Origin of the sequence: Pedobacter sp. KLB.chiD (assembly GCF_047040275.1) — a bacterium.
Lineage (GTDB): Bacteria > Bacteroidota > Bacteroidia > Sphingobacteriales > Sphingobacteriaceae > Pedobacter.
On record NZ_CP178207.1, the window covers coordinates 4,151,128 to 5,073,873 of the forward strand.

Consider the following 922,746-nt stretch of genomic DNA (forward strand, 5'->3'; position numbering starts at 1 on the left):
TTTTGAAAAGCTCATTTTTTCCTTTCCAAAAGCACTTAACACCAAGTTTACAAAACTATTGATCAGGATCAGCGTATCATAACCAACCGCGCCCAATTTAGCCAGCCATTTAGAATGCTGCATGGTCACATCAAAAACATCACCATGGAAAAACCATGCTTTTTTTCCATCCAGTTCTAAAATCAACTTATTCTGTAAATGAAATGTCCCCATTTCCATACCGTCGAATTTGCGCAGCATCTCGTCGTGATTTCCGGTAAGGTAGTGAACCTGCACCCCCTCAGAAACGAATTTCATCAGTTTACGGATCACTTTCATATGCGATTCAGGCCAGTAACTTTTGCTAAACTGCCAGATATCGATAATATCGCCATTTAAAATTAGTGTTCTGGGTTTGATGCTTTTAAGATACTTTAAAAGTTCTTTAGCATGGCAGCCATAAGTACCCAGGTGTACATCAGAGATTACGACTACATCGAGATTTCTTTTATCCATAAAAAGGAAAGTTCAGGGGAAAGGATATTAATACCGCCCGGTTTAAGCAGTTTAGAGTTAAATTAAACGTGTTACCACTCTTCTTCCTCATCGAGTTTTACCTCAAAAGGGCTAAAGAAATAAATTACAACAATTAATAAGCATACGGCAAAGAATGACTCTAACATATTACCTGATTTTCATTACAAAGGTAAGACACTGTATATCAAACAAATGTTACGGCACTGTTAAATTATTATTCTATTGCACAAGGATTGTTAAAGTGAGTAAGGGCAGTTAATTGGTCAGCCGCTTTCGGTTTTTCCATTTAACCAGTAAATAATCTAATTCTGGCTGCTGGAATTAAGTGTTTAGTAAGCCAAGATCAGGCTGATTGCAGGTTAAATTTAGAAAATGAGCGGTTTATCGTTCTTGGCAATTACAGTCCCGCTATCGCTTATCGTCCTCGCTACGCTCCGGGCTATTCCGCTTTATCGGGTTTAGAAACAAAGGTTTATGCACCTGCAACACTCAAGATGAAGTGCTGTTGTAGCCCGATAAGCTGCTACCCCGGAGTGAAGAGGTGTGAGGCAGCGAAGCTTATAAGTGTAAAACAGAAATAAAAGTGATGTCTTTCACAGGTCTTGCGCTCCAAAATGAAAACATGGTTGGATTACCAAAACAAAAAATGGGCAACAAAAAACCCCGTAAGATCAAATCCTACGGGGTATATCCATTTTAAAGAAATAACTAAGCTATAACCGTTTTCTTTCTCTTCTTTTCTTCTGAATAAAAACCAAAACCTAAGCCGGCCAATAACAAGATCGATCCCGCCAAAGAGATTTTCTCTCCGGTATAATAAGATGTTGGATGGAAAATAAACTCGAGCTTATGGTTACCTGCCTCTAATTGTGCTGCACGTAAAACGTAATCGGCCCTGAAATATGGCTTCTCCACTCCATCAACATACATTTTCCAGCCCTTATCGTAATAAATCTCCGAAAACACTGCAATTGCATCTTTTGCCGTGGAGTATTCGTAAGTTAAATGATCAGGATTGTAGTTGGTTAATTTGATAAAACCTTCCTGACCAGTCCCCAAACGTTTGGTATCAATCAGGTTTTTATAGCTTTCGTCAACGATAGCCTCCTTTTTGGCATCAAAACTGCTGATTGCCTTCATTTCTTCGTCAGCATTTTTAGCAAACTGTACACTTTGCACAAACCAGGCATTACCCGCAGCCGTTGGGTTACGCTGCATTTTATATGATCCGTTTTGCTGATCTTGTGTAATGATGTACTTGGTATTTAACATGTCAAGAACGTCCTGGTTAACACTTTTAGAAAACTGATGTTGAATAAGCTCATCAAAACGTTTCAGTTTAGCGGCGTGATAACCACCAACTGTTTTGTGAAAGTTAGAGGTACTTGCATCGCTAAAAGTATTTATAGATGCATCATACACCCTAAAATTCGGGTCTTTATCAGCCATAATAAAATTATCAACGTCTCTTGGCTTAAAGAAATCAGAAGCCGTTTTTTTGTATTCAAAGTTTTGGTTATTCAAATACCTCCGGTCTACCTGCCACATATCAACCAGAACAGCCAGCGCCAACAATCCTAAAGCCAGTTGCGTGTTTAATTTTCTGGTAATAAACGCCCAAACGATTCCGAAACCTATCACTACAAAAAAGAATGAACGCAAAGCATCCGCACGACCTATCGCAATTCGATCTTCTACCAATCCATTGGCGATTTTTTGTGCAATGCTGGCATTATTTTGTAAAGTCTGCGTTAAAGCCTGCACAATCTGCATATGGTTTGATGCTTTAAAACTGAAAAACAGCGTAGGCGCAATGGCTACAATTAGCGCAAAACCACCGGTGATAGCAGCAGACCAGGTTAATTTTTTGATCAATATCTTTTGCTCAATATTCCCGTCCTGAATTTCCTTGATGGCTAAAATAGCCAACATTGGAACCATCAAGCCAACTACAGCCAAAATTGATTCTACTGCTCTAAACTTATTGTAAAGAGGGAAATAATCAAAAAACAAATCGCTTACCAGCGGGAAATGACGGCCAAAAGACAGGAGTATAAATAAAACTGTTGTAGCCAATATCCACCATTTTAAACGGCTACGAACAATAAATAACCCAAAAACAAATAAAAAGCAGATAATTGCACCAAAATAGTAACCACCTTGTGTAAATGGTTTCTCCCCCCAGTATTGTTGCATGTTTAATTGCCCGCCCAATTGTTGGATAGCTTGTGCGGTTTGTGCGGGATCGCCACCCGTAACTTCGGCTACAGCCTTATACATATTACCTTCAGGGTTAACCAATTTATCTATACCAGATGCTCCTCCATATAAATCCGGAATTAAAAAGGTAAAGCTTTCGCCAACACCCTGGCTCCATTGATAGGCATACTCTTTTGACATGCCCGAACCTTTTTCTGAAGGTGTTTCCGTATCAGTTAAATTTGATTTGCCACGGTTTGTTTCTTTTGCATATTCTGCCGTAGACCATAACAAACTCGCATTGATCATGATCGCAATAGCGACCGAAAAAGCAAGAAAACCGAACGATTTAAACAGGACAGGTAAGGTTTTGTTCTTAAATGCCTGGTAAAATTCTACAATTACGAATATAAAAATAGCCAGCATCAGATAGTAGGTCATCTGAACGTGGTTGGTCCTGATCTCAAGAGCTAAAAATAATGCCGTTAAACTCGCTCCATACCAATATTTTCCCCTTAGGGTTAGCAGGATACTGGCTATTATCGGCGCGAAGAAACCGATAGCCAATGCCTTACTGCTATGCCCGCTGGCAATTAAAACAAAGTTGTACATGGTAAATGTAAAGGCTATTGCACCTGCCGCAGCCAGCCATGGATTAACCCTTAATACGATAAATAAAAAATAAGCACCCAAAAGTAGCAGCAGAACTGTACCAGTTGGGTTAGGTAAGGCTTTTGTGATTAGCGCGATTCCGTAAGTAGCCCCGTTATAGGCATATGGCACCCAAATTTGATAAGCGGGCATACCACCAAACATCTGGTTGGTCCAGAGTGGTGCCTTCCCATCTTTTTCTTTAAAGTCCATAATTTCTTTTTGCATCGCTTGCGATTGGATCACATCGCTCTGCGCTGGCGCTTTACCTACCAAAACAGGACTGAAGTAGGCAAAAGTAATGACTACAAAAAATGCAATAATGGCCAAGTGAATGCCATTTTTATTAAACCAGTTATTCATTAAGGTTTGTTTAAGTTTAAACGAACGTCAAAAATAAAAAATTGAGCGGTATAAAAAAGCAATAAATGAAATGCATGCTGAATAAAAAATTAGTTTTGTGATAAAGAATAAAAATTTAACCTATTTATTATGAGAAAGTTTGTTGTTACGATAGCGCTTGCTATCTTATCTTTTTCTTCGTTTGCCCAGGTAATCAGTTTAAATAACGATGAAATAAATAGGCTAAAAACGCAGATCAAAAATGATGGGCAAACCAAAAAACTATACCAGGGCTTTGAAAAGTCGGCGTTAAACGATCTAAACGAGACACCCAACCCAATTGATACCATCCGAACAGAAGGATTATTAAAAGGAAATCCTCAAAAAGAGAAAACCAGACTGGCACTGGCAGATATGAACAAAATGTTTATACTAGCCTTACAATACCGCATTACTGATGACCGAAAATATTTAAACAAATGTGCAGAATTTCTTGTCTCATGGGCCAAAATCAATAAGCCAAATGGCGATCCTATTGATGATACCAATTTGGATAAAGCGATTGAAGCTTACGACCTGACCAAAAATGACCTGTCAAGCGCAGATAGAAAACAGGTTGAACAATGGTTAACTGAAACTGCATGGGCAGAAATAAACAGCAAGCGAATGAAAGCGGGAAGAGCTACTGCCATTAACAACTGGAACGCACACCGTTTAAAAGAAGTTGGCGAAATCGGCTATACCTTAAATAATCAGTACTTTATTAAATGGACCATTGACAATTTAAAAAGCCACATTAATATCAATTTAAATCCTGACGGGACAAGCCTAGATTTTAGAGCGCGTGATGCCATGCATTACCACATTTACGACCTGGAACCGATGTTGAAGTTGGCCATTATGATTGACAGGGCAAAGGGGCCTGACTTTTACACTTATCAGTCGCCAAAAGGATCCTCAATCAAAAAATCAGTAGAATGGTTGATTCCATATATTAATGGCGAAAAGCAACATGAAGAATATGTAAACACAACCGTTAAATTCGACCGCGACCGGGCCAAAAACAATGAGCCTGGATTTGCTCCAGGTACAATGTTTAAACCTGATCTGGCTTTACCCGTTTTAAAACGATCTGTGTATTTCGATAGAAAACAGGCCGATTTATTGAAAAGGGTAAATCACAATGAGACCGACTGGCAGATGGTATTAGATGAAATTCAACGCGAAGGCAAACTTACAAAATAAATAAAGTTTCAATAATTTTTGAAAGTTTAAAAATAATATTTATATTTGTTTATGGAATTGGCAGCAGCGAAATTAAAATTTATAGAAGCTTGGGGCAAACTAGGCTCAGAATGGGGAATTAACCGCACGATGGCCCAGGTACATGCATTATTGTTAATTTCTCCTGAAGCACTTACCACAGAAGAAATTATGGATGCGCTTAGCATCTCGAGGGGAAATGCCAATATGACTCTCCGCGATTTAATTGGGTGGGGCCTGATTGAAAAACAGCATAAAGCGGGCGAACGTAAGGAATACTTTTTCGCCGATAAGGATGTTTGGAATATTGCACGGCAGGTAGCTAAAGAACGCAAAAAAAGAGAACTAGAACCCGTCTTAAAAGTTTTAAATGAGCTATCAAATGTGGTGGGCGACGAAAAAGATCCGGAATATAAAACGTTTAAAAAATCAGTAAACGATATCAACAAACTTGCGGTAAACGTTGACAAAACTTTAGAAACGATGCTTAAAGCTGAAGAAAACTGGTTTTGGGGCTCGATACTGAAGGTGTTTAAATAGATTAGAAGGGGATGTAGGATGGAGTAGCAAGATGAAAGTAGCAAGTAGCAAGAGAGGTATACTTGGTAAGTTAAACGATAAGCCTTGCCCCCCTAAAACATACACCTTAAACCCTAAACGATACACCTTAAACCTCAACCAAAAGGCCTAACCAATTGTTCGGCTTTATTTTTTAACAAAAACTTTCAATTTTTACTGAAAATATTAAAAAATAAATAAAATGAAAACGCTTAAAAACCATGTGATTTTATTTGACAATGAGTGTCCGATGTGTTATGCTTATACCAAAGCTTTTGTTAAAACAGGAATGTTGTCTGAAAATGGCAGGGAGGCTTACCAGGAAATGCCATCAAACCTTTGCCCACTGGTAAACCATCAAAGGGCGGCCAATGAAATTGCCCTGGTGAATACCGAAACCGGCGAAGTTACTTACGGCATCAAGAGTTTGTTCAAAATTATTGCACACGCCATGCCCTTTTTTAAGCCTTTGTTTTTGTTTAGTCCTTTTATTTATCTGATGCAGAAACTTTATGCATTTATTTCTTACAACCGCAAAGTGATTATTCCTGTTGCTATAAAGGAAAATAGTTTACAACCCACTTTTAAACGCCATTACCGCATCGCCTTCCTAACTTTCACCTGGATTGTTACGGCCTATATATTAACCGGTTATGCGCATCTGCTTACCGGTTTTGTACCACCAGGCGGCAAATACCGTGAATATTTAATCTGTGGCGGCCAATTATTTTTTCAGGGTACGATCATTCGTTTTTATAAAAAAGAAAAACTCTGGGATTATTTAGGGAACATGATGACCATTTCCTTTGCAGGTTCGCTTTTACTCTTGCCTGTGATAGTGCTGGCAAGATACATCGACTTTGAGCCATTATTTTTTTTATTATGCTTTTTAATGGTTGCGGGACTGATGTTTTTGGAACATATCCGCAGGAGTAAGGTATTAAAGCTGGGCTGGGTGATGAGCATAACCTGGGCATTGTATCGCTTAATTGTTTTGGCTTTAATCTTAATTTTATAATGATCATGAAATATGGAAAAATTGTACTGGCTGGCGGAAATGGTTATTTGGGCGGTATACTGGCCAAATATTTTAGCAGTATGGCCGATGAAGTGATCATTCTGGCCAGAAAGCCACAAACCAGAAGAAACCATATTGAAACGGTGGTATGGGATGGCAAAAACATGGGTGAGTGGACGTCCAGCCTGCAAGGGGCCGACCTCTTAGTTAACCTTTGCGGCAAAAATGTAAACTGCAGGTATACTGAAAAAAACAAAAAGGAAATTTTTGACTCCAGATTGATCCCCACTCAACTATTAGGAAAAGTGATTGAAAAAACGAAAAATCCACCAAAATGCTGGATCAACATCACTTCTGCCACCATTTATCGCCACGCAGAAGACCACCCACAGGATGAACTGACAGGCGAAATTGGTAAGGGTTTCTCTGTTGAGGTATGCAAAGCCTGGGAAACTTGCTTTTTTGAAACCAACACACCCAATACCCGAAAAATAGCCCTTAGAATGGGCATTGTTTTAGGTCTGAAAGATGGAGCATTTCCACGCTTACTTAATCTGGTGAAACTGGGCATGGGTGGTAAACAGGGCAACGGGCAACAATACATGAGCTGGATCCACGAAAAGGACGCCGCCAGAAGTATCGAATGGTTGCTAAATCATCCGGAAATGGAAGGAACTGTAAACTGCACAGCACCAGATGCAATTAAAAACCATGTTTTTATGCACAGTATCAGAAAGGCCTTTGGTCGCAGTTTTGGATTGCCTGCCCCAGCCTGGCTATTGGCCATTGGCGCTAAAATTATTGGAACGGAAACGGAACTGATTTTAAAAAGCAGGTGGGTTAAACCAACGTTACTATTAAACAGTGGATTTGAATTTCGATATGGAAAGATTGGCGGTGCAATGACCGCGCTAAGCAGGCAACACCAAAGTAATTGTAATTAAAACCGGGGGGTATGCCTGTAATTATCTTAAAAACAATGATTAATGCTCCAATCGGACGCTGTTTTGACTTATCCAGAAGTATCGATCTTCATTTACAATCGATGAAATCGTCCGGAGAAAAAGCAATAGCCGGAAAAAACAGTGGTCTGATCAATTTAGGTGAATCTGTCACCTGGAGGGCCAGGCATTTTGGTATTTCATTTGAAATGACCAATAGGATTGCTACGTTGGAATATCCTACTTTCTTTATAGATGAGATGATTAAAGGACCTTTCAAAAAACTTAACCACCAGCACCAATTTAAAAGAATAGGTTATCAAACAGAGATGATTGATGTTTTTGAGTTTTGCGCACCTTTTGGCCTGTTGGGTTGGCTAGCGGAAAAGCTCTTTCTTAAAAATTATATGCTGAAACTCATCGAGGAAAGAAATAAGGCAATTAAATTTCAGGCTGAACGCTAATGTTAGTGTAAAATTCTTAAAGGTTACAAAAAACCCCGAAACAAGTTCAGGGCTGAATTTTATTTCACTTCTTCGTAATCGACAAAGTCGCCGAGTTTATCTGTTTTACTTTGATCGGGTTTTGGTGGCATGTAATCTATCGAAATAGAACCTTCAGGTTTCGATCGCCGCTGTTGTTGCTGCCCCGTAGCCTGACTCTGCATTTTGCTGGCCAGGTTATTAAACAGCATAGGTAAAATTAACCTGATCAACATTCTGATCAGCCAAAGTACCAATATTGTAATAAAAATGAATTTTACTAATGCCATGCTTTAAATTACTGTTGTTACAAATATAGACGTCGTAACATTTATTTTGTTACTTCCTAAGCCTTTAATTGCAATCCAATTACAAATACAGTACGCAAATCAGACTATAAAGGTTTTAATTATTTACGATTCTTAATCTTCAACAATTTCAGCTACGCGGCCAACCTGACCATCTTCGAGCCTCACTTTTATCCCTCTGGAATGAAATGCAGATGAAGTAAGCAGATTTTTTACTACACCATAGGTGATATTTCCAGATCGTTGATCTTTTTTCAGTATGATTCCGACTGCTAAGCCCGGATAAATGTCTTTTCTATTTTGCCCGTCCATGTGTACTGTAAATAATTAAAGACTCAAATTTCCATAATTATTTTGAGTGTTATGGTAGTTTACTGAAATCTATTTCAGGCTTTTTACCTGCAGTATTTCTGATAAAGATTTTTCCCCGCGGGGTATAATCATTAAAAAAGCCGCCGTTCTTTAAATAGAAGGCGCCGTTATCTACTCCTCCCTGATAGTCCATCCGGTATCCCTTTGCTCCGGTATCATCAGTGGTGAAACGTGCAGATTTTAATTCGGTCCAAATACCCTTATCGTCACAAATCCATTGGTTATCGAATAACACTTTTCGCGACAGGTCTCCTTGCTCCGGTGAAAAGTTTTCTAAAAAGGAATGAAAGCGTTTTAAATAGGTTTTAGTTTGCGGCCTTGTAAAACTGGCTATCAATTGCCATGTATTGGTTTCAGGGGCAAAGAAATAAGCGGTATAAGTAGTTGAGCTATCTTTTCCGGGTAGCCCATGCAGTAAGAACTTATAGGTGTTTCCTGCTTTCCACATATAGTTCAGGTAACTCTGACCTCCTGCTCCTTCATTACCAAATTCTCCTGTGTGCACACCTTCGCCTTTCCTGAGCATTTTTATCTTGTGCGATTCCGGGATACTTTTAGGGTCGTCAGTATTGAAAGGACTCCATACTGAAAACAAGATATGTCGCTCTGTCGGACTATTTACCTGCATACCGAAGTAACCTTCGCCAAAGCCATTCGCCATAAAATAAGATCCCAGGATATCTTCACCCTTTGGCACAGTTACTTCGTTGTAATACCACGCAGCATTTACATTTTCAGGCTGTTGATAATTTAGGTGAACCGATGGTCCGCGTCTGCCCCAATGAAAAAAATTGCCTTCGTTGTTTTTAACGTAAGCGGTCTTGCCTTCAATAGCTGTACCACCGATATTAAGGTTTTGAATGGAAGGGAATTTGCCCGCGCTTTTGCTTATTCCTTTAATGGTTATCGCCACGTAACCTGTATCCTGTATGTTCCAATCGCCAATTTTACTGTCAAAGGGCCTGCCCTCATCGAAACTAATCTTTTTGGGTTGGTTGTTAATGGAAAATTCCAAGGTTGACAACCCTTCTGCAACAGGTTTATCGCCAAACGAAATAACCAACGTACCGGGCTTTGAAACCCGGAGGTAAGCTGTAAAATATTCCTTTGGGTCAGACCAGTTTGTAATTCCCCTGTTGGATAATGTTCTTTCGGCATCTTGATGTAAAGAACTGTAGGCATTGCCTCCAAGTGGAAGGGAAATTGCCTGAGCATTTTGAGCATGGCTTTTTAGTCCCAAGGCGCCAAATACCATCAGTGCCAGTAGTTTTAGCGGTTTCATTTGATAATTTTTAGATCCCCCTTATTAAAAATAATTCTAGCTAAAATCATATAAAAATCGTGCTATCAAATCTTTATTTGCCGAATTTTTCGTTAAACATTTTCTCCAGCGCAAACATTTCATCACGCAGCTTTGCAGCCTGTAAAAAGTCCATGTCTTTTGCGGCTTTCTGCATATCCTTACGGGTATTATCAATTGCCCTTTGCAGCTCGGCCTTACCCATATACTGTACAATTGGATCGGCTGCAATACTGATTTCGGCATTTTCTACATAGGCTTTTGCTTTATTATCGCTTGCTTTTTGCGAGAAATCGAGTACTGAGGTCTGTTCTAAAATTGCTTCTCTCGATTTGCCGACAGTTTTGGGTACAATTCCATTTTCAAGATTATAGGCAATCTGTATATCTCTACGCCTGTTCGTTTCCGAAATGGTTTTTTCCATACTTTCGGTAATACCATCCGCATACATAATTACCCGGCCACGATCATTACGGGCTGCACGGCCGATGGTTTGAATAAGCGATTTTTCTGATCTTAGAAAACCTTCTTTATCCGCATCTAAAATCGCTACCAGTGTAACTTCTGGCAAATCCAAACCTTCCCGTAAAAGGTTAATTCCCACCAAAACATCAAATTCGCCCAGGCGTAAACCTCGCAGAATTTCTACCCTTTCTAAAGTTTTAATTTCGGAGTGGATATACCTGGTTTTGATGTTTAAGCGATCAAGATATTTGGTCAACTCTTCAGCCATACGCTTGGTTAAAGTCGTTACCAATACCCTTCCGCCGTCTTTTATCGTAATATCTATTTCATCTAAAAGGTCATCAACCTGATTAATGGCAGGCCTGATCTCTATAACAGGATCCAATAATCCGGTTGGCCTGATTACCTGTTCTACGACCACCCCTTCTGATTTCTCCAGTTCATATTCGGCAGGAGTAGCACTCACGTAAATGGTTTGTGGCGCAAGGGCTTCAAATTCGTTAAAGTTTAAAGGCCGGTTATCTAATGCGGCCGGTAAACGAAATCCATACTCAACCAAAGATAATTTCCTTGATCGATCTCCTCCATACATGGCCCTGATCTGCGGAACGGTTACGTGGCTTTCATCAATCACCATTAAATAATCATCGGGAAAATAATCCAGCAAACAGAAAGGCCGCATTCCAGGCTGTCTCCCATCAAAGAAACGTGAATAATTTTCAATACCAGAGCAATAGCCCAATTCTTTCATCATTTCAATATCGAAATTGGTCCGTTCCTCCAGTCGCTTTGCTTCCAGCAAATGCCTATCGGCAATTAACTGATTTTTACGGATTTCCAACTCTTCCTGTATACCCCAAATGGATTGATTAAATCGGTCTTTTGGCGTTACAAAAAGGTTGGCTGGATAAATGGCCATATCTTCTAGTTTTTCGAGTGTTTTGCCCGAAACAGGATCAATGGCTGAAAGTTCCTCAATATCATCACCGAAAAAAGAAATCCGGTAAGCATGATCAAGATATGCTGGAAATACATCAACAGTATCACCTTTAACCCTAAATGTTCCCCGTTTAAAGTCTGTAGTGGTTCTGGAATATAAAATCTCTACCAAACTATGCAAAAATGCATTTCTCGAAATCCGCAGCCCTACACCAAAGCGAAAAACCATGCGGGAAAAATCTTCTGGATTACCCATACCATAAATGCAGGATATGGATGATACTACAATAACATCCCGCCTGCCACTCATTAAAGCTGAGGTAGTACGTAAACGCAATTTCTCGATTTCCTCATTAATGCTCAGGTCTTTTTCGATATAGGTATTGCTCGATGCGATAAAAGCTTCCGGCTGATAGTAATCATAATAGGAGACAAAATAATTTACCGAATTTTCCGGAAAGAAATTCTTAAACTCTCCGTAAAGCTGTGCGGCCAGGGTTTTATTGTGACTTAAAATCAAAGTGGGCTTTTGGGTCTGTTCAATTACATTGGCTATAGTGAACGTTTTTCCTGACCCGGTTACGCCCAGTAAGGTTTGATAATGTTCGTTAGCGTTTACACCATCAACCAGCTGCTTTATCGCATGAGGCTGATCTCCGGTAGGTTTATATTCTGAAGTGATTTTAAATTTCATGAGTATATCAAATATACGATTAGCAGCTAAAGAGTAAAACAGGCGAAAGTCAGGAAAGTTATAAATTGATCAATTTACAATCTCTAATGATAAAGCTAATTTGGTAAGAATAGAATATTGCTTTAAAGCATTTAAACATATACAAACCTAGTAAATCAAAAGTTTGATTTTCGATTTACTAGGTTTATACATATATTTGTGTATGTTAATCATCAGAAATCTTGCAGCCCAATTAAGAAATAGACTTAAAAAATCTCCTGCTATTGCTATTCTCGGGCCACGACAGGTCGGAAAAACGACCTTGGCAAAAGATTTAAGCCATGATTACATATACCTTGATATGGAAAACCCCAGAGATGTTGCTAAATTACAGGATGCTTACACCTTTCTGGAAAGCCTCCAAGATCATACTGTAATTATTGACGAAGTACAGTTATTACCTTCATTATTTGCTTTATTACGCCCACTGATTGATGCTAAAAGAACACCGGGAAGATTTATCTTGTTGGGCTCTGCTTCACCAGAACTGGTTAAAGGTGTTTCTGAAACACTTGCCGGCAGAATTTCTTATCATGAATTATGTCCCATCGGACTAACTGAACTACCGGATAACATAGGTTTCGAACAGCACTGGTTTCGTGGCGGATTCCCGGAATCCCTGTTATCAGAAAACGACTTGCTTAGTAAAGAGTGGATTGATGATTTTATCGTAAGTTATGTAGAAAGAGATTTAGCAAAAATGTTTGGTGTAGATTTAGCCACTATGCTCCTCAGAAATTTCTGGAGTATGCTCGCACATTCGAATGGAAACTTATTTAATGGCGAATCTTTTGCGAGATCGTTAGGCGTTAGCGCACCTACTGTAAACCGGTATTTGGATTTTTTAGCGGGAGGTTTTTTGATCAGGCGATTACAGCCATGGTTTGTTAATGCCAAAAAACGGCTAATTAAATCGCCTAAAACATATATACGGGATACGGGAATTCTCCATCGTTTATTAAATATTCCAGGATATAACGATCTTTTTGGTCACCCGGCGGTAGGCGCGTCCTGGGAAGGATATGTAATTGAACAGATTTATCAAACGAAAGCCAAACAGATTGAGCTTTTCTTTTACAGGACTCAAACCGGAGCGGAATGTGATCTAATCCTTGTTCAGGGTATTACGCCAATAGCATGCATTGAAATTAAACTATCGAATGCGCCATCAGTATCAAAAGGCTTTATCAGCTGTATAAAAGACCTGGAACCAAAGTATAAGTACATCATTACACCAAAAAGCGAAACTTACCCATCTTCAAATGATATAACGGTAACCAACCTGAGAAATTTTCTGTTGAACATTTTGCCTCAGATTCAATAAAAAATCCCCGCTGAAAAAAGTCCAACGGGGATCTTGATAAATCTCGTCATGCGAAAGCTTTGGGATTCCGATCCGATAGCTAGCTATCGGATCAAGTTGGAAATGACGATTGTTGAAATCATATAATTATTTCCCGGCAGCCGCCTGCATTGGGTTTTTACCAACCGACTGCCCTCTTACGGCGCCGCCAGCTTTCATTTTGTAAACTTTGAATTTGCTTTCTTTTGCTTTACCTCCCCAGCTATTATTTGAGGTATCAATATCAGCAGTTTCACGCAGAGGGTCGACTAAAATTGAAGCAACCTCTTTGTTTTTCACATAGAATTTAGAAGTTTTAAGTTCATTGTGTCTCCAGATCTGCGCAGGGATACGGTCTATTTCTTTTGTTCCATCTTTATAAGTAAATTCTACAATGATCGGCATCACCAAACCACCTTTATTGCTAAAGCTCAGTTCGTATAAAAACTGGTTGGCATATTTACTTTGATCGGCCTCTGCAACCGCTTCTATAGGTGGTGACATATCCATTTTCGTTGCTACAGTGGTATCAACAGTAACCAGGCCTCTATCGTATTTATAATAAAAATCCTGAGCCGCAGTATTTTTATCTACATAGAAGCTGATTTTTTTGTCTTCTCGGTTTCTGATTTTAGAAATATCCTCAAAAGCATTTACGGCAGGTTTATCAATTTTAACCATTCTGGATCTGGCAGCAGGAACTTCTTTAGGAAAATCAGCTTTTGCAAATTTCACGCTATCTAAAGAGATATCACATGGATCGGTTCCATAAAACCATCCTCTCCAAAACCAATCTAAATCTTCACCACTGGCATCTTCCATGGTACGGAAAAGATCAGCAGGTTGAGGATGTTTAAAGGCCCAACGTCTAGAATATTCCTTAAACGCATAATCAAAAAGTTCTCTGCCCATAATCGTTTCGCGGAGAATGTTTAATCCCGTAGCCGGTTTTGAATAGGCATTTGGACCAAAACGTGCGATATTTTCAGAATTGGTCATAATTGGCTCCAGCTCATCTTTAGGCAGTTTCATGTAATCAACAATGGTATAGGCCGGTCCTTTTTTACTTGGAAATTTATTATCCCAAAGTTCTTCGGTTAAATACTCTACAAAAGAATTTAGTCCTTCATCCATCCAGGTCCACTGGCGCTCGTCGCTATTTACAATCATTGGGAAAAAATTATGCCCAACTTCATGAATAATTACCCCTAACATGCCATTTTTTGTGCTTTCGCTATAGGTACCATCTGCATCAGTACGGCCATAATTAAAACAGATCATCGGATATTCCATTCCGTTTGCTGCCTCGATACTCTGCGCAACGGGATAAGGATACGGGATGGTGAAATCTGAATAGGTTTTAATGGTATGTGCCACTGCACGTGTAGAAAATTTACTGTATAAGTTGTAAGCTTCTTTTCCATAAAAACTCATACACATTACGGTATTGTTATTGGCCTGAATTTTTTGAGGCATGGCATCCCAGATAAATTTACGGGAAGAAGTCCAGGCAAAATCGCGGACATTGTTTGCATTAAAAACCCAGGTTTTTTTAGCTGTAGATTTTTTGGTTTCTGCCAGTTTAGCTTCGGCCAAGGTTTGAATTTCTACAGGTGCCGCAGCCGTTTTTGCAGCATTATAACGGCTTAACTGTGTTGGGCTTAAAACAGCACTATAATTAATACACTCTCCGGTTGAACCCACCAGGTGGTCTGCCGGAACTGTCATTTGTACTTTAAAATCGCCAAAAGTTAAGGCAAACTCACCTCTACCCGTAAACTGATGGTTCTGCCACCCTTGAAAATCGCTGTATACACATAAACGTGGGTACCACTGGGTCATGGTAAACAGGTAGTTCCCATCCCCTGGAAAAAACTCATAACCACCACGGCCCCCAACACTCATCCGGTCGGATATTTTATAGTTCCAATTGATGTTGAAGATGAATTTCTGTCCGGTTTTTAACGCTATCGGCAAATCAATCCTCATCATGGTTTTGTTAACCGTATAAGGCAGGCTTTTGCCGGCTGCATCGGTTAATTTGGTAATATTGATGCCATAACCATTGTTGCCGGTTGCACTTAACTGATCTAAAGTTTTAGTGGTGCCTATTGCGGGCATTTTTGTCGCATCCTGGTAGTTTGCATTTCTATCTGCACTATGCTCATTTTCGTCAAGCTGCAGCCAGATATAGGTTAAAGGATCAGGAGAATTGTTGGTGTAGGTGATGGTTTCAGCGCCTGTTAACAACAGATTTTTTTCATCCAGCTCACATTTGATATTATAATCGGCACGCTGCTGCCAATATTTTACGCCAGGCGCCCCACTGGCCGTACGCTGTTCGTTCGGGGTAGGTAAAATAGTACCCAGCTGCTCAAACTTATTCCCATGGTTACTGCCAGGGTTATTCTGAATATTTTGAGCGATAGCCAAACTTCCGGAAAAGAAGAGCAGGCCAGTTAAAGTAAATAGTTTATTCATTGTACATTTCATTAAAAAGGAATTCGTTCTAAAGCCATTTTTAAAGCCAGACTAAATACGGCTGCTGATATAAATAAAACCCAACTTATACGTTTTATGCGGGTATAATTGAAAATTAAAAAGGTGATTAAAAGAATAATAATGACCATAAAAACCTGTCCGGCCTCTAAGCCTATGTTAAAGCCGAACAGCCCCCAACCAATCTGCTGATCTCTCGCCAACATAATCCTGATGGAATTTGCAAAGCCCATTCCATGGATAAGCCCAAAACCCAATGCCAAAAAGTAATTGATCTTGATTGATTTTAAAGAAAAATTTTTCCTGAACAAATTGCTGATTGCCGTAATGACGATGGTACAGGGAATCAGGAATTCTACCCATTTGCTATCAAATCTGATGATATCCAACACGCTTAAAAGCAAGGTAAATGAGTGGCCGATGGTAAAGGCCGTAACCAATATTAGTACCTGCTTTAAGTTAACATAGCTATAAATAGCCACCAGGGCTAAAACAAATAGCTGGTGATCTAAAGCATCCGCACTGATAATGTGCGCCCAACCCAATTTAAAATAAAAGATAAAATCTTGTAAGGGCATTGACTAATAAGCTAACTATTGGAACTAAAATAGTTTACAACAGTTAAAATTATATTTTTTAATTATAAAACCCCAAATATCCTTCAAATAAAAGCATAAATAGTAAATTTGTTACCGTTTTGGCTATTTACACCCATAATCTGATTGGCTTTAAGTATAACTTTGTTCTTTCTTAACAAAAACCCGATGCGTAAACTAAAATATATCCTGCTGTTTTTGTGCTGTGCTTTTTTTTCGGTTAAGGCGGAAACAAAACATCCCTTACATGTAAGCACTACTGAAGTTAACTTTAATGCAAAAGATAAAACATTAGAAGTAAGCTGTAAAATCTTTTCAGACGATTTCGAGGCAATTCTGGCCAGATTATACAAACAAAAAATCGATCTGGGCAATCCAAATTTAAAGAACGCTATGGATGAACTGGTAAAAAAGTACCTGCTTGCTCATTTACAGCTAAAAGCCAATGGCAAAACCGTTGCCCTGAACTACATCGGTTTTGAGATCGATCACGAAGCCACCAATATTTACCTCGAAGTTGAAAAAGTGGCAACCTTAAAATCTGTTGAAGTTAATGACAGCATTTTATACGATATGTTCGATGACCAGATGAGTATAGTTCATGTGGTGAAGGGCAACAACCGTAAAAGCACCAAAATCCTTTATCCCGAAAAGAAATTCACGGCAAACTTTTAACTGCCATTTTTGTATTAGGTAATGGCCCGGTGTTAAATTACCGTTAATTTTAATGGTCAATATTTTTAGGTTAATATTTGGCTAAGATATATTCTTGTACTCTTTTTTTAAATACCGTGTTGTTAAAAATAAGTTATGCAGCTAATCATCTTCTCCAACATATTAACGCCCCGGATTAAATATATCTTCAATTTTATTTTTAAAGATATCCTTAAAGCAGAAATAGAATTTACAGGCAACAGTCAATACTTTCTGCAAAGCGAACACATTAAAATCAGTTACGGTGATGCGCCTCTGGGCGACGAAATTTTCTTTAAAAGCACACCATTGCTTTTCTCCAATAAAGTAGAAGATGTTAAACCCAAAACCGTATCGTTTGGCGAATACCAGGTACCTTTTCCGGTCAGTCGGTCTGCCTTACCATTTGATGTTTTTGCAGCTTCCTTTTTTATGATCAGCCGGTACGAAGAATACCTGCATCAGCAAAATACTGAGGACGCCTTTAAGGCATCAAAAAGTTATCAGCATAAATGGCGGATACTGGATAAGCCGATTATAGATGAGTGGGCATTAATGATTAAAAGTCTCATCAAAAAGAAACATCCCAACTTTAAATTTCAGGAAAAGAAATTTCATCACCAGCCTACCGTCCATTTTAGCATGTTAACCCATTTGCCTGAGGGTTTCTTAAATAAGACCAAATTCATTTTCAGCACTTTATTTAAAAAAGAGAATAATTATCTGAATTCGAAATTTGACAGGTTAACGGGAATTGGCATCAATAATGAACAAGTACTCGAAGAAGTAAAAAAAATCTTTGTTTCAAAAAAAAGTAATCCTCTTTATTTTGTCGATTTTCCTGATGTCCCGATTGATTTTTTCAAATTAGATAACATGTCTAAAACCTTGAGCAATCAATCGGTCGGTTTGTTAAGTCCCTGCGCCAGTAACAAACAAAATATGACTGAAATTAAAGAAGGTTTGGTGAAACTCAAAAAAATACATCCAGATCTCATCACGTTAACCAGCCAACAGCTGGATGCATTAAAATTCCCGGTATGTTATTTAAATATGCTTAATTCAGGAATTACTTCAGATTATTCGATGGGTTATAACCATGTACCAGGATTTAGGGCGGGTACGTGTACTCCGTTCAACTGGTATGATCTCCAGCTCGAGAAAGTTACACCTTTAATGATCAATTCTTATTGCTTAACTGACCATAGCCTCCAGTTTTTAACCCGAGAAGAGGCCATAAAAGAAATATACCACTACATTGATGCGGTTAAGGTAGTAAACGGGGCTTTTTATAGCAGCTGGAGCCTGAAAAGTTTGTCAGGCCATCCGAAATACAAGAAATTAAAATTACTCTTCGAAGAAATATTGCGTTATGCAGGGAATTGATTTTAACTTACCTTATTCAGCTTAGAATTGCTAAATTTAATGATTGAACCCATAATTGTTGCAAATCCATCATATTCCAAAAATAAAATCATGATTTTTGATATCAGCAAGACAAAATCTATTGCTAATACCTTCATAGCCGAACTCCGGGATGAACATATCCAAAAAGATTCTATGCGTTTCCGCAAAAACATGGAGCGGCTAGGCGAATTTTTTGCCTACGAGATCAGCAAATCATTAAAATATGTTGCCCGCGAAACCGTAACCCCATTAGGCGTATCTTCCTGCGAAGTTTTAAGCGAACAACCCGTTCTGGCTACCATACTCAGGGCAGGGCTTCCACTCCAACAAGGCCTGCTTAACATCTTCGATAAAGCCGAATGCTGTTTTATTTCCGCTTATCGCAAAGAGCATAATGGCGGCAACTTTGTGATCCAAATGGATTACGTTTCTACCCCGGATTTAGAAGGAAAAGTTTTGATTATGGCCGATCCGATGCTGGCTACCGGACAAAGCATGGTGATGTGCTGTAAAGAGCTGATCAACCGCTACAAAATTGCCGAGCTTCATATCGTTGCGGCAATAGCCAGTGCCGAAGGTGTTGCGCATGTACGTGCCAACCTGCCTAAAGCAAAACTTTGGCTCGGGGCAATAGACCAGGAAATGACCAGTAAATCTTACATTGTACCGGGCCTTGGCGATGCCGGGGATTTAGCTTATGGAGAGAAGGTTTAGGTTAGTCCTCGGTCTGAAGTCCGGAGTCTTATAATGCTCAATTAAAATGAATATTCTCTTTGTATGCAGTAGAAATAAATGGCGTAGCGCAACTGCCGAAACCATGTATAAAAATCACCCCGAGCATCAGGTACGATCAGCCGGAACCGAACCATCAGCAAGGATTAAAATCAGTGCAAAACTGATAGCCTGGGCCGATCTGATTTTTGTGATGGAGAAAAAACACAAACAAAGAATTACTGAACGTTTTCCTGACGAAGTTCGCGAAAAAGAAATCATTACTATGGATATCCCGGATGATTACCAATACATGGATATGGAGCTTATCGAAGAAATTGATTCAAAAGTTGCCCATTATCTAACCGAACCTGGATGATTATCCTATCGGTTGGTATCGGATCTACCAAATAGGTTTTAGGAAACGAGCATGCGGTAACCCGAAAATGAAATACAGGCACTGGTTGCAGCGATACCCTGCAGCAACGAGGTGCGAGGAAGCGAAGCGTACAAGCGGAAAACAGAAAGACATTTAGTGTCTTATTCTGGCTCTGCGCTCCTTTAATAAGACTATTTTTACAATCTGCTGGTGTCTAATCAACCCAAATAGAATTAGGAAATGAGCATGCAGCAGTCCCTGGCGGCGGGTAGCCCTGCTTTACGCTTTACTCCGTTTCACTTCGTGCCCGCTTCAATCAGGTTTAGGAACAAGGACTCTGCGTCTGGCACCCAAAAAATAAAATACAGGTGTAGCCACCTAGCCCTGGTTGCAGCGATACCCTGCAGCAACGAGGTACGAGGAAGCGAAGCGTACAAGCGGAAAACAGGAAGACATTTAGTGTCTTATACTGGCTCTGCGCTCCTTTCAATAAGAATATTTTGCAGTCTGCCGGTGTCTAACCAACCCAAATAGAATTAGGAAATGAGTATGCAGCGGTCCCTGGCGGCGGGTAGCCCTGCTTTACGCTTTACTCCGTTTCACTTCGTGCCCGCTTCAATCAGGTTTAGGAACAAGGGCTCTGCATCCGGTACCCCGAAAATAAAATACAGGTGTAGCCACCTAGCCGTGGTTGCAGCGATACCCTGCAGCAACGAGGTACGAGGAAGCGAAGCGTACAAGCGGAAAACGGTAATCATTTAATCAAACTCAGGTTATTTATAAATCAAAGATCATTAAGTTACCTTTGTGAAAATATCACGAATGAAAAAACACATCTTCTTCGACCTCGACCATACCATTTGGGATTTTGACCGCAATGCTGAAGAAACATTAAATGAACTTTATCACACTTATCAGTTAGATACACTTGGCCTTAAATCCTGTGCCGATTTTATCACCACTTACACGGAAAACAACCATCAGTTATGGGCCGATTATCATTTGGGTAAAATCACCAAAGATTTTTTAAGATCAGAGCGGTTTAGCAAAACTTTTATTCAACTGGGTATTCATCCTGACGCAGTGCCCCATCAGTTTGAAGATGATTATGTTAATATTTCGCCTACCAAAACCAATTTATTTGAAGGTGCTGAAAATGTTTTAGGTTATCTACAGCAAAAATACACACTGCATATTATTTCCAATGGTTTCAAGGAAACCACCTTAACCAAAATGAACCTTTCCAATCTTAACCCCTATTTTAAAAATGTAATTATCTCGGAAGACGTGGGCGCAAACAAACCCAGTCCCATCATTTTTGAATATGCATTGGATAAGGCAAAGGCGCTAAAACAAGAAAGTATCATGATTGGTGATAGCCTCGAAGCTGATATTTATGGTGCCTTAAATTTTGGTATAGACGCCATCTTTTTTAATCCATTGCAGAAAGAAAAACCTGAAGATGTAAAAAAGGAGATCTTTCATTTAGAAGAACTGTTGAAACTTTTTTAGTGTAACCACCTGTTTTGCCGGTTTTGGCATTAATCTGAAACACTCACCAATCAAATCTTAATAAAAATGAAAAAGCCATCTTTTCAGGATCGGCAATGGCTTTTGCTACCTCAGTTTCGCTCAAAACAATGGCAGATCCATAGAAGTTACCTATAAAGCATTAAAATTCGATGTAAGATATTTAAAATCAACAACCTTTATCAAACAGTTATAAATCCGCACAATTATTTTATAATGACTGAGACATTTGAATTTCCTTACCACAAAAACGAATTTTTAAAATATTTGGAGAAGCGGTAATTCAACTTATCTTTATTACATGACGGCTACAAAAGTTAAGGCATCTATACATCAGGTTGTGAATGCCTATAAATCGAAATTATCACGTTATCCTGAAGATATTTTCCAGACTACTCCGCCAATTTCTGGCTGGAGTTATAGTGAAGTGTATTCACATATTTTTGATTCGAGTCTACTTTCATTAATAGCCTTTGAACATGCCGCAAACGGCAAGGGCGAAAGCAAACCGACTCATTTTATGGTAAAACTGATATTATTACTGGGTGCATTACCTCCGGTACAAAAATATAAAGTGCCGAAACGGCTGGAAGGACGTGTAAAAAAGATCAGTAAAACAGAAGCCCTCGACTTGATCCTGGAATTTGAAAAAGCTTTGGACGATAATTATGCATTACTTGCACATGCAAAAGCCAATAGCAAAACGAAACACCCAAGATTAGGCTATTTAAATGCTAAACAATGGCTTAGGTTTATAGAGATACATTTAAAGCATCACCTAAAACAGTTAGAAAGAATAGGAAAAAGCTTCCAGCCCTGAATTAATACCTGGTTAATCCTGATATCTATGACCATAAAATATGCTTTTTACCCTCCAATGCCTGTTATCCTTTTTTGCATGTTATGATAGCGAGAAAAAGAAGTGGGTAGGTTTTTATTCCTACGCCTGACACCAAAACTACCGAGATAAAAGCGCCCCCAAAAAAAGTGGAGGTTAAGCGCTCAAGCGGCAATAAAATATTTTGAATTTGCAGTATCTTACTTAACGCGCATTTTTTTACATCTTTGCGTTGATGAAATTACCCGCCATAAAAGGTTTTGATGAAGCCGCATTTAACAAGTATTTAAAAAATACAGGATTGTTAATGCTTGGAAGAGTTGGCAGTTTGGCTATTAAAATGGCTGTTAGCATTATGGTGGCGAACTATTTATTAGCCTTTAATAATGGTATTTTAACAAGTGCGATTGCTTATACCTATCTATTTGCATCTATTGCGGGCCTTGGCCTCGATCAGTTTATCGTGAAAGAGCTTCATCAGTTCCCAGGCAATAGAGATACCATATTAGGAACTGCTTTTTTATTGAAGGCTACTGCCGGATTAATCTGTATCCCTGCTATTTTTCTGGCCTGGACTATCCGCCCGCTTTCTGATATTCCATACCATATTATACTGATATTATCTTTTACGGGTTTTTTCCAGTCCTTAACTGTAATCGATTCTTATTTTCAATCCGAAGTGCAGTCGAAATATATTATGCAGGTACAGATTGTGGGAAATCTTATCTCTGCACTCATTAAAATGACATTGATTATGTTTTCGGCAAAATTGATTTATTTTGTTTATTCCTTTCTTTTCGATACCGTTTTGTTATCGGTGGGTTATTTTTATGTTTATCAGCGTAAAGGCAGGAATATTTTTAACTGGAATTTTAATAAAAAATTAGCCATCAGATTACTCCATTTTTCGTGGCCATTAATTATTTCAGGGATCATGGTTTCGGTTTATATGAAAATAGACCAACTGATGCTAAAAGAAATTATGGGGCAGAATGGAACTGCGGAGGCTGGAGCCTACGCTACAGCGGTAAGTCTTAGTGAAGCTTTAAATTTTATGCCGGTAGCTATTGTAACCTCACTTTTTCCTGCTATTTTAAATGCGAGAAGAGATGATCCGGAACGGTATCAAAAAAGGCTTCAGAATTTATACGATCTAATGGCCTGGTTGAGTCTTGCATTTGCCCTGTTTGTAACCTTTGCCGCACCATATATTTACCTGTTGTTCAATCCAGAATTTGCATTTGCAGCACCGGCATTGGCCTTGCATGTATGGGGAAGTATTTTCGTTTTTCTGGGTGTAGCCAGTGGCCAGTATCTGATTGCGGAAGGATTTAGCCGACTTACTTTTATCCGCACGGGTTTTGGGGCAGCGGTTAATATTATATTAAACTTAATCCTGATACCAAAAATGGGAATGATCGGTACGGCCATAGCCACTGTAATTGCTTATTTCTGTTCCACTTTTTTCATTCTGCTATTCAAAAAGACACGGCAACAGGGTTACATGATGTTAAAGTCACTCTTCCTTGTTACTGCATTTCAAAAAATATTTAACCGATAATTATAACCGGTAAACGCAGGTCCGTAAAGTTTTCGCAAAAAAGCTGTACCCCTTATCCTTTAAAAATTTGTATATCGGTGAATGGCTGAGGTCATCAACATTAACATTTTCTTCAACCAAAATCACACTGGGTTTGTATTTATCCCAGTTGTTGGAGCGTAAAACCTGGTAATCCAGGCCCTCCACATCAATACTCAAAAAATCGATAGTGGTATTAGCAGGCAGATGTTGATCCAAAACATGACTTAAAGGCAGTACATCAATATCCAGTTCTTTTATAATTTTATATTTACCGGATTCAGCATCGATTCTTTTCGAAACTTCTTCAGAAAAGCTATTCAACGCAGGTTCGTTAAAACAATAGAATTTTAGTTTGGTTTTTTCAGGTCCTATACCAATGTTTAAATTAATATCTCTTTTTCTAAATGTATTAAAAGCACCAATTGCAGATGGAGTTGGTTCGATGTTGATTCCTTTCCAGCCCCGTTTATAAAAGTAGTTGGTATTGGAATATCTTACCGGATGATGTGCCCCAACATCAACAAAGAAGCCCTTATATCCTTTTTTCTGTTCGTAAATCGCCTTGAGTATCATATCTTCACCATCTTGTGAATATGATTTGCTGTATGCGAAATAATTAACGGGTAAATATTTTAACAGGACCTTCTTTATCGCTTTAATCATAAAATTTAATTACTTAGTTTGAATCTAGTGATTTCAAAACTAAGTAAAATGTGTCAATATTAGTCATCAGACCTAACATCTTACCGATTTTAAACTACTAAAAATCAGCAAAAAAATGCTGGATTAGCATCCAACTGCCATTTCAATTTGTCGTAGATTTGTGCTGTTTTTTTATTGATCCCTTAGATCCAAACAACCGTTTTATGCGCTTATAATGCACAATAAATCTCTTTGTTTACAGGTTATTATATTTTCTGCATTTTTTATTTTCTTTAAAAGGTTATGCACAACAACAGCCCATTCCGGATTGGGTTAAAGATATAGGCGGTTTTGGCGAAAGCAAGGAAAACGGGGCTGCTGTAGATAAAGATGATCACGCCTACATTGCCCGGAATTTCAGGAGTATGATAACCATTGATCTATCGGGTATTTACACCGGTTAGTCTGGTCTCGAATGGTAATTATGATGTTTTTATGGCCAAATATACGCCTGATGGAAAATTAATTTGTGCAAAAACATCGGAGGCTCATCTAGAAAATACAGATGAGTTATTGCAAACGATCGTTTGGGCAATATTATTTTTGTAGGATCCTATCCGTCAACTATAAACTTGCCTGGTTTTAGCCTGGCTCCTAAAGGAAATTTAGATGGCTTTATTGTTTAATTACAGCCATTTATATCGAAACATTTCCCCCGGAAATATTTTCAAGGGGAAATGTAACTGAAAGAATATCTTCAACGACAATTAATTCATAGATTTTAAAGGAATCCAATAATTTAAATCTGTAGATGTTCCTACAGACATTTTATTATCAGCGTACCATGCATAAAACCAGCCTGAACTGGCGGCAATTCCTATGTCAACAATATCGTTGTAAGTTTTTCCCGGAGGGACGGCATAACTTTGAAGCCCTGCATAAGCCCCGAGGTTTGTAGAGTTTCCTTCTGAAAACGTACCATCACTGTAAAAAGCAAAACAATGATCATTTGATTTTAGAATAGCAATTCCAACAATATCCAGCGGTGTTTTGCCTGCAGGAAGGACATAACTTTTAGGGAGAATATAATCTCCAAAGTTACCAATACCCTGGCCTACAGACATGGTACCGTCTTTATACCAAACGTAACCACGGCCAGCATTAGAAATAGCCATATCAATAACATCACTGAAGTTTTTACCAGAAGGCAGAAAATACTGCTGTGTAGGGCCATTTATCGATGTAGAATTACCTTTTGTAACTAAACCAGATAACCCCCAGAAATAAACACCATCATCTACACCAATATCTATTCCTACCATTGTTGATAATGTTCCGGATGGGCCAGATGTGATTACCGGATATAAAGATGCAATGGCTTGTTTATCTTTATCGGAAAAGTATGCGGCACCACTTCCGCATTGGCCTCCATTCATGATAGACAATGGATCAGTACCGCCAACATTTGGAACATCTATTGCGCTTGCAGGTGTTCCAATATCATCTGTCCCGTTTTGTGGCTCGCCACTTGAAGCCCAGTTTGTATGCCTGAATCCAACACAATGGCCTATCTCATGAGCAATTGTGCGTTGTCTCTGATCAAAACTATTCCCTGCTATATAGGCCTTGTTTATTCTAATTAGTCCGCCGGCATTTCCATTAACTGGGAAACGGGCAACACCACAATAACCATATCCTAAATTTTCATCTCTGATCAGAATGTCATAACTGCCACTGGTAACAAGGTTGAAGTGAATATTAGCCCCTGGCACATTATTCCATTGGTTAACGGCCGAATTTACCTCTGCGCTTAAAGATGCCATAGATGCATCAACATAAATCCTGATGTTTGTTCTGTTCGTGGAACTTACTAAATTACCAGTATAATATTGCTCCGTTTTTGGCCCTGTAGCCGTAGGAATCTCCATATCCTTCGAAAAGGTAATATCCTCCTCTACAAGATACTCCTTTCCTAAATCTTTAATTGATGATTCAGGAAAGCCCAGGCTTTTGATATAAGTAAAAACAGCGTCCTTTTTGTTTACTTCTGGCTGGGTAATACTTTCCCCGTTCTTTTTACAGCCCAAGGAATAAATTGAGATGGCCGCAATCATAAGCAAGCCCTTGATGGTTTGTTTGGTTTTCATAAATGAAGCTTAATTTAAATCGTTTTAGTTTTTAAAATGAGTGATGTTTTTGTTTACATGGTTTTTAATTCGGAAAATCTGATCAACTGATATCTATATTTCGAATGTATGAAATATATTTTAAATAATACATATTATATTTTCACAAAAGTAGATTTAATAATACAAACTATGTCGTATTATTAATAATGCTATCTGGCCCTGTCAGTTTATTGAAATTTTATTACTCTCAAGAGTTATATTTGCAGTAAACGACACAAATGTTAACGGAAGAAGTAAAATCAGCCTACGATAATTTTTATGCCAACAGCGATGTGGCATGGCGGATGCTCGGAGCCAAATATAAGGCCCGGAACATTGTTGATGTGTGCAAAGGCTTACAGCCAAAAAAAGTGCTTGAGGTTGGCGCAGGCGACGGCAGTATTTTACATTTTTTAAATGAATGGCATTTCGCACCAGAACTTTACGCTTTAGACATTGCACAAAGTGCGGTCGACCTGATAAAAGGCCGTAACCTCTCCAGCTTGAAAGAAGCCCAAACTTTTGATGGCTATAAAATCCCATACCAGGATAATACATTTGATCTGATTATCCTTGCGCACGTTTTAGAACATGTAGAGCATGAACGGCTACTCATCAGGGAGTTAAAACGAGTAGCTAAATATATTGTAGTGGAAGTACCGAAAGATTACCGTTTTGATGTAGACAAACGCATGAAACACTTCCTGGATTATGGCCACATCAACATGTACACTCCAACTTCGCTCAGGTTTTTACTGCAAAGCGAAGGGCTGGAAATCCTGGCAGATAAGGTATCGATGACTGCTACCGAAACCGTAAAATTTAATGAGTTTGTTAATAGAAAAGCACCTAAAACATTTACTAAAAATTTAAAAATAGAACTGGAATACCGCATAAAGAAAACCTTAGGCAGTTTATTAGGGAGGAAAAAGCAGGAACAGTTTGCCAACGCCTATACCGTGTTAACCCAAAAATCAGATCAGGATCTGCAGATATTTTAGGGATAAAACGTATTAATAAGTCACCCTCATCTTCATGGTTAATTTATTTTATGAAATCGAATCCATATGATTGACAGGGTAGTTTAAATATATAAGCCTCTTTGTGGATCGTCATTGCGAGAAGGCTTTTTTTAAGCCGGCGAAGCAATCTTTACAACAAGAACGCTAGCAGGAAAGATTGCTTCGTCGTTCCTCCTCGCAATGACGACCATACTGTTGGAAGCTGTCAATGATAGCGAATTGAAACGAAGGCGAGAACAAAGAGCCTACATCTATCTCGATAGATGATCTCTCCACTTCCTTTCGGTCGAGATGATGAACATTTTAAGTGTAACTGGTAATAGAAATAAAACAAAAATGCAAAACCTTGCTCCAATCGCCCTTTTCGTATACAACCGTCCGCAGCACACCGAGCGTACGCTAAAATTCCTGCAACAGAACGAACTGGCTGCTGAAAGCTATTTGTACATCTTTTCTGATGGTGCAAAAACCGTTCGCGATGAAGAAAATGTGGCTGCTGTAAGGAAAATCATCAATAAAACAAAAGGCTTTAAATCTGTTAAAGTTATGGAGAGAAAGCATAATGCAGGCTTAGCCAATTCTGTAATTGCAGGTGTTACACAGCTTATAGAAGAATACGGTCAGGTAATTGTTTTTGAAGATGACCTGATTACTTCTCCACATACTTTGCACTATTTTAACGAAGCCTTAAACCGCTACAGCGAAGAAGAAAAAGTGATGCATATTGGCGCTTATATGTATCCCTTAAAAGCAAATGATCTTCCTCAATCGTTTTTCTATAGGGCAGCCACAAGTTGGGGTTGGGCCACATGGGGAAGGGCATGGAAAAATTTCGAACCAGATATTGATGTTCTTATCAAACAGTTTGATAAAAAGAAAAGAGCTGCGTTTTCCATTGATCATAAAATGAATTTCTGGAAACAGATGCAGGACTTTAAAAAAGGGAAAAACAACAGCTGGGCCATAAGATGGTATGCTTCCATTTTTTTAAAAGGCGGGATTACACTTAATCCATCGCAATCACTCGTGAACAACATTGGCCATGATGGTACAGGCGTACATTCAGGAATCAACGACATTTATAATGTCGTGATCAACCCTAAACCAATTATTGAATTCCCAACAGTAATAGCCGAAGATCCCATTGCCTATCAGGCCATTAAACGCTTTCTGATTAAACGGAAAGGCAATATGGTAACAAGGATGAGGCGTTTTGTTAAAGAAAAGCTGACACAATATTTTTCCAAAAAATAATAACAACCTGCTATCTCTCATCTGTTAGCCAATATAACTCACTGTTGTAGGCAATTGAAAAAAATGACAAACTTTTTTTGATTGCTCATGTTGCTTTTATACATCGAAACTATAAAAATAAAAAACATGAAAACAACAACAGAAACAGCAGAGGTATTAAACGATTTGATTCAAATTAATAATGATCGTATTGAAGGTTACGAAAAAGCCCGTCAGGAATTAAAAGATGAAGATGCTGATTTGAAAACGTTATTTTTAAATATGATCAGCGAAAGTCAAAAATATAAAATGGCTTTGGCAACAGAAGTATCGGCTTTGGGCGAGGACATTGAAACAGGAACCACCAATTCCGGTAAAATCTACAGAGCCTGGATGGATGTTAAAGCGCTATTTACGGGCCACGACCGCAAAACGGTTTTAAACAATTGTGAATTTGGTGAAGATGCCGCACAAAATGCATATAAAATGGCTCTAGAGGCAGAAGATATCCCTTCGAATATCAGAGAATTAATTTCAGAACAAAAAGCAGCTTTAAGAGTTTCGCATGATGAAATTAAAAGATTACGTGATGCCCAGGCTTAAATGAATTAATATAAAAAGGAAAAACTCCTTCGATATCTTCGAAGGAGTTTTTTTTTGAAGCCTTCTTTCCGGCTCAACCGGGAATCTTTAAGCTCATTGTATTACGATTCCCATCCGATAGCAATCGGATCGGGTTGGGAATGACGATATCTGACGAAATAAATCGGTCTATAAACTACGATTCCAATTCCTTATCCAAATGTTCAGTAACACGTTGAATCGTATTATCAATAGTATTGCTTAAAATGGTGAGGTAAGAACCCTTTTTAGCGGTTTCAATGGCAGTCTGCAGACAGGCTGTACTTTTATTATTTACAATAATCTCCTTATTAGGGTCAACTTCCTTTATCCCTTTGATCAGCAGATCAACCAGTTCCTGCTGTTGTCTGCCACGAAGATATTTTTCCTGGCAGATATAAATCTTATCAAACATCTGTGCAGAAATACGGGCAGTTTCCAAAATATCCTCATCTCTTCTATCTCCTGTTGCGGAAATAATTCCAACCTGTTCTGTTGCCTCAACACCTTGCAAGAAACCTTTCACTCCATTAAATCCATCAGGATTATGCGCAAAATCAACCAGTACTTTAAAATCTTTGAACCTGAAAACATTCATTCTACCTGGTGTATGCGCCGCAGAAGGAATAAAGGTTTCTAATGATAAACGGATATCTTCAGGTTTATAGCCCCATAAATAAGTTGCCAGTGTTGCAGCAAGCACATTCTGGATCATGAAATTTACAGATCCGCCGAAAGTCAACGGAATGTGAGTGGCTTTATCTACCCTTAATTTCCAATCACCAGTTTTAATGGTAATGTACCCATTTTCATAAATGGCCGCAATACCACCTTTTTTGCAATGTTCTTTTATTACTGGATTATTTTCATCCATGCTAAAATAAGCAACATTGCAACGGGCATCTTTAGCAATGCGGACACAATAACCATTATCGGCATTTAATACGGCCCAGCCTTTCCGGCGTACCGCACCAATTACAACGGCTTTAACCCGGGTTAAATCGTCAAGATTGTGAATATCGGAAAGCCCCAGGTGATCTTCCTGAATGTTGGTAACCACTCCGATATCGCAGGCATTAAATCCTAAACCTGCCCTTAAAATTCCGCCACGGGCAGTTTCCAGCACAGCAAACTCTACTGTCGGGTCTTTTAAAATGAATTCGGCACTTACCGGTCCGGTGGTATCGCCTTTCATTAACATGGTATTATGCACATACACACCATCACTGGTGGTAAAACCTACACGTTTGCCATTGCTGCGGATAATGTGCGCAATTAAGCGTGTGGTGGTTGTTTTTCCATTGGTTCCGGTTACGGCAATAATCGGTATCTGTGATAATTTACCCTGTGGATATAACATATCAATTACCGGTGCCGCAACGTTACGTGGCAAACCTTCGCTCGGCGCTAAATGCATTCTGAAACCCGGAGCAGCATTAACTTCCAATACCACACCGCCATTTTCGGTCAAAGGCTGGGTAAGGTTCTGCGCCATAATGTCGATACCGCAGATATCCAATCCGATTACCCTCGAAATCCTCTCGCAGATAAAAATATTCTGTGGGTGAACAATATCGGTAACATCAATGGATGTACCACCCGTACTTAAATTAGCGGTCGATTTTAAATAAACCACCTCTCCCTTTTCCGGAACGGTTTCTAAGGTATATTCTTTTTTGGCTAACAAATCCAACGTATCACGATCAACAGCTATTTCGGTTAGCACATTTTCATGGCCATAACCACGGCGCGGATCTTCGTTTTCCTTGTCAATTAATTCCTGAATGGTATGAATACCATTTCCTTTTACATGTGCCGGATCGCGTTGCGCCGCAGCAACCACTTTATGATCAATAACCAGCACCCGAAAATCAAATCCGGTAATGTATTTTTCAATAATAACTCTTCTGGAATATGTTTTGGCATATTCAAAAGCTGCCACAGCACCCTCCATTGTTTTCACATTAATGGTTGCACCTTTACCATGGTTGCCATCAAGTGGTTTAAAAACCAGCGGGAATCCCACCTTTTTAACAGCAGCTTCCAGATCGTCAGGATTTGAAATGGTTACTCCCGATGCTACCGGAATAGCAGCTTCTGTAAGTAAACGTTTCGTTTCTTCCTTATTACTGGCAATATCTACTGCAATACTGCTGGTTTTTTCGGTCATGGTGGCCCTGAAACGTACCTGATTTTTCCCATACCCCAACTGTACCAACGAACTTTTGTTCAATCTTATCCATGGAATGCTTCTTTTTACTGCTTCCTCAACAATCGAACCTGTACTAGGGCCTAAGGCTTCCAATTCACGTATTTCCTTCATCCTGCGGATATCGTGTTCTAAATCGTACTCTTCATTGCTGATCAAAGCCTCGGCAATTCTCACCGATGCTTCGGCAGCATAAACACCCACCTTCTCTTCCAAGTAACTAAAAACCACATTATAAATGCCTTCGGTTTTGGTCATACGTGTTCTGCCAAATCCGGTTTCCATACCAGCAAGCGTCTGAATTTCGAGCGCAATATGTTCAATTACGTGTCCCATCCAGGTTCCCTCTTTTACACGTGTAAAAAAGCCACCTTCAACACCTTTTGAGCAACGATGGGTAAACATGCTTGGCAACAGTTTCTCCATCCTTTCGCTAAATCCTTCTATCACATTGGTTGGTTTTTGCTCCAGATCTTCCAGGTCCAGTCGCATCTGGATCAATTTTTTCCGGTTAATAGACCATATGTTTGGCCCCCTTAATACTTGTATATTTAATATCTTCATGTAATGTTTTGTTCGTTTTTTTGTAAAGAGGAGAATTTAGGAATAACTCTTTATACTCCATATTAAGATTGAAATTGACGACTGTAAATTATGCATTTATTTTGAAAATAGACGTTCCATTTAGCTAAATCAATTTTAAGCTGTATTTGTTTTATTTTCAAGTACAATCCGGTTAATTTTAGATTATGATGTTTTAACTTTTTGTTAATAAATTGAAATTCTTGACAAAAAAAGTCGTGTTTTTTATCTTAAGCCTATATATTTGGGTTTTTTGATACACTATAATACACAAAGAATGGTTCCGAAAGGTAAACTCATCATCATTGGTGGCGCAATAAATACAGGTAGCTTTGCAGAAACGCAATTTGGACTGCCTGAAAATATGAATTTTTTCGAGCGTGGAATTTTAAAACGGATTACTACAGAATCATTAAAAGATACCCAATCCCGTTTCGAAATCATCACCACAGCCTCATTAATGCCCGAAAAAGTTGGTGAAGAATATATTAAAGCTTACGCACAATTAGATGTACATAATGTTGGTGTGCTTAATATTACCAATCGCGAAGAAGCCAATTCTGATGAAAATTACGAGCGTATCAAAGCTGCAGAAGTAATTATCTTTACCGGTGGCGATCAGCTCCGTCTTTCTTCCATCTTCGGCGGCACTAAAACCCATCAGATCCTGTTAGAAAAATATAGGAACGAACCTGTGGTCATTGCAGGTACTTCAGCCGGAGCTGCGGCAAGCTCCAAAAATATGATTTATCAGGGCAGCAGTAAAGATGCCTTGCTTAAGGGAGAGGTTAAAATTACCGGAGGATTAGGCTTTATTGACGATGTTATTGTAGATACTCATTTTGTTCAGCGCGGCAGGATTGGCCGATTGTTATATGCTGCAGCCAGTAATCCCGGTATTTTGGGGATCGGACTTGGTGAAGACACTGGGCTATTCATTTCTGATGGCCATAAAATGGAAGCCATAGGCTCCGGAATGGTCATTTTAGTAGATGGCCGCACCATGGCCGATACCAATTTAACCGATGTAGAAATGGGGCAGCCTGTTTCCATTAAAAACATGGTGGTACATGTAATGTGCGATGGTGACGTTTACGATCTAACAGACCATAGCTTAGTAATCCATCATCCAAAGGTTGTACCTGTAGCGTAATTCAGTTAACAGTGCACAATTTTCAGTTAGGACTTGCTCAATCTTGATACTTGATACTTGCTACTTAATACTACAATACTCAAAAAATGAAACTCATCATACACGGCGGTTTCTTCAGCGAATCGTCTACCAACCAGGAAACAAAAAAAGCTAAACAAGATGCCCTGGCTTCAATTGTTACCCTTGGGCACGAGTATCTGAAAACGCATACCGCTTTAGAAACCGTTGTTTATACTGTTGCACTTCTGGAAGATAACGAATTGTTTAATGCAGGTATAGGTTCGCAGATCCAAAGTGATGGAAAAGTAAGGTTGAGTGCGGCCCTGATGGATGGCAAAACTGAGAAATTTAGCGGTGTAATTAATGTGGAAGACGTAAAAAATCCTATACATATTGCACAGGAACTACTTGCATATGATGACCGCGTACTTAGTGGTGATGGTGCCCGGCAATTTGCCAGAACAAAGGGATTTGGGCATTTTAATCCCATTACCCTACAGCGCCAATCAGAATACGAAGCTAAGTTAAACCAAAAGAACAATAAAGGAACGGTAGGCTGCGTAGCACTTGATGCAAACGGCAACTTAGCAGCAGCAACATCTACTGGTGGCAAAGGATTTGAAATTCCTTGCCGGGTGAGCGATTCGGCAACTGTTGCCGGGAACTATGCCAACCAATATGCGGGTATTTCCTGTACCGGAGTAGGTGAGGATATTGTAAGTGGCGCTTTGGCTGCGAAGATTGTAACCCGCGTTACCGATGGTTTTTCTTTAAAAGATGCATCAGATAAATCTTTTGCAGAACTTAAAGCTTTTGACGGCTTTGCCGGTATGGTAGGTATTTCTGCAACCGGTGAAATTTATCATTGCGACTCGCACCCTTACATGGTTTGGGCATCTTTTGATGTTAATTTACAGGTATTTAGCTGAAATTAGATTTAAAGTATTATTTTTGTTGCATGACCAAAATTGTATTGGCTTTAATTGGCCTTTTTGTATCATTACAACTACAAGCTCAAAATCTGGATAAATCTGAGATCCAGGAACCTAATGGTAGTGCGATCAGTATTGCTGTATCTAAGTTTGAACTGGAAGATGGAAATTCTTTTTTTCAGGAAGCAGAAGATTTTGAGCGAAAAGGCGATTACAATGAGGCCCTCACCTTATTTGGCAAGGCAGCTTTTGAATATAATTCCGTAAAAAATTTCAATAGGTATGGCCTGGCCGTTATCAAGATGAGCAATATGCACTATCAACTTGGCCGTTTCGCAGATGCTGAACAGATTCTTTTAAACGTAGCATTAAAAAATTACTCTAAAACCGGGAACAGGGCGGGAATAATGAATACCTATAACCTATTGGGCAAGGTTTATCTGGCCAATACCAAATATACACAATCCATGTGGTTCTATACCCAGCAAGGTATCCTGGCAAAACAATTAAAAAGCAACAATGCTTATATCGAATCAATTCTCGGTATTGTTCAGGTCAAAATTAAAAAGAAGGATTTTACACTCGCGCTGAGAGATCTTAAATCGGCCGAATGGTTAGCCAACTCCATCAAAACCAATCAATATAAAACCCAGATTAAAGATGCCAGGGAGATGATCGCCAATAAAACCGGCAAAAAGGTAAACCCAAGCTAATTAAGCAGCATATTCTTCTATAAATTCTCTTTATTTATTTACAATATAACCTGCCAGAGGTTGTAACTAAACAAAGTTGGGTATAGATAAAACAAAAAATAATACTCAACGTTCTACATAAGCAATTGTTAAATAAAGTGCTTTTAGTTAGATTTGATAAAATTTTAACAAGAGACGGTAATAATGCTGTCTCTTTTTTGTTTTTTTGCTAAAATGGTATCATATTGGCTATATAGAATTGAAAATGGATTTTAAATCATTTAAAGAAATGTTAAAGAGGATATTTTTTGTAATTTTTACTGCGGCAGTACTTGCTTGTCATGCTGCCCCTAAAACTCAGCCGATGGTTGAGGGGGTTACCAATGTGAAACCAGATGAGCAGCAGCAACTTGTTATCAGGGAAGTTGTAAATTTGATCGAGAGTTATAATTACAAAAAAGCTAAGATCAACGATTCTATTTCCTCGATCGTTTTAGACCGGTATATCAAATCTCTAGATCCGGGTAGAAATTACTTCCTCGCTTCGGATATCAAGGAATTTGAGAAATACAGATATACTTTAGATGATGATTTCAAAAATGGCGACCTGAGTGGACCATTTTTCATTTATAATGTTTATGCTAAAAGACTTAATGAATATTTCAACTACTCACTGGCGCAGATTAAAACCAAGTTTGATTTTAACCAAAACGACACTTATGTTTACGACAGAGAGAAACAGCCATGGGCAACCTCTTCGACAGCTTTAAATGATAACTGGAAAAAACGGGTTAAATACGAACTGATTAACCTGAATTTAGCCGGTACCGCCGAAGCAAAGAATGTAGAAACGCTGACTAAACGCTATAAGAACTTACAATCGCAAACATCAAAAACCAATAATCAAGATGTTTTCCAAATTTTGATGGATGCTTTTACTGAATCCATCGATCCGCATACCAATTACTTTAATCCAAGCAATGCCGCAGCATTTAACGAAGATATGTCCCGTTCTTTCGAAGGTATTGGAGCCCGTTTACAATTAGAAAATGAAGTAGTTAAAATTTCTGAAATTATTGCCGGCGGACCTGCGTTCAAGGGCAAACAGCTGAGTGCCGGCGACCGTATTATTGCAGTAGCTCAGGGCGATGGAGAGTTTGTGGATGTTGTGGGATGGAGATTAGATAACACTGTTGCCAAAATAAAAGGCCCTAAAGGGACCAAAGTGCGTTTAAAAGTCATTCCTGTAGGCAAAGAAATGTCATCGAAACCAGTAATTATAGAATTGGTTCGTGACCGAATTGTTTTGGAAGAAACATCTGCCAAAAAGAAAGTTAAAACCATTAACAGTAACGGTAAAGAATATAAAATCGGGATTATTACCTTACCAGCATTTTATGCAGATTTTAAAGCTGCAAATGCAGGCGACAAAAACTACAAAAGTACCACCCGAGATGTTAAAAAATTAATCGACTCGTTAAAAACCTACGATAAGGTCAATGCCATTGTAATGGATTTACGTGGAAACGGCGGGGGTTCATTAGTTGAAGCCATATCATTAACAGGATTATTTATCGATAGGGGTCCTGTTGTGCAGGTAAAAGATTTACGCGGTAAGATTGAGGTAGATGAAGATGAAAATAGTGGTGTGGCCTGGGATGGTCCGTTTGGTGTGATGGTAGACCGCTTAAGTGCATCGGCATCAGAAATTTTTGCAGGCGCTATACAAGATTACGGACGCGGAATTATTATGGGTAGCCAAACTTATGGCAAAGGCACCGTACAATCTTCAATCGATTTAAATAAACTGGTAAATCCAAGCATGCTGCAAAGAGTAGCTGGATTAATTTCTAAAGATAAAACCATTGGAACTTCTCCTAGCAGCGCCAACCCTGCTGATATTAATTTAGGCCAGATCAATTTAACCATGGCTAAATTTTACCGTGTTGCCGGTAGCAGTACACAGCACAAAGGCGTAACTCCTGATGTTGTTTTCCCTTCTATTTACCCAATGGACAAAATTGGAGAAGATACCGAACCATCTGCTTTGCCATGGGATGTGATTCAAAGTTCTAACTTTAAAGCAGTGGCCAATTTGAGTGCTGTTAAGGCACAATTGATTAAAAATAGCGAGCAACGTGTTGCAAACTCACTGGATTTTAAATACCTGAAACAAGATGTTGCAGACCTTAAAAAACGTGATAACGAAGTTTCTGTAACTTTAAATGAGGCCAAACTGAAAGCAGAGCGTGATGCACAGGAGGCAAAAACCCTTGCCAGACAAAATGAATTAAGGGCCTTAAGAGGACTGCCAGCCCTTAAAAAAGGAGCTAAAGTTACCAAGCAGGATGCCTTCGATTTTATTGAGGATGAATCGCTAAAGGTAATGGGAGATTTTATGCAGCAATCAGGAAATTATGTGATGAATCTGGGTATAACACCGTCGAAACTTTAATAAAAGAAATTTTATACAGAGCGAGCTATCTTTATTCAGATAGCTCGCTTTTTTTTATCACTTTCAGTTAAACGATTGTCTGAATGCTGAAGGTGTAAGGGTTGTTTTCAATTTGAACAGCTTCGTAAAGGATTGTAAATGTTCGAAGCCAAGGGCATAAGCAATTTCACTAACCGAAAGATCAGTTGTAGAAAGCTTTTCCTTTGCCAAATCAATTACTTTTTGATGCAAATATTGTTGCGTGTTTTGTCCGATAAGCGTTTTCAACAATCCGGATAGATATCCTGGCGAAACGTTGAGCATTTCGGCAATATAAGTTACAGTTGGTAAGCCCCTGTTACCAGGATGATCATGTAGAAAATAATTTTTAACAACATGCTCCAGTCGATCGAGCAGCTGGTTATTGATTGTTTTACGCGTAATAAACTGACGGCCGTAATAACGTTGTGCATAGTTAAGAAGAAGTTCTATTTGCGCTATTACAACATTTTGAGTAAAATGATCGATATTGTTATTGGTTTCATTTTCCACCAATTTGGCGATCGAATTAAGTACAGCTTCTTCATTTTCAGAAACATGTAATGCCTCAAACAGCGAGTAATTAAAGAAGTCATAATCCTTGATTGCTTTAGCTAAATGAGTGTGCCAAAGTAAGTCGGCATGGAAAAGTATCATCCAGCCCGTTGGGCGATGCGTTTTATCCTTATCAATTTCGACTGTAAAAACCTGTCCGGGAGCCATAAAAAATAACACACCGTTGTCAAAATCACTGATTTGCTGCCCGTATTTAATTTTCGCATCAGGAACCCGTTTGAGTGAGATGGAGTAAAAATCAAAAATTATAGTTTTTAATCCGCCATCGAATGGCATATTAACGTCTGCCATATTAACGACACTAACTAACGGATGGCCTGGTTGAGGCAATCCGGCAAGTTTATGGTAGGCTGATATTGTTTTAAAACGGTAACGGTTTGAAAGTTCCACGATACAATTTACTTAAAATAAATGCCCTCTTCCAAATCTTCAAGCAAACTGGAATATTGAGGTTTCCAATTTAAAAGTGCTCTGGTTAGACGCCCCGAAGCCGGCCCATCTACTGCTACGAAATGTTCAAACCAATCAAAATGTGCTGTTGCCTCGCTTTTAGCTATAGAAACAACAGGTAAACCGAGCTTTTCGCCAATGGCCTCTGCTATTGCTTTAAGGGGAATCGATTCTTCAGCTACCCCATGAAAACGTGCTCCTGGCGTAGCTTGTTCCAAAGCCAACCTGTAAAGTTTTGCAGCATCAAGCCGATGGATACCTGTCCACCGGTTTTCTCCATCGCCGATGTAACCTGAAAAACCCGTTTTTCGGGCGATACTAATCAGCATGGGTACGAAGCCATGATAATCGCCTTCACCATGTACAGATGGCGACAAACGAACTACCGATACACGAATATCCTGAGCAGCAAGTAGATCAACAGCCTTTTCAGAAGCAAGTCTGGGATTTACACCATTATAATCGGGCAGCATATCTTCCGTGGCCAATATACCAGGATTAACCATAAGCGTTCCGGAAGTTACAATAAAGGGTTTATTGGTTCCTGCAATCGAGTTCCCAATGGCTTCTATGGCAAGTCTGTCAATTTCACAAACCGCTGCAAATCGGGAAAAATCATGAATAAAGCCCGTGTGGATAATACCATCAGCTAATCTGGCGCCCTCCTGTAAACGCTGTAAGTCTTCCAAATCCCCTCTATGTACTTCGGCTCCGGCAAGTACAAGTGCTTTTTCAGCTACCTCATTCCTTGCCAAACCTAACACCTCATAACCTGCGCTAATTAATTCTTTTACTACGGCCGAACCGACAAATCCGGTTGCACCTGTGACAAAAACTTTCATCCTGATTAATTTAATTTTTAAATAGTGTACAATAATTACCTGCCGATTAACATAAATCGCATGTTATTATCACTCAAAATTCAATTAATTTTATGGAAACAATTTAGGCTAATCAATTCTTCATTTAGCCAAAACGAACAATTAATATAAAAAAAGACTGCTACGCTTTGCAACAGTCTTTCAGGATAAAAATACTTCTAGGCCTTCTTCGGAGGACTCTGATTCAGCTGCATTGCCATCATCTCTTTCATGGTTTTGTTCATTCCCTCGGTACTGCCATCTAAGAAAATGATATTACCTTCGCCGTATTCTGCAAATTGTTTAATAGCCTCTGTCCACATGGTAAACAAAATGACCGAAGTATCCAAATTTGCCTGTTGCATTTCATGCGCGGCATTGGTCATACCTTTTGCAACCTCTTCCCTAAACAACGCTATTCCCTGTCCGCGAAGTTGTGCAGCCTCACGTTCAGCTGTGGCTGCAATTTTGATTGCATTACCATCCGCCTCTGCAGCTTTGGTTTTGGTAATCAATAACGCCTGGCCTTCGTTTTCAGCTGCTGCCTTTAAGTTATTTGATGCCACCACTCGACTCATGGAGCGCATAATTTCTTCATCAAAAGTAATATCGTTCAACTGAAGATCCTGAAGATGGTAACCCCATCCATCCAACACCTGATCAATCTGTTCTTTGACATGAAGCACAATCTCATTTCGCTGGGCCAATACATTAGCCTGTTTTTGAGTAGCTACATATGCCCTGATGGAACCTTCAATCGTTCTGATTAATGCTTGCATCAGGTTAGTGGCATCAACAAATTTAAATGCTACATTCTTGATGGTTTCTTCATCCTGATTTATTACAGAATAAAGCAGCATGGCCTTGAAGTAAACATTGGCCTGGTCTTGTGTAACGGCCTGAAAAGAAAGTTCTACCGAGCGGTTTTGGATCGATATCCGGGAATAAATCTGCTCTATTAAAGGAATTTTAAAATTTAAACCTGGTCTTAAAAGCCTCTGGTATTTACCAAAAACGGTAACGACAGCAATTGTGCCCTGTTTAACGGTAACAAAAGAGCTTAGCAGTATAATAACTCCTATGGCCACTAAAATATAAACGGTGTATTGCATAATTAGATTTTTTTATGAAGGTATAAAAATTCATACAAACTACACCAGGCATTTTGTAGCTTTAAGTTTTTCTAACGAACTTATATCAATAGAGACCGTCATGATTTTTCAAACCGCACAACGGGGTGAATATCTGATCACTTAAAAACAAATTTATACAGATGAAGATTAAATTATTTCTTCCCGCGGCAGGCATTTTGCTATTTGCAGCCTGCCAGAATAAAAACCATCAGGAAACCGATATGGTAAATATACGTACCGTTTTTTTTGATAAGGCCGGCATGGATACCACAGTAAAACCTGGTGATAATTTTTTCCTTTATGCTAACGGCAAATGGATGAAAAACACCGAAATTCCTAAAACCGAAACCGGTTGGGGTTCTTTTTATACTTTATATAATGATAACCTGAAGAATCTGAGAAACATTCTCGAAGATGCTTCAAAAGCTAAGGCAGTGAAAGGAAGTGCCGAACAGAAAGTGGGTGATTTTTATACCAGTGGGATGGATACCCTAACCATCGAAAAGCTGGGTATCGAACCCATAAAGCCGCTTTTAAATAAAATAGATAAGATTAAAGACGATCAAGATTTAATCAATTTTATTGCAGAAGGCTATAAGAATGGTGAAGGTGATTTACTGGGCTTCGGCGTTGAACCAGATGATAAATTAAGCACTAAAAACGCGTTGTCATTTAGGCAGGCTGGCATTACCTTGCCGGATTGCAGTTATTATCTCGAGCAGGATGAAAAAGCAAAAAAAATCAGAGCCGAATATATCAAATACATTACAAAAATCTTTAGCCTTTCTGGCGATGCTGCAAACGCAGCTAAATATGCTGCCGATATTTTAAAACTGGAAACCGCTATTGCGCAATCTCATTCAACACCCGTTCAACTACGCGATCCAGAGAAAAACTATCACAAAATGACCGTGGCTGATTTTCAAAAATTAACCCCAAACATGGATTGGAAATCTATTCTAACCAAACTGGGCGCAAGTACGGATACCGTTATCATCAGGCAGCCAAAATATTACCAAACCTTATCGGTCCTATTAAAAAATCAACCTACAGAAATCTGGAAAGAAAAATTAAAATTTGATGCCCTGAACGAATCGGCCAATGCTTTTACCAAAAAATTCAGAGATGCTAAATTTGATTTTTTCGCTAAAACCCTCTATGGTCAACAAGCGCCTACAGAAAGATGGAAAGCCATTGTAAATGCCACCGATCATAATTTAGGCGAGCTTTTAGGCCAGTTATATGCCGAAAAATATTTCAAACCAGAGGCTAAAGAACGGATGTTAACCTTAGTAAACAACCTACAGAAAGTATATGCAGAAAGAATCCAGAAGGTAGATTGGATGACGCCAGAAACCAAAAAGAAAGCTTTGGAAAAACTAAATTCCTTTATCAAAAAAATTGGTTATCCTGATAAATGGAAAAAATATGATGATGTGGAGATTTCTAAAAACACCTATTATGCAAACCTCCGGTCGGCAAGTAAACACGCCTACAAAGAAATGATGGATAAGCTGGGGAAAGATGTAGATAAAACAGAGTGGGGCATGACGCCACCTACTGTTAATGCCTATTACAATCCATCTTTCAACGAAATTGTTTTCCCGGCCGGAATTTTACAATTTCCTTTCTTTGATTTTAGCGCAGATGATGCTATTAACTATGGTGCAATTGGTGCAGTGATTGGTCATGAGATGACACACGGTTTCGACGATCAGGGCCGCCAATATGACGCAATGGGCAATTTAAAAGAATGGTGGACCAAAGCCGATGCTGATCAATTTAAAGTGAAGGCCGGTAAAGTAGAAAAATTTTACAATAACTTCTCGCTATTAGACAATCAGCATGTAAACGGCTCATTAACTTTGGGCGAAAACCTGGCCGATATAGGAGGATTGAATATTGCATATGATGCCTTTAAACTCACACCACAAGGAAAAGGTGATCAAAAGATTGATGGTTTTACACCTGATCAACGCTTCTTTTTAAGTTTTGCCCAAGTATGGCGAATTAAAACCCGGGATGAAAGCATGCGTGTAAGGCTAAAAACAGATCCACATAGCCCGGAAATGTTCCGCGTGAACGGACCGGTGTATAACATGGAGGCATTTTATAAAGCGTTTAACATTCCTGCAACCGCAAAAATGTATATTGCGCCTGCAGACCGGTTAGGTGTTTGGTAAATTTAAAAGTATAATTTTAACATATACGTTTGCAAATTATGATCCCGGAATTGATCAACTCTTAAATTCCGGGACCAGTTTTGTTTTGCAGCTGATATTATTGCAACAACCTCCACTCACTGAATTGCAAATCTACGCTCCCATTATTGGCAGTAATAAAGAGCTTATAATATTTGTATGCAGTATTGTTTGAAATCAACATTTTTTTTGTTTGCCTTCTTAAGCCAAAAGTTTCGTTACTACGGATATCGAGTTGAGTATAATTCGTACCATCGTTAGATCCCATAAGTTTCCAGCTTTTCGGATCACGATCCGGGGCATCGTTCCCTGCAGTAATAGTATATCCTTTTACTACCTGACTGCCAGGAAAAGTGAGTTGTGCCCAAAAAGTGTTAGGGTATGCTCCCAAAAAGAACTTGGTATTATAATAACTATCAGAAAGTTTAGCAGAACCTTCAGCTGCAGCAGCACCGCCAGCATTTTCGTTACTCACACTCACAACTGCCTGGCTGCTGATATCTTTCAGGTAGGTTACACCGGGAAAGGCGGTTTTTGCCGCATTCAGCTGTGCCACCCAATCATTGCCTTGCTCATCCAGGTTACCAAAAGCGCTTAAGGCAAGCGGCTTTAAATCCATCCCTGTTGCGCCGCTCCAAAAGTGGATAAACTCGCCATAATTCATTGATCTCGAAAAGCGCTGTATATTGGTTTGTCCGTTATTTACAGTTTGTTTAGGAAAATGCTGTGCCAGCAGGCTGAAATACCTATTTAGAGAAGAAGCATCGCCCTGTTGCGAGTAGATAGGGAAAAACCAGTCTCTAAACCAATACGTTTGCGCACGTGGATAGCTTTCCGATCCATTGGCAACCAGATTATACCAACGTTGCACATCAGCCGAACGGTTAAGACCAATGTAAACATCGTAAATGTAAATTTCCATCCATTTACTATCGTGCCAGATACCAAAGGCAGGCGAATTCAGTACATTGCGCGAAGCACCTTCTACAATATGCCCCACTTCATGTGTGGTAAGATCCAGATCGTTCCCTGTCCCGCTGAGCCAGGCACTTGTGCTCAAGGATCCCACATCGATTACATTTCGGTAATCGTGGCTGGCATCCATGTAAGTGCTGGGATGCCCACCGCTATATTTTCCGGTATGAAAAATGGCCCATAAGCGGGAGTCTGTACCAAACGATCCATATTTACTTTTGGTGTAATTCCAAACCTGAGCTAAATACGTATTGGGCCAGGTAACCGTACTGCTTACATCATTATCGTGGTAAACTACAATGCTCGTATCATGGTAAAACCGTTGCAATACCTGCACATGATCAAACCAATGTTCCTGCCAGGTAAGCGGAGGATCGGCAAGCAGGGTGTTGTTTACATTTGCCATGGCATTTTTTGTCATTGCAGGTTGAGATTCTTCCAGTCCTTTTTTGGAACAAGCGAGCAAAGCTGCAAAAATCAGCATGCCCAACAGGATAATCCGTTTGTTTTTCATCTGTTTAGATTGTTTTAATGTTAGAAGGGATCTCTGAAAGTGGTTAGTAAGATCACAATCTATTTCATTGGGGTTAATATTTAGGTTGAGTTGATTCCTTAAATTAAGTAATTGTGTTTCCCCTGCTGTTCTCTATTCACAAAATGATAAAAGTGATATATCTGGTTTTAATAAAACGTTTTAGGCATAAAATTAAAATTTAATCCACCTGTTTTTAGGTGGATGATAACTAAAGTTAGTCTTTCGGATTATCAAGACATTATTGTAATTTAAATATTACGATTTAACAAAAATAGAAACTACTCCGTAAAATTCATCAAACAAAAAGTTTGAATTCCGTGTTTGATGTTAAAAACAGATCATGAATGTAAAACGAACCTTTGGAACAATATTAACCATTTTAGGAATTATCGGCCTAATTTATGCCGGATATGGCTTTGTTAACCACAGTCAAAACAACAGGGGATTGATGGTTTATGGAATAATCGGATTAATTTTCTTTGTATCCGGCATTGGCCTGGTAAAAAATACTAAGGATGAAAGCTAGATCAAGCTTTCATCCTGAATATTGGCACACCAGAATTTAATTTAGCTGTTAGCATCCAACGCAGTAATGTTACTGTTTTTTCTTTTGTCTGATGATCTGATACTGGCTAAAGGCAACTAAACAACCCGCCAGGATAATAATCCCTGCAGATAATAAGTTTTTAGGATTTTGGTTGATGTAGTAAGCTGCTGCCAACACTAAAATTGCCGCAGCAATACCTATTATATAATGAAGTATTAATCCTGTTTTCATACGACAAATATTCTGAAATAATTTGAATTTGATGTCGCAGAAGATTAATCTTTTAAAGTGATCCTATTATCGGCAAATCTTAACTGGTGACCAATAAAATCAAGATCCGTCAGTTCTTTCATGCGCTTAAAGGCCCTATGGTTATCGTCGAGAGTTAAACGGTTAATTTTATCCTGTTGAATCGATACAACATCGGCATATAGAAAATCGCCTTTTGCATCTATTTTTAGCTGAAGCAAGGGTGCAATACCGTTATTGCCTTTTAAACTGAACATCCCATAGGTACAAAAATTACCTAAACTGTAAGCAATGAATTTATTTTTATAAACTTCAACCGCCCGGGTTACGTGTGGACCATGCCCCAACACCACATCAGCGCCGGCATCAATAACCGCATGTGCAAAGGCATACACATTTCCTCTGTTCTCGTTATAAAAAATCTCGTTCTTACGCGGAACGTGCTCAAATCTTGCACCTTCACCTCCCCCATGAAAAGAAACAACCACAATATCGGCCATTTGCTTTAAACGGGAAACCAGGGCCTTCGCACTATCAATCTTATTAATTGATACAGTATTTTCATTCGGTGCAAAAGCACAGAATGCATACTTTATGCTATCTTTTTCAAAAACTTCAAAAGGTTTGTTCACCTGCCCGGCGTAATGAATCTGTAGCGAATCTAAAATCCTTGCGGTATTTTTTCTTCCCCTTGCATCAAAATCGCCAACATGGTTATTGGCAATGCTCAGCACGTTAAATCCTGCATCTTTATATATGCCCGCGTATCGCTCCGGCATTCTAAAAGCATAACAGTTATTCGGATTAATGCCATTACATTTGTTCGAATGGCCTGAGTTCAGAAAACAGCCCTCTAAATTTCCAAAAACAATATCTCCATTTAAGAAGTCATCAACGGCCTCGAAACTGTTTACAGCATCGTCAGGAGGGAGGTTGGCTTTGGTAGGAAAAGCAGAGCCGAGCATAATATCGCCTACCGCGGTAATGGAAATCGTATCCTTAATTTTCCTGATTATTGTATCCTGCCTGGCTATAGGCGCTGTAACCTGGGCATTATTGCTCGTGCAACTGATCAGGATTATAACAACGAAGGGTAAGATTAAAATGGTATTGATGAGCTTCATGAGGTGTTTTGTAGAGGGCATTTGGTTGATCACTTTTATCGCAAGAAAGATCCAGAAATAAATCCGATAGCTATGGGATCAGGATGATGATACATAAAGGAACTGAATGTTGTTAAAACAATGATTAAACAAAAAATCCTCCGAAATTTCTTTAGGAGGATTGTATTCTTTATTTAGGCAACCGTTAACTGTTTATTGCCAACTGAACTATTCTACTGTAAATTCTTTCTTAAACGACTCTAAAACACGGCCACCTTTATAAAAGTAACGGCTGTAATAAGGCTCGTTAAGGTTGCTGATGACCACTCCACGAGAACTTGATGCATGTGCAAACCTGTTATCGCCCAGGTAAATACCTACATGCGAAATGCTTCTGCTTTTTATTTTGAAGAAAACCAAATCGCCTTCCTTTAAATCTTCTTTTGATAATGGATCTACCATGCTAAAAATATCGCGTGAATTTCTTCTGATGGTAGTGTTGAAAACTTTATCGTAAATGGCTTTGGTAAAAGCCGAACAATCGATACCTCTTTTGGTGTTTCCACCGTAACTATATGGCGTCCCGATCCATTCGTAAATAAACTTGTACAGTTTTAAATTTGAAGTTGCATCTACCGCTACACCCATTACCTGCGAAAAATATTGCGATGCAAGGTTATCGGGATCATTTAATTCTTTACCAGATTCTTTTGTTTTTGTCTGCGCAAATGCGGCTGAGAGCGTGCAGATAGCAATTAGAGTAGAAAACAAAAATTTTTTAATCATGTTATACAGTTATGTTTGGGTATTCACTTACACATTAACGTACACCACATGGGCTTATTGTTGGTTGCCAAAAGTATTAATTATACAAATGTTATCCAAATGTAATCTTAGAAAAAGTGAAAGTTATCAACATTTTTGTTTTTTATCCACCGGTTCCGATTAAAATTTTCGGAGAAAAATGCCTGCTTTTTCTAAAATGCCTGATCTTAAATTCTTCTGTTAATCATAAAAATCCCTTATTTTTAAATTATGGATATAAGCATATATACAGAATTAAATTTCAGAATAAATTGATTCCATATTATGATAAAGGGATTTGATTTAATTATAAAAAATCGATATTAAATCAATATTAATGACAGGACTTTACATTTAATTGTAAAACAACTGTTAAATCTGATTATAACCCTAATAGTATGACGTTTTTACATTAAAAAGTGTCAAAAATTGCAATAAAAAAATTAGATTTGCTGTCGCAAAAAAACAAATACCCTAAAATGAGTGCAGTAGAAATAAATAAAGATACCTGGTTAAAGTGGTTCGAGTCGATGTTGCTGATGCGCAAATTCGAAGAAAAAACTGGCCAGTTATACGGACAACAAAAAATACGTGGCTTTTGTCATTTATACATTGGACAAGAAGCTGTAGTTGCAGGTGCAATATCTGCGATGCAAAAAGGTGATTCCATGATTACAACTTACCGTGATCATGCTCATGCCTTAGCTTTAGGAGTTAGTGCTGATAGTATTATGGCAGAAATGTACGGTAAAGCTACAGGTTGCTCTAAAGGTAAAGGTGGTTCAATGCACATGTTCAGTAAAGAACATAACTTCTACGGTGGCCATGCGATTGTTGGCGGTCAGATTCCATTGGGTGCCGGCGTTGCTTTTGCAGAAAAATATAAAGGAACTGATAATGTAAACATTTGCTACATGGGCGATGGTGCTGTGCGCCAGGGTGCATTAAACGAAACCTTTAACATGGCTATGCTTTGGAAATTGCCTGTTATTTTTGTTTGCGAAAACAATGGTTATGCCATGGGTACCTCAGTACAACGTACCACTAACATGACCGATATTTATAAAATAGGTTTAGGTTTCGATATGCCATGTGCACCAGTTGACGGTATGGATCCGGTTGCGGTACACAATGCTATGGACGAAGCCATCCAACGTGCGCGTAAAGGAGAAGGACCTACTTTCTTAGAAATGAGAACTTACCGCTACCGTGGTCACTCCATGTCAGATCCTGCAAAATACCGTACTAAAGAAGAATTAGAAGATTATAAAGCTAAAGATCCTGTTGAATTAGCCAGAGAAACTATTTTGAAAGAAAAATATGCAGATCAGGCCTGGATTGAAGAAGTAGAAGCTAAAGTAAAAGGAATTGTAGATCAGGCAGTAAAATTTGCTGAAGAATCTCCTTGGCCTGATGCATCTGAATTATACAAAGATGTATATATGCAGGAGGACTATCCTTACGTAATGGATTAATATTAATAAGATTTCAATTAATTAGATATAATGGCTGATGTAATTAAAATGCCCAAAATGAGCGACACCATGACCGAAGGGGTTTTGGCGAAGTGGCATAAAAAAGTGGGCGATAAAGTGAAAAGCGGCGATGTTTTGGCAGAAGTAGAAACTGACAAGGCAACAATGGATATGGAATCTTATTGGGATGGTACCCTTTTATACGTTGGTGTAGAAGAAGGCCAGGCTGTTCCCGTTGATGCCATCATGGCCGTTATCGGTAAAGAAGGCGAAGATTATAAAGCGGCTTTAGAAGCAGAAAAGTCAGGAAATCAGGAGTCGGCAAGTCCGAAAACTGAAAGCAAAGACGATGCTCCGAAAGCAGAAGATAAAAAAGAAGAAGCTGCCCCTGCTCAAGGCGGAGGCTTAAGTGAAGAAGAACTGGCGGCTAAAGGCGTTACCGTTATCCGCATGCCTTTATTGAGCGATACCATGACCGAAGGCGTAATTGCCGAATGGCATAAAAAAGTTGGTGATAAAGTTAAGGATGACGATGTACTTGCTGATGTAGAAACCGATAAGGCTACTATGGAAGTAATGGGGTATGCAACCGGAACTTTATTGCATATTGGTGTAGAAAAAGGCCAGGCAGCCAAAGTAAACGGAATTATCGCTATTGTTGGTCCTGAAGGGACTGACGTAAGCGGAATTTTGGCCGGTGGCTCAGCTCCTGCTCCTAAAGCTGAAAGCGAAGCTCCAAAAGAAGAAAAACAAGCTGCAAGTGCTGATGCCAGTGCGTCTGCTCCTGTTGCAGAAAATACTTCAGATAGCCGTGTAAAAGCTTCTCCTTTAGCTAAAAAAATAGCTAAAGATAAAGGCATTGATTTATCGCAGGTTTCGGGTAGCGCAGAAGGCGGCCGTATCATTAAAAAAGATATCGAAAACTTTAAGCCTTCAGCGGCTCCTGCAAAAGCAGAAACAAGTGCAGCTCCATCTGCTGAGAAGGCAGCACCGGTAATCCCGACTTATGTTGGCGAGGAAAAATATACCGAAAAACCAATATCGCAGATGCGCAAGGTGATTGCAAAACGTTTAGGCGAAAGTTTATTCACTGCACCACATTTCTACTTAACCATCAGTATTGATATGGACAACGCCATGACTGCACGTACTGCAATCAATGCCGTTGCTCCGGTTAAAGTTTCTTTCAATGACATCGTAATCAAAGCAGTTGCTGTTGCCTTAAAACAGCATCCTGCTGTTAACTCATCATGGGGTGGCGATAAAATCAGATTTAACGAACATACCAACATTGGTGTAGCCATGGCAGTTGAAGATGGTTTATTGGTACCGGTTGTGCGTTTCGCTGATGGCAAATCTTTATCCCACATTTCCGCTGAAGTAAAAGAATATGGTGCTAAAGCAAAAGCCAAGAAATTACAGCCAGCAGATTGGGAAGGCTCTACCTTTACTGTTTCAAACTTAGGTATGTTCGGTATTGATGAGTTTACATCCATTATCAACTCTCCTGATGGTGCAATTTTATCAGTAGGTGCGATCCAACAGGTACCTGTGGTTAAAAATGGCGCCGTTGTTCCTGGTAATGTAATGAAATTGACTTTAGGTTGCGATCACCGTGTGGTTGATGGTGCAACCGGAGCAGCTTTCTTACAAACCTTAAAAGGTTTATTAGAAGAGCCGATCAGGTTATTAGCATAATCGATTTTCAGTTCACACTGACTATATATTAAAAGCCATCCTGAAAAGGGTGGCTTTTTTGCATTTAAGACTTTAGTAAATAGTGGCTTAATTTCCTATTTTTGAACAAAGACCAAAAATCCAAACTAAATGAAAAAGATATATCTTTTTGCTGCCTGCATTGCTGCAATGCTTTCCTGTAAGCAACAAAATAGTCCTGATAATGGCGCAGCAAACAAAGCCTTCGCGGCACTTTGTGAGCAATATTATCAGGATGGATTAAAAATAAGCCCTTTAAGTGCCACCTATATTGGAGACGAGCGTTATAACGATCTGCTGGCAAACGATGGGTCGCAAGCGTATTTAAAAGCGTTTAAAAGTTACAATCAGCGTTATCTGGATAGCTTGGGTAAATATGACCGGGAAGGCCTTGACGCAAATGATAAATTATCTTACGACTACCTGAAAGATCAACTGGAAATTAACCTGGAAGGATTAAAATACCATTCCGAATATCTCCCATTTAACCAGATGTTTGCATTACCCTTAACGATGGGGCAATTGGGTTCGGGTACAGGGGCACAACCTTTTAAAACAGTAAAAAATTACGAAGATTGGTTAAAACGGGTTGATGCATTTTCGGTGTGGGCCGATACGGCCATCGGAAATTTTAAAAAGGGTGCCGCCGCAGGGATTGTATTGCCAAAAGCACTGGTGATAAAAATGATCCCTCAGATGCGAAGTATGGTGGTGGCCAAACCTGAAGAAAGCTTGTTCTACGGCCCGGTTAAGTTAATGCCTAAAAGTTTTTCTGCATCAGATAGAGAAAAATTGACCGCCGCCTATCGCAGTTCGATCATTAATGTCATCATTCCTACTTATCAGAAACTAGGTGATTACCTGCAAAGGGAATACCTGCCAAAAAGTCGCACGACTTCAGGTTATGCTGCTATGCCTGGCGGATTGGCCTGGTACACTTACCTGGTAAAGCAACAAACTACCACTAATAAGACGCCCGAAGAGATCTATCAGACCGGCTTAAAAGAGGTTGCCCGGATAAAAGGGCAGATGGACAGCATCAAAAATCTGGTAGGTTTTAAAGGCGATTTAAAAGCTTTTTTCGAATACATGAAAACGGATAAAAAGTTCATGCCATTTAAAACAGCGCAAGAAGTGCTGGCTGCTTTTGAAAATATCCACCAACGAATGAAACCGAATTTGAAAAAGATGTTTGAGGTTGAACCTAAAACCCCTTTCGAAATCCGACAAACAGAAGCATTCAGGGCTGCATCAGCCAGTGCTGAATATAATCAGGGTTCGGCAGACGGATCACGTCCGGGGATATTTTATGTACCTATTTTAGACGCGGAAACATTTAACACCACTTCGGGTATGGAATCGCTGTTTCTTCATGAAGCCATTCCAGGCCACCACTACCAGATTTCGTTAACGCAAGAGAATAAGTCGTTACCAAATTTTCGCCGTTTTGGGGGGCATAATGCCTATGTAGAAGGTTGGGCACTTTATTGCGAATCGCTGGGAAAAGAATTAGGGCTTTATCAGGATCCTTATCAGCATATGGGCGCATTGGGTGATGAAATGCATAGGGCCATCCGTTTGGTAGTAGACGTAGCCATACATACCAAAAACATGAGCAGGGAGGAAGCTATCAAATACATGACAGATCATGAGGCCATCAGCACCGAAGGTGCCACTGCAGAAATTGAACGGTATATGGGTATCCCTGCACAAGCTTTAGGCTACAAAACCGGTGCAATGAAAATAAGAGAATTGAGGGCTAAATATGAAAAAGAATTAGGTCCGAAGTTTAAGTTGGCAGCCTTTCATACGGCGGTTTTAAAAGATGGATCATTACCTTTATCTGTTTTTGAAACTAAAATGGATGCATGGGCTGCAAGCCAAAAGTAATTTATCCTTTATCTGTACGTAAAGATGTTTCCTGCTGATTCCGCAAAGAACACTGATAAAACTAGTTAACTCGACAATTTTCTTAGTAATCTGTGACCTAAAAAGTTATGAAAGTCCATTCACTTTTCTCCATATGGATTGAGATATTAACTAAACATATTATACTGTCTGTAATTATCAATTATAAATTCACTTTAAAGAAAAGAAAATAGCTCTGCCGCTGTCTTTAAATCTGCGGGATAAAAACCTGATATCTTTAAACCCTTTGCCAATTCTTTTGTTAATCATTAAAACACCCAAATCATGGACAAAGAAAAATTGATACAAGAGGCTAATCTGGTTGCGCATAAAATAGAAGAGAACGGTAATTTCCCGAACAATCCCAATTTGCCATTGATGATATATAAAGGTACGTTCAGGTTGCACCCCAACGATACGGAAGAGGTGATTAAAAAGGTTTTTGCCCAAAACGGTTATACCAACGCCTGGATTGATGGCATTTTCGATTATCACCATTATCATAGCAATACTCACGAAGTAATGGGGGTATTTTGTGGTAAAGCCGATGTACAATTTGGTGGCGAACATGGTGTTTGCATAGAATTGGATAAGGGCGATGTAGTAATTATTCCTGCAGGTGTAGCCCATAAAAAACTGAACTCAACCGATGACTTTACTGTTGTTGGCGCCTATCCGAATGGCTCAGATTACGACATTAAATATGGCAAGGCCGAAGAGCGTCCGGAAGCAGATGAAACCATTGCCAGGGTGAAAAACCCAGACAGCGATCCTGTTTATGGAAGCAAAGGCCATTTATTTGAATGCTGGTATGGTCAAAATTGCGAAAATGTGTAAAACTCTTTCGTTTTAACCGTCTAAAATTCTTTAATTTTCGGGTTTTAAATACACTATCCCCAGTATAAATGAATTTTCGATATATATGTTCAGCATTAGCCCTCTCCGCAACTTTACTAACTGCCTGCTCAGGCAAAAAATCTGAAGAGAAAAAGGAAGCCGATAAAAAAGTCCGTACCAAAGAAGACGACAAGGCGGATAGCCTCTTATTGGTTTTTAATCCGCAAAAAGGCGACAAATGGATTGCTGATTTTGTAGATAACCTGCATAAAAAATACGGATTTAACGGAAATATGCTGGTAGCAAAAGATGGAAAAATTCTTTATGAAAAAGCGATCGGCTGGGCCGATTACCTCCACCGAGATAGTTTAAAGATCAATTCGGAGTTCGAACTGGCTTCCATTACCAAAACATTTACTGGCACAGCAATTATGCAGCTGGTAGAAGCGGGAAAACTCTCGTTAAATGATAATGTAAAAAAGTTTTTCCCCAATTTCCCTTATGATGGCATTACGGTAAAGCTATTGCTTTCGCATCGAAGCGGTATGATGAACTACGTTTATTTTATTGATGATATCTGGCGTAAAGAAAAACGCAACATGAAAAAAGGCGTGACCAACCAGGAAGTAATGAACGTTATTGCCGAGCGTAAGCCTAATCCGTATACCAAACCCGATAACCGATTTCATTACAATAACTCGAATTTTATGGTATTAGGTGCCATTATTGAGAAGGTTACCGGACAGCGTTATTCTCAATATATGATGGAACATGTGTTTAAACCAGCCGGATTAAAGCATACACACGTATATAGCACAACGGAATATGAAAAAATCCCGGTTGATGTAGTTGGCCACGACCGTACCTGGCGCTATTCTGTAGCACAGAACTTTTTGGATGGGCCGGTTGGAGATAAGGGCATTTATAGTACAATACATGATTTGGTATTATTTGATAAATATTTAAAAAATGGTAGATTATTGACTAAAAAGAGTCTCGATTCTGCCTATTTAGGCCGCAATAAGCCAGTAAATGGCCATTTTAACTATGGTTATGGCTGGCGAATGTTTGATGGCGAGAATATGGACAAGGTAGTATACCATACGGGTTGGTGGCATGGTTTCCGCCATATTTACGTAAGAGACTTAAGCAAAAATATTATCGTTATATTTTTAGGCAACTTAACAAATGGCAGTTTGATGCATTTAGATGATCTTTACAGGCATTTGAATATGCCAATTATACGTAAAGGTGCATATCATGGCAACGGCAGTTTGCCTGGCTCGGATGAAGATTAAATTTATGGCGAAAACAAAATGGATAATCGGACCAGATACATTAACCATCTATCCTAAAGGAAATTTAAGGATTATCGGCATTATTTTTTTTGTATTTTTTGCAGCATTCATTTTCTTTTTATCGAAATCAATGGAACGTTATTCCACGGGTTTTACCAACGGATATTATGGCATCTTGTTACTGATCCCTTTAATGCTGATCTTTGTTGCAGAAACAAAAGTACTTTTTTATGGGAGCAGCAGGGTTTTATATAAAAGGATTGCATTTTTACCAATTGGGTCAATTCCTTTTGATGATATTGCTTCAGTAGAACCATATGAAATATCAGGAAGTGGCTTTAATTATAAATTGTTTAGAAACAGTAACCGGCATGGCAGAGGCTTATCGGTTTCGGCAGGATATAGCAAAGCTACTGAGGCTAACCTGATCGCTTTTCAGCAGGAAGTATTGCCAAAAATCGATGAACTGGTGTTCGCTAACGCACCCATAATCCCTAAACAGACCATTTACGATTTTAGATTTTTCAAAGAGGAGGGCGATGTTTACCTGTTGCGCGATAATAAGATAGGAAGTTTTATTGTTGGATTGATTTTCATCGGTGCTACAGTTACCATATTGTTTAGTCCCGACTTTTTATCAACAGAAGGATCCTTTCAAAAAATACTGATCACTTATTTTCCGGCTTTGATCGGCTTGGCGCTTCTTTTCGCAGCAAGCTCCAATATCCGCTTTGATAAAAACCAAAGTAAGATTATCCGCTCAACCTTTGCCGGCCGTTTTAAAAAGGAATATTCTTTTGATGACCTGATCCGCTTTCAGGTGATCCGTAAAACCACCAACTTTATTTATTCGGGTACCGAAGTTAGGGCAGAGATTTTTGTGCCTGCCAAAAACAAAACAATCACTTTAAACCTTAAAAGCTTTATAGGCACTAAAAAGATTGAGCGCTTCCTTGATGAGGCCAATACGATTTTAGGCCGAATTTAGTTTTATTATAAAAAAAACGATTATGTTCGATAAATTATTTGCGGCGCAACAAAAAGCCGAAGAAATTAAAAAACGCCTGGATACGATATCGGTATACGGCGAAGTTGAAAATGGAGCCATCAAAATTACTGCAACGGCAAACAAAACCATTACCGGGGTTGCTATTGATGAAGAATTTTTAAAAGGCGCTGATAAAGAAGAATTGGAAGAACTGTTGCTAACGGCTATCAATAAAGCAATGGCAAGTGCCGAGCAGGTTAGTGCAGCTGAAATGCAGGCATCGGCACAAGATATGCTGGGCGGCCTGGGCGGCATGTTCGGCCAATAATATATCATCAAAATTAATCTTGATACTTAAGTCAACCTACCTGATACTAAAATCATGAAATATACTTATTACGGCCAATCCTGTTTCCTGTTGGAAACAACTGGTAAAAAACTTTTATTCGACCCTTTTATATCGCACAATCCATTGGCGAAAAACATCGATATTAAAGCGATTGAAGCTGATTACATTCTGGTGAGCCATGGCCATGCCGACCACGTAGCAGACCTGGTTGAGTTGGCTAAACAAACTCAGGCTACTATTGTTGCGATGCCGGAAATTATTGATTGGGTTTCGAAACATGGCGTGGAGAAAGTACACGGAATGAATTTCGGTAAATTCACTTTCGATTGGGGAACTGTACGTATGGTACCTGCCACACATTCATCTGGCCTGCCTGATGGAAGTTATGGCGGAAATCCTGCCGGTTTTGTGCTTGAGGTAGATGGCAAACAAATTTATTTTGCAGGTGACACCGGTTTAACCATCGAGATGAAAGTTTTAGCCGATATTTACAACCTGGATTATGCCATCTTACCCATTGGAGGAAATTATACGATGGATGTTGATGATGCCTTGATTGCAACAAAATATTTCGACTGCGACAAGGTAATCGGCGTGCATTATAATACTTTCCCGGTGATCGAAATTGATACCCAGACTGCCCTGGATAAATTTGCGCGCGAAAAGAAAACTTTATTATTGCCAGCGATTGGTGAAACGATAAGTTTATAGTTTCACCAATTCGTCCTTGCGAGAAGGCTTTTTCAGCCGACGAAGCAAGGGCGAGCTTTTTTATTGAAGTACGTTTCTCTGGTGCCATCAAAACAAAAAAGGGCCTCCAATCTTCATTGGAGACCCTTTCAAATTATAAACCTGAACCTAATTCTTCTTAGCGGCAGCTTTGTTTGCTTTATAACGCATATCAGCTGTACCGTCTTTTTTAGTTGGGCCGGCAACTTTAGTTACTGCTTTTGCTTTATTTTCTTTAAAACGCATATCTGGCGTACCATCTGCTTTTAGTTTAGCAGCGGTAGTAGTCGTTTTAGTTTCTACTTTTTTAGCCTCTTGTTTTGCGCCTGCTTTAACAGGTGCTGTTGTTGTTTTAACTTCTTTTTTTACAACGGTTTTAGCTTTAGCCGGAGTGGCTGTTGCTGGTGTTTGAGCAAATGCTGTTGTTAAACCAAATGCTGCAATTGCGATTAAACTCAATAACTTTTTCATAATTTTTAGATTTTTTTTAATTGTTATGAAGCTTCTTCGTTTCACTCCGAGGTTTCATAATTTCTGATTTTTGTTTTACTCGTTCATTTTGTTGATATAAAATTCCTGAATCGATATGAAGTTTTAATGAAGATAACGAACATTTTGATTTAAGATAGGCTACGCCCATTTGATTATCAATTTTAATGTGCAGCCAGCCAGTTTTCTCCCTCGCCAATTTCTACTACAATTGGCACGGTTAACTTGATGGCATTAGCCATTTTATCCTGTATAATTGCTTTCATTACTTCTTTTTCTGATTTTAGCACATCAAAAACCAACTCGTCATGCACCTGCATAGTCATGGTTGATTTCAAATTCTGTGCTTTCATCTCTTTATGGATATTGATCATGGCGATCTTGATCATATCGGCCGCAGAACCCTGTATAGGTGCGTTGATGGCATTTCGTTCAGCAAAACCCCTTACGGTTTGGTTAGCCGAATTAATGTCTCTTAAATAACGTCTTCTCCCCATTATGGTTTCTACGTATCCATTCTCCCGTGCAAAATTCATGGTGTCGCTCATATAACGTTTAATACCAGGATATTGTGCAAAATACTGTTCAATAATTTCTGCTGCTTCTTTACGCGGAATACCCAGGTTCTGCGATAAACCAAAGGCAGATTGACCGTAGATGATCCCAAAGTTTACCGCTTTGGCATTTCTGCGTTGTGTTCCATCCACTTCCTCAATACCTACGCCATATACTTTTGCTGCAGTTGCGGTATGGATATCAATCCCTTTGCTGAAAGCGTCAAGCATGTTCTCTTCTTTGCTTATCTCCGCAATAATGCGCAATTCTATCTGTGAATAATCAGCAGATAATAATATGTGGTTTTCATCTCTTGCAATGAAAGCTTTACGTACTTCTCTTCCCCGCTCGGTACGGATTGGTATATTCTGTAAATTAGGATTATTGGAACTCAATCTTCCTGTTGCAGCAACAGCCTGATTATAAGAGGTATGCACTCTTCCTGTTTTAGGGTTAACCATCAATGGTAATGCATCCACATAGGTTGATTTAAGTTTCTGTAATTGACGGAAATCTAAAATATCCTGTACAATATCACTTTTACCGGCCAGTGCCATTAAAATATCTTCTCCGGTTTGGTACTGACCGGTTTTTGTTTTTTTGGCTTTCGGATCCAGCTGAAGTTTATCAAATAAAACCTCTCCCAATTGTTTTGGTGATGCCAGGTTAAATTTAATTCCGGCTTTGTCATATACATTTTGTTCGAATTTGATAATTTCAGTCTCCAGCTCTTTGGAATAAGCCTGTAAGGTTTCAATATCAATCCGAACGCCTTCCTTCTCTATATCTGCCAATACATAAACCAAAGGATTTTCAATTTCTTCGGCAAGTTTGGCTGCATTTAATTCTTTTAATTTGGGTTCAAAGAGATGTGCCAACTGCAAAGTTACATCGGCATCTTCAGCCGCATAATCTACCACATCTACCACAGGAACATCACGCATGGTAAGCTGGTTTTTACCTTTTGCCCCAATTAGTTTGGTAATGGAGATAGGTGAGTAACCAAGATAGTTTTCCGATAGCACGTCCATTCCATGGCGGGTATCAGGATCAATTAGGTAATGCGCCAGCATGGTATCGAAAAGCTTTCCTTTTACTTCTACACCATACCATTTTAATACCAGGATATCGTATTTGGTATTCTGACCGATTTTCTCAATAGCTTCATTTTCCAGTACCGTTCTAAACTCATCAACAATTATCTGCGCCTCTGCTCTGTCCGCAGGAACGGGAATATAATAACCTGTTCCAGGCTTAATGGAGAATGATAAACCTACCAGATCGGCCATGTTAGCATCGGTGCCAGTCGTTTCGGTGTCAAAAGAGATCCGTTTTTCAGCCAGCAATAATTTAATCAGGTCGGCACGTTGTTCGGCAGAATCAACCAATTGATAATTGTGTTCTGTATTTTCAATGGTTTTAGCGGGTAATTTTTCTGCCGGTTCTTCTTCCAATGTATTGGTATACTGGATGGCTTCTCCTGAATGGTTGCCAAACAAATCGGTTTGAGTACCTTCCTGGAAGCGAGCTGTGGTTACCGAGAATTCATCACCGAACACCCTGCGCCCTAAAGTCCTGAATTCCAACTCGGTAAATAATGGCTCCAACAAATCGCGGCTAGGATCGCAAAGTTCCAAACTGGCTTCGTCCAGTTCAACCGGAACGTCTAATAGGATAGTAGCCAGTTTTTTCGAGATTAATCCCTGTTCTGCAAAATTTTCGACGTTTTCGCGTTGCTTTCCTTTTAGCTCATGGGAGTTTGCAATGATATTCTCCATAGAACCGTATTGCTTGATCAGGGCTTTTGCGGTTTTCTCTCCAATCCCGGGAATACCTGGAATATTATCTACGGCATCGCCCCATAACCCTAAAATATCAATTACCTGTAATACGTTTTCGACCTCCCATTTAGCCAATACTTCCTTTACACCCAATATTTCCATATCGTTGCCCATACGGGCCGGTTTATAAATAAAAATATTTTCAGAAACCAGTTGTGCAAAGTCTTTGTCAGGCGTCATACAATAAACCTGATAACCCTTTTGTTCTGCTTTTTTAGCCAGCGTACCTATAATATCGTCGGCTTCGTAACCATCAGAAGTAATTACCGGAATATTAAAACCGGTAATCAGCTTAATCACATAAGGCATTGCTGCAGCCAGATCTTCAGGCATGGCCTGGCGGTGCGCTTTATAACTTTCAAAAGAAGTATGTCTTTCAGTAGGTGCATCCGTATCAAAAACCACTGCAATGTGTGTAGGTTTTTCTTTCTTCAAAACATCCAATAAGGTATTGGTAAAGCCCATTACAGCGGATGTATTAATGCCTGTTGAGGTAAAACGCGGATTTTTACTGAGCGCAAAGTGCGCCCTGTACATTAGCGCCATACCATCGAGGAGAAAGAGTTTTTTCATATTATGATTTCACTGATTAAATGATTACACCGATAGCCCATTTAAATGTACTAACCGGATGATAAAAGTAAAGAAAGTTAATCATATCGCTAAAATGCTTTATCAACAAAAAAAATAAATTAATTTATTGAATTCTTTAACTTTCATCATCATTAAATAAAACGCGCTATGAAAATATTTTGTACATTAATCTTTTGCTTGATTACAGGATGGGTTAAAGCTCAGCTTCCATCTGATACTTTGGTTAACTATATTACTTTTGAAAACATGAAAGGTAATGATGACGGCTATGGTGCATCGATAGACCGACCAATTGGTACCGGTGCATTTAAAAATTTAGCGAATAAAAGTTATCTGGGTATGAGAATGGCCAAACTGGAAAATTCTTACCGCTGGCCGGATGGATCAAAGATCAATTTTAACAGAAGAAAGACTGAACATTCAGCTACAGGGATTGTAGATCGATATACTTTATAAATCCTGATTCAAAAGACACCGTATTTCTTTTTTTGTTGATCCCTATAAATTAGATTCTGCTTTCTTTGTACCTAAAGGGCTGATTGCACTTAACAAAGAGATTTTAGCAAGGGAAATTACTAAACAATTGAAAGCCATTGAGGATATTAATTCAGCGAAAGATGCCTTTGAAACAAAACAGGACAGTCTAAACAAAGTTGCCAACTATATCGCTTCTTATGCTGGTCTGGTTAATTTTGTTGACCGGGAAAATTTAGCCAAAGTCATGACGGATACGCAGGCCTTTCCAGAAATAAAAGAATATCTATTTAAGATTTACATCATTAATAAATTTTATGCAATGGGTAAAAACATCGGTGGCACTAAAGCCTATGCCTTAAACAAAATGAAAGAATCATTTAACAGCTTTCAAAGGGAACATCCAAATGTAGAAACGGGCAACATCAAAATTAATCTGAATTAGTAAGATTTGAAATTTAGTTCCGTTATTTGTGGAAAGCCAGTCGATTATATGAAATTCTTGTTTTCTATCTTTCTTTTCTCATTTACTTTAACTAAGCTCTTTGCACAGGATTTTATCGTTAAAAACAATGATGATGTTATCCGTGGAACGATAAAAGGCACGGATTATTTTTCTGTTTTTATCAGTGCCAATGATGAAGCCGATGTGATTTTACCAGCAAAGGATGTTAAAAATTTCTTCTGGAACGGGGATAGCTTCGTGAGCAAAGGGTTTGCCAATGGCCGTAATTTCGAATATCGTTTTGTAAAGGTAATCGAAATGGGGACAGTTAATCTTTACTCTTTTGGTGGAGGGACACTCGTGCCGCAGGCGAAAGAGAAAAAGGTAAAATTCAGGCCGTCAATTGGTATTGGAACAGGAACCGGTGGTTTTGGCGGTATGGGCATGGGGGGTGGCATTAGTATCGGCGGCGGACGAAACTCATTTCCCGAAAGACCGGCAGGAGCGCCTGTTGTTCGCTATTTTATTGAGAAACCGGGTGCAGGGCCTTTACAGGAAGTGCCGATGAGAGCGATAACTGAAGAGGCTAAAAAGACGGAAGTTAAAAATATCCTGTTACAAAAGATTGGGGATCAGCCCGCTTTAAAAGCCAAAGTTGAAGCCGGAACAGATTTTAACAGCAGAGATGTTATTGAATGGGTAAAAGAATATAATTCGACGAAGAAATAGTGCCAGGATTACAATAGATTTTAAAATTGCAAGATCATTTTTTCATAGATTACCTTGCGCAGCAGTTTATTAAATGATCATTCACCATACCTGTCGCCTGCATAAATGCATAGCAGATGGTAGTACCAAAAAACTTGAAGCCACGTTTTTTCATGTTTTTACTGATTTGGTCGGACAGTTCTGTTCTTGCCGGAACATCGCTCATTGTCTCAACCTGGTTGATAATGGGCTTGCCTTCTGGAATAAAACCCCATATGTATTTAGAAAAGTGCCCAAATTCTTCCTGGATTTCCATAAACAATTTAGCATTTGTAATGGCACCATTCACTTTTAGGCGGTTACGGATAATGCCTTCATCATTCATCAATCGTTCTACATCTTTCTCTGTAAAAGCAGCAACCTTTTTCACATCAAAATCAGCAAAGGCCTTACGATAGTTTTCCCGTCTTCTCAGAATGGTAATCCAGCTTAAACCAGCTTGCGCACCCTCGAGGATTAAAAATTCAAACAAGATTTGATCATCATAAACAGGTTTTCCCCATTCTTCATCGTGGTATTTAATGTAAATCGGATCGGAACCAGCCCAGGAACAGCGGGTTATTAAGTTTCGAGTTTGGGGTTGGGAGTTTGGAGTTGGCATAGAAGTAAGGTTAAAGTTGGGAGCTCGAGTTGCGAAGGCAAGGCATTAAGAGAGTTTGATTAGAAACTTTTCCGGGTTATTCATCATATACACCAACAATTTTGCTACCTCTTCTGCCTGGTTATTTAACATACTAAATTCGTCAGTAGAGATGTAATTACAGGCTAAAGCAAATTCTAACCACGTTTGAGTTTCACCATTTTCGGTATCTGCATCGGAGAGTTTGCTTACGAAATGATTTGGGTATTTTCTTTTTCTGTAAGCCTCTGCTAAATTTGCACAAACACTTCTTGAACATCTCCTGATTTGATCTGTTAAGCTGTATTTTTCTTCTGATGGAAATCTCTTAGAAATCTGAAATATCTCCATTGATAGCTTAAATCCCTTCTGATATGCCAGCAAATCCTTAATTGTTCCCATAACTAAATATAAAAACATTAAACTAAATTTTCTAACCAGTTTAACTGATGCTCCTGACTCCCAAATCCAATGTGGGACTGGTTCAAGGACTCTCAACTCCAAACTCCCTACTCCGAACTTAGTTCATCCCAATACTCAACAGCTCTCCGGTAATGCGGAATAACGATGCTACCACCAACAAGATTGGCGATCATGAAAATTTCGTTCATTTCATCATGGTTTACACCAGCATCGAAACATTTGCCAAGGTGGTATTTGATGCAATCATCACAACGCAAAACCATAGAGGCCACCAGGCCCAACATTTCTTTCGTCTTAACATCCAAAGCCCCATCAGCATAAGAGGTAGTATCGAGCGCAAAAAAACGTTTGATATTCGTATTTGCCGTTTCCATAATCCTATCGTTCATTTTTTCACGATAGTTATTAAATTCTTCTACAAGCTTTCCCATATTATAAAATCTTTTTTAACTGTTATTTGTTAAGGCTATAAACATTTGATTATGAAAATAATATCTCCAAAATTCCATGCGGTTTTAGATTACCTGTTAATAATGCTCTTATTGGCTTCTCCCGATATCTTTGGTCTTTCTAAAACAGCTTCAACACTGACTTATGTATTGGGTATCGTTCATTTCTTATTAACGATAATGACTAATTTTAGTGGAGGTATTTTTAAAATCATCCCGCTCAAACTTCACGGTATTATCGAGTTTTTCGTTAGTGCTATTCTCATTATTTTAGCATTTACACTTTTTAAAGGGAATTTAACAGACGAAATTTTCTTTGCCTGCTTTGGCTTATTGATTTTAATTATTTTTGCCCTTACTGATTATAAACGAGGTTTACCGGTTATATTGTAATTTCTTCCATAGGATTCCAAAATACCTTTTTAAAGTTCAGCACCCTGTCGTTCTTCACTTCAACACCTTCTTCTTTCAACAGCTCTTCCATTAGCTCCGGTGGCTTAAAATGAAATTTTCCGGTAAGCAGGCCACTACTATTTACTACCCGGTGTGCAGGCACCCGGGGATGGGCTGTTCCGGCATAAAGCATGGCATGCCCCACCATTCTGGATGATTTTGCTGCACCTAAACATTTTGCGATAGCGCCATAAGAAGTAACCCTCCCTTTCGGAATTAACCGGGCAATCTCATAAACCTGTTCGTAAAAGTTGGTGTTCATTATTCAAAAGAAAATTGAATATAATTAATATTTTTATCGTGTAGCAGGTATTTTTTCTCGTAATAAGTTTTGATCGACAATACCTCATCAACCAAATCTGAAGTATACAAATGATCGGTATTTTTATGTATAGGTAAATTCAATTCTGCAACTTTTTCGCAAGTGTAAGCATACAACTGATCGTTATCTGTTTTCAGATTAACTTTACCTCCGGGTTTTAAAACCAATTTGTACCTGTTCAGAAATGCCGGAAATGTCAAACGTTTTTTCTCACGGCTATCTTGTGGCTGCGGGTCAGGAAAGGTAATCCAGATTTCGTCAATCTCTCCTTCATTAAAGTAGTCCAATATGTTTTCGATCTGGATCCTTAAAAAAGCAACATTATCAATCCCATCTTCAATAGCCGTTTTGGCTCCGCGCCAAATGCGGTTACCTTTATAATCCACCCCAATAAAATTTTTCTCGGGGAAAAGCCTGGCCAGATTTACCGAATATTCACCTTTTCCACATGCCAGTTCCAGCACAATGGGATTTGTATTTTTAAAATGTGCAGAAGCCCAATTCCCCTTTAAAGCTTTCCCTTGTTCTAATTGATATACGTTCGCAAATGTTTCTATTTCAGCAAAACGCCTAAGTTTATCTTTACCCAAAAGTTTTTTTTCTGCAAAAATACAATTAAATCAATAACCGGCGTTTCTTTTGCCTCAAAGATTAATGGCAATCTTATTTAGGAATCGTATTTTTGTAACCTATAAAAATTACCGTGGAAAAAAAAGCGAAAATATATGTTGCAGGCCATCGTGGTATGGTAGGTTCAGCCATTTACCGTAAACTGCAAAAAGAAGGTCACGAAAATATTATTACCAGAACTTCAGCAGAGCTCGATCTGCGCAACCAACAGTTGGTTACTGATTTTTTTGCGAAAGAAAAACCGGATTATGTTTTCCTTGCGGCAGCAAAGGTTGGTGGTATTGTAGCTAACAACCTTTATAGAGCCGATTTTCTCTATGAAAATTTAGCGATACAAAATAACGTAATCCACCAAGCGTATGTAAATGGCGTTAAAAAACTCATGTTTTTAGGCTCGAGCTGCATTTACCCTAAAATGGCTCCGCAGCCCTTAAAAGAAGATTACCTTTTAACAGGCACTTTAGAGCACACTAACGAGCCTTATGCCATTGCCAAAATTGCAGGGATTAAAATGTGCGATGCCTATCGCGATCAATACGGCTGTAATTTTATCTCCGTAATGCCAACCAATTTATATGGCTATAATGATAATTACCATCCTCAAAATTCGCATGTTTTACCTGCTTTGATCCGTAAGGTGCATGAGGCAAAAGTAAACAACGAAAAAGAAGTTGTGGTTTGGGGTTCTGGCTCACCCATGCGCGAATTTTTATTTGCCGACGATTTAGCAGATGCCTGTTATTTTTTGATGCAAAATTACAATGAGCCAAACCTGATTAATATTGGAACCGGATATGATCTAACCATCAAAGACCTGGCTTTATTAATCGCAGCTGTTTTGGGCTTTAAAGGAGAACTGGTATTCGATACCACTAAACCTGATGGCACACCACGTAAGTTGATGGATGTAAGTAAACTTCATCGTTTGGGCTGGAAACATAAAATTGAGCTTAAAGAAGGGATCGCCCTGGCTTATCAGGATTTTGAAAGCAGGTATTAACTAAATTTTTACAAGGGCCTGTAGTATACTGCACCCTTGCATTTAGTGCCTTATTTTTTGGAAGCGGGATCATAAATGGCCACAGCTACACGGCTATCTGCACAGCCATAATATAAAAACCATTTCTTCTTAAAATAAACCAACCCTTCGATAAAAACGGTTCCCGAAGGGTATTGTCCGCTTTTCTCGAAAGGAGCTGTAGGCACGAAAAAAGGTTTATCCAACCGCGCGATCACTTTAGAGGGATGTTTGAGATCAAAAAGAACCTGTCCGGCAGAATAAGTATGGGCAACATAATTGGTATCTCTTTCAGCATCACCCCTGTTTTTACCGTTATATAAAACTAAAATACCTTTATCTGTAACAATTGCCGGCGGACCGCATTCTGTTAAATCGCTATCAAAATAGTGTTTCCTGGGCTTCACAATCATATCCAGTTCATTCTTCCCGTTTAATGCAGGCTCCCAGTTAATCAGATCTGTTGAAGTGGCAATGTTCATAAAACGTTCGCCCCAGTACATCATGTATTTACCGTTTATTTTGGCAATGATCTGCTTTCCGTTTTCTAATTTAGTAACAATTGAACCAGATTTACATTTGAGATCCTTAAATTTACCATTATAGGCTTTACTAAAGGCAGGGCCATGTTTGGTCCAGTGTTTCAAATCTTTGGAAGTAGCTACCGCAAGGCGGAATATATTTCGGTTCCATTGCGTATAGAACATGACATATAGGCCCTCTGCAGTAACCGCAATGCGTGGGTCTTCGCAACCACCCGGCCATTCATTTGCTTTCTGCTCATCTTCATCCGGGTAGAAAACCGGCTCAGGACTACGTTTCATACGAATGCCATCACTGCTTTCCGCAATTCCCAACCTGGATGTCCGCATACCTATGCCAGTACCAGAACGGTCTTCACTGCGATATAACACATAAATCTTATTTTGATGAACAGCGGCAGCAGGATTAAAGACATCGCCGGCCTCCCAGGCTATTTTTTTCCTGATAATAGGATCCGTGAAAATGCTCTCTGTTTTTGGCGAAATAATGGGATTTACATTTTCTGGTCGTACAAATGGGCCGAGTGTCCACTCCGGAAGTTTATTCTGTGCATCCACCGTAATGGCTAGCGGAAGAAAAACTACAAAAAAGAATAAGCGTAAAATGGTTCTGTTCATAAAACTAAAATACTAATTAATCTGCTAAGCTGGTGATCGTATAATCACCCTAAGTTAAATTACTCAGATTAAAATAGCTGTTCAACCTTTTGTTTAAATGAATCATTTTAACGGAAATTTCATGGTTCAAACCATTCAGATTTAATTATATTACAAGGCCAAAGCATTTATATTATAGGTAAAATTGATATATTTGATGCTATTAATCAATTTTACCTATATGACTCTAGTTCAGCTCGAATATATCGTCGCAGTAGATACCTATAGAAGTTTCGTAACTGCTGCCGAAAAGTGTTTTGTAACCCAGCCTACCTTAAGTATGCAGGTACAAAAACTGGAAGAATTAATCAGCGTTAAAATTTTCGACAGGAGCAAACAACCTGTAAGTCCGACAGAAATTGGTACGCAGATTATTGCACAGGCCAGAATTATCTTACAGGAAAGTGGAAAAATCAAAGAGCTGATCAGCAGTCAGCAGCAAGATGTACTGGGCGAACTGAAAATTGGGGTGATTCCTACTATTGCACCATATTTATTACCAGAGGTTATCTCGGCTATGCTGGAGAAATACCCTGAACTAAAACTTTTAATCTGGGAATATACCACAGAAGACATTATTCATCACCTAAAAACCGGTGTGCTGGATTGCGGTATTTTAGCTACGCCACTTACCGATCCGAACATTAATGAAACGCCACTGTATTACGAAAACTTTGTCAGTTACATCAGTAAAAACAGCAAGCTGTACAAAAAGAAAGCGCTGGATGCCGAAGATCTGCACGATGAAAATATCTGGCTTTTAAATGAAGGTCATTGTATGCGAAATCAGGTACTAAATATTTGCCGTTCTACCAAAAACAACAGGTTACAGGGACTTGAATATAATACAGGCAGCGTAGAAACCCTGGTACGCATGGTTGATTTAAATGGAGGCGCAACACTATTGCCCGAACTCGCCGTAGCAGAATTAAATGCAAAGCAGACTACTAGAATACGTCATTTCAAATCACCTGAACCAGTACGTGAAATCAGCCTGGTTACCCATAAGAACTTCATTAAAAAACGAATGCTGAATGCCTTAAAAGAGGAGATTTTAGAGATCATTCCAAAAGGCATGAAGCAAAAAAAGAAAAAGGATATTGTGGGGATTTAATTTCGAACTTAATCCGCGATCGTCATTTCGAGCGGAGTGCAACGTAGCCGAGAAATCTGCCTAGATAGATCTCTCCCCGCCTGTACGGGCAGGCATTTCGCTACGCTTCAGTCGAGATGACGACTCTTTACAGGATTGATTCTGTGATTGATTGATTTCGTAGCATTCTAACTTAATTCCCTATCCTTATCCACATGCTCCGCCAGTTTATAACTTTGAGCTTCAGGATTTTTATATTCTAAAAAGATCAGAATGATTAATAAAAAATACTACTGATTTTGTTTTTCTACCGGAGGTGCGGATAACAGCCCTTTAATATCACTTTCCACTTCTTCCTCTTCGCCTTTTTTCTTTTTCTTGTTTTTAGCTTTTAATCCTTTGCCACTTAAACGCTCCTCCACAATTTTATCATATTCGGTTTGTTGCTCTGGCCTTAAAACATTGCGGATATTTTTTGAAGTTTCGTTCTGAAGTTTATAAAATTTATCTACATCCTCCTCGCGCGAGTTACCGGCCTGTTGCCTTTTAATTAATTCGGCTTGTTCTTTTGCCTGGTTATAGGTATAGCTATAGATTACGCTTTTTTGCGTACCATTCAGTTTTAATCGTTTCTCCAGGTCATCTACATTCTTTTGTGCAATTTCCGCTGGGGTAGGTATTTTATTTTGTTGTGCACGCACCATTACATTCACACCAACAATAACTAAAAATAAAATTACAAGCCTTTTCATTCTGAATATTTTATATGCGAAGTTACTTAATTATCTTAAAACAAGAAAGTCCCGATCTGCACCGGGACTTTCTATTAAATTTTTATAGAATGTGAGCTTACAAAGCTTTTTTATAAAGTTCAGCAACTGCATCCCAGTTAATTACATTCCAGATTGCTGCTAAATAATCAGGGCGTTTGTTCTGATATTTTAAATAATATGCGTGTTCCCAAACATCAATACCCAAAATTGGTGTTCCTTTTACTTCAGCAACATCCATTAAAGGATTATCCTGGTTTGGTGTAGAGGAAACCTGAAGTTTTTTATCTGCACCAACAGATAACCAGGCCCAGCCAGAACCAAAACGGGTAGCGCCAGCTTCCTGTAATTTAGTTTTAAGCTCAGCAAACGAACCAAAAGTTTCATTAATTGCTTTAGCTAAATCGCCAGTTGGCTCACCACCTTTGTTCGGACCTAAAATATTCCAGAATAATGAGTGATTATAGTGTCCACCGCCGTTGTTTCTAACAGCAGCAGGGAATTTTGAAATGTTTTTTACAATTTCCTCGATGTTTGAATTCGCCTCCGGCTTACCTTCTAACGCTTTGTTCAAGTTGGTAACGTAAGCCTGGTGGTGTTTATCATGGTGAATTTCCATGGTAGTTTTATCAATATGCGGTTCTAATGCATCGGTTGCGTAATGTAACGCAGGTAATTCAAAAGCCATAATGTTTATGTTTAAAGATTTAAAAATGTTTCCGTAGCAAATATAACATTACAACATTAAGATTTGTTCATGTTATTATCATCAAATCATTTTCTGGGTTAATGTTGTCATGTTGAAGGCTTTAATATGACAAGGTTTTGAGAAAAATTACCATCGTCCAGATTCGCAATAGGAATGTATGATAAAGGCGATTGTATCGCCATTTAATCACATTAGAATGCAGGCCCCACTACGTTTTAATAATCAACAAAATAATAGTCATTACATAACACAAAAAAATGGTTAATAGTTGATGGCTCACAGTGAATAGCTTAATTTATATATTCGGTTTATTAGATGAACCGCTCACCATTAACTATTTACCGTTAACCAGTTATAAAACTGGCAAGCTATCTTTTCTTCGCAAAGAAATCCTTCATCAGCGTGCCGCATTCTTCGGCCATTACACCTCCTTTTAGCACAGTTTTAGGGTGCAGCAGTTGCGTATTTTTGGAGATAAAACCTCTTTTTTCTTCTCTGGCACCATATACAATGCGGCCAATCTGTGTCCAATAACTTGCACCGGCACACATCACACAGGGCTCAATAGTTACATATAAAGTACAATCTCTTAAATATTTTGCTCCAATGGTTTGCGCAGCAGAAGTGAAAGCCTGCATTTCGGCATGTGCAGTTACATCGTTAAAGCGTTCGGTTAGATTATAACCACGGCCAATAATCCTGTTTTTACTTACCACAATGGCACCTATCGGAATCTCATCTTCAGCCAAAGCTTTTTTTGCCTCTTCCAAAGCTAATTTCATGTAATGAATGTCTTCTTCCTCTGGATCGGTATTTTCGAAGTTGTAAAAACTCATGCAGCAAATATAGGGTAATAATGGCCAAAAAAACCTTCCCAAATTTTGGTGGCCATGGACCTGGTAAATTGCTGAAGTCTAAGCTAAAAAATTTGGTTAGGTTTTGGAGCGCAATGTTACTGCCTCTTGGTTGCTTTAGTCCTGCTTTCCGTTTCAAGTTCGCACTCGTGCCTCGCTAGCGGTCTTTCCACTTCATCCGATGGCTATCGGATCAGGGCTATTTAACAAAAGCCTGTGCCAATAGTGAGCAAATAACATGCAGACTTCCGAATTTCCCTGGAGAAGAGGGCCGGCAAAACTTCGGAAGCCTCGGGATGTTAGATAAGTTTACTGCCGTTGGGCACTTTGCTTTCCACTGTGGTTAACACGATATCGCCGTTTTCATCAGCAAAACCGGTTACTAAAAATTCAGACATAAATTTTCCGATCTGTTTTTTAGGGAAGTTAATCACACCAACAATCTGTTTTCCTGGTAAGTCTTCCAATGTATAATGTTTCGTAATCTGCGCGCTGCTCATTTTAATGCCAAATTCGCCAAAGTCTACCTTTAATTTGTAAGCAGGTCTCCGGGCTTCCGGAAATTCAAAGGCTTCCAGAATAGTACCTACCCTTAATTCAACTTTTTCGAAATCGCCCCATGTAATCTGTTCCATAAATAATCGTTTGTACCTTGTAAAAATATAAATAATTAAATATTCCGCATCAGTTTGAACGTAAATCGACACAATTAAACCGTTTGCATAAATTCGATAGCTTTTTAAAAAAATTTGCGTTTTACATTTTTACCACTATCTTTATGCAACCGTTTGCATAACCAAATATTAAAATCATATGAAAGCATGTATTTATTAGGGATTGACTTAGGCACCTCATCTATCAAAGTTGCTGTTGTTGATGCCGCGACGCAAAAAAACATCGCCACAGCTCAATATCCTGAAGAAGAAACAGCCATCAAATCTTTACAATCAGGCTGGGCAGAACAATCACCTGATGATTGGTGGCATAATGTTCAACAAGCCATTCTTAAATTAAATTCAACGGGGCTTTTTGATCCAAAAAAAATTAAAGCCATTGGCATTGCGTATCAAATGCACGGACTGGTTGTTGTAGACCAAAACCAGCAGGTGCTCCGCGATAGTATCATCTGGTGCGATAGCAGGGCAGTTGAATTGGGCAATGGCGCTTTCGAGGCAATCGGTCACGAAAAATCTTTGAAACATTTATTAAATTCTCCTGGCAACTTTACGGCGTCAAAACTGGCCTGGATAAAAGCAAACGAGCCAGAGGTATATAACCGAATACATAAAATCATGCTCCCTGGCGATTTTATTGCGATGAAATTGACCGGAGAAATCACTACAAGTATTTCGGCCCTATCTGAAGGTATTTTCTGGGATTTTGAAAACCACGAAATTTCTAAAGATGTAATGGATTATTATGGCATTTCTGGCAACCTGATCCCAACCCTGCAACCTCTGTTTTCAGAACATGGTTATTTAAAAGCCGATATTGCCCATGCCCTGAACCTGCCAACCGGCATTCCAGTTGCCTATAAATCTGGCGACCAGCCCAACAATGCACTCTCCTTAAACGTATTAAATCCAGGGGAAGTTGCTGCTACAGCCGGAACCTCTGGGGTAATTTATGGGGTAAGTGAGGGGCTTACTTACGATAAACAATCGAGAGTGAACACCTTTGCACACGTAACCTACTCTGAAGAAAAAAAACACACCGGGGTTTTACTTTGTATTAATGGTACCGGCAGCATGTACCGTTGGGCAAAACATAACTTTGCACCGCAATCTACCTATGCAGAGCTGAATATCCAGGCCTCAGAAGCACCGATCGGAAGTAATGGTTTAAAAGTACTTCCTTTCGGAAATGGTGCAGAGCGGATGTTAAATAACCAATACACAGGCGCAGCATTATTGGGCATTGATTTAAACCTTCACCATCAGTCAGATATCTTCAGGGCAGTACAGGAAGGGATTGCCTTTTCTTTCCGTTATGGATTGGACATTATGCGCGAAAATGGCATGCAGCCTAAAGTGATTCGCGCCGGAAAGGCAAACCTGTTTTTAAGCGATGTATTTGCACAAACTTTTGTAGATGTTACGGGTATTCCGATAGAACTTTACGAAAACGATGGCAGTGCCGGGGCCGCTCTTGGTGCGGGTATAGGCGCCGGCATTTTTAAAAATGCAGAAGAAGCTTTTAGTAACCACAAAGTAATCAAAACCTTAATACCCAAACATTCAGCCGAGTATGAACCAATCTATCAGGATTGGAAAGAAATATTAGAGAAAGAATTAGCAAAATAAAGTTGGCTCATGGTTTAACGGCTAAATAAGTTAGCGATAAGCCATCAACTAAAAGACTATGGACTAATAAACCAAAGGTCATCAACCAAAAAACAAAAAAACAAAAACATGACAAAAGTAGTAACCGGAGCAACGGAGTTTTTCAAAGGCATTGAGCAGATCAAATTTGAAGGTCTGGAAAGTGATAATCCATTAGCATTTAGATGGTATGACGCCAACAAAGTGGTAGCAGGCAAAACCATGAGTGAGCATTTCAGGTTTGCCTGTGCTTACTGGCATTCATTTAATGGCAATGGTGCCGATCCATTTGGAGGCGCAACACACGTTTTTCCATGGGATGAAAAGAAAGATGCAGTAGAGCGGGCAAAAGATAAAATGGATGCAGCCTTTGAATTTATTACCAAAATGCAAATTCCATATTATTGTTTCCATGATGTGGATGTGGTAGATTATAGCGACGATGTTGCCGAAAACGAACGCAGATTACAGACACTTGTTGAGTATGCCAAACAAAAACAGGCCGATAGCGGCGTAAAACTATTATGGGGAACAGCCAATTTATTCAGCCACAAGCGCTATATGAACGGTGCATCTACCAATCCGGATTTTCATGTACTGGCGCATGGCGCTGCCCAGGTTAAAGCTGCCCTGGATGCGACCATAGCACTTGGCGGTGCGAATTATGTTTTTTGGGGTGGCAGAGAAGGTTATATGAGCTTACTGAACACCAATATGAAACGTGAGCAGGAGCATTTGGCAAAATTCTTACATACGGCTAAAGATTATGCCCGCAAACAGGGTTTTAAAGGAACCTTCTTTATTGAACCAAAACCATGTGAACCTTCCAAACACCAATACGATTACGATGCAGCAACAGTAAAAGGCTTTTTACAACAATACGATCTCTTGGCAGACTTTAAGTTAAATTTAGAAGTAAACCACGCCACACTGGCTGGTCATACTTTCCAGCATGAATTACAGGTTGCGGCAGATAATGGCCTGTTAGGATCTATCGACGCAAACCGTGGCGATTACCAGAATGGCTGGGATACGGATCAGTTCCCGAACGATATTAACGAGCTAACCGAAGCCATGTTAATCATTTTAGAAGGTGGCGGCTTACAAGGTGGGGGTGTAAACTTCGATGCGAAAATTCGCCGTAATTCTACTGATCAGAAAGATTTATTCTATGCACACGTAGGTGGTATGGATATCTTTGCCAGGGCATTAGTTACTGCGGATGCCATTCTTCAAAAATCTGATTATAAAAAAGTAAGGGCCGACCGCTATGCTTCATTTGATAGCGGAAAGGGTGCCGAATTTGAACAGGGTAAATTAAGCCTGGAAGACTTAAGAAATTACGCTGCAGAAAATGGCGAACCAGAAGTGCGCAGCGGAAAGCAGGAATATCTGGAGAACCTGATTAACCGGTATATTTAAATTATCTCCATAAATATATTATCCGCGGTCTGTGCAGGCACAGACCGCGATAGTACCTAAACTAAGCAAACTTAAATTTCTCTTCTCCCTTATTGGTGTACATTCTATTGCGAATGACAATCAAATAACCCATCTTAGCCGAATAATCTTTAATTTGAGGAAGTTCAAAATTAATAAACGTCATTTTAACATTTTTTAATTCAAAAAAAATGCAGATTAATTTATGATTTTGCTACATTTAGATTTCTAAACCAAATAACTTAAATGAAAGTCACAGATTACATTATTTTTTTAGCCTACTTTGCCATTGTGGCAATTTATGGCTTTTGGATTTACCATCGTAAAAAGCAGAAGCAGATGAGCAGCAAGGATTATTTCCTTGCGGAAGGTTCACTTACCTGGTGGGCCATTGGTACATCTTTAATTGCCTCTAACATTAGTGCCGAGCAATTTGTAGCCATGAGCGGCGACGGATTTAAAATGGGATTGGCCATCTCCACTTACGAATGGATGGCAGCTGCAACGTTAGTAATTGTAGCTACATTTTTTATTCCCGTATATCTTAAAAATAAGATCTACACCATGCCGCAATTTTTAAGTCAGCGTTACAATGGCACCGTAGCCATGATTATGGCTGTGTTTTGGTTGTTATTGTACGTGGTGGTAAACTTAACCTCTATCTTATACCTGGGTGCACTGGCTGTAAGCAGTATTTCTGGTATTGGTTTCTGGTATTGTATGATCGGCCTGGCCATTTTTTCTGTAATTATAGCATTAGGTGGCATGAAAGTAATTGGTTACACGGATGTAATCCAGGTAGCATTTTTAATTTTCGGCGGTTTAGCCACTACTTATCTGGCACTTAATTTAGTAAGTGATCATTTTGGTGGCCACGGTGTACTGGATGGTTTATCGTTCTTAAGGGAAAAAGCGCCAGATCATTTCCACATGATATTTAAGAAAGACAGTGCCAATTATGCTTCCTTACCGGGCATGACGGTATTGCTAGGCGGAATGTGGATTGTAAACTTAAATTATTGGGGATGTAACCAGTACATCACGCAACGTGCTTTAGGCGCTGATCTGAAAACGGCAAGAGCAGGTATTTTATTCGCTGCCTTTTTAAAGCTTTTGATGCCATTAATCGTGGTATTGCCAGGTATTGCAGTATATATGTTATATACAGAAAAAACGGGTATTGATGTGAATTCAATGATGCCTGGCGGAGAACTTCGTCCGGATAGAGCGTACCCTACTTTATTGAATATCCTGCCTACAGGACTAAAGGGTTTATCTTTTGCCGCTTTAACCGCAGCAATCGTAGCCTCGTTAGCCGGTAAAATCAATAGTATCTCTACCATCTTTACCCTGGATATTTTCAAGAAACACATTAATGTAGAAGCTAATGAGAAAAAACTGGTAGGTACCGGACGTGTAGTTGTAATTGTTGCAATGGCTATCGCAATCGCCATTTCGCCATTTTTAGGTATCGATAAAAAAGGTGGCTTCGAATTTATTCAGGAGTATACCGGTTTTGTAAGTCCTGGTATTTTTGCCATGTTTATTTTAGGCTTCTTCTGGAAAAAAACCACTTCCAATGCCGCTTTATTTGCTACAATAGGTGGTTTTGGTTTATCGGTATTGCTAAAATTCCTGCCAGGAATGATGGATTTGTCTTTCCTTCACAATTTTGGATTCTCGGTAGCCAATGCAGATGGAGTTTACGAGATACCTTTCCTGGATAGAATGGGCATTGTGTTTGTAGTCTGTATAATCGTGATGTTTGCCATTAGTATGTTCGAAAACAGCAAAGGCGATAAATCAAATGGTTTAGAAGTAGATTCGAGCATGTTCAAAGTTCATCCTTCTTTTGCCGTTGGATCACTGATTGTATTCGGAATTTTAGTTGCACTTTACTCTACTTTCTGGTAAAATTAAAATAAAAATATCCGAAAGGCCCGCAATGAAAATTGCGGGCCTTTCTTGTTTTTCTACTATTCAATTTTCATCAGTCCGTAGAGACGCTGCGCTTAACTCAACGGACAGGAAGGAAAAGCCGATTAATAGTAACACAGACTCCAGCCAAAATAGCCCTGATCCGATAGCCATTGGATGAAGTGGAAGCCCGCAAGCGAAGCATGAGCGCGGACTTATAACGGAAAGCAGGACTACAATAACCAATCAGCACTGCAATTGCGCTTCAAAAAAACAGAGATAATAATTTTAGACTATATAATTAACCAAACCCGGCTGACCCCAACTTATCGATAAAATTCACTTCTGTTTAATTGGAAATATTGAGTTTGAAAACTCAATCCTATCCGTAAATCCGTTTAGACGCTACGTTTAACTCTACAGCCAGGATAGCTGGAAGCGCCAATTAACAGTAACACAAACTCCAATTAACATAGCCCTGATCCGATAGCCCTTAATGTCTGCAGGTTAACATCGGGATCAAATTGGCAGCGGAAAAGCGGAAACTGAAAATGCCATGCAAACAGAACCGATCATTTTCTAAGCCTAATCGTCAGAAAATTTTATTAAAAATGCTATAAAGCTTCCAATTTTTAGCCAATTACTTTATAAATCTCCAAAAACCATTCGAACTGTCAAATATTTTCTACATTTGTCTCATCATTAGGGGTGCCTTGTTTAAATAACACAAAAACAGGCTGAGATCATACCCATTTTGAGGCAAAAGGTCGAAGGTAAAAAGGTAGAGGGTAAAATCCATCAGCCTTAAAACCTTCCAACCATCAACCTCAAATGCACCTGATCCGGGTAATGCCGGCGTAGGGATTGGAGTTATGGAAGTTTAACTGAAATCGGGGAGGCCCCTTTTCCGATGGGTTTAACTAAAAACAATAAAATTGAAAAATTTATTTTTTGCAGCACTTTTTGCAATGTTGCCTTTCTTTTTATCGGCACAAATTTCGGTTACAGGTAAAGTAACAGATCAGAACCAGCAGCCTCTGCCAGGCGCTACAGTTAAATTGCGGAACCAAAAAACAGCGGTGGTAAGCGATGCTGCCGGAAATTACAGCATTACAAACCTATTGAACGGAAAGTATACCATTGTTGTCAGTTATGTGGGTTATAAAACAATCGAAAAAGCTGTCGAACTTACTCAGAATACTACAGCTGATTTTAGCCTGGCACCACAAAATTTCCTGGCTGATGAGGTAATTGTACGCGCAACCCGCGCTACAGATAAATCAGCAACTACCTATAAGAATATTGGCAAGGAAGAAATCCAGCAGAATAATTTTGGGCAGGATTTGCCTTTTATTTTACAAAATACACCAGGTGTAGTGGTTACTTCTGATGCTGGTGCCGGTGTAGGCTATACAGGGATCAGAATCCGCGGAAGCGACAACAGCCGGATTAACGTTACGGTTAATGGCATCCCCATTAATGATAGCGAGAGCCAGGGAACATTTTATGTAAACATGCCCGATTTTGCCTCGTCTGTTGATAATGTGCAGATTCAGCGTGGTGTAGGGACCTCAACCAATGGCGCTGGAGCATTTGGCGCGAGTTTAAACATCCAAACGACTGCAAGCGAAACAGAACCCTATGCCGAACTGAACAATACTTATGGCAGTTTCAACACCTGGAAAAACACTGTAAAAGTAGGTACAGGTTTGATTAACAACCGTTTTAGCTTTGATGGCCGTTTATCAAGAATCAGTTCTGACGGTTATGTAGACCGTGGATCTTCTTTGTTAAAATCATACTTTTTATCTGGCGCTTACCATGGGGATAAGGATTTATTGCGTGTAAATGTTTTTTCCGGAAATGAAAAAACCTACCAGTCATGGAATGGAATCCCGCAATCGCGTTTAGAAAATGATTTAACTGGAATGCAGGCTTATATTGACAGAAACGGACTAAGTACAGAAGATGCGGCAAACCTGCTTAACTCGGGCAGGAGGTATAATAGTTTTCTTTATAACAACCAAACGGATAATTATACGCAGAACCATTACCAGTTAATCTATGCCAAACAGTTTTCTGATCAGTTTTCTTTTAACGGTGCCTTACACTATACCCACGGCGAAGGTTATTATGAAGAATACAGGGTGCAGGATAAATTGAAAAATTATGGTTTAAATCCGGTTGTTATTCCGGGGGGGACACCGGTTACAACTACAGATCTGATTCGCCGCCGCTGGCTGGATAATGATTTTTACGGTGTTACCTACGCTTTTAATTATGTGCCGGAAAAGAATTTAAATTTTACGTTGGGTGGAGCTTACAATGAATACAAAGGCGCACATTTTGGCCAGGTAATTTGGGCACAATACGCTTCAAACGGCGATATTGACCGACATTATTACGATAACGATGGTTTTAAGACCGATTTTAATGTTTATGGCAAGGTAAATTATATTCCTGTTGAAGATTTGAGTTTATTTGCCGATCTGCAATACCGCCGTGTCTATTATGATATTGCCGGAACAGAAAATAAGCTAAATACGCTGGCCATTAACCAAACCCTGAATTTCTTTAATCCGAAATTTGGAGCTACCTATTTTATTAATCCGCAGAGCAACATTTATGCTTCGTTCAGTGTGGCCAACAAAGAGCCTAACCGTGATGACTTTACAGATGCCGCCGTGGGCGTTACCCCTAAACCAGAGCGTTTACATGATATAGAACTGGGCTACCGTTTTAAAAACCAACAATTTAATATAGGTGCCAATGCCTATGGCATGTTTTACAAAAACCAATTGGTGGTTACCGGAAAAATAAATGATGTAGGGGGAAATTTCCGTCAGAACGTAGATCGGAGTTACCGCTTAGGCGTTGAGGTAGATGGTGCTTACACCATCAGTTCTCAGTTTGTATTAAATGTCAATGCCGCAATTAGCCGCAATAAAATCAAAAACTTTACCGAGTATTATGACGATTATGATAACGGTGGACAGGTAGTTAAAAACTATGAATTAACTGATATCTCCTATTCTCCAAATGCAGTGCTTTTTGGTGAGCTGGTTTATAAGCCCTTAAGTGGTTTTGCCGTGGCATTACAAAGCAAATATGTAAGCAAGCAATACCTGGATAATACCGAGAACAATGATAGGACGATAAACGGTTACTGGGTAAACAATGCACGTTTAGGTTATGATTTTAAATTTGCGGGCGTTAAAAACGTTAACATTGGTTTACTGGTCAACAATATTTTGGATAAACAATACGAAAGTAACGGTTATACTTATGGCTATCAATCGGGAGGAAGCAGAATCACCGAAAACTTTTTTTATCCACAGGCAGGTACCAACTTTTTGTTAAGTTTGAATGTAAAGTTTTAGTCTTTTATTCAGCGTTGACAACCTAATTTACCAGTTGTCCGTTAAGTTGTCAACGTTTATTAAGCCCTGGTATGAAATACATCGAGAAATTTCAGTACATCACACATGATATCCCGCAATTAAATCACATCGAACAGGCACAATTGGCCTGCGAGGCCGGTGCAAAATGGATCCAGTACCGTTGCCTGAGCAAAAATGACGAAGCACTCTTGCTGGATATTAATACGATTGCTGAAATCTGCGACGACTGGGGTACCACGTTAATCGTTACCGATCATGTTCATTTAAATGGAAAGGCTGATATTCAGGGTTTTCATATAGAAGATATGAACGCCGATTTTATTGCCCTGCGCAAACTGGTTGGCCCGGATATTACCCTTGGTGGATCTGCAATTACAGTACAAAATTTAACCCGCCTTGCCCGGGAAGGAGCTGATTATATAGGCTATGGTCCATTTGCAGCAACTGAAACCAAACCCAACAGTTATGAACATTTAGGTATTGAAGGTTATCAGCATGTGGTAAAAGAACTGAAAGGTCAGGCCATCAACATTCCGATATTGGCGGTGGGTGGTATTAAAACATACGATGTGGAAGCTTTAATGCAAACGGGCGTTTATGGGATAGCCGTTTCCGGCGCCATTAATTTTGCTGACGATTTTTTGGAAGCCTATCAGGATTTTTATACATTGGTTAAAGAAAGTACCCTTCTATAGATAAGCAGGCGCCTTCAGGGCTGATTAATATCCATACAATCGTAATCATTTTACGCATGGCTGATTCTTCTTATACCTTACTTAAAGCGAAATTTCTATATTCGCATTATGTCTTCACACCATATTGTAAAAGAAAAACAGGAACCGGCTTTGTACATCGATGAGCTTGGCGATTTTAACGAAGAACTTTTAGGACAACTGCTTGAATGGAGTCCTACACTTTTGGTAAACGGAGAAAATTATGATAAAATCTTTTCTTTAGGTTTAAAGGTAGATGTGCTGGTAAACGGAAGTGGGCAGGAAGCGCAGGAAGACACAAAAGTTATTCAGGGACCTGTTGATGCTTTAATGGTAGCCATTAATTATCTGTATGAAGAGAAATATCCTGCGGTAAATGTAATTACGAGGAAATTCGATCTGGAGAAATTTGCAGGTTTTGAAGACAAAATTAATCTGGTGGTATTTACAGAAAGAGCAAAGCACTATCCCATAAAAACGGGATTTTCGGTTTGGAAACCTGCGGGAAGTGAATTTCTGATTCATGGTAACCGGTATCTCGAAGTAACCAACCTCGCGCAGAATGAGGAAGAAATTTTTACCGTGGTTAAAGATGGCTTTGTGGAATTTACCTTCTCAGGACAACCAATTTTTATTAGCGAACCCATATGATCACCCTTAGAAAAGCTAAAGAAGAAGATTTAGAAATCATCAGGGATATTGCTGCGGCAACCTGGCCATCGACCTACCTTGATATCATCGGCCAGGCACAGATTGATTATATGTTGGATAAAATGTATAGCCAAGGAGAGCTGCTGAAGCAATTGATGGATGGGCATATTTTCCTGATTGCAGAAGAGGGTGAAAATCAGTTTGGTTTTGCAGGATATTCCATCATTGATCATGAGGAACGCATTTATAAGCTGCACAAGCTTTATGTTTTGCCATCTGCACATGGTAAAGGCATTGGAAAAATTTTAATTAATGAGGTTTTTAACCAGGTAAAAAATGCTGGGGGAAGTGCTTTGCAATTGAATGTGAACAAACATAATAAAGCCAAAGATTTTTACCTGAAAGGAGGTTTTACCATTAAAGAATCGGTAAAACTTGATATTGGTGAAGGCTATTTTATGGATGATTATATCATGGAATACAAGTTTTAAATCTTCTCCAACCGTCATTGCGAGAAGGCTTTTTCAGCCGGCGAAGCAAGCTTTATTAGCATGAAAGATTGCGTCGTCGTTCCTCCTCGCAATGACGATTTTTTTCGGGAGTACGTCCATGGTAACATACCGAATGTTCGGCCGCCTTAGGTATAAAGTTTTTCAACAAGCTCCATATAACAGATCAAAAATAAGATAACGTCGGATCGTCTGGACTGAAGCAGCGAAATGACGATAAAATCCCCCTTAATTCTTCATCCTACCCTGCTCAGCTTCGGTGCCTGTTGAACGGCGACGGGCAGGTTTAATCTCATTTTTACCAAAACGGTAGGTAAAACTAATCCGTCCGATTCGGGTTTCATTTTTTTGATGTAACGAATAGGTTAAGCCCGGATAGGCGCTTGATAAATTATTTTCAGACATATTAAATACATCGGATAAGGCTAGCTTCAAACTTGCTTTTTTGTTAAACATTGATTTGCTTAAACCTGCATCAATATAATAACGGGCTTTTAAACTTAACGTTCCATAATCCAGCGGTGATTCGTAGCTGCCATTTATTTCTGCTGTAAAACCATCCATAATGGTAAAGGTTTGCTGAGATTTAAACTGGAAAGATGTTTTTCCGGTTTTTAAAGCACTCCCGGCCAGATCCGGCGCTTCAAAACTAAGGTAAAAAACATTCAGGTTATTATTGGTCTGCCACCATTTCGTCAGCTGAAGCGGTACATTTAAATTGGCATTATAGCTAATATTAGTAGCGATGTTTGCATTGGTTTGATATAACGATTGATTTGCCGCATCAGGCAGAATGACCTCGGCAATGACATCATTAATCCTGCTATAGCCTATCGAGAGCATATATTTTTGCAACAGGGTATAACTGAGCTCAAAGTTGTGTGTATACTGCGGGTTTAAAAATGGATTTCCTTTACTATAGGTAAATTCATCCAAATAATAAATAAATGGATTTAAAGCGTCGTAACTCGGTCGGTCTATCCTTCTGCTGTAAGAAAACCCCAATTGATTGTTTTTCGAAAGCTTTTGCTGAACAAATAATGTTGGAAAGAAATCCCAGTAATTTCGTTCTACAACAGTGTTTTTGGTAACCAAATTTCCTTTCGAATTGGTTTGCTCCATCCTTAGACCAATTTGCACACTGGTATTTTTAAACTGCTTGTTGATATTAGTATAAGCCGCATTTACATTTTCATCATATATAAACTGATTGCTTCTCTTTACATCGTTTTGCCAGGCATTACTTACAAACGCTTCTGCCTGAAGATCATTATCCGTCTTCACCCAGCTGCTTTTAAGCCCGGCCTCAAGTTTAACCGTTTTGGTTAACGAAACATTATAATCGATTTTAAATGCCTTAATATCAATAATGGAAGGGGTATTGTTCCGGGTATAGATGATCGGGCGGATGCTGTTGCCATTTTGAAAACGATAGTCGTTTTCATAGTTGGAACCATCATTACCTTTATATCTGGAATAATCAACATCTGCAGAGATTTCTGAACCCGCGGTATCTAAAACAGACTTATAATTTAAATTATAAGACACGTTATTGTATGCGTTTGTTTGCAACGAATTGGTAATCAGACTCGAATCTACCTTTTGAAAAGATGGGCCGATTAAGGTATTATTGGCTGAAGCCTCGGTACCGTGGTTAAAATAACCGTTAACCAATATGCCAATGGTGTTTTTCTTGTCGATAAAATAATCCAATCCTGCCTTAAGGTTATTGTTATATTGTTTTCTATTGCTCTCGCCTACCTGCATAAAGTAAGTATTGGGTGTACCATTAGAAATCCGATCAATAGCAATCAGGTTATCGCGCTCAAACTTGCCATAGTTATAGTTACCAAAAAGATTAAGTTTCTTTGTACGGTGGTTCAGGTTTAAACCTGCATTTCCCCTTAGGTTTTTACCATAACCTAAAGATCCGTTTATGCTACCGTTGGTTCCGCCGCTTTTATTTTTTTTGGTTTTGATATTAATGATTCCTGAGTTACCTGAAGCATCGTATTTGGATGATGGATTGGTAATCAACTCAATGCTTTCAATGTCTGAACTCTGCATATTCCGCAGCAGGTTGGCTACATCGGCACTACTCATATAGGTCTGCTTACCGTCCAGTTGAATCAATACTCCCTGTTTGCCCATCATCGAAATCTTATCGTTTTGATCTACTGTCACGCCTGGTGCTTTTTGTAAAACTTCAAGCGCGGTAGAACCCGTCATGATGGAACTATTGGAGACATTCATGACAATTTTGTCCATCTTCCTTTCAATCAGCGGTTTGGTAACGGCTATATTTACTTCTTTTAGACGCTGTGCAGTCGCAACCAGCTTAGCCATACCGAAATCAATGCTCTGGTGGTTTTCAGTTAAGGTAATTATTTTACTTTTAAGCGTTTTATATCCCATGCTACTGGCTTTGTAAAAGTAGCTTCCTTTATTCGCCACAACAAATCCGAACCTACCATTCGGATCAGTAAAAGCTGTTTTAACCATACTCGAATCTGCAGCCTTAAACAGAACAACTGTTACACCATCAACTGGTTTATCCTGCTCGTCTACAATTACACCATTGATATTGGCTTTAGGTGTAGTTTGGGCGAAGGCCTGCATACAGTTTAAAAAAAGAGTTATCAGAAACGCTGTTTGATATATATTTTTCATTAGTCAGGTTTAAATTTTCTTAAAAAACAGGGCAAAAGAAATCCATAACACCTGTAAAAGGCATTTTTCAGTTATTGCTATTTTTTAAAGTTTAGTTTGGAAACGAAAGGTTTCCATGATTTTGTTATCAGTAAGACGACCGTTTTTTGAAAAGGTTACAGGGAATATGGAAAAGTATGGAAGCCAAAGTTCAGCGTTCTTAGTCGATGATCCATGACTGAGGTTTGGAGATGAAAAAGTTATTAAAAGCCCGTTTACATCAACGTTCACACATTACTTCAATTAATGTTATAGCGACTCGTAAATCCAAATCTTATTTCATTGCGTCATTCTGAACTTGTTTCAGAATCCTTAGGAAGAGGGAAACAGATATCCCCACAGGAAAATGCGCTTTCTAGATAGATCCTGAAACCAGTTCAGGATGACGATCAGCAGAAAGAAGTTTCGCAATATGAGGAAGTAATAACGTCCAATTTCGGTTAACTCATTAAACAATTAACCAAAATGCCAATTGCCAATGAATAAAATAGGCCACAGACACACAAGTTTACACGTGCTTATCTATGGCCTGTAAATTCTTCAGAAGGAAATCTTTTATTTTACTCCAAGTACATCAACACCTTGTTCGAAAACCACGTCAACCGGTATATTCTTTTTGGTTAAACGATCAAGGTCTTTCTGCAATTCTGGATGGATAATCGCTTTCTCTTTTTGTGCTTTCTCTACCGCAGCTTTATCGCCATTACCTTGAAGGGTAAGAATGAATGCACTCAAATCGTTCATGGCAGATGCAAATTTTTCGAAGTTTACCTTGTAAGTACCTTTGGATGTACGCTCAAAAGCGCCTTTTTCCTGAAAATAATTAAAGCATTGCATGTTTGCCTTTCCATGTGCTTCAGAAACACCAAAGCGGACTGAGCGTAAAATACCAGCCATAAATGTGGTGTAATAATCTTTTATATCACCTTGCAATTCACCCTTTTTAAGCAGGCCGGTTACCATATATAAACCTAAGATATCCGCTTTGCCTTCTTCCAGCCAGCTGTATTGCTCTTTTAATGCTGCACGAACAAAGCCTTTTCCGGTGATGGTTTTTTTGATGCCTAAACCATGTGCTACTTCATGAAACATTACGTTGGCAAAAAAGGCATCAAACTTAATGTACTGCTGTTGGTCGGCTTCAATTAATTCTTTTGATATTGGTACCAGGATCTTATCAAATTTCGCCTGCATAGCGTTTTTAAGCTGCGACCGGCGCGTGCCCTTTTCCTGTTGAATCTTTTCGTCGTTTGGAAGATTAACAGCGATCGTTTTCGATCCGGCATTACAATCTCCGGCATAATAAACGACGTCATAAGCATTTAGTTCAGAGTCGGTTCCCGGGGTTTCTGTTTTGTATTTTGCCGCAACAGGTAGATTTTTTTGTAAGTCAGGAAGCATTTTTACATATTTCGCCAAACGTTTGCTCCACTCTTTGTCTTTGATCAAAACATAAGCTTCGTAACTGGTACGGGCATTAAAAAGTTTGTCTTCATAATTTTCAATAGGGCCGATAATGATATCCAGGCCATTGGTTTTCATATCCAGCCAGGCATAATCACTCGCTGTAAAATTATCGGTTACCAAAGCATCTGCTCTTAAGTTCAGATATTTTTTTAAACCGGCATCCTCCGCAATCAGAGCCGCCTGTTTCAACAATGAACTCGCTTTTTGTAATTCTGCAGCAAATAGTACGTGATAGGGTACCGTTGATAATTTTCCGGTGCTGTCTTTTTGAACAACGGAATAGGCGCCAAATTTATCCTTAAGGTCTGACTTTTCAATGGCTTCCTTTGTAATGCCGTATGGATAAAAGAATGATCCTTCCGGTTTCGGGCCAACACCTTCAACAAATGGTTTATCATTATTTAATCTGTCCCAGGGACCATAATTGATATTAACAAAATCGCGTGTTTTTTCGTCTTTAATAGTAGCCAGCAGACTATCTCTTTGCGGATAGGCCTGTTTCCAGTAAAGTTGATCCATAATTTCTGCCGCCTGAATTAACAAGGGCAAAATTTTACGATCGTTAACACTAAGCCCGTTAATATTGGTAGTTAACTTTACCCGCTCGTAAATGGGTAGCCGCTGCGCAACGTAATTGATCAGGCTATCTTGTCGTACCACCACAGTCTTTTCATCTTTAGATTTATTGTTACCAGTGCAAGACGATAAAGCGCCTACTGAAATAGCGACTGCCGATAAAAACAGGGCTGATTTGTATAAATTCTTCATATTAAAGTATATGGCTGCTAAATTAGTAAATTTTGAAAGCTTTGTATAAAGTTTGATGCATTGGCCGAAGTTTAACATAACTTTGTACCTTCGATCAGCTAACTGTTTACGCTATGTTGTTTTTCAAATTATCAAAATCATTTTCTATTTCTGCACTTTCTCTGGTACTTATTTTATCTGCATGTGGAAGCAGCAAATACGCTGCAACAGAAAAAATTTATAAGGAAAAGGCTAAAGATTTTTCAAAAATAATAAACGCTACGCCTCCGGTTGGCCAGCTTTACGATTCGTTGAGCGCCGCCAATCAGGAATGGATTGGTTCTGTAAATTTTGGCATACGGAAACCAAACTTTGTGGTCATTCACCATACTGCTCAAGATAGTCTGGCTCAAACTATAAAGACATTTTTTTCAACCAAAGCCGGTACCAGCGCACACTATGTAATTGGCCGAGATGGTAAAGTTGTACATATGGTTAACGACTATTTGCGTGCAAACCATGCTGGTGTGAGCAAATGGGGCAAAGACACTGACCTTAATTCTTCATCTATTGGCATTGAACTGGATAATAATGGCTTAACTGATCCATGGCCTGATGCGCAGATCAACAGCTTATTAAAGTTGCTGGCAACTTTAAAAAAAACATATAACATCCCAACAGCGAATTTTATTGGTCATGCAGATATTGCACCAGGTCGTAAAAACGACCCCAGAAATTTTCCCTGGAAGCGACTGGCAGATAAAGGTTTTGGATTTTGGTACGATGAGGTTTTAAAAAACCCACCTGCCGACTTTGATACAGAAAAAGCCCTCAAATACATTGGTTATAATACCACCAACTTACCCGCTGCCATTGAAGCTTTTAAAATTCATTTTATACAAACAGATATCACAAAAACTTTAACTCCGGTTGATATTTTAGTATTGTATAATGTTTATACAAAGTATTAAAGCAGATTAGCCTACACGATCACGCTGACGCGATATTAATAACCGGTTTTGAATTGCTGCAATCTTTTAGGAGAATAATTTTAACTTTGGTTATCTAATTAATATGTTATGCTCCGCTTCATCTGCAGATGGCTGTTTTTATTAGGTCTCATACTATCTGCCAAACCTTTTTCTGTCTCTGCTCGTCAGTTAATTGACCAGCAAATCATTAAAAACTATGATACAATCAGAAAAAATATCCCAAGAGAAAAAGTCTACGTTCAACTAGACAAACAACTGTTTGCTCTGCAAGACACTTTATGGTTTAAGGCTTATCTTGTAGATGCTACAACAAATGCCTATTCACCAATAAGCGGACTAATTTATTTTGACCTCATCAGTTCAGCAGGGAATCCTGTAGCCACTCTAGCCCTGCCCTGTAGTTTTGGACTTACCTGGGGTTCATTTGTTTTAGCTGAAAAACGATTTCCTCCCGGCCGTTACACTTTTAGGGCATATACCCGATGGATGCAGAACTTTGGAAGTGCTTATATTTTTAAACGTGAAATCACAATAGTTGATCCCCAGATACAAAATAACGATTTAGGTAAAAGTAAAATTTCAGCAGCTAGCCGCAAAGTAAATCCATCAAAGTTAAACCTGACCAATTCAGATATTGATATTCAGTTTTTACCTGAAGGTGGAAGCTGGTTACAGCAAATAACTCAGAAGATGGCTTTCAAGGCAATTAACAGTTTAGGTAAAGGTATCAAGGTAGAAGGTGAAATACTGGATTCAAAACAGCAAAAAGTTGCTGATTTTAAATCAAATATGAATGGAATGGGTTATTTTAAAATGATGCCGCTTCCGGATGAGCAATATTCTGCTAAAATTAAAGTGGGTGATAAGTTCTTTAATCAAAAATTGCCTAAATCCTTAGCCCTGGGAACCGCTTTAAGTCTAGATGTAAATAGCAATGCAGATTCAATGATGTTGAAGGTATTTTCAACTCAGGCAAATCCATATTTAACTATAATCGGACAATCCAGAGGAAATCTTTGTTTTATTGCACATATCAAGGCTGATAAAGAGGAGAAGGCCATAAAAGTATCTAAAAATCTTTTTCCAACAGGAGTAAGTCAGATTTTGCTTGTTAATGAACTGAATCAGGTATTGAATGAACGATGTTTCTTTTTAAAATTTAAAGATCAATTGATGATCTCATCTGCGATAGATGGGGCAAGTTTCGGTAAAAGAGATAGTATTCCTCTAAAAATCAAGGTAACGGATGGTGGAGGTAACCCGGTAGAAGGTTCTTTTTCGCTATCGGTAACTGATGATCATCAGATTTTAAAAGACATAACGCATGATTCCAATATCCTGAGCGATCTCTTGCTCACCAGTGATTTAAAAGGGGAGATTGAAAAACCCGGACAATATTTTGCTTCAGTAAATAGAAACGCGGCTGAAGATCTGGATGCACTTATGCTTACCCAAGGCTGGGTAAGTTATGACTGGCCAATGAATAAAATTCCTGAATTTAAACCTGAAAATGATTATACTATAAGTGGAACGGTGACTAATATCTTTAATAAGCCTGCTGTGGGCGCAAAAGTCACCATTTTAGGTCAAAATAAAGGTTTTATGATGATGGATACAGTTACTAATAAAAGTGGTGAATTTCTTTTTAAAGATTTACCGATTTTAGATAGTGCTTCTGTAGTCATTCAAGCCCTAAATGTTAATGGAAAAAAAGGTACACTAGGCATTGAATTAAATGAATTTAAGCGGCCTTTAGCAGAGCCTGTTAAAGGAAATACAGAACAAAACGAGGTTGATTTGCCAGATTCAACCATTCAAAAATTTTTGGCAGTGAGACGTCAGACTGAAGAAGCACTGATCAAAAGTGGCATTGTATTACGTGAGGTTAAAATATTTGGTAAAAGCACAGTAAAAGGATCAAAGAATCTGAATGGGCCAGGGAATTATTCCCAAGTCCTAACGGATATCGATCTGGAGCCGATGGCTAAAAAAACACTTTATGATGTTTTGATGGAAAAGATAAAAGGCTTTCGCCCGGGGTTTGAACGGCGAAGCGGTAAAAGAGACTTTTTCATAAATTTCGATCTGGCCAGGTTTGTCATCGATGGAATGGATATAGATCGCTTTTATATGGGAGGGGGTAGCGGAACGAATGCCTATTATGAATATGTGAAAAGTTATCTGGATTATTATTCGGCAGAAGATATTATCGGTATCGAAACCATGGAGAATGGTTTAAGCTGGAGTTACAGATCTCAGTTTAAACATCCGATGGACAATACCAACTATGCTTTTATTGAAATCACAACCAAAGTCGGCTTAGGTCCATTTTTAAAAAAGGCTGCTAATATGTATCTGCTAAGGCCCATTAATTATGGTGACAAGCGGGTTTTCTATCAGCCAAAATATACAAATACTAACAAAGATAATGCACGTCCGGATTACCGGTCTACAATTTACTGGAACCCGAATATAATAACAGATAAAGATGGAGTAGCCGAGGTAAGTTTTTTCTCTTCAGATCAAAAAGGAAGCTATACAGTTTGGATAGAGGGAACAGATATAAATGGTGGATTAGGCCTAAAGGCAATGAAGATCAATATTCGATAAGACCAGACCAACCATCATTTCAATATTCTAATTTTAAAGCCATAGTATCCAAAATTAATCGGGATCTATGGCTTTAAAATTATATTGATTTTTAGACTTTCTTGAAGGTGTCTTTTAATGTAACTGTTCTGTTGAAAACCAATTTATCGGCTGTAGAATCTTTATCTAAACAGAAATAACCTTTGCGGATAAACTGATAGCGGCTTTCTAAATTGGCATCTGCCAATGCTGGCTCAATGTAGGCAGTAGGTAATACAATTAAACTTTCGGGATTTAAATAGTCTTTAAAATCACCTTCTTCTGCATCCGGTGTTTCAGATGTAAATAAACGATCGTATAAGCGGATTTCGGCCGTTTTAGCATGCGGAGCGCTTACCCAGTGGATGGTTCCTTTAACATTGATCCCGCTCGTATCGCTTCCGCTCTTCGATTCCGGAATGTAGGTACAATGAATTTCAGTAACGGTTCCGTTTTCATCCTTCACAAAATCTTCGCATTTAACAATGTAGGCAAATTTTAAGCGTACCATTGCACCAGGAGCCAGACGGAACCATTTCTTTGCCGGCACTTCCATAAAATCTTCACGTTCTATCCAAAGCTCCTTGCTAAAAGGGATTATCCGTGTACCCCCGCCATCTTCAGCTTCAGGATTATTCTCGCCGATTAACTCTTCTGTACCTTTTTCATAATTCGTGATCACCAGTTTAATCGGGTCTAAAACTGCCATTACCCGGTTAGCCGTTTTATTTAAATCTTCGCGGATGCAAAATTCCAATAAACTAAGCTCAATTAAGTTTTCGCGTTTGGCAATACCGATACGTTCGCAAAACTCGCGGATACTTTTTGGGGTAAAACCTCTCCTACGCAAACCGCTAATAGTAGGCATACGCGGATCGTCCCATCCGTTTACCAGGTTTTCGTTAACGAGTTGAAGAAGCTTACGCTTACTCATTACCGTACTGGTGAGATTTAAACGGGCAAATTCATATTGTTTTGAAGGAAAAATTTCTAATTTTTCGATAAACCAATCATACAGTTCGCGGTGCGAAACATACTCCAGTGTACAAATGGAGTGGGTAATATGCTCAATACTATCGCTTTGTCCATGAGCAAAGTCGTACATGGGATAAATACACCATTTATTGCCTGTACGGTGATGTTCAGCATGTTTGATACGATAGATAATCGGATCGCGCATTAACATGTTCGGACTGGCCATATCGATTTTAGCCCTCAGAATATAGGCACCATCAGGAAATTCTCCATTTTTCATTTTGGTGAAAATGCCTAAATTTTCTTCGATGCTGCGGTTGCGATACGGGCTATCCTGTCCGGGTTCGGTTGGTGTACCTTTTAAGGCTGCGATTTCATCTGCAGAACTCTCATCAACATATGCCAGGCCTTTCTCAATCAGCTTAACGGCAAAGCCATACAGCTCATCAAAATAATCTGAAGCATATAATTCATTTTTCCAGTTAAAACCCAACCACCTGATATCTTCTTGCTGACTGTTTACATACTCTGTTTTTTCGGTAACCGGATTGGTATCATCAAAACGCAGATTGGTATAACCGCCATATTTTTGTGTTAGTCCGAAATTTAAGCATATTGCTTTCGCGTGGCCGATGTGTAGATAACCATTAGGTTCAGGCGGAAAACGCGTAACCAAAGTTTCATACTTACCACTATTTAAGTCGTTCTCAACAATTTCTTCAATAAAGTTCAATGACTTCTCTTCGCTCATAAAAACCTGTAAATTAGGAATGCAAATGTAAAAAGATTAGCGCAATTCTACTTGTTTTAGTTAATGATTAATTTGAGCGTCAAAATCAATACATTTACATCAACTTAATATGAATGATGAGCAAAGTATTAAATCGGCCTATCCGCGTTTTAGTAGCTAAAGTTGGATTAGATGGCCATGACAGGGGGGCTAAAGTAATTGCAACTTCCCTGCGGGATGCTGGTATGGAAGTAATTTATACCGGCCTGCGTCAAACACCAGAAATGGTAGTGAACACGGCGCTCCAGGAGGATGTTGATGCCATCGGAATTTCTATCCTGTCGGGGGCACATCTGACGGTTTTTCCAAAGATTATTCATTTCATGAAAGAAAAACAGTTAGATGATGTGTTATTAACCGGCGGTGGGATTATCCCAGAAGCGGACCGTTTAAAACTGGCAGCCATGGGCGTGGGGGAGCTATTTCCACCGGGTACAACAATGGCAAGTATTGTAGAATATATTCAGAATTGGGTAACAGAAAATAGAAATTTTTAAGCTATGGCATATCAAAATTTAATCTCAGAACTAAAGGAAAACATTTTATACGTCACCATCAATCGCGAAAAGGCGCTAAATGCTTTAAACAAGGATACTTTGGCAGAACTGGCAGATGTAATTGCTTATGCAGATAAAACCGATGAGGTAAGGGGTGTTATTTTGACCGGCGCAGGTGAAAAGGCTTTTGTTGCAGGGGCTGACATTAAAGAATTTTCTGATTATAGTGGTAAGCAGGGAGAGGATTTAGCCAAACTCGGTCACGATCGGGTTTTTAATGCGATTGAGAATTCTTCAAAGCCATTTATTGCCGCTATCAATGGTTTTGCTTTAGGTGGCGGACTAGAGTTGGCCATGGCCTGCCATATGCGCATCGCTTCAGATCATGCGAAGTTGGGTTTGCCCGAAGTAACGTTAGGCTTGATTCCCGGTTATGGAGGTACGCAGCGTCTCACCCAACTGGTTGGAAAAGGCAAAGCAATAGAAATGATTACAACTGCAAATATGATTACGGCTTCAGCGGCAGAAAACATAGGTCTTGTAAATTATGTTGTTCCACAGCCTGATTTAATTACCAAAGCGGAAGAACTATTGAATGTAATCAAGCAACGTGCGCCATTGGCTGTCTCGGCTGCAATCAAGGCTGTTATCGCAGCTGTAAATAATAACGATGGTTATGCTACCGAAATTGAAGCGTTTGGCAAATGTTTTGAAACGGCCGATTTTAAAGAAGGTGTAAGCGCATTTATTGAAAAAAGAAGACCAAATTTTTCGGGAAAGTAGTAATGTCGTAATATTAATTTGACATATAACATAACAAAAATGTTGCACAGCCTTTCCAAAGTGATTTTTTTTGAGTAATTATGTTATTTAATTATTAACTCAATATGTTATCTATGCATATGGGTTTTGATGATAACAACGCTGCTCATGAAAAAGAAGATACTCATTGTTGACGATGAAATTAGCATCGGCTTATTGCTCTCCAATTTTTTAATCAAAAAAGGATTTGAAGTTTCAAATGTAGCAAGTGGCAAAAAGGTTTTGCAAGCACTTGAAAAGAAACGGTTTGATCTGGTATTATGTGATTATCGTTTAGGTGATACAAGCGGGAAGGAGATTTTAATTTACATTAAAGAAAACTATCCCAACACCATTGTCATTATTATTACAGGTTATTCGGATATTAAACTTGCTGTAGAACTGATAAAATTAGGGGCTTATGATTATATTGTGAAGCCGCTTTACCCGGATGAAATTTTAAATACCATCAATAAAGCCTTAGAAACACAGGGCGCACTTCAATCTACTGAAGGTATGGAAGACGCTGGTAGCCCTATTAACTCTGATCTGCTGAATTGCCCGGAGTATATCAATGGGGAGAGCGATGCTTCAGCATTATTGCTCAAACAAATCCAGCTTATTGCACCAACAGGTTATACCGTTATTTTGACGGGCAAAAGTGGAACAGGAAAAGAATGTGTTGCCAAAACCATACACCTGAACAGTTCTCGTCGCGAGCAGCCTTTCGTTGCTATGGATTGCGGATCTTTAACTAAAGAGTTAGCCGCCAGTGAATTTTTTGGACATGAGAAAGGTGCATTTACCGGAGCAGCTTTCACTAAAATCGGTCACTTTGAGCAAGCTAATGGTGGTACATTATTTCTTGATGAGGTCGGTAATCTTTCTTACGAGATCCAGGCAACCCTGCTCAGGGCGGTGCAAGAGCGGAAGATAAAGCGGATTGGAAGTACAAAAGAGATTGATCTGGATGTGCGGCTTATTGTAGCCACCAATGAAAATTTAATGGAAGCGGTTCATAACGGTGCATTTAGGGAAGATTTATATCACCGTTTTAATGAATTTTCGATACAAGTACCGGCGTTAAAAGATCGCGAACACGATATCCTAATTTTTGCAGCGCACTTTTTGGCCAGAGTAAACATAGAATTGAATAAAAATATCAAAGGCTTTTCTGATGAAGTGAAGAAATGTTTATTGGCATACCATTGGCCTGGTAATGTACGCGAGCTGAAAAATGTAATTAGGCGCATTGCCTTATTAACTGATGGTGATTGGATAGAAACCCATGTATTACCATTTGAACTTGGTATAACTGATTATCGGAAGAAACCGAATGAAAGAAAAGCCATCCATTTGCCGCAAACATTAAACCATGATCAATCACTTAATTTGAGGCATGCAGCTAAAGAAGCTGAATATAATGCTATTCTGGAAGTATTAAAAGCGGTTAATTTCAACAAAACCAAGGCCGCAAAAATTTTAAACATCGACAGAAAAACACTTTACAATAAAATCAAATTTATTGATGCTGGCAAGAGAACTTAAATTTTAAATCAGGAAAACAAAACCGGCTATTTTAGCATTTAAAGAATAACCTTATTGCCTAAAAATGTCAGTATTTTCTTATAAGCAGCGTAATAACATCAACCTGGTTATTATTATTGCGCTTGGGGTATTAATTGCGTATTCCCTGCAAAGTATCTTTAGTGCTATTTTAAGTACTTTGGTATTATATACGATCATGAGGCCAGCCTATATCCATTTGGCCGAAAATAAGGGATGGAATAAAAGAGTAACCGCTATATTCCTGATTGCCATCTCCATTATACTCATTGTAATGCCTTTTTATGCATTAAGCACCATGGTAATCAGTAAAATTTCGGAACTGAAGAACAATGAGGTTTTTTTCAGGAATTTACTGATTAAATTACAACATCTTATTCCCGTTAAAATTAATCAGGATCTTATCCAGGAAGGATTAAACCGTTTAGGCAATTGGGCTACCGATCTTTTTCCTTCTTTGCTATCAAGTGCAGTAAATATTGTATTAAGTTTATTAGTGATGTACTTTTTACTCTACTTTATGCTGATCGAGCGGGAAAGATTCGAATTTTCGCTCATTAAATATGCACCATTCAGGGAGCAGAATGCACTTCGCTTTGGCGATGAAATGAGGAATACTACCTATGCAAATGTATTGGGACAAGGATTAATCTGTCTTGTTCAAGGTTCACTTGTAAGCCTGTCTTTTTATGTTTTGGGTTATAAAGACCCGATGTTTTGGGGTGTAATTACAACATTTATTTCTTTTTTACCTGTTTTAGGGCCTCCTGTTGTTTTTGTGCCGGCGGCGATTTTACAGATCGCAAATGGAAATAATTTTGCGGGCTGGGCCATGCTTATTTTTGGTTTTGTAGTCATTATTAATATCGATAATGTATTACGGTTTATGATTGCAAAAAAAGTAGGTAATATTCATCCCATCATAACAGTAATTGGCGTAATTATTGGTATCCCTTTATTCGGAATACTTGGCCTTGTTTTTGGACCATTACTGTTATCTTATTTTATATTGTTGGTTAAGATTTACGAAACCAGTACGCTCGCATCAGAAAGATTGGAAAGAATTAAAACAAATAACGAGCATAGTGAGTTATAATATAGCTTAACAATAAATAATGTAATAGTTTTATATTGTACATCATTGTTAAACCCTTAAAATAAATGATTATGAATGATAACTCAAAAGTTGTAGTTGCGCTTTTAGCTGGTTTAGCTGCCGGTGCAGCCTTAGGAATTTTATTCGCACCAGATAAAGGTGATGAAACCCGTGATAAATTAAGCCAATCACTAAAAGATCTTGGCGATTCTATCAAAGATAAAGCTGCAGATGAGATTAATAATCTGGCTAGCCTTAAAGATAAAGTAGTAGACTCGATTAAAACCAAATTGAGAAGCGTAGAAGAAGAATATAGCGACGACGTAGAGCACGCATAATAAATAAAATATTGCATAGCCGGGCGTTTTGCCCGGCTAAATCTCAATCTGAATTATGCAAGAAAATAAAGATAAAAGTATTGAAGATCTGGTAGACGATGCCAAAGGCTTTTTAGAAGCCAGGGTAGAATACACCAGACTTTATATTGTAGAAAAAGCATCGAAAATTTTCGCTGATCTGGTAACCAGTACCACTGTTATTGTTTGCTTTATCTTGGCCTTTTTATTTGGCTCAGTAACTTTGGCACTATACGTATCCGACCTCTTGGGCAGTTACGCAGGAGGTTTCGGCTGTGTTTCACTGTTCTATATCCTACTGGCTATCATTGTTTATTTAACTAAGGATAAATACATTGAAAAAGCGATTATCAATATAGCGATCAGGAAATATTTTGATAAACTTGCAGATAAGGAGGAAGATGAGAAGTTATAAAGACATCCGTAACCTGGAAGACCTGCAGGCCAGAAAGTTAGAGCTTAAGGTTGAGTATACGCTTAAGCAAAATATGCTTAAAACAGACACCAAAAATTTCTTTAAACAATTTACACTTAGTGCATTGATAAAGAAATATGCAACGCCCAACAACCTGTTTAAAGCCGATGAAAAATTAAATATCAGCGGTACAGCCATGTCATTGCTTCTACCAATGGTGATGAATAAAACGCTATTCAGAGGAGCTGGCTTTTTAACTAAAGCGGCTGTAGGTTTCGTATCGGGTAAGTTAGGTAAATCGCTCGATGCTGAACATTTATCGGCAATTTTTAACTCTGTTAAAGGTTGGTTCGGTAAAAAGAAAGAGAAAAAACAAAAGAAATTTATAGACTACGGGATTCCACCTGATAGTGAAACGTACTAGTTTAATGGTTCATTAGTCATTGGTTCATTAGTGAGCGAAATGCCAAATGGCCTTAATAAAGAAAGCCTCTAGATTTTTTAAATCCTGAGGCTTTTTTATAAGTTCGCTATCTCGATCCATGGGATCTGCCTAAAAACGATACTGACTATGCAGTAGCCAAGAGACAATTAAAAATACCACTTCTACTTGTAAAACAAGCCGAGCATAATGGATCGGTCTACAACTCCGTCTTAATCTTCAATTCTTTCAGTTGTTTCTCGTCGATAATACTTGGACTATCAATCATCACATCTCTACCAGAATTGTTTTTAGGGAAGGCAATTACATCGCGGATAGAATCCAAACCAGCAAAAATTGAGGTTAAACGATCGAAACCAAAGGCAATACCGCCATGCGGAGGTGCCCCGAATTCAAAAGCATCCATCAAGAAACCAAATTGCTTTTGTGCTTCTTCCGCACTAAAACCTAGATGTTTGAACATTAAAGCCTGTAACGCCCGATCGTGGATACGGATAGATCCGCCACCTACTTCTGTTCCGTTAATTACCAAATCGTATGCATTGGCGCGTACTTCTCCAGGATTGGTATCCAATAAAGCAATATCTTCAGGTTTTGGCGAAGTGAACGGATGGTGCATGGCATGGTAACGTTCGGTTTCTTCATCCCATTCCAAAAGTGGAAAATCCAATACCCAAAGGGCAGAGAAGGTATTTTTATCGCGTAAACCTAAACGATTGCCCATTTCTAAGCGAAGCTCATTTAACTGTTTACGTACTTTATCGGTAGAACCGGCTAAGATCAATAATAAATCGCCTTTTTCGGTTTTGAAAGCCTCACTCCACTGTTTAAGATCTTCCTCATTGAAAAATTTATCTACTGAAGATTTTAGGGTTCCATCGTCGTTATGACGGGCATAAATTAAACCTGTAGCACCAATTTGCGGGCGTTTGATGAAATCTGTTAATTCATCTAATTGCTTGCGTGTATAGCTTGCTGCGCCTTTTGCGTTAATACCTACCACTAATTCGGCATTATCGAAAACAGGAAAGCCTTTACCTTTTACCAGGTGGTTAAGTTCTACAAACTGCATGGCAAAACGGGTATCCGGTTTATCAGAACCATATAAACGCATCGCATCCGCATATTGCATGCGGGGTACCTCCGGTAAATCATAATTGCGCACTTCTTTGAACAAAGTACGGATCAGGCCTTCAAAAGTATTTAAGATATCTTCCTGCTCAATGAACGACATTTCGCAGTCAATCTGCGTAAATTCCGGCTGACGGTCGGCCCTCAAATCTTCATCCCTGAAACACTTCACAATTTGAAAATAACGGTCGAAACCCGATACCATTAACAATTGTTTAAAGGTTTGTGGCGATTGAGGCAAAGCATAAAACTCACCCTCGTTCATGCGGCTAGGCACCACAAAATCTCTTGCCCCTTCAGGTGTAGATTTTATCAATACCGGCGTTTCTACCTCAATGAAATCTAAGGCATCCAGATAGCGGCGAACCGATTGGGCCATTTTATGACGTAAAACCAGGTTATTACGAACCGGGTTACGGCGCAAATCCAGATAACGGTATTTCATACGCAACTCATCTCCGCCATCTGTTTCATCATCGATCATAAAGGGCGGTAATTTTGCCGCATTTAAAATCTCCAGTGCAGTAACCTTGATCTCCACATCTCCTGTTGCCATTTTTGGATTCTTGTTGCTTCTTTCTACAACAGTACCAATCGCCTTGATTACAAACTCACGACCCAAGGTACGTGCCGTTTCGCAAAGCTCACGATTATCGTCCATGTTAAAAACCAACTGGGTAATGCCATAACGATCGCGGATGTCGATAAAAGTCATACCGCCTAAATCTCTTGATTTTTGTACCCAACCACATAGCGTAACACTTTCGCCTAAGTTATTTAGGTTTAATGCACCACAAGTTACTGTTCTTAACATATCTATAATCTAAATTGAGCGGCAAAAATACCGATTTTGTTTTAAAGTTTAGGATAGAAGATTTCAGGAAATTTTACGATAAACGATTTGTCGATTTTTGATCGCAAAAGCACAAAGATCACGAAGAAAAATAATGGGGCAATTTCTTCAAATCACGATTAGTCGTCATTCATGCGCCGGCGAAACCACGCAGTGCTCAGCGAAGCTGATCTTAAGATACCACATTACAAGTACTCATGAGTTTTTGCATAGTTATGCTTAGCAACAAATTATCTCATCTGATTATTATTGGATCGGGATGCCGAAACCGATCGCTGGCAGTTTTACAAAAAATAGCTGTTGTTTATATTGACTTTAATAAATCAATGATCGTTTTATGTTTTAATATTTTTCTTCCAGCACAATTTCAAGGGCAATTACCTTCCATTCTCCTTTAATATTTTTCCAATGGTAAATTTCTTCGGTTTGTATAGTCTGTTTTTTTGAAAAAATAAGCAGATTTGGTTTTATAATAACCGATTTACGCGCAATTTTTTCGGTAAAAATCTCATGTTCAATAGCAGATTTAATCCGGTAATGGCTGGTTTGTATGGTTTTTGCCCCGCTAAAATATTTTTTTAAATCAATGGTAAAATCACGTTTGTTTATTGATGGTTTTTCAAAGGGCGTGAAATTTAAATGATCGTCAAATATTGCTGTATATGCGGTAATATTTTTAGTTTCTAAGGCCAGGTTTGCTTTTTGGTGTAGCTCGTTAATTTCTGAGATGATTAAATCGGTTTCCATAACATGAAGTTAAGGGTTTGGATCAGGGATTTCAAATTTATGATGATCCCGAAGCTGATTTTTCATAAATATCAAAAAGCAAAGGGCACTTAATTTTCCAATACTTATCAATCATTTCTGTTTTTTGGAAATGAAAGGCAGCATTACATAGGTCCTATAGTCCCCGCCATTCGCTTATAGTCCTCATTTCGTTGCTCTCCATTCCGGGCTATCCGCTCCTCTCAGGTTTATTAACAAAGGGTTGTTTTCCAAGCACTGACCAAGGTAAAATAAACCCGATTGCCGGGAAGAGCTTCCGGTCCTTCACCGGAACGCGTACCAAAAAGCGGAACGGGATTGGCCAAAAGCGCAGAACCCGACATTTCCAAAAATTTGAAATGGAAAATTATTTGTTGAGATAATGCTTTAAAAGCACCTGATTTATATGTATTCGTCATGCTGAATTTATTTCAGCATCTTTTAGCATGAAAGACCCTGAAATAAATTCAGGGTGACGACTCAGAATTGAAAATATCTTACATGAGACAATTTAACTATGCTATGTATCAGATGTTTTCCCAGTGTTAATATGAAATTAAGATATCTTAAATTTTTTCTACCTTGATGCAACGTTTTAAAATCACTGATGTCTTATCATCAGAATATTCGAAATTTTGGAAGCCGTATACATCGATAAAAATCTGGAACTCGTAAAAAAATGCATGCAGGGCAGCCGCGCAGCACAGTTTGAGCTGTACAAGCTGTATGCAAAGGCTATGTATAATGTGGCACTTCGCATTTTAAATTATGAAGAAGAGGCAGAAGATGTTTTACAGGAAGCATTTTTAGATGCATTTACCAGAATTGTTGATTTTAGACAGGAAACAACCTTTGGGCTTTGGCTAAAGCAGATCGTGATCAACAAATCCATCAATTACCTGCGTAAACGCAAGATGGAGTTTGTTAGTACAGATGAGCTATCGGAAGTGCCTGATGAAGATAGTTTTGATTACAGTGAAATGCAATTGCAGGCTGAAGAAATAAGGCAGGCCATTGCGCAATTGCCTGACGGTTACAGGGTAGTGTTGAGCTTATACCTCTTAGAGGGTTATGACCATGAAGAGATTGCACACATTTTAAAAATAAGCGAAAATACCAGCCGTACACAGTACATGAGGGCTAAAAAAAAGTTAAAAAGTATTTTAGAAACGAAAGGGATGAGAGATGAATAATAGATTAGAAACCTTTGTAAAAGAAAACCGAAAAGCTTTCGATATCATGGAGCCATCGGCAGAACTTTGGGCAAAAATTGAACAGGGTTTAGATAAAAAAAAGAAAAGACCGGTAAAACTCTATTTATGGATGAGTGCAGCGGCAGCTATAGTGGTCGTTTTCGGTTTAACCTGGCTATACGCAGGCAAGTCACAAAACAAAGATTTAGAAATAGCCGACGTTAGCGCTTCATATGCCAAAAAGGAAATTCATTTTACTGGTTTAATTACCGAAAAGAGGGATAGCCTGGCCATTTTCGCCTCTGCAAATCCAGAACTTTATAAAAAATTTACAGCTGATTTAAGAAAACTGGATGAAGATTACGAAAAATTAAAAGCAGAGTTGCCAACCTCACCCAACCAAACTTTTGTGGTAAAGGCTATGGTAAAAAACCGCGAAATACAATTACAGTTATTAAAACAACAATTATTGATTATTAACCAGGTTGACGATTATAAAAAAGTTAACCAGATTTAGGCTGAAAACGGCAAAAATGAAATTACAGTAACAGCAGAATCAGTTTTAATACCTGATTCGCGCGACTTGATACTAAAGAGGAGAGCGCTCACTACATTGAAAGCTTATGGCCAGCCGGCAGGTTTTAAGTGTATAGATGTTTAATATTTAACAACATGAAAACAATAAAAATATTTTTAGCCTTTTTGGCTTTAACTGCCGTAAAAACCAATGCGCAAGAGGTGGTGGTAAATACGCCATCAGAAAAAGTAATTGTGGGTCAGATAGAAAAGCCATCAATGATTGCGATGGTTAACACGTCTGCATATAAGCAGACCAGCGGGGATGCGGAACGTTCCAAATCGTTTAGCAAAAGTTTTAGTGTGGATAGAAACGATAAGGTGAATTTAAACAACCAATTCGGATCTATTGTAATTAAAACCTGGGATAAAAAAGAGGTGCGTGTAGATGTAGATATTAAAGCCTATGCTAATTCAGATAGCGATGTACAGAAATTGATTGATGGCGTAACGATTGATGCTACTAAAAATGGCGATGTGGTTTCGTTTAAAACCAGCATGGGCGACAGAAACGGACGTTATGGACGTGGGATAAAAAATGGTGTAACCACCTGGCGAAGGGAAGTAAAGGTGAATTATACGGTGTTTATGCCGGCAGTAAACCCTTTAACTGTGCTACAACAATATGGAAATGTTGAAATGGGCAATTTTGCCGGACCAACTTCATTAAAAGTAGAATATGGCAATCTTGTAGCAGGGAACTTAAGTAATACCAACAACTATATCAATGTTCAGTACGGAAAATGCGATATTCAGGATTTAAACGCTGCCGTAATTAAACACGAATATAACGGACCTGTAACTATTGGTGCTGTGGGGACTTTAGAACTCGTTGCTGAATACGTAGCCGTAAACATCAATACCATCAGGAGATCAGCAGATATTAAAGTGGAATATGGTAAAGGCTTAACCGTTGGTACGATAGGGGGCAACTTACTCTTGAATGCAGAATATGCCAGGGTAAACATCAATACAGTTAAAGGCAACGCGGTAATTAAACAAGCTTATGGCGATTTAAACATTGCGTCAGCAGGTAAAATTGCGGTCAATGCAGAATATTCTAACGTTACTTTAGGTATGTTGAATGGTGATGCAACTATCAAAATGGATTACAACCGTTTAAATGTGAATGAAATTACTCCAGCCTGTAAAAACTTTACTTTTGGCGGTGAGTATGCAGCCGTTGGATTGGGCTTTGCCGATCGTTATAATGGCAATTTTAATGTTTCTACTTCTTATGCCGGTTTTAAATATGGTTCTAACGTAACATCAAGTCTGGTCAGCAAAGATGATGAAACTAAAAGATATACGGGCAAAATCGGTAGTGGTGGTGCTGCAAATGTATCCATCAAATCTGAATATGGCTCCATAACTTTTAAATAAGGCTTTTCTAAACCAAACAAATCTTAAAGTCCTGCCTTATTTGTGCAGGACTTTTTTATATTTAACGATGATGAAAATTTATCTGCTCATTCTGTTAAATATTTTTTCTTTTACTGTAGTGGCTCAAGATGTTCCAGTAAAATGGGCTACACAGGAAACCTTTTTCGAGGATTTAAAGGGTAAAGATTTACCTTCTTTTAAGGGCCTAACCATCAATAAAAAACGGTTCTCCAATATCAATTTAAAAAACCAGCTAGTGGTTATTAACTTCTGGTTCGAAAAATGCCCTCCATGCATTGCTGAAATGCCCGAGTTAAATCAACTGGTAGATAAATATGGCAAAATGGCTGTTAGGTTTATTGGCATTACCCACGATAGTCCTGCCAGTGCCAAACAATTTCAAAAACGCAACGGCTACAAATATGAAATTGTATCATTAAGCAAAGACGCGATCAGAAAACTAAATATTAATCACGGCTTTCCATCGAATGTACTGGTTGGGAAAGATGGTAAAATTATTTATGCCACAGCCAATATTTCCTTTTCTGATCCACAATTTAAAGCTAAATCGACACTTTTTGAAGAAAAATTAAAAGCTGGGTTAAACGATTAGCAGAAATGAGATCAGAAAACCGGAAATTTAAAGCACATACTCGTCATTTATAGGCTTAACGGGTTCGGGAATTTCGTCTTCCTCAAGCATTTGCAGCAGATTGATCTCAATCGTCCTGGTAATCTGGTTAAGCGGCACACCTGCCGAATTATTCTCAAAAGGGTTAACCAGGCTCATTCCGTTAATTTGCGTAGATACAAATACGAAACCAATCAGCCAGCCCAAAAATATAGCCGCAGGCCCTGCATCCTGACTGATAACCAGTGTAAATGTGACCACAAAAAGCCAGATAAACACTTTGGTAAGATAACTATAGGTAGTTGGAAATATGGTGTTTTTAATGCGCTCACTCATGCCCATGGAATCTGAAAACCGGGTAAGCATTTCATTGATCTCGATAAAACGGAACCCGTCAATTGCATTTGATTTTGATAGTTTTTGCAAATCCCTCGATTGGATACTTAAAAGAGCGTTATGCTTATTGTTATGTTTTTCTATTTCCTTTAAATCTGCTTCAGGTAAATATTTGGTGTAAATTTCATCTACCGCATTCCTCAAATTGGCTTTTAAAGCATATAAAAATGCAATGTGCCTGCGAACCATCCTTTTTACGCTTTCCTCATCCTCATCAACATAATTAATCAGTGCTCTTGCAAAGGAGCGAGAATCATTTACCAGAGCTCCCCATACTTTTCGGGCTTCCCACCACCTATCGTAAGCCTGGTTGTTATTAAAGCCGATGAAAAAAGCTATAGCTGTACCCAAAACCGTTGGTATAATGGAAGGAATGGAAAAGTGATGTGCAATTAAATAGGCGCGTATGAAGTAAGCTGCGGTGCAGGAGGCAATCATGATCAGATCAACGTGCCATGTATTTCTTAAAATCCTACTTAACCTGATATTTTGTATTAACAGCATATAATATGGTGGAATATGAATGAGTTACGGATGAAATTACAAAACTAAAGCCAAAATGTTTGATCATGTAACAAATTAAATGACAGATGGTACAGGTTGCCAATTGGCTTTCAAATGTTTATCTTGGGAAACCAAATATTCTTAATTTATTTATGAGCGACAATTTACCCGGGAACAATATCTTTAAAGTAATCGGTGCATCATCTTTAGGTACATTAATCGAATGGTACGATTTTTATATTTTTGGAAGCCTTGCAGTTATCATTGGCCATCAATTGTTTCCAGAAGATGCAGGTGCATCGGCCTTAATCAACACCCTGGCTATTTTCGCAGCAGGTTTTATTGTTCGTCCGTTTGGCGCACTGGTTTTTGGCAGGCTTGGCGATTTAATCGGCCGCAAATATACATTCTTACTCACATTGGTACTCATGGGTGGATCGACATTTTTTATCGGTTTAATCCCATCTTATCAAAGCATTGGTTATGCTGCCCCAATTCTGGTTTTAATTTTAAGGCTAATTCAGGGTTTGGCTTTAGGTGGCGAATATGGTGGTGCCGCTACCTATGTAGCAGAACATGCCCCAAAAAACAAACGCGGTTTTTTTACCAGTTGGATCCAAACTACCGCCACATTGGGCTTGTTCCTGTCGTTAGGGATTATCGTCATCACAAAAAATATCTTAGGTGCTGAAAGATTTGGCAATTGGGGATGGCGAATCCCTTTCCTGTTATCGATTGTACTGGTTGTAGTTTCGATCTACATCCGCATGAAAATGCACGAGTCGCCCTTGTTTTCTAAACTCAAGGCTGAAGGAAATATTTCGAAGAATCCCTTGAAAGAGAGTTTTAACAACAAGGTGAATTTTAAAATGGTGCTCCTGGCACTATTTGGCGCTACTATGGGGCAAGGCGTAATCTGGTACACCGGACAGTTTTATGCACAATCATTTTTGGAAAATACCTGTAAGCTGGATTTCAACGATTCGCGATACATTTTACTCTGGGGAATTGCTTTTGCTACGCCGTTTTTTGTGGTTTTTGGTGCCTGGAGTGATAAAGTAGGCCGGAAATGGATCATGTTAAGCGGTATGCTTTTGGGTATTCTTTTTTACCGCCCAATTTATCAGATTTTTTTGGATGATACCGATTATACCAAAATTGAACGGACTGATATTTTATCTGCTACACCGGCTCCGGTAACTGTTGTTTTAATGGAGAACTCAGCCGATAGCTTACGAACGGTTTCTACTAAAGTAAGCCTTAAAAATGGGGCTTCCTTCAACAGCGTACATATCGATACCGTTTCTGCAACAAAAGGAATTCTTTCAGGCAGGGAAATCATAAAAGACAAAGTTTTGCCAACGCCGGTATTCTGGAAATTTGTTGGATTGATCTTCTTTCAGATTTTGTTGGTAACCATGGTTTATGGGCCAATTGCTGCTTTTCTCGTCGGGTTATTCCCCACTAAAATCAGGTATACCTCCATGTCCCTGCCCTATCACATTGGTAATGGTGTTTTTGGGGGACTGGTGCCATTTATTGCTACATTAATTGCTAGTTTTTCGGGCGCTACACCGCTATACGGCCTTTGGTATCCGATTGGGATAGCAGCACTAAGCTTGGTTATCGGTGCGGTTTATTTATCAAATAAAAGAGACGAAAAAATTAACGACTAAATAAAATGAATACGTTAAAGAGATTTTTAGGCTTGTTTTGGATGGTTTTGGGGCCATTAACCATGACTTTTTTGTTTATCCAGGCGATAGATAAGGTAGGTTTGACCCATACGGATATCGAACGGACCAATACCATATTACAGTGGGCAATTATCCTGTTTATTTTCCTCCCGATTAGTTTGGGCCTGATGATATTTGGCTTCTACGCATGGAAAGGAGAGTATGATCACCTGCCGGAAAGTTCTGAAGAGTTATAGCTTGTTATTTGGTTAAGGGTGTTGCACTCCGCGACCATTGACAAATCCGCTGATGTAGCCTTCATTTTCAAAACACGCTGGGTAGAGAGATTTATTAAATGTACTTCTGTTTAGCCTTGGGGTTACCGACTCCGTAACACCAGACAATCATGGAGATAAAAAATGTAAAAGCTACATTTTAGAAAACGTTTTCCTTGAATAAGATCCGAAGCTGAATAAAAACCATAAATAACTGATATACTGTAGTTATTGGCCAGCTCACAATGGTCTTTTTGCCATGTTTTCCGGCAACGATTGCATAGATTTCTCTTCTGTTTTAGCGGCAAACAACGTACACTTGTTATTATAATAACCAAGTACAGTTTAACAGTGCTAATAATGAAAAATACTTCTGGCCTTTTATCCCATATTAAAGTATTTCCTGCGTACTTAGTTTTATTAGCAGCAGATTCTGCCATGGCACAACAAAAGCGAAGCTTTGTTCTGATCAGCAGTTTTAACTTTAAAAGAGTACGAAGCGCATTACCGTTCCTGAAACAAAAGATGATGACATTGCCCGGCGTTGGCAGGAAAGGTTGCATGAGTCTTTTCAGATTTGCCTTGACCGGTACTATTGCATTAAAAGGTGATATAATAAAGGAACTACCTCCAAAAAGGCGAAACGATCTATCCTTTACAGCAGTTAGGAGTAGAAATGAAGTAAAAATTACTCGGCGGAGTGATCAAATGGGGAAATAAATAAAGAGATAAAAACCGTTATTGCGAAGCAGGAAGCAACCCTTTGGTGGACGGGAACCACTTCTTTACCCGCAATGGCGGAAATCGGATGCATATGATTTTAAACAAAGAGAATTTAAAAAACATTAAGGGCGAAAAGGTTACGAAACCTACGGCTGAAATTTTAGCATTACCAGAAAAGGTAATCCAGTTTGGTACCGGTGTTCTACTGCGCGGTTTACCCGATTATTTTATTGATAAAGCCAACCAGAAGGGAATTTTCAACGGTCGTATCCTTGTTGTTAAATCAACTGCAAAAGGTGGTGCTGACGCTTTTTCGAAACAGGATAATTTATATACGCTTTGTGTAAAAGGTATTGAAGAGGGTTTGAGTGTTGAAGAGAACTCCATCAACGCCTCTATAAGCCGGGTTTTGGCTGCTTCGCAAGATTGGGCAGAAATTTTAAAAGCTGCCCACCAGCCGGAAATGCAGGTTGTAATTTCCAATACCACAGAAGTAGGCATTGTAAAAAGTGAAGATAAAATCACTGATACCCCGCCCCAATCATACCCAGGCAAACTGCTAGCCTTTTTGTATGAACGCTATAAAGCCTTTAACGGATCAACAGAAAGTGGAATGGTGATTGTCCCAACAGAACTCATCAGTGATAATGCCGATAAACTGAAAGAAATTTTGCTGGATCTCGCTATCCAGAATAAGTTAGGCCGGGATTTCGAAAACTGGCTAAAAACAGCCAATCATTTCTGCAAAACCCTGGTTGATAGGATTGTGCCGGGTAAACTTCCTGAAGAAGCGCAAAAGGCCATTGAAACCGAATTGGGTTACGAAGATGAACTTATGATTATGGCCGAACCTTTCAGGCTTTGGGCAATCGAATCATCAAGCGAAAAGGTGAAGGAAATATTATCTTTCGAAAAAGCAGATAAAGGCATTTTCATTGTTCCTTCCATTGAAAAATTTAAAGAACTCAAACTTCGTTTACTAAATGGTACACATACCATGAGCTGTGGTTTGGCCATTTTAGCAGGCTTTGACACCGTAAAAGAAGCTATGGCAAATAAAGATTTCTCAGCCAATGTATTAAAATTGATGAAAGATGAAATTGCGCCTGCTGTGGTAAATGAGGATATCACCTACAATGAAGCCATTGCTTTTGCAGAAAGTGTAATTGACCGGTTTAGCAATCCATCTTTAGCGCACCAATGGCAGGCCATTACGTTAAATTTTACTTCAAAAATGCAAATGCGTAATACGCCGCTGATCAGGAGATATTATACTTTAAAAAATGAAGTGCCTCAGCTTACTGCTTTAGGTGTGGCCGCTTATATTCTTTTCATGAATGTGAATAAAAATGGTGATACCTACACGGCGAGCGCGAATGGTAAAACCTACCCTATACAGGATGAATTTGCTGAAATTTTACATGAATATTGGAAAACCCCTGATACCGTTGTGGATAATACCCTGGGAGACACACGTCTGTGGGATAAAAACCTTAATCATTATCCCGGCTTTAACGCAGCCGTAAAATCGTACGTTGATTTATTACAGAGCAAGGGTGCAAAAGAAACTTTAAGTAACTTGCATTTAGAAACAACAAATAAAAATGGTTACTAGAATTTTAAAAATCCATCCAAACGATAATGTACTGGTTGCCCTGCAAAATTTGGCAAAAGGCGAAACCGTTATTCATGATGGGCAGGAATATATTTTACAGGATGACATTCCAGCCAAGCATAAATTTTTTATGCAGGACATGAATCCAGGCGATCACATCATGATGTATGGTGTATTGGTTGGAAAAGCGCAGCACTTCATCCTTAAAGGTGGTTTAATGGACACCGAAAATACCAAACACGCGTCTGACCCTTTCGAATTCCGTCCGTACCACTACGAATGGCAGGCACCTGATGTGACTAAGTTTGAAGGCAGAACCTTTAACGGTTACATTCGTAGCGATGGCAGGGTAGGTACTGCAAATTATTGGTTGTTCATACCAACCGTTTTCTGCGAAAACCGCAATCTGGATGTCATCCGCGAGGCCTTACACAATGAGCTGGGTTATGCAGTAACAGATAAATACAAATCATATGCCCACCAACTGGTTGAGGCTTATAAGAATGGTGAAGTTTTAGCGGAGGCTGATCCTGATTCGATTGGCCTGCCAAATCCATCTGCTAACCGCGTGTTTAAAAATGTTGATGGCATAAAATTTTTAAATCACCAGGGTGGTTGCGGTGGTACCCGTCAGGATGCTGCTGTGTTAAGTAAATTATTAGCCGCGTATGCCGATCATCCTAATGTGGCCGGAGTAACCGTATTGAGTTTAGGCTGCCAGAATTTGCAGGTACACGATTTTATGGAAGACCTGAAACTGCGTAACCCAAATTTCGATAAACCTTTGTTTGTTTTTGAGCAGCAACAATCGCAGAGCGAAGAACAACTGGTTAAAGAAGCCATCCGTAAAACCTTCATCGGTTTAACCGAAATCAACAAAATTGAGCGCCAACCAACCCCGTTAAGCAAATTGGTGTTGGGTGTAAAATGCGGTGGTAGCGATGGTTTTAGTGGCATCAGTGCCAATCCTGCTGTAGGTTATACATCCGATTTATTGGTGGCTTTAGGTGGTACAGTACTTCTTGCTGAGTTCCCTGAGCTTTGTGGTGCCGAACAACAATTAATCGACCGTACCAAAGATGAAACCGCTGCCCGTAAATTTATTCAATTAATGACAGCCTATAACCAGGCTGCAGAAAATGTAGGCTCTGGATTTTTTATGAATCCATCACCGGGAAATATTAAAGATGGTTTAATCACTGATGCTATAAAAAGTACCGGGGCTGCTAAAAAAGGGGGGACATCGCCGGTAGAAGATGTGTTGGATTATACAGAACCAGCCAAAAAACCAGGATTGAATCTGGTTTGCACGCCAGGAAATGATGTGGAGGCCACTACAGGAAAGGCTGCATCAGGTGCAACCTTAATTTTGTTTACCACAGGTTTGGGAACACCAACGGGAAACCCGGTTTGTCCCACCATCAAGGTGTCAACCAATAATGCGCTAACCAAACGCATGAGCGATATCATCGATATCAACTGTGGTCCGGTTATAGAGGGGGAAAAAACCATTGAACAAATGGGTGAAGATATCCTGGAATATTGCATTAAAGCAGCCAGTGGTGAAATCATTCCTAAAGCCGTATTGCTTAATCAGGATGATTTTATTCCATGGAAACGGGGGGTGAGTTTGTAGTCTGAAACCAGGAGTCTAGCGTCTGAAGCCCAGATGCCGGGGTCTTTTGTCGTGCAGATCACTAACGGTCTTTAGTCCGAAGTCGGATGATCGCGGTCGAAGGTTTTATGCGGCGAACCTTACAATCGCCTATAACTTGCGTTGCTGTGTTCTGTTTTTCCACAGACCACAAAATGAGTAGATCACCAGTCTGTGGAGACACAGACCGGTGATCATAAAATATTAATAGATAATCGTTTTGAAAATGTCAAATTTATTATCTCAAATTACATAGCATGAAACCTTTTTTAGATGAAAATTTTCTTTTGCAAAGCAAAACTGCTGAAAAGCTTTATCATCATTTTGCAAAATCACTACCTATTATCGATTATCATAACCACCTTATTCCGGAGCAAATTGCCAACAATACGCAGTTTGCCAATATCAGCCAGGTTTGGCTTGCCGGCGATCATTACAAGTGGAGGGCCATGCGCGCTAATGGTGTTGATGAAAAATATATTACCGGTGTAGGATCTGACTTTGAGAAATTTGAAAAATGGGCCGAAACCGTTCCTTATACCTTGCGCAATCCGCTGTACCACTGGACACATCTGGAACTTCAGCGGTATTTCGGTATTACCGACTTACTTTCGGGCAAAACTGCTCAGAAAATTTACGACGAATGTTCTGCGAAATTGCAGACCCCAGAATTTTCAGTACGTGGTTTGTTGGCCAAAATGAATGTAGAATCAGTTTGTACTACAGATGATCCTTTAGATAGCCTGAACTATCATCAGCAACTGGCCAGAGAAGGGGCAAGCCTAAAAATGTTGCCTGCTTTCCGCCCGGATAAAGCCATGAACAGTGATGACATTGATGGTTTTAATGAATACATGGATAAACTGGAAAGTGTTACGGATAAAAGCATAAGCACCTTACAGGATTATATTGATGCTTTAAAAAGCCGTCATGATTACTTTGCAGCAAATGGCTGTTCAGTTTCCGATCATGGTTTAGAGCAGATTTATGCCGAAGATTATACCGAAGCTGAAATTGCATCCATCTTTGATAAAATCCGCAGCAGGCAAAATATATCATATGAAGAAAATCTGAAATTTAAATCGGCTATGCTGGTTTATTTTGCAGAATGGGATCATGAAAAGGGCTGGGTACAGCAATACCATCTCGGCGCTTTGCGCAACAACAATGCCCGCATGTTAAGGCAATTAGGCCCTGACACGGGCTGGGATTCGATCGGCGATTTTAGCCAGGCGCGTATGCTTTCTAAATTCTTAAACCGCCTTGATAACCAGGATAAACTGGCTAAAACCATTATTTATAACCTTAACCCGGCAGATAACGAATTAATTGCCACGATGATCGGTAACTTTAACGATGGTTCTGTAGCGGGTAAAGTGCAGTTTGGTTCAGCATGGTGGTTTTTAGATCAGAAAGACGGGATGATCAAACAGTTAAATGCGCTGTCGAACATGGGGCTTTTAAGTCGTATGGTTGGAATGCTTACCGATTCGCGCAGTTTCCTTTCATTTCCCCGTCACGAATATTTTAGAAGGATTATCTGCAACCTGTTTGGAGAAGACATGGAGAATGGCGAATTGCCTAACGACCTGGAGTGGGTGGGCAAAATTGTGCAGGATATTTCGTATTTTAACGCAAAAAATTACTTTAAATTTTAACCAAAATAAGGCTTTTAAAGGGGATTTTATTGGAATCAAATCATTTCAATCGTTTTCCTTTCATTTTCATTCCATTGCAGGAAACAGTATGAAATACGCCGATCAGATATAAAAATGAGTACCCAAATATTCGCTTCATCACAACAAGGAAAAAAAGTTTTAAGCTTTGGTGAAATACTTTTACGCATTTGTCCGGATATGGATGGCCAATGGTTAAAAGAAAATAAACTGCCATTTTACGTAGGAGGGGCTGAACTCAATGTAGCCACCGCCTTAGCTTTATGGAATGTGCCTTCAGCCTACCTTTCGGCTGTGCCGGATAATGCAGTAACGCGAGAGATTATTGATTATCTTAATGCCCGCAATATCGATACCAGGCCGATGGTTTACCATGGCGAACGGTTGGGTCTGTATTATTTACCTAAAGGGAAAGACCTTAAAAATGCAGGGGTAATTTATGACCGGGCCAATTCGGCCTATGCCGATTTAAAAGTCGGACAGATTAACTGGGACGAAATTTTTGAAGATGTAGTCTGGTTCCATTTCAGTGCGATATGTCCTGCCATTAATCAAAATATTGCTGATGTTTGTTTGGAAGCCTTAAAAGTAGCTAGCGCAAAAAATATTACCATTTCGCTTGATCTGAACTACAGGGCCAAGCTGTGGAAATATGGGAAGGAACCGATTGATATTTTGCCTGAACTAGCCAGATATTGTACCCTGATTATGGGGAATGTTTGGGCGGCCAATAAAATGTTGGGCACCGCGCTTCACGAAGATTTAACCCCAACCGAGGGTTATGCAAAGGAAACGTTACTGTGGCAGGCAACCGATACCTCTAAAGAAATATTAAGTTTGTTTCCGGCATGTAAAGCAGTTGCCAATACTTTCAGGTTCGACCACGGAAAGGGCATACGATATTATACTGCTATTTATACAGCCAATGAATTAACCGTTTCTGATGAATACGTTTCTGATGAAATTTTAGATAAAGTGGGTAGTGGAGATTGTTTTATGGCTGGCCTGATTTATGGCTTTTACAACCAGTTACCGGCCAAAGACACCTTAAGTTTTGCTACAGCAGCAGCATACGATAAATTATACATTCCAAGCGACGCTACAACCAGTACTGTAGCTGACATAGAAAAAAGAATAATTCGCAATGATTAATAACAAGCACAAAATTTTAGATGCCATTTTAGAGCAGGGCATGTTACCCCTTTTTTATCAGGATAGTGAATCGGGCAGTATCGAAATATTACGCACGTTGTATAAAGCTGGCATCCGTGTTTTTGAATATACCAATCGAGGCAAATCGGCATTGCCAAACTTTAAAAAGTTAAAAGAAATACGAGATGCAGAAATGCCTGATCTGTATTTAGGTATAGGAACCATTAAAACTCCGGCTGATGCCAATGCCTTTATTGAAGCCGGAACTGATTTTATTGTGGCCCCGATCGTCAATCCGGCGGTTGCCGAAATTGCAAATAAAATAGGGATGCTTTGGGTACCGGGTTGTATGACACCGACAGAAATCAGCATTGCACAAGAACACAAAGCCATGCTAATCAAAATTTTCCCTGCAAATATTTTAGGACCTGAATTTATTTCATCCATTAAAGATCTTTTTGCCGGCCAGCTATTTATGCCAACCGGAGGTGTAGAAATTGATGCCGACAACCTGAAAACCTGGTTTAAAGCGGGTGTTTGTGCCGTCGGGATGGGCAGCAAATTAATCAGTAAAGAGGTAATGAGCAAAGCACTTTACGATGAGCTTCACCAAAACACACAGCTGGCCCTTGAACTCATCAAGCAGAACAAATAAAATTTAAAATACATTCTAACCAAATGAACCAAACGAAAACAGGCCAATACAGATGGACCATATGCGCACTTCTGTTTTTTGCTACTACCGTAAATTATTTAGACAGGCAGGTTTTAAGCTTGCTATCGGGCAAACTCGAAACGGAATTTAACTGGACCAATTCAGATTACGCAAACATCACAGCGGCTTTTCAGTTCGTTTATGCGATATCAATGCTTTTTGCCGGGCGAATAATAGATAAATTAGGCACCAAATGGGGATATGCCATTGCAATTATTGTTTGGTCATTGGGTGCTATCCTGCATGCCAAAGCTATTCCTGTAGGAGAAGCCGTTTCATCCATGTTTGCATGGGTTGGCATAACAAGTATATCGGTATCCGTACTGGGCTTCATCGTCTCCAGAGCTGTCTTGGGTTTTGGAGAATCGGGAAATTTTCCGGCAGCAATTAAAGCAACAGCAGAATATTTCCCGAAAAAGGAACGTTCCTTTGCAACCGGAATCTTTAATTCAGGTGCAAACGTTGGTGCAATTCTGGCTCCTGCAACAGTGCCCTACATTGCTGAAGCCTGGGGTTGGGAAACTGCATTTTTAATTATCGGAGCGGCAGGCTTTTTATGGCTCATATTCTGGTTTATTTTCTATGATAAACCTGAAGCACAAAAGCGCTTATCTAAAGCTGAATTGGAGTATATTTTATTGGATACAGATCAAAAAGTTATTGTCCCATCAGAATCTGAAACTGAGGCAAAAAAGGTTTCATGGTTTAAATTGCTGGGATATAAACAAACATGGGCTTTTACCTTTGGAAAGTTCATGACTGATGGTGTGTGGTGGTTCTTTTTGTTTTGGCTTCCTTCCTACTTAAAGGCCCAGTATGGAATGGAAGGAACTTCAATATCCTTCCCGCTTTTTGTGCTTTACAGTATGACCATGATTGGTAGCATCGGCGGCGGATGGTTTCCTGCGTATTTCCTTAAAAAAGGATACAATGTTTACGAAGGCAGAATGAGAGCGATGTTCGTGATCGCCTTGTTTCCTCTGGTGGTATTACTTGCGCAACCTTTGGGGCATTACACCTTTTGGATTCCTGTTGTGTTAATTGGAATCGGCGCTTCTGCACACCAGGCCTGGTCTGCAAATATTTTTACAACGGTATCAGACATGTTTCCCAAAAAAGCAGTTGGATCAATTATTGGAATTGGCGGTATGGCAGGAGGAATTGGCGGCGTAATCGTTTCTAAGGTTGGCGGTGCCCTGTTCGATCATTACAAAGAATTAGGACATATCCAAACTGGTTATACCATTATGTTTGCCTTTTGTGCGATTGCCTATATTATCGCCTGGGCAGTAATGAAAACATTGGTGCCAAAAATGAAAACCATAGCATTATAAAATATTTAGGAAGATTACTTTGGCTCTTTTTTTGACGGCAAATCTATATTTAAACCTCAGATTTAACCCTAATAATACACAAATTGATTACAACGCTAAACCTCGAAAGTATTTTCGTTGAAGAGAGTCAGATTCCTGACGAATTCAGGCTCAAAGAAGAAATTAATCAAAAGGAGTTTCTTTCCGACGGAGAAATGAAACCATGGAACGGACCATTTAATGAGGTGTTTTCTCCGGTATGCATTAAAACCCCTGAAGGTTTAAAACGAAAGCGTATTGGTAGTTTCCCTGTTTGTACCGAGAAAGAATCGACAGAAGCTTTAGATGCAGCCGTAGCCGCTTATGATAATGGGCGCGGGCAGTGGCCAACCATGAGTGTTGCAGACCGTATTACCTGCGTGGAAAATTTTACGCATAAGATGATGGTGCAAAAGGAAATTGTTGCCAAACTGATTATGTGGGAGATTGGAAAATCGTATGCCGATTCAGTTAAAGAATTTGACCGTACAGTTGAATATATCTATGCCACCATTGATGCGCTGAAAGATATCGACAGGCAGTCATCACGTTTTGAAATAGAGCAAGGCATTGTGGCCCAGGTGCGCCGCTCTCCACTTGGAGTAGTACTTTGCATGGGGCCATTCAATTATCCGTTAAACGAAACGTTTACTACGCTGATCCCGGCTTTAATTATGGGAAATACGCTTTTATTCAAACCACCTAAACATGGTACCCTATTGCATTATCCTTTACTGGAGGCTTTCCGTTCGAGTTTTCCTAAGGGTGTTGTCAATACCATTTACGGCCGTGGCAATACCATTGTTCCGGGATTAATGAAATCTGGAAAGATTAATGTGCTTACTTTAATCGGATCGAGCAAGGTGGCCAACGAACTGAAAAAACTGCATCCTAAAGTAAACCGTTTGAGGGCAATTTTAGGCTTAGATGCCAAAAATGCGGCCATCATCACCAAAGATGCAGACCTTGATCTGGCAGTTTCTGAAACGGTACTGGGTTCGCTTTCTTTTAACGGACAACGTTGTACTGCCATTAAAATCGTTTATGTGCACCGCAGTCTTGCGCAGGAATTTTTAAAGCGTTTATCGGCCGAAGTAGAAAAATTGAAATTTGGCATGCCATGGGAAAAAGGGGTAAACCTTACACCATTACCAGAACTGAACAAACCTGAATATTTAAAGGAATGTATTGATGATGCCGTTTCACATGGGGCTAAAGTAATTAATAAAAATGGCGGACAAACCCTGGAAACTTTTGTGTATCCGGCCATTGTTTACCCCGTAAATGGTAATATGAAACTCTATCGCGAAGAGCAGTTCGGTCCGATTGTTCCTGTTGTGCCATTCGATGACCTGGAAGAACCTATCGAGTATTTAATTGATTCGCCACATGGCCAGCAGGTAAGTATTTTCAGTACTAATGCCGCGGTAATTTCTTCATTGATTGATCCTTTGGTTAATCAGGTAAGCCGTGTAAATATCAACTGCCAGTGCCAACGCGGACCGGATGTTTTCCCTTTCACCGGCCGTAAAGACAGTGCTGAAGGAACACTTTCGGTAGTAGATGCATTGCGCTCTTTCTCGATCCGTTCTTTGGTGGCAACCAAATTTACCGATGACAATAAAAAGTTATTGAACGAGATTGTTAAAGGAGATGATTCGAACTTTTTAAGTACGAAGTATATTTTTTAGTGGCTAGTGAACTGGCATAGATCGTCATTGCGGGGAGGAACGACAAAACAATCTTAATTCGTAAGCTAATAACGATCATTGTAAGATTGCTTCCCGAAAGTCGGGGCAGGCCTTCTGCTGAAAGCCTCCTCTCAGTGACGATTTTTTAATTTTGAAAAGGTCGTTCACTATTAATAAACGTCATACAACGTTTATTGATGGTGTTTATCCGGGTGCCTCAAAGGAATATTTTTGTAACTTGTACGCAATACGAATATGAGATTTGAAACATCTACCATTAAAGATATTGCTAAAGCACTTGGACTTTCAACTTCAACAGTTTCGCGGGCTTTAAGAGACCGTTACGAAATAAGCGAGGAAACCAAAAAACTGGTTTTAGCCTATGCCAAAAAGGTTAATTATCGTGCCAATCCCATTGCCCGTAGCTTAAAAGAACGTAAAAGTTATGCTATCGGCATTATTGTGAGCGAAATTGCCAATAACTTTTTTTCGCAGGTGATCAATGGCATCGAGTCAATCGCATACGAAAAGGATTATCAGGTGATTATTTCTCAAAGTCATGAATCTTACCAGCAGGAAAAATTAAACGTAGAACATCTGGCATCGCGTTCTATTGATGGCTTGCTGATTGCACTATCTTCTGAAACGCAGGATATTGATTATTTAAGGCAATTATATGCCAAAGGTTTACCCATTGTCTTTTTTGATCGTGTACCAGCCGATTTTGAAACGCATAAAGTAATTGCCAATAATTTTAAAGGTGCTTTTGACGCCACAGAACACCTTATTTTATCAGGAAAAAGAACCATTGCCCATTTAACGAACTCCGAAAACCTTTCGATAACAAAAGAAAGGCTAGCAGGTTATAAAGCCGCTTTAGCTAAATATCATATCGAATGTAAACCCGAGTTGGTAAAATATTGTCAGCATGGTGGCATGCATAGTGCAGAACTGGATCAGGCGGTGAAAGAACTTTTGCCACTTAAGCCCGATGGAATTTTTATCTCAAGCGACCGCTTAACCACAGGCTGTATTATAGCGTTAAAGAAAACCAATCCCGAGGTGGCAAATCAAATTGCCATTGCAGGTTTTACCAATTCCAATCTGGTTGATTTGTTTTCTCCTTCCCTAACCTCAGTAAAACAGCCGGCATTTGAAATGGGGCAGGTGGCTACTGAATTATTAATTTCAATGATTGAAGCTAAAAGGCCCATAACCGAATTTGAAACCAGGATTTTGGATACAGAATTGATAAATATGGCGAAGTGATAAGTAACCGAACGTTACACCTACAAATTTTACGTCCTCCATATTACATTTAACATTACCTCTCTTTTAATTACCTTTGCAGCATGGTAGAAATTACATTAAAAAAAGGCAAAGAAAAAGCGGCATTACAAAGACATCCATGGGTATTTTCCGGAGCATTGGAAAAAATTAAAGGAAAACCCGAAGATGGTGAGGTGGTAAAAGTTTTTGCTTTTGATCATGAATTTCTGGCCTATGGATATTTCAACAGCAATTCGCGTGTTGCGGTTCGTTTGTTAGAATGGGACGAAGCGCAAATGATTGACCGCAACTGGTATCAGAACCGTTTGAAACAAGCCATTGCTTCACGTCAGTTTATTTTAAATGAGCAGACCAATACCTGCCGTTTGGTTTTTAGTGAAGCCGATTTCCTTCCGGGTTTAATTGTTGACAAATATGCCAATTTCCTTTCGCTGCAGATTTTAAGTTCCGGAATAGAGAAGGTAAAAGCAGAAATCGTAGAAATTTTAAAAACTGAATTAGATCCAACAGGAATATTTGATAAAAGTGATGCAACTGCTCGCACTCACGAGGGTTTACCTATTGAAAATGGATTACTTTGGGGAGAAAATCCACCCGAGTTTTTGGAGGTAAAGGAGAATGGGATTGTTTACCACATCAATATTGCAGAGGGACAAAAATCGGGTTTTTATTGCGATCAGCGTGACAACAGGTACATTTTAGCAAGTTATACAAAAGGCAAAAAAGTTTTAGACTGTTTTAGTTACAGTGGTGGTTTTAGCTTAAATAGTTTAGCAAATGGGGCTGCAAGTGTGACCAGTGTAGACAGTTCAGGATTGGCTGTAGAAACTTTAAAACAAAACGTTGCCCTGAACCAGTTTGATGGCGATAAAGTAACAGCTATCCAGTCGGATGTGAATAAACAACTCAGGGCTTTTAAAGAATCGGGCGAGTTGTTTGATGTAATTGTACTTGATCCACCTAAATATGCACCATCGCGTTCGGCTTTAGACCGCGCAGCGAGGGCTTATAAAGATTTAAACCGTTTAGGTATGCTGTTGTTGGAAAAAGGAGGCTTATTGGCAACTTTCTCCTGTTCTGGTGCCGTTGATATCGAAACCTTTAAGCAAATTATTGCCTGGGCAGCGCTTGATGCAGGTAAGGAAGTGCAGATTATTAAACAATTCTGCCAACCGGAAGATCATCCCGTACGGATTTCTTTTCCTGAAGGAGAATATTTAAAGGGATTGTTATTAAGGGTAATTTAGGGTATCCCTTTAGCACCTAATCAACCACTAAGACACCATACCACCAAATTATTTTGGATATACAAGGTGCCTTAGTAGTAAATTGAAGTCAGTACCTGATTATCCAACCAGCACTTTGGCGGTAATGGCCAGTCTGTTCCAGGCGTTAATAGTCACGATGGCCATAATAATCTGCGCTAATTCCTGTTCATTAAAAAAGCTTGCCGCTTTTTGAAAAGTCTGATCAGAAACATGTTTGCTGATTAAGGTTACTTCTTCAGTTAAAGCTAAAACGGCTTCTTCCTGTGGTGTAAACAAGGTAGTTTCCTGCCATGCATTTAATAAATATAAACGTTGTTCAGTCTCGCCTATTTTACGGGCATCTGTTGCGTGCATATTCAAACAAAATGCACAGCCGTTAATTTGCGAGGCGCGCATTTTGATCAATTCCACAAGAATTGGATCTAGTTTGCTGTTTGATAAATATTTCTCCAAACCATACATGGCCTGGTAAGCTGCAGGTTCTACTTTTGGGATATCAATTCTACTTTCCATCTTATTTATTTTTTGATTATGATGTAAAGTTCCTGATCCCGGGGCTTAAAAAACTTAATGTAGTTTAAGAAATGAATCCTCTAACCGCAAAGTACACCAAGGTTTTCGCAGAGTGCGTAAAGCAGGGCTAAAAGTCTTCTTGGTTCGCCATTTAAATGTTATTGGAAAAATTGATGCGACTCATTTCGACCGCAGGGAAAAATCTATGGGTAATTTATTTAGTAACAGCACTTACAGATTTCACCATCCCGCAATGCTCGCGTTAGTAAGCCCAACCCAGCGTACCTTGCGTTTCTTGCTCTGCGAACTTTGCGGTCAACAACGATTATTTCTTCGCCCTGATTTTACTTAAAAACTCGGGGGTAAAACCCAGGTAAGAGGCTAGCATATACTGAGGCACACGTTGTACAAATTCAGGAAATAAATGATTGAAATTGCGGTATCTTTCTTCAGCTGTTTGGCTATAGAGGAACTTTATCCTCCTTTGCGAGGCCTGATGGTTTTTTTGGAGGATCAACCTGAAATACCGTTCCAGTTTGGGCAATTTAAGGAACATTTCATCATAATGATGGTTTTCAATGGCGATCACTTCGGTTGGTTCCGCAGCCTGTATAAAGAATTCAGATTGTTCCTGAAAAAGAAAGCTGGTTAGATCGGTGATCCACCAGTTTTCGATAGCAAATTGAGTGGTTTGCTCAGCACCCTTAATGTCAATAAAATATAGCCTCAGGCAGCCTTTTACCACAAAATAATTTGCCCTGCATTTTTGGCCTTGTTCTAATAAAAAAGCTTTCTTTTTTACCGAAAAAGATTGGAGAAACGACGCCAGAACTGCCTGCTCATCTTTATTCAGATCTATAAATTTATTAATGTGCTGATAAAGTGCATTACCCATTGCTGATGATTAACCAGGTAAAAATAATAATAACCGCCGGGGTTTGGTTTAAAAAATACAGGTATAATCCTTAAACAGCTGGCTGCTTACATATCTGCTGCTTTTAATATATCACTCGCATAGTTGCCCCAATCTTTTAACGCCCCTTTTAAAATATCACTTAACTGTTTTTTAGTAACAGGCTTTCCTTTGTCGGGGGCTTTAAACCTGTTATCAGCGATCTCTACATCCTTAACCGCAGTGGCGAACCAGGTAATATGTTCACGCGGCAGCGCCACACCTAATATCATGCCCGGCAAACCGCTAAAAGTTTCTGGTCCCCCCGATACCGGTATGCTTTCTGTGTAAAAGGCGACCACATAAATCGAATCCATAATTAAAGCATTTGCCCTACGGCAATCGTAACCAGCTATGGTTCTGAATTCGTCTGTTATTTTCCAGTTTATCTTACGTACTGAGTCTTTAACGAGGTAGGTCTCTTCGTAAACTGATTTTTGATTAATACTTGTGCCGGTTTTTAAATTTGTTAAAATAATATTATTCTGCTTAGCAGAGGCGAAATTGGCCGCCCAGCTGTTCGAAGTGCTTTCATCAGGTAGCGGATTAAAGAATGTCTGGTCGTTTTTAAAAAACAATTCACTCTTTAACGTTTTAAACTGCGGATTATTTTTTTGATACTGCTCCAGAGCTTGTACACTCCAAAAATTGTCAGGATAACGTTTAATCTGATCCTTAAGCAGAGCATATATATTAACCTTCCTTTCGAATTCAATAATACCCTGATGTACAAACCTGGCATTTTGTGCCATTGCATAATTGATGGTGCAAATGAGCGTGAGTATAGCGTATTTAAGTTTCATTATAATTTTTTTAAGCTGTTTAATGCAATTTCTTTCGAGCAACTGCCCATTATTTCTGAGGAGTTCCTCCACCCATTTTATTAAAATCCCAAATTAAGGAAAACATAAAATACCGGCTGATATTATTGTAATTGGTTTGGGTAATCATGTTCGAATAGGCATACCGTCTAAATCCACGGTTTTGGTTGAATAAGTCATTTCCGCGGATGGTGAATTTCAAATCTTCCTTTTTGAAGAAGGATTTTGTAATCGAAGCATTAATGATGATTTGCTCAAAACTAGTGTTAAATGCCTGCGATTTTGGGGTATAGGTATATTCGCCATCGGCCTGGAGTTTGATTTTCTTCGGTAAAGTAAAGCTCATGCCTCCCCAACCCTGTAAGCCCCATCCTTTATTAGACCGTTCTTTTTGTAACGAAGCAACCTGTGCATTATAGCTGGGGCCGAAACTCAAATAGATTTCACTTTTATCTTTGTATCGGTTAATATTTAATGAAGGACTAAAATTGGTACTTACCACCTGGTTTAATTCTACCTCATCGCTGAGCTGACTTTTTACATAACTGTAACTGGTACTACCACTTGCGTTTAAACTTAAGCCTATATCGGAATCAAATAAAAATTTCAATTTTCTGTTGATACTACTGTAGATATTATAATTAATGGGCGTTTTACCGGAGAGATTAACAAACTGGGCAATTGTTTTTCCAGTGCTATCAGTCTGCGTATTGCTAACAATGGCTTTATTCACAAACCCGAAACCGCCGCTGATGTATATTGATTGTTGGCTTAACACTTTATAAGAATTATAACTTGCATTAAATCGGCTATTAAATGATGGGGCCAGGTTCGGGTTGCCTAAAGGTTGATACAGTGGGTTATCATTTACTTTTACAGGCTGCAACTGGTCTACCGTGGGTTGGTTGGTGTTTCCGTTATAGCCGATGCGGAAAGATTTTTGCGCAGAGAATTTATATAAGTAGCTGGCCTGTGGCAACCAGTTAACAAAACTCCTTTTATAACGCTGGCCGGAAAGCTGCTCCAGCTGATCGAAATTTACAGCACTTAACTTACTTCCTACATTAATGGTTGTTTTTGTGGTTTTATAATTAAAAACTGCTCCACCCTGATTGATATATTGTGTGGCTTTAAAATCGTTACTAAATTCTTTATCCAATATATTATAATTTCCTGGTGTCGATTGATTAAAGGATTTGCGGTCAGAACGGCTGTCATTAAGGCCAAATCCGTAATTCAAAACTAAGGCTAACGACTTGCTTAGTGGCTCATTATAGGTTAAATTAGTATTAAGGACAGCATTACGGGTGGTGTTCGTTTTAAATTGATCGGTTACTTCCCCGCCCTTTTTTACACCAACCTCGTCAAAATATTCTACATCCGAATATAAAAAACCTTCACTGTTAATCTGGTTAACCTTTTGACTGATATTAACCGAATAATTACGCCCCGGTTTTTTAAGCTTCTTGGTATAAAGTACAGAGATGTTAAAATTTTGCTCTTTACCATCATTGCTACTTTTCTGGTCATTGCTATTTAATTTAGAGTTGTCGCCTCTTAAACCCTCACTTTTTGAACTAGAAGTATTGTCGCTGTTTTTAAGCATCCCATCAACGGATACCTTTAAATTACTTGTAGTATCCAACTTCACGGTATAAGTGGCATCCAGTTTTTGCCTGAATACATTCCGGTCAGAATTTTCATCTGTAGTGGTATTGATAATCCCATCCGGTAAATTATTTTGACTGATGGTATTTTTAGTGGTTTTAATCCCTAAAGCACCCAGTTTATAATTGGTATTAATCGTTTCCTTATCATTGTTCCATTTATTATCATAATGTGCACCCCCGGTTATTGCCCTTGGTATACCCTCTCCATAATAATTACCACTTTCCAGTTCATCTCCGCCACCATAGCTAAACCATATACTTCCATCATCACCCATTTGCATATTATCGTTTCCTGCACCCAGTTTGTTGTTGTCCTGCCAGCTTAGTCCCGTTGTACCATTATTGCCAGCTGTGCCATACACCGAAAATTTCTGTTTGGCTTTAAAGCGGTTGAACAATACCTGTCCTTTGTAGAAATCGCCGGTTCCATAACCTGCATCAACTTTGCCGAAATAACCACTTTTTTTATCTTCTTTTAGTTTAATGTTAATGGTCTGTGTTTTCTGCCCGTCATCAACCCCGGTAAAGGCTGCCTGATCACTTGATTTTTCATAAAGTTGTACTTTATCCACCATATCTGCCCTCAAATTTTTGGTAACCAGCGTTGGGTCATCGCCAAAAAATTCTTCACCATCAACCAGCACTTTGGGTACAGTTTTACCCTGTGCGGTTATCTTTCCATCTTTATCTACCTGTATGCCGGGAAGTTTTTTTAACAGATCTTCTACCTTATCGTTTGGTTGAATATTATAACTGGAAGCGTTAAATTCGGTGGTGTCGCCCTTAATTTTAATGGCTGCTCTTTCTCCCTTGATAATGACATCGGCCAGTATTTTCGCCATCCCGGTAAGGTTAATCTTGCCATAATCTTTAACCTGGGTGGTAGAATCGAGGGTAAAATGATCAACAAAATCGGCATACTTCGGATAGGAAACCAGTAAGATAAATTTCCCGTTTTTAATTCCGGTAAGTTCGAATGAACCGTTTTCTGCTGCCCGTGTAAATTTTACCAAAGTAGAATCTTTTGCATTTAAAACAGCAATAGATGCTCCTGATAAAAGTGTTGTGGAGGCAGTATCAATCGTTCGGCCTTTAATGATGTGCGTAAGCTGTGCCCTGGAATAAGTAGCAATAAAAAGAAATAGGCACAGCGAGAGCAGTAAACGTTTCATAAATAGGATTTGATTTGGTTTTCCGAAAATAAACTAATTGGTTAGTTAATAAAAATGATTTAACCTTTTTTAACAAAAAAAATATTCTTTATGGCAGCCTTTAAAAATCTATCTTTATTAAAAAATCGGACAACAGCTTTATTATGGTTTTATAAATTAATAAAGCGTTTCCGCTATAGTTTATTTTGCGATTGCCGCAACCTGGCTATTAGGATATCTATTGCGAAAATGATATTCATACCAACCCACAGTTTGAGGCAAAAGCTATCTGCTTATTAAAAAGCTTTAAATTAAATTTGTAGCTCGTCAGGACTTCAAGTTTGTATGGCCTCATTTAGAAACAAGGATCGGTGAGTGCTGCATTTTAATACAGATAAGAAATCCAGCTGATCGGGATTTAAAACATTTCAAATCCCGACCGAAAGAAGAAACCAATCGCGCCAGAAGCGCCTTCCTCATCCATACTATTTACAAACAAGGAAGATTTTAAAGGTCAAATTTAATACCCTGTGCCAGCGGCAAGGTATTTGAATAATTGATGGTGTTGGTTTGCCTGCGCATGTAAGCTTTCCAGGCATCCGAACCGCTTTCACGCCCACCGCCGGTTTCTTTCTCGCCGCCAAAAGCACCGCCGATTTCAGCGCCTGATGTGCCGATATTCACGTTGGCTATACCACAGTCAGATCCCTTAGCTGATAAGAACAGCTCTGCTTCCCTCAAATTCAGGGTCATAATGGCCGATGATAATCCTTGTGGAACCGCATTTTGTAAGGCAATGGCCTCCTCTAATGTTTTGTACTTAATCAGATATAAAATTGGTGCAAAAGTTTCATGCTGAACAATCTTGTAATCATTCTGAACCTCTGCAATGCATGGCTTTACGTAACATCCACTAAGGTAATCATCGCCAGCCAAAACGCCACCTTCTACTACAAAATGGCCACCCTCTTCCTTACATTTTGCGATTGAATCTAAATAAGCTGCAACCGCATCCGTATCAATCAGCGGACCTACATGGTTATTTTGATCCAATGGATTTCCAATACGCAATTGTTCATAAGCTTTAACCAGTTTCGCGGTAAAAGCATCATATACACTTTCGTGGATAATTAACCTTCTGGTTGACGTGCAACGCTGGCCTGCAGTACCAACTGCGCCAAATACTGCACCGATTAAACTCATGTCTAAATCGGCATGTGCTGAAATAATAATGGCATTATTGCCGCCAAGTTCAAGTAAACTCTTTCCTAGCCTGGCGCCCACTGCAGCCCCAACCGCCTTGCCCATGCGCGTAGATCCGGTGGCAGAAATTAGAGGAATCCTTCCATCATTGGTCATCAGTTCACCAATTTCACGATCGCCTAAAACCAGGCAGCATACACCTTCAGCTATATCATTATCTTTAAAAACCTTTGCTATAATATGTTGGCAGGCTATGGCGGTTAACGGTGTTTTTTCTGATGGTTTCCAGATACAAACATTGCCGCAAACCAGAGCCAGGGCAGCATTCCAGCTCCATACGGCTACCGGAAAATTAAACGCAGAAATAATACCTACAATTCCCAATGGATGCCATTGTTCATACATGCGGTGGCTCGGGCGTTCGCTGTGCATGGTTAAACCATAAAGCTGCCTGGATAAACCTACTGCAAAATCACAGATGTCGATCATTTCCTGTACTTCACCAAGCCCTTCCTGTAAACTTTTTCCCATTTCGTATGAAACCAGGGTGCCTAAGGCATCTTTATTTTCACGAAGTGCATCGCCAAACTGGCGCACCACTTCTCCTCTTTTGGGCGCCGGAACCGAACGCCAGGCCGTAAATGCCTCCTGTGCTTCGATTACAACCGTATCATAATCAGCTTTGCTGGCAACTTTAGCCGAAGCAATCAGCTGGCCATTAACCGGAGAATAGCTTTCCAATGTTTTTTCATTTGCATCTCCGCCCCAATTACTTCCTGTACTATAGGCTCCATTTTGTGCCTTTACGCCTAATCTGTTTAAAATAGATTGAATATCTGTAGTCATATCGCTATCGGTTTACACAAAAAAACGAAAAAATAAAGGAAAGCAGGTTACGTTTAACCCTTAACTTTATCACAATTCTTGATATCTTATCCTAATTTTGCTCAATACCACTATTCAATGAAAAACATTAAACTATTATTTGTTGCTCTTTTAGGCTTCGGACTTAGTCTTAACGCACAAACTAAAAAGGCTACCAACACCCTGCTTTGGGAAGTTTCTGGCAAGGGATTAAAGAAACCATCCTATTTGTTTGGAACACATCATTTTACAAATAAGGAATTTGCAGATACCATGCAGGTTTTACAGGACAAATTAAAATCGGTTGATGGCGTAGTGGGTGAGATGGTAATGGATAGCACTTTACAGAGGCGTATCGCCCCGTTTTTAGTGATGAAAAACAATACGCTTGATCATTTATTTACCCCGGCCGAATACAAAGAGGTTGACGATTATATTAAAGCCAGAAATCAGGCTGTAAACTTAAAGCAACTAAACAGATTTAAGCCAGCAATGGTTAGTGTGCTGATTATGCTTTTTGACAACCCCGAAATGAGAAGTCTGACGAATGGCCTAGACGAAAGCTTTCAGAAATATGCCAAAAACAACGCTAAATCCATACATGGTTTAGAAACGGCCGAATATCAGGGCGCACTGTTATTTGATGAGGATCTGCAAAAACAGAAAAAAGCTTTGCTTAAATCAATCAGGGAATCGGATAAGAATAAGATAAAATTAAAGGAACTAACCGCCAATTACCTGGCCCAGGATATCGATAAATTAACTGATTTCTTTAAAATACAGGACGAAGAAACTAAAGAGTTTATGACCGAAATGCTCAAAAACCGGAATCAACGCTGGCTGGATCAACTCCCTGCCCTGATGGAAAAAGAATCATTGTTTATAGCCGTTGGCGCTGGTCATTTAGTGGGCACAGAGGGGCTGATCAAAGGGTTGCAAGTTAAAGGTTATACCTTAAAACCAATAGCAACCCAATAGGTAAGATATAAAAGTAGATGGTAATTACCACATTTCTTAATATCTTGCCTTCAGTATACTGACTTATAAAATTTAAAAAATGAATAAAAAAAATATTGCCTGTGGAATTCTACTGGCCGCTGTTTTTGCGACCAATCCGCTTTTCGCACAGGAACAAACTACAGAAAAATCAAACCTGAGCGTTTACCGGGTAACCCCAACTAAAATTAACGACCTCGTACATACCAAGCTAGATGTTTCATTTGATTATGCCAAGCGCTACCTGTACGGTAAAGCCTGGATAACTTTAAAGCCTCATTTTTACACGACCGATTCGCTAACCCTTGATGCGCAGGGGATGGACATTAAAACGGTTGCACTGGTTGGAGCAAAAGGAAATACCCCGCTTAAATACACGTATCACGATAATAAGTTGTATATCAATTTAAACAGAAAGTATACTAATGCCGAAAAATATACCGTATACATCGCTTATACGGCCAAACCAGATGAGCTGAAAGTGAAGGGAAGTGCAGCCATCACGGATGCTAAAGGTTTATATTTTATCAACCCTGACGGTACCGATAAAAATAAACCCACACAGATATGGACACAGGGCGAAACAGAATCTTCATCGGCCTGGTTTCCAACCATCGATAAACCCGATCAGAAAACAACCCAGGAAATTTCGATGACGGTAAAATCGAAATATACTACCCTGTCAAACGGGAAACTGGTGAGCCAGAAACCCAATGCCGATGGCACCAGAACCGATACCTGGAAAATGGATTTACCACACTCGCCATATTTATTTATGATGGCTATTGGCGAGTTTAAAATCACCAAAGACAACTATAAGGGTAAAGAAGTAAGTTATTACCTGGAGCCAAAATATGCACCATACGCGAAACAGATTTTTGGCAAAACGCCTGATATGATCCAGTTTTATAGCAATTTGTTAGGTTTAGATTATCCATGGAATAAATATGCACAGGTAGTAGCCCGGGATTATGTTTCAGGAGCGATGGAAAATACTACAGCTACCTTACATGGCGAGCAGGTACAAAAAACAGACCGCGAGCTGTTAGACGGAAATGAAGAAGGTACCATTGCACATGAGCTTTTTCACCAGTGGTTTGGCGATTATGTAACGGCCGAATCCTGGTCTAATTTAACCATGAATGAGTCTTTCGCCACCTTTGGCGAGATCATCTGGCATGGACGTGATGCCGGTCAGGATGCGGAAGATAAGTCGCGATACGAAAAATTACAATCTTACCTCGGTTCCACTAAAAATGGTGAGAGTCCGGTTTTGGCCCGCTTTTATTACAAAGATAAGGAAGATATGTTCGATAATATCAGTTATGCCAAAGGATCGGTTATTCTGTATGCCTTAAAAAACCAGATGGGTGATGCAGCTTTCTACAAATCGCTTAACCGTTACCTGACAACCAATGCCTTTAAAAATGGCGAAACACATCAATTGCGTTTGGCAATGGAAGATGTTACCGGAAAAGATTGGAGCCCTTATTTCAATCAGTGGTATTATAATGGTGGCCACCCGATTTTAAGTATCGATTATGGTTATGAAAACGGCAAGGCAACCATTAAAGTTAAACAAACACAGGATGCCAGCGTGCAGACTTTTACTTTGCCGGTTAAAATTGATATTTATGCCGGAGGTAAAAAAATCAGGAAGGAAATTCTGATTAATAGCCGCGAGCAGAATTTTAGTTTTGAGGTAGGTGCTAAACCAGATTTAATCGATTTTGATGTAGATAAAATCTTGGTTGGCGAAACCAATGACAATAAAACTGCGGAAAACTATTATTTTCAATACAAAAATGCGCCAAGTTATGCCAATAGGATTGAGGCCATCCAATTTATTATGCAGAGCAAAGCCAGCAGCGGTCAAATGGTATTATTGGAAGGCTTAAAAGATAAATCGGCAGATTTACGTGCCCTAAGTATTGCTGGCATTAATTTAGAAGATGCCCAGATTAAAGCAGCAGCTTTGCCAATATTACTTCAGATCGCTAAAACGGATAAAAATACAGAAGCAAGGTCAGCTGCAATCGTAAAATTGGCCGAAACCGGAGACCAAGCCTATAAAGCTTTGGTGTTAGAAAGTTTAAAGGATAGATCGTACAAGGTAATTGCTGCCGGTGTGGATGGGTTAGCCAAACTGGCACCTCAGGAAACAATGTCTGCCATAGCACGGTTGGATGACGATACGAGATCGCATATAGCACCATCAATCGCAACCTTATACATCAACGATCCAAAAGACGACTACCAGGCATTTTACGAAAACATTATGCTTACAGGCGATAGGGATAAAGTATTTGGGGTAGTGGGTCAGTATTTTCAGTATTTAAGAGCCAATACCAACCCTGCAGTTACCGAGCAGGGTATAACAAATATTGGCAAGGCTATTGAAAGATTAAAATTACAGCCTTATTTAAACAAACAACTTGCTGGTGCTTATACCGCAACTGCACAAGGTAAAGCAAAACAGGCGGCTGCTGCAAGTGGAGAAGCAAAAGCAAAATTGGACAAGCAGGCCGAATTATTTAAAAAAGGTGCTGCCGATTTAGGGAAAGAATAATTATTACTCCTCCAACAGGTCGTCATACCACTGGATTGCAACGCAGGGCCTGGCTATACAGTCGGGCATTCTGCTGCATTTCAGTTGTATGACGTTTTTTTTTTGACATGCCGTAAACCCCAGGAATTATACAAAAATCTATTTCTCCCCTTTTCTCCTCGTATCAATAATGTAACAATTGCCAGCCTTTTATCTATGCCATTAATCAGGTTTCGATTCATGCCAAATAGAAACCACTCAGATTTGTAGATACCGACAACGGCGATCATGTAGTTAAACCGCGTTTTTGCCATGCAAACCGTATGCAATTTTAGCCATTTAGCCCGTTGCAAGTGGGCGGGTGAATGCGTTACCCTGCAGGTGGCGGCACGAAAACCGAAGCGTAAAGCGTAACACGGGAACCAATTTGATCTGATGCAGCGGCCCGGCGCAAAAAAATGATGCTAAAAAAATTTTCCAAAAACGATAATTTTACCTGCAGAAATCATTAGTTGCAATTATCCTTTCTCCTGGTATCAATAAGGTAAACAATCTGCCAGCCCTGGTTTCCTTTTACCAACTGAAAAGAATTAACCCCACAATGGCTAAATTTATTGCCCAGGTAAAATTGGTAATCTGTCCAAACACTAGCTAAAAGGCCATCGATCAGGATTTTTGTAAAAACAATGCGCTCATCATATTTTTCCTGGTGTGGTGCACCAATAAATTTAATAAAGCTGTTTACTGATTCTGACCGTATACTCACTTTACCCTCTTTGTTAACAATGGTTTGCATAAGTGCAGATGGTGCAAAAGTACTTCTGGTTAGCGTGCTGTCTCCATTCCTCATACCGTTAAAAAGATCGTTTATGGTTTTCTTAACCGCACTTTCTTCATCGCTTTGGGCAAAGCCATTTCTTATAAAACATAGTAAAAACAGGGCGAAAATGGCTAATCCTTTCATGACTTCTTCATTACGTATATGCCATAAATTTATAGTATTTTTGTGGAAGAAGGGAAAAGGAACCGCGATGTTGTAACAAATCTATCGATTATCCACACATCTTAATCACAGTTAATACGCTTTATATTCAGCTATTTACAGTTTTTACATCTGCTGATGTTAATAATTATTTTAAAAACGGATAATTAAAATTGTTAAAATTATAATGTGTTTTTCTGCTAACTGGCACGGTTCTTTAATAGTATAATATATGGAAGAAGAATTCTTTTTTGAATCCAACGAAGATGCACAACGCTCGGTAGAACGTTACGAAGAAATGCTCCGGAACCAGGATCAGTATTTTTTCGATGCAGGGGCATTCGAATACATTGTAGATTTTTACATTGAGAAAAATGATCCGGTCAAAGCTTTGCAGGTAGTTGATTTTGCGATTAGTCAGCATCCTTACGCCACAATATTTTTAATTAAACAGGCTCATCTGTACATCTTAACAAACAACAGCGAAAAGGCTTTTATTGCTTTGCAGAAGGCTGAGCTTTTAGAACCGTCCGAACCGGATATTTATTTGCTGCGCGGTAATGTTTTTCAGAACACCGAACGTTTTGATGAGGCGTTGGAAAATTATGAAAAAGCTTTGGGACTGGCCGAGAGTACGGATGAAATTTTATTACAGATGGCTTATGTTTACCAGAGCATGGGCGATTATGAAAGTGCCATTACCTATATTAAGCTAAGTTTAGAGCAGAACATGGAAAATCAGGATGGTTTGTATGAGCTTGCTTTTTGTTATGATGTGTTAGATAAACAGGAGGAAAGTATCAAATTCTATCAGCAGTATATTGATACTGATCCGTATTCGTATGCGGCCTGGTATAACTTGGGTAATAGTTTCCACAAGCTAAACCTTTTCGAAAAAGCGATCGATGCTTACGATTATGCCATCTTAATTAAAGAAGATTTTAGTTCGGCCTATTTTAACAAGGGAAATGCACTGGTGCAGCTTGATAAATATGATGAGGCTATAGAAGTTTATAAACAGACTTTTGAGTACGAACAGCCTAATGCCGATACTTATTGTGCCATTGGCGAATGTTACGAGAAACTGGAAAAAATGGACGAAGCCCGTTCTTACTATAAAAAATCGGTAAAAATGGATCCTAAGATGGCTGATGCCTGGTTTGGGATTGGTGTTACCCTGAATTTTGAAGAACGTTATTTCGAATCGCTGCACTTTTATAAAAAAGCGATTGATTTAGAAGCTGAAAACGCAGATTTTTGGTTTGCCATGGCTGATGCTTATTATAAACTAGGGCAGATTGACGAATCGATCGAGGCATACGAAAAAGTATTGGAGTTTAATCCTTTGGATATTGAAGCCTGGCTGGATTTTAGTACTGTGCTTTACGAACAGGGAAAATTATTGGAAGCTGCGGAAACAATGGCAGAGGCGATTAAGAATAACCCGGAAGCTGCAGAACTGTATTATAGAATGGTAGCCTATCTTTTTGCCATAGGAAATTATGGTGATGCATTGGGGTATTTAGAAACCGCGTTAACAACTGACCCTGACAAACACTATATTTTATTTGAATATTTACCGCAATTACAGGATAACAGTGCCATTTTGAATGTTATAAACCGATATATAAGGTAACCACCTTGTGAGAAAAATTTAACTGATAAATCTGAAAATTTTTTTCACTTTTGTACGCATATGAATTATCCATTATTAAACGTTCCCGAACGTCCGACTAAACCACGCCAAAAGGGCTTAACAATGGTTATGGATAAGGGATTGAGCCTACGCCAGGTTGAAGATTTTATTGAAGTTGCCGGCATACATACAGATATCGTAAAATTAGGTTGGGCAACATCACATGTAACACCAAACCTTAAAGAGAAATTAGCTTTATATAAAAGTGCGGGCATTCCTACCTATTTCGGTGGAACATTATTTGAGGCTTTTATTATCCGTAATCAATTTTCAGATTACCAGCGCGTATTAGATCAATACGGAATGGAATACGCGGAAGTATCTGATGGATCCATCGAAATTGAGCATGATAAAAAATGTGAGTTCATTAGCAAACTGGCCAAGCAGGTAACCGTTATCTCTGAAGTAGGCAGTAAAGATGCTGCTAAAATATTTGCACCATATAAGTGGATTAAATTAATGAAGGCCGAAATTGATGCGGGTTCATGGAAGGTAATTGCCGAAGCACGGGAAGGTGGTAACGTTGGTATTTACCGTGGGAGCGGCGAAGTACGCGAAGGCTTGGTTGATGAAATTTTAACACAGATCCCTGAAGAAAGCATTATCTGGGAAGCCCCTCAAAAAGAACAGCAGGTTTGGTTTATTAAATTAATCGGCAGCAATGTGAACCTGGGTAATATTGCCCCGGCAGAAGTAATTCCACTAGAAACTATCCGTTTGGGGTTGCGGGGAGATACTTTCGACTATTTCCTGAATCAGGTAAAATAAAGACAAAATTCGCGATTGCGAGGCGCATTTAAATAAACTTTACAGGTTTTTGAAACCTGTAAGGTTTGCTTGTTATATCAATATGAAAACATACGGTTTAATCGGTTACCCACTTTCTCACTCTTTCTCGAAAAAATATTTCACAGAAAAATTTCACAATGAGGGCATTACCGATCATCAATATGAGCTTTTTCCTATTGCCGACATCAAATTACTGCCCGATTTGCTAAGTGAAAATTCATCACTTTGTGGACTTAATGTAACTATCCCGCATAAAGTTAGTGTGCTTTGTTATCTAAATGAAATAGATGAAGCTGCCGAAAAAATTGGTGCCATAAATTGTATTTCGATCAGAAACTTTGAAGGTGAAAGTTATTTAAAAGGTTATAATACCGATGCATATGGTTTTGAAGAATCGCTAAAACCGTTATTAGGACCACAGCACACCAAAGCACTTGTTTTTGGCGATGGCGGCGCGGCCAAAGCCGTAAAATATGTTCTGGAAAAGTTGGATATCCAATATCAGGTGGTGGTAAGAACTGTGGCCCCTGATGCTATTTTGTATGCTGAGATTACGCCGGAAATGTTGTCTTCACATAAATTATTAATCAATACCACGCCATTAGGCATGTCGCCAAATACAGACACCTTTCCGGATATTGATTACCGTTTGGTAGGAAAGGAACACCTGGCTTACGATCTGGTTTATAACCCGCTCGAAACGGCATTTCTGGTTAAGGCTGCAGCTGGCGGCGCAAAAACTAAAAACGGACTCGCAATGTTGCATCAGCAGGCTGAAAAGGCCTGGGCCATCTGGAATAAATAATTTGGCCTATCTTTATCCTGTTAACCATTAAGCAATTTTCTGAAGAATGAAACTAAAACAGCTGATTTTTTTACTCTTTGCACTGCTTTTATGCGTAACAGCTTGTCAGAATCATGATTATAGCCCTAAGCCAAAAGCCTATTTCAGGATTGTATACCCTAAAAAAGACTATACTCCATTTACCGAAGCAGTTCCTTTTACGTTTAAGTATCCTACCTATGCCACAGTGGAGCAAGATCAAAGCCGGGATGCCAAAAAAAACTGGTACAATTTGCACTTTAAACAGTTTAATGGCTTTTTGCATTTAACTTACTACGATGTTTCAGGTAAAAGCGAATATGATGAAATGGTGGAAGACGCAAGAAAACTGGCCTTTAAACATACGATAAAAGCAAGTGCAATTGATCAGAAAATGATCAATTACCCAGACCGTAAAGTTTATGGCATTTACTACGCCATCGAAGGAAATACGGCTTCATCTGTCCAGTTTTTTTTAACAGACAGCGCCAAGCATTATTTTAGGGGAGCTTTATATTTTAACGAACGTCCACAATATGATTCTATTGAGCCTGTTGTTAAATTTATTAAAAAAGATATCGATACCCTGATTTCTACGTTCAGGTGGAAGAATTAATTTATTAACGTTACCCTGTTTCTGCAAACAGGCATTTTCTAAGACTTATGATTACAGTAAAAACCTTTACTTTTAATGCTTACAGCGAAAATACCTATGTACTCTACGACGAAACCAGGGAGTGTGCGATTATCGATCCGGGGATGTACGAAGGTTTTGAGGAAAGTGAATTGGCAGCTTTCATTAAACAGGAAGGTTTAAAGCCTGTTTTATTGCTGAATACACATTGCCATCTTGATCATGTTTTCGGCAATAAATTTGTTGCTGAAACCTACGGTTTAAAGCCTCAGTTCCATCAGGGCGAATTACCGATTTTAAATGCCGTTCCGGGTTACGCACCATCAATGGGCTTTACCCGTTATCAGGTACCCCCTTTACCAGATAGCTTTTTGCCAGAAACAGGAACCATTTCTTTTGGCAATAGCAGGCTTACCATAATTTTTGCACCAGGACACTCGCCTGCGCACCTGTGTTTTTATAGCGCAGCTGATCATATTTTAATAGGTGGCGATGTGCTTTTTTATGGAAGTATCGGACGTACCGATCTGCCAGGTGGCAACCATCAGCAATTAATCCAAAACATTTCAGATAAACTTTTTGTCTTACCTGATGAAACCAAAGTTTATCCTGGCCATGGACCAGCAACCAGCGTTGGTTTTGAAAAGCAACATAACCCGTTTTTTTGATGTAAAATGTATAATGGATGAGGGATGATGTATTACCCATCACACATATTCCATCTTACATCACTGCCATCTTACTTTTTAATTATCTTTACTGCTGTGAATACATCGTTTTACATTGCCAAAAGGTATCTTTTTGCCAAAAAATCAACCAATGCCATTAACCTGATTTCGGGCATATCAATGGTTGGTGTAATGGTAGGTAGTGCTGCGCTGATTATTATCCTTTCGGTATTTAACGGTTTAGAAACAGTGGTATTGAATATGTTCGATACCATTACCCCGCAAATTGCGATTACACCGTCAAGAGGGAAAACTTTTGACCCGAACACAAGCTATTTTAACCAGCTCAGAAAAAATAAAAGTATTGCTGCTTTTACCGAGGTACTGCAAGAAAATGCATTGTTGAAATATAACAACAAGCAAGCTGTTGGGATGGTTAAAGGGGTAAGTTTAGATTATTTAAAGAATGCCAAATTAGACAGTACCATTAAAGAGGGGCGTTTTATATTGCATAATAAAAGTGGTGATAACGCAGTGATCGGTTCGGCATTACAAAGTTATTTGGCTGTTAATACGGTTGATCCTTTTACCGAGTTGGAGATTTATTCGCCAAAGAAGGATATCGCAGTAAATACGGTCAATCCAGCCGACGATTTTGTGGTGAAAAATATCCGGGTTAGCGGTGTTTTTGAGGTTCAGCAAGATTTCGACAATGGGATTATTGTTCCGATAAACTTTGCCCGCGAGCTGCTTGGCGAAGAAAAAAATGTGTCTGCTATCGAGATCAATCTGCAACCTGGTGTTGATGTAGATGATTTTAAAAACGAAATAATCGAAAAGGCTGGTAAAGAATATGAAGTTAGAAATCAGGCCGAACAAAATAAGTCACTTTACCACATTTTAAATACTGAAAAATGGGCAGTATATATTATCCTTACTTTTATCCTGATTATTGCTATATTTAATATCATAGGCTCATTAACCATGTTGGTGATCGATAAGGTAAAGGATGTGGCTATTCTGAGCAGTTTAGGTGCAGGGAAAAATTTAATCAAACGCATATTTTTATTTGAAGGCATGATGATTACCATGTCTGGCTGTGTATTAGGGCTAATTATAGGAATCATATTTTATTATTTTCAACATACCTATGGCTGGATTAAAATGGGCGATGAAGTAAATAAAACATTGGTAAGTTCTTATCCGATTGCACTAAAATGGAAAGATTTTGTACTGGTTTTTATTACAGTAGGTATCTTCTCATTTTTGGCATCTGCTTTGTCATCCAATTTAAGCGTTAAAAAGATAGATCAAATTAATCAAACGATATAAAATGAAGTTATTTAAGCAAGCAATTGTAACCGTTGTGCTCCTTGGCGTAGCCGCTACAGCTTGTAACAGGAATGATAAAGCCGAGGGAGAAAAGAACAATCTTAAAATTGTAAAGGGCTTGTATACATTTGGTCCTGAAATGAAATCAATTACGCTATGCGAGGATACACGAGAATTTTGGGTTGCAGACAGCGTAAAAAGATTAGAGTTATCGTACAGTAATTTAGGCTTCGAAAAGCCTTATGAGCCGGTATACGTCGAGTTAGAAGGTTATTTTACCAAAACTGATACTGCTACCGTTGCTGCCGATTTCGATTCTACCCTGGTGGTTACCAAAGTAATCAAAATAAGCAAAGAGATTCCGGACGGGCCTTGCGCGCAGTAATTCCTGTCCGTAAAGTTAAACGAAGCCTCTCTACAGAATAATAAATAAGATTGAGTTTTCAAACTCATCATTTCCGGTTTAACAAGGGTTAATTTCATCAATAAGATCGGGTTAGCCGGGTTTGGTTAATTACATGATTTATTTCTTTTTTTTGGAGAGCGCAAGTGCCGTACTGATTGGCTACTACAGTTCTGCCTTCCGTGATTTGTGCCTTGAATCGATCAACGGTTTTTTAGAGATCGAATGCGGTTTAAAAAATGGTAGTCTGACCTATCACTGTCGCTGTGCAAGCGGAGACTGTAAACTATCTCACGGTGCTGTTCAGCTGATTAACTGGCATTGTGAACAGAAAGAGGAAAAGGTTATGAACGGGGAATCGTCTAAGAATACAAAAACCAGGTTTTCCTATATTTAAAGTGGTCGGCAAAAACATATCTAATAAGATCATTGATTATTTTACAAAAGGTATAAATACTGAAGCCATGTTTTAGACTGACGAAGTTTCCTTTAGGTTCATCACCCGGCCGGCCCGATTGGGTCAGGCAAGGCAGACAGCAGCTGGGCAGGTAGAGATAGATTTAATGATAAAACACCAAACGTTCCTTCCGAACGAAACCGCCAATTGTAAAATTGGCTAGCTTTGAGGCGTCGCGACTGGATGAACATGGTGATACGAACCCGAAAGGACGGGTATTAATTTTATAACTACCTTTTGTCCCATCTGGACGAATGCCCGGTAGAAAAAAAAATATTTTTTTTCGTTCCGCAGGAACGTTTCATGCTGGGCACCAGGGTAAACAAGCCTTTGTTCAATAAACCCGACAGCAGCGAACACGAATCCCGGTTTTTCAGCGGGTGAAGTAAGGCGAATGGCGGGATTGCCGGCCGCCAAAACCAACTGACAATCGTTTCCAAAAAAAGGCAACACTTCTATTTACCCAAAAAAACATCGATGGCTTTAATGGCATTTGCGATTCTCTCTTCACCTAAACCTCCGATAACTTTATAATTGGCCCGGAGCGCCTGCAATTCTTTATGCCAAACCTCCATAAAATATTCGCGTTTCTCCGGAAAATCCCGTAACGGATCGTCCTGCCATGGCAAATCGATATCCATTAACAGATACAAATCGTACGGCTTTTTGGGCAGTGCCTCCAATACAACCTGCGGTGTTTGGCCAAGCACTTCATCACTCCATATCTTTACCGTAATAAAAGTGGTATCACAGATAATAAAATCACTCTCGGCGGTAACCAAAATTGCATCCTCTAACGCTACCTGCCCGTAATACATATTTATTTCATCTTGCAATGTATAATCGGTAATCAGATTTTCGCAGTAATAACGGGCATACTCTGGCACCCACGAAACTTTATAGTATTTGGCCAGTAACTGAGATATGGTAGATTTTCCCGTACTTTCCGGCCCAACAATAGCAATCTTTTTTATATTTTTATTCACGATACGTTTTCTGGATACGGTCAAATGTAAAAGAAAAAGCCTTAAAAGAAAAAATCCGGTTGAGGAGGGCTCCTCTAACCGGATAATAAACCAAACAAACTATTTATGAAGAAATCCTCATGGCGGGTAACTAATCCGCGGAGGAAGCTTTAGATCATTGTCTAAAGTATATACAAAACGCGTATATGTTCTGCTTATTACAACATTGTTGCCAATAATCAGCTCATCACAACTTCGTGACTTAATTCTGACCAACTGCCCCTTATATTGACAAAATTGCTTAACACGAATTAACGTTTGTGACAAATATACACATTTTGATTTTACATTTATGTATAATTTATAGTACAAACAAAAAAATAGTGTTCACTATTTAAAACTATTTGCCCTAACTGTTGTTATGTATTTAAGACATTTAGCAACTAAAACGTTATACCATGAAAAATTTGTGTGTTGTACTATCTCTACTGATCATATTTGCTTTAGGTTCTGTTGCCTTTAAAAATGTTAAAACGGGTGGTATAATTGGAAAAATCACACCAATTGATGCGGCTGCTACCGTATCTCTTGTAGCAACAAAAGACACGCTAAGTACACAGATTAATCAAGGTGTTTTTACTTTTACCAACCTCAAAGAAGGGGTTTATACTGTAGTGATAAAAGCCAATGCACCATATAAAGATGCAGTGCTGGAAAAGGTTGCCGTAAAAGATAGCGCCACTACCGATTTAGGCGAAATTAAATTACAACAGTAAGCCATTCTGCAAAAGGAAAATCTAAAAAGAGCACTGAAATAGCGCTCTTTTTTATTTTTAAAAAAACGCCTCAAATCACATCTAAAGATGTATCTTTGCATCCCGACAGAACAGTTGGGATTTTCTTCTCGCAAGCATAAGACCTCTTGCTTCTTTCACCTTCGGGTTCAAATACTTTAGAATTTTAATTATTGTTTAAGCTTTATCATGCCTAAAGACACTTCCATTCGCTCAGTACTGATTATCGGATCTGGACCAATTATTATTGGCCAAGCCTGTGAGTTTGATTACTCAGGTTCTCAAGCGGCGCTTTCTTTAAAAGAAGAAGGAGTTACCGTTTCCATTATCAATTCCAATCCGGCCACGATTATGACGGATAAGGTTATTGGTGACCATGTTTATCTACGCCCGTTAACTGTTGATTCAATAGAGGTTATTTTAAAGGAGCATATCGACTCTGCAGATCTACCTAGAATTGATGCTGTACTTCCTACAATGGGTGGCCAAACGGCACTAAACCTTTGTAAAGAAGCTGAAGAACGTGGTGTTTGGGAAAAATACGGAGTTAAAGTTGTAGGGGTTGACGTAGATGCAATCGAGAAAACAGAAAACCGTGAAGCTTTCAGGCAGTTAATGGTTGATATCGGTGTCGGGGTTGCTCAATCTAAAATTGCCAACTCATTTCTGGAAGGTAAAGAAGCGGCTCAGGAAATCGGATTTCCTCTGGTAATTCGTCCATCATACACTTTAGGTGGTTATGGTGGTGGTTTTGTGCACAAAAAAGAAGATTTCGATGCAGCATTAAAACGCGGTCTGGAAGCTTCGCCAACACACGAAGTACTGGTAGAGAAAGCGGTTTTAGGCTGGAAAGAATACGAGTTAGAGTTATTAAGAGATAGCGATGATAACGTAATTATCATCTGTTCGATTGAAAATTTCGATCCGATGGGTATTCACACAGGAGATTCAATTACAGTTGCTCCGGCAATGACCCTGTCTGACCGTTGTTACCAGGATATGCGTAACCAAGCGATCAAAATGATGCGCGCCATCGGTACCTTCGCCGGCGGTTGTAACGTTCAGTTTTCGGTTAACCCGGTAGACGATGAAATTATCGCCATCGAAATCAATCCGCGCGTATCACGTTCATCAGCACTGGCCAGTAAGGCAACCGGTTACCCGATTGCAAAAATTGCAGCCAAACTGGCTATCGGCTATAATCTTGATGAAATCGAAAATCAGATTACCAAAACGACTTCAGCATATTTCGAACCTACTTTAGATTATGTAATTGTTAAGGTTCCGCGTTGGAATTTCGATAAATTTAAAGGTGCTAACAAAGAGCTTGGCCTGCAGATGAAATCGGTGGGTGAGGTAATGGCCATTGGCCGTACTTTTATCGAAGCATTACAAAAAGCTTGTCAGAGTTTAGAGATCAACCGTGCAGGTTTAGGGGCAGACGGCAGACAGGTACGCAATATAGAAGAGATTATGGACGGTTTGGAGCATGCTTCATGGAACCGTTTATTCTTAATAAAAGATGCCATGACCATGGGTGTACCTTTGGAATCTATCCGTAAGGTAACCAAAATCGACAAATGGTTCTTAAACCAGATTCAGGAATTGGTATTACTGGAAACGGAATTAAAAAGATACTCACTAAACAATATCCCTCAGGATTTCTTTGCAACACTTAAACAAAAAGGTTTCTCTGATGTTCAGATCTCCTGGTTATTAGGTAATGTTACGGAAGATGAAGTTTATGAGCGCCGTAAAGCTTTAGGCATAAAAAGGGTATATAAAATGGTTGATACCTGCGCAGCAGAGTTCCCGGCCAAAACGCCTTACTATTACTCTACTTTCGAAGAAGAGAATGAATCAAAACCTTCTGACAGGAAAAAAGTGATTGTTTTGGGATCAGGTCCTAACCGTATTGGTCAGGGTATCGAATTCGATTACTCATGCGTACACGGTTTATTGGCGGCAAAAGAATCAGGTTTCGAAGCCATTATGGTTAACTGTAACCCCGAAACGGTTTCTACTGACTTTAATATGGCCGATAAATTATACTTCGAGCCGGTTTTCTGGGAACATGTTCGCGAAATTATCGATTTGGAAAAACCTGAAGGTGTAATTGTTCAGCTAGGTGGTCAAACTGCTTTGAAAATGGCTGAAAAACTAACCCAAAACGGCATCAAAATTATCGGAACTTCTTTCGAGAATATGGATATTGCTGAAGACCGCGGCCGTTTCTCTGACCTGCTAAAAGAATTAGAGATTCCTTATCCAAAATATGGCGTTGCAGAAAATGCCGAAGAAGCGATCGTTGTAGCAAACGAGGTAGGCTATCCGGTACTGGTTCGTCCGAGTTATGTGTTGGGCGGACAAGGTATGAGCATTGTAATTAATGATGAAGACCTGGAAAAAGCAGTAGTAAAATTATTAGGCGATTTGCCTGGCAACCGCGTATTGATCGATCACTTTTTAGATAGGGCAGAAGAGGCAGAATCTGATTCGATATCCGACGGTGAGGATGTACATATTGTGGGTATGATGGAACACATTGAGCCTGCAGGTATCCACTCGGGAGATTCATTTGCAGTATTACCTACATTCAGCTTATCAGAAAAGGTAACTAAAGCCATGGAAGAATACTCCATCAAGATTGCAAAAGCATTAGATGTACGTGGTTTATTAAACATTCAGTTTGCCGTTAAAGATGAGAAAGTTTATGTAATCGAAGCAAACCCAAGGGCATCGCGTACGGTTCCTTTCATTGCAAAAGCTTACGATGTTCCATACATCAATATTGCAGGAAAAATTATGTTGGGCGTAGCCAAACTGAAAGATTTTACCATTGTGCGTAAACTTAAGGGCTATGCTATAAAAGAGCCGGTTTTCTCTTACGAGAAATTCCCTGAAGTAACAAAAGAATTAGGTCCTGAAATGAAATCCACAGGTGAGGCGATCCGTTTTATCAAAGATTTAGAAGATCCTTACTTCCGCAAACTTTACAAAGACAAATCGATGTATTTGAGTAAGTAATTTGCTTGCGCAAGAGCTAAAATAGTAATGGCCAGTGATTTTTTCACTGGCCATTTTTGTTTCGTCATCTCGACTGAAGCGCAGCGAAATGGAGAGATCTTTTAGCTGGTGTAAAAGATTTCTCCACTTCGGTCGAAATGACGATCTGGATTCAACCTCGCTTATTGTTTCAACTTCGGAATTCTGGTTGGTGTATCTGTACCATTTACAATGCTGGTTGCACTCTTGGCTATCGCTTTAATGGTAGAGAGGATATTATCCACGTCTAAAGAATTGTATTCGTCTTTCACGCTGTGATATAGTTTATCGATATCAATTTTATCAGTACTAATGGTGTGTGCGGGAACACCTAAGGCGGCTAAAGCTGCATTATCACTTCTATAGAATAAGTTTTGATCTGGATAGGGATCCGGGTGGAAAGTAAATTCAGTTCCGGCTAAGTTTTTCTGCAAAATCTTTCCGAAATCAGATCTTTCATAACCCGTGATAAAGGCTGTATTTTTGCCAAATTTCGAATCTTTACCAATCATCTCAATATTAAACATGGCTACCACATCATCAGGATTCAGTTTTGCAGAGAAATATTTTGCACCATAACCACCGATTTCTTCAGCAGTAAAAGCGACAAAGATTAAGGTACGCTCGTTTTTTTTCTGTGCTTTGTAATATTTGGCCAGGGCAATCATCGCCGTTGTACCCGAGGCATCATCATCCGCACCATTGGCTATACTATCGCCATCTACCGGTTTTAAGAAACCCAGGTGATCGTAATGACCAGAGAAAATGACTATTTCTTTTGCTTTTGATTTACCAGGAATCACCCCAGCCACATTAAATAAAGGCATTTTATCTACCTTACTTTTAAATGTTGCTGAAAAATCTGTTGCGGCATCTTTACCTAAAACAAACACATGTACAGCACTGGCAGTTGCTTTAACCTCTTTCTCATCAACAATTTCAGGTTTACCGAAATAACCTTTGTAACGGTTAAAAAGATCGGCAAATTTACTATCTACCAACACAATCTGATTTTTACCGGCTCCCATCATTGTTCTTAATTGCGCCACAAATGGTTTTTCAGGATCTAACTTAACAACTGTAGTATTCGATTTATCGAGGGTGATACTTTCTGAAGTTACACCTGAAACCATTAAATTTTCCGGGGCAATTTCCTGTCCGTCTATTTTAACGCTTGTACCTAGGGCGGTAACCTTGTACTTATAAAACGTTTGCCGGAAAGTTTTCTCACCAGCTAAAGGCTGCAAACCGATTTTTTTAAACTCAGATTCGATAAAAGTAGCTGCTTTATCAATTCCGGGCGTAAAAGTTGCACGCCCCTGCATCTCATCGGCACTTAAGGTTTTAATCAGGTGGTCAGTATATTCGCGGGTGATGATTTTATCGATGTTTTGCGCTTTAAGCTGCAAAGTTGTCATCCCTACAAGGGTAAAAAAGAGTATTTTCTTCATATTATATTTATAGAGGTGTGAATTTAGGCTTTTTGGCTGATAGTTTATGGTTTAAGGATTTAATATTGCATGGTTGATCGTGATCACAGGCTTCCTCTCCCGTACCTTATTTTCCATCATCCCTCTTCCATCTACTCTCTGTCCCAATCGTATTTTTCGAGATCGCGATAGGCTTTGCCCTTAATAATTTCTTTTTTCTTTGACGACTCGGAATCAACCCTCGTTTCATGAACATTATCGGCCACCTCGAAATGGAAATCCTTATCTTTTTTAGAATGGTAAATAGATACCTCATCCCCATCCGATATGGCATAATCATAAGGGCCTCTGGCACTCATCAGTTTTACAAAAACAGGTAAACATTCAAAGAAGATAAACAGCAGCCCGATAAAAGTAACTGCAATTGCCGTATTATTATCACGAGTACCATCTACATTGAATTTAAGTTGCCCCAATGCCCAGTTACGGTCGGCAAAACCAGCAATATCCGATAAACTATCCAACTGTTTTTTGGTATATAACTTTTCAGTAAACAGTCCATCAAATTCTTTGCGTTTATCCACAAAACTTTCTGATTTGTTGATGGAGGCTTTAAGCGAATCCAATTCTGCCACGCGCTTTGCAATCTCTGCTTCCTTACGTTTGGCATATGGCCCATAACCCAATACCCCCGATGTTTCGGTGGTTTTATTTCCGAAGATCTCGAAATTAAGTTTTTGCCGATCCGCTTTGATGCTTTTCTCCAGAGAATCGCGCGTGGCTTTCTGTTGATTTAACCTGCCAAACTCTACCTGATATTTTTTCTCAAAGGCCTTATTCAGCGTATCGATTTTGGCACGCTGGCCATTGAGGTAACTCACCTTCAGGCGTTCTTTAATTTCTTTATCGAAAATTTTAAGCTCTATCGGTCTTGAAATGACCATACCGATCATAATGGCCAGCAGAATACGCGGTGTAGCCTGTAATAGCTGTTTATTGGTACTGACACTTTTATTTATGCTGGATACAATGTACCGGTCCATATTAAATATGGCTGCTCCCCATAAAAAGCCGAAAACAATGGCAAAAACCACTGCCAGATCGTCGCCTTTAAAAACAAAATACATGGCGTAGCCTCCGGAAAGGGCAGCAAAAAGGCCCGTAAAAAAAATGGTGGCGCCAATGCCGGTATATTTATTTTGTTCTGAAGGATATCTTTCCAGTGTCGGGATGTGAGCGCCAGAGCAAAACCAAAAGAAACGGTTCAGTTTGTCCATTTGTAACTATTTATAGTTAAACGCCTGAGAACATTAGTTGTTACAGTTTCTGACAAAAATTTATGGCTTTTTTTTGATGGGGAGCGTAAATTTGATTTTCCTATATTTGCATAAATACATTTAATAAAATGAAAGAAATATCGGTACAAGAACTAAAAGAGAAAATCGATAACAAAGAAGATTTTCAATTAATTGATGTTCGTGAAACATTCGAATATGAGGTTTCCAATCTTGAAGGGGAAAATATCCCTTTGGGCGGAATTTTAATTGAGGCTGATAAGGTGGCGAAAGATAAACCGGTAATTATCCAGTGCCGCAGCGGAAAACGAAGTGCCGCAGCGGTAATGCAGTTAGAGCAACAATACGGATTTGACAATCTTTATAACTTAAAAGGTGGCATTTTAGCCTGGCAAGAGGCTTTTGACCCGAATATGCCGGTTTATTAGACTAACCAGTATTCAATAATCAATTATCAAGAAAACAATGACCAATAACCAAACGCCAATGATTAGTTGGAGAAGGGTTTTATAGCACAAATAAAGATCAATTTTCAAACTTGAACCTTACAGGAACAAACCTTTTGAATATTTTCAGCTCAGGATGGTGTTTGAAAATTGATTATTGCTAATTGGTACTTTGCACGTAAATTCTCTTAAAACTAAATTCCTCTATCTGTGGGTAAAAAATTTGCTTTAAACATCTTCTATAATCTGGCCATTATCCTTTCTATTTTCGGACTGGTTTGGTGTTACAACAATCACAAATATCTTCCAGCCGGTTTTCTGGTAGGTGTAACGGCCTGTTTATTCTACTTTAAGTATCAGCTTACCAAAGACATCAGAAAAAGCTTTAAAGAAAAAGATCAGAAGTAGTATCCGCTAAGCCTAAACCTGGCAGGTTATTTAAAACATACTTCCCGCTTTCAAAGGCCGGATCTTTAAACGGGTTATTTTTGGTCAGCCATGGCCCGTCCAAATCGGCCCAATTGCATAGCGGAGCCAAAGCAGCGGCGGCCAAAGTCGCGCAACTGGTTTCGCTCATACAACCAATCAGCACTTTCATCCCAAAAGAACGGGCTTTCAAAATCATCTGATGGCCTTCATACATTCCGCAGCTTTTCATCAGTTTTACGTTGATACCATGATAAGCCCCTTTTAACTGATCCATATCGGCTAAACGCTGTACGGCTTCATCAGCAAGTAATGGAATCGGACTACGCTCGGTTAACCAGGCGTTCCCATCCAGGTTGTTCTTATCCATAGGCTGCTCAATTAATACCACACCCTGGTTATGCAACCAGTAAATTAAATCAATGGCTTTAATCTTATCTGCCCAGCCCTGGTTCGCATCTACATATAGGGGCACATGGGTCATGCTGCGGATGGTTTCGATAATTTCCCGATCGTTATCCCGCCCCAGTTTAACCTTAATCACTTTAAAAGCTTCAGCATCTTTCAGTTTTTCACGGATAACTTCAGGGGTATCAATCCCGATGGTATAAGAAGTTACCGGCATTTTAGCAGGATCGGCACCATAAATTTCATAACAGGGTTTATGTAGCAGTTTCCCCTGGATATCGTTAAGCGCAATATCAATAGCCGCTTTAATAGCTGGCTGACCGTGAGCAAGACTATCCAGATAAGCGATAATCGCTGCAAAATCGAATGGATATTGGATTTTATTCCAATCAACAAGTTTCAGAAAAGCAGTTGCACTTTCATAACTCTCCCCCATGTAAGGCACCATAGATGCCTCACCATAACCGGTTACACCTTCATATTCTATCTTCAATAACATCAGCGGCGTGCTGGTACGGGTAAATTTCGAAATTGAAAAAGGATGTTTTAGCGCTAATTCAAACGGCCTGCAACTAATTTTCATGATCAATCGTCTAATAAATATATAAAGTAAATTATCTTGTTACCAATTATCTTTGTTTATTAACATAACGCCATCGTCATGAAAAACAACTCAAGATTACGGTATTTTATTTATTTATCCTTAATAATTATTGGAGGATGTACCACAGGGAAAAACGCCTTACAAAAAGGCGACTATGATGCTTCTGTTGAAAAATCGGTGAGCAGGTTGCAAAATTCGCCAAAAAACAGCGAAGCCATGGAAGTGTTAAAAAATGCATATAATCTGGCTTTGCAGAATCATCTGCGGAAAATAGAAGAAGCCAAAATGTCGAACGATTTATTCAGGTGGGAATCGGTGATGTACGATTACCAAAAAATAAACCAGTTGGCAGACGATATCAATAACTGTCCTGCCTGTTTAGCGATTGTTCCCAATCCTTCAAAATATATTACCGAACTAGCTGACGCTAAATATAACGCTGCCGGCGCAAGATATAATGCCGGTTTGGACTATTTGAGGGAAAACAGCCGCCAGGCCGCCAAAAAAGCCTATTATGAATTTGAGAAAACGCTGAATCTCCGGCCTAACTACAAAGATGCCAAAGCAAAAATGGAAGATGCATATTGGGCAGCAGTAACCAGGGTTGTGATACAGCCAATCCTGGTAAATAGCAGTTTGTATAAATTAAGTGCTGATTATTTCCAACAACAGATTGACCAGTATATTGCAAAATACTCCAGAAATAAGTTTGTGATTTTTTATGGTGAAGCGCAGGCTACCGGGCAAAAAATTGTTCCCGATCAGGTACTGAGTTTAAACTTCGACGATTTTGTGGTGGGCCAAACCTATGTAAAAGAACGTGTTGAAAAGTTAGAACGCGATAGTGTGGTAATTGGCGAAACGCGGGATAAAAAACCGGTTTATGGTACCGTAAAAGCTACGTTGAGTATTTTTGAAAAGAGCATTTCTTCATCCGGTTTGCTTGACATGAGTATTACCGATTGGAAAACCAGAAAACTGGTTCGTCAACAGAAATTTCCCGGAACTTATGTTTGGAGAGACAGTTGGGCCAGTTATAAGGGTGATGATAGGGCCCTGACTAAACAACAACTGGCCATGACCAAACGGAGGGAGCAATTACCGCCTCCGCCCAATGCTTTGTTTTTAGAATTTACTAAACCTATTTACAACCAGCTGGTTGATGATATCAGTTATTATTACAATAATTACTAGATTTCTCTATATTAAAGGATGTAACAGCGCAATTTATTAATTAGGTATACGATGGTGTAATTTCACATCAGATGCCGTGTTCGTAAAGGCACTATTGATAGAAACCAATTTATCATATCGGTTGGCTTCTTAACTACTGACATAAAAGGTTTATTTTAGAAAATGAGGGAACTGTGATTCTTGGCGGCATGCAGTCCCGCCATTCGCTATAGCTCCGATTAATTCCGATTTAAGATCGGATCGGAGGCTGCCGCTACTGTCGGGTTTAGGCACAAAGGTTATGCGCCTTACATCTCCGCTATGAAATAGTGCCGAAGCCAATAGCCCTCCTGCCCGTTGCAGGCGGGGGCTGAAGCGTTACCCTGCAGCAACGAGGTACGAGGTGGCGAAGCGTAAAAGCAAAGACAGGAACACCCTTGCCTATTGTACAACGCCCTTGCGCTCCAAATAAAAACTGATCATTGAGATAAACGATACCGTTACAGGCTGAGGTGGTTGTAATCGCTGCGTTAAAATAAAACATCATTGCTCGGCGCTAAAAATATAATGGCTAATATTGCATTGATGAATACCGGCTTATATAACCCTTTCCAGAATTTCGATTTTTTATATAAAACCTGCTTTTTAAGCGGAAAAACATTTAATTCCCTTGTAATCCAGGTGCCTTTGCTTCCAAAATGGTTGTTGGAACAGGCAGGTTTAAGCGGCGAAGAGCAGATCCAGTTTCTGGATGAGAGTATCCGTTCGTATAATACATTGGTTATTCCGGTGAATACAGAGATCAATGCACAGTTTTTAAATCCACTGGAAGACAAAATCGAAGCTGCATTTTCAATAGGTTACGATGCTGTTTCCGCACTGCCAGAACTGGATCTTTTCAACTGGATCGGCAAATTTTTGTATGGCTTTGTATATATCGAAATGCATTCAGCTTTACGTAAAGAAATGACTGCCGATGGGTTAAACATGTCGCAATCGCTGATGATGAAATTTGCCAACCTGAATTTCATGATGCAAAACCTGTATACCAGCCTGGAGTTTGAAGATTTCACACCATGGTCTATCACCGTGGTCAAATTGGAAAACGCAGAAACACCATTCAGTTTCCGCGATGAGATTAACACATTAACCTTCTCCTTAAAGATGAAAGATTTCGGGATCATTGCCTGTTTACAGGATAATGGCACCAATAAACGCTATCATCAGGATATCATTAATGAGATAAAAGGAAAAGCCTTAACCGCTGAGCAATTTGAAGAGTTAAGCGCCCGATTTTATTATTCGGCCTATCTATTTAACCGTTTGCCGGAATATACTTTTATGCCTGTGGAAGGCACTACCTATATCGAGGCGATGCCTTTACGTGGCAACATGACCAAACCACTTTTTGATGTTTGGCAGCATAAGATATATGCCCAGGTATTGGAAAATTTCTGGAAACCCTGGGGTTATGTGGTGTTCGAGATTATTAAAAACCCTGATGAACCAATGAGTTTCTTCGATAAACCTTATCTGCCTACAGCAGGGTAATCTCTTTGTTATTCGTCATACCTGGCTTGATTGGTGCTTTAAAGCGAAAATATAACTTCTTTCATTAGGATTCCGTTTTTAAGGAAATGACGATTTTTTCTAATGAGGAACTACCTGCTGCCTGTTAACATGGCAATAAAATTCTGCAAAATGCCTGGAACGAAAATAATCGTAAAAATCAATCCGGTTAGGGCACCAAAAAAGTGTGCATCATGATTGATATGATCCCTTGAATTACGGGAAGCATAAGCACAATAAATTAAATAGATAATCCCAAAAACAACGGCAGGAATCCCGATCGGGATAAACATGATGTAAATTTTAGACATTGGATTATACAAAATATAGCTAAAAAGCACCGCGCTGATTGCTCCTGAAGCGCCCAGGCTATTATAGTGAAAGTTATCTTTATGTTTGATCACTGTTGGCAGATCGCTCAGCACCAAACCCAAAAAGTAAAGTAATCCAAAGCGCCAGCTCCCCATCATACTTTCAAGTGCAAAGGCAAAAGCATAAAAGGTAAACATGTTAAAAAACAGGTGCATCCAATCGGCATGTACAAGTCCGCTGGTAATTAAAGTATATACATTCTGTCCTTTTGAAACACTATAGGGATGCAGCATAAATTTTCCATAAACCGAATGATCGTAGAAAGCGTATAGGCTGGTAATGATCGTAAAGACAAAAATTAAGGAGGCCACCGGGGCGATATTGAAGTATTCCATCTGGGCTTATTTTAAATCCAGTTTTACATCTGTAACCAAACGTGCAACCGGGTATCTGTTGTGTGTTTTTTCGTAATAATCAGAATTTTTATACACAAAATCAAGCTGTGCGGCACCATTCTTTGTAAAATCCGCATCAGCCAACCTTTTAGCTTCCAGTTTACTTTTCAAGTCAGGGTTATTTTTTAGTAGTTCTGCAGCCGTATCTTCAAAAACATAGGCCGAATAATGCTCTTTCATATCCAGAATAGAATCAAAAAAATTCCAGTTGAAATAAGAATCTGTTGCCTGAGGCTCTAAGGTTTCTACAATATAGCGGTTGGTCGGTTGGTTTACATAAATCACGTAATCGCCGGCGTAATATTGGAGTTGCTGTGAAACATGACTTATTTCTACACCAGCATGCAGGTAATGTCCCTCATATGGCCTGGTTCCCGTTTTGAAGTCGCCGATATAATAGCTTTCTACTGCAATTTTCTGATCGGTTTTTAATTCCCTTAGTTTAACATTATTGAGCTTAAGCAAGGTAACTACCCGGTCCCAGGCTTTTGGAATAATGTAGGCAACAGGTTTCTGAATAGATAATGCAGGCTCAAACTTGTTCCATTCTTTGATGGTTTTGGTGTAAGGCTTGCTACGATCGTAGTATAAACGATCAGCACCGCTTACCTTGCTGGGCTTTTGCCCCGCTTCAAATCCCTTAAATTCTATATTATTAACTTCGTTTTTATTCAGTTTCCACGCTAAAGGAAATTCCTTTTGTACCGCAACTGATTCATCGGCCTTTCGTTTATTCGCCCCAATAATTTCAGCATCCCGTTCTACCACCTCGATATAGGTTTGTAAAAGCTTATAAGTGGCATCCACACGTAAATCATAAGATTTTAACATATGTGTTTCGGGCATAAAGCCGATGCTATTGTGCAGCGTGGTATAACCGGTTGAGTAACGAGGCGATTCGATAAAACCTGTTATCCCGGTTTCAGGGGTTTCGCCTATTGAGTTGACATAGGGAATCATCGGATAACCCAGTTTTTCCATACGGCTATATAAATCGGGCACCAACGTTTTAGCTAAATAATCAGAAAGTATGGGATTTAGCTTATCTTTCTGTGTTGGGATAAGCGTCATTACATACTGATAATCGGCACCATTGCTGGTATGGGTATCTACAAATATTTCAGGCTGCCAGGTATTAAAAATGAGTTGAAATGCTGCTGAATTTTTCGAATCGGTTTTAATGAAATCGCGGTTCAGATCGAGATTTTTGCTATTTCCCCTAAAACCATAAGCAACCGGCCCATTTTGGTTAGCCCTTGATGTTCCGCTACGGTTAAAACTGCCGTCTATATTGTATATTGGGATGATGCATATCACCACATCTTTAGGCAGTTTATCTGCTTTAAGCAGATCACGGGCGAGCATCATCGATGCATCTATACCCTCCGGCTCGCCTGGGTGAATGCCATTATTGATCAATAAAATCCTTTTATTTTGTTTTCTGAGCTGAACCGGGTCAAAAACCCCATTACGTGATAAAACCAATAAATGTAATGGCTTTCCAAAATCGGTATGCCCATAGGTTAACAGTTTAGCTGCCGGGTAGCTTTTATCCAGTTTCTCATAATAAGATATGGCTTCAGTGTATGTGGTGGTTGCTGTTTTTCCACTTAATTCGAACGGTGTTTTTTGCGCAGTAGCTTTTAGCCGCATGGATAGCAAACACAATAAAAAGAGTTTTTTCATACCTTAAGAATGTATCAACTGTTTATTAAAGTGTTCTGCGATAAAACTTAATGTTACCGAACATATACCTGAACCCTATGGTAAAGGTACTGTAAACATCGGGAGAGTTGTTTCTAAATTTTGAGCTGGGATCATTATAGCCATCAAGCCCTTCGCCAAAAGTAAAGTTAGACTGCGCATTGATATTGATGACATATCGCATATAGCCGTAGCCATCATTAATGTAGTAATTAAAACCGAAGTTTAAAGGGATCAACAGCTCCAAACTCTTATCCTGACCCGGAAAAGGACCATAACCGGGATTGGAAGCGGCCCAGCTTGGTTTATACCTTACAATATCGGTGATGTTATTATTAATAATACCTACGCCCAAACCTGCATACAAACCTCTTATGTTGTATAAAAATTCACTTTTATCATAGTCAACCACTTCGCCAAGCATCAGCTTTACATTGGCACTGAGGGCCTTATATTGATTCACAAACTGACGGTTGTGCGGGTCGGTTTCTATGTCGCCACCCTGAACGATGCCATACTGGCCCTCTAAACCTAAGGTTACAAATGGAGTGATATGAAAATCGAATACACCATATATGGTATGCCCTAAACTTCCTTTTACATCGGCATAAGACTTGTTTATTCCTCCCCCAAAACCGTACGACATTTTAAAATAGTTGGATTGGGCGAATGAAAAACTTCCTATAAAAACAAGTAAAAGCGTTATATAAGCAGCTTTCAGCAAATTAAAAATCATATCGTTTTTTTACAAAAATAATATGTTTATCGAATATCTATAACTTTTAACTTTGAATTATGAGTACATACGTCAACTTTAACAAATCGCTCGAGCAGCGGTTTATCAAATATGCAAAAATTGATACCCAATCCGATCCAGGTTCTCCTACCTGCCCTTCAACCCCGAAACAAAAGGACCTGGGTAAAGTATTAGTTCAGGAATTATTGGAAATCGGCGTTTCTGATGCCGAAATGGATGATAATGGCTACGTGTATGGTACAATCCCATCAAATACAGATAAACCGTTACCAGTGATTTTCTTTTGTTCGCACATGGATACATCACCTGATTGCAGTGGCGAAAACGTCAAACCAATCATTCATGATCATTATCAAGGGCAAGATTTGATTCTGCCGGATGATCACCAGATTGTAATCAAACTTTCTGAACACAAAGACCTGAAACAGCAGATTGGCAATGATATTATCACCGCAAGCGGGACAACTTTATTAGGGGCAGATAATAAAGCAGGATTAGCCGAAATTATGGAAGCAGCAGCTTTTTTCATGAAAAATCCTGAGGTAAAACACGGGACTATAAAGCTTCTTTTTACCCCCGATGAAGAAATAGGCAGAGGTGTAGACAAAGTAGATTTAAAGAAATTAGGAGCCGATTTTGGTTATACGATTGATGGGGAAACACTCGGATCTATTGAGGATGAAACTTTTTCTGCGGATGGGGCGACCCTTAAAATTTATGGTGTAAGTACACATCCAGGATTTGCAAAAGGAAAAATGGAAAGTGCCGTTAAGATCCTCGCCCAAATTTTAGATTCGCTACCAAAAGATAGCCTTACTCCAGAGTCTACCCATCAAAAGGAAGGATTTATCCACCCGGTAAGTATAAATGGACAGGTAGAAGAGGCAGAAGCACAATTTATCATCAGGGATTTTACCGATGAGAAACTGGCTGCGCATGGGCAGTTTTTGGAAGAAACCGTCAAAAAAGTAATGGTTAACTTTCCAAAGTCTAGCTATAAGCTCGATATTAAAGCGCAATATCGCAACATGAAACAGGTTTTGGATCAGCACCCTAAAATTGTACAATATGGTGTTGAGGCCATTGAAAGGGCTGGTGTAGCACCCAAACAACAAAGCATCCGTGGCGGAACCGATGGTTCCCGGCTTTCTTTTATGGGTTTACCCTGCCCCAATATTTTTGCCGGAGAACATGCCTTTCACAGCAAGCAGGAATGGGTAAGCGTACAGGATATGGAAAAAGCTGTACAAACCATTATTAATATTGCCTGCATTTGGGAAGAGAAGGGTTAGTTTGGAGCTGGGTGTTTGGAGTTATGATCGCGCGAAAGGCCCACCACTAAACGCCAAACTCAGTGGGATTCATTTTTTAATAAAAGATAGCTTCAAAGCACAAATTTTTCTAATTTTAACCTGCAATGATAACTCTCGAAAACGATTATATAAAAGTTAGCCTGGCGGCTAAAGGTGCAGAACTTCAAGGTTTATTCAGTAAAGAAACCAAGCTTGAATATTTATGGAATGCCAACCCAAAATATTGGGCAAAACATAGCCCGGTATTATTTCCTATCGTTGGCTCATTAAAAAACAATAGTTTTATTTACCAAGGCAAGTACTACGAATTACCCCGTCATGGTTTCGCCCGGGATCATGTCTTTAATTTTGAAAAAATAAGTGAAGACGAGGGTATTTTTACGTTAACGCAAAACGCAGACACCCTAAAAGTATATCCGTTCTATTTCGAGCTGAAACTAAGGTATCAATTAATAGACAGAAAACTGAATTTAACCTACGAGGTAAAAAATACCGGTACCACTGAGCTTTTATTCTCTATTGGCGCACACCCGGCATTTGCGGTTCCCAATACTCCCGATACCGTTTACGAAGATTATTACCTTACCTTTAATGCCGATGAAAAATTAACTTTCTGGAAACTGGAAGACGGCCTGGTGGCCAACGAAACTGAAAATATTGAGCTTAACGCGCATAAACTAATGCTTACACACGAGCTGTTTTATAACGATGCGCTGGTTTTTAAGAACCTGCAAAGCAATTGTATTAGTTTGCTGAACACCAAAAACGATAACGGCCTACACTTCCATTTTGAAGAGTTTCCTTATTTCGGGATATGGGCGGCGCCAGATGCGCCGTTTGTGTGTTTAGAACCTTGGTGCGGAGTTGCCGATGGAATTAATCATAACCAAGAGCTATCAGCTAAGGAGGGTATCGTAAAACTTGATGCAGGTAAAACCTGGTCGCGGTTTTGGGAAGTAGAGTGTTTTTAAATTGATGTGCTTAATTGGGTTGCACCAGAACTGTGGAGTTTGATCTGATATCAGCAGTAAGATCAGGATCTCCGGTAGGCTACCGCTTTGTCTTCCAAACTTTCTTCTGCAACCTTTGCGTTAAAAAAGGGAGACACCAAAACAACTAAAATTTTAAAGCGATAACCTGCTTAAAGTTTCCCTGGTTACCCCAAGATAAGAAGCAATCAGGGTTTTCGGAATTCTTTTCTGTAAAGATGGGTATTGGTTACGCCACTGCTTGTAACGCTCAGCGGCATTGTTGCTTAATAAAGCCAATACCCGTTTTTATAAGGCCATATTGCCGGTTGTATATTTTTTCCTGAAAAAATACTCCATTTTGCGAGATGAGGCGCAGAGCTTTTCCTTATTTTCAAAAGAGATGGAAAGTGTTTCTGTGTCTTCAATGCAATCTACATTTAAGGTTGCTGGCATCCCCGTATTAAAAGCATTTGGATCAGAAAACCACCATTCTTCCATAGCCAACTGCAAAATATATTCTTTTCCTTCATGGTCGGTGTAAGAAGATTTAACAATGCCCTTTACCACAAAATGTTCCTGACTGGCCATATCGCCTGCCTGGATAATGTACTGGTGTTTTTTGTATTTCCGCCTGGTAAAAAAAGATGCAGCATAATCAAACTCTTCATCTGTTAAACAAACGATCTGATGGATATGCGCTCTTAAAAAATTTAGTTCCATGTTTCTGATACAAACAAATGTACTGTTTATTCAAGATTTTTAAACCTGATATACTTGTTTTGACCAAATATTTGCGTGATTATCATCACATTAAAATAGTGATGTATGTCCTTTCCTAATTTTTTTTCCTGTTTTATGTTTGCAGCAACACACATACGAACACACAAATGAAACTTAAATTACCAGCGTTGATTGCCGTATTATCTTATTTATTTATTCCAAACGCGCATGCCCAAAGTTTAGCCAAAATGAACTGGTTTAACGAACCTGAAAAATGGGAGATCAAGGATAAAAACACCTTTAGCATGTTTGTTCCGGCCAAAACCGATTACTGGCGGATATCGCACTATGGTTTTACCGTTGATGATGCCCCTTTTTATTACGCTACTTATGGCGGCGAATTTGAGGTAAAAGTAAAAATCACAGGAAATTATATAACCACTTTTGATCAGATGGGACTAATGCTCCGCATTAATGAAGAAGAATGGATTAAGGCCGGGGTTGAGTTTGTAAATGGAAAACAGCACGTAAGTGCGGTGGTAACCCATAAAACCAGCGATTGGAGTGTAGTAGAACTTGAAAAAGCCCCTGCATCAATCTGGATGAAAGCCGTTCGAAAACTGGACGCGGTTGAGATTTTCTATTCATTTGATGATCAAAAATATACCATGCTACGCACCTGCTATTTTAAAGACAATACACCTGTAATGGTGGGTTTGGTCGCTGCCTGCCCGGATGGTAAAGGTTTTAATGCCACCTTTGAAAACTTTAAGGTTACAGCTACACCTGATCAGCGCAGGCTGGATTGGGCAAAAAAACAACAGCATTAATCTAGTTCTTTTAATAAAGCGGTTATTTCGACCCTAGCGCCTGCCCGCACAGCCGGTACTTCGCTTTGCTCCGGTCGATGACTATTTTTTCTATAGACTCAAACTATTAAGCTATTATAATTAAATCTTAACCAACTGATCAACCAATTCCTGGAAAGCTGGTCGCTCCAAAGGCACCGGATTTAAACAGATATCCCGAATTTCGCTGATGGCTTTGTAAACATCATCATTCACCGCTTCATCTTTTAAAGAAAGTAAATCATCCAGCAGGTATCCATAAGCACTTACTTCTATCCGCTCAAGCACAGCTGCAGCCTCAGCTGTTTTATCGTAAAAGCTGGCAGCACCAAAATCGCCGAACAAAGTGTGGCCTTCATCATCAATCAAAGTATTGTGCGCATATAAATCGCCGTGCATCATCCCTGCTTCATGTAATTGAGCGGCTAATGAGGCAATCGTTTTAGCGATGCCTGTAATCTGTTTTTCAGAAAGTTTTCGTTCAGGAGAAAAAACATCCCGGGTACAGCTTTCCAAACTCGGCGGAAGCCCCAGATTATAAAAATAATGAGGGATCAGGTCCATCACCAACCCTTTTTTATCTTCCGGATGTAAGGCAATCTGCCCGATTAAATTAACCAGGCCGGGATGGTATCCTGCAGCTATATAAGCTGTCATTTCATCTTCCGGCAAACCGTCGCTCGTTACATTGCCCTTAAAGATTTTAACCGCCACTTCCCGGGTTTCATCACCGATGGTTCTATTGGCCTTCGAAATTATGCCCGAAGCACCCTCGCCCAATAAATGGCTGATTTCTAAATCATGCCAATTGATCAGTGGAAGTGTTTCAACAACCGGTGTTTTGCTAAAATTATTGCCCGAAAAGGCAATCCATGATAGTTTTGGCAGTTGTGCAATCCACTGTGGTAATTCCTGAAGTTTATTGGCTGAGATCCGCAATAAAGCCAAATTCCGGCAATTGCTCAATTCTTCGGGCAGTGCCGATAAACGGTTGCCTGAAAGCATCAGTTTTTGCATTCTGCTGCAATGGCCTATTTCTTTGGGCAGTTCAGCAATGTTGTTATTCGTTAATATTAACCAGCGTAAATTCGGGTTGACCGACCTGGGCGGTACGATTTCAATCCGGTTCGACTTGAAACCTACAATATCCAGCAACGGGCAGTCGGCCAGTACTTCCGGTAAAACGGTGAAAAGATTTTCGGAACAGAAAAAAATCCTCAGCTTTTTTAACCGGCCGAAATCTGCCGGCAATGCATTTAATTTGTTAAAAGATAAATCCAGCACTTCCAAAGTATCAGCAAGTTCAAATATCTCCTTTGGGAACTCGGTCAGGTTTTCAGAAAGTTTTAAGGATACAGCGCCTTTTAGTTCGCCGCTTTTTAATGCTAACAGGTTTTGCATAGTTTGCGCTGGTTTTTATAATTTGAAACGAAGATAAGGCTAAGTTTTATTTTAATGATATAAATCGAATGTGTGTTCAACCTGTATCTGATCCAAAAATATCCATCATGCGATACCAACAATATTGTTCGCTGGTATTCGTTAATGGCATGGATTAAAATTCACATTGCCTATGTCGCGATCATTAGTCGGCTCATCGGGCATCGTTAGGTCGATTGATTACGTATGGTTAAAGAACAAGTAACCGCATTTTTTCTCAGCCGCTTAATACTCCATAATGTTTATCCCAATCGGCTACGCCGAATAAAAACCGGTTTCACAGATTTTCACTTTATGTTCCTGCAATTCGCCCGAATTATACTATTGTGCTTTGGATTTAACTAAATAGTTGGTTTCAGTTTATTATGCTACTTTTGCCGCACCTGTGAAAAAGGATGTTACCAAAAAGTGAGCTCCTCTTTCTTTAAAAAAAAGATATTACCATTTTTAAGTACATCATGAAATTAAATGTTTATCGCTTTTACCTGATCCTCTTATTATCCTGCTTTTTATTTTCTGCCTGTAAAAAATCAGAAGTTCCGATAGCGCCTCCTGCCATCACCATCTCTATTGTGCCGGGGGAGGTAAAGCTCGCAAACGATAGTTTTTTCGGTGCAAAACTGGAAGTCAAAATCGAAAACCTGCAGCCCGGCGAATCTGATTCAGTGGTATGGAGTTCAGAAAACCCAAGAATTGCCTGGGTAACAGAAAAGGGAGTAGTTTGGCCTGATGCCGCAGGTGAAACCTATATTTTAGCCACAATGGCTAATGGAAAAGGTGTGGCCAGATGTAAGGTGGTGGTTACCGACGGTAACGATTATAAATTCCGTTTAGTACTAAAAGATAAAGGTCAATCGAATTTATCGATCAATTACCCCGAGACATTTCTCTCTCCAAAAGCAATTGAACGAAGACGTAAGCAAAATATCCCTATTGATGCCTCAGATTTACCAATTGCCCCCGAATACCTTAAAGCTATTCAACAGATCGGAGGGACCATTGTTGCCAAAAGCAAGTGGTTAAATACCGTCAGTGTAAACTGCACTGACGAATTTTTAATTGATAAGTACAAAGCTTTGCCTTTTGTTAAAGATGTGATTCTGGTATGGGAAGGAAAAAGGAAAGCAGCAGACACCACACCGAAATATAATGATGTTCCACAAACTGGCAACAATCACACTCCAAATGGCCCATTGAATTATGGTAGTGCATTTGACAACATTAATATAAATAACGGTCAGGTATTGCATAATAAGGGATTTAGAGGAGCGGGAATTGATATTGCCGTGATTGACGCTGGCTTTATCAACTTCAAAACCAACCCTGCTTTAAAAAATGTACATATAAAAGGTGCTAAGTCTTTTGTTTACGAAAATGACAATCCCTACAGTGTAGACAGTCATGGTATCTGGGTAACTTCCTGTATGGCTGCTAATCAGCCAGGCACCTTTGTGGGTACCGCACCGGAAGCAAACTACTGGCTGCTACGCACCGAAGATGAAGCATCCGAATATCCTATCGAAGAAGATTATTGGGTTAATGCCATAGAATATGCTGACAGTGTAGGGGTAGATATTGTAAACTCATCCCTGTATTATACCACAGGCTATTATCTTCCCTCTTCAAGATATAAGTTTGAGGATATGGATGGAAAAACTGCTTTTGCGACGCGGGGAGCTAATGTTGCTGCAAGCAAAGGCATTTTTATTGTTAATTGTGCAGGTAACGAGGGGAACTGGGTAGGTACCCCTGCCGATTCTCCGAATGTACTCACTTTAGGCGCTATCTATAGCAACTTAAAAATCAGCGCTTTCACATGTTCGGGGATTACAACAGACGGCAGAATAAAACCAGATGTAGTAGCTATGGGAGGCGGGCCAAGTGTAGTTAATGAGAGTGGGAACAGCGAGGCCCGTAGTGGAACCTCCTATGCAAGCCCAATCATGTGCGGTCTGGCAGCTTGCTTATGGCAAGCCTATCCAAAGCTTACTAATGTGGAGCTCATGCAGGTAATTAGACAATCTGCCGATCGCGCAACAAAACCAGAGATTCCTTATGGCTATGGCATTGCGAATATGCAAAAGGCTATGGAACTGAGTAAGGCAATTACTGCCTCAAGATAGAGGCTTTAGCTAAAGTCTGCTATGCAGATCACCTGAACACGGCTATGCAGATGGAGAATTTATTGGAGAAATCTTATTTTTTTAAAAACATCATTCAAAGAGTTCTCCGTTTCGCTGTACTACAGTCGAGAGGGCGATCCTTCTATTGGAATTAGTCAACGGTAGCACAACGAAAGATCTTTATTAAATGGATTTTTAATTCGTTTTCCATTTCAATGTTTGCTTAGCAAAGCTTCCACTCGTTTCACTATTTTCGGTATGACAAAAATCCTAATGCAGTTTAGTTTAATGTATAGATTTCATCTATATGTTCTTTTTCATTTGCATTAAAAATTTAATCGCCTATATTTACAAAAAACTTTAGGGGTGCCTACGTGCTGAGAAATACCCTTTGAACCTGATGCAGTTAGTACTGCCGAAGGGAAAAGTGAAAGCAATCTTATCATTGCTGTCTTTTCGATCTCCATTTTGGGGCAATCTCTATAGTTTTTCCAATTTTTTAAATATGGAAGTAACTATAAATAATCAGAAGCACCTGCTTAACGAATCCTGTTCCATCGAACAAATGCTGGCTGCAGTCATTTCAACCGAAACGAATGGCCTGGCCATAGCGGTTAACCAAACCATCATTTCCAAATCAGTTTGGAATACCTATGTGCTAAATCCCGGCGATCAGATTATACTCATTAAAGCCACTCAAGGCGGATAAAACCATCTCACATGAAAACAGAAAAAACACCAGATCAGGAAGTCATCAGCCGCAGCCCGTTTCCGGCTTCACGTAAAATATTTGTGCCAGGTAAAATCCACAATATACAGGTTGCCATGCGTGAAATCAGCCTGACAGAAACCAAAATCCATAATGGCTTTGGTTTAACCGAGCCAAATCCACCGGTAACGGTTTACGATACCAGCGGCCCCTACACTGATCCTGATGCGGTTATTGACGTACGAAAAGGCCTTCCACGATTAAGAGAGCAGTGGATTAAAGACAGACTCGATGTTGAAGAGCTTTCAAAATTATCTTCGGTTTACGGGCAACAGCGGCTAGCCGATGAAAAATTAGATGCCTTACGCTTTAATTTTATCAAAAAACCTTACAGGGGAAAAGCTGGTGCAAATGTATCACAAATGCATTATGCCAAAAAAGGCATCATTACAGCTGAAATGGAATACATTGCCATCAGGGAAAATCAGCAGATCGAATTGTTGAATGCGCAATTGGGCGGGCAGCGGGAGGTTATGAACCATCAGCATCAAGGCAATAGTTTTGGAGCTAATACCCCGAGAGGATACATTACACCGGAATTTGTACGGGATGAAGTGGCTGCAGGTCGTGCGGTAATCCCATGCAATATCAACCATCCTGAACTGGAACCGATGATTATCGGTCGAAATTTTCTGGTAAAAATCAATGCCAATATCGGCAATTCTGCGGTTACTTCCACCATTGAAGAAGAAGTAGAAAAAGCAGTATGGGCCTGCCGTTGGGGCGCAGATACCATTATGGACCTTTCAACAGGAAAGAACATCCACGAAACCCGCGAATGGATCATCCGCAATTCGCCAGTGCCCATTGGTACCGTTCCCATTTATCAGGCCCTCGAAAAAGTAAATGGAAAAGCGGAAGACCTCACCTGGGAAATTTTCCGCGATACCTTGATTGAGCAGGCCGAACAAGGCGTTGATTATTTTACCATCCATGCTGGTGTATTACTTCGTTATGTGCCTTTAACGGCTAAGAGGATTACCGGAATTGTTTCGCGGGGAGGATCCATTATGGCTAAATGGTGCCTGGCCCACCACAAAGAAAATTTCCTTTATACCCATTTTGAGGAGATCTGTGAGATCATGAAAGCTTATGATGTGGCTTTTTCATTAGGCGATGGTTTGAGGCCGGGCTGTATTGCAGATGCAAACGATGCCGCACAGTTTTCGGAACTCGAAACACTTGGTGAACTGACCAAAATTGCCTGGAAACATGATGTCCAGACCATTATCGAAGGACCTGGTCATGTACCAATGCACCTGATTAAAGCCAATATGGAAAAACAGCTGGAACATTGTGCTGAAGCACCATTTTATACTTTGGGCCCGCTAACTACCGATATTGCTCCAGGTTACGACCATATTACATCTGCTATTGGTGCAGCCATGATCGGCTGGTATGGAACAGCAATGTTGTGTTATGTTACGCCTAAAGAACATTTAGGCCTGCCAAACAAAAAAGATGTTAAAGACGGTGTGATTACCTATAAAATTGCCGCACATGCGGCCGACCTGGCCAAAGGACACCCCGGAGCACAATACCGCGATAATGCTTTAAGCAAGGCAAGGTTCGAATTTAGGTGGGGAGATCAGTTTAATCTCTCGCTCGATCCGGATACAGCTAAGGAATTTCATGACGAAACCCTGCCGGCAGAAGGGGCAAAAATTGCGCATTTCTGCTCCATGTGCGGACCGAATTTCTGTTCGATGAAAATTACGCAGGATGTACGCGAATATGCCGCACAACAAGGTGTAGAAGCAAACGAAGCTTTGGCTAAAGGAATGCAGGAAAAATCGAAAGAGTTTACCGAAAAAGGAAGTGAAATTTATTCTTAGCCCGTCATGGAACTGATCGTAATCGCCAAGCCCAACTTTTTTAAAGAAGAATGCCATCTTGTTAACCAGCTTTTCGAAGCTGGTTTACCGGTATTTCATTTGAGGAAGGAAACTCCTGATGAGGTTGCTTACCGAAAGGTTATCGAAGGAATTTCACCCGAATATCATCCACGGATTGCTTTGCATCATTTCCATTCGCTTGCTGAGGATTACAATATCCATCGCATCCATCATACCGAAAGTTTCAGGAAGGAAAGGAATAATGAGGAATTGCCCGAAAGCAAAATTTTAAGCACTTCTATCCATCACCTGGCTGACAGGGGCCAGATCGGGCAATACGATTACAGTTTTTTTGGTCCGGTGTTCAATAGCCTTTCCAAGCCTGGTTACAGGAGTATAATTCCGCCGGATTTCCGTTTGGAAAAACAGTCTGCCAAACCTACAATCATCGCCCTTGGCGGCATCGGATTAACCGAAATCGATAAGGTAAAAGCCATGCATTTCGATGGTGTTGCGCTATTGGGCAGCATCTGGAACGATCCTTCGCAAGCCCTGACTAATTTTAAAAAAGCACAGGCAAAATGCCTTGCTTATACTCAAAATTTAACTATACCATTATGATTCAGCACATCCAATACATCTCGCAGGCCCCTAAAACAGGCACCCATATTGATGCCATTGAGCAGGTACTCCGGGCCGGTGGAAAGTGGATCCAGCTCCGCATTAAAAACCAGGCAGAAGCCGAAATCCTGCCTTTTGCAAAAACCGCACAAGCTTTATGCGAAAGTTATGGAGCCAAACTGATCATCAATGATTATCCACACCTGGCAAAAGCCGTAAACAGTTATGGCGTGCATTTAGGCCTGCAGGATATGCCTATTCCCAAAGCCCGGAAAATTATCGCTAAACATCAGATCATCGGAGGTACGGCAAATACTTTCGAACATATCCGACAAAGGGTAGCTGAAGGAGCAGATTATATTGGCTTGGGACCTTTCAGGTTTACGCGTACAAAAGAAAATCTAAGTCCTATTGTAGGCCTGGAAGGTTACCAGAAGTTAATGGATGAAGTAAGGAAAGCTGGAATCAGTACACCTGTTATTGCCATTGGCGGTATCGAAACAGAAGATATTCCGGCCATACTCGAAACCGGAATTTACGGAATTGCCATCTCAGCGGCACTCACCAACCAAACACAAACAGCTGCGGTTCTTGATGAGATCAACAGCAAATTCAGTATTCATTCGATTTAAAAATTACAGATATGTTGACCATAGCAGATCAAACATTCAGTTCACGCCTTTTTACCGGAACCGGAAAATTCAGTTCGGCAAAAGAGATGGAAAACGCCCTAATTGCTTCGGGCTCCGAACTGGTTACGGTGGCTCTTAAACGTGTAGATCTAAAAAGCAAAGATGATGATATCCTCCATCACCTTAGATACCCGCACATTAATTTATTGCCCAATACTTCTGGTGTGCGTAATGCAAAAGAAGCCGTTTTTGCCGCTCAACTGGCACGCGAAGCCTTAGAAACCAACTGGATCAAACTGGAAATCCATCCAGACCCCAAATATCTTTTGCCCGATCCGATCGAAACGTTAAAAGCGACGGAAGAATTGGTTAAACTTGGTTTTGTAGTACTGCCGTATATCCATGCCGATCCCGTTTTATGCAAACGGCTGGAAGATGCAGGAACTGCAGCGGTAATGCCATTGGGATCGCCCATTGGTAGTAATAAGGGCTTAAGAACGATCGATTTTCTGGAGATCATTATTAGCCAGAGTCGGGTGCCGGTAATTGTGGATGCTGGCATAGGCGCACCCTCTGATGCCGCAAAAGCGATGGAAATTGGGGCAGATGCCGTTTTGGTGAATACCGCGATTGCCATTGCCAAAAAACCGACTGATATGGCGACGGCATTTAAACTGGCTGTTGAAGCCGGCAGAATGGCCTTCGAATCTAAATTAGGTACCCAGCAACATCATGCTGTGGCAAGCAGTCCATTAACCGCATTTTTAGAAGATGAGTTTTAACGAAGTATTTGAGTCCTACAATTGGGGCGATACCAAAGCCAGTATTTACGACAAAACGGCGGCAGATGTGGAAAACGCCTTAAATAACCATAAGCGGACACTGGAAGATTTTAAAGCATTGATCTCTCCGGCGGCTTTGCCCTATCTCGAAGATATGGCGCAGATCAGCCAGCGTTTAACCTTAGATCGCTTTGGCCGGACCATCCAAATGTATATTCCGCTTTACCTTTCCAATGAGTGTAACAATATCTGTACCTATTGTGGCTTTAGTTACGATAACAAAGTGCGGCGCCGAACCCTTAACCCCATGGAAATTATGCAGGAAGTGGCCGTAATTAAAGGTATGGGCTACGATCATGTACTACTGGTAACCGGTGAGGCCAACCAAACGGTACACACTGATTATTTTAAAAAGGTATTGGATCTGATCAGTCCTCATTTTGCCCATATAGCGATGGAGGTACAACCCTTGGATGTGGAAGACTATCAGACACTGATTCCACATGGCTTAAATACGGTACTCGTTTACCAGGAAACCTATCATCAGGACGATTACCGCAAACACCACCCAAAAGGCAAAAAAGCCAACTTTTTGTACCGCCTGGAAACTCCAGACCGTTTGGGGCAGGCCGGTATCCATAAAATGGGGCTTGGCGTACTCATCGGTCTGGAAGACTGGAGAACCGATTCATTTTTTACGGCCCTACATTTATCTTACCTCGAAAAACAGTATTGGCAGAGTAAATTCAGTATCTCCTTTCCGAGATTGCGACCATTTAGTGGTGGTTTGGAACCTAAAGTGGTGATGAAAGATAAGGAGCTGGTACAACTCATCTGTGCTTACCGTTTATTTAATAGTGAAGTGGAACTGTCTATCTCTACCCGCGAAACAGAAACTTTCCGGAACCATATTATTAAGCTGGGGATTACGGCCATCAGTGCCGGGTCAAAAACCAATCCGGGCGGTTACGAAGTTGAGCCTCAATCTTTGGAACAGTTCGAAATATCCGACGAACGTTCAGCGCAGGAAATTGCCGCCATGATCAGAAAACAAGGTTATGAACCCATCTGGAAAGACTGGGACAGGAGTTTAATTCATCAATCATGTTAGCTAAAACAGAATTAAGGCGTTACAACCGCCAGATGATTTTGCCCGAACTGGGCCTGGAGGGACAGGAAAAACTAAAATTGGCCAAAGTGCTGATTATTGGTGCCGGTGGCCTGGGCTGCCCTGTACTACAATACCTTACCGCAGCAGGCGTGGGCAAAATAGGTATTGCAGATGATGATACAGTAGAATTAAGTAACCTGCACCGGCAGATTTTGTATAACCATAACGACATTGGCCAACCAAAAGCAAAGGTGGCCAGTGCAAAACTTGCTTTACTCAATCCCCACGTAACTTTCACGGCTTATTACGAGCGTTTTACTGCTGAACATGCAATACCAATTTGCCAGGAATATGATCTGGTAATGGATTGTTCTGATAATTTTAGTACGAGGTACCTCGTAAACGATACTTGTGTCAACTTAGGCAAAACCCTGATTTTCGGCTCCATCCTGACTTTTGAAGGACAGGTTGCCGTATTCAATCACCAGGGTGGCGCAAACTACCGGGATCTTTACCCGGCACCGCCAGCCGAAAGCATGAATTGCGGAGAAAGTGGTGTAATTGGGGTTTTGCCTGGAATAATCGGTTTGTATATGGCCAACGAAGCCATTAAACTGATCTGCAGCATCGGCGAAACGTTATCAGGCAAACTGATGACTATTGATGCCCTGACCAATAAGGTATCCGTATTTAAAATTGCTTCCGAAAAGCAACCAGCAATAATTAAATCCGAAACGAAGGCAATACAGGAAATTGACAAAACCACTTTAGATCAATGGCTTTTGGCTAACCGGGATGAAGTTTTACTGATCGACGTACGCGAAGATTATGAACATCAAGAAAACAATCTGGGCGGGATAAATATCTCCTTATATGAATTAAAAAATTCGCTTGCTTCTCTGCCTAAAAACAAAAAAGTGGTCTGCTATTGCCAAACCGGGCAAAGGAGTAAAATGGCGGTGCAACTCTTGAAAGCAAATTATCAAGGAGAAGCATATGGATTAAAAGGTGGGTTTATTAGTTAATTGGATTGCTTAATCAAACTGATAATTTAAACTGAATTAAGGCAATACAAAACTAAGGCTATAATGTGCAGTCTTATTAGTTTTTTCTATAGTAGAAACAGGTTTTTGATCTACCAGAACGGATGCCAGCTGTTTATTTTTCGAATAGACAGCAAACTGAACCTTTTGTCCAGATTTCATTTCTATGCTTTTTTCCCACTCACCAGAAATATTTTCTAAAGTTTTCTGGTTCCCACTTTCATCGGTAAAAGTTACTGTAGCACTACTGCTTGCCACTACTTTGTAGGTTACGTTGTAACTGGCTTTAGTTGCGATATTAAGTATGCCTTTGTTCATTTTGTATGTGCCATAAGAGCAGGCACTTAAAAATGCAATAATCAGGTAAACGATATATTTATGCATAATATTAAATTTTGAAGATTCTAAATTAATTATTTATTGTAACCGAAATAGTTAAAAATGGTTAATACTTTAATATCTTCTTTAAAGAAATAAGTGAGGATTGCAACGACGATTATTGCTAACATAATGCCCGAGCCAAAACGTACGATACCTTTTGGTTTTTTATTGAGGATGTGCCTAATGTCAGGGCTCATTTTATCTTGAATTTCCATATTATTTTATCTTTTCGAGTTGGTTATTGATTAAATTGAAATAAGGCCCTTTATTGTTCATCAGGCTCTCGTGGTTTCCGGATTCCAAAATGCGGCCATATTCCATTACAAAGATCTGATCGGCATTTTTGATGGTGCTCAGCCTGTGCGCCACAATAACCACGGTGCGGTTGTCGAAGAAATCGCGGAGGTTGTTCATAATGGTCTGCTCATTGTTGGAGTCAAGGGCATTGGTTGCTTCGTCAAACAGTAACAGTTCAGGGTTTTTATAAACGGCACGGGCAATCAACAAGCGCTGTCGCTGCCCCTGCGAGATGCCATTGGCACCAATACCGATTTCCGTTTCGATCCCTTTTGGCAAATTATATACAAAATCGCCAATATTGGCCATTTTTATGGCATTGTGCAAGCGTTCTTCGTTCACCTCATCAAAACCAAGGGCAATATTTTTGACAATAGTGTCAGAGAAAATGAAACCGTCCTGCAGGACTGTTCCACAAAGGCCGCGCCATTGGCCTACGTCCAGGTCATCGAGTTTTTCGTTACCGATACTAATTGTACCGCCAGTGGGATCGTATAATTTGAGCAAAAGTTTCAAAAGCGTGGTTTTTCCGCTGCCACTAAGGCCAACAATGGCTGTAATTTTCCCTTTTGGGATCACCAAGCTCAGTTTATTGAAAACCGCTTTGTTCTCGAAACCAGGATAGGCAAACTGCAGGTCTTTAACCGAAATATCGCCGATCAAATGATCTATTTCAACACGATGTGCCGTTCCGGGCTGTTCGTCTTCTATTTCATGTATTTCGTTAAGGCGCTCCAGGCTCATTTTGGTGTCCTGATACGATTGCAGGAAGAAAATCAGTGATTCGATAGGTGCAATCAGCTGTCCGACAATAAATTGTATCGCAAACAAACTTCCCAAGCTGATCTCTCCCTTAAGGGTCATAAAAGCGGCGACAAAAGTAATCCCGATGTTGCGCATTTCGGTGATCACCAGCGATCCGGCCTGTTGGTACTGGTTGTAGGTAAGCCCTTTAACCCTCACCTTAAATTCTTTCACAATAAGCGATTCCCACTCCCATCTTTTCTGATCGGCTGAATTGCTGATCTTAATGTCCTGAAAGCCCTCAATAAGCTGTACAATTTTACTCTGCACCGATGAGTTTACCTCAAACCTTTTTTGATCGATCTGCCTGCGCCTGTTGAAGAACAGGAATACCCAACCTACATATAAAATACTGCTCCCGGCAAAAATAAGGAACAGAATGCTGCTGAAATGGAAAAGGATAATGCTCAGTACACAGATGTTAAAGCAGGAGAACACCGTGGTGAGCGTATTGCTGGTTAAAAAGTTTTCTATACGGGTATGGTCGTTCACACGTTGCATCACATCCCCCTGCTTGCGGGTTTCGAAAAAGGAAAGTGGCAGGTTGAGGAGCTTAATAAAAAAGCTGGCCAAAATATTAAGGTTTACCCTAACACTCACGAACAACAAAATCCACGACCTTACAAATTCGATGAACGATTTGGATGCAAATACCACCAGCTGCCCCAGCAGCACCAGGTAGATGAGGTTGACTTCTTTGAGTTTAATACCTTTATCGATCAATAATTTGCTGAGGAAAGGCAGGCTCAGCTCTAAGATAGAACTCGCAACAAGACCAAGCAATAGCTGTAAAATGAGCGATCTATGCTTTTTAAGGTAACCAAGCAGTTTCCAGAAACTGATATTAGTCTGTACCTCCTGCTCCTTCTGGTTAAGCTGTTCCAGATCGGCATCAGGTTCTAAGATCAATGCGTAACCTCTCTCTTCTACCGCATGCCAGTGCTCCAGGAATTCAGCCCTGCTGATCTTTACCTTTCCCTGTGCTGGATCAATAATTACCGCATCATCCATAGTCAGTTTTTTAAGTACCACAAAATGGTTGGCTTTCCAGTGAATGATGGCTGGCCAGATCTCCTCGTTGATCAGGTCGTCGTAAAGCAGTTTTACACAGATGGCGTTCATCCCGAATTTTTCGGCGGCAACCTTAAGCCCCAAAAAAGTACTGCCATCTCGGTTAACCCTGCAGGCCTGCCTGATGGTATTTAAGGTATACGCTTTCCCATAGTAACGTAAAACCATACGCAAACAGGTTGGTCCGCAGTCTTTTGTTTCCAATTGACGGTATATGGGAATGGATGGTCGGTATTTGAGTTTGAACATAGGTAGATTTTAATTAGGCCACTAACTGTTGTTTGTTTTTCATGCCAAATACTTCGCTCATCCAGGCCATGCTTTCCCTCCTGTCGTCAGGATCGCGGGCGATATCAAAAAATATCACCTCATTAGCATCGTATTGCTCGGCATAGGCACTCATTTTGTCGAAAAGCTCCTGTGGCTCGCATACCAGCCTCGTTTTTGGTTCTACAAAGTCGAATTCTGCTTCTGAAAGTGAAATTACCTCTTCGCGTTTGTTCTTATTTGGGCTGGTAAAGCCTGCAAGGGCAATATTTACCTCTGGCAGGTGGCCATATTGATTATAAAAATCTTCACGATAGGCTTTCAGGTTATCAAGGCCCAGTTCGAGGTCTACCCCTTTGTGGAAAAGGGTTCTGGAGCAGTTGAGCTGGTTGTTCAAGCTGGCCTGATAACTGTGAGGCGAACCGCCGAGGTTCCAAAGTGAAGGAACGGAGCCTCTATAGGGAGCCAGGATAACACCATTTTTAACATGTTCGTCCTCATTATTCAACAGGCTGCTGATAGCCGCTATCTGGCTCTGGATGTGCTGCACACCTTCTTCGTGACTGGTAATTTTAGGCTGGCTAAAGAAAGGTAAAAAATTTCCCCCTGGGGTGCCTTTGGCAAAACCCAGATCGATACGGTTATTGAACAGATTATTGAGCATTTTATAGCTCGAAGCAGTTCTAACTGGTGAGGTGTAGCCCACCAGTACCCCCGCCACGCCAACACGTATGGTATTCGTATTTCCACAAATAAGCGGCAGTAGCATATCGGGGCTAAACCATGGCGAGTTGGCAGAAGTGATAAAATGTTCACCATACCACAGGCGGTGGAAACCGAGTTTCTCGGCCAGTACCGCATCTTCTATTACACTTTCGATGATCGAAAGGCTGTCTATCTTTTTGGATCTTGTACCAAAATCCATCAAGCCAATTTTTTGAATACTCATCACCTTTTTATTTAAGATAAAAGAAACATATCAGTCCAGTTTGCAGCAATATCTTCATGTTCGGCAGCTGCCAGCACAAACATCGCCCCGCTTATGCCCTCCAATAGGCCAAAGGCACTTGCTCTGTTCATAAACTCAGGTTTGTTAAGGTCGTTTTCCAAGTGATCTAAAGTGCTTTCCAACCAGACCTGTGCGGCTTCATTGTAAACTGAAAGGCCCGAGAAATGGTAAAGGCGGTTTAAAAAGAGGGCAATGCCTGAGGTACCATGACAGAAATGTGAGTTGATCTTAATACCTGATTGTGGTACCGTGATCAGGCTTTGCGCCATTGCCTTGCCCACCTCATCGGCAAGATCCCGGTAGCGTGCCTCTTCAAAAGCCGCACTGCTTTGATACAGCAGCCAGGTTACCGCAAGATCGCCATAGCACCAACTGTAGTTTTCGGCATAAAACTCGCCATCAAGCAGCTCTTGCTTGCTCAGGTCTTCGTTAACCAGGAGCGGGAAAGCTGAAAAGTTAGTTCCAGCACGTGGATGGTAGTAGTGGATAAAGTAATCCAGCCCCTGTTTAATGACTTTTTCCAGTTTTTCCTTTGCAATGCCCCCATTGAAAATATTCAACAGCACCAAAAGGATGCCCGCATTGCCATGCGAAAGGCTCAAATTAGTATTATCAGTATTTTGGAACTCTTTTACGGTACTGTTTGGGAAACGCAGGCCTTTTTCGTCAATTATGGCAAATTTCAGGAGCTCATCCACAAGAATATCGAGGTACTTTTCGCGGCTAGGGTCACCTTTGCAGCTTAAAAGATAAAGCATCTGTCCGCTCGCGCCATGCAGAAAATCAGTATTTTCTTCTTTGAGCAAGCGTTGCGTATCTTCAAAAATAAGTTCGTTGATGGGCAGTACTTCCTCAACGAAAAGTTCATCAAGGTATTCCTGCTCTACCAGTTTCTGGATCAGGAAATAAAAGCCAGATAAACCACTGCAGAAAGTCATGTATTTGCTGGCCATATTTTCCTGCGAGTTGTACGATTCGATCAGCTTTTCGAGCGCAATGTATGCGTCGGTTTCGCCTTCGGGGAAAGCTTTCAACAGACTGAAGTAATAATAAACGATCCCGGCATAGCCGTTAAACAGGTTACCGTTGGCAATGAAATCAGCCTGGTTCTCCTGATCGTGGAGCAAATGCTTGATCTGCTCAAATACCACTTTAATACGGGTATTAATGGTGTTTTCTGCTTCTAAAGTGCTCATATTTTAGTTTTTTGACGGTGAAAGGTTGATTTATAATACATTAAAAGAAAATCGTACACCACCAGTTCGTGTACACGCTGTTTGGTTTTGAACAGGCGGTTCATGTTCATATGAATGTAGCTGATTAATAGGCTGTTCAGGTCCTGACTGATTGATCCTTCTGCTATTTTCGCTTTGATGGTCTGCGCCAAAGGGATGATCTCGAAACTGCGGTACTGCAAAAGATCGGAGCCCGAAAAATCGTTACCTGCATCGAGGTGTTTCGCGATCAATTCTTTGCTGAATCTGTATTTCTGCGATAACTGTTTGATCAGCAGCGCATCCGAGTTAAATTCCTGATGAAAAGATGCAGAGAGGATTTCCATTACCTTGAGCTTATCGGCAAGCGAAAACTCGAAATCGTTCAACAAGCTGTCGATAGATCTGATACCCCACAGCCAACGCAGCTGCTCAAAATTCTCTATCATATCCCGGCGCGATAAAAAGCTCGATACGGCCAGGCTGTCGTGGCAGAACAACTGCTCGCTCAGGGCAATTCCACCGGCGCTGTAACGTTCAATCTCTCGTTCGTAGGTATCGAACTGTATTTTCCAAACCAAACCGGTTTCAGATAGTTTTTCGAAAGCCTTATTGATTTGTCGCATCACCGTTCCCAGGCCTTCAATAGCGCTTACATGCACCCTGAATCTTAAATGTGGCTCTGGATCTGCGTACCTGATGAAGAACCACTGATCGATCAATCCGGCATTCGCAAGTTGTTTGGCCAGGTCGAGCAACTCGTTGCCGATCAGCTGATCGGAAGTTTTTACACCGCTGTAAATTTTGGCGTAAAGCCATTCTTCTCCAGGAAAATATTGCCTTTTCACTTCTTTATCGTTCTGGGGGCTTGGGTTAAACACGGGGGTTGGTCTTTTTTTGTCGTCGTTTCTGGTTAACAGGGCAACGAACTGGTTATTAACTGCTTTTGCATCTGCATCTTTCAATATATTGTTGCTAATGGGCAGGTATTCTTTTAGTACAATCTGACTGCGTTTTTTGCAGGCCGAAATCCATGCCAGCACTTCTATCCGGTTTTCCTGATGTACCAAGAGTTCGTTATCCTCGTCGGCGAAGATGAAAGTGTTCGGCAGCTCCCATTTGTCGAAGAACTTCTTAACTTTTTTATCGTGATCGGGGGCGTTTACGGCCAAAATTTCTTTAATGTCCTCTGCCTGCAGATACCAGGAGGCCAATGAAAGAATCACTTCTTTGTACTTAATCCTTGGGATCTTAAAAATGCCAAGCTTTGGTAATATCTCGAGATTTAAACCTAACCAGTATTTATGGTCGGCACCCTGTAAATCGCCGAGGAAATGGTATACCGGCAAGGCGTTCATGCCATAGTTATGGGCATTGCTCAAGCGCGGTATCACTGCTTTGTTCAGGCGTTTGCTCCTTAAATAAAGCTGTCCGTTGCGTACCGAAACCATCAGGTCGCTAAGGCTGATCTCACTTTCCCCCGATTCACTTCCTGCCAGTACAGGGATTTGATAATCCCTGAATTTTGGCCTCGATGCAATGTTGCCATGGCGGTCTTCGGGCAGGTGAGCCACTTCGGCCACTACCGAACCTTCGTAATAAGCGTTTTCTACAGTGTTAATATCCCTTAAGATCTGCTCAAATTTTTGATCGCCATGTCCAAACCTGCCAATCATACAAGCGCCGGTTGGCCAGCCGCAGTGTTCCAGGTAAATTTGGTCCTCGTCTCCACCGTTAAGCCTGAAAATAATAGAAAAACTTGGGGGCAAATCGCTCGGATTGATATGGAGATTACCCAGGTTTTGCTGGTCCAAGCTAACTTCTTTGCTTGAAGGATTATTGGTTAAATAGCCGATCAGCCATTTGCTAAATTCGGTATATTGGGTTTCCCTGATCTCACTGGTGGTACTCGATGAAAACACCATCCGGTGTACCAATGGTGCCTCGCCCGCCAGGTGCGTGTTGGCTGCATAACCTAAGCCCGATTCGGGGTCTAATGCCTGTAACAATGGCACCTCCTGCTCATCATAACGATCTGCAAAGCGGTTTTTAAATGCCTGCAGGTCTTTGTTATTATGTTTTGGTGTAAGCTGGTTCAAAAACTGAACGGCTTCTATCAGTTTATCGGCATAGCGGTTGCTGAGTGTTTGTTCAGAGCCGTCTTTATAAAGATCTACTTGAAACATGCTTTCGCTGTTAAATTCGATGTTCAGCTGGTGCAATATGTTCGAAATTTCTTCCTTTTTTTGAATAACACTCCCCGTATCTGCCAAAATCGCCTTAATTTTTTTAAAGGCCAAAAGGTAGTTAAGGGCATCGTCGTTATCAGTATCTACGGCCAGTACATTACCTAAACTTTCGATAATCTGATCAAGAAAATCAGCGCCGCTTACCCTTGGTTCAAGGTCGCTCCATAAAACCTGTCCATCAATCAGCTCGTCCAGAAATGCGCTGGCTTCTTCGGCCTCTACCTCAAAAGCTTCTGCAATAAATGCAGCGATAGTAGGGTATGGCTTTGCTACTTGGCAGAAAGCGATAATCTCGGCTAAATATTCGGATCCGCTTACCGATGAAACCGTATATTTCCGGTAGCCGAAAGTTTTGTAATCAACCATCCTGTAATTCCCATCGATATCGTAAAGGGTTTTGTTTACGCTAAACCTTAACGATTTTTTGATGCGTTCGTTTTTAAGTACATAACGGAAAATGGTACAGAGTACGCCCATATCCAAGCGGGTGTGCTTATGGATAGCTCCTAGCTCCAACTTCGTATCTGCGGCCCAGGTTACAGGTGCGCATCCGGCAAACAACCCGAAAGGTGTTGCCCGGTTCTTGGTCCTGCTGATGTATTTTGATAGGGCCACCTCGATCTTTTCAAGTTTTTTCAGGTCGGTAATGGTATCGATACGAAGTACTGCTTCGTACAGGTCTTTAGAAGCGATCCATAGGGCCTCCATAAAGAAATCATCGTTGATAAACTCCCTGATTAGTTCCTGATTGATCTGCCCCTCATTGTGATAAGATGGAAACCTGAGCATCAGGTCGGGTAAGAACTGGTATTGTCCGTTAAGTGCGTCCCTTTTCATAATCTGTTGTTTAAAATCCAATTGGGTTAGTGCTTCCTTCTTTAGTATCGTTATCTTTAATATTGGTTTTGCTCTTTTTATTTACTTTATCATTGCCAAACTGGTAGCTGAAACCAAAGGTTAATCCCCTGCCGTAAACGCTCTGGATATTCTGATTGGTAAGGCCCCCATTGATGTTCAGCATATCATACTCGATCTTATTGTTCAATGGATTGATCACCCCAATACTCAGGTTTATCCGATCTTTCATAAAAGATTTGTTAAGACTTATTGATGAGGTGTTTGGCTGTACTGTTCGGCTCTGGAAAAAATAATTTTTGGAGTTCAGGTAGTATTCGGCCTGCAGGTTGTAACCACCTTTAAAATTGTAAGTACCAATAAAACTGGCATTAAAATTTAATTTTTCGTTATAAGTGGCATTAAAGGCCGCATCATTGGTAGAGATGAGGTTTAATGTACCGCCCAAGGTGAGGCCCAAAGCTTTGGTAATGCTCAGGTTCAGATTTGCCGAGGTGCCGAACTGCCTGTATGAGCCGATGTTTTTATAGGTAATCTGGTTTACATTGCTTACAAGTTGATTTACGCGTAGAATATAATCTGACCAGAAATCGGCACTCGCATCCACATAAAGGTAAACTTTACCGGCATTGTGCGAAAAGGCAAGGCTTAGGCCATTTTTATGTTCTGCCTGTAGATCTGGATTGCCCTGCGAAACTGTATTGGCATTTACAAAATTCTGGAAAGGGTTAAGGTAAGAAATACCCGGCCTCGAGATCTTGTAGCTGTAAGTAAGACTGATCATTCCGTTTTTAAGGTTCCGGCCGATTACATAAGTAGGCAAAAAGCTGTTAAAACCCTGATTAACGCTGCTATTAGTCGACATGAACCTGGCATCGTTCTGCGTCCTTTCGTAACGCATACCACCTATCATGGTCCACTTTTTGGGCATCATCAACTGGAACTGCCCAAATGCGGCATAAATCCCCTGATCATAGGCATATTCGTCGGTTAGGGCCGGAGCTGCATTCAACTGGTTGCTCATCACATTCTGATACTGCGAACCGAAATGCCTGTTGGTAATCTTGATACCAGCCTGCAGTTTATGTTTACCCAAAGGAAGTTTATAATCAGATTGCAGGATAAGCGTACGGATATTGCTGTTATTGATGCTTAATTCCCTTAAAAAAGGGGTATCATTACCAGATATGTAGTTATTGGTGCTGTTGTTCAGGTTATCTTGTTTACCTGTGGTGAACAAAGCGCCTACATTAAATTCTTTTCCAGGTTTATTAAGCTTTAATTTATAATCAAGGTTGGCCGAGAGGCTATTGGCTTTAACTGAATTGTTGGAAAAACGATTAAATACGTTTAATGCCCCCTGATTATTGATATTGGTTTGAAGGTTCTGATTAAAAGTATAGGGCGAATTAGAGGCTGTAAAACCTGCATTAAGTGATTCGTTCTTGCTGATTTCGTAAAACAGTCCTCCGTTTAAGTAAACCGGGTTGCCTTCGTAACCTAAATTTCCCTGTTGTGTTTGTGAAAAATTATTCACAGAGTAAAGCTGGTTGCTAAAGCCCAACGTTTTAAAATTGGTATAACTGCCGTTGAGCGAAAAATTTAACTTGCCTACACCATAAGTAAAATTTAAGGTAGGCTTGGTGGTATAACTTTTACCGATGGTTGATTCTACGCCCACAGTAAGATTTCCGCCCAAAGAAAGCGTATTTTTGGTGATGATGTTGATGATACCGGCCAGGCTCTCGCCATCGTTGCTGGCGCCTGGATTGGTAATTACTTCTATGCTTTCTACATTGGCCGTTGGGATCATTTTAAGGGCTTGGTCTACCGGAATGGCATAATCGGTAACCGAGCGCCCGTTAACCTGTACCTGCACTTTTTCACTGCCTTTTAAAGAAGGAACGCCTTTAAAATCGACGGTAACCAACGGAACTTTTTTAATCACCTCGCTAAGTGACCTATTTTTTGCCATCGGATCGCGGTCTACATGGTAAACAATCTTCTCGGCGGTGTTTTCAATCACTTTTCGCCTGGCAAAGACCGAAACCTCTTTCAACAGTTCAGTGTTTATTTTTACGTTAAAAACCTTACTTAATGCATGTGCCGGATTATCAGTAGCCACGAGGTTGAAAGCCTGGTTTTCATTACCCATATAAAATACTTTAACCTGATAGGTGCCTGGTTTTATCTTCGCTTCAAACCTGCCCAAAGTATCGGTAAGGACCTGTGCGATTATTTTAAGGCCGTCGTTAATTACCACTTGAGCATAAATGAGCGGTTCTTTAGAAGCAGAATCGATTACCTTACCGGTAAATTTTAAGCTTACACTGTCTGCAACAGTGCTTTTTGCTTTCGCATGACTGGCAAAGGCAGCTGTACTTAAAAAAACGAGTATGAATATGATATATGTTTTCATGGCTTTTAGTATTAAGCAGCATGCTTGTGTTTTGCTGCGGTTTAAAACATTGCCGGTAAATACCGGCAATGTGTATTGGTTTAGCAGCTACATTTACATGTACTTGTAGCCGGACAGGTTTTAGAAGCGATAATGGATTGCTGACCGCAACTTCCACCTTCAGCTTCTGCAGCAGAAAGGATCGGGATATCAATTACAACTGTAGAGCCATCGGCCGCAGCCTGACCACCGTTTACCAGTTCCATTTGTTCTTCGTTCAATTTTGCAACAGTTTCTTTGTTCAGAGAAAGTTTGGTTTTTAATTGCTTTTTCATGTAATGATGTTTTTTATGGTTGGTGATTGATTATTTACAGCTACACTCGCAGGTACTGGTCGCCGGACAGGTTTTAGAAGCAATAATAGATTGTTTGCCACAGCTATCGCCATCAACAGCAGATGATTCTGCTGCAAAGCCTAAGCCGATCACAACTGTTGAACCCTCAGCTGCAGCCTGACCGCCAGCTACCAGTTCCATTTGCTCTTCATTTAGTTTTGCAACCGTTTCTTTGTTAAGAGAAAGTTTGGTTTTTAATTGTTTTTTCATGTTTTTGAGGTTTATGTATATAAATTGATCAATTGTTTTTAGCAGCTGCATTTACAGGTACTGGTTGCTGGACAGGTTTTTGAGGCAATGATCGATTGCTTACCACAGCTACCACCGTCATCGGCTACCGAAGCTTCAGCTTCGAAGCCGATGACCACAGTTGATCCTTCGGCAGCAGCCTGGCCGCCAGCTATCAGTTCCATTTGCTCTTCATTTAGCTTTGCAACGGTCTCTTTGTTAAGGGAAAGTTTGGTTTTGAATTGTTTTTTCATTGTTAAGATGTTTTATAATGAATGATTGATTAACTGCAATGACAATCGCAGGTACTGGTTGATGGGCAGGTTTTAGAGGCGATAATTGATTTTTTACCGCAGCTTCCGCCATCGGCAGCTTCAGCTTCTGCACTCAAGCCCACCACGAAGGTAGAGCCGTCAGCAGCAGCCTGGCCACCAGCGATCAGTTCCATCTGCTCTTCGTTGAGCTTTGCCACGGTTTCCTTGTTAAGGGATAGTTTGGTTTTGAGTTGTTTTTTCATACAGATTTGATTTTATGGTGATTGATTAAATTGTTTTACTGTTTATTAGTACCCCGGACAACCGATAGGCATGACCTGAGGAAAGGTTTTTGAAACCATTATCGTTTTTTTACCACAGTCTTCTTCCGTCGCGAAACATCTTAAGGAACATCAACTACAATGGTTGCAGCAGCGCCCAGGTCCTGTCCTCCGGCCCGCATTTCCAAGCAGTTCTTCATTTATTTTTGTGAGTTTCTCCTTACTTAATAAGAGTCTTGTTTTGAGATGTTTTTTGAGTTATTCAGTTCCGGTATTATTAAGTCGCGCAGCAACAAGTACTGGTAAGTGGACAGGTTTTGGAATGAATGGGACATGAAGGACCTGTGCTGCCGCGGCATTTACCTGTATCAGTATCAAACCCAATTGCTATCACTACTGTGGTATTAGCGCCGGCAGCCTGACTTCTGCTACCAGTTTCATTTGCTCTTCATTAAGCTTAGCTACTGTTTCTTTATTCAGGATAAGTTTTGTTTTCAGTTGTTTTTTCATGATGATGTAGGGTTAGATATTTTCATTATTCGCACACGCATAGGCATGAACTCGTTGCCGGGCATGTTTTGGAAACCTGAACGGTTTGAGTACCGCAGTTACCTACATCTCCTGCCAGGTCTACCTCGGTTTTCACCGTAACCTGTGCATTAGCTGCGGGGCCCTGCCCTCCGGCGATGAGTTCCATTTGTTCCTCATTCAGTTTAGCAATCGTTTCCTTCGCTAAGGAAAGTTTGATTTTGGGCTGCTTTTTCATTTTGTATATTTTTTATATCACTAAGTTATTCGCAGGTACAAGCACATGAACCGGTTGCTGGACAGGTTTTTGATTTCATAAATGTTGGATTGCAACTTCCTCCTTGTTCAGTTGAAGAACTAAGTCCTTCTTCCATAATCACCGTAACTAACTTGCTGCAAACCGAATGTCCTCCGGAAATCAGTTCCATTTGTTCTTCATTCAGTTTAGCAATGGTTTCCTTAGCTAAAGAAAGTTTGATTTTAGGCTGCTTTTTCATGTTCAGTAGTTTAAAATTCAGATTAATGATTAAAGTCAGGTGAAAATCGGAATGCCTTGAAGGATAGTAGATGGCTATCCTCCATAAGCATTCTCAATAGAGCCATTCCGAGCGGTTTTTCATAGGTAGATCTGCTGTTCAGGCTAAGTATATCTTCTGGTATAGCTTTGTCTATTAATCTTCACAATAATTATTTAAATGGATGTAGATTTTTATAGTAAGACGTCTTCCTGGCTTATACGTTTATTATACTGGTTACGCTGGGCAACATGCATTAAGGCGTAGCCCGATAGTTGCCCTTCGAAAGGAAGGTTTAAGGAGAAACGGATATCAGCTTCTGATTGCCCCCCTCCAATCATGTCGCTCATCTCGTCGGTTAACACGGTAGCCGTGTTTTCCAGGCCAAGCTTTTTCAGTAGTGTTGCTTTCATAATTAAATACCTGTTAATGTTGTTACCAGTGTTTCTGTTGGAAAGTAACTTCCGCACTGATTTAAAACCATTGTTTTTGCAGACGTACTGCGGTTAAGAATCTGAATTTGTTTAACTTCGATTTGCGGTAGTGAAACTTTAATTTGATTTTTCATAGCTTTATGGTTTGTTGTTGACATAAATTTGGAGTTTGTTATAAAGCCTTCAAAATAATTTGTACCAATGAGCGGTTTTGAATGACGAATGAGTAGCTATAAAAGGACAAGTGAATATTTCATTCCTAGGCAGATACAAGAAATTAAATGGATAGAAAAAACATCGGCATACATATCATCGTATGGACGGCATATATTCTTTACGAAGTACTGATCAGTTATTTTGCCGGGCTTGATCTCCGTCCGCTATTTACCGTATTATCATTTGCCATTAACATTGCTGTATTTTATGCCACATGGCTGGGCTTTATGTTTATAAAAGAACATAAGCGTTCACTGATAGCAAAGGTTTTAGGCATCACATTTATTACCCTGTTTACACTTGCTGTTTCTGCCATATTGAAAATTTCGGTAGAGGTTTTTCTGTATCATAAAAACTTGGAGGCTTACCTTACCCATTACCAGATTACGGCCTTAGTGATGCGCTGGCTTTATTTTTACATTATCGCCGTGGGTTTTAGTTTTGCACAACTTGCTGCAAAACGGGATAAAGAAGTTTACCGTTATAACCTGGAAAGGATGAATATGTTGCAGGAACAGGAACGTTTGAAAAAAAATGCACTCCAGGCCGAACTTAACCTCATCAAATCGCAGATCAATCCACATTTTGTATTCAATACTTTGGGCTTTTTACATTCTAAAACCTATAAAGCAATGCCCGATGTAGGTAAATCAATACTGATGCTCTCCAATATCATGCGGCATGCCTTAACCGGTAGCGAAGAGGGCTATAGTACACTGGAAAGCGAACTGAATTATATCCACGATTTTATTAGGATCCATGATGAAAGAAACGAATCACTTTCTATGGAGTACAGGCTTGAGCAAAATACCAGAGGTAAAAAGGTAATCTCACTTATCCTCATTACATTGGTCGAAAACATCTTTAAACATGGCGTGATTAAAGACCCTGCAAAAACGGCTGTTTTAAATATTGAAGTAATTGATAACGAGCTCGTTTTTTATTCTTTTAACTATAAAAACAATAATAAAAAGGTACATTCAAACAAAATAGGTATTGAATATGTGAAACAAAAACTAAATGAATTATACCCTGATAACCATTCGCTTATCATTTCAGAAACCGAACAGACGTACGAATGTAAATTAAAATTTCCGCTAAAACGCTATGAAACAACTTAACTGCATCATTATAGACGATGAACCTTATGCACACAACATTCTAAAAGATTTTGTAAATAAGGTTCCATTCCTCAATTTGGCTGGTGTATACACCAATCCAATAGAGGCACTGGTTGAAATAAGAAGTAACAATGTTGATCTGGTCTTTTTAGACATCAATATGCCCGAGCTTTCAGGCATTGACCTGATTAAAATGCTGCCTCCTGGCATTGAAGTAATTATTACTTCGGCTTATAGTGAATTTGCTGTTGCTGGTTTTGAAAACAATGTTTTAGATTACCTTTTAAAGCCATACTCTTTCGATCGTTTTTTGAACGCCACCCAAAAAGTACTCGATAAACTGATGCTGCACTCTTTAAAAAAAGACCAGGATAACAAGCAGAATACGCCCCAGTCGGATGCTTTTTACCTTAAAACGGACCGAGGCAAAATCGTAAGGATAAATTTTGAGGATATTGTGTACATAGAGGGCTTAAAAAACTATTGTTCGGTATTTACTGATACCCAGCGCCACGTATCATTGGTGAGCATGAAATCGCTATCAGATGGCTTACCCGAAGGAGAATTTATCAGAACCCATAAATCGTATATCATAGCCATAAAAAAAATCAAATCGATTGATGGCAATATGATCCTATTTGATAACATTACAGAAAAAGTTCCGATTGGCGTTACCTATCGCGATAGCTTTTTTTACATGTTGAATAAAACACTATATAAATAACTAATGCTTTGCCCTTGCTAAACCAGATTTGAGTTGTTTAACCATTATCCCATATAAAAGACACTCATGCAGCCGTTGCTGGTTTATGAAGTAGCGGTTTACAAGCATATGGATCAAACCTGCTAAAAAACTATGGTTCCAATCCACCTGCTGGTTATCCAACAGGGCATCTATTTCCGCGCATCGTTGATTAAGTAGATCTTCATAATCCTTTGCCAAAATCGGTAAAATGGAACCATATTTTCTAAATAATTGGTCAATCTGAACCTTAACCGCTTTACTGTCCATCTCTTTTAAAAAGAAATCCAGTTGCTGCTCTGCAAACTGTAATTGTACTGCTGCACTTGCACTCTTCCGTGCCAGGTAATCTTTCATCACCCAAAAAATAATCAGCCAACCCTGTTCCGTATAATCGTCGTTTTCGAAGCGCATAAAAACATTTGTGCAGAACCTGCTGTCGATATCGAAAAGGCTTTCGGCCAGTTCCATCTGTTCGGCACCATAACGCTCAATCTCACGCTCGTAGGTATCTAACTGTATATTGCTGATCTGTTGGTGCTGTATAAAAGGGTCGAGTACATTTTTAACCAAAAAATAAGCCTGCTGAAAATCGGCAGCATCATTTAATAAAATCCTGAAACGCAGGTGGTGGCCATGCTCATAATACCTGATGAAAAACCATTTCCGGTATGGGGGTATTCCCTCCTTACGCTTCAAAAGTTTAAAAAGCTCAATCAGTACCTGTTGTGCCGTGTTTTCGTTCAGGAATATTTTAATGTACAACCATTCGCTACCGGGAAAAAAATGTCTGGTTACCTTAGCCTGCGCAGAACGGTAGCTGGCTTTCTTAACCTCAGCGACGGCAAAAAGTGGCGCCGCAAACTGGTGGGCATAGGTACGGCCATCCCCATCCTTCAATACAGGTTTAATTGTACTGTGCAGGCACTCTTTTAAAACCAGTTTATCGGTATTCTTGGCGGCTTCTTTAAAAAATACATCCAGCGAAAGGGGATTTTCCGTATCAATCAAAAGCTCGTTATCGCCATTTACGACGAAAAATTTTACGGGGATTTTCCACTCTTGTCTGAATTGCTCAAAAACCGACCGCTGCTGTGTTTCACTTAATTTTTTGTTGGCAATAACCTGTAGGTTTTGCTGGTTAAATTTCCAGGTAGCGCGGTGTAGAATGACACCAAAAGTAGTTTCAATGCGCGGAAAAAAAACAAAATCCTTGGCCAAACGCCCCCAGTTAAAGCTTAGTCCAGTGGGTCCGGTTTGGTGCTGGATATCACATAAAAAAGTATAAATAGGGTGCTGGGAGCGGTTGTAATTATAAGCGCTGCTTAGTTTAGGAATGATTTCCTGATGTTCATCTTTCAGAAAGAGCTTAAAAACGCCGTGTTGTAAGGTCACCTCAATCTGGTCGAGGTTGATTACCTGTGTACCCTGCGCTTGGTCTACGTATTGTAGCTCGTGCGACCAAAATTGGGGGTGCGACATTACATTGGCCGACCGCTCTTCAGGCAGGTGGATAATCTCCGCGTAAATGGCAGCAGGGCTGCTCAACATTTCATCAGCAGCCATGGTATTGGCCAAATGCCTGATCTCGTCGTTAACGGCTGCAAATCTCCCTAAGACGCCCAGGCTGCCCGTACCCGGAACCATTTCCAAATAAACTTTTTCTTCTTCGAAAAGCTGAAAAACGGCCATTAGGTTATGTGGAAGTCCGTCCAAAGGTTTTTCCTGCACAAAACTTTCGGGAAGGGTAAAGGTATAATTGCCGTCAACATTGGCCAATGTTAAAACTTTTAACAATTTTAAACTGGTTTCGGTGTATGCCCCCTGTTCTGTTTGCCGGTTTAAACTGGTGGTTAATCCTTCGGTGAGCAGGGTTTCCTTATTGTGCCATTGTCCGTACTCAATCCCGGTATCAGGGTCGAGTGCTTCCAATAATGATATGCTACGGCCCTGGTACCGTTGCAGAAATTGGCTTTTAAACAGTTTGAGCCGTTTTTGCGGCTCAAAATCAGTCAGGTTATTCAGGAGTTTTATACCTTTTAATAATTTAATCTGTAGATTATTTTGAAGGCATGGAGCCATCAAACTGTTTATCCTGGTTAAGTGGAAAGTATGGTTTGGTATATGGCCCAATAGTTTTCCAAGATTGGACTCTACTTCCTGATAGCCTTTTATGGCTTCATCGCTCGGGATGCTGGAATCATTTATTTTGGTTAGGGTTGTAGTTATGGCTCCAAGCTGTAATTGAAGTGCTTGCGGCAAGGGTTTTGGCAGGTAATCGGGAAAAGGCACACCGATACCGGGCTTGCCAGTATAGGTTAAGAACTGGAATTCGATCAGCTGATCAATAAAAGCCAGTGATTCCTCTGGTTCAAAATCGCCCAGGATCTCGGCAAGCTCATGTCGTGTTTTGCTGGTTCTTTGAAGCCCCTCTACCAAAAGTGCGATAACTTCATTATACGCCAGGCCTACGATTTCGTAAATCCGTTCGCCTTCCAGGCTTTGATAAATGATGAATTTATATTGTTTACCCTGTAAGTAGATGGTATTATTGAGCGCATAAGTAGCATGTTTGCTGTTTTTTTCGCAGCATGTGGCCAGCTGGCCATTAACGGCGGCATCCAGCGTAATCCCGCGTTCAAAGGAGTTATCCAACACCAGGTTTTGCGAAGTTCCCCATGGCAAGGCTGCACAACCTGCAAATAAACCGAAAGGGGTGGCGCGATTGCTCATGCGCGCAAGGTATTTGTAAAAGCTACGGAGCAGATTGTCCTTTTTTAAAGAAGCTGCAGCCTCGGGATAGGCAAACAACTTATCGAGATCTGTGTAGAGCGACCTGCTGGCTAAAAAAATACTTTCCCTGATAAACGGATTCTCCCACATCTGCATTAATGATGGTAAATGAAGATTGGTGTTAATAGGCAGGGCAGCCGACCTGACAATTAAATGTTGGTAGAAGGAGTATTTCACAAAATGGCGTAATAAGAATCTAAAAATAGGTTGTTTGGATGTTTGTTGTATTAACAATCACACACTAATATAGTAAAAAACATGGACCTGAAGAACCCTGCGCAATGTTATTTCAACTCAGTATATAATAACGGTTGCCCTGCTGTATAAGTAAAGAAGTTCAACAAACATTTAGTTTGATTTGAATCTTACTTAAGCCTGGCTTGCACCACAGAAGGTAAACAGTTTATTACAAACCAATCCCTTTGTATTTAAACTGCTAAAGTACCCTCACTCTGGCTTTCAAGAGCTGGAACTTCTGAAAAATGTGGTTCGGAACAGCATTTTCCTTTGGATCTTCGCTGCCTGCTTTCAATTCTTTTTTAATGGTGCTCACCGCAAAACCACAGAGACCTACAAAAAAAGCGGCACATATAAACCATACTAAACGGGTAAGCATATATCTGTCATTAGAAGTATATTTGGTTAAAATATTACTGGTAAGTGGTTTCAACACTCGTTGTAAATCTTTAGGATACGCACCGCTATCGGTAAAAAACTCATGATCCTTTCCATATCCTTTATACCAAACTTTCCCGATCGAATAGCTGGTTAGGGTATCGGGTAAAGTTATTTTCTGTTGATGTATTAGTGTTGCCTTATTTAAAGGAATTATCGGTGCACCAACATTTTGTTTCTCATCCTTAACCGGCTCATAGTGATCTTCATCCCAGTACATAAATTTTTCATCTGGTTCTGGCAGCCTAATTTTGGTCCGACGTTCCCAAACCACAAAAGAAGAACTACTCATAAAAAGCAAAAGAATACAGGAAATGGTGATGTAACGGGGAGAGAAGCGGGGAACATACTCTGGTGTAGTAGGAATTGTTGGCGGCGGCTCAGTAATACCTCCATTTATGTTGACATCCCCAGTTTTTATAGGAATAACTACGATGGGGGGTGTAGTTGGTTTAGCTATTGGTTCGTTTACTTCTTTAATTATGTCGCCCTGTTTATTTTCTTCTTTATTTATTTTTTCATTTTCAGAATTTTGCTTACCATCATCGTTTCCGCCTACTATCTTAGTAAACGGTTCACCTATTTTAACATTAGTTGTATCGATAACTTCTTCTATACCCGATGGCTTATCCTTATAAAAACTTGTGTAATAAGATGTACTTGGTCTAGGTTGAAAATCTATTAACCATGCCAGCAGTTCAGCATACCTAAGCCCATAATTCGGCACGCCTCCTTTTAAAATTTTTGGCATTTGTTTAAATTTTTCTGCTAAAGAATTTTCAAGAACAGTAAGATAGCCTTTCTCCTTATCTACTCCCTTGAAAAATTGTTTGAATATCTCGTCATCTTTAGGACTACGTTCTCTTTCTCGGTAAATAATTAAACATTCTTCGCGGATATTTCCAGGAGTCGGATCCAATAAATTAGACGAAAGACTGCCTTCCCTCTTTTTCTTTTGATAGGCGTCAAATACAACTTTTCTATATTCTTCAGGCATTTTTCAAAAATTTAGCGTAAAAATAGGGACGGAATTTCCGGAATTTTTACGGTTAACCGGAATTCTAACGGAATGACAGGAACGAACGGAATCTTTTGATAACTAGTGATTTGAAGCCCCCATATTTGTATCGTTGATCGGCACAGGCGGCGATTCATTATCAAAGCTAAAATAAAAAACTGATTAATAAAACGAGTAGAAATCGCGGTTGTGAATAGCCGGTTTGGGAAGCAGTTATTGGCTCCCGCGACAGACACTCAAACACTTCCCAAAAATTTTCAGAAGGCCTTCTGAATACCAAAATGCAGAAAGGCCCGCGGACGTGTCGCGGGTACTCTGCGCAGTATTCACACTTTAAATTTTTGAGTAATGTTTTTACCTCTTTTTATTGCCATATTACTTGGCCTGGCAACGCCTGCAAATACAAATAACAATTGCGGCCACAACGGTGGTACAGTAGTAAACGCGAGTAGTACCGACCCCAATGACCCTAATAACCCTGGCGACCCAGGTACCGACCCTGGAAATGGTGATCCTGGTGATGATGGCACAGGCGGCGATACAGGAAATAATCCTCCTAGATAATTGATTTAAAAAGCGGGCAAAATTTGTCCGCTTTTTTTTAAATTAGAGGATTAAATAAAACGCATTGAAAAAACTGATAACGCCTCTTCTCTTATTGTTGCTATTATCCTGCAATAAAGAAATTTCCAAGAAAGAAAATAATAGTACCAATCCAGACTATGAAAGGGCATGGTACTTCGCTGATCATAATATACCTGACAGCAGTTTCATTTATTTCAATAAAGCAAGGGAAGATTTCTCCAACAAAAATGATAGTGTAGGAATTGCTAAATGCCTAATCAATATGGCAATCATTAGTGGCGATCAAAATGATTATTTCGGAAGCCAAGAAATGTCATTATCTGCAATTCAATATCTAAATGTTGCCGACACATTAGAACGAGAAATCCTTTCATCAAATTATAATAATTTAGGTAAGGTGGCACATCATCTCAATAATTATTTAGAGGCAGATACTTTTTACCTGAAATCCATTAAATTAGCCACTAAAGAAAAGTCTAAAATAATACATACTGGTAATCTTGCAATTAATTTATCAGATCAAAAAAGATATCCTGAGGCGTTAGAGTATTTCGAAAAAATATTGAAGAGTAGAGAACTTGTTCAAGATAGTACCATTTTCCCCCGTGTACTAACTAACATGTCTTTGACAAAATGGCGTCAAAATCCGAATTATAATCCTATACCTAATTTTTTAAAAGCGCTTTATATCCGGGAAAAGAAAGGCGATAAGTGGGGACAAAATTCAAGCTATGCGCATCTCGCAGATTATTACATCGATAAACGATCTGATTCGGCACTTTTCTATGCTAATAAAATGTATAGTGTTGCAAAAAAAATAAAAAGTCCTGACGATCAATTACAAGCTTTGCAAAAACTTGTAAAGTTAAGCCAAACAGATAAATCCAAATTTTTTTTTAGTGTGTACGAAAAACTAAACGATAGCGTTCAGTTTGCACGTAATACAGCCAAAAACCAGTTCGCCCTGATCCGCTATGAAACCGAAAAAAGCAAAGCGGATAATCTGGTGCTGCAAAAGGACAATGATGGTAAAAGATATCAAATCATCATTCTGGCGTTCGGTATTGTTTTAATATCTGTTACCGGTACCATTCTTTATAAAAAAAGAAAACAAAGGATAGAACTCCTGGCACAAAATACCATCCGCGATAACAAACTTAAAACTTCACAAAAAGTGCATGATGTAGTTGCCAATGGATTGTACAGGATCATGAGCAAACTCGACAATCAGGAAACGCTGAGAGACCATCCTATTGTTAATGAGATTGAAGCGCTTTATGAGCAGTCGCGTGATATTTCTTATGAAATACCGGGATCAAAAAAATTTCCTTTCAATGAGAAAATATCCGACCTGCTCCAATCCTTTGCTTCGGAAAGCACCAAAGTAATATTGGTCGGAAATTCTGCCCCGTTATGGGAAAAAGTTTCCGAACAGGCAAAGAATGAAATAGCGCACATCCTTCAGGAACTGATGGTAAACATGGGTAAACATAGCCAGGCAAGCGATGTGGTGATCAGGTTTGAACAGGCAGAGCAAAAAATAAACATTTATTACACGGATAATGGGATCGGTATCAGGGGTGAAATACAACCCAACAACGGACTGACCAATACGGGAACCCGTATTGATGCGATTGGTGGTACCATTACCTTTGATACCAAAGTTGAAAAGGGGCTTAAAATCAAAATCTCTTTTCCGGTTTCCTAATTGTATTAATATGTTTAAAAGAATACTCATTGCCGAAGATCAAGAAACACAGAATATTTCGCTACAGAAAACACTGGCCGATTTAGGTACAGAAAAACCTGAATATGTTTATTATTGCGATGATGCCCTGACCTGGATAAAAAATGCCATCAAAACAGAGCGCCCTTACGATCTATTGATTACCGACCTCTATTTTGAGGAAGATCATAACCGGCAAAAAATTGCCGGAGGCGCCGAACTCATTACAGCGGCCAAAGCATTACAGCCTGAATTAAAAATCCTGGTGTTTTCGGGAGAAAGTAAAACGGCAGTTATCGACACGTTATTCAAAGAAATGAATATAGACGGCTATGTCAGAAAAGCCCGCCACGATGGTCAGTACCTCAAACTAGCCATTAATGCCCTCTACAACCATAAAAAATACCTTTCACCCGATTTAAAACAGGCCAGAAAAGAAAATAACTCCCACGACTTCACAGATTTAGATATTGCGATTATTTCTCAACTCGTGGAGGGGACACCTCAAAAAAATATCCCCTATTATCTGCAGGAGCACAACATTAAACCATCAGGCCTCAGCAGCATTGAAAAACGTCTTAATTTAATGAAAGAGGTATTAGGTTTCTCCAAAAATGAACAGCTTATTGCTTATTGTAAAGATATCGGGATTATTTAGCGTTGTGTCGGGTGGTAAGTGTTTTGCGGTTAATTGAACAAAAGTTCTGAATGCATATTCCCTGGCCGGTTACCGCTTAGCAAAGTCGAACAGCCATTTGATACGCAACGAAACTAAAGCTCACTAAATATCGTCAAACCCTGAACTCGTTTCAGGGTCCTTCGATGATGACACTTCTTAGTGAGTGCTCATTCATGATAGATTTAGATTTTTTATTCATTGTAAGGGGAATGAAAAACTCATTGCTCCAATAAGCATTTTATCAATCACATCAAAAATCAGAGACTAATTGAGTCACATTTTTGATCAATTCAACAATAAACGGTATTAACCTTTCCCTGCTACGGTTTCCCGTAGTGAAAACAATCTCAACCGATCTACTTTTGATCAAAAACCAAAAGCCAAGCTTAAATGGATCTTAAACTAAAGTTAGAACAACTTCACCAGCGGGTGGTCGGATTAAAAGATCAGATCAATACCGAAGAGGCGACGAAAAATGCATTTGTAATGCCATTTATTCAAATCCTGGGTTACGATATTTTTAACCCCACAGAAGTGATACCCGAACACATTTGCGATATCGGCACCAAAAAAGGGGAAAAAGTAGATTACGTGATCCGTAAAAATAACGAGCCCATTCTGATTTTCGAATGTAAACATTGGAAAGAAAGCGCCGATGCCCACAACTCCCAGTTGCACCGTTATTATCATGTTTCTAAAGCCAGGTTTGGCGTATTAACCAACGGTACGGTTTATAACTTCTATGCCGACCTGGAAAAACCGAACATTATGGATGAGAAACCCTTTCTGACCATCGATATTGAGGATTTGAAAGATAATGCCATTAAAATCCTCGAAAGTTTTACCAAAAACGAGTATAACTTAGAAACCATCCTCGATTCGGCCGAAGGTTTAAAATACATCAAAGCAATCAGAAAGGAATTTGAAAAAGAAACAGACAGTCCCTCTGACGAAATGGTGAAATTATTGGTGAACCGGTTTTTCAACAAACCATTAACTGCAAACCGGATGATTGCCTTTAAAGAATATACCAAAAAAGCCCTGACCATCTCCATTAACGAATCCATCAGCGACCGTTTAAAATCGGCATTAAACATTAATGAGAAAATAGATAAAAAGGAAGAAGATAAAGTGATTTCCATTATTGGAGATGCTGATACCTCAAAAATTGTAACAACCGAAGAAGAACTGGAAGCTTTCCAGATTGTAAAGGCCATTTTACGCGAGAAAATTCCTGCAGCACGCATTGCTGCGCGTGATACGCAATCCTATTTTGGCGTATTGTTAGATGACAATAACCGCAAACCGATCTGCAGATTTCATTTTAATACAGTGAACAAGTACATCGAAACTTTTGAGAAAGGAAAAGACGCCGGTGAGAAAAAGCAGTTATTTAATCTTGATGAACTTTATGATTACAAGCCTCAATTGCATCAGACCTTAGGAAATTATTAATTAGCCGCTCAATACTCAAAAAAATGCAGGGATTGCGCTATAGTTTGTGTTGGGAGCAAGCGGGGCAATCTCTCATTTTTGAATAATCCCCAATAGTTATCATCATTTCGACCGAATCGGAGAAATCTATATCACATAATTTAATACCCTCTGTGCGCTTTGTGCCTTATCTCAGTGAATCTCTGTGGTTAAAAGGTGCTTACGTCTCTAAGGTTAGCCGTAAGGAATCCGTTTTTCGCCTCAATACCTTAGCACGATGAAAAACCTGATCATAGTGCTATTATCATTATTGGCCGTGGGCCACGCCAGGGCGCAAAAACAAAAAGTAATCACTTACCAGTTAATGGAACCTGGTTTTAACAAGAAAATAATTAAAGGAACCATTAGCGAAGTATATACCACAAAACGTTATGGCAAAACTTTTTGGTGGGTCGTGATCGGAACCGATACCATTATCCACGTATGGCCCCGGCACCTTGATACCGCAACCATGAAACCAGGCATAAACCGAACATTTATATCTGTTAAACGCCTCGATAACAACTGGTGGAAAAAAGAAAAATCAGAAGATGAGGTGAAGCTAAGGCAAGATTAAAAGGTAAAATCTTGAAGTTCCTGCAAAATGTAACTGTTATATCAGATTGTTTTTTCGTGTTACGGTTTCCCGTAAGGTTATGGGGTTAAGCTTGTATACTTTTGAATACTTAACATTATCAACTTTATCTTAAATTAAAATGGAAATAAACGCTCCTATTGGAACTCCGGTAATACCGAGGTACTTTCATCAATTGGGTATTCTAGTTTTAGATGGCAGTGGCTCAATGACAGACAAAGCGCCTATGAACTCAACAAAAGCCAAAGAGGTTAATTCTGGTGTGGTAGAATTATTCAACAGATTAAATGTTAGTCGCGTAAAACAGAATTTTTCTTTTGCCTGTATAAAATTTGATGAAACTGCTACAGTAACATTACCACCAACATCTTTCGACTTTAATCGCCTAATGGGTGAGAACTATGATCCAACTGTTGGAAAAGGTGGTGGAACACAAATTTTTGAAGCATTGAATGAAGCGAAGAAACTTGCCGAAAATTTCTTAAACAGTAATCCCATAGACGGAGTACCTTATAAAGTACTAATACTACTGATGTCTGACGGGATGTGTTTCCAACCTCAAACAACTATTAGTGTTGCAGCAAATCTAAAGTCAAATCCAAAGATAAACATAGCTTGCGCATATTTTGGAACTGTTGGAGAAACGACTACCGATGCTCAGAAAGTATTAAGAGAAGTTAGTACCGATCCAGCTACCTTTTACACAACAGTTTATGATGGTGAAGCATTAAGAGCTTTCTTTGAACGTTCAATCAGCCAATCAGCTGGGATTAAAATTGACTAACGCATATGGGAAAGCTAATAGCATGCGCAACTGATACGAACAAAAATAGCATAAATCAAGATTATTGCCTACTAGTTGAGAATAAAATAATTGGTATTTCTGGTGTAATTATTGCTGATGGCATTGGTTCTCACTTCAAATCAGAGATTGCTGCTAAATTTTGTTCTAGTAAATTAAAAGAACTAATAGAACAAGTACGAACAATTGAAGAGCTAAATCTTGAAATACTATATAAAGATGTCAAAGTATCTTTAATGGAATTTGCCAAAAATAGTGATGAGTTTGATTTTAATACGATTGACAAAAATTCCTCATTAGGTACGACTCTTATTTGTATCCTCGATTGTGACAATACATATCTTATTGCATATTCTGGCAATGGATCTATATGGCATGTAGATGGCAGGTTCAATACATTTGGCAAAAACTTCTATCTGCCATGGAATTCAGTAAACTTATTAAATCCACATACGATTGAACAGGACGGGAAAGCCGCCTTATATCGTTATCTATCAATATCGGATAGACAGTACCTACCAACTATCTTGATTTTAAACAAAAATCAATTCCCACCTGGCGAAATAATTTTAGCCACCACAGATGGTATATTCAGTAATGATGCTGTGCCAATTGGCAAGGACTCAAATAATACGATATGGATTAAAGCAGAAGAAACCATGCCAATTCTTTATTCGCAACTTTCCAATTTTCTTGGCAGAAATCCCAAGGATGCGAAAGCCAAAGGTCTTGAATATGTTTTAATTCAATATCTAAGTGAATTAAAAGAAAAAGCTATCATGCATGATGATACGACCATTGGTATTATAATTTCAGAAAATACAATAGAATATCATCAATCGATTTATGAGAAACAGCTGAAAAGCACCCAATAAATGAAGAAGGTAATAGTTAACAGCGGATTATCAAGTGGTATCAGGACAGAGTTTGATCTTGTAAATTCAATTGAAATCGAAGACAAGCCGTTTGCCATTGGTGGATTTGGAGAAGTTTATCACTGCATTTCTATTAATGGAATTCCTGCAGCTAAAAAATTGGTTGTAAAGATTTTCAAAGACAATCTAAAAGGCTCTGAAGAGCACAGCTTCAAAACTACACAAAAGCTTCAGAAAAAAGTCAACAATGAAAACCAGATACTCTTAGCACAAAAAAGTCAAGACATTATAGAGGCTTATCCCGCTTTCGCTGGGCTACCGCAATACAGTTTTAAGGGAGCCATTAATGGGAATCAGATCTCTGGATTTATGGCCGACAACCTTCTAAGCCTTGGTTTTACCGAGTTCCAGCATTTCTTGCAAAATCCATCATATTTGTTTCAATATCAAAACTTTCCAATTGAAAAAAAAATACAAATAGCCTATCAATTGGTTTCAGCATTTAAAGTATTGGAAGATTTTAGATTTATACACGCAGATTTAAAGCCGGAGGCGCTATTTATAAACTTAACATTTGGACAAGTTGCCATAATTGATTTTGACAGTGGGGTTATAACCGAAAACCCAGATGACGAGCCATCAACTTGGGGGGCCGCAAACGATTGGGTTGCACCTGAGATATGGGAGCAACAAACAAATATACAACGAGGGGATAAAATAAAAGTTGATATTTATTCTGATAGATGGTCTGTCGCTGTTGGCATTCATTATCTAATGACCACGTTCCATCCATTATTCTTCTTAACGGAACTATCTCCTAGGGTAGCAAAGCAGTATTTTTCTCCTCAAAATCAGTGGCCCAATATTAATAAAAGTGCGTCCTATTTTCAAAAAGCAAACGAAGCCATTTACGATCAATATTTACCTTGGCTCAACTCAGCAGTACCACAGCTTATTAGAGAAAAACTAGCCCACACGATAAATTTCGGGTACAAAAACCCCGTTGCCAGAACTTCTTACAGCGACTGGAAATCTGCCCTATTTGCAATACAACAACCGCCAAAAATCCTATTCTTTAGAGCCGATAAAAATGCAATTATTGATAGTTTGGATGTAGAACTGAGTTGGGAAGTAGAAAATGCACATACAGTTGAAATTGATCCCAACTTAGGTCAGTTACAATCAGAGGGTTCGATAAAAACTAAGCCCGCTAAAAATCAAAAATTCAAGCTTACAGCTACAGGGTATTACGGGCAAACGCAGTCACATTTGGAGATTAAGGTCTTTCCAACCCCAATCATAGAGTCCTTAATAGTACCTACTCCGGAAATTCAACAATACTATAGTGTCGATAGGCTGAACTTTCAAGGCTTTAAACTTGATCTATCAATCAATATCGATACTAATAAGATTTCTCAGACATCAGAAAAGCTTATTCAGGAGAATCCCAAGATTCATAGGATATCGCAAATATTAGATCAAATAAAACATATATTATGATTATTGGAGATTTTTTCATCTGGTGTAGTGGCGCAAAAAAACAAGTCCTCTCAGAATGTCCTATTGAAAAAGGAAAATTTGTCGGAATGGGAATGGCGGTATTTTTTGTATCAATCCTATCGGTTATATCGTCAACTTTCTTTATCGCTTATGCCTTTGCAAAGAAAAACACCAATGAATTATCTTTTGATATTCATTGGCAATACATATTATGTGGTATTTTATGGGGTATAATTATTTTTACAATAGATAGAAATATCGTATCTACTATTCGTAAAACAGGAGTTTTAAAGAATGAATTGCAAAAAGCATACCCAAGGTTTATTCTCGCCTTGTTTATAGGGATTGTAATATCAACGCCTTTAGAAATGAAATTCTTTGAAAAAGAAATTACCCAAAAAATTGAAGAGAAAATTCTTAGTCAACAAATTGGGCTGAATAACCAAACAACTACCCCACTTAAAAATCAGATTGCAAATACGAAAGAACAGATAGTATTAAATACATCATTAAGAGACGATGCTTATGCAAAGGCAGTCGCTGAAAAAAATGGAAAAGGCTTAACAGGAATAAAAAGGTATGGACCAAAAGCAAAAGAATGGGAGAATAAATCCTTTCGTTATAGCAAATTAGTAGATTCATTAAATTCCAATATTATAAAATTGAATGATGAATTAATGAATAGCCAAGATGGATTATCTATTGAAAAATTATATGAAAAGGGAATCATACAAAAATTCGATGGAGCAGAAATGCGGATTGGAGCGTTGTATGATCTTGGTGTATTCCATTGGGTGATAACCTTGCTTTTTATTTCGCTCGAAATACTTCCTTTAATGGTTAAACTCATGATACCAAGAGGGCCTTATGATGAAATTTTAGACAGAATGGAGTACGAGGTTTTTATTGAGCAAAAGAGAATTATTTCAGATAAAAACTCAGAGATAAATAATCTTTTGGAAGAAATAGACAAAATAACTAAACTCAAAAGTGAAACCCGGTTATTAATCAATAAAACTAAACTTGATGCAGAGATAAAAGCAAATGAAAGTCTCCTCCACGACATTTCCCAAAAACAGGTAAATCTTGCTAAAATAGCAGTAAAAAAATGGTATGATGAAGAGCTAAATAAGCTAAAGTCAAATCAAAAATCTCAATATATAACAACTAATATCAATACCCAGAATCCTGATATACCTATTGAATCTGATAAAAAAATATCTGGCATCTTTTGGATGCAGAAGGGAGCGGTAGATAATACTGAGTATTATTTCCATAATGGCTCGGTAAAGGGAAATTCCTTACTTTACCTCAAAAATAATCAATTCAATAAGGGAGAATGGGGATACAGGAGTAAGCATGAAATCGATATTGATTTGTTGGATAATAGAATAGAGTATATAATACTTGAATTAACTGATAATTATCTAAAGTTAAAAGACAGATTGACAAATGAAATCCTTGAATTTGAGAAGTCAGCCTGATTTTAACAAAGAACTATACTTAAAATTAATTTTCAGTGGAAAATAAAATAAAGCTCTTTCTAGCATTACTCTTATTAATTTGCCTTGAAAATATGCCTTATGGTTACTATCAACTGATTGGGTTTTTAGTAATGATGGGATTTGGAATTTTAGCATATCGGACATACAGTAAAGGCCATCTTAACGTCGCTATTATTTACACTGCGTTGGCTGTTTTGTTTCAGCCTATATTTAAAATCGCATTCGGTCGATACCTCTGGAATATAATAGATGTGTTGGTGGCGATTGGACTAATCCTTTCAATTTATAGAAAAACAAAAATTTACCAAGATAATATAAAAGTTTATTAAATGATGAAAACCCTCTCCTTGCTCATCTTCTTCTTCGCAAATATTAACTGCAAAGAAAGTACCACTGTATACATCTGCAACAGCCCTGGCGCTAAGAAATACCACAATAGCTCAAATTGTCGCGGTTTAAGTAATTGTACGTACAAAATTGTAAAAGTGGATATAGAAAAAGCCAAAAAAGACGGCAAAACGTTATGCGGCTGGGAAAAGTAAGCCTGCTGCTGTTGCTGCTTACGCTGCAGTCCTGCTTCATCCAGCCAGCTGGAAACAAAGGCATCAATTATAGCAATCTGGTTTTTACTGCCAAAGTGATCCGCATTTTAGATGGCGACACCATGGAAGTATTGTATCAGAACCATCCTGTTAAAATCCGTTTGGCGCATATAGATTGCCCCGAGAAACGCAGGCACCAGCCTTTTGGTGCCAAAGCCAAACAAGCCTTGTCTGATTTATGCTTTGGACGGATCGTTACGGTTCAGGGCCAAAAATACGACCGCTATAAAAGATTGATCGCGGTTGTGATTAACGATAAAAAACAGGTAATCAATCAGGAAATGATTAAACAGGGTATGGCCTGGCATTTTAAAAAGTACTCCAGCGATCCGCTGTATGCTCAATTGGAAATGATCGCCAGGAAAAATAAAAAAGGTTTATGGCAGGATAGCACTGCGATTGCCCCATGGGAATGGCGGGTGATGAAGCATGTTTTAACGAAGTAGCAGCTCGATGCTGTTTACAAAAGCAGGGTATATTTAATTAAGTAGAACGCCCCACAAGTTGAATGATTAAACCCTGCACTAAATCGCGATTATATGTGGTTAGCGCAGGGTTCTTATTTTTTGGAGCTAAGCTTTTCTCACTGCTGTTTTTAATACCGAGAGGAGGAAAAGGATCATAAATACGATAACCACAGGGGCAAAAACTTCCACCCAACCTATGCGCCCGAAAATGATTTTGATGATAAAGAGGATGCCGCTAAAAAGCATCCCTAACAGGATTAAAATTTCTTTAAAACCTCTTTGCTTTGTTTTTCTGGTTCTTCTTTTTGCCACGAGATTTTTTTTAGATGCTTTATTTATAAAAACGTAATTTCAACACGCCTGTTCTTTTTTCTTCCACTGGCGGTTTTATTGGAGGCAACCGGGTTTTCGATGCCTTTTCCGGTGGCCGTTATCCGGCTTGCTTCGATATTGAATGCGCTCAAATGATTTTTAAAGGCATCGGCCCTTGCCTGCGATAGCTGCAGGTTTAAGGCTACAGGGCCATCGCTGCTGGCATAACCATCAATATGGATGGATGATTCTGGGTTTTTGGCCATATAAGCGACAATACGTTTGATTAAAGTTTTATTAGTGTTTGCAAAAGATGCAGAACCTTGAACAAAGGTTACCGGTATGCTATGGTTCAAAGCGCTGAATGCTTTGATTGGTAACTTGTCAGAAGCGGTATTCAGACTGGTTTTACTGATTGAATCTTCTTTTATTGCCTGTGATTTTACGCGTGCAACAGCAATGGTATCCATCGTGCTCACTTTTTCTTTTGTTGAGGTTCCCGGCGCAACAACTGAAGATACTTTTGCTGCAGGATCTTCGCCTGTTGCATAATACCAGATGCCACCACCAATAACCAGTACTCCGAATAAGCCGACCAACCATCCCCTTGATCTGCCACCGGGTTTTTCGATCTCTCCCTTTGAGAGATCAAATTTGGATGGCGCTGTTTTAGCACCATCGTTTTTATTCAAATCAAATGCCATAAATCTATTTTTTAAGTATACATATCAACTAAAGTTTGCAAACTGCCCGTATGTGCCCTGCCCATCGCTTCAAACTCCCAGCTTTCGCCAACACGGAACAAACGCCCAAATTCTACGGCATCTTCATTCGTATACTGGTCTTTAAGATCGTAACGCAGGATTTCCGAACCGTTGCTTTCATCCACAATCCTGATGTAGCAATCGTTCACTTTTCCAAAATTCAGGTCTAGGGTTCTTCTGTCTTTTTTATTGTCGTTAGGGTATTTACAGATGGTGCAGCAAATAATAATCTGCTCCACTTTAGGGCTAACTTTTGATAAATCAATAAACATATCTTCATCATCGTCGCCGTCGCTTCTGCTCCCGTCCGGATCATCAATGGCGCCGATAATGGCACCGTCTTCCGTAAATGGCCTAAAGAGACCTTTTTCTACTTTATCCTCAATTTTATTACCCATTCTGATCTGTCCGTAAAAGGTAAAGTACGAATCAGAAGGGATCTTGAAATCACCTCCGATCGAAAATGCCGAAACATCAAGATCGAACTCGGGACCGCCCGGTTCTTCGTTAGGATTCCAGCCCATTCCTATTTTTACAATGGTTAGTCCTGGTGCTGCTTTCGAAAGAGAGAACCTGTCTCCCTTATTTAAATTAAAACTGCTCATGATTGATATAATGCTATTAGTGTATTTAAACCGCCCGAAAAGGCCTGGCCAAGGGCCTCAACATTCCACGTCCCCCCGTTTCTGGAAATGGAAGCAATCATGATGGAATCTTCATTTGTAAATTCCTCTTTAAGTAAATACTGGCACAAAACCGATTGATCAGCACGGTTCCTGATATTGATATAGGAGTTTTGAACGTGGCCAAAATGGTGTCCTCTTTCTTCACTTTGATCAATAGTTACGGCAAAATAAAGGAACTCCACTTTCGGATTTATTCTGGATAAATCGATGTGGATTACCTCATCATCTCCATCGCCTTCGCCACCCCTGCTATCGCCAGGGTAGTGGGTAGAACCATCAGGGCTGGTATCATTGTTATAAAAAACAAAGTATTCATCAGCAAGTAGTTTACCGTTTTCGCCCAGCATAAATACGGAAAGGTCCAGGTCTACCGAATGTCCGTTTACAACAGCGGCATCCCAGCCCAGGCCTGCTATAATGTGTTTTAAGCCAGGTTCTTCCCCGATCAGGGAAACCGGCCTTCTTTTTTCTATTTGTATTGCCATTTTGTTAAATTTTTTAGTGTGATATGCCTTAATTCTTTTTTGGAGGTAAAGGCGGTGGTTTTACCGGATTGTTTTTAGTAGTTGGGTTTGCTTTTATCTGGGGCAACCTGGGGATGTTTATGGGTTTTGGAATATCGATTGCCTTCTTTGGCGGTAATGGTGGTGGCAATTTTGGCGTAGGGAGCGGGGGACGAACCAATACCGGAGGCGCAGTTGGTACTTTTGCTTCAACTTTGTAACCGGCACTGGCAATTTCCTGAAAAATAGCCATCATAGTTTCTTTAACCTCAACAGGCTGCAACGCCATAACATGATGATACTTTTTTAGCAGTTTATCGGAAAAATAGGCCGTGCTGATTTCTTCTGATCCAAGGAGAATCATCACACCATCTGCCTGCAAATTGTTTGTCTTCAGCAGATCGTCTATTGCTGTAAAAATCATCCCGTCATTGGCATAATATTGTAGCCTGTCGTTCAGATTTCTTTCCCGTACGTTAAACCAATACCGGTTTCCGTCAGATAGTTCGGCCTCGCCCTTAATAATCGGACTGATGTTTTGAAGCAAATCGGCACAGAAGGGAAGCAGGAAAGCGATTTCGGCATCTTTATTAACAGACAGATACGAGTTTTGCAGAATGATATATTCTACAATCATATCGGCCAGGATCTTGACCCTGGGGTCGGCACCCTGACCTACCAGTCTGGCCGATCCAAGTACTTCGTCCTTATTATTTTTGTAAAGTTTTAAATAAAGTACATCATCAATGCCATTCATAAATAAAATGGCCTTATTGTTTGGCAAAACCTGATTTTGGGCCAGAATACTAAAAAGGGTATGGTGATATCCGATACGGTCTACATTAAAATAACCAGCCTCCTGAAACAGGTTTTCAATCAGCGATTTCTCCTTGTCTTCAATATCATCATCAAATAAAAAGCGCAAAGGGAACTGCTGTCTGTACGATTCGATAGAATCTGATTTGTATAATACTGTGTTTAGAAAATACGATAAGTATTGTTCAATACCATAATAAAATAGCTGCTTAACCGGTTTTTTATTGCCATATATACTGAAATGTTTAGCCGGATCTTTTACAATTTCGAAATAGTTGCCATAAGCGTAAGGATCGTTTTTGTAAAAGCGCTCCCTTGCTGCAGCACCAAAAATAAAATCATTGCCATTTACATAAAAGTATAGGGGAACCTCGTTTGATTCCCTCATTTTTAATGGGGCATAAGGGTTACTATCTGATTGATACCAGAAAGTAACCGTCCGCTTTGATATTTTTGCCAACACACAAAATCCCATCATTATTATTTTTGAATACCTTTAAGCAAATGTTTTTCAAAGAATTTCATCCCTTCGAGAATGATGATCGGCGCTACATAATCGAAATCTTTCTGATCATCGTGTTTCCGCTTTTGTGCTTTGATAAAATCTGGTTCTCCTTTGATATAGTTCTCGATGTTCATATCCTGAAAGCCAGCCATAAAATCTGTTGCATTCATTTTTAAACCGAACATGCTGGATGAGACCTTGTAAAACAGATCGGCAAAATCCATAAACCTCGGACAATGTGCTTTGCCTTCCTGTGGCAAACAGATAAAATGATTGCCAATGTGTTCCAGCATTTCGGGCGTAATGGAATTGGTTGATTCCAGGTATTTAAATTCGCCATTGGGCGTAACCACACAGAAATTATCTTCGCCTAATATCTCAATGGCCTGTTTGTTGGTAGGCACCAGAATGCTGGTAATGTTGGTTGGGATGGCCAAGCCTTTTGATACTTCGTATTTAACATCCGCATTATCTGTTCCGCGTTGCGAATTGATATCGATTATTTTTAAAGGGCTTGTGGTGATGGGGCTAATGGTTTGTTTAGCCACCGCTTCTCCACCCATTCCCCTGATAAACATTTGGGTATAGTAATCATCTGCTGCTGCCGGATTTACAGCGGTAAACCAGTCGAATATTCTTGCGCCTTTACCTGCAAACGCTATTTTTATTTTCGGTGGAATGGCTTTAACGGCAGGTGGTGCATCTTCTGATTTGACAATTTCATTCCGCAGTTTATAGGCCAGCTGACCTGCATAAAACATAATCAGGCCGGTAACGTAGAGGTTAATACTCATCATTTCCTTACATTCGGCGGCGATTAAGAGATAAAAAGTTTCAAAATCTGAAGCTTCCAAACGGTCGACTACCTGTTCGAAATAATAGGGTGCGGTATTTTCGTTAAATTTAGGTGTGCCGGAATTTAGCCCTTGGATCGATATTTTTTTCTTTTCACAAATCCTGAGCAGTACGTTTTTAAAATTTGGCGAAAATTTGGTTGCCTGTGCCACACGTTCGGCCGCAAAACGGATGGAGTTCTGTTTGATCATGGCCTTTCCGCCTTCCATCTGGCACAGCGCCGTAATGTCGGTTGTACTGCCACCAATGTCGAAACAAAGCACCAGTTCTCCGGGATTAATGGAGTAACCACCATTAGGACGTACCAGGTAGTTGGCTACAGCGCAGGCTTCTGACAACGACTCTTCGTTGCTTAATTTTTTGAAATCGAACCTTAACGGACCGGTTTCCGTTTTGATATCAACCGCCGTAAGTGTTTTTTTAGCTTCGTTGCCCCATCCTGTTGCAACTTCTGCCTTGGCTTGTTCTCCCCAGGCGCTATTTCCGGTACCTGTTGAACCCCATGCCGATGTTGTCGTCGCAGATGCCGAAGCCTGGCCACCCCATCCACCTGATTGCGCTACCGGAGTGCCCCAGCTGCTGTTGCCCGATGTATCGCCAATATCAGAAAGATCGGAAGGAGGGAAGGTTTTTAATTTCACCTGGCTTTCAACCGGCGATATTTCTTTAAGCGAATCCCATATCCCCCTGTATTCACTTAATAATTCTTTTCCCATTGATGAAGGATACGACCATTTTAAGGTATGCGGCTCATGTCCTTCAATAAACAACTGTGCATACACATGAAGGAGTAAAGTACTGAGATAAGCGGTCTTATAACTCTTGTCGATCTGTTGGGTTGACCATTTCATATTGTACACCAGCTCTGCCCGGCCAATCCGGTTATACCCTAAAATGTAGCGGTTGTTTTCTGCATTTTCAATGGGCAGGTTCTTCTCAAAACAGGGGAAACCACCTTTTACGGCCTGGGCCATTAAAGAGTTAACCTGGATGTTGCTATCATTCACCACTCTTCTGGGATCGTGGATAGTTAATACTGATTTGATGGAATTGGTGAGGATTTCGTCGTTTTGGAAAAAGAAAATTTCATCTTCAACGGCTGGACGTTCGTCATTGTTTTTACTGTCTGTAGACAATAATGAGACCCTTTTATTGGTGAGTTTCAGGTTCTCGCAAACCTCGTTCCGCTGATCGGAAAAATAAGCAATAGACGAATTTGTACTGCCAAAATCGACACCCAAAAAGGCTGGGGATAATGCCCTTGGCGCACTTAACATATTTACTGGTAAAGCCTGCGTATTGCCCGATCCATCGTAACGGATAATACCAAAACCACAATCAACTCCAGCATGTGCAAATTTTACGCCTTTAAAAGGTTTATTGCTTTCGTATATTTCGTATTTATATTTATTGTCGGCTACCGCATTGTTTGATGCAATATGTAACTGCGCTTTGATGTTGCCGTATTTTTCGGAGATTACAGCCGCTTTTCCATTATTGGCCAGGTATAAAGGAATACCATTTTCATCCAATACAATCCTGAAAAAATCGTCGTTTACATTTCCGATAAATGGCGTAGCCTGAAACTTGGCATCATTATGCGGTATTTCAGAATACAGGAAGTATCGGTTCCACTGTTTGGAAATAAAATTAGGCCACATCAAAATATCCTTGCCGCTGATCGATTCGGATGTTATCTTATAAATGACTTCTTTAACAATCTCGTTTCCGGTTTCGGTATATAACTTTAACTGAACGATCAGGCGTTCGCCATCTTTATCTGCCGGATCGTAAATGGCGGTAATCCGCGATTTTACGTTCGATGATTCCGAAATACCCACCAATGCATCAAGTGTGGCACCAAAAACATTTAATGCCAGGGGGGTTAAGGGTAGCGTAAAATAGGCATAATTATTCAGCTGCCCTTTGGTTTCGGCCGACAGGAGCAATATTGGTTTTGATTTCAGGTAATTCCGGGTTTCCATGCCATCCCTTCCAAAATCAATCTGAGCAATTTCAGTCGTATCCGGAAGCAGTAAATCTTTCGGATCAAATAAAATACTTCCTTCTTTCGATTCATTGTAGATCACTCCTTCCGAACCGAATAATGCGGTAGAGTAGTTAAAAAGAAGGCTAAAAGGATAATTGAATAGGGAACCAACTTCAGGCGGGGTAGATTTATCGAGTTTAGGATAACCTTTTGTCTGCTGATAAATAACCATATCGTTCATCCAAGTCTGGATACAGGTCGAAATATTACCATACTCCGGCCTGATCAGCTCGTCTACACCAGCATAATTTAACCTGAACCTTTCAATGTTATCTAAAATGTGTCCGGCATATCCATAAAGTGTAGAGAGTTCCTGCGGATTAATCTCCGACTGTAAAGGATCGATAAATTTTCCATTCTGAAAATTGATAAAAGGGAATTTCTCCCTGATCTGATACGATACCGAAGTAAAAACAAAACTATCAGGAGAGGTTCCGCCGATAACATGACCTTTAAACGAAATGACGTCGATAAAGGGTATCCTGTCGGCATTATTGGCCAATGACTGATCACACCACAAAGGTTTACGCTCAAACAGCATGTTGCCAAATGCACCGGTAGGCTCGTATAGGTTTGCAGTTGTATTTAAATGCTGGCCATCTGAATAAGATAGATGAATCCTATTAACTTCTATATCTTTATAGTTTAAGGCTATACAGCTGATCAGCCCCTTCCATTCGCTTATGAGCGACTTATAGAATAACATTAAACCCGATGCTTCAGCATCTTTATCACGGATGTTATCGATCGCATTTTTGAATAAATTAGCACGGGCAAATACAGAAGGTATACCCGATACAATCGTTCCGATATTAACAGCAGAATTACCATCCTGATCAACAGCAATTTCAGGGATCAGGATGTTTTTGGTAAATACTTCCAGCTGGGGAATTTTATCCCAGGCAAATTCGACGCCATTCGGCTCTGTTTTGGGATGAACTTTTATCGCCAGTGCTTTGATTCTTTTATCAGACATGGTGCTTTAGTTTATATCGAAGTTTTGTGAAATGGTAAGTGCATTAAAAATGTGCGCGAGGAATTTTTCTTTGGTGGTATTTACTTTTTGCTCCTCTTTTGGATTGGTATTGATCAGATTCTCCACAAAAACATTATATCGATCGCTAAAAAATCGTCCTTTGCTCCAATGGTGTTTTTCATCAGGGAAAATGGTACCAACATCCAGTTTTTTTAGTTCGGAAGGATTATCCGGAAAAGCTTTGCTATCAAAAAGGAACCGGCCCGGTGCAACGGAATTCCTCACCTGATAAAGCCAGCCTGGTATAAATTTCGCATCTTTAAAGGTGTAGGCAAAGAGTTTAAAATATTCGTTGATGTCTTTGCACTCCGCATCGGTAATGGTACTGTACTGGTTGAGTTTTTGGTTTTCGCATTGTTTAATGAATCCTTTTATGCCTGCATCATCAAAAGCGCCACCGTTTTTGGTTAAAGAAATGTGTGCCAGGGAGAAAAAGGCACCCAGTTTATTTACAAATATTTCGCCTGATTTATTTTCATTTCCAATAAAGTCGTCGAAAGAGAAATTGAACGAATTATCTTTAAATTCTACCGCTTTATAGAGGTAATCGGCCTTTGCGCTGTTAAAACCACCGTTACGGGTAAAGAAATCGTAAGCGGCACAGGCACATAATAATTCGGTAATGTGACAAGGGTTTTTCTGTTCGCTCCCACCGGTGATGGTCTGATTGGAAACGTTGTTGCCATCAATTTTTTTGCTTTCTATTGGCCAGCCAATATGATAAAGCAGTTTGTAACACCTTTGAACAGTAGGATCGCTTTGGTAAAACTGTAATGCCGCCTGACTGTTTAGCGGAAAAAACGATGAATCGGCAATTACGCTATTGGCTTTACTGGCTTTCTGTTTATCATCGGGTTTACTAAACGTGAAATACTCCGTTAATAAAGTTGAGCCAAATTTGGCCTTGGCGAAATCGATACTGGCATTGCCATTAGAACGGATTTTTACAAAGTCCTGTAGTGCTTTCGGGATCACGGGGATAGATGAAGCACCTGTGCCACCGAAAATGGAACCAAAAATAAACACCCTGGCATTCGCCCCGGCACTTTCGAGTTTGCCCATAAAGGTGTCTAGTTCACGTTCCTGCGATTGTACCGCAGTACCTTTGATGATATTGCGGGCAGCTTCTATAATGCCATGGTACATCAGCATAGAGCCGAGGTGGGTTTGTGCCCGGTAGCCATGGTCTAAAGCAAATTCCTGTACCGAGCCATTGTCTAAAAACAGATCCGAAATTAATTTATTGGCCTTCTGCTGTTCTGGCGAACCTGTTGTGATTTTACTGATGTTTTTGTAAGTCTCTCTTCCCAGGCCGGCATAATTGGTGAAAAACCGGTGTAAATTCAGTTTTGCCGAGAAAAAGGTATTTGCGTTTGGGGTTCCGCCCAGGCTGGTGCCGGTTGTTTTGATCCGGTTGTAAAGGCCGATCAGTTCTTCAACCCGTCCTTTATTCCCGTTATTCTGGTCGGTATCAAGCGTCAGAATTTCGATTTCCTGATTGTCGAACATCCCGATTCCACACAAGTGGGTAAAGGCTTCCAGGCAGCGCATCCCGGTACCGCCTATGGCGATTACAAATAATTTATCCATTGATGTTTGATTAGGGATTAAAACCAGTGTCCGATTTTGCCGGTGGCAAATATCTTGCTCATTACAAAACCGATGATGATGTAGAGTATAAAACCGATAGCGGTACCAATACTCAGGGCCGTTACATAATTATTTACGACCATGATGTTTGCATCAGGCTTAAATGCATAATAGCCCAGTAAAAAACATACAGCAGGATTTAGGATGGCCAGTACCCAGAACCAGGTTTTACGTGCCTGCGGATCTTTGGGGTTACTCCCCCCCTCAAATTTGATGGCATTTGCAATGATGGCCGATAAAAGAAGAAAGATCAATGCGGTAATGATCGAGATGATGTAAGCTGAAGCTGATTCCATTTTAGAATTATTTTAATTGATTTTTGATTATTGTTTAGTTTTGATATAGTACGAGTACACTACTTTATCTATTGGTTTGAGTTCCTGTAATGTGTTTTTTATAGATTCTGACAAAGCGGTATTAGGGGTGTTTTTAGCATTTACCCACTCGAATTTGATCATTTTAGCACCTGGTAAATTTGGTGTGGCCGTGTTGGATAAAATATCTACCTTAATTAATCCATCAGGATTATGGATGTTGGCTACACTGAACTTAGGGTCGAAAGAAACACTAAATTCTACGTGTTTAGGGTTGGATGTCCGGGTATTGGTGAAAAGGGTTTGGTTGAGGGTAAAAACCTCATTAAGCGGGTTAGATGACTGTGCCTTATAAATCCATTTTTCTTTTAATTTTCCATCGGCATTATAACATGCCAGTGCAATTGCATCCTTTTCCTGATCAGAAAACTTAGCCTCACCATTATTCCCTTTGCTTAATTTTGGCTGGTGTTTTTTAGCCTCTTCTGCTTTTGCAAAGTTTTCGAAATCAGCTGTCACATCCGAAACTCTCACTTTGAAGTTTCCAAAAGTGTAACTATCTTCATTACTGAGGTCGATAAAAAGTTTCCTGAAGAAATCGTTAAACTGGTTTTGTGCGGCATAAGTATTGTGCAGTTGATCGATGCTTTTCCAATCTAATCCAAGTGGATAAAATTCAAAGTTATGTCCGTTTTTAAGGCCATTAATGTAGCCCTCTTTTAAATCGAGTACATTTTCGGCTTTGTCTGATTTTGCGGTTTTATCATAAAAAATACCTCCCGATTTTTCTGACGGATATCCGGTTGATAGTTGATAAGCCGTGTTGGATAAATCAAACCTGGTGGTTGATGGCGAAAGTTTTGATTCGAGTTTTGAAATCAAACTTCCCGCATCCGGATGGCCATAACTGAATATGGTAAAATAGAGGTGTTTATTTACCGTGCCTTCTTTGTAATCGGCGATAAAAAAGTGAATGGCATTTCCTTTTTCAAGCCATTTGGAGAACGGGATTTTCAGAAAGGCGGTATTGGTAACCTCTACATTTTTTTGCCACTCCTCAAAATCGGTAATCAGAAGCGCATCGCCATTACCGGCTACAATTTTTTCTACCGCTGATTGCAAAGGGGCCCAAATATCAGCGTATTGCTTGGGGTCATTTACCTGTTGACCCAGTTCGGTAGTATTGGCTACATTAAGCAGTGAGATTTTGTTGGAGCCTAATTTGTAAACTTCAAATTGCTGGGCGAGAACAGTGTTAAAGCAGGCCGACATCATGCTTTTGATCGTAGGATCACTAAAGGCCTTATTTATTCCGGAGGAAAAATCAATATAAAGTGCAGGAGTACCTTTTTTGGTTTCACGACCGGGAGTATTGGTGCTATGGTACGCTTCAATACGTTTTCCTAAATCCTGATCATAAAGGTTGAAATTTGTAGCTGCGAAGGGATCTTCTGATGGGGATTCTCCGGAACCTTTACAAGCTGAAATTGCAAATAGCCCCAATAATCCCATTATTCTGATAAAGTTCCGGGTATTGCCTGTTGTCATAATTTATACATTTTTAGTGCTTGGGTATGGTTTAGTTGACCAAAAGTATAAGCACAGCAACGGCAATCCTTACGGAAAACCGTAAAGAGAAATTATAGGCAATAAAATTTTGATTTAATTTTTAGAAAGTATCATATTTTTGCGCATTTGAACCAATCATCTCGAGCTATCCCTTCTCCTACATAACTCGGTTAATGTGTTCAAAATGCCTACTGGCTAGGTGTATGATGCCCCTAAACTTTAATGGTAGAGGTTTTCTTAATGAATTAAAAGACCTGTGGAATTATAAGACTTTGCCTGAAAAAAAAACAGCAATAGAAATTCCATGCATGGATAGCTTTGGCAAGGAATTTATGATCTTTTCGCATATATTGCCTATTCTTGAATAAAAATCTGATCTTTTACGAAACCCAACCTTAGCTCATTCGTTTGAAAACAAGATTATCAAACCCTCTCGAAGTTACATATTACCCCATGTTAATAAACAAAAAAAGCCGCCGAAAACAGGCAGCTTTACTCATCTGAATAAATAATTTCTTATTTTGCTAAAGCCATTGCATTTTGCTCCGCTTTCATAATAGTCTCAGAAGCGTATGATTCTGATTTAAGACTGGCAAAGTCAGCTAATTTTACATTCTTCATATTACTGGCGATCATTGTACTTTGATCAGCAGTACCATTTAATTTTAATACCGCATCTTCCTTAACGATGGTATATAAACTGCCTGCTGTAGTTTTGATCTTTGCGGTAGCGCTCTGACTCAAAAACAGCTGAAGGTTTTGTACATTGAAGTTATTGCTGGTGACCACAACCGATTGACCATAAGCTTCAATTCTTTCCAAATCTTTTACCGTAATGTTAAGCGTTACCTGGCTGGTTTCCATTGAATTAATGTACAAGGTTTTTCCATCAGTGGTTACTGAAGTTTTTGCAGCATCGTAATTGTTCGCGCCTGCTACATTTTGTTTTTCACCTTGTGTTAAGATCAGTTTTACATTACCGCTTACCCAGATCCTGTTGAATGTAGATAAGGAAGAAGTTTTTGTTTCTGCTTTAACAGGCTCAGTGGCGAAAGTTGCCATTGCCGATGAAGTGAATACTACTGCTGTTAATGCTACTGCGAAGAAGGTTTTTGTGAAGGTTTTCATATCTTTAATATTTTAAGTTTTTGCTATTGTTTTGTTATTAAGACGCAGTTGAGCCGTAAACGTTGCAGGCAAAAAGCTTGTATTATACCATTGTAGACAACCAATAGACCAACACCCGTAATTTCTCGACGAAACTGAAAATAATTTTGTCGGGGAAATATTTAATAGCGATCAAAGTATATTTCTTTCAGGCAATAATCGCTCAAGGCTGAGCACAGATTTCTAATTACACCGGCAAAGATGCATTTCATAAATAAATCAAATTTGCCGTTTAATTATTATAAATTATCCGGGAAACAGGTTTAAAAAATGTTTTACCACGCAACATATACCACAAAGCCGTCCCTGAATATGAGCGGCTTCATGCCCATTGAGAAGATATCTACCTAAGCATAAATAATAGTGCATTTAAAAATTTGAAAGTCATCACCACCAAATTGAGCTGCACAAGCAAATTAATTGAGCCGCGCAGGCAAGCTACTCTCCTTTCGAACGCAGATATTTGTGTTATGAAAAACATCAAAAAAATTCAGTTAGGCCAGAATGGCCCATTAGTATCGGGCCTTGGGCTCGGCTGCATGCGTATGTCATCAATTTGGGGAGGACCATCGCCTGATGAAGCAGAAAGTATCGCTACGATAAATCAGGCTTTGGATCTGGGTATCAATTTCCTGAACACCGGCGATTTTTATGGCGCCGGCCACAATGAAATGCTGATTGGAAAAGCAATTAAGGGAAGGCGCGATGACGCTTTTATTAGCGTAAAGTTTGGCGCCATCTTTCATAATGGCCAATGGATAGGGCTTGATCTCAGACCAAATTCGATCAAAAATTTTGTGAATTACTCATTAACCCGTCTGGGCATCGAAACCATTGATCTCTATCAACCAAGCCGGATGGACAATAGTGTGCCTGTAGAAGATATTATCGGCACTGCGGCTGATCTGGTGAAAGAAGGCAAAGTTAAACACATTGGGGTATCAGAAATTACCGCAGCCCAACTTCGCAAAGCTAATGAGGTGTACCCGATAAGTGCATTAGAAATCGGATATTCACTGGCAGAACGGCAAATAGAAAATGAATTACTGCCCGCAGCGAAGGAGTTGGGTATCGCCGTAGTCGCTTTCGCGAATACAGCAGAAGGTTTACTCACTGGCGAAATGACTGTACCACTGCCGGATAATGATTACCGGAACCATTTCTCCCGTTTCCAAAATGAAAACCTTATACATAATCTTGAAAAAGTTGAAGTGCTGAAACATTTAGCCATTACAAAAGGGGTCACTCCAACACAGCTTGCCATTGCCTGGGTAAAAGAGCAGGGCGATCAGATCATGCCGTTGGTAAGCATGAGCAAAAGATCGCGTTTGGCCGAAAATATCGAAGCAATGGAAATCAGCTTCACTCCGGAAGAAATGAACACTTTAAATACTACTTTTGCAATAGGGGCCATTAAAGGTGGTACCTACTTAGAACGATAGATGGAAAGTCCCGCAGAAATCCTTCCTGGTGTAATCTTTTATTCATACCTCTCTACCGAAAGGAAACAGAAGGCATGCTTTTGGAATCATCATACTCTGATATTGCAGGTTTCAGGACAATTTACACTGGAAACTTCTGCCCAAACGATATCAATGGGTGCAGGAGAAATGTTGCTGATCGGGAAAAATCAGCTGGGTACGCTGACCAAAACACCTGGTGACGGAGGCAGCTATGAAACCATTGTAATCTCATTACAGGAAGACCTGATGCGCAAAATTGCATTGGAGGAAAAATTGGAATCTGGCGGGAAATATACAGGCCCGCCAAACCTCCTGATTCCCTCCAATGAATTTTTGCAGGGCTATTTTCATTCCATTGTTCCATATGCCAGAAGTTCAGGGGCCTCTATGACTGACGAAATGGGTATTTTAAAAGTAAAAGAGGGCGTTAAACTATTGCTGCTGGCAATGCCGGTATTACGAAGTTTTTTATTTGATTATTCAGAACCTTATAAAATTAATCTGGAAAAGTTCATGCTCAACAACTTCCAGTTTAATGTTCCGGTAGAAAAATTTGCTCAGCTAACAGGCCGGAGCCTGGCAGGATTTAAGCGTGATTTTCAAAAAACTTTTAACCTTCCTCCACGCCAATGGTTACTCTCGAAGCGGCTTGACGCTGCCAAATTTTTGATTGAAAGTAAACATCAAAAGCCTTCGGCAATATATTTGGATTTAGGCTTCGAAAGTCTTTCGCATTTTTCACATACCTTTAAAAAGAAATTCGGATTAGCTCCGAGTGAGTTTATTCACTCCTGAAACAGATAAACAGGCACAATTTTCACGCATGTAGAGTACGTGGTTTAGCATGCACCATTTCTTAAAAATCAGTAAGGATTAGCATTACTTCTCTAACAACCATGCTTTTGCAGCGGCAATTACGCGGTCATTCCTGGTATTAGAAAGGTCATCAATAAAAACATCAGGTTTGATGTTTTCAGGATAGCCTTTTCCAGTTCGGTCGGCTACGTAGGTTCTAGCCAATTGCAGCTGGTCTCCATTGGAAAGATTAAAGGTATAATTAGCGGTGGTATATCCGGCCGAAGTTTGCCCAAAAGATTTAACATTGGGCAGCCCCAATAGCGAAACTACCGCCATTTCGCCACTACTTCCGGTTCGGGCATCTAGCAACACCGCGATCCTAAGTGAGTTATTTTTAACTTTATAAGTACTGATGTTCGCTGGCTTACCAGAAATTTTTCCATTTTCATTTGGCCAGGGGCGCTTCTTTTCCATCCTACCAATTACAAAGTAACCTGCGTTACCATCAGCAACCAGCGCATTCAGTCCCGCCAGCATAGGCCACATGTTACCACCTGTATTATGCCTCAAATCGACAATCCAGCCTGCAATGGCGTTTTCCGTATCTAATTTTTGAATAATCCGGCGGATGGTGTCGGCAAAATGAGTGTCTTTCGCTTCATTAAAGCTCAAACACCTTGGTACTTTAACCCAGGCCACTCCTTCTCCCAGATAGTCGCCTTGTGGGCGTTCTACCACTGGTGCCTCGGCAATCTGCTTCATCCTTTTTCCGGAAATAAAAAAAGAGTGCTTATCACCAACCGCCCTTAGCTTCTCTGTATAGAAATGATAAAGCACCTGCTGGTTAGTAGAATCGTTATCGCTTAATGATAAGGCTTTGCTTTCCTCTTGTATGTTTCGCCAATCCAATTTGTCGCTAAACATGGAATTATTTTTCAGTATATCGAAAATTTCTTTATTCAATTTTACGGTAGTACGGCTCGGTGAGTTGCTTTGGCTATAACCGGGGATATGAAGTATAATGCATAAGATGATCAATAGATAGGCAGGGATCTTCATTAGTTTCTATTTAAATGTAAATTAATTGGTACTATAAGTATTGAACATATTGAAGACGCGAAGTTAAAGAAAAAGGTTGCAGCGGAGGTGTGTAAAAAGGTTTGACAGGTCATTGACATTCAATAGCCAGGGATAAGTTATGTACTTCGATACCGTCTTTAAAGCGTTAAGGTCTTCTTTAGCGTACAGGCTATATCAGTAAAAAACCCCTTTAAAGAAAATCTAAAGGGGTTTACAGCAGTGGTCCCGACGAGAATCGAACTCATATCTAAAGTTTAGGAAACTTCTATTCTATCCGTTGAACTACGGGACCATTTTATTTTTCAAATATCGCCTTCCTGAGGCAGATTTAAAATATTTTTCTCTTTTAATTGCCTCATTCCTCGTTGGGAATTCCTCATAATAAAAAATTATGAAGGGGAGGTAAGCCTTATTTGACTTCGTCTTACCAGCGTTGTGTTCTTGTAATCGTTTATCTAAATCTTCACAATGCCCTTTATAAAAATAATCAAAGCGTACACTTTTAATTACATAGGCAAAGTAACTCATATCTAAAGTTTAGAAAACTTCTATTCCCTGCCCGACTACGTCGTTCAGGCGGGTATCCGTTGAACTACGGGACCGTTTTATTTTTCAAATATCGCCTTCCTGAGGCAGATTTAAAATATTTTTCTCTTTTAATTGCCTCATTCCTCGTTGGGAATTCTTCATAATAAAAAATTATGAAGGGGAGGTAAGCCTTATTTGACTTCGTCTTACCAGCGTTGTGTTCTTGTAATCGTTTATCTAAATCTTCGCAATGTCCTTTATAAAAATAATCAAAGCGTACACTTTTAATTACATAGGCAAAGTAACTCATTTCTAAAGTTTAGAAAACTTCTATTCCCTGCCCGACTACGTCGTTCAGGCGGGTATCCGTTGAACTACGGGACCGTTTGTTGCGCAAATATAGTAAAAGTTTTGTCGCAAGAGAATTCATTTTAACATGCATTTATCTTAAGGAATTAACTTTAAAAAACTCAAAGAATAGTTATCCCGGGACTCCAGCGAGATGATCTGGCAGTTTAGCCGCATCCATAAAAACTGTACTACTCACCATAATAAATCATTTCAATAACTTCATCTTTGTCTGATCAAATTGATTAAGGACATGAAACTAATAAAAAATAAAATCCTGATTACAGGAGGTGCAACCGGAATCGGTTTTGGATTGGCTGAAAGGTTTATCCAGGAAAATAATACCGTAATTATCTGCGGACGAAGGGCATCAGCCTTAAAGGAAGCCGAAGAAAAACTACCCTCAGTTATCACCAAAGTATGCGATTTGGCCGTTGAAGCAGACCGGATTGAACTGTATAACTGGATTGCTGAACATCATGGCGATTTAAACGTATTGGTTAATAATGCGGGTATCCAAAACTGGATGAGCATTGATGACCGCGATTTTTTCGAAAAAGCAGATGCTGAGATTACCACTAACATTTTAGCGCCGCTCCATTTAAGCAAATTGTTTAGCCAGCTAAACTCATTAGATACCATTATTAATGTAACATCGGGATTGGCATTTGTGCCTTTAGCAACCGTGCCTGTTTATTGTGGAACTAAAGCATTTATGCGATCTTTCACGCTTTCTCTACGCCATAGCCTAAGGGCTTCGAGTATAGAAGTTATTGAAATGATCCCTCCGGCTTTAAATACCGATCTGGGCGGTAAAGGAATCCATAATGAGTACCCATCAGTAGGCGACTTTGTAGAATCGATATTTGAACAACTAAAAGAGGGCAAAACAGAATTAACTTTTGGCACCAGTACAGATAGGGCAAAAGCTAACCATGAAACAATAGCCGCCTATTTTAACCGGATGAATCCCTGATATCAGAAATTAGCTTACGTTGTAATAAATCATAAAAAGCCATTCGGATAACCCCGAATGGCCTGATCTTTTTAACGTAGCTAAATACTACCTGATTACACTGCCTTCCTGGAATTTTTCTGCGGGTGCCACAAAAGTAAGTTTGCCTTCAGCATTTTCAGCCATCAAAATCATGCCTTGGGATAAAATTCCTTTGATCTCTCTAGGCGCCAGGTTAACAATCATACTGACCTGTTTACCCACAATATCTTCGGGCTTATAATACTCAGCGATGCCGGAAACAACGGTTCTTTCATCTATACCCGTGTTCACGGTCAACTTGAGCAGTTTTTTGGTTTTCTCTACCTTTTCTGCAGCTACAATGGTAGCTACGCGGATGTCTATTGCCGAAAAATCGTCAAACTGAATATTTTCTTTTGCCGGGACAGCAACAACGTTGTTAGCGGCATTATTGACTTTGCTTTGATTCAATTTCCCGATCTGGAAGTCGATCTCCGCATCTTCAATTTTATCAAATAAGAGTACAGCCTCTCCAATATCATGACCACGCTTTAACAGGTTAACAGTACCTGCATCATTCCAATCATGACCACCGTTTTTAAGCATTTTCATTAACTTTTCTGCTGTGAAAGGCATAAAAGGCTCTATAAGAATCTGAATATTAGCGGCGATTTGGAGTGCAATATGCAGGATTGTCCTTACGCGATCTTCGTCGGTTTTAATCAGTTTCCAGGGTTCAGTTTCGGCCAGGTATTTGTTACCCAAACGGGCAACATTCATTACTTCTGATAAAGCTTCTCTAAAACGATAGTTTTCGATCGATGCAGAAATTTTAGCAGGGTAACCGGCTAACTCATCAATAACAGCCTGATCTACTTCGGTAATCTCCATACAGGTAGGTACAGCCCCATCAAAGTATTTATGTGTAAGCACCACAACACGGTTTACAAAATTACCGAGTATTGCTACCAGCTCGTTATTGTTTCTGGCTTGAAAATCTTTCCAGGTAAAATCATTATCTTTCGTCTCAGGGGCAGTTGCTGTTAATACATAACGCAATACATCCTGTTTTCCTTCAAACTCTCTTAAATATTCGTTTAACCAAACGGCCCAATTTTTAGATGTGGAGATTTTTTGTCCTTCCAGGTTTAAGAATTCGTTTGCAGGCACATTATCAGCCAAGGTATATTCACCATGCGCCATTAACATCGCAGGGAAAATAATACAATGGAAAACAATATTATCTTTGCCGATAAAGTGGACTAACTTGGTTTCGTCACTTTTCCAGTATTCTTCCCATCCACATTTATCATATTCGTAACTACTGATGTAATATTCTTCTGCTTTGGGGTTCCACACATCAAGCTTGGCATAGTTACACAGCTCTTTGGTTGCAGAAATATATCCGATAGGGGCATCAAACCATACATAAAGTACTTTGCCTTCAGCATCTCGGAGTGGAACATGCACGCCCCAATCTAAATCTCTGGTCATTGCCCTTGGCTGCAAACCTGCGTTTAGCCAACTTTGGCATTGGCCGTATACATTAGGGCGCCACTCTTTATGACTTTCGATGTACGTCCGCAAACGGTCTTCATATTTATCCAGCGGCAAAAACCAGTTTTTAGTTTCTTTTAGGATGGGTTTGTCGCCAGATAAGGTAGATTTTGGATTGATCAGATCGGTTGCATTGAGTGTCGAACCGCAGTTTTCGCACTGATCGCCGTAAGCGTTTTCGTTACCACATTTAGGGCAGGTACCGGTGATGTACCGATCGGCCAAGAATTGTTTTGCAGTGGGGTCGTAATATTGTTCAGTAACCTCTTCGGTAAAAACACCTTTATTGTAAAGGGTTTCAAAGAAATCAGCAGCTGTTTGGTGATGGGTGAGTGATGAAGTACGGTGATAGATATCGAAAGATACACCAAACTCTTTAAAAGAATCGCCGATAATTTTGTGGTATTTATCTACCACTTCCTGAGGCGTAATTCCCTCTTTTTTTGCTTTTAAAGTAATGGGTACACCATTTTCATCAGATCCGCAGATGAATTTTACATCACGTTTATTCGATCTTAAATAACGGGCATAAATATCTGCAGGGATATAAACACCCGCAAGGTGCCCAATATGAACCGGTCCGTTTGTATACGGAAGCGCTGCAGTTACGGTATATCTTTTTATTTTACTATTATCCAAAACAATTTTTATTAATTTGGCAAAGATAAGTGTTTTGAAGATGATTAAGCAGCCCCCGTATTTAAAAAAAGGAGATAAGATTGCGCTGGTATGCCCGGCAAAGAAATTACCCAAACCTATAGATCAGGCCATAGTGCTATTGGAAAGTTGGGGTTTAGAGGTTGTTATTGGCGATAGTGTGTACGCCAGCCACCACCAATTTGCAGGAACCGATGCTTTAAGAGCTAAAGATATTCAGCGTTTTTTAGATGACCCATCTATAAAAGCAATCATTTCGGGCCGTGGAGGCTACGGTACCATCCGGATTATTGATGACCTTGATTTTACAGAATTCAACAAAAATCCAAAATGGTTTGTGGGTTTCAGCGATATTACCGTACTGCTATCCCATTTGATCGCTCAATGTAATTGCCAATGTATACACGCACAAATGCCTTATACCTTTGATGAATCAACACCTGAGGCTTTGCTGTCGTTACGAAAGACTTTATTTGGTGAAAAGCAGGCCTATTCCTATCAAAGCGGGTTTAAGAACAGGACAGGAGAGGCAAGCGGGGTATTAATTGGTGGCAATTTAAGTTTGCTCACCATGGTACAGGGTTCGGTTTCGGAAATGGATTTTACTGATAAAATCCTCTTTTTGGAAGATGTAGGCGAACAGGAGTATGGAATAGACCGCATGTTGCGTATGTTGAAAAGGGCGGGCAAACTAAAAACCTTAAAGGGCTTGGTTATTGGCGCCTTTACTGAAATTGAAGAAGAAAAGATTTCTTTCGGGCAAACTGCTGATGAGGTGATCTGGGATATTGTTAAAGATTACGGCTTCCCGGTCTGCTTTAACTTTCCAACAGGGCATATTAACAATAACCTCAGTATGGTTTTAGGCGCTGAGGTAAATTTAAAAGTGGAAACAAATAACGTTCAATTTAAATATTTATAAGATGGCAATTTTAGACAATTTAGGAAAATACCGCAATACAGGTTTGTTGCTGATCCGTATTGGTTTAGGTATCATGTTTATCATTCACGGTTTTCCCAAACTTGCGGGCGGTCCGGGCGGCTGGACTGATTTAGGCGGCAGTATGAAAGTAATCGGCATAGATTTTATCGCAATATTTTGGGGCTTTATGGCGGCAGCTACAGAAACATTTGGGGGTTTCCTTTTGATTGTAGGATTGTTTTTCCGTCCGGCATTAATCTTACTGATTTTTACGATGCTTATTGCCGCCTTAGTTCATTTTGGTAAAGGAGATGGTTTACAAGGTGCAAGCCATGCTATTGAATTAGGCATTGTATTTTTCGGTTTGCTTTTTATTGGCCCCGGGAAATACAGCGTGGATAAGAAGTAAATGGCAGAGTATAAAGCAAGAAAGCCCGGTGAAGAAATTCGCCGGGCTTTCTTATTATCCTTTATTTTAGCCTGTGATATTGATAGTGAAAAACCGTTTTACCACCTGACCATTGCCCAGCGTGGCGGAGACAGTTAATACTACAGATCCACTGGTTCCAGATGTTGGAAGCGGAGCATCATTGGCCCCTCTTAAATCTTTAACCAATTTTGTAAAAGTATAGGTACCACCACTTACAGTCGCCGTGCCTAAATTGTTTACCACAGCACCGGTTAACGTTGTAAAGGATAGTGTTTTAACATCGCCACTATATGTAATTACAATATTTACCGTTCCGGTTCCTTTAGTACTCGGTGTAGCAGCAGCATAACTGGAGTAAGTACCGCTAATTGTGCTTGTGTAACCGTCAAAAACAATAGTAGCAGGCGCATCAAGTGTTTCTGGTTGTTTCGGATCTTTTTTGCATGAGGCTAAACCTAGAACTGATGCAAGTAATATGATTAAAATTCTTTTCATGGTTGTTGTCTATTTATCCCAGAATACAGATTTTACAAATACTGAAGGCCGGGCAGGAGTGTTAGGATTATAACTTCTTTCGTTAAATGAATATGGCAATATGCGCGGAATAGCGGTTGCCGGAGTTACCGGAGTTAACGATGGAAAACCAGTTCTTCTCCAATCTGTCCAGGGTTCAATGGCAACGCCGAAATTAGATACAAATTTTTCTTCAATAATTTTTTGGAGGGCATTACCTGTAAGCAAAGTTCCATTTGTTGAAGCCAGATAAGTAGCTAAACCACTGTTTACAGCAGAAGCCTCTGTGGCATCTGAAAATTCTGTTGCGCTACCGAATGAAGCTGTTATACCTGCTTTATAGTAAGTATCTGCTGTAACCAAATCGTTTCCTCCATTGGTTCTGGCATAATATTCTGCTAAAATCTGATTTTGCTCTGCAAAAGTTAACATTCTGATGGGTGCTTCACCAGAATATACACCGGCTGAAAGCTTTCCTCTGAGGTAGGTACTCATGCGCGAAAAGGCAGTGCTTACCACAACATCGCCGTTACCATTAGTTGCACCAATATATGTACCGGATTGCAGGGTAAAAAATGAGTTTCTTCTACTATCACTTTTGGCATTCATCATATCTACCAATGTTTTACTTGGGAAAAACTGGTTTGGTCTCGATCCCTCGAATTGGTGAATAGGGTTGGTTTGATTGGCTGAAGTTAAAAAGCGCATCTGGAAATTGTCGGTATTTGCCCTTAACAGCTTGTTGTTAGCCAGAATAGCTAATATTCCTGTCTTGGCCTTGCTTGCATCAGCAGCTGTTCCGTTTACAGAGAAATAATGAATATACATTCTTAACTTCAGTGCATTTCCAAAACGCTCCCATTTATCCATATCACCACCGTAAAATAGATCATCGGTTGTTGGTGCCAGCAAAGATGCCTTTTTAATATCGGCAATACCTTCATCAATTAAGCTAAATAAATTATCATAAATGGTAGAAGAGCCATCAAATTTAGGTTTTAGGTTTGCTTCATAACTAATAGCTTCCGAGTATGGAAGATCTCCGAAAGCATCCACATGTGTTTGGTAAACATAAGCCTTTACGAGTTCTGCAACACCGGCATACTTTGGGCTTGTTGCCTTGGTCTTCTCAATCACTTTTTGCAAATCTGCCAATGTTCCTGCAAAAGTAGCAGCCCATGAGTTGTTGACATCGCTTTCACCTATTGCATATTTATCATATTGTGTTGGCTGAGCAGAACCACCGCCTTGTGCAGCAAACTGTTGAACCCACAACGAAGTAAAACGATGTATATCGGAGCCCATTGTAAAGCCCAGCCTACCTTGTGCTGCTGGCAAAACCAAACTTGCATCCGGATCTTTTAATCGTGTGGGATCATCATTAATGTCTACAAATTTCTTACACGAGCTGAATCCTGTTATGGCTAATACCAATCCAAAAACAATTTTCTTTATATTAATTTTCATATTTAAACTCTCCTATAATACTAAAATGATAATTTTAAAAATCCACCATAGGTTCTGGTTTGAGGCTGACCGTTATACTCAATACCCTGGCCATTACTAACCCCCAAAAGATTGTTTTCTGGATCCAGGTGAGGAAAATTAGGCGCGTACATCAACAGGTTTCTTCCGGTTAACCCGACATTGATTCCTTTTATAAAGCTTAGTTTGTTTAATAATTTGCCTGGAATCCGATAAGATAGCGTTGCTTCACGTAACCTGATCCAGGAACCATCGAATACGGCATACTGCTGAGCGGCTGCAGAATATAAATCACTATAATATTGCTCCGCTGTTATTAAGGTATTGTTCGGTGTTCCATCTGCATACACGGCATTGTGCACATATAATCGATCTCTGTTACCGGTTTCGGCTGCAACACCGTACCTTCTTAAATCGGTAATTGTTCTCGAATAAATATCACCACCATAACGTACGTCTGCAAATAAACTCAATGATAAACCTTTATAAGAGAAAGTGGTATTTACACCTCCGGTCCACTTCGGATTAGGATCTCCTATTGGCTGCAGTTCTGCCGTGTTGATCTGGCCAGAACTTAATCTACCATTCGCATCCACAACATCTTTGCCATTAAGTTTCTTAAATACCTGTCCAAATAGGGTGCCGTATTGATATCCGGTAACGATGCGACCTTGCGGATTGGTGAAACCACCATTACCTATAAAAGGTACACCAGGTGCTAATTCAACTACTTCATTTCTTCCTTTAGTAAAGTTTACGGATAGATCCCAGTTAAAGTTTGTACTTTTTATTGGTGTTCCACTGATCAACAACTCGATACCATGAGCTTTTAGGGTTCCTGCATTTAACAGCGTACTGGTAAAACCAGAAGACGGTGCACTAGGTACAGAAAATATAATGTCGGTACTTTTGGTGCTGTAGTACGCAACATCAAAACTCAACCGGTCTTTAAAAAGCTTAGCTTCCAATCCAATTTCCCTTGAAGCTGTAAATTCTGGCTTAATATTGATATTACCCGCCGCATCAGAATAAGTCTGGCCATTAACTCCATTGAAAGGGAAAATCAGATTTGGTCCAAAACCATCAGAAGGGCCTGCAGTTCCATAATATGTTCCTGTACTGTAAACAGGTGCTTCTCTACCTACTTTGGCATAATTAGCCCTAATTTTCAAGTAAGTTAAAATGTCGTTTTGTTTTAATTCGGGAAAAGCCTCCGTTGCGATAAAACTGGCATCTAATTTAGGATAAAAATAACTTCTTTTATCAGGTGCAAAGGTTGAAGAAACGTCTCTGCGTCCTGTAAATGACAGGTATGCAAAAGATTTATAGTCTAAGCTAATATCGGCATATACCCCTACCAGGCTTTGTTCTGTTATGGACTGAAAAGGAACATAGGTTAAAGTATTGGAAATATTGTAATTATGGGCCGCCTGTATACCATTTCCCGTAACCTGTAACTGGTCTAATCTTCTATAATTAATCTCGTTACCCAATAAAAATCTGGCGCCAAAATCTTTCCAAAACCTTTGGTTAGCCACCAAATTGAAATACGAACTTACCTCCCGCCGGTTTGTTGTATTATCAATGATAGAACCGGTTCTGCTAGCCGATTGGTTATTATTTGCCGATTTTTCGTTGATTGTTTTAGATACGTTGGTATATTGATCAATACCGATTTTATAATTCGCACTTAACCAGTCTGCAATTTTATAATCTAAACCAACATTACCAATGGCACGATCTATCTTTTGTTTATACAAAACGTATTTAATGGACCATAGCGGGTTATCTGAACCTAAAATATTATAATAAGTATAACCTGCATTGTTAACACGGCTCGTAGGAATGTTATTTAACCCTGCGGGGGTTTCGAAAGGATAATTTGCCAGGTTATAGGTTCTGGGCAATGTCATACCGTCAAATAGCGGATTAGATCTCGCATTACCTGTAGGCGTACCTACAGCGTTATTATGAATGTATTGAATTGAAGAACTGATGGTTAAGTTTTTATTCAATTGCGTACTTGCATTAACAGTAAAGTTATTTTTCGCTAAGGTGTTGTTATCAATATAGCCACTTTCTTTAAAATTTCCATAATTGAAGTAATAAGCTGTTTTTTCGGTACCACCAGAGAAAGTAACATTATTCTGCAGGTTATACCCCCCTTTGAATATATCCTTAACATTATCCGGATAAGCGGTGAGGGTTTCCGGATTGCCAAGATAATTCGTAACTGTTTGTCCGGTTATTTTAGCACCCCACGACATCTGCGAAAAAGAATCGTATAGTCCGTTTGTTCCCTGAGAATATTGATTCTGGTAATCTGGCAAACGATTAACTTCTATGTAATTATAATTACTGCTTAACTCCACTCTTCCGGCCTGTCCTTTGCTACCTTTTTTAGTCGTTACAATTACAGCCCCGGCAACGGCCCTAGAACCATAAAGTACAGCTGCAGCAGGCCCCTTCAAAATCGTTACTGATTCAATATCATCCTGGTTTAAATCAATACCCCTGTTCGAATTTGTACTTCCTGTATTTACAGATTGGCCCCCTCCTCCATTATCGATCGGAATACCATCCAATACCCATAACGGTTGGTTCGATCCGGTAAAGGTAGTGGCCTGTCTGATATTGATATTTGCTGAAGCACCCGTTGCACCGCCTGTTGATAGAATTTTAACACCCGCAACCTTGCCCGCTAATGCATTTACCACATTGGTTGAACGGCCGGCAGTTAATTTTGAAGCATCAATTGTGGTGGTTGCATAACCTAAAGATTTAGCTTCTCTTTTCTGGCCTAATGCGGTTACTACCACCTCTGATAAAGACTTAGAATCCGACTCCATTGAAATATTAATAATGCTACCCCGTATCGCAACTTCCTGAGTGGAATAACCAACAGAAGAAAAAACCAAAGTTTTTGCGCCCGCATTAACTTTGATCGAAAATTTACCCGCGGCATTCGTAGAAACGCCAGCATTCGACATGTCTTTAATTCTTACACTTACACCAGGTAGCGGTAAACCGTCTTCACTGGCCGTAACTGTTCCTGTGATTGTTCTATCCTGCGCTATTGCTGAGGTGCCAATAAACAGCAGTATGAACAAACTTTGTAGAAGTTTTTTCATAAAAAGTTTAGTTTAGTTAATAATAATACAATATAAGATTTAGTATTTCGTAATACAAATTTTACAAAGTAAAAAATTATATATTTTTGAAAAACCTTAAAACAAGGATAACGATATTGATCAGCGCGGTTAAAGTAAAGGTCAGATAAGTGCAGGCAAGCAGTCGAATGGTGTGAAATTCAGCTTTAAACAGGCTAACTTCAGAAAAACAAGACACAAAAAAAGAGGCTATCTTAAAAGATAGCCCCGGCAATATTATTTTAATTAAAAGTTATTAACCTCTGAGTTGGTGTTAACTTCAGCAAGCGGTATTGCGAACGTGTAACGATCATCCGAAACAGGAACAGCCGTACCTACACCAAAAGAAGGAAGTGGGGCGGCTTTTCTGGCCAGGTCATTATACCTAAATCCTTCTGCAAGCAATTCAATACGTCTTTCTTTCAGAATTGCATTTGCCAGATCTGTTGGAGTAGCAAATACTCCAAATACATAAGATGCATCAGACCGATTGCGTACAGCCTGTAATATGGCTCTGGAACGAACTAGATTACCACCCGTTACCAAAGCTTCTGCCTCTGCAACATTCAGCAATACTTCCGCGTAGCGAATAATTGGAACAAAATCTATAAATGGTGAAGTGCCTGAGAATTTAGTTACCCTGCGTACCGTACTGGTAGAAGATAGGGCTACATTGCCCGTTAAACTGGATTTCCTGGCATCAGTTGAAGGCCATGCTGCATCTGCGTAAATACCTGCACCTGTTTGATTCAGAAAATACTCAACGTTAGCGTTGTAGTAATATCCAAGCTGGTTCTGGGTTCCCGGTGCATTGGTATCCGCCATCGGCAGAGAGAAAATTGATTCAGACGTGGTATATGGTGCTGCAAAAACATTGGCTACGTTGGCCTGTAAAGCGTGTGCTGTCCTGGCCGTATTGACAAAAGGGGCCACTTGCGGAACCAGCTTATTTCCTTCTTCAATTACTTTGGCATAGTTGCCCATAGCTAAGTAAACACGTGTTTTTAATGCTATCGCTGTGTTTTTGTGCGCCCTGGTCGTATTGGCCAGAGCGGAGCCCTGTCCATCCGGCAAACCAGCCTCCGCATCGTCGAGATCTTTTATAATCTGAGCATAAACAGCTGCGACAGTACTACTTTTTAATGCATTATTGGCTAATGAAGTTTCTGGCTGCAAACGCAATGGTAAACCACGAGAGGCGCCGTTATTTAGCACGTAAGGTTTAGCAAAAATCTGTATCAAAGAAAAATAGCTTAATGCCCTGATAAATTTAGCTTCACCAATATAGTTGGCATTTAAAGCTGGGGTTAAAACAGTCGAGTTGGCCTCTATACCTCTCAAAAAGAGGTTCACCCTGTTAATGGTTAAATAACCCTGCGACCAGAAACTGGCGATATAAGTATTGGTAGAGTTATTTGTGCCGCCGTAAACATCATAACCGGTAACATTATTACTTAACCTGTTTGTAAATTCCTCAGCTCTGATATCGTTATAAATTTCGTATCTACCGCCCAGAAATGAACCGGATTTAAGTGATACATATAAACCATTAACCTGTCCTAAAATTCTTGTGGGATTGGCAAATGCATCCTGATCGGGAAGGGTCAGCTCTGGTGCTGCCACCAAGAATTCCTTTTTACAGGAAGATACTAAACCTATTAAGGGTAATGTTGTTACCGCTAATGTAGCAACCTTCAGTTTGTATGAATTGATATGAAAAATTTTCATGTTGATTTGTATTTAAATTATAGTCCTAAACTAATTCCGAACGTAAACGATCTTCCCTGTGGAATACTGTTACGTTCGACACCACTCGCCAGGTTGGAGTTACCATTAGTAGATATCTCCGGATCGACACCTGTGTAGCCTGTAATGATAAAAGCATTGTTTACAGCAGCATAAACCCTTGCTCCACTGATACCGGTTTTACCAAATACCGATTTTGGAATTTTATACCCTAACGTTGCTGCCTGCAAACGCAGGAAATCTCCTTTTTCAACATTGGCGTCAATAGGGAATGATGATCCATTGGAAACATTATCCCCGTAAACCACTCTCGGAATGTTGGTTACCTGACCCGGGGTAGTCCATGCATTTAATACCTCTGTTGAGTTGTTCCAGAAACGTTGATCCAATAATCCTGCACGGGAGCCATTATAGATATAATTCCCGCCCGAGTAAGTAAACATGATGTTTAAGTCGAAGTTTTTATATGCAAAGGTATTGTTAAACCCACCATACCATTTAGGCAAGGTTCCACCGATTACCTGAGCATCACCAGCGGGTGAAGAAGCAGGAGTACCATCCAGATAAGTCCATGCATTTGCACCGCCAAGGTGCAGATACTGCACTTCACGGCCTGCAGCATTGATAAAAATCCGACGTCCGTTAGCCGGGTTAACACCATTTGTTTTAACCGCATAAATACTTCCAATAGACTGACCAACAGTTGTGATACTGGCAGATTCCAAACCACTTGTGGTACCAATAATCTGTTTCACGTTAGGATCTAAGGCCGTCACCTCATTTTTAATTGTAGTGAAGTTCAGGTTGGTATTCCAGGTAAAGTCTTTTGTTTTTACAGGCACGCCTGAGATGGCAAACTCAAATCCTTTATTGTACATCGAACCCACATTTGCCAGGATACTTCCACCAGGGATACCTTTAGATGGTGCCTGAGGAACGTCCAAAATCAAATTGTTGATATCTTTATGAAAGTAATCGGCTTCAAAGGTAAGTCTGTCTTTCAAGAAGCCAATATTTAAACCGATATCGGTCTGGTTACTGGTCTCCCATTTCAAATCCTTGTTTCCAGCCTGCCCATACAACCAGGCAAAAGGAATAGCACCATATAAAGCAGGGCTATAAGTAGTATATTCATTATATGATCCTACGTTTGCATTACCCACTCTTCCGTAACTTGCACGGATACGCAAATTGCTGATGGTATTCGATAATGATGAATTTTTGAAGAAATCTTCCTGAGAGATTGACCATCCGATTGATCCACCACCAAAATTACCCCATTTATTCTCCTGTGCCAAACCTGAGTTACCATCTCTTCTAAAATTACCGCTCAAGAAATATTTACCTTTGTAGTTGTAGCTCAAGTTGGCCAGATAAGCTTCAAAAGAGATCTGGTTAATGCCATTTCCTCCCGGAACATTGGTTACATAAGTACCCTGGAACTGATTGAAGAAAGTTGGATCACCTAAACCCTGGCGGATGGCTCCCCAGTTTACGGTTCTTGTTTTTTGAACATCCGATCCTAAGGTTAAATTTAAATTATGGTCGCCTCCAAAAGTTTTGTTATACTGTAAGGTATTAATCCAGTTCCAATTGTTACGGCGCGCAGTATTATTATAGGCATAACCCGTATAAGTAAAGCCATCACCAGATTGGGGGTTCCAGAACTGAATGTTTTCGGTATTACTTCTGTCCCATGAGTAATTTGACCTGAAAGTTAATCCTTCAACAATTTTGAAAGTTGCGCCAAGATTGGTTAAAAACCTGGTATTTTCGGATGTATTTAAATCTTTTTCAATCAATACAGTTGGGTGGGCCCAGGTACCTGCAATAAGATTGGCGTTGTTACCAATATACTGACCGTTTAAGTTATAGCTACCGTCTGGTTTATATACAGATACGTTTGGTGCAGCAGCAATGGCAATACGACCCAAACCTGAAGATGCAAATGCTGAACCCGGAGCAGATCCACTTTGTGGAGATTTGTTGAAACTGTTGTTATAATTCAGGTTTAAATTTAATTCTAACCATTCTGTGGCCTTGTGCGTTACATTGGCACGCGCAGAGTTTCTTCGGAAAGAGTTTGCTTTCAAGAAACCGTCCTGATCGGAAATACCACCCGAAAGGTAATAGGTTGTTTTTGCGGTTCCGCCGCTTATGGTTACATTGTGGTTTTGCGAATAAGCAGTTCTATAAACCTCATCATACCACTTCGTATCAACCAGTGAGCCATCGGCATTATAGCTAGGAAAGAAACTCACTCCGTTTGCATCTCTCTGAGCAGCAGTAAGTGCATTAGGATTGATCCCTAATGCGTTTTTAACTGCAGCATTTTTCGAATCGATGTATTGTTGGGCATTTAATACTTCAGGCAAACGAACAGCATTGTTTACACCCACCCACCCATCATAGGTTACCTTTGCATCGCCGGTTTTTCCTTTTTTAGTGGTGATTACCAATACCCCCGCTGCAGCTCTGGAGCCATATAATGCAGTAGAAGCCGCATCTTTTAAAATATCGATTGATTCGATATCTGCAGGGTTAATATCACCTAAGGGGTTATTTGTAGCAGAGTTGGCTGAAGCATCACCAGTGGGAAAGGGAATACCATCTACGATGACCAAAGGGAAGGAACTCAACGAAATTGAACTTACTCCCCTTACACGGATAACCGGAGGATTGTTTAATAAACCATTTGGCTGAATGATACTCACACCGGCAGCCTGGCCGGTTAAGCCCTGCACAAAACTTTGTACCGGTTTATCTTTCAGATCATCGCCTTTAACGCTCGCAGCCGATCCTGTAAAATCTTTTTTCTTGGTTACGCCATAGCCCGTAACAACAACATCTGTTAATGTTTTAGAATCGCTCTCCAAAGCCACATTGATTACTGATCCTCCACCGATCGTTCTGGATTGAGTAATGAACCCAATGTAAGAAAATTCTAATGATGTTGCGCCTGATGTTACACGGACAGCGTATTTACCATCTGCACCAGTTGTGGTTCCGCCTGTTGCGCCTTTAATTTTAACACTTACACCAGGAAGAGGCATTCCGTCTTCCTTACCTGTAACTGTACCAGTGATTGTTCTGTCTTGCGCCATTGCCGAGCTGGCAACAAACAACAATATGAACAAACTTTGTAGAAGTTTTTTCATAAAAAGTTTAGTTTAGTTAATAATCGTGCAATGGTTCTGTATTCTGCATACAAATTCAACAACAAAAACTGCACATATTTTTATTGCCTTGTTTTAAGCTAATGATCAGGATGAATACTTTAAAGTTTTAAATGCGTCAATAGTGGTTCTTATGGCACATTTTAACTTAAACAATTAATGGGGGGATCTTTGAAGCCACCGCTGGTTACATACGTGCTTCTGCTTGTTCTTTCTTGTGTTATTGCTCCGGTTGCAATGAACAACAATGAGAACAAACGCCGGGCGAGTTGTTTCATAAATAAAAGTTTAGTTTCCGTTTAACAATCCAATATAGCATTTAGAAAAACACCGTGCAAACTTTATAATATAAAAAATAATGTACTTTTTATCTCAATATCAGAGATAAAGACAAAAATAACCGCAAAACATGCTAAAAAAGGGCATAAAAACCATAAACACCTAATAATTAAGCCATAAACAAGCTATAATTTATCGAAAAAGATACAAATACATTAAAACCGGATTAGAAACAGCTCGGATTTGTACGCCGATACTTAATGGGATTCGTAGTTTTTGAAAGAAATTTAAACAAAATGTTTGGCCTTGTTATGATAAAAGTTGCATCGCTGAGAGTGTGTATAATAACTACGACAATAATAGAATCAAATCGTCGTAGTGCACGCCTTTTGTTTGGAGAAACTGATATCAATAATAATCACAGCTTCGGAAGTTTCTTTAGATAGGATAACCAGGGCCAAAGTAGAAACGGGATCGCCATTGGTCGTTCATGACCTTGAAGGCTGAATAGTTGGCATTTTCTATTTTACATCTACAAATAGCGTTCAAATGTGCCAATATCCGCTCCATAGGCCTGATACCTATAAGCTAACAACTCAATAAGCAAAAAAAAACGTTCCATAATTGCTTATGAGATGGCCTATGTTTATATGAACAGGACTAATTAAAGCCAGTTAATTCGTCTGTGCGTACCTTCTTGGGATGGAGGGACTAACTTGGTCTTAATCACGAATTCCGAAGGATATGTCTTACCCTCGTAAGATGAAACAACCCAATCGATGAAAAAGGGCTCCTTATCAACTTTAATTTTATATTCGTGGTTCTTTCCTTTTATTTCATAGTTAACAAAGTATTCTGCATTCCCTTTATCGTCAACTTTTGCTGTAATAGTAACCGGATTTTGTTCAAGCTTATAAATATCGTTGAAGGGAACTATAGATTCAGCCAGCCTTGTAACTAAAGGAAAATACTGCTCTAATGACAGTAAAGGAAAACTTACTGATGCTTTGGAATTGATATCATCATTTCCGGACTTGACATTTATAGTAGCCAAAGCTAACATTTTAGTGTCTAAAGAAATCAATTTCTTAGCATCATAGTTATATCTGGCAAAAAGAGTTTTGTCTTTATTGAAGAGATACCAGTTGCCTACACGTTTTCCGCTTACATAATTACCTCTCAAAACAATTAAACCGTCTTTTTCTATGGAGTAAATTCCGTTAAGTTCATTGTTTATTGTTTGATAAGTTAATTTGGCCCCGTCAGGAAGATCCATTTTTTGCTGACGGATGTTTTGAGAATACGATATTCTTGATATAACAAGAAATATCAAAATTAAATATCTGGTTTTCATGAGCATAAAAAAAGGTGTTCACTAATATAGCGAACACCTTTAATAAATTAAAATATAATTTTATCTAACACCACTATATTTGATATTTAACCCGTAAATGCGTTTAGCCGCGGTCTGATTCCAGTCAAAATTCAAAGTAAACGTACGGGTTGCCGGATCATATTTGTTAACAGGCCAAGGAACATTTGCCAGTGTAGGAGTACCTAAAGAACTCATGGTAAATAAGTTAGTCAAAGGATTTACTGTTAAACGAAGATTGTCAATACCAGCAACGCCAGAACTTCCTCCAGCCCATCTTAAATTTGTAATCTCCAAATTTGTTGCTCCAACAGTAGTTAAGGTCACATCAGGATTTGTAGAAGTATTTCCATTTGGTGCATCTCCTGTTGTTGGAGTTGTAGGGTTCGAATAACGTTGTACGAAACTTCCTGTTTGCATTACGCAAAGACCATCGTAAGTATTTTTTGCAGAAACCGTTTTATTAAATGTTATCCATGAATTTTTTGAAGTCATCAATGGTATGTACCTTACTGACCGGAAAGCATAGTCTGGATAAAACAAGTTTTCGAAACAAATCATCTTTAAACCGGGCAAAGCCGACCTCATCGAAAAGTTTTCCAGGCAGTAGCTCGGTTCCGGGAACTGTAATCTGCTGGATATTTGATATCGAAGGAATCCTAAGCGCCTGAAAGATCGATTTCTGTTTGCCCAAGATGGCTTTTAATCCACTGCTCCCCTTCTTTAAAAAGCAGATTACACGGAAAATAGAGTCTGAGCTGCCTATGGTTTTGATGATCTTGTATCGCCAGAACTCTTGCCAATAACCTGAACACTGATCACTCCGCTTTTATTCTTCTTTTGTCGAACAAACATCGACATAAATACAAGTCGAAAAAGCGCTGTGACACCCAAAAATCTAACTAAAATCAAAAAATTTCTCATAGTTAGCAACAATTTAAGGTGAATGAAAACCACGGAAAACAGAAAAAAGCAAACAAATCTGATTTTTATAATTTATAGTCTTAATTAACAAGAAAAGCCCAGTTTATCAACTGGGCTTTTCTAATTTTAAGGAATGTAAATTATAAATTAACCTAAATTTACTATATCAGTTACTATCTAACTCCTTTGTATGTAAAGGTTTCCTCAAACGTTCTGCCACCATTCCCTTGTTTCCAAAAAACGGTCATTACTTTGGTGGCCGGATTCCAGTTGCTTCTGGTATCTTGTGGAGTTTGAACACCTAAACTCGGACAAGCAACAGTTACCTTATTTGTAGATGGATCTACAGTATATGTTACTTCATTTGTATAAGTGCCCAATAAACCTGGGGACAAAGATACAGTGGTTGCATTAACTGTTATTAATGAAACAGTTTTATTAGCATTAGGAACCAACGAAGTATTTGCTGAGGTAGTATATGTGTAAACTCCATCGTAAGCATTTTTTGCAGAAACGTTTAATAAAACGGTTCCAAAATTTTTGCTTACGCCAGCATAATTACTAGACGTAATTGATATGGGTAATGCGTATTTTTTAGAAAAATCGAAATTAGCGGTTTTATATGTAACTTTTACTGTGGCAGTACGTTGACCAGAAGGAATCGTTACTGTTGGTGTAGTGATTGTATACAAAGACGCCGGTAACTCGACATATGGTACATAAGAGGAAATCACTGATTTATCCGCATTTAATTCAGCTACTGCGGCACTTTTTACACCAATATTCACCGAAACATCCTGTGGTGCCGGATCAGGACCTGTCAACTGCACGGTATAAGTAGCTTCAACACTTGCTCCAACTTCGTAGGCAACTGGGAAAACGGTATAAAGTGAACCTTCAGGAGTTTCTGATGATGGCGGAACAGGATTTTTAAACTCGACAACAGAAGGACTTCCGCTAGGGTTTATAGTGTCGAATTTATTTTTTAAGCAAGATGACATCACCGTTGTCAAAATTGCTCCCGTTATTAATAATTTAAATATTTTCATTTCTTTGCAATTTAATATTGTTACTATTTAGCATACCATATTTTGGTCGTATAAGAGCTAACACCTTTTGGTACATTCTCAGAGTTAACTTGAAACTCAACAGCAGGATAAAGGATTCTTGTTGGCAATTTATCTAATGCTGGAGAACCTGATTTTAAGGAGGCAAAAGTAGCCGTAGCAGAAGTGGATCCAGCAGATATTGTTGGATACCCTGTTCTTCTATATTCGTTAAAGCCTTCCTCACTATTGATCATATTAACTGCAATATATTTTTGTGTAATAATTGCTTCTAATTTATTTGCATCGCTAAGAGCCAATGGCCAATTAACTAACGCACTTGTAGCATTTGCTGTTTTATAATTATCTTTAAGGGTAGCTGCGGGAGTTGTATTAAAATAAACATTAGCAGCATTTTTATATAAATAATTAAAGGATGCGGTTATGCCATTTTCAAACAACGTTTGTCCGTTAGCGTTTAGAGCAGGAAGAATATTTACCGAAGCTAACGAAGCTTCTGCCTGTAAGAAGTAGGATTCAGATGCCAACATCAATACAGTACCCATTGATGCCCCTTTTAAAACACCGCCAACATCGGCTGCTGCATTTGCAGTAGTACCTGTTGGTCTTGAAGATCGGCCTACACCTGAATACCAGTAAGAACCATTCTGGCTACGCTTAACCGGCTCTGTATCATAACCCAGCTGATTAGTAGCAGGGCCCTGGAAGGTAACAGTATTGCCATTGATAGTCTGCGAAACATTGGTACCAAAAGATGCATAAATTGCAGTACCGCGAACATTATCACTTAATTTCGTTCCGTTGTAGAAGGAAACGATCCATGGCGTTGGTAAATTTGATAATCCGGTACCGGTAGCTGTACCGTTAATATCCCAGGCATAAGTTGACCATCTAGGATTAAATTGGCTAGCAGTAGAAGATGAATAACCTGGTTGAACAATTACATCGTCACTTACATAGTCGCCGGTAGCTGTTGGCAAGGAAGCAATAGCTGATGTTACAAATGATGAAAGTGCTGCTACATTTTTGGCACGTACCACCATTTTTAATTTAATTGTATTTGCAAATTGTTTCCATTTTACAAGACTTGCTGTTCCACTTCCTCCAAATAATGGGTCTTGTGCGGCAGTTACTGCTGTGGTTACGTTTGTAACGGGAGCAGTATTCATAATCGCAATTGCATTATTTAGTTCCGTAAAGCAAGCAGCATAAACATCAGTATACTTATCATACTTAGGGCTTAAATTATTTAAGCCTTTACCTGCATCAGAATAGGGTACATCGCCATATTGATCAACAAGTTTTGCATACAAAAAACTTTTCATGATACGGGCCATTGCATTATAATATTTTAACGGGCCGTCAGATGTCGTATTATTGATTACAAAATTCAACTGATTTATACCAGCAAAAGTATCTGTAAATACACCTGCGTAATCATTTGTAGTAAAGTTGTAGGTCCAAACGGTACCCCAGCCACCGTAACCGCCTGCATTAGCTTTATAACCGCCTGTCCATGCTCCGAAATTATCGTATGAGTTCATTGCCGAGGCAGAAGTAACGATAGCCTGAGGCAAAACCAGATTTGGGGTTGCTGATGTTGGACTATTTGGGTTAGTGTTAACATCAAGGAATTTTTTACAAGACGAGCCTGATAAAATTATTGTTCCAAGAATAAATATTTTAAATAATTTTCTCATGTTTTTTTCATTTAGAATGTTACTGAAACTGAACCACCGAAGAAACGTGTTGGAGGCGTTTGACTTAAAGTGTTTATACCAATAGCATTGTTTCCTAAGATATAATCTGGATCGGTATAGATGTTTTCTTTTGGAACAAACAAGAAAAGGTTTCTTCCTTGGGCAGCTACATTAATACCTTTAACTACTTTCATGTTGCCTAACCAACTTTTTGGCAAGTCCCATGATAAGCTAATTTCTCTAATTTTCCAATATGCACCATTATAAGTATAGTTCGATGCAATTCCTCTGTTATAAGCTGATGAAGGCCAGAAACCAGCACCACCATCTCTAACCGTTAAGGTTGTATTGGCCACGTATTGGTTGGTAAGCGGATCTAGGTAGGACGAGTTAGGAAAAACAAAACGCTCTCTATTATAAATTACTGTTCTTGCACCTGAACCAGAGAAATCAAAGCTATCACCAGCACTTGATGAGTTCACAATATAACCGCCTCTGTACTCAGCAACTGCTGCTAATCTTACGGTTTTATATTTCACAGCAAGGTTAACACCTAAGATATATTTTGGACTGGTATTTCCTAAAATAATTCCAGATTCGGTAGCAGAAGGATAACCTGTTCTAGGATCAACAATTATACGTCCCTGAGGATCGCGTTTGTAGTCAGTACCTCTCAACATTGGATACGTTTGACCTGCTTCAGCAACTACCTGTGCATTACCACCAGAAGATAGGTTTAATCTTGAAACGGCATCGCTGATTGATTTTACTTTGTTATCATAATAACTGAAGTTTGTTCCAACAGCAACTTCCCAATTCGTACTACGCAAAGCAACTACATTCAATGAGTTCTCAGAACCAAAGTTGGTTACTTCCCCGGTATTCGTCAGATAAGAAGAAAAGCCCGAAGCAGAAGAAATACTAACCGGAACAATTTGATCTGTAGTACTGGTGTAATATAAAGTACTGCTAATGCTCACACGGTTATCCCATAATTCTGCATCAATACCTCCCTCAACACCTTGCGTTTTCTCAGGCTTTAAATTAGGATTAATGGTTTGTGTACCGATAGCATAACCTGGGTTATTGTTATATGGGTAACCACTAGCTTGACCGAAGGTTGTTAACAAGGCATATGCGCCTAAGTTCACGTTACCAACAGTAGTATAACCTGCTCTAAACTTTAACACGTTTAAGAACTTATTATCTTTTAATGCATCAATGGCATTGGTAGCAATGAATGAAGCATCTACTGATGGATAAAATAATGATCTGTTTGCCGTTGGTAATGTTGAGAACCAATCGTTACGTGCGGTTGCATGTAAGTATAGATAATCTTTAAAACTTAACCGCATGTCGCCGTATACAGCCTGTTGGTTAACTTTTGAATTAGACTCAGAGCCAGTAATGTTTGCTGCGGTACGCGCTGCGATGTTAAACAGGCCTTGAAAAGTTAAGCCCGAAGCGGCCACACCGATATTTTTTGCGGTATTGCTTCTCAAACTGGCACCTAAGGTTACGTCTAACCTTAAATCTTTTGTTAATGCTTTATTAATGTTTGTTTGGAATTCAGTTAATAATTGGTTTGAGAATGACTCACCGTCAGAAACGCTACCTGCAATATCGTTGTTTTTCAGCGATGATAAACCTAACCCCTTAGTATAGGCCGATCTAACAAATTTATCCACATAATTTTTATTGGATGCATTTTGGCTGGTAATGTTTACACGATATAGGAACCGCAACCAATCTAACGGTTTGTATTTTAAATCAACGTTACCTGTTAAATAATCGTTTCTAACATTTTGGCGTTGACTATCAATTGTATAATAAGGGTTCTGATAATAAGCATTATAATAACCGTCCGGATTAGCAAATGGATTATTTTGCCAGTCTTTATAATCAGTCACTACAATATTACCTGGTGTCTGCATCAGCTGATCATAAATACTTGAAGTAGCTGTGGTAACATTATATCTATTTTGAACATAGTTTGCATTGAATGACATACTTACACCCTTTCCAAAATCTCTATCACCATTTAAACGTAATGTAAAACGGTTAAAAGCATCTTTAGGGGTTGTACCCTTTGCATCCAGATATTGTGCTGATAAGAAAGTTAAAGATTTTTCATCACCTGTTGACATTGAGAAGTCAGTCATATTCGTTACACCCGTGTCCCAAAATTTATACTTGGAATCGTTATAAGCATAAGGAACAGTTTGTATTGCTCCATTTTCCAATGGGTCGCCAATTGGTCTAGGCAAGCCATCAAAAGCTGGACCATACTGTTGATTTTCATGAGCAGTATAAATCTGCACATCAGAATCTGCTCCAGAGCCAAATCTCTTTTGAAGTTCAGGATAAAAACTTACCCATTCTGCATTAGTGGTTTGGCCAATTTTGTAGGTTGTTGAACCTCTTTTACCTTTTTTGGTTGTGATGATTAATGCACCATTTGATGCTTCCGAACCATAAAGTGCCGCGGCACCACCACCATTCAATACCTGAAGATCTTCAATGTCATCCGGATTGAGATTTCCTAAAATACTACTGGGTACAATTACATTATCGACAACAACTAAGGCTTGGTTATTACCCAATAGTGAACGGTTACCCCTTAATACTAAACGGTAAGAAGGATTTACACCACTTCCTATAACGTTTAACTGCAAACCTGCAACTTTACCGGAAAGTGCAGCAGCAACGTTGGTAGGTTTCGCTTGAGTTAATTGTTCCGCTTTAACAGTTGTCGATGCGGTACCTAATTGTGCCTTTGTAGCGGAGAGACCTCCAGCTGTAACCACAACCTCATTTAACGATTTAGTGTCAGAGACCAATGCAATTGACAAAGCTCCTGATGTAATTGTAACTTCTTTAGTGGTATACCCTAAATAAGAAACGACTAATGTTTTGCCATTTGATGGCACTCTTAAAGAGAATTTTCCGTCGGCGGAAGTTTGTGTTCCGAGGTTTGATACCTCTTTAACTTTAACAGATACACCCGGAATCGGTAGCCCGTCCTCTTGTGCTGTAACTGTACCAGTAACTGTTCTTTCTTGGGCAAATGCAGAGAATGCGCATAGCACAAGAATGAACAAACTTTGTAGAAGTTTTTTCATAATTTGAAAATAGGTTAGTTAATGATTAATTAAACGCTAATGTATAGTTAGTTACGAATAACACCAAATATTTTTTAACAATTTTTAACAATTAAACCATTTTTTATTAAAAATCTATCCTGAATCTCTAAAATTGATTAAAAAACGGAAAAAAACTAACGTTTTAGTTAGAAATTGGCCTAATTAGACAGACATTACCCAAAACTTATTAGAATAAAAACCTTTGAACAACTACCGGAACTATCCAAAACGATATTGGCATTTTTCGTATTCTCGGATTGATGCAAATCAATTCTTGAATCTATCATTGCGATCAACATGCCGAGCAACCTTTACTATATTAAGTCCGCTACATATCCTAAACAAAAGAAAGTTCCAGATGAAATACAGAATCTTACGCTCAATCATAATATAATAGAGTAATAGCTTAAAATAATCAACACCGAAATTTAAAGCGGATTATGTACCCTTAGCTAATACAGTAAAGAAAAAATAGGGATTATAAGTACTTTCATGAAATAGACAGGCCCTCGGTAAGTTGATTACGGGTACAATACTTGTGCACAAAAAACCCAATGATATTTTTTTGGCAAAAGAACTTCAGATGGTGACCCGAGCCTAGATATATGAAGATCGTTAACCCAAGTTATAGCTTATGCCTAGGAAAGGAATAAAAATAGAATTTATAAAGAATGAACTTGAAAAGAACTTAAAGCTACGATATACATGTTACCGGATCATATTAGGAAACTTCCTATTAAATAATCTCCACGTAATAACAGCATGTTCATTCATTCGCGAAAAGCCGTAGCACAATGACAAATTGATAAATCCAAGCTAGTTGATTATCGATACTCAAACAAATCAGATTAAAATGCATTTAATATAAAAAAATAGGGCAATTCATCTGTGAATTGCCCTATTTCTATTTAAAATTTATCAATTTACAAATCAAACCACATTTTGTCGAAATATCTTGGTTGTGGATTAGGAATATTGGGATTAGCAGCAACTTCATCTAATGACAAAGTATATCTTCTAATCAATGCTCCTGAAGTTGCGCCAATAGGCAAAGTTAAGGCCGGCACCTCACTGCCTTCTGGCCCAGATCTTCTCCACTGAACAAAAGCTTCCATTGGTCTATCCATTAGATCTACCCACTGTTGAAGATGAATCTGTTTAAGTGGATCAGTTGTAGTTGTTAAATTGGGAAGTGTAGTGTTTGCAAAGTTGTTTGCATCTGTACTTGATACGCCATAAAACAAACAAGACTGAATTACGCCTTCTTTGTAAAGACTTTGAGCTGTTGCCAGATTTTGAGAAACTCCAAGACCTCGCGCATAAGCCTCAGCTTTCAAAAGCAATAATTCTTGATAAGAGAAAATAACTGAAGGCGCATCTTTTCTATAGAGGTATGCGCTGATTAAGGATACAGTTTCATCAGCTGTTACCTCAGAACCTATCGCTTTATAGTTTGCATTAGTTCCCTTGTCAAAATACTTTGGAATTCTAGGATCGCTCACTGTAGCGGTAGGAAACATGTAATCAAATACATTTGAATTAGCGAAAAACCATTGGTTCTCTCCATTTGTATACCGATTAAACAATCTATATTTCGGATTTTCATTATTTGTTGTACTGTAATATGGTCTTAGCTGACTCTCGTTTGCTGCTGAAATCATTGAAGAAGGATTAGCTAATAACTGACCAATAGCGGCAGCTTTTGAAGGATCCTTATCAACCATTACCATTAAGGTTTTAAACTTAATTGAATTAGCTAGTTTTTTCCACTTATTAAGATCACCCGCGTAAAACACATCATAATCTGTAAGTTTTAATGCATTTGTCAGATTAATCTGTGCATTTGCTTCATCTAACAAAGCGATAACTGCTTCTAAAACACTTTTTTGACTATCATATTGTGGATAAGGAAATTTATCTGGATCAAAGGCCTGAGTGTATGGCACATCACCATATAAGGTAGTTGCCTCATACATGATCTGCGCCAATATGATTTTACATTGCGCCGCTGTATTATTATCAACAGGACTCGCACTTTCGGCATTTTTAATAGCCAATTTCAGATTATTTCCTGCTGTACTATAATATACTTTCCATGTATTACCAAGAGCAAAGGAACTGATATTATATACATTATCCTTTCCCCAGCCATAGTCGCCGCCGCTGGCTAATGTCTGACTAAAAAGGCCTATTGGAATCCAGGCATCACCACTATTTTTATTGGCATCCCAAGCAGTAATAGCATAACCAAAAAGTAGTTTTGGTTCTACAGTTAAGGAGCTTAACGGATTACTATTTATATTTAAATATTTTTTACATGAAACCCCACCAATCGAGACAAGGAGTAAGAATAATATAATTTTATGTTTCATTTTCATGATATTTCTTTTTTTAATTAATTACAGTCCAAATCTCAAATTGAAACCGAATGACCTCGTTGAAGGGATACTGTTGAATTCTACACCTTCACCAACAACACCTGCTCCAAAAAAGTTCATTTCTGGATCTACGTGAGGCACGTGACTTTTAATCAACCATAAGTTTCTTCCTTCTATACCTATTTCTGCTGATTTAAACACTGTCTTCTTAAGCAAATTGGCAGGAAATGCGTATGAAAACCTAACTTCTCTTAATTTAACATAAGAAGCATCAAAAATATTACCTACAGTATTTGCTACCGCTGCTTCATTTCCCCAATAGTCTTGCATACTTCGAACTGCAGTTTTATTAGTTACATATTGACCATTCACCAGATTAACACCTTTATCAACAATAGGTGTTCTGTCTCCACCTGTTTCAATAGCCAAGCCACTAGTTCTCAAGTTTGCAACAGTTCCCGAATAGAATACACCACCTTGTCTGAAATCAATTAATCCACTTAAGCTAAAGTTTTTATATCTAAACTGATTGTTTAAACCCAGCATCCAATCTGGATAAATATTGCCTAAACGCTGCGCTGTTGCTGAAGGTATTTTCAATCCACTTGCAGCATCAATAACAATATTTCCATTTGGATCTTTTTGCCAATCCAAACCATAAAGACCAAAACTTTGATCTACTTCTGCTTTGATTTGTAAACCACTCCATCCACTTGATAAACTATACTGATTTAACCCTGGAGCCAATGCCTCAACAACCTGTTTGTTTTTTGAGAAATTTGCCGTTATATCCCAAGAAAAATCTCTAGCTTTAAGCGGTACTAAGTTTAACGCAACCTCAATTCCCCTATTTCTAATCGCACCTACATTTACCGTTTTTGCAAAATAACCTGTAGATATTGCAACATCAATATCAATCAATTGATTTTTAGTACGTGTGTTATAATAAGAGAAATCAAGACCAATTCTGTTTTTCAAAAATTTCAATTCTGTACCAAACTCATATGAATTCTGTTTCTCTGGTACAAGCGCAGCATTAGGAAGAATTCTAGGTCCGGAAAATGCCGTAGAAATATTACCAATAGGAAAAATTGCGGTCTGAGCACCTACATATTGCAAAAAGATGGTCGTAACTGGATCATATTGAAAATCCAATTTATAAGGTAATAAATCACTTCCGACAGAAGCCCAGCTCGCACGTAATTTACCGTATGAAAGCCAATCTAAATTTTGGTCTTTCAATAATTCCGTAAATATGAAACTACCACTTACAGATGGGTAGAAATAGGAGCGATTATTAACAGGCAACGTAGATGTCCAATCGTTTCTTCCTGTTACATCCAGGTATAGAAAATCTTTATAACTTGCACTTAATGATCCGTACAAGCCCATTAAACGTCTTTTACTATATCCTAAAGTTGGAACTGCTTTAACGGCATTGGAATAATTGTACAATTGATCAATAGTTAGATCCGTAGCGTTAACAACAGTACTTTGACTTGAGCGTTCATTAATGTTACCACCAACTACTAATTTAAATTTAAAGTCTTTTATTAAATTATTTTGCTCCATTGAAACCAGGAGATCATCATTAATTTGTCTCTGAAAAATATCAGTATTTGTGAATGCTCCGTTATTTATTCCAGCTGTACCTTTACGTGTTACACTAGCTCTTTTTTCCGTGTAGATATCACCACCAAGAACATTGCTAACAGTCATCCATGACAATGGCTTATACTCAAAAGTATATGATCCTAAAAATCTATCTACTGTATTAGAGGTCCTATTATAGTTCATAATCCAATATGGATTATTACCAGTTCTATCTGTAGTTAAGAAAATTTGTTTCCCGTTTGCATCGATTACATTATCTCTAACATCATTAATATCAACCACACGAGGTAATCCGTATATCGCTGAGGTAATAACGTTAGTATTATTTGAACTTTGTGATGGACGACCATCCGCATTTATCCTTGTATAACTGGCAACAAATCTAGATGATAACTTATCACTGAATTTTCTACCCGCATTAACAGAAAAATTATATTTACCTAATTTGGATTCAGGAATAATACCTTTTTCATTAACACTTGTAAAACTCAGTCTATAATCTGAGTTATCTCCACCACCAGCAATTGAAATGTTATTAGTGTATGAAGCTCCGGTATTAAAAAAATCTTTCACATTGTTTGGATAGGCCTGTAAAGTAACCTGGCGCCCTAAGAAATCCTGAAATTTTTGATTTTGAACATCAGCGATTTTTGGACCCCATCCATTTGAATATTTTAAGCCGTAATCATAAGTTTTTGTTGTGGTGTTATAGATACCCTGAGCATATTCGTTTTGAAATTCAGGTAGTACTAAGGGGTTCTCGAAACGCGCAGATGAATTTACACTAATAGAAGTCCTTGAGCCACTTGCACCTCTTTTAGAAGTTATAATTATAGCACCATCTTTTGCTCTTGAACCGTAAAGAGCGGTAGCTGCAGCTCCCTTTAAAATTGTCATTGATTCAATATCGTCGGAACTTAAATCACCAATTCTATTTCCAAAGTCAACATTATTTGCCGCAGTACCTCCGGCTGATGTGCCGTCCGTAACAGGTACCCCATCTATTACAAATAATGGAGAGTTTACACCAAGAGAGTTTACTCCCCTAATTACAATTTTTGTTGAACCACCTAAAGTACCTGACTGAGAATTTATTCTAACCCCAGGAGCTTTACCAGCCAGAGAGTTCAGCACATTTGTCGATCTGGCGTCAGTCAATTGATCGCTTTTAATTACAGAAGCACTGTATCCCAAAGACTTAGCTTCTCTCGAAATTCCCAGTGCGGTTACAACAACTTCACCTAATAGTTTTGAATCCGACATCATCACAACATTAATAAGCGACGCAGACCCGACACTCTTGCTTTGTGTTAAATAACCGATAAAAGAAAAATCTAAGGTGTTTGAACCCGAAGGGATTTTAACTGAGTATTTACCATTAGCGTCTGTAACAGTTCCAATTTGTGTTCCCGTTACCCTTACGCTTACTCCAGGAATCGGCAGTTTATCATCTGAAGATGTTACCGTACCAGTAATTGTCCTATCTTGAGCTATTGCGGTAGATGCAAAAAACAAAAGTACGAACAAACTTTGTAAAAGTTTTTTCATGAAATTTTATGTTTGTAAATGATTAATTATTTGAATCGCTAAATATAACAGAGATAAGCAAGATTTTAACAAAATTTAACTAAAAATGTAGGTATAATGACTTAATATTGACAAACAAAATGAATTATAAAAAATACATTTAGACATTTTTTAAATACAGAAAAATTTAAAATTTCTTAAATTTTAACTCAAAACAATCGCATCTTGCTTAAAATCAGACAAGAAGGAGTAGACCTGACTTTTCAGGAAATTATGCCAACAATTCTTGCTGTCTGATTTTCCGACAGGAAATAATCTTCCAGGTGATAAATAGTTTTCTGGTTACCGACAAAGCCTTCACCATTTCAGTTTATTAGCTTCTGCTGATATTCTGCATTTCAAAGCATTTTTTTCAAGTGGGTAAGGATACTCTTCTAAATGCTTAATTGTTGAGTTCAACACCGGAGCAGATGTGAGATTAATAATTTAACCGAACTTATATTACTGTTTTTAATACCCGCAAAATATTATATTAGAAAACAACGTTTTTCCACCCTCCCAAAAGTTTCTAAACAGTGGGTCATTAGCCAAGTAAACAACCTGCCCCCGGCCAAAATCCTGTACGCCAATTAAAAGCCCTGTTTTAAGTTCTTCTTTTGCTTTTTTGCCTACCACACCGGCCATTAAACTTTTTTCGTTAACTAAACCCACATTCCACCCTTGAACAAATGGCTCATATATTTTACGGTCTGTTTTTAAACTGTAATAGGTTTTGCCGAGGCCGTAAGAAAACGGATGACTGGAATCAAGATTGATCTTATATATTGCACCAGGAATAGTCGTTTCGAAATCATCTCTGTTCTTATCTTTAAAAAGAAGTTTGTTTGCCTCCGGTTTTTCGTCTTTTTTTACCAGAGCTTCCTTCTTTTTAATATCGAACCCCTTTTTATCCAGTACACTTTCAATAGCATCTTCCATCAAAATCAGCTTACCTCCTTTGCTTAACCAGGCCGTTAAACCTTCGCCAATAAAAGCACTGTAATTTCCGTCGGGCAAAATCAATGTATTTACCTTATTGATATCCATGTTATTCAGATCTTTGGCATTAATGATCATAGGAGAAAGATTTAAGTCATGTTCAAGAAAAAACCAGGCTTCGCCAAATGCCAGAGAAGAAACTTCCATACCCGATACGACCGCAATTTTAGGCTGTTTCAACAATGGATAAACGTTAGATCCGAAATCTTTCCCTTTCTCCACGAAACCACTGCTTATTGCCTGAATGGATTTATTGTACGTCTCAGCAATAAAGGCTATTTTATTTTTCATCCCCTTTATTGCTTTTTCATTTTCTGCCCTTAATACAATCAGTGTTCCGGCAGGATAATCTTTGCCGTTCACCGAGAATGGCTGATCGGCCTGCCTCACCTTGATATTTTCTTTTTGCAGCGCCGTTAAAACCCGAACATCTTCGCTTGTTCCCCAGCTAAACAGCCAGGCCAGGGGTTTATCCACCTCAGTATTGCTAATCCTGGGTTCCTCCATCGCCGGAAATTTTCCCCTTATATTTTCTTTACTGGCATACCCTTTTAATCCGTACACATAGGGTAGGGCCCAGGCCGTAATATCATAGGTATTAGAATCGGTTACAAAGGTTTGTGGCTCCAATAAAACATTAGCCAAAACTGCCCTTGGCTGTTGCATATTTACAACTAAGTCATTCCGGGAAATGCTAAAATTTTCTTCTTTTTGTGTATCGTAATCATAACCTCTTCCCGTTTTATCGCCACCAAAGGCAAATTCGATCTTATTTTTGGTTAACAGTTCGGCCAGTTTTTTTAATCTTGATAAATTGGTTGCTTTTATAATGTAGCTTTTATAAATGCCGGGGCTATTGGCCAATTCCTGCTGAAAATATTTTTTATACTCGGTTAATAATTTCTGATGGTTCAAGGAAGTTACTTCGAGGGTAGACATTCCGGTGGTAAAATGGTGTGCAATACGGTCTTTTAAAGTTAAGGTATCGCCATCATTGGTTACAACCGATAATCCGGCCCTGATACCCCCCTGCTCGTAAGTCATCCCAATTGATCCATTATACAAGGGATAAGTGTCGCCATAGGAGGGGTAAAGCAGATCGAAACGCTCTTTGGTAAAATATGGCCAGCCTTCGGCATCGAAGTATTTGGCATTGTTTTTACCCACAACCACCTGAAAACTTTTTTGCCAGGGTGTAATGTCCTGGTGAACGGGCTCCGCAGCTGGTGCAAAATAATAGGGTTCGTTATAACTCTGCTCATGAAAATCAACATGTACCTGCGGCATCCACTGATTATATAGTGCCAACCGTTGCTGGCTTTCGATCTGGGTTTGCCAGGCCCAGTCGCGGTTTAAGTCGAAATAATAATGGTTTGGTCTGCCGCCTGGCCAAGGCTCTATGTGTTCTCTTGACAAGGGATCGGAATTAGGCGTTTTTCCTACCACACTATTAAAATAGTTTACGTAACGGTCTCTTCCGTCAGGATTTAAACAGGGATCAATAACTACAATAGTATTTTTTAACCACTCGTTAGCAGGCTTGTTATTTCCCGAGACTAAGGTATAAAGCATCTTCATGGCAGTTTCAGTAGAGTTTGCCTCATTGCCATGTACATTATAGCTTAGCCAAAGTATGGCAGGCTGATTAGTTAAATCAATCATATTATTGGTTCCTGTCGCCAAAATCAAATTATTAGCCCTGATCTGTTCCAGGTTGCTGATGTTTTCTGGTGAAGAAATAATGGCTACCATTAATGGCCTGCCCTCATTGGTTTTACCATATTCGATCAGCTTCATGTTATTAGTAGAAATAGAAGCGGTTTGTCTAAAATAATCGGCCACCTTATGGTGAGGGGTAAAGTGCGAACCTAACCCGTAGCCTAAAAAATCATCAGGCGATTTTAGCTGCGCATGCACAAAAAAAATGGAACTAAATGAGATCAGCGATAACGTTAACAGTCTCTTCATGTTAAAATAATTTTACCGAATGTACTAATTTTGTTTTTTGTTGTTGCTAAAGCTTAATTTTACGTCATATTTTTTTAAAATGAGCATGATTACAACCGAGATATTGTACAAATACTATCAGGAAAACTCAACCATTTCTACCGACACCAGAAACATTACACCAGGATGTATCTTTTTTGCCCTGAAAGGAGATCTTTTTAATGCCAACCAATTTGCCGCCCAGGCCTTAGAAAAAGGAGCTGCATTTGCTGTAATTGATGAAGAAAAATATGCACAAAACGAAAGGTTTTTATTGGTTGAGGATGGGCTAAGCAGCCTACAAGACCTGGCCCGTTATCACCGCAAACAACTTAATATCCCGGTGATCGGTTTAACAGGAAGCAATGGAAAAACCACGAGCAAAGAGTTGATCAATGCGGTTTTATCCGAAAGGTATAACACCTTTGCCACCTTTGGTAACCTAAACAACCATATTGGCGTTCCACTATCCATACTATCGATTACAGCGGATGTGCAGATTGCGGTAATCGAAATGGGTGCCAACCACCAGAAAGAAATAGAATTACTTTCTACCATAGCACAACCCACCCACGGCATTATCACCAATGTGGGCATGGCGCATTTAGAAGGGTTTGGTGGCTTTGAAGGGGTAAAAAAAGGTAAAGCTGAGCTTTATGCTTATTTAAAGCAGAGCAATGGTTATACTTTTATCAATAGAGACAATCCGCATTTGCTTGAAATGAGCATGGCAGCGGGTTTAAACAAGCTTATTTATTATGGAACTGAAAATGGAAATACCATTAAAGGGGAGCTAAAAAGCAGCGATCCTTTTATCGAGGTGAACTGGACCAATCACGAAGTTTCATCATCGGTAAAAACCAATTTAACCGGCAGTTATAATTTCGAAAATATCCTGGCTGCGATATGTATAGGAGATTTTTTCGACATGTCGCCTGAAGAAATCAATGCTGGCTTATCAAATTATCAGCCGAAAAATAACCGTTCACAACTCACCAAAACCGAAAAAAATACGGTAATCTGCGATTTTTATAATGCCAACCCAAGCAGTATGGCAGCGGCTTTGAAAAATCTCTCCGTGATATCAGCAGTTAAAAAGATGGCCATATTGGGCGACATGTTCGAATTAGGCCCTGAATCACATGACCAACACGAACTCATCGTAAAACAAGCCAATGAAAGTGGTTTAGATCAGATCATATTTATCGGGAAGGATTTCTACGCATTTAAAGATGAATTTGATGGCCTATATTTCGAAAAGCCAGCCGATGCCGAAATTTTTTTTACAGAAAATCAGGTACATGATCAATTGGTATTGCTAAAAGGTTCAAGGGGAATGAAGCTGGAAAGCCTGTTAAAATACCTGTAATTATTTTGAATACTGATAGATGTCACACATGATGAAAATATTATGACCAGACCTAAAAAGATTAATCTAAAGAGCGTTATTTTCAAGGGTCATTAATTTTAATTTTTTGAGGATTCGCTTACTGTCAAACCAACATCGCTTACTTCCAAAAGCGGATTATCGCGCATATTCTGCTCAATTTCAATCTCAAACTTGCCATTTCGCGGGAAATGATGGTTGGTCAACATCGGAAGGGTATAGCTAAATACATTTCCGGAACCGCTACCTAACCATTCTCCATCATTTTTAGCCAGTTTGTATTGATAACGTTTGGTTACCACCTTTTTACCATCTTTAAAATGGGCCAGAATAAAAATATTGGCGTATTTGTAATTGGCGGTATGCCTTAACTTAAAATAAATATTGTAGGCTTTGGTATTGTCTTTAATATCAAATGTTGTAGAAATATGGTTACGGTAAGTCCACCTGCGGTCGGCAATTTCTACATTGCTATCCACAACACTGTCTGTACAGCCTACAAACAGTGTAACCATCCATAAAAAGGCAAGCAAAATGATTTGCCTTTTATTCAGCAACAGGTTTATTTTCGGAGCCATTATTATTGTTTCGGCGGTTATTGTTTTTCCTACGATTATTTCTGTTTTTATTTTTGCTCTGCTCTGGCCTAGTGCCATCTACCGCAACATTTCCTTCGGCTTTCGCTACAGGCTTCGGCCCTTGTGGCTGCTTCGGTTTATTATTCTGAGGTTTTGGCCCATTAACATGCTGTGGTTTCGGTACCGTTTGTTGAGGTTTTTGAGCAGAATTTTGTTGGGGTTTTGCGCCATTAGGCTGTTGTTTTCCACTTTGTTGCCCTTTCTGTGCACCTTGTTGAGGCTGCTGAGGTCGGCTATTTGCACTTTTCTCTCCGGCAGCAACTCTTTCTCTCTTATTCTGGTTGTTGTTACGGTTATTTTTCTGATTGTTCCTGCCCTGGTTATTTTTACCTCGGGAACGTTCGTCAAGGCGGGTTAAACTGTCCTGACCCACAACATTTTCATAATCGAAAGATTTTTCTACCACAACCGGTGCAGCAACCTGAACAGCTTCTTCTTTTAAGTTAGGCGCTTTTTTACCCGCTTTGTTCATCGCCATAATCTCTTTTACGCGCGCAGCTTTAACCGGAATCCAGTTCTCATCACCCTGATAACTGAACCACATGATTTTTTTGAAAATATCTGTTTTCTGGTGACGGGCGTAGCCAGCATCAGTATCCAGGTTTTCAATTCTATCAGGAATATCTTTTAAGGCATCCAGATAAGTATCCAGCTCATAGTTCAGGCAGCACTTTAGTTTACCGCACTGCCCAGCAAGTTTTAACGTATTTAATGATAAATTTTGATATCGGGCCGCAGCCGTAGATACGGTTTTGAAATTGGTTAACCAGGTAGAGCAGCATAATTCGCGGCCGCAAGAACCGATTCCACCTAAACGGCCGGCTTCCTGGCGCATTCCTATCTGGCGCATTTCAATCCGGATACGGAAACTCTCGGCCATTTTTTTAATCAGCTCGCGGAAATCCACACGGCCATCAGCAGTATAAAAGAAAGTAGCTTTTGTTTTGTCGGCCTGGTAATCCACATCGCTGATTTTCATCTGCAAACGCAGATCCAATGCCAGTTTACGCGCCTTGTGCATGGTTTCCCATTCCATTCCTTTGGCAGTATTCCATTTTTCCACATCAGCTTCGGTAGCCTTACGGTATATTTTTTTGGTTACCTGATCGATTGTGGTTTTGCGGCGTTTCATCTGGATCCGCACCAGCTCGCCGGTAAGCGAAACATGCCCTACATCAAAACCACCGGTTGGCCCTTCAACTGCAACAAGTTCTCCGATTTCGAGGTAAATGTTATCGCTGTTGAGGAAAAACTCTTTACGCGAACCCTTAAATTTGATCTCTGTAACCTGAAAAGGTTTATAGTTAGCAGGCATATCCAAATTAGACAGCCAATCGTGCACTTCCATTGTTTGGCACCCACCGGTGCCACATGAGCCATTACTTTTGCATCCATTAGGGGTGCAACCACCACCTGTTGAACAACTTCCACATCCCATATTAATTGTATATATATTGAGTCCCCGCAGGGAGCGTTTTAAACTTGATAATTTTTACCAATTGTAAAGATACATCTAAAAACAGAATTTTTGGGTTTGCGTTTCTTTCAATGTGGTAATGTGCCTTTTCCAGTTCACTGATAATGGCCTCTGCCATGGGCAGGGTGAGCACGTGTGTACTGAGTTTTTTAGCGGTTTCGAAGGTTAGGGGAGGTAATTTCACCAATTCTTCGGCACCACTTAAAATTAAACAGCATTCGCGTAAATAATTTACGCCATATTTCAAAAAATTCTTCTGGTTTTCTCTTCCCCATTTTGCTGCCTCATCCGTAAACTCGATTAAATCGGGCACTTTATTGCCAAAACCCATCCTTAACCAGGCAGTAAACGTACCTGAACTGTCGCTTTGCGTATCTGCCGCAAGTGCTTTCGCTTCAATTAAATTTCCATCGGCCAAAAAGGAATAATCAATAGCCTGATGTTCCGTTAATCCGCTGGCATTTAATAAATATCCGGTCACCTCCTCTGAAGAAAGTTTTGGGATCTTCACAATCTGTGTTCTGGACAAGATAGTGGTTAAAATCTGGTCCTGACTTTGAGCAATTAAAATAAATAAAGTATTTGCAGGCGGTTCTTCAATTAATTTTAACAGGGCATTTCCCGCCTTGTCGAGGTGTTCGGGAAGCCACATAATTAAAATCTTGGTTTCGGCTTCGAAGGCCTTATAGCTTAGTTTTTTGATAATATCGTGGCATTCGGCGATGTTAATATTGGCCTGCTTATTGGCCGCATCTAATTTGGAACGCCAGATATCCATATCGAAATAAGGATCCTGCAGTAACATACCCCGCCATTCTTCCAGCACATCCACCGCTGTTTTTACACTTACCGAAGCAAAAAAAGGATAAGAGAAATGCAGATCAGGATGAATTAAACGTTCGTATTTTCTACAGCTCGAACATTCACCACAGCTATCGTTTTCGCCTTTATTAAGACAATTAATATATTGCGCATAGGCAATAGCCAGGGGTACAGCACCAGAACCGGCAGGCGACAAAAATAGCTGGGCATGGCTAACGCGGTTTTCCTTAACCGTTTGCACCAATTGTTGCTTCACTCTTTCCTGTCCTATAATTTCTTTAAACTGCATTTGGTGCAAAATAAGAAATAGATATGAGATTCACACATTCCTCCTCACGTTCTTACTTTTGAAACACACTTTCTGATGTGATAAAAACCTCCGGAATTTGGATTGTGGGACTCATTTCACTAGATTTTTTTCCTTTAATTGCTGTGCCCACATTATTTTTAAAAAGCAGGGGCTTGCAAGTTTCGGTACTGAAAGCCCTGCGATCTGTTTAAGTCCTCGCTCACTCCGGGCCTTTTGTTCTATCACCTGCCCGTTGCAAGTGGGGTTTATTTAACTAAATCGGTAATTCTTCGGGAACATTAAATCTTATACGCCATAACTTTCTCCAAACTGCACTGGCCCGGGTCAACTAAAACTGATGGGAGCCGCAGCTCCCGACTTTACTTCCGGACTAAAGCATACAGGACCCGACATGGCTAAGTACTACAGGTTTTGCTATTCCAAAAAGTAGAAAACTCTGTTTTTCAGTCAATACAAACATGTTACAAGGCATTACCACCTAAGTTTACGTATAATTTCAAAAACCTTACCTTTGGCATTTATTTTTTAATTGGTGCTAAATGCTTTACACCAAACGCTTAACATTTATGGCACGAATCCTCGCATTTGATTACGGAACAAAACGCATCGGTATTGCCGTAACCGATCCTTTGCAGATCATTGCAACAGGCCTTGATACGGTGCATCCTAAAGATGTGATTGAATATGTTAAAAAATATATGCTTAACGAGCAGGTTGAGGCCTTCGTGCTGGGCGATCCTAAACAAATGGATGGTTCTCCGTCTGATTCGGCACAACACGTAAAAGGTTTTGCTACGCTGCTGAAAAAATCATTTCCCGAAATCCCAAGGTACTGGGTTGATGAGCGTTTTACTTCTAAAATGGCACAACAGGCGATTATGCAGAGCGGACTCAAAAAAACAGACAGAAGAGACAAGGACCGGGTAGATACCATTGCCGCGACCATTATTTTACAATATTTTATGGAAAGTAACCGTTTATAACCAAAAAAATGAGCCTAATAAACGACGATTTACAGGATTTGCTGATTGCCTATTGTGAACCTGAAAGTGAATTGCTTCAACAAATAGACCGCGAAACCAACCTTAAAGTTTTAATGCCCAGAATGCTTTCTGGCCACTACCAGGGCCGGGTACTAAGCATGCTCAGCAAAATGGTTTCCCCAAAAAGAATATTGGAAATCGGCACTTTTACAGGTTATGCAACTTTATGCCTCGCCGAGGGATTAAACAAAGATGGCCTAATTTATACGCTGGATATTAATGAGGAACTGGAGGACATGGTTCGCCGGAACTTTGCCAAATCTGCCTTTAATCACCAGATCAGGTATATCCTTGGCGACGCCAATACTACGATAAACGATTTGGATGAGGTTTTTGATATTGTTTTTATCGATGCAGACAAGAAAAACAATGGCACATACTATGATCTCATTTTTGACCGTGTCCGCCCTGGCGGGATGATCATTGTTGATAATGTACTATGGAGTGGAAAAGTACTTCAGGAAAAACAGGATAAAGACACCAAAAATATTACTAGTTTTAATGATAAAATAGCTGCAGATGAACGTGTTGAGAAGCTGATTTTACCTGTACGGGATGGTTTATTTGTAATCAGGAAGAACTGATGATGGCAAATAGTTAATGGCTCATGGCCTTCTAAGCCAAAGCTATCTACCATTAGACCATGGTCTATTAACCAAAAAAGAAATGAAGAAAATCCTTACTTTTTGCCTGTTCCTTTTAACGGGAATGATTGCGAAAGCACAAGATACCGACAATTATATTGCAGAACATGTGGCATATGCACAAGGTTTAATGCATGATTATAAAATTCCGGCCAGCGTTATTTTAGCTGTTGCCATACACGAATCTGCCGCTGGAAACAGTAAAATTGCCCAGCACCTGAATAACCATTTTGGTGTAAAGGGGCCTAACAACAATGCAGAAATACGCTCCTCATACCGCGATTATTTAAATGCCGATGAATCTTACAGCCATTTTGTAGAAATTATGGAAACCCGGGAGCCTTTTAACAATCTTTTTGAAAAATACGACCAATACGATTACAAAGGCTGGACTTATGGCATCCGCCGCTGCGGTTATGCCCGAAGCAGAAGCTGGGCCAGCCAGGTAATCGGCTTAATTAAGAAATATGAGCTCTATCAATACGACGAGCGGCCAGAGGGGTACGAAGAACCTGTATATGCAGCTCCAGTTCGTCGCAGTACAAAAAACAGAAGAAGAACAAAAATATATACCGTTAAATCTGGAGATAACTTAAGCATTATTGCTAAAAAGAAAGGTACAACGGTTAAGGCCCTTATGCAAAAAAACGGCATGAAAAAGGCAAACTTAAAACCAGGACAGCGGATTAAGTTTTGAGTTTGGAGTTGAGCGTCCGGAGTCTAATTTCCAGTTTGCAATTTTCAGTTCACCATAACTAGTTAACCGATTTAACAATTTATCCAGTTTGCAGTTCTCATTAAAGCAATTTTAAACAATTAACCGATTAAACATCACCATACAATGCGTTCAACCAATTATCTTATCTTATTAGCGGCAATCCTTATTTTTTTTAGCTCATGCGGCAGCAGAAAATTTTCCAAAAACAATAAACAGATCGAAAAAGCAGCCAATAAAGCGAACAACAACAATTACAAAAGTTACAACACTTTAAGTTATATTGACGAATTTAAAGGTGTGGCCATAGAAGAAATGAACTCGGCCGGTATTCCTGCAAGTATCACTTTGGCACAGGGGATCCTGGAATCAGGTAGTGGAAACAGCGATTTGGCCAAGTATGCTAACAACCATTTTGGCATTAAATGTACGTCAGATTGGAAAGGGAAAAACTATTTTCGTGATGATGACCAGAAAAACGACTGTTTTAGGGTATATAAAGATGCCCGCGAATCTTTCAGAGACCATTCTGAGTTTTTAAAGCGTAAACGCTATAGTTTTCTTTTCCAACTGGACAAAAACGATTATAAGAGCTGGGCGCAGGGATTGAAAACTGCAGGGTATGCAACCAATCCAAGATACCCGGATCTGTTAATCAACACCATCGAAAAATATCAGCTTTACCAATACGATCAACCAGAAAGCGAAAAGCAAAAAATTGCGCGTGAAGACCGTGTATTTTCAGAAATCAATAAAAATATCCCTCAGGAAAAGGCTAAGTTTACGCCAGTTGAAACGCCACCAGCAGGGGCAAAACCAATTCTTGCCGACGGAACTTATACCGTTGTTAAGGGAGATACACTCTATAATATTGCAAAACGCTTTAATTTAACGGTTGATCAGTTAAAAATGCTTAACGAAATGAGTACCGATGCCATTAAAATAGGCCAAACATTGAAGGTTAAATAATGTTAAGTAAAAAAATAGCCAGCAAGATATTTGTAGTTTTATAGCTGAATGAAATTTTTTATTCCCTTTGTACTTGTTTTCAGCTTCTCTACGTGGCTACATGCACAAAATAAACCCGTGCAAGGTATTGTTATTGATAAAGAAACCAAGCAGCGTCTGGCTAAGGTTTATATTTATAATATCCGTACGGGTGATGGCTTATATAACAATACAAAAGGCGAATTTAGCACTTTTGCCCTTCCTGGCGATACCTTGGTTGCGGCTTTATCTGGCTATGGCGTAGATACAATTGTTTTTAAGGGTCAAACTGCGGCATATTTTCAACTCAGATCGCTGGGCATCAGACTACGTGATGTAGTCATTCAACAAAAGAGATTGACACCACAGCAGCAATACGAAAAAAATGTTCAGGAATACCGATACCAAACCATGAAAGGGAGCAGTAAAGATTTACTGAATTTAGGCAATGGTGGCGTAGGTTTAGGTATCGATGCAATTTACAACCTGCTGAGCAGGCAGGGCAGAAATGCCCGTCACCTGCAAAAAGTATTGGAAAAAGATTATCGTGAAGACCTGATCGATTATCGTTTCAACGCTAATCTGGTTAGCCAGGTACTGGGCATAAAAGATGCCGAACTGACTGATTTTATGCAGCAATACCGTCCAACTTATCAATTTGTATTGGATGCTACAGATTATGCTTTTAATCTTTTTATCAGGAATGCCTACAAAAGTTACCGGTTAAATCCTAAGGCCTTGCAATTGCCTGCTTTGCCCAAAATAACGATTGATAAGTTATGAGTGCGCCAATCCTGATTGTTAAAAAACTACCTGCAGCAGGCATGGCCATCTTTCCGTTTATCCTGTTAAAATCGGCAAGGCTTAAAAACGATCAGGAAATTATCAATCACGAGAAAATCCACTTGCGTCAACAGCTGGAATTACTGATATTCCCCTTTTATATTTTATATTTGATTAACTATCTGATCAACATCATCAGATACAAAGAACACGATCTGGCCTATCGGAATATCGTTTTTGAAAAAGAGGCATACCAGCACGAAACTGATTTAAATTACCTGAAAAATGGCAATTGGTATGGCTGGATCGGGAAGAAGTGAAACGATTATCTTTACTTTTGTGTTAAAGGGTGTTCCGGTAATCATTTTGTTAAATGCTTTTTATCTCTAAAATTTTTCTCTTTCTTTGTAGGTAATGAAGAACTGTTTAGCTGCCATAATCCTGATTCTGAGTTTCTGCTCTGCAAAAATATATGCACAGGAAATTGATACTATTCCGATCAACACAAAAGACTTGAATATCAAGTTAAAGCATAGTCCGTTGCCAAGCAGGCAGGGTCCGTTAAACTTTGAACCAGTAAAAATTAAGCCTTTGGTTGTAAACGCCAAGATTAATTACTGGAAAACAAGAACAAATATAGGCATCAACATTAACCAGGCGCAGTTCAGTAACAACTGGAAAGGCGGGGGAACCAACTCTGTAGCGGTTGGGGGACTGTTAAACTGGAAAGCAGAATACAACAAAGACAGCTATAGTTATGTAAGTGAACTGGTTTTGCAGTATGGTAAAATCAAAAATAAAGATCAGCTGCAAAAGAAAACCAACGACCGTATTTTCTGGGATAACAAGGCCTCGTTTCAATTGTCGAAGAGCTGGTTCTTCTTTGGATCGCTAAGTTTTGAATCTCAGTTTGATAACGGTTATTCTTACAGTATGGTAAATGGCCAGGAAACCGCCACGCTGATTTCAAAATTTATGGGCCCTGGTTATATTACAGAATCTATAGGTTTTGAATATAAACCGGTTAAATATTTCTCTACCCGTATAGGTACCGGTACTGCACGCCAAACTTTTGTTTTGGATGAAAAGCTTTTTCTTGATCCTGTTGATAACACCAAACCGCCAAAAGCAACTGTTTTTGGTGTAGAGTACGGCAAAAAAATACGTAATGAGCTGGCTTTTCAGATTGTAAGTGCAATTGATAAAGATATATTTACCAATACAAATCTTAAAGCACGTTATCAGATGTTCATTCCGTATCAGGATTTTAAGATGAGCAATATTGATCACCGCTTAGATGTTGCCTTAACGGCAAAAATCAATCGCTTCATGAACACGAGCTTAACCGGTGTACTCCTCTTTGATAAAGATACCGGCACGAACAAAATACAGGCAAACCAGACTTTAGCACTGGGTTTTGGCTTTACCTTTCCAAGGTAGTTTTATCCACCGCCAACTTTACCCAGTTCCCAGTACGGCATGGTAACAATCTGCCTAAAGCTTACCCCCCTTTGTTTTAGATAGTTTTTAAATTGCTGTATCGACTTTGCCCTTCCCGTTAGATAAAAAGTAGCATTTTGCCACATTTCCCAGCACAGAGGATGCATGTTTTCCATCCAGTTAATGGCATTTTTAGCCGGAGCATGGATATCAGAAGGTACCACATCGATCAACAGATTTAGCTGTTTAACTGAACAGAAGTTCTCTTCCTGCAGTTCCAGAATGCCGAAATACTCTACCTCATCATCTACCACTTTTTTACCAAGCGATTCATATAAACCCAGACTGGTTTCGTCACCAAAAAAGAAGTGCTGACTAGCGCCTTCCTTATATTTAATTCTTGCACGGTCTAAAATAAGTTTTAAAGTATCTCCTTTTTGAATATTCGCGGCCAAACTGTTTCCCGGCCCTTGTTTGTTTAAAAAAAAGATAATTTCACACGTTCCTTCCATTTGATCAAAGCCAGATAAGGTATAATGCCGATACTCGTTCGCATTAACCCTTAACAGGACTTCTGTTCCAGGGATAAATTGAGCTTCGAAAAAATTACCTCTAAAGGTAACACGCTTTAAGTTGCTGTTTAACATTTTAGTATCTGCAACTTCCACCTGATATATTTTATTGCTGATCACTTTTTCCATTGTATTGGCCAGCCATGATGGTAATTTTGGCATCGTATTCTTTTGTTTAGTAACTTTGAACAAAAGTAATGGTCTAACCAAGGCACCCTTTTACACCAAAAGGATTAAAGTTTATATCAAAGGGATTTTATGGCCTTAAAGATTTACGATAGCGACAATAAACCTTATATTGTAGCAACCATGTTCGACAACGCCAAACTTCAAACGGCGTTGGTAAGAGAGCGCCGCGATAGGTATAGTTTCCCTTTTGGCGATGCAGAGATTGTGCAGATTGCTTTTTCGGGCATTTATATTGTGTATGGCGATATGCTGGTAAAGCAAAACCGTTTGCGCATTAAAGCTTTTGATGAACCTGAACTGGTAGAATTACATTTTTCGCTTACCGGCGGAGGGATCATGGAAAATTATCTCACCAATAAGCGGCTTGACATTAAAGCAAACCAGCATAATATTATATATAGCCCTGATTTTGACGGGATGGCAGAATTTACGACCAACAAACCACATAAATTTTTTGAAGTAAATTTTGAAAGAAACCGCTTTATTGATTTAACCAGTGAAAGTAGCACGTTATTGAGAAACTTTGCAGAAAAAATCACCAATAACCATTCTGTAGAGCTTTCTGCAGAAAACCTTCCCATCAGCCTGGCCATGCACGGTTGCATAAACGACATTATGAACTGTCAGTTTACGGGCGGGTTAAAATTATTGTTTCTTCAATCTAAATGTTTCGAATTGCTGGCACTACAGGCCCAGGCATTTGAAGAGGCAGCTGAAAAAAGAAATACCACTACTATTAAATCTACCTATGATAAGGACCGTATTTATTACGCCCGCGAATATTTGTTGGCAAATGCAAGTCACCCACCTTCTTTAACTGAACTGGCAAAAACAGCAGGCATAAATGAGTTTAAATTGAAACAAGGTTTTAAAGAGATATTTCATAACACTGTTTTTGGTTATTTAAGTGATTATAAACTGATGCGGGCAAAAGAACTCCTGGCCGATAGCAGCAAAAATATCAAGCATATTTCTGATGAATTAGGTTATTCTTCTGTACAACATTTCAGCAGTGCTTTTAGTAAAAAATTCGGCATAAGTCCTGCGAAAGCCAGGTAAGTTTAATCGGGAGTGATGGAGTCTGCTTTGTTTAAGCATAACGATAACATACATAGATCAAAACGGATGGCCGACCTACAGCTCCCACAAGAACAACTTGCCATTTTCAAAAAAAGATTTTTGGCTTTGAGGTGCAGCGATTTACAAGCAAAATTTGATACATTTGCCTTTTATTAAAAACAAGTGGCTTTTTGCCTTGTGGCATAAGGCTTTTAGCTTAAAAAAAGATGTTTGATAATTTACAGGACAAGCTAGATAGAGCGTTTAAGGTATTAAAGGGACAGGGCAGTATTACGGAAATCAACGTGGCAGAAACCATGAAAGAAATCCGCAAAGCATTGTTAGATGCCGATGTTAACTATAAAACAGCAAAAGCCTTTACTGATGAGGTGAGGCAAAAAGCTTTGGGACAAAATGTGCTTACTGCCGTTTCTCCAGGTCAGTTGCTGACCAAAATAATGAATGATGAACTTGCTGCCTTGATGGGTGGTGAGGTTACAGAGTTAAATACAAAAGCAAACCCTACCATCATTTTAATTGCAGGTTTAAACGGTGCGGGTAAAACCACTTTTGCCGGTAAGCTGGCCCTACATTTAAAAGGCAAGGGTAAAAAACCTTTATTGGTAGCAGGCGATATGTACCGCCCGGCAGCTGTAGATCAATTAGAGGTTTTAGGAACTTCAGTTGGGGTGTCTGTTTACGCAAACCGTGCATCAAACGATCCTGTGGGCATTGCTTTAGAAGGTATTGCACACGGTAAACAAAATGGAAATAACGTCATCATTATCGATACGGCCGGTCGTTTAGCGATCGACGAATCGTTAATGAACGAAATATCCGAAGTTAAAGCCAAAACTCAACCGCACGAAATTTTATTCGTAGTAGATGCGATGACTGGTCAGGATGCAGTAAACACGGCCAAAGTATTTAACGATCGTTTGGATTTTACAGGTGTTGTATTAACCAAATTGGATGGCGATACCCGCGGCGGTGCGGCCCTTTCCATTAAATCAGTAGTAAACAAGCCTATTAAATTTATCGGTACCGGCGAGAAGATGGAAGCATTGGATGTTTTCTATCCAGATCGTATGGCTTCGCGTATTTTGGGTATGGGTGATGTGGTTTCACTGGTTGAACGTGCACAGATGCAGTTTGATGAGAAAGAAGCTGCAGAATTGCAGAAGAAAATCCGTAAGAACAAATTCGATTTCAACGATTTCTACAACCAGATTCAGCAGATCAAGAAAATGGGTAACATGAAAGATCTGATGGGCATGATACCCGGTGTAGGTAAAATGATGAAGAATGTAGACATCCAGGATGATGCATTCAAATCAATCGAAGCCATCATCAATTCGATGACACCATTTGAGAAAGAAAACCCGGACAGCATTCAGCAAAGCCGCCGGTTACGTATTGCTAAAGGTTCAGGAAGCAAGGTGGAGGAAGTAACCAAACTTATTAAACAGTTTGAGGATATGCGCAAAATGATGAAGCAGTTTTCGAACCCAGCAGCCGCAGCAGCCATGATGAAAGGTATGCCTAAAATGCCATTTGGCAGATAGACTAAAAGGTTTAGGGTAGAGGGTTTAGGGCGCAAGGCTTTATTCCTCCTAAAAATTTAAATCCCGATTTTAACCTCATTATGCTGAACTTGTTTCAGCATCTAATTAAATAATACAAATCCCGATCGGTAATGGTCGGGATTTTTTGTTTTATAAGTTCTGGAAATAATGCAGGATTTGATGGTGGAGCTTAGTAACCGTTAGTACAAGCAAAGCAACTTTAAGGACTAAAACTTGATCTTTTTTTAAACAAATTGTATATTAGAATCAATATTCATCCCGAATAGTTTACATCCGAATTTATTTTAATTAAACTAAATGCTTGTAAAAACATACGGGAGTGCTGTTTATGGCGTAAATGCACTAACCATAACCATCGAAGTGAATATTAGCGCGGGCACCAAATACTATATGGTGGGCCTGCCCGATAATGCTGTAAAAGAGAGTTTGCAAAGGGTGGCCAGCGCCATCAATGTTTCAGGTTTTCGCATGCCTAAACAGAAAATTGTAGTAAACCTGGCACCAGCGGATATCAAAAAAGAAGGCTCATCTTACGATCTGCCCATTGCCATTGGCATTCTGGCTGCATCAGGGCAAATCCCAGCCGATGAACTGGAAGATTATTTTATTATGGGCGAACTTTCTTTAGATGGAAGTATCCAGCCCATAAAAGGAGCTTTACCCATTGCCATACAAGCGCAACAGGATAATTTTAAAGGATTCATCTTACCAAAACAAAATGTTCGCGAAGCAGCCATCGTAAATGATTTAACAGCATATGGCGTAGAAAACCTGGCTCAGGTGGTTGCTTTTTTTAACAAAAGCGAAGTGCTGGAACAAGTTAAAGTAAATACCAGAGAAGAATTCTTAAAAAACATCAACAATTACGAACATGATTTTGCTGATGTTAAAGGTCAGGAGAATATTAAAAGAGCATTGGAAATTGCTGCGGCAGGTGGTCATAATGTTATTTTAATCGGTCCGCCAGGAGCGGGCAAAACCATGCTGGCCAAGCGCCTGCCCACGATATTGCCTCCGTTAAATTTAAATGAGGCCTTAGAAACCACAAAAATTCACTCTGTAGCCGGAAAACTTGCTGCGAGCGATGCGTTAATGACAAGCCGTCCGTATCGCTCTCCACACCATACCATCAGCGATGTTGCGCTGGTAGGCGGTGGAATACATCCACAGCCAGGAGAAATATCGCTGGCACATAATGGCGTTCTGTTCTTAGATGAACTGCCAGAATTTAAACGAACCGTTTTAGAAGTTATGCGCCAACCTCTGGAAGACCGTAAAGTGGCTATTTCAAGAGCAAGGTTTTCAGTAGAATATCCGGCCAGCTTTATGTTGGTGGCTTCCATGAATCCCTGTCCTTGTGGTTTTTACAATCACCCCGAGAAAGATTGCGTGTGTGCTCCTGGCGTGGTTCAGAAATACCTGAGCAAAATATCCGGACCGCTGTTAGACCGGATCGATCTGCATGTAGAAGTTACCCCTGTTGATTTTACCGAACTTGCCTCCTCACACGAAACAGAAAAAAGCAACCACATCAGGACACGTGTAATTAAAGCAAGGGAAATTCAGAATTTACGTTTTGCGGATAGAGAAGAGTTACATTGCAACGCTCAAATGAGTCCGAAAATGGTACGCAAAGTATGCCAGATCAGCGAAGCCGGAACCAACCTATTAAAAGCTGCAATGGAAAGGTTAGGATTATCGGCCCGTGCCTACGACCGGATTTTAAAAGTTGCACGAACCATTGCCGATTTAGCCGACAGTGAAAACATAGAGCTTGAACATCTGGCCGAATCAATTAATTACAGGAGCTTAGATAGGGATGGCTGGGCAGGATAACTCTTTACACAAAAAAGCGGTTTAATTTGCTTGTTATCTTGATAAAGATTAAGTTTATTGATTAGCAAATACCATATATATGAAAAATTTGTCGTGTTATTGGTAGCCAATTTATAATTCATGCTATATGAGAAATTTTACAGGCCTATTGTTATTATTAATTTCTGTTCAGTTATTCGCCCAAAGCGATCATCCCCAAATCCCCAAAACAGGCATTAATATAAATGCATTTGTTCCAAAAGGATGGAAAATAATTTATCGGGCCAAAGGTGATTTAAATAAAGATCATGTACCTGATGAAGCGATCATTATCCAGAATACCAATCCAAAAAACATCATCAAAAACGAGGGTATGGGCAGTGATAAACTGAATGTGAATTCCCGTATGCTTTTGGTCCTTTTTAAAACATCCGGCAATTACAGCTTACAGGCGCAGAATACCAATTTCATTCCAACTGAAAATGATATAGATAACACCTGTCTTGCCGATCCATTACAAGAAACTGGTGCCATCAGCATCAAAAACGGAGTATTGATTTTAAGTTATCAATACTGGCTAAGCTGTGGTTCTTATGGGGTGAGTAATGTTGACTATACATTCAGGTTTCAGAATCAAAAAATGGAACTGATTGGCTTTCAAAAGGATGAACATAGCAGATCTTCCGGAGAACAAAACATTACCAGCATTAATTTCTCTACACGAAAAAAAAGTGAAACCTTTGGCGGCAATATGTTTAGCGATAAAACCAATAAACCAAAAACGGTGTGGAAAAAGTTTAATTGGGGGAGATTGTTTACCCTTGATGAAATGACGGAAGAACTTTCCCTAAAACTTGCAGAAATATAACATAAATCTATGCAAAACGCCTGATGTGAAGAGGATATTTTTTCCATACTTTATATTCATCTCGAGTCATTCCTTTGCACAAGACATATTCCATCAGCCCGATATAAAAGACACATGGCAATACGCTCCCCACATCATACCATCGGGTTCCGCGCTCTTGGAACACATTTTATGTTCACCGCAACCACCTATTCAAACAGCGAATTAAAATATTTGAATTTCAGTCTAAACTTCCAAATGACCTAGATCCGCATGATGTTATATTATTCATCATGGGCCTCTTTTTATTTGATTGGCTTTACCATAAAACTGAAATTATAGTTTCCATAAGGAAGCTGATATTGATGGAGCGGCCTTGACTTCCAGCTATCTATCCCACCCACGCCCATTTGTTTGAAATCAATATTCAGCTGTGTTTCAGGACGTGGACTGAGGTCTGTCGCATGCCGTTGATGACGTTTTTCACCATCATCCAGATCACTGTCAAAATAATGAAGCGCGCTCATACTTAAATTGTCTGCCGAGCTTATGACCAAGCCCTTTCCGGCAGCATTTGTAATCTGGAACCACCTGACATCCGTTTTATTTCCTGTTTCCTGCGGAGTAACATACGGGAAAAATTGCTCATCTACGGTTTGCTTATAAAGCCCGACATGCGCACTGTAAAATCTATCCTGATAGTTTTCATGAGGGCCACGACCATAATATTCAATTTTTTCAAAACCTTTGGGCATTATCCACTGCATCCCAAAACGCGGCAGGATGTCAATTTTTTGCGCGGTATCTACTGTCATAGACTGCTGCACCAGCAGTTGCCCATCCGCATTTAAGGCATAGGTCAGGTTCAACCTGGCAAATACATCCGGAAGTTCATATTGCACATACACGTAGGCAATATCATTTTTTAGTGCCGTGTTTAAATCAATTAACCTGGCATTTGAAACCGCACTTTTCCAGTTCTTGAGTTTCAGCTGTAAACCGGCCCCAAAATCATTATCGTTAGGCGCACGCCAGAAATTAGGTCTAAATCCATATTTTGGGTCAAGCATTTCCAAACCATTCACCTTATAATTTAACATCCAGCCCTGTAGTTTACCAAAAACAATTTCTGAATTGGCAGAACTCAGAATGATTTGGTTTTCTTTTTCTTTAATATGAATTGATCCTGCACTTTTGAGCTGCAGATCGTTCTTATAGTTTCCTCCTAAGGGAATTTGTTCTGTTGCGATAATATATCCTGCCGGAACAAGTGGCTCAGCAGATTTTAACCGGTAAGTCAGGTTTAGAAATACTTCTCCTGAAAATTTATTTTGATAATTCAAGTCCAGGATTCTCTTTTCCTGTGGGCCAACGTTTAATTCATTGACCTGACCTGACTGTACCTTTACTCCATTCTCTAAAAGCTCCCAGTCCAGCCTGATGTTACCCAGACCGGTAAAGAATTTCTCATTGTATACTTCAATCTTGTGCTCCGCTATCAACTTCGAATGAATATCCTGGTATACTTTTTTCACTTCCTGAGCATGGGGGTACGGTGTCCGGTTGGCATAAAACAAGCCCTTCGCCGCGTAGTTCCAATCCGTAATGGCTTCTTTAGGCTCATAATCTCCTCCATAGGTATATACGGTATCGCCTTTAGCGTTGACACGCTGAAAACATTGATCTACAAAGTCCCAGATGAACCCGCCCTGAAATACTTTTTGATGGTTTCTGATGATGTCCCAGTAATCGGTAAAATTACCTAATGAGTTGCCCATCGCATGCGCGTATTCACACATAATGAAAGGCCGGAGTGGTGCAGGATTATTTTTTGCATAATCGAGCATGGCTTCTGGTGTGGGGTACATGGGACAAATGATGTCTGAATTCCATTCATAAGAAAATGTTTTATAGTCTGCCACGGCACGTTCGTACTGTACCGGTCTGCTGTGATCCCGGCCTTTCATCCATAAATAACAGGAATAAAAGTTGTAGCCATTACCGGCTTCATTACCCATGCTCCAAATCACGATCGAAGGATGGTTCTTATCACGTTCTACCATTCGCTGGCAACGCAGTAAATGTGCAGCGGCCCAGGTTGGACGATTGGCCATGGTTTTAGTAATGTCGTATCCCATGCCATGAGATTCAATATTTGCTTCTCCAACTACATAAAGGCCATATTCATCGCAGAGGTTAAGCCAGGCTTCATCATTAGGGTAATGGCTTGTCCTTACCGCATTAATATTGAACTTCTTCATCAGCTGAATATCTTTGATCATGGCCTCCCGTGAAATTACATGGCCAGTTTTCGGATCGGTCTCATGCCTGTTCACTCCTTTAATCAGTACCGGCTTTCCGTTAACCAGAAATAAACCCTTCCTGATTTCGATTTTGCGAAAACCAATCCGTTGTGGAATGACCTCCATAACTTTGCCTTGCTCATCTTTTAAGGTAATGAATAAATCATATAAGGCCGGTGACTCCGCGGTCCATAATTTCGGTGCCCTGATATTCATTTTATAGCTGACAGCGGATGAATTATTGAACCGGACCTGGTTTTGTTGAACGATATGATTCCCTTCTTTTAGGCTAAGTGTTGCACTATAATTCTGTTTTGGCACTTTATTCAGCTTTAATTTTAAATTCAGAGCGCCATCTGTATAGGAACTGTCAAGATCAGGAATTGCTTCTATATCATAAAGGTGAACCTTATTTCGGGCCAGCAAATAGCAATCTCTGGTAATGCCGCTGATTCGCCACATGTCCTGATCTTCAATATAATTACCATCACACCATCTCATGACTTTTAAAACAATCAAATTCTTCCCGGGATGCAGATAAGGGCTCAGGTCGAATTCAGACGGTAGTTTACTGTCTTCTCCATAGCCCACGAATCGGCCGTTTACCCATACCGACAAATTGGATTTTGCTGCCCCAATATGCAAAATAACCTGCTTCTCCTTCCAGTTATCAGGAATTTCTATGTTTCTGCGGTATACTGCCGTAGGATCAAAATTCAATGGAACTATGGGTGGACTTACTTTTTTATTCATTAAATAGGCGAATTCGAAACCATCTGTTGTATAGATCGGAAAACCATAACCATTCAGCTCCCAGTTTCCCGGTACTTTGAAGTTTTTCCATTTGCTGTCATCAAACTTAGCCGCTTCAAAGCCTGATGGAAGATCCGCAGGCTTTTCTACCCAATAAAATTTCCAGTCTCCATTTAGACTTTTGTAATTAGCCGCGGATTTCCAATCCCTAATTTGGGCTTGTTTCTCATCTTTAAAAACAAAATATGAAGCATGCATTGGCATCCTGTTCACTTCACTAACAGTTTCGTCCAGCCAGTATGGTTTTTGCGCCATCACCGGTCGGTTGCCGATAAGTACCAGAAAAAGCACATAGAAAAGGAATTGTTTTCGTGTAATTACCATGTCTCTAAATTCAGCTTGTTTGTTACGAAACTTCTTTGGCTCCAATAAATACCGATGGCTATTTCTAATCCACCTAAAGAATTGTGAAAGGGAAGGAAAAGAAATCAGGGAGCAAATTATAACCAACCATTTTTTCTTGAAAGATGTCATTTAACCAAAAGTGTTATGTTACTGTACGTTTTTTCTTGCAATTGCCGCCAATTTATTTAGGCTTTTAAACAATAAATCATTGATGATCTAATTTTAGCGAGAAAATTATAGGTTACAAAGCACAATCCTATCTTAAACCACCCGGATATTACCCAAATTGTCAGACATGACATCTAAAAGAGATAAAATCTTGAATAAAAACAGTGAAAGCAATGCAGACGATGGACTTATCGTCATGAACATAGTGTAGATACTTACCTCAACCATGCAGGTTTTCTATAGTTACGCGGTGATTTACAGCGCAAAATTTATTTTCAACATAGATACTGCCATTCCGGTGTCATGAAGTATTAGCTGGGTAGACTTATCCACATCGGCAATAAACGAATAATATATTCTTGTTCTCATTTTCGCCAGGTTGAACAAGTTCTTCTAAACTGAACAGTTTTTGACCAAACAAAAAAGAATGCTGCTAAAATAAAATCCATTTAGACAGCTTGAATCATAAGAACTGACTATAAATAAGTAACTGAAATTGAGAAACTTGACTCATAAATTCAATTAACACTCACTTCCGAAAATACATCTGACCAACAGATCACATTTTTTCTTTGGCATAGTCATTGTCATAGCACTGTTACATTTATAACCTATTTAAAATTAAAAAGTGAAAGAGATGAAAAAGACAGTTCAGATTTTCAGCATGCTTTTAATAGCATTAACCGTAATGGTATCGTGTAAAAAAGATACCGATCCAGCAGATCGCGATTTCTTTGTGGGCACGTACAAAGGATCTGTTTCTTACCGCAGTGGCCAAAATACAATTACCAGCAGCGATGGAAAAGTAACCGTGAGCAAAGTTGGCGAAACTTATAATTTTTATTTTGGTAACAACATTCCGGATATTACCGGTGTGAAATTCGAAAAGAAAGGCGATAACAGCTATGTGAGTGTAGGTTCTGGACTTACAGGCATCAGCATTGACGCCAGCAACCTTACCATCAGGGTAGCTAAAGACAGTCAATTCTGGACTGCAGACTGTACCAGGTAATAATAAAAAACAATTTAATTTGAGCCCGATTTTTAATCGGGCTTTGTTTTTAATCGGCCAGTTTTAGTTAAAGACTATTGATTATAGTTCGTTTTCCTCCTCGTCTTCAGGTTCAGGTACATAATTTTCAATTGCCTGTCCAATTGCATTCACTTCTTCGTCTTCCTCAAAAATCGGAAGTTCAGTTTTATAGTCCATTTTTAACCAGATAGATGAGGTATCTTTCTGGATCTGAATGTATTCTTTTCCCTCTTTAAAAATGGTATATGAATCATTTCCTTCCGGGAAAACTGAATAATTGATTGGTCCTATCTCTATATCAAATGGTTCTTGCATAATGGATGTTTTTCTTCAAAGATAAAAATCTTTTTGTTGAGATAACCAGGCCATACGCCAGACTTTGCTAGCTTTATGCTAATAAAATTTGTAACCTATGGATTTTTCAAAAGCAGCCAATAAAGTTGCCCGAAAATTATTTGAAGTCACTTTACAACGGGAACTAAAAAAGGAAATGCAGATTTTTTCCGAAATTTTAGACCAATGGAAAACACAACAGCCTGAAGATAACAGAGACGATTATTATAAAATTTTTACAGCTGTAAAAGATTTCGATAAGCATATCGCCAGAAGATATGACGGGCTTAGAAATTCGTGGTTTTTTGATACTATAATTGCTATGCTTACAGATAAAACCATTACTACAGCTGATTTAGCTGATTTTTCTGAAGAGGCAAAAAGCGAGATATCAAATAGCCTTAAATTCAGAAAAGTTAATCAACTATAAATAAATGCAAATTCAGGAAAGGCAGCGATCTGACTTTCATCATAAAACAATTACTATTTACGCTGTATTCTTTTTCGGTGACCGCTGAGGTATTCGATAATTAAAAAATTACGTCCGATTGTTTAAAAATCCCATCATTTATACTACTTTACGGCTAAAGATTTTACGCGATAGATAAGAAGATGAAGTTAACGTTTTGGGGCGCAGCGCAACAGGTAACCGGCAGTATGCACCTGCTCGAAATTGGACATTATAAAGTACTGATCGACTGTGGATTAGATTATGAGAAAGAAACCTACCAGGAAGAAAATCAACAATTTCCCTTTGATCCGGCGAATATTAACCTGGTAATTTTAACCCATGCCCATATCGATCACTCTGGTAACTTACCAACACTGGTTCGAATGGGTTTTGAGGGACAGGTTCTTTGTACACCGCCAACTGCCGATCTTACCTCGATATTGTTATTCGATTCCGTTGAACTCTTTTTAAGAAAAGCAGGCCGAAAACCACGTACCAAACGTGGCAATTTTAGCGGACCAAAGCCGTTATACCTCCATAAACATGTAATGGATACCATTGATCGGTTTGTAACCATTGCATTTAACAAACCGTTTAAGATTAATGGCGATATTAGCTTAACCTTTGTGCCGGTTGGCCATTTACTGGGTGCAGCAGCAGCCGTTTTAACGATAAACGATGAGGGCGTAGAAAAGAAAATAGCTTTTACAGGTGATATCGGTAGAGAAAACTACCCGGTGTTGGTTAATCCGGAGCCTTTGCCTGAGGTAGATTATATAGTAAGTGAAGCAACTTATGGAGGAAGAATACATACCAAAGATCAAACACTGGAAGAACGCCTGGTTCAGGAAATTACCGAAGCTTGTATCAAAAGTCCAGGCAGGCTAATTATTCCGGCATTTAGTATCGGCCGTACACAATCGCTGGTATTTGCCTTAAACCAGATATTCACCAAAAAACTCTTACCGCCGATTCAGATCTTTGTAGATAGTCCGATGGCCATTCAGGCTACTGAAGTTTATCGTAAACACCATAACCTGGTGAACCAGGAGGCAAAAGATTTTTACCAAACCATGGGTGACGAATTTGAATTTGAGCACCTGGCTTACGTTCAAACCATGAAGGAAAGTAAAGATGTTTCCAATTATTTCGATCCCTGCATCATTATTTCCTCAGCAGGCATGCTGGAAGGTGGAAGGATTCAGGATCATTTATATTATAATATTCAGAACTATTATTGCACCATTCTTTTTATTGGTTATTGTGCAAAGGGAACGCTAGGGTATAAGTTATTAAGCGGAGCGCCGATCGTGCGAATTAAAGACCGTGAAATGATGGTTTATGCCACTATCCGCCAAACAGACCTACTTAGTGGCCATGGCGATCATAATGATTTAGTAAAAACAATTAAACAAACAGGCCAACCCAAAAAGGTTTTCCTGGTTCATGGTGAAGATAAAAGCCTGCAAAGTTTATCCCTGGCATTGCAGGGAGACGGTTTTAATGTAGAGGTACCTGAACGGGGAGAAACCTTTGAACTTTAATACTACGCCGTCATCCTAAGGGGATAATTTATATTATAAAAATCAATATGAGTAATAAGAATTTTAATAGATATTCCTAAAGAAATCGTCATTCCCAACTTGATTGGGAATCTTAAAGCACTTGCATTAAGATTAGCTTCGCTGAGCACTTCGTGGTTCCCGCATGCGCGAGAATGACGACCACACTATTGGATTTTGTCAATGGTAGCACAGCGAAAAATTCATTGGCAGTTTTCCATAGTTTGCAGATTCTTCGCTGTGCTCAGAATGACAATATTGCTATGGATTTCAAACATCATCATCCCTCTTACATCTTCCATCACTATCCCCTCACTTGCCCATCACCCCTTACTACCCACTTATAACTGGTTAATTCTTCTAATCCCATTGGTCCCCGGGCATGAAGTTTTTGGGTACTGATCCCGATTTCAGCTCCAAGACCAAACTGTGCACCATCGGTAAAACCTGTTGAGGCATTGGCATAAACCGCAGCGGCATCTACTTCATTTAAAAACTGAGCGACATTTGTAGCATCTTCAGAAATGATAGCTTCACTATGCTTAGAACTATAATCAGCAATGTGGTTTAATGCCTCGGCCAAATCCGTTACCACTTTAACAGCTAGCTTTAATGATAAAAACTCTGTTCCAAAATGTTCAGGTGTGGCTTGGTTCAATAAGTGGGCCGGATAGGAAGATTTTAATACTTTATAACATTTTTCATCTGCAAACAACGTTACATTTCCATCAGCTAAAGGAGATAAAAGCGCAGGCAGATCATTTAATCTGTTTTCGTTTACCAGCAAACAGTCTAATGAGTTACAAACGCTTACCCTTCTGGTTTTAGCATTAAAAATAATCGCCTTACCTTTCTCCAGATTGCCAGTTTCGTCAAAATAGGTATGCACTATTCCTGCTCCGGTTTCAATAACAGGTATTTTACTGTTTTCGCGAACATAATTAATCAATGATTGGCTTCCCCTCGGAATCAGGACATCTACAAAACCCCTGGCACGTAATAAAGCCTCGGTAGCTGCCCTTTCCGCAGGCAGTAAGGTTAAAACATCACGATTGATTTGATATCTATCCAATACCTCATGTATTACCCTTTCAATGGCCAGATTAGAAAACTCAGCATCACTGCCGCCTTTCAGTATTGCAACATTTCCGGTTTTAAAACAAAGCGAAAATACATCAGCGGTAACATTTGGACGGGCTTCATAAATTACACCCACCACGCCCAAAGGCACACATACTTTTTGGATATGAAGCTGGTTATCCAATATTTTATCAGAAAGAACTTTACCCAAAGGACTATTTAAACCTGCAACATTTCTGAGATCGTTTGCCATATCGGCAATACGAGCTGCGCTTAATTTTAATCTATCGTATTTAGGATCTTCAGTGGGCATTTTAGCTAAATCCTTTGCATTTGCGCCGAGAATTTCGTCCGTATTTACCACTAAAGCCTGCGCGAGGTCGTTTAAAACAGCGTCTGTGACTGCTTTGCTCAAGCTGATCAAAGTACGACTGGCCTGCTTTGCTTTTTCGAAGTATTGTTTGTAATTCATGTCTAATTATTAACCGCAAAGAGCATTAAGTTTTTAACAGAGGACGCAAAGTCAATTGCATGTTTATAACTTGGTTTACCTTATCTTTGTGCATCACTCCGCGTTCTTTTCGGTAAGCCCATTAAATAGCCGAATAAAAGTAATCGTAATGCACCAGCGCTTTTTGCTTTTTCTGGCCAATGCGCTCTCTGGCCTTATCCGATCCGTATTCGGCTATCCCCAAACCAATCAGATTATGCTGTTCATCGATAATTTTAATGATATCACCTTTTAAAAAGTCTGTTTGTATTTCAACAATTCCAATCGGCAATAGACTGGTTGCTTTGCCAGAAGTTAATACTGTTTTAGCCCCGTCATTAAGTTTTACCACACCGGTTGCCGCGGTTTCTGAATGGGCAATCCACTTTTTCTTACCTGATTTGCTTTTCTCCGGAACAAAGCGTGTATGTATAAGTTCGCTGTTTAAGAGAGAAATCAATACATCATCCCTGGTTCCATTGGCAATATGAACCGTTATGCCCAATTTAGCCACTTTCTGTGCCATGGTCGATTTGGTGATCATTCCACCCCGGCCAAACTGCGATTTTCCCGTTTGAATAAAAGAAGCCAGATTAGCAGCCGAACCATTGATTTCCTCAATAACAGCCGAGCCTTCTACTTTCGGATCGCCATTATAAATGCCATTCACATTTGATAAGATAATCAACGCATCAGCATTTAACATGGAGGCAATCAGTCCGGCCAATTCATCGTTATCGGTAAACATCAGCTCCGTAACCGAAACTACATCATTTTCATTCACTACAGGTATTACTTCGTTCTGCAACAAAATCTGCAGGCAGTTTTTCATGTTCAGGTAATGGGCCCGGTCACGGAAATCTTCCTTGGTAACTAAAACCTGCGCACACTGTATATGGTGCGTAGCAAAGAAATTAGCATAGATATTGATCAGCTTCACCTGTCCGATGGCCGCCAATAATTGTCGGGTAGTTACGGCATCTTGTTTTTCGGATACTTTGATTAAACTTCTGCCTGATGCTACCGCACCTGAAGACACTAAAATTACTTCAATGCCCTGCTTTTTAATAGCTGCCAACTGATTTACGAGGTGATTAATCCGCGCTTCATCAGGCAAACCATTCGCCTTCGTAATGACATTCGACCCAACTTTAACGACTATCTTCTTGTACCCTAATTTCATTATTATTTTAAAGCAATTTGATGTGGCAATTTAACATCAATTTTTCTAATTCGGATGATTATCTATAGGCTTGATGGATTTTTGCGAAAATGATAATTGGGTTTTGCGTTTAGCATTAAGCGTTTGACGTTGATCAACTTATGAGTCCGAAGTCTGATGACCAAGGTGAGAAGTCCATGCGACTAACATAGTTAAACGATTAACCGGTTAACCACTAATAAACTAATGACTATTGAACTCATAAACTATTTCATTAAATTGCAATTGATCCTAAATCAAACCACTATGAAACGTATCTTACCCAGCCTGATATTGCTTAGTGCAATTACGGCCTGTAACCATCCTGAAAAGAAAGAAATGAAAGCAATAAAATGGCCTGATGTCAAAGCTCCGGTAGCAGAAATTATTCCACATAAAAGAGTAATACATGGCGATACCGTAGTAGATAACTACTATTGGATGATCGATTATTTCAAAAAAGGTCCCGACAGCACTAAAGTCGTGAATTACCTGAAAGCAGAAAATGCTTATCTGGATACCATGATGAAAAGCACCGAAAAGTTTCAGGCCGACCTGTTTAAGGAAATGAAAGGCCGGATTAAAGAAAAAGACGAATCCGTTCCGGTTTTTAAAAATGGGTACTATTATTACTCCCGTACAGAAGATGGGCAGCAATATTTTAAATATTGCCGTAAAAAAGGAAGTTTATCGGCTCCCGAAGAAATTTTGCTGGATGTAGATCAACTGGCCAAAGGCCATTCTTATTACAGCGCAACCGGATTTAGTGTGAGTCCCGATAATAAACTTTTAGCTTTTGGGGTCGATCAGGTTTCGCGCAGACAGTACACTATTAACGTTAAGAATTTAGAAACCGGAGAAATTTTAAAAGATGCCATCACCAATACAGAAGGTGGCGTGGCTTGGGCCAATGATAATAGAACATTCTTTTATACCTCAAAAAACCCGGTTACACTGTTGAGTGAAAAAATTAAAAAACACGTTCTCGGCACTGATGCCAAAAAGGATGTAGTGGTTTACGATGAGAAAGATAACACCAACTATATCGGGGTAGGCAAATCAAAAAATGGCAGATACATCTTCATCGCTTCACAGGGAACTTTAACTGCTGAATATAAAATGATTGATGCCGACCATCCTGAAAGTGCCTTTAAGGTTTTTGCAGCCCGCTCAAAAGATGTACTATATGATGTCATGCCGGTTGACGATAAGTTTCTGATCTTAACCAACTGGAATGCTAAAAATTTCCGTCTAATGGAATGTCCGCTCGATAAAACCGAAAAAGAAAACTGGAAAGAAGTAATCCCACACCGTACAGATGTTTTATTGGAAAGTGTTGAAGAATTCAAAGATTATACCGTTTTATCAGAACGTAAAAACGGATTAACTGAGTTGCGTGTACTAAAAAAAGACAAAAGTGATTATTATATCAAATTTGACGAACCCGTGTATGATGCCGGTGTTGGCTCGAACCCTGAATACAATAGCACTACCTTGCGTTATAACTATACTTCATTAACTACACCCAATTCGGTTTACGATTATAACCTCATCAAGAAAGATCAGAAACTCATGAAACAACAGGAGGTTTTGCGCGGCTATAATCCGAAAGATTATGTTACTGAACGTGTTTTTGCAACCGCTAAAGACGGCACCAAAGTGCCTATTGCACTGGTTTACAAAAAGGGCTTTGAAAAGAATGGCGAATCGCCATTGTTACTTTATGGTTATGGTTCTTATGGTTCAAACTCGGATGTTTATTTCTCTTCACCGCGTTTAAGCCTGTTGGATCGGGGCTTTGTTTTTGCCATTGCCAATATCCGGGGCGGACAGGAAATGGGCCGACAATGGTACGAAGATGGAAAACTGATGAAGAAGAAAAATACCTTTACTGATTTTATTGCAGCAGGCGAGTATTTGATTGAACAAAAATACACCTCAAAAGGCCATTTATATGGCCATGGTGGCAGTGCCGGCGGCTTACTAATGGGTGCTGTAGCCAATATGGCGCCCAATTTATGGAATGGCCTGATCGCTGATGTTCCTTTTGTTGATGTGGTTAATACCATGTTGGATGAAAGCATTCCGCTTACCACAAACGAATTTGATGAATGGGGCAATCCGAAACAAAAAGCAGCTTACGACTATATGAAAAGCTATTCTCCTTATGAAAATATCGAGAAAAAAGCTTACCCCAATATGTTAGTTACTACAGGCTTACACGATAGTCAGGTACAATATTTCGAGCCGGCAAAATGGGTAGCTAAATTAAGAGCGACCAAAACCGACAAGCATGTGCTGCTACTTAAAACCAACATGGAATTTGGCCATGGTGGTGCATCGGGCCGTTTTGACTATTTAAAAGATGTGGCATTACGCTGGGCATTTTTGTTCTCTTTGGAAGGGATAACGAAATAATTACCATAAATCCGTCATTGCGAGGAGGCTTTTTCAGCCGACGAAGCAATCTTTATCGCGAGGACCGTTAGCATGAAGATTGCTTCGTCCTTCCGAATCTTCTTAAGTATAAATTATATAAACCCCAAAATGAACACCAAACTAAAAACACTCCAGACCGTCCATCTGGCACTTTGCTCGGGCGTATTACTTTTTGCATTGGTAACAATATTTCTGAACCGCGAAATCATGTTTTTTGATGCCAATCCTAAAACTACTGCACCTTTTAACCCGATATTTCCGGTTATGGGATTAATCACCCTCTCTGCAAGTATCTTGTTTTACCGAAATTTAATTGCTAAAATCGATAAAACGGCCTCTGACGATGTCAAAATCAATATGCATCAAAGCGCATTCATCATTAGCGCAGCTTTACTGGAAGGCGGGGCACTCTTCAATATTATTGGCTTTTTTATGACACGTAATTCATTCTTTCTGATATTTGGGGCAGCCAATTTTATATTTTTGGTGTTTAAAAGGCCAACTAAAGATAAATTGATTTCTACTTTACAATTGCAACATCCAGATTCGGGGTCTTTATAAGCAATTAGCCTTATCTTTGCCCCTCAATGGAATACAATGTTCACACTTTGCCAAACGGCATTCGCTTATTGCACGTACCTGCCGCCTCGGCCATATCTCACGCATGCATCATCGTTAATACAGGATCGCGAGACGAGCCCGAAGGCAAAGCGGGTTTAGCACATTTTATTGAGCATTTAATTTTCAAGCGTACCGAAAAACGGAACACAAACCAGATTCTGAATCGCTTGGAAAGCGTTGGGGCAGATTTAAATGCTTATACCACTAAAGAATATACCTGCGTACATGCCTCTTTTTTAAATCCTTATTTAGATCGAACTTTAGATCTTTTTAATGATATTGTCTTCCATTCTACTTTTCCTGAAGAGGAAATGGATAAAGAGAAAAGTGTCATTCTGGATGAAATTTCTTCTTATCTTGATCAACCAGAAGAAGCGATTAATGACGATTTTGAAGATATGCTTTTTGCGGGCCATGCCTTAGGCAATAATATTCTAGGCACAGCCGAATCCGTTCAACACTTTACCAGAGAAGATGTAATCAACTTCAGAAAGGCCAATTACCGTACCAACGAAATTGTGGTGGCTGTTTTAGGTAACTATACTTTAAATCATGTCGTAAAAACAGGAAGCAGATATTTTATCGATGTTGAAGAGAATAACCCAAATAGATTGAGGGTTAAATCCACTATACACCCCCCAGGCAATACTACTATTTACAAACCAATTATGCAGGCACACTGTATTTTGGGTACACAAGCATATTCCACACATCAATCGCAAAAAGTGCCCTTAATGCTGTTGAATAATTACTTTGGTGGCAATGGAATGAGTTCCGTATTAAATCTGCAGATCAGGGAGAAATACGGTATTGCTTACACCATCGAATCCAATTTTTCACCTTTGAGTGACACTGGTATCTTTTCTATTTATTTTGGAACAGATAAAGAAAAACAGGCTAAAGCACTATCTTTAATTTTCAGGGAAATCAAAAAGCTTAGAGATCGTCCACTAAATGATTTCCAGCTTCAAAAAGCCAAAAACAAATTTATCGGACAAATTGCTTTGGGAGAAGAAAACAGGATCGGTTTAATCATTTCAATGGCAAAAAGCCTGATTGATCATGATAAAATAGATTCGTTAGCGACTGTTTTTGAGAAAATTAATGCGGTTACAACGAAGCAAATGATAGAAGTTAACAATGAGATTTTAGCTATTGATCAACTGAATATCTTTACTTTCTGCCCAATAGCGGAATAATTGTTATTTTTGTAGATCAAATCTTGCGGTTTGTCTTCCTCAACTTGTTGAAGGAATTAATGATGGGTCTTCGACAGGCTCAGACTGACACCATATTATAATAATTAATGAGCTCAGATTCACTTCTGAGAAAATACAATACCATGAAATTACCAATAGTAGCTTACGGCGATCCGGTTTTAAAAAAGGTTTGCAGCGATATCGATAAAGATTATCCGGAATTAGAAAAATTAATCAGCGATATGTTCGACACCATGTATTATGCTAATGGTGTGGGCCTTGCTGCGCCACAGATCGGCTTACCGATCCGTTTGTTTATTGTAGATACCGGTGAAGATGAAGACGGAAATCCTGGCTATAAAAAAGTATTTATCAATGCCGAAATTTTGGAAGAAACAGGCGAAGCCTGGAGCTTTAACGAAGGCTGTTTAAGTATCCCTGATATCCGCGAAAACATCATGCGTAAACCCAATGTCAAAATTACCTATTTCGACGAAAACTGGGTAGAGCATACCGATGATGTTGATGGAATGCCTGCACGAGTGATCCAGCACGAATACGATCATATTGAAGGGAAACTGTTTACCGATAAAGTAAGTGTTTTGCGCAAAACCATGCTTAAAAGTAAACTGGATGCCATCTCGAAAGGAAATATCAAAACAGATTACAAAATGAAATTTCCGAACAAGAGCAAGAAAAGATAAGTTTGGATGGAAGATAAAAGAGGGAAAATGGGAGCGTTTTCCCTTTTTTTGTCCCTGCTTTCCCTTATTAATTTCTTTGCATTCGTCATCCCTGAACTTGTTTGAGGATCTTTTTAGATATGATTACATATGTAAAAATCCGTCATTGTGAGAAGGCTTTTTCAGCCGGCAATGAGGAATACTGGAGGATCTGTCAATGATAACGAAACGCAATAAGTTAAGAACCCTAAAAGCTACACATAAGCTAAATATAATCCACAACATCCTCACCATAAACTTGTTAAGAGTCTTTCTTGTTAAATAAACCGATCTGTTTCAGCCGGAAGATAGTATAAATAATCCTTATGCATAGACCAAGGACTCCAGACTTAGGACTCTTGACTAGTTCGTCCTGCTCTTATCGCCATCAAATATCTGCTGCATCAGCTTGCCCCAGGCGAAAGGATTAAGCAATGGATTAGTTTGCACCATGTTCTTATTGATCATCCTGTCAAAATTATAGCGGTAATTCTGGCTACCGATTTCCTGTCCGTCGCGTGGCAACGTTTGGATCAAACCATCAATTGATGAACGCGAAAGGTTCTTTTTGGCAATGGCCATATCATCATCAGCCAGTTTCATCGATAAAAACTCCCGGGTAAATTCTTCAGTGGTTGCCCAGGGGAAAACACGCACCGAAGGTAAATCGATCACATTGGCTTTCAATTTAACCATGATGGTGTATTTGCTATCGGGTGTACTTTGTGGTATTACAGTAGAGAATTTTTTGTAACCAATGGCAGTAAATAGGATGGTATCGCCAGGGTTAACAATAAAAGTAAAGTAGCCTCTGTAATCGGCACCAACCCTTTTACTTTTCGCAGAAAGATTGGTAATGGTAACATATGGTATAACGTTTGAACTGTCGATATCGGTAATAATCCCGGAAAATTGGATCAGTTTATCCTGGGCCGGCTTTTGTTGTGCAGAAGCGGTTACAGAAAAAATAAGGCAAATCAGGATAACACAATATCTCATTAATACAAAAGTAATTTTATTAATAAAACTTCCTTGTTAAATAGTGTTAAAGCTTATTCTTGTTCGGCCATGTTAACAGCAACCACGGAGGTAATCTGAGGAACAGCTTTCATAATGGCCTGTTCGATACCAGATTTCATCGTCATAAAGCTCATCGGGCAGGAACCGCAATTGCCCAAAAGCTTAAGCTTTACCGTTCCTTCGGCTGTAATCTCTTCAACAGAAACATCACCTCCATCAGCCTTTAAATACGGCCTGATAGTTTCCAATGCCTGTTCTACTTCTTCTGTTAAATTCATTATATATATTTTAATTTATAAAAATAGTAATTTTTTAGCAATTCACCATTTGTGCATTATTAATGGATATCTGCTGGGCAATTTTGCTGGCAATATCTCCAAATACAACATCCAATAGTGGGTTTTGATTTAATGCTACGGGTTTTCCTTTGTCACCAGCTTCGGCAATACTTTGGATAATTGGAATCTCTCCCAAAAACGGCACATCAAAACGTGATGCAAGTTCGGTACCGCCACCTTTTCCAAAGATATAGTATTTATTGTCTGGCAATTCGGCAGGCGTAAAATACGACATGTTTTCTATAACGCCTAAAATCGGGATATTAATTCCAGGCATTCTGAACATCGCCAAACCCTTATGTGTATCAGCCAGTGCAACCTGTTGCGGTGTAGTAACCACAACCGCACCTGAAATTGGAAAACTTTGCGTAATGGTAATATGAATATCGCCCGTTCCCGGTGGAAGATCTACAATCAGGTAATCCAGTTCTCCCCAGCTGGTATCGTTAAACAATTGTTTTACGGCATTCGATGCCATCGGCCCACGCCAGGGTACGGGTTGGCCGGGATCTGCAAAAAAACCTAAAGACAATAATTTAATGCCATACTTTTCAATTGGTAAAATTTTTGTCTTTCCATCAGCTGTTTCTTCAGCACCTGGTTTCGCATCAACCAGATCAAACATGGTTGGTACCGATGGACCGTAAATATCAGCATCAATAAGGCCAACTTTGGCACCATCTTTAGCCAGTACAACCGCCAGATTGCTCGCTACGGTAGATTTTCCAACTCCTCCTTTTCCGGATGAAACCAAAATAATGTTTTTGATGTTATCTAACGATGATGAATTGCTGGGCTGAGTAACCCTCGACGTTACATTGATCATTACCTCTGCTGTGGCCGACACAAAATGCCTGATGGCATTTGTACAGGCATTTTTCAGCATTTCCTTCATCGGACATGCCGGGGTGGTAAGCTCTAATGTAAAATTGACCTGGTTATCTGTTATCTGTAAATCTTTAATCATGTTTAAAGTCACCAGGTCTTTCTTAAGATCGGGATCTTCAACATTTTTAAGCGCATCTAAAACTTGTTGCGGGCTAATCTGCATGGTATTAATTTAAATTCAAAATTAATAAAACATAGCCACAAATACTTTTATTTAGGCTTTTTAACTGTAATTTTAACACGAAATAAACATTTAATTGTTACGTTTAAGCAATTAACCATTTTAACGACTATATGCAAATACCAAAAATTAAGATCCCCAAAAAATATTTAAAAATCGGTGCCTGGTTTTTCGGTGTATTTTTTGTCGTTTGTATTGCTTTTGGAGCCGTAGCCTATAGCAAAAGGGAAGCGCTTCTTAAAAAAATGGTAGCCAAAGCAATCGCTAAGGCAGATAAAGATTACAATTTGGAAGTTAAAATCGGATCGGCGGATTTTGCCGGGCTCAGCACCGTTAAAATGACCAATATTTCTGTCGTTCCCAAGGAACGCGATACCCTTTCAAACATTAATGAACTCAGTGTTAGTGTTAAACTTTTTCCTTTGATATTTGGTAATGTAAAACTTTCGGAAATAAAACTTAAAGAAGGTTATGTAAGTGTCGTGCTAAAAGATTCGACCACTAATATCGATTTTATCTTAAAACGGAAGAAAAAAGACAGCATTCAGCCCAATCAAAAAGCAAACTTATCCGAAATCGCCAGCAACATTTTAAATCAGGTATTATATAAAATTCCTGATGATATGGATGTGAAGAATATGGTTTTTAAACTAAATGATCATGATACGGCCAAACTGAGCTTTGCAACCACTGCCACAATTGATGGAGGAGATCTGAAATCAACCATCGATGTAAACAATAACGAATCTACCTGGCATGTTAACGGTTATGTTGATCCGGGGAGTAAAAAGTTAAACTTTTTGGCCTATGCTGACGGAAAAAAGCTCGAATTGCCTTACCTCAACAATAAATTACACGCCAGGCTTAGTTTCGATACCTTGCAAACCGAATTAAAAAATGCCAAATACAGTGGCGATGATTATAAGATATCCGGCTCCTGGTCGGTTAAAAATATGCTGATCAATCAGCCCCGTATTGCATCAAACGATATTATCGTACAAAGCGCAAAACTGGATGCTGATATTTTAGTTGGCCAGAATTATATTGCCTTGGACAGCACCTCTACGGCCTATTTAAAAAATGCAGAGATCCACCCATTTGTTAAATATACTTTAGGAAAAAATAAAATATACGAACTAAAGCTCAATGCCGAAGAACAGGACGCACAGGCCGTTTTAGATGCATTTCCACAAGGCTTGTTTGAATCGCTGGAAGGATTAAAAGTACAAGGCAAGGTTAAATACAGCCTTAATTTTTATCTGGATACCAAGGTGCCCGATAGTGTACGCTTCAACTCCACACTCACACCGGTCAATTTCAAAATTTTACAGTGGGGCAAAACCAACCTGCAAAAAATCAACAATACTTTTATCTATACCCCCTATGAATACGGCAAACCGATGCGTGATATTACTATTGGCCCATCGAATCCGAATTTTACACCTTTATCGGCCATTTCAAAGAATTTTATCAATGCGGTTTTAACGGCAGAAGATCCTTCTTTTTTTACGCACAATGGGTTTGTAGAAGAATCGATCCGCAAATCTATTGCTGTAAATTTTAAGGAAAAGAAATTTAAGCGCGGTGGCAGTACCATCAGCATGCAATTAGTTAAAAATGTGTATTTAAGCCGCCAGAAAACTTTGGCCCGTAAAGCCGAAGAAATTTTGATTGTTTGGCTAATCGAGCATAATCACCTCATCAGTAAACAGCGGATGTTGGAGGTATACTTCAACATTATGGAACTGGGACAAAACATTTACGGAATAGGAGAGGCTTCAAGATACTATTTTGGAAAACAACCCGCAGATTTAACCATTGGCGAAGGACTATTTCTCGCCAGTATTGTACCTAAACCAAAAGCCTCCATGTATAAATTTATGGCTGATGGCAGCCTGAAACCTTACATGTTCAATTATTTCAGGTTTATGGGTAATATTATGGCCAGAAAAGGTTTAACTCCTAGCGATACCTCAGGATATGGCTTTTATAATGTTCGCCTCCGGGAAGGGTTGCGTCGTTATTTAGCTCCAGACACTGCTATGGTTGATACCTCTGCGTTTGACGATGATGGAGATGGATTACCGGTTGTAATTGTACAGGACAAAAACAAAAGCTTCTTCGAACGTCTTTTCGGTGGCAGTTCTAAAAAAGATACCACCACCAATAAGCAGATGACCACCCCAGCCGATACTACCAAAACCAAAAAACAGCTGAGGCAGGAGCGAAGAGAAGAACGGAGACGCCAGAAGGAACTGGAAAAGAACCAGGAACAGTAGTTTTGAGTTGAGCATTGGGAGACTGAAGTTGGGTAACAGGTTTTCAGTTAACGGTTGTCAATTAGAAAAACAACCCAACAATAAGCAATCATCAACCACAACCTTACCACCTTCCAACATTAAAACCTTTTCAAACAATAACAAAGCAGCATGCACAAAATAAAAGTAGAGGATAAAGAGTTCGAAATTTTTTTAGAAAATGATACCTTAAACAAAAGGATCCGTTTGCTGGGTATTCAATTGAATGTAGATTATGAGGATAAATGCCCTTTATTTATAGGTGTGCTAAACGGTAGCTTCCTGTTTATGGCTGATCTGATCAAAGAGATTCATGTACCTTGCGAAGTTGCTTTTATGCGTGTAGCTTCTTACGAGGGAACGGCGAGTTCGGGAAATGTAAAAGAACTGATTGGCTTGCCAGACAATCTGGAAGGTCGAGATATCATTATTGTGGAAGATATTGTTGATACAGGTTTAACGCTAACGCATATTTTAAAAACGATCAAAGAAAAAAATCCGGCTTCAGTTAAAGTAGCTTCTCTTTTACTCAAACCCAGTGCTTTAAAACATGAGATTAAAGCATTAGAATATGTTGGCTTCGAAATACCTAATGAATTTGTGGTCGGTTATGGCCTGGATTATAATGGTCTTGGCAGAAACCTAACTGATATTTACAGAGCAACAGGCGCATAATTTTTAGATTGGATTAATTTATTTTTCGCACCTTTGCCCAATAATTTCTACAACAATGACCATACATAAAGAAGGCTACACCACTATTGCCTTAAGCATCTTGTTTATCTTCGTAATCAATGCCATAGTCGATTATAAATACCATGACATTACCTGGTTGCGCTGGTTCATCTATATCTTTTCGGCGGCATTATTCATTATTGTACTGCAGTTTTTCCGCAACCCGAGCCGCAGTTTTTCTTCAGGAGATGACCTGGTGATCTGTCCGGCAGACGGTAAAGTTGTGGTCATCGAAGAAACCGAAGAAGGTGAATATTTTAAAGATAAACGTTTACAGGTTTCGATTTTCATGTCGCCCGTTAATGTACACATCAACCGTAACCCTATTTCGGGCGTAGTGAAATTCTTCAAATACCATCCGGGAAAATACCTTGCCGCCTGGAATCCAAAATCTTCTACCGAAAATGAGCGTACGACCACCGTTGTTGAACATAAAAACGGTACGCCTGTATTATTCCGTCAAATTGCAGGTGCTTTGGCCCGCAGGATTGTATGGTACGTCAAAGAAGGCGATCAGGTGGTACAAACCGAACAGTTTGGTTTCATCAAATTTGGCTCGAGAGTAGATGTATTTCTTCCGGTAGGCACCAAAGTTAACGTAGAACTTAACCAGGTTGTAAAAGGCGGGATCACCACATTGGCAACTTTAAGTTAAGCATATAATATCTTAGCAAAGCCGGTTTAGTTAATGCTAAACCGGCTTTTTTGTTATTATCATTTGATTAACACGGCGTTCTGTGAGAACAAAGACCAAGGGCAACCCAAAGGGATTTTGAAACACTAAAGAATCCACCCAAACCTGATAGCAACGGAGAGCCGGGATTCCGATTTTTCATCGTTAAAGGACTTGTAATGGATAGCAGGTATAAACTTTATTTATTCTCGCAGGCTTTGCTTTCCTAAAAGCAACTTTTTCTCTTATCCATTGTACTTTCTGTATGATAATTTATTTAATTTACGCAGCGGTTTATGGAAATACAAACCAACAGGATCAACTAATCTGTAGCATCATTACCTACTTCTTCCTTAACGCCAGAAGCCGATGGCTTGTCGCTAATTAAGCGCTGTGTCGGATAAGCAAAGTCCGATTTATTCCGAACCACGATATCCATAATTTCCAGGTTAATTTCCTGCCTGATTTTGAGGAATTCGGTATAATTAAGCACGGTTACAAAATAGTTGATTTCTACATTCAGGCTTGAATCGCCAAAGCTTTTAAAGGAAGCATTTCCATCGTCACTGGTCCCTTCATGGTTGTTGATATAATCCTGAATTTCGGAAATGATTTTTCTTAGTGAATCTGAGCTCGTTTCATAGGTAAGTCCGATTACAAATGATACCTTACGTGAATTTCGCAAGGAAAGATTTTCCAAAACCCCGTCAATCATCCCTCTATTAGGTAGCGTAGCCATGGTCTTCTCAGAAGTTCTGATCCTTGTACTCCTAAAACCAACCTTTTCTACAGTGCCTTCTACGCCGTCAACCTTTACCAGATCGCCAACCACAAACGGCTTATCCAAAAAGATGGTAAATGAACCTATTAAGTTCTCTAAGCTCTCTTTCGCAGCCAATGCAATGGCAATACCACCAATGCCCAATCCTGTGATCAGTGTTAACACATTAACTTCGAAAACAAAACCCAACAGGGTGAAAAAGCCGATAAAAATTACAGTTGTTTTAAGTAATTCTTTTAAAAAAGGAACCAATTGATCGTCTGCCTTATTCTCCGTAAGCGATGCCTTAAATAACAAAACGTGTGTTATGAAATCAATTATCCTCAGAATAATCCAAAAAAATGAAAGGATGATCCCAAACAAAAATATTCGGTCTATACAGTCGCCAATCGTAACCGGTATAGATTCTTTAACCTTTCCAATTAACTTGCTGTAATGGAATACAGTCGCTTCTAAAGGGTGTTTTAATTGGTTGATCGAGAGGTAAAGTGTGGATAACAGAATAAAAACTTCAATGGGCTTTACCAGCAGGGCCACAAAAGCATCATCATGTGATTGGTTTGAAAAGTTCCTGAAAAGCTTAAAAAGCAACTTGCTTAACAGCTTAGACACGATGTTTTTGAAAACCAGGCCAAAAAGAAGTATTCCTCCGAAAAGGAAATAAGCCTTTATGGTATTGCCCCAAAAAATCTGATCGAAAAAAGCAGCGTTTAACATTTCACAAAGGTATAAACAAAAAAACCTCCACGAAATTAATCGTGAAGGCTATATCTTATAATCAAGAATATTATTTTCTCAAAGATTTGATACGAGCAGCTTTACCGGTTAAAGCACGTAAATAGAACAATTTCGCTCTACGAACTTTACCATAGCTATTCACTTCAACTTTCTCGATGTTTGGAGAATTGAATGGGAAGATACGCTCTACACCAACGCCATTGCTCATTTTACGAACAGTAAAAGTTTCGTTAGCACCTGCACTGTTACGTTGTATTACAACACCTTGGTAAATCTGAACACGTTCTTTGTTACCTTCGCGAATTTTATAGTGTACGCTCACTGTATCTCCTGATTTGAAAGAAGGAAATTCTTTTTTAGCGAATACCTGCTCTTCTACAAATTTTACTAAATCCATTGTTATAAGCTATTTAAGCGATATTTCAACCCGTGAAATTCGGATTGCAATATTAGGCATTATTTTTCAATTTAAAAAACAGAATTTATTTTTTTCCACATTTATTTCGCAATTCACATTCATTAGGCTTAAATGCTTCACCCCAAAGGTAATAGATGTAATTGTCAATATGAAAATAGACGATTAAAACCGCTCTTTGGTTAATTATCTTTCTTACGGGCAAACCACCGCCCTACTGTAATCTTCATCGGTGAAAGTGTAGGTAAATTTGTTCATCTTATGATCTATCTTTTCGCTCCTATAGTTCTTGCTATTAAAATAAAGATGTTTGTTTCTATATTTTAATAGCATAGTTTTTATTGACAAGCTACAGCCCTGTCATAGTCTTGTTCCGTGAATGTGTAAGTAAATTTGTATTTTCTTGAGTTCATACGAATCGAACTATAATTTTCCAGATTAAAAACTGATTTTTCACTTTGAGAGGTCATATTCAGGCATCTGGTATTGTCAAATTCGATAATCACTTGGCTAGAAAAAAAAGGGCTTATATATGACTGTTCCGTAACGATTTTATCCGAGCCGTCCTGTTCTCTAAGTAAGCTATAAGTTGAGCCTTTGTCTATTTTAAAGGAGATGTCTGGAGATCTACTTTCGATAACTTTAATTGAATACTGCGTTTTATTAATGAACTCATATTGCGCATATTGAACGTAGTCCACGCTTCTTTTACCACAATTCACATTTACAGCGGTTAAATAAAAGCTAATTCCAAGCAGCAAAAAGCGCATCCAGATTTTGTTCTGTGTTGTTTTCATCGATTATAACTCAAATCGTAATATTCGGCTTATATTTTGACAGGCAGTAGTCCCTTTCTATAAAAAGCTTTAGATGGGTCAACAGATGGTAACACCTGCCATTTTTCGAAGTTGAATATTAAACATCTAGTGGTATATGCTAGTTCTATAGATGTTATTTTTGTTAGGAATTAACCCATTGTCTGCTTAACTCTAAAGTTATACCCTTGCTCAAGATGCTTGTTACTATATTTTAATAGCATAGTTTTTATTGACAAGCTACAGCCCTGTCATAGTCTTCTTCCGTAAAAGTGTAGGTGAATTTGTAATAACCATCATTAATTTTCTCTACGGTGTAGCTGTTGATATTGATCAGGCTATGTTGGCTTGTTCTGGTAGAAATCAAGCATTTTGTTCCTATTCTGTTAAAAATTTCGTCTCTTTTTTCTCCAGTCAAATATAATGGTAAGGGGTCATTATAAACTTCGGGAGATATGGTTTTTGGTCCAACATCAGATTGTTTGATTGTAAATCTTTCACTCGGTAAGATGGTAAAATTTTTTAAAGGATATTCGACTTTTACTTCTTTGCTACTTGCATTGACATAATGAAATTCTGCAAACTGAGCATAATCGGTTTTTTTTTTACATGAAAATCCTAAAGCTAGGATACTAAAAGCCCCAAGCATTGAAAAGCGCATCCAAATGCTGTTTTGTATTGTTTTCATAATTGTCTTTTAAGTTGTTTTTCCAATCCGTACCATTCGATGCTCCATTTAAAGCGTCTTGTATTTGTATCATTGAGTATCCGCTTACAAGATCTCTGCTGTCCGAAAATCCATTGTTGTCAAAACTGCCATTAGCATCTACTAAATCAATCACTACATTTGTATACTTAGGTAGATATACACTTCCTCCTGGATAATTAGGATATTCCATCTTTGTCAAAAACCATTGCGATCCTCTCGCCCAAGATTCCGCCATCATATTTGTTGCCAAATCATTGTTGTTGTAATGGCTGTGATCTATTTTCCAATGCACAGCATGTGCTAGTTCATGTATCGTTGTAGCATATATGTCATCTATTCTTCTGTTAGGGTTGTAGATATGTATCGCTTCGCCGATTCCAAATAGACGTCTGATAGGGCATGATTTCCATTATCCTCCGCATTATTCTCATTATAAGCACCCAATTTCATTTGCGTATTCCAGAACCCATTTTCAGGAGGTCTGTTTAATCCTTGTATATCTTTATAGTAATAGTGGTACGCAGCCCTGAAAATGGTACTACAAAACTTGTCGTAATCCTCAAATTGTACATTCCAGGCGTCTTCGATCTTCGGCCCACCAACTTCACGAGGGCCGCCACCGTGGTCATTTACAGAAAATTCATATCTTTCAAAGTCGAGCCAGTAATTCGCGGGGCGTGTGAACCAACCATCAACAGCATAGTAACCGTTCCCATCGGTAAAGCCATTGTAAGTGGTAAACCACCTTCTTGCCCTTACTCTTATGCCCTCCACGCCAATTATTTGATTTTTTACTTCATCGTAAACTGTTATTCGGCCATGCGGGCGCCAGTCATCACCGTTGCGATAAGGGTCGCCAGAACCTCCGCCACTTCCACCGCCAGTGCTACCTCCGCCCTCAGTACAGTCTTCTGGGGGAGCTAATTGCGTCAATTTGTTATAGCCATTGCTGTTTTTGCCAAGATTCTCAACCTGCTGTGGCTCCACTGGTGATGGCCCATCACACATCGACTCCTGTGTCAGCATGCGTGCATTTAATGTATACAGCTGGTTGCCGTCCTGGAGCTTAACTGTATTCGTTGCCTTTCTTTCATCAGGTAAATACAGTTCCTCAAGTTTTTCCAAAGGAATTTTAGGCAAAACTTTGTCGACCTCAACAGCGGCGTACTGGTAGGTCGGCTGCCCTGTCGGAACAGCAGGATCACGGTAGTTTCCTTTATAGGGATTGACTTCGGCATCAAGCGGAAAAGGGTAGATGGTAATGGTACTATCTGATTTTAATACCGCTAATTGAGCTTCGTTCAGTGGTTTAAACTTGATGTAGTAATGCGTGGCCGCCATCGTGTTTTCCACCACCTCTTTACTTTCCGCCGAACTCAACCTTTGGTGCGGATTTCCGTTCATGCCGGCAGCTACGCCATTTCTCGACGTTTTATAGTCTAAAACATACTTGTTCTGACTTTCTAACATGCGCCTCGCGGCTTTCTTCATGTTCTTTAAAGCGTAAGGATTATACCTGACATTTGCGTCGATTGGTGTGAGGTTCGTTTTTTGATCAAATTCCTGAGCAGGATTTTCTTTTCTACAGCTACATAAAACTGTGAAGACACAAGCGGTCAAGAGGAGCGTTTTATTCATGAGAGATTAGATTTTGGTAATAACCAAATCTAGTAATTTATTTGTTACAAACAAAATTATTTCAAAAGATCAGGCCTTCTGCTTTGTGTACGTTCCAAAGCTTTTTCGTGGCGCCATTCTGCGATTTTAGCTTCATGTCCACTGAGTAAGATATCGGGAACTTTATGTCCTCTCCACTCTGCCGGACGGGTATATACCGGAGCATCTAATAACTCACCTTGAAAACTATCGGAGAGTGCTGAGGTTTCGTCGTTCAAAACGCCTGGAATTAAGCGGGTAATCGCATCTACCAAAACCGCCGCAGGAAGTTCTCCGCCACTTAGCACATAATCGCCAATGGAAATTTCCCTTGTAACGTAAATGTCCCTGATCCGTTGGTCAATTCCCTTATAGTGACCACATAAAATGATTATATTTCCCTTGATCGACAATTCATTGGCCAAAGTCTGGTTAAGGGTAGTGCCGTCAGGACTCATGAAAATCACTTCATCGTAGGGTCGCTCCTGCTGTAATTTTTCGATGCAGTTGGCGAAAGGCTCAATACTCATCACCATGCCACTGCCACCGCCATATTGATAGTCATCTACACTTTTTTGCTTGTTAGTGGCATAATCTCTCAGGTTATGCACAACAATTTCGGCTATGCCCTTTTTTTGTGCACGATGCAAAATAGAATGGGCAAAAGGGCTTTCCAGTAAAGCGGGTAAAACGGTAATAATATCGAAACGCATATGGCAAAGGTAAGGCTTTTGACTGTCAAATTTAAAGATCAGACTTCGATCAAATACCTTTGTATTTCTCTTGGCAAACGAACCAACTAATAGTTAGTCCTACATTTACACTAACTAAGGCAAATATTTATCCTTTTTTAATTTTATCTACTTTCCGCCACAATTCCTGCCACTGGTAAGTTTCTTTTCCCTCAACTTGTTTTACACCTCCCATTAAACCAAGGTACCTATTACCGTCAGGCCCATCAAAAAACTTAAATTTTAAACTGGAAACAGTATTATTTAATGGCGCACTGATAGAATAATTAACACTTTCTTTGATAAAACTCTCATTTTCTACTTCAATTTAGCGGTTTGCCACACCACTGTACCTTGTTCAGTTACTTTTAACTGGAGACAGTTGCCCATTTTATCAAATACCTTAAGGGTTGATAAAAATGGCATTGATGGAGCATCCGCCTGGCGGGGTGGCGTTACAAATTCCCATGCACCAACAAAATCAGCCAACGTTGCTTTCTCCTGGGCGATAATACCATTTGAGCTTAAGAAAAAAAGAACAAAAATAAGAAGAGATTTAAGGGTTTTCATCATATTGGTTTTAAAATTTTTAAATATAATAAACTACAATGTGTTCACTTTTACCATATTCTCTTCCCACCTAAGTGTATCCGAACCCGATTTACCATACACCACTCCGGAGAGCTTTACACTTTTAAGATCTTTTCCAAAAACATAATGATTGATATACTGGCGATCTTTCAACGCATACTTTCGGTTAGGCAATTCGTACGTAATATCAAGTAAATAAGCATCATCCCCAATAACTTTATAATTACCGCTATGCGTAATCACCTGGTTATCGCCGTCTTTATGACTATTGTAAAAATGGCCATCTTCGGTATAGGTAATGAAAGATGCTGGATCTTTCACATTTTGCCAAATCCCAACTAAACGTTGGTTGGCTTTTAAAGATAATCTTTGTGTAGTACAGGCTTGAAATGAAGCCGCCATTAAAAGTAGCGCAATAGCTTTAGATCGTTTCTTAAACATAAAAGAATTAATTAGATACAGCCAATATAAAGATTTAGATGTACATCACGTTAATTATTTTATGATACCGGGCAATTTATTTTTCCAGATACACATCCAGCAAACCTTCAGGCAAACTGAGGGTGAGTATCTTTTCATCCTCATCGTATTCTACTATAAAATCTTCATTTAACGGAAACAGGACTTCCGTTTCTTTGTACATCACAGTAGCCACAAATTGTTGTGGATATTCATTAACCTCCAGGATTTCGCCCAATTCGCCCAAAGTCTCATCTATGGCTAGATACCCTTTGAAATCGGTATAAAAAATTTCTCCTTCTTCGCGTTCGGGCATTTGCGAAAGGGGCAGGTACAATTTCTTTTTTAATAGTGGCTGTACTTTATCGATATGATCCGCATCATCAAAGTTAAAGTAGCCGGTTTTATTAGACTGTAGCTTTGCAGAAGCTACAAAATAGGGAACCAGTTTGCCATTCATATCAGCAAATACCACATCAAATTCAAGTTCTTCATATTCGTCAAATTCAAAAAATACCTGAACTTCTCCTTTTAAACCCCTCGTTTTGGTTACATAACCTATATAAAATGCTTCTTCGTGTTTCATACTTACCCTAAATCCCCTGAAAGGGATTTAATAATACCCCCCTTTAGGGGCAGGGGGTATCAATAAAAATAGCGTTCCGGAGATCGGAACGCTATTTTATCAGACAAAATAATTAAAAACTATTCTGCGCCTTCTTCTTTAGGAGCTTCTTCAGTTGCTTCAGCCTCAACAGCCGGAGCTTCTTCTTCAACAACTTCCTCTGCAACTGGTGCATTTTTAGCTGCGATAGCTGCTGCTCTATCTTCTTTCTTTTTAGCTTCTGCTGCTAACGCTGCTTTACGCGCATCTGCTTTAGAATTAGCTAAGCCTTCTGCTTTACCAGAAATTTTACCTGCTTTAGCATCTAACCAAGCTGCAAATTTTTCATCTGCCTGTTCTTGGGTTAAAGCGCCTTTTTTAACACCACCTTCTAAGTGTTTTTTGTATAAAACACCTTTGTAGGAAAGGATAGCACGAGCAGTATCAGTTGGTTGTGCACCACTGTTAACCCAGGCCAAAGTTTTTTCGAAGTTAATTTCGATGGTAGCAGGATTGGTATTTGGGTTGTAAGAACCTAAACGCTCAATAAATTTACCATCACGTGGAGAGCGAGAATCTGCTACCACAACGTGGAAAAAAGGTTTTCCTTTTTTACCAAATCTTTGCAATCTGATTTTAGTTGCCATTTTCTTTTGTATTTATGTATTCAACATAGTTCCCGGAGCTGCATGCTGCGGGGCTGCAAAGATAACTAAAATACTGGAAATTAAAAACATAGTTTAATTTCTTTGTTTTCAGGATATTTACCCCTAAATATTTGCTGATACAAATGAAAAAAATAGCGATTGATATGGACGAGGTGATCGCCGATGCCGTTGGGAAATTTATTAAACTTTATAACCGGGATTTTAACGTGCCTTTAGACTTGAAAATTGATGCTGGAAATGAAATCTATCACCATGTTCCACAAGATGTAAATCAAAAATGGTTCGAATATATTAATGAGCCTGGTTTTTTTCGCGATCTTGACGTTATTGCGGATAGCCAACGGGTAATTAAGGCCTTACAGCAGAAATACGATGTTTATATTGTTTCTGCAGCAATGGAGTTCCGTAATTCATTGGTTGATAAATACGATTGGCTGGCCGAGCATTTCCCTTTTATTGATTGGCAACACATCATGTTCTGCGGAAATAAAATTGTGAATGCTGATATTATCATAGATGACCGCATTAAAAACTTTATAAATTTTAGTGGCAGGCCATTATTATACACCTCTCCCCATAATTTGCTGGTTACAGAATATGAACGCGTAAATAACTGGGAAGAGGTAGCGGGTTTGTTGCTGTAACTGCTGAAAAAACTGTCTGTAATGTCCCTGATACTAATTTATCATGCTAACCTAATGATTAGCCGTTTAGGACAACGACCACTTTACTTGAATAGGCTGGCAAAGGCCAGTTGCTAAAGCATATTTTTTTACTGCTGCATTTAGGAAAAATGTAACATTTTTTAAAAAATTTGCTCTAATGATAAAAACTGAAACGATGTTAGTAACCACAACGCCTACAGTTGAGGGCAGAAAAATTATAAAATATATTGGTTTGGTAACCGGAGAAACCATTATAGGCGCAAATATCTTTAAAGATTTATTTGCAGGAATAACAGATATAGTAGGAGGCAGATCAAGTTCTTACGAACGTGTTTTAAGAGAAGGGAAAGATACCGCTGTTAATGAAATGCAGCAATACGCTGCCGCACTTGGCGCAAATGCCATTGTTGGTGTTGACTTAGATTACGAAACCGTAGGTAGTGGCGGAAGCATGCTCATGGTAAGCGCAAATGGTACTGCGGTGATTTTAGCAGACTAAGAAATTTGCTTATTGCGAAAACTAAGCAAAAAAAGAAAGTCTTTCCGGTGCGGGAAAGACTTTTCTTTTATACGTTTCCGTTTAAAACGAAAGGATGTCGATTAATTTTAGCCATTTAGAACTTACTTTCTCTGCATTAATATGCTTAATTGCATGGTCGAAAGGAGTAAAAACGATTTCCCGGTTAATCTGACCCACCATTACACCACTTTCGCCCTGAATCAAACCTTCTACCGCAACTACGCCCAAGCGGCTGGCCAGCACACGATCCATACAGGTTGGCTTGCCCCCGCGTTGAATATGCCCCAAAACCGAAACCTTAGTATCATAGTGAGGATATTTTTCCTGCAAAATTTCGCCAACCTTAAATGCACCTCCGGTATCGTCACCTTCAGCAACAATAATGATTTTCGACGCTTTATCTTTACGGCTATGTTCTAACTTGTGCAAAATATCATCCGCGTTCATGTTCGCTTCGGGGATCATGATGGCTTCGGCGCCAACGCCAATACCGCTTCTTAAAGCAATTAAGCCAGAGTCGCGGCCCATTACCTCTACAATAAATAACCTGTCATGTGATTCTGCGGTATCCCTGATCCTGTCTACCGCATCAACAACCGTATTTATGGCAGAGTCATATCCGATGGTAAAGTCGGTACCCACTAAATCATTATCTATGGTACCAGGTAAGCCCACAATCGGAAAATTAAATTCTTTAGAAAAAACATTGGCTCCGGTAAATGTTCCATCTCCACCAATTACCACCAGGGCATCGATTCCATTGGCTTTTAGGTTCTCATAAGCTTTTTGCCTGCCTTCTATTGTTCTGAATGCTTCGCTACGGGCTGTTTTTAAAATAGTTCCGCCTCGCTGAATAATATTGGCCACTGACTTACGGTCCATCCGGATAAAATCATTGTTGATCAACCCTTCATATCCACGGAGATATCCGGTTACTTCAATATCATAATAAATAGAGCCCCTAACTACAGCTCTAATTGCGGCGTTCATGCCTGGCGAATCTCCACCAGAGGTTAAAACGCCAATATTCTTAATCTTATTCATTTGTTTATTTCTTGGCAAATCCTGATAATCCATTATCCAGATATTGCAAATATTTATCTATGTCAAATTCTACCCCAATAGGAGGTGTAACTAATTCTTTTTCATCAGTACCCAAAAGTACATAATATGGTTGCGAAATGGTATTAAATTTCTCCGCCTGCAAATGTTTGAATTTTTTACCAACGGTATTCACTTTTGTGCCTAAAATTTTAGACTCAAACTGTTCTGCTTCTGGCAAACTGGTTTTATCATCTGTATAAAGCGACACCACAACATAATCTTCTTTTAATTTCTTCAGCACTCTTGGATCAGACCAAACCCTTGCTTCCATTTCGCGGCAATTTACGCAACCATGTCCGGTGAAATCGAGAAATAACGGTTTTTTTACTTCCTTAGCATAAGCCAAGGCCTCCTCATAATCAAAAAAACCATCAATATTGTGCGGAATGTGCAAGAAATCAGCATATTTACGTTTAGTGTGGCTGGTTGCTGCAGTCTGGTTAGATCCGCCGACATTGTCTTGTCCGATGACAAAATCCTGAGTAGAAAGCGGAGGAACCAGTGCACTTACTGCCTTTAAAGGGGCTCCCCACAAGCCTGGAATAAGATAAATAGCAAAAACAAAAGTCGCTGTTGCAATAAATAACCTGGGTACCGAAACATAAGGAAGGTCGCTATCATGAGAGAACTTAATCTTTCCTAATAAGTAAACACCCAAAATTAAGGCGAGTACGATCCATATAGCCAGGAATATCTCACGGTCTAATATGCCCCAGTGGTAGGCCAAATCAGCTGTTGAAAGGAATTTCAGAGATAAGCCCAATTCTAAAAACCCTAAAAAAACTTTAATCGAGTTTAACCAACCGCCTGATTTTGGCAGCCCTGTCATTAAACTGGGGAAAATAGCAAACATGGTAAAGATTAATGCCAGGGACAGCGAAAAACCGAACATCACGACAACAGGTGTAAGTAGATCTGTATTAATGGCCACTAAAGATGTACCAATTAAAGGCCCTGTGCAAGAAAAGGAAACAACCGCTAATGTTGCCGCCATAAAAAAGATTCCGCTTAAACCTTTGGCATCCGATTTTGCGTCAAGTTTGTTTACAAATGAGCTTGGCAGGGTAATTTCGAAAGCACCTAAAAATGATATGCCAAAAACAATTAATATAAGAAAGATGAAAATATTAAAAAAACCGTCGGTTGATATTTCATTTAATGCACTGGCGCCCCAGATCAAGGTGATAATCACACCTAATCCTACATAAATTACGATAATTGATAAACCATAAATAATGGCGCTCCTGATTCCTTTTGCCCTGCTTTCGGCCCTTTTGGTAAAAAAACCAACAGTAAGCGGAACCATAGGAAAAATACATGGAAGGAAAAAGGCAGCAATACCGGCTAAGAGGCCTAAACCAAAGGTTACCCAAAGCGATTGTTTTGGAACAACTTTACTAGCGACCGTAGCTTTTTCTATTTTAACCGTATCGTTTTTAAGGGTGTCTTTTTCAACTTTAGCCTGTTTATTGGCAGCACTATCTTGTGCCGAACCTACTTCGGTAAAAACGATATCGTCTGGAGGAGCTGTTGCTGTGGTATCTTGTGTTACCAGGGCGTAACTCTTAACGGCTGGCCATGCAAAAAACATTGCAGCCATTAATAACAATAATAAAACCTTTTTCATTTGTGTGTATTTTAAAACCGTGAAATTAAGAATAATTTAGAAACGATTTTTGTTTAAACTACATCACCTGGCAGATTTTACTTTAAAAAGAAACAGTCCCAAAAATTCGGGACTGTCTGTAAATATTTTGATGTCAATTATTTAACCGGGACACTAAATTCCACTTCTTCCGGCGGAAGGCATTGTTTATCATTGCAAACCATAAATTCTACCACACCTTTAACTACAGCTGTTGCCTTGCTCAGCTTAATTTTTTGCTGAAATATTACCGATTTTTCAAAGTAGCTTACATTCATTTTAAATGTACTTTCATATTTAACAATTGCTTTGGGTTCAATTGTTTTGCCCACCAGACTAAAATCTTTTGAAGGAGCAAAAGTAAAAGTGGTTTTTACTGGTCCTCCGTCTTTTACATTTTGAGAATAAATATGCCATTTATCATCAATGGTGGCCTTTAAATAAATTATAGCTTCAGTTTTACTAACTTTCTTTGCAGAATATGCCCAGGTTACCGGTTTTTCGATCTGAGCGAATGCACCAGCAATGGTAAAAAGTACCATTGAAAGTATCAGGGTGATTTTTTTCATTTGTGTTTTATTTTGTGTGTATAAATTCAATTTCTTTAAAGTTAAAAATTTTTAACCCATTTTTTGTATTAACTTTTAACCTGCCGTTATCTTCAACTCCCTCAATTGCTCCTTCAAAAATCTCTCCATTGTGTTTATATAACGCTGTAACCTGGTGATTATAGAGCTTGGTAAGGTAATCATTTTGTAAAATACTGTATTTTCCTGCCCTCAAAATTAAGTAGTATTTTTCCATAAACATGAATATTTTCTGCATAATATCCATTAATGGCACCTCTTTTTGTAAAATTTGAATGACGGAAGTAGCACGCCCACTAATGCTTTCGGGGAATTCTGATTGATTCACATTTAAGCCGACGCCAATTACCGATGACTTAAGAATACTGCCTGTCAGTGTATTTTCAATTAATATGCCACCCAATTTCTTATCATGGTAATAAATATCATTAGGCCATTTCACCATTATTCCTTCCGGCACAAAACAAGATAAAGTGTCGCTAACAGCCACACTAACGGCCATATTTAAAAAAAACTGCTTGTTAAGCGGCAAGAAAGAAGGTTTTAAATATATACTTGTGCTGATATTTTTCCCTTCTTGTGTTTGCCAGACACTTTCTTGCTGCCCTCTTCCGGCAAACTGATGGTCTGCCATAATTACAGTCCCTTCGGCTAATGGCTCGGATTTTGACACCAGATTTTTCAAAAAGTTATTAGTAGAATCAACTTCTTTTAATTTGATTAAATTTTGACCAACAAATAGTGTTGAAAAAGTGTTATTTTGCAAGTGTTGAATTTATAATATTGTAATTCCAAAATTAAAGCATTTTAATGGTAAAAAAGAAAATAGTAGCCCTTTCTACATACCTTTCTGAATTGGCCGTTTACGGCATACAAGAAAAAAAAGGAGAAGATATTGTGCGGTTAGATCTTAGAAATATTCATACTTCAGTAGCTGATTACTTTATTATAGCAAGTGCCAACTCTGCTACCCAGGTAAAAGCTATTGCCGATAGTGTAGAAAAAGAAATATATAAAGCCACTCAAGCCGACCCTCGACATAAGGAAGGTTTCGAATCAGCAGATTGGATCATTCTTGATTATTTCGATGTGGTTGTGCACATCTTTAAAACTGAAAAGCGCCACTTTTATGGCATAGAAGAACTTTGGGGGGATGCAGAAAGCACAAATTTTCAAAGCGCATAACCTAATAGAACCATTTTGACAAAAACAAATGAACGACAATCAAAATAATAACGAAAAACAAGGAAGAAGAATTCCAAACATTCCTAAAAAACCACAAAAAGGATCAAAATTTAATATTTTCTGGGTATATGCAGCCATTATCATAGCCATTATTGCTGCACAATTTTTATTTACCACCGATGGGGGTAAAGAAGTAACTTACCAAAAGTTTGAACAACAGATGTTGCTTAAAGGCGATGTACAAAGAGTGGTTGCTTATAAATCAGACGATCTGGTCCGCGTGGAGGTTTATATCAAGAAAGACAGTTTAAAAAAGCCAACATACGATGCCTATAAAAGCAACAGTACTTTTAACGTAAACAACGCCGCTAGTCCTGTTGTATTTTTCAATGCCGGAACGATGGATGGGCTGGATAAACAACTCGCCGATTCGCAAAAAGATCTTCCCGCTAATCAACCAAGAATACTGGCAGAAAAAACCAGCCGCAGCAATCCGTTGGCAAGCTGGTTTTTAAGCATCATTTTACCTGTACTGCTTTTAATCGGTTTCTGGATTTTTATGATGCGCAGAATGGGCGGTGGAGCAGGCGGTGGCGGCCAGATTTTCAGTATCGGCAAATCCAAAGCAACACTGTTCGACAAGGAAAGCCAGGTAAATATTACGTTTAATGATGTTGCAGGTTTAGAAGAAGCTAAAACAGAGGTAATGGAAATTGTAGATTTCCTTAAAAACCCAAAAAAATATACCGATCTGGGCGGAAAAATACCTAAAGGAGCTTTATTGGTCGGTTCGCCAGGTACAGGAAAAACCTTATTGGCCAAAGCCGTTGCGGGCGAGGCTCAGGTTCCTTTCTTTTCGCTATCGGGTTCTGACTTTGTAGAGATGTTTGTTGGAGTTGGTGCATCCCGTGTACGCGACTTATTTAAACAGGCAAAAGATAAATCTCCTTGTATTATCTTTATTGATGAGATTGATGCTATCGGCCGTGCCCGTGGCAAAAATGGCGTAATGGGTGGAAATGATGAACGTGAAAACACCTTAAACCAACTTTTGGTTGAGATGGATGGCTTTGGCACCAATACACATGTGATCATCCTCGCGGCTACCAACCGTGCTGATGTTTTAGATAAAGCATTATTAAGAGCTGGAAGGTTCGACAGACAGATTTACGTTGATTTACCGGACGTTATAGAACGTAAACAGATTTTTGAAGTACACATTGCGCCACTTAAAAAATCAGAAGAGCTTGATACCGAATTTTTAGCCAAACAAACACCAGGATTCTCAGGTGCAGATATTGCAAACGTTTGTAACGAAGCGGCATTAATTGCAGCACGTAAAAACAAGTCGTCGGTTGATAAGCAAGATTTTTTAGATGCTGTAGATAGAATTGTTGGTGGTTTAGAAAAGAAAAACAAAATCATCACCCCAAGCGAAAAACGTGCCATTGCTATTCACGAGGCTGGTCATGCTACTGTAAGCTGGTTGCTGGAACACGCTGCGCCTTTAGTTAAGGTTACCATTGTTCCACGCGGACAAAGTTTAGGTGCCGCCTGGTACCTGCCGGAAGAACGGTTAATTGTTCGTCCTCACCAAATGCTCGACGAAATGTGTGCAACAATGGGTGGTAGAGCTGCTGAAAAAGTAATGTTTAATACCATCTCTACCGGTGCACTTAGCGATTTGGAGAAGGTAAATAAACAAGCCAGGGCAATGGTTACCATTTATGGTTTAAATGATAAATTAGGAAATATTACTTATTATGATTCATCTGCTCAGAACGAGTATAATTTCTCTAAACCATATTCAGAAGATACCGCTTTAACGATCGATAAAGAAATTTCAGCATTAATTGAAGGTCAATACCAAAGGGCAATTCAGTTATTGGAAGAAAATAAGGATAAACTGATCCAGTTAGCCGATATCCTGATCGAAAAAGAAGTTTTATTTAAAGATGATTTAGAACTAATTTTCGGTAAGAGATTATTCGAAAACCAAGGTGAAAGTGGAAATCCTGGACACATTACGCCAGTAGAGGCCTAAATAAATCATTTCTATTATTACATTTGCTACCCTGGTTTAATCATTAGGGTAGCTTTTTTTTATAATGAAAGATAATACGACAGCGAAAGAACAAATACTGAAAAAGATAAGGAAGGCACTATTAGAAAAGCGCGAAAATCCCTATCCTAATTTAGAAGAAAGCCCATTGTATAAAAAAAATACCGATGAGCTGGAGATATTATTTGCTGAACAGCTTACGGCTATATCCGGCAACTTTATCTTCTGCGAAGACGGGATCGATTTTTTTGAGAATATGTTGCAGCTGGCCGATAAGTTTAAATGGCGGAAAATATATTGCTGGGAGCCCGAGCTACAGCAGTTTCTAAGCAAATACGAGTTTCCTTTTTACCAAACCGACAAGGATTTTGATCAGGCTGAAGTAGGAATTACCTTGTGCGAAGCCTTAGTTGCCCGAAATGGAAGCGTAATGGTTAGCAACAGCAGTGCCGCTGGCAGGAGATTAAGTATTTTCCCGCATCACCATATCGTGATCGCCAAAACCAGTCAATTGGTTTTAGATCTTAAAGATGCCTTTCTGTTATTAAAAAACAAATATGGCAATCAGCTTCCATCAATGATCAGCAATATCACAGGTCCAAGCAGAACAGCAGATATCGAAAAAACACTGGTTTTAGGTGCTCATGGGCCTAAAGAGCTTTTTGTGTTCTTAATTGATGATTTTAGTTAAGGATTGCTGTTTTGTCTAAAAATTTATAGCCTCCTCCAGTTCTTTTCTGCAGATTACCCAAAAAACTATTTATTGCTTTAAACACCGTTGATAACCCATCGTCACAACATAGAACAAAAACTAAATGTGACGGGGAAAAGCAGGATTATTAAAATTCAGGCTTGAAAATAAGCTGCGCTGATTTTTAATATTTGCTACTATCGAATATTATTGGTATTTTTATACTACATACCGTTTTAGTATGCGGTATTATAATTATGAGCAAAGTAACCAATACAATAATTGCAGGAACTGGTAGTTACATTCCGGGTAATATCGTTTCAGGCGATAGATTTTTAGAATCTACGTTTTTCGAAAATGGTAATCGTATTGATAGAGAAAATGCAGAAATCATTAGTAAATTTTCAGAAATTACCGAAATTGTTGAGCGCAGATATGCTTGTCCGGACCAACTAAATAACCACATTGGCGCAAAAGCTGCGGCTAAGGCGATTGAAGATGCCCTAATAGATAAAGAAACTTTAGATTACATTATCTTCTGTCACAACTTTGGCGATATTCCTACCGGAAGCAACCGCACCGATGTATTACCCTCACTAGCCGCTAAGGTGAAACAGCAGCTGGGGATTATAAATCCAGACTGCGTTGCCTATGATATTATTTTTGGTTGCCCCGGATGGGTCCAAGGTGCAATACAGGCCGATTATTATATCAAAAGCGGAGATGCCAAGCGGGTTATGGTTATTGGTGCAGAAACTTTAAGCCGTATTATTGATCCGCACGACCGTGACAGTATGATCTTTTCGGATGGCGCTGGAGCGGTAATTTTCGAAGCCGAAGAAGCCGCAGAAAAACGAGGAATACTGGCGCACAAAACAGAAACCCATGCCGTTAATTATGGTAATTTACTGACCATGGGCAAAGGATCTAATCCAGATGAAAACAATGGAAACTTTTACCTGAAAATGAACGGACGTAAACTCTATGAATTTGCGGTAATTCAGGTCCCACAGGTAATTAAAAAAGCCATAGACAAAGCAGATTTAAGTGTTGACGATATCAACATCGTATTTGTACATCAGGCCAATGGCAAAATGGATACTGCGATCATGAAACGCCTGTTCAAACTTTATGGCAAAGATACCGTGCCGGAAAACTTAGTTCCGATGACGATTTCGTGGTTAGGAAACAGTTCCGTTGCCACGGTACCAACTTTGTTAGACCTGGTATTAAAAGGAGAAGTGCAAGGCTATAATGTTAAGCCTGGCGATGTAGCAGTATTTGCCTCAGTAGGGGCAGGCATGCACATTAATGCTTTTATATACCGTTTTTAATTGGCTAAGCGCTTTAACCCGGCCCTAGCCTGGCTTTCAATACTGCTTTCAAACTCATGATTTTTCATGGCAATAGCCGTATTGAAAGCCTCTTTCGCTTTCGCTATATTCTTCCTTCTTTCATAAATCTTGCCCATCTGCACTGCCGCATTTGCAGCAAAATAATATCTCAGGTTTCTCCCTTTATCAATCGTTTCCTGATAGGCGGTCAATGCCTGATCATCTTTCCCCAGGTCATCATAAATTCTACCTAAACGGTAGTTTAGTTCAGTTCTGTCTCTGTCGTTAGTGTAGTCTGTTGCCTTTTTGTTGTCAATTATCTGCAGGGCCCTGCTTAAATAACCACCATCAAACAACAGCCTGGCTTTTAAAAGATCTATGTTTGGTGCTGCTGCCGACGCTTCTGCCTTGGCCTGCTTATCCTTTTCCATATAAGTGTAGCCATTGTTAACTGCCTTGGCCGCAAACGCCGTATATGCTCCTTTATCTCCTTTTAGAAGCGCGATCCAACCCAAATGAAGGTAAGCATCCTTTACAAAATTTACGCCCTTAGTAGCCTGCAAAAACCGGCTAAAATAGGTGCCGGCACGGAGATCTAGTTTATTTAAATGCGCAATTCCTTCCAAATAATCAAGATAAGGAAAAGGCTGATAAACGCCCCCCTCTGGCCGCCTGCCCAAAATAGAAATCGCTTCTTCGCTATGCCCGTTTTTAATGCACACATAACTCTGCAAATAACTTTTCAACAAACTGGTATCTGCTATCCGATCGGTATACTTCATGGTTTTGGCATACGCCTGCGGGCTATGTGCCACATCGGTTAAAACGTAGGCATAATAAAAAACCACTTCTTCATAAAAAGGTTCATAGGATGATTTTGGTAAGTTATCCGCTAATTTTTCGAACATATTCAATCCGCTCTGCAGGTTTCCCTTAATGCCAAAGGTTGAAAGTGCCGTTTTTAAAGCGCCATCGGGAAGGTTGCCCAATACAACATTGATCAATCCCAAACCTTTTAAGTTGAGGTGAAAATTTGGGAATTTTTTATTGTTTTCCTGTAAAAGACTGTTTGCTCTTTTAACTTCCATAGCCGCGTTAAAATACTCTCCAAACCGGCCGCGTATGAGTGCCCATTGTAAATTAATCTCGGCCAGGGCATAAAGATAGTATGGCGAATTTTTATCGTCATCGCCTATTTGGTCCAAACGTTTAGATTTATTTCCTTTTAAACGGTCAAAATCAGCTTTGCTTTCTGAAGTGAGCACGGTAAAATAGTCAACATAATTTTCCAGAAGCGGAATAATGGAATTATCGGGATGCTGTTTCTTCTCTGTAGAGATATAAGCCCTCGCGTTGCCCAACTTAAGCTCGAATATGCTTTTATAAGCATTTAAGCAGTTATTATTAAAGTCGAAATTTGCAAGTGAAAACAAAGGAGAGAAGAGCAGGAGAGAAGTTATAAAAAAACGGAAGCTTTTATTCATCAGGGATTCTATTTCGGTTTGGTTTTACGCTGCTAAAACAGCTTCACATTTAAACAAATATACATTAAACGCTAAAATCATATTCTTGTTTTGAGTAAGTCCAGGAAAATAGGGCGTAAACAAAAAACGTCCCGATTAAATCGGGACGTTCAAATCGTTTTGTGATTTCGCCTAAGCTTCTGCTACTTCGTGTGTTAGCGCTTCATCAACCAAAATACGACCGCAATGTTCGCAAACAATAATTTTTTTGCGCTGACGGATATCTAACTGGCGTTGAGGCGGAATCTGGTTAAAACAACCTGAACATGAATCACGATCGATAGTTACCACAGCTAAACCATTTACGGCATTTTTGCGTAAACGTTTGTATGCAACCAATAAACGCTCTTCAATTTGAGGTTCAGCCTGGTCCGCTTTCTTTTGTAAATCCTGCTCCTCTTTTTCAGTTTCGGCAGTAATTACATCAAGTTCTGCTTTTTTAGCTTCCAAATCTTTTTTTCTACCATCTAACTCGGCTTTAGCAGCTTCATATATTTCTGTTTTAGAAGCGATTTCAAAGCCATGTTCTTTAATCTTCTTTTCAGAAACCTGAATATCTAAACCTTGAATCTCAATTTCTTTGGTTAAAGCATCGTATTCACGGTTATTTTTAACTTCTTTTAATTGAGAATCGTATCTTTTGATGGCAGCCTGCGCATCCTTAATTGTATTTTTGCGTGTTACGATCGAATCTTCAAGATCATCAAGCTCACCTTTGATTTTTGCAATTCTAGTTTCTAATCCTAAAACGTCATCCTCAAGATCGGCAACTTCCATTGGTAACTCGCCACGTACCTGACGGATCTTATCAATTTTTGTGTGGATATTTTGTAATTCGTATAAAGCCTTTAGCTTTTGTTCTACGGTTTGTTCCATTAAAACAAGTAATTTATGGGGTTTGTATTTTGCTCCGTTAAACGGATTGCAAAGTTAGTAAATTTTTTCTGAATAATTTCAAGCAATAAATTTGAGGTAAATTGTTCAGTTTCAAAGTGTCCGATGTCGGCAATGATCAATTTTTCCTCTGCATCAAAAAACTCATGATATTTAAAATCTGCGGTTATAAATGCATCTGCCCCGGCAGCAATGGCTTCTTTTAACAAAAAGCTTCCTGCACCCCCACAAACCGCAACTTTTTTGATCCTTTTACCGATAACTTCTGTATGTCTCACTACTTTAGCCTGCATGCGATCTTTTACCAAATGTAGAAAATCGTAAGCATCCATATCGTATTCCAGCCAGCCTACCATACCAGAGCCTACCAGTTGATGTTTATTTTCGAGTTTATAAATATCGTAAGCGACCTCTTCATAGGGATGGTTCTCAAACAAAGCAACCAGAATTTTCCGCTCGGCCTGTGTAGGGTAAACCATTTCGATCCGCACTTCGGCCTCGCGGTGGCGAATACCTTTTTCACCCACAAAAGGGTCTGAATCTTCATTTCCTTTAAAGGTACCAAAACCATCAGCATTAAAACTACATTCGCTATAGTTGCCAATATTGCCTGCTCCGGCATAAAATAATGCAGATCGCAACTGCTCGGCCTGTGCATGTGGACAATAAGTAACCAATTTCTTTAACAGACCTGCTTTTGGCGAAAGTACCTTAGTGCCCGTTAAACCCAAACGCTCGCAGATTCTTGCATTTACGCCGGTATGGATACTATCTAAATTTGTATGGATGGCATAAAGCGCAATATTGTTCCTGATTGCCTTTAAAACCACGCGTTCTACATAATTTTTGCCGTTAAGCTTTTTTAGCCCTTTAAAAACTATCGGATGGTGGGTAATAATTAAATTGCATCCTGTAGAAATGGCTTCATCCACAACTTTCTCTACACAATCTAAAGCTATCAAAGCCGCGCGAACCTCCATATTCGGATCTCCCACTATTAAGCCAGCGTTATCATAATCCTCCTGATAATTAAGTGGTGCGATGCTTTCTAAATAATTGGTAATTTCAGCTAATTTCATTTGATAAATATAGAAATTTCATTGCGCTAGTTTTCTTTTTCTGCCAATCTATTTAACGGAAAAAATCCGCATTCAAATAAACTGGATGCGGATTTTTATATAAAGATTTAGTTATCCTAAAATTTTCCGGTCTGTTGGAATCCACCGCCCATTCTTATCATCTGTAAACTTTCGAAAACCATTTTCTGGTTGTGTTCAAAAGCAAGTGTTTTGTGGTTTACCACATCGATGATCGATCCGATAAAACATAAACCAGCAGTTAAGAGGTATAAAATACCCATGCCGATTTGGCCAATAATAAACCGCTGCAAACCTGGAACGGCAAACAGCCCGATTAAACAGAAAATCAACATGTCAGATGGATTCTTTCTTTTACTGCTGTAAACCATCAGGAAATTACGTAATTGCTCTTCAGTTAAACCAGTTGTTGCTTGTTGTAAATAGGAGTATTCCTCTGGTGTTATACCTGGTAACGACATTAGAGGTGATTGAAATATATCCATGGTTTTATGTATTTGTGGTTGAAATTTTAAACTTATTTTTATTTTTTATTAATGTATAAACCCTGTAAACGATGATCAAAAGTGCCGGAAACCCAAACCAATGTTCGGAAAAGCTTTCGTTAAACTCGCCATGTAAAATATGACTGATCGACCTGCCTATACCACAGCCCGGACACCAATCCTCAAAGCCTAAGTTGGCTAAAGGACAAAGTGTGAAATGATGCTCGTGGCTATTCGCTGTTGCCAGTAATATTAAAGCTGTTACCCAGAAAAAAAGTTCGAGTGGAAAGCTTTTAATGTACTTCATTGTTTCACTTTTTATACAATTTAGAGGTTCTGACACCACCTTTGTTACATCAGTTTGCCCTTAATCGACGAAAGGGTGATATATTTCGACCAAATGAATGATATCATCTAACAATAACCGATCATTTTCAATTTATCTGATTTACCTAGCCGACCTAAGCCAAAAATAGTTAAAAAAACCTTTACACAAATTGCGGGTTAATATTAAAAGATAAGCTTATTTTTGTGCCTTGAACATTCGCGATTTAATAAACAGATACAAAACCGACGCTAGGGTTACTCGGTTTACCCAAACGTTGAACAGCAGCAAAAACCCAAAGATACAATTAAAGGGATTGGTGGGTTCGGCCGATGCTATTGTTGCACTTTCTTCTTATTTCCTGTTACACAAACCTATACTATTTGTTTTGCCAGACAGGGAAGAGGCTGCTTATTTTCAATCAGACCTGGAAAGTGTATTGGATAAGCAGGTTTTGTTATTTCCTTCCTCTTACCGCAAATCTTTTGATTTTACACAGGTAGATACTGCCAATGTACTGGCCCGTGCGGAGGTACTAAACGAACTGAATCATGATTCAGAATATGGAAAAATCGTAGTTTCTTATCCCGAAGCGATTGCCGAAAAGGTGATTGATCGATCGGCACTTGAAAAAAACACTTTAGAAATCAGTTTGGGTGCCAAATTGGGCATTGATTTTATCAATGAATTTCTAATTGATTACGATTTCGACAGGAGAGATTTTGTTTACGAACCCGGACAGTTTTCTATCCGTGGCGGTATTGTAGACATCTTTTCCTTCTCATCCGATCTTCCTTATCGCATCGAATTTTTTGGCGATGAGGTAGAAAGTATCAGAAGTTTTGAAATTGAAAGTCAGCTTTCTGTTGCAGACGTAAAATCGCTGACCATTGTACCAAATGTTCAGGCAAAATTTTTAACGGAAAGCAATATCAGCATTCTCGATTATATTGATCAGGATACACAACTCTGGTTTAAAGATGTGGAATTTACCCTCGATATTGTTAAAGCGGGTTTTAAAAAGGCAGTGGAACTCTGGAAAGCTTTGCCGGCAGCTGATAAAAGCCAAAACCCGGAGTGGATTGACCCTAAGTTTGCCTTTACCGACGAAAAATTATTGGGCGATCATCTTCAGGATTTTCCATTGGTAGAATTTGGTAAACAGTTTTTCTATAAAACAGACCATCGTTTTGAGTTTGAAACTAAACCACAGCCATCATTTAATAAAGATTTCAACTTACTGATTCATAATCTTAAAGAAAATGAAAAAGCTGGAATCGTTAACTTTATTTTTACCGATTCGCCAAAGCAGATTGAGCGTTTATATGCCATTTTAGAGGATATTGATAAGACGGCCAAATTTACGCCAATCAATAGCATGCTGCGCGAAGGTTTTGTTGATCCGCAGATCCAAACGGCATTTTATACTGATCACCAGATCTTTGACCGTTACTATAAATACAAACTCAAAAAAGGCTATCAGAAAAGTCAGGCCATTACCCTGAAAGATTTAAGGGAACTAAAATCCGGCGATTATGTTACCCACATCGATCATGGGATTGGTAAATATGCCGGGCTCGAAAAGGTTGAGGTGAATGGCAAAACCCAGGAGATGATCCGTTTAGTTTATGCCGATAACGACCTGCTTTATGTAAACATCAACTCGCTAAACCGAATTGCCAAATACAGTGGCAAGGAGAGCGGTGTGCCCAAGATGAATAAACTGGGTACCGATGCATGGGACAAGCTAAAAAAAACCACTAAAAAAAAAGTTAAAGATATCGCCCGGGATTTGATCAAGCTTTATGCTTTGCGCAAAACCCAGGCTGGAACAGCATTTTCTCCAGATAGTTATCTGCAGACCGAATTGGAGGCATCTTTTATTTACGAAGATACCCCCGATCAGCTAAAAGCCACTCAAGATGTGAAAAAGGATATGGAATCACCACATCCAATGGACCGTTTAGTATGTGGCGATGTGGGCTTCGGAAAAACAGAAATCGCCGTTCGTGCGGCATTTAAAGCCGTAGCAGAAGGCAAACAGGCAGCTGTCTTAGTGCCTACCACAATTTTGGCTTTACAACATTTTAAAACTTTTTCTTCCCGATTAAAAGATTTCCCGGTTACGGTTGATTACATTAACCGTTTTAAAACCAGTAAACAGATTAAAGATACCCTGGCCGAGGCCGCAGCAGGTAAGGTGGATATTCTGATCGGTACACACCGTTTGCTCAGCAAGGATGTAAAATTTAAGGATCTCGGAATCATGATTATTGATGAAGAGCAAAAATTTGGTGTTACGGCAAAAGAACGGCTTAAAGCCATAAGGGTAAATGTTGATACGTTAACCCTCACAGCGACTCCAATTCCGAGAACGCTTCATTTTTCTCTAATGGGGGCCAGAGATTTATCCATTATCAGTACACCACCGCCAAACAGGCAGCCGGTAAATACGGAATTACATGTTTTTAATGATAAACTCATTCAGGAGGCTGTTCAATTTGAATTAGACCGTGGAGGTCAGGTGTTTTTTATCCATAATCGGGTAAATGACCTGATGCAACTGGGCGGGCTAATCCAAAAACTGGTTCCCAAAGCAAGGATTGGTATTGCACATGGGCAATTGGATGGAGATGCCTTGGAAGATGTAATGCTTGATTTCATTAATGGAGAAAAAGATGTCCTGGTGGCTACAACGATTATAGAAGCAGGTCTAGATATCCCCAATGCCAATACCATCATCATCAATCATGCACATATGTTTGGTTTAAGCGATCTGCACCAGATGCGGGGCAGGGTAGGCCGGAGTAACAAAAAAGCTTTCTGTTATTTACTTTCACCGCCTTTATCAACTTTAACTTCCGAAGCCAGGAAGCGTTTAAGTGCTATTGAAGAGTTTTCTGATCTGGGCAGCGGTTTTAATGTAGCCATGCGCGATTTAGATATCCGTGGAAGCGGAAATTTATTGGGTGCTGAGCAAAGTGGTTTCATCGCCGAAATCGGTTTCGAAATGTACCATAAGATATTAGATGAAGCCATTCAGGAACTTAAAGACGCTGAATTTAAAGGGCTGTTCGAAAATGAACCTGCCCGTCCGTTTGTGGGCTTTACGCAGGTAGATACCGATCTTGAATTGTATATTCCGGATGCTTATATTACCAACATTACTGAGCGTTACAATTTATACACCGAGCTTTCTAAACTCGAAAATGAAACCGAACTGGTTACCTTTGAAAAACACCTGACCGACCGTTTCGGGCCGATACCGCCACAGGTAAAAACCATGCTCAGTGTAGTGCGTTTACAATGGTTGGGCAAGAAATTAGGTTTTGAGAAAATCAGTTTCAAAAAAAATAGTTTACGTGGATATTTCTTAAGCGATAAACGATCGGCTTATTTTGACTCCAATACTTTCACTAAAATTCTAACTTTTGCACAAAACCATCCGCGGATGTGCAATCTGAAAGAGGTAAAAAATACACTCAGGATTGCTTTTGATAATATAAAGACGGTTGAAGAAGCCATTGAAACTTTGGAGCTTATTGATTAAAAACGTTAATTGAGTCAGTTCATTGACTGAATTAACGTTAATTGAGTCAGTTCATTGACTGAATTGATGTTTTTAGTATATTTGACTTAAATGGAAAGTCAAATTGTTAGATCTTTAAAACCTGTTATCCTCCATACAATCGGGAAAAATAAGGTCATTTTAATTTTCGGAACAAGGAGGGTAGGTAAAACCTGGCTAACAGAAAGCATTATCAAAGATGCTAACGTCAGCCATCTTTCCTTAAATGGAGAAGATCAGGATGTACAGGCATTGCTGTCAAACCGTACAGCAGCCAATTATAAAAGGATTTTGGGCCAGGCCAAACTGCTCATTATTGATGAAGCCCAGGTTATACCTGAAATCGGAAAAATATTAAAGTTCCTCATCGATACTTTTAAAGAGCTCACCATTATTGCAAGCGGCTCATCGACCTTTGATCTTTCGAATCAGACCGGTGAACCTTTAACCGGAAGAAGTTTAACCTATTACCTCCATCCCATAGCACAGGTTGAATTGGATAAACAGGAAAATGCCTTGCAAACCACCCAAAACCTGGAAGAAAGATTAATTTTCGGCTCTTATCCGGAGTTGTTTCACTTGAATTCATTGACTGAAAAAGCACAATATTTAACGGAGCTGGTTAAATCATATCTGTTAAAAGATATTTTGATGTATGAGAATATCCAAAATAGTGCTAAACTACTGGAATTATTGAAACTAATTGCCTATCAGGTTGGATCGGAAGTTTCGATTGATGAAATTTCCCGTAATTTGGGCATTAGCAAAAATACGGTAGACCGTTATCTTGATTTACTTTCGAAGGTTTTTATCATTTATAAAATTGGCGGCTACAGCAATAATTTAAGGAAAGAGGTTACCAAATCATCCAAATGGTACTTTTACGACAATGGTATCCGGAATGCGATTGTAAACGATTTCAGACTGCTGGCTTTGCGCAATGATCAGGGTATTTTATGGGAAAATTACTGTTTTAGCGAGCGCATCAAAAAAATGGAGTACAACCAGCAAAATGCCAGTTATTACTTTTGGAGAACTTATGACCAACAGGAAATAGATCTTATTGAAATTAATAACGGAGAAATGGTAGCTGCTGATTTCAAATGGGGAAACCAAAAGAAGAAGATTCCGGGTTTTTTTGCCAAAAACTATCCTCAAGCTAACTTCTCTGTAATTAACAAAGAAAATTATTTAGATTTTATATTATAAATGTTAGACCCCACTTTATTGCTCGATTTAGTGCAAATGCAAATGCCTTATGGAAAATACAAAGGCTACCTGATCTGCAACATTCCTGAAAGTTATTTGCTATGGTACAAAGACAAAGGTTTCCCGAAAGGAAAATTAGGCGATTTAATGGCTACCATGTTCGAAATCCGGATGAATGGTTTGGAATATTTATTAACGCCCTTGAAGAATCAAAATCGATAAATAAATCCGAACATTTATTCCTGTCGATCGTCTTGCTTAACTTCCGCAGCGAAAAAGATTTTCGGACCAAATCTGCGAAGATCAGGCGCAATCTGAGGGAAACAATTCTATATCTCACAACCATTCTCATTACAAACCGCATCATCATTTTTATTTAATGAGGTTAGCGTTGTTTTAGGTTGAGTTTCTTTCCACTCGGTAAAACTTTGGGTAAGCGCATCGGTAAAAGCCTGAACAGGTTGGGCACCAGAAATACCATATTTACGATCCATTACAAAATAAGGAACGCCTCTGATACCTAAATTCTGGCTTTCATAAATATCATAACGAACAGCTTCAGCAAATTCATCGCTATTTAAAACGGCCACAGCTTCATCCTTATCCAAACCTATTTCAACTGCAAGATCAGCTAAAACATCAGTCTCACCAATGTTTTTGCCATTTACAAAATGGGCTTCAAACAGTTTTTCTTCCGCTAAATCCTGAAGATGATGCTTTGCTGCCAAATGGATTAAACGGTGTGCATTAAAGGTATTTGCTGGAACACTGGTGTCAAAATCTATATTTAAACCTGCATTCGCAGCCATATCAACCACTTGCTTAGTCATCTGTTTGGCCTGCTCAACCGGCATTCCCTTACTTCGCGAGAGGTAATCGTATACCGTTTCATTATTCGTATTATGATACTCTGGGTTGAGCTGAAAACTCTTCCAGTCTATTTCGATTTCATTTTTAAAAGGCAATTTTTCAATGGCCTGCTCAAAATGTCTTTTCCCAATATAGCAAAACGGACACATTACATCCGACCAGATTTCTACTTTCATCGCACAAAATTAAGCGGATTATAATTGGCTATAGTAAAGCCAAAGTAAAAAGCCACTATCCTAAATGATAGTGGCTTCTACATTAATCAAAGAATGTCAATTCTGAGGGATAATTTATTGTACAAAATCCAGATACCTGATAAGGAGATTTTAATAAATCGATTTGCCGTGAGAAACCGTCATTCCCAACTTGATTGGGAATCTTAATGCCTTGGTAGGTTTGCAGGTTGCATTAAGATTCTCGCCTACGCGAGAATGACGACCGATCAGAACGCTCAATGTGACAAACTAAGCAATAACTGGTTATTATTTATACAACTGATTAAATATAAGCTTAAAAGTACCATGCGTTTGTGCCCTGAAGGTAATTTCAGGACCAAAAGCAAGCAATTTACCTTTCCCAACCTCGGCTTCGAAAGCTGTTATCCCATCTTGCAGGTAAGCCTGCCCCCAGGCCCAGCCACTACGCAAAGGAGTGGCGTTTTCAAACCACATCAAAGGTTTGATTTTACCCGAAGCGATGGCATCACCACTGAGTTTAAAAACAGGGCTGTTATCGAAATATATGTCCGCTTCTTTTTCCATCCCCCAATTCGTTGGCAAAGTAGTATCTATACGAACATTTAATACACTTCCGGGAATATAATATTTTTCGGCAGGCAATCTCTTTTCTTCACCATTTATAATTTCGACCATCGCATTTCTTACGGGAAGATTTAAGTGATAAGCCAGGTTCGTACTGCTACCAATGGTTACAATATTGCCACCTGCTTCTAAAAATTTCTTTAATTCAGGAATCGATTTATCGACATTAACCCTGCCCAAACGGTTTCTAAATTCCTGTGGAACCTCTTCTGCCCTTGGTCCGAAAGATCTGTTTCCAAAGCCTCCTCCCTGGACAGAAGGTATAGCTCCACCCACAAAAACAATTACATCGTATTTGGATTTTAAGTTCCCTGCATCTACATCCTGCGGATAAATTACAGTGGCATTATAGTGGTACTGTTCCATTAAAAACCGCACCCAACCGGATGCCATAGAGCCTCCATAAGTATCCCAGAGGGCAACTCTTGCCGGTGAAACTTTAACCTTGTTCTTAGGTGCTGCAGCACTTTTTATTTTGACATTGGCTTTTTCCAATATTGATTTTCCTGCTGAGGAAACATAGAAATCACCGTTTTCTACCGAACGGTAAACTTCAACTTTGTTCTTCAATAAATCGTTAACCGCCGTATAAGAATCGTTTTGTGCAGCACTTAACACATAACCCGATCCATTTGGCAATTTATGCTCAGGTTTTAATAAGTTGCCATAAGGATTTTTCTCAAAAGGCCCCGAAAAATCATCCAGAATACGGTCGAATTTTACATCCATTAAATAAGCTAAAGTCCATCCGGCGGCATCATACGGCGGAATTGGTGCACCACCTTCATATTTAAAATCATTTGGATGATCCTGTGGTTCGAACATATCCAACACATGTGGACGGAAAGCCTGATCGGTTTTAACGACGTAACTTCCGGCAGGGTAATTTTTCCCTGCAACGCTAAACGGGGCCGTTGCTTTTTGCACCACTATACCCGTTCTGATCAATGCGTTTAAAAACTTAATGGCAGTGTTAAAATCGGGTTGATCTGCCGATAAAATATACCCTCGCGGATCACGGTTTACCGGCGCTTTCATCACGGTATCAAAAGCTTTCATGCTAATCTGACGTCGGGATCCTAAATCTGCATCACTTCCAGAATTTGCGGCACCTTTTTCTCCTTTTGCAGCACTGTTAATGGCTTCAATTTTCTTTGGAGAGAAAGACCAGGTGTTTTTTTTACCTCTTTCAATCGAATTTCTACCCATTTGATAAATATTGTACAGTAACTCATCATGGTAACGCGACGCGTAGTTCAAAACGGCATAGTTTAACGATACAGAATAATCGATCGAATTCTTAAAATACCATTTTCTCGGAGTGATCGGGTTTGGCGAATCCCCACTCGGCAGCAAACGCGATGGAACCAATGGAATTTCGGATGGAGTAGGATTGCCGATAATTTCGGTCAGCAGTCCAATCATGTTATGAAAATAGGTGGTCGTCCTTAATCCTCCGTTGTACCAGGTAGAATAAACAGACCCACCACGTTGGGTGTAACCGGGCTTATTTTCTACGTTCATCCTGTTATGCATGGCCGCACCTACTGCATCCAAACTGGTTAAAATGGTTGGGTCGAATACATAATTAAAAGGATCCCGATAGGGTGGGCCTGCCACGACTGTTCCCGCCGGACCAGCCTGATGATGGTTGTACATAATCTGCGGGATCCACTCTATAAAAAGCTGACGGCCGATATTCTGTGTTTCTTTGAGATTTAGCATAAAAAAATCGCGGTTATTATCATGCCCGGCATATTTTTCGTAAAGCACAGGCAATCCGGATGTTGTTCTTTTCTTAGGGTCTTTATTCCTCATGTACCAATTGCTGATCAACTCCTGTCCGTCAGGATTGGCATGGGTAAATAAAATGATCACATTATCCAGGATACGCAAAGTTTCAGGATCGGTTCTCGAGGCAAATTCATATATCGTCTGAATCAGCTGATGGGTACCAACCACTTCATTTGCATGCAGGCCGCCATCTATCCAAACTACTGCCTTACCCTCCTGTGCCAAGGTTTTCGCCTGTTCGGGAGTAATTTCAGCATGGGCCAGCTGTTGTGAAATTTCTTTATAACGGTCTAATTTATTCAAGTTTTCGGGCGAAGAAACTATCAGCATATATTGACTTCTGCCTTCTTCGGTTTTACCGATATCCACTAGTTTAATCCGGTTAGAACTTGCAGCCAGTTTTTTAAAATAGTCTGCTGTTTGGGTGTAATTGGCTAACTGATAATCGTCTCCGACATCAAAACCGAAATGAGATTTTGGCGTGGGTACCTCCTGCGCCGGCAATGCATAGCTGTTTACCATTAAAAAAGCAATGCAAAGCCCTTTAAAGTAGTTTTTGATCATAAATAAGGATTTAAGTTTGGGTAGCCAAATATAATAGAGAATGGGCATCATAAACCGCTTGCTGTAAATTTGTTACAAGTGATAATATGTTCTGAGTATAATATGTTAAACATCGCAAAAAACCATACTGTCTGCATATATCCATGGCTAAAAAAATTAAATACCATGAATTGGAAGCAGTCGAAATCCAATGCTTAAGAAAATACCTTAATCTTTAAATCCTAATCCATACATTTGTGCTGATGTAAGTTCTTAACTTTATTTTTCATCAACCGATACAGGTTCCCGGAGTTACACCCGGGATTAATAGGGAATCGTGTGCAAATCACGAGCTGTCGCGCAACTGTAAATTCTGTCTTTTGTTTAAAAAAGACAACGGTCTTATCATTCATGCCACTGTTCTTTTATGAGGATGGGAAGGCGATAGGATCGGGAATAAGTCAGGAGACCTGCCTATATTGAATTGACGGTGCTTTCGCGTTATAAAGTAATTGGTCAGGTCTGATTGTACACCATAAAATCAAAATTTTATAGGCTTGCTTTAAGCTTTTTGCTGATAAGTGGGCCGGTTGTGCCCTAACCTTTCCTTAAATTTTAAACAAAAAGTATTACAAATATTGCTTTAAGAGCTTTTAAACGATTTTTTTACTTAATCTTTAAGAGAGATGCTAACGCAAAATCTAGGCTATCCGCGAATAGGTAGTCAAAGGGAATTAAAGAAAATCTGCGAAAATTATTGGGCAGATAAAACTGGGTACAAAAATGTACTGCAGGTGGGCAAAAACATTCGCCACGAAAATTGGAAACAGCAAAAAGAAGCCGGTATTGATGTGATTCCATCAAACGATTTTTCTTTTTATGATCATGTCCTCGATCATTCCCTAATTTTTGGAGCCATCCCAAAAAGGTACAACGAGGTGATCCTGAGAAAAGGAAATGAGGAACTTGATCTTTATTTCGCGATGGCAAGAGGGTGCCAAAAAGAAGGGCTGGATGTGGTAGCGATGGAAATGACCAAATGGTTCGATACCAATTACCATTACATTGTGCCTGAGTTTTACAAAAACCAACCTTTTAAACTTTTCTCTACCAAAATTATCGATGAGTTTTATGAGGCAAAGCAATTAGGAATTGATACCAAACCTGTCCTAATCGGTCCGGTTTCCTATCTTTTGTTGGGTAAGGAAAAAGAAGCAGGTTTTGAAAAAATAGACCTGATTAAAAACCTCCTTCCGGTTTATATAGAGATTTTATCACGTTTAGACGCGCTGGATGTAGCGTATGTCCAGTTTGATGAGCCATTTTTGACTTTAGATCTTACTGATAAAGATAAAAAAGCTTATGAATATGCCTATAAAGAAATCCGGAAAGCTTTTCCAAGGTTAAAAATTGTTTTAGCTACTTATTTTGAAGGACTAGGCAACAACCTAGCATTAACGACCTCATTGCCTGTAAATGTTTTACATATCGACCTGGTACGCGCAGAAGATCAATTAGGTGATGTTTTAGCTTCGTTAAAAGAAGATACCATTCTTTCTTTAGGTTTGGTAGATGGAAGAAACATCTGGAAAAATGATTTCTCGAAATCTCTTTCAATCATCAATCAGGTTATAGAAAGAAGAGGCCAAGATAAAGTCTGGATTGCTCCATCTTGTTCATTGATCCATTCGCCTGTTGATCTGGAGAATGAAACCAACGAGAAAATTTTATCTGCAGAAATTAAACAATGGCTGGCCTATGCAAAGCAAAAAATTGCAGAACTAGTTACCTTAAAAAAACTGATCACCAACGAAAGCCCTGCATCTACCCTGCAAAAACTCGAAGAAAATAAGATTGCCATTGCTAACCGTAAAGTTTCTAAAATCATCCATAATCCTACCGTTAAACAAAGGGTTTTGGCCTTAAAAGAGCAGGATGCTCAACGTCTGAGTCCATTTCCGTGTAGAAAAATCAAGCAACAGGAGCTTAATCTGCCCATTTATACCACCACTACCATCGGATCGTTTCCGCAAACCACAGAGGTAAGAAGCTGGAGGGCAAAATTAAAAAACGGAACGTTCACTGTTGAGGAATACGATGATCTCCTTGCAAAAGAAACTGAAAAAGCAGTAAGATGGCAGGAAGAAATCGATCTGGATGTTTTGGTTCACGGTGAGTTTGAACGCAATGATATGGTTGAATATTTTGGTGAGCAGCTTGATGGTTTTGCTTTCTCTAAAAATGGTTGGGTACAGAGCTATGGATCACGCTGTGTAAAACCACCAATTATCTTTGGTGATGTTTCGCGCCCAAAACCCATGACGTTAAAGTGGACGGCTTATGCGCAGTCGCTTACCTCTAAATACATGAAAGGCATGTTGACAGGTCCGGTAACCATTTTACAGTGGTCGTTCGTAAGAAATGACCAGCCACGATCAGAAACCTGTACACAGATTGCCCTGGCTATCCGCGACGAGGTATGCGACCTGGAAAATGCAGGGATTAAAATCATTCAGATTGATGAGCCAGCCATTAGAGAAGGTCTGCCTTTGCGCAAAGCTGATTGGCAAGACTACCTGAACTGGGCAGTGAAAGCCTTTAAAATTTCAGCTAGTGGTGTGAAAGACGATACGCAGATCCACACCCATATGTGCTATTCGGAGTTTAACGATATCATCCAAAACATTGCCGATATGGATGCAGATGTGATTACCATCGAAACCTCACGCTCACAGATGGAATTATTAGACGCATTTGCCGATTTTAAATATCCAAATGAGATTGGACCGGGCGTTTACGATATCCACTCTCCCAGGGTTCCTAAACGTGAAGAAATGGTTCAGTTACTCAAAAAAGCGAAAGCTGTTATTCCTTCAACACAGCTTTGGGTAAATCCCGATTGTGGTTTAAAAACACGCGGATGGGACGAAACCAAAAAAGCATTGATCGAAATGGTGGAAGCCGCAAAAGAGATGCGAAAAACCGAAGATGTACTTTCAGCGAACCTTCAGGTGAATTAATCTGATTTTTAATGTATAAATCAATAGGATTGACAGATAAATTTTACTAGGTAACGTTCCTTAAGAAATCGTCATTCCCAACTTGATTGGGAATCTTAAAGCACTCACATTAAGATTCCCGCATGCGCGAGAATGACGAACGCACTATTGGATTTTGTCAATAGTGGCTTGTCGAAGGCCGTCATTGTGAAATAGATTGCCCTTCTACAAGCATTGGATGAGATTTTTCCTGATTAATTTTTTATCCTCATCTCAACTTTGACAACTTTCTGATCAGAAAGTTGTCAAAGCTTTTTACTCACCCTATATTTACCGCCATGACATTATCAGAAAGAATAGAAAACTCAAAAACCAGTATTTTTAAAGCCGTTTTTCCGAATACAACCAATCATTATGATACGCTTTTTGGTGGCACTGCCATGCATTTAATGGATGAAGTTGCTTTTATTACCGCAACCCGTTTTAGCCGCCAGATTATGGTTACCGTGAGCAGCGATCGGATCGATTTTAAAAAACCGATTCCGGCAGGTACCATTGTAGAGCTTATTGGCAAGGTAAGCCATGTGGGTAACACCAGTTTAAAAGTTAACGTAGAAATTTATATCGAACAGATGTATGCCGAAGGAAGAGAACTGGCCGTACATGGCGACTTTACTTTTGTAGCCATTGATGAAAACAAAAAGCCCGTTCAGGTAATTAAATAATCTTATAAATTTTTGCTAAAGTGATATAAAAAAGATCAGGTTTAAATCTTTAGATTTGATCATGGAACACCAGCATTCGGAAGAAGAGTTAAAAAATATTGCGTACCAATTGGGCTGTCCCGAAGGCGAACATGGTATTAAAACAGGGGAGATGATGCATGCGAGCAACATCGGCATGACTACTTCTGCAATTGATGCATTAGATCTCAAAAACAATGAAAATGTTTTAGAAATTGGCCACGGAAACGGTGGGCACATTGCTCAGCTATTATCAAAAGCAGAAAACCTAAAGTATTACGGCGCAGATATTTCAAAGACGATTATTGCCGAAGCTGAAAAAATCAATCAGGAGTTTTTAACACAGGGAAATGTTCAATTCAAACTGACAGATGGAAATAGTTTGCGTTTCCATGATCATCAGTTCGACAAAATTTTCACCGTCAATACCATTTATTTCTGGAGAAATCCAAGCGGATACCTTAACGAAATAAAACGCACTTTGAAGCCTAACGGGATCCTTGCTTTATGCTTTGCCGATAAAAGCTTTATGCAAAATCTTCCATTTACATCTTATGGTTTTACGCTTTATGAAGTTGAAAAAGTAAAAAAGTTACTAGAAAGTGCCGGCTTTACAATTGAAAATATGGTTAACAAAACAGAACAGATAAAAAGCAAAACAGGCCAGCAGGTAGAGAGAACATATCATGTTATGGTTGCTTCCAATTAGATACATCAATAAAAAATCATAGCCTTCGTTTACGAGGATTAGCTAAAATAGCGATTGTATCGGCTAAAGCACAATCGCACTACAGATGTAATCATTTATTCTGGTTAAGGCGACTATAATTAGCTAGGCTTAAAAACAGCCATCAAATCTGAGTTTGTCTACGTCAATCTGCGGCTAAAATTTCTTTTGTTTTTAATACAAAATCAGATATAAATACGCATAAACTACCGGCGCAGCCAATAATAAGCCATCAAAACGATCTAACAAACCGCCATGCCCTGGCAGCAAACCCCCACTGTCTTTGGTATCTAAACTGCGTTTAAGCATCGATTCCACTAAATCTCCCAATGTGCCAAAACTTGCAATTAACACAGCCATACCCATCCAAACCCAAGCCTGGTTTTCGGTAAACAGAAAAGACAAACCAAAAGCAACCAAAATGCTGGTGAACATCCCTCCGAAAAATCCTTCCCAGCTTTTCTTCGGCGAATGACGTTCGAACAGTTTTCGTTTACCGTATTTTACGCCAAAAAGATAAGCACCGGTATCATTTGCCCAGAGCATTAACAGAAATGCCAGCGGTAAATGAAAATTATATTCATTCCAGTTTTTTAAAAAGCCCAGCGCATGGAAAAAACAGAACGGAATGGTAACATAAACAAAGCCAACAAATGTATAGGAGATATTGGCAAAAGGTATTTTGTTTTTTTTATACAACTCGGTGATAAAAACCGAGAAAATTAGCGGGATACAAAGCAACAGATATTTAACATCATATTCTAAGTAATGCAGGCCTGCGGCCATTAAAAAGATTAAGGATCCTGCCATTAAGCCTATGTTTCGATGCGGCCTGATGCCGGCATTTTTAATCAGCTTATAAAATTCGAATAAGGATAAAACACTTAGAATAAGATAGAAAATTGTAAATGCATAACTCCCCAAAAAGATAGAGCCAAGCATGACGATGGTAAAAAAGAAAGCGGTTATTGCCCTGGTTTTCATTTAAGGTAAGAGGTAAAAGGTGTAAGGTTTAAGGTCATGATCACTATTCAATTTCGTTCTCAACGATGTATTCTATGGCTTTATTGAAATCTACCTTATTCACCAAAACATTTATTTCGCCAATATTATATGCCGAGAGCTGTTTATTTATGGTAACCGCCGGGATGCCGGCTTCTGTTAATCCCTGCTTTAACACTTCTGCCGCAAAGGCATTGCTGGTGGTGTATACTTTAACCCAATTTTCGCTCACTTGATGCGCTATCTTTAAAAAATTTAAACAAAGCTATGGTAATTATTGCACTAATTAAATAGCCATACCAAGTAAAACCGATCGGTTCATCAGCTTTATCAAGTGGCATATGGTGTTTTTGCATATAAAAAGCCGCACAAACCGCGTAGGCATTATTCAAAAAGTGCGCAAACATAGCATACCAGATACTGCCACTAAAGTAATACAGGTAGCCAAAACCAGCTCCCAGTAACAACCGAGGTACAAAACCATAAAATTGGACATGGATGGTACTAAAAATGACGGCCGAAAGCCAGATCGCCAGATGCGGATTTCCAAAGGCGCGTGCCAATGAACGCTGTACACCACCTCTGAACATCAACTCCTCACCAATGGCAGGTAAAATTGCAATCATGACCAGATTGACCACAAAATCGAAATTGCTGCGTACCGTGATCAGTTGAATGGTCATTTTTGCTGCCAGTTCTTCTTTTTCCTTCATCCACGCCTCAATTCCTTTCAAAAAGTTGGGTAAAGCCATTTTTTGATTCCAGATTACTGTCCACTCCATAAACGGCATACTCACAATCATAATCACGACCACCAGCAAAAGCAGTGAAATCTTGGGTTGTTTAAAGTTATAAAACCTTGTTATTTTTATTCTTTCTGTTAAAGCGAGGGCAAGTGATGGTAAAATAAATGTACCTATTGAACTTAAGATCTGTATAACCTTAAAACCAGAAACATACCTGGCATTACCTGATAAGAGCAGGTCGAAATTACTCACCAAACCCATTCCGTACATGGCTATACAGATTACGAGTCCAATGATACCGAAAACAAAAGCCCCGGCAACTGCGTAAAATAAAAGTAAAAGTAATTGCAGGAAAGGATTGATTTCCCCGTGTTTAGGTGTTACAAAATTCATTATTTGTACCTTTGTATGTTTTATTAATCGTTGAAGATAGAAAATGTCTGTAAAGATAGGAAATATAGATTTAGGTGAGTTCCCGTTATTACTGGCTCCAATGGAGGATGTAAGTGATCCGCCGTTCCGTTACGTATGTAAGAAAAACGGGGCAGACATGATGTATACCGAATTTATTTCTTCGGAAGGCTTGATCCGTGATGCCGCAAAAAGCTTGCAAAAACTTGATATTTTCGAATATGAAAGACCGATCGGCATCCAGATTTTTGGTGGTGATATCGAACACATGCGCGAAGCTTCAGCAATTGCTTCTGCTGCAGGCCCTGATCTGGTTGATATTAATTACGGCTGTCCGGTAAAAAATGTGGTTTGCAAAGGTGCAGGTTCTAGTTTGCTTCAGGATATCGATAAAATGGTAAAGATGACTGATGCTGTTGTTAAAGCTTCGCATTTGCCTGTTACCGTAAAAACCCGCCTGGGCTGGGATGATAATACTAAAAATGTTTACGAAGTTGCCGAGCGACTTCAGGATGTAGGTATCCAGGCATTGACCATTCATGGCCGAACAAGGGCACAATTATACAAAGGAGAGGCAGATTGGAGTTTAATCCGTGAAATTAAACGTAATCCCCGTATAAAAATCCCAATTTTTGGCAATGGTGACGTAGATAGTCCTGAAAAAGCAGCTAATTGGCGTATGGAATACGAGGTAGATGGAATCATGATCGGTCGTGCTGCAATTGGTTATCCATGGATTTTTCGCGAAGTAAAACATTTCTTCACAACTGGAAAACACTTAGCCGGACCAACCATAGAAGAAAGAATTGAGGTTTGCCGTACACATTTAGATAAATCACTGGAATGGAAAGGCCCTAAAACCGGTATTTTCGAAATGCGCCGGCATTATGCCAACTATTTCAAAGGTCTGCCAGATTTTAAACCGTATCGGATGCGATTAGTTGCTGAATCAGACATCAACAACATTTATAGCATTTTAGAAGAAGTGGCAGAAAAATTCGCCAACTATGACGCTACCAGTGTACTGGCTTGATTTTTGAAAGTTTTTTCTTAAATTCGTTATTACCATGGTTACAGCAATTACAGACGGTGTTAAGGTTTCAGTAGAAACCGTGTACCAGCCAGAATATTCAAATCCGGCGAACGAACATTATATGTTTGCCTATCGTGTGGAAATTTCCAATCTTTCTGATTACGCCGTTCAATTGATGCGCCGCCAATGGTTAATTTTCGATTCGAACAGCAGCAAAAGAGAGGTAGAAGGTGAGGGTGTTGTAGGCTTACAACCAATTATACAACCAGGAGAAATGCACGTATATGTTTCAGGCTGTAACCTAAAAACCGATATGGGCAGCATGAAAGGTACCTATCTGATGAAACGTGATATTGATGGCTCTGAATTCGATGTTGATATTCCTGAGTTTCAATTAATAGCTCCTTATAAATTAAATTAATCTTTCCTTATTTTTTCATCTTAAGCGTAGTAGAAGCGCAAAACCAATATTCAGTTTTTAGAAAAGCAATTTCAGTTTTTTATTTTAAGTGTTAGTCCTGCTTTTGTTTCAAGTCCTCGCTGCGGGCTTTTCACGCCAATCAGGTTTAAATTGCAGTGTTTCTGCCAATTTTAAAGGTTTAACAGCGTGGCGTGTAAGCTCTTCTAATCTGATCCCAAATAGTACAACATACCATTTAGCCAGTATCAAGCGGACGATTGTAGCTGGATGCCGATATTTTCATTATTAGAAGCATATACGGGGACCGAAATTTTCATCCTGTCATCAAACCTGCTTTCCAAATAGATATTTTAAATAAGTCAATGAATTTATTTCAGGGTCTATCTTGTTGGAAAAGATGATATGAATTCGGCAGCTATCGGATCAGCTGATGATCCGGTAATAACCAGAAACGGCCAGGATGATGTTCCCGGCCGCGTTGTATTTCATAATGGAGATTCTCTAATCCCTGCTTCTTCCAAAAAGCATCGATGCATAATATAATAAATTGGCCAATGCACCCACAGCCGCAACCACATAAGTCATGGCTGCCCACCAAAGTGCATCTTTCGCCTGTGCATTTTCTTCCTGTGTTTGCATAACTCCACTATTATTTTTTAACCAGGCCAAGGCACGGTTACTGGCATCAAATTCGACCGGTAGCGTAACGATACTGAATATGGTTACCAATGCTAATCCCACTACACCAATTGCCAAAACAATCGGGTTTCCGGTGAAACCTATTAACAATACACCAATTAATAATACCCATTGCAAAAGATTAGATGATATGCTTACCACAGGAACCATGCTGCTTCTTAATTGTAACCAGTGATATGATTTTGCCTGTTGCACTGCATGGCCACATTCATGAGCCGCTACTGCCGCCGCCGCTACACTCCGGCTATAGTATACATCTGTACTTAAATTCACGGTTTTATCTGATGGATTGTAATGATCTGTTAATTGTCCTTCGGTACTCATCACCTTCACATCGTATATTCCATTATCATGCAGCATTCTTTCTGCTACCTCTTTGCCCGATAAACCAGAGCTTAATTGCATTTCGGCATACTTGGAAAACTTGTTTCTAAACCGCCATTGTACAAACATGCTCAGCAATAATACCGGGATGATTAATATTAAATAAACTCCCATTTTCTTTTGTATGTTTTTCATTTAGCCTATATCAAAAAGCGTTCCCATATTATTTAAAGTTTAAAAAACAGTACATTTATACGATGCCAACCAAACATTCATACTGGGAAAAAGAATCATTTTTTTGTAATTATGATGCAATTGTGATTGGCAGTGGAATAGTAGGATTAAACGCTGCCATCCACCTTAGAAAAACGGCTCCTTCCCTAAAGATAGTCATACTTGAAAAGGGATTTTTACCTACAGGCGCAAGTACAAAAAATGCTGGTTTTGCTTGTTTTGGAAGCATTTCTGAACTCATTGAGCAAGAGGAAATGATCGGTAGCGATCGCCTTGCAATGCTGATCGAAAAACGGTGGAAAGGTTTGCTCAAACTACGCCATTTACTGAGCGATAATACCATTGATTATCAATGCATGGGAGGATATGAACTATTTAAAAAAGAAGACAGTCTTTCGACCGAACAGGGTGTATCCAAAATTGAACATTTTAACCTTCTGGTGGATGACATTGTCGGATCCAATGCTTTTCGTTTAAATAATAAAAAAATCAGTTCCTTTGGTTTCGATGGTGTAGGTTGTTTAATCGAAAATCAATATGAAGCCCAGATTGATAGCGGTAAAATGATGTCTGCTTTAATTCAGTATGCGCAACAACTTGGCATCAGTATTTTTAACAATTGCAATGTAGATCGGATTGAAGAAGAATCAATAGGTTTCCGCCTGATTACCAAAAATGGAAATTTTTCATCTAAACGATTAATTCTGACTACCAATGCCTTTGTCAAAGGTCTATATCCTGAAGTGGATATCAGCCCTGGCCGCGGCCAGGTTTTAATTACCAAACCCATTAAAGATTTAAAGATAGCGGGTACTTTCCATTATGATAAAGGTTATTACTATTTCAGGAATATTCATAACAGAATTTTATTGGGCGGTGGCCGGAACATTGATTTTAAAGCAGAAGAAACTGCTATTTTTGGCCAAACTGAACCAGTACAATCGGCACTTGAGCATTTACTAAAAGAAGTAATTTTACCAGCAATCCCCTACGAGATCGATTACCGTTGGAGTGGCATTATGGCTTTTGGTAAAACATTAGAGCCCTTTATCGAAGAAATCCGTCCAAATGTATTTTGTGCAACCAGGTGCAACGGTATGGGTATTGCCATTGGCTCACAAACCGGAGAAGATGTAGCGGATTTGCTGTTAAATAAATTATAGCTGTTTTTTTACCACCAGAGAATATCGAGGAAAAGCACAAAGGACGCAGACTTTTGTTTTCTTTAAAGACCCTTCCATGCCTTCAGGATTGTAGATGACAGCGGAAAGAGCTAATTACATTTCCATCATCCATTTTACATCTTACGTCATTTAAACACCACCGTTTTATTCCCGCTTACAAAAACCCTATCTTCAAAAATCAGTTCTAATGCTTCCAATAAAACTTTTTTCTCTATTTCTTTACCGGCACGAACCATTTCCTTCACCCCAAAATTATGGTCCACATGAGTGGTATGCTGGGTAATAATCGGCCCTTCATCTAAATTATCGGTAACAAAATGTGCGGTAGCTCCAATAATTTTTACCCCACGTTCAAAAGCCTGGCGATAAGGGTTGGCACCTATAAAAGCTGGTAAAAAGGAATGATGGATATTAATGATTTTACCCGCATAATCCTTTACAAAATCAGCGGAAAGAATACGCATAAACTTGGCCAATACCAGATAATCTATCTCAAATTGATTAATGATGTTTTTTACTTCATCCTCGAATACACTCTTATCCTTATTGTTATGATCTACGTAAAAATAAGGGATACCTAGTTTCTCGGTAAAATCCCTCAGACTTTCGTAATTGCCAATAACACATTGAACATTTGCACCTAAAGTTTTAAACTGGTTTTTAATCAGTATTTCTGCCAAACAATGATACTCTTTCGTAACCAGGACAGCAACCTGCTTTTCCTGTTTGGTAATTAAATTCACTTTTGCCGCATTTGGTAAATTTTCTAACAGTTCCTCCTTTAATTTTTCTGGATATTCCAGGTTTCCGGTACAGGCAATCCTGGTAAAAAATGCTTTATTAGCTTCATCTACAAACTCGCGCATGGCAATAATATTCAATTGATGTGCAGCCAGTACCCGGGTAATATGGGTAACTAAACCCACCTGATCAGGGCAGGAGATAAGGATGGTTAAAGCGTTCATTTTTAAAATACTAATATCCAATGATAAATAATTTTTACGGTTTTTTACGGTTAAAACTGACTAATTTTTTTTGGTATATCTATTTAAATCTTCATTTTTGCTAAAATTTTTATCATTATGGAAATCGTTGGTATTACTTTACTAATTGTAATTTTAATTGTTCTGGTTATTCTATTGCTAAAGAAACCTCAGGCATCGCTATCCATCGTTTCCTTAGAAGATTTTGAAAAGATGAAAATTGAAAATGAAACGTTAAAAATCAGTTTGGCCAAAGCCGATGAACGCGTTTCCAATTTATCTGCTGAAAAAGAGCATATCACCGCTTTGCTTAAAGAAGAACAACTACGCTTAATTGATGAATTACAAGCTGAGCGCGATCGGCTGGCTGATGCCAACCGTGAGCTGGAAAGTACGAGGTCGTTCTACCTGGCTGAAAAGGAAAAACTGGCAGAACAAAAATTAAGTTATGAGCAGTCTCAACAAAAGTTGAACAAAGATTTCGAATTAATTGCCAATAAAATTCTGGAAGAAAAGTCCACCAGATTTATTGAACAAAACAGGACTAATCTGGATATTATCCTCAATCCTTTGAAAGAAAATATCAAAGCTTTCGAAGATAAGGTGGAAAAGGTTTACAAAGCAGAGTCAGATGAAAGAAATATACTAAAAGGTGTAATTTCAGAATTACAGATCCAAAGTAAACTTATTCAGGAAGACGCCAATAATTTAACCAGGGCTTTAAAAGGCGACAGTAAAAAACAGGGAAATTGGGGAGAGATTATTTTGGAAAAGGTTTTGGAGCGATCAGGTTTAGTGCGCGATCAGGAATACCGAATCCAGGCTTCATATGCATCTGCTGAAGGTAGCCGTTATCAACCCGATGTGGTAATAGACCTTCCGGATGATAAACATCTTGTTGTTGATGCCAAGGTGAGTTTAGTAGCATATGAACGATCGGTATCAGCAGAAACTGATGAAGAGCGTGAAGGCTATTTAAAACAGCACCTGGTCTCCATTAAGAATCATATTCAGGAACTTTCATCAAAAAACTATCAGGATTTATATAAAATCAATTCTCCTGATTTTGTTCTATTGTTTATTCCTATCGAATCTTCTTTTAGCATTGCAGTACAAAAGGATGCGGAACTCTTCAATTTTGCATGGGATAGAAGAGTGGTAATTGTAAGCCCATCTACCATGTTAGCTACCCTACGCACCATCGCCAGCATGTGGAAACAAGAACGTCAAAACCGTAATGTGATGGAAATTGCCCGTTTAAGCGGCAGCATGTACGACAAGTTTGTAGGTTTTATAGCTGATATGGAAAATATTGGGAAACATATTAAAAATGGACAGGATGCTTACGACAAAGCCATTAATAAATTGTCGGCCGGTGCCGGAAATTTAGCCAATACTTCAGAAAAGATTAAAAAATTAGGGGCGAAAGCTACCAAGCAGATTGATAAAAAGTATCTGGATCTGAATGAAAATCAGGATTTATAATTTGTACAAAGAAGCCTTCCGGTTTTTGAAAATCAATATATATAGTAGCTTTCTGCAATTTGTATCTACAATTTATCGTCATTCCCGATCCGATGGCTATCGGACGGGAACCACGGAGTGCTCATCGAAGATAATCTTAACACAAGCGTATTAAGATTCCCGCATGCGCGGGAATGACGGCCAAATTTTTATTTCTTAAAAGCATTCCAGCCCTGGGCTTTAAGCTCGTGTACATTATTTGACTTGGAAACCATTTTGCAACCTGAATTTTTATCCGTTACATGACCGATTACCGTGATATCTACGTCATGTTTGAGTTTTTTATAATCATCCTGGCTAATGGTAAACAACAACTCATAATCTTCGCCACCACTTAGTGCACAAACCGTTGGATCAATTCCCAATTCACGTGCGGTTTCATAGGTCATGGGATCTAAAGGAATTTTCTCTTCGTAAATGGTCATTCCTTTATCTGATTGTTCTGCCAGATGCAAAATCTCTGAGGCCAAACCATCCGAAACATCGATCATAGATGTCGGTTTAATATCCATTTCTTCCAATAATGCCACAATATCCATCCTGGCTTCCGGTTTTAATTGTCGTTCGATGATATAATCTTTACCTTCCAAATCTGGTTGGATCTGTGGATTTTCCAGATAGATCAATTTCTCCCTTTCCAAAATCTGCAGACCTAAATAAGCGCCGCCCAAATCGCCGGAAACGCATAACAGATCATGCTCCTGCGCACCATTTCTGTACACCACTTTATCAGCATCAGCATAACCAATACTGGTAATACTAATCACTAAACCTTGCTTACTTGATGAGGTATCACCCCCGATTAAATCGATATTATATTTATTGCAGGCCAGTTCAATGCCTTTATAAATTTCTTCCACCGCTTCTAACGGAAATTTGCTCGACAAACCCAGTGAAACGGTAATCTGACTTGCCTTTCCGTTCATGGCATAAATATCACTCAGGTTTACTTGTACAGCTTTGTAACCCAGGTGCATCAACGGCACATAAGCCAGATCGAAGTGAATTCCTTCCAATAATAAATCGGTCGAAATTAAGGTCTGTTTTCCCTTGGCATCTAAAACTGCTGCATCATCACCAACTCCTTTTACCGAATAATTGTTTCTAATTTTAAAATTGGTAGTCAGGTGTTTTATTAACCCAAATTCACCTAATTCATTGATATTTGTGCGTTCTTTATTTTCAAACATAAGTTATATTTAAAGGCAAAGCCTTATTTTATTTTTAAAAATTTAACCGTCATTCTGAGCACAGCGAAGAATCTTTGCCTGAAAACAATGGCTTCATAGCAGCAGATCCTTCCTTCGTCAGGATGACAGATTCTTATTCTCCATCCAGTTTTTCCCTTCGGTAAACCTGGCAATTAACATGGCTGCAACATTATCACCCGTGGCATTTAACAAAGTAGCCATGGGATCAACCAAAGTTCCGATAATCATAGCAGGTGGTAAGGCTTCGGGTGGCAACTGATAAGCCGAAATCATCAATAATTCGCCTATATAACCGCCATTTGGTATCCCACCTTCAACAACACTTACCAATACGGTAATACCAAACGCCAAAATAATCGTATCCACATGCACCAAATCTTTACCAAAAATGGCAAAAACAACGGCAATTTTTATAATGGAACTAATACTTGATCCATCTTTATGCAAAGTTGATCCCAAAGGAATTGTTACATTGGTAATGTATGCCGGCACGCCCATTTTTGTAGTCCCTTCCAAGTTTGCCGGAATCGTAGCAATGCTGCTACAGGTTCCGATAGAAGTTAAAGAAGGTACGATGTTATTTTTCCAAAATACTTTTATCGCCTTAAATCCACCAGCTATGAAAGCATACAACGTAAAAAAAACAATAAAATAAAATGCGCCGATGCCATAATACAAACCCAAAGCTTTGGCATAAGTTCCAAAAAGTTGTGGACCAAATACCCCAACCTGGTAGGCAAAATAAGCACCCAGACCGACCGGACCTAATTTCATAATCAAAATGATGAGTTTTTTCATCACTTCATTACCTGAGACCAAAAATTTTTTAAAGCCTTCACCTTGATTTTCAGCATATAAGGTTGAAAAACCTACTAACACGGAAAAAATAATTAGCGCCAGCATATTTTTCCTGCTTGCGATCTCGAAAAATTCGCCAACGGTTAAAAGTTGCGTCATTTGTTCACCAAACGACTGGATTTTCTCAGGTTCAGCCGATAACGTAGCATTTCCCAATTGCTGATGGATAGGGAAGATCCATGTCGCAAATAAAGTTAAAATTGCAGATATAAGTACGGTGGAAAGAAATACCAAAACCATAATGGTTAATAATTTTCCTAATTTTTTTGTCCTGTCTATATTTGCAATGGCTGAAGAAACCGCAAAAAATACCAGTGGAATAACCGCTGTAAACAACAGGTTTAAAAATATATCCCCTAACGGTTTAATACTTTCAACACTTTTTCCAAAAATTAAGCCCACAATACTTCCGGCAGTTATACCCGCCAAAAGCCATAATAAGCCTGAATAATTTTTAAGGATATTGTTGTTTTCCATAAATAATTTCAATAAACCTATCACGTTCTTAAAAACCTGTCAGGTTAGATGGGTTTTACAAGCCCAAGTCTGCCGAAATATCCAGCATCCTTTGGATGGGTTTACGCGCCTGTTCTATAATATGCTCAGGAACAGTTACCTCAGGCAGACCGTTTTTAATACATAAATATAGTTTTTCTAAAGTATTTCTTTTCATGTAGGGGCAATCGTTGCAGGCACAACTGTTGTTCGGCGGTGCCGGAATAAATGTTTTTGTCGGATTTGCCTTTTCCATCTGGTGGATAATTCCACTTTCGGTAGCCACAATAAATTCTGTAGCAGGGTTGGTGATGGTATATTTTAAAAGTCCGGTAGTAGAACCAATATAATCAGCCATTTTCAAAACCACTTCTTCACATTCCGGATGTGCAATAAATTTAGCATTCGGATGGCGTTCTTTCAGTTTTGTGATTTTTTCCTGCGAAAAAATTTCATGTACCATACAGGCGCCATTCCATAATACCAAATCGCGTCCCGTTTTTTTGGCTACGTAAGCTCCTAAGTTCCGATCTGGTCCGAATATTATTTTTTGGTCTTTAGGTAAACTCTCTACAATCTGTACTGCATTCGTACTTGTACAAACAATATCACTCAAAGCCTTTAATTCAGCTGTACAGTTTACGTAAGTGATGACCAGATGATCCGGATATTTCTCTTTAAACTTCCTGAATAAATGTGGTGGGCAACTATCTGCTAATGAGCAACCTGCTTTTACATCCGGCAATAAAACAGTTTTGTTAGGAGATAAAATTTTTGCTGTTTCAGCCATAAAATGCACACCGGCAAACACGATTACATCAGCATCTGTTTTTGCAGCTTCCTGTGATAAGCCTAAACTGTCTCCAATATAATCAGCAATATCCTGTATATCAGGTTCTTGGTAATAATGCGCAAGGATTATGGCATTTTTTTCTTTTTTTAGTTTCTCAATCTCAACAAAAAGATCGAGCGTAGGGTCAATCTCTTCTTCTGCGAAACCTTTTTTATTGATTTCTTCTAAGACATCTATGTTCATTTTTAAATTTTCCTTTTTTGAATGTTGACGTTGGTCAAAGATAAAGCTTTCCACGTCTCAATAATTAATAAGTTATTTTAAATAAATAATTCTTGTTTGTTTATTAGTGTGTTAATATTGTTGGCAATTTTAGAAATTTCTTTCGTTTAGATAAGTTATTAATTGTTTACTAACATTTAGATTACATTTATCTAATATTATAGATTTGATTTTCAGCGCTATCGAAAATTCGCTCAATTTTTATCAATACTGGAATGTTAATTGTTTATAAGTGGGGAAAAAGTTAATTACTTGTATAAAGCTGCTTAAAAATTGCGCAAAAGATTGTGGCAAATTGTGTTTTTAGAGTAGCTTTAAACATTCAAATTTATTTGTTAGGATAATTTAGACACAACGCTAACATTTATTAACTAGTTGTTAACATCGTGGATAAAGTAAATGTTTTTTATTAATGAAGAAAGTAGATTTTCTGGTAATTGGTTCAGGTATAGCGGGTTTGAGTTTTGCACTTAAGGCAGCTAAGTTTGGTAAGGTTTTAATTGTAACCAAATCGAACGAAGATGAATCAAATACAAAATACGCTCAGGGCGGTGTTGCAGTAGTGGTAGATAAAGGTGATTCTTTTGAGAAACATATTGAAGATACTCTAATTGCCGGAGACGGATTATGTGATCAAAAAATTGTGGAAATCGTTGTAAAAGAGGGGCCTCAGCGTATTCAGGAGATCATTGATTATGGTATAAACTTCGATAAGGACAATGCCGGTTTTTACGATTTGGCTAAAGAGGGCGGGCACTCAGAACATCGCGTTTTGCACTATAAAGATATTACCGGGTATGAGATTGAGCGGGTTTTGTTAACTGAAATTCATAAGAATAGCAACATAGAGATATTAACACATTACTTCGCACTGGAGTTAATTACCCAGCACCACCTGGGTGAGTTTGTGGATAAACGTACTGAAGATATTAACTGTTATGGCATATATGCCTTTAATACAGAGCTTAACGATGTGGAAAAGATTGTGGCAAATGTGACTGTGATGGCTTCAGGTGGTGCCGGGCATGTTTATTCGGCCACCACAAACCCGGTTATTGCCACAGGCGATGGCATGGCCATGGTTTACCGGGCAAAGGGAAAAGTACGAAATATGGAGTTTATTCAATTTCATCCAACTGCTTTATATCATCCCGGAGAGTATCCATCATTCCTGATTTCTGAAGCGGTGAGGGGTTTTGGGGGCGTTTTAAGACGTAAGAATGGCGAAGAATTTATGCACGAGTATGATGAGCGTAAATCATTGGCACCGCGTGATATTGTAGCGCGCGCAGTAGACAATGAAATGAAAAAATCAGGAGACGATTTTGTTTATCTCGATATCACCATGCGAAAGAAAGCAGATATATTAAAACACTTTCCTAATATATATGCTAAATGTTTATCAATAGGCATTGATATGACGAAAGATTATATACCGGTTACACCTGCCTCTCATTACATGTGTGGCGGTATCCTGGTGGATGAGTATGGTCGTTCTTCCATTAAAAATCTATATGCTTGCGGAGAGTGTTCTTCAACCGGTTTACATGGCGCTAATCGATTGGCTTCCAATTCCTTACTGGAAGCCACGGTATTTGCTCACCGGATCTATCAGGACGCTGTAGAAAATTTTAAAAATAATATTATTCCCGATCACATTCCTGAATGGGATTCGCAAGGGGTTACGCAAAGTAACGAGGATGTACTGGTAACGCATAACCTGAGAGAGTTACAAAAGATCATGGGCGATTATGTAGGTATTGTACGTTCTGATTTCCGTCTGGAAAGGGCACATCGTCGCTTGTTTTTAATTCATCAGGAAACAGAGGAGTTTTATAAAAAGAATAAAGTTTCAGTTAAACTCTGCGAGTTGAGAAACGTCATTCAGACGGCTTATCTGGTGATAAAATCGGCCATGCAGAGGAAAGAGAGTAGGGGGTTACATTATACCACAGATTATCCGGAGCATGCTAATGAACTGGTAGATACTGTTTTTTAGAAGATATCTTTATACTGATCCGATTGCTATCGGATTTAGTTCAACATCTGACAAGCTATATAAATAATCCTTTAGAGACCCTGAAATTGTTTCAGGGTGACGTAAAATAGATATTATGCCTTTAATACTGCCCGTAAAAGATAAATGCCCTGAAATAGGAAAAGATAATTTCATTGCAGAGAATGCCACGATTGTGGGTGATGTGGTAATAGGAGATAAATGTTCCGTATGGTTTAATGCCGTGATCAGAGGCGATGTAAATGCCATTACGATCGGAAATGAATCAAACATTCAGGATGGTGCAGTAATTCATGCTACTTATTTAAAAGCTTCCACACATATTGGTAACAGGGTATCTGTTGGGCATAATGCTATTGTACATGGTTGTACCGTTCGGGATCATGTTTTGATCGGTATGGGTGCCATTGTAATGGATCATGCGGTGATAGAAGAGTATTGTATCATAGCTGCCGGATCTGTCGTACTGGAAAATACGATTTGCGAAACCGGTTATTTATATGCGGGTACACCTGCAAAAAAAATAAAGCCCATTACGGAAGAGCAAAGGGCTTTACTGAATAAATTGCCTGATAATTATATCATGTATTCGGGATGGTTTAGCCAATAGTTTTCGTCATCTTTTGTTGCTGTTAAGACCCTGAAATGAATTAAATGCGTTGTTTACCGCTGCGCTACAGATAAGGGTGACGGCTATTTTTAATCACTTTTAGGCGATGGTATCACCAACGGATCTTCACGTTCCCAGTTGGGTTTTAAATCCATTAATGCCTTTAAATACCATACTTTTTCAGGTTGGTATCCTTCCCTGACATTTCCCGTGTCCCAGATGCCATTTTTATTTTCATCGTAAATAACCCTGAGCATATATTTTCCTGCCGGATACTTAGAAAAAATAACTTTGGTGTTTTGGCTAACCGGAAAAGATTTTACAACTTCTTTTTTTTCATTTAGGAACTGCACCACATATCTTTTTGAGGTATCCGGTACAGTTACATTTAATACCAGGGTAGTATAAGCATCTTGATTTTCAAGCGTAAAACGTTTCGTTATGTCTTTATTTTTGGCATTAAATATGGCTGTGAAAGCGCCGGAACCCAATTTTAGATCGTAATTTCTTTTACTTTTCCATGGATACCTGATATAGTATTTAAGAAAATCTATACTATCTTTCACCACTTCGAAATTTGTTCTTTTTACTGAATCTTCCAGAAGAGTAATTTTAGATGGATCTGCAGCAGTTACCGGAAAAGGAAAAGTGAGGCTTAACTGCTGGAAAGGATTTAATTTGCCGCCTGATAAGTTATCAGAAATGGTAATCTCACGTGTATAAGTATCTTTTTTACCTCTTGTAAAGTTTAAGGTCTGCAATAGCTTTCCCTGATCCTCAATAGCTACCTTTACTGAATCGAAACTCATATCTTTCAGCCAAATTTTAGCGGTATCATTATTTTTGGTAAAGTGAACATACTTCCCTGCATCTACTGCCGGAGGATCGGTAACTATTATTTTAGGGTTTTTAAGCTGCTGATTAAAGATGATTGATATACTACCATCATTGTTCAGTTTTCGGTCTAATACGCGGAATTCCGGTGCCAGTTCTTTAAATATCTGCAGGTTGATGTTCTCCAGGTTTTTATCGATTACAATTGGTTCTTTTATGAATCCAACCTCGTCAGATATCTGTTGGTATATCTTATCGCCACCTCCGGTACTTTCTTTAACGGCATAAACTTTATAAGTACCTTTTCTGAGGTTGCTCAGTTTATAGGTGCCTGCACTGTCGGTTGTGGTATATATTGATGGGCGTTTTTTTCCGAAAATTGTATCTCTTTCTAAAGGTAAAATAAATACGGTAACTTCTTTTTCAGGTTCATCGCTTAGCGAATTGATTACTTTACCACTAATGGATAATGAATCGATTTCTGGTCCTGTAGAAAAAACATAAGATAAATTTTTAACGACATTTCCTTCATTCACATCGGCTATAGACTTTCCGAAATTTAAGGTATAAGTAGTATTTTTTTCCAGAGAATCCTTGAGAATAATTTCCAATCGTTTTTGTCTTTTTCTTAACTCCGGAACTTTTTCCTGATCGGGAGAAATTGAAAATTCTTTAAACTCATCTTTCAGATTAAAATATTCATCGAACTCTATCACGATTTTTTTAGCAGTAAAATTTCTCGTCTGATTTTTTGGAGTCATGCTTAAAACCTTTGGCGGCTTGGTATCCTTTGGCCCGCCTTGTGGCGTTTGCATACTGGCACAACCAAAAAATAGGAGTAGCGTAACCACAACCGTTAAATTTTTAAGCTTAAAATAATGATTTTTTAGATTTGGCATATTTTAATCGTTCTGACGGACTTTTATACTTTTTGGATTACTGATATCAAAAAAGTTTTTTTCTTTCTTAAATCGCTTTATTTAAAGTAAAAATTTTTTATGTTAAATGTCTGATTATCAATTACTTATTAATATATACCATTAAAACCGATATATCCGACGGTGAAACACCTGAAATTCTTGAAGCCTGACCTAAAGTACGGGGTTTTATTTTAAATAATTTTTCACGCGCCTCTTTTGAGATGGATACGATTTTGTTATAATCAAAATCTGACTTAATTTCCTTATCTTCCATTTTTAGCATTTTAGCTACAATTTCATTTTCTTTCTCAAAATAGCTTTCGTACTTAATCTTAATTTCTGCTTGTTCAATAGTTTCCTTACTTAATGCTTTAGTAATTTCTGCTAATGGTTTACTCACTTTGATAATATCCTGTAAACCAACATGAGGCCTGCCTACCAAACTGTGAATCTTTACATTTTGATTTAGCGCACTAGAGCCTAAACTTTCAAGCATTGGATTTGCATCTGCCATTTCGATCCCCTGGCTTTTGGTAAATTTTACTAAAGCTTCGGCATCTGCAACTTTTTGATTTACTTTCGCCAGGCGTTCATCAGAGATTAGACCAAGCTCATGCCCGATAGGAGAGAGACGGATATCTGCATTATCTTGTCTCAGCAATAAACGGTGTTCAGCCCTTGATGTAAACATGCGGTAAGGTTCTTCTGTTCCCTTAGTTACCAGATCATCGATTAAAACCCCGATATAACTTTCAGATCTTTTCATGATCAACTCATGCTTATCTGTGATTTTTTGGTGTGCATTTATACCAGCCATGAAACCTTGACAGGCAGCTTCTTCATAACCTGTGGTTCCATTGATCTGCCCTGCTAAGAATAAATTGTTGATTAGTTTGGTTTCCAGTGTTAAAGATAATTGGGTAGGGGGAAAAAAATCGTACTCAATGGCATAACCTGGTCTGAACATTTTTGCCTGTTCGAAACCTGGGATTAATCTTAGTGCTTTAAATTGTACATCCTCTGGAAGAGAAGTTGAAAAACCATTGACGTAGATTTCGCAGGTATTCCATCCTTCAGGTTCAACAAAAATCTGATGTCTGTCCCGCTCCGCAAAGCGGTTAATTTTGTCTTCAATGGAAGGGCAGTATCTCGGACCTAAGCCTTTGATGCGACCAGTAAACATGGGTGACTTTTCAAATCCTTCTTTTAAAGTTTCATGTACTTCTTCATTGGTATAAGTAATCCAGCAACAACGTTGATCGGTTGAAACTTCTGTATCTGTATACGAGAACTTCCCAGGATTTTCATCTCCCCATTGTTCTTCCATTTTAGAATAATTGAGGCTTCTTCCGTCAACCCGGGGCGGAGTACCAGTTTTCATTCTGCCAGCTTCCATACCTAGTTCTACAAGTTGTTCAGTAATGCCGGTAGATGCCCGTTCGGCTGTTCTTCCTCCACCGAATTTCTTTTCTCCAATGTGCATGACGCCGTTTAAGAAAGTTCCGTTGGTTAATACCACGGCTTTACTTTCTATCTCTATGCCTAATGAGGTTTTAACACCGTATGCAGTATTATCCTTAACTACTAACCCAATTACGCTATCTTGCCAGATGTCAAGATTTGGGGTCCTTTCTAATGCTAAACGCCACTCTTCTGCAAAACGCATTCTATCAATCTGTGCTCTCGGACTCCACATCGCTGGTCCTTTGGATTTATTGAGCATACGAAATTGTATGGTCGATTTATCAGAAATTATACCTGAGTAACCGCCCATAGCATCCACTTCGCGAACGATTTGTCCTTTGGCAACGCCACCCATGGCGGGGTTACAACTCATTTGGGCGATGGTGCCCATATTCATGGTTATTAATAAAACTGATGATCCTAGATTGGCAGCAGCAGCAGCAGCTTCACAACCTGAATGACCTGCACCAACCACAATCAAATCATATTTTGAAAACATTTTATTTGTATTTTATAATTGTTTCACGTGAAACAATTTTATTTTGATAACTCAATTTTTAGCATGCTGAAAAAAAATCAGCATTAAAGGCTATAAATGTTTCACGTGAAACATTTATATGGTATGGAAAATCTTACTCCGAAAGTTCCAACCAGCGCATGGTATAATTATCTAATAGCGCCTGGAGGTTTTCAATTTCTAAAGATATATCCTGAATTTTAAGATAATCAGAAGCATTAATACTATTTAATTCTCTCGTTAATTGCTTTATTTTTTCTTCCGTTTCTTCTATGCCTTTTTCGCTTTCTGCTAATTCTTTCTGTTCTTTGAAACTTAATTTTTTTGCGGCTTTGACAGGTGGCTGTTCTAAAATAGGAGCAGAAGCTTTTTTAGTTTCCGGCTTGCTTTTGGGTTGTTCCAAACTTAAACGGTACTCCGAATAATTTCCATTATAAATTTTAACTACGCCTTCTCCTTCCATAATAAAAAGCTGATCGCTCATCTTATCGAGTAGATACCTGTCGTGAGAAACCAACATCAAAATTCCAGGAAAATTTTCTAAAAATTCTTCCAGTACATTTAGGGTGTCGATGTCCAAGTCGTTTGTAGGCTCATCTAAAATCAAGAAGTTAGGATTTTGCATCAACACCTTCATTAGGTTTAAACGCTTTTTTTCACCGCCACTTAACTTCTCCACCATTCCATGTTGTTTTTTAGGCGGGAAAAGGAAAAGTGTTAATAGGGCAGAAGCAGTAATAACTGAACCATCAGCCATCTTAATATATTCAGCATCTGATTTTACGATGTCAATTACCCGCTCTTTAGGATCGAAAGTTAAGCCACCTTGTTTATAATATCCAAACACGGTTGTTTCACCAGTATCAACTTTGCCCTGATCTGGCTCTAAATTACTGGTAATAATATTTAAAAGTGTTGATTTACCTGTACCATTCTTTCCGGCTAAACCAATGCGGTCTCCTTTTTTGAAAGTGTAACTGAAATCATTAATGATCGGTCTACCCTCAAAACTTTTATTAATGTGTTCCAGTTCTATAATTTTACCTCCCTGCCGAGACATTTTAATTTTAAGGGTAACGCTCTGATTGTCAACCTTTTTCTTTGTTTTTTCTTCCAAATCATAAAAAGCATCAATCCTGGCCTGAGATTTTGTTGCACGGGCCTGTGGCATACGCCTCATCCACTCCAATTCTTTCTTTAATAACTGCTGGTTCTTATGTAAAACAGTAGCGTCTAAAGCTTCTCTTTCAGCTTTCTTTTCTAAAAAATAAGCATAATTTCCGTTGTAGTTGAAAATTTTTCCTCTATCTAATTCAACAATGGTATTGCAAACATTATCTAAAAAATACCTGTCATGGGTAACCAATAAAATTGTTTTCTGTCCGGTAGTTAACAATTTCTCTAACCATTCTATGGTATCAATGTCCAAATGGTTGGTAGGCTCATCGAGTACCAGAATTTCAGGATCTTCAATTAAAAGCTTGGCCAAAGCCAAACGTTTTTTTTGTCCGCCGGAGAGGGTCGAAATTTTTTGTTGTAAGTGAGTAATTCCCATCCGGTTGAGGATGGTTTTAATTTCATGTTCATATTCCCAGGCATTGTGTTCACTTAATTCTTCGTATAAACGATTAAGTGTTTTTTCGTCTGGATTAGGATTTTCAATTAATTCCTCGTACTCTTTAATGAGCTGTTGCTGCTTATTTTCAAGTGAAAAAATATGGTCGCTAATAGAGAAACCTTCAGAAAACTGAGGTTCCTGATCCAGAAAACCAATTTTAACGGATTTATTTTTTACAATTTTACCCTCAAGAGGAGGAAACCTTTCGGCTAGTAACTTCAACAACGTACTCTTACCTGCGCCATTAATACCAACCAACGCCACGCGTTGCCCGGAGTTGATACCCAGAGTTAAATTCTTAAATAACCATTCGTCATGATAACCATGCCCTAAACCTTCTGCCGCAATTAATGTGCTCAATTTTTTTGTATTTCAGATTTATAAAGAAAAATTAGTGCAAAGGTAAGTATAAATTATTTTGGAACGCTAAATAGATGTTTCAAAGCTATTGTGTATCAGCTAAAATGGCAATGGCTTGATGTATTTAGGTTTGTACTAAACCGTTAAATGATTGTTATAAAACGAAACAGCGGTCGGACTCGCTCCACCGCTGCTTCAATCATTAACTAAAACTAAACTTTATCTTGAATAATAGCTGAACGTGTCATACGCAGCCATTATATTATTATTAGTTTAGTATAAGACTTTAACAATTAATAAAAGTTGCAGGAAGGTTAACGATATTATACCAGTTGCATATAATTCTCGACGAACGCCCATAACCTTTAGACGAACGCTGGTGCAGTGGAGTAGATTATGATTTGACGTTATGGTAAATATTGCTACAAGTAACGAAACATGCTTTCGCCTTGTAGCCAGTAATCATTATGATGAAATATCTCCAGCATTGGTTGATATCACTAAATTATTTGCCTGCAATTAGAATAGATTGGGAACGGGGAACAGGAAGCTAAACCAATCCGAATGCATTTCTGTAACCTAGATATTCATCTTCTTTTTGTGTCATCAGGGTTTTTGCTACTTTTCCCTTGTCCTTATAACCCAGTAAGTGCAGGGTTCCGTGAATCATAATGCGGCAAACCTCATCAAACGCTGAAGTTTTGAAAGTTTTAGCGTTTTCTTTTACGCGCTCAATACTGATGAATATATCACTTATGATCAGTTTTTCTTCTTCAGAATTATCGAAGGTAATGATATCGGTGTAGGTATCGTGATTTAAATATTGCTGGTTGATGCCTAATAGATATTCATCACTACAGAAAATGAAATTGAGTTCCTGCAATTGATATCCTTCCTTTTCAATGGTAGCCTTAACCCACTTTTTGATTTTTAATTTTTGAGGAAGATTATAGCTAACGGATTCTGTAAAAAAGGAAATTGCAGGCATACTGTATGTTTATGGCTGCAAATTTAAGAAATATTCCAATAGTAGTCATGCTGAACTTGTTTCAGCATCTTTTTAACGAAAACCCTGAAATAAATTCAGGGTGACGCCCTCTTAGTGCTATCGCGCTATATTTAACGATTTTAAATATTCCGCAATCTTATTTTTATAATAATAATTTAAACTGGGAGGAAGTTTCTGAAGCATATCACTGCCATTTTGTTGCTGCTTTTTAAATTGGTCGAACATTTTTTGATAGGATGGCGGAAACTCTTTTGCTGCTTTACTTTCGCGTTTTGAATCTTCTTCCTGATCGCGTTCTGCTTTTTCTGCTTCCAACAATTTGGTTAAGAGGTCTTTTTGTCGGTTTAAGGTTTCCTGTTGCAAACGTTTGTTCACCAGATCGCTTTCAGTCTGCTTCATCTCTTTAATGGCCTCGTTCAGGTTGCCCATTTTGCCGGTACCGTCTTTATTTTCTTCACGGTTAAGCTTTTCTAAGGCCTGACGGATCATTTGTTGCTGCTGAGCCATTTTACCGAACTCCTGACTCATTTGTCCTTTGCCAACCGTACCTTGATTGCCTCCTTGTTTTTGCAGCTGCTCACGGGCTTTTTGCATACTCTTATTCAGCTGTTCCTGCATCTGTGAAAGTTGCTTCATTCCTTGCTTCTGTTTCTTTCCACTACCGCTTTTGCCGTTTTTTTGCATATTCTGCAACTGACTTAGTGCTTCACTCAGCATCAAAGTAAGGTTATTGATAGAGGTCATGGTAAATTGTTGGAAACGGTTAGCTTCGGCTGTTCTTCTATCGCCTAAATTTTCCAGACTTTTATCAAGGTTGAAATTAATTTTATTCATTTCCTCATTAACGGTCGATTCTATCTGAGGAACGCGTTTGCTTAAGCTATATAAACTATCGGCAATGGTTTTAAGGTTATCTTTAATGCTGCGCTGTTTCTGAACACTACTGGTGTAAGATGGATCAGTAGCAGACATTTTCCTTAACGCGAGCATTACTTTTTCCTGATCGAAGGAAGTAGTCAATAAGTTTTCCAATAGCCGTCTCAATTCCTTAGCATTCAGGTTATTTTCCATTTCTTCTCCCTGCTGCTGCATATCGCTCATTTTTTTGGATAATTTTTCCATCTGCTCGCCTGCCTTTTGCTGTTTCTGGCTTGCATTTTTCGACTCTTTTTTATCCAGCGCATCTTTACTGTCTTGCTGATCTTTTTGTATATCCTGAACATCTTTTTCAGGGTTTTGGAAAGGATTTGGTCTGTCCAGGGATTTATTTTTTTCTTCCAACTTTTTCAGGTCATCTTTCAGGTCTTTCATCTCCTTGTTCAGGGCATCCTGTTTCTGCTTTAACGACTCATTATCCTGTTTTTTATCGTTGGTTTGCCGGGCAAGTTCCTTTTGTTCTTTTGCCAGCTCATTTAAACGGTTAATATCATTTTGAAGGTTTTGCTCAAATTCCAGCTGTTTGTAAAGTTCTAAAATCCTGTCGAGTTCGTTTTTGAGGGTTTTATTGTCCAGCTGCATTTTAGAAAGTTCGTTCTGCGTTTGGTCTTTATTTTTCTCATTCATCAGATCTTGCAGTTTCTGCAAAAGTTGTTTTGTTTTTTCATCCAATACGTGATCAAAGAGATCTTTAATCTGCTTTTGTTTTTCAAGAAGTTCTTCCGTTTGCTTTTGGTCCTGTTGTTGCTGAATATTTTTATCGTTTTGTGCTTTAATCTCTTTTACAGCTTCATCTAGTTGCTTCTGTTTGTCTAAAAGGGCTTCTATCTGTTTTTTATCTTCAAAAGAAATCTGTTTTTTGTCAGTAAGGCTTTCGGCCACTTTTTTACTTTCCTTCTCGATGGTATTGGCTAAGCGTATGGCCGATTGCATCTTTTGTTTTAAAGCCTGGTTGCTTGCATTTACCTGTTCAGCAGTCTCTTTTTGAGTAGGCTGTTTAAAGGTTTTAATTTCCGATCGCGTAATCTTTGCACCATTTACACCATCATTATCGGCTACTTCAAAATAATATTCTATTTCCTGACCAGGTTTGGCATTAACAGCATTTAGGTCCCAGAAAAAGAAAAAATCATTCGCTGTTGCATTACTTTTAATGGCAATGTTCTTAGTAACAGTGCTCACAATACGGTTATGATCTTTAAGGTGGTATTTAAAGCTCAAACGGCTAAATCCGTAATCATCAGTTGCATGTCCGCTAAAATATAAAGCTTTGTTGTTAACAGAATCCGGCTTTTCTTCCACGGTAATCTGTGGAGCCTGATCTTTGATTACCGTAATTTGGTGTGACAGTGAATCGCTGATGGTAACATATCGATTTTTAGGTATAACACTATATTTTGAATTGTTTTTGATAGTAGCATTAAAATAAGTCGAGTTATTATCAATTTTGAGCAGGTTTTTAGCCCCATTTAGCATAAACAGAAGTTCGTCGCTCTTTTCAGTCTTGAAGTTCCAGGTTACCTTGGTGCCTTCGGGTAGGAGCATATCACCAACATTGGCAACCGATTCGGGTTTTTTGCCCAAATAAACAGGATAATTTAAAGTAGCTACAGCATTAAGCAATTCGGGGCGGGGTTTAACCGTAATGGTAAATACACCGGAACTGAAGCCCCCGCCTTTAAAAATCAATTTTTTATCGTTCTGGATATTTTTGATCGTATAGTTAAACTTACTGATGTTTTCCTTCTCTAGTTTATAGGTGTTTTTTCCATCCTCTGCATAAATCTCGGCAGGAATTTCATCACCGGTAAGTCTTAGGTTCAGGGTGATATCATCACCTTGTGTAGCAGTTAAATTTTTATTTAAAATGGTAAAGCTGAACGGCGCTTTTGGAGCAATGTATTCATTATATTTAAAGAAGCTGTATGTACCCTCGCGTAAAATAGCGGGGGCGATAACGGAAATGAGCAGAATGATGGAAAGGGGAACAAAAAGATATTTTAAATATTTCCGGTTATCATTAATCCTAACTGCGGTGTAAAATGGAACTGGCCTGAGTTCAATAATCTTTTGATCAATGCTGGCCATAATGAGGAGATTGTTTTCAGGATTTTTTTCAGATAAATGATGAAGTTGCAGGGTATTCAATAATTTATCCTTAATATCGGAAAAGTGATTTCCGATAATAACCGATGCTTCATCCAAGGTGAGGTGTTTGCCCAATTTTAGCATAGCAAGCAGCGGTTTAATGATTAAAAAACCAACCAGCAACACACCGGTAAATAAATAAGCAAAAAATACGAAGGTTTTAAATTCAGCCGTTGGATTGAGATAATAAAGGCTTAAAAAAATGATGAGATATAGGGCAAGCAGTACAGTCGCGGCATAGATACTGCCCCGCAAAATTTTATTCAGGTAAAATTTGCGGATAAATTCGTCTATCTTACGTAATAAATCATTGTAATTATTGCTCACCATATCTCTGTAAATGTAAAAATTGTTCCAGTCAATTAAAAGGAAACTATTCAAGGTAACGCGTTTATTTCAAATTGTTTATTGCCTAGATTAGCCTTGGTTAAAATGGTATGTTGTATTTTGGAAAATAACGTTCCGCTTTTCAGGGCGATATTCAGTCCGCTTTTTTGCTTTAACAAAGCAGAAACAGCTTTTGGTTTGCGCTCCCATTGGTGGCGTTTGGTTTTTATTGCAGATCAGAAGTATTTAGCCACAGGCGTAGCGGCATCCCTGTAGAGCAGCGAAAGGATACAGCGGAGCACGGGAACAAAATTGATCGGTGCACCAGCTTTGCGCTTCAAAAAAGCAAATTTTTTTTAGAAAAGTGTGTTTATTCAACAAAAGGTTTGTGTAACAAATCACAACCCTGTTAACACGCATTAATTAAAAAATGTTATTTTGTTTTATTTAATACAAAGGTTACATAGATTTTAAACGAGTATTCTGATAAAAATCTACTTTTGGCTTTTTGTATAATCATGCCCATATGAAACCATTATTTATATCTGCACTAATGTTGTTCTTTTTCACTGCTTCTTTCGGTCAAAAATTTAACTGGAACAAAAACCAGGTAATTGCACACCGCGGTGCATGGAAGAAAAATAATTTTCCTCAAAATTCTATCGCATCATTAAACGAAGCTGTAAAACTCGGTTGTTATGGTTCAGAATTCGATGTTTGGATGACGGCGGATAACATTCTGGTGATTAACCACGACCCTGAATTTCAGGGTTTAACCATCGAAAAGGTAAACTACGCAGATCTTCTGACCAAAACCATGACCAACGGTGAAAAGATCCCAACATTGGAGGCTTATTTATTAGCAGGCAAAAAACAGAAAAGCACCAAGCTGATTTTGGAAGTAAAACCGTCATTAATCAGTAAGGAACGCGGCATAGAAGTAACCAATAAATGCGTAGAAATGGTTCAGCAATTAAAAATGACCGACTGGGTTGAATACATCAGCTTTGACTATGATTACTGCAAACGCATTTTAACTTTATTGCCAAAGGCAAAGGTTGCTTATTTAAGAGGAGAAATTAGTGCTGAGCAGCTGAAGGCAGATCAATTAACAGGTGTTGATTATCATTACAGTGTTTACCAAAAGGATAATTGGATTGAGGATGCGCAAAAACTGGGTTTAACTGTAAATGCATGGACCGTAAATACGGTACCTGAAATGCAGTGGTTATTGGCCCACAATGTAGAGTACATTACCACCAACGAACCTGAACTGCTTTTCGAAGAAATTAAAAAAACGCCGGTTGCCCAGGGATGGAAATTAAAATGGGCAGATGAATTTGACGATGCCGGATTGCCGTTAACTAAAAACTGGGGCTACGATGTTGGCGGTAGAGGTTGGGGGAATAATGAGCTGCAATATTATACTGATGCTGATACCGCAAATGCGATCGTTAAAAAAGGAAACCTGAATATTATAGCAGTTAAGGCGAATAAAGAAAACAGGAACTATACTTCAGCCCGGTTGGTAACCAAAAATAAATTCGATTTTAAATACGGTAGAGTGGAAGTAAGGGCGATGTTACCAAAAGGCAGGGGCTTGTGGCCAGCCATTTGGGCGCTTCCTACTGATTCGAAATATGGTAGCTGGCCAAAAAGTGGCGAAATTGATATTATGGAACATGTAGGCTACGATCCTGATAGTGTTCATGGAACCGTACATACCGAGAAATTTAACCATGTTATTCATACGCAGGTTGGTAAGGCTTTGAAAGTTAATAATCCTTATACGGAATACCACATTTATGCGATTGAGTGGTTTGCCGATCATATCGACTTCTTTATCGACGATCAGAAGTATCTTACTTTTAAAAACACCAAAAAGGGATCTGGAGACTGGCCATTTGATCAGAACTTCCATCTGATTTTAAATGTTGCCGTAGGAGGCAACTGGGGCGGGAAAAAAGGGGTGGATGATGCTGCTTTCCCTGCGAACATGAAAGTGGATTATGTGAGGGTATTTCAGAAATAATCCGATAGTTCATTGTTTGTTATTCGGTTAACTGGTTAATAGTTAAATTGGTTAACTGAATTGCAAACTGTCAATTGTAAAATGCCAACTGAACATTTCAAACACAGTGTCTAAGCTATATTGTCAACTTTATGGATTCACGTAGAGAATTTTTAAAAAAAGCGGCCTTGTTTGCCGGAGCTACCGGCATCGCCAGCACTTTGCCAAGTTCGGTATTAAAAGCTATGGCTATAAATCCTGAACCGGGCAGTACATTTTATGATGCCGAGCACATTGTTTTCCTAATGCAGGAAAACCGGTCTTTTGATCACATGTTCGGTAAAATGAAAGGCGTACGCGGATTTAATGATCCACACCCTCACATCCAGCCTGATGGCAACAAAGTTTGGCTGCAAAAAGATGGACAGGGTTATACATATGCTCCCTTTCATGTTGATATTAACAAAACAAAAATTACCTGGCAGGGGGGCTTACCACATTCCTGGAACGATCAGGTAGCCGCATGTAATGGTGGCCGTTATGATAAATGGTTACCTGTTAAAACGCCCATGACTTTGGCTTACTATGACCGGAATGATATTCCTTTTTATTATGCCATGGCCGATGCCTTTACCATTTGTGATCAGCATTTTTGCTCATCATTAACCGGAACAACACCCAACAGACTGTTCTTTTTTACAGGAACAGTACGTGGAGAGAAAAGTGCAAACCGGATTGCGGTGGTTAATAACGATCAGGCTGAATCGCAAAATAATGTATTTGTAGACTGGCCAACTTTTCAGGAAACATTGGAAGATAATGGCATTGACTGGCGTATTTACCAAAACGAACTGTGGACTTCAAAACTCCCGGAGGGTGAAATAGATGATTGGCTGGGAAATTATGGTGATAATCCTTTAGAATATATTAGCAGGCACAATGTTAAATTATCCGCTTATTTTAGAAAAAATGGTGATCATACTGTTAAGCCGGCTTTAACGGCAAAAGAAGTACGGGAGAAGTATGATAAATTATCGCAAAGGGAAAAGAATTTAATCGATAAAGCGTTTACCACCAATATTTCTCAAAAAGATTATTTAGACCTCGAACCCTTTACGTTTAAAAACGATCAGGGCCAGTCAGAAACCATCAATGTTCCAAAAGGAGATATTTTTCATCAGTTCAGAAAGGACGTAGACAGCGGAAAATTACCTGCTGTTTCATGGTTGGTCGCCCCTCAACGTTTTTCTGACCACACCAGTTCGCCGTTATATGGCACCTGGTACGTCAGCGAAGCCCTGGACATCTTAACCAAAAACCCTGAAGTTTGGAAAAAAACAATTTTTGTTTTAACCTACGATGAAAATGACGGATATTTTGATCACCAGCCGCCTTTCGTGGTGCCTAATCCTGATGATCCGGGCAGTGGAAAAACATCTGAAGGTATAAATTATGCTACTGATTTTGAAACAAGAAAAGGAAGTCCGATTGGACTGGGTTACCGTGTTCCATTGATCATTGCCTCACCATGGAGCAAAGGCGGTTTTGTGAATTCGCAGGTTTTTGATCATACGTCATCAATCATGTTTATGGAGAAGTGGCTAGCCAAAAAAACAGGCAAAACCATAAAAAGTAATAACATTAGCGATTGGCGAAGGCATATCTGTGGAGATTTAACCTCCGTTTTCAGGCCATATCATGGAGATGATATTAAATCTCCGGAACCCTTAAAGCGTGATGTTGTGGTGGCCAGTATCGGTAATGCAAAAAACAAACCTGCTCAGGTTGGTCCAACTGCATTGAATAAAACCGAAGTGGCCAAAATCAATAAATTTGAATCTTTTTCAGCTGAAACGTCAATTCATGCCCCTAAGCAGGAAAATGGCGTCAAACCTGCCTGTGCATTACCTTATCATTTAACGGTAGATGTCAATTTGGTTGATGATAAAGTTGCAATTACTTTTCAGTCGGTAAAAACCTTATTCGGGAGCGAGATTGAAAGTATTGGGGCACCTTTTAACATGAGTACCGTCGCCAAATTTAAAGGCGTTACGGGCAAAACATGGGCCTATGCCGTAAAAGCCGGCGATGTATTACAGGATAGCATTAATCTGGCTGATTTTGATAATGAAGTTTATGATCTTGCTATACATGGCCCAAATGGTTTTTACAGGAATTTTGTAGGGAACAAAAAAAATCCTTCCATCATTGTAAAGGTATATCCGGAGCAAGCTGGATTGGTAAACAAGAAACTTACAGGTAGCCTGGTTTTTGCTTTTGAAAATACAAGCGCTAGTTTGGTTACCCTCCAGATTTCAGACAATAAAAATAAATCAGGAAATAAAGCCATAAGCATCAGGCCGAAATCGGGTACAAATATTTCGTTTAACCTGGCTAAAAATGCAAACTGGTACGATTTCAGTATCACGAAGATTGGCAATACCATATTTAAACACCGGTACGCAGGCAAAATAGAAACAGGAGAAATTACCCAAACCGATCCGTTTATGGGCAATGTATAAATGCATATCGATCAAAATAAGTCCAGGCTTCGATAGAACTTATGTTTACGCTTTTATATGCTACTGGTAATTGCGGCGAGATAAAAAACGATTTAAACAAAAAGTCCCGGCTGCTGTAGTCGGGACTTATATTTTTATTGCTTTTTAACTTAAAAGGTAATGGGTAATTCTACCTGTGTTCTGTCCCAGCCAATAAGCAAATTAGCACCCCGATCAATTTCTGCAAAGGTTAAAGAGAAGTATTCGATCGGCTTAGACAAGGTTTTTACCGGAACATTCACACGAACAATATCTTTAGCGGGATTGTAGGTAAAAGCACCCCATTTATCTGTTTCGCTGTTGACAATAATTGTCCAGTTATCTTTGTTTGGAATGGCGAACAGGCTATAGGTACCTGGTTTGATTCTTTTGCCGCCAATGTTAACTTTTTTGAAAAAACGAACTTCTGTATTTTCGTTGGCTCCAAAACGCCAAACCTTTCCATACTGCTCCAAAACGCCAAAAATATCACGCCCTTTTTTTTGTGGACGCGAGTAAACAATCTTTATAACCGGTTTTGTTGGGTCTCCGGCCTTTGCCTTTGGTGCATTAAGTGGAAAATAAACAATGTCTGCCGGACTTGGGTCTGCAGCAGGAAATTTCACTTCGGCAGAAGCGCCTTGCTGGGCCTTTGCACTAAAGCAAAAAAGAGCGAAAACAACAATGAAGATATTTTTCATCTGTAGGTATTTGTTTTCAGTGGCGAAGGCAATCACGATTTACTTTATTGTAAAACGTAATTAAACTCATTCGCTGCGTTATCAGACCCTTAAAGAACCTGGTGAATAAAAGTTTAAAACTAATATTTTCTTCCTTTTACAATAGCATTTAAAAATAAGCCTGCGGTTAACAAACCTAAAACACCACCTAAAAAAGCAAAAATATAGTTTTGCGTAATGATTGCTCCGGTCAAAACCCCGAAGAATAAACCTAAAGCATAATATAACCAGTTGAAATTATTGCTGCTGTTCTCTTGTACACTCATGTTTTTTGTTATTTGGAGGCAAAGTTAATATTTATTTTAAATTTTAATCAATATGTCCAAATCTAATTAATGATCAAATTCCGGCCAGGTTTGTATTCAGAACAAACCTATTGATAATTGTGCTGAATGATTATTTATTCCGTAAATCAGGGTTTTATCAAAAGAATGTAAAAGAAGTGAAGAAACATTTGGAAGTTAATCAATCGTTTGATTAATTTTGTGCCGTTAAAAAGAAATGAAAACAGAAAAAGTAGATAAAAGACAGGCCATTCTTGAAGCAGCCGAAAAGCTGTTTTGCGAAACGGGTTATGAAGGTACTTCTACCCGGCAGATTGCGAAAGAATCTGGAGCGAATATGGCGATGATAAATTATTATTTCGGTTCAAAGGAAGGGGTTTTTGTGGAGATTATGAACGAGCGTATTGCTGGTTTTGCTTCTCAGCTAAAAATCATTAATGAAGATAAGATTTCGGCATTAGAAAAACTGCACAGGGTTATTGAGGGCTATGTGAACAGGATTTTAAATAATACTGCATTTCATAAAATGATGCACCGGGAGCTTTCTTTAACTCAGAGACCAGCAATGTATGATAAGATTAAAGATGCCATGAGCCACAACATGCAGCTTATCGACCGGATTATTACCAGCGGCATTGAAGATGGCACCTTTAATAAAGTAGATGTACGGATGGTAATCGCAACCATTATGGGTACAATAACCAATATTGTGATTGCACCCCAAAAGGTAATATCATGTTCCAACTTTGACCTGAACGACCCAAAAGACAAAAAAATGATTACGGAGCGGATAATCGCTCATTTACAAGATCTAACAACAGTTTATTTAACTACAAAAAAATGATACCCAGATCAATAAAATTAATGCTTGCGGCATCATTAATTCCGGCAGCTTTGTTTGCACAAGGCACCAAGGAATTAAATATTAGCCAGGCAATAGAACTTGGCATAGCCAATAGTAAAAACCTAAAACTTTCCCAAAATAAGATCGATCAGGCAGTGGCTCAGCTTGAAGTTGTAAAAGACAATGCTCTGCCAACTGCAAATGCAAGCCTGATGTACAATCACGCTGAAATACCAACCACAACTTTTGCTTTGCCGGGTAGCGAATCATCTTTCCGCCTGCCTGAAAGAGCCGATGCTTTTGTTGGTACAGCAGCAGTGCAAGAACTTGTTTATGGCGGAGGTAAATTAAAGTACGCAAAAGAATCGACCAAGTTATTGGCAGAGGTTGCACGTTTAGATGCTGATAAGAACAAAGAAGAAATCACCTATGCGGTGATCAATACCTATTATTCTTTATATAAGGTTTTACAAAGCAGAAAGGTAGTTGATCAGAATCTGGAATCGATTGCCGCACAGATTAAACAGGCACAACGTTTCTTCGAACAGGGTATTGTAACCAAAAATGATGTGTTGCGTTTTCAATTGCAACAGGCAAATGTTACGCTAACCCAAATGGACATCGAGAGCAATCGTAAAGTAATCAACTACAATTTGGATATTCTTTTAGGTTTACCGGAAGATACCGAAGTTAAAATTGTTGATCCCACTGCCGGCTTAAAAACATCAGGTTCGTTAAACGAATACATTAGCTTGGCAATGGCTAACCGCCAGGAGTTAAAGCAACTTGATGTGCAGAATAAGGTAGCTGAATTCAACATCAAAACCGTTAAGGCAAATACTTTACCAACTGTTGGTGTTGGTGCCAACCTGTATTACATTAACCCAAGTGGCAATTTTATTCCGCCAGCAAACCAGTACTTAATGCCTGTTACCTTAGGGGCAACGGTTTCCTGGAATTTCGGAAACCTTTGGACAAATAAAAACAAAGTAAGCCAGGCGAAAATACAGCAGAATGAAATTACCATTCAAAAGGATATTTTATCAGATCAGGTAAAAACAGACATCAACAAAAACTTTCAGAATTACCAGGTGGCCATGAACAAAATCCAGGTTTTGGAAACCTCGATTGCACAGGCTACAGAAAACGATAAATTATTGGCATCAAAATACAAAAACAATGTGGCTTCGGTTACCGACCGCATCGATGCCGAAACCTTATTATATCAGGCAAAAATAAACTTGGAGATAGCGAAGGCAGACGCAGGTTTGGCTTACTATACCTTATTAAAATCAACAGGAAAAATAACGCAATAAATACGGCAATGACAACTGAAAAGAAAAAAAAGAACATAGTAGTACCCATCATCTTAGGTGTTTTACTCGTAATAGGTATAATCTTCGGGATTATAGAATGGAATTATTATAGCAAACATGTTGATACGGATGATGCTCAGATTGATGGTGACATCAGTCCGGTTGTTGCCCGGGTTGGCGGTTATGTAAAGGATATTAATTTTGAGGAAAATACGCACGTAACCGAAGGACAGGTTTTAGTTAAACTTGATGACAACGATTATAAAGTTAAATTAGAGCAGGCACAGTCGGGCCAAAAAGGAGCTAGTGCAGGCGTTGGTGTGGCGCAATCTCAAATTGCTGCAACAGAAGCCAATACCAGTACTGCAAAAGCAAACGTAGCTGCAGCAAAGGTTAAATTAAACCTGGCGCAAAAAGATTACGATCGTTATGCCAACCTGATTAAAGACGGATCGATTACCCAACAGGCTTTCGACCAAGCAAAGGCAGCTAAAGAATCGGCACAGGCAGCTTACCAGGCAGCGGTAGATCAATATAACGCAGCAGTTAAACAGGTAGGCACCACTCAATCGCAATTGGCAGTTAGCAGTAATGTGATCAGCCAGCGCCAAAGTGATATTGATTTTGCAAAGCTTCAGTTATCATATACCGATATCAAAGCTCCTGCAACGGGTATTGTTTCTAAAAAGAATGTGCAAAAAGGACAGCTGGTTCAGGCGGGTCAATCTTTATTCTCTATTGTAAACGATGGAAGTATTTATGTAACGGCGAACTTTAAAGAAACCCAATTGGAAAAAATTAAAGAAGGTTCTAAAGTAGAAATAGAAGTAGATGCTTATCCTGATCAAAAAATTGAAGGTGAAGTATATAACTTTTCACCAATTACTGGTGCAAAAGGATCTTTATTGCCTCCAGATAATGCTACCGGTAACTTTGTTAAAGTTGTACAACGTGTTCCGGTAAAAATCAAAATTCATCCATCAAAAGAACTGTTGGCTAAATTACGTCCAGGAATGAGCGTTAAAGCTTCAGTGTCTATTAACTAATAAAAAAATGGCCGAAGTAGGTTTAAAAAAGTGGATTATTACATTTACGGTAATTACAGCTTCATTATTAGAGCTGATTGATACCACGATCGTAAACGTCGCAATACCACAGATACAGGGAAACCTGGGTGCCACCCTGGAGGATGTGGCCTGGCTTTCCACCGGCTATGCGGTAGCAAACGTTATCGTGTTGCCCATGTCGGGCTGGTTGGGTAACCGGTTTGGCAGGAAAAATTATTTTCTTACCTCCATTATTGTTTTTACGCTCGTTTCTTTTTTATGCGGAAACGCTACTTCATTAAACGAGCTTATTTTATTCAGGGTTATCCAGGGATTGGCCGGTGGGGGTTTAATATCAACAGCACAAGCTATTCTTATCGAAACCTGGCCACGTGAAGATGTGGGTATCGCAACCGCTTTGTTTGGTTTGGGAGCGGTAGTTGGCCCAACTGTTGGACCAACCATTGGAGGATATATTTTGGATGTCAGTTCATGGCCGTGGATTTTTTATGTGAATATTCCCGTCGGCATACTCGCGGCCTATTGTACCTATTCTTTTGTGCGGGCCACTCCGAAAGAAGGACAGGGTCAACCTGTCGATTGGTGGGGCATCGCCTTATTGGCTATAGCAGTAGGTAGTTTACAAACATTGCTTGAGAAAGGAGAGAGTGAAGACTGGTTTGCTACGCCTTATATTACGGCTTTGGCTGCCACATCGGTATTTGGCTTATTGCTTTTCATCTGGAGGGAAATGAGTACCGACCATCCAATTGTAAACTTTAAGATTATGCGGCACAGAAGTTTTGCCGTAGGTATGTTTACCTCTTTTATTTTAGGATTTGGTTTATACGGCTCTGTGTTTATCTTTCCGGTTTTCTGCCAGAATTTATTGGGCTTTTCGGCCCTGCAAACCGGAGAATTGTTATTTCCTGGAGGTTTGTGTACCATTATCATGATGCCTTTTATCGGTATTATGCTTAAAAAAGGTATTCCTGCACAGTTTATGGCTACTTTTGGTATGCTGGCATTCTTTATTTTTTGTTGGATGCTGAGCAAATCAACACTTCAATCAGGTACCGGCGATTTCTTTTTGCCATTGGTAATCAGGGGTATCGGTATGGCTTTATTGTTCGTACCCTTAACTACACTGGCTATCCAGGATTTAAAAGGACCTGAAATTGGTCAGGGTTCAGGTTTAAATAACATGATGCGCCAGCTGGGCGGTTCATTTGGTATCGCGGCTTTAACTACGTTGATCCACATCCGTTCAGGTTTCCACAGAAGTAACCTGCTAACCAATCTGAACGATTATAACCAGCCATTTGTTGATCGTTTTAATGGTTTAATAAAAGGTTTTATGGCGAAAGGACAGACCTTGTTCGATGCGAAAATTATGGCAGCGAAGGCGATGGAAGGAATTGTAACCAGACAAACGATGTTACTTACCTATGACGATGCATATTGGATCGCCGGTTTGATTATGTTGTTTTCCATCCCATTGCTTTACCTCCAAAAGTTTAAGAAAAATGCAAACATTCCGGCCGATGTGCACTAAAATTTGTAAAGAAATGCCATAAATAATGGCAAAAAATAAAAACAGCCGGTGTATTTTATTACATCGGCTGTTTTAACCCAAAAAATTAACAATCAATGCAATGCCCTTAAACATTGCAAATGTTCTTAGTCAGCCACATTGTGGCCAAATAAGATTCTAAAAATAAAATTTATTCTACAATTTTCCAAATTGTAAGCCTTAGAATTTTAATACCTTATGCATTTTTTGTAGTATTACCGTACACAAAACTTTGCATAACCTATGCCGAAACTTCGTTTAACTACACAACGAGAATCTATTTTTAATAATGAGGTCATCTCAAAATTTGAGCTATTTAACAGTTTATTTCTCACCTTGCCTTTTTACAAAATTAAGGATACCGGAACATTGCTTCCGTTGTTTTTTAAGAGCTGTGAAGAAGGTATAGCCAACGGAGAAAAACCTGCACAGATTATTGAGGAATTTTTCGCCAAGTATACCACTTATACCGATCGGAAGGATATTATTGACCTGCTTTTCCGTTTTATTCAGTACATCGAACGCCAGGTGGTGCTTTTTGATGCTGTGGAAGATGCTTCTTTTACCAAGTTAAATACGACCGACGAGCAGAGCACATTGTCATTTATTCTGAAGAAAAATTCCGATAACAAACCGATGTTATCAAAAATTGAAAAATTGATTGATGAACTTTCGCTTCGTTTGGTTTTAACCGCACATCCAACGCAATTTTATCCCGGAAGTGTTTTAGCTATTATTACCGATTTAACCAAGGCCATCAGGGATAACGATCTTACCTCGATGAACTCTTTGTTACAGCAATTGGGTAAAACGCCATTTTTTAACAAAAAATCGCCAACACCGGTTGATGAAGCCCTAAACCTGGCCTGGTTCTTAGAAAATACTTTTTATTTTGCTGCGGCCAATATCCAGGAAGAAATAGACCAGAACCTGGATGAATATAACCTGGAAACCAAGAAAATTTTAGAACTGGGTTTCTGGCCTGGGGGAGATCGGGATGGAAATCCAAATATCCACGCTGATACGACCTTAGCCGTTTCTAAAATGTTGCGCCAGATCCTGTTCCGCTGCTATTACCGTGATTTCAGGGTAATTAAACGGCGCATCACTTTTAGGGGTGTTGAAGAAAATATTGCCAAACTGCATGATGTACTTTATCAGAATGCTTTCGATCAATCCTGCGAACTTCATGATATCTCTGATGAATTAAGGGATAACCTAAATAAAATTAAAGAAACCTTATTGGCAGAACACGAAGGTCTGTTTGTTGATCTGGTTAACAATCTGATCCGCAAAATAGACTTATACGGCAATTACTTTGCGTCGCTGGATATCCGTCAGGATAGCCGGGTACTGAGAAAGGTGCATGCATATTGCCGCGAAAATAAACCCATTTCTTCTTTATACCCAGCCAATTATGATCAGCTTTCGGAAGCAGAGAAATTAGCGTTAATTTCTTTTAAGGAAGCAACCGTTGTTTACTCCAGTGAGGCTGACGCCTTGATAAATGATACCATTGAGGTAATTAAAGAAATTAAAGGTATCCAAAAACGCAATGGCGAAAAAGCCTGTCACCGTTTTATTATCAGCAATTGTCAGCAGGCGAGTGATATCCTTCAGCTGATCGAGCTTTTCCTGTGGAACGGTTGGAGCAAAGATTCGCTCACCATAGATTTTGTGCCGCTTTTCGAAACGGTAAATGATTTAAAGGGCGCCGCGGCCATTATGGAAACCTTATATAGCAATCCGTTTTATAAAGCGCACCTGGCTAAACGTGGCAATAAACAGCACATCATGTTGGGATATTCTGATAGTACCAAGGATGGTGGTTATTTAATGGCAAACTGGTCTATCTTTAATGGCAAAACATCCTTATCAGCTGTTGCTGCAAAACATAACATCCAGCTGGCCTTTTTTGATGGCCGTGGTGGCCCGCCCGCACGCGGTGGAGGTAAAACACATCGTTTTTATGCTTCAATGGGTAAGGAGATTGCAAACAAGAATATGCAGTTGACCGTCCAGGGGCAAACCATTAGTTCGCAGTACGGTTCAGTAGAAAGTGCTGAATTTAATATTGAACAGTTAATTAATGCGGGAATATCGTCAGGATTAAAAGAAAAGCATAATGTACTTTTAGATCCTGAAAATAAAGCCCTGCTGGATGAAATGGCAGAAGATGGTTACAGGGCTTTTGTAGACCTGCGCGAGCACCCCTTATTTGTAAGTTATTTAGAGAAATTATCTCCTTTAAAATTATTGTCTCAGGCCAATATCAGTAGCCGTCCGGTAAAAAGAAATGGGGGAGGCGAAATGAAACTGGAAGATTTAAGGGCCATCAGTTTTGTAACTGCCTGGAGTATGCTGAAACAAAATGTGCCTGGTTTTTACGGAATGGGTACGGCGATGAAAAATCAGGAAAGAGCGGGAAACTGGGACAAAGTGGTGAAGGTTTATGAAGATTCTGACTACCTCAAAACCATAGTGGATAATTGTATGATGAGTATGAGTAAATCAGACTTTGTGATTACCGCTCATTTGGCGAACGATAAAGAGTTTGGTGCCTTTTGGACACAATTACATGAAGAATTCAAGTTAACCAAAGAGATGCTCTTAAAACTATCCGGACAGCCAACTTTGATGGCCAATTACCCGGTAGATAAAAAATCGATTGCCACACGCGAAAAAATTATTTTGCCATTGGTATTGATCCAGCATTTCGCCTTAGAGAAACTGCAGCATGACCAGAACGAGAAAGATCAACATGCTTTAGAAAAGCTTGCGGTAAGAACGGTATTTGGTATCGTAAATGCAGGAAGGAATTTGGCTTAGTATTCAAAATAGTGTGCGCTCGTTTCCAAACGAGCGCATAAATAACGATACGATTCTATCGTTTGTAAACGATAAATTATTCAACGCTCGTTAGAAAAGAGCGTTAGCAGAGTAGCAAGAGATGGTTTATAAACAAAAATTCCCTCGTTGATGAAAATCAACGAGGGAATTTTATATTTCGAAAAAGCCAGCTTCAAGCTTAAGACGGTTATCTGTCAATCGAACCCATCACTTTTTGGCTAAAAGCATTTAGCGCATCTTTTTCGGCGGCACCTTCACTTACCATCTGGTGTACTTCTAATGCACCGCAGATATTGGTGATCATTTCACCTGCTACATCAACTTCATGCTCGCTAACGCCTCTAAATTCGCAGAAAGCTTCTAAAACTTCTAAAGTGGTCTCCAGTTGTGCGGGAGTGGTATTTTGAAATAATTGTCTTATAACCGGAATCTTCATTACTTTATCTTATTAAATAGTTCTATTAAGCCTTCCGCTTTGTTGGTTTGTACCTGATCTACCAAAGCACCGCCTTCAAAAGCGGCGAAGGTTGGTAAATTATCAACATTAGCAAACTTGCGTGAGTTTGGAAGTTTTTCGGCATCAACAATCAAGAAAGCCACCTCTTCATTTTCCGAAGCCAGTTTTTTAAACTTAGGTTTCATGATTCTGCAGTTTCCGCACCACGATGCAGCGTACTGAACCATCACCTTTGAGTGATCGGCCAGATATTGTTGAAGGTTATCTTCTGTTAATTCTAAAAACATAACGTTTTGTTTAATTAGTTAGCAGCTAAATATTCAGCTACCCCGGTTCTGTTTGCGTTCATTGCTTCTTTTCCTTCTTCCCAGTTTGCAGGACAAACCTCGCCATGTTTCTGAACGTGGGCATAAGCATCAATTAAACGTAAATATTCTTTAACGTTTCTACCCAGTGGCATATCGTTAACGCTTTCGTGGAAAACTTTACCAGTCTCATCGATTAAGTAAGTCGCTCTGAAAGTTACGTTAGAACCTGAGAAAGATTCGTTTCCTTCTTCATCATAGTTCACTTCCTGATCTAAAATATCTAAGATACCTGACAATTGTCTGTGCGTATCCGCTAAGATCGGATAAGTAACACCTTCAATACCACCATTATCTTTTGGTGTATTTAACCAGGCGAAGTGAACTTCGTTGGTATCGCAGGATGCACCAATAACGATTGTATTTCTTTTTTCGAACTCAGGTAAAGCAGCTTGGAATGCGTGTAATTCTGTAGGGCAAACAAAAGTAAAATCTTTTGGATACCAGAATAATAACACTTTGCTATTTTTGTTTACAGCTTCTTCAAATACATTGATTTTCAAGTCATCACCCATGTCCGACATTGCATCAATACTAACACTTGGGAATTTTTTACCTACTATTGCCATAATATTTTCTCTTTAATTTTGTTGGCACAAAGGTAAGGCTAAAAGCGGAGTCAATCAACACCGATCTATTAATAGTTAATTGTATTTATTGATAACGATATAGATGAAAACTATATTTTTTATATGAAGTATAGCGGAGTTCTATTTTCTCTTTCTGTCATACTGAAGTATGAAGCATCTGCGGAATTTATAATAAATGGCCGTCATCTCGACTGAAACGCAGTGGAACGGAGAGATCTAAAGAGATAGATTTCTCGGCTACGCTCCTCTTCGCTCGAAATGACGACCAGAGTGGAAACTATTTCTTCAACGTATTCTCATACAATTTAAATATCCTTTTGTACTCATCCGTCCAGCTGCTTGGCTCTATAAAGCCATGGTCTTCTACCGGATAAACGGCGAGCTCCCAGTTATCTTTGCCCAATTCGATAAAACGTTGCGTTAAGCGTACAATATCCTGAAAGTGCACATTCACATCAACCATACCATGCGCCATTAATAAATTACCCTTTAATTTATCTGCGAAGTAAATCGGAGAACTTCTTTTATAGGCGATAGGGTCGTTAAATGGTTCATTTAGGATATTTGAGGTATAGCCGTGGTTATAATGTGCCCAATCGGTAACCGAGCGTAAAGCGGCGCCACTGGCAAAAATATCCGACTGGTTAAACATGGCCATTAAGGTAATAAAACCGCCGTACGAGCCGCCATATAAACCTACATGCTTCGGATTAACACCATATTGCTCTACCAAAAACTTAATCCCATCTGTTTGATCGGTTAAATCTTTCCCACCCATATGGCGGTAGATTCCTGTACGGTGATCGCGTCCGTAACCCGAACTTCCGGTATAATCGATATCAATTACGGTATAACCATTATCGGCCAGTAAATTATTGAACATAAACTCACGGAAGTAGGTACTCCAGCCAAAGTGAACGTTTTGAAGATAACCTGCACCATGCACAAAAACCACAGCAGGATGGTTGGGGTGTGGATTTTCTGATTTATAAACCCTCGCATACACATCGGCACCATAACGGTTTTTAAAACTTACCATATCAGGTTGACGCCATTTATAAGAATTAAATTCCGCTGATGTAGATTGGGTAATTTTTACGGCTTTAGCACCAACTTTATTGGGCTGAAGGTACAACTCACCGGGTTTGTCCATATAAGAATAATTAATGGCGAGGTATTTCTCATCAGGGGAAAGAGTAATTTCATTCAAGCCCTTCATGGTGGTAATTTGAACAAGTTCGCCGCCATTTACGCCGATTTTAAAGAAATTGGTAATACCCGGATGTTCCTTATTCGCTTTAATATAAAATGTACTCCTGTCTTTTGATAATTGTACCGATTGTACTTCCCATTTGCCGGCGGTAAGCTGTTTTTTATCTCCGGTATTTACATTGGCTACATAAAGGTGCGAGTATCCTGTTGCTTCGCTTTGATAATAAAAACGATTGTTGTCAATCCAGCCGGTATTGCCCTGGTAAAAGCCACTAATTCCGGGGCCGCCAATCCAGGCTTCATCGCGTTGACGGTCGATTAAGGAAAATCTACCAGTTAGGGCATCCAGTTTTAAAATCCAGCGGTCTTTATTGTCGGTAGAGGTGGCCACAACAATGGCCATACTTCCGTTATCATTCCAAAACGGACCAAAAAGATTTACAGGCCGATCGGCGTTTTTCTTTTTTAAGGTATCCAGTTCTTGCGGATAATCTTTCAGGTAATCGGGAAGATCTTTTATCCCGGCAATGGTCGAAGTTTGGAGGGCATACACCGTATCACGTTGCGTATCATTAATAAAACCCTGCGATACATTTTCATTTTCTCCAACTTTTGTCCTTCCGGGGATGTCTTCTGTGTAACCAGAAGAAGTCACATAGTTCGGAACAATGGTATTGTGGTTATCCGGAGCCGGGGTAGTTAATTTATAAGTGATAAAACGTCCGTCCGGGCTAATAACTACTCCATTTAAAAATTTATCTTCAGTATAAAGTTCTTTTAAAGGTTTAGTATCTGCCGAGGCGTTTCCAAAGCGGCTTCTTGCACCGCGGAAGCCGTTTTTGACTTCGGCATTTCGTTTTTTGATAATATCGAACAGTTCAGACTGTTGTGCTTTTAGCCATTTATCCTGTTCCGTAGCCGGTTTGCTTTCTGCTCTTCCGGCTTTTTTCCCTTTAACAAAATTGGTAAGTTGTTTGGTTTCTGCTGACTTTAAATCGAGCATAAAAAGATTATCACCCAATTGATAAACAATGTTGCCATTGGTTAAAAAAACCGGACTGCTTTCCCGCTCCTGCGTGCTGGTTAAACGCGCTTCCTTGTTCGTTTTGAAGTTCTGTAAATAAATATCACCGCTTTTTTCCACTAAACCAAGGGAACGATCGGTATTATAGCTATAGTTTAAACTCAATAGTTTTTCATCTTCCTTGTCTGCTGCTTTAACAGGTTTGGCAGCTATTGCTGAAACCTTAAATAGATCTTCCTTGGCTTTATTTTCGGGGTTCCAGTTAAAATAAAGGGTTTTGCTATCTGCAGTCCAGCGGAAATTAGTTGGCGAAATACCCATCCATTTGGGGTCGCGCATGATTTTTTCGACAGTTAAAGGTGCCAGTTGTTGCGCAAAAGCATATTCTCCTGTGCAAAGCAAAAGGAAAAGTAAATATTTCTTCATGAATTTTAGGTTTGGTGCAATTTAGATAATGGCAAGGTTAAATTAAGAAGGAAATGGAAATGTTACACCATCAGAGCAATCTGTTGCCACGGAGGCAGGAAGTCAAAGAAAAATTAATCATATGCTTTACAAAACATTGTTTCCGTGGCCAGTAAATTATCGGATTACTCTTCCTGTTTTGTCTACGTTCACATCATCGAAGGGCTTTAAATATTCATTGATAATGACCGAAAATTCGCGCCTTGTTAAAACTTTTTTAAGATCGTAGGCGGATGCGAACTTATAATTTTTGTTCCATTTCTTCTGGAGTTCGGATTTTGTGGCCTCAATTGATTTATTGCCCACATAACAAACCAGTGAAATGGTATTTTCTAAATTAACAGGAATATGCTGATGATCGTCGAACCAGATTTGCGCTTTGTAATAATAATCCTTGATTGGTTGCTTAATCTCATCGTAGGTTACTTCTTTTTCAGGATTAAAATAAGCCTTGTTTTGCTTAATTTCAGCTTTGATAATACCTGTTATACCAACTTTCTGAATGGCTAGCCAATTGGAATCTGCCATTTTTATATCATCAAAAGGCATAAGCGCATGTTTATAGCTTAATAATTCGCCCTGTATCCTTTTTAGGTTTGATAAGCTGGTTTTGGTATCGAAAAATGCGGCATAAGCTGCGGTTGCCCCGGCTGCAGTTCCGGTTTCAAATTGATCGGCTGCGATGTAAAGCAGGTTTTCCTGATCGGGAATCAATAAGCTGTACAATGATAAAAAGTGGGTTCCTGCTGAAGCAACGCTGGCTACAGTAGTACGGTAAATATTTTCTGTATAATTTAAAGGCCTTGAAGACGCAGGATTTAGTGAGGTGATCTTTAATGCGGCAATCAACTTCTCCGGGTTATCTGCCAATACCAGAATTCTGGCTTTAATGCTTTTATCTTTGCTCAGTTTTACTTCCCAGCCATTTCCTGACCGTTTAATTTCTGTATACGGGACATTATTAATTACATTTAACAGCAACGTGCTATCAACCGTTACTTTTAGCGGATTTTTTTTATCTGGTTTTGGTTTAGCGGTATTTACGCTATTTGCATTTTCGTTTTCGCGCTTTAAAAAGCCCTGATAAAAAATTTTGTGGCCAGGGGCTATTTTATTTAAATCCAATTTTTCTTTCTGAGTAAGAAGGGTGGTTTTTACGCCCGACTTGAAGGATTGAAAAGATGCAGTATATGCGGCATCGCCGCTACCGATAACCAATACATCTGTTTTTAAGGTTTGGGCATGGATAACCAGGGGAATTATGAATGCGAAAACAAAAAACAATCTTTTCATCTTTTATTATTGAAATTTGCTGCAATATGCTTTAAATGAATGAAATTTTAATGAAATGGATGCATTTTAACTAAAATTTCTATAAACCGATTTAAGCCAAAAAAACAGCAAATAACCATGCTGCCCACACCGTTAACCTCGGTAAATGAAAACACTACCGTTATGCAGGAGGAATTTTTGGTCCTATTTTACCTATTTCAAAAATTTAGAAGAGGCCATTGATTTAGTCAATAGCAAAAATAAACCACTGGCACTTTATATCTTTTCGGATCAAAAACAAAATCAACACAAGATGATCAGGGAAACCAGTGCAGGCGGAACTTGCGTAAACGACGTGTTGGTGCATAAGGGTAGTTGTCATGGTATTTTCGGATTCAAAACCTTTTCTCATGAAAGGGCGGTTGTTTTTCAATCGAAAGTAAGTGTAACTAAGATGATTTATCCACCTTACCCGCCAAAAATGGATTTATTGAAATGGTTGAAAAAACTGATGTAGATTTTATATGCCGCAGATATGAAGAGATAGGTGCAGATTTTATTGTTTAATATGTCTCCAGCTCCGCGTATTTTGTGCCATTTTCTTTGTGACCTTGTGTTTAGAAACCCGATAATTCTCCTTATTTTGGTTTCATGGACTTAGAACAGCTTAAATATCCTATCGGTCAGTTTATTATGCCTGATATATTTGATCAAAAGCAGATTGATATCTGGATTTCGGAAATAGAGGCGTTGCCAGGTCAAATTAAAAAGGCTACAGCGCATTTAACTGATGAAGAATTGAATCAAACTTACCGTCCGGGAGGATGGACCTTACGGCAGGTTGTTCATCATCTTCCGGATAGCCATATTAACGCCTATATTCGCTTTAAGCAGGCCATTACAGAAGATGTTCCGGTAGTCAGGCCATATTACGAGGAACGCTGGGCAGAAACGGAAGAGGCCAGAGATGGTGACATTAAAATGTCGATCGAGCTGTTAACAGGTTTACACCAGCGTTGGGTCGCTTTTTTAAAAACATTGAAAGTAGAAGACTATCAGAGGAAATACATTCATCCGGCCCATAATAAAGAACTTAGTTTGGCCAATATGCTGGGCATGTACGCCTGGCATGGAAAACACCACCTTGCACACCTTGCCAATACCATAAGGAAATGAAAAGGATCTATTTATACTCCCTGATTTTATTTCTTGCTGGTTTTTGTAGCAATGTTAACGCACAAAAAGATCCATTAAAAACTTTTTCTTTTATATTAGGCTCATGGGAAATGCAAATGCCCAAAAGTAAAATTGTGGAGCAATGGAGCCAGGGTGACGATAAAATACTGAAAGGCAAGAGTTATCGCGTCAGTGCAAAAGGAGATAGCGTTCTTACTGAAACATTACAGATCAGAACAAAAGGAAAAGAAGTTTTCTATTGTTCAACCGTTGCCAAACAGAATGAAGGTAAAGAAGTTTGCTTTAAATTGATTTCTACAAAAAATAAGATTTATATTTTCGAAAATGCGGCACATGATTTTCCGCAAAGAATAGTTTACCAAAAATTAGGTAAAAACGAAATGCTCGCCTGGATTGAAGGCGAGCTGAACGGCAAAAGCCGAAAATCAGAATTTAGGTATAAGCGGGAATAATCTAATTTTTAAGTAAAAAGGATTTGTAACAAATCTGCTTATGGTTCGTTTAAACCGTTATCCGTATATTTGAATAAATCATACGTGTTATGACGGCTAAGTTAACATTGACTGTACAGAAATCAACCATTGAAAAAGCAAAATCTTATGCAAAGCATACTGGACGTAGCTTATCCGAATTGGTTGAAAAATATCTAGAAACCATAACGCTTGATGAGGAAACGATCGTTTCATCAAAGTTAAAAAATATCGTGGGAGCGGTGAAATTGCCAGATGATTTTGATGATGCTGCTGAGCTTCGTAACTATTTTGAACGTAAGCATCTATGAAAAGGATTTTTATTGATACAAATATTATTGTTGATCTAATCGCAGATAGAAAGCCTTTTAGCAAATTTGCTATAGAACTTTTCGAAAAAGCATAACGTAAAGAAGTTCAGTTGTTTATCTCTTCACATTCAATTGCGACAACACATATTTATTAAAAAAACACCTTAGTGAACGGCCTTTAAGAGAGGTAATTTACAATGTTTTAGAATATATTCAAGTTATTGCAATTGATCAGGATATTATTAAAAAGGATTGAAATCAAAATACAAAGATGTTGAAGATGCCTTGCAAATACTCGGTGCTTATAAAATAGAAGGACTGGATTATATTGTTACCAGAAACATTAAAGATTTCAAAAATTCAGAAATTCCAGCCTTTCCACCTGATAAGCTTTTGACTAAAATTTAGTTACATCAAAATCAGCATCCCTGCACTCATCGCAATCATAATTGCATCTTCAACAATGGTTACAGTACTCATGGGCAGGTTAAACACAGCGCCCAGGCAAGCGCATTGAATTTTCTTTTTGTTTAAAACGCTTTCCAACACACCAATTATACTCACTGTCATTACAATTAGCGTAACCCAGTTTACAACAACAGGGGATAGGTTTAAAGCAAAAGATAAGCCCAAACCTAATTCGATGAAAGCATAAATATAACCCCATGTGCTGAATTTTTTGGCAACAATATCGTACATGGCATAACTTTCGGCAAATGCTTTCAGATTGAGCATTTTAAAGAAAGAAAAGGTTAGGAAGAAACCAGCCATAAAAATGCGCATAAACTCCATGACATTGATTGCATTGTTTTGCCAGGAAACGACTAATGATAGTGCAGTTACATATCCAAAAATCAATAAAATAGGTTTATAGGTCGCTGCCCATGATTTTGCTTCTTCGAGCGCTTCGCTATGTTGGGTTGCTGAAATCTGGTATTTGCTTTCGCTACCACCCAAAGCCTGTTGGAGTGTATCTAAGCCAATATGTTTATCCATGCTAATGGTAGCAGAATTGGTTTCTTTGGAAACTTCTACACCAGTTACATCTGGTAAAACGAGCAAATTACTTTTAACTTTATTTTCGCAACCGCTACAGGTCATTCCTGTGAGTTGATAGGTATGTGTCATGATAAAATTCTTTATGCAAATTTACCGCTTCGTGTGACTAAAAGCGTTATAGAATAATCACAAAGTTTTATAGAATTTTAGCTTTTGTGCTAGAGATCGTTATTTCGAATGTAGACGGGATATCTTTATGCTATATTCAGTTCTTATAATGACCTGAATTTCTAAAAATGATAATAATTTATTGTAACCACTAAGGAGTTAGAACAATTAATGTATAAACTCTATTAAACCAGCTAAAACAAAGTTGTTTGCTGATCATTTTCTCCCTAAACCCTAAAATTACCCCACCAAAACCGAAGTCATGGTTAGCGAGCCGCCAACAGCTTTATCGTTAAAGAAAGAAACCTCCTCTTTTTCGTTTTTCATGCCGAGCGTATAAATCAGTGGCAAATAATGTTCTGGGGTAGGAATGGCCAGCATCGCATCTGTGCCGAGGTTGCGGTAGTTGATCAAGGGCTGATGGTCGCCGTTTGCAATTAGGTTTTTAAACTTATCGTTCATTTCTATTGCCCAATCGTAACCACCTCCGTTAATCATTTCCCAACTGAGCATACGCAGGTTATGGACCATGTTCCCGCTGCCGATAACCAGTATGCCTTTTTTACGGAGTATGTAAATTTCTTTGGCAATTTCATAATGACGGGCCGGCGATTGGGTATAATCAATGCTCAATTGCAGCACAGGGATGTCAGCATTTGGGTACATATGCCTTACCACTGTCCAGGTACCATGATCCAAACCCCAATCATGGTCGAGACCAACAGTTGTAGACTGAATTAAGCCTGGAATTTCTTCCGCCAGTTTCGGATCGCCGGGCGCAGGGTATTGCACATCGAAAAGCGCCTGCGGAAAACCACCAAAATCGTGAATGGTACCGGGAAAATCCATCGCGGTAACAAAGGTGCCATGCGTATACCAATGAGCAGATACCACCAAAACAGCCTTAGGTACAGGAATATGCCTGGCCAGTTCTGCCCAATTCTTGCTAAACTCATTGTTTTCAATCCCATTCATAGGGGAGCCATGGCCAATAAAAAGTGTTGGCATTAAATCCGTTTGAGGCAAACGTTGAATAAAGTTTCTGAATTGGGATAGCACAGATATGGATTTTAGTTCTGGTAGCCGTTATCCCGAACTTCTGCCCGGCCGGTCGGACGGGTGTTTCAGGATCCTTTTGAAAGATTCCGGGACAAGCCCGGAATGAGGATTTTGTTCTTATTTACCCTGAACAAACTCCAGGTTTAATTTAATCGCAACATCTTTTGCAACACCAGCTCCGGTTGGATCATATTTGATATTATAATCTAAACGGTTAATGGTTGTGGTGGCCCCAAAACCTGCTTTGGTATTGCCCTGTTGATCTTTAGCCGTGCCGCCGTAAACCACAGCAAATTTTACATCTTTGGTTACATCGCGGATGGTTAATTTACCACTTAACTCATAATTGTTGCCACTTAATTTTTTGAAAGAAGTGCTTTCAAATTTCATCGTAGGAAATTTTTCTGCGTTAAAGAAATCATCGGTTTTTAAATGGTTATCCCTCATCTCCACACCTGTAGTAATGCTGTTAACATCAACACTAAAACTGATTTTAGCGTCCGTTAAATCCGGTTTAGCAGCGGTAACCGTTCCGTCGAATTTTTTGAATGAACCATCAACAAACGAAATTCCCATGTGTTTAACCGAAAAGTTAACAAACGAATGCATTGGATCTATTTTCCAGGTTGTTTGCGCAAATGATGCCACACTAATTGAGGTAGCGATCAGGAATAAAAATATTTTTTTCATATTTAGTGATTTTATTTAGGTACAAATGTAGTTGGTAATCAAGCTAATCAATCTTGATTTATGTTAAGAAATTGGCTGGTGACAAATCGGTTAAAAAGGTTTAAATTGGCTAGTTGATGAATAGAATTGCAGATAAGTGGTTAATGGTTTTTTGATCATAGTTCATGTCCGATAGGCTCATAATTCTCAATCATGATCTATCCAGCCATTGACCATCTCACGTTTCTCCATTTTATATCATTAAACCTCATCCAGCGTTTTTCTACTATCTGTTGATGCTAGTTTATAAGCCGAAGGCGTAATTCCGATAACTTTTTTAAATTGAGCGGACAGGTGAGCTACACTGCTGTAATTTAATTGATAAGCAATTTCGCTCAAAGTAAGCTCGCCATAGGTAAGCATTTCTTTTGCCTTTTCTATTTTTTGGGCAATAAAATACTTTTCAATCGTTTGGTTTTCAATTTCAGAAAAAATGCTGCTTAAGCTGGTATATTCTTGTTTTAATTGCTCGCTAAGGTAGGCAGATAGGTTGATTTTTAAAGGTTCTTTGGTATAATGTACCAGATTAATGAGGGCAGTTTTAATCTGTTCTGCTGTTTGGGTCTTTTTATCTTCCAATAGTTCGAAACCAAAACGGGTGAGTTGCTCTGCAATTTTAATCTTATCGTCAGCTGTTATGTTTTCGGCGAGGGTAACTTCGCCAAGCTCAACCAATAGCGGTTTAAAGCCAAGCTTTTCCAGCTCGGCCTTAACCACCATCTTGCAACGGTTGCACACCATATTTTTGATATGCAGGTTCATTATTTAGATTTTATGGTTTCTGAAACGTCGCCACAATCAAACATCATGCTTCCATAATAGGGGTTTTCGATGTTTTCTTTTTCATTTACCCAACTTGCCTTAGCCATTGGGCAATGTTGAATGTAAACGGTTTGTGTATTAAATTTTAGACCCTTTAAGGTTTTAATCATCGCATAGGAAATCCCTTCAAAGGCTTTTCTTTGCGTTTTAATGTCGTTAGAGCCGGCAAGCTGAGCAGATTTACTTTTGATAACTGCAGCTTGTTCCATAAATATTTTATGCTGATCTGCTGGCAGATTTTTGTGATTTACCGCGTCAACCTTTGCTGATAAAATTTTTACTTTTTCTATCGCCACATCCTTTTTATCGGTGGCTAAGGCATTTTTTACGTCGTAATAAGCCGTTAACACCTGGTTTAAGGCTACATCTGTTTTGTTTTGCGCATAGGTGAATGCTGTGCTTGCGATCGTGATGAAGGCAACTAATCCTAATATTTTTTTCATCTTTTATGTTGTTTTTAATGGTAATGAAGCGATCATGGTTTTATGTTCAGTTTAATGTGGAAAACCCATGATGTTTCGTTATTTTTTATTTTAAAATGTTAAAGAAATTAAATTCTGCACGAAGCAGGTACATGTTTTTGGTGTATCGGTTATCCATATTTCCAGTAGCCTGAAAGCGATAGCCAAAATCGATACGGGTGGTACTGTTCAAAATTACCTGTACAGCAGGAGCGATGTCTAAATAAGACTGGCCACTGCCGGGATCGGTTTTGCCCAGCAATTCTACATATACATTGAAGTTTGGCTGCTTATAATCTTTGTAAACTACTGGTAAAACCAAATAACCCGATGATAAACTATACGACAACATGTTCTTTGGCTGCGGCATGCCCGCAACCTGCCGGTCGATGTTTTCGAAAGCATGGGCATAACCAAGGGTTGACGATAACGCCAGCTTGTGTAGCAGCTGTGTAAAAATCAATCCGCCCTGTATACCACTGTTATCACCCTCCAGGTTGATATCATGGGTATAAGTTGGCATTCTGCTGGTACTAATTCTTCCAAATGCCGATGCCCTGAAATGGCTTTGTGCTTCGTCTAGCGATAAAAACCGATATTTTGCATATAAACTTCCCCCTTCCAAACGGTATCTGCCGTCCATATCAGACATAAAGCCTTGCGCATGCATCATCAGGTTTTTATTAAAACCAATCATTACTTCCGGGATGGTCCTGCTTACAAAACCGGGGTTATTGAACATACCTTCATTCGTAATTCTTATGCCAATCGATTTGGTGGGCATATTACTGGCAGGCTCTGTAAATACATATAACTCCTGTGCAAAACCATTTGTATAGGCGCCGATCATCAACAGCGCCAATACGAATATCCGCCTCATCTTAAGAAAGGATTAAATGGTAAATGCGCGTCTTTTTACCATTAACCATGCCCATGCCGCTGGCATAAGCATCAGAGCTAACGGTTGCGGCCTGTTTTTTAAATGCAGTACCTGAAATAAAATTTTTATCGACAATACTGGCTTTTACAGTTCCGTTAAGTGTTTTGCCCTTTGCGTTTACAAAACGGTACACATTTCCATCAACAATGGCCTGGCCTTTATCATCTACCTTTACATCGTTAAAATTGAAATTTGCTGTTAATCCACCAACTGAAAAACCAGCATCCTGAACTTTTTTGCGTACCAGATCAAGATTGATGTTTGCATCTTTCTTAAAGGTTAGCACGAAGATGTTTTTGTTTAAATCAGGTTTTACACTACTGATAAAGTTTAAGGTTTCCAATGATTTTTGTGTTGCATTTGAACACATAGAGCAGGTTAAACCGGTTACCTGTAAATCTGCTGAAGATATTTTTTGTGCCGAAACATTAACGGCAAAGAATAGCATAATGATGCTGAATATTTTTACTGCTTTCATGATTTTTTAAATTAGAATAAATTGAAGCTATTGTAGGCTGCATTATTCAGCGCTTACATACATAGCAAATAGATACCGAAACGAATCCGATAGCTACCGGATCAGCATGACGGGAACAAAAATCCTAATTTCTAAAAATACAATTGAAAATATGGAGTGCAACCCGCGAGGAAAGTGGGGGCGCTTTATTTGAAATTTTAGTAAAAAATTTCGGGGTAATATCTTTTAAAGACGCTAAAACTGGGGGATGAAGAAAAAGCTGGATAGAAAAGAGCTTTGGCATTTTTAACTGTGCCTCTGCCTGATGACTATCTTTAACCTTAACCGTTACCTGGGTGTTTTTGCAGCAATCATCATCTTTCTTTTCAGCAGGGATATCCTTACAGAACTTACAGGAAACTTCATTACTGAACAGTTTAACATTTTCCAGTTTGCCTCCACAGAAATGGAGACTTAAAGCCAAACCCATAACACTAACTGCATAAAATACAGCCAAAGAAAGTGCTATTTTCTGTTTTAACTTCATCAATACAAAGGTAAAGCAAAAAATATTTAATAATGCCAGTAATTATTTACTGAATTTCATTTTTTAGCTTAATTTAGCCTTAAACACCAATTAAATGAAGAAAATATTATTGTTACTCTGTACTTTTTCTGTGCTATCGGCCTTTGCTGCAAAGCCCAAAAATCAATATGTAAGGATTAAAACTGAATTTGGAGAATGCATTGTAAGGCTATATAATCAAACCCCTTTGCATCGCGATAACTTTTTGAAACTGGCCAGATCCGGATATTACAATGGGGTTTTGTTTCACAGGGTAATTAATAATTTTATGATTCAGGGTGGCGATCCGGATTCTAAAAATGCAAAGCCAGATTCTCTTTTGGGTGAAGGCGGACCTAAATATACGATTCCGGCAGAGTTTAATGATAGCTTATTCCATAAAAAAGGTGTTTTGGGTGCTGCCAGGGAAGGAGATGATGTTAATCCGGCCAAGGCATCAAGTGGAAGTCAGTTTTACCTGGTGCAGGGAAAGGTTTTTACCGATCAGCAATTGGATAATTTAGAAGAAAAACGGCTGAAATTCAAAATTCCGGAATGGCAGCGGCAAGTATATAAAACGATAGGGGGTACACCACATTTAGACCGGAATTATACTGTTTACGGTGAAATTGTGACGGGTTTGGATATGGTGGATAAAATTGCCGCTTTGCCAACCAATAAAAACGACCGGCCAAAGCAAGACGTAAAAATGGAAGTAAGCGTTTTGAAAAAAAGGGAAGCGAGAAAACTGGAGAAACAGTTGCTTCAGGGAACGTTGAAAGATAAAATGGTTATGTAATTACAGGATCTTGTCAATTATCGAAAAAGAATAAAAGCCGAATCTGATCATTTTGAATTTCATAGAACACGGACGTATGATTCGTAATCCTTCCTTTTCTGCATTGATCGAAAATTGACGCCTCAAAAATTTCGGGTTGTACTTTTATTATTTGAAGGATTTTATTTGCTTGTTTTAAAAACTTTTTTGCCGATTGCTCACTGAATTTATCCAGAATAAAGAAAAAAATTGCATCAAAAGTTTCTTTTGCTTCATCGGTCCAAAATATATTTAAACTCATAAATATTTCGCATACCGCTTCATTACCTCGTCATGAGGTGTTAATTTTCCTTCTTCAGCCTTCTTTAACCCTCTTTTTATTCCCTCCTGAACATGTTTCGGTAATTGGTCCAGCTCAACCTTTTCATTGCAGTTTAAAAGCATGTCCAATTCTGATAAAAGGTTCTCATCATCTGTTTCGAATACCTTTTTTGCGATCTCTATTTTTAACTCTTCGATGCTCATAAACAAATTTAACGAAAGCAAATCTCATTTACTAAGCATTTATTCAATTAATTTCTAAATTTACCGCCCACAACAATTGAAATTTTACTGAATGAAGATTATTTCCTATAATGTGAATGGGATCAGGGCTGCGAGCACTAAAAATTTTTTTGGCTGGTTGCAGGCAACCAATGCCGATATGGTCTGCTTACAGGAAGTAAAGGCACTACCCTCGCAGATCCCTGAAATTATTGCATTGATTGAGCAGCTGGGTTACCACCATTATTGGTATCCGGCAGAGAAAAAAGGCTATAGCGGTGTAGCCATTTTATCTAAAATTAAACCCAATCATGTAGAACTTGGCTGCGGTGAAGAATGGATTGATAAAGAAGGACGTATTTTAAGGGCAGATTTTGATGATTTTTCTTTAATGAGCCTTTATATGCCATCTGGCTCAAGTGGAGACGATCGGCAGGTAAAGAAATATGAATTTATGCGGTTTTTCGATCGCTATATTGGAGAATTGCGTAAAGAAATCCCTAATTTGATTGTGAGTGGTGATTATAACATCTGCCATACCGCTATCGATATCCACAACCCTAAATCAAATGCCAATTCATCAGGCTTTTTACCGGAAGAACGGGAGTGGATGCAGTTATTTCTGGATAATGGTTTTATTGATACTTTCCGTTATTTTAATAAAGAACCACATCACTACACCTGGTGGAGTTATCGTGCAGGATCAAGAGGAAAAAACCTGGGTTGGCGAATCGATTATCATCTGGCCACCAGGCCAATGGAAAATCGTCTGAAAAACGTCAGGATTTTACCGGATGCCATACATTCTGATCATTGCCCGGTGTTATTGGAAATTGAATAGTTTTTGGGTTAACTGATCCTAATTTTCAATTAACCAGTTTAACCAGTTTCAACAATTAACCTGCCAATAAATGCTGATTACAGATATAAAAGGCCTTGTAGGGCTTCATCCTAAAGATAAGTTAGTGCTTCGTGGTAACGAGCTAAATGATTTACCCGTTCTTGAAAATGCCTGGCTTTTAATAGAAGATGGGTTGATTAAAGATTTTGGCGAGATGGGAAATCTTCCATCTCCCACCGCACATCTTCCATATTATAGTGCGCAGGGCCGTTATGTTTTCCCTACCTGGTGCGATAGCCATACACATATTGTGTTTGCGGCGTCGCGTGAGGAAGAATTTGCCATGAAAATACAGGGTAAAAGTTATGAGGAAATTGCGGCGGCGGGTGGTGGGATTTTAAATTCAGCAGATAAACTACAAAGGGCATCAGAAGATGAATTGTTTCAATTTGCTGCGCTGAGGTTAAAACAGATGATTCTGCAGGGGACAGGAGCGGTAGAAATTAAAAGTGGCTACGGATTAACGACTGAAAGTGAAATCAAGATGTTACGCGTAATCCGTAGGTTGAAAGATCAGTTCCCCATCCCGATTAAAGCCACTTTTTTGGCTGCTCATGCTTATCCAACAGCATTTAAAAATAACCATCAGGGTTACATCGATTTAATTATTAATGAAATGCTGCCTCAGCTGGCAGAAGAAGAACTAGCCGATTACATTGATGTTTTTTGCGAAAAAGGGTTCTTTTCTGTTTCAGAAACCGATCAGATATTAAAAGCTGGAGCAAAATATGGATTGAAGCCGAAAATCCATGCCAACCAACTTTCTGTTTCTGGGGCAATAGAGGTTGCCGTTGATAATGGGGCTATTTCGGTCGATCATTTGGAGGAAAGTAATGAAGAAAGCATCGAAACCTTAAAAAACGCCGACACCATTGTAACATTGCTGCCTTCTTGCTCGTTTTATTTAGGAATTCCGTTTGCTGATGCCAGGGGCTTCATCCAAGCTGATTTACCAGTGGCTTTAGCTACCGATTATAATCCGGGCTCAACACCTTCAGGAAATATGAATTTTGTAGTTTCATTAGCTTGCATTAAAATGAAGATGTTTCCGGAGCAGGCCATTAATGCTGCAACATTAAATGGTGCTGCAGCAATGGAATTGAGCAGGGATTATGGAAGTATAGCGGTTGGAAAAAAGGCAAATTTATTGATCACTAAACCGATGCCATCAATTGCGTATCTGCCCTATAGTTTTGGCGAAAGCCAGGTGGACGAGGTGATTTTAAATGGCGAATTTTATAATGGATAACTTTAAAATCTATGCTCAACAAGATATTGATCGTTTGGTGATCAGCCGGGACGGCGAAACTAAGCTGGGCGAGAAAGTGGCTATTTTGACTTCGTGGGAAGAGCTGCAAAACACGCGTGCAAAATTTGTGTTGCTGGGCATTCCTGAAGATATTGGCGTGCGTGCAAATGCGGGTATGGCTGGAGCAGCATCGGTATGGCGTCCGGCATTAACGGCCTTTTTGAATATCCAGAGTAACTGGTTTTTGGATGGTGGGGAGATTTTGGTTTTAGGCCATTTTGATATTGATGAGCCTGGCGAATCTACCTTAAAAGGTTTACGAGACAAGGTAGCAGAAATTGATGCGCTGGTTTATCCAATTATTGAAAAAATCACAGCTGCGGGCAAAATCCCGATTGTCATTGGGGGCGGGCACAATAATGCTTATCCAATTATCAAAGGAGCTTCTTTAGCAAATAAAATCCCAATTGATGTACTAAATATTGATGCACATGCTGATTTGCGGAGGTTGGAAGGCAGACATAGTGGAAATGGATTCTCTTATGCTTTACATGAAAATTATCTCGATCATTATTTTATGTACGGCCTCCATCAAAATTATAATAACGAAGCTATTTTAAGCCAGATTGAGCATAACCCTAAGCTAAAGGCTGTATTTTTTGATGACATTTTAACCGGAACCGATTTTGCCGATTTGATAAATGAAATAGGAGAGGTTGCGGGTTTGGAAATAGATCTAGACTGTATGGAGCATGTACTTTCGAGTGCAGAAACTCCATCCGGATTTGCGGTTAACGATATTCGAAAACTCATTTTGAGCAACGCCGGTAAATTTTCTTATCTGCATATATGTGAAGGGGCTACGCGGATGCTGGATGGAAGGGTAAATAAGTTAACGGCGAAGCTGATTGCTTATTTTGTAAGTGACTTTGTGAAATCAAATATGTCTTAGATTTATCCACGGAGGCATAGAAAACACGGAGTATCCGGCGCGTGTCGCCATCCTGAACTTCCGCCCGGCCTGTCAGACGGGTGTTTCAGGATCTTTTTTGCAGTAAATGCCTTATAAACAGCGCCTGAGATAAATACTGGAAGACGTTTAAAAGTAGGCCTTTTACAAATGCTCTGCTTCGTATTTCTCCCCAGCCTTTAACATCAATTCGATCTGTTTCAGGTCTTCAGCCGTTAAATCTTCTTTTTCCTGAAGTTCAAATACGGCAATCATATTGTCTTCGTACTGTTTTTCGGTTTTGATCACGATTTCCTGTGGCATGCTGGTAAGCTTAAAACTTTATAATTTCTGTAGGTGTAATGCAAAAGTCGAGTTTAATGTCTTGTTCATGTACGTCATCGATTTTTTCAATTGCAGGATACAAAGATAAACCTATTTTCTGAGCATTTAAACCGTTTAGAAAACGATCATAGAAACCTTTTCCATAACCTACCCGGTAACCTTGTTTATCAAACGCCAAAAGGGGAATGATCACGAGATCTATTTCGCCTTCATGGAGGTTTCCTTTTTGCGGTTCCAGAATATTATAAAGATTTTTTTTCAGGTCTTCTTCGCCAATATATTCGTGATGCGTCATCAATGCCGTTTCAAAATCGGCCTTAGGCACAACGATTTTAATATCTGGCAGGGTTTGGTTGAGCCATTCGATCAGCAGAAAGGTATCCGGTTCCTTTTTTTCTTTGATGGGCAAAAAGATATGGATCGTTTTAATTCCATTAAAATCTAGCGTCTTAAACTGTTCCAGCAGCGCTTTATTAAACTCATGGTAAGTAGAGTCTGATAATGATAACCGATCCTTTAGCGTTTGCTTCCTGATTTGGTTTTTCAACATAATAACAAAGTGGGTATTTTAAGGATTTATATGGTTTTGGCATACCTGCTTATCATTTATTTGCAGAGATGTGATCTGTTTTTGGAAATTTACGGTAATACGGTCATGGCGGTCTGCAGCCCTGCTATCGCTTCAGTCCAGCGCTGTGGGCTTTTTGCTCTATCAGTTTACAGCGCGGGGCCGGTATAACAAAAAGCCTCTGAAGCATCAACTTCAGAGGCCCCATATATCCTGATTAAAATTATTTTACACGCTCCACGTACTCGCCTGTACGGGTATCGATTTTAATTTTATCACCTTGGTTCACAAACATCGGAACTTTAACTTCAACACCATTTTCTAACGTGGCTGCTTTTAGCGCGTTTGTAGAAGTATCGCCTTTTACTGCCGGCTCTGAGTAAGTAATTTCAAATTCGGCAAAGTTTGGCAGCTGGGCCATAATGGCTTCGTCGCTTTCCATTGATACAATAATGCTCATGCCTTCTTTTAAGAATTTAATTGCCGAACCGAACAAAGATTTTTCAACATTAAACTGCTCGTAGGTATTGTTGTCCATTACGATCAAAGAGTCGCCTTCTTCGTATAAGTATTGATAATCGTTGGTTTCTACACGGCAGATTTCGACTGCCTCATCGGTATTCATACGGGCTTCTACAATTCTGCCTGTTTTAATGTTGCGGAATTTACCGGTGTAAAATGCGCCGCCTTTTCCTGGCGTACGGTGATTCCATTCGTCAACCGTAACCAATTCGTTGTTCACACGAAGAATGTTACCTGTTTTAATTTCTGATGCTTTTGCCATATTATGTTATCCTAAATGGATTTATATTTCAGTTTTTCGTGACGGCAAAGGTAAAATTATTTTGATAAAAAACGACAAAGGTTTAAGGCATAAGGCTTAGGGTTTAAGAAAATTTAAACCTTAATCAACTACTTCACCCGCTCCATATATTCGCCTGTTTTAGTGTCAATTTTCACCTTATCTCCCTGGTTGATAAATAGCGGAACCCTGATTTCAGCACCTGTTTCAACAGTGGCATATTTTTGCGCACTGGTAGAGGTATCGCCTTTTACAGCGGGTTCAGAATAGGTGATTTCCAATTCTACGCTATTGGGCAGTTGGGCAACAATCGGTTCATCGCTTTCAAAAGCAATGGTAACGTTCATGCCTTCTTTTAAGAATTTAATCGAACTGCCAAAAAGCAGTTTTGGGATATTGTATTGTTCGTAAGTGTTATTGTCCATCACCACCAGGTAATCCCCATCCTCGTAAAGGTATTGATAATCGCTGGTTTCTACCCGGCAGATAGTCACTTCTTCATCTGTCCGGAAACGGTATTCTACAATTTTGCCGGTTTTTACATTGCGCATGCGGGCCTGATAAAAAGCCCTTAAATTTCCCGGGGTACGGTGGATATACTCTTCTACACTTACCAACTCTCCGTTAAAACGAAGCACATTTCCGCTTTTTACCTCTGATGCCTTAGCCATTTTATGATCGTGAATATTGTTTTTGTTTTGGATTAAAAATCAAAGTTAAAAAAATGCATACAGATTTGAAAAGTAAAACCGTCAATAATCAGGTGCAGTATCCTGCTTTCGTTTCCATCTTTTTGCATTTCCCGGTGGAAAAAACAAACAGCAGTACAACCAAAAGTATTTTTGTGCCATGGGCTTTATAATGGCGGGTGGTGGGGTGGATAAAATGCTGGGCCAGGGTTAAAAAATCTTCGTATAAAAGAAATGCCTTTGGGAACCACTCCAAAGGCATAATCAACCTAAACCTCAAACTAAACTATGAAAAACTCTTTGCCTTTAAGGGGCTATTTATTTTATTCCGAAAACGGAAAATATGACCTTTTATTAGAGAGATAAATTAAATAATTTTTTCTCTTTTTGGTGGTGCAAAGGTAGGTATAATTTTAAAATCACAAAATATTTTTTGAAAAAAATATTTATAGTACAAATGTATGACAAAACAGACCAGAGTATAATTGACCCAATTAAACTTAACTTATTTATAGTCAGATATTTGTATTTGATTAGAGCAAAAATCGTATTCCTGGATTTGATTAGAGCCTATTATGGTTAGTCGCTCTTTTCCAAAATTTTCGATGAGCTCGCGGTACCAACTTATTCCCTGAACGTCTAAATTACTTGTCGGCTCATCTAAAAATAAAACGGGTGTATCTGTACAGCAGGCCAAAGCCAGTTTGGTCCTTTGCTTCATGCCAGACGAAAAGTATTTGATCTGCTTGTTTGCTGCTTTTTCTAATCCCAGAATACTGATCAGCTTTTTTGCATCTAAGCCAGAAGCAAAATCTTTAAACTTAAAATGAAAATCAATGATTTCTTTTAGCGTAAATGTTTCAACCAGTTCGAGATAGGGGGCAGCAAGGCTGATGTATTTGTAGATATCTTCGACAGGGATCTCGGCTTGATCTGAAAAGGTAATTTTGCCCTCAGAAGGGGACAAGTTGCCATTTAAAATACTAAGTAGGGTTGATTTGCCAGAACCATTTGGCCCAAGTATGGCGTAACTGTTTCCTGTTGTAAATTCCGTGGTTAAATTTCTAAAAATCCACTCTTTGTTAAACCTTCTGCCAACATTTTGTAAAATAATATTCATTTGTACCAAGCGTTTAGGGTTTGGCGATGAGCGGTTTTGACATGCAAACGCTGTTATCGACGCCAATATACTGTCCGTAATTGGGCGTAAGTTGATAACCCATTTTTTGATAAAGTGCAATGGCTTCTGGCTGTTTTTTGCCTGTTTCTAAAACGCAGGAAGAAAAACCGAGTTCAGTAGCCCAGTTTTCCAATTCGTTTAAAACTTTAGCAGCTATGCCCTGCTTCCTATGGTCTGGATGTACAAACATCCTTTTTACTTCGGCTGCTGTAGAGGAGAAAAATTTTATCGCGCCACATGCAACTGGTAGTTCTCGCCGGTAAGCAACAACAACCTCTTTAATGGTGTCAACCTGATTAAATTGCGCATAAAAGGCATGATCATCACCGTCTCGAATAGCCAAGTCCTGATCTAGTAAAGCTACTAACCCCCTAAAACCGGGATGTTCTGAATCTGTCCGGATCAGTCTTAAATCACTCATGAACATTTATTTGAATTTGATTAAGGCAATGGGTTTAACCCTCCGCCTTAAACCTTCAGCCTTCTACCTTAATTAGCTTCCCATGCCAAAGCCCTTCATTACTCCACGGTTAGAATTACGGATAAAATCTACGATCTCATCACGGATTTCGGTAGGTTTAAATTCGGCTTCGATCATATCTAAAGCTTTTGTTACGTTATTGTGTTTTACAAAAAGTACACGGTAAATTTCCTGAATCTCATCAATCTGCTCGTTGGTAAACCCCCTTCTGCGCAAACCAACGGAATTGATGCCGGCATATGAAAGTGGCTCGCGGGCTGCTTTAACATATGGCGGCACATCTTTACGTACCAATGAACCACCGGTTACAAATGCATAGGAACCTACTTTAACAAATTGGTGTATAGCGACCAAACCAGCCAAAACTACATTGTTTCCAATGGTGATGTGGCCTGCCAGGGTGGTACTGTTCGAAAAAATACAGTTATTTCCAACTTCACAATCATGCGCAATGTGTGAGTAGGCCTGAATTAAACAATTACTGCCTATAGTGGTTTTCCATTTGTCTTTTGTACCACGGTTAACAGTAACACATTCTCGTATAGTGGTATTATCGCCAATTTCTGCAGTGGTAATTTCGCCGGCAAATTTTAAATCCTGTGGCTCGCCTGAGATAACTGCACCAGGAAAGATTCTGCAGTTTTTACCAATCCTGGCACCATCCATAATGGTCACATTCGATCCGATCCAGGTTCCCTCGCCAATTACAACGTCTTTATGTATCACTACAAAAGGTTCAATTACCACGTTTTCGGCAATTTTTGCCTGAGGGTGTATATATGCTAAAGGTTGTATCATTATTGAGCGGGTTCTGCTTGTTTAACTTTTGAAATTTGAGCCATCATTTCGGCTTCTACCACGATTTTTTCGCCAACCATCCCTACACCTTTCATCTGGGCAATGCCCCTTCTGATGGGTTCAAGTAAATCGCAGCGGAAAACAATAGTATCGCCGGGAAGTACCTGTGCCCTAAAGCGTACATTATCTATTTTTAGGAAATAGGTCAGGTAATTCTGCGGATCTGGCACTGTGCAAAGAACAAGGATGCCACCAACCTGTGCCATGGCCTCTATCTGCAGTACCCCCGGAAATACCGGAGCACCAGGAAAGTGGCCTTTAAAAAACTCTTCGTTCATGGTTACGTTTTTCACGCCTACCACATGGTTTTTAGAAAGCTCTAATATTTTATCAACGAATAGAAATGGCTGACGGTGAGGCAAAATTTCCATGATCTTCACTACATCGAACAATGGTTTTGCACTCGGATCGTATACCTTCTGCACTTTTTTGTTTTTCTCTTTTTTGATGGCTGCTTTAATTTTTTTCGCAAAGGCAACGTTTGCGGCATGGCCCGGGCGGGCGGCCATGATATGGCCTTTTAAATGCATGCCCACCAGGGCTAAATCGCCGATCATATCTAAAAGTTTATGACGTGCCGGCTCATTCTGGTAACGCAGTTCCATGTTGTTCAAAATCCCTTGTGGGGCAACATCGATATCTTTACGGTTAAATAATTTAGCCAGGTGACTTAATTCATCCCTGGTAACTTCTTTATCAACAATTACAATGGCGTTATTTAAATCTCCGCCTTTAATTAAATTGTGTGATAGCTGATATTCCAGTTCATGAAGAAAACAAAAAGTACGGCAAGAAGCGATTTCTTTCTTAAATTCTGCAATGGTGTTAATGCCTGCGTGCTGGCTGCCCAAAACAGGAGAATTATAATCAATCATGCAGGTAAAACGATAATCGTCTAACGGCATGGCCACAATTTCTACTTTTCTGTCTTCTTCTGTATAGGTAATGTTATGTGGAATGGTAAAATACTCGCGATCTGCATTTTGCTCAACTGTTCCTACCTCTTCCAATAAATCAATAAACTGAATAGAACTCCCGTCCATAATTGGTGTTTCCGGACCATCCAATTTAATCAGTATGTTATCGAGGTCCATACCCACCAGCGATGCCATTACATGTTCTACAGTACTTACACTGGCACCATTTTGAGTTAGTGTAGTACCTCTTGAGGTATCGGTAACATTATCTGCATCAGCTTCGATAATCGGGTGGCCATCTAAATCAATACGCTGAAATTTAAAGCCGTGATTTTCGGGAGCCGGGCAAAATGTTAAAGTAACATTAGCACCTGTGTGTAAACCAACACCAGATGCTGATATTTCCTGTTTAATCGTTCTTTGTCTAACGTTCATTGTGTATTGTATTCTTTTCCAGTTCGGCGATGAGCTTTTTTAACTCCTCTTCGAGCTTATTTATTCTTTTTTCAACATCTGGCAGATGTTTGAAAATGACTGAGGCCCGCATCCAGTTACGTAATGGTTGCGCCGGACTACCGTGCCATTGTTTATTTTCTTCTGTGATATTAAAATTTATACCTGCCTGCGCACCAATCTGTGTTCCTTTTGCCAAGGTTAGGTGTCCTGCTATACCAACCTGTCCGCCTACAACACTGTTGGGGCCAATTTTTGTACTTCCGGATATGCCCGACTGTGCAGCTAAAACCGTGTTCTCGCCAATCTCTACATTGTGCGCAATCTGGATCAGATTATCGATTTTGGCTCCTTTCTTTACAATGGTTGATCCCATTGTTGCACGATCTACAGTGGTATTTGCACCAATTTCAACGTCGTCTTCAATAATAACATTACCAATCTGCGGGATCTTATTGTAAGTGCCATCTTTTTGTGGGGCAAAGCCAAAGCCATCACTTCCGATAACGGTATTGGCATGTATGGTAACTCTTTTGCCGATCACTGAGTTATGGTAAATTTTTACACCAGGGAAAAAATTGCTGTTCTCGCCAATTTTGGAATTTGCGCCGATAAAGGTTTGCGCATTTATTTTGCAGCCATCGGCAATCTCTACATTTTCGGCAACATAGGCAAAAGCATCTATAAATACATTATGGCCTATTTTTGCTGTTGGATGTACAAAAGCCAGTTTATCAATACCTGATTGTGTTTTTTGCGCATTTACAGCCTCATTGTATTTATCCAATAAAATCGTAAAAGCACTATAGGGATTTTCAACACGGATTAGCGTGCTGGTATAAGGCTGGGTAGGTGCAAAGTCTTTTGATACGATAACAACTGAAGCCTGAGTAGAATACAAAAAGTTTTCGTACTTCGGGTTAGAAAGAAAAGACAAAGAGCCTTCCTTCCCGTCTTCTATTTTAGAAAGTTCGGTAACGGCTACATCAGGGTTACCATCAATGGAACCGTTTAGAAACTGACTTATCTGCGTGGCAGTAAATTGCATCGTACAAAGGTATATGTTAAATTGATATGAACAAAAAAACCTGCATGGGTTAAATGGTGTATATTTTGCACAATAATAAGAGTTAAAACGGCACCAAAAGTCAAATATTTTGTTAAAAAAACTTAAATCCCTCTTGGGTAACAGAGGATATATTTTTCTACAGTTTTTTGTAACGACTCCAGATTGGACAAATCAGAAGCCTTTGCAATATCAACAATATCGTTATTTTTCATTAGAATCTTGATATTTCCGAGGCCCGCATGATAAGCCCGGTTTTGGATAGAATCGGTGAAAACAAAATACCGGGCTTCTTCTGGCTTAATTTCCAGTAAATTAACGGCCGCATCCTGCAAAAAGTTTACGCGATCGGTATTAGCCCTTTCATTACCCATTTCTACTTTATACAGATTTCTGGAAGTAAGCATTTTACATAAAGTAGACAAAATTTTGTCATCATGCTTGGTCCAAACCTTAACAGCCGCATAAATATCCTGATCATCAAGATTGGTAAAATGCTCAAGATTTTCGTGCTGAGCAAAGAAATTAGCCTCATTGATATCGTTTTTTAAGAAATAATTTAAGGATGGTGAAGCAAATAAGTTTTCGCCAGCTGCTGATAATTCTTTTGCACGTTCTAATAACCTCACCAGAATCATCTCACCCGAAATTACTGTTTTATGCAGGTACACCTGCCAATACATTAGCCTGCGGGCAATTAAAAATTTCTCGATAGAATAAATGCCTTTTTCTTCGATCACGAGGTCGTCATCATAAACGTTGAACATTTTAATGATCCGATCGAAACTGATTACGCCTTCACTCACGCCCGTAAAAAAACTGTCGCGGTTTAAATAATCCATTCTGTCCAGATCTAACTGGCCTGAAATCAATTGATGAAGATATTTTTTGGGATAGGTGCCGTTAAAAATCTCAATGGCATGGGTTAAGCGTCCATCAAAATGTGTATTCAGGTCCTGCATCAGTTTGTCTGAGATATCTTCATGCCTGATACCGGTTACCAGCGAGTGTTCCAGTGCATGCGAGAAAGGCCCATGACCAATATCGTGTAATAAAATGGCCAAAATGGCGGCTTCTTCTTCTCCATCAGTTATGGTATGCCCTTTACTTTTTAAAAGATTGATGGCCAGGCTCATCAAATGCATGGCGCCCAAAGCGTGGTGAAAACGTGTGTGTAAAGCGCCTGGATAAACCAGATGTGTCATTCCAAGCTGTTTGATATAGCGTAAACGCTGGAAATAGGAATGGGAGATCACATCGTAAACCAGTTCGGACGGGATACTGATGAAACCGTAAACCGGGTCATTTATTATTTTCTTCTTGTTCAATCGTTAAAAATAGTTAAATAGATAGATACGGTACAAAAATTGCTATTTTTATTTATAGTTTAAATTAGCCGCCGTAATTAAACGGCAATACTGATCTATTTTTACAAAAACATGCAAGAAACGAAAATATTATGGGCCGATGACGAAATCGATCTGTTAAAACCTCATATATTATTATTAAACGATAAAGGTTACCACGTAACCACTTTTACCAATGGAAATGACGCCTTGGAAGCATTTGGAAAATCTCATTTTGACCTGGTTTTTCTGGATGAGAACATGCCGGGAATGAGCGGCATCGAAACCTTATCTGCCATTAAGAACCTTAACCCTGATGTTCCGGTAGTGCTGATTACAAAAAGTGAAGAAGAGAACCTGATGGAAGATGCGATAGGCAGCAAAATTGATGATTATCTGATCAAACCTGTAAATCCCAAGCAGGTTTTGCTGACGATTAAAAAGCTGATCGACAACAAGCGTCTGGTGAGTGAAAAAACGTCTATGGCTTATCAACAGGATTTCCGCCGGTTGGGTATGACATTGGGCGATAAGCTTAGTTATGATGAATGGATTGATGTCTATAAAAAAATAGTTTTTTGGGAGCTTGAGTTGGAAAAACTGGACGATCCGCAGATGCACGAAATTTTAACCATGCAAAAACAGGAAGCCAATACCCAGTTTACCAAATTTATTGAGGAACATTACTTGGATTGGATAAAGAACAAAGATCAAGCGCCTTTGCTTTCGAACGAGTTACTAAAGAAAAAAGCTTTTCCGCTTATTAACGATAATACTCCGGTCTTTTTCATCCTGATTGATAATTTAAGATATGATCAATGGAAAATCATCAATCCGTTGATATCGGAATATTTCAGGATAGACGAAGAAGATATGTATACGAGTATTTTGCCAACGGCAACACAATATGCCCGTAATGCAATTTTCTCCGGTATGATGCCTTTAGATATGGAGAAACGTTTTCCTCAACTTTGGCAAAATGACGATGATGAAGGCGGAAAAAATATGCATGAAGAAGCTTTTCTGACCGATAACATTAAACGTAACTTAAGAAAGGATTGTAAATTCAGTTATCATAAAATACTCACTTTTGAACAGGGGAAAGAGCTGGTAGAGCAGACAAATAACTTATTGCAGAATGATTTCAATGCCATTGTGTTCAATTTTGTTGATATGCTGAGCCATGCGCGTACCGATATGCAAATGATAAGGGAACTGGCCAATGATGACGCCGCTTATCGCTCATTAACTTTATCATGGTTTGAACACTCACCGCTTTGGGATTTATTGAAGAAAATTTCTCAGAAAAAAGTTAAAGTGATCATCACCACCGATCATGGGACCATCCGTGTTAAAAAACCGGTTAAAGTGATCGGCGACAGAAGTACCAATACTAATTTGAGGTATAAGCAGGGCAGAAACCTTAATTTTAATGCGAAAGAAGTGTTTTTGATTAAAAATCCTCACGATGCCTTGTTGCCGAAAATCAACATCAGCAGCAGTTATATTTTTGCAAGGGAAGATAGTTATTTCGTTTATCCGAACAACTACAATCAGTTTGTAAACTATTATAACGAAACTTTCCAGCATGGCGGTATTTCATTGGAAGAAATGATTATTCCGGTAGTAACGTACTCGCCGAGGTAGTAGATAGATTTGAGGCATGAGACCGTTAATTTTTAATAGAATCGTCCTGAGGAGTCATCCTGGGGCAAAAGTTGATAAAACAACCCACTCGGCGTCAAAAGAAGATCTGGCTAATGCTAAAACGGATATGATTAAATGGTTTGTTGGTTATTTATAGCATTGGCTTTATTTTAAAAGTTAATCTGTATTCATCATTATTGCTTATTCACAAAGGTTTGATTAATGAATAAAAATCCCCAGTCTATTTATACCTGGATCGGGGATTTTGCTTTGCTACACTACCCGCCGTGTTGTGCGGGGGCTACCGACAGCAATTGTGCTTTAGGGCCCAATTGATTTAACTTTTCTACAGTTTTCCCTTTAGGAGCAACAATAATGGCGTAATCCCACCAGATATTGGTGGCCGTTTCCAGGTCATCGCTTCTGTAGTAGCGGTCTTCTCCCTTTAACTGCTTACCTGAGGCATAAGTGGCTCCGTAAGACCATGGATCATAAACTTCGAAATAAAACTGATTATCAACCTGTCTGTAGCCTTTTACAATAATAAAGTGGCCAGAGGCTGCGGCATTGACTTTATAATATTTGTCTACATGTTGGACAGTATTTGCATTGTAACGCAGATAATAGTTATCAAGACATAAAATTACGATGTAATTTTTGTCGATATATTTCCTGATCGTTTGATAATTATCGGGTAATGCGGTATAAGAGGAGCTTATGCCGTATTTATTCAGGTAGTTAACAATATCAGTCGTATACCACCATCCTCCAGTTGATCGATAGGTATTCCGGGCATCCTCTGGTGTTTTGGTAAAAGTAGAATCACCCCATTTAACAGCCATTGTAGCTACAGTCGGCCCGCAATTGATTGCTGAAAATGTCCCGGTTCCGGCTTGATCATAATACCATTTAAATGTTTTTTCAATACTTTTCGATGCGGTTACCGATCTGCCAAGACCGTATTCTTCCCAAACAATATTCACAATAATGCTCCAGGTACTGGTATTCCCGTCAGCTGCCAAAATATTCAGCGTAACAGGATTAGAGAAATCTACAATAGCCGTATTTGCGGCAGGTTTAATATTATTGAAAGTTGCCAATGCACCGGCCGAAACGCTAAAACTGCAACTTAAAGCACTCACGTTGGCTGTAGGGTTAACTGTTACCGTAATTGTGTGCATGGTTTCATCGAAAATAGGAGCAGCTAACTGGCCGAATATGGAGAATGACAATAACTTGTTTTCGCTACTTAATTTGACGTTTTCTTTTTTACAAGAGAAAAAACATAATAGAATAATTACCGGAAGGGAGAGGTGAATTTTTTTCATCAGGTAATAATCGGTATAATTATGATTTGAACAAAATCATCAATCATTACGAAAGCAAAATATTTTAGTATTACTTTTGCATTTATTTTATCAAATGGAAATCGAAGTAAATAGTTTAGCCGATTTACCTGCTGTTGCACAGCAACTTTCTGATTTTGCCGGTGATCAAAAAATATTCATTTTTGAAGGTGATATGGGGGCAGGCAAAACCACATTCATCAAAATCTTTTGCGCGACTTTAGGTGTAGCCGATGTGGTTTCGAGCCCAACTTATTCTATCGTTAACGAATATGAAAGCCCTAGCGGATCGGTATTCCATTTTGATTTTTACCGGATAAAAGATATCCGCGAAGCCTACGATTTGGGATATGAAGAATATTTTTATGGTGGCGGCATTTGTTTAATAGAATGGCCGGAGCGGGTGGAAGAATTATTGCCTGAAAATTTTGTTAAGGTTGAGATCAATGTGCTGGATGAGAACCGCAGGTTATTCAGGTTTTCGAAGGTATAACAATTCGTTATCAATAAATTAACAGATTTTGCGTACCTTGAACGACCTAAAACTATCATAATTTTAATTCAACATGGCTACAGGATTACGCGAAGGAATGGCCGATATAGCTCGTCAGGGTTTACTACAAACGCAGGAGGCAAAGCTAGAAACCAGGAATAAAAAAAACAGTCTGTATATAGGAATACCCAAAGAAATTTCTTTTCAGGAAAATAGAATTGCGCTAACTCCATTATCTGTTGCCTTGTTGGTAAACAACGGACATCGGGTTGTTTTAGAAAGTGGGGCAGGTATTGCCGCTAATTTTTCTGATTCAGAATATGCAGAACAGGGTGCCAAAATTGCCTATAACAAAAAAGAAGTTTTTGATGCTGATATCCTGGTAAAAATTGCACCTCCCATGCTGGAAGAGATTGAAATGATGCATAAGGGGCAAACACTCATTTCTTCTTTACAAACCGGAACGCTAAAGCAGGATTACCTCAAAGCATTGATGCAGAAAAAAATTAATGCGTTATGTTTTGAGAATCTCCGCGACGAAGGTAATATACTGAGTGTGGTACGTGCCATGAGCGAAATTGTAGGTTCGACCTCTATTTTGATTGCTGCAGAATATTTAAGCAATGTAACCGGAGGTAAGGGTTTAATGTTAGGTGGCTTTACTGGCGTTCCTCCCACAGAAATTGTGATTTTGGGTGCCGGAACGGTTGGAGAATATGCCGCCAGGACAGCTTTGGCATTAGGGGCAGAAGTAAAAGTTTTTGACAGTTCTATTTACCGTTTACGCCGCTTGCAGAATAATCTGGGCAGCAGGGTATTTACTTCGGTAATGCAACCTATTGTTCTGAATAAGGCTATCATAACATGTGATGTCGTAATAGGCGCTATCAGGGCTACCCACGGACGTAGTCCATGTATCGTAATGGAAGAAACTGTTGCCCGCATGAAACCACATTCGGTAGTGATCGATGTAAGTATTGATCAGGGCGGTTGTTTCGAAACTTCGGAGGTAACCAACCACGCCAACCCGGTTTTCAGAAAATACGATGTAATTCACTATTGTGTGCCAAATATTGCCTCACGTGTTCCAAGAACAGCATCTTACGCGCTTACCAATATCTTTGCCCCAATATTATTGGATATAGGTGAATTTGGAGGTTTAATGAATATGGTTTGGAATAACCCTGGCATCCGCGAAGCACTTTATATTTATCAGGGTAACTGTACCAATAAGGATCTGGCTGATATGTTTAATTTGCCGTTTAAGGACCTTGAATTATTGGTGGTTTCGAATCAATAAAAAGGTTGGATGTAAATGTATGATGTAAAACGGATGTATCCTGAAAACCACAGTCAAACATCTCGATGCTAAAGTATGAAAATCAAACTCTTTACGTTATTTCTTTTCCTCTCGGTTAGCGTTTGCGCACAAAATAAACCGTCCACCACAAACAAGCTTGTGGTGGTCAGCTCCTATAATCAGTACCTGGCATCCATAAAAACAGACCCGAACAACGAATTGGTTGAAATTAAGAAAGCCATCCCTAATATCAAATTAGATATCCGCTACGCCACCAGAAATAACTTTATGCAGCAGGTAATGTATAAACAGGCGAGGGCTTTTGCACGTAAACCTGTGGTAGAATCGTTAAAAAAGATCCAGCGGGAATTAAATAAAAAAGGTTATGGCTTAAAAATATTTGATGGCTACCGACCGTATGCCATTACAGTGGAGTTTTATAAAAAGGCAAGTGATAAAAATTTTGTAGCCAATCCGGCAAAGGGATCGAAACACAATAGGGGATGCGCGGTAGATTTGACGTTAATTAACCTGAAAACAGGCAAAGAACTGCTGATGCCAACACCTTACGATAGCTTTTCTGCTGCTGCAGCAGCTAAATATGAACACGTATCACCAGAGGCGAGGAAAAACCGTGATTTTCTTATCGCCATCATGGCCAAATACCGAATGAATGTGCTGGAAAATGAATGGTGGCATTATGATTTTACTGATTGGAAAAGTTACGACTTAATGGATATCCCCTTCGAAAAGCTTTAAGATTTTATTGGTTTAATTGTTGGTTTATTGTAAGTCCTTAGACAAGCTGACAGACCCCACCAATGTGATCGTCATTCTCGCGCATGCGGGAACCATGAAGTGTTCAGAGAAGCTAATCTTAATGCAAACGTGTTAAGATTATTCATGCGTGTTTTTTATTCTGGGGCATTCATGAGCACTTCGTGGTTCCCAATCGAGTTGGGAATGACGATCTCCTGAGGGACATTATATATGTAGTGTAAGATGTTACCTTCTTACACTAATTCAACTCTGCAATTGCTAGGTGGTATACCTGATATCACAAACTACAAATGGTGTGGCCTGCCGTACTGATCCATTTTCACCCGCGCTTTATCTCCTTTAACGGATAATTCAAAAATATAATCGTAATCATCGTCCGTTAATTCTTCTTTGGGTTTTTTACCGCCAAATGCTTCAATAATCTCCAACACCGTATTAGAATGGCCGGCGATAATCACATTTTTGCCTGCATAACTGGTTTTGATACTATCCACAAGCGATTTGATATCCTTGTAGTCAACCACTTTCGGAATTACCAATGAATCTAATGTTTGATGTGTTCTTTTTGTGGGTGTGGCAAAAGCAACATCAAACTTTACTTTTTTAAGATATGTGGCTAAATCTCCTGCCCGGATTTTTCCTTCATCAGAGAGGCTGGGGTTAGTATCCTGAGGATTGGATTTTTCTTTCTCAGCATGCCTAATAATCCAAACCGTAGTAGTTTGCGCAGAAGCGATATTGGCAAGGAGCAGTATTAAGGCCAGTAATACGAACAGTTTTTTCATGTCATAAATATTGAAAAATTAATTGGATCAGGAAAGGCTAAAAATCAATGGCTGCCACCAGCTTTTTAATATCTTCTTTTTCATGCCAGCTGCTCAAAACAATTCTATTTATCGGTCTAGATTCGGGCTTAGGGTAAGGAAAGGATGAAATTAGGATTTTTTCGCTTAACAGGCGTTCAGCTAAACTTGAATCTTGTGTTAAGAATGCAGGAAATTCTGGTTCAAATACCCATTTTTTGTTTAACTGGGCGGTAAGTAACTTTATATTCTCCTGCAATTTTGTCCATGCATGTTGGTATATTTTTTCGGCCTTGATAAAGGCAAAAAGACCAGCTGCAGAGGGGGGCGATGCCCCAATAAAAATACTGCCGCTTTTTAGTTTAGTAATAAGGGCATTTGAACCCAAAACCAATCCGGCATCTACTCCTAATGCCTTTGCCATTGAGGCCACAACAATCCGTTCGATATTGGATTTGACCGGAAGGTTGATCAATGCACCCATTCCATTATTATTGATGCCTATACCATGCGAATCATCCACAATCAAAATAATCTTTTTTTCTGGATGTATTTCGGTGAGGAAGTTAAAATCATAAATTTCAGGGAAAAGATTGTTCATGGAATTACTGATCAAAACCCAGTTTTTTTCTTCGGAAGCGTTGATGAGCTTTATTGTTTCTTTTTTCCAATCATTAAATGTTTGCCGGGTTGTCGGCTGATCGTTTAACCAAAGTGCAGGATGTGCGGACGGAGCATACATAACCCTGCCTAATGTAGACAAACCTTTAACAGTAAGCTGGGCCGCTAAATAGCCACTCGAAGTAATCAAAGCTTTTTCTGCCCCAAAACGTGCCGCGGCTATTTTTTCGGCATCGTTGTAGATGCCCAGCTGAATATTGTTGGTGCGACTGGTTCCATTATTTAACCCAAACTTTTTTATCCCTTCGATATATAGATCTATGAAATCCTGATTTTGTGGAATGCCCATATATGCCGTTCCGCCAAAGTATAAATAGTTGGTACTTCCAATGTTGATGGTATTCGAAAAAGGTTGTTTTATCGATTTAAAGTCAAGCATCATATTAATTATAGTTTCTGCCAAGCTCGTTATTTGCAGCACGGATAATGGATTTATCACCATTTTCATCATGGTAGAACTCCCAGAACATGATTCCATTCGCAATATCTTTAGCAAGTTTAGCTTTTTTTCTGGTGGTTATGGTTCCATTAAAATAAAACTGAACGCCATCGATTAAAGCATTGTCTAAACTTACATCAGCACCAGCGGTCACAAAATCACGATAGGCCTTTGCTGAATTATTGGCGTTTTTACCATAAGCCGGGATGCCTAAAACCGCTTTCTCCCTTGGCATACCCCGCGAGCTTAACCAATAATTTAAACTGGCAACGGCCATATTATATGATGCATGTTGAATAGGCTCATTTTTGTCCCAACCAATTCCATCATAAACCATAATATTAAAAAAATCTACAACAGGGAAAACTTCAGATTTTAATCCGTCACGAATACTGCCTGCATATACACCCGGGGTTATGGCTGCGCTCAAAAATTTATGGTATTTATGTAATGAGTCTGAAAGTTCCTTCATTAGGAGCACATAATGGTCTGCCGACCCATCGCTGGTACTTGGATATTCCCAGTCCATATCTATGCCGTCCAGATTATTTGTTTTGACAAAAGTGAGTACATTTTTTACAAACAGGCTTCTGGCGGTTGCCGATGCAGCCATAGTTACAAAAATATTTTTTGTACCAGATATGGAAATGCCTGTTTTTACGCCATTGGCCTTCGCTTTTTGAATTACCGCTGTAAATCGGGCCGGTTGTTCCAATGCCACTAAACTTCCATCTGTATTTGGGTTTAGAAAGGCATAAAAGAGGTGGGTAATCATTTTAAATTTTGAATCTGCAACACTGGCGGGATCACGGTAACTCGGGAAATAACTGACAATTTTAAAGCTATTATCTGTTACGTATGGTGTGGTAGGCACGGGCGGATCACAAGGAAGTGTCAGGGGATCATTTTTCTTACAGGAGAGTACGATAAGCAGTGCAGAAGTGCCAATTAACAGGTAAATTTTTTTCATAGCTTAGGTGTTTTGTATTACATATGCTTAAAAATGATCGTGTATGTATGTCATTATTCTCACCATTTCCCCACGTACCTCTGCAGTTGGTTTTGCAAAGTTGTTGTTCATAAAAGAGAAAATATATGTTTTGCCCTTTTTGGTGAGTAGGTATCCACTTTGGTTATGAACACCGCCGAGCGAACCCGTTTTACCAAAAACAAAAGGTTTATCGGTTTTAGGGTAAGCATTTTTTAAAGTGCCGCTTTTTCCTCCCGCAGGAAATAGATCAAAAAGTTTTTCCGGATTGTTTACCAACCTGTAAATGGAATCGAGAAGGTATACATTATCTCGTGGCGTAAATAAATTCTGTCGGGACAGCCCGGAGCCGTCAACCCATTTTACTTTATCAGGCAGAAAGGAAAGGTAATTTTTCGTAATATAATCAATGGCTTTTGCGGTACTCAATGTATCACCAATCTGGTTGGCGCAAACCAATAACAAATGTTCGGCAATAAAATTATCGCTAGGCAGCATCATATGTTTTAGAACCGAATCGCGCTTTGCGCCCGGTAAGGTTTTAGCATCCTGTGGTATCTTTAAATTTACGATGCCAACAGGTTTGTGTAAAGTGTCAGCCAGTATCTCAACAGTAGCCCGCGCGCTGGTTTTATAGGGGTTTTGTTGCTTATAACCGGGCTTTACTGCAACTGCCGGGTAGTGAAAGCGGTTCGTTAAAAAATCCCTTCTTACCTGAAAACTGCCTGTTTTCTGGGTAGAATCTATTTCGAAACAGGAGATGAAAACCTTTGGTTCAATATTGATTTTATTAGGTGAGGCATAGGTAGAAGTAACCATGTTATCCATAATGGGCATTTCGGTAATTTCTGGCTGGTAATAATAATCGTAATCATCCCAGGCCCAGCCTTCGCCAAAGAAATTACCTGAATATCGTCCTGGGGAAAAAAACAGTTTTTTATTTGATGCCTGGAGAAAATTGTATGCGGATTTGTCTTTTACTGCAAACTGTAGAAAAGCAGGGTCTCCGGTTCCCCAAAAAATTAACGAATCATTCCGCTCGGTATATTTTAAAGCGGGCATTAAATCGGGCAACATTTTTAGGCTTGCAAAAAAAGTGTACAGTTTAGTATTAGAAGCAGGAGTGAAATACCGGTCTGCATCTTTCTGAAAAATCATTTTTTTATCTGCTGGATTATAAAGAGCAAAGCCAACCTGATATTGTTTGATGACCGGCGAATTTTTGAATTCCCGATCTACTTTTTTTGAAATGATTTTATGGGTTGAGCAACCCGCTAGCAAGCTAAGGGACAGAACAGATGCGATAAAAATAAAATTGTGATTTTTTAAAGGAAACATGTGCTAAATTTAGGAGACATAAAGATGAACTAATTTATTAAATTTAGTTTAATGTTAGCCAAATATAACCTCAGTGTAATAATCTGTTTACTCAAACTGACCATTTGCCTGGTGCTTGTATTTCCTGCTTTTTCTGGTTTTGGCCAGGAATTCCTATTTAAAAGAAACCAGCAAAAACAGTCTATTTCTTTTAAGTGTATCAAAAACCTCATGATAATTCCGGTGTATGTGAATGGAAAAGGGCCATATGATTTTGTGCTTGATACCGGTGTTGGCCCTATGATTATTACCGATCCATCTATTATCGATTCGTTGAATTTTGGTAAGCTCCGTAAAATTAAAGTTTCTGGCCTGGGGATTGAAGGTGTGGATGCTTATGTTTCTCAAAGTCTTGACGTTAAAGTTGGGAATGCCAGCATTAGTTATATACCAACCGCGATCTTAAAAGAAGATCTGTTTAACCTTTCAGGACATTTAGGTCTGAAAATTTATGGCTTGTTAGGCTTCAGCTTTTTTAACAGCTTTATTGTCGATATCCGATATAGTGAAAATAGACTGATTATTTACGATCGCGGCGCCAAAATTAAATACCGGGGTAAAAAAATCCCTATCGAAATAGAGAACCAGAAGCCTTATGTTTTAACCACAGTTGATGTGCCTGACGGCGAAACAGTTGAAGCGAGGTTTTTAATGGATACCGGGGCCAGCCATGCTCTATCACTCGAAATGCTCAATGGAACAGCATTCCCTTTACCTGGTAAAAAAATCAAAGCTAATTTAGGGATGAGCTTAAGCGGCCAGATTAAGGGATATATTGGCCGTGTGAACAGATTTAATATCGGAGGCTATGTTTTTAAAAATGTTGTTGCCGGCTTCCCTGATTTTAAGCGCATCGCCGATAAAATCGATTTGTCCAAAAGGAACGGGAATTTAGGAGCCGATCTACTTCGGAAATTTAACATTCAGTTTAACTATCAGGATGGTTTTATTTATCTTAAACCCAATGGATTCAGGAAAATCCCTTTTGAACACGATATGGTGGGTATGGTATTGTATCTTGATCAAAAGGCATACCGAAGAGTAATGATTGGAGAAATAGACGAAAACAGTCCGGCAGAAAAGGCCGGTTTGTATCCCGATGACGAAATTATCGGGGTAAACTTTAAAAGCATCGATGCCTATTCTTTAAACGATCTTAACGAAATGTTTAAGTCGAAAGCAGAAAGAAATATCATTCTCGAAATTTTTAGGAATAATCAGGTCTATCTTAAAGTGGTTCGACTTGAAAAAAGAATCTGACCAGCGTAATTTTCCGGTTACAAATGATTTGTGGTGTAACAACACTTTAACTTTAACCTCTTATTGCCAAGCAAACTAACTTTATATACACATGAATAAAATTTTTAAGGTACTTGCCCTTGCAGGTATCGTAACACTCGGGGTAGCCGGAACAGGTTCGGTATATGCCCAGAAAAAATCAAAGACAACTAAGGGAAGCACTCCAACAACGCCAGCTGCAGCCCCAGCGGCGGCGCAAAAAAAAGAAGGCATTAAACCATTTGCAGAGGTAATTACTGCAAAGGCGAGAACAACAAACGGTTTATTTAAAACACATAAAGTTGATGATAAATGGTATTTTGAGATACCAGATTCGATGATTAACCGCGAAATGCTTGTGGTTACCCGTTTGGCAAAAGCACCTGCGGGTGTGAAAGTAGGCAACCAGCAATATGGCGGAGAGGAATTAAATGAGCAGGTATGGAAATGGGAGCGTAGAGGTAAACAGGTTTACATTCGCGTACCTAGTTATTCAACTAAAGCCGATCAGAACAGCGATATGTACGAATCGGTTCAAAACTCTAATCTTGCGCAGATTTTAGCCAGTTTTGAAATTAAAGCCTATAATAAAGATACAACGGGTGTTGTGATTGATGTTACCGATTTTTATAACGGTGATATTATGGCCATAGGTGCTACCGACCAGATCCGTAAAGCATATAAAGTTACCATGTACGATGCAACACGCTCTTATATTGATACGGTAAAGACTTTTCCTATTAATGTGGAAGTAAAAACAGCCAAAACTTACCGTGCAGCAGAATCGCCGACGGATAACAGTAATGGCGCGGTTACCTTCGAGTTTAATACATCGATGTTATTATTACCAAAAACGCCTGTAAAAGCCAGGATAATGGACAGCAGGGTCGGTTATTTTGGTCAATCTCAGATTGATTATGGAAGCAATGCACAAAAGGCAGAGCGTACAGCCTACATTCACCGCTGGAATTTGGTGCCGAAAGATACCAACGCCTATAAACGCGGTGAATTGGTTGAACCGGTAAAACCAATCGTCATTTATATCGATCCTGCAACGCCAAAAAAATGGGTGCCATATTTAATTCAGGGAATAAATGATTGGCAGGTAGCTTTTGAAGCTGCTGGTTTCAAAAATGCCATTATCGGTAAAGAAGCACCTACGCCGCAACAAGATCCTCAGTTTAGCGTAGAAGATTCCAGGTATTCGGTTGTCCGTTATTTTGCATCAGATATTGCAAATGCCTATGGTCCGCACATTAGCGACCCACGCACCGGACAAATTTTAGAAACGCATATCGGTTGGTACCATAACGTAATGAACCTGTTGCGTAACTGGTATTTTGTACAAACAGCAGCCATCAATCCGGACGTGCGTAAAGCTAAATTTACCGATGCACAGATGGGCGAACTGATCCGTTTTGTTTCTTCACATGAAATTGGCCATACTTTAGGTTTGCCGCATAACTTTGGCTCAAGCTATGCATACCCGGTTGATTCCTTACGTTCAAAAACGTTTACAGATAAACATGGTACTGCACCGTCGATTATGGATTATGCACGTTTCAATTATATCGCTCAACCTGGCGATGGTGTAACAAAACTTCACCCTCAGATAGGAGAATACGATAAATGGGCGGTGAAATGGGGCTATTCATGGATCCCCGGAAACAAAACAGCAGAACAGGAAAAAGAAATTTTAGACCAGTGGACCCTAAAAAACGCAGGTAATCCTTTGTATTTCTACGGCCGCCAGGGAACTTCATTAGACCCTCGTTTGCAGAGCGAAGATTTGGGCGACAATGCGATGAAAGCCAGTACATATGGTATTGCCAATTTGAAACGTATACTTCCAAACGTCGAAAAATGGACCTATCAAAAAGGAAAAGATTATAGCGATTTAAAAGAGATTTATACTGAAATTGTTGGACAGTTTAACCGTTATATGGGGCATGTGGCCGCAAATGTTGGTGGACTAAGTGAAAATTTTAAAACTTACGACCAAAAAGGCCCGGTTTACGCCTATTTACCAAAAGCAAAACAAAAAGAAGCTGTTGCTTTTTTTAATCAGCAATTATTTGCTACACCACTTTGGTTAATCAGCAACGAGCAACTGAGCAAATTTGATAACGGTGTATTGTTAAATCGGATTAAAGGGGTTCAAACAAATACTTTAGGGAATCTGCTATCAGCATCTCGCATTGCTCGTTTGTTAGATAACGAAACAAAAAATGGCTCAGTAAAAGCGTATACCCTGCCTGAATTATTCACCGACTTACGATCGTCGGTTTTTATTGCGGGAAGAGCAGATGCGTTTAAACGTAATCTACAACGTGCTTATGTAGATCGCCTGCAGGATCTGATGACTAAAGAAAACGAACTTCCGGTTGGTTTCCCTGCAGAGTATGCTGCAAGTTATGGATTAACGCCAATCAATGTTGGCTTATCTGATATCAGGCCACTGGTTAGGGCAGAGCTGAAAACCTTATTGGCTACTACAAAGGCCAGGGCTGCAGCAGGCGATGCCATTACTAAAGCACATTACGAAGATTTAAGCATCAGAATTAAAGATATTTTAGATCCAAAGAAATAAATTATAGAATGTAATAATGCATTCAATGATTATTTTGCGTTTGCTAAACCTCGCGGGTTTTAAAACCTGCGGGGTTTTTTTATGATTCATAGCCAAAGGTACAACAGAAGATGATTATCGGAAGCTGTCGGACTCTGATAGGACGCGAATTTTGGAAAAGCGATCTTTCATGCTAAATAACTTCTTACAGCCGAAAATCGATTGAATACACTTTGTATAATTCTTGATGCTTTAACTTAAACAATACAACAGTTTTTAACTTTATACCAAAACCAGGTTATGCTTAAAAAACTATTCTTTGCACTTGCATTATTTGCCTCAGGTTTCTCAGCCTTTGGCCAAAATGCCGATTCCATTACCGTTGTAAAAGCTAAATGGAATAAAAACAGAATTGCCCGGCAGGTGGTTTTATTCCGGCATCACTTTGACCGGAAAAATCTTTTTGCGGCAAATCAAAATATTTCGTTTTTGGAAATCAAAAATACTGGTCGCAGGGCTGTTTTTGCTATCGGAGCAGAAGAAAAAGAACTACTTACCACCAGTGATTTTGGATTACGGGATACCGCTATTGCTGCGATAAATGGTAATTTTTTTGATGTAAAAAACGGAGGGTCTGTAGATTTTGTACGTGTGAACGGAAAAATGATCAATGCCAATCGTTTGGAAAAAAATGGGAATAGAGCAAGGCATCAGGAGGCGGCGATAGTGATTGATAACGGAAAAATTTCAATCAAAAAGTGGGATGGAACAACGGACTGGGAAAGCAGACTGAGCGAGAAAAACGTTTTGCTAAACGGGCCTTTATTGACCTGGAATAATATTGATGAGATTTTAGATACCACTGGGTTTAATCGCTTTCGGCATCCCCGTACCTGCCTTGGCATCAAACCAAACGGTAGGGTAATTTTATTGACCGTTGATGGAAGAAATGAAAATTCGGCAGGCATGAGTTTGTTCGAATTAACCAAATTAATGCGTTGGCTGGGCTGTGCCAGCGCGCTAAATTTTGATGGTGGCGGTTCTACCACTTTGTGGATAAATGGAATGCCCGATGGTGGCGTGATCAACTATCCAACTGATAATAAAAAATGGGATCATGGAGGGCAGCGTAAAGTTGCCAATGTTGTCCTGGTGAAAAAACAAGCCAACAGATAAAGTTTTATACCTAACAACCAGGTTCGCCTCTGGTTAAAAAAACTTATTTTAGCCCAATATTTTTCTTGAAATGATTAAAAATACAATATACCTTATCTTTTCTATATTAATACTTTCTGCCTGTAATTATGGCGCTAAAACCAGCAATCCGGCGTTGAGGGATTTTACATTTGAACCGGTAAAGGGCATCCGTTATATTGAAGTAAAGCGTAGGTTTAAAGATGGATATTCTTTTAACCGGGAAGGTTTTATGCAAAAGCCATCTTGGATTATCGAAGTGGTGAAAGAAGATACCATGGCGGCCTGGAGTCCGCAAAAGCACAGAATGCAGAATTTTTACCTGCAATATGATCATGCCAATGTATATAATTTCGCAGCCGAATATTTTAAGGTTAAACACATCAGTAAAGACAGTCTGGTTTTTCAGAGAATACAGGTTGACGGAAGGGTGATTGCTTCGGATGTCCGTTCGGATGTAAACATGACATTTTACGCTCAGGATTATATCAAAAATAAACTAAAAACGAAAGCCGAGGAGCTGCAAAAACCGACCAAAGCCGACACTGCTTTTATAGAGAAACGTTCGGCTGAAGTTAATGCCAATAGCAATAGAGCTTTTGCCGCTACAAGCCCGGTGCAGTTTATCCCTAAAAGTAAAATTGCGAGGGTTGAAAAAATCAGTACGGTAGACCGTGCGAACAATAGAACAGAGGCTTATGATTACATGTTTCCACAGTACATCATCCGGATAGACCGTGCTTATAAAGATTTTGCTTATCAGGTTTCGGCTATTGTTGATTTCCAGGGGGGCATACATGTAAAAACGGTTTATAACGTGCTTCCCGAAAATGCTGAGGCCAAAAAAAAGGTGGCCCAGGGCATAGCTGATATTTATGTCAGAAACCTTTTTGACGTGGCGCCGGGAACAACATTGCAGATTCCACATAATAGCCAAATTACTTTAACAATGATTGGGAAAGCAAATAAAAAGCCTTAGTAATCTGTTGTTTACAAAATCTTAACGTTAAAAAATGTTAATATTTTATTTTAATTTTAAAAATTAAAACTTACCTTGCATGCTTAATTTTAATATTTAATACAATGCAAGAAGGCACAGTAAAATTCTTCAATGTAACTAAAGGTTTTGGCTTTATTATCCCTGCGAATGGCGATAGCGAAATTTTTGTTCATTCAACAGGTCTTATCGACGAAATCCGTGAAAACGACAAAGTTCAATACGAAGTTGCTAACGGTAAAAAAGGCTTAAATGCCGTTAATGTGAAAGTAATTTAATTTATTTATCATATTTACACAGGAGGCTGCTTTCTTGCGATGGCGGCCTTTTTTATTTCATTTCTATCTGGATTCATAAGCCACCTATGAGCTACTACTTTATTATTCCTGGTTTGGGTAATTCAGGCCCTGATCATTGGCAAACGCACTTCGAAAAATCCGGGAGTCACTTTATCCGGATCAATCAAACGGAGTGGGATAAACCGGCCAGTAAAGACTGGATTGAAACCATTGATCGGGCCCTTGTTGGCTATGATCCAGCCGATGTAATTTTAATTGGTCATAGTTTAGGCTGTACTGCAATTGCAAACTGGGCAAAAGAATATCAAAAGAAAATAAAAGGTGCATTATTGGTTGCGCCCAGCGATTTAGAAGCGCCGCGTTACACCTTCGATACCGTTGGTTTTGATCATGTACCTTTAGATAAATTCAATTTTAAAAGTATTATGGTCACCAGTGCAAACGATGAATGGGTAACATTAGAAAGGGCCAGGTTTTTTGCTGAAAATTGGGGAAGTGAATTTATCAATATCGGTAATGCCGGACATATTAATGCTGCCTCAGGGTTTGGAGAATGGCCAATGGGGTTGGAGATTTTAAAAACTTTGGGTTAAATTTATCCTGATGAGTTCCCGCAGATTTCGCGAAAGGCGTAGATGAATATGAATCTGCGTAAATCATTTTGATCCGTGGGAACTATTTAAGCTATCTTACTTCTGAGCAACTTTTTTCCTTAAAAACTGATCAAGAAATACCAGTCCGATCACCAGATCGAAAAATAAAAAGCTATATAGAACAGTTGGCGTGATATATTGATTCAAATTAAAGTTCATATTGATATTAAATCCCAATTTAGGCATACTCAGGCTGGAGTTATAAAGCACATAACCAAATAAGGATAGCAGTGAGATAATGAAAAAGCCGCCAATACTGTAAATAATCTTTTTATCCACCTTGGTTTTCATCGCTACCGGGGCAGGAGCCAAGGCGATGCTTTCCATCACATTTCTGGTAAAAGACAGGGAAGGTTCATCGAGATCGAGCGCGTTAAAAACCGAATTCAGTTTTAGCAGTTCCTCATACTGGGTTTTAATTTCGTCAGTGGATTCAATTTTTTCTTCAATGGCTTTTTTTGAAGATTCATCCAGATTTCCATCAATATAATCCCAAAGCTGTTGTTCTATCGTATTCATAGTAACTCCTTTACTTCATCTTTTAACAAAAATTGTAATTTTTCTTTAAGTCTTTGCCTGGCCCTATGCAATTTTACTTTTATGGTGTTGGGCTCCATATGCAATGTGTGGCCAATTTCTTCCAAACTCTGCTCGCCCTTATAAAATAGGGTAATAATGGCGGCATCATCGGGTAAGAGCTGGGCAATGGCCATATTTAAAAAAGCATGGCTGTCTTGCTTCTCGTATCTATTCGCATTGAAATCGGAGGTCTGATTTTCGAGTTGCAAAACAGTATCTTCATCATGTATTGAAGTGGTACCTAAACTTTTTTTTCTTAAAAAAGTCATGGCCGTTGTGTAGGTGATGGTATATAGCCAGGTGCTAAATTTAGCCGTTTGTTTAAACGTACCCAACGCTTTATACGCCTTTACAAAGCAATCCTGTGCAATCTCTTCAGCATCTTCCCTGTTTTTCAAAAACCTTAAAGCAAGCGTAAACACAAACCGTTGATGGCGTTTCACCAATAAAGCATACTGATCGGTTTCACCGTTCAATACTTTTTGGATCAGCGCTAAATCTGTAGTGTTTTGCTCCATGTTTAGCTTAAGACTACACAAAGTAGAACGAGGTTACAGGTGAAGCATGATTAAAGAGATTATTATGCATAGTTAGTTGAATAAGGCGAAAAGTAAAGTTTTAGGAAACCAAAGGATTGTTTTTCATTGGGGGTTGCAGTCCCGCTGTTTGCTATAGCCCTCATACTTCGGGGCTGCCGCTGCCATCGGGTTTATGAACAAAGTTTGCGCATCTGAAACCTCAAAAATGAATACTGTCTTCGCCAATTAGCCCTGGGTGCAGCGGTACCCTGCAGGGCGGAGGTACGATGCCCGAAGCGAACAAGCGTAACACAGGAATACTGTTATTTTCTTGCACAGGCATTGCGCTCCAAAAAATAAACAAAATCACCCGTTTTATTTGGAAACCAAAGGATTGTTTTTCATTGGGGGTTGCAGTCCCGCTGTTTGCTATAGCCCTCATACTTCGGGGCTGCCGCTGCCGTCGGGTTTATGAACAAAGTTTGCGCATCTGAAACCTCAAAAATGAATACTGTCTTCGCCAATTAGCCCTGGGTGCAGCGGTACCCTGCAGGGCGGAGGTACGATGCCCGAAGCGTACAAGCGTAACACAGGAATACTGTTATTGTCTTGCACAGGCATTGCGCTCCAAAAAAATAAACAAAATCACCCGTTTTATTTGGAAACGAAAGGACCGTATTTCATCGAAATATGCAGTCCTGCTGTTTGCTATAGCCCTCATACTTCGGGGCTGCCGCTGCCATCGGGTTTATGAACAGCGTTTGCCTATTTTGAATCAGAAAAAATGGAGCAACTTTTTATTAACAACGTTCCTGTAATGTCTTTCGCTAGCCTTGGGTTAATGTGAAGCGAAAAACTTTAGTCCGGCAATTGATCCAATCAGTGTACAGATAAAAAATATCCGCCAAAAGGTTGCTGGTTCATTAAAATATAAAATTCCGATAATTACCGTTCCTACGGCACCAATCCCTGTCCAAACGGCATAGGCTGTCCCCATAGGTAAAGTTTGAGTGGCCTTATTAAGCAATAAAAAACTTAAAATAATACAGACAAAAAAAGCCGCACTCCATTTTATATTCGAAAAATTGTTCGATAACTTAAGGCAGGTGGTAAAGCCAACTTCAAAAAGGCCGGCAATAATTAAGATCATCCAGTTCATGATACATGTGTTTCTGCAAATTTAAGGCGCATTTACCGGGCAACATTTTACAAATGTTAAAAAATGCGTTTTACTGATTAGCCGCCCTTATTCTGCTTAACGTAACCTGTGTTACACCCAGGTAGGAGGCGATATGTTTTAAAGCCACCCTTTTGATCAGTTGGGGAGATTGCGCTGCAAATTCATGGTAACGTGCAGCCGCCCCTTTAAAGGCTCTGTCTATTAATCTTCTCTCGGTAGCAATAAGTTCCTTTTCGGCTATTTTTCTACCCCAGTTAGCGATTTCGAGGTTTTGTTTATAGAGCAGAAACAGATCGGCCAGCTTAATCCTAATCAGTGTACTGTTTGTTAACAGTTCGATGTTCTCATAACCGGGACTATTGTTAATATAGCTGTTGAACGAAAAAAGTACAGCGCCGCTTTCTCCAAACCAAAAGGTAATCTGTTGGTTTTCGCCATCGCTATAAGCACGGGCAATACCGCTTTGAAGTACATAAAAGTAGGATTCTATTTTATCTGCATGAATAATTGTGGTGCTTTTGGGATATTGAACACATGCCATGTAATGGCTAAGCTCATGCCACGATTCATTACTTAAGGCGCTAAAAAGTGGTGTATCTCTGAGTTGCTCGATCAAAATAAGAAGATTTATTACAAAAATAGAAATGTTTTTGAGCCAGCACCTCTAGGCCTTGGTAATTTCTTTTGATCATTAATATGCAAATTGATTATTGATAGTTTGAATATTTTTAAACTTGGGTGTAACCTGATTAAAAAGCATGTAGTCATAATACACAGAACACGGTTCAATTTAAGAAATAACATATTCACACATTAAAAAATTATCATTATGAGCGGTATATTAGTTCCCATCTCACTTTTTTTAGGCGGGTTTGCCATGATCTTTGGAATCCGTTATTTATCAAACAAGGAGAAAATGGCCATGATTGAGCGTGGGATCAATCCAGGGGTAGGTAAATCGGCACCCAAACCTTATTTGAGTTTAAAATTTGGTTTATTGCTTGTTGGCTTGGGCATCGGTCTGCTTGTGGCACTTGCAGCAGTAAGAAGTATGTTTGGCGGCGAAATGACAGAAACAGAAACTTCGCAGGCTGTAGCGGTTTATTTTGGCTGCCTGGGCGTTTTTGGCGGTTTAGGTTTGATTGTTTCATTCGTGGTAGAAAAAAAAGCGATTGAGAAAGATAAGTTCTAATCAAATTTTTAAGCGTGAAACCAAAACAGACCAAGATATTGCCGGGCTTTTTATTCATTCTAATCTGCAGCCTGTTCTTACCGGCAGCGGTAAAGGCCCAAAAGCTGAGCGATCAGATTGATCGTTTGATTAGCACGGTAATATCTGATCAGCAAGGCCCTGGAGGGGTATTTATGGTTGCCAGAAAGGGAGAGGTAATCTACCAAAAAGCTTTCGGCAAGGCCAACCTCGAACTGGGCGTTAATCTCAGTACTGAAAATGTTTTCCAATTGGGCTCGATGACCAAACAGTTTACGGCTGTATCGGTGCTGCTTTTGGAGCAAGAGGGTAAATTAAAGGTAAGCGACCCCATTTCAAAATACATTCCAGACTATCCAGCCGGAAATGAAATAACCATACACCACCTGCTTACCCATACCTCCGGCATTAAAGATTTCACCAAAATGAAATCACTTGCCAGTATTGCCCAAAAGGAGATGACACCGAAAATGATGGTCGATTTTTTTAAGGACGAGCCTGTTGATTTTGCTCCGGGCGAGCGTTTTGAATATAATAATTCGGGTTATGTGATTTTGGGCTACCTGATTGAAATCGTCTCGGAAGAGAAATATGCTAATTTTATTCAGCGGCATATTTTTGATCGGCTGGGCATGGATCATTCTTATTATGCCAGCGACAAAAAGGTAGTCTACAATCGGGCTTATGGCTACCAGAAGAAAGAAAATGCTTATGTAAATAAAACAGCCATTAATTTTAGCGTACCCTTTGCTTCGGGTGCTTTAATGTCTACTTTGACCGATTTGCTCAAATGGCAAAATGCCTTAAGCCACCATAAACTGCTAAATGCAGAGGAAACCAACAAGGCATTTTCACGCTATAAATTAAATAATGGCGAGCTATTTAATTATGGCTATGGCTGGCACATTAAGGAGCTGGACAGTTTACCGGTAATCGCACATGGTGGTAGTATATTTGGGTTCAAAAGCATGGGGGTTTATGTGCCCGGTGCAGACATTTATGTGATTGGGCTTACCAACTGTGATTGCAACTCGCCAACCTTACTTATCGAAAACATAGCAAAGTTGGTGGTAACGCATTTAACCAAAGGGGATTAAGCCAATGCCAGGGGCATGGCCTGGCTGCATGCAATCTTTTTTATTGCGGCTTGTTGATAATAGCCACGGTTAGCCGGCTAATGCAGTTCATTTTACCGCGCTCATCGTAAATTTTTATTTCCCATACATGGGTTTTGGCACCAATATGTAAAGGTTTGCAAATGCCTTTAACCAAACCGCTTTTCACCGGCCGCAAATGGTTGGCATTTACTTCCAGGCCAACCGCAAGGTATTTCTCTGGGTTAATACACATATAAGAAGCAATACTGCCCAGCGTTTCGGCTAAAACAACCGAGGCCCCACCATGTAAAATGCCTGCAGGTTGATGTGTGCGTTCATCAACAGGCATGGTTCCGGTAATAAAATCTTCGCCAATTTCTGTAAATCTGATATCGAGCAGCCCGCCTAAATGATTTTTAGGGCGGTTGTTTAGCTCATCAACGGTAAAGTTTTTAAACCACATGGTAACGTTCTTTTAAAATATAAATATGATGGATAATATGTCCGCCAGCAATAAATAAAATAGATTTCACATTAATTTCTCTACCCGAAGCAATACCCTTCCTGTTTAATTCTTCTTCGTTCAAAGATTTAAAAAGATATAAATTGGCTTTACGCAGTGCAATAAACTCTTCAAGCAGATCTTCCAGGCTGCGTTGGGCAAAACGGGCATTCAGTACATAGTCGTCTTCCTCGAAACCTGGTAAAGGTTGCTGTTCTTTTCGGGCAAAACAGGTAATGCGGTATGCAAAAACACGTTCAGCATCGATAATATGGCCTAACATTTCTTTTAATGTCCACTTACCTTCGGCATAGGCATAATCTGCTTTATCGGCATTTCTCCTGAACAAGGCCGGAAGACTTTGAATTTGATCGGTTAAAATTTCGAAAATATCGCCCTTAACTTTACTGATATAGGTTTCGCCCCAAGCTGGATATTCGTTAGGCTGTGGTGGGTTCATATCTTAAACTGCTTTTTAATATTATTCTAAAAGTGGTGCCTTTGCCCAGTTCAGATTCCTTTACAAAAATCTCACCGCTATGGTAATTTTCTACAATCCGTTTGGTAAGTGATAAACCCAGGCCCCAGCCACGTTTACGGGTGGTGTAACCCGGTTGAAAAACTGCATCGAACTTAGATCTCGGGATACCTTTTCCGGTATCGCTCACATCAATAAAAACCTGCTCTTTGGCTAAATTTTCTACAATGTTGATGGAAATTAAGCCTTCGTTTTCGATGGCATTTGCGGCATTTTTGAGCAGGTTTTCAATCACCCAATCAAACAATGGAACGTTTAACATGGCCCTTACCTGTTCATCACCGGTAATACTAAACTTAACCTTATCTGATGTCCGGACTTTAAAATAACGGATAAAATCGCTCACTACAATGTAAACGGTATGGTCTTCGAGTATGGGTTTTGAGCCGATTTTGGAGAAACGGTCGGTAATGATTTCCAATCGCTTGATATCGTTTTCCATTTCGGCAATCAGGGGATCGTCTTCCGCATCAAATTTAGCTTTCATCAGTTCTGTCCAGGCCATAAGCGACGATATAGGTGTGCCCAATTGGTGTGCTGTTTCCTTAGCCAAACCTACCCAAACATGGTCTTGTTCATCTTTACGTGCAGAACTGAATGCAGCATAAGCAGTTAAAAGAAAAAGGAAGATAACACCCATTTGAATGTATGGGAAATATCTCAACTGTGTGAGAATGAAAGAATCGCGGTAGTATGCCTTAAATTTCCTGCCAAAAATATTCATTTCATCAGGTGGATGCTGGGCTTTCATCTGTCTTAACTGCCGTACAAAATACAAGCTGTCGTAAGTGAGTTTGGTATCTGCAACAGGATAATTGGTTTTAGTACTGTCTAAACCAAAAAAAGAAGTAATCATTCCAGCAGAATCAATCATGATTACAGGGGTTTTCGTATTTTTTCTAACGGTTTCTACCACATCGCGGTAATCGTCGTTATCATAAAGAAACATGGCCCGTTCCTGAATCCTTACCCAAAGATGAAACTGGTTTGCTTCTTCGCGTTCCATCTTTTTTACAAAAGAATCGGTATAAAATACTGAAGCAATGCCAATTAAGATGGCAAAAATGAGAAGGAAAAACTTCCAGCGGCGTTTCTTTTGATAAGGATTCATGCTTTAGCTAGCCAAATTACAATAACAAAACGAAAAAAACATCAAACCATTATGCTTTTTCAAAACCTTCCATTAATCATATTGAATGCTTATCCGCTTCATCGCAGATGAAAACAGATAAAAACGGATGAAAAATATATCTTTGTACCGAGCATAGTGCCTGGCGCATTGAGCATGGATTACACCATGGCTCTAAGCTAATAACTCCCTGCTCTTTGCTTAATCATGGATAAAAAAGTTAGAGTAAGATTTGCCCCAAGCCCAACCGGAGGTTTGCATTTAGGCGGTGTGCGTACTGCCCTGTTCAATTATTTGTTTGCCAAAAAAAATAATGGAACTTTCGTACTTCGAGTAGAAGATACCGATCAAAACCGCTTTGTAGAAGGCGCAGAACAATATATCGTAAACTGTTTAGACTGGTGCGGCATTACACCAGATGAAAGCCCCGATCACCCAGGCGTTTATGGGCCGTACCGCCAAAGCGAACGCAAAGCCAGTTATCGTAAATTTGCCGAACAGTTAATTAGTGATGGTTATGCCTACTATGCTTTCGATACCCCGGAAGAATTAGAGGCCAAACGTAAAGAAATTCCAAATTTCCAGTATGGGCAGGCCACACGCATGCAGATGCGTAATTCTTTAACCCTTACTGTTAGTGAGGTTGAAGGGTTATTGGCCGATAAAACGCCGCATGTTATCCGCATTAAAGTGCCAAGTGATGAAATTGTACATTTTAATGATTTAATCCGTGGTGACGTAAGTTTTGAAACCGCCTTGGTTGATGATAAAGTATTGTTAAAAGCCGACGGAATGCCAACCTATCACTTAGCTGTTGTGGTTGATGATAAGGCGATGGAAATTACTCATGCGTTTAGGGGAGAAGAGTGGTTGCCTTCTGCGCCGGTACATATTTTACTTTGGAGATATTTAGGCTGGGAAACCGATATGCCGGTATGGGCACACCTGCCTTTGATCTTAAAGCCAGATGGACATGGAAAATTAAGCAAACGCGACGGCGACCGGTTAGGTTTCCCGGTTTATGCCATGAACTGGACTGATCCTAAAACCGGCGATGTAACCAGGGGATTTAAAGAAATGGGTTTTATGCCTGAAGCTTTTATCAATATGTTGGCCCTTTTAGGCTGGAATGATGGTACTGACCAGGAATTATTCTCGTTAAAAGAGTTGGAAGAAAAATTCTCGATAGAAAGGATTAGCAAAGCAGGGGCTAAATTCGATTTCGAAAAAGCTAAATGGTATAACCACGAGTGGATTAAAGCAGAGCGCGGAGAGCGTTTAGCGTTTAGCGTTAAAAACGAACTCGAAAAAGCGGGCGTTACTGTTAATGACGATGCCTTCTTAAATACCGTGATTGATCTTATTAAAGATCGTTGCACTTTATTGCCTGATTTTGTGGCACAGAGCAGTTACTTTTTTACCTCACCTGCAACATACGATGTGAATTCGGTAAAACCTAAATGGACAGCTGAAAAGGCTGATTTCTTTAATCGTTTTGCTGCTGAGTTAACTTTAAATGATGCCGTTTCTGCTGAAGCTGCCTTTAAAACCCTGGCAGAAGAAAAAGGTTTTAAACCGGGCGAATTGATGCTGCCTTTCCGGATTATGCTGGTGGGCGGTAAATTTGGGCCAGGCGTTTTTGATATTGCGGTATTACTCGGCGTAGCTGAAACTCAGGCAAGAATAGCCAAAGCGATAGCTGTTTTTAACGCATAATATTATTTAAGTATATGCAGAGAAGTCAAGCCTTTTAAACCTTGATTTCTTTTTTGACCTTGTTTCGTTATTTTTTTTAAACGGTCGTCATGTGAATTTTATTTCAGAACCCTTATTAAGGTAAAGTATTCTGAAATAAATTGCTGTTATCCCGCTTAAGGCCAGGTTTACCTAGCCGCCTTCCGCGATACAACAGATCTGGTTGATAACGTTATAAGATAAAGCCAGTTACCGCAAACTTTACCGGAAATCGGCTTTTTTTATTGCCACAACCTAAAAGAATAAATCAATAAAAATAATTTATACTTTAGTATAACAATTTGTCCCTAATTAAGGTTTATCCATAAAACTTAAAATATAGACTATGCAATGGTTTGGTAAAGGCAGTAATAATGTAGAAGATGGTAGAAGCAGCGGTGGCGGAAAAACCATACTTGGTGGGGGTGTGGGTATCATCATTGTGGTGCTCGGCTTAATTTTCGGCAAAGATTTAACAGGTTTGGTTGGTCAGATTCCGGCTACTACAGGTACTAAAGAGGTTAAGCAGGGTGTACCGGCAAACGATCCACAGGCAAAGTTTGTTGCAGGTGTGTTAGAATCAACCGAGCAGGTATGGGATCAAGAATTTAAGGCCATGGGCAGGCAATATGAATATCCTAAGCTCAGGCTGTTTAGAGATGCGGTACAAACTGCATGTGGAAATGCCAGCGCTAATGTGGGACCATTTTATTGCCCGGCCGATCATAAAGTATATATCGATTTATCATTTTATGATGATTTAAAAAACCGTTTCGGTGCTGCCGGAGACTTTGCGCAGGCTTATGTAATTGCACATGAGGTTGGTCATCACGTCCAGAACTTATTGGGCATTTCGGAAAAACTGGATCAGGCACGCGGTCAGGTTAGCGAAAAGGAGTATAACCGCTTATCGGTGAAATTAGAATTGCAAGCCGATTTCTTTGCGGGACTTTGGGCGCACAATGCCCAAAACCTTAAAGATTTTAAATTGGAAGAGGGCGATATAGAAGAGGCATTAACGGCAGCCAATGCTATTGGCGATGATAAATTGCAAAAACAGGCTACCGGCGAAGTGCAACCTGATTCCTTTACCCATGGTACCTCTGCACAACGGATGTACTGGTTTAAAAAAGGCTTCGAAACGGGGGATATTAAACAGGGCGATACCTTCAATTCAAATAATTTATAAAAAATCAAAACTTTTTTAAAACCTTGGCTGTTTGTTTACAGTTAAAGAGGTTTTATCTCTAAACCAAACATAATTATCCCGGCTTCTTATTTGTTTTAATCAAGATGATCCTTATAGTTGATGACAGGCCAGAAAACCTGATCTCGTTACAGAAAGTACTCCAGGCACATAATTTTGAGGTTGATACCGCATCATCCGGGGAGGAAGCACTGAAAAAAGTTTTAAAAAACAACTATGTTCTGATTATTCTCGATGTACAGATGCCAGATATGGATGGCTTTGAGGTTGCCGAAACCATTTCTGGTTTTAGCAAAGCAAAAGAGACCGCCATCATATTTCTTTCTGCTGTAAATACCGAGTTGAAATTTATCACCAAAGGATACCGTAGCGGGGGGTTGGATTACATCACCAAACCAGTTGATATTCATGTTTTGCTTCTTAAAATTAAAACGTTTTATCGCATCTACGAACAGAATAGAAAACTTAACGAAGTGCAGGAAAAACTGCTCAAGGAAATTGAATTCAGAAAGCAGGCCGAAAATAAAAAGGACGAATTTATCAGCATTGCCAGTCATGAGTTAAAAACACCTTTAACCAGTGTAAAGGGCTATATCCAGCTGTTGCAGCGGAGCCTTAAAAGGGATGACAAAGACATGGCCCAGAGCCATCTCGAAAAAGCCAGTATTCAACTCGAAAAATTAAACGAATTAATCGTCGATCTGCTCGATATCTCAAAAATCGAGAGCGGAAAGATGAAGTTTAATATGAAAACTTTTTGTGCTGATAATATGGTAAACAATGCGATTGAGATGTTGCAGCAATCTAATCCCGACTTTAAAATCAGTAAATTGGGTCAAACGCATGAAATGATCTTTGGTGATGAAATGCGGCTGGAACAGGTGGTTATCAATTTTATTACCAATGCCATTAAATATGCTCCCGGAACCAATCAGGTTAATGTAACCATAAACATTAGAGATGGGAAACTTTATCTGGCTGTAAAAGATTTTGGTATCGGCATTTCAAAAGAACAGCAGCACAAAATTTTCGATAAATTTTATCGGGTAGAAGAAAACAGTAACCGGTTTAACGGTCTTGGGATTGGCTTATACATCTGTTCGGAAATCATAAACCGCCATGGTGGCACAATAGGCGTAAACAGTGTACCGGATGAAGGTTCTGAATTCTATTTTATTATTCCTACAACAGAAGAAGAAATCCTCAAAAATCAAATCTAATTATCCTTAACCCATATTAATGAAAACAACTCTTAAAAATAATTTGCGTTTAGGCCTCGGCTTATCGCTAATTATTCTGTTTATCAGTTCCCTGGCTTCTTACATCAGTATTGGTAATTTGATTAAAAGTACCGAATTGGTTAAACGAAGTGATGAGGTAATTTTAAATGCTGAGCGTGTGATATCCTATTTAAAAGATGCCGAAACGGGTCAGCGGGGCTTTTTATTGACAGGAAACAAGGTGTTTTTGACACCATATTATGGCGCCAGCGATTCGGCAGCTGTATTGTTGAAAAAAGTTGAATTCATTACCAGGGACAATCGCTTTCAGCAAAATAATGTAGCTGCACTTAAAAATATCCTTCTTAAGCGAATGGGTATCATTAAATCGACTATAGAGATTAAAACTTTGGGCGGTGCTATTGATCCGACCGTTTTGTTTCAGGGCAAATTTTATATGGATGATGCCAGGTCGATTGTAAGCAAAATGGTAGCCGAAGAGAAAAGATTACTGGAAGAAAGAACCAATGAATTAAATAAACTTACTTCCTATACCCCAATTCTGATTTTAATTGCGGCACTTCTGGCCATCATGATCACCTTGTTTTTTTATCGCAGAGTATCAATCGATTTTGACGAACGCGTTAAACTTCAACAGGAAATTGAAGATAAAAAATATGAGATGGAAAAACGCATTGCTGCCATTAAAGAAATTGCCGTTCAAATTTCTAATGGCAATTATGGCGTAAAGCTCGATAGCCAAAGCCAGGATGATATTGGCGAACTTTCGGAATCGTTAAATACCATGTCATTGTCGTTAAAAAAATCTTTTGACGCTTTAGAGGAGAATGAGTGGTTGCAAACAGGTGTAGCTAATCTAAACGTTAAAATGGTTGGCGAAAAAGACGTTTTCCAGTTGGCAGACGATATTGTTGAGTTTCTGGCCAATTATACCAATAGCCAGATCGGTGCCATTTATTTATTTAAAGATGATGGATACCTGCATTTAAAGGGGCAATACGCACTTCAAGGGCAAAATTTAACTCAAACCCTTGAGCTTGGACAGGGCTTAATTGGCCAGGCAGTTAAATCAGGTAAGCCTATATTGTTAAATGATGTTCCGCAGAACGAACTGACTATTACGCACGCCACTGGGAAAATTAAGCCTGCACAGTTAATTGTACTGCCCATCATTAGAAACGAAATTTCGATAGGTGGATTAGAATTAGGTACCATTGATAGGTATAGCCAGCTGCAATTACACTTTTTGAAGCTGATTTTATCTGATGTTGGCACAGCTTTATTGGGTGCACAGAACAGGTTTAAATTGCAGCAGTTGTTAGAGGAAACGCAGGCACAATCAGAAGAGTTACAGGTGCAGCATAACGAGCTGGAGGGTTTAAATGCAGAACTCGAAGCTCAGGCCCAGAAACTTCAGGCCAGCGAAGAAGAATTACGTGTGCAACAGGAAGAACTGTTACAGAGTAACCAGGAGCTTGAAGAAAGAAGCAGCTTACTGGAGGAAAAAAATGAACTGATTGAAGAGCGCAATATTGAGATCCAGCAAAAGGCAGAAGCCTTAGAACTGAGTACAAGATATAAATCAGAGTTCCTGGCCAACATGTCACACGAGTTAAGGACACCGCTCAACTCAATATTGTTGTTATCAAGATTAATGGCCGAAAATGAGGCTATGGATCCCGAACACCAGGAATATGCCGGGGTTATTCAAAGCTCTGGACAAGGACTTTTAAGTTTAATCGACGAAATCTTAGATCTTTCTAAAATTGAGGCCGGCAAAATGGAACTCGATCGGACAAATGTTAAGGTTGACGATATCGTTTCCGGTATGCGCTCGCTATTTAACCCTTTAGCTAAAGATAAGAACCTAAACTTCGTTATTGAAAAATCGGCGGGAGTTCCTGAATTTTTTCACACTGATAAAATGCGCCTGGAGCAGATTATTAAAAACCTGCTATCAAATGCCATTAAATTTACTACCGTTGGTTCGGTAACGCTGGATATCGATAAAAATGATAAGTTGGGCGCACTTGTGTTTAAAGTTACCGATACAGGCGTAGGTATTGCTCCCGAAAAACAAGGCATGATATTCGAAGCTTTTCAACAGGCTGATGGCTCTACGCGCCGTAAGTTTGGTGGCACGGGTCTCGGGCTTTCCATTAGCAGAGAACTGGCTAAACTATTGGGCGGATATATCGATTTAAAAAGTGCTGAAGGCGAAGGAAGTGTTTTCACACTTACCCTACCCATTGATAAAAATAAAGGTTTTGAAAGTATAGAACCCCAAACAGAGAAACCCGTAACAGCATTCGAAACCCCGGTAAAAAAAGTAAGCCATTTAACGGTTGGAAATATTCCCCAGGAAATCGAGGATGACCGTAACGATATCGGGCCTGATGATAAAGTGATTTTAATTGTGGAAGACGATACCCCTTTTGCCAAAACACTTTTAGATTTTACAAGGAAAAGAAACTACAAGGGGTTGGTTGCTGTTCGCGGCGACGTAGGGATTGAAATGGCGAAAACGTTTAAACCGCTTGCTATTTTACTTGATATCCAACTCCCTGTTAAAGATGGCTGGCAGGTAATGGAGGAGCTGAAATCCGATCCTGCTACACGTCCTATTCCGGTACACATCATGTCTTCCTTGCAGGTGAAGAAAGAAAGTTTATTAAAAGGCGCAGTAGATTTTATCAATAAACCTTTTGCTTTTGAGCATATGCAAGAGATATTTTCGAAACTTGAGCATGCTTTAAGCCGTCATCCTAAAAAAGTACTTATTGTAGAAGAAAATGAACAGCACGCTAAAGCGCTAAGTTACTTCTTAAGCAATTTCAATATTCAGACAGAAATTGTGAACCAGGTAAATGAAAGTGTTTCTGCCTTACATAGGCCGGAGGTAAACTGCGTGATTCTGGATATGGGCATTCCGGATAAACATGCTTATGAAACGCTGGAAGTAGTAAAGAAAACACCTGGTTTAGAGAATTTGCCTATTATCATTTTCACAGGTAAAAACCTGTCAAAAGGAGAGGAGAACCGGATTAAACAATATGCTGATTCGATTGTGGTCAAAACCGCGCATTCTTACCAACGGATTCTCGATGAAGCTGGCCTTTTCCTGCACCTGGTAGAAGAAAAAAGCAAGGAGAAAAACAAAATACCTCAAAAGTTTTCCGAACTGCAGGATGTGCTGGTTGGTAAAACGGTTCTGATAGCGGATGATGATGTACGCAACATCTTCTCCTTAACCAAGATGTTAGAGCAGCACCAGATGAAAGTGGTTGCGGCCACTGATGGTAAAGAAGCCCTTAAACTTTTGAACGAAAACCCCGAAATTGATGTGGTTTTGATGGATATGATGATGCCCGAACTAGATGGTTACGAAACAACAACAGCCATCAGGCAGGATATCAAATACCGCAACCTGCCTATTTTGGCCGTTACCGCAAAAGCGATGATGGGCGATCGCGAAAAGTGCATTGCCGCTGGTGCATCCGATTACATCAGTAAACCGGTAGATATGGACCAGTTGATCTCATTGTTAAGAGTTTGGTTATACGAAAATCATCATACATCATAAACTATTTTATTTTATGCCTCTTCAAAAATTAATTCTCATCATTGATGATGATAACCGAAACATTTTTGCTTTAAAAGCTGTTTTAAAGGCCAAAGGTTTTGAATGTTTATCTGCTATAAGTGCGCAGGAAGGCTTTTCTGTTTTAGAAAAGCACGATCATGTTGACATTGTTTTAATGGATATGATGATGCCGGATATGGATGGTTATCAGGCTATGGCTGTTATGAAAAAGTCGGATAAGATGCGGAGCATACCCATATTGGCCGTAACTGCCCAGGCCATGGTAGGAGATAAGGAACGTTGCCTGAGTGCAGGTGCATCGGGTTATATTTCAAAACCGATAAATGTTGATGAGTTATTAAAGCAAATAGAAAATTTTACAAAATAGCTGGTGATAAGTGATGTGATAGATAATGAACAGGTAGAAATCCTGTTGAATGATGTTTTAGAAAATCATGGTTACGATTTTCTGGAATACTCTCACGCATCGATAAAGCGGCGGATTATACGCCTTTACGGACTGGATAATTTTGTAAGTTTTGCCGAATTTCGTTATACCGTTAAAACGGACAAGCAATATTTTAAGCGTTTTTTAGAAGAAATTACGGTTAATGTTACCGAAATGTTCCGCGATCCTTCTTTTTATAAATCTTTACGGAATGATGTACTGCCGGTGCTGGGCACTTATCCGTTTATCAGGATCTGGGTGGCAGGTTGTTCTACCGGAGAAGAAGCCTATTCGCTTGCCATTGTTTTGAAAGAGCTTAATTTGCTGCATAAATCACTCATTTACGCTACAGATATTAATCCTTCGGTTTTAGAAAAGGCAAAAAAAGGCATGTTTCCTTTAACCTACTTAAAACAATATTCAGAGAATTACCTACAATCAGGCGGCTTAAAAGATTTTTCTGCCTATTACACTGCAAACTATTCTTTAGCTAAATTTGATGAAAGCTTAAACCGTAAGATGATCTTTTCTACGCATAATCTGGTATCTGATCACTCTTTTAACGAGTTTCAGCTCATTTTATGTAGAAATGTATTAATCTATTTCGATAAGGAGCTACAACATAAGGTTTTTAACCTATTTGACGGTAGCATTGAGAAATTAGGTTATCTTGCCCTTGGAAGTAAAGAGAGTTTGGAGTTTTGGCCAAAGGCGAAAGAGTATAAAAGGATTAAAATGGAGAAAATATGGCGAAAACTATAGGTTCTGCATCTTGTGAGGCCTTAATTATTGGTGGCTCGGCCGGTAGTTTAGATGTTCTGCTCGAAATTTTTCCGGCCCTCAGAACGGATATCCGTTTTCCTATCGTAATAGTAGTTCACCGGAAGGCCAATAATGAATCTCTTTTAACCGATTTGTTAAAATCACGTACTATATTAGCCGTTGGCGAAGCAGAAGAAAAAGAATTTTTAATACCAGGTAAAGTTTTTATTGCCCCTGCAGATTATCATATGCTGATAGAGGAAGATCGGAGTATATCTTTAGATTATTCTGAAAAAGTAAATTATTCCCGGCCATCAATTGATGTTACCTTCCAATCAGCAGCTGAAGTTTTTAAAGAAAAATTAGTCTGTATTTTGCTTTCCGGCTCCAATTCAGATGGGGTTGAGGGATTAAAAAATGTGAATAACTTTGGCGGTACGGTGGTTATACAAAACCCAAGTACGGCGGTAATGCCATATATGCCGCAGCAGGCAGTTCTGAATGTGATGCCACATGTAATATTAGATAGCCGCAATATGGCTGATTATATAAATAAATTAAATGATTAATAGCTTTTCGGAGGTTAATATGATGGTTACAAAAAAAGTATTTGTTTTTGATGATAATAAGGATATCCTTGATCTGTGCACATTTATTTTAGAAGATGCAGGGTATGAAATAAAAACATCTGAAAGTGCCAATAACATAGAAGAACAGGTTGCAGCATATATGCCTGATTTAATTTTCATGGATAACTGGTTACCCGATCTGGGCGGAATACAGGCTACGAAAGCTTTAAAAAGCCATCCCGATTTAAAACATATTCCGGTAATTTATTTTTCGGCCAATAATGATATCTCTTCACTCGCTGAAGAAGCCGGTGCGGATAGCTACCTGTCGAAACCTTTTGATATTGCTGCGCTTGAAGAGATTGTAAAAAAACATTTGAGTTAGTGCTTAAGACTCATGAAGTTTCAATACGCCGGTGTGCAGGCAAACTTCGTAAATTTAGACTGGCCTTTGATAAACTTCCGAAGTATCCCTTTTTATGCCCGAGTTAAGCTTCGGAAGTTATTCCTTCCCCCAAATCCTGGTATTCAGATCCAGCTCCTGAACGATATCATACATAAATTTTACGGTTGTAACATCATTATCCAGGGCTTCAGCATTCATTAAAGATTTAAATATCGGGGCTTCAAAATAATTGCGGTTCAAAGGGAAAGCAATATACATCCTCGATTCGATGAAGGATAAACTAATGTCGTATTTTGTTTGATGATTCAGGTTTAAGATACGCTCCATTAATGCCGGGGTTAAAATATAACGTGCTTCTACCTGGTCAGAACCATAAGTGATAAAAGTTTTGTCAAAATCAGGATTTTCCAGCTTTACCACATCATTTCCCCCAAAAGAGAACACATTTTTTGAAAACCAGGCTCCTAGTGCATTGGCGAAGCCTTTAGGGCGTAATATGGTTATTCCATTAAAGTTTTTGTTAAAATCAGCAGCAAATATAATTCCTTTAAAAATATCGTGCCACTCTGTTCGCGTTCCGTTTTTGGTTTGGGTTACTGTTTTATATTCGGCATGTACCTCGGCAAAGTAAAACCGGGTTTTATTCGCACACCCGGTTACGAGATCTTCTGTTTTATAACGATCAGGCTCTTGGGTAAATAATTGTGTGTACATAAATTCCGAAGCCGCAATTCCCTGGTAAGGATTTATAGATAGGCTTTCGTCTAAAAATTTAAGCGCCGCACCAATTACATTCGTTTTGTAGTCATTCCGGTAAGCTGTTAAAGAATCGTTGATTTTAAATAACAGAATACCGCCGTATATTAATGGGATTGAGCCAACAACTACACCAGGAACCGGAAAGCCCAGTATGAAGGCTAAAATACAAATAAGAATACCTGCTGCAATAAAAATATAACCTTTGGTTTGTGTTGCGGCAATTCTTTTGCGCGTTACCTCCATAGTAGCCAATACTTGTTGTAAGGCTACATTATTTGCAATATTCGACAACATTAATTATTAAAGAGTTCTTTTGCACTAATGTTTTTGCGTTCTTCGGCTGCGGTTTCTAAAACAGGAATTGGATGGAAGTTTAACATCCCTGCAAATAAACTCCCTGGAAACATCATAATCGAATTATTATAATCGGTTACCGAAGCGTTATAAGTTCTTCTGGCAGCGGCAATCTGTTCTTCACTCTCCGTCCAGGTGGTTTGCAGGTTAATAAAATTGGTATTGGCCTTCAAATCAGGATAATTTTCAACGTTTACCATTAAACTTCTTACATTGCTGCTCAATTGTGCATCTAAATCTGCTTTTTCGGCGTTGCTCATATTCGGTACGCCGGCTTTTGATCTCAGGTCAACTATTTTGGTTAAGGTTCCCTGCTCATAAGTGGTATACTGTTTTACTACTTCAACCAGGTTTGGAATAAGGTCGAATCGTTTTTTAAGCATAACATCAATAGCCGAGAAAGCATTTGTTACCTGGTTTTTCTTCCCGATAAGCGAGTTGTAAAAGAAAATACCGATAAGAAAAATGAATCCGATGATAACGAGGGCAATAATCATAATTTTTAGTTTAAGGTTTAGCGAAGATAAGAAAAGGTGACAACATGTTATCGCTTTTCATTTTGCTCCCGTTCGCGTTTTATTCTACGTTCCAACCGCTTTTGTTTCCTTTTTAAATGATTGGCACGCATGGCTTTAAAATTTGCAATATGCTCTCGTACTTTATTCTGCTTTTCTTCGGTAATCCCTATACTATATTTCACACCGGTAAAAAGGCCTTTCCAGATCATATTGAAGAAAGAAGTATTTGAAGGCCGGCTGTAATTGACGGTTACCGGTACCAGTTTGCCGTCTGCACCGGGGTTTTCAGATTTAATAATCAAGGCGTTGGCTAAAAAAGAAAGAAAACCACGCGTAACCAGGTGATCTTTTTCGGGATCGTTTTTCATCAGGGCAACAGAAAGGTCGTAATAAGAAAATGCTACCGTACCTTTTGTGCCTAAATCGTTTGCTTTAAAACTGAATCTCAATTGATCTACACTGCCGCGGTTAATGCGCACCAGGCCGAGGGGTTTGGTAATCTGGTTTAAAATCCGTGCATTAAAATTATGTAAAACGCCGTGATAAGAAAATGCACCATCTTTAGCGGTAAGGTTGAACATAAAATTTACATCAAGCTTCCCCTGGCCAAATAAATAGGTATTTAAGTTAACCTCCATCATTGGGTTTATGGCCTTAATATTATCAAGATTAGTGGCATTTTTTATAATTCCAGAGGTGTTTTCAAAGCTAATGCGCCCTCTTTCATTACTTTCACTGTTAAAAACGGAATAGTTGATATTCACATCTTTCAACTGGATTTTCTGCACCAGAATGGGTGTTTTAACAAGCTGCAACAGCTGATGGGGAAACTTACCGATCTTATTTTCCTGAGGTTTTGTCGGGAGTCCGTTTTGGTTAAAAACAGATACAGAACCATTGGCAATGGCCATTTCTTTTGCCCACAGTTCCTGTTTGCTGATGTAAAGCGGTAAGTCTATGCCGTTGAGCATAATATCACGCATGCCAATATCAAAACGCTCCCTGGCATAACCTGCAACCTTGCCGAATTTCATTTCATCATACAACGGAACCAATGCAAAGCTATTTATCCTTAATTTGCCCGTTGTAGCCCTAAAATCCAGCTGATCAAGCTTAATGTCGTACATTTTATCAGGTGTACGGTATACATAATTATTTAAGTTGATCACAATATCTTTCAACAGATAAAATCGGCTGGGGTCATCAGCAGAGGTAGAATCAACCAGTAAATCAGTTAGCGTAATGTTAAGATCATCAATATCGAAAGGCACTGAGTGGGGTACATTTTTATTCACATATGTAAAGCTTACATCTTTAAAACGGATGGTTTTGATGCTAAATTCTTTCAGATTTTTGGAAATGATATCATAAGGCGATTTAATGGGCCTGGGGGCGCGACCCTCGTTAAAGGCAAATTGCCGATTAACCATGGTTACCTTGGGTTTATCAAATATAATTTCCTCTAACTGCAGTTTTTTTTCGCGGTAGAGCGTTAACGGGTGGAAGCGTTTTACCACCAGTTTTTTTAAGTGAACAGTATAAAGATTGTTCGGTGCTCTTTTTAAGGCAATAAGCTGCCTGAAACGATTAGTGTCAGGTGTGATTTCTACATTCTGTAAGGTGGCATTGCCTGTAAAAATATTGGTAGATACTTTGGTAAAACTGATGGTATATAAACTATCTGTTGATTTATAGAGCAGTGTTTTAATCCTGTCCGTTAAGATAGGGCGCGACTTTACGTTTAAAAACCAGGCGATACCGGTAAGTGCGATAAACACAAGTAGCAGAGTACCTGCAATCCATTTAAAAACTTTATATCGGTATTTTTTGGTATCAGGCATTAAAAAAAGAGAGATGGTGTTTTATTAGCAATATACGGTATAAACATATATTTGAAAAACGGAAGATCAATTTTTTTCTCTGCGGGCTTTTCGTGCAGCTTTTCTGTCTGCCCTTTTTTGTTCCCTTACCTTTTTTGCAATTACTTTTTGCTGTTTTACCGGATCCTTTTCAGGTACGATGCCAACACCTACAATATCCTTAATGCCTACAAAAACGGTTTTCCACATCAGGTTAAAAAAGGAGGCAGAATTGATCCTGGTATTCGTCATGCTGGCTGTTCTTGGTGCTTCTCCTTTTTGTGGATTTTCATCTTTAACCAAAATGGTATTGGCCAGGAAAGACAAAAAACCTTTTTCCCTGGTTCCCTCGCCATCAATATTGTCTGATAGGAGTTTTACTTTCAGGTTCGTATACAACATGGTCATCGTGCCTGTTGCAGATCTTAAATTTCCGTTGGCCTTAAAATCAACATGCTGTATATTTCCACTTTCTATTTCTACCAAGCCCAGTGCTTTGGCTAACGGATTGAGGTTTTTCATATCAAATTTGCCTAAATTTCCACTGTAGGCAAAAGCACCATTATTATCGGTAAGGTTGAAATCTATTTTTACATTCAGCTTTCCGGTACCCATTAAAAGTGTGTTTAAATCTGCCAGCGCATGGTTCTTTTTACGCAATTGTAAACTATCATTGGTTACATTTAAAATGGTTCCGTTTAGTGCTTTAAACTCAACAGATCCGGTTTTTCTACTTGCCGGGTTGAATTCAGCATATTTAACATTAATGTTCTTTAGCCATACCGTATCAATGAGTACAGGCATGTTTAATCTTTTCAATGCCACGTGTGGATAGTTCCTGCCCTTATCGAACCCCGGCGGCGGTGGCGATTCGCGGCTCATAAATACTTCAACATTGGCGGGGCCAATTTTTAAAGATTTGGCATATAATTTTTGGTCGGTATTTAAACCAATAAAATCTACTCCATTGAACTGCACTTTATCAAAGCTTAAATTGTATCGGTCTTTCTGGATCCTGTATTTTCTTGCAAAAGTAAGTTCATTATATAATGGTGTGAGTCTAAATCCTTTAACTGTTATCTTTTTTGATGAGGTAGAGCCTTTAACGGTATCCACTTTCATGGTGTACATTTTGTCTTTTGTTACCGATTTATAGCCTGCAATCTGAAACGATACATCTTTAGTATAGTAAAACCTGGTGGTATCATCGCCTGAAAGAGAATCCAATAAAAAATCATTGATGTTAATATCCAGGTGCTTAATTGAATTTTTGGTTTTTTTCGAAGCGGTTTTGTTGATGTAATCGAAATCTGCATCAACAATTTTAATGCTTTTTATATGTACGGATTTAAAGGTTTTAGAAAGCTGTTCATAAAGTGATTTTTCATCTTTTATGCTGTCGGCTTTTTGGGTTACCTTATTAAAAAACATATTGATAGATGGCTTTTGTAAAAGGATTTCATTTACGTTTATCCGCTTTTTAAAGTAGGCGGTTAGTATACCAACACGGCTAATCTGCAATTTTTTTAATCTAAGTTCGAAAACATGGGCGGGAGCCAATTGTTTTTTCTTCAAGCTATCAAAAACAGATTCATCGGGTATTAATGTAACATCGCGCAAGGCCATGCTGCCTGTAATGACATTTAAATTAATGCTTTTAAAATCTATCCGATACAAATGATGGGAGCCATTGTAAATGCCGGCTTTAATTTTTTCGGTCAATATGGGCTTCCATCGGGCGCTTAAAAACATCGCACCAAATGCAACAATTAAAATCAATATGCCGAATATGCTTCCTATCCAGGCCCAAATTTTACTTTTATGCTGCGCTATCATTTATCGTGGCTTATCCCTACGTAACAGATAGGAGCGCGAAAGGTTTTTTAGTGTCAAGCTAAAAGACCAAAGCGGAGGGACGGTTGGATGCTTTAAGGTTAAAATGTTTTTTTTGGAGCGAAAGGACAGGATAAGCAACATCGTTTGTTCCTTTGCTTTGCTTGTACGCTTCGGCCGTCGTGCCTCCCGGCCTGCAGGGTACCGCTTCGCCAAGGGCCAGGATCGTTAGGGCAGTGGCTTTACACCCCATCATAGTAGCAAGAGCAGCTGTTAGCTAAACCCGACCGTAGCGTGATGCCACAATTTTTTCAATTGGGGCAGAAGCGGGCGCGGGACTGCAGTCCGCCATTGACAGCGAAGCCTCCATTTCCCAAAAAAAAATTTGACTCGTTTTATAATTAGAAGCTATCAATTCTGAGGAGCGCAAGGACAGGATAAGCAAAATCGTTTGCTCCTTTGCTTTGCTTGTACGCTTCGGCCGTCGTGCCTCCCGGCCTGCAGGGTGCCGCTTCGCCAAGGGCTAGGATCGTTAAGGCAGTGGCTTTAAAACCCTTCATAGTAGCAAGAGCGGGACTGCAGTCCGCCATTGACAGCGAAGCCTCCGTTTCCAAAAAAAAATTGACTCGTTTTATAATTAGAAGCTATCAATTTTGAGGAGCGCAAGGACAGGATAAGCAAAATCGTTTGCTCCTTTGCTTTGCTTGTACGCTTCGGCCGTCGTGCCTCCCGGCCTGCAGGGTACCGCTTCGCCAAGGGCCAGGATCGTTAGGGCAGTGGCTTTAAAACCCTTCATAGTAGCAAGAGCAGCGGTTAGCTAAACCCGACCGTAGCGTGATGCCACAATTTTTTCAATTGAGGCAGAAGCGGGGGCGGGACTGCAGTCCGCCATTTACAGCGAAGCCTCCGTTTCCAAAAAAAATTGACTCGTTTTATAATTAGAAGCTATCAATTTTGAGGAGCGAAAGGATAGGATAAGCAAAATCGTTTGCTCCTTTGCTTTGCAAATAAGCTTCCGGTCTCTTTAACAAATCATTACCATGGATAAGGAAACCTTATGATTCACATTTATCATAATCGTACTGTAAACATTTAAACAAAATATGTCAAATTGTCACTTTTAATTTTATTTATGTATTTTTGCAATCCCCAAAATGTTTTTTAATAATGATTGATTTACAAGTACAGGATAAGACACACGATGAAGCCAGGCAAGGTGAAGCTTTAATTTTAGATACACCGGTTAAAGCTGATGCCCGTAAGCTATATATCGAAAGCTACGGCTGTGCCATGAATTTTGCGGATAGTGAAATTGTTGCCTCTATTTTATCTGAAACGGGATTTGAAACTACGGGGGATTATCACCAGGCAGATGTAATTTTCATTAACACCTGCTCTATCCGCGAAAATGCAGAAACCAGGGTCAGAAACCGGCTATCACAGTTCGGTGTTGAAAAACGCCGTAATCCAAAATTGATTGTTGGGGTTTTAGGCTGCATGGCCGAACGTTTAAAGTCTAAATTTTTGGAAGAAGAACGTTTAGTTGATGTGGTGGTTGGGCCAGATGCTTACCGCGATCTGCCTAACCTGATTGAGCAGGTAGAAAGTGGGCATAAGGCCGTTAATGTTTTATTATCCCGAGAAGAAACTTATGCGGATATTAGTCCGGTTCGGTTAAACAGCAACGGCATAACCGCTTTTATATCCATTACCCGTGGTTGTAATAACATGTGTTCTTTCTGCGTGGTGCCTTTTACCCGTGGACGAGAACGTAGCCGTGATGCACATTCCATTATAGAAGAAGCAAAAGCCTTATTTGAAGCCGGTTACAGGGAGGTTACACTTTTGGGACAAAACGTAGATTCGTACACCTGGACGTCTGAAGATGGTACAGAAACCGTTAATTTTGCGCAGCTTTTGGAGCAAACGGCATTGGTTAGTCCGGATTTAAGGGTACGTTTCTCTACTTCACATCCAAAAGATATTACCGATGAGGTTTTATATACTATTGCCAAATACGATAATATCTGTAATTATATCCACTTGCCTGTTCAATCGGGAAATACCCGCATATTGGAACTGATGAATAGGACTTACACCCGCGAATGGTATATCAATCGTATTGATGCCATCCGCAACATTATTCCGGGTTGTGCAATTTCTACCGATATCATTGCTGGTTTCTGTACAGAAACAGAAGAAGAGCATCAGGAAACCCTGAGCATGATGGATTACGTGCAATATGATTTTGCCTATAATTTTACCTATTCTGAAAGGCCAGGTACTTTAGCAGCCCGTAAATTGGAAGATGATATTCCGGAAGAAGTGAAAAAACGCCGTTTGGCTGAAATTTTAGCCAAACAACAGGCACATTCTTTAATGCGTTTGCAAGAATGGGTAGGAAAAACTGTTCGGGTTTTGATTGAGGGTACTTCAAAAAAATCTGATCTTGATTATTGCGGAAGGGGAGATAGTGGAGCGATGGCTATTTTTCCGGCCATTGAGGGCGTTAAACCAGGTGAGTATGCAAATGTGTATATCGAAAAATGTACATCCGCTACATTAATCGGTAAAATAGTATCATAAAAATCCGTCATGCTGATCCGATAGCTATCGGATTTTTTTCAGCATGTTAATTGAAAGACACTGAAACAATTACAGTGTGGCGTAACTTTAGAAAGCGTAAATGGATACACAAAATATTAAGCAGCGTTTCGGTATTATTGGCAATTCGCCTTTACTTAACCGTGCCATAGATATAGCGAGCCAGGTAGCACCAACAGATATGTCGGTATTAATAACCGGTGAAAGTGGGAGTGGTAAAGAGGTGTTCTCGCAAATTATCCATCAAATGAGTGCCCGTAAGCATGGTGCTTTTATAGCAGTAAACTGTGGGGCTATCCCAGAAGGAACAATCGATTCTGAACTTTTTGGTCATGAAAAAGGATCATTTACCGGTGCGCACGAAGCCCGTAAAGGATATTTTGAGGTGGCCAATGGTGGTACCATTTTTTTAGACGAGGTTGCCGAGCTGCCTTTAGGCACACAGGCCCGTTTGCTGCGTATTTTGGAAAGTGGCGAATACTTACGTGTGGGTTCTTCTAAAGTGCAAAAAACTGATGTTCGTATTATTGCAGCCACTAATGTGGATGTATACAACCGCGTTAAAAATGGAAAGTTCCGTGAGGATTTATATTACAGGTTAAATACCGTTCCACTGCGTATACCAGCTTTGCAGGAGCGTAAAGAAGACATTTACTTGTTATTCAGAAAATTTGCGGCCGATTTTAGCGATAAATACCGTAGCCCGGCATTACACCTGGAGCCGGATGCTATTCAGATCTTAACCAATTATAGCTGGCCGGGTAATGTTCGCCAGTTAAAAAACATTGCTGAGCAGATCTGTGTATTGGAAAAAGACCGGAATGTAAGCGGGCAGGCCATTTTAAACTATATCCCGAACGAAGCGGGCAGTAACCTGCCCATGGCGATCAATGCTCAGTCGAAAGAAGATTTTACAGAAAGAGATATTTTGTATAAGGTTCTTTTTGATATGAAAAAAGATATGGTAGAGCTTAAAAAATTGGTTGCCGAAATTATTCAGCACGGTGGAAATACCGCTACGGTTTTGGCAGATAATCCGCAGTATATCAATCAGCTGTACCGTGATGTAGAATTGCCTGTAGGGCAAGAGCGGGCCTTTACCATTCAGCACCCTGCACAAGGCACTAATAACGTAAACAATAATAACAACACTGATTATTTTGCGCACGAGGCTGAAGAAGTAGAAGAATCTCTATCGCTGGTGGATAAAGAATCAGACCTGATTAAAAAAGCTTTAAAAAAGCATAAGGGTAAGCGTAAGTTTGCTGCACAGGAGTTGGGCATTTCAGAACGGACCTTGTACAGGAAAATTAAAGAATTAAACCTGTAAATGAGCGCTTGTATCAAATTCTCCATAAAGCACGTTCCTCAAAATTAGACAGCCTTTCTGATCATGATGAAAATAAAAATATTTGCCTTAATCCTGCTCACTTCGGTTTTTAGTGCCTGCTCTTATAAATTCAGCGGAGCATCTACAACAGGATTAAAAACGGTGGTTGTTCGGGTATTTGAAAATAATGCGCCTTTAGTGGTACCAACATTAAGTAACCAGATTACGGAATCGTTAAAAAGCCGTATACGCAACCAAACAAAGTTGATTATCTCTCCAACAGGCGAGGGAGATGCATCTTTTGAAGGTAGAATAACAGGTTACGATATTAAACCGGTCGCACTTCAAAATAGTGCTACGCCTACTGCTGGTGCTAACAGATTAACCATAACCGTTTCGGTAAAATATAAAAACAATATAAAAGAACACGAAAAAGAAAGTTTTGAAGAGAGCTTTACCAAGTATTTTGATTTTCCGGTTAATGGCGCACCGATTCAAACGTTGTTGCCTGGTGCTATCGAAAATATCAATAAACAATTATCGGAAGATATTTTTAACCGTGCATTTGCACAGTGGTAAATAAAGCAGCATTCTAAAGACAAAATTTTCAGAACCCGTTTACATTTTTTTAACTTAGCGGCAAACCCCGATAATGGATAACAAAAAGCTACTGGTAGATTTACTTGCGCAACCTGGAAAGGTTAGGCCAGAGCATGCATCCATGTTGCAGGAAATGGTTAAGCAATTTCCGTATGCACAGCCTATCCATTTGCTTTTAGCTAAAGCCAATGCTTCATTTATTCCAAAAGCCGCATTATATAGTCAGGGGCATGTATTGTTCCATGTACTAAATATGGTTCCTGTTGAGGAGGCAAAGCAGGAAGAGGAAGCTGATACCAATATAGCCTTTACGCAGGAGGAGCCGGAAGTTTTGACGCAAACAAATGAATCTACAGATGAAAGCCTGTCCGCTACAGATCTGGAGGCAAGCCTGCAAACACCAGATGGCCTGCAAGGTGTGGATAGGCATTTGAGGGATTCGCCGGCGGATAACGATTCCTTTATTGAAAGTGTGGCTGCTACAGATTTCTTTGCCTTTGAGCAGCAATTAAGTACCGATGTGGTTGGCACTGCGCCGGAAATTGAAACGGTAGTACCAGACGAGCCGGAAAGGAATTTTGTTTCGCAATATAACGATGATAAGCTGCCATACACTTTTTTATGGTGGTTAGCGAAAACCCGTAAGGAGCATGAGCAGATTTTTCAGCCTTATGCGCACCCTGATGCTCATCATCATCACAAACCGCGGCCGCAAAATAAACAACAGCAAGAAAGCACTGAATTTCAGCAACAGTATGTTGAACATATTTTTCACATCCAAACCCCTTTCGAGGTAGCCGATCATTTAGCCGAATATCCTACAGCCGAAATTAAAGATGCAAAAGGCGCCAAAATTATCGAGAAATTCTTAAAAGAAGATCCAACCATCAAGCCACCTAAGCCAGAACAGATCGATAATGAAAATAAAGCCAAGAAAAGTGCGGAAGACAATTACGACCTTGTTTCGGAGACTTTGGCCAAAATTTACATCGAGCAAATGCTTTATCACAAAGCCATAGATACTTATAAAAAATTAAGTTTGAAATATCCGGAAAAAAGCCGTTACTTTGCCGACCTTATCCAATCTATAGAAAAGAAATTTTAAAATATAATATTACCATGGTAACCTTTTTAATCATTTTATTAATTATTGCGTGCATAGCCTTAGGCTTATTTGTTTTAGTACAAAACCCTAAAGGTGGCGGTTTAGCTACAGGTGGTGGCACCAGTAACATGTTTGGTGTGCAACGTACCGGCGATGTTTTAGAAAAAGGATCGTGGGTATTGTTAACACTAATTGTGGTGTTAACCCTGGCCGTTACTACAATTGCTAAAACCAGCGGTGGTAGTGCTGCAGTAGGAAACTCGGCTATTCAGGAGCGTTTAAATAAAACACCATCACCATCTCCGATCGGTGGCAATTTAAATAGCACTAAACCTGCAACTTCAACTCCGGCTAAAACCGATTCAACGAAGAAATAAGTATCCTTACCCATATTTTAAAAGCTTTCCTCAAAAGGGAAAGCTTTTTTTGTATGGTTTTAGAAACAGGCCTGTACCAGCTAAATCTGACAGAGTGGAATAGACCGGAGCGCTGCGGGAACTATAAATGATGGCGGGACTGTAGCAGCTATGGAAGACTAAACGTCTGTTTTCTAAAAGGTACAGGATGCATATATAAATTCTGTTTAACTGCAGGCGTTAAGTTAAACCTTTAACTTAACGCCTATTTAACATAAAAGCTTTAAATTGCCGTATGAAATTAAGTGTGCTGGTTTTATTTACTGCTCTTGCTGTTGGTCTTTCCATCGGGATGGTTAATTTTTATTTTCAGCATAGCTGGTATTATCTGGCTATCTCGTTTGGGGTATCGTTTCTGAGCAGTTTTTTGGTTTTTTATTATCTGCTGGAGAAATACATTTACACTAAAATTAAACTCATCTACAAGCTGATCCATAACCTTAAATTGGGTAAAGATTTAAAAGATGCGCTTGGTGAGTATGTGAGCTCCGATCCGATTAATGATGTAGAACAGGAAGTAAAAGAATGGGCAGGCGCAAAGAAAAAAGAAATTGATTTGTTAAAAAAGCAAGAGCAGTTTAGGAGAGAATTTCTTTCGAATGTTTCGCATGAGTTTAAAACGCCGCTTTTTGCCATTCAAGGTTATATCGAAACCTTGCAGGATTGCCTGGTAGATGATCCCGATCAGGCTGTTTTATTTCTAAAGAAAGCTGAAAACAATGTAGAACGACTGAGTTATTTGATCAAGGATTTAGACGTTATTTCAAAGTTGGAAACGGGAGAATCGCCAATCAATTATCAAAAATTCGATTTTGTACAACTGGCGAAAGAGGTAATGGAAAACCTTGAAGATCGCGCCAAAGCAAAAAATATTAAACTCTTTTTTAAAGATAAGTATACTGCTCTCACACCTGTTTCTGCCGATCGCGAGAAAATCAGGCAGGTTTTGATTAACTTAATGGTCAATAGCATTAAGTATGGCATTGATGGAGGCGAAACCGCCATTAAAATTTTCGAGCTGCACGATCAGGTTTTGATTGAAGTTACCGATAATGGTATAGGCATAGAAGAAAAACACCTGTCGCGCCTGTTCGAACGTTTTTACCGTATTGATACCCACCGGGCAAGAGAAGTTGGCGGTACCGGTTTAGGTTTAGCTATCGTAAAACATATTTTAGAAGCGCACCAACAAACTATTTCGGTAAGAAGTACGCCAGGTATCGGAACTACCTTTGCCTTTACGTTACAAAAAGGGGGGTAAGTTTAACATCCTTTTTACGGTGATGATCTGATGATACCTGTTCAAAGTTCGTGTAATGAGACTTCAGCTAGCCAAAGCATTTTTTAATTATTGGTGTTCAGCGGGTTAAAAGCTACATCAATTAGCTATATCTGAAAAACAATGCGGCAATTAGTTAATATAATTAATAAATTAACATTAACTTAACATTGGGCTTGTAGCTTTGCAACATATTAAAAATTAACATGAACAATATTTTTAAGTTCTTTACACCTCAAGACAAAAAGTTTCATCCGCTTTTCGAACAAGCTGGTAGCAATGCATTAAAAATTGCGGAAACCCTTTTAGAAATGGTTAGTACGGGTGATGCTGAAAGCAGAAAAACAATTTTTAAAGAAATTGAGCGCTTAGAGCATGTAGGTGATGATATTACCCATTCGATTTTTCTTGAACTGAGCAGGAACTTTATTACGCCATTCGATAGAGAAGACATTCATGCATTGGCTACTGCCGTAGATGATGTTGCCGATTATATTTATGGTACTGCAAACCGCATGCAGATGTATAACATGATTGCCATTAATGAGCCTATTGTTAAAATTGCCGAGCTTTTGGTAGAAATGTGTACCGATATTGATAAAGCCATTAAAGAACTGCGCAGCTTTAAAAACATCCGCGTAATTGCTGATGCCTGTATCCGCATCAACAGTGGCGAGAACCAGGCTGATTATGTATTTACATTAGCGGTAGCACGTTTATTTGAATACGAAACCAATGCGATTGAATTAATTAAACAAAAAGAGGTTTTACAAACGATAGAAAAAGCGACAGATAAGTGTGAGGATGTGGCGAATGTGCTTGAAACGATCTTGGTTAAAAACGCTTAATAAAAAACAAACATGGTAACTACCTTATTGGTTGTTGTTGTAATTCTGGCTATTGCTTTCGATTATATTAACGGCTTTCACGATGCCGCCAACTCGATTGCAACCATTGTTTCTACAAAAGTACTTACGCCTTTCCAGGCGGTTTTATGGGCTGCATTATTCAATTTCGCTGCCTACTTTTATTTTACCGACCACAAAGTGGCCAACACAGTTGCTAAAACAGTTATCGAAAACTACATTACACTACATGTAATTTTTGCAGGTTTACTGGCAGCTATTATGTGGAACCTGTTAACCTGGTGGTATGGTATTCCTTCGAGCTCATCGCATACCCTAATTGGTGGCTTTGCAGGTGCCGGGATGACACATGCTTTACTTACAGGTGCGAGTCCGCTTGATGCCGTAAATATGCAGTATGTAATTAAAATTGTATCCTTTATTGTTTTGGCGCCAATTATCGGTATGGTAATTTCGGTGGTATTAACACTGATCATTATCAACATCTGTCGTTATGCCAAGCCGGCAACTGCCGAAAAATGGTTTAAACGCCTGCAATTGTTGTCTTCTGCTGCATTAAGTTTTTTTCACGGGGGTAACGATGCACAAAAGGTAATGGGGATTATTGCTACCGCTTTAATTGCCTCTAAAGTAATTCCTGATTTTGAAGCGATGCCTGCCTGGGTGCCAATTGCCTGTTATTCGGCCATCTCATTAGGTACCATGAGCGGTGGCTGGAAAATCGTGAAGACCATGGGGTCGAAAATTACTAAGGTAACTGCACTGGAGGGTGTTGCTGCCGAAGGTGCCGGAGCAGTAACTTTAGGTATTACAGAACATTTTGGTATTCCGGTTTCTACTACACATACCATTACCGGATCAATTGTAGGTGTAGGTGTGGTAAAAAGTGTTTCAGCAGTACGTTGGGGGGTAACCATCAACTTAATCTGGGCCTGGATTTTAACCATTCCGGTTTCGGCTACGTTAGCAGCCATTATTTATGCTGTGATTTATTACTTAAAATAAAAACAAAATCCTTTTAAATATTTAAGAAGACCAGGACCAAAAGCCTTGGTCTTTTTTCGTTTAACCGCAAAGGGCGCAAGGGTTTTCGCAAAGAATACCAGATGGAAGGCTATAAGCCGAAGGGTAGAGTTTATAATATTTTAGCGGTTGTAGAATTAATGATTACTTCTATAATGTTCTCCTGAGGGATAATTTATTATATGGAAATTAATATGATTGACAGATAAAATTTAGTTAAGTAATATCCCTCAAGAAATCGTCATTCCCAACTTGATTGGGAATCTTAAACCTTGTATTAAGATTAGCTTCGCTGAGCACTTCGTGGTTCCCGCATGCGCGAGAATGACGACCGGACACTTTACTGATTGTTAAAAGATATTTGTTTCGCAGAGTCATGTTCTTAAGTTCCTTCAGAATACCGGCTAGGATGTATTATTTTCTTCAAGATAAAGGCAATGGATCAGAACACCTTATATTCAAATCTAAATCGTAAACAATAAGTTCTATTTGGATTATTTAAAACAACCCAGGGCACGGTGCTGATTACAAGGAGTAATTAAGTTATCTAAAATCTAACGCTGATCTCTACTGAATCCGTTCCGTTTTTAGGCAATACCCAATCCGGGCCTTGCTGAATCAACCGCTTCGCTTCTGCATCAGCTTTTTTGTTCAGCGATTTTATAACGGTAATATTGGTAGGCCGTCCGTTGCTTTTAACTTTGAAACTCAAAATCACAAATTGCTCCGGTCCTTTAGGATTGTAAAGCTTATTGTTATGCGCCAAGTACTGGCTATAATTAATGGTAGAAACCGGAATGGGCTTCGTAATCTCACCAGCCGATTTTCCATCCAGGTTTTGTTCTGCACGCAGCGTAATTCTTGGGGCAGCAATATTTTCTTTTTTGCGTCCGTTCGAACCGGTAATCAGTGCCATTTCGTTTAACGATTTATCGCCACTTAATGCGTTTTTAATGGCGTTAGGGTTTTGCAGACCGGCTACAGGTAATTCTTTAAAGCCAATCGCATTAATCAATAAATCTTTATCTTTTGCATTACTATCAGCGGGTAAATAGAAATAACCTTTTGCATCGGTTGCCGTTACATTTTTAGAACCAGCTAATTTTACAACAGCTCCCTGAACAGGCAGTCCATTACTTTGATCTACTACATTACCACTAAATGCAATTTTGTTTGAGGCTATTGCGGGCTCTGCTGCAACCACAGTCTCATTTAACGTCACTCCACCTGGTTTGGAATCACTATGGCCTATACGGCTCATTGCTTTTGCACCACTATTATCCGATAAGATTTTTGCCGCTTTTATTTCGGTAATTTGTGTTTCTGTATGCCTGGAAACAATATTCGATTTTGTATTTTTTGCTAACCCACTTGTTTTCGCGGCTGTAATGGCTTTATCAAGCAAAGTTGTTCGCGTAGCGTTTTGGGTAACGGTTTCTGCTTGAGCTTTTGGTTGAGCAGAAGCAACGCTCGTGGTACTATCTAAGCGTACTAAAACGCCTTCCTTTTTATGTGCATCAAGTTCTGCATTTCTGCGGTTGGTTTCGCGCATAAAGAATAAAATGCTTACCGCAATAAAAGCCACAGTTGCAGTTGCGGCAATACTTAACCTTTGGGTGGTAATGCCCCAAAGTTTGCGCTTTACGGGCTTTTCTGATACACGATCGTAAAGTTGTTTTTGTAAAATGGACAGCGTTTGCTTGCGTTTTGGTGCCTGCTTCAATCCTTCCAAAGCTTCTGCAACGAAAGGATCTTCCAAAGCTTGTTTTTCTACAAAATGCATAGCTTTAGCATCAAGTTTACCGTCCAGGTAATCTTCCAGTACATCAATATCTAACCAATCGTTATTCACTACTGTTCTTCTCTATACAAATCTTTAAATTCCGCTTACCATTTTGGATGTAGCTCTTCACTTTAAGCATATCGTAACCTGTAATCTCGGCTACTTCTTTATAGCATTTTTCTTGTAAATAAAATAAATCTACGCTTTTTCGCTGTTCTTCAGGCAAAGTTTCCATACACTTTTCCATAATGGTAAGCTGCGTTTCTTTTGTGTTGTCTATATCAAGATGCACAAAATCAGTATTTTCCACAAAAGTATCGTCTATGGAAACATTATTTTGCTTAGCTGATTTCCGTAAAGCCATTAAACAGTGGTTCCGCGTCAACACATGGAGCCAGCTTTTGAAGTTCTGTACCTCATGTATTTTCAGCTTTGTTACCAATTCTTCAAAAATCTGCATCACGGCATCCTTGCTTTGCTCTTCATCTTTGAAGTAGTTTAAGCAAACTCCGAATACCAAATGCATATACTTATTGTAAAGCGTACCCAACGCGTCCAAATTGCCCGTATTTTTATAATCGGCAGTTAATTTGGCATCGTCGTGCTGGGCATTTCCAGCTGTGTTTTTTATAAACCTCAAAAATGGTCGCTTTTTCGAATTATCTTCCAAGTATAAAAAATATTTCTGAGTGATGGGGCAGAAACTAATTTTTTAGGAAGAAAGGTTCGGAATATTTGCTTACCGCTAATTTTTTGGGAGTATTTATATGGTTTTAGGCAAAGACATACCTTTGAGTATAAATATGGCCGTTGTTTTGCTAGATATGCTTAAACACACAAAATGAAAAAGATCAATATTTTATCCGTATCGCTAACCATGCTGGTGTTGGTCAGCTTAAATGTTAGCGCACAGATTAAACTAAGCGACATCTTTAAAAAGGTAACCGAAAAACAGGCATCTACAACAACTGCTACAGGAACACCGTCTGCTTTTGAAATAGGACAGGGAATTAAAGAGGCGTTACAGATCGGTGTTTCTGCCGGTGCCGACAGGCTTTCGGTTAAAGATGGCTTTTTAGGCAATCTGGCTGTCAAGATCCTGATGCCTCCCGAAGCACAAAAGGTTGAAAGGACGTTACGTGGTATAGGTTTGAACAAGCTTTGCGATAATGTAATTGTTAGTTTAAATCGCGCTGCTGAAGATGCAGCTACCGAAGCAAAGCCTATTTTTATATCGGCCATTAAACAGATGACCTTAACCGATGCAACCAATATCCTTTTGGGTAATAAAAACGCAGCCACCGAATATTTTAAAAGGGTAACTACTGCACAATTGATGCAGAAATTTAGCCCGATTGTAAGCACCAGCTTAAATAAAGTTAATGCCACCAGGTATTACAGCGATTTAACTACACAGTATAACCGTTTGCCTCTGGTAAAACCTGTGAATACCAACTTGACAGAATATGTTACACAAAAAGCAATAGATGGTTTATTTGTTGAAATAGCCAAAGAAGAATTAAAAATAAGGGGTAACCTGAGTTCAAGGAGCACAACGCTACTTCAAAAGGTATTTGGATACGCGGACAGGAAAAAGATTTAGTTTAGTGTGTTTCGTGCGGACAGGAACCATGGCGGAAGGTTTTTTATGTTTAGTTTGTTTGTCTTAGCTGGATGCTAAGATCAGGGTAGGAGAGACTTACGAAATCTGAGTGATGGCACGTGTGGCGGAAGTCTTCTTAAGTCTGCATAGAAATTGATTGTTAGCTTTTTTTGGCGCGCCATGCCTGTACAAGAAAATAAGTTGGTTCCCGTGTTCCGCTTATACAATTCAGACACCGTTCCTCCGTCTTTCAGGGTATCACTTCACCCGCCCGCATGCAACGGGTAGGGGCTAAGTGGCCCAAACAACATTCATTTTAGAGGTGCGGGGATGCACCAACTTTGTTGATAAACCTGATGGCAGCGGCAGCCCCGAAGCATGAGGGCTATAGCAAACAGCAGGGCTGCAGCCTGCCAAGAACATGCTCCTTTCATTTCCAAAAAAACAATAAATTTAATCTATTGTACGCATGGGCTTCTAAATCTTTCCAGGTGTAGCCCAGCCTGAATACTAAGTTTAAAAAAAATAAAGAAAATTTAAAGTAATATTGGTGCTCATCCGTTTACTGGGTTATCAAGCGAAATTTAGTGCCGACAAACGAACCTCAAAATATCATTTCAACGGTTGCCAATTATGGTAAACGCTTATTTAGTTTCATCCGTGGAAGGGTGAATACGGATGAGGATGCAGAAGATATTTTACAGGATGTCTGGTTTCAACTCAGCAACCAACCCGAAACGGGCGCCATAGAGCAGATTAGCGGCTGGCTATATCGGGTGGCCAGAAATAAGATTACCGATAAGTACCGCAAACAAAAGGAAGAATCATTAGAAGATTTCACTTTCGAAGGTGAAGATGGGGAAGTCAATTTTAAAGAAATTCTACTGGCCGAGGCTTATTCGCCGGAAGAAGAAAGTTTGAAAAAACTGTTCTGGGATCAATTGTTTCTGGCACTGGAAGAATTGCCCGAAAATCAGCGCTATGTATTTGTTCAGAACGAACTGGAAGAACGTACTTTTCAGGAACTGGCTGATGAAAGCGGCGAAAATATCAAAACATTAATATCAAGAAAAGGTTATGCGGTAAAACACCTCCGTAACCGCTTACAAAACTTATATCAGGAGTTTATTAACTATTAAATTTACAGGCATGATGAATAGAAATTTTAATCTCGGTAAGAAATTCATGTTCTTTTTCCCTGTGGCGGTGCTTATTGCAGCTGCGCTGGGCTATGTAGTGATGTGTTTATGGAACTGGATTCTGCCAGAAGTTGCCCATGCAGGTCGGCTTAATTATTGGCAGGCCCTTGGTTTGCTTGTGCTTTGCAGGATATTGTTTGGAAATTTCAATAAAGGGGGGCACCGTGGTGGTTTCCGGGAGCGTGCACAGAAGCTGCGCGCTAAATGGGATTCAATGAACGAAGAGGAGCGTGCAAGATTTAAAGAAGAGTATAAGCGAAGATGTGGCGGTTGGGGCCATCACCGCAACAAGGAATAGCTTGAAAGCCTCGATTAATTCGGGGCTTTTTTGTTTGTATACTATCCTATCACTCGTAGTGATGATTTTTTTAAAATTTGTCATCTCGACCGCAGCAATGCGGAGTGAGATCTATCAACACAGATTTCTGCCCGCCTGTACGGGCAGGCCTGTCGGCAAAAGCGGGCATTCCGCTGCGCTTCAATAGAAAGAAATAGAGAGACGATTTTTTAAAGCCCTGCACTAAATAACGACCTTTCTATTATTCCATCGGTTGGTGTCTCACCAACCGACGAGTTGATCTACCAAAAGATCCGTCACTGCGTTCAGGATGACACAATTATGGAAATCTCTTAGAATAAAAAAAACAAAATAATTTAAAGTAAAAATAAACCTGCTCCGTCTTCCTATATAAATAACAAAAATAACAGCTCCATTTGTTTAAATAGCTTACAGTGAGTTGATTAAGGTAATTATAAAAGATAATGAAATGATGAAAATATTAAAAACCATAGGATTTGGAATCTTACTCGGAGCAGTTGCTTTCTTAATCCCATTTGTGTTCAAGTTTATATTGGCCATTATGCTGATTGGTTTAATGTTCAGGATTTTTACCGGTAGGCGTCGCCATTATTTTCATAACCGCTTTAAAGGTTTCGAGAATCATTATAGCCCGATTGTACCGATCGATAACCAATGGTACAGGCCAGTCATACAAGGCAGTGGAACGGTTAACCACATTAACATAAATGATTAACGGGAATGAGAACATTTAGAATATTATTGGCATTAGCTGTTGCCGCAGGAACTTTTTACAGCTTAAATGTGCTGGCCGTTCAGTATGGATACCGAGATCGCCTGGATTTCAAAAACAGGCATTACCATGATTGTGGACATGAACAATATAAAAACCATAGTTTCAGTCATCATCGTACACAGCAGGACGATACCATTATCCCAACAATAGCATTAACAAAGTAGATAGATAAGCTGATGTCAAAAGTACTTTTTTTAAGTGATCCATCTCAGGTCGATGTTAATCCGATCCTGGGCATGGCAAATGAAATGATTAGCAGGGGAGAGCAAGTTACTTTCTTTAGTTCTGATGAATTTAAGGCGCCCATAGAACAAATCGGCGCAGACTTTAAGGCCTATAATCAGGAGTTGAATATTTTTCAGGCGCAAGAGACTAGAAATGAAGAAGAACCACCCAAATCAGGATTGATCAGTGCCTTGCTGGAGCCGATGAAATTTATCGATGATATTTTGGTTCAGTTAAGGGGGTTGAAATTTGATTATGCGGTTTTCTCACCATCGTATCCCTATGCAAATATCATTACACAGTTGCTGGATATCCCTAAAACGAAACAAGTAGCTTATCATTAATATTGGCTTTGGCCGATAAATTAACAACGTAAATAACAATTAAAAATTAAATAAAATGTACAACAAACATAGATGCCATTCGGGCAGGATGCATGACCATTTTGGCCGGGGAGCAGGAAAATTTAGCAGGCATTTTGGAGAAACATTCGGCCACCATAAACGTGCCATGTTTAACCAAATTTTTAGAAAGGTGCCAGCCAATATAAAAGAAACAGAAAATAACTTTATTATCGAACTTTTTGCACCTGCTTTGCTTAAAGAAAACTTAAAAGTAGTAACAAAGGATGACGTATTAACCATTTCTTACCAACCAAAAGAAGATGCTGATTCCAGTAAAAAGTATAGCAGGAGAGAATATAGCAACGGCACTTTCGAAAGAGCTTTTAGCCTAAACGGAAAAATTTTGGTCGAAAATATCTCAGCCAGGTATGCTGATGGAATTTTAGAGGTTACCCTACCTAAAAACCCCGAAACGAATATACCAGAGAAATCTATTCTGGTAGACTAAGTTTCGTCTATTATAATTTCGAGGCCCCAATTGTTTTATCAGTTGGGGCTATTTTGTTTTTGAGTGCAAATGAACTTCCTGACCTCATTTTTAAATGCCTAAGTAAGAAATTAAATGCGGGTTTGCTATTAGCCGTATTTTAAGGTACTTTTGTTAAAATACATAAACACAATAGATTGAATTTTAACGACTTTAATTTTAACCCCGATTTATACGAAGGCTTAATGGCCATGGGGTATAAAAGCGCTACTCCAATACAAGAACAGGCCATACCGGTAATTTTGGATAATCATGATCTGATTGCCTGTGCGCAGACCGGTACAGGAAAAACGGCCAGCTATCTTTTACCGGTAATGGATAAAATCAGCAAAGCAACCGATAGACACAACAATACCTTAATCCTGGCACCGACACGAGAACTTGCGCAACAGATCGATTTACAGGTAGAAGCTCTGGCTTATTTTACCAATATCAGTTCTTTGGCAGTTTACGGTGGTGGAGATGGCATTGCTTATGAACAGCAAAAACGGTCGATGCGAGAAGGTGTGGATATTATTATTGCCACTCCAGGCAGGTTAATGGCACATTTATCTTCAGGGGTATTAAAACTGGAACATTTACAGCATTTGATTTTGGATGAAGCTGATAGAATGTTGGATATGGGCTTTTATGATGATATTATCCGCATTATCAGTTACCTGCCCAAAAAAAGGCAAACGCTTTTGTTTTCAGCTACCATGGCACCGAAAATAAGAGCGATGGCCGCTAAAATCTTGCATGAACCCAAACAGATTACCATTTCACTTGCTAAACCTGCTGAGGGGATCGATCAACAGGCTTATAACATTCACGATCAGCAGAAGCAGACTTTGTTAACGGAAATTTTCAAAAGTGGCCAATATAAAAGCAGTATCATTTTTGCCTCTACAAAAGAAAAAGTAAAGGCACTATACAAAGCATTTAAAGGTTTGGGTATTAAAGCCGAGGCTTTTCACTCCGATTTGGGGCAAAAAGAACGTGAAGATATTCTCCTGGCCTTCAAAAACCGTAGATTGCCCATCCTAATCGGAACAGATGTATTATCCCGCGGAATTGATGTAGAAGGAATCGATCTGGTGATCAATTATGATGTTCCCGGAGATCCTGCAGATTATGTACACCGTATTGGCCGTACGGCAAGAGCAGCAACAAAAGGAACGGCCATTACCTTGGTTAACGGAAGGGATAAGCGTAAGTTTGACAACATCGAAAAGTTAATTGAAAAAGCGGTTCCGCGTATGCCTTTACCGGAAAGTGTAGCTGCAATAGAAATTACACATGTAGAGGAAAAAAAGGCGACGCATAAAGGAAAGAAAAAGGTTTGGCACAAAAAGAAAAAGCCGAAACCCTTAGTTTAAAGTATTTAAGACGCCATAAGACTGTTCTTATTGGCGTTTTTCTTTTATAATCTATCTTTGTGCTATTCGATGGCAAATTTCATTCTTATCGGTTTGTGCATTTTGGCCGGCATTCTTTTTAGAAAAGGTAAATCGTTGCCCAAGGATGCACACAAAGGCATTAATGCCTGGATTATTTATATTGCACTGCCAGCGGTTTCATTTAAATACCTGCCACACATTACCTGGACCAAAGACCTGCTTTTTCCTGCTTTGGCCCCGGTTTGTATCTGGCTGTTCGGTTGGTTATTCATCACAGTTTACAGCCGTATCCGGAAAATCAGTAAAGCAAGCTCGGGTGGTTTAAAATTAACCAGTTCTTTAAGCAATACCTCATTTGTGGGTTTCCCTTTAATTGTGGCCTATTTTGGAGAAAAGGAATTGGGTATTGCCATTATCTGCGATCAGGTTACTTTTACACTGCTCTCAACCATTGGTATTATTGTGGCCATCCGGTCATCACAGAACCAAGAATTAAGCGCAAAACTGGTATTGAAAAAAGTATTAACCTTTCCGCCGCTTATTGGTTGTGCGTTGGCGCTAACCCTGCCAAGTTTCATCAATCTGGCTTCATTAGATCCGTTATTCGAAAAACTAGCGGCTACAGTGGGCCCACTGGCTTTATTTTCGATAGGTTTACAGCTAAAATTTGGAGGCTGGTTTGGCGAATTGAAACATATTAGTTTTGCTTTATCATATAAACTGATTTTAGCCCCTTTGGTGGTGATGCTGATTGCTATAGTTTTAGGAATGAGTGGTACTGTTACCAAAATAACGATTTTTGAAATGGCCATGCCAACATTGTTAACCGCAGGGGTAGTGGCCGATCAGTATAACCTAAACCCAAAACTTTCCAATTTGGTAGTAGGGATCGGAATATTGCTTTCGTTCGTTACCACAGGTTTATGGTGGCTGGTGCTCACTTATTCGGGGCTGGTTTAATTATCCCGGTTCTTAACCGCAGAGTATGCAAAGAGAAGGCATAAGATCACACTTCCTCTAAACGCTTATCCATCGTCTATTATTTTTCGCACTCTTTGCGGTTAAACCCCAACAAAAAAGCCGCAAAATTTCTCCTGCGGCTCTTGAATAATTTAATCTTTATTACAAAGCTAATTTTTTGGCAATTGCAGCTGGGATACCTGCTTTGTTTAACAAAATTGCTGTTGTTTTATATTTTACATAGTTTTTAGTTACGTATAAATATCCTTTGTAATCGTTGCTTGCACCCCATGAATTTTTAACGATATAGTATTCTTTTCCGGTCTGATCTTTGGCTAAACCAACAATGTGCATACCATGATCATCAGTTGTTTGATAGTTATCGAAAGCAAGCTGACGGTTTTCCTGCGTAATTTCCATTTCTGGCTGCGGGCCGTTAAACATTTCCGCTTTTTGTTTCGCAGTCATATCAGCAAAAGGGGTTTGCGGAACAAAGGCTACACCATTTTTCCAGCTGAAGTTTTTCTCGCTAACATCCGTAGCCCATGCCACTGTATAACCTCCTTTTAAGGCATTATCGATAATATCTGTTAACTCATTCACTTTCACGTTATAAACCTGATCGAAAGACCAGTTATCAGGCACCAGTAAAGTAAATTTGCTATAAAAAGGGTGATCATTGAAGGAAGAAAGTTCAACATAGTTATCGGGATTTAAACCTACCACTTCCTGAGCGAAAGTTTTTGGTGTATATTTTTTTCCATTGTAGGTAAAGTTTTCAGGCACGGCACCCAAATAGGCATCAATTACACCTGTATAAGCTTTCAACCAGTTTGGGGTTAACTCGCCGTTTGCATTTTTTACAACAGCTTCCAGAACACCTTTTTCAATATCACCAAGTTCTGCAGTTTTATTGATTTTAGTGCCATAATTTAGCCCGGTGTATACCTCTTGCGGAACGGCACCATATTTCCTGTACATATTGATTACATCATGCAAAGCACCACCATCTCCCAGTGAAACCGCACCATGCATACGCACGTAATTTTTACCTTTTTCTACGTAGGCATTGCGGGCTGAAAAAAGCGGAGATAAGGTTACAGGCTGTTTACCTGCTTTAATCATTTCTGATCCCAGAAAAGAGTTAGTAGAATAGCTCCAGCAGGTACCTGAAGATCCCTGATTCTGAACCGGGGTATTGGCCAGGTTTATGACTTCGGTAAATTTAAACGAAGCTGCACTGTTTTCGCTTTGATTGTTTTTTAAAGAATTAACGAGATTGTCTTGCGCATAAGTCGCCGATATAGATAACGACAAAGCCAAACCAATCACACTGATTTTAGTGTAGTTGATCATTTTTTATGGATAATTAATAATGGAGCGAATGTAAAAATACTTGGTGATTTAGCACCATGAATTTTGCAATAAATCGATCACATTGGTCATATTATTGCAACAATGTTGAATTAACATTCTGGTAAACTGATTGGAATGTTGGTTGCCAATCCGCCATCAGATGTTTCTTTGTATTTTGCATTCATATCCAGGGCGGTTTCCCACATGGTATTGACTACGGCATCTAAACTCACCTTTGCTTTATCAGGATTACTTTGTAGTGCCAATTGGCTGGCGGTAATTGCTTTAATAGCGCCCATGGTATTTCTCTCGATGCAGGGAATCTGTACCAGGCCGCCAATCGGATCGCAGGTTAGGCCCAGGTGATGTTCCATGGCAATTTCTGCTGCCATTAAAACCTGCCGCTGCGAACCGCCTAAACATTCGGTTAGGGCTGCTGCAGCCATGGCGGAAGAAACGCCGATTTCGGCCTGACAGCCACCCATAGCGGCCGAGATTGTTGCTCCTTTTTTGAAAATGCTGCCGATTTCTGAAGCACAGGCAATAAACTGGATGATTTTTTCTTCGCTATAACCATTGCAAAAAGTAATAAAATATTGCAATACCGCTGGAATTACGCCTGCCGCACCATTGGTAGGTGCGGTTACCACACGACCAAAAGATGCATTTTCTTCATTAACGGCTAATGCAAAACAGCTTACCCAGTCTAAAATATAATTAAAGCCGTTTCCGCCTTTTCTGATGGCTTCTACCCAGCCGGTATAATCTGAATATTCATTTTTGCCAACTAATCGCTTATTCAGCGGAAATGCCCTTCTCGCTACATTTAAGCCTCCCGGTAGAAAACCTGTAGTATGGCATCCGCGATAAATACAATCACGCATCACAGCAAAATGTTGTAGAATGCCTTTTTTCGTGTCTGTTTCAGTACGCCATGCCAGTTCATTCTCCATTACGATTTCGCTCACCTTTAAACCGGTAGATAAACACCAGTGTAGAAGATCTTTTGCTTTATCTACAGGAAAAGGGAGGTCTACCTGGGCCTTTTTGCTATTGTCTTCGCCATCTTTTACCACAAAACCGCCGCCTATGGAGTAATAGGTTTCAGAAAAAGCTTTTCCATCTTTTAAAAATGCCTGAAAAGTAACGGCATTGGGATGAAAAGGTAAACTCTCGGCAAAGAGGAAAAGGAGATCGTTATCGTAATCAAAATCAATTATTAATTTATCGGCAAGATTTAACTTTTTATCTTTTTGAATGCTTTCGAAAGTCGGGGTAACCGCATCTACATCAAAAGTTACCGGATCCGCGCCTGTTAAACCCAATACGATGGCAACATCGGTTCCATGGCCTTTGCCTGTTTTTGCCAGAGAGCCATACAGCAATATCTTGATGCCCTCAACATTGCTGATGAGGCTGCGCTGTGTGAGCGAAGCCGTAAATTGCTGAGCAGCCCGCCACGGACCTAAAGTATGTGAACTGGATGGGCCAATACCTATTTTGAAAATATCGAAAACCGAAATTTGCTCCTTGATCATGATAAAAGTTAGTTACACAAAGCTAAGATTGTTTTTATGATTTGGATAAATTAATTTTGGCTGTGAATGGAAATGTTTATCTTCGAGAAATCTAATCCAAACGCTTCAAAAATGGAATTTAATTATAACGCTCAAGAAATCGACCTAAGCTATTGCCGTGCCAGTTCAAGCAAAAGATTTACCAATTATATCATCGACCTGGTCGCTTTTTACATTATCTTTTTTGTTGCTTGCATCTGTGTCGGAATTTTACTGCCTGGAATTTTAGATGGAGTTAATGATCTTGTAGACCGGTTAATCGCGATGGTTTGTTATGGCTTTGTAATGTGTTTAACAGAAGCTGTTTCACATGGAAAATCAATCGGAAAACTGATTACAGGAACTAAAGCCGTAAACTTAGATGGTAGTGAGATCGATTTTGCGAAAGCATTTACCAGAAATATGATCCGGGTGATTCCTTTTAATGCAATCAGCGGGCTTGGTAATCCCTGCGATCCATGGCACGATCGGCTGTCGAACACGATGGTGGTTGACGAGAAGAAACTAGCCTTGCAAACGCGAAAGGTAGAACTATTTGATTCGGTTAAAAATCAAACTCAATAATATCTTTATCCATTAACATCCGTTCTACAAATTTCTGATGGTTTTTTGGTGTGCCTGTAGCCGTCCAGTTTCCGGTAATAATGTTGTTTGCCAGCTGATGTTTGCCGCGCTGGGGTTTAAGTTTGCTTTCTCTGAAAACTTCTTCGTAACTTTCTAAATCACTATTTGTATGTTGTTTTTTAACAATGCGGTAAATCCGTTTGGTAAAACGTCGGTCGCCTATTTCTTCTAAAAAGGGGAAGATAATTAACGCCAGCATGACCACGGCGGTAACTCCAATGGCCTGTTCGTAATAACCAGAACCTACAGCCATGCCGATGGCCGCCACAATCCAGATGATGCAGGCGGTAGTTAATCCTTTCACACGGTTTTCTTCTTTAAAAATTACGCCAGCACCCAGAAAACCAATACCGGTGACAATGTTCGAGGCAATGCGGTCTTGACTGGTTGGCCCTATTTTGATGGATAATATGGTGAATAGGGTTGCGCCTAAACCAATCATCATCATGGTTTTTAATCCGGCAGATTTACTCCTGTATTCGCGTTCTGCCCCGATTATACCACAAAGTAGCGTTGCCAACAAAAATTTATTGATTTCACTTTGTGTAATGAAATGGTTTTGTTCTATAATTTCGTTCATCGCCTTTAATTATCACCGGCAAATTAATAAAAATCATAACATCTTAATCCATTTGCACGGCCACCGTTTGAACTATTTGGAAAATATTTTTCGTAACCTACACCAATTTCGGATGTTCCACCGGTATTGCTATAATTAATTTTAGAAGTTGTAGCATCATGACTAATCCCTAACCTGAATTTTTCACCATTGGTTCTCCGGTTAAAAATATCGAAGATTACAGAAAACACAATCGCATCATTCCCATTCGAATTGCCATCGTTACGATACCAGATACCGGCATTTATACTGGCATACTTATATTGCATGCCCGCACTAAATGATTTTACATTACCTTGTTTATAGGCAATTATGGACGGGATGAGGTAATTTCCATCGCGATCGTACTCATCCGGTACCAGGGTTAACTTATAACTTAGATTGCCTGAAATGCGCATGGGTAACTTGGCCTGAAAACCAGATATGGACTCATCCGGGCGGTTTAGGTGATGCACCGCTAATCCCATCATGAATTTTCCGACTACAAGGTTGGCACCAGCATTTGAATCGAAATAATAGCGGCTATCTACACTTGGCCTTTCGGCGCCCGATATACTGCCCGGAACATAACCTATCACATCAATCTGATCGCCAAATACCAATTTATCCCAGTTTAGCCTTTGGTTGGTAATGCCACCCTGTAATCCAAATGATAGGGCAAAATCGTTTCCACCAATGATATAGGAATAGCTTAATGCAATATTGTTCTTAAGCAGATAGGCTGTGCCTTCGCTGCTGCGGTTAAAAATGATCCCAATACCACTGTTTAGTCTACTCAGATTGAGATCTCCGGAAGCAGTCATGTACGAATAATCGCTGGCCAAACCTGTCCATTGATTCCGGTAGAGCGCATTAAACCTGATGTCGCCTTCAAACTGGCCGGTAAGTGCCGGATTCAGGTACATTGGCGCATTATAAAACTGGGAGTAAATGTGGTCTTGAGCTAAAGCTGCCATTGGCAGTAACCAAAACAAAAACATGATTATCCTTCTCGCCATTATCTATCTGATTAAATATATTACGCCGGTTTTTCGGGGAGGGGATGAATCGTAAGTCATCCCTTTCCAATCACTTCCATTAATAAATTTGATATCTACCTTCCAGTAATAAACGCCTTGTGGCTGTTCCTGGCCCTTATAAGTGCCATCCCAACCTTCCAGAGGTGCTCCGTCATCCAGTTTCGTTGTTTCCCATAGTAATTCTCCCCATTTGTTAAAAACAGACATGTTCCACTCTTTTATGCCCCGACCTTTTGCTTTAAAGATTTTAATCTCGTTTTTGGTGCTTGCAGGCATAAAGGAATTGGGAATGCTTAAATTTCCCGGTACACCAATAATTTTCACCGTTTGAAAAGTAGAAGAAGTACAGCCCTCTTTGTTCATTACTTTCAGGGTTACATCATACGTGCCTTCATTGGCATACGTATGGTTAGGGTTTTGTAAGGTTGATTTCACACCATCTCCGAAAGACCACTCCCAGCTAACCGAGCCTGAGCCAATATCTTTAAAGCCAAAAGTATAATTTGGTACAGCTAATTCGTTCCCGGGACTAACCGTGAATGTGGCTATTGGTGGCGCAACAATACGGATGAAATTGCTTTTTGTTAAGACCTGAGAACAATCCAATGCGTTGATTGCAGTTAAAGTTACATTGTAGTTCACATCCGATCCAATGTAGGTATGCTGTGGTTCAAATTCATTTGAGATAGGGGAGCCATCGCCAAAATCCCAGGCATAACCAATAGCTCCAACACTTGTATTTTTAAATTTAACAACCAGGTTGGTGCAGCCGGCAGTTTTATCGGCACTGAAACTTACTGTAGGTTGGGCAAGTACGGTTACGCTCTCGGTAGCTGAATTTTTCGAACAATCATTTTCAGCATCTAACCTAATGGTGTATCGTCCTGGTTTAAGGAAAGTATATGGAAAAACGCCTGTATTGGTGGTTGGGACGACCACAGGGGCTTCTCCGGAGTCTTCGTTGGTAATGGTATAAACGAAGCGGCTTGCTCCGCTGGTATTATTTAAAAAGTTTACAGTCCAAGGTGCACAACCTTTTTTCTCGTTGCCATTTACCACCAGGGCCGGTGTAATATCATTTGGCGATACCCTGATCACGACCGGGATTGAATTTGTCTCGCCACAGCTATTCTTAGCTGTCATATTAACAACAAAATCCTTTACTACAAGTGTTTTGAAGATGTGGCTTATTGTTCTCCTATCAGTTATCGGACCTGATGAAGTACCATCGCCGAAATCGTAGGTGTAGGTTGTGCCTGCACTTTCCGGGCTGGTATTGATAAAGTTTACCAGGAGATCAGCACATCCTGTCGTTTTATCGGGCGAAAATATGGCAACAGGTTTAGCATGTACGATAACCGTTGCTGATGTAACAACAGCCGGACCACACGGTAGGGTTGTGGTTAGCGTAATGTTATAGGTTTTATCTTTCCCACTTGGATCAGCCAGAAAAGTTATTGCTGCAGGTTGTGCGAGGGTAGAAGATTGTCCATTCCCAAAGTTCCATGCATAGGTGGCGCTGTTAAGTGGATTTGTGGTGTTGGTGAAAGTAACACTAAGTGGTCCACATCCTTCTGTTGCGCTTTGTGTAAATGATGGTGTAATACCAGGAAAGGTGCTAAATACTTCGCTTTTTTCATCCTGGTTACAACCCAGGCTACTGCTAACAACAAGTTTTATGGTTACGCTTTCGTTGCCATTGATGATCGTGTAACCTGGAAATGTTGGTCCTGAGCCGATTTGAACATTATTGGCAAACCAGGTATAAACACTATTTCTATCAGGATATAAGGTTGCCGCAATATTGGTTGCATCGAGTTTAAAAGGTGCACAGCCGGTTTTGGTATTGTAAGTTATTTCTGCTTTTGCATTAGGGTTTACTGTTATTTTAATCTGATTGCTTAAACTGTTGTTGCAAATACCACTGGATACCGATCGGCGATAATAGATACTTACCGTAGGTGTTGGCGGCGTAAAACTGGCACTATTTGCACCCAATACCTCGCTCCAGTCGGTTCCATTTAAGCTTGATTGCCATTGATAGTTGTATGTTCCGTTACCACCACCTGGTGTACTGCCGGTTAAAGCCGCGGCAGCCGTGCCAATACAGATGTTTTGATCGGCAGAAATGGTATTATTGGTCAACCCTGGCAAAACGGAAATCTGTACCGAATTACTAAATGATGGGCAAGAGGTACTGTTTACCACCCGTCTGAAATAACTAGATACGGTTGCTGTTATAGTTAAGTCTTTGTTAGTGGCCGAAGGAATGTTGGCCCATGTATTACCATCGGTACTGCTCTGCCATTGGAAGGCATAAGTACCCGTTCCTCCGGTTGGTACGTCGCCGTTGATGGTAGTATTTTGTCCTGAGCAGATAGGCGCAGCTGATGTGCTGATATTATTGGTAACTAGTGGATAATAAGTAATGGTTACATCGTCCGTAGAAGGTGGGCAAGCGCCAAAACCAGTAATGGTCCACCTGAAAGTATAGGTTTGGCCAGGCATCAAACCGGTAACCGAAGTGTTGTATAGGCTTGGATCGGTAATGACAACACCTGTTTGGGCTGATGTGATGATCCAGGTGCCACTATTAGGTGCCGGGTTATTCCCATTAAGGTTAATGCTGTTTCCGGTGCATAAATTTTGGTCTGGACCCGCGTTGGCCACAACTGTTCCGGGGTTTACTGTGATGGTGGTTACAGTAGAGAACGCTTCTGCACAGCTACTACTTTGCACCACCGCACGGTATTGTGTGGTAATTGTAAGGTTAGCGTATACATACGGATTTGCAGTTGAAGTAATCGTAGACCAGCTTAGCCCATTATCAATAGATCTTTCCCAACGGATAATATTGCCAACCTGTCCTGTTAAATTGATGTTCCCACTATTTGCACCCGCACATACATTGGCATCGCCTGTTGTAGTACCACCAACACTGAGCGGGTTAACTGTGATTTGAACATCGTCACTGGCTGTAGAACAGTTAGTATCGCTTATTGTCCATCTAAAGGTATAAGTATTTCCTGCCTGTAAGCCATTAATTGTTGTATTACCCTGTGTATCATCAGCAAAAGTTACCATTGTTGGTGCATTAACGATTGTCCACTTGCCCGTACCAACTGCTGGCGTATTTCCTTTTAAAGTATAGGTGCCAACATTGCAGATTGCTTCGTCTATGCCTGCATTAGGCAATGTTGCACTTGGCAAAACCGTAATAGTAATATTTACAGGGGTACCTGGGCAGCCATTTACAGATACGGGCGTAATGGTATAGGTTACGTTGCCAGTGGTGGTGCCGGAGTTGGTTAAAATATCGTTTATCTGCGTTTCTGCTGATGCTACATTTCTATTGCTGTTACCCGTAATACTTCCGCTTACTGTGCTGCTGAATGTGTAATTTACCCCTGCAAAATTGCTTGATAGGGTAATGGCTGACGATGTTTTGTTACAGATGGTTGAACTGGCCGCTGTAGCATTAACAACTGGATTAGGTTTCACGGTAACCACCAGGTTAAATGGCGTTCCGTTGCAGCCATCAAAGTGCGGAGTAATGGTATAGGTTACACTGGCATCGGTATTGGGATCATTATTGGTGAGGACATCATTAATGTTTCCTGCCCCATTTGTGGTATATCCGGTTACAGACGGTGTTCCGGTTGCTGTCCAGGTGTAGGTTACACCCGCCACGGCTGAAGTTGGGGTATAAGCTACGCTGTTACCGGTACAGATGGTTTTGGTTGCTGCACTGGTTAAGCTGATGTCGGGTTTGATTTCTAAGATAATTTCATCATCAATCTGGTTACATGGGGCTGCCAACGCTGTAGTAACCCTTAATGTTAACGTAACTGTACCTGCTCTTTTTTCAGCCAATGTGGGCGTATAAACGGCATTTAAATCATTTCGGCCGGGCATAAATGTACCCTGTCCGCCAATCCAGGTTTGAGTGGTTGTGGTTCCGGTTACCGTGCCACTCAACGTAAAACTTGGGTCGTTAAAGCAAATACTTTGGTCGGGTCCTGCATTAACTACAGGAGCGGTGCTGAAAGTGATTACCTGGGTGTCTTCTGCTGTACCACAATTGTTTTTATGGACAACCTTTATGGTATAGGTATCGTAACTGTCGAATTTTATGGAAGGATATTTTGAATTTGCCGTTGTACCGCCAGCAAAGCTATACGTGCCAGATCCCGATGGCGTAACGGTCCAGGTGTAAGTGTCGGAAAGATCTTTTGTAGTACCGCTTATTAATGTTTTGGTTGGCCCAGCGGTGGTATTGTTAAAATCGTAAGTTGAAAGGTTACATAACGTAATATCGGGTGAAAGAGTAGCTTTAGGGCTTTCATTTACGACAACAGTTTGGGGCAGGCTCGTAATGATCCCGCATGCCGGTGTGCTGATGCTTAGGGTAATGGTATAGGTACCAGGACTGGTAAAGCTGAACAGCGGTTCTTTGCTTGTTGCATTGGTGCCTCCTGCAAAACCAACTGAGGGGTTTACTGACCATGAATAGCTATTTGCTGCATTGCAGATATTATCTAAAATAGAAAGATCAGTTGCCTTTAATGTTGTTCCGGTACAGATTGTGCTTGATGGTAAACTGAAATCTGGCTTTGGTGGGTCCTGGATACAGATTTTCATTTCCACCGGATCGGCATTACATGCGCCTGAGGTATTTGATTCTAACCGGATAGTATGTTCGCCATGTGTAGTGAATTTATGTACCAGATTATAGGACTTGGGTTGATTTGCTTTTACAGGTACACCATCTACATACCAGTTATAAGTTACTTCGTTGGGCGCACATCCTATGGTATTCGTGTTCGGATTTTCGCCAAGCGTAGAAGTGTTGACAAAAGTAATGTCGGAGTTGGTACAGCCGGGGCTATTGAAAGTAAAAGAATTTACCGGTTTAACCACTACTTTTGCCGATGAAGAAACCGGTGTGCCAACGATGCCGCAGAAGGCGTTCGATACATTAATGGATACGTCAAAAGCATTATAAATGGTTCCTGCACTGGAGGTTGAAACACTTCCGCAGGATGATTTCATATAGGAGTGGGCTACAATGCCTCCATTATTGATAATCTCGCAAAGTGTGTAAGTAGTTGTAGATTGATCGCCCCAGTTAATGGTATAAATATTGCCTGGAAAATTGTTTTGAATGCCGGAAGGTGAAGTAACATCAACATTAAAGGTTAAGGTTCCTAATGGCAAACATACCACCGTATTTCCTGTGTTGGCAAAGGCGGTGATGGTTCTGTTATTGATCAACAGGTAAGCTTTGGTGGCAACCGAACCGTCAGGCATTACTGCCTTGGTATAAATGGTATAATGTGATTGTTGGGCTGTAAAACTTTGTATCGGTGTAGGGAAAGACATGGTGGTCGTGCTTCCGCCACTACCCTGATCGGTTATTGTTGCTGTAACATTACTATTTGCTGTAGATTCGTTATTGATCAAAAAAGGATTATTGGGCCTACTCATACAAGTGCCAAAAGTTTCTCTATTGTTATTATTTAAATAGGTTGAGGTGAGCTTGGCTTCAACTGGCGTTCCGGCTTTAACCTCGAAAGGCGTAGAAGCAGCACTGACCGAAGTTGGAAAAGTTGTTTTGACACGAACACGATAGCCTGTACCTGGCGTTAGACCTGTAGGGAGCAATCCATTTACATAGGTGCTATAAAACCCTGTGTATGATCCAATAAGCGTTTCTGCTGCAAAACTTCCATTTTGATCTGATAAATAGAGTTGAAATTGATTTCCCTGAGCGGTGCAGGTGGCAGGCATTTGAAAAGGAACAGCAATAGTGCTGCCCGGGGTATATGGTCCCGGATCTACCATGCCCGTGGTTACCTGTGCAAAAACATTCGACACAAGCAGAAACATTCCAAAAAACAGGAAAAAAGAAAGCCTTACCCTTTTACAACAAATCTTCATAAACCTCTAATAGTAGGGAATGATTTTATTGTGTTCCGGAAGCTTTGTCAGTTTAACTTGCTTTAGCCTAATATCAGAAATGAGTACTAGACTTGAGACACATCAATAAATATTCGATATAAGTTACGTAGTTTTCATGTTACATATACAAAATTTTACACCAAATAAACTAGATGAGCAGGTTGTAACCGCGATAGGCTTCCTTTTGAGTGTACTAGGGGGCAAAAAAAAACCCTCCGGGCATTATACCAGGAGGGTTTTTTTACACGAAATCGTTTCGCTATAAGTGGATATTACATCATACCACCCATACCGCCGCCGCCCATTGGAGGCATTGGAGCACCACCTTCTTCAGGCTCATCTGCTAAAACAACTTCTGTGGTTAATAACATGGCTGCAATTGATGCTGCATTTTCTAGCGCTACACGGCTTACTTTGGTTGGGTCGATAACACCGGCGCCAATTAAGTTTTCGTAAGCACCGGTACGTGCATTATAACCAAAATCAGCAGTACCTTCTTTAACTTTTTGTACCACGATAGAACCTTCAATACCTGCGTTTTCGCAAATTTGACGCAATGGTTCTTCGATAGCACGACGGATAATCTGGATACCCGTATTTTCGTCTTCGTTAACACCTTTTAAATCAGCGATAGAAGCTACAGCGCGAATGAAAGCTACGCCACCACCAGCAACAATACCTTCTTCAACAGCCGCACGGGTTGCGTGTAAAGCATCATCAACACGGTCTTTTTTCTCTTTCATTTCAACCTCACTAGCTGCACCAACATAAAGTACCGCAACACCGCCAGCCAATTTAGCTAAACGTTCCTGTAATTTTTCTTTATCGTAGTCAGAAGTAGTAGTTTCGATCTGCGCTTTAATCTGGTTAACACGTGCTTTAATATCATCTGTATTGCCTGCACCGTTAATTACAGTTGTATTGTCTTTATCAACAACCACTTTCTCCGCAGAACCTAAGTAAGTTAAATCAGCATTTTCTAATTTGTAACCTCTTTCTTCCGAAATAACAGTACCTCCGGTTAAGATCGCGATGTCTTCTAACATGGCTTTTCTTCTGTCGCCAAATCCTGGAGCTTTAACAGCCACAACTTTCAGTGAACCACGGATTTTGTTAACTACCAATGTGGCTAAAGCTTCGCCATCCAAATCTTCAGCAATGATTACCAACGGTTTGCCTGTTTGAACAGTTTTTTCTAAAACCGGCAACAATTCTTTCATGTTGCTGATTTTTTTGTCGTAGATTAAAATGTAAGGGCTATCTAATTCAGCTTCCATTTTATCTGCGTTGGTTACAAAGTATGGAGATAAGTAACCTCTGTCAAATTGCATACCTTCTACTGTTTTAACTTCAGTTTCAGTACCTTTAGCTTCTTCAACAGTGATTACACCATCTTTACCTACTTTACCCATTGCCTCAGCAATTAAAGCACCGATTACTTCATCGTTGTTAGCAGATATAGATGCAACCTGTTTGATTTTGTTATTATCTTCTCCAACAGTTTGTGATTGTGTTTTTAAGTTTTCTACAACTGCAGCAACTGCTTTATCGATACCACGTTTTAAATCCATTGGGTTTGCACCAGCAGCTACGTTTTTAATACCTGTAGTGATGATTGCCTGAGCCAATACAGTAGCGGTAGTCGTACCATCACCAGCAATATCGGCTGTTTTTGAGGCCACTTCTTTAACCATCTGAGCGCCCATGTTCTCCACTGCGTCTTTTAATTCGATTTCTTTCGCTACAGTAACACCATCTTTGGTAATGGCTGGTGATCCGAATTTTTTATCGATAATTACGTTACGTCCTTTTGGACCCAAGGTCACTTTTACTGCATTTGCAAGAATATCAACCCCTCTTTTCAGGGCATCGCGTGCTTCTACGTTATATTTTACTTGTTTTGACATTTTAAGTTTTGTTTTTAAAGTTTTTATGTTGGAAGGTTGAAATGTTTCAATCCATCCGATTTATACAACATTGTAACTCTAACGCTACAACATTTCCATTGATCTACCCAACAACAGCGTAAATATCGGTTTCACGCATAATGAGGTAATCTTTACCTTCGTAAGGGAATTCAGTACCGCCGTATTTACCATAAATTACAACATCGCCAACTTTTACGCTCGCTTTTTTACCTTCAGAATCTTCTTCAGAAACAGAAACTACAGTTCCTTTAGATGGTTTTTCTTTTGCAGTATCAGGGATATACAAACCTGATGCAGTTTTTTCTTCTGCTGCAGCCGGTTCAACGATTACTCTGTTCGAACTGCCAGCAATTGGTTTAAGGTTTAACGCCATAACTTTTATTATTTTTTTATTTTGATTTGATTTTTAACTAAGCATACAATTAACACTTTTTATGCCAAGTGATTTTGAGGGACAAATTTTCACCAAACTGTCAATCTTTTCATGTTAATGGTTCGTGAGCGTGTCAGCATGGCAGTATGTTAAGTTTTTTAACCTGGTTTATGTTTAATTAGGAGTGTTCGCTGCGCGACCGTCATGCTGAATTTATTTTACGGGTAGAAGTGGTATTTTCAATTGTCTTATAGTTACTTCATGCTCAGTAACTATCGTGCAAAATAGAGCCTGAAATAGATCCGATATCGATCAGCGTGACAAACCGAAAGTTTAGGTTAATTCCTTTTCTGTTAAATATTTCCAGTATCTCCGGGGTACATGCTGCACATGCAGTTTGGTGTTTTTACGGGCTACGATATTTGCACTTTTGAAATAATCTTTCCAGAGTGTTGCATATAAGCTTTCGCTTTCATCCATTAAATCTGATGCCGGATTTTGTTTGTTTGTACCACTGGTAAAACTGATTGTAATTTCTTCAACAGCAGTTAAATTATAGTGAAGGCCATATTTCCGTTTCAAATCATAAATTACCCATTGTTGATCGGCATACCGGTTTTTAAAATGATTGGATATTAAGGGTAATACATTAAAATCAGGGTCAATACCAGCATAAAATATCCCATCGCCGGTTTTCTGAAAGCGGATAAAAGCTTCCATCCGGTGTTTTTCCCTTTCTACGCTTTTAGCATATTTAGAAAGGGAAATTACATGCTCGTTTCCATAGTTGCTTTCTGCGCCCACAGCATGTTTAAAAATGTAGATTGAAAATTGAAAGAGGTGATTGTAAGCTTCCGGAATTTCGGATAAATAGCTGCAATAAAATTTGCGGAGCCATTCTTTCTTCAGTTTTTTCTGAAGGCCGGCCCAAACACGGTCAGCCTTTATTGTATCGGTAATCACGGTAAAACTTTCTGCAAAAGCTTCCGGCTGAAACATTTCGTTTGATTTGAGCATCACTTTACCTGGCCTGCGCTCAAACCATTCGAAAACGGCTGTTAAAATCCCTTGCAGTGAACCATCGAAAATGTAGGTCATTGGTGATATAGTTTAATAGTCCTCCTGATATAGTGAAGAACTTTGACTTATAAATAGCGTAATCCGGAGTTAACAAAGTTTTTCAAGACAACGGCCTGATTAAAAAGATTGCCCAAACCAGCAAATCCTTCACTGCCTTTAGCATGACAGCATTTTTAAAACAATATCATCTGATTGTTATCCGTTTTTAAATATTTGCTCTTGCTTTCGGCCAGAATAAAAGCCTTGATCTGTGTGCCTTGATAATCTTTTAACTGGTAGGGACTATCGGCACAGATAATAAAATGTTTGGCTTTATTATAGGCTATCCCAATTTTCCTGAGCTGATCAATCCTGAGTTTACCAAACTTACGGGCCTGTACAATCTTCTTCGCCGACATTACACCGATTCCAGGTATCCGCAGAATCATTTTATAATCTGCGGTGTTAATATCAACGGGAAAATGTTGCATATTTCTAATTGCCCAGCTTAATTTTGGATCGATATCAATATCAAGATTTGGGTTGGCATCATTTAAAATTTCCTGTACCTTAAACCCATAAAAACGCATGAGCCAATCGGTTTGGTACAAACGGTTTTCCCTTAACAAAGGTGGCTGTGTGCCGAGTATGGGCATCCGCGAATCATTGCTAATGGGTACATAACCAGAATAATATACTCTTTTTAAGGAAAAATTTTTGTAGAAGGCATTAGCGGTATACATGATGTCTTTATCGCTCTCGGGCGTGGCACCTATGACCATTTGGGTACTTTGCCCCGCCGGTACAAATTTCGGGATATGCTTAATTAGCTTTTTATCCGCTGAAAACTGGGTGATCTGTTTTTGCACAAATTCAAGGGGTTTAATTACGTCGGCATGGTTTTTTTCAGGAGCCAAAAGTTTTAATCCGGCCTCGGTAGGCATTTCCAGGTTGATGCTCATGCGGTCGGCATATAAGCCCGCTTCTTTTATTAATTCATCGCTTGCACCGGGAATAGTTTTTAAATGGATGTAGCCATTGTAATTTTGCTCTAAACGCAATTTTTTTACCACTAAAAGCAGCCTTTCCATGGTAAAATCGGCATTTTTAAAAATCCCTGAACTTAAAAACAATCCCTCTATATAATTCCGCCGATAAAAATTCATGGTTAGTTCTACCACTTCATCTACTGTAAAAGCTGCACGTTTGATATCGTTACTTTTACGCGAAACGCAAAATAAACAATCGTAAATGCAATGGTTGGTGAGCAATATTTTTAATAAAGAAACACACCTGCCATCTTCTGTATAGGTATGGCAAATGCCAGAGGTGTGGCTGTTGCCAAGGCCTTTGTTCTCATTCTTTCTTGTGCCTCCGCTTGATGAACAAGAAACATCATATTTAGCAGCGTCAGCAAGGATATTTAATTTTTCACGGATACGGTCAGACATAGGGAATGTTTTACTAACAAAGATAGTTTAATAACTAAAAATATTAGCAAACAAATCGAATTAATCTATTCGAATTTGGAATAATCGTATGATCTGGAAAATCATTTCCCTTCCCATTCCTTATAGAAGTGTTCCAGATAAAGCAACATAAAATTGTGCCTTTCTGCTGCTATTGCTTTTCCTGCTTTTGTATTCATCATATCTTTTAACAGCAACAGTTTTTCGTAAAAATGGTTAATTGTAGGCGCTGTGGTATTTTTATAACTTTGTTTGTTGAGGTGTTCTTCTGGTAGAATTGCCGGATCGTAAAGTACCCTGTTTTTAAATCCTCCATAGGTAAAGGCTCTGGCAATACCAATAGCTCCTATGGCATCTAAACGATCGGCATCCTGTACAATCTGCATTTCTTTTGAAGTAAAACCTGTTCCGTCAAAACTATTTTTGAAAGACATGTTCTGGATAATCAATTTAACATGTGCGATAATGTCATTAGGAATATCAATCGATGTCAGGAACGCTGCAGCCATGTTCGGCCCGAGTTCTTCATCGCCATTATTAAATTTAGGATCGGCGATATCATGCAGCAATGCGGCGAACGCCACTACAAGTTCATCACCATTTTCCTGTTGATTAATAGTCTGTGCGGTTTTAAAAACGCGTTCTATATGAAACCAATCATGTCCTGCTTCGGCATTGGCTAGTGTTCTTTGAACAAAACTGATGGTTTTTTGAATAGCGGCCTGCATAGTTAAAAGTTTGCTCCAAAAGTATCGGAATTATATGCAGGACACAAGAAATGATATCAACAGCAACGGTTTAGCTTGCCGTTCTTTTTTCATCATCAGTAATGATCTTGATCAGATCGCTGTGATTTAAAGTTAATAAATGTGATACTTCAACCTCTAAAATAGCAGCAATTTGAAATAAACGGTCGATCGTTAATTTGCTATAACCGAGTTCGATTTTGCTGTAGGCATTTTGAGATATTTTTAGTTTTGCCGCCAGGTAATCTTGAGTGTAATCTCTGTATTCTCTAATTTTTCTAATATTCCCAGCTACGTTCTTGGTTTTTAAAGCTAATACATCTTCCATAAAACGGATAATTTTTTAATGTTTTTATTTATGTACGAAACTTTCATTCCTCTAGATTTTAAGAGTATAAATTTTAGCACGATTAAGAATTACACGTAAAGGGATGATGAATTAAATGTGATAACAAAAAAATAACCTAAAATGTTTAGGTATTTTAGGTTAATCTATAATCTGATTTTTGTTGTTTAGGTAGCAGTGGGACTGCGATAAATATAGGGATGTAAAATAATAAAAAAGGGTTAAAAAAGCATAGAATAGCAGTCAGGGCTTAATATAAGCCCCAGTCATCTTCAAACTCATCTTTTTCGAAATGTTTAACCCATTCGATAAAGAGCAGGCGAAATTTTTCAATTTCGCCTAACACGATGTCTTTATATTCCGGGTTACATATTTCGAACATATCTGCTGCTCTTACCTGGGTTTCCAGTTCACGACAGTTGGTTCTGATGATAGAGGCATTTTCCATTCTTAAAATATACATATCTGCACCTTCTGCACCAACAATTTTAGGGCATAACATCAGGGCGTTTTGCATAATTAAGTTTGCAGTCATTTCAGCCATTTCCCCTTCCAATGTTTCGCAGAACAGGGCAGCATATTTGTACACGGCTCTTGCCTGGTTGTAGAGGCTTTTTGCCCTGCTTACTTTTAACCTAACCTTTTCGGCATCAATGCTTGATAGGTTTTCTTCAGCCTCATCATCTCGGCCAAATCGGCTAAAATGCTCCCATTCGGGCATATGATCCATGTCATCAAATTCCATATTTTTCAAAATTTCTACGTTATGGTACGTAATGGAGCGTAATATATTAATTTCAACTGAAAAAGACTATGCATCAATTAATGGTGTCCGGCGAGAGCCTTCGTATAATTCATATTCCAATAAACGACAGTCTAATTTACCATTATAAAATTCAATTCTTTTAGCAGATTTTAACCCAATTTTTTTGGCAAGATCCGGATTTCCGGTGAAAATATAGCCAGAATAGCCTTTGCATTTCGTTTTCATAAAATCACCCATGCGTTTATAGGTCAGTTCCAGCTTGCTGTGTACACCTAAGCGTTCGCCATATTCGGGATTAAAAACAACAACACCATTGCTATTTTCAGGAACTGTTGTCAATTCAAAATCGCATACTTCAAATTCAATTAAACTATCAACACCTGCTGTTTTAGCATTTCTACGGGATACTTCAACTGCATCTGCTGACAGATCAGAAGCTACAATCTTAAAATCAATATTTTTAATTACCTGATCTTTTAAAATTCTCCGCTCGGCAAAAAAAACTTCTTCATTATAACCTAATATATGCATAAAACCATAATTCATGCGGTATAATCCAGGGGCGCGGTTGGTGGCCAAAAGAGCGGCTTCAATAGCCAGGGTTCCTGATCCGCACATGGGGTTGATAAATGGTGATTTCTTATCCCATTTTGTTGCTAAAATAACCCCCGCAGCCAATGCCTCCAGCATAGGGGCTTTCCCTGGTATTTTACGGTAACCGTGTTTGGCCAGGGTTTCTCCGGAGGTGTCCATAAAAACATCAGCATCAGCATCTTTCCAGTATAAATGCACTACTGTTTTATTGGCATCAGACCCAGAGTTCGGCCGGATGCCTTTTTTCTCTTTCATGCGGTCTACAATCGCATCCTTTACCTTTAAGTTTGCAAAAAGTGGTGTAGTAATATTGGGGTTATCAACATTTGAGGTTACCGAGAAATAACCGGAAAAATCAATCAGTTCTTCCCACTCAATGGCTGCAATTTCTTTATATAGATCATCTGGTGTAACGGCTTTGAAACTTTTTATGGCATATAGGATCTGACTTGCACAGCGCAGGTTCAGATTTAGCTTAATGCACTCTGTAAGGGTAATATTGAGTTCAACTCCCGTAGCAAAAGACCGCTCGATGGTATATCCTAACGCTGTAACTTCTTCTTGTAAGTAGGGCGATAGTCGCTTATTGCAGGTAATAATAACCTTGCTTTTATTGTGGAAAACTTGCATCATAATATATGCGAAGTTATCAATAAAATTATAGAGATTTGATCTTTATAGTACATTAAGTAGTATTAGATATGGAAATTAAAGGAAAAGTACACGAAGTAGGTGCCACACAACAAGTAAGTGAAACGTTTAAAAAACGTGATTTAATAGTAGAATACGCAGAAAATCCAACATATCCAGAATATATCCGTTTTGAGGCGTTACAAGATAAAACTGCATTATTAGATACATTTAAAGCAGGCGATGAGGTAGAGGTATTCTTTAATTTACGTGGTCGCCCTTGGACAGATAAAACGGGTAAAACATCATATTTTAACAGCTTGGTTATTTGGCGTATCAATGCAGTTGCAGCAAGTGCTCCGGCAGCTACGCCGGCTTATGCAGCTCCGGTTGATGTAAGCAATGCGCCAGGTGAAGATGATGATTTGCCTTTCTAAATAAAGATTCTTTTTTAAGCAAACAATTTTGAACCATGCCGAGGCTTAGCCTCGGCATTTTTTTTATCTCCGCTAGGTTTACCAGGTCTAATCGGGCGAAACTCCGGAAGTCGTCCCCAGGGCTGTTAAAATATGTTAAAAACAAATACTTGGCTGAGCTAATCATTATTTTTGATATCTGTTTAAGATTATGCCCGGTTTTTTATTTTTAAAAACCGATCTGGTTTATGAAGAAAAGAAGTTTTTGGTTGATTACGGTTTTAATGACGGTTGCGCTGCTTGGCGTATTTGTAATGCAATTGTATTACATACGGGAATCGTATAAACTAAAATCTCAGCTTTTTGATGAACAGGTAAATCAAACGCTAACCTCGGTAGTAAATAAACTACAACGTAGAAATGTTGCCGATCACTTGAACCGCAAAGATGCTGAAAATAAGTTAAAGCAGTTACAGGATTCGAGGCAGCGCGCATTGGATATTAAGGATTTAAGGCAACAATATGCACGGGAAGCAGAGCTGCGGCAAGCTGAGCGCGAAAATCAGATTGAAAGTTACCTGAACCAACAGGATAGTATTATCCGGGTATCTTACCGGGCGCCAAATGTAATTTCTGAACGGGAGTATACTTCACTAAGTTCGAAAAACGGCGATAAACTGGATTTACAGATGGACGCGATTATTGATATTAAAAGCCTGATTTTAAAAGGCTATAGTATGCGTACCAAACCTTTTACCGCACCGCCAAAAACTTTCGAATTTAAAAGTCTGCAGAGTTTGCCCGATACATTGAGATATCTGGTTTTTGATCCGCGGGATGGTAGTCCGGGTTTTGCAAATGTTCCAAAGATTCCGAATGATTTACAGAAAAAATTTCAGCGTGAGGATGAGATCGAAAAGAAAAAATTAGCGCTTAAAATTGCGGCGCTTGGTAAGGATACTTTCTCTTATACCCGATCAAGTGTGGTTGAGGACGTATCCAAAGAACTGCAGGAAACCAATGTGCCGATTTATAAACGCATAAATTTTAGTTCTTTGGGCCGTTTACTAAAACAAGAGCTTTTAGCTAATAACATTACATTGGCACCTTCTTACCGGATTTCGCTAGCCCGAAAAGATTCGACTATTTTCATGATGGCCTCTCAGACTAAAGGAGCGTTTTTACCAGAAAACACCTATAAGACACCTTTATTCGGAAATGATATTTTTCGTGATCCCGGAATGCTCTTCGTCAGTTTTCCGAACAAAAATTCGGCAATTATAGCTAATCTAAGTGCTACCCTTGCATCGTCAGTTGGTTTATTACTAGTGCTTGTTTTTATCTTTTCTTATACTCTTTATGCTATTTTGAAGCAGAAAAAACTATCAGAAATGAAAACCGATTTCATCAATAACATGACACATGAGTTTAAAACGCCAGTGGCTACCATCATGATTGCCAGTGAAGCTTTAAAAGATCCTGAGGTGACAGAAGATAAAGCCCGGTTAAAACGTTTAGCGGGAATCATTTATGATGAAAATGTCAGATTGGGCAGCCATATTGAGCGTGTTTTAAGTATTGCCCGCTTAGAGAAGGGAGAGCTTAAAATGGAGAACACAGAAGTAGATGTGAACGACTTGATTGTAATTGTATTGGATAGCATGGAATTGCAGCTGCAGAAAAGGAATGCAGTTGTAAATGTACATACCGATGCAGAAAATGCTGTTGTTTACGGTGATGAGCTTCACCTGTCTAATGTGATCTATAACCTGATTGATAATGCGAATAAATACAGTAGCAGTACGCCTGAAATTACCATTACTACCCGTAATGCCGGCAAGAATCTAATTATCGAAATAGCAGATAAAGGTATAGGCATGACCAAAGAGCAATCCAGAAGGATTTTCGATCAGTTTTATAGAGTGCCAACTGGTAATTTACATGATGTTAAAGGCTTTGGCCTGGGTTTAAATTATGTTCAGGATATTATTAAGAAATTGAATGGAACGGTAAAGGTAAGCAGCGAAAAAGATAAAGGAACAACGTTCGAAATATCGTTACCTTTATAAAGGCTTAAACATGGATACAAAAGCCTGCTTATCGATATGGTTAAATTGAACGGTTTAATTGGCTCGTAATAGCATTAATTAATCTAGAGCCACAAATTAAACCGTCACGTATATTCAGCATCAAAGGTTCAGTTTGGCAAATGCCATGTATTGAATAAAAACAAGAAAATGAAAAAAATACTTCTGGTAGAAGACGACCCCAATTTAGGCTTATTATTACAGGATTATCTGCAGCTGAAAGGCAAGTTTGATGTAGTGCTTTGTACGGATGGGGAAGATGGATTGAAAGCATTTAATAAGCAAAACTTTGATTTATGTATTCTGGATGTGATGATGCCCAAAAAAGACGGTTTTACCTTGGGTAAGGATATCAGGAAGGTAAATACCCAGGTACCTATTATTTTTGCAACGGCAAAAACCATGTTGGAAGACAAATCTGCTGCCTATGATTTAGGCGGAGATGATTATATCACCAAACCTTTTCGTATAGAAGAGCTTTTACTGCGGATCAATGCGATGTTTAAGCGGGTAGCGAATAAAACAGATAACAATGATGAAGCTGCTGAAACACAGTTTTCCATTGGTCGGTATCATTTCGATTATACTACCCAGATTATTACAGATGACGGTCATCAACAAAAACTATCGACAAAAGAAGCTGAGCTGTTAAGGTTATTGTGTTTGAAAAAGAATACCGTTTTAACCCGTGAGGAAGCCTTGTTAAGTATCTGGCACGATGACAATTACTTTAATGGAAGAAGTATGGACGTGTTTTTAAGTAAATTACGTAAGTACCTAAAGGCCGATCCTTCAGTTGAAATTATCAATGTACACGGAAAAGGTTATAAGTTGTTGGTAAGCTAAATTAAATAGGCCCAATCGTCTTCCTGAACTTGTTTCAGTATCTGATTCAATAAATTAAAAAAGGATGCTGAAATAAATTACTGCGTAGCTTTCCGCTGCGCTACACGTCAGCATTGACGAAATGGATAGGCATTAAATAAATTGAATAAAAGGTTAAATATATAAATTCTCTTGGATAGCCGGAATGATTCCGCGCTCCTGGGCAAGTTTAAACAAGGTATCAACCGCTTTACGGCCTTCTTCACCAAGGTTGATGCTATATTTATTTACATACAGTTCGATGTGTTTATACATCACACTTTCTTCCATGGCCTGTGCATGCTGGCGGATAAAGTTGATACCCGATTTTGGATGCGCGAAAGCAAATTCAACAGACTGGCGGATCAGGCGGTTTACTTTTAACTGGATTTCGCGATCTAAATTCCGGTTAATTACAATGCCCCCCAATGGGATGGCGCAACCCGTTAGTTTTTCCCAGTAATCGCCCAGATCGACGATTTTGTTTAAACCTTTATCCTGATAGGTAAACCTGTTCTCGTGAATAATCAATCCCAGATCAATCTGTTCATCAAGTAAAGCCGATTCGATTTCCGAAAAAACAAACTCCTGTTTGTTTAGTAGATGTGGATAAGCAATTCCCAACAGAAAATTCGCAGTCGTATATTTTCCGGGTATCCCAATTTTAAGTTTGGCGTTGGGGGTTTGGAGTTGAGGGTCATCCGGACCTTCAAAATGCTTTTTGCTGATTAGTAACGGGCCAACACCGAAACCCAGTGCACTGCCGGCATCTAATAAAGCGTATTGGTTGGCTACGTAGGCAAATGCATGGAAACTTAACTTGGTAATATCCAATTCGCCCCTGAGTGCCTTTTGATTTAAAGTTTCAACATCATCATAAGAAACCTCAAATGTCAACCCCTCCGTATCAATCTTCTGGTGAATAAGTGCGTCGAAAATAAAGGTATCGTTAGGGCAGGGAGAAAATCCAAGTGTTAGCTTCATAATTCAAAATTAAGCACTGCGCTAAACAAATCGGTCATAGTCAGTTCATTTCTCCAATAAAGGCAATGGCCCAATCGTTTAAGTTTTTAATGGCTAAACCAATTTTCCAGTTGTCTTTATTTCTCGGTTCTACATAATTAGAAACACTTCTAATCTGCAAACTAGCAATGTTTAGTTGTTTGCAGGCATAAAAAACAGCAGCGCCTTCCATACTTTCGGTAGTTGGATTTAACCTTTTTATCAAATTTTTAATGCTTTTTTCACTTCCCGTTACACAGTTCATGGTGATGCCTCTTGCAATGGGTAGGTTAATGTCACTTCGTGTTGTTGAAGTATAGTGGCTCTCTCCAAAGCCTAAATCGCTGATGGTCAGAAATTCATCTCCATTTTCGGCGCCCAATTCGGCAAAAGTATCTTCGGTTATATTTAGTACGGTACCTAAGGCGATATCCTGATCGAAGCTGCCGGCAATGCCAAAATTTACCACGAGATTATATTTAGATGAAAGATGTTTGCCCAGTGCAAAGGCTGTTGCTACCATCCCGACTCCGGTAATCAGCAGGTCGAAATTTTTACTTTCTACAAAATCACTGTCAGGTAAATTAAAATGCTGGTAAAAGAAGCTAAGTTCGGCTTTTGTAGCCGCAACAACTAAAGTTTTCATCAGGTAAAGTTAAGGAAATAGGTGGAATGTAAAATGGAATAGGGATGAGCGAAGCAAGATCGTTGTAGCTTACGGGGAAAAAATGTAAAATGAAATGCTGATAATGAAGGTAGATAAATCTCAGATGAATTTGGGCAAGCCGCTTCTACATCATTCATTATCCCTCTTCCATCATCCATTTTATCCGTATATTTGCATTTTATTTTATAGTAATGATTTACATAACGAGAAAAGCATCATTTAATGCGGCACACAAATTGGCGCGTACCGACTGGGATGATGATAAAAACAATGAAGTTTATGGTAAATGTGCCAACCCCAACTGGCATGGCCATAACTATTGGTTATATGTTACCGTTAAGGGCGAAGTAAATCCGGAAACTGGCTTTCTGGTTGATCTGAAATGGCTTAAAGACGTAATGAATGACTATGTGGTGGATAAAGTTGATCATAAAAATTTAAATCTTGATGTAGATTTTATGAAAGGTAAACTGGCTTCAACCGAAAACCTGGCCATCGAAATCTGGAAACAGCTTTGGAGTCCGATTGCAGAGAGCGGCGCGATTTTACATTGTGTAAAAATCTACGAAACCGAAAATAATTTTGTTGAATACTTTGGTTAAAAACCTGAATTAATGAGCAGTAAAGACGTATTAAAAGGCGAATCGAGAGACGGTTATGTAAAAATAGACCGTTACAACGAAGATAAAATTGAAGCTGTAGCTACGCACTATAAAGATATTCTTGGTCAGTTGGGAGAAAACCCGGAGCGGGAAGGTTTATTAAAAACGCCTGAGCGTGTGGCTAAAGCATTGCAATATTTAACACATGGTTATGATTTAAAACCTGATGAAATATTAAAATCGGCTATGTTTGAAGAGGATTACAGCCAGATGGTGGTAGTTAAAGATATTGAAGTATATTCGATGTGCGAACACCACATGCTGCCATTCTTCGGTAAAGCACATATTGCTTATATTCCAAACGGGCATATTGTGGGTTTAAGTAAGATTCCACGCGTAGTTGATGCTTTTGCCCGCCGTTTGCAGGTACAGGAACGTTTAACGAATGAAATCAGGGATTGCATCCAAAATACCCTTAGCCCAATGGGCGTTGCGGTCGTGATAGAATGCCGGCACTTATGCATGTCTATGCGCGGTGTACAAAAGCAAAATTCGGTAACCACCACATCAGCCTTTACAGGAACTTTTTTAAGTAATGACAAAACAAGAGCTGAGTTTTTGAGGTTAATTACCGCGAGTTTAGATTAACCTCCCCATCCCCCCGAAGGGGGATCTAAAACAATAATTTAACAAAATATTTAATTTCCCCTTTAGGGGATTAAAGGGTATGAAAGCATATATTTTTCCCGGACAGGGAGCACAGTTTGTAGGCATGGGTAAAGATCTTTACGAAAACCCCAAAGCTGCAGCATTATTTGAACAAGCCAACGAAATTATCGGTTTCCGCATTAGCGATATTATGTTCAGTGGAACAGATGAAGAACTTAAACAAACCAATGTAACCCAACCGGCGATCTTTTTACATTCGGTTATTTTAGCAAAGGTTTTGGGAGATGATTTTAAACCTGACATGGTTGCAGGTCACTCTTTAGGTGAGTTTTCAGCTTTAGTGGCAGCAAATGCACTAAGTTTCGAAGATGGCTTAAAATTGGTTATCGCCCGTGCCAATGCCATGCAAAAAGCTTGCGAGGCACAACCCTCAACCATGGCAGCAATTTTAGGTTTAGCTGATGATGTGGTTGAAAAAATCTGTGCGGAAATTGATGCTGTAGTCGTGCCAGCAAATTACAATTGCCCGGGCCAATTGGTTATTTCGGGAAGTATTGAAGGTATTGATCTGGCTTGTGCCAGATTAACTGAAGCAGGTGCAAAAAGAGCATTAAAATTAAACGTAGGTGGTGCATTTCATTCCCCTTTGATGGAACCGGCAAAAATCGAATTACAGGCTGCTATTGAAGCCACTAATATCGCATCGCCAATTTGTCCTGTTTACCAAAATGTTGATGCGAAACCCTATACAGATCCAGCTGAAATAAAAGCCAATTTAATTAAACAATTAACCGGTGCTGTGCGTTGGACACAGACGGTAGGTAACATGCTTGCCGATGGTGCAACTGAATTCACAGAGGTTGGTCCGGGCAATGTATTGCAGGGATTGGTTAAGAAAGTAAGCCGTGAGGTACAGACAACTAGTGCTGTTATTGCGTAATTTATTCAAATAGAATATATAGGCCAACGCCATAAACTCCAAGTTTATGGCGTTGTTTTTTATCAATATTTAATATCTTTATCCGTAGATGAAAATGAGCTTTGGTATAAAAATAAGATTTCTATTGCTTGTTTTGGGCTGTTGCCTTATTGCAACTTCTATTTCGCTGAGTAGATTCACTACCAGAAGTGAACTATTAGAACACGATGGAGCAGAAATCCAGCAGAACCTCTTGCTCAAAGAAAAAGCCGTTCAGGCATTTTTGGCCAATAAGCAAGAAGTGGCAAAAGCTAAACAGTTTCATTTAAATCCTAAAAATGCCCTTGATTTTATTACGTCCTATCGTGAGAGTAACGGAATAAACCTATTAACCTTTGAAAATAACCAGCTTAAGTTTTGGAGTACCTATAAGGTTTCCGAAATAGATCCGACGACCATAAAGGAAGGCAGTTCGGTACTGTTTTTTTATAACGGCTGGTACGAGGTCATTAAGAGTACGCAGGGCAATTTCAGTCTTGTTTTCCTGATCTCCATTCAATCTCAATATCCTTTTAAAGAGACAAAGTACTTTAAGAATGATATTGATCCTATTTTATCCAAAACAAAAATACTAACCCTTGCCTCTTTTACAGATAAGGATGTTTATGTCATAAAAAACCTCGAGAATAAGTTTCTGTTCGGATTAAAAGTAAAAACTGGATATGCGGAAACCCATTATTCAGGTACGCAATTATGGTTTTTTGTTGCAGGGATGTTGTGCATCTGCATGTTTTTTAACTCTTTAAGTTCATTCATTGCCAGACGTGGGCATATTGCCTGGGGTACTTTTTTGCTGTTGTTTTTCTTTTTAACCTTTCGGTTAACAGATCTGTATTATGGTTGGTTTAACCACAGGTTTAGCTTAGATCTGTTTGATCCGAGGATATACGCAGATAATTTCCTGATGCCTTCGTTAGGCGATTTTCTGTTAAACGTAATTGCACTCACCTGGTTACTCTTGTTTATGTATAACCATAAGGAACAATATAAGTTTCCGGAATGGATTAAGCGGAGTAAAATAATTGGAATTATTATCCAAGCTGGGTTAATGGTGCTGATAGGACGAATTGTTTGGGATACCGACGATATTTTTTTCGGTTTGATCTTTAACTCAAAAATTAATTTTGATATCGTGAATATCCTTAAGCTTAGCGGAACCAGCTGGGTGGGGATTGTAATTTTATGTTTGGCCTGGTTCCAGATGTATCTGATAACGGTTATCTCGGCAACCGTAAGCAGCCAGTTGAACGTAAGTAATAGAGAGCGGTTGATTATATTCCTGGTTGGCTTTGCCGGTGTTTTTATCTATAAATTGGTAGTTGGTTTTAATGCGTTTTTTATTGTTTTTGCGCTGGTATTATTTATAGTGGCAAGGGCGGTTTATTTAAAAGAGAAGAGCTTTTCAATCGGCATGTTTGCCATCGTATTTTTCTGTTTGGCTTTTAATACTTCAATTAAGTACACCAAGTACAAAGACATTAAAGAGAGAAGTTTGCGCGAGCCTTTAGCCAGAAAAGTGCAATCATCAGAAGATCCGAATGCTATTGTTGCTTTAGGTGCTTTAGGCGATGAGATTGTTAAAGATAGTTTCCTGACAAGTTATTTTAGTCAAAACCGGAAGGGTAATTATGCAGTACTCAAAAATCATATTAAAGATTATCTGGATGGCTATTTAAGCCGATACGATTATCAGATCTATCCTTATGATAAAGTGGGAGTGGCATTAGGAAATGCTGATACGCCACCAATAAGCAAGTACAAAAATCTGGTAGAAGCCGGCTCTGTTAAAATTGATGGATCTAACTTTTTTTATCAGGTAAACAATACATTTGGTTATCAGGATTACTTTGGTATCATTTCGATAGTAGATAAGGGCAGCTTACTCGGCACATTGATTATCGAACTCAGGTCTAAGCCATATAATTATAACAATCGGTTACCCGATCTTCTGGGTGATCAGAAATTGATCAAAGACGAAGATTTTAAGGGTTATTCTATCGCTTTATACAGCAATAATAAATTGCTTAATCAGTCTGGAAATTATACCTATCCTTTGGATGGGAGCGTTTTTAAGGGTAAAAAAGATGATTTTACAACGAGTAATGATAATGAACTTCACTACAGTCATTTAATTTACAAACCTACCAACAGCAAAATGGTTGTGATTAGTAAAGAGAAAGTGGGGTATATAGAACGCCTGGCTGCACTATCCTTTTTCTTTCTGATATTTATCATCTTCTCTTTATTGCTTTACGGATTGATATGGTTGATTAAAAACCTTGATGATGATAAAGTAGGTTGGTTCAGCATCAATAGGTCTTTAATGATCAATGCCAATAAGATTTTATATAAAACGAGGATTCAGGTATCTATTGTATTAGCGGTGGTGGCCACACTAATTATTGTGGGCTGGGGAACTTACTATTATATGAACAATGAGTACCGTGGACAGCAAGACGCAATATTAAAGGATAAAATAAGGAAAGTTCAGCAGAATTTTGAAAAGCAGGTTTTTAATAACGGCATTATTGAAAACGATGAGAATGCAGCAGCTGATTTTAACAATTTTGCCGATATCAATAACGCAGATTTGAATCTGTACGACCTGAGAGGCAACCTCATTATGACCACCTATCCCAAACTCTATAACTATAAAATTATAGGTAAAAAAATGGGACCTAAAGCTTTCTTCTCCTTAAATGGTTTACACCGCTCGGAATATATTAACCTTAAAGAGAACATGGGCAGTTTAATTTATGCTGCTGCTTATGCCCCCATCAGAAATGCCCAGAATAAAACAATCGCTTACATTGGTTTGCCTAACTACTCGAACGAAGAGGAGTATAGTGATAAACTTGCACTTTTTGTAAGTAACCTGATTAATCTTTATGCACTGGTATTTGTTGCTATTGGGGTATTAGCTGTATTTTTGGCCAATCAGATTACCAGCCCCTTAACTTTTATTCAGGAGAGTATCAGTAAAACCAAAATAGGTCAAAAAAACGAACCTATTGTGTGGAGGAGGCACGATGAAATCGGCTCTTTAATTAAGGAATACAATCATATGATTTCTGCCTTGGAAGAGAGCGCAATAAAACTGGCCAGATCGGAACGGGAGAGTGCCTGGCGCGAAATGGCAAAACAGGTAGCTCACGAAATCAAAAATCCGCTAACACCTTTAAAATTGGGTGTTCAGTTATTAGAAAAATCGTGGAAAGAAAAAGATCCAAATTTCGAACAGAAATTTAATAAGTTTAGCAAATCATTTATAGAACAGATCGATAGCCTTTCTAAAATTGCTTCTGAATTTTCTAATTTCGCCAAAATGCCGGATACCAATCTGGAACGGCTTTCTTTGCTTCCCATAATCGAGCAGGCAAGGGAAGTATTTAAAAGCACCGAAAATGTTACTATTGATGTGCTGAACAAGAGCGAAAAGGGCATTACCATCCTGGCAGACCACGATCAGCTGCTCAGAACGTTTAATAACCTGCTTAAAAATGCGATAGAAGCTATAGATGAGGAATCGTTATGCTGTATTAGCATTATCGTATACGCAGATGCTAAAAATGCATATATAGAAATAAAGGATAATGGAAAAGGCATACCACCTGCCCTGCAAGATAAAATATTTGTGCCGAATTTTACCACAAAAACATCCGGCACAGGTTTAGGTTTAGCTTTTGTTAAGCAGGCCGTAGAAAATGCTGGCGGTTCAGTTAAGTTTACCTCAATAAGCGGTTTAGGAACTACATTCTATCTGAACTTTCCTTTGGCTTAAAACACAAAATAGGATAGCTGTTTAATCAGGATGGGGGGGATTACCTTAACTCCAGTTGTGCCTTGCCCATGGTATTGCCATCCGCATATAAAATTACAGTGTATATGCCTTTTATAAATGGCTTAGGGTTTGTCCAATCGATAACATAGGTACTGTCATCATTATTGTAATTAATAAAAATAGAATGGCTGAACTGCATATCCTGCCCGTCAGCCTCGAAATGGTTTACTTCATTAGCCAGCAGGTTTCCTGCCGGATCAAATACCCGAAGATAAATGTTGTGATGCCCTTTTTCTGCTAATTGATTTGGTACAATGTTAAAGCGTACGCTTAACTTTTCGGCAGTAGATGATTTGGTAACCTCCACTTTTTTGCCACTGGATTTTGTTCTGAATGCAATAATTTCGGCGGATTGTAACTTTAACGCTGCTGCCGTTTTAACTTTTGCATTTAAATTGGAATTCTCGTTCTCTAAATTCGAAGCTTTATTGCTCATGTTTCTGAGCGTATTCTGTAAACTATCGCGGCTGTTTTTTAGAAGGATATTGTCTTTCTGTAGCTGAATAATCTGATCATTGTAGTTTTTTACAAATGTTTTCAGTTCATTAATCTTTGCATAGGCCCTCTCAATCTCGGCCTGTGTAATCTGATTTTTTTCTAAAGCTTGCTTTAACTCTTCGATTTTTGTACGGGCAAGCTTCTGCTCTTCAACAAGTTTCTCATTTAAATCAAGGTTCAATGCATTAACCTTATCCAGTTCAACTTCTATCTTTTCTACCTCAAGCCGTAGTTTGTCTTTCTCAGAACTAATGGTAACAAATCTTTCATTTTGCTTTCGATCTTTGAAAAACAAATAGGCATTAGTGCCAATTAAAGCAGCAATAACGATGACCAGGAAGTAAATTTTGTTTCTATCACCCTTATTAATCTTTTGTGGTTCCATTTAATAACACTGTATCTTCTGTAAATTAATATACTTTTGTTCTCCATAGGTAAATGGGGTACACAATTAATTTTAGCAGGGCGTAAATTAAAATTTTTAATAAACTTATAAGAGTTTTTAAAAAAAATCGTTTACTTGCTAATGTTCGATTTGTATGCAAATCTACACAAACACATAACCCGAATAAAAATAAGACAAGAAATAATGCTTAAAAACTTCCTATACGCACTTTTATCGATAACTGTAATACCTTATATATTAAATGCACAACCATTAGCAAAAATTGCACCAAAAAGGGAGTTTAGAGGTGTTTGGGTAGCTACTGTTACCAATATAGACTGGCCATCAAGGCCAGGTTTAAGCATCGATCAGCAAAAGCAGGAGCTTATTGGTATTTTAGAAAGGCATAAAAGCCAGGGGATGAATGCCATTATTCTGCAGGTTAGACCTGCAGCCGATGCATTTTACGCGAAATCCAGAGAACCCTGGAGCCAATGGTTAATGGGCAGACAAGGTTTGGCGCCTGCACCCGGTTATGATCCGCTGGCCTTTGCCATTAAGGAAGCCCATTTTAGGGGAATGGAGCTGCATGCCTGGTTTAACCCTTACCGGGCAAGCATGAGCAGCTCGGCCGTATTAAGCGAAAACCATGCGTATCGTAAACATCCAGATTGGTTTTTTACCTATGGCGGTAAAAAGCAGTTTGATCCGGGCATTCCGGAAGTAAGGGAATATATTGTTCAGGTAATTTTAGATGTAGTAAAAGGCTATGATGTTGATGGGATTCACTTCGATGATTACTTTTATCCCTATAAATTGGAAGGGCAGACCATTAATGATGGTAACACTTTTAGCAAATACCCCAATAATTTTTCAGATATAAGAGATTGGAGGCGAAATAATGTCGACCTGCTCATCAAACAGCTTGACGATAGCATCCACCACTATAAAAAATGGGTTAAATTTGGTATCAGTCCTTTTGGTATCTGGAAAAATAAGAATGAAGATCCCGAAGGTTCCGCAACCAGTGGATTATCTAATTATGCAGAACTTTTTGCCGATAGCCGTAAATGGGTTAGAGAAGGTTGGGTGGATTATATTAATCCTCAGATTTATTTTACGTTTACGAGAAGAGTGGCACCCTATGGTGTTTTAGTTGACTGGTGGAGCAATAATACTTTTGGCAGGCATGTTTATATCGGGCAGGGAGCTTACCTGGTAAACTCGAGGGCGGAAGCCGCCTGGAAAAATCTAAGTGAAATACCCAGACAGATCAGATACCTAAGGGATAACAACCGGATTCAGGGCAGTGTATTTTTTAGTTCCAAATCATTAAGTACGGTTGCTAAAGCAGTTGGCGATTCGCTAAAGAACGATTTTTATAAATACCCTGCTTTGCCACCGCAAATGCCATGGCTGGATGAGGTGCCGCCAAATGAACCTCAGGCATTAACTGCCGATGCACTGAAAGACGGTGTGCATTTAAAATGGCAGCTTCCATTAAAAGCCAGGGATGGAGAAACAGCCTCTGGATTTGTAGTTTACCGCTTTAATGAAGGAGAGAAAATTTCAATACTAGACCCAAAAAACATTGTTAAAATTAGCTTTGAAGATTATCTGTCATTTATTGATACCAGTGTTGAAAGCGGTAAACGGTACAGTTATCTTGTAACGGCATTGGATCGGTTAAAAAATGAAAGTGAGCCTGGTGGACCTGTTGGTGTGGAAGTTCCTTTGGCAAAGGAGTAAAAAGGCTTTAACTTTTTTTATTAGTCGATTCTCTCTCTACAACACCCGGATCAAGTACAATATGTTCCATATTGGCGTAAGGGCTTTCCTGATTAATCATTTTCAGGAACATTTTAGCGCACTCCTGTCCCATTTGTGAAGCATGCTGATCAATAGTGGATAGGTTGGGCGTAATGTAAGCGGAGAATGCCTCATTCGCAAAACCAATTACACCTATTTTAGGTGGTGTTTCGTTGATCTCTTTTAACTTTTTAATTACACCTAGCGCTGTAAAATCATCACCGGCAATAATCGCATCGGGTTTATTGCTGTTACGCATTAATTTGCCTGCACCAAATCGGCCGTCTTTGATAGATAAACCGCCAAAAATAATATGGTCATTTATTACCGGAAGGTTATGATCTGCTAAAGCTGCTTTGTAACCTTCTAGCCGATCGTTAAATATTTTAATCTGGTGAACAGTAGTTACAAATGCAATTCTTTGGTAACCCTGATCAATTAAGTGCTTTGTAGCAATATAACCGGCCTTAAAATCATCGAGTGTGATGGTCGGGACCTTTAAATCTGTATTTACACGGTCGAATAATATCAGGGGCTTATTTTGCTTGATAATTTCATCAAAGTGCGAGGTGTCTTCTGTTTCTAAAGACATTGATGCCATAATACCATCTACCTGCGCTTCCAATAGGGTTCGTACACCATTAATTTCATTCTCCACTGACTCGTTAGACTGGTAAATAATCACACGATAACCACTGTCTTTCAGGCCATCTTCTATGCAGTGGATAATAGAAGCAAAAAAATGTGCCTGTACACTTGGCACAATTACACCAATAATATGGGTTTTACCAGATTTTAACGCTGATGCAAGTTTATTTGGGCTGTAGTTTAATTTTTTAGCCATTTCAACAACAGCCTTTCTGGTGGTATCACTTATTGCCGGAAAGCCACTAAGTGCCCTTGAAACAGTTGATACTGTAATGTCGAGCGCTTTGGCAATGTCGTATATGGTTGTTTTCTTTTTCAATTGAGTTGGAGAGGGACAATCAATTATAGCATTTTTTTGCTAAACCTTAATAATAATGTTTTTTTTGTACATAAAATATAACAACACGTAAAAACCAAGTACATAGGTTATGGCCCAAACCAGTGAAGCATTTATTGGACTGAAAAATGGTGTATAACAGGTTTCGTAGAAACGGGCCAGAAGTCCTGTTTTGGTACCGTCTGCCCTGGTGATTTGAATCAGGTTTAACACTCTTGGCATTAATCCCGCCAAAAAGAACACCGTAATCGCATTTACACCATACACAACAAAAGGAGTAGTGAATTTTTTGTAGCCCTGTACATCAATAATCCAGTAACAAAGCGCTAATCCGATAGATGCCAGGCCACCCGTATATAACACAAAAGAACTGGTCCATAATGATTTGTTAATCGGGAACTGCAAGTCCCATAGTAGCCCTAAAATAACTGCTGTAATCCCTATGGTAAATAACCAGGCCACTTTTGTTGCGTTGTCTACATCTTTTCTGCGCATCCAAACGCCAGCCAGGACACCAAACAAACAGGTTCCTATGGCCGGTAATGTACTTAAAATGCCCTCCGGATCCCAGGTTTTTGATGAAGCCCAGATATGGGCTTCTGTTAAAATTCCACGATCAATCCAGGCCGCTAAATTGGTTTCCTTTTCGAGATTGGGGTAACCAACACCAGGGACCGGGATAAATGTCATGAGTGCCCAGTAGAGGGCGAGGATCGCAATTAATGTTTTAAATATGGTTTTGTTTGAAAACTTGATGAAAATGATGCTGCTAATAATAAAAACAATACCTATTCGCTGTAACACGCCCAGTAATCTAACCGTTTGAAAAGCTTCAGTAATGGTACTATCGGTTGTTAATGCACTGATGATCTTCCCAAAGATAGCCAAAAAGAAACCTAATAAATAAAGTATAATACCACGTTTAATGGCTTTAATAATTGTTTTTTGATGTGTCGAGCGGTCCGCCTTACTGCTGCTCATGGCAAAAGCTATAGAAACGCCAACAATCCACAAAAAAAAGGGGAAAATCAAGTCAGTAGGTGTGCAGCCGTTCCATTCTGCATGCTCCAAAGGCGCATAAATATGGCCCCAACTGCCCGGATTATTCACCAGGATCATTGCGGCTACGGTTAATCCCCTAAAAAAATCGAGAGATAGCAAACGTTGTTTAGGTTCGGTCATGATTAGCTGGGTTTGGTTGAGCAACTAATTTAAACTATTGTTTTTAGAATGAGAAATTACTTACTTACGAAGTTTAATAAGAGGCAGCGGTGTAAGCAACTTCATAAGTTTCTTAAGATGCTTTCCCGCGTAAATCATCTGTCTTCAATCTGATGATTCGCTATAAATTCAGCTAATCCGCCAAACCGTTCCAAAACTTCATTTTTGCTACTTGAATTCGGCTCGTTATACAGATAAACATTAAGTGGAGAATATTTATCATCTTCCATTTTAATAATGGTATACAGGGATGGCTAATGATACCGAAATAAAGCATTTTTTTGAATATAGAAGCCTGCGAAGTCTTTCCGCGCTTACGACTTTCAAAATTTCGCAGGTTGGGCAAAAAAAATCCTGCTTTGAGCTAACAAAGCAGGTTTAGTATTATTTTAAGTTAATCTTTAAATTTCCAGCGGACAAAAGCTTCCATCGCTTCGTATTCTGCAAGTCCAAGCTCATCATAAGCTTTTGCGGTATCCCGGTTACGGTCTTCAGCCCGCTGCCAGAACTCTCTTGCATCATCACCAGGGAAAACAGCTCTATCTTTCTGACTCTGGTGTTTGAAAATTGCATATTTCTTGCGTTCGAGCTCCTGCGGAGAAATTGGAACCGCCATTTCAATTTCATGTGTTTCAAACTCATGCCATGCACCGCGGTACATCCATAACCAGCAATCTTGCGCCCAGGCTTCGGTTTTACGCAAGCGTTTTAGTGCTTCCAAAACAATTTTGAAACAGACAATATGCGTTCCGTGGGGATCTTCAAAATCGCCGGCAGCATAAACCTGTTGAGGTTTTACCTGCTGTAATAGCGCTATAGTGAGTTCGATATCAGCATCAGTTACCGGGTTTTTCTGAACCTTACCACTTTCATAGAAAGGAAGTGCCTGGAAGTGGATGTGGTCATCTTCTAACCCGCAATATCTTGCACCGGCAATAGCTTCGCCTTTTCTGATGAGCCCTTTAACTGTCTGTATCTCCGGCGTATCGATCTGGTTTGGTTTTTTCTGCTCAATAAAGGCTCTCATGTTGTTATAAAGGTCCTTTAAGTGCGCATTGTCCATGCCCATTTTCTCCGTAAAATCTACGTTAAATTCCACAAAACGAAGGGCGTCGTCATCCCATACCGCAGTATTGCCAGAGGTTTGGTAAGCTACGTGTACGTTGTGTCCCTGATCAACCAACCGAAGGAAAGTACCTCCCATGGAGATCACATCATCATCCGGATGGGGAGAGAAAATGATAACATTTTTCTGTGCAGGCTCAGCCCTTTCCGGACGTTGAGAATCGTCGGCATTTGGTTTGCCGCCTGGCCAGCCGGTGATGGTGTGTTGTAACTTATTAAAGATATGGATGTTGATGTTGTAAACTGGTCCTTTTTCGGTAGCCAGTTGCGCCATACCGTTATTGTTATAATCGTCTTCCGTTAATTTTAATATCGGTTTTTTTAACGTATTGGCCAACCAGATCACTGCTTTACGGATTAAGGTATCTGTCCAGACGCAATCTTTAACCAGCCATGGCGTATCGAAACGGGTAAGTTCTGAAGCTGCAGGAGCATCGAGGATAAACTCTACATGATCAGAAAGCTGGAGGTAAGTTGCCGGAACTTCGCCCGAAATTTCGCCTTCAACGGCTTTTTTGATAATGGAAGCTTTTTTACGGCTCCAGGCCATCAATATAATTTCTCTCGCTTTAAAAATTGTACCGATACCCATGGTAATGGCTTTTGTTGGTACAAAACTTTTTCCGCCAAAATCACGTGCCGCATCGCGGCGTGTCAAATCATCTAAAGTAACCAAGCGGGTACCAGAATTTGGTGCAGAACCCGGCTCGTTAAAACCGATGTGGCCGGTACGGCCAATTCCTAAAATTTGGATGTCAAGACCACCGAGATCGCCTATTTTCTTTTCATATTCCAAGCAAAAAGCCGGAATATCTTCCAGTGCAAGCGTACCATCAGGGATGTGGACATTCTTTTTGTCAATATCGATATGATTGAAAAGGTTTTCGTTCATAAACGTAACATAACTCTGCGCCGCAGTCGGTGCCATTGGATAATATTCATCCAGGTTAAAAGTAATTACGTTTTTAAAACTTAAGCCCTCTTCCTTGTGCAGCCTAACCAGTTCGGCATAAACTGCAATTGGGGTAACACCTGTTGCTAAGCCCAGTACTGCAGGTGCGTTGTTTGCTTGTTTTGATTTAATGAGCTCGGCAATGCGATGTGCCACATTAATTGAAGCAATTTTTGGATTTTCGAACACGCTTACGGGTAATTTCTCGAAACGTGTCTCCTCCAGTAGATTTAATCTAGCCATTTTTTTTATATGGATTTTAATGTACGGAGCAGTAAATATAAAAAGTTATGCCCAATTTCTAACAAAGGTTATTTACATTTATTGCAAGTATTTACATAAAATCCAATTAAGGGGTTACACAAACGTTTGATCTTTTTAAGATAAAAATCAATATGAACCAACAGATCCAAAAGTTATATGCTAAAGCAGGCAAGCCAGAACGTTTAATTATCGGGTTGATGAGTGGAACTTCTATGGATGGGCTTGATATTGCCCTTTGTTCGGTCAAGAAAAGCGGTGCTGAAACTGATATCAGGGTTTTAAAATTTAAAACAGGTAATTATACGGCTGATTTCAGGGCCAAAATAAAAGCCATATTCTCCAAAAAGGAGGTCGATTTACAATTGGTTTGCCTGATGAACGAGTACATTGCAAACATCCACTCTCAGTTAATCAATGAAGCTTTAAAGGAATGGGGGTATAAAAACGAGGACATCGATTTTATTGCCAGCCACGGACAAACTATATTCCATGCACCAAAATCTTTGCACCAACTGGCTGATTATCCTAATGGCACACTACAGATTGGTGATGGCGACCATCTCGCTGTTAATACAGGAATCATTACCCTTTCTGATTTTAGGCAGAAACACCTTGCTACGGGGGGTGAAGGCGCTCCGCTGGCGGTGTATGGAGATTATCTGATGTTTTCGAAGGCTGGAGAAGACCGTGTGATGCTAAATATTGGAGGCATAGCTAATTTTACCTACTTACCGGGGAATATTGATGCCAGTGAAATTTTTTCAACTGATGTGGGCCCTGGCAATACCCTGATGGACCAATACATGCAAAAATATTTTAATCAGTTTTATGATAAAAATGGGGCTGTTGCACAAAGTGGTTGTTCAAACTCCAAACTATTGGCGGCTTTGCTTGAGGGTGATTTTCTTGCACTGGATTTTCCTAAAACTACGGGGCCGGAATTATTTAACCTGGAGTATTTGATAAAGGCGCAAGAACAATCTTTAACAACAAATCTAAGCAAAGAAGATGTAATGGCCACTTTATGTCACTTTTCTGCAGAAGCTATTGCCAATGCGATAAAAAACTGTGTTGGAGAGGATGCCGGGCTGAAGGTGTTTATCAGTGGTGGTGGAATGCACAATCCATTGCTTGTTCAGCTGCTTCAAACTAAGCTGCCATTTTGTAAATTCTTAAGTACGGAGCGTTTAAATATCAATCCTGATGCGAAAGAGGCTGTTTTATTTGCGGTACTGGCCAACGAAACGCTTTGCGGGGCGCCGGTTAATTTTGGCAACCGGCAAGGTGTGCCATCGGTTTGCATGGGTAAAATCAGTTTGCCCGAATAAGTTGTAAAGTTAGTCCTGATTCCTTATTCAAAAACGCGGGTATAATGTAATTATTGAACTTTCTATTTTCAATCATCCCGAAGAATATATATATTTATAAAATATTCAATTCCTTTTCTTTATAACGGGAAAGCGATTCGTGATCTACATCCAGCTCGGTAATCAAATAACTAATGCTTTCTATCGGACAAACCCTTAATCTTAAAGCAATATCAAGTTTTTCGGAGATACATAACACTGCAGTTCTTTTTGCACAGGCCAACATCGCTTTTTTAAGTTGGTTAATCTCCCAATAGGTATCTGTTAAGCCTTCTTCAGGGTGTATAGCGCTGGTACCCATTAAACATAAATCGGCTTTTATTTCAGATAGTTGTGTAATGACCTGTCCACCATAAGTCACCTGCGAATTTTTCGAAAACAGACCTCCGATTAAAATTACTTCGATATTGTTGTATTTGGCCAGTTCTACTGCCACCAGCGGACTAATGGTACAAAAAGTGGCTGATAATCCTTTTGGAAGTAATTTTACAAACTCCAGAATCGTTGTTCCGCCGCCCGTTAAAACCACCATTCCATCCTTGATCAGCCGAACGGCTTTTTTGCCGATGGCGATTTTACTATCGCGTGCATATACCGTACTATCATCAAAAGAACTGTGATACGATTTGGATAAAGCACCTCCATGCACTTTATAAAGCAGGTTTTCATCAACAAGTTCCTGTAAATCCCTTCTGATGGTGTCTTCCGAGACATTGAGCAACTGCACCAGATCGGAGGTTAATACACGGTTGTGCAAATTAATCTGTCGCATGATGAAGTCATGGCGTTCTTTTTTCAGCATAGTAGATGTTTTGGTTTTAGCGAAAGTATAAAAGTTTTTTAGATTTTTTTACATGTTGCGCGTTTTTGCGTGTTTATGCAATAAAATATGGTTTGATTATAGGAAAAATCTTGTCTATTTGTTTTTTATATCAAAAACATTCATCATATTTACTTAACTAAATTAAAAATGCGTGAATTTGCGTTTTTTGCAAGCCAATAACAAACAATAACTTCAGTAACCAAACTTCTTATTAACTAATTATGATGAAAAAACTACTTTTTAGTTTTATCGGTATTATTATGCTGTCTGCACAGATTTTTGCACAGCAGATTATAACCGGTAAGGTCAGCGCTGCTGACGGGCCCATTCCGGGCGTTTCCATCCGCGTAAAAGGGAGCAGCACCGTTTCACAGACCAATGCTACGGGAAATTATTCTATAAAAGCATCTAAAACCGATGTATTGGTTTTTTCTTACATTGGATATAAAACTGTAGAGCGGGCTGTAGGTGCCAGTACAACCATTAATGTTACGCTTGTCTCCGATGCCAGCAACCTGAACGAGGTGGTAGTTACCGCTTACGGGATTGATCGTGATGCCAAATCGCTGGGTTATTCAACTCCAAAGGTTTCAGGATCAGAAGTAGCAGAGACCCAACGAAACGATTTTTTTGGTGGTTTACAGGGTCGCGTACCGGGTTTATCAATTAACAGTACCAATGGCAATCCTGGTGCTTCTGCGCAGATAGTTTTGCGGGGCTTTGTTTCTATAAGTGGCGATAACAATGCACTGATTGTTGTAGATGGGGTTCCGATCAACAATAGTACATTAAACCAAACAAGAGAACTTGTTTCGGGGGCGGCAAACAGAGATCAGGATTATTCAAACAGGGGTATGGATATCAATCCCAACGATATTGAAAGTTACGTGATCATGAAAGGCCCGGAGGCAACTGCATTATACGGAAGCGCTGGTGCCAGCGGCGCCATTTTAATTACCACAAAAAAAGGTAAAGCAGGGCGTGGAACCATCAATTACAACAATTCTTTCAGGGTAGAACAATTGAATAAATTTCCTGAAATACAGACCAAGTACAATACCGGGGCTTCTAATGGGGTTTATGATGGCGGCTCATCTAACTTTTTCGGTCCCGCATTTTTGCCTAATACACCGCTTTATGACAACATCCACAATTTTTTTGAAACGGGTTTTACGCAAAAACACAATTTATCGTTTGAAGGTGGAACCGATAAATTCTCTTACCGCTGGTCTAATGAGTATACCGATTCAAAAGGAACAATTCCTACAACCAGTTACACCCGGATTTCCTCAAGGGTAACCGCCGTAGGGACCATTTCTCCGATTTTAAAACTCACTACTACCTTCAATTACATCAATTCCAATAATGATAAGGCCAATAAGGGTGCTAATGGTTCGCTGTTGCAGTTGATGCGTTTTAGTTCGGCCTATAATGTTCAGGATTATCAGGATGCCAACGGAAACCGGATTTTACACCTGGCGAGCATTTATTCAGAATTTGATAATCCACTCTGGGACGTAACTAAAAACATAAATAACGATAAAGTTAACCGTTTAATTGCCAATACCAATGTAGAGCTGACCCCTTTGAAATGGTTGCGTATTAATGGTATCATTGGGGCTGATATTGCAAATACGAAAGGATTGTCAGTATATCATGCCCAATCTTACCGCGGTTCGGGTTCCGCTGCCGCTCCCACGGGCGGTACAGTAATGACTTACGGTCAATTGGCGAAAATATTTAACGGATCGTTAACAGCTTCAGCCAAACATAAATTTGGCGATTTTAACAATACCTATGTGATTGGTGCTACATTTAACGATTATAATTCCACTACTGATTCTCAGCGTGGAACGAATATGTACGATCCTAATTTTTACAGTATCAACAACACCCTGCCTTCCACGCAGCGCACATTAACTTATGTAAACCGTTACCGTACTGTGGGTGCTTTTGCTCAGGCTATTTTAGGATATAAAACCTTGCTTTACTTAACTTTATCGGGCAGGGTTGATGGTGCTTCACGGTTAATGCCGAACAATCCATACTTTGCCTATCCATCTGCAAGTTTGGCCTTTAATTTCAGTGATCTCGCTAGTGTAAAAACTGCTCTGCCATGGTTGGATAATGGTAAGTTGAGGGCTTCTTATGCCTTAACCGGTAAAGAACCCTGGAGAGAATATTCCACCGGCACAAACTATGAGGCCAAAAGATTTACCGGTGGCGGTTATGCTTACTCATACTATGGCGGTAACCCAAACTTAAAACCAGAGGTATCAGAAAATTTTGAAATTGGTACGGAAATGCAGTTTCTGAAAAATCGCATCGGATTAGATTTTAACTATTATAACCTGTTGAGTAAAGATCAGATCATTAATCCGCGCTTAAGTTATGGTACGGGGTTCGTTTTAGAAATGATGAATGGTGGTACGGTACGTAACCGGGGTGTTGAAGTGCAATTAACCGGTACTCCGATTAAAGGAAAAGATTTTAATTGGAATACCACTTTAAACTTTACCCGCAACCGTGGTGTGGTATTATCGCTGGCTAATGAACTTCCTGAGCTTTACGAATCTGATACCTGGGTAGTGGGCGACATTAGAAGTGCAGTACATCCGGGTTATAGTACAGGTGCAATCAGTGGTACCAGGTTTGCCCGTAATAATAGGGGTGATATCCTGATCAACCCATCTTCAGGTTTACCATCAGTTACTGATACCCAGTTTTATCCGATTGGCGACAGAAATCCAAAATTCACTTTAGGTTTTGTAAACAGATTTAGTTATAAAGGCTTTAACCTCTCTTTCCTATGGGATTTCAGGCACGGAGGCGATGTGGTTAACGGTACGGAGTATGCTTCTTATATTAAAGGAATCAGTGTTAAAACATTGGATAGGGAAGTGCCGAGGATTATTACCGGCGTACTGAACGATGGTTTGCAGAACACCGCAAATCCAACGGTAAATACCATTGCGGTAACGCCATATTATGCTTCTAACTATTACTCTTTAAATGTTGCACCAGAGATGTTCGTAGAGAAAAATATCAATACGCTCCGTTTAAGGGATGTTACTTTGGCTTACGATTTTCCGCCGTCATTGGTTAAGCGTATCGGATTTATCCAAAGCTTTGGTGCCTTTTTTACGGTAACCGATTCAATTCTGATCACCAACTATTCTGGTGGTGATCCGGAGAGCAATTCCAACTCACCAGGTGTGGGCGGTATCGGAGGTTATGGTATCGATTATGGCAACGTAGGTAAGCCGATTGGTTTTAACGTAGGATTTAGGGTTAAATTATAGTGAATAATATGAAAAGATTATATAAATTGTATATTGCTGCGGCAATATTATTAACGGTTGGGGGATGTAAAAAATACCTTGATATCAATACCAACCCTGCCGTACCGCAAACCAGTAAGGCAGAATTGTTGCTTCCACCGATTTTATTCCAAATGACAAACGGAACGTCGCAGGATTATCGTTTGCTGTGGAAGTTTACCCAGAACATGATCGGTGCCTCCACAGATATTGCATCACTTAACCCCGAAAAACATTCTTTTGTAGCCAATAGTGATAATGGAGGAGTGATCTGGAGGATGACTTATGTAGATCTTGGCTTGAATCTGGAGAATTTGATTAATGACGCAGTGACCAACCAGAAATACGAATATGCGGCAATTGGCTACGCCATTAAAGCCTGGGCTTATCAACAAACCACAGATTTGTATGGGCCGATTATTTTGGATGAGGCTTTTACACCAGGGATGTTAAAATTTCCTTATCACGACCAGCCAGACGTTTACGCGAAAGTCCGTTTCTATTGCGAGCAGTCCTTAAAATACGCTGTGATGAAAAGTCCGTTAAACTATGCAACGCAGTTGGCTAGCGTTACCGGGGATGGGATTTATAAAGGAGATATGGCCAAATGGCGCAAATTCGTTTATGCCATTTATGCATTGCAATATAGCCATTTGATCAACAAACCGGAGTTTAAAACTATGTATGCCGACAGTGTAGTGAAGTATGTCAACTTATCTTTTGCTAACGAGTCTGAATCTGCAACGGTTTACTTCTCGGCCGCTAGCCAGGATGATACCAATCCTTTTGGCCCTACGTTAGGCTATATCAACACTGCCGGAGCAACTGCTACTTATTACGGAAGGATTTCTACTACGATCTTAAATTATCTTGCGGGCGGAGTGAAGGGAACGCCTACGGTAAACCCAACAAGTTCGCTTGACCCGCGTTTAAGCAGAATGTTGCCTGCAAGTACAGCTACCGCTACTTTGGGCAGGTACATTGCCGGAGTACCAACTCAGGGGAGCAGTACATCGGGCCTTCCGATTGTGTTTGGTTCAATCCCGGCAGGCGCTACCATTTATAACGGCAAATATATTTTTGCAGATGCTGCCAGGTATCCAATCATGACTTATTCACAATTGCGGTTTGCGAAGGCGGAAGCATTGTTTTTACAAGGAAAAACCACTGATGCCTATACGGCATATAGAGAGGGTATTGCTGGTCATATGGTTTTTTGCAATACTTATGGCCGTTCTTCCAAAACACCCGATCCGATAATTACCGATGCGGAGATTAATACTTATTTAACTTCCACTGAGGTGGCACAAAGTGCAGCCACCTTAACCATGGCCGATATTATGGGGCAGAAATATATTGCGCAATGGGGCTGGGCCGGTTTAGAGCAGTGGACTGATCTACGGAAATACCATTACGATGCTAATGTTTTTAGGCAATTTTATCAGATTCCTGCGGCAGATCTTTTGCTGGGTGGTAAATATGCCTACCGTTTTAGGCCCCGTTATAACTCCGAATATGTTTGGAATACCGAAGAACTCAGGAAGTGGGGCGGTTTAGAACCTGATTATATGACTAAAGAAACATGGTTCAGCCAGCCATAACGTTTTATTTTAAAATATACCAACATGAAGATATTTTCTAACTTATTCACCGGTCTGTTCATTGCTATGGCTTTGGCGGGTTGTACTAAAAACGTACTCGATTATGGTGATACCGAAAAGTTGACCAGTGACCAGGCATTATTAAAGGTAAATTATGCCTCCTATTATTATAATAACAGGGCGATAGCCATTAAAATTAATGATAAAAGGGTGAGTAGCGTAATTACCGCGCGTACACCATTTCCTGGTGGTGGGTTCAACACGGGGGGCAGTTCAACTGCCGATTTTCTGGCGGTAACGCCTGGAAACTTAAAACTGTCTATCATTCTTCCTAAAAAGAAGGATGACGGTACAGATTCGCTGGTATTGTATAGTACAACTTTTCAAATCGAGGCAGGTAAAAATTATGTTGCCCACATTACAGATACTGCGGCCTTTACCAAAAATGTGTTAACGGAAGAAAGTTTCGTGAGGCCGGATACGGCATATTGTAAATACCGTTTTATTAACCTGATGCCTAATGTCCCTTCCGTAGATCTATATTACGGAACCAGTGCTTCAGATAACACGAAAGATTCGCTGATTGCAGGAAACGTAAATTATTTAAGTATCAGTAATGAGATTAAATTAAGGTCAGCACAATCAAAAACCTGGAAAATCAGACCAGCTGGGGCAGCTGTAACCACAGCAACTGTTTTGGCCAATTATACCAGCGCAAGCACATTCTTAAATCAACGAGTGTATACCATTTTTGCCAGTGGTTACAGTGGTATCACCACTGCCCCACGGAGGCCATACGTATCCTTTTTTCTGATCAGATAATTTTGTCTCTTTTGTTTTAGTTTAAGCCGCCGCTAGTATAGCAGGCGGCTTTTTTAGTAAAATTTAAAAAAATTAAAATAGGCTGAAATACATTTCATTGCGCTTTTGTGCGGTTTTTTGCAATAATATCAAACTAATTACAAAATTAACCGCCTAAGGATTTGCAAATAAGTGAAAAACAATTATGATATTTACTTAAAATTCAGGAATATGCGGTATTATGCGTGTTTGAGAATTAAACTAACAACAAATAGCATTAACTAGGTGTTTATGAAAAAAAAACTACTATCAATCTTTCTTGGTATATTTTTGTTGCTGGCCCATGCCTTTGCGCAACAAATTACCATTACAGGTAAGGTTACATCAGAAGATGGACCCGTGCCGGGCGTTTCTGTAAGAGTTAAAGGCAGTAATACGGTTGCGCAAACAAACGCTGACGGAAGTTACTCCATCAACGCCGCTAGTGGCAGCATACTCGTGTTCTCTTACATTGGCTATATAACTGCCGAAAAAACAGTTGGTACGGCTAAAATCATTAATGTAAGTTTAAAAACTGATGCCCAGGGGTTGGATGAGGTAGTAGTAGTAGGTTATGGAACCCAACGCAAAGGTAATCTTACCGGTGCGGTTTCTACTATTGATGTTAAAAAGACATTAGAAGGCAGGCCGATTGCTGATGTAGGTAGGGCGCTTCAGGGAGCAGCATCCGGCTTAAGTGTTACTGTTCCAAGCGGCGAAATTGGCTCTGATCCCGTGATAAAAATCAGGGGGCAGCTTGCATCTTTCGCTGGCGGTAGTGCTCCTTTGATTTTGTTGGATAATGTAGAAATTCCAAGTATCCAGTTGGTTAACCCAAACGATATCGCTTCCATCACAGTTCTTAAAGATGCTGCTGCGGCTTCAATTTATGGGGCTAAAGCTGCTTTTGGTGTCGTGTTAATTACAACCAAACAAGGATCGGGCACGGATAAGCCATCAATCAACTATTCTAACAACTTTTCATTTCAAAACGTTTGGAAAGATCTAAAGATGGCCGATGTGAATGGTTTGAAATATACCGTTGATGCAGCTGAACGCGTAGGAATAACTACTCCTGTTGGTGCATTTTATTATGTAGACAGAGCAAGCTACGAGAAAGCAGTGGCCTGGAAAGAAAAATATGGCAGCACAATCGGTCCGGATGACCCAACCGTGTTCGGCAGAGATTGGTATGTACAGGGGGCTAACCAGAAAATGGGCGTGAGGACTTATGATCCGTATGATTACATGATTAAAGAATGGGCGCCTACGCAGCAGCATAACCTTTCAGTTGGGGGTACAACCGGAAAAACCTCTTACAACATCGGGCTTGGCCTGCTTGACCAGAGCGGCATGTTAAAGCCAGCAAAAGAAGACCGTTTTACACGCTATAATGCCTCTTTTAAAATTTCAAGTGAGATCAACAAATACCTTACCATCCGTGGAGGTGCATTATACTCGCGAAGAAATAAGCAGTATGCTTATACCACTAGCTCTACAACAGCCGATCCATGGCTTTACCTGTACAGATGGAGTTCATTATATCCGCTTGGAAAAGATGAAAACGGAGATCTGATCCGTAGTCCGCAAAGCGAAGTGGCTTCCGCAAATACGGCTAACATCTTATTGAACTATGCTAATGTAAATTTAGGAACCACGGTTAATATCATGAAAAACTGGAAAGTTGATTTTGATTATACCTTCACCAATCAGAATGAAGATTGGAAAAGACCAGGTACCCGATTTACCGCCAGAAACTCATGGGTTGCACCGAAAGCACGTTTAGATGCAAATGGCGCCCCTGTTTATGTTAACGATCAGGGTCAGGTGGTATCAAGTACTAGTCCGGGAGCCATGGCCGCTTATGATCTCTCATTGGATATGTACACTACGCCTGGCTCAAGTCCAGATCATTTTGCAAGGTCGGCAACCAACTTTTTCAGCCATACCATTAATGCATTTACCACCTATAATCTAAACCTGAAACAAGATCACGATTTTAAATTTATTTTAGGTTTAAACCGTGTTGCCTCTACAGCTGAATCGCAATTTGGGCAGATTACCAATTTAGCTGATATTATTAATCCACAGTTTAAATTTGGTACGGGAGTACAAACTGTTCTTCCTGCTACAGCTGCAATGGGTATTATACCTGGTGGAATTAATATTCCTGGTGCCGATAAAAGATGGGAGGCGCAGTTAGGCTATTTCGGCCGTGTAAACTACGCCTTTAAAAACAAATACCTTATTGAAGGTAACCTGCGTTATGATGGTTCTTCTAAGTTTCCTACCGATTTGCAATGGAGATGGTTTCAATCATTCTCTGCAGGCTGGGTAGCCAGCGAAGAAAGTTTCATGGCTTTTACCAAACCTTTCTTAAATCAGTTAAAATTTAGGGGATCCTGGGGCTCCATCGGTGACCAAACTGTACCGAATGGCTTATATATTTCAACTATGCCTAGTGGACAGTCGACCTGGATCGGAGCAAACGGTGCAAAAGTGAATTATGTTGGTACACCTGCTGCTGTTGCTGCCAATATTCAATGGCAAGATATTGTGACCACCAACTTTGGTGTTGATGCAACAATGCTAAGCAATAAAGTAAATGTTTCTTTTGATGTTTTCAAAAGAAATACGAATAATATGATCGTACCACAGGAAGGCATTCCGCTAACTTTTGGAGCGGGTGCGCCACAGGGTAATTATGGCTCATTGTCAACCAGGGGTTGGGAGTTAACCTTAGATTTTAACCACAGGTTTAAAAATGGTTTAGGTATTAATTTTAGAGGAAATATTTCTGATGCCAAAACTATATTAAATGCTTATGGTTCAGGAACGCAGGTTACGGGCAATTACAACGGTAAAGATATTGGCGAGATTTGGGGATACCGTACCGATCGGTTATATCAGCTCAGTGATTTTGAACTGGATGGTTCCGGCAAACCAATTTTAATAACCCTAACCAATGCCGAAAGTAAATTAAATGCCGGTAAGCAGGCCTATAAATTAAAGCCTGGTCCAAATGGCGAAAAACCCGTTTATCAGCCTTTTTTACAAAATGCAGCAACCTTCCGTTTTGGCCCTGGGGATGTTAAATTTATTGACGTTAATGGTGATGGAGAAATCAGCAATGGTGATGGTACGCTGGCAAATCACGGCGATTTAGAGGTAATTGGCAATGCCAACCCAAGGTATGAATACGGATTTAGACTAGGTGCCGATTTTAAAGGAGTTGATATCAGTGCATTTTTCCAGGGGGTAGGAAGCCGTAAAATCTGGGGTGCCGGTTTTTTAGCTATCCCTGGATTTAACTCTGCTGATGGTGCGATGCCAGAAGCCATTGCAAGCAACTACTGGACGCCGCAAACGCCTGACGCTTTTTATCCGGCTGCTTATAATAATGCGGCAAGTGGAACCACTAACAACATGCAGATTCAGGACAGGTATTTGCTAAACATGGCTTATATCAGATTGAAAAATTTAACCGTTGGTTATACTTTTCCGCAAATGATGACTAAAAAAGTAGGTATAAGTTCATTAAGGGTATATACTGCCTTAGAGAATTTCTTTACCTGGGATCATTTGGGCGATTTACCGATAGATCCTGAAAGTGTTAGTGGTTATTCGATCTGGGATCAGTCAAATTATAATGGTGGCCGTACAGGAACAGGGATCCCGGCCTTTAAAAGTGTCTCATTTGGTGTTCAGTTGAATTTTTAAAAATTATGAAGATGAAATATTTTAAATACATATACGGATTGCCAATACTGGCTAGCTTACTGTTTGTGTCTTGTAAGAAAGATGTCCTTGACCGCCCACCTTTAACCGATTATGTTGACGGGCAATTTTGGCGAGGTGAGGACGATATCCGCATGTATGCCAATGCTTATTACACGAACTATTTTAACGGATATAATTCGGGCTTCGGAGTGGATTATACACCGGTAAGGGGTTACAATTTCTCTGATGATTTAACGGGAAAAAATGCCCAAACCAGCTTTGAAAGCAGTGTGCCAACCTCAAGGGGTTCTACATCGGAAACAGCTGATTGGTTAGGTACTTATGCAGGCCCAACATGGGATTTCGCCTGGGTTAGAAAATCAAATATCATGTTAGCCCGTTTAAACGACGTGGCCAAACCAAAAATCACAACTGAAGCCTATAACCATTGGACAGCTGTTGCCCGGTTTTTTAGGGGTTTTGAATATAGCCGTTTGGTAAGTGTTTTTGGTGATGTTCCTTATTTTGATAAAGAGGTTTTGGATACCGATCTGCCAACTCTGTACAAAGACCGAGACGCAAGAGGTGTGGTAATGGATAAGGTATATGATGATTTTAAGTATGTTATGGCTAATATGCGTGATAATGACGGTGCGCAATTCCTGAATAAATATATTGCCGCGGCATTTATTTCAAGGTTTATGTTGTTCGAAGGTACCTATGAGCATTACCACGGCTTAGATGCAGCCAGGGCAAAAAAATACCTGGAATTTGCCGTAGAAGCAGGCGATTACGTGATCAATAGTAATAAATATAGTTTCACCCGCGATTTTAAATCCTTGTTTTCAAGCGATAATTTAGCCGGACATCCGGAAGTATTGCTTTATAGAACATATGATGCTGCACTAGCCGTTACACATAGCATAGGTTCTTACCAAAATGGAACCGAGATTGTTGGTGTTGATGCGAATTTGGTGTTGGTTAAATCGTTTCTTCTTAATGATGGTAAAGTATGGCAAAACTCTTCGGTTGCAGGAGCGAATTCTTTTACCATTGCCGATCTTGTAAAAACAAGAGATCCACGTTTTGAAGCTTCATTTTACGATAAAGCACTGGTGCCTTCAGCAACTTTGCTTTATGGGTTTAAATTTGCTTCGAGAGAGGCATTAACCTATATAGGCAAAACTTATCCTGCTGCCTGGGGCAGTAACACCAATACCAGCGATGCGCCGGTAATGCGTTTGGCTGAAGTAGTACTAAACTGGATAGAAGCAAAAGCTGTACTGGCCCAATATTATTCAGGCGCAGCCATTACACAATCTGATCTGAATAAATCAATAAATGCCATTAGGAGCCGTCCGTTGGATGCAGCCGCTGCTGCAAAGGGGGTGTTAAAAACAGCACCATTAATGTTAGGTTCGCTTCCGGTTGATCCGGCGAAAGATGCTGATGTTCCTGATCTGATCTGGGAAATCCGTAGAGAACGCCGTATGGAGTTTGTATTTGAACATACCCGTTTATTGGATTTGAAGCGTTGGAAAAAGCTGAATAACATGGATTTCAGTAGAAATCCTGATTATTATTTAGGCCCGTGGGTAAACGTACAGGTTGAGGCACCTAGTTATTTAACCACCGCTAATGCAACCGCACGCAATGTTAAGGTTAAAAAAGCTGATGGTACTGTAGTTACTTATGATGGTACCAATGCAGCAGCCATGGTAGGTTACTGGATGGTTACCAATGCATCAAATAGAAATGCATTTACAGATAGAGCTTACCTGGCACCTGTGGGTCAGGCGCAAATTATTCAATATCAGGAAAAAGGCTATAAACTTACGCAAACGGCAGGTTGGTAATGTTTTAGATTATTTTTAATTATTTAGAAAGCCTCTTCAAATTAATTTTTGGGGAGGCTTTTTTATAATCTTTTAATCCTATTTCGTTTGTAACCAAACCACTTTACCATCCATCGTGCTGACGAGGACGTTTTTACCATCAATCACATTCACGGTGTTTACCATTGAGTTATCTATTTTATGTGCCCAAACTGTGCTTTGCTGTTTAGGATCTATAGCGTAAACCACACCGTTTTTTGTGCCGAAAAATACTTTTCCTTCTTTTTCGATCAACATAGAAGGGACATGTTCATACCCAAATCCGGCATTATAACGCCATAAAATTCCTGGATCCTGTGCTTGCGCTTTATATCCCACAATTTCATCCTGCATGGTTTTTCCGTAAATAACAGTGCTATCTGCCGATTGGCCAATTGATTCGCGGACTGTAGCTTCCTTGTTGCGCCAAAGCGTACTGCCGTTTTTCGCATCAATAGCGGTTAAGTACCGGTCTGGAGCAGCAATATACACAATACCCTGATAGGCCACAGGTGTTACCATTGCCGGCGAGAACATCCGGTTAGCCTGGCCATTGTTCCATTTCCAAAGTAAATTTCCGGTTTTGATATCGAGCGCATAAAGATGTCTGCCCCACGATCCAAAGATAATTTTACCCTGGTAAATCAGTGGTTTGCCAACTATGGTACCCTCAACTTCATTAAAAGTCCATATTTCTTTTCCAGTTTTAACATCCAGTGCCCTGAAAGTATTGTCGCTGCCGCCAATATACACCTGCTGTCCGTTAATCACTGGCGACCCCAATACCGAATTCGCTGTTTCTTTATGCCAGATTTCCTTTCCTGTTTTGGCATTCAGCGCATAAATGTTTCCATCCCCCGAACCTAAAATAACTGTTCCATTAACGGCTACCGGAGAAGAGTAGATGGCTCCTTTAGTTTTAAAGGTCCATACTTTTTTGCCTGTATTTTTATTTAAGGCTTCCACCAAACCTAAGCTGTTTCCGAAAATGATATTTTTGGAAGCAAATGCAGGAGTATTTACCACATTGGCATTAGAGTGGTAAGACCAGATTTCTTTCGTAGCCGGATATTGACGATTAACCGCAAAATTAGGCCTTTCGTATTGTCTCTGATCTGGTACAAAGGTTTTTAAAGCGATTTTGCGCCAAACCGGAAGAATTTGCTGTGCCGGTTTTTTGACCTGAAAAAATACGTTATCTTTTGTCATGCTTACAATGTTGTATCCGCCAATACTATCTTTTGCCCTTAAATTGGAACGGCCCATAGTGGCATCAATGCCTTCAAAATTGTAAGGGTGGTTGTTGTGTCCATGGCCACATATGGCGTATTGGATGTTATATTTCTTTAACCGGTTTGTTGCTTCGTACCAATTGTCCAAACTGTTATCCAGTGGGTAATGGTTGGCAAAAACAATAGGCATATTTTTAGGGGTGGCTTTAAGAACGCTATCTAACCAAACGGTTGCGTCTCTTGGGATATGCCCGTCACTCATCCGCACATAAGGTCCGGAGGCGCAGGCAATAAAGCGATAACCATTATGGTCAAACATAAACTTATCATTACCGAATTCTTTGATGAAATTTACTCCTCCAGATTCTGACCAGCCTGTATCGTGATTTCCAGGGATAACATAATAGGGCTTGTTTAGCTTGGATAGGATATTTTTAGCTAGTTTAAGTTCATTATTGGTGCCCATTTCGGTTATATCGCCGGTAATAATCACAAAATCTATATCGTTTAAATTGTTTATATCTGCAACGGTTTTTGTCAGGTCTTCTTCACCTGTCGATGAGCCAACATGTGTATCAGTTACAAAAGCATATTTGAAATTTTGGGCTTTTACCGCGAGCGACAGAAGAACAGCAAAAAGTAAAAGAATGGAATGTTTCATTTTTTTTAGCTAATCGTTTCCATAAAAATCGATATTTTTTGGGTTAAAACCGGCCTGTAATGCCAATATTACATGTTAATAAAGGTGTTGCTGGAAGTTGAAAAACGGTTTTCTTATTTTCAGAATGATTTCAATAAAAAAGACGACCATTGGTCGCCTTTTTTTACTTGCTCTGTTGTAAAAACTACAAAATCTTAAACCCTAAACTCAATTGAAAAAGGTTTGGTTTTTGGCTGTATTTTTCGCTTTTGCTGATGTTCGATAAACCAGCTTCATAACGTAAATCAACCGATATGTTGCCTACATCTACACCTGCTCCAGCTTGTAAACCCAATGCCTGGTTTTTGTAATTGTCAAAATCTGTTGCTTGCTGATAAGCGGAACTAAAGGATGAATTTTCATCCAAAACAAATGAAATAACCGGGCCGGCCATTAAGCGGAAGTTTAAATTTTTAGCACCAAATTTGGTTCCCAATAAAACAGGGATATCCAAAGTGGTAAATTTTACTTTTCCTTCTGCAGATACCTCATTACCATTATCCTGTTTAATGCTGATAAATTTATTGCCTTTGCTGCCAATGTAAGCCTCGGGTTGCACAAACAAACTGGCGCCGCCAATACGTGCCCATGCACCGATCTGGTAACCTAAGCGGTTTTCTTCACTTGCAAAATCTGCATTTAACTTAGCCAAATTTACACCTGCCTTAACCCCCAGGTTAAAAGTTTGTGCTTTTGATGTTGCCCAACCCAGGGTTAGGAAAACAATAGAGAAAATGATTTTTTTCATGTTGTTTAATTTGTTTTTTTAGTGATAATACCAAAACAGCGCGTAGAAAATGCGATGTGTGTATGTTGTTCTCATGGTTTCTTTGCAATGCTCCTTGCGGTTTTCTGTTTCGGGATCTGGTTTTATAATGCGCATTTAACACAATTATCGTGCAAATTTTTTTTGCGAATAGCTAACTTTTTTTATTCCGTCACATAAAAAGGTATCAACCTGAACAAATATTTTTTACTTTTGCATCAAATAAAATATGCCATGGCTAATTTTCAACTTACTTCCGAAACCGCATTTAAGGTAAAAACCAAATTTTTAAGGAAATACCGCGATCTGGCGAACGAGCCTTTAGAATTTACGCCTGGCAAAGAAGATCAATTGGTTGAAGATTTAATGCGTTTGGTAAAACGCGACCGTACCTATATCGAATTTACCATCCAAAAAGCACTTGCCGATACTAAAGGAAACAGGCTTTAAGGTAGCACGTTTCATTTTTATTTCAATTTTCTTTTGGCAATTTATACCTAAGCTGCTCGATGCATTTTGTCCCTGTTGCACAACGTAATACTTTTACAATAGTATTCCAGCTTTGATTAGTTGCGCTTACAGAAACACCATTAAATATCCCGACCGGCGTTGATGCCGGTGTTTAAATCGCTTATTGCGTAACGCTCAATTTACGCATTTCGCTCTGCGAGCCGTTTTTTATATTTATCGCTTTTTGTACATTTACATGGTATATAATCACTAAATAATCTTTCAAACAGGCGATAATTTATTGATCTGCACCATTGAAATTAAAATAAAAAGGGGAATGAAGAAATTAAAGTATGGGCTTTTGGCAGCGGGTTTTGGGGTGGCTGTTTTATCTTTTTCGTTTAAAGAAGATTTATTCCTGGTATCTAAAAACCTCGATATTTTTGCATCGCTCTATAAAGAAATCAACATCAATTATGTTGATGATACCAATGCCCCTCAATTGATGAAAACCGGTATTGATGCGATGTTAGATAGTCTGGACCCTTATACCGAGTATGTTCCTGAATCTGAAATTGAAGATTATAAATTAAAATATGTGAGCACGCAGTACGGTGGCATTGGTGCGAGTACTGTTTTTATTGATGGGAAGCTCTTTATTAACGATATCAGTGAAGGTTACCCGGCCAATAAAAGCGAGATTAAAGCGGGCGATCAGGTAGTGAGCATTAACGGAATTGCGGTAAAGGGGAAAAATCGTCAGGAAATTAGTCAGTTGCTGCGTGGCCCCAAAGGAACAGCGGTAGATTTGCTGCTGATTAGAGAGGGTAAAGAAATGACCAAAAAGCTCGTCCGCGAAGAAATAAAACAGCCTAATGTTTCTTATTCAGGGATGGTAGGCGATGGAATTGGTTATATCAAACTTGATAAATTTCTGGAAAACTCCGGACAGGAGGTTAAGGATGCTTTGCTGGCCATCCAAAAGGAAAATCCAAAAGGAGTTGTGTTAGATTTAAGAAACAATGGTGGAGGTATTTTGCAGGAAGCCGTTAAAATTGTGAACCTTTTTGTGAATAAAGATCAGCTTATTGTAACCCAAAAAGGCAAAAATGCAGAGAAAACCATTGCCTATAAAACACTTTCAACTCCGGTTTCTACATCAGTTCCATTGGTGGTGCTTGTAAACGGGAATTCGGCTTCAGCATCAGAAATCGTGGCGGGTGCTCTGCAGGATTTAGATCGTGCCATTGTAATTGGTCAGCGGAGTTACGGTAAAGGCCTGGTTCAGCAAACTTTTAACCTGCCTTATAACAGCCTGGTTAAAGTAACCGTTGCCAAATATTATACGCCTTCAGGCAGGTGCATCCAGAAACTGGATTATGCACATAAAAATGCCGACGGAGTAGCCGAGCGTTTTGCTGATTCTACCATGGTGATGTACCCGACCAAAGCTGGCCGGAATGTATATAGTGGCAACGGCGTTTATCCTGATATTGTGGTGGATGCGGCCAAGTTAAGTCCGATTACCATTTCGATGATCAATAAGAGCCTTTTCTTTAACTATGCCAATCAATACAGGAAAGAAAAACCAACATTAGCTTCGGCTAAAACCTTTCAGTTGTCGGATGCAGATTACGCCACCTTCTCCGGTAGCCTTGCAGATAAAGACCTGTCCTACCAAAGCCGTACCGAACGGTTACTTTCCGATCTGCGTGAAGAGGCAGAAAAGGAAAATAAATCTGCAGAAGTAAAAACTGACCTCGAAAACCTTAAATATAAACTGACTTCTTCTAAAAAAAGCGACTTGGTTAGCCATAAAGCAGAAATTAAAAGGGTTTTGGAAACACAGATCGTGAGCCGCTATTTTTATGAAAAAGGAAGGATTGAGCAAAGCTTTCAATACGATAAAGAACTGGCTGCTGCTAAAAATCTTTTTGCCAACCAGGCGCAGATGCTGGCCATTTTAAAAGGCGACGGAAATTATAAGGTGATTGGGAAACCAACTAAAGCCACTGCATCAATAGACTAAACTTACTTCCTGTCACCATGAAAAAATTCACCATACTGAGCCTTGTACTGATAATTGCCTTACACTTAAAAGCACAGGATTATACCCCAACGGCCGCTAATTTAAAACAGAGGGCCTGGTTTAATGATGCCCGGTTTGGCTTGTTTATCCACTGGGGGCCTTTTAGTATACCCGGAAGCGGCGAATGGGTAATGAACGAGAGAAAGCTGACCGTTCATAACTATACCAACCTTAAAGATTTTTTCAACCCTGTTGAGTTTAATGCCGCAGCGTGGGTAAGCATGGCAAAAAATTCCGGGATGAAATATATCACGCTAATCACCAGGCACCATGATGGATTTAGCATGTGGGATACCAAATATTCTGATTTCAATATCATGAATACCCCTTATAAAAAAGATATTGTAAAAATGATGGCTGATGAATGCCATAAACAGGGGATACAACTGTATTTATACTATTCCCTGTTAGATTGGCGTAGGGATGATTATCCACATGAAACTGGTCGTACAGGACAAAACTCTGGCCGTACCGGAAAAGGCAATTACGCCAGCTATTTACAGTTTATGAAAAACCAGTTAACCGAACTGTTGACCAATTACGGCGAAATAGGGGGGATCTGGTTCGATGGGCATTGGGATCAGACCGAACCGGAAGGATCGAAAGACAGAACCTCCAGGATTGATTGGAAATACAATGAAATATATGGTTTGATCCACAAGTTGCAGCCGCAATGCATGATTGGGAATAACCACCACCTAACGCCATTTGCAGGCGAAGATTTCCAGATGTTCGAACGTGATCTTCCCGGCGAAAATAAATCTGGCTTAAGTTTTCAGCAAGCATCAGATAAACTACCGCTCGAAACCTGCGAAACCATTTCAAATTCATGGGGCTATAATCTGAGCGACACCTATTATAAATCGGATAAAGAACTGGTTCATATGTTGGTTAAAGCAGCAAGTTTAGGCTCCAATCTTTTACTGAATATTGGTCCGATGCCGAGTGGCAGCATTCAGCCGGAGTTCCGGGATCGTTTGGCGGGTTTGGGTGCCTGGCTTAAAATTTATGGAGAAAGCATTTATGGTACAAAGGCAGGTTTTATAAAACCACAAAGCTGGGGCAGTATTACGCAAACTGACAATAAAATTTATATTCACATTTTAGATGGCAAAACCGCTAAGCTTGATCTGGAAAACGTTCCGGTAAAGAAAATTAAAAAAGCATATTTGCTAAAAGATAAAAGCGGAGTAAATTTTATTTTTAAAAAGTCGAAACTAACTATAAATACGGTCCAAAACACAGATGAACCGGATCGGGTGATTGTTTTGGAGATTGGGTAAAGTAATCGTGATCCTGAACCTGGTCAGGATCTTTTATTAAATTAGTTTTAAGGTTGCCAGGTTTAAATGTTCTGATATGGTAAAATATTACCTTTCAATTTCAGATCAGTCGTTTATTAATTGCGGTCAGCCTGCAATTGAAAGCCTTTTTCTTCCAAAACGGGTTAAAATCCAGGGCTTTTACTTAAATTCTACACTTTTTTGATCCTTTTACGTTAAAATATTTATAAAACGTTTTACTTTTAGTGCGATAATCTATTGCGGGAAATCGTAAGTATATATTCAATTCAGAAAAACCTTATCAATTCTATTTAACAAAAAATGAAGAAAATATTTCTACTTCTCCTATGCTGTATAGCCTTAATTGTGAATGCGCAGCAACGTTACGAGCTTAATTCGGGTTGGGTATGCACCAATATTAAAGATGCAAATGCTTCTGGTTTAGAAATCTCAAAAACAGGTTTTTCGATTAACGGTTGGTTGCCTGCTACAGTTCCAGGAACAGTTTTGACCACTTTGTTGAGCAACAAAAAAATTCCTGATCCATTTTACGGGATGAATAACGAAAAGATTCCTGATGTGTACAAAACAGGCAGCGATTATTATACCTATTGGTTTGTAAAAGATTTTCAGGAGCAGGCAGTGGGTAAAGAACAGGTTTGGCTACAGTTTAGGGGCATCAATTATAAAGCAGAAATTTATCTGAACGGGACAAAGGTTAATCCGAAAACGCAGGTGGGCATGCACCTCAGGGCGCAGTATAACATTACAAAATTGTTATCTCCCAATGGAAAAAACAGGCTTGCTGTAATTGTTTATCCGCCAGATTTTCCGGGAAACCCAAATGGTGGCCAGGGTGGCGACGGAACGATAGCCAAAGGTTTAACCACCCAGTATACTGCAGGTTGGGACTGGATCCAACCCACCCGCGATCGTAATACAGGTATCTGGGATAAGGTAACCATCGAGAAAACCAAAAGCATTAATATTCAAAATCCACAGGTAATCACTTTGGTGCCGGGCAAACGTTTACCGGAAGGCAAACAGGATCCTGCTATGGTTAAAGTTTCGGTTGAAGTTGAAAACCCCACCAATCAGCCTGTTTCAGGGATCTTACAATATCAGATCGCTGGAAAATTGGTTAAACAGCCAGCAACTGTTGCAGCCAATAAAATTACTACGGTTAAACTTCCTGATTTACAAATCGAAAATCCAAAATTGTGGTGGCCAAGCGGATACGGAACACAGCATTTATATGATGTAAAAATTGAATTTGTAACAGCCAATCAGGTATTGGATCAAGAACAGCTTAAAGTGGGTGTCCGCCAGATTGACAACATCTGGAATGAACATACCAGGAGTATGGGCGCTTTTGTAAACGGACAGAAAATTTTTATTAAAGGAGGTAACTGGATCATCAGTGATGCAATGCTCCGTTTTAGCGATGCCCGTTATGATGCAGAAGTACGTTATCATAAAGATATGAACCTCAACCTCATCAGGATCTGGGGTGGAGCAATTCTCGAAAGACCTGAATTTTACAATGCCTGCGATAAATATGGGTTATTGGTTTTTCAGGATTTCTGGTTCAGTGGCGATTGTAACGGCCGCTGGGTAGATCCGATGAAAAAGGAAGACCAATGGACGCGTAGAAATTATCCTGATGATCATCATCTCACCTTAGTTGCTATGGAAGATCAGATCAAGATGATCCGAAATCATGCTTCGCTTGCTTTTTGGTGTGGAGGGAATGAAATTACCCCACCAGAAGATATTTTGGAACCTTTAAAAAATGAGATCCTCCCCCGCTTGGATGGTACCAGAAAGTTTTTCGATTTTTCTAACAGCGATGAAATGTCGTACAATTCCATTGGCGGAAATGGCGACGGGCCCTACGGTATTCAGGATATTAAAACTTTCTGGGGAACGCGAACTTTTCCTTACAACTCTGAAGTAGGTTCGGTAGGGGTGGGAGACTATGCTTCGCTGCTGCGTTTTATCCCAAAAGAAAACCTGATTGCACCGCAATACAAAGCCAAGCCGGATTCGGTATGGGATTATCACAAATATATCTCATATGAGCAATACCTGAATCCGTATGGTAAGCCAAAAAGTGCCGAAGATTTTGCGATGAAAGCTCAATTGGCCAATTATGATCAATACAGGGCTTTGATGGAAGGCTTCTCAAACAAAATGTGGGAATGGTACACGGGTTCCATTATCTGGAAAACGCAAAACCCCTGGACGGCCATGCGCGGGCAGATGTATGATTATTACCTTGATCCGAATGCGTGTTTATATGGCTTAAGGAAAGGAAGTGAGCCTTTGCACATAATGATGAATCCTTTGGATAGCATGGTTACGATTGTAAATAATGGGTTTACTGCCAAAAATAACCTGATGGTGCAGGCAAAAGCTTATGATATGGATGGCAAAGATTATTTTTATTCTCAGGTCTTTAATTCCGTTGGTCCATCTTCAGTAAGAAGACTTTTTCCTATGAATGAGTTTTTAACCAAACTGGATAAAAAAGAAGGGGTGTTTGTTTCGTTAAGGATCTTGGATCAGAAGCAAAATATTTTAAGTGAAAACCTTTATTGGCTGCCCGGAAAAGATGGCGAATATTCCGGTTTAAAGAACATCAAAAAAACACCGTTAAATATTGTGGCCATCAATCAGAAAAATGGAAAAGTAGCGGTTACCTTAAGTAATGCACCGGGAAATCCTGTCGCGTTTTTTAACCGTATTGCTTTAATAGATGGCAATACCGGAGACCGTATATTACCAGCATTTTATGATGATAACTATGTAAGCATTTTACCCGGCGAAAGTAAAACAGTAGTTGTAGAGTATACCGGAAAACAAAGCAATTTGGCAGTTGAGGTGTACGGCTGGAATGTAGAGAAGCAGAAGGTAAATATTCAATAAGTTAGTCGGTATTACAAATTTAAATGGATTGCCTAATTGTTTTTTGGAAATGATGGGTTCTGTTGTCGTGGCGGATGGTAGCCCTGCTATCGCTGCAAGTCCTCGCTGCGCTCCGGGCTTTCCGCTTTATCAGGTTTAGCTACAAGGGGGCGCTGCTCCAGATCGCGAGGGATCCGCGTTAGGGATTGTAAGGGTTCAGTACCGGTCCTTCATCGGTACCGGAGCAAAGCGGAGCCCTGAAAAGCCCGACCTTTGCGCCGCTTAGGGAACGCCCAAATCTGTTAGCAGCTTTCATTCTTATTGTCCTCGTTCGTAACCAGGGGTAGCTGAGAAAGACGATTTTATCGCCACTATTGTTCAACTACATTAAAATGCAAGTCTCCTGGTATTGGCTGCAAATCCAGATCTCATGCTGTCGAGATTACAAATCCCTGCTGACTAGTCCTAAAAAAAGGCGACACTTTACGCATCGCCTCTTTATATAAAATGTTTTACAACCTAACTTACGCCGTGTAACTTTACTTTTAGCCCGTCCATGTTATTGTTTAACTGCAATTGGCAGGCCAAACGCGAGTTGGGTAGCAGATCAGGCAAAGTATCCAGCATGGCATACTCATCGTCTGTCATTTCATTAAGTTTTTCTTCGCCTTCCAGCACATCCACACAGCAGGTGGCACATAAAGCCATTCCGCCACAAGTAGCAAGAATATCATATTCTGATGCTTTTAAAAACTCCATCAGGCTTAAGCCCATGTCTGTCGGTGCAACGTGTTCTGTTACTGAGCCATCCGGCTCCTGCATATATATATTAATGTTGTTTTCCATTTTGCTCTCTTTCTTATCGCAAATATAACAGAAAGCTTAAAATTCTGAAACTCCGTTTACCGTAGTGTATTTCATGGTATATTTCACACCAGGGTTCATGTAAGAATAGGCACTATGGCTCATCAATGCCGCTTCGTGGAAACCACAAAGAATCAATTTTAACTTATTGGTATAAGTGTTGATATCGCCAATGGCGTAAATACCAGGGATATTGGTCGAGTAATCATCAACATTTACTTCAATTGCACTTTTGCTGATGTTTAAATTCCAATCCTCAATCGGGCCTAATTTAGGACTCAAACCAAACAAAGGGATTAAGTGATCGGCTTCCACAACTGTTTTTTCCATGGTGCGGTTCTGAACAATTTCAACCTGCTCCAACTTGTCAGTTCCGTGTACGGCCTGAAGATTGCTGTTTAAAATCAAGTTGATTTTTCCGCTTTCTGCCAATGCCATTACTTTTGCAACTGAATCAGGAGCACCACGGAAACTTTCGCTTCTGTGTACCAAAGTAAGTTCAGAACAAACCTCAGCCAGATAAATGGTCCAGTCTAAAGCAGAATCTCCACCGCCCGCAATCACCATTTTCTGGTCGCGGTATTTCTCCGGATCAAGGATCATGTAGTTTACACCTTTACCATTTTCAAAGTTTTCTAAGTTTTCTACAGCGGGTTTACGTGGCTCAAAACAGCCTAAACCACCGGCAATAACCACAACTTTAGCCTCGATAACAGTACCCATATTGGTGGTTAAGACAAAATCAGCTTCACCACGCTTTTCTAAACCTTCAATACGCTCGCCTAAAGTAAACGTTGGATGGAAAGGTTTAGCCTGCTCCATTAAATTGTCGATAAGTTCCTGAGCCAGTACAGAAGGATAACCAGGGATATCGTAAATCGGTTTTTTAGGGTAAATTTCAGACAGCTGACCACCTACCTGAGGAAGGTAATCAATTAAATGGCAACGCATTTTTAACAAACCGGCTTCAAAAATGGCAAATAAACCAACCGGACCAGCGCCTATTATGGCTATATCAGTAGTGATCATTAAAAAAAATTTGATGCAAAGTTACAAAATAAAGTCTTATCAATCCTGCTATTTAGAAATATTCTAGATAATTTTGCAATCCCATTATATTCAGTATATTATATGTTTAGCGCTTATCTAAAACAAAAGTTTAAGGTTTTTCATGTCATAAAGCAAATTATAATTGGTCTATAGGTTTAGTGGGAATTAACGAATTGCAATAGTTATCGTCATTTCGAGCGGAGTGCAGCGCAGTCGAGAAATCTGCCTCGAGATAGATCTCTCCCCGCCCGTATGGGCAGGTGGGCGCTCCACTTCGTTCCGGTCCAGATGAACGTTTCTTTAAAGTTTGCTATGAAATCCTCCCTATAAGAAAGATTCTTCACTGTCTTCAGAATGACAAAAAAAGGCGCTACCACCTCATTCCCAAATTCTGAAATACAAAGCTCCATACATCGGTTGCTTCTTCAATCAGTTTTGTGGTGGGTTTGCCTGCTCCATGACCTGCATTAGTTTCTATCCGGATTAAAACCGGGTTTTCGCCTTTATATTTTTCCTGTAAAGTAGCCGCAAACTTAAATGAATGTGCCGGTACTACGCGGTCATCATGATCGGCTGTAGTGATCAATGTTGCCGGATAATTCACGCCACTTTTTATATTATGCAACGGCGAATATTTGATCAGGTAATCGAAGTCTTCTTTTTTATCACTGGTGCCGTATTCAACTGCCCATCCCCAGCCAACCGTAAATTTGTGGTAGCGGAGCATATCTAACACGCCTACAGCAGGTAATGCTACTTTAAATAGATCGGGCCGTTGGGTCATACAGGCCCCAACCAGTAAACCGCCATTTGAGCCTCCCGAAATCGCAATCTTCGCAGGATTGGTATATTTTTCTTTTACCAGGTACTCGGCAGCAGCAATAAAATCGTCAAAAACGTTTTGTTTTTTGGCTAACATACCACCTTTGTGCCAGGCTTCGCCATATTCGCTTCCTCCGCGTAAGCTTGGTTGAACGTAGATGCCCCCGCGTTCCAGAAATAACATCCTGGAGAGACTGAATCCCGGCGTTAAACTCACCTGGAAACCACCATATGCATAAAGATAGACCGGATTGTTGCCATCCAGTTTGAGGCCTTTTTTGTGTACGATAAACATGGGAACCTTTGTGCCATCTTTTGAGGGATAAAATACCTGTTTGGTTTCATAATCGTCTGTATCGAATTTCAATTCTGATTTTTTATACAAAATCGATTCAGCCTTCTCTACATTGTAACGGTAAATGGTGCCTGGAGTAGTAAAATTAGAAAAGGTGTAAAAAAATTCCTTATCCTCTTTGTAGCCTCCAAAGCCTCCAACGGTTCCAATTGCCGGTAGTTTAACTTCACCAATTTTCTTGCCGGTTAAATCAAACTGTATAATACTGGTGCTGGCATCTTTTAAATAGGTAGCCCAAAGAAATCCTCCACCGGTTCCGATACCCTCCAAAGCCAGTTTCGATTCAGGGATGATTTTCTGCCAGTTTTTCGGATCTGGCTTTTTTGGATCGACCAAAACCACCTGTTTGTTTTCGGCACCCAGATCGGTATTCACCAACAATTTATCGCTAACATTATCGATCACGCTGTGGTTGTTTTCAAAACCTTTAATCAATAAGTCGATTTTGCTATCCGGTGCTTTTAAATCCTGGTAGTACAGCGCATTGCCCGAAGTACCCGCACTGGCATAAATCACCAAAAAGCGTTCATCTTCTGTAATTGTAGCGCCCAAATATAAATTCGGATTAGTTTTGTCTTCAAAAATCAATTGATCTTTCTGCTGCTGATCGCCCAATTTGTGGAAATACACCTTTTGGAATTTATTGGCCGCAGAAAGATCGGTTCCTTTGGCCGGCTCATCAAATTTACTGTAGTAAAATCCATTACCTTTCCAGGCCGCTCCAGAGAACTTGGTCCACTTTAGCTCATCGCTTAATTTGGTTTTGCTGGCAATATCCATTACATAAATATTGCTCCAGTCTGATCCGGCCTGCGCAACCGAATAGGCCAGATATTTTTTATCGTGAGAGAAACCGAGCAGTGAAACCGCCGCTGTACCATCTTTGGTAAGTGTATTGGGGTCGAGAAAAACCTCTTCTTTGCCGTCCAGCCCTTTTTTAATAAACCAGATACTCTGATTCTGAAGGCCATCATTTTTGGTGAAAAAATAATATTCGCCTACTTTAAAGGGGGCACTTTCTTTGGGGTAGTTCCATAATTCTGTTAAGCGCTTTTTAATGTCGGCACGGTAGGGAATTTGCTCAAGATAGTTTTGAGTGACTTTGTTTTCTGCTGTTACCCAAGCTTTTGTTTCTGCCGAGGTGTCGTTCTCTAACCACCTGTAAGGGTCGGCAATAGTGGTTCCGAAATAATTATCTTTTGTGCTGTCTTTTTGGGTTTCAGGATATTTCATCAATGTTATTTTTTCTGCTGGTTTTTTGCCCTGGTTACAAGCAAAAAGGCTTAGTGCAAATAAGCTTAATAGAATTTGTTTTTTCATCTTTGAATAGATTTATTTACTAATATATGTCTTTTTTCTTTCGGGTTGATTACATAGATTTTTTGATTACTTCGCTTTTAGTGCTTTAGGCTTTTGTCTTTCCGCTTTGGTCTTTTTCCCTTACCTTTGAATATCCATGGCAAAAAATATTTACTTCGCTTCTGATTTCCATCTCGGTACGCCCAGTTATGCTGAAAGCCGTGTCCGCGAAGCGCGGATTGTAGGTTGGTTGAATTTTATTGAGCCAAATTGTAGTGAATTGTTTTTAATGGGCGATATTTTCGATTTCTGGTTCGAATATGCTAAAGTGATTCCCAAGGGATTTATCCGTTTGCAGGGCAAATTGGCTGCCATGGCAGATGCTGGAATAAAAATCTATTTTTTTAAAGGTAACCATGATATGTGGGTGCGCAGTTATTTCACCCGGGAAATCGGCATGGAAATCATCAGCGATGAACTGGTGATTGAACGCGGTGAAAAGAAATTTTACCTGCATCATGGCGATGGCTTGGGCCCGGGAGATCATAAATATAAATTTTTGAGGAAGATTTTTAGAAGTAAACTTTGCCAGTGGTTATTTGCCCGCTTGCATCCAAACCTCGGTATTGGTATTGCAAGTGCATGGAGCCAGGGTAGCAGGGCAGCACAAACGGAAAAGGAAGTTTTTTTAGGAGAAGATAGAGAATGGCTGGCCATTTATGCGAAGGAACAATTACAGAAAGCTCATTTCGATTATTTTATTTTCGGGCACAGACACTTGCCACTCGATATTGATTTAGGTAACGGTAGCCGGTATGTCAATATCGGTGAGTGGCTTAATTATAACTCTTACGGGGTGTTTGATGGGATAGATTTAAAGCTGGAATACTATAAGCCAAAACCATAGTTTTTTTATTTTTGAGAAACGCTATGCCTGTAGTTTTTAGTGTTCTTCGGACTTTTACTGCTCATTTCCAAAACCTCTAAAATAATACTTTCGCCCTTAAGCCATTTACTACTATTTGAGTTGATATTAAGTGGGAATTATACCATCCTTTGTTCCTAAACCCGATAGAACGTAAAGCCCGGAGCGTAGCGAGGACTTGAAGGGATAGCGGGACTGTTGGCCGCCATAGTAGCGGAACTGCTCATTTCCAAAACCTCTAAAATAATACTTTCGCCCTTAAGCCATTTACTACTATTTGAGTTGATATTAAGTGGGAATTATACCATCCTTTGTTCCTAAACCCGATAGAACGTAAAGCCCGGAGCGCAGCGAGGACTTGAAGTGATAGCGGGACTGCTGGCCGCCATAGTAGCGGAACTGCTCATTTCCAAAACCTCTAAATAATGCTTTTAAGTTTAAATCTATTTTTGAAATAAAAACTGATATCTGTTTTAGGAAAGCAATGTCTGTAAATTTTTTAATGTTCGCCGGGCTTTCCGTTATAGTCCCGATGAAAAATCGGGAGCTGCCACTGCAATCCCGTTTATATAGGTAGGTCAGTGCTACTATTTGAGGTTTCATTAAGCCTAAAATCTACCATGTTTCGTTCCTAAACCCGATAAAACGTAAAGCCCGGAGCGCAGCGAGGACTTGAAGGGATAGCGGGGCTGCTGGCCGCCATGGGATCGGAACCGCTCATTTCCAGAAGCTCATAATAATGCTTTTAAGTTTAAATCTATTTTAAAATAAAAACTGATATCTGTTTTAGGAAAGCAATGTCTGTAAATTTTTTAATGTTCGCCGGGCTTTCCGTTATAGTCCCGATGAAAAATCGGGAGCTGCCACTGCAATCCCGTTTATATAGGCAGGTCAGTGCTACTATTTGAGGTTTCATTAAGGCTAAATCTACCATGTTTCGTTCCTAAACCCGATAAAACGTAAAGCCCGGAGCGCAGCGAGGACTTGAAGGGATAGCGGGGCTGCTGGCCGCCATGGCATCAGAACTGCTCATTTCCGAAAACTTAATGATAAAAACTTTCCTTTTTACGTATTACTTTGCTTAATGCCTTTACAATTAACCGATTTTGACCGTTAACCAATTAACCCTCCTCCCTAAACAAACTAATTCATCTTTTTTCCTTATTTTTGCATTTCCTGAATTTTTGGGCCTATGCCAACCATCGGGAATTTCAACAAGAATAAATATGTTAGATAAATTAGAAGCTATAAAGCTGCGTTGGGAAGATGTGGAAGAATCGTTGAGCAATCCGGATGTAATCCAGGATATGAAACGGTTTGCGGCTTTAAATAAAGAATATAAAGACCTGGGCAAAATTGTAGACGAGTACAAAATCTACAAAAATGTGATGAGTAATATTGATGCCAACAAGGAGATTTTAGCTACTGAAAAGGATCCTGAAATGCGCGAAATGGCAAAAGAGGAACTTGATCTGCTCTTGAAACAACAGGAAGAAATGGAAAGCAATATCCGCTTGATGTTAATTCCAAAGGATCCGGAAGATTCTAAAAACGCGGTTTTTGAGATCCGTGGAGGTACTGGTGGAGACGAAGCAGCTTTGTTTGCCGGCGATTTATACCGCATGTACACCCGCTATTTTGAAACCAAAGGCTGGAGTGTTGAAGTGGTTGATGTAACGGAAGGCACAGCGGGTGGTTACAAAGAGGTCATCTTAAAAGTGAGCGGTGAGGATGTTTATGGCCAGTTAAAATACGAAAGTGGTGTACACCGCGTACAGCGTGTGCCCGATACCGAAACTCAGGGCCGTGTACATACTTCAGCTGCGTCTGTAGCAGTTTTACCAGAAGCGGAGGAAATTGATCTTTATATTAACCCTGCCGATATCGAACTGCAGACCTCACGTTCGGGCGGTGCCGGTGGGCAGAATGTAAATAAGGTAGAGACCAAGGTACAGTTAACGCATAAGCCTTCGGGTATTGTAGTGGTGTGCCAGCGTGAGCGTTCACAATTGGGTAACCGTATTATTGCGATGGAAATGTTGCGGAGTAAACTTTATGACATCGAATTGCAGAAAAAGAATGGTGATATTGCTGCTAAACGTAAAACAATGGTTTCAACCGGCGACCGTTCGGCCAAGATCAGAACTTATAACTACCCTCAGGGCCGTGTTACTGAACACCGTATTGGCTTAACGATGTATAACCTGCCAGCTATTATGGATGGCGACATTCAGGAAATTATTGATGCACTTCAGTTTGCTGAAAATGCAGAGAAGATGCAGGAAGGTGCTGTGGGTTAAGGGGTTAAATATTTTTTAAAAAAAAGTTTGCGAATTAAGATATAGTCTCTATATTTGCAACCTCGAAAGAGAGAAGAGGTTCGAACTTTAAAGAAGAACAAAAGGAGTGGTAGTTCAGCTGGTTAGAATGCCTGCCTGTCACGCAGGAGGTCGCGGGTTCGAGTCCCGTCCATTCCGCAACAAAAGCCTTAACTTGCGAAAGTTGAGGCTTTTTTGTTTTTACGATTTGTGAAGATAATCCAAATTCAAATCACATCGCTGTGATATTTAAAGGTTGATTTTTTTATTTTTGCATCACAACGACAACAATCTAAACTACGCCGTAAAACCTAGTGAAAAAAATTACCATTCTACTGTTGTTACTTACAACAGGTTTATTATGCGCCAATGCGCAGGAAAAAGCAAGCTTTGACAAAGCCTTCCAAAGAGCAAACAACGGTAAATCCCGCATAGAGATCCCTCCCCTTAAAGAGCTGCTGCATATTATGCTGGCTATTACCAAAACCGGACTTAGCAATGATGATATGGTGAATCAAAGTGGTAGCTATTATCAGGATGTACTTAAACATTTTAAGCCGTATGCAAACGAACCCATCATAAAAACCTTTGATTCTCTACTGAATGTTTCGCTCTATCATTATATTTTCATCTCCGGAAATGCAATGTCTTATGATTTATCGGGAACTACATTAAAGCGTAATCCTAATTATATTTTTCCGGCGAGGGGGGTGGCTAATATGGTGATCAATACCAATCCGTTGGATACCTATAGAAAAGATATCGAAGCGTTCGCTAAAAAATCGCAGTTCCTGGATTTCTATAGTCGGAAAAAGCCATATTATAAAAAAATAATTGCAGATTATAAATCCGGTGTAAACCTGGACAAACAGTGGAAATGGCTCGAAAAGAACTTTAAAACCCACATCAACAGCTATCTGATCCTGTGCTCGCCCCTTATCAACGGCCTTAATTATACCACTGAATTTAAAGACAAAGGTTTTAGGCAGATCGTGATGGTACTTCCCATGCTTGATCATGATCCTAAACTTTCGGCTATTCAAAACGAACTTTTCAACACAAGGGTGATGTTTTCAGAAATAGACCATAATTATGTTGGTACACCATCAGAGGCCAATAAAACTGTAATAGATAGCGTATTTAAAAACCGGGTAACGTGGGTGAATGAGAAAGCCGAGGGTACCTTTGCTTATCCAACCCCTGTCCAGGTATTCAACGAGTACATGACTTTTGGGGCTTTTTTGATCTATTGCAAGGACAATTATAGTGAAGCGCTTTATGCTGAAACCCGAAATAATGTGATTAGTTTGATGACAGCGCGTGGCTTCCCGAAAATGGAGCTATTTACATCATGTTTGGAGAAGGTAAGATCGGCAGCTCCTGATAAAAAGATTGATGATTTGTATCCGCAACTACTGGAGCTATTGGACAAGTAGCTCAATGAAGTATCCTTTAGTTTAGTAATTAAGGGCTGTCTCTTGGTAAATATTAAGGATGATCAGAAAGTATTAATGTGTCGTTATGAAAGAAAGTTAAGGCTTGTGGTTTTATAGCAGGTCTAAGTAAATATTTGGGATGAGGCTCAGTCTGTTACACAATTATTGATTAAAAAGTCGGCTACTATGGTGATAAACTCAATATAGTGCCTATATTTGCAGTCCTGAAAAGGAGAAGAGGTTCAAACTTTAAAGAGAACAAAAGGAGTGGTAGTTCAGCTGGTTAGAATGCCTGCCTGTCACGCAGGAGGTCGCGGGTTCGAGTCCCGTCCATTCCGCGAAAAAGTTTATTTCAATTAAAAGCCTGTAAACGAAATTTTTGCAGGCTTTTTTTGTTTTCTGGAAACACTAAATTATTTATTCTTCGTAAGGAAAGTGGCAATTTGGTGAGCAATTAAACGGTACAAATGCTTATTAATTATAGCTTATACATTTGTAGATGAGCTTTTAAGTAATTAAACACCTCGACTGTATTTGCCGGTATTTTCTTTGCCTGGTAACATGATGATGTAAAATGACAGGGACAAGATTTGCTATTTGAAATTAGTTCTAAGAGTAAACATTTGAGCAATCTTTTGGTTATTCTATAGATTTATACTTTAAGCAGTAATTACATATTGTTTATGGTTCGGTTATGCTCCAAGCTAAAGGGCAAATTGATTACTCAAATTCTGAAGCTGGCATCTGCGCAACTGCGCACCAGCTAAATGGGCTGGATACGGCCAACACACTTGCTCCACTGGTGTAACAAACCCGTATAACATCGCCTGCGCTACAGTAAACCGTTGTTGAGGCGTTTAAGACTTGGTTTTGATTATTGTAAGAGCTTGATGCTGCCATCTGTACGGTGTTTTTTTCAATAACTAGATACCGTTCTACTATTCCCGAACCACTATTTGTGACTTGTATCTGAAGGTTTGCAGTAATACAGTATACCCCGGATCTTCTGATGGTAATGGCATTGCCGCTGGTGAACATCGGAGCGTCTGACCCGCTGGATTGACTTTTGATAATTGATTCATAATTTAATCGTGTGGTTTGGAGTCCTGGTAAAGATTGGGAGGCGCCCTTTAATATCACAAAGCTGGTCAAAGTGCCTGTAGTTCTGGAGTCAATAATTTTATTCCACTGATTATGGTGCCAGGTGCATAATCCCCCTAATCCTGATGAGGTGTTGGTGTTGAATACAACCATGCCATCAGTTGGAGTAACTCCATTTAAGGCCATAGTGGGGCTGGTTAAGTTTATGCGTGGTGGTAAAAAACCACGGTTGGTACTTTCCAGCTCTAAAATGCTACTTGCTGCTGGAGGGGTGTTGGCGCCTATTTTTACTTGTGCCTTAACAATATATATATTGATTAACAAAGTGCAAGTAAGTAAAATTGTTTTTTTCATAACGGACAATTAGAAAGTTGTTAATGGTATTTGCGTAATGGCTAACTGGGTACCGCCATCGTTAAGTGGCGTACCTACAGGATCAGATATTATTCTGATGTAATCTCCTGCTTGTAAATAGTGTAACCCGGTATACGTTGGGCTCATGACGTCTGTGTTTTTATTATAAAATTCAGCCTTGCCGCTAGCAATTCCATTGATGCTGATGGTTATGCTGCCGATGGTGATAGAAGATGTGCTGACGATTATTTGTCGAAAACTTGCTGAGATTAAATATAGTCCCTCTGTTCTTATCCATATCTGAGCCGGATCGGCTGCATAATACATAGGCGCAAGTTCGGAAGGCTGATTAATATAAACAGGGTCCCATTGTATGCCGTTAGTTGCAGTTGCATTAAGTGCAGTAAAACGGGCATTAGTGGAATTTTTAATTTTTTCTATCATCCTGTTCCAGCGGCCATTATACCAAACATATAACCCGACACCGGTACCTGTAGTGGTATTTGTTGAGTAGATCATCATTCCGTCTGCGGGTGTGATGCCGTTAAGTGCCATAGTGAGACTTGTAAGGTTAATACGGGGTGGTAGGAAGCCTTTATTTGACGCTTCCAGTTCTAGCATTGCTCCGGTATTGGGAGCACCAGATCCTCCGATTTTCATTTGGGCCCATAAGGTGTTCTGGGTGACTATATAGATAATTATTAGTAAAGTTTTCTTTTTCATATTCATTATAAGATTTAAGAAATATCATTATTAATTCGTCCTGGTAGATATCTGTGTGACACTCATTCGTGTCGTAGGAAGCCCGCCGGGAGCAACAAGAGGTTTATTGTTAGCGCTAAAGCATGTTAGTTTAATCTCGTCGCCTGCCTCGCAGTAAATAGTAGTAGATGTGTTAAATGTCAATCTATATCCACTATCCGTAACACCATATGTATTGTAGCCCACACCTGATGTTTGCTGATTATTTTTTAAAATGGCAAAATATCGCAACTCACCGGTAACCGCATTTTCGAGTCTGCAACTGCCTGAAACAAAATATAAGCCTTTGCGTCGTATGATGATTTTGGTAGGGTTTGATGAGGACCACATGGGCGAATCGCCCGTCGGCTGTAAGATATCTGGCGCAGATTCCCAGATTATATCGTTGTTCCCGACTACGAGATTCTGTCCATATCCTTTCGTTACTGTTATGTGGCTTGCAACAATTTTTTTTGTATTATCAAACGGTTCCCATTTTCCGCCCTTCCATATAAAGAGTCCGCCAAGATTTCCATCACCGCTCCAATTGGTAGAAAAGATGATCGTGCCTTCTGCGGGGATAACGCCGTTTAGCCGCATTAATGCATTGTTTAAATATATCCTGGGGGTCAAAAAGCCTCGGTTTGTACTTTCAACGTCCAAAATCGCTCCCTGGTTAGCCGTGCCGTTAGAGTTTGCGATCTTCACTTGTGAAAACGTAGGGGTTAAAGATGTAGCGGTTAGAGATAGCGGCAAGATTATATTAAAAAGTTTGTTTTTAATCATCCTTTTAAGTTTTTAGTATTAATAATCGTAACATCTCGAGTTGTATGCGCTGAATGTAGTTTTCGAAAAATGCTTATCCGGATGGTTCAGGTCAATAGCGAATTTCGATGTATATAAACTGTATATTCTTATACCGATCTTTCATAAATATTTAAATCTATACCTAAGTAATACGACTAATATTCGTGTTTATATTAAAGACGGGAACGAAACAAAACAAGACATTTTTTGAAATAAATTGTTTCGCAAATATAGTTAATATTTCAATTTAGAACAAAAATGATTGTTTTTGTTCTAAATTGAAACTATATGTTTCATAAAAAATGTCAATTGGTTTGAGCCCTTTTTTAAAATGTTAATCCTGTATTGATCATTGAAATTTTGGCGCAGGTGATGGCTATCATTGGTTTATGAAAAAATAAATCCAGTAAGGAAAGTAGAATTGGTAGGCCTAAGGCTACATGACGGGGCTTTCGGTAGATGGTTAAATTTATACAATAAGTGTTTTGTTCCATTGGTCAGGAAAACAAAAATCCATTCATTTAATTTACGTGAAAACTTCAAATTAATGGTTTACGTGTTTTTTTCTGCGCGTCGAGCTAATCATTCGCAACAGAAATAGGCGACTGGCATACATATTCACCAATTAAAAATATTGCATAAAAACTATCATTTTGGTAATTCGGAAAGGTAGGTTATCCAAACACGATTAGAGAATTTTCACCTATTTTACTGCTTTCTTTTTTAACAATTCTTCGTAGGCCTGAAGTTTTTGTTCTTCCGTTGGGTTAGAAATCTTGATTCCGGCTTTCTCAAACGCGCCTAATAATCTTTTATCAAAATGAGCAATGTATAGTGCAAAAGATGACGAATCTTTTTCTTCAGGTATAGTTTTAAAAGGAATGTCTGGCGCTTTAAATCGGTACAGAACGGCTTGCGTGCCATCATTTCCATCTAAAATAACAGAGTCGCCATAATCTGTAATCTTCGCCTGATAATCCTTTGTGAGGTATTTTAAAGAATCATTTTCTATTTTGTAAGGAAGCCTGAAACGGCCAACTTTCTGGTTATAAAAAACTACATATTGAGAATCAATATCAAATTCGCTATAGCCATTTGCTGTGGAAAACCGATGCCATTTTCCGATCATTGATTTTTTATTTCCATCTCTATTTTTAGGATTTGGTGAATCGCATGCCGAAAGGATGAAAATAAAAAAAGCTAGAGAATAAAGGATGGATCTCATGTTAAAAAAATTAAATATTGAAGACAGTTTAATCCGGATAAGAGATTAGAAAGCAGCTATGGTATATTATTGCCCGGCTTATGGCCAGGCAGTAATGTTTTGTGAGTAGTTAAACAGATGTTATTGTGCCCAGATAGTACAGTTAATGTTGCCGTTTGTATTGGTGCCCCATGTTTCGGAAACCATGATAGCCGGAATATTTAGCTGACCAAGTGTATGCCCTAAGCTTTGCCACTTATTATAGTGGTTGGCAAAAGTAATGGTGTGGTTTTGCCCGGTAGACGTTTTCGTAACCCTTGAGCTGTAAATCTGCCTGAAACCATCACCACCGTCGATGTTTTTGCCTGTCATCCATCGGGTCCATACATTATAACCGGCGCCATCGGTTTCAAATGTACCCAGGTAAGTACCATCATGCGGTGAAACTGCACCCCAGGTTTCATTCACATAATATTCATAATAAGGGCTTCTGCTCCATCCATACCAGCCAAAAGTACCCCCTCCAGAATTTGAGTAGGCGCCCAGGTTATATCCTATCTTATAGGTTGGCGACCCAACCGAATAACCTTTGCCGCAAGTGAAATTACCGTTAAATCCATTCCAGTTAACACTGTAATTTCCACCGATGCCATTGGCGTAGTTAACTGTGCCAGTTGCACCATCACTCTTCCAAAGCGACCAAAAGAAGCCGTTGTGTGTACCCGATTGATAAGATTCTACTGAGGCAACAGCTTTGTCGGAAGGAGGTTGAGCAATAGTGGTCTCCGGCTCTGTCTTTTCATTTTTTTTACAGCCGGTTAAACCTGAAGTGCCTGCAAACGCTAAGGTTGCAGCTACAACAAAAGTAACCTTCCTGGTTACACCTGTCAATGAGTTTCGTTTTCTCATAATTAAAAATAAATTGGTTAGGGAAGCAAAATAAATGTATTAAGATTCGGTAGGTAGCTAATAATCAGCAAATTTGTTATACAAATGTTTATACATTACGTGTATTTTTAATTTTATTATATTGTAGTTTTTTATTTATATTTCATCATAGTAAAGAACAAAAGGTAATGGACTAATAATTATCTTTCTGCCCAGGTTTTTTTTCAATGTGGCTCATTCGTAACTTTCCATATAGCGTTTTAATAAGTTGCATCATTTTGATTAAAAAACAAATAGATAATGAAAAAAATAACGCTCGCATTATTGGTGGGTATTACGCTACTAACCTGTAAAAAAAATAAAACGACTTCTGATTGCGGGGACAAGATCTGTACTGAGGAATTTGCTTCCATAATGATAAAATTCGTAGATAATAAGGGGTCTGGTATTGAAGTAAAGGATTTCGATGTAATCAACCAACGTACAGGGAAGCGCATAATGGCTAATTCGAGTATTTCTACCAACACCACGAAAGGTGTGTTTATTATTGTTGATGACCAAAATAAAGCCGACTTATCAGAACAGGGGGATGATTTGAAAATTATGGGTACTGCTGTAGATACCCAGCAAACGAAGTCTGTTGTTGTTAAAGTAAGTGGGGGTAAATGTGCATGTCACATTGTTAAAATCTCTGGACCAGATCAAGTTGCTTTCAATTAATATGATTGACGGTAGCATCTAATTGAAATAAATCTCTCCGAGGAATCGTCATTGCAGACGACTTTTTTAAGGTCTGTCAATGGTAAAATACAGAATGACCAACCTTAAAATTGATCTGGCATTTCAATACTAACCTGAATTTGATAATTACTTGTTAAAAATAGTGTTTTAAAGGCGATTGATTTCGCTCTATTCGTCATGCTGAATTTATTTTACAAGTAGCGCTAGCATTTTCAATTGCCTTGTAGCTACTGCGTGGTCAACATCTTTTTAGCATGCAAGACCCTGAAATGAATTACCTTCGGTGAGCTCGCCAAGGCTCGGTTCAGGGTGACGACTCTGAATTGAAAATGTCTTACAGGGACCATTAAAATTGGATTCAGGTAACTATGCAAAATCCAGATAAATTACCCTTAATTTTGAATCAACAAAAAAGCTGTACCTATTTTTAGTTGGTACAGCTCCATTATAAAATTTACTCCGAGAAATAGTTCTAATCCAGCAATGTCCAGGTTTTTCTGGCCTGTACCTGTTGTACCACCTGCTGTTCGGCAACTACGATATTTTCTTTACGCTGACCAATGTATTCTAGTCCACTTAGTTTATTCCAAAGGGCGACTAATACGTTCATAAATTCGCTTACCATTACCATACTGTTATTAATCTGCTTATGATCGTAAACCAATTCGATGGTTTTGGCCAAAAGCTCTTCAAAATTTCCTGGCGTAACATCTTTCCATTCGTAAAAATATTTGAGCAACTCTTCCCTTTCGCGCGGATCAATCAGTTTGATGGCAGTAAAAAAGATATGCGCCAGACTAGAAAAATAACCGGTCAAAACAACGGGCGATTCGCGGTGCGCAATATTTCTGTATTCGTAGAATAAGCCTGCAATATAATCCACAATCTTTTCAGAAATCAGACGGATATTTTTGCCAAGCGGTGTAATATTGTCGCGTCCTCCCGTTTTATCAATGATTTTGAAAGCAGCCAGCTGCAAATCGTTTAGTAAAACACTGAAAGACTCATAATATCTGATCAATGCCGGATGGCTGGTTATGGTTGAGCTTGGCGGAATATAATTAGTGTTGATGGACAATCTTCCGTTCTCGTAATAAACCTGTCCAATCGTTAAAAAATAGCTGTCTGCCGTTTGTGAACTCACTTCACTTTCAGGCAAAACGGTGATAGAATAGCTTTTAGCCAATTCAGGATAGCGGATCGGGCTTTCTTCAGGATTTGGTGTACCTGTGGGTACGCGGTTAAATGGACTCACAACCAGCAGAATTACATAGTTACGGGGTTCTGACTGGCCAAAATAATGGTTATGAACCAAGGTGTCCATGTTGTCGGATTGTGTAATATCAATGTGGCAGCCCTCGGGTGTAACAGCGTTACAATACCTCACCCTGATTTCGATATGATTGGTTGCCTTTTCGATTATTTCGATGTCGTGTGAACTTTTATAACCCGCAAATGGGGGTAAAAATCCGTAATTGCTGCTATTGAGCTGTAGCGATACGGCATCTCTGACAAAATCCTGCAAATAGAGATCGCTTACCGTGAAATGATCACTGGAAAGTTTCATGCCATTAATCCAGTTGATGGATTTATATTTCAGCGGCTTTATCATGATAAATGTTTTTATAGATTAGATAAATATAGCACTTTCTCCAACTTCGTTAGGCTTATTTATGTTTTCTGATACGCGTTTTGCATAAATGGTCATTTTCTCCGTAATACCGTTTTCAATGATATCCAGATCAGGATCTATGAAAATATTACGTTTAAAAAAGGAAGTTTTAATAAAGAAAATCCATTTATAATTCTCATGGTCATCGCTTCTGAACTCCACAGGGCTTTTGGCAAACTTCAGGTTGTAATCGTCAATAAACTTATGAAACCAGATACCGAAGTTCATGTTTTCTACAGCTTTAACTTTCACTTTTAATGGTTCCGGGTCGGTGCTTCTTTTATAAAGTTCTAACTCCAGCACCAAAAGCCTGTTGAAATCTACATGATCCATATTGATATCTAAAGGTGTATCAGGATACTTCCATATTTTGTAGATTTCTGAAGGAATGCTCAGCAGGGAAACATAGGCCCACCAGAAAAGAAGCGGAACAAAGAAACAGGCAATGCTGCCCGCACCAAACCAGCCAAAATTTACTGAACTTAACCAATTGAAGGCAAGTTGATACAAATAGACCGATAAAATGGCCGCAACCAAGGTGGCGAAAAAAATAAATACCTTACGTTCCAGCAAATCTTTCGGGTAATATTTTGTAAGTAAATAAACAAACACAATGCCCGTCAGAAGGTAAAAAATACAGCATATAATATAGCCCCAGGGCATAAAATTAAAGTTGAGGAAGCCCAAAAAACCTGGAATCGCTAAAATAATGCCGATAATCAGAACACTTACAATAAGTTTTTTGTTGTTTAGAAATTGGTTCTTCTTGTTGATGATAGAGAGTACCGCCGTTGAGACCATAAAGATCAGCGGAAACAGGAGAAAGCGAATAAAAAATGATTTAACGTCCATTAATTTTTATAGATGATGCACTACAAATATAGTATCTTTAGTATTTGATATGATTCTTATTTTTTTCGATAACAAAAATTTAATCCTATAACAAAAATGCAAGCTTAAAGTTTACATGAAAAAAGAAACTTTTATTAATAATGACCTCTTTACAGATTACAAAGCAGTAGCCCATGCTGCCGATTTGATAGAACGTGATGTTATAGCAGCCGATCGCATCGAAATTATTCCGTTAGGCCCCGATAAGCGGGCTTTTTCAAAAGATATTGAAAGTACAAGTGTTTATTATTCTGAAAAAAGAAGGCACGACCGCGTTCGGATACATACGAATAGGGAAGGCTTATATGATATGCTGCCTGAAGGTCTTTTCCACCGGCCACCAACCGGTAGTGCCGGCATGGATGAAGAATCGATGATCAAGGATATCAGGGAACGGAGGGAAGAAGAAAAAGAGGCCCGATTATTTTTTACCCCGTTTGACGCCGAAATCAATCATGTAAGGATCATGACCGAGCTTTATGAAAATATGCTCGATAAAAAAACAACTTATTCTGATTTAGGCCGGATTTTTGAATTTGGATGGGACGAATTTAACCTTCTCAACAAGGAGCAGAGTATTATCTGGATGCACCTGTTACCAGAGATCCAACAAAAAAGAAACGATATCGATTTTGTTTCTAAAGTACTTACCGCATTGTTTAATCTGCCTATCGCCATTGTAAATGCTACAGCTCATGTTAAGCCCATAAAAATTGCAGACGATCTGCAGATCCAGCTGGGCTCGGGCGCACTGGGCATTGATACCATTATAGGAGATAGTTTTACCCCGGAAAATGAATCGTTCAATATTAATATTGGGCCAACTTTCCCGCAGGAATTGGTGAATTTTATTCCAGGGCAGAAAAACAGAGCCATTTTGGATATGGCCATAAGCTATTTGATGCCTGTAGATGCAGAGGTAAATGTTGAGCTCCTTACTGCGCCCGATTTTCAGGAGACGGTATTAAGTGCAGATGGTGAGCGTGCTTATCTTGGTTATACCGTATATCTTTAAAATTTCATTTGATAGCTGATCGGATCCTATATATGCAGCTTCAGGTTTTGCTTTCCAAAAAACAGACATCAAATGTAGCTGACACGGAAAGGCACTATTTAGGGGTTTTGGAAATGAACAGTTCTACTCCTATGGCGGTTGGCAGCCCCGCTATCCCTTCAAGTCCTCGCTGCGCTCCGGGCTTTCCGTTTTATCGGGTTTAGGAACGAAGGGCGGTGCAACTAGGCTCCATACAACTCCAAATAGTACCCCCAACCTGCGTAACTAAACGGGATTAAAGTGGCAGCTCCTGATTTTTCATCGGGACTATAACGGAAAGCCCGGCGAACATTAAATGCAGCTTCAGGTTTTGCTTTCCAAAAACAGACATCAAATGTAGCTGACACGGAACGGCACTATTTAGGGATTTTGGAAATGAACAATTCTACTCCTATGGCGGTTGGCAGCCCCGCTATCCCTTCAAGTCCTCGCTGCGCTCCGGGCTTTCCGTTTTATCGGGTTTAGGAACGAAGGGCGGTGCAACTAGGCTCCATACAACTCCATATAGTACCCCCAACCTGCGTAACTAAACGGGATTAAAGTGGCAGCTCCCGATTTTTCATCGGGACTATAGCGGAAAGCCCGGCGAACATTAAATGCAGCTTCAGGTTTTGCTTTCGAAAAAACAGACATCAAATGTGGCTGACACGGAAAGGCATTATTTAGGGGTTTTGGAAATGAACAGTTCTACTCCTATGGCGTTTGGCAGTCCCGCTATCCCCTTAAGTCTTCACTGCGCTCCGGGCTTTCCGTTTTATCGGGTTTAGGAACGAAGGGCGGTGCAACTAGGCTCCATAAAACCCCAAATAGTAACCCCCAACCTGCGTAACTAAACGGGATTAAAGTGGCAGCTCCCGATTTTTCATCGGGACTATAGCGGAAAGCCCGGCGAACATTAAATGCAGCTTCAGGTTTTGCTTTCCAAAAAACAGACATCAAATGTAGCTGACACGGAGAGGCACTATTTAGGGGTTTTGGAAATGAACAGTTCTACTCCTATGGCGGTTGACAGCCCCGCTATCTCTTCAAGTCTTCGCTGCGCTCCGGGCTTTCCGTTCTATCGGGTTTAGGAACGAAACATGGTAGATTTTAGGCTTAATGAAACCTCAAATAGTAGCACTGACCTACCTATATAAACGGGATTGCAGTGGCAGCTCCCGATTTTTCATCGGGACTATAGCGGAAAGCTCGGCGAACATTAAATGCAGCTTCAGGTTTTGCTTTCCAAAAAACAGACATCAAATGTAGCTGACACGGAAAGGCACTATTTAGGGGTTTTGGAAATGAACAGATCTACTCCTATGGCGGTTGGCAGCCCCGCTATCTCTTCAAGTCCTCGCTGCGCTCCGGGCTTTCCGTTTTATCGGGTTTAGGAACAACAGATAGTGCATTTTGGAAATATAAAACCTTAAAAGTCAACACTGACCTACTAAACAGGATTACATTAAGTAGCTCCAGATTTTCATCCTACCGTGTTGACACCTTTTTTTAGAATAGTTTTTGGCGTTTTACTCACTAGCTTTAATAAAACACGGATTTTAACTAAGGACGCTGTCAATCCCGAAAGAATGATGTGCCGCTGTTTTTTTGATGCGCAAGGCATTGTGCAAAGGGCTCATCGCCGGATGGACAACGCGCTTTGGATACTTTGGCGCCACAAAATGCTTAGCATTCTTGAGTAACAGCTAAACCAACTAACGACAACGAAAAACTACCACGCCACCGCGGCATAGCGCGATAGAAGGATATCATAATAACAGGATAGCAATCTGATCGAGATGGGACACCGATCATTATACTGCCCTATACCATGCTGGTTTCAACATTAACCGGTAATGCACATTCATCGTGCTTCTTAAATTCAATTTTGCCAGGGTAAGACTCAAAATCTCTTCCCAATCTTGTGCGCTAAGTTGAAGGTTGTCTGCCGGTTCGATGACAATATCTGTAGTTTTAATAAAACCTGCATTCGGCTTGTTATCCATAATAATGCCTTTGGCCAGTGTAATACCTTTTATTTTGTTGCCCAGTTCGTAACGGCAAAAATTAATGACGTCTGCTTTGGTAATAATCCGGTCTGCCGTGGTCAACCCATATTTATAGGCCTGTACGCTGTTTGTGGCATTTAGCTTCGATCGGCCTCCTTTTGTCTGGCTCAACAAAAAAATACTTTCAGCATTTACCTTGTTATTATCGTATAGTGCTAACCGGCTGCCTGCATTAATGTGGTTGGCCTCTTCCGCCTGTGTAACCCAGATATCTAAAAATAAAATATCAGCATCGTCAATCGGTTTTAATACAATATAACTCGGTAATTCTTTGATATCTTTTAATGCCGAACGGCTCTTTTGTTCGATAAGTGCGATATTTTGTTCTAAATTTTTAAGAACCGTGCTTAAAAAATCCGGACCATATGCAGAGAATGAAGCTTTCTCATCCCTGAGCAGTTCAAACAGATAATCGACCAGCTCTTTTGCGTTTCTGGTATCAAAACGCTCCGTGCCACCATATCTGATGGAAAAGGAACCGTCGCCCTTATCATTTTCATTGGTATAAGGAATTTCGTTGTAACTTTTGCCTTTATTATCTTTCAGATTTTCTACCGCCAACATCTGATCCATCGCTTCGGTTTTAATCGGGATAATATTGTTCATGGTTTTAAGCCGGTGTTTAATCTGGCTTAACTTTTTATTTACCACAGGAAAAGCATTGATGTAGATATGGAGTTCATTCAGCATTTCCTGATTAATGGCTGCGGGGAAAACTACCTTTAGCCATTTTACTTTTGGATCAATCTGATTTAAAGCATTTGGTTGGAAAATGTTTGAAAAAGTAGCTGGTAATTCCCTGCTGTCATCAATATTAAAATCATTAAGATCGCCAAGGGTAATAAATCTGTTGCTGTAAAATTGTAATACATCGGCCTTAATCCGATTAAGTAACTGTTTGTGATGAAACGGAGCTTCAGCTTTACCGGTTAAGGGCTCGTCCATAAACCTCTCCGTATAAGCCGTAATTTCGTTATCCTTATAGAACCATTTGCCCAATGATAAAAGATCATAAGTATTTTCAGGCACCGAATAATTTTTCCAATCAAAAAATAAATTCAGTTTATTAAAGTCCATCCAGTTTTTTATGCCGGTAAAACCAATGTAGAGGGTATTTTTCTCTATAGAAAAACCAGGCAAAGTGTTTAACACCGGCTGCTTACTCATTTGTTCTACATTAAAAAGTGTAGTTCCGGTGGCGATATATCTTATAGCAGCATTTTTAACTTTTACCGTATGCAAAGGACTAAAGAAAATATCTGCTTTTTTAGCCTTATCATTTTCCTGCAGAATATTTTTCTTAAACGCAAACTGGGTATATGGCGAAAGATAATCTTCTTCTTCAATAGGTCTGGCATGGATAATGGCATGTGCAGGTAAAGAGGAGGTTAGATGATCAGGAGCCAGAATACGGCTAATTTTATCGAAAATCCTATTTTCCAGGTTTTTTACATCATTAGATACGTTAAAAAGTTCGTTGCTCAGGGCATCAATAATCAGCTTTACAAGCGGATCAAAATCATTACTGTCTTTAACATTCCAAAAATCTTCGGCATTTTTTAAAATTCTATTTCTGATTTCATCTTTTGATGAATAAAAAACTGGCTTCATGTGTAGAATATTTTGAGCGTTCTGGTTTAGGTTGATAATGGGCTAAGAAATAAAGCGGTATTGAAAAAATATTTTTCTCCTGTAGTTTTTATCAGTGCCCTTACGCTGATATCAACCTTTTTTTTGATCTCGGTTATTTTACGTAATGGATACACATTTTCTACTTCGGTAATGTGTACTTCTACTGAAGTATCATATATCCTGAACTCATTGTCGGTAATTGATTTTAGTAACGATTTTCGAAATTTTTCCTCCCAGATGCTTTCACTTACAATTAATTCGAAATCAAGATCCCATATCTCGCACCCAAAATCGTTACGGTATCTATGTTCCCCAAAGCGGGTAAAAATAATCAGCTCTATGTGGTTTGAAATCGATTTACCAAGGTCTGTTGGCTGAAGGCCATTACCTGAAAAGATGGACTTAAATCTGAAGGGTTTGTGATAAAAGTTTTCAGACATAGACGGTTTGGCTTAAAGTTTGTTAAAAATAAAAGAAATAAAATCGTTTTTATAACCAAACAACAAATATTAAAAATTGTTATAGTACGGTGATAATTTGAACAAAAATGTGTGATTTTATGCCGATTTGATGTCAGATTAATCATTAAGCTATTGTTATGTGAAACCATTAACCTGCTATGAAACCCATTAACGCCATCGAAATCAGGAGTGCTTACACCAAATTTATCTTAGACTTTGTACTGCTTACATTATTCTCTATTCTTTGCATTTATCTCTTTTTTGCAGCTTCTGATTATGAGTACAGCTTACTTGATAAAAAAGTAAAAGAAACCGATAAACTTTCTTACTTAAGAAAAGATATCAATACAAATTTTGATCTTATTCAGGTCCGTTTTAAAGAGCTTGCCCAATATCGCGATTATAATGCAAATGAAATGAGCAAACAAAGTATTTTACTCAGTGATATTCAGAGTGCCAATAACAGGATAAAAGAATTGATTTCTAAAAAAACCGAACCAAGTCCGAGTTTTGATCTGTATGAAAAACTAAACAAAAATGTCGGTGCCATGGCCGATTTACAAGATTCGCTTTTTCAATCAAGGAGCGATATACAGCGGTATAAAGAACGGATAAACGAATGCCAGAAAGCGAACCAATCAGCAGCACAAAAGATCAGAAACGGTAGATACGGCAGGTAATTAAAAAGATATGATAAAATTGAGCATAAAGGAAAGGCGCGAACAATTTTTGTTTTTTATGGCTTTGTTCGTTTTTACTGTTGGGCTTTTGAGCTTTGGGATTTTTTATAGCGATAAATCGCGGTACGAAATTTCCAAGGAAGAACTCGAAGTTAAGATCAATGAGAACGAAGCATTTGAAAACATGGTTAAAGAAACCATGCCCACCATTGATACGACTTTTAAACAGATTACCCGTTATAACCCAAATGTTCAGGCCGTTTTTTTGAAGAACGATATTCAGCTTTCATTAGGTTCGATCAAAGCTGCGTTTGATCGTAAAGCATCAGATTCGCGGTATAAAATCTTTGTGCAGACCGCTCAGTTATACGATAGATTATTTTATGATAGACAGGAACAAAATAGAAACATTTCAGATATCGAGCTGCACAAAAGGCAATTAGATGATTGCATTACCAACAGGCGTCAGTTGCAGCAAACGATATCGGCAAGATAAATATTACCAAAAACAACCTATAAAAAACGCTACCTATGTCTGAAACAAACACCAAGCAAGTTAATTCAAATTCGCAGGGCTATGTTATCCTTTACATCCTGTTGGCTGTATTGCTCTTAACAGGCCTTATTTTCTTATTCAAGAGTTCATTATTCGAAAAAAGGAAAATTGATGCGAGAATCCTTAAGGATGAAATTTATTTAAATGAAGATTTGGTTTTTACCGATAATACCCCAAAAGCCTCCAAATGGTTATGGGAATTTGGTAATGGCGAAAAAGCCACCACAAAAACCGGTACTTATCATTATACCAAGCCCGACACTTATATCGTTCGTCTAACTGTTGATGGTGAACTGCGCCAGGAATTTCCGGTTACGGTACGCGATACCGTGCATACACCTGTTGTGGACAGTATTCTAACCATTAGCGGCCCAACAGCCGGTTTGGTTAACGAAGAGATCAGGCTCGAAGGTGATGGTCCTGGAAAAGATTTTGAATGGGCTTTCGGCGAAACCGGCCGCGTTGATGTAAAAGGAAAAACCGCCCTGTATACTTACCGTACCCCAGGAAAATATGTAGTCCGTCTGCGGTCTGATAAAGCCCGTAAGCCTGCTTTTTTAACTGTGTTGATTACTGATCCCAATGCAGAGATAGTAGAAGATCTGGTTGCCCCTGGTGATGGAGAACGTAAAACCATCGACGATATCAGGGCCCGCTTGCAGGCCATAGCCAACGGCGCAGACTTTAATTCTAATTACTACTACCTCATTAACAAATACATGTGCAACAATGAAAAGGTAACTGTAAATGTAGAAATGAACGGTAAGAAAAAACAGACTGATATTTATTCGTATTGTATGGGTTTAACATTTGGGGGCGAGATAGCAGTAGATGAGGCCCAATTAACCATTAAGCCAAATTCTACCTGTGCCAGTTTATTAAATATTAAACAACATTCGGGAATGGCCCAGCCTGCAGCAACAGCAGCTACTGACGCAGCTCCGGCAAAAACAAAATAGATTAACATCTTCACCTAATTTTAAGCTCATCCACTAAGAATATGAAAAAATATTATGCCTTAACTATCCTATTATTGGGAATATCGTTTGCCTATGCACAATCTCCGGCATCCTTTGGCAAAAAAGTAAAATATATGCCTAAATCTTATGAGAAGCCGGCCGAAACCATAAATATTAACGATAATACCGGTAGAAGCAGTCTGCCCTGGATTGTTTTTTCCGACCGTGAAGATAACTATACCACTACGGCACCTGGCGGAAGCCTTATCATGAAAAAAATCAGCTTTATGGAACCTTTTTATGTTTCTAAAGAAGAAAACGGTTACCTGAAACTGATTAAATATAAACCGGGGATGATCAGGGGGCGGAAAATAAATGATAAAAAAAGTGCCATTAGTTACGGATGGATCGCAAAATCCAAACTGCTTTTATGGCAACGTGCATTCTCTAACCAAAAAACGGGTTATGCTGAGAAAGCCATTGGTATTGTTAACGGAAAAAATGCCTTAACCGAACCAAAATTTTATTTTGATACTACCGATTCCATTTTGGTTTACAATACACCCGAGCTTAAAGACAGAAGGGCTAAAGTGAGGTTGCACGAAATCGCCTACATCTATAAAAAATCTGAAGACGGTAAAAAATACCTGATTGGTTCTGAAGATCAATTAGTTGCGGATAGCGCCTTAAAAAGTATTTATGGATGGGTTTCTGCTGAGACAGTACATCACTGGGGCGATCGTTTATACATCACTTCAGCTAAACCTGGCGATTATGACAAGGATGATTCTACGGCAATGGCCATTAAAAACGGCATTAATAACGGAACTGCTTTTGTAATAGATCCCCTATTGCCCAGAGAAAACCTGATCCTGCGTAGTGTACCTGTTGTTTCAAATGACGAAGGCAGCAAAACGGTGGGTATCGCAACAGATGTTTACAATAAAAAAGACAATAAGCTATTAACCATCAACGGTTCATCACTTTCCTATCAGGATTATTTGAATCTGCGTAAAAATAAGACAAAGGTAAATGTTGTTTTTGTAGTAGATGGTGGAAGCTCAATGACCAAGTATTTATCCGGAATGACCAATACCATTGGTTCATTTGAAAGCATTATGGGCGATTTTGGTAAAGGTACGAAGGTAAGCTATGGTGGTGTGGTGTACCGGGGCGAAACCGGCTGTGGACAACAAGGTATTTTTGTCAGCCCGGTTCAGGATGATTACAGGAAATTAATGACTTTTTTATCCAACCAGGCAAAAAATACCATGAGGTGTAATGGAGAGATTACCGAAAGCCCGGTTTTTAGTGGGTTAAAAGAAGGAATAAAGTTATTTAAGGCAAAAAAGAACGAAACCAATTTAATTATTTTAGTAGGTAGCACCGGAAATACAGGCGGTACCAATAATTATCTTATTAATGAGTTGAGCGAGCAGGTTGCCCTTGCCGATGCCCGTATTTTAGCCTTACAGGTATATAGCGATTTCAACCAGTCGTTTAACGATTTTGTAATCCAATCTCGTAAACTGGTTTCAGAATCAGCCATCCGTGCGGCTGAATACAGGAAAAATACAATGGTTAAAGGTGAAGGTTTGAAAAGCTTTCAGCCTTACAATACCAGTCTGCAAGATTCTATTTCATACTACCTGGATTACCCTAAAAACAGTTTGATACAAGGAGGGGTGGTTTTCCCGACCAAAGGATCGGTAAATTCCAACCAGAGTATGACGATTGCTTTGCGCCGTTTTGTAAAAGAAACCAATATGGATATTTACAACCAGATCAGCTCTTTGGACAGTGCTTTCCGCTTAACCGGGATTTCCCGTAAAAACCTGTCAGCTGATGTGGAAGCTTTATTGCCTCAGCCTGTCGGCATGGAGGTGGCTGATCGTATGCCGCACAATGCGTTTAAATACTATACCACTGCTAATATATCTGCCGATGTAGTAAAAAATAACCCCTCTACCTTACAATATGCAATTGTACTGAATAATATGGAGTACAAACAGATTATAGATGTTTTTACGATGATGTTAGGACAAAACCTGCAGGCAGATCAATCTTCTTTCAGAAGCAAGTTGGTTAAAAACTACGTAAGAATGCCTAAACAATTATTGGGTATGAAGATATCATCGGGTGATATTAAAGCCATGACCTTAACAGACTACATTAAATTGGTTACAGGTTTGCCTATAAACAATGATTTTTTATCTAAATATAAAGTAAGCGATTTAAAGAGTACTTCCAGAATGCCGCTGGATCAGTTCGAAACTTATATTAAGTTACTGGATCAGTCGGTTCAGCAGATCAAAAGAGCTACGCAGATTGAACAGCAGTTTATTTCGAACGGCAAGATTTACTACTACATTACCGAAAATAATTTTAACCCGGCAGTATTGCCTCCAACCAACTAAAGGCCATGGCAGTTACAAATTTAAGCGAATCGGTAAAAACAGCCTTGCATATTGCACAGTCGCTGGCAAAAGAATACAGAAATGAAGTATTTTCTGCAGCTCATTTGCTCAAAGGTTTAATGCATAAAGATGTAGGTTTAAGATCTTTTATCACTTCCATCGGAAAAGATGACGAGTACATCAGCGAGTGGGCTGAAGTTAGGATAGATGAGCAGGCGAAATCCACAAGTCTGAACGATACCGTTAGCGGTGCGCCAGAAATTGCAGTGATTTTCGAAGAAGCCGACAATGTGCGTATTAAACTCGGACTTGACTTAATTACACCGGTTTGTGTATTAACTGCACTGGCAAAACCCGGCATCGGTTTTCAGCCCGATCAGTTAAAATCATTCCCAATCAAAGAACGTGAAATTTTAGATCTGTATGTAAAGGATGAAGAAATTTCGAAGGTCGTTTCGCCAGACAAAACAACCGCAGGTGCAGAAAATAAAAGTACAGGTAATGCGCTGTATAAATATTGTTTGGATCGCTTACAAATGGTTAGGGATGGTAAAACCGACCCGATAATTGGCCGTGATAAGGAAACCCGGCAGATGATGGAAATTCTTTGCCGCAGAACCAAACCCAATGTAATTTTAACTGGCGATGCCGGTGTGGGCAAAACTGCTCTGGTAGATGGCTTTGCCATTGATATCGTAAACCAGAACGTGCCTGATCGTTTAAAACCAGTTCAGCTTTTCGAATTGGATTTAGGATCGTTAATTGCAGGCGCATCTTATAAAGGTGAAATTGAGGATCGTTTGAAAAACATCATCAAAGAAATAAAACAGTTCGAAAAAGCGGTGCTATTTATTGATGAAATTCACACGTTGTTAGATAGCAAAGGTCCTTTGGGGGCTGGTATTGGCAATTTATTAAAACCAGAACTGGCCCGTGGCGAAATAACCGTGATTGGTGCTACCACCATTGATGAGTACCGTAAGATTATCGAGCCAGAGCAGGCTTTCAGCAGGCGTTTTGAAGTGCTTCAGGTAAATGAACCAAATGAAGAAAGCACCATAAAAATGTTGCAGAAACTGGCTGTGAAATACGAAGAACACCATACCTTAACCATTGAGCCAGATGCTTTAGGCGAATGTGTACGGCTGGCCAAACGTTATATGAAAGATAGAAGGCTGCCTGATTCAGCTTTTGATCTGTTAGACAGGACTATGGCGGCCATGAAAATGATGAACGATACCTCTGATCAGGCCATTGATAGTTTGGAAACGGAGCTGGAGACCTTGAATGCAGATACAGAGCAATCAGAAGCCGATCAATTTGCAGATTATAAATGGCTTTATTCATTACTCCAAAATAAACTAAGTCCGGTTTTATTGGGCCGTTTAACTGATGAAACGCAAACCGACGCTTTTGAAACCGCTGATGAATACAAAGATTTTATCAATAACAGCCTGCAGGAGTTAAAAAAATATGCAGCTGAAAAAAGCGACCACATCACTAAACAGGATATTGCTTCAATTGTGGCCTATAAAACAGGCATCCCAATGGGGAAATTGCAGGCTGGCGAAAAGGAGAAACTGCTCAATATGGAGCAATACCTAAAAAAACGTGTGGTAGGGCAAGATCAGGCTTTAAAAGCTGTTTCAGATGCCATATTGGAATCGAGAAGTGGACTAAACAAAAAAGGACAGCCAATCGGATCTTTCTTTTTACTAGGCCCAACCGGTACGGGTAAAACTGAACTGGCCAAATCAATTGCAGAGTTTTTATTTAACGATGAAAAGGCCATGATCAGGTTCGATATGTCAGAATTTAAAGAAGAACACAGTGCCGCCCTGCTTTATGGTGCCCCTCCGGGCTATGTGGGTTACGAAGAAGGTGGCTTATTGGTGAACAAGATCAGGCAGCAGCCTTACTCTGTACTATTATTCGATGAGATTGAAAAAGCACACCCTTCGGTTTTCGATACCTTTTTGCAGATTCTTGACGAAGGCCATATGCACGATCGTTTAGGAAAAGAAGGTGATTTTAGTAATTCGCTTATTCTTTTTACTTCAAATATCGGCAGCGAATGGATAGCAGAACAGATCGGTAAAGGCGTTATTCCGGCTTCAAACCAATTAATGGAGGTTATGGCCGGACATTTCCGCCCTGAATTTTTAGCGCGGATTTCTGAAATTGTTCCGTTTGCACCAATTAACGAAAGTAATGTGGTACGCATCTTCGAAATTCAACTGAGCAGTCTGGTACAGTCGTTGAACAAAATGGGTATCGAGTTTGAAATCGCAGAAGATGCCAAGAAAATGATTGCTTTAGATGGCTTTACACCAAAATATGGTGCCAGGCAGTTATCGGCAGTGATCAGAAATCTGCTGCGCAGGCCAATTTCCAAATACATCATTTCTGGTGAGCTAAAAAAAGGATCGAAGATTAAAGTAAGCAAACATGCGGAAGAGGATAAACTAACGTGGCAAATTATTGAGCCAGAAGCTGCAACATTGGAACAAAAATTGAGTTAAAACGTTAACTATTATATTATTAGAAAAAATTAATCGTAAATCTAAATCAACATACCATGTTTAACTATGAAATTGGAGGTAACGAGCGAAAAATTGATACTTCAGAAGCTTTCGCGGAGATTGCCCATAACAAAACGCTTTTCGTACAGAAACTTACCGATAACGAACCGATAAAACCTGAAAAGGTAGAAGGATTAAAAACCGTAAAGGAAGTATTCGAGCATTATAAACCAAATGTAAGAGTAGCTTTCGAAAAGCAGGACGGATCTCCGGTTAGCGAAACCTTAAACTTTAACGACCTGGGCGATTTCGGCGTAAAAAATATCATTAATCAAAGTAACTACCTCACCAATGTGAACATTGAGCGGGAGATGTCGCTGAATGTAATTAAACAGTTAAAATCGAACAAAACCTTAAAAGCGACATTGGATGATGAAGAAACCAAATCGGCCTTTATCAGTGCTTTGAAGAATTTTGTTGATGAGTTAGAACAAAATAAATAATCTAAACGCTGAGAAAACATGTCAAATCCTCAAGAATTAAAAGCAGACCAAAATATATCCGAAGCAGGTTTTAAACCGGCAGAGGGTAAAACCATAGAAAAAACATCACTTAAAGATAACTTAGAGAAACTGGCCAGGGTGGGCGGTTTCGATTTGTTGGAAGCAACAGTTGATGGCCTTCAGAATTTAAATCCGGAAAGAAAAGCACGGAAACAGATTTTTTTAACCGGCGATGAAAAGAAGAAAGAACGCGAAGAGCTGAAAAAGAAAATCCAGCTTTGGATAGATGTGCTTGAGTCATCCAACTCTGTAGCCGATATGGTTGAAAAAAGTACCGAAAAACTGAATGCTGCAGAAGAAAACTTAAATAAAAACATTGCTACCGCGCTGGAAAGTACCCGGGAACTGGAGCAGGCTTATCGATCGGTACATTTATTTTATAAAAATACCGAATCGGACAAACTGAAAAACGTGGTGCTGTTAAATGCATCAATGGATCAGATCAAAGACCTTGATAATCCCCGTTTTATCGAATATGTAGATGACGAGTTAAAACAAAATTACGATCGCCTGGATCTTCGTAATAACTATTCGCTGATGGTTGTTCCGGGTTATATGGGATCTAACAAAGTACTGGAAAGATGGGCTAAAATTGCACACAACAACAAAGCGATGCTGGTAACCGACTTTGCCGATTTAGATCAGCCGGATGATGTACTCGATTTATTTACTGCAGCAAACTTCACTGGTGGGGATCCCTTTAGATCAAACGTGATCATGACCTGTAACTGGCTGGTGGGCCGCGGTAAAGTGGCAGAAGTAGGTGAGGAAGATGATCTTACCGTACCGGGGTCGGCGGCTTTAGCAGGTAAAATGTATTACACCTTAATGTCGCAGGTTACAGCGGGTAAAAAACATGGTGCTATAAATGAGGTTGATGGCGTAAAATTCGATTTAAAGAAAAGTGAGATTTCTCATTTAGAACGCGTTGGTTTGGTACCAATGGTAAATGAGTATGGCAAAGTAATGGCATTCTCGGCTAAAACACTATTCAATGGTGATAACATTGGTTTACAAACCTATTCAGTAGTACGTGTATTCGATTATATCACCAAAGTATTGTTCGATTTCCTGAACAGAAGGGCTTTCGAAAACTGGACTTCTAAAACCGAGCAAGATCTGCGTGGCCAGATTGTTAAATTTTTGGATGGCATCCAGGGTGCTGACCGCTTGATTGAGCGTTTTAAGATTATGCGTTTTGAAAGGGATGAGCAACAAAAAGACAGGATCCATCTTGATATACACATTACACCGTATTTTCCGGCCAAAAGTTTTGTGGTAAAACTAGACGGACATAAAGGTGAAGATGAAAGCACCACCTGGAGTTCAGAATATAATCAGCAATAGTTTTTGGTAGCTGAAAATAAAAACCCAACCCCGGCGTTGGGTTTTTTTATGGGGTATGCATCACACTTAACAAATTCTTTATAATTTTGTAATGCATCGGCCCAATCAGATTAATCAAAAAAAATGAAGCAAGTACTTATCCTGAATGGGGATATCGAAAAAAACGCATCTACAAATTTCCTGATTAACGCCTATAGGCATGGTGCAGAAAGTGCTGGCGCAACTGTGAGGGAGTTGGCCATTATCGATCTGATATTTAACTCGAACAAACTATTTAACAATAGACAGATTGCAGAGTTGGAACCCGATTTGCAGAAAGCCTTAACGGCGATTAGGCAAAGTAATCATGTCGTGCTTTTTTGTCCGGTGTATGTAGATCATATTCCGGCAAAGATTAAAGGCTTTTTTGATCGTTTGTTTATGCCCGATCAGATTTTTGCTACCCAGCAGCAAAATGTAAATAATAACTTTAGCGGCCGCTCGGCAAGAATTGTATCCATTTTGGATGAAGCAACTTTTAAGGAATGGAAAGCAAATAAGAAAACAACCTACCTTTCCATTAAAAAAATAGTTTTTGAAAAATGTAGAATGAGTCCTGTGCTGACCAATACCATAGGCGAATTACATTCCCTTGAAAATCACTATAGTCAGAAGTGGTTAGCCAAGATGGAAAAATTTGGATCACAATTGATCTAAAGCGCCTTGGGTTTTTCTGATTAAATCTCTCAAAATCGAGAGCATATGGAACAAATTGCCCTAAAATGCTACACTTTGTGTACAATTGCTACAGTTTTATATCATTCTTTTGGATAGAAATGTATTTGTAACACTAAAGATAGATTCGGATTTTTCAACATTTTCTCCACAAAAATAAGGTGATTAACTACGTTTTTAGGCCATATTCATCATTTAATATTTTTAGCAAATAGTACGACTTGTTATTAGCGAGCAGAATACAGCGGGTTTGGCCTGATCTTTGGTTACCAGATTATTGTAGCGGAGGCTACTCATAATCAAATTTTTAACCTTTAAATTTTAAAACTATGGCTTTCAAAGCTAGATTAAATTTTTCGGGCAAGGAGTACGATGTACTTCACTGCGCCTATGCGTTAAACCGTGATGTAGATGCAAAAGGAAGACCCTCTTCCGGAGTTTACGGCGGTACCATCGACATTGAGATCGAATCAACTGAAGACACCTCAATTATCGAGGCGATGGTAAACAACCAGTACAAACCTATCACAGGAACCCTTCTGATCAAGAAAACGGAAGAAGATGCCAAAATGAAAGAAGTTCATTTCGAAGATGGCTACATTGTTAAATATTCCGAAGGGATAAACATTGTGGGCGATCACCCGATGACGCTTAAATTCCAGATTTCTGCCCGCAAGCTAAAATTAGGAAATGCAGAACACCTTAACGACTGGCCAAAGGCCTAATTGAGGTTGAGGGTAGGAAGGTAGAAGGTGTAGGGAAGTCTAAACACTAAAAAAAAACCGCTAAGGAGTTTAGAGAGGAGGGTTTAAACCCCTGACGCCATGCGCCAAACCCCATGCGCTTAAAAATTCATTCATTTAAAAACATTTAAAATTTACTACAATGGCATTCAAAACCCGTTTAAACTTAGGATCAAAAGAATTTGATGTACTACAGTGCAGCTTTTCATTAAATAGAGATGTTGATGCAAAAGGCCGTCCATCCTCAGGTGTTTATGGTGGTACCATCCACATCGAAATCGAATCAACAGAAGATACATCAGTGATCGAATCGATGGTTAACAACCAGTATAAACCGCTTTCCGGCAACATCATTTTCAAAAAAGGCGAAGAAGATGCAAAAATGAAGGAACTGTCTTTCGAAGATGGTTACATTATCCAATATAACGAAGGTATTGCCGTGAACGACAATACACCGATGACTTTAAGTTTTGTGGTATCGGCGCGTAAGTTAAAACTGGGCAACGCCGAGCATGAAAACGATTGGCCTAAGGCTTAATCCCATTATGCATATCAATTAAATTGATACGCCCCGGTTTTATCGGGGCGTATTTAGTTCAAAGCGCTTCAAATACGATATCTAAATTATCATCACCAGCTTGTAGGGTTATCCTCGTCAGCTATTTTTACATTAAAGCTCAATGATGTCTGGCCAACGCAAATATATTGCAGTAGAAAATACTTACCACTCTGGTAAGATGTTTGGTTTGGCATCCGCACACAAAAATCATCCTTACAGTCCTTGCATAAAAATGGAATCATTTTTATTGGAGAGGTTATGCCTTAAAACCTGGCAACCAGGATTTGATTTAAGGTAATGTTTGTGATCAAGATTAATCAATATGGAAAAGAAACTCATTGCAGAAATCAATATAGAGGATAAGGAAATTACCCATTTTGCTTCCTTTAGTCTTACACAGGCTTTTAATGAACACCATTATTTTGAGCTGCGTTTTAACCACGATCAAATGGGTGCGCCTGGGCTGATCACTTTGGATGACAGTCGTGATTTCGTAGGAAAAACCTTAACCGCCTCCTTTGGTCATTCGCCGGAAAGTATGCAGAATTTTAAAGGTCTGGTTTCTAAAGTCGAACTATCACAAAACCACGGTTACCATGGTGTTTTGATCGTAAGCGGTTACAGCCCGACTATTTTAATTGATCGTGGTCCCGATCTGGGTTCTTATCTGGATAAAGATCTGAATGAGATTGTAAAACTGGCTACTAAAGATACGCCCGCAAACGATTTAAAGGTAGTGGCCAATGCCGCCAGAAGCACTTCTATTGATTATATTATTCAATATAGGGAAAGCGATTTTGCCTTTCTGAACCGTCTTTCGGCCGAATATCATGAGTGGTTTTTTTACGATGGTAAACAGCTCAACTTTGGTAAACCCAATATACAGAAAGAAATATCGTTGTTTTACGGTAGAGATGTGCAGGAAATGCAGTATGCCATGGAAATCGCACCAATCAAAAATAAACGGTTCTCCTATAATCCAAAGCAGAACGAAATGCTGCAAAGCGAAAGTACGGGTAAAGTAGACGGTACGCCGGATTTATCACACGCGGTTAAAGCTTCTAATTTAACTTTTAGCAAAACTTTTAATCAGCCCGCTTTAATCAGGGTCGACAATAACAACGATATTAAGAACCTTGTTGAGAACGAAGAAAAGGCCAATACCAGCGAACTCTTAAAAGTTACGGCCCGGGGTGATAATGCAGGATTAAGCATCGGAAGTATTGCCGAAATTACGATGAGCCTAAGAAAAGAAATGGCGTTTACAACCGAAAGTTTAGGCAAATTTCTGATTACGAGTATCAAACACCACATCGACGAGAATGGTAAATATCACAATAAATTCGAGGGAAGAGTAGCGACTACCGAACGTTTATTGGTAAAAAACTTTGAAAAACCACAGCCCGATATGCAGCTGGCAGATGTAATCGATAATAACGATCCGCAGGGCCAGGGCCGGATAAAGGTGAAATTTAAATGGGAATGTTTAACCAACGATGTTACGGAATGGCTGCGTGTAGTCACCCCAAGTGCAGGTATTGGAGAAAGGGGCAATAACCGTGGTTATTTCGCCATCCCGGAAATAGATGATCAGGTCATGATCGCTTTCGAAGAGGGAAATATTGCCCGTCCGGTAGTAATGGGAAGTGTTTACCACAGTTCCAGCGTAGACAGTAGCCCTCTAATCAAAAACCATCTTAAAAGTATTATTACCCGGAGCGGTCATCTGGTTGAGTTCGATGATGATGCTGGTACACAGGGAATAAAAATTACCGATATCCATAACAACATCATTCATATCGATACCAAAGGCAATAACATCACCATCACTGCCTTGGAGAACATGACTTTGAACTGCAAAAATATGCAGATTAATGTGCAGGAGAATATGGATGTAAGTGTGGGGCAAGATCAAAGTACAAGTGTTGGAAATAATCAAAGCACTTCTGTTAACAATGATATTTCAACTGTTGCAGGAAGTAACTACTTGCTAAGTGCTACCGGCGAAATCCGTGAAAACTCAGATATCCGCACAGAGTTTGTCACGAAAGATTTTGTCAGACAAGCGGAAACATCTAATGAACTGGCCGGAGAGATTACGCTATTTAGCCAAAAAGAAAACATGACTTTGCAAAGTGGTAAAACCGTTGAGGTTAACAGTGCGGAGAAATCAAAATTATTTTAAGCGATGGCGATTAAAAAACAATGTACCAACATGAGAATCTACGTAAGCACAGATTATCATCTTTTAGTTGGAAGTAGCTTTAAAAAAATTGCTGACCGGATAAATGTTGAGGCTAAAAGCAATAACCTTTCTCTGGTCAGCAATAAAAAAGTAGTTGGCGAGGGGGGTAAATCAAGTTAATTATGGCAAACGTCACATTTGGAAACTATACACCACAGGAAGATCCTAAAGATAACTTACAATATGTTTATTATACACGTGAGGGAGAATACTTAGGCGGAATTGCAGGGAGTGCGAAAATATTTACAACATCCAAAGAGAAATATGATCAGGCTGTGGCTGCAAAAAATTGGGAATCTTTGAATGTTGATGCTAACCTGGTTAAATATGATGGTAAAGCACTTTCGCATTCGGATTTCCGATACATTGCCTACATCGTGAGTCACGAATCTGGTAATGCTGACATAAAAGAGCTCAGGTGTGTAGCCTTTACCAGTCGTAACAGGGCTGTTTCCACCAAAAAAACATGGAGATCATTACTTGCTTCTGGTTACTCTTCCGTACCGAACAAGAAAGAACTACCAGATAAAAATGATGAAAAATCAAAACTGGCCAGATATGCGGTACTGGATGTTTGTTTCGGGATGGAAGATATTACAGATGGAGCTGAATTTTGGGACGGAACCGATTTTCTTGCCTGGGGAAATTCTGAAACAAACCCTTACAATAAATTGGGACAAAATAAATTTGATGAATATAAATTTGTGGAAATTCCAAAAGCTGTTTACGATGAATTTGTTGCAGCGAATGGTACTTCGGCCAGATACAAAGATAAAGGTAACCATGATGCCAGTACAGATCAGGGTACGCACGAACACCTGAAGAAGAAAGTTAAGAAACCTGTACTTGGCCCGGATGGCAAGCAGGTAAAGGGTGCCGATGGAAAACCACAGTTTAAGGAAGTTGAAGTACCCGATAGAATTAAATATGCTGTTCCGTCAGCCGATTTTCAGGATCAGCAATATTGGACAAGTGGAAATTTTTATTACGAAACCAATGTAAAAACGACAAATGGTATTTCTGCTACTATTACTGCCGGGAAAAGTATATTTTGGAAATTAACACCCAACCGTTTAACGCCTGCAACCGCAAAATAAAATATGAATAAGCTTATATTGGCATTTATACTCCATTTTTTAATTGGCTTTTCTGTAAATGCACAGCAATTACAGAGAAAGACTAATGCCTATCATGGAGTTTTATTAACGCAACTAACTGAAGTTAAATCTAAAGAAGAGGTTGAAAGAGATACCAGTAGGACATTATATCTGCAAAACAATTCAAAAGACAGTCTTTTTGTATATAAAATTGCTGAAGGTGTAATCTCCGAAGCCACTGCTTATTTTTTAACGGGTAGTAGCAAAGGCCTGTGTTTAACCGCTAAATCTATATCAGGTGATGCAGAAACGCTTAATAAACTGCAAATTAAGTTTTTTGATGCCGAACATGTTATGCTTATTAATCAAAAGGATAAATATGTATTGTATCCGAAATTTTATGAATTGATTAAACAGGAAATAAATGGGAAACATAGTATTGTTAGTTTATTCGATCTTTTAGAAGATTATCTGGAGGATTATTCTATTTATAATATCTATCCGGTTTTATTATCTGAAAATCGGGCAAGATGGGCTAAAATTATTCAGCATGCGAAAATTACAACACAGCGGAACCAATCAGATTTAAAAGATAGTTGGGATTACAAATACCAGTATAACAGCCAGGGTAAGCTGGTATCTGTTAAAGCTACATCAGCAGATGAAACGCATTTCAGTAAGAAAATGAGTTATATCAACTCCAGTACCATCAAAATGGATATTTATCGGAATACAGAAGATCGTCAGATTCTATCCAGAAAGATTAGCTATCATCCTTTGAAAGATAATCAACTTAATATAACCGATCATGTTGAAGAAACAGGTCAAAATAAAGAAACCATATTGATTACAAAGATCCATAGTAAAAACATAGGAAAGGTAAAATCTTTAAAGCCATCTTTTGAGGAGATAAAAAAGTTAATTAAGCAATTGAAATGAAAGTAAGTGATTTGATTTAAATTGATGTAGGGCAAGAATATCGCTAATTAGATAGTATGTCTTTAAATGAAATTAGGTTATAATAGTGACAAAATGGACATCTCAAATAAAAAAATATATTATTCAGGTGTAAATGCGCTTCGTTTAGAATGGCCTGCTGATTTGTCCGTACGTTATGGGGTTTTAATCAATTTTAAAGAAGGAGAGGGAAATACTAACGAGGTAAAGTATGAGGTACGGGTAACACGGCTAAGACCCGGTAAGACAGGGGAGCCTCTGTTTCAGATCAACCGCATAAGTGACGTTTTTATTAATGAAATTCCGCCCGACCTCATAGCCGATAAATTGGCATATGCCCTTGGGAAAGTATTTTATCCCCTGGTAATAGCAGTTGATCATAATGGAGGTTTCCAAAGCATTTATAATCATGATGAAATTTTAAAAAGATGGCAACTGGTTAAAAAAAATGTGCTTGATAATTTTGATGGTTGTTTGGTTGAGAATTATGTCTCCCGTATGGAAAAACAGCTTTCCAACCTGGATCAAATACAACAAGCATTTTTGAACGATTGGCTTATCCAAACTTTTTTTAAACCACTTTATAAAGAATACGGCCAGCACCGCACTGCCGAGTCGGTGTATAAATTTCCGATAGCAAAAGATTTCCATGTTGAAGGTTATATAACGGAAGAAAAATTGAGCGGACAGACCAATAGCTTTGGTGCTGTAGAGTTATTGCATAATGGTATCATCAAACCTTTAGAAGATGAATTATTTATCGCTCATAGGCATACAGGTGATTATGTAGGGAATTATTTTTTACACCCTAAAAATAAAAGGATTTTATCAGTAGTTTCTGATTTCAGCTATAGGTCTCAAGAAGAATCAAGAGTAAAAATAAGGATTACCGTAATCCCTGAAGACGGATTGGAGTTCGATCACGATTTTGAATTGGAAAGTAACGTGAAAGGCTTGCCGGTAACAGAAATGGTGATGATTGATGGACAGTCGCCTAGAAAAGGATTTTGGAATCGTTTACTAAATAAGTAAAATATGGCAGAGAAACATGTTGTAGTTCAGGGTGCGCAATGTATGTGCAAATTTGGATCGGCGCCAGATAAATTAAAGGTACTAACACATACCAAAGAATATGCGAACGACAAAGATGGTAGTAAGAAACTGATAGCAACTACTGTAGATATTGGTACAACTTTCGAGAAAAATATGTTCGGTTCATGTTCAAAAATGAACAATAAGCCTTGCACTGCAACGGTAACGAAATGGTCGGGCTTTTACGAAGATACGGTATTAACCAATGGAGGGAAAATTTTGCTCGAAGATAGTAAAGCTACCTGTCCGATAGGTGGTACTGATTGTATTTCGATTGTTCAGCACGGGCAAAAAGCAGAGGCTTCACAACAAAACTTTGATAATGCAAACAAGGACGTTCAATCGCAGCTCAACCCCATGTCAGAATCATTAGATGAATCTGCAAATAATTTTGAGGGTTTAGACGCGAGTGTTAAAGCATAACATTATGGCAAAGGGAATAAAGAAAATTGTTTGGACCGGCGAAGGTAAAGTATATAATGCCAGGAAAGGATCTATACCCGGTCAGTTAATGGTGATAGCCCCTGGTGAGCGTATTTGGTTTCAAATTGGCGAATGGGAGACTGGAACAACAGAGCAGGATAAAAAGAAAGATATAAAATGGGCAATTTTTAATCAAAAAGGTGTTATTGATTTTCAGAAAACAATCCCCAGCCACTTTAAATATGGGTTTAAAATTCCCAGAAAACTTTGCGGTCCTTATTTATGGTATATAGAGGCAAGCTGGAGTGGAAACTTTGATGGTAAATCAGGGCTGAAAGTCAGGGGCGAATCACCAGCAAGAATCGTAGACAGCCGATGGAGCCAAAATGAAGGTGGACCCGATGTACGCAAAACTTACCAGTTTTCTTATGGAGAACTGGTCTGGCTGAGACTAAATACTGAAGGTTTGAATGGCTACAACAACGTAGAGGTTCGCGTTTTCAGAAGATTGCGGAGCATGATGGGGCTATGGCCAAAAGATGATGAAGTGACCCGTAAAATTTACCGGGTAAATATCATTGATGGCGAAATCAACTTAAAAATACCCAATACCTATTCTTGGTATCAATCGATGAAAGATAGGAAAGATGTAGAGGAATTTTATGTACGTGTGGTACATCCGGTAACTGGTCAATATATCGAAGATACACAGGGGGAGGGCGATACAGCCCACGCCAGGTTTTTAAGGATAAAAGACAAGGTGAAATCGCAGGTAATAGAAAAGCCCCAAAACAGAACACCTGTTACCATTTACCAACCCGATAAAAATGAAGCAAGGTTTGAGTTATGTAAGTTTGAGCAGATTAATTTGACTGAAGAGGGAGCGAAACCTGAACTTATTTTTGATAATGGAAAAGGAATTAAGAACATTGCCGATAGGAGAGAAAAAATTGTAGAATCTATTCACTTTAAGTTCGATAGTACAGAATTATTGCCTGAAAGTTTAAAACAGCTCAATAACATTTTGAGATTTTTATTGGAGCATCGTCATAGCACCATCAATCTCGATGGTTTTGCCTGTGTAATTGGAAAACAAAATCACAATAACATATTATCACAAAACAGAGCAGTAACCGTTAGGGAATTTTTTGTGAAAGGAAAGTTAGACCCTAAACGGATTACAACCACTGGACATGGAGAGGTAAGACCTACTGACGATAAAATGGGACGTGATAATATCAAATATAAAAATGAATACGAATATGTAAATAACAGACGGGTAGATATTGCATTTGAATATTATGGTCACAATGCAGAAACTATTATTTACGAAACAATAGCAGGCAGTAAGCCAAAAAAAATTACGATAGAGCCAATAAATTTCGATACCAAAGCCTGTTTTGAACGTAAGAAACATAGCAAGATCATTAAGTTGATCAACGTTGATTTAAATGCTGAAAGTGAGGGCAAAATTACGGTGCCGGCAGTATCTACAATGAGTAAACTTAACGTTTTGCCCTTGAATTATATCTGGCCCAGACGGGATGGCATAAAGAATATTTATTCTATCCATATTCACACCTGTAGATATTACTCTGTTCCAAATAAAGAGACATTAGCGATACATGTTTATTCTGACATTAAGTGGACATTGGAATTCAAATGGTCTCATACGCAGCCTTTCGCCTATTCATATGGGAGTAAACTATACGGTTATGAGTTAAAAAATGCTCAAGATAAAGCCATTGGATCAGCTATAGATGCAGAGTGGTCTAAGCGATATGGGGAAATGGCGCAAAAGTTTGAGTTATCCCTAACAGGAGAATGGACTTCGGCCAGTGGCAGCAAACAAAAAATAGAATTTGGTAAGGAGTGGGCAGAGCGTATTGCAAAAACTCTGCGCATTTTCAATAAAATTAAACAACTGGCTGATGATGTGGTTCAATCGCCTGTAGCTAAAGGTAAATGGAGCTTTGAGGTTAAACCACCAGTAATTGCTTTATCAGCCCAATGGTATCTTCAGAAAACTAATGGCAAAGTAGGGGAATTAGTTGAGATTGGTGCAGATACAAAGCCACTTGTTGAAGCTAACACATTCATCGATTTATTTAAAATATTTCTTGAATATGGTGGGAATGCGATTTGTCCGGGGGCTGGTTCGGTTATCAATTGGGTATTGCAAAAACTTGAAAAAAATGTTCAGATTACCTTTAAGGTTATATTTGGAGGAGCCATTAACGTAAATGGGCGGACCAAAATAAATGTGCTTTATCCCAAGGAAACGACAGGGAATGTGAAAGTTACAGGTGAAATAAAAATCTCAGTAGAATTTAAAGCGCTAGCTAAAGCCGGTACGGCAAATATGGGGGTAGAAGGGATTCTAACTGCAGATGTCAAAACCAGCGTAACTGGTGGCATCGAAGTTGGCGCTGATAAAAACGGCATCTATGCTAGTCCAATTGCATCATTTGCCGGTATCAAAGCTAAGTTTGTAGCAGCTACCACTGTAAAATTCGGTTTTATCAAAAGAACATTCAGCTATGAAGGTGAATCTCTTATTGTGAAACCAGATGAACTAAAATTTGAAAAACATTATATTTAACCCTTATGAAGACAAAAATATTGTTCTCGTCACTATTACTCGTGATATTAGCAACTGCCTGTAAAAGAAAGGTAGTTGATATTTCGCAATTAACTTTTAATAGACCATTGGATATAGATTTAAAAGGATATACTTCGAGGGTAGAAAATCAGGATGGACATATTGAAGTTTCAAATGGTGGCTTAAAGATCGTGGATAAAGGGGAAAAGGTTATGAAATATTCGTTCGATGAAAAAGAAAGTGCTAATCTGAAATTTGACGGTGCAGGAATAAACCCGTCATTCGGCGCGGTCATTACCACCTATAATAATCTGTTATCTTTTGCTACATTTACACTAACTACCGATCAGACTGCTCGTGGCATACAGTATCTCAAAAAAAAATATGGAAAACCCAAAAATGCTGTCGTAAACAATATCATGGCAGAAGCCCTAAGTGAGAAAACAAAAGCAATGATTAGCGAGAACTTTCCAGAATATTATAAAGAGTATAAAAACGATTTTAATACTATGGTTGTCGAATACCCTCAGGTTACTTCATGGGTGAAAGATGATGTCCTATATCGGATGACACTTGATCCCGTAAAAAATAATTTAAACTTTAAACTCGATATCATTACAAAAAAAGCATTTGATGATGCCGTAATTATTGGTTATCATAAAAATATTGATGATCCGTTTAAATAACTAAGTTAGACATGATAAAAGAACCCTATTACTTAGTCGACTTTAATGTCTCGCTTGCAAATTTTGACATTTTGATCAATGATGTGCTCGCCTTTTCTCATGACAGTGGGGGAAGCATTTACTCAAATTATCCCATTAACCATTTTATCCTAAGCAGTGGTGTACAGCAGGTTAAAGTAAGGTTCAAGCCGTTAAAAAATTCACAAACCATACATCATGAAGCCGAAGCCGTTATTAAAATCCAATACCTGGACGCTTCTACCATGGACCAAAAGCAGCTTTTAACTGTGTATGAGTATAAAATGCCAAAGGCTGAAAGCGGTAAATTACCGATGTTAGAATTAATGGGCGAATTTAAGGCAGAAGTACCCTATCAATTATCGGGATGGAAGGATGCTAATATAATTGATACTAAAAATAAGGTCGCACTCGAACGGATACATAACTATTATCTTCGTATTTACAATCTTTTTAGAGATAAGGATTTAAATACTCTTGCCTCGCTGTTAAAAAAGAGATACGAAGAGACAGATACAGCCATGTACCTACAAGAAGATAATATAGTTGGATTGAATAATATTTTTAAAATGTTGGAAACTGAAGGCTATGTTATGCAGGATTTTCCAGAAACACCTCACATAGAATTTTATGCAAAAAATAGAATTGCAAATCTAGTTAGGATGGATAAATCACCTGTTATTTCTTATTTAAAAACTGAAAGTAACGAAGAGTTTGGCTTCCCTTTTTTCATTCATCTGCCAAAAAACAAAGATTCTTTTGAAGTTATCCGATAGGTTACTTGTATAAGTATAATGAAGTCAGAAAGCATATTAGTTGTATTATTATTTTTTACCTTTTTGAATCGCTCCCCCAATACAGGCCACCGAGAGCAATCGTTTGGCAATTGGGGTGGTGATTAAGTTTCTAAAATTGCGGCAATTGTTAATGCTCTCCTTTCAACAATAATTCAATCACATTTTTTAGTGCAGGATTCCGGTTAGAGTCTTTCCAGATCATATACAGTTCTGTACGCTGGGGAATATGGGTAAGTTCTACAAACTTTACGTTTTCCTGGTAACCATATTGCAGACCTTTAGGCACAATGGCAATGCCCAAACCTTCTTCTACCAATTTATAAATAGTAAGCGCATTAACCGATTTATGATAGGTTTTGGGTTTAAAACCATGATCTTCGCAAATGCTCATCATCAGGTCGTAATAGAAAAGGCTATCATCACTCGAGAAAAAGATAAAAGGTTCGTTTCCCAGTTTTTTTACCGCTTCGTAACTGGCCTTTTTCATCGGGTGACTTTTAGGCAATACCAGCGAAAAGGTATCCTGATGAATCATGTGTTTAGAAATACCGGGGTTAAACTGCTGTATCCTTACAAAACCGATATCAAGCATATCTTTTTCCAGTAATTCGATCTGTAGCTTATTAGGCATCTCATCCAGATTGGTGCTGATTTGCGGAAAATCTTTGTGCAGTTTAAAAATCACTTCGGGTACAATTTTTTGCGCGGCAGAACCCAAAAAACCAATGCGAAGTTCGCCCTGTTTACCCTCATTGATATTGCTGATCTGTTTTTTGATGTTTTCGATATGGCTAAACAAAAAATCGACTTCTTCTTTAAGGTAAAGGCCCGCTTCGGTAAGGGTTACCTTTTTTTTGTTACGGTTAAATAGCGGCGCATCAAAAATCTCTTCCATCTGCTTAATCTGCCGGCTCAGCCCTGGTTGCGAAATAAATAGGCGGTCGGCAGCCTTTCTAAACCTCAGTTCTTCGGCCAAAACCTGAAAATATTTTAAGTGCCTAAGCTCTATCTGATAACTCATGGTTATTACATGATGATGTAATTGGTATTTATAGCTATCAAATATAGCGCTTATTTTTGTTAAAAACCTTCAGCATATGAGCGAAAAGCAGATTTTTGAGTATGGAACAGACCATTTAACTGCTGAATTGGCTTTGGCCATTAGCAGCGGTAAAGTGAAAGGCACATTAAGCGAAAGTACAAGGGATAAAGTGCTGAAAAGCAGCCAGGTGGTAGAGCGGATTGCGGTTTCGGGCAAGGCCGTTTATGGTATCAATACCGGCTTCGGGCTGCTTTGTACTTCCATGATATCGGCTGCAGATACCCGAAAACTACAGGAGAATATTTTAAAAAGTCATGCTGTAGGCGTTGGTGAACCGATAGATAGCAAAATATCAAAATTGATGCTGGTGTTAAAACTACAAGCCCTGGCGCAGGGCTTTTCAGGTATCAAAATCGAAACACTAGATCGGATGATCTGGTTTTTGGAAACAGGTGCCATTCCGGTGGTGCCTAAGCAAGGCTCGGTTGGTGCTTCTGGCGATCTTGCCCCCCTGTCTCACCTGTTCTTGCCTTTGATTGGTTTAGGTAAAGTTCATTATAAAGGCGAAATTATAGAAACAGCGGAATTGTTAAATCAACATCATATAGAACCGATACAACTTGGCCCTAAAGAAGGTTTGGCTTTAATTAATGGCACACAGTTTATCGCTGCACATGCCGTTATGGTGGTGCAACGTTTGGGAAATGTGCTGGCATCAGCAGATATTATTGCGTCAATGATGACTGAAGGGCTGCAGGGATCAGCGAAACCTTTTCATGCACAGCTCCACCAGTTGCGGCCATACCCGGCAAATATTGCAGTGGCAGAACAGGTATGTAAACTCCTGGAGGGCTCTGAAATCATGAAATCGCATGCCGATTGTGCCAAAGTACAGGATCCGTATTCTTTAAGGTGTATTCCGCAGGTGCATGGTGCTTCCAGAACGGCCTGGTTGCACTTAAAGGAAGCTTTAGAAATAGAATTGAATGCAGTAACCGATAACCCGGTAATATTTAATGATGATCTAACGATTAGCGGAGGCAATTTTCACGGCCAGCCTTTAGCATTACCGCTTGATTATGCCTGTCTGGCAGCTTCTGAAATCGGAAATATCAGCGATCGGCGAATCTATCTCTCACTTGAGGGAAATACCCCCGGTGTGCCAAAATTGCTGATGAAAGAAACCGGATTAAACTCGGGTTTCATGATTGTCCAATATACTTCTGCGGCTTTGGCCAGCGAAAATAAAGGTCTTTGTTTCCCGGCCAGTGCCGATAGCATCCCCACTTCTTTAGGCCAGGAAGACCATGTGAGCATGGGTTCGATCAGTGGGCGTAAAGCACTACAGGTGATAGAGAATGTAGAGAAAATTTTGGGTATAGAACTATTCTGTGCTGCACAGGCGGTGGACTACCATCATCCTTTAAAGCCTGGTAAAATATTGGCTGCGGTACATGATTTCGTGCGTACTGAAATTGATCATTTTGAAGAAGATCAGATTATGTACGATAGAATGGAAAATGCCATCGAAATGGTACAGCAAGGTAAAATTGTAGCTATTGCCAACAAGGCATCATCTAATTTGAATTAAAAATTTAATTCTCCGATTATGGATTTTAAAGCACAGTTACTGGCAGGTATTCCTTCAACATTGCCAGCAAAAAAGAAAAGAAATCCGGCATTGAACCATGCTCCGGTAAGAAGAATGGTTTTAAATACTGAAGAGAAAAAACTAAGTATTAAAAATGCTTTACGTTATTTCCCAAAAGTATGGCATGCGGAACTGGCGCAGGAATTTTTAGGTGAACTGGAAAATTACGGACATATTTATATGTACCGTTTTATGCCCGATTATGCCATTTACGCAAGGCCGATAGTTGAATATCCTTGTCGTACACCACATGCAGCTGCAATTATGCTCATGATCCAGAACAATCTGGATCCCGCCATAGCGCAACATCCCGAAGAGTTGATCACTTACGGTGGTAATGGTAGCGTATTCCAAAACTGGGCCCAGTATCTGTTAACCATGCAGTACCTTGCTACCATGACCGATCAGCAAACGCTGAATATCTACAGCGGGCATCCACAGGGATTATTCCCTTCAAACGCCGCGGCACCCCGTGTTGTAGTGACCAATGGCATGATGATTCCTAATTATTCTTCGCCCGAGGATCTTGAAAAATTTAATGCCTTAGGTGTGACCCAATACGGTCAAATGACGGCAGGTTCTTATATGTATATTGGCCCTCAGGGTATTGTGCATGGTACAGCCATTACTTTAATGAATGCTTTTCGTAAAAAAGGATTTGTTGGAAAAGAGGTGACTGGTAAAATCTTCTTAACCGCGGGTTTGGGGGGCATGAGTGGTGCACAAACCAAAGCAGGCAACATCGTAGGCTGCATCACGGTATGTGCCGAGGTAAATCCAAAGGCTGCAATTAAAAGGCATGAGCAAGGCTGGGTCGATGAGTTTGTTGAGCATTTGGATGAACTGGTACAAAGGGTCTTACTGGCCCAAAATAAAAAACAAACGGTTTCATTGGCTTACATTGGTAATGTGGTGGAGGTTTGGGAACGTTTCGACCAGGAAAATATTGAAGTAACGATTGGTTCCGACCAAACCTCACTGCATAATCCATATGGCGGGGGTTATTATCCGGTAGGTTTGAGGTTTGCTGAGGCTAATGAAATGATGGCCAATACGCCTGATAAGTTCAAAGTTTATGTGCAGGAATCATTAAAAAGGCAAGCAGAAAGCGTTAATCGCCACACGGCCAAGGGAACTTATTTTTTTGATTATGGAAATGCCTTTTTGTTGGAATGCAGCCGGGCCGGTGCTGATGTCATGGCCTCAAATGGAATAGATTTTAGGTATCCATCCTACGTGGAAGATATTTTAGGACCGCTATGTTTCGATTATGGTTTTGGTCCATTTAGATGGGTTTGTGCTTCAGGAAATGAGAAGGATCTTGATTTAACCGACCGTTTGGCGAAAGAAGTGATGGAAGAGCTAAAACAGACTGCTCCTGAGGAGATACAGCAGCAATTGCAGGATAATATCAACTGGATTACGGCCGCAAAAGCAAATAGATTAGTAGTAGGTTCAAGAGCCCGGATTTTATATGCTGATGCTGAAGGAAGGGCAAAAATTGCGTTAAGATTTAATGAGGCCATTAAAACAGGCGAATTATCGGCACCGGTTATTCTGGGGAGAGATCATCACGATGTGAGCGGAACAGATTCGCCTTTTCGTGAAACCAGCAATATTTATGATGGAAGCAGGTTTACGGCAGATATGGCTATTCATAATGTGATTGGTGATAGTTTTAGAGGGGCAACCTGGGTTTCGATCCATAATGGTGGCGGTGTAGGCTGGGGCGAAGTGATAAACGGTGGTTTTGGATTGGTACTGGATGGAACCGAACAGGCTGCTGAAAAATTGCGGAACATGCTTTTCTATGACGTAAACAATGGAATCGCCAGAAGGAGCTGGGCCCGTAATAAAGAAGCCCGTTTTGCCATCGAACGTGAAATGGCACGTACAGCCGATTTAAAGATTACGATGCCAAATTTAGTTGATGAAGAACTATTAAATGATTTGGGGTTAGCGTAGTGCTTGATGGCAGATAGATTATATTGTCATTCTGAACGCAGTGAAGAATCTTTTATGCTTAGAGAAAGGTTCTTCTTTCACTCAGAATGACAAACTAAATGTAGTTGTGAAAGGTTTGAAAAAACCATTTTTTTAGAAAAACTTAATGCACCCGTGAACATGTTTGTGATCTTGCGTTAAAAAAAGCAGTAAAAATTAACTTAATGGCAAGGTAAAATGAAAAACCGAACCCTTACCTTCTTCACTCTCAGCCCATATTCTGCCACCATGCCTTTCTACAATTTCCGCGCTCAGGTAAAGTCCGATGCCGAAGCCCGAGATGGTATGGTTGCCCTGTACCCGGTAATAACGTTCAAAAAGCCTATCGATATCTTCAGGTTTTATACCGATGCCTTCATCTTTAATCTGAACTTCAACCTCAGTATCGCTTAATTTACAGCTTATTTCAATAGACGTTCCATTGTCAGAATATTTTATTCCGTTACTGATCAGGTTAGAAATTACATTGCCAATTTTATCACGATCCGCATGGATGTCGACCCCGCAGGTGGGGTGTAATATAATCTGATGAGAAGACTGAGAAATGTAAGTTTCTTCAATCGTTTCCCTCAGCAGGTCATCTAAATTAAAGTTTGTTTTTTCGATTAGCAGTTTGCTAGATTCCAAACGTGATACATTTAAGAAACCATTAATCATGGTTGTCATTTTTCTGATCTGGCTGTTTGTTTTTTCCAACGCGATCATTTCATAGTTGTCTTCATCTTTTTTAGCCTTGCGCTGCAAAACCTGTACAAAGCCGTTAATGGCTGTTAATGGCGTTTTTAATTCATGACTAACCATCCCGATGAAATCATTCTTGCGGAGCTCATCTAATTTTTGCTCCGTGATATCGATGAAGAGACCGGAATACTCTGTCATATGGCCATACTGATCCTTAAATACCCTTCCGGTTGCCCTAACCCATTTTTCTTCGCCCGTAATTAAATTGGTTATTGGATATTCGTTGTCGCTTGAAGAATGACTGTTTAGTGCGTTTGTCAAAGCCGTATGCAATATATCATGATAATCGGGATTGATTGCGCTCATGATGTCATCCATTTTAGTAGGCTCATCAAGCGGCAGGCCGAGTAAATCTTTAACAAATCCCGATACCGTAATTTCAAGTGTTTTAGGGTCAATGCTCCACGTACCCATTTTTCCGGTATCAATGGCTTGAAGTAGTCTTTCCTCACTATCCGCTAACTTTTTGGTATATTGGAGCAGGTCTTCATGCGTTTGGGCGAGTTCTTCGTTGGTGGCAGCTAATTCTTCATTTGCCGCTGCCATTTCAACATTGATATCCTGAAGTTCTTCCTGATAAAGTTTTCGTTCCGTAATATCCGAACTTACCGTAGCGATCGCAGTTATTTTATCTGTTTCCTGATCTTTTATGGCAAAACCATTCCATTCAATCCAAAATGGATTTCCCGTTTTTTCATTCCAGAAGCGGATTTCCTGTTTGAAATTGATACCCTGCAAAACTCCCGGTAAAAGTTTTTCAGCAGCAGTTCTGTCTGCAGGGAAAATAAAGTCCAGTATGTTTCGGTTCGCAATGTTTGTCCAACCTAACTTTTTTAATGCTGCAGGATTTAAATACTGGATAGACATATCTAAACCAATCAACGCGATAAATTCTGAACTGGCTTCGATGAGCTTATTCAAATTTAAGCGCTCCAATTCGATTAATTTTCTTTCGGTAATATCAATACACGAACTGATATAGCCCGCAAAAGATCCATCGGCATGGAAACGTGGCGGACCACTCGCAAGCAGCCATCGGTAATCACCTTTTTTTGTGAGTATCCTAAATTCACCGGTAAACGGTTTTTTATCCTGAAGGGCTGAAAGGTAAATATCTAAATACCGATCACGATCTTCAGCGTGAATCAGGTCAGCCCAACCAAAAGCAAGCAGGGCTTCCATCGATCTACCCGTCAAATCGGTCCAGGGTTTGTTAAAATAGATCGCATTTCCAAACTCATCGCCAACGGTGATGAAAATATCGGTTCCCTCTGCCATGGTTTTGAAGCGTTTTTCGCTTTCCGACAGTTGGTTAAACCGTTCTAGAACTCTTAATTCAAGTTCGTTATTCAAAACATGTAAGGTTTCCTGCGTTTCCTGTAATTCTTCGTTTGTGGCCAGCAGCTCTTCATTGGTTGCCGCAAGCTCTTCCACAGTGGCCGCAAGTTCCTCGTTCAGTACCTGCTCCCGCTGTAATGCTTCTTCCTTCGCTTGCTCCCTTTCTACAGCCTGGCGCTTCAGTACCCGCTCGCTTACGTCAACCGCGGTATGCAAAATACAGATGGTTTTGCCTTCATCATTTTTGATGGCCCGGTATTCAAAATCAAAATAAAAGGTCTTTAGCTCTCCGTCGATGATCAGATCGGCAGCAGTATCCTCTCCCGAAATCACAAGGCCTTCCAGCCAAACCTTCCTGAACATCTCAATAAAAGGCTGTCCTTCCAATTCAGGAAGCGCATCTTCAAGTGATTTCCCGATCACACTCCTATCTTTCCCCCAAATTCTGAGCATGGCATCATTTGCCATCTGTATAATGGCCGTTTCTCCAACATGAATTGCCGTTGCGGTATGGGTATAGTTGAAAACTTCTATTAGCTGATCATTACTTAAAAAAGGACTGGACTGGCTCATTCTGTATTTTTACGGAGTGATCTAAAATAAATATTTTACTTAAGTTTCAAAATAAAAACAGACTTAAACAGATTTTTTCAATAGAAACTATATACTAACCATAACCTCTTTAAAAAGGTTTTTGATTAAATGAATTTCTGATGCATATTGTGTGTTTTTTCTGCAACCAAAGTATAACGTATTGGTAAGCTTTGATGTACCTTCCCAAATGATCTTGATTTTCTTTTCTTCAACTTCTTGTTTGCAAAGAAAATCGGGGATGATAGCCAGGCCTTTTCCGCCGGATAGGCAGCGGACAATCGAATTGAGGTTAGGTACAATGTAGTTTGGCCGGAAATCGGCATGCTTACCAAAGTTAAGCTGCCAAAAACGTAACAGGTGTTCCATATCGCCCGCGGTACCATACCATTTTTGTTGTTTTAACCAGGTCTCCATTCCCGACAGATTTTTCTTTTTAACCAGGGCATCAAAAGCTTGTGCATCGGTTTCTATTCCGCCTACTAAAACAATGGTTTCGGAAGAAAAGGCTTCGTGTTCTACATTTGGTGAGTTGCCTTTTTGTGGGGTAATAATGAGGTCTAAAATGCCTTTATCCAGTTGATCTAACATCTCTGGATATTCACCAAAACGGATAATAACATTAAATGGCAGGGTAGAAATATATTGCTCAAGCGTAATCTGAAAAGTTTCGAAACACATGCCTACGCTAATGGTTGGGGTATGCTTCTCTGTACTTTTCTGAAAATGTTTTTCTGCATCCTCCAGTTTGGTCAAAGGTTCTATAATAAAATTGTACAATACTTTCCCCTTTTCGGTAGGAATCATTTTTCTCCCTGTTCGCTCGAACAGTTTATAGCCAACGTAACTTTCTAAAGAACTTAAATGCAAACTTACACCAGGCTGCGAAATGAATAGGTTTTCTGCTGCACCGGTTAAGGTTCCGGTTTTATAAATTGCCTTAAAACTTCTATACCATTCTAAATTAACCATATCGCAAGTATTATAATTCTGATACAAATCTATGAATTAACTTATTTTAATAATGCATGTCGGTGTGATAATTTTGTATCATCAAATAGGAAAAAACAAAATGACAAAAATATTCATCATCAACGGCGGACAAAAATTTGGTCATTCCGGTGGCAGATTCAATGAAACAATAGCTAATGCCACTTTCGATTTCTTCTCTTCACTGGAAGAATTTGAGGTAAAAACAACCAATATCAATAACGATTATAATCCGAAAGAAGAAGTGGAGAAGTATGTTTGGGCAGATGTTGTGATTTATCATACCCCAATCTGGTGGTTTCAGTTGCCACATGGATTTAAAAAATACATTGACGTGGTATTCACCGAAGGTCATAAGAAAGGGATTTATATTAGCGATGGGCGCAAGGCTGAAGATCCGACACGGAATTATGGTACCGGCGGCATGCTGCACGGGCGAAAATATATGGTTACATCATCATGGAATGCACCAGAAGAAGCATTTACCTTACCCGGAGAATTTTTTAAGGAAACCAGTGTAGATAATGGTGTTTTATTTGGTTTCCACAGGATGAATGCCTTTACCGGAATGGAGCAAATAAATGGCATCCATTTTCATGATGTAGAAAAGAATGCAGATATTGGGACTGCACTTCAATCCTACCTTAAACATTTAACTCAAATTTTTTTAAATACTAAAGTATATGAGCATTTATTTAACAGCAATAGTTAAAAGCAAAAAAGAAACTCTGGCAGAATTAAGGACCATGCTGCTGGATATGGTAGTAAATTCGCGTAGAGAGCGAGCCTGCATTCAGTACGATCTGCATGAGGCGGCAGATAAAGACACTTTTATTTTTCAGGAGGAATGGGAAGATCAGGCGGGTTTGGACCTGCATAATAATCAGCTTTACCTCTTAGATTTTGTGGCTCAAGCCAATCGGTTAACTGATGAAATTGTGATTTATAAAACAGAAAAATTAGCCTGATTATCGTTTGGCATACTTGGTGGTTAATGCGGAACCTGCGGAAGCAATTACAACAAAAGCTACAGCAAAGCACTCTTTTAAACTCAGGTATTCCTGTAAAAAAACGAGTGCTGCCAATGAGGCCATAGCAGGTTCCAGGCTCATCAAGATACTAAAGGTACGAGGGGGAAGCTGCTTAAATGCTTTCATTTCTAGGGTGAAGGGTATGGCGCTTGAGAGTAGTGCAAGTGCAGCTCCCAATCCTATCAATCCAGGATTCAGCGTGCTTAAACCACCACCATAAACACCGAAAGGCAAAATGACGATAGTCGCAAATAACATTCCAATGGCAACGGCATCGCCGCCTTTCATAATTTTGGAAATTCTACCGCCCAAAATGATATAACCTGCCCAAAAGACACCAGCCAACAGTGCCAGCAGTACACCAGTCAAATTGAGTCCGGTTCCCGTCCAGGGGGTAATTAATATGATGCCAGTGGCAGCAAGTATCACCCAAAGGAAATCGATAGGTTTTTTTGAACCAAAAATGGCAACCCCGAGTGGGCCAACAAATTCTAAAGTTACCCCTAAACCGATCGGAATTCTTGCTATGGCCATATAAAAAACCATATTCATTACGCCTAAACAAACACCATACAGGATCACGTATTTCCATTGTTTGGCATTTAATTTATATAGGTTTGGTCTGAAGATAATTAGTAAAATTAGAGCTGATAAACCAATGCGTAAAGATGCGGTTGCGGCAGCCCCGATTTGAGGAAAAAGGCCCTTTGCAATTGCCGCCCCACATTGCACACTGATAATAGACAGTAAAATAGCAGGTATGGGCGGAATATTGATTTTGCTCTTCATTCAAGGGGTACGTAGATGACGCGCAAAATTAGCGAATAATAAACTGCTAAACATTTAAAATAAAAAAAGGAGAATCAGATTACGCTGTTTCTCCCCCTATGCTATGTTGAGCTTATCAACAGAACAATTCCTGTTCATCCCTGTTTTCGGTAGGGATTTTCTTTAAAAAATCATCAAATGCCGGCCCTTCATGATCGGAGTATGTTCCATAAGCATCTAACACATAACCAATATTTTTTTCTCTGTCTTCTATCAGATACAATACAGAGTTATCTGCAGGGTCTGAATCTCCTTCAAACCGGTAAGTTTTAACAATGGTTAAATCATCGGGCTTATAAATTTTTCCTAGCGATTTACTTTGCATCTTACCATGATCAGACATTTTTAATTCGTTATCTTTTCCTTTCAGCCTCAATTTTTCCAAAATTTGACTTAAAGTGTTCATTTCATTTGGCTGTTCCATAGTTGTACTATTTTATAATAATTAAACAAGTGGCGTGCAAAATGGTTTTGCCATCATTCTTTTAAAGCAAACTAAATGATTGCCCGTCTGTTCTTGTTTAAACTAAAATTTAATCATATGAAAAATTATCTTTTAAGCTTAGCAATTGCAGGTATTGCAGTTGTAAGTGGCTGTGCCAAAAACGATAAAGAAATTGCTCAGGCTACTTTAACTGAAACGGCTGACAATACCAAAACCATTGGAACTGCAAAGTTTTACCAATTGAGTGATGGAAAAATTAAAATGGATATTGAAATGAATTTTGCGGCACGGGCAGATAGTAATGTGGCGGTACACTTTCATGAACATGGCGATTGCGGTAATATGGGTGAAAATACACATGGCCACTGGAACCCAACTAAAGAAGCCCATGGTAAATGGGGATCGGCAGCTTACCATAGTGGCGATATTGGCAATATCATGTTAGATGCTAAAGGCCACGCCACACTTTCGGTTACCACTGATAGATGGAGTATTAAAGATGGTGATATCAAAAATATCATTGGCAGGGGAATTATTGTACATGGCGGTACAGATGATTACACCACTCAGCCTACAGGCAACTCCGGACCACGCGTGGGCTGTGGCGTAATTGAAGCGGTAAAGTAATGATATGAAGGTGATCGTCATTCAGATAGTTATCGGATGCAAGAAGGCTTTTCTTAAGCGGTTAAATTTTTAGCCGCTTTTTTTATGCAATTTGGCGGGGCTTGTCATCATCATTAAAAACCCAAATCATTATGGCAACGCTAAACGAATCTCAAAGCGGCAAGGCTGCAAAAGGAAGAACCAAAAAACCAACGCCAAGAGTAGATCTTACCGCAATGGTAGACCTGATGTTTCTGTTAACTACATTTTTTATGCTTACTACAACATTGGGCCAGTTAAATGCAGCAGATATTGCAAAGCCGGTTAAGCCTGATACTGATAATTTTGCTCCTTTTCCCGAATCGAGAACCATGACCATTGTACTGGAGGGAGATAATAAAGCTATTTCGTACATGGGGACCATCGAAAAGGCCAATATGAAAATAAGTCCTGTGGCAGATCTCCAGAAAGAAATTACGGCAAACAAGCTTTTGGTTGCAGCTACTCATCAGCATAATCCGTCAAAGCATATGATCGTGATCATCAAACCCGGCAAAGCGGCCAGGTTCCAAAACTTTGTAGATGTGGTTGATGAAATGAAAATTGCAGGTATTAAATCTTATAGTATAGACGATGATCATTTCGCGGAAAAAGAGCTGTCATTTATGAAAAATAGTGGGCTTTAAGACATTTCTTCCTAAGAACCACCCAGCCAGATTTTTTGAGTTTGGCAGGTTATCATCCGACGCAAAATCAGCATAAGTAAAGGGAAAAAGTTAATTTTTTTGTGTTGGTTTTTGGAAAGCAATGGCAGTAGCTTTTTTTAATACCCGCCCTGCTTTTTGCTTCAATCTTTTTTGCCTTTACTTCAACTTTGGTTAGTAAGATCTCGTTGAGGAATGGCAAAAAAGGATTTCGTACCAATCACCTGCCCGTACAGGCGGGGGGGTTAGATAGGTGATGTTTTTGCTCCTATTGCCGGAAAACTACAGTGCTCCAAGGATTTGCTTTTGAGGGGAGATTTTCTTCCTAAGAACCATCTGCCCAACTTAAATAAACCTGCCATCCGCTTTATCCCGACGTAAAGTCGGAATAAAGCGGATGGCAGGGCTTTCGGCTCCGAAGGATGCGGAACCCTGCTTTTCAAAAAAAACATTAGTTTTTCTACTGTTCGGTGGGCCACCAAACAGGAAAAAAAAAGGCGTTCTGCAGTGCTGCAAAACGCCTTTTTTTAAATTTATTAGAAAAATTAAATGCCGAAAGCAGCTTTAACCTGATCTACGTAATCTAATTTCTCCCAGGTAAACAAATCAACTGAAACCGTTTTTTCTTCGCCATTTGGCGTTCTAAAAGTTTTGGTAACCGTTTCTGGGGTACGGCCCATGTGTCCGTAAGCTGCAGTTTCACTGTAAATCGGGTTTCTTAATTTTAAACGTTGCTCAATAAAATAAGGACGCATATCGAAAATCGACTCAACGATTTTGGCAATCTCGCCATCCGTTTTACCCACTTTACCTGTTCCGTAAGTGTTAATGTAAATACCCATTGGTTTAGCCACACCAATGGCGTAAGATACCTGAACCAGAATCTCATCAGCGATACCGGCAGCCACTAAATTTTTAGCGATATGACGGGTGGCATAAGCCGCGCTTCTATCTACTTTACTTGGATCTTTACCAGAGAAAGCTCCACCACCGTGAGCACCTTTGCCACCGTAAGTATCAACAATGATTTTTCTACCGGTTAAACCTGTATCGCCATGTGGACCACCAATTACAAATTTACCGGTTGGGTTAATATGGTATTCAATCTGATCATTAAACAAATGCGCATATTGCGGATTGTTTTTAATGATGCGCGGGATTAAAATGTTAACCAGGTCAGTTTTGATTTTAGCCAGCATGCTTGCTTCTTCATCAAAATCATCATGCTGTGTAGAAATTACAATCGCATCGATACGAACAGGTTTGTTATTATCGTCGTACTCTAAAGTCACCTGGCTTTTAGCGTCAGGGCGTAAATAAGTGATTTCGTTATTTTCTCGACGTAAAACAGCCAGTTCCTGTAATAATTTATGAGAAAGGTTTAATGCCAAAGGCATATAATCTTCAGTTTCGTTGGTTGCATAACCAAACATCATACCCTGATCGCCTGCGCCTTGTTCTTCTTTACTGCTTCTATCTACACCCTGGTTGATATCCTGCGATTGCTCATGTATAGCAGATAAAATACCGCAAGAGTTCGCTTCAAACATGTATTCGCTTTTGGTGTAACCTATTTTTTTGATTACATCACGCGCAATCTGCTGTACATCTAAATATGTTTTAGATTTTACCTCACCCGCCAAAATAACCTGACCCGTAGTTACCAAAGTTTCGCAAGCTACTTTTGATTCCGGATCGAAAGCCAAAAAGTTGTCAATTAATGCATCCGAAATTTGATCGGCGATTTTATCTGGGTGACCTTCAGAAACAGATTCTGATGTAAATAAATATGACATTTATTAAATAATTAATGATAACTAAACAAATTTATGATTGCCAAACCCCTTGGAAACAGGTATTGAAATGATTGAAAGGAGGCATTAGCAATTTTTTTAAGTGGTTGCAATCCGGTCCCGAGGTATCGGGATAGCAAATCAATCCACTTTTTACTGCCGCAAAATTAGCATATTTTCTTTATTTCAAAAATTATAGATTATTTTGTGCATTCAATCTTACACTTTGCACACAAAGATCAATATTCTCTTTATCATCAACCCTATCTCTGGTGGGAGGGGAAAACGGCGTATCCCCGATTTTATAGATAAATACCTGAATAAGGAAAAATTTAGTCCAAATTTCGTTTTTAGTGAGTATTCGGGGCATGCGGGCGAACTGGCAGACGAAGCGGCCACCAAAAACTTTGATGTAATTGTTGCTGCGGGTGGCGATGGTACCATCAATGAAGTCGCTACAAAAGTACTGAAGCATCAAAAAATTTTGGGAATTTTGCCGCTGGGGTCAGGTAATGGTCTTGCCCGTTTTCTGAGTATTTCCAAAAACCTGAGGTATGCGCTTTCTATTATCAATGATTTTAAGATCGACAAAATTGATACGGCAGAGTTTAACAAAAAATGTTTTTTTAACCTGGCCGGAATGGGATTTGATGCACACCTGAGTGCTGTTTTTTCGAAAGATAAAAAACGCGGACTATCGGGCTATGTAAAATTGGGTTTTAAGGAAGTTTTTAATTATAAACCACAAACCTATCAGCTGGATATAGATGGAACAGCTTATACCCGAAAAGCCTTCGCCATCAGCATTGCCAATTCATCGCAATATGGAAATGATGTGTACATCTCGCCCAATGCATCAGTAAAAGACGGGTTGTTGGATGTTTGCATTATTAAACCTTTCCCCATAATAAAATTACCATTATTGGGTTATGTAATGTTAAATAGGAAAGCCGAAACATCAGATATGGTTGAGATTATTAAAGGGAAAAACATTAAAGTTGTAAGAGAAATAGCCGGTGCGGTACATGTAGATGGAGAGCCTTTGCAAATGGGCGTTGAGATTGAAGCTTCAGTAAACCCGCTCTCATTAAGAGTAATCGTTCCTTAGCTAAGTTTGGAGTTGAGGGTTTGGCGTTTGGAGTGGATTACCCGATTGACCGGCTATTACCATAGACTATCAACCACTAACCAACAACAGAATTAGTTTTCAGTAACATACAATAATTTAGCAATTAAGCCATACAGTTAACCGATTTCAGCAATAACCAGTTAACCCGTATTTCATCTTCCATATTACATTAGAACCATGAAAACAAAGAAAAATAGTTTAAGCGATCTTGGCGGAATCATGTATTCTACCAATCCGGATTTTGAATATGAAGAAGAGGTTGATGATACCGTTACCTCGCCGAATAATCAGCAGGATTTAAGAATCATGCTGGATAAAAAGAACCGCGGAGGGAAGGCTGTAACTTTAATTACGGGGTTTAAAGGCCGGTCAGAAGATTTAGAGGTGTTGGGCAAAATGTTAAAGACCAAATGTGGTGTTGGGGGATCGGTTAAAGATGGCGAAATCATGATCCAGGGTGATGTACGCGATAAAGTGATGGGTATTTTGCATAAAGATGGCTATAAGGTAAAAAAGGCAGGGGGATAACAGAGAGGCTGTCATCCTGAAGGATAATTTATTGTATAAAAATCAATGTGGTTGACAGCTCTCTCCCGAGTCGTCATTTCGAGCGGAGTGCAACGCAGTCGAGAAATCTGTTTCTATAGATTTCTCCATTTCGCTACCGATGAAAAATCGGCATGCTCCAGTCGAAATGACGATTTTTTTCGGGGAGTCTGTCAATGGTAGCGTAGCCGAATATCTTTTTTCTTTTGAACCCCGCAAAAGTCTTCGACTCCGCTCAGACTGACAAACGTTAGTTAATTCCTTTTAAACTAATCGCTATAGTGTGGGCTTTACATATTATCAGTTGATTACTCTCCCAATAAAAATCCTGCTCCAACCTTATCTTTTACTAGCTTATCTAAACCATATCCTGTTTTAATGTTTCTTAAGTAAATTTTTTACAAGATGTTTATGAAAAATTAAACTCATGAAAAAAATAATTCTTTCCATTTTCTTATTCATATTTGCTTTTTGGGCGAATGCTCAGAAAATTAATAATAACGGCCTCGTAAGTTACGGTGATAACAGCTCTTATCTCGTAGGCGGGAGCGAAGGCTTTGGTGTGTATTTAACTGCTGATACCTTTACCAAAACCTTAAATTTTCACAATGCCATTCAAAACCAACTACTGAGTAACTTAGTTTATTTAGAAGGAACCAAAGAAATTAAACTTTTTGGTTATATCAATAAAGATAGTCTGTCTTTTTACCGCTATAATGTTGTTGAAAATGATAATCATCAAATCGTTTCAGATGCGACCCCTTTGGCAAAAAATGCTACCAATTTCTATCAAACCGGAGCTAACGTAGAGATAAATTTAGGAAAGTTTAATGTGCAAAATAGAAAACTAACCATTAACCTTTATAAAATTACCAATCGGAGTGAAATAGCAACTATCATTATCTATAATAAAAAAATTCAACCTGCATATATATCCTTTATTGCTTTAAATGCCCTTATGAAAGGCACTAGTGGAGTAGAAATGAAGAATTTAAAAACTGTTGCCAATTTCAATATAAATAAAAATACGCTAAATCTAATGATTGTGATTAACAGCACAGATTTAGATTTTGTATACACTGTTTATTTAAAAGATAAATCGACAGGCAAAATCGTATTTCATTCTAACAATTGGTTTTATGGCTTTGTTACGCGGAGGACGCCTTATTTATTAATTGGAGCAGAACATTTTAATAAGTCAGGCGATTATGAATTGCTTATTGTTCCTAAGCTTTCTCAAAGTTTTAACTCAAAATCTATTGAAAAAAGTACTACTCGTTATTCTTTTCATGTAAATAACACTCAAGACAAGCTTTTCTCCCAAAAACAGCTCATTATTTATGGGTTAACGTTATGTGCAATATGCGGGGTAATTTTTGGCGCAGCGGTAGTTTTTATTAAAAAGAAAGAAGCTCAAAAGTTAGCCTTAAAACATCGTGATAAAGAAATCGCAAAACTTCGGTTAGAGTCAGTTCGCTCACAGTTAAACCCGCACTTTTTATTTAACGCGCTTGCTGGCATCCAAAACCTGATGAATAAAAACGAAATTGACAATGCCAATCGTTATCTCACTAAATTCGCCCGTCTTACTAGGAATGTTCTAGACCATAAAGACCTCATCAGCCTAACATCAGAAAAGAAGTTATTAGATGATTATCTGCAAATGGAACAGTTACGCTTTGGTTTTCAGTACCATATTGGGGCCTCGCCAGATTTAGATGCAGAGAATATCGAAATTCCGGCCATGCTTTTGCAACCTTTTGTAGAAAACGCGGTTAAATACGGTGTGGCAGAAAAAGGAATTAATGGTCGGATTGAAATTAATTTTATCAAGGTGGAAGCTGATCTGATATTGAGCATAACCGATAATGGAACTGGTTTCGATGCTGCAAAAAATTACGAAGGGCTGGGATTGGCGCTGAGTAAAAACCGGATATCTTTACTGAATTCAATTTATAAAGAAACGCCGTTCATACTCGATATCCAGTCTGATGGCAACGGAACAACTGTTAAAATTACATTTAATCAATGGTTATAAGATGCGGACAATTTTAGTAGACGACGAAGCAGCCAATCTGGAAAATTTAAAGATTTTACTGACCAAGCATTGTCCTGAGATCAAAGTAGTTGAACAAGCCACCACCATTGGGGATGCTTTTGCAAAGGTTAACCTGCATCATCCCGATCTGCTTTTCCTGGATATCCAGATGGGTAAAACAACAGGTTTCGATTTATTGAAGCAGCTTACAGAGAAAACTTTTGAGGTGGTTTTTGTAACTGCTTACGATCATTATGGTATCCAGGCTGTAAAATTTGCCGCTTTAGATTATTTGCTCAAGCCGGTTGATCCAGAAGAGCTGAAAGCTGCGGTAGAGAAAGCCAAAATCAGAATCAAAAACAAAATCGATGGTGAGCAACTTAATTTTTTGCTGAGCCAGATTAAAAAAAGTGAGTCTGCTATTCCGAAAATAGCACTGCCGCAACAACATGAAATCCGCTACGTGTCGGTTGAAGATATTGTGCGTTGCGTGGCAGATAATACCTATACTTTTTTCTTTTTGGCTAATGGCGACAAGGTTTTGATTTCGAAACCACTCAAAGAGTATGCAGATTTGCTCAAACCACAGGGTTTTGTGCGGGCGCACCAGAGCCATTTGGTAAACCCTAAATTTGTAAAAAGCTGGTTAAAAGAAGATGGCGGAACCCTATTGATGGATAATGGTGATAAAATTCCGGTATCCAAACCCAACAGGGAAATGGTAAAAGAAGTGTTGAGTAAATGACATTTCAAACCTCACAGGTTTCAAAAACCTGTGAGGTTTAAACATTACCCTACATTTTTGTACTTTTGCGGCTATGTCAGTTATTAAACCCTCATTAGCAAAAGGTACCCGCGATTTTTCTCCGGTTGAAATGGTTAAACGCAACTTTATTTACGATACCATTAAAACGGTTTTCAGAAAATATGGTTATGCTGAAATCCAGACCCCAAGTTTTGAAAACCTTTCTACCTTAACCGGGAAGTATGGCGATGAAGGTGATAAGCTGATTTTTAAAATTTTGAATAGCGGGGAGTACCTTAAAGATCCAAAAAAAAAGGCGTTCGATTTTGCTGAAGAAGATAATAGCAACAAGCTGATCCCTTTAATCTCTGAAAAAGCACTCCGCTACGATTTAACTGTGCCTTTTGCCCGCTACGTGGTGATGCACCAGCACGAAATTACGTTGCCTTTTAAACGTTTTCAGGTACAGCCGGTTTGGCGTGCCGATCGTCCGCAAAAAGGGAGATACCGTGAATTTTACCAATGTGATGTAGATGTGGTAGGCTCAGAGAGTTTACTGAACGAAGCCGAGTTTATTTTGATCTATAATGAAGCTTTGAGCAAATTAGGCTTAAAAGATTTCAGCATCAAAATTAATAACCGGAAAATTTTATCGGGAATTGCTGAAATTATCGGTAAACCTGATCTGATTATCGACATGACGGTAGCCATTGATAAACTGGATAAAATCGGTTTAGATGGGGTAAGTAAAGAATTATTGGAACGTGGTTTTACCGAACATGATTTAGAAAAACTCCGTCCGGTAATCTTGTTAGAAGGTTTCAACGAGGAAAAAATAGCGAGCCTGAAAGAAGTTTTAGCCCAGTCTGAAACGGGTTTAAAAGGTATTGCAGAAATAGAGGAGGTTTTTGACTATGTAGAAAGTCTGAATGCTTATGGTTTACCTTTAACGGCTAAATTGGAACTGGATATTACTTTAGCTCGTGGATTGAATTACTATACCGGCTGTATTTTCGAGGTTAAAACCAACGAAGTGGCCATGGGCAGCATTGGTGGCGGCGGTCGTTACGATGATTTGACCGGTATGTTCGGCTTGAAAGGCTTAACCGGTGTAGGTGTTTCTTTCGGTGCCGACCGCATTTATGATGTACTGGAAGAACTAAATCTTTTCCCGGCGTCTGCAGAAGTGGGAACGAAAGTTTTGATCAGTAATTTCGATGCCGCAGCGGAGAAATATGCCCTCCCGATTGTTCAGCAGCTTAGAAATGCCGGAATTGCAGCAGAGTTATATCCAAGTTCGGCGAAACTAAAAAAACAAATGGCTTATGCTGATGCCAAGAACATTCCTTATGTAATTTTAATTGGTGGCGACGAAATGGCCAGTGGCGAACTGACATTAAAAGACATGCAGAGCGGCGAACAAAAAAGACTGACCGTTTTGGGTATTCTGGAATCGTTGAAATAGAAGTTATTAACCACAGAGATCACTAAGTTTTCATAGCGTAAACGGAGCAACTTCAGTTGCTTAAAAATTTATTCGGTTTGCTCCGTGCCTTTACGCTGTTTGCTCTGTGTTAAACCGATCTGCCAACCCGTAATAAAACCGGGAAATGAACATCCTTTTCAGCATCATCGCCCCAGGCTTCCTTTAATTCGGTAACCATATATTCCAGTGGGTTGCGCTCATTGGCTTTTTTATAATGTTGTAAGGAAGACCAGGTATTTAAATAACCGGTTAACTGTTTAAAATTCCAGGTGGTTTTGATGCGGAAATGTGGTGCAATAATTTCTTCAAAAGGAAAGGGAATGGTTTGGTAACCTTCTTCAATGTAATGGCGTTCACTGTCCCAGTGTTTGCCGAGGATATCTTCGTAAAGTTTATGTACAGCTTTATCCACCTTTTTGTCGATAACCATTATGCCATAACCAATTACGGCGAAAAGTCCACCCGGTTTTAGTGTTCTCTTTACTTCAGCATAAAATGCTTCGAAATTAAACCAGTGGATGGCCTGTGCTACCGTAATCAGATCGAAACTGGCGTCACCAGCCGAAGTTTGCTCTGCTGGTTCTACTTTGTACGTAATGTTGGGTAATTGTAAAGCATTCTTGAGCTGATTCTCGCTAATATCTGTAGCATAAACCGAGTTAAAGTGTTGCGCCAATACCCGTGCAACCTGGCCATTTCCAGTGGCACAATCCCATGCTGTTTCCTTTTCTTTGACCAGGGTAAGCAAATAGTCGTATAATTCCTGTGGATAGGTTGGCCTGTAGATGGCGTATTCTGCAGATTGCGTAGAAAAATTATCTTTCATTGTGCTAATGATTTGGGTTTGGAAGAGCAATGATGCCGGATTGAAAATAATTGAGCGCTGATAAAATTATCATATTTTTGATAAACAATCCGTGTTGATTTAAGTTTCAATTTAGGCATTCAATCATTCTCTTATTCAATATTCTATACTATGGAAAAAACAGTACAAAAAAGTGAAGTTAAGAATGTCGAATATCGGTTGAAATCTATTTTTGGTGGTTCGGTTGGCAATCTGGTTGAATGGTACGATTGGTATACTTACTCTGCATTCGCACTTTACTTTTCTCCTGCCTTTTTCCCGAACAGCAATCCAACTGCACAGTTATTAAACACTGCCGGGATTTTTGCAGTAGGGTTTTTAATGCGCCCTATTGGAGGCTGGTTGTTTGGCAGCATTGCCGATAAACTGGGTCGAAAACATGCTATGACGGTTTCAGTACTGATTATGGCTATAGGATCTTTAATTATCGGTTTAACCCCGGGTTACAAAAGGATCGGCATAGCTGCCCCATTATTGCTGGTTTTTGCCAGATTGATCCAGGGTTTAAGTACAGGTGGCGAATATGGAACTTCTGCAACCTACCTCAGCGAAATGGCCACCAAAAAACATCGTGGATTTTATTCCAGTTTTCAATATGTAACCTTAATCGGTGGGCAGCTGCTGGCGTTAGGAATTCAGTTGATCTTGCAGAACTGGTTGCTTACCTCTGCGGAATTACACGCCTGGGGCTGGCGGATTCCCTTTTTTATAGGCGCGGTTCTCTCCTTCATTGCTTTGTATCTGCGTAGACATATTGATGAAACAGCAGCCTTTAAAATTAAAAATAAGGAAGATAAAAAAGGTGGCATTACCATACTATTAAAGTATCCGAAAGAGATTTTTACCGTGGTGGGCTTAACATTGGGCGGAACTATAGCTTTTTATACGTTTAGCACTTATATGCAAAAGTTTCTGGTAAACACGGTTCACCTGAGTAAAGAAACTTCTACCACATTGTCATTCATTTCGTTATTGGTTTTTGCTATTATGCAGCCTTTATTCGGCTTGCTGTCTGATAAAATCGGTAGAAAGCCGCTCTTAATCGGGTTTGGGGTATTGGGTACCTTATGTACCTATCCCATTTTAACGGGCTTAACCGGCGAAACCAACACCACCATTATATTTTTATTAATGATTGGCGCTTTAATTATTGTAAGCGGCTATACGAGTATTAATGCAGTGGTGAAAGCTGAACTGTTCCCTGCCGAAATCAGGGCTTTGGGCGTGGGGTTACCTTATGCTTTAACAGTTGCCATTTTCGGTGGAACGGCAGAATATTTGGCACTGTGGTTTAAAAATATAGGTCACGAAAGTTATTTTTATTGGTATGTAACCGGATGTATTTTAATCTCCCTGGTTTTATACATCACTATGAAAGATACCAAACACCACTCGAAAATTGAAGATTAGATTTTCTGAAACATGATTCAATAATAAAGTCATTCCCAACTTGATTGGGAACTTTAATGCAGGTGTAGGAAGGGTTGAAAAGATTAACATCGAATTATTCAGTATTATATTGCAAAGGGTATTAAGACTCCCACCTGCGTGGGAATGACGTTGAAATTCTCGGTGTTAATCATTGTCTCCATGGCTACTGGCTTTCCCCGGCGAACGGCACCAGGTAGTTACAAATAGTTACTCACCTCAATCAAATTCATGTCCGGATCGCGGAGATAGATTGAAATAATTTTTCCATTTGCTCCTGTGCGTTCTACAGGACCCTCTTCAACCTCAATACATTTTTCTTTCAGTTCCCGCGTGACCTCATGGAGTGGAGAATCAGTAATAAAACACAGATCGGCTGTACCTGGCATCGGCTTAAATGCCTTTGGCTCAAATTCTGAGCCATACTGGTGAAGATTGATTTTTTGATTACCAAACTTCAGTGCCTTTCGGTTTTCGCCAAACTCAATAACGTCCATTCCTAGTGCAAGACGGTAAAACCTGCAGGTACGTTCTAAACTGGCAACCGTTAATACAAGGTGATCTAGATTCCTGATATGCATAATAATTAGAACTAAAATATTCGTCCTGTTGTTTTAGCTAAGCCCCCATTTAAAAGGTTTTATGTCTGCGATATTTTGGTTAGTAAATTATCAACCGACAAAATAGTCAATTTTTATATATTTACCATTATGCAAAACCTACCTCCTTTAGCCGAACGTATGCGACCTCAAAACCTGGATGAATATGTTGGCCAGCAGCATTTGGTAGGAGAGGGAGCGGTACTGCGCAAAGCGATTGAAAGTGGTCAGCTGCCATCCATGATTTTCTGGGGGCCTCCCGGAGTTGGAAAAACCACTTTGGCGTATATTATTTCGCAGGCATTAGACCGGCCTTTTTTTAATTTGAGTGCCATTAACAGCGGCGTAAAAGATATCCGTGAGGTGATTGACCGTGCTGCACAGTTAAAAGATAGCTTTTTGGGTTTGCCTATTTTGTTTATTGATGAGATTCATCGTTTCAGCAAATCGCAGCAAGATAGTTTATTGGGGGCAGTTGAACGTGGTTTGGTTACTTTGATTGGTGCAACTACAGAAAATCCATCTTTTGAGGTGATTTCCGCTTTGCTTTCCCGTTGCCAGGTTTATATTTTAAAATCGCTTACTGAGGAGGAATTGGCGGGCTTGTTGCAAACGGCTATTAAAAAAGATGCAGTCCTTGTAGAAAAGAAAATTTCGATCAAAGAACATGAGGCTTTGATCCGTTTATCAGGTGGTGATGCCAGGAAATTGTTAAACGTACTTGAAATTGCCATTAATGGTATCGGTGGCAATAAAATCATACTGACCAATGAAAATGTACTGGCCCATGCCCAGCAGAACCTTGCACTTTACGATAAGGCGGGAGAACAACATTATGATATCATTTCGGCATTCATTAAATCTATACGTGGCAGCGACCCGAATGCTGCGGTTTATTGGTTGGCCAGGATGATTGAAGGTGGAGAAGATCCACTATTCATTGCCCGCAGGTTATTGATTTTATCTTCAGAAGATATCGGCAATGCCAATCCAAATGCACTGTTATTAGCCAATAACTGTTTCACGGCGGTAAATGTAATCGGTTATCCGGAGGCGCGGATTATTTTATCACAGTGTGTAACTTATCTGGCCAGTTCGCCAAAAAGTAATGCATCTTATGAAGCCATTAATAAGGCGCAGGCTTTGGTTAAACAAACGGGTAATCTGCCTGTGCCGTTGCATATCCGAAATGCACCTACCAAGCTGATGAAGAACATTGGATATGGAAAAGATTACCAATATTCGCATGGATATGAAGGTAATTTTTCCCCACAGGAATACTTTCCTGAAGAATTAAGCGGCACGAAACTCTACGATCCGGGTAAAAATCCTGCAGAAGAGAAATTGCGCGAAAAACTAAGGCAGAACTGGAAAGACAAATACAAATATTAGTGTAACATTTTCTGTAGAATGTATACTAATAGATAAACCTGACTAAAATTAAACACCTAAACTTAATATGCTGAGTACTTTTTTAAGCCATCAAAGAAAATCTTTCTGGCGTTCGCGGAACAGGGGCAGTAGCATTGCCGGCCAGATTGTTTTGGGTTTCTTTATGCTTTACTTTTTTGCCATCGCCGTTGGCGTAGGTTTTGGAATGTCGCATTTTCTGCAACAAATTTTCCCGAACAAAACATTAATCTCCAGTTTCAATGGCATTATCCTTTACTATTTTGCATTCGATTTTATTATGCGTTTGCAGTTTCAGGAACTGCCCACTTTAAGTATCATCCCTTATCTGCATTTGAGGATTTCGAGAAGCAAAATCATCAGTTTTTTAAATGTTAAAGCACTATTCTCGGCATTTAACCTTTGGCCTTTTTTCATTTTTCTGCCTTTTTGCTTTACTAAAATTGCTCCAGACTTAGGTGCTGTTATTACGATCATGTATATCGTTTCGATAATTTCAATGATGGTTTTTAATAATTACCTCGTATTGTATATTAAGCGGAAATCCATCACCAACACCCTTTATACCTTTTTCGGACTGGTTGTAATTGCTGCTTTTGCGGCGTTGGAATATTATAAGGTTATTTCAATTATGGCCGGTTCCGATTTTGTGTTCCGTTCCATTGCTGCACATCCCTATTATGCCTTTGTATTTACCCTGGCGGCGATAGCCATATTTTATGTCAATTCCGGTTTCCTGCGTAAGAACCTTTATGTGGAGGAGTTAAGCAGTAAACAAGAGAAGAAAGGCAGCACCGATTATGCTTTTCTTAACCGTTTTGGTAAAGTTGGCGAATTGGCCGCTTTAGAGCTAAAATTAATTCTCCGCCATAAACGTCCACGCTCAGCGGTAATTATGGGCTTCTTCTTCCTTTTTTATGGGTTTATTTTTTACAAAGAAAAAGCGATCAATAGCGATGCCTTTGGACAAATGATGTTTGGCGCCATATTTATGACAGGTATCTCGATCATTATTTATGGACAGTTTATGTTTGCCTGGCAAAGTGCCCACTTCGATGGCATATTGGCCAACAAAATCAATTTTAAAGATTACATCAAGGCTAAATTTTTGCTTTTTACCATCGGTTGTACCATTATTACCGTATTAGCCAGTTTGTATGGGTTTTTAAGTCCAAAATTATTGCTCCTGCACCTGGCTGCCTATTTCTATAACATTGGGTTCGGAACCGTTGTTGTGCTTTACCTGGCTACCTTAAATTATAAACGCCTTGATATTACCAAAGCCGCGAGCTTTAACTATCAGGGAACCGGTGCTACACAATGGCTTTTAATGTTCCCTTATGCACTTACACCCATTATCATGTACGTGCCATTTGGCATATTAAATAAACCTTACTGGGGCTTGGCCGTGGTGGGTGTATTCGGTTTGGCCATGCTCTTGTTAAGAGGCTTTTGGGTAAACTACATTGCAAAGCGACTTGAAAAACAACGATATAAAATAGCCGAAGGCTTTAGAGAATAATTATGATTTTAGAAGTTAAGAAATTACAAAAAGTTTATGGCGATAAAACCGTTGTAAACATCGAAGATCTGCAGATAGCGGCTGGAGAAACCGTTGGTTTGGTTGGAAACAATGGCGCAGGTAAAACCACTTTCTTTAGGATGCTTTTAGATCTGATCCGTCCAACTTCAGGCGAGGTTTTATCAAAAGGCGAAAATGTAATGCAAAACGATAACTGGAAAAATTATACCGCATCTTTTTTGGATGAAGGTTTCCTGATCGATTATTTAACGCCTGAAGAGTATTTTGTTTTTATCGGCAGTTTACACAACTTAAGTGCGGCCGATGTTGCTGCATACCTTAACCAATACGGAGAGTTTTTTAATGGCGAAATTCTGAACAGTGGGAAATACATACGTGATTTTAGTAAAGGAAATCAGGTTAAAGTTGGTATTGCTGCCGCTTTGATGCAGAAGCCCGAAATATTAATTTTGGATGAACCTTTTGCCAATCTCGATCCAACTACGCAGATCCGTTTAAAAAATTTGTTAAAGGCACAGGCAGGTAACATGACGACTTTTATCTCCAGTCACGATTTAAACCATGTTACCGATGTTTGTAACCGGATCGTGCTGGTAGAAAAGGGACAGGTTATCAAAGATTTTAAAACAGACGAAAATACCTTAAAAGAGTTGGAGAGTTATTTTTCTGCTTAGTTTTTGTACTAAGATTGATACAATCTATGCAAAGAGTCCTGATTGATCGGGACTCTTTTTTTGTAAAAAGAATTCCGGTTTATTGGGGATTGTGATAAAAATAGAGCGAAAACCTAGCGCTCTTGCTTTTTGGCATTGTGTTTGAATATGTTGGTCAGAAATTATAAATCTAGCATATCATGAGTATTTCAAAAGTAAGAATAGCAACATTAAGCATAGGATTAGCCGTAGGGTCGATGGCATTCCAAAGTTGTGATAGTTTAACTAAAACACAAAAAGGTGCTGGTATTGGTGCAGCAGCCGGTGGTGTAGTTGGAGCATTAATCGGTAAAAAAGCGGGTAATACAGCTGTTGGTGCTTTAATAGGTGGTGCAATAGGTGGTACAGCCGGAGCTTTTATTGGCCGTAGAATGGACAGACAGGCTGCTGAAATTCAAAAAGCTATCCCTAATGCAGAGGTGATCCGTGAAGGTGAAGGTATCATTGTAAAATTTGATAGTGGTATTTTATTTGATTTTGATAAAACTGCTTTAAAAGATGCAGCTAAAGCCAACATTCAGAGTTTAGCTTCTTCGTTGAACCAATATCCTGATACAGATATCAAAATTATTGGTCATACCGATAGTCGTGGTACCGAACAATATAATATGGGCCTTTCAGAAAGAAGAGCGGCTGCAGTTAAAGCTTATGCCGTTTCTCAAGGTGTTCCATCTTCAAGGTTAGTAACCATCGGTAAAGGTTTTTCTGAGCCAATTGCAGATAATAGCACTGATGCAGGCCGTGCGGCTAACCGTCGTGTAGAAATTGTAATTGTTGCAAATGATGCCTTAAAATCTACCGCACAAAAACAAGGTTAATATAACGAATCCCTCTACCTATGAGGTCAACATATATTCACCCCAGTGCACACGCACTGGGGTTTTTTCGTTTAAGAGTTGTCAGTTTTTCTTCAACCCATAAGTTGAAAACTCTATCAGTTGCTAAAGTGAAAATTTATCGCTTTTTTGGAAAGCAGGTTCCTGTGTTTATCGCTTCCGGTAATCCCGCCATCCGCTTTATCCCCACTTTAGGTCGGGATGCCCGCTACTTTCGGGTTTAGATAACTCGGGTTTGTACTTCGAAGCTAACCACCCTGCAATCCTTAAATAGTTGCACCGGAATAATGTTCTTAAACGTTACTAAAGCGGCATCATCTGATCTGATTTTTCCTCAGCATCGGAGATATAACGAAAAGCCCGACTAACTTAAAAAAATGGGCATGGCCTTACCTTCCAAAAAATAAAAAATCTTATATCGGGTCTGTTTTATCATTCGTCACCCTGAATTTATTTCAGGGTATCTAGCAGGAAGATGCTGAATCACCCGTCCGACCGGACAGGCAGAAGTTCAGCATGACGATCGCGTTAGGAAAAGCGATTAAAATTGCTCACTACGAATAAATATCCTCAAAATAGCTCACGATGAGCGATTTCATCAACATTTCCTGCTCCAACATGGTGTAAGGCGGAATGGCTTTGACTAATTTCCAGTGCGGCCAGCCATCCTGGTCTAAGCCCTCCAGTTCATAAAATCCCATTTCGCTCAATAAACGGCAGGTGGCAATGTGCATCAACTCTTCTTTCTGTCGCTTACTATATTTCTTCGGGCCTTTCCCCAGTTCCTGAACGCCGATGAGGAAAAGCATGACCTTTAAATCAGGAAAATCTGATTCAAATTCAGTTGAAATCCTTTCCTGTAAAACTTTCCACTTGGCATTAATCTCTGACGGCTTCATACTGCAAATATAATGTAAAACGTGTAAGCCCTAAGTAAAACGTTTAGGCTTTTTAACACCTGGGTTTGAATGGTAACGGTATTTTTGGTTACATTTATAACCTATGGATACCAATAGCAACAAAATAATTAATGCAGGTTTATTAGCTTATGGCATGTCGGGGAAAGTTTTTCATGCTCCTTTTTTGCAGGCACACAGCGGATTCAATTTAAAGGCTGTAGTAGAGCGCAACCATAAAAACGCGGTAAACGATTATCCTGCTATTAAAAGTTACAATAGCGTTGATGAACTATTGAATGATGAGGAAATAGATCTGGTCGTAATTAATACTCCAAACAATCTCCATTATGAACATGCAAAAGCAGCTTTAAATAAGCGCAAACATATTTTGGTGGAGAAACCTTTTACTGCGACAACTGCACAGGCAAAAGAACTTTTCAAATTCGCCGATAGTGTCGGTAAACAGATTTTCTTTTATCAGAACCGGCGCTGGGACAGCGATTTTACATCCGTACGTAAGGTAATTGAAAGTGGTAAATTGGGTAAACTGGTTGAGGTTCATTTGCGTTACGATCGGTACCGCAACGTAATTGGCCCGAAGAAATTTAAAGAAAACCCGGTTGAGGCCAGCGGACTGTTATACGATTTGGGGCCACATCTTTTGGATCAGGTCATCAGCTTGTTTGGCAAGCCTTTAAGCTATCATAAGATTTTGGGCAAAAACAGGGAGGGTACTTTGGTAGATGATTACTTTTCGATCCAGCTGAGCTACCCTGATAGTCTGCATGTTTTCGTTACTTCGAGCATGTTGGTGGTAAACCCTCAGCCAGGATTTGTTTTACATGGCATAAACGGCAGCTTTATTAAACAAAGAACCGATATTCAGGAAGAACAGCTGTTGGCTGGCATGAAATTAACCGATCCTGGTTATGGCATTGAGTCTGCAAATAAAGATGGTTTGTTAACAACCATTGATGCTGAAGGAAAAAAAACCGAGGAGAACATTCCTTCTGAAGCAGGAAGTTATCTGCCGCTCTTTGAAGCCGTTTATCAGGGGATAACTAACGACAAACCTTATCCGGTAACACGAGAAGACGTTTTGACGCAAATTGAAATTATAGAAAGTCCGGTAACAGCATAATCCTAATCATGAATTCTCTCCCTTTTATATACCTGATTCCCATTTTTCTGATTGCCCTGTATTTAATCCTGAAGAAAAAGAAAGTAGCAGTAACGCCTTTAACCGACGTAGACAAAAAAATACTTGACGATTATGTGAGTTATTACCATAACCTTGATTCGACAGATAAATTGAGGTTTGAAGAAAAGGTAGCCACATTTTTCAGTACGGTTAAAATCGAGCCGGTTGGTTTGGAGATGACCACATTGGATGAGTTGCTGATTGCCTCAAGTGCAGTGATCCCCATTTTTGGTTTCGAAAATTGGGAATACAAAAACCTGACCAGCGTTTTATTATATCCGGATACTTTCAATAAGGATTTTCAGTTTGATAGTGGCGAAAGAAACATCATGGGCATGGTGGGCACAGGTTATATGAACGGACAGATGATTTTATCACGTTCGGCACTGCGCCATGGTTTTTCTAAAAGTGCAGGCAAAGAAAATACAGCCATACATGAATTTGTACATCTTCTGGATAAATCTGATGGCGCGACAGACGGTGTCCCCGAAAATTTATTGGCTCATGAATATACTTTACCATGGATTAAAATGATGCATGAGGAAATGGAAAAAATTGAGGATAACAAGTCGGATATTAACCCTTATGCCATCACCAATCAGGCCGAATTTTTTGCTGTAGTCTCTGAATATTTCTTTGAGAAACCTGAGCAGTTAAAAGATAAACATCCCGAATTGTATTTTCAGTTAAGTCGCATTTTTGCCCAGCAACCTGCCGGATAGTTTGATGAATAAAAGATGAAAACAATAATGATTTTTCTCTTCAGCCTGGCCTCACTTGGTGCATGCGCGCAAAAAACCTATGTGCTTAAGCAGAATTATCCGACTGGGAATAAGTACGGTTTTTCGTTTGTTTCAGATCAGATTATCAATCAAAAAATTACCGGGAAAAGCATTAATTCCACACAAACCATCGGTACAGATTACATTTTTGATATTACTGAGGGACACAATGGCGATAAAGACCTAAAGGTGACCTACAATAGGTTGTATATGAAATCGAATGCCATGGGAAACGCCATGACGTTAAGTTCGGATGATCAGGATAGTACAAAAAAGAATCCCTTTAGCGGTTTAAAAGGGGCATCATTTTATATGACGATCAGCCCAGGCGGTACGATAAAAACTGTTGCTGGGATAGATCAGATGTTAGATAAAATGGCTACGAGGATGAGTAAAGATTCCAGCCAGGTTAAGCAGATTAAAAATGCGCTGAGTAAACAATTTAGCAATGAAATTGTGAAGCAAACAATGGAATCGTCATTTAAAATTTACCCGGAGAGGGCTGTTAAAATAGGCGATAGCTGGACTATTGATACCAAAATGCAAATGAGTATGCCGATTGAAACGATTACGCAATACACTTTGAAAGAAGCAAGGGAGGGAATTGCGATATTGAGTGTAAAAGGTACAATGGTTTCAAAAGGTAATTTTGAAGCCATGGGGAACAAGATGGAAACAGATTTACAGGGAACCAATTCTGGAGAGGTTTCTATTGATATCAGGACCGGTATTGTACTGAGCAGTCAACTGCGTGTAGAATTGTACGGAAAAATGAAATCGATGGGTCAAGATATAGATTTTGAGATGCAGGGGATTAATACAATTACAGGGAAAGAGATTAATTAAATTAAAAGACCTCACCGGTTTTGGAAACCTGCGAGGTCTTTTAAAAACTATAAACTACCCGTTAGTGCCACCAAAAACTCCGTAGGGATCTCGATATGGGGGATATGCCCACAGGCATCAAATTCGATAATTTTAGCACCGATAATTTTGGCAGCGGTCTGTTTCCCTAAAAATTTATACTGCCCGTGTAAAGCCTGTTGATCTGGCGTAAGCAATGCCTTGCCAACAATGGTTTTATCTTCCTTACCGATGAATAAAACAGTGGGCACCTTCAAATTCTGAAATTCGTATACCACAGGCTGCTCATAAATCATCGTATAAGTTAGCGCGGCAACTTTAGCCCAGCGTGGATAATCTGAACTATTCGTAACCCCACCGGCAATACTTACCAAATATTCGTATTCGGGTTTCCAATAAGTAAAATATGAGCTCTGGTAATATTTTCGTATGCTCTCTGCGGTGCTTTTAAGTTCCGTCTGGTACTGTTGCGCAGTGGTGATATAAGGGATAAAAGTTTTATAATCCTCTAATCCGATTGGATTCTCAAGTAAGAGTTTTTCTGTTCTTTCAGGATACATCAATGCGAAACGGGTAGCCAGCATACCGCCCATGCTATGACCTAAAATTACTGCTTTTTGAACGCCTAGTGTATCTAAAAGCTTTTTGTTCCAGGTAGCCATTTGATGGAAACTATAATGGATAAATGCTTTTGACGATTTGCCAAAACCGATCTGATCGGGAACAATTACCCGGTAACCAATTTTGGTGAGGGCCTTGATCACGTTGGTCCAATAGTAGCCGCCAAAGTTTTTTCCATGAAAGAGGAAAGCAGTTTTGCCATTGGCCTTAGCGGTTGGCGCAACATCCATATAAGCCATTTTAATATCCTGTCCTTCGGTATTAATAGGGAAATATTTAACAGGGTAAGGGTATCTAACATTATCCAGGGTTATGGATAATGTATCTGTTTTCTGTGCATTGAGCTGGCCAAAAACAAACAAAGAAAGGGTAATTAAAAGGAAAAACTTCTTCACGGCTAGGTATTGATGTAAAAACTAAACTAATTGGCTCAAGTTATACTTTTGCCAATTAGTTCGCTTAAAAATCATGCCTGTTTTACATAATCAGTGAATAGATGTATAAGCATTATGTATTGCGAGTTAATCTTTAAGCAGCTGTTTTAGATATTTTACAGGCATCTGAACTTTGGTTTCATCTGAAAGATTCCCTGAAATTTTATTGATATTAAATTTGTTTATCTTAATCTCAGACTTGCCAAAAGCTTTAACGCTTAAGTTTTCAATGTTTTTATTTTCTTCTTCCTCTTCAGCCTCAATACTTGCAGATGAGTTTTTACAGGTAATATTTAAGTTCTTGTAATTATTATTTCCTGAACTGAATGCCGTACTATCCAGGTTGATGGTCAAATTTTTAATTTCAGTTTGGTTGATTACCCTGGTAATTTTTCCATCTGTGCTAAATGTAACTGGTGAACCGAACATCAGTTGGCCGGAATTTTTCACGTTAATACCTAAGCTGTCGGTTTTAGCTGTTAAAACAATGCTTGAAGCATTACCAACGTTTAATTTATCAATATTTGGGCTATACACCAATATCACAATACCATCATAATGGTTACCCGGCCTATTAAGCCTATCACTAAAGTTAATTTGTAATATCCCGGCATTATTGACGTTAAAAACGATGTCATTTTTCACCTCGTCAGGTATTTTTACACCTGATTGTGTACTTTTTATAAAGTTTAATTCTAAGTATATTCTTTTTGCATCCGGAATATTTACTGTTGAGAAAGTTGTTTTAATTGGTATGGAAACCCGGTCTTTACTCGTACTTTCAAAAGGTTCTTGATTTTCCACAAAATTATCACCCTTTCTTATCCGGTAATTCATTTTAACATTTACAGCCACAACAATTATTGGGATAATGATCAGCAGTGCTGCAAGTGCGATTAATAATTTATTACTTGTTTTCATTTTTTTTAAGCGTTAAAGTTGTCTTTTACAAATGTTTTGTATTGGTTTTCCAGTTCGTCAAAACCAATGTTAAGCAGGTAAATATTCCTGAACAATACAGGTAGTTCATCTGCAATAAACTGTTGCTTGCGATAGCTTTTTACATGCTCAGCAGCATTTTCATCTACAAAAAAACCTATCCCCCTTTTATTGTTGATGATGTTTTTATTTTGTAGCAACTCGTAGGTACGCATTACCGTATTGGGGTTTACTTCCATTTCTACAGCTAATTCCCTTACCGAGGGGACTTTCTCGTCGGCTTTCCATTTTCCGAGCAAAATGTGTTCACATACATATTCTGCTATTTGAAGGTATATTGCCTTATTATCTCTAAATTCCATATCTATACCTTTTAATTAAACTTCTTTTTCTTTAAGGCGAACATAAGTGATCAGCCAAATAATTAAACTGAGTGCAACTGACGACCAGAAAAAGATGGCGAATACAAAATCTTTTTCTACATGATCTACAGTGTAGATGCGGCTTTTACCTGCTGTTATCCAATTTCCAAACTTAATGGTAAAGAAAATGATGAATGAAAATAATGCTGTTACCGATAAAGCAGTTTTGATGTAATGAAAGCGGTTAAAATAGATAGAGCCTAGCAGGAAAATGCCAGAGAAGAAAAATGGCAGTGCAAATAAATACTTGAACTCTTTTTCCGAAGTTAAATCATCAAACAATGTGCTAAATGAAACTACGGTCAGCTTACCTGTATTATAGTTTGTTGCTTTGCTATGCTGCCATAACTCATTGAAATAGTTTAAAAAAATCGCATCGATTACATAAAAAATAAGTAGATAGCTAATGAGACTGAGAATGGTAGAAAAAAGAATTGCGCAGCTAAACTTTTCGGTAACGGAGGCGGGTGTCATTAACTCCATAATGGCCTTCGGCTTTTGACCAAATGCGCTAAAATAGGCGCTGGCTTGAATGGTCAAGAACAGAAAACCTATAGCAATAAAAACAGGTAGCCGGAAACCCAATTGAACATGGCCATGATCATCCCATTTATAAAATGAGCGGTTGATATCCGGGGTATTAAAAAAATAAAAGGCAATTAAAATGCCTGCTAATACCACCAGGCTCATTAAATAGATTTTTCCAAATTCCAGCCATTGTCTTTTAAGCAATAAGCCAAATCGATTCATATTAAAAGTATTGTTCATCGCTTAACTGAATAAAGGTTTAAATTTGATTTTTTCTGCGAGGATGGCATTAAAAAGTAGTTCCATATCTAATTTGCTTTCTTCCTGGTGGTAATTTGGCATCACGGCATTATAACCAGAAAGCGACGGCTCAGCGTAAAAGATGCTGTCGTCAACCTCTTTTACTTTTTTGAAGGTTAATTTCTCCGTAATTTCCTGCACTGTAGCTTTAAGGGCGATATCATTTTCATCGAGCATGATCACGGTGTCGATCAAATTATCTAAATCCCTAACCTGATGGGTTGAAATGATGATACAGCGCTCATCCGTCATGGCCGATGCCATAATCTTCCTGAACTGTGCTTTTGATGGAATATCCAAACCATTGGTTGGTTCGTCCATAATCACCAGTTTGGCCTGTGTAGCCAGTCCGAATGCAATAATTACTTTTTTCTTCTGGCCGTAACTCATGTTAATCAGTTTCTGTTCAACCGGAATATCAAATTCCTTGATCAGATCATTGAAATAACGATGATCGAAGTTTTTATAAAAAGGAGCGTTGGCCTTTAGGTACGTACCAATTTTTACCGAAGGCAGGTAAAATTCTTCTGGTATAAAACAGATCTGTTCGAGAAGCGCTGGCTGCCTTTTTGCAGGATCATAACCCATTACATCCAATGTTCCGCCCTGTGCATATACCAAACCAGCGAGGTTTTTTAATAACGTTGATTTACCGGCACCATTTTTACCCAGCAAACCATAAATATGACCATTGCTTAACCGCATGCTCATATTTTTAAATAGTGGCTTATGCTTACTATAGCCAAAATTAAGATTGTTAATATTGATCATATCTACTGTATTAGTTAAATAATACACTAAAGTATAATCTATATTTGTGATCTCCAAATTTTTGGAGAAAAAAAATTTAGCGCTGAGCGGATGGCGTCAGGCATTTTAATCCATACTGCTCCACGCCATACGCGTTATGCTCTTTGCTTATCGCCATTGAAAGGTAAAATATCAGTTTAATCATTGTTGCAATAAAACTTACTTAATGCCCAGATTGTATGTTTGTAATACATCGATGTAGTATGGATACAAAATGGGCATATCTGCTTAGCCGATTAGCAATTGGTTTAAGTTTTTTCGGACATGGTTTGGTTCGCTTACCAAAACTTGCGGGTTTTAGCCAATGGATGGCTGGGCAATTTTCGAAGTCATATTTGCCCGATGCAATTGTTGTTCCCTTTAGTTATATTTTGCCCTTTGCGGAGCTGATAGCAGGGCTGATGATGGTATTGGGTTTATTAACCAGGCAAGGATTATTATTGGCAGGATCAATTTCATTGATGCTGATCTTCGGGACCACACTCATTGAAAACTGGGAAGCACTACCTTCGCAACTCATTCATGTGGCATTTTTATCGGTACTACTCGTTTACTTACCGCATAATAGTTATGCGGTTGATCAAATCATTAAAAAATAATTATGGAATACAGGAAAATTGGAAATTCAGATTTAGAACTATCAGTAATCACATTTGGTGCATGGGCAGCCGGTGGCTGGATGTGGGGAAGCACCGACCGAAATGATGCAATCAACGCCATTAAAGCCAGTTACGATTTAGGGGTTACTTCAATCGACACTGCACCCATTTACGGTCAGGGGGATAGTGAAGGAATTGTGGGGGAAGCCATAAAAGGCATTTCACGTGATAAATTGCAGGTAGTAACCAAATTTGGAATGCGTTGGGATTTAGCCAAAGGCGATTTTGGCTTTAAGAGTAAAAATAACGACGGAAAGGAAATCGACATTTATAAATATGCCGGAAAGGAAAGTGTGATTTATGAGTGCGAACAATCTTTAAAACGTTTGGGTACCGACTACATCGATCTTTACCAGATTCACTGGCCAGACATAACGACACCAATCAGCGAAACGTTCGAAGCGGTGGGCAGATTAATTGAGCAGGGGAAGGTGCGCTATGCAGGGGTATGCAATTATGACGTAGCGCAATTAAAAGAGGCAGATCAGACATTGGAAATTATTTCCAACCAGATTCCATTTAGCATGGTAAACCGCGGTGTTGAAGAGGAAATAGTTCCATATTGCATCGAAAACAATAAATCTGTTTTGGCTTATAGCCCGATGGAACGTGGTTTATTGACCGGAAAAATGACGGCCGATTATAAGTTTGAAGAGGGCGACCACCGCCAGGGAAATAAATTTTTCTCTCCGGAAAGTATCGAAAAAACAAATGCTTTTTTGGCTAAAATAAAACCTTTAGCTGACGAGAAACATGCAACCTTATCGCAATTGGTATTACGCTGGACAGTTGAACGCCCGGGCATTACCATCGCTTTGGTTGGTGCAAGGAACGAAAAACAGGCTGTACAAAATGCGGAGGCCATAAACGTAAAATTAAATGCTGAAGAAATTCAGTTCATCAATACCGAATTAAAGAAAGCTGGTTTTTAAACGCAAACCGCAAATAAAAAAAGAGATACGCAAAGGACACAGAGGTTAGTAACTTCAATTTCTTTGCGGAAAACTTTGCGTCTTTGCGGTTAAACAATCAAGTTATGTCTAAATTATTTTCTCCTTTTACCATAAAGGATGTAACCTTAAAAAATAGAATTGTGATTTCGCCGATGTGCCAATATTCTGCTGTTGACGGCTTTGCCAACGATTGGCATTTGGTGCATTTAGGGAGCCGCTCCGTTGGTGGTGCGGGATTGATTATTCAGGAAGCCTCTGCGGTAACTGCCGATGGTAGAATTACCTATTCCGATTTAGGCATCTGGAAAGATGAACATGTAGATAAATTGAAACAGATCGTTTCCTTTATTCATGATCATGGTGCTGTTGCAGGCATCCAATTGGCGCATGCCGGACGGAAAGCCAGCTGTGAGGTACCGTGGGATGGTGGTGAGCAGATTGCTGCTGGTGAAAATAGCTGGAAACCGGTTGGCCCATCTCCAATTCCCTTCAAACCGGGGCAGGTGGAGCCACACGAACTAACGGTTTCAGAAATTCAGGATATTGTTTTTGCTTTCAGGGCAGCAGCAAAACGGGCATTAGCTGCGGGCTATAAAGTAGTAGAAATACATGCTGCGCATGGTTATTTGCTGCATCAGTTTTTCAGTCCTTTGAGCAATAAACGTAACGATGTTTACGGCGGAAGTTTCGAAAACCGTATCCGTTTAGTGATTGATGTGGTTGAAGCCGTACAATCGGTATGGCCAGATAGCCTGCCGTTATTCGTCCGCATTTCGGCAACCGACTGGACAGAAGGCGGCTGGAACGAAAATGACTCCTTGCAATTGGCTGCGGTATTAAAAGATAGGGGAGTGGATTTAATTGATACCTCATCTGGTGGAAATGTACCCGATGCCTTTATTCCTGCCGGGCCAAATTATCAGGTTCCTTTTGCTGACAAAATCAGGAATGAGATTGGCATTTACACCGGAGCAGTTGGTGTGATTGTTGAGGCCCGCCAGGCTGAAGAAATTTTGGAACAAGAAAAAGCCGATTTAATTTTTATAGCACGTGAATCGTTACGTGATGCCTATTTCCCAATGCATGCGGCACAGGTGCTTGGTGATGATATAGAATGGCCAAACCAGTATGTGAGGGCAAAAAGGCAAACGTTTAAGAAGTAATTTGCATATGTCGTCACCCTGAATTCATCTCAGGTTCTTCAGCCAGACTTCAATAAAAGAGTCGTCATCTCGACTGAAGCGTAGCGAAACGGAGAGATCTATCTCGATAGATTTCTCGACTTCGTTGCACTCCGCTCGAAATGACGACGGTACTGTATTAACAAAAAAGCGGAATGATCTCATTGATCAATTCCGCTTTTTCTCTTTAGTGATTGTTATTTATTTAACCACTGTAAATGGAATATACAAGCCGAAAGTGATATTTCTGCCGGGATTGTAAACACCTAAATTAAGGTTTTCTGAATCTAAACGACCAGGTTTCAATCTGCTCAACGCATCGTAATACTTATGATCTAATAAGTTATTTGCGGAAACAGAGAGCTTGACCGGCTGTTTGCCTAAATTGAAAGTTGCTCCTATTCCTGCATTTAATAAGGTATAACCGCTGGTTGGTGTTTCAAAAACTTCATCCACGCGGGCTTGTTTAAATGCCGAATTAATGCCTACAGAAAGGTATGCGTCATTTGTACCTTTAAGTTTGGGTTCAAAACGTAGCTCATTTCTCAATGTTCCGGCGGGTATAAAAGCCAATGGCCTATTTAAGCTATTGTTTTGTGCATGAACATAACCAAAAGTATTTTCAAAATGGATAAACGGAACAGGGTGAATGGTTAAACTGGCTTCAGCGCCATAAAGGTTCGCATTTACCTGACCATAACGGTAAACCGGATAGTTACTGCCTTCTGCATCTATTCTTTCTCCGTTAGTTGAAGCATAAATAAAGTTGTGGATGTAATTATTGTAAACACTTGCACTTGCACTTACAATTTTTCCTTCGTATTCCAAAGCGGCATCTACCTGGTAACTGCGTTCCGGACTTAAGTTGGAATTACCGATTTCGTAGCGGAAAGTTCCTTCATGCACACCGTTTGAAGCGAGTTCAGCAGGATTTGGTGCACGAAAAGCAGAACCGGCATTGGCTTTAAAGTTTAACTCCTCATTAAATTGATGGGTAAAACCTAATGCCCCACTCACGTTAGAAAATTTATTCTGAAAAGGGGCAAACTGTTCTTCGTTATCTACAAATAATTGTTTTCCGTTATTTTTTCTGTAATCGTAACGCGCGCCAATACTAAAAGTACTGTTCTCCCAGTTTTTCTTGGCATAAGCAAAAACACCAATGCCATAAGTATTATAGTCTGGTATCAAAAACTCATCATTTGCTTTGTTTTCACTGTGACCGGCATCAGCGCTTACACCAAATACAGGTTGCCACCCGTTTGTTTCGTTGATGTAGTATTTTAAATCGGCATTATAAGTTTTAAGATCAAAAAATAAAGATGGATCAGGACCGTCTTCCAGTTCTCGGCGCTGATTTTGCTGAAAACCGAAATCAGCTTTTAAATTGCCATTACCGATTATGAAATTGTTGTTCAGTGCAATTTTAAAATGTCTGATGTCCTGACGTGGATACTCTAAAGTACGGCTTTTATTATCATCATTAGTAAATGGGCTACCATCTTCTCTTACAAAATTTCCATTGTCATCTAAATGAGGATCGTAAAAACCGATATTATTGTGAAAGTTAGAAACATTTAAGTGAGTATAACCCCAACTTTTGTTTAAGCCAATCATTCCGCTTAAATCAGTTTCGTTAAAACCCGAATTAGGGAAATAACCTGTAGGCGTTTTAAAAGAATAGGCATTTTTATAGGTTCCACGGGCTCTCCAAACAAAGCCGTTTTCGTTACCATTCAACATTAATGAGTTGGCGGTAAGTCCGTTGTTGGTAGCGTAATTGCTGATAAATTCTCCTTTTATCTGCCCTTCGGGTGCAGAACTTGGTTCTAATAGGTTGATCACCCCGCCAAGTGCATCAGAGCCATACATTAACGATGCTGCGCCGCGTAAAATCTCCACACGGTCTGATTTAAATTGATCAATTTCGATACCGTGTTCATCGCCCCATTGCTGTCCCTGTTGTTTAATACCGTCATCCAAAGTTACAATTCTATTATACCCTAAACCTCTGATTACCGGTTTAGAAATAGAAGGACCCGTAGTGATCTGCGATACACCAGGCACTTTGGCCAATGCATCAATTAAGTTAGTAGAAGGCTGCAATAACTGATCCTTGCCCACTATAGCTGATGAAGCACTATTCCGTTTGCTTGTACTGCTAATTAAACTTCCGGTGATTACAATCTCCTTGGTTTCTATAGCAGTAGGCTGTAAGGCAAATTCCAATACGGCTGCGTTGGCAAAGTTTACCAATTGCGCAGCAGTTTTATATCCTACGTAATGTACTTCAACCAGATAACTTCCTTTAGCTGGAAGGTTATTCAATGTAAACTCCCCATCATTATTAGTTACGGACGAAACTTTTAAATCAGGAATAAAAATGGTAGCACCAGGTAGTGTTTGTTTTGTACTGGCATCAATAACCTTACCTTTTATATCTTTGAATAGGGTAGCAAAAGCAGTATTGCTAAATAATGTATATAGAATTACCAAGCCAATAAGCTGTAATTTTTTCATGTGTTGTGTGTGATAAAATGAATGAAAGCCAAAACAATAGCTTAAAAAAGCTAGTTTCAGTTTATCGAATAAATAATTTGATTAGCGTGGGATACACTATTGGAAAAATTAAGCGAAAGGGGGACCGCGCAAACAAGTGCGCTTTACTTCGGTAAAGGCATTCTTTAATGTTGGTGAGGTACGTTTAAAAATTTTGGCTGACAAGAAAATTCTATAAATGTGGTGCGTTTGCACATAGTTTTTTTCAAAACTTGCATTACAGATTAAACAGGTATCGCCATGGGCCTGTACGTGACTAATGTGTTTGCAGTTGACCTCTTTCTCTACAACGGGAAGTGGGGTGTGATGGTGAAATACACTCCATGGAGTTAAAGCAATAGCAAATACAATCAGTAGTAATACCGATAAATATTTATGAATATTTTGTCTATGCCTTTTCAAGTGGTCAAAAATAACAATTCCTAAGCAATTATAGATAAATACAAAGTAACTTTGTATTTATAGTGTATCGACTTTCTATTTAATCTATGGTTTAACTAAGGGGGGCGTAAATCGGCTATAAATTATGGAAATGTAGATTGCAAATCTGCTCCATCATGATTTGCGATAAGGAAAATGGACAATTAATGAAATTTATCAGGAGAAATATATTCAGCGCACTATTGATCGTTATCCTTTTGGCTATGGTTTTTATACCTGATGCAAAAGCATTTTTTATTAAAGGATTAATGGAGATCGGCTTTTATAAGCCCGATGTTGAGGCACCAAAAGAAAATGTTGCGGGTCTCAACGGAATCAGGTTTAAAGATGTAAATGGAAATCTGGTTGATCTTGGCGATTTAAAGGGCAAAGTTATTTTTCTTAACTTTTGGGCAACCTGGTGTCCGCCTTGCAGGGCAGAAATGCCTTCGATCAACAAGTTGCACAGTCATTTTAAAAATGATCAGGATATCATTTTCATTTTTGCCGATGCTGACGGCGACCTTACCAAATCAACCAAATTTATGGCTGATCATCAATATTCCCTGCCAGTTTATAAAGTAGAAAGTAATATCCCCGAACAGCTATTTACCGGTGCGTTGCCTACAACTGTTATTTTCGATAAGCAGGCCCGATTGTCTTTCAAACATGAAGGTGTGGCCAATTATGCAGATCAAAAGATTGTCGATTTCTTAAATCGGTTAATAAGCGCCAATTAATGTCAGCTGCAAAATCAACCTTAATTTTAACTTCAGGTGATAATAACCTGAAAGGGGAAGCAACAAGGAATGAGGGGATTTTTAAGTATGGGTAACCAATGATTTTGCTATTTTTGCGCTCATGATTTCATTTTTCGAGGCTTCGCTTAAGCAACTTTCCATCCACCATACGGGTAATAAACTGGTTGAAGAATATTATAAATTATCAGATGCGCCGTTAAAAATAGATGATGAATTGTTGGGAAACCTGCTATTGCAGTATTTCTTAAAACCTTTCGAAAAGGTAAATGAAGTTTACCGCTTTTACCATCCTAATGATAACTTAGAATTGAATGAAGTATTTCATTTCGTTCACGAAATTTTTGAGAATAACGAGCTTTTTCACGAAGATTCGCAGCAACTGGCCAAACATTTATATGATGTGGCCAATCATCCAAAAATTAAATCGGGTGAATTATATGTTGCCTATTTTGAAAAAGTGCAGATAGAAGGCGAGCAGCTGGATGTGGTTGGGATTTTTAAATCTGAAACAAAAGATACCTATTTAAAAGTTTATCCGGAACAGGATGGCTTTAATGTGAGTTATGAACAGGAAGCCATTAACATCAATAAGCTGGATAAAGGCTGCCTGATTTTTAATGTGGATAGAGAAGAAGGTTATAAAGTTGTGGTTTTGGATCAATCGAAGAGTAGCAACGACTCTGCCGTTTATTGGAAAGATGAATTCTTAAAGCTGAAAATCAGGAATGATAGTTATAACCAGACCAATAATGTTTTAGGAGTTTATAAAAACTTTGTCACGCAGAAACTTGATGACGATTATGAAATCAGCAAAGCAGATAAAATTGACCTCTTGAACCGTTCAATGAAGTATTTTAAAGAAAAAGAAACTTTTGATATGGAGGAATTTGGAAATGAGGTAATTGGCAATGCCGAAGGGATAGAATCTTTTAAAAACTATAAGAAAAACTACGAAGAAGAATTCGAAAGTCCGATAGCCGATCATTTTGAAATTGCCGAATCTGCTGTAAAAAAACAGGCCAGAGCCTATAAAAGCGTATTAAAACTGGATAAGAATTTCCATATCTATATCCACGGCAATAAAGACATGATCGAGAAAGGTTATGATGACGATAAATCGATGAATTTTTATAAAGTGTATTTTAGGGAAGAAGAGTAGGGGTAGTCTTGAGTTCGGAGTCGATAGTCTGGAGTCAACTTCCTTGGTCTGTGTCCTCACAGACCGAAGCAAACCTCCATTCCCTTGGTCTGTGTCCTCACAGACCGAAAAAAAAATATAGTGCCTCAGTCTTTGTCCCAGCAAACTGAAATAGCATACATCATTTGGCAGATAACTGAGAATAGATCTTCATCTTAGGCTAATCATGATACATTTACTTGCGGATAGCAGTTGGATTTTATTTCTATTTTTAATAATGGAAAATAATTTCTTCAGAAAAGATCGTAATTCAAAAATGCTTTTGGGTGAAGTATATTTTTGGACAGATACAGTTAAAGACTGGAATCAAGTGTTTTCATCCGACAAGTATAAACGCATTATCATTAAGGCCCTAGAAGAATTAGTTAATAGAAAAAAGATTGTTGTTTATGCTTTTGTAATTATGCCAAATCATTTGCATCTGGTATGGAAAATGATTGAGCTAAATGGGAAAGAAATGCCTCATGCAAGCTTTAACAAATTTACTTCTCATCAGATTTTCCAGGATATAAAACTTCACCATTCAGAGCGACTATCAGATTTTAAAGTAACCGATGCAGAAAGAAATTTTCGTTTATGGCAACGGGATCCGTTAGCCATTCTGATGGATACACAACATAAACTTGAACAGAAAATAGACTATATCCATCTTAATCCATTCCAGGAAAGATGGCAATTATGCGAACAACCTGAAGATTACGATTGGTCATCTGCGAGATTTTATGAATCCGGAATAGATAATTTTGGATTTTTAACCGACTATAGAAGTCTGTTGTAATGTTTCGGTCTGTGAGGACACAGACCGAGGATGGGGATTTTACGAATCCGGAATAGATAATTTTGGATTTTTAACCGATTATAGAAATCTTTTGTAATGTTTCGGTCTGTGAGGACACAGACCTGGGATCCTGGTATACTTTAGGGAGGAAGAATAGGTCGTTTTGCGCTGGGCGTTCGGAGTTTAGCGTCGATTCACTGTGAGACTCCAAGCTCACTACGCCGTGCTCCCAACTAAACCCGCTGTTGTGCCTTCAGTGCGAGATATTGATTAATTACATTAACGGTAAGCTTTTGTGGCGGTGTAAGAATAGCCAAAATACCATGTTTGTTCAATTCTTTAACCATCAGTTTTTTCTCGTAAATAAATTTCTCTGCAATGGTTTTATGATAAATGCCTTCTACGTCTTTGGCAGGTTCCGTACTTAACCCTTTCAATTCAGTATTTTCGAAAAATACAGTCACCAGTAAGTGGTATTTAGCGATTCTTTTTAAATAGGGTAATTGGCGTTGGAGGGCCGATAAACTTTCAAAATTGGTAAAGAAAACCAAGAGACCGCGTTGTTTTACAACAGCACGAACGGTAGTATATAAAGCCTCAAGGTTACTTTCCAAATACCTCGTTTTCTCTTTATAAAGTACGTTCATAATGCTGCCCAACTGTGAAGATTTACGGTCGGCTGGCACTATCGATCCAATTGTTTCGGATATGGTAATCAGGCCAGCTTTATCTTCTTTAAGCATGGCCACTTTCGAAAGGGCAACGCTTGCGTTTATGGCATAATCAAGCAGACTCAACCCTTCAAAAGGCATGCGCATTACACGCGATTTATCGATGATACAATAGATATGCTGTGATTTTTCATCGATATAGGTGTTTACCATTAAACTGCTTTTTCTTGCCGTGGCTTTCCAGTTAATGGTACGGATATCGTCGCCGCCAACATAATTTTTAATCTGGTCAAATTCACTGCTTTGTCCGATCTTTCTGATCTTTTTAATTCCAAATTCGGTTAAATAGCGCGAAGCAGCCATTAATTCATATTGACCGAGATTGATGAACGATGGAAAAACAGGTAAAATTTTGGCTCCATCAAAACTGTAATGGCGGCTGATCAAGCCCAGGGGCGAGCTAATGTACACTCTAATAAATCCAAAATCATATTCACCACGCTTGGTTGGGCGCAGGTTGTAATAGATTGATTTTATTTCTGCGGGCTTTAAATGAAGCTTAAAGTCTTTATCACGGATCTGGAACTGAAAAGGTATCTCATCGATTACCCTTGCATTCACCCCAAAGCCGTAATCATTTTTTATTTCGATCTGTATTGGGTTTTCATCACCATTACTTAAACGTTTAGAAGTTAACCTTCGGGCTTCAATACCATTGTTATTACGGTATAGAATAAAAACATCAACAAAAAATAATAGGATAACAGTACCTGTTGCAATTTCAGGGATATCGCCTAACCACGCAAAAAAGAACTTCAGCAAAAAAAGTAAAATGCAGCATCCTAAAGCCACGAATAAACGATTGCTCAGGAATAGGTTTTTGTAATATTGCTGAAAGAATTTTTTCAATGTTGTTTAATCGGTTAATTGTTTAAATCGGTTAACTGGTAACTGCAAACTGGCTTACCTTGGTACTTCTATCTTTTTAATAATCTGGTGGATGATGTCGCTTGTGGTTAACCCTTCCATTTCCTTTTCAGGCGATAATAATACCCTGTGCGCCAATACCGGGATAGCAACAGCAATAATATCATCAGGCGTAATAAAATCGCGGCCCTGGATGGCGGCAAAAGCTTTTGCACTATGTACGATGGCTAACGAAGCCCTTGGCGAAGCGCCTAAATAAAGCGAGGGGTTATTGCGGGTTTCGCTTACAATCCTGGCAATAAATTCCAATAGTTTAGGTTCCACAAACAGGCTGCGGATAACCCCCCTGGCTTCCAGTATCCGCTGAATGGACAATACCGGTTTTACTTCGCTCAGCAATGTTTTGTTGACCAGGCTATGTTGTGCCAGTAAAATTGCGGTTTCTTCCTCCAGAGAGGGGTATTTGACTTCAATTTTAAATAAAAACCTGTCTAGCTGTGCCTCAGGTAAGCGGTAGGTGCCTTCCTGCTCGATAGGATTTTGGGTGGCCAACACCATAAACGGTTCGTCCATCCTGTAGGTTTCTCCATCAATAGTTACCTGGCGTTCTTCCATCACTTCGAAAAGTGCTGACTGGGTTTTGGCTGGTGCACGGTTAATTTCATCAATCAAAATAATATTGCCGAAAATCGGCCCTTTTCTAAATTCAAAATCTCCTGTTTTAGTATTAAATATCGGGGTTCCCAACACATCAGAAGGCATTAAATCAGGGGTAAACTGCACCCTCGAAAATTGGGCTTCTATAGATTTTGCAAGCAATTTTGCACTAAGCGTTTTAGCTACTCCCGGCACGCCCTCAATTAAGATATGTCCATCGGCAAGTAAACCAACAATTAAAAAGTCGATAACCTGTTTTTGGCCGATAATGATATTTCCAAGTACATTTCTGATCTGATTAACGGCTTCATTTAAGGCACTTAAATCGGTACGTGGATTAAACTGTTCTTGTTCCATTGCTTTGCGTATTTTTATAAAACTGTTCTATGCTGTCGTTTAAATAAATCAACTGGGTATCACTTAAGTTGCCCATAGTTGGGATTTGTATAAAATGCTGGGTAAGGGTTTTGGCCAATGCTTCGTTAATGCCTGTTTTCTCCATCATTACCTGGGCAAATTTGCTGTCAATTTCGTTGGTTTTTAGATAATACCTGGTTCTTAAGTATTCCAAAAAATAGTTGATTTTTTTTAAGGCAATATCCAGATTGTTGCGTTCGTGGTAATAAACGCTACCTACTACGTGAACAAAAGCCAGTGAAGAGTTGGTAAGCGGATCTGCAATCGGGATAATTCTTTGCCTGCGCTTCATATCGTACAGCACAAAAATAATCAAGCTGAATATGGTCAGATAATAAGCATATTTAAGTTCAGGGTGTTTAAAAAAGACCCTGAGCATATCTGTAGTAGTGGCTTTTTGAGCAGAAAAATATTCATCAAAAATGAGCTGTTGCGTTCCGTGTAAATAGCTTAAGGTTTTAGCAGCATATTCTGCACCATATTTATCCAATAGATTAAAATTAGTGTAAAAACCTGGCTCGGCAATCAGGTATAGATTTCCTTTGCCATAGCTGTAACGTACAAAATTGGGTTTCCCGTCTCCGTTTACGCCGAGTACAGTAGCCTTATTGGTATCGAGTTTATTATAATATTGACTGCCAATCCCTCTTTCAAAACCATAATTTGCCTCAGTTTTAAGGTTTGGGTTGGTGAAATTCAGCGTGTTGCCTTCTGCCGACATGGCACTAAGCGCTTGTAGTTTTAGGTTTTTTTCTATTTTTCCCAGATCGTAACTGGCAATAAAAACATCATTACCGCCCTGCATGTATTTAATCAGCTGATCAAAATCTGTTTTGCTGATATCTGCTTGCTGGGCAACGATTAAATAGGTTGTTTTGTTAAAATTTTTATCCTTTAAAGTATTGTAAATGGCAGTTTTAGACGGTATTATCTTTGCTTCCGGTAAAATATCTTTTATCCGGTGGTACAAAATGTAAGTTCCGTAAGGGATTTTATCCTTTACGGCATAAGTTGGTGCCCAGTTTGTTGGAGTAGGTTTGTTGTATTGCGCAACCAGGTACAGGAGAATCAGGATCGTACCAACAATCAGATATATTTTATAACCTTTCATTTGATCTGGCTGTTAAACTGATTGAACGATTGGTTGATAGGTTCAAATTTTACCTCATCAATAGGGAAATCTCCATACCAGATGTAATCAAACTGTAGGGTAAGCTTACCAAAATCATTTCTAAGTTCCGGTTTATCAATTTCCATTAAATAGTGGTAGTTGGTTTTGTCGGGCTGCCAATTGATGATTTCGGCATCACTCAGTTTTTTTAACGCCCTTAAATATAGAAGCCTAACTGCCAGTCGGAATTTCCTTTCGGCAATTAATCTTTGTAGCTCCTGTTCATAATCGATTTCATGGATGTTTTCGGTAATCACATCATATGGAAGGACTGTTGCTTTCGATTTTTTCCTGAATATGTTCTCGGCCCCGCTTATTTTAATTACGATAAACAAAATAAGCGCTATCCCTAATCCGATAAAAATGTACCTCGAAATTAAGTTAGAGGTTGCGCCCTGAATTAATGAGCCGATTAAATGCCAAAACCACCTCCAGAATTTATCCCACCAAGAAAGTTGCTGCGGGCCAATTTCATCATATTGAAATTCTTTTTGCTCCTTATAACTGCTGATGGAATCCTTATTAAATTTTAATGGGGTAATTTGAGCACTGTCCGTCCTGATTTCCTTAACAATAGGTTTGGGCTTAACAGTCTGTGCTTTGCTGATTACCGGAATAAAGAACAAAAGTGAAGCGAGAAGATATTGGAACAGTGCGCGTTGCATTTTAGTATTCTTCAGGTCTGCTATCAATAGGTTTGCCGGTATCACCAAAATTTGAAATCCTCTCCATTAAACCGGTGCTTTCTTTTTGTTCAACCAAACTGAAATACGCCAATGAAATGGTAATGATGGGGATAATGGTAAATACCTGGCATAATGACTGCAGAACCGTTGTGATCATGGTAAGTGTTAATGACATGTGCGGGCCTTTATGCGTGAACATTCCAATCATATTAAAGAGACTGGTAGGTAGAATAATCATGCTCATACAGGCATAAACAATAATCCATATGACGATTAGCGTGCCAAAGGTAACCCAGAAGTTATCTTTTATAATACTGAAACTTCTACTAAAGGAATAGCCAAAGGAGCCGTTTTCAATCACCATTATCGGAAACATCATCGCTACATAAGGAAACAGCCAAAAGCCGGGCACGAGGCAAAACACAAAAGCAATAATCAACATGATGATCAATAGGATAGAACTACCAAAAATCCTGAAGAAATAATGTTTAAAGTATCCCCATACCTCCTCTGTAGTTGGCGTTTGGTTTCCTTTTTTTACATAAATGGCTACATAAGAAAGTATGGCAACACTCATGCTGGCATACGAGGCTAAAGAAAATAAAATAGAGAGAAAATATTCTATTCCATACAACGATGAGAAACCTAAGCCATTGTTATTTCTGCCGTTACCGATGGTATTGATCATGTTAACCATTTTATATTGTTGCATTAACATGGTTAACATGCTGGCCAGTACAAATAAACCACAAAATGTAAAGTATATTTTGATTAGCGGCTTAAAATTTTGACGCATGAAGGTAAAGGTATCGTTGATTACCTGTCCGAAATCTCTTCTTTTTTTAAATTCAATTTTCCCTAGCATGTGAGTGTTACTTGTTATGATAGATTTTAATAGGGTAAATAAATATATACCAGATGATAAAAGCTGCAGAAGATAGCAAAATCAGTACACTTAACCACAAAGGCATTTCAGTATGTCGGGTAACAAAGCTTTCAAAAAATGCGGCCACAATAAAAATGGGTATCAGACCTATTACCATTTTTAATCCATCCTTTGCGCCTCTTAATAAAGAGGCCATTCGGGTATAGGTTTTAGGAAATAAAAGACTATTACCTAAAACCAAACCAGCTGCACCCGCCAAAACAATAGCCGATATTTCTAATGTCCCATGAATCCATATCACCAGAACCGATTGAAAGCCCAGGCCTTTGCTAAAAAAGAAATATTGAAATGACCCGAGCATGATACCGTTTCTGAATAACGAAACAATAGATCCAAAAGAAAATATAATGCCCGAAACAAAGGTGTATAGTGCAACAAAAATATTGTTAAACCCAATTTGCATAAACATCATCAATTCATTACTCTGCTTATAAACCCCAAAAGGATCACCTTTAGCAATATTTTCATTCGTCATGTTTACATAAGCGTCGCCCATAATCAAACGAACAAAAGTATCGTCGTATTTGGCCGATAGAGCGCCAATAGCACACGAAACCAAAAAAAATGCCAGGGCATAAAGTACCTGTTTTCGATGTTGCAAGAATATTAAGGGAAGTTCAGTTTTCCAGAAATGAATAAAGCGGTTCGATTTTTCCTTTTTGTTTTTGTAAACAGACTGGTGTAATTTGGAAGCTAAGCCGTTAAGATAGGCCGTAGTTTTCGAGTTCGGATAAAATGTTTTTGAGAAGGCCAGATCGTTGGTAATCTCGATAAACTGATTGGCCACTTCATCAGGACTTGCCTGTTGCATCGAATCGTAATGCTGCCACTTCTTCGAATTCTGTTTAACAAATAATGCTTCTCTCATTTAAAGGCGTTACCAAATCTTGGGTTAAAATAGCTAAATTTTTATGGAAATAAAATCCGCATTATTATCAGATTTTTTCACTCATCAAAACAAATATACATAGATGAACCAGCTAAACTGAAAATATAATAAAACTTTAGTTACAAAAAATAGAGATTTACCTGCGGCTATTATCTTAAAAAAAATTATGTTTGAATATGGATAGCATCAGAATTAGCACGGCTCAGAATATTGATATTGATTACGAAATTGCCGGTCTTGGAGAACGGATAGCTGCAAGATGTATCGACTTGGCCGGATTTGCAGTTCTTGCTGTAATTACACTGATTGTTATGGGCGCAGCCCGGATGGGCATGTCAGGCATTGCTGCAATGATCATTTTTTTTATTTTTCTGGCCATTTTTATTTTCTATGATCTGGTGTGCGAAATCACTATGGATGGACAAACTTTTGGAAAAAAGGTGTTAAAGATCAAGGTGATCAGCATTGATGGTACACAGCCAACTTTTGGACAGTATATTTTCAGGTGGTTATTCCGGATGATTGATTTTGGCTTTCCTTTTGGCTGGGGCGTTGTCGCACTGGTATCGGTAGCCATAACCAAAAACCACCAGCGATTAGGGGATTTGCTGGCCAAAACTACATTAATTAAAACCAAACCCCGTACCGAATTGGCCAATGTAGCATTCAGTTTTAATTTACCCGAAGAATATGAACCGCTGTTTAAGGAAGTACTGCATTTAAATGATCGGGATATAGAGCTTATTCATGAAGTGTTAACCAGTTATTATCAAACAGGGAATCCTGATCTAATTTATGCCATGGCGGCTAAAACCAAAGCCCATACTTTGGTAAACATTCCAGCTGGGATGAATGAATTACAGTTTCTGGAAACCGTGTTAAAGGATTATAATCACCTCACCGCTAACATGGGCGTTTAGCTAAAAAAACATTTTTTGTAAATAGCAGATCATTACAAAATTGCCAATAATAAGAACCAATACCTTAAAGATAAAAGAGCGTTTCTTCAACTGAAATCTATACAATAGACCAGCTGAGATAAATAAAAACAGTAAGGGAATAGTTGGAGGATAAAGTGACCAGCTTTTTGACAGATCGCCTTGAATAAGCGCAATAAAAGACCTCTGAAAGCCGCAGCCCGGGCAATCGACCCCGGTTAAAGCCTTAAATGGGCAGGGGATTAAATGATTTTGCAGCCAATCAACCAGGTTAATTAAGCTGCAAAATATAAAAATGATAAACATCCTAAATTATACTACTGGTGGCGGAGTATCATTTGAATGATCCTGATTATCAGTTGGTTTATTAAAAGGATTGGTGGTACTGTTAAACGGGTTGTTTGGATTGTTAAAAGGATTATTTCCAAAACCATTATTTTGTGCTTCTGCAGCTGATGGACCCAGGTATTTAGCATCTCCAAAACCTAAAATTGGCCAAAAGATGTAAGGGAAAATAACCATCCCCACCGTAAAGCCTTCTGACTTGCCAAAGCTTTTGCTAACCAAATTATAAAGCCATACTGCAAACACAATATTAACGCACGGAATGATTAACCATAAAATCCAGATCATGGGTTTGCCAACAATCTCTAATAAAATTATTAAATTGTAAATCGGAATAATAGCCGCCCAACCTGGTTTTCCTGCTTTTTCGAACACTTTCCACATGCCCACAATCATGAGAACGATTATCGCAAGATATAAAATTGCAATGCCCCCTCCAATACCTGCGGCTACTCCGCTTGATTCATACTCATTCATAAATTACTGTCTTTAAAGGTGATTAATTTAAATTGTCGAACTAAAGTAATTTTTTTTATTCAAAAATAGAATAAATGAGTATTTAATTATTTCAACAAGGCAGCTACCTTTGTTGATAAAGCAGTGGCCCATTCGGTATACATTTTACCGCTTGGATGCAATCCATCTTCTGCTACTAATGATAGGTCGGTTGCTGCGTTTCTCGATGCGGGTGTGATATTGGTGTAGTTTACGCCGGCTGCAAGTGTTATTTCCTGGTTTGCCGCGTTAAAGCTATCAATTTCGCTGGCTATAGTTTGCGTGCTTCTTCCTGAGTTTTTGCCAAAAGGAGTAACGCCCCAATCGGGTATGGAAACTACAAAAACCCTGGCTTTATTACCACCTGCATAAGTAATTGCCGTTTGCAACAATTCTGAGAATTCCTTTTTATAAGTGCTTAAAGGGTAACCTCGGTACTGGTTGTTTACGCCGATTAAAAGCGTCACAAAACTGAAGGTGCCATTTAAATTTTCACTTTTAATGGCCGCCTGAAGCTCGTTGGTGGTCCAGCCTGTAACCGCAATAATTTTGGGAGTTGCTACGGTGATGTTTTGAGCTTTTAACAAACCCTGAAGCTGATATGGAAAAGATTCGGCTTGCTTAACCGATTCGCCAATGGTATAAGAATCGCCCAGAGCTAAATAAGTGAAATTTCCTGTCGAGTTTGATGGTTTGGTAATTTGATCTGTATTTGGCTCGTTGATCATGGGGGCTTTTTTAGTACAGCCCGAAGTTAAGAAAGAAAATAAAATGGCACTTAATAAAAACTTCATAACTTAATTTACGAAGTAGACTTAAACATGGTTTTGTTTCTTGCTAAACCAAGTTCATTTTAAACAATTCCGCAATATGGTCTTTCAGTCTGCCTTTAACTTCTTCCATATCCAACTGATAACCCAATTCCTTGGCTAAAGAGGTAACCGCTTTATCATCAATTCCGCAGGGAACAATATTTTTGAAATAATCCAAATCTACATTTACATTGAAGGCAAAACCATGCATAGTAACCCATCTGCTGCAACGCACGCCCATAGCGCATATCTTGCGTGCTTTTTCATTATCGGCATCTAACCAAACTCCGGTAAAACCAGGATAACGCCCGGCTTCTATCCCATAATCCTTTAAGGTAAGGATAACGGCTTCCTCCAGGGTGCGTAAATATAAATGGATATCGGTAAAGAAATTATCAAGATCAAGGATCGGGTAGCCTACAATCTGTCCTGGGCCATGATAGGTAATATCGCCACCGCGGTTTATTTTATAATAGGTTGCCTGTTTATCTTTTAAACCCTGTTCGTCCAACAATAAATTTTCGGGGTGACCGCTTTTACCTAAAGTATAAACATGTGGATGTTCGCAAAATATAAGATGATTGGGTGTAGGCTTATTCGTGTTGTTAATCCGGTTTTCTGTTTTAATGGCTACCGTTTTATTGAGCAGATCTTCCTGTTTATCCCATGCTTCCTGGTAGTCTGTTAAGCCCCAATCTGCAAAAATGGTTGGTTTTAATGTTGTTGCAATTGCTTTGTCCGCTGTCTCGTTCATCTCCATGTAAATTAAGAATTGCCGGCTACGTAGCCTAACATGTAACCGTCTGTTGTTTTAAAATAATTAATGGTCAGTTCCCGCGTACCTGATGGCAGCTCTACCAATGCGTTTAGTGAACCTTCGTTTTTTAGCTTAAAAGGTTTGATATGAATATGTTGCTTAAATTCCAATCCTTTTTTGCCATGCCACTTATAAATTGCCTCTTTGGCACACCAGGCTACATACAAGCCATCCGTATTATCACCGATCTGTTTTTGGGCAAGCTCTAAATCACTTAAAAATTTATGTTTAATGCTTTTTATTTTATGTTTAATGAGTTCAATATCAATACCAACAGGGTGGTCTTTGCTAATCATTACGGCAGCATAATCGTAAGAATGGCTTAACGAAATATGGTAATCAAAATTAACCAGATAAGGTTTGCCATGTTCATCAAACTGGCAGTCGATATACTCGGTCGTGTTTAGCATGGTTCTCAAAAGCAATCTCGTGCTTAACCAGTGCAATAGCCTTTTGCCGCTGTTTAACGATGAAATAATATCATGTTCATGCTGCTTAAGCTGCAGTCCGGCCAACAAGTCTTCCTCTGTTTCCTCAATTTTCCAGATGGCTAAAACAGAATGCTGATCAATATTTTTGTGGTAAATGATTGGCATTGATTAAATTGGAGATTACATGCAAAATTATCTTAAATAAATGATAATTTAGGCCAAAAATACGCATAAAAATGATATTATCTGATAGCAGGATATTGGAAGAAATGGAGAAAGGAACAATCATCATCGAGCCTTTTAAACGCGAATGTTTAGGAACCAATTCGTATGATGTTCACTTAGGTAAATATCTGGCTACCTATAAAAGCCGTGTGCTTGATGCGAAGGCGCATAACGAAATTGAACATTTCGAAATTCCTAAGGATGGTTATGTACTTTACCCGGGTACGCTATACCTGGGGGTTACCGTAGAATATACCGAAACACACGGACATGTACCTTTTTTAGAAGGAAAAAGCAGCACCGGGCGCTTAGGTATCGATATCCATGCCACGGCAGGTAAAGGCGATGTTGGTTTTTGTAATACCTGGACATTGGAAATATCGGTAGCGCAACCAGTAAAAGTTTATGCCGGAATGCCTATTGGCCAATTGATTTACTTTGTTGTTGAAGGTAAGATTGAAACGATGTACAATGCAAAAGGTAACGCAAAGTACAATAATAAAACCACCAGGCCGGTAGAAAGCATGATGTGGAAGAATAAGTTCTAAACGATATTGTTTCGGGGATCTGTTTATTGTCAAAGCTGAAAGCTTGAAAGGGACCGGTCGTCAAATGGGATTAAGGCTGCCTACGACATTACATGCCCGTTTCCTAAACCACAAACTACTTGTTTTTCTGATTAATAAAAAGCGTCATTTTTTGGAGCGCAGGGATGGTACAACACAATAATTTTGCTTCCGTTTTCCGCTTGTACGCTTCGCTGCCTCGTGCCTCGTTGCTGCAGGGTACCGCTGCAACCCGGCCTGCAACGGGCAGGGGGGCTAATTGGCCAATGCGGTATTCCATGTGTGGGGTTGCAGGGTGCAGAAAACCTTGTTTCTAAACCCGATTTCAATGTAAAGCCCGGATCCCGATTTCATCGGGAGAGGACTTGAAATGAAAAGCGGGACTATCCGCCCCCAGGAAATACTGAATGCTGATTTCCCAATCCTATTTCGGTCGGTGCGGCACCAACAGATCAAATATTTGGTTACACCTGTATGTGATTTTCGAGGTATTAGGTGCATAAACCTTTGTCTCTAAACTCGATTAGGCGGAATAGCCCCGAGCGTAGTGAGGACTGTAAACAAAAGCGGGGCTACCCCCCCAAAGACCACTGCATGCTCATTTCCAAACCCCTTAGCGGGCAACATATTTTTTCATAGAAATGAAGTGCAGATTCTCATCTGCCTCGCGGCCTGCCATTCAATCAATAAAGCAAATTTGAGTTGTCAACTAAAAACTTAGAGGTAAAACTAAATTTCATGCTTACTTCATAAAAGTATGCCTTAGGTTTTGTACCTTGACACGTATTTAATTGTACCTTAACCACATGAAACTTAAAATTACTCTCGCCATTGGTTTTTTATCTCTCCTTATTGTTTTTGGCGCATTTAAAATGGATGATGATCCATTTAGTCAGCTTTTAAAGAAACTAGAAGATTATACCAATAAATATCCCCAAGAAAAAGTCCACCTTCATTTAGATAAGCCTTATTATGCCATTGGAGATGATATCTGGTTCAAGGCTTATGTGGTAAATACCAAAACTTCGGCGCCATCAGATATCAGCAAAATCCTGTATGTAGAGCTGATCAATGAAAAAGATTCGCTAAAAAAACAGGTTAAATTGCCTGTTATGGGCGGAATTACATGGGGCGATTTTAAGCTGACAGATTCGCTTGCCGAGGGTAATTATAGAATCAGGGCCTACACCAACTACATGCGTAATTTTGGCACCGAATTCTTTTATGATAAGACCATTAAAATCGGAAATAGCTGGGCCAACAAAGTTTTTACAAAAACCGTTTACAATTTTGCCAAAGAAAACAATGCAGATAAAGTTACTGCAACCATTCATTTTGAAGATAAAAATGGTATTGCTTATAGCCAGAATGAAGTAAGTTATGATGTGCAGTTAGATTACCGCTCCGTTAGCAAAGGGAAAGTTAAAACCAGTTTAACAGGCGATGCCGTGATTAATTTTACCAATAACCAGCCCTTTCAAAATAAATCTGGAAAAATTATTGCAACCATAACGCTCGATAATAAACAAAAAGTGATCAAATCTATCCCGATTACATCGACCTCTAATGATGTAGATGTGCAGTTTATGCCAGAGGGAGGTACTCTGGTTGAAGAGCTGCCACAAAAGGTAGCGATCAAAGCGGTAGGGTCCAATGGCCGTGGAGAGGATGTTACAGGCAGTATTATAGATGAAACGGGAAATGAAGTGACCACTTTTTCTACAGATTACCTGGGTATGGGAAATTTCGTGTTCAATAGTCAGGACGGTAGATCATATTCGGCAAAAGTTAAGTTTAAAGATGGTTCTGAAAAGACGATTAAACTTCCGGTAGCGGTTAAGAGTGGTTATGCACTTTCAGTGAATGCTCTGGATACGGGTAAAGTAGTGGTTAAAATTATGGCCAGTGCCGATCTTAATAATGGAGCTGAATTAAAAGTTGTTGCCCAGCAAGGCGGCAATGTATATTATGGCTCCAAAGCCAAAATGGATAAACAAGTACTGATGGCCAGTATTCCGAAAAAGAATCTGCCGCTGGGTGTTGTTCAGTTTACGTTGTTTTCAGGCACCAATCAGCCTTTGGCAGAACGTTTGGTCTTTATAAATAACAAGTCAGAACTAATTGATGTATCACTTAATTCATCTGGTGTATCAAGTTCAAAAAGAGGTAAAGCAGCTTTTACTTTTAATGCAACTAATGATCAGAAACCTGTTTTAGGTAGTTTTTCGGTAGCGGTTACCAATGCCACAAAGGTTGCTCCGGATGAAAACAATGAATCGAATATCCTTACTTCACTGTTACTTACCTCTGATTTGGCCGGCTACGTAGAACAGCCCAACCATTATTTTCTAAAAGATGATCTTCAAACACAAAAAGAACTCGATAACCTGATGCTTACCCAGGGCTGGCGAAGATTTCTTTGGAAAAATATTATCAATAATGTTGGTCCGAACATCACTTATAAGCCTGAACAGTCTATCACCATCAGCGGAACGGTAATGAAAGGCAATAAGCCTGTACCTGGTGGTAAAGTAATGCTTATGGCCACAAAAGGAACGATGTATATTTTGGATACGGTAACCAATGCCGAAGGAAAATTTGTTTTTGACAACTTAAGTTTTGGCGATAGTACAAAGTTTGTGGTCCAGGCAAGAACGAAAACAGAACGGAAATTTGTAGACATTAATCTGGATATTGTTCCCGGACAGATTGTGACAAAAAATAAAAATGGAGCCGATGTCGACATCAATGTAAACAATACTTTAATGAAGTACATTAAAGAAAGTGATAACTATTTTAATGAAATGACCCGTTTGGGTTTGCTGGAGCGGACCATTAAACTTGATGAGGTAACCATTACGGAAAAGAAAAATCCGGCTAAAAATTCTTCCAACTTAAACGGAGCTGGTAGAGCTGATTTTGTAATGACAGCCGACGAGTTATCTACCTGTGTTACCTTGTCTCAATGTTTGCAGGGGCGTTTACCAGGTGTAATATTCAGGGGGAATGTGCCATACCTCATGCGTAGTCAGGATACGCCAATGGGGATTATTGTTGATGGGATGCAAATGGAGGCCGATTTTTTGGATAATATTGTGCCTATGGATGTTGAATCTATTGAGTTGCTAAAAAGTATTGGTAATACGGCCATCTATGGTTCAAGAGGTGGTGGAGGATTACTTATTATTACGACTAAACGTGGCGACGGCGGCAGAAGTGTAAATAAATATGCACCAGGAATTCTAACACTTAATCCTAAAGGATTTACGGTTTCAAGAGAATTTTATTCTCCAAAATACGATAACGCAAGCGCTGGAAACAAGCCCGATTTAAGAACAACTATTTATTGGAACCCACAGGTTGTTACAGATAAAGAGGGAAAAGCACAATTTGATTTTTATAATGCGGATGAGCCTGGCACCTATCGCGTAGTAATAGAGGGAATAGACGCTGCAGGGCATTTGGCCAGAAAAGTGTATACTTATGATGTTAAATAGAGAAAAATAGATAAATTTGAATTAGTATGCATGCATAGTTTATGCTGGGTATGTTTGTCTTAATACCAGATTCGTAAATCTTGATACTATTTAAATATGAATACAATAAAAGTAAGCGTTAAAGATCGCCTGGCAACCATCACATTAGATAGAGGTAAGTCAAATGCCTTAAACCGTGAGTTAATTACAGCGCTAAACGATATGCTTAAAAATATTTCCGCCGATGATAACATTGGCGGTGTGATATTAACCGGAACAGCGCCTTTCTTTTCTGCTGGATTGGACCTGGTTGAACTCTATAACTATAACGAAGACGAGGCTAAATCTTTCTGGCAGTTGTTTTTGAATTTTACAGCCAATATGGTTTCATTTAAAAAACCAATGGTGGCCGCTATTAGCGGACATAGTCCGGCCGGCGGTTGTGTAATGGCATTAGCCTGCGATTATCGGGTAATGGCAGAAGGGCAATACATTATTGGCTTAAATGAAGTGCCGGTAGGTATTATCGTACCCAATAGTATTTTCCAGTTATATGCTTTTTGGATCGGTAAAGCCGAAGCGACCCGCAGTTTGCTGTCTGGCAAATTATATAATCCTGAAGAAGCGTTAAAGGTTGGCCTGGTAGACGAATTGGTTAAAAACGAGAGTTTATTAACAGCAGCCGAGCGCAAAATTAAAAAGTACATGGAACTAGAAAGTAATACCTGGTCGCAAAGTAAAGTAAATATCCGCGAAGAGCTGATTGCTGCGGTATCTGCCGACCAATCTGCTACGCTGGAAAAAATGCTGGCCCAATGGTGGTCGCCTGCAACTCGCCATATCTTACAAACAATTTTGGCTAACCTGCAGAGGAAGTAGTTTGCATGTTACAATGGGCAGTTTCCAGCCTGGGAATAATGCTATAGACCGTTACCCGTTTCAATAAATTAATCAGTTTAGCAAATTGACTGATTTAAACAGTTAACCAATTAACCAAATTAATTATGTTCAATTATAATTCACCAATGCTCAGAGAAGATGCTTTAAAAGGAAAAACCATCGTTATTACAGGTGGAGGGACGGGCCTTGGGAAGGCGATGGGTGTTTATTTTTTGAAGTTAGGCGCTAATTTAGTCATTACCAGCCGCAAGCAGGATGTACTGCAAAAATCTGCCGATGAAATGGAGGAAAAAACTGGAGGTAAAGTGCTGGCTGTAGCTTGCGATGTGCGGGAAATTGAACAGGTAGAAAACGTACTGGCAAAAACGTTAGAACGGTTTGGCGCTGTTGATGTATTATTGAACAATGCCGCTGGTAATTTTATTTCTCCCACTGAACGCTTATCTGCTAATGCCTTTTCTTCTATTATCGATATTGTTTTAAAAGGAACGGTTAATTGTACACTTACTTTTGGTAAACATTGGATCAGGGAGAAGCAGGCCGCAACAGTTTTAAATATTATTACTACTTATGCTTTTACAGGCTCCGCCTATGTTGTACCCTCCGCTTGTGCAAAAGGGGGTGTTCTGGCATTAACAAGATCTTTGGCGGTAGAATGGGGGAAATATGGTATCCGTACCAATGCCATTGCACCAGGTCCATTCCCCACAAAAGGCGCATGGGAGCGTTTGTTACCCGGCGATTTGGCTAAAAAATTCGATTTTAAAAACCGTGTGCCTTTGAAAAGAGTGGGCGATCATCAGGAACTGGCCAACTTAGCGGCATTTCTGGTGAGCGATTTTTCTGCTTACATCAATGGAGAAGTCATTACCATTGATGGCGGCGAGTGGTTGCAGGGGGCAGGGCAGATGAATGGTTTGGAAGCCATCCCTAACGAAATGTGGGATATGTTGGAGCAAATGACGCGAAGCGCTAAGTAATTTAAAACGTAAGAATGTAATATGGATGATGGGTAATTTCCGTTCGCCGAATACATCATCCATCTTACCTTTTTCCATTCTACATATTGCCTTTCCATCATCCGTCTTTTTCCATTTTCCCTCTTACATTTTTATTTATCTTTGCCGGTATGAATATCTTACTTTTAGGTTCAGGCGGCAGAGAAAGCGCATTCGCTTGGAAAATGAGCCAGTCTTCGCACTGCGATAAACTAATTATTGCTCCAGGTAACGGTGGTACAGGGGCTTATGGTACCAACATCAACATCAATGTAAACGATTTTGATGCCATCAAAAAAGTAGTGCTTACCGAAAACATCGAACTCGTTGTGGTAGGCCCTGAAGAACCTTTGGTAAATGGTATTCATGATTTTTTCCTTGCCGATCAGGCTATTGCCCACATTCCGGTTATTGGGCCAAAAAAAGAAGGTGCTATTCTGGAAGGAAGTAAAGATTTCTCGAAACAGTTTATGGAGCGTCATGGTATTCCTACTGCGGCTTCAAGATCTTTCACGCCCGAAACCTTGGAGGATGGATTGGCCTACCTGCAAAACCATGCCTTGCCTGTTGTTTTAAAAGCAGATGGTTTGGCAGCGGGTAAAGGAGTATTAATCTGTACGGAAACCATCGAAGCCCAGGAAGAATTAAAACTGATGCTTGGTGGTAAATTTGGTGCAGCAGGGGCAACAGTTGTGATCGAAGAGTTTTTAAGCGGAATTGAACTTTCGGTGTTTATTTTAACGGATGGTGAAAACTACATCACACTTCCTTCGGCTAAAGATTATAAGCGGATTGGCCAGGGCGATACCGGTTTAAATACCGGTGGCATGGGGTCAGTTTCGCCTGTTCCTTTTGCCACGCCAGAATTTTTGGCCAAAGTAGAAGAACGTATTATTAAACCAACAGTTAATGGTTTAAAGAAAGATCATATTGATTATACCGGTTTTATCTTTTTTGGACTGATTAAAGTTGGAGAAGAACCCTTTGTGATCGAATACAATGCACGGATGGGTGATCCCGAAACCGAAAGTGTGATCCCCAGAATTGAAAATGACCTGGTGGAACTGTTTCTGGCTACCGCTAAGAAAGAATTAAACCAGGTTAATTTAGTGATTTCGGAGCAAACAGCTGCCACGGTAATGATTGTGGCAGGTGGTTATCCGGGCGACTACCTGAAAGGTAAGGCTATTACCGGAATCGAGAACTTACGCCATTCCAATGCATTTCATGCCGGTACATTATTAGAAAATGATGTCGTGAAAACAAACGGAGGCAGGGTGATTGCCATTACCAGTTTACAGAAAGATCTGTTCACGGCTTTACAATCTGCAACCGCTGATGCAGGTAGGATTTATTTTGACGGAAAATATTTCAGGGAAGATATCGGGTTCGATTTGATTTAAAAGAGGATAGTTGAGAGAATATAGATAAATCTCAATCCAATTAAGGTTAATATTTTCCTGTAAAAAAAGAAAGTCCCAATGTTTAGTTGGGACTTTCTCATTGAATGCCTATCTCTTATTTCGATTTACTTTCTAACAACTCCTTAAGTTTATCTTGTAAAGCCTGTTCTCTTAAACCTTTGGCAATAATTTTACCTGTTGGATCAATTAAGAAGTTCGCTGGAATGGAGCGGATGCCATACATTTGAGCCACTTCATTATCCCAGCCGTTCAAATCAGATACATGTGTCCAGGTTAACTTGTCGGCTTCAATGGCTTTTTGCCATGCTGCTTTAGTTGTTTTGGTATTTCCTCCATCTAATGAGATACCTAAAACAGTAAAACCCTTATCTTTAAATTTATTGTAAGCGGTTACTACATTGGGGTTTTCCTGGCGGCATGGGCCACACCAAGATGCCCAAAAATCAACTAAAACGTATTTACCTTTAAAGTCAGATAATTTAACTGGTTTGCCTTCAGGATCATTCTGCGTAAAATCCATCGCCATTGCGCCTATGGCTGTCTTTCTTCCTGCTTCAAATATCTGAGCAATTTTTTTGCCTGTGTAAGTAGCCTTAAGCTCCGGTGATAAAGTTTCAAAAGCCTTCTCTGCTGTGGCTGCCTGGTCAGGATCTGAAGCCAGCTGACTAATTGAACTTAAACTTACAAATGATTTCGGGTTGTTGCTGGCAAATTGTAATAATAACGGAGGCATTGCCGCAGCTTCTTTTTCATAACGTGCACTTAAAGCTTCCATAACAGCTTTATCTTGTTTCTGTTCTGGTGTATAACCTGCATATTCTGCATTAATTGCAGCAAGTTTATCTGCTACAGGCTTAGTTAATGCTTTCAGTTTCTTAGCATCATCATTAACAGGAGAACCTGTAATTACTGCTTTCTTTAAAGAATCTGCCGCAGCCAGTTTGATATTTCCCGGCTCTATATAAAGTGATAAACCATCTAATTTTTCACCTTGTGCTGGACGGGTTACATAAGGGTTTTTGTTTAAGAAAAGACTTCCCTGGGCAGGGCTGGCCAGTGTTCCTTTAAAAACAAAAGCACCATTTGCTACCATTGCCGAATCGGTAATGCTTTTACCTTCAGTCTGATAGATAAGGTAAACCTTATCTCCGGTTTTTAGGCCTTTTATGTCGCCATTAACCGTAAATGGCTTCTGTGCCATTGCTGCAAATGGCAATAAAGCCATTGCTGATAATAATATTTTTTTCATGAAGTTAGTTTAATCCTATTCAAATATAGAAATCTGTATCGCTAAAACGTAAATAGCTGTGTAAAATTATGATAGACTGTTTATAGTGGCTTAAGCCTTTACTTTATCGATTGCCAGCTTAATATTTTATACTGACTGCGTTTTTGGTTTTCTGATCCTCCATAAATTAACGTTTTTTCCACTTTTTTAGAACTTGCTGTAACTTCAAACTTATTCATATTTTTAAAAAGATCAGGAGTAACGGTTTGTGTAGCCTTAATTTCAAATACACCAAAGCCCTCATCTGTTGGTTGAAGTAGATCTATTTCATTAGCATGGCTATCTTGCCAAAAGTAATATTCGTTATTTAAGTAGTTATGATAATTTTGTTTTTGGAATTCTGTAATTACCATGTTCTCAAAGATGTTTCCCTTTAACCTATTTTTTAATAGGGCTTCGCTGGTTTTAATTTTAAGTAAATGGCACAATAAACCTGAATCGTAAAAGTAAAGTTTTGGTGTTTTTACTAAACGTTTATTAAAATTTTCGTGATAGGGTTGTAGCAGATATATGATATAACTGCTTTCTAAAAGAGAAAGCCAGTTTTTTGCGGTCGGTTGTGATATATTGCAGGCATTAGCTAGTGCACTTAGATTAAGCAGCTGGCCGGCCTGGTTGGCACATAATCCGATAAAGGTTCTGAATGCACGCAAATCTTTAATATTTAGAAGTTCTGTTACATCTTTTTCTACGTAGGTTTGTATATAATTGGTAAAATATATATTAGGTTCTATATCACGATCATAAATAGCAGGATAGAAGCCTTTAATACAGGCCTCTGCAAATGAAGGCTGAAGTAAGTCGTCGGCTTTAAGTTCTGATAAATCAAAAGGTAAAAGTTTAAATAGTGCTACCCTTCCCGCAAGGCTTTGTGTTATGCCATGCATTAAATGAAAATTCTGTGAACCTGATAAAATAAACTGTCCCATTATTTTAGATTCGTCAACCAATCCCTGTAAGTAAGAAAAAAGTAGTGGAACTCTTTGCACTTCATCAAAAATCACTTTATCATCATATTCACTTAAAAAGCCATTAGGATCTTCGGTTGCAAATGCCCTAACATCTGGGTTTTCAAGGGAAATATATCTGTAATTACTAAATAAATTCTTTAGCAATGTAGTTTTTCCCGATTGCCTTGGGCCAGTAATGGCGATAATAGGAAATTTATTTTTTTGGTGCTCTATATGTTTACTTATATGCCTTTTAACTAATTGTTGCATAGTTGATTGTTTTAGTCAAAAGTACAAAAAAAGATAAGTGTATACAATTACAACTTTGAAATTACACAGCTTCAACTTTGAAATTACACAGCTTCAACTTTGAAATTACACAACTTTTAATTCAGCTTTTGATAGGTTCTCCACCACAAATCGGGCATCTCGCCATTAACAGCAATCTGGTAATCATCATATCTGCAAGGCACCAAATGGTAACGCTCGTTTTTGGATTGGCCAGATGGATAAGGAACCTGCATCCACCAACGGTCTGATTTTTTACTTTTTACAAAAGTCATCTCTCCCGAACCGTCTTTTAAACTGGTTCTATAGATGATAAACTGCGATTTCGGTGTGAGCGGGAAATCCTTTTTTCGGGCGTAATAGCCGTCTACAAAATACCATACCATTTGGGCAAGTAAGAAAGCCGTTTGTCCGTTGTTGTCGTAAGCAGGGTTAAATTCGTAAAATCCTATTGAAGTTAACTTATCATTCATACCAGCATATCGGGCAATCCGACAGGCCTCTTCACCATCAAAACCATTTGGAGTGGTATTGGCATTAGCTACAGCATCAGCAGAGCGGAGAGCGCCTAAATCAAAGCTGATCATGTTGGCATTACGGATGATGGGTTCTGTTAAGGTGATATCCTGGGCAAATTCACCCAAACGGTGTACATCAAAATATAATTTGTCCATTACGCTCAAACTTTCCTGATTCACAAAATAAGTTTGATAACCTATATTGCTGAAATTAAAAAGGTAATTGGGCTGATGTAAGAAAATTTTATTCAGGTAACAATCCGATCGGGTAGCAATTCCTTCGTGGTCATCATCACCAATATCAAATTGGTTATCAATGATCACCAGATCAACTTTCTGCTCTAAATCTTCATAACCCAGGTATTGACCATACGTTAAGTCTTGCCCACCGCCAATAATGATTGGAATAATGTCTTTTTTAATCAATTCAGAAACCACCATTTTAATGGCGATGTAAGTATCGGCAATGGTTGCGCCATGTTTAATATTACCTAAATCGACAATCCGGCTCTTAAAAGCACCTTCATTCAATCTGTAAAATTTTTCTCTGAAATAGTCAGGGGCCAAAGCACAGCCTTCATTGTTAACGGCACCTCTCCCATCAAGTACCCCAAAAATGGCCAGATCATAGGTATGTTCCTCAAAATCGGGAAACGATTGAGTATAGATCTCCGCTTTTAGCCCTAACTGACTGGTTAAAAAACCTTGTTTCGGCGTAAAACTTTCGGGGTTTATGGGGGAAAAGAAATCCGTTAATGACATATATTTAAAACTCTCGGCTCAAATATCTATTTTTGAATGCGTATTTCCACATGTAGCCCGAAAAAAATAAAATGATACTGGTAACCGGAGGAACTGGATTTTTAGGATCTGAATTAATTAAGCAGTTAACCGATAAGGGTTTAGGTGTCCGGGCACTCAAGCGGGATAAATCTAAAATCCCTGCTTTAATTCAAAATATTCCTTCGATTGAATGGTTTGAAGCCGATATTAATGAACCTGCTGCTTTAGAAGATGCTTTTACCGGGATTACCAAAGTTTACCATTGCGCTGCATTTGTATCCTTCAACCCCAAAGATAAAAAACAGCTTTTTCATGTAAATATAGAAGGTACATCGAACATTGTTAATCTTTGTACCGAAAATAACTGCAGGCTATTGCATGTCAGTTCAGTTGCTGCACTAGGTAATGCAAAAAAAGGGCATAAAATCACCGAAACAGATTTTTGGGAATATGATGCCAAAGCACATGCTTACGGTTTATCTAAATACGAAGGAGAAATGGAGGTTTGGCGGGGTATTACTGAAGGATTAGACGCCATTATTGTTAACCCCTCGGTAATTATTGGTAAAAATGCCGGATTCGAAGGTAGCGGAGCAATTTTTAAATTGGTAAAAGATGGTTTTCCGTTTTACACCAATGGTGCTTCAGGTTTTGTGGATGTTGAAGATGTGGCCAAAGCAATGCTGCTGTTAATGGATACCGAAGTTTCTGGAGAGCGGTATATCATTTCTGCCGATGATTACCATTATAAAGAGCTGTTCGGTGAAATTGCGCAGGGATTTGGGGTGAAAGCGCCAACAAAAGAAGCAAAGCCCTGGATGCTCGGAATAGCCTGGAGAGCGCTGAAATTTGTGTCGATATTTACGGGTAAACAGCCTTCCATCACCAGAGATGCGGCGAAAAGCAGTTTAACCTTAAGCTATTACAGTAACCAGAAAGTAAGAACAGCAACAGGTATTACCTTTAAGCCGGTTGCCGAAAGCATAAAAGAAATTACCCAACATTTAAGATAATGCCCAAACAAAAAGCCTATTACATCATTGATTTTGATAGTACCTTTACACAGGTAGAAGCCCTTGATGAACTTGCCCGAATTTCACTAAAAAACCATCCGGATAAAGAAGCAATTTTCCAAAAAATTGAAGATTATACCAATTTTGCCATGGAAGGGAAACTTTCCTTTTCCGAAAGTTTAGCACAACGTGTTAAACTGCTCGAAGCGAATGAAGATCATTTAAAACAGCTTATTAAACACCTAAAAAAGAAAGTATCTACCTCGTTTTCGCGTAATGCCGAATTTTTTAGGAAACATGCAGATGAAGTGCTGATTGTTTCTGGCGGTTTTAAGGAGTTTATTACCCCGGTAGTAAGCCAGTACCACATTAAAAAGGAAAATATTTATGCCAATACCTTTGTAACCACCGGCGATGGCAAAATTATAGATTACGATCATGCCAATCCATTAAGTGAAGAGGGTGGGAAAGTAAAATTGCTCCAGCACTTAAAACTCGAAGGCGAGTTATTTGGTATAGGTGATGGTTATTCTGATTTTCAATTGCGCGAAAGCGGTATCATCAATAAATTTTTTGCCTTTACTGAAAATATTGCCCGTGAAAGCATTGTTTCCAAAGCAGACCATGTTACTCCTAGTTTCGACGAGTTTCTGTATGTAAATGATCTGCCGCGTGCCATTTCATACCCTAAAAATAGAATCCTCTGCCTCGTAATTGGTGAAGTTGATCCCTTAACGATTTCTATCCTTAAAAATGATGGCCTGTCCATTAGGCATAAAACCTCTTTTGAAGATAAATATGTTAAAGATGTAGGAATCATCGTTTTAGCTGATGGTGAAAAAATAAGTAAAGAGCAATTGAAAAGTGCTGCTAAACTGAAAACCATTGGCTATTTAGGGAATGCAAAAAATAAAATAGATCTCAATTTATGTACCACACAAGGTATTGTTGTTTTTGATGACCCTAAAAACAACCCGCGTAATATTAGTTTCATCCCGAAACGGGTGGCTGATTTTATGAACACCGGTGCAACCTATTTAAGCAGTAATTTCCCTAATCTGCAGTTGCCAAAAATTGATAAATCGCACCGTTTAATTCATATTCATAAAAACGTACCGGGTATCATGGCAAAAATTAATACCGTTTTTGCCAAACACCATATTAACATCGTGAGCCAGTTTTTAATGACTAACTCTGAAATTGGCTACGCCATTACCGATATCAATACCGAGTATGATAAACAATTGTTTAAATCGCTTAAAAAGATCGAGCAAACGATAAAGTTTAGGGTGCTTTATTAACAGTAGCCGATTGAAGGCTTTGACAACCTTATAGGCTATTTACCTGTAGGTTGTCAAAGCTTTTTATAAGCTATTTTTAGTATATTGGTTTTGGCAATATTTTTATGGCAAAGACTGAACATTATTATACTAAATTTGAAGAGGGGAAATTCTATCACATTTATAACCGATCCATAGATAGGCAGCCACTTTTTAAATCGGATGCTAATTATAGATTTTTCCTAAAAAAAATTGATCAATACCTTTCCAATATCTTAGACGTATACGCATATTGTTTATTAGGAAATCATTTTCATCTGCTAATCAGGGTTAAAGAAAGTTTAAAGATTACCAATTCAATTCGTGATATTTCTGTGCATGATATAGTGAGCAAACAGTTCAGGATGTTCTTTCAATCCTATGCATTGGCATTTAATATCCAGCATAAAAGAATAGGTACATTATTTCAAACGCCATTTAAACGTGCTCAGATAAACGACGAATCATATTTTACAAGGCTCGTTTATTATATTCATTCTAATCCTCAAAAGCATAATCTTATTTCCGATTTCAGAGATTGGAAATGGAGCTCTTACAGTCGGATTCTACTTGAAACCACTACTAAATTAAAGAAACAAGAAGTACTGAATTGGTTTGGAGGGAAAAAAGAATATCTACAATTTCACTCTGGACATTCAGGGTAATATCATGTTTGATAAGCTTTGACAACCTTACAGGCCTCTTGTTGAGAAGGTTGTCAAAGCTATCTTAAAAACTGATGCCTCTTCAACAACAAGTGCTTCGGCGCCCCGATAGTCTGCGATTTATAAATCCCGGTGTGGCCCGAAAACAGGTAAGCCGTAACACAGGCCAGTGCAATATAAATCCCGGATGACGCACCAAATAACTCTATTCCCATAAAAATACAGGCTAAAGGTGTGTTCGCTGCCCCAGCAAAAACGGCCACGAAACCCATGCCTGCCAGCAGGCTTATCGGCAAGGGGATAAAAAAACTTAAAAAGCTACCCAGTGTGGCCCCGATAAAAAAAAGTGGAGTAACCTCACCACCTTTAAATCCTGCACTCAAGGTAAGTGCAGTTAGAAATAATTTAATCGCAAAGGTATAAGAGGCCTCTTGTTTTATAAAAGATTCTGAAATTGCCGGAATTCCCAAGCCGATATATCGTGTATTCCCGATGAGGTAAATAATTCCAACTAAAATTATTCCGCCAATAAACGGACGCAAAGGTGGGTATTTAATTTTGGTAAAAAGGGTGGATAACGAATGGTTTAATGCAGAAAAGCTTCTAGCGGCAAGACCAAACAATATGCCTGCGCCTAAAGATGATAATAGGTTTATCGAATCTATTTCTGGTACAGTGGTTACCGAATAATGTGTATGCCCAACCCCCCAGGCCTTGCAGGCATAATCGGCAATAATTGCTGTGATAAATGATGGAAGAATTGAACTGTAGGTTAAGCTTCCAATCACAAAAACCTCCAGTCCGAACACAGCACCTGCTAAGGGTGTTCCAAAAACAGAGGCAAAACCTGCACTAATCCCGCAGATGAGGATCACTTTCCTGTCTCTGGTTTTAAGTTTAAGCAGTTTTGTAAACTGGTCGGCAAAGGCTCCTCCAATTTGGACCGCTGTACCCTCTCTTCCGGCCGATCCGCCAAATAAATGGGTAATAATCGTACCTGCAAAAATGAGTGGCGCCATCATCAGTGGAATTACATTTTTTGGCGATTGTAATTCTTCAATCAAAAGATTGTTTCCCTTAACAACCTTCGTACCCCAGTAATGATAAGAAAGACCAATTATAATACCTGCAATAGGCAAGAAGGCGATCATCCACAGGTGTTGCTCGCGATAATCGGTTGCCCAGTTTAATGTTGCCAAAAACAGGGCAGAAGCTGAGCCAATAATTGCACCTAACATGGCAGAAATGAACAGCCACTTTATCGTGCTCGTTAGAAGTAATCCGAAGTCGATCTTAATAAAGTGTTTGATAGACAGAAGAAATCCTTCTGTTAGTTTGTTAACAGGCATTTGAATTCAATTTTAAATAAAAATCGTAGGAGTCATCAGCCTGTTTGGGCGGTTTTGGCGGTACCCCATCGCCGTTGTTTCAAATGTATAAAATTTAGTTATTTGTTGCAAAATCTTTATCACCTTTGTGCAGCTAACTTTAAACCATGGATTTTACACCCGAGATAAAAGACAAACTACATCGACTGCAGGAAAAATACACGGCAATGGGACAGGATATGGCATCATACCTTGATGGTCTTTTATATGCCGATTTCTTAACGTATTGGGATTATATCCATCTGGATACTTTGCTGAGCCTGCAAAGTCCTAAAACACCGATACCTGACGAAGAGATTTTCATTATGTACCACCAGATTACCGAGCTTTATTTTAAGCTTGCCCTGCACGAGTGCAGGCAGATTGCGGAACATGAAAATTTAACCGCAGAATTTTTTACTGCACGGGTAAAACGGATCAATGCTTATTTCAATGCCTTAACCAACTCATTTGAGGTTATGGTTGATGGTATGGAGAAAGAACAGTTCTTGAAATTTCGCATGTCGTTGTTGCCTGCCAGTGGGTTCCAATCGGGGCAGTACCGGATGATTGAGATCTGTGCTACGGATTTTATCCGGTTAGTAGACAAGTCCAAACGGGAAGAACTAAGCACTGCAACAATAGAAGAACAATTCGAACATATTTATTGGAAATTTGGAGCCACTGAACTGGCTTCCGGTAAGCAAACTTTAACTTTAAAGCAATTTATCAATAAGTATGCCGCTCAGTTTCTGCAATTGGCCAAAAACCGAATTTCAACTAATTTTTCGGCGCTATACCATAACTTGCAGGCTAATGGAGCAGATGTTTCCGCCCTTGCTGATGAATTACGTAAACTTGATCTGTACGTTAACGTAGAATGGCCTTTATCGCATTATAAATCGGCTGTACGTTATTTGGAGAAAGATCCGGTTGATATTGCCGCAACGGGCGGAACCAACTGGCAAAAGTATCTGCCTCCGCGTTTTCAGAAGCGAATCTTTTATCCGTTTCTATGGACCGATATGCAAATGGAGGAGTGGGGTAAAGGCTGGGTGCTTAGTGTACTTAAAACACTCAAAAACAAAGATTAATATTGCAAAAAGCTATTAAAAAAGGCTGCTTTTTCTTAATTTGCGCAAATAACCAATGATTGAATTATAAAATGACAGCATGATTGAATGGCATGACACAATCATTCACGCATTCAAAAATCAGTTATTCAAAATTAATAAATTATGACCGAGACATTAGATATAAAAATCACCAAAACAGATCAAACACGATTAACGGTTACTGATTTTTCACAATTACCTTTCGGTAAGGTTTTTACCGATCACATGTTCACTGCCGATTATGAGGATGGCGAATGGAAAAATTTACAGATTCTTCCTTACGGCCCTATTCCGATGAGCCCGGCAATTTCTGCACTTCATTACGGACAGGCAATTTTCGAAGGATTAAAGGCTTATCGTCAGCCAAATGGAAAAATCAGCGTGTTCCGTGCCGATAAAAACTTCGAGCGTTTTAACAAATCAGCAGCCAGGATGTCGATGCCGGCTGTTCCTGAAGAAATTTTTATGCAGGGTTTGGCTGCGCTGATCAATATTGATGAGAAGTGGGTGCCAAATCAGGAAGATTACGCTTTGTATATCCGTCCGGTGATGTTTGCAATGGATCCTTACTTGGGGGTTAAGGCATCAGATACCTATAAATTTGTTTTGTTAACTACGCCAACAGGTCCATATTACAGTAGTGCATTAAAAGTTAAAATAGAAACTGAATTTACACGTGCAGACGAAGGAGGGGTTGGTTTTGCCAAAACTGCGGGAAATTATGCCCGTTCATTGTATCCTTTTGAGCAAGCTAAAAAAGAAGGCTACGATCAATTGATCTGGACAGATTCAGTAACCCATGAGTTTATTGAAGAAGCCGGAACAGCCAACTTGCTTTTTGTAATTAATGGTAAATTGATTACGCCATCTGTGCGCAGTACCGTTTTAGATGGTGTAACCCGTGATACGATTATCAAGCTGGCTAAAGAAGCTGGAGTAGAAGTTGAAGAGCGTAGGGTTTCTGTTCAGGAAGTAATTGAAGGGATAGAGAACGGAAGCTTGACCGAAGCTTTTGCCGCCGGAACTGCAGCAACAGTAACGCACGTAGGCGAAATGGGTTATAATGGTCAGATCTATAAGTTGACCGATCCTGCTACAAGACATATTTCAAACGGCATTTCTAAAAAACTAAATGATATCCGTTACGGTTTAGCGCCTGATGAATTTGGCTGGAACTGGGTTTTGTAAGCTGAAACCATAGAAAATAACAAACCCCGATAGATACTCTGCATCGGGGTTATTTTTTGTCTCGTTTTCCTGTTTCGTCATGCTGAATTTATTTCAGCATCTTTAAGACCCTGAAATAAATTCAGGGTGACGAATACTATCATGTTTAATTCTGGGAATTACTTATCTAAAATCACCACACCCTTAGCTTCAAAAGCGAGTTCTTTTTTTGGTTCAGTAATTTTGGCAACTTCTTCAGGAGATTTTTTAGCATCTTCTGCATAATGACGCAAGGTTTCTACTGAGATGGTTTGTTTCTTGGCTAAGCCATCCAAAACCACTTTTTTGCCTACGATATCCATTGGCATAAAGAAAGCATAATCTTTAAAAGTTACCCGCATAGGGTCGCCATTTGGCATTTCTAATGTCATCCAGCAGCCTTTTTTCTTACATACATCAACTACTTTACCTTCGATTTTCATATCGACAGCCTTTTTGTCGCCCATGGCAGCTTCCATCTTAGCAGCTGGTTTTACATCACCGGGTTTAACTTCTTCCCCAAATTTTTGACCGCTATATGCCGTTTGAGCAAAGGAAAGTACGGTAAACAAGCAAAAACTTAAGCATAGGATAATTTTTTTCATGATTATATAATTGATTTTTATTATGGTCTAATCAAAGTTATCTAAATTTTTTCTAAATATTGAAACAAAAAAAGCCCCGCTAACATCCGTTAGCGGGGAAAATCATCCCTAATATTATGTAAATCAAACGCAATGATTTACTTATCTTATTTTTTAAAGGCAAACTCAAAACCAAAACCTGAGGTTTTGTTTGAATATTTTGATAAAACACTCATATTCAGATGGTTATTTTGTTTTAATTTATGCCTGTTGTTCGTTAGCACGGTTATAGATGTGGAAAATTATCTTCTTTATGAGGAATGTTGTTGAATAAATTCCACATCATTATGCTTATCCAAAAACCAGGCTGAATACCTCTTCTATTTTAGATACAGCCTTAATTTCCAAGTTGTATTTTTCTATTGAAATTCCTTTCAAATTGTATTTAGAGATATAAATGGTTTCGAAACCTAGCTTGTCTGCTTCGGCAATACGTTGTTCAATCCTGTTTACCGCCCTAATTTCTCCTGACAGGCCAACTTCTGCCGCAAAACAATTTTTGGAAGACACCGCAATATCCTGATGCGAAGAAATAATGGCAATCAATACCGCCAGGTCAATGGCAGGATCTTCTACTCTGATTCCGCCAGCAATATTTAAGAAAACATCCTGTGTACTTAACCTAAAACCACAGCGTTTTTCCAAAACAGCTAAGAGCATATTCATTCTTTTGGTATCGAAGCCTGTTGCGGAGCGTTGAGGGGTTCCGTAGGCAGCTGAACTTACGAGGGCCTGTGTTTCAATCAACATTGGCCTGGCGCCTTCTAATGTCGCGGCAATAGCTATTCCGCTCAGCTCTTCATCACGCTGTGAGAGTAAAATCTCTGATGGATTGGAAACCTCCCTCAAACCACTTCCCTGCATTTCGTAAATACCCAGTTCTGCAGCTGCACCAAATCGGTTTTTGATCGACCTCAGAATTCGATAAACATGGTGCCTGTCGCCTTCGAATTGCAAAACTGTATCAACCATGTGTTCGAGTATTTTGGGTCCCGCAATAGCACCATCTTTAGTGATGTGGCCAATAAGGAAAACAGGTACGCCGGTTTCTTTGGCAAAACGCAATAGCTCTGCTGTACACTCCCTTACCTGCGATACACTGCCGGGAGTAGAATCGATATGGGCAGAATGAAGCGTTTGGATAGAATCGACCACCAAAATCTCCGGTTCTAAAATTTCGATCTGTTTAAAGATGTTTTGCGTTGATGTTTCCGTCAAGATGTAACAGTTAGACGACGGACTTTCCTGAATCCTTTCCGCCCGCATTTTTATCTGTTGTTCGCTTTCCTCGCCAGAGATATATAATAGTTTTTTGCCTTTTAAATTTAACGCCAGTTGCAGCATCAGGGTTGATTTGCCAATGCCCGGTTCGCCACCGATTAATACCAATGATCCTTCTACCAGGCCACCACCCAATACACGGTCCAGTTCTTTATCACTGGTTAATATTCTACGCTCAGTTGATGATTGTATTTCATTAACCTTACTTGGCTTACTGAGTTTGCGACTGGTAGTATCACTTTTCCAGGCAGGAACTGAGGCCGGACTTTTTTCTACAATTTCTTCTACAAAAGTATTCCATTGATTGCAGGAAGGACATTTGCCTAGCCATTTTGCCGATTCGTAGCCACAGCTTTGACAGAAATATGCGGTTTTTGATTTTGCCAATTGATTAAAATTTAGATTACGAATTTAACCTTTCTCATTGAGGTTTGAATACCGCCGGGTCGAGATTTATATATTGACCGTATAAATTGTAAATTATAATCTACCAAAAGAAAATCATAATAGCACTTCCCAGCCAGTATAAAGCAAAAAAGCCTGGATCCGATCCAGGCTTTCAGTTAATTTTTTCAGTTACAGTTTAATCTCTTCGTCTTTAGCAGAGATAAAGTGGAACTCAGTTAAATGATAAGATGATTGCGCTTTAACTTTAATCCACTGGCCGTATTTAAAGAACCAGCGGCGTTGAAGGTTGAAAATGCCTTTTGTAATATAAGCTTCGATATAAGGATGTACACAGAGCGTTACACCTTTTTCATTCTGCTCTCTTAAAATATAATTAAGGTTGTTTTCAATATCATCCATTAAAACGATACTCGCTTTAATTTCCCCGGTCCCATCGCAGGTCGGGCATTTTTCTACCGTAACAATATTCATTTCCGGACGAACACGTTGTCTGGTAATTTGTACCAAACCAAATTTGCTTGGAGGCAAAATAGTATGTTTGGCTCTATCCAATAACATCAGCTCACGCAAATAATCGAATAGTATTTTACGGTTTGTTGGTTTGTGCATATCGATAAAATCGATAACCACAATACCGCCCATATCGCGCAGGCGCAGTTGACGGGCAATTTCTTTGGCCGCCTCTTTATTTACCTGTAAAGCATTCTCTTCCTGATTTTCTTTACTGGCAGTACGGTTTCCACTGTTTACGTCTATTACGTGGAGTGCTTCGGTATGCTCAACAACTAAATAAGCACCACCTGGTAGGTTTACTGTTTTTCCGAAAGCATTTTTAATCTGCTTTTCTATACCAAAGTGATCAAATATCGGTTCTTTCTGTTTGTAAAGTTTAACGATTTTTTCCATTTCTGGAGAAATATCGTGAACATAAGACCGGATATCATCGTACAGATCTGGAGTACTGACGTAAACATTTGTAAAATCAGGGTTCAGAATATCACGGATTAACGTTGATGATCTGTCCATTTCTCCCCAAACTCTTTTTGAAGGTTCGGTAGATGGCATTTTTTTTATGAAGTTCTCCCATTTAGCAATCAGATCCAAAAGATCTTTTTGCATTTCGGCAACCCCCCTGCCTTCAGAAACGGTTCTGATAATGACCCCAAAATTTTGAGGCTTAATACTTTCAATAATCTTTTTTAATCGATTACGCTCGGTATTACTTTTAATTTTTTTTGATACAGATATGGTATTGGAGAATGGCACCAGTACCACATACCTGCCGGCAATCGAAATGTCGGAACTTAAACGCGGACCTTTTGTAGAAATTGGTTCTTTGGCAATTTGTACAGGAAGGAGCATGTTTTTACTAAGCACATCAGAAATTTTGCCTGCCTTATTAATATCAGCTTCGAGCTTTAAATTATCTAATAATGTGCCTGTAACCGAGCCATTACGCTTGATCTTCGTTAGCTTAATTAAAGATTGCACCTGAGGGCCCAGATCAAAGTAATGCAAAAACGCATCTTTTTCATAACCAACATCCACGAAAGCAGCATTCAGACCCGGCATAATTTTTTTAATGCGGCCTAAATAAATATCGCCTACGGCATAATTAGTATTGATTTGTTCTTTGTGAAGCTCAACAAGTTGTTTGTCTTCAATCAACGCTATGGTAACTCCGGCAGGAGTCGAATTGATAATTAATTCTTTTACCAACAGCTACAGATTTAAGGCTTTCGCCTATTAACAAATGGATAGTAAATAAAACATTGACGTAGCCAAAAACATATACAATTTTAAAAAAACGTATAAATTGTTTAAACCTCACAGCGTTTGCTATGAGGTTTAACTGGCTTAATCAAAATAAGAAACTATTTTTTCTTATGTCTGTTTTTTCTTAAACGTTTTTTACGTTTGTGGGTAGCCATTTTATGTCTCTTTCTTTTTTTACCGCTTGGCATAGTTTTAAGTTTTAAATGTTTTTATTAATCCTGTTAATTAATTTTTATTCTTTAGTTCAGCCACCTTCTTATCAATGAAAGAAGATAAGGTTGGGTTAGCCGCTAATTTTTTGCTTGATAGGTAAGCATCTACTGCTTCTTTATTTCTGCCTAAATTTTCTAAAGCTGTTCCCAGATAAAAATAGGCTTCAGGGGTTGGAGCTGTAGCAATTACCGTTTTAAAACGGGGAATTGCCTTGTCAAACTGACCTGATTTTATCGAGAACAATCCTAAATTCATATTGGCCTTTACATTTTTAGGTTCTTTAGCCACAACTTCCAGCAACATTGCAATGCCTTGCATTGGCGCGCCCAAGCCGTTCACTATTGTTACACCTAAGCCTGTTTTGGCTTCAATGTTTGTAGAGTCTTTCTCTAATGCGTTTTTGTAAGACAGATTGGCTTTCTGCAATAAAGCAGGCTGCGCTAAGCTATCCTGTGTGCTTTCAAAAGCCTTTATAAATTGATTTCCGGCAGCTAACCACGATTTTGTTGATGGTTCGCCTTCGGCTACAACTTCTAAATACAGTGCAGAAGGTGTAATCTGTTCAACATCATCCCATTTCTGGGCTAATTGTTTGGCAAGTTCGATCTTTTCTGCTCCGTGTGCGCCTTTATAGCTGTTTTCTAAAGCCGTAATATCTGTAGCCAAATTCTTGTTGATCACATTTTTTGCAGCAGTAGATGAAGTTTCAAGGTTTAATACCGATGCTGATGAAGGAGAAGTTGCTCCGGCCATCTGGCCACTTGAAGGCATTTTCCCATTTTCTTCCGTTGGTTTAACTAAACCCTTAATGTCTCTTGTAAATAAGAATGCAACAAGCAATACAATCGCTCCAATAACAATGGTTTGTTTTGATCTGATGTTGCTATTCATATATTAAGACTTAGGCTTCTACTTTAATTTTTTTTGAATTACTTTTCACTTTATCAACAAATACTTTTGCTGGTTTAAAGCTAGGAACGAAGTGTTCAGGGATGATTATTGCAGTGTTTTTTGAGATATTTCTCGCAGTTTTTTGCGCTCTCTTTTTAACAACAAAGCTCCCGAAGCCTCTAACGTATACATTTTCCCCGCCAATCATGCTGGTTTTGATAACCTTGAAAAATGCCTCAACTGTTTCCTGTACATCAACCTTCTCAATTCCGGTTTTTGTTGATATTTCTGAAATAATATCTGCCTTAGTCATATTTTATTATTTATTATATTATTATGTTTTAATATTACTGCTGTTTTGGGGTTGCAAAAGTATTGCTTTTTAATGAGATAGGGAAATAAAAGATGATTTTTTTATCGCCAGACTTATCAGGCTATTGCAAGTTTTTTTTTAATTGGATAAATAGACCGTAATTTGCATTAATGACATTTCAAAATGAACTCATCCAGTGGTACCGCGTCAATAAAAGAGATTTGCCCTGGAGACATACCAATGATGCCTATACCATCTGGTTATCAGAGGTTATATTGCAACAAACAAGGGTAGAGCAGGGCCTTCCGTACTTTAATCGGTTTCTGGAAAATTTTCCTACAGTTGCAGATTTTGCCGGCGCTACCGAAGCCAGGGTTTTAAAGCTTTGGCAAGGCCTTGGTTATTATTCGAGGGGAAGAAATATGCATGCAACCGCTCAGACTGTGCTAAAAGATTACGGTGGAATCTTCCCGAATCTGCATGATGAGCTTATCAAATTAAAAGGAATAGGTGAATATACTGCTGCTGCGATCTCGTCATTTTCATCAGGAGAAGCCCGGGCGGTAGTAGATGGAAATGTATTTAGGGTACTCTCCAGGTTTTTCGGTTTGGCTACCCCGATAAACAGCCCTGCCGGTAAAAAAGAATTTTATGCACTGGCCAACAATTTGCTTTATAAAGAAGACCCTGCCTTGTATAATCAGGCTATTATGGAGTTTGGCGCCATGCAGTGCAAGCCAAAATCGCCTAATTGCGGCATTTGTCCGCTCCGTCAGGACTGTTATGCCTTTAACCACGGCCAGGTAAATGCACTGCCTGTTAAAATCCGCAAGGCCGAACAAAAACATCGGTATATCAATTACTTTATTTGTTTGGAAGGTGAGCAGGTATTGGTTAGGGAAAGGCAGGCGGGAGATGTATGGCAACATTTATATGATTTCCCGAGTATAGAAACGCCTGAAAAATACGAGTGGAGCAATTCGTTATTTATCGATCAGGTGAAATCCGTATTTGGAGATCATGCTGAATTTAGTTTGATAAGCGCTAAAAAGCATATACTAACTCACCAAATAATCCATTTACAATTTTTTGCATTAAAAAATTATATATTTAACTTTAATAAACAAAAGCAACTTAATTGGGTTTCATTAATTAAATTAGATGATTTGCCGCAGCCAAAAGTAATTCATGATTTTGTTCAGGAATACTTTTATCAGGGTAAAATGGAATAACTAACCGTCTTATCTGATGTATTTGCAAAAGAAAACAACTAACCAAAAATATTTATGTCTGGGATTAACAAAGTTATTTTAGTAGGCCACTTAGGCAAAGACCCTGAAGTGCGGCATTTAGACGGTGGTGTAACAGTCGCCAGCTTTCCATTAGCTACATCGGAAACATACAACAAAGACGGCAAAAGAGTGGAGCAAACAGAGTGGCACAATATCGTGTTATGGCGAGGATTGGCCGAAGTAGCTTCCAAATACCTGCAAAAAGGGAAACTGGTTTACATAGAAGGCAAACTAAGAACAAGATCCTTTGAAGATAAAGAAAAGGTTAAAAAATACGTAACCGAAATTGTGGCCGAAAACTTTACAATGTTGGGCAGAAAAAGTGATTTTGAGCAAAATTCAACCACCCCTGCACATCAAAATACTGAAACTAAAATTGATGATGAATTTACAATTGGCCCATCGGATGAAAACGGCGATCTTCCATTTTAATTAAGAGTTTAATGTAATTTTAATAAGCTACCTGATGAGAAGTAGCTTTTTTTATGCGCTTATTTTTCGAATTTAAGCAAAAAACTCCTGCCGGTAAGGGGCAGGAGTTTCTGATGATTAACTTAAAATCATCAATTAATCTTTGTATAATATATATTTAGCTTGATCTTGTTTGTAGTGGCGTTGCTGGCACCAATAATTGATCTTTCAGCAGAAGTAGCGCTAGGAACTATCTGGAAATCCGTGTAAGATGTAGGCGCCAAAAATGTACCGTAATCTTCCATATTTTTATCAATCAGGCTTTGCACATAACTGGTTATGATAAAAATGTAGCGTTTCTTTAGCGAATCGAAATAACCGCCAAAAAGTGCAGCACCGCCAGAAGTGCTACTTGAAAATGTTGTGTAATCAGGTATGTTTGCAGGTTGCTGTGCAATATCCCAGCGATATAGCGAAATCCGCTGAGCAGCATTAAAAGGATATGCCGGTGCATTCTCTCCAATTTCTACAACCAATTCCGCCTTATTGATAATTGCTTTTCCGTAAATACTGGTAAACTTTGTTAATTCAGGAAACTTTATTTTTGTTTTTACGCCAGCTAAGCCCTGTAAATAAGTTACACTATATTGTTGGGCAGGATCCGCCGGAGTCGGAACATCAATTTGTTTCTGTATTTCTGTACCGGTGTAATCATGTTTAATAGTGGCGGCTACACCTGAAATTGAAGAACCTCCGCTAGCGTTCTGAACCAGCTTTCCGATAGGGAAATTTACACTTGTAGTATCTACACCGTTTGAAGTGTTTGTTTTTTTCCAAACGAGTTGCAGGTAAGAATCGGTTCCTGAAAAGTTAAAGAAGGCAATGCCGCCAACACCTGTAGAAGATGTTTTATTAACCTGTGCATACAAGCCTTTAAACGATTCTATAAACTTGCTTTCTGTCGCGGTTCCTGCGGTACCCTGGTTAAGTATAGCATTTTGTATAAATGCCTTGTTTAAGGGTATCCTGATCTGCGCTGGTACAGTTTTCAAAGTATCTGCTTTGCCTGCTACAATATCGTATACCTTTGTTTTGGTATTTGGTGCCAATCTGCCTGTAAAATTTCCAAGTAAGGTATTATTGATAGCCTGAACATCCGAACTTTTATAAGTTGTTACTTTATTGGCCAATTGAAATACATCGATACTGTATTTAGAATTGGTGGTATCGCCGTAAAATTTGGTCAATGTACTGGATTCGTCAAATTTTAAGACTAAAACGGCTGAATCAAGTTGAGGTGAGGTGCCGAAGTCGTAACTGGTACTCACCGGGTAAACGGTCATCGCTATACCAGCTTCTGTTTTACCAAAAACAGGATCAGTCATATAACCTAGTGGATAGCGGTTTAAACCTGAGGTGTTAGCGGCCGTTTCTGGTACCAGTTGTGTGGTAACAGGGGATACCACTAAAGTTCCGGTAATGGCCGTATTAGGATCAACATCTAAACCAACACCATCGGGGTTTTTACATGATGCAAAAAGAAAAAGACCTATCAACAGGGTTAATAAGTCTTGTTTTGTAAATTTCATATTTAAAATAATAATACCTGATTAAGCTACTGAAACCAATTCATCATTTGAAATTTCTTCATAAAAGCTATAGAAGTTTTCAAAATTCTCGGTTAAGTTAAAAGCTAATGTTGGCTTATTGGAATCTTTAACAAATTTTAACACATCTTTGCTCAGGTTTTCATCGCCTAAAACCACTGCATCTGAGTGGGTTATGGCGCCGATGTGCATGCTGTCGCAATCAGATGGTAAAAATGCTTTGGTGTCATCTTCCGTCATATTAGCCATTACTGCCTTAGTAGCAAAACTGGTATTCAATTTTTCTGTAAAACCATCCTCATAAACAGAATACACAACTTTGGAATTCTTAAAGGTAGGGTCGTTTTTGTAGGTAGTTTTAATGTAAGCAGGAACCAAAGCGCTCATCCAGCCATGGCAGTGAACAATATCTGGTGCCCAGCCTAATTTTTTAACCGTTTCTAATGCACCCTTGCAGAAGAAAATCGTACGTTCATCGTTATCATCGAAAAATTTTCCGCTGGCATCTCTAAATACCTGCTTGCGTTGGAAATATTCTTCATTGTCTAAGAAATAAACCTGCATGCGTGCAGCTGGGATGGAGGCTACTTTAATGATTAAAGGGTTATCATTGTCGTCAATAATGATGTTCATTCCCGATAAGCGTATTACTTCATGTAAACGATTTCTTCTTTCGTTGATATTGCCGAATTTTGGCATCAAGATGCGGATTTCGAATCCTTTTTCTTGCATAGCCTGTGGCAATTGGCGCGTAATTTCAGAAATTTTAGTAAGCTCGAGGAAAGGCGACATCTCGTGTGTAACAATCAGCAGCTTCGTTTTTGCCATCTCCATATTTTAAGAAAATATTAAGTTAAATAAAAGATAATGAGCTGCAAAGGTAAGCATAATAATACTATTTATCAATATAGCAAGCATTTGTTTGGTTTCATTTAGATTAATTTACACCTTTACGGCTTTAATTTAGATTGTCCAAAATTGGAAATATTTAAAACCAAAGCAGCGCTTAAGGCTTTTTTGCAGCCGTTAAAGGCATCAGCTAAAAAAATAGCATTGGTGCCTACCATGGGTGCCCTGCACAATGGCCATATCTCATTGATCAAACTGGCCCAGCAGAATGCAGATATCATTATTTGCAGTATTTTTGTAAATCCTACACAGTTTACCGATCCTAAAGATCTGGAAAAATATCCACGCCCCATTGAACATGATCTGGCCATGCTGGCTGATGCCGGCTGTAATGCCGTGTTTATGCCCAATGTTGAAGAAATGTACCCGACTGGTGCTGATGAGGCATGGCATATTGATTTAGGCAAAGCCGAATTTCTGTTGGAAGGCGAATTTAGGAAAGGCCATTATCAGGGCGTAACGCAGATTGTAAAAAAGCTGTTTGATGCTGTAGAGCCTGATGTGGCGATGTTCGGACAAAAAGATTTCCAGCAGGTATTGATGATCAGAAATATGCTGGCCTATTTTAAACTGCCCATCATCATTATAACCTGCCCGATTATCCGTGAGGATGATGGTTTAGCCATGAGCAGCCGGAATATCCACTTATCTGCTGTAGACCGAAAACACTCATTAGTATTAAGTAGATCGTTGCAGTTTGTGATCGATCATTTTAATGAGTACTCTTTGCGGGAATTAGAAAGTAAGGCTAAAGCATTCTACCATAATATCGATGGAGTAGAACTTGATTATTTTACCATTGCCAATGGCAATACACTCGAACCAGCCAAATCAAAAGATGAAGATAACCTGGTTGTCCTGGTTGCTGCAAAAGTAGGCTCAACAAGATTGATCGATAATATGATTATAAAATGATGTAAAATGGAATGGGTAAGATGGATGATTTATATGGTCCATGGCCTGTTTTCCATCATCCATTTTCCATATTACACCTTCCTTTAGTGTAAACTCCGAACTGATTACTAACTTTGCCAAATGGTTATTACAATATTAAAATCGAAAATACACCGTGTTAGGGTAACACAAGCCGAATTGAATTATGTAGGCAGTATTACGATAGATGAGGATTTGATGGATGCGGCTAACATTATTGCTAATGAAAAGGTGCAGATTGTAAATAATAATAATGGCGCACGTTTCGAAACCTATGTAATTAAAGGTGAGCGCGGAACGGGGACCATTTGCTTAAATGGCGCCACAGCACGTTTGGCTCAACTAGGTGATGTGCTCATCATCATGTCATACGGCTCATTGCCGATAGAAGAGGCTAAAAAATATAATCCGATACTGGTTTTTCCTGACGATAATAATCATTTGCTAAAATAACTTTGTGACATTCGACCTCAAAACAGCGCTAAAATTTATCATCCTGTTTTTAATAGGGATAGGCGTGTTATGTTTAGCTTTCCGGGGTCAGGATTTAGAAAAGATTTGGGAGGAAATTAAAACGGCTAATTATTTTTGGGTCGTTATTTCTGCCATCGCTGTTTTAATTGCACATATGTTGCGGGCGTTACGCTGGCAAATGTTATATCAATCTATCCATTACAATGTAAGTTTTTGGCATGCGTACCACGCCGTAATGATTGGTTATCTGGCCAATCTTGCTTTGCCACGATTTGGCGAAATTGGTCGCTGCTCGGTTGTCCATAAAGCCGCAAAAGTACCTATGTTTGCTTCTATCGGAACTGTCATAACAGAACGGCTGTTCGATATATTGATGCTGCTTCTGACCAGTTTGGCCATGCTGATTTTTCAATATGATAGCGTAGCCGACTTTCTTTATCAAACCATATATCTCAATGTGACTAAAAAATTAAGTACGGTTAACTATTGGTGGTTAATTGGCATAGGCGTTTTGATCCTGCTGTTCACCGTTATTGCCGTCTATTTTCTCCGTCAAAAATTTAGTAAAAAATTCCTGCGTATTTTTGTAAATCTCCGCCAGGGATTTGGCTCTTACAGTAAGCTGAAACAAAAAGGTTTGTTCCTAACCTACACCCTGGGTATTTGGTTTTTCTACTTGCTTTCCATGTATTTTGCTTTTTCTTCCATTCCAAGTACTACCGGTTTACATTTTAATGCTGCATTTACAGCAATTGTTTTCTCGGGCTTTGCTATGGCAGCGCCTGTTCAGGGTGGTATTGGTGTTTTTCATTGGATGGTTGCGCAGTCATTGATATTGTATGGCATATCCTTTAAAGATGGACTGGCCTATTCTACTATCATTCACTCCTCTCAGGTACTACTTATTCTTGTTTTAGGAAGTTTGAGCCTATGTCTCATTTTAACTAGGAAAGCAGGTAAATAATTTTTGAGGGCGTATCAGTACGCTGTTCGCTATATCTTTTACCTTGCCCTTCTGCTATATTCAGGATTGACAGTCAAAAAAGATGCTTTTTCCGCCATTAGCGTACGCGGCATAAGCAAATAAATCTGGAGCTACCGTTATGCTGATTCAGGAAGCTTAATGGTTGTAGGGCTTTTGTTTAATAAACCTGACCGACAGCGTTATCTTCTTTTTCACCTGATAAAGCAGAGGGCAGGGCTATCGAAACGAAGTTATTGCTCTTGCTTTCCAAAAAAATGAAAGGTATTGGCTTAACTTGAGTGTAATCTAGATCATATCAAACAGCTCAGGTTAAAAATAATTACTATGCAGCCATAGTAATTTCGATCAGAAATACTACATTTGATTTACCAACCTTTTATACATAAATGTTATGCATTTTGAATTAAGTGAAGAACAATTAATGATTCAGCAGGCTGCCCGCGATTTCGCACAGCAAGAATTAAAGCCTGGTGTAATTGAAAGAGATGAACAGCAGAAATTTCCGGCCGAGCAGATAAAAAAACTCGGAGAACTTGGTTTTCTGGGGATGATGGTGAGCGAAAAATATAATGGAAGCGGACTCGATGCCATTTCTTACGTTCTGGTAATGGAAGAGCTTTCTAAAATAGATGCTTCTGCATCTGTAGTGGTTTCGGTAAATAATTCTTTGGTTTGTTATGGATTAGAAGCCTACGGCAGTGAAGCGCAAAAGGAAAAATATCTAAAGCCCCTGGCCGCTGGCGAAAAAATAGGCGCTTTCTGTTTGTCAGAGCCCGAAGCAGGGTCTGATGCCACCTCGCAACGTACCACAGCCGAAGATAAAGGAGATTATTATCTGCTTAACGGTACAAAAAACTGGATTACCAATGGAAGTACCGCATCCACTTACCTGGTTATTGCACAAACCCATCCCGAATTAAAACATAAAGGTATAAACGCTTTTATTGTAGAGAAAGGAATGGAAGGTTTTACGGTTGGGCCAAAAGAAAATAAACTGGGCATCCGTGGATCCGATACCCATTCATTGATGTTTAATGACGTTAAAGTGCCAAAAGAGAACAGGATTGGTGAAGATGGTTTCGGGTTCAAATTTGCCATGAAGACCTTAGAAGGGGGGAGGATTGGTATTGCTGCACAGGCTTTGGGCATTGCGCAGGGTGCTTTTGAGCTGGCCACACAATATGCCAAAGAACGTAAATCGTTCGGGAAACCGATTGCTGAACATCAGGCTATTGCTTTTAAGCTGGCCGATATGGCTACGCAGATAGAAGCGGCAAGGCTGTTGGTTTATAAGGCTGCCTGGCTAAAAGATCAGGGTTTGCCTTACACCCAGGCAGGTTCTATGGCAAAACTTTATGCGTCAAAAGTAGCCATGGATGTTACCATCGAAGCCGTACAGGTACATGGTGGTTATGGTTTTGTGAAGGAATACCATGTGGAACGTTTAATGCGCGATGCTAAAATCACCCAGATTTATGAAGGTACATCTGAGATCCAGAAAATGGTAATCTCAAGAGAAGTGATTCGTTAGTTTTGAGCTTGGAGTTGGGAGTTTGGAGTCATTAGTCCAAACTCTTAACTCAAAACCCCCAACTTATTCCTTCTCTCCGGCAACAGCGCTAAATATTGCCTTAATCAAAGCAACAACAATCGCTAAAAATGCTGCCGCAATAAAGCCCGAAGTATTGAAGGAAGTCATCATGTTATCAACCAGTAAAATCATCAATACGGTGATGATGAATGATACCAGCCCCAAGGTTAAGAAATTGATTGGAAAGGTTAATAGCCTTAGGATAAAGCCGATTGTTGCATTTGCAAGTGCAATCAGCACTGAAGCGATAATGGCATTTCCGAAGCCATCGATACTTACCCCGGGCACCAATTTTGCGCCTATAAAAAACGCCAGTCCTGTTAGCAGGATTTCAATAATAAATCTCATAATTGTTATTTTTGTAAATGTTTAAACACTGTTATACCTATTCGGTTATCGTATGGATTTCCATATTCATGTTTTCATGTTCGAATAGAAACAAGAAACCGGTGATTAAGTTTTCCGGAGATAGTACTTCGATCATCATAAAAAATATAGATGAGGCGAGTCTCTTGCAGGTAAAAAATGCCTATCAGCATAAATCAGATACGGTTGAGATGATCTCTGTCTTGATCAAGCCTGGTGATCTGGATAGTATTCAGGATGAGCAAGAAGTTCCCGGAAGGATCAAAATATTAGGCGATTCTCTGGTATTTATTCCAGATCAGCCTTTTGTAAAAGGAAAGGAATATCAGGTAGAAAGTTACATTGGGGTAAAATTTGCCACTGTTGGAGATCTGGTTACCGGAAAGGGCAGGCAGAACTTAAAAGCACAGCAGCAAACACTTAAACGGTAATAATCAGCATAATAATTGGTGCAGGTGTTTGATTTTTTGTAAAAAATTACTACATTTGCATCGTAATCGAAGAAAAGAGAAGGGGACAATGTCCCCTTTTTCTATGAAATCAGGTTAAAATATGCAGGTAGAAAAGAGAGTTGCAGCCCTCGTAGAGGAAAAAATTGCAGATCGGCCAGAACTGTTTTTGGTTGAAGTGAAAATGTTGCCAAACAATAAACTGATCATTCATGTTGATGGCGACGAAGGTATTAGCATACAGGATTGTGTAGCCATAAGCAGGCATGTTGGTTTTCATCTAGAAGAGGAAAATGCAATAGAACAGGCTTATAATTTAGAAGTTTCTTCGCCAGGTGTTGGCGAGCCTTTAAAATTAATCCGTCAATACAATAAAAATGTTGGCCGTACGGTGAGCATTAAGCTAAAAGAAGGATTAAAAAAAGAAGGAAAACTGCTGGCGGTTACAGAAAACAATCTGCTGATTGAAGAATCGGTTAAAGAAAAAGGGAAAAAGGCGGTAGCAATTCAGACAGATGTTCCGTTTAATGATATATTAGAAACAAGTGTGTTAATTTCATTTAAGTAAAATGAGTACTACAACAATTAATTTGATCGACTCTTTTCAAGAGTTTAAGGATTTCAAAAATATAGATCGCCCAACGGTGATCAGTGTGCTGGAAGAAGTTTTTCGTAGCATGTTGCGTAAAAAATACGGAACAGACGAAAACTGTGATGTTATTGTGAATCCTGATAATGGGGATTTAGAGATCTGGAGAACGAGAAAAGTGATGGAGGATGGATTTTCTGAGGATGATGATTTAGAGATCGAACTTGCTGATGTACACAAACTTGACCCGACTTTAGAAGTTGGTGATGATTATATTGAGCAGATTACTTTAGAAAGCTTCGGTCGCAGAGCAATCTTAGCAGCACGCCAAACACTCGTTTCTAAAGTATTGGAATTAGAGAAAGATGAAATTTTCAAAAAATACAAAGATCGTGTTGGTGAAATTGTAACCGGCGAGGTTTATCAGGTTTGGAAGAAAGAAACATTGGTTTTAGATGATGAAGGTAACGAACTTTTAATGCCTAAAACCGAGCAGATTCCTGCTGATTATTTCAAAAAAGGCGATTCTGTAAGAGCAGTAATCTCTAAGGTGGAAATGATCAATGCGAATCCGAAAATTATTATTTCGAGAACAGCACCGGAATTTTTACAACGCCTGTTCGAACAGGAAGTTCCGGAAATCTTCGACGGTTTAATTACCATTAAAAAAATTGTTCGTGAACCAGGAGAGCGTGCCAAAGTTGCGGTTGAATCGTACGATGACCGTATTGATCCGGTTGGAGCATGCGTGGGGATGAAAGGATCACGTATCCACGGAATCGTTCGCGAGTTGAAAAACGAAAATATTGATGTGATTAACTTCACTAATAACATTTCATTATACATTACCCGCGCGCTGAGTCCGGCTAAAATCACTTCCATTAAACTGGATGATGAAACCAAACATGCATCGGTTTACTTAAAACCAGATCAGGTTTCATTGGCCATCGGACGTGGCGGACATAATATCAAACTGGCTGGTAAATTAACCGGTTATGAAATTGATGTATACCGTGAAGCAGGGGAAGAAAGCGACGAGGATGTGGATTTAGAAGAATTCTCAGATGAGATTGATAGCTGGATCATTGATGAATTAAAGGCTATCGGGTGCGATACTGCTAAGAGTGTTTTAGCACTTACAGTAGAAGATTTGGTAAAACGCACCGACTTAGAAGAAGAAACCATTAAGGAAGTGGTTCAGATTTTACAGTCAGAATTTGAATAGTGGTGTAATTGCCAAATAAACACTACTTTTGTTTTATTATAAAAAATAACAGGAGCTAAATGTCAGACGACAAACCAATCATTTTAATTAAAGCTATTAAAGAACTTAATATAGGCATGGGTACAGCCGTTGAGTTTTTAAACAAAAAGGGCTTCTCTGCCGAGAAGAGTCCTATGTTTAAACTTACGGGTGAGATGTATAATGCCTTATTAAAAGAGTATCAGGGAGATAAGATCGTAAGAGAAGAAGCCAAACAAATAGTGATTGGTAAAATACGTCGCGACGAGCCTGAAACTGAAAAGCCCGTAGAAGCGCCGAAAAAAAATGCCGACTTTGAGAAAAATGAGGAGATTTTAATTAAAAATGCTCAATCATTTACCCCTCCGGTAGAAAAGCCAAAGGCTGTAGAAACGCCTAAGGTAGAAGCGCCAACACCAGCACCTGCGGCAGCAGTAGAGCCGGTAAAAGAAAATAAAGTTGAAGAAACCGGATTACCTGGGGTTAAAATTGTAGGAAAGATCGACTTAAACGATCTTAATCCGAAAACACGCCCGGCTAAAAAAGAGGAGACACCTGTTGCGTCAGCGCCTGTTGCAGAGCCAACGGTAGCTAAAGCACCAGAACCTGTAAAGCCGGTAGAACAGCCTAAAGTGGAAGAAAAACCGGTTGAGGTTAAAAAAGAAGAAACTCCAGTTGCATCAGCACCAGCTGCAGAAACACCAGTAGCTAAAACAACTGAGCCTGTAAAACCAGTTGAACAGCCTAAGGCCGAAGAAAAACCAGCTGAGGCAAAACCGGCAAGCAACGAGCCTGAGGTAATTAAAGCGCGTACCGTTAAATTAACAGGTCCGAACATTATTGGTAAAATTGTTTTACCAACAACACCGGATAGAAGAAACGCTCCGGTAGCTTCATCTAGCGATAGTGAGGCGGCTAAACGTAAACGTAAACGCAAGAAAACCCCAGGTGGGCCGGGACAACCAGGCCAGCAAGGTGGTCAGGGCCAGCAAGGACAGCATAATCCCGCAGGTCAGGGTGGTGCACCAGGTCAGCCGCGTCAACCTTACCAGGGCAACAGGCCAGGTGGTGGTACGCCTTACCAAGGTAACAGGCCAGCCGGACAGGGTGGAACGCCTTATCAGGGAAATAGAAATAACAATAACAGGCCAGGTTTCCAAAATAGAAATGCTACACCGAGCGGACCTAAAGAAGAACCTACTGAAAAAGAAATTCAAGATCAGATCAAAGCAACACTTGCCCGTTTAAGCGGTGCAGGTAAATCTGGTAAATTTGCACAACGTGCTAAATTACGTCGTCAGAAACGTGATGATGTCGCATTCAATGCAGAGGAAGCAGCAAATGAGCTTGAATCACAGTCAAAAATATTAAAGGTAACAGAATTTGTTACCGCTAATGAGTTAGCGAACATGATGGATGTACCAGTTACCAAAATCATTGGTACTTGTATGAGCCTGGGTATGTTTGTTTCCATTAATCAACGTTTAGATGCTGAAACCTTAACCATCGTTGCCGATGAGTTTGGTTACGAAATTCAATTCATAAAACCAGATGAAGAGGAGGACAATGTAATTGAGGAAGAAGATAACGAGGCTGATTTAATTGAAAGAGCTCCGGTCGTAACGATTATGGGACACGTCGATCACGGTAAAACCTCTTTGCTGGATTATATCCGTAAAGCAAATGTGGTAGCTGGCGAGGCAGGCGGTATTACCCAGCACATTGGTGCCTACATGGTAACTACGCCTTCAGGTAAAAAAGTAACTTTCTTAGATACTCCAGGTCACGAAGCCTTTACGGCGATGCGTGCACGTGGTGCCAAGGCAGCCGATATTGCCATTATTGTTATTGCTGCGGATGATGCCGTAATGCCTCAAACAAAAGAGGCCATTAACCACGCACAGGCAGCAGGTGTACCACTGGTATTTGCTTTCACAAAAGTAGATAAGCCTGGTGCCAATGCAGATAAAGTACGTGAGCAATTATCGGTAATGAATATCCTGGTTGAAGATTGGGGTGGTAAATACCAATCGCAGGAAATCTCAAGCAAAAGTGGCTTAAATGTTGATTTGCTTTTGGATAAGGTATTGTTAGAAGCTGAGTTATTAGAACTGAAAGCTAATCCGAATAAACGTGCTACAGGTACGGTAATCGAATCGGCATTAGATAAAGGACGCGGTATTGTAACTACAGTATTGGTTCAGGGTGGTACCTTAAAAGTTGGAGATCCAATTTTGGCAGGTAGCTACAGCGGACGTGTAAAAGCGCTAACCAATGAGCGTGGTGCTAAAGTTCATTCGGCAGGCCCATCACAACCCGTACAGGTTTTGGGTATGCAGGGAGCACCTACAGCGGGTGATCGTTTCAATGCTTTAGAAAGTGAAACCGAGGCACGTGATATCGCAAACAAACGGATGCAGTTACAACGTGAACAGGGCTTACGTACACAGAAACACATTACTTTAGATGAGATTGGCCGTCGTTTGGCAATCGGTAACTTTAAAGAACTTAATATCATTGTTAAAGGTGATGTGGATGGTTCTATCGAAGCATTATCAGATTCATTACTGAAACTGTCTACCGAGCAGATCCAGATCAATATCATCAGTAAAGGTGTTGGTCAGATTTCAGAATCCGATGTATTGTTAGCCTCAGCTTCAGATGCCATTATCATTGGTTTCCAGGTTCGTCCATCAACTGGAGCACGTAAACTGGCAGAAGCTGAGCAGATTGATATCCGTTTATATTCTATCATTTACGATGCGATCAATGAGATTAAATCGGCAATGGAGGGTATGTTAGATCCTGAATTTGAAGAGAAAATTGTGGCTAACGTGGAGATCCGCGAAACATTCAAAATCACTAAAGTGGGTACGATTGCAGGTTGTATGGTACTGGATGGTAAAATTACCCGTAACAGCAAAATCCGCGTAGTACGCGATGGCGTGGTAATCTATACCGGTGAGCTGGCTTCATTGAAACGTTTTAAAGATGATGTAAAAGAAGTATCGAAAGGTTATGAGTGCGGTTTAAATATCCAGAACTTTAACAACATCGAAGTTGGCGATATTGTAGAAGCTTATGAACAGGTTGAAGTTGCAAGAAAGCTTTAATTAGTTTAATAAATATGATTTAAAGTGGCCTTCAAAAAGGCCACTTTTTTTTGCCCATAATAGTTTTCATCTTAAAAATATCGGCTAATATTAAGCTTAATTTAAAATATCTATATCTGATATTTTTACTAAAGATCATTAGCATGAAAATCTTAACGCTCAACACATTATATGATGGCTATGTAAGCGAGGGAGTAAAATTCTACATCTTAACTTACAATTATTAACTGTAATATTTTATATACATAAATGTTAAAAGAGTTCTGAATTAATTAGGAACTCTTTTTTTAACGGATATTTGTTCGTTTACATAACCAATCAATGAATACTGAATTAACTAAGGAAACGGTGCCTTTAAAAAAGAATTTTGATTTTGTTAATACCATTAGGTGTATTTCGATGATGGGAATAGTATTTGAACATAGTCATTTGGTTCAGGCGCCAATGTACAATACAATGGGCGCAACTATTCTTGAAGCAGGTGTAATACAGTTTTTTAAATTTTCTACAATAGCATTTTTCTTAATTGGCGGATTCTTGATAAATCATAAATTTCAGGAATATTCAGCAGGACAATACCTGAAAAATAGGTTTAAAAACACAGTAAGTCCATGGCTTTTTTGGATTGTTATTTATCTGGCCCTGACGATGTTAGACAGGTGGGTAGCTTATAGTAAAGGAAGTGATGGTGGATTAATGCTCACAGATTTTAGAGCTTACATATCCGATTTAACCTTTAGGGTATTATTTTTTAGTCCTTATTGGTTTATCCCTAATTTTTTAATCTGTATTACCCTATTGCTTGTATTTAAAAAATACCTGTATAATTATTGGCTAGGTATTCTCTTTGGAATCGTTTCACTCATTTATAGTGTTAATTTATATTTTAATTGGTTTGAGACTACACATACTTCTGCCTTATTCGGTTTTGTTTTTTATCTATGGCTTGGGGTGTATTTAAACCGATATTATACTTTGGTAGTGAAGTTTGTCAAGGATACCAGATGGTTGACATGGATTTTTCTATTAATTTTAACCTTCGTGCTGGGAATTTGGGAATCAGTACATTTGATTGAGTTAGGAAGTAAAGATGCCTATAACACACTGAGGATATCCAACATTATATACTCATTCGTGGCATTTGGTGTTTTGTTAAAGATCGGAAATATCAAGACGCTTGACAGGCTTAAACCCCGCGAAACTACTTTTGGAATCTATTTACTACACAGTATTATTATAGAAAGGTTTTTACCGTTAATCTTTCAACCATTAAAATTGGATGTTCAACATTACAACGTTTGGGAAAATACGGTATTGTTAATGATTAGATTTATCATGGCCTATTCAATTAGTTATTTATTGTCATCATTGATCATCAAAACTAAAATGAGATGGACTGTTGGGCAATAAGACTTAGCTTAAAAGCTGCTTGATGCTGTTTTTAAATGCCCTTCTAAATTTTTTAAAGCTGAAAAATGAGCTCTCGAATATTTCATTTTTAAGATACCATTTTAGGCTAAGTGAATTAATTTGATCGGATGTTAAAATATCGATCCATTTATTGAACAGGAATCTGTTAAAAATTTTTGGATCATATCTCTTTGACATATTGTTAGCTAACTTAAGCTTATTAAACAGAAACGCATAGCCTATCAGGTGCTTTTTAACAGGTGTCCAATTAAATAATTCGATATGTAAATTTAACCAATTTTCGTCATCAGTTAAACCAATTCGCCCTTGCATATAGCCAATGATCTTTCTTTCATTTGCCAGCCTTATATCTGTATTTACCGTAGAGGTATTTTGGCTGTGAACACGATAGTCAACAAGGGTGTAATCAAGATTGGCTACTCTATACTTTTCGGCCATTCTGATAAACAGGTCAAAATCTTCTGAAATGGTATAGTGCTGATAGCCATTTAGTTCCATAAAAACGCTGCTTTTAAACATAGCTGTAGAATTTACAAACGGATTGCCAAACAGCATAAATAGGTCAACAGTATCATCTGTCGGAACCATCAGCATCTTTCCTGTCTTATTACCATGCTCATCAATTATAGTGGCATGTCCACCGCATAATACTATTTCAGGGTTATCAAAAAGAAAATTATACTGGAGTTTTAACCGGTCTGGATAGGCAACATCATCGCCATCCAATATCGCGATATACTCACCTTGGGCAAGTGTTAATAAGCGGTTTCTGGTATAAATTAATCCTTTATTTCCATCATTGTGTACCAATTTGATTCTGCTGTCACTAAATGATTCAATAATTGCTGCGGTATCATCTGTTGAACCATCATTTACCACAATTAATTCGAAATCAGAAAAACTTTGGGTTAATACACTATTTATAGATTGTTCTATGAAATCTGCCTGATTATAAACAGCCATAAAAACCGTGATTTTTGGTTTTCCCATTGATAGACTTTGGTTTGGTAATTTTAGTAAACTCAAGACTTGCTTTTTGTTTAGTTGTTTTTCCTCTGTTATTAAGTTTAAAGAATTTTTTAATCTACTAAAAAGCTTAATCCCAAATATAACAACAAACTAAATATACATTGTATGTGCAATTAAGTGAAGTTAATACATTATTTATGCTTTAATTTGCAACCAATTTACGTAATAGGGAGCTTTAGTAATAGAAGATTTAGATGAAGAAGATATTGTTTATAAGTCATAACTTGGGCAGAACAGGTTCAGAAATGTTGCTTTGGTATTCTTTAATGAATTTAAACCGAAAAAAATTTCTGCCATTATTATTTACAAAAGATAAGGGTGTATTAGTTGATACCCTACCAGTTGAAATTCAACATTTTTTGCCATATAGGAAAAATCCTAAAAGATCGTTAAGGCTTTTGAGATCAGTTTTGAAAAAGGCTAAAATTGATTCGTTAGAATATCAATTAAATTATATCACCAAGAAAAATAAGGTCGATTTCTGGTATGTGAACACGATTGTAATTCCAGAAGTTTATCCTATTGCAAAGAAGTTGGGAGTTAAAGTCGTTACGCATGCACATGAACTCCCTTTTGCTTACGATTTTATTGGTTATAAGGAATTGGAAATTATCGTGACCTCATCAGCAGCATTAATTGGCTGTTCAGAGGCTGTGTGTACCAGAATCAGTGATATGGGGCGACCTGATGTAAAGCTTTTGTATGGTTTTATCGACTTAAATAAAATCATAAGTACAAAAACTGCTAATGAAGTTAAAACAAATTTAGGTTTTGATAGTGAGGATTTTGTTTGGGCTATTTCTGGTAAAACAACTTTGATCAAAGGTGTTGATTTGTTGGTATCTTTACTTCCGGAACTTCCTGGCAATATCAAAATTATATGGATTGGAGGTGAAGAAGATACCGGTATATACTATTATGCAAAAAAGGCCGTAGAAAATAAATTTCCAGGAAGAGTTCGGTTTTTGGGGGCACAAAGCGAAGAATATTATAATTACCTTAATTCTGCAAATGCCTTCCTGTTACTCTCAAGAGAGGACTCTTTCCCTTTAGTAATGCTAGAAGCTGCTGCGTTAGGCAAACCTATAGTAGGGTTCAATTCAGGTGGCATTAATGAATTTGTAAAAGCTGATACAGGGATTGTTGTAGATACTTGGAGAACAAAAGATCTTGCCGATGCGATGATGGAAGTAAAAAACCACCCAGAGAAATTTAACATAGATGAGATCAAACACCAAGCATCTCTTTATGAAGTAAAAAAACAGGTATCAATTTTAGAAAATATACTTGATGGTATAGATTAAGTAAATATCAATTCAATTACCTGTCTTTTTTATCCTTTAAGGTTTTATCTCGTTATACTCAAGTCCATTTTTTAATGCTTGCAAATAACGGTGACCAAATTGTTGATCGGGCTCTAAATGGCAACCCTCTGCCCATTCATTCCAAGCGTTTACAAACATCAAGCGCTCTTCTCCGCTAAAATGTTTATTGGTATATTTCGCTGTGTTAGTCACCCATTCTTGAAATTTTTCAGGACTTGAGTTAACGAATACCGTTGCGTCTTTAGCCCGACGTGCAGAGTTATCCCAGCTGGGGAAGACTGAGCGAAAATATTTATAAGGCTTGGGTGCTTTTTCAGTCATCTTATCTACGATTTCCTCATAATCAAAAACTTTATTGGTTAATAGTCCACTTGATTTAATATTAGTCTTATGAAGTATTTTTCTTAGGAAATGACTAGCACGCTCTTTTTTACTATATTTTTGTAATGGGATTGAAAAATCTGGGGCAAATTCCATACTTGCATTAAAATCATGATATATAGGATCAAAGTCACGCTTGAAATTTTCTACTCTAATCAGATAAAGATCTACAAATCCAGCTTTTTTTACTTCATCACGCCATATTTTTACTGCATCATTTATATTTGGGTGAAGTTCTGAGCGATACATTAGATACACAGGCTTCCCATCTATTTTAATATATCTATTATCTTTAAAAAATGGCAAAAGGTATTGAATATGTTCAAAGTCGTCTTTTAAATCATAATCTTGCTTAATTAAAATATCAGCTTCCATCCCGTCCCATCGCCTGGTCCAGTTCTCATTAGCCCAACATAGACAAAATGGGAAATCGGGCTGCCCCGAGGCTAACATTTGCTCTATTGGTGTTTCCATCAAAAGTTTGCCGTTAAACCAATAATGATAAAAACAAAAGCCATAAATACCATAAGTTTTGGCCAGAGCAGCTTGTTCAATCATGGTGTCTAACAACCTAAGGTCATAAAAGCCCAAATCAGTTGGCAAATGAGGTTGGTAGTGTCCTTTAAACTTTGGCTTCGCCTTGGTTACATTTGTCCATTCCGTAAATCCTTTTCCCCACCATTCATCATTTTCTTTAAAAGGATGAAACTGCGGCAAATAAAGTGCAATGGCCTTAAGCTTGTTTTCGGGTGTTGAATTTTGCATAATTGCTATCTAAATATGAATTGCGATAATCGATCGTTTATAAGTTGTGCGATCTATTTTTTTGATAATTAATCTAACAAAATTTTCAATAGATCAAATAGAATATCCAAAGTCTTTAAATACTGATCTCCATGCAGCTAAATTTTTATTCCAGGCATGACATCCAAAAGGCAGTTTGTTATTGGTGAGTTCGAACCCCCTCTCAACCGGTACCTCAAACGCAAAATAAACCGCTTCTTTATAAGAAGGTATTTTTAAGTTTTTTCTCTTTCTGTTTACCTCTATGCTCCAGAAAACATCTTCATTGAGGTTGGCAGCGGTATACAATAAATATTCTTGTATTTTTTCCTGAAAGCGTTTCGTCAGAGTATAAAATATTTGTGTTCTTCGTAACGACAATCCACCATTACCAACTTTATACTCCCGCTGGATGTCAGTTGGGATAGAGGTGTTTTTTTGTTTAACGTCAAATCTTCGGTGAATGTAGCTTAAAAAGCTATTTTTTGCCGCTTTGATAAAATCAGGGTATCTATGTCTTAGCCAAGGTGCACCTACATAGTCAATGTTTTTTTCACACCAACTGGTTAACTCGTCTTTGAAAACAAAAGCATCTAATTGATAAATTAAGATATATTCGTAGTCTAGAAATGCTTCATAAAATTCGCCAGATAGCATCAGCCTGTTATAACCCGAGATATCTTTAAAGTAAGCATCGTCAAAACCTATTACTTTATCGAATGGATAGATGAAATCTAGATTTAGAGATGTAGGTTTTACACAAAGTATTGGATGTGACTTAGCAAGAACTTTGAAGCACTGCTGTAACGAAATATCCTCTAAAGTGGTTGGCTCTCTATAAATAGGCACGATAACGGCAACCTTTTGCATACTGAAATAATATTAAACTATTTTAAAAACAGTGTCGAGTTTCCTATAGCAACTTTCCTTTTCATAATTAAGATTAAAGGTTGCCAACGCATTTTCTGCTTGTTTTTGATATGCAGATTCATCAGTCAATAGTTGCATGATATAATTCTTAAACTCAACCGGGTCGTCACTCACTAAGCAGCCATTGTTGGTTTTGTCAATCAATCCATCTATTCCTCTGGTATTACAAACTACAGGTAAACCGTAAGATAGCGCTTCTACTACTTTTATTTTAGTTCCGGTACCGGTTAGCATAGGGCAAATCGCCACTTTAGCCTTAAGATAATAGATCGATAAATCTTCTGCAAAGTTTACTGAAGTAATATTGGACGCATTTATCGAAAGATGTTCATTGATCTGACCAATCACACATAGTTGTAAATCAGTTGGCAACAATGGGTACACCTCCTTAAAAAACCAGTTGGCAGCTTTTTGGTTGTGTATATTATCGCTGGCGACATATATTAAATCGAATGATTTTTCTCCAACGGTGTCGACGCTTTGAGGTTTATCCAGCATCATTGGTGCTAAAGCCACTTTATTTTTACAGAACTGGCTAAAAATGTACTGCTCTTCAACAGAAATGGCCAAAGCCATATCAAATAATGAAATTCTTCTGATCTCTTCTTTAAAAGATTGGCCAATATTAACCTTTCTTTGAAGTTGTGCGGTTATAAAATCGTGTGTATCGATTATTTTTACCGATCTATCTGCAAGCGGATTGCTTTCAATCAATGTAGCCCAGCTTGCATAATTGATGAAGATATAATCGTAATCCTTGTTTTTCAGGATTTTTTTAAATGCCCGCTTAAACCTCAGCGTAACCAGTTCAGGGAAATTAAGCGGAAAAAACCAGGCTTTATTCTGATAGAAAAAATTGGGGAGCTTATAAAAAAGAAGATAAAAGAGTATGTTTTTTTTAGATGGTTTTTTTTTGATTACATAAGTATTATTAGCCAACCCTGATTGTTCAAATGCTTTAATATCTGTATCGTTCCACCGTCCGGTGTAATATTCGCTTACAAAATCAATTTCAAAGTTTCTTGATCTGAAATAGCTTAACATGCTTAAAGCCCGGGTTCTGTTGCCCGCATTTTTTTTGAGCGGGTTATCGGGCATAAAAAATAATACTTTCTTCATCCGGTATTAATCGTTAAAGGCCTGCATGTCGATTAAACGCCTGTATAAACCATTTTTATTCATCAGTTCGGTATGGCTTCCGCTTTCTACAACCGCTCCCTTATCAATTACCACAATCTGATCAGCATGCTGAATGGTGCTTAAGCGGTGCGCGATAACAATTGAGGTACGGTTTTTCATTAAATTATTTAGTGCATCCTGTACCAACTTTTCAGACTCTGTATCTAATGCTGATGTCGCCTCATCCAAAAGCATAATTGGTGGGTTGGCTAAAATGGCCCTGGCGATACAAACCCGTTGTTTCTGCCCGCCTGATAACTTATTTCCCCGATCTCCAACGTTGGTTTGATAACCCTGTTCGGTATTTAATATAAAATCGTGTGCATTGGCAATTTTCGCGGCTGCTATTACCTCTTCTTCTGTCGCATCTGGTTTGGCAAAAGCGATATTATTAAAAATGCTATCGTTAAACAGAAACGATTCCTGGTTTACGATCCCCATTTGTGAGCGGATGCTTTCTACAGTAAGGTCCCTGTAGTCATGGCCGTCGATTTTGATACTTCCTGATTTTGGATCATGAAAACGAGGGATTAAATCCATCAGGGTACTTTTTCCTCCTCCTGAAGGACCAACCAATGCCACTGTTTTACCCTTTTCTATATCAATATTAATATTTTTGAGTACCTGTTTATCGCCATAAGAGAATGAAACATCTTGTAAAGTAAGTGCAGTATTGAAATTGTCCAATGTTTCAGCACCGGATTTATTCTTTAGTGCAGGTTCGGTGTCAATCAGGTCTAATACCCGCTCACCGGCAGCAATACCAGAGTGGATACCGCTAAAAGAATCAGCCAGTGCTTTTACAGGCTGTAATACCTGCGAAAAGGTGGCCAGGTAAACTACAAATTCTGCAGCCTTCAGATCTCCCTCTCCACTTAATATCAATGTACCACCGTACAAAAGGATGAATACCACAACTAAAACGCCTAAAGTTTGAGAAACCGGCGAGGCCAATTGTTGCCTTCTGGCCATTTTTCTGTTTAAAAAGGAGTAAAATCTATTTTCATTATCAAATTTTTCCTTTGTTCTTTCGGTAGAATTAAACGCTTTAATAATCTTTATACCACTTAACGACTCATCTAAAAAACCAATCATTTTGGCAAATGACTCATGTGATTGCGTAGCCTGTTGTTTTAATCTTTTAACGATTTTACTAATGATAAAACCCGAAACAGGAATCACCAATAAAGAGAATAACGTGAGCTTGACCGATATAGAAATTAAAACGCCGATAAAAAAAAGCAATTGTAAAGGTTCCTTGAAAACAACCTGTAAGGTATTGGTAACTGTAAACTGAACGACCTGCACATCTGATGCTACCTTTGATATAATGTCGCCTTTGCGTTCATTATTGAAAAAACCAACATGAAGATTCATTACGTTGTTAAAAACAGTTTTACGGATATTTAGTAGTGTATGTACACGTAAATCTTCCATAAAACGTTGAGAAAAATATCGGAAAAAGTTGGCGAGAAATACTGTTCCAATAATAATTATACAGATTACCTTTAGTGCCAGAATTTTATCATCTGCTATGATGCCATCAATGTAGTTGTTAAATCGGCCCAATAAATCCCAGTCACTTTTCTTTTCTGCTATTGTCGCCGGATCACACTTACCCAAAAACAGCGCCTGCATTAAAGGGCCTAATAACGTAAAAAGAAAGGTGTTAAAAAAAATAGCAAATAATGTGGTGATCACATATGGTATTGCAAATTTTTCTATGGGTTTGGCAAATGATAATAAACGAAAATAAGTCTTCATTTTATGTAAAATGGAATATGTAAAAAGGAAGATGGTTCAGGTATTGCCCTGAAAAATCTATATAAAAACTCAGCAAAGTTAAGCTTTTCAATTAAACGTTGTGGTTTTTTGAAACGTGTAAGGTTTAAAATTACAATTCCTGGTTTTTGAGAATGGATAGATGGGTTCTTTTTACTGCCGATATATTTTACTTATTGAATATTAATGGCGCAGAATGGAACAGAATGAAGATTGCATAAGAAAACCTTCTTATTTTTGTGTGCTGTTGGTAAGGCATTCCTGATATAGCTCCATGTACTGGCTGGCCGCTATTTCCCATGAAAATTTTTCAGCCTGCGCAATGGCTTCTTTAGTACGGTTATTTTGGGTGAAATCCATCATTCCATTTTTAAATACCTCCTGCATGTGTTCAGGTTCGAAATTGTCAAAATAATACGCTACATCACCACCAACCTCCGGGAGTGAGGTGAATTTTGATAGAAATACAGGTTTCCCAAAATGCATGGCCTCAATAATCGGTAAGCCAAAGCCTTCAGCGATGGAAGGGAACAAAAAAGCCTCACAATTTTTATAATACCAAGTTTTGTCATCATCAGAGACTGGCCCTGTGATGTGTACCCTATCTAAACAACCATATTTTTCTGCCTCCGCTAAAATTGTTTGTTTGTGTGGGGTTTCTCTGCCGGAAATAACAAGATGAAAGTCATTTTCTTTTAATAAAGCCGGGAGCAAGTGAAAGCCTTTCTGAACAGATAATAAGCCTATCGTAAATAAAAAAGGTTTTGGAGGCACAAAGTCCGGGCAATGTTTTTCATCCGAAATCAATTTATCTGCACCATTATAAATCACACTAACCTTTGCTTTGGCTTCGGGGAAGTAATGCACAACATCATTCGCTACAAACTGCGATATACATACAATCTTATCACACTGCGAAATAAGCTTACCCAATTTTTTCAGATATACCCTGATTCTGTGCGGTTTGCTAAACTTTAAATGAACCTTGTTCATATCATGAACCGTCATTATTTTTTTTGCATTAACCTTGTTAGGCCTTAATCTGCAGGTTTGATCGGAGAGATGAACAACGTCGAAGTCATTTTTTCCTTTAAAAAATAAACGATCTAACCTGGATAAATAAATAATATCAACTAGTCCGTTAAAGAGATATTGAGTGTGTTTAAAAAGATAAAACTTGAGCTTAAATTTTCCTTTATTTTCTTTGATCAAGGCATCTCCCAATCCCTTTCCGAAAGAAAAATAACCGCAGTTGGCATCTTTCATGGAATCGAAGGTGACTAAGACATTGGGCTTTTTCATTAAGAAGTAATTAATCATGCAAATATAAGCAGATTTAAATTGATGTCTACTTTACGATTTTATAGTTACGGTATTCAAATAGCCTTAATCCAGTGAGATCTTCAATTTTTTGCAAAATTCTTCTCCGAAAATTCATTTTCGGCGTTTCTTTCGTGAGATCTTTATCAAATTTCCAGTTTGCGGCTGCAATTCTGGTCTGCATAACTTTTGGATGGCTGCCTTTAAAATGAACCAAACGATCCGCATTGTGCATATCATAGGTTTCCTGCACCGGATAATTTTCTTCAATCCACTCATCTGTCTGGTAAAACTGATTGAAATTCCGCACTTTGCCCTGTAATCCTTTTGGTGGTTTTACCCAGCCATAATGGTAAATGTAGGCATCGATTAGCTTAACCTTAAGTTTTCTGTCGTTAATTCTAAAGCCCTGTGCATCCCGGTAGGAGCGAACTCCAGGCAGGTTTTTAATGATCCTGACTTCTCTCCTGTACCAACGTCTGGATTGAGCCAGATAATCATAGGAAGCATAGAAGTGTTTATATTTTAAAAGTAAGGCTTCCACACGGCTGTTGGTTAATTCCTCTTCCATTTCTTTTTTGATCAATGGAAGGTAATCTTCATGTATAGCTTCATCGCCCTGGATATAAATCATCCAATCGGTATCTGCACTGATTTCAGCTAGTGCCTTATTGGTTTCATCGGCAAAAACACGCCCGCCTTCACGCATACTTTCATCCCAAATGGTATCAATTGTTCTGATTTTAGGATCAATGTTTCTAACCATTTCAGCAGTTTCGTCTGTAGAGTTTCCCAATGCTACAATAAAATCATCGCACAATGGCAGTACAGAAAGTATTGCTTCTTTTGCTGGGTAATCGTTAGCAATAGCATTTCTTAAAAAGGTAAAACCGGTAACTTTCATTATGGGGGCGCTTTTTGTAGCTGATAATTTTTGTTTATTTGTACAAAGATAGTTTTATTGATGAATACGCATCTATCCATTTTAAGCGAAGTAAAGGCAGGTAATTATAAGGTTTTAGCAAGGACACTCACACTTGTTGAAAACGATATTGAACCGGCTGATTCGATTTTAAGAAGTTTAGATGGCAGGGCTGATGTTCCGGTTTTAGGTATTACCGGGCCGCCGGGCGCAGGTAAGAGCACGCTGGTAAATGCGATCACCAATCATTTTGTTGCTGAAGGGAAACGCATTGCCATATTAGCAGTAGATCCGACGTCTCCATTTAATTTTGGCTCCTTGCTGGGCGATCGCATCCGCATGGCTGGTCAGTTTAACCATCCAGATGTCTTTATCCGTTCGTTGGCAACTCGTGGAGCCTTAGGCGGTATTTCGGCAAAAACGATCGAAATGGTTGATATTTTAAAGGCAGCTAATTTTGATCTGATCATTGTGGAAACGGTTGGAGTAGGACAATCGGAAGTAGAAATTGCAGGATTGGCAGATAAAACCGTTGTTGTATTGGTGCCAGAATCAGGGGATGAAATTCAGCATATCAAATCTGGTTTAATGGAAATAGCCGGTTGTTTTGTTATTAATAAAGCTGATCGGGAAGGCGCGGATACTTTCGCCAATAACTTAAAGAAAATCGTTCATCAAGGTGTAAAAACCATCCCGATCTTAAAAACTGTTGCTGATAAAAATATAGGTATTGACGAATTGTGTAAGTGGGTTGTTAATGCTGAAGTTTTTGATAATAGCCGGAAATCTTTTTTGCTCGCTGAAAAAGCATGGAAAATCATACAACACCAAAAAATGCAACACATCGATAAAAAAAGGCTGCTTGAAAAAATTCAGGCAGCCTTAAAACAAGATGATTTCAATATTTACAGGTTTGCAGATAGCTTTTATAATGATTAGCTGTTAATCGTTAACTGCAATTGTGAACTGAAATTGCAAACCGGCTAACTGTTCATTATTTCCTCGATCTCTTCTGCTTCTAATGGTATGTCGGCCATTAAATCTATGTTCCCCTCTGCAGTGATGAGAATATTGTTTTCTAAACGGATGCCTAAGCCTTCTTCTGGAATATAGATACCTGGTTCAACCGTAAGGATGTTCCCGTTTGTAAATGGAGTGTATCTTCCGGCAAAGTCATGTACATCAATGCCTAAATGATGTGAATTGCCATGCATAAAATATTTTTTATAGGCTGGCCACGCCGGGTTTTGGTTCTTTACGTCTGTTGTAGAAAGGAGCCCGAGATTAATTAATTGTGCTGTCATGATTTCGCCAACCTGTTCGTGGTAAGTATTCCATAACGTTCCTTCGCTAATTAGTTTGATCGATTCTTTCATTACCTGTAATACGGCATTATATACATCCTTTTGTCTTTGTGTAAACCTGCCATTAACGGGGATGGCCCTACTCATATCTGCATTATAATTGGCATACTCTGCGCCAAAATCGAAAAGTATCACATCTCCATCTTTACACACCTGGTTATTGTCGTTGTAGTGTAAGATGTTGGCATTATGGCCCGAAGCAATAATAGGGGGGTAGGCATGGCCTGTTCCACCCTGACGTATAAATTCGTGTATGATCTCCGCTTCAATCTCATATTCTTTAACACCAGGTTTTGTAAACTTTAATACCCTGATAAACGCATCGCGGGTAATTGCCGATGCCCTTTTGATCAACTCAATCTCAATATCCGATTTGACTGCACGTAAATTTCTCATAATCGGCGCTGAGCGTTCATAATGATGCAGTGGGTATTTTGATTTCATTTGCTCAATGAAACGGATGTCCCGGTAAGGAACTTCGTGGGCATACCTATCGTTCTCGTTCGTATTTAAATAAATATGTTCAGCATAGTTAACGATGCTGTGTAAAATATTGTCAAAATCTTCCAGCCAGTATACAGATTGTATGCCTGAGCAAGCTTTTGCTTGTTCTTTGGTATACTTATATCCTTCCCAAACCTTGATGTAGTCGTTTGTCTGTCTTAAAAACAGGACTTCTCTGTACAATGGATTAGGACAATCAGGATATAACAATAAAATGGTTTGTTCCTGATCAATTCCTGATAAATAAAATAAATCAGGATTTTGCTTAAATATAAAGTTCTGATCACCGCTTCTAGGGAACTCGTCGCTTGAATTGAATATGGCTATTGAGTTGTTTTTTAAGTTGTTATAAAATTTTTTTCGATTTGAAATGAATAATGATTGATCAATAGTAGGATATTTCATGAAGTGGTATTTTATGTAGACAAGAGCCAAATGTAATAAAATGATTAGTGACTGGTGAAGTTTGGAACGGAGTTTGTATAAAAGTTTGAAAATTTAAAATTTTGATTATTTTTGCCTTAACTGAAAAATTAATCAATTAAATTGTTTAACCCTTAAAAAAGAAAAAAGATTATGAACTATTCTACTTTAAAGAAAAGTGTTGCGCTTTCTTTAGTGGCATTAACAGGAGTTGCTTCTCTTGCTGTCGCTCAGGATGCTCCTGCAACCTCTTCTGCTGTCAAGGTATTTGGCGGTAGAGGACAGTACAGAACTTGGTCTATCGGTGTACATGGTGGTGTTTTAATGCCAGTTGTTGCTATCGGTGGTACTAACGATTTTAACAAATGGGATGCTAATTTAGGTTACGGTTTAAACATCCGTAAGCAATTAGGCCACTCATTTGGTTTAGAATTAAACGGAACACGTGGTAAACTTTCAGGTACTAACGAAGGTATTACTAATCCTGCTGTTAGAGATTTCGAAACTCAATTACAATATGCTGTAGATTTACGTGGTGTTGTAAACGTAGGTTCTATCGATTTCTTACGTCGTGAAAATGCTGTAGGTTTCTTCGTAACAGCTGGTGCTGGTATGTTGGCTTATGCTCCAAAAATTACTACTGGTAATGGTCAGGTGATCGACTGGAAAGGTAAAGCTATTGGTCCTGCTGATGACAGACACGAAGCTAAAGACTACGTAAAAGGTTTCTATATTCCAGTTGGTGCTGGTGTTAAATTCAAAGTTTCTGAGCGTGTTAACTTTAACTTAGGTTACACCATGAACTTTGTTGATGCTGACAACTTAGATGGAGTTTATGCAAAAGGTCAAACTAAAGATAAATTCTCTTACGGTTATGCTGGTTTAGAATTCTCTTTAGGTTCTTCTGCTAAACCAAGTTTAGAGTGGACTAACCCATTAGCTACTATGTACGATGAGTTAAAAGACCCAACTTTACGTCAAGAAGTTGAAGCATTGAAAAACCGTGTTTCTGCTGTTGAGAAATCTGTTGAAGATTTGAAAAAAGATACTGACGGTGACGGTGTTGCTGATCAATTCGATAAATGCCCAGGTACTCCTGCTGGTACTGCTGTTGATGGTTCAGGTTGTCCTCTTCCTAAAGTAGCTCCAGTTGATTCAGTATCTTCTAATGTAACTGGTTTCGAAAGAATCGGTTTCGATTTCAACTCTTCAGTTTTAAAAACTGAGTCTTACCCTACTTTAGATAAATTATCTTCAGTGTTACGTGAAAACGGTGGTAAAGTAACTGTAAACGGTTATGCTTCAAGCGAAGGTACTGCTGCATATAACTTGAAATTATCTAAAGACAGAGCTAACTCTGTAAAAACTTACTTAGTAAACTCTGGCGTTAACGCTAGTCAGGTTGCTACTAAAGGTTATGGTGAAGCTAACCCAATTGCTTCTAACGATACTGAAGAAGGTCGTATCCAGAACCGTCGTGTTGAAACTGCTAGAAACTAGTATTTCAATATAAAACTTAGGAAAGTCCCGATGCAAATCGGGACTTTTTTTATGCCTTTTTATTTCGCGTATTAAGCTTTTTAGCTAAGTTTGTACCATGTACTTCTTTAGGAAAAAAGATCCCAACAGGCCAAATAACATCAATCTCAGGATTATGCATTTTATTAATGCTTTGGCCATCTTGATTTTTCTTGCAGGTATCATCTACAAGCTTATTCAGTGGCTTGCTAAATAACCCTAAATAATATGAAACAAATTATTAAAACAACCAATGCTCCAGCTCCAATTGGACCATATAGCCAAGCTGTGCAAGCTGGAAACTTTTTATTCGTATCGGGTCAGGTAGCCATCAATCCCGAAAATGGGGAATTAAATATTGGCAATATTGAGGAAGAGACCCATCAGGTAATGCGCAACCTCAAAGCTGTTTTGCTTGAGGCCGGTTTAACGTTTGATCATGTAGTTAAATCTACTATTTTTTTAAGCGATATGGGTACTTTTGCTCAGGTTAATGAGGTTTACGGACAATATTTTACTGCTGATTTTCCTGCCCGGGAAACGGTTCAGGTTTCGGTATTACCTAAAAATGTTAATGTAGAAATCTCTGTAATTGCCGTTTTAGGCTAATTTTGACAGAAAATAAAAATAAATATTTTATATCTGGCATTGTTCCTTATATCATCTGGGGAACAATGTCTATACCTTTACGCAATATAAAGGGGTTTCCGCCACACGAAATTTTATATTATAGAATATTCATCTCCATCATTTTAGTTTGGGCAACTATTTTTTTATTCAGAAGAACAGCCTTAAAAAATGATCTTAATTTCTTAAAATCATTAAGCATCCGCAATAAAACCAAACTAATACTGCTTACTGTGGTGTCCTCATTTCTAATCACTGGAAATTGGTTTACCTATATTTATGCTGTTAATAGTGTGAGCTTGAAAGCGGCTGCCTTTGCCTATATGGTTTGCCCGCTATTAACAGCGCTCTGCGGATTTATTATTTTAAAAGAGCAATTAACCAAGGCCAAGGTTATGGCGCTGATCGTTGCACTTATAAGTATTATACTATTGGCAACGGGATCCTTACACGATGTAATATGGGCCATTATCATTGCCTCCTTTTATGCTTTATATGTGATTTTGCTAAAAATAGTCGAAGGGCTGGATAAATTTAACTTTTTAGGTGTTCAGTTAATTCTGTCAGGATTAATGATGCTGCCAGTGTATCTCCTCAATGCCGCGCCTTTTCCAACTGAATCTATCTTTTGGCTACATATATTTTTGATCGCCATTGTATTTACCATTGTTCCACTGTTTTTAAATGCCTATGCGCTGATAGGAATGCCATCATCTGCCCTGGGTATTTTAATCTATGTTAATCCTATTATTGCTTTTGCCGTTGCGTTTTTCTATTTTAAAGAGAAAATAGATTTGCAACAGCTTTTTGCTTATTTGCTTTTGCTGCTATCGATCGTTATTTTTAATGCGCAGTTGCTAAAAAGTGTTGTTTACAAGAAACAGTAGAATATTTTGTTTAATTCGGTATTAGATACACCTGTTGAATTTTTGAAAGGCGTTGGACCAAGCCGTGCTGATATTTTAAAAAAGGATCTCGGCCTATACACCTATCAGGATATGCTTGCACACTATCCTTTCAGGTATATCGATCGTACCAAATATTTCAAGATCAATCAGATCAATCCCGATTCGCAATATATACAGATCGTTGGCCGGGTAATTAGTAAAAAGGTAATCGGAGATAAAAGGGCAAAGCGTATTGTAGCTGTTTTTAAAGATGAAACAGGGATGATGGAACTGGTTTGGTTTCAGAGCCTGAAGTGGGTTGATGATCATATTTCGGTTGGTACCGCGTATGTTGCCTTTGGAAAACCAAATTTTTTTAACGGAACATTCAGTATTTCACATCCTGAAATGGAACTATACCAACGTAAACAGGTTGGAAGAGGCAATTTAACTTTACAACCTGTTTATAATTCAACAGAAAAGCTTAAAAAGTTTAATCTTGATTCAAAGGGGTTACAGCGTTTAATTGCGGGGCTTCTTGATCAGATTATACCGCAGGTTCCTGAAAATTTACCGCAGTATATCATAGATAAATATCAGCTGCCGGATAAAAGATTGGCCTTGTTAAATATTCATTTCCCCAAAAATCAAAAGGATTTAAACGCGGCAGAAAGACGATTGAAATTTGAAGAGTTATTCTTCATCCAGTTACAGCTCTTACACAACAAACATTTACGACAGTTAAAATTTAAAGGTGCAACCTTCGATAAAGTTGGTGAAAAGGTGAACCGTTTTTATAAGGAATTTTTACCCTTCGAATTAACCAATGCGCAAAAACGTGTAATCAAGGAAATCAGGATTGATACACAACGTGGTGTACAGATGAACAGGCTTGTTCAGGGCGACGTAGGCAGTGGTAAAACGGCGGTTGCGTTGATGAGCATGCTGTTGGCAAATGATAATGGCTACCAGGCTTGTATGATGGCACCTACAGAAATTTTAGCCCGTCAGCATTATGCCTCTATTACCGAGCTTGTAACCGATAATCTGGTGCGTGTAGCCATCCTTACCGGAAATACTAAAAAGAAGGAGCGTACTATTTTGCATGAGCAGTTAGCGCATGGAGAGATCGATATTCTGATCGGAACACACGCATTGATTGAAGATAAGGTTCAGTTTAAAAACCTGGGACTGGTTGTGATTGATGAACAGCACCGTTTTGGTGTGGAACAACGTGCTAAGCTTTGGCGGAAAAATATTATTCCTCCTCATATTTTGGTCATGACTGCTACACCGATTCCGCGTACGCTGGCAATGACCCTGTATGGTGATCTTGATGTTTCGATTATCGATGAATTGCCAGCAGGGAGAAAACCTATTGAAACAAAGCACCTTTTTGAAAGCCAACGGCTTAGAATGTTCGGTTTTATGAAGCAGGAAATAGCCAAAGGCAGACAGGTTTATATCGTTTACCCTTTGATTAAGGAAAGTGAGAAATTAGATCTTTTAAATCTCGAGGCTGGAATTGAGCAGTTAAGTTATCAATTTCCCCGCCCTGCTTACCAGATCAGTATTGTGCATGGGCAAATGCCAAATGCAGATAAACAATTCGAGATGCAGCAGTTTATTGAAGGTAAAAGTCAGATTATGGTGGCTACAACTGTAATTGAAGTAGGTGTTAATGTACCTAATGCATCCGTAATGGTAATTGAAAATGCCGAACGGTTTGGCTTATCTCAGCTTCACCAGTTGCGTGGCAGGGTAGGCCGTGGAGCCGAACAATCTTTCTGTATATTAATGAGCGGTAACAAACTTAGCAAAGAGGGCAAGATCCGTTTAGAAACGATGGTTCGCACAAATAACGGGTTTGAAATTTCGGAAATTGATCTGCAGCTTCGCGGACCTGGCGATATTACCGGAACGCAGCAGAGTGGTGTGCTGGATTTGAAACTTGCCGATCTGGCTAAAGATCAGATAATTTTGTCTGAAGCACGGAATACGGTTATCGGGCTTTTTTCGGAAGATCCGAAATTAGACAAACCTGAACATGCAGCTTTAAAAGTACATCTGCAGAAGTTAGAAAGAGGAATTTCCTTTGATAAAATAAGTTAATCAGAAATTCAATCAATTTCTTGCCTTTTTACAATAATGTTTAGCATTGTATTATTTGTCCTACTCGGGACGCTTTTGTAATTGTTATTTTACTATTTAGTCCCTTACAATTATCATTTTACCCCCTTTTTTAAATTACCAATATCCCTATCTTGCATTCGCCAAATATGAACTATTTATCCTACAAATCCGTATTACCGGGATATCTTATTCGTAGTTGTCTGCTATTATTAGTTTATACATCAGATAAGGTGATTCATAAATTTGCAGTGATTTTTTGATCAATTTACCTCTGCTAATCTTTCCGGGGGATTGATATAGTTGATTGAATTGGTAGCAAATAAATCATGTTAATACAGAATTTGTGATCACTCATAAATATTAAATTGTATTACAATCAATATCTAACCAAAATAAATTGAAAACTATGAAAAAAACTCTATTGAGGACTTTTGCCAGAGGTAGCATGTTTCTTGTTTGCGGTGGTTGTCTTGTTTTTTCTCCACTTGCCAGCATGTCTGCCAAAGCATCATTGCTAGAAATGAAACCTTTTGATTTTTACAAAATCCCCTTCGAGGATATTATTGTTAAAGGGAAAGTTACGGATGCGAAAGGCCCGGTTCCGGGCGTAAGTGTAAAACTGAAGGGAGGTACGGCAGCAACGGTAACCGATGGATCTGGAAATTTTAGCATCAAAGTACCTGAAGATGCCATATTGGTATTTACCTATATCGGTTACGCGGATCAGGAAGTTCAGGTAAAAAAACAAACCAATATTAATGTAAAGTTATCAGAAAATAACCAAAATCTTTCGGAAGTTGTTGTAGTAGGTTATGGTACACAAAAGAAGGCTGTTGTATCTGGTGCAGTTGCTTCGGTTAAAGGTACCGAACTGGCTAAATCTTCATCGGTAAATTTAAGTAATTCTTTAGCAGGGCGATTGCCTGGCGTAACAGCTTTGCAAGGGAGTGGTGAGCCAGGTTACGATGGGTCGACCATCAGGATTCGTGGTACAAACTCACTTGGAAACAATAATGCATTGATCGTAATTGATGGGATACCCAACCGTGCTGGCGGTATCGAACGCTTAAATCCGAACGATATTGAAAGCGTATCGGTGTTGAAGGATGCATCTGCTGCTATCTATGGTTCTCAAGCGGCCAACGGGGTAATTTTAATTACAACCAAATTGGGTAAATCTGGCAAGCCTCAGTTTTCTTATGATTTCAGTTATGGCTTGCAGCAGCCTACCAGGATACCAAAAATGACTAATTCGGTACAGTATGCCGAAATTCTGAATGAGCTGAACATTTTTGGTTCTGATATTAACCCAAATGAATGGGCCGCTGCATGGAACAGTTTTAAATCTACCGGTTCCTATACTTCTACCGGAGGTAAAACCATTAATGCTGCTTATAAAGCTGATGAGATCAGGAAATTTGCAGATGGATCAGATCCGTTGAGATATCCTAATACCGATTGGTTTAAAACTACTTTTCAAAACTGGTCGCCGCAGCAAAGGCATAATGTTCAGATCAATGGCGGGAGTGAAAATGTAAAGTACCTTGTTTCTTTGGGCTATCTTGATCAGGATGGCTATTATAAAAATTCTGCCACGGGATATAAGCAATATGATTTGCGTTTTAATCTCGAATCAAAGTTAAGCAAATACATTACTACTACCTTGGGGGTAACCGCCAGAGAAGAAAACCGTAATTTCCCTACCGTAGGTGCAGGTGATATTTTCAGGTTTTTAATGAGGGGAAGACCAACTGAAATTGCGATATGGCCGAATGGTAAACCTGGAAGAGATATCGAATATGGTTATAACCCGGTGGTTTCTACAACTGATTTGACTGGCTATAATAAAGATATCAGAGATTATTTTCAAACTACAGGTAAAGTTGAAATTAAAATCCCAGGAGTTGAGGGATTAAAAGTAACCGGAACTGCTGCAGTAGATAAATATTCTGGCAGACAGAAAAACTGGCAATTGCCCTGGACACTTTATGATTGGGACAAAAAAACTTTCGAAGCAGACGGGGTAACGCCGGTATTAACAGGTACAGTAAGGTCGCAATACACTGATCCAAGACTTAGGGAGACAGCTGGTGGACAATTAGCCATCAACTTAACCGGAATGATCAACTATGATAAAAAAATCGGTGATCACAATATTGGTTTAATGGCTGGTGTTACGCGCGAAAAAGTAACAAATGATGGATTTACTGCTTTTAGAAGGTATTTTCTTTCATCAGCTATTGAACAGTTACTAGCAGGAGATGAGAAAGAACAGTCTTTAGGAAATAATCCCGGCGATCCTAATAACTTATTTAACAGGGCCCGTTTAAGCTATTTTGGAAGGGCTGCTTATAACTATAAAGAAAAATACCTGGCAGAATTTTTATGGCGGGTAGATGGTTCATATATTTTTCCAACAGCCAGGCGTTTTGGTTTCTTCCCTGGTGTATCAGTAGGCTGGCGTTTATCAGAAGAATCGTTTTTCAAAGAAAATGTGAGGTTCGTTGATAATTTAAAGTTAAGGGCATCATATGGCCAGATGGGTGCTGAAGCTTATTTTGGAAATGCATTGCAAGAATATCAATACCTGAGTTTAATGAATTTTGGAACATATACCATTAATGATCTTGTTACTAAAACACTTGTAGAAGGTAATGTACCCAATTTGGATTTTGGATGGGAAGTAGCCAATAATACCAACATCGGTTTAGATGCATCTTTTCTAAAAAACAGACTATCACTTGAGTTGGATTATTTTTATAACAAGAGAACAAACATCTTAATTAGCAGAAGTAGTTCGGTACCTGAAAGCTCAGGTATTGTAGATCGTTTACCTCCTGTTAACCTAGGAAAAGTAAATAATAAAGGTTTCGAGTTTAAATTGAGTTATAACGATCGGGTTGGCGATTTAAACTTTGGTGTGAGCGTAAACGGTGGTTATGCCAAAAACAAAATCATTTTTTGGGATGAAACACCTGGGGCCCCGGAGTGGCAACGATCAACAGGTAGGGTAACCAGTTCCTGGTTAGTGTACGATTATGATGGTGTGTTTAAAGATCAGGCTGAAATTAATGCCAATAAAATCAATTATAGTGCATTAACCAGCAATCTTCGCCCAGGTGATATGAAGTTTAAAGATATTAATGGCGATGGCAAAATCAATGCAGATGATAAAATACGTTTGGATAAAAATGGTACGCCAACCTTTACCGGTGGTTTTAACTTGAATCTTCAGTATAAGGGATTCGACTTATCTGTTCTAATTCAGGGTGCAACCGGCGGAATGCAGATTGTAGGGATTACAGAATCTGGCGATATCGGTAATTTCCTGGAATGGTCGTACAAAAACCGTTGGAGCATTGATAATCCAAGTTCAGTAAATCCACGTTTGTCAAACCGCGGAGCTACTTATTATACCGATGGTAACAATGCATTGAACAATACGTATTGGTTGCGAAGCAATAATTACGTTAGGCTTAAAAATGTGGAATTAGGTTATACACTGCCAACTGGCTGGGTTGAAAAAGTTGGTTTAAATAGTGTAAGGGTATATACCAATGGATTGAATCTGGCTACTCTTGATAAAATCAAAGTTTGGGATCCTGAGTCAACCAATTCAAGCGGTCAGTATTATCCACAGGCCAGGGTAATCAATTTTGGTATTAAAGCCGCGTTTTAATGTATAGCTATTTATCAATTATAATCAAGAATATGAAAGCAGTAAATAAAAATATAAAGCTCTATATATTAGTTTCGATTACCTTTTTTGCAGTTTCCTGTAAGAAAGATTTTATGAATGTAAATCCTCCTGATAAAATATCTTCGGAACTGGTGTGGAAAGACCCTGTACTTGCACAGGCTTTCGTTAATGATATTTACAATGGATTGGGAAATGGTGGTTTTTCTGAGCAAATGCTGGCTTCAGTTTCAGATGAAGCCTTATTTACCCATCCTACCAGAGGTATCGATTTAGTTAACAATGCTACGATTAATCCATCTACACTCGGTTGGGTAGACGATACCTGGGGATATAAACAAATGTACAACCGCATCAGGGCCTGTAACACTACTATTGAGCGGATTGTGGGAGGAGATAACGGACTGAGCAGCCAATCGTTAAAAGATCAGTTATTAGGCGAGGCATATTTCTTACGTGCCTATTTCTATCAGCAGTTATTGCGTTATTACGGTGCTGTACCTATCATAACCAAAACCTATGCATTAACTGATGATTTTAAAATCAAACGTAATACCTACGAAGAGTGTGTAAATTTTATTGTTAAGGATTGCGATGAAGCCAACAGGTTGTTAACAGGTAAAACACTGGATAAAGGCCGTACCACAGCCCTTGCCGCTTTGGCGTTGAAATCGCGGGTATTGATTTATGCGGCCAGCGATTTGCATGATAGGGCCAAGCTTACGGCTAAAGTAACCAATATTGCTGCTCAGAAATTAGATTTTTTAAGTTATGCCAGCGGTAACCAGGCTGATCGTTACAGATTGGCACAAACTGCGGCTAAAGCCGTTATGGATTTAGGTACAGGTTATAAATTAAATCTTTCTGCGCCTGCTACTGATGGTCAGTTAAATTATAAAAGTATCGCTATGGGGGGCGCAAGTAAAGCATCAGGGATAGACGCAACTGCCTCATCAGAACTCATCTTTGCCCGTTATTTCATTATTCAAAATAACATTAAACATGCACAGCAAAATGGTCCGAATGGTTACCATAACTGGGCTGGTAATACACCTATCGGCTTGTTGGTTGATGATTATGAGATGAAAGATGGCAGTAAGTTTAGCTGGGCAAATGCAGCACAAAAAGCTAATCCTTATCAGAATAGAGATCCTCGTTTTTATGCAACCATTTTATACGATGGTGCTGGCTGGAAACCACGTGATAAAGCTTCCGGTGATGTCGATCCCGCAAGCCAGATCCAAACGGGTATCTATGATCTATTAGACGATAAAGGTGCTAGATTTGATTTTAGAGGATTGGATACACGTGGAAGTTCAATTGAAAATTGGAACGGTAGCTGGACAGGTTATTACTATCATAAATTTATTGATCCGGATCCAACAATCGTAGATGCTTCTATGTCGCAGAATGTGCCATGGCCTTTCTTCAGGTATACAGAGGCGGTATTTAATTATATTGAAGCGAGCATTGAGTTAGGAGAACTCAGTAATGCTACCAACTGGTTAAATAAAATCCGTTTCCGGGCAGGCATGCCTGCGGTAACCGTTACAGATCAAGCCGGACTTAGAGAGATTTACCGCCATGAGCGCCGCATAGAAATGGCTTATGAAGAACAACGTTATCATGATGCACGCAGGTGGTTAATTGCAAGTGAAACTTTAGGTAGAAAAGTCACTTATATCAAGGTAACCGGTAAGTTTAAGTCTGGCAAAAGCATGACAGCTCCTTACCATTACGATCCAACCGTATATGATTATACTTATACTCCGGTTGAAGAAAATGCACAGGAGAACAGAAGCTGGGACAATAAGCTTTATTTTAGGCCCTTTAGCCGAGATGAAGTAAACAAAAATAATTTACTCGAACAAAATCCGGGCTACTAAGCTGGCCTTGCTATATAACCCGATGGATAATTATTCATCGGGTTTTTTATGCAATTAAAACTTAGATTACTTTGCAGGTATTTTTACTTTTTAATGGGAAAACAGGCAATCTTCTTTCGTCATTTATTCACTTATCCGGTTTTCAAAGCTTAGTTTTGCAAATAATTTTTTCTCCATGGCAGATCCAGGCCCCAACCCAGTTATTATAAAACCAGATCCCTTCGCAGCTCTACGTTATAAAGAATTTAGATCATTTCTGGGCATGCGGTTCTTTTTTACGCTTGCTTACCAAATGCAGGCCGTTGTTATCGGTTATCATATCTACGATTTAACACGTGATCCGTTAAAACTCGGTTTAGTAGGATTATGTGAGGCCATTCCAGCCATTGGGATCGCATTATATGGTGGTTATATCGCCGATAAAAGCGAAAAACGTGGATTGTTAATCAAAATATTTTCGGGTGTTTGGCTGGCTTCGGTTTTAATGTTGATTATTACCAGTAAATACCTTCACCTAGAGGAAAACCTTATTGTACTGATCATGTACGGTTTGGTTTTCTGCATTGGCCTGGCAAGGGGCTTTTTTGGTCCGGCAACGTTTTCATTAATGGCCAACATTGTACCTAAGGAGTTGTATCCAAATTCCAGTACATGGAACAGCAGTAGCTGGCAGTTGGCAACTATTATCGGGCCCCTGGTTGGCGGTTTAGTAAATTGGTTATGGGGAATTACAGTAGCCTATAGCGTCATTGTCGCCCTTGTAACGATATCATTGATCTGTATATTTACCTTTAAAAAGCACCCAGCTACCTATGTGCCTACGCAGAATATATTCCATAGTTTAAAAGAAGGGATTCAGTTTGTTTTTAAAACGAAGATGATGGTTTGGGCCATGAGTCTAGATCTGTTTTCTGTCTTTTTTGGCGGGGCTGTAGCTTTATTACCCATGTTTGCCAAAGATGTTTTTCACTTAGGATCTTTTGGATTGGGCATGATGCGCGGTGCAGCATCTTCGGGAGCTGTAATTACCATGCTGGCGATGACCCGCTTTTCGCCAATGGGTAAACCCTGGCGCAATTTGTTAATTGCCGTAACCGGTTTTGGCCTCAGCATTATTGGTTATGGTTTATCTAAAAACTTCTATCTAACCTTATTCTTTCTTTTTCTGGAGGGATCGTTTGATAGTGTGAGTGTAATTATCAGGCAAACCATCATGCAATTGCTTACTCCAGACAAGATGCGGGGAAGGGTTTCGGCAGTAAACAGTATGTTTATTGGATCTTCAAATGAAATTGGCGAATTTGAGTCAGGTTTAACAGCTAAAATGATGAAACTGGTTCCTGCGGTTGTATTTGGAGGAAGCATGACGATTGCCATTGCCGGTATTACCTGGTTTAAAACACGATCGTTAACCAGGCTGAGTTTACAGGATATTAACGAGCAAACCGCCAAGAATGTTTAATCCAAAGAGTGGTTAACTTAAAATTCTGGATCCAGGAAGAATGATACTTTTTATAGATAGGAAAGCAATAGTGTACAAGGCATTTCGGTAGTCCTGCCTTTCCTCCAATCTTTTTGTGAATGTTGGTACGGCTTGTTGATTCTTGCAGCAAAAAGTATTTCCGTACAGTCAGGTTTAGGTAATTGGGTTTTTGCTACTATTAACGGTTGGAAGACCGGATGTCAAATAAACGGGTGGTAGTTAAAATTTGTCAACTTTAATAGCTACTGCGCTAGAAAGTTGACAAGTTAAAAATTAAAACTTCTTATTCTTACCCCAAATCAGGTAAATAATCGAACCCAGAAAGGGCGCCAGGAGAATGATGATGAACCACAACACTTTTACACTGAAGCCCATTGAGCTATTTCTGGAGATATGGTAAAGGGCGATCAAGATTAAGGCCAGCCATAAAACGGCAGGTATAATCACGAACAGGGCCACCTGGTTGCTGTTGATTTCTGCTAATAACATTCTAAAAATTTTAATTACTTAAGCTTCAACAATCCGCTCGCCAATTTGTTGGCGCCACATGGCCTGGTACAAGCCATTTTGTGCAATTAGTTCTTCGTGTTTGCCCTGCTCGATAATATGGCCTTTTTCCAGCACATAAATCTGATCGGCATGTTTAATAGTCGATAAACGGTGGGCAATCAAAATGGTAATGTGATCGGTTAAATTGGAAACCGAACGGATGGTTTTGGTAATTTCCTCTTCGGTAATCGAATCGAGTGATGAGGTTGCCTCGTCAAAAACGAGGATATCTGGCTGGCGTAACAGTGCTCTGGCAATAGATAGGCGTTGCTTTTCTCCGCCCGAAACCTTTACACCACCTTCGCCAATGATCGAATCAAGGCCTTTGTCGGCACGGGCCAGCAAGGTTTGGCAGGCCGCCTGGTTCAATACTTTATAACATTCCTCATCACTTGCCGTAGGATTTACAAATAACAGATTTTCTCTGATCGTACCCGAAAACAGCTGCGTATCCTGAGTTACAAAACCGATCTTTTCTCGCAGGGCATCTAAATCAATTTTATTGCTGGAAATACCGTTGTATAAAATTTCACCCTCTTTTGGTGGGTAAAGGCCAACCAAAAGTTTTACAAGAGTTGTTTTTCCAGAACCCGATGGGCCAACAAAAGCAATGGTTTGCCCGTTATGGGTGCTAAAAGAAATGTTTTCCAAAGCATTGCGATTAGCGGTTTGATGTTTAAAGCCAACGTTATTAAAGGTTAAATCATTAATTTTTTGTATTTCGGTAGGGTTTTCAGGTTTCTTATCTATCGGTGTACTTAAAATCTTTTTAAAGTTACCGAGCGAAACTTCGGCTTCTCTCCAGGCTAAAATTACATTACCCAACTCCTGTAGCGGTCCGAACAGGAAAAACGAATAAAATAAAAATGTTAAATATTGGCCGGCGGAAATGGTGTTATCAAAAATGAGCAATAATAAAACCAATACCATGGTACTGCGTACCAGGTTTACGGTGGTACCCTGTACAAAGCTCATGCTGCGTACATACTTTACTTTTTTAAGCTCTAAACCAAGGATTTTATAGGTGGTTTTGTTCAATCTTTCAATTTCCTGATCGGCCAGCCCCAAACTTTTTACCAGTTCGATATTTCTGAGCGATTCGGTTGTTGAACCAGCCAGGGCAGTAGTTTCGCCAACAATGGAGCGTTGTATGGTTTTAATTTTACGGCTTAAAAACCAGCTTACAAAACTAATAATGGGAATGGCTGAAAAATAAACCAGGGTAACTTTATAACTTACCGTGAACGAATACACGATTACGAATACCATCCCGATTAAACTAACAAATAATATACTGATAAAGGCGGTAATAAACTTTTCAGAATCTAAGCGTACTTTCTGTAAAATACCCAGGGTTTCGCCGCTTCTCTGATCTTCGAAAACCTGGTAAGGCAATTTTAGCGAGTGCTGCAAACCATCGGCATACATTTTTGCCCCTACTTTTTGTACAATAACACTGGTGAAATAATCCTGAAAATTTTTGGCAATCCGCGATACCATGGCCGCTCCGATTGCGAGTCCGATTAACCCTACCGAACCCCAAAGGTACTGGGCATAAGTTAAGGTGTTTTTTTTGTTGATAAAGCGATCTAAAATTTTTCCGGTAATAAGCGGATCCATCAATGAAAAGCCAATATTTAAACCCGCAAGCAATAATGCCAAAGCCACAATCCATTTGTGGCTTTTCAGGTAACTGAGTAATAATCCCATTAAGTTTTGTTGTTTTGTATACAAACATAAAAAAAGGGAACGGATAAAAATCCATTCCCTTTTTTTATGACTTTAAGCTAAGATAATCAGCTAATATTTATTTAAAATCCATAGCGTAAACCGATTTGAGCCTGCCAAGGGTTTCCCGTTGGTGTTACTACACCAGTATTGTTTACGCGGTAATTATAATTAGAGGTTGCAGCATCAAAACCTGTAACAGCATATAAAGCCTGCGTACCTAATGTTTCTGTAGTGCCCCAGGTTTTCTTAAACAAATTGGCTACGTTAAACAAATCACCGGAAATTTCAATACTTTGCTTTCTACCGCGGCCGAATTTAATCTGATAAGCTAATCTTAAATCAATTGTACCATAAAAACCATTGATACCACCATTACGCTCTGCAAAGGTACCTTCGTACTTCGTGATATAATCTTTCAGGCTCTGGCTTGCCGCACCATTATCCAATAAGGCTTGTAAAGCCGTTCTAAGCGCAGCCGGTACATTGGTGTTTGATCTGTCGAAGATGTAGGCTAAATCATTTGTAGCTACGAAGTCACCATTGGTATTTCCGCCGGATAATAAACTATATCTGGTGCCACCAATGCCCGAATAACGAATACCAGCTTTAATACCTTTAAATGATGGTAGTGTTCCGTAAACGACAACTTTGTTTCTAAACTGACCATTTGAATAAGTCATTCTGCTTAAATCGCGCGGATCATCAACTACAGGCAAAGATAGAGTTGCTGAGTTGGCTACGTTACCATTATACGAGGTATTATCTTTAGTATCATTCCAGGTAAAACTGGCCGAAATTTCTCCGTCTTTAAAATATCTCCAGGTACCGTCTACAACAACAGCAAATTGATTTACCTTGCCCTGGCTGTTCATTTCCAACACCCTGCCAAACTGATTGGTTAAACGGCCTTTTTTCCAATCAGTAGTTCCGTTACCAGGAATGATACTGTTTGCAGGTACATAAACTCCCCTGTTTCCTTCATTCGATAATCTGAAAAAAGGATCGGCAACCATATTTCTATCTACATACATATAATTGTGACGAGCTAATGTTGCATAACCCGTAATGCCGATCCTTATTCTATCATTTATTAATTTACTGTATGATAAGTTCGCTTTGTATACTACCGGTATTTTGGCATCGTCGGCATAAGTGTTAATGGTAGGGATTTGTAGTTCTGGTAGCGTTGGTGCTGAAGCCGTTCCGTTCCGGTAACCAATAAAGTTAGGGGTAGGTACACCTGTACCGGTAACATCAACCGTAGCAAAATGTTTACCATCAAATGTCAAGTTATTAATGGTTACATAATTGTTCACATCTGATCCAAAAATTCCGGCGCCCAGTCGAACATAATCAGTATGTTTTTCATTCACATCCCAATTAAACTGGATACGCGGCTGAATTAAAAGCTGCTTTAATTTATGATCTGTCCTTACTCCAATGGCATCAAATAATTGCTGATTTAATGGCGATGTTGGATATCTGCTATAATCTAGGCGTAAGCCACCCGTAAAATCTAAACCTTTACCCAGTTTGGTTTGCATTTGACCGTAAATTGCGGTATTCCATATCCTACCTGTAACAGTTGGATCATCAACTAGAGGAACTTCTCTGTAATAACTGATTGGTTTTAAATTTTCGAAGTTTTGTAAAGCGGTTGCGTCATTTGTTCCAGTACCCGATCTGTTAAATGTAAAACGGCCGTTTACTTCACTGCCATACAATGATTTTGCGTGGGTGTACATGATATCGACACCAAAAGTGTATTTAATTTTATCGGTGTTATAATAAAAGTTATCTACCAATTGCAATACGTTATTGGTAAAACCCTCTTGCCCGAAACGGTGACCACCAATTTGAACCGCTGTTAATAAACTGCCAGTTGGGGTAGTAGATTGTAAGTTGGAAACCACTGCTCTTGGTATTGCAAAACCTAATTCGTCATTTTGTGTACTGGCCTGGTTGGTGTATAAATGCTGCAATTTTAATTCGTTGGTAACTTTGCTGCTGATTGTTGAACGTAAAGTAGCCAGTAAGCTATTATCTACGTTTTTATCATTACCGTAACTTTCGTAAAAGTTGATCGCCGTATTGTCAGCTAATCCTAGCGGATTTCTGTCGTTGGTATAGTTATCCCTAACAGTCAATAAATTTTTATCATCAATTTGCCAGTCTAAACGAAGGAAACCTGCATCGGTACCTCTCTTTTTTGGGAAAGAACCAAATTGTGGTGTATTGGCTACGCCATATTTTGATCTTGCAACTGCTAAGAAATTATTTAACGTGGCGTTTGTAATGTTGAAACGGGCTACATCTGCATCCGAATTAATATCAGCAATAATTAATGGGCGAGAATCTCTTTGATGATCCCAGGCTGCAAAATAATGCAACTTATCTTTAATGATCGGGCCGCCTAAGCTAAAACCATACTGATAAGTTGAAAAATCATTAGTTCTTCTGTTTCCTCTGATGTCATACTTACTCGCAAGGAAATCAGCACGGTTATAAGTAAAAGCACTACCTGTAATTTGATTTGTACCTGATTTGGTTACGGCACTGATGGTACCACCACCTGAACGGCCTAAACTTACATCGTACTGATTGGTTACTACCTTGAACTCCCGTACACTTTCAATGGAGATAGAATATGGTGCACCGCTACGGCTGGTTGTACTCCCAGCTGAAGTTGGGTTTTTCGCTGTCATACCATCAATGGTGAAATTGGTAGATGAACCTAACTGACCTGAAATACCACCCGGACCTGCTAAAGGTGACAAATCGGTTAAACTGGAAAAGTTACGGCCATTTACGGGTAACAAGTTCATCGTTTTCGATGAAATTTCTGTTGAAGCACCAAATTGCTGCACTTTATTTCTTAAAGCTGATCCGTTAACGGTGATGCCATCAAGCGTTTGCGCATCTTCCTGCATATTTATTGCTACCGATACGGCATCGCCCTGGTTAAGCATGTAACCTGTTCTGTTTTGCTCTGCAAAACCAATGTAGGTTGCTTTAATGGTGTAAGGGCCACCTAAAGGAAGCTCTTTAAAGGTGTATTCTCCCTGAGCATTAGTGGATGTTCTGGTGGTAAAGCCAGTAGAGTTGTTTTTAATCTGAACAGAAACACCTGGAATGGGTTTCTTTTGATTATCCGTGACAATTCCGGAAATGGATGCCTGTGTAGTTTGTGCCATGGAAGAATTGCCGGCATAACATAAAAACAACATCACTGCAATAAGTAAATTTTTCATCATCATTTGTTTTTTAGCAACTATGAAACTTTCCAGAGCATGTTATTTTAATGCTCCGGCTAATTTCGTCATGATAGTTTCTGGTTTTTTTATGACGACAAAGATGTTAGTACAGTATTAAGCCGGTTTGGATTCTAGGTTATGAAAAGGTTTAGGATTATTCTATTTTTTGGCTTATTGTTAAGCTAATGTTAATCATGCTTCCTGAGGTAGGGCGCTATGTGGACATGAATCGGGATGATGTTGTATCGCTATTTTCCGGACCAGATCCTGATTCAGCAAAAACGGCCGATAAATGAATATCAGCCGTTTTAATGTTATGCTTGAACGTTAACCCATTTAAGCCATCAACCGGTTAAGATTAAAATCTATTTCTTTTCGGCAATATATTTATCACTGAACTTTTTGTCCAATTGTTTGTGCAGGTTATCTAGGTTAATATCCCTGCCCTGAATAAAAGCCTGTTCTACTTTGTTGGTGCGCATATCTAATGCATCGCCGGCAGATATAAAGAAAGTAGCATCTTTACCGGTTTCAATACTGCCAGTGGTTTTATCAATGCCCATGGCTTTCGCTGCATTTAAGGTAATGGTTGACAAAGCTTTTTCTTTGTCTAAACCCCAGGCCGTAACGGTGCCCGCCATAAAGGGCAGATTGCGTTGTTGCCAATAACCATCAATACTCAATACGACATTTAAGCCCGCATTGGCCAGTATTGCAGCATTTTTGTAAGGCATGTTTACATCATCATCATTGTTGTTGGGTAAGGAATGTGGTTGCTTAACCACTAATGTGATGTTATTGTCTTTTAAGAAATCAATGATCAAATAAGCTTCGTCAGCTCCGGTAATAACAGGTGTAATGCCGAATTTTTTTGCAAAGTTTACGGCTGCAACAATATCTTTCTGACTTCCGGCTGCAATAAACAGCTTTTCATCTCCTTTAAATACCTTTTTCATGGCTTCGAAACGGGTATTAACGACTTCTGGTTTGCCCATTTCGGAATATGCTTTAGCTTCAGCAAAGAAGGAATTTAACTGTGCAATGGCGGCCTGTGTTCTTTCTGCTAAAGCTTCCGGAGACTGCTGTGGACGACCGAAACCACCAAAGCCGCCTCTAAAGCGAGGTGTAACCGGCCAGGTCATGTGCATGGCATCGTCGGTTTTTAATGCAGCGTCTTCCCAGTTCCAGGCATCTAGCTGTACTACCGATGAACTGCCCGAAACCATACCGCCCTGTGGGGTCGGTTGTGCCATTAATATGCCGTTACTGCGTAACGTGGCAGGAACTTTCGAATCGGTATTGTAAGCTACAATAGAACGGATGTGCGAATTAAAATCGCCTATTTCCTGAAAATCCAATGTTGCTTTCACAGCTTCAATTTCTGTTAAACCCAAATTGGTGGTTGCGGCTATAAAGCCCGGATAAACATGCTTACCGGTGGCCACAATCCGCGTTACATTATCTTGTGGCATCTGGCCGCTGGCCGTTACCGAAATAATTTTACCATTGCCAAAAACTATAGTGCCATTTTCGATTACGGTACCATTGCCTACATGTACGGTTGCTCCGGTAATAGCGATGGTTTGGCTTTGTTTTTTTGCTGGCGAAATGTTGGCCTGGGCAAAACACATCAGGCTTGTTGCCGATAAAGCCAGACTGAATAAATATTGTTTAGTGTGCATGTTCTTTCTCGGTTAATTCTGCTGAATAGTTTTCTAAGGTTTCGCAATTGTAAAGACGTGGCGCATCACCCATTGGGCGTTGTGTACGGCTGCCTTTACTTTTGCTCTCTAACATTTTCTGGATCAGACGGGCTTTTTCGGCCTGCATGTTTTTAATTGCCTGTGCATCTTTATCCAGATCCCAATATGCAATTCCATCAACAAAGGTTTTTTCTGCCTTGGCATAAATAGAAAGTGGGTTAGCTGTCCAGATCACTACATCGGCATCTTTTCCTGCTTTTAAACTGCCCACTTTATCGTCAATGTGGAGCATTCTGGCAGGGTTTAAGGTTACGAATTTTAAAGCATCTTCTTCAGGCACATTACCGTATAGTACTGATTTGCCCGCTTCCTGATTTAAGTGACGGGCCATTTCTGCATCATCAGAATTAAAAGCGGTAGTTACACCCACATTGTGCATAATTTTTCCGTTGTAAGGAATTGCCTCAGCCACTTCGTTTTTATAAGCCCACCAATCGGAAAAGGTAGAACCCGCAATGCCGTGCGCCTTCATTTTATCAGCCACTTTATAACCTTCTAAAATGTGGGTAAAAGTATTGATTTTAAAACCTAAACTATCGGCCACGTGAATGAGCATGTTTATTTCGCTCTGCACATAAGAGTGGCAGGTAATGAAACGTTTATTGTTCAGAATTTCAACAATGGCATCTAATTCCAGATCGCGGCGGATGTTATTGCCTTTTACCGACAGGGCTTTGGCATATTCTTTTGCGCGGGTAAATTCATCTACAAAAGTTTGCTCAACGCCCATACGCGTAACGGGGAAACGGGCACCTGTGCCGAAATTGCTTTGTTTTACGTTTTCGCCTAATGCAAATTTGATGAAGCCATCGGCACCGGTAAATTTTAATTCCTCCGGCGATTTACCCCAGCGTAATTTAATCAATTGCGATTGACCACCGATCGGATTGGCAGAACCGTGCAGGATCTGTGAAGTAGTTACGCCACCAGCCAGCTGGCGATAAATGTTAACATCTTCAGAATTAATGATATCGGCAACCCTTACTTCAGCAGAAACCGATTGAGCCCCTTCATTGATTCCTCCGGAGCCGGCAATATGTGAGTGCTCATCGATGATGCCTGCGGTAACATGTTTACCGGTAGCATCGATTATTTTAGCACCGCTTGCCGAAAGGTTTTTTCCAACGGCTTTAATCTTTCCGTTTTCCAGAAGGATATCGGCATTTTGGAGTACACCTTCTTTTTCATTTGTCCAGATGGTAGCATTTTTAATCAATACCGTTTCCTGTTTAGGCAATTCGGTTGCGCCAAAGGCCGTAAAAGGATAAATAACCGGACCAACCGCCAATACTGGTTTAGGATCTTCTTTTTTAGGCGTTTCTTTTACTGCTTCTTTATAAGTTGCCGTGAATTTCCCATTAGTACCATCAGCAAGAGCTGATTCACCTTTTATGGTAATGGGGTTGGCTGATGTAATGTAACCACTTAAACGAACATCACCTTTAGGATTTTTCTTTAAGTTGAAGTTAATGCTTACCCAATCGCCATTTCTTGTAAAAGTAGCGGTGGTTTTTATACTATCAGTACCTATTCTTTCAATTGCTGCGGAAGATCCACCACCTGTACCGGTAATCTTTAAGGCTAAAGGACCAACACCATCAACATTTAAGTTGTAAGCGCCACGAAGATCACTCACATCCATTTTATTAACGATGAAACGTTTGCCCTGTACCCAGTTTTCAAAAATGATGTTTTCTTTTTTGAACAGGCTATCTGATGAGATCAAAAAGTTGGCTACTTTTCCTTTTTCCAAAGTACCTACTTTATCACCTATACCCAAAAGTGAGGCAGGTATTTCGGTAACGGATTGTAAGGCTTGTTTTTTGCTTAATCCATTTTCTATCGCCATGCGGATATTTGTCCAGAAATCGCGGCTGTTTTCCAGGCCAAAGGCTGTTAAAGCAAATTTAATTCCTGCCTTTTCCAGTGCAGCAGGATTGGTTGGAGCCAGTTCCCAGCCTTTCATTTGCGATAAACTCACATTTCTGGCTTCGGCAGGATCTTCCACATCATAAGCTTTTGGGAAAGTTAATGGAATAATCAAATTTGCACCCGTGGCTTTAACTTCGTTTATGCGCTGGTATTCATCGCCGGTAGATTTAATAATGTATTTTTTGCCAAATTCTTTTCCGATTTTATCGGCACGTAGCACATTCTGCCATCCGTCAACTTCAAAAATCTGTGGTATAGCCTGCTGCTTGCCAAATTCGTCCAGCGAGATGTTGTATTCATCTTTTTGTTTGCCGTACCATTGTGCATCGTAATAAGTTTGGCGCAATAAAGCAATAGCACCCATTAATGAAGTAGGGTAATCATTGGATGAACTTCCTTTGTTAAACGAGTAATTGGCTGCGGTTTGGTCTTTCAGGATAACGCTGTTATCAGCACCTTCATTTAAGGTCACAGCTGCAGAAACCCCGCGGGCAATGCCATCGCGGTTAATTACATTTACACTTCCGAAACCAGCCTTGCGCAATTCATCTGCTTTTTTATTATCCGCTGCGAAAATGTTTTTTACATAAGTTTCCGGTCTGATGGCCTCGTTCCAACCATAAGCACCTTTTTTTGTCGATATAAAAATAGACTGGCGCTGGCCACCAAAGCCACGTTGTGCAGCTGGTGTTTCGCCAAGACCGTAATTCGTAAAGGCATCAATCAGCGACGGATAAATAAATTTTCCCTTTAAATCAATCACCACATAACCTTTGGGTACAGCTAAGCCGGTTCCAACTGCCTGAATGGTTTGTCCTTTGATCAAAAGTGTAGCATTGGTAAGGGTTTGGTTGGCATTTACTACTATGGTTGCGTTGGTAAAAGCAAACATTCCGGGTCTGGTATCAAAAGAGCCATTAACAGGGAAAGAGGTTTGCTGTGCAAACAGAAATGTAGCAGAAAATACCAGCCCAAGGGCGAGTAAAATTTTCTTCATAATCAGTTTAGGTTTTAATTGTTTAAAACTAATATAAATAAGCATTGCTTTTAAAGAATATCCTCTTTTTTACAATTAATGCCTACTTTTGATTAAACATATTTTAGCAAAATGTACAGTATCTTAAAATCAGCGCACTCCGGATGGCGCTACATTGTATTAATTTTATTGGTTATCTCGGTAATAAATGCATTATCGGGCTGGTTTGGAAATAAAACATATACAGAAGGTAATCGCAAACTAAATGTATTTGCCCTAATTAGTGCGCATATCCAATTTTTGATAGGTTTGGTGTTATTCTTTCTGAGTCCGCTAACCAAATTGCCCATGAGTGATGCCATTGGCCGCTATTTTAAAGCTGAACATACCTCAATGATGCTTATCGCGATCATTCTGATTACTATTGGCAATGCAAAATCTAAAAAATTAACAGATGCTGTAGCTAAACACCGTACTATCTCTATTTTCTTTGGGTTGGCACTAATTCTGATTATTGTAGCCATTCTACTAATGGTTAAGGCTGTGCCCGGAAGATCGTTTTTTGGGGTTTCTTAATCTGAATATCCTGTAATTAATATAGAATCCCGTTTTAACAGAGCGGGATTTTTTGTTATAGCTTACTAATGTTTTACCATAAGTACACAGCGGAAGGGCACGGAGGTCTCAAAGCTAGGTATATCAGCAGTCGTCATCTCGACTGGAGCATCGCGGAATGGAGAGATCTATCTAGGCAGATTTCTCGACTGCGGCGCACTCCGCTCGAAATGACGACATTGTGTAAAAGATCCTTCGCTATGCTCAGGCGATTAAGACTTATGACTTCGGATTTCCGACGCCGTATTAAACTTATTTTCATAAATATTTTGCTTTTTCAAAATTCTTTATATTTTTGTGGCTCATGATCAACAATATACATACCTGGCTTTGGCAAAGTAATTCGAAAACGGATTGCGCTGGCTGCGTATGAAAGAAATATAGTTTATCAACCTAAACCTTATTAAAGAACCATTAAAGCCCGGCGTAGAACCACACGCCGGGCTTTTTATTGTTAAAAAAATATTTAACCGCCATTATGATGCACGAAGCAATGGCAACATAGTAAAATCATGTATAGAATAAATACAACCTACAAAAAACTACTTGCTGATACCACGACACCGGTAAGCATTTACCTGCGCTTGCGCGATGTTTATCCAAACAGTATTTTACTGGAGAGTTCAGATTACCACAGCCGCGAAAACTCCATGAGTTTTGTTTGCGCTGATCCGGTTGCAGGTATCATCTTAAAAGGTTCGCGATTGGAAACTTATTTTCCTGATGGTACGGTAGGAATTACCGAAAGCAAAAATCTGATAGAGGAAATTGCCGGTTTTAAGGAAAAGTTTAAAGAAACTGAACTACCTGAAATCAAATTCATATCGAGCGGCCTTTTTGGCTATTTCACCTGGAATGCCGTGCAGCATTTCGAAGATATCAGGTTTACCTCCGAAACACCTGAAGGTGAAGAAATTCCGGAGATGCAGTATCATTTGTATCGTTACATCATTGCCATCGATCACTTTAAAAATGAAATCACCCTGTTCAAAAATACTTTTGAGGGTGAAGAAGAAGGTGGGTTAGAAAAGATGGAATACCTGATCCAGAATAAAAATTACCCAGAATATAAGTTCCAGCTTCGTGGTGAGGAAAGTTCAAATCTGACTGATGAGGGTTTTATGGATTTGGTAGAGAAACTACAAAAGCATATTTATCGAGGCGATGTTTTTCAGATTGTACCTTCGCGTGCTTTTAAGCAGGCTTTTTCGGGAGATGAATTTAATGTATACCGTTGTCTGCGTTCGATAAACCCGTCGCCTTATCTGTTTTATTTTGATTACGGAAATTTTAAACTGTTCGGTTCTTCACCAGAAGCACAGATTACGATCAAAAACAATTCAGCCAATATTTTTCCAATTGCAGGAACATTTAAACGGAGCGGAAACGATATTGAAGATGCAGAGCAGGCCAGAAAGTTAGAGCAAGATCCTAAAGAAAGTGCCGAGCATGTCATGCTGGTTGATTTGGCCAGAAATGACTTAAGCAGGCATTGTAACCGCGTTGAAGTAAAATCTTTTAAAGAAGTACAGTATTACTCGCACCTGATCCACCTGGTGAGTAAAGTGAGTGGCCATTTGCAGGAAAATGTAAGTGCTTTTAAGGTGGTTGCCGATACCTATCCGGCAGGGACTTTAAGTGGCGCACCAAAATATAAAGCCATGCAGCTGATTGATGAAAATGAAAAGCTAGGTAGAAATTTTTATGCCGGTGCTATCGGTTTTATGGGTTTCAACGAAGATTTTAATCATGCCATCATGATCAGGACTTTTATGAGCAAAAATAACGAACTGCATTATCGCGCGGGAGCGGGCATCGTAGCTGATTCGGTGCCTGAAACTGAAATGCAGGAAGTAAACAATAAAATTGCCGCATTGCGTAAAGCAGTGCAAATGGCAGAGCAGATTTAGTTTGGAGTTGGAAGTTTTTAGTTTGGAGTAAAATCCACTAGTAATAAATATAATGGAAAATATAAATAAGCAAACGGTATTAGTGATCGATAACTATGACAGTTTTACCTATAATTTAGTGCATTTAATAAATGAAGTGGGTTATGAAGCTGAGGTTTGGAGAAATGATAAATTCGATTTGGCTGATGTAGAGAAATTCGATAAAATATTGCTCTCGCCAGGTCCGGGTATTCCGGAAGAGGCAGGTTTATTGCTGGATGTAATAAAAACTTACGCACCAACGAAGAGCATTTTTGGGGTATGCTTAGGCCAGCAGGCCATTGCTGAAGCCTTTGGCGGTACCCTATATAATTTAGGCAGACCGATGCATGGTATTGCTACGCCGGTTACGGTTGTAGACGGCAATGAACCGCTGTTCTGGGAATGTCCGCAAACCATTAATGTTGGCCGTTACCATAGCTGGGTTGTGAGTAAAGATAATTTTCCAACCTGTTTAAAAATTACGGCCAGAGATCATAAGAATGAAATTATGGCGTTGAGACATGAGACATTGGATGTGCGCGGTGTGCAGTTCCATCCCGAAAGTGTATTAACGGAATATGGTAAGCAAATGATGGAGAATTGGTTGACAAATTAAGAATTTCCCTGCCAATCGTTATCCTGAACTTGTTTCAGGAGCTCATTTGACTGGATTAATTAAATTTTATGCCGGGGTATGGCGGTACGCTTTTTTCTTAAAATTTTGTCACATTGAGCCGGTCGAAACGCCTCGTTAGAAGTTAGAGCTACTCCCGACAAGCTCAAGGTGATGATGATATATTTTATGATGCCCCTCTTAACAAATTGATAAATGAACATACTAGATAAAATCGTACTGCGTAAGAAAGAAGAAATTGCTGATGCGAAAGCTTTGGTTTCCATAAAGGATTTAGAAAATTCGATACATTTTAAGCGGAAACCTTATTCTTTTAAAGAGTTTTTATTAGCTGGAGATCGAACAGGTATTATTGCAGAGTTTAAGCGCCGATCGCCATCGAAAGGTTTAATCAACGGTATTGCAGACGTTGCTGAAGTTACAACGGCATACAATGCTGCGGGAGCATCTGCACTTTCGGTGTTAACAGATATAGATTTTTTTGGGGGTAAAACCGACGATATACTTTCTGCCCGGGCTGCAAATAACATTCCGGTTTTAAGAAAAGATTTTATGATCGATGAGTACCAGATTTTGGAAGCAAAAGCCTGGGGTGCTGATATTATTCTCCTGATTGCCTCTATATTAACACCGAAACAGGTTAATGATCTCGGAAAGTTTGCGCATAATCTTGGTTTAAATGTGCTTTTGGAGGTGCATAACCTCGAAGAGCTGGAAAGAAGTATTTCAACTCATTTAGATGCTATTGGGGTAAACAACCGTAACCTGGCCGATTTTACGGTTGATATACAGACTTCATTCGATTTAGTAAATAAAATTCCTGATGAATTTTTAAAGATTTCGGAAAGTGCCATTAGTGATCCGCAGACCATTAAAGAATTGAAAACAGCAGGTTTTAATGGCTTTTTGATCGGTGAGAATTTTATGAAGACCGATAATCCGGGAGCTGCGATTAAAGAGTTTGTTGCTCAGCTATAGCGGTTGATAAACTTCAAAGCTGGTAAAAACTAGAGGTTTGGTTGGTCTCAAATTTCGTATCTTTGTAGTAATTACATGGGAAAACAAAAATTTTATGATACTGCCGTGGTGCAGGAAAGGGCAATTTTAGTTGGTGTAGTAACGCCCGGCGAAAAAGAAGCCCAAACAAAAGAATATTTAGACGAGCTGGCCTTTTTGGTAGATACAGCCGGAGGGAAGGTGGAGAAGGTTTTTACGCAAAAAATGCTTAAGCCAGAGCGCGCCACGTTTGTAGGAACCGGAAAACTGGAAGAAATCAAGGCTTATGTAAAATCAGAAGAAATTGATACTGTGGTTTTCGATGATGAATTATCGCCATCGCAATTGCGCAATATAGACCGCGAACTGGGGGTTAAAGTATTAGATCGAAGCAATTTGATTCTGGATATTTTTGCCAATAGGGCACAAACTGCCCAGGCCAAAACGCAGGTAGAATTGGCCCAGTTACAATATGTATTACCTCGCTTAACCGGGATGTGGACACACCTTGAACGCCAGAAAGGTGGTATCGGGATGCGTGGTCCGGGTGAAACGCAGATTGAAAGTGATCGACGGATTATTTTAAACAAAATCTCGTTGTTGAAAGAGCGTTTAAGAAATATCGACAGGCAAAATGAAACACAGCGTAAAAACCGCGGTCAATTGATTAGGGTAGCATTGGTGGGTTATACCAACGTAGGTAAATCAACCATCATGAACATGTTGTCAAAATCGGAGGTATTCGCAGAAAATAAACTTTTTGCTACTTTAGATACCACAGTCCGTAAAGTGGTAATCGAGAATTTACCATTTCTGCTTTCTGATACCGTTGGGTTTATCCGCAAACTGCCTCACCATTTGGTAGAGTGCTTTAAATCTACTTTAGATGAAGTGAGGGAGGCCGATTTACTGATTCATGTGGTAGACGTTTCGCATCCGAATTTCGAAGATCAGATCAATACCGTTAATGAAACCTTGAAAGATATTGGCGCAATTGACAAGGATATGATCCTGGTTTTCAATAAAATTGATGCCTATGTTTCGCCGGAGACAGAGGGAGACGATGACGATGGTAAATTGACGGTGGAAGAGTTTAAAAACAGTTGGATGAGTCATGGTAAGATACCCGTGCTATTTATTTCGGCTACGCAAAAAGAGAATATAGAAGAGTTTAAAACGTTATTGTACGATAAAATCAGGGCTGCGCATGTAGCGAGGTATCCGTATGATAGCAACCTTTTATATTAATGACCAAAAATCAATGATCAATATTCAAACGAACCTGGAACACAAATTACTAATCAACAATAATCAATTTTCAGAATAAAAATTGATGATTGGAAATTTGATCTTTTGCTATTGGGATTTCTTGATAATAGCATTAAAAATTAACATGAGTTGATTTGCTTCACTCACCAAAAGTAGTTTTGTAGGTTCTAGCTCTTTTTTATCTTCTATATCGATAAGATTAAGCCAGAGTTTAGTCTCCTTCGCTTCTTTTCTGCAGACTTTTATTCTGTAGATAAAATCTGCTTTGCTTAAAGATTCATTGGCTTCGATGTAATTTGCAGAAACAGAGCCTGAAGATCGGACAACCTGTTTAATGTCTTGAATATTAATGATACTGTGCGTAACTTTTTTACAATATGACCTAACAGATTGAGCGAATAGAAAAGTTCTTTGTTCGAGATTAAAGTTTGTTCCGTTGCTCATTAATTAAATATAAGTATTTTTACAAAATCTAAGGAAAGCGAACTAATCCCAAGATTTGGCATTTTTTAATATTTAATATCTTTCAACGTTAATATTGATAGAGCATGTGATCTGCTAATAAATATTAATCATTGATAATTTTAAACCTTATCAATTTAATTTAAAGTCCATGCATGGTCTGATAATTGGTAATTGATAATTGATAATTTTAATAATATGGAAAGTAAACGTCAGCAAAAATTTGCAGGAGTGTTACAAGAGGAGTTGGCACAGGTTTTTCAGCGTGAAGGTGCTGCATTTTTGCCTAATACATTGGTAACCATTACGCGTGTTCGGGTGTCACCGGATTTAGCTGTAGCGAAGGTTTATCTAAGTTTTTTGAATACCAATAACACCACACTTTCTATCAACACCGTTAATGCACATGCCGGAGAGATCAGGTATAAACTGGGCAGCCGTATCCGTCATCAGGTAAGGGTGGTTCCAGAACTTACTTTCTTTGTGGATGATACCAATGAGTATGTAGAACGTATGGATCATCTTTTTGAGAAGATTGCCAAAGAGCCCAGACAAAAAGACGAAGACAGCGAATAATTTTAGTGAGGAAGCTAAGGGAACCCGTTAATTTCTTCACACACTTTATACCGGCATTGGCAGCAATTCCGGCAGGATACTTTTTGTTTCAAAAATGCAATACACCTGTTGAATATACTGCTGCATTAATTTACAGTATGGGAACTTTTGTTCTCTTTGCGGTAAGTGCCATGTACCATGGCTATCCGGCAACAGCATATGGAATTCGTTTTTGGCAAAAATTTGATCATTGCTGCATTTATCTTATGATTGCCGGCTCGTACAGCCCCACGGCCTTACTGGTTTTTGATGGCTGGCTGCGCTGGAGCCTGTTTGCCATGGTATGGATTATCGCAATTATAGGCTGCCTGCTCAAAATTTTTAACCGTTTAAAAAGCACAGCTATATCTTTAGCCATCTATATTTTAATGGGCTGTTTAATTGTGCCTTTACTTCAGAAAATGTTTAATTCCCTGCCGTTTGGAGCCATTTTCTGGTTGCTTTTTGGTGGTGTTTTTTACATTGGAGGCACTTACTATTACGCAAAAGACAAACAATTGTTTAGGTGGATGCATAGTCATGAACTCTGGCATTTATTTGTAATTGGCGGAGCATTATCGCACTATATTTACAATTATGTTTATATTTTTAAATAAACCGTCATTTGATGCATATTCTTGAGCAGATAATTGAAAAAAACTATAGCTTAATCCATCATGTTGTGGATTTTAATCTGAAACATGACCGGCTTGTAGATCTTGATTTTACCGCTACAAACACTGAACTCACTGATGAAATTTTAGGTAATATTGACGGATTTTCGACTTGGATTGATGAAAAGCTTAGCTCAAACCAAGCTCGTTACGGGATTGGAGGCTACAATGAACACCGCACCATATATTCACGCAGTACACATTTTGACGCTGGTAAAGAACCGCGCAGGCTGCATTTGGGAGTAGATATCTGGGGAGCGGCAGGTACACCAATTTACAATTTTTACGATGCAAACGTTCATAGCTTTGCCAATAACAACAACTTTGGCGATTATGGTGCAACCATTATTCTGGCTTATGATATTGCTGGGTATAAATTCCATGTGCTTTATGGCCACCTGAATTTAGCTTCTTTAACTCATCTGGAGGAGGGAATGCCAATAAAAGCAGGTGCAAAATTTGCAGAACTGGGTAATCAAGAAGAAAACGGTTGCTGGCCGCCGCACCTTCATTTTCAGCTTATCGAAGATATGCAGGGATCAAAAGGCGATTATCCCGGTGTATGTAAGTTTAGCGAAAGAGAAAAATATCTAACCAATTGTCCTGATCCAGACATCATTTTGAAAGCTACTTTTTCTTAACCCAAAGGTTTTTCTGTGTTTTCCGTGCCTCCATGGCAAATATGATGTTAAAAGTTTACCACAGATAAAACAGAGGGAGGGCAATATGGCTAAATGAGATTTATTTATAATTGCATCAATCCCCAAATTAACCGGTAACCGCGCAGATACACCTAACAACAGAAAACTTATGGATAATCGTGGTGCCATAGGCTTTAAGATTAGCTTCGCTGAGCACTTCGTGGTTCCCGCATGCGCGGGAATGACGACCTTTCTTTTCAACCTATTATAGATTTCTATCTCTAAGTTCGGGATGGCGGGAATGTAATATCATTCCGTGTTTAAAGCTTCCTTTGTAAAAAACGTTTACTCCTTTGCTAAAACTTTGTGTTCTCTGCTATTAAAACCGTAAATTAGTATGATGAAATGCCTTTCCACCATTTGCTTGTTTTTCTACTGCTCGCTGGCCATGGCCCAGGTTCAGTTTAAATCCGGTAAAAATGGTTTTACGAACTTCTTAACGCAAAATACCATCTATCCACAGTTCTCTAAAGATAATTGTATCCAGGGAACAGTGAACATCAGTTTTAAGCTTAATGCTCAAGGGAAGGTTTATTTCTCGAAAGTGAGCAAAGGAATATTGTCTGACCTGGACGAAGAAGCACTGCGTTTAATCAGAATGAGTAGCGGTAAATGGCAGGTTCCTGCGGGTTATGATACAACTGTTTCGATCGTTGCTCCGGTTAATTTCAAGCTTTCGGGTTATAATTGTGAAGGAAAATCGAGTGAAGCCATTCAAGAAGCCATTCGCAACTATCAGGCTGAAGAAGCACTCACCAATTCGGTGATTAATTTCTATAAAAACATTGATCAGGCCAAACCCGGACAGGAAGCTCAGATTATAGGAATCAAAAATCAACTGGGCATAGATGACGAATACCTCGATGATCGCATTCAAATGGCCTTGAAAAAATTAAAGCAGGGTGATAAACAGGGTGCCTGTGAAGATTTTAATTTTGTCAAATATATGGGTAGCAAAAAAGCAGATGATTATTTAGCAAAGTATTGTAGGTAATGAAAAACACGAGCCGATTTTTTGCTTTACTGGATCTGATTAGTATTGTTTTATTAGCCAGACAATTTTGGCAGATTTTAACGCATTTAAATGAAATTCCCGATCAGATCCTTTCGCAGGCAAAAGTAATTTTATTATTGCCTTTATTTGTATCCTTATTTATTTCTGCAATCGGTTTAATCTTATTTAAGAAATTTGGCTTTATTGCCTATTACATTCAATTTCCTTTCCGTTTGATGGTATGGGTATTTTCCATCGGTTTTATCACTTTTTTACCAGAAATGTTAAACCTTGGCGAAAGGTGGTTTGATATCCTGTTCCGGATCTGTTTTATTGCTGAATTTTTCAGATTGTATTTTACGATTAAAATTCATCGTTCAGTCTTCTAATGCCTCAGGTAAAACCACTGTTATGGCTGCAGGAAGAATTTTTGCTTCAACCGTATTTACCTTTCCAATATACTCTCCATCTACCTGGAAGTGCGCTTTGTGTTTCGAAGAAATCTTGACTTCAGCAGTTTGAAACACCTCTATCTTTTTCGGGTTAAAAGGTAATTTCGTGATCCATATCTTTATGATTTCCAGATAGGAATAATCCTTTACCAAAACCACTTCAAAAAGATCATCATTTAATTTTCCGTCAGGATTGATCTTTAATCCGGTTCCATACATGGTGGCATTGGCAACGGCTACCATAGCTGCTTTAGAGGTAATGGTTTTATCTTTAAGTTTCAACTGTACATCCACTCTTTTATGGTTCCACAGGGCATGCCAGGTAGCTTTCGCATAGCCCCACATACCGCGTTGCGGCAGGGTATCAAACTTCTTTACCAGGTAGGCATTAAAGCCTAAATCAGATAAATGAATGCAGATCTCGTCATTAAGTTTAACCACATGGATTTTTTGCAAATGGCCTTCATCTAAAATGTCTAAAGCCTGTTCAATATCAGTGGGTATGCCTAATTCTTTTGCCATCCCATTAGCCGAACCGGCAGGAACTATGCCGATAGGCGTTTCGGTGTCCAGTAAACATTCTGCTACCAGTTTTAAGGTTCCATCGCCACCAACGGCTACTACCCGGTCTGTCTTCGAACTTTTAATCCTCTCCTTAATTTTATCTAAAGAGCAATCTTCGGGTAATTCAAAAAGATCAATTTCAGTATTTTTTGAGTTGAAATGGGTAGAAATTACTTCCTTTAAGTTAGTATCACGGCTGCCTGAACCTGGATTGATGACGAATAATAATTTCATGTTTACCTGATGGAGTTTATCAACAAACAACTTTTAATAAACTCTGTTTTAACATAGATGAATAAATCTGTTAGTGTTAAAGTATATCACGGTTATGGCCATGCGCACAATCTGGTTGTTTATGGACATGTTTTTAAACGCAAGGCGAAAACACGACAGGTTTACAGTAACAATCTGTTTGTGAATATTATCCATCTGCTAAAGCTCTTTATTCTCAAACCTTATGCTTTTGTTGAGGTGCGTTTACAATTCTTTGATCAGATTATTTACAATAAAACGGAAAGAGATGGCTTTTTTAAGTTCGAATGGGAGGCTCAACATGAAGTTCCGGCAGGCTGGCATGATGTTAAAGTGGAAGCTATCGATCAGCACGGATCTGTTTTGAATATTGGAGAGGGTAGGGTATATGTACCACACATTACCCAGTATGCTTTTATCTCAGATGTGGATGATACGGTGATGGTTTCCCATTCGGCAACTATTGGCAAAAGGTTGAGAGAGTTATTCATTAAAAATCCACGTACCCGCAAAACCTTTTCTGATACTGCCAGCCACTATCGGCAATTGGCCCTTTCGCATACGGAGGCAAATCAACCTAACCCCTTTTTTTATGTAAGCAGCAGTGAATGGAATCTTTACGATTATTTAGTGGAAACTTTTAGGTTTAATGAACTGCCTGATGGTGCCTTTCTTTTAAATACACTTAAAAGATGGAAGGATTTAATTAAAACGGGAAAAACAGGCCATGAAGGCAAATTATTAAGGGTAATGCGGATCTTAGATACCTTTCCCAATCAAAAGTTCGTGTTTTTTGGTGATAATTCGCAGCAGGACCCAAAAATTTATAGCTCAATAGTAGAAAAATACCCGCAAAATATTGAAGCGGTTTATATCCGCAATATCAGTCCTGAAAAAGAGGTAGAAACCAAAACATTGCTCAAGAAAGTAAAAGATAAAGGAGTAGAAGCCTGTTTATTTAAAGATAGTGAAGAGGCGATAGCGCATTCTAAATCGATAGGATTGATTGTATAGATGATCTGGTCTATTCTTGAATTTGTATAGCTTAACTTAATACCATGCTGAAAATATCATAGGAACAGTTGCCGTCCTTTCGACTGAAGCGAAGCGGAATGGAGAAATCTATGGAAGAACTTTATGTTACAGATTTCTCTGCTACGGTCGAAATGACGGATTTATATATGATAATATCAGGAAATTGATTTTCCGAAAGGGGTAAAGGCCAGGTTCATCAGTTTAAAATGCTGGCGACCGAACGGAATGCCTATGATCGTAATGCAAAGCAGGATACCAAAAAATAAATGTGTTAAGGCAATCCAGAAACCACCACAGAAAATCCAGATTAAATTCATAATGGTAGACAAGCAGCCGGTATTTGAGGAAGTATCGGTGATTTTAACGCCAAAAGGTGCTAAGCCAACAATGGCAAATTTAAAACATTGAATACCAAAAGGAATCCCCACAATGGTGAGGCAAAGGATTAATCCTCCGATGATGTATTCGAAGAAAATAAAAATCCCGCCAAAAATAATCCAGATTATATTGCCTAAAAAGTTCATGTTGCTTTTTAGGTTAAGATTTAACATTGGGTATTTTGTTACAGATCATCTATGCATTCTATTTGGAATCTTTGTAATTTAGAATTACACACAAAAGAAACAGCATATGAAAAAATTAACCCTGGCAGTGGCAATGGCCGCCTGCTTCTGGCTATCTGATGCCAAAGCCCAAAATGTAAACGGCACGAAATTGACCGATATCCATGTAGATTATATTCAAATTCGTTCGATAAAAAGCTTTTTAGCTGATAAACAATGGATTGCGCTTGAATATGGGCAAAAAACAGGTGATTATAGTGAACTATATATTAGGGATGATGATGATAAAAAACTTGAATTTAATTCGGCGATTGATGGTGTAAACAAGATGAAAAACTATGGATATGAATTGTTTAGCGTTTACACCGAGCAGATTGATAAAGATACCAACCGACCAGTATATGTTTTAAAAAAGAAATAGATCATAATGAAGTCAAGTTTCATAGCAGGTTGGTTATTAAACTTGACTTCTTGGTGATACCTAAATAAAATCCAGTGTATTAAACTTTTTATTCAGGATTTCCGCATTGTTTACATCGAGCCACTTATCTAAAATGGTACCGTAAACCTGCCTGAAATCCAACTGGTATTTTAAATCTCCGCTGTCTAAATCACTCAGGTTAGGGGCAGCATTGAAGATTCCCTGTTTCTTCAATTTCCCGCCAAAAACAAACATATTATTTGCTGTTCCATGATCGGTACCGTTACTGGCATTTTGCTCTACCCTACGGCCAAATTCAGAGAAGGTAATTACTAAAGTATCTTCAAGCTTGTTGTTCGATTTTAAATCTTTTAAAAATGCAGCCATGCCCTCGCTATATTGTTTAAGCAGGTTACCTTGTTGGCCAGTCTGATTCACATGGGTATCAAAACCGCTTAACGATACATAATAAACCCTCGTTTTCAATCCCGAAGAAATAAATTTGGAAACCGTTTTTAACTGATTGGCAAAGCCCGAATTTGGGTAAGTAAATTTAGACTGATAAACTTTGGAAGTATTCTGTATATAATTGGCTGATGACGAAGTTTCGATCATAGTTTTATACAAATAACCCAAATTATCTTCATCTAAATGTTCCTTATCATTCTGTAACATGGCTTTAAAAAACGGATCATTGGTATTGCGGAACAAAGCTGCAGGATCTTTTAATGCAATTCCTTTTTTGGTCTGACCTTTCATGGCCAGAGAAAGTGAGTCGTCAACTTCTATCGCGGTATAGGGGAATTTGCAGGTTTGGCAATTGCTGTCTAAATAGCGGCCAATCCATCCGGTTGATAAAAATTGATTACTATCACTACCGGTTTGCCAGATATCCATCGATCGGAAGTGCGAACGGTCTGGATTCGGATAGCCAACATCATTAATAATAGTCATCCAGCCTTGATCATAAATTTCCTGCAGGGCAGCCATGTTCGGGTTTAATCCCTGCACATCATTCAGTTTAATTACTTCTTCGGGTTTAATGGCAATACTATTTCGTTTTTGATAGTAAATATCGTTTCCAAAAGGAACAACCGTATTAAGCCCGTCATTTCCGCCAGAAAGCTGTACAACAACCAGATTTTTATAGAGGCTTAATTCATCGAGCGCCATGGCCTCAAGTGGTTTCATAAAGGCAGGAACAAATAGCGAACCTGCTGCAACAAACCCTGTATTTCTTAAAAAATTTCTTCTGTTCATGGTGTAAAGTTTTTTTGTTGATGGCTTATAGTTTTTTGTTGATGGTTCATGGCTTGGGTGTTTAGCTAAGTGGCTGTGAGCCATGAGCGATCAAACCATTTTATCTAACACAACTGATACTCAGGCATGCTGGTAATTTCTACTGCTGTACTTCGCAAGCCTTTATTATCGCTAACCATCTTGGTTATTTTGGTATTTAGTTTTGGTTGTAATAAAAACTCGGTAAGTTCCAACGGTGTTAATCCTTTTGGTAAAGTGCTTAAAAATTTGGGCCAGTTTGCATTCGCATTGACGTACGATTTTGGTTTTGTATTGGCATTTGCATTACTTGTAGCCGTTCTGCTTAAAGCGATTACGGCTTCATCTTCAGGATCGGCTTTGCCGCTAAAGTCAATTTCTCCATCATTTAGCACAAGCGAAGGAATCCGCATTCTTAACATTAACGATGAGCTGTCAATCCAGCTTTGTCCGCCAGGCCAGCCTGCAACATTTGGTGGGTTAAATAAATATTGGCCCAAACTGCTCTGTAACTGTATTAAAACCTGTGGCTTGTTATAGGTAACATAAAACTCCCGGCTTAAACCCACTAAAAACTCGGCTGGCGATTTAATTTTTGTGCCTACATTTTCCGGGCTATAAAACCAATCCGATGTAAACATTTTTTTCATCATGGAAGCGATGTCGTATTTCGAATTGTAAAAATGTGTGGCCAGTTCTTTAACATGTGCCTCATTTGGATTATCATTAACGAAGAATTTATATACTTTCCAGGCTATAAATTGTGCGGTTTCAGGCTTTTCGAGAATAATATCAATAATATTTTCGCCTTCAAAATTTCCTATTTTACCGAAAAAGGTTTTTGTTCCGGCATCGTGCTGGTTTTGCCTGAAAATAAAGGAACCATCTTTGTCATACATCCAGCCTGTAAACGAGCGGGCAGATTCTTTAATGTCCTGCTCGGTATAATTTCCCCTCCCCAAAGTAAAGAGCTCCATGAGTTCCCGGGCGAAATTTTCATTTGGTTTACCTTTTTTATTCTGCTGGTTATTCAGATATTGCAGCATTGCAGGCGATTTAGATACCTCAACCAATAAGGTTTTAAAGCTGCCTAAGGCATTTGCTCTTTGAATATTGTTTAGTTGTTGCGCAAAAAAAGGATTGTTACTGCGACAGGCAAAATGGCCATGCCAAAAGAGTGTCATCTTTTCCCTCAGCGGGGCATCAGTATTAATCATTTTGGTAATGAATGCGATGTTCAGGTCGCGGCTCACCTCATTTTGTTCACGGATAATCTGCTGCCGCATTTTCTTTTCATCATCAGTAAGATTTTTTTTTGAATATAAACCGGCCTGCACCAAAAGCTGCCGTTTTGATTCATAATCATTTACCAAGTTAATTGGATCGTCTTTCTGGGAATATTTAAGCAAATTATCTACTACTTTATCTAATTTTTTCCTGCTTAATTTTTGTAAGTCGGCATAGGAAATTCCGAAGCCCGCCCGGTTATAAAGATGTTTTACGTTTAAAAAATTATCTTTGGTGTTCATAATGGACTGTTTTACAGTATGACTTATTTAAAACCTCAGGGTTTAATCTTTCTTTTCTTTCTTATTTTTGATCATGTTTTTTCAGCTACTAGATGACCACCCGGGCTTTCCTGATCCGGCTTTGGCAGAAGAGGATGGTTTGTTAGCCATTGGGGGCGATTTAAGTACGGAGCGGTTACTGATTGCCTATGCAAATGGTATATTTCCATGGTTTAGTGAAGGTGAACCGATTCTCTGGTATTCGCCACATGAGCGCTGTGTGATTTATCCTGATCAAATCAAGATCAGTAAAAGCATGAAGAAAATATTAAAGCAGGAGGTTTTTAAAATTACTATTAACCAGGCTTTTGCCCGGGTTATCCAAAACTGCGCCACTACCACAAGGAAAGGGCAGGATGGCACATGGATTACCAGTGAAATGCAAGATGCTTATACCGAACTCCATAACCAGGGTTATGCACACAGTATAGAGGTTTGGCAGGAAGATAAATTGGTTGGCGGCTTATATGGTTTAAAGGTTAACCGTGTCTTTTGTGGTGAAAGTATGTTTAGCCATGTAAGTAATGCCTCCAAGGCAGCATTAATTTTTTTAAGTAACCTGAATATCGATCTGATCGATTGCCAGTTACCAAACGATCATTTAATGAGTTTAGGCGCCGAAATGATCAGTAGGGAGCTGTATATGGAAATGCTCCAAACTTCTTAAAACTGCAACATTCAACTTTTGCTGTTTAAAATGTATAATGATCAGCCAGGTTATTTATAACAAAACCTGCAAGCTTTTGGCCGGCAGGTTCTTTATTGTTTTTTTCGAAATTATCATTCGTTATCGTCCCCGTCTGCAAAGAGGATGTAAGAGATTCACATTTTTAATGTGACATAATTCCCTTAAGTTATACAATCGCAATTCTGATCGATGCCCAGGTTACAGACAAGGTTCACGTCTTGTTATGTTGAAATTATAATTCTCTTACCCATATGTTTCTGAAACTAATGGCAGGGCTTGGATCACCATGATCTTGTAGTTTTATAGAGGCCGGGCCATGTTTTTTATACTCGGGAGCACCGATGTACCTGGTTGCACCCTTCAATATAAATCCGTTCTGCAGAAGTACACCATTCAAAAACAAGGTAACACTCGCTGGTTTTAGTAAGCTTCCGTCTTCGTTGAAACGTGGTGCGTTCCAAATGATATCGTAATATTGCCATTCGCCGGGTTTTTTGTTGGCATTAGCTAATGGAATGGCTTGCTTATAAACACTCCCTGTTTGTCCGTTCACATAGGTTTTGTTGTTATAAACGTCTAAAATCTGGATTTCATAACCATCATCACCGCCTCCTGTTGAAGCCAAAAATACCCCACTGTTTCCACGTGCCTGACCTTCACCAGAAATGTTTTCTGGTATTTTCCATTCCAGATGCAGTTGGTAATCAGTAAACTTTTTATTTGTTTCGATATTCCCCGTCCCTTTTTTTACGGTAAAAAAGCCATCATCAATCGTCCATTCAGCAGGCTTGGATGGGTCTTTAACAGAATGCCATGCATCTAAATTTCTTCCACCAAAAAGAATAATAGCATCAGATGGTGCATCCTGAGGCAATTTGCCTGGTGTAACAATTTTAGGAACAGGTTGCCAAACTTCAGTTGTTTTGGGGTCATTGGCAGGATCTGGTTTCTTATCTTGTGCCATAGCTTGCCCGGCAAAAAGTGCGGGGATAAATAATAGTGTGTACTTGTTCATGATTGTGGTTTAACTTTTTAAAGTTAACCAGTTTATTAAGAAATGGAAATTTAGTATTTAAAATTTTACCCTAAATCGTCAACAACATAGGTTTCAGTAATCACTACTTCATCAGGAGCTACATCTTCTTTTCGTTGCTCTGCCAGATCGCGCATTGGACAATAGCCTGTAATACCGCGGTAAAGTAGTCCTGCACCAATGGCAGCACCGGTTAAACCAATTACAGGATGCGAAAAAATGCTGGTGATGCCCTTAAAAAGTAAATATGTACCTGCAGCGCCGGATAACCAACGCTCTGATTTTGAAACATTTTCGAATAACTCCGGATATTTCCATGCCTCTTTAACATTGTTAACAGCAGTATTAAAATCTTGATTTGTCATAATGATAGAATTTATGTTCAATTGTATAACAACCAAGTAGAGAATGAGTTTGAAAAGAATTTAAATGTGGCTATTCTCTATGGAATCGTCTTGCTGAACTTCTGCCAGGCCGCCCGGAGGGCTGTTCGGCATCTTATTGGTGATCAAGAGCCTGAAATAATTTACTTCCAAAATTCAATTTGTTCATATAGGCTATATCAATCAATGACTGTAAATACTTTATATTAATTCAAAATATCTCTGATATCCTCTTTGCTCAACGATTTAAAGAAGCTTTCTTCAGTAGTGATTAATGAACTGGCTAAAGATTTTTTGCGGTTCTGCAGAGCCAGGATCTTTTCTTCAACAGTATCTTTTGCAATAAATTTATAGATAAAAACCTTTTTATCCTGACCAATCCGATGCGTTCTGTCAATAGCCTGTTGTTCTACTGCAGGGTTCCACCATGGATCCAGGATAAAAACATAATCGGCTTGAGTTAAATTTAACCCAACGCCACCAGCTTTGATTGAGATTAAGAAAACTTTCAGCTCGGTATTCTGTTGAAATTCAGAAACGATCTCACCACGGTTACGGGTTGAGCCATCCAAATAAGCAAATGGTATATGCTCTGCTTCAAAATGTTTTCTGAAGATATCCAGGTGTTTTACGAATTGTGAAAAAACCAAAACCTTATGTCCGCCCTTAAGCACATTATCCAATGTATGGATTACATTTTCAAATTTACCCGAATCAGACATGTAATCAGCATCAATCATTACGGGGTGGTTGGCCAGCTGACGTAAAGCAGTTAATCCCTGTAAAAGCTGAACCTGTTTCTGTGCGAAGGTTCCATCATCCATACTTTGCAATAAATCGTTGCGGTAAGCTGATTTGGTTTTTTCGTAATAGGCGGCCTGGTCTTCGCTCATATCGCAATAAATTACCTGCTCTGTTTTTGGCGGTAATTCTGCAGCTACCTGTTCTTTTGTCCTTCTGAGTACAAAAGGTTTAATAATAGATTGCAGCTTACGCGCTTTTTCTTCGTCTTTTTTCTTTTCTATTGCCTGCACATATTCTTCATAAAAAAATGCCTGCGTACCCAATAACCCAGGATTTAAGAAAGTCAATTGAGACCATAAATCACTAACCGAATTTTCTACCGGTGTACCGCTCAGAATCAGTTTGTGTTTCGATTTTAAGCTCCTGACGGCTTTAAACGATTTTGATGTGGGGTTTTTAATGTTCTGACTTTCATCCAGAATGATATAATTGAAATAGAAATTTTTCAATTCGTCTATATCTACGCGGGTTACGCCATAGGTGGTAATGATAATATCATAATTGGCAAAATTGGCTACGTCTTTATTTCGGTTGGTGCCCGTATGTGCCAGTATTTTAAGCTTTGGTGTAAATTTTTTAGCCTCTGTTAACCAGTTATAAATTAAAGAAGTAGGCATGATGATGAGAGAGGTGATTTGCGTTTCACGCAATTGATCCTCTTCCTTCACTTTTTGCAGCATGGCCAGTGTTTGGATGGTTTTACCCAAACCCATGTCGTCAGCTAAACAACCACCAAAGTTGTATTCGCGTAAAAAACTAAACCAGTTATAGCCGGCTTTCTGGTAATCGCGTAAACTGCCTTTAAAATGCACCGGCATTTGTGTATCGGCAATATTTTCAAAGTCTGATAGCCGTTGAAGCTTACGCTCAAGGGTAACGTTTGCCAAGCTATCTTCGGCCAGATCGTTGATTAAACCAATATGGTGTTTTTTTAATTTGAGCGTTTGGCCGGCTTCTGCAAGACTGAACAGACTGCCATATTGGCTAAACCACTTTTCGGGAATAATGGCTACTTCCCCATCAGGCAATAAAAATTCGCGCTTTTTATGTAAAATATGCTGTTTTAAAGCTAGAAAAGGGATTTGATATTTACCAAACCAAACCACGGCATGAATATCGAACCAATCATTTCCTTCTTTAACCTCCAGGTCGATTTTACTCGCCCCGAATACGAATTTTTTCTGCCCTGTAGCCTGTTCAAGTTCAAAACCAGATGCCTGTAAGATTTCGATATGCTCGTTAACCCAATTTATAGCTCCATAACTTGGATTTTCTTCTTCCGAAGCTACTTCCAGGTTACTGAATAAAGAACTTGTTTTTTTTAAACCTAATGAGAGCAGGAGATTGAATTGTTTTTTTTCCCAGTCTGCAGAACGTTTAATGCGGTGGAAAATATAGTTATCGGCTGTTTTTTCTAAACGTACGGTAACTTTATGTGCGTTTTCTACCGGGAATGTATATTCTCCATACTTAAAATAGAGCTGAATCTGAGAGAGGCCGCCGTCAACATATAAAACTTTAATAACCGGTATAGCCTCAAACTGTTCGGTCCTAATCTCGAAGCCTTCAGCATATACGTGGTGTTTTTCTATTAAGGGTGCAACAAATTTTTCAAAATAAGTGGCTTCTGTTGTTTTAGGTATGGCAATAAAACGCTTATTCAAAAAAGGTTGTAATTTTTTACCTTCAATATCCTGATCAAAAAAGTATAACACATCGTTTAGCAATAACCAGGCAGGCTTGTTGCTAATAATCTGTGCTTCTTTAAACATAAATTCGATGCGCAGGTTTTGATATTTAATGGTTGGAAAATAACGTGTTTCCATTTCGTTTCTCCGGAAATGGAAAAGGATAGATGCAGGCTCGTGAGCAAGTTCTATTTTTCGCTCTACAGGCCAGCCGTCTTTGTCCATTACATAAAGCTCATTTTTAACCTTTAATATTTCTAAAGCTTCGGCAAGTTTCTTTTCAATTTTAGGACGAACATTTTCATAAAACTTATCGTCGAAAATTTTGGTAAAGAATTCAGTAGGCCTGATTAATTTTTTATAATATTTTTTAATCAGCGAATCCTGTTCGATATCATCCAGAATCTTGATCAGCTTATAATCAATATCACTTAAACAGGCATTAAATTCTTCAGCGGTATGTGTGAAAATTCGTTGATAGGTAAAGGAGAAATCTCCCTGAGGATTGAGCTGAACTACGTGTGGTTCAATTAAATAGCCCAGATACTCATGTTTGCACAATGAGTACACCACTTTACAGGCTTTAGAGCTATCGACACGTAACATTGATTGGTTTAAAATTTTTATAAGCTAAGCGCTTAAAAAACTCTAAACTTACAATATTTTGCGGTTACATCAAAAAAACTGGCATTTTTTGGGTAAAAAATATATGGATTTTTAATCTGCATAAAAAAATTAACGTTGATGCAGCAGTTTAATGTGTTATGATCCCGCAAAATAACATATCTTATTTAAAATATCCTTCGCTGCGCTCAGGAAGATACATTAAAAAAACATATAGTCATCTAATGTTTATGGGGCAAAAATAACAAATGCCCTTCGGCTTCGCTTGGAGTGACAAATCTCCCATTAATTAAGTACAAAAAAGGCATCCTGAAATCAGAATGCCTATATGGTGCTTGTTAGTTATTGTTTATTTCCAGCCGCCACCCAATGCACGGTAGAGATTTACCACCGATTGCAATTTTTGTAACCGGTCGTTAATGCTGTTCAATTGTGCGGTTAACAAACTCTGTTCTGAAGTTAATACATCAGTGTAGTTTGTTGCCGAGCTGTAGCGCAACAATTCTTTGGTAAAATCTACTGCTTTGGTTAACGAGGCAATTTGTTTTGCCCTTGTCTCCTCTTTCTCTGCAGCAGTTTGGTAGGCATACAAGGCATTTGACACTTCCTGTCCACCTGTTAAAAGCGTTTGTTGAAAGTTGTAAAAGGCAATCTGTTGATTGGCTTCTGCAGTTTTCAGGCGGGCTTTGTTTGCGCCCCTGGCAAAAATTGGCTGTGTCAAACCGCCCACTAAATTATAGAAGATAGATTTACTAAAGAAATCCTGTAATTGTAAGCTTGATAATCCACCTGCCGCGGTAATGGTAAAAGCAGGATAAAAATAAGCTTTCGCTACGTTTGTATTTTCGAAAGCCGACCTAAAACCATATTCAGCGGCAATTACATCAGGACGGTTTTTTAACAGTTGTGCTGAAATCCCTGTTTGTAAATTCGCATAAGGAGTCTGTTGATCTAAAGTGGTGCGGTTAATGGCATCCGGTGCTTTTGCTACCAGTACACTTAATGCATTTTCAGCCTCTTTAATACTTCTTTTTAAATCAGGCAAAGTTACCTGTGCAGCATATAAATTGGCTTCACTTTGCACAACCGCCGCACCATTTACCACAGCGCCTTGTTTCAATTCTTTCATGGTTTCCACGTCCTGCGCCCTCACCTTAATGGTTTGTTCAGTAATGGCCAATTGTTTATCAAGAGCCAATAAAGTATAATAGTTATTGGCGATGGTAGCGATTAATTGGGTCTGTACGGCCCTTTTTGCGGCATCAGTTTGTAATAAAGTGGCATACGCACCGCGTTTTGCGCTTGTTAATTTTCCCCAGATATCGGCTTCCCAACTGGTACTCAGCTGTGCTTTATAGGTTTGGGTTTCTAAATTTATATTGATCCCAGGAGGAAAGTTTAACGAAGCCTGCGACTGCTTATTGTCGGTTACATTTACATCAGCCTGTAAGCTTGGTAATAAAGCCCCACGACTTTGTATTAAAGTTGCTTCGGCAATTTTGATTCGTTCAATGGCCTGTTTCAGGTCTAAATTTTCATTTATCCCTTGTTGGATCAGCGATTGCAATGTAGTATCCGAAAACAATGTTCTCCACTGTAGATCGGCCATCGTAGTCGTATCTGTTGTATTATTATCCCGGTACAAACCTTCGCTTTTTACCTGAGGGCGTTCGTATTTTTTAGTTACACAGGCACTCAGGGCAACAATGACTAAACCGATTAAAAGGGAATGTTTATATCTAAAATTCATTTTCTTAATATTAATGTTTGCTGTTCGCAGTAGCCAATTCGTATTCCTCTTGCGTTTGTTCATGGTCGATACCTTCGTTAAAAGGTGATTTATTGCTGATCCGCTCCTGCAAAGACTGGAATATGATAAACAGGGCAGGAATAACGAAAATCCCAAATATCGTTCCGATCAACATACCACCTACAGCGCCTGTACCAATTGAGGTGTTACCTGCAGCCCCAACACCTGATGAAAGCATCAACGGTAATAAACCAAGGATAAAGGCAAAAGAGGTCATTAAAATCGGTCGTAAACGTGCTGTTGCACCATCAATTGCGGCATTAGCGATACTCATGCCTTTTCGTCTTCTATCTACTGCATATTCTACAATCAAAATCGCATTTTTAGCTAAAAGTCCCACAAGCATGATCAGCGTAATCTGCGTATAAATGTTATTGTCTACTCCGAAAATTTTATCGAAAACGAATACACCTGCCAAACCAACCGGTAAGGAGAATAAAACCGCTAACGGTAAAATATAACTTTCATATTGTGCAGCGAGCAGGAAGTAAACAAAGATTACACAAAGTAAAAAGATGAAAACCGTCTGGCTTCCGCCCGCCATCTCCTCACGTGATAAACCTGAGAATTCGTAACCGTAACCTGCCGGAAGATTTTTCGCGGCCTCTTCCTGAACAGCTTTTAACGCATCACCCGAGCTGTAACCTGCATTTGGGTTACCCGTTACCGAAATTGATGTAAATAAGTTGAAACGTGAAATGGCCTGCGGTCCGTATACTTTGGTTAATGTGATAAACTCTGATACTGGTGCCATCTGCCCTGAAGAGGTTCTGACAAAAATGCGGGTTAAGGTTTGCTCATTAGCGCGATACTGCGCATCAGCCTGGTACATTACCCTAAACTGTTTACCAAATTTGTTAAAGTTTGAAGCATAAACACCACCATAATAACCCTGCATTACACCTAATACATCACTAACATTCAGGCCCGCCTGTTTAACCTTTGCCACGTTTACATCAATCTGATATTGTGGGAAATTTGGATTAAATGAAGTGGAGGCATATTGAATCTCAGGACGTTTACTCAATGCTGCCAAGAATGCATTTCCAATTTCATTGAATTTTTTAATGTCACCGCCGGTTTTATCCTGTAACTGGAACTCAAAACCACCACTCGTACCAAAACCCTGAATAGTTGGCGGTGCAAAGAAAATAATCTTAGCCCCTTTAATACCTGCTGTTTTGGCAAATAATTCGCCGATGATTGCTTTTACATCACGGCCTTTACGTTCATCCCATGGGGTTAAACGTGAAATTACCATACCGTAAGAACTACCCGAACCACTGATCATACTGCGGCCCACTACCCTTAAAGTATTTTTAATTTCAGGTATCTGATGTGCAATACTATCAATCTTGGTAATAATAACGCCTGTTTCTTCCTGAGAAGTTCCTGCCGGTAAGGAGATATCGCTCATAATGGTTCCCAAATCCTCATTTGGCACGAAACCTTTGGGCGTAGTATTCATTGTCCAAACCAATAGTCCAGCGAAAAAAACAATTATCAAACCAACGATCCATTTTTTTCCGGAAAGAAAACTTACAGATTTTTTATATTTTCCGGTTACGGCATCGAAGGAGGTATTAAAGGCATCGTAAAAACGCTGTAAAAAATTTTTAGATTTTTGGTGTTCTTCTTTATGCGGTTTTAAGAACAAAGCGCATAATGCCGGACTTAAAGTTAAGGCATTAACAGCTGATAAAATGATCGAAATGGCCAGCGTTAAGCCAAATTGTTTATAAAACACGCCTGAAGATCCGGAGATAAAACTCACCGGGATAAATACGGCAGCCATTACTAAAGTGATGGAGATAATCGCTCCGCTAATGTCGTCCATGGCATCTATAGTTGCCTTTTTGGCATCGGTATAACCTTCATCCAGTTTGGCGTGAACGGCCTCCACTACCACAATGGCATCATCTACCACAATACCAATAGCGAGTACCAGGGCGAACAAGGTGAGCAGGTTGATGGTGAAACCAAATAGACTTAAGAAAAAGAAGGTTCCGATAATGGCCACCGGCACACTGATTGCCGGAATCAAGGTCGACCGGAAATCCTGTAAGAAGATAAATACCACCAAGAATACCAGAATAAATGCTTCAATTAAGGTATGAAGCACCTTTTCAATCGATGCATCCAGAAAGTCGTTTACGTTAACCAAAGTGGAGTAATGTACCCCTTTTGGGAAAGATTTTTGCGCTTCATCCAAAGTTTTGATGGAGTTTTCGATTACTTCTTTCGCATTTGAACCCGCGGTTTGATTAATCGCAATACCCAAAGCCTGTTTTCCGTTAAATTTAACAGAACTGGCATAACTTTGCGCACCTAATTCTATTCTCGCGATATCTTTCAATCGAAGAATCTGGCCGTTATCCGTAGTGCGGATAATGATATTGCCAAACTGAGCCTCGTCTTTCAACCTACCTGTATATTTCAGGGTATATTGAAATGCCTGATTACCCAACTCTCCAAACTGACCAGGAGCGGCCTCCACGTTCTGATCGGCAAGGGCTACACTAATATCGTTAGGCACGAGACCATAAGTAGCCATTACATCAGGTTTCAACCAGATCCGCATGGTATAATCCAACGTTCCGAAGGCACTCGCATCACCAACCCCGTTGATCCGTTTAATCTGTGGAATGATATTGATGTTGGCATAATTTTGCAAAAACTTCTGATCATAGGAAGGATCGTCGCTATATAGGCCAAAGATCAGTACGTTACTCGCCTGTCTTTTCGCGGTAATTACCCCCGATTTAGTTACTTCAGCAGGTAGTAAACTGGTTGCACGGGCAACCCTGTTCTGTACGTTAACCGCTGCAAGATCGGGATTGGTACCCAGTTTGAAGTTTACGGTAATGGTTGCAGAACCATCGTTGCTGGCACTGGAAGTCATGTAGGTCATGTCTTCCACACCATTTATCTGCTCTTCCAGCGGAACAACTACGCTGTTCATCACCACATCAGCATTGGCACCCTGGTATGAAGTAGAAACCTGCACCGTTGGAGGAGCAATTTCAGGGTATTGTGAAACCGGTAACGTAGCTAAACCTAAAACACCGAGTATCACGATGATGATGGATATAACCGTTGACAAAACCGGTCTTTCTATAAATTTCTTGAACATAATTGATATTGATTACACTATAAAAGTGTGATAAGCAACATGATATTGTTATTTCTTGATCTCAGCATAAACTGAATCGGCACTTTTTTCTTCAGGTTTGATTTTAGTCCCATCTTTTAATGATTGGAAACCCTCCAAAACAATTTTATCCCCACTTTTAAGGCCTTTGGTTACGACATAGAACTTGCCCTTGGCGAGATCCATAATCTCAATTTCAGTGTTAATTACCTTGGCCGAATCGCCTAAAACATAAACGAATTTTTTGCCCTGTAAATCGATCGTTGATTTTTGTGGAATTAAAATGGCATTCTCGATGTGCTGAGGAACTCTTACCGAAGCACTGGCACCATTTTTTAATAGATAAGTAGGATTAGGGAAGGTGGCCCTTAAACTCGCAGAACCAGTACTGGTATTAATCTGTCCGTTGATGGATTCGATTTTGCCATTTTGTGCGTAAACGGTTCCATCCGCAAGTATCAAACTTACCGCCGGGATGTTTTTCATTTGCTGGGCCAAAGTATTTCCTTTATAATTTTTAGAAAAATCTAAAAGTTGTTTCTCGTTTAAAGAGAAGTAAGCATAAACTTTTGATGTATTGGAAACTGTTGTTAAGGGTTGGGTACTGGTACTGCTCACTAAGCTTCCATTTCTGAAAGGAATACTGCCAACCACACCATCAACCGGGCTTTTTATCGAGGTATATCCCAGGTTAACCTGTGCATTTACCAGTTCGGCTTTGGCCTGTGCCAATGCTGCTTTTCTGCTTTGCAATGTTAATTGAGCAGCATCAAGATCGTATTTACTGATAATGTCTTTTTCAACAAGGGGCCTGGTTTTATTTACGGTTAACTGGGCGGCATTAACATCTGCTTCTGCGCTAGTTATAGCCGCTCTCGCAGTACGTACCTGTTGTTCGTACTGAGGTGCATTGATGGTGAAAAGTAACTGGCCTTTTTTAACCACAGCACCCTCATCCACGAAAATCTTCTCAATAAAGCCGTCAACTTTTGGGCGGATGTCTATATTTTGGATGCCTTCAATTGTTGCTGGATAATCAGAATCTAACGTGGTATTTTGTGTGTTTACGGTAAAAACCGGATAGGTTTGTGGACCAGCTGCTGCCGCAGCTGCTGCTTTTTTAGCATCGTCATTGTTCCCGCAGGACGCCAGGAGCATACCGATGCTCACGCTAAAAAAGAGAGTTGTAACTTTTCTCATGGACTATTTATGTGTGTGTATAATTTGAATTTCCGGAATTAAGAGCGTCTTCAAAATTTAGGACTTCGATTCCGCAATAATTGTCCAAAAATAGAGCCTAACCAAAAATAAATCTGTCCAAATTCTGTCATTTAATCAATCGATTGATTTATTTTAGGTGTGGAAAAGTTGGTTCCTTTATTTAAAAGGTTATGAATTAGCTCTTTAAATGAATTTTTCAGCTAAAAATGAGTGTGTAAATATCTTGAGACAGATGTTAAAAGCTGTTAAAATTGCTTGTTATAAAGCACTTTTTTTATAGTTAATTCTGTTTATTTTAGTAAACAAAAAGTATTATGGGTGTATGTTTTACACGAGACAATTTGATTGCGACCCCGAAAGATTTTGAAAAACTGCAGGGTTTACAAAAAGATTAGCCTACTTCCCCTTCGAAAACCAATTTGGCTGGTCCACATAAAAATACATTGATAAATGTATTACCGTCGTAGTCAAATTCTACTTTAATATCGCCGCCCAAAACCTTAATATCGGTTTTGATATGACCGGTTTGGTTTTTATGTTTGGCCATAGCCATGGCAACCGCTGTTACGCCGGTACCACAAGCATAGGTTTCGTCTTCAACACCGCGCTCGTAAGTGCGTACAAATAAATGATCGCCCTTATCTTCAACAAAATTTACATTTATCCCCTTTGCTGCATAGGTAGAATTGTAGCGGATATTTTTTCCTTCTGTAAAAACGTCAAAATCTTTTAAATTACTTTGTAGGGCAACGTAATGTGGCGAGCCAGTATTCAATATGTAAGCTACACCGTCTTTGGTAATGGTTTCAACATCAATCATTTGTAGATCGATCCATTCTCCGTTTTCGGAAATTCTGGCATAATGTGGGCCATCTACTGCCAAAAAGTTTGTTTCCCGATCAATAATGCCGAGTTGTTTGGCAAAAGCGACAATGCATCTTCCACCATTTCCGCACATGCTCCCGGGCTGACCATCTGCATTAAAATAATGCATTTCAAAATCATAATTCTCATGTTTGGTTAAAAACATTAATCCATCGGCACCAATGCCAAATCTTCTATGGCATAATTTTTCAACTAATTGATTGTCAATATCTTTTAGTGTTTTTTTGGTATGGTCTATTAAAATAAAATCGTTGCCTGCGCCCTGGTATTTAAAGAAATTAATTTTCATGAAAGCTTCATTTTCTAGTGCAATATTTGAGATGCGAAAAGCTATTTATTGATTTGTGTTTTTTGATTTAACATTTTTTAACACAAAACTAAGTGCTTTGAGGATACAAATATCGTTTATATGGTATTAAATTTGAATAAACTTACTAAAGAAAATTTAAGCAGACGAGAACTGCTGGAGCATCCTGCTTAAACCAAAAATAAAAACGCTCCTGCAAACAATAACATTTAGTAACGATATTATAAGCTAAACCATTAGCTAGCAAATTAGTTTATAATAATCGGAGCCATTAAAAAACAATATACATACACATGAAAAAAATATTAGGAATTAGCGTGTTAGCTGCTTTTATAGGTGGGGCAGCAGCGATTGGGGGTTATAAGCTATTTGAGCATAATCAAACCGGCAGTACGATTACTGAAAAACAGAATTTGTATTTTGCCAATAATCCACTCAAAGTATCATCAGCAGGTACTGCAGATTTTACCCAGGCAGCCGCAGCAGTGGCACCGGGTGTAGTACATATTAAAACAACTTACGCTGCACAGAGTGGCGGAGGCAGAAGTTCTTCACCGTTTGATATGATGGAAGATTTCTTTGGTGGCGGTGGCCGTCAGATGCAGCGTATGCCGAGAGCCGCATCTGGTTCTGGTGTAATCATCAGTCAGGATGGGTATATCGTAACCAACAACCACGTGGTAGAAAATGCGGAGAAAGTTGAGGTGGTTTTAACAGACAGGCGTAAGGTAGAGGCAAAAATAATTGGCCGAGATCCGAATACCGATTTAGCATTAATCAAAGTAAATGCGACAGGTTTACCTGTAGTAAAAATGGGTAATTCAGATAATGTACAGGTTGGAGAATGGGTATTGGCTGTTGGTTTTCCGTTAGATTTAAATACAACGGTAACAGCGGGTATTGTAAGTGCAAAAAACCGTAGCATCGGTATCATTGGCCGTGAGCAACAGGGTAATGAAATTACAGAAGAAGAATATCGTGAATACCAACGCACCGGTAAGCGACCAGATCGTCCGGCAAATACCAGTATAGAGTCATTTATCCAGACAGATGCCGCCATTAACCCAGGTAACAGTGGGGGTGCACTTGTAAACGCTAATGGCGAATTGGTAGGTATTAACTCTGCAATCGCATCACAAAGCGGATACAACCAGGGATATGGATTTGCAATCCCGGTTAACCTGGCCCGCAAAATTGTAGACGATTTTATGAAGTATGGCTCGGTTAAACGTGGTTATATCGGAGTTAACTTCGTACCTTTAAGTGGTGAAGAAAAACCTGAAGGTATTAAAACCAATGAAATCAGTGGTTTGTATGTGAGTGATGTTGTTGCTGGCGGCGGTGCTGCTGCGGCTGGGATCAAAGCAGGCGACGTTATTAAAAAAGTTGATGGTGTAGTGATTAACGATTCGCCTGATCTTCAGGAAAGAGTAGGTCGCTTAAATCCTGGCGATAAAGTTAAATTAACCGTGTTGAGAGATGGCGCGCTTAAAGATTATACCGTAACGTTAAAAGGAGAAGCCAGTGTTGGCCTTACGGCAAAAAATGCTGCAGGCAAAAGCATAGAGGTTTCTAAACTAGGTGCAACTTTTGTTCCGGCTACTCAAGCCCAGAAATCGAAATATGGCATTAACAGTGGTGTGGTGGTAACATCAGTTACTACGGGTAAAGCTTTCGATAATATTGGGATAGAAAAAGGTTTAATTATCACCAAAGTAAACGGACAACCCGTAAATTCTGTGGCTGATGTTCAAAAAGCATTGCCTTTAGGCAGAAACAATATGGTAAGTATTTCTGGTGTTAGTGAACAAGGATCGTATAACTACAGTTTCCCTGCACAGTAATTAGTGGTAATAAATAGTTTAAAGGCTTCCCAGGTTAAACCGGGAAGCCTTTTTTATTTTAGTCCTGATTGATAGTTTCGTGATTGGCATGACAGGCGTCCGCACATTCTTCGCAGGCCGCCGCACACTGCCTGCAGTGTTCATGATCATGTTTACTACATTCTGCAGCACAAAGCCTGCATATTTCTTCGCAAAGCAATAAATACTGACGCCCTATAACCGAGTCTCTTTGCAATAATCTGGCCGCCTGGGTACAGATATCCGCACAATCCCTATCCAGTTTAATACAATTGATCATCATATTGATGTCTTCTTCTTTTAAGCAAGATGATGCACAATGTTCACAAGCTAACGCACAATCTAGCAAGTTCTGGATCAAAGCATGGTTGTTTCTCATTTCCATATCAATTTTATTTTAGTGATACATGTTTTATAATAGTAGTAACCCGCCAGCTCACTGAACAGTTTTTTCAAAATTGAATTATCATAATTTAATCTGCGTTTTACAGATTGTCGCGTTATGCCAAAAGATTCTTCACTGCGTTCAGAATGACAATTGATTTGAATGCAGTTTGTTAAAAGACCTTAAATCTCAGCTGCTCTGCTTAATTTTTTATACCTAAATCAATATTCATCCGTTTTTCATAATCAAGATTTAGTTTCGCTATTATCGATTGATCATTAGCCTTTAACGAGATTAAGTAATTTTTATAGTTCCATATTGGAATCACCCACAAAAACCGAACTTATGGCTTTAGCTAGTATTAACCTCAGCATAAAACAATATTTCAACTTCATGTGCAGAACGGATTTTGAAAGACGGATATTTCATGATACTTATAAAGAATTTCAAAAGAGATCAAAACTATACAGCCTGGATCAACAAGTGCATACTTTTTCACAGATGCTGCTAAATAACGAAGAGGCAGGTACGCTAAATCAAAAGCTTCAGTATTCGGTAATGAACAGCATTGCTGCCTTAGAAAATAAAATGCCTATTTTAAATGATCTTAAAGACCGTCCAATACTTTTTGATTGGGCCGAGTTACATATTTATGCTTCAGATCTATTAAATAAAGCAGCACATGTGGTTTCGATTACCTATACCAGTCCGAAATTAATTTTACACGAAATCGTTGGTGATTTGTTAATCTTAAGCTATAGTACTAAAGCCAACGAAACATTGGTTGTAAAAATTACCGAAAACGTGACGGTAAATTATGAACCAAGCGAAAGTCTTGTTTATCGCTAATTGGAGATGAGGTTGTAAAGTTTCGAATTTTGGGGTCTAAATTTGCTTTGCTCACGCAGGAAAGCAACTTAGAGCGCCTTGTTTTTAATGCATTTTAGTGATAAAACCATGTGGTGTAGCCATTATTAATACATTAAATGGGATCTCAAAAGGTACTTAAAGCACAAATAGACGATGTATTTGGCAGTATTTATATAATAAAAAAAATAAAAAATTGATTTATAGGTATTTAAACCTATCTTTGGTGAAATTAAAATACAATATAATGCAACAAGGAACAGTAAAATTTTTTAATGAAACTAAAGGTTTCGGATTTATCACTCCATCTAATGGCGATGCCGAAATTTTTGTTCATGTTTCAGGCTTAATCGATAACATTCGCGAGAATGATACCGTAAACTACGATGTAGAAGAAGGTAGAAAAGGCCTAAACGCGGTAAATGTTAAAGTAGCTTAAGAAAACTCGAATACATAAATCGTAAAAAGTCCCGATGTAAATCGGGACTTTTTTTATGCATTGCTATTTTTTGCTCATTCTTTACCTGCTAAATATTTGCTTATTTCACTGTCTACAAAATCCAGGGTGAGGTTATTGTTGCTGAGCACTATACCATTTTTATCTGTTAAAAAAATAGGTCGCGCCATAACTACTTAGGTTTTTTGCGTTTGGCGATTTTGCGCCTAACTGGTCTTAATATTGTGGCCAGATCAATCTGTCGGCTTTAATTACACTTTCCCAGCTATGCTTGTTCCTGTCGAAAGATATGCCGATAAATTCTACGTTCCTATTCTTATATTTTTCGTAAAGATGAACCAATATCTGATTATTTTTTCTGTTTTTTCCGCTATAAGCAACCCAGCAGATCATAAGGTTAACCGTTTTTAATATACTCAAATCAAACTTTTTTCCATCAGGCGTTTCGCCTTCTATATATTATTCAGTTCTGAATTTATTTTTTTCTCTCTCCATATATCTGCCTTTTTTGCCTTCTCTGCAATATTCTCGGCAGTAGCGAGGTCGGGTTCATGCTCTGCCTGCGCTAAACTATCTAATAGGTTTTTATTCATCTCCTCTTTTTGTTTGTAAAAGCTGATCATTTCTTCACCTTCTTTGGTTGGTGCATTTTTAAAGGGATAAGTGATGGTATTTTTTTCATCAGAACACCCATACTTTTAATTTTTAATGAAAGGAAACCTTGTATCTGCCGCTACATTTGAACTGATATTAATAACCGAAACCCTAAATAAGCACATATTCTTTCGATTAATTACGAATATGCTTTAGAATGTTTCTAAATAAATGTTTTATCGCTGTTTTGTCATAATCGTTTATAAATTAAACTCATAATTAGATATTTTTGCAGAAAATTTAGATATAAATCCTAATCAAATGAGTGGTTTCGGAAATGCACTTTCTTCATCAATAGGAAGAAAATACGTGATGGGTATTACAGGGATATTCCTGATACTCTTTTTAATTGTACATGCAGGTATTAATTCGTTAATATTTCTTGACGATAATGGTTTGAAATTTAATATTGGGGCGCATTTTATGGCTACCAATTGGATCATTAGAGCGGGTGAGTACATATTGTTTTTAGGTTTACTCGTGCACATTTACCAGGCAGTTAACCTAACTATTCAAAATAGAAAAGCCAGACCGGAAGGTTATACAGTTTATAATGGTAGCGCCAACAGTAAGTGGTACAGTCGCTCCATGGGCTTGTTGGGAACTTTACTGCTGATTTTTCTTGTTATCCACTTGAAGGACTTTTGGGTGGTTTCCCGTTTCACAGGAATTCCGACAGTTGATGCCAACGGACATGAGGATTTATATGCCGTAATGAGAGCAAAGTTTCAAGATCCGGTTAGGGTTATTGCTTATGTTTTATTGATGATTTCCCTTTGTTACCACTTATTGCATGGTTTCGCTTCTGCATTTCAGACGATGGGATGGAACCACTCCAAATATAACGGGATTATTAAACGCGTTGGTGTATGGTATGCAGTGATTATTTCGATCGTATTCGCATTAATGCCAATTGCAGTTTATACACATTTAATTGATTAAGTTTTAGCACAAAAAGATATATGTCAGATATTAATTCAAATATTCCAGAAGGCGAATTAGCCAGTAAATGGACAAAATATAAGTCTTCAGTGCCTTTGGTTAACCCATCGAACAAAAGAACTATTGAAGTAATCATTGTAGGTTCGGGATTAGCTGGTGCATCGGCGGCGGCTACTTTAGCCGAGATGGGTTACAAAGTAAAATGTTTTTGTTTCCAGGATTCGCCACGTAGAGCACACTCGATCGCTGCTCAGGGTGGTATCAATGCAGCAAAAAACTATCAGAATGATGGTGATAGTGTTTATCGCCTTTTCTATGATACGATTAAAGGAGGCGATTATCGTGCCCGTGAAGCCAATGTGCATCGTTTGGCCGAGGTAAGTGCCAATATTATAGATCAATGTGTGGCACAAGGTGTGCCTTTAGCCCGTGAATATGGTGGTTTGTTAGATAACCGTTCGTTTGGTGGTACACAGGTGCAACGTACCTTTTATGCTGCTGGTCAAACTGGTCAACAGTTATTGTTAGGTGCATATTCTGCTCTAGAACGCCAGATTGGTATGGGTAAAGTAGAAATGTATACCCGCCACGAAATGCTTGAAGTGGTTAAAATTGATGGCAAAGCACGTGGTATTATTGCCCGTAACTTAATTACAGGAGAAATTGAGCGTCACTTCGGTCATGCGGTAGTATTGGGTACTGGTGGCTACGGTAATGTATTCTATCTTTCTACCAATGCGATGGGGAGTAATGTAACGGCAGCGTGGAAAGCACATAAACAGGGTGCTTATTTTGCAAACCCATGCTACACGCAGATTCACCCAACCTGTATCCCGGTTTCTGGCGATCATCAATCTAAATTAACGCTGATGTCTGAATCGTTGCGTAACGATGGACGTATCTGGGTGCCTAAAAAGAAAGATGACAACCGTAAAGCTTCAGATATTCCGGAAGATGAACGAGATTATTATTTAGAGCGCCGTTATCCTGCTTTTGGTAACCTGGTTCCTCGTGATGTGGCTTCGCGTGCAGCCAAAGAGCGTTGCGATGCAGGTTATGGTGTTGGTGCTTCTAAACTGGCTGTTTATCTAGACTTTAAAGCCAATACAGAGCGTTACGGAAGAATCGAAGCAGCTAAAGCAGGTAACCACAATCCGGATAAAGAAACCTGCATGCGCTTAGGTACTGCAGTAATTAAGGAAAAATATGGTAACCTGTTCGACATGTATGCACAGATTACCGGTGAAAATCCTTACGAAACGCCAATGCGTATTTATCCGGCGGTTCACTATACGATGGGCGGTTTATGGGTTGATTACAACCTGATGACATCTGTACCTGGTTTATATTGCACCGGAGAAGCTAATTTCTCCGATCATGGTGCTAACCGTTTAGGTGCATCTGCTTTAATGCAAGGTTTAGCCGATGGTTATTTCGTTTTACCGTACACTATAGGTGCTTATTTATCAAAAGAAATCTCTACTAAAGCTATCCCGACTGATCACCCTGCTTTTGCAGAGGCAGAAGCCAGAGCAGTAGGCATACTGAATACCCTAGTTAACATTAAAGGAACGAAATCGGTAGATCATTTCCACAAGCGTTTAGGCCACATTATGTGGGAGAAATGTGGTATGGCCCGTAATGAAAAAGGTTTGAAGGAAGCCATCCAGGAGATCAGGGCTTTGCGTGAAGAATTCTGGAAAGATGTACGTGTGCCTGGTGCTGTCAATGAGCTTAACCCTGAATTGGAAAAAGCAGGTCGTGTGGCTGATTTTATCGAACTTGGTGAGTTGATGTGTATCGATGCTTTAAACCGTAACGAAAGTTGTGGTGGCCACTTCCGTGAGGAGTATCAGACGGAAGAGGGTGAAGCATTACGTGATGATGTAAATTACGCATACGTAGCCGCCTGGGAATTTAAAGAAGGTGTAAACTTCGAACTTCACAAAGAAGAACTGAAGTTTGAAAATATTAAAGTTGCACAAAGAAGTTATAAATAGCAGAGCGCATGGAGCATAGAGCATTCAGGCTCTTTGCCCTATGTTCCCCGCCTAAATCTCAATATCATGAGTACAGGAAATATGAACTTAACGCTAAAAGTTTGGCGTCAAAAAAATAACAATACCAAAGGTGCTTTGGTAGATTATAAATTGGCCGATATTTCACCGGATATGTCTTTCCTAGAGATGTTCGATGTATTAAACGAACAATTAATCAATAAAGGTGAAGAGCCGGTAGTATTCGACCACGATTGCCGTGAAGGGATTTGCGGAATGTGTTCAATGTTTATCAATGGCCGTCCGCACGGACCAAAAGATTTGGTTACCACCTGCCAGTTGCACATGCGCTCATTTAAAGATGGCGATACCATAGTTGTTGAGCCATGGAGAGCGGCTGCTTTTCCGGTGGTAAAAGATTTAACTGTAGATCGTTCTGCGTTTGACAGGGTTATTGCTGCCGGTGGTTTTATTTCGGTAAATACCGGTAATGCGCAAGATGCCAACAATTTACCAATCCCTAAAATGCAGGCTGATGCGGCTTTTGAAGCGGCTGCCTGTATCGGTTGTGGTGCCTGTGTGGCAACCTGTAAAAATGCTTCTGCCATGTTATTTGTATCAGCTAAAATCTCTCAGTTAGCGCTATTGCCACAAGGCCAACCAGAGCGTTACCGCAGGGTGCAAAGCATGGTTGCGCAAATGGATGCCGAAGGTTTTGGTAACTGTACCAATACTGGTGCCTGTGAGGCCGAATGTCCTAAAGGGATTTCTCTAGAAAACATTGCACGTATGAACCGTGATTTTGCATCTGCAAAATTTATTTCAGAAGAAACTGTTTAAACGATTACTGTGTTACTGGTTCAATGACCAGGCATTAAGCCTCCACATTGTGGGGGCTTTTTAGTTTTGCTGAAATTGCTTTGAGTATTATAACGCTGCCGTTGCGTTAATTTTTTCTTAAATATAAAGGTATAATTCTGATGGCTTGTAAGGAGGCTGATGTTTAAAAGTAAGTGCTTGTTTACACAGTTGGAGACTATTATGAAAACATATGAAACTTTAGATCTCAAAAGTGAAAGTTTATATAACATATTAGCATCAAAATAAAAGTTTGCGAAAGTTGTAATAATCTTATGTTTGCATATTAATATTTTACGTATTTTGAAATTTTATTCTGTGATGTTTGCATTTATATTAAATTTTTTTTTAAATTTAATCTTCCGAGACAGGAGAGAAAACACAAAACCCCGGCAATTTTGCTGGGGTTTCGTGTTTCAAGAAATTAACTTTTTAATGTATTCAAATTAATTTTTCTTTGATGCTGCTTTTTTAGTGGTAATAATTATTACTCCATTTTTACCTTTATCGCCGTATAATTTTTGTGCGCCCGCATCTTTTAGCACATCAATTGATTCAATAGAGTCTCCCTTTAACTGAAGATTATCAACTTCTTTCCCATCTACAATGTAAAGTGGTTTTGCTTTAGGGTCAGTGTCTTTGTGAAGAAGATTTTTAATGATGACCCTGGCGCTATCAGGCATATTCCTATATCGGCCGCTCGGACTGATCACTGTTTCAGATTTCAGGCCGTCAGATATTCTTTCCGGAAGAAAACTAACTTTTCCACTTTTAGTCTGCACTTCAATTACTCCAGCTATACCTTCTGTTCCATATTGATTAATAGCGGCGCTATCATTAAGAATGTTGAATGATTTTATATCATCAACCGGGAGGTTGATCAGTGCCGAAGTTCCTCTTACATATTGTTTCTGACCATCAATGATGATCAGGGCACTGTCGGACCTGGAAGGTTTAAATTGAAATGACGGATTTTTTTTGAGATCGATGTTTTGCGTAAAACCGGCTAAACTAAAGCTCATCAGTAGGCTAAATAAGATTACTTTTTCCATATTGAATTAGTTTAGGTTAAAATTTTTTTTGAAGTTCGAAAGAATTAGTGTTTTTATCTGTGGTAAGCTCGTTTGTGTTAAGTGGCTTGAAAATATTGCTACTTGCACCTTTACTGGTTACTAAAATTACACCGGCTTTTGCTTTTGGTCCATATAGATCCATTGCAGTTTGATCTTTTAAGACATCTACTGATTCGATGTTGTTTGGATTGATCTTATTCAGCAAACTGTTGTCTGCTAATTTAACACCATCTAAAATAATTAAAAGATCAGTATTGATACCCTGTTTTAACTCCGATCGGTCGCCGGGAATGCCGCTTTTTAGTGTTTCTTTTGCCGGATCATTGAGCGTGAAATTGATGTTGATGTGATATTTTACCCTTACGGCTAAGCCATTTCTGATGCCCGGGTTCCATTTTGGTGATTCTTTCAGAACCCTAATGGCTTCTTCGTCCGTACCGCTTCCTAAACCGCGTGTAATCTGAATATCAGAAAGGGCACCATCTTTTTCCACTACAAAGCTAAGGAAAACCTTACCCTGAACATTGTTATCCTGAGCCAGCTTTGGATACTTGATATTGCTACCCACATATTTATAAAATTTGGCTATTCCGCCGGGAAATTCCGGTTGTTTTTCAATAGAAACAAAATCATATATGTCTCCTTTATTTTCAGATTTTAAATTGTTGGTTTCTTTATCTGCAGGAAGATAAGATAAGATGTTAATTTTGTTCAGCGCTATATACCCATCAGGTTTTGACAGCAGTGTATTCTTAAATTCTTCTGAAGACTCGGGAATGCTAAAACTTACTGTCAAGGCGTATTTCCCATCAGCAACAGTTTTAAAACCTTTGTATAATAAAATTACCCTCATCAACTCTTCATCGCAGCCAGCACCTAATTTTACACTTGATATTATACGGTTAACCTTACCTTCTTTCACATTAAACCTTACCTGGGCATTACCCTGAATTTGATCGCTGTTGGCTGCTTTTGGATATTTGATGTTCCGTGCCAGAAATTGATAAAATCCTTTCCAATTCAGATCTGTTTTGCCTTCGACCGAAGTTTTTGGTGCCATAACCGTCTTCTCTTGCGAGGTAACCATGTTTTCAACCATTTCGATTGGCTTATCCATCGGTATTTGATCGGTAATGGACAACAATTGCTCATTTTTACGCACGGTAGCCGAAGAAAGTACAATGAGAAGGGCAAATAGTGGAATAAAAATTCCATACTTCAGGATAGCGATCTTTTTGGAGCGCTCTTTATGGAGCATGAAAATTCTTTTTTTGATCAGCGATTTTTCTAAAAAGCCGTTAGTTAAGGTATTTGGTGAAATACCAAACGACTTACTGAGTAACAACATCGCATATTCAGCCTTATCGCCTTGAAACGCTGCGGCCAGTTCATCAGCCAAATACTCGTGGATATTTTTAATGGCTTTCTTATAAAGATAAATCACGGGGTTTAACCAGGTAATAATCCCGATAATTTCGAAAAATAAAATATCGATGGTATGCCATTGTTTGATGTGTGCTTCTTCATGAATATCAATCACATCCATTTGAGGTAATTCCTGATCAATTACTTTTGTCCCAAAAAAAGAGAAAGCGGAGCCGGCTTTACCTATTGTGATGAGTTTTTTTACGGCTAATAAGTTAAATACGAACCTACCAAAAAAGAACAAAATTCCTGTACAGTAGATATACACAAATGCATTGCCCCAGTTAAACCCGTTGCTACGTTCCGCTACAATTGTTGCTTGTGCCAAAACGGCTTCCCAATTAACCGACGTATAAACCTGTTGCGCCGCCCGCTGCTCCGTTAACCATTCTAAACGGATAAATGGTGTGCATAAAGATAAAACACCCGCTGATACTAAATAAATGCGATTTAAGGTAAAATAAGTTTCCTTATCTAACAGTAATTTGTAAAAGCCAAAAAAAACAATCAGGTATAAGTTTACCTGTAATAAGTAGTGGGCGAAACTCATTTTGGCTTATGTTTAATCTGATTAATCATTTTTAAAATTTCATCAACATCACTTAAATCCAGTTTTTCTTCTTTAACGAAAAAAGAGAACATACTCTCTACAGAGTTTTCGAAGTAATTGCCCAAGAGTTTTTCTGTTGCATGGCGTTTATATTCTTCTTTGCTGATTAAAGGATAATACTGATGAGCCTTTCCGAAGGCTTCGTGACCAATAAAACCTTTGGTTTCCAAAATTCTAATAATGGTTGATACCGTGTTGTAGGCAGGTTTGGGGAGGGGCAGTTCGTGAATCACTTCTTTAACAAATGCTTTTTCCAATTGCCATAAAACCTGCATAATCTGCTCTTCTGCTTTAGTTAAATCTTTAATTTCCATAATAGTTAATAATAATAAGGATGACGGCAAATTGATTTGCCTTAACTAAATTAAAACTAATTTGTTAGTTGCCCAAACTTTATTTAATAATTATATGGAAATAAATAAGACAGCGTTCTTACACCTTTTTGTAGTTTTTCTTTAAAGAAAAATGCCCGCTCCATATGCGTGTATTTATCTGATAACCAGTCTATTGATTGGTATTTAAGTTAGATGTTGATCAAATTGTTTTTGATGCCATACACCACTAATCCGGTACGCGATTTAATATTTAGCTTTGCAAAAAGAGATTCCCTATAGTTGTCGACCGTTCTGGGGCTAACATTCATCAGATCGGCAATCTCTTTATAGGTAAGTTCGGTACTGCAATATTGAAGAAATGTAAGCTCTCTATCAGAAAATGTAGGTTTAACGTTGCCCTCCTTTAAAGCTACTAAAAGCCTGCCCGATACGAGTTCATTTACATAAAACCCCTTGCTTACAATCACTTTAATGGCAGTCAATAAATCGGCGGGTGTAGATTCTTTGAGCATGTAGCCTCCCGCACCTGCTTTAAGCATCCCAATTATTGCTTTTTCATCCTCCAGCATGCTAAGTGCAAGTATATGAACATCCGGGTAGTTTGCTTTGATCCATTTGGTAGTGGCAAAGCCATCCATTACAGGCATGTTAATGTCCATTAAAATAAGCTGAACTCCGGGTTGCTGATTGATTTTAGTTTGAAGATCGATTCCGTTCATGGCTTCGAACATCACTTCTATTTCGTCAAATTCTTCTAATAAACTGGCTAATCCAGAGCGGAAGAGGGTATGGTCATCAACAATTGCAATAGAAATACTTGGTTGCTGCATAATTAAGGATAAGGGATTTCAATTGAAATGGAGGTGCCTTTGCCTGGTGCCGAATTTAATACTAATTTTCCATTGATCATCTCCATTCTTTTATAAATGGAATTTAGGCCCATCCCCGATTTTTTTGTCTTCATATCATCCGGGTCAAATCCTATACCATTCTCAGCTACCTTTAAATGTAAAACATTTTTATCAAGGTAGGTGTCGATCTGTATATGTTTTGCCTGAGCATGTTTAATGATGTTATTGACAATTTCCTGTAGCAAACGAAGAATGATCAAATCTTTATCAGGGGATGTAATCTGCAGATCTACCAATAGGTTATTCACTTTTAGCTCATATGTCCCCGCCTTGTTAAGCCAGTTAATTTCCTGATCTATAGCATGGCCAATGCCATTTTCTACCAGCTGTTCGCCGTGTAAAAGCTTGGCCAACTCCCTCAACTCTTTAATGGATTTGTTAATAAGCGCTAATGAATTGTCTATTTTCTTTTTGGCCCTGTCTTCATCATTTAAATTTATGGAGTTTAAGGTGAGGGTGGTCAGGCTGAGCAGCTGGCCAACATTATCATGTAATTCGGTAGCGATACTTTGCATCGTCTGGTCCTGTACTTCCACACGGGTCTGAAGCATTTCCGACTCAAATTTCTGCTGCATGTTCTGCTTTTCCAAAAAATGATTCTTTTTATGGCGATTGTAGGATCTGATGTATAAAATCAGAAACACCGGCACGAGCAGGAATATAAGTGTTGCAACGGCGACTAAGAGTGCAATTTTTGTTGTTTCATTGTGCATATAAAAGAATATAGCCAACAGCTATATAAAATAAGGTTTAGTACAACATAAATACAATATCTCAAGGTAGCAAAACCTATAATTTTAACGGTAAATAATCCATCAAAAAGGTTCGACATGGTACTTCCGAAGTAATAAAACAAAACGCCGGTAACCCACCAAAATTCGGGGTGTACTTTGATTTCGATAAAGTTCTCATCTTTTAACAGCAAGTAGTAATAGTACAGGCAATAAAGTGTGAAAATGACAGACATCACACTAATTGTAATGGTATTTAAATCGGTAAATGGTCGATTGATTACAAAGAAAATATAGGTTAGGACTATAATGCCCAAACCTATAATAAATATGGATTTAGGGTTAGTATATCTTTTAATACAGTGGTAAAGGCCGTATAGTATTGTACTAATTTCAAAAATGATGTAAATGTTAAATAGCCATAAATTGTGTATTCCTCTTATGGCTAAATAAGCTGCAGCCTCCTCTGTAACCAGTGCAATAGCTAAATAGCAGGTAACTACTTTTCCGAAAGCATTTTTATCTTTCCATATGATAGCAAGTGCGGCTATAAAGCAAATAACTTCTGCTATAAATATGGGGGATAGATATCTCATTGTTATAAATCTGCGCCATTGCACTGGTCAGGACAACCTTGTCCCCGGTTTCCAATATTGCCCAAATCATCATCGTGGTCAGGCTCACCGTTGCTATTACCCATTCCCGGTATAGTTGGTACCAATAATAAAGTGTTTTTACCTTCGTATGATTCAGGGACACCATCAATTGCTCCTTCTAAATATTGTGCAAAATAAATTCTTAATCCGTCATATTTGCCCTCGCTCATTGATTTTGCAATGTCCAAAATCTGTTCAGCCGGAAACCATACTGCCTTGGTGTAAGATTCTGAAGAAGTTATTCCATCTTTTGCATAAGCAACAACCATAGCCTCTGCAACCTTCGGATCGATAGGTTCCATATTTAATTTTTTACTCATAAAATTTAAATTGTTTGTTTGTAAAAGCCTAAAATCGATAATAATTACTGATCTGTCAAGAAATATTTACAAATAAAATACCGTAAAAACACCCTATTATTTAGGGCGTTTTACACCATCGTTGTATTGCCGGCGCAACTATTTTTGGTATAACATAACAGATTGTTAATCTACCGTTAAAAACAAACTAAGTCTATTCTTAAATGAATAAAGATTTAAATTTTAATATAGGCTGGTGTAGATTGAACACTGATATTAATAGATCTCCTAACTCTCTCAAAAAATGATAAACAACATCCTGTTGCAGGAAAATAACGCTTCGATCAGTGAAAGGGAAGTTGAAATTGTACACCTGTTATCAATGGGTTACAACAGTAAAGAAATAGGCTCAATGCTTTTTATCAGCGAGCACACGGTTAATACGCACCGAAGAAATATGGTAAGAAAGCTTGACCTAAAAAATTCTTATCAATTAATTGTCTGGGCGTTCAAAGAAAGGATATTGTCTCTATAAGAGTCTAAAAAATATATACAACCTCTCAGTCTAAACAAAAAAGCCTGCTATTTGATACTAAAGTCAGGTCAGCAGGCTTTTATTTTAATGGATGTTTTTTATCTGATTAATAGATGCTCTTTTGATATAAAAAAGGCAGAATCATCAATTGAAATTCTTCGTCCTCTTCGGTGAAAGCGGATGACGCAAAATCTTTATAGTTCTTGTTTCCTGTGTATTCTGAACTAAAGAATGGAATGTGCTGCCTTGAAGGGTAACTCTTATCCGATAACTTGGTTGCCAAGTTGTAATTTAGGCCTTTAGTTTCGATTAGCTTAACGATCTTAATTCTATCTGAAAATAGCAGTTGCCTGTTTCACGATAGCACCAGATGTTTTAGTAGGCTTTACAACGATGTCTGTACCATTCTGATTGGTATTAACGGTAAGCGTTAAAATAATCATCATAAATACTGGTAATAACAAAAGTAAAAATGGTGATGTGTTTGCTAACTTTTTCATGATCGATAGTTTTATTTGAGAGATTGTGAAAAGACCATCAGTAATTACCGGTTGATTTCTGAAGTGTATTGCTGATGCTGTTTTCATTTCGTTTTTGTTTTGATGATTCAAAGAAACTCAAGAAAAATAAGCTGATAAAATCTATTATACCAATTGTTCAAGATTCTAGATCAACAGACATTTTTGGCGTTTGTCGATAAAATTCGCCTGTTGGGCCGTTGGTAGAAAAAAAATGCCAGTTGGTAGATTGTGTAAGTAAATCGATAAAACTTTATTTATTTTGTGGCTTGAATGATATGCATTAACTAAACCTATATCGGCATTCATTACAATTTAATATATCTATAATGAAACAAAGTAGGGGGCCATTTATATTACATGCTATTTTTTGGACAATTATCGTGATGATGATTGTAGGAGTGGGTATTTTCGACAATTCCGTACATACCGTTAAAGATTATTTTATAAGTTATATTGTATATGGGATAATCAATATTTCAATTTTCTACATTAATTATATTTTTCTGATTCCTGAACTCATTAAAAAGAGGAAAAAATATTTCATATATGTATTGGTATTTTTATTATTAATCGCGGTATCAGTAGTAGCTAAAACGGCCATAGCTGTATTGTATCCGGATGATGTATTAACTGCAACAAGTGCCAAAGGAAAGCGGATTGATATACCGGTTCATAGTTTTGTTATTATGGTTACTTTCCTGTCCGGCTTTTTCATGATCAGTAGCTGTATCATCAAATTTACTATCGACTGGTTTGCAAGCGAAAGGATTCAGCGTAACCTGGAGAGTGAGCGCCGGGAGATGGAACTTCAGTTTTTAAAATCGCAGTTAAACCCGCACTTTCTTTTCAATTCGTTAAATAATATTTATTCATTGGCCTATCAAAAGTCAGATAAAACAGCTGATGCCATTATGAAGCTTTCTGAAATTATGCGCTACATGATTTACGAAAGTAATACACCAACCGTAGCGCTGAGCAAAGAAGTGGATTATTTAACCAGTTATATCGAACTGCAAAAAATACGGTTTAAAGATGGTGCTTATATCGAACTTAATTTAAACGGCGAGATCGATAATCAGAAAATTGTTCCTTTGATGCTGATTTCTTTTGTGGAAAATGCATTTAAACATGGTGTGGTAACCGATCCGTTAGAACCTGTAAAAATCAATATCATTGCCAATCAGAAGATTTTGCATTTTAGTGTAGTGAATAAAAAGAACCAACAGAATAAGGATGCACAGGGAGGCGTTGGTTTAACCAATGTAGAACGACGGTTACAATTGGTTTATCCTGATAGATATAAATTAAATGTTGTAAATTCGGCTACTCATTATACCTGTGAACTGATGATTGATATATAATCTGCAATAACCAAGCATAAACCGGATATCATCTAATTAAAAAAATAACCTAAAATGAACTTAAACTGTATTGTTGTTGACGATGAGCCTTTAGCGCTTGATATTTTACAGGATTATATTTCTAAAGTGCCTTTTTTAACCTTGGTTAAAAGGTGCGAAAATCCAATTGAAGCTTTGCAGATTGTTCAGGGTGGCGGGATTGATCTGGTATTTTTGGATATTCAGATGCCGGAGTTAACTGGTATTCAGTTTTTAAAAATTGCAGGCAATAAATGTCATTATATATTAACTACTGCTTATCCACAATATGCTTTAGAAAGTTACGACCTCAATGTTTCTGATTATCTGTTGAAACCTATTGCGTTTGATCGTTTTTATAAAGCAGTAGAAAAGGTTCATAATCAGGTGAAACCAGTTGAAGTTCCTGCGAGTGCAGCACAACCCATTGTTACACCTGCGCCCTTTTCGGGCTCACCAAACCCGGTTCAGGATTATATTTTCGTGAAAACGGAACATAAGATCCAGAAAATCTACTTGCATGATATTTTATACATCGAGGGGTTAAAGGACTACATTTCTATTTTTACCAGGGATGAGCGTGTAATCACCTTGCAGAGCATGAAAAAGATGGAAGAAGCCTTACCTCAAAGTCAGTTTATCCGGGTGCATAAATCTTATATTGTTGCGGTTGATAAGATTGAAAGCATTGAGCGTAGCCGCATTACCATTAACCAAAAAACGATTCCGGTAGGCGATACCTACCGCGACGAATTTTTCAGGGTAATTGGAAATAAGAATATTTAGCACGTTTAGGCGATATTAGTTCGGTGTCTGGCATCAATTAAAGAATCCCGACATTTTTTACCCATTCGACCTACAAAACAGCAGGCTGTGCCATTGGTTGACTTAAAACTTTTCTGATTTCGTTTTCTATTTCCAGTGTAATTTCATTCGGTGGTTTTACTCCTGGTTCTATCGGCTTTAAAACTGTCCATTTTAAAGCATTTCCTGTGGTTAAGGGAAACATGCCAAAGCGAACAATTTTCCAAGAATTTTCTATGGCCACCGGAACAATCAAGGCATTGGGTACTATTTTTAAAAGGGTAGCGATACCGCCAAACTGAAATGTTTTCAGTTGTCCGTCTTTGGCACGCGTACCTTCAGGGAAAATAACCGTACTCCAATTATTTTCCTTCATTCTACGGCCAAGTTTGATGATTTCTGAAATGGCCTGCTTATTGTCTTTCCGGTTGATGTTTGCCCCGCCTCCCAAACGCAGGTTGATGGATATAGAGGGAATGCCTTTTGTTAGTTCAATTTTAGAGATAAATTTTGCGCTGTGTTTTCTTAAAAACCAGATTAACGAAGGGATATCGTACATACTTTGGTGGTTTGCTGCAAAAATAATGGGTCTGTTAGTTGGCAGATCGTATTCGTTTTTAAAACTGATTGAATTGAAAAGAAAAAGCTGGCAATAGGTTAGGAAAAAATTAAGGATATCTACCGAAACCTTATGTGCTTTATAACCAAAAAGCTTATAACAAAGCCATTGTATAGGGTGGAAGATACAAAGGGTTAATCCAAATAAAAAATAAAATACAGGGCTTAAAATATATCCGAAAAGCTTACTCATCTGGTTGATTTATTGGATGGCAAAGATAATAATAAATTATTCTGGTTAACTGTCTCCGTTACAATTCCCCATTCAGCATCATGAGCTTTGCCTTTAAAATTGCGGCTACGCTCATCGAATCAGTGATTTTTCCATCTAAAACCATTTGATAGGCCTCATTGAAAGGCAATTTTTTTACAAGGAGTTGTTCGGTTTCTTCAGGCATGGCAATACCTTGAATGAGATCGGTAGCGATATAGATAATACTTAGTTCATCACTTACCGAGTTGGAGAGGTGCATTCTTTGGATCTCCTTCCAGTTTCTGGCACTCATTCCTGTTTCTTCCAATAATTCCCGTCTTGCACTTTCTAAGGGCGCTTCATGGAATGGTCCCCCGCCTTCTGGAATTTCCCAGCTGTAGGCATTTATTGGATATCGGTATTGACCAACCAGCCAGGTATTGTAATTTTCATCTAAAGGAAGTATGCCTATGGCCAGGTTCTTAAAATGAACAGTGCCATAAATTCCCTGGCCACCAGACGGATTAATGACCTGATGTTCCGTTAAACGGATCCAGTTGTTGTCGTATTTTACCTCGCTTTCAAACGTTTTCCAGGGGTTGATCTCTTCCATGGCCGCAAGATAAACAATCATCTTATTTTATCATTGCTGGTTTCTCCAATATCAAAAAAAATGGCTGTATCATAATTTGTAAGTCACGTCCAATTTGTCAATTTGAGCCTGTAGAAACGTCCTTAAGGCATTCATAACAAAATCCTGCAATAAGCTAAGGATGAAAATTTTACCTGCGATACAGCCTTTCTTTGACCATTAAAATGAACCCTCGTCCGGACGGTTGTCCTGCTCTTCTTTTTTCTTCTTATTCGTGCCGGTAAATGTGGTTTTTCCGAAGCGGTAAGAAAAAGTTAAATTTCCCATTGTGCCTTGAAACTGGCGTTCGAAATCAACAATTGTTGCCCGATCTTCAGTGGTCATGCTCCATCTTCTGGTATTAAATATGTCTCTGACATTGAAGCTCAGGGATGCTTTTTTGTTTGGGAAATCGTATTTGGCCCCGCCGTCAATTCCATACATGGCATTACGTTTGCCCTGTGCCATCACTTCTGGTGCCCTGTAATCTCCGCGTACCTGTAACGACAAATTTTTAACTACCGTTAAATTTCCGGTCAGGTTAGCGTTCCAGCTGAAGCCACTGCTTGACGGAATGTCAAATCTTGTATCGCCAGCAAACTTTGCCTGGTAAAGGTTTACGTTTGTAGTGAAATTTAACGCTTTAATGAGGTCAAAACGGCCGATTAATTCTAAACCACTGTTGATCTGATTTGATAAGTTTTGAGGCGTTGAGGTAATAATTCCGTTAACCGGTGTGCTTCTTACGCGCTGAATCACGTCATTGGTTTGACGGAAATACAAGCTCGAAGTTAAGGTTACTTTTTTCCAGTACTTACTATATCCGAGTTCAAAAGAATGTACATCCTCCGGTAATAAATTCGGGTTACCACCCCTGTAATTTAATGGATCAGAAACATCTAAAAATGGATTGGTATCCCAGGGACGCGGACGGTTTACACGACGGGTATAACTCAGTTGAAGCTGATTATCGCCTTTTAGTTTCTGTGTTAAAAATATGCTCGGGTATATCCTTTTGTAATGGATATTTCCTTCGGCAGTGGTTAATGTATTGTTGGTATAGCCTTCCAGATGTGTATCTAAACGTGCATCTTCGCCTCTTAAACCGATCTGGTAGCCAAAATCTTTAATCTGGTTCTGGTAATTGAAATACAGGGCATGCACCTGATCTTTGCTGTCAAAACCATTGATCAATTTGTTGTTTCTAATGTAAATGCTGCTATTGGTTAGGATCGAATCGGCATACTGATCATTTTCACCTAAGCGGATCTGACTGCGATAACCCATTTCAATTTTTCCCGCTTTACCCACAGGCAATGCATAGTCTGTTTGGATATTGTAATTGGTGTTGTTACCGGTATTGAATACGCGCTGCAAACTCAGGGTTTCATCAATGGGCACACCATTACGGTTGGTGGTATTGGTACTGTAATACTGATCGTTATTATTGGTGCCGTAAGAATAGCCAAAATTAAAGGTTAGTTCTTCTTTCGGCTTTTTAAACTTCTGTACATAATCTAAGTTTGCGTCATAACTTGATCCAAAACCATCGGTACTATTTGTTCTATTACTGAGCAGAACGGGTAAACGGTTTTTATCTAATTGTCTGATGTCGAGCTGTTCGTTACGCTCGTTATCTCTTGAGTTAAAGCCACCAGATAAGCTGATTACACTTTTAGGTGCTATATAATAATCTATACCCGCTTTGGCATTATGTCCTTTATCCAATGATCCGGATGTTGTATTTTGACTGGCAAACCTGGTATTTAATGAATCTGATTTATAGGTAATGTCCTGAAAACCACCTCCAATACGATTTCCGTAGCGGTAACCATAGTTTCCATATATATTTACCTTGCTGTTCTGGAAACTTAAGTTGGTATTGGCATTATAATTATCGCGGTTACCTGCAGTTAAGGCAACAGAACCGTTAAAGCCCAATTTTGTATTTTTTTTAAGCACAATATTAATAATACCTGATTGGCCTTCGGCATCGTATTTTGCTGATGGATTGGTGATTACCTCAACACTTTCGATCGAACTGGCCGGGATGGATTGCAGGATTTGCGCTACATTGCCCCCGGCAATAAGAGATGGCTTCCCATCAATTAATACTCTGACACCTGAGGAGCCACGCAAACTTACATTTCCATCCATATCGGTAGAAACAGAAGGCACATTCTGCAATAAATCGCTCGCAGAACCACCCTCGCTGATTACGCTCTGATCTACAGCGAAAATCTTTTTATCGATCCCCATTTGCATGCCCGGTTTTTGTCCGGTTACGGTAATTTCACTCAGTACATTTCCCTTGGCAGGATTCATTTTGATCTCGCCAAAGTTTAAAGTGCCAGTTGTCGCGGTAATGGTCACATTGTCCCTTACCATGGTTTGGTAACCTACAAAACTAATTTTAAAAGTAAAGGTTCCGGCCGGTATATCGGCCATTACAAAAGCTCCGTTTACATCTGTTTGGGCTATTTTTGCGTTTTTGGCCGTAGCTTTATCAATTAAAACCGCGGTAGCAAACGGAATGGTTTCCTGTGTTTTGGCATCTTTCAGTACTCCGGTAATTTTTGCCTTTCCGCTTGTTTGGGCGAAAAGATTAAATGATAAGCTTAAAAATAAAAGGGTAATTTGTATAGTTTTGAATTGTAAAAGTCTCATTAAAAATAAAATTTCGTGTGTTTTTATAAAGGGAGACAAATTAACGGCAACTAAGTTTAATAAACGGGCCGTAACTATTTTATTACAGCCATTTTATAGTAATATTTTTGTGGGTAATCTGCAGTTCACAGTTAACAATCTGCAATTAACAATTATCCGTTTAGCAAAAACTATAAACGAATATTACAATTGAACAATCTTCAAAATGTTACTTTTGTTCATCAAATTGAGCATAGATTAAACAGATGAAAAAAATATTAATTGTTGATGATCTGCACCCTGCCTTTAAAGAGCAGGCCGTTGCCATGGGTTATGAGGTGGATGATGAGCCGCAGATTACCCGTCAACAAACAATGGATAAAATAAAGGATTATACCGGGATTGCCGTTCGTACGAAATTTCGGATCGATGCGGAGATTTTTGCTGCTGCCACCAATTTAAAGTTTGTTGCCAGGGCAGGGGCTGGTTTGGATAATATTGATGATAAAATTGCTTTTGAAAGAAATATCGAACTGATCAATGCACCCGAAGGCAACTGCGATGCTGTCGGCGAGCATGCTACAGGTTTGCTTTTATCGTTGATGAACAATTTTCGCAGAGCTGATATCGAAATCAGAAATGGCGTGTGGGATCGGGAAGGAAACCGGGGCTACGAGTTGAAAGGCAAAAAAGTTGGTATTATCGGTTACGGCTTTATGGGACAAAGCTTTGCTAAAAAACTAGCTGGTTTTGAAGTTGATGTGATGGCTTATGATAAGTATAAAACCGGTTTTTCGGACGCTTTTGCACGTGAGGTAAGTATGGAAGAAATTGTGAAATACAGCGATGTGCTAAGCTTACATATTCCTTTAACAGCAGAAACCAAACAAATGGTAAATGACGAATATTTTTTTCATTTCAAAAAGCCTATCTTTTTTATCAATACCGCCAGAGGAGAAATCGTAAATACGCCTGCTGTGCTAAATGCGATTAAAAACGGGAAAATTTTAGGAGCCGGACTGGATGTGCTGCAAACGGAAAAATTCCCGGCGTTGGGCGAACAGCCCTGGTATGATGAATTAAAGCATAACAATCAGGTTATTTTAACTCCACATGTTGGTGGCTGGACGTTTGATTCGTACCGTAAGATTTCGGAAGTTTTGGCCGATAAGTTAAAAGGGCTTAATTTTAGCTGGTAAGTTCTTGCAGTTTTATGGATGTTTTTGAAGATTTAAAGGAAAGGGCACTCTCCGATTTCGGAAGCCCTTGTTAATAAACCCCGCCTGCAACGGGCAGGTGATAGTACGGAAAGCCCGAAGCGCTGCCGGGTCCTGCTTTTCAAATTAATTATGCCTTATAAACGATCTAGCACTTCTTAGCGATAAGGTTAACATTTTAGCCGGTTTTTGAAACCTGATGCCCATTAAAAAAGTTAATTTTATTTTCTTAAATTGGCTATACAATCTAACCAGTTTTATTATGCCGAAAGATCATTTATATTCGACCACCGTTACCTGGACGGGCAACAAAGGATCAGGTACAATGGATTACCGTTCGTACGATCGTGATTATGTAATTTCTGTTGCGGGGAAAGCCGATATTGCCGGTTCTTCTGATTCTGTTTTTTTGGGCGACAAATCTAAATATAACCCTGAAGATCTTTTATTGTCATCCATTTCCAGCTGCCACATGCTCTGGTATTTACACTTATGCGCTGAAAATGGCATCGTGGTTATTGATTATAAAGATGAAGCGGTAGGTATAATGGAAGAACTGGCTGATGGAAGCGGCCGTTTTAGAGAAGTAACCCTGCATCCTCAGGTTTTGATTGCGGATGAAGCCCACTACGGACTGGCAGAATCGCTACACCGCGAAGCTAATAAAATGTGTTTTATTGCCAATTCTTTGAATTTTCCGGTTAAACATCAGCCAGTTACCAGTTATTAGTTTGCAGTTATTAATTAAGAGTTTTCAGTTGGAAGTTATGGAACTGCCAACTGAAAATTGAGAACTGCCCACTATTTCACTGCCCAGATATTATCGTTTGGCGTGGCATCCATAAAAATTCCGTTATCCAAAGTAACTGATTTTATCTTTTTAGCGGTATTCAGTGCGATACTCAGTTCTTTTTGATTGGCTTTCCAAACTGCCGGACTTTTGTGCCAGGTTTCCGTTTTTCCATCGGTAAAGGTAACAACCACATCAAACGGAATAGCAAATCCGCCTACATTTTTAACGGTTACAATTGATTTTCCTTTTGCAGGCATTACTTTAGTAATGGCTAAATCGAGGTAATTGTTAGTGAAGAACCAATTCTGGAAAAACCAGTTTAAATCTTGCCCCGAACCTGCATTCATGGAGTTAAAATAATCCCATGGAATAGGGTGTTTGCCATTCCAGTTACTCATATAGGTATGCAGTGCTTTTTTAAATAGCTCATCTCCCAACATATCTTTAAGCGCAAGATAAGATAATGAAGCTTTTCCATAAGAATTATTTCCATAACCTGCGCCGGAAACCTGATCAGACATCGAAATGATAGGCTGGTCTTCTTCTGCAGATTTATCGTTGATATAGTTGTTCACTCTAAATTTCCTGTAAAAATCGTCAGCAGCCTGTTTGCCATGTTCGGCAATGCCGATTAAATATTCGAATGTGGTAGCCCATCCTTCATCCATATAGGCATAACGGGTTTCATTGATACCCATATAAAAAGGAAAATAGGTGTGGGCAACCTCATGGTCCTGAACCAACTGTGCAAATACCGGATCGCCAAACTGCGAATCATTCACCATCATCGGATATTCCATATCGGCAAAACCCTGAAAAGCAATGGTTTTTACATAAGGATAGGGGATACCAGGCCAATTGTTCGAGAACCAATCTAAAGCATTAAGATTGTATTTAACCGAATTGATAAAATCTGTTCCTGTAGTTGGGTTATAGGCAGCCTGCGCGCTAGCACGGCGGTTGGTCTTTTTATCTACAATTACACTGGCCCCATCCCAAACATAGTGGTTACTTAAAGCGAAAGTGACATCGGTAATGTGATTTACGGCAAACTTCCAGGTATTCCAGTCTTTTTGCTGTGTTACTTTGCCATCCTTCATTTCCTGCTCGGTAGCGATATGGATTACTTCGTTGCCGTTGTACGATTTTTTTAAACGTGCAGAAATCTCCGGCTGCAATACCTCATCCGGATTCAGGAAATCGCCTGTGGCATAAACCACGTAATTTTTTGGGGCCTTAATTGAGAATTCATAATCGTTAAAATCATTATAAAATTCAGCTCTATCGGTGTGTGGAATGCGGTCCCAACCGTTATAATCATCATATACCGATATGCGCGGGTAACTGTAAGCCACAAAAAAGGAATTTGGATCAATCTGTCCTTCTCGTCCGCTTTCTTTTGACAAGGGATAATCCCACTCCATTTTAACGGTGATTTTAGATTTTGGTAACAAAGGTTTTTTTAACGGAACGTTAGCAACCGTTCCCCAGTTTTTGCTATCTACCTTATATTTTTGACCATCTACCGAAAAAGCGGTAATATTTAAGCCTGTACTCAAAAAATCTTCACTTACCGCGCCACTTCTTGGCGAAGTGGCTTTATGCAGGTTGTTTACAAAACGGATGGCCAGGTTTTTTAAGGTATCAGAACTGTTGTTGCTGTATAAAATTTCTTCTTTACCGCTAACCACTTTGGTTTCGGCATTTACCTGGATATCCATATTGTATTTGCCATGGTTTTGCCAGTAATTTGGGCCAGGTTTCCCGTTCAGTGATCGCGTACCCTTCGCATAGGCCGCTTTAATATTCCGGGGCATGTAAAGCTCCTGTGCAAAAACCGTATAAAAACTCAAACACAAGAGCAGGGCAGTAGAAAATAAATTTTTCATTTTTTAAGAATAATTTAAGCTAAATTAAAACTAATGATTGGATTTTGAATGCCTGTATGTTACTTATCTGGTTGATTTCTCTTATTACTTAAGCAGGTTGGTGTAAAAAAAGACTGTGTAAATCTAAAATTACGTTAAATCTAATCTTTTATTTGCTTTTATAATTTCCACATTTTATCTTCGTTATAATTGAAGCAAGACTATGTAGCAAACCAACTATATAGTCTTGTTTGTTTTTTATAGCGTTTGAATTAAATTAATAGAGCAATGACAGAGGTAACATACTACACCCAAGAGGGGTTAGATAAATTAAAGGAAGAAGTTCATTATTTAACCACCACCGGTCGTCAGCTTATATCTAAAGCAATTGCAGAAGCGAGGGATAAAGGTGATTTATCGGAGAATGCAGAATACGATGCGGCCAAAGAGGCGCAGGGGCTGCATGAAGCGAAAATAGCTAAATTACAGAATACATTGGCAAATGCACGTTTGATCGATGAGTCGCGTTTGGACTTGTCAAAAGTATTGGCATTGTCTATTGTAAAAATAAAAAATGTTAAAAATGGGGCAACCATGACCTACCAATTGGTAGCAGAAAGTGAAGCCGATCTGAAAACTGGAAAAATATCGGTTAAATCGCCGATTGCACAGGGCTTATTGGGAAAATCGGTAGGAGAACTTGCTGAAATCGAAGTGCCTGCCGGCAAAATGCAGTTTGAAGTTTTAGAGATATCCAGATAAGGTAGAAGGCGGAGGGTTTAAGGCTGAAGGTCAGACACTCCGCATAAGAACACTAAAGCTTACACCCTAAACCCTACACCACAAATGACTATCTTTTCAAAAATCGTCGCAGGAGAAATCCCTGCTCATGTTGTTGCTGAAACTGTAGAATATTTAGCATTTCTAGATGTTTCGCCATTAACGGCCGGCCATGTGCTGGTTATCCCGAAAATTGAAGTGGATTACCTCTTCGATATGGAAGAAGACCTGTATGTTGGCTTGTGGATGTTTGCTAAAATCGTAGCGAAAGGAGTAAAAATTGCATTTCCATGCAAAAAAGTTGGCGTATCGGTAATTGGATTGGAAGTGCCGCATGCACATATTCATTTAATTCCGATGAATAATGTAAGCGACATGAATTTCAGCAAAGAAAAGTTAAAACCAAGCAGTGAAGAATTGGCTGAAGCAGCTGAAAAAATTAAACAAGCCTTATTAGAGGTATAAAAAAGGCCGGCTGTAAAAACACAGCCGACCATTCTATTTGCCTGACCCCAAATATTTTTATTGAGCAGGAGCAACTGTGGTTGTGGTTGAAACATAAGGCCAAACCGAGCCTGGGGCTGCTGTTCCCGGGATAGTAATCCCTTTATTATCGCCTCTTTTGGTATCGGATACAAAGTAATACAATGGCCATCCTTTGTAGGTAAGTTGTTTTTTATTCACGCTGGTTACGGTAATTACACTTAGATCAGTTTTTGCAATCACCGATGGAACATTCAGTATTTCAGAAGTATAAACCGGCCAAATTCCTTCCTGTGTTGTACCTTTTGTATAGGTGTTTACTCCGTTTTTATCAGGGGCAAAAGCGTAAAGTGTTCTGCCAAAGGCATCTGTAAAGTATTTAGTAAGGCCAGTTCCCTCTACATAAGCACTGGTATAGCTTTTGGTATCAGCACCTACCAATTGCGCATTGGCCAGCATCAAAGAATAATCAGGTTTTGCCACAAACCAGATGCCACCAACTCCGTCGCCCTTAATGTCGCCTTTAGCGGCGTCACCCGCAAAATAATAAAGCGGATAACCACGGTAAGTACTTTGTTTACGTCCATCAGTGCGGGTAACCTCACCCACTTCCGATTTGTTCAGGCTTAAATCTGTACTGGCATCGGCACTGTAATAAAGTGGCCAATTGGTTTCGCAACCATTTGTACAAGTCGGCACGCCTGCAGCATCATTGGCAAAAAAGTATAAGGTTTTACCGTCTTTATCTGTTAATACTGATCCGAATTTGGCATCCGTTGCCAGCTGGATCCCTTTATTGTTATTAACAGGTGGATTTGTAGAGTCGTCTGAACCACTTTTTTTACAGGCGGTGAATACTACAGCTATACAAAGTACAGCCAATAGATTTCTTTTTAAGTAGATTAGCATAAGATTTTGTTTTAAGTTTAATAAAATTTATATGCCGCTATTACGCCTACAAGTTTTAAATGGTTGCTTCCCTGTTGGAGATTTTTAAACCAAAATGAATAATATAAAATATTTTTAAAATTGATTTTTGAAGCAACCTTTCGTTGTTCCTCATCGTAATGTGTTTAGAAAGGAGAGTTTGTGACCGCTAAGCGCGACAAAGAAGATATTCTTATACAAAAGTATATTCAGGGCTGCATTAGAAATGAAAGAGATAGTCAGAAAGCGCTATATCAACATTTCTATAGCTTTGCTATGGGTATCTGTTTGCGTTATGCAAACGACCGTTTGGATGCTGCGGGAATTTTGAACGATGGCTTTTTTAAAGCTTTTAAGAACATTGCCAAATATGAGCCTACCAAAGCTTTTTTACCCTGGTTAGGGCGTATTATCACCAATACTGCTATCGATTATTATCGAGCCAATCTAAAATTTGCAGATCATGCAGATATTATTGATCATGAAAATGTGGTGCAGGTTGGTTCTGTATATGATCAACTGGCTTATCAGGATTTATTAGCACTGGTGCAAAAACTAAGTCCGGGCTACCGTACCGTATTTAACCTCTTTGCCATAGACGGGTATCCGCATGAAGAAATTGCCGAAATGCTGGGAATATCGGTAGGCGCATCAAAATCTAATTTATTCAAGGCAAGGCAAAAACTACAGGAAATGTTAAAATCTACGGAGGCGAAAACTTACCAGGTAAGGAGTTCGGAAGTAGACAGAGACCTTTTACAGGTAAGGTTAAACACAAATATGCAATGAAAGAGGGAAAAGATATAGATAAATTATTTAAGGATGGATTAGAAAATCCCGATCTTCCTTTTAATGATTTAGATTGGGATAATTTGGAGGAAAGATTGTATCCATCACCAAAAAGGAGGGTCGTACCAATAATATGGTTAACTGCTGTGGCTGGGATAGCTGCAATGTTTCTGGTGGTGTATTTGTTAGTTAAGCCTAAAGCTGATCAGTCCCAGAATAATCAGGTTAAAACCAGAACGGAGAAAAACAATCATACTGATAAGTCTTTAAATGATCAGGAAGAGTTCATTAAAAAGCCAGCAGATGAAAATGGTCCTGCAGGAAATGAAAAGGGAAGCATACTGGCCGACAATCGTAATACAGGCAAAGCCGCTAATGTACAAAAGGGAGCGGAGGTACAATTTACAAAGGCAAATTCACTAAAAATTATAGAAACAGGTAATGATCATAGTTCCCAGTTAGCTGATGTAATTCATAAACCGGAAACAAAAACTGAAAAGGAATCAAATGAATTTGAAGCACAAAAGCTTGTCTTTGAGCCTGCTCATAAAGATACGGTAAAAATAAAAGATATAATTTTTAAGAAAAACCCCCGATTGATCTTAAGTATTCTGGTTGCACCGGATTTAACCAGCGTACAAAAATCAGGGCAAAGTAGCTTAAGTGGCGGTTTTGGTCTGGAAGCGACGGTTATCCTGACAAAAAAATGGAGTGTTACCACCGGCGCGTCTTACGCAAAGAAAATTTACGATTCGGATTTTAGTTTATACAAACCCAACACTAATTATGTATTTGGTATAAAACCATCAAACATCCACGCCAATTGTGACGTACTGGATATTCCGATCAATTTAAATTATGAAGTATTTGATAACCGGCGTAATGTTGTTTCTGTAAGTGCTGGTTTATCCAGTTATATCATGTTGAAAGAGAAATATAGTTTTTCTTACAATGGCACTTATCAAGGTCCGCAAAATTACGAAGTAAGGAATCAGAATCAGCATTACTTAGGTGTAGCCAATGTTGGTGTAGCGTTTCAGCACAAAATCAATCATAATTTAAGCATTAGTGCTAAACCTTTTATGAAAATCCCGTTAACGGATATCGGTTATGGAAATACCCGTCTATCCTCAACTGGCGTGGCTATTTCGGTAAATATGAATCTGCTTGGCGGAAGGAACTAATTTAATTAAAATAGCACGTCTTGAATTTCGGGTGTTTTATCAAAAAACACTTTTGCAAATGGACAAAGGGGGAGGATTTTTATTTTATTTTCTCTGGCATAATTTACAGCTGCCATTACTAGTTTTTTTCCTACGCACCGGCCGGCAAAATCTGTATAGACTTCGGTATGATCAATAATGAATTTGCCGGGACCAGCCCAAACCTATGCTAAAAGGCCTGCTTGTATCCCATTATCCAAAGCTTCGAACTGACCTTTCCCTTCGCTGTTAGTCTGTTGTATTTCCATCAAATTTATTTCTTAAGGTATGGATTTTGATTGGGTAAGGGCACAAAATCGGTTTCTCCCGGTACAGGTTTAAAAGCTTGTTCCAGCCATTTGATTTTAGCTTTTTCAATTAATTCCCTGTCAGAGGCAACAAAGTTCCAATACATAAAACGTTCTTCAGGAAAAGGTTCGCCCCCGAAAATATAAACCGTGGTATTTTCATGCATGGTGAATTCGCACAGTTTAGCGTCATTGGCAATCAAAATCAAACGCGGTTCAAAAATATTCCCTTCACTTTCAATGGCACCCTCTAAAATATATAATGCACTTTCGCCAAACAGGTAATCTCCAATGTTTACTTTCTGGCGCTTAGTGCTTTTTAGCTCTAAGAAATATAAGGGACTGTACACCGGAACCGGAGACTGATATCCAAAAGCTGCTCCGGCAATCAATTTAAAATGGACACCATCCCGGGTCCAGCTTGGAATATCTGCCCCTTCTACATGACAAAACTCAGGCTCCATTTGTTCCAGATCTTTCGGTAAGGCCACCCAGATCTGCAGGCCATGAAGCATCTTATCAGTATGGCGGAGGTACTTGGGAGTTCTTTCTGAATGTACAATGCCACTGCCGGAGGTCATCCAGTTTACCTGCCCGGGTTTGATTACAATATCAGATCCCAAACTGTCTTTATGCGTAATCTCACCCTCGAACAAGAACGTTAAGGTAGATAGGCCAATGTGCGGATGGGGCGGAACATCAAGGTTCTCATGATCGCTCATTGCGGCTGGGCCCATATGATCAATAAATGAAAATGGTCCAACCATACGTTTCTCTCGGAAAGGCAGCAGTCTGCCAACCATGAAATTGCCAATATTTGCGGGCCTTTCTTCGATAATGAGTTTAATGTTCGACATAGCAGGATCAATTTTTTGATGTGAATTTAAAGAAAAAAATCATAAGGCAGATTGGTTAGGTAATAGCTGACATCATAGAATAAGGATTAAGTCTTTTTGGAAAGCAATTGCAGAAGCTTTTAGGTTATTGTAGTCCCGCTCCCGCTTCTGCCAATCGGAAGGAATTGGCATCCCGCTACGATCGGGTTTAGATGGCTACGGGAATGCAACTATCCAAGGTAAAATAAACCCGACCGGCAGCGTTTTCCGGGCTTTTTGAGCCGGATTAAGCCAAGGGCGGGGCTGGAGTAACCGAAGCACTACAGGTATTGCTTTCTATGATAGAAAAAGTTTCACGTCTTCAGTATTTCCATCGAATAAAATAATTTCTTTCCGTTATTGATAACACCAGAGGTCGCCAATAGAACTCTCCGTTTCACTGTGCTGCAGTCGAGATGACGGCAACCTCATTTAACAAAAAAGCATCCCATTCGGGATGCTTTTAAACTCAAAGAGAAAAACATGGTTTTTACACCAACTGCATTAAAGCTTCTTTGCTAAAGCCTTTCAGTTCTGCTAAACGGTTGTGTTTAATCTTTTCTACCCAGTTCGGATCTGCCAAAAGCGGACGGCCGACAGCTACTAAATCAAAATCGCCACGGTCCATTCTGCGTACCAGTTCATCCAGTGAGCTAGGCTGTGAACTTTGGCCTGCAAAGGCTCCAAAGAAATCACCATCTAAACCTACTGAACCCACCGAAATAGTGGCTTTACCTGTAACTTTTTTCGCCCATCCGGCAAAATTTAGGTCAGAACCTTCAAACTCAGCTTCCCAGAAACGGCGTTGTGAGCAATGAAAAATATCTATGCCGGCTTCTGCAAGTGGCGTTAACCATTGTTCCATTTCCTGCTCGTTTTTAGCTAATTTAAAATCATAGGCAGCAGGTTTAAACTGTGATAAGCGGATAATCAAGGCAAAATCTTCACCAACCCTTTTACGCACTTCCTTAATTACCTCAACCGCAAAACGGGTACGCTCGGCCAGGGTTTTACCGCCGTAAATATCGTTGCGGTTATTGGTCGCATCCCAAAAAAACTGATCAATCAGATACTGGTGAGCTCCATGTATTTCTACGGTATCAAAACCTAGAGCCTTCGCATCAGCAGCTGCCTGACCAAAAGCGGCAATGGTATCGGCAATGGCAGCATCCGTCATCGGTACACCATTTTCAAAACCTGGTTTGTTTAAACTTGAAGGGCCTTCGAAAGGTGCACCTGGCAACCAGCCTGATGCGTGGTTTTCCATAATCCCCTGGTGCCAGATCTGAGGACCCATTTGCCCGCCGGCCTGGTGAACTTCATGAATGACCTGTTGCCATCCTGCTAAAGCTTCGGCACCATAAAAATGTGGAATATTGGGGTCTGCGGAAGAAGATGGGCGGTTAATTACTGTTCCTTCTGACAAAATTAAACCTACTTCGCCGGCTGCTCTTTTTGCATAATAAGTAGCAACCTCAGGTGTTGGCACCCCGCCGGGAGAAAATGATCTCGTCATAGGTGCCATTACGATTCTATTTTTGATATTTAAAGTTTTGAGGCTAAATGGCCTGAATAAACTATCTGTATTCATATATTTCTAAATTATATTTCGGTATTAATGATATCGCTTAACTTTTTTAAGCCTTCTTTATTGCGTTTGTAATAAGTCCATTGGCCCTGGCGGGTAGAACTGATTAAATCAGCACGCTGTAAAATAGACAGGTATTCGGAAATGGTACTTTGTGATAAGCCACTTTTAATCTGAATCTGCCCAACACAAACACCAACATTTTCAAAATCGGCATTTGGCTGTTCCGGAAAATGTAACTCAGGCGCTTTTAACCAGGTTAAAATCTGTAAGCGGGTTTTGTTGGAAAGGGCTTTAAATATTTCTACTTGATCCATGGTACAAATATATATCGACTTTTCCCGATATGCCAATTAAATAATTAAAGTTTACAATTGGATGTAAAACTTATGCATGATAAAGGGAGTGTATAAGGCCTTGGAAAATTGTGATTAACTTGAGAAAGTGCGTCATTCCCGCACAGGAGGCAATCTTAATGAAGCATACAGACCTGCTAAAAGTATTACGATTCCCATCCGATAGCAATCGGATCAAGTTGGGAATGACGCGTTGCCAGAATTGTTTTTAAATTTTTTAGTCAGCTAAAAAGCAAAAAAAACGGGGATAAATCATACCGACCTATCCCCGTCATCTAAATTAACGCTCTCATGTATATAAACAACCAAAAACGCGATTTATTATATTTGAAGTAAAATATTTTTTTATTTTTTTGTTGCAGGCTTTTTTGCTGCTGTTTTTGTTTTCTTTTCGGTTATCGGTTCTGCTCCTGTTGTTTCAGTTTTTTTCTTTGCAGGCGCTTTAGCTTTTTTAACTTCTGCTTTAAGCGGTTCAGTTGTTTCGGCTTTCTTTTTAGAAGGGGTTTTTACTTTTTTTACCTCATTTTCAGGTGCTTCAGCAATAGTTTCTTCTTTAGGTGCTACTGTTTTTTGCGTATCGTTTTGTTGCAGGTAGTTGGCCAGAATCTGTTTTAAATATACCTCTGGTTTAGGCATATTGATGATGGTTCCTGGTTCTTTATCCTGAGATTGTTTAATATAAGCTGATTTAATTTTGCCCCAATCTTTAGAATAAAGCCTGATAAACATTTCTACAAATTGTTCGTCTGTATATTTTTTAGGCAACCTACCCAGCACTGCCTGAATTTTTTCTTCTTTTCTATGTAATACCGCCATGGATTTTATTTTCTGTAAAGATAGCCGAATTTTATCATTATCAGTTTTTTGCTTTTTTAAAGGTAAACTGAACGGTGTTGGGCGTTATACCTGGGCCCTATAATGAAGCTGTTAATTCTGCAACTGTGGATTCGGTCTTTCTATTTTTAACCAACCTTTCGCGATGTTTTAAGCCCCAATCTTTTAACTCATTAATTACCCGGTCAAGCGATTCACTGTAAGGTGTGAGTTCGTAAGTTACAATAACGGGAGCGGTAGAAAATACCTTTCGGACCAGAAACTCATTTAATTCCAGATCTTTAAGTTCTTTCGATAATATTTTGGGCGTAATTTCACCAAGCGATTTCTGGATTTCATTAAATCGCTTAGGGCCGTCCTGCAAAGCAATAATCAATGGAAGTTTCCACTTCCCATTTAATACATACAGGGCATCTTTTACCGCATTTAGGCTTGCCGCACAGCTTTCTTTATTATGGTCTTGTCTTCTTGGTCCCATCATACAAAGTTACAAGCTTTAATTGAGGGTGCTACTATCTTTTTGAATATCAGTAGCTATTGAATAGTTGTCGGTAAATTTCACGAAGACAGTAGCACCAAACTTCATTAATTACTTCTTCCAGCCTTTTTGCATCTTTTTGTATGCTTTTTTACTGATTTTTGACTTCTTCTTTGATCTAGATTTGCCTTTTTTCTTTCGGGCATTAATGTTGTTTACCAAGGAGTTTTTAACGCCTAACTTATTCTTTTTTTTGCCTTTCTTTTTGTCCTTTTTCTTTTTGCTTTTTTTCTTCTCTTTTGCCATGATGTTGATTATTTATTCATTTAACACCAAATGGCATAAAAAGGTTGAGGTAAAAATGAAGCCTGAAACAAAAAGCACCAACCTTGGGAAGATTGATGCTTTTAAATGCTGTTTATTAAACTTTTTTTGGCGGAAGATCAAATGCAATGGCGTCATGCTCAAAATGGCCTTTATGGGCGCCGTCGCAAAAAGGTTTGTTTTTTGATAAACCACAACGGCAGATCGATACTACTTCTCTGCCCTGCAGGCCATAAGTATTTCCGTTTCTATCTACTATTTCGAAATCGCCCTCTATTTTAACAGAGCCGTTATTGTTAATGGTAAGTTTTGTTTTTGACATGTATGTTTTAATTTGGTGCAAAACTAAAACATCAGCACATTAATTTCGGATCGGTTTTCTATTTAGAAACATTCTCTTCTTGGTTTAAGCTTCTATTTTTTGATGACGTATGCTATCATATCTGTTCTGATTTCAAAACCAAGTTTTTGGTAAAGTTTAATAGCGCCCTCATTGTCATTTCTGACATGTAGAAAAGGGATTTCAGAACGGTTCAGTATGCGTTTAATCTGTTCCTGTAAAATTTTATAGGCATAACCTTTGCCTAAATGCTCAGGGTGCGTACAAACGGCACTCACTTCACGATAGGGGCGCGGGAAAAACCGGTGACCGGCCATGGCAGCCAGCTTACCTTCTGCAAATATGCCTGTGTAATTGCCAAGTTCGATGGTTTTGGCCAGAAACGGTCCGGGTTTGGTCAGTTCTACCAGGTTAATCATTTCTTTAACATGTTTCAGATCAAGGTCGGTTATTCCTGTTGCATCTGCTGTTGGTATTTCTCTGCCACGAAAAATAAATTGAAACATGTCGATCTGGTTTAAAAGTTTCCACTGTCGGGGTATCTCTACTGGTGTTTTTGAGAAAAATACAAAAAGGCTTTCTAACGGACTGATCTGATAGAGTGTGTTTAGATTTTCCTGCGAATTATCTTTCAGGCCGGCAAATGCGGTGATATCTTCAACGTAATATTTTACCTGATCGGTTCCTTTTGAGATATGGCTATGCCCTGATGTTAAGGCATAATAAATCGGATTATCCAATACTTGTTCCATCTGACAAAGATATTAAATGCTTAATCAGGCAGGGGTAAATTTTACGTTGATTGGCAGGATGCAATTTTTGGAATCAAAAAAATACCTGCGGTTTTTAATCGCAGGTATTGTTAGCGTGCTGTTAAGGTGGAAACAGCATTAATGAATTTTAATGTTTTGATCCCGATTGTATCAGTTTCCACAGTGATTCAACAGGTACTGTATTTTTTACCACCATCTGTACACTAGGGTTCATTTCGCTATGGGTAAACATTTTGGTATTGGATACCGTACCAACCACATTCCCATAACGATCCATTACCGGTCCACCGCTGGATCCCGTTGCATAATCTGCTGATATGGCCATCATTTCGCGGAAAAATTTCTTATTAATTTCACCAGCTTCCTCCATGTATTTATTGGTAACGATGCCTTTGCTAAAAAAGTAATGCATGCCTTTAGGGTGGCCCAGAACATATACATCATCACCAACCTTACCGGCTTCTGCCAGTGGTAAAACAGGAAATTTTTCGCCATCAGTTACCAGTTTAACTATGGCAAGATCATTTGTTTTAGAACAGGCAAGAATACTCTTTACGGCATAAATCTTACCGTTAGCCATCCTAACGGTAAGTCCGAGAGGCTTATTCCCATCGCCAATGTTGGCATACATTGCGGCTACATGATAATTGGTGACGACAATGCCACTCGGATCTATGACGTACCCGGAAGATTCACTGATATGAGAATTGCTGCATCTCGGACAAAGATAGGCAATACCTACGGTTACCGTTGCAGGTTTAGCTAACTCATAGATTTCGTTTCCGGTTTTTTCCCTTTTATCCGTTTTCAGTAAATTTAGTGAAATAGCCTGGGTATTTTCTGCTAATTGCGTTTTAACATCATCTGCGGTAACGCTTTTTACTTTTAGAAATAACGAATCTAACGACTTCTGGTACGTTGCTAAAATTCTGGCATCATCAGTAAAGGTTTGCGCACAGGTGGCACCAACTGCAAGAAAGAATATCGCGGTTGCGATACACAAGCCCTTTTTAAGTGTTTTTTTTGCTGACATCTTCTTATTCATTAGCCCTCGGCCTATTTAACAGCTGTTCTATTCAGATTTTCAGCTAGCGACCGATATCTTTGAGCTTCCCTATCATGAATCTTCACTAATCCTGTAAAATATTCTTTGATTGCAATTTTTTGCTTCTCATTAGCTTTAGCCATCTTCTGCATTAACATCCCATCTAACATATCTTTAAATACATCAGTATTTGGTATCAGGGCAATATGGCGTTTATAATAGGCAATTAGTCCATCTAAATCCTGATTAATAACATAAAGCGCAAGTCGACACATATGTGATTCAGCTTTATCCTGAGGTAACTTGAGCAAGGATACAGTATAGGCAATCTCCTCTACTTCTTTTGGCGTATAAACAATATTGTATTTTCCGGCAGTTTCATTGGCAATTTGGTACATGTCTTTACGGATTTTGTCAAATATGATCCGATTCGTAACTTCGGTACCCCAAGCCGCATCAATTTTCGCTTTTTCCAACATTAATTTTCTGAAAAAGGGACTACCAAACTTCGTGATGCCAAAAGCCAATTCAAGATAGGTTTTGCTGAACCGTTCAAAATCCTGTGCCTTATCAAATAGTTCTTCCAGCACGGGTGATGGATCTTTCGAACTTTGATAAAGGGCCAGGGCGTAAGGAAACCCCGTTTGCATATTTTTGCTTTCGTCATAAGCGGCTTTTAAACCCGCTAAAGAGTTTTTAGGGTCTAATGCACTTTTTACTTTTTCTATAAATTCTTCAGCAGTTGCTTTACCAACAACTCTATTGATTTCCTGACCTTGAGCATTTAAAATCAGAAAGGTGGGATAAGCCGTTACCTTGTATTTCTTACCAATTTCCAGCCCATCGCCCTTTTCCATGTCAAATTTGATGGATACGAATTTGGGATTAAAATAGTCGCCGGCGACTTTTTTAGGAAATTCTTGTTGAGACATTTCCAAGCACGGAATACACCAGGTGGTATAGCAGTCTACTAGAATCAATTTCGGTTCAGCCGGATTTCCTGCTTTGCCCATGGCCACTGCGAGGCTGGTCGTTTCGAAATTTATTCCCTGAGCAGATGTAGATTTCCACCCTAATGTGCTTAGGCAAACGATGGTCAAAATAATTAATTTTCTCATTTTGTTGTTGATTTTTCTCCTTTTAGTGTAGCTTCAATAAGGGTTTTTAATTTAGGGTCAGTAGGACGAGGAGCATTGATGTTTACCGTTTTTCCGTTTTTATCAAATAAGATAAATCTAGGGATTTCTGTAACCTCATAGTCGTTAACAACTGATCCTTTGTTATTCGTAAATAAGTGTAAACCCGATAATTTTTTCTCCTCTACCATTTTTTGCCATTTGGCTTTGTCTGTATCAATAGACAGGCTAATAAAGACAACATCTTTACCTTCGAAAGATTTTTCGAGTTCTTCAAGTGCAGGTTGTTCTTTGAGGCAGGGTACACACCAGGTAGCCCAAACGTCGATCAAAACCACTTTTCCGAGGTTTTCTGACAATTTGTGCATTTTACCGCTCGCATCAGGATAAGAAAAGTCAATCCACTCCCCACCAGGTTTTTGCATACGGGCTCTTTTCAACATTGCTTTCATTTTATCGCGCTGTTGATTGGTTTGCATATACTGCTCATTACGTTCCAGGTAGTTAACAAAGTTCATATTTGCACCTCTCTCTGCCTGTGCCACAATAAATTTAGCTTTTAACTCTTTATTGGAAATTTCCGGGATCAGAAAATCTGCGGCCATTCCTTGTTTAGAATTGTAAATGATATGTTTCACAAAGGCGAAATAAAGCATGTAATGATAACCCATAGGCAAGCTCCAGATATTCGCATCGGTCCATTTTTCATCATTATAAAATTTCACCAGACTTTCCGGATATTCATCTTTCTTTCCAATGTTTAAACCGGAAGCAGTAGGAATAATCACATCATATTTATAACTATAAGTTAAAAAATATTTGGCCTGCTTATCAAAGGCTGAGTTTCCGGTATTGATATTTTTAATAAACTCCTCAACCGGAACTTTCAACGAGTCGATAATTTTAAGGTAACCGGCAGAAGGTAACCTATAACCATCTTTAGTATACCCATAATTTCTTAATGGCTTTATCATTTTATACCAATCGGCAAATACCTGATTTTCTTTGTTTACACTGCCCGAATAGGTAATTTGTCCGTCACCAGCATCTACGTTGAGTTCCTCTCCAGCTTTCAGATAAACCGCATATTGCTCATCAAATACCCCTACATAACGGATGGTATTCAAATCTTCCTTTTTTACTTCTCCACGGAAGACCTGATCCTGCCTGCTTTTTACCATAGGGAGAATAACCTCAATCTCACCATCCTGGGGCTTTGAGAAGAAAACTTCCTGAGTTTCCCTGCCATTTGGTAAAAGCTTGTGAAATTTTCCTTTGATGACAGCCTTTTGTGCCCACGACGACGCAGAGATTGCCAACATCGCAGAAAAAATTAGTGTTTTTTTCATTTTTAGTTTGTAATTGTTTAGAGGTTGGCAAGATTAAAGTACTTGCCAACAGTTATTTGTTTTGTGATTAGTTAGTTTATCCCCATATCATTTAAAATCTGGCGGATATAGCCATACTTAAGGAGGATATTAGGATAGGCAGCGTATTTTTGTTTGAATTGAGTATCTGTATTCACCATGGCAGCTTCGATATACATACTTACATCTAACCAGGTAGATATGGGCGAGGAGCTCGAGATCCTGGCATCTGGTCCAAGAAAGCCGATGGCCTGTAAAGTGATCGGAGTTCCCGACGGTAAGCCGGTAACATTGGTGGAATTTAAGAAATAAGTAGCTAATCCATAGGCGTCTCGGGTGGTTACGAACTTTCGCGATACTGCATAAAACTTATCCAGAATACCCGCATATTTATTATCCAATACTGCATTGGTAAGCATTGACCTTAATATCGCGGCTTTATAATCGGCTTTGGTTGCAGTGCTCATGGTTGAGATTTTTGAAACCTGTGCAACTACGACGGTATTAAATCCTTTGTAAGCATAGGTTCCGAAAGCATTAGTACTCATGTTTTCAACCAAAAGGATACTCGGCACATGAATGTTGCCTTTAATCACAGGTATGATCTCATTTCTTAAAAATGATAGCGCATTTGGTACATCTGCTTTATTGCAATAAGTAAATGATTGCACTACAGGAGGCGGCCCACTTTGTAAGCCACCCAGCGAATAGCTTAATGATAAAACTTCGTAGTAGGTGTAACTTTTACCAAAAACATCCACACGCTGTTGCGAGCCAATAGTGTCATTAACAAATACAGGGATACCTGTTTCTTTATAAAACTGGAAATTTGCATGAATAGCCGGATCATTGGGATTATCTTCCATCGCCAGCCAGTTTTTATCATAATCAGGAAATTCGGTAAAAGGTTCTTTTCTGCAGGAAACCAGCGTAATTGTAAAGTATGCTGCTATAATGAATAAAATATTTTTCATCTTGATCGGGTTAAGGTTGAACATTACGGACACTGCGAATGGGGTTGGTTAGCGATCCCCTGTTAAATTCTATGGCATAATTAGGGATGGGTACCTGCCAGCTGGCCGCATCCTGTGCAAAAGATTTTAGAACATAATATCCTGCAAGGGTATAGCTATTACTTTGCGCATCGTAATTGTAAGTAGGGTGTTTGATGTTAAAATCTGTACCAAGCGGGTATTTGGAATTTACCGCATACCGCCTCAGGTCGAACCAGCGATGGCCTTCAAAACAGAATTCCCTTCTACGCTCATCCCGGATAAAATTTACCAAGGCCTGGTTAGATGCCGGTTGCTGGCTACCTCCATTATTGTTAAAGCGCATCGCCTGTAGTTTCTGAATTTCACTCCAGGCATCGCCATCAGCACCTAACATGGCTTGCGCTTCTGCCCGGTTAAGCAGCATTTCTGGCAAACGGAAAGAAAAAATACAGGATACCTGCTCAGGGTCGTTATAAGTTTTCCAGGTACGGTATTTAGCCGGAAGCCACGATTTAGTTTTGGCAGATTTCATAAAGAAAGCATTCAAACGCAAATCATTTGAACTAAAGTTCTGTATGAGATTATCAGAAGCTTTAAAACCAGAAGCAATACGATTGACTGGAGCATACGATGATAATGAATCGTTAAGGAAAACGGCAGGAACAGCATTTGTACCCATAGTGAATATGGTTTCTGTAGAACTGCGGTAAGTAAAGTTACTGTTGGCTACATAACGCTTTAAATCAACCATACTATAACCCATATTTTCATATCCGTTAGTTACCTGCAATACTTTATCATATTGTTCAGTAAATAGATATATCCGGCTTTGTAAACATTTAACAGCCGCAATGCCTATCCTGATTTTAGTAGTAGGATTATAGCCTTGAAGGTATTCTGCAGCTTGATTAAGATCTGCCTCAATCTGTTTATACACCGTTTCGTTATTGGTTCTTTTGAAATAAACGTCTTCTACTTTTTCCGAAATTTTTAGTGGCACACCTTCATCGGTTGCAGCGGTTGCTTTACGGTAAGGAGCACCATAAATATTCTGAAGTAAGAAATAATAGTAAGCCCTCAAGAAATAAGCTTCACCACGCAGTCTTTTAAGGTTTACATCTGCCGGATTTTTTGCAGCCAGTTCTGAACCCTGATAAATAAGCGCATTGATGGCACCAATGCGTTTGTAAACCTTTTTCCACATGATATCAGTCCAGGCGAAGCCTAAAATGTTGACTGTTGGATTTTGTGCCCAGTTGTGAAAACCAGAAAGTATGTAGAGCGGAGTAGCCTGATCTCTGTCAGTAGCGCCAAGTACAAATGCTTCACTGTCATCATCCATTACGTGGAGCCATGGTGCAGAAAAATCTGTCTCTGAAGCGATATTTCCCATGGTTGCCGGATTATAGATCGATAAACTGTATACATTGTTCATAAAGGACTCACCAATCATCACTTTGTTCAGGTCATCGGTGGTTTCCAGGTATTTCTGGTCTGTAGAATATTCTTCTAAAAACTTGCTGCAGGAGCTAAGAAGCAAAAGGCAAGCTAAAAGGGTTAAAAGATATCTCATAATTTGTTTTCTTTTAAAATGAAACATTAATACTTGCAGTATAAGTAGGTCTAACTGTAAGGTTGATATTAGGTGTAGAACCCGATTGAGTTGGATCTTGTCCCTTTAACATTTTATTGCTGATGGTGAATAAATTTGTTCCGGTGAGACTGAGGTATGCCGAACTTAATTTTAATTTACGGATTAAGGCTTCTGAAAAAGTATACCGGAAAGATGCCGACTGCAATTTTAAGTAATCTCCACTAACCAATCTCACATCAGAATTATCGTACATCTCATAAGCACTTCCACCCAATTGAAGACTGCTTGTCGGATAGTTTTGCCACCAGGCGTTAATTACATTGTTTGAAACCTGTAGCCCCGGGATATTGGTATAAGCTTCATCGCCTGGTCTGCGCCAGCGATAAACAAATTCTTTACGTAAATTTTGCTGCGGATAGGCACTGGTAGTGGCATAACCTGAAGCAATTTTCATTAACCGGATTTTGTTTCCCAATGAATAGCTTAGGTTAAAGGATAATCCAAAATTTCTATATCCGAAGTAATTGGATAGTCCACCCTGAATAAAAGGCTCGCGACGACCAGATTCGCTCATGATTTCGAGGTAAACGTCTTGCCTATCCATATTTAGATAGCGTTTTTGGTATTCTGCAGCATTCTCGTTTTCTAAGCCGTAAAAAATCGGGGAGCCGTCAACAGGACTTAAACTTTTAAATTTGTAAGAATAAAAGGTATTAATTGGTTTGCCTGCCAGCTGAATATTACCACTCAGATAATTGGAGTAACTGATATTGTCAATAAGAACGTTGTTTCTATTGTTGATGGCCTGGTTAATAATTTTATTCAGCACCTGACCCAATTGCGGGTCGAAACGCCAAACAAAACCACGTTTAGACTCATTCATACCCACATTATTAATGGCCGTAACGCTTAAAGCTACTTCTACCCCCTTATTTTCTATTGTTCCGCTATTAATAACATAAGTTTGAACCCCATTGATTTCTGATACCGTTTTATTCAGAAATGCATCCTGAGTTCTTTTATAAAAATAACCTACAGATCCGGTAACTTTATTGCCAAACAAGGCAAAATCCAGGGCAATATTAGATGAAGAGGTGCGCTCCCATCTTAAATCCGGATTTGGGAAATTGGAAATATTTGCCGACGTAGAATTATAATACGGATCAGTAGACGCATTCTGTCTGATAATCATATACGGTGTTTGCCCTGGAAGCATATTACCCTGCCATCCCCACGAGGCTTTCAGGGCTAAATCATTTACCCACGATGCATTTCTGGCTACATCTTCTCTCATGTTCCACCTACCTGAAAAGGCATAGATAGGCAGCAATTTATTATTTGAACGTACTCCAAACAGGTTCGATTGTTCACCGCGAATGTGAAAATTAAAAATATATTTATTATGGTAAGAATACCCTGTTGTACCATACCAGGCAAATTCGTTAGTAAGCTGACGGTTGAATGATCCTAAAGCAGCTTTGGTAGACATCCATTGGTTATAGTAGCCTGAGTAAGTTGTAGGTACTATATCAAAGTAACCACCCATTTCAGGGAAATATCCTCTTCGTGTGATGTCAAAGCCATTGTATTCATTCGATTTTATTTCCGTACCTGCGGAAATGGAAAGGGAATGTTTGTTTTCTGCACCAAACGTGGTAGCATAATTGGCTTGTAAACGGCCTGTATAGTTATTATTACGAACCTCTTTTTTTGTCCATTCGCCTCCTACTGGAGCCATATCAAATCTTAAACTATAGTCTTGCCGAAGTTTGGCGGTGTAATAAGAGTCTTTAGTGTAATAAATTTGTTGATCGTTATTACTAATGGCATAGGCAAAGGTGCCTTCTACATTAAATTTTGGTGTGATTTTTAATCTTAATAAAGCCCTTAAATTACTGGCAATGAGATCTGTATGATCGGAGCTATATTCTTTGTCTTTGAGGATGTTGTAATTAAAGAGCTGACCGGTGGTTGTGGTAACCGGATAGTAAAAATAGCTGCCGTCGGGATTATAAGCAGGCAAAGTTCTGCTGGTGTTATAGGCATAGTTCATAATGCCAAGATCAGCTGGAGAATAATTCCTGGACGAGTAGTTCCCTGCAAAACTTACCTGCGCCAAAAAATTATCATAATCGGCAGTTACGTTAACTACCGAAGAATACCGCTTATTGTATTCGCCTTTAATTGTTCCCTGCTCATCCAGATAACCTAAAGAAGAATAAAATTTGATTCGGTTAGATCCTCCTGACAAGGTTACGGTATGGTTTTGTGAATAAGAATCCTGAGTAATCAAACCTAGCCAATCTGTATTTACGCTGGCATAGTAATCTTTCTGGCGTTTAAATTCATCATAATTGATGGTCCCTTTATAATATTGCTGAAGGGCATCTTCATAACCTGAAAACTGTGTTACATTGTTGTATTGCATTCTTCTTTCTACCATTTCCTGCGAAACATCCATGCGTTCTTCAGAATTCATCATATTCATGTTTCTGTCTGAATAGCGTGGACGCCTGTTGAAAGTGACATTGGTTGAATAAGAAATAGTTGGTTTACCAGGCTTGCCTTTTTTTGTTGTAATAACAATTACACCATTCCCTGCTTTGGCGCCGTATAAAGCGGTAGCGGAAGCATCCTTTAGCACATCAATCTGGTCGATATCTTCAGGATTTAAGCCTGCGATCGCATTTCCTAATAAGTTTACAAAATCGAGGTCGTTTATGGATTGTGGATTCACATTTACAGGATCCTGAAGTACGATGCCATCCAGTACCCATAGTGGTTCACGGTTACCTAAAATAGTAGATGTTCCACGGATTCTTAGTTTAGGTGCTGCGCCAACCTGCCCTGAGTTTTGCATAAAGACCAGTCCGGGTATTCTGCCTTCCAATAATTTGTTAATGGTATTCACGCCGGGGGTATGCAGTTCTTCCATTTTTTTGCTGGTAACTGCACTGGTTAACTGACGGCTATCAATTTGCTCATAACCTGTGTTTACCAAAATGTCTTTCAATTCGGATGCAGAAATTTTAAGTGAAACCACACGTGCCCGTTGTGCTGGAATTTCCAAATGATAGTAACCTAGATGATTAATTTCAAGCATACTGTTTGCATATGGAGCAGGAATAATAAAATGACCACTTTTGTCGGTTTGGGTAGAAAACTTGGTGCCTTTTACCCTTACGGTAACGCCTTCCATCGGTTTACCGGATTCATTGGTTACACTTCCGTTTACCGGACCATCCAGATCCTTATTAGGTTCTTTAGTTATGCCGGCTTTCTTTTCAGTGATGATGATGATCCGATCTTTGATTTCATAATCAAGATCCTGACCAGAAAACAGCTTTTTTAATGCGCTGTTTAGTGGCTCTTTAACAAGTTTTAATGTAACTGGTTTTGCCTTTTTAAGAATGAGGTCGTTATAGGTAAAATCATACCTGGTTTGCTTTCTAATTTCTGTTGTTGCCTTAATAATTGTTGCATTTTTGAGATCAAGCGTTACGGTTTGTGCATACAATTGATTCGAAAATGATAGCGTGAATAAAAAAAACAAAATGATAATCCACCGGAAAGGTAATCGTGAATTGGTATCAGTAGATTTGCTATTAATTTTGTAACCGGACATACGCCCTCTATACTCCTTAAAAAAAAGGAAATCGTTCATATTGTGATTAGTTTGTTGGTTATTGGTTGTTGATTGGTTTGATAGGTATAAGGCGATGGTATGGGTTAGTTTTGTCCTCACCACTTTTGCCGACTGGTAAAATTATTTCATCAGTTTTACCCTCCTTCCTTCAATATCAAATTTTAAACCGGTAATTTTTTCAAGGGCTGAAAGTACTGTAGATAAGGGTTTGTCGCGTTGGATGGAGGCATGGATTTGGATATCCTCAGGTATACCACTGTAATCGATTTCCAGATTATACCAACGCTCAATCTGGCGAAGCACTGCCGTAAGTGGTGTAGCCGTAAAAATAAACTCTCCATCTTTCCATGCTGTATTTGCGCTTACATCTACAGGCGAAATCTGAAAAGCATTCCGGTTTAATATAGCTTGTTCTCCAGGACTTAAATATGCCGGTTTTGATAGGTTAGGGCCATTGAGTTGCACCCGGCCATGAACAAGCGTGGTTACCGTTACCCCTTCATTTTGGTAGGCATTGACGTTAAATGCCGTTCCCAAAACTTTTATTTCCTGCGCCTGTGTTTCTACGATAAAAGGTTTTTGAGCATTATGGGCCACTTCAAAATAAGCCTCACCCATAACCCTAACCCTTCTTTCTTTTCCTGAAAATGCACTTGGATAAGATATAGACGAGGCCGCGTTCAACCATACTTTGGTACCATCTGCTAAAGTAAGTCGGTATTGCCCGCCTTTTGGTGTACTTAAAGTAAAATCCTGAATTTGCTCTTCCTTTTCAAGCAATGCTCCATCTTTGTAGCGGATTGCGTTTTTATCCGCAATAATTTCCTGTTTACTGCCCTCTAACTGATAGATTTTGCCATTAGCGGCCTGTAGCGTTGCCCGATGAGTACCTGGAAGGATGTCATGTGCAATATCTTTTTGAACAGCATCTTTAGGATAAATGGATTTGTAAACGAAAATGGTGGTGAATAAAAAAATCAGGATGGCAGCTGCGGCTGCTACATATTGCAGAGAAGAAAACAATTTCTGCTGCTTAGGCTGAACCTTTTCTATTTCCCTTTCTATTTCATTCCACACGAAATTGCCAATAGCTTTAGATTTTGGGTGAAAGGAATGAGGTGTTGAATCAAAATATCCATTAATTACCTCATCAAACTGTAATTCGTCTTCATTGTCCTGAAGACATTGGTTCAGCTCTGCCAATTCATCTTTTGTGATGAGATTGTTTAGATATTGATCAAATAAAAACTTAATTCTGTTTGGTTTGCTCATGGTAAACTAGGGAAAAATCATCCCTTTTAAATAGAATACACATGAAAAAGAAAAAATAGCACCTCTTGTGAAATTATTTTTTTAATATACTTGGCAGCAGGAGAATAAAAAGCTCAAACGACCTTGATTTTAGTATCACTTTTAATTGTTTGTTGGCTTTTTGAATGTGATGATTTATTGCAGATAGGCTGATATTTAGTTTTTCACTAATTTCCTGATAACTGAGCCCTTCCAGCTTATGTAAAGTGTATACTTCGCGTTGCCTGTCTGTAAGCTGATCCATAGCCTGCTCGAGAATCGCTTTGGCCTGATCTGCTTCATCATTGTCTTCCATAGGATGGTAAAATTCTTCCTTTTCTACCTCGAGGCGCATGAGCTGATCATAAACGTTTTTCCGGATTACGTTTCTGGAAAGATTGGTAGCAATCTTATAAAGGAATGCGCCAAAACTAAGTTCTATATCAATCATTTCCCGGTTGATCCAGATCTTTAGAAATACATCCTGTAAAATATCCTGAGCTAATTCTTCAGATTTTAACAGATAAATCAATTTGCTGGCGAGTCTACCCGAATATATCTCATATAATTGTTTAAAGGCGATCTTATCCCCGCACTTTAATCCAATTAATAATTCCTTTTCAGCAGTAATGGGTATAGACTTCACTTAACCATCTTCGTTTAGTTGTACTAATTTATGTAAAAACTGAGTTCTATCAATGTTTTTTTTAATAAAGTAGGCCGATAATCGATAAAATCGGTTAAAAATCAACCAAATTTTTGATTATTTTGCTTTTTGCAAGTCTTTAATGATCATTAGATTCAAAAATGCTGTCAAAGCACAACGAACTATTAAATTCTAGTTTAGAAGCCTACATCTGGGCTTTTTCAAAAAGAAGAGATTTTCAGAATTTGCAGCCTCAGTGTTTAGAAATTGAAGCTGTATTTAATTAAAAATGTTCTTTGCCTTAATGGCATGTCATAAATGCTGAGTTCATTGGTATTGGAGCTACTTTGTGTATAAGCCTTCCGGCCTATTAAATTAATGCACTGCAGTTCGAAAGCACCAATTGTTTTACCTGGGGCATACCTTAAATTGAGATCGAAAAAAGAATGTTGGTAGCGGTTCTGGAAAGATTGGTTAAAACTGATTAAGCTATAGTTGAGTTGATAGAAAATTTTGTGACCAATCTGGTGGTTCCATTCTGCCCTGATTTTGTGATTGCTCACCACGGTCTCGGTTAAACTTCCACCATAAGTTTTCTGTCGGTTTACAGCCTGCATAAAATCATACATCAGTAACAGGCTCAGCCGATTAGAAAACTTTCTTCTCAGCGAGGCTCCTGCATTCACCTGCGTACCATGATATGGGACTATGCCATTGTTATAAAAGGTAAAGCCCTCCTGAAAGCCTGTATTGGCTCTGAGTGAAAGGTTAAGCCCGGCAAAAAAGAGGTATTTCGATAAATTTGCGCCAACATTAAATTCTTTCAGCCTGTTATCAAAATCTACGGCCACCGCACGGGTTAGTATACTTTCTACCGCATATGAACGGATATAGTTTTGCCTGCTCGAAACATAACTTAGGTCAATATTGTAAAAAAACATGTTGATTGGCCGACGAAAGGAATATCTTGCAGACAGCGATGTTCGATCTATTACCGGAAGTGGTATGGCATTTGAATTGAACTGCCGGAAATTGACCAGCATAATACCCTGGTAAATATCTTTCACTTCACCAAAACCTTTATCAGTTGCGTAACTGAACTGCATATCTGCAAACTTCCCCACATTTGTGCGAAAAGATACTGCAGGATTTAAGCTAAAATAGCTACTTTCTGTAAGGTACTGTTTAATCCGGTCATTATTACTGATAAAATTGTATCCGGGAGCTAACATAACGTTAAGTTCCCCCTTTTTTAAACGGTATAGCGCAGATGATTTTATCCTGACTTCCACATTCTGAAATCCGACGTTGTTGATATAATCCTTTCCGGGATGATGTTCGCTGACAATATCTTGCAAAATCAGTAAGTCGCTCTTTAAATTGTTTTTTTCAAGACCAAAGTCAAGTGAAGAAGATAGGACTACTCTTCCGGTTTTTTTACGGAGTGCAATACTTTCGTCCACAAAAAGATTATCGGTAAAAACTGATTGTTTGAGCTGCCGGTAATCTAATCCATTGTTCAAAATTGCCTTATGGATTCCGGGCATTATCTTTAGTTGTTCATCTACCGTTTGATATTGTAGCAATCCGTTGTATTCCAGTATTGTTTCGGTTCCCAAAACCTTTACCATTTTGGTTTGATTATATACGGAACGGGTTTTCATCGGTTGTTCCTGCGTAAAACCAACATCGTTTTGTGAGGCTTGCCCGCTGCGCTGCCACATGGGTATTTCCAAACTGGTTTGCGATTGGAAATAAATTTTACTGTTGTTTTTTTCTATCTGCATCTTGGCTTTCCAGCTGTTCAGGCGATATACATTGTCCTGTTCTTCCACATAGCTAACGGTATCTGCCCCTGTTAGAAAGTAACTCACGCGATTATTAAAACGATAGCGGTGTTTAAGTCGCAGTGTCGACAGGTTAAACCTCAGGCGCCAGTCTTGCCCCAGGTTAAGTAGTGTATTTGCAGATGCACTAAGGTCGTTATTGAAGAGATAGTATTTGGGTTGTAAATCAGGAATTATTTCACTTTGCATGGATAAATAACTTTGCGGATCTCTGGCTCTAAATTCATTTGCCGAAAGCTGTCCGGCTTCTTCCTGTTCTACCTGCAGATCGTTACCTGTATTGTTGGCTTTTAGGGTATTGATTCCCTTGATGCCTTTTCTGAAAATCAGATTGTTAAACTCGGCTAGGTAGGCTTTATTGCCTGCGCCTGCCTGTGCATTATTGCTAATCATTGTTTTAACACTATCGCTCAAAGTGAGATTGAGTGCTACATCATCGCTGTTTACATAACCGTTTAAAGCTTTAACAGGCTGATCGCGTTCAATTACCTGCAATTGGGCAATGGCTGAAGCCGGAATATTGGAGGTGGCAAGTTTGTAACTTCGGTCTAACAGATTTTCACCGTCGATGTAAACTTTTGATATTCTTTTACCATTAAAGCTTATCCCTCCCTTATCATCTACCTGTAGACCGGGCATGCGGCCAATTACATCGGCAATTACCCGATCCTGGCTTTCTATAAACCGCTTTACATCATATTTCAAGGTATCGGCTGCTTTAACAACCGGACTTGCCGATTTAATGGTTACTTCCTGTAATTTAATAATATTGCGGGCAAGGGTAATGAGAAGATTATTAGCTGATACTTTTTTTAATGTCGAGATATGGGGTTTAAACCCAAGTGCTGTGGCCTTGATAAACAGGCTATCTTCAGCTGTTTCGAGCCTGCAGAAAAAGTTGCCCTTTTGATCGGTCGTGGAAAATAAAATACCGGCGCCCTTGCTGTTCATAACCGTTATCGATGCACTGGCTATCGCAGTGCCACTGCTGTCGCGTACTACACCTTTAATTATACTTTGTGCCTGCACCTGCAATAAGCATATGAGCAGAAGAAAACAGCCACAGATAACCCTGATCAGCATGAACTGTTTATTTATCCAGTTCCAATGGGAAATTTAGACTAAATTTTTTCCCATTTGTACCTTTTACCTGTCCACTGTTGATCAGCATCATCACGCTTTGTGGATCGAAAGCATCCATATCCAGATTTTCGCTGTAAGCCTTTTCCATCCGGCTGTATTGGGCTAATGTGGTAGCGGTTAATTCGTGGGGAAGATCTAATGAAATTGCAGCAGGAAGCCTGACCGGGGGCATCACTTTTGTACAACTGAAAGTAATCCGTCCCGTTTTATCGGTTGCTTCCAGTATTAAGCCAGGTAATCCGCGGAGTTTCCACGGGCCAAAACCTACAGGTATATCGGTTGTAAACCATGCAGTATAGGTTCGTCCCTTCCAGGTACCAGTTGCTTCCTGGCAATTATAACCTAAAATAGTTTTTGTTTCAGCCAGAATCTTCCAGTTTATTTTATCCGTAATTTCCTGAACGAGATAATCGGCCCCATTAAAATTCTTAACAACGGCTAATTTGTTGCCATTGATAAAAATCTGTTCGGCTGTTACCGGTGTATAGCTACCCATATCTACCTCTTCACTTTCGCTTTCTTCGGCATTTTTAATGATAACTGCATTCACAGAATCCTGTACAAGTTTGGTATGACTGGTATAAACACTTTTATCGGAATTGAAAGCCAGTATAAATTCCTCCGTCCACACTTTTGCATTTTGTGTGGAGTCTTTAATGTGTGTAAAACGATAGTAGGCTACGTGCTCTGCTCGTTTTTGTGCAAGTGCAGAGCCGCAGAATAGACTATACAATAAAAAAAGGGAAAGCCCTGGTAAACAACTTTTAAAATATCTTTTCATAAGCCCTGTTTTAAAAAGAGACCATCCTCTTTTATAAATGCAAATAAACAGGAGTTTATTTTAACTCCTGTTTTGGTGTTCGCGCTGGATTTAGATTGCAGCAGATTTTGTATTTAGTGGCAGTTCTGTTGGTCTAAATGGTTCCAAATTCCGCTCATTACACCTGGTGCATTAACCGCATCGGTGTAAACATTTACAATTACATCACCACAGGTTAGATGAAAAACGTATTTTTTGGTTTTTCTCCTCTGGCTTTTGCTGGCTTCTTTTTCGGCAACTTTCTTTTCGGAGGTGTTTTTAGATAGAGGCAGGGATTTTGTTGGTGCAACCTCGCCGGCAAATGCGCCGAATCCTATTGCGGTAAATGCTAGTGCAATAAATAAATGTTTCATAGTTTTTCCTTTTTAAGTAAATGGTTAAAATATTTGAAAAGAGGATGGTACTCGTTTTTCGAAAGTGAATTTGAACAGAAAAGCCTGAACAGAAAAGGGATAACCTACATTCGGTAATTTTCATTCCATATTCGCAATATTTTGCCGGAAATCTGCTTGAGACATTTATTTAGCTTTCATTTTCGCATGAAGAATCAGGCATATGCCGAGTTAAGATAGGGCATTCCTTTCATCTCCATAACAGCCTGATATTTTATCTCTTAGCCTTAATCGAATAATTAATTTTTACCAGCGGATATAACCCCAAAGTTCCCGAATATTGATATAGGTTTCTCAGCTATGCTTCCGATTGATATATTTAGGCTTTAATTCTGATGAAAATACCCAACTATCGATCAAGCAACATGAATGTTTTTTTACGATGCCAATTTGTACCTGTTTTGATGCTTTCCATGTTCTGCCTGGTTTCTTGCCGGCAAAAGCCTGAGGTAACTGGTACTGATCAATCGGTATCGTTTCAAGGGCAATCTATAGCTGATCAGATATCATTTATCGTTTCATTAGATACCCTCAAAGGATCTAAAAAGCTAAAGCACATCATTAATCAGCAGGATAGTATACTGTCATTGAGGTCTGAAAAGGAAAAAAATCCTTTTTACCATTATTACAGGGCAAGAAAATTTTCGCTTGCAAAGAAAAAAGATAGCGCGCTGGCGGCTTATCAACAAATAAAGGGGTACCAAAAAAACGATGATATCGAACTTTTAAAGGATATTGCGATCATTTCATATTCCATAGCTAATGGGGCAATGGTAGAAGCCTCGCTTATGAACCGGATTTTATCGGGTTTAAAAACCGCTGAGACAAAGAAAAGCCGTTTGACCTATCTTTATTACGATTTAATTGCGCAAGCCTATTATCAAAATCATAACGAACAAAAATCATTGGAATATGCTGCCATGTATTTTGCGGCACATCCTTATAAAAATCATCCCGTTATTAAACAACGGTATTTTGATATCTCGTTTTTACTGGCTTCAAGGCTTGGCGATTTGAAAAAAATGTTGTACTACAACAACCAAGCGCGGATATTGGCTATTAATATCAAAGACAGTCTGGCACTGGCCCGCACTTATGATAATCAGGCACAGATTTACAGTAAACAGATGAAGCCAGGTGAGGCACTTGACTGTAGCCGCATATATTTTCGTTTTCTGAAAAAAATGGATAACCTGAACGATATTGCTTACAATAATCTGGCTACCTCGTTTATAAGAAATGCTCAACCAGATTCTGCTATTTTTTATTACCGTGCGGGAATGGAAATGGAGAAAAAAGATCCATCCGGCAAGCGTAAAACTTCTCCATATATGGGCCTGATCGATGCTTATAAACTTAAAGGTGATTATAGATCGGCACTGGAGGCTGCCGATTCCCTTTATAAAACTGAAATCAGAAATAACAAGGCTATAGAGGCCGCTAAAATAGCTGAATTGCATGAAAAATACGAGGTAGAAAAGAAAGACCGTAGTATCAACGAGCTTAACAGCCGCAATAAACTAAACGAAAAATTGATCAGTCAGCAACGCTGGTTACTATTCATGGTACTGGTGATTTCCCTCACTGCTGTATCGCTGTTCATTGTCACTTATCGCCAGCTTCGGTTAAAGGATAAGAACAAACTTCTGGCAGCAGATAACCAGCGTTTGATCATGGAACAAAAACTCCTTCAGGCACAGCTTAATCCACATTTTATATTTAATGCCATTTCTAATCTGCAAGGTCTGATTTCATCAGGCAATACGTCTGAATCCGTGAGGTATTTAAAATCTTTTTCAGGTTTACTAAGGGCAATCCTTGAACAAAACAGGAAGGATTTTATCACCATTGATGAAGAAATATCTTCGTTAAATAATTATTTGTTATTGCAGCAAATGCGTTATGCCGATACCTTTACTTATGAGATTTCGGTTTCGAAAGAGATTGATGCACAGGCCACACTTATTCCACCTATGCTCATCCAACCTTTCGTCGAAAATGCGATAGAACATGGATTTAGGAACATTCCTTACCAGGGGTGGCTTAAAATTTCATTTGACCAGCAGAATGGTCAGCTCGAAATAACGATAGACGATAATGGTTGCGGCTTAAATAATAAAGCAAGTGGTAATCATCAAAAACAGTCTTTGGCACAAACCATTCTGGCCGAACGGTTTGAGGCACTTTTTTGCCGTTATAGTCAAAATGCCAATTTTACGCTTACCGACAAAAACGATACAGGTGAGCGTGGTGTACTGGTAAAAATCAATATTCCGATTATCAACGATTAATTTACATCTAACATGAAACTTTACATACTGGAAGACGAACCGCGTATCCTGCAGCATATTCTACAGATTGTAAGCAGGATCGATTATGTACAGGTGGTGGGTTCTGCTGCCGAAATTGCTACTGCGGCCTCAGCAATACCGGCTTTAAAGCCCGAAATTATTCTCGCCGATATCAGGCTAAAGGATGGAGATAGTTTTCAGCTTTTTGAACAGCTAGGAATAGGGGATTTTCAGGTCATCTTTTTAACTGCTTATGATCAATACGCGATACAGGCACTTAATCTTGGTGCATTTGGCTACCTGCTTAAACCAGTTGATGATGAAGCTTTAACTTCCTCCATAAATAAGTGTTTTCACCACCGTAAACAGGATTTATTTGATCAGCAGCAATTAAGCATTGCTAAAGAACATTACCTTGCCCAGGGATTATCGGCCAATAAACGCATTGCACTTAAAACACTCGAATACATTGAAGTGGTTGCTATAGAAAATATCATGTTCTGCAAGGGCGATAAAGGATATACCACTTTTGTGATCAAAGGATCAAATGAAATACTGGTATCAAAAGGTTTGAAAGATTATGAGAGCCTGCTATCTCCTTTTGGTTTTTTAAGATGCCACCAATCCTACCTGGTCAATTTTGCTTACGTTAAAAAATATTTCAGGGAAGGCTATCTTCAAATGGAGAATGGAGAGAAGATCCAGGTTTCCAGCAGAAAGAAAGAAGAGGTATTAAGGTATCTGGAGAATATTGCTTAAGCTTATCCGGGCAGAAAATGTTAAAAACGCTCATGTTAAACGGGAAGTATATCTTAATCCGGTTCATTTCTATACTTCTCATAAACGCATTGATCCACGATCATTGCCATGTTGACTATTAATACACTTGGTGATTAACATGTAGCTGTTGATTATTCGACTATGATGTTTAAATATTAGCTTCGGTATTTAAATGCTTGCTGTAAACAAGGTATTTTTATGTTTGTTTTGATCAAAAATTGCTTTTGATTCAGATTTGTTTTTTTATATAATTACAAAATGAAATTCAAACTATTAATTCTCTCTGTTCTTGTTTCTTCGGCTATTCAGGCACAAACAAATTTAAACCCAGGTTGGGAGTATTTTTTCAAAAACAACCGTACAGCAGCACGTGATTTTTTTACAAAAGCAGCGCTGAAACCTGCATCTTCAGATGAAGCAAATGTTGCGCTTTCTATGATGACTGAAATGGACCGTTCGGATAAAGAGGGCTTTGACTATTTAAATAAATTAGCCAATACCTCTAAAAACCCGCAACCATACCTTATCGCACTCTGGAGCGATATGCCCAACAGGGCTTCGAAAATAAAAACGGCCGATCAGCTGGAGTTTTATAAAAAACTTGCAGCAAGAAAAGACGTTGACGGAACCCTAAAGGCATTGGCCTGTTCGTCACTAGGTTCGCATTACGAAGAGAAAAAACAATATGCCGAGGCAGATCAGTATTTTAATAAGATAGGCGAAATCGAAAATTGGTTAATTACAGGCGAGTATGAAAATATTTCGACCAGTGGTTTTGATAAACAATATGATGATATTCTAGCCCATCCGGAACTTAATTACGTTTTTACGGGCAAGAAGAACCGGAAATTTAGCTGGAGAACGGTACCCTACACCAGGCACGATAAATGGTTTGATTTTACCTATTACAATACTTATGAAAATGCATTACAGTTTGCTCAAACCTTTGTTAATGCACCTGTAAATACAACGGCACAATTACGGATCGGCGTATCCGGATCGGTAAAGGTTTGGGTAAACGACCGGCTTGTCATCAGCGAATCTGAAGAAAGAAACAACGATCTTGATGCCTATATCGTTCCGGTTAGCTTAAACCAGGGCTATAACCGCGTTTTGGTACAGATTGGCGAAAGCTATGCAGGCAGATCGAATTTTATGCTTCGTTTAACAGATGTTAACGGAACTCCGTTAGATCACCTTTCTGCCACGAGTACGCCACAAGCCTATTCAAAAGAAACTAACCCTGCTGCAGCTCAGCTAAAGTCGGTTGGCTTTAAATATTTTGAAGATGCCTTAAAAGCAAAACCTCAGAACTATTTAAATCAGTTAATGATGGCTAAGCTCTACCTGCGTTTAGGGAATGTGTTTGATGCGAGATTGATCCTGGAGAAACTTAAAAAGCGTTTCCCAGAAAGCACCTATCTGAACCTAATGATGATAGAACTGTTTGAGAAAGCCGACAATAGAACCGGAATAGAAACCCTCAAAGAAGAAATCAAAACACACGACCCTGAATGTTCACTTGCGCTTGAACTGATGTATACTGAGCATTTTCAACAGAATGATTACGTGCGGGCAAAAGAAATTATCTCCAAACTCGAAAAAATCTATGGTGAGAATGAAGCGGTTTTGATTAAAAAGCTTAATATACTCGGACAAGAGAAAAAACAACCGGAAATTATCGCTCTGGTTGAAAAAAATTATCCTCAGCATTTAAGTTCAGCAGATATTGTGAATTTAAAATACCTGATTGAAGTACAGATTAGAAAGAATCCGAAGGCTATTGATATTCTTCAAAAGTATATTAACGAAAATAACGATTACAAAGCGGCCAAATATGTAGCTAAATTATACATGGATAAGGGAGAAACTGACGCGGGAATTGATATTTACAAAAAAGAACTGAAAGATGATCCGATTGCGTTTGCGGTTTATACCGACCTGGCGGCTAGTTATTATAAGCTGCAACAGTATGATGAGGCTGAAAAATTATATTTAAAAGTACTCGACATCGACCCTAACAACGCGTTTGTATATTCCCAGTTGGGTATGTTGTATAATGCAAATAAGCAGAAAGAGAAAAGTATTAAGGCTTACGAAACGAGTTTGCAGATCGATCCGAATAATTACACTGTTATTCAGTTGTTAAGAACCCTTCAGGATAAAAAAGCCGTTTTCGATTACTTCGAGAAACCAGACGTGAAAGTGATGGTTAGCCAGGCACCTTCAAAAACCGAATATCCCGATGGACAGGTTGTGGTTTTAAATAATGAGGTGCAGAAAGTTGTTTATGAAAACGGAGGATCGGAAGAGAAACACTTTTTTACAGCAAAAATACTCTCCCAGAAAGGACTTGAAAGCTTTAAGGAGTACGCAATTCCTTATAACAATGATCAGAACTACGCTATCGAAATTGCTGAGGTGATAAAAGCCAATGGGACCAAAGTTCCGGCCGAAACCAACGATAATGAATTGGTGTTTACCAACCTCGAAGTTGGCGATGTAATCAATATCCGCTATAAAATCGAAAATTTCCACATGGGGGCCATGTCTAGCCACTTCTGGGACGCTTTCTATTTTAGTGATGGACTAGATAATCTTAAAATTAAATATTCGCTGCTCATCCACCGCGACAAAGCATTTAAATATGTGTTTTCGCAGCAAGATATCACTCCTGTTAAAACAGCAAAGGATGAATTTGATTTGTACGTGTGGGAGAAGAATAAACAAGAAGCATTAAGGTATGAGGATAAAATGCCGCCAATGGATGATGTAACCAATATGCTGTATTTATCATCTATTCCGGATTGGAAATTTATTGCAGATTGGTACGATAATATTGCTTCGGCCAAAGCAAGAAGCAGTTATGAAATTAAGACAGTAGTAAACGATTTGTTTGAGGGCAAAGGTAATTTAGATGATTTGACCAAAATCAAAATGATTTATAATTACATCATTACCAACATCGCATATAGCTCTGTATCGTTCAGGCAAAGTGGTATTATCCCACAAAACCCATCAACAGTTATTAATACCAGAATTGGCGACTGTAAAGATGTGTCTACGCTTTTTGTTAGCATGTGTAAAGAAGCTGGTATTTCGGCAACACTGGCTTTGGCAAATACCAGAGATCGGGGGCAGCATACGCTATTATTGCCAAGTATCGAATTTAATCACTGCATTGCCAAATCTACTATAGCTGGGAAAGATTATTGGGTAGAACTTACTTCCGGAACTTTGCCTTTTAACACTTTCAGTAATACTTTTCTTGGGTCTAATATTCTTGAAATTAACAAAACGAGCACAGGTTTGACTCCATTTAATCCCGGTATAAGAGGAAAAAATATTATGGGTTACAAAACCGAAGTGAAGTTGGAAAATGCCGATATGATGGTTAAGGAAACGAATTGGAATACCGGATCAATGTCCAGCTATATGAGAAGTGTCTTTAACGATTTGAGCAATGCAGATCAAATCAAGAAGATGAAGGAAGATTTGACAGGTACTTATCCTGAAAATGAGATTTATAGCCTGAATTTTACCAACCTAAATGCCGCAAAATCAACTTCTGATACAGTAGCAACCGCCTGCTCATATAAATTGCTCAACGTGAGCAAAAGTGTAGCAGGAATGTCTATATTCTCTATTCCATGGTCAAACAAATCATATGCTACAGCACTGCAGGTGGTTTCACCGCGGAAATTTGGTATAGATCTTACCCAATTATTTGGCATTGATGAGTCTAACCAGGAATTATCTTTAGAACTTCCTGTTGGAAAGACGATGGTTCAGCCTTTTAAAACGGTGCAGCTGACCAACGATTTTATTGATTTTAAGCTGGAAAGTGAACAACAGGGAAATAAAATCCTGTTGAAGCGGAGTTTCGTGTTAAAGAAAGATTACGTTCCTTTAGATAAAATCGATCAGTTTAAAACCTTCTATAAAGAAATGGCCGAAGCAGATGATCAACAGTTGGCGATGAAATAGAATTGGAGCCCATACCGAAATAGATTTTCCTTTCAGATATATTTGTTTGTAAAAAAAACAATAACGTAAATAGAAAAAACTAACGCTATGGGCTTCCTTGTAGCCGCATATCCAGTGGCTTTTCATATAGCAGCAGTTTTCGCCAGGTTTTTCCCTGCCCATTTTCTTAAAAGCAATGTCAAAACATATTGCCATTATCCGGGCAACAGAATGGCTTGGTATCTCTTAACGCCTAAATGCCATTGCGCGTTTATTCAGGCTCATATTTATTGTTTCTGAATGAAGAGCCTGGTCTTTGTAACATCCACTCTGATGGAGAAGTTTGCATCATACAAAAAACTCATCACTTGCGTTTACGTATGGTTTTTAATGGTCAACAGAAATACGCTTTCATAATTCTATACTCAGGCCTAATGATGAGTTATAATTTATACTGATTTTTAAGTATTGCTTCCAGGTGGAATCAATTGTATCTTGTAAACAGATGCATGTACTTCTTTATAATTAGGGGAATCAGTTTTTATTTAACTGGCTAAAAATTATAAAATGCATTACAGTCTATCCCGAATATAATCCTATTCATGTAGAGAATGGTAACATCTACATAATGTATTCTTATTTTGGATTTTATATTTAGATATTATGTTTGAATTAGATTGATAATGTGTCAGATGGTTTCCGTTTTGAGCTATGTTATGCGGAAAAAAGAAATGTTAGCTTTCGTACTTAAAAAAATCAAACCTGATGATTAGATAGCGCATATGATCACTGTCAGTAATACCTGCTGTCGCTTGATATGAAAGAATTGATCAAAGCATTAAGATTCAGGCTGAAATTGCCTTTAATCTCATCAAATACACTATCATGGTAAATAACCATTTAAAAACTACAATTAACTTATCACCTATTTTATAGCACTTATTTGATATTAAAGTCATGGCAAAGATAACACCAATAACAAATGGATATATAGATGAAATCATTAAGGCATCTGGTCCTTTCAATCCAAATTTAAACAAAACACAGGGCATTAAGTTAAGGGAGCTTATAAAAAAGCTGAGAGATGGGGCTGCAGACGAAACCAGTATTTATAATTTAATTAGTCCGGCAATTAATGCAGTAATGGTCACTAGCTTTGATGAATTTGGTTATGATACAACCATCCGAAGCAATAGTGGGGCAACTAAATATTTTAATGCTATTTATGAATCTCTGGTTATTGGCAGTTCATCGCCAGAAAAAACTGATTTTACCTATACAGTTGAAGAGAATCTGTCCAGATTAACTGAGGTAGATACCTGTGTGATGTGGTTGAACTGGTTCAGTGAAGGGTTTACCAATCCAACAATTGTGAAGGCTGGGATCAGTCAGGATGTCAAAGCGGAAATAGCTGATGGCATGTGGACTGCTGGAAGTTATAATAAGGATACGGCCCTTCAAATATCTAATCTTATTGGTCTGGCCGGAACACAAAATGATCAGAGTTTCACCAATGGAGCGCTTTATCTTCAAGAGCGAGGCTATAAGGTTGGCTTTGCACCTATTGTCAGATTTATAAATAACAGTGATATCCATGATAAGGAGCGCTGGAGGGGAGAGGTCACATTCTCAGAAGAATCATCAGTAAATGCCTGGATAGAAAGTTATAAAACTTTCGTTGAATATTACCTTAAGCTTTCAAGTGACGAGGGTATTGATTTGTCACTTATCTACATTGGATCGGAGATGGTTACACTGTCTACAAATACCAATGCAGCCATACGAAACAAATGGTTTGTTACATTAAAACAACTTGCAGCATCTGCCAGGCATTATTTTCCTGCTTCAAAAATTACATATGCTGCAGATTGGACAGAGTTTGGTTATACGAATAATCAATTTTTTATGGATTGGCTTTGGGCAGATCCGAATATCGACCATCCTGGGATTGACTATTATATGCCTATATTGGAACAGCATTCAGATGATGTTGGTACAATTAAAAAAGGCTTTATTGCTGGAGAACTAATGGATTATTACTACAGTGGACATAATAGTGAGAATAGGAAATATTCTGTTTCCGATGGTAAAGGTAAATCTGCATTGAGCAAAACCAAAATGAGTGTTCAGTATGGTTTAAAAAACATCCGTTCATTTATCAACAATCAACACTATCAAACAAAAAGAGATGGCTTCATCGCCGATTCGTCTCCTCTGGTCATTGATAGCAACTATATTAATTCCATACAGGAAACCAATAAATTGATAAACGGACTTACGGGGAACGGAATAGTTGATTCCGTTATTAAGTTAGGTGCTAAAGGTGGGGTTGGAAAAGCACTTGGATTGAATAAAAAATGGTTGCGGTTAAATGGTGCTCAATTTGCAAAATGTGATTTGTCAAATATACCAGGCAGCCCGCAAATCATAGATTTTTCTTTAGATTTTCTTATTGAGGAAATTCCAGGCGGATATGGACGTGTTTTCAAATGTGATCTTTTAGACTTATTCTTTGATGGAAATACGTTGAAACTGGCTATCAATAATAGTACTTATTTAGATGTCATCACTTCGGTAAATATAAATTCAGCCTATCACCTAGCAGTAAAGATTGAAAATGGTTCTGCGATGGTTAAATGTGGAACTTTCGTAAATACATCTGCTGTCAGTCAGACTAGTTTAGGTAGCACATTTTTTCTCGGGGCTGGCGGAGAGACGTGGGATTTTGTAAAATGTAAAATATATCAGTGCAAAATTGCGGCAAAAAATGCTGCCGATTGGTACGGGGGAACGTTTCATTTTGAAGATGAATATTTGGGAAGAAGAACAGAATGGGATGCTAATTTTATACTTGGACAAAACAAAACCTTAATGGCCACAGAACTGGGGGTTGCCTCTGTTTCGGGTTCTTTAGTAGAGCCCAATGTTTTTCCACATATACGCAAATCGAATCAATCGGATGCTATTCTCCCACAAAATAACAGTAATGAATATTTTAGAAGATTGCAGAGTTTCGGTTTTTACATTAATGAAATTTTTGGTCCATATGGCTCATCATTTGATATTGATGAAGTTCACCAATCATTAGGGCTGAGGCTTTTGATCGAGTTTTTAAAAGCTGCAGGTTGTCCTACCCAAGTTGTATACAACCTGGATGCAAGGTACCACCTCTCTTTAAAAGCCGTTACAGGAGGTGCCTTATATTATATAGATGCGCCAAACCATTTATTTAACCATGCATTAAATGGTAAATTGGTTAATCATTATATAAACGGGATAGATCAGGAAATCCGACCTTAGTGGATTGGAATCTGTTCTTTGGTATGCGTGCTGCTGACCTTTAAGAGCAATTTTTAGAATTGTTCTTAAGGGCAGTTCTGGTATCAACATCACATCCGGATATCAGTTAAATAAAACTTTTGCCAATATTTTTGAAGAGCGCTGAACAGCCCTGGGCTTTTTTTCTTTTTGCGTTTACCAGGCCGGATCAGAAAGCCGGTTATGGGCCATCCTATTAAAACTTAAGCGCAATGCTGCCAATAAATTGCGCCGGAGCTTGTGGAGTTAACCTTACCGACCAGGCTTTTTCGCTGGTTAAATTATTTACCTTAAAGTTAACGCGGTATCTGGGCTGGTCATAAAACAGGGCGGCATCCAGCATGGTGTAGGCCGGTATGGTAATCTTGGTACTGTGTGTGTTGGTTTGGTAGGATTTGCTTCCATAATTACCGCCAAAGCCAATACCCAGGCCGCGCAAGCTTCCTTCCGGCAAACGATAACTCACCCAGAGGTTAGCCATTTTATCCGGACCGGAAAGTGCCGGGCGCAGATTATTCACTGTTGCATCAGCCTTGGTAAATAAGCTGTAATTGTAAGCGTAACCTGCTATAATATTCAGACCGCTGAAAGGATTTGCGATGATATCAACCTCAATGCCCCGGCTGAGTTGCGAACCGTCCTGGATAGAATAATTAACGTCCCGTGGGTCTAAACGTAGAACATTGTCCACTTTTATATCATAGTAACTTATTGTCCCCGATAAACGATTATTAAATAAATCACCTTTCAAACCAAATTCAAGCTGATTGGCATGTTCTGGTTTGAATGTGGTGCCATCAAGTGACTGACCATTTCGATTAAAAAATCCGCCCATATAATTACCGAATAACGACAGGTGGTCTTTACTGATTTCATAAACTAATCCTAGCTTTTGTGAAACAGCCGTTTGTTTATAAGGACCGGCAGATGTGCCGCTTGATCCTAAGCCTCCTGTGATCTGCCCGGTTACAATATTATAAACACCCTTGTAATCGAATGTATTTACCCTAATGCTCGCCATGGCCAGCAATTTGTCGGTAATGTTAAATACGTCTGATACATAGGCCCCATAGGTGTTATCGCGATTATATTCTTTACGTAGCGTACCCCTGCTGCTTAGCGAGTCTACTTTGAAACGGCTGATGCGATAAGCCGGCTGTGGGTTTATAAAGTTTACATCCTGGTTGTAATTAACCGTAACCCGGTCAAAATCGTTATCGTTATGATAAAAATCTATACCGGCAACGATACGGTTGCGGAACTTGCCTATTTTGAAATCACCGATAAAATTCTGCTGTATGTTTGTTGCGATGAAATTGGTATTTCCAACGATAATCTGCGGGCGTACTGTAGTTGCAGATCTTCCGTTCAGCGCGGTAATGTAACCATCAATGGTGGAGCGGTTTCTTGAAATAATGGTTTGAGATGTCCAGCTACCCGATATTTTATAATTTACCTGCGCAAAGATGTTCAGCATCTGTGTGGAGTAAGTAAGATCGTTGCTCAGGAATGTCTTATTATAGGGGAAGCCGATATCGGTAACCGATTGATCGGTATTGGGCATGATAAAAGGATTAAAGCGAACAACAGATGTGCCTTTTTCCTGTCCGAATTCAACGTCCATCAACAGTGATAGTTTATCGGTGATCTGATAGGAAAAACTAGGAGCTATTGCGATATTATTCGTGAAACCAAGATCCTGAAAACTTTTTTGATGGGTAGTGGCGGCATTCAGGCGGAATAAGGCCGTCTTATCTGCATTAACAGATGTGTTTACATCAAGTGTTAAACGGTTAAGGTTCCAGCTTCCTGCGGTATAAGCTACCTCCCCGCCAAAATCATTATAAGGCTTTTTAGTTACACGGTTATATAAACCACCGTAACTGCTGGAAATATTGGTGCCGAACAAGGTCGTGGATGGTCCTTTGATGGCTTCAATGCGCTCCAGATTCACGGGGTCAATGAATGAGAAAGCTGGTCCGGCCACACCATTGCGTGCATTCGGCTCGGTTTCAAAACCACGGGAGCGGAAAGTCACCCGACCTTGGTTCAGAATCAAAGGGATGCCGGCTCCAGGTACGTTTTTCGAGATGCTACCCAAATCTATTACAGCTTGCTCCTGCATCAATTCTTTTGATACTGAATTGTAAACCTGCGGATTCTCCAGGCTTTTGAGCGGTAAGCGCGCCACATAACGGCTTTCACGTTTTGAAAATTTATTGATGTTGGAAGCAATGGTCACTTCCTGTAAAGCTTGTACGTTTTCTGTAGGTAGTTTAAAATTGCCCATCGCGGTTTGTCCAGCAACAACAGTTACTTCTACAAGGTATTCCGGAGCGCCCAAAACCTGGATTTTTAAATGATAACTGCCAGGGTTAATATGAATGAAATGATAAGTGCCCGTCTCATCTGTAAGTGTGGCCTTTTCGAGTTCGGTTATGGTAACAGATGCTGATGTATAGGGAGTGCCGTTTACCAGAAGAATTTTACCAGTGATGTTTCCTGTATTTTGAGCTTTTGCTGTTATACCTGTGCATAATATAGAAATTACCAGGAGTATACGTAAATAACTTGCCATTAGTTTAAGGGATAGAAATAATGGGCGCAAATATATCTAATTTAAAATAAGTCCAAATAAGTTTTAGCAAATTTATGTTCCATTCGTTATGGGATCATATCTTTAAATGGAGCATTGAAGTTTCATGTTGAAATGAAAAATTGGAGATGTCCATTCTTCTCACTTAAAAAGTGTCGGGTTTTGAGCGATTATCGTTTTCGCTTTTGATGCTGCTATTTGAAATGGAAGTAAGGTCAGCTAATCCGCTGGCGAAAGGTTTGTTTTAGAGAACCTGCAGATTTAAAGCGTCAACTATGAATGAAACAATCGTGAATGATACCTGTGGTTGATAAATAAAAAAAGGCTACTCTTTTGGAGCAGCCTTTGTCTGTTTTGGGAGTAACTCCCTTTGTAGCCCTAACGGGAGATTCTTTGAACCACTTTTTAATTTTTTAGACGTTTTGGATAAATTACTTCAGAGATCCGCATCCAGAAAATCAATACTTTGTTGACTTTCGATGTGCAAGAATTTGGGTATTTCGGGAATACTATGCATGCCTTTACGTTCCAAGCTGTTCAGTAGGCAATATGGATTTGTAGCTTTGCTCTTACCGCTCTGAGAATACCAGATTCTTGTTGCCCTCTATTTTCCCCTTGTCAATAATCTTTAAAAAGGCTTCTTGTGCTTTGCAAAAGCCCTTACGAGCTACCAGGAGCACCCAAAGAATAACGGCCTAGAAACAGATAAGATGTCCAAGTTTGATTTTCTTTTAAAGCTGTGTTTCCTCCGCCAAGAATCGATTTCGACCATCAAACACACCTTGTTTCAGAACAGGCTTGGACAGTCTTAAATCTCATTAAAATCAGTCAATTGAACACTTTTTACCGAAAATCAGTGCCAGTTTGCGACGTCAGATGTGGCCAGTTTTGGAATAATCTACAGATAAGTGTTAGAAAAACGAGAATTCGTGTTAAAATTTTAGCATACCCTCAGTCTATCTTTGTATTGTACATGACAGTAGATGTTTAGTTTGACATTTAAAGATTTAATAGAATGAAATATTTTAAATTTTTGAGCAAATGCACCGGGAGAATGGGATGCCCATACCAGAGCATCCTATGCTCAGTTTGCTTCGGATTACACCCGGGATGACACTCAATTTTAATGAGTTTACCCGCGATTTTTATATGATCGGATTAAAGAATGTACGGGCAGGTCATTGGCTCTATGGCCGCACTAAGTTTGATCATGATAAAGGATCAATGGTTTTCTGGAAACCCAGACAGATTATTGAAATCAAGAACCTGGAATTTGAGGATGATGGTTATATTTTATTATTTCATAAAGATTTCTTTTAGGCTCTAGTATAGCCCTCGATAATCATCTGTGAAAATATATGCGCAAAGAAAAGTCTATTAGCAACCTGGCGGGTCTGGTTGAAGATTCTAACATTTATGTAACAAGACGGTTACATTGCTTATTCTAGCTTACGCGCTTTACTACATTGAATAGAGAGCGTTAATTACGAATGCTGGTTTGACTTACATTTCAAATCGGCATCATTTTTAGAAGAGATGCAAGCTGTCGGCAGTTCTCTTATTCTAGTCGCGTTACTAGATGGCGTTAGGACAGCGTAATAACGCAGATCGCAACACCCATGCCCGCTGAAAATTTATCCCAAATGCGCCAAAGCACGATTTCCTTTCAAGGAAGCGTAGAGCCTTTACTTTTAGCTTTTAATTTCCGGTTTAAATGGCGAGGGGAAGCATAGGGCTTGAAACGGAAATCATCTTTTAGCGGAAGAGGCAGCAATGGAAAGCCTGACCCGCAAGGATTCCCTCAAGTGTTGTAAAGCGCAAAAACTTAGAGAATGTTAGCGAGCGGTATTGCGTCTGTCATTCCTTAAGAACGTTGCCCCAGCAGATATCCCAACCGCGTGAATTCAAACAGATCACCAATGGACTAATCCGTTCTTATGAGGCAGAACTGGAGGAAGCGAATAAAAAGTGATTTTAATATTTCGTAGCTTAGTTTTTTAACCACCTTATCTAAATGAATGTAACGTTCTACGGCCCTAAAGGCTACGATTATCAATACTATGCTAGTGCCTATCTGATATTATATCTTTGGAATGATGATTCCACTGGCATGATAATGACGGAAGCATATATTGACAAAGCCGGTCATGAAGATCTGTTGCTGACTCTTACCAATCATCACTCAGGTGAGGAAGTGAATTTGGAATTTGAATGTAAGGACAGGATGAGTGAATTTGACCAGTTTTTTCTTAGGGATGCGCTATCAAAGTTTACCGCAGGCAGAGATGATAGTTTTATACTTAGTCGACTATATCAAGCCAGTCTAAATTTTATATGCTTCTTTACCTCCGCCAGGGCGACCAGTAATATAGAAGAACTCAAACTGATTGGCTCGGAAAACAATGTCCTTCAACCCAGAAAGGGCATACCAAAGACTAAGGCAGCAGCATTTGGTAAATTGTTAGCGGATAACTTTTCTAAGCAGGCAGATGGGCGCGGTAAATTTGGTGCTTCTTTTTTGAGCGGCTTAATAAAAGATGAATTCGTTGCACTATTAGAAAAAGTCAGCGTGATTGATCAGCATAACCATGATATGGTGATATTTAAAATAGGAATTGTGCTGAATTCACTTGGTGTGGCAGAAGTCAATCATAAAAATGTTATCGAAAGCCTCTATAACCTTGTAAAGGGCAGTGCGAAAAGTGGCATCAACATTTTGCCAGGGGTAAAGGAGATAGTGAACGCCGTAGTAAGACGTACAGCACCGTTAGGCCCCAATTATATACATAGGCCAATAGAAAGTACATTGATTTCTGACCTTAGAGCAAAACACTTTTTATTATTAGAAGGTGTCTCACTCTGTGGCAAAACGCAGGTTGCCTACGCTATTGCCAATCAACTGCTGAAGGAAAACGAGTCTTTCGAATATCAGGTGAAAATGGATATAGCATCCGCAGATCAATTCCTCTTTGAAAACACAACGGGAGGGAAAATCTGTTATTTAGAAGATCCTTTTGGCCATTCCTTAGATGCGGTAGATTCTAACTTAGTCAAAAAGTTGAATAACCTGATCGAAAATGTCGCTGAAGCCAAAGGGAAGTTGCTTATCGTTACTTGCAACTCTGAGATTGTTGACTACATCAGGGGCGGTTCGCTGTATGTTAACCAGTGGCACAATCTAACCATATCCGACCGATCTTTTCTGAGCGATGCATGGGCTACATTCTCTAGTGAAGAGGCCGTTCCCAAGTTTTTTACCAAACAGGTGAAGATACTGTTAGAAACGCTGCCGGAGAAGGAGCTTTTTCAGCTAGGGCAGTTGAGGGTGTTGGCCATTTTAAAAGTATCTAAAGGGGCTCTTAGTACCGAGCAAATTACAAACAAAGCCAATGTCAAGGCGCAGGACGTAGCCCAGTCTTTGAAGAAGAATCATAAGCGGATCAGGTATATGTTATTGCTGGGAGCAGCTGCAACTACCCAGACTGGGCTCAACGATAATGACCTGAATTTTATTCTTCATAGTTCTCCGGACTATCTTCCAGGCTTCAATAAGACTGATCCTAGATCGATTGGAGGCACTTTAAAAATGGGAGATGGGGCGTCGGATTTCAAAATTAAAAATTATAAGAATCCGATAGATGGTTATAAGATGGAACAGATACATGAAAGCATAAGTATTTTGATTGACCTCAATTATGTAACCTTTGCAGATAATCAATATTTTTTTGCTCATCCTATTTATCAGGAAGCCGCAAGGTTGCTTTTGGCGGACAAAAATGTATTACGTTTCAACGAAAGCCTGAACTTTCTTACAAAGATTATTGGTGGATTAAATGAGAAAGCAGCGTTGCAGGCGGTGAAAAGTCTTTACATCATTTTCAACGGTCAGCGGACCGATATGGAAAAGAGGAAGCTGCTTGACCTAGCTAAAGCTGCTGGTAAATCCACCTTCGTTACCGTCAGGGATGAAAGTGCTTTGTTTTTAGCCAACCAGTTTCATCTTTTGGATAATGACCAGCAAAAGGATTTCATCAGGACTTTTCGGCGAAAGTCTGACTTTGCTGATAACATTTTTAGATGGGATGGTGAAGTTGTTTTCATCCCAGAAGTTGACAATATCCCTTTCAATTTAGAGTTCCTGACTTATAGAACCGACCCTAAAATACTTCAGGAAAAATGGGATCGCTATGTCAGCGAAAAAGCTGTTCTCTCACCGAGGAATGCCTTCGCACTTCTTTCGGGCTTGATTGATCTTGCAGAACATCAATCAAAAGTAAGCTTCGATATAACCTCACTGAGAGACTTTCTGGAGTATCAGCAACTTTTTATCAGGGAAATGGCGGTATTCCTGATCGCGGCCAGTTTGAATGACAATACATTCACAACACTTGATACCATTACCTTTGAAGATAATCCCTACATTAAGTATCACATTATTAGGGGTCTCTTTCGCTCTTATCCTCACTTCAAAAAAACCGAGGTTCGAAACAATGCCAACCTTTTTCTTAAATCAACTTTTGACGATCCTTTTGTTGTGATTCGGGCAATTCCGCTATTCACGCAGTTCGCCTCCGCGCATGCTTCGGATTCTTTCGACTGGATGGAAACAATTACACCTAAAGATGAAGACCAAATGTGGGAACTGTGGGGTGAGCTCATGCCTATCTTTTTTAAACAACTACCGGCCAATGTTCATATTAATTTCGCTCGCTTCCATGGTACCTTGTTAGAAGCGAAAGTAGGAACCCGAACCAAGGGTATTATTCTTTTAGCTTACACCACCTGGTTACGCGAGAGGCTTACTGAACAGTTCGCTATTCCTGAGATTGCCGATATTTTTATCAACGTCTTTTATCACCAAGGTCCAAATTTGGACAGCAACACGCTGCGTCAGCTCATTGCGATAACCCAGCAGGTACAGATCTCCCTATTCAGAGAGAAATTCTTACGTGCTGCTATCGGCCTTTGGGATAAATTCGATGAGGATGTCAGAAATGACGTTTTAACTTTTTTGGGTAAGATCAGTTACAGGGGAAAGATCATGGCATTTACTACCCAAAATGCTACCAAGCAAGTACAACAATTGGTGGCAGGTAAGTCAATCGTTGGCTTGGCTCCAGAAAGGGTTGTATCGGATATGCCGGAAAGCTTCGTTCTTGATTGTTTAGTTAATATTTATGAACTTGAAGAAACAGCCGAGTATTTTTTTGTGGACCGAAAGTTCTGGGGTAGGGTATTGAATGGTTATCTGCTCAAACCAGATTCTGCTTGTTTTCAGATTGCTCTTTACCAATATCTATATGAAGTATGTGTTGCCGAGAAAACTGGTTCCTATTTTCCAAGAAGTACAACAAAATATCTAAGAGAACTGGCGGCTCTTATCAATTCTGACGAAAAAGCAGTTACTGTTGCTTTAGAGGTGCTAATAACATTGATGGTAGAATCGGACCATAAAAAAATCAAGAACTATGCGGATATTTTGTTAAGCCATTTCTCTGAAGAGCATCGAGTAAGATTTATGGCCGTTGTAAATGAGCATTTGTCAGCTTTTGGGAGAGAGGATAAGTTAGCGCTTTTTCCTGACATTATTCATCCACAATTGGAAAAACTTATTAAGCCTGAGCTTGACGTTTATAATCTTCAAAAAGAATTTAAAGAGACGAAAAATCCTGCACTAGGCTATCGGCTAAGGGAATTACTTATAAATGCATAGATGCTAGAGCCTTTCATATCGGTGACCTGATGAATATATACTTAGGCTGGGCAAAGAAAAATAAACACTTTTTCCAGGATGGTGAGATTGACAAGATTCAGGATTACTGTGAATATCTGTTCGACCGGGGCTTTGATCAGGAAATGGCCTTAATAAAAAGAAGAGAGACCAGGATTAGAGCGCTTAGCTCACTTCAAATCATGAGTTACAACAAAGAAGAGATAGAGAATAAAACTGCATAGGTTTTTATATAAGGAGAATAACCAAAGATACTTGTTCTGTAAAAACGAAATTCCTACTGTATAAATGATTTGAATATAATATTTGATGGAAAGTAGCAAAAGAAGAATTTACTGATAATATTTTGTCTTTGGAATGAAGTGGCCAGATTGGCTGAACTAGATGACTGACATTCTACTGTTAAACGATTTATATGGATACAAAGGAATCAAAAAATGATGCGGAAATAGCTTTAGATTATATCAATCATACCGAGCGGAATATCTTCCTGACGGGTGGTGCGGGAACGGGAAAAACCACCTTTTTACGGTTTCTTAAATTACACTCACATAAGAAGTTGGTTATAGCAGCCCCAACCGGTGTAGCAGCGATTAATGCTGGTGGAATAACTTTACATTCTCTTTTCGGTATGCCCTCTCAGATCGCCTATCAATCTGGAGTTCCGGAATATCGATTAACTGGCCCGTTAAGAGCCCTTTTACGCGAGCTTGAAATTCTCGTAGTTGATGAAGCGTCAATGTTGAGGGCTGACTTGCTAGATGCTATTGATGCCATTTTACGTGAAGTAAGGCAGGACCGACGGCCCCTTGGCGGGATACAAGTGCTTTTTATTGGAGATTTGTATCAGTTACCCCCAGTAGTAAAGCAGCAAGATGAACTGATCGATAATCGGATATCTCAAAGTTCATATTTTTATGCCTCCAACGTTTTCAGTAGTTTAAAGGTAATAACTCTTGAACTCAAAACTGTATATCGGCAGGGTGACCCAGAATTTATCTCCTTACTTAATTCAGTTCGGAAAGGTACAATTTCCCAGGCTGAAATTGACATACTAAACCAACGTCATGAAGTGATGCCGCCTCGAGATAATACCATTGTATTGACTACACATAATAGAAAGGCTTCGCAATTAAACATCGAGGAACTTGGAAAATTGAAAAACAAGCTTTATACTTTTTCAGCCCAAATAAATGACGAATTCCCCGAGGATAAATTTCCTGTTGAGATGGAACTTAATCTGAAAGTTGGTTGTAGAGTTATGGTAATTAAAAACGATACATCTCCTAAACAAAGTTTTTACAATGGTAAGACCGGTACTGTGGTATCAGTGACAAGTGAAATTATTGAAGTCAGATTTGATGATAACACTGTAGCTGGTTTGGGGAAGGAAACTTGGTTAAATGTGGGATACCAAACTGATGAAGCAACTCAGAAGTTTAAAGAGGTAGTGCTGGGAACATTTACTCAGTTCCCTGTACGGCTGGCATGGTCAATAACAGTGCATAAAAGCCAGGGATTGACGTTTGATAGTGCCGTGCTTGACCTCTCGGATGCCTTTGCTGCTGGTCAAGTTTATGTCGCCTTAAGCCGGATTAAGACGATTAACGGAATATTCCTCAAAAAGAAAATCGATCCCTCTGTTGTCATAGCTCCTGTTATTGACGAAACAAAATTCAATATTTTGGGAAAGTCTGAGGTACAAAACGAACTAAGGGTTGCTAAATTTTCCTACATAGAAAACCTATGCCGGCAAGTTTTAGATTGGCAAAAGCTAACCGAATCCTTTGCAACAGATATAAAAGGCGATGTGGCGATAAGTTCGATTTATGATAAGTTGGCGGTGCTAAAAAAGCAGGCTATGACATTTTTAAATGAGATTGTCGGACGGCTATCACATAAAAACGAATCTGATTGGACTATACTGGCAGAGCGTTTATCGAAAGCTGATAACTATTTTTCTCAGGAACTTCGCAGTAAGTGCATCACTCCCTTGAAACATCTCTTAAAATCTCATCAGGACGATTATATGTTCAGAGGCAGGACAAATTTATTTAAGGAACATATCAAGCAATTGGAGAATAAAATTAGATCCATAAGTTCACTTTCGGAATTATTGAATGAAATAGAGAAGGGCATAGCATATCAGCCTGAAGTTTCTGTAGCCCGATCAAAGGATCCAAGGCCTGCCAAAGTTAAATCGCCAACTATCCTACCTATCGTCGAAGCTACATCCACCGAAAGCCAAAGCCTCATTCTTTTCTTACAAGGGCGGTCTATCAGAGAAATTGCTGCACATCGGTCACTTGGTATCCCCGCAATAGAATCTCATTTGGCAACATTCATACCTACCGGAGAAGTTCGGTTGCCAGATCTTATACCTGCGGAATTAATAGAGGAAATAATTCCAAAGGTCCAGCATCTGCAAGCTCCATCAATAGCCGATCTAAGGCCGTTTGCTTCCGGGAAGCTGTCGATGGGGCAGTTATATGCGCTACATATCTATCTCATTTCCAAGGCTAAATCGCTGGATTTGTAGGAAATAAGTATTATTTTATTTTCATGCTTGCGATATTTAGCAATGTTTTCTATATTTGCTTGTAATAATTAGCAAAGCTTATTTTTTATGGAAAATTACGGGCCCTATTTTAAGGCATTGAGAGAATCGAAACAGTTGACCTTGCGTGAGGTGGAAAAAGCGACTGATGTGTCAAACGCCTATCTAAGTCAGCTCGAGTCAGGGAAGATTAAGCAACCGTCACCGTTGACATTGCATAAGCTGGCGACATATTATGGGGTGAGTTACGAGTTGCTGATGGAAAAAGTTGGTTATCCAGTACCGGGCAAGCAGGAGCAAGCTAGAATTAGCACCGGCGCAGCCGCCCACCGTATTGGCGAGATATCGGATGAAGAAGAGGTAGAGTTGTTGAATTATTTAAAGTTTATCAGATCACGTAAAAAATAGAGGATGTTTACGCATACAGGATATAAGATCTTTCAAAAGTGCGAGCTTCAATGGTATTTCAAAAATATCGTTGCAGACGGCCGCGTGAAAAATGATCCATTTCGAAAAGAAGTGACTATCCTGTCCAAACTTGATTCTATAGAGTCTTGGCGTGGCAAAATCGTCGATGACATCGTAAGCCGTTTATTGGTTCCAACGATCAACAGAAAGATGAATATCGATCGGGGCTATCTAATTGGAGAAGCGGACCGTCAGTTTGATGCGCAGTTAGAGTATGCTGCTTTTCAAAAATACCGTGAACCAGGTAGAAAATTTAGCCAGGATGCTGATTTCGCGGCGCTTTTTAATTTCGAGTTTGGTTTAGACTGTAGCGAACAGGCATTAATAGACGCCAGAAAGGATATTCATGCGGCTTTAAACAACCTGTTGGATGATGGCGAATTTATTTCCTATCTAAGGTCAGCAAAACTTTTGGTTAGTCAACGTTCGCTGCATTACCAGTTTAGTGGGCTGCCAGTTTCATCAAAGCCGGATTTAATAGTGTTCTTCGAAGATCGCCCTCCCCATATTGTCGATTGGAAGGTGCACACTTTTGGTATACACACCTATGACGAACAGCTAATTTCCTACGCCGTAGCTCTTTTTAAAGTGGCTGCGACCAAGCCCCATGTAGACTTCCCGGTTAACTTGAAGTCGCATCAAATTTTTGACTACAAATTGTCGGAGTACCAATTATTACATCCAGATAGAATTAGACGGGATTATGAGGTAACTGCCGAACGGCTAGAAGAGTTGAGTGATCGGATGTCAAGGGGGGTAATAGAAATGTATCAGAAAGGTTGCCATAAAAAGTATGGAGAATCAGATCCGTCGAATTTTGAAACGACCTATTATATAGAAAATTGTCATACCTGCTCATTTAAAAATATCTGTAAAACCAAGGCATATGAAAACGTATCACACTAATATTACTCTCTATGAAACGGATATATTCCGTATAGAAAATTTACATATGCTTTCGGGCGACTTTGTAATGTTCGAGATAGTAGGTCTCCAAGATTCGGAGGATTACGATAACAATATCCAATACATAGTTAAAAAACTTTCATACGCGCTAAAGCATCCTGTAACGGTAATCCATCAACACGGAAAGCCTTTTCTTGTGATAAGGAATGATGCGAAGATCATTGACAGTGTGCCATCAGAGTTTCGTGTGAAAAGGGACGATATGATTTATCTTAACAGGGTTGATAAAACATTCCCAATTGATTTTGTGAATTATGAATCCGTAAAGGAAATCGTACTAAGATTTCTACAATTCGATATTCAAACTGAACTAAATAAGCTTCCAATGCTTTGGCAGCCAACATCTGGCGATGCATTCTTCAGTCAGGATCCAATCAAGGTCGTTGATGGGGTGGCTATTTATAACGGATTTTTTGTGAGGGTGGTGGAGATTCCGGGTGGGGGCTTAGGCTTTTCAATTGATGTGACTAAAAAATACATATCCGAAGCGCCTCTGCCTGTTCATTTGACCAGAAAGGATTTTCAAAGACTTGGAGGGTCTAGGCCACACTTTATATATCAATATGGCGGCCAGAAATATGAATTCAGAGCTGAACAGTATAGTGATCTCGATGCGTCTCAGTTTAAGTTCCAGAGGCCGACAGATGGCGCTACAGTTTCATTGTTGGAAGATGTCCGATCAAAATTTGGGCACTCTATGCCGCCTGAAGTTGCCAATTTGCCCGATAATGCTTCAGTGCTGATCTATAAGACTAATGACAATGAAGAAAGGCGCGTGATTGCAGGTCTTTGTTACCAGGTGTTCGATACTGAAGACCCTAAAGTTGGAAAGTTACATCGGCAATCCATTCTTGAGCCTTTTTATCGCCGTATGTATACCCGGGCAGCTTTTCAACGCTACTTTAAGAATATTCAATTCGGCCGTGTTAAATTGAATATAAATCCCGAACCCGTTAAAGTGCCGAAGAAAAAATTCTTTGTACCAGATATGTTATTAGGTGGTAACACTGTGTTGACAACGAATCGTAGACTTACGGATGCGCATGTCGTGACATTAAGGGATTTAGGAAAAACGAGGAAGGCGTTGCTTACCGATAAAGGATTTTATTCTGTTGCATCTTTTGAAAAACAATATTTCGTTGTCCCGGAAACTGTGTTTAATATGTATGGGAACAGGGACTATTTTCTTTCCGACCTGATAGCTAAAGTAGACTCGATGCATCCTACTGAAACCGGTTGGCAACCCGAAATAATTATCTATGATAATAGAAATAAGAAAGATTCGGTAGATGTGGGTTTCGAGATCCTTAGGAAAATAAAAGAGAAGGTAAAAAATCAAAAGGGGGGATATGCAGTGGTGATGTTGCCTTCAAATGTGGAACGGGTCAAACGGCAGCACGACCAATTGGCGGCGTTGGTAGTGTCTGAATGCTTGGGAGAACATGGATTAACCGCTAGCATTATGCATAGTGATACTTTGGATTCATGCTTTGTATATAAAAAAGCTGGCGGCGTAAGCAGTTACGAAATCAAGCGGGAAATGGCAGGACGTTATACCGGATACGTTTTCGGAGTTGCGGTGAATCAGGTATTATTGAATAATGAACGTTGGCCATACGTTTTGAACACCCCACTCAATGCAGACCTGACTATTGGGATTGATGTAAAAAAGCAGATAGCTGGCTTTACCTTTGTTGATAAGTATTCCAAGAACATTCTAACCCAATTCGATAAGTCAAGTAATAGGGAGCGATTGACTACCGGGCAAGTACTGAAAATGCTTGTACAAAATATTACGAAGATGGAGCGTCATTTGGATTATGCTATCCAGAATATTGTTATCCATAGAGATGGGAGGATTTTTCAAAGGGAAAAGGATGGGATTTTACAAGCCGTGGTAGTTCTTAAACAAAAAAATGTCCTGCCAGAGAATTGTTCTGTCAATATTTTGGAAATTCCCAAACACTCCATTGTGCCTTTTAGACTTTTTGAGGTCACTGGCCCATATGATATGAGAAATGAAAGAAGAGATAATGGAAAGGTTTTAAATCCGGAAATTGGCTCTTATGTGATGCTAAACGCAAAGGAAGCTTTTGTCTGCACGACTGGACGTGAGTTCAGACACCAGGGCAGCTCCATTCCGTTGTATGTGAAATATAATTCGGGAGTGATGGCCTTCGAAAAAGTATTAAAAGATCTGTACTATTTATCTTGTTTAGCCTATACTAAGCCGGATGATTGTTCAAGATTCCCTGTCACTATTAAAATTACCGATAGAAGAATCAATACGCTTGGCAGCGAATTTGATCTTGAATCGTTGGATATTCTTAAATCAGTTCACTTTTAAATATATATAAGATGAGTAGCATAGGCCTAAATACAAACACATTTAGTATAACTGGTAGATTCCTTCAGCTACTAACCAATTTTGTGGTGAAGGCAAAAGTTAAACAAGAGGTCGATGAAGGGTTGAAGGAGAATTTGGTTGACTTTATTAATAAGTTGAAAGATGAGAACAGTACTTTGCCTGCGTTTCAATTGTTATCAAATATTGTCGAGCGGGAATTAAGACTAGCGGGTATAGATTTTGAACAGTATCTTGACGAGATCATCAAAGAGATCAGGGCAAATGATACTGCTGCTTTCCTTCCAAAAATCGAATTTATTTCTGATGTGATTGAGATGGAAAACAGCGAAGCTTTATCTAAAATAATGGGAGAATAAATGGTAAATTATATCCAGGGTGCCATTAGAGAGGCTATAGGAAAGGGAAAGGCTTTGATGTCGAAGATCCCTGGGTCTCGCACCTTAGGTGCGCACTTTGCTTCGCTGGCAAATTTCGCTAATAATGAAATCAAGGAGATTATCGATTACCTTGACACATTGCTTGTCGATACGGAATATAGTGATCCAAAAAACCTTAAATCGAAGTTTTCGAGATTTAAGAATGCTTCGGGCATGCTTTCCAAGATCGAGAATGTTGTGATCGCTGCGATGAGCAGAAAATCCCCTGACGATGATTTTGTGAATAAATTGGTACAGGAAATCTGTAGTGAAATTAACTATCCATTACCACCGCCAGTAGCATCGTGCTTGTCGCAGAAGTATTATCATATCTATCCTGACTATGGCTTGATCTGTATCCCTTTACTGGAATCCGAATTTGTACTGCACATTCCAGACCTTTATCATGAATTGGGCCATCCATTGATAGAACTGGCCAACCCTAAGGTGGAGGCTTTTCAGACCAATCTTGGCTATTTTAATCTTACTGTCAAAAAACATTTTGATGAAGAGATTAAAAGAAGGGAAATAAACAAGTTGGACACCGGTGTGTTTGATCCCATTTATATCTATAAAGATTCATGGCTACAGAAGTGGTCAGTTGAGTTTTTTTGTGACTTATACGCAACCTACATGCTTGGTCCCGCATATCTTTGGTCGAACCTTCATATGTGCACAAAGATGTCATGGGATCTTTGCAAGACTCCGACCCATGAAATTACCACTCATCCGGCAGGTGATGCAAGAATGAGATGCTGTCTGATCGCCTTAGAACAGATAGGTTTCAAAGAAGAGGCGAAGCAGATCAAGCTAAAGTGGGATGAGTTCATGAAGATCATTGGACAAAAGCCGAGCAGCGAATATTTCATCGCCTTTCCGGAAAAAATATTAAAAAGTGCCGCGGAGTTTTGCCTTACAGGAGTGATGCAGATCGGTTGTCAAGTGGCTTCACCTAGTAATAGTGATAAGGTGAATCGTCTGTTAAATGACTCTTGGAAAGAGTTTTGGAAAAATCCACAAACCTTTTATGAATGGGAGAAAAAGACTGTTGCCGAATTTAAGAGTACACTTTAATTATTTGTTATGGATAGTAAACTTGAAAGTAAAAAGAAGACCATTCTGCTCTATTTTGAGCGGCTGGAAAATGATTACTGGAAAACATTGGAAGAAATTGCAGATGCGACGAAGATAGATCTGGCATCGATCGCAGAGATTGTTACTAACTCAGGAGACTTTGTGCGATCTTCGTATCGCGTAAAATTGGGTGAGCCATTGTACACTTCCAGAGATGTGTTTAGGGACAAAGCTCCGCTAATGGATAAGGTTATAGGTGCGTTTAAAAACCGGATAGACTGATATGGCACTAATACCAGAACCTGTTTGCTTATGCCTCCTTGGCGGTGCGACATTGCAGATACTTAATTTGATTGATGGACTTTCTGCACCTGCGGATCGGCGTCCTGATTTTAAATCTATTGCGTACTATCTTGTAATCCTCTTCAATTTAGCATTAAGCGGAATATTAGGATTTGTATACTTCGAAGGAAACGAGAAGCTCAACAAGATTGTTTATTTTCATGTTGGTATTTCAGCTCCAATTATCATACGTACACTTGCTACGACTGTTCCTGAAATCGTTCGCAAATCTGGAAGAAGAAAGTAGCCTGGCTCAATTGATAAAAAAGTTTCCAGAGAGATAACTTTGACTTTTCGTTTTGTAAACCTTATGTTTAACTTCTTCCTTTATCGATTGATCAGGCACGCCTAAATGGCCGATATTGTATTTCGAAAGTTTCGTATCTTTTTTTTAGTATGATGACAGTTTTCGTTCTTCCTTCCTTGATGTATATGGACCTGCACTTTTTCGTGAATGCTTCAATCTTTTTCCAAATTTTTTAATAAAATCTTCGTCCTTAAAATACTGTGCTCTAAAATTACTGCCTTTAGTTTTTCTAATTCAGTGTTGAAATCGGCGAATGCTCCGGTGTCTGAAACCTGTTGACCTATATTTAAAAAGGGATTTGCAATCTTGTCCGACAGCAGTTTTATCCAGCCGGTTATCTTGTCATTGGCGAGCAGCAGCGTCCTATTAGTATCTTTTATTGCATTGTTGTATGTGAGGCACAGACTTTCATAGATTAGGTGGCTTTCATTAACCAATTCCGGCCGGATACCCTTTTCAAGTTTAGCAATATATTGAGTTAGATCACTCATTAATTCTCCGTATTCTTTGCTGTAATGTCCCTCCAGGGCCAAAAGACGCTCCTTTTTTAGTGGTTCGCCACAAAACTCACAATCCACGCTTTTGTGAGATTTGTGAAGGGCAAGGCCATCGGATACCCATTTTCCAATGTCAGGATTATCTCTAAGTCTCTCGATAACTTTAGCACTTATATTGGTTGAAATTAGTTTGTGAACTTCCTTTTCAACTTCAGAAAGCCGGTTGATATCAATGTTCTGAGGAAGCCCCGTTAATAAAATTTCCTCCTTCTTACTATTAGGTAAGGTATAATTTTTTTCTTTGATCAGTTCGGTTTCAGAAAGCTCAAAACTTTCAATGGATTTCTGTTTGGTCAATAGATTTTTCCAGATATCCGCTGAGGTCTTTTTATTGTATGTCACATTTGCATATACCGTTCCCAAAAGAAAATCTTTGATGACTTTGCCAGTGTTTTTATGAAATTCATCCACTTCCTTTTCAAGGGCATCATATTCTTTTGATGTGGAGAGAGACTCTTTTAGCTTCTCACTCAGCTTCTCCTTTTGTTTATCAAGTTCCTTTTTTTCATCAACTTTTTCCTTACTAATAAAAATGATCGGCTTGGTTTGAGCATCGAACAGATTTAGGTTTTCTGTTATAAAATCCTGGTTAAAGATCTTGATGTCGAGATTGTGAGAATAGGATTTTGATTCGACTTTCCCCTTGTCTGAGAGTTCAATTGAAAAGTCAGCATCCTTATACTCTTCATGGTTTGATTTGGTTTCTAGGCATCGGAGCAGACGTCCCAGTGTGGTTTTCCCACTTCCGTTCCAGCCATAAATAAGGTTGAAAATGTTAAAAGGTTTTACTGTTAGCTCTGGACTAAAATTGTCAAGAACACCAAACCCTTTGATTTTAGTTATCTTATGGAGCATCGTTTGAGAGTGTTAGTATGGCAAATATTTGTATAATATTATCAATTTTATTTATAGATCTTTAATAAATAGTGAACTTTCAAACATATCCGTCCCTTCCAAATCCTAATGCTATCCAATGGTTAATAAAACATACACAATGATTTGTTTTATCTAAACCTGTCTCGAAATATAGGATAATAATGTCTGTACGATCGAGTTTTAATTAGTGGTAAGCAGATAGAATTAAAATGAAAAATATGGAGACAGCTTATTTATATGTACGCGTAAGTACTGACGAGCAAAAAAGGAAAGGCTATTCCCTTGTTGAACAGGAAGACCGTCTGATTCAATATTGCGAGGTAAACAATATTGAGATCAAAGGCGTCTTCCGTGAAGATTATTCTGCAAAGGACTTTAACCGACCAGAATGGAAGAAACTGATCGTTATGATTAAAAAGAATAAACATCGGCACACACAGAATATATTATTTCTTAAATGGGATCGGTTTAGTCGCAATATTCAATATGCGTATCAGATGATGGGAATATTAAAGAGTCTAAATGTGCAGGCCATGGCTATCGATCAGCCGATTGATTTTGAAATTCCGGAGAGCATTGTAATGCTTGCGGTCTATTTGTCTATTCCTGAGGCAGAAAACCATAGACGAGGATTAAATACTTCTGATGGGATGCGAAGAGCAAAGAAAATGGGCCGATGGGCCGGAAAAGCACCAATTGGGTATATTAACCTCACCTCTCTGGAGGGAAAAAAATTTATTGCTCCAAAACAACCAGAGGCAGATTTTATAAAATGGTCCTTTAAAGAACTAGTTAAAGGCAGGCTAAATGTTGAGGAGGTCAGAAGAATGGCATGTGCCAACGGTTTTCAATGCGGTAAGACCAATTTTTGGAAACTTATTCGCAATCCTATGTATTGTGGTATCATTACCTTGCGCGCTTCCAAGATCGAAGAGCAGCAATTTATCAAGGGTGATCATCAGCCATTAATTTCAGAAGGTTTGTTTTACGAGGTACAAGCCTTTTTGAACAGCCGAAGAAGGATAAGAGGTAAAAAGAAAAACTTATTTCTGTGGTTTCCACTGCGAGGATTTTTAATTTGTCCTTTTTGTAATAGTAAGTTGACAGGAAGTTTTTTTCAAGGCAAAAAGGCAAAATATGCATATTACCATTGTGCTAAACCAAATTGCAAGGGTAGATTTAGAGCTGATAAATTAAATGAGTCTTATGAGGATGAATTAAAGAAGATTCGTCTTAGACCAGAGATTCATGAGCTTTTTAATTTAATTCTTGAAGATGAAAATATCTATTCAACTCGGAAAATACATATCAATGAACGAAAAGCGATCCTCGATAAAATTTCAAAACAACAAAATTTGATGTCAAAGGCAAGGAAGTTTTATTTAAGTGAAAAAATTGACTTTGAAGATTTTGGCAGCTTTAAAAAAGAGCATAATGAAATATCAGGTTATTTGAATAGCCAATTAGAGAGTGCTACCAGCAGTCTGCTAAGTGCCTGCCGGAATTATGATGTTTGGCCTCGGGAAGATGTGACAGTTTTTCATTCCTATGCTAATCAAGATATTGAAGATAAGCGCAGCATAATAAGCCTATTTATGCCCTCAAAGATTAATCCAATTACTAAAACCCTTGCGCCCATACAATTTGACGAAGCGTTATCACTTGTTATCAATTACTGCTGATACAAATTAGCTTATCTCAGTTTTCATCTCAGTGTGTTGTCTTTCATTATAAATCTTAAAAACATACGAATATGCAATCATCCACAAATAATAAATCTAAAGACTTTTCAAACAGAGCGGTTACTGTTAATCAAGCAATCAGAGTATTAAAGCGTAATGGTATTGAGGCAGATGAAACTCAGGCGGGTATAATTTTGGACGTTCTTTATTTGCTTGCTAAGAGATTTAGACGTCTAGAGGATCCTGGAATAGTCAAAGACCTTAAGCGTAAATCGAACACCTAAATAGCTCTTCAACAAAGCTCAAGAAGTTTTTTTAAAAAGAAATTAGAATCTAGGTAAGATTCGATGAATTGTCGAACACCTTTATTTTGAAGAAACTACAATTTTAAATCTCTAATAGTCAGTAGGGTAGTCTCATAAAAAAAAGTGAACAACCCTAATAGGTCGTTCACTTATGTAGCCCGTAGGGGAATCGAACCCCTGTTTCCAGAATGAAAATCTGGCGTCCTCACCCCTAGACGAACGGGCCATTTTCAGTATTTAATTTCCGGTTTTCAATTTGCAGTAAACTGCCAACTGAGAATCACCAACTGAATTGGTAGCGGGGACACGACTCGAACGTGCGACCTTCGGGTTATGAGCCCGACGAGCTACCAACTGCTCCACCCCGCACTCTATTTTTCGCCTCAAATATCCGTTTGAGGGAGTGCAAAGGTATATAATATTTTCAGTTTTCAAAAGTCTTCGTAAAGATTTTCGGGATATTTAAATTATATGCTTGATTTTTAGTGAATTATTTTTTCTGACGCTGATTTTGTTATTGGTCTTGCAAAAAGGGGGAAGGTATAGGGGAGGCAAAATTCCCGACAGGCACGATACCAAACGATACCCGTAAACGAAAAAAGTTGATCGTCAGCGGTATCGCTTTAAATCAACTTTTTGTTATTAGTGTAGCCCAAATGGGAAAAATCTCGAACCATTTTATCAAAGACCTGAAGCGATTAGCAGGTAAATGATCTGATCTTTCCCTGTAACTTTGCTACAGCGATATTCTACCTGGCCAACTGTGTGGCTATCTAATTAATTCGCCGATTAATTTTTAAATGATAACCTGCACTCTATATACAGATACGCCATGACTGTTCAATGGAAGATCGCAAAAAAGAAATTTTATGCAACACTATACTGGTTACTGCGTCTCTTTGGTAAGGATTAAAATATGGGCCGGAAAATCCCCATAACATTGAATTTACAACAAAAAAATCTTCATGATGAAGACTGCAATTAAACTAGGGCTGATATTTGTACTACAATGTGTCTTAACAAATAATCTCTTCGCACAAGTGATTCCTACAAACGTCGTTGGAGATAAAGCATATTTTTCTCAAAATGTAGAGGTGGAAAAGTTTGCGGGAAAGCGGTTTCAGCTTAAAGTGGCTACAAAAGTATTGAGAGGTACAGATAATTCGAAATCTTCAGTTATTGCTTTAATAAGGAAAAAGAATAATAGTGTCGGTTTTCATACAGATCTTGTTCAAAGCTTAAAAAGTAATTCAAACTGGGAAATTTCTATTATTGAGGGAAAAATCGATAGCGGCGCCAAAACGTTTGAAATAGGCGGGTATTGTACAAATGATGGTATCTTTTCATTTGATGATTTTAAATTGAAAGTAGAATTATCTCCAGGTAAATGGGAAAATGTTTCAATAGAAAATGGAGGATTTGAGAACGGAGATTTTCAAAATTGGATTGCAGGTACAAATAACAGGCAGGTAAATTTTGATGGTGTAAAATTTAGCATTGAACCCAAGGCCTCATTTAATGGAAAATTCTCTTTACAAATTGAATGTAAATATACCAACTATGGTAACAATGAAAAAGCCGGGAATTATGCAGTTGTCAATGGAATTAAGCTATATTATGAGATTTATGGGAGTGGAAAACCTTTGTTGTTATTACACGGCAATGGAGGTTCAATTTCGGGTAATAAAGTCAGAATAGCAGATTTTAAAAATACTTACAAGGTTATTGCAGTGGATAATAGAGCTCAGGGAAACTCAGGCGACAACGGAAAAGAACTAACTTACAATCTGATGGCCGATGACATTAACAATTTATTGGAAAAAATAAATATAGATAGCGCATACGTTTGGGGACAGAGCGACGGGGGTATAATCGGCTTATTGTTGGCAATGAAGCATCCTGATAAAGTAAGGAAATTAGCTGTTTGGGGCGCTAACATTCAGGCAAATGAACAGGCATTTGCTCCGAAAGTTTATGAAAGCATTGTAAATGCTTCAAAAAATGGGAAAAATGAAAAAGACAGACAGTTAAATAAATTGATGGTAAATTATCCTAATATACCTTTATCTGACCTGAAAGATATTACAGCTCCAGTGCTGGTAATGTCCGGGGATAGAGATGCTATTAATATCGATCATACGATAGGTATTTTTCAGCATATTCCAAATTCCCAATTATTTGTTATGCCGGGAGCCACGCACTTTGGAGCATACGAAAAGCCCGGTTTATTTAATTTAATATTGTCGGAATTTTTTAATAATTTTGTTAGAAAGCTTTAAAGAGAAAATCCAGCTGAATCACTGACTGATAATCTTGATCATTTAATTGATAATTTGGCAGTTCTAAAGGTATTTCACTTATTATCCTTTTAGAATTACTTGGAAAATTCAACTCGCTAAACATTTCGGGTATTTTATAAGTCCGCTGAACTTTTTGGCTAAGCTTTTACTGTTTCGATATTTCCTTTTGGGTTGACTTAGAAGGAATCGAACCAAAATCTGCATTTAAATAGTTTTAAGAAGGATTCAAATTTTCTGAAAAACAAAAAATCCTGCTCTACTTATCGTAAAGCAGGATTGTAGCCCGTAGGGGAATCGAACCCCTGTTTCCAGAATGAAAATCTGGCGTCCTCACCCCTAGACGAACGGGCCATTAATCTGAGTTTTGACCTTGAAGTCTTTAGTTTGAACTACTCCCAACTAAAAACACTCAACTCCCAACTTCTTGGTAGCGGGGACACGACTCGAACGTGCGACCTTCGGGTTATGAGCCCGACGAGCTACCAACTGCTCCACCCCGCACTCTACATACAACTCGTTTTTATGAATTAAATCCTTAACTCTGTTTCCGAATTGGAATGCAAAGATATAATTCGTTTCTTTGTACTGCAAATTTTTTTTAAAAAATATTTTAATGGCGCATAAAGCAGGTTTTGTTAGTATAATAGGTAAACCAAATGTAGGTAAATCTACCCTTATGAATGTGCTTGTGGGCGAGCGGCTTAGCATTATTACCCCAAAGGCGCAAACCACGAGGCACCGTATTTTAGGTATCGTAAATGAAGAAGATTATCAGATTGTTTTCTCTGATACTCCGGGTATAATTAAGCCAAAATACAGTTTACAGGAAAGTATGATGAGCTTTGTTAACGGATCTTTAACCGATGCTGATGTACTTTTATTTGTAACCGACATTAATGAGGTGTATGATGAAGACGACGTTCTGGATAAAATCCTGAATAAAGATATTCCAACTGTTGTGTTGATCAATAAAATAGATCAGGCTACACAAGAACAGGTAGAAGAGAAAATTGCCTACTGGCAGGAAAAATTAAATCCGGTTGCGGTTTATGCGATATCGGCTTTACATAAACACAATGTAGACGGATTACTGGATCGCGTACTCGATATGCTGCCAGAACATCCGCCATACTACGACAAAGAAGATTTAACCGACCGCTCGGAGCGTTTCTTCGTTTCGGAGATGATCCGCGAAAAAATCTTCCTCAACTATCAGAAAGAAATTCCTTATAGTACCGAAGTGATTGTAAAGAGTTTTAAAGAAGAGGAAATGAAAAATGGCAAAGGTGCCATGATCAGAATTACGGCAGAAATTGTAGTCGAACGCGATTCACAAAAAAATATTTTAATTGGTACGGGTGGAAGCATGTTAAAAAAGGTAGGGACCGAAGCGCGTGCTGAGATCGAGAAATTTTTAGATAGCAAAGTGTTTCTGGAGATGTTTGTGAAGGTAATTCCCGACTGGAGAAGTAAAAAGAATTATTTAAAAAGCTTCGGTTACGATAATTAATTTCGATTTTTAGGGTATGAAGAAAAATTTAACGTTTCTCCTGTTGTTGATCAATGCATTGGTTTTTGCCCAGGAATCAAATCATGGTAAAAAGTTGTGGGCTAAATCTATCCTTAACGAAAAGGCGCCGGAACTCATTGTTGAAAAATGGATTTCGAAACAGCCTGATACCAAAGGAAAGTTTATGCTGATTGATTTTTGGGCAACCTGGTGTGGGCCATGCCGTGCATATATACCCGTATTAAACAATATCCAGAAGAAATATGGAGATGAAATTGTAATTATTGGTATTTCTGATGAAGCTGCGGAAAAAGTTGAAGCTTTTAATAATCCGAAGATCAACTATTCTGAAGCCATAGATACTAAAGGGACTATGAAAGATTCGCTTGAGGTTAAAGGTATTCCGCACGCTATCCTCATCGATCCAAAAGGGATTGTAAGGTGGGAAGGTTTCCCTTTGTTGCAAGGAAATGAATTGACAGAAGAAGTAATAAAAGGACTTTTAGAAAAGTATAAAAATTAATATTAATAGAGGTTACGAAAAAATAACCGTACCTTTGCAGCCCGAAATAAATCGGTTAGTAGTTGATAGTCAATGGCTGATAGCCAAATTTTTGAACAGCTTGTTTAAAACACCAGGCCCATTAACTACAGCCATTAACTATCAAAAGAAGACCATGAGTAACATTATAGCCATCGTAGGCAGGCCGAACGTAGGTAAGAGTACCCTTTTTAACAGATTAACCGAAAGCCGTAAAGCTATTGTAGACGACATGAGCGGCGTAACCCGCGACAGGCACTATGGCGTAGGCGAGTGGATCGACAAACAATTTACTGTAATTGATACAGGTGGTTACGTCGCTAACTCAGAAGATGTTTACGAAGCGGCCATTCGTGAGCAGGTGATGATTGCTATTGAAGAAGCTACGGTGTTGATTTTTATGGTAGATGTAACCACCGGTATTACCGATTTGGATGATGACATTGCCCAAGTATTGCGCAGGAGCAATAAACCTGTTTTTGTTTGCGCCAATAAGGTAGATAATACCGCCCTATATAACGAAATACATACTTTTTACGGTTTTGGCTTAGGCGAAGTATACCCTTTATCATCTATGACGGGTTCCGGAACAGGAGAGTTGTTGGATGAAATTGTTAAAAATTTCGAAGACATTCAAGAGGAAGAAAATCAATTACCTAAGGTAACCATTGCTGGTCGTCCGAATGTGGGTAAATCTTCTTTGGTTAATGCATTAATTGGTAAAGAACGGAATATTGTGACTGCAAACGCAGGTACAACCCGCGATTCCATCAAAATTCACTATAATCAATTCGGTCATGAGTTTATGCTGATCGATACAGCTGGATTACGTAAAAAGACCAAGGTAAAAGAAAATCTGGAGTTTTATTCGGTAATGCGCACCATTAAAGCTTTGGAAGAAGCTGATGTAGTGGTGTTAATGATTGATGCGGTTGAGGGAATTGAAAGCCAGGATATCAATATTTTCCATTTGGCCGAAAAAAACAAAAAAGGCATTGTCATTCTGGTAAACAAATGGGATTTGATCGAAAAAAATACGCAAACGATGAAAGCATTCGAAGAGCAGATTCATGAGCGTATCCGCCCATTTACCGATGTGCCGATCATTTTTACATCAGTACTGAACAAACAGCGTATTTTTAAAGCAATAGAGGCAGCTTTGGAGGTTTATAAAAACCGGAGCAAAAAAATTCCTACATCAAAATTAAATGATGTAATGTTGCCGCTGATCGAAAAATTCCCGCCACCGGCTTTAAAAGGAAAACACATCAAGATCAAATATATCACACAGATCAACGGAAATTCGCCAATGTTTGCCTTTTTCTGTAATTTGCCTCAGTACATTAAAGATCCATATAAGCGTTTTATAGAGAATAAATTGAGGGAGAATTTCGATTTTTCTGGTGCGCCGATTCAGATTTATTTCAGGCAGAAATAGGATTGAGGTTGATGGTTAAAAGGTGGAGGGCTAAGATCTATATGCCTGAAAAACCAATATTATTTTACAGCAGGACTGCATTCGATAGCGAAAGTAGTCCTGCTTTTGTTTGTACAGCATTTTCATCCTGAGCGCAGTGAAGAATCCGTAAGGTATTGGCGCCGTGCCTTAATTAATTTACTTCCCTCGCATAAAGGCTGCTTAGGTAAGGTATCTCAACAAAATAGTCGTCATCTTAACCGGAGTAACGCGAAGTGGAGATATCTATCTAGACAGATTTATTAATTTGGCTGCAGTACCGCTCTAAAGGACAATGTTATTAGTAATCCCTACCTTTACCACATGCAATTACAAATACAAAATAGCCAGGCAACAGATATCGATGTCATTTTCGAATTTTATGATTTGGCTATTGCTCACCAAAAGAAAGTATTTAACAAACACTGGCAAGGCTTCAACATGGATATGGTGCAGACCGAAATTAATGAAAACCGTCAATATAAAATCCTCATAGATGGGGTAGTAGCCTGTGTATTTGCCGTTACATTTAACGATCCTTTAATTTGGGGAGCGCGTGATCATGATGCAATTTATATCCATAGGATTGTAACCCATCCTGATTTTAGGGGTTATGCTTTTGTGAAGGAAATTATAAAATGGACTAAAGATTATGCGGTAGGGAATAACATTAAATTTATTAGAATGGATACCTGGGCGGATAATAAAAAGCTTCTGGAATATTATACCGATTGTGGGTTTAATTATGTTGGGGTAGTAACCATGGAAAAAACAGATGGATTACCAAAACATTATGAAGGAATCAGTTTAAGTTTATTTGAGATTGTATTGTAATATCTTAATATTATAGCTATACAGATAACTTATTTATCCTTTGATTCGACCAGGTTTCAATATTTTACTATCGTCCTGGTTTGTAACGAGGATGAAGGAGATCCACATTTGTAACGTGGGAATAGGAATCGAAAGTAGATAAAATCGGCATTTTCAAGGCCTCCTCTTTGCAAATGAGAATGGTAAACGCGAGCACTATTCCGTAATTTTCCGTGTCTTCGTTTTAAATTAATAAAGTAGCAAAAAACTAAACAATATCTTTGCGGTAGGCTAAGACTAGTAGCATTGGCAGTGAAGCTTACTTTAATTCTATTTTCCAGCTTAACATATCATCAACTTCACCAATATGGATAAAGTTGTTTTTTTCTAGAATGGTATAAGAGGCCACATTGTCCTTTGTTGTGGCAGCAAAAATTGATTTTACTTTAGGCTGTTCCCTGGCCCATTCAATTAATCTTCCAATCGCTTCAGTCATAAATCCTCTGCCCCTGAATTCTTTATTAGTGCCATAACCGATTTCGATTTCGCCATTTTGATCAGGCTCACCAACAAAACAGATATCACCTACCATCCTGTTGTCTGGTTTGGATATAATTGTCCATAAAGTATGGTATAGATAATCCTTGTCCTGATCAGATACGTTAGGTAAAATCGTTTGTTCCAACGCCTTCTGAAGCGAAGGAGAAATATTTTTTTTAGTTGGTAAAAGGCCAAATTCTTGTTCTAAAGAATGATCGTCTTTAATATATTTTAAAAGCTGATCGTGCGTTAAAGGTTTTAAAATGAGGCGTTCTGTTTCTATCATACCCGTTTGGTTATAAAGGCTAATATATACTTTGGACTTTTGGATAAGTGTAATTTTACGATAGGCTTTTATTAAATCATCACATTGCAGACTTTTTCAACATGCTTCAGGTCGTTAATAAACTCTAATCACCTGTCCCGTTATAATACCCAATACACTCTTCTCATAAGCTTTAATTACCTTTTCCATGGTAACCGGGATCTCTCCGGGGAAAGAATCGAAATAAGCAGGCGAATCTTCAACCACGTTAGGGCTGATGGCATTTATGCGGATCCCGTTTCCAAGTTCCGGGGCAGCTGCCATAACAAATGCGTTCAGGCCACCATTTACAGTACTCAATACTGAACCTGCGGCAACAGGATTTTCGGCCAATATACCCGAAGTTAATGTAAATGAGCCACCTTTGTTAATGTAATGCTGGCCGATAAGCACCAGGTTAACCTGGCCCAGTAGTTTATCAAGCAAGCCACTTTTAAATACTTCGCCCGTAAGCTGATTAACAGGCGAAAAAGGACCTTTCCCACTCGTACTGATCAGGGCATCGAAAGCTCCGATTTGCTCAAACATATTTTTAATCGATGCTTCATTGGTAATGTCAACCTGGATATCGCCTTTGGTATTTCCAACTCGGATGATTTCGTGTTTTTGCGAAAAAGTTTCAGCTACTCTTTTACCCAGTGTGCCTGTAGCCCCTACGATGATTATTTTCATTTAAATCTGTTCAATATATATATCATCATTAAACGTCAGCCGTATTGAAATGTTTGTATAAACTCAATCTTGCAATACCAATTCGGCTTTAAGGTCGGTAATGAGGAGGTCGATATGCGATTGCGTTACATTTGGCATGCAGATGATGTGCGAATTTCCATGCTCAGCCGCAAGCTGCCATTTTTTGCAGATTTCTGCAGAAGGGGTCGGGAAATTTACGGTGATGGCATTGGCATTCCGCCAGGCTGAGATACCTAACGACTGAAGTTTTCGTTCGGTATAAGCCGCTGTTGCTAAACTGTGCATGGCTCTGTTTTTTAAACCTGTTATGCCCAAATGTTTAATGGTGTACCATAAAAATAAGGGGCTATGGCCATTTCTTGAACCCGTAATGGTAGTATCAATATTTCCGATATAAGCTACAGAACGGGCGATCCGATCGCGGTTTGACTTTTTGGCCACCAATACGCCACAAGGCATCGGTGAACCAAGAAACTTATGGCCGCTAATAGCGATACTGTCCGCACCATCTTCAAAGTCAAATGCTGGTCTTGGTTCAATTAGTGCGCTGTAGGTGCCAGAAAGTGCCGCATCAGCATGAATATAATAATGTTGGATGGCCAGTTTTTTCAAAATGGCTTTAATTTTGCCCACGTCATCACGTGCTTCAGTCATAGTGGTGCCAATATTGGCCATAATAATCACAGGCATGTGGCGGTTCATTCTAATGGTATGCTCAAGGTCTTTATAATCGATTTCTCCGTTTTTCTGGGTACGGATCACAATATTAGGCATATTAAGTAAATGCAGATTCTTCTGCACACTGTAATGCGTAGCTTCTGAGTAATAGGCCATTCCTTTAGGATGTAATTCGCGGGCAAGGTATAAGCCATAAAGGTTACCTTCAGAACCACCATTGGTTACATAACCCCACCAATTATCAGCTGGCGCACGAAAAAGTTCGGCAAAAAAATGCACTACTTCTTTTTCCAGTTCACGAGATCCAACACCATAGGTCGAAGTCACAAAAGGATCCCCCAGGTTATTCATCGGGTATTTTAAAAAGTCGGAAAGCGCCTGGTAATCAAAATCTTTAGCCACAGGGTAACCTAAAAATAAATCGGTTTGTTCCTTAACTTTTTCCAGAAGGTCTTTTAATACTTTTTGATCTTTTGCTGCTAATTTGCTCGTTTCCATAATGATATGATTTGCAGGCAAATTTACTTAAAACAGAATATAGTGTTAATAATATCGTTAAAATTAGAATATTATATTTTTTTTAATTTTAAAATTAAAATATAATTTCGAATTCTTAAATTAATCGTATACCGGAAACATATAAAATATGGCTATTGGAGGTTGAGGAGTGCCTGCCTCACGGCATTGTCGGTTTGGTTTACGGCCTTATAATAACCTACGTCGCCCAGATAATAGCGACACAGTAAAGCTTTAAGATCATTTAAGATCACATTTTTCGAATTGTACAATTGAAAGCGGTCTATTGCTACATTTTTGCGTTGAAGAAATCCGATAAAATCCTTAAAGTCGTTGTCGTTTATCGTAAAGATATTAATGTTCTGTTCTACAAAACTGGCACTGTATTTATTTGTGAGTACATTAAAGACGTAATCCGAAAGTATTTTTTTGCTAACTAAATTGCTGTAAAACTTATTATAGCCATTGGTGTCCAATTTGACAAATATATCTGGCTGGATTCCGCCAACCGGTCTAACTTTTTTGCTCGGTTGGATATTTACTCCTTCGGCTTTCTCGATAGAATCCTGGAAAGATGTACGGTCTCCCGTAAGTTCCCCATCCATCATCCGTTCGTCTAGCTCGTGTTTATACGCATCATAACCTTTTTTGTAGGACTTTTGGATACTTCTACCGGATGGTGTATAATACCGTGCGATAGTTAAATTCAGTGCAGAGCCATCACCAAAAGCAAATTGCTCTTGTACCAAACCTTTACCAAAAGAACGGCGGCCAACAATAATCCCCCGGCCTAAATCTTGTATAGCTCCGGCTACAATCTCGCTGGCAGAGGCGGTATTTTCATTAATCAAAACCGCCAGTTTGCCATTTTGAAAGGATCCGGTTCCGGTAGAAAAATAATCGGTGCGCGGCTCATGCTTTCCCTGTGTATACACAATGAGTTTGTTCTCGCCCAAAAACTGATCTGCCAGACCTGTAGCTGCGGTAAAATAACCACCCCCATTATCGCGCAAGTCGAGAATAAGTTTTTTCATGCCCTTTGCTTTCAGGTTATTGGCTACAGCAGCGAAATCATTATCTGTATTGGCGCCAAATTTACTGATCCTTACATAACCGGTTTCGTTGTTGATCATATAAGCTGCATCAATGCTGCTGATGTTTACCTTGCCGCGGGTAACCATAATGCGGTTGCTCTGTGATGCGCCCGGGTGCAAAAGCACTACACTTACCCCGGTTCCGGATTTACCTTTGAAACGACCGGAAAGTTGATCTTTAGGTAGGTTTCGTCCGCTTACTACTGCAGTATCAATACTGAGGATTTTATCGCCCAGTTTAATTCCTGCCTGATATGCTGGTCCATCCTTAACTACACCGGTAACCATCATAGTATCGTTAAGCATATAATATTCTATGCCTACGCCTTCGAAATTTCCTTCCAGGTTATCGGTCATATCCTGAACATCAGTTGGTGGCAGGTAAACGCTATGTGGATCTAGTTGGTGCAGAACACTGTCTATAGGTAAATTTTGAAGTGAATCGGTATTGATGTCATCAACATAATTACCGTTGATGATGTGTAAGATTTCGTTTAGTTTTTCATCGCTGTTTTGAGCAAGCTGGGGACTTTTTTTAACGCCAAAGCCTTGATCCTTAATGAATTTGATGCCCAAAAACATGCCTACTATTAAGATAACAGAATAGCTTAAGGCGATGAGTATGTTGTTTCTGGTGTTTTTTTTCATTGGCGCTACTGCAAATTTATGAAAATTAGCGGGTTGATATATTTTTTAACTGTATTTTCATGTCTTTTGTTTATAATATTTAACATTAAATTACACCTGGTACAATCAGTTAAAATTGATGGCAGATATTTTTTAGATTTTTAGCCTAGTTTTTAGAAAGAATTTACCGAATTTTATCAAAATTAAATTTATGAATAGAGTTACCGAGCAAGAATCTAATTATAACCACATTGATCAGATGTCGGTATTAGAAGTTTTGCAGGGCATTAATAACGAAGATAAAACTGTAGCATTTGCAGTTGAAAAATCTTTGCCTCAAATCGAAAAGTTAACATCGGCCGTGACCGAGCGAATGAAAAAAGGAGGTCGTCTCTTTTATATAGGTGCAGGTACAAGCGGTCGCTTAGGTGTAGTAGATGCTTCAGAATGTCCGCCTACTTACGGTGTGCCGTTTGATTGGGTTGTTGGGATTATCGCCGGCGGAGATACTGCCATTAGAAAAGCAGTAGAATTTGCTGAAGACGACGCGGAGCAAGCCTGGAAAGATCTTCAGGAATTTGAGATTAATGAAAAGGATTGTTTGGTTGGCCTGGCAGCATCAGGTACTACGCCATATGTGGTTGGCGGATTAAAAACGGCACGTAAGCATGGAGTTTTGACGGGCTGCATTGTTTGTAATACAGGTGGACCTATTGCTGCGGCTTCGGATTTTCCGGTTGAAGTAGTGGTTGGCCCTGAATTTATTACGGGCTCTACCCGCATGAAATCTGGTACGGCGCAGAAAATGGTATTAAATATGTTGAGTACCACAGTTATGGTTCAGCTGGGGCGTGTAGTTGGCAATAAAATGGTCGATATGCAGTTAACTAATCATAAACTGGTCGACCGTGGTACACAAATGGTGGCCAACGAACTGAACATTGGTTACGATGAAGCAGCTGAATTGTTAAACCGTTACGGAAGTGTACGTAAAGCTGTGGAAGCAGGACATTAAAAATGAGTGAAGGATAGCATAGTAACTGAAAAAGTGATGTGATGTATAAATGATCTCAGCATTCGCTCATTCAAAACCCAATCCTTCAATAATTAAAAAAAGTATGCACGAAATTGAGCCTTATTACCAGTGGAGAGATGATTATATTTCGGCAGAAGATGAGCGTTCGCCATTTTATAATACCGAATATTCAGAACTTTACTTCGATAAGCAGATCTATAACTTTTTACTGCACCCACAGTGGGACGAATTTGGATCGAATACCTTGTATATGAAGGTATTATATGCTGATTATGACCGCAGTTATGTCATTATAGAGTTTATAGGGGAGTGGAACGATGCCATTAATAACGACATTATGTTGCTGAAACGTGATATTTTGGAAATGATGATGGATGAAGGGCTTAATAAATTTATCCTGATTGGTGAAAATGTATTGAATTTCCATGCCTCTGATGACAGTTATTACGAAGAATGGTTTCAGGAAGTAGAAGATGGCTGGATTGTTGGGGTAAACTTTCAGGAACACGTGATCAGCGAATTTCGGGATAACAGCATTGATTATTATATTAACTTTGGAGGTGCATTTGACAATCTGCCATGGCGTACGCTAAAACCATTACAGTTCTTTAAAAAAGTTGAAGAACTGCTGACAAAAAGATTGAACTAAATGTTTATTTTTATATCATTTAACATACAAAAATTAAAATGGAACAACAAAATTATCAATATCAAAACAACAGCGTTTTCGTTCAGGAAGGATCTGTTTCTAAAAAATTCTTTGCCAACGTTTTCTTGTGGATGTTTGTGGCATTGAGTTTATCAACGGTAGCGGCCTATTTATTTGGAACAAATGAGCAATTTATGCAATATCTGTTAACCGTTAATCCATCTACCGGTAAAGTTGGAATGACGATTTTTGGGTATATTGCCATGTTTGCACCGCTTGGACTTGTTTTATTAATGAGTTTTGGTTTAAGTAAACTTTCTTACCCAGCGCTTGTAGGTGTATTTGTTTTATACTCCGTACTAACCGGTGTAAGCTTAAGCTTTATTTTATTGACTTATACTTCTGGTTCAGTAGTGAGCTGCTTTGCAGGTGCTGCAGGTATTTTCGGTATTATGGCCTTTATGGGCTATACCACCAATATCGATTTGAGCAAATTCGGCCCTATTTTAATGGTGGGGGTAATCGGGTTGGTTATTGCCAGCCTGGTGAATATGTTTATTCAGAGTGAACAGTTTAGTTTATTTATGGCATTTATCGGAATTGCCATCTTCACCGCATTAACTGCTTACGATGTTCAGAAAATTAAACAAATTGGCCAGGGTATAGAAGCTAGCGGAGAAGAAGTACTTCAGGTAGAGTCAAAAAAGATGGCAATTGTTGCAGCATTGCGCTTATATCTTGATTTTCTTAATATCTTCTTATTCTTACTACGCATTTTCGGTAGCAGAAGATAGAGCTAAAAACAAAACAATATTCTTAAGGCCGTGCAGAATTGCATGGCCTTTGTAATTTTATTTGGTAGCAAAGCGATAATTTTTGGAATTGATCATGCTTTGTTGCATTTTTGTACGCTTATTAAGAAAGACGGAGGGATTAGACCCAACGAAGTCTTAGCAACCTGTAACCTACAAGGTGCTAAATTCTATTCTGCAAATAGCGGAAACAGATAAGTTTAGGATTACGATTCACGTACCAACTTTTTCAATAAGCCTTTTAGGATGTATTAATGTATAATGGAAGATGTATCATGCCATTTTCCATTTGCCATCCCACATTTTACACAACAAATGGGTATAAGAGAAGAATTAGAGAAGCGTATTTTGGTGATCGATGGTGCAATGGGTACCATGATTCAGCGATACAACTTGAGCGAAGAAGATTTTAGGGGAGAGCGATTTAAAAACCATCCCTGTGATGTAAAAGGCAATAATGATTTGCTTAACATCACGCGTCCGGATATTATCAAAACCATACACCTGGAGTACCTGGCGGCTGGTGCCGATATTATTGAAACCAATACGTTCAGTACGCAACGCATTTCCATGGCCGATTACCAAATGGAAGATCTTTCTTACGAAATGAGTTTTGAAGGCGCACGGGTGGCAAAAGAAGCTGTAAATGAATTTATGGCTGCAAATCCAGATCGTAAATGTTTTGTTGCCGGTGCTATCGGCCCCACTAACCGTACCCTTTCCATGTCGCCGAATGTAAACGACCCTGGTTTTAGGGCGGTTTATTTTGATGAGCTGGAAGAAGCTTATTATGAGCAGGTACGTGGTTTGGTAGATGGTGGTTCCGATGTATTATTGATTGAGACCATTTTTGACACTTTAAATGCCAAAGTGGCCATTGTGGCCATTAAAAAATATGAAGAGGTAATTGGCCGCAAACTGGAGATTATGATCTCGGGTACCATTACCGATGCTTCGGGACGAACACTTTCCGGGCAAACCGCCGAAGCTTTCTTAAATTCTGTAATGCACGCAAAACCGCTCAGTATTGGTTTTAACTGCGCTTTGGGAGCAAAGGAAATGCGCCCGCATATCGAGGAGCTGGCTACAAAAGCAGGCTGTTATGTTTCCGCTTATCCAAACGCAGGCTTGCCAAACGAATTTGGAGCTTACGATGAGCAGCCGCACGAAACGGCACATTTGGTTGATGACTTTATTGCATTCGGTTTTGTGAACATTGTTGGTGGCTGCTGCGGCACTACTCCTGAGCATATTGGCTGCATAGCAAAAAATGCACGAAAAGCCAAACCCAGAAAATTGCCTCAACTTCCTCAATACATGCGCTTAAGTGGGTTGGAGCCGGTAACCATTACGCCAGAAAGTATTTTTGTGAACATTGGGGAACGGACCAATATTACCGGATCTCCAAAATTCTCCAAACTGATTTTGGGTGGCGATTACGAAGCTGCATTGGCCGTTGCCCTGCAACAGGTTGAAGGGGGTGCACAGGTAATTGATGTGAACATGGATGAGGGAATGCTCGATTCGGAAGCTGCCATGACTAAGTTTCTGAACCTCATTGCCTCCGAACCGGATATCGCCAAACTGCCGATCATGGTCGATTCATCTAAATGGTCGGTAATTGAAAACGGCTTAAAATGCCTGCAGGGAAAAGGGATCGTTAATTCCATTTCTTTAAAAGAAGGTGAAGATAAATTCCGCGAAAGTGCCCGTAAAATTATGCAATATGGTGCAGCTGTAGTGGTAATGGCTTTTGATGAGCAGGGACAGGCCGATAATTATGAGCGCCGGATCGAAATCTGTAAACGCAGTTACGATATCCTGGTAAATGAAATCGGTTTTCCGCCAGAAGATATTATTTTCGACCCTAATATTTTAACTGTGGCTACCGGGCTGGAGGAACACAACAATTATGCAGTCGATTTTATTAATGCTACCCGATGGATCAAAGAAAATCTGCCTCACGCCAAGGTAAGTGGCGGGGTTTCGAATATTTCGTTCTCCTTTAGGGGAAATAACGTCGTGCGCGAAGCCATGCACTCGGCTTTCCTTTATCATGCCATCCGCGCAGGTTTAGACATGGGTATCGTAAATGCCGGTATGCTGGAAGTTTACCAGGAAATTCCGCCTGAATTGTTAGAAAGGGTAGAGGATGTCCTGTTAAATCGCAGGGAAGATGCAACCGAACGGTTGGTTGAATATGCCGATACGGTAAAAACCAAAGGCAAAGAAGTGGTTAAAGACGAAGGCTGGAGAAAAGGCTCGGTTGAAGAAAGATTATCCCATGCGTTGGTTAAGGGTATCGTAGAATACCTGGATGATGATGTAGAAGAAGCCCGTCAGAAATACGACCGTCCGATTCAGGTAATTGAAGGCCCGTTAATGGATGGGATGAATATTGTTGGAGACCTTTTTGGTGCTGGAAAGATGTTCTTGCCCCAGGTGGTAAAATCGGCCCGGGTAATGAAAAAAGCCGTAGCCTATCTGTTACCTTTTATTGAGCAGGAAAAACTGAACAATCCTGATCAGGACCAGAATTCTTCGGCCGGAAAAGTATTGATGGCTACCGTAAAAGGCGATGTACACGATATTGGTAAAAATATTGTAGGCGTGGTACTGGCTTGTAACAACTTCGAAATTATAGATATGGGCGTGATGGTTCCGGCACAGGATATCATCAAAAAAGCCAAAGAAATAAATGCTGATATTATCGGTTTAAGTGGTTTAATTACGCCATCGCTGGATGAAATGGTTCACTTTGCCAAAGAAATGGAACGTGAAGGGTTTACCATACCATTGATCATTGGTGGCGCAACTACTTCGCGTATCCACGCGGCAGTAAAAGTAGCACCAAATTATTCAGGACCTGCCATCCATGTATTAGATGCTTCAAGAAGCGTTACGGTTTGCAGTACCTTGATGAACCCAGAAACGAGAGATGAATATATAGCTGGCATCAAAGCTGAATATGATAAAGCACGCGAAGCGCATCTAAATAAACGTTCAGATAAACGCTTTAAGACATTAGAGGAAGCACGAGCAAACAAGTTTAAGATTGATTTTCAGCCCAACTTGCCTGTTCCGGAATTTACAGGTACCAGGGTTTTCGATAATTATCCCTTAGAAGAACTGGTTCCATATATTGATTGGACACCATTTTTTCATACCTGGGAACTTCGCGGTAGTTATCCTAAAATTTTTGACGATAAAAATGTAGGCGATGAAGCAAAAAAGCTGTTTAATGATGCACAGGTTCTGTTAAAACGCATCCTCGACGAGAAATTACTAACTGCAAGAGCTGTAATCGGTTTTTGGCCAGCAAATACAGTAGGAGACGACATTGTTTTAGAAGTCCGGAGTCCGGAGCCCGGAGTCGGAAGTCTGCCTGTCGACTCCAAACTCCAAACTCCAAGCTCCAAACTGGTAACCATCCACACGCTCCGCCAACAGGCTGAAAAGGTAGATGGGCAGCCTTATTATGCTTTATCAGATTTTATTGCACCGAAAGAAAGCGGTATTCAGGATTATTTTGGAGGTTTTGCGGTAACCGCAGGGATCGGCATTGACGAACTGGTGAATGAGTTTGAATCCAATTACGATGATTACAACAGCATTATGGCCAAAGCACTGGCCGATCGTTTGGCAGAAGCCTTTGCCGAGCGCATGCATGAACGTGTTCGTAAGGAATTTTGGGGCTATGCTCAGGATGAAAACCTGAGTAACCAGGAATTGATTAAAGAAGAATACGCCGGTATTCGCCCGGCACCAGGTTATCCCGCATGTCCTGAACACACCGAAAAAGGAACATTATTCGAATTACTTGATGCAGAGAATCAGATAGGATTACGCTTAACCGAAAGTTATGCTATGTATCCAACAGCTGCGGTAAGTGGGTTTTACTTTGCGCATCCCGATTCAAGATATTTTGGACTGGGAAAAATTACCAAAGACCAGATTGAAGATTACGCCACCAGAAAAAACATGCCGGTTGAAGAAGTGGAGCGGTGGTTAAGTCCGAATTTAGCTTATTAATCCCCCAGCACTTAAAGGGGAGGGAATCGTTTATAAATTAAAATTTAAAGTCCTGATTATTTGGGATTAAGGGTATGAAGATTACTGACCATATAAAAAACGCAAAGGGTAAAACCCTGTTCTCTTTTGAATTATTGCCGCCAATTAAAGGGCAAAGCATACAATGGATTTATGATGCGATAGAGCCATTGCTAGAGTTTAACCCGCCTTTTATTGATGTAACCTCGCTCCGCGAAGATTATATTTATAAAGAACAGGCCAATGGTCTGCTTCAGAAGGTATCTTACCGTAAACGCCCGGGTACCATTGCCATTTGTGCAGCTATTATTCATAAATATAAAGTTGATGCCGTTCCACACCTCATTTGCGGTGGATTTACTAAAGAAGAAACCGAAAATGCATTGATCGATCTTCAGTTTTTGGGGATTGATAACGTTTTGGCTTTGCGTGGCGATGCCCGTAAGGCAGATGGGAATTTCGTGCCAACTCCCGGCGGACACTGTTACGCAACAGATTTAATTGAGCATATCAAGAATCACAACGAAGGTAAATTTCTGCACGAAGATGTAGAAACTTTTAAAAGTGATTTCTGCATTGGTGTGGCAGGTTACCCTGAAAAACACTTCGAAGCGCCCAACATGAATACCGATTTTAAATACCTGAAAAAGAAAGTTGAAGCAGGAGCGGAGTTTATTGTTACGCAGATGTTCTTCGATAACCAGAAGTATTTCGACTTCGTGAAAAAATGCAGGGAAAACGATATCAATATACCGATTATCCCAGGTTTAAAACCTATCAGCACCTTATCACAGCTAAACGTATTACCCAAGATATTCCACATCGATTTGCCTGATAAATTAACAGATGCGCTATCGCATGCTAAAAATAACAATGAGGCAAAAGAAATTGGTACGGAAGCGATGATCAAACAATGTAAAGAGCTGATTGATTTTGGTGCTCCGGTATTACACTTTTACACCATGGGCCGCCCTGAACAGACCAAACAAATTGCAAAAGCTATTTTTTAGTTAAAAGACCTCGCAGGTTTCAAAAATCTGCAAGGTCTGCTACAAACCATTATCAATATTTCAAATTCTTACAGAACTTTAACCTTATTTTTGTTGTTTTAATATTGTAGCAATTATATTTGTAACAATGAAATTCGATGGTTTTAAGTACATATTGATGGTTTGCATTGCTATTGCTTTTTTCTTAAAAGTGAGCCATGTGCTTTCATATTTAAGCTATTCTGCCCACAATGTTGAGCTTTTATCTACAAATGAAGATGCAACCGAAAAGGAAGAAAAGAAAACAGAAAGCGAATTTGCGGTGCAAGAAATTTCATTTAACTGGGCCTTGTATTACCCAATTCAAACTTCAAAAATAGTGATTATCCCCGGTCATGCTTTTCAACTGGCATACTTTCCAGAGGTTTTAACGCCGCCGCCATCCGTTTAATACATCTCTTTAAATTTACCTCCTGTTTCGAAGAAACAGAACCAATTTTCTATTTCAAAAATTACAAAATAATAATAGATATGAAACGAGCAATTTCATTCGCAGTGCTTTTAATTGCTGCCTCTTTAAAAATCAGTGCACAAGAAGTAGTACAGAATAATGTTAAACCTGTAGAAAACGCTTTAAGCCAGGTTACTAAATTAGAACCCGTAAGTTTTAATTATGATAAAGGCTGGGCAGAAAAATTAAAATTATCTGCAAGGCCGCAATATGGTTTTGTAGGTGCTGATGCAAAAGCAGCTGTTCCCGGTATTGTTTTGGTACAATCCAAAGATTACAGTGCAGGAAAAAATGCTTTTAAAAGTGCTACCATTACCAAGGTAGATTATGAAAGTTTAGTTCCGCTTTTGGTGGCCAGCATAAAGGAGCAACAGCAACAGATCGAGGCATTAAGGCATGAGCTAAAAATGCTGAAATCGCAAGGCGCTAAGTAATAGCAGTTAGTTGGTCCGGAGTGCCAATCCGGACCTATAGTTCTTCAGATTTGTAATTTGGTTTAGGCTAATTCCCAAAGAAATTTCTTAGTCTGGTTGAGATTGAATTGTATTAATGAGTGTATTGGTGTGACTATTTATTTTTACAAATGTCATCCTACATAATGCTTAATTTGTTATTTTTATATTATTAACCAATATAAATCTACATTAAAAACAATTCTTATGAGAAAGCTTATTCAATTATTCCTGTTTTGTACAGCACTAGCTGTATTACCTTTGCAAAATACCAGGGCTGAAATTAACGCCAGGAAGTTTTTTAGCATTGGTTTGAATTTAAGTAATGGAACTACTGATAACGGATCTATTTACCTGTACGGACCTACGCCTGTGAGTGCTTATTTTGGCCCCGGCGGAAGTTCATATGGTCCGTTAACCGCCGGTACCTATACGGTTATCATTTATACTTCAGCTCCGGGTTCACGCACTTTTAGATTTAATGGACAAGCAATTACCACCAGCTCGGGAAGTGCGACATTTAATAATGTGAGCATTACTTCTACAGCTTTCGCTTCCGTTAATTAGACAGATATTTCCAAAGTAGTCCGGATGTATGGTCCGGACCTTTTTTTATTTTCCTTTTTGCTTAAGGATTACAAATCCCGACTGATTTTGGAAATAGGTCTGAAGTTGTAATGGATTTGCATTTTTATAAATCGTCATCTCAATTGTAGCGCAATCCCGAACGTTCGGAAGAGAGATCCATCTCTAGACAGATTTCTCGGCTTCGTTGCACTCCGCTCGAAATTATGATCAATCTAATGACTAACCTTTCAGTAAATACGCTTTAAATCCGTCAAAATCTACACCTAACTGATCAGCATGTTTAGGTTTACTTTCCAAAGCTTTTACCTGCGCCGGGATTTCAATTTTAGCAGCAATGTCCGACGGAAAAATATCAGGGAATTTACAGGCATGTGCAGTAGATAAGAAAACAGCGGCACTGCTATCTGCAGGGTTTTCATTTCTGTATTTTTCAATGGCCAGGTAAGCAATCGCGGTATGTGGACAAGCTATGTAATTTAATCTGCTATCTATTTCCTTAATACCCTCTAGTGTTTCATCATCGGTAAAACGGTAAGAAGTAACCACTTTTTTAACTGCCTCCACATCCTGATCAAATAAATCCATAATGCGGACCCAGTTGCTTGGTGCACCAACATCCATGGCATTCGAATAGGTTTGCGTTGACGGCCTGGTTTCATAAATGCCACTTTCTAAAAAGCGTGGTACCGTATCATTAACATTGGTGGCTGCGATAAACTGTTTAACCGGTAATCCAAGTTTGTAAGCCAATAAACCTGCACCAATATTGCCGAAATTCCCACTTGGAACAGAAAATACCACATCCTTAAACCCTTGCTTTTTAAGCTGCGCATAAGTGTTAAAATAGTAAAATGTTTGTGGAATCAATCGGGAGATATTGATTGAATTTGCAGAAGTTAATCTAAATTTTGCGTTCAGTTCATCATCCGCAAATGCCTGTTTTACCAAAGCCTGGCAATCATCAAATGTTCCTTTTACCTCAACTGCCCTGATATTTTCACCGTTAGTAGTTAACTGTAGTTCCTGTATCGGACTCACTTTCCCTTCCGGATAAAGTATCGTTACCCTCGTATTTGGTACGCCTAAAAATCCCAAAGCTACCGCGCCGCCTGTATCGCCTGAGGTTGCAACCAGAATATCCAGGAGCTGTTCGCCATCTTTTAAGAAATAAGCCATTACACGGCTCATAAAACGGGCACCAAAATCTTTAAATGCCAAAGATGGGCCATGGAAGAGTTCCAAAACAAAGGTTTTATCATCTAATTGAACAGCCGGTGCATCAAAATTAATGGCATCATTAATTAGTTCTTTTAAATCTTCAGCCGGAATTTCCTCTTTTAATAACGTTGAAGCTACCTGGTAAGCAATTTCAGGTAAAGAGTATTGCTCCATATTTTGAATGAATTCGGCATCAAGCGGTAGAATTTCAACAGGCATGTATAAACCCTTATCCTGCGGCATGCTGTTAAAAACGGCTTCTTTGAAAGAAACACGTAAATCTTTATTGTTGGTTGAGTATAGTTTCATTTTAATTAGGTTGGGGGTTGAAAGGTTGAAGGTTGGAAGGTTTTGGATGTTTAGTCTTCCACCTTCAAGTCTTCTGCCTTTCAACCTTAAGAAATTACCCTAGGTCCTTCGGCATTAACCGGAGAAACAAAAGCTTTGCTGTTAATATTTATTTTATGTAAATGTTGCTGCTGCGATTTGGTAATTTTTCTGGCCGTTTCTTCGTCTTTGGTTAAAGCGAAAACCGATGGCCCGGAACCTGAAATCCCGAATCCGATGGCGCCATTATCTGTGGCTAGTTTTCTCATTTCTTCAAAACCAGGAATCAGGATCGAACGTGTAGGCTCTACAAGGACATCTTGCATACTTCTTCCAATCAGGTCGAAATCATCCATAAATAGTCCACTTACCAATCCTGCAACATTTCCCCATTGCTTAACTGCATCCTTTAAGGCTACCTTACTTCGGATCATCTGGCGGGCATCCTTGGTTGGCACATCAACTTCAGGGTAAACAATTGCAGCGTACATCCCTGCAGGAGTAGGTAAGGAGATCACATCTAAGGGTTCGTAACTTCTGATCAGTACAAAACCACCTAACAAGGCGGGTGCAACATTATCGGCATGGCCATAACCGCAGGCCAGTTCTTCGCCTTTCATGGCAAAAGGAACCAGTTCCTTAGCGGTTAATAAATCGCCCATTAGTTTGTTAATGGCAAATAAACCGGCAACGGTACTGGCAGAACTCGAGCCTAAGCCACTGCCAATAGGCATTTTTTTATGCAGTTCAATTTCTACGCCCACATCTAAACGGTTGATGTGTTTTAAATAATGCTGAACACTGGCGCTTACGGTATTTTTTTCTGCATCTAAGGGCAAACGTCCGTCATCGCCGGTAATTCTTTTGATCACCACACCTGGTGTATCGGTAAATCGCATTTCAACTTCGTCGCCGGGCTCGTTTACAGCGAAACCCAACACATCGAAACCACAAACTACGTTTGCAACGGTTGCCGGAGCGAAAACTTTTATACTACTTTTCATTATTAATTGGCTAGCTATTTATTTAAGGTACCTACATTGATAATATCGGCAAAAACTCCGGCAGCGGTAACTTCAGCACCAGCACCAGGGCCTTTTACCACTAACGGGCGTGTTTTGTAGCGGTCTGTAGTAAAAGAGATGATATTATCACTGCCGGATAGCATATAAAAAGGGTGACTGTCATCCACCATTTGCAGGCTGATTTCTACCTCGCCGTTTTCCAGTTTGCCGATGTAACGTAAAACTTTTCCCTCGCTGTCTGCTGTATTTTTTAAATTTTCGAAGTAAGCAGCGTTGGCCCGTAGTTCTGAATAAAAATCTTCAACAGATGCTGCATTTAAGCAGGCATCAGGTAAAATGTTGTCGATTTTTACATCACTGGCTTCCAGCGGATAGCCGGCATCGCGGGCTAGGATCAGCATCTTACGCATAAAATCCTTTCCATTTAAGTCGTCGCGGGGGTCTGGTTCGGTATAGCCTAATTCCTGTGCTTCTTTTACCGTTTCGTAAAATCCAGCCTCACCTTTAAAGTTATTAAAGATATAAGAGATTGTTCCTGATAAAATGGCTTCAATCCGTGCTACCTTATCTCCACTCATCATCAGCTCGCGCAGGGTGCGGATAATTGGTAAGCCTGCGCCAACATTGGTTTCATAATAAAAATCAACACCGAATTTACGGGCAGTATCTTTGAATGATTTGTACTGTGCATAATCAGCTGAGTTTCCCTTTTTATTACAGGTTACCACCGAAATACTGCTTTCGAATATACCCTGGTAAAATTCGATAGGCTGTTCAGCAGCGGTGTTGTCTACAAAAACACAGTTGGGTAAGTTAAGTGCTTTCATTTTGGCAACAAAACCGGCTAAATCCGCTTGTTCCCCATCTGTATCTAATGTTGTTTCCCAATTTTCTAAAGAAAGGCCATCCGCATTGAAGATCATGTTGCGCGTATTACTAATGCCTGTCACTTTCACCTGCAGATCGTTATTGGCTGCGAGGAAAGGCATCTGCTCTCTCAACTGGTTAAATAAGGTTTTGCCGATGTTTCCGGTACCCAAACAGAAAACGTTCAATGTTCTTTTAAGTGCGGTAAAAAAAGCATCATGCACTGCATTTACTGCTTTTGATAAATCAGCGGCACTGATAATTACCGAGATGTTGTATTCTGAAGAACCCTGGGCGATTGCTCTTACGTTGATACCATTACGACCCAATGCGCTGAATAAACGTCCGCTCATACCCGGGGTGCGTTTCATGTTTTCGCCAACAATGGCCAAAACGGCGAGGTTATTTTCAACTTCCGGTAATTCCAGTTTTTTAGCATCCAGTTCCAGTTCGAATTCTTTTTTGATCAAGAAAATGGCCTGCGAAGCATCTGTTGGTTTTACGGCAAAAGTAATACTATGCTCTGATGAAGATTGCGTAATCAATACCACATTGATCTGTTCGCGAGAAAGCAGCGAAAATAGTCTTCCGCTAAAGCCTGCTTTACCCACCATGCCGCTTCCGGTTAGGTTGATAATGCTGATATGATCGATGGAAGAAATTCCTTTGATGGGCAGATTTGATGTTTTTACATCGCTTTTGATATAGGTGCCCGCGAAATCAGGCTCGAAAGTGTTTTTAATCACAATCGGGATTTTTTTCATAAAGGCCGGGATCATAGTTGGCGGGTAAATTACCTTTGCCCCAAAATAACTCAGTTCCATGGCTTCTGTATAGCTCAATTCGGGTAAGGAGAAAGCCTTTTTCACTATGCGCGGATCAGCAGTCATCATGCCATTTACATCCGTCCATATTTCTATTTCTGATGCATTCAGTGCTGCACCCCAAACCGCTGCAGTATAATCAGAGCCGCCACGGCCCAACGTAGTAACCCTACCAGCAGCATTGCTGGCGATAAAACCAGTTACAAAAATTACTTTGTTTTTATTTTCCTGATAAAAGTTGTTGATCAGGAGTTCTGTTAGTTCAGTATCAACCTTTGCCTGCCCAAAGTTACTGTCGGTTTTAATCAGTTCAGCACCGTTTACATAAAGTGAATCGCCAATGTTTTGCGAGGCAATATGACTGATCATAAAGGTAGAACAGCGTTCACCATAACTCAAAATCTGATCTTTGGTTTGTAAACTTAGTTCCCGTAGATTGGTCACGGCCTGCAGCAGATCTTCTAACTCGTTAAAAAAAATTTTCAAACGGGTAAACACCGGGTTTTGTGCTGCCGCAGGCAAAAGCGCGCGGATTACAGCAAAGTGTTTCGCTTCAATTTCTTTTAAATACTTGTCATAATCTTCGCCCTTTTCAGCCATTTCGGCCATGTCGGTAAGCAAATTGGTTACGCCACTCATTGCCGATAATACAACTACCGGATTATTTTTCTTTTTTTCTTCGCCAACCAGGCGTAAAAGCGTTTTAATGTTCTCGGCCGAACCTACGGATGTGCCGCCGAATTTGAGTACTTTCATTATTGATATGAGGTTTAACTGTTTGTTGCCGCACCCGGTCTGTGGTTTCAAATGCTCGCTTGTGCAGGTTTCATTCAGCATGGGTTTAAAAAAAAAGCGTCCCGATTTTCATCGGGACGCTTTCTGTGTTTTATGTTTTTTCAATTTACAACAAATTAGCCCCGCTGGTTTATACCGGTGGTAATAATAATCGTTGTAATAATTGAAGTATTAAAATTCATCTTGACTTGGTGTACTTTTTACACTTGTAAAGTAGAAGATAATTTTTTTGAAATGCAAATGTTTTTTGATTTTAATTTCGAAATTTCTATTAAACGTTTAAGTAAACGTAATAGCAATATTATTTTTCTCCTTGGTAGGATGCTGTTTAAGCGGCCTGTCGTTCCAGCTTCGATTTATTCCCCTCCTTTGGAGAGTCTGCTCCGATTCTTTTCGGAGGTGCTCGTAGGGTAGGCGATCAATTGATGTTTTAATCGAAAAAGCATAACTTCTTCAACTCATCATAAGGGTGTATGTCCATAAGAACTTAAACGTACTAAAACCATTTATCAAACTTTACTTAGTGTATATATTTAATTTTTTTTAAGTTTAAAAATATGTGTTAATTTATTTTAAATCAAATGATTAAGTCATAGTGTATTTGCTACAATATGTAAAAAATTACGTTTTAAAACTCGTTTTTATGCATAATAAGTTTTTACCTTTGGCTCACTAACTAACTTGTTGTTATGAGCAAAAATAAACTGCAAACGCCAGATCTAAGCTATTTAGATTTAGGCGGGAATATTGCTGTAAAGTACCAATTATCTCCTACGGAATTAATTGATGAGGCCTTATCAAATAAAGAAGGTACGTTGGCCGCTTCTGGAGCGCTGGCGGTTGATACCGGAAAGTTTACCGGACGTTCTCCTAAAGATCGTTTTATCGTATGCGACGACACCACCGAAGATCAGGTGTGGTGGGGCGATGTAAACATCAAAATCTCACCCGAAAAATTCGATCAGCTATTTTACAAACTAACCCATTACCTTAAAGACAAGAAAATCTATGTCCGTGATTCTTCCGCCTGTGCCCATCCGGAATATTCCATATCCATTAGGGTAATTACCGAAACGGCTTATCAGAATCTTTTTGCCCATCATTTGTTTATTCGTCCGCATGAAGATCAGTTAGAGGTAACACCAGAGTGGACCATTCTTGCGGCACCAGGTTTCCTGGCTGATCCGGCATTAGATGGAACCAGGCAGGAAAACTTTTCCATCATCAATTTTAGCAAAAAAATGATTTTGATTGGCGGAACAGGTTATACAGGTGAAATAAAAAAGGGAATTTTTTCTGTTTTAAATTTTATTCTGCCGGTGTACAAAAATACCTTATCCATGCACTGCTCGGCCAATAGGGGTAAAAATGGCGATACGGCTATATTCTTCGGTTTGTCGGGAACAGGAAAAACCACGCTTTCCGCCGATCCCGAAAGAGAGCTGATTGGCGATGATGAACATGGTTGGGGCGAAGATTCGGTATTTAACTTTGAAGGCGGTTGCTATGCCAAATGTGTGGATTTGAACGAAGAGAAGGAGCCTCAGATATTTAAAGCAGTCAAATTTGGTGCATTATTGGAGAATGTCAATTTTTTTCCGGGTACACAGGAGGTTGATTATCGTGATATCAGCAAAACGGAGAATACCCGTGTGGCCTATCCGATAGATTACATTGATAAGGCCGTCTTACCTTCAATAGGAGCTATTCCGAAAAATATTTTTTTCTTAACTGCAGATGCCTTTGGCGTATTGCCTCCCATTTCAAAGTTAAATGTAGAGCAGGCGATGTTCCACTTCATGAGCGGTTATACCGCAAAGGTTGCAGGAACCGAAACTGGGGTAACAGAACCTCAATTAACCTTTTCGGCTTGCTTTGGTAAGGCTTTTTTACCACTGCATCCGTCAAAATATGCCGCATTATTAGGCGAGAAGATGGAGAAACACCAGGTAAATGTGTGGTTAGTGAATACAGGTTGGAGTGGAGGTCCTTACGGTGTGGGTGAAAGGATGAAACTGAAGTATACCAGAGCAATGATTGCTGCAGCTTTAAATGGCGGTTTAGATCACAATAGATATAAGCAGCACCACGTGTTTAAATTGATGATGCCGTTGAGCTGTCCCGGGGTGCCAGACGAAATTTTAGATCCTGCAAAAACATGGAACAACCAGGAAGAATACTTTTTAAAAGCCTACGAACTCTCCAACGCTTTTACAGAGAATTTCAGGCAATTTGAACTGACAAAAGTGCCAAAAAGCAGACACGCGGCGTTAAAATTATGTTAAATGTGCTTTAAAATGCATTTTTTGAACGAAAAATTTGCAATTCGATTTTTTTTTAGTTTTTATTGTGAAAGAATTGCCTCGGCTGGGGCAATTTTTTTGTTATACACCCGTAGTGATTACCGGAACAAAATTCTAAGTAACGATTTAATTGCTTATTGATTTATTAATTTGTAATTTAAAATCAATTTATAAATTTGTTTTTCGCAACAATTTCGGATATGAAACGTTGAGTGTAGTACAAAAAAGAACAAACAGCTAAAATTAAAAACAAGAACTAAAACTAAAAATTCAAAAAAAAATGGCAAACGCACCAAAACCAGCAACTGTTAAAAAAGAGAGCTCTTCTAGTGCTTCAAATGTTTTCGCAACATTAGTTATTCCTATTTGTATCATTATCGGATTCGTGATTTGGAAATATGTATTGGGAGATCCGTCGAACTTTATCGATAACAACAACGAAAACTTACCATTACCAAATAACTATCCAGGTACAGCTTACAAAGGTGGTCCTATTGTTGCCGTTTTAATTGGTTTATTATTAACAACAATCGTTTTCTCTATCGAGCGTTTAATTGTTATTGGTAAAGCAAGTGGTAAATCAAGCTTAGATTCTTTCATCATTAAAGTGAAAGGTTTATTAAATGCAGGTAATATCGAAGCAGCTAAAGCTGAGTGTGATAAACAACAAGGTTCAGTTGCTAACGTAATTAAATCTGGTTTGAAAAAATACAGCGAAGTTGAAGCTGATACTAATATGGATGTTGAGCAGTCTATCGTTGCTATCCAAAAAGAAGTTGAAGAAGCTACCGCTTTAGAAATGCCAATGTTAGAGCAAAACTTAACTATCATTGCTACTTTGGTATCAATCGGTACTTTGATCGGTTTATTAGGTACGGTAACAGGTATGATCCGTGCATTCGCCGGTTTAGCAAACTCTGGTGCTCCGGATCAGGCAGCATTAGCGGTAGGTATCTCTGAGGCTTTGATCAATACCATGACCGGTATCTCGGTATCAACTCTGGCGATCATCATGTACAACATCTTAACATCTAAAATCGATAAGTTAACTTACGCAATCGATGAGGCTGGTTTCAGCATCGTTCAAACATACGCTAGTTCGCATAAATAAGAATTTTGAAAAAATTTTTACCGGCTTTATGGAAAACCGGAAAAAAGATCATCATTATTAAAACTAGTAAAAAAAATTATGCCTAGAATTAAAGTAAAAAGAACAAGTACAGTAACAGATATGACCGCAATGTGCGATGTGGCGGCATTGTTACTTACGTTCTTCATTTTAACTGCTACGGCAAGACAACCAGAACCCCTGGCTGTTTCTACCCCTTCATCTACGTATGAGTTTAAGGTGCCGGTAGAAAACAATGCGATATTAACCATTGGCCAGGGAAAAGTTTTCTTTGAAGTAGCAGGACCGAAAGTGAGAGAAAAAACATTGCAGCTGATGGGCGAACAATATGGCGTGAAATTCACACCAGAAGAAACAGTTAGATTCTCAGGAATCGGAAGTTTCGGTGTTCCTATTCAAAGCTTAAAGCAATTAATTGCGATGAATCCGGGTGACCGTATGAAACCAGGTGTTCAGCCAGGTATTCCTACTGATTCAACCGATAATCAATTAAATGCTTGGGTGTTGAATGCACGTAAGGCTACAAAAGAGATCAACAATCAGGATATGCGTATCAGTATCAAAGGCGATGCTAAAGAAGAGTATCCAGTTGTGAAAAAGGTTATTGATGTACTTCAGAAACAAAGTGTAAACAAATTTTTGTTGGTAACCAATTCTGAAGCTAAAAAGAAGAAATAAGAAATGGCAGAATTAAACACGGGCGGGAAGAAAGCCACGCCAAGGGTTGATATGACCCCAATGGTGGATCTAATGTTTCTTTTGGTAACTTTCTTTATCTTAACAACAGTAATCTCTACGCCACAAGCGATGGATATTGCAAAGCCGGATAAAAACGAGAAGTTACCTGAAAATAGATTAGAGCTGAAAGCGAGTAAAACGATGACCATATTATTGGGTAAAAACAATAAAGTAGCGTGGTACATGGGAGTAGCTGGCGAAAGCGCACCAACAATCGAATCAGGTTCGCAGATTGAGGATGCTATTATCAAAAATAGAAAAACAGCTGATGCTTCAGGTGTTGCAGGCGACTTTGTTGTTCTGGTAAAACCAACATCGGGCTCTACCTTTCAGAACTTTGTTGATATTATGGATGAGTTGGAAATTCTTAAAGTAAAGGTTCGTCAGATTGATGATGATAATATCCTTGACAATGAGAAGCAGTTCATGAAAGAAAAGGGAATTTTATAATCAAATAAAACCAATTTTATGTCGAAGTTAGATATATTCAGAAAAGAATGGCTTGAAGTGGTTTTTGAAGATAAAAACAAAAGCTATGGTGCGTACCAATTGCGTAAAACCAATGGTGCTAATACTACAAGAGCCTTAATTATTGGATCTATTATCTTCCTTATTTTATTTTTCTCACCAAAAATCTATAGCCTTATTAAAGGCTCTATGGATCAGCCGGAAGAACAGGTAAAAGCGCAGGAAGTGATTTTAGCTCCACCACCGCCGGTAAACCCGGAAACACCTCCACCGCCACCGGTAGAGCCACCGCCACCAAAGGTTGACCAGGTGAAAATGCCACCTCCAATTGTAAAACCTGATATCGAGGTTCGTGATGAACCACCTACAGTTGAAAAATTGAAAGAAGCTGATCCAGGTCAGAGAGATATCAAAGGGGATCCGACAGCGGAGATTAATATCGCTGAACCAGTAGGAGAAGGACCAAAAAGAGAAGCTGCTGTTGCGGTTGATGACAATAAAGTTTACGACTTTGTGAGTATCGAAAAGCAACCAGAATTCCCGGGGGGTATTTCTAAATTTTATGCATACTTAGGTAGAGCAATAAAATACCCGCCAATGGCACAAGAAAACAACGTTCAGGGTAAAGTATTTTTATCTTTCGTTGTGGAAAAAGATGGTAAACTAACTGATATCACTGTTACCCGTGGTTTGGGTAGCGGAACAGATGAAGAAGCCATCCGTGTATTGAAAGCAAGTCCGCGTTGGAACCCAGGTATCCAGAATGGTAAGCCGGTAAGGGTAAAATATAACATCAACGTTAACTTTACATTGAACTAGTCGTAAATGTTAAATTTCGATATCTTTAAGCAAAAATCGCCTAAACAGCGGTTTTTGCTCATTTTAGGCCTAATCATGTTCATCTTTTATGTGATATTGGGTGTCGCATTTATATTTTATAAACCTATTGCACTTCGGTTAAGTGCTATTCCGGAATGGGGGCGTATTACAATTGGTATCTTCCTCATTATTTATGCTTTTGTACGACTTTTAAGCCTTGGTAGGCGCGACTAATCATTTAATGAAAAAAATCCTTTTAATATTTTGTGTACTGGCTTTATTCTTATCCTGTAAACGCAAGAATAAAGCAGTTGTGGTTAAAGAAACCAGAACAAGTGGCACATTAAAAATATTGGTTGATGAAAGTGTTGGGCCAATTGTTCAGAATCAGATCGATATTTTCAGTTTAGATTATCCCGATGCCAGATTTCAGGCTACAGTTGAACCTGAAGAAAAATTATTGCCTGCATTCTTGAATGATAGTGTAAGGGTAATTGTTTTACCAAGATTATTAACCAAAGCAGAAGAAAAATATTATAATCAACGTCATATCAAAATCAATACCTCGCGTTTTGCCATTGATGGAATTGCTTTAATTACCAATAAAGGCAATATCGACAGTACAATTACCGTTAAAGAGGTAATTGACATCTTACAGGAGAAGAAATCGGATAAAAAATTGGTTTTTGATAACGCTTATTCAAGTACCTTTCAGTATTTTAAAGAGTTGGCCCATATCAGCCAATTTCCCGCTACAGGTGTTTACTCAAAAAATTCTAGCAAAGAAGTAATTAAATTTATTGCAGAAGATAAAAATTTTATTGGTATTTTGGGCGTGAATTGGATCACGGACAAAGATGCAGAGATGAGCAAATACCTTTCCCAGGTAAAGATATTGGGGGTGAAGAATGTGAAAGGTAAGGTAGGGGACGATCAATTCTATAAACCAACTCAGGATAACCTGATAAATGGTGTCTATCCTTTCTTAAGAAATATAAATATTATTGATTGCGAGGGAAGAGACGGTTTAGGCACAGGATTTGCAACATGGTTAAGAAGTCAGAGAGGGCAATTGATCGTACTTAAATCTGGACTTGGTCCACATAAATTAATGCCGAGACAAATTAACCTGACCAAAGGAAATTAAATTAAAAATTATAAATTGAACCACGAAGTAATCTAAAGAGACACTTCATTTTTATTAATAAAAAAACAGGATATCCGATGAAAATTTTAAAGAAAGCAATAACCTTAAATGTAGGTTTGGTGTTGATGGGTTCTGCAGTTTTTGCTCAAGATTTAAATGACGCGAAAAAAGCCATCGACGCGGAGCAGTATCAAAAAGCATCATCAATACTTAAATCGTTGGTGAGTTCAAAAGCTTCAGAAGGTGATAATTATTACAATCTTGGTTTGGTTTACTTAAAAACCGGTTATATCGACTCTGCCAGAGCTGTATTTACCAAAGGGCTTACAGCTGATCCTAAAAACAACTTAAACTTAATTGGCTTAGGAGAGGCGGATATATTATCTAACAATCCAACATCTGCAAAGACTAATTTTGATAAAGCTGTAGCATTGGCTCCCAAAGATTACAAAACTTATTTGTATATCGGTAAAGCTTATTTAGCACAGGATAAACCAAGTGACGATGTATCGAAACCCGACTTTACCAATGCTTTAGCCAATATTACCAAAGCTGATGAGTTGGATTCGAAAGATAAAGATGCCGAGGTGTTCCTGGCGCAAGGTGATGCTTATGCTTTGCAAAAGAAAAACTCTGAAGCATTGGGACCATACATGCGTGTAAATGATGTTGATCCGAACAACAGAAGGGCTAAAACGCAGATCGGTAAAATGTATAAAGAATCGAGGGCTTTTCCGGAAGGAGAAAAAGAATTACAAGATGTAATTGCAGCCGATCCAAATTATGGTCCTGCCTACCGTGAGTTAGGTGAATTATACTTACAGTGGAGTAGCTTTGGTGTTGATAAAGAAAAAGCAGCAAAAGCAATTGAGAATTACAAAAAATACATGGATTTAACCGATAAATCTTTAGAATCTCAGTTACGTTATGCTCAATTCTTGTTTTATGCGAAAGATTATAAAACATTAGAGCAAGTAGCTTCTTCTTTACAGGTTCCTGCAAATGACCCTAAAGGTAACGTTGTTGCCAGGATGAAAGGTTGGGCAGCTTATGAGAATGGTAACTACCCTCAGGCATTAGCCAGTTTGACGGAGTTTTTTGCTAAAGAGAAAGATAAATCTAAAATTTTAGGTAACGATTACCTTTATTTAGGTAAAGCTCAGTTAAAGGCTGGACAGGATAGTTTAGGTGTACTGAATATAATTGAAGCAGCTAAAATCGATTCAACAAATGCTGATGCCTTAGCTGAGGCTGGTTTAGCCTTGTATAAAGCTAAGAAATATGGCAAGGCGGCAGAAATTTACACTTTAGCAACTAAATATAATCCAAATGGTAAAGGTTCATTAACCAATTACTATTATATCGGTCAAACCAGGTTCCTGGAAGGATATTTTGCGCAAAGAGAGAAAAAACCTTTAAATACTGCAGCTTTAGTTGAGGCTGACTCGGCATTGAGCCACCTAAATAAAGTTTCTCCTGACTTTGCATTAGGTTATTTTACAAGAGCGAGGATTGCCAATCTTTTAGAAGATAAAGCGAACCCGAAATATGCTTCAATTCCATTGTTTGAAAAATATATTAGTTTAGTTAAACCAGAAGAACAGGCTACTAATAAAACAAACCTTGTAGAAGCTTATGATTATCTTGGTGCATATTATGCCGATAAAGATAAAGCGAAAGCCATCGACTTTTTAAACAAAAGTATAGCACTGGATCCACAAGGTCCTTTCGCATCAGCAAAGCTTAAAGAATTGCAATCACCTGCTGCGGCTTCAAAAGCAAAAGGTAAAGGCAAATAATTAGTAAGTTAAATAATTTAGAAAAGGCAGAGTTTGGTTACTCTGCCTTTTTCTTTTACTTTTGCATCACAAAAATAAAAATTATGCAAGCGCAAAGTTCGGCTATAGATTTTTTACCAATTATATTTCAGGTAATTGTTGCTTTAGGTTTTGTAGTTACTACTTTAGTAGCCACACATGTTTTAGGACCAAAGCGTAAAACCAGCGATAAACTGGAAACTTTTGAAGCAGGTATAAAATCGGTAGGTAATGCCCGCCAGCCTTTCTCCATCAAATATTTCGTAGTAGCTATACTCTTTGTGTTATTTGATGTAGAGGTTATCTTTATGTATCCCTGGGCAGTGAATTTCCGTGCGTTAAAAATGGACGGAATGATTGAAATGTTCATTTTTATGGGTACGTTATTGCTTGGTTTTATTTACGTAATCAAGAAAAAAGTTTTAGACTGGAACTAGTGAGTTAGCAGTTATTAGTTTGCAATGGCATTGATTTATACAGGAGTTTATCAACCGTAAACAGAAAATTCCCAACTGCAAACTGAATGTGTATCACTTACACTAACTCATGGCGGTTTTTTTATTTAGAAAGGTTCTAAATCAAGTAAAGCTAGCTTTTTTGCCTTTAAAATATTGTAAATTTGTTGCTCATTCTTTAAAGGGATGAGCATTTTTTGTTTATAAACATGAGTGAAATTAATATAGTTGATGCGCCTCCAGGAACCGAAGGACCTGGCTATTTTGCCACTTCTCTTGATAAAGTGATTGGTTTGGCCCGGTCAAATTCATTATGGCCTTTACCTTTCGCAACTTCTTGTTGTGGGATCGAGTTTATGGCGACCATGGGTTCTCACTATGATTTGGGTCGTTTTGGTGCAGAGCGTTTAAGCTTCTCTCCCCGTCAGGCAGATGTTTTGATGGTGATGGGTACCATCGCAAAAAAAATGGCCCCGGTATTAAAACAGGTTTATATCCAGATGGCAGAGCCCCGTTGGGTAATGGCTGTTGGTGCCTGTGCGAGTAGTGGTGGTATTTTCGACACTTATTCCGTATTACAGGGTATTGATGAAGTGATACCGGTGGATGTTTATGTTCCGGGATGCCCGCCAAGACCAGAAGCTATTTTAGATGGTTTTCAGCGTATTCAGGATTTAGTGAAGAACGAGTCAGGCAGAAGAAGAAATTCCGATTATTATAAAGAACTTTTAGGTCAATACGGCATTAAATAATGGAAGAAACGACACTAAATAACGGAATACACGTTAAACTGACTGAAAAGTTTGGCGAAAAGGTTACTGCCGTTTCTGAGCCTTATGGTCTGTTAACTTTTGTAACCTACAAAGATGTTATCGTAAATGTGCTTTCGCATCTTAAAGAGGAATTAAAATTCAATTTCCTTACTGATATTACGGCTGTTCATTATCCTGGTAAAGATCATGGTATCGCGGTGGTTTACCACTTGCATAACATGGTTGAAAAAGTAAGGATCAGAATTAAGGTATTCATTTCAGAACAAAACCCAACTATCCCTACAGCAACAACAGTTTGGAAAGGAGCCAACTGGATGGAGCGTGAAACTTATGATCTGTTTGGGGTTAAATTTGAAGGTCACCCCGATCTACGCCGTATTTTAAATATGGATGATTTAGGTGTTCATCCTATGCTCAAACAATATCCATTGGAAGATCCGAACAGGGTAGATAAAAAAGATGAATTTTTTGGAAGGTAAACTATGAATCATAACCATCCGGTATTTACAGATAACGACCCGCAAAGTGAGCTGGTAACCCTAAACTTAGGACCCACACACCCTGCAACCCACGGTGTTTTTCAAAATGTTCTGCAGTTAGACGGCGAACGTATTGTAAGCGGCGTTTCCACTATTGGGTACATACACCGTGCTTTCGAAAAGATTGCCGAGCATCGCCCGTTTTATCAAATTACACCACTTACCGACCGTTTAAATTATTGCTCTTCACCTATTAATAATATGGGCTGGCATATGACGGTGGAGAAGTTGTTAAATATTCAGACACCAAAACGTGTAGATTATCTTCGGGTAATCATTATGGAACTTTCGCGTATTGCCGACCACATTATCTGTAATACGATTATTGGTCAGGATACAGGTGCTACCACCACTTTCTTATATCTTTTTCAGTTCCGTGAGCATATCTACGAAATCTTCGAAGAAGTGTGTGGTGCACGTTTAACCACCAATATTGGACGTATAGGTGGTTTTGAAAGAGATTTCAATGATATCGCTTTCGCCAAAATCGATAAATTTTTAAAAGAATTTCCGAAAGCATTAAAAGAATTCGAAAATCTTTTAACCCGTAACCGTATTTTTATTGACAGAACAGCAGGTGTTGCAGAAGTAAGTAAAGAAACAGCTTTAGAATACAGTTGGACCGGCCCACTATTGCGTGCAACAGGAGTAGATTACGATGTGCGTGTAAGCGATCCCTATTCTTCTTATCAGGATTTCGATTTTGAAGTACCTGTTGGTACAAGTGGTGATATCTACGACAGATATTTGGTACGTAATGAAGAGATGTGGCAAAGTGTCCGCATTATTGAACAAGCTGTTGTGAAGTTAAAAACAGAGCCCAAAGGTATTTTCCATGCCGATGTTCCTGAATTTTACCTTCCTCCAAAGCAGGAGGTTTACAATAATATGGAAGCATTAATCTATCACTTTAAAATTGTGATGGGTGAGATTGATGCGCCAAAAGCAGAAGTTTATCACGCTGTAGAAGGCGGGAATGGTGAATTGGGATTTTATCTAATTAACGATGGAGGCCGTACCCCATACCGTTTACACTTCCGCAGACCAAGTTTTATAAACTACCAGATGTTTGCACCGATGAGCGAAGGCATGTTGTTGTCTGACGCCATTATCAACATGAGTAGTATGAATATTATTGCAGGAGAATTAGATGCTTAAAGTAGAAGAACAAACACCTGTAGTGTTTTCATCAGAGTTGCTGGCCAAATTTGATGAAGTAAAAAGCCGTTATCCAGAAGGAAAACAAAAATCAGCCTTATTGCCATTATTACATTTGGTACAAGCTGAGTTTCTGTGGGTGCCTACTTCTGCCATGGATCAGGTTGCTGAATATTTAAACATTCAGCCGATTGAAGTTTACGAGGTAGCTACATTTTATACCATGTACTTTTTAAAACCACAGGGTAAATATGCCTTGGAGGTTTGCCGTACTGGCCCGTGTTGCCTGGTAGGTGCCGAAAAAATATTAAGCCACCTGGAAAACAAATTAGGCGTTAAAGAAGGTGAAGTTACCGCCGATGGTTTATTCAGCTTTAGAGGGGTTGAATGTTTGGCCGCCTGTGGTTATGGACCGGTGTTGCAGATTAGCCCGGAGTATACTTTCTATGAAAACTTAACTACAGAAAGTGTAGATAAATTGATTGAAGATTTGAAAAATAAGTCCTAGGTCGAGAGTCTAAGTCGTGAGTCGGTTTGATTCAGGACGATGGACTATAGACTGCAGACTATAGACTAACTAAAATGTCTCGAAAACTGTTACTTGAGCATATAAACGTACCGGGCATCAATACACTTGAAGTCTATCGCCAGAAAGGTGGGTACCGTGCCGTGGAAAAAGCCCTCAAAACCTTAACACCAGAAGAGATTGTAGAAGAGGTTAAAAAATCAGGTCTACGCGGTCGCGGAGGTGCGGGTTTCCCTACAGGGATGAAATGGAGCTTTTTGGCTAAACCAGAAGGGGTTGCACGTTATTTGGTGTGTAACGCCGACGAATCTGAGCCGGGAACTTTTAAAGACCGTTATTTGATGACCTACATTCCCCATGCATTAATTGAGGGGATGATTGTATCAAGTTTCGCATTGGGAGCCAATACATCTTACATTTATGTACGTGGCGAGATGATGCCTCAGATCCGCATTTTAGAAAAGGCAATTGCCGAAGCTAAAGCTGCCGGATGGCTGGGTAAAAACATTTTAGGAACCGGTTACGATTTGGAATTATATGTTCAACCGGGTGGTGGTGCCTACATTTGCGGGGAAGAAACTGCTTTATTAGAGTCGCTTGAAGGAAAAAGGGGTAATCCACGCATTAAACCACCCTTTCCTGCCATTGCAGGTTTATATGGTTGCCCTACCGTAGTAAACAATGTTGAATCTATTGCTGCAGTAGTGCCGATTATTAATGATGGTGGCGATGAATATGCCAAAATTGGTATTGGGAGAAGTACAGGGACAAAATTAATATCAGCATCTGGCAATTTGGTAAAACCGGGTGTTTATGAAATAGAGTTGGGTTTACCGGTAGAGGAATTTATCTACTCTGATGAATATTGTGGTGGTATTGCCAATGGTAAACGCCTTAAAGCAACGGTTGCAGGCGGTTCTTCTGTACCTGTTTTGCCGGCTAACCTCACGTTAAAATTAGCTAACGGCGAGCCTCGTTTAATGAGTTACGAATCATTATCAGAAGGTGGATTTGCAACCGGAACCATGTTAGGTTCGGGTGGTTTTATCGCTTTTGATGAAGATCAGTGTATCGTTCGTAATACCTGGAATTTCTCGCGTTTTTATCATCACGAAAGTTGCGGACAGTGTTCTCCTTGTCGTGAAGGTACAGGATGGATGGAAAAGGTATTGCACAAAATCGAACATGGACATGGAACCATGGAAGATGTAGATTTATTGTGGGATATTCAACGTAAAATTGAGGGGAATACCATTTGTCCGTTAGGTGATGCGGCAGCCTGGCCGGTTGCCAGTGCAATCCGTCATTTCAGGGATGAATTTGAATGGCACATTAAAGAACCGGTAAAAAGTCAGAGCCAAAATTATGGTATTGCCGATTATGCAACACCAATTGAAAAAGCTCCGGTAGCGGAAGAGAAATAAAATCTTAAGGTCGCAATTTGCTACCTTAGAAGTTTGTTTAATTACTTTGATTTTAGAGCCGGTCGCAATTTGCGACCACCTTTGAGAGATGTAACATACGAATATGAGCGAAGAAAAGTTATCCGTAAAGATACCTGCTGAAATTATCCTTAACAAAATAATTGAAATGAGAGGTAAGAAAGTTATGGTTGACAGCGACTTGGCCGAACTTTATGGAGTAACTACGAAGAGATTAAATGAACAAGTAAAGAGAAATATAAAACGTTTTCCAGAGGATTTTATGTTTCAGGTTACAAAAGCGGAAAAAGACGCTGTTATTTTGCAATTTGAACATTTAAATAAACTAAAATTCTCTTCAACTTTACCATATGTTTTTACCGAGCATGGTGCAGTGATGCTGGCAAGTGTATTAAATAGTGATAAAGCGGTAGAAGTAAATATCCAAATTGTGAGGGTATTTACACAGATTAGAGAATTGTTAGCTTCGAACCTGAATTTAAGATTAGAAGTGGAAAAGATTAAAAAGAAGGTAGATAATCAGGATAAAAATATTGAAGTTATTTTCAGGTATTTTGATGAGCTATTAGAACAGAAAGCAGAGCCAAGAAAAGAAATTGGTTATAAAATCTCGAAAGAGAAATAATATAAATATAATTAGTTCGTGGAGACACGAACCAGGGCGAGATAAAGAAATAAAAAGAATATCATTAACCATGAGTGAAAAAGTTAAGGTTACGATAGATGGGATAACAGTAGAGGTTGATAACGGAACAACCATTCTGAATGCTGCGAGGCAGATCGGAGGGGATATTGTTCCGCCAGCAATGTGCTATTATTCTAAATTACAGGGCAGTGGCGGTAAATGCCGTACCTGTATTGTAAAAGTGACTAAAGGTTCGGAAAAAGATCCGCGTCCAATGCCAAAGTTGGTGGCTTCATGCCGTACCACGGTAATGGATGGGATGGAGGTGCTTAACATTACTTCGCCAGAAGTTTTGGAAGCACGTGCCGGTGTGGTAGAGATCTTGTTAATTAACCATCCTTTAGATTGCCCGGTTTGTGATCAGGCAGGAGAATGTGATCTGCAGAATTTGGGTTACGAACATGGTTTGCAAAAAACACGTTATGAGTTTGAGCGCCGTACTTTCGAACGGATTGATATCGGAGATAAGATCCAGTTGCACATGAACCGCTGCATTTTATGCTACCGTTGTGTTTTTACTGCAGATCAGATTACCAATAAGCGTGTTCACGGTATCTTAAACCGTGGCGACCATTCAGAAATTTCTACTTACATCCAGCAGGCGGTTGATAACGATTTTTCAGGAAACGTAATCGACGTTTGTCCGGTTGGTGCTTTAACCGATAAAACTTTCCGTTTTAAAAACCGCGTTTGGTTTACCAAACCTGTTGATGCACACCGCGATTGCGATCACGAAAAATGTAGCGGTAAGGTAACACTTTGGTATAAAGGAGCAGATGTTTTGCGTGTTACTGCGCGTAAAGATCAGTTTGGCGAAGTAGAAGACTTTATTTGCAATACCTGCCGCTTCGATAAAAAAGCAACTGCTGATTGGGTAATTGAACGTCCAACGCACATTGATGATACCTCGGTAATTGCATCTAACCACTACGAGACATTAAAACCTTTGCATGTAATTCAGCCAAATGAGGCTTTACAGGCTGCAAATGAAATTGAACTACATAAAACAGTTAAATACTAATGGATAGTGCTTTTGTTATAGAAAAATTTATCCTGGTAGCTGTAATTTTCGGCATCAGTTTAGTTATTGCCATGTATTCTACTTATGCAGAGCGTAAAGTTGCTGCATATTTACAAGATCGTTTAGGTCCGGATAGAGCTGGCCCCTTCGGTATCTTACAGCCACTTGCCGATGGTGTTAAAATGTTTATGAAGGAAGAAATTATTCCCGCATCATCTAACAGGTGGTTATTTATTGTTGGTCCGGGTTTAGCATTGCTTTGTGCTTGCATTGGTACCGCTGTAATTCCATGGGGTAGTCCAATTGAAATTGGGGGTAAAATTGTTCCACTTCAGGTTGCTGATATTAACGTAGGAGTTTTATACATCTTTGGTGTAGTTTCTTTAGGGGTTTATGGTGTAATGATTGGCGGTTGGGCGTCCAACAATAAGTATTCGTTACTAAGCGCCATTCGCGCAGCATCACAGAATATCAGTTATGAAATTGCAATGGGATTATCGATCATCGCTTTGCTGTTGGTTACCAACTCTTTGAGTTTGAAAGAAATCGTAGATAAACAACATGGTTTTTGGGAAAATGGATGGTTTACCTGGTATTTTTTCAAACAGCCACTAGGATTTTTAATCTTTATGGTTTGTTCTTTTGCTGAAACCAACCGGGCTCCTTTCGATTTACCTGAATGTGAAACGGAGTTAATCGGTGGTTACCATACTGAGTATTCATCAATGAAATTAGGCTTTTATTTATTTGCCGAATATATCAATATGTTTGTGTCATCCGCAGTTATGGCTACATTGTATTTCGGAGGCTTTAATTATCCATTTATGGATTCAGCTGTTGCCCATCTAGGGCAAAATTGGGCATCAATAATTGGTGTTGCTGCATTATTCGGTAAAATAGTCTTTTTCATCTTTTTCTTTATGTGGGTACGTTGGACAATCCCTCGTTTCCGTTACGATCAATTGATGAATTTAGGCTGGAAAGGCTTAATACCTTTGGCTATTGCCAATATTATAATAACAGGGGTTGTGATTGCGATTATTGAGAAGTTTTAATTATGGAATCATTAAGTAATAAGAAAAAAGTACTGGAACAAAAGCCCTTGAGCTTTATGGAACGCATGTACCTGCCGGCAATTGCCAAAGGCATGGGCATCACCATCAGTCACTTATTTAAAAAAGAGGCTACCGTAAGATATCCTGAAGTAGAACGGGAATTCTCGACCAACTTTAGGGGAATGCACTCGCTGAAACGAGATGAGAACGGTAAAGAACGTTGTACGGCTTGTGGTTTATGTGCTTTATCTTGTCCGGCTGAAGCCATTACCATGATTGCTGCTGAACGTAAGCCTGAAGAAAAACATTTATACCGTGAAGAAAAATATGCAGCCACATATGAAATCAATATGTTGCGCTGTATTTTCTGTGGTTTGTGCGAAGAAGCCTGCCCAAAAGAGGCTATTTATTTAGATGGCCCGATTGTACCTGCTGATTATTTACGTAAAGATTTCATTTACGGAAAAGATAAGCTGGTAGAGGCGCCATTGGAAATGAAGAAATAATAATTGTCATCCTCAGCCTGTAGAAAGGACTAAACAAGAAATGCCATTAGGCCTCGGTTCGTGTCTTCACGAAACAAAATATAAATAATGGTTTGTGGAGACACAAACCATGGAACAGACATAAATAAACAATAATTAATGAGTACACAAGTATTCTATTTCGTAGCCACATTAAGTATCATCTTTTCGCTGCTGGTGATTTTTGCCAAAAATCCGATCCACAGTGTATTATACTTAATCCTTACCTTTTTTACTTTCACTGTTCACTATGTACTTCTAAATGCACAGTTTTTAGCAGTGGTAAACTTTATCGTTTACATGGGAGCAATTATGGTACTTTTCTTATTTGTACTGATGTTGCTCAACCTGAATAAAGAGACCGAGCCAAGTAAATCACCACTGCTTAAAATTGTTGGCGTTATTGCCGGTGGCTGTTTGGTGGTTACCTTAATTGGTTCTTTAAAATCAGCAAGTATCTCCAGTCCGTTGATGTTGAAAAATTCGGGATTGGGATTGGTAGAAAATCTAGGTAAGGAGCTTTTTGGCCCATTCTTATTACCATTCGAATTGTCATCTCTATTACTATTGGCAGCAATGGTTGGAGCAGTTTTATTATCTAAAAGAGATGAGGTAGAAGCATAATGGAAAATTTAACATCACAACTTCAGGGCGTTCCGCTAAACCACTACATCTATTTAAGTGCCATTATTTTTTCTATTGGCGTAATCGGTGTACTTACCCGTAGAAATGCCATCGTAATTTTTATGTCGGTTGAGCTGATGCTTAATGCCGTTAACCTGCTGTTAACCGCTTTCTCTGTGCATAGCAATGACCCATCCGGACAAGTTTTCGTATTCTTCATTATGGCACTGGCAGCTGCAGAGGTTGCTGTCGGCTTGGCCATCATCGTAATGGTTTACAGAAATACGAAATCGATAGATATTAATGTTTTAAATCGCCTTAAGTGGTAAATATATATTAAGAATGACAATAGAACAATTGATTTGGTTGGTTCCGTTACTTCCTTTTTTAGGGTTTGTAATCAATGGGCTAGGCAGAAACTCTTTATCTAAAGGACTTGTTGGGATCATCGGGAGCGGAGTAATTTTAGCCTCCTTTATCACCAGCATAGTTATTTTCTTTAGTTTACAAGGCGGCACACAAAAATCTCACGAATTATTTTTATTCGATTGGATTAGTGCGGGCACATTACACATTCCATTATCATTCCTGGTTGATCCTCTAAGTGCTATTATGCTTTTGATCATTACTGGAATTGGTTTTCTGATCCATTTATATTCCACCAGTTATATGCACGATGATGCCGGATTTGGTAAGTTCTTTGCTTATCTTAATCTATTTGTATTTTTCATGCTCTTGTTGGTATTGGGTTCAAACTATATCGTGATGTTTATCGGCTGGGAAGGTGTAGGTTTATGCTCTTACCTGCTCATTGGCTTCTGGTACACCAACAGTGCTTATGCATCTGCAGCAAAAAAAGCTTTTGTAATGAACCGCATCGGCGATTTGGGCTTTTTACTAGGTGTGTTTTTAGTATTCACTACTTTTGGTAGTGTAGAATTTGCTAAAGTTTTCCCTCAGGCTGCCAATATGTTGCCTGGCAATGATACTTTGGTTTTAATTACCATTTTATTGTTTATCGGGGCCTGTGGTAAATCGGCTCAATTGCCTTTGTTTACCTGGTTACCTGATGCAATGGCCGGACCAACGCCGGTTTCAGCTTTAATCCATGCTGCAACAATGGTAACTGCCGGTATTTATATGATTGCACGTTCGAGCATATTGTTCGATCTTGCACCACTTACTCAACATATCATTTCCATTGTAGGTGCAGCAACCGCTTTGGTTGCCGCAATTATTGCCCTAACGCAAACCGATATTAAAAAGGTATTGGCTTACTCTACGGTATCGCAATTGGGATATATGTTTTTAGGTTTAGGCGTTGGTGCTTATACAGGTTCATTCTTCCATGTATTAACGCACGCATTCTTTAAAGCATTATTATTTTTAGGTGCAGGTTCTGTAATTCATGCCATGCACCATGAACAGGATATGCGCCACATGGGTGGTTTGAGAAAGAAACTTCCGGTTACTTTTTTAACCATGATGATCGGTACCATTGCCATTGCAGGTTTACCACCATTCTCGGGTTTCTTCTCTAAAGATGAAATTTTGGCACATGCTTTCCAGGCTAGTCCGATACTGTGGGGAATTGGCGTTTTAACTGCATTTTTAACAGCATTTTACATGTTCAGAATGATGTTCTTAACTTTCTCTGGTAAATACCGTGGAACACATCATCACGAAAGCCATGTGCACGAATCGCCAACAGCAATGACTTTGCCATTAATTATTTTAGCGATTTTAGCTGCAATTGGTGGAGCAATTAATTTTCCCCATGTTTTCGGTGGAAATGAATGGTTGGCACATTGGTTATCAGGCGCAGGTGTGGCACAGCATGAATTGGAACTCAGCCATTCAACTGAATATTCGTTAATGGCTGTTTCAGTGGTAGCGGCTATAATAGCCTTGTTGTATGCTTATACCAGATATGTTAAAGGGGCACGGGTTCCTGTTGCTGATGAAGCACCACGCTCACCATTGGCAAAACTATCCTACAACAAATTCTATCTGGATGAGATTTATGATTTCATCATCACAAAACCTCTGGATGCACTATCTAAATTCTTTTATAGAGTTATTGACAATAAATTTATCGATGGAATTGTAAATGGATTGGGATGGAGCACAAATGAGGCCAGTAAAGGTATTCGTTTATTGCAAAGTGGAAACGTAGGTTTCTATATATTTATGATGGTATTCGGTATCGTCGCATTGCTATTGTATACATTTTTCTACATATAAAAAAGGGTTCAAAATAAATAATGGAACAACTTTTACTACTTATATTTTTACCGCTTGTAGGTGCAATTATTACGGCACTTGCTGGTAAGTCTGCTAAAATCGTTTCCACCTTCTTTTCGGTGGTTTCTTTAGCGCTGGCTCTGGTTATCGCCTTTAATTTCATTCCTGATGCAAGTACCCAGTTTGAGGTTAACCTGCCATGGATTGCTGATCTGGGTATTAATTTCCATGCAGGTATTGATGGCATCAGCCTTCTGGTGGTGTTACTCACCAATTTACTGGTACCTGTTATCATTTTATCAAGCTATAACCATGAGTATAAAAATCCGGCTGCATTTTATGCCCTGATTTTATTTATGCAAACAGGCTTACTATTGGTATTTACCGCATTGGATGCTTTTTTGTTCTATATCGGATGGGAAGCCGCATTAATTCCGATCTACTTTATCTGTGCCATTTGGGGCGGAAAAGACCGCATCCGGATCAACATGAAGTTTTTTGTGTATACGATTGCAGGTTCGTTGTTTATGCTAATGGGGATTATTTACCTATATCTTCAGAATCCGGCGCACAATTTTAACATTCAGGCTTTTTATGCTTTAAACTTAGATAGTACACAACAGGGATGGATTTTCTGGGCTTTCTTTATCGCTTTTGCGATCAAGATGCCAATTTTCCCGTTCCATACCTGGCAGCCTGATACTTATACTGCAGCACCTACACAGGGAACGATGTTGTTGTCAGGTATCATGTTAAAAATGGGTATTTATGGTGTCATTAGATGGTTACTGCCGATTGTTCCGGCTGGCGTTCATGATTGGGGCCAGGTGGCTATTATTTTATCAATCATCGGTATCGTTTATGCTTCACTGATTGCTTTTACCCAAAAGGATGCAAAACGTTTAGTTGCCTATTCATCTATTGCTCACGTTGGATTAATATCGGCGGGAATCTTCGCTTTTAACCAACAAGGCATGCAAGGTGCAATGGTGCAGATGTTGAGCCATGGTATTAATGTAGTGGGCTTATTCTTTGTTTTAGACATTATCTTCTCTCGTGTTAGAACCAATAAGATTGAAGAGTTAGGTGGAATTGCAAAAGTAGCACCACAGTTGGCACTTACTTTTCTAATCATTGTTTTAGGCACAGTAGCTTTACCAGGAACGAACGGATTTATCGGTGAGTTTTTATTGCTGATGGGCGTTTACAACTATGGTATCTGGGCAGCTGCTATTGCGGGTTTAACCATTATTTTCGGAGCAGTTTACATGTTACGCATGTATCAGCAGGTGATGCTGGGTCAAACCAATAGCTTAACCATCACTTTTACCGATATTAAAGGAACCGAAAAATTGGTTCTTTATACCATATGTGCATTAATTATTGTTTTGGGTGTTTATCCGAAACCGGTTTTGCATTTGACAGAGGCATCTGTACAACATTTATTAGAACAGGTAAATCAAAAACTAAACACAGTAAATTAAGCAATGAATATTATAATAACCATTAGTATAACAGCTTTTATAGTGCTTTATGCAGGTTTGTTTAAGGCAAATAAAGCATTACTACCTCTTACCGTTGTTGGCTTACTTACTGCATTAGGATTTACTTTTTCAGCATGGAATGGTAATGCTGTTCATTTCGGAATGATGCAGACCGATAACTTTGCATTGGCATTTTCGGGGATTTGTATCGTAGGTACACTGTTAATCTTCTTATTAACACAAAACTATTTCCACGCCAAAAGTGATAACATTGCCGAATATTATACCTTGATTCTTTTCGCACTAGCGGGCATGATCATGATGGTATCGTATAAAAATATGGCCATGTTATTTGTAGGCCTTGAAATCATGTCGGTGAGTTTGTATATTTTGGCGGGTATCCGTAAAAAGGATTTTGCCTCTAACGAAGCTTCGTTAAAGTATTTCCTGATGGGGGCCTTCTCTACCGGTTTCCTGTTATTCGGAATCACCCTAATTTATGGTGCTGCAGGTTCATTCGATTTAGATAAAATACAAGCTTATCTGGTAAATAATCAGGCGATTTCACCAATATTTTATCCTGGTGTGATCCTGATGATGATTGGTTTGAGCTTTAAGGTTGGTGCTGCGCCGTTCCATTTCTGGACGCCAGATGTATATGAAGGTTCACCATCTTTGATCACCACTTTTATGAGTACGGTGGTTAAAACTGCAGGTTTCGCTGCATTTTTACGCTTGTTTGCTGATGCATTTGCACCACTCCACGATTTTTGGGTTGCACCACTGATCGTAATAGTTTGTTTAACTTTATTTATTGGTAATGTAACTGCACTGTTCCAGAAGAACTTCAAGCGTATGTTGGCATACTCCAGTATTTCGCATGCTGGTTATCTGTTGTTTTCGTTAATTGTACTCACTAAAAACTCCGGAAATAGCGTATTGGTTTATGCAGCAGCCTATACTTTTGCATCAATTATCGCTTTTGCCGTATTAATATTAGTCAAACAAAAAACAGGTAGCGATAGCTTCGAAAGCTTTAATGGTCTGGCTAAACGGAATCCGTTAGTTGCATTATGCTTAACTGTAGCCATGCTTTCATTGGCAGGTATTCCGCTTACAGCGGGCTTTATTGGAAAATATTTAATGTTCCTGAATGTAATGACAGAATATAAGACCCTGCTTGTTGCATTTGCAATTTTAAATGCATTGGTTGGCTTCTATTATTATTTCAGGGTAATTGTAGCCATGTGGTTTAAAGACGGTGCAGAAACAGAACTTTCAACCCCTTCACAATATAAAGTGGTGTTGTTGGTTTCTGTCGCCATAACATTGGTATTGGGTATTTATCCTGCAATTATTTTAAACCTGATATAGGTATGCTGTTGTTTAATAATTATTTGTAGTTTTACGAATAATTGAATATGCACGATTTTTGGAATAACCTGCATCAGCTGCTTGATCCCGAGAAATTATTGAGGGAGGGCGGATTCTATTTAGTCGTGTTTGTTATCTATGCAGAAACAGGCCTGTTTTTTGGCTTCTTCCTTCCTGGTGATTATTTATTGTTTTTAGCAGGAATGTTTGTGGCAACAGGCAAACTGGATGTAAACATTGCAGTGCTCCTGGCTGGTTTATGTATAGCGGCCATTTCTGGAAATTTTACAGGTTATTGGTTCGGACGTAAAACCGGACCGGTATTGTATACCAGAAAAGACAGTTTCTTTTTTAAAAAGAGATATTTAAAGGCAGCAGAAGATTATTATCATAAACAAGGTGCCTTTGCTTTGATAATGGGCAGATTTGTACCGATTGTTAGAACTTTTGCTCCGATTTTTGCAGGGGTTGTAAAACTAGACTTTAAAAAATTTGCTTTATATAATATCGTAGGTGGGGTACTCTGGATCTGTTCCTTAACTTTGCTTGGTTATTTTTTAGGCAGGAGATTTGAAAAAGAAATAAACGATTATTTATTATATATTATTATTGGCTTTATACTTATTACAACTATACCATTATTAATTACCTTTGTAAAAAGTAAAGTAGTAAGTGGTGTTGAAGAGGATAAAACAGATTTAAATTAAAAATGACAAAAGACGATCATCACGCGTGGCATAGCGTATCTCCTGGACATAATGTTCCAGAAATTGTAAACGCAATTATTGAAATTCCCAAAGGTTCGAAAGCAAAATATGAAATAGATAAAGAATCTGGCCTAATTAAATTAGACAGGGTTCTTTTTTCATCGGTAATGTACCCTGCAAACTATGGTTTTATTCCGCAGACTTATTGCGATGACAAAGATCCATTGGATATTTTAGTGCTTTGTTCAGTAGATGTTTATCCAATGACATTGATTGAGGCTAAAGTAGTTGGTGTAATGCACATGGTAGATAATGGTGAGCAGGATGATAAAATCATCGCTGTAGCTGCTCACGATATGTCGGTAAACTATATCAATGATTTAGATGAGTTGCCACCACACCAGATGAAAGAGATTGTTCGTTTCTTTCAGGATTATAAAGCATTAGAAGATAAGAATGTAACTATCGAACATTTACTTGGTGTTCGCTATGCGCATAAAGTAATCAAAGAAAGCATAGAACTTTATAACACAACATTTAGAGAATTAGCATAATGGATTTACCCACGGTCTGTTTGTTTTTAAATTTAGAGCTTAGTGCAATCCTGCCTACGAACGGAGTTGTAGCTGCGGTACAGGAAACTGATAACACCGCTGTTGGCTGGAGATTATTCCTTGCACTATTTTTGGTGTTACTTAATGGATTTTTTGTTGCAGCGGAGTTTGCAATTGTAAAAGTTCGGGCATCACAGATTGAAATCAAAGCAAAAACAGGCAGTCGTGTTGGCAAAATGGCCAAAGGGATTATCCATAATCTCGACGGGTATTTAGCCGCCACGCAGTTAGGCATAACGCTTGCATCACTTGGCTTAGGTTGGGTAGGTGAAGGCGTTATGCATACTATTTTTAAAAATCTCTTCGATAGTTTAGAATGGGGTTTGAGCGATGCTTCTATCCACACTGCATCAACAATCGTTGCATTCTCGCTCATTACGATCATGCATATCGTATTTGGCGAACTGGCACCAAAATCTTTTGCAATCCAAAGACCTGTAGCCACAACACTTTTTGTTTCTATACCACTCCAATTGTTCTATGTGGTGTTCAAACCGTTCATCTGGACACTAAATAGTCTTGCGGCCATTATCCTTAAACCATTTGGCATCGATACCTCTGCTGGTCATGAATCTATTCACAGTACCGAAGAACTACAGTATTTACTGGATCAGGGTAAAGAAAGTGGTGCTTTGGATAATAATGAACATGAGCTGATTAAAAATGTATTTGATTTTAATGAGCGTGTGGTGAAGAATATCATGGTACCCAGAACCAAGATTTCTGGTATTGAGCTAACTTCTCCAAAAGAAGAAGTGATTGATACCATTATTAAAGAGGGATATTCCCGCTTGCCGGTTTACGATGATATCATGGATAAAATTGTAGGTATTATCCATGCAAAAGATATTTTACCATTAGTCGCAGCAGGCAACCAACACTGGACATTAAAAGATATTATCAGAAAACCATATTTCGTTACCGAAACCAAAAAAATTAACGATCTGATGAGCGAACTGCAGAGTAATCGCATACAGATTGCTATTGTACTGGACGAGTTTGGCGGTACAGCAGGTATGGTTACCTTAGAAGATATTGTTGAAGAGCTTGTAGGGGAAATACAAGATGAATACGATGAAGAAAAACCATTGGTAGAAAAGGTTTCCGATAATGAGTTTATCGTCAATGCATTTGCTACAGTATATGATGTGAACGAATATCTGCCTCATGATCTGCCGGAAGATGAAGATTTCGATACTGTTGGTGGATTGGTTTCTCACATTTTTGAACGTATTCCAGAGGTGGGTGAAAGCAATGAATCATATGGTTACTTGTTTACTATCTTAAAAAAGACAGAACAAAATATCGAAACCATTAAATTAGAACTGGTGATCAATAAAGAAGATATGGTTGATAATCATTAATTTCAACTATGCATATTTTTTATACACCAGATATTACCCAAAATACTTATACACTTAACGAAGAAGAGAGTAAACACTGCGTTAGGGTGCTTAGGCTTACCATTGGCGCTGTTGTTAATCTGGTTGATGGGAGTGGGGGCTTTTATACTGCCCAAATTACCTCCGATAATCCGAAGAAAGTTTCTTTAGCTGTTTTAAACGTTGAAACCGAGTTTCATAAAAGAAACCATTACCTGCATATTGCGGTTGCGCCAACTAAAAATATTGATCGTATAGAATGGTTTTTAGAAAAAGCAACAGAGTTGGGCATTGATGAGGTTACACCAATTATTACTGATCGATCGGAGCGTAGGATAGTTAAAGCAGATCGGCTCAATAAGGTCATTACATCGGCCGTAAAACAATCTATTAAAGCTTACCACCCTAAATTGAACGAGGCCATCGCTTTTGAAACTTTTTTAAAGGAACCTTTTGATGGCGATAGATTAATTGCACATTGTATTGATAATGGAGAAAAACAATATATCTCCAAACTGGTAGTCCCACATCAAAAATATTTAATTCTTATTGGTCCTGAAGGAGATTTTACATCAGATGAAGTTAATTTAGCTTTGAACAAAGGCTTTAAAGCATTAACTTTAGGTGATAACAGGTTGCGCACAGAAACGGCGGCTTTATCTGTTTGTTTTGAAATCAATTACCTTAACCGATAATCAGTTTGAAGTTTTCAATTTCTAATTTTCAGTTTCCCAAATTCCCGACATTGGCTTTTAGCTTTGGTGTTTTGGCTTTAAGCTTTATACATACTGCTTTTATTCCGCCCACTTACCGTATGGCCAAGTTAAAGTATAATGGAGGTGGCGATTGGTATGCAGACAGAACGGCATTGCCCAATTTAATTGCCTATTGTAATACCAATCTGAAGACTAATTTTTATGCTGAAGAAAGCATAGTAGAAGTTGGTTCAAAAGAAATTTTCAATTATCCGTTTATTTATATGACGGGACATGGAAATGTTGTTTTTAGCGACCAGGAAATTAAAAATTTACGGCAATACCTTACAGGAGGCGGATTTCTTCATATAGATGATAACTATGGTTTAGACAAGTTTATCAGGCCGCAGATGAAAAAGGTATTCCCGGAACTTAATTTTGTAGAATTGCCTTCCAACCATGCTATTTACAATCAAAAGTTTAAATTTCCGGGTGGCTTGCCCAAAATTCATGAACATGATAATAAGCGCCCGCAGGGATTTGCTTTGATTTACAAGGGTAGAGTGGTTTGTTATTACACCTTTGAGTGCGATTTAGGGAACGGCTGGGAAGATTTTGGTACTTATCCTGAAGATACTCAGGAAACACGGACCAAAGCGCTAAAAATGGGTGCAAATTTAGTTCAGTATGCTTTAACACAATAGCCTATGTATAAAGTAAAGGTAAACGATCAGTTTTTGTTCGAGGTCGAGAATAAGGATTCCGCTTTTTTAATAAATGGAGATCAGGTACAGCTCGACCTAAGTAAGATTGGACATAATAGTACACATGTGCTATACCAAAACATATCTTTCAATACGGAACTTGTTGATATAAACAGAGCCGAAAAAACCTGTAAAATAAAGGTAAACGGAAATATTTATCAAATCAGTATTGAAGATCAGTTTGATGTTTTATTAAAACAACTTGGTCTGGATAACTTGACCGCTAATAAAGTTTTAGAGATTAAAGCACCTATGCCAGGTTTAGTGCTAAAAGTTTTGGTTGAAGAAAACGCTGAGGTGAAAAAAGGTGATAATCTTTTGATATTGGAAGCGATGAAAATGGAAAATATCCTAAAATCATCATCAGATGGAGTGGTTAAAAAGATCTTGATTAAACAAGGAGATAAGGTAGAGAAAAACCAGATTTTAGTGCAGTTTAGTTAGCTTTATATCTATCCAATAAATACGGCCAATAAAATCAACTACCATTGACAGAATCCACTTTGCGGTTGTCGTCCGATGGCTATCGGATCTCGCGCATGCGGGAGTCTTAATAGGCTTGTATTAAGATTATCTTCGATGAGCGCTTCGTGGAGTTTCCATCTGATAAGCATCGGATCAAGTTGGAAATGACGATCTTTCGAGCGGTATACCTACATAAAATTTATCTGTCAGGCATATTGATTTTATATAACAATTATCCTTCAGTATGATGATTAAATGACAGGAATTCTCATGAGATATTCTTAGCATTTCGCATTGTGTTTGTGGAGCCAGATAATATAGAATTGGATGTAATGCAGTCTGGAACTGTCGAGTTCCGTTTAAATAGCTAAGTCCGATTATAAACGCATAAAAAAAAGTCCCGATTTGGTGTCGGGACTTTTCTTTATTATCTACCTCTGCTAACCCTGTAAGGCTTTTGTGGAGGGTTTTTAAAACTTCTTTTGCCTACGGTACTAATTTCAGGCGCGCCAAGCATGGTCATGGCACAACGAAAACCTACTTCAGCCGATGATTCGTCCTGTTGCATGAAGCGACGGGTTGCCGGGTTTAACCAGTATGCCATATCATTCCAGGAACCACCCTTATACACCCTTGATTTATCGTTTACAAGCGTTACACCTTCTTCATTTAATAGGGTGTTTTGTCTGTCGCGATAGCCTCTTTGATCGGCTTGATAACTGGTTGATGCTACCGGTGATTGTGGATCAGTCGATTTTGAAATCGAATCAGCACGTTTTGCCTGCGCCTGTTTTTCTGCCCAGGTTTGTTTTCTTCCAGAATAAGCATTTTCTTTAATCGGATTACCATATTTATCCAAAGCTATTTTTCCACTTTGTGGGTCGGCTAACTTTTTGTTGGTGAAATAGTTGCCGCGGTAAGGATTAAATGCATCTGCATCTGTAAACGTACCTGTTCTGTAAACATCATTTACCCATTCGTTTACATTCCCTGCCATATTATATAAGCCGAAGTCGTTTGGAGCGTATTGAATAACAGGAACAGTTAAATCTCCTTTATCGTTCAATGAACCGCCAACCCCCATATAATCACCAGGTGCCCTTTTAAAGTTGGCCTGGATCATACCTCTGGTTTTCTTTTTAGCAGAACTAACACCTAAGCCATTCCATGGATAAATTTTATTTTGATTGATGTTTTCATATTCCGTGTTGCCAATTAAACCTAAAGCAGCATATTCCCATTCAGCTTCAGTTGGCAGGCGATATGGTTGCATAATTACCCCATCTTCTAAGGTAGCCGTTCTTCTTGGCTGATTATTTCTACCTGTACCTGCAGCTGCTGTTCCTCCGGCTGTGGTTGTAGCGGCACCTGATTTGGTATTGTAATCAATAAATGCATTTCTACCTTTATCATCATACTGGCCATTTAGATAGGCATCTGTATTGAAAGGTTTATCTGGTTTAGGCGTTGCAGCAGCAGTGGTCGCACCAGCTCTGCCTCTTCCATTGCCTGCAAGCGTTTTATAATCAGTTAGGATTCCTTTTTCGCGTAAGATAAATTCGTTTGCTCTTGAAGTTCTCCACTCACAATACCGCGAAGCCTGTTCCCAGGAAACACCTACTACAGGGTAATCGCGGTAAGCAGGGTGCCTCAGATAATTATCTACGTAAGGTTCATTATAAGATAATGGCTGGCGCCAAACCAAAGTATCAGGGAGTTCATTGTAATAGTATTCCTGATCTTCAGGATAATTGTACCTGATCCAATGCAGGTATTCTAACCAATCGGTATTTGATACCTCAGTTTCATCCATGTAAAAAGAAGGTACAGTTACCTGTCTTTTGTAATTGTAAATATTGGGCTCAACACCTGGTATTTCGATGGCACTACCACCAACAACTAAAACTCCGCCTTCGATTGGAATTAAACCAGGCCCTGGTGCTCTTTTATACTGGGTAGCGACAGCAAAAGCACCCGATTGGTTGTTTTTACTTTTCCTATTGGCATAAGGAATACCTGTTTTGCTGGAACTCGCGCTTTTAGAGCTACAACCCGAAAGCAAGGCGGCTAATGATAAACAAGTAAAAGAATATAGTATTAGTTTTTTCATATGAAGCAACTGGATATGGCCTAATGGCCTTTCAACCGATAAAATTAAACAAATTTTAAATGAATATATCAATAATGTAACAATAAAATATCTAATATATTTTTGAGCGATAGCGTGTTCTTTTAACTGTGAGATGTTTGCTTTGTATTCAAACGAAATTATTGCTAAATAATTATAAATAAGCAAGATAAAATTATCAGTTCACCCTTGTACTGTAAACTGATTGTTAATAGCAATTTCTTTTGTTTGATGTTTATGATAGGATAATCGGTTTAAATTGACGTATATCTGGCCTTACATGAGAGTTGTGATTGATATAATCGGTGGGGAGCATCCATCAATCATATTTATTTTGGAATCTCAGTAGATCAGCTAAATGTGTTTTTTGATTTTTGGCTGTCAGATTGGTTTATAACAGCGAGATAAGGAAAATCTTTATTTGCTAAATGGCTATTAGCTTTTTACTTGCAGGTAAAGCACGAACACCCATCTGTAAAAATCGTATGTTTAATTAGTAAATAAGCTTAGAATTCGTATTTTGGTGAAATATAAGTTTTGGTTTTACGTTACTGATATATTCTTCCAGTGATTATTATACCAAAATCTAAAATTACGTACCTTTAAAGGATGAATTTCAAGTACATCAGTAAACTTGCTTTTTCTGCACTCTCAATGGCCCTGGTGTTTGGTAAAACAAATGCGCAGGTAACTATAGGCAATACCCAAACTAACGGTAGCGAGGCAAACAATATTGTAACAGCAGTTCCATTTCTGCTCATTACGCCCGATGCCCGGGCCGGTGCGATGGGCAATGCCGGCGTAGCCGTAGCAGGTGATGTAAATTCATCCAGTATTAACGCTTCTAAGTTAGCTTTTCTAGATAAACCTTACGGGTTTTCTGTTTCTTACAGCCCATGGCTAAAAAGTTTGGTGCCTGATATTAATCTCGCTTATTTAAGCGGATTTTATAAACTGGACGACCGCAACACCATTGGTGCATCTCTACGGTATTTTTCTTTGGGGTCCATCCAGCTTACCGATATTAATCAACAGGATCTTGGGATTGCTAATCCTAATGAATTGGCTTTTGATGTTTCGTTTGCACGTAATTTTGGTAAGGAGTTTTCGCTAGGCACTTCGTTAAGATATATTTATTCAAATTTGGCTTCCGGTCAATTTTCTTCATCAGGGCAGGTACACAGTGGAAATGCAGTAGCGGTTGATGTTTCTGGTTTGTATAAAACAGCCACCATATTGTTTGGCAAACAGGCAATTCTTTCTGCCGGTGCCAATATATCAAATATTGGAACAAAAATGAGCTATTCTGACGGAGGTGAGAATTTCTTTTTGCCCACCAATTTTAAAATCGGAGGAGCATCTACCTTTACCGTAGATGATTTTAGCACTTTAACCTTTGCCCTTGATTTCAACAAATTACTGGTACCCACACAACCGATATACGATTCAAACAACAACATTGTAAGCGGAAAAAATCCAAACCGTTCGGTACCTGCCGGAATTTTTGGTTCGTTTAGCGATGCACCTGGTGGTTTTAGTGAAGAACTGAAGGAAGTCGGGATTTCAACAGGCCTGGAATACTGGTACAACCAACAGTTTGCAGTTAGGGCAGGTTACAACTATCAGAGCCCGATGAAAGGTGATAGCCGGTATTTTACTTTGGGACTCGGATTAAAATACAATGTTTTTAACATTGATTTTTCTTATTTAATTGCAAATGCACAGACTAGTCCACTGGCAAATACCTTACGTTTTGGTCTATTGTTTAACTTTGGCGAAAATAAAGCAAAAGATAAATAAGACTAAAGCAAATAAACATGAAAATTAGAGTAGGTTTCGGATTTGATGTACATCAGTTAAAAGATCAGCATCCTTTTGTTGTTGGCGGTGTTGCCCTAGATCACCATAAGGGGGCTTTTGGGCATTCGGATGCTGATGTTTTACTTCATGCCATCTGCGATGCGCTTTTAGGTGCAGCTAACCTTCGCGATATTGGTTTCCATTTTAAAAATACCGATGAAAGGTGGAAAGGCATCAGTAGCTTGATCCTGCTGAAAGAAACTGTTAAATTACTGGCTGAAAAAGGCTGGCGGATCGGAAATATCGACGCCATGCTCTGTTTGGAAGCCCCCAAAATTAATCCACATATTCCTGCTATGCAACAAAACATTGCTGATGCCATTGGAATTTCAACTGAAGATATCTCGATAAAAGCTACAACCAATGAACAGATGGGTTTTATCGGTAGGGAAGAGGGCGTTGTTTCGTATGCGGTTTGTTTAATCGAAAAATAAAAAAAAAGTTTTTTCTGATCACAAACAGAGAAGTCAGGTTTTATTGCACATTCGCTTTAAAACTCGACTTCTTTTTATTAAACTGGGGTTATATTATGCTGCCTGTTCTTTTACATTTCCCGTTCTTTTTATGGTGCCCCAGGTTTCCAATTCACCTTTGATCGCTTTTCTGAACGAACGGAATAACACCACATACATTAACTGTCTCCAGAAAAAACGCTGAGGGAAAAGGTAAAGTAAATTGGTGTATTTTTCTTTTTCCATCCTAAAAGCAATTGCCGCAAAAATCATGTCCACAAAGATAAAGATGACATAATAAAACAATACCTGGCCAAAACCATTATGGAGGCTTAAAATTCCTGAAAATCCAGTGAGTGTTAAATTATTAATCGCGCTTAGTGAGAACAGACCGTTAATTAAAGAAATAAGCATAAACAGATCGGCAAGCGGAGAAAATAGTGGTAAAATAATCTGGTAAATCAAGATATTAGGCATCCCAACCATCCCAAAATAGCCATACTTCTTATTTAGCAATGTTTTTCTGTTTTTCCAGAAACTTTGCATTACACCAAAACTCCAACGAAAACGTTGTTTTAGTAACATATTTACGGTTTCTGGTGCTTCAGTATAAGCAATTGCACTATCGCAGTTTTTAACTTTATAGCCGGCCTTCAAAATGCGCATGGTTAAGTCACAGTCTTCGGCAAGGGTATCGATGGTAAAACCACCAATTTCAAGGATCACATTTTTTCTGAAGGCACCTATCGCTCCTGGTACCACGGTAATCGTATTTAGCAGATCGAAAGCCCTTCTATCCATGTTTTGAGCAGTGATATATTCTATCGATTGCCATTTGGTAATGATGTTGTTGGTATTTCCAACTTTTACGGTTCCCGCTACGGCTGCTACTTTATCACTATAGAAATAGCGCATAAGCTCGGTTACTGCATCGTTTTTTAATTGGGTATCAGCATCTATACAAACTACAAATTCAGCAGCAGCTTTTGATATACCATAATTTAATGCAGATGCTTTACCACCATTTTCTTTACGGAAAACCTTTACCTGAGGATGATTGCCAAAATGTTCATTTACGATTTGAAAGGTTTTATCCTTTGAACCATCATCCACAAAAATCAATTCGAAATCAGGATAGGTGGTTTTTAAAAGGCTATTGATGGTTTGAACTGCGGTAATTTCTTCATTGTAGGCAGGAATGATAATACTGACTTTTTCAGAAGGATGTTGTATCAATTTGCCCACATTGCGTTTTGATCTTTTGCGTTGCCTGATGGCTAAATACGCGATAAATATGGTCCTTAGTATCGCCAGTACAATGGCAACAGAAAAAATAGTATTTAAAATGATGTTGCCATAATAGAAGAAATTGATAAAAAAATAATCACCTGAACCGGAAAATCCGCTGTTTGCGGTGGATTTTACGGCGGGCATGAGCTCTGCTCTTTTTTTGCCCATCAAATCGCCCACTGTGGTAAAGGTATAACCCTTGGCTTTAAAGAACTTTATAATCCGCGGTAAGGCTGCCACGGTAGCTTCACGGTTTCCTCCTGCATCGTGCAATAAGAGGATATTGCCGTTATTTTGCTGTTTTACCACCTCATTAAAAATCTGATCGGCAGTTTTACCTGGCTCCCAATCTTCGGGATCAATGTATTCACCAATATTGATATAGTTCTCTTTACGGCTTTGTGCAACAGGTAAAATTTCTGAAATATTTTGTGGCTCGGCATCGGCATTAAATGGTGCTCGGAACAGAATGGTGCTGTGCCCGGTAACTGCTTCAATTAACCTCCGTGTTGCATTGAGCTCAAATTTAACTCTTCTGGGGCCAATGGCCGACATATCAGGATGAAAAAATGTATGATTGCCAATTTCGTAACCATCATTATACTCCTGTCGTAACAATTCCATGTTCTGTTCGGCCATAATGCCAACCACAAAGAAACAGCCAGGCACTTTTTCCTGTTTCAAAATATTTAATATCTGCGGGGTATAAACCGGATCGGGACCATCATCAAAAGTTAAAGCAATTTTTTTATCCGCCTCCCCAAACCTTTTAATTACATATTGCTCGGGAAGTCTGGTATATTTTTGGTCTGCAATGGAGAAATTCTCTTTGTTTAAAGTGAATTTTACACTGCCTGGCTTGGGGGTAGAAATGAGGTCTAATATTTCGCCATCGCCTAAATAAGAGATACCGCCCATGTTTAACGAAGCAATTTTGCGTAGATCGAAAGGTTTTTTCTTTAAGGTATCCAGACTTAGGTCATTGGAAATAAAAGACCATAAACGTTTATCTTCCGAGCCTAAGCGCCACAGGGCAATACCCGCAATATCCCAGTCGTCTGCTTTTCGGATCAAATTAAAATAAGTAGCGGCATCTGTAAAATATACTTCATGTTTAATACCGCTGCCATCATTGTAGGTGTAATTTAAATTGGCAGAGGCCGGGTCGTAGTTTATTTTGCTTTTATAAGTAACAGCCCTTGTCATCGCCTGCTCGTAAGTAAGCGGCTCCCCAATGCTGTTTTTTGGCCAGTCGTAACCATAACAGGCCAGGGCCAGGATTACTTTATCGGCGTCAACCTTACTGCAAATGTTATCCAGTTTTTCTTCTACCCATTCCTGATGCGAAATATCACCTGCGTTGCTTTGCTCAGTGTGCTGATCGTAGGCCATCAAAACAAGGTAGTCATTGTATTTTTGAAGAATTTCCGGATTGTAGTCGTCATTATCAGGTGAAATGTCTTGAGATACAATCAGTTGTTCGGCGTGAAACTGTGTATATAAATTCTTCATAAAAGCATTAAACCCATCGCTGTTCTGGAGGTTAAGCTCTTCAAAATCGATATTGATCCCACTATAACCGTATTTTTTGGTGATTGCTATGAGGTCGTAGATCAATTTTTGCTGAGCTGACTGATCATTTAGTAATCTTCTAACCGCTGCACCATCCCAATGGTCTTTGTTATAATTTGAAACCACCGCAATAGCTGATTTTTTGCCGGCATGTATTACCTTTAAGGCTGCAGTATCTGCTTGATCTACAATAGAATCTCCATTTAAAAAGAACGATTCTGTTGCCACCATGTCCAAATGGCCGATGTTACGTTTTAAGTCTGATAGAGATAGTTCCTTGCTTGCTGCCCAACTCACATAAAACGCCATGTTGATGCGCTTGTTATTGCCATGATGGGTTAAAATGCGGCGTTCACGATCTTTTTTTATTTTTTGCAGCTTAGATTTTTCGATGGTAAAATCTTTATACTGTTGCGATTTTTTTAATTTCTCTAATTGTTTTTGTGTTAATGGCGTATTGGTGTTGATAAAAGGCAAATTAGGTGCCTGCACTGATGACAGGGTATACGCTACGCAGCTGATTGCGACAATGAAGACCAAAAAAAACGTACGGCTTACCCAGGTAAATGCGTGCCAGCGTGTTTTAGTCTCAGTTTGAAATATTTGTTTTCCGGACATTTTTCTTTTCTGATTTATTAATCAAATGTCACTAACGAATATGAAGATTGGATGAATGATTTAAAAATTAGGCAGCGTAAATTTAGACCGTTAGGTCTACGCCAAGACAATAATGTAACCGTCTATTGAAATCTTTAAAAAGAGCTGTTACCCCCGTCCTGTAGCGTAACGGAAAGCTACATAATAAAGATCACTCAAGCTAAGTGCTTAAAAAATAATTGTCTGTGAAAAGTAGTTAGGCCAATTTTTCAGGTTTTGGAAACAAAAGGGCCGTGTTTCATAGGGGTATGCGTTCCTGCTGTTCGCTATAGCCCTCATTCTTCGGGGCTGCCGCTACCATCAGGTTTATAAACAGGGTTTTTGCACCTTATAAACCATTAAAATGAAATACTGTCTTGGCCTTATAGCCCTGGGTGCAGCGGTACCCTGCAGGGCAGAGAAAAGATGCCCGAAGCGTATAAGCGGAACACAGGAACTCCGTTGTTTTCTTGCAGAGTCATTGCGCTTCCAAAGAAGATAACTAACCATCATCGGAGCATGCGGCCTCGCCATTCGTTCCAGGCATTGGAAAAATCGGCTCCATAAAGGTATAGTGTCTTATAATCTGTTTTTAAACTCGGCTTTATCGTGCAATACAAACGCAAAAAAAGCCGGTAATTTTATGGGAAATTGCCGGCTTTAAATTGATTTTAAAAAAGTATGAGGTACCAATGATCTATTTACTCATCTAAATAACCAAATCTGCCCTGATTGTAGTCTTCAATAGCCTGGTGAATTTCGGCCTGGGTATTCATTAAAAATGGTCCATATTGTGCGATGGGTTCGTTGATTGGTTCTCCGCTCAAAACCAAAATCACGCTGTTTTCCAGGGCTTCGATTTTAATCACCGTGCCTTTGTTGCCGAAGTAAACGAAAGTATCTGCTGCAGCATTTTCCGACTCATTTATTTTAATCGAACCTTCAATTACCATCAATCCGGTATTGAAATGCTCGGGAAAGTTAAAAGTAGCCAGGCCACCTTTATTTAGCCGGGCATTATAGAGTTCTATCGGGCTAAAAGTGTTTACATTGCCTTTTATGCCTTCATAATGGCCTGCGATAATTTCAATTTTTCCGCCATTTTCAGGGAGGTCGAAATGAGCCATATCGGCTTGTTCAATAGCTTGATAACCTGGCTTACCCATTTTATGCTTTGCAGGTAAATTAACCCAAAGCTGAACCATTTGAAATGGCCCTCCGGTTAAGCTATAGTTGGCTTCATGATATTCTTTATGCAATATACCGCTTGCGGCAGTCATCCATTGCACATCGCCAGGATAGATTACCCCGCTGTTTCCTGAGCTGTCGTGATGTGCAACCGCGCCATGATATGCAATCGTTACCGTTTCGAAGCCACGATGTGGATGAACGCCAACACCCCTTGGTTCTTTCCTTGCGGAGAATTCTATCTTTGAACCATAATCCATCAGGAAAAAAGGGTTCATATTGATCTGATAACCATTTGGGAAAAAATTATGTACCCTAAACCCATCGCCAACCATATGTGGCGCTGGCGCTTTTAGTACTTTTTCTATTTGTTTTGTTTCCATTACCTTCCAAGCTATATAAGGCATGGTGCATAGGGCATGGGGTAATAACCCCATGCTTAAATTCCCTTTGCGCTATGCTTGTTTCACAAACTGTAATTCTCCTAAAATGCGAACTTCCTCACTAACCATTACTCCTCCGGTTTCCAGCGCTGCATTCCAGGTTAAACCGAAATCAGAGCGGTTGATTTTTCCACTTAAAGTAAAACCAGCTTTGGTATTACCCCATGGGTCGGTAGCAATACCACCAAATTCTGCGGTTAATTTTACAGGTTTAGTTTCACCCTTGATGGTTAAACCGCCCTTAACAACATAATCGCTTCCATCTTTTTCTACTGAACTGGATTTAAATTCGATGTGGGCAAATTTTTCAGCGTCGAAGAAATCACCACTTTTTAAATGGTTATCACGGTCAGTATTTCCGGTGTCAAGCGAATTGATGTCTCCTTTAAAAGTAATTTCCGAATTTTCGAACTCATCACCTTCAGATGTTAATTCAGCTGAGAAAGATTTTAAACTACCTGTAACCGTAGTAATCATCAGGTGTTTTACTTTAAATTGTAATTCGCTGTGGGTTGGATCTAATGTCCATTTCTGTTGTGCCATATCTTTTGTTTTTTGAGTTTTTATATTAACAACACAAAAGTACAGCGTAGGTTTTTACTACCTATTGATGTATGATAAGTAATTGGAAATGATTGGATGAGAGAATGTTGAAAGATTAGCGGTTGAAAATTTAGCTTTAATTAAAGCATTACTCATTCAAAACTCACTCATTCAAAATTGCCTATGGTTTGAAATGTTTATTCGCGAGTTCTTTCCTTACCCGGCTTAACGATTCGGGGGTAATGCCAAGATAAGAGGCAATCATCCACTGAGGTACACGGAGCGTGAGGTTAGGATAAAGTTTAATAAAGTCGAGGTATCTTTCTTCAGCCGTTGCACTGAGCAGCATATTAATGCGCTTTTGCATAAAGCGGATCGAATTGTTGAGTAATTTAATTTGCATGGGCTGTAAGCACGGTACCTGACTGGCTGCTTCTTCCATAAAATTATTGGGCATTAAAACCGCTTCGGTGGCTTCTATGGCATCAATAAAAAATATCGAGGGTTCATTATTCATATTGTTGCGGTCAGAAACCAGCCAATTTTCGGGAGCAAATTGAAGGATGTGTTCTTTACCTTTCGCGTCAATTGAATAGGCACGTAACAAACCTTTGCCTACAAAATACCCGTGTTTGAAGTTATCGCCTGTATATTGTACGATTTCGTTTTTCTCGAATTTTTTAATCTTTAAAACAGACGATATGCTTTCGAACTGTTCATCAGTGATCTCTATTTTTTCCTGTAAGTATTTTTGAAACTGATGAATCATAAAGGTAAGCTGTTATTTTTTTACAGGCTTAATATCGGAAAAATCTACTCCACATTTGCAATTGCCACCACATCCATCTTTTTTTACCTGTAAAGATTTAAAAACCAAACGGCCAACATATACCAGTGCTACCGCAAAAAGTAAAAAGACTAAAATCGTTTGAATATCCATAATGCAAATATAAGGGCTTTTAGTAGTGTGGTATTCAGAGGAATGTAAATTATTGTGATGCTACCATTAACCGTCAAGACTACGCGAAGGTTTCGCTAAGAGCGCTAGTTGTTTTACCACAGAGAAAACGGAGTTTACACAGAGGGCATAGAGCATGTGTTATTCGTTATCAGATCAGGTTCATTTTTTAGTTTACCATAGAATTACAAAGTGTATCTGCGCGTTCCTCTGTGTCTTATTCTTATTGATCTCTGTGGTTAAGGAAAACATAGTTTATTTCTCCATAAAACATACTGTACCTCCAACCCAGTCGAAATCGGCGTTGTAGCGTACGCCGATCATTTTACCGCGACTAAGACGGGCAAGATTAATGCACAGCTGAGGCTCGCCACCATCCGGCCATAAATACATCATTCTGATTTCAGCTTTCACACCACCATCGAGTGATTGTACCGCAGGTTCATAATTTACTTTCCGCTGTAAAATCCAGTTTTCAGGATCCTTTATATTGGCAATGTCTGTTTCAGTCACGTCAATAATAACGCCCATACCTGCAAAAGAAAATAAGGGTTTCAGTACATAGTTTTCCAAATCCCCAGGAAGTTTTTCTATTTCGTTTAAAAAGCGTGTTTCGGGTATAAATTCACTTTTCAGGAAAGGCATGGTGAATTTACTGATCCGATAAAACCAATTGGGATGTGTTACCCATTCCACTTCAAGTTCTTCACGCGGATCGAAACTGTTTTTAAAGATTTCGGTGTTATTGGCTACTTCATCAAAGATCAGTCGGTTATAAATTCTTTTTAACTGGATCTTTTTGCCATTTTCTTCGTAAAAGAGCTTTTTGCCTACTTTGTTAATCTCCTCCAGTGCCAAAATTTTAATGCCCAGCATTTTATGGGTTACAAAAAAATCAATGGCTGTTTTCTGGTTTCGGGCATCAACATCCATTAACGCCACTTCTTCGGGTTTATGCCGGCCAATAATAACTTCTTTGAGTAAGGCGATGTATTTTTCTTCGGTAAATTCGTTTAAGAAATAATTTACCGAGTCATCAATGCCAAAACTACTTTTAAAAGTTTTAGCCAGATGATGCTGAAAGCCATACAGGGAGGGAAATCCCTGCATTTCGATAAGCATGGGCATAAGTTCTCCGTCCTGGTTTTTACATATGCCGAAATCGAAAGTTAAAAAGTGTGGCTGCTGATTTTCGTTTGGTACGTTCCATTCTGAAGGAATCGCCTTTTGCGTAAGTGTTTTAAAATTAGGTTGTTTGATGAGTTTTATAATCTCTTCCCCAGCTGCAATTAGTTTCTCTTTTAAACTTTTTGGAACAAAAATGGGCGTTTCTGCAACCCTGAACGGAATTTCCGGATAACCCTCACCCAGATCATCTAAAAAACGTTGATACATTTCTGTGCTGAACTGTTGGTTGTATTTTTGGCGTTGAGAAGGTATCATAGGTTTTTATAGTTTTGGTCATTGCTACTAAATCTTCATTACAAGTTTTTATCAAACGAAGCAATCTTTTATACTATTTAAAGCTTGCTTCACGCGTTCGCTCAATCAACTTCTTCAGTTCTCAATGACGACTGTTTTCGCAAATTTTCGATCGCTTTTTGCAGAAAATTAGGTAAAATAACACTTTGCGTTAATACAATCCTTGCCGGGTCGTCTAAACTGTTTAACATATCGAGATATTTTTGTTCCCCGTGCATATCTATGATAGCTTTTTTTCTTTCGTCTTGTAGCAGGTACATTTTCATGCCTATCGGATCAGCTTCCGGATGAAATTGCGTGCCAATGATTTCATCAGAAAAGCGGATCGACATCATGCAGCGTTCCAGACCAACATGTTTACGTTCTTTCTCGATGGCCAGTAATTTTGCGCCTTTTTTCTCAAAGGCAACAAAATCTGGCTCTATAACCTGCCAGTCTCTGCTATCGACCGAAAAGAAAGGATTCGTAATGCCCTTATAAATTTCATCTCTTTCTCCCTCTTCAGTTAAGTTTATCGGGAAAATACCAAAAGCATTCGAGCGCCTTTCGGTTACGTTGCCCAAATCATATTTTCTACAAGCTAATTGAAAGGAGTGACAGATCAAAAAAGCATATTTCTTTTTTTCTTCATGGGTTTGGTTAAACACTTCAATCTGATCAAGCAGATTAAAAAAATCATTTTCCCATTGTTCACCTGTACTTTCAATCGGGCTGCCCGGGCCACCGCTTGAAATATAGGCATCGTAATCTATGCCTGGTATTTCTCCTTTTTGCCTTAAATCAAAAATATCAAAACTTAAATCGATATTGTTTTCGTTTTTAAAACGGGATAAAATTTCTTGAATTCCCCGCATTCCCTGATTGGGAGCACCGTTATTCATGTCGATAACGGCTACCCTTAAGCTTCTCTTATCCATTCTGAAGTTACTTTGCGCCTATAAGTGTTTGATTAGTAATGTAATCTACCACCGCCTCAAAGTTACCAGTTTGTTGGTAAACCGCCAACTGCCGGTCTGCACCGGTACCGTGTTCCAATATTTTATGCACATAATTGATATCATCCCGGCAGCCTAAATCATCCACAACGTCATCAACAAAATCCAGTAATTCCAAAACGAGGTTACGGCAGTTTACTTCCATTTCTTTCCCAAAATCTATGAGGTTCCCGTCAATTCCGTAACGGGCCGCCCGCCATTTATTTTCATTAATCAATGCTCTGGAATAGCTGATAAACTCCATATTCTGTAAACGCAGTTTGTACAGTTTGGCACACAAGGATTGAAATAAGGCGGTAAGTGCCATTGTTTCATCAATCAGCATCGGGCAATCGCAAATGCGGAATTCAACGGTATCAAAGAATGGGTGCACGCGGATATCCCACCAGATTTTTTTGGCGTTATCCATGCAATTGGTTTTGATGAGCAGTTTTACGTAATTGTCGTAATCTTCGATGCTGTTAAAGATATCAGGAATCCCAGTGCGCGGAAATTTGTCGAAAATTTTAGTGCGGAAAGATTTGTAACCGGTATTGCGCGATTCCCAGAAAGGAGAATTGGTTGATAAGGCAAACACGTGTGGTAAAAAATACCTCACCTGATTAGCGATATGAATAGCCAGTTCGCGCGATTGAAAGCCGACGTGTACATGCAAACCAAAAATAAGGTTGGAACGTGCGGCTTCCTGTAGCTCATTCACAATTTCGTTATAACGTGGATGTTCGGTAATCAACTGCTTTTCCCAGTGTGAAAAAGGATGTGTGCCGGCGGCTCCAATCCTCAGACCTTGCTCTCCGGCCAGTTGAGATACCGTATAACGCAATTGAGCAATTTCCTGACGCGCTTCGGTAGTGGTGCGGCAAATACCTGTACCCACCTCTACCACGGCCTGGTGCATTTCTGCCTTAACCTGGTCTTTGTGTATTTTTTGTGCAGCCTCTACAATTTTTTGTTCGTGAGAAGTAAGTTCTCTGGTAACGGGATCAATTACCATGTATTCTTCTTCTATGCCCAGCGTAAACTCGTTCATCCTTTATTGATTAAAAATTAAATCCCATTATTTTTTTGCCGCGGCTTTTTTAGGTTTGGCAGGTGTCGTTTCTGTTTTAGCCTTTGCTGTAGTGGCAACTTTCTTTGGCGCCTCGGCCTTAACCACTTTTGGTGTTGCTTTAGCAATCAATGGTGTACCGTCAACTGATGATTTTATGTATTTGCCCCAGGTCAAATTATCCTGCCCGTCTTTTTGTGCTTTAGCTCTTTCTATCGCATAATTTGCAGTCGTTTCCACTACCCATTCAAAATTTTCCTGACCAACACTCTTAATGTCGGCATCTGGGGCAGGGTTACAAAAGTCGATAGCAATCGGTACTCCATTACGCACAGCAAACTCAACCGTATTAAAATCGTATCCTAAATAATTACATAATTTTAGGGTGTACTCTTCTACCGTTTTAAGCAATTTCGGATCTGGAGTTTTACCCTCCGTTGCATAACGTAAATGATGTGGATTGCGTGGGTCGTATTGCATAATACGAACATGTTTGCCACCTATACAATAACACCTAAAATATTCTTCGAAAATAATCTCTTCCTGCAAAAGCATCACCAATTGCCGGGTGCCACCGTGTTTATCAAAAAAATCTTCTTTATCATGAAGTTTATAAACATCTCTCCAGCCACCACCATCGAAAGGTTTCATATAGGCAGGAAAACCCACATATTCGAAAATCGCATCCCAGTTTAATGGCATTTCCAGATTAGAAAATGATTCTGATGTTGTACCTGTTGGATGTTCTCTAGACGGGATCAAGGCCGTTTTGGGTACGGGCACACCAATTTGTTCGGCCAGGGCATTATTAAAAAATTTCTCGTCGGCACTCCACCAGAATGGATTGTTGATTACGGCAGTTCCGGTAATGGCAGCATTTTTTAAGGAGGCACGGTAAAATGGCACATCCTGCGAAATACGATCGATGATTACGGAATAACCTAAGGGCACATTCTGAAATATCTTATCAATCTTAACCGCTTCGGCAGTAATGCCTTGTGCTGCTTTTTGATTAATCCTTTCGATTACGGCTTCAGGAAAAGAGCGTTCCTGTCCAAATAAAATCCCTATTTTTTTCATTGGTAAATTTAAGTTTAATTGCTTAACTGGTTAATCGGTTAATTGTTTGATGCTTATATCCTAAATCGGCTGGCGACTTAAGACAGCCGACTTTGGACTAAACTAAAGCTGTGCAACATAATCTGGAAACATTTCTCTCCAGATCGGCCAATCATGATCTGCATTTTGTCTGATATCCAGCCAATGGTTGATGCCCTTTTTGTTCAAAATATTGGATAAACGCTCGTTATCTGGCCTGCACATATCGCGGTCTGTTGTACCCAAAACAATTTTCATGTAATGCAGTTCAGGATTGCTGTTGTTCAATACGAAATCAACCGGGTTATTAAAATAAACATCATCATTGTAAAAACCATCTAGCTGGCCGGTGATATCGAAAGCACCACTCATGCTGAACATATGGCTAACCAACCAGGGATGCCTGAAAGCAAAATTCGCAGCGTGATAACCGCCAAAACTGCAGCCGGCGGTAATCATTTTACTATGTCCGGTTTCGTGCCTGGCAAGCGGAGCTACTTCTTCCAATAAATATTTATCGTACCAGATGTGGTTTTTAACCCTGTCGGCAGGATGAATACTTTTATTGTACCAGCTTAGTTTGTCAACGCCATCCGGACAATAAATTTTGATTTTTCCTTCATTGATAAATCCCTCAACAGAATCTATTAATTTAAAATCCTTATTTTCAAAATATCGGCCCATACTTGTTGGGAACAGCAGGATAGGGATGCCACCGTGACCAAAGATGAGCATGTCGATTTCGCCACTTAAATTCGGGCTGTACCATTTCTTATGTTCTTCTTTAACCATAATACAAATTGTGTGTTTAAGGTATAAATTAAAATCTGTATTAAGAATAGTATAAACATTAAAAATAAATCAAATAAGGTGACAGTTGTAAAAATTAACCTATGATAATTAATAGTTTATGGAGATTTGTACCTTTGCAGCCTAATACTGAGGCGACAGCCATGTGATAGGGATCCTGATTATGAAGTACACCACCATTTTATCGGTAAAAGTCAATACCTGCAACTTTAAAATATCTTCAAATTATTTAAAGCGGGAGGTCGAAATAGATATTTATACACCCGAAGGTATTTTGGGTAATGAAAAGATAGAACTTCTTTTATTAAACGATGGACAAGATGTGGCCAAGATGAATTTTGGCAAGATTTTAGAAAAGGCACACCATGCCAAAAGAAATCATAGGCTAATTGTTGTGGCCATTAAGGCATCAGATGACCGTTTAATGGAATATGGTGTTGCGGGCGTGCCTGATTTTAAAGGACGCGGCGCAAAAGCTAATTTATATACCGATTTTGTGATCAAAGAACTTCTGCCTTTTGTTAAAAAGAAAATTGCAATGCCGATTACCGGTAAAGTAGGTTTTGCCGGATTTTCTCTGGGAGGTTTATCTGCTTTTAATATCGCATGGAATAATCCTTCTGCTTTTGATGTTGTGGGCGTTTTCTCAGGTGCATTTTGGTGGAGAAAAAAAGATTTAAATGAAGGCTATACCGATGCCGACCGCATTTTGCATCAGCAACTGGAAAATACTTCCAGCAAGCCGGATATGAAATTCTGGTTGATGACCGGAACGGAAGATGAAAAGGCTGATCGGAATAAAAACTTAATTATAGACTCCATAGATGATACCATTGATGTGGTTAAAATTCTTTTGAATAAAGGCTACAAACGGCCTGATCAGGTTTTTTACTATGAAAAAGTTGGCGGTAAACACGATGTTCAAACCTGGGAAAGTGTGATGCCTGCTTTTTTGAATTGGGCATTTGAGGTTTAAGAAATAACTGATTAACCATTAAAAAACTGATTTTCTGATGATTAATTTTTCTCCTTTCTCAGTTACTACGGCAAACTCCTCCTTTTTAACTTGCTCAGCATACCAGTTTAGAAATGCGCACTTATCAGCGAAACTTTCTGCGCTTCGACCATTCAATTCCTTTATCGTTTGCCCAATATTTAACGATTGAGCTGTATGAATTGCCGCGCCATTTAATGAAACGACTTCGATTTTGTTTTTATCATTGAGATAAAAACCCGCATCAAAAGTGGTTTGTTTTTGAGGCGCAACATGGCTTGGCTGCAACCAGTACTTAAGTTCAGTATTATTGAGTATCATCTGATTAAAACTCATCTTGAGAAACAACAATCCAATTTTATTTTGCGTATCATTCATCGCGTTTACTTTAAAATTGTTGACCACAACCCCACCAAAAATTACAGAATCTAGAAAAAAAGAGCTGGTTGTTTTACCAACCGATATTGAATTTAAGCCCATTGACGAACTCTTACTGGCGTAAATGTTTTCTGGCAATATTTTGCTCATGATTTCCTTTGTGCTGCTGAATTTTAAATCCATTGTACAGTTGCCTGCAAAACCGAAATCTATTAAAACATTGTCTATAACTGTACCCTGGACAACCAATGGAGAAAAATGACGTTTGCCAATAATTTTAACCGGCATCTCTTGCATATCATTTTCAGGAGCAAATGGTGTTTTAGAAATGTAGACTCTATTTTTTTTGAAATCGAACTTCCAGTTTAATTTGTTAATTACATCACCACCAAGTAAATAAGCTGTATTGCAGTATAAAAACGGCATATCGGCAACAACACTTGTAATGTTTTGTAAACTGTGAGTGCCGATTTTTAGGTTGTTGATCTTCGCAAGATCCAGTTTAGCCGAGTTTCTCTGGCTATCATTTATTTTAGTAGAGCCTTTTCTTGTAATATCCGAATCACTAACGTTTTTACTGTTTAGCACGCCCATTGCGGCGCCCGTATCAAATGCAAAATTAGTTTTGACGTCGTTTAAATAGCCCTCAAAAATTAACAGCCCTTTTGCTGTACTAAAAGTGAGGCTGTCTATTTCATGGTTTTGTGCGGTACCCTCTTTGGCGATGCAAAATGCCAAGGCGATTAATAATAATACTTTCTTCATACTGATGTGTGTAATTTAAGATGTTTAACTGCCTTAAAAGGTTGCAAGTAGTAAATATAAATTATGAATTGACTTCGTACCTGGACTCTATTGCAATGAAAACCTTGTGGTGGTAACTGTTTTTGCTGGCAGCACAACACAAACAAAAAGAATGTAATGAAAAGCAGGGCCGAACCTGACCAAAACACACTGCATTGCTTTTCTGATTATAAATGAGATCATTACGGCGTTATAATAGGCATTAAATAGTAAGCTGTATAGTAGAAAATCCATTTTAAAACACTATCTTTGCGCCAAATTTGAGGCGCATTTTATGCAAAAGATTAGAAACATAGCTATTATAGCACACGTTGACCACGGTAAAACCACGTTGGTTGATAAGATTTTACACTCTTGTTCTATTTTTCGTGACAACGAACAAACAGGGGAGTTGATACTAGATAACAACGATTTAGAGCGCGAGCGTGGTATCACAATCGTATCTAAAAACGTATCTGTTAAATATAAAGACGTAAAAATTAACATTATCGACACACCTGGTCACGCGGATTTTGGCGGTGAGGTAGAGCGTGTTTTGAAAATGGCCGATGGTGTACTTTTACTTTGCGATGCTTTTGAAGGTGCAATGCCTCAAACCCGTTTCGTAACACAAAAAGCTTTGGCGCTGGGTTTAAAACCAATTGTGGTGGTAAACAAAGTAGATAAAGAAAACTGCCGCCCTGAAGAGGTTTACGAACAGATCTTCGAACTGTTCTTTAACCTTGAAGCTACTGAAGAGCAATTGGATTTCCCGGTTATTTACGGTTCATCTAAACAAGGGTGGATGAGTACTGACTGGCAGAAACCAACAACTGATATTTTTGCTTTGTTAGATGCTGTAGTAGAAAACATTCCTGCTGCACCAATCAATGAGGGTACATTGCAAATGCAGATCACCTCGTTAGATTATTCATCTTTCGTAGGCCGTATTGCAATTGGCCGTGTTCACCGTGGCACCATTAAAGAAAACCAGCCGGTTACTTTAATTAAACGCGATGGCAAAATCGTGAAATCAAGAGTAAAAGAACTTTACACTTTCGAAGGTTTAGGTAAGGTAAAAGCTACCGAAGTAAGCTCTGGCGATATCTGTGCAGTAGTAGGTATTGATGGTTTTGAAATTGGCGATACCATTGCTGATTTTGAAGCACCAGAACAACTACCGGTAATCAGTATCGATGAGCCAACAATGAACATGTTGTTTACCATCAATAATTCTCCTTTCTTCGGTAAAGAAGGTAAACTGGTAACTTCTCAGCGGATTAAAGATCGTTTGATCAAGGAAATGGAGAAAAACCTGGCCTTAAAAGTTGTGGAAACTCAAGGTGCAGATTCATGGTTGGTATATGGCCGTGGTATCCTTCACTTATCGGTATTAATTGAAACAATGCGTCGTGAAGGTTACGAATTACAGGTAGGTCAGCCACAGGTTATTGTGAAAGAAATCGACGGTAAAAAACATGAGCCTATTGAAACTTTAATTGTAGACGTACCTGCTGAAGTTTCTGGTAAAGTAATCGAATTGGTAACCCAACGTAAAGGTGAGTTATTGATTATGGAACCAAAAGGCGATTTACAACACTTAGAGTTCGAAATCCCTTCTCGTGGTATCATCGGTTTACGTAACAACGTTTTAACAGCTACAGCTGGTGAAGCGATTATGGCGCACCGTTTTAAAGCATATGAACCTTGGAAAGGTACGATCCCGGGCCGTTTAAATGGTGTATTAATTTCGATGGATAAAGGTACTACAACTGCTTATTCAATTGATAAATTACAGGATAGAGGTCGTTTCTTCGTTGATCCGGGAGTAGATATCTATGAAGGACAAATTTTGGGAGAGCATATCCGTGATAATGACTTGGTAATCAATATCGTAAAAGGTAAAGCATTAACCAACATGCGTGCATCAGGTACGGATGACAATACCCGTATTGCACCTGCAATTAAATTCTCGCTTGAGGAAGCTATGGAATATATTCAGGCTGATGAGTATATCGAAGTTACTCCGCAGAGCATGCGTTTACGTAAAATCTTCTTAACAGAACAGGAGCGTAAGGTTAAAGGAAAGCAATTTGCTTAATCCAAATATCTCTTAGCAGGAGAATAAAATATATTTTACTAAAGCCCCGATGGAAATCGGGGCTTTTTTGCTTATAAGGCTTTATTCATGTTTACAACTTTAACCGTAAGCAGGCCTTGAATACTGTCAACTCTTATCGTTGTGAATTAAATAAAATCATAAAATTTTTTCTTACATTATTGAGGTGTCTTAAGTCGTGATAAAAGATACAAACCTGAATAAAGGCTTTAGCAATCATTGGAAAAGATTACAAACAATAGAATAGCTTTACTCGCTTAGCCAGATCCATTTTCTATAATTAAGAAATCTAACATTTTCGTGGCATAATTTCGTAACATGCTGTTTAAATTAGCGCTTCAACTAGCCTGATGTGATTAAAACGTGGATTTCCCATTTGGGAATATTTCTTTTAGGTGTATTATCCCTGCTTCCATTGTCTGTACTGTACATTTTGGCCGATGGCGCTTATCTGTTACTGTATTTTTTATTTCGTTACCGTAGGAAAGTAGTGAGGGAAAATCTGTTAAATGCACTTCCCGATAGGACATTACAGGAAATCCTGATGATAGAGAGGCGGTTTTACCGTTATCTGGCCTCATTGGTTTTCGAAATCGTTAAAATGCAGCGCATTTCTAAACGGGAAATCGAGAAACGGTTTGTGTTTAAAAATAAAGAACAGATTCAGGCGTATTTAGATGGTGGCCAGAGTGTATTAATCTGTTCGGCGCATTATGGCAACTGGGAGTGGGGTACCCTGGGAGTCGGAGTCAATTTTCGCGCTGATCATTATCCTATTTATAAACCGTTAACCAACCCGATATTTGACAACTGGTTTAAAAGAATGAGGAGCAGGTTCGGAAATAAGCTCATTGCCATGCGGCAAACCATGCGTGCATTACAGGCTAGCAAAGGTAAGCCAAGCCTGTTTAGTTTTGGTAATGACCAGGCACCATCGAAAGATGAATCACATTATTGGACTAATTTTTTGCATCAACCCAGCTCTGTACAGTTAGGAATTGAGAAAATTGCCAGGCGCACCAATCAGCCTATCTTTTATTTAAAAGTGAAAGTGTTAAAACGCGGTTTTTATGAGGTGGATTGTGTGCCGCTATGTTTATATCCTGCTGAAACTGCTACATTCGAAATTACCGAACTGCATACCCGTTTTCTGGAAGAAATAATCAACGCACAACCCGAATATTGGCTGTGGAGCCATAAGCGTTGGAAATATAAACCTAAAGATTGATTTCTTTTTTACTTCAAATAAGTTAGGATAGCACATATCATTTCGTAAATATTTTATATTTGGAACCATAACGCCTATCTATGAAGACCTTCAAAAAAATACTTTTAATTCTGATTTATACTTTTTTTTTATCATTACTGGCCTTATTCCTTTGGAAACCCTATTTGTTGAATGTATTAAAATACAGAACGCCAAATGCCGAAACCTTTAAGATTTTTCCGCAGGAAGTTTCGCATAAAAGTGATTCGGTTTTTCATTTTATCAGGTCGGTAAAACAACGGAATGATCTGGATACGCTTCATGTTAGAGATGGAGATAACCGCTCTATTCCATTGAAAGACTATTTAAAAAACGGGCAGGTTAATGTTTTTATGGTCATCAGGAATGATAGTATATTGTATGAAAGATATGCTAAAGGTTATAGCGATAGTACCCTGACCAGTATATTTTCTGGAGCTAAAAGCATGATTTCTATTGCAGTTGGTCAGGCATTGGCAGATCGAAGCATTAGCAGCCTGAACGATAAAGTAACAAGGTACATTCCCGAATTAAAATCCAACCCTGCTTTTGAACAGATTACTTTAAAAAATCTGTTGGATATGAAATCCGGCCTCGAGTTTCAGGATGCATTGGGTGGCGTAATAAAAGCATTTTTTTCTGACGAGGCCAAATATTATTATACCGATGATATGAAAGCGCAGCTGATGAAAGTTAAACTGGCAAACAAGCCAGGAACGGTTTGGAAGTATAAAAGTATCGATCCGATTTTGTTGGGCTGGGTTTTGCAAAAAGCAACCGGAAAATCGGTGGCGCAGTATTTTGAAACCTATGTATGGAAAAAGATTGGGGCAGAATACAACGCCACCTGGGGGTTAGACCAGGTTAACGGCCTCGCCAATACCGCGAGCCGTTTTCAGGTTACCGCTATTGATTTAGCGAAGATAGGGCGGTTATATCTGCACAAAGGTAAATACAATGGAAAGCAGGTGGTTTCGGAAAGCTGGGTAGATCAATCCACCCATATCGGCAGAGAAAAACCTGCATCTGCAAAAGGCTGGCAAAAATCGGCACATCATTTCCTTTGGTGGATTCCGCAAGAAGGTGATCATGGCGATTACGCAGCAGAAGGCATGCTTGGACAAAGATTGTACATTGATCCGAAAACAAACACCATTATTGTGCAATTTGCCGATCACGGGGCAGGAAATTATCCTTACCGGAAAATCAGCAGGTATCTGGCCGGATTGCCGTTTAGTTATCCGAAGGATTAACCGCAAAGCATGCAAAGAAAATAGGCGCAAAGCACGCTATGATGTTTTTGATTCGCGTCCTTTACGTAAAACTTTGCGGCCTTTGCGGTTAAATTTTTAAAATTGTACCTTGTGATTAAATGGAAAATAACGATGTAAAAATTTCAAAAAAGAAGCCGATTTTTCCGGTAACACCTGCTTTACAGAAATATTTGCGCACCTACCAGCGTGAGGCGAAATTACCCATTGGTTATAATGATTTAATGCAGTTTAACGAGGCTTTTCCGTTAATGGATAAGTTTGGCAAGGATTCGTTATGGGAAGGCCCTATATATGCACAGGATTTAATTGAAAAATTGCACGATGGTTTAAAGGAAATTTACGCAAATCTCAAAGCATCTGGTAATCTGCGCATTGTTGAACACAAGTACATTGATAAAATAGAATATTGTACCTTCGGTAATACCCATCCGTTCCGCATCCGTATTGTAAATCGTTTGAATGATGTTTACGATTATTTCTACATTAAAAAAGCTGATGCCTCCCGGATTTATGGTTTGGAAATGGAAGAAATCCTTTCGCCGAACCAGGTAAACTATCTGGTAGATGGTAATACCTTAGTAGAAGAACATATTGCCGGGATTCCGGGTGATGTTTTTACAAAAGGACAGTTGTATACCCCTGAATTTAATCCTACCCGTATAGCCAAAGAGTTTGTAAAGTTTAATGAACGCTGTTTGATTATGCTTTTGGGCGATATGCGTGCATACAATTTTGTGGTTCAGATTACACCCGATTTTGATGATATCCAGTTTCGCATCCGGGCGATAGATTTTGATCAGCAATTTTATGAGGGTAATTTAAAAGTTTATCTGCCTCAGTTTTTTAAAGAAAACCTGCCTTATGTAAAAATGAGCATGGAGCAACTGACGGAGAAAACCGTATTGCAGTATCAGCAGGAGGAACGGTCATCAATTGTGCACCGTGTAAGGAGCGAACGGCACCGTTTAACCGATCTTCGGGATGTGTCAAATAAAGAAGAACTCACCACACCAGAGAATATTGCTTTACTTAAACAAGGTATGAGCGATTATTTTAAGGATATCAATTATCTGCGATGCAAAACCATGACCGATATCATCGAGTTGAATATTAAAAATATTATCAGGCAGGTAAAGTTGTAATAATATATTCTTTGTTGTTGGAGGTTACCATCCGACATCGAAAACGGTTCTGTAAGGTAATTCCATTTTACAGAAAATAAGGCCATCAGATGAAAACATTTGACAGCACAAAAGAACAGGTAAAAATAAAAACGGCTGGCAATGTAGCCGGCCGTTTTTGAGTGAATCTAGAAAGAGCGTCCAAAGTTTTTAGGCATGTTGGCCCTCATGAACACCTTCTGCAAATTCCTCTACAATTTTATCATTAAAAGCAGGTAAGTCTTCAGGTGTGCGGCTCGTAACCAAACCTTGGTCTACCACTACCTCTTCGTCTGACCAGATGGCCCCTGCATTAATTAAATCCTTTGAAATGTTTTTTACTGAAGTTAATTTTCTTCCCTGTACTAAATCTGCATTAATCAAAGTTTGTGGACCATGGCAAATGGCAGCAACTGGTTTTCCATCAGCAAAGAAAGCTTTTACAAAAGCCAATGCATCTTCATTAACACGTAGCTGATCCGGATTAATTACACCGCCTGGCAAAAGCAGCCCGTTATAATCATCAGCATTTGCTTCTGAAATGGTTTTATCTACATTAACTTCTATCGACCAATGGTCTTGATCCCAGGCTTTTATTTTTCCGCTTTTTGAGGAGATAATGTGAACGGTTGCGCCCTCCTCTTTTAACCTTTTAACTGGTTCGGTTAATTCTACTTCTTCAAATCCGCTTTCTGAAAGTACAGCAATGGTGCGGTTACTTAATTGTCCCATAATCTTTAAATTTTTAATAGGTGATATATTTTAAGACAGCTGGGGAAAACTATTGTTTTTAGAAATTTAAGATTCCATCATGGTATTGGCACCAATGGTGTAGGCGTACGATGATGCTGGAATAAAGTTTAATTCTATATTGTCATATATAATAACTTTTTGTAAGGATATTGTGGTGATCAGAGCCTTTGAAAGGCTGTTTTCTTTGCAAAATTTTATTAAACTTTTTAGTTCTTGTGGCTTAGATACATATCTGTTTGTCCATTTAATTTCTAAGCTCCAAAGTGCCTGAAGATTTTTAGCACTTATCCCGACCATATCGACTTCCCCATTATTCCATCGGGCATACCAGGGGGTAAAGTTTAACCGATGCAGCCATTGTGCATAAATTGCTGTTTCAGTCATCTGTCCCATATCTTCATCTGTTGCTTCAATTGGTGAAAAAAGAGCGGCTCTGAGAGATGGATTTGTTAAGTAGATTTTGAAAAAATTGTCTCTTAAAAACCTTTTTCCAGAGTGATCTACTCTTTTTATTGTTTTAATTAGGAAGGCTGCTTCTAAATATTCTAGGTATTTTTTTATTGTATTTTTGGGAATAGCCGATTGTTTACTAAGCGTATCCAGTGAAAATTCGTTTGCGGTATTGTATGCTATAGTAGTGAATAATGAATTGAGTTGTTGCACATCACTAATACCGTATAAACTAGGTAAATCTCTTAATAAAACTTTATCTACTACGTCGCTTCGGATAAATCGTTGAGGATTATTCCTGATTGTTTCTGAAAATATTGCTTCTGGGTAACCACCATGATTAATATAATCTAAAAACAGCTTATTGAGATATTTTATATCGGCCGCTGTGTAGAAATTTACCTGGTTTTCTCCCCAAGGTAATTGCGTTGGCTGTACAATATGATTTAGGCCCTGCATTTCTATAAATTCGTAAAAAGTGATCGGTGGGAGCATAAAGTCCGTAAAACGCCCTGCTCCACTTTCTTTACTTTTATATTGTAATGCTGCTGCGGCCGAGCCCGAAACAATAAATTTAATATCTCTATAACTCTCTACTAGAGATTTTAAATGAATGTCCCAATCTTTCAGGTACTGAATTTCGTCAAATATAATATACCACCTATCTTCTGGATTATTAGCCGATCCTGTTGCAATCTTGCCGTTCATTACCAGTTCTTCAAGGGAAATTTTAATATAAATTGGATTTTCGACAGTTATAAATAGTATACGTTTTGGATTAAAACCGGAATCGATTATGTTTTGAACAAAATGATATAAAAGTACAGTTTTACCAACCCTTCGTGGCCCCATTAAAACAATTGCTCTATTTATGCTTGTTTCTGATGCAAGTTTACAAAAGGATTTATAATAAGCTCTTCTAGGCATTTCGCTAAAATAGCTATCTATACTACCTGAAGTCCACCATGGATTTTCAAATCTAATTCTATCTAATACCTGTGAAATAGCGATATTTTTTAACATATAAAATGTTATTTTAATATTATACTTTAAATAAGATCAAGATTTTGACTCTATTTTAATTTAAATTCAAATATAATAAATTATGCTAAAATAATTTTGTTTATTTAATCATTTGTTCTTCTATGCTTGATAAAGTACCATGCTAAATTACAGGCAATAATAATATGATTGAAGATATTGGGAACCAGGCCATAATATTTGGTAAAAATTTGAAACCGCTCTTTTAAGCTTTCCCGGTGTTTTTTCTTGCTCATGCCGCCAACCAGGTATTTGGCTACATAGCGGTGTACGTTTACGATATTTGAAGCCTTTTTTGCTGCTTTGATAATCCAGTCTATATCAGCACTGTATTTATAGGTTAAATCATAAGGCGTAACAATGCTACGGCGGATATAAATGGCCTGATGACTAATGTTCATGCCATATTTAAAACATGTCCAGTCGAACTCATCTGGTGCCTCATGCCTCCTGCGCCCTAAATTTTCCCAATTATCGTTATACATTTCAGTTTCTCCGTAATAGATATCGGCACCGGGAGCAGTTGCAAAAATATCTTTTACCGTATGGATGTCGTAAATCTCATCCCCTGAGTTCATAAACAGAACATAATCACCTGTTGCCAGTGCCAGACCTTTGTTCATGGCATCATAAATACCTTTATCGGGTTCTGATATGATTTTCGAAATCTGATCTTTATACTGTTCAACTATCTGTAATGTTCCATCAGTTGATGCGCCATCAATTACTATATATTCTATGTTGTGATAAGTCTGATCTAAAACAGATTTTAGCGTACGTTCAATATCGCGAACGTTATTATACACAATGGTGATAACGGTTAATTTGGGCATCGGTTAATCCATTAATTTTTTAAAGGTTTCGGCATCTGGGATTAAACCTTTAAATGCTTTAGGTAATGTTGTGCTGGTTTTGTAGGTAGAAACACCCATTGCTTTGTTAAAATCACGGAATGAAAATTCTACAATTTTGTTTTTCTTTTCTTTACAAAGTATGATGCCTATTGATGGCTGCTCGTGCGGCTGTTTAACATATTCATCAAGGGCAGATAGATAGAAATTCATTTTGCCCAGGTACTCAGGTTTGAATTTTCCGGTTTTTAGTTCGAAAACAACCAAACATTGTAAACGGCGGTTAAAAAATAAAAGATCTATAAAGTATTCCTCATCCTCAACAATCAATCTGTACTGGTTGCTGATAAAGGCAAAATCAGTCCCTAAAGACATTAAAAACTTCTTAATATTGTTTACGATTCCACTTTCTAAAACCCTTTCATCTTGTTCATCCGGATCCTCTAGATTAATAAAATCCAAAAGGTATTCATCTTTAAAAGACTGCAGCGCTTGGTCTCTTAATTCTGCATTGGAAATCGTTTTCGAAAAATTATTTGGTAAACTGCCAGAATTGCTGAACGACTTATTTTTGAGGTGATGTTTTAAAGTGGTTAAACTCCAGGATTCTGTAGCTGTTTTCTGAATATAATATACTTTTTCAGCAAGCGTTTTGGTAGCCAGAATAAGTTCAATGTGATGCGAAAAACTTAACTTGAAAAAATAACGTCCTATTTGGTCCAACACTGTTGGACTAAATTCAATGTCCTCTACGTCAATAAGTTGTATTTGGTCCAACACTGTTGGACTAATTGTAATTTCATCAGTATAGATGACAGATATTTGCTCTGTTGCTGATGGTTTAATATAAATATATTCCTCCCAGGATTCAAAAAAAAATCTCATCCTTTTAATCCCTGTGGCTGAAAAGCCTCTTAAGCCCGGTAGTTCTGCCTGCAAATCCGAAGAAAGGTTATCAATAACTTTTGCACCCCATTTTTCCTTTTTTATCTTTTCGGAAATAAATTTACCTACCGTAAAATACAGCAACAAGAGTTCTTTGTTCACAAAAGTAGCTGCTTTATACCGGCTTGATAAAATAGCAGATTTTAACGCTTTAATGCTTTCAGAATAGTTTTCGATGCTTTCCATTTACCAGTTTCAGTCGGTATAAATTTAATAAAGATTGACCAATTTTTTTCTTGTAGAATGGAGAATAAGATTTTGCAAACCGAATGATGAATAGCGTTGTAAAATTTTGTTAAATATGGAGTTATTTAGGCTGTAAATCAATCAGCGTTTCGTAAAGATGGATATGTTCCGCAGCAATAACTTCCTCAGCAAAGTCAGTTAGAATGCTTAATCTCGCCGCTTTCTGGATTTCCTCTTTATTCGGGCGGTGATATAACCATTCAATACCATTTGCTAAATCCTCTGCATTTTGATATTTGGCCAGGTAACCGTTTTGCAGGTGTTTAACCATATCCGGAATCCCCCCAGTAGTAAAAGCAATAACTGGTGTGGCACACGATAAACTTTCCATCACCGTATTGGGCAGGTTATCTTCTAAAGAAGGCGTAATAAAGGCATCGGCAGCAGAATAGCATTTCGCTAAATGATCATCTTTGTTAATGGTTCCTAAGAAGGTAGTTTTGAAGGGGAATTCGGGCATTTCTGCATTTTCCTTGTTCCCAAAAATAACCAATTCAATATTTTCTTTTTGTATCCCACTTCTGCGCGCCAGGATTTCCAAAGCCTCAATTAAGTAGGGCGTTCCTTTATGTTTGTCGTTTTTTGAGGGCATAAATCCGCTCATCAATACAAATTTATCAGGATTGATTTTCAGGACTTTTTTTGCTTCAGATTTAACATAAGGTTTAAAAATTTTTGTTTCGATCGTATTCGGAATAACGGTGGCTTTCCTTGTACCCAACAAACTGCTGAACTTTACCGAAGCAGCCATCCATTTGCTGGGGGCTACGATGTGAAAATTTAATTTAGTGTAAGCTTTTTGTTTGCGCAACCAGGTTTTGTGCGAAATATCGTTGTTACCGCTAATTTTCAAAATGGGGCAATGGCCACATTGCTGGTGAAAATGTTCACAGCCGTAGCGTACATGGCAGCCGCCGGTAAAAGCATTGCTATCATGAAAAGTCCAAACAATTGGTTTTTCCAGCTCATCCAGCTGCGCCAGGAACTTAGGATTGAGAAAACCATGATTTACCCAATGTAAATGGATAATGTCGGCGTTTTTAACATCAGGATGGTTAATAACCGAACGACCGAACCATTGCAAACTGAATGGCGTTTTGACCGATTTGCTTAGCCATTTGGCAAAATATCTCTCTGATAGGATATTATAAACGGCTTTTGCCTTTTGTAAAGGTGATTTACTGAAGGTATCTATTTTGGGGTTTTGACCAAATTTATAATAAACCAGTACTTTTGAATCGATTCCGCTGGCCTTTAAAGCATCGCTTAAGCGCAAACAGGCTCTTCCTGCTCCGCCATTTCCGTCATAGGTATTTAGGTGTACTACTTTCAAATCAATCAAAAATACATTTTATTGTTTACGAATATAAAATCTGTTGCGTAATTTCATCGATAAATTTTATCGTTCTTAAGGTCAAGTTTTTTTTATCAAAAAAGAACTGCCTTTTCGGAGCCAAACTAACTTAATTATGATCAAATCCTTAGTAAAATCACTTACGGTATTGGCTTTTTTATGGCCTTCATATTCTTTTGCCCAAAATCAAACTTATTTTGCTGCCTATCCTGCTTTAACGCCCGATGCGCAGACTATCGTATTTAGCTATGATGGTGATATCTGGAAAGTTCCGGTAAAAGGTGGGGTAGCATCGCGAATTACGGCCATGCAAGGCGAAGAAATTAACCCTAAAATATCTCCTGACGGGAAGTGGCTGGCTTTCTCATCTAACCAGTTTGGCAATTATGATATTTATGTAATGCCTTTAGCTGGTGGCGATATTAAACAGTTAACGTTTAACGACGCCAGTGATGAAGTAGATAACTGGAGTTGGGATTCTGAAACAATCTATTTTACCTCTGGTCGTTATAATTCTTTTTCGAGTTATAAGGTAAATGTAAACGGCGGAACAGCGGTGCGTTTATTCCATAATTATTTTAATACTACGCATCACATCGCCGAATCGCCTACCGGAGAGTTGTTTTTTAACGATACCTGGGAAAGTATGCGCTTCGCCAACCGCAAACATTATAAAGGCGCTTATAATCCCGATATTCAATCATACAATCCAAAAACAAAAAGTTATAAACGTTATACCGATTATATCGGAAAAGATTTCTGGACAAGTGTTGATCAAAAAGGTAACATCTTTTTTGTATCGGATGAAAGCAACGATGAATATAACCTTTATACTATTATCAATGGAAAAAAAACTGGTTTAACCCATTTCGATACCTCCATTAAACGTCCGTTTGTTTCGGCTAATGGAACTACGGTTGTGTTTGAGAAAGACTATCAGTTGTATACCTACGATGTTGCAACCAAGAAAGCCGAAAAAGTGAATATTAGCACCTCACGCAACCAGGTATTGAGTAAAGAGCAGGAGTATGATGTACGGGGAAATATTTCAGCCTTCGATGTTTCAACTGACGGGAAAAAAATGGCATTCATTTCGCGTGGCGAGGTGTTTGTGAGCGATGCCGATGGAAAGTTTATCCGGAAGATTACCCACAGTGGTGAACGTGCCCTGGAATGTAAATGGCTGGCTGATAATAAAACAATTCTCTTTAGTCAAACTACTGATGGTTACCAAAACTGGTTTACCGTAACAGGTGATGGAAAAGGTACTGTAAAACAACTTACAAAAGATAAAGCTAATGTTCGTGATATCACTTTCAACAAAACTAAAACCATGGCCGTATATTTAAGTGGCAGGAACGAACTTAAACTAATGGACCTTAAAACTTTTGATGCTAAAACTTTGGTAACCGACGAGTTTTGGGCTATACAGAGCGCAACACCAAGTTTTTCGCCAAATGACGAATATGTGCTGTTTACCGTTTACCGCAATTTTGAACAGGATATTATGGTTCATCACATCAAAAACAATAAAACCATCAACTTAACCAATACGGGCGTCACCGAAACCAGCCCGGCCTGGTCGCCAGATGGAAAATATATTTTTTTTACCAGTGCCCGCACCAAGCCTTCCTATCCAACAGGAATGCAAAATGCACACATTTACCGCATGGCTTTAAATAACTATGATGAGCCTTATCGTTCTGATAAATTTGATGATCTGTTTAAAGAAAGCAAGCCAGCACCGACAGATATTAAGACTGCACCGGAAAACAAAAATGATAAAAAATCAAAAACCGATACAGCTAAAAAGAAAACCGAAGTTAAACCTACACCTAAACCTGCCAATGTAATTACCATCAATACACAGGATTTACTGGATAGAATAGAACTGGTTGGTCCTTCATTTGGTGGGCAGTACGGAACAGATGTTTATGCCAAGGGCGATAAAACGTATGTTTTTTATTCATCTAACCACGAAGGCGGTACGCCAGGCCTGTATCGTACCACTATCGAACCCTTTGAAGCCAATAAAACGGAAAAGGTTGCTGACGGTGGCGATTATTCGATTATTTCTGCAGGCGACAAATTTTTTGTTTTATCAAGAGGTGCAATCAACAAATATACACTGGAAGGAAATAAGCTTGATCGGATAGATCATGGCTATAAATTTACCAGGAACCTAAATGCTGAATTTAACCAGATGTTTTACGAAACGTGGGTAGGCCTGGACGAAAATTTTTATGACGAAAAATTTCATGGTGTAGATTGGGATAAAATGAGGATACGATATGCTGCTTATCTGCCATATGTAAATAACCGTAGCGATTTAAGAATATTATTGAATGACATGCTGGGGGAGCTAAATTCTTCGCACATGGGTTTTAATAGCGCAGGGGCAGAAGAGCGCAAAAACCTGAATTATATCACCAATGAGACCGGAATTATCTTCGAAAATGAAAATCCTTTAAAGGTAGAACGCATTGTAGCCAAAAGCAATGCCTCACGCAAAGGAGTTAATATTTTGGCCGGAGATATTTTAACAGAAGTGAACGGTGTTAGCGTAGACGAAAAAGTAGATAGGGATTATTATTTCAGCAAGCCCTCTTTAGATCGGGAGATGACATTAACCTTCAAACGCGACGGCAAGGAAGTTTATGTTAATGTACATCCTGAAAGTTCGGGTACATTGAGGGGTAACCTTTACGATGAATGGATTAGCCAAAACCATAAAAATGTAGATAAATGGAGCAACAACCGGATTGCTTATTCATACATGAAAAATATGGGGAGTGGTGAGCTTGAAAATTTCCTTTTGGATATGGTGGCCCAGGAAGAAAACAAGGAAGCCATTATCCTTGATCTTCGTTACAATACCGGTGGGAATGTACACGATGAGGTACTGAAATTCCTTTCGCAGCGTCCTTACCTCAAATGGAAATACCGTGGTGGTAAAATGGCGCCATAAAGTAATTTTGGTCCGGCGGCCAAGCCCATCGTACTGCTGATTAACGAGCAATCTTTAAGTGATGCTGAAATGACGGCCGCAGGTTTTAAGCAATTAAAACTGGGTAAGATTATCGGTACAGAAACCTACCGGTGGATCATTTTTACTTCGGCTAAAGGCCTGGTTGATGGTTCTTCTTACCGTTTACCGTCCTGGGGCTGTTATACCATGGATGGCAAGAATATCGAAAAGGAGGGCGTTAAACCAGATATCTTTGTTAAAAATACTTTTGAAGACCGTCTGGCAGACAGGGACCCACAACTGGAAAAAGCAGTTGCCGAGATTTTGAAAGACCTGAAATAGGGTTAATTGTAAAAAGATTGTTTATTGTCGGATTGTGATATCGCCGGCAACCGGCAATAAAATATAAGCTGGGTTGCCAAATTAGTAATGAAACAATCTAATAATCCAGCAATACAAGCCATTCAATTTTTAAACAATTAACCAAATTTTTCCGTTTCTTTGAGCCTGGAATTATTTTAAAACATGGCAAACTTATTAACCGACAGGGCTTTTTGGGTGAATTATTGGGAAAGTAAAAAAGGACTTGCGGTTCAGTTACCTGCTAATTATTTATTTTACAGGCAACTGGCTGATATTATTCAGAAAGATAAGGTCAAGACAGCTATTGAATTAGGTGGCTTTCCTGGTTATTATGCCGTGTTCCTGAAAAAATACTTTAAACTTGACGTTACCCTTCTTGATTATTTTGTTCATCCGCCAGTGGTAAAAGAGCTTTTAGAAAAGAATGGTTTAACTGAAAACGATATCCACGTCATCGAAACCGATCTTTTCAATTACATGCCTGAACAACAATATGATCTGGTATTAAGCTGCGGTTTAATTGAACATTTTAACGATACCGCCGATATCATCAACAGACACATCGCTTTTGTAAAACCAGGTGGTACATTGTTTATCACACTGCCAAATTTTAAAGCGGTTAACGGTTGGTTCCAGAAGAACTTTGATAAGGAAAATTACGATAAACACAATATTAAGAGCATGGACCCGGCATTGCTGAAATCAATAGGTGAACAGGCCGGACTTAAAGATGTACAATCAGGTTATTTTGGACGCTTTAGTGTTTGGTTGGAAAACGAAGATCAAAAATCGGCAGGTGTGCGTTTATTTAAAAAAGCAGTTTGGCTGACCGGAAAAATATTTACGAAGCTGATCCCGTTCGAGAGCAAAAATCTGTCTCCTTATATTATCTTAGCAGCGAAAAAAAATTAACGCGCTATGTCAGTAAGTTGGGGTTACTCACCTAAAATCGAAAAATTTATTCCCCTGGCCGATTTTCCGGCAGATAAATATTTAATTGTTGCCAAACAGGCTATCGAAAATCTTGGCTGGGCCTTAAGTCACGTTTCCGAAACCGGCTTAATTGCTTATACCCCGATATCCTTCCAGTCGTACAGTGAAGAAGTATCAATCCGTATCCACGGAAATTTTGCAGTGGTAAAAAGTGAATGCGTGGGGATTCAGATGCTCTTTAATGATTACGGTAAAAACGATCTCAATCTGGAGAAATTTTTTCACGAATTTGAATATGTCGAATTTCACCTGAAAGATGTTTGGGAAGAGCATCTGCAAAAGTTTCACAAATTTATTGCTACACAGGATGACCATTACTTCGAAAAAGCCCCTTTAGCTACGAAGAATAAAATCAAAAACGTGTTGTTCTTGCTTTTCCCCCAGAAAGGTTATACGGTAACGCCAATCATTGTTGTACTTAATACGTTATATTATATCGCAATTGTTTTATTATCAATTGTATTCATGGCCTATCTGTCGCTAAAAACCGGACATGTTTCTCAAGAAGATTATCTTTCAGAAATAAAACGATTAGTATTAAACTTTGGTGTTAATCAACGCAATCTGGTTCTTGGAGGGCAATATTGGCGCCTGATCACTTATCAGTTTATCCATGGATCGGTTTCACACCTGTTTTTTAATATGTATGCCCTGGTTTATCTGGGTTTGATGATTGAGAATAAGCTAGGCTGGAAAAAATACCTTTTTATTTATTTAATGAGCGGGGTTTGCGGTGGTCTGGTCAGTTTGATTTTTCATCAGGAAGGGGTAATGATGGGGGCATCCGGAGCCATTATGGGCCTGTATGGTGCTTTTATTGCGCTGTTGATCACTAAGTCTTTTGAGCCTAAAGCCACTAAGGCTTTATTAGTAAGTACACTTATTGTATCATTATTGGTGGTTATAAATGGAGCATTTGGTAAAAGGGTAGATAATGCAGCGCACATCGGGGGCTTTGTTTCTGGTTTTATCCTTACTTATCTGCTCGCCTATGAGCCTGATAAAGCTTTTGAGGTTAAAACCTGGACAAGATATGCAGTATCGGTACTTTTATTTTTAATGTTTTTCAGCGGAGTGATTCATTTTAGTCCAAAATACGGGACAGAGGAATATCGAAAACTAAGAGATACCTTTAATACTAATCTGGGTTCACTCAATAACATTATGAATTTGAAAATCTCTTTGCTTAAAGATGTTAAACTTACTTCTATTAAAGAAGATGGTATCATACCCATGGAAAGAAACCTGATCATCATCAAGCAAATGCAGGCTCTGACTTTGAGGCCTGAAGATGCTAAAGAACGCGCTGAAAAAGTAAAGCTGAGTAAAGCAGCCCATAGGGCCGTAATGCTGATGTATCGGGATATTCAGGCCGATAGCACCTATCGCTATAGCAAACAGACTTCTGCCGCATTGGCACAGGTTTTCGAAATTCTTTACAAACCGGATTAAATTATCCGGCTTTTTTGTACAATCCGATTTCGCTTAATGTAATACAAACGGGCGATCTGGTAATGTTTATTCTTACTTTGTTGGATGTAAGAGGGGTATCCAATTTAACTAAGCGTTTTGCGCCAATACTCGTGCCCTCATAAATTTTTTTCCAGGTATTGTTTTCAAATATTTCAATGGTATAACCTTCTATCCGCTGACCTAAGGGAATGTACTCTTGCAGGCTGATAATATCAAAGGTTTTAGCGGTTTTCAAGTCCAGTTCTAAACTTGCCTCATGAACATTGTCACGGGTGGCCCAGTAAGTCTCTTTCTTGCCATCAAGCAGCGTAGCAACGTCATACTTTTTCCCTCTGCTATCACTTGCTTTGACTAATGCATTTTTAGCCAGGTTATGCTCGAAAGTATGTTTAACCATATCTCCAAAATTTTTCAGTGCAGCAACATCATCATCATGAAGTTGTCCGCGGGTATCGGGTGCTAAACCCAGGTCTAAACCTGCTCCACGGCCAACACTTTTTAAATACAGATCAAACAATTCTTCCGGGCTTTTTGGCTTTTCGTTAGGGTGATAGAACCAGCCTTTTCTAAGCGGAACATCGCATTCTGCCGGCATCCAGAATTTACCATTTCTGATGCCTTCAGGGCTTTGCGGGTAGTTTGCCTGCCCGGGTACGGCTACACTTTTTCCGTCCGGAGCCATCGGGGTGAAAGTAGCCCAGGAGGTTGGTGCAGCATGTCCGTCTTCATTACCTACCCAGCGTACGTCTAAACCGATATCGCTAAATATATTCGCCATGGGTTGCATTTTGCGTGTAATGGCCCAGGTATTGTTCCAATCATAGTAGGTGGTGTTGTCTATAGAGCGTTTTTCTTTTGCACCGCCATAATATCCATCGCCACCATTGGCACCATCATGCCAGCTCATAAAAAGTTCTCCAAAGTTGCTGTACAGTTCTTTTAACTGTGCCTGATAAACAGCTAGATATTTATCGGTACCATAAAGTGGATTATTTCTGTCCCATGGCGAACAATAGATACCAAACTTTAAGCCGTTTTTGCGTACGGCCAGTTCTACTTCCTTAACTAGATTTCCTTTTCCTCCTCTGAACGGGCTTTTGCTGATATTGTAGGCGGTTGTTTGAGTTGGCCATAAAGCAAAACCATCATGATGTTTGGCAACCAGAACAATACCTTTTAATCCACCCGCTTTAGCAGCTTTAATGATCTGGTCGGCATTGAAATCTGTTGGGTTAAATGTTTTCGGATCGGCATCGCCAAACCCCCACTCTTTATTTTCAAAAGTGGTAGGTGTAAAATGCATGATACCATAAACTTCAACATCATGCCAGGCCAATTGCCTTTTTGATGGTACAGCACCGTAAGGTTGAGGAGGTAACTGGGCATAAATAGCTGTCGAAAGAAGTAAAAAAAGGATCGATAAGGATTTCATAAACTTGTGGCTTAAGTTAACTAAAGTACAAATAATTAACATTGGCAAGCTATTTTTAACCAATATTTAAACTGTTGGAGATGCGAATACGAAACTATTTTTACCTCCTGAGTGTTACATCGATCTGTCAAACATTTAATTTCACTATATGTTAATTAAATATGAGCGCTTTTAATCAGACTCCTCCTGATGGAGGTACCGTATATGCAGAAACCAATCTGAGCCAATTATTTCCGGAACCCTTCAATACCTTGACAAGCTGCTTGTTCCTGGCTATAGCGGTATATTGGACAGTTAAACTGTGGGGTAATTTTAAGCAGCATAGCTTTTTAAGTATTGCGTTGGTGCTGCTTTATATCGGCGGTATCGGAGGCACTACTTACCACGGGTTCAGGCGCTGGCCGATCTTTATTATGATGGATTGGATGCCAATTATGCTTTTGTGCCTTTCGGCCGGGGTATACTTTCTTTCCAGGTTGACCAAATGGTATTTTGCCATTTTAATTGTAGCGGTATATGCCTTTTTTCAATTCTATGTGAGAAGGCTTTTTAGCAACGGCGATTTTCAGATTTTTATCAATATCAATTATGCCTTTATGGCCTCGCTGGTTTTATTTCCGGTATTTGGATACTTGATCAAAACAGAATGGAAAAACGGCAAATGGGTTGGCTTTGCCTTAATTGCCTTTATCTTTGCCTTAACTTTCCGCATTGCAGATCAATGGGATGTATTGAGTATAGGTACGCATTTCTTATGGCATACTTTCGGAGCAATAGCCTCTTTTTGTATGCTGAATTATATTTATTTAGTTAATTTTAAAAAGGTTAATTAGGTTTATTATGTCGGTTAAAAGGATATTTTTAACATTCTTGTTTGTCTCTTGTACCATATATCTCATCAATGCCCAGTCTAATCCCGCTGACAATAAACAGATTAAGGAATTTAAAATAGATACCCTAAATCTTGCAAAGATTATGTTTGGGATCGAAAAAGAATTAAGGTTAACAGTGGCTCAAAAACCTGAGGTTGAAGCTCAACTTAAGAAATACCTGATCAAACGGATGCAATATAACGAATTCAGGTATAGGGAACCTGAAGAATGGAGGGCTGCATCCAACAATTTGCTGTTTGATTTCTCTCAGAATTTAGAAAAAATCCTTAACGAAGATCAGGTTGATTGTTTTTGGGCGATGAAGCCGTTGTATAAAAACGACAATCTTTGGTGGAATATATTCGTATTTTATTAATCGTCAATCGTAAAAAATGTTTTCGAGATAAGATTAGCCTTGTTGATTTTTTTACTCAACAAGGCCAACTACTCTTTAGAACTTTGAATGCGCTTTGCTATAGTCTAATTTCTTCTGTCCACCGATGGCGTATTCAATGCCTCCCCATAAATGTTTCTGAAATTTATCGTCAGCCCAGCCTTCTTTGGTATGGCCCATGCAGGTGTAAAAAGCTCTTCCCCCATCAAAATCGTGGTACCAGGCAAATGGATGGAAATCACCGTTTTTACCACCAGTGTACGATTTCTCATCTAAGTTAATCAGTACTTTAATGTCAGGGTTAATGTTTTTAAAATTATATAACTCATCTTTTCTCATCCATACCGAATCGGTAAGGAATTTTGTAGCGGGGTGTTTTTTGTCTTTAATAATGAACCGGGCTTCCTGAACAGCTGGGTGACTGATAAAATAAGCACCGGCCAGTTTGCCATACCAAGGCCAATCATACTCGGTATCTGTGGCCGCGTGGATCCCAACATAACCTCCGCCAGCCTGGATGTACCTTTCAAAAGCTACCTGTTGTTTATCGTCTAAAACATCACCTGTAGTATTTAAGAAAATAACAGCAGCATATTTCTTTAGGTTATCTTCGGTAAAAACATCTGACTTTTCTGTTGTATCCACTTCAAAATGATGTTCTGCACCTAGTTTCTGGATTACCTCTTTTCCTGTTTCGATGGAGTTGTGCCTAAAGCCCTTTGTTTTGGAAAAAACTAAAACTTTTGCCGATTTCTTGACTACGGTATAACTTTGAAACAGAATTACTGTTCCAACTAACAAACATAAGGACAGGTATTTTTTCATTAGTCTGACTGGTTAGTATAATAGATTATAAGCTTTAAATTTAAGAAAGTTGTTTGATAATTTCCATACATCTTTCTTCAACTTGTTTACAAACGGGCTTAAACAGGCTATTATTCCAATATGGGTCTGTAACTTCATCGTTATCAAGAAAAAGTTTGACCTTTTTTCGCTCCATATCAGTTTTGGCGAGGCTTTTAATATCGGCCAAATTGTTCTTATCCATTACCAAAATCAGGTCGTAATAGTCAAACATCGAAGGATTAAACTGCTGTGCCCGCTGTTTGCTGATATCGTAACCTATTGCCTTGGCTGCAGCAATACTTCTGTGGTCCGGTGCCTGGCCAATATGCCAATTGCCCGTTCCTGCCGAAGCAATTTCCCAGCCTAAGTTTTGTTCATCTGCCAGATGACGCATAATGCCTTCAGCCAAAGGCGAACGGCAGATATTACCGAGGCAAACCATTAAAATTTTCAATGTTATTGTGCTTTAAAATAAAGTATTCTTTATGCGTAAATATCATTCAGCATTTTAGCCAGGCGCACGCCACCTTTTAACAACTGGTTGTTAAGGGTTTCCACCCAGTCAAAATTGTAGCGATAGCTTAATTTAGCATCTGGTTTGGTTGTTTCGTAAATTTTATTACAAATCGTGTACGATTCATAAATGCAATCTTTCAGGCTGGTGTTTTGCCAGTTGTAAAGCTGTACAGCCGAAGCATGATTTATCGCTTTTGCATATTCGGTATAGCTTAACTGTTGATACTCGATCAGCTGTTCGTCCCAAACCCTGTGGATGTTCGATTTTTCATTGAACCACAATACCGAAACCCGGTTGCCTCCCAAATCTTCTTTACGGGCAACATGCATAGGCTGGCATAAATCTCCGGCCAGGTGAACCAACATGCGCAAAGCCAGTTTCTTTTCCGAGGCTGTGCTACTTGTTTTCTTTAAAATGGCAATCAGATCAGGGATTTTATTGTACAGGTTTGGCGATTTTTCAGTGTCTAAAAAGTTGTAAACACCATTTTTATCTAATCCTGCCGGAAGATTGACAAAATGCCAGTTATACATATAGTTATAGGTAGAATCTGATTTAATAAAATCGCCCCAGTTGGCAGACATCGCCAAGGTTTCATAGCCTAAAATACTTTGAATGGCCTTGCGCGTTTTTGCTTTTAAATAACTATCGGCAATTTCGCCAACTACACGGTGGCCAATGGTTCCCCACGCATTTGCCCGGATAGGAAAATAGGCTAAAAAAACCAGGGCTAAAGCAATGGTTAATTTTTTTTTAATTGATGTTAAAATCATTTTTATAATTCTTTTGGTATGCAGGTAATTTTTTCTTTAAGTGTTAGTTTAATCTCCCGCTCATCGCTCAAACTTTCTAAAATTAAAGTATCAGCCGATTTTTTATTGATCAGGAAATTTTTGTCATACCGACCAATGCGGTAACATCCGGATATTTTTTGTTTATAATTGGCGTGTGTAAAGGTTGCACCTATAAATAACGTATCACCTTTAACTGCATATACGCCTTTGGCATATTCTTTCCAAATGCCATTGTTGTAACAAGAGTCCTCATAAAAATTTACTTTGCTATGGGTAACCATATCAATATAAACGGAATCGCAGGTAAATTTGAAATGGTGTTGTGTGTAGTTGCTCAACTTATGACTATAAGCAACAGAATCTTCATTCCAGACGCCTTGCATAAAATCTTCGCCCTTGCCCTGTATATTGGGCCGTGGACTACAGGCCAGATGTAAGATGGGTAATGTAAAAAGGATGAGGTAGCAATTCCTGAAAGCCAGCTGCAGTTTTTTCATTGTATTATTAATCGTTGCTTTTAGGGAACTGACTGGGAATAATCTTACTCTTTTTAGCGTTATTAATGACCAGAATTAAAAGACCTGCTGCAAAACATAGGCCGGCTATAAAGCTAATAACGCCCACGACAGTATTGTATTTCATAACTTCTGTAGGGGTTAGATTTTGCGAGGCCATGAGCAATGGCATCAATAAGCTATAAAGTAAGTTAATAATCAGGCCCATGCCTGAGCCAATAGTCATTAAGATGGCTTCGACCGAAGATTTTTTTATTAGAAAAAAGCAACAGGCTCCAAATACAACACAGGGTGGAATGATGGGGATCAAGCTTAAAAGGTTAGAGAGTATTGAATTCATATTACCTGTGTTTTAATTACCTGATTGATTTGGGTGTAATCTGTAAAAGTGACGTCATTCCTGCGCAGGCGGGAATCTTAAAACCTATCGCATTAAGATTCCCATCCGATGGCTATCGGGGCGAGTTGGGAATGACGACCCATCTCATAATTTATTTCAAGCTGCCAACCATGTCTTCAGGGCGTACCCACTCATCAAACTGCTCATTGGTTAATAATCCCAATTCCACAGCAGCTGCTTTTAAGGTTTTATTTTCTTTATGGGCTTTCTTCGCAATTTTAGCTGCATTTTCGTAACCCACATGTGGATTCAAAGCCGTAACCAACATTAAGGAATTTTGCAGGTGTTTTTCAATTTCAGGTAAGTTTGCCGTTATTCCTTCAGCGCATTTATCGGTAAAAGAAACACAGGCATCACCAATTAAACGTGCCGATTGTAATACATTGGCTGCAATTAATGGTTTAAATACATTCAGTTCGAAGTGACCATTCAAGCCGCCCACTGAAACAGCAACATCATTACCGATTACCTGCGCACAAACCATGGTTAAAGCCTCTGGTTGTGTAGGGTTAACCTTTCCTGGCATAATAGACGATCCGGGTTCGTTATCTGGAATTACAATTTCGCCAATGCCGCAACGGGGACCAGAACTTAACATTCTTACATCATTGGCTATTTTCATTAAGGCAACTGCTGTGCGTTTTAATGCGCCGGAAAGTTCTACCATCGCATCATGTGCAGCTAAAGCCTCAAATTTATTTGGAGCGGTAACAAAAGGCAAACCAGTTAAATCGGCAATTTTTTTAGCCACTAAAACATCATATCCTTTTGGTGTATTTAAGCCTGTACCCACAGCAGTCCCTCCCAAAGCCAGTTCGGCAACCATAACCAGGGCGTTTTTAATTGCCCGGATGCTATTGTCGATCTGTTGCACATAACCAGAAAATTCCTGACCTAAAGTTAATGGAGTTGCATCCATAAAGTGCGTACGGCCTGTTTTAACAATCGTACTAAATTCTTCTACTTTTTGGGCTAATGTATTTCTTAATTTTTCTAAACCAGGAATGGTATTTTCTACCGTAAGTTTATAGGCCGCAATATGCATTGCAGTTGGATAGGTATCGTTTGATGATTGTGATTTATTTACATCATCATTTGGGTGAAGCACTTTTTTATCGTCAGCTAATGAACCGCCATTAATAACATGGGCACGGTTTGCAATTACCTCATTGCCGTTCATGTTACTTTGTGTGCCAGAACCCGTTTGCCAGATGACCAAAGGAAACTGATCATCCAATTGCCCTGCAATGATTTCATCACAGGCTTTGGCAATTAAATCTGCTTTCTCTGCAGATAATACGCCAAGTTCGTTATTGGCAAGTGCGGCTGCTTTTTTCAGGTATCCAAAAGCGTGGATAATTTCTTTTGGCATCGAACCTTCCGGACCGATTTTAAAGTTATTGCGTGAGCGTTCGGTTTGTGCACCCCAGTATTTGTCGGCAGGTACCTGCACCTCGCCCATGGTATCGTGTTCTATTCTGAAACTCATTATATTTTTGATTTTGTTGTCGCAAATTTAGGTTTTTTGCCTTTTAAAGCGTTGTATTTATGTAAGATATTTAATGGATAAGAAAATATATAGCCGAAATGTTGTATTCCTTTTTATTCCCTATCGTTAATTTACAAACTTTTATCGGCGCCAGCTAGTTCTACCAATGAAATCATATTCATACCTTTACCGCAGATATGCAGGGATTAGTTATTAAATCTACAGGGAGCTGGTATAGTGTTCTGGCCGATAATGGCGAACGTTACGATTGCAGGATTATAGGCAAATTCAGGATTAAAGGACTTAAAACCACCAACCCGATTGCGGTTGGCGACCGGGTGAAATTTGAGCTGGAAAAGGATAGTAACCAGGGTTTGATCAACGAAATGTTGCCCCGTAAGAACTATATCATCCGTAAATCGATTAACCTGAGTAAACAGGCACAGATATTAGCGGCTAATTTAGATATGGCCATGTTAGTGGTTACATTAGCTTCTCCCCGTACTTCATTAGGTTTTATCGATCGTTTTTTGGTTACGGCCGAAGCTTATGATGTGCCTGCGGTATTGGTGTTTAATAAACTCGATTTATTCAGTAAAGAGGGCTTAGAAATTCTGCAGGAGTTTAAAAATATCTACGAAAATATCGGCTATGCCTGTTACGAAGTTTCCGCTTTAAAAGGTATAAATATTCCGGTTATCCAGGAATTGATTACCGATAAAATTACTTTGATATCGGGGCATTCAGGTGTAGGAAAATCAAGCTTGATCAATGCGTTGATGCCTGATCGTGATCTCAGAACAGGGGAGGTTTCTGACTGGAGCGATAAAGGGCAGCATACCACTACTTTTGCCGAAATGTTCGAACTGCCACAAGGCGGCTTTATTGTAGATTCTCCTGGCATCAGGGAACTTGGGGTAATTGATATCGAGAAAGAAGAATTGGGACATTTTTTTAGGGAAATCTTTGAAACTTCGCATCATTGCCGCTTCAACAACTGCAGGCACATTAACGAACCGGGTTGTGCTGTTATCGAAGCCGTAAATGAAGGTGAAATAGCGGTTTCGAGATATGAAAGTTACCTCAGTATTTATCATGGTAACGATACGCGGCATTAGTTTAGTCAGAAGTTGGAAGTTCGGAGTCCGAAGTTATGACATGCGCAAAGAAACTGCTTAAACATAACAACGAGATATATTATAAACCTTTGCTAAAAAACATAGAGATGAAGTTTAAACTGGGAGATTTTGTGCGTTTTGTTGATGAAAAACGTGAGGGTTATGTAACCAAAATTATAGATGCACAAACTTTAGGTGTTACTGATGAAGATGGTTTCGAGATACCTGTTGCGGTGAGTAATTTGACCTCTGTACATGGTCATGGTGTGGTTGCTGAGGAATTGGATACGCCAAAACCCATCCAGGTGAATATCCCGAGCGTTAGCAAAATCGAAAATGGCATTTATATAGCTGTTGCTACCAATGATAAGGCGGGCAATGTGGTACATTTTCATCTTCAGAATCATTCTCCAAACATTTTATTGGCAGGTCTGATTACCGATCGTAAAGGGAAATATGCGGGCGCTTTTCATGGGATAATTGAATCTTACGGCTCCACTTTGGTTTATTCTGCATCATTGGCTGATCTTGACCTTTGGCCGGAATTTAACTTTCAGCTTGTGGTGTTTAGCCAAGCTGATGTGAAACCTATCGATCCGTTGGTCATCCGTAAAAAGTTCAGGGCAAAAGATTTTAGTACCGAAAAGAAGGAATTGCCTCAATTGCGGAATAAAGGTTGGCTGATCCGTTTGGATGACCTTGTTCCGGTAACCATTGATCCACAGAAATTAAAAGAAAGTTTCTTTAAATCTTCAGAGGAGAAAAGAACAGTTGAAGCACCACAAAAAGAGATTGATCTGCACATTGAAAAACTGAGAGATGATCATCATTTTTTAGAAGCAGATGAAATGTTGCAGATACAGATCAACCATTTTCAAACCGCTATGGATGCCGCGGTGGTTCATCACTTTGATAAAATCGTTTTTATCCATGGTACAGGGAATGGTACCTTAAGGGATAAAATCCATAAACTGATCAGTAAAAATCCCCATGTAAAAACCTATATGGATGCCAGAAAAGAAAAGTTTGGTTATGGTGCCACTGAAGTAGTTTTTAAATGATGGAAGAGGGAAGATGTAGGATGGGTGATGGAGGAGTTCTTTTACATGCGATCCCTCATTCTGAGGGATAATTTATTTTATAAAAATTAATATAAGTGACAGATAAATTTTAGTAATATTCCCCGAGAGATCGTCATTCCCAACTTGATTGGAATCTTTTTAGTGGTGTAAGATGTTTCCATCTTGCACTGAATTGGTTTTTTAAACATTGACTAAATCAAAGGGTACGCTTTTTGCAGAGCTGTAATTTCTTTTTGTAAAAGATTAAAACTAGCTTTGCCGCAATTCATGAAACACTTTGTTACCATATCGCTTGTATTTTTTAGCTTAACACATTTGGCAAAAGCCGAACGTGTTGAAGGGCTAAGGATATTAAACGAATATTGCAATGAGCATAACATTAATGTTAATGCAAGTGGTAAAGCTTCGGTTCAGCTCAATGAAGACCGTAATCCCTATTTATTATCCTACACAAGGTTAGCCTTAATCGGAACGCAAGCTCCCTTAAAAGTGGCTAAATATGTAAATGCAGACCAGGTAATTGCTGATTTAACCATCAGAAAAAAACCAAAAAACAATAGTCCCTAGTCCGTTTCTTTCTAAAAAATCTGTTAAGATTTAAGCCCCATCACATCAACAACTGCCAAACTGACTTAATGCTGACAATGGCTTGGTTGTTGTAACACACCCATTTTCAATAATAAAATACGATTTAGAATATAATGTTAGGATTTTTAGCGAAGATTTTCGGAAGTAAATCAGAAAGAGATATAAAGGCTATACAGCCATTGGTTATTAAAATTAACGAACACTACAGTAAACTATCTGCCTTAAGCAATGATGAGTTGCGTGGCAAAACCATTGAGTTTAAAGAAAGAATTTCAGCTTTTTTAGCTGATATTGATCAGAAAATTACGGCACTAAAAGCTGAGGCAGAAAGTGAAGAATTAGATCTTCACCAAAAAACAGCCATTTATGATCAGGTTGATGCTTTAGGTAAAGACCGCGATACCGAACTGGAAAAAGTACTTCTGGAAATCCTTCCGGAAGCTTTTGCAGTAATTAAAGAAACTTCACGCCGTTTAAGCGAAAACGATTATTTAGAGGTTACTGCAACCCAGTTTGACAGAGATTATGCTGCAAGAAAAAACAATGTAAAAATTGTTGGCGATAAAGCACAATGGGCCAATAAATGGGACGCTGCCGGAACGGAAGTAGCCTGGAACATGGTACATTACGATGTGCAGTTGATTGGTGGTATTGTATTGCACAGCGGTAAAATCGCCGAAATGGCAACCGGTGAAGGTAAGACCCTGGTAAGTACATTGCCGGCTTACTTAAATGCATTGGCCGGACAAGGTGTACACATTGTAACGGTGAATGATTACCTGGCCCGTCGTGATAGTGAGTGGAATGGCCCTTTATTCGAATTCCATGGTTTAACGGTTGATTGTATTGATAAACATGAGCCAAACTCGGAAGCCAGAAGAAAGGCTTACGCCGCAGATATTACTTACGGAACCAATAATGAGTTCGGTTTTGATTACCTGCGTGACAATATGTCGCAAACGCCAGATCAATTGGTACAGCGCAAGCTGCACTTTGCCATGGTGGATGAGGTCGATTCGGTTTTAATTGATGATGCCCGTACGCCTTTGATTATTTCCGGTCCGATTCCACGCGGAGATGAACATGAGTTTTATGAGTTGAAACCACGTATTGAGCGTTTGGTTAATGCACAAAAAGCTTATGTAACACAAGCCTTAAACGAAGCTAAAAAATTAATTAATGCAGGTAACAGTGGAACCGAAGAAGGTGAAGGTGGTTTAGCCTTATTACGTGCCTACCGTGGTTTGCCAAAAAACAAAGCTTTAATTAAATTTTTAAGTGAAACCGGTATCCGTGGTTTGTTGTTAAAAACAGAAAACCATTACATGGCAGATCAATCCAAGAATATGCCAAAGGTAGATTCTGAATTGTATTTCTACATTGATGAGAAGAATAACCAGGTTGAATTAACTGAAAAAGGTATCGAACTGATTACCCAATCAGGTGAAGATCCTCATTTCTTTGTTTTGCCTGATGTAGGCACCGAAATTGCAGAGCTTGAAAAATCTGACCTTCCTTTGGAAGAAAAGGTGATGCAGAAAGATGCTTTAATGCGCGATTATTCTGTTAAAGCAGAACGTATCCATTCGGTTAACCAGTTATTAAAAGCCTATACTTTATTCGAAATTGATGTGGAATACATCATTGATGAAGGAAAGATCAAAATTGTTGATGAGCAGACGGGCCGTATTATGGATGGCCGCCGTTACTCTGATGGTTTGCACCAGGCCATTGAGGCTAAAGAAAATGTTAAGGTTGAAGATGCTACCCAAACTTATGCAACCGTAACCTTACAGAACTATTTCCGTATGTACCATAAACTTTGCGGTATGACGGGTACTGCGACTACAGAAGCTGGTGAGTTTTGGTCGATCTATAAACTGGATGTGGTAGAGATTCCTACCAACAGAAATATTTCGAGGATTGATGAGCAGGATTACGTTTACCGTACCGTTCGCGAGAAATATAACGCCGTTGCGGCAGAAATACAATACCTGGTTTTCCCATATTCTCATTATGAAACCGAATATGAAACAGATAAAGAAGGTAACATCAAACAGAAAGATGGCAAACCGGTTGTTAAATATGACCAAACCGGTAGAGCTGTACCTAAGCTCGATGCTAAAGGGGCATTAATTCCTGCAGTTAATCCTCAAACAGGACAGTTAGAGCCAAAAGCAGGCCGTCCGGTATTGGTGGGTACCACTTCCGTCGAGATTTCCGAGTTATTAAGCCGTATGCTTAAACTTCGTGGTATCAAACACAATGTTTTGAATGCTAAAATGCACCAGAGAGAGGCCGATATCGTTGCCGAAGCTGGCCAGGCAGGAACGGTAACCATTGCAACCAATATGGCTGGTCGTGGTACCGATATCAAACTGGGGCCAGGTGTTAAGGAAGCCGGAGGTTTAGCTATCGTAGGTACCGAACGTCACGAATCCCGTCGTGTAGACAGGCAGTTACGTGGTCGTGCAGGTCGTCAGGGTGATCCCGGATCATCACAGTTCTTCGTTTCATTGGAAGATAACTTAATGCGTTTATTTGGTTCAGAGCGTATCTCTAGTATCATGGTACGTATGGGTATTGAAGATGGTGAAGTGATTCAGCATTCAATGATTACCAAATCTATCGAGCGTGCACAGAAAAAAGTAGAAGAAAACAACTTTGGTATCCGTAAACGTTTGTTGGAGTATGATGATGTGATGAACTCGCAACGTACCGTAATCTATGCCAAACGTAAAAATGCTTTATTCGGCGAACGTTTAGATGTGGATATGAACAACATGGTTTTCGATGTTGCTGAAGACATTGTGAGCGAATATAAACAAGAAGCAAATTACGACGGTTTCAAGCTTGAAGTAATCAAAAACTTCTCTTTAGATACGGAGATTACTGAAAAAGAATTCTCTTCAACCAGTACCGCTCAGTTAACCGAAAAGTTATTTGAAGAAGCAGAGTCGTTTTATGCGCGTAAATCTGAAGCCATTATTCAGCAATCGTTACCGGTATTAACCCAGGTTTATGAAGAACGTGGAGATCATATCGAACAGATTGTGGTGCCGTTTACAGATGGTATCCGTGGTATACAGGTAGCTGTAGATTTAAAGAAAGCAATTGAGAATAAAGGAAAAGAGGTAGTTCGGTCATTCGAAAAAACCATTGTTCTTGCTTTAATTGATGATAGCTGGAAAGAACATTTACGCGAAATGGATGATCTGAAGCAATCGGTACAAAATGCGGTTTACGAGCAGAAAGATCCCTTGGTAATTTATAAAATGGAAGCTTTCAACTTGTTTAAAAACATGCTTAACGAAGTAAATAAGGAAGTGGTAAGTTTCTTGTATAAAGGTGGTATTCCGGTACAGCAAGAGCCGGATCAGGTAAGAGAAGCACCAGCTCCGGTTAAACAGCCAAAGCTACAAACCACTAAACAGGAGTTTGGAAGAGAAGAGCCGGGTATCGAATTTGGCGATACACGTGAAGCTGTTCCGCAGCAGCCCATCCGCAAAGAAGCAACTGTTGGTAGAAACGAACCTTGCCCTTGTGGTAGCGGTAAAAAGTACAAAAACTGCCATGGTGCTAATTTGTAATCACGATATATAATGCTTTATCAAGCCTCAACATTTGTTGAGGCTTTTTTTTTGACAAAAATTTTTATGATATCAAAATATAGCCTAACCCTGATTTCTACCTAAACGGCCGATTCCATCGGCAATATCATGGAGAAATCTCTGGATTTACATCAACTATTAAAGATCTAGCTTCGCTGAGCCCTCGGGTTCTCGACTTCTCTGTGCTCCATTCGTAATGACGAGTCAAAATCTCCCAAATAATAACCATTTGCTTAACCCATAAAGAATGCCGATTTTTGCAACGATTTCGGCATTCTTGTTGTTAAGAAGATGGAGGTGATATATCTGCTCATTAAATGCCAATTATTTTACTCATGAAAACGACCTTTACTTTTATATCCTGTTTGTTTCTTACCATAACTGCTTTTGCACAGAAAGGCGAAGTAACTGTTATAAAAGACCCTTTAATTGATAGTTTAATTGCCAAACGGCTGGAGGTTTATAAATCCTCAGGTGAGGTAAAACCTGGCAAACCAATTGTTTCATCCTACGGCTACCGTGTACAGATTTTTTACGGCTCAGACCGGCGCGAGGTTTTTAACCAACAGGCACGTTTTAAAGGAATGTACCCTCAGTTAAATACTTATCTTACCTACAAAGAACCCAACTATTATGTTCGTGTGGGCGATTTCAGAAGCCGTTTAGAGGCTCAACGCCTGATTAACGAACTCAGACCAACTTTCCCAACTTTGTTTATTTTTAGGGAAAAAATAAATGCACCAACTTTAGATACCACAACAACCAATGATCAAAAATAAAGTACAGGAACTGGCCGCTCAAATTTTTAATGATGTCGTAGGCTATCGTCAACATATTCATGCCAATCCGGAGTTATCTTTTAAGGAATTCGAAACTTCACAGTTTATTAAGGATAAATTAAAAAAATGGGGAATTGAATATACCAACTGTGCCAATACAGGTGTGGTGGGTTTAATTAAGGGCAGCCAGCCATCAGATAAGGTTATCGCATTACGTGCTGATATGGATGCCTTACCCATTCACGAAGCAAACGACAAACCTTACCGATCCAAAAATCATGGTGTAATGCATGCCTGCGGACACGATGTGCATACTTCTTCCCTTTTAGGAACAGCTTATATCCTGAATCAAATGAAAGATGATTTCGGCGGAACCATTAAACTTATTTTTCAGCCTGCTGAAGAACTTTTACCGGGCGGAGCAAGCATCATGATCAAAGAAGGCGTACTTGAAAATCCAAAGCCGCATCATATCGTTGGCCAGCATGTAATGCCACTGATTGATGCCGGGAAAGTAGGTTTTCGTTCGGGTATTTACATGGCCTCTACTGATGAACTTTATGTTACGGTAACGGGAAAAGGGGGGCATGGTGCACAGCCACATCAAAACATCGATCCGGTTTTAATTGCTTCGCATATCATTATTGCTTTGCAACAGATCGTAAGTCGAAATGCCGATCCGCGTATTCCATCGGTTTTATCTTTTGGTAAAGTAACGGCCAACGGTGCGACCAATATCATTCCGAATGAGGTTAAAATTGAAGGTACATTTAGAACCTTAGATGAAGACTGGAGAGATGAAGCACACAAACGCATGAAGAAAATGGCCGAAGGGATTGCTGAAAGCATGGGAGGAAGCTGCGATTTCGATATTCACAGAGGTTATCCGTTTTTAATCAACGAAGAAAAACTAACGGCTAATGCAAGAGCCTTCGCAGAAGATTTTTTGGGTAAAGAAAATGTGGTTGATTTAGATATCTGGATGGCTGCTGAAGATTTTTCTTTCTACTCACAGGTAACAGATGCTTGTTTTTATCGTTTAGGTACTGGGAACGCAGCAAAAGACACACAATATTCGGTACATACGCCAAGATTTGATGTGGATGAAGATGCCTTGAAAATTTCAACCGGGTTAATGGCCTATATTGCTTTAAAACAACTGGGGAACTGATGATGTAAGATGGAGGAAGTAAGATGGATAACGGAATTAAAATTCCTATCTGTTTTATCGTAGCCCATTTATATCTTCCCTCTTCCATTTTACCTTTTACATTTATCCATGAAAAAGATATTTTTCTATATACTGTTTACTTCGCTTTTCTATAAAGGTTTCGCTCAGGAAATTAACCGCTTTAATCCGGATACAATTAAAACCATTGTACTGGATTCAGCTGTAAATATCAAGGCTGAGAAGTTGAATGTAGAAACCTTTATCCGAAAGGTAATGTATGATACTTCCTTTTATCAATCGTTCAGGGATATGAAACGTTATACTTTTATTGCTGAGAACCGGATTTATAGTTATGATAAAAATAATAAAGTAGATGGGAAAATTTACCGTAAAATCCGCCATAACAATAGTGGTCCTTATAAAATGGAGTATCTGGTAAAACAGGATACAGGGAAAATTTATAAAAGAAACGGGAAATACCAGTTGTATACCGTAGAAATGTTCGATTACATTTTTATGAACGCTTATAACACCGATTTTGTGCCCAATGCACCCAAGCCTGATGGAAAAGGAGGAACAAACGAAAGTTATAAAGACAAACTAAAAACCTTAATTTTTAATCCCGGCCGTCCGATAAAAGTGCCGTTCATTGGTAGCAAAACTGAAATATTTTCGGCCAATATGCGCCAATATTATGATTATGGTTTCACCAGTGGTACTTACCTCGATTCTATCCCGGTGTATCGCTTTAAAGTTTCTGTTAAACCTGATTTAAGCAAATGGACCAAAGATGGTATCATGATCAAAGAACTGGTTACCATTTTTGATAAGCGTAATTTTAATATCCTTGGCCGTTATGTCGATATGAAATACAGCAATATGCTATTTGATTTTGATGTGCAGATGAATATTGAAATGGGCTATTTCGGAGAAGATAAATTACCAACCAAAATTACTTATCAGGGCAACTGGGATTATCCTTTCAAAAAAGAAGAAAGAGCAAGTTTTTTAATCGTACACAAAGATTATAAACTCGAAAAGAGTAAATAGTGATTCACGATCACGATTTCATGGGAATAAAGAGTAAAATAATCATTATAAATAAATATTATTCGAACTCAGGTTACTATCTTTAAAAGATTATTTTAATCCATATTCATGCAATTCTTTTCTCCCTTAAAATTTAAGATAGCTATTGCCTTACTGCTGTTTTTGGGTATCCATACGCGTGCGCAGGTACTCACTTCAAAACAGATCGATAGTGTAGTCGAAAAAACCCTTAGCACATTCAATGTTCCCGGTATTGCGGTTTCTGTAATTAAGGATGGCAAAATTATCCATTTAAAAGGTTACGGTATAAGTTCCGTTAAAACAAATAAAAAAGTTGATGAAAATACCCTTTTTGGTGTAGCATCAAACACTAAAGCTTTTACTGCGGCAGCTTTGGGTATGTTGGTTGATGAAAAGAAGATTACCTGGGATACAAAAGTGACCGACGTAATTCCTGAGTTTAAAATGTACGATGCCTACGTAACCAGTGAGTTTACTATCCGCGATTTGCTTACACACCGCAGTGGTTTAGGTTTAGGTGCTGGCGATTTAATGATCTGGCCCGATTCATCAACTGTAACTAAAAGACAGCTGATCCATAACCTTCGCTTTTTAAAACCGGTTTCATCCTTCCGTACCAAATACGATTACGACAACCTGATGTATATTATTGCCGGCGAAGTGGTGGCAAGAGTTTCGGGTATTACCTACGAAGATTTTATTGAAAGCAGAATCATTAAACCACTGGGCATGAGCAAGACTGCCGCCTCATGGTACCGTTTAAAGGATAAATCTAACGTAATTGATGGCCATGCACCGTATGAAGGCAAACTGCTTCCTGTAGGCTTAAGCTTCGGAGAAGTCGCTAATGCAGCAGGGGGGATTTATTCAAATGTAACCGATATGAGCAAATGGGTAATGGCGATGATCAATGGGGGGAAATATGGGGAAACACTGGATAAAAAACTGTTCAGTACTGCTGTGGCAAGAGAGCTTTGGACCCCGCAAACCATTATTGCAGGTGGTAATCCGGCAGCTTTCAGCAGTTATGGTTTAGGCTGGTTTTTAAGTAATGTGAACGGTAATTTTCAGGCTACACATACCGGTGGCTTATCTGGTATTGTTACACAGGTTACCATTCTGCCAGAACTGAAACTCGGCATTATTGTATTAACCAATCAGCAGTCTGGTGCCGCATTTAATGCCATTACCAATTCTATTAAAGATGGTTATTTAGGGATTAAAGGTCAGGATAGGATTAAAACTTACAATGATAATAGGTTAAAAAACGAAAAACAGGCAGATGAGATGGTCGCCAAAGTTTGGAACGATATTGCTGCCCAACAAAAATTATCAGCTTCGAAACCTGATGCTAAAAACTACTACGGTACTTTTCGCGATGCCTGGTTTGGCGAAGTAAGCATTAGCGAAGTAAACGGTAAAATGCATTTTCAAGCTAAAAATTCACCAAAACTGAGAGGCGATATGACTTACTATAAAGGTAATACTTTTATAGTGAAATGGTACGACAGAAGTTTGGATGCTGATGCTTTTGTTAATTTTAATTTAGATAATAATGCTCTGGCCAATGGTTTTAAAATCGAAGCCATTTCCCCGTTAACCGATTTTAGTTTCGACTTCCAGGATCTGGATTTTAAAAAGGCCGATAAAAAATAACCTAACCAATTATATATAATGAAAACAGCATTAAAAACGAGTATTTTACTAAGCTTTTGCTTAATTGCATTAACCTCAATGACATTTAAACCTAAACGCATTATCTTTTTTGGCGATTCCATTACCCAGCAGGGTGTTTCTAAAAACGGGTATGTAACGTTGATCAAAAAATCGCTCGATTCTACCAGGTACGATATCATAGGCGCTGGTATCGGCGGTAATAAGGTTTATGATCTTTACCTGCGTTTAGAGGAGGATGTATTGAATAAGAAACCTGATTTAGTGGTCATTTATGTAGGCATTAATGATGTGTGGCATAAACAATCTTCTCATACCGGAACCGATTATGATAAATATTTAAAATTTTATCAGGCTTTGATCAACAAAATCCAGGCGGTGGGCAGTAAAGTGGTATTGGTTACCCCCTCAGTTGTTGGAGAAAAAAAAGATGGTACTAACGAATTAGATGCCGATCTGAATAAATATGCAGAAGGGATCAGAACATTGGCCGCAAAAAATAATCTTCCGGTATGCGATTTAAGAAAGATTTTTACCGATTACGAGGCAAAAAATAATCCAGAGGATAAAGAAAAGGGCATTTTAACCGTTGATCGGGTACACCTGAACGAAACGGGAAATAAACTGGTGGCCGATCAACTGTTGCCTTTGGTGAAGTAATAGCTTTTTTCAATCACAAGGTCCGTAAGGTATTCCGCAAAGCACACAAAGAAATTTTCTCTGTGTGCTTTGTGTTTTTTCTCTGTTATCTTTGTAGTGAAATGAGCCGTCGTCATTGTGATTAAAGTTTATCGCCTTTGCGAACCGAAGAAAGGGAATGTGCGGTGGAGCGAAGCAATTTACCTGCAAGATGATAAGTGACTAAAAGTAGAATAGGAAAAAAAATGCGTCGTCGTGTCTCATCATAATAACGGTTTTGGAAGCAATTGAGTTAGGGCAACGGATGATGCTAAATTATAATAATGGAAAGAGGTGGAACAGTCTATATCATTACTAATTTTACGCATACAACATTTTATACTGGGGTTACCTCTGACATAACATCTAGAATAATAGAGCACAAAGAAAAGCACATCCGAAATCTTTTTCTGCAAAATATAACGTGGATAAACTTGTTTATTTTTGTTCCTTTGATTCGATAGAGGAAGCAATTGCAGAAGAAAAGAGAATTAAAGGCGGAAGCCGAAAAAAGAAAATAAAGTTAATAAAATCTATGAATCCTGAATGGAAGGATTTATGGGAGATAGTGAAAGAATGGTGAGGTAAGATGTAATCGTCATTGCGAACCGGAGACGGGGATAGGTGGATGGAGTGAAGCAATCTTTCCTGTAGGGTGATTAGCTATTAAAAGGTATTATAGCAAATAAGATTGCTTCGTCGGCTGAAAAGCCTCCTCGCAATGACGGACAATAACTAAGTATGATAAACCGCGAAACGATAGATAAGATAATGGATACCGCCCGTATTGAGGAGGTAGTTGGGGATTTTGTGCACTTAAAAAAACGCGGAACCAGTTTAATTGGTAATTGCCCTTTCCATGGCGAAAAAACACCTTCTTTCCACGTATCTGTAACCAAAGGCATTTACAAATGTTTTGGCTGCGGTAAGGGGGGCGATTCAGTACGCTTTATTATGGATCATGAAAAATATTCATATCCAGAGGCACTTAAATTTCTAGCCAATAAGTACAATATAGAAGTAGAGGAGACTGAACTTTCTCCTGAGGCTGCCGAAGCACAGAGTGCTAAAGAAAGCCTGTACATTGTATCGCAATATGCTGCCACGTTTTTCGTAAAGCAGCTCTGGGAAACGGAAGAGGGTAGAGGCATAGGCCTGAGCTATTTTAAAGAGCGCGGATTTAGAGAAGATATCCTGAAAAAATTCGAGGTGGGTTATTCTCCCGATGTGTGGGATGCATTAACGCAAAGTGCTACAAATGCCGGACATAAGCTTGAGTTTTTAGAATCGACAGGTTTATCCATTAAAAACGATAACGGCAAAATTTACGACCGTTTCCGTGGCCGTGTGATGTTTCCCATACATAATTTTACCGGTAGGATTATTGGTTTTGGAGGCAGAACGCTAAAAACAGATAAAAATGTACCGAAATACGTTAATTCTCCTGAAAGCGAAATTTACCACAAGTCGAATGTACTTTATGGCTTATTCCACGCCAAAAAAGCCATCCGCGATTTAGATAACTGTTACCTGGCTGAAGGCTATGCAGATGTACTTTCTGTTCATCAGGCCGGAATAGAAAACGTTGTGGCCTCTTCCGGTACCTCATTAACTGCAGAGCAAATTAAACTGATAGGGCGTTTTACCCAAAATATCACTATTCTTTTTGATGGAGATGCCGCGGGAATCAAAGCCTCACTCCGTGGTTTGGATATGATTTTGGAGGAAGGCTTAAACGTGAAAATCGTTTCCTTTCCGGATGGTCATGACCCTGATTCTTATATGCATCATGTAGGTGCCGGAGCGTTTAAAACCTATCTGGAACAGAATCGAAAAGATTTTATTTTATACAAAGCGAATGTGCTGCTCAAAGATGCCGGTAACGACCCCATCAAACGTGCAGGTATTATCCGGGATATTGTAGAAAGTATTGCTAAAATTCCTGATCCGATTAAAGCTTCGGTTTTCATCCGAGAGAGTAGTAGCCTGCTCGAAATCGAAGAACATATTTTGCTGAGCGAACTCAATAAAATGCGATCGGCAAAGCTTAAAAAGAGTTTTGAGGGCAACCAAAGAAGCAATCAGTCAACTGCTCCCAAACAATCTTTCTCTTCTTTTTCTCCTGGCCCGCCAGAACCGCTTGGTCCGCCCGATAATTTATGGGATGATAGTGCTGGTCCAATGGGTTACGAGCCACAAGAGCCAGCTAAAGAAGAAGAATATCAGGAAAAGGAAATTGTACGATTATTATTGGCTTTTGGGCATGAATTGGTAAACTGGGATAAAATTGACGATATGTATATTGGTTCATTTATGATGCAGCACCTGAGTGATGTAGAATTTGATGATCCACTTTGCAAGAAAATTATTGATTATTATAGATCTGAAGTCGACAATGGCAGATTACCAACTGCAAACCACTTCGTTAAACATGAAGATAGGAATATTGCCGATCTTGCGATTACCCTTTCTACTTCCGAATATGCTTTGAGTGAAAACTGGTTAAACAAACACCTTATCTATGTTAAAGATGAATCGATGAATTTGAAAGCGACCATTTTAGGCGGTATTTTTCACCTCAAAAAACGTAAGGTTGAAAAGATATTAATGAACCTGTTGAAAGAAATTAAAGAGGAAAAGAATGAAGATAACCAAATGATTTTAATGCAACGTTATGGTGTGATTAAAGGTGTAGAAAGGGAAATCTCGAAATTTTTAGGCTCTGTTATTGTAAAATAAATTAAAATTGACCCGAAGAAATTAATAATATTCGTCACCCTGACCTGTAGCGGAGCGGAAAGCTACGAAGTAAACCGAGCATTAAGCGAGCTCACCGAAGATAATTTATTTCAGGGTCTTTATCAGGGAAAGATGCTGAAATGAATTCAGCATGACGATCGACTTAAATAATTAAAAAAAACGGTTATTATCACGAAGATATTAGCAGAAATCCAGTCTGATCACATATGGCAGTCCACAATGATTTAGGTAAAGAAGGTGAAAAAATTGCGAAACAATATCTGGAAGATCAGGGATATGAAATTTTAGATGAAAACTGGACACATGGCAAAGCCGAAGTAGATTTAATTGTGTATAAAAACGGCATTATCGTGTTTATAGAAGTGAAATCCCGTAGCTCTATCGCTTTTGGCGAGCCAGAAGAATTTGTGCAGAAATGCAAACAAATTCAGATGGAATTGGCAGCTAATGCCTATATTGAAATCATGAATCATCAAAATGATATCCGTTTTGATATTATTGCGATTACCTTTACAAAAAATAAAAATTATAATTTAAACCATATAGAAGATGCGTTTTGGCCTGAAGATTAACCATATCAAAAATTTCATATTTGTTGCCACTGGACTTGCATTTGTAACTGCATGTAAAGAAAGTGCTACCACAACCTACCGTAGCTTTGTTTCTCCATTAACCGGTCTTAATGTACCATCGGGGAATGAATTTGAGGTGAAAGTGCAGTTCGGAACTGAGCAAAAAGTAGATTCGGTAGTGTATTTGATTGATACCATCAAAGTTGCTTCGAAAAACGATACTTTGGCGCTTAAACTTAAAACGGAAGGTCTAAAGCTGGGTAATCACCTGTTAACTGCTAAGATATTTGGTGAAGGTAAATCAGAAGATATTACTTCAAATATCAATGTATTAGCCGCTCAGGCGCCTGCAGAATATACTTATAAAGTAATCAAAAGCCTGCCTCATGATACCGCTTCTTACGTAGAGGGTTTAGAATACCATGACGGATTTTTTTACGAAAGTGCCGGCGATTATGGCCACTCGAGCTTGCGTAAGGTAGATCCTGCTACAGGAAAAATTCTGCAGAAAACAGATTTAGATAAACAGTATTTTGGCGAAGGCATGACCGTAATCGGGAATAAGATTATTCAGTTAACTTATCGTGAAAAAGTAGGTTTTGTTTATGATAAAGCTACCTTAAAAAAATTATCGGAGTTTTCTTATACCACAGGAAGAGAAGGCTGGGGCCTGGCTTTTGATGGAGAGAAAGTGTTGAATACCGATGGTTCCAATACGATCTTTTTTCTGAATAAAGATACTTATCAAAAAATTGGTTCGATTGATGTTTTCGATAATAAAGGGCCGATCCAAAATCTGAATGAACTCGAAGTGATTGATGGTAAAATTTATGCAAATGTATACACCACAAATGAAATCATGATCATTAACCCGGAAACTGGTGCCGTTGAAAGCAAGATTGATTTATCTGGGCTGTTGCCAGCTGATTATTTTAAAACTGACGATGAAAAAAACAACAATGTTCTAAACGGAATTGCTTACGATAAGGTGGGTAAAAGGCTTTTTGTAGCGGGTAAAAAATGGCCGCACATTTTTCAGATTGAGTTGGTGAAGAAATAAGCATAATTTTCATTTCTACCGAAGCAAAGCGGAGTTCCTGCCCGTACAGGCGCGGAGAAATCTTTGAACCATGCCAAAAGATTTCTCCCCTCGAAATGGTTTAATGAACCCTGATTGCTAAAATCTAATCCTTTTTCTTCGGCTCCTCTAAATATCCATTAAAAATGATGGGTTGTTTATTTATACTGCTGGCCGTTAATGAAGCATACCCATTGGTAGAAATATTGATGGTAAACCGATAATTTTCTCTTGTTACATCCTTTGTCTCAATTTGAATGGTGTACATTCCTTTTTTGTTTTTCGATTCTTTGTAGGTGAAATTTTTTGAAATAAATCTAATTCCACCTTGTGTCGGATCGATCGGAGCGGAAAAGGAGCGCCCGAAATAAGGCAGATAAGCCACAATACTGTCTTTGGTAACCCTTACATCATATTGCGATCCGGTTAAGTTTATCGAAGAACCTGCCTGGCTTCCTGGCATCATCGCCATTATCCTGTTAATATCGTTATTAGCCATTGGAGTGGCTGTGTTGGCCACGAAGGTATAGTGTTTATCCGCTACAATCTTGATAGTGGTTTCCTTATCGGTTTGGGCAAAAGATTGAAATCCGAGCAAAAGAAATGCATGGCTCAATATTAAATTTAAATATTTCATAATGTGTGTTTTAAATGTGTAACAATTTAAAGATGCACAGATTTGAAAGATTCCATAATAGTGCCAAAAATAGAACGAAACTTAAATTAGATGGTTTTACTTTTAATTAAGGATTTACCTTTTCCGAATAGCTGGATTTGTATGCCGGATTATTTTTTTTCGTTTCGGAAGCGCCCATGGCAGTGAATTTATAGTTGCCCACAGAGAGGTTATTCAGTTCTATTTCACCATTTTCGTTTGTCATTAAAGTGATTGAATTTCGACCAGGATTTTTACCGCCTTTAACAATTATTCCGCCGATTGGCGATCCTGCCACCCTCGATTTGGAATTGGTAACAGGCACTGAAATGACAAATTTATAATTTCCCGCGCTGGCATTGTTAAATTCTATTTCGCCGTTCTGGTTGGTTACCAATATAATTGTATTGTTTCCGGGATCTTTGTCTGCTTTTACTACTATACCGGCGATAGGCTGTCCGGCTACAAAACTGATCTCTCCGGTGATTACATCTAATTTGCCTTTAATGGATTTCATGATGCAGGGAAAATGCGATTCCGGATAATTCAGTTTACAATAGTCGCAATAGTGCCCTTCAGGTGCCTGTTTTCTTACTTGAGTATTCTCTTTCGTCGCTATTGCCTTAGGAGTTGTTTTAATTTGAGCCAGTACGGTTAATGATGTAGACAGTAGAAATATGGCCAGAGCAGCTCTTTTTTTCATAAAATTTGATTAGAAACATAAAACTAATCAAAAAATATGGTTCTGACCAGTGCTATCCGTTTTGATACTACTTTAGCCTTTGTGCTATTCAGCTTTTTTTCGATGCTTTGGCAAAAGGGTTAAAATCAAGGGCAAGCTTAACCCAGAAATCGAGTTCATCATTTCTAACTAAAACATCTTCCGATACCGAAATATATCCCTTCATCGGTCGGCCGCCCATTACCATTTGTTCCCATCCATCCTTATCCGATAAATTTTCTAACGCATTGGGATCCAGTCTTACCATCATACCCTCTTTGGAAACACCGATGCACATTTTGCCATTTACCATAAAAACAAGTCCGTTGAACATCAGTTTCTCTTCTACATCTGGTATATGCATGAGCCTTTCGGCCACGCGGAGGGCAAGGGTTTCATTGTAAGTCCTCATAAGCGATATGATTAACATTTGATAAGCAAAAACAATTTAATCTTTAACTTTCCATTCGCAAAAAAATAAATTAATTAAATTTGCAACATGTTGTTAAACTGCTATCAGGAAGAATTATTGGAGGCTGGTTGTGATGAAGCGGGAAGAGGTTGCCTGGCAGGCCCTGTTTTTGCAGCTGCGGTAATCTTGCCTAAGGGTTTTGTGCTGGAAGGCTTAAATGACTCCAAACAGCTGTCTCATGAGCAAAGGGCGCTCCTAAGGCCAATCATTGAACAGAAAGCACTGGCTTGGGCAGTAGCCTCTTGCGATCACGAAGAAATCGACCGCATCAATATTTTAAACGCTTCCTTTCTGGCCATGCACAGGGCGATTGAAAAATTGCAGACACAACCACAATATCTGGTGATTGACGGGAACCGTTTTAAAACCTATCCTCAGATTCCGCATAGCTGTATTGTGAAGGGCGATGGTAAATACCTCAATATTGCTGCAGCCTCGATATTGGCCAAAACTCACCGCGATGAATATATGACCAATCTGCATGTGGGCTATCCCCATTATAACTGGCAGCAGAATAAAGGTTATCCCACCATTGCACACCGTAAGGCCGTACTCGAAATCGGTTTATCGCCTTTTCATCGTAAAACTTTCAATGTGAGCGACCCTCAGTTAGAGCTGTTTTCAAAAAACGCCTAAAATTTCGTATTTTCACCACGTTGTGAAAATTCTGTTGATTACTAAGCGGATTCCCTTTCCGCCAAATAGTGGTTATCCGATTGTGGTATATAACACCATAAAAGGCTTGCTACAACTTGGTGCAGATATTACATTGTTTAGCCTTAACCCAACTAAAGGGCGGATCGATATTGAAGATATCTATGACCCGGTTTTTGAACAGATTAAATACCATACCTGCGATTTAGATACCGATGTAAATGTATGGTCGGCTTTTTTCAATATTTTCACCAACGAATCGTATAATGTTTCCAGATACTATAGCGAAGATGCTGCGCGGCAGCTGGAAAATCTCTTACGGGAAAATGTGTTTGATATCATCCAGTTCGAAGGTTTGTTTGTGGTGCCTTATCTGGATGTGGTTAAAGCAAACAGTAATGCCAAGCTGATCTATCGGGCGCATAATATCGAATTTACGTTATGGGAACGTCTTTCGCATTCAGAAAATTTTCTCATCAGGCGCAAATATTTAGCTTTTTTAGCGCAACGGCTTAAAGCTTATGAAACTGATCAGATTAACCGGTTTCATCATATTTTTGCTATTTCCGAACCCGATCGCCAAAGTATATTACGGTTTGGCTGCGAAATCCCGATGTCAGTTTTTCCTGTGGCCATCGATTTGGAAAAATATAAGGTTGATAAGACCAAAACCAGTTTTCCTACGCTTTTCCATTTGGGAGCAATGGATTGGCGGCCCAATCAGGAAGGATTAGAGTGGTTTTTAGATGATATCTGGCCAGATATTGAAAAGTTGAATAAAGATCTCCGGTTTTATATTGCCGGGAAAAACATGCAGAAACATTTTTTCGAATACGATTCTGAAAACCTGATCGTAGAAGGGGAAGTATTTGATGCCGTAGAGTTTATGAACTCCAAAGCAATTATGATCGTCCCCCTGATTTCCGGTACCGGGATGCGGGTTAAGATTATTGAAGGTATGGCGATGAAAAAATGCATCATTGCTACTACCACTGCAGCTGAGGGAATTAACTGCAGGCACGGACATGATATCTTAATTGCTGATTCTGCAGATGAGTTTTACCGTTCGATCTTACAATGTGTCATCAATCCTAAGCGATGGGCAGAGATTGGAGAGAATGCCCGTAAAACAGTAGAAAACGATCATGGCGTTCAGTTAATCTCCAGTAAAATGTTAAAGATTTATGAGGAATTGGTAAGTGCTTAAGTTCCTTTTGGTAGATGCTGAAACAAGTTATGCATGACGCATGAATAGAAAATCATCTAAAAAAGCCACTTAAAATTAACCGCAAAATTTTGTCTTTTTCTTAGTAGTTTTGCCCCCGCGAAGAATAAGCATAAAATCGTCATAATCGGGGTTAAAATTGTAATCGCTTCACTATTCATAAAAAATAAAATTTACGGATGAAAAATACCGCATTAACAGAAAAACACATCGCTTTAGGCGCTAAAATGGTTCCATTTGCAGGTTACAATATGCCTGTTACTTACGAAGGTATTAATGCCGAACATGCAACTGTTCGTAATGGAGTAGGTGTTTTTGATGTGAGCCACATGGGTGAGTTTATTCTTAAAGGCGAAAAAGCACTAGATCTTATTCAGCGTGTAACCAGTAACGATGCCGCTAAGTTATATGATGGAAAAGTGCAGTATTCCTGTTTGCCAAATCACGATGGTGGTATTGTTGATGATCTTTTGGTTTACAAAATAGATGATAAAACCTATATGTTGGTGGTAAATGCATCAAATATTGAAAAAGATTGGAACTGGATACAACAGTTTAACACAGAAGGAGTAGAAATGCACAATATTTCTGATCAGACTTCTCTTCTAGCTGTTCAGGGACCAAAGGCGGCTGATGCTTTACAAAGTTTAACCGAGGTTGATCTGGCCTCAATGGAGTATTATACTTTTGTAAAAGGTACTTTTGCCGGTGTTGACAATGTGGTAATTTCTGCAACAGGTTATACCGGTGCAGGTGGCTTTGAAATTTATTTCGAAAATCAATACGCTGATCAGATCTGGGATGCCATTTTTGAAGCTGGTGCGGCATACCATATTAAGCCAATTGGTTTAGGTGCACGTGATACTTTACGTTTGGAAATGGGTTTCTGCTTATACGGAAATGATATTGATGATACCACGTCGCCAATTGAAGCCGGTTTAGGTTGGATTACTAAATTTTCTAAATCTTTTACCAACTCAGAAGCGTTATTGGCGCAAAAAGAAGCAGGTATCCAAAAGAAATTGGTTGGTTTCGAAATGATTGATCGTGGCATTCCCCGTCATGATTATCAAATTGCTGATGGCGAAGGAAATATTATTGGTAAAGTAACTTCTGGCACACAGGCACCTTCCTTGCAAAAAGCAATCGGGATGGGTTACGTTGCAAAAGATTTCGCTAAAGAAGGAACTGAAGTTTTTATTTTAATCCGCAATACACCAATTAAAGCTAAAGTAGTGAAGTTTCCTTTTTATAAGTAATAAAGAGTATCAGGTATTTTGTAGCAAGTATCAAGATGAATTTATCTCGATACCTCACACTCACTACTTGATACTATAATATTCTCAAATGTCAAAAAAGATAGAAGTTTGTTTAACTCCAGCCCTGATCGATCTATACGATATTGAGCAGAGCATCGTGGTAGTGATCGATATTTTGAGGGCTACTTCCTCTATTACCTATGGGATAGATAATGGGGCTGAAGCGATTATTCCGGTAGCTCAGGTTGAAGATTGTTTAAACTATCGCGATAGCGGATTTTTATTGGCAGCGGAGCGAAACGGAGAGGTTGTAGCGGGTTATGATTTCGGCAACTCACCTTTTTCCTATACCCCTGAAAAGGTAAATGGAAAAACAGTTGTTCTCACCACAACAAATGGCACCAAAGCTTTGCATTTAGCACAGAAAAGAGCCTATCAGGTAGTGATAGGTTCTTTTCTAAACTTAGATTCGCTTTGTGATTATTTGAAGAGCCGGGATAAAAACGTGCTTTTGCTTTGTGCAGGCTGGAAAGATCAGTTCAATTTAGAAGATACCCTTTTTGCAGGTGCAGTGGTAACAAATCTCCGTCAGCATTTCGAACATTTTGATGATTCAAGCGTGGCAGCCGAAGATTTATATGGCTTGGCCAAAGGAGATCTGAGGAAATATCTTCATAAATCATCGCATAGCCATCGCCTGGCCCAGTTGAATATAGAAGAAGATGTTGTTTTTTGTTTACAGCTAAATCTGTGCAAAACCATTCCGGTTTTACAGGGCGAACGTTTGGTCGCCTTAAAAAACTGAATGTTTCAGTTGTATAGTCCTTATCACAATGACTGAAAAATTTATTCGTTATTGGCGGTGAAATTGCCATTCTCCCCCCATCCCTGTTGCAAACAGAGACGATAGACCTTTTTAAAGAAACATACCGGAGATCAGTTTCTATTTTGTAATTAGCTCAGAAATGGTTGGACTGTTTTTAATGGTAATCAACGCCTCTTCATGTGCCAGCCAGTAAATGTCTTCTGCACGTTTCATATCGAAGGTACTGATGGCTCCTAAACCCTTTGGCTCAATTAGTACATTGCAAAATTTGGCTTTTCTTTCCATATCGTGGTTGATGGACATGATACCTGCACGTCCCATCAGATTGGTGATGCCTGTAATTTTATCAACTGGTTTAAGGTGGTTACAGGATGAACCTATAATGAAATCACATTCATCCATCAAAGGTTCAACGGGGAAATTGTTTAAAATGCCGCCATCTACATACATCTGGCCATCGATCATGATGGGTTTAAAAATGCCCGGTATGCAACTGGAGGCATGGATAGCCCTGATCAGCGGCCCTTTTGTAAAGTAAACCAGCCGGCCTTCACTAAAATTTACAGCAGCAATGGTTAGAGGTATTTTTAGTTTCTCGATGGAATCTTCAGGAAAGTATTCCCTTAAAATTAAGGCAGTGTTTTCAATATTAATAAGGCCCAGCGAACCCACTGCCGGACGTACAAAGCGCCAGAGTTTTGTTTTGAGAAAAATATTTAACCCTTCTTCCGGATCTATACCTGCAGCAAAAAAGGACCCGGCAATGGCGCCTGCACTTGTTCCGCTTATGTGGCTAAAGGTAATTCCCAAATTACTGAATGCCTTTAGAACACCTAAGTGTGCTATCCCTCTAATGCCTCCTCCCGATAATACAATGCCAACTTTCATCTTTCTGGGTTAGTTGTTTGAACTGGTTAAATGATTACTGCCAACTGAAAATTACTTCTGTTGTTTTGGCTTATATTTCGATTGGTTTAAGATTTTCTGTGCATCGTTATCAGCCATTAACTGTTGTAACGTAATATCGGGATGCGTTTCCATATATTTCCTAACCATCTGCCAGCCTATCCATACACCCAATTTTGGTGCCGAATCTCTATTTTCACCTAAACCCGGGGTAAAAGGCCCTTCTGATAAAAATACCTGGATTTTTTGGTAATCAGTTTCATACAGATAATTGTTTTCTAAAAAATAGGCCCAAATATCTCCTTCAAAGTTTTGTACCCAATCTAATTGCTGTTGGGTATATCCGATTTTGGTCGAATCGCTCACATTTTCGGGTAAAACCTGATCGAGAAAATACAAAATCTTTCCCTGAAAGATCATTTTAGACAATAAGGTTCTGTTATCATCAGGCTCGGTAAAAAGTTCCTCGTGGGCATAGGTTTCAGCCACCCGTGGTACAATATATTCAGGTGTAAACCTCCTTGAAAGGTATAGGGGTACACTCTGCACTATGGCCCTGTAAAATTTACTGTCTTTGCCTAAAAACATATCTAAACCAATACCCAGATAATTATCGCCTACGGGCATCTGGTATGCAAAACCTGAAACAAAGGAAATAAATTTTGGAATCTTGGCTTTTGGATAATAATATTTAATGTATTTGAAAGTTTCGTTTAATCCCTCTTCCTGTGTTTTTAAATTTGGAAAAACACTGTCCACTTCTTTGCTTAAATCGGTATAGGCCTGATCGTGGTATAAATTGGTCAGTGATGCTGTGCTGGAATACCTGCTATCTAAAATCCGATGGATAAAATCATCATAAAACACCCCATACTTGGATGAAAGTTGTTTATCGACATCAATTACATTTTTGTTTTTTCCATTAAAGAGTTCCTGATCAAATCTTTCAATTTTGATGTTTACCTGTATGTTACTGACATCAGGCCGGTTACTATGCTTGCAGGAAATAAATATGATGGCAAAAAGAAAAATTAGATAAATTTGCCAGTGTTTTACGTTATACATCATGTAACACAAATATATAAACACCTGTAGCATGAAAAAAATATCAACCATTTTAATTTTATCTGTTTTAAGTTTTGGCGGCTGGGCGCAAAATTCGCCTTTAACCACTTATGGTTTTAGGTTAGGTTTAACCGCTAGCCCAACTTTTGGCTGGATTAAACCTGAGCAGGGAAAAACAGATGGAGTAGCTTTGGGTTTTTCATATGGATTAATTGGCGATTTTAATTTTGCCCCAAATTATAGTTTTTCCACGGCCTTAACGATAACTTCAATTAATGGTAAAAGTACAGAGGCCAATGTTTCGCCTTATTATGCAGCAAGTGGCAGCACAGCGCCTAAAGCTTATGATTTAAAATATAAACTACAATACATTGATCTTCCTTTAACCGTCAAACTGAAAACTGTAAAAAATGATGGAAAACGTTGGTATGGCCAGTTTGGATTGTCTAATTCAATTAATATCAGTGCAAAACAAAATGCCGTTACGGATGGTATGGTTATTGGCGATAATTTAAATGTTTCAGATGATATCAAATTTTACCGTGCCGGATTAATTATCGGTGGCGGTGGTGAATTTGATATTTCAGGAAACACCAGCATTGTGGCCGGTTTAACATTCAATAACGGTTTTACCAACATCGTAACGGATAAAGTCAGAGATGTCAGAAATCACTATTTAGCGATTAATTTCGGCGTGTTCTTTTAATCTGCATATCTTTCTTGATACGCACTACTTGATACTAACTACTCACTATCTGATACTACAACCATGAAAATAGCACTAACACAACTTAATTATCACATCGGGAATTTTGAGGCCAATACTAAAAAAATAATCGAAAATATTCAACTGGCCAAAGATAAAGGAGCGGATTTGGTAGTTTTTGCAGAATTGGCTATCTGCGGTTATCCGCCTAGGGATTTTCTGGAGTTCGACGAGTTTATTGCCCTGTGCGAAAGCGCTGCCCGGGAAATAGCCAAGCATTGCACCGGTATTGCCTGTATTGTTGGTTTACCTATTAAAAATGAGGTATTGCAAGGCAAAGACCTCTATAACGCGGCCTATTTTATTGAAGAAAGAGAAGTTAAGGCAGTTGTTAAAAAAGCATTATTGCCAACCTATGATGTATTTGATGAATATCGCTATTTTGAACCTGCCACACAGTTTAACTGTATTGACTTTAGGGGTAAAAAAATTGCCCTGACCATTTGCGAAGACCTCTGGAATATTAACGATAATCCGTTGTATATATCAAATCCAATGGATATCCTGATGAAGGAGCAACCAGATGTAATGATTAATATTGCTGCGTCTCCTTTCTCTTATACTCATGATGATGAACGCATTAAAGTATTGGCCGATAATGCAAAAAAATACCACCTGCCAGTATTTTATGTAAATCAGGTTGGTGCGCAGACTGAGATTATTTTTGATGGAGGTTCTTTGGTTTTCGACGCTGATGGCGCCATGAAGGCAGAGATGAAATATTTTGAAGAGGATCTTCAGTTATTTGATCTGGAAGAGGTTGAAAATGTACGCAATAAGTATCCTCAATCCGAAAGATTAACCGATATTGAACAGATTCACGATGCGCTGGTTTTAGGTATAAAAGATTATTTTGGAAAATCTGGTTTTAACAAAGCCGTTTTAGGCTTATCTGGCGGAATTGATTCTGCTGTGGTTTGTGCCCTGGCCTGTCGTGCATTAGGCCCTGAGAATGTAATGGCAGTTTTGATGCCCTCTAAATTTTCATCCAACCATTCTGTTCAGGATGCGCTGGATTTGGTTAACAATATTGGCTGCATGCACGAGATTGTACCTATTAAAGACGTTACAGAAGCTTTCGATCATATATTGGCACCCGCTTTTAAAGGTTTGCCATTTAATCTCACCGAAGAGAATATCCAGGCCCGGATCCGCGGCATTATTAACATGGCAATGAGCAATAAATTCGGCTATATTTTATTGAATACCTCTAATAAAAGCGAATGTGCGGTAGGCTATGGTACGCTGTACGGCGATATGTGCGGTGCAATAGGCGTGATTGGTGATGTATATAAAATGCAGGTTTTTGAACTCGCGAAGTACATCAATAAGGAAAGGGAAATTATACCGGTTAATACGATTGTTAAACCCCCATCGGCAGAATTAAGACCCGATCAGAAAGATTCTGATTCTTTGCCCGAATATGAAATCCTCGATAAAATATTGTATCAGCACATCGAAAAGAAACAAGGCTCAAAAGCCATTATTGCACAGGGTTTTGATGAGGCATTGGTACTGCGAATTTTAAAAATGGTAAATATTGCAGAATTTAAACGTTACCAAACGCCACCTATTTTAAGGGTATCGCCCAAAGCCTTTGGTATGGGAAGAAGGATGCCAATTGTAGGGAAATATATGGCTTAGGTGTTTTAAGGTTGTAATGTTTAAAAGTATGAAAGTTGCTTTGATTGTTAAATGCAAACTGCCAGTTGAAAAATGTTTGGTTGTGGGGTAACTGGTTAAGCAGTTAATTGTTTAAATGTGAATTGTATAAGGGTCGTCATCTCGACTGAAACGCAGCGGAGTGGAGAGATCTATCTAGACAGATTTCTCGACTACGTTGCACTCCGCTCGAAATGACGATCTATTACCGCTCCGCCATCACATTTTAAGCTAAAGTAGCATCAACTGTAATGGTTGTATTCAATAATTTAGAGATCGGGCAGTTTTTCTCTGCATCCGCTACCAGCTCGTCAAATTTTTCTTGTGTTAAATCAGGTACAGAAGCTGTTAAAGTTAAATGCGATTCAACAATTTCACCTTTAGACGGATCAAGATTGATTTCACATTTAGTTTCCAGTTTATCAGCCGTAAAACCTGCTTCGGTTAAGTTAGCAGATAGTTTCATGGTAAAACAGCCTGCATGTGCGGCAGCAATTAATTCTTCTGGATTTGTACCCACACCCTCTGCAAAGCGGGTATTAAAAGAATATTGAGTGTTATTTAAAGTCGTGCTTTGTGTGGTAATGTTACCGCTACCTTCTTTAATAGAACCTTGCCATACGGCTGTTGCATTTCTTTTCATGATTGGATTTTATTTTTAAATTGTTAACATCTAAAGATAAAAATATGTTTGTTTAAAGGCGATAATTCCTGGTGAAGAAACCCTTATTCAGAATAGATATTTACTACATCTTAGATAAAAAAGTAAAAAAAGAAGCTGTTTCTTCGAAGCAGCTTCTTTTTCATTACGATCTTTTAGGTTATTGATCTGATTTTTAATTATAGAGGATACAATACTGCGGTTGCCTGTTTATCTTTTGTGGATAAAACAGTAGCACCACTTCCGCATTGTCCGCCGTTCATTAGCGATTGTGCATCTGTTCCGCCAACACCAGGAACATTAGTTGTGGTAGATTGGTTAGTGTGCTTAAATGAAATGGTATGACCAAATTCATGAGTGATGGTTCTGGTACGCTGTGCAAAAGAATTGTTCTGGATCAGGGCCTGGTTGATCCAAATCGTGTTACCTGCTTTACCATTTGATGTGGATAGATAGGCTTGTCCGCAAGTAGAACTTCCAATGGTATTATCCACTTTAATCAGGATATCATATACTGTTCCGGTCGTGATTACAAATTTTAATTTAGAGTTTGGTACCGTATTCCATTGATCGATTGCAGAATTGATTTCGCTGGTCATGCTCGTTATCGAAGGATCAATTTTTACGCGAATGTTGGTGCTGTTGGTTACGATATAACCATTGTAATATTGTTCTGTGATCGCTTTTCCATAATCGGCAGGAACTTCCATTTTCTTGCTAAATACAATATCTCCATCAACTACATAATTATCGCCATTTTCTACAATCTGTGCATCTGTAAATCCGAGATTTTTAATGTAAGCCAGCACTTTCTGATTTTGATTAGTTTCGATTCCCTGGTCAGCCGGAATATCATTTTTTTTCGAACATGAAAGGATAACTGTTGATAGCAAGGCTACCAGCGCAATTTTTTTAAATAAGTTTTTCATTGTTTAGGTTTTTAGTTAGATCGTAATTAAGTTTTCACATCAATAAATATAGTCATAAAAATGGATAATTGTATTTTTATGACTATTATTTTGTAGTCTTAATTAGTGTATTTGAATCTAGCCTGACATCCTAACTTATTTCCTGTTTTAATTGATTATTTCTAATGGACTGTAAAATTAATATGCCTACACCTATCATAATTGAAATATCGGCAAAATTAAAAACACCGGTTTGGAAGAGGTAAAAATCCATGTGCATAAAATCGGTAACTGATCCATGTACTATCCGATCATATAGATTGCCAATTCCGCCACCAATCAGAAAACACAACGCGATTTGCATGGTCATTGGCAAGTTGCGTTTGGCAAACAGAAAATATAAGCCATACACCAGAAATAATAAGGGTAGGCCCGTTAAAACAATGAGCCTGAAAATATAGGGCATGTTATCGCCTAAACTTAAAAATGCACCAGTGTTTTCTACTTTGGTTAAGGTAAAACGGTCTTTTATAATGCTGATATGTTCATAATCGCTGATTTCAGTACGCACGATTCTTTTAGAAATCTGGTCGCAGCTAAAATTTAAGGTTAACAACAAGAGCAATACAGACCAGCGGAGGTTTTCCATTTTTTGCATAATTTTATCTGATAATATCGGCATCAACCGGTGTGTAACCCAAATGCCTGCTTAGTGACATGATTTGCCCCTTGTGATGAAACTCGTGGGTAACGACATGCGTGAACAATTGTAAAGGATTTACGATTAAAATTGCTCCATTTTTGTCCAATTCCAGTTCCTGCAACTCATTTCCTTTAAATTTTTCTGTAAATAAAGCAATATATTCATCTACCTGTTTAAAATAAGTTTGGCAGGTGCGTAAGGTCCGGTAACTTTCGAAAGGTAAAAATTCCTGTTTAATCCCTAGGGCCCTTTCGCCAATCCATGCGCAATAAGTTTGACCAATATGAACCAACAAATTTCTGACAGAGCCTCGGCCAAACGAGCTGTTATTGGTTAAAAAATCATCTTCTGAAATACAACCGATATAATTGAAAAGGGCGTCCCTGGATGATAAAACAAAATCGTATTGTTGTTTAAGCATGGCCCGGTTTCCTGATCCATTTTTTAAAAGGAATAATCAAAGCTAAAAGAATTGCGGTTATAGTTAATAGTTTAGCAATGATATCTCCACTTTTTACATAAAAGGTAATCTCATCATTTAAGTTGATATTGCCCTTTAATGCCGTTCTGGTCCACCATTTGGTTTTTTGTGTTACATCGCCGCGTTGATTGATGAAACAGGATATTCCGGTATTGGCCGAGCGTACTACATCACGATGGGTTTCAATTGCTCTTAATTTGGCATACATCATATGCTGATCTTTCCCTGAGGTATTTCCCCACCATCCATCGTTCGTAATCACAGCAATAAATTGTGCCCCATCTTTAACCTGTTCACCGATCCAATCGCCCCATAAACTTTCATAACAAACCACAGGCGCAACTCCAATACCGCTTTGCGCATACAGCACACTTGGCTTATCTTGCCAACCCCATCCGCTAACAGTTCCGCCTAGCTGTGCAAAAATGCCGTCTAAAAACGAAAATACTTTTGGGAAGGGCATTTTTTCTACCCCGGGAACCAATTTTGATTTATGATAAAACTGCACATTAGCAGAATTTTCGACCTGCATGGCGGTATTAAAATTGTCAAAATAAATTCCCTGCTGATTATCGAATTTTGAAGTTATTGTTTTTTTATCCTGATATATTTTAATACTTTCTATACCTGTAATCAATGTTCCGTTTTTATACTTTGATAAAAAGTTTTGCAGGCTGATGAAATCATTATTGCTTCTGATCCGATCTTCATCTGCGTAATTTGGAATGGCGGTTTCCGGCCAGATGAAATACTCGGTATTGGTTTGCCCCACAGAATCTGATAAGTGTGTGAGTATCCTGATCTGTTCGGCCGGGGGAATATTCTCCAGTTTTTGGTAAGGATCGATATTCGGCTGAACCACCACGACATTACTCGGGGTACCCTTTTGTTCTGCTCTAAAGTATTTTATTAAAGAAACGCTGATGGGAACAATCACTACCAAAGCCCAGATACCTGCTGTTCTAAACCTTAAATAACCTGTTTGTGATTTGAATTTCTGATAAGCTTCGAAAGCCAGGATATTACTCAATAAAATCCAAAGTGAACCACCATAAACACCAGTATAATCATACCATTGAGCCAGCTGGTGCATTCCTGCTAAACCATTACCCAAGGTCATCCAGGGGAAGGCTAAATCCCAGGTTTGCTGCAGATATTCTAAAGCAATGTAAAAGGCAATCAAGCCCAGGTAGGCGATTTTTTTATTGACATATTTACCCAACCTATAGTATAACCAAAAAGCAAAAGTCATCAAAAGCGCACCTAATCCATACGGAATTAAAGAAACGGGTAGGGCTACAACTGGCCCGTTATAAGCACTTATCGCATTATATACCCAATAAATGGATGCCGTATTCCAAACCAAAAAAGTCAAACCTGCCGTCAGGAAAATTTTTTGGCCCTGCTTTTTGTCGGGATTACGTGAAATGGAATTGAGTGCAATGAACAATGGTACCAGACCAATTAACAACAATGGTGTGGTAAAAGGCATGGGTGGCCAGGCAAGCCAGAGTAAGAACGCACTTAGGAGAGCGAGGAGGTAGGTTTGACTAGATTTCATATAAAATTACTTGTCATTCTGACGCAGGAAGAATCTCTATGCGATAGAAAACTGACTTTGTTTTTGTTAACTGAAGTGCAGTACAGTTATGTTAAAGATGCTTCGTGCCTCAGCATGACAGCGATTTTTATTTACAAACTATCTAAAATATTGGCCTTTTTAGCTTCATATTCTTCCTGGGTAATCAGGTGTTTATCATATAGCGTTTTAAGCTTGCGTAATTTTAAGGTGGTTTCATCTTCCGGCTCTTCTACCACTTCAGCAATCTGGATAACAGGTTGTAACGGCTCTGGAGCTGGTTCGTAAGCTGGTGGCATTTCGGCAAGAGGCTGGGCGTTTAAATTAATGGGCGAGGCTGTTGCACGGTTTTCTTCCAGTTTTTGCTGACGCAGCAATTCTTTATACTCTTCCAATTGCTGGTTTGCAGCCTGATGTAATTTACGTGCCTGTACTTTCGGGATAAACTCGGTTACGATATTTTCGCCATGTTGTGGAACGCAGATAAATTTAGAACCAAAAAACTCTTCTTTAAACGAAACCTCTTTAATGCTTTTCCAGGAGATATCTTTGAAATTCATCGTCAGGCCCAGGTTACCCGGCTCGCAATAGAAAATCCGCTTGTTGGAAATGGCGATGCTATCTGGTAATAAGTTTACCGCCGGTTTTTTTTGTACCGCTAAATATAAAAGTTCTTCACCTGTGGTTAAAAGGTCGTTTAATTTTCCAATCACTTTTTCAACCGCTTTTGGGTCTTGTTCGTCACTCAGAAATCTATCTATACTCATCATAATATTTTAAGATTGTGTTATGGTCATTTTTGATGCTATTCTTCTGCATCTTCATATTTGTTTTTGCTTTTAACATGGGGTTTCCCCGCTATGCAAATTACAAATTCTCCTTTTAAAGTATTGTTTTCAAAGTGTGATTTTATTTCCAGCAAAGTTCCGCGAACAGTTTCTTCGAACATTTTCGTGAGCTCTCTACTTACTGAAGCCTGCCTATCGGCACCCAGATACTGTGCAAATTCATCTAAAGTTTTTAATAAACGGTGCGGGCTTTCGTAAAGTATAATGGTACGTTCTTCTTCGGCCAGTTTTTTAAATTGGGTTTGCCTGCCTTTTTTTACCGGTAAAAAACCTTCAAAACAAAATGCATCGGCAGGTAAACCCGAATTAACCAAAGCAGGTACAAAAGCAGTTGCCCCTGGCAAACATTCTACAGCAATATCATTTTTCAGGGCTTCGCGTACCAGGAAAAAGCCCGGATCTGAAATGGCTGGTGTTCCGGCATCCGATATGAGGGCGATTTTTTGTCCTTCGGTTAAAAATTTGATGATTTCTGAAGTGGCCTTGTGCTCATTGTGCTGGTGGTGTGAGAAAACTCTTTTATCAATCCCAAAATGTTTGAGCATCGGGGCACTGGTACGGGTATCTTCAGCGAGGATCAGATCGCATTCTTTTAATATACGGATTGCCCTAAAGGTCATATCCTCCAAATTGCCTATAGGCGTTGGTACGAGAAATAGTTTGCCATCCATATTTTAGTTTACCGTTTAAAATTAACGGTTTGCAGTTTTTTCCAAACTCCTTACCCCAAACTCCAAACTCTTGTTATCTTTGCTTAAAAAATTAAATAATGCTGCAAGTTAACTATATCCGCGAAAATAGAGAGAAAGTTTTAGAACGTTTAAGTATCCGTAATTTTAAACAACCAGAACTGGTAGATGAGATCATTAAAATTGATGAAGAACGCCGTTCCACTCAAACTTCGTTGGATAGTATTTCTGCTGAAGCTAACGCAGCTGCCAAACAGATTGGCGATTTAATGCGTACAGGTAAAAAAGAAGAAGCCGAAGCCATTAAGGCACAAACGGCTTCTCACAAGGAAAATATCAAAAACCTGAGTGATCAATTGAATGAGTTGGAAACTGCTCAGCACAATTTGATTGTTCAATTGCCTAATTTACCCTATTACCTGGTAAAACAGGGATCTACTGCAGAAGAAAATGAAGTTGTTTTAACTCATGGTGAGCCTGCACAACTACCCGCCAAGGCGTTACCACATTGGGAGCTTGCTGCGAAATATGATATCATCGATTTCGAGTTGGGTGTAAAGATCACGGGTGCTGGTTTTCCGGTTTATAAAGGAAAAGGAGCGAGGTTACAGCGTGCACTGATCAATTTCTTTTTAGATCATGCTACTGCAGCAGGTTATAAAGAAATGCAGGTACCTCATTTGGTGAATGCGGCTTCGGGCTTTGGTACCGGCCAGTTACCGGATAAAGAAGGACAAATGTACCATTCAACTGTTGACGATCTATATTTAATCCCAACAGCCGAAGTTCCGGTAACGAATTTATACCGTGATGTGATTCTTAAAGAAGAAGATCTCCCAATTAAAAATACAGCTTACACACCTTGTTTCCGTAGGGAAGCAGGATCATATGGTGCCCATGTACGTGGTTTAAACCGTTTACACCAGTTTGATAAGGTTGAAGTGGTTCAGGTTACACATCCGGATAAATCTTACGAAACTTTAGAAGAGATGAGCCAATATGTGCAATCTTTATTGAAAGAACTGGGATTACACTATCGCGTATTGCGTTTATGTGGTGGTGATATGGGCTTTACTTCTGCCATGACCTACGATATGGAGGTGTGGAGTGCTGCCCAGGAACGCTGGTTGGAAGTTTCTTCCGTATCAAACTTTGAAACCTACCAGAGTAACCGTTTGAAATTACGTTTTAAAGGTAAAGAAGGTAAAGCGCAGCTTGCCCACTCATTAAACGGAAGTGCGTTGGCCCTACCGCGTATTGTGGCATCTATTTTAGAAAATTACCAAACTGAAGATGGAATTAAAATTCCGGAAGTGTTAGTGAAGTATACAGGATTTGATAGGATTGATTAATCAGGGAAACTAACGAAGTTTCAATGTGCCTGTGCGAAGTGGACTTCGCTGGTTTTGCGTAGGTTGCGCCGAAACTCAAGAAGTTCTCCTGAACGCAAGACCCGCTGATTTCGCAAGACGCGCATAAAAAAAGCTTTGCAATACTGCAAAGCTTTTTGTTTTTATAGATAGATGTTTTTTTAATAATTATAAAATCAGGATCAATAATAAGATGATAATGATAATTGCACCAACTGAAAGATAAACGCCACCAGAAATAGCACGTGCCTGACCTTTTAGTTCCTTTAACTCGCTACGTAAAGCTTTACGTTCTGCTCTCGTTAAGTTAGATTTGTCCATGTCTCTGATTTCTTCAACACGGGTTTTGATTTTTTCCAGTTTTAATGCTTGTTCTGCAGATAATTCTGTTGGGTTTTTCGCAGGTTTGTCAGCCGCTTGAGCTGAATTAAAACTAATGCCTAAAGCAAATACCAGCGCAAGTGTGTAAATGAATTTTTTCATAATATTTAATTTTTTAGTGTTCAATCTCTAGGTAACAAAAAACCTACCAAAATGTTCTTGGTAGGTTTTAAAAGGATTAATTTTAATTATTAAAATGCTTATTTGATTTCGAAAATCGCATTTACGCTAAAATTCAGTTTAATTTTTTTAAAATCAATTTCAGGAGCGCTACTGGCGTCAGCCATTTCAGCTTTCATTGCATAATTTCTGTAAACAGGCTGCATTACATTGTCTCCTCCATCTTGGATCTCGATCACACCACCTAGTTTATCACCTAGAGCGGCGACCATATATGCTGCCTTCTCTTTTGCCGCTAATAAAGCTTTGATTTTAAGCTCTTTTTTTAACGTTTCGATTTTGGAATAATCGTAACTTTCAATATTTGTATTGGCAATACCTTTAGCATCTATAGATTCTAGTATAGCATTGAATTTGTTCAGATCGCTAACTTTTAAACGGTACTGTTTACTGGCCAGGAAATCGGGGTTTTTCTTTTTTTCTGTGGCATAGTTCCAGCTGCTTAAGTTGCTGATGGTTAAATTCTCTTTTGCAATACCCGCTTTTTGTACAGCGGCATACAATTGTTTTTCCAATTCTGTAATGTCAACTTTTTTCTTTCCGTTTAAATATTCTTTAAGCGAAATGCCGATATAAATGATATCGGGGGTAACTTCTGTTTCTGCGGTGCCACTTACGCTAATTTTTCTGCGTAAATCTACTTGTTGAGCCATCGCTGATGATAAACCTAAAAATGCAACCAGTGTTAGTGCTATTAACTTTTTCATAATTTGTAGTGTTTTTAATGGTTATGAAGCTAGCATAAGCTTTTTTATCTAGCTGTTGGTTGCTCATGCAGGTTTCATAACCTTATTGTCATTGTGTGTACTGTAATGATGTAAACCATATGCAAATTCCACACCGAGATTTTATTTTTTTTTATTTCATAAACGATTATCACCATTTAAAGGCTACAATTTTTCCTTTTAATAATCCTATGTGATTTATTTACAGTATGATAAATTATCGCCGGCTGGTGAGGCGAAATCAGATAGCATGCATTTTTGGAATGGGTAAATGCTGGAATAATTCAGGTCTCCTATTGTTTAGAGATCTAAATTCCTTAAAAACTAATCTATCCTTGCAGAGGAAAATACACAATGAAGAAAATTATGCGCAAGGTTTTATGCTTAAATAGACGGAATTATAAACGGTTATAAAACCTGGCGCAGCAGAGTTTTCTGCAAAATTTTAATCATGTTTTGCAATTGGGAGTTGCAAAGAGAATTGAGCGATGGTTATTATACCTTTGATACTTTAACTGCCGTTGGTCCTTTCTGGCCCATTTCTACTTCAAACGTAACTTTATCACCTTCTTTAATCTGGGTAATTAAACCGTTTGCATGAACGAAAATACTATCCTGAGTTTCAGTATTTTTTATAAAACCGTAACCTTTACTGTCATTGAAGAAAGTAACAGTTCCTTTTTTTACAGGATTTTCATCGATGATGTCCTCTTGTCTTGAAATGCCGATCTGAATATCTTCTGTATTGATTACTTTCTTTTTCTTCGGATCCGGTGGAGTGGAAGAGATGTTTCCGTTTTCATCAACGTAAGCCATCATATCTTCAAGCGATAAACCTTTTTTTGCATTAGCCTGACGCTCTTCTTTTTTCTCTTGTTTGTCTTTTTGTTTTTTTAATCGTTTTTTTTCGTTCTCTTTTTTACTGTATGTTGCCTGAGATTTAGCCATATTTTATTTAATTGTTTTGTTTTTGAAAGGTAAGTGGAATGGAGAATTACACAAAGATAACAATACTAAAGCATAAACACGATTTTATTAGGTTATCATCTTGTCATCAGGATTTGTATCATTCAAGAGCTGCAAATCGTAAAAGATGAACAGGTACGCAAAGCACCATCGCTGATTTGGTGTGTGGAAATCGGCGATTAAAAGCTGATGTTTATTACGTTGCAAATGCAAACTTCGATTTCACAGACGATGACGATTGAATTTAAGGATATATCTGTGTTTATCCGTGGAAATCCTGTGGTTATCACTTAATGCTTTTAAGCCATTTATTTTTATCTACCTGATAAACGAAATTCCATTTTAAGGGTTCACCATAATAGGCTACTTCTATTTCAGCGGTTTTAATTGCACCTAATTTTTTAATTGCTTTTTGCGAGCGGAAGTTAGTAGCGCCAATATGCAATACAACTTTATCTACAAATTGAAAAGCGTGATCGAACATTAACGTTTTTAAAGCCTTATTATGTCCCTTGCCCCAAAACGTCCGGGCAATAAATGTGTAACCAATGGCAACCGAATGGTCTGTCTCATCCAATTCGTAGTAACGCGAACTGCCCACAACCTTATTGGTTTCGTTTTCATAAACAATAAAAGCACCCTTTGATTCTATTGCACCTTTAAAGAAATTTTTGAATACCGCTTTTTTGTAGCGGTCTTTATTGGGGTGCTGCTCCCAAATCAAAGGATCTGAAGCTACTGTAAAAAGGATTTCAAAATCTTCTGCTTTTAGGGGAACTACGGTAATCAGATCGTTTACTAATGTAGGCTGTAAATCGAAATTCATATTATTTGTAATAAAAAATGGCTGGTTTTAAGGCCAGCCTTTTGTAATTATGGTTTAAAATTCGTCATTTCCACACACCTGGAAATCTTAAAGCTCCTGGCATTACGATTCCCAATCAAGCCGGGAATGACGCATCTCTTATGAATTAGCTATTTAATTTACCAAACCTTCAATTTCTACTACTTCCTGAGCCTCTTTTTGATAATCAACCTGATCAACTTCAAACCCAAATAAGCTTAAGAAATCAGATCTGTAACCTGGTAAATCGCCTATTACAGGTAAAGTTTCGGTTGTAGCTTCTTCCCAGAGTTTGGCCACTTTAGCCTGGATATCCTCACGCATTTCCCAATCGTCAATTCTGATTCTTCCCTTTTCGTCAACAGGAACTGGGTTGCCGGTATATAATCGATCCGCATATAAACGTTGGATCTGCTCAATCGTACCTTCATGAACGCCCTCTGCTTTCATGATTTTATACAACAATGAAATATATAAAGGAATTACCGGAATGGCAGAACTCGCCTGGGTTACCAATGCCTTGTTAACAGACACATAGGCTTTGCCATCAATATCTTTTAGTTTATCTGCTATTTTAAACGCAGTTGCTTCCAAATCATCTTTAGCTCTTCCAATAGTTCCTTTACGGTATACTGGTTCGGTTAAAGCAGGGCCGATATAAGAATAGGCAACAGTGGTAGCACCATCGGCAAGCAAATTTGCTGCTTTTAAGGCATCAATCCACATGGCCCAATCCTCGCCACCCATTACTGCAACGGTATTTGCGATATCTTCTTCGGTAGCAGGTTCAATGGATATTTCACTCACATTACCAGTATGGAAATCGACAGTTTTATTGGTATAGCTACTGCCAATAGGCTTTAATGTAGAGCGGTGCAATACTTCGGTATCAGGGTGTTTCCTTACCGGGGAAGCCAGGCTATAGATGACAAGATCTACCTGACCAAGGTCAGCTTTGATCAGCTCTATGGTTTTTTCTTTAATTTCTTTAGAGAATGCATCACCGTTTATACTTTTGGCGTATAAACCGGCAGCATGGGCTTCTTTCTCAAAGGCTGCAGTATTGTACCAGCCTGGTGATGCAGTTTTACCTTCTGAAGGTGCTTTTTCAAAAAATACGCCGATTGTAGAAGCACCAGAGCCATAGGCAGCAGTTATACGCGAAGCTAAACCGAAACCGGTTGACGCACCAATAACCAACACTTTTTTAGGACCGTTGATGGCTCCTTTAGATTTTACATATTCAATTTGATTCTTTACGTTCTGCGCGCAGCCATCAGGATGTGCGGTTAAACAGATAAAGCCCCTCATTCTAGGTTCAATAATCATTTTTGTTCTTTTTTACGTTTTGTAATGTTAAAATAAGCACAGTTTTAAGGCTGTTGAAAATACCTTAATGTCCAAATCTTTAACGAAGATATATTTTTAATTCTTTAACCTTAAATGAAATTTGTTTTTAACCGCAAAGTGAGCAAAGGTTTGTGCAAAGCGCGCAAAGTTTAATACAATAGTTTTTGGCGATTTGACTTCGGACCTTGGACTCCGGACTTCTGACTTTCACATATTTCTACTAACTTAGCGGCACACAGGTAAAACCGGATTATCTATTATGAAAAAACTATTGTTATCTGCCGTGATGGTATTCATCATGGCATCTGGAAAGCTATATGCGCAGACCCAACATCAAAATTCGGGTTGGTTTATGTTTTTAAATAATACCAAATTTAATGATAAATGGGGATTGCAATTTGATCTTCAGGTCCGTTCAGCCGATGATTGGGGATATGTGAGAAATACTTTGGTGAGGCCTGCGCTGCAATATTTCATTAATAATAAAAGTAATGTTGCGCTGGGTTACCTTTGGCAGACCACCACAACCGAAGTGATGGGAAGTGCTGATCTTACGCTGCACGAACACCGTATTTTTGAGCAGTATATTTATAATCATAAAATCAGTTCGGTATTTGCCAGCCACAGGTTTAGGGTTGAGCAACGTTTTATTGGCAGAACCGGAGAAGACGCATTTTCGCAAAGGTTCCGTTATTTTGTAAGATTGATACAACCCCTGCAAAAAACACAACCTGTATTTACAAAGGGTGCTTTTGTGGCCTTGCAGGATGAAGTTTTCTTAAACCTTCAGAACAAGAGTAAAATCAACAATAGTGTTTTTGACCAAAACAGGTTATATCTTGCCGCAGGCTATCGTTTTTCAAAGCAGTTCGATCTGGAAGCTGGTTATATGAACCAGGCTTTACATGGCCTTTCGAACAATACGGTTAATCATATTATCCAGCTGGCGGTATACACCAGATTTTAATGTTTTAAAGTCATTTTTTGCATCATAACCTGGCCGAACTGTTAAACCTGTTGTAAATGATTGGCCTTTTTGCTCAATTTGCCTTGTGAAAAAAATTACCATTCTTTTTTTAGCATTTTTGTTTGGCAGGCGGATACAGGCACAGGAGGTTCAAGGTTCAGTAACAGACCGTACATCAGCTTCTAAAAGCTTATTTAACCCCATGCATAGAAGAAATTTTTCGCGTAAGGGCGATTTCTTTTTCAACTGGGGTTATAATAGTTCCTGGTACGGTAAGAGTGATATCAGGTTTCAGGGTCCTAATTACGATTTTACTTTAAAGGATGTAGTGGCACACGATCGACAATCGAAATTAAGCTGGAGCTATTTAAATCCCGGTTTAATTACGGTTCCCCAGTATGATATCCGCGTTGGATATTTTCTTAAAGATAATTACAGCATTTCCATCGGTTGGGATCACATGAAATATGTAATGGATATTCCGCAAACCGTTACAATTAATGGTCATATAGGTCCGAATATTTCACCAACAAATACGCCTACAGGAAGCTTCGCTGGCGATTATAATGGCCAAAGTATTAACGTGAAAGAAAATATGCTTACTTATGAGCATACGGATGGCTTCAACTATGCCAATATTGAAATTGAACGTTACGATGATATCTGGGTTGCACCTGGTGGCAATACCTCTTTAACTTTAGAGACAGGCTTGGGTGGCGGATTAATGGTGCCACGCTCAGATGTACGCCTTTTTGGACAGGGTAGAAATAACCATTTTAGTATTTCGGGTTATGGCATTTCGGCAAAAGTTGGACTTAAGTTTTATGTTTGGAAAAATGTTTACCTGCAGAATACCACAAAATTTGGTGCCACGAATTTAACACATGTACATACTACAGGCTGGGACGAGTACGATCACGCTAGTCAGAAGATTAATTATATTGAAAATATGTGGCTGCTCGGAGTTCAGTTTTAAAAGATTTTGGCGACTGCATCATAAGTTGTAGCTTATCCCTAAGATTGTCACTTTGAGCTTGTCGAAAAGTCTTTAATACACTCTACTGCTCATCCAGTAATCTCCTGTGGTAATTAATCTGCCCCAGGTGATAAGCTAAATGTGTGCTGAGGTGAACCAGGAAAAATTCGGTAGAGGTTTTTTCTCCTAATACCGGTATCGGATATTCGTTATCCATCTGCTCCTGGCTTACCTGGCCTAAAGTTTCGCCAACAACGGTTATGGTCGCTTCGATCATGTTGATCAGTTCCTGCTTTGCGATATCTTTCAGGGAAAACTCCAGTTCGCGGTTCCGGACATAACCGGTGCCACCTAAAGTAGTGCCAATGTAGGTATTCAGGTTACCCACAAGGTGCAGGCAGAGGTTCCCTGCCGGGTTTGTAATGCCATGATCTATCCGCCAAAGGTTCTTCTCGTTTTGGTAAGCCTCAATTTCGGATTTCAGCTTGGTAAGATCCCGGTCAAAAAGTTTTTTAAGTGTTTCGGTAAGCATTTATTTTGAATAAGGAGCGATTTTTTTCGCGGGTTGTGATAATATTTCTTTTCCGGCTTTACTAATCATCAGCTGTGCAGGAGGAGCATCTTTTTCGCCCATTACAATGATAAAACAGGTGTATACATAGTCGCCGCTTTTAAATTGGTAATTGTGGTTTCCCCCACTGCCATCAGGCTTAAATTTGCCATTGGTTAAAATTAATTCAGGCTTATCGCTCATTTTACTTTTTATCGGCCATGAGGCATAACGGTAATTGTCATTACCAAGATCATCGATCCTGATCCGGTACTGAGCAGTTTCGAAAACAAGAACCGGTTGTTCAAAGTTGGCTATTGAGGGGTGAACGTGTTTTTTCTCCAAATTAATCAACCTGGCTTGTTCTTTTGCTTCCAGCTTCGATTGGTGATTAACGGCGATTAATTTTCCGTCGGCATCAAGCCATAATTCACCACGTAGCAACATCAAACCACGCCACCCAACATCGCTCCAATCGGTTTCTACTTTGCTGTTAGTGATTTTTTTAATCAGGTTGCCATCAAATACCTCTTGATAACGCTTCATAAATTCCTGTTTGTTTTTAATCGGCGGAATAGGATAGGCCCTGTTTAAAGGATAACTGATTTTGTTGCTTAGCTTTTGTATGTTTCCGCTTTTAACCACTTTGATAAAACCGGCAACCACCGAGCGATATTTTTTGTCGAGTGTTTGATCCTGTGCATAAATAAAGCAGGCAGAGCAGATTAATAAAAAGGCTAAAAATATTTTTTTCATTATACGGAGGTTGTTAAGCAAATATAATTTTTTGAGCCGAATACCACTGTGTATCATGTGTTTTTGCACCATAATAAATCTTTTTTGTATGGAGTACTGACAGTTGTTTTGTTGAAAATCCAATTTTCTTTTTGAAAAGCAGGTTCCTGTGGGCATCGGTGGCGAAAGCCCTGCCATCCGCTTTACTTCACTGCGTTCGTGTCCGCTCCTGTCAGGTTTAAATTACCTGGGCAGACCTTTCTATCTCAAACCCCTGCCCGTGCAGGCGGGCGACAGCCGCGGCAGCCCCTGATTAAGCACCGGTTTATTTATATTTTGGTGTGCTTGCTGGTTTTACAGGTTTTCATCAGGGCTAAAGCAAATGGCGGGACTGCTATAGCCCAACGGCTTCTGTATTTGCTTTCCAAAAAACAGGATAGTTTCCGGGTAGCAATAGTTGTTGCTGAAAAACCAATTTTCTTTTTTTGAAAAACAGGATCCTGTGGGCATCGGTGGCGAAAGCCCTGCCATCCGCTTTACTTCACTGCGTTCGTGCCCGCTCCTGTCAGGTTTAAATTACCTGGGCAGACCTTTCTATCGTAAACCCAACGGCTTCTGTATTTGCTTTCCAAAAGAAAAAATATTTTTCTGCAAAGTGAATAAAAAAACGCCCCAAATTTCTCCGGAGCGTTCCTTTTAAGGTAATGAATCTTATACTTTTCTTACACTACCTGAGCCAATAACCGTTTTATCGACAGTTGGATTACCAGAATAGTTAACGCTTCCTGATCCGCTGATTACAGCCCTGATGCTTTCGCTAACTGCAATATTAACCTTTCCTGAACCACTAATGGTGCTGGTTAATGTTTTTGTAGTAAAAGATTTACCGGCAAAAGTGCCTGAGCTGCTGATCACTACTTTCGAATGGTCTGCAACCCCTGTAATGTTTATTGAACCTGATCCGCTGATTACACCGCTATAGTTATCTACATCAGCTGTTGCTTTGATATTTCCTGAACCGCTAAGGGTTGTTGTGAGGCTACCCGTGCTGATTTTTCCATTTACAGTTAAGCTTCCATCGCCGCTAACGGTTAAACTCGCCAATTCTTTTGCCGAAACATAAGCCGTTATCTTTTTGCCTTCGTATTTTCTCGACCAACTGGTGATGCTGGTTTGCGGACGGATCACTAAAATATTGCTTTTAACTTCAGTAACAATTGTGGCCAATGCTTCTGCATCGCCTTCTAAACGACAGCTTTCGCTGTTTCCGAAAGTTACGATTACATTTATAGGACCTGCTACAGCAACGCCATTGAAATTTTTTACGTCTCTATCGTCGTTATTATTCCTGAAAGTGTGGGTGCTGATCTGGTCTTTTGCAACTGCATTAATGCTAAAGCTTAATGAAAGGGAGGCTAATAATATGGCAAATACTTTTTTCATGATTACCGATTTTGTTTTTTAGATAAATAATGAGCTTTTTTATAAGACGTCGGTTTTTTCAAAAAGTTGCGTATGATGAAATTTAATTCTCTTCATCAGTAATTTCTACTTTACGTAAAAAGAGAAGTCAAATTTAATTAACTTGACTCTCTAGGATTTAATTCGCCTTTTTTATATTGATATAAAACAACGGATCACGTTTAAAATTATCGTTGTTGATGCCGGCATCCACTTTAATGGTTTTCCAATCATTGGTAGGGTTGATCAAAGTATATGCACCGGCTTTTAAGGTTACCCGTACGGGCATATCAAATCCTTTAACATCAGTTAACCAACGATAGGAAAGGATACCATTGTTAATCTTATATTCCAGAACAGGCGGCTTGGTATAACGTAAATACTGATCGAAAACTTTATCTAATTTAAGTCCGCTTTGTTTGGCTATGTAATGTTCAACCTGCGCAGTGGTAACTGTCTGGTGATAAAAAGTTTTGTTCAGGCCACGGAGAATCTGTCTGAATTTTTCATCATTATTAATGAGTTGGCGGATGATGCTCACCAGATTTGCACCTTTCGGATACATATCGCCAGAGCCTTCTTTGTTTATGCCATAAGGACCGATTAAAGGTTTATCATTCTGAATAATTTTTTGTAGTCCGATTACATACTCGTCAGCAGCAGCTTTACCCTCGGTACATTCTGTAAACAGTACTTCAGAATAATTGGTAAAACCTTCATGAATCCACATATCGGCGATATCTTTCGCGGTAATGCTGTTTCCAAACCATTCGTGGCCACTCTCATGGATGGTGATAAAATCCCATTTTAAGCCATGTCCGGTACCGCTTAAATCTTTGCCTAAATAACCTGGTTTAAACTGATTGCCATACGCAACCGCACTTTGATGTTCCATACCCAAATGTGGTGCCTGAACCAATTTGTAGCCATCTTTATACCATGGATAGGGGCCAAACCAATACTCGAAACATTTTAGCATAGGTTTAACATCTGCATCCCAATGCGGGCGGGCTTTGGCACTGTCTGTTTGTAAGGCCCAATAATCAATGCTGAGTTTGCCGTTTTCGCCATCATAAGTATCTTGCCAATGGGCATACTTCCCAATGTAAAAAGTCACATCATAGTTGTTGATGGGGTTAGCAACAAACCAGTTGTATTGTTTGTACCCATCAGGTTGATCTACCGTATTTCTCAATCTTCCGTTAGATATTTCCTGTAAAGTTTTAGGGACACTAATGCTGATGAGCATACTGTCTACCTCATCGCTCTGGTGATCTTTATTGGGCCACCATACACTTGCGCCTAAACCCTGGCAGGCCACAGAAACGAAAGGATTGCCTGCAGCATCTTTTTTAAGGATAAAACCACCATCCCAGGGCGGTGTTTTGGCTACAGTGGGATTCCCTGAATAAAAAACGGTGAATTTATCTTTACTTCCTTTTTTAATTGCTTTAGGGAAGGTTACAAAAACAGCATTGTACTCGCGGGTAAAAGGTAAATCAACACCCTTGTACACTACCTTGTCTACTTTCAGGTTATCAAAAAGGTCAAACTGTAATCTGTTGAAATCCTGCGTTGCGGTAAAAGCAAATTCGTTGCTTCCGGCGATGGATTTCTGATCGATATCGATTTTTACGTCTAAGTGGTAATAGTTAATATCATAGCAGGTACGTAACGAAGTAAGTGTCCCACGAAGGCTATCAGCCCGTGAATTGACTTGGTTTTTGCCCAGCATTTGTGCCTGCACAATTGGAATGCTGAATGCCAGTGCAAAAAAGATAAATAGTTTTTTCATTTTGTTTGTTGGTTGAGCGAAGCCCCGGTCTCTATGTATAAGAACCGAGGCTTTGGTATATTTTAATTGGTTTATAATCGTTAGAAACGATTAATGATTACGCGCTCGTTTGGAAACGAGCGTGAGCTTATTTTATCACGTCAACTTCGATAAAACTATCATTAAAAACGGTTTGCGTGGCTTTAATATAGTCTGCTTCGGTTGCCTTATAAGGATTTTCTACAAATTTCTGAGGATTACGGGCAAATAACGGGAAAGCTGTGCTTTGCACCTGGATCATAATCCTGTGGCCTTTCTTAAAGGTATGCAACACATCCTGCAATTGAAAATTTACGTCTGTTTTTTGACTGGCCACCAATGCCTCTGGTTTTTCAAAACTGTTGCGGAAACGGGCCGGCATTATTTCCGAACGTACCATTTGCCAGTAATTGCTCAAAGTAATGTTCTTGTTTGGCATATAAGGATTGTTCGGCTCATCGGCCGGATATACATCGATCAGTTTCACTATAAAATCGGCGTCGGTACCGGTAGTGGCAATTTTAAGGTGCGACATAATTTCGCCGCCCAAAGTGATGTCGTTATCCAATACATCGGTCTGGTACACCAACACATCAGGTCTTCTGCCGGCAAAACGCTGGTCTTCGCTCATATAGTTGTGTGGAGTAAAACCTAATGTTGTGGTTAAGTCTTCGGTGTATGGAACAGGTTTTAACGGATCGCTGATGTAATTTACAGACCCTGGCGCTGTAGGAGCACTCATGCTTAACTTACCATCGGCACCCAGGTATAATTTTTGTTTACTCGCTTTTTCTGCCGGCCATTTGTTAAAAGTTTCCCACTGTTTCTTACCGGTATCAAACATATAGGCTTCCGGCAATCCGGTGTTTTTATCTCCATTGCCTTTTAAGAAATGGTTGAAAAATTTAGCTTCGATTTCTTTCTGGTAAAAAGTAGCGATACTATCGCCGAAATACACGTTGCTGTGCATGGTGTGGCCGGTTTCGCGGCTCCATCTGCCATGTCCGAAAGGACCCATTACGATGGTATTATAAGCATTAGGATTTTTCTTTTCGATGGTTTTGTATATGTTCAACGGTCCCGATAAATCTTCCGCATCATACCAGCCGCCTACTACCATTACTGCAGGTTTGATGGTGCCATAATGTTTTAGCAGACCACGTTTTTGCCAAAATTCATCATAGTTTGGATGGTTAATGGTTTCTTGCCAAAAGAAGTTGTTTTTATAATATTTATCGGCATTGGATAATGGACCAAGGTCTAGCGCAAACTGATAGCCATCTTTGGTTTTCGGCAGAATCAGCTGGTTATTGTACCAGGGTTTTGAAGTCGTATCTGTTTTCTGTACACCAAACAATGGGAACGTAAAAAAGTAGCTTTGCAGAAAAGCTCCGTTATGGTGGAAATCATCGAAAAAGAAATCTGAAATGGGAGCCTGTGGTGAGGATGCTTTTAACGCAGGATGATTGCTTAAAATGCCTGCCGCGGTATAAAAACCTGGATAAGAAATACCCCATTGCCCCACTTTACCATTATTGTTGGCTACATTTTTAATCAACCAATCGATAGTATCATAAGTATCAGAGCCTTCATCCACATCTTTCTTCGATTTTTTATTATCGATAACAGGTGTCATGTTGGTCCAGGTACCTTCGCTTTTCCACCGGCCACGTACATCCTGCATCACTACGATATAACCCTCTTTCATCATCAAGTCTGACGGACCTAAACGTGCAGGAAATTTATCTTCGCCATAAGGGGCAACACTATAACAGGTACGCTGCATTATCATCGGATACTTTTTGTCCTTTGACGCATCTTTTGGAGTGTAAATAGCCGTAAAAAGTTTGGTGCCATCGCGCATGGGGATGTACACTTCTTTTTTGGTATAATTTGTTTTTGAATATCCTGCATCGCTTTGCCCAAAGGCTGTGGATGCCGAAAGCAGGATCATGAGTAGTTTTAAGTATTTC

General features: G+C 39.1%; 803 protein-coding genes, 7 tRNA genes, 1 pseudogene and 4 riboswitches (2 of these 815 cut by a window edge). Of the genes and pseudogenes, 429 read left to right on the forward strand and 382 right to left on the reverse strand.

Annotation, left to right across the window (positions count from 1 at the left end; translation table 11 throughout):
• Positions 1 to 495, reverse strand: the 5' portion of a protein-coding gene (locus tag ACK1I8_RS17010; protein ID WP_412466485.1) for a UDP-2,3-diacylglucosamine diphosphatase. The gene continues 360 nt to the left of window position 1, outside the view; the window shows 495 of its 855 coding nt (coding positions 1-495); the start codon lies at positions 493 to 495; its stop codon lies beyond the left edge, outside the window.
• 729 nt (positions 496 to 1,224) lie between these two features.
• Positions 1,225 to 3,729 (reverse strand): YfhO family protein, encoded by a 2,505-nt coding sequence (locus tag ACK1I8_RS17015; protein WP_412466486.1) that lies wholly within the window; start codon positions 3,727 to 3,729, stop codon positions 1,225 to 1,227.
• A gap of 129 nt (positions 3,730 to 3,858) precedes the next feature.
• On the opposite strand from ACK1I8_RS17015, the gene ACK1I8_RS17020 reads away from it, so the two are divergent.
• From ACK1I8_RS17020 to ACK1I8_RS17040, 5 genes are all read left to right on the forward strand, one after another.
• Positions 3,859 to 4,953 carry an alginate lyase family protein gene (locus tag ACK1I8_RS17020; RefSeq protein ID WP_412466487.1) on the forward strand — a complete coding sequence of 365 codons (1,095 nt, stop codon included), beginning with the start codon at positions 3,859 to 3,861 and terminating at the stop codon, positions 4,951 to 4,953.
• Between the two features lie 51 nt (positions 4,954 to 5,004).
• Positions 5,005 to 5,511 (forward strand): GbsR/MarR family transcriptional regulator, encoded by a 507-nt coding sequence (locus ACK1I8_RS17025; RefSeq protein WP_412466488.1) that lies wholly within the window; start codon positions 5,005 to 5,007, stop codon positions 5,509 to 5,511.
• 220 nt (positions 5,512 to 5,731) lie between these two features.
• Positions 5,732 to 6,547, forward strand: a complete 816-nt coding sequence (locus tag ACK1I8_RS17030; protein ID WP_412466489.1) for a DUF393 domain-containing protein — start codon at positions 5,732 to 5,734, stop codon at positions 6,545 to 6,547.
• Between the two features lie 5 nt (positions 6,548 to 6,552).
• Positions 6,553 to 7,491, forward strand: a complete 939-nt coding sequence (locus ACK1I8_RS17035) for a TIGR01777 family oxidoreductase (RefSeq protein WP_412466490.1) — start codon at positions 6,553 to 6,555, stop codon at positions 7,489 to 7,491.
• Between the two features lie 11 nt (positions 7,492 to 7,502).
• Entirely contained in the window at positions 7,503 to 7,952 is a 450-nt protein-coding gene (locus ACK1I8_RS17040; RefSeq protein ID WP_412466491.1) for an SRPBCC family protein, read from the forward strand.
• 59 nt (positions 7,953 to 8,011) lie between these two features.
• Here ACK1I8_RS17040 and ACK1I8_RS17045 read toward each other — a convergent pair whose 3' ends face one another.
• The 4 genes from ACK1I8_RS17045 to uvrB all read right to left on the reverse strand — a co-directional run bounded on the left by ACK1I8_RS17045 (position 8,012) and on the right by uvrB (position 12,048).
• Complete coding sequence (locus tag ACK1I8_RS17045; RefSeq protein ID WP_029278588.1) at positions 8,012 to 8,260, reverse strand: DUF4834 family protein; 249 nt, start codon at positions 8,258 to 8,260, stop codon at positions 8,012 to 8,014.
• A 132-nt stretch (positions 8,261 to 8,392) separates the two neighbouring features.
• The gene (locus tag ACK1I8_RS17050) at positions 8,393 to 8,590 is read right to left on the reverse strand and encodes a YwbE family protein (RefSeq protein WP_412466492.1); all 198 of its coding nucleotides are present in this window, start codon (positions 8,588 to 8,590) and stop codon (positions 8,393 to 8,395) included.
• Between the two features lie 49 nt (positions 8,591 to 8,639).
• Positions 8,640 to 9,932, reverse strand: coding sequence for a DUF3472 domain-containing protein (locus ACK1I8_RS17055; protein ID WP_412466493.1), 1,293 nt, complete (start codon positions 9,930 to 9,932; stop codon positions 8,640 to 8,642).
• Between the two features lie 73 nt (positions 9,933 to 10,005).
• Positions 10,006 to 12,048: an excinuclease ABC subunit UvrB gene (uvrB, locus tag ACK1I8_RS17060; protein ID WP_412466494.1), complete on the reverse strand. Its 2,043-nt coding sequence runs from the start codon at positions 12,046 to 12,048 to the stop codon at positions 10,006 to 10,008.
• Positions 12,049 to 12,250: 202 nt separating this feature from the next.
• Between uvrB and ACK1I8_RS17065 the strand changes: the two genes are divergently transcribed.
• A complete protein-coding gene (locus ACK1I8_RS17065; protein WP_412466495.1) occupies positions 12,251 to 13,411 on the forward strand; it encodes an ATP-binding protein in 1,161 nt (386 codons plus the stop codon).
• A gap of 126 nt (positions 13,412 to 13,537) precedes the next feature.
• Here ACK1I8_RS17065 and ACK1I8_RS17070 read toward each other — a convergent pair whose 3' ends face one another.
• Positions 13,538 to 15,910: a M1 family metallopeptidase gene (locus ACK1I8_RS17070; protein WP_412466496.1), complete on the reverse strand. Its 2,373-nt coding sequence runs from the start codon at positions 15,908 to 15,910 to the stop codon at positions 13,538 to 13,540.
• Positions 15,911 to 15,921: 11 nt separating this feature from the next.
• Positions 15,922 to 16,506 (reverse strand): HupE/UreJ family protein, encoded by a 585-nt coding sequence (locus ACK1I8_RS17075; RefSeq protein WP_412466497.1) that lies wholly within the window; start codon positions 16,504 to 16,506, stop codon positions 15,922 to 15,924.
• 186 nt (positions 16,507 to 16,692) lie between these two features.
• Between ACK1I8_RS17075 and ACK1I8_RS17080 the strand changes: the two genes are divergently transcribed.
• The 7 genes from ACK1I8_RS17080 (at position 16,693) to ACK1I8_RS17110 (ending at position 23,643) form a co-directional block, all read left to right on the forward strand.
• Positions 16,693 to 17,199, forward strand: coding sequence for a DUF6702 family protein (locus ACK1I8_RS17080; protein ID WP_412466498.1), 507 nt, complete (start codon positions 16,693 to 16,695; stop codon positions 17,197 to 17,199).
• A 135-nt stretch (positions 17,200 to 17,334) separates the two neighbouring features.
• Positions 17,335 to 18,603 (forward strand): DUF7033 domain-containing protein, encoded by a 1,269-nt coding sequence (locus tag ACK1I8_RS17085; RefSeq protein ID WP_412466499.1) that lies wholly within the window; start codon positions 17,335 to 17,337, stop codon positions 18,601 to 18,603.
• A gap of 90 nt (positions 18,604 to 18,693) precedes the next feature.
• Entirely contained in the window at positions 18,694 to 19,338 is a 645-nt protein-coding gene (gene upp, locus ACK1I8_RS17090; RefSeq protein ID WP_412469389.1) for a uracil phosphoribosyltransferase, read from the forward strand.
• A 46-nt stretch (positions 19,339 to 19,384) separates the two neighbouring features.
• Positions 19,385 to 19,714 (forward strand): low molecular weight protein tyrosine phosphatase family protein, encoded by a 330-nt coding sequence (locus tag ACK1I8_RS17095; RefSeq protein WP_412466500.1) that lies wholly within the window; start codon positions 19,385 to 19,387, stop codon positions 19,712 to 19,714.
• Between the two features lie 822 nt (positions 19,715 to 20,536).
• Positions 20,537 to 21,226: a YjjG family noncanonical pyrimidine nucleotidase gene (locus ACK1I8_RS17100; protein WP_412466501.1), complete on the forward strand. Its 690-nt coding sequence runs from the start codon at positions 20,537 to 20,539 to the stop codon at positions 21,224 to 21,226.
• A 319-nt stretch (positions 21,227 to 21,545) separates the two neighbouring features.
• Entirely contained in the window at positions 21,546 to 22,064 is a 519-nt protein-coding gene (locus ACK1I8_RS17105; protein WP_412466502.1) for a DinB family protein, read from the forward strand.
• Between the two features lie 253 nt (positions 22,065 to 22,317).
• On the forward strand, positions 22,318 to 23,643 hold the full coding sequence (locus tag ACK1I8_RS17110) for a flippase (RefSeq protein ID WP_412466503.1): 1,326 nt from the start codon (positions 22,318 to 22,320) through the stop codon (positions 23,641 to 23,643).
• Here the strand turns inward: ACK1I8_RS17110 and ACK1I8_RS17115 are convergent, their stop codons facing one another.
• Entirely contained in the window at positions 23,644 to 24,327 is a 684-nt protein-coding gene (locus tag ACK1I8_RS17115; protein ID WP_412466504.1) for an FkbM family methyltransferase, read from the reverse strand. It lies immediately after the preceding gene.
• A 746-nt stretch (positions 24,328 to 25,073) separates the two neighbouring features.
• Positions 25,074 to 26,453, reverse strand: a complete 1,380-nt coding sequence (locus ACK1I8_RS17120) for a M57 family metalloprotease (protein WP_412466505.1) — start codon at positions 26,451 to 26,453, stop codon at positions 25,074 to 25,076.
• Between the two features lie 260 nt (positions 26,454 to 26,713).
• On the opposite strand from ACK1I8_RS17120, the gene ACK1I8_RS17125 reads away from it, so the two are divergent.
• From ACK1I8_RS17125 to ACK1I8_RS17135, 3 genes are all read left to right on the forward strand, one after another.
• Positions 26,714 to 27,475 carry a class I SAM-dependent methyltransferase gene (locus tag ACK1I8_RS17125; RefSeq protein ID WP_412466506.1) on the forward strand — a complete coding sequence of 254 codons (762 nt, stop codon included), beginning with the start codon at positions 26,714 to 26,716 and terminating at the stop codon, positions 27,473 to 27,475.
• Positions 27,476 to 27,832: 357 nt separating this feature from the next.
• A complete protein-coding gene (locus tag ACK1I8_RS17130; protein ID WP_412466507.1) occupies positions 27,833 to 28,750 on the forward strand; it encodes a sugar transferase in 918 nt (305 codons plus the stop codon).
• A gap of 126 nt (positions 28,751 to 28,876) precedes the next feature.
• The gene (locus ACK1I8_RS17135) at positions 28,877 to 29,332 is read left to right on the forward strand and encodes a PA2169 family four-helix-bundle protein (protein WP_412466508.1); all 456 of its coding nucleotides are present in this window, start codon (positions 28,877 to 28,879) and stop codon (positions 29,330 to 29,332) included.
• Between the two features lie 175 nt (positions 29,333 to 29,507).
• Here ACK1I8_RS17135 and cphA read toward each other — a convergent pair whose 3' ends face one another.
• A complete protein-coding gene (gene cphA, locus ACK1I8_RS17140; protein ID WP_412466509.1) occupies positions 29,508 to 32,123 on the reverse strand; it encodes a cyanophycin synthetase in 2,616 nt (871 codons plus the stop codon).
• A 271-nt stretch (positions 32,124 to 32,394) separates the two neighbouring features.
• Here cphA and ACK1I8_RS17145 point away from each other — a divergent pair, with 271 nt between their 5' ends.
• The 4 genes from ACK1I8_RS17145 (at position 32,395) to ACK1I8_RS17160 (ending at position 37,373) form a co-directional block, all read left to right on the forward strand.
• Positions 32,395 to 33,294, forward strand: coding sequence for a cyanophycinase (locus tag ACK1I8_RS17145; protein WP_412466510.1), 900 nt, complete (start codon positions 32,395 to 32,397; stop codon positions 33,292 to 33,294).
• Positions 33,295 to 33,380: 86 nt separating this feature from the next.
• A complete protein-coding gene (locus ACK1I8_RS17150) occupies positions 33,381 to 34,223 on the forward strand; it encodes an isoaspartyl peptidase/L-asparaginase (protein ID WP_412466511.1) in 843 nt (280 codons plus the stop codon).
• A 29-nt stretch (positions 34,224 to 34,252) separates the two neighbouring features.
• Positions 34,253 to 34,939 carry a hypothetical protein gene (locus ACK1I8_RS17155; RefSeq protein ID WP_412466512.1) on the forward strand — a complete coding sequence of 229 codons (687 nt, stop codon included), beginning with the start codon at positions 34,253 to 34,255 and terminating at the stop codon, positions 34,937 to 34,939.
• Positions 34,940 to 35,183: 244 nt separating this feature from the next.
• Positions 35,184 to 37,373, forward strand: coding sequence for a carboxy terminal-processing peptidase (locus ACK1I8_RS17160; protein WP_412466513.1), 2,190 nt, complete (start codon positions 35,184 to 35,186; stop codon positions 37,371 to 37,373).
• A 63-nt stretch (positions 37,374 to 37,436) separates the two neighbouring features.
• Here the strand turns inward: ACK1I8_RS17160 and ACK1I8_RS17165 are convergent, their stop codons facing one another.
• The 3 genes from ACK1I8_RS17165 to ACK1I8_RS17175 all read right to left on the reverse strand — a co-directional run bounded on the left by ACK1I8_RS17165 (position 37,437) and on the right by ACK1I8_RS17175 (position 40,389).
• Positions 37,437 to 38,357 (reverse strand): helix-turn-helix domain-containing protein, encoded by a 921-nt coding sequence (locus ACK1I8_RS17165; protein ID WP_412466514.1) that lies wholly within the window; start codon positions 38,355 to 38,357, stop codon positions 37,437 to 37,439.
• 8 nt (positions 38,358 to 38,365) lie between these two features.
• Positions 38,366 to 39,259: an SDR family oxidoreductase gene (locus ACK1I8_RS17170; RefSeq protein WP_412466515.1), complete on the reverse strand. Its 894-nt coding sequence runs from the start codon at positions 39,257 to 39,259 to the stop codon at positions 38,366 to 38,368.
• A gap of 197 nt (positions 39,260 to 39,456) precedes the next feature.
• Positions 39,457 to 40,389, reverse strand: a complete 933-nt coding sequence (locus tag ACK1I8_RS17175) for an SPFH domain-containing protein (RefSeq protein ID WP_412466516.1) — start codon at positions 40,387 to 40,389, stop codon at positions 39,457 to 39,459.
• Positions 40,390 to 40,550: 161 nt separating this feature from the next.
• Between ACK1I8_RS17175 and ACK1I8_RS17180 the strand changes: the two genes are divergently transcribed.
• Complete coding sequence (locus ACK1I8_RS17180) at positions 40,551 to 42,593, forward strand: M13 family metallopeptidase (RefSeq protein WP_412466517.1); 2,043 nt, start codon at positions 40,551 to 40,553, stop codon at positions 42,591 to 42,593.
• Between the two features lie 97 nt (positions 42,594 to 42,690).
• Here ACK1I8_RS17180 and ACK1I8_RS17185 read toward each other — a convergent pair whose 3' ends face one another.
• Positions 42,691 to 44,100, reverse strand: a complete 1,410-nt coding sequence (locus ACK1I8_RS17185) for a hypothetical protein (RefSeq protein WP_412466518.1) — start codon at positions 44,098 to 44,100, stop codon at positions 42,691 to 42,693.
• A gap of 361 nt (positions 44,101 to 44,461) precedes the next feature.
• Between ACK1I8_RS17185 and ACK1I8_RS17190 the strand changes: the two genes are divergently transcribed.
• Positions 44,462 to 44,647 (forward strand): hypothetical protein, encoded by a 186-nt coding sequence (locus ACK1I8_RS17190; RefSeq protein ID WP_412466519.1) that lies wholly within the window; start codon positions 44,462 to 44,464, stop codon positions 44,645 to 44,647.
• Between the two features lie 69 nt (positions 44,648 to 44,716).
• Here ACK1I8_RS17190 and ACK1I8_RS17195 read toward each other — a convergent pair whose 3' ends face one another.
• From ACK1I8_RS17195 to ACK1I8_RS17205, 3 genes are all read right to left on the reverse strand, one after another.
• Entirely contained in the window at positions 44,717 to 44,899 is a 183-nt protein-coding gene (locus ACK1I8_RS17195) for a hypothetical protein (RefSeq protein WP_412466520.1), read from the reverse strand.
• A 44-nt stretch (positions 44,900 to 44,943) separates the two neighbouring features.
• Entirely contained in the window at positions 44,944 to 46,062 is a 1,119-nt protein-coding gene (locus ACK1I8_RS17200) for a CapA family protein (RefSeq protein WP_412466521.1), read from the reverse strand.
• Between the two features lie 186 nt (positions 46,063 to 46,248).
• Complete coding sequence (locus tag ACK1I8_RS17205; RefSeq protein WP_029274974.1) at positions 46,249 to 46,806, reverse strand: C40 family peptidase; 558 nt, start codon at positions 46,804 to 46,806, stop codon at positions 46,249 to 46,251.
• Positions 46,807 to 47,303: 497 nt separating this feature from the next.
• On the opposite strand from ACK1I8_RS17205, the gene pdhA reads away from it, so the two are divergent.
• From pdhA to ACK1I8_RS17245, 8 genes are all read left to right on the forward strand, one after another.
• Positions 47,304 to 48,299 carry a pyruvate dehydrogenase (acetyl-transferring) E1 component subunit alpha gene (gene pdhA, locus ACK1I8_RS17210; RefSeq protein ID WP_293784173.1) on the forward strand — a complete coding sequence of 332 codons (996 nt, stop codon included), beginning with the start codon at positions 47,304 to 47,306 and terminating at the stop codon, positions 48,297 to 48,299.
• A gap of 30 nt (positions 48,300 to 48,329) precedes the next feature.
• Positions 48,330 to 49,997 carry a 2-oxo acid dehydrogenase subunit E2 gene (locus ACK1I8_RS17215; RefSeq protein ID WP_412466522.1) on the forward strand — a complete coding sequence of 556 codons (1,668 nt, stop codon included), beginning with the start codon at positions 48,330 to 48,332 and terminating at the stop codon, positions 49,995 to 49,997.
• A 129-nt stretch (positions 49,998 to 50,126) separates the two neighbouring features.
• A complete protein-coding gene (locus ACK1I8_RS17220) occupies positions 50,127 to 51,905 on the forward strand; it encodes a DUF885 domain-containing protein (protein WP_412466523.1) in 1,779 nt (592 codons plus the stop codon).
• Positions 51,906 to 52,208: 303 nt separating this feature from the next.
• Positions 52,209 to 52,760, forward strand: coding sequence for a cupin domain-containing protein (locus ACK1I8_RS17225; RefSeq protein ID WP_412466524.1), 552 nt, complete (start codon positions 52,209 to 52,211; stop codon positions 52,758 to 52,760).
• A 68-nt stretch (positions 52,761 to 52,828) separates the two neighbouring features.
• Positions 52,829 to 54,058: a serine hydrolase domain-containing protein gene (locus tag ACK1I8_RS17230; RefSeq protein ID WP_412466525.1), complete on the forward strand. Its 1,230-nt coding sequence runs from the start codon at positions 52,829 to 52,831 to the stop codon at positions 54,056 to 54,058.
• 4 nt (positions 54,059 to 54,062) lie between these two features.
• Entirely contained in the window at positions 54,063 to 55,046 is a 984-nt protein-coding gene (locus tag ACK1I8_RS17235; RefSeq protein ID WP_412466526.1) for a hypothetical protein, read from the forward strand.
• A gap of 22 nt (positions 55,047 to 55,068) precedes the next feature.
• A complete protein-coding gene (locus ACK1I8_RS17240; RefSeq protein ID WP_412466527.1) occupies positions 55,069 to 55,374 on the forward strand; it encodes a YbaB/EbfC family nucleoid-associated protein in 306 nt (101 codons plus the stop codon).
• A gap of 54 nt (positions 55,375 to 55,428) precedes the next feature.
• Positions 55,429 to 56,106 (forward strand): metal-dependent hydrolase, encoded by a 678-nt coding sequence (locus tag ACK1I8_RS17245; RefSeq protein WP_412466528.1) that lies wholly within the window; start codon positions 55,429 to 55,431, stop codon positions 56,104 to 56,106.
• Positions 56,107 to 56,253: 147 nt separating this feature from the next.
• Here ACK1I8_RS17245 and ACK1I8_RS17250 read toward each other — a convergent pair whose 3' ends face one another.
• Both ACK1I8_RS17250 and polA read right to left on the reverse strand, forming a co-directional pair.
• Positions 56,254 to 56,595, reverse strand: coding sequence for a hypothetical protein (locus ACK1I8_RS17250; RefSeq protein WP_412466529.1), 342 nt, complete (start codon positions 56,593 to 56,595; stop codon positions 56,254 to 56,256).
• Between the two features lie 182 nt (positions 56,596 to 56,777).
• The gene (gene polA, locus ACK1I8_RS17255; RefSeq protein ID WP_412466530.1) at positions 56,778 to 59,582 is read right to left on the reverse strand and encodes a DNA polymerase I; all 2,805 of its coding nucleotides are present in this window, start codon (positions 59,580 to 59,582) and stop codon (positions 56,778 to 56,780) included.
• Positions 59,583 to 59,750: 168 nt separating this feature from the next.
• Here polA and ACK1I8_RS17260 point away from each other — a divergent pair, with 168 nt between their 5' ends.
• The 3 genes from ACK1I8_RS17260 (at position 59,751) to ACK1I8_RS17270 (ending at position 61,251) form a co-directional block, all read left to right on the forward strand.
• Positions 59,751 to 60,059: a hypothetical protein gene (locus ACK1I8_RS17260; protein ID WP_412466531.1), complete on the forward strand. Its 309-nt coding sequence runs from the start codon at positions 59,751 to 59,753 to the stop codon at positions 60,057 to 60,059.
• A gap of 127 nt (positions 60,060 to 60,186) precedes the next feature.
• Positions 60,187 to 60,522, forward strand: coding sequence for a hypothetical protein (locus tag ACK1I8_RS17265; protein WP_412466532.1), 336 nt, complete (start codon positions 60,187 to 60,189; stop codon positions 60,520 to 60,522).
• Between the two features lie 48 nt (positions 60,523 to 60,570).
• Complete coding sequence (locus ACK1I8_RS17270; protein ID WP_412466533.1) at positions 60,571 to 61,251, forward strand: hypothetical protein; 681 nt, start codon at positions 60,571 to 60,573, stop codon at positions 61,249 to 61,251.
• 49 nt (positions 61,252 to 61,300) lie between these two features.
• Here the strand turns inward: ACK1I8_RS17270 and ACK1I8_RS17275 are convergent, their stop codons facing one another.
• The 3 genes from ACK1I8_RS17275 to ACK1I8_RS17285 all read right to left on the reverse strand — a co-directional run bounded on the left by ACK1I8_RS17275 (position 61,301) and on the right by ACK1I8_RS17285 (position 62,763).
• Positions 61,301 to 61,891, reverse strand: coding sequence for a DNA-3-methyladenine glycosylase I (locus tag ACK1I8_RS17275; protein ID WP_412466534.1), 591 nt, complete (start codon positions 61,889 to 61,891; stop codon positions 61,301 to 61,303).
• 45 nt (positions 61,892 to 61,936) lie between these two features.
• Positions 61,937 to 62,311, reverse strand: a complete 375-nt coding sequence (locus tag ACK1I8_RS17280) for a four helix bundle protein (RefSeq protein ID WP_412466535.1) — start codon at positions 62,309 to 62,311, stop codon at positions 61,937 to 61,939.
• A gap of 107 nt (positions 62,312 to 62,418) precedes the next feature.
• Positions 62,419 to 62,763 carry a carboxymuconolactone decarboxylase family protein gene (locus ACK1I8_RS17285; RefSeq protein ID WP_412466536.1) on the reverse strand — a complete coding sequence of 115 codons (345 nt, stop codon included), beginning with the start codon at positions 62,761 to 62,763 and terminating at the stop codon, positions 62,419 to 62,421.
• 51 nt (positions 62,764 to 62,814) lie between these two features.
• On the opposite strand from ACK1I8_RS17285, the gene ACK1I8_RS17290 reads away from it, so the two are divergent.
• Positions 62,815 to 63,174, forward strand: coding sequence for a hypothetical protein (locus ACK1I8_RS17290; protein WP_412466537.1), 360 nt, complete (start codon positions 62,815 to 62,817; stop codon positions 63,172 to 63,174).
• On the opposite strand, the gene ACK1I8_RS17295 is transcribed toward ACK1I8_RS17290, so the two are convergent.
• Together ACK1I8_RS17295 and trmB are read right to left on the reverse strand one after the other, a co-directional pair.
• Positions 63,164 to 63,496, reverse strand: a complete 333-nt coding sequence (locus ACK1I8_RS17295) for an MGMT family protein (protein ID WP_412466538.1) — start codon at positions 63,494 to 63,496, stop codon at positions 63,164 to 63,166. The genes ACK1I8_RS17290 and ACK1I8_RS17295 overlap by 11 nt on opposite strands.
• A complete protein-coding gene (gene trmB, locus ACK1I8_RS17300) occupies positions 63,496 to 64,146 on the reverse strand; it encodes a tRNA (guanosine(46)-N7)-methyltransferase TrmB (RefSeq protein ID WP_412466539.1) in 651 nt (216 codons plus the stop codon). The genes ACK1I8_RS17295 and trmB overlap by 1 nt, the downstream gene beginning before the upstream one ends.
• A gap of 113 nt (positions 64,147 to 64,259) precedes the next feature.
• Here trmB and fcl point away from each other — a divergent pair, with 113 nt between their 5' ends.
• Positions 64,260 to 65,186, forward strand: coding sequence for a GDP-L-fucose synthase (gene fcl / locus ACK1I8_RS17305; RefSeq protein ID WP_412466540.1), 927 nt, complete (start codon positions 64,260 to 64,262; stop codon positions 65,184 to 65,186).
• 50 nt (positions 65,187 to 65,236) lie between these two features.
• Here the strand turns inward: fcl and ACK1I8_RS17310 are convergent, their stop codons facing one another.
• A complete protein-coding gene (locus ACK1I8_RS17310) occupies positions 65,237 to 66,364 on the reverse strand; it encodes a glycoside hydrolase family 130 protein (protein ID WP_412466541.1) in 1,128 nt (375 codons plus the stop codon).
• Positions 66,365 to 66,584: 220 nt separating this feature from the next.
• Here ACK1I8_RS17310 and ACK1I8_RS17315 point away from each other — a divergent pair, with 220 nt between their 5' ends.
• Positions 66,585 to 67,517: a LysR substrate-binding domain-containing protein gene (locus tag ACK1I8_RS17315; RefSeq protein ID WP_412469390.1), complete on the forward strand. Its 933-nt coding sequence runs from the start codon at positions 66,585 to 66,587 to the stop codon at positions 67,515 to 67,517.
• A 269-nt stretch (positions 67,518 to 67,786) separates the two neighbouring features.
• Here the strand turns inward: ACK1I8_RS17315 and ACK1I8_RS17320 are convergent, their stop codons facing one another.
• From ACK1I8_RS17320 to ACK1I8_RS17335, 4 genes are all read right to left on the reverse strand, one after another.
• Complete coding sequence (locus tag ACK1I8_RS17320) at positions 67,787 to 68,248, reverse strand: hypothetical protein (RefSeq protein ID WP_412466542.1); 462 nt, start codon at positions 68,246 to 68,248, stop codon at positions 67,787 to 67,789.
• Between the two features lie 97 nt (positions 68,249 to 68,345).
• Positions 68,346 to 68,954 carry a superoxide dismutase gene (locus ACK1I8_RS17325; protein WP_412466543.1) on the reverse strand — a complete coding sequence of 203 codons (609 nt, stop codon included), beginning with the start codon at positions 68,952 to 68,954 and terminating at the stop codon, positions 68,346 to 68,348.
• A gap of 389 nt (positions 68,955 to 69,343) precedes the next feature.
• A complete protein-coding gene (locus ACK1I8_RS17330) occupies positions 69,344 to 69,811 on the reverse strand; it encodes a nucleoside deaminase (protein WP_412466544.1) in 468 nt (155 codons plus the stop codon).
• A 317-nt stretch (positions 69,812 to 70,128) separates the two neighbouring features.
• Positions 70,129 to 70,464 (reverse strand): tRNA-binding protein, encoded by a 336-nt coding sequence (locus ACK1I8_RS17335; protein ID WP_412466545.1) that lies wholly within the window; start codon positions 70,462 to 70,464, stop codon positions 70,129 to 70,131.
• A 186-nt stretch (positions 70,465 to 70,650) separates the two neighbouring features.
• Here ACK1I8_RS17335 and ACK1I8_RS17340 point away from each other — a divergent pair, with 186 nt between their 5' ends.
• The 7 genes from ACK1I8_RS17340 to ACK1I8_RS17370 all read left to right on the forward strand — a co-directional run bounded on the left by ACK1I8_RS17340 (position 70,651) and on the right by ACK1I8_RS17370 (position 80,763).
• Complete coding sequence (locus tag ACK1I8_RS17340) at positions 70,651 to 72,132, forward strand: xylulokinase (protein ID WP_412466546.1); 1,482 nt, start codon at positions 70,651 to 70,653, stop codon at positions 72,130 to 72,132.
• Positions 72,133 to 72,240: 108 nt separating this feature from the next.
• Positions 72,241 to 73,572 carry a xylose isomerase gene (gene xylA / locus ACK1I8_RS17345; protein WP_412466547.1) on the forward strand — a complete coding sequence of 444 codons (1,332 nt, stop codon included), beginning with the start codon at positions 72,241 to 72,243 and terminating at the stop codon, positions 73,570 to 73,572.
• A gap of 264 nt (positions 73,573 to 73,836) precedes the next feature.
• The gene (locus tag ACK1I8_RS17350; protein WP_412466548.1) at positions 73,837 to 75,504 is read left to right on the forward strand and encodes a sodium/sugar symporter; all 1,668 of its coding nucleotides are present in this window, start codon (positions 73,837 to 73,839) and stop codon (positions 75,502 to 75,504) included.
• 938 nt (positions 75,505 to 76,442) lie between these two features.
• A complete protein-coding gene (locus tag ACK1I8_RS17355; RefSeq protein ID WP_412466549.1) occupies positions 76,443 to 78,887 on the forward strand; it encodes a TonB-dependent receptor in 2,445 nt (814 codons plus the stop codon).
• Positions 78,888 to 78,958: 71 nt separating this feature from the next.
• Complete coding sequence (locus ACK1I8_RS17360) at positions 78,959 to 79,603, forward strand: thiamine phosphate synthase (RefSeq protein ID WP_412466550.1); 645 nt, start codon at positions 78,959 to 78,961, stop codon at positions 79,601 to 79,603.
• 108 nt (positions 79,604 to 79,711) lie between these two features.
• On the forward strand, positions 79,712 to 80,272 hold the full coding sequence (locus ACK1I8_RS17365) for a thiamine pyrophosphokinase (protein ID WP_412466551.1): 561 nt from the start codon (positions 79,712 to 79,714) through the stop codon (positions 80,270 to 80,272).
• Positions 80,269 to 80,763, forward strand: a complete 495-nt coding sequence (locus ACK1I8_RS17370) for an N-acetyltransferase family protein (RefSeq protein WP_412466552.1) — start codon at positions 80,269 to 80,271, stop codon at positions 80,761 to 80,763. Before ACK1I8_RS17365 ends, ACK1I8_RS17370 begins: the two co-directional genes overlap by 4 nt.
• Before the next feature lie 246 nt (positions 80,764 to 81,009).
• On the opposite strand, the gene ACK1I8_RS17375 is transcribed toward ACK1I8_RS17370, so the two are convergent.
• Positions 81,010 to 83,400 (reverse strand): outer membrane beta-barrel protein, encoded by a 2,391-nt coding sequence (locus tag ACK1I8_RS17375; protein ID WP_412466553.1) that lies wholly within the window; start codon positions 83,398 to 83,400, stop codon positions 81,010 to 81,012.
• A 645-nt stretch (positions 83,401 to 84,045) separates the two neighbouring features.
• On the reverse strand, positions 84,046 to 85,725 hold the full coding sequence (locus ACK1I8_RS17380) for a dipeptidyl-peptidase 3 family protein (RefSeq protein ID WP_412466554.1): 1,680 nt from the start codon (positions 85,723 to 85,725) through the stop codon (positions 84,046 to 84,048).
• Positions 85,726 to 85,838: 113 nt separating this feature from the next.
• Here ACK1I8_RS17380 and ACK1I8_RS17385 point away from each other — a divergent pair, with 113 nt between their 5' ends.
• Positions 85,839 to 86,675 carry an N-acetylmuramoyl-L-alanine amidase gene (locus ACK1I8_RS17385; protein WP_412466555.1) on the forward strand — a complete coding sequence of 279 codons (837 nt, stop codon included), beginning with the start codon at positions 85,839 to 85,841 and terminating at the stop codon, positions 86,673 to 86,675.
• A gap of 108 nt (positions 86,676 to 86,783) precedes the next feature.
• The gene (locus ACK1I8_RS17390; RefSeq protein ID WP_412466556.1) at positions 86,784 to 89,306 is read left to right on the forward strand and encodes a carboxypeptidase-like regulatory domain-containing protein; all 2,523 of its coding nucleotides are present in this window, start codon (positions 86,784 to 86,786) and stop codon (positions 89,304 to 89,306) included.
• A gap of 91 nt (positions 89,307 to 89,397) precedes the next feature.
• Here the strand turns inward: ACK1I8_RS17390 and ACK1I8_RS17395 are convergent, their stop codons facing one another.
• Entirely contained in the window at positions 89,398 to 91,050 is a 1,653-nt protein-coding gene (locus ACK1I8_RS17395) for a glutamine--tRNA ligase/YqeY domain fusion protein (RefSeq protein ID WP_412466557.1), read from the reverse strand.
• 113 nt (positions 91,051 to 91,163) lie between these two features.
• On the opposite strand from ACK1I8_RS17395, the gene ACK1I8_RS17400 reads away from it, so the two are divergent.
• From ACK1I8_RS17400 to ACK1I8_RS17430, 7 genes are all read left to right on the forward strand, one after another.
• Complete coding sequence (locus ACK1I8_RS17400) at positions 91,164 to 91,586, forward strand: cobalamin B12-binding domain-containing protein (RefSeq protein ID WP_412466558.1); 423 nt, start codon at positions 91,164 to 91,166, stop codon at positions 91,584 to 91,586.
• 3 nt (positions 91,587 to 91,589) lie between these two features.
• A complete protein-coding gene (locus ACK1I8_RS17405) occupies positions 91,590 to 92,369 on the forward strand; it encodes an enoyl-CoA hydratase/isomerase family protein (RefSeq protein WP_412466559.1) in 780 nt (259 codons plus the stop codon).
• Between the two features lie 147 nt (positions 92,370 to 92,516).
• Entirely contained in the window at positions 92,517 to 93,935 is a 1,419-nt protein-coding gene (locus ACK1I8_RS17410; protein WP_412466560.1) for a sigma-54-dependent transcriptional regulator, read from the forward strand.
• A gap of 64 nt (positions 93,936 to 93,999) precedes the next feature.
• A complete protein-coding gene (locus ACK1I8_RS17415) occupies positions 94,000 to 95,049 on the forward strand; it encodes an AI-2E family transporter (RefSeq protein WP_412466561.1) in 1,050 nt (349 codons plus the stop codon).
• Positions 95,050 to 95,120: 71 nt separating this feature from the next.
• Entirely contained in the window at positions 95,121 to 95,387 is a 267-nt protein-coding gene (locus tag ACK1I8_RS17420; protein WP_047800161.1) for a YtxH domain-containing protein, read from the forward strand.
• 55 nt (positions 95,388 to 95,442) lie between these two features.
• The gene (locus ACK1I8_RS17425) at positions 95,443 to 95,820 is read left to right on the forward strand and encodes a phage holin family protein (protein ID WP_412466562.1); all 378 of its coding nucleotides are present in this window, start codon (positions 95,443 to 95,445) and stop codon (positions 95,818 to 95,820) included.
• Positions 95,807 to 96,244 carry a hypothetical protein gene (locus tag ACK1I8_RS17430; protein ID WP_412466563.1) on the forward strand — a complete coding sequence of 146 codons (438 nt, stop codon included), beginning with the start codon at positions 95,807 to 95,809 and terminating at the stop codon, positions 96,242 to 96,244. The genes ACK1I8_RS17425 and ACK1I8_RS17430 overlap by 14 nt, the downstream gene beginning before the upstream one ends.
• Before the next feature lie 217 nt (positions 96,245 to 96,461).
• Here ACK1I8_RS17430 and aspS read toward each other — a convergent pair whose 3' ends face one another.
• Positions 96,462 to 98,207: an aspartate--tRNA ligase gene (aspS, locus tag ACK1I8_RS17435; RefSeq protein ID WP_412466564.1), complete on the reverse strand. Its 1,746-nt coding sequence runs from the start codon at positions 98,205 to 98,207 to the stop codon at positions 96,462 to 96,464.
• A gap of 381 nt (positions 98,208 to 98,588) precedes the next feature.
• Positions 98,589 to 98,993, reverse strand: a complete 405-nt coding sequence (locus ACK1I8_RS17440) for a hypothetical protein (protein WP_412466565.1) — start codon at positions 98,991 to 98,993, stop codon at positions 98,589 to 98,591.
• A gap of 653 nt (positions 98,994 to 99,646) precedes the next feature.
• Here ACK1I8_RS17440 and ACK1I8_RS17445 point away from each other — a divergent pair.
• From ACK1I8_RS17445 to ACK1I8_RS17460, 4 genes are all read left to right on the forward strand, one after another.
• Positions 99,647 to 100,204, forward strand: a complete 558-nt coding sequence (locus ACK1I8_RS17445; RefSeq protein WP_412466566.1) for an RNA polymerase sigma factor — start codon at positions 99,647 to 99,649, stop codon at positions 100,202 to 100,204.
• Complete coding sequence (locus ACK1I8_RS17450; RefSeq protein ID WP_412466567.1) at positions 100,197 to 100,721, forward strand: hypothetical protein; 525 nt, start codon at positions 100,197 to 100,199, stop codon at positions 100,719 to 100,721. The genes ACK1I8_RS17445 and ACK1I8_RS17450 overlap by 8 nt, the downstream gene beginning before the upstream one ends.
• A 155-nt stretch (positions 100,722 to 100,876) precedes the next feature.
• Positions 100,877 to 102,163: a hypothetical protein gene (locus tag ACK1I8_RS17455; protein WP_412466568.1), complete on the forward strand. Its 1,287-nt coding sequence runs from the start codon at positions 100,877 to 100,879 to the stop codon at positions 102,161 to 102,163.
• Between the two features lie 67 nt (positions 102,164 to 102,230).
• Positions 102,231 to 102,776, forward strand: coding sequence for a TlpA family protein disulfide reductase (locus tag ACK1I8_RS17460; protein WP_412466569.1), 546 nt, complete (start codon positions 102,231 to 102,233; stop codon positions 102,774 to 102,776).
• 27 nt (positions 102,777 to 102,803) lie between these two features.
• Here the strand turns inward: ACK1I8_RS17460 and ACK1I8_RS17465 are convergent, their stop codons facing one another.
• Positions 102,804 to 103,694, reverse strand: coding sequence for a bestrophin family protein (locus ACK1I8_RS17465; protein WP_412466570.1), 891 nt, complete (start codon positions 103,692 to 103,694; stop codon positions 102,804 to 102,806).
• 152 nt (positions 103,695 to 103,846) lie between these two features.
• Between ACK1I8_RS17465 and ACK1I8_RS17470 the strand changes: the two genes are divergently transcribed.
• From ACK1I8_RS17470 to ACK1I8_RS17525, 12 genes are all read left to right on the forward strand, one after another.
• Positions 103,847 to 105,370: an MFS transporter gene (locus tag ACK1I8_RS17470; protein ID WP_412466571.1), complete on the forward strand. Its 1,524-nt coding sequence runs from the start codon at positions 103,847 to 103,849 to the stop codon at positions 105,368 to 105,370.
• A 5-nt stretch (positions 105,371 to 105,375) separates the two neighbouring features.
• Positions 105,376 to 105,627, forward strand: coding sequence for a DUF6814 family protein (locus tag ACK1I8_RS17475; protein ID WP_412466572.1), 252 nt, complete (start codon positions 105,376 to 105,378; stop codon positions 105,625 to 105,627).
• 378 nt (positions 105,628 to 106,005) lie between these two features.
• Entirely contained in the window at positions 106,006 to 106,365 is a 360-nt protein-coding gene (locus ACK1I8_RS17480) for a hypothetical protein (RefSeq protein ID WP_412466573.1), read from the forward strand.
• A 94-nt stretch (positions 106,366 to 106,459) separates the two neighbouring features.
• Positions 106,460 to 107,983 (forward strand): tagaturonate reductase, encoded by a 1,524-nt coding sequence (locus ACK1I8_RS17485; RefSeq protein WP_412466574.1) that lies wholly within the window; start codon positions 106,460 to 106,462, stop codon positions 107,981 to 107,983.
• Positions 107,973 to 109,619, forward strand: a complete 1,647-nt coding sequence (locus tag ACK1I8_RS17490) for a UxaA family hydrolase (protein ID WP_412466575.1) — start codon at positions 107,973 to 107,975, stop codon at positions 109,617 to 109,619. The genes ACK1I8_RS17485 and ACK1I8_RS17490 overlap by 11 nt, the downstream gene beginning before the upstream one ends.
• Before the next feature lie 275 nt (positions 109,620 to 109,894).
• Positions 109,895 to 111,295, forward strand: coding sequence for a glucuronate isomerase (gene uxaC / locus ACK1I8_RS17495; RefSeq protein WP_412466576.1), 1,401 nt, complete (start codon positions 109,895 to 109,897; stop codon positions 111,293 to 111,295).
• A 114-nt stretch (positions 111,296 to 111,409) separates the two neighbouring features.
• Positions 111,410 to 112,465, forward strand: a complete 1,056-nt coding sequence (locus ACK1I8_RS17500) for a PfkB family carbohydrate kinase (protein WP_412466577.1) — start codon at positions 111,410 to 111,412, stop codon at positions 112,463 to 112,465.
• Positions 112,458 to 113,120, forward strand: a complete 663-nt coding sequence (locus ACK1I8_RS17505) for a bifunctional 4-hydroxy-2-oxoglutarate aldolase/2-dehydro-3-deoxy-phosphogluconate aldolase (RefSeq protein ID WP_412466578.1) — start codon at positions 112,458 to 112,460, stop codon at positions 113,118 to 113,120. The genes ACK1I8_RS17500 and ACK1I8_RS17505 overlap by 8 nt, the downstream gene beginning before the upstream one ends.
• 23 nt (positions 113,121 to 113,143) lie before the next feature.
• On the forward strand, positions 113,144 to 114,514 hold the full coding sequence (locus ACK1I8_RS17510; protein WP_412466579.1) for an MFS transporter: 1,371 nt from the start codon (positions 113,144 to 113,146) through the stop codon (positions 114,512 to 114,514).
• Between the two features lie 83 nt (positions 114,515 to 114,597).
• Complete coding sequence (locus ACK1I8_RS17515) at positions 114,598 to 116,223, forward strand: NADP-dependent glyceraldehyde-3-phosphate dehydrogenase (protein ID WP_412466580.1); 1,626 nt, start codon at positions 114,598 to 114,600, stop codon at positions 116,221 to 116,223.
• A gap of 255 nt (positions 116,224 to 116,478) precedes the next feature.
• Positions 116,479 to 117,492, forward strand: a complete 1,014-nt coding sequence (locus ACK1I8_RS17520) for a LacI family DNA-binding transcriptional regulator (protein ID WP_412466581.1) — start codon at positions 116,479 to 116,481, stop codon at positions 117,490 to 117,492.
• An 83-nt stretch (positions 117,493 to 117,575) separates the two neighbouring features.
• On the forward strand, positions 117,576 to 118,760 hold the full coding sequence (locus tag ACK1I8_RS17525) for a class I SAM-dependent rRNA methyltransferase (RefSeq protein WP_412466582.1): 1,185 nt from the start codon (positions 117,576 to 117,578) through the stop codon (positions 118,758 to 118,760).
• 99 nt (positions 118,761 to 118,859) lie between these two features.
• Here the strand turns inward: ACK1I8_RS17525 and ACK1I8_RS17530 are convergent, their stop codons facing one another.
• From ACK1I8_RS17530 to ACK1I8_RS17550, 5 genes are all read right to left on the reverse strand, one after another.
• The gene (locus ACK1I8_RS17530; RefSeq protein ID WP_412466583.1) at positions 118,860 to 119,294 is read right to left on the reverse strand and encodes a carboxymuconolactone decarboxylase family protein; all 435 of its coding nucleotides are present in this window, start codon (positions 119,292 to 119,294) and stop codon (positions 118,860 to 118,862) included.
• A gap of 325 nt (positions 119,295 to 119,619) precedes the next feature.
• The gene (locus ACK1I8_RS17535; RefSeq protein ID WP_412466584.1) at positions 119,620 to 120,189 is read right to left on the reverse strand and encodes a Crp/Fnr family transcriptional regulator; all 570 of its coding nucleotides are present in this window, start codon (positions 120,187 to 120,189) and stop codon (positions 119,620 to 119,622) included.
• Positions 120,190 to 120,275: 86 nt separating this feature from the next.
• On the reverse strand, positions 120,276 to 121,049 hold the full coding sequence (locus ACK1I8_RS17540; RefSeq protein ID WP_412466585.1) for a GLPGLI family protein: 774 nt from the start codon (positions 121,047 to 121,049) through the stop codon (positions 120,276 to 120,278).
• A gap of 49 nt (positions 121,050 to 121,098) precedes the next feature.
• Complete coding sequence (locus ACK1I8_RS17545) at positions 121,099 to 123,909, reverse strand: outer membrane beta-barrel protein (RefSeq protein ID WP_412466586.1); 2,811 nt, start codon at positions 123,907 to 123,909, stop codon at positions 121,099 to 121,101.
• Positions 123,910 to 124,395: 486 nt separating this feature from the next.
• Positions 124,396 to 125,937: an aldehyde dehydrogenase family protein gene (locus ACK1I8_RS17550; protein WP_412466587.1), complete on the reverse strand. Its 1,542-nt coding sequence runs from the start codon at positions 125,935 to 125,937 to the stop codon at positions 124,396 to 124,398.
• A gap of 117 nt (positions 125,938 to 126,054) precedes the next feature.
• On the opposite strand from ACK1I8_RS17550, the gene ACK1I8_RS17555 reads away from it, so the two are divergent.
• Together ACK1I8_RS17555 and ACK1I8_RS17560 are read left to right on the forward strand one after the other, a co-directional pair.
• A complete protein-coding gene (locus ACK1I8_RS17555; protein WP_412466588.1) occupies positions 126,055 to 126,933 on the forward strand; it encodes a TraB/GumN family protein in 879 nt (292 codons plus the stop codon).
• Between the two features lie 79 nt (positions 126,934 to 127,012).
• Positions 127,013 to 129,520 carry a M1 family aminopeptidase gene (locus tag ACK1I8_RS17560; protein WP_412466589.1) on the forward strand — a complete coding sequence of 836 codons (2,508 nt, stop codon included), beginning with the start codon at positions 127,013 to 127,015 and terminating at the stop codon, positions 129,518 to 129,520.
• A 487-nt stretch (positions 129,521 to 130,007) separates the two neighbouring features.
• On the opposite strand, the gene ACK1I8_RS17565 is transcribed toward ACK1I8_RS17560, so the two are convergent.
• Positions 130,008 to 130,463: a nuclear transport factor 2 family protein gene (locus ACK1I8_RS17565; protein ID WP_412466590.1), complete on the reverse strand. Its 456-nt coding sequence runs from the start codon at positions 130,461 to 130,463 to the stop codon at positions 130,008 to 130,010.
• A 250-nt stretch (positions 130,464 to 130,713) separates the two neighbouring features.
• Between ACK1I8_RS17565 and ACK1I8_RS17570 the strand changes: the two genes are divergently transcribed.
• The 7 genes from ACK1I8_RS17570 to ACK1I8_RS17600 all read left to right on the forward strand — a co-directional run bounded on the left by ACK1I8_RS17570 (position 130,714) and on the right by ACK1I8_RS17600 (position 136,808).
• The gene (locus ACK1I8_RS17570) at positions 130,714 to 132,117 is read left to right on the forward strand and encodes a tetratricopeptide repeat protein (RefSeq protein WP_412466591.1); all 1,404 of its coding nucleotides are present in this window, start codon (positions 130,714 to 130,716) and stop codon (positions 132,115 to 132,117) included.
• Positions 132,118 to 132,177: 60 nt separating this feature from the next.
• Complete coding sequence (locus ACK1I8_RS17575; RefSeq protein WP_412466592.1) at positions 132,178 to 132,945, forward strand: phosphosulfolactate synthase; 768 nt, start codon at positions 132,178 to 132,180, stop codon at positions 132,943 to 132,945.
• Between the two features lie 82 nt (positions 132,946 to 133,027).
• Positions 133,028 to 133,771, forward strand: coding sequence for a shikimate dehydrogenase family protein (locus tag ACK1I8_RS17580; protein ID WP_412466593.1), 744 nt, complete (start codon positions 133,028 to 133,030; stop codon positions 133,769 to 133,771).
• Between the two features lie 46 nt (positions 133,772 to 133,817).
• Positions 133,818 to 134,405, forward strand: a complete 588-nt coding sequence (locus tag ACK1I8_RS17585) for a gliding motility lipoprotein GldD (protein ID WP_412466594.1) — start codon at positions 133,818 to 133,820, stop codon at positions 134,403 to 134,405.
• 47 nt (positions 134,406 to 134,452) lie between these two features.
• Positions 134,453 to 135,091 carry an MBL fold metallo-hydrolase gene (locus tag ACK1I8_RS17590; RefSeq protein ID WP_412466595.1) on the forward strand — a complete coding sequence of 213 codons (639 nt, stop codon included), beginning with the start codon at positions 134,453 to 134,455 and terminating at the stop codon, positions 135,089 to 135,091.
• Positions 135,092 to 135,187: 96 nt separating this feature from the next.
• A complete protein-coding gene (locus ACK1I8_RS17595; protein ID WP_412466596.1) occupies positions 135,188 to 136,423 on the forward strand; it encodes an ABC transporter permease in 1,236 nt (411 codons plus the stop codon).
• Between the two features lies 1 nt (position 136,424).
• Positions 136,425 to 136,808, forward strand: a complete 384-nt coding sequence (locus ACK1I8_RS17600) for a hypothetical protein (protein WP_412466597.1) — start codon at positions 136,425 to 136,427, stop codon at positions 136,806 to 136,808.
• Between the two features lie 930 nt (positions 136,809 to 137,738).
• Here the strand turns inward: ACK1I8_RS17600 and ACK1I8_RS17605 are convergent.
• Positions 137,739 to 138,269, reverse strand: a complete 531-nt coding sequence (locus tag ACK1I8_RS17605) for an AAA family ATPase (RefSeq protein WP_412466598.1) — start codon at positions 138,267 to 138,269, stop codon at positions 137,739 to 137,741.
• Positions 138,270 to 138,706: 437 nt separating this feature from the next.
• Here ACK1I8_RS17605 and ACK1I8_RS17610 point away from each other — a divergent pair, with 437 nt between their 5' ends.
• Positions 138,707 to 139,024 (forward strand): carboxypeptidase regulatory-like domain-containing protein, encoded by a 318-nt coding sequence (locus ACK1I8_RS17610; RefSeq protein ID WP_412466599.1) that lies wholly within the window; start codon positions 138,707 to 138,709, stop codon positions 139,022 to 139,024.
• Between the two features lie 207 nt (positions 139,025 to 139,231).
• A complete protein-coding gene (carB, locus tag ACK1I8_RS17615) occupies positions 139,232 to 142,069 on the forward strand; it encodes a carbamoyl-phosphate synthase large subunit (protein WP_412466600.1) in 2,838 nt (945 codons plus the stop codon).
• A 161-nt stretch (positions 142,070 to 142,230) separates the two neighbouring features.
• Here carB and ACK1I8_RS17620 read toward each other — a convergent pair whose 3' ends face one another.
• Together ACK1I8_RS17620 and ACK1I8_RS17625 are read right to left on the reverse strand one after the other, a co-directional pair.
• Positions 142,231 to 143,538: a M20/M25/M40 family metallo-hydrolase gene (locus ACK1I8_RS17620; protein WP_412466601.1), complete on the reverse strand. Its 1,308-nt coding sequence runs from the start codon at positions 143,536 to 143,538 to the stop codon at positions 142,231 to 142,233.
• 131 nt (positions 143,539 to 143,669) lie between these two features.
• Positions 143,670 to 144,794 (reverse strand): DUF4407 domain-containing protein, encoded by a 1,125-nt coding sequence (locus tag ACK1I8_RS17625; RefSeq protein ID WP_412466602.1) that lies wholly within the window; start codon positions 144,792 to 144,794, stop codon positions 143,670 to 143,672.
• Between the two features lie 128 nt (positions 144,795 to 144,922).
• Here ACK1I8_RS17625 and ACK1I8_RS17630 point away from each other — a divergent pair, with 128 nt between their 5' ends.
• Together ACK1I8_RS17630 and ACK1I8_RS17635 are read left to right on the forward strand one after the other, a co-directional pair.
• Complete coding sequence (locus ACK1I8_RS17630) at positions 144,923 to 145,240, forward strand: rhodanese-like domain-containing protein (protein WP_215165554.1); 318 nt, start codon at positions 144,923 to 144,925, stop codon at positions 145,238 to 145,240.
• Between the two features lie 228 nt (positions 145,241 to 145,468).
• A complete protein-coding gene (locus ACK1I8_RS17635) occupies positions 145,469 to 145,666 on the forward strand; it encodes a DUF6358 family protein (protein ID WP_293784505.1) in 198 nt (65 codons plus the stop codon).
• Here ACK1I8_RS17635 and ACK1I8_RS17640 read toward each other — a convergent pair.
• Positions 145,644 to 146,675, reverse strand: a complete 1,032-nt coding sequence (locus ACK1I8_RS17640; protein WP_412466603.1) for a dipeptide epimerase — start codon at positions 146,673 to 146,675, stop codon at positions 145,644 to 145,646. The genes ACK1I8_RS17635 and ACK1I8_RS17640 overlap by 23 nt on opposite strands.
• A 78-nt stretch (positions 146,676 to 146,753) precedes the next feature.
• On the opposite strand from ACK1I8_RS17640, the gene ACK1I8_RS17645 reads away from it, so the two are divergent.
• A complete protein-coding gene (locus tag ACK1I8_RS17645) occupies positions 146,754 to 147,890 on the forward strand; it encodes a hypothetical protein (RefSeq protein WP_412466604.1) in 1,137 nt (378 codons plus the stop codon).
• 546 nt (positions 147,891 to 148,436) lie between these two features.
• Entirely contained in the window at positions 148,437 to 149,420 is a 984-nt protein-coding gene (locus ACK1I8_RS17650) for a hypothetical protein (protein ID WP_412466605.1), read from the forward strand.
• Between the two features lie 110 nt (positions 149,421 to 149,530).
• Here the strand turns inward: ACK1I8_RS17650 and ACK1I8_RS17655 are convergent, their stop codons facing one another.
• The 3 genes from ACK1I8_RS17655 to ACK1I8_RS17665 are packed head-to-tail and all read right to left on the reverse strand — an operon-like array spanning position 149,531 to position 152,645.
• Complete coding sequence (locus ACK1I8_RS17655) at positions 149,531 to 150,145, reverse strand: rhomboid family intramembrane serine protease (protein WP_412466606.1); 615 nt, start codon at positions 150,143 to 150,145, stop codon at positions 149,531 to 149,533.
• Between the two features lie 6 nt (positions 150,146 to 150,151).
• Positions 150,152 to 151,891, reverse strand: a complete 1,740-nt coding sequence (locus tag ACK1I8_RS17660; RefSeq protein ID WP_412466607.1) for a M14 family metallopeptidase — start codon at positions 151,889 to 151,891, stop codon at positions 150,152 to 150,154.
• A 25-nt stretch (positions 151,892 to 151,916) separates the two neighbouring features.
• Positions 151,917 to 152,645, reverse strand: a complete 729-nt coding sequence (locus ACK1I8_RS17665) for a hypothetical protein (protein ID WP_412466608.1) — start codon at positions 152,643 to 152,645, stop codon at positions 151,917 to 151,919.
• Positions 152,646 to 152,704: 59 nt separating this feature from the next.
• Here ACK1I8_RS17665 and pepT point away from each other — a divergent pair, with 59 nt between their 5' ends.
• Entirely contained in the window at positions 152,705 to 153,958 is a 1,254-nt protein-coding gene (gene pepT / locus ACK1I8_RS17670) for a peptidase T (RefSeq protein WP_412466609.1), read from the forward strand.
• 125 nt (positions 153,959 to 154,083) lie between these two features.
• Positions 154,084 to 154,950: an aldose 1-epimerase family protein gene (locus tag ACK1I8_RS17675; protein WP_412466610.1), complete on the forward strand. Its 867-nt coding sequence runs from the start codon at positions 154,084 to 154,086 to the stop codon at positions 154,948 to 154,950.
• 153 nt (positions 154,951 to 155,103) lie between these two features.
• Here the strand turns inward: ACK1I8_RS17675 and ACK1I8_RS17680 are convergent, their stop codons facing one another.
• Together ACK1I8_RS17680 and ACK1I8_RS17685 are read right to left on the reverse strand one after the other, a co-directional pair.
• Positions 155,104 to 155,247, reverse strand: a complete 144-nt coding sequence (locus tag ACK1I8_RS17680) for a hypothetical protein (protein ID WP_412466611.1) — start codon at positions 155,245 to 155,247, stop codon at positions 155,104 to 155,106.
• 9 nt (positions 155,248 to 155,256) lie between these two features.
• Positions 155,257 to 155,670: a Crp/Fnr family transcriptional regulator gene (locus ACK1I8_RS17685; protein ID WP_412466612.1), complete on the reverse strand. Its 414-nt coding sequence runs from the start codon at positions 155,668 to 155,670 to the stop codon at positions 155,257 to 155,259.
• Between the two features lie 167 nt (positions 155,671 to 155,837).
• Here ACK1I8_RS17685 and ACK1I8_RS17690 point away from each other — a divergent pair, with 167 nt between their 5' ends.
• Positions 155,838 to 156,500, forward strand: coding sequence for a DUF1349 domain-containing protein (locus ACK1I8_RS17690; RefSeq protein ID WP_412466613.1), 663 nt, complete (start codon positions 155,838 to 155,840; stop codon positions 156,498 to 156,500).
• A 120-nt stretch (positions 156,501 to 156,620) separates the two neighbouring features.
• Here the strand turns inward: ACK1I8_RS17690 and ACK1I8_RS17695 are convergent, their stop codons facing one another.
• The gene (locus ACK1I8_RS17695; RefSeq protein ID WP_412466614.1) at positions 156,621 to 157,919 is read right to left on the reverse strand and encodes a leucine-rich repeat-containing protein kinase family protein; all 1,299 of its coding nucleotides are present in this window, start codon (positions 157,917 to 157,919) and stop codon (positions 156,621 to 156,623) included.
• A gap of 497 nt (positions 157,920 to 158,416) precedes the next feature.
• On the opposite strand from ACK1I8_RS17695, the gene ACK1I8_RS17700 reads away from it, so the two are divergent.
• The 8 genes from ACK1I8_RS17700 (at position 158,417) to moeB (ending at position 166,856) form a co-directional block, all read left to right on the forward strand.
• On the forward strand, positions 158,417 to 160,081 hold the full coding sequence (locus ACK1I8_RS17700) for a S8 family serine peptidase (RefSeq protein WP_412466615.1): 1,665 nt from the start codon (positions 158,417 to 158,419) through the stop codon (positions 160,079 to 160,081).
• Positions 160,082 to 160,433: 352 nt separating this feature from the next.
• A riboswitch (TPP riboswitch) is annotated at positions 160,434 to 160,522 on the forward strand.
• A gap of 64 nt (positions 160,523 to 160,586) precedes the next feature.
• A complete protein-coding gene (gene thiS, locus ACK1I8_RS17705; RefSeq protein WP_412466616.1) occupies positions 160,587 to 160,790 on the forward strand; it encodes a sulfur carrier protein ThiS in 204 nt (67 codons plus the stop codon).
• An 11-nt stretch (positions 160,791 to 160,801) separates the two neighbouring features.
• Entirely contained in the window at positions 160,802 to 162,685 is a 1,884-nt protein-coding gene (gene thiC / locus ACK1I8_RS17710) for a phosphomethylpyrimidine synthase ThiC (protein WP_412466617.1), read from the forward strand.
• Positions 162,686 to 162,691: 6 nt separating this feature from the next.
• Positions 162,692 to 163,306 carry a thiamine phosphate synthase gene (locus ACK1I8_RS17715; protein WP_412466618.1) on the forward strand — a complete coding sequence of 205 codons (615 nt, stop codon included), beginning with the start codon at positions 162,692 to 162,694 and terminating at the stop codon, positions 163,304 to 163,306.
• Positions 163,303 to 163,938, forward strand: a complete 636-nt coding sequence (locus ACK1I8_RS17720) for a thiamine phosphate synthase (RefSeq protein ID WP_412466619.1) — start codon at positions 163,303 to 163,305, stop codon at positions 163,936 to 163,938. The genes ACK1I8_RS17715 and ACK1I8_RS17720 overlap by 4 nt, the downstream gene beginning before the upstream one ends.
• A gap of 11 nt (positions 163,939 to 163,949) precedes the next feature.
• Complete coding sequence (locus ACK1I8_RS17725; RefSeq protein WP_412466620.1) at positions 163,950 to 164,720, forward strand: thiazole synthase; 771 nt, start codon at positions 163,950 to 163,952, stop codon at positions 164,718 to 164,720.
• Positions 164,710 to 165,831: a 2-iminoacetate synthase ThiH gene (thiH, locus tag ACK1I8_RS17730; protein ID WP_412466621.1), complete on the forward strand. Its 1,122-nt coding sequence runs from the start codon at positions 164,710 to 164,712 to the stop codon at positions 165,829 to 165,831. The genes ACK1I8_RS17725 and thiH overlap by 11 nt, the downstream gene beginning before the upstream one ends.
• Positions 165,825 to 166,856: a molybdopterin-synthase adenylyltransferase MoeB gene (moeB, locus tag ACK1I8_RS17735; protein ID WP_412466622.1), complete on the forward strand. Its 1,032-nt coding sequence runs from the start codon at positions 165,825 to 165,827 to the stop codon at positions 166,854 to 166,856. The genes thiH and moeB overlap by 7 nt, the downstream gene beginning before the upstream one ends.
• 36 nt (positions 166,857 to 166,892) lie before the next feature.
• On the opposite strand, the gene ACK1I8_RS17740 is transcribed toward moeB, so the two are convergent.
• The 16 genes from ACK1I8_RS17740 to ACK1I8_RS17815 form a co-directional block, all read right to left on the reverse strand.
• Complete coding sequence (locus ACK1I8_RS17740; RefSeq protein WP_412466623.1) at positions 166,893 to 167,258, reverse strand: hypothetical protein; 366 nt, start codon at positions 167,256 to 167,258, stop codon at positions 166,893 to 166,895.
• A 29-nt stretch (positions 167,259 to 167,287) separates the two neighbouring features.
• A complete protein-coding gene (locus ACK1I8_RS17745) occupies positions 167,288 to 167,470 on the reverse strand; it encodes a hypothetical protein (protein WP_412466624.1) in 183 nt (60 codons plus the stop codon).
• 1 nt (position 167,471) lies between these two features.
• Positions 167,472 to 169,676, reverse strand: coding sequence for a peptidase domain-containing ABC transporter (locus tag ACK1I8_RS17750; protein WP_412466625.1), 2,205 nt, complete (start codon positions 169,674 to 169,676; stop codon positions 167,472 to 167,474).
• A 13-nt stretch (positions 169,677 to 169,689) separates the two neighbouring features.
• On the reverse strand, positions 169,690 to 170,643 hold the full coding sequence (locus ACK1I8_RS17755; RefSeq protein ID WP_412466626.1) for an LLM class flavin-dependent oxidoreductase: 954 nt from the start codon (positions 170,641 to 170,643) through the stop codon (positions 169,690 to 169,692).
• 11 nt (positions 170,644 to 170,654) lie between these two features.
• The gene (locus ACK1I8_RS17760; protein ID WP_412466627.1) at positions 170,655 to 171,899 is read right to left on the reverse strand and encodes a lanthionine synthetase LanC family protein; all 1,245 of its coding nucleotides are present in this window, start codon (positions 171,897 to 171,899) and stop codon (positions 170,655 to 170,657) included.
• On the reverse strand, positions 171,896 to 175,003 hold the full coding sequence (locus ACK1I8_RS17765; RefSeq protein WP_412466628.1) for a lantibiotic dehydratase: 3,108 nt from the start codon (positions 175,001 to 175,003) through the stop codon (positions 171,896 to 171,898). The genes ACK1I8_RS17760 and ACK1I8_RS17765 overlap by 4 nt, the downstream gene beginning before the upstream one ends.
• Positions 175,004 to 175,013: 10 nt before the next feature.
• Positions 175,014 to 177,440 (reverse strand): outer membrane beta-barrel protein, encoded by a 2,427-nt coding sequence (locus ACK1I8_RS17770; RefSeq protein ID WP_412466629.1) that lies wholly within the window; start codon positions 177,438 to 177,440, stop codon positions 175,014 to 175,016.
• 80 nt (positions 177,441 to 177,520) lie between these two features.
• Positions 177,521 to 177,754 (reverse strand): class I lanthipeptide, encoded by a 234-nt coding sequence (locus tag ACK1I8_RS17775; RefSeq protein WP_412466630.1) that lies wholly within the window; start codon positions 177,752 to 177,754, stop codon positions 177,521 to 177,523.
• A gap of 30 nt (positions 177,755 to 177,784) precedes the next feature.
• The gene (locus ACK1I8_RS17780; RefSeq protein WP_412466631.1) at positions 177,785 to 178,024 is read right to left on the reverse strand and encodes a class I lanthipeptide; all 240 of its coding nucleotides are present in this window, start codon (positions 178,022 to 178,024) and stop codon (positions 177,785 to 177,787) included.
• 38 nt (positions 178,025 to 178,062) lie between these two features.
• Positions 178,063 to 178,296: a class I lanthipeptide gene (locus ACK1I8_RS17785; RefSeq protein WP_412466632.1), complete on the reverse strand. Its 234-nt coding sequence runs from the start codon at positions 178,294 to 178,296 to the stop codon at positions 178,063 to 178,065.
• A 29-nt stretch (positions 178,297 to 178,325) separates the two neighbouring features.
• Positions 178,326 to 178,559 carry a class I lanthipeptide gene (locus ACK1I8_RS17790; RefSeq protein WP_412466633.1) on the reverse strand — a complete coding sequence of 78 codons (234 nt, stop codon included), beginning with the start codon at positions 178,557 to 178,559 and terminating at the stop codon, positions 178,326 to 178,328.
• A 411-nt stretch (positions 178,560 to 178,970) separates the two neighbouring features.
• The gene (locus ACK1I8_RS17795) at positions 178,971 to 179,087 is read right to left on the reverse strand and encodes a class I lanthipeptide (RefSeq protein WP_412466634.1); all 117 of its coding nucleotides are present in this window, start codon (positions 179,085 to 179,087) and stop codon (positions 178,971 to 178,973) included.
• Positions 179,088 to 179,112: 25 nt separating this feature from the next.
• The gene (locus tag ACK1I8_RS17800; RefSeq protein ID WP_412466635.1) at positions 179,113 to 179,343 is read right to left on the reverse strand and encodes a class I lanthipeptide; all 231 of its coding nucleotides are present in this window, start codon (positions 179,341 to 179,343) and stop codon (positions 179,113 to 179,115) included.
• 25 nt (positions 179,344 to 179,368) lie between these two features.
• Positions 179,369 to 179,602 carry a class I lanthipeptide gene (locus ACK1I8_RS17805; protein ID WP_412466636.1) on the reverse strand — a complete coding sequence of 78 codons (234 nt, stop codon included), beginning with the start codon at positions 179,600 to 179,602 and terminating at the stop codon, positions 179,369 to 179,371.
• 212 nt (positions 179,603 to 179,814) lie between these two features.
• Positions 179,815 to 180,033, reverse strand: coding sequence for a hypothetical protein (locus tag ACK1I8_RS17810; protein WP_412466637.1), 219 nt, complete (start codon positions 180,031 to 180,033; stop codon positions 179,815 to 179,817).
• 2 nt (positions 180,034 to 180,035) lie between these two features.
• Entirely contained in the window at positions 180,036 to 180,188 is a 153-nt protein-coding gene (locus tag ACK1I8_RS17815) for a hypothetical protein (protein ID WP_412466638.1), read from the reverse strand.
• A gap of 147 nt (positions 180,189 to 180,335) precedes the next feature.
• Here ACK1I8_RS17815 and ACK1I8_RS17820 point away from each other — a divergent pair, with 147 nt between their 5' ends.
• Complete coding sequence (locus ACK1I8_RS17820; protein ID WP_412466639.1) at positions 180,336 to 181,391, forward strand: sensor histidine kinase; 1,056 nt, start codon at positions 180,336 to 180,338, stop codon at positions 181,389 to 181,391.
• Positions 181,378 to 182,115 carry a LytR/AlgR family response regulator transcription factor gene (locus tag ACK1I8_RS17825; protein ID WP_412466640.1) on the forward strand — a complete coding sequence of 246 codons (738 nt, stop codon included), beginning with the start codon at positions 181,378 to 181,380 and terminating at the stop codon, positions 182,113 to 182,115. Before ACK1I8_RS17820 ends, ACK1I8_RS17825 begins: the two co-directional genes overlap by 14 nt.
• On the opposite strand, the gene ACK1I8_RS17830 is transcribed toward ACK1I8_RS17825, so the two are convergent.
• Together ACK1I8_RS17830 and ACK1I8_RS17835 are read right to left on the reverse strand one after the other, a co-directional pair.
• On the reverse strand, positions 182,116 to 185,103 hold the full coding sequence (locus ACK1I8_RS17830) for a lantibiotic dehydratase (RefSeq protein ID WP_412466641.1): 2,988 nt from the start codon (positions 185,101 to 185,103) through the stop codon (positions 182,116 to 182,118).
• A gap of 259 nt (positions 185,104 to 185,362) precedes the next feature.
• The gene (locus ACK1I8_RS17835) at positions 185,363 to 186,598 is read right to left on the reverse strand and encodes a hypothetical protein (protein WP_412466642.1); all 1,236 of its coding nucleotides are present in this window, start codon (positions 186,596 to 186,598) and stop codon (positions 185,363 to 185,365) included.
• Positions 186,599 to 186,967: 369 nt separating this feature from the next.
• On the opposite strand from ACK1I8_RS17835, the gene ACK1I8_RS17840 reads away from it, so the two are divergent.
• The 12 genes from ACK1I8_RS17840 to ACK1I8_RS17895 all read left to right on the forward strand — a co-directional run bounded on the left by ACK1I8_RS17840 (position 186,968) and on the right by ACK1I8_RS17895 (position 197,407).
• Positions 186,968 to 187,183 (forward strand): hypothetical protein, encoded by a 216-nt coding sequence (locus ACK1I8_RS17840; protein ID WP_412466643.1) that lies wholly within the window; start codon positions 186,968 to 186,970, stop codon positions 187,181 to 187,183.
• A gap of 64 nt (positions 187,184 to 187,247) precedes the next feature.
• Positions 187,248 to 188,912 carry a sensor histidine kinase gene (locus ACK1I8_RS17845; RefSeq protein WP_412466644.1) on the forward strand — a complete coding sequence of 555 codons (1,665 nt, stop codon included), beginning with the start codon at positions 187,248 to 187,250 and terminating at the stop codon, positions 188,910 to 188,912.
• Between the two features lie 10 nt (positions 188,913 to 188,922).
• Positions 188,923 to 189,588, forward strand: coding sequence for a response regulator (locus tag ACK1I8_RS17850; RefSeq protein WP_412466645.1), 666 nt, complete (start codon positions 188,923 to 188,925; stop codon positions 189,586 to 189,588).
• Positions 189,589 to 189,999: 411 nt separating this feature from the next.
• Positions 190,000 to 191,064, forward strand: a complete 1,065-nt coding sequence (locus tag ACK1I8_RS17855; RefSeq protein WP_412466646.1) for a type I restriction endonuclease — start codon at positions 190,000 to 190,002, stop codon at positions 191,062 to 191,064.
• 256 nt (positions 191,065 to 191,320) lie between these two features.
• Positions 191,321 to 191,659, forward strand: coding sequence for a hypothetical protein (locus tag ACK1I8_RS17860; protein ID WP_412466647.1), 339 nt, complete (start codon positions 191,321 to 191,323; stop codon positions 191,657 to 191,659).
• Between the two features lie 139 nt (positions 191,660 to 191,798).
• Positions 191,799 to 192,461, forward strand: coding sequence for a vWA domain-containing protein (locus ACK1I8_RS17865; RefSeq protein ID WP_412466648.1), 663 nt, complete (start codon positions 191,799 to 191,801; stop codon positions 192,459 to 192,461).
• 5 nt (positions 192,462 to 192,466) lie between these two features.
• Complete coding sequence (locus ACK1I8_RS17870; protein WP_412466649.1) at positions 192,467 to 193,354, forward strand: protein phosphatase 2C domain-containing protein; 888 nt, start codon at positions 192,467 to 192,469, stop codon at positions 193,352 to 193,354.
• Positions 193,355 to 194,854 carry a protein kinase domain-containing protein gene (locus ACK1I8_RS17875; protein ID WP_412466650.1) on the forward strand — a complete coding sequence of 500 codons (1,500 nt, stop codon included), beginning with the start codon at positions 193,355 to 193,357 and terminating at the stop codon, positions 194,852 to 194,854.
• Positions 194,851 to 196,338: a DUF4407 domain-containing protein gene (locus ACK1I8_RS17880; RefSeq protein ID WP_412466651.1), complete on the forward strand. Its 1,488-nt coding sequence runs from the start codon at positions 194,851 to 194,853 to the stop codon at positions 196,336 to 196,338. The genes ACK1I8_RS17875 and ACK1I8_RS17880 overlap by 4 nt, the downstream gene beginning before the upstream one ends.
• 35 nt (positions 196,339 to 196,373) lie before the next feature.
• A complete protein-coding gene (locus tag ACK1I8_RS17885; protein ID WP_412466652.1) occupies positions 196,374 to 196,688 on the forward strand; it encodes a DUF6804 family protein in 315 nt (104 codons plus the stop codon).
• On the forward strand, positions 196,689 to 196,901 hold the full coding sequence (locus tag ACK1I8_RS17890; protein ID WP_412466653.1) for a hypothetical protein: 213 nt from the start codon (positions 196,689 to 196,691) through the stop codon (positions 196,899 to 196,901).
• Positions 196,883 to 197,407: a thermonuclease family protein gene (locus ACK1I8_RS17895; RefSeq protein ID WP_412466654.1), complete on the forward strand. Its 525-nt coding sequence runs from the start codon at positions 196,883 to 196,885 to the stop codon at positions 197,405 to 197,407. Before ACK1I8_RS17890 ends, ACK1I8_RS17895 begins: the two co-directional genes overlap by 19 nt.
• Before the next feature lie 126 nt (positions 197,408 to 197,533).
• Here ACK1I8_RS17895 and ACK1I8_RS17900 read toward each other — a convergent pair whose 3' ends face one another.
• From ACK1I8_RS17900 to ACK1I8_RS17945, 10 genes are all read right to left on the reverse strand, one after another.
• Positions 197,534 to 197,740, reverse strand: a complete 207-nt coding sequence (locus tag ACK1I8_RS17900) for a hypothetical protein (protein WP_412466655.1) — start codon at positions 197,738 to 197,740, stop codon at positions 197,534 to 197,536.
• Between the two features lie 23 nt (positions 197,741 to 197,763).
• Positions 197,764 to 198,444, reverse strand: coding sequence for an OmpA family protein (locus ACK1I8_RS17905; protein WP_412466656.1), 681 nt, complete (start codon positions 198,442 to 198,444; stop codon positions 197,764 to 197,766).
• 11 nt (positions 198,445 to 198,455) lie between these two features.
• Entirely contained in the window at positions 198,456 to 199,109 is a 654-nt protein-coding gene (locus ACK1I8_RS17910) for a TerD family protein (protein WP_412466657.1), read from the reverse strand.
• Positions 199,106 to 199,675 (reverse strand): TerD family protein, encoded by a 570-nt coding sequence (locus tag ACK1I8_RS17915; protein WP_412466658.1) that lies wholly within the window; start codon positions 199,673 to 199,675, stop codon positions 199,106 to 199,108. The genes ACK1I8_RS17910 and ACK1I8_RS17915 overlap by 4 nt, the downstream gene beginning before the upstream one ends.
• Before the next feature lie 28 nt (positions 199,676 to 199,703).
• On the reverse strand, positions 199,704 to 200,897 hold the full coding sequence (locus ACK1I8_RS17920) for a hypothetical protein (RefSeq protein WP_412466659.1): 1,194 nt from the start codon (positions 200,895 to 200,897) through the stop codon (positions 199,704 to 199,706).
• Between the two features lie 92 nt (positions 200,898 to 200,989).
• Positions 200,990 to 204,895 (reverse strand): hypothetical protein, encoded by a 3,906-nt coding sequence (locus tag ACK1I8_RS17925; RefSeq protein ID WP_412466660.1) that lies wholly within the window; start codon positions 204,893 to 204,895, stop codon positions 200,990 to 200,992.
• A 6-nt stretch (positions 204,896 to 204,901) separates the two neighbouring features.
• A complete protein-coding gene (locus ACK1I8_RS17930) occupies positions 204,902 to 206,545 on the reverse strand; it encodes a hypothetical protein (protein ID WP_412466661.1) in 1,644 nt (547 codons plus the stop codon).
• A gap of 17 nt (positions 206,546 to 206,562) precedes the next feature.
• The gene (locus ACK1I8_RS17935; RefSeq protein WP_412466662.1) at positions 206,563 to 206,901 is read right to left on the reverse strand and encodes a hypothetical protein; all 339 of its coding nucleotides are present in this window, start codon (positions 206,899 to 206,901) and stop codon (positions 206,563 to 206,565) included.
• 27 nt (positions 206,902 to 206,928) lie between these two features.
• Entirely contained in the window at positions 206,929 to 208,467 is a 1,539-nt protein-coding gene (locus ACK1I8_RS17940; protein WP_412466663.1) for a hypothetical protein, read from the reverse strand.
• A 537-nt stretch (positions 208,468 to 209,004) separates the two neighbouring features.
• Positions 209,005 to 209,616 (reverse strand): GIN domain-containing protein, encoded by a 612-nt coding sequence (locus ACK1I8_RS17945; protein ID WP_412466664.1) that lies wholly within the window; start codon positions 209,614 to 209,616, stop codon positions 209,005 to 209,007.
• Positions 209,617 to 210,125: 509 nt separating this feature from the next.
• Between ACK1I8_RS17945 and ACK1I8_RS17950 the strand changes: the two genes are divergently transcribed.
• Together ACK1I8_RS17950 and ACK1I8_RS17955 are read left to right on the forward strand one after the other, a co-directional pair.
• Entirely contained in the window at positions 210,126 to 211,097 is a 972-nt protein-coding gene (locus ACK1I8_RS17950) for an aldo/keto reductase (RefSeq protein WP_412466665.1), read from the forward strand.
• Positions 211,098 to 211,913, forward strand: a complete 816-nt coding sequence (locus tag ACK1I8_RS17955) for a helix-turn-helix domain-containing protein (protein WP_412466666.1) — start codon at positions 211,098 to 211,100, stop codon at positions 211,911 to 211,913. It abuts the gene before it with no gap.
• 84 nt (positions 211,914 to 211,997) lie between these two features.
• Here the strand turns inward: ACK1I8_RS17955 and ACK1I8_RS17960 are convergent, their stop codons facing one another.
• From ACK1I8_RS17960 to ACK1I8_RS17975, 4 genes are all read right to left on the reverse strand, one after another.
• Positions 211,998 to 212,975, reverse strand: a complete 978-nt coding sequence (locus ACK1I8_RS17960) for a S41 family peptidase (RefSeq protein ID WP_412466667.1) — start codon at positions 212,973 to 212,975, stop codon at positions 211,998 to 212,000.
• Positions 212,976 to 213,216: 241 nt separating this feature from the next.
• A tRNA-Arg gene (locus tag ACK1I8_RS17965) sits at positions 213,217 to 213,288 on the reverse strand.
• A complete protein-coding gene (locus ACK1I8_RS17970; RefSeq protein WP_412466668.1) occupies positions 213,279 to 213,524 on the reverse strand; it encodes a GIY-YIG nuclease family protein in 246 nt (81 codons plus the stop codon). Before ACK1I8_RS17970 ends, ACK1I8_RS17965 begins: the two co-directional genes overlap by 10 nt.
• 64 nt (positions 213,525 to 213,588) lie before the next feature.
• Entirely contained in the window at positions 213,589 to 213,834 is a 246-nt protein-coding gene (locus ACK1I8_RS17975; RefSeq protein ID WP_412466669.1) for a GIY-YIG nuclease family protein, read from the reverse strand.
• A 291-nt stretch (positions 213,835 to 214,125) separates the two neighbouring features.
• Here ACK1I8_RS17975 and ACK1I8_RS17980 point away from each other — a divergent pair, with 291 nt between their 5' ends.
• Positions 214,126 to 214,848 (forward strand): SDR family oxidoreductase, encoded by a 723-nt coding sequence (locus tag ACK1I8_RS17980; protein ID WP_412466670.1) that lies wholly within the window; start codon positions 214,126 to 214,128, stop codon positions 214,846 to 214,848.
• A gap of 87 nt (positions 214,849 to 214,935) precedes the next feature.
• Here ACK1I8_RS17980 and metG read toward each other — a convergent pair whose 3' ends face one another.
• The gene (gene metG / locus ACK1I8_RS17985) at positions 214,936 to 217,044 is read right to left on the reverse strand and encodes a methionine--tRNA ligase (protein WP_412466671.1); all 2,109 of its coding nucleotides are present in this window, start codon (positions 217,042 to 217,044) and stop codon (positions 214,936 to 214,938) included.
• 40 nt (positions 217,045 to 217,084) lie between these two features.
• Here metG and ACK1I8_RS17990 point away from each other — a divergent pair, with 40 nt between their 5' ends.
• Both ACK1I8_RS17990 and ACK1I8_RS17995 read left to right on the forward strand, forming a co-directional pair.
• Positions 217,085 to 217,984 carry a S66 peptidase family protein gene (locus tag ACK1I8_RS17990; RefSeq protein ID WP_412466672.1) on the forward strand — a complete coding sequence of 300 codons (900 nt, stop codon included), beginning with the start codon at positions 217,085 to 217,087 and terminating at the stop codon, positions 217,982 to 217,984.
• A 1-nt stretch (position 217,985) separates the two neighbouring features.
• Positions 217,986 to 218,393 carry a DoxX family protein gene (locus ACK1I8_RS17995; RefSeq protein WP_412466673.1) on the forward strand — a complete coding sequence of 136 codons (408 nt, stop codon included), beginning with the start codon at positions 217,986 to 217,988 and terminating at the stop codon, positions 218,391 to 218,393.
• Positions 218,394 to 218,459: 66 nt separating this feature from the next.
• On the opposite strand, the gene ACK1I8_RS18000 is transcribed toward ACK1I8_RS17995, so the two are convergent.
• The 13 genes from ACK1I8_RS18000 to ACK1I8_RS18060 all read right to left on the reverse strand — a co-directional run bounded on the left by ACK1I8_RS18000 (position 218,460) and on the right by ACK1I8_RS18060 (position 245,493).
• A complete protein-coding gene (locus ACK1I8_RS18000) occupies positions 218,460 to 218,909 on the reverse strand; it encodes a hypothetical protein (RefSeq protein ID WP_412466674.1) in 450 nt (149 codons plus the stop codon).
• Positions 218,910 to 218,918: 9 nt separating this feature from the next.
• Positions 218,919 to 220,394, reverse strand: a complete 1,476-nt coding sequence (locus tag ACK1I8_RS18005; protein ID WP_412466675.1) for a SusD/RagB family nutrient-binding outer membrane lipoprotein — start codon at positions 220,392 to 220,394, stop codon at positions 218,919 to 218,921.
• 20 nt (positions 220,395 to 220,414) lie between these two features.
• Positions 220,415 to 223,543, reverse strand: coding sequence for a SusC/RagA family TonB-linked outer membrane protein (locus ACK1I8_RS18010; protein ID WP_412466676.1), 3,129 nt, complete (start codon positions 223,541 to 223,543; stop codon positions 220,415 to 220,417).
• A gap of 264 nt (positions 223,544 to 223,807) precedes the next feature.
• A complete protein-coding gene (locus tag ACK1I8_RS18015; RefSeq protein ID WP_412466677.1) occupies positions 223,808 to 225,289 on the reverse strand; it encodes a RagB/SusD family nutrient uptake outer membrane protein in 1,482 nt (493 codons plus the stop codon).
• 17 nt (positions 225,290 to 225,306) lie between these two features.
• A complete protein-coding gene (locus tag ACK1I8_RS18020) occupies positions 225,307 to 228,465 on the reverse strand; it encodes a SusC/RagA family TonB-linked outer membrane protein (protein ID WP_412466678.1) in 3,159 nt (1,052 codons plus the stop codon).
• Positions 228,466 to 229,426: 961 nt separating this feature from the next.
• The gene (locus ACK1I8_RS18025) at positions 229,427 to 230,116 is read right to left on the reverse strand and encodes a hypothetical protein (protein ID WP_412466679.1); all 690 of its coding nucleotides are present in this window, start codon (positions 230,114 to 230,116) and stop codon (positions 229,427 to 229,429) included.
• A 60-nt stretch (positions 230,117 to 230,176) separates the two neighbouring features.
• Entirely contained in the window at positions 230,177 to 230,629 is a 453-nt protein-coding gene (locus tag ACK1I8_RS18030) for a hypothetical protein (RefSeq protein ID WP_412466680.1), read from the reverse strand.
• Positions 230,630 to 231,231: 602 nt separating this feature from the next.
• Positions 231,232 to 232,107 (reverse strand): DUF1735 domain-containing protein, encoded by an 876-nt coding sequence (locus ACK1I8_RS18035; protein ID WP_412466681.1) that lies wholly within the window; start codon positions 232,105 to 232,107, stop codon positions 231,232 to 231,234.
• A gap of 23 nt (positions 232,108 to 232,130) precedes the next feature.
• On the reverse strand, positions 232,131 to 233,825 hold the full coding sequence (locus ACK1I8_RS18040) for a SusD/RagB family nutrient-binding outer membrane lipoprotein (protein ID WP_412466682.1): 1,695 nt from the start codon (positions 233,823 to 233,825) through the stop codon (positions 232,131 to 232,133).
• Positions 233,826 to 233,836: 11 nt separating this feature from the next.
• Entirely contained in the window at positions 233,837 to 236,947 is a 3,111-nt protein-coding gene (locus ACK1I8_RS18045; protein WP_412466683.1) for a SusC/RagA family TonB-linked outer membrane protein, read from the reverse strand.
• Positions 236,948 to 237,891: 944 nt separating this feature from the next.
• On the reverse strand, positions 237,892 to 239,346 hold the full coding sequence (locus ACK1I8_RS18050; RefSeq protein ID WP_412466684.1) for a SusD/RagB family nutrient-binding outer membrane lipoprotein: 1,455 nt from the start codon (positions 239,344 to 239,346) through the stop codon (positions 237,892 to 237,894).
• Positions 239,347 to 239,367: 21 nt separating this feature from the next.
• Complete coding sequence (locus ACK1I8_RS18055) at positions 239,368 to 242,508, reverse strand: SusC/RagA family TonB-linked outer membrane protein (RefSeq protein WP_412466685.1); 3,141 nt, start codon at positions 242,506 to 242,508, stop codon at positions 239,368 to 239,370.
• A 489-nt stretch (positions 242,509 to 242,997) separates the two neighbouring features.
• The gene (locus tag ACK1I8_RS18060; RefSeq protein WP_412466686.1) at positions 242,998 to 245,493 is read right to left on the reverse strand and encodes a M14 family metallopeptidase; all 2,496 of its coding nucleotides are present in this window, start codon (positions 245,491 to 245,493) and stop codon (positions 242,998 to 243,000) included.
• Positions 245,494 to 245,578: 85 nt separating this feature from the next.
• Here ACK1I8_RS18060 and ACK1I8_RS18065 point away from each other — a divergent pair, with 85 nt between their 5' ends.
• Entirely contained in the window at positions 245,579 to 246,880 is a 1,302-nt protein-coding gene (locus ACK1I8_RS18065; RefSeq protein ID WP_412469391.1) for a UDP-N-acetylmuramoyl-tripeptide--D-alanyl-D-alanine ligase, read from the forward strand.
• A 98-nt stretch (positions 246,881 to 246,978) separates the two neighbouring features.
• Here ACK1I8_RS18065 and ACK1I8_RS18070 read toward each other — a convergent pair whose 3' ends face one another.
• The 3 genes from ACK1I8_RS18070 to ACK1I8_RS18080 are packed head-to-tail and all read right to left on the reverse strand — an operon-like array spanning position 246,979 to position 250,124.
• Positions 246,979 to 247,476 (reverse strand): gliding motility lipoprotein GldH, encoded by a 498-nt coding sequence (locus ACK1I8_RS18070; RefSeq protein ID WP_412466687.1) that lies wholly within the window; start codon positions 247,474 to 247,476, stop codon positions 246,979 to 246,981.
• A complete protein-coding gene (gene ricT, locus ACK1I8_RS18075) occupies positions 247,445 to 248,974 on the reverse strand; it encodes a regulatory iron-sulfur-containing complex subunit RicT (protein WP_412466688.1) in 1,530 nt (509 codons plus the stop codon). The genes ACK1I8_RS18070 and ricT overlap by 32 nt, the downstream gene beginning before the upstream one ends.
• 1 nt (position 248,975) lies before the next feature.
• Positions 248,976 to 250,124 (reverse strand): ATP-binding protein, encoded by a 1,149-nt coding sequence (locus tag ACK1I8_RS18080; RefSeq protein WP_412466689.1) that lies wholly within the window; start codon positions 250,122 to 250,124, stop codon positions 248,976 to 248,978.
• Positions 250,125 to 250,711: 587 nt separating this feature from the next.
• Between ACK1I8_RS18080 and ruvX the strand changes: the two genes are divergently transcribed.
• The 7 genes from ruvX to ACK1I8_RS18115 all read left to right on the forward strand — a co-directional run bounded on the left by ruvX (position 250,712) and on the right by ACK1I8_RS18115 (position 255,757).
• Complete coding sequence (gene ruvX / locus ACK1I8_RS18085) at positions 250,712 to 251,128, forward strand: Holliday junction resolvase RuvX (protein ID WP_412466690.1); 417 nt, start codon at positions 250,712 to 250,714, stop codon at positions 251,126 to 251,128.
• Between the two features lie 8 nt (positions 251,129 to 251,136).
• Positions 251,137 to 251,772: an O-methyltransferase gene (locus ACK1I8_RS18090; RefSeq protein WP_412466691.1), complete on the forward strand. Its 636-nt coding sequence runs from the start codon at positions 251,137 to 251,139 to the stop codon at positions 251,770 to 251,772.
• Positions 251,773 to 251,854: 82 nt separating this feature from the next.
• On the forward strand, positions 251,855 to 252,529 hold the full coding sequence (locus tag ACK1I8_RS18095; protein WP_412466692.1) for a glucosaminidase domain-containing protein: 675 nt from the start codon (positions 251,855 to 251,857) through the stop codon (positions 252,527 to 252,529).
• 144 nt (positions 252,530 to 252,673) lie between these two features.
• Positions 252,674 to 253,516 (forward strand): glucosaminidase domain-containing protein, encoded by an 843-nt coding sequence (locus tag ACK1I8_RS18100; RefSeq protein ID WP_412466693.1) that lies wholly within the window; start codon positions 252,674 to 252,676, stop codon positions 253,514 to 253,516.
• 48 nt (positions 253,517 to 253,564) lie between these two features.
• Positions 253,565 to 254,317, forward strand: a complete 753-nt coding sequence (locus ACK1I8_RS18105; protein WP_412466694.1) for a hypothetical protein — start codon at positions 253,565 to 253,567, stop codon at positions 254,315 to 254,317.
• Positions 254,314 to 254,637, forward strand: coding sequence for a hypothetical protein (locus tag ACK1I8_RS18110; RefSeq protein ID WP_412466695.1), 324 nt, complete (start codon positions 254,314 to 254,316; stop codon positions 254,635 to 254,637). Before ACK1I8_RS18105 ends, ACK1I8_RS18110 begins: the two co-directional genes overlap by 4 nt.
• A gap of 94 nt (positions 254,638 to 254,731) precedes the next feature.
• Entirely contained in the window at positions 254,732 to 255,757 is a 1,026-nt protein-coding gene (locus ACK1I8_RS18115; RefSeq protein ID WP_412466696.1) for a DUF3078 domain-containing protein, read from the forward strand.
• Positions 255,758 to 255,759: 2 nt separating this feature from the next.
• Here ACK1I8_RS18115 and ACK1I8_RS18120 read toward each other — a convergent pair whose 3' ends face one another.
• Positions 255,760 to 256,491 carry a hypothetical protein gene (locus tag ACK1I8_RS18120; protein WP_412466697.1) on the reverse strand — a complete coding sequence of 244 codons (732 nt, stop codon included), beginning with the start codon at positions 256,489 to 256,491 and terminating at the stop codon, positions 255,760 to 255,762.
• Positions 256,492 to 256,587: 96 nt separating this feature from the next.
• Between ACK1I8_RS18120 and ACK1I8_RS18125 the strand changes: the two genes are divergently transcribed.
• The 4 genes from ACK1I8_RS18125 to ACK1I8_RS18140 all read left to right on the forward strand — a co-directional run bounded on the left by ACK1I8_RS18125 (position 256,588) and on the right by ACK1I8_RS18140 (position 261,846).
• Positions 256,588 to 257,577, forward strand: coding sequence for a helix-turn-helix transcriptional regulator (locus ACK1I8_RS18125; RefSeq protein WP_412466698.1), 990 nt, complete (start codon positions 256,588 to 256,590; stop codon positions 257,575 to 257,577).
• Between the two features lie 227 nt (positions 257,578 to 257,804).
• Positions 257,805 to 259,142 carry a signal recognition particle protein gene (gene ffh, locus ACK1I8_RS18130; RefSeq protein ID WP_412466699.1) on the forward strand — a complete coding sequence of 446 codons (1,338 nt, stop codon included), beginning with the start codon at positions 257,805 to 257,807 and terminating at the stop codon, positions 259,140 to 259,142.
• A 318-nt stretch (positions 259,143 to 259,460) separates the two neighbouring features.
• Positions 259,461 to 260,999 (forward strand): YifB family Mg chelatase-like AAA ATPase, encoded by a 1,539-nt coding sequence (locus ACK1I8_RS18135; RefSeq protein WP_412466700.1) that lies wholly within the window; start codon positions 259,461 to 259,463, stop codon positions 260,997 to 260,999.
• A gap of 127 nt (positions 261,000 to 261,126) precedes the next feature.
• Entirely contained in the window at positions 261,127 to 261,846 is a 720-nt protein-coding gene (locus ACK1I8_RS18140) for a hypothetical protein (RefSeq protein WP_412466701.1), read from the forward strand.
• A gap of 284 nt (positions 261,847 to 262,130) precedes the next feature.
• On the opposite strand, the gene ACK1I8_RS18145 is transcribed toward ACK1I8_RS18140, so the two are convergent.
• The gene (locus ACK1I8_RS18145) at positions 262,131 to 265,265 is read right to left on the reverse strand and encodes a glycoside hydrolase family 2 TIM barrel-domain containing protein (protein WP_412466702.1); all 3,135 of its coding nucleotides are present in this window, start codon (positions 265,263 to 265,265) and stop codon (positions 262,131 to 262,133) included.
• An 826-nt stretch (positions 265,266 to 266,091) separates the two neighbouring features.
• On the opposite strand from ACK1I8_RS18145, the gene ACK1I8_RS18150 reads away from it, so the two are divergent.
• Positions 266,092 to 266,466 (forward strand): hypothetical protein, encoded by a 375-nt coding sequence (locus ACK1I8_RS18150; protein WP_412466703.1) that lies wholly within the window; start codon positions 266,092 to 266,094, stop codon positions 266,464 to 266,466.
• Between the two features lie 81 nt (positions 266,467 to 266,547).
• Here ACK1I8_RS18150 and ACK1I8_RS18155 read toward each other — a convergent pair whose 3' ends face one another.
• A complete protein-coding gene (locus tag ACK1I8_RS18155) occupies positions 266,548 to 266,802 on the reverse strand; it encodes a hypothetical protein (RefSeq protein WP_412466704.1) in 255 nt (84 codons plus the stop codon).
• A gap of 97 nt (positions 266,803 to 266,899) precedes the next feature.
• Between ACK1I8_RS18155 and ACK1I8_RS18160 the strand changes: the two genes are divergently transcribed.
• Positions 266,900 to 267,250, forward strand: a complete 351-nt coding sequence (locus ACK1I8_RS18160; protein ID WP_412466705.1) for a hypothetical protein — start codon at positions 266,900 to 266,902, stop codon at positions 267,248 to 267,250.
• 182 nt (positions 267,251 to 267,432) lie between these two features.
• The gene (locus ACK1I8_RS18165; protein WP_412466706.1) at positions 267,433 to 268,815 is read left to right on the forward strand and encodes an MBL fold metallo-hydrolase; all 1,383 of its coding nucleotides are present in this window, start codon (positions 267,433 to 267,435) and stop codon (positions 268,813 to 268,815) included.
• A 322-nt stretch (positions 268,816 to 269,137) separates the two neighbouring features.
• On the opposite strand, the gene ACK1I8_RS18170 is transcribed toward ACK1I8_RS18165, so the two are convergent.
• Both ACK1I8_RS18170 and proB read right to left on the reverse strand, forming a co-directional pair.
• A complete protein-coding gene (locus tag ACK1I8_RS18170) occupies positions 269,138 to 270,385 on the reverse strand; it encodes a glutamate-5-semialdehyde dehydrogenase (RefSeq protein WP_412466707.1) in 1,248 nt (415 codons plus the stop codon).
• 121 nt (positions 270,386 to 270,506) lie between these two features.
• On the reverse strand, positions 270,507 to 271,586 hold the full coding sequence (gene proB / locus ACK1I8_RS18175) for a glutamate 5-kinase (protein ID WP_412466708.1): 1,080 nt from the start codon (positions 271,584 to 271,586) through the stop codon (positions 270,507 to 270,509).
• A gap of 285 nt (positions 271,587 to 271,871) precedes the next feature.
• On the opposite strand from proB, the gene ACK1I8_RS18180 reads away from it, so the two are divergent.
• From ACK1I8_RS18180 to def, 4 genes are all read left to right on the forward strand, one after another.
• On the forward strand, positions 271,872 to 274,022 hold the full coding sequence (locus ACK1I8_RS18180; RefSeq protein WP_412466709.1) for a S9 family peptidase: 2,151 nt from the start codon (positions 271,872 to 271,874) through the stop codon (positions 274,020 to 274,022).
• Positions 274,023 to 274,151: 129 nt separating this feature from the next.
• Entirely contained in the window at positions 274,152 to 274,604 is a 453-nt protein-coding gene (locus tag ACK1I8_RS18185; RefSeq protein WP_412466710.1) for a hypothetical protein, read from the forward strand.
• 26 nt (positions 274,605 to 274,630) lie between these two features.
• Complete coding sequence (locus tag ACK1I8_RS18190) at positions 274,631 to 275,863, forward strand: M16 family metallopeptidase (RefSeq protein ID WP_412466711.1); 1,233 nt, start codon at positions 274,631 to 274,633, stop codon at positions 275,861 to 275,863.
• 143 nt (positions 275,864 to 276,006) lie between these two features.
• The gene (gene def / locus ACK1I8_RS18195) at positions 276,007 to 276,567 is read left to right on the forward strand and encodes a peptide deformylase (RefSeq protein WP_412466712.1); all 561 of its coding nucleotides are present in this window, start codon (positions 276,007 to 276,009) and stop codon (positions 276,565 to 276,567) included.
• 381 nt (positions 276,568 to 276,948) lie between these two features.
• On the opposite strand, the gene ACK1I8_RS18200 is transcribed toward def, so the two are convergent.
• Genes ACK1I8_RS18200 through ACK1I8_RS18210 form a run of 3 tightly spaced genes read right to left on the reverse strand, consistent with a single transcriptional unit; the run spans position 276,949 to position 278,994 of the window.
• The gene (locus tag ACK1I8_RS18200; protein ID WP_412466713.1) at positions 276,949 to 277,584 is read right to left on the reverse strand and encodes a hypothetical protein; all 636 of its coding nucleotides are present in this window, start codon (positions 277,582 to 277,584) and stop codon (positions 276,949 to 276,951) included.
• Between the two features lie 53 nt (positions 277,585 to 277,637).
• On the reverse strand, positions 277,638 to 277,883 hold the full coding sequence (locus ACK1I8_RS18205; RefSeq protein WP_090497495.1) for a NifU family protein: 246 nt from the start codon (positions 277,881 to 277,883) through the stop codon (positions 277,638 to 277,640).
• A 34-nt stretch (positions 277,884 to 277,917) separates the two neighbouring features.
• Positions 277,918 to 278,994, reverse strand: coding sequence for an Mrp/NBP35 family ATP-binding protein (locus tag ACK1I8_RS18210; protein WP_412466714.1), 1,077 nt, complete (start codon positions 278,992 to 278,994; stop codon positions 277,918 to 277,920).
• Positions 278,995 to 279,125: 131 nt separating this feature from the next.
• Here ACK1I8_RS18210 and ACK1I8_RS18215 point away from each other — a divergent pair, with 131 nt between their 5' ends.
• From ACK1I8_RS18215 to ACK1I8_RS18225, 3 genes are all read left to right on the forward strand, one after another.
• Positions 279,126 to 281,291: a transglycosylase domain-containing protein gene (locus ACK1I8_RS18215; RefSeq protein WP_412466715.1), complete on the forward strand. Its 2,166-nt coding sequence runs from the start codon at positions 279,126 to 279,128 to the stop codon at positions 281,289 to 281,291.
• A 150-nt stretch (positions 281,292 to 281,441) separates the two neighbouring features.
• Positions 281,442 to 281,984, forward strand: coding sequence for a hypoxanthine phosphoribosyltransferase (gene hpt, locus ACK1I8_RS18220; RefSeq protein WP_412466716.1), 543 nt, complete (start codon positions 281,442 to 281,444; stop codon positions 281,982 to 281,984).
• A gap of 55 nt (positions 281,985 to 282,039) precedes the next feature.
• The gene (locus ACK1I8_RS18225) at positions 282,040 to 282,699 is read left to right on the forward strand and encodes a phosphatidylserine decarboxylase family protein (RefSeq protein ID WP_412466717.1); all 660 of its coding nucleotides are present in this window, start codon (positions 282,040 to 282,042) and stop codon (positions 282,697 to 282,699) included.
• A 340-nt stretch (positions 282,700 to 283,039) separates the two neighbouring features.
• Here the strand turns inward: ACK1I8_RS18225 and ACK1I8_RS18230 are convergent, their stop codons facing one another.
• From ACK1I8_RS18230 to ACK1I8_RS18280, 11 genes are all read right to left on the reverse strand, one after another.
• The gene (locus tag ACK1I8_RS18230; RefSeq protein WP_412466718.1) at positions 283,040 to 284,215 is read right to left on the reverse strand and encodes a mechanosensitive ion channel family protein; all 1,176 of its coding nucleotides are present in this window, start codon (positions 284,213 to 284,215) and stop codon (positions 283,040 to 283,042) included.
• Between the two features lie 70 nt (positions 284,216 to 284,285).
• Positions 284,286 to 284,633, reverse strand: coding sequence for a 50S ribosomal protein L19 (gene rplS, locus ACK1I8_RS18235; RefSeq protein WP_412466719.1), 348 nt, complete (start codon positions 284,631 to 284,633; stop codon positions 284,286 to 284,288).
• Positions 284,634 to 284,989: 356 nt separating this feature from the next.
• The gene (locus ACK1I8_RS18240) at positions 284,990 to 285,448 is read right to left on the reverse strand and encodes a hypothetical protein (RefSeq protein WP_412466720.1); all 459 of its coding nucleotides are present in this window, start codon (positions 285,446 to 285,448) and stop codon (positions 284,990 to 284,992) included.
• A gap of 247 nt (positions 285,449 to 285,695) precedes the next feature.
• Positions 285,696 to 286,154, reverse strand: coding sequence for a hypothetical protein (locus ACK1I8_RS18245; RefSeq protein WP_412466721.1), 459 nt, complete (start codon positions 286,152 to 286,154; stop codon positions 285,696 to 285,698).
• Positions 286,099 to 286,467 carry a hypothetical protein gene (locus ACK1I8_RS18250; protein ID WP_412466722.1) on the reverse strand — a complete coding sequence of 123 codons (369 nt, stop codon included), beginning with the start codon at positions 286,465 to 286,467 and terminating at the stop codon, positions 286,099 to 286,101. The genes ACK1I8_RS18245 and ACK1I8_RS18250 overlap by 56 nt, the downstream gene beginning before the upstream one ends.
• Positions 286,468 to 286,508: 41 nt before the next feature.
• The gene (locus tag ACK1I8_RS18255; RefSeq protein WP_412466723.1) at positions 286,509 to 287,813 is read right to left on the reverse strand and encodes a hypothetical protein; all 1,305 of its coding nucleotides are present in this window, start codon (positions 287,811 to 287,813) and stop codon (positions 286,509 to 286,511) included.
• Between the two features lie 56 nt (positions 287,814 to 287,869).
• Positions 287,870 to 288,544, reverse strand: a complete 675-nt coding sequence (gene trmD / locus ACK1I8_RS18260) for a tRNA (guanosine(37)-N1)-methyltransferase TrmD (RefSeq protein ID WP_412466724.1) — start codon at positions 288,542 to 288,544, stop codon at positions 287,870 to 287,872.
• Positions 288,545 to 288,880: 336 nt separating this feature from the next.
• Complete coding sequence (locus tag ACK1I8_RS18265; RefSeq protein WP_412466725.1) at positions 288,881 to 289,135, reverse strand: hypothetical protein; 255 nt, start codon at positions 289,133 to 289,135, stop codon at positions 288,881 to 288,883.
• Positions 289,136 to 289,165: 30 nt separating this feature from the next.
• Entirely contained in the window at positions 289,166 to 289,594 is a 429-nt protein-coding gene (locus tag ACK1I8_RS18270) for a hypothetical protein (RefSeq protein ID WP_412466726.1), read from the reverse strand.
• Between the two features lie 76 nt (positions 289,595 to 289,670).
• The gene (rimM, locus tag ACK1I8_RS18275; protein ID WP_412466727.1) at positions 289,671 to 290,198 is read right to left on the reverse strand and encodes a ribosome maturation factor RimM; all 528 of its coding nucleotides are present in this window, start codon (positions 290,196 to 290,198) and stop codon (positions 289,671 to 289,673) included.
• Between the two features lie 119 nt (positions 290,199 to 290,317).
• Positions 290,318 to 290,863: a 30S ribosomal protein S16 gene (locus tag ACK1I8_RS18280; protein ID WP_293786556.1), complete on the reverse strand. Its 546-nt coding sequence runs from the start codon at positions 290,861 to 290,863 to the stop codon at positions 290,318 to 290,320.
• 143 nt (positions 290,864 to 291,006) lie between these two features.
• Between ACK1I8_RS18280 and ACK1I8_RS18285 the strand changes: the two genes are divergently transcribed.
• Positions 291,007 to 291,528, forward strand: a complete 522-nt coding sequence (locus ACK1I8_RS18285; RefSeq protein WP_412466728.1) for a 5' nucleotidase, NT5C type — start codon at positions 291,007 to 291,009, stop codon at positions 291,526 to 291,528.
• Between the two features lie 196 nt (positions 291,529 to 291,724).
• A complete protein-coding gene (locus ACK1I8_RS18290) occupies positions 291,725 to 292,048 on the forward strand; it encodes a heavy metal-binding domain-containing protein (RefSeq protein WP_090497467.1) in 324 nt (107 codons plus the stop codon).
• Between the two features lie 81 nt (positions 292,049 to 292,129).
• Here the strand turns inward: ACK1I8_RS18290 and pfkA are convergent, their stop codons facing one another.
• From pfkA to ACK1I8_RS18310, 4 genes are all read right to left on the reverse strand, one after another.
• On the reverse strand, positions 292,130 to 293,113 hold the full coding sequence (gene pfkA / locus ACK1I8_RS18295; protein WP_412466729.1) for a 6-phosphofructokinase: 984 nt from the start codon (positions 293,111 to 293,113) through the stop codon (positions 292,130 to 292,132).
• Between the two features lie 4 nt (positions 293,114 to 293,117).
• On the reverse strand, positions 293,118 to 294,800 hold the full coding sequence (locus tag ACK1I8_RS18300; RefSeq protein ID WP_412466730.1) for a protein-disulfide reductase DsbD family protein: 1,683 nt from the start codon (positions 294,798 to 294,800) through the stop codon (positions 293,118 to 293,120).
• A gap of 137 nt (positions 294,801 to 294,937) precedes the next feature.
• Entirely contained in the window at positions 294,938 to 295,387 is a 450-nt protein-coding gene (locus tag ACK1I8_RS18305) for a protein-disulfide reductase DsbD domain-containing protein (protein WP_412466731.1), read from the reverse strand.
• Positions 295,388 to 295,394: 7 nt separating this feature from the next.
• On the reverse strand, positions 295,395 to 296,171 hold the full coding sequence (locus tag ACK1I8_RS18310; protein WP_412466732.1) for a biotin--[acetyl-CoA-carboxylase] ligase: 777 nt from the start codon (positions 296,169 to 296,171) through the stop codon (positions 295,395 to 295,397).
• Positions 296,172 to 296,215: 44 nt separating this feature from the next.
• Here ACK1I8_RS18310 and rsfS point away from each other — a divergent pair, with 44 nt between their 5' ends.
• The 4 genes from rsfS (at position 296,216) to ACK1I8_RS18330 (ending at position 300,677) form a co-directional block, all read left to right on the forward strand.
• Positions 296,216 to 296,590: a ribosome silencing factor gene (gene rsfS / locus ACK1I8_RS18315; RefSeq protein WP_412466733.1), complete on the forward strand. Its 375-nt coding sequence runs from the start codon at positions 296,216 to 296,218 to the stop codon at positions 296,588 to 296,590.
• Between the two features lie 28 nt (positions 296,591 to 296,618).
• Positions 296,619 to 298,634, forward strand: coding sequence for an ATP-dependent zinc metalloprotease FtsH (ftsH, locus tag ACK1I8_RS18320; RefSeq protein ID WP_412466734.1), 2,016 nt, complete (start codon positions 296,619 to 296,621; stop codon positions 298,632 to 298,634).
• 64 nt (positions 298,635 to 298,698) lie between these two features.
• Entirely contained in the window at positions 298,699 to 299,343 is a 645-nt protein-coding gene (locus ACK1I8_RS18325; RefSeq protein ID WP_412466735.1) for a LutC/YkgG family protein, read from the forward strand.
• A gap of 257 nt (positions 299,344 to 299,600) precedes the next feature.
• Positions 299,601 to 300,677: a 3-oxoacyl-ACP synthase III family protein gene (locus tag ACK1I8_RS18330; protein ID WP_412466736.1), complete on the forward strand. Its 1,077-nt coding sequence runs from the start codon at positions 299,601 to 299,603 to the stop codon at positions 300,675 to 300,677.
• On the opposite strand, the gene ACK1I8_RS18335 is transcribed toward ACK1I8_RS18330, so the two are convergent.
• From ACK1I8_RS18335 to ACK1I8_RS18355, 5 genes are all read right to left on the reverse strand, one after another.
• Positions 300,674 to 302,161: a tetratricopeptide repeat protein gene (locus ACK1I8_RS18335; RefSeq protein ID WP_412466737.1), complete on the reverse strand. Its 1,488-nt coding sequence runs from the start codon at positions 302,159 to 302,161 to the stop codon at positions 300,674 to 300,676. The two genes, ACK1I8_RS18330 and ACK1I8_RS18335, sit on opposite strands and share 4 nt — an antisense overlap.
• A 171-nt stretch (positions 302,162 to 302,332) precedes the next feature.
• Positions 302,333 to 303,076 (reverse strand): zinc ribbon domain-containing protein, encoded by a 744-nt coding sequence (locus tag ACK1I8_RS18340; protein ID WP_412466738.1) that lies wholly within the window; start codon positions 303,074 to 303,076, stop codon positions 302,333 to 302,335.
• The gene (locus ACK1I8_RS18345) at positions 303,076 to 304,173 is read right to left on the reverse strand and encodes a Nif3-like dinuclear metal center hexameric protein (protein ID WP_412466739.1); all 1,098 of its coding nucleotides are present in this window, start codon (positions 304,171 to 304,173) and stop codon (positions 303,076 to 303,078) included. The genes ACK1I8_RS18340 and ACK1I8_RS18345 overlap by 1 nt, the downstream gene beginning before the upstream one ends.
• Positions 304,174 to 304,289: 116 nt before the next feature.
• Positions 304,290 to 304,676, reverse strand: coding sequence for a TM2 domain-containing protein (locus ACK1I8_RS18350; RefSeq protein ID WP_412466740.1), 387 nt, complete (start codon positions 304,674 to 304,676; stop codon positions 304,290 to 304,292).
• Between the two features lie 4 nt (positions 304,677 to 304,680).
• Positions 304,681 to 304,983 carry a DUF2752 domain-containing protein gene (locus tag ACK1I8_RS18355; RefSeq protein ID WP_412466741.1) on the reverse strand — a complete coding sequence of 101 codons (303 nt, stop codon included), beginning with the start codon at positions 304,981 to 304,983 and terminating at the stop codon, positions 304,681 to 304,683.
• A 229-nt stretch (positions 304,984 to 305,212) separates the two neighbouring features.
• Here ACK1I8_RS18355 and mfd point away from each other — a divergent pair, with 229 nt between their 5' ends.
• The 3 genes from mfd to ACK1I8_RS18370 all read left to right on the forward strand — a co-directional run bounded on the left by mfd (position 305,213) and on the right by ACK1I8_RS18370 (position 310,000).
• Positions 305,213 to 308,551: a transcription-repair coupling factor gene (mfd, locus tag ACK1I8_RS18360; RefSeq protein ID WP_412466742.1), complete on the forward strand. Its 3,339-nt coding sequence runs from the start codon at positions 305,213 to 305,215 to the stop codon at positions 308,549 to 308,551.
• 90 nt (positions 308,552 to 308,641) lie between these two features.
• Entirely contained in the window at positions 308,642 to 309,778 is a 1,137-nt protein-coding gene (locus ACK1I8_RS18365) for an ATP-binding protein (RefSeq protein ID WP_412466743.1), read from the forward strand.
• Complete coding sequence (locus tag ACK1I8_RS18370) at positions 309,779 to 310,000, forward strand: DUF3820 family protein (protein ID WP_412466744.1); 222 nt, start codon at positions 309,779 to 309,781, stop codon at positions 309,998 to 310,000.
• Positions 310,001 to 310,107: 107 nt separating this feature from the next.
• Here ACK1I8_RS18370 and ACK1I8_RS18375 read toward each other — a convergent pair whose 3' ends face one another.
• Both ACK1I8_RS18375 and ACK1I8_RS18380 read right to left on the reverse strand, forming a co-directional pair.
• The gene (locus ACK1I8_RS18375) at positions 310,108 to 310,824 is read right to left on the reverse strand and encodes a DsbA family protein (RefSeq protein ID WP_412466745.1); all 717 of its coding nucleotides are present in this window, start codon (positions 310,822 to 310,824) and stop codon (positions 310,108 to 310,110) included.
• 306 nt (positions 310,825 to 311,130) lie between these two features.
• A complete protein-coding gene (locus tag ACK1I8_RS18380; RefSeq protein ID WP_412466746.1) occupies positions 311,131 to 313,827 on the reverse strand; it encodes a M14 metallopeptidase family protein in 2,697 nt (898 codons plus the stop codon).
• A gap of 262 nt (positions 313,828 to 314,089) precedes the next feature.
• Positions 314,090 to 314,299: riboswitch (cobalamin riboswitch) on the forward strand.
• Positions 314,300 to 314,492: 193 nt separating this feature from the next.
• On the opposite strand from ACK1I8_RS18380, the gene metE reads away from it, so the two are divergent.
• The 3 genes from metE (at position 314,493) to ACK1I8_RS18395 (ending at position 318,257) form a co-directional block, all read left to right on the forward strand.
• The gene (metE, locus tag ACK1I8_RS18385; RefSeq protein ID WP_412466747.1) at positions 314,493 to 316,826 is read left to right on the forward strand and encodes a 5-methyltetrahydropteroyltriglutamate--homocysteine S-methyltransferase; all 2,334 of its coding nucleotides are present in this window, start codon (positions 314,493 to 314,495) and stop codon (positions 316,824 to 316,826) included.
• 317 nt (positions 316,827 to 317,143) lie between these two features.
• Complete coding sequence (locus tag ACK1I8_RS18390; protein WP_412466748.1) at positions 317,144 to 317,530, forward strand: acyl-CoA thioesterase; 387 nt, start codon at positions 317,144 to 317,146, stop codon at positions 317,528 to 317,530.
• A 61-nt stretch (positions 317,531 to 317,591) separates the two neighbouring features.
• Complete coding sequence (locus ACK1I8_RS18395; RefSeq protein ID WP_412466749.1) at positions 317,592 to 318,257, forward strand: class I SAM-dependent methyltransferase; 666 nt, start codon at positions 317,592 to 317,594, stop codon at positions 318,255 to 318,257.
• Between the two features lie 192 nt (positions 318,258 to 318,449).
• On the opposite strand, the gene ACK1I8_RS18400 is transcribed toward ACK1I8_RS18395, so the two are convergent.
• From ACK1I8_RS18400 to ACK1I8_RS18410, 3 genes are read right to left on the reverse strand one after another with little or no spacing between them, the layout of a single operon-like run.
• Positions 318,450 to 319,259, reverse strand: a complete 810-nt coding sequence (locus tag ACK1I8_RS18400; protein ID WP_412466750.1) for a phosphatidate cytidylyltransferase — start codon at positions 319,257 to 319,259, stop codon at positions 318,450 to 318,452.
• A 43-nt stretch (positions 319,260 to 319,302) separates the two neighbouring features.
• The gene (locus ACK1I8_RS18405; RefSeq protein WP_167354688.1) at positions 319,303 to 319,509 is read right to left on the reverse strand and encodes a putative signal transducing protein; all 207 of its coding nucleotides are present in this window, start codon (positions 319,507 to 319,509) and stop codon (positions 319,303 to 319,305) included.
• Positions 319,490 to 320,416 (reverse strand): CPBP family intramembrane glutamic endopeptidase, encoded by a 927-nt coding sequence (locus ACK1I8_RS18410; RefSeq protein WP_412466751.1) that lies wholly within the window; start codon positions 320,414 to 320,416, stop codon positions 319,490 to 319,492. Before ACK1I8_RS18410 ends, ACK1I8_RS18405 begins: the two co-directional genes overlap by 20 nt.
• A gap of 43 nt (positions 320,417 to 320,459) precedes the next feature.
• Here ACK1I8_RS18410 and dusB point away from each other — a divergent pair, with 43 nt between their 5' ends.
• Positions 320,460 to 321,467 (forward strand): tRNA dihydrouridine synthase DusB, encoded by a 1,008-nt coding sequence (gene dusB / locus ACK1I8_RS18415; protein ID WP_412466752.1) that lies wholly within the window; start codon positions 320,460 to 320,462, stop codon positions 321,465 to 321,467.
• Between the two features lie 34 nt (positions 321,468 to 321,501).
• On the forward strand, positions 321,502 to 321,888 hold the full coding sequence (gene apaG / locus ACK1I8_RS18420; RefSeq protein WP_412466753.1) for a Co2+/Mg2+ efflux protein ApaG: 387 nt from the start codon (positions 321,502 to 321,504) through the stop codon (positions 321,886 to 321,888).
• Between the two features lie 501 nt (positions 321,889 to 322,389).
• Here apaG and ACK1I8_RS18425 read toward each other — a convergent pair.
• The gene (locus ACK1I8_RS18425; protein ID WP_412469392.1) at positions 322,390 to 323,085 is read right to left on the reverse strand and encodes a zinc metallopeptidase; all 696 of its coding nucleotides are present in this window, start codon (positions 323,083 to 323,085) and stop codon (positions 322,390 to 322,392) included.
• Between the two features lie 83 nt (positions 323,086 to 323,168).
• Between ACK1I8_RS18425 and ACK1I8_RS18430 the strand changes: the two genes are divergently transcribed.
• Positions 323,169 to 324,308: an NAD(P)/FAD-dependent oxidoreductase gene (locus ACK1I8_RS18430; RefSeq protein ID WP_412466754.1), complete on the forward strand. Its 1,140-nt coding sequence runs from the start codon at positions 323,169 to 323,171 to the stop codon at positions 324,306 to 324,308.
• Positions 324,309 to 324,454: 146 nt separating this feature from the next.
• On the opposite strand, the gene purU is transcribed toward ACK1I8_RS18430, so the two are convergent.
• Positions 324,455 to 325,294 (reverse strand): formyltetrahydrofolate deformylase, encoded by an 840-nt coding sequence (gene purU, locus ACK1I8_RS18435; RefSeq protein WP_412466755.1) that lies wholly within the window; start codon positions 325,292 to 325,294, stop codon positions 324,455 to 324,457.
• A 117-nt stretch (positions 325,295 to 325,411) separates the two neighbouring features.
• On the opposite strand from purU, the gene rmuC reads away from it, so the two are divergent.
• On the forward strand, positions 325,412 to 326,797 hold the full coding sequence (gene rmuC, locus ACK1I8_RS18440) for a DNA recombination protein RmuC (protein ID WP_412466756.1): 1,386 nt from the start codon (positions 325,412 to 325,414) through the stop codon (positions 326,795 to 326,797).
• 188 nt (positions 326,798 to 326,985) lie between these two features.
• Here rmuC and thiL read toward each other — a convergent pair whose 3' ends face one another.
• The 3 genes from thiL to nadA form a co-directional block, all read right to left on the reverse strand.
• The gene (thiL, locus tag ACK1I8_RS18445) at positions 326,986 to 328,026 is read right to left on the reverse strand and encodes a thiamine-phosphate kinase (RefSeq protein WP_412466757.1); all 1,041 of its coding nucleotides are present in this window, start codon (positions 328,024 to 328,026) and stop codon (positions 326,986 to 326,988) included.
• A 117-nt stretch (positions 328,027 to 328,143) separates the two neighbouring features.
• Positions 328,144 to 329,382 (reverse strand): dicarboxylate/amino acid:cation symporter, encoded by a 1,239-nt coding sequence (locus tag ACK1I8_RS18450; protein ID WP_412466758.1) that lies wholly within the window; start codon positions 329,380 to 329,382, stop codon positions 328,144 to 328,146.
• A gap of 55 nt (positions 329,383 to 329,437) precedes the next feature.
• Complete coding sequence (nadA, locus tag ACK1I8_RS18455; protein WP_412466759.1) at positions 329,438 to 330,490, reverse strand: quinolinate synthase NadA; 1,053 nt, start codon at positions 330,488 to 330,490, stop codon at positions 329,438 to 329,440.
• Between the two features lie 397 nt (positions 330,491 to 330,887).
• Between nadA and nadB the strand changes: the two genes are divergently transcribed.
• Positions 330,888 to 332,474, forward strand: a complete 1,587-nt coding sequence (gene nadB, locus ACK1I8_RS18460; protein WP_412466760.1) for an L-aspartate oxidase — start codon at positions 330,888 to 330,890, stop codon at positions 332,472 to 332,474.
• A 115-nt stretch (positions 332,475 to 332,589) separates the two neighbouring features.
• Positions 332,590 to 333,102 carry a gamma carbonic anhydrase family protein gene (locus ACK1I8_RS18465; protein WP_412466761.1) on the forward strand — a complete coding sequence of 171 codons (513 nt, stop codon included), beginning with the start codon at positions 332,590 to 332,592 and terminating at the stop codon, positions 333,100 to 333,102.
• An 89-nt stretch (positions 333,103 to 333,191) separates the two neighbouring features.
• Here the strand turns inward: ACK1I8_RS18465 and ACK1I8_RS18470 are convergent, their stop codons facing one another.
• The 5 genes from ACK1I8_RS18470 to ACK1I8_RS18490 form a co-directional block, all read right to left on the reverse strand.
• Positions 333,192 to 334,835 carry an Ig-like domain-containing protein gene (locus ACK1I8_RS18470; RefSeq protein WP_412466762.1) on the reverse strand — a complete coding sequence of 548 codons (1,644 nt, stop codon included), beginning with the start codon at positions 334,833 to 334,835 and terminating at the stop codon, positions 333,192 to 333,194.
• Positions 334,836 to 334,956: 121 nt separating this feature from the next.
• Positions 334,957 to 336,819 carry a tRNA uridine-5-carboxymethylaminomethyl(34) synthesis enzyme MnmG gene (gene mnmG / locus ACK1I8_RS18475; protein ID WP_412466763.1) on the reverse strand — a complete coding sequence of 621 codons (1,863 nt, stop codon included), beginning with the start codon at positions 336,817 to 336,819 and terminating at the stop codon, positions 334,957 to 334,959.
• A 133-nt stretch (positions 336,820 to 336,952) separates the two neighbouring features.
• Positions 336,953 to 338,815, reverse strand: coding sequence for an ABC-F family ATP-binding cassette domain-containing protein (locus ACK1I8_RS18480; RefSeq protein ID WP_412466764.1), 1,863 nt, complete (start codon positions 338,813 to 338,815; stop codon positions 336,953 to 336,955).
• A 550-nt stretch (positions 338,816 to 339,365) separates the two neighbouring features.
• A complete protein-coding gene (ybeY, locus tag ACK1I8_RS18485) occupies positions 339,366 to 339,803 on the reverse strand; it encodes an rRNA maturation RNase YbeY (protein WP_412466765.1) in 438 nt (145 codons plus the stop codon).
• Positions 339,804 to 339,920: 117 nt separating this feature from the next.
• Entirely contained in the window at positions 339,921 to 343,289 is a 3,369-nt protein-coding gene (locus tag ACK1I8_RS18490; RefSeq protein ID WP_412466766.1) for a DUF4175 family protein, read from the reverse strand.
• Between the two features lie 66 nt (positions 343,290 to 343,355).
• On the opposite strand from ACK1I8_RS18490, the gene ACK1I8_RS18495 reads away from it, so the two are divergent.
• The 3 genes from ACK1I8_RS18495 to ACK1I8_RS18505 all read left to right on the forward strand — a co-directional run bounded on the left by ACK1I8_RS18495 (position 343,356) and on the right by ACK1I8_RS18505 (position 347,768).
• Positions 343,356 to 343,511 carry a hypothetical protein gene (locus ACK1I8_RS18495; protein WP_412466767.1) on the forward strand — a complete coding sequence of 52 codons (156 nt, stop codon included), beginning with the start codon at positions 343,356 to 343,358 and terminating at the stop codon, positions 343,509 to 343,511.
• A 250-nt stretch (positions 343,512 to 343,761) separates the two neighbouring features.
• On the forward strand, positions 343,762 to 345,267 hold the full coding sequence (locus ACK1I8_RS18500) for a family 16 glycosylhydrolase (protein ID WP_412466768.1): 1,506 nt from the start codon (positions 343,762 to 343,764) through the stop codon (positions 345,265 to 345,267).
• Positions 345,268 to 345,398: 131 nt separating this feature from the next.
• Entirely contained in the window at positions 345,399 to 347,768 is a 2,370-nt protein-coding gene (locus ACK1I8_RS18505; RefSeq protein WP_412466769.1) for a phosphocholine-specific phospholipase C, read from the forward strand.
• A 149-nt stretch (positions 347,769 to 347,917) separates the two neighbouring features.
• Here the strand turns inward: ACK1I8_RS18505 and ACK1I8_RS18510 are convergent, their stop codons facing one another.
• Positions 347,918 to 348,487 carry a DUF2911 domain-containing protein gene (locus ACK1I8_RS18510; RefSeq protein ID WP_412466770.1) on the reverse strand — a complete coding sequence of 190 codons (570 nt, stop codon included), beginning with the start codon at positions 348,485 to 348,487 and terminating at the stop codon, positions 347,918 to 347,920.
• 119 nt (positions 348,488 to 348,606) lie between these two features.
• Positions 348,607 to 348,792 carry a hypothetical protein gene (locus ACK1I8_RS18515; protein WP_412466771.1) on the reverse strand — a complete coding sequence of 62 codons (186 nt, stop codon included), beginning with the start codon at positions 348,790 to 348,792 and terminating at the stop codon, positions 348,607 to 348,609.
• A 235-nt stretch (positions 348,793 to 349,027) separates the two neighbouring features.
• Here ACK1I8_RS18515 and ACK1I8_RS18520 point away from each other — a divergent pair, with 235 nt between their 5' ends.
• The 5 genes from ACK1I8_RS18520 to ACK1I8_RS18540 all read left to right on the forward strand — a co-directional run bounded on the left by ACK1I8_RS18520 (position 349,028) and on the right by ACK1I8_RS18540 (position 356,418).
• Entirely contained in the window at positions 349,028 to 349,654 is a 627-nt protein-coding gene (locus ACK1I8_RS18520; RefSeq protein WP_412466772.1) for a TetR/AcrR family transcriptional regulator, read from the forward strand.
• On the forward strand, positions 349,651 to 350,970 hold the full coding sequence (locus ACK1I8_RS18525; protein ID WP_412466773.1) for a TolC family protein: 1,320 nt from the start codon (positions 349,651 to 349,653) through the stop codon (positions 350,968 to 350,970). Before ACK1I8_RS18520 ends, ACK1I8_RS18525 begins: the two co-directional genes overlap by 4 nt.
• 8 nt (positions 350,971 to 350,978) lie before the next feature.
• The gene (locus ACK1I8_RS18530; RefSeq protein WP_412466774.1) at positions 350,979 to 352,016 is read left to right on the forward strand and encodes an HlyD family secretion protein; all 1,038 of its coding nucleotides are present in this window, start codon (positions 350,979 to 350,981) and stop codon (positions 352,014 to 352,016) included.
• 7 nt (positions 352,017 to 352,023) lie between these two features.
• Complete coding sequence (locus tag ACK1I8_RS18535; protein ID WP_293786642.1) at positions 352,024 to 353,571, forward strand: DHA2 family efflux MFS transporter permease subunit; 1,548 nt, start codon at positions 352,024 to 352,026, stop codon at positions 353,569 to 353,571.
• A 261-nt stretch (positions 353,572 to 353,832) separates the two neighbouring features.
• Positions 353,833 to 356,418 carry a phosphoenolpyruvate carboxylase gene (locus ACK1I8_RS18540; protein WP_412466775.1) on the forward strand — a complete coding sequence of 862 codons (2,586 nt, stop codon included), beginning with the start codon at positions 353,833 to 353,835 and terminating at the stop codon, positions 356,416 to 356,418.
• 208 nt (positions 356,419 to 356,626) lie between these two features.
• Here the strand turns inward: ACK1I8_RS18540 and ACK1I8_RS18545 are convergent, their stop codons facing one another.
• From ACK1I8_RS18545 to ACK1I8_RS18565, 5 genes are all read right to left on the reverse strand, one after another.
• A complete protein-coding gene (locus ACK1I8_RS18545) occupies positions 356,627 to 356,875 on the reverse strand; it encodes a DUF6952 family protein (RefSeq protein WP_412466776.1) in 249 nt (82 codons plus the stop codon).
• Entirely contained in the window at positions 356,875 to 357,183 is a 309-nt protein-coding gene (locus tag ACK1I8_RS18550) for a thioredoxin family protein (RefSeq protein WP_412466777.1), read from the reverse strand. Before ACK1I8_RS18550 ends, ACK1I8_RS18545 begins: the two co-directional genes overlap by 1 nt.
• Positions 357,184 to 357,197: 14 nt before the next feature.
• Entirely contained in the window at positions 357,198 to 357,830 is a 633-nt protein-coding gene (locus ACK1I8_RS18555; RefSeq protein WP_039479644.1) for a peroxiredoxin, read from the reverse strand.
• Between the two features lie 298 nt (positions 357,831 to 358,128).
• A complete protein-coding gene (locus ACK1I8_RS18560) occupies positions 358,129 to 360,513 on the reverse strand; it encodes a prolyl oligopeptidase family serine peptidase (RefSeq protein WP_412466778.1) in 2,385 nt (794 codons plus the stop codon).
• 156 nt (positions 360,514 to 360,669) lie between these two features.
• Positions 360,670 to 361,845 carry a hypothetical protein gene (locus ACK1I8_RS18565; protein WP_412466779.1) on the reverse strand — a complete coding sequence of 392 codons (1,176 nt, stop codon included), beginning with the start codon at positions 361,843 to 361,845 and terminating at the stop codon, positions 360,670 to 360,672.
• 145 nt (positions 361,846 to 361,990) lie between these two features.
• On the opposite strand from ACK1I8_RS18565, the gene ACK1I8_RS18570 reads away from it, so the two are divergent.
• The 5 genes from ACK1I8_RS18570 (at position 361,991) to ACK1I8_RS18590 (ending at position 364,210) form a co-directional block, all read left to right on the forward strand.
• Positions 361,991 to 362,341 (forward strand): aldehyde dehydrogenase family protein, encoded by a 351-nt coding sequence (locus tag ACK1I8_RS18570; protein WP_412466780.1) that lies wholly within the window; start codon positions 361,991 to 361,993, stop codon positions 362,339 to 362,341.
• 134 nt (positions 362,342 to 362,475) lie between these two features.
• Positions 362,476 to 363,000: a YfiT family bacillithiol transferase gene (locus tag ACK1I8_RS18575; protein WP_412466781.1), complete on the forward strand. Its 525-nt coding sequence runs from the start codon at positions 362,476 to 362,478 to the stop codon at positions 362,998 to 363,000.
• A complete protein-coding gene (locus ACK1I8_RS18580; protein WP_412466782.1) occupies positions 362,997 to 363,473 on the forward strand; it encodes a DUF6265 family protein in 477 nt (158 codons plus the stop codon). The genes ACK1I8_RS18575 and ACK1I8_RS18580 overlap by 4 nt, the downstream gene beginning before the upstream one ends.
• A gap of 89 nt (positions 363,474 to 363,562) precedes the next feature.
• Positions 363,563 to 363,802, forward strand: a complete 240-nt coding sequence (locus ACK1I8_RS18585; RefSeq protein WP_412466783.1) for a DUF6364 family protein — start codon at positions 363,563 to 363,565, stop codon at positions 363,800 to 363,802.
• 252 nt (positions 363,803 to 364,054) lie between these two features.
• On the forward strand, positions 364,055 to 364,210 hold the full coding sequence (locus tag ACK1I8_RS18590) for a hypothetical protein (protein WP_412466784.1): 156 nt from the start codon (positions 364,055 to 364,057) through the stop codon (positions 364,208 to 364,210).
• Here the strand turns inward: ACK1I8_RS18590 and ACK1I8_RS18595 are convergent, their stop codons facing one another.
• The 8 genes from ACK1I8_RS18595 to ACK1I8_RS18630 all read right to left on the reverse strand — a co-directional run bounded on the left by ACK1I8_RS18595 (position 364,211) and on the right by ACK1I8_RS18630 (position 369,984).
• Entirely contained in the window at positions 364,211 to 364,930 is a 720-nt protein-coding gene (locus ACK1I8_RS18595) for a heavy-metal-associated domain-containing protein (RefSeq protein WP_412466785.1), read from the reverse strand.
• A 279-nt stretch (positions 364,931 to 365,209) separates the two neighbouring features.
• Positions 365,210 to 365,977 carry a 4,5-DOPA dioxygenase extradiol gene (gene ygiD, locus ACK1I8_RS18600; protein ID WP_412466786.1) on the reverse strand — a complete coding sequence of 256 codons (768 nt, stop codon included), beginning with the start codon at positions 365,975 to 365,977 and terminating at the stop codon, positions 365,210 to 365,212.
• A 168-nt stretch (positions 365,978 to 366,145) separates the two neighbouring features.
• Positions 366,146 to 366,718, reverse strand: a complete 573-nt coding sequence (locus ACK1I8_RS18605; protein ID WP_412466787.1) for a YceI family protein — start codon at positions 366,716 to 366,718, stop codon at positions 366,146 to 366,148.
• A gap of 240 nt (positions 366,719 to 366,958) precedes the next feature.
• Complete coding sequence (locus ACK1I8_RS18610) at positions 366,959 to 367,519, reverse strand: helix-turn-helix domain-containing protein (RefSeq protein ID WP_412466788.1); 561 nt, start codon at positions 367,517 to 367,519, stop codon at positions 366,959 to 366,961.
• Positions 367,519 to 368,022, reverse strand: coding sequence for a DUF3347 domain-containing protein (locus ACK1I8_RS18615; protein ID WP_412466789.1), 504 nt, complete (start codon positions 368,020 to 368,022; stop codon positions 367,519 to 367,521). Before ACK1I8_RS18615 ends, ACK1I8_RS18610 begins: the two co-directional genes overlap by 1 nt.
• An 85-nt stretch (positions 368,023 to 368,107) precedes the next feature.
• Positions 368,108 to 368,920 (reverse strand): hypothetical protein, encoded by an 813-nt coding sequence (locus ACK1I8_RS18620; RefSeq protein WP_412466790.1) that lies wholly within the window; start codon positions 368,918 to 368,920, stop codon positions 368,108 to 368,110.
• A 1-nt stretch (position 368,921) separates the two neighbouring features.
• On the reverse strand, positions 368,922 to 369,458 hold the full coding sequence (locus ACK1I8_RS18625) for a heavy-metal-associated domain-containing protein (RefSeq protein WP_412466791.1): 537 nt from the start codon (positions 369,456 to 369,458) through the stop codon (positions 368,922 to 368,924).
• Between the two features lie 124 nt (positions 369,459 to 369,582).
• Complete coding sequence (locus ACK1I8_RS18630; protein ID WP_412466792.1) at positions 369,583 to 369,984, reverse strand: HYC_CC_PP family protein; 402 nt, start codon at positions 369,982 to 369,984, stop codon at positions 369,583 to 369,585.
• 94 nt (positions 369,985 to 370,078) lie between these two features.
• On the opposite strand from ACK1I8_RS18630, the gene ACK1I8_RS18635 reads away from it, so the two are divergent.
• Positions 370,079 to 370,801: a peptidylprolyl isomerase gene (locus ACK1I8_RS18635; RefSeq protein ID WP_412466793.1), complete on the forward strand. Its 723-nt coding sequence runs from the start codon at positions 370,079 to 370,081 to the stop codon at positions 370,799 to 370,801.
• Between the two features lie 13 nt (positions 370,802 to 370,814).
• On the opposite strand, the gene ACK1I8_RS18640 is transcribed toward ACK1I8_RS18635, so the two are convergent.
• Both ACK1I8_RS18640 and ACK1I8_RS18645 read right to left on the reverse strand, forming a co-directional pair.
• Positions 370,815 to 371,081, reverse strand: a complete 267-nt coding sequence (locus ACK1I8_RS18640; protein ID WP_412466794.1) for a type II toxin-antitoxin system RelE/ParE family toxin — start codon at positions 371,079 to 371,081, stop codon at positions 370,815 to 370,817.
• Positions 371,078 to 371,305, reverse strand: a complete 228-nt coding sequence (locus tag ACK1I8_RS18645) for a hypothetical protein (protein WP_412466795.1) — start codon at positions 371,303 to 371,305, stop codon at positions 371,078 to 371,080. The genes ACK1I8_RS18640 and ACK1I8_RS18645 overlap by 4 nt, the downstream gene beginning before the upstream one ends.
• 91 nt (positions 371,306 to 371,396) lie before the next feature.
• Between ACK1I8_RS18645 and ACK1I8_RS18650 the strand changes: the two genes are divergently transcribed.
• From ACK1I8_RS18650 to ACK1I8_RS18660, 3 genes are all read left to right on the forward strand, one after another.
• Positions 371,397 to 372,164, forward strand: coding sequence for an exodeoxyribonuclease III (locus ACK1I8_RS18650; RefSeq protein WP_412466796.1), 768 nt, complete (start codon positions 371,397 to 371,399; stop codon positions 372,162 to 372,164).
• Between the two features lie 70 nt (positions 372,165 to 372,234).
• Positions 372,235 to 373,473: an imidazolonepropionase gene (hutI, locus tag ACK1I8_RS18655; protein WP_412466797.1), complete on the forward strand. Its 1,239-nt coding sequence runs from the start codon at positions 372,235 to 372,237 to the stop codon at positions 373,471 to 373,473.
• Positions 373,466 to 374,425: a formimidoylglutamase gene (locus ACK1I8_RS18660; RefSeq protein ID WP_412466798.1), complete on the forward strand. Its 960-nt coding sequence runs from the start codon at positions 373,466 to 373,468 to the stop codon at positions 374,423 to 374,425. The genes hutI and ACK1I8_RS18660 overlap by 8 nt, the downstream gene beginning before the upstream one ends.
• Before the next feature lie 162 nt (positions 374,426 to 374,587).
• Here the strand turns inward: ACK1I8_RS18660 and ACK1I8_RS18665 are convergent, their stop codons facing one another.
• The 10 genes from ACK1I8_RS18665 to ACK1I8_RS18710 all read right to left on the reverse strand — a co-directional run bounded on the left by ACK1I8_RS18665 (position 374,588) and on the right by ACK1I8_RS18710 (position 383,109).
• On the reverse strand, positions 374,588 to 374,746 hold the full coding sequence (locus tag ACK1I8_RS18665; RefSeq protein ID WP_167354761.1) for a hypothetical protein: 159 nt from the start codon (positions 374,744 to 374,746) through the stop codon (positions 374,588 to 374,590).
• A 10-nt stretch (positions 374,747 to 374,756) separates the two neighbouring features.
• Positions 374,757 to 375,317: a 5-formyltetrahydrofolate cyclo-ligase gene (locus ACK1I8_RS18670; protein ID WP_412466799.1), complete on the reverse strand. Its 561-nt coding sequence runs from the start codon at positions 375,315 to 375,317 to the stop codon at positions 374,757 to 374,759.
• A 241-nt stretch (positions 375,318 to 375,558) separates the two neighbouring features.
• Positions 375,559 to 376,119 carry an elongation factor P gene (efp, locus tag ACK1I8_RS18675; RefSeq protein WP_090983422.1) on the reverse strand — a complete coding sequence of 187 codons (561 nt, stop codon included), beginning with the start codon at positions 376,117 to 376,119 and terminating at the stop codon, positions 375,559 to 375,561.
• 128 nt (positions 376,120 to 376,247) lie between these two features.
• A complete protein-coding gene (gene efp / locus ACK1I8_RS18680; RefSeq protein WP_412466800.1) occupies positions 376,248 to 376,808 on the reverse strand; it encodes an elongation factor P in 561 nt (186 codons plus the stop codon).
• A 523-nt stretch (positions 376,809 to 377,331) separates the two neighbouring features.
• Positions 377,332 to 377,946 (reverse strand): ATP-binding cassette domain-containing protein, encoded by a 615-nt coding sequence (locus ACK1I8_RS18685; RefSeq protein WP_412466801.1) that lies wholly within the window; start codon positions 377,944 to 377,946, stop codon positions 377,332 to 377,334.
• 13 nt (positions 377,947 to 377,959) lie between these two features.
• Positions 377,960 to 378,427 carry a GNAT family N-acetyltransferase gene (locus ACK1I8_RS18690; RefSeq protein ID WP_412466802.1) on the reverse strand — a complete coding sequence of 156 codons (468 nt, stop codon included), beginning with the start codon at positions 378,425 to 378,427 and terminating at the stop codon, positions 377,960 to 377,962.
• Positions 378,428 to 378,499: 72 nt separating this feature from the next.
• Positions 378,500 to 379,285 (reverse strand): acyl-ACP--UDP-N-acetylglucosamine O-acyltransferase, encoded by a 786-nt coding sequence (gene lpxA, locus ACK1I8_RS18695; RefSeq protein WP_090983430.1) that lies wholly within the window; start codon positions 379,283 to 379,285, stop codon positions 378,500 to 378,502.
• On the reverse strand, positions 379,285 to 380,697 hold the full coding sequence (locus ACK1I8_RS18700) for a bifunctional UDP-3-O-[3-hydroxymyristoyl] N-acetylglucosamine deacetylase/3-hydroxyacyl-ACP dehydratase (protein WP_412466803.1): 1,413 nt from the start codon (positions 380,695 to 380,697) through the stop codon (positions 379,285 to 379,287). Before ACK1I8_RS18700 ends, lpxA begins: the two co-directional genes overlap by 1 nt.
• Entirely contained in the window at positions 380,687 to 381,763 is a 1,077-nt protein-coding gene (gene lpxD / locus ACK1I8_RS18705) for a UDP-3-O-(3-hydroxymyristoyl)glucosamine N-acyltransferase (RefSeq protein WP_412466804.1), read from the reverse strand. Before lpxD ends, ACK1I8_RS18700 begins: the two co-directional genes overlap by 11 nt.
• A 122-nt stretch (positions 381,764 to 381,885) precedes the next feature.
• Entirely contained in the window at positions 381,886 to 383,109 is a 1,224-nt protein-coding gene (locus tag ACK1I8_RS18710) for an HD domain-containing protein (protein ID WP_412466805.1), read from the reverse strand.
• Between the two features lie 111 nt (positions 383,110 to 383,220).
• On the opposite strand from ACK1I8_RS18710, the gene ACK1I8_RS18715 reads away from it, so the two are divergent.
• Complete coding sequence (locus tag ACK1I8_RS18715; protein WP_412466806.1) at positions 383,221 to 384,774, forward strand: PglZ domain-containing protein; 1,554 nt, start codon at positions 383,221 to 383,223, stop codon at positions 384,772 to 384,774.
• A 278-nt stretch (positions 384,775 to 385,052) separates the two neighbouring features.
• Here the strand turns inward: ACK1I8_RS18715 and ACK1I8_RS18720 are convergent, their stop codons facing one another.
• Positions 385,053 to 386,102, reverse strand: coding sequence for a C39 family peptidase (locus ACK1I8_RS18720; protein ID WP_412466807.1), 1,050 nt, complete (start codon positions 386,100 to 386,102; stop codon positions 385,053 to 385,055).
• 94 nt (positions 386,103 to 386,196) lie between these two features.
• Here ACK1I8_RS18720 and tsaE point away from each other — a divergent pair, with 94 nt between their 5' ends.
• The 3 genes from tsaE (at position 386,197) to ACK1I8_RS18735 (ending at position 388,672) form a co-directional block, all read left to right on the forward strand.
• Entirely contained in the window at positions 386,197 to 386,613 is a 417-nt protein-coding gene (gene tsaE, locus ACK1I8_RS18725) for a tRNA (adenosine(37)-N6)-threonylcarbamoyltransferase complex ATPase subunit type 1 TsaE (protein ID WP_412466808.1), read from the forward strand.
• A 73-nt stretch (positions 386,614 to 386,686) separates the two neighbouring features.
• Positions 386,687 to 387,913 carry an alanine dehydrogenase gene (locus ACK1I8_RS18730; protein ID WP_412466809.1) on the forward strand — a complete coding sequence of 409 codons (1,227 nt, stop codon included), beginning with the start codon at positions 386,687 to 386,689 and terminating at the stop codon, positions 387,911 to 387,913.
• A gap of 75 nt (positions 387,914 to 387,988) precedes the next feature.
• Entirely contained in the window at positions 387,989 to 388,672 is a 684-nt protein-coding gene (locus ACK1I8_RS18735; RefSeq protein ID WP_412466810.1) for a M15 family metallopeptidase, read from the forward strand.
• 305 nt (positions 388,673 to 388,977) lie between these two features.
• Here ACK1I8_RS18735 and ACK1I8_RS18740 read toward each other — a convergent pair whose 3' ends face one another.
• Genes ACK1I8_RS18740 through ACK1I8_RS18755 form a run of 4 tightly spaced genes read right to left on the reverse strand, consistent with a single transcriptional unit; the run spans position 388,978 to position 392,942 of the window.
• Positions 388,978 to 389,478, reverse strand: a complete 501-nt coding sequence (locus tag ACK1I8_RS18740; RefSeq protein ID WP_412466811.1) for a phosphoglycerate mutase family protein — start codon at positions 389,476 to 389,478, stop codon at positions 388,978 to 388,980.
• Positions 389,479 to 389,515: 37 nt separating this feature from the next.
• The gene (locus ACK1I8_RS18745; protein ID WP_412466812.1) at positions 389,516 to 390,580 is read right to left on the reverse strand and encodes an aminotransferase class I/II-fold pyridoxal phosphate-dependent enzyme; all 1,065 of its coding nucleotides are present in this window, start codon (positions 390,578 to 390,580) and stop codon (positions 389,516 to 389,518) included.
• Positions 390,561 to 391,586 carry a glycosyl hydrolase family 18 protein gene (locus ACK1I8_RS18750; protein WP_412466813.1) on the reverse strand — a complete coding sequence of 342 codons (1,026 nt, stop codon included), beginning with the start codon at positions 391,584 to 391,586 and terminating at the stop codon, positions 390,561 to 390,563. The genes ACK1I8_RS18745 and ACK1I8_RS18750 overlap by 20 nt, the downstream gene beginning before the upstream one ends.
• A gap of 27 nt (positions 391,587 to 391,613) precedes the next feature.
• A complete protein-coding gene (locus ACK1I8_RS18755; protein WP_412466814.1) occupies positions 391,614 to 392,942 on the reverse strand; it encodes a D-alanyl-D-alanine carboxypeptidase/D-alanyl-D-alanine-endopeptidase in 1,329 nt (442 codons plus the stop codon).
• A 51-nt stretch (positions 392,943 to 392,993) separates the two neighbouring features.
• Between ACK1I8_RS18755 and ACK1I8_RS18760 the strand changes: the two genes are divergently transcribed.
• The 6 genes from ACK1I8_RS18760 (at position 392,994) to ACK1I8_RS18785 (ending at position 399,911) form a co-directional block, all read left to right on the forward strand.
• Positions 392,994 to 394,241 carry an aspartyl protease family protein gene (locus ACK1I8_RS18760; RefSeq protein WP_412466815.1) on the forward strand — a complete coding sequence of 416 codons (1,248 nt, stop codon included), beginning with the start codon at positions 392,994 to 392,996 and terminating at the stop codon, positions 394,239 to 394,241.
• Between the two features lie 91 nt (positions 394,242 to 394,332).
• A complete protein-coding gene (locus tag ACK1I8_RS18765) occupies positions 394,333 to 396,849 on the forward strand; it encodes a zinc-dependent metalloprotease (RefSeq protein WP_412466816.1) in 2,517 nt (838 codons plus the stop codon).
• Positions 396,850 to 397,128: 279 nt separating this feature from the next.
• Complete coding sequence (locus ACK1I8_RS18770) at positions 397,129 to 398,004, forward strand: phosphodiester glycosidase family protein (protein ID WP_412466817.1); 876 nt, start codon at positions 397,129 to 397,131, stop codon at positions 398,002 to 398,004.
• Positions 398,005 to 398,074: 70 nt separating this feature from the next.
• Positions 398,075 to 399,001, forward strand: a complete 927-nt coding sequence (locus ACK1I8_RS18775; protein WP_412466818.1) for a hypothetical protein — start codon at positions 398,075 to 398,077, stop codon at positions 398,999 to 399,001.
• A gap of 104 nt (positions 399,002 to 399,105) precedes the next feature.
• A complete protein-coding gene (locus ACK1I8_RS18780) occupies positions 399,106 to 399,297 on the forward strand; it encodes a cold-shock protein (RefSeq protein ID WP_010599196.1) in 192 nt (63 codons plus the stop codon).
• A gap of 86 nt (positions 399,298 to 399,383) precedes the next feature.
• Entirely contained in the window at positions 399,384 to 399,911 is a 528-nt protein-coding gene (locus tag ACK1I8_RS18785) for an RBBP9/YdeN family alpha/beta hydrolase (RefSeq protein WP_412466819.1), read from the forward strand.
• A gap of 96 nt (positions 399,912 to 400,007) precedes the next feature.
• Here the strand turns inward: ACK1I8_RS18785 and ACK1I8_RS18790 are convergent, their stop codons facing one another.
• The 4 genes from ACK1I8_RS18790 to ACK1I8_RS18805 form a co-directional block, all read right to left on the reverse strand.
• A complete protein-coding gene (locus ACK1I8_RS18790) occupies positions 400,008 to 400,490 on the reverse strand; it encodes an anti-sigma factor family protein (protein WP_412466820.1) in 483 nt (160 codons plus the stop codon).
• On the reverse strand, positions 400,487 to 401,068 hold the full coding sequence (locus ACK1I8_RS18795) for an RNA polymerase sigma factor (RefSeq protein WP_412466821.1): 582 nt from the start codon (positions 401,066 to 401,068) through the stop codon (positions 400,487 to 400,489). Before ACK1I8_RS18795 ends, ACK1I8_RS18790 begins: the two co-directional genes overlap by 4 nt.
• A gap of 838 nt (positions 401,069 to 401,906) precedes the next feature.
• A complete protein-coding gene (locus ACK1I8_RS18800; protein ID WP_412466822.1) occupies positions 401,907 to 402,227 on the reverse strand; it encodes a DMT family transporter in 321 nt (106 codons plus the stop codon).
• A gap of 70 nt (positions 402,228 to 402,297) precedes the next feature.
• The gene (locus ACK1I8_RS18805; RefSeq protein WP_412466823.1) at positions 402,298 to 402,864 is read right to left on the reverse strand and encodes a Crp/Fnr family transcriptional regulator; all 567 of its coding nucleotides are present in this window, start codon (positions 402,862 to 402,864) and stop codon (positions 402,298 to 402,300) included.
• 213 nt (positions 402,865 to 403,077) lie between these two features.
• On the opposite strand from ACK1I8_RS18805, the gene ACK1I8_RS18810 reads away from it, so the two are divergent.
• Both ACK1I8_RS18810 and ACK1I8_RS18815 read left to right on the forward strand, forming a co-directional pair.
• Positions 403,078 to 403,440: a DUF6249 domain-containing protein gene (locus tag ACK1I8_RS18810; protein WP_412466824.1), complete on the forward strand. Its 363-nt coding sequence runs from the start codon at positions 403,078 to 403,080 to the stop codon at positions 403,438 to 403,440.
• Between the two features lie 14 nt (positions 403,441 to 403,454).
• Entirely contained in the window at positions 403,455 to 404,555 is a 1,101-nt protein-coding gene (locus ACK1I8_RS18815) for a serine hydrolase domain-containing protein (protein ID WP_412466825.1), read from the forward strand.
• Between the two features lie 40 nt (positions 404,556 to 404,595).
• Here ACK1I8_RS18815 and ACK1I8_RS18820 read toward each other — a convergent pair whose 3' ends face one another.
• From ACK1I8_RS18820 to ACK1I8_RS18830, 3 genes are read right to left on the reverse strand one after another with little or no spacing between them, the layout of a single operon-like run.
• Positions 404,596 to 405,018 (reverse strand): hotdog fold thioesterase, encoded by a 423-nt coding sequence (locus tag ACK1I8_RS18820; protein ID WP_293784753.1) that lies wholly within the window; start codon positions 405,016 to 405,018, stop codon positions 404,596 to 404,598.
• Positions 405,008 to 405,517, reverse strand: a complete 510-nt coding sequence (locus ACK1I8_RS18825) for a DinB family protein (protein WP_412466826.1) — start codon at positions 405,515 to 405,517, stop codon at positions 405,008 to 405,010. Before ACK1I8_RS18825 ends, ACK1I8_RS18820 begins: the two co-directional genes overlap by 11 nt.
• Positions 405,498 to 406,706 (reverse strand): sensor histidine kinase, encoded by a 1,209-nt coding sequence (locus tag ACK1I8_RS18830; RefSeq protein WP_412466827.1) that lies wholly within the window; start codon positions 406,704 to 406,706, stop codon positions 405,498 to 405,500. Before ACK1I8_RS18830 ends, ACK1I8_RS18825 begins: the two co-directional genes overlap by 20 nt.
• 225 nt (positions 406,707 to 406,931) lie before the next feature.
• On the opposite strand from ACK1I8_RS18830, the gene gltX reads away from it, so the two are divergent.
• The 8 genes from gltX to ACK1I8_RS18870 all read left to right on the forward strand — a co-directional run bounded on the left by gltX (position 406,932) and on the right by ACK1I8_RS18870 (position 416,653).
• A complete protein-coding gene (gltX, locus tag ACK1I8_RS18835; RefSeq protein WP_412466828.1) occupies positions 406,932 to 408,440 on the forward strand; it encodes a glutamate--tRNA ligase in 1,509 nt (502 codons plus the stop codon).
• A 364-nt stretch (positions 408,441 to 408,804) separates the two neighbouring features.
• Positions 408,805 to 409,647: a neutral zinc metallopeptidase gene (locus tag ACK1I8_RS18840; protein WP_412466829.1), complete on the forward strand. Its 843-nt coding sequence runs from the start codon at positions 408,805 to 408,807 to the stop codon at positions 409,645 to 409,647.
• A gap of 104 nt (positions 409,648 to 409,751) precedes the next feature.
• Positions 409,752 to 410,885 (forward strand): ATP-binding protein, encoded by a 1,134-nt coding sequence (locus ACK1I8_RS18845; protein WP_412466830.1) that lies wholly within the window; start codon positions 409,752 to 409,754, stop codon positions 410,883 to 410,885.
• A gap of 19 nt (positions 410,886 to 410,904) precedes the next feature.
• A complete protein-coding gene (locus ACK1I8_RS18850) occupies positions 410,905 to 414,489 on the forward strand; it encodes a response regulator (protein ID WP_412466831.1) in 3,585 nt (1,194 codons plus the stop codon).
• 13 nt (positions 414,490 to 414,502) lie between these two features.
• The gene (locus ACK1I8_RS18855; protein WP_412466832.1) at positions 414,503 to 414,877 is read left to right on the forward strand and encodes a response regulator; all 375 of its coding nucleotides are present in this window, start codon (positions 414,503 to 414,505) and stop codon (positions 414,875 to 414,877) included.
• A 6-nt stretch (positions 414,878 to 414,883) separates the two neighbouring features.
• Positions 414,884 to 415,699, forward strand: coding sequence for a CheR family methyltransferase (locus ACK1I8_RS18860; protein WP_412469393.1), 816 nt, complete (start codon positions 414,884 to 414,886; stop codon positions 415,697 to 415,699).
• On the forward strand, positions 415,684 to 416,268 hold the full coding sequence (locus tag ACK1I8_RS18865) for a chemotaxis protein CheB (protein WP_412466833.1): 585 nt from the start codon (positions 415,684 to 415,686) through the stop codon (positions 416,266 to 416,268). The genes ACK1I8_RS18860 and ACK1I8_RS18865 overlap by 16 nt, the downstream gene beginning before the upstream one ends.
• Positions 416,261 to 416,653, forward strand: a complete 393-nt coding sequence (locus ACK1I8_RS18870; protein WP_293784780.1) for a response regulator — start codon at positions 416,261 to 416,263, stop codon at positions 416,651 to 416,653. Before ACK1I8_RS18865 ends, ACK1I8_RS18870 begins: the two co-directional genes overlap by 8 nt.
• 117 nt (positions 416,654 to 416,770) lie before the next feature.
• Here ACK1I8_RS18870 and ACK1I8_RS18875 read toward each other — a convergent pair whose 3' ends face one another.
• The 4 genes from ACK1I8_RS18875 to ACK1I8_RS18890 all read right to left on the reverse strand — a co-directional run bounded on the left by ACK1I8_RS18875 (position 416,771) and on the right by ACK1I8_RS18890 (position 422,000).
• Entirely contained in the window at positions 416,771 to 417,727 is a 957-nt protein-coding gene (locus ACK1I8_RS18875; protein WP_412466834.1) for a DUF3137 domain-containing protein, read from the reverse strand.
• A complete protein-coding gene (locus tag ACK1I8_RS18880; protein WP_412466835.1) occupies positions 417,727 to 418,284 on the reverse strand; it encodes a LemA family protein in 558 nt (185 codons plus the stop codon). The genes ACK1I8_RS18875 and ACK1I8_RS18880 overlap by 1 nt, the downstream gene beginning before the upstream one ends.
• A 47-nt stretch (positions 418,285 to 418,331) precedes the next feature.
• The gene (locus tag ACK1I8_RS18885; RefSeq protein WP_412466836.1) at positions 418,332 to 420,146 is read right to left on the reverse strand and encodes a hypothetical protein; all 1,815 of its coding nucleotides are present in this window, start codon (positions 420,144 to 420,146) and stop codon (positions 418,332 to 418,334) included.
• A gap of 66 nt (positions 420,147 to 420,212) precedes the next feature.
• Positions 420,213 to 422,000 carry a hypothetical protein gene (locus tag ACK1I8_RS18890; protein ID WP_412466837.1) on the reverse strand — a complete coding sequence of 596 codons (1,788 nt, stop codon included), beginning with the start codon at positions 421,998 to 422,000 and terminating at the stop codon, positions 420,213 to 420,215.
• Positions 422,001 to 423,164: 1,164 nt separating this feature from the next.
• Between ACK1I8_RS18890 and miaB the strand changes: the two genes are divergently transcribed.
• The 8 genes from miaB (at position 423,165) to ACK1I8_RS18930 (ending at position 431,202) form a co-directional block, all read left to right on the forward strand.
• Entirely contained in the window at positions 423,165 to 424,583 is a 1,419-nt protein-coding gene (gene miaB, locus ACK1I8_RS18895; protein ID WP_412466838.1) for a tRNA (N6-isopentenyl adenosine(37)-C2)-methylthiotransferase MiaB, read from the forward strand.
• Positions 424,584 to 424,683: 100 nt separating this feature from the next.
• The gene (locus ACK1I8_RS18900; protein ID WP_412466839.1) at positions 424,684 to 425,931 is read left to right on the forward strand and encodes a sigma 54-interacting transcriptional regulator; all 1,248 of its coding nucleotides are present in this window, start codon (positions 424,684 to 424,686) and stop codon (positions 425,929 to 425,931) included.
• Positions 425,932 to 425,994: 63 nt separating this feature from the next.
• Complete coding sequence (locus tag ACK1I8_RS18905; protein ID WP_317614800.1) at positions 425,995 to 426,510, forward strand: LptE family protein; 516 nt, start codon at positions 425,995 to 425,997, stop codon at positions 426,508 to 426,510.
• A 73-nt stretch (positions 426,511 to 426,583) separates the two neighbouring features.
• Entirely contained in the window at positions 426,584 to 427,636 is a 1,053-nt protein-coding gene (locus tag ACK1I8_RS18910) for a hypothetical protein (protein ID WP_412466840.1), read from the forward strand.
• Positions 427,637 to 427,650: 14 nt separating this feature from the next.
• Positions 427,651 to 428,013: a preprotein translocase subunit SecG gene (gene secG, locus ACK1I8_RS18915; RefSeq protein ID WP_412466841.1), complete on the forward strand. Its 363-nt coding sequence runs from the start codon at positions 427,651 to 427,653 to the stop codon at positions 428,011 to 428,013.
• A 274-nt stretch (positions 428,014 to 428,287) separates the two neighbouring features.
• Positions 428,288 to 429,313 (forward strand): sensor histidine kinase, encoded by a 1,026-nt coding sequence (locus ACK1I8_RS18920; RefSeq protein WP_412466842.1) that lies wholly within the window; start codon positions 428,288 to 428,290, stop codon positions 429,311 to 429,313.
• A 224-nt stretch (positions 429,314 to 429,537) separates the two neighbouring features.
• A complete protein-coding gene (locus ACK1I8_RS18925) occupies positions 429,538 to 430,179 on the forward strand; it encodes a DUF47 domain-containing protein (RefSeq protein WP_186462304.1) in 642 nt (213 codons plus the stop codon).
• 12 nt (positions 430,180 to 430,191) lie between these two features.
• On the forward strand, positions 430,192 to 431,202 hold the full coding sequence (locus ACK1I8_RS18930; RefSeq protein WP_412466843.1) for an inorganic phosphate transporter: 1,011 nt from the start codon (positions 430,192 to 430,194) through the stop codon (positions 431,200 to 431,202).
• Between the two features lie 565 nt (positions 431,203 to 431,767).
• Here ACK1I8_RS18930 and ACK1I8_RS18935 read toward each other — a convergent pair.
• Together ACK1I8_RS18935 and ACK1I8_RS18940 are read right to left on the reverse strand one after the other, a co-directional pair.
• On the reverse strand, positions 431,768 to 433,072 hold the full coding sequence (locus ACK1I8_RS18935) for a carboxypeptidase-like regulatory domain-containing protein (protein ID WP_412466844.1): 1,305 nt from the start codon (positions 433,070 to 433,072) through the stop codon (positions 431,768 to 431,770).
• Positions 433,065 to 433,643, reverse strand: a complete 579-nt coding sequence (locus tag ACK1I8_RS18940) for an RNA polymerase sigma factor (RefSeq protein ID WP_412466845.1) — start codon at positions 433,641 to 433,643, stop codon at positions 433,065 to 433,067. Before ACK1I8_RS18940 ends, ACK1I8_RS18935 begins: the two co-directional genes overlap by 8 nt.
• A 201-nt stretch (positions 433,644 to 433,844) precedes the next feature.
• Here ACK1I8_RS18940 and ACK1I8_RS18945 point away from each other — a divergent pair, with 201 nt between their 5' ends.
• From ACK1I8_RS18945 to ACK1I8_RS18985, 9 genes are all read left to right on the forward strand, one after another.
• Positions 433,845 to 434,606: a DUF4197 domain-containing protein gene (locus ACK1I8_RS18945; RefSeq protein WP_412466846.1), complete on the forward strand. Its 762-nt coding sequence runs from the start codon at positions 433,845 to 433,847 to the stop codon at positions 434,604 to 434,606.
• Positions 434,607 to 435,193: 587 nt separating this feature from the next.
• Positions 435,194 to 435,745 carry an RNA polymerase sigma factor gene (locus ACK1I8_RS18950; protein ID WP_412466847.1) on the forward strand — a complete coding sequence of 184 codons (552 nt, stop codon included), beginning with the start codon at positions 435,194 to 435,196 and terminating at the stop codon, positions 435,743 to 435,745.
• A gap of 10 nt (positions 435,746 to 435,755) precedes the next feature.
• Entirely contained in the window at positions 435,756 to 436,103 is a 348-nt protein-coding gene (locus tag ACK1I8_RS18955) for an HMG-box domain-containing protein (RefSeq protein WP_412466848.1), read from the forward strand.
• A 469-nt stretch (positions 436,104 to 436,572) separates the two neighbouring features.
• Entirely contained in the window at positions 436,573 to 436,839 is a 267-nt protein-coding gene (locus tag ACK1I8_RS18960; RefSeq protein ID WP_412466849.1) for a hypothetical protein, read from the forward strand.
• A 5-nt stretch (positions 436,840 to 436,844) separates the two neighbouring features.
• Positions 436,845 to 437,063: a hypothetical protein gene (locus ACK1I8_RS18965; RefSeq protein ID WP_412466850.1), complete on the forward strand. Its 219-nt coding sequence runs from the start codon at positions 436,845 to 436,847 to the stop codon at positions 437,061 to 437,063.
• Positions 437,064 to 437,075: 12 nt separating this feature from the next.
• Positions 437,076 to 437,468 (forward strand): hypothetical protein, encoded by a 393-nt coding sequence (locus tag ACK1I8_RS18970; RefSeq protein ID WP_412466851.1) that lies wholly within the window; start codon positions 437,076 to 437,078, stop codon positions 437,466 to 437,468.
• 55 nt (positions 437,469 to 437,523) lie between these two features.
• Positions 437,524 to 437,976, forward strand: a complete 453-nt coding sequence (locus tag ACK1I8_RS18975; RefSeq protein WP_412466852.1) for an Hsp20/alpha crystallin family protein — start codon at positions 437,524 to 437,526, stop codon at positions 437,974 to 437,976.
• 176 nt (positions 437,977 to 438,152) lie between these two features.
• Positions 438,153 to 439,373 carry a DEAD/DEAH box helicase gene (locus ACK1I8_RS18980; protein WP_412466853.1) on the forward strand — a complete coding sequence of 407 codons (1,221 nt, stop codon included), beginning with the start codon at positions 438,153 to 438,155 and terminating at the stop codon, positions 439,371 to 439,373.
• Between the two features lie 69 nt (positions 439,374 to 439,442).
• On the forward strand, positions 439,443 to 440,354 hold the full coding sequence (locus tag ACK1I8_RS18985) for an AEC family transporter (RefSeq protein WP_412466854.1): 912 nt from the start codon (positions 439,443 to 439,445) through the stop codon (positions 440,352 to 440,354).
• Positions 440,355 to 440,516: 162 nt separating this feature from the next.
• On the opposite strand, the gene ACK1I8_RS18990 is transcribed toward ACK1I8_RS18985, so the two are convergent.
• Together ACK1I8_RS18990 and ACK1I8_RS18995 are read right to left on the reverse strand one after the other, a co-directional pair.
• Positions 440,517 to 441,710 (reverse strand): aminopeptidase C, encoded by a 1,194-nt coding sequence (locus ACK1I8_RS18990; protein ID WP_412466855.1) that lies wholly within the window; start codon positions 441,708 to 441,710, stop codon positions 440,517 to 440,519.
• Positions 441,711 to 441,820: 110 nt separating this feature from the next.
• Positions 441,821 to 443,248, reverse strand: coding sequence for an L-serine ammonia-lyase (locus tag ACK1I8_RS18995; protein WP_412466856.1), 1,428 nt, complete (start codon positions 443,246 to 443,248; stop codon positions 441,821 to 441,823).
• Positions 443,249 to 443,314: 66 nt separating this feature from the next.
• Between ACK1I8_RS18995 and ACK1I8_RS19000 the strand changes: the two genes are divergently transcribed.
• Positions 443,315 to 443,851 (forward strand): RDD family protein, encoded by a 537-nt coding sequence (locus tag ACK1I8_RS19000; protein WP_412466857.1) that lies wholly within the window; start codon positions 443,315 to 443,317, stop codon positions 443,849 to 443,851.
• Here the strand turns inward: ACK1I8_RS19000 and ACK1I8_RS19005 are convergent.
• The 11 genes from ACK1I8_RS19005 to ACK1I8_RS19055 all read right to left on the reverse strand — a co-directional run bounded on the left by ACK1I8_RS19005 (position 443,832) and on the right by ACK1I8_RS19055 (position 459,421).
• Positions 443,832 to 444,491 carry an MgtC/SapB family protein gene (locus ACK1I8_RS19005; protein ID WP_293784968.1) on the reverse strand — a complete coding sequence of 220 codons (660 nt, stop codon included), beginning with the start codon at positions 444,489 to 444,491 and terminating at the stop codon, positions 443,832 to 443,834. The genes ACK1I8_RS19000 and ACK1I8_RS19005 overlap by 20 nt on opposite strands.
• Positions 444,492 to 444,514: 23 nt before the next feature.
• Positions 444,515 to 445,528 (reverse strand): PorP/SprF family type IX secretion system membrane protein, encoded by a 1,014-nt coding sequence (locus ACK1I8_RS19010; protein WP_412466858.1) that lies wholly within the window; start codon positions 445,526 to 445,528, stop codon positions 444,515 to 444,517.
• A 3-nt stretch (positions 445,529 to 445,531) separates the two neighbouring features.
• Positions 445,532 to 451,489, reverse strand: a complete 5,958-nt coding sequence (locus ACK1I8_RS19015) for a PKD domain-containing protein (protein WP_412466859.1) — start codon at positions 451,487 to 451,489, stop codon at positions 445,532 to 445,534.
• A 293-nt stretch (positions 451,490 to 451,782) separates the two neighbouring features.
• Positions 451,783 to 453,417, reverse strand: coding sequence for a chaperonin GroEL (gene groL / locus ACK1I8_RS19020; protein ID WP_293784974.1), 1,635 nt, complete (start codon positions 453,415 to 453,417; stop codon positions 451,783 to 451,785).
• Between the two features lie 103 nt (positions 453,418 to 453,520).
• The gene (gene groES / locus ACK1I8_RS19025) at positions 453,521 to 453,811 is read right to left on the reverse strand and encodes a co-chaperone GroES (RefSeq protein WP_025141798.1); all 291 of its coding nucleotides are present in this window, start codon (positions 453,809 to 453,811) and stop codon (positions 453,521 to 453,523) included.
• 333 nt (positions 453,812 to 454,144) lie between these two features.
• Positions 454,145 to 454,909, reverse strand: a complete 765-nt coding sequence (locus ACK1I8_RS19030) for a TIGR03915 family putative DNA repair protein (RefSeq protein ID WP_412466860.1) — start codon at positions 454,907 to 454,909, stop codon at positions 454,145 to 454,147.
• Between the two features lie 155 nt (positions 454,910 to 455,064).
• Positions 455,065 to 456,321, reverse strand: a complete 1,257-nt coding sequence (locus ACK1I8_RS19035) for a putative DNA modification/repair radical SAM protein (protein WP_412466861.1) — start codon at positions 456,319 to 456,321, stop codon at positions 455,065 to 455,067.
• A gap of 101 nt (positions 456,322 to 456,422) precedes the next feature.
• Entirely contained in the window at positions 456,423 to 457,067 is a 645-nt protein-coding gene (locus ACK1I8_RS19040) for an HD domain-containing protein (RefSeq protein WP_412466862.1), read from the reverse strand.
• 70 nt (positions 457,068 to 457,137) lie between these two features.
• Positions 457,138 to 457,413, reverse strand: coding sequence for a helix-turn-helix domain-containing protein (locus tag ACK1I8_RS19045; protein WP_412466863.1), 276 nt, complete (start codon positions 457,411 to 457,413; stop codon positions 457,138 to 457,140).
• Positions 457,414 to 457,681: 268 nt separating this feature from the next.
• Complete coding sequence (locus ACK1I8_RS19050) at positions 457,682 to 458,185, reverse strand: hypothetical protein (protein WP_293784984.1); 504 nt, start codon at positions 458,183 to 458,185, stop codon at positions 457,682 to 457,684.
• A 57-nt stretch (positions 458,186 to 458,242) separates the two neighbouring features.
• Positions 458,243 to 459,421 (reverse strand): THUMP domain-containing class I SAM-dependent RNA methyltransferase, encoded by a 1,179-nt coding sequence (locus ACK1I8_RS19055; RefSeq protein ID WP_412469394.1) that lies wholly within the window; start codon positions 459,419 to 459,421, stop codon positions 458,243 to 458,245.
• Positions 459,422 to 459,492: 71 nt separating this feature from the next.
• Here ACK1I8_RS19055 and ACK1I8_RS19060 point away from each other — a divergent pair, with 71 nt between their 5' ends.
• The 3 genes from ACK1I8_RS19060 to ACK1I8_RS19070 all read left to right on the forward strand — a co-directional run bounded on the left by ACK1I8_RS19060 (position 459,493) and on the right by ACK1I8_RS19070 (position 462,770).
• Complete coding sequence (locus ACK1I8_RS19060; protein ID WP_293784987.1) at positions 459,493 to 459,858, forward strand: DUF3127 domain-containing protein; 366 nt, start codon at positions 459,493 to 459,495, stop codon at positions 459,856 to 459,858.
• A 227-nt stretch (positions 459,859 to 460,085) separates the two neighbouring features.
• Complete coding sequence (locus ACK1I8_RS19065; RefSeq protein ID WP_412466864.1) at positions 460,086 to 461,906, forward strand: sensor histidine kinase; 1,821 nt, start codon at positions 460,086 to 460,088, stop codon at positions 461,904 to 461,906.
• 168 nt (positions 461,907 to 462,074) lie between these two features.
• Entirely contained in the window at positions 462,075 to 462,770 is a 696-nt protein-coding gene (locus ACK1I8_RS19070) for a response regulator transcription factor (protein ID WP_412466865.1), read from the forward strand.
• A 153-nt stretch (positions 462,771 to 462,923) separates the two neighbouring features.
• Here ACK1I8_RS19070 and ACK1I8_RS19075 read toward each other — a convergent pair whose 3' ends face one another.
• Entirely contained in the window at positions 462,924 to 463,772 is an 849-nt protein-coding gene (locus ACK1I8_RS19075; RefSeq protein ID WP_412466866.1) for a menaquinone biosynthesis family protein, read from the reverse strand.
• Between the two features lie 40 nt (positions 463,773 to 463,812).
• The gene (gene mqnB / locus ACK1I8_RS19080) at positions 463,813 to 464,436 is read right to left on the reverse strand and encodes a futalosine hydrolase (RefSeq protein ID WP_412466867.1); all 624 of its coding nucleotides are present in this window, start codon (positions 464,434 to 464,436) and stop codon (positions 463,813 to 463,815) included.
• Between the two features lie 212 nt (positions 464,437 to 464,648).
• Here mqnB and ACK1I8_RS19085 point away from each other — a divergent pair, with 212 nt between their 5' ends.
• The 4 genes from ACK1I8_RS19085 to ACK1I8_RS19100 all read left to right on the forward strand — a co-directional run bounded on the left by ACK1I8_RS19085 (position 464,649) and on the right by ACK1I8_RS19100 (position 470,488).
• Positions 464,649 to 465,059: a 6-pyruvoyl trahydropterin synthase family protein gene (locus ACK1I8_RS19085; RefSeq protein ID WP_412466868.1), complete on the forward strand. Its 411-nt coding sequence runs from the start codon at positions 464,649 to 464,651 to the stop codon at positions 465,057 to 465,059.
• Between the two features lie 12 nt (positions 465,060 to 465,071).
• Positions 465,072 to 465,707, forward strand: a complete 636-nt coding sequence (gene folE / locus ACK1I8_RS19090; protein ID WP_412466869.1) for a GTP cyclohydrolase I FolE — start codon at positions 465,072 to 465,074, stop codon at positions 465,705 to 465,707.
• Between the two features lie 79 nt (positions 465,708 to 465,786).
• The gene (gene fabD / locus ACK1I8_RS19095) at positions 465,787 to 466,668 is read left to right on the forward strand and encodes an ACP S-malonyltransferase (protein ID WP_412466870.1); all 882 of its coding nucleotides are present in this window, start codon (positions 465,787 to 465,789) and stop codon (positions 466,666 to 466,668) included.
• Positions 466,669 to 466,756: 88 nt separating this feature from the next.
• Positions 466,757 to 470,488 carry an ATP-binding protein gene (locus tag ACK1I8_RS19100; protein ID WP_412466871.1) on the forward strand — a complete coding sequence of 1,244 codons (3,732 nt, stop codon included), beginning with the start codon at positions 466,757 to 466,759 and terminating at the stop codon, positions 470,486 to 470,488.
• Between the two features lie 40 nt (positions 470,489 to 470,528).
• On the opposite strand, the gene ACK1I8_RS19105 is transcribed toward ACK1I8_RS19100, so the two are convergent.
• Positions 470,529 to 471,431 carry a hypothetical protein gene (locus ACK1I8_RS19105; RefSeq protein ID WP_412466872.1) on the reverse strand — a complete coding sequence of 301 codons (903 nt, stop codon included), beginning with the start codon at positions 471,429 to 471,431 and terminating at the stop codon, positions 470,529 to 470,531.
• A 204-nt stretch (positions 471,432 to 471,635) separates the two neighbouring features.
• Between ACK1I8_RS19105 and ACK1I8_RS19110 the strand changes: the two genes are divergently transcribed.
• Positions 471,636 to 473,180, forward strand: a complete 1,545-nt coding sequence (locus ACK1I8_RS19110) for a glycoside hydrolase family 10 protein (RefSeq protein WP_412466873.1) — start codon at positions 471,636 to 471,638, stop codon at positions 473,178 to 473,180.
• 7 nt (positions 473,181 to 473,187) lie between these two features.
• Here the strand turns inward: ACK1I8_RS19110 and ACK1I8_RS19115 are convergent, their stop codons facing one another.
• The 3 genes from ACK1I8_RS19115 to nagB all read right to left on the reverse strand — a co-directional run bounded on the left by ACK1I8_RS19115 (position 473,188) and on the right by nagB (position 477,766).
• On the reverse strand, positions 473,188 to 474,207 hold the full coding sequence (locus tag ACK1I8_RS19115) for a LacI family DNA-binding transcriptional regulator (RefSeq protein WP_412466874.1): 1,020 nt from the start codon (positions 474,205 to 474,207) through the stop codon (positions 473,188 to 473,190).
• 39 nt (positions 474,208 to 474,246) lie between these two features.
• Positions 474,247 to 475,407, reverse strand: a complete 1,161-nt coding sequence (locus ACK1I8_RS19120; protein ID WP_412466875.1) for an acyltransferase family protein — start codon at positions 475,405 to 475,407, stop codon at positions 474,247 to 474,249.
• 433 nt (positions 475,408 to 475,840) lie between these two features.
• Complete coding sequence (nagB, locus tag ACK1I8_RS19125; protein ID WP_412466876.1) at positions 475,841 to 477,766, reverse strand: glucosamine-6-phosphate deaminase; 1,926 nt, start codon at positions 477,764 to 477,766, stop codon at positions 475,841 to 475,843.
• A 152-nt stretch (positions 477,767 to 477,918) separates the two neighbouring features.
• Between nagB and ACK1I8_RS19130 the strand changes: the two genes are divergently transcribed.
• Positions 477,919 to 479,115 carry an anhydro-N-acetylmuramic acid kinase gene (locus ACK1I8_RS19130; protein WP_412466877.1) on the forward strand — a complete coding sequence of 399 codons (1,197 nt, stop codon included), beginning with the start codon at positions 477,919 to 477,921 and terminating at the stop codon, positions 479,113 to 479,115.
• 94 nt (positions 479,116 to 479,209) lie between these two features.
• Here ACK1I8_RS19130 and ACK1I8_RS19135 read toward each other — a convergent pair whose 3' ends face one another.
• Positions 479,210 to 479,956, reverse strand: coding sequence for a DeoR/GlpR family DNA-binding transcription regulator (locus tag ACK1I8_RS19135; RefSeq protein ID WP_412466878.1), 747 nt, complete (start codon positions 479,954 to 479,956; stop codon positions 479,210 to 479,212).
• Positions 479,957 to 480,198: 242 nt separating this feature from the next.
• On the opposite strand from ACK1I8_RS19135, the gene ACK1I8_RS19140 reads away from it, so the two are divergent.
• The 5 genes from ACK1I8_RS19140 to ACK1I8_RS19160 all read left to right on the forward strand — a co-directional run bounded on the left by ACK1I8_RS19140 (position 480,199) and on the right by ACK1I8_RS19160 (position 491,314).
• Positions 480,199 to 483,279, forward strand: coding sequence for a SusC/RagA family TonB-linked outer membrane protein (locus tag ACK1I8_RS19140; protein WP_412466879.1), 3,081 nt, complete (start codon positions 480,199 to 480,201; stop codon positions 483,277 to 483,279).
• 8 nt (positions 483,280 to 483,287) lie between these two features.
• Positions 483,288 to 484,898 (forward strand): SusD/RagB family nutrient-binding outer membrane lipoprotein, encoded by a 1,611-nt coding sequence (locus tag ACK1I8_RS19145; protein WP_412466880.1) that lies wholly within the window; start codon positions 483,288 to 483,290, stop codon positions 484,896 to 484,898.
• Positions 484,899 to 484,922: 24 nt separating this feature from the next.
• The gene (locus tag ACK1I8_RS19150; RefSeq protein ID WP_412466881.1) at positions 484,923 to 485,720 is read left to right on the forward strand and encodes a DUF4397 domain-containing protein; all 798 of its coding nucleotides are present in this window, start codon (positions 484,923 to 484,925) and stop codon (positions 485,718 to 485,720) included.
• Between the two features lie 270 nt (positions 485,721 to 485,990).
• Positions 485,991 to 489,458: a SusC/RagA family TonB-linked outer membrane protein gene (locus ACK1I8_RS19155; protein WP_412466882.1), complete on the forward strand. Its 3,468-nt coding sequence runs from the start codon at positions 485,991 to 485,993 to the stop codon at positions 489,456 to 489,458.
• Between the two features lie 11 nt (positions 489,459 to 489,469).
• On the forward strand, positions 489,470 to 491,314 hold the full coding sequence (locus ACK1I8_RS19160; RefSeq protein ID WP_412466883.1) for a RagB/SusD family nutrient uptake outer membrane protein: 1,845 nt from the start codon (positions 489,470 to 489,472) through the stop codon (positions 491,312 to 491,314).
• A 78-nt stretch (positions 491,315 to 491,392) separates the two neighbouring features.
• On the opposite strand, the gene ACK1I8_RS19165 is transcribed toward ACK1I8_RS19160, so the two are convergent.
• Both ACK1I8_RS19165 and ACK1I8_RS19170 read right to left on the reverse strand, forming a co-directional pair.
• Entirely contained in the window at positions 491,393 to 493,225 is a 1,833-nt protein-coding gene (locus ACK1I8_RS19165; protein ID WP_412466884.1) for a PQQ-binding-like beta-propeller repeat protein, read from the reverse strand.
• A gap of 184 nt (positions 493,226 to 493,409) precedes the next feature.
• Positions 493,410 to 494,012: a porin family protein gene (locus tag ACK1I8_RS19170; protein WP_412466885.1), complete on the reverse strand. Its 603-nt coding sequence runs from the start codon at positions 494,010 to 494,012 to the stop codon at positions 493,410 to 493,412.
• Between the two features lie 252 nt (positions 494,013 to 494,264).
• Between ACK1I8_RS19170 and ACK1I8_RS19175 the strand changes: the two genes are divergently transcribed.
• The 4 genes from ACK1I8_RS19175 to ACK1I8_RS19190 all read left to right on the forward strand — a co-directional run bounded on the left by ACK1I8_RS19175 (position 494,265) and on the right by ACK1I8_RS19190 (position 500,780).
• A complete protein-coding gene (locus ACK1I8_RS19175) occupies positions 494,265 to 494,480 on the forward strand; it encodes a hypothetical protein (protein WP_010599278.1) in 216 nt (71 codons plus the stop codon).
• Between the two features lie 337 nt (positions 494,481 to 494,817).
• Positions 494,818 to 496,509 carry a S41 family peptidase gene (locus tag ACK1I8_RS19180; protein ID WP_412466886.1) on the forward strand — a complete coding sequence of 564 codons (1,692 nt, stop codon included), beginning with the start codon at positions 494,818 to 494,820 and terminating at the stop codon, positions 496,507 to 496,509.
• A gap of 17 nt (positions 496,510 to 496,526) precedes the next feature.
• A complete protein-coding gene (locus tag ACK1I8_RS19185; RefSeq protein ID WP_412466887.1) occupies positions 496,527 to 497,852 on the forward strand; it encodes an alpha-L-fucosidase in 1,326 nt (441 codons plus the stop codon).
• A gap of 321 nt (positions 497,853 to 498,173) precedes the next feature.
• Positions 498,174 to 500,780, forward strand: a complete 2,607-nt coding sequence (locus ACK1I8_RS19190) for a glycoside hydrolase family 2 protein (protein ID WP_412466888.1) — start codon at positions 498,174 to 498,176, stop codon at positions 500,778 to 500,780.
• Between the two features lie 498 nt (positions 500,781 to 501,278).
• Here the strand turns inward: ACK1I8_RS19190 and ACK1I8_RS19195 are convergent, their stop codons facing one another.
• From ACK1I8_RS19195 to ACK1I8_RS19205, 3 genes are all read right to left on the reverse strand, one after another.
• Positions 501,279 to 501,605 carry a 2Fe-2S iron-sulfur cluster-binding protein gene (locus ACK1I8_RS19195; protein ID WP_025141835.1) on the reverse strand — a complete coding sequence of 109 codons (327 nt, stop codon included), beginning with the start codon at positions 501,603 to 501,605 and terminating at the stop codon, positions 501,279 to 501,281.
• Between the two features lie 36 nt (positions 501,606 to 501,641).
• Entirely contained in the window at positions 501,642 to 502,652 is a 1,011-nt protein-coding gene (locus tag ACK1I8_RS19200; RefSeq protein ID WP_412466889.1) for an NAD(P)/FAD-dependent oxidoreductase, read from the reverse strand.
• A 391-nt stretch (positions 502,653 to 503,043) separates the two neighbouring features.
• The gene (locus tag ACK1I8_RS19205; RefSeq protein WP_412466890.1) at positions 503,044 to 505,170 is read right to left on the reverse strand and encodes a prolyl oligopeptidase family serine peptidase; all 2,127 of its coding nucleotides are present in this window, start codon (positions 505,168 to 505,170) and stop codon (positions 503,044 to 503,046) included.
• A 136-nt stretch (positions 505,171 to 505,306) separates the two neighbouring features.
• Here ACK1I8_RS19205 and ACK1I8_RS19210 point away from each other — a divergent pair, with 136 nt between their 5' ends.
• From ACK1I8_RS19210 to ACK1I8_RS19230, 5 genes are all read left to right on the forward strand, one after another.
• Complete coding sequence (locus ACK1I8_RS19210) at positions 505,307 to 506,056, forward strand: UDP-2,3-diacylglucosamine diphosphatase (protein ID WP_412466891.1); 750 nt, start codon at positions 505,307 to 505,309, stop codon at positions 506,054 to 506,056.
• Between the two features lie 1,244 nt (positions 506,057 to 507,300).
• Positions 507,301 to 508,374, forward strand: a complete 1,074-nt coding sequence (prfA, locus tag ACK1I8_RS19215; RefSeq protein ID WP_293785475.1) for a peptide chain release factor 1 — start codon at positions 507,301 to 507,303, stop codon at positions 508,372 to 508,374.
• Positions 508,375 to 508,477: 103 nt separating this feature from the next.
• A tRNA-Asp gene (locus tag ACK1I8_RS19220) sits at positions 508,478 to 508,551 on the forward strand.
• 155 nt (positions 508,552 to 508,706) lie between these two features.
• Entirely contained in the window at positions 508,707 to 509,828 is a 1,122-nt protein-coding gene (locus tag ACK1I8_RS19225; RefSeq protein ID WP_412466892.1) for a DUF4932 domain-containing protein, read from the forward strand.
• A 264-nt stretch (positions 509,829 to 510,092) separates the two neighbouring features.
• Positions 510,093 to 510,166 (forward strand) — tRNA-Asp (locus ACK1I8_RS19230).
• A 382-nt stretch (positions 510,167 to 510,548) separates the two neighbouring features.
• Here ACK1I8_RS19230 and ACK1I8_RS19235 read toward each other — a convergent pair.
• The 5 genes from ACK1I8_RS19235 to ACK1I8_RS19255 all read right to left on the reverse strand — a co-directional run bounded on the left by ACK1I8_RS19235 (position 510,549) and on the right by ACK1I8_RS19255 (position 514,944).
• Entirely contained in the window at positions 510,549 to 511,283 is a 735-nt protein-coding gene (locus tag ACK1I8_RS19235) for a hypothetical protein (RefSeq protein WP_412466893.1), read from the reverse strand.
• 9 nt (positions 511,284 to 511,292) lie between these two features.
• Complete coding sequence (locus ACK1I8_RS19240; protein WP_412466894.1) at positions 511,293 to 512,006, reverse strand: hypothetical protein; 714 nt, start codon at positions 512,004 to 512,006, stop codon at positions 511,293 to 511,295.
• Positions 512,007 to 512,036: 30 nt separating this feature from the next.
• The gene (locus tag ACK1I8_RS19245; RefSeq protein WP_412466895.1) at positions 512,037 to 512,810 is read right to left on the reverse strand and encodes a hypothetical protein; all 774 of its coding nucleotides are present in this window, start codon (positions 512,808 to 512,810) and stop codon (positions 512,037 to 512,039) included.
• A gap of 724 nt (positions 512,811 to 513,534) precedes the next feature.
• On the reverse strand, positions 513,535 to 514,056 hold the full coding sequence (locus ACK1I8_RS19250) for a hypothetical protein (protein WP_412466896.1): 522 nt from the start codon (positions 514,054 to 514,056) through the stop codon (positions 513,535 to 513,537).
• A 120-nt stretch (positions 514,057 to 514,176) separates the two neighbouring features.
• Positions 514,177 to 514,944: a glycoside hydrolase family 11 protein gene (locus tag ACK1I8_RS19255; RefSeq protein ID WP_412466897.1), complete on the reverse strand. Its 768-nt coding sequence runs from the start codon at positions 514,942 to 514,944 to the stop codon at positions 514,177 to 514,179.
• Between the two features lie 279 nt (positions 514,945 to 515,223).
• Between ACK1I8_RS19255 and ACK1I8_RS19260 the strand changes: the two genes are divergently transcribed.
• Complete coding sequence (locus ACK1I8_RS19260) at positions 515,224 to 515,643, forward strand: hypothetical protein (protein ID WP_412466898.1); 420 nt, start codon at positions 515,224 to 515,226, stop codon at positions 515,641 to 515,643.
• A gap of 493 nt (positions 515,644 to 516,136) precedes the next feature.
• Here the strand turns inward: ACK1I8_RS19260 and ACK1I8_RS19265 are convergent, their stop codons facing one another.
• Positions 516,137 to 517,276: a hypothetical protein gene (locus ACK1I8_RS19265; RefSeq protein WP_412466899.1), complete on the reverse strand. Its 1,140-nt coding sequence runs from the start codon at positions 517,274 to 517,276 to the stop codon at positions 516,137 to 516,139.
• 18 nt (positions 517,277 to 517,294) lie between these two features.
• Positions 517,295 to 518,188, reverse strand: coding sequence for a TssN family type VI secretion system protein (locus ACK1I8_RS19270; RefSeq protein WP_412466900.1), 894 nt, complete (start codon positions 518,186 to 518,188; stop codon positions 517,295 to 517,297).
• Positions 518,189 to 518,303: 115 nt separating this feature from the next.
• On the opposite strand from ACK1I8_RS19270, the gene ACK1I8_RS19275 reads away from it, so the two are divergent.
• Positions 518,304 to 519,242 (forward strand): type VI secretion system baseplate subunit TssG, encoded by a 939-nt coding sequence (locus tag ACK1I8_RS19275; protein WP_412466901.1) that lies wholly within the window; start codon positions 518,304 to 518,306, stop codon positions 519,240 to 519,242.
• Positions 519,243 to 519,995: 753 nt separating this feature from the next.
• On the opposite strand, the gene ACK1I8_RS19280 is transcribed toward ACK1I8_RS19275, so the two are convergent.
• The 3 genes from ACK1I8_RS19280 to ACK1I8_RS19290 all read right to left on the reverse strand — a co-directional run bounded on the left by ACK1I8_RS19280 (position 519,996) and on the right by ACK1I8_RS19290 (position 523,401).
• Complete coding sequence (locus tag ACK1I8_RS19280; protein WP_412466902.1) at positions 519,996 to 520,217, reverse strand: hypothetical protein; 222 nt, start codon at positions 520,215 to 520,217, stop codon at positions 519,996 to 519,998.
• Between the two features lie 857 nt (positions 520,218 to 521,074).
• Entirely contained in the window at positions 521,075 to 522,940 is a 1,866-nt protein-coding gene (locus ACK1I8_RS19285; protein WP_412466903.1) for a hypothetical protein, read from the reverse strand.
• A gap of 26 nt (positions 522,941 to 522,966) precedes the next feature.
• Positions 522,967 to 523,401: a GPW/gp25 family protein gene (locus tag ACK1I8_RS19290; protein ID WP_412466904.1), complete on the reverse strand. Its 435-nt coding sequence runs from the start codon at positions 523,399 to 523,401 to the stop codon at positions 522,967 to 522,969.
• Between the two features lie 179 nt (positions 523,402 to 523,580).
• Between ACK1I8_RS19290 and tssO the strand changes: the two genes are divergently transcribed.
• From tssO to ACK1I8_RS19385, 19 genes are all read left to right on the forward strand, one after another.
• The gene (gene tssO / locus ACK1I8_RS19295; protein WP_412466905.1) at positions 523,581 to 524,102 is read left to right on the forward strand and encodes a type VI secretion system TssO; all 522 of its coding nucleotides are present in this window, start codon (positions 523,581 to 523,583) and stop codon (positions 524,100 to 524,102) included.
• Positions 524,103 to 524,112: 10 nt separating this feature from the next.
• Complete coding sequence (locus ACK1I8_RS19300; protein ID WP_293787918.1) at positions 524,113 to 524,598, forward strand: type VI secretion system transmembrane protein TssO; 486 nt, start codon at positions 524,113 to 524,115, stop codon at positions 524,596 to 524,598.
• A 35-nt stretch (positions 524,599 to 524,633) separates the two neighbouring features.
• A complete protein-coding gene (locus tag ACK1I8_RS19305; RefSeq protein ID WP_412466906.1) occupies positions 524,634 to 525,617 on the forward strand; it encodes a PKD domain-containing protein in 984 nt (327 codons plus the stop codon).
• A 41-nt stretch (positions 525,618 to 525,658) separates the two neighbouring features.
• Positions 525,659 to 528,034 carry a type VI secretion system protein TssR domain-containing protein gene (gene tssR, locus ACK1I8_RS19310; protein ID WP_412466907.1) on the forward strand — a complete coding sequence of 792 codons (2,376 nt, stop codon included), beginning with the start codon at positions 525,659 to 525,661 and terminating at the stop codon, positions 528,032 to 528,034.
• Between the two features lie 5 nt (positions 528,035 to 528,039).
• On the forward strand, positions 528,040 to 530,556 hold the full coding sequence (locus tag ACK1I8_RS19315; protein WP_412466908.1) for an ATP-dependent Clp protease ATP-binding subunit: 2,517 nt from the start codon (positions 528,040 to 528,042) through the stop codon (positions 530,554 to 530,556).
• Positions 530,557 to 530,612: 56 nt separating this feature from the next.
• A complete protein-coding gene (locus tag ACK1I8_RS19320; RefSeq protein ID WP_293787926.1) occupies positions 530,613 to 531,059 on the forward strand; it encodes a hypothetical protein in 447 nt (148 codons plus the stop codon).
• A gap of 18 nt (positions 531,060 to 531,077) precedes the next feature.
• Positions 531,078 to 532,466 carry a DUF5458 family protein gene (locus ACK1I8_RS19325; protein ID WP_412466909.1) on the forward strand — a complete coding sequence of 463 codons (1,389 nt, stop codon included), beginning with the start codon at positions 531,078 to 531,080 and terminating at the stop codon, positions 532,464 to 532,466.
• Positions 532,467 to 532,589: 123 nt separating this feature from the next.
• Entirely contained in the window at positions 532,590 to 533,162 is a 573-nt protein-coding gene (locus ACK1I8_RS19330) for an NAD(P)H-dependent oxidoreductase (RefSeq protein WP_412466910.1), read from the forward strand.
• A 347-nt stretch (positions 533,163 to 533,509) separates the two neighbouring features.
• Positions 533,510 to 533,905 carry a type VI secretion system tube protein TssD gene (gene tssD, locus ACK1I8_RS19335; RefSeq protein ID WP_090496868.1) on the forward strand — a complete coding sequence of 132 codons (396 nt, stop codon included), beginning with the start codon at positions 533,510 to 533,512 and terminating at the stop codon, positions 533,903 to 533,905.
• 160 nt (positions 533,906 to 534,065) lie between these two features.
• On the forward strand, positions 534,066 to 534,461 hold the full coding sequence (tssD, locus tag ACK1I8_RS19340) for a type VI secretion system tube protein TssD (protein WP_090983662.1): 396 nt from the start codon (positions 534,066 to 534,068) through the stop codon (positions 534,459 to 534,461).
• Between the two features lie 343 nt (positions 534,462 to 534,804).
• The gene (locus ACK1I8_RS19345; protein WP_412466911.1) at positions 534,805 to 536,667 is read left to right on the forward strand and encodes a type VI secretion system Vgr family protein; all 1,863 of its coding nucleotides are present in this window, start codon (positions 534,805 to 534,807) and stop codon (positions 536,665 to 536,667) included.
• A gap of 30 nt (positions 536,668 to 536,697) precedes the next feature.
• The gene (locus ACK1I8_RS19350) at positions 536,698 to 536,847 is read left to right on the forward strand and encodes a hypothetical protein (RefSeq protein WP_412466912.1); all 150 of its coding nucleotides are present in this window, start codon (positions 536,698 to 536,700) and stop codon (positions 536,845 to 536,847) included.
• A 2-nt stretch (positions 536,848 to 536,849) separates the two neighbouring features.
• On the forward strand, positions 536,850 to 537,824 hold the full coding sequence (locus tag ACK1I8_RS19355; RefSeq protein ID WP_412466913.1) for a hypothetical protein: 975 nt from the start codon (positions 536,850 to 536,852) through the stop codon (positions 537,822 to 537,824).
• 3 nt (positions 537,825 to 537,827) lie between these two features.
• Positions 537,828 to 538,763: a hypothetical protein gene (locus ACK1I8_RS19360; RefSeq protein ID WP_412466914.1), complete on the forward strand. Its 936-nt coding sequence runs from the start codon at positions 537,828 to 537,830 to the stop codon at positions 538,761 to 538,763.
• A gap of 93 nt (positions 538,764 to 538,856) precedes the next feature.
• A complete protein-coding gene (locus ACK1I8_RS19365) occupies positions 538,857 to 539,813 on the forward strand; it encodes a hypothetical protein (protein WP_412466915.1) in 957 nt (318 codons plus the stop codon).
• 3 nt (positions 539,814 to 539,816) lie between these two features.
• Positions 539,817 to 540,296 (forward strand): DUF4280 domain-containing protein, encoded by a 480-nt coding sequence (locus tag ACK1I8_RS19370; protein WP_412466916.1) that lies wholly within the window; start codon positions 539,817 to 539,819, stop codon positions 540,294 to 540,296.
• A 4-nt stretch (positions 540,297 to 540,300) separates the two neighbouring features.
• Entirely contained in the window at positions 540,301 to 542,898 is a 2,598-nt protein-coding gene (locus ACK1I8_RS19375) for an OmpA family protein (RefSeq protein ID WP_412466917.1), read from the forward strand.
• Positions 542,899 to 542,903: 5 nt separating this feature from the next.
• The gene (locus tag ACK1I8_RS19380; RefSeq protein WP_412466918.1) at positions 542,904 to 543,584 is read left to right on the forward strand and encodes a hypothetical protein; all 681 of its coding nucleotides are present in this window, start codon (positions 542,904 to 542,906) and stop codon (positions 543,582 to 543,584) included.
• Between the two features lie 11 nt (positions 543,585 to 543,595).
• The gene (locus ACK1I8_RS19385; RefSeq protein ID WP_412466919.1) at positions 543,596 to 544,378 is read left to right on the forward strand and encodes a hypothetical protein; all 783 of its coding nucleotides are present in this window, start codon (positions 543,596 to 543,598) and stop codon (positions 544,376 to 544,378) included.
• 148 nt (positions 544,379 to 544,526) lie between these two features.
• On the opposite strand, the gene ACK1I8_RS19390 is transcribed toward ACK1I8_RS19385, so the two are convergent.
• On the reverse strand, positions 544,527 to 545,420 hold the full coding sequence (locus tag ACK1I8_RS19390) for a LysR family transcriptional regulator (RefSeq protein ID WP_412466920.1): 894 nt from the start codon (positions 545,418 to 545,420) through the stop codon (positions 544,527 to 544,529).
• Between the two features lie 76 nt (positions 545,421 to 545,496).
• Here ACK1I8_RS19390 and hutH point away from each other — a divergent pair, with 76 nt between their 5' ends.
• Positions 545,497 to 547,032 (forward strand): histidine ammonia-lyase, encoded by a 1,536-nt coding sequence (hutH, locus tag ACK1I8_RS19395; RefSeq protein WP_412466921.1) that lies wholly within the window; start codon positions 545,497 to 545,499, stop codon positions 547,030 to 547,032.
• Positions 547,033 to 547,050: 18 nt separating this feature from the next.
• Positions 547,051 to 549,057 (forward strand): urocanate hydratase, encoded by a 2,007-nt coding sequence (locus ACK1I8_RS19400; RefSeq protein WP_412466922.1) that lies wholly within the window; start codon positions 547,051 to 547,053, stop codon positions 549,055 to 549,057.
• Positions 549,058 to 549,252: 195 nt separating this feature from the next.
• Here the strand turns inward: ACK1I8_RS19400 and ACK1I8_RS19405 are convergent, their stop codons facing one another.
• Together ACK1I8_RS19405 and ACK1I8_RS19410 are read right to left on the reverse strand one after the other, a co-directional pair.
• Positions 549,253 to 551,748, reverse strand: a complete 2,496-nt coding sequence (locus ACK1I8_RS19405) for a PAS domain S-box protein (RefSeq protein WP_412466923.1) — start codon at positions 551,746 to 551,748, stop codon at positions 549,253 to 549,255.
• A gap of 87 nt (positions 551,749 to 551,835) precedes the next feature.
• The gene (locus tag ACK1I8_RS19410; RefSeq protein ID WP_412466924.1) at positions 551,836 to 552,738 is read right to left on the reverse strand and encodes a LysR family transcriptional regulator; all 903 of its coding nucleotides are present in this window, start codon (positions 552,736 to 552,738) and stop codon (positions 551,836 to 551,838) included.
• 100 nt (positions 552,739 to 552,838) lie between these two features.
• On the opposite strand from ACK1I8_RS19410, the gene ACK1I8_RS19415 reads away from it, so the two are divergent.
• Both ACK1I8_RS19415 and ACK1I8_RS19420 read left to right on the forward strand, forming a co-directional pair.
• On the forward strand, positions 552,839 to 553,468 hold the full coding sequence (locus ACK1I8_RS19415) for an NAD(P)H-dependent oxidoreductase (RefSeq protein WP_412466925.1): 630 nt from the start codon (positions 552,839 to 552,841) through the stop codon (positions 553,466 to 553,468).
• Positions 553,440 to 553,724, forward strand: coding sequence for a putative quinol monooxygenase (locus ACK1I8_RS19420; RefSeq protein WP_412466926.1), 285 nt, complete (start codon positions 553,440 to 553,442; stop codon positions 553,722 to 553,724). Before ACK1I8_RS19415 ends, ACK1I8_RS19420 begins: the two co-directional genes overlap by 29 nt.
• On the opposite strand, the gene ACK1I8_RS19425 is transcribed toward ACK1I8_RS19420, so the two are convergent.
• Together ACK1I8_RS19425 and ACK1I8_RS19430 are read right to left on the reverse strand one after the other, a co-directional pair.
• Positions 553,725 to 554,576 carry an EamA family transporter gene (locus tag ACK1I8_RS19425; RefSeq protein WP_412466927.1) on the reverse strand — a complete coding sequence of 284 codons (852 nt, stop codon included), beginning with the start codon at positions 554,574 to 554,576 and terminating at the stop codon, positions 553,725 to 553,727.
• Positions 554,577 to 554,691: 115 nt separating this feature from the next.
• Positions 554,692 to 555,039 (reverse strand): hypothetical protein, encoded by a 348-nt coding sequence (locus tag ACK1I8_RS19430; RefSeq protein ID WP_412466928.1) that lies wholly within the window; start codon positions 555,037 to 555,039, stop codon positions 554,692 to 554,694.
• A 117-nt stretch (positions 555,040 to 555,156) separates the two neighbouring features.
• Between ACK1I8_RS19430 and ACK1I8_RS19435 the strand changes: the two genes are divergently transcribed.
• Together ACK1I8_RS19435 and ACK1I8_RS19440 are read left to right on the forward strand one after the other, a co-directional pair.
• Positions 555,157 to 555,687: a superoxide dismutase family protein gene (locus ACK1I8_RS19435; protein ID WP_412466929.1), complete on the forward strand. Its 531-nt coding sequence runs from the start codon at positions 555,157 to 555,159 to the stop codon at positions 555,685 to 555,687.
• A gap of 131 nt (positions 555,688 to 555,818) precedes the next feature.
• A complete protein-coding gene (locus tag ACK1I8_RS19440; RefSeq protein WP_412466930.1) occupies positions 555,819 to 556,352 on the forward strand; it encodes a biopolymer transporter ExbD in 534 nt (177 codons plus the stop codon).
• Between the two features lie 563 nt (positions 556,353 to 556,915).
• On the opposite strand, the gene metK is transcribed toward ACK1I8_RS19440, so the two are convergent.
• Positions 556,916 to 558,166 (reverse strand): methionine adenosyltransferase, encoded by a 1,251-nt coding sequence (metK, locus tag ACK1I8_RS19445; RefSeq protein WP_412466931.1) that lies wholly within the window; start codon positions 558,164 to 558,166, stop codon positions 556,916 to 556,918.
• A gap of 223 nt (positions 558,167 to 558,389) precedes the next feature.
• Here metK and ACK1I8_RS19450 point away from each other — a divergent pair, with 223 nt between their 5' ends.
• The 5 genes from ACK1I8_RS19450 to hisS all read left to right on the forward strand — a co-directional run bounded on the left by ACK1I8_RS19450 (position 558,390) and on the right by hisS (position 564,086).
• Entirely contained in the window at positions 558,390 to 559,271 is an 882-nt protein-coding gene (locus tag ACK1I8_RS19450; RefSeq protein WP_412466932.1) for a diacylglycerol/lipid kinase family protein, read from the forward strand.
• Positions 559,272 to 559,469: 198 nt separating this feature from the next.
• Entirely contained in the window at positions 559,470 to 559,820 is a 351-nt protein-coding gene (locus tag ACK1I8_RS19455) for a translation initiation factor (RefSeq protein ID WP_412466933.1), read from the forward strand.
• 445 nt (positions 559,821 to 560,265) lie between these two features.
• The gene (locus tag ACK1I8_RS19460) at positions 560,266 to 561,876 is read left to right on the forward strand and encodes a sensor histidine kinase (RefSeq protein WP_412466934.1); all 1,611 of its coding nucleotides are present in this window, start codon (positions 560,266 to 560,268) and stop codon (positions 561,874 to 561,876) included.
• 1 nt (position 561,877) lies between these two features.
• Complete coding sequence (locus ACK1I8_RS19465) at positions 561,878 to 562,621, forward strand: LytR/AlgR family response regulator transcription factor (protein WP_412466935.1); 744 nt, start codon at positions 561,878 to 561,880, stop codon at positions 562,619 to 562,621.
• Between the two features lie 73 nt (positions 562,622 to 562,694).
• Entirely contained in the window at positions 562,695 to 564,086 is a 1,392-nt protein-coding gene (gene hisS, locus ACK1I8_RS19470) for a histidine--tRNA ligase (protein WP_412466936.1), read from the forward strand.
• A gap of 109 nt (positions 564,087 to 564,195) precedes the next feature.
• Here the strand turns inward: hisS and ACK1I8_RS19475 are convergent, their stop codons facing one another.
• Positions 564,196 to 564,933, reverse strand: a complete 738-nt coding sequence (locus ACK1I8_RS19475) for a class I SAM-dependent methyltransferase (protein ID WP_412466937.1) — start codon at positions 564,931 to 564,933, stop codon at positions 564,196 to 564,198.
• Positions 564,934 to 565,083: 150 nt separating this feature from the next.
• Between ACK1I8_RS19475 and ACK1I8_RS19480 the strand changes: the two genes are divergently transcribed.
• Positions 565,084 to 566,382: an MFS transporter gene (locus tag ACK1I8_RS19480; protein WP_412466938.1), complete on the forward strand. Its 1,299-nt coding sequence runs from the start codon at positions 565,084 to 565,086 to the stop codon at positions 566,380 to 566,382.
• Between the two features lie 218 nt (positions 566,383 to 566,600).
• Here ACK1I8_RS19480 and ACK1I8_RS19485 read toward each other — a convergent pair whose 3' ends face one another.
• Positions 566,601 to 566,981, reverse strand: coding sequence for a VOC family protein (locus ACK1I8_RS19485; protein WP_412466939.1), 381 nt, complete (start codon positions 566,979 to 566,981; stop codon positions 566,601 to 566,603).
• 129 nt (positions 566,982 to 567,110) lie between these two features.
• Here ACK1I8_RS19485 and ACK1I8_RS19490 point away from each other — a divergent pair, with 129 nt between their 5' ends.
• From ACK1I8_RS19490 to ACK1I8_RS19505, 4 genes are all read left to right on the forward strand, one after another.
• Positions 567,111 to 568,391: a replication-associated recombination protein A gene (locus ACK1I8_RS19490; RefSeq protein WP_412466940.1), complete on the forward strand. Its 1,281-nt coding sequence runs from the start codon at positions 567,111 to 567,113 to the stop codon at positions 568,389 to 568,391.
• Between the two features lie 67 nt (positions 568,392 to 568,458).
• The gene (locus tag ACK1I8_RS19495) at positions 568,459 to 569,931 is read left to right on the forward strand and encodes a DUF5687 family protein (protein WP_412466941.1); all 1,473 of its coding nucleotides are present in this window, start codon (positions 568,459 to 568,461) and stop codon (positions 569,929 to 569,931) included.
• A gap of 2 nt (positions 569,932 to 569,933) precedes the next feature.
• The gene (locus tag ACK1I8_RS19500) at positions 569,934 to 570,626 is read left to right on the forward strand and encodes an ABC transporter ATP-binding protein (RefSeq protein WP_412466942.1); all 693 of its coding nucleotides are present in this window, start codon (positions 569,934 to 569,936) and stop codon (positions 570,624 to 570,626) included.
• 179 nt (positions 570,627 to 570,805) lie between these two features.
• On the forward strand, positions 570,806 to 571,483 hold the full coding sequence (locus tag ACK1I8_RS19505; RefSeq protein WP_412466943.1) for an OmpA family protein: 678 nt from the start codon (positions 570,806 to 570,808) through the stop codon (positions 571,481 to 571,483).
• Between the two features lie 572 nt (positions 571,484 to 572,055).
• On the opposite strand, the gene ACK1I8_RS19510 is transcribed toward ACK1I8_RS19505, so the two are convergent.
• Positions 572,056 to 572,400: a hypothetical protein gene (locus ACK1I8_RS19510; protein ID WP_412466944.1), complete on the reverse strand. Its 345-nt coding sequence runs from the start codon at positions 572,398 to 572,400 to the stop codon at positions 572,056 to 572,058.
• Between the two features lie 103 nt (positions 572,401 to 572,503).
• On the opposite strand from ACK1I8_RS19510, the gene ACK1I8_RS19515 reads away from it, so the two are divergent.
• From ACK1I8_RS19515 to ACK1I8_RS19525, 3 genes are read left to right on the forward strand one after another with little or no spacing between them, the layout of a single operon-like run.
• A complete protein-coding gene (locus ACK1I8_RS19515; RefSeq protein ID WP_412466945.1) occupies positions 572,504 to 573,541 on the forward strand; it encodes a Gfo/Idh/MocA family oxidoreductase in 1,038 nt (345 codons plus the stop codon).
• 8 nt (positions 573,542 to 573,549) lie between these two features.
• Complete coding sequence (locus ACK1I8_RS19520; protein ID WP_412466946.1) at positions 573,550 to 574,323, forward strand: zinc-dependent peptidase; 774 nt, start codon at positions 573,550 to 573,552, stop codon at positions 574,321 to 574,323.
• A gap of 15 nt (positions 574,324 to 574,338) precedes the next feature.
• Complete coding sequence (locus ACK1I8_RS19525) at positions 574,339 to 575,229, forward strand: DUF6263 family protein (RefSeq protein WP_412466947.1); 891 nt, start codon at positions 574,339 to 574,341, stop codon at positions 575,227 to 575,229.
• A gap of 47 nt (positions 575,230 to 575,276) precedes the next feature.
• On the opposite strand, the gene ACK1I8_RS19530 is transcribed toward ACK1I8_RS19525, so the two are convergent.
• From ACK1I8_RS19530 to ACK1I8_RS19550, 5 genes are all read right to left on the reverse strand, one after another.
• A complete protein-coding gene (locus ACK1I8_RS19530; protein WP_412466948.1) occupies positions 575,277 to 576,263 on the reverse strand; it encodes an alpha/beta fold hydrolase in 987 nt (328 codons plus the stop codon).
• 126 nt (positions 576,264 to 576,389) lie between these two features.
• Entirely contained in the window at positions 576,390 to 577,223 is an 834-nt protein-coding gene (locus ACK1I8_RS19535) for a GIN domain-containing protein (protein WP_412466949.1), read from the reverse strand.
• Positions 577,224 to 577,228: 5 nt separating this feature from the next.
• On the reverse strand, positions 577,229 to 577,603 hold the full coding sequence (locus ACK1I8_RS19540) for a GntR family transcriptional regulator (protein ID WP_412466950.1): 375 nt from the start codon (positions 577,601 to 577,603) through the stop codon (positions 577,229 to 577,231).
• A gap of 15 nt (positions 577,604 to 577,618) precedes the next feature.
• Positions 577,619 to 578,431 (reverse strand): hypothetical protein, encoded by an 813-nt coding sequence (locus tag ACK1I8_RS19545; RefSeq protein WP_412466951.1) that lies wholly within the window; start codon positions 578,429 to 578,431, stop codon positions 577,619 to 577,621.
• A gap of 3 nt (positions 578,432 to 578,434) precedes the next feature.
• Positions 578,435 to 579,262, reverse strand: a complete 828-nt coding sequence (locus ACK1I8_RS19550; RefSeq protein ID WP_412466952.1) for an ATP-binding cassette domain-containing protein — start codon at positions 579,260 to 579,262, stop codon at positions 578,435 to 578,437.
• Positions 579,263 to 579,504: 242 nt separating this feature from the next.
• Between ACK1I8_RS19550 and ACK1I8_RS19555 the strand changes: the two genes are divergently transcribed.
• The 3 genes from ACK1I8_RS19555 (at position 579,505) to ACK1I8_RS19565 (ending at position 582,076) form a co-directional block, all read left to right on the forward strand.
• Positions 579,505 to 579,900, forward strand: coding sequence for a DoxX family protein (locus ACK1I8_RS19555; RefSeq protein ID WP_412466953.1), 396 nt, complete (start codon positions 579,505 to 579,507; stop codon positions 579,898 to 579,900).
• A 2-nt stretch (positions 579,901 to 579,902) separates the two neighbouring features.
• On the forward strand, positions 579,903 to 580,892 hold the full coding sequence (locus ACK1I8_RS19560) for an aldo/keto reductase (RefSeq protein ID WP_412466954.1): 990 nt from the start codon (positions 579,903 to 579,905) through the stop codon (positions 580,890 to 580,892).
• Between the two features lie 104 nt (positions 580,893 to 580,996).
• Positions 580,997 to 582,076 (forward strand): NADH:flavin oxidoreductase/NADH oxidase, encoded by a 1,080-nt coding sequence (locus tag ACK1I8_RS19565; protein WP_412466955.1) that lies wholly within the window; start codon positions 580,997 to 580,999, stop codon positions 582,074 to 582,076.
• 219 nt (positions 582,077 to 582,295) lie between these two features.
• Here ACK1I8_RS19565 and ACK1I8_RS19570 read toward each other — a convergent pair whose 3' ends face one another.
• Positions 582,296 to 584,614: a TonB-dependent receptor gene (locus ACK1I8_RS19570; RefSeq protein ID WP_412466956.1), complete on the reverse strand. Its 2,319-nt coding sequence runs from the start codon at positions 584,612 to 584,614 to the stop codon at positions 582,296 to 582,298.
• 596 nt (positions 584,615 to 585,210) lie between these two features.
• Between ACK1I8_RS19570 and ACK1I8_RS19575 the strand changes: the two genes are divergently transcribed.
• The 3 genes from ACK1I8_RS19575 to ACK1I8_RS19585 all read left to right on the forward strand — a co-directional run bounded on the left by ACK1I8_RS19575 (position 585,211) and on the right by ACK1I8_RS19585 (position 587,810).
• Entirely contained in the window at positions 585,211 to 585,813 is a 603-nt protein-coding gene (locus tag ACK1I8_RS19575) for a TlpA family protein disulfide reductase (protein ID WP_412466957.1), read from the forward strand.
• A gap of 121 nt (positions 585,814 to 585,934) precedes the next feature.
• Positions 585,935 to 586,993, forward strand: a complete 1,059-nt coding sequence (locus ACK1I8_RS19580; protein ID WP_412466958.1) for a nucleoid-associated protein — start codon at positions 585,935 to 585,937, stop codon at positions 586,991 to 586,993.
• Between the two features lie 256 nt (positions 586,994 to 587,249).
• Positions 587,250 to 587,810 (forward strand): transposase, encoded by a 561-nt coding sequence (locus ACK1I8_RS19585; RefSeq protein WP_412466959.1) that lies wholly within the window; start codon positions 587,250 to 587,252, stop codon positions 587,808 to 587,810.
• Between the two features lie 233 nt (positions 587,811 to 588,043).
• Here ACK1I8_RS19585 and ACK1I8_RS19590 read toward each other — a convergent pair whose 3' ends face one another.
• The 6 genes from ACK1I8_RS19590 to ACK1I8_RS19615 are packed head-to-tail and all read right to left on the reverse strand — an operon-like array spanning position 588,044 to position 594,153.
• Positions 588,044 to 589,390 carry a DUF58 domain-containing protein gene (locus ACK1I8_RS19590; protein ID WP_412466960.1) on the reverse strand — a complete coding sequence of 449 codons (1,347 nt, stop codon included), beginning with the start codon at positions 589,388 to 589,390 and terminating at the stop codon, positions 588,044 to 588,046.
• A gap of 54 nt (positions 589,391 to 589,444) precedes the next feature.
• Positions 589,445 to 590,422, reverse strand: a complete 978-nt coding sequence (locus ACK1I8_RS19595; RefSeq protein WP_412466961.1) for an AAA family ATPase — start codon at positions 590,420 to 590,422, stop codon at positions 589,445 to 589,447.
• A complete protein-coding gene (locus ACK1I8_RS19600; RefSeq protein ID WP_412466962.1) occupies positions 590,403 to 591,593 on the reverse strand; it encodes a DUF4350 domain-containing protein in 1,191 nt (396 codons plus the stop codon). Before ACK1I8_RS19600 ends, ACK1I8_RS19595 begins: the two co-directional genes overlap by 20 nt.
• Complete coding sequence (locus tag ACK1I8_RS19605) at positions 591,590 to 592,318, reverse strand: DUF4129 domain-containing protein (protein WP_412466963.1); 729 nt, start codon at positions 592,316 to 592,318, stop codon at positions 591,590 to 591,592. The genes ACK1I8_RS19600 and ACK1I8_RS19605 overlap by 4 nt, the downstream gene beginning before the upstream one ends.
• Before the next feature lies 1 nt (position 592,319).
• Positions 592,320 to 593,204, reverse strand: coding sequence for a hypothetical protein (locus ACK1I8_RS19610; protein WP_412466964.1), 885 nt, complete (start codon positions 593,202 to 593,204; stop codon positions 592,320 to 592,322).
• Between the two features lie 7 nt (positions 593,205 to 593,211).
• Positions 593,212 to 594,153: a stage II sporulation protein M gene (locus ACK1I8_RS19615; RefSeq protein ID WP_412466965.1), complete on the reverse strand. Its 942-nt coding sequence runs from the start codon at positions 594,151 to 594,153 to the stop codon at positions 593,212 to 593,214.
• Positions 594,154 to 594,350: 197 nt separating this feature from the next.
• On the opposite strand from ACK1I8_RS19615, the gene ACK1I8_RS19620 reads away from it, so the two are divergent.
• On the forward strand, positions 594,351 to 595,094 hold the full coding sequence (locus tag ACK1I8_RS19620) for an RDD family protein (protein WP_412466966.1): 744 nt from the start codon (positions 594,351 to 594,353) through the stop codon (positions 595,092 to 595,094).
• On the opposite strand, the gene ACK1I8_RS19625 is transcribed toward ACK1I8_RS19620, so the two are convergent.
• The 5 genes from ACK1I8_RS19625 to ACK1I8_RS19645 all read right to left on the reverse strand — a co-directional run bounded on the left by ACK1I8_RS19625 (position 595,095) and on the right by ACK1I8_RS19645 (position 598,177).
• Positions 595,095 to 595,418, reverse strand: a complete 324-nt coding sequence (locus tag ACK1I8_RS19625) for a DUF2752 domain-containing protein (RefSeq protein ID WP_412466967.1) — start codon at positions 595,416 to 595,418, stop codon at positions 595,095 to 595,097.
• Positions 595,419 to 595,424: 6 nt separating this feature from the next.
• A complete protein-coding gene (locus ACK1I8_RS19630; RefSeq protein ID WP_412466968.1) occupies positions 595,425 to 595,934 on the reverse strand; it encodes a DUF5684 domain-containing protein in 510 nt (169 codons plus the stop codon).
• A gap of 86 nt (positions 595,935 to 596,020) precedes the next feature.
• Positions 596,021 to 596,746: an SGNH/GDSL hydrolase family protein gene (locus ACK1I8_RS19635; RefSeq protein WP_412466969.1), complete on the reverse strand. Its 726-nt coding sequence runs from the start codon at positions 596,744 to 596,746 to the stop codon at positions 596,021 to 596,023.
• Between the two features lie 43 nt (positions 596,747 to 596,789).
• Positions 596,790 to 597,518: a lipoyl(octanoyl) transferase LipB gene (gene lipB / locus ACK1I8_RS19640; RefSeq protein ID WP_412466970.1), complete on the reverse strand. Its 729-nt coding sequence runs from the start codon at positions 597,516 to 597,518 to the stop codon at positions 596,790 to 596,792.
• An 11-nt stretch (positions 597,519 to 597,529) separates the two neighbouring features.
• On the reverse strand, positions 597,530 to 598,177 hold the full coding sequence (locus ACK1I8_RS19645; protein ID WP_412466971.1) for a 4'-phosphopantetheinyl transferase family protein: 648 nt from the start codon (positions 598,175 to 598,177) through the stop codon (positions 597,530 to 597,532).
• Between the two features lie 71 nt (positions 598,178 to 598,248).
• Between ACK1I8_RS19645 and dcd the strand changes: the two genes are divergently transcribed.
• The 5 genes from dcd (at position 598,249) to purD (ending at position 605,580) form a co-directional block, all read left to right on the forward strand.
• Positions 598,249 to 598,785, forward strand: coding sequence for a dCTP deaminase (dcd, locus tag ACK1I8_RS19650; protein ID WP_335318946.1), 537 nt, complete (start codon positions 598,249 to 598,251; stop codon positions 598,783 to 598,785).
• Between the two features lie 824 nt (positions 598,786 to 599,609).
• Complete coding sequence (locus tag ACK1I8_RS19655) at positions 599,610 to 602,300, forward strand: TonB-dependent receptor plug domain-containing protein (protein WP_412466972.1); 2,691 nt, start codon at positions 599,610 to 599,612, stop codon at positions 602,298 to 602,300.
• A 96-nt stretch (positions 602,301 to 602,396) separates the two neighbouring features.
• A complete protein-coding gene (locus ACK1I8_RS19660) occupies positions 602,397 to 603,158 on the forward strand; it encodes an enoyl-CoA hydratase/isomerase family protein (RefSeq protein ID WP_412466973.1) in 762 nt (253 codons plus the stop codon).
• A gap of 125 nt (positions 603,159 to 603,283) precedes the next feature.
• Positions 603,284 to 604,159: an SDR family oxidoreductase gene (locus tag ACK1I8_RS19665; protein ID WP_412466974.1), complete on the forward strand. Its 876-nt coding sequence runs from the start codon at positions 603,284 to 603,286 to the stop codon at positions 604,157 to 604,159.
• 149 nt (positions 604,160 to 604,308) lie between these two features.
• Positions 604,309 to 605,580 (forward strand): phosphoribosylamine--glycine ligase, encoded by a 1,272-nt coding sequence (gene purD / locus ACK1I8_RS19670; RefSeq protein ID WP_412466975.1) that lies wholly within the window; start codon positions 604,309 to 604,311, stop codon positions 605,578 to 605,580.
• Between the two features lie 115 nt (positions 605,581 to 605,695).
• On the opposite strand, the gene ACK1I8_RS19675 is transcribed toward purD, so the two are convergent.
• From ACK1I8_RS19675 to ACK1I8_RS19685, 3 genes are all read right to left on the reverse strand, one after another.
• Positions 605,696 to 606,850, reverse strand: a complete 1,155-nt coding sequence (locus ACK1I8_RS19675; RefSeq protein ID WP_412466976.1) for a redoxin domain-containing protein — start codon at positions 606,848 to 606,850, stop codon at positions 605,696 to 605,698.
• A 98-nt stretch (positions 606,851 to 606,948) separates the two neighbouring features.
• Positions 606,949 to 608,109 (reverse strand): ATP-binding protein, encoded by a 1,161-nt coding sequence (locus tag ACK1I8_RS19680; protein WP_412466977.1) that lies wholly within the window; start codon positions 608,107 to 608,109, stop codon positions 606,949 to 606,951.
• Between the two features lie 116 nt (positions 608,110 to 608,225).
• Positions 608,226 to 609,407, reverse strand: a complete 1,182-nt coding sequence (locus ACK1I8_RS19685) for a formimidoylglutamase (protein WP_412466978.1) — start codon at positions 609,405 to 609,407, stop codon at positions 608,226 to 608,228.
• Positions 609,408 to 609,478: 71 nt separating this feature from the next.
• On the opposite strand from ACK1I8_RS19685, the gene ACK1I8_RS19690 reads away from it, so the two are divergent.
• The 3 genes from ACK1I8_RS19690 (at position 609,479) to ACK1I8_RS19700 (ending at position 612,425) form a co-directional block, all read left to right on the forward strand.
• On the forward strand, positions 609,479 to 610,441 hold the full coding sequence (locus tag ACK1I8_RS19690) for an NAD-dependent epimerase/dehydratase family protein (RefSeq protein WP_412466979.1): 963 nt from the start codon (positions 609,479 to 609,481) through the stop codon (positions 610,439 to 610,441).
• The gene (locus ACK1I8_RS19695) at positions 610,441 to 611,742 is read left to right on the forward strand and encodes an HAD-IB family phosphatase (RefSeq protein ID WP_412466980.1); all 1,302 of its coding nucleotides are present in this window, start codon (positions 610,441 to 610,443) and stop codon (positions 611,740 to 611,742) included. The genes ACK1I8_RS19690 and ACK1I8_RS19695 overlap by 1 nt, the downstream gene beginning before the upstream one ends.
• A 104-nt stretch (positions 611,743 to 611,846) precedes the next feature.
• On the forward strand, positions 611,847 to 612,425 hold the full coding sequence (locus tag ACK1I8_RS19700; protein ID WP_412466981.1) for a transposase: 579 nt from the start codon (positions 611,847 to 611,849) through the stop codon (positions 612,423 to 612,425).
• A gap of 59 nt (positions 612,426 to 612,484) precedes the next feature.
• Here ACK1I8_RS19700 and ACK1I8_RS19705 read toward each other — a convergent pair whose 3' ends face one another.
• Positions 612,485 to 613,774 (reverse strand): voltage-gated chloride channel family protein, encoded by a 1,290-nt coding sequence (locus tag ACK1I8_RS19705; protein ID WP_412466982.1) that lies wholly within the window; start codon positions 613,772 to 613,774, stop codon positions 612,485 to 612,487.
• A 19-nt stretch (positions 613,775 to 613,793) separates the two neighbouring features.
• Positions 613,794 to 613,856: riboswitch (Fluoride riboswitch) on the reverse strand.
• 64 nt (positions 613,857 to 613,920) lie between these two features.
• On the opposite strand from ACK1I8_RS19705, the gene ACK1I8_RS19710 reads away from it, so the two are divergent.
• Together ACK1I8_RS19710 and ACK1I8_RS19715 are read left to right on the forward strand one after the other, a co-directional pair.
• Positions 613,921 to 614,886, forward strand: a complete 966-nt coding sequence (locus tag ACK1I8_RS19710; protein WP_412466983.1) for a tryptophan 2,3-dioxygenase family protein — start codon at positions 613,921 to 613,923, stop codon at positions 614,884 to 614,886.
• Between the two features lie 144 nt (positions 614,887 to 615,030).
• Positions 615,031 to 616,095 (forward strand): branched-chain amino acid aminotransferase, encoded by a 1,065-nt coding sequence (locus tag ACK1I8_RS19715; protein WP_412466984.1) that lies wholly within the window; start codon positions 615,031 to 615,033, stop codon positions 616,093 to 616,095.
• A 158-nt stretch (positions 616,096 to 616,253) separates the two neighbouring features.
• Here the strand turns inward: ACK1I8_RS19715 and ACK1I8_RS19720 are convergent, their stop codons facing one another.
• The 5 genes from ACK1I8_RS19720 to ACK1I8_RS19740 form a co-directional block, all read right to left on the reverse strand.
• A complete protein-coding gene (locus ACK1I8_RS19720) occupies positions 616,254 to 616,718 on the reverse strand; it encodes a DUF4920 domain-containing protein (protein ID WP_412466985.1) in 465 nt (154 codons plus the stop codon).
• Positions 616,719 to 617,048: 330 nt separating this feature from the next.
• Positions 617,049 to 618,425: a DNA repair protein RadA gene (gene radA / locus ACK1I8_RS19725; RefSeq protein ID WP_412466986.1), complete on the reverse strand. Its 1,377-nt coding sequence runs from the start codon at positions 618,423 to 618,425 to the stop codon at positions 617,049 to 617,051.
• 189 nt (positions 618,426 to 618,614) lie between these two features.
• Positions 618,615 to 620,165 carry an Rne/Rng family ribonuclease gene (locus tag ACK1I8_RS19730; protein ID WP_412466987.1) on the reverse strand — a complete coding sequence of 517 codons (1,551 nt, stop codon included), beginning with the start codon at positions 620,163 to 620,165 and terminating at the stop codon, positions 618,615 to 618,617.
• A 282-nt stretch (positions 620,166 to 620,447) separates the two neighbouring features.
• Positions 620,448 to 621,326, reverse strand: a complete 879-nt coding sequence (locus tag ACK1I8_RS19735; protein ID WP_412466988.1) for a tetratricopeptide repeat protein — start codon at positions 621,324 to 621,326, stop codon at positions 620,448 to 620,450.
• 10 nt (positions 621,327 to 621,336) lie between these two features.
• A complete protein-coding gene (locus ACK1I8_RS19740; protein ID WP_055909222.1) occupies positions 621,337 to 621,639 on the reverse strand; it encodes an HU family DNA-binding protein in 303 nt (100 codons plus the stop codon).
• Positions 621,640 to 621,809: 170 nt separating this feature from the next.
• Between ACK1I8_RS19740 and mutY the strand changes: the two genes are divergently transcribed.
• Complete coding sequence (gene mutY / locus ACK1I8_RS19745) at positions 621,810 to 622,871, forward strand: A/G-specific adenine glycosylase (RefSeq protein ID WP_412466989.1); 1,062 nt, start codon at positions 621,810 to 621,812, stop codon at positions 622,869 to 622,871.
• A gap of 54 nt (positions 622,872 to 622,925) precedes the next feature.
• Positions 622,926 to 623,363: a single-stranded DNA-binding protein gene (locus ACK1I8_RS19750; protein WP_412466990.1), complete on the forward strand. Its 438-nt coding sequence runs from the start codon at positions 622,926 to 622,928 to the stop codon at positions 623,361 to 623,363.
• Between the two features lie 131 nt (positions 623,364 to 623,494).
• On the opposite strand, the gene ACK1I8_RS19755 is transcribed toward ACK1I8_RS19750, so the two are convergent.
• Both ACK1I8_RS19755 and ACK1I8_RS19760 read right to left on the reverse strand, forming a co-directional pair.
• Positions 623,495 to 624,931, reverse strand: coding sequence for a DUF4270 domain-containing protein (locus tag ACK1I8_RS19755; protein WP_412466991.1), 1,437 nt, complete (start codon positions 624,929 to 624,931; stop codon positions 623,495 to 623,497).
• Between the two features lie 21 nt (positions 624,932 to 624,952).
• Positions 624,953 to 625,777 carry a glycogen/starch synthase gene (locus ACK1I8_RS19760; RefSeq protein ID WP_412466992.1) on the reverse strand — a complete coding sequence of 275 codons (825 nt, stop codon included), beginning with the start codon at positions 625,775 to 625,777 and terminating at the stop codon, positions 624,953 to 624,955.
• A 150-nt stretch (positions 625,778 to 625,927) separates the two neighbouring features.
• Between ACK1I8_RS19760 and panC the strand changes: the two genes are divergently transcribed.
• From panC to ACK1I8_RS19780, 4 genes are all read left to right on the forward strand, one after another.
• Positions 625,928 to 626,773, forward strand: a complete 846-nt coding sequence (gene panC / locus ACK1I8_RS19765) for a pantoate--beta-alanine ligase (protein ID WP_412466993.1) — start codon at positions 625,928 to 625,930, stop codon at positions 626,771 to 626,773.
• A gap of 120 nt (positions 626,774 to 626,893) precedes the next feature.
• Positions 626,894 to 627,244 carry an aspartate 1-decarboxylase gene (gene panD, locus ACK1I8_RS19770; protein ID WP_205057665.1) on the forward strand — a complete coding sequence of 117 codons (351 nt, stop codon included), beginning with the start codon at positions 626,894 to 626,896 and terminating at the stop codon, positions 627,242 to 627,244.
• 4 nt (positions 627,245 to 627,248) lie between these two features.
• The gene (locus ACK1I8_RS19775) at positions 627,249 to 628,229 is read left to right on the forward strand and encodes a lysylphosphatidylglycerol synthase transmembrane domain-containing protein (protein WP_412466994.1); all 981 of its coding nucleotides are present in this window, start codon (positions 627,249 to 627,251) and stop codon (positions 628,227 to 628,229) included.
• 412 nt (positions 628,230 to 628,641) lie between these two features.
• Positions 628,642 to 629,781 (forward strand): acyl-CoA dehydrogenase, encoded by a 1,140-nt coding sequence (locus tag ACK1I8_RS19780; RefSeq protein ID WP_412466995.1) that lies wholly within the window; start codon positions 628,642 to 628,644, stop codon positions 629,779 to 629,781.
• Positions 629,782 to 629,844: 63 nt separating this feature from the next.
• On the opposite strand, the gene ACK1I8_RS19785 is transcribed toward ACK1I8_RS19780, so the two are convergent.
• Positions 629,845 to 630,189, reverse strand: a complete 345-nt coding sequence (locus ACK1I8_RS19785; RefSeq protein WP_090503323.1) for a phage holin family protein — start codon at positions 630,187 to 630,189, stop codon at positions 629,845 to 629,847.
• Between the two features lie 17 nt (positions 630,190 to 630,206).
• Here ACK1I8_RS19785 and ACK1I8_RS19790 point away from each other — a divergent pair, with 17 nt between their 5' ends.
• From ACK1I8_RS19790 to ACK1I8_RS19810, 5 genes are all read left to right on the forward strand, one after another.
• Positions 630,207 to 630,638 carry a hypothetical protein gene (locus tag ACK1I8_RS19790; protein ID WP_412466996.1) on the forward strand — a complete coding sequence of 144 codons (432 nt, stop codon included), beginning with the start codon at positions 630,207 to 630,209 and terminating at the stop codon, positions 630,636 to 630,638.
• 121 nt (positions 630,639 to 630,759) lie between these two features.
• Positions 630,760 to 631,224, forward strand: a complete 465-nt coding sequence (gene rimP, locus ACK1I8_RS19795; protein ID WP_138819522.1) for a ribosome assembly cofactor RimP — start codon at positions 630,760 to 630,762, stop codon at positions 631,222 to 631,224.
• Between the two features lies 1 nt (position 631,225).
• Positions 631,226 to 632,470 carry a transcription termination factor NusA gene (nusA, locus tag ACK1I8_RS19800; protein WP_090503332.1) on the forward strand — a complete coding sequence of 415 codons (1,245 nt, stop codon included), beginning with the start codon at positions 631,226 to 631,228 and terminating at the stop codon, positions 632,468 to 632,470.
• Between the two features lie 59 nt (positions 632,471 to 632,529).
• Positions 632,530 to 635,601, forward strand: a complete 3,072-nt coding sequence (infB, locus tag ACK1I8_RS19805) for a translation initiation factor IF-2 (RefSeq protein WP_412466997.1) — start codon at positions 632,530 to 632,532, stop codon at positions 635,599 to 635,601.
• 321 nt (positions 635,602 to 635,922) lie between these two features.
• The gene (locus ACK1I8_RS19810) at positions 635,923 to 637,011 is read left to right on the forward strand and encodes an acyltransferase family protein (protein ID WP_412466998.1); all 1,089 of its coding nucleotides are present in this window, start codon (positions 635,923 to 635,925) and stop codon (positions 637,009 to 637,011) included.
• 3 nt (positions 637,012 to 637,014) lie between these two features.
• Here the strand turns inward: ACK1I8_RS19810 and ACK1I8_RS19815 are convergent, their stop codons facing one another.
• Positions 637,015 to 638,022 carry a glycosyltransferase family 2 protein gene (locus tag ACK1I8_RS19815; RefSeq protein ID WP_412466999.1) on the reverse strand — a complete coding sequence of 336 codons (1,008 nt, stop codon included), beginning with the start codon at positions 638,020 to 638,022 and terminating at the stop codon, positions 637,015 to 637,017.
• A 233-nt stretch (positions 638,023 to 638,255) separates the two neighbouring features.
• On the opposite strand from ACK1I8_RS19815, the gene ACK1I8_RS19820 reads away from it, so the two are divergent.
• A complete protein-coding gene (locus ACK1I8_RS19820) occupies positions 638,256 to 639,365 on the forward strand; it encodes a glycosyltransferase (protein ID WP_412467000.1) in 1,110 nt (369 codons plus the stop codon).
• A gap of 36 nt (positions 639,366 to 639,401) precedes the next feature.
• Here ACK1I8_RS19820 and ACK1I8_RS19825 read toward each other — a convergent pair whose 3' ends face one another.
• From ACK1I8_RS19825 to ACK1I8_RS19850, 6 genes are all read right to left on the reverse strand, one after another.
• Positions 639,402 to 640,532 (reverse strand): glycoside hydrolase family 99-like domain-containing protein, encoded by a 1,131-nt coding sequence (locus ACK1I8_RS19825; protein ID WP_412467001.1) that lies wholly within the window; start codon positions 640,530 to 640,532, stop codon positions 639,402 to 639,404.
• 93 nt (positions 640,533 to 640,625) lie between these two features.
• Complete coding sequence (locus ACK1I8_RS19830) at positions 640,626 to 641,420, reverse strand: DUF5672 family protein (protein ID WP_412467002.1); 795 nt, start codon at positions 641,418 to 641,420, stop codon at positions 640,626 to 640,628.
• 12 nt (positions 641,421 to 641,432) lie between these two features.
• Positions 641,433 to 642,599, reverse strand: coding sequence for a glycosyltransferase (locus tag ACK1I8_RS19835; RefSeq protein ID WP_412467003.1), 1,167 nt, complete (start codon positions 642,597 to 642,599; stop codon positions 641,433 to 641,435).
• A 6-nt stretch (positions 642,600 to 642,605) separates the two neighbouring features.
• Positions 642,606 to 644,423 carry an ABC transporter ATP-binding protein gene (locus ACK1I8_RS19840; RefSeq protein ID WP_412467004.1) on the reverse strand — a complete coding sequence of 606 codons (1,818 nt, stop codon included), beginning with the start codon at positions 644,421 to 644,423 and terminating at the stop codon, positions 642,606 to 642,608.
• Positions 644,424 to 644,672: 249 nt separating this feature from the next.
• On the reverse strand, positions 644,673 to 645,743 hold the full coding sequence (locus ACK1I8_RS19845; protein WP_412467005.1) for a glycosyltransferase family 4 protein: 1,071 nt from the start codon (positions 645,741 to 645,743) through the stop codon (positions 644,673 to 644,675).
• 46 nt (positions 645,744 to 645,789) lie between these two features.
• Positions 645,790 to 646,665, reverse strand: a complete 876-nt coding sequence (locus ACK1I8_RS19850) for a glycosyltransferase family 2 protein (protein ID WP_412467006.1) — start codon at positions 646,663 to 646,665, stop codon at positions 645,790 to 645,792.
• A gap of 60 nt (positions 646,666 to 646,725) precedes the next feature.
• On the opposite strand from ACK1I8_RS19850, the gene meaB reads away from it, so the two are divergent.
• A complete protein-coding gene (gene meaB, locus ACK1I8_RS19855) occupies positions 646,726 to 647,622 on the forward strand; it encodes a methylmalonyl Co-A mutase-associated GTPase MeaB (protein ID WP_412467007.1) in 897 nt (298 codons plus the stop codon).
• Positions 647,623 to 647,666: 44 nt separating this feature from the next.
• Here the strand turns inward: meaB and ACK1I8_RS19860 are convergent, their stop codons facing one another.
• Positions 647,667 to 648,956, reverse strand: coding sequence for an aminopeptidase P family protein (locus tag ACK1I8_RS19860; RefSeq protein WP_412467008.1), 1,290 nt, complete (start codon positions 648,954 to 648,956; stop codon positions 647,667 to 647,669).
• A gap of 171 nt (positions 648,957 to 649,127) precedes the next feature.
• On the opposite strand from ACK1I8_RS19860, the gene ACK1I8_RS19865 reads away from it, so the two are divergent.
• The 8 genes from ACK1I8_RS19865 to ACK1I8_RS19900 all read left to right on the forward strand — a co-directional run bounded on the left by ACK1I8_RS19865 (position 649,128) and on the right by ACK1I8_RS19900 (position 661,184).
• The gene (locus ACK1I8_RS19865; protein ID WP_412467009.1) at positions 649,128 to 650,474 is read left to right on the forward strand and encodes an OmpA family protein; all 1,347 of its coding nucleotides are present in this window, start codon (positions 649,128 to 649,130) and stop codon (positions 650,472 to 650,474) included.
• Positions 650,475 to 650,571: 97 nt separating this feature from the next.
• Positions 650,572 to 650,709 (forward strand): DUF6728 family protein, encoded by a 138-nt coding sequence (locus tag ACK1I8_RS19870; protein ID WP_317039670.1) that lies wholly within the window; start codon positions 650,572 to 650,574, stop codon positions 650,707 to 650,709.
• 11 nt (positions 650,710 to 650,720) lie between these two features.
• On the forward strand, positions 650,721 to 651,101 hold the full coding sequence (locus tag ACK1I8_RS19875) for a RidA family protein (protein ID WP_293788912.1): 381 nt from the start codon (positions 650,721 to 650,723) through the stop codon (positions 651,099 to 651,101).
• A 2-nt stretch (positions 651,102 to 651,103) separates the two neighbouring features.
• On the forward strand, positions 651,104 to 652,006 hold the full coding sequence (locus ACK1I8_RS19880) for an EamA family transporter (RefSeq protein ID WP_412467010.1): 903 nt from the start codon (positions 651,104 to 651,106) through the stop codon (positions 652,004 to 652,006).
• A gap of 6 nt (positions 652,007 to 652,012) precedes the next feature.
• On the forward strand, positions 652,013 to 654,118 hold the full coding sequence (gene recG, locus ACK1I8_RS19885) for an ATP-dependent DNA helicase RecG (protein ID WP_412467011.1): 2,106 nt from the start codon (positions 652,013 to 652,015) through the stop codon (positions 654,116 to 654,118).
• Positions 654,119 to 654,545: 427 nt separating this feature from the next.
• Entirely contained in the window at positions 654,546 to 657,818 is a 3,273-nt protein-coding gene (locus ACK1I8_RS19890; RefSeq protein ID WP_412467012.1) for a SusC/RagA family TonB-linked outer membrane protein, read from the forward strand.
• A 32-nt stretch (positions 657,819 to 657,850) separates the two neighbouring features.
• Complete coding sequence (locus ACK1I8_RS19895) at positions 657,851 to 659,722, forward strand: RagB/SusD family nutrient uptake outer membrane protein (protein WP_412467013.1); 1,872 nt, start codon at positions 657,851 to 657,853, stop codon at positions 659,720 to 659,722.
• A gap of 175 nt (positions 659,723 to 659,897) precedes the next feature.
• Positions 659,898 to 661,184: an MFS transporter gene (locus tag ACK1I8_RS19900; protein WP_412467014.1), complete on the forward strand. Its 1,287-nt coding sequence runs from the start codon at positions 659,898 to 659,900 to the stop codon at positions 661,182 to 661,184.
• Positions 661,185 to 661,478: 294 nt separating this feature from the next.
• Here the strand turns inward: ACK1I8_RS19900 and ACK1I8_RS19905 are convergent, their stop codons facing one another.
• The 5 genes from ACK1I8_RS19905 to ACK1I8_RS19925 all read right to left on the reverse strand — a co-directional run bounded on the left by ACK1I8_RS19905 (position 661,479) and on the right by ACK1I8_RS19925 (position 671,431).
• Positions 661,479 to 661,694 carry a PLDc N-terminal domain-containing protein gene (locus ACK1I8_RS19905; RefSeq protein WP_412467015.1) on the reverse strand — a complete coding sequence of 72 codons (216 nt, stop codon included), beginning with the start codon at positions 661,692 to 661,694 and terminating at the stop codon, positions 661,479 to 661,481.
• Between the two features lie 18 nt (positions 661,695 to 661,712).
• Positions 661,713 to 663,464, reverse strand: coding sequence for an ABC transporter ATP-binding protein (locus ACK1I8_RS19910; protein ID WP_412467016.1), 1,752 nt, complete (start codon positions 663,462 to 663,464; stop codon positions 661,713 to 661,715).
• A 101-nt stretch (positions 663,465 to 663,565) separates the two neighbouring features.
• Positions 663,566 to 666,736: a carboxypeptidase regulatory-like domain-containing protein gene (locus ACK1I8_RS19915; RefSeq protein WP_412467017.1), complete on the reverse strand. Its 3,171-nt coding sequence runs from the start codon at positions 666,734 to 666,736 to the stop codon at positions 663,566 to 663,568.
• Between the two features lie 368 nt (positions 666,737 to 667,104).
• Positions 667,105 to 668,421, reverse strand: coding sequence for an amidohydrolase family protein (locus ACK1I8_RS19920; protein WP_412467018.1), 1,317 nt, complete (start codon positions 668,419 to 668,421; stop codon positions 667,105 to 667,107).
• On the reverse strand, positions 668,411 to 671,431 hold the full coding sequence (locus ACK1I8_RS19925; protein WP_412467019.1) for an amidohydrolase family protein: 3,021 nt from the start codon (positions 671,429 to 671,431) through the stop codon (positions 668,411 to 668,413). The genes ACK1I8_RS19920 and ACK1I8_RS19925 overlap by 11 nt, the downstream gene beginning before the upstream one ends.
• Positions 671,432 to 671,542: 111 nt before the next feature.
• Between ACK1I8_RS19925 and ACK1I8_RS19930 the strand changes: the two genes are divergently transcribed.
• The 5 genes from ACK1I8_RS19930 (at position 671,543) to hflX (ending at position 676,834) form a co-directional block, all read left to right on the forward strand.
• Positions 671,543 to 671,986 (forward strand): cytochrome B, encoded by a 444-nt coding sequence (locus ACK1I8_RS19930; RefSeq protein ID WP_412467020.1) that lies wholly within the window; start codon positions 671,543 to 671,545, stop codon positions 671,984 to 671,986.
• 551 nt (positions 671,987 to 672,537) lie between these two features.
• The gene (locus tag ACK1I8_RS19935) at positions 672,538 to 673,935 is read left to right on the forward strand and encodes an anthranilate synthase component I family protein (RefSeq protein ID WP_412467021.1); all 1,398 of its coding nucleotides are present in this window, start codon (positions 672,538 to 672,540) and stop codon (positions 673,933 to 673,935) included.
• A 52-nt stretch (positions 673,936 to 673,987) separates the two neighbouring features.
• The gene (locus ACK1I8_RS19940; protein ID WP_412467022.1) at positions 673,988 to 674,572 is read left to right on the forward strand and encodes an anthranilate synthase component II; all 585 of its coding nucleotides are present in this window, start codon (positions 673,988 to 673,990) and stop codon (positions 674,570 to 674,572) included.
• Between the two features lie 213 nt (positions 674,573 to 674,785).
• Positions 674,786 to 675,568, forward strand: coding sequence for an indole-3-glycerol phosphate synthase TrpC (gene trpC, locus ACK1I8_RS19945; RefSeq protein WP_412467023.1), 783 nt, complete (start codon positions 674,786 to 674,788; stop codon positions 675,566 to 675,568).
• Between the two features lie 75 nt (positions 675,569 to 675,643).
• The gene (gene hflX / locus ACK1I8_RS19950) at positions 675,644 to 676,834 is read left to right on the forward strand and encodes a GTPase HflX (protein WP_412467024.1); all 1,191 of its coding nucleotides are present in this window, start codon (positions 675,644 to 675,646) and stop codon (positions 676,832 to 676,834) included.
• A 108-nt stretch (positions 676,835 to 676,942) separates the two neighbouring features.
• On the opposite strand, the gene ACK1I8_RS19955 is transcribed toward hflX, so the two are convergent.
• Complete coding sequence (locus ACK1I8_RS19955; RefSeq protein ID WP_412467025.1) at positions 676,943 to 677,299, reverse strand: four helix bundle protein; 357 nt, start codon at positions 677,297 to 677,299, stop codon at positions 676,943 to 676,945.
• A 216-nt stretch (positions 677,300 to 677,515) separates the two neighbouring features.
• Here ACK1I8_RS19955 and rbfA point away from each other — a divergent pair, with 216 nt between their 5' ends.
• The 5 genes from rbfA to ACK1I8_RS19980 all read left to right on the forward strand — a co-directional run bounded on the left by rbfA (position 677,516) and on the right by ACK1I8_RS19980 (position 680,669).
• Positions 677,516 to 677,893 (forward strand): 30S ribosome-binding factor RbfA, encoded by a 378-nt coding sequence (gene rbfA / locus ACK1I8_RS19960; protein ID WP_412467026.1) that lies wholly within the window; start codon positions 677,516 to 677,518, stop codon positions 677,891 to 677,893.
• A gap of 5 nt (positions 677,894 to 677,898) precedes the next feature.
• Complete coding sequence (trhA, locus tag ACK1I8_RS19965) at positions 677,899 to 678,528, forward strand: PAQR family membrane homeostasis protein TrhA (protein WP_412467027.1); 630 nt, start codon at positions 677,899 to 677,901, stop codon at positions 678,526 to 678,528.
• An 11-nt stretch (positions 678,529 to 678,539) separates the two neighbouring features.
• A complete protein-coding gene (locus tag ACK1I8_RS19970; protein ID WP_412467028.1) occupies positions 678,540 to 679,226 on the forward strand; it encodes a peptidoglycan DD-metalloendopeptidase family protein in 687 nt (228 codons plus the stop codon).
• Positions 679,227 to 679,623: 397 nt separating this feature from the next.
• Positions 679,624 to 680,280, forward strand: coding sequence for a TonB family protein (locus tag ACK1I8_RS19975; RefSeq protein ID WP_412467029.1), 657 nt, complete (start codon positions 679,624 to 679,626; stop codon positions 680,278 to 680,280).
• Positions 680,280 to 680,669, forward strand: a complete 390-nt coding sequence (locus ACK1I8_RS19980) for a hypothetical protein (protein ID WP_412467030.1) — start codon at positions 680,280 to 680,282, stop codon at positions 680,667 to 680,669. Before ACK1I8_RS19975 ends, ACK1I8_RS19980 begins: the two co-directional genes overlap by 1 nt.
• On the opposite strand, the gene ACK1I8_RS19985 is transcribed toward ACK1I8_RS19980, so the two are convergent.
• The gene (locus ACK1I8_RS19985) at positions 680,658 to 681,530 is read right to left on the reverse strand and encodes a diacylglycerol/lipid kinase family protein (protein ID WP_412467031.1); all 873 of its coding nucleotides are present in this window, start codon (positions 681,528 to 681,530) and stop codon (positions 680,658 to 680,660) included. The genes ACK1I8_RS19980 and ACK1I8_RS19985 overlap by 12 nt on opposite strands.
• 57 nt (positions 681,531 to 681,587) lie before the next feature.
• Here ACK1I8_RS19985 and ACK1I8_RS19990 point away from each other — a divergent pair, with 57 nt between their 5' ends.
• Entirely contained in the window at positions 681,588 to 682,562 is a 975-nt protein-coding gene (locus tag ACK1I8_RS19990; protein ID WP_412467032.1) for an App1 family protein, read from the forward strand.
• A 176-nt stretch (positions 682,563 to 682,738) separates the two neighbouring features.
• Here the strand turns inward: ACK1I8_RS19990 and ACK1I8_RS19995 are convergent, their stop codons facing one another.
• Positions 682,739 to 683,107, reverse strand: coding sequence for a YccF domain-containing protein (locus tag ACK1I8_RS19995; RefSeq protein ID WP_113949056.1), 369 nt, complete (start codon positions 683,105 to 683,107; stop codon positions 682,739 to 682,741).
• Between the two features lie 106 nt (positions 683,108 to 683,213).
• Here ACK1I8_RS19995 and ACK1I8_RS20000 point away from each other — a divergent pair, with 106 nt between their 5' ends.
• A complete protein-coding gene (locus tag ACK1I8_RS20000; protein ID WP_412467033.1) occupies positions 683,214 to 683,567 on the forward strand; it encodes a hypothetical protein in 354 nt (117 codons plus the stop codon).
• A gap of 60 nt (positions 683,568 to 683,627) precedes the next feature.
• On the opposite strand, the gene ACK1I8_RS20005 is transcribed toward ACK1I8_RS20000, so the two are convergent.
• A complete protein-coding gene (locus ACK1I8_RS20005) occupies positions 683,628 to 684,827 on the reverse strand; it encodes a DUF1501 domain-containing protein (RefSeq protein ID WP_412467034.1) in 1,200 nt (399 codons plus the stop codon).
• A gap of 104 nt (positions 684,828 to 684,931) precedes the next feature.
• Positions 684,932 to 686,374, reverse strand: a complete 1,443-nt coding sequence (locus tag ACK1I8_RS20010) for a DUF1800 domain-containing protein (protein ID WP_412467035.1) — start codon at positions 686,372 to 686,374, stop codon at positions 684,932 to 684,934.
• A gap of 73 nt (positions 686,375 to 686,447) precedes the next feature.
• On the opposite strand from ACK1I8_RS20010, the gene aat reads away from it, so the two are divergent.
• Positions 686,448 to 687,080, forward strand: coding sequence for a leucyl/phenylalanyl-tRNA--protein transferase (gene aat / locus ACK1I8_RS20015; RefSeq protein ID WP_412467036.1), 633 nt, complete (start codon positions 686,448 to 686,450; stop codon positions 687,078 to 687,080).
• A 253-nt stretch (positions 687,081 to 687,333) separates the two neighbouring features.
• Here aat and ACK1I8_RS20020 read toward each other — a convergent pair whose 3' ends face one another.
• The 7 genes from ACK1I8_RS20020 to dapF all read right to left on the reverse strand — a co-directional run bounded on the left by ACK1I8_RS20020 (position 687,334) and on the right by dapF (position 698,989).
• Entirely contained in the window at positions 687,334 to 688,116 is a 783-nt protein-coding gene (locus tag ACK1I8_RS20020) for a DUF1080 domain-containing protein (RefSeq protein ID WP_412467037.1), read from the reverse strand.
• A 65-nt stretch (positions 688,117 to 688,181) separates the two neighbouring features.
• A complete protein-coding gene (locus ACK1I8_RS20025; RefSeq protein WP_412467038.1) occupies positions 688,182 to 688,499 on the reverse strand; it encodes a DUF2892 domain-containing protein in 318 nt (105 codons plus the stop codon).
• 224 nt (positions 688,500 to 688,723) lie between these two features.
• Positions 688,724 to 691,615 carry a DEAD/DEAH box helicase gene (locus ACK1I8_RS20030; RefSeq protein ID WP_412467039.1) on the reverse strand — a complete coding sequence of 964 codons (2,892 nt, stop codon included), beginning with the start codon at positions 691,613 to 691,615 and terminating at the stop codon, positions 688,724 to 688,726.
• Between the two features lie 367 nt (positions 691,616 to 691,982).
• Positions 691,983 to 693,383: an efflux transporter outer membrane subunit gene (locus tag ACK1I8_RS20035; RefSeq protein WP_412467040.1), complete on the reverse strand. Its 1,401-nt coding sequence runs from the start codon at positions 693,381 to 693,383 to the stop codon at positions 691,983 to 691,985.
• A 10-nt stretch (positions 693,384 to 693,393) separates the two neighbouring features.
• Complete coding sequence (locus ACK1I8_RS20040; protein ID WP_412467041.1) at positions 693,394 to 696,576, reverse strand: efflux RND transporter permease subunit; 3,183 nt, start codon at positions 696,574 to 696,576, stop codon at positions 693,394 to 693,396.
• Between the two features lie 48 nt (positions 696,577 to 696,624).
• Positions 696,625 to 697,794 carry an efflux RND transporter periplasmic adaptor subunit gene (locus tag ACK1I8_RS20045; protein ID WP_412467042.1) on the reverse strand — a complete coding sequence of 390 codons (1,170 nt, stop codon included), beginning with the start codon at positions 697,792 to 697,794 and terminating at the stop codon, positions 696,625 to 696,627.
• A gap of 412 nt (positions 697,795 to 698,206) precedes the next feature.
• Positions 698,207 to 698,989 carry a diaminopimelate epimerase gene (dapF, locus tag ACK1I8_RS20050; RefSeq protein WP_412467043.1) on the reverse strand — a complete coding sequence of 261 codons (783 nt, stop codon included), beginning with the start codon at positions 698,987 to 698,989 and terminating at the stop codon, positions 698,207 to 698,209.
• 311 nt (positions 698,990 to 699,300) lie between these two features.
• Here dapF and ACK1I8_RS20055 point away from each other — a divergent pair, with 311 nt between their 5' ends.
• Positions 699,301 to 700,851: a trypsin-like peptidase domain-containing protein gene (locus ACK1I8_RS20055; RefSeq protein ID WP_412467044.1), complete on the forward strand. Its 1,551-nt coding sequence runs from the start codon at positions 699,301 to 699,303 to the stop codon at positions 700,849 to 700,851.
• Positions 700,852 to 700,909: 58 nt separating this feature from the next.
• Here ACK1I8_RS20055 and ACK1I8_RS20060 read toward each other — a convergent pair whose 3' ends face one another.
• Positions 700,910 to 701,254, reverse strand: coding sequence for a four-helix bundle copper-binding protein (locus ACK1I8_RS20060; RefSeq protein ID WP_412467045.1), 345 nt, complete (start codon positions 701,252 to 701,254; stop codon positions 700,910 to 700,912).
• 345 nt (positions 701,255 to 701,599) lie between these two features.
• Between ACK1I8_RS20060 and ACK1I8_RS20065 the strand changes: the two genes are divergently transcribed.
• Both ACK1I8_RS20065 and ACK1I8_RS20070 read left to right on the forward strand, forming a co-directional pair.
• Positions 701,600 to 702,103 carry a hypothetical protein gene (locus ACK1I8_RS20065; RefSeq protein WP_412467046.1) on the forward strand — a complete coding sequence of 168 codons (504 nt, stop codon included), beginning with the start codon at positions 701,600 to 701,602 and terminating at the stop codon, positions 702,101 to 702,103.
• 265 nt (positions 702,104 to 702,368) lie between these two features.
• Entirely contained in the window at positions 702,369 to 702,560 is a 192-nt protein-coding gene (locus ACK1I8_RS20070; RefSeq protein ID WP_293785538.1) for a cold-shock protein, read from the forward strand.
• 234 nt (positions 702,561 to 702,794) lie between these two features.
• Here the strand turns inward: ACK1I8_RS20070 and ACK1I8_RS20075 are convergent, their stop codons facing one another.
• Entirely contained in the window at positions 702,795 to 702,998 is a 204-nt protein-coding gene (locus ACK1I8_RS20075; RefSeq protein ID WP_412467047.1) for a thioredoxin-like domain-containing protein, read from the reverse strand.
• A gap of 32 nt (positions 702,999 to 703,030) precedes the next feature.
• On the reverse strand, positions 703,031 to 703,171 hold the full coding sequence (locus ACK1I8_RS20080) for a hypothetical protein (RefSeq protein ID WP_412467048.1): 141 nt from the start codon (positions 703,169 to 703,171) through the stop codon (positions 703,031 to 703,033).
• 322 nt (positions 703,172 to 703,493) lie between these two features.
• On the opposite strand from ACK1I8_RS20080, the gene ACK1I8_RS20085 reads away from it, so the two are divergent.
• The 3 genes from ACK1I8_RS20085 (at position 703,494) to ACK1I8_RS20095 (ending at position 707,011) form a co-directional block, all read left to right on the forward strand.
• Positions 703,494 to 704,174, forward strand: a complete 681-nt coding sequence (locus ACK1I8_RS20085; RefSeq protein ID WP_412467049.1) for a succinate dehydrogenase cytochrome b subunit — start codon at positions 703,494 to 703,496, stop codon at positions 704,172 to 704,174.
• A 20-nt stretch (positions 704,175 to 704,194) separates the two neighbouring features.
• Positions 704,195 to 706,174: a fumarate reductase/succinate dehydrogenase flavoprotein subunit gene (locus tag ACK1I8_RS20090; protein WP_412467050.1), complete on the forward strand. Its 1,980-nt coding sequence runs from the start codon at positions 704,195 to 704,197 to the stop codon at positions 706,172 to 706,174.
• 66 nt (positions 706,175 to 706,240) lie between these two features.
• On the forward strand, positions 706,241 to 707,011 hold the full coding sequence (locus ACK1I8_RS20095) for a succinate dehydrogenase/fumarate reductase iron-sulfur subunit (RefSeq protein WP_293785546.1): 771 nt from the start codon (positions 706,241 to 706,243) through the stop codon (positions 707,009 to 707,011).
• 464 nt (positions 707,012 to 707,475) lie between these two features.
• Here ACK1I8_RS20095 and ACK1I8_RS20100 read toward each other — a convergent pair whose 3' ends face one another.
• From ACK1I8_RS20100 to ACK1I8_RS20130, 7 genes are all read right to left on the reverse strand, one after another.
• Complete coding sequence (locus ACK1I8_RS20100) at positions 707,476 to 708,081, reverse strand: hypothetical protein (protein ID WP_412467051.1); 606 nt, start codon at positions 708,079 to 708,081, stop codon at positions 707,476 to 707,478.
• A gap of 16 nt (positions 708,082 to 708,097) precedes the next feature.
• The gene (locus tag ACK1I8_RS20105; RefSeq protein ID WP_412467052.1) at positions 708,098 to 710,077 is read right to left on the reverse strand and encodes a TonB family protein; all 1,980 of its coding nucleotides are present in this window, start codon (positions 710,075 to 710,077) and stop codon (positions 708,098 to 708,100) included.
• Entirely contained in the window at positions 710,074 to 710,451 is a 378-nt protein-coding gene (locus ACK1I8_RS20110; protein ID WP_293785553.1) for a BlaI/MecI/CopY family transcriptional regulator, read from the reverse strand. The genes ACK1I8_RS20105 and ACK1I8_RS20110 overlap by 4 nt, the downstream gene beginning before the upstream one ends.
• Before the next feature lie 209 nt (positions 710,452 to 710,660).
• Positions 710,661 to 711,302: a response regulator gene (locus ACK1I8_RS20115; protein ID WP_412467053.1), complete on the reverse strand. Its 642-nt coding sequence runs from the start codon at positions 711,300 to 711,302 to the stop codon at positions 710,661 to 710,663.
• Positions 711,303 to 711,304: 2 nt separating this feature from the next.
• A complete protein-coding gene (locus tag ACK1I8_RS20120; RefSeq protein ID WP_412467054.1) occupies positions 711,305 to 711,973 on the reverse strand; it encodes a sensor histidine kinase in 669 nt (222 codons plus the stop codon).
• Between the two features lie 89 nt (positions 711,974 to 712,062).
• Entirely contained in the window at positions 712,063 to 712,710 is a 648-nt protein-coding gene (locus tag ACK1I8_RS20125) for a hypothetical protein (RefSeq protein ID WP_412467055.1), read from the reverse strand.
• Positions 712,711 to 712,712: 2 nt separating this feature from the next.
• Positions 712,713 to 713,090 carry a hypothetical protein gene (locus ACK1I8_RS20130; RefSeq protein WP_412467056.1) on the reverse strand — a complete coding sequence of 126 codons (378 nt, stop codon included), beginning with the start codon at positions 713,088 to 713,090 and terminating at the stop codon, positions 712,713 to 712,715.
• A 283-nt stretch (positions 713,091 to 713,373) separates the two neighbouring features.
• Here ACK1I8_RS20130 and ACK1I8_RS20135 point away from each other — a divergent pair, with 283 nt between their 5' ends.
• Positions 713,374 to 713,604 carry a response regulator transcription factor gene (locus tag ACK1I8_RS20135; RefSeq protein WP_412467057.1) on the forward strand — a complete coding sequence of 77 codons (231 nt, stop codon included), beginning with the start codon at positions 713,374 to 713,376 and terminating at the stop codon, positions 713,602 to 713,604.
• Between the two features lie 329 nt (positions 713,605 to 713,933).
• Here the strand turns inward: ACK1I8_RS20135 and ACK1I8_RS20140 are convergent, their stop codons facing one another.
• Complete coding sequence (locus tag ACK1I8_RS20140; protein ID WP_412467058.1) at positions 713,934 to 714,104, reverse strand: hypothetical protein; 171 nt, start codon at positions 714,102 to 714,104, stop codon at positions 713,934 to 713,936.
• A gap of 347 nt (positions 714,105 to 714,451) precedes the next feature.
• On the opposite strand from ACK1I8_RS20140, the gene ACK1I8_RS20145 reads away from it, so the two are divergent.
• Both ACK1I8_RS20145 and ACK1I8_RS20150 read left to right on the forward strand, forming a co-directional pair.
• Positions 714,452 to 715,486, forward strand: a complete 1,035-nt coding sequence (locus tag ACK1I8_RS20145; RefSeq protein WP_412467059.1) for a sensor histidine kinase — start codon at positions 714,452 to 714,454, stop codon at positions 715,484 to 715,486.
• Positions 715,487 to 715,540: 54 nt separating this feature from the next.
• Positions 715,541 to 716,290 carry a LytR/AlgR family response regulator transcription factor gene (locus tag ACK1I8_RS20150; RefSeq protein ID WP_412467060.1) on the forward strand — a complete coding sequence of 250 codons (750 nt, stop codon included), beginning with the start codon at positions 715,541 to 715,543 and terminating at the stop codon, positions 716,288 to 716,290.
• 70 nt (positions 716,291 to 716,360) lie between these two features.
• Here the strand turns inward: ACK1I8_RS20150 and ACK1I8_RS20155 are convergent, their stop codons facing one another.
• The 3 genes from ACK1I8_RS20155 to ACK1I8_RS20165 form a co-directional block, all read right to left on the reverse strand.
• Positions 716,361 to 717,119, reverse strand: a complete 759-nt coding sequence (locus tag ACK1I8_RS20155) for a lysophospholipid acyltransferase family protein (protein WP_412467061.1) — start codon at positions 717,117 to 717,119, stop codon at positions 716,361 to 716,363.
• Positions 717,120 to 717,177: 58 nt separating this feature from the next.
• Positions 717,178 to 717,732 (reverse strand): NUDIX domain-containing protein, encoded by a 555-nt coding sequence (locus ACK1I8_RS20160; protein WP_412469395.1) that lies wholly within the window; start codon positions 717,730 to 717,732, stop codon positions 717,178 to 717,180.
• Positions 717,733 to 717,930: 198 nt separating this feature from the next.
• On the reverse strand, positions 717,931 to 720,417 hold the full coding sequence (locus ACK1I8_RS20165; RefSeq protein WP_412467062.1) for a TonB-dependent receptor domain-containing protein: 2,487 nt from the start codon (positions 720,415 to 720,417) through the stop codon (positions 717,931 to 717,933).
• Between the two features lie 245 nt (positions 720,418 to 720,662).
• Here ACK1I8_RS20165 and ACK1I8_RS20170 point away from each other — a divergent pair, with 245 nt between their 5' ends.
• Positions 720,663 to 721,595 (forward strand): 2-hydroxyacid dehydrogenase, encoded by a 933-nt coding sequence (locus tag ACK1I8_RS20170; protein ID WP_412467063.1) that lies wholly within the window; start codon positions 720,663 to 720,665, stop codon positions 721,593 to 721,595.
• 280 nt (positions 721,596 to 721,875) lie between these two features.
• Positions 721,876 to 722,343, forward strand: coding sequence for an OsmC family protein (locus ACK1I8_RS20175; protein ID WP_412467064.1), 468 nt, complete (start codon positions 721,876 to 721,878; stop codon positions 722,341 to 722,343).
• Between the two features lie 71 nt (positions 722,344 to 722,414).
• Here ACK1I8_RS20175 and ACK1I8_RS20180 read toward each other — a convergent pair whose 3' ends face one another.
• Complete coding sequence (locus tag ACK1I8_RS20180; protein ID WP_412467065.1) at positions 722,415 to 724,295, reverse strand: M1 family metallopeptidase; 1,881 nt, start codon at positions 724,293 to 724,295, stop codon at positions 722,415 to 722,417.
• A gap of 267 nt (positions 724,296 to 724,562) precedes the next feature.
• Here ACK1I8_RS20180 and greA point away from each other — a divergent pair, with 267 nt between their 5' ends.
• Both greA and ACK1I8_RS20190 read left to right on the forward strand, forming a co-directional pair.
• On the forward strand, positions 724,563 to 725,036 hold the full coding sequence (gene greA, locus ACK1I8_RS20185) for a transcription elongation factor GreA (RefSeq protein ID WP_090984552.1): 474 nt from the start codon (positions 724,563 to 724,565) through the stop codon (positions 725,034 to 725,036).
• 84 nt (positions 725,037 to 725,120) lie between these two features.
• Entirely contained in the window at positions 725,121 to 725,519 is a 399-nt protein-coding gene (locus ACK1I8_RS20190; protein ID WP_412467066.1) for an HIT family protein, read from the forward strand.
• Positions 725,520 to 725,576: 57 nt separating this feature from the next.
• Here the strand turns inward: ACK1I8_RS20190 and ACK1I8_RS20195 are convergent, their stop codons facing one another.
• Positions 725,577 to 726,446, reverse strand: coding sequence for a hypothetical protein (locus tag ACK1I8_RS20195; RefSeq protein WP_412467067.1), 870 nt, complete (start codon positions 726,444 to 726,446; stop codon positions 725,577 to 725,579).
• A gap of 180 nt (positions 726,447 to 726,626) precedes the next feature.
• Here ACK1I8_RS20195 and ACK1I8_RS20200 point away from each other — a divergent pair, with 180 nt between their 5' ends.
• Both ACK1I8_RS20200 and ACK1I8_RS20205 read left to right on the forward strand, forming a co-directional pair.
• Positions 726,627 to 727,253, forward strand: a complete 627-nt coding sequence (locus tag ACK1I8_RS20200; protein ID WP_412467068.1) for an RNA polymerase sigma factor — start codon at positions 726,627 to 726,629, stop codon at positions 727,251 to 727,253.
• Entirely contained in the window at positions 727,250 to 728,437 is a 1,188-nt protein-coding gene (locus ACK1I8_RS20205; RefSeq protein ID WP_412467069.1) for a hypothetical protein, read from the forward strand. Before ACK1I8_RS20200 ends, ACK1I8_RS20205 begins: the two co-directional genes overlap by 4 nt.
• Positions 728,438 to 728,442: 5 nt before the next feature.
• Here ACK1I8_RS20205 and ACK1I8_RS20210 read toward each other — a convergent pair.
• The 20 genes and pseudogenes from ACK1I8_RS20210 to ACK1I8_RS20305 all read right to left on the reverse strand — a co-directional run.
• Positions 728,443 to 728,619: pseudogene (locus tag ACK1I8_RS20210) on the reverse strand (GNAT family N-acetyltransferase); the annotation flags it as partial.
• 110 nt (positions 728,620 to 728,729) lie between these two features.
• Complete coding sequence (locus ACK1I8_RS20215) at positions 728,730 to 729,620, reverse strand: pirin family protein (RefSeq protein ID WP_412467070.1); 891 nt, start codon at positions 729,618 to 729,620, stop codon at positions 728,730 to 728,732.
• A 508-nt stretch (positions 729,621 to 730,128) separates the two neighbouring features.
• Positions 730,129 to 731,229: an NADH:flavin oxidoreductase gene (locus tag ACK1I8_RS20220; protein WP_412467071.1), complete on the reverse strand. Its 1,101-nt coding sequence runs from the start codon at positions 731,227 to 731,229 to the stop codon at positions 730,129 to 730,131.
• 11 nt (positions 731,230 to 731,240) lie between these two features.
• Positions 731,241 to 731,543 carry an ArsR/SmtB family transcription factor gene (locus ACK1I8_RS20225; protein WP_412467072.1) on the reverse strand — a complete coding sequence of 101 codons (303 nt, stop codon included), beginning with the start codon at positions 731,541 to 731,543 and terminating at the stop codon, positions 731,241 to 731,243.
• Between the two features lie 384 nt (positions 731,544 to 731,927).
• On the reverse strand, positions 731,928 to 732,398 hold the full coding sequence (locus tag ACK1I8_RS20230; protein ID WP_412467073.1) for a hypothetical protein: 471 nt from the start codon (positions 732,396 to 732,398) through the stop codon (positions 731,928 to 731,930).
• 97 nt (positions 732,399 to 732,495) lie between these two features.
• Positions 732,496 to 732,897: a winged helix-turn-helix transcriptional regulator gene (locus ACK1I8_RS20235; RefSeq protein WP_412467074.1), complete on the reverse strand. Its 402-nt coding sequence runs from the start codon at positions 732,895 to 732,897 to the stop codon at positions 732,496 to 732,498.
• Positions 732,898 to 733,005: 108 nt separating this feature from the next.
• Positions 733,006 to 733,200: a hypothetical protein gene (locus ACK1I8_RS20240; protein WP_090984532.1), complete on the reverse strand. Its 195-nt coding sequence runs from the start codon at positions 733,198 to 733,200 to the stop codon at positions 733,006 to 733,008.
• A 115-nt stretch (positions 733,201 to 733,315) separates the two neighbouring features.
• Positions 733,316 to 733,540: a CDGSH iron-sulfur domain-containing protein gene (locus ACK1I8_RS20245; protein ID WP_412467075.1), complete on the reverse strand. Its 225-nt coding sequence runs from the start codon at positions 733,538 to 733,540 to the stop codon at positions 733,316 to 733,318.
• Positions 733,541 to 733,632: 92 nt separating this feature from the next.
• Complete coding sequence (locus ACK1I8_RS20250) at positions 733,633 to 734,310, reverse strand: GNAT family N-acetyltransferase (RefSeq protein ID WP_412467076.1); 678 nt, start codon at positions 734,308 to 734,310, stop codon at positions 733,633 to 733,635.
• Positions 734,311 to 734,458: 148 nt separating this feature from the next.
• Positions 734,459 to 735,376: a S1 family peptidase gene (locus tag ACK1I8_RS20255; RefSeq protein ID WP_412467077.1), complete on the reverse strand. Its 918-nt coding sequence runs from the start codon at positions 735,374 to 735,376 to the stop codon at positions 734,459 to 734,461.
• A gap of 11 nt (positions 735,377 to 735,387) precedes the next feature.
• Positions 735,388 to 736,494, reverse strand: a complete 1,107-nt coding sequence (locus ACK1I8_RS20260) for a thioredoxin family protein (protein WP_412467078.1) — start codon at positions 736,492 to 736,494, stop codon at positions 735,388 to 735,390.
• The gene (locus ACK1I8_RS20265) at positions 736,491 to 737,861 is read right to left on the reverse strand and encodes a TlpA family protein disulfide reductase (RefSeq protein WP_412467079.1); all 1,371 of its coding nucleotides are present in this window, start codon (positions 737,859 to 737,861) and stop codon (positions 736,491 to 736,493) included. The genes ACK1I8_RS20260 and ACK1I8_RS20265 overlap by 4 nt, the downstream gene beginning before the upstream one ends.
• Before the next feature lie 71 nt (positions 737,862 to 737,932).
• The gene (locus tag ACK1I8_RS20270) at positions 737,933 to 738,853 is read right to left on the reverse strand and encodes a hypothetical protein (RefSeq protein WP_412467080.1); all 921 of its coding nucleotides are present in this window, start codon (positions 738,851 to 738,853) and stop codon (positions 737,933 to 737,935) included.
• Between the two features lie 10 nt (positions 738,854 to 738,863).
• Positions 738,864 to 740,447, reverse strand: a complete 1,584-nt coding sequence (locus ACK1I8_RS20275; protein WP_412467081.1) for a RagB/SusD family nutrient uptake outer membrane protein — start codon at positions 740,445 to 740,447, stop codon at positions 738,864 to 738,866.
• Positions 740,448 to 740,460: 13 nt separating this feature from the next.
• The gene (locus tag ACK1I8_RS20280) at positions 740,461 to 744,132 is read right to left on the reverse strand and encodes a SusC/RagA family TonB-linked outer membrane protein (protein ID WP_412467082.1); all 3,672 of its coding nucleotides are present in this window, start codon (positions 744,130 to 744,132) and stop codon (positions 740,461 to 740,463) included.
• A 102-nt stretch (positions 744,133 to 744,234) separates the two neighbouring features.
• The gene (locus ACK1I8_RS20285; protein WP_412467083.1) at positions 744,235 to 745,386 is read right to left on the reverse strand and encodes a FecR family protein; all 1,152 of its coding nucleotides are present in this window, start codon (positions 745,384 to 745,386) and stop codon (positions 744,235 to 744,237) included.
• Positions 745,387 to 745,459: 73 nt separating this feature from the next.
• Complete coding sequence (locus tag ACK1I8_RS20290) at positions 745,460 to 746,050, reverse strand: RNA polymerase sigma factor (protein WP_412467084.1); 591 nt, start codon at positions 746,048 to 746,050, stop codon at positions 745,460 to 745,462.
• A 260-nt stretch (positions 746,051 to 746,310) separates the two neighbouring features.
• The gene (locus ACK1I8_RS20295; protein ID WP_412467085.1) at positions 746,311 to 748,980 is read right to left on the reverse strand and encodes a carboxypeptidase-like regulatory domain-containing protein; all 2,670 of its coding nucleotides are present in this window, start codon (positions 748,978 to 748,980) and stop codon (positions 746,311 to 746,313) included.
• A gap of 7 nt (positions 748,981 to 748,987) precedes the next feature.
• Positions 748,988 to 749,821, reverse strand: a complete 834-nt coding sequence (locus tag ACK1I8_RS20300) for a GLPGLI family protein (protein ID WP_412467086.1) — start codon at positions 749,819 to 749,821, stop codon at positions 748,988 to 748,990.
• Positions 749,822 to 749,934: 113 nt separating this feature from the next.
• Complete coding sequence (locus ACK1I8_RS20305) at positions 749,935 to 750,213, reverse strand: hypothetical protein (RefSeq protein ID WP_412467087.1); 279 nt, start codon at positions 750,211 to 750,213, stop codon at positions 749,935 to 749,937.
• 404 nt (positions 750,214 to 750,617) lie between these two features.
• On the opposite strand from ACK1I8_RS20305, the gene ACK1I8_RS20310 reads away from it, so the two are divergent.
• The 4 genes from ACK1I8_RS20310 to ACK1I8_RS20325 all read left to right on the forward strand — a co-directional run bounded on the left by ACK1I8_RS20310 (position 750,618) and on the right by ACK1I8_RS20325 (position 760,589).
• A complete protein-coding gene (locus ACK1I8_RS20310; protein ID WP_412467088.1) occupies positions 750,618 to 752,543 on the forward strand; it encodes a histidine kinase in 1,926 nt (641 codons plus the stop codon).
• A gap of 12 nt (positions 752,544 to 752,555) precedes the next feature.
• Positions 752,556 to 753,302 carry a LytR/AlgR family response regulator transcription factor gene (locus ACK1I8_RS20315; protein ID WP_412467089.1) on the forward strand — a complete coding sequence of 249 codons (747 nt, stop codon included), beginning with the start codon at positions 752,556 to 752,558 and terminating at the stop codon, positions 753,300 to 753,302.
• Between the two features lie 279 nt (positions 753,303 to 753,581).
• Positions 753,582 to 757,310 (forward strand): tetratricopeptide repeat protein, encoded by a 3,729-nt coding sequence (locus tag ACK1I8_RS20320; RefSeq protein ID WP_412467090.1) that lies wholly within the window; start codon positions 753,582 to 753,584, stop codon positions 757,308 to 757,310.
• A gap of 936 nt (positions 757,311 to 758,246) precedes the next feature.
• Positions 758,247 to 760,589: a glycoside hydrolase TIM-barrel-like domain-containing protein gene (locus ACK1I8_RS20325; RefSeq protein ID WP_412467091.1), complete on the forward strand. Its 2,343-nt coding sequence runs from the start codon at positions 758,247 to 758,249 to the stop codon at positions 760,587 to 760,589.
• Positions 760,590 to 760,803: 214 nt separating this feature from the next.
• Here the strand turns inward: ACK1I8_RS20325 and ACK1I8_RS20330 are convergent, their stop codons facing one another.
• Positions 760,804 to 763,185, reverse strand: a complete 2,382-nt coding sequence (locus ACK1I8_RS20330) for a TonB-dependent receptor domain-containing protein (RefSeq protein WP_412467092.1) — start codon at positions 763,183 to 763,185, stop codon at positions 760,804 to 760,806.
• Positions 763,186 to 764,244: 1,059 nt separating this feature from the next.
• On the opposite strand from ACK1I8_RS20330, the gene ACK1I8_RS20335 reads away from it, so the two are divergent.
• From ACK1I8_RS20335 to ACK1I8_RS20385, 11 genes are all read left to right on the forward strand, one after another.
• Entirely contained in the window at positions 764,245 to 764,523 is a 279-nt protein-coding gene (locus tag ACK1I8_RS20335; RefSeq protein WP_412467093.1) for a hypothetical protein, read from the forward strand.
• Between the two features lie 694 nt (positions 764,524 to 765,217).
• Positions 765,218 to 768,916, forward strand: a complete 3,699-nt coding sequence (locus ACK1I8_RS20340) for a hypothetical protein (RefSeq protein ID WP_412467094.1) — start codon at positions 765,218 to 765,220, stop codon at positions 768,914 to 768,916.
• Between the two features lie 29 nt (positions 768,917 to 768,945).
• Entirely contained in the window at positions 768,946 to 769,158 is a 213-nt protein-coding gene (locus ACK1I8_RS20345; RefSeq protein WP_412467095.1) for a hypothetical protein, read from the forward strand.
• Between the two features lie 191 nt (positions 769,159 to 769,349).
• A complete protein-coding gene (locus ACK1I8_RS20350) occupies positions 769,350 to 771,473 on the forward strand; it encodes an AAA family ATPase (protein ID WP_412467096.1) in 2,124 nt (707 codons plus the stop codon).
• A gap of 87 nt (positions 771,474 to 771,560) precedes the next feature.
• Positions 771,561 to 771,899: a helix-turn-helix domain-containing protein gene (locus ACK1I8_RS20355; protein WP_412467097.1), complete on the forward strand. Its 339-nt coding sequence runs from the start codon at positions 771,561 to 771,563 to the stop codon at positions 771,897 to 771,899.
• Between the two features lie 3 nt (positions 771,900 to 771,902).
• The gene (locus ACK1I8_RS20360; protein ID WP_412467098.1) at positions 771,903 to 772,865 is read left to right on the forward strand and encodes a PD-(D/E)XK nuclease family protein; all 963 of its coding nucleotides are present in this window, start codon (positions 771,903 to 771,905) and stop codon (positions 772,863 to 772,865) included.
• Positions 772,846 to 775,272 carry a hypothetical protein gene (locus tag ACK1I8_RS20365; RefSeq protein WP_412467099.1) on the forward strand — a complete coding sequence of 809 codons (2,427 nt, stop codon included), beginning with the start codon at positions 772,846 to 772,848 and terminating at the stop codon, positions 775,270 to 775,272. Before ACK1I8_RS20360 ends, ACK1I8_RS20365 begins: the two co-directional genes overlap by 20 nt.
• A gap of 11 nt (positions 775,273 to 775,283) precedes the next feature.
• Positions 775,284 to 775,649 carry a hypothetical protein gene (locus ACK1I8_RS20370; RefSeq protein ID WP_412467100.1) on the forward strand — a complete coding sequence of 122 codons (366 nt, stop codon included), beginning with the start codon at positions 775,284 to 775,286 and terminating at the stop codon, positions 775,647 to 775,649.
• Positions 775,650 to 776,783 (forward strand): hypothetical protein, encoded by a 1,134-nt coding sequence (locus ACK1I8_RS20375; RefSeq protein WP_412467101.1) that lies wholly within the window; start codon positions 775,650 to 775,652, stop codon positions 776,781 to 776,783.
• Positions 776,784 to 776,792: 9 nt separating this feature from the next.
• The gene (locus ACK1I8_RS20380; protein ID WP_412467102.1) at positions 776,793 to 777,065 is read left to right on the forward strand and encodes a hypothetical protein; all 273 of its coding nucleotides are present in this window, start codon (positions 776,793 to 776,795) and stop codon (positions 777,063 to 777,065) included.
• A 1-nt stretch (position 777,066) separates the two neighbouring features.
• Complete coding sequence (locus tag ACK1I8_RS20385; protein ID WP_412467103.1) at positions 777,067 to 777,372, forward strand: hypothetical protein; 306 nt, start codon at positions 777,067 to 777,069, stop codon at positions 777,370 to 777,372.
• Positions 777,373 to 777,584: 212 nt separating this feature from the next.
• Here ACK1I8_RS20385 and ACK1I8_RS20390 read toward each other — a convergent pair whose 3' ends face one another.
• The gene (locus tag ACK1I8_RS20390) at positions 777,585 to 778,844 is read right to left on the reverse strand and encodes an AAA family ATPase (protein WP_412467104.1); all 1,260 of its coding nucleotides are present in this window, start codon (positions 778,842 to 778,844) and stop codon (positions 777,585 to 777,587) included.
• Between the two features lie 230 nt (positions 778,845 to 779,074).
• Here ACK1I8_RS20390 and ACK1I8_RS20395 point away from each other — a divergent pair, with 230 nt between their 5' ends.
• On the forward strand, positions 779,075 to 780,547 hold the full coding sequence (locus ACK1I8_RS20395; protein WP_412467105.1) for a recombinase family protein: 1,473 nt from the start codon (positions 779,075 to 779,077) through the stop codon (positions 780,545 to 780,547).
• A gap of 459 nt (positions 780,548 to 781,006) precedes the next feature.
• Here the strand turns inward: ACK1I8_RS20395 and ACK1I8_RS20400 are convergent.
• Both ACK1I8_RS20400 and ACK1I8_RS20405 read right to left on the reverse strand, forming a co-directional pair.
• Positions 781,007 to 781,078, reverse strand: a tRNA-Glu gene (locus ACK1I8_RS20400).
• Between the two features lie 67 nt (positions 781,079 to 781,145).
• Positions 781,146 to 781,221 (reverse strand) — tRNA-Met (locus ACK1I8_RS20405).
• Between the two features lie 596 nt (positions 781,222 to 781,817).
• On the opposite strand from ACK1I8_RS20405, the gene ACK1I8_RS20410 reads away from it, so the two are divergent.
• Positions 781,818 to 783,131: an alpha/beta fold hydrolase gene (locus tag ACK1I8_RS20410; protein ID WP_412467106.1), complete on the forward strand. Its 1,314-nt coding sequence runs from the start codon at positions 781,818 to 781,820 to the stop codon at positions 783,129 to 783,131.
• A gap of 300 nt (positions 783,132 to 783,431) precedes the next feature.
• Here ACK1I8_RS20410 and ACK1I8_RS20415 read toward each other — a convergent pair.
• Both ACK1I8_RS20415 and ACK1I8_RS20420 read right to left on the reverse strand, forming a co-directional pair.
• Positions 783,432 to 783,503, reverse strand: a tRNA-Glu gene (locus ACK1I8_RS20415).
• Between the two features lie 74 nt (positions 783,504 to 783,577).
• Positions 783,578 to 783,653 (reverse strand) — tRNA-Met (locus tag ACK1I8_RS20420).
• 112 nt (positions 783,654 to 783,765) lie between these two features.
• Here ACK1I8_RS20420 and era point away from each other — a divergent pair.
• The 4 genes from era to ACK1I8_RS20440 all read left to right on the forward strand — a co-directional run bounded on the left by era (position 783,766) and on the right by ACK1I8_RS20440 (position 787,493).
• A complete protein-coding gene (gene era / locus ACK1I8_RS20425; RefSeq protein WP_412467107.1) occupies positions 783,766 to 784,662 on the forward strand; it encodes a GTPase Era in 897 nt (298 codons plus the stop codon).
• Between the two features lie 16 nt (positions 784,663 to 784,678).
• Positions 784,679 to 785,185, forward strand: a complete 507-nt coding sequence (locus ACK1I8_RS20430; RefSeq protein WP_412467108.1) for a TlpA family protein disulfide reductase — start codon at positions 784,679 to 784,681, stop codon at positions 785,183 to 785,185.
• Between the two features lie 154 nt (positions 785,186 to 785,339).
• The gene (gene der / locus ACK1I8_RS20435; RefSeq protein ID WP_293787459.1) at positions 785,340 to 786,641 is read left to right on the forward strand and encodes a ribosome biogenesis GTPase Der; all 1,302 of its coding nucleotides are present in this window, start codon (positions 785,340 to 785,342) and stop codon (positions 786,639 to 786,641) included.
• 342 nt (positions 786,642 to 786,983) lie between these two features.
• Positions 786,984 to 787,493 carry a GNAT family N-acetyltransferase gene (locus ACK1I8_RS20440; protein ID WP_412467109.1) on the forward strand — a complete coding sequence of 170 codons (510 nt, stop codon included), beginning with the start codon at positions 786,984 to 786,986 and terminating at the stop codon, positions 787,491 to 787,493.
• 298 nt (positions 787,494 to 787,791) lie between these two features.
• Here the strand turns inward: ACK1I8_RS20440 and ACK1I8_RS20445 are convergent, their stop codons facing one another.
• From ACK1I8_RS20445 to ACK1I8_RS20460, 4 genes are all read right to left on the reverse strand, one after another.
• Positions 787,792 to 788,298, reverse strand: coding sequence for a GNAT family N-acetyltransferase (locus ACK1I8_RS20445; protein ID WP_412467110.1), 507 nt, complete (start codon positions 788,296 to 788,298; stop codon positions 787,792 to 787,794).
• Between the two features lie 114 nt (positions 788,299 to 788,412).
• Positions 788,413 to 789,009, reverse strand: coding sequence for a short chain dehydrogenase (locus ACK1I8_RS20450; protein ID WP_412467111.1), 597 nt, complete (start codon positions 789,007 to 789,009; stop codon positions 788,413 to 788,415).
• Positions 789,010 to 789,072: 63 nt separating this feature from the next.
• Entirely contained in the window at positions 789,073 to 790,206 is a 1,134-nt protein-coding gene (locus ACK1I8_RS20455) for a histidine decarboxylase (protein WP_412467112.1), read from the reverse strand.
• A gap of 152 nt (positions 790,207 to 790,358) precedes the next feature.
• On the reverse strand, positions 790,359 to 791,966 hold the full coding sequence (locus tag ACK1I8_RS20460) for a S41 family peptidase (protein WP_412467113.1): 1,608 nt from the start codon (positions 791,964 to 791,966) through the stop codon (positions 790,359 to 790,361).
• Between the two features lie 190 nt (positions 791,967 to 792,156).
• Between ACK1I8_RS20460 and murQ the strand changes: the two genes are divergently transcribed.
• The 8 genes from murQ to ACK1I8_RS20500 all read left to right on the forward strand — a co-directional run bounded on the left by murQ (position 792,157) and on the right by ACK1I8_RS20500 (position 801,011).
• Positions 792,157 to 792,960, forward strand: coding sequence for an N-acetylmuramic acid 6-phosphate etherase (murQ, locus tag ACK1I8_RS20465; RefSeq protein ID WP_412467114.1), 804 nt, complete (start codon positions 792,157 to 792,159; stop codon positions 792,958 to 792,960).
• A gap of 103 nt (positions 792,961 to 793,063) precedes the next feature.
• Positions 793,064 to 793,630, forward strand: a complete 567-nt coding sequence (locus ACK1I8_RS20470; RefSeq protein WP_293787475.1) for a hypothetical protein — start codon at positions 793,064 to 793,066, stop codon at positions 793,628 to 793,630.
• Between the two features lie 38 nt (positions 793,631 to 793,668).
• Entirely contained in the window at positions 793,669 to 794,424 is a 756-nt protein-coding gene (locus ACK1I8_RS20475) for a Bax inhibitor-1 family protein (RefSeq protein WP_412467115.1), read from the forward strand.
• A gap of 115 nt (positions 794,425 to 794,539) precedes the next feature.
• A riboswitch (SAM riboswitch) is annotated at positions 794,540 to 794,643 on the forward strand.
• Positions 794,644 to 794,757: 114 nt separating this feature from the next.
• Positions 794,758 to 798,474, forward strand: a complete 3,717-nt coding sequence (metH, locus tag ACK1I8_RS20480; protein WP_412469396.1) for a methionine synthase — start codon at positions 794,758 to 794,760, stop codon at positions 798,472 to 798,474.
• A gap of 74 nt (positions 798,475 to 798,548) precedes the next feature.
• Positions 798,549 to 799,502 carry a methylenetetrahydrofolate reductase [NAD(P)H] gene (gene metF, locus ACK1I8_RS20485; protein ID WP_412467116.1) on the forward strand — a complete coding sequence of 318 codons (954 nt, stop codon included), beginning with the start codon at positions 798,549 to 798,551 and terminating at the stop codon, positions 799,500 to 799,502.
• A 127-nt stretch (positions 799,503 to 799,629) separates the two neighbouring features.
• Positions 799,630 to 799,932: a hypothetical protein gene (locus ACK1I8_RS20490; RefSeq protein ID WP_412467117.1), complete on the forward strand. Its 303-nt coding sequence runs from the start codon at positions 799,630 to 799,632 to the stop codon at positions 799,930 to 799,932.
• An 80-nt stretch (positions 799,933 to 800,012) separates the two neighbouring features.
• The gene (locus ACK1I8_RS20495) at positions 800,013 to 800,426 is read left to right on the forward strand and encodes a tail fiber domain-containing protein (protein WP_412467118.1); all 414 of its coding nucleotides are present in this window, start codon (positions 800,013 to 800,015) and stop codon (positions 800,424 to 800,426) included.
• Positions 800,427 to 800,651: 225 nt separating this feature from the next.
• Complete coding sequence (locus tag ACK1I8_RS20500) at positions 800,652 to 801,011, forward strand: hypothetical protein (RefSeq protein WP_412467119.1); 360 nt, start codon at positions 800,652 to 800,654, stop codon at positions 801,009 to 801,011.
• A 240-nt stretch (positions 801,012 to 801,251) separates the two neighbouring features.
• On the opposite strand, the gene thrC is transcribed toward ACK1I8_RS20500, so the two are convergent.
• The 3 genes from thrC to thrA form a co-directional block, all read right to left on the reverse strand.
• Positions 801,252 to 802,559, reverse strand: coding sequence for a threonine synthase (gene thrC, locus ACK1I8_RS20505; protein ID WP_412467120.1), 1,308 nt, complete (start codon positions 802,557 to 802,559; stop codon positions 801,252 to 801,254).
• An 86-nt stretch (positions 802,560 to 802,645) separates the two neighbouring features.
• On the reverse strand, positions 802,646 to 803,581 hold the full coding sequence (locus tag ACK1I8_RS20510; protein WP_412467121.1) for a homoserine kinase: 936 nt from the start codon (positions 803,579 to 803,581) through the stop codon (positions 802,646 to 802,648).
• 14 nt (positions 803,582 to 803,595) lie between these two features.
• Positions 803,596 to 806,049 (reverse strand): bifunctional aspartate kinase/homoserine dehydrogenase I, encoded by a 2,454-nt coding sequence (gene thrA, locus ACK1I8_RS20515; RefSeq protein WP_412467122.1) that lies wholly within the window; start codon positions 806,047 to 806,049, stop codon positions 803,596 to 803,598.
• 728 nt (positions 806,050 to 806,777) lie between these two features.
• Here thrA and pckA point away from each other — a divergent pair.
• The 28 genes from pckA to ACK1I8_RS20655 all read left to right on the forward strand — a co-directional run bounded on the left by pckA (position 806,778) and on the right by ACK1I8_RS20655 (position 833,019).
• On the forward strand, positions 806,778 to 808,373 hold the full coding sequence (gene pckA, locus ACK1I8_RS20520; RefSeq protein ID WP_412467123.1) for a phosphoenolpyruvate carboxykinase (ATP): 1,596 nt from the start codon (positions 806,778 to 806,780) through the stop codon (positions 808,371 to 808,373).
• A 298-nt stretch (positions 808,374 to 808,671) separates the two neighbouring features.
• Positions 808,672 to 809,502 (forward strand): MotA/TolQ/ExbB proton channel family protein, encoded by an 831-nt coding sequence (locus ACK1I8_RS20525; protein WP_293787500.1) that lies wholly within the window; start codon positions 808,672 to 808,674, stop codon positions 809,500 to 809,502.
• Positions 809,503 to 809,580: 78 nt separating this feature from the next.
• The gene (locus ACK1I8_RS20530; RefSeq protein ID WP_412467124.1) at positions 809,581 to 810,198 is read left to right on the forward strand and encodes a biopolymer transporter ExbD; all 618 of its coding nucleotides are present in this window, start codon (positions 809,581 to 809,583) and stop codon (positions 810,196 to 810,198) included.
• Positions 810,199 to 810,201: 3 nt separating this feature from the next.
• A complete protein-coding gene (locus ACK1I8_RS20535) occupies positions 810,202 to 810,708 on the forward strand; it encodes an ExbD/TolR family protein (protein ID WP_412467125.1) in 507 nt (168 codons plus the stop codon).
• A gap of 18 nt (positions 810,709 to 810,726) precedes the next feature.
• Positions 810,727 to 811,545, forward strand: coding sequence for an energy transducer TonB (locus ACK1I8_RS20540; RefSeq protein WP_412467126.1), 819 nt, complete (start codon positions 810,727 to 810,729; stop codon positions 811,543 to 811,545).
• A gap of 241 nt (positions 811,546 to 811,786) precedes the next feature.
• Positions 811,787 to 812,692: a PstS family phosphate ABC transporter substrate-binding protein gene (locus ACK1I8_RS20545; protein ID WP_412467127.1), complete on the forward strand. Its 906-nt coding sequence runs from the start codon at positions 811,787 to 811,789 to the stop codon at positions 812,690 to 812,692.
• 77 nt (positions 812,693 to 812,769) lie between these two features.
• The gene (locus tag ACK1I8_RS20550; protein WP_412467128.1) at positions 812,770 to 814,491 is read left to right on the forward strand and encodes a hypothetical protein; all 1,722 of its coding nucleotides are present in this window, start codon (positions 812,770 to 812,772) and stop codon (positions 814,489 to 814,491) included.
• A gap of 83 nt (positions 814,492 to 814,574) precedes the next feature.
• The gene (locus tag ACK1I8_RS20555) at positions 814,575 to 814,946 is read left to right on the forward strand and encodes an NADH-quinone oxidoreductase subunit A (RefSeq protein ID WP_412467129.1); all 372 of its coding nucleotides are present in this window, start codon (positions 814,575 to 814,577) and stop codon (positions 814,944 to 814,946) included.
• Positions 814,947 to 815,173: 227 nt separating this feature from the next.
• Positions 815,174 to 815,716: an NADH-quinone oxidoreductase subunit B gene (locus tag ACK1I8_RS20560; RefSeq protein WP_039472971.1), complete on the forward strand. Its 543-nt coding sequence runs from the start codon at positions 815,174 to 815,176 to the stop codon at positions 815,714 to 815,716.
• Complete coding sequence (locus tag ACK1I8_RS20565; protein ID WP_412467130.1) at positions 815,716 to 816,216, forward strand: NADH-quinone oxidoreductase subunit C; 501 nt, start codon at positions 815,716 to 815,718, stop codon at positions 816,214 to 816,216. The genes ACK1I8_RS20560 and ACK1I8_RS20565 overlap by 1 nt, the downstream gene beginning before the upstream one ends.
• A gap of 3 nt (positions 816,217 to 816,219) precedes the next feature.
• Positions 816,220 to 817,434, forward strand: coding sequence for an NADH-quinone oxidoreductase subunit D (locus ACK1I8_RS20570; RefSeq protein WP_412467131.1), 1,215 nt, complete (start codon positions 816,220 to 816,222; stop codon positions 817,432 to 817,434).
• Positions 817,427 to 817,942, forward strand: a complete 516-nt coding sequence (gene nuoE, locus ACK1I8_RS20575) for a complex I 24 kDa subunit family protein (protein ID WP_293787518.1) — start codon at positions 817,427 to 817,429, stop codon at positions 817,940 to 817,942. The genes ACK1I8_RS20570 and nuoE overlap by 8 nt, the downstream gene beginning before the upstream one ends.
• A 74-nt stretch (positions 817,943 to 818,016) precedes the next feature.
• Positions 818,017 to 819,384: an NADH-quinone oxidoreductase subunit NuoF gene (gene nuoF / locus ACK1I8_RS20580; RefSeq protein ID WP_293787520.1), complete on the forward strand. Its 1,368-nt coding sequence runs from the start codon at positions 818,017 to 818,019 to the stop codon at positions 819,382 to 819,384.
• Positions 819,385 to 819,487: 103 nt separating this feature from the next.
• Positions 819,488 to 820,027, forward strand: coding sequence for an ORF6N domain-containing protein (locus ACK1I8_RS20585; protein WP_412467132.1), 540 nt, complete (start codon positions 819,488 to 819,490; stop codon positions 820,025 to 820,027).
• A gap of 70 nt (positions 820,028 to 820,097) precedes the next feature.
• Complete coding sequence (locus ACK1I8_RS20590) at positions 820,098 to 821,108, forward strand: 2Fe-2S iron-sulfur cluster-binding protein (protein WP_090984390.1); 1,011 nt, start codon at positions 820,098 to 820,100, stop codon at positions 821,106 to 821,108.
• Complete coding sequence (gene nuoH / locus ACK1I8_RS20595; RefSeq protein ID WP_412467133.1) at positions 821,108 to 822,163, forward strand: NADH-quinone oxidoreductase subunit NuoH; 1,056 nt, start codon at positions 821,108 to 821,110, stop codon at positions 822,161 to 822,163. The genes ACK1I8_RS20590 and nuoH overlap by 1 nt, the downstream gene beginning before the upstream one ends.
• Positions 822,164 to 822,165: 2 nt before the next feature.
• Positions 822,166 to 822,669, forward strand: a complete 504-nt coding sequence (locus ACK1I8_RS20600; RefSeq protein ID WP_090504254.1) for a NuoI/complex I 23 kDa subunit family protein — start codon at positions 822,166 to 822,168, stop codon at positions 822,667 to 822,669.
• Between the two features lie 138 nt (positions 822,670 to 822,807).
• On the forward strand, positions 822,808 to 823,311 hold the full coding sequence (locus ACK1I8_RS20605; RefSeq protein WP_412467134.1) for an NADH-quinone oxidoreductase subunit J: 504 nt from the start codon (positions 822,808 to 822,810) through the stop codon (positions 823,309 to 823,311).
• Positions 823,311 to 823,640 (forward strand): NADH-quinone oxidoreductase subunit NuoK, encoded by a 330-nt coding sequence (nuoK, locus tag ACK1I8_RS20610; protein ID WP_055908793.1) that lies wholly within the window; start codon positions 823,311 to 823,313, stop codon positions 823,638 to 823,640. Before ACK1I8_RS20605 ends, nuoK begins: the two co-directional genes overlap by 1 nt.
• A gap of 19 nt (positions 823,641 to 823,659) precedes the next feature.
• Positions 823,660 to 825,555 (forward strand): NADH-quinone oxidoreductase subunit L, encoded by a 1,896-nt coding sequence (nuoL, locus tag ACK1I8_RS20615; RefSeq protein ID WP_412469397.1) that lies wholly within the window; start codon positions 823,660 to 823,662, stop codon positions 825,553 to 825,555.
• Between the two features lie 20 nt (positions 825,556 to 825,575).
• Positions 825,576 to 827,039 carry a complex I subunit 4 family protein gene (locus tag ACK1I8_RS20620; RefSeq protein WP_412467135.1) on the forward strand — a complete coding sequence of 488 codons (1,464 nt, stop codon included), beginning with the start codon at positions 825,576 to 825,578 and terminating at the stop codon, positions 827,037 to 827,039.
• A 3-nt stretch (positions 827,040 to 827,042) separates the two neighbouring features.
• Positions 827,043 to 828,413, forward strand: a complete 1,371-nt coding sequence (locus ACK1I8_RS20625; RefSeq protein WP_412467136.1) for an NADH-quinone oxidoreductase subunit N — start codon at positions 827,043 to 827,045, stop codon at positions 828,411 to 828,413.
• 47 nt (positions 828,414 to 828,460) lie between these two features.
• A complete protein-coding gene (locus tag ACK1I8_RS20630) occupies positions 828,461 to 829,120 on the forward strand; it encodes a DedA family protein (RefSeq protein WP_412467137.1) in 660 nt (219 codons plus the stop codon).
• A gap of 2 nt (positions 829,121 to 829,122) precedes the next feature.
• Positions 829,123 to 829,674, forward strand: a complete 552-nt coding sequence (locus ACK1I8_RS20635) for an inorganic diphosphatase (protein ID WP_293787536.1) — start codon at positions 829,123 to 829,125, stop codon at positions 829,672 to 829,674.
• Entirely contained in the window at positions 829,674 to 831,098 is a 1,425-nt protein-coding gene (locus ACK1I8_RS20640; RefSeq protein ID WP_412467138.1) for a hemolysin family protein, read from the forward strand. Before ACK1I8_RS20635 ends, ACK1I8_RS20640 begins: the two co-directional genes overlap by 1 nt.
• Positions 831,099 to 831,106: 8 nt before the next feature.
• Positions 831,107 to 831,811 carry a 16S rRNA (uracil(1498)-N(3))-methyltransferase gene (locus ACK1I8_RS20645; RefSeq protein WP_412467139.1) on the forward strand — a complete coding sequence of 235 codons (705 nt, stop codon included), beginning with the start codon at positions 831,107 to 831,109 and terminating at the stop codon, positions 831,809 to 831,811.
• 119 nt (positions 831,812 to 831,930) lie between these two features.
• A complete protein-coding gene (locus ACK1I8_RS20650) occupies positions 831,931 to 832,515 on the forward strand; it encodes a DUF4159 domain-containing protein (RefSeq protein ID WP_412469398.1) in 585 nt (194 codons plus the stop codon).
• Between the two features lie 3 nt (positions 832,516 to 832,518).
• Positions 832,519 to 833,019 carry an acetyl-CoA carboxylase biotin carboxyl carrier protein subunit gene (locus ACK1I8_RS20655; protein ID WP_412467140.1) on the forward strand — a complete coding sequence of 167 codons (501 nt, stop codon included), beginning with the start codon at positions 832,519 to 832,521 and terminating at the stop codon, positions 833,017 to 833,019.
• Between the two features lie 448 nt (positions 833,020 to 833,467).
• On the opposite strand, the gene ACK1I8_RS20660 is transcribed toward ACK1I8_RS20655, so the two are convergent.
• Positions 833,468 to 835,150, reverse strand: a complete 1,683-nt coding sequence (locus tag ACK1I8_RS20660; RefSeq protein ID WP_412467141.1) for an SUMF1/EgtB/PvdO family nonheme iron enzyme — start codon at positions 835,148 to 835,150, stop codon at positions 833,468 to 833,470.
• 627 nt (positions 835,151 to 835,777) lie between these two features.
• Here ACK1I8_RS20660 and porV point away from each other — a divergent pair.
• Together porV and ispF are read left to right on the forward strand one after the other, a co-directional pair.
• On the forward strand, positions 835,778 to 836,968 hold the full coding sequence (gene porV, locus ACK1I8_RS20665) for a type IX secretion system outer membrane channel protein PorV (RefSeq protein ID WP_412467142.1): 1,191 nt from the start codon (positions 835,778 to 835,780) through the stop codon (positions 836,966 to 836,968).
• Between the two features lie 17 nt (positions 836,969 to 836,985).
• Positions 836,986 to 837,462, forward strand: coding sequence for a 2-C-methyl-D-erythritol 2,4-cyclodiphosphate synthase (gene ispF, locus ACK1I8_RS20670; protein ID WP_412467143.1), 477 nt, complete (start codon positions 836,986 to 836,988; stop codon positions 837,460 to 837,462).
• Positions 837,463 to 837,555: 93 nt separating this feature from the next.
• Here the strand turns inward: ispF and ACK1I8_RS20675 are convergent, their stop codons facing one another.
• The 10 genes from ACK1I8_RS20675 to ACK1I8_RS20720 form a co-directional block, all read right to left on the reverse strand.
• Positions 837,556 to 840,960, reverse strand: coding sequence for a glycosyltransferase (locus ACK1I8_RS20675; RefSeq protein ID WP_412467144.1), 3,405 nt, complete (start codon positions 840,958 to 840,960; stop codon positions 837,556 to 837,558).
• 719 nt (positions 840,961 to 841,679) lie between these two features.
• A complete protein-coding gene (locus tag ACK1I8_RS20680; protein WP_412467145.1) occupies positions 841,680 to 842,549 on the reverse strand; it encodes a pirin family protein in 870 nt (289 codons plus the stop codon).
• A gap of 72 nt (positions 842,550 to 842,621) precedes the next feature.
• Complete coding sequence (locus ACK1I8_RS20685) at positions 842,622 to 843,152, reverse strand: YceI family protein (RefSeq protein WP_412467146.1); 531 nt, start codon at positions 843,150 to 843,152, stop codon at positions 842,622 to 842,624.
• A gap of 181 nt (positions 843,153 to 843,333) precedes the next feature.
• On the reverse strand, positions 843,334 to 843,921 hold the full coding sequence (locus ACK1I8_RS20690; RefSeq protein ID WP_412467147.1) for a Crp/Fnr family transcriptional regulator: 588 nt from the start codon (positions 843,919 to 843,921) through the stop codon (positions 843,334 to 843,336).
• A gap of 12 nt (positions 843,922 to 843,933) precedes the next feature.
• Complete coding sequence (locus tag ACK1I8_RS20695; RefSeq protein ID WP_082458743.1) at positions 843,934 to 844,092, reverse strand: FeoB-associated Cys-rich membrane protein; 159 nt, start codon at positions 844,090 to 844,092, stop codon at positions 843,934 to 843,936.
• Positions 844,093 to 844,365: 273 nt separating this feature from the next.
• Positions 844,366 to 845,553 carry a hypothetical protein gene (locus ACK1I8_RS20700; RefSeq protein WP_412467148.1) on the reverse strand — a complete coding sequence of 396 codons (1,188 nt, stop codon included), beginning with the start codon at positions 845,551 to 845,553 and terminating at the stop codon, positions 844,366 to 844,368.
• A 101-nt stretch (positions 845,554 to 845,654) separates the two neighbouring features.
• On the reverse strand, positions 845,655 to 846,509 hold the full coding sequence (locus ACK1I8_RS20705; RefSeq protein ID WP_412467149.1) for a type 1 glutamine amidotransferase: 855 nt from the start codon (positions 846,507 to 846,509) through the stop codon (positions 845,655 to 845,657).
• A gap of 7 nt (positions 846,510 to 846,516) precedes the next feature.
• Positions 846,517 to 847,617, reverse strand: coding sequence for a carboxylate-amine ligase (locus tag ACK1I8_RS20710; protein ID WP_205058729.1), 1,101 nt, complete (start codon positions 847,615 to 847,617; stop codon positions 846,517 to 846,519).
• Positions 847,618 to 847,644: 27 nt separating this feature from the next.
• A complete protein-coding gene (locus ACK1I8_RS20715; RefSeq protein WP_412467150.1) occupies positions 847,645 to 848,715 on the reverse strand; it encodes an ATP-grasp domain-containing protein in 1,071 nt (356 codons plus the stop codon).
• Positions 848,716 to 848,817: 102 nt separating this feature from the next.
• On the reverse strand, positions 848,818 to 849,525 hold the full coding sequence (locus ACK1I8_RS20720; RefSeq protein ID WP_412467151.1) for an esterase family protein: 708 nt from the start codon (positions 849,523 to 849,525) through the stop codon (positions 848,818 to 848,820).
• 181 nt (positions 849,526 to 849,706) lie between these two features.
• On the opposite strand from ACK1I8_RS20720, the gene ACK1I8_RS20725 reads away from it, so the two are divergent.
• On the forward strand, positions 849,707 to 850,519 hold the full coding sequence (locus tag ACK1I8_RS20725) for an alpha/beta hydrolase (protein ID WP_412467152.1): 813 nt from the start codon (positions 849,707 to 849,709) through the stop codon (positions 850,517 to 850,519).
• Positions 850,520 to 850,537: 18 nt separating this feature from the next.
• Here the strand turns inward: ACK1I8_RS20725 and ACK1I8_RS20730 are convergent, their stop codons facing one another.
• A complete protein-coding gene (locus tag ACK1I8_RS20730; RefSeq protein ID WP_412467153.1) occupies positions 850,538 to 851,680 on the reverse strand; it encodes a retropepsin-like aspartic protease in 1,143 nt (380 codons plus the stop codon).
• Positions 851,681 to 851,993: 313 nt separating this feature from the next.
• Between ACK1I8_RS20730 and typA the strand changes: the two genes are divergently transcribed.
• The 4 genes from typA to ACK1I8_RS20750 all read left to right on the forward strand — a co-directional run bounded on the left by typA (position 851,994) and on the right by ACK1I8_RS20750 (position 857,479).
• Entirely contained in the window at positions 851,994 to 853,799 is a 1,806-nt protein-coding gene (gene typA / locus ACK1I8_RS20735; RefSeq protein ID WP_412467154.1) for a translational GTPase TypA, read from the forward strand.
• 370 nt (positions 853,800 to 854,169) lie between these two features.
• A complete protein-coding gene (locus ACK1I8_RS20740) occupies positions 854,170 to 855,045 on the forward strand; it encodes a lysophospholipid acyltransferase family protein (RefSeq protein ID WP_412467155.1) in 876 nt (291 codons plus the stop codon).
• Between the two features lie 80 nt (positions 855,046 to 855,125).
• Positions 855,126 to 856,316, forward strand: a complete 1,191-nt coding sequence (locus ACK1I8_RS20745) for a serine hydrolase domain-containing protein (RefSeq protein WP_412467156.1) — start codon at positions 855,126 to 855,128, stop codon at positions 856,314 to 856,316.
• A 119-nt stretch (positions 856,317 to 856,435) separates the two neighbouring features.
• The gene (locus ACK1I8_RS20750; protein ID WP_412467157.1) at positions 856,436 to 857,479 is read left to right on the forward strand and encodes a hypothetical protein; all 1,044 of its coding nucleotides are present in this window, start codon (positions 856,436 to 856,438) and stop codon (positions 857,477 to 857,479) included.
• A gap of 189 nt (positions 857,480 to 857,668) precedes the next feature.
• On the opposite strand, the gene ACK1I8_RS20755 is transcribed toward ACK1I8_RS20750, so the two are convergent.
• From ACK1I8_RS20755 to ACK1I8_RS20775, 5 genes are all read right to left on the reverse strand, one after another.
• Positions 857,669 to 858,229 carry a type 1 glutamine amidotransferase domain-containing protein gene (locus ACK1I8_RS20755; protein ID WP_412467158.1) on the reverse strand — a complete coding sequence of 187 codons (561 nt, stop codon included), beginning with the start codon at positions 858,227 to 858,229 and terminating at the stop codon, positions 857,669 to 857,671.
• 66 nt (positions 858,230 to 858,295) lie between these two features.
• Positions 858,296 to 859,723, reverse strand: a complete 1,428-nt coding sequence (locus ACK1I8_RS20760; RefSeq protein WP_412467159.1) for an ATP-binding protein — start codon at positions 859,721 to 859,723, stop codon at positions 858,296 to 858,298.
• Positions 859,724 to 859,827: 104 nt separating this feature from the next.
• Positions 859,828 to 860,574, reverse strand: a complete 747-nt coding sequence (locus ACK1I8_RS20765) for a glycosyltransferase family 2 protein (protein ID WP_412467160.1) — start codon at positions 860,572 to 860,574, stop codon at positions 859,828 to 859,830.
• Between the two features lie 3 nt (positions 860,575 to 860,577).
• Positions 860,578 to 861,723, reverse strand: coding sequence for a PDDEXK nuclease domain-containing protein (locus tag ACK1I8_RS20770; protein WP_412467161.1), 1,146 nt, complete (start codon positions 861,721 to 861,723; stop codon positions 860,578 to 860,580).
• A 121-nt stretch (positions 861,724 to 861,844) separates the two neighbouring features.
• The gene (locus tag ACK1I8_RS20775; RefSeq protein ID WP_412467162.1) at positions 861,845 to 863,125 is read right to left on the reverse strand and encodes a glycosyltransferase family 4 protein; all 1,281 of its coding nucleotides are present in this window, start codon (positions 863,123 to 863,125) and stop codon (positions 861,845 to 861,847) included.
• Between the two features lie 127 nt (positions 863,126 to 863,252).
• Between ACK1I8_RS20775 and ACK1I8_RS20780 the strand changes: the two genes are divergently transcribed.
• The 4 genes from ACK1I8_RS20780 to ACK1I8_RS20795 all read left to right on the forward strand — a co-directional run bounded on the left by ACK1I8_RS20780 (position 863,253) and on the right by ACK1I8_RS20795 (position 868,913).
• Positions 863,253 to 866,105, forward strand: coding sequence for a PDZ domain-containing protein (locus ACK1I8_RS20780; RefSeq protein WP_412467163.1), 2,853 nt, complete (start codon positions 863,253 to 863,255; stop codon positions 866,103 to 866,105).
• A gap of 27 nt (positions 866,106 to 866,132) precedes the next feature.
• Positions 866,133 to 866,447 carry a S41 family peptidase gene (locus ACK1I8_RS20785; RefSeq protein WP_412469399.1) on the forward strand — a complete coding sequence of 105 codons (315 nt, stop codon included), beginning with the start codon at positions 866,133 to 866,135 and terminating at the stop codon, positions 866,445 to 866,447.
• Positions 866,448 to 866,630: 183 nt separating this feature from the next.
• Positions 866,631 to 867,380 carry a class I SAM-dependent methyltransferase gene (locus ACK1I8_RS20790; RefSeq protein WP_412467164.1) on the forward strand — a complete coding sequence of 250 codons (750 nt, stop codon included), beginning with the start codon at positions 866,631 to 866,633 and terminating at the stop codon, positions 867,378 to 867,380.
• Positions 867,381 to 867,386: 6 nt separating this feature from the next.
• Positions 867,387 to 868,913 (forward strand): rhomboid family intramembrane serine protease, encoded by a 1,527-nt coding sequence (locus ACK1I8_RS20795; RefSeq protein ID WP_412467165.1) that lies wholly within the window; start codon positions 867,387 to 867,389, stop codon positions 868,911 to 868,913.
• 1 nt (position 868,914) lies between these two features.
• Here the strand turns inward: ACK1I8_RS20795 and ACK1I8_RS20800 are convergent, their stop codons facing one another.
• On the reverse strand, positions 868,915 to 870,366 hold the full coding sequence (locus ACK1I8_RS20800; protein ID WP_412467166.1) for an alpha-L-fucosidase: 1,452 nt from the start codon (positions 870,364 to 870,366) through the stop codon (positions 868,915 to 868,917).
• 161 nt (positions 870,367 to 870,527) lie between these two features.
• Between ACK1I8_RS20800 and ACK1I8_RS20805 the strand changes: the two genes are divergently transcribed.
• Together ACK1I8_RS20805 and ACK1I8_RS20810 are read left to right on the forward strand one after the other, a co-directional pair.
• Positions 870,528 to 871,199, forward strand: a complete 672-nt coding sequence (locus ACK1I8_RS20805) for a hypothetical protein (protein ID WP_412467167.1) — start codon at positions 870,528 to 870,530, stop codon at positions 871,197 to 871,199.
• Positions 871,200 to 871,206: 7 nt separating this feature from the next.
• Positions 871,207 to 871,614 (forward strand): hypothetical protein, encoded by a 408-nt coding sequence (locus ACK1I8_RS20810; RefSeq protein ID WP_412467168.1) that lies wholly within the window; start codon positions 871,207 to 871,209, stop codon positions 871,612 to 871,614.
• Positions 871,615 to 871,689: 75 nt separating this feature from the next.
• On the opposite strand, the gene ACK1I8_RS20815 is transcribed toward ACK1I8_RS20810, so the two are convergent.
• From ACK1I8_RS20815 to fumC, 6 genes are all read right to left on the reverse strand, one after another.
• On the reverse strand, positions 871,690 to 872,457 hold the full coding sequence (locus ACK1I8_RS20815) for a ThuA domain-containing protein (protein WP_412467169.1): 768 nt from the start codon (positions 872,455 to 872,457) through the stop codon (positions 871,690 to 871,692).
• Positions 872,458 to 872,497: 40 nt separating this feature from the next.
• Positions 872,498 to 872,932, reverse strand: coding sequence for a low molecular weight protein-tyrosine-phosphatase (locus tag ACK1I8_RS20820; protein WP_412467170.1), 435 nt, complete (start codon positions 872,930 to 872,932; stop codon positions 872,498 to 872,500).
• A 29-nt stretch (positions 872,933 to 872,961) separates the two neighbouring features.
• Entirely contained in the window at positions 872,962 to 873,768 is an 807-nt protein-coding gene (locus ACK1I8_RS20825; protein ID WP_412467171.1) for a S1/P1 nuclease, read from the reverse strand.
• A 2-nt stretch (positions 873,769 to 873,770) separates the two neighbouring features.
• On the reverse strand, positions 873,771 to 874,286 hold the full coding sequence (locus ACK1I8_RS20830; protein ID WP_412467172.1) for a fumarate hydratase: 516 nt from the start codon (positions 874,284 to 874,286) through the stop codon (positions 873,771 to 873,773).
• 7 nt (positions 874,287 to 874,293) lie between these two features.
• A complete protein-coding gene (locus ACK1I8_RS20835; RefSeq protein ID WP_412467173.1) occupies positions 874,294 to 874,644 on the reverse strand; it encodes a hypothetical protein in 351 nt (116 codons plus the stop codon).
• Between the two features lie 151 nt (positions 874,645 to 874,795).
• Complete coding sequence (gene fumC, locus ACK1I8_RS20840; RefSeq protein WP_412467174.1) at positions 874,796 to 876,193, reverse strand: class II fumarate hydratase; 1,398 nt, start codon at positions 876,191 to 876,193, stop codon at positions 874,796 to 874,798.
• 197 nt (positions 876,194 to 876,390) lie between these two features.
• Between fumC and rsgA the strand changes: the two genes are divergently transcribed.
• The 13 genes from rsgA (at position 876,391) to ACK1I8_RS20905 (ending at position 892,357) form a co-directional block, all read left to right on the forward strand.
• Positions 876,391 to 877,311: a ribosome small subunit-dependent GTPase A gene (gene rsgA / locus ACK1I8_RS20845; RefSeq protein WP_412467175.1), complete on the forward strand. Its 921-nt coding sequence runs from the start codon at positions 876,391 to 876,393 to the stop codon at positions 877,309 to 877,311.
• A 107-nt stretch (positions 877,312 to 877,418) separates the two neighbouring features.
• On the forward strand, positions 877,419 to 878,372 hold the full coding sequence (locus ACK1I8_RS20850) for a Smr/MutS family protein (RefSeq protein ID WP_412467176.1): 954 nt from the start codon (positions 877,419 to 877,421) through the stop codon (positions 878,370 to 878,372).
• Positions 878,373 to 878,660: 288 nt separating this feature from the next.
• Positions 878,661 to 878,960: a hypothetical protein gene (locus tag ACK1I8_RS20855; RefSeq protein WP_412467177.1), complete on the forward strand. Its 300-nt coding sequence runs from the start codon at positions 878,661 to 878,663 to the stop codon at positions 878,958 to 878,960.
• Positions 878,961 to 879,094: 134 nt separating this feature from the next.
• Positions 879,095 to 882,571 (forward strand): preprotein translocase subunit SecA, encoded by a 3,477-nt coding sequence (locus ACK1I8_RS20860; RefSeq protein ID WP_412467178.1) that lies wholly within the window; start codon positions 879,095 to 879,097, stop codon positions 882,569 to 882,571.
• 356 nt (positions 882,572 to 882,927) lie between these two features.
• Positions 882,928 to 883,371 (forward strand): SPOR domain-containing protein, encoded by a 444-nt coding sequence (locus tag ACK1I8_RS20865; protein ID WP_412467179.1) that lies wholly within the window; start codon positions 882,928 to 882,930, stop codon positions 883,369 to 883,371.
• Positions 883,358 to 884,542 carry a M20 metallopeptidase family protein gene (locus ACK1I8_RS20870; RefSeq protein ID WP_412467180.1) on the forward strand — a complete coding sequence of 395 codons (1,185 nt, stop codon included), beginning with the start codon at positions 883,358 to 883,360 and terminating at the stop codon, positions 884,540 to 884,542. Before ACK1I8_RS20865 ends, ACK1I8_RS20870 begins: the two co-directional genes overlap by 14 nt.
• A 108-nt stretch (positions 884,543 to 884,650) precedes the next feature.
• Positions 884,651 to 885,592 carry a hypothetical protein gene (locus tag ACK1I8_RS20875; protein ID WP_412467181.1) on the forward strand — a complete coding sequence of 314 codons (942 nt, stop codon included), beginning with the start codon at positions 884,651 to 884,653 and terminating at the stop codon, positions 885,590 to 885,592.
• 108 nt (positions 885,593 to 885,700) lie between these two features.
• A complete protein-coding gene (locus ACK1I8_RS20880) occupies positions 885,701 to 887,269 on the forward strand; it encodes a serine hydrolase (RefSeq protein WP_412467182.1) in 1,569 nt (522 codons plus the stop codon).
• 18 nt (positions 887,270 to 887,287) lie between these two features.
• Positions 887,288 to 887,947, forward strand: coding sequence for an SGNH/GDSL hydrolase family protein (locus tag ACK1I8_RS20885; RefSeq protein ID WP_412467183.1), 660 nt, complete (start codon positions 887,288 to 887,290; stop codon positions 887,945 to 887,947).
• Between the two features lie 302 nt (positions 887,948 to 888,249).
• Positions 888,250 to 888,429 (forward strand): GIY-YIG nuclease family protein, encoded by a 180-nt coding sequence (locus ACK1I8_RS20890; RefSeq protein WP_412467184.1) that lies wholly within the window; start codon positions 888,250 to 888,252, stop codon positions 888,427 to 888,429.
• Positions 888,430 to 888,706: 277 nt separating this feature from the next.
• Positions 888,707 to 890,704 (forward strand): DNA primase, encoded by a 1,998-nt coding sequence (dnaG, locus tag ACK1I8_RS20895; protein WP_412467185.1) that lies wholly within the window; start codon positions 888,707 to 888,709, stop codon positions 890,702 to 890,704.
• Positions 890,705 to 890,931: 227 nt separating this feature from the next.
• Positions 890,932 to 891,297, forward strand: a complete 366-nt coding sequence (locus ACK1I8_RS20900; RefSeq protein ID WP_412467186.1) for a YraN family protein — start codon at positions 890,932 to 890,934, stop codon at positions 891,295 to 891,297.
• A complete protein-coding gene (locus tag ACK1I8_RS20905) occupies positions 891,275 to 892,357 on the forward strand; it encodes a glutaminyl-peptide cyclotransferase (RefSeq protein WP_412467187.1) in 1,083 nt (360 codons plus the stop codon). Before ACK1I8_RS20900 ends, ACK1I8_RS20905 begins: the two co-directional genes overlap by 23 nt.
• Before the next feature lie 124 nt (positions 892,358 to 892,481).
• On the opposite strand, the gene ACK1I8_RS20910 is transcribed toward ACK1I8_RS20905, so the two are convergent.
• The 3 genes from ACK1I8_RS20910 to ACK1I8_RS20920 all read right to left on the reverse strand — a co-directional run bounded on the left by ACK1I8_RS20910 (position 892,482) and on the right by ACK1I8_RS20920 (position 894,163).
• On the reverse strand, positions 892,482 to 893,012 hold the full coding sequence (locus ACK1I8_RS20910) for a DUF4251 domain-containing protein (RefSeq protein WP_412467188.1): 531 nt from the start codon (positions 893,010 to 893,012) through the stop codon (positions 892,482 to 892,484).
• A gap of 106 nt (positions 893,013 to 893,118) precedes the next feature.
• Complete coding sequence (locus tag ACK1I8_RS20915) at positions 893,119 to 893,733, reverse strand: hypothetical protein (RefSeq protein WP_412467189.1); 615 nt, start codon at positions 893,731 to 893,733, stop codon at positions 893,119 to 893,121.
• Between the two features lie 88 nt (positions 893,734 to 893,821).
• On the reverse strand, positions 893,822 to 894,163 hold the full coding sequence (locus ACK1I8_RS20920; RefSeq protein ID WP_412467190.1) for a TfoX/Sxy family protein: 342 nt from the start codon (positions 894,161 to 894,163) through the stop codon (positions 893,822 to 893,824).
• A gap of 87 nt (positions 894,164 to 894,250) precedes the next feature.
• On the opposite strand from ACK1I8_RS20920, the gene ACK1I8_RS20925 reads away from it, so the two are divergent.
• The 4 genes from ACK1I8_RS20925 (at position 894,251) to ACK1I8_RS20940 (ending at position 898,166) form a co-directional block, all read left to right on the forward strand.
• Positions 894,251 to 894,859 (forward strand): ribonuclease HII, encoded by a 609-nt coding sequence (locus ACK1I8_RS20925; protein WP_412467191.1) that lies wholly within the window; start codon positions 894,251 to 894,253, stop codon positions 894,857 to 894,859.
• Positions 894,860 to 894,881: 22 nt separating this feature from the next.
• Entirely contained in the window at positions 894,882 to 896,084 is a 1,203-nt protein-coding gene (locus tag ACK1I8_RS20930) for a glycosyltransferase (RefSeq protein ID WP_412467192.1), read from the forward strand.
• Between the two features lie 197 nt (positions 896,085 to 896,281).
• Positions 896,282 to 897,361, forward strand: coding sequence for a glycine cleavage system aminomethyltransferase GcvT (gene gcvT / locus ACK1I8_RS20935; protein ID WP_412467193.1), 1,080 nt, complete (start codon positions 896,282 to 896,284; stop codon positions 897,359 to 897,361).
• A gap of 88 nt (positions 897,362 to 897,449) precedes the next feature.
• Positions 897,450 to 898,166, forward strand: coding sequence for a 2-phosphosulfolactate phosphatase (locus ACK1I8_RS20940; protein WP_412467194.1), 717 nt, complete (start codon positions 897,450 to 897,452; stop codon positions 898,164 to 898,166).
• A gap of 138 nt (positions 898,167 to 898,304) precedes the next feature.
• Here ACK1I8_RS20940 and ACK1I8_RS20945 read toward each other — a convergent pair whose 3' ends face one another.
• The gene (locus ACK1I8_RS20945; RefSeq protein ID WP_412467195.1) at positions 898,305 to 899,075 is read right to left on the reverse strand and encodes a patatin-like phospholipase family protein; all 771 of its coding nucleotides are present in this window, start codon (positions 899,073 to 899,075) and stop codon (positions 898,305 to 898,307) included.
• A gap of 51 nt (positions 899,076 to 899,126) precedes the next feature.
• Positions 899,127 to 900,161 carry a gliding motility lipoprotein GldB gene (gene gldB / locus ACK1I8_RS20950; protein WP_412467196.1) on the reverse strand — a complete coding sequence of 345 codons (1,035 nt, stop codon included), beginning with the start codon at positions 900,159 to 900,161 and terminating at the stop codon, positions 899,127 to 899,129.
• A gap of 28 nt (positions 900,162 to 900,189) precedes the next feature.
• Here gldB and ACK1I8_RS20955 point away from each other — a divergent pair, with 28 nt between their 5' ends.
• A complete protein-coding gene (locus tag ACK1I8_RS20955; protein ID WP_412467197.1) occupies positions 900,190 to 900,864 on the forward strand; it encodes a porin family protein in 675 nt (224 codons plus the stop codon).
• Between the two features lie 63 nt (positions 900,865 to 900,927).
• On the forward strand, positions 900,928 to 902,568 hold the full coding sequence (locus ACK1I8_RS20960; protein WP_412467198.1) for an NAD+ synthase: 1,641 nt from the start codon (positions 900,928 to 900,930) through the stop codon (positions 902,566 to 902,568).
• A 244-nt stretch (positions 902,569 to 902,812) separates the two neighbouring features.
• Here the strand turns inward: ACK1I8_RS20960 and ACK1I8_RS20965 are convergent, their stop codons facing one another.
• From ACK1I8_RS20965 to rsmI, 7 genes are all read right to left on the reverse strand, one after another.
• On the reverse strand, positions 902,813 to 903,229 hold the full coding sequence (locus ACK1I8_RS20965; protein WP_293787668.1) for an OsmC family protein: 417 nt from the start codon (positions 903,227 to 903,229) through the stop codon (positions 902,813 to 902,815).
• Between the two features lie 197 nt (positions 903,230 to 903,426).
• Positions 903,427 to 904,176 (reverse strand): M57 family metalloprotease, encoded by a 750-nt coding sequence (locus ACK1I8_RS20970; RefSeq protein WP_412467199.1) that lies wholly within the window; start codon positions 904,174 to 904,176, stop codon positions 903,427 to 903,429.
• Positions 904,177 to 904,306: 130 nt separating this feature from the next.
• Positions 904,307 to 904,813 carry a signal peptidase II gene (gene lspA / locus ACK1I8_RS20975; RefSeq protein WP_412467200.1) on the reverse strand — a complete coding sequence of 169 codons (507 nt, stop codon included), beginning with the start codon at positions 904,811 to 904,813 and terminating at the stop codon, positions 904,307 to 904,309.
• A gap of 4 nt (positions 904,814 to 904,817) precedes the next feature.
• A complete protein-coding gene (locus ACK1I8_RS20980; RefSeq protein WP_412467201.1) occupies positions 904,818 to 905,279 on the reverse strand; it encodes a DinB family protein in 462 nt (153 codons plus the stop codon).
• The gene (lnt, locus tag ACK1I8_RS20985; RefSeq protein WP_412467202.1) at positions 905,272 to 906,900 is read right to left on the reverse strand and encodes an apolipoprotein N-acyltransferase; all 1,629 of its coding nucleotides are present in this window, start codon (positions 906,898 to 906,900) and stop codon (positions 905,272 to 905,274) included. Before lnt ends, ACK1I8_RS20980 begins: the two co-directional genes overlap by 8 nt.
• A 131-nt stretch (positions 906,901 to 907,031) precedes the next feature.
• Positions 907,032 to 907,688 carry a PH domain-containing protein gene (locus ACK1I8_RS20990; protein ID WP_412467203.1) on the reverse strand — a complete coding sequence of 219 codons (657 nt, stop codon included), beginning with the start codon at positions 907,686 to 907,688 and terminating at the stop codon, positions 907,032 to 907,034.
• A 35-nt stretch (positions 907,689 to 907,723) separates the two neighbouring features.
• Positions 907,724 to 908,437 carry a 16S rRNA (cytidine(1402)-2'-O)-methyltransferase gene (gene rsmI, locus ACK1I8_RS20995; RefSeq protein ID WP_412467204.1) on the reverse strand — a complete coding sequence of 238 codons (714 nt, stop codon included), beginning with the start codon at positions 908,435 to 908,437 and terminating at the stop codon, positions 907,724 to 907,726.
• Positions 908,438 to 908,535: 98 nt separating this feature from the next.
• Between rsmI and serS the strand changes: the two genes are divergently transcribed.
• Positions 908,536 to 909,807, forward strand: a complete 1,272-nt coding sequence (gene serS / locus ACK1I8_RS21000; RefSeq protein ID WP_412467205.1) for a serine--tRNA ligase — start codon at positions 908,536 to 908,538, stop codon at positions 909,805 to 909,807.
• 186 nt (positions 909,808 to 909,993) lie between these two features.
• Here serS and ACK1I8_RS21005 read toward each other — a convergent pair whose 3' ends face one another.
• From ACK1I8_RS21005 to fabV, 5 genes are all read right to left on the reverse strand, one after another.
• Positions 909,994 to 910,308 (reverse strand): hypothetical protein, encoded by a 315-nt coding sequence (locus tag ACK1I8_RS21005; RefSeq protein ID WP_412467206.1) that lies wholly within the window; start codon positions 910,306 to 910,308, stop codon positions 909,994 to 909,996.
• Positions 910,309 to 910,406: 98 nt separating this feature from the next.
• Positions 910,407 to 911,093, reverse strand: a complete 687-nt coding sequence (locus ACK1I8_RS21010) for an SIMPL domain-containing protein (RefSeq protein WP_412467207.1) — start codon at positions 911,091 to 911,093, stop codon at positions 910,407 to 910,409.
• Positions 911,094 to 911,606: 513 nt separating this feature from the next.
• The gene (locus tag ACK1I8_RS21015; protein ID WP_205059235.1) at positions 911,607 to 912,059 is read right to left on the reverse strand and encodes a cold-shock protein; all 453 of its coding nucleotides are present in this window, start codon (positions 912,057 to 912,059) and stop codon (positions 911,607 to 911,609) included.
• 304 nt (positions 912,060 to 912,363) lie between these two features.
• On the reverse strand, positions 912,364 to 912,903 hold the full coding sequence (locus tag ACK1I8_RS21020) for a GNAT family N-acetyltransferase (protein WP_412467208.1): 540 nt from the start codon (positions 912,901 to 912,903) through the stop codon (positions 912,364 to 912,366).
• Between the two features lie 153 nt (positions 912,904 to 913,056).
• Positions 913,057 to 914,250 (reverse strand): enoyl-ACP reductase FabV, encoded by a 1,194-nt coding sequence (fabV, locus tag ACK1I8_RS21025; protein ID WP_412467209.1) that lies wholly within the window; start codon positions 914,248 to 914,250, stop codon positions 913,057 to 913,059.
• 280 nt (positions 914,251 to 914,530) lie between these two features.
• On the opposite strand from fabV, the gene ACK1I8_RS21030 reads away from it, so the two are divergent.
• Together ACK1I8_RS21030 and ACK1I8_RS21035 are read left to right on the forward strand one after the other, a co-directional pair.
• Positions 914,531 to 915,238, forward strand: coding sequence for a DUF2490 domain-containing protein (locus ACK1I8_RS21030; RefSeq protein ID WP_412467210.1), 708 nt, complete (start codon positions 914,531 to 914,533; stop codon positions 915,236 to 915,238).
• A gap of 85 nt (positions 915,239 to 915,323) precedes the next feature.
• Positions 915,324 to 916,214, forward strand: a complete 891-nt coding sequence (locus tag ACK1I8_RS21035; protein WP_412467211.1) for a hypothetical protein — start codon at positions 915,324 to 915,326, stop codon at positions 916,212 to 916,214.
• 82 nt (positions 916,215 to 916,296) lie between these two features.
• Here ACK1I8_RS21035 and ACK1I8_RS21040 read toward each other — a convergent pair whose 3' ends face one another.
• The 5 genes from ACK1I8_RS21040 to ACK1I8_RS21060 all read right to left on the reverse strand — a co-directional run.
• Positions 916,297 to 916,746 (reverse strand): DUF1572 family protein, encoded by a 450-nt coding sequence (locus ACK1I8_RS21040; RefSeq protein WP_412467212.1) that lies wholly within the window; start codon positions 916,744 to 916,746, stop codon positions 916,297 to 916,299.
• Complete coding sequence (locus tag ACK1I8_RS21045) at positions 916,747 to 917,520, reverse strand: hypothetical protein (protein ID WP_412467213.1); 774 nt, start codon at positions 917,518 to 917,520, stop codon at positions 916,747 to 916,749.
• Between the two features lie 690 nt (positions 917,521 to 918,210).
• A complete protein-coding gene (locus tag ACK1I8_RS21050) occupies positions 918,211 to 918,942 on the reverse strand; it encodes a head GIN domain-containing protein (protein ID WP_412467214.1) in 732 nt (243 codons plus the stop codon).
• Between the two features lie 157 nt (positions 918,943 to 919,099).
• A complete protein-coding gene (locus ACK1I8_RS21055; RefSeq protein ID WP_412467215.1) occupies positions 919,100 to 920,755 on the reverse strand; it encodes a M1 family metallopeptidase in 1,656 nt (551 codons plus the stop codon).
• Positions 920,756 to 920,882: 127 nt separating this feature from the next.
• On the reverse strand, positions 920,883 to 922,746 hold the 3' portion of the coding sequence (locus ACK1I8_RS21060) for a CocE/NonD family hydrolase (protein ID WP_412467216.1). 2 nt of this gene lie beyond the right edge of the window; only the last 1,864 of its 1,866 coding nucleotides appear in the window; its start codon straddles the right edge of the window (only 1 of its three bases is visible, at position 922,746); its stop codon occupies positions 920,883 to 920,885.

Bases quoted from the DNA above. Each gene is read 5' to 3' on its own strand.
- ACK1I8_RS17015 (WP_412466486.1), bottom strand. From the start codon at position 3,729: ATGAATAACTGGTTTAATAAAAATGGCATTCACTTGGCCATTATTGCA.
- ACK1I8_RS17020 (WP_412466487.1), top strand. From the start codon at position 3,859: ATGAGAAAGTTTGTTGTTACGATAGCGCTTGCTATCTTATCTTTTTCT.
- ACK1I8_RS17025 (WP_412466488.1), top strand. From the start codon at position 5,005: ATGGAATTGGCAGCAGCGAAATTAAAATTTATAGAAGCTTGGGGCAAA.
- ACK1I8_RS17030 (WP_412466489.1), top strand. From the start codon at position 5,732: ATGAAAACGCTTAAAAACCATGTGATTTTATTTGACAATGAGTGTCCG.
- ACK1I8_RS17035 (WP_412466490.1), top strand. From the start codon at position 6,553: ATGAAATATGGAAAAATTGTACTGGCTGGCGGAAATGGTTATTTGGGC.
- ACK1I8_RS17040 (WP_412466491.1), top strand. From the start codon at position 7,503: ATGCCTGTAATTATCTTAAAAACAATGATTAATGCTCCAATCGGACGC.
- ACK1I8_RS17045 (WP_029278588.1), bottom strand. From the start codon at position 8,260: ATGGCATTAGTAAAATTCATTTTTATTACAATATTGGTACTTTGGCTG.
- ACK1I8_RS17050 (WP_412466492.1), bottom strand. From the start codon at position 8,590: ATGGACGGGCAAAATAGAAAAGACATTTATCCGGGCTTAGCAGTCGGA.
- ACK1I8_RS17055 (WP_412466493.1), bottom strand. From the start codon at position 9,932: ATGAAACCGCTAAAACTACTGGCACTGATGGTATTTGGCGCCTTGGGA.
- uvrB (WP_412466494.1), bottom strand. From the start codon at position 12,048: ATGAAATTTAAAATCACTTCAGAATATAAACCTACCGGAGATCAGCCT.
- ACK1I8_RS17065 (WP_412466495.1), top strand. From the start codon at position 12,251: ATGTTAATCATCAGAAATCTTGCAGCCCAATTAAGAAATAGACTTAAA.
- ACK1I8_RS17070 (WP_412466496.1), bottom strand. From the start codon at position 15,910: ATGAATAAACTATTTACTTTAACTGGCCTGCTCTTCTTTTCCGGAAGT.
- ACK1I8_RS17075 (WP_412466497.1), bottom strand. From the start codon at position 16,506: ATGCCCTTACAAGATTTTATCTTTTATTTTAAATTGGGTTGGGCGCAC.
- ACK1I8_RS17080 (WP_412466498.1), top strand. From the start codon at position 16,693: ATGCGTAAACTAAAATATATCCTGCTGTTTTTGTGCTGTGCTTTTTTT.
- ACK1I8_RS17085 (WP_412466499.1), top strand. From the start codon at position 17,335: ATGCAGCTAATCATCTTCTCCAACATATTAACGCCCCGGATTAAATAT.
- upp (WP_412469389.1), top strand. From the start codon at position 18,694: ATGATTTTTGATATCAGCAAGACAAAATCTATTGCTAATACCTTCATA.
- ACK1I8_RS17095 (WP_412466500.1), top strand. From the start codon at position 19,385: ATGAATATTCTCTTTGTATGCAGTAGAAATAAATGGCGTAGCGCAACT.
- ACK1I8_RS17100 (WP_412466501.1), top strand. From the start codon at position 20,537: ATGAAAAAACACATCTTCTTCGACCTCGACCATACCATTTGGGATTTT.
- ACK1I8_RS17105 (WP_412466502.1), top strand. From the start codon at position 21,546: ATGACGGCTACAAAAGTTAAGGCATCTATACATCAGGTTGTGAATGCC.
- ACK1I8_RS17110 (WP_412466503.1), top strand. From the start codon at position 22,318: ATGAAATTACCCGCCATAAAAGGTTTTGATGAAGCCGCATTTAACAAG.
- ACK1I8_RS17115 (WP_412466504.1), bottom strand. From the start codon at position 24,327: ATGATTAAAGCGATAAAGAAGGTCCTGTTAAAATATTTACCCGTTAAT.
- ACK1I8_RS17120 (WP_412466505.1), bottom strand. From the start codon at position 26,453: ATGAAAACCAAACAAACCATCAAGGGCTTGCTTATGATTGCGGCCATC.
- ACK1I8_RS17125 (WP_412466506.1), top strand. From the start codon at position 26,714: ATGTTAACGGAAGAAGTAAAATCAGCCTACGATAATTTTTATGCCAAC.
- ACK1I8_RS17130 (WP_412466507.1), top strand. From the start codon at position 27,833: ATGCAAAACCTTGCTCCAATCGCCCTTTTCGTATACAACCGTCCGCAG.
- ACK1I8_RS17135 (WP_412466508.1), top strand. From the start codon at position 28,877: ATGAAAACAACAACAGAAACAGCAGAGGTATTAAACGATTTGATTCAA.
- cphA (WP_412466509.1), bottom strand. From the start codon at position 32,123: ATGAAGATATTAAATATACAAGTATTAAGGGGGCCAAACATATGGTCT.
- ACK1I8_RS17150 (WP_412466511.1), top strand. From the start codon at position 33,381: ATGAAACTCATCATACACGGCGGTTTCTTCAGCGAATCGTCTACCAAC.
- ACK1I8_RS17155 (WP_412466512.1), top strand. From the start codon at position 34,253: ATGACCAAAATTGTATTGGCTTTAATTGGCCTTTTTGTATCATTACAA.
- ACK1I8_RS17160 (WP_412466513.1), top strand. From the start codon at position 35,184: ATGGATTTTAAATCATTTAAAGAAATGTTAAAGAGGATATTTTTTGTA.
- ACK1I8_RS17170 (WP_412466515.1), bottom strand. From the start codon at position 39,259: ATGAAAGTTTTTGTCACAGGTGCAACCGGATTTGTCGGTTCGGCCGTA.
- ACK1I8_RS17175 (WP_412466516.1), bottom strand. From the start codon at position 40,389: ATGCAATACACCGTTTATATTTTAGTGGCCATAGGAGTTATTATACTG.
- ACK1I8_RS17180 (WP_412466517.1), top strand. From the start codon at position 40,551: ATGAAGATTAAATTATTTCTTCCCGCGGCAGGCATTTTGCTATTTGCA.
- ACK1I8_RS17185 (WP_412466518.1), bottom strand. From the start codon at position 44,100: ATGAAAAACAAACGGATTATCCTGTTGGGCATGCTGATTTTTGCAGCT.
- ACK1I8_RS17190 (WP_412466519.1), top strand. From the start codon at position 44,462: ATGAATGTAAAACGAACCTTTGGAACAATATTAACCATTTTAGGAATT.
- ACK1I8_RS17195 (WP_412466520.1), bottom strand. From the start codon at position 44,899: ATGAAAACAGGATTAATACTTCATTATATAATAGGTATTGCTGCGGCA.
- ACK1I8_RS17200 (WP_412466521.1), bottom strand. From the start codon at position 46,062: ATGCCCTCTACAAAACACCTCATGAAGCTCATCAATACCATTTTAATC.
- ACK1I8_RS17205 (WP_029274974.1), bottom strand. From the start codon at position 46,806: ATGATTAAAAAATTTTTGTTTTCTACTCTAATTGCTATCTGCACGCTC.
- pdhA (WP_293784173.1), top strand. From the start codon at position 47,304: ATGAGTGCAGTAGAAATAAATAAAGATACCTGGTTAAAGTGGTTCGAG.
- ACK1I8_RS17215 (WP_412466522.1), top strand. From the start codon at position 48,330: ATGGCTGATGTAATTAAAATGCCCAAAATGAGCGACACCATGACCGAA.
- ACK1I8_RS17220 (WP_412466523.1), top strand. From the start codon at position 50,127: ATGAAAAAGATATATCTTTTTGCTGCCTGCATTGCTGCAATGCTTTCC.
- ACK1I8_RS17225 (WP_412466524.1), top strand. From the start codon at position 52,209: ATGGACAAAGAAAAATTGATACAAGAGGCTAATCTGGTTGCGCATAAA.
- ACK1I8_RS17230 (WP_412466525.1), top strand. From the start codon at position 52,829: ATGAATTTTCGATATATATGTTCAGCATTAGCCCTCTCCGCAACTTTA.
- ACK1I8_RS17235 (WP_412466526.1), top strand. From the start codon at position 54,063: ATGGCGAAAACAAAATGGATAATCGGACCAGATACATTAACCATCTAT.
- ACK1I8_RS17240 (WP_412466527.1), top strand. From the start codon at position 55,069: ATGTTCGATAAATTATTTGCGGCGCAACAAAAAGCCGAAGAAATTAAA.
- ACK1I8_RS17245 (WP_412466528.1), top strand. From the start codon at position 55,429: ATGAAATATACTTATTACGGCCAATCCTGTTTCCTGTTGGAAACAACT.
- ACK1I8_RS17250 (WP_412466529.1), bottom strand. From the start codon at position 56,595: ATGAAAAAGTTATTGAGTTTAATCGCAATTGCAGCATTTGGTTTAACA.
- polA (WP_412466530.1), bottom strand. From the start codon at position 59,582: ATGAAAAAACTCTTTCTCCTCGATGGTATGGCGCTAATGTACAGGGCG.
- ACK1I8_RS17260 (WP_412466531.1), top strand. From the start codon at position 59,751: ATGAAAATATTTTGTACATTAATCTTTTGCTTGATTACAGGATGGGTT.
- ACK1I8_RS17270 (WP_412466533.1), top strand. From the start codon at position 60,571: ATGAAATTCTTGTTTTCTATCTTTCTTTTCTCATTTACTTTAACTAAG.
- ACK1I8_RS17275 (WP_412466534.1), bottom strand. From the start codon at position 61,891: ATGCCAACTCCAAACTCCCAACCCCAAACTCGAAACTTAATAACCCGC.
- ACK1I8_RS17280 (WP_412466535.1), bottom strand. From the start codon at position 62,311: ATGGGAACAATTAAGGATTTGCTGGCATATCAGAAGGGATTTAAGCTA.
- ACK1I8_RS17285 (WP_412466536.1), bottom strand. From the start codon at position 62,763: ATGGGAAAGCTTGTAGAAGAATTTAATAACTATCGTGAAAAAATGAAC.
- ACK1I8_RS17290 (WP_412466537.1), top strand. From the start codon at position 62,815: ATGAAAATAATATCTCCAAAATTCCATGCGGTTTTAGATTACCTGTTA.
- ACK1I8_RS17295 (WP_412466538.1), bottom strand. From the start codon at position 63,496: ATGAACACCAACTTTTACGAACAGGTTTATGAGATTGCCCGGTTAATT.
- ACK1I8_RS17310 (WP_412466541.1), bottom strand. From the start codon at position 66,364: ATGAACAGAACCATTTTACGCTTATTCTTTTTTGTAGTTTTTCTTCCG.
- ACK1I8_RS17315 (WP_412469390.1), top strand. From the start codon at position 66,585: ATGACTCTAGTTCAGCTCGAATATATCGTCGCAGTAGATACCTATAGA.
- ACK1I8_RS17320 (WP_412466542.1), bottom strand. From the start codon at position 68,248: ATGAAAAGGCTTGTAATTTTATTTTTAGTTATTGTTGGTGTGAATGTA.
- ACK1I8_RS17325 (WP_412466543.1), bottom strand. From the start codon at position 68,954: ATGGCTTTTGAATTACCTGCGTTACATTACGCAACCGATGCATTAGAA.
- ACK1I8_RS17330 (WP_412466544.1), bottom strand. From the start codon at position 69,811: ATGAGTTTTTACAACTTCGAAAATACCGATCCAGAGGAAGAAGACATT.
- ACK1I8_RS17335 (WP_412466545.1), bottom strand. From the start codon at position 70,464: ATGGAACAGATTACATGGGGCGATTTCGAAAAAGTTGAATTAAGGGTA.
- ACK1I8_RS17340 (WP_412466546.1), top strand. From the start codon at position 70,651: ATGTATTTATTAGGGATTGACTTAGGCACCTCATCTATCAAAGTTGCT.
- xylA (WP_412466547.1), top strand. From the start codon at position 72,241: ATGACAAAAGTAGTAACCGGAGCAACGGAGTTTTTCAAAGGCATTGAG.
- ACK1I8_RS17350 (WP_412466548.1), top strand. From the start codon at position 73,837: ATGAAAGTCACAGATTACATTATTTTTTTAGCCTACTTTGCCATTGTG.
- ACK1I8_RS17360 (WP_412466550.1), top strand. From the start codon at position 78,959: ATGAAATACATCGAGAAATTTCAGTACATCACACATGATATCCCGCAA.
- ACK1I8_RS17365 (WP_412466551.1), top strand. From the start codon at position 79,712: ATGTCTTCACACCATATTGTAAAAGAAAAACAGGAACCGGCTTTGTAC.
- ACK1I8_RS17370 (WP_412466552.1), top strand. From the start codon at position 80,269: ATGATCACCCTTAGAAAAGCTAAAGAAGAAGATTTAGAAATCATCAGG.
- ACK1I8_RS17375 (WP_412466553.1), bottom strand. From the start codon at position 83,400: ATGCAGGCCTTCGCCCAAACTACACCTAAAGCCAATATCAATGGTGTA.
- ACK1I8_RS17380 (WP_412466554.1), bottom strand. From the start codon at position 85,725: ATGAAGAATTTATACAAATCAGCCCTGTTTTTATCGGCAGTCGCTATT.
- ACK1I8_RS17385 (WP_412466555.1), top strand. From the start codon at position 85,839: ATGTTGTTTTTCAAATTATCAAAATCATTTTCTATTTCTGCACTTTCT.
- ACK1I8_RS17390 (WP_412466556.1), top strand. From the start codon at position 86,784: ATGCTCCGCTTCATCTGCAGATGGCTGTTTTTATTAGGTCTCATACTA.
- ACK1I8_RS17395 (WP_412466557.1), bottom strand. From the start codon at position 91,050: ATGAGCGAAGAGAAGTCATTGAACTTTATTGAAGAAATTGTTGAGAAC.
- ACK1I8_RS17400 (WP_412466558.1), top strand. From the start codon at position 91,164: ATGATGAGCAAAGTATTAAATCGGCCTATCCGCGTTTTAGTAGCTAAA.
- ACK1I8_RS17405 (WP_412466559.1), top strand. From the start codon at position 91,590: ATGGCATATCAAAATTTAATCTCAGAACTAAAGGAAAACATTTTATAC.
- ACK1I8_RS17410 (WP_412466560.1), top strand. From the start codon at position 92,517: ATGAAAAAGAAGATACTCATTGTTGACGATGAAATTAGCATCGGCTTA.
- ACK1I8_RS17415 (WP_412466561.1), top strand. From the start codon at position 94,000: ATGTCAGTATTTTCTTATAAGCAGCGTAATAACATCAACCTGGTTATT.
- ACK1I8_RS17420 (WP_047800161.1), top strand. From the start codon at position 95,121: ATGAATGATAACTCAAAAGTTGTAGTTGCGCTTTTAGCTGGTTTAGCT.
- ACK1I8_RS17425 (WP_412466562.1), top strand. From the start codon at position 95,443: ATGCAAGAAAATAAAGATAAAAGTATTGAAGATCTGGTAGACGATGCC.
- ACK1I8_RS17430 (WP_412466563.1), top strand. From the start codon at position 95,807: ATGAGAAGTTATAAAGACATCCGTAACCTGGAAGACCTGCAGGCCAGA.
- aspS (WP_412466564.1), bottom strand. From the start codon at position 98,207: ATGTTAAGAACAGTAACTTGTGGTGCATTAAACCTAAATAACTTAGGC.
- ACK1I8_RS17440 (WP_412466565.1), bottom strand. From the start codon at position 98,993: ATGGAAACCGATTTAATCATCTCAGAAATTAACGAGCTACACCAAAAA.
- ACK1I8_RS17450 (WP_412466567.1), top strand. From the start codon at position 100,197: ATGAATAATAGATTAGAAACCTTTGTAAAAGAAAACCGAAAAGCTTTC.
- ACK1I8_RS17455 (WP_412466568.1), top strand. From the start codon at position 100,877: ATGAAAACAATAAAAATATTTTTAGCCTTTTTGGCTTTAACTGCCGTA.
- ACK1I8_RS17460 (WP_412466569.1), top strand. From the start codon at position 102,231: ATGATGAAAATTTATCTGCTCATTCTGTTAAATATTTTTTCTTTTACT.
- ACK1I8_RS17465 (WP_412466570.1), bottom strand. From the start codon at position 103,694: ATGCTGTTAATACAAAATATCAGGTTAAGTAGGATTTTAAGAAATACA.
- ACK1I8_RS17470 (WP_412466571.1), top strand. From the start codon at position 103,847: ATGAGCGACAATTTACCCGGGAACAATATCTTTAAAGTAATCGGTGCA.
- ACK1I8_RS17475 (WP_412466572.1), top strand. From the start codon at position 105,376: ATGAATACGTTAAAGAGATTTTTAGGCTTGTTTTGGATGGTTTTGGGG.
- ACK1I8_RS17480 (WP_412466573.1), top strand. From the start codon at position 106,006: ATGAAAAATACTTCTGGCCTTTTATCCCATATTAAAGTATTTCCTGCG.
- ACK1I8_RS17485 (WP_412466574.1), top strand. From the start codon at position 106,460: ATGATTTTAAACAAAGAGAATTTAAAAAACATTAAGGGCGAAAAGGTT.
- ACK1I8_RS17490 (WP_412466575.1), top strand. From the start codon at position 107,973: ATGGTTACTAGAATTTTAAAAATCCATCCAAACGATAATGTACTGGTT.
- uxaC (WP_412466576.1), top strand. From the start codon at position 109,895: ATGAAACCTTTTTTAGATGAAAATTTTCTTTTGCAAAGCAAAACTGCT.
- ACK1I8_RS17500 (WP_412466577.1), top strand. From the start codon at position 111,410: ATGAGTACCCAAATATTCGCTTCATCACAACAAGGAAAAAAAGTTTTA.
- ACK1I8_RS17505 (WP_412466578.1), top strand. From the start codon at position 112,458: ATGATTAATAACAAGCACAAAATTTTAGATGCCATTTTAGAGCAGGGC.
- ACK1I8_RS17510 (WP_412466579.1), top strand. From the start codon at position 113,144: ATGAACCAAACGAAAACAGGCCAATACAGATGGACCATATGCGCACTT.
- ACK1I8_RS17520 (WP_412466581.1), top strand. From the start codon at position 116,479: ATGAGATTTGAAACATCTACCATTAAAGATATTGCTAAAGCACTTGGA.
- ACK1I8_RS17525 (WP_412466582.1), top strand. From the start codon at position 117,576: ATGGTAGAAATTACATTAAAAAAAGGCAAAGAAAAAGCGGCATTACAA.
- ACK1I8_RS17530 (WP_412466583.1), bottom strand. From the start codon at position 119,294: ATGGAAAGTAGAATTGATATCCCAAAAGTAGAACCTGCAGCTTACCAG.
- ACK1I8_RS17535 (WP_412466584.1), bottom strand. From the start codon at position 120,189: ATGGGTAATGCACTTTATCAGCACATTAATAAATTTATAGATCTGAAT.
- ACK1I8_RS17540 (WP_412466585.1), bottom strand. From the start codon at position 121,049: ATGAAACTTAAATACGCTATACTCACGCTCATTTGCACCATCAATTAT.
- ACK1I8_RS17545 (WP_412466586.1), bottom strand. From the start codon at position 123,909: ATGAAACGTTTACTGCTCTCGCTGTGCCTATTTCTTTTTATTGCTACT.
- ACK1I8_RS17550 (WP_412466587.1), bottom strand. From the start codon at position 125,937: ATGACTACAGATATTCAATCTATTTTAAACAGATTAGGCGTAAAGGCA.
- ACK1I8_RS17555 (WP_412466588.1), top strand. From the start codon at position 126,055: ATGAAAAACATTAAACTATTATTTGTTGCTCTTTTAGGCTTCGGACTT.
- ACK1I8_RS17560 (WP_412466589.1), top strand. From the start codon at position 127,013: ATGAATAAAAAAAATATTGCCTGTGGAATTCTACTGGCCGCTGTTTTT.
- ACK1I8_RS17565 (WP_412466590.1), bottom strand. From the start codon at position 130,463: ATGAAAGGATTAGCCATTTTCGCCCTGTTTTTACTATGTTTTATAAGA.
- ACK1I8_RS17570 (WP_412466591.1), top strand. From the start codon at position 130,714: ATGGAAGAAGAATTCTTTTTTGAATCCAACGAAGATGCACAACGCTCG.
- ACK1I8_RS17575 (WP_412466592.1), top strand. From the start codon at position 132,178: ATGAATTATCCATTATTAAACGTTCCCGAACGTCCGACTAAACCACGC.
- ACK1I8_RS17580 (WP_412466593.1), top strand. From the start codon at position 133,028: ATGAAAACATACGGTTTAATCGGTTACCCACTTTCTCACTCTTTCTCG.
- ACK1I8_RS17585 (WP_412466594.1), top strand. From the start codon at position 133,818: ATGAAACTAAAACAGCTGATTTTTTTACTCTTTGCACTGCTTTTATGC.
- ACK1I8_RS17590 (WP_412466595.1), top strand. From the start codon at position 134,453: ATGATTACAGTAAAAACCTTTACTTTTAATGCTTACAGCGAAAATACC.
- ACK1I8_RS17600 (WP_412466597.1), top strand. From the start codon at position 136,425: ATGAAGTTATTTAAGCAAGCAATTGTAACCGTTGTGCTCCTTGGCGTA.
- ACK1I8_RS17610 (WP_412466599.1), top strand. From the start codon at position 138,707: ATGAAAAATTTGTGTGTTGTACTATCTCTACTGATCATATTTGCTTTA.
- carB (WP_412466600.1), top strand. From the start codon at position 139,232: ATGCCTAAAGACACTTCCATTCGCTCAGTACTGATTATCGGATCTGGA.
- ACK1I8_RS17620 (WP_412466601.1), bottom strand. From the start codon at position 143,538: ATGAAGAAAATACTCTTTTTTACCCTTGTAGGGATGACAACTTTGCAG.
- ACK1I8_RS17625 (WP_412466602.1), bottom strand. From the start codon at position 144,794: ATGGACAAACTGAACCGTTTCTTTTGGTTTTGCTCTGGCGCTCACATC.
- ACK1I8_RS17630 (WP_215165554.1), top strand. From the start codon at position 144,923: ATGAAAGAAATATCGGTACAAGAACTAAAAGAGAAAATCGATAACAAA.
- ACK1I8_RS17640 (WP_412466603.1), bottom strand. From the start codon at position 146,675: ATGAAAATTAGTTGCAGGCCGTTTGAATTAGCGCTAAAACATCCTTTT.
- ACK1I8_RS17645 (WP_412466604.1), top strand. From the start codon at position 146,754: ATGAAAAACAACTCAAGATTACGGTATTTTATTTATTTATCCTTAATA.
- ACK1I8_RS17650 (WP_412466605.1), top strand. From the start codon at position 148,437: ATGGCTAATATTGCATTGATGAATACCGGCTTATATAACCCTTTCCAG.
- ACK1I8_RS17655 (WP_412466606.1), bottom strand. From the start codon at position 150,145: ATGGAATACTTCAATATCGCCCCGGTGGCCTCCTTAATTTTTGTCTTT.
- ACK1I8_RS17660 (WP_412466607.1), bottom strand. From the start codon at position 151,891: ATGAAAAAACTCTTTTTATTGTGTTTGCTATCCATGCGGCTAAAAGCT.
- ACK1I8_RS17665 (WP_412466608.1), bottom strand. From the start codon at position 152,645: ATGATTTTTAATTTGCTGAAAGCTGCTTATATAACGCTTTTACTTGTT.
- pepT (WP_412466609.1), top strand. From the start codon at position 152,705: ATGAGTACATACGTCAACTTTAACAAATCGCTCGAGCAGCGGTTTATC.
- ACK1I8_RS17675 (WP_412466610.1), top strand. From the start codon at position 154,084: ATGATAACTCTCGAAAACGATTATATAAAAGTTAGCCTGGCGGCTAAA.
- ACK1I8_RS17685 (WP_412466612.1), bottom strand. From the start codon at position 155,670: ATGGAACTAAATTTTTTAAGAGCGCATATCCATCAGATCGTTTGTTTA.
- ACK1I8_RS17690 (WP_412466613.1), top strand. From the start codon at position 155,838: ATGAAACTTAAATTACCAGCGTTGATTGCCGTATTATCTTATTTATTT.
- ACK1I8_RS17695 (WP_412466614.1), bottom strand. From the start codon at position 157,919: ATGCAAAACCTGTTAGCATTAAAAAGCGGCGAACTAAAAGGCGCTGTA.
- ACK1I8_RS17700 (WP_412466615.1), top strand. From the start codon at position 158,417: ATGAAATTAAATGTTTATCGCTTTTACCTGATCCTCTTATTATCCTGC.
- thiS (WP_412466616.1), top strand. From the start codon at position 160,587: ATGGAAGTAACTATAAATAATCAGAAGCACCTGCTTAACGAATCCTGT.
- thiC (WP_412466617.1), top strand. From the start codon at position 160,802: ATGAAAACAGAAAAAACACCAGATCAGGAAGTCATCAGCCGCAGCCCG.
- ACK1I8_RS17715 (WP_412466618.1), top strand. From the start codon at position 162,692: ATGGAACTGATCGTAATCGCCAAGCCCAACTTTTTTAAAGAAGAATGC.
- ACK1I8_RS17720 (WP_412466619.1), top strand. From the start codon at position 163,303: ATGATTCAGCACATCCAATACATCTCGCAGGCCCCTAAAACAGGCACC.
- ACK1I8_RS17725 (WP_412466620.1), top strand. From the start codon at position 163,950: ATGTTGACCATAGCAGATCAAACATTCAGTTCACGCCTTTTTACCGGA.
- thiH (WP_412466621.1), top strand. From the start codon at position 164,710: ATGAGTTTTAACGAAGTATTTGAGTCCTACAATTGGGGCGATACCAAA.
- moeB (WP_412466622.1), top strand. From the start codon at position 165,825: ATGTTAGCTAAAACAGAATTAAGGCGTTACAACCGCCAGATGATTTTG.
- ACK1I8_RS17740 (WP_412466623.1), bottom strand. From the start codon at position 167,258: ATGCATAAATATATCGTTTACCTGATTATTGCATTTTTAAGTGCCTGC.
- ACK1I8_RS17745 (WP_412466624.1), bottom strand. From the start codon at position 167,470: ATGGAAATTCAAGATAAAATGAGCCCTGACATTAGGCACATCCTCAAT.
- ACK1I8_RS17750 (WP_412466625.1), bottom strand. From the start codon at position 169,676: ATGTTCAAACTCAAATACCGACCATCCATTCCCATATACCGTCAATTG.
- ACK1I8_RS17755 (WP_412466626.1), bottom strand. From the start codon at position 170,643: ATGAGTATTCAAAAAATTGGCTTGATGGATTTTGGTACAAGATCCAAA.
- ACK1I8_RS17760 (WP_412466627.1), bottom strand. From the start codon at position 171,899: ATGAGCACTTTAGAAGCAGAAAACACCATTAATACCCGTATTAAAGTG.
- ACK1I8_RS17765 (WP_412466628.1), bottom strand. From the start codon at position 175,003: ATGAAAAGGGACGCACTTAACGGACAATACCAGTTCTTACCCGACCTG.
- ACK1I8_RS17770 (WP_412466629.1), bottom strand. From the start codon at position 177,440: ATGAAAACATATATCATATTCATACTCGTTTTTTTAAGTACAGCTGCC.
- ACK1I8_RS17775 (WP_412466630.1), bottom strand. From the start codon at position 177,754: ATGAAAAAGCAATTAAAAACCAAACTTTCTCTGAACAAAGAAACTGTT.
- ACK1I8_RS17780 (WP_412466631.1), bottom strand. From the start codon at position 178,024: ATGAAAAAACAATTAAAAACCAAACTTTCTCTTAACAAAGAAACGGTT.
- ACK1I8_RS17785 (WP_412466632.1), bottom strand. From the start codon at position 178,296: ATGAAAAAACAATTCAAAACCAAACTTTCCCTTAACAAAGAGACCGTT.
- ACK1I8_RS17790 (WP_412466633.1), bottom strand. From the start codon at position 178,559: ATGAAAAAACAACTCAAAACCAAACTATCCCTTAACAAGGAAACCGTG.
- ACK1I8_RS17795 (WP_412466634.1), bottom strand. From the start codon at position 179,087: ATGAAAAAACAACTGAAAACAAAACTTATCCTGAATAAAGAAACAGTA.
- ACK1I8_RS17800 (WP_412466635.1), bottom strand. From the start codon at position 179,343: ATGAAAAAGCAGCCCAAAATCAAACTTTCCTTAGCGAAGGAAACGATT.
- ACK1I8_RS17805 (WP_412466636.1), bottom strand. From the start codon at position 179,602: ATGAAAAAGCAGCCTAAAATCAAACTTTCTTTAGCTAAGGAAACCATT.
- ACK1I8_RS17810 (WP_412466637.1), bottom strand. From the start codon at position 180,033: ATGAAAGCAACACTACTGAAAAAGCTTGGCCTGGAAAACACGGCTACC.
- ACK1I8_RS17815 (WP_412466638.1), bottom strand. From the start codon at position 180,188: ATGAAAAATCAAATTAAAGTTTCACTACCGCAAATCGAAGTTAAACAA.
- ACK1I8_RS17820 (WP_412466639.1), top strand. From the start codon at position 180,336: ATGGATAGAAAAAACATCGGCATACATATCATCGTATGGACGGCATAT.
- ACK1I8_RS17825 (WP_412466640.1), top strand. From the start codon at position 181,378: ATGAAACAACTTAACTGCATCATTATAGACGATGAACCTTATGCACAC.
- ACK1I8_RS17835 (WP_412466642.1), bottom strand. From the start codon at position 186,598: ATGCCTGAAGAATATAGAAAAGTTGTATTTGACGCCTATCAAAAGAAA.
- ACK1I8_RS17840 (WP_412466643.1), top strand. From the start codon at position 186,968: ATGTTTTTACCTCTTTTTATTGCCATATTACTTGGCCTGGCAACGCCT.
- ACK1I8_RS17850 (WP_412466645.1), top strand. From the start codon at position 188,923: ATGTTTAAAAGAATACTCATTGCCGAAGATCAAGAAACACAGAATATT.
- ACK1I8_RS17855 (WP_412466646.1), top strand. From the start codon at position 190,000: ATGGATCTTAAACTAAAGTTAGAACAACTTCACCAGCGGGTGGTCGGA.
- ACK1I8_RS17860 (WP_412466647.1), top strand. From the start codon at position 191,321: ATGAAAAACCTGATCATAGTGCTATTATCATTATTGGCCGTGGGCCAC.
- ACK1I8_RS17865 (WP_412466648.1), top strand. From the start codon at position 191,799: ATGGAAATAAACGCTCCTATTGGAACTCCGGTAATACCGAGGTACTTT.
- ACK1I8_RS17870 (WP_412466649.1), top strand. From the start codon at position 192,467: ATGGGAAAGCTAATAGCATGCGCAACTGATACGAACAAAAATAGCATA.
- ACK1I8_RS17875 (WP_412466650.1), top strand. From the start codon at position 193,355: ATGAAGAAGGTAATAGTTAACAGCGGATTATCAAGTGGTATCAGGACA.
- ACK1I8_RS17880 (WP_412466651.1), top strand. From the start codon at position 194,851: ATGATTATTGGAGATTTTTTCATCTGGTGTAGTGGCGCAAAAAAACAA.
- ACK1I8_RS17890 (WP_412466653.1), top strand. From the start codon at position 196,689: ATGATGAAAACCCTCTCCTTGCTCATCTTCTTCTTCGCAAATATTAAC.
- ACK1I8_RS17895 (WP_412466654.1), top strand. From the start codon at position 196,883: ATGCGGCTGGGAAAAGTAAGCCTGCTGCTGTTGCTGCTTACGCTGCAG.
- ACK1I8_RS17905 (WP_412466656.1), bottom strand. From the start codon at position 198,444: ATGGCATTTGATTTGAATAAAAACGATGGTGCTAAAACAGCGCCATCC.
- ACK1I8_RS17910 (WP_412466657.1), bottom strand. From the start codon at position 199,109: ATGAGCAGTTTTAATTTAAATAAGGGAGACAGGTTCTCTCTTTCGAAA.
- ACK1I8_RS17915 (WP_412466658.1), bottom strand. From the start codon at position 199,675: ATGGCAATACAAATAGAAAAAAGAAGGCCGGTTTCCCTGATCGGGGAA.
- ACK1I8_RS17920 (WP_412466659.1), bottom strand. From the start codon at position 200,897: ATGAGGGAATCAAACGAGGTTCCCCTATACTTTTATGTAAATGGCAAT.
- ACK1I8_RS17925 (WP_412466660.1), bottom strand. From the start codon at position 204,895: ATGTCTGATAAAAGAATCAAAGCACTGGCGATAAAAGTTCATCCCAAA.
- ACK1I8_RS17930 (WP_412466661.1), bottom strand. From the start codon at position 206,545: ATGGATAAATTATTTGTAATCGCCATAGGCGGTACCGGGATGCGCTGC.
- ACK1I8_RS17935 (WP_412466662.1), bottom strand. From the start codon at position 206,901: ATGGAATCAGCTTCAGCTTACATCATCTCGATCATTACCGCATTGATC.
- ACK1I8_RS17940 (WP_412466663.1), bottom strand. From the start codon at position 208,467: ATGACAACAGGCAATACCCGGAACTTTATCAGAATAATGGGATTATTG.
- ACK1I8_RS17945 (WP_412466664.1), bottom strand. From the start codon at position 209,616: ATGAAAACCTTCACAAAAACCTTCTTCGCAGTAGCATTAACAGCAGTA.
- ACK1I8_RS17950 (WP_412466665.1), top strand. From the start codon at position 210,126: ATGAAAAACATCAAAAAAATTCAGTTAGGCCAGAATGGCCCATTAGTA.
- ACK1I8_RS17955 (WP_412466666.1), top strand. From the start codon at position 211,098: ATGGAAAGTCCCGCAGAAATCCTTCCTGGTGTAATCTTTTATTCATAC.
- ACK1I8_RS17960 (WP_412466667.1), bottom strand. From the start codon at position 212,975: ATGAAGATCCCTGCCTATCTATTGATCATCTTATGCATTATACTTCAT.
- ACK1I8_RS17970 (WP_412466668.1), bottom strand. From the start codon at position 213,524: ATGAGTTACTTTGCCTATGTAATTAAAAGTGTACGCTTTGATTATTTT.
- ACK1I8_RS17975 (WP_412466669.1), bottom strand. From the start codon at position 213,834: ATGAGTTACTTTGCCTATGTAATTAAAAGTGTACGCTTTGATTATTTT.
- ACK1I8_RS17980 (WP_412466670.1), top strand. From the start codon at position 214,126: ATGAAACTAATAAAAAATAAAATCCTGATTACAGGAGGTGCAACCGGA.
- ACK1I8_RS17990 (WP_412466672.1), top strand. From the start codon at position 217,085: ATGATTAAGCAGCCCCCGTATTTAAAAAAAGGAGATAAGATTGCGCTG.
- ACK1I8_RS17995 (WP_412466673.1), top strand. From the start codon at position 217,986: ATGGCAATTTTAGACAATTTAGGAAAATACCGCAATACAGGTTTGTTG.
- ACK1I8_RS18000 (WP_412466674.1), bottom strand. From the start codon at position 218,909: ATGAAAAGAATTTTAATCATATTACTTGCATCAGTTCTAGGTTTAGCC.
- ACK1I8_RS18005 (WP_412466675.1), bottom strand. From the start codon at position 220,394: ATGAAAATTAATATAAAGAAAATTGTTTTTGGATTGGTATTAGCCATA.
- ACK1I8_RS18010 (WP_412466676.1), bottom strand. From the start codon at position 223,543: ATGAAAAAACTTCTACAAAGTTTGTTCATACTGCTGTTTATTGGCACC.
- ACK1I8_RS18015 (WP_412466677.1), bottom strand. From the start codon at position 225,289: ATGAAAATTTTTCATATCAATTCATACAAACTGAAGGTTGCTACATTA.
- ACK1I8_RS18020 (WP_412466678.1), bottom strand. From the start codon at position 228,465: ATGAAAAAACTTCTACAAAGTTTGTTCATATTGTTGTTTGTTGCCAGC.
- ACK1I8_RS18025 (WP_412466679.1), bottom strand. From the start codon at position 230,116: ATGAAAACCAGATATTTAATTTTGATATTTCTTGTTATATCAAGAATA.
- ACK1I8_RS18030 (WP_412466680.1), bottom strand. From the start codon at position 230,629: ATGACTTCAAAAAATTCATGGATAACATTTAATAAAACGGTTTCTGCA.
- ACK1I8_RS18035 (WP_412466681.1), bottom strand. From the start codon at position 232,107: ATGAAAATATTTAAATTATTAATAACGGGAGCAATTTTGACAACGGTG.
- ACK1I8_RS18040 (WP_412466682.1), bottom strand. From the start codon at position 233,825: ATGAGAAAATTATTTAAAATATTTATTCTTGGAACAATAATTTTATCA.
- ACK1I8_RS18045 (WP_412466683.1), bottom strand. From the start codon at position 236,947: ATGAAAAAACTTCTACAAAGTTTGTTCATTCTTGTGCTATGCGCATTC.
- ACK1I8_RS18050 (WP_412466684.1), bottom strand. From the start codon at position 239,346: ATGAAAATGAAACATAAAATTATATTATTCTTACTCCTTGTCTCGATT.
- ACK1I8_RS18055 (WP_412466685.1), bottom strand. From the start codon at position 242,508: ATGAAAAAACTTTTACAAAGTTTGTTCGTACTTTTGTTTTTTGCATCT.
- ACK1I8_RS18060 (WP_412466686.1), bottom strand. From the start codon at position 245,493: ATGAAGAGACTGTTAACGTTATCGCTGATCTCATTTAGTTCCATTTTT.
- ACK1I8_RS18065 (WP_412469391.1), top strand. From the start codon at position 245,579: ATGATTACAACCGAGATATTGTACAAATACTATCAGGAAAACTCAACC.
- ACK1I8_RS18070 (WP_412466687.1), bottom strand. From the start codon at position 247,476: ATGGCTCCGAAAATAAACCTGTTGCTGAATAAAAGGCAAATCATTTTG.
- ricT (WP_412466688.1), bottom strand. From the start codon at position 248,974: ATGGGATGTGGAAGTTGTTCAACAGGTGGTGGTTGCACCCCTAATGGA.
- ACK1I8_RS18080 (WP_412466689.1), bottom strand. From the start codon at position 250,124: ATGCAGTTTAAAGAAATTATAGGACAGGAAAGAGTGAAGCAACAATTG.
- ruvX (WP_412466690.1), top strand. From the start codon at position 250,712: ATGGCACGAATCCTCGCATTTGATTACGGAACAAAACGCATCGGTATT.
- ACK1I8_RS18090 (WP_412466691.1), top strand. From the start codon at position 251,137: ATGAGCCTAATAAACGACGATTTACAGGATTTGCTGATTGCCTATTGT.
- ACK1I8_RS18095 (WP_412466692.1), top strand. From the start codon at position 251,855: ATGAAGAAAATCCTTACTTTTTGCCTGTTCCTTTTAACGGGAATGATT.
- ACK1I8_RS18100 (WP_412466693.1), top strand. From the start codon at position 252,674: ATGCGTTCAACCAATTATCTTATCTTATTAGCGGCAATCCTTATTTTT.
- ACK1I8_RS18105 (WP_412466694.1), top strand. From the start codon at position 253,565: ATGAAATTTTTTATTCCCTTTGTACTTGTTTTCAGCTTCTCTACGTGG.
- ACK1I8_RS18110 (WP_412466695.1), top strand. From the start codon at position 254,314: ATGAGTGCGCCAATCCTGATTGTTAAAAAACTACCTGCAGCAGGCATG.
- ACK1I8_RS18115 (WP_412466696.1), top strand. From the start codon at position 254,732: ATGAAGAACTGTTTAGCTGCCATAATCCTGATTCTGAGTTTCTGCTCT.
- ACK1I8_RS18120 (WP_412466697.1), bottom strand. From the start codon at position 256,491: ATGCCAAAATTACCATCATGGCTGGCCAATACAATGGAAAAAGTGATC.
- ACK1I8_RS18125 (WP_412466698.1), top strand. From the start codon at position 256,588: ATGGCCTTAAAGATTTACGATAGCGACAATAAACCTTATATTGTAGCA.
- ffh (WP_412466699.1), top strand. From the start codon at position 257,805: ATGTTTGATAATTTACAGGACAAGCTAGATAGAGCGTTTAAGGTATTA.
- ACK1I8_RS18135 (WP_412466700.1), top strand. From the start codon at position 259,461: ATGCTTGTAAAAACATACGGGAGTGCTGTTTATGGCGTAAATGCACTA.
- ACK1I8_RS18140 (WP_412466701.1), top strand. From the start codon at position 261,127: ATGAGAAATTTTACAGGCCTATTGTTATTATTAATTTCTGTTCAGTTA.
- ACK1I8_RS18145 (WP_412466702.1), bottom strand. From the start codon at position 265,265: ATGGTAATTACACGAAAACAATTCCTTTTCTATGTGCTTTTTCTGGTA.
- ACK1I8_RS18150 (WP_412466703.1), top strand. From the start codon at position 266,092: ATGAAAAAGACAGTTCAGATTTTCAGCATGCTTTTAATAGCATTAACC.
- ACK1I8_RS18155 (WP_412466704.1), bottom strand. From the start codon at position 266,802: ATGCAAGAACCATTTGATATAGAGATAGGACCAATCAATTATTCAGTT.
- ACK1I8_RS18160 (WP_412466705.1), top strand. From the start codon at position 266,900: ATGGATTTTTCAAAAGCAGCCAATAAAGTTGCCCGAAAATTATTTGAA.
- ACK1I8_RS18165 (WP_412466706.1), top strand. From the start codon at position 267,433: ATGAAGTTAACGTTTTGGGGCGCAGCGCAACAGGTAACCGGCAGTATG.
- ACK1I8_RS18170 (WP_412466707.1), bottom strand. From the start codon at position 270,385: ATGAATTACAAACAATACTTCGAAAAAGCAAAGCAGGCCAGTCGTACT.
- proB (WP_412466708.1), bottom strand. From the start codon at position 271,586: ATGAAATTAGGGTACAAGAAGATAGTCGTTAAAGTTGGGTCGAATGTC.
- ACK1I8_RS18180 (WP_412466709.1), top strand. From the start codon at position 271,872: ATGAAACGTATCTTACCCAGCCTGATATTGCTTAGTGCAATTACGGCC.
- ACK1I8_RS18185 (WP_412466710.1), top strand. From the start codon at position 274,152: ATGAACACCAAACTAAAAACACTCCAGACCGTCCATCTGGCACTTTGC.
- ACK1I8_RS18190 (WP_412466711.1), top strand. From the start codon at position 274,631: ATGGAATACAATGTTCACACTTTGCCAAACGGCATTCGCTTATTGCAC.
- def (WP_412466712.1), top strand. From the start codon at position 276,007: ATGAAATTACCAATAGTAGCTTACGGCGATCCGGTTTTAAAAAAGGTT.
- ACK1I8_RS18200 (WP_412466713.1), bottom strand. From the start codon at position 277,584: ATGAGATATTGTGTTATCCTGATTTGCCTTATTTTTTCTGTAACCGCT.
- ACK1I8_RS18205 (WP_090497495.1), bottom strand. From the start codon at position 277,883: ATGAATTTAACAGAAGAAGTAGAACAGGCATTGGAAACTATCAGGCCG.
- ACK1I8_RS18210 (WP_412466714.1), bottom strand. From the start codon at position 278,994: ATGCAGATTAGCCCGCAACAAGTTTTAGATGCGCTTAAAAATGTTGAA.
- ACK1I8_RS18215 (WP_412466715.1), top strand. From the start codon at position 279,126: ATGCAAATACCAAAAATTAAGATCCCCAAAAAATATTTAAAAATCGGT.
- hpt (WP_412466716.1), top strand. From the start codon at position 281,442: ATGCACAAAATAAAAGTAGAGGATAAAGAGTTCGAAATTTTTTTAGAA.
- ACK1I8_RS18225 (WP_412466717.1), top strand. From the start codon at position 282,040: ATGACCATACATAAAGAAGGCTACACCACTATTGCCTTAAGCATCTTG.
- ACK1I8_RS18230 (WP_412466718.1), bottom strand. From the start codon at position 284,215: ATGTTAAACGCTGCTTTTTTCGATCAGATTTTTTGGGGCAATACCATA.
- rplS (WP_412466719.1), bottom strand. From the start codon at position 284,633: ATGGATTTAGTAAAATTTGTAGAAGAGCAGGTATTCGCTAAAAAAGAA.
- ACK1I8_RS18240 (WP_412466720.1), bottom strand. From the start codon at position 285,448: ATGAAAACAACACAGAACAAAATCTGGATGCGCTTTTTGCTGCTTGGA.
- ACK1I8_RS18245 (WP_412466721.1), bottom strand. From the start codon at position 286,154: ATGAAAACAATACAAAACAGCATTTGGATGCGCTTTTCAATGCTTGGG.
- ACK1I8_RS18255 (WP_412466723.1), bottom strand. From the start codon at position 287,813: ATGAATAAAACGCTCCTCTTGACCGCTTGTGTCTTCACAGTTTTATGT.
- trmD (WP_412466724.1), bottom strand. From the start codon at position 288,544: ATGCGTTTCGATATTATTACCGTTTTACCCGCTTTACTGGAAAGCCCT.
- ACK1I8_RS18265 (WP_412466725.1), bottom strand. From the start codon at position 289,135: ATGATGAAAACCCTTAAATCTCTTCTTATTTTTGTTCTTTTTTTCTTA.
- ACK1I8_RS18270 (WP_412466726.1), bottom strand. From the start codon at position 289,594: ATGTTTAAGAAACGATCTAAAGCTATTGCGCTACTTTTAATGGCGGCT.
- rimM (WP_412466727.1), bottom strand. From the start codon at position 290,198: ATGAAACACGAAGAAGCATTTTATATAGGTTATGTAACCAAAACGAGG.
- ACK1I8_RS18280 (WP_293786556.1), bottom strand. From the start codon at position 290,863: ATGGCAACTAAAATCAGATTGCAAAGATTTGGTAAAAAAGGAAAACCT.
- ACK1I8_RS18285 (WP_412466728.1), top strand. From the start codon at position 291,007: ATGAAAAAAATAGCGATTGATATGGACGAGGTGATCGCCGATGCCGTT.
- ACK1I8_RS18290 (WP_090497467.1), top strand. From the start codon at position 291,725: ATGTTAGTAACCACAACGCCTACAGTTGAGGGCAGAAAAATTATAAAA.
- pfkA (WP_412466729.1), bottom strand. From the start codon at position 293,113: ATGAATAAGATTAAGAATATTGGCGTTTTAACCTCTGGTGGAGATTCG.
- ACK1I8_RS18300 (WP_412466730.1), bottom strand. From the start codon at position 294,800: ATGAAAAAGGTTTTATTATTGTTATTAATGGCTGCAATGTTTTTTGCA.
- ACK1I8_RS18305 (WP_412466731.1), bottom strand. From the start codon at position 295,387: ATGAAAAAAATCACCCTGATACTTTCAATGGTACTTTTTACCATTGCT.
- rsfS (WP_412466733.1), top strand. From the start codon at position 296,216: ATGGTAAAAAAGAAAATAGTAGCCCTTTCTACATACCTTTCTGAATTG.
- ftsH (WP_412466734.1), top strand. From the start codon at position 296,619: ATGAACGACAATCAAAATAATAACGAAAAACAAGGAAGAAGAATTCCA.
- ACK1I8_RS18325 (WP_412466735.1), top strand. From the start codon at position 298,699: ATGAAAGATAATACGACAGCGAAAGAACAAATACTGAAAAAGATAAGG.
- ACK1I8_RS18330 (WP_412466736.1), top strand. From the start codon at position 299,601: ATGAGCAAAGTAACCAATACAATAATTGCAGGAACTGGTAGTTACATT.
- ACK1I8_RS18335 (WP_412466737.1), bottom strand. From the start codon at position 302,161: ATGAATAAAAGCTTCCGTTTTTTTATAACTTCTCTCCTGCTCTTCTCT.
- ACK1I8_RS18340 (WP_412466738.1), bottom strand. From the start codon at position 303,076: ATGGAACAAACCGTAGAACAAAAGCTAAAGGCTTTATACGAATTACAA.
- ACK1I8_RS18345 (WP_412466739.1), bottom strand. From the start codon at position 304,173: ATGAAATTAGCTGAAATTACCAATTATTTAGAAAGCATCGCACCACTT.
- ACK1I8_RS18350 (WP_412466740.1), bottom strand. From the start codon at position 304,676: ATGGATATATTTCAATCACCTCTAATGTCGTTACCAGGTATAACACCA.
- ACK1I8_RS18355 (WP_412466741.1), bottom strand. From the start codon at position 304,983: ATGAAGTACATTAAAAGCTTTCCACTCGAACTTTTTTTCTGGGTAACA.
- ACK1I8_RS18365 (WP_412466743.1), top strand. From the start codon at position 308,642: ATGGAAAGTCAAATTGTTAGATCTTTAAAACCTGTTATCCTCCATACA.
- ACK1I8_RS18370 (WP_412466744.1), top strand. From the start codon at position 309,779: ATGTTAGACCCCACTTTATTGCTCGATTTAGTGCAAATGCAAATGCCT.
- ACK1I8_RS18375 (WP_412466745.1), bottom strand. From the start codon at position 310,824: ATGAAAGTAGAAATCTGGTCGGATGTAATGTGTCCGTTTTGCTATATT.
- ACK1I8_RS18380 (WP_412466746.1), bottom strand. From the start codon at position 313,827: ATGATCAAAAACTACTTTAAAGGGCTTTGCATTGCTTTTTTAATGGTA.
- metE (WP_412466747.1), top strand. From the start codon at position 314,493: ATGCTAACGCAAAATCTAGGCTATCCGCGAATAGGTAGTCAAAGGGAA.
- ACK1I8_RS18390 (WP_412466748.1), top strand. From the start codon at position 317,144: ATGACATTATCAGAAAGAATAGAAAACTCAAAAACCAGTATTTTTAAA.
- ACK1I8_RS18395 (WP_412466749.1), top strand. From the start codon at position 317,592: ATGGAACACCAGCATTCGGAAGAAGAGTTAAAAAATATTGCGTACCAA.
- ACK1I8_RS18400 (WP_412466750.1), bottom strand. From the start codon at position 319,259: ATGAAAACCAGGGCAATAACCGCTTTCTTTTTTACCATCGTCATGCTT.
- ACK1I8_RS18410 (WP_412466751.1), bottom strand. From the start codon at position 320,416: ATGAATTTTGTAACACCTAAACACGGGGAAATCAATCCTTTCCTGCAA.
- dusB (WP_412466752.1), top strand. From the start codon at position 320,460: ATGTCTGTAAAGATAGGAAATATAGATTTAGGTGAGTTCCCGTTATTA.
- apaG (WP_412466753.1), top strand. From the start codon at position 321,502: ATGGTTACAGCAATTACAGACGGTGTTAAGGTTTCAGTAGAAACCGTG.
- ACK1I8_RS18425 (WP_412469392.1), bottom strand. From the start codon at position 323,085: ATGGGAGTTTATTTAATATTAATCATCCCGGTATTATTGCTGAGCATG.
- ACK1I8_RS18430 (WP_412466754.1), top strand. From the start codon at position 323,169: ATGCCAACCAAACATTCATACTGGGAAAAAGAATCATTTTTTTGTAAT.
- purU (WP_412466755.1), bottom strand. From the start codon at position 325,294: ATGAACGCTTTAACCATCCTTATCTCCTGCCCTGATCAGGTGGGTTTA.
- rmuC (WP_412466756.1), top strand. From the start codon at position 325,412: ATGGAAATCGTTGGTATTACTTTACTAATTGTAATTTTAATTGTTCTG.
- thiL (WP_412466757.1), bottom strand. From the start codon at position 328,026: ATGTTTGAAAATAAAGAACGCACAAATATCAATGAATTAGGTGAATTT.
- ACK1I8_RS18450 (WP_412466758.1), bottom strand. From the start codon at position 329,382: ATGGAAAACAACAATATCCTTAAAAATTATTCAGGCTTATTATGGCTT.
- nadB (WP_412466760.1), top strand. From the start codon at position 330,888: ATGAAGAAAGTAGATTTTCTGGTAATTGGTTCAGGTATAGCGGGTTTG.
- ACK1I8_RS18465 (WP_412466761.1), top strand. From the start codon at position 332,590: ATGCCTTTAATACTGCCCGTAAAAGATAAATGCCCTGAAATAGGAAAA.
- ACK1I8_RS18470 (WP_412466762.1), bottom strand. From the start codon at position 334,835: ATGCCAAATCTAAAAAATCATTATTTTAAGCTTAAAAATTTAACGGTT.
- mnmG (WP_412466763.1), bottom strand. From the start codon at position 336,819: ATGTTTTCAAAATATGATTTGATTGTGGTTGGTGCAGGTCATTCAGGT.
- ybeY (WP_412466765.1), bottom strand. From the start codon at position 339,803: ATGCCTGCAATTTCCTTTTTTACAGAATCCGTTAGCTATAATCTTCCT.
- ACK1I8_RS18500 (WP_412466768.1), top strand. From the start codon at position 343,762: ATGAAACCATTATTTATATCTGCACTAATGTTGTTCTTTTTCACTGCT.
- ACK1I8_RS18505 (WP_412466769.1), top strand. From the start codon at position 345,399: ATGGATTCACGTAGAGAATTTTTAAAAAAAGCGGCCTTGTTTGCCGGA.
- ACK1I8_RS18510 (WP_412466770.1), bottom strand. From the start codon at position 348,487: ATGAAAAATATCTTCATTGTTGTTTTCGCTCTTTTTTGCTTTAGTGCA.
- ACK1I8_RS18515 (WP_412466771.1), bottom strand. From the start codon at position 348,792: ATGAGTGTACAAGAGAACAGCAGCAATAATTTCAACTGGTTATATTAT.
- ACK1I8_RS18520 (WP_412466772.1), top strand. From the start codon at position 349,028: ATGAAAACAGAAAAAGTAGATAAAAGACAGGCCATTCTTGAAGCAGCC.
- ACK1I8_RS18525 (WP_412466773.1), top strand. From the start codon at position 349,651: ATGATACCCAGATCAATAAAATTAATGCTTGCGGCATCATTAATTCCG.
- ACK1I8_RS18530 (WP_412466774.1), top strand. From the start codon at position 350,979: ATGACAACTGAAAAGAAAAAAAAGAACATAGTAGTACCCATCATCTTA.
- ACK1I8_RS18535 (WP_293786642.1), top strand. From the start codon at position 352,024: ATGGCCGAAGTAGGTTTAAAAAAGTGGATTATTACATTTACGGTAATT.
- ACK1I8_RS18540 (WP_412466775.1), top strand. From the start codon at position 353,833: ATGCCGAAACTTCGTTTAACTACACAACGAGAATCTATTTTTAATAAT.
- ACK1I8_RS18545 (WP_412466776.1), bottom strand. From the start codon at position 356,875: ATGAAGATTCCGGTTATAAGACAATTATTTCAAAATACCACTCCCGCA.
- ACK1I8_RS18550 (WP_412466777.1), bottom strand. From the start codon at position 357,183: ATGTTTTTAGAATTAACAGAAGATAACCTTCAACAATATCTGGCCGAT.
- ACK1I8_RS18555 (WP_039479644.1), bottom strand. From the start codon at position 357,830: ATGGCAATAGTAGGTAAAAAATTCCCAAGTGTTAGTATTGATGCAATG.
- ACK1I8_RS18560 (WP_412466778.1), bottom strand. From the start codon at position 360,513: ATGAAGAAATATTTACTTTTCCTTTTGCTTTGCACAGGAGAATATGCT.
- ACK1I8_RS18565 (WP_412466779.1), bottom strand. From the start codon at position 361,845: ATGAAAAGATTGTTTTTTGTTTTCGCATTCATAATTCCCCTGGTTATC.
- ACK1I8_RS18570 (WP_412466780.1), top strand. From the start codon at position 361,991: ATGAAAACACTACCGTTATGCAGGAGGAATTTTTGGTCCTATTTTACC.
- ACK1I8_RS18575 (WP_412466781.1), top strand. From the start codon at position 362,476: ATGGACTTAGAACAGCTTAAATATCCTATCGGTCAGTTTATTATGCCT.
- ACK1I8_RS18580 (WP_412466782.1), top strand. From the start codon at position 362,997: ATGAAAAGGATCTATTTATACTCCCTGATTTTATTTCTTGCTGGTTTT.
- ACK1I8_RS18585 (WP_412466783.1), top strand. From the start codon at position 363,563: ATGACGGCTAAGTTAACATTGACTGTACAGAAATCAACCATTGAAAAA.
- ACK1I8_RS18595 (WP_412466785.1), bottom strand. From the start codon at position 364,930: ATGACACATACCTATCAACTCACAGGAATGACCTGTAGCGGTTGCGAA.
- ygiD (WP_412466786.1), bottom strand. From the start codon at position 365,977: ATGCCAACACTTTTTATTGGCCATGGCTCCCCTATGAATGGGATTGAA.
- ACK1I8_RS18605 (WP_412466787.1), bottom strand. From the start codon at position 366,718: ATGAAAAAAATATTTTTATTCCTGATCGCTACCTCAATTAGTGTGGCA.
- ACK1I8_RS18610 (WP_412466788.1), bottom strand. From the start codon at position 367,519: ATGAACCTGCATATCAAAAATATGGTGTGCAACCGTTGCAAGATGGTG.
- ACK1I8_RS18615 (WP_412466789.1), bottom strand. From the start codon at position 368,022: ATGAAAAAAATATTAGGATTAGTTGCCTTCATCACGATCGCAAGCACA.
- ACK1I8_RS18620 (WP_412466790.1), bottom strand. From the start codon at position 368,920: ATGAGGCGGATATTCGTATTGGCGCTGTTGATGATCGGCGCCTATACA.
- ACK1I8_RS18625 (WP_412466791.1), bottom strand. From the start codon at position 369,458: ATGAAAGCAGTAAAAATATTCAGCATCATTATGCTATTCTTTGCCGTT.
- ACK1I8_RS18630 (WP_412466792.1), bottom strand. From the start codon at position 369,984: ATGAAGTTAAAACAGAAAATAGCACTTTCTTTGGCTGTATTTTATGCA.
- ACK1I8_RS18635 (WP_412466793.1), top strand. From the start codon at position 370,079: ATGAAGAAAATATTATTGTTACTCTGTACTTTTTCTGTGCTATCGGCC.
- ACK1I8_RS18640 (WP_412466794.1), bottom strand. From the start codon at position 371,081: ATGAGTTTAAATATATTTTGGACCGATGAAGCAAAAGAAACTTTTGAT.
- ACK1I8_RS18645 (WP_412466795.1), bottom strand. From the start codon at position 371,305: ATGAGCATCGAAGAGTTAAAAATAGAGATCGCAAAAAAGGTATTCGAA.
- ACK1I8_RS18650 (WP_412466796.1), top strand. From the start codon at position 371,397: ATGAAGATTATTTCCTATAATGTGAATGGGATCAGGGCTGCGAGCACT.
- hutI (WP_412466797.1), top strand. From the start codon at position 372,235: ATGCTGATTACAGATATAAAAGGCCTTGTAGGGCTTCATCCTAAAGAT.
- ACK1I8_RS18660 (WP_412466798.1), top strand. From the start codon at position 373,466: ATGGATAACTTTAAAATCTATGCTCAACAAGATATTGATCGTTTGGTG.
- ACK1I8_RS18665 (WP_167354761.1), bottom strand. From the start codon at position 374,746: ATGCCACAGGAAATCGTGATCAAAACCGAAAAACAGTACGAAGACAAT.
- ACK1I8_RS18670 (WP_412466799.1), bottom strand. From the start codon at position 375,317: ATGTTGAAAAACCAAATCAGGAAGCAAACGCTAAAGGATCGGTTATCA.
- efp (WP_090983422.1), bottom strand. From the start codon at position 376,119: ATGGCAAAAGCATCAGAAATTAAAACAGGTAACATTCTTCGTGTGAAC.
- efp (WP_412466800.1), bottom strand. From the start codon at position 376,808: ATGGCTAAGGCATCAGAGGTAAAAAGCGGAAATGTGCTTCGTTTTAAC.
- ACK1I8_RS18685 (WP_412466801.1), bottom strand. From the start codon at position 377,946: ATGAATATTATTTTACAAAATGTTGGCAGAAGGTTTAACAAAGAGTGG.
- ACK1I8_RS18690 (WP_412466802.1), bottom strand. From the start codon at position 378,427: ATGAGTGATTTAAGACTGATCCGGACAGATTCAGAACATCCCGGTTTT.
- lpxA (WP_090983430.1), bottom strand. From the start codon at position 379,285: ATGATACAACCTTTAGCATATATACACCCTCAGGCAAAAATTGCCGAA.
- ACK1I8_RS18700 (WP_412466803.1), bottom strand. From the start codon at position 380,697: ATGAACGTTAGACAAAGAACGATTAAACAGGAAATATCAGCATCTGGT.
- lpxD (WP_412466804.1), bottom strand. From the start codon at position 381,763: ATGCAATTTACTGCCACGCAGATAAGTCAGTTTCTAAACGGTTCCATT.
- ACK1I8_RS18715 (WP_412466806.1), top strand. From the start codon at position 383,221: ATGCAAGAAACGAAAATATTATGGGCCGATGACGAAATCGATCTGTTA.
- ACK1I8_RS18720 (WP_412466807.1), bottom strand. From the start codon at position 386,102: ATGAAAAAAATTCACCTCTCCCTTCCGGTAATTATTCTATTATGTTTT.
- tsaE (WP_412466808.1), top strand. From the start codon at position 386,197: ATGGAAATCGAAGTAAATAGTTTAGCCGATTTACCTGCTGTTGCACAG.
- ACK1I8_RS18730 (WP_412466809.1), top strand. From the start codon at position 386,687: ATGGCTACAGGATTACGCGAAGGAATGGCCGATATAGCTCGTCAGGGT.
- ACK1I8_RS18735 (WP_412466810.1), top strand. From the start codon at position 387,989: ATGAAAATCAAACTCTTTACGTTATTTCTTTTCCTCTCGGTTAGCGTT.
- ACK1I8_RS18740 (WP_412466811.1), bottom strand. From the start codon at position 389,478: ATGAAAAAACTGTTCGTATTACTGGCCTTAATACTGCTCCTTGCCAAT.
- ACK1I8_RS18750 (WP_412466813.1), bottom strand. From the start codon at position 391,586: ATGAAAAAAATTTACCTGTTAATTGGCACTTCTGCACTGCTTATCGTA.
- ACK1I8_RS18755 (WP_412466814.1), bottom strand. From the start codon at position 392,942: ATGTTTCCTTTAAAAAATCACAATTTTATTTTTATCGCATCTGTTCTG.
- ACK1I8_RS18760 (WP_412466815.1), top strand. From the start codon at position 392,994: ATGTTAGCCAAATATAACCTCAGTGTAATAATCTGTTTACTCAAACTG.
- ACK1I8_RS18765 (WP_412466816.1), top strand. From the start codon at position 394,333: ATGAATAAAATTTTTAAGGTACTTGCCCTTGCAGGTATCGTAACACTC.
- ACK1I8_RS18770 (WP_412466817.1), top strand. From the start codon at position 397,129: ATGCTTAAAAAACTATTCTTTGCACTTGCATTATTTGCCTCAGGTTTC.
- ACK1I8_RS18775 (WP_412466818.1), top strand. From the start codon at position 398,075: ATGATTAAAAATACAATATACCTTATCTTTTCTATATTAATACTTTCT.
- ACK1I8_RS18780 (WP_010599196.1), top strand. From the start codon at position 399,106: ATGCAAGAAGGCACAGTAAAATTCTTCAATGTAACTAAAGGTTTTGGC.
- ACK1I8_RS18785 (WP_412466819.1), top strand. From the start codon at position 399,384: ATGAGCTACTACTTTATTATTCCTGGTTTGGGTAATTCAGGCCCTGAT.
- ACK1I8_RS18790 (WP_412466820.1), bottom strand. From the start codon at position 400,490: ATGAATACGATAGAACAACAGCTTTGGGATTATATTGATGGAAATCTG.
- ACK1I8_RS18795 (WP_412466821.1), bottom strand. From the start codon at position 401,068: ATGGAGCAAAACACTACAGATTTAGCGCTGATCCAAAAAGTATTGAAC.
- ACK1I8_RS18800 (WP_412466822.1), bottom strand. From the start codon at position 402,227: ATGAACTGGATGATCTTAATTATTGCCGGCCTTTTTGAAGTTGGCTTT.
- ACK1I8_RS18810 (WP_412466824.1), top strand. From the start codon at position 403,078: ATGAGCGGTATATTAGTTCCCATCTCACTTTTTTTAGGCGGGTTTGCC.
- ACK1I8_RS18820 (WP_293784753.1), bottom strand. From the start codon at position 405,018: ATGTGGTTTAAAAACTTTACCGTTGATGAGCTAAACAACCGCCCTAAA.
- ACK1I8_RS18825 (WP_412466826.1), bottom strand. From the start codon at position 405,517: ATGAACCCACCACAGCCTAACGAATATCCAGCTTGGGGCGAAACCTAT.
- ACK1I8_RS18830 (WP_412466827.1), bottom strand. From the start codon at position 406,706: ATGAATCCTTATCAAAAGAAACGCCGCTGGAAGTTTTTCCTTCTCATT.
- gltX (WP_412466828.1), top strand. From the start codon at position 406,932: ATGGATAAAAAAGTTAGAGTAAGATTTGCCCCAAGCCCAACCGGAGGT.
- ACK1I8_RS18840 (WP_412466829.1), top strand. From the start codon at position 408,805: ATGCAATGGTTTGGTAAAGGCAGTAATAATGTAGAAGATGGTAGAAGC.
- ACK1I8_RS18845 (WP_412466830.1), top strand. From the start codon at position 409,752: ATGATCCTTATAGTTGATGACAGGCCAGAAAACCTGATCTCGTTACAG.
- ACK1I8_RS18850 (WP_412466831.1), top strand. From the start codon at position 410,905: ATGAAAACAACTCTTAAAAATAATTTGCGTTTAGGCCTCGGCTTATCG.
- ACK1I8_RS18855 (WP_412466832.1), top strand. From the start codon at position 414,503: ATGCCTCTTCAAAAATTAATTCTCATCATTGATGATGATAACCGAAAC.
- ACK1I8_RS18865 (WP_412466833.1), top strand. From the start codon at position 415,684: ATGGCGAAAACTATAGGTTCTGCATCTTGTGAGGCCTTAATTATTGGT.
- ACK1I8_RS18870 (WP_293784780.1), top strand. From the start codon at position 416,261: ATGATTAATAGCTTTTCGGAGGTTAATATGATGGTTACAAAAAAAGTA.
- ACK1I8_RS18875 (WP_412466834.1), bottom strand. From the start codon at position 417,727: ATGTTGTCGAATATTGCAAATAATGTAGCCTTACAACAAGTATTGGCT.
- ACK1I8_RS18880 (WP_412466835.1), bottom strand. From the start codon at position 418,284: ATGATTATTGCCCTCGTTATCATCGGATTCATTTTTCTTATCGGTATT.
- ACK1I8_RS18885 (WP_412466836.1), bottom strand. From the start codon at position 420,146: ATGCCTGATACCAAAAAATACCGATATAAAGTTTTTAAATGGATTGCA.
- ACK1I8_RS18890 (WP_412466837.1), bottom strand. From the start codon at position 422,000: ATGATAGCGCAGCATAAAAGTAAAATTTGGGCCTGGATAGGAAGCATA.
- miaB (WP_412466838.1), top strand. From the start codon at position 423,165: ATGATTGATTTACAAGTACAGGATAAGACACACGATGAAGCCAGGCAA.
- ACK1I8_RS18900 (WP_412466839.1), top strand. From the start codon at position 424,684: ATGGATACACAAAATATTAAGCAGCGTTTCGGTATTATTGGCAATTCG.
- ACK1I8_RS18905 (WP_317614800.1), top strand. From the start codon at position 425,995: ATGATGAAAATAAAAATATTTGCCTTAATCCTGCTCACTTCGGTTTTT.
- ACK1I8_RS18910 (WP_412466840.1), top strand. From the start codon at position 426,584: ATGGATAACAAAAAGCTACTGGTAGATTTACTTGCGCAACCTGGAAAG.
- secG (WP_412466841.1), top strand. From the start codon at position 427,651: ATGGTAACCTTTTTAATCATTTTATTAATTATTGCGTGCATAGCCTTA.
- ACK1I8_RS18920 (WP_412466842.1), top strand. From the start codon at position 428,288: ATGAAATTAAGTGTGCTGGTTTTATTTACTGCTCTTGCTGTTGGTCTT.
- ACK1I8_RS18925 (WP_186462304.1), top strand. From the start codon at position 429,538: ATGAACAATATTTTTAAGTTCTTTACACCTCAAGACAAAAAGTTTCAT.
- ACK1I8_RS18930 (WP_412466843.1), top strand. From the start codon at position 430,192: ATGGTAACTACCTTATTGGTTGTTGTTGTAATTCTGGCTATTGCTTTC.
- ACK1I8_RS18945 (WP_412466846.1), top strand. From the start codon at position 433,845: ATGAAAAAGATCAATATTTTATCCGTATCGCTAACCATGCTGGTGTTG.
- ACK1I8_RS18955 (WP_412466848.1), top strand. From the start codon at position 435,756: ATGATGAATAGAAATTTTAATCTCGGTAAGAAATTCATGTTCTTTTTC.
- ACK1I8_RS18960 (WP_412466849.1), top strand. From the start codon at position 436,573: ATGATGAAAATATTAAAAACCATAGGATTTGGAATCTTACTCGGAGCA.
- ACK1I8_RS18965 (WP_412466850.1), top strand. From the start codon at position 436,845: ATGAGAACATTTAGAATATTATTGGCATTAGCTGTTGCCGCAGGAACT.
- ACK1I8_RS18970 (WP_412466851.1), top strand. From the start codon at position 437,076: ATGTCAAAAGTACTTTTTTTAAGTGATCCATCTCAGGTCGATGTTAAT.
- ACK1I8_RS18975 (WP_412466852.1), top strand. From the start codon at position 437,524: ATGTACAACAAACATAGATGCCATTCGGGCAGGATGCATGACCATTTT.
- ACK1I8_RS18985 (WP_412466854.1), top strand. From the start codon at position 439,443: ATGGCAAATTTCATTCTTATCGGTTTGTGCATTTTGGCCGGCATTCTT.
- ACK1I8_RS18990 (WP_412466855.1), bottom strand. From the start codon at position 441,710: ATGATCAACTACACTAAAATCAGTGTGATTGGTTTGGCTTTGTCGTTA.
- ACK1I8_RS18995 (WP_412466856.1), bottom strand. From the start codon at position 443,248: ATGATCAAGGAGCAAATTTCGGTTTTCGATATTTTCAAAATAGGTATT.
- ACK1I8_RS19000 (WP_412466857.1), top strand. From the start codon at position 443,315: ATGGAAATGTTTATCTTCGAGAAATCTAATCCAAACGCTTCAAAAATG.
- ACK1I8_RS19005 (WP_293784968.1), bottom strand. From the start codon at position 444,491: ATGAACGAAATTATAGAACAAAACCATTTCATTACACAAAGTGAAATC.
- ACK1I8_RS19010 (WP_412466858.1), bottom strand. From the start codon at position 445,528: ATGGCGAGAAGGATAATCATGTTTTTGTTTTGGTTACTGCCAATGGCA.
- ACK1I8_RS19015 (WP_412466859.1), bottom strand. From the start codon at position 451,489: ATGAAGATTTGTTGTAAAAGGGTAAGGCTTTCTTTTTTCCTGTTTTTT.
- groL (WP_293784974.1), bottom strand. From the start codon at position 453,417: ATGTCAAAACAAGTAAAATATAACGTAGAAGCACGCGATGCCCTGAAA.
- groES (WP_025141798.1), bottom strand. From the start codon at position 453,811: ATGGCGTTAAACCTTAAACCAATTGCTGGCAGTTCGAACAGAGTAATC.
- ACK1I8_RS19030 (WP_412466860.1), bottom strand. From the start codon at position 454,909: ATGACCTACATTTTCGATGGTTCACTGCAAGGGATTTTAACAGCCGTT.
- ACK1I8_RS19035 (WP_412466861.1), bottom strand. From the start codon at position 456,321: ATGTCTGACCGTATCCGTGAAAAATTAAATATCCTTGCTGACGCTGCT.
- ACK1I8_RS19040 (WP_412466862.1), bottom strand. From the start codon at position 457,067: ATGCAGGCCGCTATTCAAAAAACCATCAGTTTTGTTCAAAGAACACTA.
- ACK1I8_RS19045 (WP_412466863.1), bottom strand. From the start codon at position 457,413: ATGGAAGATGTATTAGCTTTAAAAACCAAGAACGTAGCTGGGAATATT.
- ACK1I8_RS19055 (WP_412469394.1), bottom strand. From the start codon at position 459,421: ATGCAAGTTTTCCACAATAAAAGCAAGGTTATTATTACCTGCAATAAG.
- ACK1I8_RS19060 (WP_293784987.1), top strand. From the start codon at position 459,493: ATGGAAATTAAAGGAAAAGTACACGAAGTAGGTGCCACACAACAAGTA.
- ACK1I8_RS19065 (WP_412466864.1), top strand. From the start codon at position 460,086: ATGAAGAAAAGAAGTTTTTGGTTGATTACGGTTTTAATGACGGTTGCG.
- ACK1I8_RS19070 (WP_412466865.1), top strand. From the start codon at position 462,075: ATGAAAAAAATACTTCTGGTAGAAGACGACCCCAATTTAGGCTTATTA.
- ACK1I8_RS19075 (WP_412466866.1), bottom strand. From the start codon at position 463,772: ATGAAGCTAACACTTGGATTTTCTCCCTGCCCTAACGATACCTTTATT.
- mqnB (WP_412466867.1), bottom strand. From the start codon at position 464,436: ATGAAAACTTTAGTTGTTGCGGCTACAAAAGCCGAACTTAGCTTCTTT.
- ACK1I8_RS19085 (WP_412466868.1), top strand. From the start codon at position 464,649: ATGATTTACATAACGAGAAAAGCATCATTTAATGCGGCACACAAATTG.
- folE (WP_412466869.1), top strand. From the start codon at position 465,072: ATGAGCAGTAAAGACGTATTAAAAGGCGAATCGAGAGACGGTTATGTA.
- fabD (WP_412466870.1), top strand. From the start codon at position 465,787: ATGAAAGCATATATTTTTCCCGGACAGGGAGCACAGTTTGTAGGCATG.
- ACK1I8_RS19100 (WP_412466871.1), top strand. From the start codon at position 466,757: ATGAAAATGAGCTTTGGTATAAAAATAAGATTTCTATTGCTTGTTTTG.
- ACK1I8_RS19105 (WP_412466872.1), bottom strand. From the start codon at position 471,431: ATGGAACCACAAAAGATTAATAAGGGTGATAGAAACAAAATTTACTTC.
- ACK1I8_RS19110 (WP_412466873.1), top strand. From the start codon at position 471,636: ATGCTTAAAAACTTCCTATACGCACTTTTATCGATAACTGTAATACCT.
- ACK1I8_RS19120 (WP_412466875.1), bottom strand. From the start codon at position 475,407: ATGACCGAACCTAAACAACGTTTGCTATCTCTCGATTTTTTTAGGGGA.
- nagB (WP_412466876.1), bottom strand. From the start codon at position 477,766: ATGGCTAGATTAAATCTACTGGAGGAGACACGTTTCGAGAAATTACCC.
- ACK1I8_RS19130 (WP_412466877.1), top strand. From the start codon at position 477,919: ATGAACCAACAGATCCAAAAGTTATATGCTAAAGCAGGCAAGCCAGAA.
- ACK1I8_RS19135 (WP_412466878.1), bottom strand. From the start codon at position 479,956: ATGCTGAAAAAAGAACGCCATGACTTCATCATGCGACAGATTAATTTG.
- ACK1I8_RS19140 (WP_412466879.1), top strand. From the start codon at position 480,199: ATGATGAAAAAACTACTTTTTAGTTTTATCGGTATTATTATGCTGTCT.
- ACK1I8_RS19145 (WP_412466880.1), top strand. From the start codon at position 483,288: ATGAAAAGATTATATAAATTGTATATTGCTGCGGCAATATTATTAACG.
- ACK1I8_RS19150 (WP_412466881.1), top strand. From the start codon at position 484,923: ATGAAGATATTTTCTAACTTATTCACCGGTCTGTTCATTGCTATGGCT.
- ACK1I8_RS19155 (WP_412466882.1), top strand. From the start codon at position 485,991: ATGAAAAAAAAACTACTATCAATCTTTCTTGGTATATTTTTGTTGCTG.
- ACK1I8_RS19160 (WP_412466883.1), top strand. From the start codon at position 489,470: ATGAAATATTTTAAATACATATACGGATTGCCAATACTGGCTAGCTTA.
- ACK1I8_RS19165 (WP_412466884.1), bottom strand. From the start codon at position 493,225: ATGAAACATTCCATTCTTTTACTTTTTGCTGTTCTTCTGTCGCTCGCG.
- ACK1I8_RS19170 (WP_412466885.1), bottom strand. From the start codon at position 494,012: ATGAAAAAAATCATTTTCTCTATTGTTTTCCTAACCCTGGGTTGGGCA.
- ACK1I8_RS19175 (WP_010599278.1), top strand. From the start codon at position 494,265: ATGGCTAATTTTCAACTTACTTCCGAAACCGCATTTAAGGTAAAAACC.
- ACK1I8_RS19180 (WP_412466886.1), top strand. From the start codon at position 494,818: ATGAAGAAATTAAAGTATGGGCTTTTGGCAGCGGGTTTTGGGGTGGCT.
- ACK1I8_RS19185 (WP_412466887.1), top strand. From the start codon at position 496,527: ATGAAAAAATTCACCATACTGAGCCTTGTACTGATAATTGCCTTACAC.
- ACK1I8_RS19190 (WP_412466888.1), top strand. From the start codon at position 498,174: ATGAAGAAAATATTTCTACTTCTCCTATGCTGTATAGCCTTAATTGTG.
- ACK1I8_RS19195 (WP_025141835.1), bottom strand. From the start codon at position 501,605: ATGGAAAACAACATTAATATATATATGCAGGAGCCGGATGGCTCAGTA.
- ACK1I8_RS19200 (WP_412466889.1), bottom strand. From the start codon at position 502,652: ATGATCACTACTGATATAGCCATAATAGGCGCTGGTCCGGTTGGTTTA.
- ACK1I8_RS19205 (WP_412466890.1), bottom strand. From the start codon at position 505,170: ATGAAAAAACAAATTCTATTAAGCTTATTTGCACTAAGCCTTTTTGCT.
- ACK1I8_RS19210 (WP_412466891.1), top strand. From the start codon at position 505,307: ATGGCAAAAAATATTTACTTCGCTTCTGATTTCCATCTCGGTACGCCC.
- prfA (WP_293785475.1), top strand. From the start codon at position 507,301: ATGTTAGATAAATTAGAAGCTATAAAGCTGCGTTGGGAAGATGTGGAA.
- ACK1I8_RS19235 (WP_412466893.1), bottom strand. From the start codon at position 511,283: ATGAAAAAAACAATTTTACTTACTTGCACTTTGTTAATCAATATATAT.
- ACK1I8_RS19240 (WP_412466894.1), bottom strand. From the start codon at position 512,006: ATGAAAAAGAAAACTTTACTAATAATTATCTATATAGTCACCCAGAAC.
- ACK1I8_RS19245 (WP_412466895.1), bottom strand. From the start codon at position 512,810: ATGATTAAAAACAAACTTTTTAATATAATCTTGCCGCTATCTCTAACC.
- ACK1I8_RS19250 (WP_412466896.1), bottom strand. From the start codon at position 514,056: ATGAGATCCATCCTTTATTCTCTAGCTTTTTTTATTTTCATCCTTTCG.
- ACK1I8_RS19255 (WP_412466897.1), bottom strand. From the start codon at position 514,944: ATGAGAAAACGAAACTCATTGACAGGTGTAACCAGGAAGGTTACTTTT.
- ACK1I8_RS19260 (WP_412466898.1), top strand. From the start codon at position 515,224: ATGAAAAAAATAACGCTCGCATTATTGGTGGGTATTACGCTACTAACC.
- ACK1I8_RS19265 (WP_412466899.1), bottom strand. From the start codon at position 517,276: ATGATAAAGCCGCTGAAATATAAATCCATCAACTGGATTAATGGCATG.
- ACK1I8_RS19270 (WP_412466900.1), bottom strand. From the start codon at position 518,188: ATGGACGTTAAATCATTTTTTATTCGCTTTCTCCTGTTTCCGCTGATC.
- ACK1I8_RS19275 (WP_412466901.1), top strand. From the start codon at position 518,304: ATGAAAAAAGAAACTTTTATTAATAATGACCTCTTTACAGATTACAAA.
- ACK1I8_RS19280 (WP_412466902.1), bottom strand. From the start codon at position 520,217: ATGTCTGTTTTTTGGAAAGCAAAACCTGAAGCTGCATTTAATGTTCGC.
- ACK1I8_RS19285 (WP_412466903.1), bottom strand. From the start codon at position 522,940: ATGAAGCCAGTTTTTTATTCATCAAAAGATGAAATCAGAAATAGAATT.
- ACK1I8_RS19290 (WP_412466904.1), bottom strand. From the start codon at position 523,401: ATGTCTGAAAACTTTTATCACAAACCCTTCAGATTTAAGTCCATCTTT.
- tssO (WP_412466905.1), top strand. From the start codon at position 523,581: ATGAAACCCATTAACGCCATCGAAATCAGGAGTGCTTACACCAAATTT.
- ACK1I8_RS19300 (WP_293787918.1), top strand. From the start codon at position 524,113: ATGATAAAATTGAGCATAAAGGAAAGGCGCGAACAATTTTTGTTTTTT.
- ACK1I8_RS19305 (WP_412466906.1), top strand. From the start codon at position 524,634: ATGTCTGAAACAAACACCAAGCAAGTTAATTCAAATTCGCAGGGCTAT.
- tssR (WP_412466907.1), top strand. From the start codon at position 525,659: ATGAAAAAATATTATGCCTTAACTATCCTATTATTGGGAATATCGTTT.
- ACK1I8_RS19315 (WP_412466908.1), top strand. From the start codon at position 528,040: ATGGCAGTTACAAATTTAAGCGAATCGGTAAAAACAGCCTTGCATATT.
- ACK1I8_RS19320 (WP_293787926.1), top strand. From the start codon at position 530,613: ATGTTTAACTATGAAATTGGAGGTAACGAGCGAAAAATTGATACTTCA.
- ACK1I8_RS19325 (WP_412466909.1), top strand. From the start codon at position 531,078: ATGTCAAATCCTCAAGAATTAAAAGCAGACCAAAATATATCCGAAGCA.
- ACK1I8_RS19330 (WP_412466910.1), top strand. From the start codon at position 532,590: ATGAAGCAAGTACTTATCCTGAATGGGGATATCGAAAAAAACGCATCT.
- tssD (WP_090496868.1), top strand. From the start codon at position 533,510: ATGGCTTTCAAAGCTAGATTAAATTTTTCGGGCAAGGAGTACGATGTA.
- tssD (WP_090983662.1), top strand. From the start codon at position 534,066: ATGGCATTCAAAACCCGTTTAAACTTAGGATCAAAAGAATTTGATGTA.
- ACK1I8_RS19345 (WP_412466911.1), top strand. From the start codon at position 534,805: ATGGAAAAGAAACTCATTGCAGAAATCAATATAGAGGATAAGGAAATT.
- ACK1I8_RS19350 (WP_412466912.1), top strand. From the start codon at position 536,698: ATGAGAATCTACGTAAGCACAGATTATCATCTTTTAGTTGGAAGTAGC.
- ACK1I8_RS19355 (WP_412466913.1), top strand. From the start codon at position 536,850: ATGGCAAACGTCACATTTGGAAACTATACACCACAGGAAGATCCTAAA.
- ACK1I8_RS19360 (WP_412466914.1), top strand. From the start codon at position 537,828: ATGAATAAGCTTATATTGGCATTTATACTCCATTTTTTAATTGGCTTT.
- ACK1I8_RS19365 (WP_412466915.1), top strand. From the start codon at position 538,857: ATGGACATCTCAAATAAAAAAATATATTATTCAGGTGTAAATGCGCTT.
- ACK1I8_RS19370 (WP_412466916.1), top strand. From the start codon at position 539,817: ATGGCAGAGAAACATGTTGTAGTTCAGGGTGCGCAATGTATGTGCAAA.
- ACK1I8_RS19375 (WP_412466917.1), top strand. From the start codon at position 540,301: ATGGCAAAGGGAATAAAGAAAATTGTTTGGACCGGCGAAGGTAAAGTA.
- ACK1I8_RS19380 (WP_412466918.1), top strand. From the start codon at position 542,904: ATGAAGACAAAAATATTGTTCTCGTCACTATTACTCGTGATATTAGCA.
- ACK1I8_RS19385 (WP_412466919.1), top strand. From the start codon at position 543,596: ATGATAAAAGAACCCTATTACTTAGTCGACTTTAATGTCTCGCTTGCA.
- ACK1I8_RS19390 (WP_412466920.1), bottom strand. From the start codon at position 545,420: ATGAGTTATCAGATAGAGCTTAGGCACTTAAAATATTTTCAGGTTTTG.
- hutH (WP_412466921.1), top strand. From the start codon at position 545,497: ATGAGCGAAAAGCAGATTTTTGAGTATGGAACAGACCATTTAACTGCT.
- ACK1I8_RS19400 (WP_412466922.1), top strand. From the start codon at position 547,051: ATGGATTTTAAAGCACAGTTACTGGCAGGTATTCCTTCAACATTGCCA.
- ACK1I8_RS19405 (WP_412466923.1), bottom strand. From the start codon at position 551,748: ATGAGCCAGTCCAGTCCTTTTTTAAGTAATGATCAGCTAATAGAAGTT.
- ACK1I8_RS19410 (WP_412466924.1), bottom strand. From the start codon at position 552,738: ATGGTTAATTTAGAATGGTATAGAAGTTTTAAGGCAATTTATAAAACC.
- ACK1I8_RS19415 (WP_412466925.1), top strand. From the start codon at position 552,839: ATGACAAAAATATTCATCATCAACGGCGGACAAAAATTTGGTCATTCC.
- ACK1I8_RS19420 (WP_412466926.1), top strand. From the start codon at position 553,440: ATGAGCATTTATTTAACAGCAATAGTTAAAAGCAAAAAAGAAACTCTG.
- ACK1I8_RS19425 (WP_412466927.1), bottom strand. From the start codon at position 554,576: ATGAAGAGCAAAATCAATATTCCGCCCATACCTGCTATTTTACTGTCT.
- ACK1I8_RS19430 (WP_412466928.1), bottom strand. From the start codon at position 555,039: ATGGAACAGCCAAATGAAATGAACACTTTAAGTCAAATTTTGGAAAAA.
- ACK1I8_RS19435 (WP_412466929.1), top strand. From the start codon at position 555,157: ATGAAAAATTATCTTTTAAGCTTAGCAATTGCAGGTATTGCAGTTGTA.
- ACK1I8_RS19440 (WP_412466930.1), top strand. From the start codon at position 555,819: ATGGCAACGCTAAACGAATCTCAAAGCGGCAAGGCTGCAAAAGGAAGA.
- metK (WP_412466931.1), bottom strand. From the start codon at position 558,166: ATGTCATATTTATTTACATCAGAATCTGTTTCTGAAGGTCACCCAGAT.
- ACK1I8_RS19455 (WP_412466933.1), top strand. From the start codon at position 559,470: ATGAAAACAAAGAAAAATAGTTTAAGCGATCTTGGCGGAATCATGTAT.
- ACK1I8_RS19460 (WP_412466934.1), top strand. From the start codon at position 560,266: ATGAAAAAAATAATTCTTTCCATTTTCTTATTCATATTTGCTTTTTGG.
- ACK1I8_RS19465 (WP_412466935.1), top strand. From the start codon at position 561,878: ATGCGGACAATTTTAGTAGACGACGAAGCAGCCAATCTGGAAAATTTA.
- hisS (WP_412466936.1), top strand. From the start codon at position 562,695: ATGTCAGTTATTAAACCCTCATTAGCAAAAGGTACCCGCGATTTTTCT.
- ACK1I8_RS19475 (WP_412466937.1), bottom strand. From the start codon at position 564,933: ATGAAAGATAATTTTTCTACGCAATCTGCAGAATACGCCATCTACAGG.
- ACK1I8_RS19480 (WP_412466938.1), top strand. From the start codon at position 565,084: ATGGAAAAAACAGTACAAAAAAGTGAAGTTAAGAATGTCGAATATCGG.
- ACK1I8_RS19485 (WP_412466939.1), bottom strand. From the start codon at position 566,981: ATGCATATCAGGAATCTAGATCACCTTGTATTAACGGTTGCCAGTTTA.
- ACK1I8_RS19490 (WP_412466940.1), top strand. From the start codon at position 567,111: ATGCAAAACCTACCTCCTTTAGCCGAACGTATGCGACCTCAAAACCTG.
- ACK1I8_RS19495 (WP_412466941.1), top strand. From the start codon at position 568,459: ATGCTGAGTACTTTTTTAAGCCATCAAAGAAAATCTTTCTGGCGTTCG.
- ACK1I8_RS19500 (WP_412466942.1), top strand. From the start codon at position 569,934: ATGATTTTAGAAGTTAAGAAATTACAAAAAGTTTATGGCGATAAAACC.
- ACK1I8_RS19505 (WP_412466943.1), top strand. From the start codon at position 570,806: ATGAGTATTTCAAAAGTAAGAATAGCAACATTAAGCATAGGATTAGCC.
- ACK1I8_RS19510 (WP_412466944.1), bottom strand. From the start codon at position 572,400: ATGAAGCCGTCAGAGATTAATGCCAAGTGGAAAGTTTTACAGGAAAGG.
- ACK1I8_RS19515 (WP_412466945.1), top strand. From the start codon at position 572,504: ATGGATACCAATAGCAACAAAATAATTAATGCAGGTTTATTAGCTTAT.
- ACK1I8_RS19520 (WP_412466946.1), top strand. From the start codon at position 573,550: ATGAATTCTCTCCCTTTTATATACCTGATTCCCATTTTTCTGATTGCC.
- ACK1I8_RS19525 (WP_412466947.1), top strand. From the start codon at position 574,339: ATGAAAACAATAATGATTTTTCTCTTCAGCCTGGCCTCACTTGGTGCA.
- ACK1I8_RS19535 (WP_412466949.1), bottom strand. From the start codon at position 577,223: ATGAAAACAAGTAATAAATTATTAATCGCACTTGCAGCACTGCTGATC.
- ACK1I8_RS19540 (WP_412466950.1), bottom strand. From the start codon at position 577,603: ATGGAATTTAGAGATAATAAGGCAATATACCTTCAAATAGCAGAATAT.
- ACK1I8_RS19545 (WP_412466951.1), bottom strand. From the start codon at position 578,431: ATGAACAATACTTTTAATATGAATCGATTTGGCTTATTGCTTAAAAGA.
- ACK1I8_RS19550 (WP_412466952.1), bottom strand. From the start codon at position 579,262: ATGATCAATATTAACAATCTTAATTTTGGCTATAGTAAGCATAAGCCA.
- ACK1I8_RS19555 (WP_412466953.1), top strand. From the start codon at position 579,505: ATGGATACAAAATGGGCATATCTGCTTAGCCGATTAGCAATTGGTTTA.
- ACK1I8_RS19560 (WP_412466954.1), top strand. From the start codon at position 579,903: ATGGAATACAGGAAAATTGGAAATTCAGATTTAGAACTATCAGTAATC.
- ACK1I8_RS19565 (WP_412466955.1), top strand. From the start codon at position 580,997: ATGTCTAAATTATTTTCTCCTTTTACCATAAAGGATGTAACCTTAAAA.
- ACK1I8_RS19570 (WP_412466956.1), bottom strand. From the start codon at position 584,614: ATGAAAAAATTACAGCTTATTGGCTTGGTAATTCTATATACATTATTT.
- ACK1I8_RS19575 (WP_412466957.1), top strand. From the start codon at position 585,211: ATGATTTGCGATAAGGAAAATGGACAATTAATGAAATTTATCAGGAGA.
- ACK1I8_RS19580 (WP_412466958.1), top strand. From the start codon at position 585,935: ATGATTTCATTTTTCGAGGCTTCGCTTAAGCAACTTTCCATCCACCAT.
- ACK1I8_RS19585 (WP_412466959.1), top strand. From the start codon at position 587,250: ATGGAAAATAATTTCTTCAGAAAAGATCGTAATTCAAAAATGCTTTTG.
- ACK1I8_RS19595 (WP_412466961.1), bottom strand. From the start codon at position 590,422: ATGGAACAAGAACAGTTTAATCCACGTACCGATTTAAGTGCCTTAAAT.
- ACK1I8_RS19600 (WP_412466962.1), bottom strand. From the start codon at position 591,593: ATGAAAGGTTATAAAATATATCTGATTGTTGGTACGATCCTGATTCTC.
- ACK1I8_RS19605 (WP_412466963.1), bottom strand. From the start codon at position 592,318: ATGCAACGCGCACTGTTCCAATATCTTCTCGCTTCACTTTTGTTCTTT.
- ACK1I8_RS19610 (WP_412466964.1), bottom strand. From the start codon at position 593,204: ATGCTAGGGAAAATTGAATTTAAAAAAAGAAGAGATTTCGGACAGGTA.
- ACK1I8_RS19615 (WP_412466965.1), bottom strand. From the start codon at position 594,153: ATGAGAGAAGCATTATTTGTTAAACAGAATTCGAAGAAGTGGCAGCAT.
- ACK1I8_RS19620 (WP_412466966.1), top strand. From the start codon at position 594,351: ATGGATAGCATCAGAATTAGCACGGCTCAGAATATTGATATTGATTAC.
- ACK1I8_RS19625 (WP_412466967.1), bottom strand. From the start codon at position 595,418: ATGTTTATCATTTTTATATTTTGCAGCTTAATTAACCTGGTTGATTGG.
- ACK1I8_RS19630 (WP_412466968.1), bottom strand. From the start codon at position 595,934: ATGAATGAGTATGAATCAAGCGGAGTAGCCGCAGGTATTGGAGGGGGC.
- ACK1I8_RS19635 (WP_412466969.1), bottom strand. From the start codon at position 596,746: ATGAAGTTTTTATTAAGTGCCATTTTATTTTCTTTCTTAACTTCGGGC.
- lipB (WP_412466970.1), bottom strand. From the start codon at position 597,518: ATGAACGAGACAGCGGACAAAGCAATTGCAACAACATTAAAACCAACC.
- ACK1I8_RS19645 (WP_412466971.1), bottom strand. From the start codon at position 598,177: ATGCCAATCATTTACCACAAAAATATTGATCAGCATTCTGTTTTAGCC.
- dcd (WP_335318946.1), top strand. From the start codon at position 598,249: ATGATATTATCTGATAGCAGGATATTGGAAGAAATGGAGAAAGGAACA.
- ACK1I8_RS19655 (WP_412466972.1), top strand. From the start codon at position 599,610: ATGAAACTTAAAATTACTCTCGCCATTGGTTTTTTATCTCTCCTTATT.
- ACK1I8_RS19660 (WP_412466973.1), top strand. From the start codon at position 602,397: ATGAATACAATAAAAGTAAGCGTTAAAGATCGCCTGGCAACCATCACA.
- ACK1I8_RS19665 (WP_412466974.1), top strand. From the start codon at position 603,284: ATGTTCAATTATAATTCACCAATGCTCAGAGAAGATGCTTTAAAAGGA.
- purD (WP_412466975.1), top strand. From the start codon at position 604,309: ATGAATATCTTACTTTTAGGTTCAGGCGGCAGAGAAAGCGCATTCGCT.
- ACK1I8_RS19675 (WP_412466976.1), bottom strand. From the start codon at position 606,850: ATGAAAAAAATATTATTATCAGCAATGGCTTTATTGCCATTTGCAGCA.
- ACK1I8_RS19680 (WP_412466977.1), bottom strand. From the start codon at position 608,109: ATGCAACAATTAGTTAAAAGGCATATAAGTAAACATATAGAGCACCAA.
- ACK1I8_RS19685 (WP_412466978.1), bottom strand. From the start codon at position 609,407: ATGTCATTAACGGATTTCTTTTCCCCCATAAACCCCGAAAGTTTTACG.
- ACK1I8_RS19690 (WP_412466979.1), top strand. From the start codon at position 609,479: ATGATACTGGTAACCGGAGGAACTGGATTTTTAGGATCTGAATTAATT.
- ACK1I8_RS19695 (WP_412466980.1), top strand. From the start codon at position 610,441: ATGCCCAAACAAAAAGCCTATTACATCATTGATTTTGATAGTACCTTT.
- ACK1I8_RS19700 (WP_412466981.1), top strand. From the start codon at position 611,847: ATGGCAAAGACTGAACATTATTATACTAAATTTGAAGAGGGGAAATTC.
- ACK1I8_RS19705 (WP_412466982.1), bottom strand. From the start codon at position 613,774: ATGCCTGTTAACAAACTAACAGAAGGATTTCTTCTGTCTATCAAACAC.
- ACK1I8_RS19710 (WP_412466983.1), top strand. From the start codon at position 613,921: ATGGATTTTACACCCGAGATAAAAGACAAACTACATCGACTGCAGGAA.
- ACK1I8_RS19715 (WP_412466984.1), top strand. From the start codon at position 615,031: ATGACCGAGACATTAGATATAAAAATCACCAAAACAGATCAAACACGA.
- ACK1I8_RS19720 (WP_412466985.1), bottom strand. From the start codon at position 616,718: ATGAAAAAAATTATCCTATGCTTAAGTTTTTGCTTGTTTACCGTACTT.
- ACK1I8_RS19735 (WP_412466988.1), bottom strand. From the start codon at position 621,326: ATGAATAGCAACATCAGATCAAAACAAACCATTGTTATTGGAGCGATT.
- ACK1I8_RS19740 (WP_055909222.1), bottom strand. From the start codon at position 621,639: ATGACTAAGGCAGATATTATTTCAGAAATATCAACAAAAACCGGAATT.
- mutY (WP_412466989.1), top strand. From the start codon at position 621,810: ATGACATTTCAAAATGAACTCATCCAGTGGTACCGCGTCAATAAAAGA.
- ACK1I8_RS19750 (WP_412466990.1), top strand. From the start codon at position 622,926: ATGTCTGGGATTAACAAAGTTATTTTAGTAGGCCACTTAGGCAAAGAC.
- ACK1I8_RS19755 (WP_412466991.1), bottom strand. From the start codon at position 624,931: ATGAAATTTACAAAACAAGACTTATTAACCCTGTTGATAGGTCTTTTT.
- ACK1I8_RS19760 (WP_412466992.1), bottom strand. From the start codon at position 625,777: ATGGCAAAAACGAAGCTGCTGATTGTTACACACGAGATGTCGCCTTTC.
- panD (WP_205057665.1), top strand. From the start codon at position 626,894: ATGGTTATTACAATATTAAAATCGAAAATACACCGTGTTAGGGTAACA.
- ACK1I8_RS19780 (WP_412466995.1), top strand. From the start codon at position 628,642: ATGCATTTTGAATTAAGTGAAGAACAATTAATGATTCAGCAGGCTGCC.
- ACK1I8_RS19785 (WP_090503323.1), bottom strand. From the start codon at position 630,189: ATGAGATTTATTATTGAAATCCTGCTAACAGGACTGGCGTTTTTTATA.
- ACK1I8_RS19790 (WP_412466996.1), top strand. From the start codon at position 630,207: ATGTTTAAACACTGTTATACCTATTCGGTTATCGTATGGATTTCCATA.
- rimP (WP_138819522.1), top strand. From the start codon at position 630,760: ATGCAGGTAGAAAAGAGAGTTGCAGCCCTCGTAGAGGAAAAAATTGCA.
- nusA (WP_090503332.1), top strand. From the start codon at position 631,226: ATGAGTACTACAACAATTAATTTGATCGACTCTTTTCAAGAGTTTAAG.
- infB (WP_412466997.1), top strand. From the start codon at position 632,530: ATGTCAGACGACAAACCAATCATTTTAATTAAAGCTATTAAAGAACTT.
- ACK1I8_RS19810 (WP_412466998.1), top strand. From the start codon at position 635,923: ATGAATACTGAATTAACTAAGGAAACGGTGCCTTTAAAAAAGAATTTT.
- ACK1I8_RS19815 (WP_412466999.1), bottom strand. From the start codon at position 638,022: ATGGGAAAACCAAAAATCACGGTTTTTATGGCTGTTTATAATCAGGCA.
- ACK1I8_RS19820 (WP_412467000.1), top strand. From the start codon at position 638,256: ATGAAGAAGATATTGTTTATAAGTCATAACTTGGGCAGAACAGGTTCA.
- ACK1I8_RS19825 (WP_412467001.1), bottom strand. From the start codon at position 640,532: ATGCAAAATTCAACACCCGAAAACAAGCTTAAGGCCATTGCACTTTAT.
- ACK1I8_RS19830 (WP_412467002.1), bottom strand. From the start codon at position 641,420: ATGCAAAAGGTTGCCGTTATCGTGCCTATTTATAGAGAGCCAACCACT.
- ACK1I8_RS19835 (WP_412467003.1), bottom strand. From the start codon at position 642,599: ATGAAGAAAGTATTATTTTTTATGCCCGATAACCCGCTCAAAAAAAAT.
- ACK1I8_RS19840 (WP_412467004.1), bottom strand. From the start codon at position 644,423: ATGAAGACTTATTTTCGTTTATTATCATTTGCCAAACCCATAGAAAAA.
- ACK1I8_RS19845 (WP_412467005.1), bottom strand. From the start codon at position 645,743: ATGAAAAAGCCCAATGTCTTAGTCACCTTCGATTCCATGAAAGATGCC.
- ACK1I8_RS19850 (WP_412467006.1), bottom strand. From the start codon at position 646,665: ATGAAAGTTACCGGTTTTACCTTTTTAAGAAATGCTATTGCTAACGAT.
- meaB (WP_412467007.1), top strand. From the start codon at position 646,726: ATGAATACGCATCTATCCATTTTAAGCGAAGTAAAGGCAGGTAATTAT.
- ACK1I8_RS19860 (WP_412467008.1), bottom strand. From the start codon at position 648,956: ATGAAATATCCTACTATTGATCAATCATTATTCATTTCAAATCGAAAA.
- ACK1I8_RS19865 (WP_412467009.1), top strand. From the start codon at position 649,128: ATGAACTATTCTACTTTAAAGAAAAGTGTTGCGCTTTCTTTAGTGGCA.
- ACK1I8_RS19870 (WP_317039670.1), top strand. From the start codon at position 650,572: ATGTACTTCTTTAGGAAAAAAGATCCCAACAGGCCAAATAACATCAAT.
- ACK1I8_RS19875 (WP_293788912.1), top strand. From the start codon at position 650,721: ATGAAACAAATTATTAAAACAACCAATGCTCCAGCTCCAATTGGACCA.
- ACK1I8_RS19890 (WP_412467012.1), top strand. From the start codon at position 654,546: ATGAAAAAAACTCTATTGAGGACTTTTGCCAGAGGTAGCATGTTTCTT.
- ACK1I8_RS19895 (WP_412467013.1), top strand. From the start codon at position 657,851: ATGAAAGCAGTAAATAAAAATATAAAGCTCTATATATTAGTTTCGATT.
- ACK1I8_RS19900 (WP_412467014.1), top strand. From the start codon at position 659,898: ATGGCAGATCCAGGCCCCAACCCAGTTATTATAAAACCAGATCCCTTC.
- ACK1I8_RS19905 (WP_412467015.1), bottom strand. From the start codon at position 661,694: ATGTTATTAGCAGAAATCAACAGCAACCAGGTGGCCCTGTTCGTGATT.
- ACK1I8_RS19910 (WP_412467016.1), bottom strand. From the start codon at position 663,464: ATGGGATTATTACTCAGTTACCTGAAAAGCCACAAATGGATTGTGGCT.
- ACK1I8_RS19915 (WP_412467017.1), bottom strand. From the start codon at position 666,736: ATGAAAAATTTACTTATTGCAGTGATGTTGTTTTTATGTTATGCCGGC.
- ACK1I8_RS19920 (WP_412467018.1), bottom strand. From the start codon at position 668,421: ATGCACACTAAACAATATTTATTCAGTCTGGCTTTATCGGCAACAAGC.
- ACK1I8_RS19925 (WP_412467019.1), bottom strand. From the start codon at position 671,431: ATGAAGAAAATTTTACTCGCCCTTGGGCTGGTATTTTCTGCTACATTT.
- ACK1I8_RS19930 (WP_412467020.1), top strand. From the start codon at position 671,543: ATGTACAGTATCTTAAAATCAGCGCACTCCGGATGGCGCTACATTGTA.
- ACK1I8_RS19935 (WP_412467021.1), top strand. From the start codon at position 672,538: ATGTATAGAATAAATACAACCTACAAAAAACTACTTGCTGATACCACG.
- ACK1I8_RS19940 (WP_412467022.1), top strand. From the start codon at position 673,988: ATGGAAAATATAAATAAGCAAACGGTATTAGTGATCGATAACTATGAC.
- trpC (WP_412467023.1), top strand. From the start codon at position 674,786: ATGAACATACTAGATAAAATCGTACTGCGTAAGAAAGAAGAAATTGCT.
- hflX (WP_412467024.1), top strand. From the start codon at position 675,644: ATGGGAAAACAAAAATTTTATGATACTGCCGTGGTGCAGGAAAGGGCA.
- ACK1I8_RS19955 (WP_412467025.1), bottom strand. From the start codon at position 677,299: ATGAGCAACGGAACAAACTTTAATCTCGAACAAAGAACTTTTCTATTC.
- rbfA (WP_412467026.1), top strand. From the start codon at position 677,516: ATGGAAAGTAAACGTCAGCAAAAATTTGCAGGAGTGTTACAAGAGGAG.
- ACK1I8_RS19970 (WP_412467028.1), top strand. From the start codon at position 678,540: ATGCATATTCTTGAGCAGATAATTGAAAAAAACTATAGCTTAATCCAT.
- ACK1I8_RS19975 (WP_412467029.1), top strand. From the start codon at position 679,624: ATGATGAAATGCCTTTCCACCATTTGCTTGTTTTTCTACTGCTCGCTG.
- ACK1I8_RS19980 (WP_412467030.1), top strand. From the start codon at position 680,280: ATGAAAAACACGAGCCGATTTTTTGCTTTACTGGATCTGATTAGTATT.
- ACK1I8_RS19985 (WP_412467031.1), bottom strand. From the start codon at position 681,530: ATGAAATTATTATTCGTCATCAATCCAGGTTCAGGCAGCCGTGATACT.
- ACK1I8_RS19990 (WP_412467032.1), top strand. From the start codon at position 681,588: ATGAATAAATCTGTTAGTGTTAAAGTATATCACGGTTATGGCCATGCG.
- ACK1I8_RS19995 (WP_113949056.1), bottom strand. From the start codon at position 683,107: ATGAACTTTTTAGGCAATATAATCTGGATTATTTTTGGCGGGATTTTT.
- ACK1I8_RS20000 (WP_412467033.1), top strand. From the start codon at position 683,214: ATGAAAAAATTAACCCTGGCAGTGGCAATGGCCGCCTGCTTCTGGCTA.
- ACK1I8_RS20005 (WP_412467034.1), bottom strand. From the start codon at position 684,827: ATGAACAGAAGAAATTTTTTAAGAAATACAGGGTTTGTTGCAGCAGGT.
- ACK1I8_RS20010 (WP_412467035.1), bottom strand. From the start codon at position 686,374: ATGAACACCAAAGATAATTTTTTAAACGTAAAACATCTTTATAACCGG.
- aat (WP_412467036.1), top strand. From the start codon at position 686,448: ATGTTTTTTCAGCTACTAGATGACCACCCGGGCTTTCCTGATCCGGCT.
- ACK1I8_RS20020 (WP_412467037.1), bottom strand. From the start codon at position 688,116: ATGAACAAGTACACACTATTATTTATCCCCGCACTTTTTGCCGGGCAA.
- ACK1I8_RS20025 (WP_412467038.1), bottom strand. From the start codon at position 688,499: ATGACAAATCAAGATTTTAATACTGCTGTTAACAATGTTAAAGAGGCA.
- ACK1I8_RS20030 (WP_412467039.1), bottom strand. From the start codon at position 691,615: ATGTTACGTGTCGATAGCTCTAAAGCCTGTAAAGTGGTGTACTCATTG.
- ACK1I8_RS20035 (WP_412467040.1), bottom strand. From the start codon at position 693,383: ATGAATTTTAGATATAAACATTCCCTTTTAATCGGTTTAGTCATTGTT.
- ACK1I8_RS20040 (WP_412467041.1), bottom strand. From the start codon at position 696,576: ATGTTCAAGAAATTTATAGAAAGACCGGTTTTGTCAACGGTTATATCC.
- ACK1I8_RS20045 (WP_412467042.1), bottom strand. From the start codon at position 697,794: ATGAGAAAAGTTACAACTCTCTTTTTTAGCGTGAGCATCGGTATGCTC.
- dapF (WP_412467043.1), bottom strand. From the start codon at position 698,989: ATGAAAATTAATTTCTTTAAATACCAGGGCGCAGGCAACGATTTTATT.
- ACK1I8_RS20055 (WP_412467044.1), top strand. From the start codon at position 699,301: ATGAAAAAAATATTAGGAATTAGCGTGTTAGCTGCTTTTATAGGTGGG.
- ACK1I8_RS20060 (WP_412467045.1), bottom strand. From the start codon at position 701,254: ATGGAAATGAGAAACAACCATGCTTTGATCCAGAACTTGCTAGATTGT.
- ACK1I8_RS20065 (WP_412467046.1), top strand. From the start codon at position 701,600: ATGGCTTTAGCTAGTATTAACCTCAGCATAAAACAATATTTCAACTTC.
- ACK1I8_RS20070 (WP_293785538.1), top strand. From the start codon at position 702,369: ATGCAACAAGGAACAGTAAAATTTTTTAATGAAACTAAAGGTTTCGGA.
- ACK1I8_RS20080 (WP_412467048.1), bottom strand. From the start codon at position 703,171: ATGAATAAAAACCTATTAGATAGTTTAGCGCAGGCAGAGCATGAACCC.
- ACK1I8_RS20085 (WP_412467049.1), top strand. From the start codon at position 703,494: ATGAGTGGTTTCGGAAATGCACTTTCTTCATCAATAGGAAGAAAATAC.
- ACK1I8_RS20090 (WP_412467050.1), top strand. From the start codon at position 704,195: ATGTCAGATATTAATTCAAATATTCCAGAAGGCGAATTAGCCAGTAAA.
- ACK1I8_RS20095 (WP_293785546.1), top strand. From the start codon at position 706,241: ATGAGTACAGGAAATATGAACTTAACGCTAAAAGTTTGGCGTCAAAAA.
- ACK1I8_RS20100 (WP_412467051.1), bottom strand. From the start codon at position 708,081: ATGGAAAAAGTAATCTTATTTAGCCTACTGATGAGCTTTAGTTTAGCC.
- ACK1I8_RS20105 (WP_412467052.1), bottom strand. From the start codon at position 710,077: ATGAGTTTCGCCCACTACTTATTACAGGTAAACTTATACCTGATTGTT.
- ACK1I8_RS20110 (WP_293785553.1), bottom strand. From the start codon at position 710,451: ATGGAAATTAAAGATTTAACTAAAGCAGAAGAGCAGATTATGCAGGTT.
- ACK1I8_RS20115 (WP_412467053.1), bottom strand. From the start codon at position 711,302: ATGCAGCAACCAAGTATTTCTATTGCAATTGTTGATGACCATACCCTC.
- ACK1I8_RS20125 (WP_412467055.1), bottom strand. From the start codon at position 712,710: ATGAGATATCTATCCCCCATATTTATAGCAGAAGTTATTTGCTTTATA.
- ACK1I8_RS20130 (WP_412467056.1), bottom strand. From the start codon at position 713,090: ATGAGTAAAAAATTAAATATGGAACCTATCGATCCGAAGGTTGCAGAG.
- ACK1I8_RS20135 (WP_412467057.1), top strand. From the start codon at position 713,374: ATGATAAACAACATCCTGTTGCAGGAAAATAACGCTTCGATCAGTGAA.
- ACK1I8_RS20140 (WP_412467058.1), bottom strand. From the start codon at position 714,104: ATGAAAAAGTTAGCAAACACATCACCATTTTTACTTTTGTTATTACCA.
- ACK1I8_RS20145 (WP_412467059.1), top strand. From the start codon at position 714,452: ATGAAACAAAGTAGGGGGCCATTTATATTACATGCTATTTTTTGGACA.
- ACK1I8_RS20150 (WP_412467060.1), top strand. From the start codon at position 715,541: ATGAACTTAAACTGTATTGTTGTTGACGATGAGCCTTTAGCGCTTGAT.
- ACK1I8_RS20155 (WP_412467061.1), bottom strand. From the start codon at position 717,119: ATGAGTAAGCTTTTCGGATATATTTTAAGCCCTGTATTTTATTTTTTA.
- ACK1I8_RS20160 (WP_412469395.1), bottom strand. From the start codon at position 717,732: ATGGAAGAGATCAACCCCTGGAAAACGTTTGAAAGCGAGGTAAAATAC.
- ACK1I8_RS20165 (WP_412467062.1), bottom strand. From the start codon at position 720,417: ATGAGACTTTTACAATTCAAAACTATACAAATTACCCTTTTATTTTTA.
- ACK1I8_RS20170 (WP_412467063.1), top strand. From the start codon at position 720,663: ATGAAAAAAATATTAATTGTTGATGATCTGCACCCTGCCTTTAAAGAG.
- ACK1I8_RS20175 (WP_412467064.1), top strand. From the start codon at position 721,876: ATGCCGAAAGATCATTTATATTCGACCACCGTTACCTGGACGGGCAAC.
- ACK1I8_RS20180 (WP_412467065.1), bottom strand. From the start codon at position 724,295: ATGAAAAATTTATTTTCTACTGCCCTGCTCTTGTGTTTGAGTTTTTAT.
- greA (WP_090984552.1), top strand. From the start codon at position 724,563: ATGACAGAGGTAACATACTACACCCAAGAGGGGTTAGATAAATTAAAG.
- ACK1I8_RS20190 (WP_412467066.1), top strand. From the start codon at position 725,121: ATGACTATCTTTTCAAAAATCGTCGCAGGAGAAATCCCTGCTCATGTT.
- ACK1I8_RS20195 (WP_412467067.1), bottom strand. From the start codon at position 726,446: ATGCTAATCTACTTAAAAAGAAATCTATTGGCTGTACTTTGTATAGCT.
- ACK1I8_RS20205 (WP_412467069.1), top strand. From the start codon at position 727,250: ATGAAAGAGGGAAAAGATATAGATAAATTATTTAAGGATGGATTAGAA.
- ACK1I8_RS20215 (WP_412467070.1), bottom strand. From the start codon at position 729,620: ATGTCGAACATTAAACTCATTATCGAAGAAAGGCCCGCAAATATTGGC.
- ACK1I8_RS20220 (WP_412467071.1), bottom strand. From the start codon at position 731,229: ATGAATACAGATAGTTTATTCAGGCCATTTAGCCTCAAAACTTTAAAT.
- ACK1I8_RS20225 (WP_412467072.1), bottom strand. From the start codon at position 731,543: ATGGATCAAGTAGAAATATTTAAAGCCCTTTCCAACAAAACCCGCTTA.
- ACK1I8_RS20230 (WP_412467073.1), bottom strand. From the start codon at position 732,398: ATGGCGGTATTACATAGAAAAGAAGAAAAAATTCAGGCAGTGCTGGGT.
- ACK1I8_RS20235 (WP_412467074.1), bottom strand. From the start codon at position 732,897: ATGATGGGACCAAGAAGACAAGACCATAATAAAGAAAGCTGTGCGGCA.
- ACK1I8_RS20240 (WP_090984532.1), bottom strand. From the start codon at position 733,200: ATGGCAAAAGAGAAGAAAAAAAGCAAAAAGAAAAAGGACAAAAAGAAA.
- ACK1I8_RS20245 (WP_412467075.1), bottom strand. From the start codon at position 733,540: ATGTCAAAAACAAAACTTACCATTAACAATAACGGCTCTGTTAAAATA.
- ACK1I8_RS20250 (WP_412467076.1), bottom strand. From the start codon at position 734,310: ATGGAACAAGTATTGGATAATCCGATTTATTATGCCTTAACATCAGGG.
- ACK1I8_RS20255 (WP_412467077.1), bottom strand. From the start codon at position 735,376: ATGAATAAGAAGATGTCAGCAAAAAAAACACTTAAAAAGGGCTTGTGT.
- ACK1I8_RS20260 (WP_412467078.1), bottom strand. From the start codon at position 736,494: ATGAGAAAATTAATTATTTTGACCATCGTTTGCCTAAGCACATTAGGG.
- ACK1I8_RS20265 (WP_412467079.1), bottom strand. From the start codon at position 737,861: ATGAAAAAAACACTAATTTTTTCTGCGATGTTGGCAATCTCTGCGTCG.
- ACK1I8_RS20270 (WP_412467080.1), bottom strand. From the start codon at position 738,853: ATGAAAAATATTTTATTCATTATAGCAGCATACTTTACAATTACGCTG.
- ACK1I8_RS20275 (WP_412467081.1), bottom strand. From the start codon at position 740,447: ATGAGATATCTTTTAACCCTTTTAGCTTGCCTTTTGCTTCTTAGCTCC.
- ACK1I8_RS20280 (WP_412467082.1), bottom strand. From the start codon at position 744,132: ATGAACGATTTCCTTTTTTTTAAGGAGTATAGAGGGCGTATGTCCGGT.
- ACK1I8_RS20285 (WP_412467083.1), bottom strand. From the start codon at position 745,386: ATGAGCAAACCAAACAGAATTAAGTTTTTATTTGATCAATATCTAAAC.
- ACK1I8_RS20295 (WP_412467085.1), bottom strand. From the start codon at position 748,980: ATGCTGATCAGGGTTATCTGTGGCTGTTTTCTTCTGCTCATATGCTTA.
- ACK1I8_RS20300 (WP_412467086.1), bottom strand. From the start codon at position 749,821: ATGAAAAGATATTTTAAAAGTTGTTTACCAGGGCTTTCCCTTTTTTTA.
- ACK1I8_RS20305 (WP_412467087.1), bottom strand. From the start codon at position 750,213: ATGAAACATTTATTTATTGCACTAGCATTTACCGCAATAGGATTCGGC.
- ACK1I8_RS20310 (WP_412467088.1), top strand. From the start codon at position 750,618: ATGAATGTTTTTTTACGATGCCAATTTGTACCTGTTTTGATGCTTTCC.
- ACK1I8_RS20315 (WP_412467089.1), top strand. From the start codon at position 752,556: ATGAAACTTTACATACTGGAAGACGAACCGCGTATCCTGCAGCATATT.
- ACK1I8_RS20320 (WP_412467090.1), top strand. From the start codon at position 753,582: ATGAAATTCAAACTATTAATTCTCTCTGTTCTTGTTTCTTCGGCTATT.
- ACK1I8_RS20325 (WP_412467091.1), top strand. From the start codon at position 758,247: ATGGCAAAGATAACACCAATAACAAATGGATATATAGATGAAATCATT.
- ACK1I8_RS20330 (WP_412467092.1), bottom strand. From the start codon at position 763,185: ATGGCAAGTTATTTACGTATACTCCTGGTAATTTCTATATTATGCACA.
- ACK1I8_RS20335 (WP_412467093.1), top strand. From the start codon at position 764,245: ATGCACCGGGAGAATGGGATGCCCATACCAGAGCATCCTATGCTCAGT.
- ACK1I8_RS20340 (WP_412467094.1), top strand. From the start codon at position 765,218: ATGAATGTAACGTTCTACGGCCCTAAAGGCTACGATTATCAATACTAT.
- ACK1I8_RS20345 (WP_412467095.1), top strand. From the start codon at position 768,946: ATGAATATATACTTAGGCTGGGCAAAGAAAAATAAACACTTTTTCCAG.
- ACK1I8_RS20350 (WP_412467096.1), top strand. From the start codon at position 769,350: ATGGATACAAAGGAATCAAAAAATGATGCGGAAATAGCTTTAGATTAT.
- ACK1I8_RS20355 (WP_412467097.1), top strand. From the start codon at position 771,561: ATGGAAAATTACGGGCCCTATTTTAAGGCATTGAGAGAATCGAAACAG.
- ACK1I8_RS20360 (WP_412467098.1), top strand. From the start codon at position 771,903: ATGTTTACGCATACAGGATATAAGATCTTTCAAAAGTGCGAGCTTCAA.
- ACK1I8_RS20365 (WP_412467099.1), top strand. From the start codon at position 772,846: ATGAAAACGTATCACACTAATATTACTCTCTATGAAACGGATATATTC.
- ACK1I8_RS20370 (WP_412467100.1), top strand. From the start codon at position 775,284: ATGAGTAGCATAGGCCTAAATACAAACACATTTAGTATAACTGGTAGA.
- ACK1I8_RS20375 (WP_412467101.1), top strand. From the start codon at position 775,650: ATGGTAAATTATATCCAGGGTGCCATTAGAGAGGCTATAGGAAAGGGA.
- ACK1I8_RS20380 (WP_412467102.1), top strand. From the start codon at position 776,793: ATGGATAGTAAACTTGAAAGTAAAAAGAAGACCATTCTGCTCTATTTT.
- ACK1I8_RS20385 (WP_412467103.1), top strand. From the start codon at position 777,067: ATGGCACTAATACCAGAACCTGTTTGCTTATGCCTCCTTGGCGGTGCG.
- ACK1I8_RS20390 (WP_412467104.1), bottom strand. From the start codon at position 778,844: ATGCTCCATAAGATAACTAAAATCAAAGGGTTTGGTGTTCTTGACAAT.
- ACK1I8_RS20395 (WP_412467105.1), top strand. From the start codon at position 779,075: ATGAAAAATATGGAGACAGCTTATTTATATGTACGCGTAAGTACTGAC.
- ACK1I8_RS20410 (WP_412467106.1), top strand. From the start codon at position 781,818: ATGATGAAGACTGCAATTAAACTAGGGCTGATATTTGTACTACAATGT.
- era (WP_412467107.1), top strand. From the start codon at position 783,766: ATGGCGCATAAAGCAGGTTTTGTTAGTATAATAGGTAAACCAAATGTA.
- ACK1I8_RS20430 (WP_412467108.1), top strand. From the start codon at position 784,679: ATGAAGAAAAATTTAACGTTTCTCCTGTTGTTGATCAATGCATTGGTT.
- der (WP_293787459.1), top strand. From the start codon at position 785,340: ATGAGTAACATTATAGCCATCGTAGGCAGGCCGAACGTAGGTAAGAGT.
- ACK1I8_RS20440 (WP_412467109.1), top strand. From the start codon at position 786,984: ATGCAATTACAAATACAAAATAGCCAGGCAACAGATATCGATGTCATT.
- ACK1I8_RS20445 (WP_412467110.1), bottom strand. From the start codon at position 788,298: ATGATAGAAACAGAACGCCTCATTTTAAAACCTTTAACGCACGATCAG.
- ACK1I8_RS20450 (WP_412467111.1), bottom strand. From the start codon at position 789,009: ATGAAAATAATCATCGTAGGGGCTACAGGCACACTGGGTAAAAGAGTA.
- ACK1I8_RS20455 (WP_412467112.1), bottom strand. From the start codon at position 790,206: ATGGAAACGAGCAAATTAGCAGCAAAAGATCAAAAAGTATTAAAAGAC.
- ACK1I8_RS20460 (WP_412467113.1), bottom strand. From the start codon at position 791,966: ATGAAAAAAAACACCAGAAACAACATACTCATCGCCTTAAGCTATTCT.
- murQ (WP_412467114.1), top strand. From the start codon at position 792,157: ATGAATAGAGTTACCGAGCAAGAATCTAATTATAACCACATTGATCAG.
- ACK1I8_RS20470 (WP_293787475.1), top strand. From the start codon at position 793,064: ATGCACGAAATTGAGCCTTATTACCAGTGGAGAGATGATTATATTTCG.
- ACK1I8_RS20475 (WP_412467115.1), top strand. From the start codon at position 793,669: ATGGAACAACAAAATTATCAATATCAAAACAACAGCGTTTTCGTTCAG.
- metH (WP_412469396.1), top strand. From the start codon at position 794,758: ATGGGTATAAGAGAAGAATTAGAGAAGCGTATTTTGGTGATCGATGGT.
- metF (WP_412467116.1), top strand. From the start codon at position 798,549: ATGAAGATTACTGACCATATAAAAAACGCAAAGGGTAAAACCCTGTTC.
- ACK1I8_RS20490 (WP_412467117.1), top strand. From the start codon at position 799,630: ATGAAATTCGATGGTTTTAAGTACATATTGATGGTTTGCATTGCTATT.
- ACK1I8_RS20495 (WP_412467118.1), top strand. From the start codon at position 800,013: ATGAAACGAGCAATTTCATTCGCAGTGCTTTTAATTGCTGCCTCTTTA.
- ACK1I8_RS20500 (WP_412467119.1), top strand. From the start codon at position 800,652: ATGAGAAAGCTTATTCAATTATTCCTGTTTTGTACAGCACTAGCTGTA.
- thrC (WP_412467120.1), bottom strand. From the start codon at position 802,559: ATGAAACTATACTCAACCAACAATAAAGATTTACGTGTTTCTTTCAAA.
- ACK1I8_RS20510 (WP_412467121.1), bottom strand. From the start codon at position 803,581: ATGAAAAGTAGTATAAAAGTTTTCGCTCCGGCAACCGTTGCAAACGTA.
- thrA (WP_412467122.1), bottom strand. From the start codon at position 806,049: ATGAAAGTACTCAAATTCGGCGGCACATCCGTAGGTTCGGCCGAGAAC.
- pckA (WP_412467123.1), top strand. From the start codon at position 806,778: ATGAGCAAAAATAAACTGCAAACGCCAGATCTAAGCTATTTAGATTTA.
- ACK1I8_RS20525 (WP_293787500.1), top strand. From the start codon at position 808,672: ATGGCAAACGCACCAAAACCAGCAACTGTTAAAAAAGAGAGCTCTTCT.
- ACK1I8_RS20530 (WP_412467124.1), top strand. From the start codon at position 809,581: ATGCCTAGAATTAAAGTAAAAAGAACAAGTACAGTAACAGATATGACC.
- ACK1I8_RS20535 (WP_412467125.1), top strand. From the start codon at position 810,202: ATGGCAGAATTAAACACGGGCGGGAAGAAAGCCACGCCAAGGGTTGAT.
- ACK1I8_RS20540 (WP_412467126.1), top strand. From the start codon at position 810,727: ATGTCGAAGTTAGATATATTCAGAAAAGAATGGCTTGAAGTGGTTTTT.
- ACK1I8_RS20545 (WP_412467127.1), top strand. From the start codon at position 811,787: ATGAAAAAAATCCTTTTAATATTTTGTGTACTGGCTTTATTCTTATCC.
- ACK1I8_RS20550 (WP_412467128.1), top strand. From the start codon at position 812,770: ATGAAAATTTTAAAGAAAGCAATAACCTTAAATGTAGGTTTGGTGTTG.
- ACK1I8_RS20555 (WP_412467129.1), top strand. From the start codon at position 814,575: ATGCAAGCGCAAAGTTCGGCTATAGATTTTTTACCAATTATATTTCAG.
- ACK1I8_RS20560 (WP_039472971.1), top strand. From the start codon at position 815,174: ATGAGTGAAATTAATATAGTTGATGCGCCTCCAGGAACCGAAGGACCT.
- ACK1I8_RS20565 (WP_412467130.1), top strand. From the start codon at position 815,716: ATGGAAGAAACGACACTAAATAACGGAATACACGTTAAACTGACTGAA.
- ACK1I8_RS20570 (WP_412467131.1), top strand. From the start codon at position 816,220: ATGAATCATAACCATCCGGTATTTACAGATAACGACCCGCAAAGTGAG.
- nuoE (WP_293787518.1), top strand. From the start codon at position 817,427: ATGCTTAAAGTAGAAGAACAAACACCTGTAGTGTTTTCATCAGAGTTG.
- nuoF (WP_293787520.1), top strand. From the start codon at position 818,017: ATGTCTCGAAAACTGTTACTTGAGCATATAAACGTACCGGGCATCAAT.
- ACK1I8_RS20585 (WP_412467132.1), top strand. From the start codon at position 819,488: ATGAGCGAAGAAAAGTTATCCGTAAAGATACCTGCTGAAATTATCCTT.
- ACK1I8_RS20590 (WP_090984390.1), top strand. From the start codon at position 820,098: ATGAGTGAAAAAGTTAAGGTTACGATAGATGGGATAACAGTAGAGGTT.
- nuoH (WP_412467133.1), top strand. From the start codon at position 821,108: ATGGATAGTGCTTTTGTTATAGAAAAATTTATCCTGGTAGCTGTAATT.
- ACK1I8_RS20600 (WP_090504254.1), top strand. From the start codon at position 822,166: ATGGAATCATTAAGTAATAAGAAAAAAGTACTGGAACAAAAGCCCTTG.
- ACK1I8_RS20605 (WP_412467134.1), top strand. From the start codon at position 822,808: ATGAGTACACAAGTATTCTATTTCGTAGCCACATTAAGTATCATCTTT.
- nuoK (WP_055908793.1), top strand. From the start codon at position 823,311: ATGGAAAATTTAACATCACAACTTCAGGGCGTTCCGCTAAACCACTAC.
- ACK1I8_RS20620 (WP_412467135.1), top strand. From the start codon at position 825,576: ATGGAACAACTTTTACTACTTATATTTTTACCGCTTGTAGGTGCAATT.
- ACK1I8_RS20625 (WP_412467136.1), top strand. From the start codon at position 827,043: ATGAATATTATAATAACCATTAGTATAACAGCTTTTATAGTGCTTTAT.
- ACK1I8_RS20630 (WP_412467137.1), top strand. From the start codon at position 828,461: ATGCACGATTTTTGGAATAACCTGCATCAGCTGCTTGATCCCGAGAAA.
- ACK1I8_RS20635 (WP_293787536.1), top strand. From the start codon at position 829,123: ATGACAAAAGACGATCATCACGCGTGGCATAGCGTATCTCCTGGACAT.
- ACK1I8_RS20640 (WP_412467138.1), top strand. From the start codon at position 829,674: ATGGATTTACCCACGGTCTGTTTGTTTTTAAATTTAGAGCTTAGTGCA.
- ACK1I8_RS20645 (WP_412467139.1), top strand. From the start codon at position 831,107: ATGCATATTTTTTATACACCAGATATTACCCAAAATACTTATACACTT.
- ACK1I8_RS20650 (WP_412469398.1), top strand. From the start codon at position 831,931: ATGGCCAAGTTAAAGTATAATGGAGGTGGCGATTGGTATGCAGACAGA.
- ACK1I8_RS20655 (WP_412467140.1), top strand. From the start codon at position 832,519: ATGTATAAAGTAAAGGTAAACGATCAGTTTTTGTTCGAGGTCGAGAAT.
- ACK1I8_RS20660 (WP_412467141.1), bottom strand. From the start codon at position 835,150: ATGAAAAAACTAATACTATATTCTTTTACTTGTTTATCATTAGCCGCC.
- porV (WP_412467142.1), top strand. From the start codon at position 835,778: ATGAATTTCAAGTACATCAGTAAACTTGCTTTTTCTGCACTCTCAATG.
- ispF (WP_412467143.1), top strand. From the start codon at position 836,986: ATGAAAATTAGAGTAGGTTTCGGATTTGATGTACATCAGTTAAAAGAT.
- ACK1I8_RS20675 (WP_412467144.1), bottom strand. From the start codon at position 840,960: ATGTCCGGAAAACAAATATTTCAAACTGAGACTAAAACACGCTGGCAC.
- ACK1I8_RS20680 (WP_412467145.1), bottom strand. From the start codon at position 842,549: ATGGAAACAAAACAAATAGAAAAAGTACTAAAAGCGCCAGCGCCACAT.
- ACK1I8_RS20685 (WP_412467146.1), bottom strand. From the start codon at position 843,152: ATGGCACAACAGAAATGGACATTAGATCCAACCCACAGCGAATTACAA.
- ACK1I8_RS20690 (WP_412467147.1), bottom strand. From the start codon at position 843,921: ATGATTCATCAGTTTCAAAAATACTTACAGGAAAAAATAGAGATCACT.
- ACK1I8_RS20695 (WP_082458743.1), bottom strand. From the start codon at position 844,092: ATGGATATTCAAACGATTTTAGTCTTTTTACTTTTTGCGGTAGCACTG.
- ACK1I8_RS20700 (WP_412467148.1), bottom strand. From the start codon at position 845,553: ATGATACCTTCTCAACGCCAAAAATACAACCAACAGTTCAGCACAGAA.
- ACK1I8_RS20705 (WP_412467149.1), bottom strand. From the start codon at position 846,509: ATGGATAAGAGAAGCTTAAGGGTAGCCGTTATCGACATGAATAACGGT.
- ACK1I8_RS20710 (WP_205058729.1), bottom strand. From the start codon at position 847,617: ATGAACGAGTTTACGCTGGGCATAGAAGAAGAATACATGGTAATTGAT.
- ACK1I8_RS20715 (WP_412467150.1), bottom strand. From the start codon at position 848,715: ATGAAAAAAATAGGGATTTTATTTGGACAGGAACGCTCTTTTCCTGAA.
- ACK1I8_RS20720 (WP_412467151.1), bottom strand. From the start codon at position 849,525: ATGGTTAAAGAAGAACATAAGAAATGGTACAGCCCGAATTTAAGTGGC.
- ACK1I8_RS20725 (WP_412467152.1), top strand. From the start codon at position 849,707: ATGAAGTACACCACCATTTTATCGGTAAAAGTCAATACCTGCAACTTT.
- ACK1I8_RS20730 (WP_412467153.1), bottom strand. From the start codon at position 851,680: ATGAAGAAAGTATTATTATTAATCGCCTTGGCATTTTGCATCGCCAAA.
- typA (WP_412467154.1), top strand. From the start codon at position 851,994: ATGCAAAAGATTAGAAACATAGCTATTATAGCACACGTTGACCACGGT.
- ACK1I8_RS20745 (WP_412467156.1), top strand. From the start codon at position 855,126: ATGAAGACCTTCAAAAAAATACTTTTAATTCTGATTTATACTTTTTTT.
- ACK1I8_RS20750 (WP_412467157.1), top strand. From the start codon at position 856,436: ATGGAAAATAACGATGTAAAAATTTCAAAAAAGAAGCCGATTTTTCCG.
- ACK1I8_RS20755 (WP_412467158.1), bottom strand. From the start codon at position 858,229: ATGGGACAATTAAGTAACCGCACCATTGCTGTACTTTCAGAAAGCGGA.
- ACK1I8_RS20760 (WP_412467159.1), bottom strand. From the start codon at position 859,723: ATGTTAAAAAATATCGCTATTTCACAGGTATTAGATAGAATTAGATTT.
- ACK1I8_RS20765 (WP_412467160.1), bottom strand. From the start codon at position 860,574: ATGCCCAAATTAACCGTTATCACCATTGTGTATAATAACGTTCGCGAT.
- ACK1I8_RS20770 (WP_412467161.1), bottom strand. From the start codon at position 861,723: ATGGAAAGCATCGAAAACTATTCTGAAAGCATTAAAGCGTTAAAATCT.
- ACK1I8_RS20780 (WP_412467163.1), top strand. From the start codon at position 863,253: ATGATCAAATCCTTAGTAAAATCACTTACGGTATTGGCTTTTTTATGG.
- ACK1I8_RS20790 (WP_412467164.1), top strand. From the start codon at position 866,631: ATGGCAAACTTATTAACCGACAGGGCTTTTTGGGTGAATTATTGGGAA.
- ACK1I8_RS20795 (WP_412467165.1), top strand. From the start codon at position 867,387: ATGTCAGTAAGTTGGGGTTACTCACCTAAAATCGAAAAATTTATTCCC.
- ACK1I8_RS20800 (WP_412467166.1), bottom strand. From the start codon at position 870,366: ATGAAATCCTTATCGATCCTTTTTTTACTTCTTTCGACAGCTATTTAT.
- ACK1I8_RS20805 (WP_412467167.1), top strand. From the start codon at position 870,528: ATGAGCGCTTTTAATCAGACTCCTCCTGATGGAGGTACCGTATATGCA.
- ACK1I8_RS20810 (WP_412467168.1), top strand. From the start codon at position 871,207: ATGTCGGTTAAAAGGATATTTTTAACATTCTTGTTTGTCTCTTGTACC.
- ACK1I8_RS20815 (WP_412467169.1), bottom strand. From the start codon at position 872,457: ATGAAAAAATACCTGTCCTTATGTTTGTTAGTTGGAACAGTAATTCTG.
- ACK1I8_RS20825 (WP_412467171.1), bottom strand. From the start codon at position 873,768: ATGATTTTAACATCAATTAAAAAAAAATTAACCATTGCTTTAGCCCTG.
- ACK1I8_RS20830 (WP_412467172.1), bottom strand. From the start codon at position 874,286: ATGAAAAAACTGCAGCTGGCTTTCAGGAATTGCTACCTCATCCTTTTT.
- ACK1I8_RS20835 (WP_412467173.1), bottom strand. From the start codon at position 874,644: ATGAATTCAATACTCTCTAACCTTTTAAGCTTGATCCCCATCATTCCA.
- fumC (WP_412467174.1), bottom strand. From the start codon at position 876,193: ATGAGTTTCAGAATAGAACACGATACCATGGGCGAGGTGCAGGTACCT.
- rsgA (WP_412467175.1), top strand. From the start codon at position 876,391: ATGCAGGGATTAGTTATTAAATCTACAGGGAGCTGGTATAGTGTTCTG.
- ACK1I8_RS20850 (WP_412467176.1), top strand. From the start codon at position 877,419: ATGAAGTTTAAACTGGGAGATTTTGTGCGTTTTGTTGATGAAAAACGT.
- ACK1I8_RS20855 (WP_412467177.1), top strand. From the start codon at position 878,661: ATGAAACACTTTGTTACCATATCGCTTGTATTTTTTAGCTTAACACAT.
- ACK1I8_RS20860 (WP_412467178.1), top strand. From the start codon at position 879,095: ATGTTAGGATTTTTAGCGAAGATTTTCGGAAGTAAATCAGAAAGAGAT.
- ACK1I8_RS20865 (WP_412467179.1), top strand. From the start codon at position 882,928: ATGAAAACGACCTTTACTTTTATATCCTGTTTGTTTCTTACCATAACT.
- ACK1I8_RS20870 (WP_412467180.1), top strand. From the start codon at position 883,358: ATGATCAAAAATAAAGTACAGGAACTGGCCGCTCAAATTTTTAATGAT.
- ACK1I8_RS20875 (WP_412467181.1), top strand. From the start codon at position 884,651: ATGAAAAAGATATTTTTCTATATACTGTTTACTTCGCTTTTCTATAAA.
- ACK1I8_RS20880 (WP_412467182.1), top strand. From the start codon at position 885,701: ATGCAATTCTTTTCTCCCTTAAAATTTAAGATAGCTATTGCCTTACTG.
- ACK1I8_RS20885 (WP_412467183.1), top strand. From the start codon at position 887,288: ATGAAAACAGCATTAAAAACGAGTATTTTACTAAGCTTTTGCTTAATT.
- ACK1I8_RS20890 (WP_412467184.1), top strand. From the start codon at position 888,250: ATGGAAAGAGGTGGAACAGTCTATATCATTACTAATTTTACGCATACA.
- dnaG (WP_412467185.1), top strand. From the start codon at position 888,707: ATGATAAACCGCGAAACGATAGATAAGATAATGGATACCGCCCGTATT.
- ACK1I8_RS20900 (WP_412467186.1), top strand. From the start codon at position 890,932: ATGGCAGTCCACAATGATTTAGGTAAAGAAGGTGAAAAAATTGCGAAA.
- ACK1I8_RS20905 (WP_412467187.1), top strand. From the start codon at position 891,275: ATGCGTTTTGGCCTGAAGATTAACCATATCAAAAATTTCATATTTGTT.
- ACK1I8_RS20910 (WP_412467188.1), bottom strand. From the start codon at position 893,012: ATGAAATATTTAAATTTAATATTGAGCCATGCATTTCTTTTGCTCGGA.
- ACK1I8_RS20915 (WP_412467189.1), bottom strand. From the start codon at position 893,733: ATGAAAAAAAGAGCTGCTCTGGCCATATTTCTACTGTCTACATCATTA.
- ACK1I8_RS20920 (WP_412467190.1), bottom strand. From the start codon at position 894,163: ATGAGGACTTACAATGAAACCCTTGCCCTCCGCGTGGCCGAAAGGCTC.
- ACK1I8_RS20925 (WP_412467191.1), top strand. From the start codon at position 894,251: ATGTTGTTAAACTGCTATCAGGAAGAATTATTGGAGGCTGGTTGTGAT.
- gcvT (WP_412467193.1), top strand. From the start codon at position 896,282: ATGAAAAATACCGCATTAACAGAAAAACACATCGCTTTAGGCGCTAAA.
- ACK1I8_RS20940 (WP_412467194.1), top strand. From the start codon at position 897,450: ATGTCAAAAAAGATAGAAGTTTGTTTAACTCCAGCCCTGATCGATCTA.
- ACK1I8_RS20945 (WP_412467195.1), bottom strand. From the start codon at position 899,075: ATGAAAGTTGGCATTGTATTATCGGGAGGAGGCATTAGAGGGATAGCA.
- gldB (WP_412467196.1), bottom strand. From the start codon at position 900,161: ATGATGTATAACGTAAAACACTGGCAAATTTATCTAATTTTTCTTTTT.
- ACK1I8_RS20955 (WP_412467197.1), top strand. From the start codon at position 900,190: ATGAAAAAAATATCAACCATTTTAATTTTATCTGTTTTAAGTTTTGGC.
- ACK1I8_RS20960 (WP_412467198.1), top strand. From the start codon at position 900,928: ATGAAAATAGCACTAACACAACTTAATTATCACATCGGGAATTTTGAG.
- ACK1I8_RS20965 (WP_293787668.1), bottom strand. From the start codon at position 903,229: ATGAAAAGAAATGCAACAGCCGTATGGCAAGGTTCTATTAAAGAAGGT.
- ACK1I8_RS20970 (WP_412467199.1), bottom strand. From the start codon at position 904,176: ATGAAAAACTTATTTAAAAAAATTGCGCTGGTAGCCTTGCTATCAACA.
- lspA (WP_412467200.1), bottom strand. From the start codon at position 904,813: ATGCAAAAAATGGAAAACCTCCGCTGGTCTGTATTGCTCTTGTTGTTA.
- ACK1I8_RS20980 (WP_412467201.1), bottom strand. From the start codon at position 905,279: ATGCTTAAACAACAATACGATTTTGTTTTATCATCCAGGGACGCCCTT.
- lnt (WP_412467202.1), bottom strand. From the start codon at position 906,900: ATGAAATCTAGTCAAACCTACCTCCTCGCTCTCCTAAGTGCGTTCTTA.
- ACK1I8_RS20990 (WP_412467203.1), bottom strand. From the start codon at position 907,688: ATGATGAGTATAGATAGATTTCTGAGTGACGAACAAGACCCAAAAGCG.
- rsmI (WP_412467204.1), bottom strand. From the start codon at position 908,437: ATGGATGGCAAACTATTTCTCGTACCAACGCCTATAGGCAATTTGGAG.
- serS (WP_412467205.1), top strand. From the start codon at position 908,536: ATGCTGCAAGTTAACTATATCCGCGAAAATAGAGAGAAAGTTTTAGAA.
- ACK1I8_RS21005 (WP_412467206.1), bottom strand. From the start codon at position 910,308: ATGAAAAAATTCATTTACACACTTGCGCTGGTATTTGCTTTAGGCATT.
- ACK1I8_RS21010 (WP_412467207.1), bottom strand. From the start codon at position 911,093: ATGAAAAAGTTAATAGCACTAACACTGGTTGCATTTTTAGGTTTATCA.
- ACK1I8_RS21015 (WP_205059235.1), bottom strand. From the start codon at position 912,059: ATGGCTAAATCTCAGGCAACATACAGTAAAAAAGAGAACGAAAAAAAA.
- ACK1I8_RS21020 (WP_412467208.1), bottom strand. From the start codon at position 912,903: ATGAATTTCGATTTACAGCCTACATTAGTAAACGATCTGATTACCGTA.
- fabV (WP_412467209.1), bottom strand. From the start codon at position 914,250: ATGATTATTGAACCTAGAATGAGGGGCTTTATCTGTTTAACCGCACAT.
- ACK1I8_RS21030 (WP_412467210.1), top strand. From the start codon at position 914,531: ATGAAAAAACTATTGTTATCTGCCGTGATGGTATTCATCATGGCATCT.
- ACK1I8_RS21040 (WP_412467212.1), bottom strand. From the start codon at position 916,746: ATGCTTACCGAAACACTTAAAAAACTTTTTGACCGGGATCTTACCAAG.
- ACK1I8_RS21045 (WP_412467213.1), bottom strand. From the start codon at position 917,520: ATGAAAAAAATATTTTTAGCCTTTTTATTAATCTGCTCTGCCTGCTTT.
- ACK1I8_RS21050 (WP_412467214.1), bottom strand. From the start codon at position 918,942: ATGAAAAAAGTATTTGCCATATTATTAGCCTCCCTTTCATTAAGCTTT.
- ACK1I8_RS21055 (WP_412467215.1), bottom strand. From the start codon at position 920,755: ATGAAAAAACTATTTATCTTTTTTGCACTGGCATTCAGCATTCCAATT.